Source organism: Curtobacterium sp. MCPF17_050 (assembly GCF_003224435.2).
Classification (GTDB): Bacteria; Actinomycetota; Actinomycetes; order Actinomycetales; family Microbacteriaceae; genus Curtobacterium.
Window position 1 is genome coordinate 1,881,100 of record NZ_CP126250.1, and the last position, 908,017, is coordinate 2,789,116.

Genomic DNA, 908,017 nt, shown 5'->3' on the forward strand with positions numbered 1-908,017 from the left:
GCCCGCCGCGATCCGGTACGCGGCGTACGACGGCCCGCTGCCGCCCTGGCCGTCGGCCGCGCCCCAGGTCACGGTCACGGTGGACCGCCCGTCGGTGTCGGGCGTGCTGCCGGTCGAGGCGCTGAGGGCGGTGACCGTCCCGGGCGTCCCGACCGCGGCGCCCGTCGCGGAACCGGTGTTCCACTGCACGGCGGTGCCGTCGCGGGCCGCGTCGTTCCGTGCCGAGACCGTGACCGCGTACGTCGCACCGCTGAGGGCGCCGTCGAAGGTCGTGGCGGTGGCACCGCGGACGGTCTTCGTGGTGCTGAGCCCCGGCCCGGCGACGGTGACCACGTACTGGTCGACGAGGCTCCCCCGCGACGGACGCGGCACGGCGTCCCAGCGGACGTCGAGCCGGTTCGGCGTGGTGCGGTCCGGGGCGACCGTCGTGCCGGTCGGTGCCGCGGGCACGAAGTCCGCGCTCATCGCGGCCGACTGCGCGGACGGGTCCGACCGACCGACGGCGTTCGCGGCGGTGACGGAGAACCGGTACGACGCCGTCGGGTCGAGCCCCGTGACCGTGCAGACGGTCGCCGTGCCGCAGTCCTGTGACACGCCGTTCGTCCCCGTCACCCGGTAGCCGGTGATCGCCGAGTTGTTCGCCCGCGGGGTCGACCAGGAGAGCGTCACGCGGCCGCCCTCGGACGACCCGGTCCGGGTCGGGGTCCCGGGCGCGTCGGGCACGTCCTGCACGGAGATCGTGACGTCGCCCCACACGGACCGTGCCGTGTCCCCGGTGACGTCGGCGACACGGTACTGCAGGTGCGCGTCGACCGGCCTCGCGTCACGCGCGACAGTCACGCGGAGGCGCGAGCGGTCGGCACTCGGGGTCACCGAGACGCCGGACGGCAGCCCGCCGCCGAGCCCGCGGATGTCGGTCACGCGGAGCGGCTCGCCGGGGAACGGGTTCGTCGTCCGGTCGTTCGCCAGGACGTCGACCGTCGTGGTCGTGCCACGTGCGACGACGGCGCTGTCCGGCGCGGGCTGCACGAGCGGTCGGGTCGAGGTCACGACGTCGACGACGATCCGGCCCGCGCGACCGGCGTTGGTCGCGTCCGCGACGCCGACGCCGACGGAGGTGCTCGTCCCGGTCCGTGCGGACTCCGGCACCCGCACGGTGAGGCGCTGCCCGGTCACCGAGGCGGTGGTGCCGCCACCCGGTCGGTCGACCACCGAGTACCGCAGCTCCGGCAGGTCGGCCGGGTACGGGTAGTCGGTGAGCTTCGTGAGGTCGAGTGTGCGGGTGTCGCCCGGCTGGAGCTCGAGCGTGGTCCCGCTCAGCGACGGCGGCTGGTTCGACCGGGGCGTGACGGTGATCGGCAGGACCAGGGTCGCGACCCGCCCCTTGCCGCCGTCGGCGTCCGAGCCGTCGGTGACCTCGAACGAGATCGACGCGTTGCCGTAGTACAGCTCGGCGGAGGTGAACTGCAGCGTCGAGCGGTCGACGACGAGCGAGCCGCCGCTGGCGTGGGTGGCCTTCACGGCACCGCGGTCGGTCAGCGTCGCGGTGCGACCGGTGGCGGTCACGACGTAGCGGTCGAGCGGGATCCGCACCGTCGACTCGCTCCGCACCGTGACGGCGGGCGCGGACCGGTCGACCTGGGGCAGGGCGTCGTCGGTGCCGGGCACGTGGACGAAGCCGAGCGAGACGATGTCCGGCTGGTCGCGCAGGGCCACCGAGAACGGGATCACCTGCGACCGTGCCGTGATCCGCACCGCGATCCGGTCGTCGTCGGTGACGCGGGCGCCGCTCCGGTGGCCACCGACGAGGCCGACCCGGAGGTCCGCGCGCGTGCCCTCGGCCGCGAACACGTTCCGGAGCACGTCGACCGTGACGGAGTCGCGCCCGAGGACGTCCTGCAGGTCGAGCACGGTGTCGTCGACCTCGGGCCGGAGCGGCGACGCGTCGGGGTCCACCGTGACGGTGAGGAAGGCGGTGCTGGACCCGGCCCGCTCGTTCGTCACGGTGTACAGGACGGCGAAGTCACCCGCGCGCGCGGACGCGGGCGGCGTGACGCGCACCGTCTCCCCACCGAGGACCCGGGCCCGCACGCCCGACCCCGTCGGCTCGGCGGACGCGACGCGGAGCCGCCCTCCCTCGGGGTCGGAGTCGTTCTGCAGGACCCGGACCGTCACGGTGCCACCGGGCCGGATCGTGACGCGGTCGGCCTGCGCGACCGGGTCGGAGGCCTGGTCTGCACGCGGCGCGATGCCGACGCGGACCGTTCCGGTGGCGCGGGCGCCGAGGGCGTCGACCACCGTGTACGTGAACTCGTCCGTGCCGGCGGAGTAGTCGCCGGCCTCGTACGTCAGCGCTTCCGTCGTGACCTCGGTGACAGCGCCCTTCTCCGGGTTCGACCCGACGCCGACGAGCTGCACGGAGTCGCCGTCCGGGTCGGTGTCGGCGAGGGGCACCGCGATCCGGACCGTCTGCCCGGCGACGACGCGGGCCGTCACCGTCTGGGGCACCGGGGCGCTGTTCGTCGTCCGGTCGCGGTCGCGGACCGAGATGGAGACGGTCGCGTCGGCGGTCTGCCCGTCCGGGCCGGCGACACGGTAGGCCGCCGTGTACGTGCCCGGCGTGGTCGGCGCGAGGTACCGGAGCCGGTCACCCGACACGAACAGCAGGCCGCTGCCGCCCGGGACGTCCTGCACCAGGTCGGGCAGCAGCGTCAGCGAGCCGCCCTCGGGCTGGGTGTCGTTCGCGAGGACGTCGATGTCCGTCACGTCCCCGACGCGGACCGTCGCCGTGTCCGGCTGGGCCACCGGCGGCTGGATGCGGTCCGGCTCCGGGATCTCGACGACGGTCACCGTGCCGGTCGCCGAGGCCAGCCCGTTCGACACCGTGTACCGGAAGGACACCGGGCCGGCCAGCGGGGCGGTCAGCGTCACGCGGACCACGTGCTGGTCGAGGACGCTCGCCTGCACGCCCGATCCGTCCGCGGGGCCGTCGAGCCCGGTCACGAGGAGGACGCCGCCGGACGGGTCGGAGTCGGTCGCCGTGACGTCGGTGTCCTTCGTGCCGAGGGTGTTGACGAACACGGTCTTCGGCGTCGTGACCGGGGCGCTCGAGGCGTCGGGCGGCGCGAGCACCGTGACCCGGACGACGCCGCTCGTGGTCTTGACGCCGTCGGTGACCGTGTACTCGAGCTGGGCGTCGCCGGCGGCCCGCGCGACGACCCGGAAGGTGCCGGCGTCGTAGGACGGGGTGACGGTCAGGCCGGACCCCGACGACACGCTCGTCAGCGTCACCATGCCGTTCCCGCCGCGGACGTGCTCGAGCGGGTCGACCGTGAAGGGCTTGCCGGCGTACCCGGAGACGGGGAACGAGTCGGCGCGGAGCGGGACGTCCCCGGGCGCGGCGACGTCGACCGTGACCGAGCCCCGACCCTGGTCGCGGCCGTCGCTCACGACGACCCGCTGCGTCCGCTCGCCGGTGCGGCCGCTGTCGTTGCGGTAGTCGAGCAGCCCGTCCGGCGTCGTCGAGGCCGCGTCCCCGTCGGACGGCGTCGCCGAGCGGAGGAACACGGGGTCGCCGTCGGGGTCGATCCAGTCCCCGAGGACGTTCGTCGTGACGTGGCCGCCGCGCACGACGTCGGCACGCGTGTCCCGGACCTGCCGCGGCGGCTCGTTGACCGAGTCGGAGCGGACCGTGACGCGCACGGCGGCCGTGTCCGAGCCTCCGTTGCCGTCCGTGATCGTGTACGGGAAGGTCAGGACGCCGGACGCGTCGTCGGGCAGGGTGACCTGCAGCCGCTGCCCGTCGGACACGATCGCGACGGTGCCGCGAGCCGCCGGGACCGTGCCGACCTCGCTCACGACGAGCGGGTCGCCGTTCGGGTCGTGGTCGTTGAGGAGGACCGGGAGGGTCGTGGTGCGTCCGGGACGCGCCCCGAGGTCGTCGTCGACGGCGACCGGCGGTGCCTGGTCCTCCTGCACCTCGGGGTCGTCCTCGGCGATGCGCTCCTGCTGGCGGTCGTCCGTGCTGTCGACGAGGTCCGCCCAGTTGTCGATGAGCTGCCCGCTCCGCCCGACCGCCCACGTCCGGCCGCTGTCCGGGTCGTTCGCGACCACCGCGGCGCCGTTGTGCACGATCCGGAGGGCGGCACCGCCCGGGACGCGGTCGAGGTCCTGCACGGCCCGGCCGGCGCACGTGTCGACGGCCTGGCCGCCGTTCCAGGCGCCGTACGTGCACGAGCCGCTGACGAGGGGTCGTGCGGCCCGCCCGGAGACGGCGAGCGGGACGGCGTCGACGGAACCCGACGGCCCGACCCGGACGAGGCCGGTCGCACCGGCGACGGTGACGCTCGCACCACCGTCCGACGACCGCTGGAGCGCGGGTGCCGCACCGACTCGGCTCGCGACGTCGACCCGGCGCCCGTCCACCGCGAGCACACCGTCGGTCTGGTCGAGCACGGCGACGTGGTCGCCGAACGCGGCGACCTGCAGGTCGTGCGTGCGGTCCATCCGGACCGTCCACCGGTGCGCGACGGTCGGCGTGGCACCGAGGTCGACGAGGGACGCGGTCGACGTGCGGGGCGAGTAGACGGCGACGCGGTCGTCGGCCGCGTCGAACACCGCGTCGGCGCCGAGCGTCAGGTCGGCCTTCGTCGAGGCGTCGAAGTCCTCGAGCGCGGACGCGGGCGTGGTCCAGAGCTCGCCGGTGTCGCCGTTCCCGACGACCGCGGTGCGCCCCGCGAAGAAGACGTCCGGGCTGCCCGCGGGCAGCGTGACGGCGTCACCCAGGGTGGCGTCCGCGACGTCGACCCGTGCGACCGTCCCCTTCGTCCGGTCGACGCTGTACACGGTCGACCCGTGCTGCAGGACGTCGACGGCGTCGGAGGACGTCGACACCGCGGTGTTGAGCTCGAGCACCCCGGGGTTCGCGCGACCGACCGCGCCGTACTCCGCGGACGGCACCCAGACCGTGCCGTCACCGAGGTCGACACGCTGCGTGTGGTACCCGGTCGACACGAGGGCCGTCCCGGCGACGACCGCGCCGACGACGACGGCGACCACGGACGTCAGCGCCGCCGACCGGTGCGCGCGGAACAGCCGCCGGATCACGAGGTGCCGCCGATCGTCGCGCACCGCTGGTCGCTCACGGCCCCGGTACGCCCGTCCCGGTTCACCGCGACGGTGACGCACTCCTCGACGCCCGGGCGTCCGGTGACCACGAAGGACGTGCCGGACTGCTGGCTCGTCGACCCGCCCGAGGTGACGACGTACGTGTCCCCGGGGCGCAGGCCCGGGTCGTCCCAGCGGAACGTGACCGACGACCCGGCCGTGCTCGTGCTGATCCCGGCCACGGTGGGGATGGACGCGTCGGCGTCGCGGGTGACGACCACGACGGCCGTCACCGCCAGTGCGGCGACGACGACGGCGGACGCCACGGAGGCCCACACGACGGTCGTGCGCGGGCCGCGTCGGGCGCGGGCGGACGAGCCGGTGCGGTGCACCGTCCCGACGCTCCGGGAACCGGCGCCGTCGACGCCACCGAGGACGGCTCGGCGCCGACGCCGGCGCCGGCCGGCACGGACGGGAGGCTGGAGGGCGCGGACCACGGTCCGGTCACCCTCCGCGGTCGGTGTCGTCACGGCCCAGCTCTCCACGGCGACGTCGGCGTGCGTCTGCGGGAGGCCGAGCTCGGCCTCGACCTGCTGGAACCCACGCACGAGGTCGAGGACGGTCGCGGGGCGGTCCGCGGGACGACGGGCCATGCCGGCGGCGAGGACGCGCTCGAGGGTCGGGGGGACGTCCGGCCGTCCGGTGGGGCGTGGGCCGCCCTTGTCGATGCGGGCCATCAGGTCGGCGGCGCCGTTCGCACCGCCGGGGACCTCGAACGGGCTCCGCCCGGCGAGCAGGGTCGAGATCGTGGCCGCCAGCGAGTAGACCTCGGACTGGATCGACCCGCGGGACTCGTCGGACAGCACCTCGGGTGCCGACCACGGGATGGACATGCCGATCGGCTCGTCGGGGTCGGCCTCACCGAGGGACGCGGCGATGCCGAAGTCGCTGAGGACCGGGTTGCCGTAGGCCGTCATGAGGATGTTCGACGGCTTGACGTCCCGGTGCAGCACGCCCTCGCGGTGCGCGGTCTCGAGCGCGGCACCGATGCGCACACCGATCGAGAGGACCTGCGACACCGGGACCGGCTCGCGCCGGTAGCGGTCGCTGAGCGACGACGAGCACAGCTCCATGACGAGGTAGGGCCGTCCGTCCGCCGCGACGCTCGCCTGGAAGACGGTGAGGATCGAGGGGTGGGTGCTCAGCCGGGCCATGAGGTTGGCCTCGAGCTGGAACATCTGGCGGACGCGGTCGTCGACGACCTCGTCGAGGAGGACCTTCACCGCGACCTGTCGACGCGGCATGTCCTGCTCGTAGAGGAAGACGTCGGCGAAGCCGCCCGACCCGAGCACGTGCACGGCGGTGAAGCCGGGCAGGACGGGAGGGCTCGACGGCAGCCGGCGGGCCATGGTCGCTCCTTCCCGGCCGGACGGCCTGCTCTCGACACGGTCAGGACAGTCTACGAAGCAGCGGTGACGGCTCGGGGCCGGTCTCCGGAGGCGGACAAGTGCCGGACCCCCAGTTCGGGGGCCTGCGTGACCGGACGGGGCGCACCCGGGCCCTCGCGGCTCAGTGGCGCGGGAGGGTGTCGTCCACGTCGTCCGGACCCGCCGGTGCAGCGTCGACCTGCAGCACGACGACCGTGACGTTGTCACGCCCGCCCGCGATGACCGCGTCGCCCACCAGGCGCTCGGCGAGCTCCTGCGGGTCCGCGACCTTCGCGGCGATGCGCGAGATGCCGACGTCGCCGATCTCCTTGGTCAGGCCGTCCGAGCACACCAGGTACCGGTCGCCGGTCCGCAGCGGGATCGTCCACCAGTCCGGCTCCGGCGGCTCGCCGAACCCGACGGCCCGCGTGATGACGTTGCTGTCGGGGTGCGACTCGGCGTCCTCGGCGCGGAGCACGCCGGCGTCGACCATCTCCTGCACGACCGAGTGGTCGACCGTCAGACGACGCAACGGCCCTCCGGCCTCGCTCCGGTAGGTGCGGGAGTCCCCCACGTTGAAGACGAGCGCCGCGGGCTGCCCCTGGCCGGCGACGAGTGCGACACCGGTCACCGTCGTCCCCGCCCCGAGGGCGTTCCCGCCCGCTGCGCGCTCGATGTCCGCCGTCGCGAGCAGCAGCGCGTGCTGGATCGTCTGGCGCGATGCGAACGACTCGTCGGTCGACGCACCGAGCCGCCGGACGACGGCGTCGCTGGCGCGGTCCCCCGCGAGGTGCCCGCCCATGCCGTCCGCGACGACGAAGAACGGCGCTGCGACGATGTAGCTGTCCTCGTTGTGGTCCCGGCGTCGACCGACGTCGGTCGCCGCACCCCAGGAGAGCGTGAGGGTCTCACCCCCGGCACCGGGGACGTCGATCGCGTGGGCGGAGGCTGCTCGGCCGAGTTCGGTCACGGTTCAGGATCGCTCTCTGGTGTTCGGGACGGACCGGGGTCCGGGGAGGGACCGGGGGGACGACGTGTCGGACGGCCACCGGTCGGACGGGCGTGCGACGACGGGCGGCACCGCCCGCGTGAACGGCGACAGCACCTCGATCCCGTTGCCGTCACCGATGTCGACAACCGTACCGGTCAGCACGACCATCGAGGCGCCGGAAGGCATCCGGTGCGGCGGAGCGCCCGCGGGCCGGATGACCGTGCCGTTGGTCGATCCGAGGTCGTCGACGACCGTGGAGGTCCCGGCGGCGGAGAAGCGCACGTGTGACGACGAGACGAGGCCGGTCGGCGACGCCACCGTGACGAGCTCCGGCGCCGCGCCCGGGAACACGCGCGGTGATGCCGGGCGTCGCCCGACGACCACCGGTCGGTCGAGGCGGTGCACGCGGTCGCCGATGCGGACGGCGGGCACCGGGACGGACGGCGTCCACCGAGCTGCCGGGTTTGACGTCTGGGCGGACGCGGACGCCGATGCTCGGTCCGACCCGGCCGCCGATGCTCCGTTGGACCCGGCCGGCGCACCGCCGGGGAGTCCGCTGCCGACGCTCCCCCAGGTGCCCGCAGCCGGGCGGTCAGCGCTGCCGACGGTGTCACCGAGGTCGTCCGGCTCCGCAGCCCGCCGGCGCGCAGGACGGAGCACGGTGTCGTCGAGGTCGTCCTCGTCGTGCACGTGCGGCTCCTCCCGTCGGCACCCCCACCGTAGACGATGCGGTGCACCGGGGCTTCACCTCCGCCACGCCGCGCGGGCGCCGGCGCGACAGGTCCGCAGCACGAGCCCGGCGAGCGGGTCGTCCGCCCGGACCGCGAGGGCGTGGCGCGCCCGGGTCGTCGCGCGGAGCTCGGAGCCGAGGGCCCACGAACACCAGGCTCCGAGTGCGAGGGCACCGGCGACACCGATCTCGGACAGCCCGGAGTCCGATGACCGCGTCCACCGACGCCACGCCTCGACGCACCGGTCCCCCGCGGTCCGCACCCGGTCCCGATCCGGTTCCGGACCCGAACCGTGCAGCGCCGACGGCGTCGGCTCGCTGAACGGGTCGAGCGGCCGGACGTCCGCGGCGTCCACCGGACCCGGATCGGCGAGGAACCGGACGAGGGCGAGCCGGGTCGCGAGCGCCCCGCAGGCGGTCGTGACCGCGACTGCTCCCGACGCACTGAGGTCCTCCGGAGCGACGAGGGCACGGGCGGCTGCCGGCAGGGTCACGGCAGCGGCGATCTCGCGGGTGTGTCGTGTGTACGGGTCGGTCGTGGTGCTGATCGTGGTGGTCTCCATGCCGACAGCCTGCCGACCGGCGACCACCGCATCGTCACTCCCGGCCCGACCCGTGGACGTGCCTGCCGCGTCCGCACCCTGTGGACGAACGGTCGGGACGGCAGGGGACGGCGGTCAGGCCGTCGCCGGCTCGAGGCTCTCCGCGACGAGGTCCCATGCGTCCCCGCGGCGTTCGAGGTCGACCCCGTTCCCCGCTGCCCAGTCGACGAGGTCCGCCGTCGACGAGACCGCTGCACCGGTCCGACCGAGCAACGCGACGAGCCGTCCCTTCGCGGTCTTGTTCCAGTGGTTCAGCGCCTTCCGCCGCCCGTCCGCGGTGACGGACACCACCCGCAGGACCACGGCGCCCTCGACCGGCCCGAGTGCCCGGTACCCCTCCGAGCGGAGGTCGAGCACGAGCCCCCCGGTGCGGCCCGTCAGGGCAGCACCCGCCGGGGCTGGCCAATGCGTCGCGAGCCGGAGGCCCGGCAGTCGGGAGTCGTGCGACAACCGGTACGCGGGCACCGGGTCCGCTGCCCCGACCGGCCCGAACATCGCCGACTGCACGACGACGTGTTCCGCCCACCACGCACGCGTGGTGGCGTCGGCCGCCGGCACGTCGAGCGGGTCGTAGAGCACGCCCGTGTAGCGCTCGATCGCCGGCATCGTCGGACTCTCGTGCAGCACGAGGTTCCGGAGCCGTTCCGCGACCGACCTCGGTCCGAGCTTGAGCGCCGCCCGCGCGGTGGACTCCTCGGAACTGACGGAGCGGGCCGCGGTGATCACCGCGGCCCGCTCTGTGGCCAGTTCCGGGAAGGAGAGCGCCCTCAGGTCGAGGGTGCGCTCCGGGTCCCCGCCCTCCCGCTTCGTCTCGGACGGCGGGAGGAGGACGGTCAGTCCGGTCAGGACGCGAGCGCGGCCTGCCGCGCCACGATCGTGACCGTGTCGTGCTCGACGGAGAGGAAGCCGTCCTCCGCGTCGACCGCGACGGTCGAGCCGTCGGCCCGCGTGATGCGGACCTGACCCTGCGCGAGGGTGGCGAGCATCGGCTCGTGTCCCGCGAGGATGCCGATCTGGCCCTCCGTCGTCCGTGCGACGACCATGGTGGTGTCGCCCGACCAGACCTCGCGGTCAGCCGAGACGACACTCACGGTGAGACCCGCCATCTCAGCGGTTCTCCTTCTGGATCTGTGCCCACTTCTCTTCGACGTCGTTGATGCCCCCGACGTTGAAGAACGCCTGCGTCGCAACGTGGTCGAACTGGCCGTCGGCGATGGCGCGGAAGGACTCGATGGTGTCCTTCAGCGGGACGGTCGAACCCTCGACGCCCGTGAACTTCTTCGCCATGTACGTGTTCTGCGAGAGGAACTGCTGGATCCGGCGAGCACGCTCGACGGTGATCTTGTCCTCTTCGGAGAGCTCGTCCACACCGAGGATCGCGATGATCTCCTGCAGTTCCTTGTTCTTCTGCAGGATCGCCTTGACGCGGGTCGCGGTCTCGTAGTGGTCAGCACCCAGGTACCGGGGGTCCATGATCCGCGAGGTCGACGTCAGCGGGTCGATCGCCGGGTACAGACCCTGCGACGCGATCTCACGCGACAGCTCGGTCGTGGCGTCGAGGTGCGCGAACGTCGTGGCCGGCGCCGGGTCGGTGTAGTCGTCGGCCGGCACGTAGATCGCCTGCAGCGAGGTGATCGAGTGACCACGCGTCGAGGTGATGCGCTCCTGGAGCACACCCATCTCGTCGGCGAGGTTCGGCTGGTAGCCCACCGCGGACGGCATGCGGCCGAGCAGCGTGGAGACCTCGGAACCGGCCTGCGTGAAGCGGAAGATGTTGTCGATGAAGAGCAGGACGTCCTGCTTCTGCACGTCGCGGAAGTACTCCGCCATCGTCAGCGCCGACAGGGCCACGCGGAGGCGCGTTCCCGGCGGCTCGTCCATCTGGCCGAACACGAGGGCCGTCTTGTCGAAGACCCCCGCCTCTTCCATCTCACCGATGAGGTCGTTGCCCTCACGGGTGCGCTCACCGACACCGGCGAACACCGACACACCACCGTGGTCCTGCGCGACGCGCTGGATCATCTCCTGGATGAGGACGGTCTTGCCGACGCCCGCACCACCGAAGAGGCCGATCTTGCCACCCTGCACGTACGGCGTGAGGAGGTCGATCGACTTGATGCCGGTCTCGAACATCGAGGTCTTGGACTCGAGCTGGTCGAAGGCCGGGGCCTTGCGGTGGATCGGCCAGCGCTCGGTGATCTCGAGCTTCTCGTCCGTGTTCAGCACGTTGCCGAGCACGTCGAAGACCTTGCCCTTGGTCACGTCGCCCACGGGCACCGAGATCGGGGCGCCGGAGTCGCGGACTTCCTGGCCGCGGACGAGACCGTCGGTCGGCTTCAGCGAGATCGCACGGACGAGGTCGTCACCGAGGTGCTGCGCGACCTCGAGACCGATCTCCTGCGACGAGTCACCGATCGTGATCGTGGTGAACAGGAGGTTGTACATCTCGGGGATGGCGTCGTGCGGGAACTCGATGTCGACGACGGGACCCGTGACACGGGCGATCCGGCCGACACCGGGCGCCGACGACGTCTCGACCGCGGTGGTGGCGGTGTCGGTCATGGCTGGTGCCTTCCTGAGGGTGGGTTCTGTCCGCGAGCTGCGCGGACCACTACTTCTTCTTCGACGAGAGTGCGTCGGCGCCGCCGACGATCTCGGAGATCTGCTGCGTGATCTCGGCCTGACGCGCGTTGTTGGCGAGTCGGGTGAAGTCGCGGATCAGCGAGTCGGCGTTGTCGCTCGCCGACTTCATCGCCTTCTGGCGGGCGGCGTGCTCGGAAGCGGCCGACTGCAGCATGGCGTTGAAGATGCGGCTCTCGATGTAGACCGGGAGCAGGGCGTCGAGGACTGCGTCCGCGTCCGGCTCGAACTCGTACAGCGGGAGGGGCTCGTCGTTCGACGGGGCCTCGACCCCGTCGACGACCTCGAGCGGGAGCAACCGGACGACCTGCGGCTCCTGCGTGGCGAGGCTGAGGAAGCGGTTGAACACGATGTGGATCTCGTCCACGCCGCCCTCAGCCGTGTCCTGGAGGAACTTCGACACGACCGCGTCGCCGATCTCCTTCGCCGTCGAGAACTCCGGCTGGTCGGTGTTGCCGACCCACTGGCGCTCGGACGGACGCTCCCGGAACGCGAAGTACCCGACGGACTTGCGTCCGACCAGGTAGAAGACGACGTCCTTGCCCTCGCTGCGGAGCAGGGAGGCGAGCTCCTCGCCCTGCTTGAGGACGTTCGTGCTGAACGCGCCGTTCAGGCCCCGGTCCGACGTGAACAGCACCACGGCTGCACGCGTCGACGTCGCCGGCTCGGTGGTCAGCACGTGGTCGACGTTCGAGAACGTCGCCACGGCCGACACCGCCCGCGTCACGGCCCGCGAGTACGGGCCGGACGCGGCCATGCGGGCCTGGGCCTTCTGGATCCGCGACGCCGAGATCAACTCCATCGCGCGGGTGACCTTCTTGGTGGTCTTCGCCGACTTGATGCGCTGTCGGTAGACCCGGACCTGTGCCGCCATCTAGCGACGACCCTTGACGATCTGCTCCTGGTCGACGTCGTCGGCCGAAGCGGACTCGACGTTCTCGGAGCCCAGGGTCTTGCCGTCGCTGGTCTGGAAGCCCTTCGTGAAGGCGTCGATCTGCTTCGACATCTCGGCGACGGTCTCGTCGCTGAGCTGGTTCGTCTCACGCAGCGTGGTGAGCACGTCCGAGTTGCGACGCAGGTGCTCGAGCAGCTCGCCCTCGAAGCGCAGCACGTCGGAGACGGGGACCTCGTCGAGCTTGCCGTTGGTGCCGGCCCAGATCGAGACGACCTGCTCCTCGACGGGGTACGGCGAGTACTGCGGCTGCTTGAGCAGCTCGGTCAGACGCGCACCACGGTCGAGCTGACGGCGCGACGCCTGGTCGAGGTCGGACGCGAACATCGCGAAGGCCTCGAGCGAGCGGTACTGCGCCAGCTCGAGCTTCAGCGTGCCGGAGACCTTCTTGATCGACTTCACCTGCGCGTCACCACCGACGCGGGACACCGAGATGCCCACGTCCACGGCCGGACGCTGGTTCGCGTTGAACAGGTCCGACTGCAGGAAGATCTGGCCGTCGGTGATCGAGATCACGTTGGTCGGGATGTACGCCGAGACGTCGTTCGCCTTGGTCTCGATGATCGGGAGGCCCGTCATCGAACCGGCGCCGAGCTCGTCGGACAGCTTCGCGCAACGCTCCAGCAGGCGGGAGTGCAGGTAGAAGACGTCGCCCGGGTAGGCCTCGCGTCCCGGCGGACGACGGAGGAGGAGGGACACGGCTCGGTACGCCTCGGCCTGCTTGGACAGGTCGTCGAAGATGATCAGGACGTGCTTGCCCTGGTACATCCAGTGCTGACCGATGGCGGAACCGGTGTACGGCGCGAGGTACTTGAAGCCGGCCGGGTCGGATGCCGGGGCGGCGACGATGGTGGTGTACTCCATCGCGCCGGCGTCCTCGAGCGCACCCTTGACGGACGCGATCGTCGAGCCCTTCTGGCCGATCGCGACGTAGATGCAGCGGACCTGCTTGTCGACGTCGCCGGACTCCCAGTTGGCCTTCTGGTTGATGATCGTGTCGATCGCGATGGCCGTCTTGCCGGTCTGGCGGTCACCGATGATCAGCTGACGCTGACCGCGGCCGACGGGGATCATCGCGTCGATCGCCTTGATGCCGGTCTGGAGCGGCTCGTGCACCGACTTGCGGGACATGACGCCCGGGGCCTGGAGCTCGAGGGCGCGACGGCCCTCCGCAGCGATCTCGCCGAGACCGTCGATCGGAGCGCCGAGCGGGTCGACCACGCGGCCGAGGAAGGCGTCGCCGACGGGCGCGGAGAGGACCTCGCCGGTGCGGGTGACCTCCTGGCCCTCCTCGACGCCGCCGAACTCGCCGAGCACGATGGCGCCGATCTCGTCCTCGTCCAGGTTCTGCGCCAGGCCGAGCGTGCCGTCCGCGAAGCGGATGAGCTCGTTGGCCATGACGCCGGGGAGGCCTTCGACGTGGGCGATTCCGTCACCGGCGTCGGTGACGTGCCCGACCTCGGCCGTGGAGGCCTTCGTCGGCTCGTAGTTCGAGACGAAGTCCTTCAGGGCATCACGGATCTCATCGGGGCTGATGGTGATGTCTGCCATGGGATTTTCCTTGTGGTTTTCCGGGGCCCTTCGGCTCCGAGAGGGTGATGCTGCCGCGGACGACAGTTCCCGTTGTGGACTTGGGTGGGGCGTCTTCGACCGTACGCTCAGCGCGCGAGCTGGAGACGGAGGTCGGCGAGCCGGGACGTGACGGTGCCGTCGATGACGTCGCCGCCGACCTGCACCCGGACCCCGCCGAGGACGGTGGGGTCGACGACCTGGTTGACGCTGATGTCCCGGCCGTACCGCTCGCCGATGCCGCGGGCGACGCGAGCCGCCTGCTCGTCGGACAGCGGGGCTGCCGTGATGACCGTGGCGACGAGCTTGTCCGCCTGGTCGGCGACGATCCGCGAGGCGTCACGGACGATCTCACCGATGCGGCGGCCGCGGGGCTGCTGCACGAGGTTCGACACGATCGTGATCGTCTGCACGGAGACCTTGCCGCCCAGGAGACGCTCGGCCAGCGAGCCCTTCTGGTCCGGGCTGCCGAGCTTGGTCCCGAGCGCGAGCTCGAGGCCGGCGTCCGAACGGACCGCGGTCTCGAAGGCGAACAGTTCGGCCTCGATGGAGGTCGACTGGTCTGCCGTCGCTGCCACGGCCCGGACGGCCGCGTCCTCGATGCCGGCGAGCAGGTCCCCCTGGGAGGACCAGCGCGATCCGGCCACCGCACTCAGGACGGCGCGCGAGGCGTCGCTCTGACCGGCGAAGACGCGGTCGATGAGGACCTTCTTGCCGGCGGTGTCGGCCGTCGGGTCCGCCAGCAGGTTGAGCAGCTGCGGCGCACGGGCGATCGCACGCCCTGCGGCGAAGATCTCCGTCCCGACCGTGAGGTCGACGGCGCCGCCGAGGTCTGCGAGGGCCGCCCGGGTGGACGACATCGCTTCGCGGGTGGCGCTACGCATGCTCAGTGCTCCGTTCCGGCAGCCGTCTGGGCGCCCTTCGACGACTCGAGGTCGGCGAGGAAGCGGTCGACGACGGCGGTCGCCTTGGCGTCGTCCCGGAGGGACTCGCCGATGACACCCGACGCGAGGTCGAGTGCGAGCGTGCCGACCTCGGTGCGGAGCGACTGGAGCGCGCTCTGGCGCTCGGCCTCGATCTGCGCCTGGGCGTTCGCGGTGATGCGTGCGGCATCGGCCGTGGCCTGCTCGCGGACCTCGTTGCCGATCGCGGTCGCGTCGGCACGGGCCTGCTCACGGATGCGCGATGCCTCGGCACGCGCGTCCGCCAGCTGCTTGTTGTACTCGTCGAGCGCAGCAGCGGCCTGTTGCTGGGCGGCTTCGGCCTTCTTGATGCCGCCCTCGATGGCCTCGGTGCGCTCATCGAGCATCTTCGTGATGCGCGGCGTGACGACACGCCACATCACGATGAAGATGATGACGAAGGCCACCGCGGACCACACGATGTCGTACACCGGTGGGATCAGCGGATTGTGGGTCTCCTCCGCCGCGATGATGAGTGCAGTCTGCATCGAAGAGCCTTACGCGGTGAAGATGAAGTACGTCGCGATGCCGATGAAGGCCAGGGCCTCCGTGAAGGCGATACCGATGTACATGAGGGTCGTCAGGCGGCCCTGGAGCTCGGGCTGGCGAGCGACGGACTCGATCGTCTTGCCGACGACGATGCCGACGCCGATGGCCGGACCGATCGCAGCGAGGCCGTAGCCAACCGTCGCGATGTTGCCGTTGATCTCCGCGAGAACGGTCGTTGCGTCCACGTGTTTTCCTTTCGAGGTGCGGGTCCGACGGTCGCCGGCCCCGTAGGGGGTCAGAAGGGTGTCAGTGCTCGTCAGCCAGCGCGAGCTGGATGTAGACGGCCGTCAGCAGCATGAAGACGTACGCCTGGAGCAACCCGACGAGGACTTCGAAGAAGCTGAAGGCGATGCCGAACGCGAGCGTCCCGACACCGAACAGCTTGAAGAGGCTCTCCGCGTCGAAGAAGAAGAACCAGGTCGCCGAGAAGAACAGGACGAGGAGCAGGTGTCCGACGACCATGTTCATCAGGAGTCGCAGCGTCAGCGTGATCGGCCGGAGCACGAAGGTCGAGACGAGCTCGATCGGCGTCACGATGATGTACAGGAACCACGGGACACCGGGCGGGAAGAGCGAGTTCCGGAGGAACGTGCCCGGGTGCTTGCGCAGGCCCGCGTAGATGAAGGCGACGTACGCGACGATCGCCAGGATCATCGGCATCGCGATGCGGCTGGTGCCGGCGATGTTCATGAACGGGACGAGACCCGTGAGGTTCATGAACAGGACGCCGAAGAAGATCGTCGCGAGGAGCGGCAGGAAGCGCTTGCCGTCCTTCTCACCCAGGTTGTCGAAGGTGTTGCGACGGACGACGTCGAAGGCGTACTCGATGAAGGCCTGTCCACGGTTGGGGACCAGCTTGAGCGCGCGGGTTCCGGCGAACGCGAAGACGAGGAGCACGGCCACCGCGAAGAAGCGGATGAGGACGATGCGGTCCATCTCGAACGCAGTACCGGCGAAGAAGATCGGGTCCGGGAAGAACTCGTTGATCGACGGACCATGGAACTCGGCGGCCTTGCTGCTCCCCGCCGCGACGGGGTTACCCGCAGCGATGAGGGACAGGGGAAGAGCGTGGGATAGCAGCGCTGTCTCCTGTGTCGGGGCGCGCACGCATGGCACGCGGAGGTGGACTGAAGTGGAGGCTTGCCCGTCCGAGCTCGTGCTCCGGCAGCGGGCTCCAGAAGCGTATCAGGTGTGCGCGGCTTCTCGGGCTCTCAGGCAGCCGGGTCGCGATCCCCAGCGTCCGTCCGGTCTCCGGGGAGGGACACCCCGATCGGGACCCGGGACCGCGCGATGACCGTGACGTCGATCACGAGCGACCCGATGACGCCGACGATGATCGCGACGGCCAACACCGGGGTGTCCACCCAGTCCCGGTCCTTGAGCGCGACGAGGACGACGATGAAGAGCACGAACTTGACCAGGAACGTCCCCATGATGGTGCCGAAGAACGCACCGGAGACCATCTGTCCGCCCGAGAACCGGATCGCGAGGAGGACGCTCACCGCGGTCAGACCGCAGAAGACGACGCTCGTCACGGCGCCGATGAGTCCGCCGGTCAAGCCGGGGCCACCGGCGACGAACCACCCGACGACACCGCCGACGAGCGCGAGGGCGGCGGCGAGGCCGGCACCCTGCACGAGGATGCGGCGGAACACCGGCCGGACGTGGTCGAGCGCGTTCGGTGCGGTCACGATGGGTCTCCAGGGGTCGAGCGGGGCCGGGGCCGCGGTCGCGGGTCCCGGACGGAGGCGGCACGGTCGAGCGGGTCGTAGCTGGCGTCGAACGGCGCACCGGCGGACGCGGTGGTCTGCGCCGCGATCTCGACGCGCTTCCGTCCGAGCGGGGCGAACGTCACGATGGCACACACCGTGAAGCCGACCGCGACGAACGCCGCGACCCACCACCAGTTCACGAAGAGGAAGAGCAGGCAGCCGAAGGCGACCACGGCCGTCCACGCGTAGAAGATGAGCACCGCGTGGAAGTGCGAGTGCCCCATGTCGAGCAGGCGGTGGTGCAGGTGCTTCCGGTCCGCGGAGAACGGCGACTTCCCGGCGCTCACCCGTCGGATCACGGCCAGGCCGAAGTCGAGGATCGGCACGACGAGGATGGCGAACGGCAGCAGGATCGGGATGAACGCCGGCAGCAGGTCGGTCCGGGTCCGGACGGCTGCGGGGTCGATGTTGCCCGTGATCGACACCGCGCTCGTCGCCATCAGGAACCCGACCAGCAGCGCGCCGGCGTCCCCCATGAAGAGCTTCGCGGGGTGCCAGTTGAGCACGAGGAACCCGGCGCAGGCCCCGACGAGCACCGCGGTGAGCAGCGACGGCAGGTTGAAGAAGAACTCCGTCTCCACGACCACGCGGTTGATGAAGAACGTGTAGAGGAAGAACACCCCGCCCGCGATGATCGCGACACCGGCCACGAGTCCGTCGAGCCCGTCGATGAAGTTCACCGCGTTCATGACGAGCACGACCGCGAGCACCGTGAAGATGAGGCTCATGTAGGACGAGCCGACACCGAGCGTGTTGCCGATCGGCAGCGAGACGATCGCGACGCCCTGCCAGGCGAGGATCCCCGCGGCGATGATCTGTCCGGCGAGCTTCGTCATCCAGTCGAGGTCCCAGATGTCGTCCGCGACGCCGAGCACGACGATGATGGTCGCGCCCGCCAGGACGGCGATCACCCGCCCCGGCTCGCCGAACACGAGCCGGAAGTAGTCCTGTCCCGCGATCGCCGGGAAGAGGAACCACGCGCAGAGCAGGGAGACGATCACGCCGAGGAACATCGCGATGCCCCCGAGACGCGGGGTGGGCGTCCGGTGCACGTCTCGCTCACGGACCTTCGGGTACCACTTGTACTTGATCCCGAGCTTCCACACGAGCCAACTGACGAGGAAGCTCACGACCGCCGAGATGACCCCCGCGAGCAGGTAGAACTTCACCGGACGAGGTCGTCCCCGACGACCCGTCTGATCTCGTCGTCCGGGATCACACCGTGGCGGACGATGCGGAGGCCCTCCCCCGCGGACAGACCGGTCGCGTCCACGATGGTGGAACCGGTCGACGCTGCAGCACCGTCGTGCGGCGCCAGCGCTCCGCCGTCGAGGTAGACCGCGACGCTGTCACCGAGCATGCGCTCGGCGTCGTCGACGTCCATCGCGGCCGGGTCGCCGGTGGAGTTCGCCGAGGAGACCGCGAGCGGACCGACCTCGCGCAGGAGCTCGAGGGCGATGCGCGAGTCCGGCATCCGGAGCGCGACGGTCCCCCGCGTCTCACCGAGGTCCCAGTCGAGCGACGGCTGCGCACGGAGGATCACGGTGAGACCACCGGGCCAGAACGCATCGACGAGCTGGCGCACCGGCTCGGGGACCTCGCTGGCGAGCGCGTCGAGCGTCGCGACGCCCGGGATGAGCACCGGCGGCGGCGACTGCCGCGTCCGGCCCTTCGCGTCGAGCAGGCGCTGCACGGCCGAGGCGCTGAACGCGTCCGCCGCGACGCCGTAGACGGTGTCGGTGGGCACGACGACGAGTTCGCCCCGACCGAGGGCGGTCCGTGCGAGCCGCATGCCGGTCAGGAGCCCGTCGGGGTCGGAACAGTCGTATCGGGAAGCCATGACCTGCACGATGATAGTGCGCGAGGATAGGAGGCATCGTGAACGAGACGCCCGCGCCCCCACTCCTGTTCCTCTTCGACATGGACGACGTCCTCGTCCGCTACGACTGGACGACCCGGATGGCCGGGCTGACCGAGCTGACCGGGCACGACTTCACCGAGCTCCGCCGCCGCTGGTGGGACACCGGGAACGAGCAGCGGGCCGAGGCCGGGCACTTCGCGGACGCCGACGCCTACCTCGCCGCCTTCGAGGAGGCCATGGGGTGCCCGGTCCCCGAGACGGAGTGGGCACGCGTCCGCGGAGCGGCGATGACCGAGCTGCCGGACCGGGTCGAGGCGGTGCGGATCGCCAAGCAGCACGGTCGGGTCGCGCTGCTCACCAACAACGGTCCGCTCGCCGGTCGGTGGCTGCACGAATGGGTCCCGTCGCTGCCGCCGCTGTTCGAGGAGCACCTGGACACCACGAGCGCGTTCGGCGCACGGAAGCCCGATCCGGAGGTGTTCCGGCGCGTGCTCGCCCACCACGGTGTCCCGGCCGAGCGCACCTTCTTCGCCGACGACATGCCCGAGAACGTCGCCGGGGCACGGAGCGTCGGCATCACCGCCGTGCTCGTCGAGCACGACACCGACCTGCGGGGTGCGGTGCGGACGTTCGTCGCGGCCCACGAGACGGCACCGGTCGTCTAGGAGCCGCCGCCCGGCACACGCCGGTCAGCGCGTCGCGGTGGTCGTGCGGTCGCGTCCGGTGAGGTCGACGTGCGTCTCCGGGGACCGGAAGCCCCGGCCGGCGAGCACCGCGCGGACGCCGGCGCCCTGCTGCTCGGCGTGCTCGACGACGAGCAGTCCGCCGGGCACGAGCAGGCGCCACGCGGTCTCGGTCAGGGCCCGCACGGCGTCGAGCCCGTCCGGTCCGCCGTACAGCGCGAGCGCCGGGTCGTGGTCGCGGACCTCGGGGTCGATCGGGACCGCGTCGTCGGGCACGTACGGCGGGTTCGACACGACGACCGACACCCGGCCGTCGAGCTCCGGCAGCGCGTCGGCGAGGTCGCCCTCGACGAGGTGCACCGTCCCGCCGTGTGCGTCCACGTTGCGACGCGTCCAGGGCAGGGCCTCGGGCGAGCGTTCGACGGCGTACACCACGGCGTTCGCCACCTCGGTGTCCATCGCGATGGCGATCGCACCGCTCCCGGACCCGAGGTCGACGGCGATCGGCTCGGGCACCGCGGTCGCCCGGAGCGCGTCGATGCCGAACTGGACGACCGACTCGGTCTCCGGCCGCGGGACGAACACGCCCGGGCCGACCGACAGGGTCAGCGCGCGGAAGTGCGCCTCGCCGGTGACGTGCTGGAGCGGTTCACGGGTGACGCGACGGGCGACGGCGTGCCGGAAGCGCTCGACGTGTCCCTCGGCGATCGCTCCCCCGGTCATCGCACGCGCCTGCACGGCACCCCGCGACGTGTCCGTCGCCCAGGCCAACAGGAGTTCCGCGTCGACCTGCGGCGTCGGGACGCCTGCCGCGGCCAGGGCCGCTGCCGCCTCGCGCAGGAGCCGGTCGGCGGCGAACGCGGGCTGGGGACCCGAGGTGGGGCGGGCCTCCCGGCCGGACACGCCGATCAGGCGTCCTGGTCGCCGAGGGCGGCCAGGCGCGCCTCTTCGTCGGCCTGGATGGCGGACTGCACGACCGGTTCGAGTGCGCCGTTCATGACACGGTCGAGGTCGTACGCCTTGTAGCCGGTGCGGTGGTCCGCGATCCGGTTCTCCGGGAAGTTGTACGTCCGGATGCGCTCCGAACGGTCCATCCCGCGGATCTGCGACTTGCGGGCGTCGGAGGCGATCGCGTCACGCTCCTCCTGCTGGCGCGCGAGGATGCGGGCCCGCAGGACGCGCATGCCGGCCTCGCGGTTCTGCAGCTGCGACTTCTCGTTCTGCATCGCGACCGTGATCCCCGTCGGGAGGTGCGTGATGCGGACCGCGGAGTCCGTCGTGTTGACCGACTGTCCGCCGGGACCGGAGGAGCGGTACACGTCGATCTTCAGGTCGTTCTGGTTGATCTCGACCTCCTCCGGCTCGTCCACCTCGGGGAAGACGAGCACGCCGGTCGTCGACGTGTGGATGCGCCCCTGCGACTCGGTCGCCGGGACGCGCTGGACGCGGTGCACACCGCCCTCGTACTTGAGGTGTGCCCACACGCCCTGCGACGGGTCGGTCGCGTTCGACTTGATCGCGACCTGCACGTCCTTGTAGCCACCGAGGTCGGACTCGGTGCGCTCGAGCATCTCGACCTTCCAGCCCTTGCCCTCGGCGTAGTGCGAGTACATGCGGAGCAGGTCGGCCGCGAACAGCGCGGACTCCTCGCCGCCCTCGCCGCCCTTGATCTCCATGATGACGTCACGGCCGTCGTCGGGGTCGCGCGGGATGAGGAGCCGGCGGAGGCGCTCCTGGCGCTCCGCCAGCTGCTCCTCGAGCCCCGGGACCTCGTCCGCGAACGCCTCGTCCTCGCGCGCGAGCTCGCGGGCGGCGGCGAGGTCGTCCCCCGCCGCCTGCCAGCCCTCGTACGCGGCCTTGATCTGGCTCAGCTCGGCGTACCGCCGGTTGACCTTCTTGGCGCGGGCCGGGTCGGCGTGGAGCGCGGGGTCCGACAGCTGCTGCGTCAGTTCCTCGTGTTCCGCCAGCAGCCCTGCCACCGACTCGAACACGCGTTACTCCTGGTGGCCGCTGCCGTGGTGACCGTTGGTCGCCGGCACCGACTTCTGGATCTGGACGAGGAACTCCACGTTCGACTGCGTCTCCTTGAGGTTCCGGAGGACGACGTCGAGCGCCTGCTGCGGGTCGAGCCCGGCGAGGGCCCGACGGAGACGCCAGGTGATCGCGACCTCGTCGGCGGAGAGCAACTGCTCCTCGCGACGGGTGCCGGACGCGTTGATGTCGACGGCCGGGAAGATCCGCTTGTCGGCGAGGTGCCGGTTGAGGCGGAGCTCCATGTTGCCGGTGCCCTTGAACTCCTCGAAGATCACCTCGTCCATCTTCGACCCGGTCTCGACGAGCGCCGTGGCGAGGATGGTCAGCGAGCCGCCGTTCTCGATGTTGCGGGCGGCGCCGAAGAAGCGCTTGACCGGGTAGAGCGCGGCGGAGTCGACGCCACCGGAGAGCACGCGACCCGACGGCGGCGTGGCCAGGTTGTACGCGCGGCCCAGTCGGGTGATCGAGTCGAGCAGCACGACGACGTCGTGGCCCAGCTCGACGAGGCGCTTCGCACGCTCGATGGCGAGCTCGGCGACCGTGGTGTGGTCCTCGGCGGGACGGTCGAAGGTCGAGGCGATGACCTCGCCCTTCACCGTGCGCTGCATGTCGGTGACCTCTTCGGGACGCTCGTCCACCAGGACGACCATGAGGTGGGCCTCGGGGTTGTTCTTCGAGACGGCGTTCGCGATCGCCTGCAGGACGACGGTCTTGCCGGCCTTCGGCGGGGAGACGATGAGACCGCGCTGGCCCTTGCCGATCGGCGACACGAGGTCGATGATCCGGGTGGAGATCTTCGCGGGCTCCGTCTCGAGGCGCAGGCGCTCGTTCGGGTACAGCGGGGTGAGGTCCTGGAAGTCGACCCGGGCCGCGGCCTCGTCGGCGGTCTGACCGTTGATCGTGTCGATCTTGACGAGCGCGTTGTACTTCTGACGGCTCTGCTGCTCGTCGTTCCGCGGCTGCTTGATCGCGCCGACGACCGCGTCGCCCTTGCGCAGGTGGTACTTCTTCACCTGACCGAGGGAGACGTAGACGTCCTCCGGCCCCGGCAGGTAGCCGGTGGTGCGCACGAACGCGTAGTTGTCGAGGACGTCGAGGATGCCGGCGATCGGGATGAGGACGTCGTCCTCGGTGACCTCGGGCTCGAACTCGTCGTTCTGGCCGCCGCGACCACGCTTGCGGTCACGCTGGCGACGGGTCCGACCGTTCTCGGCCTCCTGCTCGGCGGCGCGCTGCTGGTCGGCACGCTGCTGGTCGCCGCGCTGCTGGTCGCCACGCTGCTGGTCGCCACGCTGCTGGTCGGCCTGCTTCTGCTGGCCGTTCTGCTTCTGCTCGCCCTTGTCGGCGTTCTGCTGCTTGCCGTTCTGCTGCTGCTTCGGCTCGGCCTTGTCCGCCTCGGGCTGCTGGCCGTTCTGCTCGGCCTGGTCGCCGTTCTGACCGCGACCACGACCACGACCGCGACTGCGACGACCGCGACGAGCGCCGCCTTCGGCCTGGTCGCCCTGGTCGGACTGGTCGGCCTGCTGGCCCTCGTTCTGCTGCGCGACGTCCTGGTCGCCCTGCTCGGCGGCGTCCGCGGCCGGGACCTGGACCTCCGCGGTGGCGCCCCGGGCCTCCTGGCCGTCGGCCTGCTGCGCCTGGCGGTCGCGACCGCGACCACGACGCTGACCGGTCTGGGCGGCCTCCTGCGCGTCCTTCTCGGCGCGGACCTGGTCCAGCCCGGCGAGGAGGTCCTCGGTGCCGGTGTGGCCGGCGTTCGTGTGCGAGGCCGCGGCGGTCGGCTCGGCGCTGACGGTGCCACCGGAGGAGGCACGGCGGTTGCGGCGACCGCGGGCCGGGGCTTCGGCGACCGGTGCGGCGGGCTGCTCGTCGCGCTCCGCCGGCGCCTGCTGCACGGGCTCCGCGGCAGCGACCTGCTCGGTGGTGTCCGCGACCGGGGTGCCGGTGCCGGCACCGTCGAGGGTCGGCGTGACCGTGGCGGGCGCCTCGGCCGGACGCTTGTCCTCGATCGAGGCGATGAGGTCGCCCTTGCGGAGCTTCGAGAGCCCGGTGATGCCGAGGGACGAGGCGATGCGCTGGAGCTCCGGGAGACGGAGCGCGCGCAGGTCAGTGGGGATCTCCACCGAACCGGTGGAGGTGGTGACGTCGGTCACGATGCTGATGGTTCCTTCCGACCGCAGAACGCGGAGAGTTTCCACCGTTCCCGTCGCGGATGTGCAACGGCCGTCGTTCAGACGACGGACCGGGAACGGTGATCTGGAGAGAGTGCCCCACGCACCGGATCAGCGTGGCGGTCGACCTGGGGTGGTCGACGCCTCCGCGAGTTCGGCTTCGAGCGTCGGGTGCGGCTTCACTGTAGCACCACCGAGGTCGACGGCCAGCATGAGCGCACGCCAGGTGGACTCGGCGTGTCGCTCGACCAGTCCGGCCGCCGCGAGCCGCTGTGCCGGGTCGCTCCCCATCACCAGGAGGCTCGGCCCGGCGCCCGAGACGACGGCCGCCAGACCGTGCTGCCGGAGGAGCCCGATCAGGGCGTCCGTCTCGGGCATCGCGCTCGCGCGGTAGGCCTGGTGGAGCCGGTCCTCGGTGGCCGCGAGCAGCAGTTCCGGGCTCTGGATGAGCGCCGCCACGAGCAGTGCCGACCGCGAGACGTTGAAGGCGGCGTCCTCGTGCGGCACCGTCATCGGCTGCAGGGACCGCGCGAGCTTCGTCGAGAGCGTCGACGTCGGGACGAAGACGACGGGCGACACCCCGCGGTGCACGAGCAACCGCTTGTACGCCGGGCCGTCGGCGGTCATCCACGCGATCGTCAGACCACCGAAGAGCGCGGGGGCGACGTTGTCCGGGTGCCCCTCCATCTCGGTGGCGAGGCTCAGCAGCGTGGACGCGTCGAGGTCGACCACTCCGGCGAGGAGCCCACGCGCGGCCATCAGCCCGGCGACGATCGCGGCGGCGGACGACCCCATGCCGCGGCCGTGCGGGATGGCGTTCGTGGCGTGCAGCTCGAGCCCGGGCTGCGGGACGCCGGCGTGCTCGAAACCACGGCGGACGGCCCGGACGACCAGGTTCGTGTCGTCGGTCGGCACCTCACCGGCGCCGACGCCGACGATCGTCACGGTCGCGCCCGGCTCGGGCCGGACGCGGACGTCGACCTCGTCGTAGAGCGACAGCGCGAGTCCGAGGGAGTCGAACCCCGGGCCGAGGTTCGCGGAGGTCGCCGGGACGCGCACCCGGACCGCCCGTCCGGCCGGTACAGCTTCCAGGGCGGTCGCGCCCTCCCCCGGTCCGGACGAGCGGTCGACGCTCACCGCGCGCTGACCAGTCCGAGCACGTCCGCGATCGCGGCGGTGTCCACGGGCACGCTGGTCGGGGCGACCTCGCCGCCGTCCTGCGTGCGGAGCGCCCACTGCGGGTCCTTCAGGCCGTGGCCCGTCACCGTGATGACGACGGTCGCGCCCTTCGGGACGACGCCCGCGTCGGCGCGCTCGAGGAGCCCGGCGACGCCGATGGCCGACGCCGGCTCGACGAAGACGCCGACCTCGGCCGAGAGGATGTGGTGCGCAGCGAGGATCGCCTCGTCGGAGATCGCACCGAAGTAGCCGTCGGTCTCGTCCCGGGCCTCGAGCGCGGGCTGCCACGACGCCGGGTTGCCGATCCGGATCGCCGAGGCGATGGTCTCCGGGTGCCGGACGACCTCACCGTGCACGATCGGGGCCGAGCCGGCTGCCTGGAAGCCGAACATCCGCGGCATCCGCGACGAACGGCCCGAGCCGACGTCCTCGCGGTACCCGCGCGAGTACGCGGTGTAGTTGCCCGCGTTGCCGACCGGCAGGAAGTGGAAGTCCGGCGCGTCCCCCAGGACGTCGACGACCTCGAACGCGGCGGTCTTCTGCCCCTCGATGCGGTCGTTGTTGACCGAGTTGACCAGGTGCACCGGGTAGTTCGCCGACAGGTCCCGCGCGATGTCGAGGCAGTCGTCGAAGTTGCCCTGCACCTGCAGCAGCTGCGCGTCGTGCGCGACGGCCTGGCTCAGCTTGCCCATCGCGATCTTGCCCTCGGGCACGAGCACCGCGGCGGTGATGCCGGCGTGCGTGGCGTACGCGGCCGCCGAGGCGCTCGTGTTGCCGGTGGAGGCGCAGATGACGGCCTTCGCCCCGTGCTCGACGGCCTTCGAGATCGCCATCGTCATGCCGCGGTCCTTGAAGGAGCCGGTCGGGTTCATGCCCTCGTACTTCACATACACCTGGGCGCCGGTGCGCTCGGAGAGTCGTCGCGCCGGGATGAGCGGGGTGCCGCCCTCACCGAGCGTCACGATCGGGGTCGCGTCGGTCACGTCGAGTCGGTCGGCGTACTCGCGCAGGACTCCCTGCCACTGGTGGGCCATCAGGCTTCTCTCTCTGTCCGGTGGGGCGGTCTGGTCTGGGTCGGCTGGGCGGTCGGGAGGCTCGGGGTCGCGTCAGGCGCCGACGACGCGCAGCACGCTGGTCACGTCGATGACGACGTCCTCGCCGCGGAGCGCGACGACGGTGTCGGCCAGGTCGGCCTCACGGGCGAGGTGCGTGCCGATGACGAGCGTCGCGGTCCCCTCGACGGCACCCGTGGTGGTCTGCTCGACGGTCTCGACGCTGACGCCGTGCGCCGCGAGCACCCCGGCGACGGTCGACAGCACGCCGGGGGCGTCCGACACGTGCAGCGCGATCTGGTAGCGGGTCCGCACCGTCCCGATCGGGAAGACGGGCAGTGCCGACTGCGTCGACTCCGCGACACCCGGACCGCCGATGACGTGGCGACGGGCGGCGGACACGAGGTCACCGAGGACCGCGGAGGCCGTCTCCACCCCGCCGGCGCCGGCGCCGTAGAACATGAGGTCGCCGGCGGCCTCGGCCTCGACGAACACCGCGTTCTTCGCCCCGTGCACGCTCGCGAGCGGGTGCGACTCGGGCACGAGCGCGGGGTAGACGCGGGCGCTGACGCCCTCGCGACCCTCGGCGTCGGTGAGGCGCTCGCACGTGGCGAGGATCTTCACGACGTAGCCGGCCTTGCGGGCGGCGCGGACCTGCTCGATCGTCACCGAGGTGATGCCCTCGCGGTGCACGGCGGCGAGCGGGACCGAGGTGTGGAACGCGAGCGACGCGAGGATCGCCGCCTTCTGCGCGGCGTCGTAGCCCTCGATGTCGGCGGTCGGGTCGGCCTCGGCGTACCCGAGCTCCGTCGCGGTCGCCAGTGCGTCGTCGAAGGTCGCGCCCTCGCGGTCCATCAGGTCGAGGATGAAGTTGGTCGTGCCGTTGACGATGCCCATGATCCGCTCGATGCGGTCCCCCGCGAGCGAGTCGTGCAGCGGTCGGATGATCGGGATCGCGCCGGCGACGGCGGCCTCGTAGTAGAGCTGTGCGCCGACCTGCTCGGCGGCGGCGAAGAGCTCCGGGCCGTGCGTGGCGAGCAGCGCCTTGTTGCCGGTGACGACGTCCGCCCCGGACTGCAGGGCCTGCAGCACGAGGGTGCGCGCCGGCTCGATGCCGCCGATGAGCTCGACCACGATGTCGGCCCCGAGGATGAGCGACTCCGCGTCCGTCGTGAAGAGGTCACGCGGCAGGTCGACGTCCCGCTGCGCCTCGACGTCGCGGACGGCGATCCCGACCAGCTCCAGACCGGCGCCGGCCCGGGTCGCGAGCTCCTCGCCGTGCTCGAGCAGGAGTCGGGCGACCTGGGAACCGACCGAGCCGGCTCCCAGCAGCGCGACGCGGACGTTGCGGTATTCGATCATCGGGTGGGTGTCTCTCCGGGTCGGGTGGTCAGCGTGCGGCACCGGTGTCAAGCACCGGCGCGACGCCGGTGTCACGGGCGAGGAGGTCGTCGACGGTCTCGCCACGCACGAGGATACGGGCCGTGCCGTCCGCCACCGCGACGACCGGCGGACGACCGACGTGGTTGTAGTTGCTCGCGAGACTCCAGCAGTAGGCACCGGTCGCGGCCACCGCGAGCAGGTCGTCCCGCTGCACGTCGCCGGGGAGGTACTCGTCGTGGACCACGACGTCACCGCTCTCGCAGTGCTTCCCGACGACACGGGTCAGCACCGGGTCGGCGTCCGACGTCCGGGCGAGGCGTGCGGTGTAGTCAGCGCCGTACAGCGCCGGCCGCACGTTGTCGCTCATGCCGCCGTCGACCGACACGTAGGTGCGCGTCGCCGACGTGCCCTCGTCCGTCTCGACCGTGACGGGCTTGATCGTGCCGACGCGGTACAGCGTGACGCCGGGCGGGCCGACGATGTAGCGGCCGGGCTCCACCGCGACCTCCGGCACCGGGATGCCGCGGGACGCGCACTCCTCTGCGACGATCGCGGCGAGGGCGTCCGCGACGTCCTCGGGCGCGAGGGCCGAGTCCGCCTCGGTGTAGTCGATGCCCCAACCGCCGCCGAGGTTGAGTTCCGGCACCGGACCGGTGGCGACGAGCGTGGCGTGCACGTCCATCAGCCGGCGGGCGGCCTCGCGGAAACCGCTGTCGTCGAAGATCTGCGACCCGATGTGCGAGTGCAGCCCCACGAACGCCAGGGACGGCTCGGCACGGACGGCCGCCGCCGCCTGCACGGCCTCGGACAGCGGGATGCCGAACTTCTGGTCCTCGCGTGCGGTGGCCAGGAACTCGTGGGTCGAGGCGTGCACCCCGCTGTTGATCCGGATGCGCACGCGCTGCACGACACCGGCCTCGGCGGCGATGCGGGCGACGCGGCCGATCTCCTCGTGGCTGTCGAGCACGACCGTGCCGAGCCCGATCGACACCGCGCGCTCGAGTTCTGCGTCGGACTTGTCGTTGCCGTGGAAGCCCATCAGCGCCGGGTCGACGCCCGCGGCCAGCGCGACGGCGATCTCCCCCATCGTGCAGACGTCGAGACGGAGGTCGGCGTCGGCCATCCACCGGGCGACGTGCGTCGTCCAGAAGGCCTTGGCCGCGTAGTAGACGTGCGCCCGGGTCCCGATCCGCGAGAAGGCGTCGGTGAAGGCGTTCCGTACGCGGACGGCGCGCGACTGGACGTCACGCTCGTCGACGACGTACAGGGGTGAGCCGTACTGCGCCACGAGTGCGTCCGCGGCGACACCGCCGATCGCCAGCATGCCGTCGTCGGTCCGCGTCGCGGACGCGGGCCAGATGCGGTCGACGAGTTCGGACGCGTCCGTCGGGAACCGCAGCCGCGGCGGCGCAAGGGGGTTCTCGCTCACGGGACCCGATCCTATCCGGCCGGGACGGGCCTCCCGGCGCATGTGACGCTCGTCGCCCGCGGGGTCCTCAGCAGCGGCCGGTGGTGCGCAGGCCGTCCTCGCTGAGCGGGAGTTCGTCCGCGGTGACGCGCACCGTCGCCGCCGACTCCGTCACCCGGAGCGACCGGACCCGGAGCTGCTCCGGCAGGAACTGCGCCGTGCAGACCGGGACGGGCACGTCCGAGACGCCCGGGATGTCGTCGAGGTCCAACCCGAGCGAGGAGTTGGTGATGCGGACGGTCTCGGGCGTGATCGTGACGCCCCGACCGTCGGACTGCACCGCGACCGAGCCGTCCGCCGCGTAGCCGATGTCGAAGCCGAGCACCGAGGTGGTGCCCCGCAGCTCGACGCCGCCGTCGATGAGCCGGAGTCGTTCGAACAGCGGTGAGTAGGCCGCCAGGTCCTTGACCGCCCCGGCCGCGAGCCGGACCGTGCCGTCGACGTCGTGCACGGCGCCCTGGCCGTCCACCGGCAGGTCGCGCGCGGTCACGTCCGCCGCGAGCGGGATGCCCGCCACCGTCAACCGGTCCGAGGAGATGTGCACCCGGTCGAAGGTCCCGCCGAGCAGCTGCGGGATGACGACGCCGTCCACGTGCGCGTCCACCGTCCCGGTCGTGCCGTCGGGCAGCGACTGCTCGACCTGGTCCGCGATCGTCCGGTCGACGACCCCGCGGAGGACGAACTCGGCGACCACGACGACGACCGCCAGGAGCAGGAGCACGACGACCAGCACGATCGCCAGCGTCCGGCCCCGACGCTTCCGGCCCCGGCGCTTCCGACCCCGACCGGTGGCGGGTGCGGACGTCACCGCTACATCCGTTCGGGCGCGCTGACGCCGAGCAGACCGAGGCCGTTCCGGACCACCTGGCCCGTGGCGTCGTTCACCCAGAGACGGGTGCGGTGCAGGTCCGACACCGGCTCGTCACCGAGCGGCGTGACGCGGCAGGAGTCGTACCAGCGGTGGTACAGGCCGGCGAGCTGCTCGATGTACCGGGCGATCCGGTGCGGTTCCCGGAGCTCCGCGGCCTGGCGGACCACCCGCGGGTACTCCGCGATCGCGCCGAGGAGGGCACTCTCGGACTCGTGGGTGAGCAGCGACGCGTCGAACACCGAGCGGTCCACGCCGGACGCCGCGGCGTTCCGGGCGACGGACTGCGTCCGGGCGTGGGCGTACTGGACGTAGAACACCGGGTTGTCGTTCGTGCGCTTGGTGAGCAGGTCGAGGTCGATGTCGATCGCCGTGTCGCTCGCGAACCGCACGAGCGCGTACCGGCCGGCGTCCACGCCCACGGCGTCGACGAGGTCCTCCATCGTCACGACGGTGCCGTTGCGCTTCGACATCCGGAGCGGCTGGCCGTCCTTGAGCAGGTTCACCAGCTGGCCGATGAGGATCTCGAGGTTCACGCCCGGCTCGTCACCGAACGCCGCACACATGGCCATCATCCGGCCGACGTAGCCGTGGTGGTCGGCGCCGAGCATGATGAGGTTCCGCTCGAAGCCGCGCTCGCGCTTGTCGAGGTAGTAGGCGAGGTCGCCGGCGATGTACGCGGGTTCGCCGTCCGACTTGATGACCACGCGGTCGCGGTCGTCGCCGAAGTCGGTCGTCCGGAGCCAGAGGGCGCCGTCCGCCTCGTACATCCGGCCCTGCTCCTGCAGCCGGGCGATCGCGCGGTCGACCGCCTTCGACTCGTGCAGCGAGTTCTCGTGGAAGAAGACGTCGAAGTCGACGCCGAAGTCGTGCAGCGAGCGCTTGATGTCCGTGAACATGAACTCGACGCCCTCGCGCCGGAACAGTTCCTGCGCTTCGTCGCGCGGCATGCCCGTGACGTCGACACCCGGCTCGAGCGTCGCGAGCACGCGGGCCGCGATCTCGCCGATGTACGCGCCGCCGTAGCCGTCCTCGGGCGTCGGCTCCCCCAGCGCGGACGCCAGGAGGGAGCGGGCGAACCGGTCGATCTGGTTGCCGTGGTCGTTGAAGTAGTACTCGCGGGTGACGAGGCCGCCCTGCGCCTCGAACACGCGCGCCAGGCTGTCGCCCACCGCGGCCCACCGCACGCCGCCCATGTGGATGGGTCCGGTCGGGTTCGCCGACACGAACTCGAGGTCGATGCGGACCCCGTCGTAGAGGTCGCCGTGCCCGAAGGTCACGCCCTGGTCGACCACGGTGCGTGCGACCTCGCCGGCCGCGGCGGCCTCGAGCGTGATGTTGATGAAGCCCGGCCCGGCGATGTCGACCGAGTCCACGCCGTCGAGCTCGGTCAGCTCGCCGGCGATCTCCGTCGCGAGCTCGCGCGGGTTGGTCCCGAGGCGCTTCGCGAGCTGCATGGCCGCGTTCGACGCCCAGTCGCCGTGCGCCCGGTTCTTCGGCCGTTCCAGGGCCACGTGGGACTCCTGGACCGTCACGGTGTCGGCAGCGCCTCGGCGCTCGACGATGCCCGTGAGGATCGACAGGTACGCGGCGGAGAGTTCGGCAGGAGTCACGGCGATCGAGTCTACCGGGACACCCGGCGACCACCCGGACCACGCCGGGAGGGATGCAGCATCATGGTCCGTCATGACCTCCCGCAGCCTCCGGGCGTCCGGCCTCGCCGCACTCGTCGTCCCCACCGCGCTCGTGCTCGCGGCCTGCTCGGGCACGAGCGGTGGTGCCCCCTCCGCCTCCCCCACCACCGGGAGCGTCGGCCGTCCGGTGCCGCAGGACTGCGACGAGCTCGTGCCGGCGACGACGTTCACCGTCTACGGGCGGGATTTCGAGCGGGTGCGGACACCGCGTCCCGCATCGGGTTCGGCCGTCGCGCAGATCACCGGCCAGGACGGTCGCGTGTGCACCTGGCGGTCCACCGCGGACGAGGACGTCACCGTGACCGTCGCCGTGGCACACCTGCCCGCGGCGCAGATCACACAGCTCGAGGACGCACTCTTCGCGCAGGGCGGGTCCGTCCCCACGTACACGGTGGAGGGCTACTACTCCCTCCGCTCCGGCACCGGTCGCGCCGACGCCTTCGCCGGTCCGTACTGGATCCACACCAGCTCGACGCTCTTCACCGAGCCCGGGACCGCCCAGCCCGTCGTCGACGCCGTCCGGCACGCGGTCGCGCCGGACGCGACCGCGCCGACCGGGTCGCCGACGCCCTGACCGGCGCGACGGCCGACGGGAGGCCCGTGTCGGACCGGTGCGGAGCCTCCCGTCCGACACGGCACGCCCGGGGAGGCGCACCGGCGTTCAGGAGGCGGGCGCGGACCTGCTACGGTTGGTGACACCCCGGGCCCCCATAGCTCAGGGGATAGAGCACTGCCCTCCGGAGGCAGGGGCGGAGGTTCGAATCCTCCTGGGGGCACAGTCACATCCCCGCGCAAGCTGTCGTCCTCGCTACGCTCGGTCGGCAGCGCGCGACGTCGCCTGCGGCGACCTTCCCCCGTGGGCACCAGCACGACGTCCGCTGCGGGCACCTTCCCCCGTGGGCACCAGCACGACGTCCGCCGCGGCGACCCTCCGTGGTCGCGGCCACGTGCGTTCCCGAGCAGGACACCTCCGGGCCCTAGGATCACGCGGCGTGACGACCTCCACGCAGCAGGAACTCGACCGCGGGGACCGCGCCGCACCGGCCAGGACCCTGCTCGACGTCCTCACCGCCACCGCCGAGGCACACCCCGACGCCCTCGCCCTCGAGACGCCGGAGGGTGCGCTCGACTACCGCGGCCTCCTCGCCCTCGTGCAGGAGCGCGCCGCCGACCTCGCCCGCCACGGCGTCCGACGCGGCGACCGGGTCGGGATCCGCATCCCCTCCGGTGGCCGGGACCTGTCCGTGTCGATCCTCGCCGTCCTCGCCGCCGGCGCCGCCTACGTCCCCGTCGACGCCGACGACCCCGAGGAACGCGCCACCCTCGTCTTCGGCGAAGCACGGGTGGTCGGCGTCATCGGTGCCGGCGGTGTGCTCCGCGACCGCCAGGGCGCTCCGCTGCCGGTCACCGACCCCGCGGCGAGCGCCGAGGCGCCCACGACCGAGGACGACGCGTGGGTCATCTTCACGTCGGGGTCCACCGGCGTGCCGAAGGGCGTGGCCGTCACCCACCGCTCCGCCGCGGCCTTCGTCGACGCCGAGGCCCGGATGTTCCTGCAGACCGCGCCGCTCGGTCCGGACGACCGGGTGCTCGCGGGCCTCAGCGTGGCGTTCGACGCCTCGTGCGAGGAGATGTGGCTCGCCTGGGGACACGGTGCCTGCCTCGTGCCGGCGCCCCGGTCGCTCGTGAAGAGCGGGGTCGACCTCGGCCCGTGGCTCATCGCGCACGGCATCACCGTCGTCTCGACCGTCCCCACGCTCGCGGCACTGTGGCCCGACGACGCGCTCGAGTCCGTGCGGCTGGTGATCTTCGGCGGTGAGGCCTGCCCGCCGGAGCTCGCCGCCCGCATCGCGTCCCGGGACCGCGAGGTGTGGAACACGTACGGCCCGACCGAGGCGACGGTCGTCGCGTGTGGTGCCCTGCTCGACGGCAGCACCCCGGTGCGGATCGGCCTGCCGCTCGACGGGTGGGACCTCGCGGTCGTCGACGCCGCGGGGCAGCGCGTCGCGCCGGGGCAGGTCGGCGAACTCGTCATCGGGGGCGTCGGCCTCGGCCGGTACCTCGACCCGGCGAAGGACGCCGAGAAGTACGCGCCCTTCCCGCAGCTCGGGTGGGAGCGGGCGTACCGGAGCGGCGACCTGGTCCGGTACGACCCCGAGGGGCTCGTCTTCCAGGGTCGCGCCGACGACCAGGTGAAGCTGGGCGGCCGGCGCATCGAACTCGGCGAGATCGACGCGGCCCTGCAGTCCCTCGACGACGTCGCCGCGGGTGCCGCGGTCGTGCAGCGCACCCCGGCGGGCAACCAGGTGCTCGTCGGCTACGTCGCCCCGGTCGCCGGCGCGGTCGTCGACACGGCCGCGGCGAACACCCGTCTCCGCGAGGAACTGCCCGCCGCGCTCGTGCCGCTCCTCGCCGTCGTCGACTCCCTGCCGACGCGGACGTCCGGCAAGGTCGACCGGGCGGCGCTGCCGTGGCCCCTCGCGGGCGCGATCGGGACGGACCTGCCGCCGACCGTCGCGTGGATCGCCGAGCGGTGGTCGGCGATCCTCGGTGTCCCGGTCGCCGACGTCGACGACGACTTCTTCGCGCACGGCGGCGGCTCCCTGACCGCCGCGCAGCTCGTGTCGGCGGTCCGCGAGCGCTACCCCACGACCACCGTGGCCGACGTCTACGACCACCCGCGGATCGGCGCACTCGCGGCAGCGCTCGACGCGTCCGGGCCGGTGGCGGCGGCACGACGGGACGTCCGGCCGGTGCCGCCGCGCACCGGGCTGCTCCTGACGGTGCTCGGCCTGCCGCTCCAGGTGCTCCGTGGGCTGCGCCTGCTGAGCTGGACGGCACTCGTCGCGGCGGTGCTGCACGCCACCACGATGCCGTTCCTGCCCGTGCTGCCCTGGCCGCTCCTGGTGATCGCCCTCGTGCTCTTCGTCACCCCGGCCGGCAAGATGACGATCACGGTCGTCGCCGCCCGCCTGCTCCTGGCCGGGGTCCGTGCCGGCGACCACCCGCGCGGCGGCTCGGTGCACGTCCGGGTCTGGCTCGCGGAACGGATCGCGGAGGCCGTGGACGGTCCGTCGACCGCGGGTGCCCCGTGGATCAGCTACTACGCCCGGGCCCTCGGTGCGAGGATCGGCCGGGACGTCGACCTGCACACGCTGCCGCCGGTCACCGGGATGCTCACGATCGGGAAGCGCGCCGCAGTGGAGCCCGAGGTGGACCTCGCCGGACACTGGGTGGACGGCGACGTGTTCCGCCTGGGTCCCGTACACGTCGGCGCGGACGCGGTCGTGCACAGCCGCTCGACCCTGATGCCCGGAGCACACGTGGGCGACGGCGCGGAGGTCGAGGCCCGCTCGGCGGTGGCCGGCGCGGTCCCGGCGGGTGAGCGCTGGGCGGGCTCGCCGGCCGAGCGCATCGGGTCGGCACGCCACGGCCGGGAGGCCCGCCCCGCGTCCCCGAAGCGGTGGCTGCTCGCGTACGGGGCCGGGTCGGTCGCCGTCGCCGGGCTCCCCGTCGTCGGCGTCACGGCCGGACTGGCCGTCGCGGCGCTCGTCGTCGGGCGCCCGACCTCGCTCGGGGCCGCGGTCGGCCCCACGCTGCTGAGCGTGCCGCTCGCCACGGTCGTCGCGGGCCTCGTGTACGCGGGCCTCGTCGTCGCCGCGGTCCGGCTGCTCGGGCTCGGGCTCGTCGAGGGTCGGCACCCCGTGCGGTCCCGGACCGGGTGGCAGGTGTGGTGCACCGAACGGGTCCTCGACGCTGCCCGCACGCTGCTGTTCCCGCTGTACGCGAGCCTCGTCACCCCGCTCTGGCTCCGCCTGCTCGGCGCGCGGGTCGGCCGGGACACCGAGATCTCCACCGTGCTGCTCATCCCCGCGCTGACACAGATCGCGTCCGGGGCGTTCCTGGCCGACGACACCATGGTCGCCACCTACGAGCTCGGCGGCGGTCGGGTGAGGATCGGTCGGTCGAAGGTGGGCCGCCGGGCGTTCCTCGGCAACAGCGGCATGACCGGCGCCGGTCGGTCGGTGCCGCGCGAGGCCCTCGTCGCGGTGCTGTCCGCCGTGCCGAAGAAGGCCAAGCGCGGGTCCTCGTGGCTCGGCAGTCCCCCGGTCCGGCTCCGACGGGCGGCGGCGCACTTCGACGAGGAGCGCACGTTCCGGCCGCCGACCCGGCTGAAGGTCGCCCGCGGCGCGTGGGAGGTGCTGCGTCTCGTGGCACCCATGGTGTCCGCCGCGATCGGGGTGGCCGTCGCTGCCACCTTCCTGGCCCTGTGGACCACGGTGGGGCTCGGCTGGACGGTGCTGCTCGCCGGCCCGGTCCTCATCGCCGCCGGTGCGGTCGCGGCGGCCGTCTCGACAGTGGCGAAGTGGGCCTTCGTCGGGCGCATCACCGCCACCGAGCACCCGCTCTGGTCGTCGTTCGTCTGGCGCAACGAGGTGCAGGACACCTTCGTCGAGACCGTCGCACGCCCCTGGTTCGCCGAGCAGGCCATCGGCACCCCGGCCCTGGCGGCGTGGTTGCGGAGCCTCGGTGCGACGATCGGCCGCGGCGTCTGGTGCGAGACCTACTGGCTGCCGGAGGCCGACCTCGTCACGATCGGCGACGGGGCGACCGTCGCCCGCGGCACCGTGGTGCAGACGCACCTGTTCCACGACCGCGTCATGCAGCTCGGCACCGTGACGCTCGACGCCGGCGCGACGCTCGGGCCGCACGGTGTGGTCCTGCCCGCCGCCGGCATCGGCCCGGGAGCGACCGTCGGGCCCGCCTCGCTCGTGATGCGCGGCGAGCAGGTCCCGGGCGGCACGCTCTGGGCCGGCAACCCGATCAGCCCGTGGGAGCACCCGCCGTGGCGCACCGCGGCGTCCACCACCGGGCACGACGGGGCGAGCGGGTCCGGCGACGCCGACGGACCACGCGACGCCAGTGGGTCCGGCGAGCGCGCCGAGCACCCGGGGCCGGTCGGCGCCGTGGCAGACTGACCGGCACCGTGAAGCAGACCGACCCCACCGCCGACCCGTACACCCCGCACAGCGGCGACCGGCGGTGGACGACCCGCCACCACGACCTGCGACTCGACTACCGCGTCGCCACGAACCGGCTCGACGCGACCGCGACGATCAGCGCGACCGCCGACGAGCCGCTCGAGAAGGTCGTGCTCGACCTGCACGGGCTGAGCGTCGACCGGGTCGACGTCGACGGCGTGCGCGCGAAGAAGGTCTCGGTCGGGACCCACAAGACGACCGTGACACCCGCCGCACCGATCGCTGCGGGCGACGAGTTCACGGTGCACGTGCGGTACCGCGGCGCACCCCGACCACTCCGGAGCCCCTGGGGCACGCTCGGCTGGGAGGAACTGACCGACGGCGTGATCGTCGCGAGCCAGCCCGTCGGCGCACCGTCGTGGTTCCCCTGCAACGACCGCCCCGACGACAAGGCGACCTACCGCATCGAGGTGACGTGCGAAGCGGGGTACGAGGTCATCGCGAACGGCGCGCTGCTCGGCCGGGAGCGCACTGCTCGTGGCACGCGCTGGACCTACGCCGTCACCGAGCCGATGGCGACCTACCTGGCCACCGTGCAGATCGGTCGGTACCGCGCGACGAAACTGCGCGGCGGTGCGGTGCCGGTCACCGTGCACCACCCGTCCGACCTGACCGCCGCCGTGAGGACGGACTTCGGCCAGGTGCCCGACATGATCGCCCTGTTCACCGACCGGTTCGGGCCGTACCCGTTCGCCGAGTACGGCGTCGTGGTGACCGACGACGAGCTCGAGATCCCGCTCGAGGCGCACGGCCTCGCGGTCTTCGGGCGGAACCACGTCGACGGGGAGCACGGCACCGACCGGCTCATCGCCCACGAGTTGGCGCACCAGTGGTTCGGCAACTCGGTGACGCTCGGCGTGTGGCGCGACATCTGGCTGCACGAGGGCTTCGCCTGCTACGCCGAGTGGCTCTGGTCCGAGCACCGCGGCGGCCCCACCGCGGACGACCTGGCGGCGACGTACCGTGCCGGGCTGCTCGACCAGCTGGAGGACCTCGTCGTCGCGGACCCCGGCGCCCGGGACATGTTCGACGACCGCGTCTACAAGCGCGGCGCGCTCGCCCTGCACGCCCTGCGACGGACGATCGGCGACGCTGCCTTCACCGACGGTCTCCGCACGGTGACCGGACGGCACCACCACGGCACGGTGACGACGCCAGACGTCGTGGGCGCGTTCGCGACGGCCGCCGGCACCGACCCCGCGCACGTGCTGCGCGCGCTCGGACCCTGGATCGACGAACCGGGCGTCCCCCCGCTGCCCTAGCCCCGGCGCCGCCCTGACACGGCGCCGCCCTGGCGCCCGTGCCGTCGCGGCGTCGGCGTCGTCCCGGTGTCCCCGCCGTCCTGGGGTCCCGGTCCACGGAGGTCCTCGACCCGGACCGGAGTACCGCCCGCGGCGACGGCCACGACCAGGTCCGCGTCGAGCACGACGACCGTGACGAGCTGCTCCATCCCGTCGAACCGCGCGCGGTCCACCTGCCCGTCGCCGACTCGTCCGAGGACGGCCTCCACGCGTGCGGGATCGACCCGGAGCCCCCGTCCGTCACGCTTCAGCACCGCCTCCTTCACCGTCCAGCACGCGGTGAGGTGCACCCCCGCGCACTCCGGTCCGGACGCGACCGCGCGGTGCCGCTCCCCCGCGGTGAAGGCGTCGAGCGGGGCCGCCGTCACCCGGGACGCCCGCTCGACGTCGACACCGAGCGACGCCGGCCCGACGGCGAGGACGACGATCCCCGAGGTCCGCGCCAGACCGACGCCGACCCGACGACCGTCGACCCGGGCTCCCGGCCGACCGTGGTCCGCAGCACCGCAGTGTGGACAGCGCTGCTGCACGGAGACCAGGGCCGGGTCCGATCGGGTGACCTCGGCGACGAACGCGACCAGGGCCTCCCGGTCGGCCGTTCGCGACGCCCCTGCGGCGGCCACCCGCACCGACACGGTCTGGAGGCCCGACTCACCCACGCGAGCAGCCTACGGTCCGCAGTGGGACGGCCGGTGCGGGCACGACGACGGCCCCGGTCGGGACCGACCGGGGCCGTGCTGTCGTCCTGCGGGTCAGGCGTGGGTGAGGGCGATGAGTGCGACGTTCATCGTCGCGTACCGGCCCTCGGACCGGGTCGCCTGACGCACGCGTCCGCGGAGGACCTCGTACCGTCCGTCACGCTCACGCACGAACCCGATCACGCCGCTCGCCGGCGTGGACACGCGGTGGTACCCGTCCTCGAGTGGGACGACTTCTGCGGTGGTCGCTCGCTCCATTGCTGCTCCCCTTCCTTCATTGGCTCAGACCCACTCTACCCCGTTTCGGGGGACATGCCCGCAGCACTGTCCACTGTGTGCGGGCCCCGGGCGATCCCGGTGGGGTACAACCGACGCAGGCCCGCCCTCCCGCTCCACAGCCCCGGCTCGTCCAGGAGGTGCCTGGCTAGACTCCGGACGACGGCCACGGACCAGCTGGACGAGGGCCACGGACGGAGGACGGATGCGCACGGTCGAGGTCAGGACGGACTCCGGGTCGACGGGGGTGCCTGCCCGGGACGACGCGGCGCCACGTCCCCTGCTCGCGCGTCTGCTGGCAGGCGCGACCGCCGCCACCGTCGCCGCGCTGCTCGTCGTCGCCCCGGTCCCGGCCGCGCACGCCACCGAGCCGGTCGACCTCAGCGGCGCGTACGTCCTCGACGACGCGGACGCCCTCACCGACGCCCAGCAGGCCGACGTCGAGCAGGCCGTGCAGGACCTGTACCAGGAGACGCAGACACAGCTGTTCGTCGTCTTCGTGCCGTCCTTCACCGACCCGAGCGACCACACCGCCTGGGGTGCCGCGACCATGCAGCAGAACCAGATCGAGACCGACAGCATCCTGCTCTCCGTCGCGGTCGACGAGCGGAACTACGACGTCCAGCAGACCAACGAGACGGCGATCACCTCGAGCGACGTCGAGCGCGCGGTCGACGGCGACCTGCTCCCCCGCCTCAAGCAGGGCGACTGGGCCGCCGCGGCGACGGCCTTCGCCGGCGGACTCCAGCAGAGCCAGCAGCCCGCCGACCTCACCTGGCTGTGGGTGCTGCTCGGTGTCGCCGTCCTGGCCGCGGTCGTCGCCGTCCTCGTCATCCGGGCCCGCAACCGGCGGCGCACCGTCGCGGCCCGGCGCGAGCAGGAGCAGTCCCTCGCCGAACTCCAGCGACGCGCCGGTGGGGCCCTCGTCACGATCGACGACGAACTGCGCACGGCCGAACAAGAGGTCGGCTTCGCGGCGGCGCAGTTCGGCGAGGACGCCGCCGCCCCGTTCGCCGAGACCGTGTCGATCGCCAAGCGCGAGGTCCGCAAGGCCTTCGCCCTCCAGCAGCAGCTCGACGACGAGGTCCCGGACACGCCGCAGGAGCGCGCCGAGTGGGCGAACCAGATCATCGCCATCTGCGAGCAGGCGCACGCGGCCATCGAGTCGCAGACCGAGTCGTTCGACCAGCTGCGCTCGCTCGAAGCGGGCGTCGACACCGCCGCCGCCGAGCTGACCGCCGCCCTCGGGACCGCTCCCGCCGCCGTGGCCGCGGCCCGTGCGGCGCTGGAGCGCGTCCGGACGGCGTACACCGGTCGGACGCTCGCGAGCGTCGCCGACAACGTCGACCAGGCCGAGCAGGTGCTCGCGTACGCCGACGAGCGTGCCGGTGCCGCTCGGACGGCGCTCGCCGCGGGCGACCGGGGCGAGGCCGTCGTCGCGGTCCGGGACGGGCAGCACGCGCTGGCCCAGGTGCAGCAGCTCACCGGCGCCGTCACGGCAGCGGAGCGCACCTTCGCCGACGCCGCCGAGCGTGCCGAGGCGATGCGCGCCGACATCGAGGGCGACGTCGCCGCGGCCGCCACCCTCCGCACCGGCGGCCCCGACCTCGCGGCCGCGGTCGCGCGGGCGCAGCGGGTCCTCCGTGCCGACGTCGACCCGCGTGACCCCGTCGGGGCGGTCGACGCGCTCACGAAGGCGAACACGGACATCGACGCCGCCCTCGCGACCGCCCGCACCGCCGAGGAGCAGCATCGTCGCGCGACCCAGGCCCTCGACGCCGCCCTCCGGGACGCCCGTTCCCGGATCGGCCAGGCGCGCGAGTTCATCACCGTGCACCGCGGAGCCGTCGGCCCCGCCGCACGCACCCGTCTGTCCGAGGCCGAGCGGGCCTTCGACGACGCCCTCGACCTCGCCACCACCGACCCGCAGCGGGCACTGCAGGCCGCCCGTGCCGCGGAGCAGTACGCGGCAGCGGCCATCGACGAGGCGAACGACGACACCACCGGGTGGCCCGGCGGCGGCATGGGCGGCATGGGCGGCGGTCGCGGCGGTCCGCAGCTCGGCGGACTCGTCACCGGTCTCGTCCTCGGCGGACTGCTCGGCGGTCGCGGCGGGAGCTACGGGGGCGGCAGCTTCGGCGGGGGCGGCTTCGGCGGCGGGTCGTTCGGCGGCGGGGGTGGCTTCGGCGGCGGGGGCGGCGGGGGTGGCGGCGGCTTCTCCGGCGGCGGCCGCTTCTGACCGGTCAGACCCACCTAGACAACCAACCACGAAAGGGACACAGCAATGGCAAAGCAGACCATCTTCGGCCGGATCTCCTCGCTCGTCCGGGCGAACATCAACCAGATCATCGACGACGCCGAGGACCCGCAGCTGATGCTCGACCAGCTCGTCCGCGACTACTCGAACAACATCGCCGACGCCAAGAGCGCCATCGCGCAGACGATCGGCAACCTCCGCCTGCTCGAGCAGGACAACGAGGAGGACGTCCGCGCCGCCCAGGAGTGGGGCCAGAAGGCGGGCAACGCCTCCGCCGCAGCGGACAAGTACCGCGCCGAGGGCAAGACGGCCGAGGCCGACAAGTTCGACAACCTCGCCAAGATCGCCATCGGCAAGCAGATCGCCGCCGAGCAGGAGGTCAAGGACAACGCCGCACCGCTCGCCACGCAGAACGAGCAGGTCGAGAAGCTCAAGCAGGGCCTCGCCGGCATGGAGCAGAAGCTCGAGGAGCTCCGCGCCAAGCGCAACAGCCTCGTCGCCCGCGCCAAGACCGCGGAGGCGCAGTCGAAGGTGAACGACGCCATCGGCACGATCGACATCACCGACCCGACGAGCGACCTCGCGCGCTTCGAGGAGAAGGTCCGTCGCGAAGAGGCGAAGGTCATCGGCCAGCAGGAGCTGCAGGCGTCGAGCCTCGACGCGCAGTTCGAGAGCCTCGAGGACGTCGGCCGCGACGCCGAGGTGGAGGCCCGTCTCGCAGCCCTCAAGTCCGGCGGGGCGTCCGCGGTCTGACACCGCGCACCACCGGCAGCTCCGGACGACGTCGGACCCGGCTGACAGACTGACAGGATGCGCTTCCTCGTGGTCGGTCAGTGGCAGGGTTCGGCGTCGTCTCGCGCCATGCGGCTCGCGGACGGAGCCGCCGCCGTCGCCGCGGACCTCCCCCGAGCCGCGACGACGACGATCGCCGTCCCACCCGGTGCGGGCGACCGGCTCGACACTGCGGTCGCCCGCTACACCTCGGTCCTCTCCGTCTCCGGATCCGTCGCCGAGGAGTGCGCCGTCGCGAGCGAACCCGTGCTCGTCATCGGCGGGGACGGCTCGACCGTCCTCGGTGCCTCGGTCCTCGTCGGCCCCGACACCACCGTCGTCCGGTTGTCCGGCTCGAGCGGCTACCGAGCGCTGAACCGCGCGCAGCCGGTCGCCGCCGAGACGGCCGCGCTGCGCCTGCTGGTCGACCGCCCGGCAGACCTGTTCCCGGAGCTCCCGGTCGTCCCCGCCGCGTCCGTCGTCGTCGCGGGCACCCGCGGGACCGAGGGGGCCGAGGCGGCCGCCCTCGAGCGCGCCGGCGTCGCACACCTCGACGTGGACGCGGCCACGCCCGACGCGCTCGCAGCCGCCGTCGAGCGGACCGGGGCCACCGGGGTCTTCGTCCACGTCGACCTCGACGTGCTCGACCCATCCGAGGTCGACGGCCTGCTGGAACCCGTGCCGTTCGGACTCGACGGCGCCGCCCTGGTCGCCCTCGTCCAGGCGGCCACCGCCGGCCGACGGCTCGTCGGCGCCGCACTCACCGGCTTCGCACCCGTCGACCCGGAGCGGGCCGTCGACGACCTCGGCGTGATCCTCCGGATCGTCGGCGCACTCTCCACCGCAGCACGGGCCTCCTGACCCGCCCGTCCACACCGGACGCTCCACACAGCGCAGCGCTCCCGGCCGGGACCCCACCCCGGGCGGCTACGCTCGGCCCCATGACGGACTACGACCTCATCGTGATCGGAGCCGGCGCTGTCGGCGAGAACGTGGCGGACTACGCCCACAAGCGCGGCCTGTCGGTCGCGGTCGTCGAAGCCGAGCTCGTGGGCGGTGAGTGCTCGTACTGGGCCTGCATGCCGTCCAAGGCCCTCCTGCGCAGCAGCCACGCGGTCGCCGCGGCCAAGCGCCTCGGCGGAGCGGAGGAAGCCGTCACCGGCTCCGTCGACGCTGCCGCCGTCCTGGCCCGTCGCAACTCGTTCACGAGCAACTGGGACGACGCGTCGCAGGTGCAGTGGCTCGAGTCGTCCGACATCGCGCTGATCCGCGGGTACGCGAAGTTCACCGGCGCGAAGACCATCGAGGTCGACGGGACCTCGTACACGGCCGGGGCCGTCGCCGTCGCGACCGGCTCGCTGCACACGCTGCCGCCGGTCCCCGGACTCGAAGCGGCGAAGCCCTGGGGCACGCGCGAGGGCACGAGTGCGCAGGAGGTCCCGGAGAGCCTGCTCGTCATCGGCGGCGGTGTCGCCGGGTCCGAGCTCGCCACCGCGTGGGCGGCCCTCGGCGCGAAGGTGACACTCGTCGCCCGCCACGGCCTGCTCGGCGGGATGGAACCGTTCGCCGGTGAACTCGTCGGCGACGCCATGCGCGAGGCCGGCATCGACGTCCGCACCGGCGTCAACCCGACGCGCGTGGACCGCGACGAGCACGGCCTCGTCACGACGACCTTCGACGACGGCACGACCCTCGTCACGAGCGAGGTCCTCGCCGCGACGGGCCGCGCCCCGGGCACCGGCAACCTCGGGCTCGAGGCCGTCGGACTCACCCCGGGCGAGTGGCTCGAGGTCGACGACACCATGCTCGTCACCGGCACCGACTGGCTCTACGGCGTCGGTGACGTGAACCACCGCGCCCTCCTCACCCACCAGGGCAAGTACCAGGCCCGCGCCGCCGGTGAGGCGATCGCCGCCCGCCTCCAGGGGAAGCCCGTGCACGCGGAACCGTGGGGCGCCCACGTCGCCACGGCCGACCACGCCGCGGTCCCCCAGGTGACGTTCACCGACCCCGAGGTCGCGAGCGTCGGCCTCACCGAGGAGCAGGCCCGGCAGCAGGGCATCGACGTCCGTGCGGTCGAGTACGACCTCGGCGCCGTCGCCGGCTCGGCACTGCAGGCCGACGGCTACACCGGGCGCGCCAAGATGGTCGTCGACGAGTCCCGCGGGGTCGTCGTCGGCGTGACCTTCGTCGGGCAGGACGTCGCCGAGATGCTGCAGGCCGCGACGGTCGCCGTGGTCGGCGAGGTCCCCGTGGACCGGCTCTGGCACGCCGTCCCCGCCTACCCGACGATGAACGAGATCTGGCTCCGCCTGCTCGAGACGTACGGCCGCCCCGAGTAGCCGGTGCTGAACCCGCTCGTCGACTCGCCGGTGTCCCGCGCCGGGTGGGCGTTCGCGACGGCCGTCGGCCTCGCGATCGGCCTGACGCTGTCGACGGGGCCCGTGCGGGTCGTCGACGGGCTCGTCGTCTGCCGAGGCCTGCCCCGCTGGGTCTTCCGGCGTGGCGGGACCTGCGTCGGCTCGGTGTACCTCACCCGGGACAACGACGGCGACCGGGTCCTGCGGCACGAGCGGGTGCACGTCGACCAGTGGCGGCGGTACGGCATGCTCATGCCGCTGCTGTACGCGCTGGCGGGGCGCGACCCGCTGCACAACCGTTTCGAGGTCGAGGCCGGACTCGAGGACGGCGGCTACCGCTGAGCGCCGAGCGCTGAGCGCCGAGCGCTCAGCGCCGAGCGCCGAGCGCCGAGCGCCTGCCCGCGCCCGGCTCGGCGTCAGCCGCGGCGTCCGCCGGTCACGCACAACGGAAACCGGCTCGAACCACGGACTCCCGTGGTTCGAGCCGGTTTCCGTTGTGCGGCGCCGGACCGCGCCGGACCCGGACCGCGCCGGCCCCGTCGGACCCGGACCGCGCCGACGCGCGCAGCGCGCCCGTCAGCGCGCGCGACGCGGCACGACGAGCGGCGTGCCGGTCTCCGGGTCCGGCACGACCACGCACGGCAGGCCGAAGACGTCCTCGACGAGCTCCGCGGTCACGACCGTCGCCGGCGGCCCCTGTGCCACGATCACCCCGTCCCGCATCGCGATCATGTGCGTCGCGTACCGCGCAGCCTGGTTGAGGTCGTGCAGGACCGCCACGACCGTGCGACCGGCCGCGTGCAGCGTCGAGGCGAGCTCGAGCACGTCGTACTGGTGCGCGATGTCGAGGAACGTGGTGGGTTCGTCGAGCAGCACGATGTCGGTCTCCTGCGCGAGCACCATCGCGATCCAGACGCGCTGCCGCTGGCCGCCGGACAGCTCGTCGACGCCGCGGTCGGCGAGGCCCACGATGTCCGTCTGCGCCAGGGCCGCCTGCACGACCTGCCGGTCGGTGCCGCTCGAGGGGTGCAGCAGGTCCTGGTGCGGGAAGCGTCCGCGGGACACGAGGTCGCGCACGCTGATGCCGTCCGGGGCGATCGGCGTCTGCGGCAGCATCGCGACGCGCCGGGCCACTGCCTTCGGGCGGTAGGACGTGATCGGACGGCCGTCCAGGTAGACCGTCCCGGCGGTGGGCTTGAGCGTCCGCGCCAGCGCCTTGAGGAGCGTCGACTTCCCGCAGGCGTTCGGACCCACGATGACGGTGAGCTCACCGTCCGGCACGTCGACGTCGAGCCCGTCGACGACCACGCGGTCGTCGTAGCCGAGCCGCAACCCGCGGGCGCCGAGTGCGGTGACGGGCGCCTCGGGGGTGAGGACGCTGGCAGGGGTCAACACTCCGCCTTGCCGTGGCGCCAGTACCCCATGAACGCGACCTGCTTGCGGTCCAGGCCGACGCCGCGCACGAGGTGGCGTCGGAGTTCCTTGACGCAGCCGGCCTCCCCCGCGATCCAGGCGTAGACGGGCAGGTCGTCGTCCTCGCGCGGGACGTCCCAGAGCACCTGGTGGTCCACGTCGACGTCCGCGAGTTCCACCGGCACCGCCGCGCGCCCATCGGTGAGGACGGGCGCCGGCACCGCGACCGTCGATGCCCAGGCTTGCACGTGGTCGGTCATGCGGACGCCGTGCGACGCGCCGTTGCGGGCGATCCACCGCACCTCGACGCCGGCGGGCGCGGAGACGGGCAGGCGGTCGGCGTCGGTCGGGACCTCGATGAACACGTGTCCGACGGCCGAGACGTCGAGGGCCTCGAGGATCGCGCAGATCGCGGGAGCGGCCGTCTCGTCGCCCGCGAGGAGGATCCGGTTCGCCGACCCGGGAGCGAACTCCGCCGCGCCGGACGGCAGGTCCTCGGGCGACTCCGGCACGCGGGGGCCGACGATCCGCAGTTCGTCGCCGACACGGCACGCGGACACCCAGCGCGAGGCCGGCCCGCCGTCCCCGTGGGCGACGAAGTCGATGTCGAGCTCGTGCGCGTCCGGACGGAAGGAGCGGACGGTGTACGTGCGGATCGGGTTCCGGGTGGCGTCCGGCAGTGCGCGCCACGCCGCGAACCAGTCCTCGCCCTCCGGCAGGTCGGAGAACCCGTGGCCGTCGAGCGGCAGGAGCACCTTGATGCGCTGGTCCAGCCCGACGGCGGAGAACTCCGCGAGTTCGGCACCGGTCAGCGTCACGCGGACGAAGTGCGGGGTGAGCGAGGTGACGGCCGCCACACGGACGGAGAAGACGCGGTACCGGGCAGCCACACCTCGAGTATGGCATGCCTTACCTAAGGAGAGAAGGACGGGTCATCTCGCAGCCCGCGTCGGCTGCGACACTGGGACGGTGTCCGTGCACGATGACGAGTTCTCCGACGTCCCCGCCCTGGCCGCCGCGAGCGGCGTGACGGAGCCACTCCGCGCCTCCCGGCAGGTGGTGCCGACCGTCCCCGGTGGTGACGTGTCGGCGATCCGTTGGTCGCGCACCGGTCCGCCGGTCCCCGCTCGGGAGGCCCGGATCACCTACCTGCACGGGCTCGGCATCGACGCGCACAGCTTCGACCAGACCGCGATCGCCGTCGACGAGCCGGCCGTCGCGCTCGACCTCCCCGGGCACGGGCGGTCCGCGTGGCGTGCAGACGCCGACTACGCCGCCACCACCACGGCCCCCACCGTCCTCGCCGCGCTCGACGCCCTGGACGTCCCGCCGGGCATCGTCGTCGGGCACTCCCTCGGCGCGATCCTGTCCGCCCGCCTCGCCGCCCTCGCACCGGAGCGTGTCACCGGTCTCGTGCTGGTCGACATGTCGCCGGACTTCGCGCAGCGCGCCGTCGACCGGATCGCCCGCGCACTGGAGGCCGAGGAACCGTTCTCGGACCTCGACGAGGTCGTCGACCGGGCGATCGCGGCCCGCGTCGGCGACGACCGACCCACGCTGCTCCGCGAGGCCCGGCACACCACGCGGCTCGGTGCCGACGGTCGGCTGGTGCGACGCCACCACTTCCCGCACCTCGGCGTCGGACGGTCGGCCTCGGTCGGGCGCTTCGCCGACGCCTGGCCGGACCTGGAGCAGCTGGACGTACCGCTGCTGCTCGTGCGCGGGGACCGCGGGTACGTCTCCCCCAAGCTGCACCAGTCCTTCGCCGAACGACTCCCGGATGCCACGATCGTCACGGTCGCGTCCCGGCACGCGGTGCAGACGCAGGCGCCGCTGCCCCTCGCCGCTGCCATCCGGTCCTGGGCGACCACGCATGGTTTGTCGGACGGCGTCGAAGAACCCCCCTCGACTTCGTCGGAGCCCTGACACCGCCGGTGCGACGCATCCCGGTAGCCTCGTCCGAGCGCCGCTGACGACCGTCGTCGCGCCGCCCTCGTTCCGGACCCTGCGTGGCCCGGCTCCGGGAAGGAACCCAGCATGCGTCCGCTCCACCGCACCGCACTCGCCGCGACAGCACTCGTCGTCGCGACCTCGGTCGCCCTGGCCGGCTGCTCCGGCGGCCCCGACGAGACCCGTGGCGGTCCCGACGCGACGGTCCGGGTCGGCCTGGTGCTCGAACCGACGAGCCTCGACATCCGCACCCAGTCCGGCAACGCGCTCGACCAGGTCCTCATCGACAACGTCTACCAGGGGCTCGTCGGCCGGACCGCCGACGGCGGGATCCGCGACGTGCTGGCGTCCTCGCACGAGGTCTCGGACGACGGCCTGACGTACACGTTCACGCTCCGCGAGGGCGTCACCTTCCAGGACGGCGAGCCGCTCACGGCGGACGACGTCGTGTCCTCGCTCGAGGACGTCAAGGCGAACGACTCCTACGTCGACGCGGACGACCTCGCCTCGGTCGACACCGTGACGGCGACCGGCGACGACCAGGTGCAGCTCCGGCTCACCCGGCCCGACTCCGAACTCCTGTGGAACCTGACCGGACGCGCCGGGCTCGTGCTCGAGCAGGGCGCGGACGGCGACCGGACGAAGACCGCGAACGGCACCGGGCCGTTCGAGGTCGCGAACTGGAAGCAGGGCGACTCGCTCACCTTCAAGCGGAACCCGGACTACTGGGGTCCGAAGGCGAAGGTCGGCACGGTCGTCTTCCGGTACATCACCGACCCGTCCACGGCCGTCAACGCGATGGCCGGTGGGGACCTCGACGTCCAGACCGCGGTGGACGGCACGCTGAAGGGGCAGCTGGAGGGCACCTCCGGCATCACCCTGCACACCGGCAAGACCACCGACAAGTACACGCTCGCCTTCAACGACCGGAAGGCGCCCTTCGACGACGTCCGCGTGCGCAAGGCGATCCGGCAGGCGATCGACCCCAAGGCGGTCATCACGGCCATCGGCGGCGGCGGCGTCGAGCAGGGCGGCCCCATCCCGGCGCTCGACCCCGGCTACCAGGACCTGACCGACGTCGACGCGTACGACCCCGCGTCGGCGCGGAAGCTCCTGCGGCAGGCCGGCGTCACGAAGCCCACGCTCACCCTCACGTACGCGAACGTCTACCCGACGGCCATCGGCGACGTCCTGACCTCGCAGCTCGCCGACGTCGGCATCACGCTGAAGGTGCGGCGCGTGGACTTCGCCACCTGGCTCGACACGGTGTTCACGAAGAAGGACTTCGACCTCAGCATGGTCAACCACACCGAGGCGCGGGACTTCGGCAACTGGGCGGACCCGGACTACTACTTCGGCTACGACAACGCACAGGTGCAACGGCTGTACGCCGCGGCCCTCGCCACCACCGACCAGGACGAGAAGGTCCAGGCGCTGCGACAGGCCGCCCGGATCGTCAGCGAGGACGCCGCTGCCGAGTGGCTGTACACCGCGACGACGACGACCGCGGTCCGTGACGGCGTCTCGGGCTTCCCGTTCGACAGCACCACGACCCGGCTGGGCCTGGCGGACCTCGCGGTCTCGTAGCATCGCACCGTGACCCGATTCCTCGTCGGGCGGGTGCTCCTGCTCGCCGTCGGCCTGCTCGTGGCGAGCCTGATCGTCTTCGGGACGCTGCGCGTGCTCCCCGGGGACGTCGCACAGGTCGTCGCCGGGGCCGAGGCGACGCCCGCGCAGGTCGCAGCGCTCCGGGAGCAGCTCGGGCTCGACCGTCCGGTCGTCCTGCAGTACCTCGACTGGATCGGCGGGCTGTTCCACGGCGACCTCGGGAACTCGCTCGTGACCCGCGGGCCGGTCGCACCGGAGATCGCGGAGAAGCTCGCGGTCACGCTGCCGCTGGCCGGCATGTCCCTGGTCGCCGCCCTCGTGGTCGGCGTCCCGCTCGGGGTCCTCGCCGCGGTCCTCCGCCGCCGTCCCGGTGGGGCGGTGATCTCGTTCGCCGCGCAGGCCGTCGCGGCGGTCCCGGTGGTCTGGGCCGGGCTGCTCCTGGTCGCGCTGTTCGCCGTGACGCTGCACTGGCTGCCGGTGCAGGGCTTCCCGCTCGACGGCTGGCGGACGCCGGGCCGGGCGTTCGCCGCGCTCGTCCTCCCCGCGCTGACGATCGGTGCGGTCGAGGGTGCCGTCATCCTGCGCTTCACCCGCTCGGCGACGCTGTCCGTCCTCGACGCCGACCACGTCCGGACCGCCGCAGCGGTCGGGCTCACGAAGACCCGCGCTCTGCTCCGGCACGGCCTGCCCAGCGTCGCCCTGACCGTGCTCGCCGTCCTCGGGGTGCAGATCGCCGGGCTGCTCGTCGGAGCGGTCGTCGTCGAACAGGTCTTCTCGCTCCCGGGCGTCGGCCGGATGCTCGTCACCGACGTCGGCCGGCGGGACATCACGAAGGTGCAGTCCGAACTCCTCGTCCTCACCGGTCTGGTGCTGCTCGTCGGGTTCGCCGTCGACGTGCTCCACCGTGCGCTCGACCCCCGGCAGCGGGAGGCCGCATCGTGACCGTGCTCCGTCGTCTGCTCCGCACCCCGACCGGGCTCTTCGCCGTGGTCGTCCTCGGGCTGCTCGTCGTCCTCGCAGCCGTGTCGCTCGTCTGGACACCGCAGGACCCGTTCCGCACCGACCCCGCGGCGCAGTGGGGTCGACCGAGCGCCGCGCACTGGTTCGGCACCGACGCCGTCGGCCGCGACATCGCCAGCTACCTGCTCGCCGGGACCCGCACCACGCTCGTCGTCGCGGTCGGCTCCGGCGTCATCGCGAGCGTCGTCGGCGTCGTCCTCACCGCGATCGGGTCGCTCACCGCCCGCTGGGTCCGCGAGGGGACGGCCGTGCTGCTCGACGTGCTCGTCGCCTTCCCCACCCTGCTCACGGCGATGCTCCTCACCGCGGTGTACGGCGGCTCCCTCGGCGTCGTCGTCGTGTCCGTCGGACTCGCCTCCGGTGTGACGATCGCCCGCGTCGCCCGCGGGGAGATCCGCCGCATCGCGCGGAGCGACTACGTCGTCGCAGCGCGGGCCTCCGGCGTCGGTCCGGCCGGCGTGCTCTTCCGGCACCTCGTCCCGAACGCCGCGCCCCTGTTCACCGTGCAGCTGTCCCTCGCGATGGCGACGGCGGTCCTCGCCGAGGCCGGCCTGTCCTACCTGGGCTACGGCGCCGACGCGGGCACGGCCTCGTGGGGACGGTTGCTGTCCGACCTGCAGACCTACATCGGTGTCCACCCCTGGAGCGCGACCTGGCCTGGTGCCGCGATCGCGGTCGTCGTCGCGGCGCTCTCCCTCCTCGGTGACGCCGTCCGCGACGCGACCGACCCCCGGCTCAGCGCCGGCCGACGGGACGGCGACGTCCCCGGTGCCCGCCCTGCTGACCGGGTCCCGGGCGTCACCGGGTCGGAGGGCATCGCATGACCGCCGACGCCCCCACCTCGCGTGGTCTGGACGTCCGCGGCCTGACGGTCCGGATCGCCGACCGGACGGTGCTCGACGACGTGACGTTCGCCGTGCCTCCCGGCCGTCGCGTCGGCGTCATCGGCGCGTCCGGGTCCGGCAAGTCCATGACGGCGCTCGCGCTGATGGGTCTGGAACCGGCGGGTGCGGCCGTCACCGGCAGCATCCGCCTGGACGGGCGTGAGCTCGTCGGGCTGTCGGACCGTGAGCGCGCGCGGACCCGCGGCGCCGCGATCGGCATGGTGTTCCAGGAGCCCGGCACCGCACTCGACCCGATCCGTCGCGTCGGGAAGCAGATCGCCGAACCGCTGCGCCTGCACCGCGGGCTCGACCGCCGGGCGGCCGCCGAGGCCGCCGTCGGCCTCGCGCGCGACGTCGGCCTGCCCGACCCCGAGCTGCTCCTCCGTCAGTACCCGCACCAGCTGTCCGGCGGCCAACGGCAGCGCGTCTGCATCGCGATGGCGGTGGCGGGGGAACCGGACCTGCTGGTCGCCGACGAGCCGACCACCGCCCTGGACGTCACCACGCAGGCCCGGATCCTCGACCTCTTCGAGTCGCTCACCGCCTCCAGGGGGGCCGGCATGCTCTTCGTGACGCACGACCTGGCGGTGCTGTCCCGGATCGCCGACACCGCGGTCGTGCTGGAGGCCGGACGTGTCGTCGAGCAGGGCCGGGTCGCCGACCTGCTCGCCGCGCCCCGGCACCCCGCCACCGCGGCGCTCGTCGACGCGGCCCGCGCCACCGCCAGGAGGACCCCGTGACCGACCTCCCCGCACCGGCCGCTGCGGGCGCACCCGCACTCGCCGCCGCCGACCTGCACCGCACCTACCGACTCCCCCGCCGCGGACCGTTCGAACCCGGCGCGCTCCGCACCGCCGTCGACGGCGTCGACCTCACCGTCGCGGCCGGTTCCCGGCTCGGCATCGTCGGTGAGTCCGGGTCCGGCAAGTCGACCCTCGTCCGTCTGCTGGCCGGACTGGAGGCCCCCTCCACCGGCACCGTGCACGCCGCCGGCCGCCCCGTGGATGCCCGCGCATCGGCCGCCGCCGGCAGGTGGTACCGGCGGGAGACCGGCGTCGTCCTCCAGGACCCGGTCGCCTCGCTCGACCCGCGGATGCGCGTCGGCGCCATCGTCGCCGAGCCCCTCCGGGCGCTGCGGATCGAGGGCGACCACCGGGCGATGGTCGCCGCCGTGCTCGAACGGGTCGACCTGCCCGCCGACGCCGCGGACCGGTACCCGCACGAGTTCTCCGGCGGGCAGCGGCAGCGCATCGCGATCGCGCGGGCGGTGGTGCACCGTCCGCGGATCCTGTTCGGGGACGAACCGATGAGCGCCCTCGACGTGGTGGTCCGCGCGCGGGTGATCGACCTGTTCCGCTCGTTCGTCGACGACCTCGGCGCGACGCTCGTGCTCGTCTCGCACGACATCGGCGTCGTCCAGCGGCTGTGCGACACCGTCGCCGTGATGAGCGCCGGGCGCATCGTCGAGCACGGGCCGGTGTCCCTGCTCGACGCTCCCGCCCACGAGGTCACGCGGGCGCTGGTCGCGGCGGCACCGACGCTGCCGTAGCGGCGCGCTCCTCCCCCGGGTTCCAGAACCGCGGCATCTCGCGGCGCCGGATGCGACGATCGTGGAACCTGGACGGTGCGCGAGCGGCGAGTCGTGGAACCGCGACGGGCGGCGCAGGGCACTCGGCGCTCGGGCGTCGACGGCGCTACCAGCCGGCCGGGTGCCTCCGCTGCCAGCGCAGCCGCCGTTCGAGCTGCGCCCCGATCGCCAACAGGATCCGCTCGCCACCCGGGCGCCCGATCAGCTGCACGCCCATCGGCAGGCCCGCGCCGTCCGGGTGTCCCTCGGCGGTGACCCCGACGGGCAGCGTGATCGCCGGCAGCCCCGACACGTTCGCCATCGACGTCCACGGCGAGTACGCGCACTGGCGGCGGAAGTCCTCCTCCGGGTCGTCGCCGTACCAGCCGAGGGGCCGCGGGGTCATCGCGAGGGTCGGCGTGAGGACCGCGTCGAACCGGTCGAACGCCCGGATCAGGGCGATCGAGAACGCGTCGAGCCCGGCCATCGCATCGAGCACCTGCGTGCTCGTCAGCGCCCGCCCGCGCTCCACCAGCCAGGCGACGAGGGGCGTCAGAGCACGCGAGTCGATGCCCGGGATCCGGGCGATCCCAGCACCGGAGGACTCCCAGGCGACCTGGAACGGCTCGGCGTACGGCGCGCGCGGCATCGCCACGTCCTCGACCCCGTGCCCGACCTCGCCGAGGACCCGCACGGCCGTGTCGACCGCCTCGCGCGCGGCCGCGTCGACGACCACGTCGACGGAGTCGTCCCACGGCGAGCCCTCGAGCAGGCCCACGACGAAGCGCCCCTCGCCCCGGACGGCGGCCGCGGTGAAGGGGCCGTCGCCGACGTCGGGCGTCACGAGTGCGTACGGCTGGCGCTCCGGCAGCCCGGTCGGTGCCACGAGTGCGTCGAGGAGCATCCCGGCGTCGGCGACCGTCCGGGTGAGCGGTCCGGCGACGGCCAGTCCGCCCAGCCCGGCGCGTCCGGGCATGGACGGCACCCGGCCGCGACTCGGCTTGAGCCCCACCAGGCCGGTGGCCGCCGCGGGGATCCGCACCGAGCCGCCACCGTCCGACCCGACGGCAGCCGGCAGCAGTCCGGCTGCCACGGCGACGGCGGCACCGCTCGACGACCCACCCGGGGCGCGTGTGGTGTCATAGGGGTTCCGCGTCGTGCCGAACCGCGTCTCCGACGAGGACGACATCCCGAACTCGGGCGTGGCCGTCTTGCCGAGGCTGATCGCCCCGGCGTGGTCGAGCGCGGTGACGAGCGGGTGGTCGGCCTCCGCCGGATCTCCCGGCAGGGCGGCGGTGCCCGACCGGGTGGGGACGCCGCGACGGTCCGTCAGGTCCTTGTCCCCGGACGGGAGGCCCCACAGCGGTCGCGACGTCGGCACCAGGTCGCCGAGGTGGTCGGCCCGGGCACGTGCAGCATCGGCGGTGACCGTGACGAACGCGCCGAGCTCCGCGTCGAGCCGGTCGATCCGGGCGAGGTAGTGGTCGGTGACCTCGCGGGCGGTGGCGTCGCCGCGGCGGATCCAGTCCCAGAGTTCCTGCGCGGACAGGTGGTGGAGTTCGAACACGGACCGAGCCTAGGCGGACGCGGTCGGCACCTGGGAGAGCAGGTCGCCGACCTGGCAGCCGAGGGCGACGCAGATCGCCTCGAGGGTGCTGAAGCGAACGGCCTTGGCGTGCCCGTTCTTGAGGATCGACAGGTTCACGGTGCTCACGCCGACCTGCTCGGAGAGGTCGACGAGCGTCATCCCGCGCGACAGGAGGAGTTCGTCGAGGCGGCAGACGATCGCCATCAGACCAGCCCGGTCGCGTCGTCCCGGTAGCCCTCGGCAGCCCGGAAGACCGCTGCCAGGGCGGACAGGCCGGCAGCGGCGACGAGTGGCCAGAAGGGGGCGCCCAGCGACTCGGTGCGTCCGGAGTACGACCCCGTGAACTCGGGCAGGGCTCCGGCGATCTCGGGCTGCGTGATCTCGCTCACGAGCTGGAGCACCGCGGCGGCCTCGAACCCCACGAACACGATCACGGCGAGCGTGACGAGCGCGCGCGAGCAGGCGCGGGCGAACGGACGCCCGTCGCCGATGTTGCGGGTCACGAGCAGCAGACAGACGGCGATGCCGGCCGTGGTGAGGACGGCGACGAGGTCGCTCAGATTGTGCAGCACGATCGTGGTGACCGGGAGGTCCTGCACCCGTCCGATCATCTGGGTCACCGCCGGCGCAGTCCCCGGCACGACCATTGCCCCGGCCGGTTCGGTCACCGAGGGACCGTGGACCGGCGTCTCCAGCGACCAGGTCCAGTCGACGCCGGTGGTCCGGTGCGCGAGCTGGTCGACCATCCCGGCGACGACGAACCACGCGCGGACGGCGGCGACCAGGATCATGCCGAGGGAGACGACGAACACGAAGCTGACGGAGCTCTTCTGGCGGAGAGCGGCGGCGCGCTCATCGGGGATCGACATGCGGCGAGCATAAGGAAAGTCGTTACGCTGACGCGACTGCCAAATGGGTGGCGCTTGACCGTGTCCTTCGACGGGGCCAGGCTCGCCGCATGGACTTCGGTGGAGTGCTCGGCACGGACGCTCCTGACCCCGAGCTCGAGCAGCGGGCCGCGGTCCGCGCGCTCGGGTTCGACGTCGCCGGTCTCGTGGCGCAGCGGCACCTCGAGGACTCCGGCTCCCTCGGCGTGCAGACCAGCGAGTCCGACGGTGTGCTCGTCGGTGCGACCGTGTCCCGGCAGTACATGCTCTGGCGGAACCCCGACGACCGCGACGACCCGGTGAACCTGGCGGTGCTGGACGACGAGCGGCGGCGGTCGCTCGAGGAGGTCCCGCCGTGGCCGCGCCCGGACTGGCTCGTCGCGACCGTCGAGCGCCTGCGGTACCCGATGCTGTGGGAGGCGGTCCAGACGCACTGGTCCGCACCCGGTCCGACCCGTCCCACGGCGGCGGAGACCCTCGTCCAGCACGTGCAGAACGTCCTCGTCAACCAGTACCGCGACGAACACGCCCTCCCCGACCTGACCGCCGAGCACACCTGGCCCACCCTGGTCGACGAGCGGAGCGTCCAGTCCGGGCACCCCCTCCTGGTCGACGGCGCCGAACGCCCGGGACTGCTCCTCGACACGGACCCGTTCGTGCTCGGCCTGGCCGCGGAGCTCGACGACGGCCGTCTCCTGACCGCGGTGCTCCCGCGCGACGAGCTGTCCCTGCTCACCATCGCCTTCGACTCGGCGGTGCCGTTGGACGACACCGGTCCGGAACGGCCTGGTGTCACTCCACCCGGCTAGTCCGCGCGCAGCACCTCGAAGCCCCGCAGCACACCCGACGGGAGGCACCGGACGGGCGCGCACCGCGCCTCCCGTCCGGTCGGTGGCCTGCCCGACGAGGTGGGACGATGGACGGATGACCGCCACGCTCGTCGCCAAGGGGCTCGCCGGCGGCTACGCCGCCCGCACGCTGTTCGACTCCCTCGACCTCACGGTCGCACCCGGTGACGTGATCGGCGTCGTCGGGGTGAACGGGGCCGGGAAGTCGACGCTGCTGCGCCTGCTCGCCGGGGTCGACGAGCCGCTGGCCGGGACCGTCTCGCTGTCACCGACCGACGCGTTCGTGGGGTGGCTGCCGCAGGAGCACGAGCGCGTGCCCGGCGAGACGGTCGCGGCCTACGTCGCACGACGGACCGGCTGTGCGGCGGCGGCGGCGGAGATGGACGCGACGGCCCTGGCGCTCGGCGAGCCGGACGCCGGTGATGCCGCGGCGGACCGGTACTCGGTCGCGCTCGAGCGCTGGTTGGCCTCGGGTGCCGCCGACCTCGACGAGCGGATGCCGGTGGTGCTCGCCGACCTCGGTCTGACGCTCGACGCGCGTGACGGCTCGGTCACGGCGGACTCGCTCATGACGTCGCTGTCCGGTGGGCAGGCGGCACGGGTCGGCCTCGCGGCGTTGCTGCTCTCACGGTTCGACATCGTGTTGCTCGACGAGCCGACCAACGACCTGGACCTGGACGGCCTCGACCGGCTCGAGGAGTTCGTCCGCGGCCTCCGCGGCGGGGTCGTGCTCGTCAGCCACGACCGGGAGTTCCTCGCCCGCTCGGTGACGGCCGTCCTGGAACTCGACCTCGCGCAGTCCTCGAACCGGCTGTTCGGCGGCGGGTACGACGCGTACCTCGAGGAGCGCGAGATCGCCCGCCAGCACAAGCGCGACGCGTACGACGAGTACGCCGCGACGAAGGCCGACCTGGTGTCCCGTGCGCGGACGCAGCGCGAGTGGTCCAGCCAGGGCGTGCGCAACGCGATGAAGAAGGCGCCCGACAACGACAAGATCCGCCGCAAGGCCGCGAGCGAGTCGAGCGAGAAGCAGGCGCAGAAGGTCCGGCAGATGGAGTCGCGCATCGCCCGGCTGGACGAGGTGGAGGAGCCGCGCAAGGAGTGGCAGCTCGCGTTCACCATCGGCCAAGCCCCGCGGTCCTCCGCCGTCGTGGCGACCCTGTCGGACGCCACGTACGTGCAGGGCGACTTCACGCTCGGGCCGGTGTCGCTGCAGGTGAACGGCGGCGACCGGATCGGCATCACGGGCCCGAACGGCGCCGGCAAGTCGACCCTGCTCCGCGCGTTGCTCGGGCGCCAGGAGCCGACGACGGGCACCGCGTCCACCGGGTCGAGCGTCGCGATCGGCGAGGTCGACCAGGCCCGGTCGCTGTTCACGGGGACCGAGTCGCTCGCGGCCGTGTTCGAGGGCCTCGTGCCGGAGATGAACACCGCGGACGTCCGGACCCTGCTCGCGAAGTTCGGGCTGAAGGCGGACCACGTCGGCCGCGCCGCCGGTGAGCTCTCCCCCGGCGAGCGCACCCGCGCCGGGCTCGCGCTGCTGCAGGCCCGCGGGGTGAACGTCCTCGTGCTCGACGAACCCACGAACCACCTGGACCTCGTCGCCATCGAACAGCTCGAACAGGCGCTCGAGTCCTACGAGGGCACGCTGCTGCTCGTCACGCACGACCGGCGGATGCTCGACACGGTGCAGCTCGACCGGCAGTGGCGGGTCGAGGCGGGGCGGGTCACCGAGGGCTGAGACCCGCCCTACTGTGGGCTCATGGACCTCGCGGAGTGGAAAGAGCGCGTCGACGCCCTGTGGGCGGACACGCAGGTCGACGACGAGGGCCGGATCCGGCGCATGCGTGCCCTCGCGGCGACGGCACCGCACCCGGCGCTCGGCGCGTTCGAGCTCGGTGGCGCCCACGACTCCGGTGGTCAGGAGGCCGAGGCGGACGTCGAGTACTCCCGCGCCACGGCAGCGGGCCTCGACACCGTCGACCCGACCCGTGCTGCACAGATGGTGATCCAGCACGCCTCGACGCTGCGGAACCTCGGTCGGACGGACGAGGCGATCGCCATGCTCCGGGCCGCACCGGCACACCCGGCCGTCGGCGATGCGCCGGCGGTGTTCCTCGCTCTGGCCCTGCACAGCGCAGGACGGTGCGACGAGGCGCTGCGGCTCGCCCTCGAGACCATCGAACCGACGCTGCCGCGCTACAACCGGTCGGTCCGCGCGTACGCGGCGGCGCTCACCGGCGACTGACCGGGCAGCGCCACACCGCGGTCAGTGTCCGCCGACACGGTGGAACGGGCAGCCGCCCGACCGGGTCGCGCCGCCGTGGGACCGGGAGGCCCGCACCTTCCCTCCGGACGCCGGCTTGGTGGGCAGACGGCGCCGGTTGACCCCGAGGCCCTCGTCGAGCACGGTCAGTCGCGGGTCACTGAGGGTCGCCACGGCAGCTGCGAGCCCCGCGATCGCGAGCTTCTCCCCGGGGCACCGGTGGCCGGCCGCCGGGTCCGCTCCGCCGTGCGGGATGAAGGTCCGGATCGCCTCGTAGTCGTCGACGCCGAGGAACCGCGTCGGGTCGAACCGCTCCGGCTCCGACCAGGACGCCTCGTCCGTGTCGGTCCCGAGGATGTCGAGCACCACTCGACCGCCCGCCGCCAGGCGTTCGCCGTCGAGCTCGACGTCCTCGGTCGCCCAGCCGGGCAGCATCGGGACGAAGGGCGCCGTCCGCCGGATCTCCTGCGCGAACGCGGTCGCCAGCGGGCCGTCCGCGAGGGATCCGCGGGTGCGGGCCTCCTCGGCGAGGCGCTCGCGCCACTCCGGGCGGTCGTGTAGCTCCGCGGCGGCGAACGCGACGAACCGGGCGACGGCGATCATCGGGCGGATGCTGTTCTGCAGCTCGATGCCGGCGGTCGCAGCGGGCAGGAGCAGCGCTGAGCGGTCGCGGTGCCACGCCCACTCGTACAGCGCAGTGCCCTCCGCGGGCTCGAGCTCGCCGGCCCGGACCGCGCGGATGAGTCGCTCGGCGTGCCGGTCGGACCACCAGCGGTTGGCCGCGGCGAGCAGGTACTCCGGCGAGTACGGTGCGCCGAACCCGTCGACGATCTGCGCGAGGCGGGCGGCCCAGCGGGTCTTCGCATCGGCGGTCCCGGGCAGTCCCGCCCACCGCATCGACGCACGGCCGAAGGCGCCCACCGCGGCGTCGTAGGCGGACCGGCGCTCACCGGCGAGCCAGTCGTCGAGTTCGCGCTGCCACTCCTCCGCGAAGAGCGGGGTCAGCCGCGCGACCTGCTCGTCCTCGTACGCGACGTCGAGGAACGTGGCCTTGCGGTGCCGGTGCTCGTCCCCGTCGAGGCTGTGCACCGACCCGTCGCCGAACAGGGTCTGCTGGACGATCGCGGGCATCGCGCCGTGGCGGGCGATCCGGTCACCGTCGTAGAAGAGGTCGACGGCCTCGCTCCCGCGGACGAGCAGGGCGTCCTTGAACAGGAACCGCATCGGCACCGCCCGGGCGCCGTCGGACGCACGGCGCCAGATGTGGGCGCCGAAGCCGTAGCCGCGGGTGAGCAGGGACACGGAGTCGTCGATCGCCATGCGCCCATGCTGCCGGGAGCCGCCCGGCCGTCCTCCCAAGGGCCGCCGCGGGAACCGTGACCGCCGGGGTACGGCAAACTGCAGAGACCAACTCCAGGAGTGTTCTTCATGTTCGTGCTCGCCATCCTCTTCCTCGTCGTCGCGCTCGCTGCGCTGTGGTTCCGCACACGGACCTACACCACCCCGGCCCGACCGGCGACGCCGCGGTCAACGGCTCGGACTCGGACAACAACGGCAACGTCCGCTCCGGCCCGTACGTCACCGTCCAGGACCGGGACGGCGTCTCGTCGAACATCAGCCTGAACCTGCAGTACAGCATCGACGCGAAGGCCGTCACGGACATCTACCGGTCGTACAAGACCGAGGAGAACTCCAAGACGCAGTTCATCGGCAACTCGGTGCGGAGCGTCGTGCGCCAGGTCCCGAACGACTTCACCACGATCGCCCTCATCACCAAGCGCGGGGCGGTCGAGAAGTCCATGATCCAGGCGCTCGAACGACGGTGGCAGGGCTCGGGCGTGCACGTGGACAACTTCGCACTCCAGGAGATCACGCCCCCGAAGTCGGTCACGGACTCGTACGCGGCCGCGCAGCAGGCACAGATCCAGGTGACGAAGGAGCGCGCGCTGCTCGACGCCAAGAAGGTCCAGGCGCAGCAGCAGGTCGCCGAGGCGCAGGGGCAGGCCGACGCGAACAAGGTGCTCAACGGCCAGCCGCTGTCGGACGCCGCGCTGAAGCAGCGGGAGATCGAGGCCCTGAAGAGCGCCGGTGACAACGGCTCACTCATCGTCGTCCCGCAGGGCAGCGACAACATCCTCAGCCTGCCCGGCACGCGCGGCGGCTCGGAGTGACGGGCGGACCGGTCAGCGCGTGCCGGAGCGCCCGCTGCTCAAGCGGCCCGGAGCCCCAGCGCCTGCAGCACCTCGGCGCACTCCTCGGCACGGGTACGGTCGGCCGCGACGGTGACGTGGACCTCGTCCGCCTGCGGCGGCTCGAGCGTCGCCAGCTGTGAGTCGAGCAACGACGTCGGCATGAAGTGCCCGGACCGTGACGACATGCGCTGTCCGAGGAGCGCCCGGTCCCCCGCGACGTGCACGAAGACCACCCCGGAGGCCCGGAGCACGTCCCGGTAGGACCGCTTGAGTGCGGAGCAGGTCACCACCCCGTTCGTACCGGCGGCGAGGTGTCCGCGGATCCACCCGGCCACGACGTCGAGCCACGGCCACCGGTCCTCGTCGCTCAGGGGTGTCCCGGCCTGCATCTTCGCGACGTTGGTCGCGGGGTGCATGTCGTCGCCCTCGGCGAAGGCCCATCCGAGCTCCTCGGCGAGCATCGCGGCGACCGTCGACTTGCCCGAACCGGACACACCCATGACCACGAGCACCCGTGCGTCGAGCGGTACCGGCTGCTGGTCGGTCGCGTGTCCGCTCATCGGATGAAGACCCCCGCGACGAGCACACCGACCAGCCCGGTGACCGAGATGAGGCACTCGAGCACCGACCACGTCTTGAAGGTCTGCCCGACGGTCGTGTTGAGGTAGCCCTTGACGAGCCAGAACCCGGCGTCGTTCACGTGCGACAGGAAGACCGACCCGGCACCGATGGCGAGCACGAGCAGCGAGGTCATCGGGGACGAGAGGTCCTGCGCAATCGGGGCCATGATGCCCGCGGCGGTGACCGTCGCGACGGTCGCGGACCCGGTGGCGACCCGGACGAGCGCGGACACCACCCAGGCGACGAGCAGCACCGACACGCCGGACTCCTGGACGGCGTCGGCGATCACGCCGCCGATGCCCGTGTCGATGAGCACCTGCTTGAAGCCGCCGCCCGCGCCGACGATGAGCAGGACGCCGGCCACGGGCGGCAGGGCGCTCTCGAGGGACTTCGCGACGGCCGACCGGTCCATGCCACCGCCGACCGCGAAGAACACCATCGCGTAGACGGTGGCGATGCCGATCGCGATCATCGGCGTGCCGAGGAAGTCGAGCACGCCGACCCACGCGCCGCCGGCGTCCGGCACCGTGGCCTCGCGGATCGCCTGCGCGAGCATGAGCACGACGGGCAGCAGGATGCCGACGAGGGCGACCGCGAAGGACGGGCTGCGCGGTTCGCTGATGACCCGGGTGAAGTCGCTCTTCCCGTTCGGCAGGGACGCCGTGTCCTGCGTGGCGGAGCCGCGGCGTGCCTCCCGGCCGGAGTGCGCGGGGTCCGCGTCCCGTGAGCCGAACATGTCCGGAGCGGGGACGTCGACCCAGCGTGCCGCGAAGCGGGCGAACACCGGACCGGCGACGACGATGACGGGGACCGCGAGCACGATGCCGAAGGCGAGCGTCGTCCCGAGGTCCGCGCCGACCGTCGAGACGGCCACGAGCGGACCGGGGTGTGGTGGGACGAACGCGTGCATGGTCGACAGACCGGCGAGGGCCGGGATCGCGATCTTCATGATCGGGACGCCGCTGCGCTTCGCGACGAGCACGATGATCGGGATGAGGAGCACGAGGCCGACCTCGAAGAACATCGGCAGGCCGATGAGCGCGCCGATGAGCGCCATCGTCCAGGGCAGGGCGGCGGCCGAGGACCGGCGGACCAGCGTGTCGACGACCCGGTCGGCGGCGCCGGAGTCGACGAGCAGCTTGCCGAACATCGACCCGAGCCCGACGAGGATGCCGACGCTCGTCATGGTCGCGCCGAAGCCGTTGCCGAAGCTCGTGACCGTCTGTTCCGGGGCGAGACCCGCGCCGAGACCGACGCCGAGCGCGCCGATCGTCAGGGCGACGAACGGGTGCACCTTGAGCCAGGTGATGAGCGCGATGATCACCACGATGCCGACGAGGGCAGCGATGACGAGCTGTGGGATCGTGCCCGACGGTTCGACCGGCTCGGGGCCCGCCGCGAGCAGGGTGCCCGCCGCCGAGGTCTGGAGGTGAGGCATCTGCGCCCCTTCCTGGTGCAGCTCCTGCGCTGCGCCGTCCTGCTGCTGATGGCTGATCCGTGCCGGTCGTTGTCCATCCCGACCGTCGAATCAATAATCTGATTAATCAGACTACATCGTCGACGCCCGCGCGCCAGCTCGTCCTGCGCGCAGTCTGCCGCTGCAATGGGGTTCGCGTCACACACCCGTACCCGACGGTCCGACCAGGAGGAACGATGCCGACACCCCGCGGCCTGCACGCCCACGTGCTCGACACGCTCGGGCAGCGCATCGTCGACGGCGCGGTCGCCCCGGGGACGGTGCTCCGACCGGAGGACGTCGCCGCCGAGTTCGGCGTCTCACGATCGGTCGTCCGCGAGGCACTCCGCGTGCTCCAGTCGCTCAGCATGGTCCGGCCACGCCAACGGGTGGGCACCCAGGTGCTGCCGTCGTCGGACTGGGAGCTCCTCGCCCCCTCGGTGATCCGCTGGCGCGGGGCCTCGGACGCGTACTTCACCCAGCAACGCGAACTGCTCGAACTCCGGCTCGGGATCGAGCCGGTCGCCGCCGCCCTCACCGCGGACCGGGGCGGTCCGGCCGCCGACGCCGTGCTCGTCGCGGCCCGCGAGATGGTCGAGGCCGTCGGACGCGGGGACGGACATGCCTACCTCGAGGCGGACGTGCGCTTCCACCGTGCCCTGCTCACCGGATCCGGCAACACGGTCTTCGCGCACTTCGCGCACACGGTCGAGGCGCTCCTCCGCACCCGGACGAGCGAGTCCCGCGACACCATCACCCGATGGACCGCCGAGGCCGCCGCCCGACACGAGGCCGTCGGCCAGGCGGTCGTCGACCGGGAGGCCCGACTCGCGTCCGACGCGGCCGCCGCGCTGGTGCGCACCACGCGCGACGAGTTCGTCGCCGAGGCCCGCTGACCGGTGCTCGCTGACCGGTGCTCGCTCAGCGCCCGCCGGAGGGCCGCCTGCGCAGACCCCGGAGCCGCAGGCGCATCGTCACCGTGCCGAGCCACCGGTCGTACTTGAACCCGACGCGTCCCATCCGGCCGATCTCCTCGAAGCCGAGCCGCTCGTGCAACCGGATCGAGGCGTCCGCGGACCGGTCGGCGATCACGGCGATGACCTCGCGCACGCCGGCCGCCCGGCACGCCTCGAGCAGTGCCTCCATGAGTGCCCGGCCGAGGCCCTTCCCGCCCGAGGCCGCCCCGAGGTAGATCGAGTCCTCGACCACGTGGTTCGACCGGTCCCGCGGGTTCCAGGGCTCGACGAGCGCGTAGCCGAGCACCTGCCCGGACGGCGCCTGCGCCACCAGGAACGGCAGCTTCCGCCGCTGGAGGTCGTCGTACCGGCGCTTCCACGCGGCGAAAGTGAAGGCCGCCGCGTCGAACGTCACGGAGGAGTTCCGGACGTAGTGCGTGTGGATCTCGCGCACCTCGGGCAGGTCCGCGGTCGTCGCCGGTCGGATCGCGTACGTGAAGACCGGTTCCGGCGGGGCCGGGGCACGCAGGTGTCGCGGCAGGGTCCGCCGCTGCTGGTATTCCTCCTCGAGCACGGCTCGAGCCTACGGGAGGCCCGTCACGGCTCGGTCGGCAGGGTCCAGTCGACGGGGTCCGCGCCCTGGACGGCGAGCAGGTCATCCACCGCGGAGAACGGTCGGCTGCCGAAGAACCCGCGGGACGCGCTCAGCGGGCTCGGGTGCGCCGACGCGACGACCGGGGTGTCGCCGAGGAACGGCCGGACCGACGCCGCCTGCGCGCCCCAGAGCACGGCGACGAGGGGACGGTCGCGGGCGACGAGGGCCCGGACGGCCTGCTCGGTGACCGCTTCCCAGCCCTTGCCGCGGTGACTGGCGGGCGCGCCCACGCCGACGGTGAGCACCCGGTTGAGCAACAGCACGCCCTGCCGGGACCACGCCCGCAGGTCGCCGTGCGCCGGGGGCGTCACGCCGAGGTCGTCGGCGAGCTCCCGGTAGACGTTCTGCAGGCTCCGCGGGACCGGGCGCACGTGCGGGGCGACGGCGAAGGACAGGCCGATCGGGTGTCCGGGGGTCGGGTACGGGTCCTGCCCGACGACGAGCACCTTCACGCGGTCGAACGGGTCCTCGAAGGCACGGAGGACGGCCGGTCCGGCGGGCAGGTACGGTCGGCCCGCCTCGTGTTCGGCACGGAGCCACGCACCGATCCGGTGGACCTCGTCCTCGACCGGGGCGAGTGCCTCGGCCCAGCCGGGGTCGACGAGCTCCGCGAGGGGCTTCGGCTGCACGCTAGGCGCCCATGGTGGCGACCGAGACGGACTCCTCGCCCGCCATCACCCGCCAGACGCTCCCGGTGCCGCGGACCTCGAGCGCACCTTCGCCGACGACGAGCGCGGTGTCCTCGTCGATGGCGAGACCCGCGGTGACGAACTCGGCCTCGGCGCTCGCGACGAGGCGGGCGAGGGTGCCGGCCTGCGCGGCGTGCACGTCGATGGTGAGGTCGACGAGTCCGAGTCCCTCGCGGAGCTCGACCTCGTCCAGGCCCTCGGAGGCGTCCTCGGGGCAGACCTCGACGCCGCCGATCCGGTGTCCGCCGACCAGGGCGCGGTCCGCGGCGATCATCGCACCGGCGGAGTAGCCGAGGTACGGCAGACCGTCCGACACGAGCAGGCGGATCTGGTCGACGAGCGGCGTGACGGCGTCCAGGTAGTCCGGGGTCCGGCCGCCGCTGACGACCAGGGCGTCGACGTCGCTGAGGACCGTCGTGTCGAAGACCCGGCCGGCGGGGACCTCGGTGACGAGGACCTCGGCCGCACGGGCACCGCCGAGGACCTCGGCGATGTCGGCGGTCGAGCCGGGCGACCTGCCGTCGGCACCGGCGACGGACAGCAGCGCGATGCGGGGGACGGTGCGCCCGACCGCGGCGGAGCGAGCGGTGGCCTCGGCGGTGAAGGCGGCGGCGACGTCCGCGGCGACGAAGGGGCCGCCGCCGACCAGGTGGATGCTCACGACTCGGCCGTCACCGGCGCGAGGGCGCTCCACGGGAACGTGATCCAGCCGTCGACCCGGCGCCACACGTGGTCGGGCTCGAGCACCGTGCCGGGCTTGGAGTAGAGGCAGGCGCTGCGGACGTCGGCACCGGCGTTCCGGATGATGTCGACCACGAGCGCGAGGGTGCGGCCGGAGTCCGACACGTCGTCGACGACCAGGACCCGCTTGCCGGCGAGGCTCGGCGCGTCGAGGGCCGGCGCGAGCACGACCGGCTCCTCGAGGCGCTGCTCGACGTCGGTGTAGAACTCGACGTTGATCGAGCCGCACTCCTTGGTGCCGAGCGCGTAGGCCATGGCACCGGCGATGATGAGTCCGCCGCGGGCCACGGCCACGACCACCTCGGGCTCGAACCCGGCGGACAGGACGTCCTTGGCGAGCAGGCGTGCGGCGTCGCCGAACTCGAGCCAGCCGAGCACCTCCGGTCCGCTCGTCACGGTCACGGTCGACGAGGCGGACGGCTCCGCTGGTTCGCTGCTGATCGGCATCCGCCCACGGTACCGGCAGGGGTGCGCCGCCCGCGACCCGTCGTCACCGCCCGGGCGCTGCGGCCTGCCCCTTGGGCGTGAGCGGCCCGCGGGCGAGCTTGTGCTGCGCCGACTGCGCCACCGGACGGACCGTCACGAGGTCGAGGTTGACGTGCGGCGGCAGCTCCACGGCGTGCACGATCGCCTCGGCGACGTCGTCCGCCACGAGCGGCGCCTCGACCCCGTCGTAGACGGCCGCGGCCGCCGCGGTGTCGCCGCCGAACCGCACGACGGAGAACTCCTCGGTCTTCACCATGCCGGGGGCGATCTCCACGACGCGGATCGGCTCGCCGTTCAGCTCGAGCCGGAGCACACCGACGAGGGCGTGCTCGGCGTGCTTCGCGGCCACGTAGCCGCCGCCGTTCTCGTAGGTGACGAACCCGGCCGTGCTCGTCACGGTGACGACGTCCGCACCGCCCGTCGCCGCGGCACGGCGGCGCAGCGCCGGCAGCAGCGCCGCGGTGACCCGCTTCGTGCCGAGGACGTTCACCTCGAACATCGCGCGCCAGTCCTCGACATCGGACTCCTCCACGGACGCCGAGCCGAACGCTCCCCCGGCGTTGTTGACGAGCACGTCCGCCCCGCCGAGCTCGTCCACGCGGGCGGCGAGCGCCGACACGTCCGCGTCCGAGGTGACGTCGACGACGAGCGTGTCCGCACCGGTCTCCGCGGCGAGCGCCTCGAGCCGGTCGGCCCGGCGCGCGACCGCGAGGACGTCCCACCCGTGCTGGCGGAAGCGCCGGACGGTGGCGGCCCCGATCCCCGAACTGGCTCCGGTGACGACGGCTCGACGGTTGCTCATGGTGCTCCTCGTGGTGGTCGGTGGTGCGGGGTGTCGTCAACGCTACCGACACGCCGGGGGCCGCCGGACGGTAACGTGCGGGAGATGACGACGGACGCCGCTCCTCCCGCGCCTTCGGTCCCGGCCGCTCCGCTCGAGGCGGGCCGGTCGAAGCGCCGCATCCCCCTGTGGGACACCTCGCGGTTCGTCGCGGTGACCCTCGTGGTGATCGGGCACGCGATCCAGCGGCAGACGACGGGCAGCGAGCACGCTCTGGCGCTGTACACGTTCATCTACGCCTTCCACATGCCGGCGTTCGGCGTGATCAGCGGGTACTTCTCGTCGGCGGACACCCCGACCGCGCAGCGCATGCGGCGGACGTTCACGGACATCGTCGTGCCGTACATCGTCATGCAGACGATCTGGACCGTGGTGCAGGGGATCGTCGAGGGCGGCAAGGAGTTCAACCCGACGAAGCCGACGTGGACGCTGTGGTTCCTGCTCGCGCTGGGGATCTTCCGGCTGATCCTGCCGTACCTCGCGCAGCTGCGGTGGCCGCTGTTCTGGGCGGTGGTGCTGAGCATCGGCGTCGGGTACTTCGACAACGTCGACTCGACGCTCTCGCTGTCGCGCGCGATCAGCCTGCTGCCGTTCTTCCTGCTCGGGTGGCAGGTCAAGCAGTGGGGCGTGTTCGACCGCTGGTACGAGGCGCCCCGCCGGGTCGTGGTCCGGGTGCGGGTCGTCGCGGCGCTGCTCTTCGCCGCGTGGGCGGCAGCGTGCGTGCTGTTCACCCCGCAGTTCGAGCAGTTCGACCTGCACCACTGGTTCTTCTACGACGACTCGTACTCCGGGCTCGGCGAGGACACGTGGTGGGCCGGTGGCGTCCGCTTCGGGCTGATGCTGTTCGCGGCGCTGCTCACGGCGGCGTTCCTGCTGCTCGTGCCCCGCCGGACGGTCTGGCTGACCCGGTTCGGTGCGGCGACGATGTACGTCTACCTCCTGCACACCTTCGTGCTCTACCCCATCCGCGAGTCCGGGATCCTGGCCGGGGAGCACTCGGCGTGGCCGTACGTGCTGCTCATGGTGCTGCTCGCGTGCGCGGTGAGCCTGTTCCTCGCGCAGCCGTTCGTCCGGCGCGGGATGCGGTGGCTGCTCGAGCCGAAGGTCGACTGGTTGTTCCGCAAGGACCCGGCCTGACGCCTGTCCGACGACCCGGCGGTCGCGTTACGTCCGACGTCACGCACGCTGGTGCCTGCCCTGCGGCGTCGTTAGCGTGAGCCGCGACGACCAGGTGTGGTGGGCCTCCCGGCTGCTGCGGGTCGACCCGACGACCGACCGGACGGAACAGGAGCCACGATGACCACGAACGACGCAGCCGCCTGGCGGTTCGAGACCACGCAGGTGCACGCGGGTGCCGCTCCGGACCCGACGACGGGTGCCCGGGCGACGCCGATCTACAAGACGACCTCGTACGTGTTCGAGAACTCGGACCACGCCCGCGACCTGTTCGCGCTGGCGCAGCCGGGCAACATCTACTCGCGGATCATGAACCCGACGAACGACGTCGTCGAACAGCGGGTCGCGGCACTCGAGGGCGGCACCGGCGCCTTGCTCGTGTCGAGCGGCCAGGCGGCGGAGACCTACGCGGTGCTCAACATCGCCGGCGCGGGCGACCACATCGTCTCGTCGTCGTCGATCTACGGCGGCACGTACAACCTGTTCAAGTACACGCTCGCCAAGCTCGGCATCGAGACGACGTTCGTCGAGGACCAGGACGACCCCGAGGAGTGGCGTCGCGCGGTCCGCCCGAACACGAAGCTGTTCTTCGCCGAGACGATCGGCAACCCGCGGATCAACGTGCTCGACATCGAGACCGTCGCGGGCGTCGCGCACGAGTCCGGGGTGCCGCTCATCGTCGACAACACGATCGCGACGCCGTACCTCATCCGGCCGTTCGAGCACGGGGCGGACATCGTCGTGCACTCGGCGACGAAGTTCCTCGGCGGGCACGGCACGGTCATCGGCGGGCTCATCGTGGACGGCGGCACGTTCGCCTGGTCCGAGCACGCCGAGCGGTTCCCGGAGTTCAGCACCCCGGACCCGTCGTACCACGGGGCGGTGTTCTCGCAGGTCGTCGGCGACGCGGTGGCGTACATCGTCAAGGCCCGCGTGCAGCTGCTCCGTGACCTCGGTGCGTCGAACTCCCCCGACACCGCCTTCGCGCTCCTGCAGGGCATCGAGACGCTCAGCCTCCGGATGGAGCGCCACGTCGCGAACGCGCAGGAGATCGCCGAGTGGCTCGACCGGCACCCGGACGTCGCGACGGTGGCGTACGCGGGCCTGCCGACCAGCCCCTGGTACCCCGCTGCGACGAAGTACGCGCCGCGGGGTGTCGGTGCAGTGCTGTCCTTCGAGCTCAAGGGCGGTGTGGACGCGGGCCGCGCGCTCGTGGACGAGCTGCAGCTGTTCTCGCACCTGGCGAACATCGGCGACGTCCGCTCCCTCGTCATCCACCCGGCGTCGACGACGCACTCGCAGCTGACGCCCGAGCAGCAGCTCACGACGGGTGTGACGCCGGGGCTCGTCCGCCTGTCGGTCGGGATCGAGAACGTCGAGGACCTCAAGGCCGACCTGGAGGCCGGGCTCGCCGCCGCACGGGCCGTCGCCCAGGCGGGCCTGCGCGCCTAGCCCCACGGCACGGAACGTGGGCGGTTCCCCGCAGCGGTCCACCGCTGCGCGGACCCGCCCACGTCGCGTTCCGCGGCCCGTCGCGACGTAACACGGCGACGGTGCGGCGGGCCTCCCGGCAGACTGGACCCCACGATGGACTGGCAGACGACCCCCGAGGACTCCGTGCCGTCCACCCTGGTGCCCGGCGCCGAACTCCGCACGCTCGGCAAACCGCCCGTGACGGGTGCATGGCGACCGGGTGACCCGCCCGGGGCACGCCGGTTCGAGGACCTCGGCGAGCAGACCGTCCGCGGCGGGCTCGTCCCCGCCGTCCGCGTGGCGTACGAGACCTGGGGGACGCTCTCCCCCGCCCGGGACAACGCCGTCCTGGTGCTGCACGCCCTGACCGGCGACTCGCACGTCACCGGACCCGCCGGCCCCGGCCACCGCACCGCCGGCTGGTGGGGCGATGTGGTCGGGCCGGGGCGGGCGATCGACACCGACCGGTTCTTCGTCGTCGCGCCGAACATGCTCGGCGGGTGCCAGGGCACGACCGGCCCCTCATCGCTGGCACCGGACGGCGTCGAGTGGGGCTCCCGCTTCCCGTTCGTCACCGCCCGCGACCAGGTGGCGACGCAGCTGCGGCTGGCGGACCGACTCGGCATCGACCGGTTCGCGGCCGTCGTCGGCGGCTCGATGGGCGGCATGCACGCGCTGGAACTCGCGGTCACCGCCCCGGAGCGGGTGGCGCGCCTCGCCGTGCTCGCGACGACCGCGCAGACCACCGCGGACCAGATCGCCGCCAACTCCCTGCAGCGGGCGGCGATCCAGATGGACCCGGGCTTCGCCGGCGGCGACCACCACGACGCCGAACCCGGCGAGGGGCCGCACCGGGGGCTGGCGCTCGCGCGACGGATGGCGATGATGACCTACCGCGCCTCGGACGAGCTCAACGGCCGGTTCGCCCGGACGTGGCAGAGCGACGTCTCCCCGCTCGGCGACGACGGCCGGTTCTCGGTGGAGAGCTACCTCGACTTCCACGGCAACAAGTTCACCCGGCGGTTCGACGCGGCCTCGTACGTCGCGCTCACACACGCGATGGACTCGCACGACGTCGGGGCCGGCCGCGGTGGGGTCGCCGCGGCCCTGGCCCGTGTGACCGCACGGACCCTCGTCGTCGGCGTCTCGAGCGACCGTCTGTTCCCGGTCGAGGACCAGCACCGCATCGCCGCCGGGGTGCCCGACACGCTCGACGGTGACCGGGCCGCGGTGATCACGAGCGAGTTCGGCCACGACGGCTTCCTCATCGAGTCCGAGGCCGTCGGCGCGCATCTCCGGCGCCTGCTCGTCTGATCGGGGTGCAGCGCGTGTCCTCGGAAGACGGGACACCCGCAGACCGATCCGTCGACCCCCGCGCGCCGAACACCCCACAACGAGTGTCGCCCGTGGAATGATGCAGAGTGCACGGTCTCGACCAGTGCTCGGTTTCCCAAGACCAACCAGTTTCCCGAACCAGGAACAGCCAGGACCAACGATGGAACTCCTCGCGCAGGAACGCGACCGCCTCCTCCGGTCGACGACGCGTGTCGTGGGCATCGTCTGCGCGCTCGTCAGCGTCGTCGCCGTGGCCACGTCGCTTGCCGTGCCCGCGCTGCCGCTCGTGGTCGGGTTCACGTGCATCGCCGTCATGATCGGTGCACTCGTCGCCTTCGGGTGGAACGGGTCGACCTGGTGGACCGCCCTCACGGTGCTGAGCGGTCTCGGCGCCGTCGCGGTCCTCGCCACCGCCGTCGCCCCCGACGACCGCGGAGTCATCGCGAGCGCGCTCGTGCCGCTCGCCGGCGGCGGACTGGCCTCCCTCCTCATGGCGCAGCGCGGACACCCCGTCGGCCTCGGCATCGCGGCCGCCGCCGGTGTCGTCTCGGTCACCCTGATGTCGTGGGCGAGCGGCACGGTCCTCTCCCTGCCCGTCAGCGGTGTCCTGCTCGGCTGGGTGCTCGTCGCCGTCGTCGCGGTGTGGATCAGCCGGAGCATCCCCCGCGTGGCGCGACGCATCTACACGATCGGGACAGCGCACCGCGCCGAACGGCAGGCCAGCGAGACCGAGGCGCAGCGGCGGCAGGGAGCACGCCTGCTGCACGACACCGTCCTCGCGACCCTGACCCTCCTCGCGCACAGCGGTGTCGGCGTCTCCGAGCACGCGATGCGCGAGCAGGCCGCCGAGGACGCCCGCCTCCTCCGCCACCTCCGCCTCGGCGCGACCCCGCAGCCGCAGCAGTCCGGGGACTACTCGCTCACCCGCACCGAGGAGTCCCCGCTCGGGCAGACCCTCGAGTCGGTCAAGCAGCGGTTCGGCCGGATGGGGCTCGAGGTCGCCTGGCACGGCACCGGACAGGTCCTCCTGCCGACCCACGTCCTCGACGCCTTCCTGCTCGCGCTCGGCGAGTGCCTCGAGAACGTCCGTCGGCACGCCGGGGTCCCCGAGGCGCACGTCACGATCGTGCACGACGAGGCGATGGTCCGCGCCATGGTCACCGACTCCGGCGTCGGCTTCGAACTCGACGCCGTCAGCTCCGAACGACTTGGCTTCAAGGAGAGCGTCGTGAACCGTCTCCGTGAGGTCGGCGGCGACGCCCGGCTCTTCTCCGCGCCGGGCTCCGGCACCACGGTCGTGTTGGAGGCACCGCGGTGAGCCGCATCCCCGAGGACACCATCAGCCGGGCGCTCACCGGTGACCAGGACGCACCCCGTACCCGCCGGGAGGCCCGGGAACGGTACCGGGGCACCGAGCGTCGGCAGGCGCGCGGCCTCCCCTCCACGTCGACCGGTGCACGTTCGCTCCGCCAGGCCGCCCAGCCCGGCGCCTCCCTCGGAGCCGGCCACCTCGGGCTCGGTGCGGCCGTCCTGACCGGTCTCGAGGCACTCGGCGGCATCGTCTTCTTCCTCGTGCACTGGGAGGACTACGGCAACCCCTGGTTCACCGCCAGCGCGTGGCTCCTCTTCGTGGCCGCCGCGACCTGCGTCATCGCCATCGTCCTCACCTACGGCGAGCGGTTGACCGGTCTCGCGTTCGGCCTCATCTGCGTCGTGCTCGCCGGCGTCGTCGCGCTCGACTTCATCGGCATCTGGTCCCAGCACGACCTCGGGCACACCTCGACCGCGTCGATGGCGGCCGGGTTCGCCCTCCTGCCGATCACGACCCTCCGGCCCGCGCGCGAGGTCATCGCGGCGATCGTCGGCCTCGGGCTGGCCTTCGTCGTCTACGCGGTCGTCTCCACGCCGATCAACCCCGAGACGCTCCCCGGCCTCGTGACGCTCCTGTCCGTGACGGTCGTGCCGCCGTCGCTCGCGCTCTTCGTCGTGCACCGGTTCCGCCAGCTCGTGCAGCGCGAACTCGACCGGGTCCTCGTGCAGAGCAACGTCGGTGCGCCGCAGTTCGCCGTCGGGATGCTCGCGTCGGACGAACTCGCCCGGCTCGACCTCGCAGCCGAGAAGCTCCTCGACGCCGTCGCGAACGGATCCGACCCGTTGCCGCTGTCGGACGCGTCCGCCTCCGTCGCCGCCTCCCTCGCGACCGAACTCCGCCTGCACCTCATCGAGGGGCGTCGCGAGACGTGGCTGTACCACGCCATCACGGAGTCGGACCGGCTGGGTCGCGCCGTCGCCGTCGCCGACCCCGGTGCCCTGGCCGGACACCTGTCCCCGGCGCAGCGCGACGGTCTGCTCCAGGCCCTCTGGCTCATGGTCGGCGACGGCCGGAGCCAGCAACCCGGCGCCCCCGTCGTGTCGGTCACCCTCGGACCGGTCGGGACCGACGGCCACCCGGTCAGCGACGACCGGATGGACGTCCCCGTCGTCATCGAGTCCCGCGGGGTCCCCCGTCGGCGCCTCGGGCCCGCAGCGTGGGCCGCCCTCCAGCGCATCGGTACGTACACCGACAGCGTGCGGGACGGCGTGCTGCACGTCACCGCGCACTGCGTCGTCGACCGGCACCCGCAGATGTGACGCACCCCGCGCCTCCCGGCACCGTCGACGTGCGTCATGCGGACAACCAGGCCAGCCTCCCCAGACCGGACCACCGACCCTCCTAGGATCGGCAGGCCCCGGACGGACACCACGAGAAAGGACGCCGAGCATGGCGACTCCAGCGGAACCGATCAGACTCGCACTCGTCGACGACCACCGGATGCTCCTCAGCGCCCTGACCGAGTGGATCCGCAACGCCGCGGACGACATCCAGATGGTCACCGCGGTCACCACGTGGCCCGAGCTGCTCACCAGCCCGGGGTTCCCGGTCGACGTCGTGCTCCTCGACCTCGACCTCAAGGACTCGATCCCGGTCTCGCTGAAGATCTCGACGCTGAAGACCGCCGGCGTGAAGACCGTCGTGATGAGCACGTACTCGGAGCCGAACGTCGTCCGCGAGGCCCTCGGCGCCGGTGCCCTCGGCTACCTCGTCAAGAGCGAGGACGCGGCCATGATCGTCGAGGCGATCCGGACGGCGCAGCGCGGCGAGCAGTACGTCTCCGCCGAACTCGACCTGGCCATCAACTCCGGGGACGTCGGCGGCGTCCCGAAGCTCAGCGCGCAGGAGCGTCGCGTGATGGCGCTCTACGGCGGTGGCGAGCCCGTGAAGAGCGTGGCGTACCAGCTCGGCATCTCCGAGGAGACCGCGAAGAGCTACCTCAAGCGTATCCGCGAGAAGTACCGCGTCGCCGGCTTCGACGTGGGCACGAAGGTGGCGCTCCGGAAGCGAGCGATCACCGACGGCATCATCCTGCAGGACGGGTCCCCGCACGGGCTGTAGCAACGACCCGACCCGCCGCGCCCCGCCGCGCCCCGCCAGGTTCCGGACCCGCCGCGCCCCGCCAGGTTCCGGAATCACGGCATCTTAGGCGTCGAGATGCCGCAATCGTGGAATCGGAACGGTGCACACGCGGCGCGTCGTGGAACCGCGACGGCAGCAGCCGGATGCGTCGACATCGCTGTGCGCACGGGAGGCGCGGCACCAGTCAGCGCGCCCCGTCGAGCCCGACGGATGCCGGGTGGGGCCGGGGACGCGTCAGTGCGTGGACACGACCTCGCGGATCGGGCCGGTGCTCGCGCCCGCCGTCCGGAACGCCGCTGCGCGACGCTTCGAGCGGCCCTCCACCGCGTAGCTGATCACCGCGACGACGACGCCGAGCAGCGCCAGACCGATGCCGAGCCAGCCCGGCGCGAGGAACCCGAAGCCGGCCGCGATGACCGCTCCGCCGAGGGCCGCACCGAGCGAGTTGCCGAGGTTGAACGCCGAGTGGTTGAGCGCTGCCGCGATGGTCCGGGCGTCGCCGGCGATGTCCATCAGGCGGGACTGCACCGCCGGCGGGATCGCGGACGAGGTCGCTCCGAGCAGGAACGCGCCGACGAAGAGCCCGACGACCCACTGCGCGGTGAGCACCGTCACGAGCAGCGCCCCGATCAGGGCGAAGAGCCCCACGAAGATGGTGGCCTTCACGCTGTGGTCGGCCAGGAACCCACCGAGCAGGCCGCCGACGACCATCCCGAGCCCGACGACGACGAGCACCAGGGGGACGGTGGACTCCGACAGCCCGGTGACGTTCTGCACGAGCGGCGAGATGTACGAGTAGACGGCGAAGAACCCGCCGAACCCGACCGCGCCGAGGCTCATCACGATCCACGCCTGCGGCAGGCGGAAGACCCGGAGCTCACGGCCGATGGTCGCGTGGACATCCCGCGCGCTGCGGGGGACGAACGCGGAGACCGCGAGGAAGGTCAGGGCGAACAGGGCGGCGACGACGCCGTAAGCGACACGCCAGCTCGCGACCTGCCCGATCCACGTCACCGCGGGCACGCCGACGACGTTCGCGACGGAGAGGCCGAGGAGCACGAGTGCGATGCCCTTGCCCCGCTTGCCCGGACCCATGATGTCGCCGGCGACGATAGAGGCGATGCCGAAGTACGCGCCGTGCGGGAGTCCGGCGACGAAGCGTGCGACGACGACGAGCCCGAAGGACGGCAACACAGCGCTGGCGACCGTCGCGACCGCGAACCCGATCAGCAGCACCATGAGCAGGCCCTTGCGGGGGAACCGGGCCGACATCGCGGCGATCGTCGGCGCTCCGACGACCACACCGAGGGCGTATGCGCTCACGAGCCATCCCGCGTGCGCGACGCCGCCCTCGGGGTCGGCCGCGTACTGCCCGGGCAGGAGCGCCTCGGCGATGTTCGGCAGCAGGCCCATCGCGACGAACTCGGTCGTGCCGATGGCGAACCCACCGAGCGCGAGGGCGAGGATGGCGAGCGTGCGGCGGGCCGGCGTGAGCTGCGACATGGGACCTGTTCTCGTGCCGGAGCACGGTGGGATCGGAGGCGGTGGACGACCGAGGTCGCGGCTGGAACAGTGTAGACCGCTCCAACACGGCGACGGAAGACACCGGTCGGATCGATTCGACCCGCACGCGATGTGGACGACGACCAGACGGCAGAACGCGGCCCTGCCGATCGGGATTCCCGATCGGCAGGGCCGCGGACGCGGGCGCCTCAGGCTGCGCGCTGCTCCGGCGCACGGGAGGCGGTACGCGCCTCCGGCAGGTCGTCGCGGTGCACCCACCCGGAGCCGCACTCGGTGCAGCTCGCCCAGGCGTTGTCGCCCTGGTCGTCGACGTCGATCACGACCGAGCGGAGGTCACAGTCCGGGCACCAACCGTCGTGCATCATGAGCGGGCTCCTTCCGTCGTGGTGCCGGTGCTCGTGCACCGGCTGATGAGGACAGCACACACCCGACCGCCGACATCACGGCGACGTCAGCGGCGTGTCGGACGGACCCACACCGGCCGGTCGGGCGAGGCTCAGTCGCCGAGCGCCGCCTCGAGCCGCTCGAGCTTCCCGTCGATCTCCCCCGTGTGCCCCGGCCGGATGTCCGCCTTGAGCACGAGCGAGACACGGGTGCCGAACGGTGCGACGGCCTCGGTCGCCCGCTTGACGACGTCGAACACCTCGTCCCACTCCCCCTCGATCTCGGTGAACATCGACGAGGTGCGGTTCGGCAGTCCGGACTCGCGGACGACCCGGACGGCCGCGGCCACGGCGTCGTGCACGGAACCGTCCTCGTTCGCAGCGGGTCCGCCGGACGGGGCGATGGAGAAGGCGACGATCATGCGCCCATCCTGCCCCGCTCGCGGTCCGCGTGCGCGGGTCCGGTGGTCGGCCGGGAGGCCCGTGGCTCGATCCCGTCCCGCCACATCCGGACCAGGACGACGACCGACCACACGAGCACCGCGACCTCCAGCAGGTTCCGCAGCGACAGCACGACGAGGATCCACGGCTGCACGCCGAGCACCTGGTCGTAGTACGCCGGGTAGACGAGCTGCGTGAGGAAGGCCATCGGCAGCATCGCCCCGGCGACCGGCAGGAACCGCCACGCACTGCCGCGCCCGGCGACGAGCCCCCAGACCACCGGCACGGCGAACCAGCCGATGTACTGCGGTGACCCGACCTTGTTCGTCGCGATGAGCGCCGCCACGAACAGCAGCGCGAGGACCGGTGCCACCCGTGCCCGCTGCGCGCCGGTGCGGACGGCGAGCAGGGCGAGGACGACGCCCACCACGACGACGACGGCCATGAGCGGGGTCGAGAGCGCTGCGACGACCTCCGTCCCGGCACCGGACACCTCGAAGGTCAGGATCTCCTGGTCGTAGAACACCGCGGCGCCCGGCACCCGCGCCGCTGCCGCCCACAGGTACGGCGTCGCGAGCGGTGACTCGATCTGCAGGCCGCGCCCGGTCTGTTCGCCGATGAACGAGAACAGGTGCGCGGCGCCGCCGAACAGCACGTCCACGAGCACCACGAGCGCGGTGACCGTGAGCGCTCCCGCGACCACGTCGACACGACGCCCCCGACGGAGGACGACGAGCACGCCGACGAGCGCCGCCGGCCAGACCTTGACCCATGCGGCGACGGTGAACACCGCGGCGGCGATCCCCGGACGAGCCGCGACGGACGCGACCCCGACGAGCGCGACCGCGGTGGCGACGGTGTCGACGCGTCCGAGGCCGATCGGCCCGAGCGCGAGCAGGAACGCCAGCCACCACCAGACGACCCGGACGCCGAACGCCCGGTAGCGCCAGAGCACCGCGCAGACGACCGCGTGCAGCAGCACCATGAGCAGCAGCCAACCGGTGCCGATCGCCGCGGTCCCGCCGAGCGACGCGGCCGCCATCGGTACGATCGCCAGGATCGGGTACACCCACGGAGCGTCGATCCCCACCCAGAAGTGCGAGGCGTGCCCGGACTCGATCCAGCGACGGTACGTGATCGTCACGTCGCCGATCGGCTGGTTCGGGACGACGAGGGTCAGGGTCCAGAGCAGCGCGTGCACCGCGGCGAACGCGACCACGAACGCGACGATCTCCGGCCACGGGTTCCTGCGCACCGGATGAGCGTACCGAGTCGGGACGGGCCGACCGCCGCTGTCCACAGGGCCGGTGACGCTGCCACCGCCGTCCGGGCACCACGCCGCCCCTGGCCCACAGCCGATCCGGATCGACAGCCGATCCGGATCCACAGCCGACCCGGATCCACAGCCGATCCGGAGAGTGACGTGTCACCGTCCTCCTGTGACCTCAGCACCGGACCGTCCCGCGCCCCGCCGCCCGCGCCGCCGTCTCCTGACGTGGCTCGTCATCGCCGTCGTCGTCCTGGCCGTCGCGGTCGTCGCCGTGGTGGTCGGCACCCGCGCCTACACGTCCACCGAGAACGCGAAGGCCTCGGCCACACCCAGCGTCGCCGCCACCCGTGCGCCCTCCACGCTCGAGCCGGAGGACCTGTCCGGCGAGTGGACGATCGGCGACGGGTCCGAGGCGGGCTACCGCGTGCACGAGGTCCTGAACGGCTCCGACGTCACCGTCACGGGTCGTACGTCGAGCGTCACCGGCACGGCGACCGTCGACGGGACGACGATCAGCGCGGCCACGATCACGGTGCAGGTCGGCGACATCGCCACCGACTCGGAGCAGCGCGACTCGTACTTCCGCGACTCGGCGCTCGACACCCAGGCGTTCCCGACCGCCACCTTCACGCTCACGGAGCCGATCGAGGACGCGGTCCCGTCGGGCGACGCCACCACCGAGGTGCGGGCCACCGGCACGCTCGACCTGCACGGCGTCACGAAGCCGGTCACCGCGACGCTGCAGGTCGGACTCAGCGGTGACGGCGTCGACGTCTCCGGCTCGGTCCCGATCACGTTCTCGGACTACTCGGTGCAGGCCCCGGACCTCGGGTTCGTCAAGGTCGACGACGCAGGCGCGGTCGAGTTCCTCGTGCACGCCACGCCCGCCTCCTGACCACCCGTCTCGAAGGTCGCAAAGCGACCACCTGACGGCCGGGAGGCCCGGCACCGGTCGGCACCGCGCCTCCCGTCGGTCCCTCAGTCCAGACCGGCGGCCCGTCAGTCCGCCTGCGCGTCACCCCGCACCGCGAGGTCCCGCACCACACCCGGCAGCTGCTCGACGAGTCCCGTCATCGGGAACGGGCCACCACGCGACGCCCGGCGTGCCGCGACCCCGTGCACGACCGCAGCGGCGGCGGCGAGGTGCGCCAGCTCCTCCGACCCGACCTCGCTCGTCCCGGCCCGCGCTGCGACGAGGGCTCCGAGCACCCCGCCGAGGACGTCCCCGGCACCGGCCGCGGCGAGCCACGGCGTCGCCGAGGACGCCACCAGCCGGACCCCGCCGTCGGGCGTGACGACGTGCGTGTCCGCACCCTTGAGCAGCACGACGCTGCCGGTGCGCTCCGCCGCACGCAGCGCAGCACCCTGCGGGTCCCCCTCGACCTCGTCGCGGGACACCCCGAGCAGGGACGCTGCCTCGCCAGCGTGCGGGGTGAGGACCGCGAGCGGCCCGAGGTCGACGAGCGGGATCGCACCGGCGTCGACGACGACCGGCACGCCGTCCTCGGACGCGTGCGCGAAGCCGTCGCGGGTCGTCGCGTCGAGCTCGTCCAGCGAGGCCGCCGAGATGCCCGACCCGACGAGCCACGCCTGCACGCGGCCGACCCCGGCGACGATCTCCGGCCGTCGGGCCAGCACGAAGTCGGTGGCACGGTCGGGTCCGACGTACCGGACCATGCCGAGCCCGGTGTGCACGGCGGCGTCGACGCCCATGACCGCGGCACCCGGGTAGGCGGCGGAGCCGGTGGCGACCCCGAGGACCCCGCGCCGGTACTTCGAGGTGTCACCGGTGGGCACGGTGATCCAGGCGGCGGCGTCGGCGGGTCGGACGGAGACGAAGTCGTTCATCGTCCCCACGGTACGGTGACGGACATGAGCCTGTCCCTGCCCGGCCGTGTCGTCGTCTTCGACTACGGCGAGGTGATCAGCCGCACCCCGCACGCCGCCCGTGCCGCACTGCTCGAGGCGACGGGGCTCGACGCCGACGAGCTGTTCCCCGTGTACCAGGAGCTCCGGAACGACCTGGACCGTGGCGACCTCTCCGTGCTCGCCTACTGGCGGGCGATCGGCGAACGGACCGGGCGGTCCTGGTCGGTGACCGAGATCCACCGGTTCTGGGCGCTCGACTACACCGGGTGGTTCGACGTCGACCCCGAGGTCCTGGCGCTCGTCGAGGAACTGCACGACGCCGGCACGCGGCTGGCGCTCCTGTCGAACGCGGGGTTCGACTTCGGCGACCCCTACCGGTACTCGCCGATGGGCTCGATGTTCGAGACCGTCGTGGTGAGCGCGGAGGAGCACGTGCTCAAGCCGGACGCGTCCATCTACCGCGACACGTGCGACCGCCTCGGGATCGAGCCCGCCGCGATGGTGTTCGTCGACAACCGTGCGGAGAACGCCGCCGGCGCGGACGCGGTCGGTGCGGTCGGCGTGCACTTCACCTCGGCGGCGGCCCTGCGGTCGGCGCTCGAGGAACTCGCCGCCCCGACGGGGTGACGGCGACCGACGGAGTGACGGCGGGCCGGGATCGGCCGGGAGGCCCGGCGCACCGACCGGACGCCTCCTCGGTTCCTCCGAGCGAGCGCCCGGTACGATTCCCTCATTGTGGACGACCCTCCTAGTTGCGCTGACCATCACATGCCCGCCGCTCACACAGTGAGCTGCCCGACTCCGAGGTGTGCCTCGTGAGCCCCGTCGACGTCCTCATGCTGATCGGCGGCATCCTGCTGACGCTCGGCACCGGGGTCTTCGTGGCCTCCGAGTTCTCGCTCGTCAACCTCGACCGCGCCGACGTCGAAGCCCGCCGCGACCGCGGCGAATCCGGCTTGAGCCCCGTGATCGGTGCGCTCAAGGTCACGTCGACGCACCTGTCGAGCGCCCAGCTCGGCATCACCCTGACGACCCTGCTCACCGGGTACCTGCTCGAACCGTCGATCGCGAAGCTGCTCGAGGCACCGTTCCTCGCGATGGACCTGCCCGAGGGGGTCGTCGAGACCGTCGGCTCGATCGTCGCCCTCGTCATCGCCACCCTGCTGTCGATGATCCTCGGCGAGCTCGTGCCGAAGAACTTCGCCCTCGCGCTGCCGCTCCAGACCGCGAAGCTCGTCGTGCCGCTCCAGGTGGGCTTCACGACGGTGTTCAAGCCCGCGGTCGCAGTGCTCAACGGCACCGCGAACGCCGTGCTCCGCTCGATCGGCATCGAGCCGCAGGAAGAGCTGTCCGGCGCACGGAGCGCCGAGGAGCTCACCTCGCTGCTCCGCCGCTCGGCGTCCGAGGGGTCGCTGGAACAGGACACCGCGACGCTCCTCGAGCGGACGCTGGCGTTCTCCGAGCTCAACGCGAGCGACGTCATGACGCCCCGGCCGCGGCTGTCGACGATCCGTGTGTCCGACAGCGCCGACGCCGTCATCGCCCTCGCCCGCCGGACCGGCTTCAGCCGCTTCCCGGTGATCGAGGAGGACGCGGACGACGTCGTCGGACTCGTGCACGTCAAGCAGGCCGTCTCGGTCCCGCGCGAGAAGCGCGCCGAGGTCCCGGTCGGCGCGCTGATGACGGACGCCGAGCGCGTCCCCGAGACGATGCCCGGCGACACGCTGCTGACCGAGGTCCGCGGCCGCGGGTACCAGATGGTCATCGTCGTGGACGAGTACGGCGGGACGGCCGGTGTCGTCACGCTCGAGGACCTGGTCGAGGAGATCGTCGGCGAGGTATCGGACGAGCACGACCGCGCCCGCATCGACGTCGTGCGCAGCCGCGGCTGGCTCACCTTCCCCGGACTGCTCCGTCCGGACGAACTCGAGGACCGCGCGAGCGTCACGGTGCCCGAGGACGGCCCGTACGAGACCGTCGGCGGGTTCCTCATGCAGGAGCTCGGACGGCTCCCGGTGGTGGGTGACGAGGTCGCGATCGACTCGGGCGTGTTCCGCGTCGAGCGCCTCGACGGCCGTCGGATCGACCGCATCCGCTACACGCCGAACCCGGTCGACTCCCCCACCGGGAGCGCCCCCACCCCGACGGGGAGCACCACGAAGACGACGAGCACGACGACGACCGACACCGCGGAGGCCGACCGATGAGTTCCGACTGGTGGGGCATCTTCTGGCTCTTCGTCCTCCTCGGGGGCAACGCGTTCTTCGTCGCCGCCGAGTTCGCCGTCATCTCGGCACGCCGCTCGCAGATCGAGCCGCGGGCCGAGCAGGGCTCCCGTGCCGCGCAGATGACGCTGTGGGCGATGGAGCACGCGACCCGCATGCTCGCGACCACGCAGCTCGGCATCACGGTCTGCTCGCTGCTCATCCTGAACGTGTCCGAGCCGGCGATCCACCACCTGCTCGAGGTCCCGCTGCACCTGACCGGGTGGAGCGCCGAGGTCATCGGCGTCGTGGCGTTCGTGTTCACGCTGCTGCTCGTGTCGTTCCTGCACGTCGTGTTCGGCGAGATGGTCCCGAAGAACATCTCGTTCTCGATGCCGGACCGGGCCGCGCTCATGCTCGTCCCGACGCTCTGGTACATCGGCCACGGCCTGCACTGGGTGGTCGTCGGCCTCAACGAGGTCGCGAACGGCGTCCTGCGGCTCTTCAAGGTGGAGCCGAAGGACGAGGCGGTCAGCGCCTACACGGTCGACGAGGTGCAGACGATCGTCGAGCAGTCCCGGCGCGAGGGCACCCTCGCCGACGACTCGGGCACGCTCCGGATGGCGTTCGAGTTCACCGAGAAGAAGGTCAAGGACGTCGCCGTGCCGATGTCCGGGCTCGTGACGCTGCACGAGGACGCCACCCCGGCGGACGTCGAGCGGATGGTGTCGCAGCGCGGGTTCTCGCGCTACGTGCTCGTCGACGACGCCGGTGACCCGACCGGGTACGTGCACGTCAAGGACGTCATCGACCTGCGGCCGGACGAGTTCGACGACCCGGTGCCGCCGAAGCGCATCCGGCAGCTCATCTCGCTGTACACGGAGATGGACCTCGAGGACGCGCTCGCCACCATGCGCGGGGCCGGGCGCCACGTGGCCCGGGCGTTCGACGCCGAGGGGCGGACGACGGGCGTGCTCTTCCTCGAGGACATCCTCGAGGAGCTCATCGGCACCGTCGAGGACGCCACCCGGCGTCGCTGACGCCGGTCGCTCCCGAGACCCGGGACGGACGGGAGGGTCCCACCTCCCGTCCGTCGTGGCGTCGGCGGCGCGACCGCGCTACCAGCTCACCGGCAGGGGCTTGCCCTCCTCGTACCCGGCGGCGGACTGGATGCCGACCAGCGCGCGGTCCGAGAACTCGGCCAGGCTCGTCGCGCCCGCGTACGTGGCGGAACTGCGGAGCCCCGTCGTGATCATGTCGAGCAGGTCCTCGACGCTCGGACGCTCCGGGTCGAGGAAGATCGTCGACGACGAGATCCCCTCGGCGAACAGCGCCTTGCGGGCACGCTCGTACGGGTCGAGCCGCTCGAACCGCTCCCGCACGGCCTTCGCGGACGCCATCCCCCAGCTCTCCTTGTAGGCGCGACCGGCTGGGTCGCGGCGGAGCACGCCGGGCGCCTCGAGCGTGCCGGCGAACCACGAGCCGATCATCACGGCGGACGCACCGGCGGCCAGCGCGAGCGCGACGTCACGCGGGTAGCGGACGCCGCCGTCGGCCCAGACGTGCGCGCCGAGCGACCGGGCGGCCGCGGCGGTCTCGAGCACCGCGGAGAACTGCGGCCGCCCGACGGCGGTCATCATGCGCGTCGTGCACATGGCACCGGGGCCGACACCGACCTTGATGATCGACGCGCCGGCGGCGACCAGGTGCGCGACGGCGTCGGCGGTGACGACGTTGCCGGCGACGAGCGGGATGCCGAGCTGCAGGGCCGACACGGCACGGAGCGCGCGGAGCATGCCCTCCTGGTGGCCGTGGGCGGTGTCGAGGACGAGCACGTCGACCCCGGCGTCGGCGAGGGCCGAGGCCTTCGCGGCGACGTCGCCGTTGATGCCGACGGCCGCCGCCACCCGGAGCCGACCGGACGCGTCCACGGCCGGTCGGTAGATGTCGGAGCGGATGGCGCTCGTCGGGCTCGTCGTGCCGACGACCTTGCCGTGCCGCACGACGGGAGCGAAGTCCACGCCGGCCGCGGTCAGCACGTCGTACACGTGCCGCGGGGTGCCGGCGTCCTCGGCGTCGATCGCGACCGTCGCGCCGTGCAGCAGGTCGCCGAGGACGGCGTCCGCGCCGGCGGTCGCGAGCCGGGTCGCCGGCACGCAGCCGAGGTACTCGCCCGCCGGGTCGCGCACGACGATGCCACGGCCCTCGACCGGCAGGAGCTGCTCGAGCGCCTCGGCCACGGTCGCGTCGGCGCCGAGCTCGAGTGCGGAGTCGTACGCGACCGGCTGCGCCTTCACCCAGCGGATCGCCTCGGCGAGGTCCTGCAGGTGCATGTCCTGCGGCAGCACACCGAGACCACCGCGTCGGGCGAGCGTCGCGGCGAGGCGGGGACCGGTCACCGAGTTCATGTTCGCGCTGACGATCGGGATGGTCGCGCCGGTGCCGTCGTCCGTCGCGAGGTCCACGTCGAAGCGGCTCGTCACGCTCGACCGACTCGGGACGAGGAAGACGTCGGAGTAGGTCAGGTCGTGGGTCGGCCGCGTCTCGTAGAACCTCATGGGGCCAATCGTACGGCGGCGGCGTCAGGCCCGGCCGGGAGGCCCCGCGACGCCCGCCGGGAGGCCCGACTCGCCCGCCCTCTCCCACCTCGCGGCCACGGAGGAGCGGCTAGGGTTGACGGCGTGCGGGACAGGGTTGCCCCGCACGACACACACGAGCATCAATCGACGGAGAGTGGGCGATCGGCTGTGTCGAGCCATCTGACCGGAACGGACGAGACCGCGGGCGATTTCGGCGCGAACGAGTGGCTGGTGGACGAGCTCTACGAGCAGTTCGTGGCCGACAGGAACAGCGTCGACGAGTCCTGGTGGCCTGTCCTCGAGAGCTACCACCGGACGCAGGCCGCCACGACGGACGCCGCCTCCGGCAGCCCGGCCGACACCGGCTCGGGCACCCCGGCCGCCGCCGACTCGAGCACCCCCGCCCCGGCCCAGGCAGCCGCCGCGCAGGTCGCCCCCGCCGGTCAGCCCGCCGCCGCCTCCGGCCCCTCCTCCACGCAGCAGCCCGCCACGGGAGAGGCGAAGACCCCGCTCCAGGCCCGCACCACCTCGCGCCAGCCGTCCCCGCAGCCGATCCCCGCCGAGGCGAACGACGCGGCGGACGACCACGAGGAGACCCACGAGGACGTCGCCACCCCGCTGCGCGGCATGGCGAAGACCCTCGCGTCGAACATGGACGCGTCGCTCACCGTCCCGACCGCGACCAGCGTCCGGACCATCCCGGCGAAGCTGATGATCGACAACCGGATCGTCATCAACAACCACCTGCGGCGTGCCCGCGGCGGCAAGATCTCCTTCACGCACCTGATCGGCTGGGCCATGGTGCAGACGCTCAAGGAGTTCCCGAGCCAGAACGTCTCGTACGAGGAGCGCGACGGCAAGCCCTTCCTCGTCACCCCGGCGCACGTCAACCTCGGCATCGCGATCGACGTCCCGAAGAAGGACGGCACGCGCTCCCTGCTCGTCCCGAGCATCAAGCGCGCCGAGGCCCTGACGTTCGGCCAGTTCCTCTCCGTGTACGAGGACGTCGTCAAGCGCGCCCGGGACAACAAGCTCACCCCGTCGGACTTCCAGGGCACGACGATCTCCCTCACGAACCCGGGCGGCATCGGCACCGAGCACTCGGTCCCGCGTCTCACGAAGGGGCAGGGCTGCATCGTCGGCGCCGGCGCCCTCGAGTACCCGGCGCAGTTCCAGGGGTCGGCACCGAAGACCCTCATCGAGCTCGGCGTCGGCAAGACCATCACGCTGACGAGCACGTACGACCACCGTGTCATCCAGGGCGCCGGGTCGGGTGAGTTCCTCAAGAAGGTGCACGAGCGGCTCATCGGCCAGCACGGCTTCTACGACGACATCTTCGCCGCGCTCCGGATCCCCTACAAGCCGATCCAGTGGGCGAACGACATCAACGTCGACCTGGCGCACCGGGTGAACAAGACCGCGCGCGTGCAGGAGCTCATCAACAGCTACCGTGTCCGCGGGCACCTGATGGCCGACATCGACCCGCTCGAGTACCGGCAGCGCACGCACCCCGACCTCGAGATCGAGAGCCACGGGCTGACCTTCTGGGACCTCGACCGGGAGTTCGTCACGGGCGGGCTCGCCGGCACGACGACCGCTCCCCTGCGCGACGTCCTCGGGATCCTCCGCGACGCCTACTGCCGCACGGTCGGCATCGAGTACATGCACATCCAGGACCCGGAGCAGCGTCGCTGGGTGCAGGAGCGCATCGAGGTCCCGTACTCGAAGCCGTCGAAGGACGAGCAGCTCCGCGTCCTCGGCAAGCTCAACGAGGCCGAGGCCTTCGAGACCTTCCTGCAGACCAAGTACGTCGGCCAGAAGCGGTTCTCGCTCGAGGGCGGCGAGTCGACCATCGCGTTCCTCGACACGCTCATCCAGCACGCCGCCGTGGACGGTCTCGACGAGGTCGCGATCGGCATGGCGCACCGCGGCCGCCTCAACGTGCTGACGAACATCGCCGGCAAGACCTACGGCCAGATCTTCCGCGAGTTCGAGGGCACCCAGCTCCCGGGCACGGTCTCCGGTCAGGGTTCCGGCGACGTCAAGTACCACGTCGGCACCGAGGGCGTGTTCCGCGCCTCCGACGGGTCCCGCATCCCCGTCACGATCGCCGCCAACCCGTCCCACCTCGAGGCCGTCGACGGCGTGCTCGAGGGCATCGTCCGCGCGAAGCAGGACCGGAAGCCCGCCGGCACCTTCGGCACGCTCCCCGTGCTCGTGCACGGCGACGCGGCGATGGCCGGCCAGGGCGTGGTCGTCGAGACCCTGCAGATGTCGCAGCTGCGGGGCTACCGCACCGGCGGCACCGTGCACCTCGTCATCAACAACCAGGTCGGCTTCACGACGCCGCCCGAATCAGCGCGCACCTCGGTGTACTCGACCGACGTCGCGAAGACGATCCAGGCGCCGGTCTTCCACGTGAACGGCGACGATCCGGAGGCCGTGGCCCGCGTCGCGGACCTGGCCTACGCGTACCGCGAGGAGTTCCACCGCGACGTGGTCATCGACCTGGTCTGCTACCGCCGCCGCGGTCACAACGAGGGCGACGACCCCTCGATGACGCAGCCGCTCATGTACAACCTCATCGAGGCGAAGCGCTCGGTCCGCACGCTGTACACCGAAGCCCTCGTCGGCCGCGGTGACATCACGCAGCAGGAGTACGACGACGCGCACCGCGACTTCCAGGACCGCCTCGAGCGCGCCTTCGCGGAGACGCACGAGGCGCAGACGGGCTCGGTGTCGACGCCCGCCACGGACGACTCCGGTGCCGTGAACGGCCTCGAGCGCCCGACCTCCCAACGCGACGACTCCGAACTCGAGGTGCACGACACCGCGGTCTCGCAGGAGCTCGTCGAACTCATCGGCGACGCGCACGGGAACCCGCCGTCGGGCTTCTCGATCCATCCGAAGCTGCAGCAGCTGCTCACCAAGCGCCGCGAGATGACCCGGACCGGCGGGATCGACTGGGCCATGGCCGAGCTGATGGCGATCGGTTCGGTCCTGACCGAGGGCAAGCCGGTGCGGCTCGCCGGGCAGGACGCCCGTCGTGGCACGTTCGTCCAGCGCCAGGCGGTCTTCCACGACCGGACCAACGGCCAGGAGTGGCTGCCGCTCGCGAACCTCACCGAGGACCAGGCACGCTTCTTCATCTACGACTCGCTCCTGAGCGAGTACGCGGCGATGGCGTTCGAGTACGGGTACTCGGTCGAGCGTCCCGAGGCCCTCGTGCTCTGGGAGGCGCAGTTCGGCGACTTCGCGAACGGCGCCCAGACCGTGATCGACGAGTTCATCTCGTCCGCCGAGCAGAAGTGGGGCCAGCGCTCCGGCCTGGTGCTCCTGCTCCCGCACGGCTACGAGGGGCAGGGGCCGGACCACTCCTCCGGGCGCATCGAGCGCTACCTGCAGCTGTGCGCGCAGGACAACATGGTCGTGGCTCGCCCGTCGACCCCGGCGTCGTACTTCCACCTTCTCCGGCGCCAGGCGTGGGCGAAGCCGCAGAAGCCGCTCATCGTGTTCTCCCCGAAGGCGATGCTCCGCCTGCGACAGGCGACGAGCGCGGTGACGGACTTCACCTCCGGCACGTTCCAGGAGGTCCTGGACGACGACCGCCTGCAGGCGAACGGTGTCGACCGCGGTTCGGTGCGCCGGGTGGTCCTGCACTCGGGCAAGATCCACCACGACCTGCGTGCCGAGGCGGAGAAGCGCGGTGTGACGGACGTGGCACTGGTCCGGCTGGAGCAGCTCGCCCCGCTCCCGCTCGACCGCATCCTCGAGGTCATCGCGGGCTACCCCGAGGCCGAGGTCGTGTTCGCCCAGGAGGAGCCCGAGAACCAGGGCGCCTGGCCGTTCGTCTGCATGAACCTGTCCCCGCACCTGGACGGTCGGCCGCTGTCCGTCGCGGCCCGGTCCGCGAGTGCGGCGCCGGCGACCGGCTCGTCGAAGCGCTCCGCCGCCGAGGCGGCCGAGGTCATCGACCGGGCGTTGCGGGCATGAGCGCTTGAGCGCGTCGGCCTGATGACGAGGGAGCGCCTCGTGCAGGAGTCCGTGGGACTCCAGCACGAGGCGCTCCGACGTCCGCGAGGGATCAGTACAGTTCAAACCAGCCTGGTGTAGCGGACGCCCGCCTCGTGGTAGCCGCGGCGCTGGTAAAACCGGTGCGCGCTGTCCGTCGCGGCGGCGCTCACGGCGCTCAGCTGGCGCGCGCCCTGCTCGACGGCCCACGTCTCGAAGGTGCCCAGGAGCGCAGAGCCGGTGCCGTGCCTCCTGGCCGTGGGGTCCACGACGAGCAGGAGCAACTGCGCGGTCGGCGCGTCCCCGGCGTACGTCCACGTGAGCTGCGCCCCGGCGACCGCGACGGGCCGACCGTCGTCCCCGCGCACGACCCACGTGCGGTGCCCGGCCTCGGCGGTGAGCCGGTCGAGGCGCGAGCGCATCGACGCGGGCTCGACCTGGTGGCCGAGCAGGCGCACCAACTCGGTCACCGCGACGACGTCGGGTTCGGTCCAGGTGCTGATCGGCTCGGCGTCGGTCATGCCCGCACCCTACCCGCTCCCAGCGGCGCTTCCGCCGGTGTGACGCGGCCGGGTGCGGTCAGTGTGTGGACTGCACTGCGCGGAGCCGGGCGAGGACCTCGCCGCGGAGCTGCTCGGGAGCGGTCTCCTGGCAGGCGCGCTTCACGGTCTCCATGAGCACCACGCCGACGCGGTGTTCCGTCAGGCAGTCCTCGCAGCCGTCCATGTGCTCGCGGATGTCCGCGGCGTCCTCGTGACGGAGCTCGTCGTGGAGGAACTCCTCGAGTTCCGCCTTCGCCTTCGAGCAGTCGCACCCGCTCATCGTGCGTCCTTCCGGGTCGTGCGGGCACCGGCCGTCGTGGCCGCCCGCGTACCTGCACCACGGCCTCGCCCGCGCATCGTCGCCGTCGACGCTGCGTCCGGGACGACACCGGTCTCGCGTGCGTGGTCCGCCAGCAGCCCACGCAGGAGCCGGCGTCCACGGTGGAGGCGGCTCATGACCGTCCCCACGGGGGTCTTCATGATGTCGGCGATCTCCTGGTAGGAGAACCCCTCGACATCGGCGAAGTAGACCGCCATCCGGAAGTCCTCCGGGATGGCCTGCAGCGCGTCCTTCACGGCGGAGGACGGCAGATGGTCGATGGCGTCGGCCTCGGCGGACCGGGCCGAGATCGACTGCGTCACGCTCTCCGCGCCGCCGAGCTGCCAGTCCTCGAGCTCGTCGATGGTGCCCTGGTACGGGTTCCGCTGGTTCTTGCGGTACGTGTTGATGAACGTGTTCGTCAGGATCCGGTACAGCCACGCCTTGAGGTTCGTGCCCTGGCGGAACTGCCGGAACGCGGCGAACGCCTTGACGAACGTCTCCTGTACGAGGTCCGAGGCGTCGGCGGGGTTGCGCGTCATCCGCATCGCCGCGCCGTACAGCTGGTCCATGAACGGCAGCGCCTGGTCCTCGAACAGGCGGCGCAGCTCGTGCTCCGAGACCGTCTTCGCGTCGACCGGCTCGTCGTCGGCGGTCGGGTCGTCCGACTCGTCCACCGTGTCCGACGCGGCGAGGTCCTCGTCCTCGACGGCGTCGAGCTGCGCCTCGGTCTCCTCGACCAGGTCGTCCGGTGCGTGCTGCGGTTCGTCGGTCGTCATCGCCCGCCAGTCTAGGCGGACGAGGACGTCCGGGCCCTGCGGCTCGGTCAACGTCGTGACGACCGTCGGCAGCTGGTCCGCGGCGGCCGGTCGTGACGGTGCGAGTGCGATCACCGTGCTCCTCCCGATGGGTTCAGTAGTGTGGTGAACCGATGGCAGCCACGACGCATTCCCGCCCCTGGACCGCCCCCGTCGCGCCGGGCCCGCTCGCCGGGGACGTCGCCCTGCCCGGGTCGAAGTCGCTGACGAACCGCGAGCTCGTCCTCGCCGCGCTCGCCGACGGCCCCTCCACGATCCGGCTGCCCCTGCACTCCCGGGACTCCGCCCTCATGACGACCGCGCTCCGCCAGCTCGGCGTCGGCATCGACGAGGTCGAGCCGGTCGCGGGTGACCCGGCGAACCCGTACGGACCGGACCTCCGCGTGACGCCCGCCGCCATGCACGGCGGTGTCCGTGTCGACTGCGGCCTCGCGGGCACCGTCATGCGCTTCCTGCCGCCCCTGGCGGCACTGGCCGAGGGACCGGTCACGATCGACGGTGACCCCTACGCCCGCAAGCGACCGATGGCTGCGATCATCCGCGCGCTCGTCGACCTCGGCGTGGACGTCACCGACGACGACGGCGGCGCGATGCCCTTCACCTTCGTCGGCAGCGGTTCGGTCCGGGGTGGGACGCTCGAGATCGACGCCTCGGCGTCCTCCCAGTTCGTCTCCGGCCTGCTGCTCTCCGCGCCCCGCTTCGACGAGGGCCTGCACCTGCGGCACGTCGGCGACAGGCTGCCGAGCATGCCGCACATCGCGATGACGGTCGCGGTCCTCCGTGCCCGCGGCGTCCGCGTCGACGAGCCGGGCGTCGGCGAGTGGGTCGTGCACCCCGGACCCATCGCGGCACGGGACGTGACGATCGAACCGGACCTCTCGAACGCCGCACCCTTCGCGGTCGCCGCACTCGTCGCCGGTGGGACGGTCCGGATCCGGACCTGGCCGACCGAGACGACGCAGGTCGGTGCCGACCTCGAGACGCTCCTGCCGCTGTGGGGCGCGACCGTGACGCGGGACGGTGCGGACCTGGTGTTCGACGGCGGCGTCGGGGTCCGGGGTGGCGCCTCCCTGCCGGGTCTGGAGCTGGACCTGACCCGCGGCGGCGAGCTCGCCCCGGCACTCGTCGCGCTGGCGGCCCTGGCCGGCGGCCCGAGCGAGGTCTCCGGCATCGGGCACCTGCGCGGGCACGAGACGGACCGGCTCGCGGCGCTCGCGGCGGACCTCAACGGGCTCGGAGGCACGGTCACCGAGCGCGAGGAGGGCCTCCGGATCGACCCGGCGCGGCTCTCGGGCGGTGACTGGGCTGCGTACGAGGACCACCGGATGGCCACCGCCGGCGCCGTCGTCGGTCTGGTGACCGAGGGCGTCGCGGTCGACGACATCGGCTCCACCGCGAAGACGTTGCCGCAGTTCCCGGAGCTGTGGGCCGACCTGGTCGCCACGGCGGGCCGGACCGCTCCGGCAGACCGGGACACCGACGTCACGGGAGCAGCGGGTGCGGCCGAGACAGCAGAGGGGGCGCCGGCATGAGCTGGTGGGACGACACCGACGGCGGCGACGAGGACGAGCCGTACGGCCAGTACGACGAGTCGAGCGTCCGCGTCCGGCCGAACCCGAAGGGCAACCGACCCCGGACGAAGACCCGGCCGACGTACGAGGACGCGCCGTCGGGCTGGGTCACCAACGTCGACCGCGGACGCTTCGGCGTGCTCGTCACCGACGCGGACGGGGAGCACGTCATCACCGCGACGAAGGCCCGCGAGCTCGGCCGGAAGTCGGTCGTCACGGGCGACCACGTCTCGCTCACCGGCGACGTCTCCGGCAGCGAGGGCTCGCTGGCCCGCATCGTCCGGGTGGCCGAGCGGACGACCCTGCTCCGGCGGAGTGCGGACGACTCGGACGAGGTCGAGCGCGTCATCGTGGCGAACGCCGACCAGATGCTCATCGTCGTGGCCTCGGCGGACCCGGAACCCCGGCCGCGCCTCATCGACCGGTACCTCGTCGCGGCGTTCGACGCCGGCCTCGACCCGGTCCTCTGCATCACGAAGACCGACCTCGCCGACCCGGCGCCGTTCCTGGCGCACTTCGCCTGCCTCGACCTGCGCATCGTGACGAGCCGGGCCGACGATGTGCCGTTCGAGGCGCTGCACGAGCTCCTCGACGGCAAGGTGACGGTCACCGTCGGCCACTCCGGCGTCGGCAAGTCCACCCTCGTCAACGCGCTGACCGGCTCCACGCGGGCGATCGGCGTCGTCAACTCGGTCACCGGGCGCGGCCGCCACACGTCCTCGTCGTCCGTCGCCCTCCGGGTGCGGGACGGCGGGTGGGTCATCGACACCCCCGGCGTCCGGTCGTTCGGCCTCGGGCACGTGCAGCCGGAGAACGTGTTCCGCGCGTTCGCCTCGCACGCGGTGCCGGTGCAGGACGCCCCGGACGGCATCCCGCTGCACCAGGCGCACGACTGGGAGATCGTCGACCGGGTCGCGGGCGGCGAGCTCGGGCCGACCGGGATCGAGCGGCTCGACTCGTTCCGGGCGCTCCTCACCGGGATGGGCGCGGAGGACCCCGGCACGGCGTGAGCTACCCCGCACGGCGTCCCCCGGCGTCGGGTGGACCCACTCGGCCGGGTCGTGCGGGGGTCCGCCGGACCGCCGCTACGCTCGACCCGTGGACCTCAGCGCCGACCTGGCATTCGCCCGTTCCCTCGCCGACACCGCCGACGCGATCAGCCTCGACCGGTTCCGCGCCGCCGACCTGCACGTCACGGAGAAGGCCGACCACACCGCGGTCACCGACGCCGACCAGGCCGTCGAGCGCGCCCTCCGCGAGCGGCTCGCCGCGGAGCGCCCGGAGGACGCCTTCCTCGGCGAGGAGACCACGGCGGACACCGGCGAGGAGGCCGTGAGCGCCGGACACCGCCAGTGGGTCGTCGACCCGATCGACGGCACCGCCAACTACCTGCGCGGCGTGCCGGTGTGGGCGACGCTCATCGCCCTCGCGGTGGACGGCCGTCCCGTCCTCGGGGTGGTCAGCGCACCGGCCCTCGGCAAGCGGTGGTGGGCGGCGGCGGGCCTCGGCGCGCACTCGTTCGACGGACCGCTGCACGTGTCCGGCGTCGCCGCCCTCGGGGACGCGAGCCTGAGCTACAACTCGCTGCAGCAGTGGGACGACGACGACCGGCTCGACGCCCTCGTCACGCTGTCGCGACGGGTCTGGCGCACCCGCGCCTACGGCGACATGTGGTCGTACATGATGGTCGCGGAAGGGGTCCTCGACGTCGCCGGGGAACCGGACCTCAAGCCGTGGGACATCGCCGCCCTCGTCCCGATCGTGGAGGAGGCCGGCGGCCGCCTCACCTCGCTCGACGGCGACCCCGGTCCGTGGCACGGCAGTGCGCTCGCCTCGAACGGCCTCGTGCACGACGCCGTCGTCGAGGTGATCCGCCGGGCCTGACCGCTGACGGGGCACCTGCGACGCTGCTCGCCCCAGCGCCGCCGTCACCCCCCCCCGTTCTGGGGGCACGCCTATCGGCGCATCGGACTGACGGTTCCTCCAGCACGACCGATGGTGGGTTACCGTTCTCGTGGCGGCAGGTCAGTACTCGTCGGGATCCCTAGTCCCGGTCACCACGGACCCACCGTCATCTCGTCCGACTGCCCTAACCCGAGGGGTGACCACGACGATGGATTCATCGTTCCCGAGCGGGACCGAGCCCACCCAGGCTCGTCGTCCGCGATCCGTCCACACATCGACCCTGCCAGTGTCCCGGGCCACCCACCCGATGCACACCGGCACCTCCCACCGTGGGGCCACCCACCCCGCCGCGGGATCCCCCGCCGTCGGCTCCCCGGCCGACCCGTCCTGCTCCCCCGTCCCTGGCGCCGGAGGCCGGTGAGTCCGCATGGAACTCACCGGCCGACGCACTGAGGTCGACCGGATCACGACCCTCGCCGTACTCCCCCGGGAGTCCGCGCTGGTCGTCGTCGGCGACCCCGGCTCCGGACGCACGAGCGTCCTCGACGCGGCCAGTGGCCGCGTCCCCGTCCCCGTCGTCCGCATCGGCGTCAACGGGACCGAGTCCCGTTGGCCGCTCAGCGGCGTGACGACCCTCTTCGGCGCACTCGACGACCCCCGGGCCGCCGCGCACGTGACACGGATCCTCGCGTCGGTCCGCGACGCGGACCCGTCCCGGGCGATCGTCGTGGCGCACGAGCTCCTCGCGACGCTGCGTGTGCTGCAGCTCCCGCCGACGCTCGTCCTCATCGACGACCTCGACCGGATGGACGCGGCGAGCCAGACGCTCATCGCGTTCCTCGCCGGTCGGCTGGTCGGCACGTCGCTGCGGATCGTGGCGACGGTGGCGAGCCTCCCGTCCGACGGGCCGCTGACGGCACTGCCGTCGATGCGCCTGGAGGCCCTGCCCGCGGACGAGACGCTGCTGCTCGCCCGCAGCATGGTCGCCGAGGACGCGAACGACGGTGTGCTGGCGGTCGTCGCCGAGCAGACCGCCGGCAACCCCGGCGTGCTCCGCGAACAGCTCGACGTGCTCAGTCGGGACCAGCTGCTCGGCTCCGAGCCGCTCGTGCTGCCGTTGCGACCCACCGAGACCACCGGCCGGATCGCCGCCGCGGCCGTCGCCGGGACCGGCACCCGCGACCTCGAGGTCCTGGCCCGCCTGGCCCTGGTGCCCGTCACCCGCGCGGTCGGGCCGGAGTGGGACCGGGACGTCGTGGAGGACCTCGCCGCACTCGGTCTCGTCACGGTCCGCGGGCAGTCGATCGCCGTCCGTTCGCCGCTCGTGCGGTCCTGGCTGCACTGGCAGATGCCCGCCCGTGACCGTCGTGCTGCCCACGCCGGGCTGGCCGCGTCCGCCGACACCTCGGACCCGCGTGCCGCTGCCTGGCACCGGAGCTTCACCGCGGACGAGCCCGACGCCGTGGCGCTCCTGCACGCGGCGCGCGAGTACGCGGCCGACGGTGAACCCGGCGCCGCGGTCACGCTCACCGAACGGGCCCTGCACGTCGGGACGCGCTCGGAGCCGGAACACCTGGCGCTCCTGGCCGTCGCGGAGGTGCTGCTCACGCGCCGTCTCCTCGGCTACGCGGCGCGGTACCTCGCGGCGATCGAGCCGTTCGCCTCCCGCCTCGACGACGTCCGCCGCCTCCGCCTGCACTACTCGGTGCAGTACCTCAGCGGCGAAGCGGTGGTGGCCGACGAGCTCATCGTCCCGGCCGACGCCGGCGACCACGACGAGGCCCTGGCCGTGACGGGCCTCGTGGCCATGGTCGCGAGCTTCCGGGCCGAGGCGTGGGAGCTCGACCAGGCCCGTGAACTCCTGGAGCGCGCCGAACCGTACGAGCACGACCTCCCCACACCGACCGCACAGGTCCTCCAGGCCGCCCGCACCATGGTGGCCGCGATCGCCGGTCACCTGCCGGCCGACCGGGACCTGCACGACGGACTCGCGACGCCGAGCCTGCTCGCGCTGTCCGACCCGGCGCTGCTCATGCTCGCGCACGCGCTGAGCCTGTCCGATCGGCACCGGAGCGCCCGCCGTGTGTTCGCCCTGGTCCTCACCCGGTCCACGCACACCGCGCCGGTGTGGCTCGAGGCCGCGCGGTACCTCTCCGCGGAGAACGAGGTGCGGTCCGGCGACTTCCGCCTCGCGCACCGGGCCATCGACGCCTGGGAGTCCGGGTCGAGCGTGGTCGAGCGCCTCCGGGAGCCGTCGCGGGCGATCGCGATCGCGTGGCGGCACTTCCTCGAAGGACATCCCTTCGCGGCCCTCGACGTCCTCGACCGGTGCCTCGCGGACCGGTCCACGAGCGGGCTCTGGGGTGCGACGGCGAAGCTGCACGCGTTCCGCGGGCGGGTCCTGCTGTCCGAGGACCGGTTGGACGAGGCGGTCACCGCGCTCGAGACCGCGGACGCGATCGGTCGGACGCTGCGGAACCCGACGGTCCTCCGTCACCTCGGCGACCTCGTCGAGACGTACGTCCGGCTCGGCCGGACCGAGGACGCGCGGTCGACGACCGCTCGGCTCGCGGCCGATCACCGTGCGCACCCGTCGCGCTGGGGCGCGCTCGTGCTGGCGAGGAGCCTCGCGCTCGTCGCCGACGAGGACACGCGTGACGCCGCACGGTACCGGGCGCTCGAGCTGTTCGAGCCGACGGACCCGCAGTACGAGCGTGGCCGCACGCTGGCCGCGCTCGCTGCGACGAGCACCGGCCCGGACCGCGCCCGACTCGGTACGACCGCTGCGGCTGCCTTCGAGGCCGCGGGGCTGCGGCGTCCGCTCGTCGCACCGCAGGGCGACGTCGCGATGCCCCCGGTCCACGCCGTCGTCGTGGACGGCGTCGGGGTGCACGCGGAGGCGAGCGGTACGGCGCCGGTGAGTGCGACCCGGTTCCGCACCGCTCCGTCGCCGACCACGCCCCGGAGCGCCCCGGACGCCGTCCCGGTCCTCCCCCTGCTCACCGCGGAGGAGCGTGCCGTCGTGCAGAAGGTGACCGAGGGGTACCGCAACCGCGAGATCGCCTCGTCGCTGTACATGTCGCAGCGAACGGTCGAACTGCGCCTCACGCAGATCTACCGGAAGGTGGGCGCCCGGTCACGCTCGCACCTGGTGGCACTGCTGGGGTGACGCCGGACTCCCAGTGAACACCAGCGGGCGGTCTGGGACGATGGCGCCTTGACCGCCCTGCCCGCCTCCGCCGTGTCCGGCGCCCTGCTCATCGGCGCCGTGCTCCCCCTCCTGCCGTTCCTCGGCCGGATCGCGCGCCTCGCCGCGACGATCGCCCACGAGGTGGGCCACTGCGTCGTCGTCGTGCCGTTCGGCGGTCGCATCCGGCGCATCGACCTGCACGCGGACGGCTCGGGTGAGGCGTGGGTGTCGCTGGGCCGGGTCCCGGGGGCCGTGCGGTGGCTCGTCCGGGTGCTCAACCTCTTCGCCGGGTACAGCGCACCGCTCTGGGCGGGGGCACTGCTCGTCACCGGCGCGGTGGTGGGCACGCCCTGGCTCCCGGTCGTCGTGCTCGGCGTCGTCGGTCTCGTCGCCCTGGCGTTCGTCCGGAACTGGTTCGGCCTGCTCGTCGTCGTCGGGTTCGACGCCCTCGCCCTCTGGGTGGCGCTCCGCCCCTCCGACCTCACCCTGCTCGTCGTCGCGGCCCTCGGCGCCGCGTTCCTCGTCGACGGACTCCGCTCGCTGCTCCAGGTGCTCCGCTGGCTGCTGACCGGGGCCCGCGTCCAGACCGACTTCCACATCGCCGCCGCCGAGATGCGCCTGCCCGCCGTCGTCTGGTTCGTGCTGTTCCTCGGCGTCAACGGCGTCGCGGTGTGGGCCGCCCGCGGACCGCTGCTCGCCGTGTGGGACACCGTCGTGGTGGGCGTCCGGGCGGTCGTCGGGGCGTAGCCGGACACCCGGACCGACGGACGCCGCACCCGGGATGCCGTAACGCGACGTCGTGTTCGCTCCCCCCGGCGCCGGGGCCTGCGAGAGTACCGCCCACAGCAGACCCGAGAGCGCGGGGCGGCAGCACGGAGGTGGACGGATGACGGACGAGCGACCCGGGTTCGCGACGGAGCAGGTGCACGGCGGGTTCCTCCCGGACACCGGACACGGCGCGCGCGTCCCCGCGATCCACATGTCCTCGGGCTTCCTGTTCGACGACGCCGCGCAGGCTCGCGACCGCTTCGCCGGCACCGACGACGGCTACACGTACACGCGGCTCGGCAACCCGACGAACGGGGACGTCGAGCGGCGCATCGCCCTCCTCGAACACGGCACCGAGGCCGTCCTCGTCGGCAGCGGACAGGCGGCGGCGACGGTCGCGTTCCTCGGGCTGCTCGCCGCCGGGGACCACGTGGTCAGCGCGTCGAGCATCTACGAGGGCACCCGCGGACTGCTGCTGCAGAACCTCGGACGACTCGGGATCGAGGTCGACTTCGTCACCGACGCGCGTGACCTCGACGCGTGGGCCGCCGCGGTCCGCCCGGAGACGAAGCTCTTCTTCGCGGAGACCATCCCGAACCCGAAGAACGACGTCCTCGACATCGCCGGCGTCGCGGAGGTCGCGCACCGAGCCGGCGTCCCGCTCGTCGTCGACAACACCCTCGCGACCCCGTACCTCGTGCAGCCGGTCGACCACGGCGCCGACGTCGTGATCCACTCCGCGTCGAAGTTCCTCTCCGGCCACGGCGCCGGGCTCGGCGGTGTCGTCGTGGACGGCGGCCGTTTCGACTGGACGGTGACCCCCGAGCGCTGGCCGCACCTGACCCGGTCGGACCGTGCCCTCGGCGGTGCGAGCCACACCGACCGGTACGGACGCGGCGCGTTCATCGCCTACGCCCGGCACGTCGTCGCCGCCCGCATCGGCCCCACACCGTCGCCGTTCAACGCGTTCCTCCTCCGCCAGGGCATCGAGACCCTGTCGCTGCGCGTCGAACGCCACGTCGCGAACGCGCTCGCCGTGGCGACCTGGCTCGAGGCGCAGCCGGAGGTGACGAGCGTGGACCACGCGGGGCTCGCCTCCAGTCCGTACCACGACCTCGCCCGTCGCTACCTGCCGCGCGGTGCCGGGTCGGTGTTCGCCTTCACGCTCGCCGGCGGCGAGGTCGCCGCGCACGCCCTCATCGACGCGGTCCGGCTCTTCAGCCGGATGACCCACCTCGGCGACGTCCGGTCGCTCGTGCTGCACCCCGCGTCGACGACGCACGCCGGACGGACCCCGGAGGAGCGCGCGGCGCAGGGCATCCACGACGGGCTCGTCCGCCTGTCGGTGGGGATCGAGGACGTCGCGGACCTCATCCGCGACCTGGAGCGCGGGTTCGCGGCCGTCCGTGCGCTCGCCGAACCCGGCCGGGAGGCTCGCCCCGACCCCGCGACGGACGGCGCGACGGTCGGCGTCCCGGCCCCGGCAGGCGTGCGCTGATGGCCCGGATGCAGCACATCGGCTACTTCTTCTCGCGCGGCTTCGGTCCGCAGGCGTGGGGTCGGCCGGACTGGCACTGGGGGCACGACTGGACGAAGCCGGACCTGTACCAGCAGTCCGTCCGGGCGCTCGAGGACGCCGGGTTCGACCTCGTCATCGCGGAGGACGCGATCTCGCTCGGGAACCCCGCGACGCTCGACCTCCGGATCCGCCAGGCGTACGGCGGCCCAAAGCACGACCCGCTCCTCCTCGCGCCGTGGCTGTTCGCGGCGACCCGGCACATCGGCATGGCCCCGACCGTGAACGCCGGGGTGACGCCGCCGTACCTGGCCGCCCGGCAGCTCGCGACCCTCGCGCACCTGTCCTCCGACCGGCTCGGGGTCAACGTGGTCACCGACGTCGGCAGCGCCCGGCACGCCGGCCTCGACCCGGTGCCGCACGACGTCGCCTACGACCGCGCCGAGGAGTGGACCGGTCTGCTCCGCCGCCTCTGGCACTCGTGGGGCGACGGGTACGTCGGGTCCGAGGCCGACTGGCACTTCGCGGACGGCGACCGCCTCGACGCGTTCAGCCACGCGGGCGAGCACTTCCGCACCACCGGGCCGTTGAACGCCCTCCCGCTCGCCACGGACCCCGTCGTGGTCTCCCCCGGCGGGTCCGGACGCGGGCTCGGCTTCGCGGGGACGCACTCCGACGTGCAGCTCGCCCTCGCCCCGCTCTCCGCGGCGGCGGTGTCGGCGTACCGGCGGACGGTGCACGACGCGGCCGTCCGCGCCGGTCGCGGCCCGGACGACGTGCGGGTCCTCTTCGTCCTGAAGCCCGTCGTGGTGTCCTCGGCGGCCGAGGCCGACCGTGTCGTCGAGGCCTCGCGGCACCCCTCGGACGACGACCTCCGCGCCGCCGCCCTGGCCTGGTCGAGCGACGCGGAGACCGACCTGCTCGCGCTCGACCTCGACGCGCCGATCCCGGAGGGCACGTTCGCCGACCACGTGTCCGCCGGCACGGTCCGCGGACTCGTCGGGGACACCCCGGACGCACCGCTCCGGGAACTGCTCACCCGGAAGGCCCGGCTCGGCCGCGTCGCCGACCGGTCCGGGTTCGTCGGGACGGCGGAGGAGTTCGCGGACTTCATCGAGGAACTCGGGTCGGACGCGGACAACGACGGCGTGATCCTGTCGGGCGACCTGCACCCGGCGCAGGTGTACCGCATGCTCGGGGACCTGGTGCCGGTGCTCCGGCAGCGCGGGCTGCTACGCCGGGAGTACGGCGACGGTGGGCTCCGGTCGAACCTGTTCGACTTCTGACCCCCGGGGGACGGGCTACTTGTCCTTCTTGTCGGACTTCTTCTTCCCGTCCGACTTCTTCTTCCCGCTGTCCTTCCCGCCCGACTTCTTCTTCCCGCTCACCTTCTTGTCCGACTTCTTCCCGCCTGACTTCTTCTTCCCACCGGGCTTCTGCGCGTCGGCATCGGGAGCGTCGGCACCGGAACCGTCGACACCGGGACCGTCGACACCGTCGACCGGTTCGACCACGACCGAGGCACCGGTGTCCGTGATGGTCCCGACGGCCTGCCCTTCGACCTCGGTCGCGAGCGCGTCCTCGATCCGCTCGACGACGATCTCGGCGCCCGACCCGGCGAGACGCACCAGGGCCTGGGCGGCACGGAGCCGCGTCGTCGACCGGCGGGCCAGGGCGTCCGCACGTGCCCCTTCGAGGAAAGTCCGCAGCGCACGCTCCGGCTGGCTCCGGCCACGCGGCGCCGCGCGGTCGAGACGGTCGAGCGCGCCGGCCGTCCCCGCCATGTCGTCCTCGACGTGCTCGTGCCGCACGGTCTCGACGAGCGCCGCGACCGCTGCCGCCGCCTGCTCGACCGCGGGGCTCCGCTGGTCCATCACGACGAGCATCTCGAAGACCGCGCCGTAGGACATCGTCTCGAGCCGCACCGGCTCCGCGCCGCGCCCGCGTAACACCAGACGGGCCTCCGGCGTCGGCAGCCACGCGACCACGGCCGCGACCGAGGCGACGGACCCCACGATGCGCTCGTACTCGGCCAGGCCCAGACGGTCCTGCTGTCGCAGACGGACTCGGATCGCGATCTCCTGCACGGGGTACCTCTCGCTCGGGTACGGCACCGCGGACGCGGAACCGTGCCCTCGAACGTAGTCCTCACACCCGGCCGCTCCGGCGACGCGCACCCGCGCCTGCGCAACGGGCCCGGACACGCAGAACGCCCCGCACCGTCCGAGGACGGTGCGGGGCGTTCTGTGGCGACTCACGTGACAGTGGTCCGACGATCGGCAGGTGGTGGAGATGGGGGGAATCGAACCCCCGTCCATCGCTGCAATTCGACGTCTTCTACGGGCGTATCCGGATGTTCGTTCTGCTCGGCCCCGTCCGTTGCTACCGGCTTCTCGGACGACAGGCCCAGTCTCAGTGCACGTCCCGCACGGCCCTGAGGCACAACCGCGCAGCAAGTCCCCTTGATGACGCCGGACTCAGGTTAGGGAACGATCACCTGGCCGACGGACTTCATGTGCTGGGCTGCTTACGCAGCGAGAGCGAAGTCAGTGCGCTTGGAATTGGCACTTGTTGTTTTCCACGGATCGTTGACGAGATGACCGTGGGTCCTCGGCCCGCTTCCCGTCGGCACACAGGCGATGTCGAAACCGATCATCCCCATGCAGGCCGTCGTGCGGACCACTGTCACGCTGTTGAGTTGCCAAGCCCGTCCCCGGAGACCTCCGGGTCAGGCAGCTGTTCAGTCTACCGACCGGACAGCATCAACGCTAGTCGGCCCGCCTGGTCACTCGCCGAGTCGGTTGCGCGACCGCATGGCCCGTTCGGCCTCGCGCTTGTCGGTCTTCTCGCGCAGCGCCTGGCGCTTGTCGAACTCGCGCTTGCCCTTCGCGACCGCGATCTCGACCTTGGCCCGGCCGTCCGAGAAGTAGATCTTCATCGGCACGAGTGTGTACCCGCCCTGCGCGGTCTTGTGCGAGATCTTCACGATCTCCTGCTTGTGCAGGAGCAGCTTGCGCTTCCGCCGCGGTGCGTGGTTGTTCCACGTGCCCTCGGTGTACTCGGGGATGTGCACGGCGTCGAGCCACGCCTCCCCCGCGTCGACGAACGCGTACCCGTCCACGAGCGACGCTCGGCCTTCCCGCAGCGACTTCACCTCGGTCCCGCTGAGCACCATGCCGGCCTCGTACGTGTCCTCGATGAGGTAGTCGTGGCGCGCACGACGGTTCGTCGCGACGACCTTCTCCCCGCGTTCCTTCGCCATGCCCGGCTCCTTCTCGATGGTGTGCACTCGCCCGTGCGAGCCGCCCAGCATATCGAACACGGACGGGCCCGCGCACCTTCCCGGTGCGCGGGCCCGTCCGGGGTCCGCGGGCGTCGCCCGGTCAGACCTTGAGGTAGCGGCGGATCGCGATCGACGCCGACAGCGCCGCCAGGACGACCCCGATGACGATCACCGCCGGGACCACGACCGCCGCGTCGTCCATGCCGATGAACGCGGTGCCCGAGAAGCGTTTCGTCAGGTAGTTCCGGACGAAGAACCAGACCACCGCCAGGATCGCGCCGCCGGCCAGGACCGCTCCCACCGCAGCGGCGATCACGCCCTCGAGCACGAACGGTGTCTGGATGAACCGGTTCGACGCCCCCACCAACCGCATGATCCCGAGCTCCCGGCGTCTCGAGAACGCGGACAAGCGGATCGTCGTCGCGATGAGCAGCACCGCGGCGACGAGCATCAGGGACGCGATGCCGATGGCCGTGTAGGACGAGGCGTTGAGCAGGTTGAAGATCGGCTGCAGGTACCCGCGTTGGTCGACGACGCTCTGCACGCCCGCGACCTTCGACAGGCTCTCCACGAGCACGTCCGCCTGCGACGGGTTCTTCAGGTTCACCCAGAAGGTCTCGTTGAGGTACTCGGGCTTGACGAACTCCGTGGCCGGGGAGTCCTTGAACTGCTGCTTGAACCGCGTGTACGCGTCCTGCTGGTCCTCGAAGTAGGACTTCTCGATGTACGGCTGGAGCGTGGACGAGTCGAGCTGCTGCTTGATCTGGTCCCGCTGGTCGGCGGTCGCCTTCGCGCCGGTGCAGTTGCCGGTCGTGTCGGTGTCGGTGCACAGGTACACCGCCACCTGGGCCCGGTCGTACCAGTAGCCCTTCATCTGGTTGATCTGCATCTGGAGCAGGATCGCGGTGCCGACGAAGGTCAGCGAGATGAAGGTCACGAGGACGACCGACACCACCATCGAGGCGTTCCGTCGGAGACCGGAACCGACCTCGGCCATGACGAGTCCGAGCCTCATCGGATGAGCCCCGGGATCGTCTGGATGCCGGTCGTGTTCGAGACGCCGCCGCGCTGGATCGGCAGGGCCTGGGTCTGGTACCCGCCGGCCTGCTCGTCACGGAGGACCGTGCCGCCGGAGAGCTCGATGACCCGCCGCTGCATCTGGTTCACGATGCTCGCGTCGTGCGTCGCCATCAGGATCGTCGTGCCTCCCTGGTTGATGCGTTCGAGGAGCGCCATGATGCCCGCCGAGGTCGTCGGGTCGAGGTTGCCGGTCGGTTCGTCGGCCAGCAGGACCGCGGGCTTGTTGACGACGGCACGGGCGATCGCGACGCGCTGCTGCTCACCGCCGGAGAGCTCGTGCGGCATCCGGGTCGCCTTGCCGGAGAGCCCGACGAGCTTGAGCACGTCCGTGACGGACTCGCTGATGAAGCCCTTGCTCTTGCCGATCACCTGCAGCGAGAACGCGACGTTGTCGAACACGTTCTTGTTCGGGAGCAGCCGGAAGTCCTGGAACACCACGCCGAGGTTGCGGCGGAAGTACGGGACCTTGCGGGACGAGAGCGCGCCGAGACGCTGTCCGAGGACGTGGATCTGCCCGCGGGAGGGCTTCTCCTCCTTGAGGACGAGCCGGAGGAAGCTCGACTTCCCGGAGCCGGACGCACCGACGAGGAAGACGAACTCACCCTTGAGGATCTCGAGGGTGACGTTGTCGAGAGCGGGACTCGGGTTGCCCGAGTACACCTTGGTGACCTGGTCGAATTTGATCATGACCGGATCAGGGTAGGTCGCGATCCGGTGATCCTGCTCCAGGCGCGCGGCTCACGACCCCGTGGACTCGTGCAGGTCAGTCCTCGTCCGGGCGCTTGCGCCAGCGGATCCCGGCGTTGATGAAGCCGTCGAGGTCGCCGTCGAACACCGCCGAGGGGTTGTTGACCTCGTAGTCGGTGCGCAGGTCCTTGACCATCTGGTACGGGGCCAGCACGTAGTTGCGGATCTGGTCGCCCCAGCTGGCCGTGATCGTGCCCGCGAGTTCCTTCTTCTTCGCGTTCTCCTCTTCCTTCTTCAGGAGCAGGAGGCGCGACTGCAGCACGCGCATGGCGGCGGCACGGTTCTGGATCTGCGACTTCTCGTTCTGCATCGAGACGACGGTGCCGGTCGGGATGTGGGTCAGGCGCACGGCCGAGTCGGTCGTGTTGACGGACTGCCCGCCGGGGCCGGAGGACCGGAACACGTCGACGCGGATGTCGTTCTCCGGGATGTCGATGACCGCGGTCTCCGGCATGAGCGGGATGACCTCCACCGCGGCGAAGGACGTCTGGCGCTTGCCGGCGGCACCGAACGGCGACATCCGGACGAGGCGGTGCGTGCCGGCCTCGACCGACAGCGTGCCGAACGCGTGCGGACCGTCGACCTCGAACGTGGCGGACTTGATGCCCGCTTCCTCCGCGTAGGAGGTGTCCATCACGGTGACCTTCTGGTCGTGCTGCTCGGCGTACCGCAGGTACATGCGCATGAGCATCTCGGCGAAGTCCGCGGCGTCGACACCGCCGGCGCCGGCACGGATCGTGATGACGGCGGGACGGTCGTCGTACTCGCCGTCCAGGAGGGTCTGCACCTCGAGCTCGCCCATGGTCTTGGTGATCGCGGCGAGTTCGGCGAGCGCCTCGTCGGCGGACTCCTGGTCCTCCGCCTCGTTCGCCATCTCGACCAGGACCTCGAGGTCGTCGAGGCGCTGCTCGGTGGCCGTGAGCTTCTTCAGCTCGGCCTGCCGGTGCGCGAGCGCGCTCGTCACCTGCTGCGCGTGGTCGGTGTCCTCCCACAGGTCGGGCGCGCCGGCCTGCTCGCTGAGCTCCGCGATCTCACGCTCGAGGCGGTCCACATCGACCACCGAGCGGATGTTCCCGAAGGTCACGCGGAGGGCGTTGACCTGTTCGGCGATGTCCAGTTCGACCATGGTCCCCGATCCTACCGGCGCTTCCCGGCCGGGAGGACCGGGCCGGCCCCGTCCCGTCGCCCGCGGAACCGGGTGGCCGGTCAGCGTCCGAGCGACGGTTCCCGGGACGCCATGCCGGCGGCACCCGCGCGCGCCACCGCTGCGGGCAGCGCCGCCAGGAACGCGTCGACGTCGTCGTCCGTCGAGGTGTGTCCGAGCGTGATGCGGAGCGCACCGCGCGCGTCGTCCTCGCTGAGCCCCATCGCGAGCAGCACGTGCGAGGCCTCCGGGACCCCGGCCTGACACGCGGACCCGGTGGAGACGGCCACGCCGGCGGCGTCGAGCAGGAAGAGCAGGGAGTCCCCCTCGCAGCCGGGGAAGGTGAAGTGCGCGTTGCCCGGGAGCCGGTCGTCCGGGTCCCCCATGAGCACCGCGGTGGGGACCGCGCGGCGGACCCCGGCGACGATCCGGTCACGGAGGTGCCGGACGTCGGCGTGCGGCGAGGCGGCGGCCACCCCGAAGGCGGCGGCCGCCGGCGCGTCCTGGGTCCCGCTCCGCACCTGCCGCTGCTGGCCCCCGCCGTGGATGAGCGGCTCGACGACGGCGCGACGCCCGAGCACGAGGGCCCCGACGCCGACCGGTCCGCCGATCTTGTGGGCCGACACGCTCAGCGCGTCGAGCCCGGACGCGGCGAAGTCCACCGGGACCTGGCCGTAGGCGGCGACCGCGTCGCTGTGCACCGGCACGCCGGCGTCGTGCGCGAGCGCGACGATGCGCTCGACCGGCTGGATGGTGCCGACCTCGTTGTTCGCCCACAGGAACGTCACCAGGGCGACGTCGTCCGCGGCGGCGAGTCGGGCCTCCAGTGCGGCCAGGTCGACCCGACCCTGCGCGTCCAGCGGGACGACGTCGACGACGGCGCCCTCGTGGCGCTCCAGCCAGTCGACGGTGTCCACCGTGGCGTGGTGCTCGCCGGCCGGGACCACGATGCGGGGTCGCCGTCGGTCCCGCTGGCGCGCCCAGAACAGGCCCTTCACGGCGAGGTTGATGCTCTCGGTGCCGCCGGAGGTGAAGACGACCTCCACCGGGTCGGCGCCGAGCGACGCGGCGACCCGCGCTCGTCCGTCCTCGAGCAGCATGCGGGCGTGCTGGCCGGCGCTGTGGATGGACGACGGGTTCCCCACGGTGCGCAACGCATCGGTGAACGCGGCGAGCGCCTCGGGCAGGATCGGCGTCGTGGCGGCGTGGTCGAGGTAGACGGGCACGGGGTACCCCTTTCTGGAGCGTTTTCAGGATACCCGGGTGTCCTCGTACCCTGGGGTCGTGTACCAGACGGCGATCGACACCATCCCGGGCTTCCGGCTCGACGACGGCGACCCGCGCTTCGCGCTCCGGTCGGCGACGGCGACGGCCGCGGCGGTGGTCGTCGACGGCCGCGGACGCTTCGACCTCACCCGGCAGGGCGACTCCGACCTGTGGACCGCGGTCACCCCCGGCGTCCGAGCGGGTGACGCGTACCACCTCCTCGTCGACGGGCCGACGGGGCCGCGGCACGGGTTCGACCCGGCGCTGCCGCTCCTCGACCCGTACGCGCGGGGCATCGTCCCCACCGGGCACGACCCGGTCGACGGCGCCGACACGGACGGCCGCCCCCGGTGGACGAGCGTCGTCGTGGACGGTGCGTTCGACTGGGGCGGTGTCGGCAAGCCCGAGGTGCCCCGCGACCGCGTGGTCGTCTACGAGGCGAACGTCCGCACCCTGACCGCGGCGAACCCCGTCGTGCCGGAGGACCTCCGCGGCACGTACGCGGGCGTCGCGCACGAGAGCACCATCGCGCACCTCCAGCGGATCGGCGTGACGACGCTCGAACTCCTCCCCGTGCAGGCGTTCGACACGGAACGCTGGCTCCGCGAGGCCGGGCGCGAGAACGCATGGGGCTACAACACGCTCGGGTTCTTCGCCCCGCACGCCGGGCACGCCTCGGCCGCAGCACGGGCAGCGGGTGCGGACGCGGTGCTCCGCGAGTTCAAGGGCATGGTGCGACTGCTCCACGAGGCCGGCATCCAGGTCGTGCTCGACGTCGTCTACAACCACACGGCGGAGGAGGGCCTCGGCGGCCCGACCACGTCGCTGCGCGGCATCGACGGCGCGAACCGCTACCGGTGGTCCGACACGGACACCTACTACGACACGACGGGCTGCGGCAACACGCTCGACACCTCGGTGGAGGCGACCGCCGACCTGGTCCTCGACAGCCTGCGCTACTGGGCGCGCGAGGTGCAGGTCGACGGGTTCCGCTTCGACCTGATGGCCGCGCTCGCCCGGGACGCCGACCACCGGTTCGACCCCGAGCACCCGCTGCTCGACCGCATCCGCAGCCACCCGGACCTGCAGGACACCCTCGTCATCGCCGAGCCGTGGGACGTCGGCCCGGACGGTTGGCGCACCGGGTCGTTCGGTGCCGGGACCCTCGAGTGGAACGACGGCTTCCGGGACACCGTCCGGAAGTTCTGGCTCGGGGACGTCGCCGACGAACGCCGGCACGGCTCACCCGACACCGGGATCGGTGGCCTCGCCGGCGCACTGACCGGGTCGCAGCACCTGTTCGGGAGCCGCGGGCCGCTCTCCGGCGTCAACTTCGTCACCGCCCACGACGGGTTCACCCTCCACGACCTGGTGTCGTACGACGCCAAGCACAACGCTGCCAACGGCGAGGACGGCCGCGACGGCTCGAACGACAACCGCTCGTTCAACCACGGAGTCGAGGGCCCGACGGCGGACCGCGGCGTCCGCGCTGCCCGTGGTCGGTCGATGCGGAACCTCATGGCGACCGTGCTGCTGTCCGCGGGCGTCCCGATGATCACCGCGGGCGACGAACGCAGCCGCACCCAGCACGGCAACAACAACGCGTACGTCGTCTCCGAGGACCTGACCCCGGTGGACTGGTCCGACGACGAGGACGCCGAGTCGATGACCGAGACGGTCGCGGCCCTCACCCGCCTCCGCGCCGCACACCCGGCACTCCGTCCGTCACGCTTCGGCGTCCCCGGGCAGACCACGCCGTCGGCGTCCCGGATGACCTGGTACGGCCCGGACGGGCTGCCGATGACCGCCGAGGGCTGGGACCAGCCGATCCACCGCGCGCTGCAGTACTTCGTCGAGTCCACCCCGGAGCACGAGCCGTACGACCGCGTCCTCGTCGTCGTGCACGGCAGCGGCCGCACCCGCGACATCACGCTGCCGTCCCGCGAGGACGTCTTCGCGTACCGGCTGGCGTGGTCGAGTGAGAAGCACCGGGACCACGAGCGGCACCGCCCCGCCGGCACCGTGTTCACGGCCTACGGTCCGGGCATCCACGTCTTCGAGGTCGTCTGACGATCCGTCGCGCCGCGGCCGGTCCGCCGGGCCCGACACACCAAACGGGGAACACGGACGGCCCGGCCGGGTAGCGTCTGCTCCGTGGCCTCCGTAGACCGACCCCGGCGTCCGAAGATCGGGCGCATCCCGATCACCGAACTCGCCCCGACGACGCCGAACGGCTTCCCGGGCAAGGGCTTCGACGGGGAGGTGATCACGTTCGGCGCGACCGTCTTCCGAGAGGGACACGGTGTCATCGGCGCCGACCTCGTCCTCGTCCGGCCCGACGGCGCGACACGCACCGTCCCGCTGACCCTCGTCGCACCCGGGACCGACCGGTACGAAGCGACCGTGCAGGTCGAGGGCGTCGGCGTCTGGGAGTGGCACATCGAGTCCTACGCCGACGACTGGGCGAGCTGGGTGCACGGCGCACGGCTGAAGATCGCCGCCGGCGTCGACACCGACGCGACCCTGCTCGACGGCGCCGCGCTCCTCGAGCGACTCGCCGCCGAGACCGACTCGACCACGGCCGCCCGCGCAGCGGCCCGCCTGCAGGACGAGGACCTCGACCCGGCCGAGCGCCTCGCCGCCGTGGACGACCCCCGTGTCGTCGCCGAGCTCGCCGAGTCGCCGCTCACCTCGCTCCGGACGCGCTCCGCGACGCAGCTGCTCGACGTCGAGCGCACCCGCGCCGGAGTCGGTGCCTGGTACGAGTTCTTCCCCCGCAGCGAGGGCGCCAAGCGCAACCCGGACGGCTCGTGGAAGAGCGGTGACTTCCGCACCGCGGCACGTCGCCTGCCCGCCGTCGCCCGGATGGGCTTCGACGTCGTCTACCTGCCGCCGATCCACCCGATCGGCACGACGGCCCGCAAGGGACCGAACAACACCCTGACCGCCGGCCCCGACGACCCCGGCAGCCCCTGGGCCATCGGTGGCCCCGAGGGCGGCCACGACGCCATCCACCCCGACCTCGGCACCGAGGACGACTTCCGGGACTTCGTCGAGACGGCGAAGAACACCGGGATGGAGGTCGCGCTCGACTTCGCCCTGCAGTGCTCCCCCGACCACCCCTGGGTCACCGAGCACCCGGAGTGGTTCACGGTCCGCGCCGACGGGTCGATCGCCACGGCCGAGAACCCGCCGAAGCGCTACCAGGACATCTACCCCATCCAGTTCGACACCGACCCCGAGGGCCTGGTCGCCGAGGTCCTGCGGGTCCTGCGGCACTGGATCGCGTTCGGTGTCCGGATCTTCCGCGTCGACAACCCGCACACCAAGCCGCTCTGGTTCTGGGAGCGGGTCATCCGCGAGGTCCGCGACGAGCACCCCGACATCGTCTTCCTCGCCGAGGCGTTCACCCGCCCGGCGATGATGCGGGCGCTCGCCGAGACCGGGTTCCAGCAGTCGTACTCGTACTTCACGTGGCGGAACACGAAGGAGGAGATCGAGACCTACTTCGACGAGCTGTCCCACGAGACGAGCGCCTACCTGCGCCCGAACCTCTTCGTGAACACGCCGGACATCCTCACCGAGTTCCTGCAGTACGGCGGTCGCGCCGGGTACAAGGTGCGTGCCGCCCTCGCCGCCACCGGCGCCCCGACCTGGGGCATGTACTCCGGGTACGAGCTCTTCGAGGACGTCGCCCGGCCGGGTTCCGAGGAGAACATCGACAACGAGAAGTACGAGTACAAGCCGCGTGACTTCGCGCTCGCCGAGGCCGAGGGCGCGAGCCTGGCCCCGTACGTGACGATGCTCAACCGCCTCCGGTCGGCGCACCCCGCGCTCCGCCAGCTCCGGAACACCACGATCCACTCCGCCGAGGACGACGCGATCGTCGTGTACTCGAAGCACCTGCCCGGGCAGTACAACCGATCGGGCCGTGACGACACCGTCATCGTCGTGGCGAACGTCGACCCGCACTCCTCGCGGGAGACCACCGTGCACCTCGACCTCACCGCCCTCGGGCTCGAGCCCGGCACCCTGTTCGACGTCCGCGACGTCGTCACCGGTGCCCGCTGGACCTGGGGCTCCGCCAACTACGTGCGCCTGGATGCCTTCCAGGAGCCCGTGCACCTGCTCGTCGTGGAAGGACCGCACCGATGACCGACCCGAACACCACACCCGAGCAGAAGCCGTCCACGTCGGCCCCCGCGGCGGGCACGCCCGGCACCGGCCCCGGCCTGCCCCCGGTCCCGCCGCCGCCGCCCGCGCTCCCCCGTCGGTCGGAGCAGCCCCGGACCGAGCGCGTCGAGCCGAACACCTCGGCACCCGGCGAGGACCTGCCCGGCGCGCCCGCCGCGCAGCCCGAGTCGCCCTCCCGGGACGTCCCGGAGTCGGCGACGCTCGCCGGCGGGCTGACCAGCGACGCGCCTGTCGCTCCGGAGGCGACCCCCGCCTCCCGGACGGAGGTCCCGCCGCAGACCACGACGGCGTCCGCGACGGCCACCGAGCCGGTCCCCGCACCGGTCGACGAGTGGATCCGCCAGCAGGTCGCCGAAGGCCGTTGGTCGCAGCCGCACGACGTCCTCGGCCCGCACCCGGTCGAGGGCGGGACGAGCGTCCGCGTCGTCCGCCACCTGGCCACGGCGGTCCGGATCGTCCGTCCGGACGGCGACGACGTCGAGCTCCGACACGAGGGCGAGGGCGTGTGGGCCGGTGCCACCACCGGCGAGCTCGGCCGCTACCGCGTCGAGGCGGACTACGAAGACGACGCCACCTGGACCACCGACGACGCGTACCGGTTCGCCCCGACGCTCGGCGAGCTCGACCTGCACCTGTTCGGCGAGGGCCGCGACGAGCAGCTCTGGCACCACCTCGGCGCACACGTGCAGACCGTCGACGACGTCGAGGGCGTCGCCTTCGCCGTCTGGGCGCCCCGCGCCACCGCCGTCCGTGTGATCGGCGACTTCGAGGGGTGGGAGGGCCGCACGACCGCGATGCGCCGTCTCAACGACCTCGGCGTCTGGGAACTGTTCTGGCCCGGCGCCCTCGAGGGCCAGCGGTACAAGTTCCAGATCCTCACCGACAGCGGTTGGGTGGAGCGGGCGGACCCGTTCGCCCGCCGCACCGAGGTCCCGCCGCTCACCGCGTCCGTCATCACGAGCGCCCACCACACCTGGTCCGAGGGCGACGACCGGTGGATGGCCGAGCGTGCCGCGTCGACGACCCACGACCGGCCGATGAGCATCTACGAGGTGCACCTCGGCTCGTGGCGCCCCGGCCTGAGCTACCGCGAGGTCGCGGACGACCTCATCGGGCACGTCCAGTACACCGGCTTCACCCACGTGGAGTTCCTGCCCCTCGCCGAGCATCCGTTCGGCGGCTCGTGGGGCTACCAGGTCACCGGGTACTACTCGCCGACCGCGCGCTTCGGCTCCCCCGACGACCTCCGCTACCTCATCGACCGGCTGCACTCGGCCGGCATCGGCGTCATCATGGACTGGGTCCCCGGGCACTTCCCGAAGGACGAGTGGGCGCTGGCGAAGTTCGACGGCTACGCACTGTTCGAGCACCCGGACCCCCGTCGCGGCGAGCAGCTCGACTGGGGCACCTACGTGTTCGACTTCGGGCAGCCGCAGGTGCGGAACTTCCTCGTCGCGAACGCGCTGTACTGGCTGGAGGAGTTCCACATCGACGGCCTCCGCGTCGACGCCGTGGCCTCGATGCTGTACCTCGACTACTCCCGCACCGAGTGGCTGCCGAACATCCACGGCGGCCGCGAGAACCTCGAGGCGATCACACTCCTGCAGGAGACGAACGCCACCGCGTACAAGCGCTACCCCGGCATCGTGATGATCGCCGAGGAGTCGACCTCGTGGCCCGGCGTCACGCAGCCGACGAGCGCAGGCGGGCTCGGGTTCGGCCAGAAGTGGAACATGGGCTGGATGCACGACACGCTCCAGTACGTCGAGCGCGACCCCGCGTACCGCTCCTACCACCACGACGAGATCACGTTCTCGTTCGTCTACGCGTTCAGCGAGCAGTTCACGCTGCCGATCAGCCACGACGAGGTCGTGCACGGCAAGGGCTCGCTCTACGGCAAGATGCCCGGAGACGAGTGGCAGAAGCTCGCGAACGTCCGTGCCTACCTGGCGTTCATGTGGGCGCACCCGGGCAAGCAGCTGCTGTTCATGGGACAGGAGTTCGCGCAGCCCAGCGAGTGGAGCGAGGCGAACGGTCTCGACTGGTGGCTCCTCGACGACCCGGGACACCGCGGTGTCCAGGACCTGGTCGCCGAGCTGAACCGTGTCTACAAGGAGAACCCGGCGTTCTGGACGCACGACGCCACGCAGGACGGCTTCGAGTGGCTCGAGGGCGGCGACGCACCGCACTCCACGCTCGGTTTCCTCCGCAAGGCCGGTGACGAGCGCATCGCCGTGTTCGTCAACTTCTCGGGCGTCCCCGTCGAGCACCGCTTCGGTCTGCCGACCGCGGGGACGTGGAACGAGGTGCTGAACACCGACGCGTCGGCCTACGGCGGCTCCGGTGTCGGCAACCTCGGCGCCGTGCAGGCCGAGGACGTCCCGTGGGCCGGCCGGCCCGCCTCGGCGAACCTCGTGGTGCCGCCGCTCGGCGCGGTCTGGCTGCGCCTGGCGGAGTAGCGCACCGACGCGACGACGGACGGGAGGCCCGGTACCAGCTGGTACCGGGCCTCCCGTCCGTCGTGGGGCCGCTCCGCGGCGGCTGCTCAGTAGAGGGCGTTGGCGAGCCGGCGTCGCGCCGCGACGACGCGCGGGTCCTCGGAGCCGATGAGCTCGAAGTACTCGACCAGACGGACCCGGAGTGCCTCGCGGTCCTCGCCGAAAACGGTGGGCACGAGGTCGAGCAGGCGTCCGAAGGCGTCCTCGACGTGCCCGCCGCTGATGTCGAGGTCGGCGACCGCGAGCTGTGCGGCGACGTCGCGCTGGTCGGCTCCCGCGGCGGCGCGGATCTCGTCCGCGGTCCGTCCGGACAGCCGGTCGAGGAGCGACACCTGCGCCAGCCCGGCGACGGCCATCTGGTCGTGCGGGTCCTGCAGGATCGCGGTCCGGTACTCCGCGATCGCGGCGGCGTAGTCCCCGCGCTCGATCGCGTCGTACGCGGCCTGGTGGTGCGGGGGCAGCGGCTCGGGCTCCGGCTCACCCTGCTCGGCGCCCTCGGGCACGTCCGCAGCGCCGTCGACCTGCACGCGGCCCGCGACGCCGTTCTGCTCGGCGGCCTGGAGCACCTGCTCGAAGACGTCGCGGACCTCGGCCTCCGGCAGTGCACCGACGAACAGTCCGAGCGGACGTCCACCGATGACCGCGGCCACCGTGGGGATCGACTGCGCCTGGAAGGCCTGCACGAGCTGCGGGTTCGTGTCGGCATCGACCTTGGCGAGCACGAAACGGCCGGCGTACTCCTCGGTCAGACGTTCGAGCACCGGGGAGAGCTGCTTGCACGGCCCGCACCACTCGGCCCAGATGTCCACGATGACCGGGACGACCGTCGACAGCTGCACGACGTCCTGGAAGCTCTGGTCCGTGACGTCCATGACCAGCGACGGGACGCTCAGGACGCCGTCGGGCTGTCCCGCACCGGTCGGCGCGGGCGTACCGGCACCGGTGGTCGCGGGGGCGGTCTGCGGCCGCTGTGCGCGGTCGACGAGGGACGAGAGGTCGACCGCTCCGCGCAGGCTGGACGGGGTCGGGGGGACGTTGGTCATTGCACCTCACTAGCTGCGATCAGGCCCTGGGTGAACCCGAGGAGTTCTATCTTGTCGTCCGAGCCCACCGGGGGCACGGAGAAGAGCAGCTGGACGCCGTACGTCGCCCGCACGCCCTTCGTGCTCGAGTCGACGCCCGACAGCGCCTTCACGGCGCCCTCGGTGTTGACCTTCGCCCCGGTGGCCGTCGGCGTGACCTCCTCGACCTCGTCGAGGTCCACGGAGACGAGCGCACCCGCGGTGTTCGTGGCGAGTGCCAGCGGGGTGTCGTCCGGGATCTCCGAGGAGAACGCGATCTCGGCCGTGTCGTCCAGCGACTTCGCCTTCTCGTCCTTGTAGGACTTGCCGATCCGGGTGCGGAGGTCGTCGCCGTCACCCGCGAACAGGTCCGCGGAGGGGCTCTCGGCGTCCTTGGACAGGATGTCCGCGTAGGCCGCCGCCACCTCGTCCGGAGCGAGCGCGAGGAGCTTCGAGTCCGGGGCGAGCTGCGCGGCACCGATCGCGGTGGGGGCCAGCGAGGGCAGCTGCGCATCCGCCTCGAGCGAGACGGCGTACTCCACCTTGTAGTCGGAACGGGCGTCCTGCTGCACGAGCGTCAACGCCTGCGGGGCGGTCTGCTCGTCGGAGCAGTCCGCGGCGACGACTGCGAAGACCGTCCGCGGCCAGGAGTCCGTCTGCTGCGGGAGCGCCACGCAGACGTCGTCCGCCGCGATCGCCGGCAGCGGCTTCGCCTCTGCATCGGCGTCCCGGATCGCGTAGTTGGCCTTCCGGAGCTCCAGGGCCGGTCCGGCGAACCGGGTACCGGCGAGGTCGGCGTCCTTGTCCGCGTCCGCCTGCTCGGCGACGTCGGCGACGCGGGAGACGATCCGCGAGATCTGCTGCTTCGTGGCGGCCGTGGCCGGGGCAGGTGCGGCACCGCCGGTCGCCGTGGCGGTCGGTGTGGGCGTCGCGCCCGCGTCGCCGCCCTGGGGCCAGTACTCGGATGAACAACCGCTCAGCACGAGCGCACCGGCGACGAGCACCGGCACGGCCACGAAGGACCGACGACCGCGTCGGCTCCGTGCCGGGACCTGTGCGCCGGCAGCGGCGGCACGACGGGAGGCACGGACACGCGGCGGTCGTCCGCCCCCGCTCCGACGACGCGGACCACGGGACCGACGCTGGTGCAGGAACGCCCAGACCAGCAGGACGACCCCACCGAGGACGAACAACCCGCCGACGGTCAGGAGCGGACCGACGGACGGTGTCGCGGTGTCGCGGGGCCACGTGACGGAGACGTCCGACGGGGCCGGCGCCGACCCGTCGGAGGCGACCACGAGGGACACGTCCGCGGGCAGCCGCACGGTGAACTGCCGGGCGTCGTCGTACTCCTGGTACCAGAGGTCGCTGCCCCGCGGGTCCGGCACCTCCGTCGCGGTCCCGGTGGTGCGCGCCGTGAGCTTGCCCGCTGCGGCGTCGTAGCGCAGGGTCGTGTGTGCGGCGTCGCCGACCCAGGCGTCGACGTCCGACGTCCTGCCGTAGGCCGCGAACACCTTCCCCGTGCCGGAGACGCTGATGCGCTGGTAGCCGGGGTTGGCGTTGAGCACGCTCCCCGGGATCACGGTCACCGGGGCGGACGTCGTACCGCTGGTCGCGGCGACGATCGAGGACGGGGGCGCGAACACCGTGCGCTGCCCGACGCCGAGACCGACGAGGAGCACCCCGATGACGAAACTGACGATCGCCAGGACGAACCGCACGGACTCTCTCCCTCCGCGCCGGGGTGGGGTGGACGGCGCGCGAAACAACGGTCCAGGGTACCCAGGACAGCTGTGAGGCGCATCCCCCGGGCCTGGTCCACGCCTCCAGGGGCCGACCTGGACGCACCACTACACTCGGGGTCCGGACCGCACGGGGTGGTCCGGGACGACCGCAGGGAGCGACGCGTGGCGAACGACGAGGCAGAGTTCGGGACCGAACTGCGGGGGTACCGCAAGGACGAGGTCGACCGTGCTCTGAACGACCTCCGCCGCGAGCTCATCAAGTCGAACACGGACCGGGCCGAGGCGGCGAAGGAGATCCGCCTGCTGCAGTCCCGCGTCTCCGACCTGCAGGGCGAACTGGACGAGGCCGGCACGCCGACGTACAGCGGCCTCGGTACCCGCCTGGAGTCGACGCTCCGCGTGGCCGAGGAACAGTCGACGCGGCTCATCAGCCAGGCCGACATCGACGCCCAGCGGCTCCGTGCCACCAGCCGGACCGAAGCGGAGCGCGTCCTGCGCGAAGCACGCGACGAGGCGCACGACACGCTCGAGGACGCGCGGACCCGGGCGACGAACGAGCTCTCCCGCGCCCGGGCCGAGTCGGCCGACACGGTGGAGCGGGCGCGTGCCGAAGCCGGGATCCTCGTGCAGGACGCCCGGAACGAGGCCGCCGCCGTCCGCGGGGCCGCCGTGACCGAAGCAGCCGAGGTGCGGTCGGTCGCGATCCGCGAGACGAACGCGCTCCGCGCCCAGGTCGAGCACGAGGTCGCCGAACTCCGTGAGGTCGCGCAGCGGGAGTCGGCAGCCGCCCGCCGTGCCGCCGCCGACCTCGAGCGCGAGACGGAGCACCGTCGCAGCGTCTTCGAAGCCGACCAGACCCGCCGACTCGAGGACCTCGACCGCGAGGAGAGCACCCGCCGCGAAGCCCTCGACCGCACCCTCACCGAGGCGCGCACGGCCTGGGAGCGCGAACACGGCGCAGCCCGACAGGCCCTGGACCTCGAGGTCGAGAGCGCGCGCGCGGAGCTCGCCGCCGAGGTCGACCGCCGCCGCGCTGAACTCGCAGCCGAGGTCGACGACCGCCGCCGACAGCTCGACGAGGACCTCGCCGCCGCCCGGGCCACGTGGGAACGCGAACTCGCCGGGGCGCGGACCGCGCTCGAGCAGGAGATCGAGGCCGCGCACGCGCAGCTCCGTGTCGACACCGAGCAGACCGCCGCCGAGAACGCCCGCCGCGTCCAGGAGACCACGGAACGGATCGAGCGCGAGACGGCCGACCACCTCGACCGCATCCAGCGGGAGCGCGAGGCCGCCGAAGCCGCAGCGGAGCGGGCTGCACGGGAGCACGAGAACGAACTCGCCGCACGGCGGGAGCGCGAGCACGCCGAGGTCGACACCGAGATCGCCGATCGACGGAGCGCCGAGCTCGACGCCCTGTTCGCCGAGCGGACCGCCCTGCGACAGGAGATCGACACGGCACGCGCCGCCCTCGCGCAGGAGCGCGACGAAGCCCGGGCGACCGTCGAACGCGAACGGGAGGACGCTCGGGCCGCCCTCGAGACGGAGTTGGCCGCTCGACGGGACGACGCCGAGCAGGAGTACCTGGAACGCCACCGCGCCACCGTGACCGAGACGCAGAAGTACCTCGACGAGGCGAACCTGCAGCTCGCCGAGGCGATGCGTCGCGCCGCCGCCGCCCGGGAGATCGCCGACCGCCTCGAGCGGGAGGCCGCCGACGTCGCACGACAGCAGGAGTCCGACGCCCGGGAACGAGCCGCGGACCTCGTCCGCGACGCCCAGGAACGTGCGCACCGACTCGTGGCCGACGCCGAGGAGCGGACGGCGCTCCTGCTGGCCGAGGCCGAGGACCGTCTCGGCGCCATCCGCACCGAGCGGGAGGCCGTGGCCGGCTACCTGGAGAACCTGCGGGGCGTGCTCACGCACGCGGCAGGCGTCATCGAGGAGCAGGGCGCCGCTCGTCCCGCCACGGTCGGCGCGGACGACGCGGACCAGTCCCGGCTCGAGACGGACGGCGACGCGGCTCGCTGACCGGTCGCCCGGGGCCGGCGCTGGTCGGGCTAGGCCTGCGTCGGCCAGTGCGTGGGCAGCGGAGCGCTACCCGGCACGACGAGGTCCGCGACGGCGTCGAGGACGACCCGCACGTACTTCTCCCCCACCCACAGGTGCTTCGCGCCGGCGACGGGCACGACCCGGACGTCCGGTGCGACGGCGAACCGGCGGACCGCATCGTCCGGCACGAGGAAGTCGTCGTGCTCGGGGACGAGGGCGACCACCGGCACGCCCACGCCCGACCACAGGGCGAGCTCCTCGTCGGTGGTCCGGTGCAGCGGTGGCGACAGCAGGACGACCCCGGCGACGTTCCCGGCCTCGACGTGCTCGAGGGCGTGCTTCAGGATGACCTCCGTCCCGAAGGACCACCCGACGAGCCACGGCGTCGGCAGGCCCCGCGCGACGACCTCGTCGACGGCGGCCCGGAGGTCGAAGCCCTCGGACACCCCGTCGCCGAAGACACCCTCGGACGTCCCGCGCGGTGAGGTGACGGAGCGGAAGTTGAACCGCAGGACGGCCAGGTCGGCCAGCGCCGGAAGCCGGGCCGCGGCCTTCTTCAGCACGTGCGAGTCCATGAAGCCCTGCGCGGTGGGCAGCGGGTGCAACGTGACGAGTGTCCCCCGTGCCGGTCGGTCGAGCGGCTCGGCCAACTCCCCCACCAGCGTCAGGTGGTCGTCGGTGACGAGCTCCACGTCCGTCCGCCGAGCGGGCAGCACGGTGCCGGAACGGATCTCCTCGCCGGGCGCGACCGGCTCGCGGGTGTGTCCCTCGGGGTGTCCGGTCGTCATGCGATGCTCCAGCAGTGGTGGTGCCAGTGACGGCGCGCAGCGAGGTCGGCGGCGTCGCCGAGCACCCCGTCCGCACGCCACACGACGACGTGCGCGATTCCGGGTTCGATCGTCAGGCCGCAGCCCGGACAGAGGTACTCCTTCTGCGCCGATGCTGCCGAGATCGGTTGCACCGACCACTCGCGGCCACGACGGACTTCGGTCCGGCGCCAGCCGCCCGTCAGTCGCTCGAGTCCGGCGCCCACAGGGACGTCATCGTGGCCACGACCACGCGGGCGACGCGGCCGGTTGCTCCGCGGCACCGCGATCGCCGATCAGTACCAGTTGTACGAGACGCTGTGCGCCCAGGCGCCGCAGGGCGTGCCGTAGACACCGGTGATGTAGTTGAGTCCCCAGGTGATCTGCGTGGCGGGGTTCGTCTGCCAGTCGGCACCGGCGGAGGCCATCTTGCTGCCCGGGAGGGACTGCGGGATGCCGTACGCACCGCTCGGGTTGTAGGCGTTCACCCGCCAGCCGGACTCCTTGTTCCAGAGCGAGACCAGGCAGCTGTACTGGTCGTTGCCCCACCCGCGGGCGGCGACCATCTGCTGCGCGATGGCCTGGGCGCTACCAGGGTCCGGCGTCGCTGCGGTGGCGGCCAGGGGCGTGCTCGCGGCGGGCTGCGCTGCGGTGGCGTCGTCCTCGGTCGACGCGGTGTCGCTCGACGCACTGTCGGTCCCCGCGGGCGTGGCGGTCGGAGTCGGCGTGGGAGTCGGCTTCGGCGCGGGCTTGACGACGTCGAACCCGTCGCGGGCCGCGTCGAAGTCCCCGTACGTGCCGTGCGCCGAGAACTGCTGGGGCGTCGAGATCGGAGCCGGGGCGAGCACGGGCGCGGCCGTGGCGGCGTCGGTCTGCATCGGGTTGAACAGCGATCCGCCGACGAAGGCCGACACGGCGAGGAACGACATCGCCGGGATCGTCGAACGCTGCCGCACGAACCCGTTGAAGGACCGCGGGGTCGACGGCTTCGACGGCGCGACGGACCGCGCGCGGGACCGGCGGACGATCCGGGCGGCGGGAGCGGTCACGACAGCTGCGGCCCGCGTGGCCTCGGCGTCGGAGACGCGGTTCGCTGCGACGGACACCGGCGCGATGACGGGAGCGACGGGCTGCTCCTGCTGGGCCGGGGTGGGACGGACGACCGAGGTCTCCGCCGTGCGCGTTCGGTTCTTCGCCGCTCGTCGCTCGCTGACGATCGCGTGATCGTGCAGCTCGCGGTTCGCGCGGTCGGATCGAGTGTCTGCCGTGTGCCTGCCCATGAGTCCGACCAGGATAACGGAACGATCACGGAAAGCGAAGCACCTGGGGACGGCGATTCGGCAGGCGCCGATGCGGCCCGCTGCGCCGGTCCCCTCAGCGCACGGCGAGCATGACCTCGACGACGGCGTCGAGGAGGGCGTCGACCTGGGCTTCGCGGTACCCGCCGTGCTTCGGACGGAACACGATCGACCGGACCTCGGTCAGGCTCAGCGGCTTGCCGTCCTTGAAGTAGCCGTGCAGCCGGCGCGAGAACGCGTCGACGTCCTTCGGGTGGTAGCCGGTCGTCAGGACGCTCACGCGCTGGAACCGCTGCCCGTCGGGTCGGCCGAGTCGTGCGACCACGTCGGACGCCTTGCTCCGAGCCTCCGCGTACCAGGCCTTCTGGCCCACGTCGGCGATCTCCCGCTCACGCTCACGTGCGGCGAACGCGTCCTCGAGTCGTTCCAGCGCGGCGTCGACGTGTTGCGTCGAGTAGCCGCCCTTCTTCATCGAGAAGGCGGTCGCGCGGATCTTCGCCGCCTCGATCCCGGGGGCGCTGTCGTTCGCGGTGTAGGCACGCCGAGCGTCCTCGAGGAAACGCTCGACCTCGTCGGCGTCGTAGCCGAGGACCGAGCGGGGGGCAGTCGGGAACGTCGAAGGCACGGCGCCATTGTGCCAGGCCTGTGTCGGAGCACTTCCTGGACGCGCGGGGACAGCGTGCGCGGAGCCCCGTCCGGGGTGTGGTCAGCGCACGATGACGAGGTACATCAGGTACGCGATGGCCGCCGACGGCAGGATGCTGTCGATCCGGTCGAGCAGCCCGCCGTGGCCCGGCAGGAACGAAGAGATGTCCTTGATCCCGAGGTCGCGCTTGATCATCGACTCGGTGAGGTCCCCGAGCGTGGCCGATCCGGAGATGAGCACCCCGAGGATGATCCCGGTCCACCAGGGCAGTCCGAGCATCAGCCACGTGACGAGGATGCCGACGAGGATGCTCGCCGCGACCGATCCCCCGAAGCCCTCCCACGTCTTCTTCGGGCTGATGCGCGGCGCCATCGGGTGCTTGCCGAGGTTGATGCCCGTCGCGTACGCCCCGGTGTCCACCGCGACGACCACGAGGATGAACGCGATCACCCAGCGTTCGCCGTGGTCCTGCGCGGACAGGAGCACCACGCAGGCACCGAGCAGCGTCACGTACGCCTGGACGAACAACCCGTTCGTGAGGTCGCGGACGACGTTCTGCGCCGACGGCTTCGTGCGGGCGAAGGCGACCTCCACGAGGCGCCACACCGAGATGACGACGACGCCGCCGAGCAGCGTCGACAGCGCCCAGTCCTGCCCGCCGAGGAAGGCGGCCGGGACGGTCGCGACCGCGACCGCGACGCTCGGGATCCTCGGGACGTCACGACCCGCGAACCGCATCGCGCTCGCGAGCTCGTAGACGCCGACGCCGAGCAGGAACGCGGCGACGAGCATGAACACCGGTTTGAAGACCAGGAGCGACGCGAGCATGACCACCGCGAACGCGAGTGCGATCGCGATCGCCGCCGGCAGGTTCCGCCCGGTGCGGGCGGTCAGTGCTTCGTTGCGCACACCGAATTCGGCACGACGTTGCCGGATCTGCGCCTCGAAGTCGCTCCGGGCCGCCCTCGCCCGCGCGTCGAAGTCCTGTCGGAACCCCGTCATGCGGCGGTCATCTGATGTGGGGCGGTCGTCGCCCTGGTCCGGACGGCGCATCAGACCTCGAGGAGTTCGGCTTCCTTCTTCTTCAGCGCCTCGTCGATCTGGTCGACGTGCTTCTTCGTCAGCGCGTCGAGCTCCTTGTCGCTGCGGGCGATGTCGTCGTCGGACACCTCGCCCTTCAGCGCGTCGAGGTCGTCCTTGGCCTTGCGGCGGATGTTGCGGAGGACGACCTTGTGGTCCTCGCCCTTCCCCTTGACGATCTTCACGAACTCCTTGCGGCGCTCGGCCGAGAGCTCGGGGATCGTCACGCGGACGATCTCGCCGTCGTTCGTCGGGCTGGCCCCGAGGTTCGGGAAGGTCGCGATCGCACGCTCGATCTCCTTGAGCGCCGACTTGTCGTACGGCGTCACGATGAGGGTGCGGGCCTCCGGCGTCTGGAGGGACGCGAGCTGCGCGAGCGGGGTCGGCGAACCGTAGTACTCGACCGGGATCTTCTGGAAGAGCGCGGCGTTGATGCGGCCGGTGCGGACGGTGGCGAAGTCGTCCCTCGCGACGTCGACGGCCTTCGCCATCTTCTCGGTCGCCTCGGTCATGACGTCACTGATCACGGTGGTTCTCCTTCGGTACGGGTCGAGTCTAGTCAGTCGGCGGTCGGGACCCGGTCAGTTGCTGACGACGGTCCCGATGCGCTCGCCCTGGATCGCGGCGCGGACGTTGCCCTCGCCCTCCATGCCGAACACGTGCATCGGCATGCCGTTGTCCATGCAGAGCGAGAACGCGGTGGCGTCGACGACCTTGAGGCCCTTGAGGAGTGCGTCCTGGTAGGTGACGTGGTGCAGCTTCTCGGCGGTCGGGTCCTTCTTCGGGTCGGCGGAGTACACGCCGTCGACGCCGTTCTTGGCGACGAGCACCTCGTCCGCACCGATCTCGAGCGCACGCTGCGCGGCGACGGTGTCGGTCGAGAAGTAGGGCAGGCCGGCGCCCGCACCGAAGATGACGACGCGGCCCTTCTCGAGGTGCCGCTCGGCGCGACGCGGGATGTACTGCTCGGCGACCTGGGTCATGCTGATCGCCGACTGCACACGGGTGGCGGCGCCGGCCTGCTCGAGGAAGTCCTGGAGGGCGAGGGCGTTCATGACGGTACCGAGCATGCCCATGTAGTCCGCGCGGCCCCGGTCCATGCCGCGCTGCGACAGCTCGGCACCGCGGAAGAAGTTCCCCCCACCGACGACCACGGCCACCTCGACCTCGCGAGCGGCGTTCGCGATCTCCTTCGCGATGGAGCTGATGACGTCGGGGTTCACGCCCAGGGAACCGGCGCCGAACGCCTCTCCCGAGAGCTTCAGCAGGACCCGTCGGCGTCCGGTCTTCTCGTCGGTCATGTGTCAAGCACCCTTCGTCGTGGTCTCGTGGAAATGTACTCGGTGCGCCGGGGCGCACGACAACGGGGCCAGGAACCGGTTGGTTCCTGGCCCCGTCATGGGTTCGTTACGCGCCGACCTTGACGCGGGCGAAGCCCTGGATCGTGATGCCGGCGTTCTCGGCGGCCTTCGCGACGGAGATCTTGTTGTCCTTCGCGTAGTCCTGGTCGAGGAGCGAGATGCCCTTGATGAAGGCGTTGACGCGACCCTCGACGATCTTCGGGAGGGCGGCCTCGGGCTTGCCCTCCTCGCGCGTGATCGCCTCGACGGTGGCGCGCTCCTTCTCGATCGCGTCAGCCGGGACCTCGTCGCGCGTGAGGTACGACGGGTTCGCGAACGCGACGTGCTGCGCGATGGAACGGGCCTCGGCGGCGTTGTCACCCTCGTAGGCGACGACGACGGCGATCTGCGGCGGCAGGTCCTGGCTCGTCTTGTGCAGGTAGATCTCGAAGGCCGAGCCCTCGACACGGCGGACCGTGCGGACCTCGAGCTTCTCGCCGAGCGCCGCTGCGCTCTCGTTGACGACCTCGAGGACGGTCTTGCCGTCGAGCGGGGCCGCGTTCGCCGAGGCGACGTCGGTGGCACCGGCAGCGGCGACCGCACCGAGCACCTTGTCGGCGAGGGTCGTGAACTTCTCGTTCTTCGCGACGAAGTCGGTCTCGCTGGCGAGCTCGACGACGGTGGCGGCACCGTTGTCGGCCGATGCGACGACGACGCCTTCCGAGGTCGCACGGTCGTCGCGCTTGGCGACGGCCTTCGCGCCCTTGATGCGGAGCAGTTCGACGGCCTTGTCGTAGTCGCCGTCAGCCTCGACGAGGGCGTTCTTGGCGTCCATCATGCCGGCGCCGAGGTCCTCGCGGAGCTTCTTCACGTCAGCAGCGGTGAAGTTTGCCATTGCCTGGAGTCCTTTCTGGACTGTGCGTGTGTGGAGAGTGGGGAGCGGAGCAGGGGCGCCGGACCGGTGACGGTCCGGCGCCCCGGGTGCTCACTCGGCGGGGGTGGTCTCCGCAGCGGCGGCGGCCTCGGCCGTCGGCTCGGCGTTCTTGTCGGCGTCGGCGATCGGCTCGCCGATCTCCTTCGCGGCGACCTGAGCGTCAGCGTCGTTCTCGGCGACGGTCGCACCCTCGGGGGCGGCGTCGGCGGCCGGCGTCGCGCTGTCGCCACCGAGGAGCTCCTGCTCCCACTCGGCGAGCGGCTCGGCGGCCGCGTCGTCGTCGCCACCGTTGTGGCGGGTCTTCAGACCCTCGGCCGCGGCGTCGGCGACGATGCGGGTGAGGAGGCCGACGGAGCGGATCGCGTCGTCGTTGCCCGGGATCGGGTAGGTGATCTCGTCCGGGTCGCAGTTGGTGTCGAGGATGCCGATGATCGGGATCCCGAGCTTCTGCGCCTCGTCGACGGCGAGGTGCTCCTTCTTGGTGTCGACGATCCAGAGCGCGCTCGGGGTCCGCGTGAGGTTGCGGATACCACCGAGGGTCTTGTGGAGCTTGTCCAGCTCGCGCTTCTTGATGAGGAGCTCCTTCTTGGTGAAGCCCTTCGTCGTGTCGTCGAAGTCGATCTCCTCGAGCTCCTTCATGCGCGCGAGGCGCTTGGAGACCGTCTGGAAGTTCGTGAGCAGACCGCCGAGCCAACGCTGGTTGACGTACGGCTGGCCGACGCGGGTCGCCTGCTCGGCGATGGAGCCCTGCGCCTGCTTCTTGGTGCCCACGAAGAGGATCGTGCCACCGTGCGCGACCGTCTCCTTGACGAAGTCGTACGCACGGTCGATGAAGGCCAGCGACTGCTGCAGGTCGATGATGTGGATGCCCGAGCGCTCGGCGAGGATGAAGCGCTTCACCTTCGGGTTCCACCGACGGGTCTGGTGTCCGAAGTGGACGCCGCTGTCGAGCAGCTGGCGGATGGTGACGACGGCCATGCCGTCCCTCCTTGTTCTCGGCGCACGGGACGGAGCCCGTGCACACGGTTGCGGTTGTGTCGGTCACGACCGGTGGTCGTGGCCCCTGGTGCCCAGCCCCGTGACCGCCCGCTCGTGAGAGCAGGACCGATGGCCGCGGGACGTGCCGGAGGCCGGCACTGGTGGACACGCGAAGTCAGCGCGACCAGCGCGCTGCTGGATAGATGCTAACAGAGGAAGGAGGCCCGGATCACGCGACCGGCAGGGTCACGCGATCCGGGCCTCCCGGCTGGGTGGGCGGCAGCGTCAGGCCTTGGCGCTGACCGTGTCGCCCTCGGCCGAGATGCCCATCTCCTCGAGGGAGCGGCCCTTGGTCTCGGGGATCTTCGCGATGACGAAGAACAGCGACAGCAGCGCGAAGAGCGCGTAGATGCCGTAGGTGACCGTCAGGTTGAAGCCGGACAGCACCGGGAACGAGATCGTGACGATGAAGTTCGCGATCCAGTTCGCCGCCGAGCCGATGCCGAGCGCGGTGGCGCGGATGCGGTTCGGGAACATCTCGCCGAGCAGCACCCACATGAGCGGGCCCCAGGTCGCACCGAAGGAGACGACGAACAGGTTGGCGAAGACGAGGGCGATGACGCCCCAGGCGCCGGGCAGCGAGGGCTCACCGTCGACGATGCGGGCCTGCGAGAACGCGATGGCGACCATCGTCAGCGAGACGAACATGCCCGCGGAACCGGCGACGAGCAGCGGCTTCCGGCCGACCTTGTCGACGAGGAAGATCGCGATGAACGTGACCAGGACGTTCACGACCGAAGTGATGGTCGAGATGAGGAACGAGTCGCTCTCCTTGAAGCCGACGGCCTGCCACAGCGTTGTCGAGTAGTAGAAGATCACGTTGATGCCGACGAACTGCTGCAGGACGGCGAGGATGATGCCGACCCAGACGATGGGCTGCAGGCCGAAGCGGTTGCCGCGGATGGAACCCTTCTTCTCGTTCGCTTCCTTCTGGATGCCGTCCTGGATCTCCTCCAGGCTCGTGTTCACGGTGTCACGGGCCACGATCTTGCCCATGACCTCACGCGCGTCGTCCTCGCGGCCCTTGGTGAGCAGGTACCGGGGCGACTCCGGCAGCGTGATCGCGAGGATGCCGTAGACGATCGACGGGACGACGCCGACCAGGAACATCCAGCGCCAAGCCGGCAGGCCGAAGACGTCCGCCGACGCGCTGCCCGCCGTGACCGCGAAGAACTGGTCGGAGAGCAGGGCGGCGAAGATGCCGAGCGTGATCGCGAGCTGCTGGAAGGACGCGAGGCGCCCACGGATCGCCTTCGGGGAGACCTCGGAGATGTACGCAGGTGCGATGACCGATGCGGTGCCGATGCCGAGTCCGCCGACGAGGCGCCAGATGACGAAGTCCCACGTGGCGAAGGCGAACCCCGACCCGATCGAGGACACGAAGAACAGCACCGCGGCCCAGAACATGATCCGGGTACGACCGAACCGGTCCGCGAGGCGTCCCGCGAAGTACGCGCCGAACGCACACCCGATGAGCGCGGAGGCGACCGCGAACCCGCTGGCGCCGTCGGAGAGGTCGAACTCCCCCTTGATCGCGTCGACCGCCCCGTTGATGACGGACGAGTCGAAGCCGAAGAGGAAGCCACCGACCGCCGCCGCGACGGCGAACAGCGTGACCTTCCCCTTGAACGCACGGTCCTCGCCGTGCTCGGTGGTCCTGGTCGACACGATGCTCCTGGGTTCCCGCCGCCGTGCCGGGTGGTGCACGGTGCCCCGGCGGTCGGCTGGATCGCCGTCCGAGCGGCGTTGCGGTGTCCGGAGCGGCCCCGACAGTACCCCTTCGCGGGTTGTTGAGCACATCGGGCGCCGTGCGGCGGCCGCTCCTCCACCGGCCGGGAGGCCCGGGGCTCCGTCCACAGGAGGGCTCCGGTCCGCCTCGGGGCCGGGTCGGGACGGCGAGCCTGGGTGGCATGACGAGCGCGACGAGGAGCGGACGGGGAAGCGTGGTGCCGGGCGTGGCGGGGCGGCGTGCCGAGCGGGGGCCGGCACCGGGTCGGTGGCGGGGTCCGTGGCGGGGTGCGCGGTGTCCGTGGCGGGCTGAGTGGCGGGCTGGGTGGCCACGGGTCCCGGCGTCCGCGGCGACTGCGACCGCGATGAGGACTCGGAGGGCGCTGCCGGGCGTCCTGCGGGTGGGGCTGGCTGCATCCGTGGCCGTGGCCGTGGTCGGCCTGGTCGGACCGGTGGGTCGGGTCGGTGTGGCCGACCTCGCCGCCCCGGGTCGTGCCGCCGGGATGGTCGACGGGCCCGGGGAGCGGGGGTGGGCGGCGGCATTCCACGGCGTCGGCGCGGGCGGCCAGATCGGCGCGGGTGGCGCGGGTGGCGCGGGTGGCGCGGTCGGCGCGGGCGGCCAGATCGACGCGGGAGGCGCGGGTGGCGCGGTCGGCACGGGTGGCGCGGGTGGCGCGGGTGGCGCGGTCGGCCAGATGGGCCAGACCGGTCTCGTCGAGCGAGCACCTGCGCCCGCCCCGTCCGGCGCTCACCGGCCCACGGTAGGACGAGCCCGGTGGTCCTGGCCGACGGCACGTCACGTCGTCCAGCGGCCGTGGAAACCCCCGGCGACCGAGTACGGGCCCGGGCACCGTGGTCTGGACGTCGCCGCGGCCCCGGGCACGACCGTGTCGGCCCCCGACGCGGGGACCGTCACGTTCGCCGGCCCGGTCGGAGGTCGACCGGTCGTGACCATCGACCACGGAGACGGGCTCGTGAGCACCCTCGACCCCGTGCGACCGGTCGTCCGGACGGGCGACCGTGTCGACCGTGGGGCGCCGGTCGGGGTCGTCGCGTCGGGGCACTGTCCTGCCGTGACGCCGTGCCTGCACCTCGGCGCTCGGGTCGACGGCAGCTACGTCGATCCGCTCCCGTTGCTGCCGGCACCGGCCTGGCCGGTCCTGCTGCCGGAGGACGCGCTGACCGCCGGCGTCGGAGCGGGCACGGGTCAGGCGCGGGGGTGCGCCGTCCGGTACACCTCGCGCAACCGAGCGGACGAGACGTGCGTGTAGATCTGCGTCGTGCCGAGGCTGGCGTGCCCGAGCATCTCCTGCACGGCACGGAGGTCCGCTCCCCCGTCCAACAGGTGCGTCGCCGCCGTGTGCCGGAAGGTGTGCGGGCCGCTCGGCCCGTCCCCCGGCAGCGCTTCGAGCAGTCTCGCCACGATCCGGTAGGCGCTCCTGGTGCCGAGTCGCGCTCCGCGGTCGCCGAGGAACAGGGCGGTGTCCGCAGCGGACGTCCGAGCGGGCGGTGCGCCGGTCGACGGAGCACCGGCGGCGGCGAGCGCCGGTCGGCCGCGCTCCAGCCAGTCCTCGAGCGCGTCCCGCGCCGGCACCCCGAACGGCACGACGCGTTCCTTCCCGCCCTTGCCGAGCACCCGGACCGTCAGGCGCTCCCGGTCGAGGTCCGTCAGGTCCAGTCCGACGAGTTCGCTCACCCGGATGCCGGCGGCGTAGAGCAGCTCGACCACGGCGAGGTCGCGCAGGGCGGCGGGGTCGTCACCGACCGCGCGGGCGCTCAATCCGTCGAGCATCTCCCGCACCTGGTCCTGTGCGACCACGCGCGGCAGGTGCGCGGCACCCTTCGGCGCGCGCAGCCGCACGCCGGGGTCGACCGGCAGCACGCCGGACTCGCTCGCCCACCGGGTGAAGGCGCGCACCGACGCGCTCCGACGGGCGATCGTCGAGCGAGCGAGACCGCGCTCGTTCGCCGTCCACAACCAGTCGCGCAGGAGCTCGAGCGTGATGCCGTCGGTCCGGTCGATCCCCCGCCCGGACGCGAACGCCGTGAGGTCGTCGAGGTCCGCGCGGTACGCCCGCACGGTCTGCTCACTGAGGCCGCGCCCGTGTCGGCCGTGCTCGAGGAACGCCGACACGGCCCGGTCGAGCCGGTCACTCCCGCGGTGGTGTCCCTCGTCGTCGTGCACCTCGTCAGGGTACGGCCGGCATCGAGCACGCTCCCGTCACCCCGCCGGGTGCGCGGCCCGTCCCCCACCCGCGACCTGCGCAGGACGACGGCGGTCCCGGTCCCGCTCCGGACGTCGCGCTGGTCGTCCTCCTGCTCCGCCGCCGGCTCCCCCCGTCGTCTGGTGTCATGCGGCCGTCCACCCGCCCGGTCCCCGCGTCACCAGCCCTTGCAGCTCGGCGAGCGCGAGGGCGTCCGTCGCGTCCGCTGGCGACAGCCCGGACCGGACGGCGACCTCGTCGAGCGAGATCGCTCTCCGGCGGCTCAGGGCATCGACGGCACGGAGCACCTCGGGGTCGACCCGTGCGGCGGCGATCGGCACCGCAGGGTCCGTCGTCGGGTCCCCGGACCGGGTGCGGAGGGCCGCGTCGACGGGTTCCGCCGGGTGCACGACGATCTCGGCACGGCGATCGGCGATCAGCCGGTGGCAGCCGGCCGACGCCGAGGACGAGTACGGCCCCGGCACGGCGAACACCGGTCGCCCGAGCTGCCCGGCATGGTGGGCCGTGTTGAGTGCGCCCGACCGCGCACCCGCCTCCACGATGACCGACACCGACCCCAGGGCAGCGATGAGCCGGTTGCGGGCGAGGAACCGCCACCGGGACGGTCTGGTGCCGGGCGGGCACTCCGCGAGCAGGGCTCCGTGGTCGGCGACGCTCCGGAGCATGGTGCTGTTCCCCGCCGGGTAGAGCTGGTCGACACCGCCGGCGAGCACCGCGACCGTGGGTGTACCTGCTGCGAGGGCCACCCGGTGCGCGACCGCGTCGATGCCGTACGCGCCCCCGGAGACGACGAGGCATCCGGCGTCCGCCGCGGCCGAGGTGATCTCCGCCGCGGCCTCCGCTCCGAGGACCGTGTTCGCCCGGGCCCCCACGACCGAGATGCCCGGGAGGCCACCGACCGGACGCGTTCCTCGACGCCACAGCACGAGGGGAGCATGGACACCGAGGTCGTCGATCCCGGCCGGCCAGTCCTCGTCACCCGGGACGAGGAGCGTGCACCCCACGGCGGAGGCTGCCCCCAGGACGGCGTCGACGTCGAGGCGGAGCAGCCGTGGGCGCCACCGTTCGAGTGCCGGCACGAGCGCATCCGAGGCCGCCCGGGCGAGCTCGTCGCGCACGTCGTCCTCCGCCGAGTCGCGTCCGGCCTCGACGAGCATCTCCCCGAGTGCCACCGGCCCGTCGTCGAGCGCCTGCAGGACGGCACGGATCGAGCGGCCCGCGCCCAGCCGTCCCACCAGCTCACCGGCCGTGCCGTCCCCCGGCTCGACGACCGTCGACCAGGCGACCCGGGCGAGGAGTTCGTCGGTGCCCAGCTCGCCGGGTCGTACGACGGCGGCACGGAGTCGTGACAGCGCGGCGGCACGGTCGACGCTCCTGCGCCGGGCAGTCCTGCCCCCGGTGCTCACAGCGCCGTCCGCAGCGCGAGCGCGCGCTCGACGTGTCGTCGGTCGGGTCGGTCGTCGCCGTCGAGGTCCGCGATCGTCCACGCCAGTCGCATCACCCGGTCCCAGCCGCGCATCGTCAGGGTGCCGAGGTCGAGTGCTCGGTCGAGGACGTCGGAGGCACCCGGTGCGGCGCGGCCGTCACCGCGCAGCCACGTCCCGGTGACGTCGGCGTTCGTGGTCCATCCGGTCCCCCGGAGCCGAGTCCGCATGCGCTCCCGGGCTTGGCCGATCATCCGCCTCGCCGCATCGGTGGTCGGGGCCGTCCCGTCACTCGCGCGGAGCGTCCCGGTCGTCACCCGGGCGACCGCGACCCGGATGTCGATGCGGTCGAGCAGCGGCCCGGACAGGCGACCGAGGTACCGCCGGACCGCGCTCGGCGGACACGTGCAGGCCGGGCCACCGACACCCCCGGCGTTCCCGCACGGACAGGGGTTGGCGGCGAGCACGAGCTGACACCGGGCGGGGAACTCGGCTGATCCCCCGGCGCGGTGCACCGTGATGCGCCCTGCTTCGAGGGGTTGCCGGAGCGCGTCCAGGACCGCTCGGGGGAACTCGGTGGCTTCGTCGAGGAACAGCACACCGCGTGTCGCCCGTGACACCGCTCCCGGCCGGAGCTGCCCCGTCCCGCCGCCGATCAGGGCGGCCGCCGACGCCGAGTGGTGCGGCGCTTCCCACGGCGGTCGCCGTGTCCAGGAGCGCACGCCGTGCCCTGCGACCGACCGGACCGCGGCGACCTCGAGTGCCGCGTCGCCATCGAGGTCCGGCAGCAGCGCGGGCAGGCGTTCGGCGAGCATGGTCTTGCCCGAACCCGGCGGCCCGAGCAGGAGGACGTGGTGGCCGCCCGCGGCGGCGGTGACGACCGCGCGGACACCGATGGCGTTGCCGACCACGTCGGCGAGCTCGAGCGGCGGTGGTGTGTCGTCGACCGGCACCGGGAGGAGCACCGGGTCGACGAACCCGGCCGGGAGATCGGCACCGGCGTCGATCGCGGCGGACCGGAGCGAGTCCACCCCGGTGAGCGTCACCCCGGGGACGGCCTGCGCCTCTGCGAGGTTGCCGATCGGCAGGACGACGCGGTCCATCCCGGCCTCGCGGGCTGCCAGCACGACCGGGATGATGCCCAACACGGGGCGGACGCGTCCGTCGAGACCGAGCTCTCCGACGTAGACGATCCGTCGGTCGGCCCCGGGAGCCGTCCCCGCGGCGGCGAGGACCGCCATCGCGATGGCCAGGTCGAACCCGGAGCCGCGCTTGGGGACGCTGGCCGGTGTGAGGTTGACCGTGATGCGACGTGACGGCAGCGGGCAGTCGGCGACGGTCGCTGCCGAGCGGACGCGTTCCCGGGCTTCCCCGAGCGACGTGTCCGGCAACCCGATGATGCTGAAGGTCGGCAGCTGACTGGTGAGGTGCGCTTCGACCTCGACGAGGGTCCCCCGCACCCCCACTAGCGCCACGGCCGACGTCCGTCCGATGTCACTCATCCGATCGCCTCGACGTGCTCGATCGCCACGTGGTCCGCCACGATCGTGACGGCGATGCAGTCGAGCCGGATCGCGCGCGCCGTCTCCTCGCGGTTCGCGTGGAACCAGGCCGGGACGAGTCGACGCATGCGGGCGAGCTTCTGCGGCGTCACGGCTTCGAGCGGATGACCGGCGGCCTGGCCGGTCCGGGTCTTCACCTCGACGAAGACGATGGTCTCGCCGGTCCGCGCGACGATGTCGATCTCGCCGCGTGCGCATCGCCAGTTCCGGTCGATGATCCGGAACCCGTGCCGCTCGAGCCATTCCACGGCGTGGCGTTCTCCGGTCATCCCCGTTGCTCTCCGCGAGTCGGTCGGAACTCGTGGCGCTGCTCGATTCGTCATGGAGTCAGGATGATGAACGCCGGGACCGAATGGAGAAGGCTCGTGGTGTCCTGTGGATGGACGCGCGGAAAGACCGTCCTGTGAAGGAACGGTTGGCCCGATGTCCCGCACAACGACAAAGGCCGGACTATTCCTCACGGAATGTCCGGCCCTTGCTGTGATCGGCGACGGACGCCGATCGGGATGATCAGTGTGCGGCTGCGTACGCTTCCTGCACCTGCGTCGAGATACGACCACGAGAAGAGACCTCGTAGCCGTTCTCCTTCGCCCATTCGCGGATCTTGCCGAGTTCCTCGGAGTTGCCGCGCTTCGGCGCCGACGAGGGCTTGCCCGTCGACCCGGTGCGACGACCGGCGGTCTTGCGCGCTGCTGCGATGTAGTCCGAGATCGCATCCCGGAACTTGTCGACGTTGTCGTTGGACAGGTCGATCTCGTAGGACGAACCGTCGAACGCGAACTCGACCGTGCGGCCATCGCCAGCGGCGATCGGCGAATCGTCGAGATCGTCGACGAGCTGGACAGTGACCTTCTGCGCCATTTCTCACTCCTTCAGGATCGTGAATACGACCCAGCGTATCGCAGGAGTTTCCGGAATGACCGAATGCGTCGGCGATCCCCTACTCGTCGAGAGCGAGTTCCTTGGGGAGTTCGAGTTCCCGCGCGGTGAGTTCTTCGACGTTCACGTCCTTGAACGTGAGAACACGAACGGACTTCACGAATCGGTCGGACCGGTAGACGTCCCAGACCCACACGTCGTTCATCGTCAATTCGAAGTAGAAGTCGTGCTCGGTGTCCCGACGGACCAGCTCGACCTCGTTCGCCAGGTAGAAGCGGCGCTCGGTCTCGACCACGTACCGGAACTGCCCGACGACGTCGCGGTACTCGCGGTACAGGGCAAGTTCGACCTCGCGGTCGTAGTCGTCGAATTCTTCGTCATCCATCGCGCGCTCAGTCTACGGCGACGCGGTCGAGTTCCTCGAACCCGTCGAGCGCGACCGCGGAGGCGGCGTGCAACCAGGTCTTCCGGTGCAGCGCATGCGGCCCGACCGCTCGGATGGCGTCGTAGTGCGCGGTCGAGCCGTACCCCTTGTTGGACGCCCACGCGTAGTGCGGCGCATCGTCGTGCGCAGCGATCATCAGCTCGTCACGAGCGACCTTGGCGACGACGGACGCCGCGGCGACGGAGGCGCAGTCACGGTCCGCCTTCACCCGCACCTGGACGTCGAGTGGCCGGTGCTCGGAAGGCAGGGCCCGCGAGAGCCAGTCGAACGACCCGTCGAGCACCACCACCGCACCCTCGAGCGAGACCCCGTCGTCGACGAGGGTCGTGATCGCCCGCGCCCCGGCCAGCCCCAGTGCGGCGACGATGCCCTGCTCGTCGACGATCTCGGCGGACGCCATCCCGACGGCGGTGCGCGCCCACCGGGTGACCGTCGGCACGAGCTCGGTCCGCCGCGCCTGGGACAGGAGCTTCGAGTCGGCCAGCCCCTGCGGCACGCGACGGACGTCGACCGTCACCGCCGCGACACCGACGCCGACCGGCCCGGCGATGGCACCACGGCCGACCTCGTCGACACCGATCACGGTGACCCGGCCGGCGGCGAAGAGCGACTTCTCCAGCCGCAGGGACGGACGGACCGGGGTCACTCGTCCCGCTCCTCCACGCCGGCGAAGACCTCGGGGTGGTCGTCGAGCCAGGTCCACCGGCTCATCGGCCAGGAGATGACGAACGCCCGGCCCGTGACGTCGGAGAGGGGGACGAACCCCTTCGACGGGGTGTCCCCGTTGTACCGGGAGTCCTTCGAGTCGTTCCGGTTGTCGCCCATCACCCAGATGGTGCCCTTCGGCACGGTGACGGAGAAGTCGGTCGACGAGGCACGGGTGTCGCCGGCCGGGAGCTTGAGGTACGGCTCCGTGATCGGGACGCCGTTGACCGTCATCTGACCGAGGTCGTTGCAGCACGCCACGGTGTCGCCCGGCAGCCCGATGACCCGCTTGATGAGGTGGTCGTCGCTGTCCCCGGTCCCGAGCCCGACCTGCGTGAGCAGCCAGTCGGCCGCCTGACCGACGGGCGACGTCGGGGTCACGTTCGGCAGCTGCTCGCCGTCGAGCCACCCGCCCGGGTCCTTGAAGACGACGACGTCCCCGCGCTTGAGGGCGACGGTGTCCGGCACGAGTTCGTTGACGATCACGCGGTCGTTGATCTGCAGGGTGTTCTGCATCGAGGCCGAGGGGATGTAGAAGGAGCGGATCAGGAAGGTCTTCACCAGGAAGGACACCAGGAGTGCCGCGATGAAGATGATGACGAGGTCCCGCAGGAAGGTCAGCACCCCGTTCCGCGGCTTCTTCGTGTTCCGCGGCCGACGGGCCTCGCCCTCAGTCGTGTCCGTCATTTCCACTCTCGTCGACCTGTTCCCCGGGGGCCCGGGACGCATGCCCCCGGAGCGCGAGCGGCTCCGGGAACGGGCGAGCCCCCCGCCGGTGCACAACCGTACATGGACGAGGGGCTCGCAGCGGGCCCGGCGTTCCGGGCGTCGCTGTGAAGGCGATCAGTTGTCGCGCTTCTCCTTGATCTTGCGGCGGGCCGCCTTGCCGCGGAGTTCGCGGAGGTAGTAGAGCTTCGCGCGACGGACGTCACCGCGGGTGACGATCTCGACGTGGTCGATGATCGGGGAGTGCACCGGGAACATGCGCTCGACGCCGACCTGGAAGCTCACCTTGCGGACCGTGAAGGTCTCGCCGATGCCGTGGCCCTGGCGGCCGATGACGACGCCCTGGAAGACCTGGATACGCGAACGCGTGCCTTCGACGATGTTGACGTGGACCTTGACGGTGTCGCCGGGGCGGAAGTCCGGGTGGTCGGTGCGCAGGGCACCGGCGGTCACGTGGTCGAGCAGCTGCATGATGGTGTCACTTCCTGCGGACGCACACGGGTCGCCGCGGATCGAATTCGGAAAGTACGAGATGCGTGCCCGGTGTCGGCGACTCCCCCGTGGCAGAGTCCAGCCAGGGCACGATCGATCATCATGCCACAACAACCCCACCGCAGCCAACCGGCAGGATGGTCCCATGATCGAACTCCGCACCCCCGCCGAACTCGACGGACTGCGTGTCGCCGGCCGCTTCGTCGCCGACGTCCTCGACACCCTGCTGGAGACGGTCGACGTCGGGGTGAACCTGCTCGACCTCGACCGCGTGGCCGCGCGGATGATCGCGGACCGTGGCGCCGAGAGCTGCTACGTGGACTACCACCCGTCCTTCGGGAAGTCGCCGTTCGGCAAGAACCTCTGCACGTCGGTGAACGACGCGGCCCTGCACGGGCTGCCGTACGACCGTGTGCTGCAGGACGGCGACCTGGTCAGTCTCGACTTCGCCGCGAGCGTCGGCGGGTGGGTCGCGGACTCCGCCGTCACCGTGCAGGTGGGCACGCCCCGGGACGAGGACCAGCGTCTCATCACCACGGTCGAACGGTGCCTCGCCGCCGGCATCGCGCAGGCGACCCCGGGCAACAAGCTCGGCGACGTCTCCGCCGCGATCGGCTCGGTCGCCAGGGGCGCCGGGTACGACGTGAACCTGCAGTTCGGCGGGCACGGCGTCGGCCGCACCATGCACGGCGACCCGCACGTCCCGAACGACGGCCGCCCGGGACGCGGACTGAAGCTGCGACCGGGCCTCGTCGTCGCGATCGAGCCCTGGCTCATGCAGGGCACGGACGAGCTCGTCCAGGACGAGGACGGCTGGACGCTCCGCAGTGTCGACGGGTCACGGGCCGCGCACGTCGAGCACACGGTCGCCGTCACGGAACAGGGCCCGGAGGTCCTCACCCTCCGGCGCGCGCAGCGCGGCGCCTGAGGCGGCAGCACAGACGAGCGGACGGGAGGCCCGACACCAGCTGGTGTCGGGCCTCCCGTCCGTCGAGGGGTCGCGTCGACCCGCTCAGTCCGGCAGCAGGTCCGGACGGACGCGCCGCGTCCGCTCCACCTGCTGCTCGTGGCGCCAGGAGGCGACGCGCGCGTGGTGCCCGCTGAGCAGCACGTCCGGCACGTCGAGGCCGCGCCACGACGCCGGCTTCGTGTAGGAGGGGTACTCGAGCAGGCCGTCCTCGTGGGACTCCTCGACGAGTGACTCGGGGTTGCCGACGACACCCGGGACCAGCCGTCCGACGGCCTCGATCACGGCCATCGCCGCGACCTCGCCGCCGTTCAACACGTAGTCACCGAGGGAGAGCTCGACGACCGTGCTGCGCGCCGCGGCCCACTCGAACACGCGGGCGTCGATCCCCTCGTACCGACCGCAGGCGAACACGAGGTGCTCGTGCTCGGCGAGGGACCGGGCGATGGTCTGCCGGAAGGGCGTCCCCGCGGGCGTCGGCACGACGAGCGTCGACGAGCCGTCAGGGCGGAGCAGGGCGTCGAGGGCCTGGGCCCACGGTTCCGGCTTCATCACCATGCCGGCGCCGCCGCCGTACGGGGTGTCGTCGACCGTGCGGTGCCGGTCGGTCGTCCACGAGCGGAGGTCGTGCACGTGCAGGTCGAGCAGGCCGCCCTGCCGGGCCTTGCCGAGCAGGGAGACGTCGAGCACCCCGAAGAACTCCGGGAAGATCGTGACGATGTCGATCCGCACGGTCAGTCCTCGGTGTCGGCGGCCCGGGAGGTCGCCGGTGGGGTCACCGTCTCGGGACGGCTGGTGTCCTCCGGGTCCTCGAACAGACCGGTCGGCGGGGTGACCGTGACGGTGCCGGCGTCGAGGTCGACCGCGGGCACGATGGCGGCGACGAACGGCACGAGGACCTCGCCGCGATCGGGCGTGTCGACCGCGAGCAGGTCCTGTGCCGGCAGGTGGTCGACCCGTGCGACGGTGCCGACCTCGACGCCGTCGCGGAGGACCTTCAGGCCGACCAGCTGGTGGTCGTACCAGGCGTCGTCCTCACCGGTGTCCTCGTCGGTGTCCTGCTCGACCCAGAGGATCGCCCGCGCGAGGGTCTCGGCGGCGCTCCGGTCGGCGACGCCCGCGAAGAACGCGACGGGGTGGCCGTTGTACCAGCGGAGTTCGTCGAGCGCGATGGTCTTGCCCGACCACGGGGAGTCGTCGGGGACCTGGAGCGTGAAGACCGCTCCCGGCGTGAACCGACGATCCGGGTCGTCGGTGTAGAGCTCGAGCTTGATGCCGCCCTTGAGCCCGTGCGCCTTCGTGATGCGACCCACCCGGAGCTGGGTCGTCTCCCTAGGAATCGCTGTCCACCACGTCGACCCGCACGCGCTTGCCGTCGGCCAGGGCCGTGACGAGCGTGCGGAGCGCCTTCGCGGTGCGTCCGGCGCGACCGATCACGCGGCCGAGGTCCTCGGGGTGCACACGCACCTCGAGGACCTCGCCCCGCGCGGAGGTGGAGCTGGCGACGCGCACGTCGTCAGGGTGATCGACGATCCCCTTGACGAGGTGCGTCAGCGCGGATTCGAGCAAGGACTACGCCTCGGTCGTCTCGTCGGAGGACTCGTCCGCTGCCGGAGCGGCCGGAGCCGTCTTCTCCGACTTGGGCTTGAGGACGGCCTTCTTCGAGCTGTCGACCGTGAAGGCCGGCTTCGGCTCGCGGACCTTGACCTTGGACTCGGTGTCCTTCTCGCCCTTGAACTTGGCCCAGTCACCGGTCAGCTTGAGGAGCGCGGCGACCTGCTCGGTCGGCTGCGCGCCGACGCCGAGCCAGTACTGCGCACGCTCGGACTGGACCTCGATGAACGAGGGCTCCTCGGTGGGGTGGTACTTGCCGATCTCCTCGATCACACGACCGTCGCGCTTGGTGCGCGAGTCGGCGACGACGATGCGGTAGTACGGCGCTCGGATCTTGCCGAGGCGCTTGAGACGGATCTTGACAGCCACAATGACTCCTGTTGCGTACGTGTTGTGGTTGAACCGGAACCGCGGGCGTGGGGGCACACACGGTGGAAGCTCTGAGAGACTCGCGATCCGCTGGATAGAGGGTCGAGCGGACACGATTCGACCGTTCATTCTTACAGATTCCCGAGCGGGAAGCGAGCCACGACGCGCGGCGCGCCCCGGGCACCCGATCCGGGCGATCACGGCGCCAACGCGCGGACCGCCTCCAGGGCCTCACTCGTGGCGCGCACGGCGTCGACCGCGCGGGCGTCCCGGGCGCCGCCCACCACCGCGAACGGCACGTCGGCGGACCGGAGGCCCGCGACCAGGTCGTCCCGCGCCTCCTGGCCGGCACAGAGCACGACGACGTCCGCCGGGACGGCGACCTCCGTGCCGGACCCGTCGCGGATCCAGAGCGCGCCCGGTTCGATGCGGAGGTACTCCTGCACGTCACCGACCATCCGGACGCCGGCGTCGCGGAGCCGACCGAGCGCCACCCACCGCGAGGTGAGCCCCACGCCCTGGCCGAACTTCCCGTTCCGCCGGAGCACCGTGACCATGTGGCCCGGGCGGACCGTCCGGTGCACGGTCGGCTGGCGCTGTGGCAGGTCACCGACCAGTTCCGTCGAGACCGGGACGTCCCAGCGGGCGGCGAACTCGACGGCGCGGACCGCCTCGTCGGATGACTCGGTGAGGAAGGCGGCGGTGTCGACGCCGATCCCGCCGCCGCCGATGACCGCGACGCTGCCCTCGGGCACGCCCTCGCGGAGCGCCTGCTCGTAGGTGAGCACGTGCGACAGGTCGGCGCCGGGCAGGGCAACCTCCCGGGGCACGACACCGGAGGCGAGCACCACCGCGTCGCTGCCCGTCAGGTCGTCGACGGTCGCTGCCCGCCCGAGGTGCACGGTGGCGCCGCGCTCCGCGAGTTCCGCGCGTGCGGCCTGCACCGGCCCGGCGTAGTCCTCCTTGCCGGGGATCACCGCGGCGAGTCCGAACTGTCCGCCCAGGACGTCCGACGCCTCCCACAGCCGGACGTCGTGACCACGGCGGGCGGCGTCGACCGCTGCGGCGAGTCCCGCCGGTCCCCCGCCCACGACGTCCACGCGCTTCGGCTCCGAGCTGGGTCGGAGGGGGAACTGCAGCTCCCGGGCTGCGCGTGGGTTGACGAGGCACGACACCGGTGCGCCGACCACGGACCGGTCGAGGCACGCCTGGTTGCAGCCGATGCAGGTGTTCACGAGGTCGGGGCGGCCGGCCAGGGACCGTTCCACGAGCTGCGCATCGGCCAGGAACGGCCGGGCGAGCGCCACTGCGTCGATCCGTCGGTCGGCCAGCACGGCCTCGGCGTCACGCAGGTCCGTCATCCGGTTCGAGGCGATGACCCGGACGTGCGGGTGGTCGGAGGCGCGGACGACGTCGGCGATCCGGGCGGCCTGCTCGATCCACGCGCCGTGCGGCACCGCGGCCTGGATCGTCGGCGTCCGGGACTCGTGCCACCCGATGCCGACCGAGATCGCGTCGAGCCCGAGCGGCAGCAGTTCGAGCACGAGCGCGTCGACGTCGGCATCGGACGACGAGCCGGGCATGAGGTCTGCTCCGGACAGGCGGATCGTGACGGCCAGGTCCGGGACCGCGGTGCGGACCGCACGCACGACCTCCACCGCGAACCGACGGCGCTTCTCGGGGGTCCCACCCCACTCGTCGTCGCGCAGGTTCGTCAGCGGCGACTGGAACTGGTTGACCAGGTACCCCTCGGACGCCATGATCTCGACGCCGTCGAAGCCGATCGCAGCGGCGGTCCGCGCCGCGGCGGCGAAGTCCTCGACCGTGCGCCGGACCTCGTCCGCGGTCAGTTCCTCAGGCACCACCCCGCGCGCGGCAGCCCACGGCAGCGCGGACGGAGCGACCGCGCGCTGGGGTCGGCCGTGTCGGTCCTGCAGCCCGCCGACCAGGGCGTACCGACCGGCGTGGAAGAGCTGCGCGAGGACCGTCCCGCCCGCGTCGTGCACCGCGTCGACCGCCGTGCGGAAGCGCTCGTCGGCCCCGCCGACGCCGAAGACCGCGAAGTCCGGACCGCCCCGAGCCTCGTCGCTCACGGCGATCCCGCCGGTGATGATGCAGGCCGCTCCCCCGGCCGCTCGTTCCCGGTAGAACGCCGCCATCGCGACCCCACCGTCGTCGAGCACCTCGAGCCCGGTGTGCATCGACCCCATCACCACCCGGTTCGGCAGGTGCAGTGGGCCCAGTGTCCAGGGCGAGCCGACCGTGCGGAGGTCGGCGGGCACGGTGGCGGCGGGCACGGTGGTGACGGGCACGGTGGCGGCGGGCACGGTGGTGACGGGCACGGTGGCGGCGGGCGGAACGACAGCGGTCACGCAAGGAAGACTAGGCGACCCGTGCGGGTGCTCGTCAGGGCGGACACGCCGCGCTCCCCGCCGATCCGTCAGGTGGACGGGCAGGATGGCCCCATGGACATCCGGTTCACCGAATCAGCCCCGTCGACGATCGGCGTCGAGTGGGAGCTGCCCCTCGTCGACCGCGCGACGGGTGACCTCGCTCCCCGGGCACCGGCTGTGCTCGCCGCCGTGCGGGAGCGCCTGGGCGATGCGGACCGGGTGACGGAGGAGCTCCTGACGAACACGGTCGAGGTCGTCACCGGCGTCCACCGTTCGGTCGGCGGGGCGACGCGGGAACTCTCCGGCATCATCGGCGAGGTCATCGACGCCGCGACTCCCCTCGACGCCGACGTGATGTGTTCCGGCACACACCCGTTCGCCCAGTGGGACCAGCAGGAGATCACCCCGGACAGCGAGCACTACGCGGAACTCATCGACCGGACCCGCTGGTGGGGACGGCAGATGCTCATCTGGGGCGTCCACGTGCACGTCGGCATCGACGACCGGGACAAGGCCGTCCCGATCATGAACGCGATGCTCGGCTTCGTCCCGCACCTGCAGGCGTTCACCGCGTCGAGTCCGTTCTGGGGTGGCACCGACACCGGCTACGCGTCGAACCGGGCCCTGATGTTCCAGCAGCTCCCGACCGGCGGACTCCCGCCGCAGCTCGGGGCATGGGCGAACTTCGAGGAGGTCGTCGGGGACCTCGTGCACACCGGCGTGATCGACGGCGTGAAGGACCTGCGCTGGGACATCCGACCGTCGCCGGGCTGGGGCACGCTGGAGAACCGCGTGTCCGACGGGATCTCCACGCTCGACGAGGTCGGCGCCGTCACCGCCCTCGTGCAGTGCCTGGTGACCGAGAGCTCCGACCGGCTCGACGCCGGCGAGACCCTCCAGGCGATGCAGCCCTGGTTCGTCCGCGAGAACAAGTGGCGCGCTGCCCGGTACGGCATGGATGCCGAGATCATCACGAACGTCGCCGGCGACGAACGGCTCGTGACCGACGAGGTGCACGACCTCGTCACCCGGCTCGACCCGGTCGCCGAGCGGCTCGGTTGCCAGCAGGAGCTGCACCACCTCGACACGATGATCGAGCGCGGCGCGTCATACCAGCGGCAACTCGCGGTGGCGCAGGAGAACAGCGGGGACCTGCGCGCCGTGGTCCGGCACCTCGTCGCGGAGCTGCGCGACTCGCTCTGACACCCGCCGGACGCACGACGGGAGGCCCGTCACCAGCCGGTGACGGGCCTCCCGTCGTGATGGTGGTCGCGTGCGCGACCCCTGGTCGTGGTCAGCGACCGAGGAACTTCTGGAGCGAGGCGAGCTCCTCCTCGCTGGGTGTCTTGCCGCCCTTGCCCATGCCGAGCCCGAGCCCGGCGCCGGACGGTGCCTGCTGCGGGGTGGCCGGGGTGCCCGCGGCGAGCGCCGCGCGCTTGGCCGGGTTGCCGACCTTCTTCTTCTTGGTCTGCGGCTGCTGCTTCTTGCCGCCGTGCATGCCCGGGATCGGTCCCATGCCCGGCATCTGCGGCACACCGCCGCGCGCCACGGTCTTCATCATCTTCGCGGCCTGCTCGAACCGGTTGACGAGGGCGTTCACCTCGGTCACGGTCGAGCCGGCACCGCGCGCGATGCGGAGACGACGGGAACCGTTCAGGAGCTTCGGCAGTTCGCGTTCCTGCGGCGTCATCGACTGGATGATCGCCTCGGTGCGGATGATCTCCCGCTCGTCGAAGTTGTCGAGCGCCTCGCGCATGCCCTTCGCACCCGGGAGCATGCCGAGCATGCCCTTGATCGAGCCGGCCTTGCGCAGCTGCTGCATCTGCTGCAGGAAGTCGTTCAGCGTGAAGTTGTCGGACGCGATCTTGTCCGCGACCTTGCGCGCCTCTTCCTCGTCGAACGCGCCCTGCGCCTGCTCGATGAGGGACAGGATGTCGCCGAGGTCGAGGATGCGGCTCGCCATGCGGTCCGGGTGGAACGGCTCGAAGTCGTCGAGCCCCTCACCCGTCGAGGCGAACATGATCGGCCGGCCCGTGACCGACGCGACCGACAGCGCCGCACCACCGCGGGCATCGCCGTCGAGCTTCGACAGCACGACGCCGGTGAAGTCGACGCCCTCCTGGAAGGCACGGGCGGTGTTCACCGCGTCCTGACCGATCATCGCGTCGATGACGAACAGGACCTCGTCCGGGTCGACCGCCTTGCGGATGTTCGCCGCCTGCTTCATGAGCTCGGCGTCGACACCGAGTCGACCGGCGGTGTCGACGATGACGGTGTCGTACTGCTGGTCGACGGCGGCCTTGATCGCGTTCTTGGCGACCTTGACCGGGTCGCCGACGCCGTTGCCGGGCTCCGGGGCGAAGACGTGCACGCCGGCCTGCTCACCGACGACCTGCAGCTGCTGCACGGCGTTCGGACGCTGGAGGTCCGCCGCGACGAGCATCGGGGTGTGGCCGTCCTTCTTGAGCCACTTGCCGAGCTTGCCCGCGAGGGTCGTCTTGCCGGCGCCCTGCAGACCCGCGAGCATGATGACCGTCGGGGGTCGCTTGGCGAACTCGAGGCGGCGCTGCTGCCCGCCGAGGATGCCCACGAGTTCTTCGTTGACGATCTGGACGACCTGCTGCGCCGGGTTGAGGGCCTTGTTGACCTCGTCCGAGAGCGCACGTTCACGCACGGCGGCGGTGAACGACTTCACCACCTCGAGCGCGACGTCCGCGTCGAGCAAGGCCCGCCGGATCTCGCGGACGGTGCCGTCCACGTCGGACGGGGTCAGCCGTCCCTTGCTCCGCAGGTTGCGGAAGGTCTCGGTGAGCCGATCGGAGAGTGAACCGAATTGCGCCATGATCCGACCATCCTACCGTCCGCGGTCGTCGGCCCGGGAGGCGCTGCGCGGGCCCGCACCGCCGGCGCCGTTCACGCCCGCTCGCGTCGGAACCGCTCGGGGACCCGGCGGGCGACCACCAGGGCGACGAGCGCCATCGCGGTCGACCCGACCGCCATGAGGAGCGAGGCGACGTCCTCGGAGGCGAAGTACCGGAGCGTGATGGTCCCTGCGAGCGCCCACGGCATCCAGGCCACGGCGAGCGCTGCCGCGATGTCCGTCCGGCGACGACGGACCAGTCCGACCACCGTCACGAGGACCAGGACCCCGGTGCCGCCGAGGAGCGCCGGCGTCACCGCGGCGCCCCACCACGCGCCGTCCGTGAAGAGCGTCGACTCGAACGGGTGACCGGTCGGCAGCTGCAGGCCGGCGAAGAGCGCCAGCCCGACGGTGACGACCGCGAACGCGACGCCGAGCGCTCGACGGTCCCGTGGATCGCCGACGTTCGCGACCACGACGAGCGCCGCCACCGTCACGAGCGTGGTCGTCCCCGGTCCGTTCCAGTTCTCGGTCGCTTGCACGGTGATCCGTGCGACGACGACGCCGAGCACGGCGATCACCGCGGACACGTGAGCGAGGATCCGCTGCCGGACGAGGGCGGCGAGCGCTCCCATCAGCACCGGGACCGCGAAGAGCACCCCGGGGTTGCGGAACGGGCCGAACCACGGCAGCTCAGGCCAGGCCGTCCCCGCCGGTGGCCCCCACGGCACCCAGGACACCGCGAGCAGGTAGACCAGGGCGAAGCCGGCCGCGGAGCCGGTGCCGATCGACGCGGCGAGCGCCCGGACGTCGGCCGGCACGACGGCGTTGACGCGTTCGCGGAGGCCCTGCCACCGCAGGTCCGCGAGTTCTCCGTGCGCCGGTCGGTCGCGGCCCTCCCCCTCGGCGACGTCGAGCAGGGTGCCGAGCATCGCCGACCCGTGCGTCCGCCGCCACCGGGACGGGTACCACCCGAGCACCCGTCCGTATTCGCGTTCCAGGCTCGCGCCCTGTCCCAGCCTCGTGTTCGTCACGACACTCCCCCCAGTCGGATGTGGATGCTGCGTGTGGCCGGAGCCGGCCGCCACGCGGTGAGCCGCGCGCGTGCAGCGGCGGCGTTGGCCTCGATGCGGCGGACCTCGGCGTCGAGTACGTCGGCGCCGGTGTCGGTGAGTTCGAAGTAGCGACGGAGTCGTCCGTCGACGACCTCTTCGCCCGCCTCGGCGACCAGGCCCTGGTCGAGGAGCCGGTCGAGCACGGCGTAGAGCGTGCCGACCTTGAGTCGCACCCGCCCCTCGGACAACTCGGCGGCGTCGCCGATGAGCCCGTACCCGTGCTTGCGCCCTCCGGCGAGGGAGGTCAGCACGAGCAGGGTCGGTTCGCGCATCTCCGGCGTGCTCATGTAGCAAGGATACTCTTCTCATCAGAGTATGACAAGGCGCAGGAGCCGCGATCCTGTTCAGGCAGCGAAGCGCGGTCGACGGAGGCTCGCCAGATCGCCGAGGACTCCTCCTGAGCGGCGGTGCGCCGCTGGTCGTGAGACCGCAGCGGAGCGCCAGTGCCGGTCCGCTTCGTCCGCAACCGGGTTCTTGTACGCAGTCCAACTACTCGGTACCCTCGGCCCATGACCGACCTCGAGGTGGTCCGTCGGCCGGGACTCCTGCCCTACACCGAGGGGCTCGCGCTGCAGCGGTCGCTGCACACCGACGTCGTCGCCGGGCGTTCCCCGGGGGTCCTGGTCCTCTGCGAGCACCCGTCCGTCTACACCGCCGGGCGACGGACCCAGCCCGCTGACCTGCCGACGGGCGGCTCTCCGGTCGTCGAGGTCGACCGCGGTGGCCGGATCACCTGGCACGGCCCGGGACAGCTGGTCGCGTACCCGATCGTCCGGCTCGGCGAGCCGCTCGACGTCGTCGCGTGGGTCCGGTCGCTCGAGCAGGTGCTCATCGACGCGGCGGCGGCCGTCGGCGTTCCCGCCGAGCGGGTGCCGGGGCGGAGCGGAGCCTGGGTCGGGACCGGGCCGACGGCGGCGAAGGTCGGTGCGGTCGGACTGCACGTGTCCCAGGGGGTCTCGAGCCACGGCATCGCGCTCAACTGCTCGAACCCGTTGACGGCCTTCGAGGCGATCGTGCCGTGCGGCATCGCCGACGCCGGCGTGACGACGTTGAGCCTCGCCGCCGGACGACCGGTCTCCGTGGACGACGTCGTCGAGGTGGTGACCGCCGGCGTCCTCGATGCCGTGGCCGCGGTACGCGGAGGCGCCCCGAGCCGGCCGTGGGACGAGACGACCGTGCACGCCGGAAGCGGGTCGGGCCTCCCGGCCGCCGCCGATCGACAGGAGACCGCAGCATGACCCTCGCCCCGGAAGGCCGGCGGATGCTCCGCGTCGAGGCACGCAACGCCGAGACCCCCATCGAGGCGAAGCCCGCATGGATCAAGACCCGCGCCACGCAGGGCCCGGCGTACCGGGAGCTCACCGACCTGGTGCGTGACCAGCGCCTCCACACGGTCTGCCAGGAGGCCGGCTGCCCGAACGTGTTCGAGTGCTGGGAGGACCGCGAGGCCACGTTCCTCATCGGCGGCTCGCAGTGCACCCGCCGCTGTGACTTCTGCCAGATCGACACCGGCAGGCCGGAGCCCCTGGACCGGGACGAGCCGCGGCGCGTCGCGGACTCGGTCGCTGCCATGCAGCTGCGGTACGCGACGGTCACCGGCGTCGCGCGGGACGACCTCGACGACGGCGGCTCATGGCTCTACGCCGAGACGATCCGCGCTGTCCACGAGCACTCCCCCGGCACCGGCGTCGAGATCCTCGTGCCGGACTTCTCCGGCCGACCGGACCAGCTCGGTGCGGTGTTCGACGCCCGGCCCGAGGTCTTCGCCCACAACGTCGAGACCGTCCCGCGCATCTTCAAGCGCATCCGCCCGGCGTTCCGCTACGACCGCTCCCTCGACGTCATCACACAGGGGCGGGACGCCGGTCTCGTGACGAAGTCGAACCTCATCCTCGGCATGGGCGAGGAACGGCACGAGGTCGAGGACGCCCTGCAGCAGCTCCGCGACGCGGGGACGGACATCATCACGCTGACGCAGTACCTCCGCCCCTCGCCGCGGCACCTGCCCGTCGCTCGGTGGGTGCGACCGGAGGAGTTCGTCGAGCTCCGCGAGCTGGCCGAGGGCATGGGGTTCGCCGGTGTCCTCGCCGGACCGCTCGTGCGGTCGTCCTACCGGGCCGGACGCCTCTGGGCCCGGGCGACGGTCGCTCGCGGTGGGACGGTGCCGGCGCACCTGGCGCACCTGCTCGAGGCGCCGGCAGGTCGACAGTCGGTCTGACTCCCGGACCGGCGGGCACCAACGGCAGCGGCCGGCCGGGAGGCCTCCCACCGGTCCGGGCCGTTCGTCACCTCGACAGCGCGACCGGAACGACGACTGGCGCGTCCCCGCCGAACGGGACGCGCCAGTGGCCGTGGTGTCGCGACGTCAGACGCGCGAGCCGCCTCCGCGCACGCGCCGGAGGATCCACCCCACGACGGCGAGCACGATGAGCACCAGCCCGATGAAGAGCAGGGCCTTGAGCGCGGCGCTGACGATGCCGGTGATCAGCAGGACGACGCCGACGATGATCGCGATGATGAGCAGTGCGGGCATGAGATGTCCTCTTCCGGTCGGTCAGGTACCAGCCGGACGGTACACGTCAGCAGGCTGCTGCGCGCGCCGGTCGACGTCGACGTCCACACCCTGAGCGACGTCACTGTCCACGGCACGACTGCGGAGGAAGACGACCGCCAGGATCGGCAGCAGGATGATCTGTCCCCAGATGCCGATCGACTGCGCCTCGTCCGCCCAGCTCCGCGCCGTCATGCCGACCGCCTTCAGCGCGAAGCTGTGGAACCAGCCGACGAAGAGCAGCAGGTTCGCCGTCATGTACGCGACGACCCACCACAGGCGGATGCGCACGACCGCGAAGAACGGGGTGAGCCACAGGACGTACTGCAGCGAATCGACCTTGTTCGCGACCAGGTAGGCGCAGAGCAGGGCCGCACTCGTCTCGATCCACGGCATCCGACCGCGGCGGAGCCCGATGAGGAGCCCGACGACCAGGACGGCCAGCACGGCGACCGCGGTCGCTCCGGTGGAGAGCAGGTTCAGCTTGTGCTGCACGCCCGGGTCGGGGTTCGCCGACCACGGCTGCAGGCCCCAGTACCAGACCGACATCGTGCTCGGGTCGATGGCCCGGGTGCCCTGGAACCGGATGACGGAGAACCACGACGTGGCGTTGACGACCACGAACGGCAGGTTGGCCGCGAGCACCACGCCGACGGCACCCGCCACGGCAGCGGCCGCGCGGCGGAACCGGTCAGGCCACGCCACACCGGCGTCGACCAGGAAGGCGAGGACGAACGGTGCGACGAACGCGAGCGGGTAGAGCTTGAAGGCCCCGCCGAGGCCGAACAGCGCCCCGACGACGACCGCTCGCCAGACGGGTGCGCGTCCGGCCGGCCACCGCACCGCGGCGAACAGGCCGGCAGCGGTGCAGAGCACGGTGAGCAGGTCCCAGTTGTAGAGCGCGTAGAGGAACAGCGGCGGAGTCGCGGCGAAGACCCAGGCGCGGCGCCCGGCGACGCGGGCCAGGAACACGGTGACCAGGACCACCACGGGCACGAAGGTGATCGCCGTGACGACGAGGAACCCGCGCAGCGAGTCGACGGGCAGTGCCGACAGCCAGGCCCAGAGGCCGGTCAGCGTCGGGTACTCGAGGGTGCCGGGCGGCAGACCGCGGTCGGTGAGCTCCCCGACGTAGGGGAACACGTGCGACCCGAGGTCGCGGATCCCCCACAGGCTGAGGGTGTCGCCGAGGCACGCGTGCCCCGTCACGTACGCCAGGTCCAACCCGTCCGCCGCGCACTGCAGCTTGTGGAACAGGCTCCCGAACGTGAGCGCGACGGCGACGCAGCACATCACCACGAGCTCGAGGACGGAGACGCCGCCGGGAGCGCGGTCGGTCAGCCGGCGGAGGACGGGACTCACCCGACCAGGTTCTGCACGAAGACGTGCGGCGTGAAGCCGGTCAGGTCGTTGATGCCCTCGCCCTGGCCGATGAGCTTGATCGGGATGCCCGTCTTCTCCTGCACGCTGAGCACGAACCCGGCCTTGGCCGACCCGTCGAGCTTCGTGATGACGAGTCCCGTGACCCCGGCGCCCTCGATGAAGGCCTGCGCCTGCGCGAGCCCGTTCTGCCCGGTCGTCGCGTCGAGCACGAGCAGGACCTCGGCGATCTCGGTCTGCTTCTCGACGACGCGCTTGATCTTGCCGAGCTCGTCCATCAGCCCGGCCTTCGTGTGCAGCCGGCCGGCGGTGTCGATGACGACGATCTCCGTGCCCTCGCGGATCGCACGCTCGACAGTCTGGTACGCCACCGACGCCGGGTCCTGCCCGGGCTGTGCGGGGCGGACGACGTCGACGCCGGCACGCTGCGCCCACGTCGCGACCTGCTCGACGGCCGCGGCGCGGAACGTGTCGGCGGCGCCGACCAGGACCGTGCGGTCGTAGGTGCGGAGGAACTTCGCGAACTTCCCGATGGTGGTGGTCTTGCCGACGCCGTTGACGCCGACGACGAGGACCACGGCGGGACGGTTGCTCAGCTTGAGCGTCGTGTCGAGCTTCGACAGCCGCTCCTCGAGCACCTCGCGCAGCATGCGGTTGAGGTCGGCGGGGTCCGTCGTGTCGTACCGGGCGACGCGCGCACGGAGGTCCTCGATGATCTCCTCGGAGATGTCGGGGCCGAAGTCCGCGCCGATCAGCGCCGTCTCCAGGTCCTCCCACGTCGTCTCGTCGATGGTCTTCCGCTGGAACAGACCACGGAGCCGGGAGGACAGGGACCAACTACTCGCCATGTTCCCAGCTTACGGGTGCCCACTCGGTGCCGGCCTTCGGTAGGGTCGGAGTCGCGAAGGGGAGTATTCCCTCTCGGCGACCCCGTCAGTACGGCCCGGAACGACCCGGACCCGGGGCGTCGGTCGCGGCCCCACCGGATCACCGGACGGGACCGCGGCGGAAGAGACCTTCAGGCTCCGGCGTACCCACTTTCTCTGTGTGGCACGCCCCTGACCTGGAGGCTCTCCATGGACGTCCCCCTGTACGTGTGGCTCTTCACGATCGCAGGCATCCTCGGCCTGCTCGTGTTCGACTTCTTCTCGCACGTGCGCACGCCGCACGTGCCGCACATCCGCGAATCGGCCTTCTGGTCCATCGTCTACATCGCGCTCGCGATCCTGTTCGGTGTCGGCGTGTGGGTGTTCGGCGGCGGACAGGCCGGCGGTGAGTACTTCGCCGGCTGGTTGACCGAGAAGGCGTTGTCGGTCGACAACCTCTTCGTCTTCCTCATCATCATGACGACCTTCGCGGTGCCGAAGGAGTTCCAGCAGAAGGTCCTGCTCGTCGGTGTCGCGATCGCCCTCGTGGCGCGCGGTGTCTTCATCGCCCTCGGCGTCACGATCATCGAGAACTTCTCGTGGGTCTTCTACCTGTTCGGTCTCCTCCTGTTCTGGCTCGCGTGGTCGCAGGCCAAGGGCGGCGACGAACACGGTGCCGAGGAGGGCGACTCGAAGCTCATCCGTCTGCTCCGCCGCGTGATCCCGACCTCCGAGCACTACGACGGTGACCGCCTCACCACCAAGGTCGACGGCAAGCGCCTCTTCACCCCGATGCTGCTCGTCATGGTCTCGATCGGCCTGACGGACGTGCTCTTCGCGCTCGACTCGATCCCCGCGATCTTCGGGCTGACGCAGGACGCGTTCATCGTGTTCACCGCGAACGCGTTCTCGCTCCTCGGTCTCCGCCAGCTCTACTTCCTCATCGCCGGCCTGCTCGAGCGGCTCATCTACCTCGGTCAGGGCCTGGCCGTCATCCTCGCCTTCATCGGCGTGAAGCTCGTCTTCCACGCCCTGCACGTCAACGAGGTGCCGTTCATCAACGGCGGTCAGCACGTCGAGTGGGCGCCCGAGATCCCGATCTGGTTCTCGCTGGGCTTCATCCTCCTGACGATCACCGTCGCGACGGTCGCGAGCCTCGTCGTGTCGAAGAAGCGCCAGCAGCGCGGCCTCACCCCGACCGGCGAGCCGGCGGACGCCGTCGAGGCCGACGCGAAGTAGTCGCCACCTGCACGCCTGACAGGAGGCTCCCCACCGGTCACGGCCGACCCGCCGCTGGCGCGTCGGTCCGGAACGGGCCGGTGGGGAGCCTCCCGTCCGTCTCCGACCGCGTCGGCTACGCGACCGCTGCGGCGGGCTCGGGCTTCTGCACCCGCTGTCCGACGACGGCGGACACGCCGTCCTGCCGCATCGAGACCCCGTACAGCGCGTCGGCGATCTCCATGGTCCGCTTCTGGTGTGTGATGACGATGAGCTGCGACGACTCCTGCAGCCGCCCGAACACGGTGAGCAGGCGGCCGAGGTTCGCGTCGTCGAGCGCCGCCTCGACCTCGTCCATGATGTAGAACGGGCTCGGCCGGGCCGTGAAGATCGCCACGAGCAGCGCCACGGCAGCCAGGGACCGCTCCCCACCGGACAGCAGCGTCAGCCGGTCGATCTTCTTGCCCGCGGGCTTGACCTGCACGTCGATGCCGGTGGTGAGCAGGTCGTCCGGGTTCGTCAACGTGATCGACCCGGAGCCGCCGGGGAACAGGATCGGGAACACGACGTCGAACGCCTCGCGGGTGTCCTCGAACGCGGACGCGAAGATGGTCTGCATCTTCCCGTCGAGCTCCTCGATGATCGTCAGGAGGTCGGCGCGGGTCTTCTGCAGGTCGTCGAGCTGGTCGGACAGGAACGCGTGCCGCTGCTCGAGCGCCTGGAACTCCTCGAGCGCGAGCGGGTTCACCTTGCCGAGCCGCCCGAGGTCACGCTCGGCCGCGGCGAGTCGACGCTCCTGCTCGGCGCGGACGTACGGCGTGGTCGGGACGTCCGCGGGGTCGACGTCGGGTGCCTCGTACTCGGGCAGGGCAGGCCCGCCGGGCAGGGTCGAGCCGGCGGCGAGCACGGTCTCGTCGCTGTCGTCGGTCTCGTCGGTCTCGTCGGTCTCGTCGTCACCGACCGGGTCGAGGTTGTCAGCGGCCGTGTCCTCGGCCCCCGTCGACACGTCCTCGGCAGCGGCCGCTCGTGCCGCCTCGCGGTGCCGTCGTGCGAGCACCCGCGGGTCGATGAGCACGTCGACCGGCACGGGGACGTCCGGCCCGTACTCGGCGACGAGCACGGTCTCGCCGAGCCCGAGTTCGCTCTGCGCCCGGTCGAGGACCCCGGACAGGTGCAGCCGCTTCTCGTAGATCTCCATCTCGAGCGAGTGCACCCCGTCGGTGATGGTCTGCAGACGGTCCCGCAGCTCGCGCTCCTCGTTCCGGATGCCCTGCAGCTCGGTGTTGCGCTTCGTGCGCTCGGACTCCTCGGTCGCGAGCTGCACCCGGGCCTCGGCCAGCGAACGATCGACGGCGGCGAGGACCACCGGCAGGTCGGCCAGGACGCCCTCGGCCGAGGCGATCTGCCCCCGTCGGATGACCGCGAGACGCGCAGCCTCCTCGGCCGCCGCCCGCTCCGCACCGAGTTGCCGCTCGAGCTGGTCCGCCCGACGCCGCTCGGCCCGGGCACGCTCGCGGGCGGTCTCGACCTGCAGTCGGTGTTCGATCTCCGCCGCCCGGGTGGCGTCGACGGCGTCCTGCGCCGCCGGCCGGGCGGACGCGTCGACGACCGGGCGCGGGCGCTCCGCGAAGGCCCGGAGCTCCGCCTCGGCCGCGGCGAGTGCCGCTTCGGAGGCCGCGGTCGCACCGTCCGTCTCGGCGAGGGCTGCGCGCAGCCGCTCGACCTCGGCAGCGGTGTTCTCAGCCCGGGCCCGGGCGGAGGCACTGGTCCGGTCGTACTCCGCGGTCGCGCGGGCGTGGGCGCGCGCAGCCTGGTCCGCCTCGTCCACCGCCCGCCGTGCGGCCTCGACCGCGGTCCGCGCAGCCTGGAGGCCCGCGGCCGCCTCCTCCGCCTCGCTCACCACGGTCTCCCGGCGGGTGGCCGCTGCGTCGCGGTCCGCGGTCAACTCGATGCGGGACGTCGAGCGCTGCCCGCCGCCGGTCACCCGCGCCGCGCGCACGAGGTCGCCGGACCGCGTGACCACCGTGGCGTCCGGGGCGGCCGCGAGCACCGCCTCCAGGTCGACGTCGTCCCGGTCGGCGACCAGCGTCTCCGTCAGGACCGCGGTGAGCGCGGGCGGGCCGGCGACGACGTCGAGCGCGGCTCGGACGCCGGGCGGCAGTGCGGCGGGCAGCCGTGACGCACTGCCGGCCACGTCGGCGACGACCACGTCGATGCGACCGAGGTCCGCGGCCCGGGCGTGGTCGACGGCGTCGAGCGCAGCCCGCCGGTCCTCGGCGAGCACGGCGTCCGCGAGCCCGTCGAGTGCGGTGGCGACGGCCGCCTCGTAGCCGGGCGTGACCGTGAGACGGTCGGCGAGCCGGCCGGCGATCCCCTCGCGACCGGCGTCGATGAGCGCTTGCGAACCGTCACGGACGTCGATCGAGAGCGCGAGCGCCGCGATGCGGGCGTCGAGGGCGTCCCGTTCACGCTCGAGCGCGTGCAGCCGGTCCCGGTGCGCGTCCCGGTCCGCCTGGGCTCGGTCGAGCTGGTCGCGGGCCGCCGCCAGTGTCGCGGTGAGTGTCTCGTCGTCGGTGTCCAGCGCCGGGTCGCGACCGAGGTCCTCCAGGGCGGCAGCGGCCTGCTCGGCACGGACGACCGCCTCGGAGAGCGCTCGCTCCCGCCGCTCCCGGTCGGCGACGGCCGACGATCGCCGCGAGCGCGCCACCTCGACGGCTCCGGCGAGCCGCTGGCCGTCCAGGTCGTGCTGCGCGACGAGGGCAGCCTGCGCGGCGATCTGCTCGTCGAGCGCGTCGAGTGCGGCACGAGCGGCCTGCACCCGCTCACCGACGGCGGTCGTCCCACCCTGCATCTCCTGCGCACGCAGGTCGAGCCGGTCGGCTTCGGCGCGGACGCCGGCGACCCGCTCGGGCGTGACGGTCGGGCCCTGCTGCGGTGCCTCGGCCTGCTGCGCGAGGAACATCAGCCGCTGGTTCGCGAGCATCGACAGGCTGCGCAGTCGCTCCTGCACGCTCTCCAACCGGTGGACCACGGTCCGGGCGCGGTCGGCGTCGTCGCCGACCATGCTCTGCTCGACCTGCTGCTGCCGCTGCCGGATCTGCTCGAGCCGCTCCTGCAGGACGATGCGCTCGGACTTCCGACCGGTCTCGACCTCGACGTGGTCGCGCAGTTCGCGCCGCAACCGCACGACGTCGTCGGCGAGCAGGCGGGCCTTGGCGTCCCGGGCGACGGCCGCGACCGACTGCGCCTTGCGGGCCACCTCGGCCTGGCGTCCGAGCGGTTTGAGCTGCCGGCGGATCTCCCCCGCCAGGTCCGACAACCGTGTCAGATTCGTCTGCATCGCGTCGAGCTTCCGGAGCGTCTTCTCCTTCCGGCGGCGGTGCTTGAGGATGCCGGCAGCCTCCTCGATGAACCCGCGCCGGTCCTCCGGGGTGGCGTGCAGCACCTTGTCGAGCTGGCCCTGCCCGACGATGACGTGCATCTCCCGGCCCAGCCCGGTGTCGCTCAGCAGCTCCTGGACGTCGAGCAACCGACAGTTCTCGCCGTTGATGGCGTACTCGCTGCCACCGTTCCGGAACAGCGTCCGCGAGATCGTCACCTCGGCGTACTCGATCGGCAGCAGACCGTCGGCGTTGTCGATCGTCAGGGTCACCTGTGCGCGACCGAGGGGACCGCGGGTGGCGGTGCCGGCGAAGATGACGTCCTCCATCTTGCCGCCGCGGAGGGTCTTCGCCCCCTGCTCCCCCATCACCCAGGCAAGGGCGTCGACGACGTTCGACTTGCCGGAGCCGTTCGGGCCGACGATGCACGTGACGCCCGGCTCGAACGCGAACGTCGTGGGCTGCGCGAAGGACTTGAACCCCTTGAGGGTCAGGCTCTTCAGGTACATGCGGTCTCCGGCTGGTCGGTTCGCGTCAGGCTAACGCCTGCGCTGCCGCGGAGCGGGCTGGCACACGGGGCAGCGGTGGCTCGACCGGTTCATGAAGGCCTCACGCACGATCGCGGTGCCGCACCGCGGGCAGGGCTCTCCCTGCTGGCCGTACACCGCGAGGCGTTGCGAGAAGTACCCGGACTGCCCGTTCACGTTGACGTACTGCGCGTCGAAGCTCGTCCCGCCGTCCTCGAGCGCGCGGCGGAGCACGGCCCGGACCTCGTCGAGGAGCAGGTGCAGCGTCGCCCGGGGCAGCCGGTCGGCCGGTCGGTCGAAGTGCAGGCGCGCTGCCCACAGCGACTCGTCCGCGTAGATGTTCCCGATGCCGCTGATCACCCCCTGGTCGAGCAGCACACGCTTGATGCCGCTGGACCGCTTCCGCGCCGCGGCGGTGAAGCGGTCGTCGTCGAACGCGGGGTCGAGCGGGTCCCGGGCGATGTGCGACACCTGGAACGGGATCCGTCGGCGCCAGTCGGCTCGCGGGTCGGTCGTGTCGATCTGCCCGGCGTGGCCGGCGGCAGCGCCGTCGACCGTGGGCAGCATCCGGTCGATCGCCATCGACCCGAAGGTGCGCTGGTCGACGAACTCGAGCTGCACTGGCGTTTCCCGGACGCCGTCCCGGTCCGTCCCGGGAGGCTGCACGTCGAGGACGATCCGCCGGTGCCGTGCGGCGGGTCGGTCGCGGCCGAGCAGGATCTGGCCGCTCATGCCGAGGTGCGCGACCAGTGCTTCGGGTCGGTCCCCGTCGGGATCCAGCGGGAACCACATGAACTTCCCGCGACGGACGGCCGCGGCGATCGTCCGCCCGGTCAGGCGGTGCGCGAAGTCCTCGGCAGGCCCGTCGTGGCGGGTGAGTGCGCGCTCGTCGTGCACCTGCACGGCGAGCACCCTGGCGCCGGTGACGGCGGGTTCGAGGCCGGCGCGGACGACCTCGACCTCGGGGAGTTCGGGCACCCCGTCAGCCCTCGACGGGACGTCCGGACAGTCGCGTCCAGGCGTCGAGCGCGGCGGACATCTCCGCCGTCTTCTTGCTCGTGCCGGTGCCGGTGGCGACGTCCTCGCCCTGCAGCACGACCGTCGCGTGGAAGGTCTTGTCGTGGTCCGGGCCCGCTTCGGTGATGCGGTAGGCGGGGTTGCCGAGCGAGCGCGCGGAGGCAAGCTCCTGCAGGCTCGTCTTCGGGTCCATCGCGGCGCCGAACCGCGCGGGGTCGACCAGCAGCGGCGCGACGAGCCGCAGCACCAGGTCGGTGGCGGCGTCGGCGCCGGCGGACAGGTACGTCGCCCCGATCACGGCTTCCACCGTGTCGGCGAGGATCGACGACTTGTCGCGACCACCGGTCTGCTCCTCGCCCTTGCCGAGCCGGAGGTACGCGCCGAGCCCGATGTGGCGGGCGATCTCGGCGAGGGCGACCGTGGAGACGAGGCTCGCGCGCCGCTTGGCGAGCTCGCCCTCGTCGAGTTCCGGGTAGTCACGGAACAGCTTGACGGTCACGGCCTGCCCGAGGATGGAGTCACCGAGGAACTCGAGCCGCTCGTTGTGCCCGATCCCGCCGTGCTCGTACGCGTACGAGCGGTGGGTGAGGGCGAGCTGCAGGAGTTCCGGGTCCACCGGCACGTCGAGGAGGTCGCGCAGACGAACGACGTCCGGCCCCACGGGGCGGGACCCCGCGGCGCCGGACGTCGCAGTCATGAGGGGAGTCCGATCAGACGTCGGCGACCTTGCGGCCCTTGTACTCCATGTACAGGGGCGTGCCGGCCGAGTCCTCGACGACCTTCGCGCGGTGCGGGAGGCTGTAGGTGACCTTGCCGTTCTCGATCGTCTTCACGAGCTGGACCGGTGCGGCCTTCCACTGCGATCGACGGGCGTGCGTGTTCGCACGGGACTGCTTGCGCTTGGGGACGGCCATGGTGGTTCTCTTTCGCTTGGTCGGTGGTCAGTCGTGGGCGGTGGCGGTCACTCGGCCTGGTCGGCCGGCGTCCGCTCCTCGTCCGCGGTGGTCTGGTCGGGCGTGCTGTCGTCGAACTGGATCCCGCTGAGCGCAGCCCAGCGAGGATCGGTGGCCGACGTGGTCGGCCGCTCGCCGATGTCCGCCAGGCGCTCACCCGTCTCCGGGTCGAGTCCTGGGCAGTCCGGCCGGCAGACCGGCTGGAACGGCAGTGACAGCACCACCGCGTCTCGGACGACCGGTTCACAATCCACGTGGTCATCGTGAACCTGGTAGTCGAATTCCTCCGAGGCATCATACGCGAACAGTTCCGCGAATTCGACCTCGACGAGCTCGCTGACGTCGATGAGGCAGCGCGAGCACTCCCCCGTCGCCTCGGCCCGGGCGGTGCCGGACGCGAGCACACCCTCGTGGAGGCCCTCGAGCTTCACGTCGAGGTGCATCTGGTCGCCCTCGCGCACGGCGATGAGACCGGCGCCGAGGGTGCTCGGGACGGTGATGTCGAGCGACACCTCGCGCATGTCGCCCGGCCGGTGCGCGAGGTCACGCACACGCAGGGCGTAGGGGCTGTTCACGGAGGAAGACACGATCAACCAGCCTACCCCGCTCAGGCCGACGAGTCGAGCACCCGGAGCGTGTCGAGGGCGGCCGTCCGTCGGTCCGGCCGTCAGGCCCGCCCGGCGAGCGCGCGGGCCACCGCGTCGGGCACGTACGGCGTCACGTCGCCACCGAGGGACGACACCTGCCGGATGAGCGAGCTCGAGACGTGCGCCCGGGCGGCGTCCGGCAGCAGGAAGACCGTCTCCACCCCGGCGAGGTGCCGGTTCATGATCGCCATCGGGGTCTCGTAGGCCACGTCCTCGCCGGACCGCACGCCCTTCACCAGGATCTTCGACCCCACCTGCCGGCAGTAGTCGACCAGGAGCCCGGCCGTCCACTCCCCGACCACGACCCGGCCCGGGATCCCGAGCTCCGTGACGGACTGCCGGATGAGCCGGACCCGGTCCCCGGCGTCGAACAGTGCCGCCTTCTTGTCGGGGTTGTGCACGACGAGCACGTGCACCTCGTCGAACAGGTCCACGGCACGGGCGATCACGTCGAGGTGTCCCAGCGTCACGGGGTCGAACGAGCCGGGCACCACGGCGATCTTCGTCATGCGGGCGACGATACCGGCCGACGCCGCTCAGTTCTTCCCGAGGAAGGCCGCGTCGGACTCGTCGAGGCGGCGTGCGAGGGCGTCCCGGAGCGCGGGACTGCCGCTCAGGTCCGGGTCGTCCTCCAGGAGGCGTTCGGCCTCCTCCCGCGCGTCCACGATGAGGTCGGCGTGCTGCACCACGCGCAGGAGCGTCAACGACGACCGCCCACCCGACTGCCGTTCGCCGAGCACGTCGCCCTCCCGGCGCAGTTCGAGGTCGACCCGTGCCAGCTCGAACCCGTCGTCGGACGCGGCCACCGCGTCCACGCGCTCTCGCGACACCGTGTCGGTCTCGGCGGCGGTGACGAGCAGGCAGACGCCCGCGTACTGCCCGCGACCGATGCGCCCGCGCAACTGGTGCAGCTGCGAGACGCCGAACCGGTCGGCGTCGAGCACCGCCATCATCGAGGCGTTCGGGACGTCGACGCCGACCTCGATCACCGTCGTCGCGACGAGCACGTCGACCGCGCCGTCGGCGAAGGACGTCATCACGCGGTCCTTCTCCTCCGCCGACATCCGGCCGTGCAGGACCTCGATGCGCCGCCCCGCGAGCACGGGCATGGCGCGCATCCGTTCCGCGGTCGCGAGGACCGTCGCGGGCTTCCTGGTCGGCGTGCCGTCGGCGTCGGCGCCGCCCGGCGTGCCGTCAACCGCGGCTCCGTCGCCGGCGGGACCGGGCGTCCCGTCGTCCTCGCCGTGCGCGTCGTCGATCGCCGGACAGACGACGAACGCCTGGCGCCCGTCCGCCAGCTCCTCGGCCATCCGCGTCCAGATGCGGGACTCCCACCCGGGGTGCTCGGCGAGCCCGACGGTGAACGTCTCGACCCCGGCCCGGCCCGACGGCATGCCCTGGATCGTCGAGACGTCGAGGTCGCCGAACACGGTCATCGCCACGGTCCGCGGGATGGGCGTCGCGGTGAGGACGAGCACGTGCGGTGGCGTCGAGCCCTTCGTCCGCAGGGCCTCACGCTGCTCCACCCCGAAGCGGTGCTGCTCGTCCACGACCACCAGGCCGAGTTCGGCGAAGTCGACCCGGTCGCCGAGCAACGCGTGCGTGCCGACCACGAGGCGGGACCCACCGGACGCCGCGGCGAGCAGCGCCCGCCGGCGCTCGTCGGTGGACTGCGACCCGGTCAGGATCACCGGACGGAGCTCCGCGGCCAGGTCCGGCCCGAGGAACTTCACGATCGACCGGAGGTGCTGCGCGGCCAGGACCTCCGTCGGGGCGATCAGCGCGGACTGTCCGCCGGACTCCGCCACGGTGAGCATCGCCCGGATCGCGACGAGGGTCTTGCCCGAACCGACCTCGCCCTGCACGAGCCGGTGCATCGGCCAGGTCCCGGCCATGTCCTGCGCGATCTCGGCCCCGACCGACCGCTGGTCGTCGGTCAGGGTGAACGGCAGGCTCGCGTCGAAGCGCTCGAGGACGCCGCCGGGCGACGCGGTCCGGGCGACGGACGCCGTGGCCCGCGCCGCGATCCGGCGCTGCACCAGCGCGGTCTGCAGCACGAACGCCTCGCGGTAGCGCAGGGCGTCCTGCGCCCGTTTGAAGTCGGACACCTTCTCCGGCCGGTGCAGCAGTTCGAGTGCCCGACGGAACGGCACGAGGTCGAGCCGGGTCCGGACGGAGGCCGGGATCGGGTCGGCGACGTCCGGCAGCGTGTCGAGGACGACCCCCATGGCCTTCGCGATCTGCCAGGACGACAGGGAGGCCGTGGCCGGGTAGATGGGGATCGGCTGGCGCGACCAGCGGATCGCCTCCTCCGACCCCGGGTCCGCCGTGGCGCGGGGGTCGTCCCGGTCGAAGAGCTCGTAGTCCGGGTGCGCCAGCTGCCGGGCGCCGCGGTAGTCGCCGACCTTGCCGGCGAAGACCCCGCGGGCGCCGGGCACGAGGTCCTTCGTCCGCCACCCCTGGTTGAAGAACGTCAGGGTCAGCAGGCCCGTCCCGTCCCCGATCTTGGCCTCGAGGATGGAGCCCCGTCGCGCCCGCATGGTGCGCTCCCGGACCTCGACCACCTCGGCGACGATCGTGACCGACTCGCCGATCGCGAGCGAGTCCAGCGCCGTGAGTGCGCCGCGCTCCGCGTAGCGACGCGGAGCGTGCTCGAGGAACTCCCCGACGGTGCGGTGCCCGAACGCCTTCTCGATCGCCTTCGCCGTCCGCCCGCCGAGGACGTTCGCCAGCCGCACGTCGAGCGGCGCCGGGCCCCACTGCACGGGTCCCCCCACGGCAGCGGACGGCGCGCCGCCGGCCGACGCAGCGCCCGCACGGGCGGCGTCGGCGCCCGCGGCTGGGCTCGTCGGAGCGGCATCGGTGCTGGAGGTGGCCACACGCCAACGGTACCCGCGACGTCCGACCCGCCACGAGCCTCCCCGGCGGGGCTGTGGAGGACGCCGGGGTCGCCGCCGCGGCCCGCTACGGTGGCAGCATGACGCGCATCATCGCCGGCGCCGCCGGGTCCACGACGCTCCGGGTGCCGAAGTCCGGCACCCGACCGACGAGCGACCGTGTGCGCGAGGCGCTGTTCTCCTCCCTCGAGTCGCGCGGGCTCATCGACGACACCTCGGTCGCGGACCTGTACGCCGGAACCGGTGCGCTCGGCCTCGAAGCCGCGTCCCGGGGTGCGGTCGAGGTGTCCCTGGTGGACCGCGCCGCGTCCGCGGCGGCCGCCTGCCGCGAGAACGCGCGCGCGGTGCAGAAGCGCGCGCCTGGTGTCCGCATCGACGTCCACGCACAGCCCGCACTGGGGTACCTGCGGGGGACGGCGAAGACGTTCGACCTCGTCTTCATCGACCCGCCGTACGAGGTCGCCGAGTCCGAGGTCACCGACGTGCTCGAGGCCCTCGTGTCACGCGTGACGCCCGGTGCGGTCGTCGTCGTCGAACGCGGCACCCGATCCCCCGAGCCCACGTGGCCGGCCGGGCTCACCCGGTTCAGCAAGCGCTCGTGGGGCGACACCGTGGCGTGGGAGGCCGTGGCCGACGCCGACTGAGGCTGCCGCCGCTCCATGGTCCGGCACCGGTCCGCGCCGGTCCGGTCGCGGGTCCGGCTCCGGTCGCGGGTCGGGCCTGGTTCCAGGTGCGGCTCCGGTCGCGGGTCCGCTTGTGCGTTCAGCCCGCGACGCCGTCCCAGTCCGCGTACGGGTCCCACCCCGTCGTCGGGACGGGCGTCCCGCCACGGACCAGGTCCACGGGCCGCTCCGCGTGGTCCGCTCCCGCGTGGGACGTGCGCTCGCGCACCACGCCGATCCGGCGGAAGCCGCCCGGCAGGCGCGTCCCGACCGGGAAGGTCGCCAGCAGCCCGTGGTCCTCGCCGCCGTGCAGCGCGACCTCGTCGACCACCCCGTCGGGCGCCGACGCCTCGGCCGGGTCGAGTTCCAGGGTCACGCCACTCGCCCGGGCGAGGCGCCCTGCGTCGATCGCGAGCCCGTCGGACAGGTCGAGCATCGCCGTCGCACCGGCTACGGCAGCCAGCGGACCGTCGGCGATCGGGGGGACCGGGCGGCGCTGCCGGGCGACGTCGGGGTCCGTGTCGGCCCCGCTCGCGCGGACCCGCTCGACGTCGGGCTCCCCCGCGGCGTCGACGCCGTCCCGGAACAGCCGGGCCAGGCCGCGGGCGGCGGCGCCGAGCTCCCCGGAGACAGCGAGGACGTCACCGACCCGGGCACCGGATCGGACGACGGGGTCCCGCCCTCCGAGGTCCCCGAACGCGGTGACGGTCAGCGAGAACGTGGCCGACGTGGACAGGTCGCCGCCGACCACCCCGCACCCCGGAGCGAGGGCGTCGACGGCGAGGCGGAACCCGTCCGCGACGCCCTCCAGCACCGCGACCTGGGTGTCCGGCGGAGCCGCGATCGCGACGACGAGACCGGAGGGCACGGCGCCCATCGCGGCGACGTCGGAGAGGTTCGTGGCGGCGGCCTTCCAGCCGACGTCCTCGGGCGAGGACCACGCCCACCGGAAGTCCGGGCCGTGCACCATCATGTCCGTGGTCACGACGAAGCGGCCGTCTGGGGCGGCGACGACGGCGCAGTCGTCCCCGGGCCCGAGGACCGGGGACCCGGCGGGGAGGCGTCGCGTGACCCGGTCGAGCACCGCGAGTTCGCCGAGCGCTCCGACGGTCGTGCGCTGCGCTCCGGCGGCCGCCCGGGCGTCGACGCCGTCCGGACCGTCGGTGCGGTGCTCGTGCTGGTGCTCGTCGTGCGTCGCGTCCACACGAGAACGGTAGCCTGGACGCCGATGGACACCGCGCGCCGAGGACCCCGCATCATCGCCACCGTGCTCGCCGCGGCGGCCGTCCTGGCCGGGCTGTCCGGCTGCACGAACCCGGTCCGCATGGAGCCCGCTCCCGCCGCGGACGCGGCCGCGTGTGCCGATGCCCAGGTCCGCCTGCCCGCGGTCGTCAACGACACCCTGGCGCTCCGCGACACCTCCGCACAGGCCACGGCGGCGTGGGGGTCCCCCTCCGCCGTGCTCTACCACTGCGGTGTCGCCGTGCCGACGGTCTCCGACCTGCCGTGCTTCTCGCAGGGCTCCGTGGACTGGATCCGCGACGACCGGGGGAAGGAGGTCGTCTACACGACGTTCGGCCGGTCCCCCGCGGTCCAGGTCGTCATCGACACCTCCCGCGCGACGAGCGACGCCCTGCAGGACCTCGGTGACGCCGTGTCACGGCTGCCGGAGGACGGCCACCGCTGCCTCGACCCGCAGGACGTCGACTGACCCGTACGGTCCTCAGCGGACCGCGGCGCGTCCCAGCTCGATGAGCTCCGCGACGAGTTCCGGGTAGGGCAGCCCCGACGCCGCCCAGCAGCGCGGGTACATCGAGAACGGGGTGAACCCCGGCATGGTGTTGACCTCGTTCACGACGAAGCCGTCGTCCGTCAGGAAGCAGTCCACACGGGCCAGCCCGGCGCCGCCGATCGCCTCGAAGGCACGCGCTCCGACGGAACGGATCTCGTCGGTCTCCGCCTCGGTGAGCGGGGCCGGGCACAGCAGCTGCTCGTCACCGCCCAGGTACTTGGCGGCGAAGTCGTAGAAGCCGTCCTCGGCGACGACGATCTCCCCGGGCAGGCTCGTCCGCGGCACGCCGTCACGACCCTCGAGCACGGCGACCTCGACCTCGCGGCCGACGACCCGCGGCTCGACGATCACCTTGCTGTCGTGCTCGAAGGCGAGGTCCATCGCCGCACCGAGCTGAGCGGGGTCGTCGACGCGCGAGACGCCCATGCTCGACCCGGCGCGTGCGGGCTTCACGAACAGCGGGAAGCCGTGCGCGGCGACGGTCTCGGCGACGTCGACCGGCTCGGCCTGCCACTGCCGACGGAGCACCGTCGTCCACGGGGCGACCCGGAGCCCGGCGTGCTCGAGGACCGCCTTCGCGACGTGCTTGTCCATGGCCAGGGCGCTCGCCAGGACGCCGTCGCCGACGTAGGGCAGGCCGGCGGTCTCGAGCAGGCCCTGAACGGTGCCGTCCTCGCCGAAGGGTCCGTGCAGGATCGGGAAGACGACGTCGACGTCCCCGAGCGACTCGACCGAGCCGTCCGGCAGTTCGACGGAGAACCCGCGGGAGTCGCCGGAGAGCGGGAAACGGACGCGGGTGCCGTTGTCCGGCACGGTCGGGAGCTCCTGACCCCGGAGTGCCCAGACCGACGGGTCGTCCGCCTGGAGCGTGAACGCCCCGTCCTTCGTGATGCCGATCGGCAGCAGGTCGTACCGGTCGCGGTCGACGACGTCCATGATGCCGCCGGCGGTCACGCAGCTGATCTCGTGCTCGCTCGACCGGCCACCGAAGAGCACGGCGACGGTGGTCCGCGCGTCGGTGCCGCTCGGCGTGCGCTCGGCGTCGGTCGGTTCGGATGCGGGCGCGGTGCTGCTCATGGACGCTCCAAGCGGTGGGTACCGGGACCGGTCACTCGCCCTGGGGCTCGTCGGTCTCCGTGAGGTGCGGCGCGATGTTGCGCGGATCGAGCCTACCGGCGAGGACCTCGCCCACCTGTCCGACGATGGGCATGTCGACGCCGTTCGCCCGGGCCAGCTCGAGGATGGGCGCGACCGAGGCCAGGCCCTCCGCGGTCTGGTTCATCTGCCGCACGACCTCGTCGAACCGGTACCCCTGCCCGAGCAGGCGCCCGGCGGTGTTGTTGCGCGACAGCGGTGACTGGCAGGTGGCGATGAGGTCGCCGAGGCCGGCCAGCCCGGACAGCGTCGACGGCTGCGCGCCGAGCGACACCGCGAACTCGGTCATCTCGGCGAGGCCGCGGGTGATGATCGACGCCTTGGTGTTCTCGCCGTACCCGACACCGTCGACGATGCCGATTGCCACCGCGATGAGGTTCTTGAGGACCCCACCGAACTCGGTGCCGATCACGTCGGTGTTGATGAAGGAGCGGAAGTACGGGTTCGTCGCCACGGCTGCCACGGCGGTCGCGGTGTCCGCACTGGACGACGACACGACGGCCGCGGTGGGCTGCCGGCGGGCGATCTCGAGCGCCAGGTTCGGTCCGCTCGCGACGGCGATGCGGTCCTGGTCGATGCCGAGGCCGTCGAGGAGCACCTCGCTCATCCGCAGGCCGGTCGCCTTCTCCACGCCCTTCATGAGGCTCACGACGGGCACGTCCGCGGGCAGGAGTTCGCGGATGGCGGCGAGGTTCGAGCGCAGCGTCTGCGACGGCACCGACACGTAGACCTGCTCGGCACCGGACAGCACCGCTGCCAGCGACGTCGACGCGGTGAGGGTCCGCGGCAGGTTGATGCCGGGCAGGTACTCCGAGTTCCGCTTCGTCTCGGTGATCTCCCGCGCGACCTCGGGACGCCGAGCCCAGAGCACGGTCTCGGCCCCGCCCTCGGCGAGCACCTTGGCGAACGTGGTCCCCCAGCTGCCGGCACCGATCACGGCGACCCGTGGCTTGTCGGTCGACTGCATGACGACGCGGATCGCGGCGGTGTCCACGGCGCCGCGGGCTGCGACGGAGGGGTCCGGGTGGTCGTCGTGCGGGCGGAGGCCGGGCGCGCTGGTCCGGTCGGCTGCGTCACTCAAACTTGCCGGTCTCCTTCTGCTTGTTCGCGGTCGGGTCCCAGCGCTCGGCGGGCGCCTGCTCACCGCGGAGGCCCTCGAGCAGCGCGGTGATGCGCTCCATGAGCAGCGCCGTCACCTCGGTGAGGGCCTGCTGGTCGACCGGCTTCCCACGCCACCGCGACAGGTCGAGCGGCTCGCCGTAGACGATGTCGACCTTCGCCGGCGGGAACAGGCGGAGCTTCTTGCCGTACCGCGCCATGATCCGCTGCGTGCCCCAGTGGGCCATCGGGATGAGCGGGACGTCGTTCTCGAGGGCGATCCGCGCCGCCCCGGTCTTGCCGCGCATCGGCCACAGGTCCGGGTCACGGGTGAGCGTGCCCTCGGGGTAGACGATGACCGCGCCGCCGTTCGACACGAGTCCCTTGCCGCCCTTCAGCGGGTCGTTCAGGCGGGTCCGGCCGTTGCGCTCGACGGGGATCTGCCCCATGCCGCTCATGAGCTTGCCGAACACCGGCACGCGGAACAGCGACGCCTTCGCGAGGAACCGCGGCGACCGACGGTGCAGCCACACGGTCGTGCCGACGACGAGCGGGTCGATGTTCGTGTAGTGGTTCGGGGCGAGGACGAACGCCCCCTCCTCCGGCAACCGGTTCGGGCCGTGCCAGCGGTAGCCGGAGGCGAACCGGATGGTCGGGATCACGACGGACCCGGTGATCCGGAAGGCCCGGTTCAGCTCGCCGCGTCGCCACCGCCGACCGGGGACCGGGAGGCCCGTGCGGACCTCTCCGGGGTGTCCCACCTGCGGCAGTTCCAACGCGTCGGGCCCGGTCGTCGGTCGTGCCACGGCGGCACCGTCACCGGTGCCGCCGTGGTCGTGCTGCTCCGCCACGTCAGCCGGCGAAGTCGAAGTCCGCGCCGAGCTTGCGGAGCTTCGGGATGAAGTGCTCGTACCCGCGGCTGATGATGCCGACGTTCGTGATGTGCGACTCGCCCTCCGCGGTCAGCGCCGCGATGAGGTGGCTGAAGCCGCCGCGGAGGTCCGGGACGCGGACGTTTGCACCGTGCAGCTTCGTCGGGCCGGTGATGACCGCGGCCTGCTCGAAGGGACGACGGGCGACGCGACGGTCGTGGCCGGGCAGGCCCTCCTTGTGCACGACGATGTCGGCACCCATCTCGTTGAGCGCGTCGGTGAAGCCGAAGCGGTTCTCGTAGACGGTCTCGTGCACGACGCTCTGGCCCTCGGCCTGCGTGAGCGCGACGACGAGGGGCTGCTGCCAGTCGGTCATGAACCCGGGGTGCACGTCGGTCTCGATGACGACGGGCTTGAGGACGTCCAGCTCGCGGTAGAACCGGATGCCGTCCTCCTGGATGTCGAACCCGCCGCCGACCTTCCGGAAGACGTTGAGGAACGTCATGAGCTCCTGCTGCTTGGCGCCCTCGACGAAGATGTCGCCGTTGGTCGCCAGCGCGGCGGAGGCCCAGCTCGCGGCCTCGTTGCGGTCGTTGATCGCACGGTGCGTGTACCCGCGGAGCGACTTGACGCCCTCGATGAAGATCGTGCGGCTCGGTTCGACCGTGACGATCGCGCCCATCTTCTGCAGGATCGCGATGAGGTCCATGATCTCGGGCTCGATCGCGGCGTTCCGCAGCTCCGTGGTGCCCTCGGCGAGGACGGACGAGAGCAGGACCTGCTCGGTCGCGCCGACGCTCGGGTAGGGGAGCTCGATGTTCGCGCCCTTGAGGCCGTTCGGGGCCGTGATGTGGATGCCCGAGACCTGCTTGTCGACGACGGCACCCATGGCGCGCAGCGCGTCGAGGTGGAAGTCGATCGGGCGGTCGCCGATGCGGCAGCCGCCGAGGTCGGGGATGAACGCCTCGCCGAGCTTGTGCAGCAGCGGACCGCAGAACAGGATCGGGATCCGGCTCGAGCCGGCGTGTGCGTCGATCTCGGCGAAGTGCGCCGACTCCACGCGCGAGGGGTCGAGGATGAGCTCGCCACGGGCGGGGTCCGTCACGCGGACACCGTGCACCTCGAGCAGGCCACGCACGACCTTGACGTCGGAGATGTCCGGGACGTCCTTGAGGATCGACGGGGTGTCGCCGAGGAGCGCAGCGACCATGGCCTTGGTCGCCAGGTTCTTCGCACCGCGGACCTCGATGCGTCCCACGAGCGGTTTGCCGCCCCGGATGACGATCTCGTCCGACTTCAACCCGACGCGCGCCCCTGCAGCTGCTGCGTCCTGTACGAGAGAGTTCACTACTTCACCGGCAATGTCTTCGGCCGCCAACGGGAGCGGCGGGATTCGAACTCCGTGATCGAGGTCTCGTCACGGAGGGTGAGCCCGATGTCGTCGAGCCCTTCCATCAACCGCCAACGAGTGTAAGCGTCGATCTCGAAAGCCACGTCCATGTCGCCGATCGACACGCGCTGTGTCGCCAGGTCGACGGTCGCCTCGATCCCGGGCTGGGCCTCGATCGCCGCCCACATCCGCTCGATCTCGGGCTCGGACACCATCGCGGTGACCAGGCCCTGCTTGCCGGCGTTGCCCTTGAAGATGTCCGCGAAACGGGGTGAGACGACCACGCGGAACCCGAAGTCGCGCAGCGCCCACACCGCGTGCTCGCGGGACGACCCGGTGCCGAAGTCCGGGCCGGCGACCAGGACCTTCGCGCCCTGGTAGGCGGGCTGGTTGAGCACGAAGTCGGGGTCCTGGCGCCAACCGGAGAACAGCGCGTCCTCGAACCCGGTCTTCGTGACCCGCTTGAGGTAGACCGCGGGGATGATCTGGTCGGTGTCGACGTTCGACCGCTTCAGCGGTGCCGCGATCCCGGTGACGGTGCCGATCTTCTCCATCAGTTGTTCCCTCCAGCCGTCGCCGGCACGGCCAGGCGGGCGTCGTCCTCTTCCAGGTCCCACGGGCTCGACAGCGTTCCGCGGACAGCGGTCGCCGCGGCCACGAGCGGCGAGACCAGGTGGGTCCGGCCGCCCTTGCCCTGCCGCCCCTCGAAGTTGCGGTTCGAGGTCGAGGCACAGCGCTCCCCCGGCGCGAGCTGGTCCGGGTTCATGCCAAGGCACATCGAGCAGCCGGCGAAGCGCCACTCCGCACCGAACTCGGTGAACACCTGGTCCAGGCCCTCGGCCTCGGCCTCCAGGCGCACCCGGGCGGACCCCGGCACGACCATCACCCGCACGCCCGGCGCCTTCTGACGCCCGCGGATGACCGACGCGAAGGCGCGCAGGTCCTCGATGCGGGAGTTGGTGCATGAGCCCATGAACACCGCGTCGACGGCGATGTCCTTCATCGGCGTCCCGGCGGCGATGTCCATGTACTCGAGGGCTCGGGAGGCCGCGGCCTGGTCGTTCGGGTCGGTGAAGTCGGACGGCGACGGGACGGAGTCGGACAGCGAGACGCCCTGACCGGGGTTCGTCCCCCAGGTGACGAAGGGCTCGAGGGTGTCCGCGTCGATGAAGACCTCGGCGTCGAACACGGCGTCGTCGTCGGTCGCGAGGGTGTCCCAGTAGGCGACGGCCTCGTCCCAGTCGGCGCCCGTCGGGGCGTGGTCGCGGCCCTGGACGTAGTCGTACGTGGTCTGGTCGGGGGCGACCATGCCCGCACGGGCACCGGCCTCGATCGACATGTTGCAGATCGTCATGCGGCCCTCCATGGAGAGCGCCCGGATCGCGGAGCCGCGGTACTCGAGCACGTAGCCCTGTCCGCCGCCGGTGCCGATCTGCGCGATGACCGCCAGGATGATGTCCTTCGCCGTGACGCCCGGGCGCAGCGTGCCCTCGACGGTCACCGCCATCGTCTTGAAGGGCTTGAGCGGCAGCGTCTGCGTGGCGAGGACGTGCTCGACCTCGCTCGTGCCGATGCCGAACGCCATGGCGCCGAAGGCCCCGTGCGTCGAGGTGTGCGAGTCCCCGCAGACGACCGTGATGCCGGGCATGGTGAGTCCGAGCTGCGGACCGACCACGTGCACGATCCCCTGTTCCTTGTCGCCCAGCGAGTGCAGGCGGACGCCGAACTCCTCGCAGTTGCGGCGGAGCGTCTCGATCTGCGTGCGGCTGGTCGGGTCCGCGATCGGCCGGTCGATGGCGAGCGTCGGGGTGTTGTGGTCCTCGGTGGCGATGGTGAGGTCCAGGCGTCGCACCGGACGACCGGCCTGCCGCAGGCCGTCGAAGGCCTGCGGGCTCGTCACCTCGTGCACCAGGTGGAGGTCGATGTAGAGGAGGTCCGGGTTGCCGTCCTCACCCTTGACGACGACGTGGTCGTCCCACACCTTCTCGGCGAGCGTCCTGCCCATGCCCGTGCCTCCTCATCCGCGTTCCGACTCCGCTGTCACGGCGTCGTCCGAGCATGGTAGCAGCTTGGTATACCAACTGCGACGACGCCCGGGAGGCCCGCCCCGCGGTCCCCGACACCCGTCGCGGTGAGAGGATGGCGGGGACATGACGACGCCCGCGCACTCGACCCGCACCACCAACCTCGAGGGCGCGGCCCGCGCCGCGATCGCCGGTGGGGTACCGCTGGCACTCCTCATCGCGCTCGGCCTGCCGCAGTACGCGGCCTTCGCGGTGTTCGCCGGGTTCACGGCGATCTTCGGCGCGACCGAGCCCTACCGACAGCGCGCCGTGACGACCGGGGTCGCCGGCGCGATGCAGGTCGTGTGCATGGCGGCGGGCATCGCCGTCGCCCTCCTCGGCGCACCGCTCTGGCTGCAGGGAATCGGGCTCGTCGTCGTCATCGTCGGCGCGGTCGGCACGCTGACGGCACTCCGGGCGATCCCGGCACAGCCGATCTTCCCGGTGTTCGCCTTCGTGGTGTCCGCGCTCGTGCCCGTGCGTCCGTCCGACCTGCCGCTCGTGGCGACGATCATCCTCTGCGCGGTGGCCTGGGCATGGCTCGTCGCGATGTCCGGCGCCGCGTTCCGGCTGGTCCTGCACCCGCACGTGCCGCACCGCTTCCGCCCGCTCGCGGACCGCAAGCACCGTTCCCTCGCGGTCCTCCGGACGTCGGCCCTCTGGGAGACGGTCGCGCTCAACGTCGTCGGCGCACTCGGTGCCGGTGCCCTCGCCGAGGCGCTGCCCGGCCTCGGGCACCCGTACTGGGCGGTCATCGCCGTCGTGTCGACGCTGCCCGCGCTCCGGCAGCGGCACACCGTCTCGCGCGCGGTCCAGCGCGTCGTGGGCACGGTCGGCGGCACGGTGATCGCGGTCGGGATCCTGCTGCTCGAGCCCTCGGCCTGGTGGATCGTCGCGATCGCGGTCGTCGGACAGTTCGGGGCCGAGGTCTTCGTCGCCCGGAACTACGCCGTCTGCCTGCTGTTCCTCACCCCGCTCGCCCTCGCCGTCTCGTGGCTCAGCGTGCCCGAAGCGCCGACGCTCCTCGCACTCGACCGGATCGGCCAGACGCTCCTCGGCGCCCTGGTGAGCCTCGTGCTCCTCGCCGTCGGGCGCGCGGTCGAACGGCGGCGCGGTCGTCCGCTCGGCGCGACCAGCAGCATCCGAACCGTCTGACGGACCGCGGTCGTCCCGACGGTCCCGTACCGGGCCTCCCGGGCGGCGCAGGGCAGGCCCGGACGTCCGGCACGCCCGGCGCATGCGGCACGATGGGCGCATGGACGACATCGCCACGCCCGGGACCTACACGCTGCTGCCCACCGCACCGCCGCTCGAGGACTACCTGCGCCTCCGACGCGACTCCGGCTTGACACCGGTGACGGCCGAGCAGGGCGCGCCGGCGATCGACGGCGCGTGGTCGGCGTGTCACGTCGTCGACGAGGACGGGAGACCGGTCTCGATGGGGCGGGTCATCGGCGACGGCGGGTGGTACTTCCACGTCGTCGACATCGCCACCGACCCCGGGCACCAGCGTCGTGGGCTCGGACGGGCCGTCGTCGAGTGGCTCGTCGCGGACGTGCGCGAGCGGGCCCCGGAAGGCGCCTACGTCTCGCTCATCGGGGACCCGCCCGGGCAGCGCCTCTACCGGTCACTCGGGTTCGAGGACGTGGCGCCGAGCCTCGGCATGGCGATGGTCCTCGGCACGGACGGCTGAGCGCGGACCGCTGTCCCCGGTCGGCTGCTCGCCGTCGGCCGTGCTCAGCGCGGCTCGATGTTCCAGGCGTCGATGACCGGGCGGCCGTGCTCGTAGCCGAGGGTGCTGACCGTCGCCGTCCCGAGCTTGAGCACGGCACCGTCCTGCGGGGCGAGCCGGATCCAGGCAGCACCGAGGGCGCGGAGGACGTGGCCGTGGGCGACGACGATCGCGTCGTGTCCCTCGGCCAGGACGGGCCGCGCCCGGTTGATGACCCGTTCCACGCGGACCCGGACCTCGGCAGCGTTCTCGCCGGGGGTGTCACCGGCCGGGACCCCGTCGGTCCACAGGTCCCACGGGCCGTGCCGCTGCACCTTGATCTGCGGCGTCGTGAGGCCCTCGTAGGCGCCGTAGTCCCACTCGTACAGGTCCTCGTCGAGTTCCGGGTCGACGCCGATGATGCGGGCGGTCTCGCGCGCACGTGTCAGCGGGCTGGACAGTGCCAACGCGAACTCGCGGTCGGCGAGGTACCGGGCGGCACGCTCCGCCTGGGCCTCCCCGTTCGCCGTGAGGGGGATGTCCGTGCGGCCGGTGTGCTGCCCGCTCTTCGACCACTCCGTCTCTCCGTGACGGACGAGGACGAGTTCGCCGGGGCGTTCCGAGGTCATGAGTTCCTTCCGAGCCAGAGGCCGAGCGCAGCAGCGCCGACCGAGACGACGAGCATGCCGAGGCCGTTGAGGACGGCGAGCCGGGTCTTGCCGGATCGGAGGAGCTGCACGGTCTCGACGCTCGCCGTCGAGAACGTCGTGTACCCACCCATCATGCCCGTCCCGAGCACGGCGACCATCGGGACGGCGATCGTCCCGGCTCCACCGAGCCCCGTGACGAGTCCGAGGACGAACGACCCGGTGACGTTGACGAGCATCGTGCCGAGCGGGAACCGCCGCACCCCCGCCCTCACAAGTCCGTCCAGGACGAACCGCAGTGCGGCTCCGACGCCGCCGCCCGCCGCGACGAGCAGGAGTCCCACGGCCGTCACCGCGCCGGCCCCGTCCCCGGCCCCGCCGACGCCGTGGCTCGCCGCCGGAGCCCCGCGGCGAGGGCGGTCCCGGCGGCCACCGCGGCGAGGCCGAGCAGCACGGTCAGCAGCGCGGCGCCGGCGCCGGCTCCCCAGCGCCCGACGTCGATGAGCCGAGCGGTGTCGTCCGCCAGCGTGCTGTAGGTCGTGAAGCCACCGAGCACCCCGGTCCCCACGAACAGCCGGACGGTCCGCCGACGTCCGACGTCGGGGCCGGACAGTGCGAGGTGCTCGAGCAGCAGACCGAGACCGAACGCCCCGGCGACGTTGATCGCGAGGATCGTCCAGCTGATGCCGTCGACGGGCGGCAGCACGGCGGCGAGCACGGCCCGGACCGCGGTGCCGAGGGCTCCACCGAGGGCGACCAACGCGATGAGTCCGGCGCGCAGGTGCGGCGGCCGTCCCGCCGGTCGTCCGTCCATCCGTCGTCTCCTGCCCACTCGCACCCCGGCTGCACCCGCTGCCGGGCGGGACGACGAAGGCCCCCACCCGGACGGGTGGGGGCCTTCGTGCTGGTGACCCCAGCGGGATTCGAACCCGCGTTACCGCCGTGAGAGGGCAGCGTACTAGGCCGCTATACGATGGGGCCGCGGCGATGTGTCGGTTCGGTGTGTGTCACTCGTGGTGACCCCAGCGGGATTCGAACCCGCGTTACCGCCGTGAGAGGGCGGCGTACTAGGCCACTGTACGATGGGGCCGTTCCGACAACTCGACAAGTATGGCACAGGGTGTGAGCGAGCGCCAAAACGAGCCCGTCCGTCCCGGTGTGTCGCCGGTCCGACCGGGGCATACGGTGGGTCGATGACGGTGCGCATCGGCCTGTCCGGCTGGCAGTACGACTCGTGGCGCGGCGACTTCTACCCGGAGGGCCTGGCGAAACGACGCTGGCTCGAGCACGTCGGTGATCGGTTCCCGGCCGTCGAGGTCAACGGCTCCTTCTACTCGTTGCAGCGTCCGTCCCGGTACCGCGCCTGGCGGGCGGCCGTCCCGGAGGGCTTCCGGTTCGCACTCAAGGGCGGCCGCTACCTCACACACATGCTGCGGCTCCGGAACGTGGACACCGCGCTGGCGAACTTCTTCGCCTCCGGTCCGCTCGAGCTCGGTCCGGCCCTCGGTCCGGTGCTCTGGCAGCTGCCCGAGCACGTCGTGCCCACGCCGGAGGTCCTCGACGCGTTCCTGGCGGCCCTGCCCCGCTCCCACGGTGACGCCGCCACGCTCGCCACCGGGCACGACGCCAAGGTCGCCGAGCCCGCCACGACGACGGAGCACGCCAGGCTGCGGATCGACCACGCGCTCGAGGTCCGGTCGCCGGACGCCGGCACGCCCGAGCACCTCGCGGTGCTCCGCCGGCACCGGGTCGCGCTCGTGGACTCACACGCCGGGGACTTCCCCCGGTTCGTCCACGACACGGACGCGCCCCTGGCGTACCTCCGTCTGCATGGAGCGCCGCACACGTACCACGACGGCTACCCACCGGAGGCCCTGGCGGACTGGGCCAGCACCGTCCGCCGTCACGACGAGGCGGGCCGTGACGTGTGGGTCTTCTTCGACAACGACGCGGAACGGCACGCCCCCTGGGACGCACTCGGCCTCGCCCGGCTCGTCGGCCGCCCTCAGACCCGGAGCGACTCCCCCGGCGCCAGCGAGACGACCTCGCCCGCGGGTTCGACGACCTGACGGACCCGGTCGGTGTGCCCGGCGAGCCCAATGTCCGAGAGCGTGGCCTCGTGGATCGGGACGGCGCGTCGCGGTGCCACCGCTGCCAGGTGGTCCATGAGCTCACCGATCTTGAGCCACGGTGCGCCGACGGGTGTCGCGAAGAGCTCCACCGGCACGCCCGGGTGGATGTAAGCGTCGCCCGGGTGGAACAGCAGCCCGTTGACGAACACCCCGGTGTTGTCGACCACCGGGACGGACGAGTGGATGAGCTGGTGTCGCGTCCCGTGGAAGGTGAGGGAGAACGGCCCGACGGTCCGGGCCTCCCCCGCGGTCACCACGTCCACGGCGACGACCTCGGCCAACGCCGTGGCGACACCGGCCGGGCCGAACACGGGGATGCCCGGGTTGCGCTCGAGGATGCCGGCCACCTGCTCGGCGGTGCCGTGGTCCGGGTGCTCGTGGGTGACGACGACGGCGACCACGCCCGTCACCTCGACGGGGCGGGTGAAGGCGCCGGGGTCGATGACCAGACGGGCGCCGTCCTCCTCGACGACGAGGCAGGCGTGCTCGAGCTTCGTGACCAACATGGCGACGAGCGTACGCCGCCCTGCACGCGCAGGGTCCGGCCCGTCGCCGGGCCGACGGAATCCCGGCTCCCCGCGTCACCGGTTGTCCGGCGGACGCCCGGCCCGGTCCCTACCGGGCGTCCGGCGGCAGGGTCTCCTGGGCGGCGTGTGCGGCCTGGGCGTGCTCGGCGTCGGCGATGAAGCGTTCCGCACCGTCGCGGGGCATGGCGGACTGTCCGCCACAGTACGAGCACTGGAGCACGTAGCGGCCGTGTCCGAAGGGGAACACGGGCACGAAGAAGAGCGTGAACCAGGTGCGGAGGCGGTGCAGGCGCTGCGCGGCGGTCGATCCGCAGAGGGCACAGGCGAAGAAGAGGACGCCGGCGAGGGCGGTCCTGGTGCGGCTGCCGAAGATGATCATGACGTCCCCTGTCGGTGGTCGGTCGCCGGACGCCTCCGACGACGTCGTCGTCGGCGTTCGGGCGTGGCGCGTGCTGTTCCGCCCATGATGGGCCACTCGTGGTGTGGACGAGCGGATCGAACACGCGGCCGAGCCCGGGAACGACGAAAGCCCCCGGTTTCCCGGGGGCCTTCGATCACGTTGCTGGCTGGGGTACCTGGACTCGAACCAAGAACGACGGTACCAGAAACCGCTGTGTTGCCAATTACACCATACCCCATCGGACCCTGCGGTCCTGCGCCCCGTTGTCCGGGGCACGATCAACTACTGTACAGCATCCCGGAGGTCTTCGAGACCACCCACCAGGTCGCGGTGCACCGCAGCGGCCGTCGACGCCCCGTGACCGGCCGCGACGATGAGCTGTTCCGGTCCCGGCGGCGTGATGTCTCCCACCGCGTACAGCCCGGGTGCGCCGGTCCGACCGAGCCGGTCCACCCGCACCAGGCCCTGCTCGTCCCGGTCGAGGTCCGCGTCGACCCAGTCGAGGTCCGCGTGCCACACCGGGCGGACGAAGGCGCCCGAGCGCGGTTCGACGTGCCCGTCCGCGAGCCGCACACCCGTCATCCCGTCGCGGTCGCCCTCGAGGTCGGCCAGCGGTCGGTCGTCGACACGGATGCCCGCGCGTTCGAGCCGCGTGCGACCCTCGCCGGTCACCGGGGCCACGCCGTTCGTGTACACCACGAGGTCGTCCGTCCACGCGCCGACGAGCAGCGCGCGGTCGACGACGTCGTCCGTCTCGCAGATGAAGGCCAGCGGTTGCCCGGCCTTGTCGTAGGCGTCGCACTCCACACAGCTGTGCACGTCGGTGCCGTAGAACGCGCGGAGTGACGGCAGCGCGGGGAACGCCTCACGGAGACCCGTGGCGAGGACGACCGCGCGCGCAGCGGCGTCCACGTCCGTCCCCCGCCAGCTGCCGTGCACCCGCCAGGCGTCACCGTCGCGCCAGAGCCGGTCGACGACGGCCTGCGTGACCGTGGCCTCCGGGTACCCGGCGACCTCCTCGCGACCGAGCCGCCGGAGCTCGAGGGGCGAGATGCCGTCCCGTGTGATGAACCCGTGCGATCGGAGGGTCGCCGCGTTCCGGGGCCGGTTCGCGTCGACGAGCAAGACGGTCCGCTTGGCCCGCACCAGGTTCAGCGCGGCGCTGAGCCCCGCGGGACCCGCGCCGACCACGACGACGTCGTACACGGCCGTCAGCGGGCCGCGAGGGAGCGCAGTCGCGCGAGCGTCGACGCCTTGCCGAGGATCTCCATCGACTCGAAGAGCGGCGGGCTGATCCGTCGCCCGGACACCGCGACGCGCAGCGGACCGAAGGCGACACGGGGCTTGAGCCCGAGTCCGTCGATCAACGCCCCACGCAGCGCCTGCTCGATCGCCGTGGTCTCCCAACTCTCGAGCGCGTCGAGCGCCTCGATGCCGGCCTGCAGGACGGGCACGGGGTCGCCCTTGAGCGAGGCGAGGGCGTCGTCCTCCACCACGAGGTCCGCGTCCGACGTGAACAGGAAGCCGAGCATCGCAGGCGCCTCGCTCAGCAGCTGCATGCGCTCCTGCACGAGCGGTGCCGCGAGGGCGAGGACACGCTCCTGCTCCGGTGTCGCCGGCTCGTCGAGGTACGCGGTCAGGTACGGCTTGAGACGCTCGCGGAAGTCCGCCGCGTCGAGCAGACGGATGTGGTCGCCGTTGATCGACTCGGCCTTCTTGTGGTCGAACCGTGCCGGGTTCGGGTTCACGTCGGTGACCTCGAACGCGGCGGTCATCTCGTCGACGGAGAACACGTCACGGTCGGGACCGATCGACCAGCCGAGCAGCGCGAGGTAGTTGACGAGCCCCTCCGGCACCATCCCGTTCGACCGGTGGTGGAACAGGTTCGACTCCGGGTCCCGCTTCGAGAGCTTCTTGTTGCCCTCACCCATGACGTAGGGCAGGTGCCCGAACTGCGGAATGAAGTCGGCCATCCCGATCTCGTGGAGCGCCTCGTAGAGTGCGATCTGCCGCGGCGTCGAGGACAGCAGGTCCTCCCCACGGAGGACGTGGGTGATCCCCATCAGCGCGTCGTCGAGCGGGTTCGTGAACGTGTACAGCGGCTTGCCGTTCGGCCGGACCACGACGAAGTCCGGGAACGAGCCCTGCGGGAAGGTGATGTCGCCACGCACCAGGTCCTGGAAGCCCAGGTCACGGTCGGGCACACGCAGACGCAGCGCCGGCTCCCGGCCCTCGTCGCGGAAGGCCTGACGCTCGGCGTCGCTGAGGTCGCGCTCGTGGTTGTCGTAGCCCTGCTTCGGGTCCCGCCCGTTCGCCCGGTTCCGCGCTTCCATCTCCTCGGGCGTCACGAAGGACTCGTACACGTGGCCGGCGTCCTTGAGCCGCGCGATCGCGTCGACGTAGACGTCCGTACGCTCCGACTGCCGGTACGGGCCGTGGGGGCCACCGACCTCGACGCCCTCGTCCCAGTCGAGCCGCAACCAGCGGAGCGCCTCGATGATCTGACCGTACGACTCCTCGCTGTCCCGGGCGGCGTCGGTGTCCTCGATGCGGAACACGAGCTTGCCGCCCGTGTGCCGCGCGTACGCCCAGTTGAACAGGGCGGTACGGACGAGGCCGACGTGCGGCGTTCCGGTGGGCGACGGGCAGAACCGGACGCGGACGTCGGAACCGGTGGCTGAGGAGAATGGCGCTGTCATGACGCCGTCGATCCTACCGTGGCGCTCCCCTGCCGATCGGTGTCGGGGGCGACGCCCCTGCGTCGAGGATGCGGCTGGGGACGCGAAAGAGCCCCTGACCGGGGTGAGCATTAAAGCTCACCCCGGTCAGGGGCTCGATCGTTCTGTGAAAGAAGTCCGGCGGCGTCCTACTCTCCCACAAGGTCCCCCTTGCAGTACCATCGGCGCTGAGAGGCTTAGCTTCCGGGTTCGGAATGTGACCGGGCGTTTCCCTCTCGCTATGACCACCGGAACAATTTCGACACTCCAACAAGGAAGCTTCGAAACCGTTCCGCGCATGCGCGGTGTTCAGTTTCAGTTGTTCCCGATCGTCTGTCGGGAACCACAAAGTGGACGCGAGCCCCACACCCGTAAGGGTGTGGGTAAAAAGTGTGTGTCAAGTCTTCGGCTTATTAGTACCGGTCAGCTCCACGGGTCGTTAGTCCCCGCTTCCACATCCGGCCTATCAACCCAGTAGTCTGCTGGGAGCCTCTCACACTCAAGGTGCATGGAAATCTCATCTCGAAGACGGCTTCCCGCTTAGATGCTTTCAGCGGTTATCCGGTCCGAACGTAGCTAATCAGCGGTGCCCTTGGCAGAACAACTGACACACCAGAGGTTCGTCCATCCCGGTCCTCTCGTACTAGGGATAGATCTTCTCAAATTTCCAACGCGCGCAGCGGATAGGGACCGAACTGTCTCACGACGTTCTAAACCCAGCTCGCGTACCGCTTTAATGGGCGAACAGCCCAACCCTTGGGACCTACTCCAGCCCCAGGATGCGACGAGCCGACATCGAGGTGCCAAACCATGCCGTCGATATGGACTCTTGGGCAAGATCAGCCTGTTATCCCCGAGGTACCTTTTATCCGTTGAGCGACAGCGCTTCCACAAGCCACTGCCGGATCACTAGTCCCGACTTTCGTCCCTGCTCGACCTGTCAGTCTCACAGTCAAGCTCCCTTGTGCACTTACACTCGCCACCTGATTGCCAACCAGGTTGAGGGAACCTTTGGGCGCCTCCGTTACTCTTTGGGAGGCAACCGCCCCAGTTAAACTACCCATCAGGCACTGTCCATGAACCCGATCAGGGTCCTACGTTAGACATCCAAAGTGACCAGAGTGGTATTTCAACAATGACTCCACGAACACTAGCGTGCCCGCTTCACAGTCTCCCACCTATCCTACACAAGCCACTCCGAACACCAATACCAAACTATAGTAAAGGTCACGGGGTCTTTCCGTCCTGCTGCGCGTAACGAGCATCTTTACTCGTAGTGCAATTTCGCCGAGTTCGCGGTTGAGACAGCTGGGAAGTCGTTACGCCATTCGTGCAGGTCGGAACTTACCCGACAAGGAATTTCGCTACCTTAGGATGGTTATAGTTACCACCGCCGTTTACTGGGGCTTAAATTCAGAGCTTCGCCGTGAGGCTGACCCTTCCTCTTAACCTTCCAGCACCGGGCAGGCGTCAGTCCGTATACATCGTCTTGCGACTTCGCACGGACCTGTGTTTTTAGTAAACAGTCGCTTCCCACTGGTCTCTGCGGCCTTCAACGCTCACGGAGTGAATCCGGTCACGTGTCCGGCCCCCCTTCTCCCGAAGTTACGGGGGCATTTTGCCGAGTTCCTTAACCACGATTATCTCGATCTCCTTGGTATTCTCTACCTGACCACCTGAGTCGGTTTCGGGTACGGGCGGCTGCAACCTCGCGTCGATGCTTTTCTCGGCAGCATAGGATCACTGATTTCCCCTGACGGGTACGCGTCGGATCTCAGGCGTACAGACGACGGATTTGCCTATCGTCAGCCCTACATCCTTACACCAGGTTCACCTTACGGATACCATCGCCTGGCTCAGCTACCTTCCTGCGTCACACCTGTTCATACGCTAACCGCACCAGCATGGGGTCGAGCGTTAGACCGGCCCGTCTCACCCCGAAGGGATCAACAAGTGCCGGGTTAGGACTCTTAGCACCACTGGATTAGCTTGGGCGGTTGTTCGCCGGTACGGGAATATCAACCCGTTGTCCATCGACTACGCCTGTCGGCCTCGCCTTAGGTCCCGACTTACCCAGGGCGGATTAACCTGGCCCTGGAACCCTTGGTCTTTCGGAGGACGGGTTTCTCACCCGTCTTTCGCTACTCATGCCTGCATTCTCACTCGTGTGGCGTCCACGGCTGGATCACTCCGCCGCTTCACTCGCCACACGACGCTCTCCTACCACTCCGCACGACTGAACCACGAAGGCTTGTCTATGTGCGAAATCTACAACTTCGGCGGTGTGCTTGAGCCCCGTTACATTGTCGGCGCGGAATCACTTGACCAGTGAGCTATTACGCACTCTTTCAAGGGTGGCTGCTTCTAAGCCAACCTCCTGGTTGTCTGTGCAACTCCACATCCTTTCCCACTTAGCACACGCTTAGGGGCCTTAGTTGGTAGTCTGGGTTGTTTCCCTCTCGACGATGAAGCTTATCCCCCACCGTCTCACTGCTGCGCTCTCACTCACCGGCATTCGGAGTTTGGCTGACGTCAGTAACCTGTTGAGGCCCATCGGCCATCCAGTAGCTCTACCTCCGGCGAGAAACACGCAACGCTGCACCTAAATGCATTTCGGAGAGAACCAGCTATCACGAAGTTTGATTGGCCTTTCACCCCTATCCACAGCTCATCCCCTCCATTTTCAACTGAAGTGGGTTCGGTCCTCCACGACGTCTTACCGTCGCTTCAACCTGGCCATGGATAGATCACTTCGCTTCGGGTCTAGGACATGCGACTGAATCGCCCTATTCAGACTCGCTTTCGCTACGGCTACCCCACACGGGTTAACCTCGCCACATATCGCTAACTCGCAGGCTCATTCTTCAAAAGGCACGCCGTCACCCCTACAAAGGAGGCTCCGACGGTTTGTAAGCAAACGGTTTCAGGTACTATTTCACTCCCCTCCCGGGGTACTTTTCACCTTTCCCTCACGGTACTTGTCCGCTATCGGTCATCTGGGAGTATTTAGGCTTATCAGGTGGTCCTGACAGATTCACACGGGATTTCTCGGGCCCCGTGCTACTTGGGATACACATCCGGCCATAACACCATTTCGTCTACGGGGCTGGCACCCACTACGGCCCGGCTTTCAAACCGGTTCGACTATGATGCGCTGTAACCGTCCCAGTCCGGCAGAACTGAGCGACGTGTCCCACAACCCCGACCATGCAACGCCCGCCGGCTATCACACATGATCGGTTTAGCCTCATCCGTTTTCGCTCGCCACTACTCACGGAATCACATGTTGTTTTCTCTTCCTGTGGGTACTGAGATGTTTCACTTCCCCACGTTCCCTCTACCCGCCCTATATATTCAGGCGGGAGTCACCAGGTCGACAAGTCGCCTGGCGGGGTTTCCCCATTCGGAAATCCTCGGCTCACAGCTCGATTATCAGCTCCCCGAGGCTTATCGCAGATTTCTACGTCCTTCTTCGGCTCCAGATGCCAAGGCATCCACCGTTTGCTCTTAGAAACTTGACCACAAAGATTAAAATTGCGATCCAACGCCATGTTTCACGCCAACCCGAAAGCCGACGATCATCGATGACGCGAATCTAAAGATGCTCGCGTCCACTGTGTAGTTCTCAACATACGATCGGCACCACACTCCACCAGACACAACGCCTAGCCTCATGCAGCCCACCGAAGGACCTTGCGGCCCAACCCCCAACCACCGAACCCGCCTCCAAAAGAGACAACCCGACGATCAGGAAGCCTGGTCCCTCAGGACCCAACAACGTGCACCAGCCAACCCGCTTCCCCCCGACCCGTTCCAACCCAGACACCTCACAAAGAGACACCCGAGCGTACTGAGACCAGAAGACGCGCTCCCGACTGCACTGTCAATGTTCCACCCATGAGCTACCCGTCGGACACGTTCGGTCCGAACCGGGCGCCTGGACCAGCAACCAACCCACCACGACGGTGAGCAGCACTGACCAGATGCTCCTTAGAAAGGAGGTGATCCAGCCGCACCTTCCGGTACGGCTACCTTGTTACGACTTAGTCCTAATCACCGATCCCACCTTCGACGGCTCCTTCCACAAGGGTTAGGCCACCGGCTTCGGGTGTTACCGACTTTCATGACTTGACGGGCGGTGTGTACAAGGCCCGGGAACGTATTCACCGCAGCGTTGCTGATCTGCGATTACTAGCGACTCCGACTTCATGAGGTCGAGTTGCAGACCTCAATCCGAACTGAGACCGGCTTTTTGGGATTCGCTCCACCTTACGGTATCGCAGCCCTTTGTACCGGCCATTGTAGCATGCGTGAAGCCCAAGACATAAGGGGCATGATGATTTGACGTCATCCCCACCTTCCTCCGAGTTGACCCCGGCAGTCTCCTATGAGTCCCCGGCATAACCCGCTGGCAACATAGAACGAGGGTTGCGCTCGTTGCGGGACTTAACCCAACATCTCACGACACGAGCTGACGACAACCATGCACCACCTGTACACCGACCACAAGGGGGCGACCATCTCTGGCCGTTTCCGGTGTATGTCAAGCCTTGGTAAGGTTCTTCGCGTTGCATCGAATTAATCCGCATGCTCCGCCGCTTGTGCGGGCCCCCGTCAATTCCTTTGAGTTTTAGCCTTGCGGCCGTACTCCCCAGGCGGGGCGCTTAATGCGTTAGCTACGACACAGAAACCGTGGAAAGGTCCCTACATCTAGCGCCCAACGTTTACGGCATGGACTACCAGGGTATCTAATCCTGTTCGCTCCCCATGCTTTCGCTCCTCAGCGTCAGTTACGGCCCAGAGATCTGCCTTCGCCATCGGTGTTCCTCCTGATATCTGCGCATTCCACCGCTACACCAGGAATTCCAATCTCCCCTACCGCACTCTAGTCTGCCCGTACCCACTGCAAGCCCGAGGTTGAGCCTCGGGATTTCACAGCAGACGCGACAAACCGCCTACGAGCTCTTTACGCCCAATAATTCCGGACAACGCTTGCACCCTACGTATTACCGCGGCTGCTGGCACGTAGTTAGCCGGTGCTTTTTCTGCAGGTACCGTCACTTTCGCTTCTTCCCTACTAAAAGAGGTTTACAACCCGAAGGCCGTCATCCCTCACGCGGCGTTGCTGCATCAGGCTTTCGCCCATTGTGCAATATTCCCCACTGCTGCCTCCCGTAGGAGTCTGGGCCGTGTCTCAGTCCCAGTGTGGCCGGTCACCCTCTCAGGCCGGCTACCCGTCGTCGCCTTGGTGAGCCATTACCTCACCAACAAGCTGATAGGCCGCGAGTCCATCCCCAACCAAAAAATCTTTCCACCACCAGGCCATGCGACCAGTAGTCATATCCAGTATTAGACGTCGTTTCCAACGCTTATCCCAGAGTCAGGGGCAGGTTACTCACGTGTTACTCACCCGTTCGCCACTAATCACAGGAGCAAGCTCCTGATCATCGTTCGACTTGCATGTGTTAAGCACGCCGCCAGCGTTCGTCCTGAGCCAGGATCAAACTCTCCGTAAAAAATTACAACCAACACCGAAGTGCCAGCGAGTTGATCTTGACTGTTGACTGTCTACTGACAATCTTCAATCCAAAAGGAATTGCATCATGACCCGACCGGTGGAAACCGACCAGGCACGAGGTCAATAAAATTGGCATTGACAATGTGCACGCTGTTGAGTTCTCAAGGACCAGACGCACTCCCCACTCCACACCACCAGGATGCTTCGCCAGAGAGGCTGGCTCGTTGCCCGGGGAAGAACCGGAGCCAGACTGCATCTCCCGGAGTCGAACTCCGTCAGCGTCTCGGCCGATCCGTTCTCCGCCTCAGCGGCAACGAGTGATTACTCTACGCACGGGTGAACGGCAGCGCCAAGCCAGCTCGACGCCCGGGCGTGTCGCCCGCCCCATCGCCGATCGCGGCCAGGAGGGGTGATGCCGGCCCCGGGACGGACGGAGGCCCGACACCGTGACGGTGTCGGGCCTCCAGGTCGGCGACGTCGCCGGTCAGTGCCGTCGCCGGTCAGTGCCGAGCGATCACGGGGTTGCGGAGCGATCCGATGCCGGAGATCGTGACCTCCACCACCTCGCCGTCGCGGATCGCGCCGACGCCCGCCGGGGTGCCGGTCAGGATGACGTCGCCCGGGAGCAGGGTCCAGATCGACGAGATGAACTCGATGAGCGTCGGGATGTCGTGCACCATCTCGTTCGTGGACGCGGCCTGACGGAGGTCCCCGTCGACGCGCGTCTCGATGCGGATGTCCGACGGGTCGATCTCGGTCTCGATCACCGGACCGAGCGGGCAGAACGTGTCGAAGCCCTTGGCGCGGGCCCACTGGCCGTCGCGCGCCTGCAGGTCACGGGCGGTCACGTCGTTCGCGATCGTGTACCCGAGGATGACGCTCGCGAAGTCCTCCTTCGCGACGTTCTTGGCGAGGGACCCGATCACGATGGCGAGCTCGCCCTCGTGGTCGACGCGGCCGATGTCGGCGGGCAGCCGGATCGGGTCCTCGGGACCGATGACCGACGTGTTCGGCTTGAGGAACACCACCGGGTCGTCGGCGGTGTGCTCTTCCATCTCCGAGACGTGCTCGGCGTAGTTGAGCCCGACGCCGATGACCTTCGACCGCGGGATGACCGGGGCGAGCAGCTTCGCGTCCGCGAGGGGCACCCGCTCCCCCGTCGTCTCGAAGCCCTGGTACATCGGGTCGCCGGCGAGCACCACCAGTGCGCGCTCGTCGAGGATGCCGTAACGGGGGTCCTCCCCCTCGGTGCTGAACCGTGCGATCTTCACGCGTCGACCCTACTCAGCACTCGTGGTGGTCGTCGGCTCCGTCAACCGGACCATCCACCCGTGCGGGTCGGGACGGCGTCCGTACTGGATGTCCGTCAGTTCCGTACGCAGCGACATCGTCAGTTCGCCGGCACCGGTGGTCGGCGAACCGATCGTGAAGCCGTCGCCACGGAGTTCCGCGATCGGCGTGACGACCGCCGCGGTGCCACACGCGAAGGCCTCGGTGATGGTGCCGTCCGCGACGCCGTCCCGCCACTCGCTGAGGCTGACCGGACGACGCTCGACCCGGAGGCCGCGGTCCACCGCGAGCTGCAGGATCGAGTCGCGCGTGATGCCCTCGAGGATGGAGTCCGAGTCGGGCGTGATCAGCGTGCCGTCGGCGCGGACGAGGACCACGTTCATGCCGCCGAGCTCCTCGAGGTACTCGCCCTTCTCGGAGTCGAGGAACATCACCTGCTGGCAGCCGTGCTCGTACGCCTCCTGCTGCGGGAGCAGGGACGCCGCGTAGTTGCCGCCGGTCTTCGCCGCACCGGTGCCGCCCCGGGCTGCGCGGGCGTACCGGGTCGACAGCCAGATCGACACCGGCTCCGGCCCCGAGGTGAAGTACGCCCCAGCTGGGCTCGCGATGCAGTGGTACTGGACCGCGTGGGCGGCGCGGACGCCGAGGAAGGCCTCGGTCGCGATCATGAACGGGCGGAGGTACAGGCTCGTCTCCGGGGCCGACGGCACCCAGGCCTCGTCCGCGCGGACCAGCTGCCGGACGGACTCGACGAAGACCGACTCGGGCAGTTCCGGGAGCGCGAGCCGTCGCGCCGAACGGGCGAACCGTCGCGCGTTCGCGTCCGGACGGAACGACCACACCGACCCGTCGGCGTGCCGGTACGCCTTCATGCCCTCGAAGATCTCCTGCGCGTAGTGCAGGACGCTCGCGCTCGGGTCGAGGGAGAGCGGTCCGTACGCGTGGACCGAGGCGCCGTGCCAGCCGTCGTTGATCGTCCACGAGACGGACGCCATGTGGTCGGTGAAGTGCTTGCCGAAGCCGGGGTCGGCGAGGATCTCCTCGCGTTCCGCCGCGGCACGACGCTCCGGGGACGGAGTGGTCGCGAAGTCCAGTGCGAAGTCGGCGCCGCTGCTGTCGCTGCCGTCGCTGGTGTCGTTGCTCATGGGATGGCTCCTGTCAGGCCGTGGTGGTGCGTGCGGTGACCGCGGCGACGATGGCGTCACCGATCTCGGCCGTCGACCGCTGTGTGGTGCCCCGGTCGGCGAGGTCGGCCTCGACCGCCTGCGTCACCGCCGCCGCGAGGTCCGGCCGGCCGATGTGGTCGAGCAGGAGGGCGACGGACAGGACGGCGGCGGTCGGGTCGGCCAGCTGCTGACCGGCGATGTCGGGCGCCGATCCGTGGACCGGCTCGAACATGCTCGGGAAGGTGCCGTCCGGGTTGATGTTCCCGGAGGCGGCGAGACCGATGCCGCCGCTGATCGCCCCGGCGAGGTCGGTGATGATGTCGCCGAAGAGGTTGTCCGTCACGATGACGTCGAACCGCGACGGCTCCCGCACCATGTGGATCATGACGGCGTCGACGTGCTGGTAGTCGACCGTGACGTCCGGGTGTTCCTGGCCCACAGCGGCGACGGTCCGCTGCCAGAGCGACCCGGCGTGCACGAGGACGTTGCTCTTGTGCACGAGGGTGAGGTGCTGCCGCGGTCGCCGCGAGGCCAGGTCGAACGCGTACCGCACCACGCGCTCCACGCCGTGTGCGGTGTTGAGCGAGACCTCGGTGGCGATCTCGTGCGGCGTCCCCACGCGGATCGCGCCGCCGTTGCCGACGTACGGGCCCTCGGTGCCTTCGCGGACGACGACGAAGTCCACGTCCCCGGGTGCGGCGAGCGGTGACGCGACGGCGTCGTGCACGGTCGTCGGCCGGAGGTTGACGTAGTGGTCGAACGCGAACCGCAGCTTCAGGAGCAGCCCGCGCTCGATGATCCCGCCGGCGAGCCGCGGGTCCCGCGGGTCACCGCCGACGGCTCCGAGGAGGATCGCGTCGTGCTCGGCGATCGCCGCCATGTCGTCCTCGGTGAGGACGTCCCCGGTCTCGAGGAAGCGACTCGCACCCAGCGAGAAGGCGGTTTCCTGCACGTCGAGCTCCGCACCGGCCACCGCGTGCAGGACCTTGAGGGCCTCGTCGACGACCTCGGGGCCGATGCCGTCCCCGCGGATGACCGCCAGCTTGAGCGTCTGCGACATGGGTCTCCTAGAGCGTGATGTCGATCTCGCGGAGCGACGCCGCGTCGATGGTGGAACGGACGTGCTCGAGCACCTCGTCCGGGACCGGCGAGTCGACGGTCAGCACGCTGAGCGCTTCCCCACCGGCCGACTGGCGGGCGATCTGCATGGCGGCGATGTTGATGCCCGCGTCGCCGAACTCCTTGCCGTACACCGCGACGATGCCCGGCCGGTCCGTGTAGGCCATGACCACGTGGTGCTTGTCAAGCGCGACCTCGACGTCGTAGCCGTTGATCTCGACGAGCTTCTCGACCTGCTTCGAGCCGGTGAGCGTGCCGGAGACGCTGATCGCCGGACCGTCGGACTGCGCGCCGCGGATCGTGAGGAGGTTGCGGTACTCGGGGCTGTCGCCGTCGGTGATGAGCCGGAAGGTGACGCCGCGCTGCTCCGCGATGAGCGGCGCGTTGACGTAGGAGACCTGGTCGCTGACGACGTCGGTGAACACGCCCTTGAGCGCGGCGAGCTTCAGCACACTGACGTCGTACTCGGCGAGCTCGCCGTGCACCTCGACGTCGATGCTCGTGACCGGCGAGGTCGCCATCGCGGTGAAGACCTGGCCGAGCTTCTCGACGAGCGGGATGCCGGGCCGCACGTACGGGTCGATGACCCCGCCGGCGACGTTGACCGCGTCGGGCACGAGCTCGCCCCCGAGTGCCAGGCGGACCGACTTGGCGACGGCGACACCGGCCTTCTCCTGCGCCTCATCGGTCGAGGCGCCGAGGTGCGGCGTCACGACGACGTTCGGCAGGGAGACGAGCGGCGAGTCCTTCGGCGGTTCGGACACGAAGACGTCGAGCCCGGCACCGGCGATCGTGTTCGACGTCAGGGCGCGGTACAGCGCGTCCTCGTCGATGAGGCCGCCGCGGGCGACGTTGACGACGAACGCGGTCGGCTTCATGAGCGCGAACTGGTCGTCGGAGATCATGCCGATCGTCTCCGGGGTCTTCGGCATGTGGATCGTGGTGAAGTCGGCACGGCGGAGCAGGTCCTCGAGGGACACGAGCTCCACCCCGAGCTGCTGTGCACGAGCCGTCGTGACGTAGGGGTCGTACGCGATGACCGAGACGCCGAAGGCCTGGAGGCGCTGCGTGATGAGCGCGCCGATCCGACCGAGGCCGATGATGCCGACGGTCTTCTCGTACAGCTCGACGCCCGTGTAGGACGACCGCTTCCACGCGCCGGCGGCCAGCGACGCGTGCGCCGCCGGGATGTGGCGCGCGAGCGACAGGATGTGCCCGACGGTCAGCTCGGCAGCCGAGATGATGTTCGACGTCGGCGCGTTCACCACCATGACGCCCGCGGTCGTGGCCGCCTTGATGTCCACGTTGTCGAGCCCGACGCCGGCGCGGGCGATGACCTGCAGCTGCGGTGCCGCGGCGATCGCCTCGGCGTCGACCTTCGTCGCGGACCGGACGAGGATCGCGTGCGCGTCGGACAGCGCGGAGAGCAGGGCCGGACGGTCGGTGCCGTCGACGTTCCTGATCTCGAAGTCGGGCCCGAGGGCGTCGACGGTGGCGGGCGAGAGTTCTTCGGCGATCAGGACGACCGGCTTCGACACGACTGCTGTTCCTCACACGAGACGGGTGGTGTACCACCACCCTACCGACGCGGCGGGGTCGTTACGACGCCGTCACCGTCGCCGACCCGGACGGTCCGCCCGGGTCAGAAGTCGAGCAGGCGCGGGACGAAGAGCTGCAGGTCGAGCCAGAGCGCTCCGGCCGCCGCGAAGGCGAGCAGGAACACCGCTGCCGTCACCGCGAGCGTCGACCGGCGGGTGACCCACAGCGCCACGACGAAGGCCAGCGGCGCGATCACGATGTCCAGGACGAGCCAGACCCACGGCACGGCGCGTCGGAGCGAGTCGCCTCCGGACGAGCTCGCGATGAACGCGTTGAACTCCTGCACCGAGCGCGACACGGTGACGAGGTTCCCGACGCTCTGCACGGTCATGTACGCCAGCAGCACGGCGAACACGGCCCAGATCGCGATCCGGCCGAGGAGTCCGGTGCGGGACCGTGCCGCGCGGCCCGCACGGCCGTCGACCGCCGTCACCCGAAGCTCCGCGTCATGAGGAACGGCCAGGGGAAGAGGACGACCGCGCCGAGGAGCATCCACAGCAGGCGGGTGCGGGTGCTCCGAGCGCGGGCCGCCCAGAGCACCACCGTGAACCACAGCGCCGGGGCGACGATCGACAGGAACCGCAGGACCTCGACGTAGCCACTCAGCACCCGGTCGACGCCGGACACGTAGGTCGTCGAGGCGGTGAGCAGCCACGCCACGGTGTACAGCAGGTACAGCCCGCCGAACACGCCGAACCCGATGAGCGCCCCGGAGGTCTCGGGCGCGTCGGGGTCACGCTCGTCGCGCTCCCGTACGGCGATCGGGTTGTGCGCGGCGTCCACGTGCGTGGCGTCGTCCGCGTCACCCCACGACAGGGCGTCGTCGTCGTCGGGTTCGCGTGCCTCCGTCATGCCGTCGAGTCTACGAGGGTCGCCGCTCATGCCTGGGCTGGCTGGGTCTCGAGGACACCGGCCACGACGTCGCGGACGGCGGGGAACAGCGGGTGGCCCTCCATCAGTCCGGTGAGGATCTCGGTGAGGGCGTGCGCCGTCGCGCCGGAGCGGAGCAGCGCGTGGAGTTCGTACGACTCCGGGTCGTCCTGGTCGTCGAACTCGAGCGCGACGCGGACGGCGCCGAGGAGGTGGTCCACGGGGAGGCCCCGCTCCGCGAGCTGCGCGGCCGGGCCGATGAACCGCTCGCGGCGACCGAGCTTGCGCAGCGGGTTCCGGCCGACACGCAGCGTCGTGTCCGGCAGGAGCGGGTTCGCGATGCGCGTCAGGTTCGCCGCGACGTACCGCCCGTGTTCCTCCGGGTCGAAGCCGTGCTTCGCGACGAGCAGTGCGGTCGTCTCCGCGAGCACCCCGTCGACCTCGGCGCGCACGGCGGGGTCCTGGAGGGCCTCCCGGATCAGCCGGATGCCGCGCACCCAGCCGTGGTAGGCGGCGGTCGCGTGCGCGGTGTTGACGGTGTAGAGCTTGCGCTCGACGAACGGCTGCAGGTCGTCCACCCAGGTCACGCCGTCGATGACGGGGTGCTCGGCGGCGGTCCCGGCGAAGGGCGTGCGCTCGATGACCCACTCGTAGAAGGGCTCGAGCACGACGTCGAGACCGCCGGACTGGCCGAGGACGCCGGACTGGTCCGGGACGATGCGGTCGATCGCACAGTTCGCGAAGACCGCGGCGATGTCGCGGTCCTCGAGGATCGGGGCACGGCGGATGCTCGCGTGCAGGGAGTCGGTGGCGTTGAACGCGTTCTCGCACGCGACGATCGTCACCTCGCCGCGGTCGAGCGGACGGGCCGCGAGGCCCTCCGCGATGAGCGGCGCCACGAGAGGCAGGGTGCGGGCCCCGACGGCGGTGGTGACGACGTCGGCCTCGGCGATCGCCCGGACCACGCGGTCGCGGTCCGTCTTGCTGTTCAGCGCGCGGAACCCGGCGACGGTGTGCTCGACCGGCATCTCGCCGACCTCGTGCACGACGAACCGGCCGGCCTCGTTCAGGGCGGCGACCACACGCTCGTCGACGTCGACGAAGGTCAGGTCGTAGCCGCTCGCCACGAGGAACTGGCCCACGAACCCGCGCCCGATCTTGCCGGCGCCGATGTGGACCGCTCGTCTCGTCACCGCCATCCGACGATCATCCCATGTCCGGCGGCGGGCCCGCGCCACGCCGTGGGCGCGACGACCGGCACGACGTCGGGCGTCGTCGCGCTGCGTCGACGTCCGGAGACGTCGGGGTTCTGGAGGAGATGCTGCATCGTGTCCGGGTCACATCGAGAGGCGGCGGTGCACTGCACCGCCGCCTCGCGGGTCGAGCTTGTCTCAGGCAGACTACCGCGCGGCCGAACCGTCGACGTAGTCGGAGTCCGCCTGCTTCCACGCGAAGAGCTTGCGGAGCTCGCGGCCGGTCGCCTCGACCGGGTGCCCCTCGCCCTTCTCGCGGAGGGCCTGGAACTCCGGGGCACCGGCGTCCTGGTCCTCGATGAAGCGCTTCGCGAAGGTGCCGTCCTGGATGTCGGCGAGGACCGCCTTCATGTTCTCCTTGACCTCGGGCGAGATCACGCGCGGGCCGGAGACGTAGTCGCCGAACTCGGCGGTGTCGGAGATCGACCAGCGCTGCTTGGTGAGGCCGCCCTCCCAGATGAGGTCGACGATGAGCTTGAGCTCGTGCAGGACCTCGAAGTAGGCGATCTGCGGCTGGTAGCCCGCCTCGACCAGGGTCTCGAAGCCGTACTGGATGAGCTGCGACGTGCCACCGCAGAGGACGGCCTGCTCACCGAACAGGTCGGTCTCGGTCTCCTCGGTGAACGTGGTCTTGATGCCGCCGGAGCGCAGACCGCCGATGGCCTTGGAGTAGGACCAGGCGAGGTCCCAGGCGCTGCCGGACGCGTCGACCTCGACCGCGACGATGACCGGGACACCACGGCCGGCCTCGTACTCGCGGCGGACGGTGTGCCCCGGGCCCTTCGGCGCGACGAGCGAGACGTCCACGCCCTCCGGCGCCTCGATGTAGCCGTAGCGGATGTTGAAGCCGTGACCGAAGACGAGCGTCGCACCCTGCTTGAGGTTCGGGGCGATGTCGTCCTTGTAGACGATCCGCTGCACCTGGTCCGGGGTGAGGATGACGACGACGTCGGCCCACGCGGTGGCGTCGGCCGGGGTCAGCACCTCGAAGCCGGCCTCTTCGGCCTTCTGGCGGCTCTTCGAGCCCTCCTTGAGGCCGATCTTGACCTCGACGCCGGAGTCGCGGAGGTTGAGGGCGTGGGCGTGGCCCTGCGACCCGTAGCCGATGACCGCGACCTTCTTGCCCTGGATGAGGCTGAGGTCGGCGTCGGCGTCGTACACGATGTCAGTCACGGTGCGTGATCTCCTTGGTTCGGTGGTCTCTGGCTGACCGGTGCTCAGCGCACCCGGTCGGTGATGCTCTTCGGTCCGCGGCCCATGCCGAGGAGGCCGGCGCGGGCCAGCTCCTTGATGCCGTAGGGCTCGAGGACGCGCAGGATCGCCTGGATCTTGCCGGGGTCACCGGTCACCTCGACGACGAGCGAGTCGGTGGCGACGTCGACGACCTGCGCCCGGAACAGCGTCACGGCGTCGAGCACCGCGGACCGGGTCTGGTTGTCGACACGCACCTTCACGAGCATGTGTTCGCGCTGCACCGACTGGGGGAAGTCGAGCTCCACGATCTTGATGACGTTGACGAGCTTGTTGAGCTGCTTCGTCACCTGCTCGAGCGGCAGGTCCTCGACGTCGACCACCACGGTGATGCGGCTCAGGCCGTCCACCTCGGTGCTGCCGACGGCGAGCGACTCGATGTTGAAGCCGCGTCGGGCGAACAGCCCGGCGACACGGGTCAGCAGACCCGGCTTGTCCTCCACGAGGAGGGACAGGACGTGGCTCATGCGGGCTCCCCCGTCATGTCGGCGTCCTCGTCGTCCCAGGTGGGCGCGAGTTCGCGGGCGTACTGGATGGAGGAGTTGCCGACACCCTGCGGGACCATCGGCCAGACCATCGAGTCGCGGCTGACCACGAAGTCGATGACGACCGGGCGGTCGTTGGTGTCGAGCGCGAGCTGGATCGCGGCGTCGATGTCCTCGGGACGCTCGACCCGGATGCCGAGGGCTCCGTAGGCGTCCGCGAGCTTGACGAAGTCCGGCACGCGGCGGGTGCCGTGCCCGGTCTGCAGGTCGGTGAACGAGTGCCGGCCGTCGTAGAACAACGTCTGCCACTGCCGCACCATGCCGAGCGACGAGTTGTTGATCACCGCGACCTTGATCGGGATGTCGTTGATGACGCAGGTCGCGAGCTCCTGGTTGGTCATCTGGAAGCAGCCGTCACCGTCGATCGCCCAGACCACTCGGTCCGGCTGGGCGACCTTGGCACCCATGGCTGCGGGGACGGAGTAGCCCATCGTGCCGGCGCCGCCGGAGTTGAGCCACGCGTTCGGGCGCTCGTACTGGATGAACTGTGCCGACCACATCTGGTGCTGCCCGACACCGGAGGCGAACACGCCCTCCGGTCCGGTCATCTCGCCGATGCGGCGGATGACGTGCTGCGGTGCGATGAGGCCGTCCTGCGGCTCGACGTACCCGAGCGGGAAGTCGGCACGGATCTTGTCGAGGTGCGCGCACCAGTCGGCCGTGGAGGCCCGCTCGGACTGGTCGACGGCGGCCCACGCCTCGAGCAGGTCCGCCAGCACGACCTTCGCGTCCCCGACGATCGGCACGTCGGCGAAGCGGATCTTCGAGATCTCGGCCGGGTCGATGTCGACGTGCACGACCTTGGCGTCCGGGGCGAACTCGTCGGCCTTCCCGGTCACACGGTCGTCGAAGCGGGCGCCGAGCGCGATGATGAGGTCGCTCTCCTGGAGCCCGAGGACCGCGGGCACGGTGCCGTGCATGCCCGGCATGCCGAGGTGCTGCGGGTGCGAGTCCGGGAACGCACCGCGCGCCATGAGCGTCGTGACCACCGGCGCGCCCGTCGCCTCGGCGAAGCGCAGGAGTTCCGGGGAGGCACCGGCACGGATGACTCCGCCGCCGACGTACAGGACCGGGCGGCTCGACTCGGCGAGCAGCTGCGCGGCGGCGGTGATCTGCTTGCCGTGTGCCTTCGTGACCGGACGGTAGCCCGGCAGGTCGATCTTCGGCGGCCAGATGTACGGCGCCGACATCTGCTGCGCGTCCTTGGTGATGTCCACGAGCACCGGGCCGGGCCGACCGGTCGTCGCGATCTGGTGCGCGGCGGCGATCGTGGCGGGGATGTCCTCGGGCTTCGTGACGAGGAACGAGTGCTTCGTGATCGGCATCGTGATCCCGACGATGTCGGCTTCCTGGAAGGCGTCCGTCCCCATCAGGGTCGAGAAGACCTGCCCGGTGATCGCGATGAACGGCACGGAGTCCATGTAGGCGTCGGCGATCGCGGTGACGAGGTTCGTCGCACCGGGGCCGGACGTCGCGATCGCGACGCCGACCTTGCCGGACGAGGACGCGTAGCCCTCGGCGGCGTGGCCGGCGCCCTGCTCGTGCCGGACCAGGATGTGGCGGATGGTCGTCGACGCCATGAGCTCGTCGTAGAACGGGATGATGGCGCCGCCGGGCAGGCCGAAGACGTCGGTGATCCCGAGGTGCTCGAGCGTCCGGAGGACGGCTCCCGAGCCGGTCAGGACCTCTGGTGAGCGACGTGCTCCGGCAGCGGACAGCGGTGTAGCTTCCGTGGGCATGAACGGTTCCTTGCCTGGAGGGATGGCGATGTGTCGGGTGTCGACGTCAGCCCGTGACCGCGCCGAGGGCGGCGGACTGGACGAGCTTGGCGTACTTCGCGAGGACTCCGCGGGTGTAGCGCGGGGGCAACGGTTCCCAGCCTGCTCGGCGGGATTCCAGCTCGGCGTCGTCGACCAGTAGGTCGAGCGAGCGAGCCGCGATGTCGACACGGATGCGGTCGCCATCGCGCACGAAGGCCACTGGACCTGCGTCCACGGCTTCCGGTGCGATGTGGCCGATGCAGAGGCCGGTTGTGCCGCCTGAGAATCGACCGTCCGTCAACAGTAGTACATCCTTGCCGAGGCCGGCGCCCTTGATGGCCGCCGTGATGGCCAGCATCTCGCGCATGCCCGGTCCGCCCTTGGGGCCCTCGTAGCGGATGACCACGACGTCGCCCTTCTGGATGCGGCCCTCGGTGAGGGCGTCCATCGCGGCACGCTCGCGGTCGAACACCCGCGCGGGCCCCTCGAACACGGAGGCGTCGAAGCCGGCCGTCTTGACGACGGCACCCTCCGGTGCGAACGAACCCTGCAGGATCGTCAGGCCACCGGTCGCGTGGATCGGGTTGTCGATCTTCCGGAAGACCTCGCCATCGAGCTCGGGCGGGTCGATCGCCGCCAGGTTCTCGGCGACCGTCTTGCCCGTGACGGTCATGCAGTCGCCGTGCAGCAGGCCGGCCTCGAGCAGGGCCTTCATGATCACCGGGATGCCGCCGTTGCGGTCGACGTCGACCATGACGTACTTGCCGAAGGGCTTCATGTCGGCGAGGTGCGGGACCTTCGAGCCGATGCGGTTGAAGTCGTCGAGGGTGAGCTCGACCTCGGCCTCGTGGGCGATCGCGAGGAGGTGCAGCACGGCGTTCGTCGACCCACCGAGGGCCATGAGCACGGTGATGGCGTTCTCGAAGGCCTCGCGCGTCAGGATCTGCCGGGCGGTCAGTCCCAGACGGAGCATGTTCACGACGGCTTCGCCCGAGCGGTGCGCGTAGTAGTCGCGGCGGCGGTCGGCACTCGGCGGCGCGGCGGAGCCGGGGAGCGACATGCCGAGCGCCTCGGCCAGGCTCGCCATCGTGTTCGCGGTGTACATGCCACCGCAGGCGCCCTCACCGGGGACGATCGCGCACTCGATCTCCTTGAGCTCTTCCTCGGTCATCGTGCCGGCCTTGCACGCACCGACACCCTCGAAGGAGTCGATGATCGTGACTTCCTTCATCGACCCGTCGGCCTGCTTGACGTAGCCCGGCATGACCGACCCGGCGTAGAGGAACACGCTCGCCAGGTCGAGGCGCGCGGCGGCCATGAGCATGCCCGGCAGGGACTTGTCGCAGCCGGCGAGCAGGACGGTGCCGTCCAGGCGCTCCGCGCTGACGACCGTCTCGACGCTGTCGGCGATGACCTCACGCGACACGAGCGAGAAGTGCATGCCCTCGTGGCCCATCGAGATGCCGTCCGACACGGAGATGGTGCCGAACTGCAGCGGGTACCCGCCGCCGCCGTGGACGCCTTCCTTGGCGCCCTGGGCGAGGCGGTCGAGGGAGAGGTTGCAGGGGGTGATCTCGTTCCAGGACGAGGCGATGCCGATCTGCGGCTTCTCCCAGTCCTCGTCGCCCATCCCGACGGCCCGCAGCATGCCACGCGAAGTGGTTGCTTCGATCCCGTCGGTGACGACCCTGCTGCGCGGCTTCACGTCGATGTCAGGCATGTCCAGAGTCTAGGACCGTTTGGGATACCAGTGGCGCAACACCATGCGTCTGCATCGTGTTGCGCCCTCGGTCAGCGCGTGGCCCGGAGTCGTCCGAGCTGCTTGAGCACGTCGGTCAGGGCTGTCGGATCGGCGACACGGTGGGCGGCCAGGGTGTCCCCCTCCCCCACTTTCACGCCGACGTCGCCGTCGCGGAGCACCCGGAAGCCGTCCTCGTCGGTGACGTCGTCGCCGGCGAAGAACACCGCGTCCGCTCCTCGGAGCTCCCGGAGGCGGTCGATCGCGTCGCCCTTCGTGACGTGGCGGACCGCGAACTCGAGGATGTCCTTGCCCCCGCGCTCGAGCACGCCGGGGTCGGCGTCGTGCGCGGCACGGCTCGCCTCGGCGTTCGTCGCGGCGGCCTCCTCCGCGCTCACCCGCCGGGTGTGCACGCCGTGGCCCGCCGGCTTGTGCTCGATGACGACGCCGGGGTGGCGGGCACCGACCGCGTCGAGTGCCGCGCCGATCCGGGCGACCCTGGCGGTCTCTTCTTCGGTCAGCGCGGCCTCGTCGTGGCCGTCGACACGCCACTCGACGCCGTGCGAGCCGATCAGCGCCATGGTCTCCGGCGCGTGGGACACCGCTGCCAGGCTGCCGAGCGGCCGTCCGGACACGAGCACGACCTCCGTGTCCCGCGCGCGCTGCAGGGTGAGGACGGCGGCCCAACTGCCGGGCAGCGCACCCACCCGTGCGGGGTCGTCGGCGAAGGGCGCGAGCGTGCCGTCGAAGTCGAGCGCCACGAGCAGTCGCGGCGCAGCCGCGAGCGTCTCGAGCGCCTGGGCGAGACCGGTCTCCGTCGTCCGGTCAGGCATCGCGGTCCTCCCGGGTGTCCTCGGCGGCGCGCGCGGTCTGGGCGTCCTGGTCGAAGATCGACGTGCCGTCGGTCGGTGCCTCGCGGTGCGGCTCCCCCTGGCCGGCCGCGTCCGGGTCGATCTGGGCGCTCTTCGGCGCGTGGCGGTCGAGCGCTTCGAGGAAGGAGCGGGACCACCGCGCCACGTCGTTGTCCCGCACGCGCTTGCGCAGAGCCCGCATGCGCGTCGAGCGCTCCCGTCGGGGCATCTCGATCGCACGCTGGATGGAGTCCTTCAGCGCCCCGATGTCGTGCGGGTTGACGATGACGGCCTGCTTGAGCTCGTCGGCGGCACCGGCGAACTCGGAGAGGATGAGCACGCCGTCGTTGTCGAAGCGACTCGCGACGTACTCCTTCGCGACGAGGTTCATGCCGTCGCGGAGCGCCGTGACGAGCATGATGTCGGCGGCGAGGTAGAGCGCCACCATCTCCTCGCGGGGGTAGCCGTGGTGCAGGTACGAGATCGGCTGGTGGCCGATGACGCCGAGGTCGCCGTTGATGCGTCCCACGGTGAGCTCGATCTCGTCGCGGAGCATCCGGTAGGTGTCGACGCGCTCCCGGCTCGGGCTGGCGACCTGGATGAGCGCGGCGTCCTCCACCGCGAGGCGGCCGTCCTCGACGAGCTCGCCGAACGCCTTGATGCGGTGGCGGATGCCCTTCGTGTAGTCGAGCCGGTCGACGCCGAGCAGGACGGTCGTGGGGTTGCCGAGACCGTCGCGGATCTCCTTCGCGCGCTGCTGCACCTCGGGACGGCGGGCGATCTCCTCGAAGCTCTCGGCGTCGATCGAGATCGGGAAGTGCCGGGCCTCGACGTGCCGCACGGTGACGCCCTTGCGGCTCCGCGGTGCCTGCGGGTCGTCCACCGGGACGTCGACGATCGAGCCCTTCGTCGTGTAGCCCTTGATGTGCCGCACCGCACGGAGGAAGTCGCTCGCGTCGTCCTGCCGCTGGAACCCGATGACGTCCGCACCGAGCAGGCCGTCCAGGATCTGCGCGCGCCAGGGCAGCTGGGCGTAGATGCCGACCGGCGGGAACGGGATGTGGTTGAAGAACCCGATCGTCAGGTCGGGACGCAGGGTGCGCAGGAGCGCCGGCACGAGCTGCAGCTGGTAGTCCTGCACCCAGACGATGCCGTCCTGCTCGGCGATCTCGGCGACCTGCTCCGCGAAGCGCTGGTTCACACGCTTGTACGCGTTCCACCAGTCGCGGTGGTAGCTCGGGTGCTCGATGACGTCGTGGTACAGGGGCCACAGTGTGTCGTTGCTGAAGCCCTCGTAGTACTCCTGCACGTCGTCTGCGCTGAGCGGGACCGGGACGATGTGGATGCCCTCGTTGTCGAACGGCTCGACCGTGACGTCCGGCTGGCCGACCCACCCCACCCAGGCCCCGTCGTTCTGGCGCATCACCGGCTCGAGCGCCGTGACCAGGCCGCCGGGAGAGTGCCGCCAGCCCTCCGAACCGTCCTCCTCGACCACCCGGTCGACGGGCAGTCGGTTCGAGGCGACGATGAATGCGTACCGGGTGCTGTCCGTGCGGTCTGCGGGCATGGGTGGCGGGTGCTCCGTTCCTGCCCGGCGGCCTGCCGGGGCGTCGACCCCGAAACTACCAGCGACCGGTCGACCGGGCTGAGCGGATGTTCACGGACGGGCACCGGAGCGCCCAGACCGTCGGGTGCCACCGGACCGCCTCACTAGGCTCGCCCCATGGTGAGCACGCGCTGCTGGCAGGACGGGTCGCCGGCGGAGCAGGACTTCCCGGTCGGACACGTGTCGGAACTGGTCGCCCGCGACGGCGCCTTCGTCTGGGTCGACTTCACGGATCCGACACCGGCCGACCTCGAGCAGGTCGAGGGCGAGCTCGGTATCCACGCCCTCGCCGTCGAGGACGCCGTGGAGCGCGGGCAACGCCCGAAGCTCGACCGGTACCGGGACAGCCTGTTCCTCGTCGTCTACGACGCGCACGGCCCCGGCGAGGACGGTGGACTCGTCACCCACGAGGTGAAGGCGTTCGTCACCTCCCACGCGCTCGTGACGATCCACGGCGCCGACTTCGACACCTCCGCGGTCCAGCGCCGGTGGGACGCCAACAGCGACCTCGCCGACCACGGGGTCCCGTGGCTGCTGTGGGGCCTGCTCGACACGGTCGTCGACCACGCCACGAGCGTCCTCGAGACGATCGAGCGGGACATCGACGCGCTCGAGGACGACCTGTTCGAGAACGGGGACCCGCGCGAGCAGCAGATCCAGCGGCGCTCGTTCCGGCTCCGGAAGGCGCTCGGCGTGCTGCGCCGGCTCGTCGTCCCCACCCGGGACAGCGTGGGGTCGCTGCTGCACGGTGACGCCGAGACGATCGTCGACGGGGTCCGCCCGTACTTCCGCGATGTGGAGGACCACCTCGTGTCGATCGCGGACACCGTCGAGCAGCAGCGCGACGCGGTCTCCAGCGTCCTGGAGACGAACCTGAACCTGGCGTCGAACCGGCAGAACACCGTCATGAAGAAGGTGACGAGCTGGGCGGCGATCATCGCCATCCCGACCGGCATCACGAGCTTCTTCGGGCAGAACGTGGAGTTCCCCGGCGAGGGCGAGTGGAGCGGGCTGTGGGCGTCGCTCGCGCTCACCGTGGTGACGTCGCTGGTCCTCTACCGGTCGTTCAAGCACCGCGACTGGCTCTGAGCGCCGGCACCGCGAGCGCGCCGGGCACGACGGATCAGATCTGCAGCGCCAGCACGCCCGCGACGACGGTGAGCGGCGCGACCACGCACCCGAGGGCGATGTAGCGCCCCCACGACAGGTGGATGCCCTCGGCCGTGAGCCGCGCGTGCCACAGCAGCGTTGCGAGCGAGGCCCACGGCGTGATGAGACACCCGGCGTTCACGCCGACGAGCAGCGCCGCGTACCGCAGGGCCTCGTGCCCCGCGGCCGGTTCGAGCACCAGGTAGGCGGGCAGGTTGTCGATCGCGTTCGCCGCGACGGCCCCTGCCCCGCCGAGGAGCAGCAGCGGACCGGTCCCGGTGCCCCCGCCGACCGCCTGGACGATCGGGTCGGTGACCCCGGTGGCGTGCAGGGTCTCGACGACGACGAAGAGCCCGGCGGCGAACACGAGCGTGGACCAGGGCACGCGGGACGGCTTGAGCTCCGAGGGTGCCCGCCACGCCGCGACCCCGATGAGCACGAGCGCCGCGAGGACGGCGGCGACCCAGACCTCGACCCCCGCGGTCAGGGCCACGACCAGGGCGACGAGGACGACGGACGCCGCCCAGGAGAAGACCGGATCGGACGCCTTCCGCAGCCCGACCGGCGTGTAGCGCCCGAACAGCGAGCGACGGAACACCACGAGCAGCACCGCGCAGGGCACGACGACCCCGGCGAGCGCCGCCCACACCATCAACCCGGCGAACGGCAGCGGCCCGTCGAGTCCGATGCCGTCCACCGCGAGCAGGTTCGTCAGGTTCGACACCGGCAGCAGCAGCGATGCCGTGTTCGCGAGCCAGACGGTGGTGAGGGCGAAGGGCATCGGCGGCAGCCCGACCCGGCGCGCGAGCGTGATGACGATCGGTGTCAACAGGACCGCGGTGGTGTCGATCGACAGGAACACCGTGCACACCACGGCGAGCACGACGACCGCGGCCCACAGGCCGATCGTCCGTCCGCCGCCGGCCCGCGCGGCGAGGTCGGCGAGCCGGTCGAAGACGCCCGCGTCCGCGGCGAGCTCGGAGACGATCGTCAGCCCGAGGACGAAGCCGAGCACCGGCAGAACCCGCTCCGCGAGCGCCGCGAGTTCGGGCAGCGGCAGCAACCCGAGTGCGACGCACACCGCCCCGACGGCGAGCAGGACGGCTCCGATGACGGCTTGGCGCACGATGCGACTCCTTGCTGGGATGGCCGGCGGTCCCTGTGCGCCCGGCGGCGCTCCAATGTACCGCCCGGTAACGTGGGCCGGACGACGACAGGAGGAACCCGTGCGGAAGTTCATGTTCAGCGGTGCGGTGTGGGGCTCGCTCATCAGCGGCTACAGCGTGCTGCAGACGACCAGGCGTGGACCGCGTGACTGGCGGCTCGCCCTGACCTGGGTGGCCTGGCTCTCGACCACGATCGTGGCGGTCGGCACGGTCGTCGAGGACGACCGTGCGGTGAAGGCGAAGCAGCGCGCCGCGCGCTGACGGCACCACACGACTGACAGGAGGCCCGCTACCAGCTGGTAGCGGGCCTCCCGTCCGTCATGGGGCAGCTGGTCAGCGCCGCTCGGGCGGGACGTCCTCGGCGCGGATGCCCGAGGTCTGGATCGGACCGGTGAACAGGGCGGAGCGTTCGTCGCCCTCACCGAACAGCTGGGAGTCGTTCTCGCGCCGCGGCCGGCGCGGTGCCGCGCGCTCCTGCACCGGGTCGGTGAGCTGGACGCGCTGCAGCGGGAGTGCCTCCGGGTGCTGGCGCTGCATCCACTCCACCATCTCCTCGCGGACGTAGCACCGGAGGTCGAACAGGCCGCCGGCATCGGGCGCGGTGACGAGGATACGGACGCGCACCAATCCCCCGACGGCGTCCGTGACCTGCAGCACCTTGGTGCGGCCGTCCCAGATCGTGCTCGTCTCGAGGATGCGGTCCAGCTCGTCGCGCATCTCTGACGGGCTCACCCGCCAGTCGAGGTCGAACTCGACCGCGCCGAGCAGCTCGCTGCCCGTGCGTGTCCAGTTCTCGAACGGGGTGCTCGTGAAGTAGGTCGAGGGCAGCACGAACCGCCGGTCGTCCCACAGGTGCACGACCACGTAGGTGAGGGTGATCTCCTCGATCCGGCCCCACTGCGTCTCCACCACGACGACGTCGTCGACCCGGATCGAACCGGAGAACGCGAGCTGCATCCCTGCGAACACGTTGCCGAGCATCGTCTGCGCGGCGAGACCGGCGATCACCGAGAGGAGCCCGGCACTCGCCAGGACGCTCGCGCCGGCGGCCTCCACCCCGGGGAAGGTGAGCAGGATCGCACCGACGGCGATGATGACGAGGACGGCGACGGTCAGTCGCCGGATGATGAGCACCTGCGTGCGCACCCGGCGGGCGACCCGGTTGTCGGGGACGTCCACGCGGTACTTGTGCAGCCCGAGGCTCTCGAGGAAGATCGCGAGCTCGCAGGCCAACCAGCACCCGACGCCGATCATCGCGATGAGGAAGACGTGCGACACCTCGTCCCGCCACGGGAACCGTTCGGCGTCGCGCGGGATGCTCGTGCTGAACGCCGTCCAGAGCATGGCGAGGAGCAGTGTGGTGCGGGTCGGGTGCTTCGTGCGCCGGGAGAGCGCGGCAGCCCAGCGTTCCCGCCGACCGAGCGCCCGGAAGACCAGGTGCAGGACGAGTGACGCGACGGCCGTGACGAGCAGGGCGATCCCGATCGCGACGAGGAGTCGGAGGAAGATGTCCATCCGTCCATCGTGGTGGGTCCCGCGTCACTCGTCGTCCAGGCGGCGGCCAGGGAGCGGGCCGCGGGAAGGCCATCGGGCGCGGTGGGACGAGGTGCGGAGGCCGTCGGGCGCCCGGGTCGGACGTGCGGCGGTAGCGTGTCGGCCATGACAGCGAAGAACGACACGGGGGTCGACCGCGCTCCGGCGAACGACTTCTCGCACGAGCAGGAGGGCTACCAGCACGGGCTGAAGCCCCGGCAACTGCAGATGATCGCCATCGGTGGCGCGATCGGGACGGGCCTGTTCCTCGGTGCCGGTGGCCGGCTCCACACCGCCGGTCCCGCCCTCGCGGTGACGTACCTGATCGCGGGCGTGTTCGCCTTCTTCATCCTCCGGGCACTCGGGGAGCTCGTGCTGCACCGGCCCTCCTCCGGGTCGTTCATCTCGTACGCCCGCGAGTTCTACGGCGAGAAGTTCGCCTACGCCGCGGGGTGGATGTACTTCCTCAACTGGGCGATGACCTCGATCGTGGACACGACGGCCGTCGCGGTCTACCTGAAGTACTGGTCGGCGTTCACCGCGGCCCCGCAGTGGCTCCTCGCACTCATCGCCCTGGTCGTCGTCCTGGCCGCGAACATGGTCGCGGTGAAGGTGTTCGGCGAACTCGAGTTCTGGTTCGCGCTCATCAAGGTCGCCGCGCTCGTCGCGTTCCTGGTCGTCGCGATCGTCTGGCTCGTCTTCGCGTTCCCGGTGGAGACCGGCGGCGAGGCGGTCCGGACCGGCTTCTCGATCTGGGGCGACAACGGCGGGCTCCTGCCGAACGGCGTCCTGCCGGCCGTCCTCGTCATCCAGGGCGTCGTGTTCGCCTACGCCGCGATCGAGCTCGTCGGCACCGCGTCGGGCGAGACCCAGGACACCGAGAAGGTCATCCCGCGCGCGATCAACTCCGTCGTCTTCCGCATCGCGGTCTTCTACGTCGGCTCGATCGTCCTCCTGTCGATCCTGCTGCCGTACACGGCGTACAAGGAGGGCGAGAGCCCCTTCGTCACGTTCTTCTCGTCGATCGGGAACCCGCAGGTGGGGGTCGTCGTCGGGTCGATCATGAACTTCGTCGTGCTCACCGCGGCGCTGTCGTCCCTGAACGCCGGACTGTACTCGACCGGCCGCGCGCTGCACTCGATGGGCATGAACGGCTCGGCGCCGAAGTGGACCACGAAGATGTCGAAGGGCGGCGTGCCGTACGCCGGCATCCTGCTCACCGCGGCCTTCACCGTCGCCGGTGTCGTCCTGAACTACTTCGTGCCGGGACAGGCGTTCGAGATCGCCCTGAACATCGCCAGCCTCGGCATCATCACGGCGTGGGGCACGATCATCCTCTGCCAGATGAAGCTGCGGCAGTGGGCCAAGCAGGGGCTGGCGAAGGAACCGACGTTCCGGCTGCCCGGGGCTCCCGTCACGAGCTGGCTGACGCTGGCGTTCCTCGCGTCGGTGATCGTGCTCATGGCGATCGACTACCCGGTCGGGACGTACACGATCGCCTCGCTGGTCGTCGTCATCCCGCTGCTGGTCGTCGGTTGGTTCCTGCAGCGTGACCGGATCCTCCGCATCGCCTCGCTGCGCCAGGGCGTCACCGGTCCGTACCCGATCACCGGCCGCGACCCGGCCGCGCAGGTGCGGCGGTCCACCGAGCACATGGACGGCGACGGCCGCAGCTGACCCCCCGACGTGGCACGGGTCCGGCACCCGCCGGTACGATCAGCGGGTGCCGGACTCTCCTGTTCTCCCGACGCTCGACCTGCAGCACACCTGGCGTGGCGCCACGTGCCGGGTGCGGGTGTTCCGTGACCGGGTCACCGCGGAGACGAGCTTCGAGCGCGACGCGCTGCTCCCGGTCCCGATGGACGCCGTGCAGGGGTGGCGGATCGAGGAGTGCGACGACGACGCGGTCTGCGTCGAGTTCGTCACGCCGGACGACGTCTGGCGGGTGTTGCTCTCCCCCGCCGACGAGGCGGTCGCCGACGTCGCGTTGCGCTCGGCGCTCGGTGCGCCACTCCCGCCCGCGTCGTAGCGACGTCGCCGGCAGCGGCGGGCGGGCGTCAGACCAGCAGCAGCACCGCGGCGAGCACGGAGGCCACCGCGATCACCAGCGCGATGAGCAGCAGCACGAAGTGCACGCGCCAGAACGTCGTCGGGCGGCCCGCGGCGTCCCGGGCGCGGGAGTCCTTCGCGACGCGCTGGAAGAAGCGCGGCCACGCGACCACGTTGAAGACGGCGCCGACGATCAGGACCACTGCAGCGAAGACGAGCACCCGACGATCCTACGCCCGGGCCTCGGCCGCCCCCCACGACCGGCCGAGACCCGCGACAACACCGGGTGTAGCACGTGCTACAGAGCGTACACGACCGGGTGGTCGGCCCCGGGGTCAGGTGCCCGCGAGGACCGCTTCCGCCTCTGCGAGCGCTGCCTGGTCGGCCGGGCTGAGCGGTGTGCGGTGTCGACGGGCGCCGTCGTTCACCTCGACGATGAGACGGCTGAGCCGGGTCGCGGGGTCGTCGGAGTCGGGGTACTCGTTGTCGGTGCCGAGTCGGGCGTGGACCGGTTCGAGACGGCGGAGGGCATCCTGCAGCGCCCGGGTCCGTCTGCTCTGCCAGAGCCGGTGGCCGAGGACGAGCAGGAGCATGCCGGATGCGACGAGCAGCACCGCGCCCGGTGTCGTGACGTCGTACGGCAGGGCGAGCGCCCGCGTGACGTCGACCCGGCCGGCGACGTGGGCCAGGTCCATCACCGCGACGACCACCATGCGGACGACGCCGAAGACCCCGCCGGCGACGAGCGCCCACAGACCGACGCGGTCCGGACCGGTCCGGGCCTCCCGGATGCGCAGCACGCAGATGAGCCCGGTGGCGCCGAGCGCCACCCCCAGGTACGTCGTCTGCACGATCGAGTAGACCGCCGCGAGGGGCTGCGCACCGACGGCGAGCATGAACGTCGTGGTCGTCCGGACCGGGTCGAGCAGCACGAACGCCGTCACGACGGCGATGACCACGACGGAGCACGACGCGACGACCGCCCTGCGCATCCACGGCCGTGCCGCTCCCACGGCCTTCGCGACGCCCCAGAGCAGCGTGCTCGTCCCCGCCGCCATCAGGACGTCGCACACGAGGGTCAGGACGTTCCGTCCGCCGAGCAGCGGGTCGACGGCGCGGTACAGGGGGTCGACGCCGGCGACGACCGTGCCCGAGAACAGCAGGAACGTCAGTGCCAGCGTCCGGTCCTGCCCGCGTTGCACGACGGAGAGGACGACCGCCCCGACGACGAGCAGGACCGCCTGGACGACGGCGAGGATCACCCGAAGACCCCGCGGAACGCACTGGGACGTTCGCGGTGGCCGCGGATCAGCTGCGCGAGCCGGTCGGCGAAGAGCTCGGCCTCGCGCTCGTACTCGTTCTCGAAGAGCCCGCGGGCGAGGGCCCGTTCGACCTTGTACTCGGGCAGGTCCGGGATGAGGCTCCGGATGGCGGCGGCCTGCGGCGCGGTCTCGTGGTGTCCGTGCAGGACGTGGCCGAGCTCGTGTCCGATGACGAACGCGCGGAAGGTCGGGGACGGCGTCGGGGAGATCATCACGAGGTGACGGTGCTCCAGCGTCGCGACGAAGCCGCACACCGGCTCGTCGGCCAAGAACGACTCCTCGCGGACGGTGATCGGCTTGCCGACGAGGTCCTCGGCCGCCGCCACGGCGTCGTCGATCCCGGTCCAGCCCGCGTCCTCGCCCAGCTGCCAGAACCGGTCGACCAGCGTCGGCGCGGTCACACCGCACCGCCGCTGCGCGACTCCTGCTCGATGACCTCGGCGATGCGGCGGAGGGCCTCCGGCGAGAGTTCACCGGGGAAGGTCCGCGCTGCGAAGCCGCTCACCCGGGCCGAACGGACGGCCCGCACGAGGGCGAGTTGCGCGCCGATGCGCTCGGGCAGTTCGCTGTCCTCGAGCAGGAAACGGTCGTCGACCTCGAAGAAGCCCGCGAGCAGGCGCAGCAGTCGGGTGTCGCTGTTCCGCCGCCCGTCACCGGACACCATGTAGGTCCACTTCGCGCGCGAGAGCGAACCGCCGCGGTCGGCCACGTACTGCTCGATCTCCGCGAAGGGCACGGGTGCACCACGCTGCGACTCCTCGAAGTCGAGCAGCAGGTTGAGCCGTCGCGCGAGCTCCCCCGCGTCGAGCACGCCGCCCTTCGGCACCGATCCCGTCATCGTCGCCCCCTTCGATCCCATGCCCGACCACCCTACTGCGCCACTACCCTCGGACGGGTGTCCCGCCGGTACCCCGCTTCCATCGCCGGCCCGGTCGAGCACGAGATCGTCGTGTCGCGCTCCCGGTTCGTCACCCTCGCGCACCCCGCCGCGGACCCGGCGGCGGCGGAGGCCGTCATCGCGGACGTCCGCCGTCGCTCGTGGGACGCCCGGCACCACTGCACCGCGATGGTCACCGGCGTCCGCGGGGACCAGGCCCGGTCCTCCGACGACGGTGAACCGTCGGGCACCGCGGGCGTCCCGATGCTCGAGGTCCTCCGTCGGCGGGACCTCACCGACGTCGTCGTGGTCGTCAGCCGGTGGTTCGGCGGCGTGAAGCTCGGTGCCGGTGGGCTGGTCCGGGCCTACTCGACCTCGGTGTCCGAGACCCTCGACCGGGCGGAGGTCGTCCGCCGCGCCGCCCGGACGCAGGTGACCGTGGCGGTCCCGCACGCCGACGCGGGACGGGTGGACAACGCCCTGCGCGCGTGGGTGCAGCGGCACGACGCCACCTCCGGCGCGACGGTCTACGGCGCCGAGGCGACGTTCGAGGTGTGGGTGCCGAGCGACGGGATCGCAGCACTCCGGGCGGAGTTGGCGGCGGTGTCGTCGGGCGGGCTCGACGCGGTGGTCGGCGAGGAGCGGGTGGTGGAGCTGTCCGACGGGTGACGCAGCGCCGGCACCGGGACCGGGACCGGCACCGGAACCGGAACCGTCCGATCAGGATGGCGCCCGGAACCGGGTCGGGCGTGTCGGGCACGACGGTCTCGCGAGGCACGGGGCGTGGAACGCCGGTACGACGACGAAGACCCCGACCGGATCGGTCGGGGTCTTCGGTTGGTGCACCCCCTCGGACTTGAACCGAGAACCCACTGATTAAGAGTCAGTTGCTCTGCCAATTGAGCTAGAGGTGCGTGGTGTTGAGTTGTCCTGCCGCTTCGGCGTGCGCCCCGCGACGGGAATCAACAATAGCATGACTTCTGCGTGCCGTTGACCACTCGCGGCACCGGACGAACAGGAGCCCCACTTGAGCGACCGTCTCGCCGCCGGCGACACCGCCCCCGACTTCGCCCTCCCCGACCAGGACGGCACCGAGCACGCACTCGCGGACCTCCGCGGACGGAAGGTGATCGTGTACTTCTACCCCGCGGCGTCCACCCCGGGCTGCACCACCGAGGCCTGCGACTTCCGCGACAACATGTCGTCGCTCCAGGCCGCCGGCTACGAGGTCCTCGGCGTCTCGAAGGACGAGCTGCCCGCCCTGCAGCGCTTCCACTCCGAGCAGGCGCTGAGCTTCCCGCTGCTGAGCGACCCCGATCTCGCCGTACACCGCGCGTACGGGGCATGGGGTGAGAAGAACAACTACGGCAAGATCGTCACCGGCACCATCCGGTCGACGATCGTCGTCGACGAGGAGGGCCGCGTCCAGCTGCCGCTCTACAACGTCAAGGCCACCGGCCACGTGGCGAGCCTGCGGAAGAAGCTCGGCCTGGTCTGACGGCCCGCCTCCCGGTGCTGCTCGGGCCCGTCGCCGCACGCTCCCGGCGTCGCTCGGGCAGGTCGCCGCTCAGTCCCGGCGCCGCTCAGTCCCGGCGCACGAGTGCCGCGGTCACCGGCCGGCTGAGCACGAGCGTGATGCCGAGCAGCGCCGGGATGAGCAGCGCCCACCCGACGGACGCCACCCGCGACTCGCCCTGGAACGCCCCGATCGCCAGGGCGCCCTGCAGGACCTGCCAGACGACCACACCGCTGCGCACCCAGGCGCGGCCGCGGCGGAGTCCGGCCACCATCGCGCCGAGCCACACGGTCGCGAGCACCGCGAGGACGAGCAGGGCGATCCCGGACGCGATGCCCGCTGCCGGGGTCGTGAGGAGTTCGACGAGCAGGAAGACCGTCACGGCGGCCATCGCGAGGAACTCGAGCCCGACGACGGCGACGAGCACGAGGAGTGCAGCGGGCCGCCTCCGGGGGACGAGTTCGTCGTCCGTGGTGGTGTCAGGCACAGCGATCCTCCAGCAGTGAAACCCTTGATTTGGCCATACCAGTATGGAACGATGTCCGAGGTCGTTTGGACGGCACGATGTGGTGTACGTCTCCCGTGGTTCGACGCTCCTCCCCCGAGCGTTCCGCGGGCGTCGAACTCTCCCCGCGCGGGCTCCTCCCCCACAGGAAGCCTCCCGTACGTCACATGAGCATGTGCAGAGTCCCGATCCCCCGAGTCACGGCCGCGGCCTGCCGTTCGAGCATCTACCGCAAGGAGCACCACACATGGACTGGCGTGACCAGGCTGCCTGCCTCACCGCAGACCCCGAGCTCTTCTTCCCCGTCGGGAACACCGGCCCGGCCGTCGACCAGATCGAGAAGGCCAAGTCGGTGTGCGCTCGGTGCACCGTGACCGAGATGTGCCTGCAGTACGCCCTCGAGAACAACCAGGACTCCGGTGTCTGGGGCGGCCTCAGCGAGGACGAGCGTCGCGCGCTCAAGCGCCGCGCCGCCCGCGCCCGCCGCGCCTCCTGACCGCGCGCACCTGACAGGAGAGCCCGCCATCCCGAGGGGTGGCGGGCTCTCCTGCGTCCGGCCCGTGACATTGTGCCGCAGGGGCACCGCGGGACGCCTGGAGGCCCGCACCTCGTTGTCGGCTGCCGACCAGTCTGTCCCGACCCGCGCTGCGAAGCACCCGCCACAACGCCGTTGTCCGGCACCGCTGCCAGATCACTTGTCCTGACGTGAGCAGCGTCCCGGCAGACGACGGTCGACCGAGCGATCTGCAAGGCTCGGGTCATGTCGTGGCCACAGGCTGATCCCTTGGATTCGGATCGTCTCGCCCTGGAACCGCTTGCCGTCGAACACGCAAGCGAGATGGTCACCACCCTGGCTCCACCAGAGCTCTACCTCTTCACCGGCGGCGAGCCACCGACCCTGGACGAACTGGGCGCACGGTACGGCCGCCAGTCCCGGGGCCAGTCTGAGGACGGCAGCGCGGGCTGGTTGAACTGGATCGTCCGCCCTGCCGGCGGCGGACCCGCCATCGGCTTCGTGCAGGCCACCCTCCGTCGAGAGACGGCCGGCCTCGTGGCAGACATCGCCTGGCTGGTCACGCCACCCCAACAGGGTCGCGGGATCGCCGTGGAGGCGGCATCCACCGTCGTGACTTGGTTACGCTCGGTCGACGTGCGGCACATCAGGGCTTCCATTCATCCCGACCACACAGCTTCCGAACGCGTCGCGCGCCGGACCGGGCTTGCACCCACGACCGCTCTCATCGACGGCGAAGTTCTCTGGGAGGTCTTCTTGCCTCCGGCCGCTGAGCACTGACCCCGTCCGATGGACGATCGGCGAGTGAGCCGCCTCACCGTCGGCGTAGCCCTCGGATGAGCAGCGCGGTGGACACCAGCATCACTCCCGAAAGCAGCAGAGTGCCGCCGAGGATGGCTACCGGTGTACTCCCGGCGCTGACAAGCACGAACACACCGATGATGGCGAGTGGGGCACCGATGAGCAGGCCCACGAGGTCGGCGGCTCCCTGCTGTTGCGGGTTGTTCACAGGGTCAGGCCATCGGTGGGCGACAAGGGGCATGCAATCCCTGAGTCCAGTCCCGATAGCCGTTGGACCACCGAACGCTGGCTCGGTCGCTCTTGATCGTTCCGGTAGAGAATCGCCTGACGGGACGGTGCACTACTCGGACCTCTGACCACACGGAAGCCGGATTCGAGGGCGACAGGTGCAGGTGAATGTGCGGCCGGTGGTTGAGCGTGCAGTCATGCCTCCGACTAGGGCTTCGCCCCATTCCCGAACGACCCGTGCAGCGTCGTCCCGGCGAACACGGTTCCGTCAACAACCCCGTGTACCCGCGCGAGCGTGGCGTCGTCCGCCGGGGAGACCCCGATCGTCAGCGAGCCGTAGTCGATGCGCATCGTCTGCGGAATGGTCGCCTCGAGTCCGGTCACGCCTGGAGTGGCCGCGAGCGTGGCCGATCCGGACGCGACACCGAGGGCGGTTTCGTCAGGGATCTGCTGGTCGAACGTACCCGAGTAGGTGACGGTGGTCAGAACGTGTCCCGGCCCGGCCGGCACCTGCAGCGTGAGGGTGACACCGGTCCAGGCAATCCGCTCCGCCATCGCGACCGGAACCGCGGACGCTTCCGACGGGGTTGCGTCCGGGTCCATCGTGACCTCGAAGGCGCTCGAGAACGAGTGCGTCTCGGTTGCACCGATTGGGGGTGTGGGACGAGCCGAGGGCGTGGGTACCGGCGGGAGCGTGGGATCGTCCGGGGAGACACCGCCCATCGGCGGCGGTGCGGCCGGGCCGGCATCGCGGTTGTCCCATGCGTCGAGGCCAGGGGGCGTGACGTCTGTTCCGTCGGCGGCGGTGTAGCGCTGGTGCAGCTCGATCCGGTTCGTCGCGCTCGCGACGCCGGGGCTCGCCCGCACGGTGCGGAGCGCGTCGTCGAGCGTGGACGCGACCTGCGGGTCCAGCTGCGGGACCGCCGCCGCCGCCGTGGCGGAGGAGGCTGTGCCTCCCGGCCCGGCTGCGCACCCCGTGACCGAGACGAGCGTGATCACGAGGGCTGCGGTGACGGCGGCGGTTCGCTGGAGCATCTTCCGACGGTACGGGCACAGACGACCCGACGCATCGACCATTCGGCGTAGGTCGTGTGGAACGATCGGCTATCGCGACGCCAGTCCTAGTCGGGATGCCGCTTGGGCGACGACTGGTCCTCGTCGGAGTCGAGCGTCTGCAACGGCGCGCTGAACCTGAGCCGGATCGGCCTCCGGACGCGTTGGTGATCCAGCGTCGAACGGAGGGTGAGGGTCGTACTCCATGGTCAGTTGAACGGCACGGGCTGTGGCTTCGTCGTACACCTCAGCGGCGACAGTGAGGGCGAAGTCGATGCCGCTGGTCACCCCGCCCCCCGTGATGACTCGACCATCACGGACCACCCGCGCATGCTCGGGCACAGCTCCGATGGTCTCGAGCAGCGAGTGGGACGCCCAGTGCGTCGTCGCCCTCTTGCCGATCAGCAGCCCTGCGGCACCGAGCACGAAGTCTCCGGTACACACGCTGGTGACGTAGCGTGCGTGCTCAGCCTGCCGCGTGACGAAGTCGATGGCTCGCTCGTCGTCGAGCAAGTCGAACGCACCCTGCCCTCCCGGGATCAAGAGCACGTCCGCCTGTGGTGCTTCGTCGAACGTCGCGGTCGGCACGATCGCGAATCCCGCGTCGGTGTCGATCGGTTCGCGGTCGTGCCAGGCCAGGTCGATGGTCGCACCGGGCAGCCGTGAGAAGAGCTGCACCGGACCGGTCAAGTCGAGCTGTGTCACGTTCGGGAACAGCAGCGCGACGAATCTGACATGGGTGCTCATGTATACATCCTCGCTAGACCGCGGAGATCCCGGATGCCGATCCCCTACCGGAACGCCCGCGCGCCCTGGTGTCGAAGCATGTTCGGTGCCCTTCCGCCCTCTGCCGCCGTCCTCACAGACACCGAACTGACACACGTGGTCGCCGTGGGCAACCACGGCCGGGGCGTCAAGAGGCCGTGTGGTCGCGACCGCCAGGTCCTCGCTGACTACCACCCTCACGTGCGCGTCATCCTGCCCGGGCCTGACGGGAGCGTGACCGCGAGCGACCTGCTGCCGCTTGCCTTCGATCACAGCGCCGAACAGGTCTGACGAAGCGTCCGTAGGGGGATCGTCTACCGGACTGCATCCCACCCGGCTGGCAGCTGCGGGGCGACCCAGCTCGGTTGCGGCGTCCACTCGGACCAATCCGCATCGAACGGGAACGAGCCGGCGTGCACGGCAGCGGTGGCCTTCTCGCCTGTGCGTTCGATCATCAGGCGGTCTGCTTCGGAGACCAGGCCCTGGTCGGCGTAGAAGGCGAGTTCGTCTTCGTCCTTGTACCGAACCGACCAGCGACCCTCAGGGTGCCGACGTGCGACGACATCGAGAGTCCAGTCCTGACTGTCGAAGCCCATCGAGGTTCGCACCCACGGCAGCTCGAGGTTGATGTACCAGTCCGGGAGCCACTGCTTCCCGTCGTGCCAGCGCCACACCGACCACGCTGCCCCCTTCGGATGCACGCGAACCACCGGCGCTCCGAACCAGCTGTCCTCGACGTAGGAACCATCCCAGTCGGCGGGGAGGACGAGCCTTGCGTTCGGCCCGCTCCCGACACCAGCTCGACGGCGAACTGCGGCACCGACCGAACTCGTGACCACAGAGACGTCGTCGTCATCGACGAGCACTCGACCCGCGACCGCGAACGAAACCGCCCGGCCCCCGGAGCCGAAGGTGTGCAGACTACGGAGGGCTACGGATTCACCAACACGGAACGGTTCGCTCCACACGTCTCTTGCAACGTCGTCGTGCATCCGGTGATGCTCTCACAGCAACGATGGCGCCTCACCCGTCCCGGTAGCCGATCCCCTACCGGGCGTCCGAGTGAGCGTCGTCTTCTGCGTCCAGCGAGGCCAGGTAGTCGGCGTTGCCGCGCAAGGCCGGCTTGTACCGGTCGAGTTCCGGGGCGTGCACGTGCTCCGCGAGGAGCACGAGCAGGCTCGCGAGTGCGGTGTTCGGCCGGCCAGCGGCGAAGAACGTCAAGGCCTCGAAGGCCCTGAGGGCGACGGACTCAGGGAACTCAGCCCGCGCCCGCGCGAAGGCCCGTAGCGAGTCGTCGATCCGGCCGAGGTTCCGGAGGGTGCTCCCGTACTGGAGGTAGCAGCGGCGACGAACGTCTCCGGCGAGCCCTCTTTCCATCGCTCGCTGGTAGAAGCTGAGCGCCGTCGCCTCGTCCCCCGCCGTGTCGTACGCGCCACCGAGCTCGTAGAGGACCCGAGGGTTCTCCGGGTGCTCGTCGTAGATGGGAAGCAACGCGTCGATGGTCGGTCGCATGTCCTCGCGGTTCGGGGCGGCGAAGATCGCGTCGAGCTGCGTCTCCATTGCATCAGACATGGTCAGCAGCTCTCCCTGATTCGAGCAGTCGGGCGACCGCGACGACACAGTACCGGTCGTCTCAACGGCTGGTCGTCCAGCGGGAACCAGGACCCGCCCTCCGCGACGAGAGGTCGGGCGACCCCGATCCCCGAGACTCGGGGGAGATGGGTCGGGTTCGGCTAGGTTCCACTTGTGGGGATGAGGCAGCGAACGCGCATCGTGCTGGTTGCATCGATCGCGCTGCTGACGATCGTCGGAGCCGCTGTAGGGGTGCGTGTCTGGTACGACACGAATCAGCGTGAGAAGACAGACGCGGCCTTCACTGCGATGCGCGTCGTTGATCAGCGCATCGATCTTCGGAGCGTCATTCCGGATGCGAGACGCACCGAGACCGGTGTTGCGGTCCGGCCCCTGGGCGCGGGGCCGGGTCCATCCATCAACTACGCGTTCGACGCAGCGGCGACGCCAGACTGGAAGGCGCGGGTCGGCAAGCGGATGGAAGCCGCCGGATTCGGCGAGAACGGGGAGCCCTGGTTCACTCAGGTGGGCGACGAGCCCGTGTCCGTGACGATGTCCGGTGCGACCGCCGGAGGCGGCGGGCCAGTTTACTTGGTGATATCCACGTCGTGAGATGGAGCGCTGACCTTCACCGTGTTCGGGCCCACGTAGGCGCGTAGCGGATGCGTCGCCGGAGAGCTTGAAAAGCCCCGCCGAGATGTCGCACACCGATTCGCGGAGCGGTTCCGCAGGGTCTCTGGCAGCACGCCATCGTCCTACCTGACGCACTGGCGATGGTCCGCGCTCAGCGCGCACTCCGCGACCCTGACGTCCGCGTGATGGCTCTCGCCACCGACCTCGGCTCCGGCTCGGAAAGCGCATTCAGCAGTGCCTTCGAACGCGAAGTCGGCCGATCGCCTCTCCACTACCGCCGCCAGACGACGGCGTCTCCGTAGCCGATCTTGCTGCCGGACTCACGCCGGCGCCGTATCGCTTTCAGCCGAGCAGTAGTCCGAAGCCGAGAAGGAAGGCGAACGGCGACAAGACGAAGAGGAGAACGACGAGGGCGATGGTCGCGGCCGTCACCGTGGCGACGCTCCCAGTGACGAGGGACAGGAGGCTGGCGAGGCCGACCGTTCGCCCCACGTCGCCGCCGGTTGCGACGGTGGTGGTCGCCTCCTCGAGGAGGTCGCGCATCGGGTCGTCGGTCATGGTGCAAGAGTACGGAGAGGATGACGCACGGCCGACCGAGTGCGGGCCTCCAGGCCGTCGCGGGCGACCGCGAGCGCTCAGGCGGTCGCTGCCGGTGCCGCCGTGAGCCAGCGGAACGGGATCGAGATGGTCACCTCGGTGCCGCTGCCCGTGAGGGTGTGCCAGTCGATCGTGCCGCCGAGTTCGCCCTGGATGAGGGTGCGGACGATCTGCGTCCCGAGCCCCGACCCGACCTTGCCCTCCGGCAGACCGACGCCGTTGTCGCGGACCTGGATCTCGATGTGGTCGTCGTGCCGGTTCGCCACGATCTCGACCTCGCCGTCACGCCCGTCGAGCCCGTGCTCCACGGCGTTGGTGACGAGTTCGGTGAGACCGAGCGCGAGCGGGGTCGCGGCCTCGGACGGCAGCACACCGAACTCCCCCGTCTTCTTCGGGTGCACGGTCGTGTTGTGCGACGCCGCGACCTCGGTCACGAGCTTGAGGACCGAGTCGAACACCTCGTCGAAGTCGACGGTCTGGCTGAGCCCCGTCGACAGGGTGTCGTGCACGACGGCGATGGCGGCCACGCGCCGCATCGCGTTCTGCAGGGAGGTCCGCGCCTCGTCCGAGTGCGTGCGCCGGGCCTGGATCCGCAGGAGGGACGCCACCGTCTGCAGGTTGTTCTTGACGCGGTGGTGGATCTCACGGATCGTCGCGTCCTTGGTGATGAGCTCGCGCTCCTGGTGCCGCATCTCGGTGACGTCGCGGCAGAGGACGACGGCGCCGATGCGGTCACCGTGGTCGCGGAGCGGGATCGACCGGAGGGTCACGGTGACGCCCTTCGCCTCGATGTCGGCCCGCCACGGAGCGCGGCCGGTGACCACGAGCGGCAGGGACTCGTCGACGTCGAGCTGCGCACCGAGCAGCTCCGTCGTGACCTCGGCCAGGGACTTGCGCTCGAGTTCGCCCTCGAAGCCCATCCGATTGAACGCGCTGAGACCGTTCGGGCTCGCGAACGTGACCACGCCGTCGGTGTCGAGGCGGAGGAGACCGTCACTGGCACGGGGCGCACCACGGCGGGGGCCAGCGGGTGCGCCGAGGTCCGGGAAGTCGCCGGTGGCGATCATGCCGAACAGGTCGTTCGCGCTCGCGGTGAAGTTGAGCTCCTGACGGCTCGGCGTCCGCGACTCGTCCTGGTTGGAGTGGCGGGTCACGACGGCGATCGGCCGCTCGGTGGTCTCGGCGCTCTTCGCGGTCAGGCGTCGGAGCACCGGGATGGCGCGGACGCGGGTCGGAGTGTCCTCGTACCAGTCGGGCTCGGCCGAGTCGACGACGCGGCTCCCGGTGAAGCTCTGGGTGACCTGGTCGCGCCACTCCTCACGGATCTCCTGCCCGACGATGTCGCGGTAGAACAGCGTCGCCGCCGAGGACGGCCGGGCGTGGGCGACGGCCACGAAGGACGACCCGTCGGCGGTCGGTACCCAGAGGACCATGTCGGCGAAGGACAGGTCGGCCAGCAGCTGCCAGTCGCCGACGAGCAGGTGCAGCCATTCCACGTCGGCTTCGGAGGAACGGCCTTGTGCGAGGACGAGGTCACTGAGGGTCGACACCAGCCAAGTCTAGGTGCGCCGCTGTGTGGAGACGGCGCACTCTCCACAGGCAACACCGCTCGGCGAAATGTGATGTTGCACGGCCCATACGCTCAGCCCTGGAGAAAGGGGGCCGGGGTGACGGACACGGCGCAACGCATCGACGAGGAGCCGGTCGGGAGGTACGACCAGACCGAGGAGGACCGGAGGGACCGCCATCGCGCCGAGGACGACGGGACGGGCGGCACCCGCGCCGTGCCCCCCTCCTCCTCCTCGAGCGTCGTTCGGACGGTCGGCCCCGGGGCGGACGTCGGCACGGATGGGACCGACGCGGCCGTCGGCACGGCCGGGACCGGGGCGGTTCGGAGTCCGTCCGTGACCGGAGCGGTCCTCGGTGCGTCCGAGACCGGAGCGGCCCTGGATCCGTCCGGAATCGCGGCGGTCCTGGATCCGTCCGGGACCGGGGCTGCGCCGGGCTCGAACGAGTCGCATGCGGCTGTCGGTGCGGGTGGCGGCGGCGCGGGCACGGACCTCCCGGACGCCGGCGAGACCGCGCGGTCCCTCGCCCTGTGCGTCGCCGAGATCCTCACCGGCGCCCGGGAGGTCGACACCATCTCGCGGTGGATCACCGACGAGGTGCACCGACACCTGCAGCACCGGGCGGCGGTCGCGGCGCGTGCCCGGTCGGTGTCCCGCCACGCACGGCAGCGTGCGGTCATCCGGGTCGGCGGCGTCGTGCTCGACGGACCCCGGGACGGCGTCGCCGAGGCGGCCGTGGTCGTCCACACCCGGAGTCGCGCCCGGGCGGTCGCCATCCGGCTCGAGGTCCGCAACGGTCGCTGGCGGGCGACCGCGATCGGGGTGCTCTGAGTGCGCGGAGCCGGGCGCGTCGAGCAGGGTCGACGTCGATCTTCCTGCCGGGCCAGACGCCGCTGCCGGTCCCCGACGCTGGGGAAGGTCCCCGACGCCGGTGCAGGTCTCCGACGGCGGTCCCGAGCCCGCTCCCGGTGCCGGTCCCACGCCCGGCGCCGGTCCGGGTGTCGGCCGCCCTGCCGGTGCCGGTGCAGGCGCTGGCGCCGGCCCCGGGAAGACGGACGGGAGGCCCGGTACCAGCTGGTACCGGGCCTCCCGTCGTGTCGTACGGGCCGTCAGCCCTTCTTGGCGGCCGCCCGGCGTTCGGCGCGGTTGTTCGCGTCAGCCTGCCCGGTGGCGGTCGCGGCGGAGCCGAAGGCCGAACCCCGCTCGGGGGCCGCCGCTTCCTGCTCGGCCTGCTCGCGCTGGGCCCGCGCCGTGGCTGCCTGCTCGAGGCGGCCGGCCTCGTCGCGGACCTCGACCTCGCCGTCGATGGACGGCGCCGAGTACTCGAGTCCGGCGTTCTCACCCTCCTCGCCGAGCCCCTTCGCCTCGATGACGGCGCTGTCGCCGTCCGACTGGACCTGCACCTCGAGGTTGAAGAGGAACCCGACCGACTCCTCGCGGATCTGGCCCATCATCGTCTGGAACAGCGCGTAGCCCTCGCGCTGGTACTCGACGAGCGGGTCACGCTGCGCCATCGCGCGGAGGCCGATGCCGTCCTTGAGGTAGTCCATCTCGTACAGGTGGTCGCGCCAGCGGCGGTCGATCACCGAGAGGACGACGCGACGCTCGAGCTCACGCATCGCCTCTTCGCCGAGGGTCTCCTCGCGCTTCTGGTAGGCGAGCTGGGCGTCGGACAGGATCTCCCGCGCGAGGAAGTCCCGCGTGGCCTTGCCCTTCGAACCGGCCTCGGTGATGACCTCGTCGATGGTGATCGAGATCGGGAACAGCGTGCCGAGCTCGGTCCACATGGCGTCGAGGTCCCAGTCGTCCGGGGAACCCTCGCCGGTGTGGGTGTCGATGACGTCGTCCACGACGCTCTTCAGGAACGACTGCGCGCGCTCGTGCAGGTCGTCGCCCTCGAGGATGTGGCGGCGGTCGCTGTAGATGGCCTCGCGCTGGCGGTTCAGGACGTCGTCGTACTTCAGGACGTTCTTGCGGATCTCGGCGTTCCGGCCCTCGACCTGCGCCTGTGCGGAGCGGATCGCGCGCCCGACGAGCTTGTTCTCGATCGCCAGGTCGTCCGGCACGTTGCCGCGGCCCATGAGGCTCTCGGCGGCACCGGAGTTGAACAGCCGCATGAGGTCGTCGGTCAGCGACAGGTAGAAGCGGCTCTCGCCGGGGTCACCCTGACGACCGGATCGGCCACGCAGCTGGTTGTCGATGCGGCGGGACTCGTGCCGCTCGGTCCCGAGGACGTAGAGACCGCCGGCTTCCCGGACCTTCTCGCTCTCCTCCTCGACGGTGGCCTTCATCGCCGAGAAGACCTTGTCCCACTCGGCTTCGTACTCCTCCGGCGTCTCCGTCGGCGACAGGCCCTTCGCGTGCATCTCCTGCACCGCGAGGAACTCGGCGTTGCCACCGAGCATGATGTCGGTTCCACGACCGGCCATGTTCGTCGCGACCGTGACGGCGCCGGCGCGACCGGCCTGGGCGACGATCGCGGCTTCGCGCGCGTGGTTCTTCGCATTGAGGACCTCGTGCTTCACGCCCTTCTTGGCGAGGAGCTTCGACAGGTACTCGGACTTCTCGACGCTCGTGGTGCCGACCAGGACCGGCTGGCCCTTCTGGTGACGCTCCTCGATGTCGTTCGCGACCTGCTCGAACTTGGCCTGCTCGTTCTTGTACACGAGGTCGGTCTGGTCGATGCGCTGCATCGGGCGGTTCGTCGGGATCGGGACCACACCGAGCTTGTACGTCGACATGAACTCCGCCGCCTCGGTCTCGGCGGTACCGGTCATGCCGGAGAGCTTCTGGTACAGGCGGAAGTAGTTCTGCAGCGTGATCGTGGCGAGCGTCTGGTTCTCGGCCTTGACCTCGACGCCCTCCTTGGCCTCGATCGCCTGGTGGATGCCCTCGTTGTAGCGGCGGCCCATCAGGATGCGGCCGGTGTGCTCATCGACGATGAGGACCTCGCCGTTCATCACGACGTAGTCCTTGTCGCGCTTGAACAGGGCGACGGCCTTGATGGAGTTGTTCAGGAAGGAGATCAGCGGAGTGTTCGCCGACTCGTACAGGTTGTCGATGCCGAGGTAGTCCTCGACCTTCTCGATGCCGGGCTCGAGCACGCCGACGGTGCGCTTCTTCTCGTCGACCTCGTAGTCCTCGCCCGGGGTGAGCCGCGTGGCGATGGAGGCGAACTCGGTGAACCAGCGGTTCGCCTCGCCCGACGACGGGCCGGAGATGATGAGCGGCGTCCGGGCCTCGTCGATGAGGATCGAGTCGACCTCGTCCACGATGGCGAAGAAGTGGCCGCGCTGGACCATGTCGGATGCCTGCCACGCCATGTTGTCGCGCAGGTAGTCGAAGCCGAACTCGTTGTTCGTGCCGTAGGTGATGTCGGCGGCGTACTGCTCGCGGCGCTCGGCCGGCGACTGGCCCGCGACGATGCAGCCCGTGGTCATGCCGAGGGCGCGGAAGACGCGGCCCATGAGCTCCGACTGGTACGACGCGAGGAAGTCGTTGACCGTGATGACGTGCACGCCGCGCGACGGGATGGCGTTCAGGTACGCCGCGGTCGTCGCGACGAGGGTCTTGCCCTCACCGGTCTTCATCTCGGCGATGTTGCCGAGGTGGAGCGCCGCGCCGCCCATCAGCTGCACGTCGAAGTGCCGCATGCCCAGGGTCCGCTTGGAGGCCTCGCGCACGGCGGCGAACGCCTCGGGCAGGAGGTCGTCGAGGGTCTCGCCGTTGGCGTACCGCTCGCGGAGCTCGGTCGTCTCCTCGAGGAGTTCCTCGTCCGTCAGACTCGCGAAGTCGTCCTCGAGGTCGTTGATCGCCGAGGCGTACGCCTTCAGCCGACGGAGGGTCCGCCCTTCACCGATGCGGAGGACCTTCTCCAGCACGTTTGCCACGTGAGCTCCTTACGAAGTCGTCGTGCGCGGTCCGCGCGCCCGATCAGCCAGTCATGCTAGCAACCCGCCGCAGCCCGGCGCTGGGAGCAGGACGAGTGCACGCCGGACAGCACGAGTGCGCACGGTCCGAACGGACCGTGCGCACTCCCGAGCGCTGCTACGCGTTCGCGGAGGTCGTCTCCTCGACCAGGACGTGCTCGCTCCCCCGGGCGTCGGCGCCCGGGTTCTCGTCGATGCCGATGACGCCGTAGTCCCAGCCCTTGCGGCGGTAGACCACGCTCGGCCGGTGGGTCTCGGAGTCGACGAACAGGTAGAAGTCGTGTCCGACGAGCTCCATGTGGTACAGCGCGTCGTCGACCGTCATCGGGGCGGCCTCGAACACCTTCTGACGGATGACGACGGGCGAGTACGCCTGGTCGTCGTCCTCGTGGTCCGCTGCCTGGTCGACGTCGACCACGGGGACGGCGCCCGTGGCGACCTCCTCGATGAGCTTGCCGTCGGCGGGCTCGACCCCCATGCCCTCGAAGCCGGCACCGGCGGCCTCGGCGACGGACGTCGGGCGGTGGCGCCCGCGGTGCACCTTCTTGCGGTCACGAGCCCGGCGCAGGCGCTCGGCGATGCGCGCGAAGGCCAGGTCGAATGCCGCGTACTTGTCCGATGCGGCGGACTCGGCCCGGACGAGCGGTCCGGGTCCGATGATGGTCAGCTCGACGCGGTCCTCGCCCTGCGCCCCGCTGCTCTTCTCGTGGTGCCGACTCAACCGCACCTCGAACGCGAGGGCCCGGTCGGCGAGGGCGTCGATCTTCTCGGACTTCTGCTCCACGTAGGTCCGGAATCGGTCGGTCACTCCGACGTTCCGGCCCGTGATCGTCACGTCCATGGCGGCTCCCATCCACTTTCGGCGGTTCGCCTCCGTCCGGCGAACACCAACGCCTTGCCGTGAGGCTAGACCCTGCCGCCCGAGCGGGTGCTCGCGTCGGGCGGTCGGGCGGGGACACCCACCGGATGCCCAGGGGACACTCGGCGTTCACACCTCGACGCTCGCAACCGCGACGCACCGGACCACACGTCCGCCCGCGGCCCGCACTGCTCGGACCGCCTCGGCCATGGTCACCCCGGTCGTCACGACGTCGTCCACCACGACGACGTCCCGCCCGGCGACGAGCGCGGGGGCGCTGAGGGTGCCGACCGTGGCGGCGACGCGCTCGATGCCGGTGCGCTCCTTCTGCCCGCCACCGCCCCCGTGCGGGTCGGCACCCCCGCGAACGGTCCCCGCCGCCCGGTCCACGCCCGGCAGCGCCGCCGGGACGGCGACCCGTCGGAGGGCGGGGGCTCGCCGCACGCCCGCGCAGCAGAGCACCGTCACCACGGGGTCGAACCCGCGGCGGCGGTGCCCGCGCGCCGACGGGGGCACCCGCAGGACGACCGCGCCCGGCGCCGCGGCGAGCGCCGACCGCACCAGGTCGGCCGTCCGGTCCGTCAGGGGTGCGACGACGTCCACCCGGCCGCGCAGCTTCCACTCGAGCACGAGCGTCCGTACGAGTCCCTCGTACTCGTACGCCGCGTCGAGTCGGACCCCCGCGACGAGCCGGGTCCGTCCGGGGAGGGCCGCGAGCGTCCCCCGGCAGGTGTGGCACAGCGCCCGGTCGGGTGCACCGCACCCGACGCAGTCGACGGGCAGGAGCACGGCGAGCACCGCACTGACGGCGTCACGCCATGGACGGTCCGCGCCGGGGACACGACCGGCGACCGGACCGGGCCCGGCCGGATCCGGAGCGGAGGCACGGCCGACGTCAGGAGCAGGCGCGGGCACGGGCCCAGGTCCGGGTCCAGGTCCGGGTCCGGGTCCAGGTCCGGGTCCAGGTCCAGGAGCGTGCGGCACCACGGACGGCAGCTGTGTGGACGACATGACCCGATGCTCGCCCGGCGGAGCCCCGACCGGATGCGCCGCCCGGCGGACTGTGGACGGGCCTCCCGGCCGGCCCCGCCGTGACGGGGAGGCGCTCAGCGCTGGATGCCGAGGACCTCGGCGTCGACGCCGGTGGTGTCCCACCCTCCGCCGGTCGACTGCAGCACCGACCCGTCGGTCATCCGGAGCAGCAGCGCACCACCGCTCCCCCCGGCGATGGTCGTCGCCCTGCCGCCGGGCTTCGCGAGCGTCTCCGGCTGGCCGCCGACCGTCGTCCGGACGACGCTCGCCCCCGTGCTCGTCCGTCCGACGGACGCGACGTCGAGTTCGTCCACCCAGGTCGCGCTCACCGGGTCGCCAGCCGCGGCCTGGACGCGCACCGGCGGACCGAGGGACGTCGGGGCCCGGTCCGAACCCCTCGTGATCGCGACCACGTACAGGGCAGCACCGTCGTCGGTGTCGAGGAGCGCGAGCGCACGGGTGGAGTCACGGGAGACCTGGAAGGACACGAGCTCCCCCTCCGGCAGGGTCGAGGTGACCTGGTGCGGGTCGCCGCCGGTGCCGTACGCCGTGATCGACCGGGCGTCCGAGCGCTCCGCCACCCACACGAACCCCTGGTCGTCGATCGACGGGGGCACGAGGTCGTCCCGGGTGTCGACCCGGAGCGGGTCCTTGCCGCTGCGCACGACGAACACGCCGTCGCGGTTGCCGACCGCGGCGAGCGTGCCCGAGGCGGACAGCGCGAGCGACCGCGGATCGAGCGCGGCGATCCGGCCGCTCATCCCGCCGCCGAGGCCGGTGACGTCCCCCGTGCTCGGCGTCGCGAAGCCGGCGGCGCCGTCCTGCACGACCAGGGGCCTCGCGTCGACGTCGGGGTTCCGCTGGGCACTCGTGCCGCTCGAGTCCGGTAGGGGCACGGGCACGCTCTCGACGGTGAGGTCGACGGAGGAGACGGTCGCGATGGAGGACAGCGAGTCGGTGAGCTGCTCCCGCATCCGGACCTTGTCGACGGTGGTCGCGCGCAGCGCCTCGCTCGACAGGTCGACCTGGGCGCTGCCGCTCTCGATCGTCACCGCGTTGAGCGAGAGCTGAGTGCCCTCGGGGAAGGACGAGACCACGGTGCCCTCGAGCCACTCCGCGGGGCCGGCGAGGAGCGCGCTGACGATCCGCGTGCTCGTCGAGGACCGGGCGAGGAACCACCGCTCGTCCGGCACGAGGTACCGGTACGTCGGGTCGTAGAAGTAGAGCGCGTGCGGCTGGAACACCGAGACGAAGTTGATCGGGGACAGGATGATCCCGTCGGGGGCGTAGGCGATCCGCCACTCACCGTCCTCCCGCGTGAACTGGAACGTCAACGTCGACGAGGTCGGGCGGACCGCCTGGGTGTACTCGCCGTCCGCGTCGACCGAGGCGCTCGCGCTGAGCGTGTAGGTGAGCTCACGCGTCCCGACCCGCTCGACCTGCCCGTCACCCTGCCGGATCGTCACGCCCTGGCGCGGGTTCCACTTCTGCGAGAAGCCGGCGCTGAGGAACTCGCGGGCGACGGCGTAGTCGTTCTGGGCGCCGGTCGCGGCGTCGATGAACTGGGTGAGCAGCTCGGTCTGGTCGGATCCGGCCTCGGGGCCGGAGGGGCGGTAGTCCACGCCGCCGGACTGCGACTCGTCCGTGATGGACCGCCCTGCGCGGACCGGCCCCTCCTCGGGGATCGCAGCGCACGCCGAGACGGCGAGGAGCGTCACGGCCGCGAGCGCCGTCGCGAGCAGGCGTCGGAGTCGCCGGGCTCCGGGTCGAGCGGTCCTGGTCATGGTCGGTCCTCCGGTGCGGTGGGTCCGTCGTACGACTCGTCGAGTGCGGGCAGCGGGATGGCCGAGGTCGCCGGAGCCTCGTCGGTACGGCGCGGCAGGACGAGCACGAACGCCGATCCCTCACCCGGGCGGGACCAGACGTCGATGCGGCCGCCGTGCAGCTGCGCGTCGCCCAGGCTGATGGCGAGGCCCAGCCCCGTGCCGCCGATGGTGCGTTTGCGGCTGGGGTCGGCCCGCCAGAACCGGTCGAACACCCGGGCGGTGTCCTCGGGCGGCATCCCGACGCCGCGGTCCCGGACCGCGATCGCGACGGAGCGCGAGTCGCTGTCGACCACGACGTCGACCGGGCGGCCGTCACCGTGCTCGACCGCGTTGCCGACGAGGTTGCGGAGCACCCGACGGATCCGGCGGCCGTCGAGCTGCATCGGCGTGTGCCCGCCGGGGCTGGCGAAGCGGAGTTCGATGCCGACCCGTTCGGCGAGCGGTCGGAACTCGTCGACGATGTCGGCCGTGAGCGCGGCCGGGACGACCGGCTCGGTCTCGAGCTCGACGGCCTGGGCGTCGTACCGCGAGATCTCGAGGAGGTCGGCGAGCAACAGCTCGAACCGGTCGACCTGGGCGTGCAGCAGCTCCGCGGAGCGGGCGGCGGCGGGTTCGAAGGCGTGCCGGGCGTCGTAGAGCAGGTCCCCGGCGAGGCGGATGGTGGTGAGCGGGGTGCGCAGCTCGTGGGAGACGTCGGACACGAAGCGCTGCTGCACGCGGGAGAGTTCGGCGAGCTGGGTGATCTGCCGGCTGACCGCGTCCGCCATGTCGTTGAAGCTCCGGGCGAGGGTGGCGATGTCGTCCTCGCCCCGGACCGGGATGCGTTCGTCGAGGCGTCCCGCGGCGATCTTCCGACTCGTCTCGGCGGCACCGCGGATCGGCAGGACGACGAGCCGCACCACGAGGGACGTGACGAGGGCGATGAGGACGATGAGCGCGACACCGCCGATGGACAGCGTCTGCGACACGAAGTCCAGGGTCTGCTGCGCGTCGGACAGGTCGTAGACCAGGTACAGCTCGTACTGGCCGGCGCTCGGGATCTGCAGCGTGGACCCGACGGCGAGACCGGGGCCGCGTCCGTCCGGCCCGTCGAGCCGCACCGGTTGCAGACTGAGTTCGCCGGTGTCCGCGGCGACCCGCTTCCGGAGTTCGTCCGTGATGACGGCGTCGGGGAACCGGGTGCTCGCGACGTTCTGCAGGATCTGCGGGGTCGGTTCGCCGGGTGTCCGCTCGATCGCGATGCTCGTGCCGCCCGGGCTCGTCGTGTTCGAGAGGATCGCGTTCTGCGCTTCGCTCTGCAGGGACTCGAGTTCGGTCTGGTTGTTGTCCTCGGCCGCGGTGGCGGCGTCGAAGATCCCCTGCGCGACGATGGTGGCGCGCGCCGACTCGGCCTCGATCTGGTCGCGACGCTGCGCGTACACGTTGTTCGAGATGCTGACCATGACGGCGGTGCCGATGACCGCGACGGCCAGACCGGTGGTCGCCACGGTGATCGCGACGGACCGGACCATGAGTGAGCGGCGCCACAGGTAGGCGATCCCGCGCCAGACGCGGCGGAGCCAGTACCGGGCCCGCCGGCGCACCCGGCGGAGCGGCACCGGGACCGACGTCGACGGCACGGCCGTCAGCTCTGCGCGCCGGCCCGGTACCCGACGCCGCGGACGGTGGTCACGATGCGCGGGTTGTCCGGGTCGTGCTCGATCTTCGCGCGGAGGCGCTGCACGTGCACGTTCACGAGCCGGGTGTCCGCCTTGTAGTGGTAGCCCCAGACCTGCTCGAGGAGCATCTCGCGGGTGAACACCTGGCTGGGCTTCTCGGCGAGGGCACGGAGCAGGTCGAACTCGAGCGGGGTGAGCGCGATGGGCCGGTCTCCGCGGCGGACCTCGTGTCCGGGGACGTCCACGACGAGGTCACCGACGTGCAGGACGGTCGCGTCCGACGCGGACGGCCGGAGCCGGGTGCGGATGCGCGCGACGAGCTCCTTCGGGTTGAACGGCTTCACGACGTAGTCGTCGGCACCGTTCTCGAGCCCCGCGACGACGTCGGCGGTGTCGCCCTTCGCGGTGAGCATGATGATCGGCGTGCCGCTCTCGGCGCGGATCCGGCGGCACACCTCGATGCCGTCGATGCCCGGCAGCATGACGTCGAGCAGCACGAGGTCGGGCTTCGTGGCGTGGAACGCGTCCACGGCGTCGTTGCCGTCGGCGCTGAAGTCGGCCTCGTAGCCCTCCGAGCGGAGGACGATGCCGATCATCTCGGCGAGGGCATGGTCGTCGTCGACGACGAGGATGCGCGGTGTCATGGGATCGGGACTCCGAGGGGCAGGGCGGGGGTGACCGGGGACGGGCACGCTCCGCTCACGATAGCCGAGCCCTCATCGGCGCACGTTTTCCGACAGGATGGACACGGTCGCCGCGTCCGGCGGCGACCGGACGACGGGGGACGGCGCATGGTCGACGGCGGATGGCACGTTCCGGGGGCGGGGACGCCACCGGAGCAGACGGGCGGGCCCGAGCGCGCGTCCGGCGCACCAGGGTGGCCCGCGCAGGGCGGTGACGGCGGCCCGGGAGGCCCGGTGCACTCCCCCGCGTGGCCGGCGTCCGTCGGTGGGCCGGGAGGCCCGGGGCACCAGCCGCCACTGCTCCCGTCCGTCGGAGGGCCGGATCCGCAGCCCGTCCGCCCGGTCATCCCGCTCCGTCCGCTCGGCCTCGGCGACGTGCTCGCCGGCGCCTTCACGGTCTTCCGCCGCAACGCGCGGGTGCTGCTGCTCTGGGCCGTGCTGCTCTCCGGCGTGCTGGGCCTCGTGTCCACGCTCACCTCGGCCTTCGGGCAGCGCACCCTGCAGTCCCGCATGCTCGCGGCGGTGGACGGCACGGGTGACGCCGACACGATCATCGCGGGCACCGTGACGTTGTACGCCGTCCTGTCGATCGGCCTCCCGTTCCTGGCGTACCTGGCGCGCGGGTTCCTCGTCGCCCCGATCGCGGTCGACACCGGGCAGCGCGTCCTCGGACGGCGCGGCACGTTCCGTGGGCTGTGGGCACTGCTCGCCGGACGTCGGCGATCGGTCCTCGGGTGGATCCTGCTGCAGCTCGCCGGCGGGGTCGTGCTCGGGACGGTCTTCGTCCTGGTCGTGCTCGCGTTCGTGGCCGCCCTGTCCGCCGGTGACGGTGCCGTCGGGTGGTTCGTCCTGACGATCGTCGTGATGGTCCTCGGGTTCGCCGTGCTCGTCGCCTTCTTCACCACGCGGTTCGCCTTCACCGTCCCGACCATCGCGCTCGAGGGCCGCGGGGTCTTCTCGGCCGCCGGGCAGTCGTGGCGCCTCACCCGTGGCGCGTTCTGGCGGACCTTCGGGATCCTGCTGCTCGTGCAGGTGGTGCTGGCCTTCGCGGCGAGCATCGCCAGCATCCCGCTGACCGTCGGGCTCACGCTGTTCTCCGGCGTGTTCGACCCGCTCGGTCAGACCGGATCCTCGACCGCCGGAGGGCCGCCCTCGGTCGGCGCCGTCGTCACGCTCGCCATCGGCAGCCTGCTCGTGATCGCGGTGCAGTGCGTCACGGACGTGCTGACCGCGTCGATCACCACCTTCCTGACGATCGACCGGCGCATCCGGACCGAGGCGCTCGACCAGCGCATCGCCGCGCACCTGGAGACCGGGCAGCCGGCCGACCCCTTCGCGCCGTCGAGCCCCGGCGACCGGCAGTCGTGGTCGCCCCGGCAGGGCTGGCCCCAGCAGCAGGGCTGGCCCGAGCAGCAGGGCTGGCAGCAGCAGGGCTGGCAGCAGCAGGGCTGGCCAGAGCAGCGCTGGCCCGAGCAGCAGGACCCGCCGAGCGGTCGCCCGTGACCGCGGTCGACCCGGACGAGGCCCGCCGCCTGCTCGAGCAGGAGCTCGGCCGCGCCGAGTACCGCGGGGCGCAGGAGACCTGGTGGGACCGCGCCTCCCGGGCCTTCCTCGACTGGCTCGGGTCCCTGCTGCCGGACGGTGGCGGCTCCACCACGTTCGGGCGGACCCTGCTCGTGATCGCGGTCGTCGTGCTCGTCGCCGTCGTGGTGCTCGTCGTGGTCACCCGCGGGCTGCCGCGCCGACGAGCACGGCTGCGCGGCGAGGACCCGGGCGGGGTGTTCGACGACGACGACCTCCGCTCGGCGAGCGCCGTCGCCGCTGCGGCCAGCGCGGCGTTCCGGGCCGGGGACTGGTCGACCGCGGTGCTCGAGGGGTACCGCGCGCTGGCCCGGGGTGTCGGCGAACGGGACCTGGTCACGGTGGTCCCCGGGGCCACCGCCCGTGCCATCGCGGACCGCGCCACGGTGCCGTTCCCCACCCTCGGCACCGTGCTGCGGGACGCGTCGAACGCCTTCGACGCCGTCCGGTACCTCGGGGTCGACGCCGACGAGGAGACCGCCCGCCGCGTGCTCGACGCCTCCGCGGCGGTGCGCGCCGCCCGACCGGTCACGACGGGCGGCCCCGGCGGCCCGGGCGGACACCGCGCTGGCACAGGGACCGGCACCGGCGCCGGCAGCGCTCCCGGCCCGCCGGGTCCCACTGTCCAGGCACGGCCCGCCGACCGGACCGACGCCGACCAGACGGACGCCGACCGGACGGACGCCGACCGGACGGACGCCGACCCGGGGGTCCGCGCATGAGCACCACCGCGACGCCGGCGGCACCGGCCGGAGCGGCTGCCGCCCCGACCGGGCCGACCCCGCGTGACCGTGCCCTGCGCATCGGTGCCTGGGCCGCGGTGGTCGTCGTCGGGCTGCTCCTGGCGGTCCTGACCGCCGCCGTCGGTCCCGGCCAGCAGCCGTCGGACGTCCCGCTCGACCCGTCGTCGACGACGGGCAGCGGCTCGCGGGCACTGGTGCGGGTCCTCGGCGAGCAGGGCACCGAGGTCACGGTCGTCACCGACGCCGACCGGATCGGCAGCGGCGAGGGCACCGTCCTGGTGGACGACTCGGCCGGGGTGCTCGCCCCGTCCGTCGCCCGCCGCATCGCGAGGACCGCGGCCGACGTGGTCCTCGTCACCACCGACCCCGCCGTCCTGGAGGCGTTCGGCCTCGACGCGCGTCCGGCCGGCGCGTCCTCGACGGACACCACGGCGTCGACCGCGTCGTGCGCGATCCCGGCCGCCCGCGACGCCGGGTCCGTCAGCACCGCCGGGGTCACCTACGCGACCGACGACCCCGACGTGGTCCGCTGCGTCCCGTCCGGCACCGGAGCGGACCGTCGGTGGGGCCTCCTCCGCACGGCGACCCCGGCCGGGCACGTCACCGTCGTCGGCACGACGGCTGCCTTCCGGAACGACACCGTGACCCGTGCGGGCAACGCGGCCCTGGCGCTCGGTCTGCTCGGCAGTCAGGAGGACCTGGTCTGGTACGTGCCGACGGCCGGGGGCGCCGACGCCGCTCCCTCGCTCGGCGACCTCGCTCCGCCGTGGGTCCCGAGCGCGATCGGCGTGCTCGGCGTCGTGGCGGTCGCCGCGGCGGTCTGGCGCGGCCGACGGCTCGGCCCCCTCGTGGTCGAACACCTGCCGGTCGTGGTCCGTGCCGCCGAGACCACCGAGGGACGCGCGCGCCTCGCCGTGCGGGTCCGCGACCGGACGCACACGCTCGACACGCTCCGGATCGCCGCGGTCCGCCGGATCGGGCGGCAGCTCGGTCTGCCCCGCTCCGCACACGTCGACGAGGTGGTGCGCCGGACCGCCGCCGTGACCGGCCGACCGGTCGGGCAGGTCGGAGCGGTGCTCGTCGGCGGGCCCACCGGCGACGACCGTGCGCTCGTCGCCGGCGCGACCGCCCTCGACGACCTGGAGGACGCGGTCGGCCTGGCCGTGTCCGGGGACGTGCGCCGAGCCTCCCGGACGGCTCCGCCGAGGACCACCGACGACGCGACCCGCACTCCCCCCACAGGTGCGCCCGCGCGGCGCGGTCCCCGGGACGGCGTCGCCGGCCGGGCCGCACCGCCGACACCCCCGTCCACGACACCGACCCCGCCCACACCACCAGGAGGACGACCGTGACCGACCTGCCCACCACACCCGCACCCGGGCCCCGCTCGGGCGGCGACCCCCTGCGCGAGGTCCTCGGTCGCGTCCGCACCGAGGTCGGCAAGGCCGTCGTCGGCCAGGAGGGCGCGGTCTCCGGCATGATCGTGGGTCTGCTCGCGCAGGGACACGTCCTGCTCGAGGGCGTCCCCGGCGTCGCGAAGACCCTGCTCGTGCGGAGCCTCGCGGCGGCGATGTCGCTCGACACGAAGCGCATCCAGTTCACACCGGACCTGATGCCCGGCGACGTCACCGGCTCGCTCGTGTACGACGCCTCGACCGGGACCTTCCCGTTCCGCGAGGGACCGGTGTTCACGAACGTGCTGCTCGCGGACGAGGTGAACCGGACGCCCCCGAAGACGCAGTCCGCGCTGCTCGAGGCCATGGAGGAACGCCAGGTCAGCGTCGACGGTGCCGCCCGGCCGCTGCCCGACCCGTTCTTCGTCGCGGCGACGATGAACCCCATCGAGTTCGAGGGGACGTACACGCTCCCGGAGGCGCAGCTCGACCGTTTCCTCATGAAGCTCACGCTCGACCTGCCACCGCGCGACGTCGAGTGGCAGGTCCTCCGCCGACACGCCGACGGGTTCGTGGCGCGGGACGTCCGTTCCGCCGGCATCGTGCCCGTCGTCGGCGTCGACGAGGTCCGTGCCGCGCAGCGCGCCGTACGGGCCGTCGGTGCCCGGGACGACGTGCTCGCGTACGTGGTCGACCTGGCCCGTGCCACCCGGCAGGCACCGTCCGTCCGCGTCGGGGTGAGCCCGCGCGGGTCGACCGCGCTCCTCGCCGCTGCGAAGGCCTGGGCCTGGCTGACCGGCTACGACGCCATCACGCCCGACCACGTGCAGGCGATGCTCCTGCCCGTCTGGCGGCACCGGCTCCGCATCGCGCCCGACGCCGAACTCGAGGGTGTCGGGGCGGACGGCGTGCTGCAGCAGGTGCTCGAGCAGGTCCGGGTGCCGATCTAGTGGCCGTCACCGGTCGGTTCGTCGCGCTCCTCGCCGTCGCGATCGTCCCCACCGTGTTGCTCGGCAGCGGGTGGGGCGGTCTCGCGTGGATCGGCCTCGTGGTGCTCGCCGCCGCCGTCGACCTCGTGCTGGCGGCCGACCTGCGGCTGGTGCGGGTGGAACGCCGGATGCCCCGCCTCGCCCGCCGCGACACCACGGCCGAGGGGACGCTGGTGCTCGCCAACGACGGTCGGCGGGTGCTGCGGGCGGTGGTCCGGGACATGTGGGAGCCCTCGGCCGGCCACGGACCGCGTCGGATCCCGATGACCGTGCCCGGAGGCGAGCGCCGCACCGCCCGGATGCGGTTCGCCCCCTTCCGTCGCGGCCGACGCACCACCGCCGGGATCGCGCTCCGGGCAGCCGGCCCACTCGGACTCGCCGCGCGGCAACGGGTCGTCGCTGCGCCGGACGCCCTGGTGGTCACCCCGCCGTTCCGGTCGCGGCGACACCTGCCGTCACGCCTGGCCCGCCTGCGGGAACTCGACGGCGAGACGACCCTGCAGCTGCGCGGGCACGGTACCGAGTTCGACTCCCTCCGCGACTACGTCCGCGGGGACGACGTCCGGTCGATCGACTGGCGTGCCACGGCCCGGCGGCAGGACCTCGTCGTGCGCACCTGGCGGCCGGAGCGCGACCGCCGGGTCGTGGTCGTCGTCGACGCCGGTCGTGCCGGAGCCGGACGGGTCGACGACGAGCCCCGCCTGGACACCGCGATCGAGACGGCGCTGCTCGTCGGGGCGCTCGCCGCCGCTGCCGGGGACCGGGTCGACCTCGTGGTGCTCGACGACACCGTCCGGGGTCGCGTGCACGGCGCCACCCGGGCGGACGTCGTGCAGCGGTTCGGGGAGACCCTGGCCACCGCCGAGCCCGGGCTCCGGGCCACCGATTGGGCGGCCGTCCCGGCGATCGTCGACGCGGTGACGACGCAGCGGGCGCTCGTGGTGCTCGCGACGAGCCTCGACTCGGTGGGCGCGTCCGGCGACCTGCTCGCGGTGCTGCCTGTGCTCGGCCGTCGGCACGCCGTGGTCGTCACGTCGGTCGAGGACCCCGCCGTGGTGCGGATGGCCGCGACCGGTGGGACGACGGACGGGGGCGGGGCGGACGCGGCGGGTCGGCGCGCCGGACGAGACCGGACCGGACGCGACGGGACCGGGCGCGCTGCCAGGGACCGGGCCGGAGACGGAGCCCCGACGGGTCGCCGGACCGGGTCGTCGCATCGGCTCGGCTCGTCACGGCTGGACGGCTGGTCGGTGCGGGACGGCTGGTCAGTGCTGGACGGCCGGTCGGTGCGGGACGGCTGGTCGCGGAAGGACGCGGAGCAGGTGTACCGACGCGCCGCCGCGGAACGGACGCTCCGCGACGCCGACGGCGTCGCGGACGTCGCCAGACGCGCGGGTGCCGAGGTGGTGCGGGGGCTGCCCGAGGACGTCCCACCGCGCACCGCGGACGCGTACATCCGGGCGAAGGCGTCCGGGAGGCTCTGACCCGGTCCGGCGGGCGGGTCGCGACGGACGCGGCGCACGGGTCCGGAGCGAGCAGGGCGCGGCGGACGCGGCGCACGGGTCCGGAACGGGCAGGGCGCGGCGGACGCGGCGCACGGGTCCGGAACGGGCAGGGCGCGGCGCACAGCCGCGGAGCGGTCAGTCGCGGCGGACGCTGTGCGCAGCCCCGGAGCGGTCAGTCGCGGGCCGCTGACCGCCGGTGGCCGGTGGCCGGGCGCGGCCGCGGACCGGATCAGCCCGCGACGATCGCCGCGGCGCCGCGGTCGAACTCGTCGAGGTCCCCGCGCTCCCCCGCCCGGTACGCCCGACCGCCGAGCACCCACTGGTACGCCAGGACCAGGGCGAGCGCGACCGTCCCGATGCCGATCTTCACCGGCCACGGCCACTCCTGCCGGGTCACGGTGCCCTCGACGACGCCGGACAGCAGCAGCGTGAGCACGAGCCCGATCGCGACCGTGATGAGCGCCCGCCCGTCCTCGGCCAGGGCCTGCGCGCGGGTCCGGGCGCCGGGGGCGATCCACGACCAGGCGATCATGAGGCCGGCACCGCCCGCGAGGAAGATCGAGTACAGCTCGAGCTGCCCGTGCGGCGCGATGTAGAGGAAGAAGTCGCCGAGCCGCCCCTGCGAGTGCATGATCGACGCCGAGACACCGAGGCTGACCGCGTTCTGCATGATCGCGTACGGCACGAACAGTCCGGTGATCCCGAACGCGACCATGCTCGCCGCGATGTAGGCGTTGTTCGTCCACACCTGCGCGGTGAAGGCACCGAGGCCGTGGTCCGAGTAGTAGTCGACGAAGTCCTGCGTCGCGTACTGCCGGAGCGCGGCGTCCGTGCCGAAGGTGGCGACGGCGCCCGGTGTGGAGGCGATCCAGACCGCCGTGATGCCCGCGACGAGGACGGTGGCGACCGCGACCCAGATGGTCACCCAGCGGATGCGGTACAGCGCCGCGGGCAGCTGCAGTGCGAAGAACCTGGTCAGCACGGTCAGCGGGTCGGCCGGTGTCCCGGTGAACCGGAGCCGGGCACGGTGCAGGGTCAGGGACAGCCGGTCCCCCGTGGCGGACCGGGGCGCGGCGGCCCGGATCCGCGCCAGGTCGGTCGCGGCGGCCTGGTACCCGGCGACCAGGCGGTCGACGTCGGCACCGGAGGACGGGCGGCGCCGGGCGAGCCGGTCGAGCTCCGTCCACCGCTCGCGGTGCACGTCCGCGTACGCGTCCAGGTCCATCCGTCTCCCCCTCGGTCCTCCGCCGCCGACGGCCGTCACGGCGTCGACCGGGACGTCGCCCCCACCGTCACCGCGTCGAGCCCGTCCTGCCGCTCGTGGCACGCTTCCGCCAGAATGATCCCATGCCGAAGCGCAGCACGCCCCGCGACCTGGCGGACGGACGGTTCGTCCGCGCGCTCGACGACACCGACGACGCACTCGTCGTCGGCGAGGCGGTGGCGCTCGACGTCGTCCCGGCGGGCATCGTGCTCCGTCTCGCGGCGGCGCTCCTCGACGCGCTCTGCCTCGGCGCGCTCCTCGTGATGTTGCTCATCGGCCTGTCGCGCGTCTGGCCCGCAGGTATCGACGACGCCTGGGCGGCCGCGTCGCAGATCGCCGTCGTCGTGACCGTGTTCGTGCTCGTCCCCGCGGCCGTCGAGACGGCGACCCGGGGCAAGAGCGTCGGGCGGTACGCGCTCGGGACGCGGGTGGTCCGGCTCGACGGCGGCGCGGTGTCCTTCCGCCACGCCTTCACCCGGTCGCTGGTCGGTCTGCTCGAGCTCTGGGGCACCGTCGGGTCGCTCGCGCTCGTGGTCGCCCTGTTCGGCTCCCGACCGCGCCGCCTCGGGGACCTGCTCGCCGGCACCGTGGTCCAGCACGAACGACTCCCGCGCTCCGCTGCTCCGTCGGTGTCCCTGCCGCCGTCACTGGCCGGCTGGGCCCGCGTGGCCGACGTCCGAGCGCTGCCCCAGCGGCTCGAGAACCGGCTCGGGGCGTTCTTCCGCGGGGCCGCGTCCGTGCAGCCGGCGCACCGAGAAGCCGCAGCCCGCGCCCTCGCGGCCGAGGTCGCCGAGTACGCGCACCCGGTGCCGCCGGTGCCGCCGGAAGAGTTCCTGGCCGGTGTCGTGGCGCTCCGACGACAGCGCGACGCCCGAGCGTTCAGCTCCCGGCTGCGCGCGCTCGACACGGCCACCGGTGTGGCGGGCGCCCGGCCGCCCGGCTTCCCGCGCTGAGCCACGCGGACGCGACCCGGCGCCGGCGTCAGTACCGGTAGTGCTCCGGCTTGTACGGGCCCTCGACGGCGACACCGATGTAGGACGCCTGCTCCGGACGGAGTTCGGTGAGCCGCACGCCGAGCGCGTCGAGGTGCAGCCGCGCCACCTTCTCGTCCAGGTGCTTCGGCAGCACGTAGACCCCGGTCGGGTAGGCGTCGAGGCGGGTGTGCAGCTCGATCTGCGCGAGCACCTGGTTCGTGAACGAGTTGCTCATCACGAAGGACGGGTGCCCGGTGGCGTTGCCGAGGTTCATGAGGCGGCCCTCGCTGAGCACGAGGATCGAGCGGCCGTTCGGCAGGCGCCACTCGTGCACCTGCGGCTTGATCTCGACCTTCTCCACTCCCGGCAGGGTCTCGAGCCCGGTCATGTCGATCTCGTTGTCGAAGTGCCCGACGTTCGCCACGATCGCGAGGTGCTTCAGCGCCAGCATGTCCTCGACACCGACGACACCGAGGTTGCCCGTGCAGGTGACGACGATGTCGACCTCGCCGGCGACGTCCTGCAACCGGGCGACCTGGTAGCCGTCCATCGCGGCCTGCAGTGCGCAGATCGGGTCGACCTCGCTTACGATGACGCGCGCGCCCTGCCCGCGGAGGGCCTCGGCAGCGCCCTTGCCGACGTCGCCGTAGCCGACCACGAAGGCGACCTTGCCGCCGATGAGGACGTCGGTGGCCCGGTTCAGCCCGTCGGGCAGCGAGTGGCGGATGCCGTACTTGTTGTCGAACTTCGACTTCGTCACGGAGTCGTTCACGTTGATCGCCGGGAACTTCAGCTCGCCGTTCCGGGCCAACTCGTACAGCCGGTGCACGCCCGTCGTGGTCTCCTCCGTGACGCCCTGCACCTCGGCCGCGATGCGGGTCCAGCGGTCAGGGGACTCCTCGAGCGAGGCGGCGACCGTTGCCAGCACGATCTTCCACTCGGCGCTCGCGCCCGCACCGGCCTCGGGCACCCGGCCCGCTGCCTCGGCGTCGGCACCGGTGTGCACGAGCATGGTCGCGTCGCCGCCGTCGTCGAGGATGAGGTTCGGCCCGGTCCAGTCGGCCCCGGCCTCGGCGCTCCAGTCGAAGACCTGGGTGGTGCACCACCAGTACTCCTCGAGGGTCTCGCCCTTCCACGCGAACACGGGGACGCCGGCCGGGGCATCGGGCGTCCCGGTCGGGCCGACGGCGACGGCCGCGGCCGCTTCGTCCTGCGTGGAGAAGATGTTGCAGCTGGCCCAGCGGACATGGGCGCCGAGCGCGACGAGGGTCTCGATGAGGACGGCCGTCTGCACGGTCATGTGCAGCGAGCCGGCGATGCGCGCGCCCGCGAGGGGCTGTGAGGCGCCGAACTCCTCGCGCAGGGCCATCAGGCCGGGCATCTCGTTCTCGGCGAGGCGGATCTGGTGGCGTCCGGCCTCGGCGAGCGTGAGGTCGGCGACGCGGAACGGGACGGCGGCGCGGGTTTCGATCGGCATGGGGACCAGTCTCCCACGGTCTCCGGACCCGGGTCAGGACGGGGTGCGGTCCGGGGTCCTCGGCGGCGGGTCGCGGCGGATGACCTGCCATCCCCGCGGCACCCGGAGCGTCGCGGCGTGCCGGGCGCAGAGGTCGTAGCCGTGCGGTTCGACGCGCGTGGACAGCGGTCCGACGACCACCATGGAGTCGGCGTAGTCGTACGTCAGGGTCGCCGAGGCGCCCGCGCCACAGGCGACCTTGCTGCAGATCCGTACGTCCATACCGTCTGCGACCCTACCGGCAGCCGCCGTGGGGGCCGCCGCGTACGATGGGCGGATGCGTCGCAAGCCCCCTCCCGTCCCGCGGGTCGACCGTGCTCGCGGACGTTCCCGGCACGGCCGGGGGTACCGCTCGAGCGTCACCGGTCCCGAACTCGCACCCGTGACGACCCGCGCCGAGGTCTTCGACCGCGTCGTCGGCGACACCGCGCACTACCTGGTCGGCCTCTGGCCGGAGGAGCTCGCCGGGGTCGTGTTCCAGGTCGCGGACATGCCGCACGACGCGACGCTCCCCGACGCTCTGCCGCGGTGGCGGATCGACCGGGACGGCCGCCGCGTCACGGTGTTCCGGATCCCGGTGGAGCGCGTGACGCACAGCCCGGAGAAGGACGACGTGGACCGGCGCATCGTCGTCGAGACCGCGGTGTTCCGCGCCGTGGCCGAGCTCATCGACAAGGACCCGTGGGACCTGGCACCGGACCGCTACCGGCACTGGTGACCCGGGCCTCCCGGCCGGCACCGCGCGCAGGCGACGACCCGGCGGACGCACCAGCGGCAGACCTGCCAGCGGCAGACCCGCCAGCCGCAGACCCGCTAGGGGTAGACCCGCAGGGGGCTGGACACCTCGGTGGACGGCCGGACCGGGAACCCGGCGATGCCGTCATCGCCCTGGTACGTGACGCCGGCGACCAGTCCCGCCGCGCCGGTGATCCGTAGCTGCTGCGTGCTCGGCACGCTGACCGTCGCGGTCGACCCGGAGGCGACCTCGACCTCCTGGGAGTCCTCACCGGACGCGATCGTGACGGTCGCGTCCTCCCGCGTGGGGTTGACGAGGTTGAGCCGGGCGCCGGAACCGGGGGCGACGGCGGTGACCGTCGACGCTCCGAGCGGTTCCGCCGAGGCGAACCAGCCGAGGTCCGTCCGGCCGTCCTCGGTCGGCGTGGTCGTGCGCGCCGCGGCGACGATCGGCACCGTCGAGGTGATCGTGAACGAGTACCGGCCGTCCGGGAAGTCGTCGAGCGGCACGTCGGTGACGATGCCGGGCTCCGCGGTGGCGTCCACGGTGGTGCCACCGCCGTCCGCCGTCGTGATGCCGAGCGTCACACGCGCTGCCCGGTCCCCCGGCACGTAGAGCCGGAGCGCGGGTGCCGCGTCCGCGGTGTCCTCGCCACGCTGCGCCCCCTCGGCGTCGTCGAGCACGACACCCGGGATGACCTGCGTGCGCGCGGGAGCGGCTCCGCCCGAGACGATGTCGAACCCACCAGGGGTGAGCGTCCGGACGACGGTCTCCTGCATGTGCGCGACGATCTGGCCCCCGGTCGAGGTGACGTGGACCACCGTCGCGCCCTGGTCGGTGACGAAGCCGGAGAGCGGGACGACCTTCTGGGAGTTCGGGGCGACGACGATGCCGGTCGTGCCGGGCGCGCTGACGGTGCCCTCCGCGTCGGCGATCGCCAGGTCCACGGTCGCGTTGACGTCGGTGGGGTTGGCGAGCGTGACGAGGCTCGTCCGGCCGGTCTCCGTCGAGCCGCCGACCAACCAGGTCGACTGCGACGGGTCGTCGCACGACGCCGCTCCCATGCCGACCAGGTCGCCGTCCGAGACGCTCTGGACGCTGCTGCCGGCCACCTGCGGCGCGGTGTCCCCGGCGGGCGCGGTGAGCAGGGTCGGGTCACTGCTGCCGGTGCTCGACCCCTCGAGCTGCGTGCGCTCGACGGTCCCACCCGTGGTGGCGCTCGCGATCTCCGGGGAACCGACCGCGCTCGCCCGGGTGGCGTCGTTGCCGGCGTCGTCGGAGAGCCGCAGCGCGCTCCCCGCGCAGACCCGTTCCGCCGCGGCGGGGACGGGCGTGACGGTCCGACCCGCCGGGTGCCCGGGCGTCTCGCTGGTGCCGATGGTGTGCGCGGCGGCGATCGTGCCGGCCGCGACGACGACGGCGACGGCGGTCGCGGTGCCGCGGAGCGCCCAGCGGCGCGCGGTGCTCGTGCTCATTCGTCGCGCTCCTCGTCGAAGGTGGTGGCGGGTTCGTCGGCCTCGATCACGTTCGAGGTGGCACGGCGTCGACGCGGCGCGGTCGGGACGGCGAGCAGTGCGGCGGCACCGAACACGATCCCGATCACCACGAGGTACAGCACGTGCGTGGCCTTCGCGGCGGCGGACCCGGTGCTCGTGCGGTCGACGTCGCCCTCGTAGTGGAAGAGCGCGCCGTTCGTCGTCTCGCCGATACTCGTGAAGAGCGCGTTCTGGCCGATCGCCCCGGCCGCGCGGTCGTGGACCGCCCGGGCCTCGGGGTCGTCCGGCGCGTCGTCGAGCAGCACGAAGCTGACGCCGAGTTCCCGGAGCGCCGGCTCGGGGTCGTAGCCACTGCGGCTCGCGAGGTTCCCGGCCAGCGTGGCCAACCGCGAACCGGACCGGCTGAGCGACAGCGCGGTCGCGTCGAGCGTGGACTGGTCGTCCAGCGTCGAGCCCTGGCCGCGCTCGAGGGAGACCGCGAGGGACCCGTCGGTCTGGGGCTGCACGACGAGGGTGCCGACGTCCGGGTTGGCCTGCGCCTCGGCGTTAACGTACGCGCTCAACACCCGTCCCGAGGTCGGCTGGATCGCCGCGCGGTCGAGGTAGAAGGCCCCGAACGCAGGCGCGACGGCGACGGCCGCGAAGACGCTCGCGACGAGACCGACGACCGGGGCCGCACGTGGCACGGTGTCGATGCCGATGCAGGCGGCGACCACGAGGGCGAGGGCCATGACGGACAGGGCGCTGCCCGGCCAGACGATCGTCGTCGTGGACCCGACACCGGTGACGGCGAGGTGGGTCGCGCCGAACGCGGTCGCGTACCCGAGGAGTGCGGCGACGAGCGCGGTGCCCGCGAGGGTCCATCGGTGTCCGAGCACGGCGCCGAGGGCGCTCGCGGCGACCGGGAGTGCCAGGACCGCCATCGCGACGGGCAACACCGCGCTGCCGAGGCCGAGGGGCGCGGTGGCGGACAGCCAGCCGTTCCAGTCCGGCAGCGGCTGCCCGATGGCGAGCTGGAGTGCGCTCGGCGCGGGTGTGGCCGTCGGTACACCCGGGTCGGCGAACACGGCGAGCGGGTTCCCCCTGCCCACCTGCGCGAGGACCAGCGGCAGGAACAGCACCGCCGCCGGGACCGGCACGAAGACGCGTCGGTGCGCGTGCCGGAAGCCGACCACCAGGGCGACCAGCCACCCGACGAGCAGCACCGGCAGGAGCGACGGGGCGCACGCGGCGACGACCGCGAAGAGCAGCGCGGCGCCCGACGCGGACGCCCACGAGCGGTGCGCCTCGACGAGCGTCAGGAACAGCCAGGGCAGCAGCACGTGTGCGATCACGGCGCCGAGGTGACCCGAGGTGACCGCGCCGACGAGCGCGGGGGCGAGCGTATAGAGCACGGCGCCGATGACCGGGACCCAGGTCCGCGTCGTCACCTTGCGCACGGCCGCCCAGGCGCCGAACGCGGCGAGCGGGAACGAGAGCAGCATCACGACGACGACCGAGGTGGACGGCGACCAGAACGTGATCGACCCGAGGACGGCGAGCACCGCGGCGAACGGGTCCGACGGTCCGGTGGAGCCGGTGCCGAGCGAGTGCCAGCCGTACCCGACGTTCCGCCAGAGGTCGCCGACGTCGGTGCTCAGCGGCAGGAGTCCCCCGCCCGTGAGCGCCGGCGAGCCGAGCAGGGGGAACAGCGTCACGACGCTCAGCACCACCGCGGCGAGCACCACCCAGACGCCGCCGTCCCCGAGGAAGGACGCGCGGGCGACCGGTGCGTCCTCCGCCCGCGCGAGCTCGACGTCACGCGACGTGGTGCGGTGTTCGTGCACCCTCCGCCAGCTCACGCGGAGCGGCTCGATCGCCGCCCACCCGGTCTTCCGGTTCGCGGCGAGCGTCCGACGGGCACGTCGGACGCCACCGCCGAAGGCGACCGCGAGCGCGGCCGCCAGTTCACCGGCGACCGCCGCGGGGTGCTTGGCGACGAGGTGTCCGACCGCGCGGCCGACGGCGAAGGGCAGGAGCGTGAGCCAGTGCAGCCAGAGGACGCCGACGGGCGCGTAGGTGAGGCGCCGGTGCAGCTGTGCCTGCCGGTGCATCCGCACGCGGCGACGCTCGGAGACCTTGGCGCGGCCGAACTCCTCGATCGGCCCGGCGCTGGTGGCGCGGGCCTCGGGCACGACGGCGACGCGGTGCCCCGCCAGGCGCGCGCGGACGGAGAAGTCGAGGGCGGCGTCGACGTCCGGCAGCGCCGGGTCGAACCCGCCGAGGCTGTTCCACACGGACCGCCGGACGAGCATGCCGCCGGCCGAGACGCCGAGCACGTCGGTCTGGCGGTCGTGCTGCCCCTGGTCGAGTTCGTCCTGCACCAGGGTGACGGAGCGCCCGAGCCGGGTCATGCTCTCGCCGAAGGCGGCGATGCGCGCCGGGTCGTCGACGTGGACGAGCTTCGGCCCGGCGATCGCGACCGACGGGGCGATCTCGACGGCCGCCAGGAGTGCCGCGAGCGTCCCGGGCGTCGGGGTGTTGTCGTGTCCGACGAGCCAGAGCCACTCGTCGACGCCGTCCTCGGCCTCGGCGCGGGGGGCCACCCGCTCGCCGTGCCGCACGGCTTCGCCGAACGGCCGGCCGGCCGGGATCCGGGAGAGCTGGGCGCTGCCGCCGAACGAGAGTTCCGAGGTGGACCCGTCTGTGGACCCGACGTCGACGACGACGAGCGCCTCGGGCGGACGGGTCTGCGCAGCGAGGGCGTTCAGCGTGCGGTCGAGGTGGTCAGCCGCATCGGCGGCGACGAGGATCGCTGTGACGCGGCGTGAGGAGGCACTGGGCTGCATGACGGCGCCACTCTACGGGCCGGGAGGCTCGGTTCCGGTGGGCGGCGGCGGCGCGTTGCGAAGGTGGCCGGACCGGCGTCGGCCAGCGGCGTCTCAGGCTCGCTTGCGCAGCTTCCGCCGTTCACGCTCGGAGAGGCCGCCCCAGATCCCGAAGCGCTCGTCGTTCTCGAGCGCGTACTCGAGGCACTGCGCCCGGACCTCGCACGAGGTGCAGATCTTCTTGGCCTCGCGGGTGGAGCCGCCCTTCTCGGGGAAGAACGCCTCGGGGTCGGTCTGCGCGCAGAGCGAGTCGACCTGCCAGGAGAGCGGGTTCTCGTCGTCGGTCTCGGTCGTCCGACGGACTCCCGGCACACCGAGCGCCACGGGGTCGACGTGCCAGTCGTCCGGCACTCCGGCTTCGAAGTCGGATGCACTCACCCTGATCACCCCTTGACGTCTCGGTTGCGGCCCTGACGACGATGCCGTCGGTGTAATTACAGCGGTGTGATTCCCCGGAGTCAAGTCGCGGATCATAGGAGCCCCTCCGCGTTCCGCCGTCGCATGTCCCCCATTCGGGCGTGTCGCGCCCTGTCCGGACCCGTTCCGGGGGACACGGAACGACCACCGCGGCCAGGACGACCACGGGGGCCGACGGTGCGGCGACCGGTCAGGCGGCGTGCCGCCGGGCCTCCCAGGCGCTCGTCACCATGTCGTCGAGCGAGTGCCGCATCGCCCACTCGAGGTCCCGCGCGGCGGCCTCGCCGGTCGCGACGATGCGGGCCGGGTCGCCGGCGCGCCGCGGGGCGACCTCGGGCCGGAAGTCGATGCCGGTGCCCCGCGCCATCGCGTCCATGATCTGCCGGACACTGACACCGTCACCGCTGCCCAGATTGTAGGCGCGCTGCAGCGGTGCACCGGTCTCGAGCTTCCGGGCCGCGACCGCGTGCGAGTGCGCGAGGTCGGCGACGTGGACGTAGTCGCGCACGCAGGTGCCGTCCGGCGTCGCGTAGTCGTCACCGTTGATGCGCGGCGTCCGACCGGCGAGCAGGGCGTCGAAGACGAGCGGGAACAGGTTGTGCGGGCTCGCGTCGTACAGGTCCGGCTGCCCGGAGCCGACGACGTTGAAGTAGCGCAGCGAGGTCGTGGTGAAGCCGCGAGCGACCTCCATGTCCCGCAGCAACCACTCGCCGATGAGCTTCGACTCGCCGTAGGGCGACTCCGGGGCCTTCGGGGTCTCCTCCTCGACGACGTCGACGTCCGGCGTGCCGTAGACCGCCGCGCTCGAGGAGAACACGACCTTGTCCACCCCGACCTCGGCCATGGCCCGGAGGAGCGTCGCCATGCCGGTGACGTTCTGCTCGTACGTGTGCAGGGGCCGCTCGACCGAGACCCCGGCGTACTTGAACCCGGCGACGTGCACGACGCCCGTCACCGCGTGCTCCCGCATGGTCCGCTCGAGGAGCGTGCCGTCGAGGACGGTGCCCTGGACGAACGGGACGTCCTCCGGCACGAACGCGCGGAACCCGCTCGAGAGGTCGTCGAACGCGACCGTGTCGATGCCCGCCGCACCGAGCGCGCGGACGACGTGGGACCCGATGTACCCGGCACCGCCGGTGACCAACCAACTCATGCCGCCACGCTAGCGGAACGGGCGCCGGCGGCCCGGTGGCCGCCCGTCAGGCGCCGATCAGGCGCCGGTGGCGATGAACACCGTCGCGGTGGTCCCGCTGCCGGCGTCGGCCTCGACCGTCACGTCGCCCTCGTCCGGCGTGATGTAGCAGGACTCGCCCCGGCGGAGCAGGGTCGCCGAGTGCGCACCGACCAGGGTCACGACCCCCTCGGTGCAGATCGCGATCGACGGCCCGTCCAGGGGCGCGGTGCCACCGGCACCGACCGGTCGCCCGTCGTTCGTCACGCGCACCAGTGCGAAGCCGACGCCCTCCGGCGCGAACCGGTCCACCGCGGGCGCGAGGTGCTCCGGCTCGAGGAGCGGTGCCGGGTGTGCGGTGAAGTCGAGCACGCGCAGGAGCTCCGGCACGTCGACGTGCTTCGGCGTCAGGCCCCCGCGGAGGACGTTGTCGGACGGCGCCATCAGTTCGATGCCGAGCCCGTCCAGGTAGGCGTGGATGTTGCCGGCGGGCAGGTACATCGCCTCGCCGCGGGCGAGCGTCACCCGGTGCATGAGGAGCGACACCACCACGCCCGGGTCCTCCGGGTAGGCACGGGCGAGGTCGGCGGCGGTCGCGGTGTTCGGCGTCACCCGACCGTCCGCGCCTGCGGCGGCGACCGCCTCCGTCGCGAGGTGCCCGACCGCGCCGATGACCGCGCGAGCCGAGTCGTCGGTCTCCTCGAGCCAGCGGACGGTGTCCTCGAGCCCGTGCTGCAGGTGCACGACGAGCGGACCGAGCCGACCGGAACCGGCGTCGAGCGCCTCGACCTCGGCGAGCGCGTCGGCGACGGGTCGGAAGCCGCTCAGCGCCTCGAAGCGCTCGCTCAGGGCGACGACGAGCTCGGGCTTCGGGAACGGGTCCTTGTAGTTGCGCGCCGGGTCGTCGAGCGGGACCCCGGCGGCTTCCTCGCGGTCGAAGCCCTCCCGGGCCTGCTCCGGGGTCGGGTGCGCCTGCAGGGACAGCGGGGCCGCGGCGGCGAGGACCTTGAGGAGGAACGGCAGCCCGGACCGGTCCGTGCCGAGGGCGGTCTCGGGCTCGGCGGTGATCCAGTCGAGCACCGTGTCCGCGCCGCCGACCATCGCGGGGTTGACCACCACGCTGGGGCTGCCGGCGTGGGCACCGAGCCAGAGTTCGGCCTGCGGGACGCCGGTGACGGTCCGTCCGAGCAGTTCGGGGATCGCGGAGACGGAGCCCCAGGCGTAGTCGCGCGGGGTGTTCGTGATGCCGAGGAACATGGTCCGAGCGTATCCGGCCGCCTCCCGGGCGCAAGCACGGCTCGGATCCGTGCGGCAAGTAGGCTGTCCCGGTGCAGAATGCCGTCCCCGCCCCGACACCGGCCGACGACCGACGGAGCAGGGACGCCACGCGCTGGGACGTCCAGGGACTCCGGGCGTTCGCCGTCCTGGCCGTCGTGCTCTACCACCTGTGGCCGAACCGACTGCCCGGTGGGTTCATCGGCGTCGACGTGTTCTTCGTCATCTCCGGGTACCTCATCACCGGACACCTCGTCCGCGAACTGCTCTCGTCCGGGCGGATCGCGCTCGGACGGTTCTGGGCGCGCCGGGCGCTCCGGCTGCTGCCCGCCGCGTTCCTGGCGATCGCCGCGACGGGGGTCACGGTGCTGCTCGCGGTGCCGAACGCACTGTGGGGGCAGTACGGGCGTCAGCTGATCGCGTCGACCGTCTACCTGCAGAACTGGCAGCTCGCCGCGGACGCAGTGGACTACCTGGCGAGCGACAACGACCCGTCGCCGTTCCAGCACTTCTGGTCGCTGTCGGTGGAGGAGCAGTTCTACATCGCGTTGCCGCTCGTGCTCATCACGGTGGTCGGCCTGGTCCGCGTCGTCCGCCGCGGTCGCGGGGTCCCGGCCGCGGCCGTGGTGCGGGTCGTCCTGGTCGTCGTGGTCGTGGCGTCCCTGGCGTGGAGCGTCCTGCAGACCGAGTCCTCCCCGGGCGTCGCGTACTTCTCGACGGCGACACGCGCCTGGGAGTTCGCGCTGGGTGGCCTCGCGGCGACGCTGCCGATCGGGGTGGCGTCGTCCCGCGCCGGCACCTTCGTCCGGATCATGGCGACCTGGGCCGGACTGGCCCTCCTCCTGGCGTCGCTGTGGGTGCTCGACGGTGACACGCCGTTCCCGGGCAGCGCGGCGGTCCTGCCCGTGGTCGGTGCCACCCTCGTGGTGCTGCTCGGCGCGGGTACGCCCCTCGAGTCCGTCGGCCGGTGGTTCCCGGTGGCGCACCTGGGCCGGACCTCGTACGCGATCTACCTCTGGCACTGGCCCGCCATCGTGCTGGCCCCGTTCGTGATCGGGCACGACCTCGCCGCCGTCGACAAGGTCGTCATCCTCGTGGGCTCGGTGCTCGTCGGCACCCTCTCGACGCTGCTCGTCGAGGAGCCGTTCCGCTTCGCTCGTCGTGTCCGCCTCTGGCGACCGCGCCGGGTCGCGGTCATCGGGTTCTGCGCCACCCTCGTCGTGGTCGGCCTGGGTGCCGGGACGCTGACGACGCTGCAGGTGCAGCAGACACAGGCGGCGGAGGCGGCGCGTCGCCTGGAACGGGGTGACGTCCGTTGCTTCGGCGCGGCGGCCGAGATCGGGTCGGCCGACCCCTGCGTCAACCCCGCGCTGCGCTCGGTGCGGGTACCGACGGCGGCCAATGCCCGGCGCGACGACGCGAACCGTGGCGAGTGCTGGTCGGCCGGCGGCGGTCAGTTCACCCGGTGCACCCTGGGTCCGAAGACCGGGTACGAGAAGCGGTTCCTCGCCCTCGGGGACTCGCACAGCAACTCCTTCATCGACGTGTACGAGCGGATCGCGAAGGCGAACAACTGGCGGATCGACGTCGCCGGGCACCCGAGCTGCTACTTCACGAAGGCGGAGCAGTCGGCTCCGAGCGCCGGGCTGCGGGCGAGCTGCGCGGCGTGGAAGCAGCACGCCGAGGACTACGTGTCGCAGCAGGACGACCTGACCGCGCTCCTCGTCACGCACTCGGCGACCTCGCGGCCGGTGCTCGGAGAGGGCGGTGTCTCGGCCGAGGAGGCGACCGTCGACGGTCTCGTCGACGCGTGGCGGACCGCGACCGAGCAGGGTGTGCCCGTCATCGCGATCCGGGACAACCCGGTGCCGGAGCCGGGGACCGTGACGTGCGTCGGTGAGATGCAGGGGCCGACCACGACGGCGTGCGACCGCTCCCGGGAGACCGCGACCGCGCCGTTCGACGGGCAGCAGGAGGCAGCGGACCGGGTCGGACGCCTGGCACAGGTGATCGACTTCACCGACCTGTACTGCGACGACCGGACGTGCCCGGCCGTCATCGGCGGCGTGCTCGTGTACCGCGACAAGACGCACATCACGACCACGTTCGCGAAGACCCTCCAGCCCTACCTGGTGCGCGGGATCGAAGACGCGCTGCGCCGAGCGGAGTGAACTCCGAGGACCCGTCACGGAACATATGCTTTCCGCGATGTCCTCACCAGCCACACCCGTCCCTGACCACACACGCTGGGACGTCCAGGCGCTCCGGGCGTTCGCTGTCCTGGCAGTCGTGCTCTACCACCTGTGGCCGAACCGACTGCCGGGTGGCTTCGTGGGCGTGGACGTGTTCTTCGTCATCTCCGGGTACCTCATCACCGGGCACCTGCTCCGCGAACAGGTGCGCACCGGTCGGATCGGCCTGGCGGCGTTCTGGACCCGACGTGCCGGGCGCCTCCTGCCGGGCGCGTTCCTGACGCTGACGGCCACCGGGGTCGCGGTCCTCGCCCTCGTCCCGAGTTCCCTCTGGGGCCAGTACGGACGGGAGCTCATCGCCTCGACCGTCTACCTGCAGAACTGGCAGCTGGCATCCGACGCGGTCGACTACCTGGCCAGTGACAACCGGCCCTCGCCGTTCCAGCACTTCTGGTCGCTCTCGGTCGAGGAGCAGTTCTACATCGCCCTCCCGGTGCTCCTGGTCCTGCTCGGCCTCCTGCTGCGCCGGTCGCGCCACGCCGACCCGGTGCGCTCCGCGCGGGTGCTCCTCGGCGCCGTCGGTGTCGCGTCGCTCGTCTGGTGCGTCGTCGAGACACGCACCGCTCCCGGCATCGCCTACTTCTCCACGGCGACGCGGGCCTGGGAGTTCGCGCTCGGCGGGTTCCTGGCCACCGTCCCGCTCGCGCCGGCCCGGACGCGTGCGGCGGCGGCGGTCCGGACAGGAGGGACGTGGCTGGGGGTCGCAGGCCTCGTCGCGTCCGTCCTCGTGATCAGTCCGTCGACGCCGTTCCCGGGGACCGCGGCACTCCTGCCGGTGCTGTCCGCGGGCCTCGTCGTGGCCGCCGGCGCCCGGAGCGGGCTGCAGGTGGTGGGCCGCGGAGCGCCCGTCGCCTTCATCGGGCGGACCTCGTACGCGATCTACCTCTGGCACTGGCCAGCCGTCGTGCTCCTGCCCGTCGTCCTCGGGCACCCGCTGGGCACCACGAGCAAGGTCGCGGTGCTCGTCGGCGCGCTCGTGCTCGCCGCCGCCTCGACCCTGCTCGTCGAGGAGCCGCTGCGCGCCCGGACCCGCGCGGTGCGGATGCGCCCGGCTCGGGTGGCGCTGCTCGGCCTGGTCGCGACGGTGGCGGTCGTGGCGATCGGCGCCGGGACCCTCACGGCGGTCCACGTCCAGCAGGTCCAGGCCCAGGCCTTCGCCGGACGACTGGCGCGAGGGGACGTCGACTGCTTCGGCGCGGCGGCGCGGATCGGTAGCGCCGACCCCTGCGTGAACCCCCGCCTCGCCGACGTCCGAGTGCCCGCACCGGCGGCAGCGGCGCACGACGACGCGAACGACGGTGCCTGCTGGTCCAACACCACGGCGGACTTCAACGTCTGCTCGCTCGGACCCCGCACCGGCTACCGGAAGCACCTGCTCGCGGTCGGCGACTCGCACAACAACGCGCTGATGACCGCCTACCGTGCCGTCGCGCAACGGGAGCACTGGCGGATCGACGTCGCCGGTCACATCGGCTGCTACTTCACCACGGCCGAGCAGCAGGCCCCGACCCAGAGCTACACCGACAGCTGCCAGGGGTGGAAGCAGAACGCGATGACCTGGGTGGCGGACCACGCGCACGAGCTGGACGCCCTCGTCGTGACACACGCCGCCACGAAGAGCCCGGTGCTCGTCGCGGACGGGGGCAGCAACGACGAGACGGTCGTCCGCGGTCTCGTCTCAGCGTGGCGGACTGCCACCGGGCGCGGCGTGCCGGTCATCGCCCTCCGGGACAACCCGGTCGCGCGCGACGACGTGCTCGCGTGCCTGGCGCAGATGCAGGGCCCGACCACCGGTGCGTGCGACCTGCCCCGCGCCCAGGCCCTCGCCGCGTTCGACGGCAGTGCGCAGGCGGTCGCGGCGGTCGGCGACCGCGCGCGGTACGTCGACATGACCGACTGGTACTGCACGGCGACGACGTGTCCGGCGGTGATCGGCGGGGTCCTGACACACCGCGACCCCACCCACCTGACGGCCACGTTCGCGACCACCCTCGCGCCGGCCCTCGGTTCACGCCTGCGGGCGGCGCTGACCTCGCTCGGCAGGTGACCGGTGCGCGCTAGCCTGTCACCCGTGACGAACACCTGGCCCCTCGCGCGCGGATCCGTCCCCGAGCGGGAGGCGTTCGCCCTCGCCACCGCGGTCCTGCTGACGCTGTTCGCCGGGGACGCGGTCCCGAACACGCTCACCTGGTACGGAGCCGCCGCCGTCTGGGCGCTCGAGGGCGCGTGGGGCATCAGCGTGGTCGTCCGGGCTCGACCGCCGATCGCCCGCACCCCCCGTGCCCTCTGGCTGTTCCTCGCCTGGTGCCTGGTCACCGTACTCTGGTCGCACTGGCGTCCGGCGACGCTCGCCAGCATGGTCGCACAGGTGGTCTGCGCCGTCGTCGCGTTCGCGATCGCCTCGACGTTGACCTGGCGGCGCATCCTGGACGCCACGAGCCTGGCCTTCCGGTGGGTGCTCGGTCTCTCGCTGCTGTTCGAGGCCGTGGTCGCCGTCGTCGTGCGGCACCCGATCGCTCCGATCTGGACCCACTACGGCGACCGGGACGTCCCCGATGCCTTCTACTTCTCCCGCGCGGAGCTCTTCACCGGTGGACGGATCCAAGGGCTCCCCGGCAACGCGAACCTGCTCGCGATGGTCGCCCTCCTCGCGGCGATCGCGGTCGCGGTGCAGCTCGCCGAGGGCCGCATGCGGCGGACCCCCGCGATCGGCTGGCTCGTCGTGGCGGGCGCCGTGTTCGTCCTGACACGCTCGTCGACGGTGATCGTCGCCGCCGTCGTGGTGGCCGCCGTGCTCGTGGCCGCGCTGTGGATGCGCCGGGTGCCCAGCGGACACCGTGCACCGCGGTACGCCGGGCTCGCCGCCGCGGTCGTCATCGTGGTGGTCGCCGTCGCGGCCGGACGGGGACCGCTGCTCGACGTCCTGGGCCGTTCGTCGGACCTGACCGGTCGCGGCACCATCTGGGCGGCGGTGTGGGGTCTCGTCGAGCAGCACCCGGTGGTCGGCTGGGGTTGGATCGGGTACTGGTGGCCGAACATCCCGCTGCTGTCCGGCCTCGCACCGCGCAACGGCGTCGAGTACCTGCAGGCGCACGACGCCACGCTGGACGTCTGGATGCAGACCGGTGTCATCGGCGTGGTGCTCTTCGCCGCCTACGTCGTCACGACCTCCGGCCGCACGTGGGCGAGCGCGACCCGACCCGGGTTCGGCCCTGACCTGAGGCCCCGGCCGTTCGACCCGGTGACCTTGTTCCCGCTGCTCGTCGTCGTCGCGCTCCTGGTGCAGTCCGTCGCGGAGTCGCGGCTGCTCTACCAGGGCAACTGGGTGCTGTTCGCGCTCATCGCGATCAAATCACGGATCGTCCTGGTCACCGAGGAACCCGTCTCCGTCGACGACGGGCCTCGGCCACCGGCGACGGAACGAGCCTTCCGACGGGCCGCCAACCCCTGACTCGTCAGTCGTCGCCGAGCACCAGGGCGCACGGCACCCGTGTCGCCCACGGCAGCGCGTCGATCCGCACCGACGCCGACGGACGCCGGACACATGCGCGCTCCGCGTCGGAGAACTGCGGCTGCCAGACCGGCCCGGAGGCCCGCTGCGCCTCCGCCGGGAACGCGACCACCCACGAGGTCAGGACCAGCGCGACCACGGACCAACCGACGGCGACGAGGACGACGGCGATCGGGCCTCCCGTTCGTCCACGACGCGCGCCGAGCGGACGGACGGCACGGTCGACGAGGGCGGCGGCGGCGACGACCACGGCGGCGGTGAGCAGCAGGCCGGCTGCGGCCGCGTAGCGGGACGGGGTCGCCTCGACCAGGGTCGTCGGCGTCGACCGTGACCACCGCCCGTTCGCGGACGCGTTGGCGACCAGGGCCGCCGTCCAGACGACTCCGGAGCCCAGGGTCAGGGCGACGGCCAGCACCGCTCGGCGGGGACGGTGGTCGCGCACCGCGACGACCGCGCCGAGCAGCACGACGGCGCCGACCGCCACCGCCGGCACCGCGACCACGGCCCAGCCGTCCGCGACCACGGCCCGTCCGACCGACGCCACGTCCGCACGCAGGAGGCCGCCGACGGTCTGCAGCGTCCAGCCGGACACGACGTCCGACACGGTGGGGGAACCCGCCGGGGAGGCACGCTCGGTCGTCAGCGCCGTGACCACCTGGGCGGCTGCGGCGCCGAGTGCGGCGACGGTGACCGGGAGCGCACGCCACCGTCCTCCGTGCCGCTGAGCGCCGCCGCTCCCGGGCCGCCCCGACCAGGCGAGGACCAGGAGCGGGAGGAAGAGGACGGCCTGTGCCTCGGTACCGACCACCAGCACGGTGACCACGGCGACCACCACGCCACCCGACCAGGTGCGGACGCGGTGTGCAAACAGCCACGGCGCGAGGAAGAGGCCGTAGGTGTGCAGGTTCGCGGCGTTGCCGGAGATCTCCCAGGGGGCCGTCGGGAGCAGGACGGGCACCACGGCGAGCACGAGTCGGAGCGCCCGGGACGGCACGACGTCCCGAGCGAGTACGAAGACGCCGGCGCAGACCGCTCCGGTGAGCAGGCAGCACATGGCGGACACGGCGAGCGCGTACCACTCGACGGGCAGCAGGAACGCCGCGTCGACCACCAACCGTGGGACCAGGTGCAGGTACCCGGCGTAGGGGTGGGCGACGCTGTCGAGGGGACCGAGCGCGAGGTGCTCCCGGAAGAACAGGCCGGCGTCCTCCGCCCAGGCGGTCCCCCGCGCGACCGGACCGAGTCGGAGCCAGGCGACCGCGGCGGCGAGCACGCCGACCAGCACCGCCCCGAGCACCGCCCTGAGCGACGTCCACCGTCCCGTCCCAGCATGCCGCATCGTGAAGCGACGGTAGCGGGAGAACGACGATCCGCGATATCGACGCTCCGCGATGGCGCAGGTGCAGTACGGCAGGGTGCGCCAGTATGGACGGATGACGGATGGCCGGACGACGCGACGCGTGCGCGCGCGGCGGTACCTGTCCGCCTGGATCGGGTTCTCGGCCGGTGGTCGCTTCAGTCAGGCACTCACGACCGCGATCGTCATCTTCGCCTTCGGTGAACCCACCGTCCGGGTCCTCGTCGGCGCCCCGGGCACATGGGCGGTGCTCGTCACGCTCGTCGTCCTGGCCGGGCTCAGCCTGCTCGGACAGCGCTACCGGATCGAGTGGCACGGCGTCCTGCCACTCTCGCTGCTCGCCCTCGTCGGCTACTGCGGCCTCAGCGTCCTCTGGAGCGAGTACTCCTGGGTGGCGTTACGGGGGTTCACGGCGATGGTCGGCTTCGTCGGCCTCGGCCTGTACCTCGCTCTCGGACGGGACCTCGTGCAGGTCATCCGTGCCTGCGGGGACGCCTTCCGGGTCCTGCTGGTCGTCGCCCTCGGGCTCGAGGTGCTGTCCGGCCTCGTCCTCGACCTCCCGATCCCCGCATTCGGCATCCGTGGGGACATCGCCTTCGGTGGGCCCATCCAGGGCATCGGCGGAACGCGCAACTTCATGGGGTTCATCGCGGCGACGGCGCTCGTGACGTTCGTCGTCGAGTTCCTCACCCGGTCCGTCACCCGGTGGCGGGCGATCGGGTCCACCGCGATCGCCGTCATCACGCTCATGCTCGTGCAGTCGCCGATCACCGGCCTGGCGATGATCGCCCTGACGGTGACCGCGCTCGCCCTCTGGTCACTCCGACACGCCCGACCGGGGACCCGACCGGTGGTGAACACCGTGCTCGGCACGCTCCTCGTCGCGATGGGGGTCCTCCTCGTGGTCGCGCGGGACCGGGTGCTGCGGGAAGTCGGCGCAGCGGGCGGGACGACCACCCGCCTCGAACTCTGGGCGCAGATCCGCGGCTTCATCCAGCAGTACCCGATCCAGGGCTGGGGGTGGGTCGGCACCTGGCCGAGCGAACCGGTCGTACCGTTCGTCACGTTCGTCGACCCGTCCGGAGCGCGGTTCACCTCCGGCCTCGACGTGGTGGTCGACGCCTGGCTGCAGATCGGCCTGGCGGGCATGCTGCTGCTCGTCGGCGCGGCACTGCTCGCGTTCGCGCGGTCATGGGTGACCGCGACGACCTTCCCCGGCGTCGCCTACGTCTGGCCGACAGCCGTGCTCGTGCTCCTCGGGGTGACGAGCGCTGCCGAGAGCTACGTGCTGCACGGCGCGGGTCTCATGCTCTTCGTCACGGTGCTCGTCGTGTCGGCACGGCGTCGGTCCTGGCGCATCCGGCTCCCCCGGGCCTGACACCGTCCACAGGGCGACACGGTGACGAGCCCGGGAGTTCTCCCTCCTCCGTGACGCGGAGGAAGATGCCGGATGAGTGTCGATCCCTCAGGCGCGGCGGTGCGCCCCGGGACGGATGCGACGCTGCAGGCCCCACTGGGTGGTGCGGAGCATCGCCTCGATGATGATGTCCTTGCTCATCTTGGACACCCCGTGCACACGGTCCCGGAACCGGATCGGGACCTCGACGATCCGGCCACCCAGGTCGTGCGTCCGCAGCGTCATGTCGATCTGGAAGCAGTAGCCCTTCGAGTCGATCGACCCGAGGTCCATCCGCGCGATCGCGTCGGCGCGGTACACGCGGAAGCCCGCGGTGATGTCGTGCACGTCGAGCCCGAGGATGAGGCGCGCGTAGGTGTTCGCGCCACGGCTGAGCACCTCGCGTCGCTTCGGCCAGTCCACGACCGAGCCGCCTGTGGTCCATCGGGACCCGATGGCCAGCATGACGTCCTCGGCAGGGTCGGCCTCCGCCACCGCTTCGATCAGGGCGGGCAAGCGGTCCGCTGGGTGTGATCCGTCGGCGTCCATCTCGATGAGCAGGTCGTACCCGTGCTCGAGCCCCCAGCGGAAGCCCGCGACGTACGCCGTCCCCAGGCCGAGCTTGCCGGCACGACGGAGCAGGTGCACCCGGTCGTCGGTCCGCGCCATCGCCTCGACGAGGTCACCGGTACCGTCGGGGCTGCCGTCGTCCACGACGAGCAGGGCTGCATCCGGCACCGTCTCGAGGATGCGGGCCGCGATGTCGTGGATGTTCTCGGCCTCGTTGTAGGTCGGAACGATCACTAGGGGCTTGGATTCGGTGTTCCGGGTCATTTCCTTCTCACGGTTCGCGGTCGGCCCGGCGCTCAGCGCTCGGCGTCCTGGTCGATGATGGCGCAGGGCACGGTGACGGCCCATTGCGCTCCTGGGGCGATCTGGACCGACGCGTCGGCCTCAGGCGTCCGGGTGCACTGCGGCTCCGACATCCGGATCTGCTGGTCCCACACCGGGCCGCCCTGGCGGTTCGCCTTGTCCATCGAGTAGTTGAGTGCGAACGCGAGCACGACGACGAGCGACAGTGCGACGCCGACGATCCGGAAGGCCCAGGACACGCCCGCATCCCGGGCATCGCTCGGTCCGGAGCGGACGAGCCCGCCGCGGCTCAGCGCGATGTCGGCGATGACGATGAAGGCACCGAGGACGTACATCGACGCCGACGCGCTGTACCGGAACGTCCAGTTGCCCAACCATCTGCCGTCGTCGAAGTGCGCGAACGCGAGCATCTCGTTCGGGTTGAGGAAGACCGCTCCGAACCAGACCGCCGCCGAGCCCCACAGCATGGACGCGAGCATCCACCGCTGCCGCGCCGCACCGAACCAGAAGCCCGCGACCGCGAGGAGGGCTGCGAGGACCAGCGGCAGGACGACGACCCAGACGCCGTGGCTGACGATCTGCCGTCCGACGGTCGGCATGCTCCAGGTGAACGAACCCGCGAAGGGTTGGACGGCGTAGCCGAGCACCATGTCGGCGACCGTGTTGTGCGGGACCGTCGGGGCTGCGCGGGGATGGGTCAGCGTGGTGATGACCTGCGCGGCGCCACCGATGAGGGATCCTGCGATGATCGGCCACCGGTACCGGTTGCGGATGCCGACGAAGAAGAGGGGGAAGAAGGCGACGATCTGGATCTCGGTGAGACCGGCGAGCAGCGTCGCGACCCCGAGGAGGATCCCTCTCACCCAGGAGCGCACGGGGGCGAGCAGCGCGAACGGCATCAGGAACATGAGGAACCAGTGCAGGTTCGCCGCGTTCGCCTGGATCTCCATGGGGCCGAGGGGCACGAGCGCCGGCACGAGCGCCAGGAGCAGCCGCGCCACGACGGACCGGAGGACACCGGCGGTGAGCACCCACACGGCGGCGCCGACCGCGGCCGTCACGACCACGCAGAGGACCGACACCGTCACCGCGAACCGGTCGATCGGCGCCACGCCCGACGCCACCGCGACGAGGATGCGCGGCACCACGTGCAGGTAGCCGGCGTAGTCATGGAAGAGCGCCCCTGCGAAGCCCAGCCGGTACTGCTCCTCGAGGAAGACCTTGCCGTCTTCCGCCCAGAGCGTGTTGCGCACCTCGGGCGTCAACCGGAGCCACCCGGCGGCCGCGATCACGATCCAGAGCAGCAGCGGGGCGGCGATCGCGAGGAGGCGACGACGCACCGGGCTGCCCCCGGCGACGCCGTCCGTCGCTCCCCCGACGGGCGGTCTGGTCTCAAGCACCGGACGATCCTCTCACAGCAGGCGACAGGGGACGCCTCCCCCGAGAGGCGCGTCCCCGCGGACAGCAGGAAGCCGCCGCCTCGGAGAGACGACGGCTTCGGTGCTGTTCCACGAGCGTCAGGGAACGGTCACCGTCCTGCACCCGAGCGCGGTGCCGACTCCCCCGGCCGAGTCGATCGCCTGCGCGCAGACCTCGTGGGTACCGGCGGCCGTGGGGAGCGTCACGGCGAAGGCATGCGCCGGTCCCGCCTTCGGGTGCGCCCGGCCGATGTCGGCACGCTCCTTCGACGCGGTGACCCGCTTGACCGTGGCGTCCACGGACAGGTCGACCGAGATCGGCCCGGTCTTGTCGAGGTCGATCGCCCAGCCGGAGACGCTGACGCCGCCCTTGACGACCTGGACATCGTCGAGGCTGCCGATCGGTGCCGCGTTCACCACGGTGACGGTCCGGCACCCGAGCGACGGGCTGACGTTCCCCTTGCCGACGTTGCGGGCGCGGACGCAGACCTCGTGCTTGCCCCTGCCGGCCGGGACGGTCACGCTGAACCCGCGGGCCGACCCGTAGGCCGGGAAGGTCTTCGCGACGTCCGGACGGGAACCGGTGGCGTCCACACGCTTGACGACCCCGTCGACGGAGACGTCGACCTGGATCGGGTCCTTCGAGTCCCCGTCGAGCGCCCAGCCCGTGACCCCGACCGAGGTCGGCGTCGCGGTCACGCTGTCGACGGAGCCGATCGGGCGCGAGCCAGGCACGTTGACGGTCTTGCAGGTGCCGATGACAGCGTCCGAACCCTTGCCGGTGTTCGCTCCGGTCACGCAGATGCGGTGGCTGCCGGCCGGGACGGGGACGGTCGCAGCGAACCCGTGCGCGGCGCCGGCCTTCGGGTAGGCCCGGGCGACGTCGGGACGGTCCTTCGCACCCGAGAGCTTCTTCACGAACGCCCCGTCGGAGCTGACCGAGACGCCGATCGACTTCGGGGTCTCCGGGTCGATCGCCCATCCGGCGACGGACACGCCGCCCGGTGCCGCGGAGGCCCGGTCGAGGGATCCGTGCGGGGACCCGTCTGCCACGATGACGGTCTTGCACCCGAGGTCGGCCTTCGTCTTGCCGGCGGCGGTGAGCGCGGACACGCAGACCTGCTGCGAGCCCACGGGCGCACTGACCGACGCCGTGAACCCGTGCTTCGCGCCGAGCTTCGGGTAGGCCCGGGCGATGTCCGGCCGGTTGCCGTTCGCGGTGACGGTCCTGGTGGCCGAACCGACCGTGACCTGGACACGGGTGCTCGCCTTGGTGCGGGTGTCGAGTGCCCAGCCGTTGACCGTGACGGTGTTGTAGCTCGACGTCAGGCCGTCGAAGCTGCCCTTCGCCGCGGTGACCACGGGCGGGGTGCCGGTCGTGGACCCGAACCAGTCGTTGTACATCCGCCAGAAGTTGCGGTTGCCGTACGCGGAGCAGCCGTCACCGGTGCCGTACAGGTTGTTCAGCGCCGCCGTGTTGGGCGTGTAGGGCGTGTAGTAGTACAGCGCAGCCGTGGCCTTGTTCTGCACCGCGACCGACTTCGTACCGCACGAGGTCGGGACGTTGTACTGGATCGCGCGGGTGCCGCCCGGGTTGAACCAGGTGAAGTAGTTGCTCGTGCCCGGGGGGTTGCCGTACCGCTTCCACTGCCAGGCCGACCAGTAGATCTGGTTGCCGACGCCCGCGTAGGCGGGGTCGCAGTGGCCGCCGACGTTGTCCGGGCACGCGTAGCCCATCGCCCGCTCGAGCACGGCGGCCGACGGGCCGCGCGAGGTGACGAGCCCCTGTTCCTTCTGCAGGGTGACGAGCATGACCTTCGGGCTGATGCCGCAGGCCGCGCCGACGCGCGTCAGGATCTGCGCGGTCGACAGCGACGAGCCGCCGGTCACCGCGCCGCACATGGCGTCGGCCGAGCGGCTGTTCATCGAGTACCGGCCGTTGCGGAGACACCCGCTGTTCGTGCAGGACGACACCTGCGCGTTCAGGAACGACTGCACCTGGTCGACGGTCATCGACGTGCCGTTGTAGAAGTTGGCGTCCGAGATGATGTTCCCGGCCTGGAACGACGAGCCACTCAAGGCGCTGGCGGGTTCCTGGTGCGCGGACGGACCCGCGATCTGGAAACCGACCAGGACGCTCGCGACGGCGAGCACACTGGCGGCGATGGCGACGAGCTTCTTCACGTCGGAGGCCTTTCCGGGGGCGGCGACGGGGTGGGTCCGGCACGCGGTTCGGGAGACGTGTCCGTCGACCCCTGATGGCGGCGGAACACACGCGCCACAGCAGCCTACCTGCGCCACAGCGATCACACAGCCCCCAGCGTGGCCCCCGAACGGAGGGCGCATGGACCACCTTGTCCGGGAGGCCCGGCCCGGCCCGCACCGCCCCGTGCGCCCGGTGGTCCCCGGGCTGCCCGCCGTCCCCGCAGGCGCCTGAACGGTGGCTCAGGCCTCAGGCGGCCGGGGCGTCGCGGCGCGCAGCGCCCTCGAGCGACGCCTCGACGGCGCTGCGTGCCGCCCGGCTCGTCCCGTCCGACCGGCGGAGGCGGCGCGCCCGCCGGAGCGCGGCAGGTGCCTCCCGGACGAGCCGTGCCCACGTGGCCGGGGTGAGCTGTGCGCGACCCGGACGGAGGAGGTCCTCCACCATGCGGACGACGGTGCGCGCGACGACCCGGGCGAGCATGCCGGCCGTCGCGTTGCGGGCGGTGACCAGCAGCCGGTTCCGCATGCTCTGGTAGCGGACGAGGGGCGAGTCGCTCCCCGAGCTCGCCGCGTGCCGGTGGACGACGACGGCGTCCGGGGCGGAGCCGATGCGGTGACCGGCCAGCCGCAGCCGCCAGGCGAGGTCGAGGTCCTCGTAGTACATGAAGAGGGACTCGTCGAAGCCGCCGACCGCCTCGACCGCCTCTCGTCGGAGGAACGCGGCACCGCCGGAGAAGCCGAAGAGCGGCGCGTGCTCGGGGGCGTCGTCGATCGGTCGGAGCCAGTCCCGGTCGCGGCCGTTGCCGTTGCGGTCGAGCACGACCCCGGTCCCGTTGACCAGGGTCACGCCACCGGTCGCGGTCCGTCGCCACCGGCGACCGTCGGCGGCGACGAGGTCGTCGTCCGAGCGCGGTGCACGGCCGTCGACCGGGACGAACCGCCCCTCGAGCACCGCCGTCGCGGCGACCGCGGCGGTCCCGGCTCCGCCGGCCGCCAGCGCGGCCAGCCCGCGCTCCAGGAACCCGTGGTCCGCGACGGCGTCGTTGTTGACCAGCACGACCACGGCCGCCGTCGACGCCGCCATGCCCCGCGCCACCCCGCCGGCGAACCCGGCGTTCGTCGGCTCGGGGACGACCACGAGCGACGGGAAGTCCGCGCGGTAGTCCCGCACGGTCGCCTCGTCGGCCTCGTTCACGACGAGGACGACCTCGACCGAGGCGTCCACGCGCTGCGAGAGCACCGACTCGACGGCGCGACGGGTGAGGACGGGCTGGTGCCAGTCGACGATGACCACGGAGACGTCCACGCCCACAGTCTCCCAGGCAGACCCGCGGGTGCGGGGACGGCACACCCCGCACCCCGGGAGGCCCGTGCACTTCTCGGTATAGTGGTGCCGCCTTCCGGGGAACCCGCGGCGCGCCCTCCGCGCTCCGCTGCCAGTCGACGTACGGAGTCCACACCATGTCCTCTTCCGCGACCCGCGTGTCCGTCGTCGTCATCAACTTCCGCGGGACCGACGACACCCTCGAGTGCATCGCCCGGCTGAGCGAGGTCGACTGGCCGGCGGACCGGCTGGAGATCGTCGTCGTCGAGAACGGCTCCGGCGACGACAGCGAAGCACGGCTCCGTGCCGCCCTCGGCGACCAGGCGAACGTCCGGATCATCGTCTCGGCGGAGAACCTCGGCTTCACCGGCGGCAGCAACCTCGGCGCCCGCGAAGCCACCGGTGACGTCGTCGCCTTCCTCAACAACGACGCGAAGCCGCACGTCGACTGGGTCAAGGAGGGCATCGCCGGGTTCGCACCGAGCCCCCGCGTCGCCGCCGTGGCGAGCAAGGTCCTCGACTGGGAGGGCCGGACGATCGACTTCGTCGAGTCCGGGCTCAGCTGGTTCGGCATGGGCTACAAGAACCACATCGCCGAGCTCGACGACGGCCGGTTCGACGAGCCCCAGGACCTGCTCTTCGGCACCGGCTCTGCGCTGTTCGTCCGCCGGGACGTCTTCCTCGAGGTCGGCGGGTTCGACGAGGGCCTGTTCATGTTCTACGACGACGTGGACCTCGGCTGGCGCCTGAACCTGCTCGGCTACCGCGTCCGGTTCGCGCCGCGCTCGGTCGTGTTCCACAAGCACCACGGCTCGATGAAGTCGTTCGGCGACCACCGCGAGATGTACCTGCTCGAGCGGAACGCCCTGCACCTGCTGTACAAGAACCTGTCGGACGAGAACCTCGGTGTCTTCCTCCCCGCCGCCCTCGCCCTCCTCGCCCGCCGCGCGGTCGCGAAGAGCGGTCGGGACTCCGAGGAGTTCGACATCCGTCGGTTCACCGGCGCACCCGACGAGTTCGACGCGCTGACGCCGATCTCGAAGGAGACCGTCGCCGGGTTCTTCGCGCTCGACCAGTTCGTGGCGGACCTCCCCCGCCTGTCGGAGGAGCGTCGTCGGATCCAGTCGCAGCGCGTCCGGAGCGACAAGGACGTCTTCCGCCTGTTCGGCGATGCGTTCAAGCCGCTCTTCGAGGACGGCTACTTCCTGGAGGGCTACCGCGCGATCCTCGAGGCGTTCGACATCGAGGCGCCGATGCACCGCACGAAGGTCCTCGTCATCACCGGGGACGCCCTCGGCGAGAAGATGGCCGGCCCGGGCATGCGGGCCTGGAAGATCGCGGAGGCCCTGTCCTCGGACAACGACGTGCGCCTGGTCACCTGGAACGTCGCCAACCGGAAGTCCGACGCCTTCGAGGTGACGCGCGTGCCGCTCCAGCACGAGCGCGCGATGCGCGAGCACGAGGAGTGGGCGGACGTCATCTTCTTCCAGGGCTACGCGCTGCACCACTTCACGACCCTGCAGAAGTCGAACAAGATCATGGTCGTCGACCTCTACGACCCGATGCACCTCGAGCAGCTCGAGCAGGCCCGGGACAACGGTGACGTCGGCTGGCGCAACCAGGTGACGAGCACCACCGAGGTCATCAACGCGCAGCTCGAGCGCGGTGACTTCTTCCTGTGTGCATCGGAACGGCAGCGCCTGTTCTGGCTCGGGCAGCTCGCCGCCGTCGGTCGCGTCAACCCGGACAACTACCTGGCGGACGACAACCTGAACAAGCTCATCGCGATCGCGCCGTTCGGCATGGACTCCCGGCCGCCGCAGCACGAGCGCAAGGCGATCCGTGGCGTCACGCCCGGCATCGGCGAGGACGACAAGGTCGTCATCTGGGGCGGTGGCATCTACAACTGGTTCGACACCCCGTCGCTCGTCCGCGCGGTCGCCCAGGTCGCCGAACGCCACGACGACATCCGCCTGTTCTTCCTCGGTGTCGCACACCCGAACCCGGACGTGCCCGAGATGGCGATCGTCGCCGAGACGCGCCGCATCAGCGACCAGCTCGGCCTGACCGGCAAGCACGTCTTCTTCAACGAGCAGTGGGTGGCGCTGGACGACCGCCAGAACTACCTGCTCGAGGCCGACGCGGGTGTCAGCACGCACTTCGCGCACATCGAGACGACCTTCTCGTTCCGCACCCGCATCCTCGACTACATGTGGGCGAACCTGCCGATCGTCACGACCGACGGCGACAGCTTCGGCGACCTCGTCGCGGCCGAGGGCATGGGCGTCGCCGTGAAGGAACGCGACGTCGACGCCCTCGCCGCCGCGCTCGAGTCGATGCTGTACGACCCGGAGGCCGCCGCCGCCGCCCGGGCTGCCGTCAGCCGCGTCCGCGACGACTTCACGTGGGAGCGTGCGCTCGCTCCCCTCGTCGAGTTCTGCAAGGACCCGCAGGTCGCCGCGGACCGCGCGCACGACGCCGCCGTGCCGGCGGGATCGGTCACGGCGGGCAGCCGTCCGCGCGTCGCGCTCAGCCCGGCCCGTCAGCGCGAGATGCAGTTCCACGAGATCGCGAACAGCCGCCACGGCGTCGTCCGCGACGTCCGACTCGCGACCTGGTACCTCCGCCAGAACGGCGTGTCCGGTCTCCGGGAGAAGGTCCAGAACCGTGTGCGCATCATGCGCGAGAGCAAGAACGGGCGCTGACCGTCGCAGCGGCCCCGCCCGGAGGCCGATGTACAGTTGTCCGTCGCCCCAGCGCACCTACGTGAGGAACCCATGAGCAACATCGTCAGCGAGCGGTTCGAGCGTCTCCGTCAGGAGCGCATGGCCCCCGCCGGTCGTCCTGCGACCGCGGTGCTCGGGTCGATCCGCGAGGTGTTCGCCCACCGGCAGCTGCTCGACCTGCTCATCCGGCGCGACCTGAAGTCCCGGTACAAGGACAGTGCGCTCGGCTTCGCGTGGACGCTGATCCGTCCGCTCGTGCAGCTGGCGATCTACTACTTCGTGCTCGGCCAGATCCTCGGCGCGTCGCGGAACATCCCGGAGTTCGCCATCTACGTGTTCTCCGGTCTGACGCTCTACGGGCTGTTCAGCGAGATCGTGGCCTCCGGGACGGCGTCCATCGTGTCGAACGGCGGGCTCATCAAGAAGGTCTACCTGCCGCGGGAGATCTACCCTCTGGCCAGTGTCGGTGCCGCGCTGTTCAACTTCGGCGTCCAGCTCGTCGTGCTCCTCGCCGCAGCGGTCCTGCAGAGCGGCTTCGACTGGGTGCGACCCGACCTGCTCTACTTCTTCCCGGCGACGCTCGTCATCCTCATCTGGGCGACGGCGCTCGCGCTCCTGCTCGCGGCCGCGAACGTGTACCTGCGTGACATGCAGTACCTCGTCGAGGTCCTGGTCCTGCTGCTCATGTGGGGCTCGCCCATCGTCTACAGCTGGCAGATGGTGTCGAACGCCGCGAACACCTGGCTGCTCAACCTGTACACGGCGAACCCGATCACGCTCGCGGTGCTCGGGATCCACCGGGCGTTCTGGACGGCGGGGAACGACTCGCAGTACCCGTCCGACCTGCTCCTCCGCCTGGTCATCGCGGGCGTCGTCGGTCTCGTCGCCCTCGTCGCCTGCCAGCGCGTGTTCGCCAAGCTGCAGGGCAACTTCGCCCAGGAGATCTGATCCGATGAGCATCGACAACGACCTGACGCAGGCCACGACCTCGCCCTTCTCCGACGCCCCCGCCGTCGTCACGGTGCGGAACGTCTCCAAGCGCTTCACCATCCGCAAGGACAACTCGCTCAAGGAGCGCGTGGTCACGCTCGGGCGTGCTGGCCGTCGCCACAGCGAGGACTTCTGGGCGCTCAAGGACGTGAGCCTCGACATCCCGGCCGGCACCACGATCGGTCTGCTCGGCCCGAACGGCTCCGGCAAGTCGACGCTGCTGAAGACCATCGGCGGCATCCTCGAGCCGACCACCGGCACCGTGGAACGCCGCGGTCGCCTCGCCGCCCTCATCGAGCTCGGCGCGGGCTTCCACCCGGACCTGACCGGCCGCGAGAACGTCTACCTCAACGCCGCGATCCTCGGGCAGACGCAGGAGGAGACCGAGGCCCGCTTCGAGGACATCCTGCAGTTCTCCGGCATCGGCGACTTCATCGACACCCAGGTGAAGTTCTACTCGTCCGGCATGTACGTCCGGCTCGCCTTCGCGGTCGCGATCAACACCGACCCCGACGTGCTGCTCGTGGACGAGGTCCTGGCCGTCGGTGACGAGCAGTTCCAGAAGAAGTGCCTCGACAAGATCCGCGAGTTCCAGGAGCAGGGCCGCACGATCATCCTCGTGTCGCACTCGCTCGGACAGGTCCAGGAACTCTGCGACTCCGCCGTCGTCCTGCACCACGGCGAGGTGATGTTCCAGGGGTCGGCACGGCTGGCCGTGAAGAACTTCCGCGAGATCCTCGAGGACCGCCGCGTCGCCGAGGTCGAGGCGAACCACCCGGAGGAGACCGCCAGCCCGGGCAAGGTCGAGCACGTCGAGCTCGAGATCCCCGGCAAGCCCGCGGGCGCCGAGCACCGCCACGGCGACGACCTCGTCGTCCGCGCGACGTTCTCCCACACCACGGTCCTGCCCGAGTGGCGCGCGGGCATCAAGATCGAGAACCACCTCGGGCACCCCGCCTTCGGCGTCGACAGCCGGCAGCTCGAGACCCGTCACGACCCCCTGCGCGGGACCGCGACCGTCGAGTGGCACCTGCACGACCTGCGGCTCGGCGGCGGCCAGTACTTCGTGCACGTCTTCCTGGCGAAGCCGAACGGGGAGCACATCGTCATCCAGCGCGAGGCGGCGCGGTTCGTCGTCGTCGACGAGGACACGCAGTCCGGGATCGCCTGGACGCGGACCACCGAGCGCCAGGTCAGCTGAGGTGCGGGCACTCCCCGTGCTCGTCGACGCCACCTCGATCCCGCCGAACCGCGGCGGCGTCGCCCGCTACATCGCCGGGCTGCTGCAGGGCCTCGCCGAGCTGGAGGTCAGTGTCGACGTGGTCGTCAAGCCGGGCGACCTCGCCTGGTTGCGCGGGACCGCACCCGGACACCGCTACCACGCGGCACCGCGGTGGACCGCCTCCCGTCCGCTGCGCCTCGTGTGGGAGCAGACGTTGCTGCCGGTGACGGCGCGTCGCGTCGGCGCCGAGGTCCTGCACAGCCCGCACTACACGTTCCCGGTGACCCGGGCCTCCCGGACGGTCGTCACCCTGCACGACGCGACGTTCTTCTCCGACCCCGCCGCGCACTCGCGCCTGAAGGTGCTGTTCTTCCGGACCTGGACCCGTCTCGCACGGCGACTCGCCCGACGGACGGTCGCGCCGAGCGCCGCCACCGTCGCCGAGCTCGACCGGTTGGCGGGTCGGTCGGCGCGTCCCACGGTCGTGGCCCACCTCGGGGTCGACCGCACGCTCTTCCGGGTGCCGACGGCCGCGGAGACGGCCGCCTTCCGTGCGGCGCACGCGCTCGGCGACGACGCGTGGATCGCCTTCCTCGGCACGGTCGAACCGCGCAAGCGGGTGCCGGAGCTCATCGCCGCGCACCGCGCGCTCACCGCACGGGCTGCCGACGGTGGCGGCGCGGCGGTGCCGGCGCTGCTGGTCGCAGGCGGACTCGGCTGGGACGAGGACGCACGCGCCGAGCTCACCGCCGCGGGTGACGTCCCCGGTGCCCCGGTCCGCTACCTCGGGTACCTGCCGGTCGAGGAGCTCCGCGCGTTCCTCGGGGGCGCGCGCGTCGTGGTCTACCCGAGCACCGCGGAGGGCTTCGGCCTGCCGGTGCTCGAGGCGATGGCCTCCGGCGCGGACGTCCTCACCACCCGTCGACTGGCGATCCCCGAGGTCGGCGGCGACGCCGTGACCTACACCGAGCCGGACGCCGGCCCGATCGCGGACGCCCTCGCCGTGCTGCTCGCCGAGGCGCCGGAGCTCCGGGCCGAACGGACGGCCCGCGCCGAGGCCCGCGCCGCGACCTTCACGTGGGCCGCGTGCGCCGAGCGCCACCTGGAGGTCTTCGCATGAGCACGGACACGCACCCCGCGCGGGTCGCCGTCGTCACGGTCACGTACGAGTCGGTCGACGTCCTCCCCCCGTTCCTCGCGTCGGTGCCGGCCGCCAGCGGACGCGACGTCGAGGTCGTCGTCGCGGACAACGACTCCACGACCGCCGACGAGCTCCGCGCGGTCACCGAGGCCGCCGGTGCCCGGTTCGTCGCCGTCGGTGCGAACCTCGGCTACGGTGCGGCCGTCAACCGGGCCGTCGCCACGCTCGCCCCCGACGTGCGCTGGGTGCTCGTGTCGAACCCGGACGTCGTGCTCGAACCGTCCGCCCTCGACCGGATGGTCGCGACGGCGGAGTCCGACCCGACGATCGGCGCCGTCGGCCCGAAGCTGCTGGAGACGGACGGGCAGGTGTACCCGTCGGCGCGGCTCGTGCCGTCCCTCCGCACCGGTCTCGGGCACGCCGTGTTCGCGAACGTCTGGCAGGACAACCCGTGGACGAGGCGGTACCGGCAGGACGGCGACCACACCGGCCGCCGTGACGCGGGCTGGCTCTCGGGCGCGTGCGTGCTCGTCCGCCGCGACGTGTTCGACCGCCTCGGCGGGTTCGACGAGGGCTTCTTCATGTACTTCGAGGACGTGGACCTCGGCTGGCGGATCGGCCGGAGCGGCTACCGGAACGTGTACGAACCGGCCGCCGTCGCCACGCACGTCGGTGGGACCGCGACCCAGGGGTCCTCGGACCGGATGCGCCGTGCGCACCACGAGAGCGCCTACCGCTTCCTCGCGCAGAAGTACTCGGCCTGGTGGCTCTGGCCGCTCCGCGTCGCGCTCCGGGTGGCGCTCACCGTCCGCGCCCGCGCCACGCACACGCGCTGAACCCCGATAACCTCTCAGGGAGCATCCCCACCCGAACCGGAGCGCACCCCATGATCCTCGCCGTCACCCTGATGGTCCGCGATGAAGCGGACGTCATCACCGCCTGGCTCGACCACCACGTCGCCCAGGGCTTCGACGTCTTCGTCATCACCGACAACGGGTCGGTGGACGGCACGGCCGAGCTGCTCGCCGCCTTCGCCGAGCGGGACGACGTCACGGTGGACCTGCGACACGACCCGGTGCACCGGAAGCAGCAGGGCGTCGTCGTCACGACGATGGCGCGCGAGGCCGCATCGGTCCACGGCGCGGACTGGGTCGTCAACGCCGACGCGGACGAGTTCATCGTGCCGGTCGACCGGACGCGGACGGTCCGGCAGGTCTTCGAGGAGCTCGACCCGGTGGTCGGCGCGTTCTTCGTGCCCGTCGTCAACCTCACCGGCGCGATGGCCACGTCCGGTGCCGGCCTCGAGCGTCTCCACTGGCGGGACGAGCGCTCCGTCGACGAGCTGCGTGCCGCCGGCCTGGTCGCTCCCCCGACCCCGAACACCGTCCACGTCGGCGACCCGGGCGTCACCGTCGTGCAGGGCAACCACCGGGCGAGCGTCGCGAACGGTGCACCCGTGCCGGCCGGGCTCGAACTCGAGGTCCTGCACCTGCCGTGGCGGTCCTGGGCGCAGTACGAACACCGCGTCGACGTGAGCGGTCGGAGCTACGAGGCGAACCCGGACCTGACCCCGAGCCCCCGGCACCACGGCATGCGCGACTACCGGCGGTTGCAGGAGGGGGTGCTGCAGGCCGTGTTCTCGCTCCGCTTCGTCACCGACGAGGACGCCGCGACCGGCCCCTTCACCCGCGACGACACGATCGCCGAGGTGCTGCGTCGGGCCGGCTCGACGGCGCTCGACACCCCGGCCGAGCCCCTCGTCCCGGCCGACGAGCTCCACGAGCTGCAGACCCTCGGGCGTGCGGTGGCGTCGCGCGACGAGCGGATCGACGAGCTCGAGGACGCCCTGCGCGCGGCCGAGACGACCGCGACGACGTTGCGGGAGACCGTGCAGTTCGAGCGGGAGCGCGCCGAAGCCGCCCGGGCCGAGACGGCGGCGTTCCGCCAGCGCCGGATCGTGCAGGTGGCCGACCGGGCCGCCGGTCTGGCCCGCCGGGTCCGCTCGCGCTGACGTCGGACAGCGCCCGGGCCGAGCCCGGCTCGACCTGGGCCGGACCCGGTCAGGTCGTCCGGTGCCGCCGGTGCTGCCGGACGGCGTCCACCAGCGTCTCCGCTCGTCGGCGGAAGGAGTGCTCGGTCCCGATCCGCGAGCCGCGCTCGGCGCGTTCGTCGTCGGAGGCCATGTCCCGCCGACCCAGCAGCGTCCGCAGTTCGGCGACGTCGCGGTAGGGCAGGACCGCCCCGCCGAACAGCTCCTCGACGCCGGGCACCGGGTCCGTCACGACGAGCGCACCCGACGCGGCGGCGTCGAACAGCCGGTTCGACAGGAAGCCGTCCCGTGCCATGTCGTCCCAGTGGTCGTTGAGGACCACCCGGGCGCTCCGGTACAGGGCCGGCAGGTCCTCGTTCGGCACGAACGTCCCGCGGTGCACCCCCTCCGGCACCAGGCCGGCCCAGCCCTCGCCCCACACCGCCAGGTCCGCCCCCGCCTGCAGGGCGTCCGAGACGACCGGCCGGAACACCTGCCGGGTCTTGCCGACGAACACCGTGTCCAGGCCGGCGTAGGCGTCCTCGGCGGCACCGGGGTGGAAGCGCTCCGGATCGGTCGCCTGCAGGAGCGGGGCCACCGGCAGACCGGTCGCCGCCTCGGTCCGCTCGGCCCACACGGGGCCGGCCGCGAACCGCAGGTCGTACCGGGCGAGTTCCGCGGGCGTCACGAGGTCGGGGTGCGAGATGACCCAGAGCACGTTGGTGGCCGAGGGGTGCACCGGGGTGTCGTCGAGCCCGCGCAGCGTCAGGGTGACGTCGTCCAGGTGCTCCGACAGCGGACGGGCGTGCGACTCGCGGTGGTCCACCACGACCTCCTGCCCGAGGGACCGCAGGGCCGCGGCCAGGTCGCGCGCGAAGAACGTGTCCCCCCAGTCGTCGCCGCGCGGGCCGGGGTGTGCGGCGATCCGGACCGACCACCGGAGCCGCTCGCCGCGCTCACGCGCCGTCAGGCGCGACGGGCCGCGTTCGGCTCGGAGGACCGGTTCGCGGAGGGCCACCGGTGCCGCGGCGGGGTCGGCGGCCACGGTGCCCACGGCGAGGTCGAGCGCGGCGAGCACCCGCTCGGCGCTGTCGTCGCCGCGATCCCGCCACACCGCCAGGGCGTCCGCGCCGTCGGTGTCGATGCGCCGCTCACGGACGGTCCCGGTGCGGTAGACGCGACCGAGCGGGAGCACGACGCACGTGCCGCCGGCGGCGTCGGCGGTGTCCCGGGTCAGTCGGGCGACCGCGGTGCGGGTGTCGACGGTCCGGACCGGAAGCGCGAGGTGCGCTGTGCGTGCCGCGAAGCAGGGCTCGTCGCCGGCGAACGCCGCGACACCGTCGGGGAGCCGCTCGGCGTCCTCCGCCGGGTGCCCACGCAGCAGGGCGGTCACCGGGGCGGTGCCCTGCACCAGCGCCGCGCCCGCACTCGCCACCACGTCGTCGCGGGTGCGGACGACGGGGACGGCGACCACGGCCTCCCGGTCGGGTGGGACGGTGCCTCCCGCTCCCGCCGGCGCGACGGCGGCGACCAGTGCGGCCGCGGCGCCGTCCGGCAGCGCGATCGACGCGTCCTGCACGAGCACCAGCGGGGCGCGCAGCAGCGGCCGGGCGGCGGCGACCGCGCCGCCCCAGGTCGCCGCGACGGTGTCCCGGGACACGGTCCAGCCGTCGCCCGCCGTGACCGGCGGGTACGTGCTCGTGGGCCCGGCGTGGACGTCGTACACGGTGACGACGACGCGCGCGGCCCCCGCCGCTGTCAGCGCCTGCACGGTCCGCACGTGGGCGCCGTCCCGGTACGCACCCTCGGCCACCGTGACGACGGCGTCGAACGCTCCGGCCGGGCCCTGCTCGACGACGGGGGGCGCCGTCTCGAGTGACGTGTCGACCGGGAGGCGCGGCCCGCTCCCGTCGGACGCCCCTGCGTCCACAGCGCGTGCGTCCGACGTCGGCCGGACACCGGCCAGGGTGCGCCGGAGCCGGCCACGCAGCGCCACGGTCAGCCGCGGAGCAGGTTCTGCAGGTAGACGCCGTAGCCGCTCTTCGCGAGCGGGGCGGCGAGCACCGCGAGGGCGTCGTCGTCGATCCACCCGTTGCGCCAGGCGATCTCCTCGATGCACCCGATCTTGTGGCCCTGGCGGTCCTCGATGACCTTGACGTACTCGGACGCCTGCATCATCGACTCGAAGGTGCCGGTGTCGAGCCACGCGGTGCCGCGGTCGAGGACCTCGACGCCGAGCGTGCCCGCCTCGAGGTAGCGCTCGTTGACGGTGGAGATCTCGAGCTCACCGCGGGCGCTCGGTTCGATGGTCTTCGCGATCTCGACCACGTCGTTGTCGTAGAAGTACAGGCCCGGGACGGCGTAGTTCGACTTCGGTTCGGCCGGCTTCTCCTCGATCGAGACGGCGGTGAAGTCGTCGTCGAACTCGACCACGCCGTACGCGGTCGGGTCGGCCACGTGGTACGCGAAGATCGTCGCGCCCTGGACGGTGTTGTTCTTCTGCAGGCTCGTGCCGAGGCCGGTGCCGTGGAAGATGTTGTCGCCGAGGACCAGGGCGACGCTGTCGTCCCCGATGAACTCCTCGCCGATGACGAACGCCTGCGCGAGGCCGTCCGGGGAGGGCTGCACGGCGTACTGGATGTCCATGCCGAGCGCCGACCCGTCACCGAGCAACGCCCGGAACTGGTCGTTGTACTCCGGCGTCGTGATGACGAGGACCTCGCGGATGCCGGCCATCATGAGGGTCGACAGCGGGTAGTAGACCATCGGCTTGTCGTAGATCGGCATGAGCTGCTTGCTGATGCCCTTGGTGATCGGCCAGAGACGCGTGCCGGATCCCCCGGCGAGGATGATGCCCTTCATCGGCTGCCCCTCCTAGTTCTTGGTCCGGAGCGACTCGGTGTAGGCGATGCACTCCTCGTACGTCGGGAGGAGCCCCTGCTCCGCGGCCTGCTCGAGGGTCGGAGCGCTCGTGTCCTTCTCGGACAGGACCGGCTCGCCGATGCCGTCCGGCAGCTCCAGGCCCACCGTGGGGTCGAGGATGCTGATGCCCTTCTCGCGCTCGGGGTCGTAGTGCGCGCTGACCAGGTAGTTCACCGTGCTCTGGTCCTCGAGCGCGACGATGGCGTGGCCGAGTCCCTCGGACAGGTAGACGGCACGGCGGTCGACGTCGTCGATCCGGACCGCGTCCCACTGCCCGAACGTCGGGGAGCCGACGCGGATGTCGACGATGTAGTCGATGAACGCGCCGCGGACGGCGGTGACGTACTTCGCCTGGCTCGGTGCGACGAGGGCGTAGTGGATGCCGCGGGCGACGCCCTTCGACGAGATCGACATGTTCACCTGCCGGAGGTCGAGCGGGTGTCCGACCGTCTCCTCGAGCACGTCGGCGCGGTAGGCCTCGAGGAAGGCCCCTCTGGCGTCGCCGTGCTGGACGGGCGTGAACTCCCACGCGCCGGGGATCTTCAGTTCGCGGATCTGCACCGCTGCAGCCTAGCAAGGGGCACGTCCGCCGCGGGGAGCGCCCCCGCACGTCGTGCGGACGCCTCGCCCGACCGACTCAGGACAGGCCGAGCGCGGCCCGCCAGGCCCGTTCGCCGGGCTGGTCGGCCCCGACCGTGCGCTCCGTCACGACGTACCGGCGAGCGCGCGCCACCCGGTCGTCGGCCTCGCGGAAGGCGGTGCGCAGGGCCTCCTGCCACGCCGCCGGGTCGTCGCCGGCGAGCAGGCCACCGTGCCGGTCCGCGCCGCGGTAGGACGGCCGGTCGGACCCGACGAAGGGCAGCCCGAGCATCGTGTACTCGAGGAACTTGAGGTCGCTCTTCGCGTCGTTGAACCGGTCCCCGGTGAGCGGGGCGACCCCGGCGGACCAGCGTCCGGCGTGCGCGCGGAGGAACGCGACGAAGTCCGGGTAGTGGGTGGCGTCGCCCGGCAACGGCAGGCGGTCGAACCAGGTCGCGTCGTCCCCGGTCACGCCCACGACCTCGAGCCGGACCGGACGGCCATCGTCGTCCGTCGCCTCCGCGAAGACCGGGCGCAGCAGGTCGAGGTCGCCGCCGTGCGTGGCGCTCCCCATGTAGAGCACGCGACGGGTCCCGCCGGTGTCACGGGCGCGCACCCCGTCCGCGTCGGCGTCCCAGAGGCCGGGTTGTACACCGTTCGGCACGACCACGGCGTCGACGCCCTCCGCGGCGAGCACCCGCCGGAGCGGCTCGGTGGACACCACGACCGCATCGGCGGACCGCACCACGCGGTCGACGGCGGCGAGGCGGTCGGGGTCGTACTCGGCCTGCGCCAACCGGGCACGGGCCTCCGGGGTGAAGAAGTCGTCGTCGACCTCCGCGACGACCCGGGTGCCCTCCCGCGCCGCGCGGGCGAGGGCGGCGTCGAGCGCGGCGAGCGGGAACGCGTCGCGCTGCACCAGGAGCACGTCGAGGTGCGCGGTGTCGGAGCCGTCCGCCCAGCGCACCGGGTCCACCTGCGCGACCCGTGCAGCGCCGGAGGCGGCGAGAGCGGTCATCCTGCCGGTCACGCGGACGTGCGCGGAAGCGGGGTGCACGCCACCTGCGCCGTGCACGACGAAGCCGACGAGCGGCGGGGTTGGAGCGGACGGGGTCGGGGTGGTCCGCCCCAGGAGACGGGCGACGGTCGACCGGAGGGCTGCCATGGCCCCATCGTGGCACGCGGGCACATGAGGCTGCATAGACTTGGCAGTCTGTGCGCCCACGTAGGATGGTCGCCGACTTCCCACACCCGGATCACCGCGCCGGCCGACGACACCAGGGACCCACCGACTCGTGAAACTGTTCGTCCAGATCCCCTGCCTCAACGAGGAGCAGACGCTCCCCTCGGTCCTCGAGACGATCCCGACCTCGATCCCGGGCATCGACGAGATCGAGGTCCTGATCATCGACGACGGTTCGACCGACCGCACGGTCGAGGTCGCGAAGGCGCACGGCGTCCGGCACTTCGTCCGGCACACCACCAACATGGGCCTCGCACGCTCGTTCCGCGACGGCGTCGACTACGCGCTCCTGCACGGTGCGGACATCGTCGTGAACACCGACGGTGACAACCAGTACCCGCAGGCGCACATCACCGAGCTCGTGCAGCCGATCCTGCACGGCGAGGCAGACATCGTCATCGGCGACCGGCAGACCCGCACCATCGAGCACTTCTCCGGCTTCAAGAAGGCCATGCAGCAGTTCGGCTCCTGGGTCGCCAGCCGGGCCGCGGGGCTCGACCTGCCGGATGCCGCGAGCGGGTTCCGCGCGTACTCGAAGTACTCGCTCATCCGGCTCAACATCGTCACGCGCTTCAGCTACTGCATGGAGACCATCGTCCAGGCGGGCTACAAGCGCCTGGCGATCGCCAGCATCCCGATCACGACCAACGCGAAGACCCGCGAGTCGCGGCTGTTCAAGAACATCTGGCAGCACATGTTCCAGTCCGGGTCGGCGATCGCCCGCGTGTATCTCATGTACCGCCCGATGGCCCTGTTCGCCTGGGTCAGCGCGGTCTTCGGCGTCGCCGGGCTCATCCCCTTCGTCCGGTACCTCGTGCTCCTCTGGACCGACAGCGGCGGCAACCACCTGCAGTCGCTCATCCTCGGCATGGTGCTGATGATCAGCGCCCTGCTCTCGATCACCATCGGTGTGGTCGCGGACCTGACCCGGTTGAACCGGACGCTCGCCGAGGAGCAGCTCGACCTGCAGAAACTCGCGCGGTACGGGGACTGAGCGCCTCCTCCCCGGCGGCACGCCTCCCCCACTAGACTGCTGGCCGACCGCCGTCGGCTCCTCCGCCGACGCCCATCGGCCACCGAAAAGGAAACCAGCGTGAAGATCCTCGTCACCGGAGGGGCCGGCTTCATCGGCTCCAACTTCGTCCGTCGGACCCTGGAGGACGCCTACCCGGGTCTCGAAGGCGCCGAGGTCGTCGTCTACGACGCCCTGACCTACTCGGGCAACCTCGAGAACCTGGCCCCGGTGGCCGACTCCCCCCGCTACACCTTCGTGCAGGGCGACATCCGCGACGCCGCGAAGCTCGACGAGGTCGTCCCGACGGTCGACGCCATCGTGCACTTCGCCGCCGAGTCGCACGTCGACCGCTCGGTCCGCGACTCCGGGATCTTCGTCGAGACGAACGTCGTCGGCACCCAGCGCCTGCTCGACGCGGCCCTGCGCCACGGCACCGAGCGCTTCGTGCACGTCTCGACCGACGAGGTCTACGGCTCGATCAGCGAGGGTTCCTGGGCCGAGGACCGTCCGCTCGAGCCGAACTCGCCGTACTCGGCGTCGAAGGCCGGCAGCGACCTCCTCGCCCGCAGCTACCACCGCACGCACGGGCTGGACCTGTCGATCACGCGCTGCTCGAACAACTACGGTCCGTACCACTTCCCCGAGAAGGTCATCCCGCTCTTCGTCACGAACCTCATCGACGACCGGCACGTGCCGCTCTACGGCGAGGGCGACAACATCCGTGACTGGCTGCACGTCGACGACCACACGCGCGGCATCGCGATGGTCCTGACCCGCGGTCGTGCCGGCGAGATCTACAACATCGGCGGCGGCACCGAACTGACCAACAAGGAGCTCACGCAGCTCCTCCTCGACGCCACCGGCAAGGACTGGTCGTACGTCGACCGCGTCGCCGACCGTCTCGGGCACGACCTGCGCTACTCGGTCGACATCTCGAAGATCCAGGCCGAGCTCGGCTACGAGCCGCAGGTGCCGTTCGAGCAGGGTCTGGCCGACGTGGTGCAGTGGTACCGCGACAACCGCGCCTGGTGGGAGCCGCTCAAGGAGCGCGCGGCCATCGCATGACCCGGTACCTGATCACCGGGGCGGCCGGCATGCTCGGCCAGGACCTGCAGCAGGCCCTCGCCGGTCGTGACGTCACCGCACTGTCCCGCGCCGACCTCGACATCACCGACCAGGACGCGGTGGCCGCCGCCGTCGCCGGACACGACGTCGTCGTCAACGCCGCCGCGTACACCAAGGTCGACGACGCCGAGTCGCACGAGGACGACGCCTTCGCCGTGAACGCGCGGGGGCCGGCGGTGCTCGCCACCGCCGCCGTCGCAGCCGGTGCCCGGCTGGTCCAGGTGTCGACGGACTACGTGTTCGACGGGACCGGCACCTCGCCGTACGCCGAGGACGAACCCACGCGGCCGATCGGTGCGTACGGACGGACGAAGGCCGCCGGCGAGGACGCGGTCCGCGCGATCGCCCCGGACTCGTCGTACATCGTGCGCGCGGCCTGGCTGTACGGGGCGGGCGGCCCGAACTTCGCGAAGACGATGGTCCGACTCGCCGCATCGCACGACACGGTGAGCGTCGTGACGGACCAGGTCGGCCAGCCCACCTGGACCGGAGACCTCGCGCGGCAGATCGTCGCGATGCTCGACGCGGAAGCCCCGGCCGGCGTCTACCACGGGACGAACAGCGGGCAGGCGTCATGGTTCGACTTCACCCGGGCGATCTTCGCCGGGACCGGGCTCGATCCGGAGCGCGTGCTCCCGACGGACAGCGCCGCCTTCGTGCGCCCGGCACCCCGACCGGCGTACAGCGTGCTCGGTCACGACGCCTGGACCGCCGTCGGCATCGCGCCGCTCCGCGACTGGCGTGACGCGCTCGATGCGGCGATCGCAGCAGGGGTCCTCGCAGCCTGAGACGGGCCTCGCCCGGACCGACGACGACGGCCGACCACCGCATCCGCGGGGTCGGCCGTCGTCGTCCGGTCAGCGCGTCACGGTGAAGGTGATCGTCGAGCGGACCTGTCGGCCGTTGTCCGCGATGAACTCGAGCGTCCGCGTGCCGACGGCGCGCGCGGTGGGCTCGCCGACGATCCGCTGGGTCTCCGGGTCCCACTGCAGCCCGGCCGGGAGCGACTTCGAGAACGCCGTCAACACGGTCGGGAACGGACTCTCCGCGTGGAGCTGCACGGATGCGGGGCGACCGACCCGGAGCGAGACCTGCTCGGGTGCGGTGATCACCGGCGGCCGCTTGACCTCGACGGTCCGGCCGTAGGACAGGGTGTTGTCGTAGCGCGCATCGGTGCTCAGCCGGCACGTCACGACGGTCTGCCCCGGGTAGTACAGCCCCTCGAGCTCGCGGCAGGTGTTGTTCGTGATCCCGGGCTGGTTGCCGGCAGTCAGGGTCACGAGCACCGGGTCGTCGTCCTCCACCCAGCGGGAGTACTGCGACGACGCGAGCACGGTGTCCTCGACGACCATGCCGGAGATCCCGGCGTTCGTGAAGTCGGTGGCGCCGAGCGACGCGCCGGTCAGGTCCGCCTGGGAGAGGTCGGAGTCGGACAGGTCGGCCCGCCGGAGATCCGCGCCGCGCAGGTCAGCGCCGTAGAGGATCGCTCCGCTCAGGTCGGCGCCACGCAGGTCGGCACCGTGCAGGTCGGCGAGCCGGAGGTCAGCCCCGGCGAGGTCGGCGTCCACGAGGTCGAGCCCGGCGCACTCGGCGTGCGATCCGACCGAGGCGCCCGGGACGATCGTGCACCCGGAGACCGTGGTCGGTGCGGGCCCGGCCGACACGTACTCGTACCCGACGGCCACGACGAGCAGGACCAGTACGGCCGTGCCGACGGACCATCGACGGCGGCGGTACCACGGTGTCGTCTGCGTGCTCATCATCGGACCCCCGTCAGGAAGTGCGGCAGGACCCGCTGCGCCAGCGGCGTGTACCAGCTCGGGTCGTGGGCGTACGCCGCGAAGGCGAACGGACCCGCGTAGGTCGCGGCGACCACCACGGCGATGACCACGGCTGGCAGCGCGAGTGCTCGGCGCCACCCGGGCGGCAGCGTGCGCCACAGGGCGATCACCGACACGATCGCGAACGCGACGAGCAGCGGGTACACGGGCAGGATGTACCGGCCGGCGAAGGCGTACTGGTTGTCGAGCCGCAGGAAGGTACGCAGGTTGAAGAAGAACATCGCGACGAGGTAGGTCGACGTGACCACGGTGCCCCAGACGAACGCCCGTGTCCGGAGCAGGGTGCGCATGGTCAGCAGCATGGCGACGACCGCGATGATCAGGACGACGCCACCGACCACCTGCACGCCCGTCACGACCTGCCATTCGGTGTCGCGACCGCGGTAGAAGAACATCGTCTGGAAGTAGGAGCTGACCCAGTCGCCGATGAAGCGGAACAGGTCGAACTGGTCCGGCGGGGTGCCGTGCAGGATCGCGACGTCGTGCGCCCGCTCGGCCATGTAGTTGCGGCGGTAGATGTCGAACGACAGGCACTGCTGGTGCGTGTGCACCTTCACGCACGCGGGGTTGAACTGGCCGTAGCGCAGCAGGTTGCCGCCGGTGCGTTCGATCATGATCGCGGAGGTGACGGCGAGGAAGAGCGCCCACAGCGACGACACCACCGGGCGGAGACGGAAGGCAGCACCGAGTCGCCGGACCGGGTGCGCGTACGCCTGCAGACCGTCACGCTGCATGACGAGGACGACAGCGACGACGAGGGCCACGATCACGAAGGGCACGAACGTGTACTTGACGATGATCGCCGCGATGCCGAACGTGACGGCACGGACGAGGTGCCCCCAGTGCCGGTCCGACGAACGGATCATCCGGGCACACCAGTACAGGCACAGGAAGAACAGGGTGTTCGCCGGGGTGTCGTAGGTCACGCCGGCGCTCTGCCACTCGTAGCGCCCGGTCAGTGCGACCACGATGACCGCCAGTGCGCCGATGGACGCGGAGAAGCCCATCACGCGGAACAGCCGGTGGATGACGACCAGGCCGAGCGCGCCGATCACGACGTTGACGGCCCGCAGCATCACGACGATGACGGTGTACGGCGCCCCGAGGTCGATCAGGGGCTTCACCGGGAAGCTCATCAGGTAGTAGTAGACGTAGCTCGGGAAGCGCTCGATCTCACCCATCGTCAACAGGTGCGGCGCGGCATCGGTGATGATCGGCCCGGCGGTCCAGCTGCGTCCGGCGTAGAAGAGGATGTTGGCGATGTGTCGCCCCTCGTCCGGGGCGATCGTGCCGGCGTACGGCACGTGCCCGACCCCGTCCACGACCGGCATGTGCACGGCCACGGACAGGAACGCGCCGACGACGACGAACACGATCAGTGTGACCCGGAGCGTCCACGGGTGTTCGAGCACGACGATGACCCGTCGCGGGTCTGCGATGCGGCGCAGCGCGTCGTTCCTCACGGTGGTCAAGGCTTCCCCTCGTCGATTGCCGCACAAGCCTAGCGCGCGAGGATCGCTCACCGGGCACGGTCGGCGCCTCTCCCGGCGGCCCTGGTAGTGTCTGGGCCGCTGTCCGACCCCGCGATCCGAAGAGGAGCTCCATGACGACACTCCGCGTGATCGTGGACCAGGTGATCTCCCCGGTCCCGGGCGGTGTCGGACGCTACGCGGAGGAACTCACCCGCCAACTCGTCGAGACCGCGCCGGACGGGTGCGACGTCGAGGGCATCGTGTCGGCGGCGTCGCCGTCGGAGATGCAGCGTTTGCGGACCCTGTTCCCCGGGATCGCCGGCATCGACCGCCTGGCGCTCCCCCGCCGCGAGCTCTCGCTCGCGTGGCAGCTCGGGATGGCCCGCGGAGCGTCGCACGGCATGGTGCACGCGCCGAGCGTGCTGGCGCCCCTCGTCCGGCACGACCGGACACGTGACCTCGGGAACCAGATCGTCGTCACCGTGCACGACACCGTGCCGTGGTCGCACCCGGAGACCCTGACGCCGCGCGGGGTGCACTTCCACAAGGCGATGGTGAAGCGCGCCTTCCGCCACGCCGACGCCGTCGTCGTCCCGACGCACGCCGTCGCCGAGGACCTCAACCGGATCCACCGCTTCGACGACCGCATCCGGGTCATCGGCGGCGCGCCGAGCAGCAGACTCCGGGTCCCGGTGGACGCCGCCGTCCGCGCTGAGCGGCTCGGCCTGCCGGATCGCTACGTCCTCGCGGTCGGCACGCTGGAGCCCCGGAAGGGCCTGGACCATCTCATCCGGGCGATGGCCCACCCCGAGGCGCCCACCGACGTACCCCTCGTCATCGCCGGACCCGACGGCTGGGGCGACGTGGACGTGGTCGAGACGGCCGAGCGCGCCGGTCTGTCCGCCGACCGGGTCAAGATCCTCGGCCGGATCGACGACGCCGACCTCGCCACCGTGTACGACCGCGCGACGGTGTTCGTGTTCCCGAGCCTCGCCGAGGGCTTCGGCCTCCCCGTGGTCGAGGCGATGAGCTTCGGCACCCCGGTCATCCACTCCGACGACCCGGCGGTCCGGGAAGTCGCCTCCGACGCCGGCGTGACGGTCGAGCGCATGCCGCTCGACTCCTACCCGACGCGCCTGGCTCAGGCGGTCTACCAGGTCGTGAACGACCGCCTCCTGGCCGAGAAGCTCGCCGTCGTCGGACCGGACCGAGCCCGGATGTTCGACTGGCGGGACTCGGCACTCGAGACCTGGCAGCTGCACGCCGACCTCTGACGGCCCGGGTCACCAGCGCCGGTCACGGCTCGGCATCGATGCGGTGAACCGCCCGTGTCGTCGTCGGGTGTGCGCCGGGTGGCCTGTCAGGATCGGACCCATGTCGCGTCGTCTCCGTCCGGTCAGCACCGCCTCGATCCTCCTGGTCGCCGTCACGGCGACCGTGCTCACCGGTTGCTCGGGTGGTGGCGCCCCCGACCCGACCCCCTCGGCCTCACACCACCGGACGGCCTCCCCGACCCCGACCCGGAGCGTCGCTCCGTCGTCACCTGCGTCGCCGCCCTCGTCGACGTCCGTCCCGGCGGTCCCGTCCGCCGGACCGTCGGCCGGGGCCGATGACGGCACCGGCACCGGGACGGGGAACGGCAGCGGCGTCGACGACCCCGAGACCGTCGACTTCGCCGCGGTCTCGGCGCAGGGTGTCGCCGCAGCCGGCGGTGGCACGGTCATCTCGCTCGCCGGCTCGGGCGACAACTGGACCGTGCTCGTCGCGGGTCCGGACGGCTCCCGCACGCAGTCCGTCGTCTCGGCGACGCTCGGTCGGGTGACCTCGGGTCCGTTCCCGAGGGACAGCGACGCGCCCACCAAGGCGGCAGACGCGGCGCGCGCCACCGCGGCCACGGTCGACGCCGCAGCCGCGGCCAGCACCGCCACGAACACCGTGTCCGGCAGCAGGCTGGTGTCCGCCGTGCTCGGCGGTCCGGAGTCGGCGCCGGTGTGGACGGTCCTGGTGACCGTGGACGGCGCGCAGCGCACGGTCACCGTCGACGCCCGCACGGGCGCGGCCACCGCGAGCTGACGGCACCAGCTGGCACGGTGCCAGCTGGCACAGTGCCTGTCGGTACAGTGCCGGTCGACACAGTGCCGGTCGGCAGGGCGTGGGACGGCGGCTCAGCGCCACGTGGGACCCAGGAAGCCGCAGACTCAGCACTCCACGCGTCACCGCCGCGCACGGCGCAGCCCGACCGAACCGTCGCGCTGCGTCCGCGTCAGAGCTGCTCGCGGAGCGCTTCCGCCTTGCGTTCGACCATCTCGACGAGCCCGTCCGCGTGGTCGGCCAGTCGAGCCGCGACGACGGGGTCGGAGCTCCCGATGACCCGGGCGGCGAAGAGTCCGGCGTTCGCGGCTCCGTTGATCGCCATCGTCGCGACCGGGATGCCGGCGGGCATCTGCACGATCGACAGGAGCGAGTCGATCCCGTCGAGGCGGGCGAGCTGCACCGGCACGCCGACGACCGGGAGCGTGGTCATCGACGCCACCATGCCCGGCAGGTGCGCAGCTCCCCCCGCACCGGCGATGACGACGCGGATCCCGCGCCCTGCGGCGGCACGGGCGAACCGCACCATCTTGTCCGGGGTGCGGTGCGCCGAGACGACGTCCGCCTCGAACGCGATGCCGAGTTCGGTCAGGACGTCGGCAGCGGCCCGCATGGTCGGCCAGTCCGAGTCAGACCCCATGATGATCGAGACGAGCGGAGCGGTGGCGGTGGTGTCGGTCACGCAGGAGAGCCTAACCGGCGCGCGGACGCGAGCCGCGGGTGGACGCCTGCGGGCCGGGCGCCGTGCCGGGGCCGCCACCAGGCGTCCTGGAGGCCCGGCCCACGTCGCGGACGTGGCCGACGTCGTCGAGGCGGCCCGCACCTCCCGGACGGCCCCCGAGAACGCTCGTCGGCCGACCCGGCGTCAGTCGAAGTGGGCCGCCGCCGCCCGCGCACGGTAGACGACGTCGTCGACGTCGGCTCCGGTCACCGTCACGTGCCCGATCTTCCGACCGGGCCGCGGGGCCTTGCCGTACAGGTGGTACTTGGCCTCCGGGAAGGCGGCGAGCGCGGACGGGTACCGCCCGGCCAGGTCACCGTCGGCCGGCCCACCGAGCAGGTTGACCATCACCGCTGCGGGCGCGTGCATACCGGTGGCGCCGAGGGGCAGGTCGAGTACGGCGCGCAGGTGCTGCTCGAACTGGCTCGTCGTGGCACCGTCGATGGACCAGTGACCGGTGTTGTGCGGACGCATCGCGAGCTCGTTGACCAGGATGCGCTCGTCGGCGGTCTCGAACAGTTCGACGGCCAGGACACCCGTCACGCCGAGCTCCTCGGCGATGCGCACTGCCAGGGACTCGGCCTGGTCGGCGATGCGTCCGGCGCTGCCGGGGGCGGGCGCGATGACCTCGGCGCAGACGCCGTTCCGCTGGACGCTCTCGACGAGCGGCCAGGCGACGACCTCTCCGGAGGGGCGCCGGGCGACGGACTGCGCGAGCTCCCGGGTGAACGGCACGAGCTCTTCGACCAGGAGGGCCTGGTCGCCGCCGGCCTCGGCGACGGCGACGAACCAGTCGTCGACGTCGGACGGGTCGTCGACGACACGGACGCCCTTGCCGTCGTAGCCGCCGCGTGCGGTCTTCACCACGGCACGACCACCGTGGTCGGCCAGGAACGTGCGGAGCTCGTCGGCGTCGTGCACGGCCGCCCACTCGGGGACGGGCAACCCGAGTTCCGTCAGGCGGGTGCGCATGAGGATCTTGTCCTGCGCGACCGCGAGGGGCTCGGGTCCCGGGTGCACGGGGACGCCGGCGCCGACGAGCGCGCGCAGCACGTCCTGCGGGACGTGCTCGTGGTCGAACGTGACCACGTCGACGTCCTGTGCGAACGCCAGCACCGTCTCGGCGTCGTGGTAGTCCCCCTCGGCCGTGGCGGCGATCGCCGCCGACATGCCGGGACCTTCGGCGAGGACGCGGATGTCGATGCCGAGCTCCACGGCCGCCGGCACCATCATCCGAGCGAGCTGGCCTCCGCCGACGACTCCGACCCGCAACGCCATGGGCGCTTCCTTCCTCGGTCCGCAGCCATCGACTCGGACCCGCTCGACTACAATCCTGCGAGGCCGATCGTCGATCCGCCCGTTGCCGACCACCAGACCGGCAGCGACAACTCTACGGAATCCTGGAGACCACGTGCGGCGCCTCATCGCCCAGCTCGCCCGCTTCGGCATCGTCGGCGCGGTCGGTTTCGTCGTCGACTTCTCCGTCTTCAACCTGCTGCGGGCGACGGTGTTCGCACCGGACGAGGTGCACTCCGGACCCTTCTGGGCGAAGGTCGTGTCCACGGTCGTCGCGATCTCCGTGAACTGGATCGGCAACCGGTACTGGACGTTCCGTCACCAGCGCCGCTCCGTCGCCGCGAAGGAAGGCGTCGAGTTCGTCATCGTCTCCCTCGGCGGCATGGTCATCTCGCTCGGTTGCCTCGCCGTCTCCCACTACGTGCTGCACTTCACCTCGGCGCTCGCGGACAACGTCTCCGGCAACGTCATCGGCCTGGCGCTCGGCACTGCCTTCCGGTTCTGGCTCTACAAGACGTGGGTGTACCACCCCGACCGGGCCGACCGGGTCGACCGTCTCGATGCTGCCGACGGTGTGGCCGCGCTCCGCGACGACGAGCCCGCCCAGCACGGGACCCACGCGCGCGGGGCGTGACCCCGCTCCCGTAGGATCGTCGGATGGCGACGGGAACGGAACCGCACACAGCACCGATGCCCGACGTCGAGTCAGCGCACCCCCCGGTCGCCGCGTGGGAGCGGATCGCCGTCGTCGTGGTGACCGCCGCTTTCGGCCTCTGGTTGATCCTCTGGGCGGTCGTCGTCCCCGCGTTCCAGGCGCCCGACGAGACAGCCCACTTCGATTCCGCCGTGCACCTGGCGGTCGGTGACCCCTGGGCCGCCCCCGGCGACCTCCGTGTCCTGAACGCCGTCCAGGCCGCCGCCGCGCAGCAGGGCTCGGTCCCGCGCGACGAGTGGTCGACCATGACCGAACTGCTCGCCGGTGCCCCAGGGACGTCCGACACGGTCGATCAGATGACGCAGCACCCGCCGACCGTGTACGCGGCAGGAGCAGTCGTCCTCCGCGCGGTGCACTTCGGCGATCTCCGGTGGGACCATGCGGTGCTGGCACTCCGCGTTGCCGACGCCGTCGCGGTGACGCCGCTCGCAGCACTCGCCTGGGCCACGGTCCGCCGCCTCACGCGGTCCCCGCGCGCCGGCCTCGTCGGAGCCCTGGCGCTCTTCGCGACACCCGAGCTGGCTTCCATCGGCGCCTCCGTCTCGAACGACGCCCCCGTCCTGCTGGTGGCGGGCGTCGTCGTCTGGCTCGTCACGCGCCTGCTGACCGGCGACCTCCGGTGGCGGACCACCGTCGCGCTCGGGCTCACCCTCAGCGTGTTGGTGTGGCTGAAGGGCACTGGTCTGCCCGCCGTCCCGTTCGTCGCCATCGCGGTCCTGGTGGCCGGCACCGGGACGCTCCGGCTCGGGCAACGCTGCCTCCGGACCGTGGTCACGCTCGGCATCTGTGCGACCCTCGGCTCCTGGTGGTGGGTGCACAACCTCGTCACCACCGGCCGCGTCCAGCCGAACGGGTACACCGCGATGCGCCCACCCGCCGACTTCCCGTCCGGAGAGGGCCCGTCCCTCACACACTTCCTCGACGTCAGCTGGGGCACCCTCACCCGGACGTTCTGGGGCAGTCCCGGCATCAAAGCGCAGGTGAGCATCGGCGACCTCTTCACCGCCGTGCTGACGATCGTGGTGCTCGTGGTGCTCGTCGCGTTCGCCTTCCGCCGCGGACCGCTGCTCCGCCCGGTCGTCGTGCTGGCGGTGTTCCCCGCGCTCCTCATCATCGTGCAGACCGCGACGAGCGCCCGCGCGTACCTCACCACCACCGAGGTCGCCGCGACCCAGGGCCGCTACTACTTCCCCGCTGTGCTGTGCCTCGTCGCGATCAGCGCGGTCGCCTGGCGCCGGGTCTTCCCCCGTGGCCGTCGAGTGGTCGCCGTGGTCGTGGCGATCGTCGCGCCGGCCATCGGGCTGTACGGCGTCGCGGTCGCCGGGAACTGGTTCTGGAACGCCGCGCACCCGCTGCCGTCCGGCACCGCCGTCGAGCGGTACCGGGAACTCGGCCCCGTGCCGCCGGGCCTGGTGGCTGCGGTGCTCGTCCTCGTCGTCGTGGGGCTCGTGGTCTCGGCCATCGCGGTGGCTCGCGCTCCACACACGGCGCCCAGAGGAGCGGTGGAGCCGGTGCGCGCTTCCGCCTGAGCCGACGGCACGCAGCTCCGGCCAGTACCGGTCTGGGCCCCGGCCGATCCGATCCGCTCGGGTCGGTCCTGGAGGCTCGTCAGGCCTTCGTCGCGTCGGCGTTCGTCGGCGAGGTCGTCACGGCCGCGCGCTTGCCGCGCCCGAACCACGTCGGCACGGCGGTCGTCAGCAGGAAGAGCGCGTCCACGGCGAGGCTCCAGATGCGCGTCACGACCACGACGACCAGCGCGACCGGCCCGGGCATGACGAGGGCGAGCAACAGCCCCTGCACGCCCTCCCGGACCCCCAGACCGCCGGGCGCGAACACGGCGAGCATGCTGATCGCCGACGCCATGCTCGCCGCACCGATGACGAACGCCGCGTCCTGCACCCGCAGCGACGGGTACACCGCGAGCGAGATGAAGTAGTAGCCGGTCCCCGAGATGACCGCGCCGAGGACGTACAGCCCGGCACCGACGACGACGGTGCCGAGCGCGGGCTTGACGTCGTCCTCCAGCGGGCGCCGTCGGAGGATCCGGAGGGCGAACCCGATCAGGGCGACGAACACCCGCGGAACCAGGCAGATGACGCACACCACGAAGGCCGCGATCATCAGCACGATGATCCACGGATCGAGCGCGTGCGTCCGGGGGTCGATCAACAGCAGCACGAGGGCGAGTGCCAGGGTCGCCGCGATCTGCAACGCTCCCTCGAGCAAGCCGCTGACCCCGAGACGGGCCTTGGAGACACCGTGCTGGGAGGCGAAGTAGACCTTGCCGATGATCCAGGTCGCAGCGCCGGGGATGTAGCGCCCCATCCACGACTTGGCGTACACGTGGGTCAGGGTCACGCCGCTGCCACGGAGGTTCTCCGCACCCAGGCGGCGCAGCAGGAAGAACCAGATGCCGACGCCCCAGTAGCGGAAGCCGAGGCTGATGACCGTGGCGACGGCCACCCACCACCAGTTCCACTCGACGCCGGCGAGCTGGCCCCAGTCGACGCTCCGGACGTACAGGAAGAGGAAGCCGGCGAGGGCCACGTAGAAGACGATCGGTACGGCCCGTCGGAGGACGCGACGGCCGCGGCCGCCCGTTCCTGACTCTGTCTGCTCCACAACACCCTCCACGATGACGCCCCAGTGTACGAGACGCGCGGGCGCGGGCAGTTCGATCTGGGCGTCAGCCTGCAGTAGCATCCACCGAGATGGCCACCACGTACAGTTTCTACGGCATTCTCGATGTCAACCTCCAGACCGAGCACCGCGGTTGGCGCCGCTACTTCGACAACGAGTACGCGCGCATAGCGAAGCCCAGCGCCGACGCACCGAGGGCGACCCTCACCGTCGACGTCCGCATCGAGGAGAAGGCGCCCAGCCGCGAGCCGGGTGACGTCCGCGGTACGGAGCGGTTCAAGGGGCTGTTCAAGTTCTCCTACGTGATCCGTGGACTCGACACGGACCACGTCACGATCTGGTTCCGCAGCCACTGGCTCGACCGGGTCTACATGAACGCGATCGGCGTGTACCTGCAGGCCCAGGTGCTCGAGCCGATCATCTACGCGAAGCTGCTCGAGCGCGACGTCCTGCTGATGCACGCCGGCGGTGTCGCGTCCGACACCAAGGGCTTCCTGCTCCCGGCCTACGGCGGGACCGGCAAGACGACGCTGAGCATGTCGCTGATGGCGGCGGGCTACAAGCTGCTCGGTGACGACCTGCAGTTCGTCGACCTGACGAGCGGGATCGTGCACCCCTACCCGCGACCGCTGCACATCTTCACGTACAACGTGCAGAACCTCGTCGGCGCGAAGGTGCCGCTGAAGTACTCCTCCGCGGTGTACGCCAAGAACGTGCTGCGCTGGGTGCTCGAACGCCTCCTGCACCGCGAGTTCCTCATCTCGACGCGGATCCATGCCGACGAGCTCTACCCGGGCGAGGTCTTCGCGAAGGCGGTGCCGTACACGGCGGTCGGGTTCCTCCGGAAGACCGGCCCCGGCGTCGAGTCCGTCGACATCACCGACGACAACGTCGACGAACTGGCCGACGGCATCGCGGCGTCCGCGGACCTCAACGACAGCCTCGCGGCGATCCTGCACGGTGACCCGCGACTGACCGCGATGATCGAGCGTGAGCACCGGGTCCTCGTGGCTCTGCTCCGCCAGTTCGACCGTCTGCTCTACGTCAACACGCGGCAGATGGACCTCTCGAACCCGGACGAGCTGATCCGACAGCTCGAGGCGGGCACCCTGCGGTCGAGCGACAGATGACCCGGGCTGCCGGGTCCGGTCGGCCGCGCCTGCTCGTGCTCGCCTCGACGTTCCCGTCGCACCCCGACGACGGCGTCCCCGCGTTCGTGCTCGACCTCGCCCGACAGGAGGCCGTCGAGTTCGACACCGCCGTGCTCACGCCGCGCGTCGCGGGTGCCGCGCGTACCGAGACCGTCGACGGCGTCCGGGTCCGCCGGTTCGCCTACTTCCCGCGACGGTTCGAGGACCTGGCGGACGGCGCGATCCTCGACAACCTCAAGGCCGACCGGAAGCGTGTCCTGCAGGTCCCGGCGCTCGTGGCCGCGCAGTGGCTCGCGGTCCGTCGTGCCGTCCGCGCCGGGAAGCCCGACGTCATCCACGCGCACTGGGCGATCCCGCAGGCCTTCGTCGCGGCGCTCGCGGCCCCCGGCGTCCCCCTCGTCGTGACGACCCACGGCGGGGACGTCTACGCGCTGCGTGCCGCTCCGCTGGTCCGGCTCAAGCAGTGGGTGTTCGGGCGCTCCGCCCACGTCACGACGGTCAACGACGAGATGCGCGAGCGTCTGACGGAGTGGGGCGTGCCGGAGGACCGGTCGAGCGTGATCCCGATGGGCGTCGACCTCGGACCGGCCCGCGCCGCCCGCGAGCAGGCGACCCGCCGACCGGGGCACGTGGTGGCGGTCGGTCGTCTCGTCGAGAAGAAGGGCTTCGGGAACCTCATCGAGGCCCTCCGGGGCGTCGAGGACGTCCCGTGGTCGCTCACCGTCGTCGGCGACGGTCCGTGGCGGGAGCGCCTGGAACGGCAGGCCGCCGGTCTGCCGGTGACCTTCCTCGGGCAGCGCGGCAAGTCGGAGGTGCTCGCCACGCTCGCATCGGCAACCGTGGTCGCACTGCCCTCCGTCGCCGCCGCGAACGGCGACCAGGAGGGACTGCCGGTGACGCTGCTCGAGGCCGCCGCGGTCGGGGCCGCGATCGTCGCGAGCGACCTGCCCGGCATCCGTGAGGTCGTCCGGGACGACCGGTCCGGGCTGCTCGTGGCCCCCGGCGACGTCGACGCCCTGCGGGCCGCGCTCGTTCGGGAGTTGACCGACGACGAGGCACGGACGCGCCACGGGGCAGGCGCTGCCGCTGCCGCCGCCGAGTACGCGACGGAGCGGATCGGCGCACGCTACCGCGACGTGCTCCGCTCGGCGCTCCGCGGCGGTCGGCGCTCCGGCTGACCCGGACGTCCTCGGCTGCAGGCCCACCCGACGGTGGTCCCGCAGCCGGTGACCGGTGCTGCGGTCAGCGCCCCATGCCGCGGTAGGTGAAGCCGGCGGCGCGCCAGGCCTCGCGGTCCAGGCAGTTCCGACCGTCGACGACGACCGGCGAGGACACGAGGGCCGCCACCGCCGTCGGGTCGAGTTCGCGGAACTCGTTCCACTCGGTCAGCACGAGCACCAGGTCGGCACCGGTGAGGGCGTCCTCGGCGGTCTCGGCGTAGTCGAGCTCGGGGTGCACGCGGCGTGCGGTGACCACGGCCTCCGGGTCGTACGAGGCGACCGTCGCCCCGAGGTCGCGCAGGCGTGCGGCGATGTCGAGGGCGGGCGAGTCGCGGACGTCGTCGGAGTTCGGCTTGAACGCGAGGCCGAGGACCGCGATCCGCTTGCCCGCGACGGCACCGCCGAGCAGCTCCTGCGCGAGCTCGACGACGTGCGCGCGACGACGGAGGTTCGTGGCGTCGACGTCGGCCAGGAACGCCAGCGACTCGCCGACCCCGAGCTCGTCGGCCCGGGCCTGGAACGCACGGATGTCCTTCGGCAGGCACCCACCGCCGAAGCCGAGGCCGGCGTTCAGGAACTTGCGGCCGATGCGGGCGTCGTGTCCGATGGCGTCGGCGAGCGCCGTGACGTCCGCGCCGACGACCTCGGCGATCTCGGCCATCGAGTTGATGAAGGAGATCTTCGTCGCGAGGAACGCGTTCGCGCTGATCTTCACGAGCTCCGCGGTCGCCAGGTCGACGACCAGGCGCGGGGTGCCGTCGGCGAGGGCCGTGGCGTAGACCTCGTCGAGCGCGGCGACCGCGCGCTGGCCGTCCTCGCCCTCCGGGACGCCGTACACGAAGCGGTCCGGCGTGATGGTGTCCTGCACGGCGAAGCCCTCGCGGAGGAACTCGGGGTTCCAGACGAGCGTGGCACCGGGGACGGCCGCGGTCAGGTCGGCGCCGAGTCGGGCGGCCGTGCCGACGGGCACCGTGGACTTGCCGACGACGAACTCGCCGGCGGAGACGAACGGCGTGAGCGAGGCCATCGCCGCGTCCACGTAGCGGAGGTCGGCGGCGCCGGTCGGGCCCTGCGGGGTGCCGACGGCGAGGAAGTGCACCTGTGCCCCGGCCACCTCGGCCATGTCGGTGGTGAACCGGATGCGCCCGGACGCGATCGCTTCGCCGAGGATCTCGGGCAGTCCCGGCTCGAAGAACGGTGCCTCACCGGCGGCGAGTCGTTCGATCTTCTCCGGGTCGACGTCGACGGCGACGACGTCGTGTCCGAGCTTGGCCATGGAGGCGGCATGCACGGCACCGAGGTAGCCGCAGCCGATGACAGAGATACGCACGCCACGACGCTACCGGTTCCCGGGCCGATCCACGTGACGGTGGTCCGCGCGGCCGGCCACCCGACCCACGGAGCACTCACGCGTCGCGCGGTGCGGTGCCCCTGACGATGTCGTCCCAGTCCGGTTCCCGGTGCCGACGACGGGCTTCGTGCGCCTCGACGAGGTCGTGCAGCACCGCGACCACGAGGTCGGCGTGCGGGACGTCGGCGAGCACGAGCGCGGGGTCGTCCCCCGGGAACACGAGCACGTCCCCGGACCGGAACAGGCCCTGCGCACCACGGCGTCGCACGGTCACGTCGTACCCGCGGGAGTGCAGGAGCTCGCGTCTCGTGCGTGTCCCGAGACCCTGCACGACGACGAGTCGCCTCGTGGTGACGACGTACCGCTGCGACAGCCAGCGCAGGAGCGGGACGACCCCGCCGAGCACGACGAGCGCGAGGGCCACCACGGCGACCACCACGTTCAGCCAGGCCAGCTCGGCCCGGAACACCCCGAAGCCGAACCCGCCGGCGGCGGCTGCGAGCACCACCGTCACCGCCGGACGGACGAGCCGTCGGGCGTGCGGTCGGAGCCGCGCCACGACCAGCTCGGGCGGCGGTTCGTCGGTCATGCCGTCATGCATAGCGCAGGTGGGTGACGTCCCCCACCGCGACGCCCCTGGGCACGCCGCTCCGGTCCCGGATCGTGATGCGCCCGTCGTCGTCGACACCGGTGGCGTCCGCTTCGACCGTCGAGCCGTCGGGCAACTCGAGCCGCACGCGCTGGCCGACGGTCCCGCAGACCGCCCGCACGTGGGAGCGGACCGCCTCGGCCGCCGCCCCGCCGGCGGCGAGCCCCGACACCGCGTCCTGGAGGCCCGTCCAGAGGTCCGCCAGGACCGTGTCGGCGAGCACTGCGGCCGGCTCGGTCGCGCCGGCGACCAGCAGGGAGGTCGCCGTCGGGGTGGGCAGGGCCTCCACCGGGATCGTCGTGTTCACGCCGACGCCGACGACGACGGACCCGTCGGACGCCACCTGGCAGAGGACGCCGGACACCTTGCGGCCGTCGACGAGGACGTCGTTCGGCCACTTCACCAGGACCCGCTGCCCGGTCGACCGCCCCGGCTCGTCCGGCTGCCCCTGCTCCGGTGCCCGGGCGGCGAGGACCCCGGCGACCGCGTCCCGCACCGCGGCGCCGGCCACGAGCGGCAACCACCCGCGGTCGCGGGGTTCGAGTCCCGCCCGCACGAGCACGCTGGCGGCGAGGGTCTGCCCCGCCGGTGCCACCCAGGAGCGGTCGAGTCGGCCCCGCCCCGCGGTCTGGTCGAGCGTGACGACGACACTGCCGTCCGCGAGGCCCGGTGCGTCACGGAGCAGGTCGGCGTTCGTCGAACCCGTCGTCGCGTGCACCACGAACGTCGCTCCGGCCGCTTCGACGAGGGCACGGGCACGGGGGAACGAGGGCGCGACCGGTGTGGACATGCACGCAAACCTACGGCGCGGAACCGTGGGGGTCCTCCAACGGGTGCGGTCGGGACCGCCGGTAGGGTGAGCGGGTGACCACAGGAGACACCCCCGATCTCTCGACGACCGCCGGCCGTCTGGCCGACCTCCGCGACCGGTACCACGAAGCCGTGACCGCCGCCGGCGAGACCGCGATCGCGAAGCAGCACGCCAAGGGCAAGATGACCGCCAGGGAGCGCATCGCGCAGCTCCTCGACGAGAACTCCTTCGTCGAGCTCGACGAGTTCGTCCGCCACCGCACCTTCGCGTTCGGGATGGAGTCGAAGCGCCCCTACGGGGACGCGGTCGTCACCGGACACGGCACGATCCACGGCCGTCAGGTCGCGGTATACGCGCAGGACTTCACCGTCTTCGGCGGCTCCCTCGGCGAGGTCGCCGGCGAGAAGATCGTCAAGGTGATGGAGCACGCCCTGAAGACCGGCGTGCCGATCATCGGCATCCTCGACTCCGGCGGCGCCCGCATCCAGGAGGGCGTGGTCGCGCTCGGCAAGTACGGCGAGATCTTCCGGCTCAACACCGCGGCCTCCGGGGTCATCCCGCAGATCTCCATCGTGATGGGGCCCGCGGCCGGCGGAGCGGTCTACTCCCCCGCCCTCACCGACTTCGTGATCATGGTCGACAAGACGAGCCACATGTTCGTCACCGGGCCGGACGTCATCAAGACCGTCACGGGCGAGGACGTCGGCTTCGAGGAGCTCGGCGGCGCCCAGACGCACAACGCCGTCTCCGGTGTCGCGCACTACCTGGCCGAGGACGAGACCGACGCGCTCGACTACGCGCGGTCGCTCATCGGGTTCCTGCCGGACAACAACCTGTCGGACCCGCCGAGCTACGACGTCGCACCGGAACTCGAGACGACCGACGCCGACCGCGAGCTCGACGTCGTCATCCCCGACTCGACGAACCAGCCCTACGACGTCACCACGATCATCGAGCACGTCGTCGACGACGGCGAGTTCCTCGAGGTGCAGCCCCTCTTCGCGCCGAACATCATGATCGGCTTCGGCCGCGTCGAGGGTCGTACCGTCGGCATCATCGCGAACCAGCCCCAGGCCATGGCCGGCACGCTGAACATCGACGCCGGCGAGAAGGCCGCGCGCTTCGTCCGCTTCTGCGACGCGTTCGGGATCCCGATCCTCACCCTCGTCGACGTGCCCGGCTACCTGCCCGGCACCGACCAGGAGTGGACCGGCGTGATCCGCCGTGGCGCGAAGCTGCTCTACGCGTACGCCGAGGCGACCGTGCCGCTCGTCACGGTCATCACCCGCAAGGCCTACGGCGGCGCCTACATCGTCATGGGCTCGAAGCAGCTCGGTGCCGACATCAACCTCGCGTGGCCGACCGCCGAGATCGCCGTCATGGGCGGTCAGGGCGCGGTGAACATCCTGTACCGCAGCGAGATCAAGCGGGCGGAGGAGGCCGGCGAGGACGTCGCCGCGGTCCGGACGAAGCTCGCGAACGAGTACACCTACAACGTCGCGTCGCCGTACCTGGCCGCCGAGCGTGGTGAGCTCGACGGCATCATCCAGCCGCACGCCACCCGGGTCTCGGTCATCAAGGCGCTCCGGGCGTTGCGCGGCAAGCGCGCGACCCTGCCGCCGAAGAAGCACGGGAACATCCCGCTGTGACCCCGCGTCATGCTGCCGCCGTCCCCGCTGACGCCCCCGCGTCGGTCGCGGACGTCCGGGTCGTCGGAGGTGACCCGACGCCGGAAGAGCTCGCCGCCGTCATCGCGGTGCTGCAACGCCAGGCCGACGAGGCCGCGGCCGCCGGGCGCGCTCGCGCCGAGGACTCGCCGCGGTCGGGGTGGGACGCCTCCGCTCGGGGCATGCGCGTCCCTCTCCACCAGGGCACGTGGAGTCGGTCACTCCGCTGACCCGCGTGTACCCCGATCGCAGCCGGTCGACAGCTGTTGCCCAGGTGGGCGTCGCGTCGGGGTCGGGGGCGGCGACACACCGTTCCGTCTCCCCTCACTCGGGGGACGTGTGAGCCGCCGATCCGCGCAGATCCGCACGATTGTCCCCCGAAATGACGACTGACACCCCGCGGCGGTGCGGGCAGGATTGTCCCTGTTCGGTGTTCTTCGATGAAGTGCATCGGCGGTCGGTGGCCGACTAGGGTACGAAGCCACCACCGTGACGAGTCAGGGCGATATTCGGGTTGTCGCTCTGCCTCGGGTCGCGAACGGGCCGGTCGGTAGCTCCGACCGGCCCGTTCCCGTTTCCGGCACCCCGTGCAGCAGTGTGGGCGCGCCTGCGGCAGCGCGGCCCCGCACCTGCGGCAGTGCGGCCCCGCACCTGCGGCAGTGCCGACACGAGCCCGCGGCGGTACGGCTACGCGCCGCTCGCGGTCGCCGGCGCCGCCCGCGGGATCTCCAGCCAGAGTGCCACCGAGTCGTCGTCCTCGTCGTCGTCCTCGTCCGCCGCGCCCAGGGCCGCCGACTCGCTCTCCGCCGCGTCGAGACGCAGCCCGACCACCGTCACGGCTTCGTCGGCGCCGTCCGGGACGGTCCGCACGATCACGTTGTCCGCCTGGGCAGCGAACGCACGCCGCAGTGCGTCCGCGAGTTCGGCGTGCACGCGCGCCAGCTCGGTCGCGTCGAGGTCGTCGAGACCGCCGTCGTCGTGCAGCTGGACGACCGCGCCCCGGCGACGGAGGCGCATCACCTCGCCCCGGACGTCGTCGGACAGCAGGGAGCGTCCACGGATCTCGTCCCGGATCGCCTGCTCGAGGTGCAGGCTCTCCGCGCGCTCGGCCGCGTCGAGTTCACCGCAGGTGTCGATGATGCGCTGCAGCATCGGCAGCGCCATCCGGGTGGTCTGCCCGAGGCGCACCTGCCGCTCCGACACGTGCGCGTCCTGCGCTGCCTGCCAGTCGACCGTCTCCTGCTCGGCCCGGACGAAGTCCCGGGTGATCCGGTTGGCGTGGTTCATCGCGATCGCGAACCCGGTCGCGACCGACAGCCAGATGACGCTGCCGAGTGCGCCGAGCTCGCCGAGCGCACCGGGCCCGGCCCACGCGACCGAGTGCACGGTGCAGAACAGCACCCCGGCCCAGGCGAACGGGCCACGCTGCCGGACGGCGAGCACGACCATGAGCGTGCCGACCGCCGCGATCCACCACGTCGAGTAGGTCGGCGCGACGCCGAGGTCGACCGCCGGCGCACAGACGACGGGCATGACGATCGCGGTGGCGAGCGCGAAGCACGCGACCCACACCGGCAGCACCGGACCGCGCACGAACAGCGCGAGTGCGGTGGCCGCGGCGTAGAGGACCATGCACGACACCACACGGGCAGCGCCGGCGGGGTCGGTGGGCAGCGTGGACGCGGCGAGCACCAGGTGCACGAGCGAGAACAACGCGGCGAGCCCGGTCGCGCTGCCGGCCGTGACCGACGCCCTCACCGGAGGCCCTCCGTCCCGAGGGCCGGCTGCGGCGCGGGCCACCGGAGCACGACACGCGTGCCGCACCCCGGCGCCGACAGCACCTCGGCGACGCCGTCAGCGGCCGCCATCCGTTCGATGATCGACCGCCGGACGCCGAGTCGCGCGGCGGGGACCGCCCGCTGGTCGAACCCGGCACCGTCGTCGGCCACCTCGACCCGGATGCTCCCGTCCGCGGCGTCGATCGTCACCCACCGGTGCACGTCCGTCCCCGCGTGCTGGACGCTGTTCACGGCTGCCTGCAGTGCAGCGGACGCGAGGGCGTCGGCGGCGGAGGTCGGCACGGCGGGTCCGTCGGACGGGACGCTGCGCACCTCGACGGGAGCGGCGAGCGTGGTCACCGAGGTGACGATCCGGTCCCGGAGTGCGGAGAACGGCACCGCCGGGTCCTCCCCCGGGCCGTCCGCGGCCGCGGCGGCGAGGTGGTCGATCGCGTTGCGTGCCATCCGGGCCGCGAGCGTCTTCGCCTCGGGCGTGTCCGCCCGGGCTGCGGACAGCAGGGTCGTGAGCACGCTGTCGTGCACGATCGCGTCGACCTGGACGCGCTCGACCTCGGTGGCGTGCTCGCGGATCGCCCGCGAGTAGCGGCGCACCGCGGTCGCCTGGGCGACGTCCACGGCCGCGGCGGCCCGGCGCAGCACCACGATGAGCACGAGCGCCGCGGTGCCGAGGACGGCGGTGTACACGCCGTCGAGCAGCGCGCGCTGCAGGCCGACCGCCCCACCCGCCGGCGACAACCGCAGCACGATGTACACGACCGGGACGAGCGCGTTGTAGACGGCCGCCCGCCAGGTGGCGAAGCTGAGGGACGCGGCGATGGTGCCGACGTTGCAGAGCCACCACGGCCACGGGATCTCGGCCGCGGAGAGCGGTTCACGGACGGTCAGCGGGAAGGTCACCAGCGCGACGAAGAACAGCAGCGCGCAGAGGATCTGCGCGGGCTGCGCCCACCGCTGCACGAACGCCGAGGCGCCGACCGCCAGGAGCGACAGCCCGACCACGATGGTCGTCGCCGGCGCCCAGAACGCATCGAGCAACGGCAGCTGCTTGAACAGCGACGGTGTGTTCACCGCGCCGAACCCGATCGCCGCGATCGCCATGAGGATCGTGAACGCCCGGTCCAGGGACGCCTGCGTGATCGTGGCGCGCACGGACCGGGACGGGTCCGCCATGGTGGAGGTCGACGTGACGACCGCCTCGGCCGTCACGAGGACCGCCGGGCGCAGACGTCGTCAGCGGCCATCGCCGTCGGGGTCGATGCCGGAGTCGAGCCCCGGCAGGATCCCGTCCTCCACCGCACGACGGAGCAGGTCGACCTTGGTCGGGGCCGGACGGCCGACCTCGACGTACTTCACGCGGATGCGGTCGAGGTACTCCCGCGCGGTCGAGTACCCGATGCCGAGCTGCTGGGCCGCGAGCTTGAGCGGCAGCCCCGATGCGTACAGGTGCAGGATCTCCCGCTCACGTCGGCCGAGCTGCGCCTTCGCGAAGTCCCGGTCGGCGTCGATCGCGCTCGCCCACTCGAGGTTGTTGAGGACGTCGCCACGAGCGACGGTCGCCACGGCCGCCATCACGGTCTTCGTCGCGGAGGACTTCGGGATGACGCCGGCGGCCCCTGCCGCCAGTGCCTCACGCACGTTCGCGACGCGGTCGGCGATGCTGTGCACGAGGACGGCGGAGCCGGTGCCCTGCACGCCCTTGACGTTCTCGGTCACCGTCGAGCCGTCACCGAGCGACAGGTCGAGGACGACGACGTCGACCTCGCGTCCGCCGAGCTGTGCGATGTACTCCGGGACGCTCGCGGCGGTGAGGACCACCTCGAACCCCTCGTTCTGGCAGGCGGCCTGGATGCCCAGTCGGACCGACTCGTGGTCGTCCACGACGGCGACCCGGACCGGTCGTGTCCCGAGACCGGCAGTCCCTGTCGTGCCGGTCGATGTGCTGGTGGTGTCTCCCACGGTTGCCTCTCGTTGTGACGACGCACCGGGCCCTGTCCCGACGGCCGTCCAGACACCAAGGATACCCAGGTCAGGGTCAGCTTCGTACCCCGCGACGGAAGTGCCGGGGCGGATGCGCCGACCGGCTCAGGCGACCGGCACCAGACGGGCCACGGCCTCCAGGTGGTGGGTGTGCGGGAAGAGGTCGAAGGCGCGCAGGGCCTCCAGTCGGTAGCCGAGGTCGGCGAAGGTGGCCACGTCCCGTGCCAGTGCGACCGGGTCGCAGGCGACGTAGACGACCTGGGCCGGCTGCAGCGCCGCGACGGACACCACGACGTCCCGACCGGCACCGGCCCGGGGCGGGTCGAGCACCACGGTGCCGGCGCGGAGGCGGTCGCGCTCCGGACGCGAGGCGTGCTCGACCGTGCGGGCCAACCAGCGGTCGACCCGGCCGGTCTCGGCACGGGCACCGATCCACTCGGCGAGGTTCTCCTGCGCGTGCTCCGTCGCCCGGGTCGCGCTCTCGACGCTCGTGACCCGGGCACGCGGCCCGGCGAGGTCGGCGAGCGCGGCGGCGAGGAGGCCGACGCCGCCGTACAGGTCGAGGTGCTGGCCCTCCGGGTCCAGGCGCGCGGGGTCGACCAGGTCGTGCACGGCGGCGGTGAGGACGGCGGGCGCCGCCCGGTGCACCTGCCAGAAGCCGGTGTCGTCCACGGCGAAGGTCCGGTCGCCGACGACCTCGTGCACGACGGTCGGACGCTGGGCGTCGACCACGAGCCGGGCTCCCTCGGAGCCGCTCGGGCTGAGGACGTCGACGACCTCCGCCCCCGGCATCGAGCCGCGGGCGATCGGTGCGGACGCCTGCACGGCGGTGGTCGCGAGCGGCAGCGAGGTGACCGGGACGACGGTGTGCGACCGCGCAGCGAAGGGGCCGGGCGTGCCGTCGGCGTCGACGTGCAGCCGGATGCGGGTGCGCCACCCGAGGCCGTCCGACTCGTCGTCGCCGGGCGCCGACTCCACGACGACGGGCGTGCCGAGCAGGTCGTCGAGGTCGATCCGGCCGAACCGCGAGAACGAGTCGACGAGGACGTCCCGCTTCAGGGTCCGCTGGTGTGCCAGGGCGATGTGCCCGAACTCGGCGCCGCCCGGGCGGACGGCGGGGTCACGGTCCAGGGCCGCCTCCGGCCAGACGTGGTCGACACGGTGCTCGCTCGGATCGAGGACCTCGACCGTGTCGGCGCGCCAGAACGACTTCTTCCGGTCCTCGGTCACGCGGGCGACGACCCGCTCCCCGGGGACCGCGTCCGTGACGAACACCACGCGTCCCTCGTGCCGTGCCACCGAGATGCCGCCGTGGGCGATCCCGGTGACGTCGAGTTCGAGCAGTGTGCCGACGGATTCACCCATGGTTCGATGTTCCCATGCGTCTGTACCTCGCGAGCACCTCCCCCGCCCGTCGTGCGCTCCTGGCGCAGTCCGGGATCGAGCCGGTGCTCGTGTCGCCGGGCGTCGACGAGGACGCGGTGGGCGCCGCGGAACGGGAGCGGCTCGGGCGGGACCTCACCGGGCCGGAGCTCGTGGCGCTGCTCGCGGTCGCCAAGGCCACCGCGGTCGCCGACGGCTCGGTGGCGGTCGACGGCGGCGCTCCGCTCGACGGCATCGTCTTCGGCGGCGACTCGGCGTTCGAGGTCGACGGGCAGCTGTACGGCAAGCCGCACGACCCGGAGGTCGCCCGGGAGCGCTGGCGACAGATGCTCGCCGCCGGTGGCGGGACGCTGTGGAGCGGCCACTGCGTCATCGACCGGCGGACCGGCAGCGGACCGGCCGTGTCGGGGCCGGGAGGCGCGGGGCGGGCGGATGACGAGCCTCCCGTCCGATCCGCAGCACCGGCGCGGACCGGGTCCGGGACGTCGGCGTCGACCGACGCGGTCCCGTCGCTGGGCGCCGTCGCGGCCGGCGGGTCGGCACTCGTCGTCGACGGCGACCGCGTGGTCGCGGTCGACAGCGCCGTCCTCACCTTCGCCGACGACATGTCCCCGGCGGAGATCGACGCCTACGTCGCCACGGGCGAGCCCCTCGAGGTGGCCGGGGCCTTCACGATCGACGGCCGGGCGGCCGCCTACATCACGCGGATCGACGGGACACCGTCCGCGGTCGTCGGACTCTCGCTCCCCGTGCTCCGGTCGATGCTCCTCCGGGGCTTCGGGCTCGCCTGGCACGACCTCTGGGCGCTGTAGACATCCACCTGCATCCCGAGGGGTTTCTTGTGGATGCCGGTCAAAACACGACCTCGGCACACGAATACGCTGATGTTCCATGCCCCGCATCAGCAAGGTCCTCATCGCGAACCGCGGCGAGATCGCCGTCCGCATCATCCGCGCGGCCCGCGACGCGGGCAAGGCCTCGGTCGCGGTCTACGCCGACCAGGACCGTGACGCCCTGCACGCACGCCTCGCCGACGAGGCCTACGCGCTGAACGGCACCACGAGCGCCGACACCTACCTGGTCATCGAGAAGATCATCTCGGTCGCCCGCCGCTCCGGTGCCGACGCCGTCCACCCGGGCTACGGCTTCCTCGCCGAGAACGCCGACTTCGCCCGTGCGGTCATCGACGCCGGACTCACCTGGATCGGCCCGTCGCCGGAGTCGATCGAGCGCCTCGGCGACAAGGTCTCCGCGCGGCACGTCGCCGAGAAGGTCGGGGCGCCGCTCGCCCCCGGCACCATCGAGCCGGTGCAGGACGTGTCCGAGGTCTTCGACTTCGTCGACCAGGTCGGCCTGCCCGTGGCGATCAAGGCCGCCTTCGGTGGCGGTGGTCGAGGCCTCAAGGTCGTGCGCGACCGCGCCTCCGTCGAGGAGCTCTTCGAGTCCGCGACGCGCGAGGCCATCGCCGCGTTCGGTCGCGGCGAGTGCTTCGTCGAGAAGTACCTCGACAAGCCGCGCCACGTCGAGACCCAGTGCCTCGCCGACGAGCACGGCAACGTCGTCGTCGTGTCGACGCGTGACTGCTCCCTCCAGCGCCGGCACCAGAAGCTCGTCGAGGAGGCCCCGGCGCCGTACCTGACGGACTCCCAGCAGGAGCGGCTGTACGCGTCGTCGAAGGCGATCCTCCGCGAGGTCGGCTACGTCGGCGCGGGCACGTGCGAGTTCCTCATCGGCGCCGACGGCACCGTGTCGTTCCTCGAGGTGAACACCCGTCTCCAGGTCGAGCACTGCGTGTCCGAGGAGGTCACCGGCATCGACCTCGTCCGCGAGCAGTTCCGCATCGCCGAGGGCGGCACGCTCGACTACGCCGACCCGACCCCGCGCGGGCACTCGTTCGAGTTCCGCATCAACGGGGAGGACCCGGGCCGCAACTTCTTCCCCGCGCCGGGTCCGGTGCACGTCTTCAACGCCCCGTCGGGCCCCGGCGTCCGGGTCGACTCCGGCGTGGTGTCGGGCGACGTCGTCTCCGGCTCGTTCGACTCGATGCTCGCGAAGCTCATCGTGACCGGCGCCACCCGCGCCGAGGCCCTCGAGCGCTCCCGCCGCGCCCTCGCCGAGTTCGAGGTCGCCGGGCTCCCCACCGTCATCCCGTTCCACCGCGCGGTCGTCAGCGACCCGGCCTTCGCGACCGACGACGCCACGCCGTTCTCGATCTACACGCAGTGGATCGAGACCGACTTCGTCAACGAGATCCCGGCCTGGAGCGGTGAACCCGAGGAGCTCCCGGTCCCCGGCGAGCGTGACAGCGTGGTCGTCGAGGTGCAGGGCAAGCGCATCGAGGTCACGATGCCGTCGATCGTCGGTGGCTCCGGTGGCGCCCGTCGTCCGTCCGGCCCCTCCGCGCCGCCCAAGCGCCGGTCCTCGGCCGTCAAGGGTGGACGCGCGGCGTCGGGCTCCTCGGTCGCGTCGCCGATGCAGGCCACCGTCGTGAAGCTCGCGGTCGCCGAGGGCGACACCGTCGTCAAGGGCGACCTGCTCGTCGTCCTCGAGGCCATGAAGATGGAGCAGCCCGTCCAGGCGCACAAGGACGGCGTCGTCACGGGGCTGAACGCCCCCGTGGGCCAGACGGTCTCCTCCGGGCACGTCCTGCTCGAGCTCGCGTAGCGCGGGCTCTCGCGCCCCGCGCGGCGTCCCGCGCGGCGCGCCTCCCGGCGCCGATCGGACCCGCACAACACGAACCGCCCCGAACCACGGCCATCCGTGGTTCGGGGCGGTCTTCGTTGTGCGGCGCCGATCCGCGCTGGGACCCCGCGGTGCCGCTGCCGTCGTTCACCGGATCGTCCGGAACCGTCGCTCCTCCAGCGGGAGGCCGAGGCCCACGAGCAGTGCCCGCAGCAGGCTCGTGTCCTGCGTCTCCGCCCAGCCGAACCGCCCGACCCGCCGCACCTCCGGGACGAGTCGGAGTCGGTCCTCGCGACGCTTCTCCTGGACGAGGACGTCCTCGGCGGTGAGGCCGGCAGCGCGCAGCGCCGGGTCCCGGTACTTCGCCGCGCCGTCGAACTCGAGGACGACGCCCTGGTCGGGGAACCAGAAGTCGACCCGCGCGACGAAACCCGCTCGGTCCTGGAAGTCGACCTGGAGTCGCGGCCGTGGTGCCCCGACCTCGTCCAGCGCCACCCGGGCGATCGACTCCCCCACCGATCCAGTGCGCTGGTCCGCGAACGCGATCGCGAACCGCGCACGGTCCCGGCCGTGGACAGCGGACCGGGAGCTGAGTTCCGCTTGGAGCGCCGCGCGGTCTGTGCCACGTTGCAACGCGACGTCGAGCACGGGGACGGAGCGCCGGAGCTCCTGCGTCAGCGCGATGTCCACGACCGTGGTCAGCAGGTCCGTGACCGCCCGACCGGACGGGGTCCGGACGACGCGTGTCGCCCGCCCCTTCCCGGGGTGCTTCCGCAGCAGTCGGAGCGACTGGGCGGTCTCGCGGTGCGGGTCGATGACGTCGACCACCTCGGGCAGTTCCCCGCTCCAGGGCAGTCCGTGCAGAGCGACGGCCGAGACGTGGGACACGACGAGCCGCTGCGCGATCCGGTCGTCGATCGCGTCGATCCGGGCGAGGTGACGGGTCCGGGCGTCGGCCGCTCGCCACCGCTCGGCCTCGACGTACCTGCCGGGAGCGAGCCGGACGAGGACGCCTCGGTCGGCAGCCGCGACGAGGTCGGCTCCTCGTCGACCGGTGGGGTCGGCAGTGCCACCCCTGATGATGTGGAGTCGTTGCATCCCTGCAGCCTCGTGCGCTGCCCGTCCGGCGACGATCGACTCCACCCACCTGTGGACACCAGCGTGGAAGCCGCCCGTCGTGGAGGACGAGCCCGGTTCCGGTCGCACCGACACAACGAGAACCCGCTCGGACCATCGGATCCAGTGGTTCGAGCGGGTTCTCGTTGTGCGCGTGCGCCGCGTGCCGGTTCACCCGCACCGTGCGCGTGCGCGGCGCGGCGCGCGCTACGACACGAGGGGGCGGACCGCCGCCGCCAGGCGGTCGGTCATGGCGCCGGCCTCGGCCGACGTGGCCGCGACGGTGTCGATGTAGACCTTCACCTTGGGCTCCGTGCCGCTCGGGCGGACGATGACCCGCGCCCCGCCCTCCAGGTCGAAGCGCAGGATGTCGGACGGCGGGAAGCCCTCGACGCCGTCCAGGAAGTCGGTCACCGAGGTGATCGTGATGCCGCCGAGTTCCGTCGGCGTGGACGATCGCAGGGAGGCCATGATCTCCCCGATGCGCGACAGGTCGTCGACGCGGGTCGAGACCTGCCCGGAGGAGAACGCCCCGAACCGCTCGGCGAACGCGTCGAGCTGGTCGGCGATGGTCCTCCCGTCGGCAGCGAGTTCGGTCGCGAGCGACAGCAGTTCGAGTGCGGCGGAGATGCCGTCCTTGTCGCGCACGACCTGCGGGTCGACGAGGTACCCCAGCGCTTCCTCGTAACCGAACAGCAGGTCGGGGACGCGGGAGACCCACTTGAACCCGGTGAGGGTGTCGCGGTACCCGAGGCCGTGCTGTTCGGCGACGCGGGACAGCGCCGGCGAGCTGACGATCGATGCGGCGAGGACCCCGGTCGAGCCGGCGGCGGCAGCACGGGCCGCGGCACGCCAGCCGAGGAGCCAGCCGACCTCGTTGCCGGAGAGTCGACGGTAGGAGCCGGCACCGTCGGGGATCGCGAGCGCCAGGCGGTCGGCGTCCGGGTCGTTGGCGATGACGAGGTCCGCTCCGAGTTCGACACCGCGCGCGATCGACAGGTCCATCGCGCCCGGCTCCTCCGGGTTCGGGAAGGACACCGTCGGGAACGCCCCGTCCGGCTCGATCTGCTCGGGCACCACCGCGGGCTCACGGAAGCCGGCACGCGTGAACACGGCCCGGGCCGTCTCCCACCCGACGCCGTGCATGGCCGTGTAGACGACGGAGGGCTGCGCCTCGACCGCGAGGAGCGGGGCCGGCACGGTCGCGGCCGTGGCGTCGACGTACGCCTGCACGAGGGTCTGGTCCGCGACGGTGTAGTCCGTCGCCCGGTCGAGCGACCGGATGTCCCCCGCTGCGACGACGTCGATCGCGGCGGCGATCTCGGCGTCGACCGGCGGCACGATCTGCGAGCCCGCGTCCGCACCGCCGAGGTACACCTTGTAGCCGTTGTCCCGCGGCGGGTTGTGGCTGGCCGTGACCATGACACCTGCCCCGACGTCGAGGTGCCGGACGGCGAACGCGACGAGCGGCGTCGGCAGCGCGCTCGGGAGCAGCGTGACGTCGAGCCCGAGGCCGCGCATGACCTCGGCGGAGTCCCGAGCGAAGACGTCCGAGTTGACGCGACCGTCGTACCCGATCACGACGCTGCGGTCACGACCGGAGTCGATGAGGAAGCGGGCGAGACCGGCGGCCGCCTGCGTGACGACGACTCGGTTCATCCGCAGCGGACCGGCACCGAGTTCGGCGCGGAGACCGGCGGTCCCGAACTGCAGCCGACCGGCGAACCGTGCTGTCAGTTCGTCCGTGTCCGCCGCGTCGACCAGCTCCTGCAGTTCCGCGCGGGTCTCCTGGTCGGGGTCCTGTTCGATCCACGCACGGGCGGTCGCCAGCACGTCCGGCGCGCCCCTGTCGCCCAGGACGCCGCCGTTCCCCAGGTCGCCGCCGTTCCCCAGGTCGCCGCCGTCGACGAGGTCGCCGTCCGCGAGGGCGCCGTCGCTCGGACCATCGTAGGGGGTCACAGTGCGGCCACCACGCGGGCGAGCAGGTCCGCGATCACGGGCTCGGCCTGCTTGCCCGCCTCGAGCACCTCGGTGTGCGACAGCGGGGTCTTCTGGATGCCCGCGGCGAGGTTCGTGATGAGCGAGAAGCCGAGGACCTCCATGCCGGCCTGCCGGGCGGCGATGGCCTCGAGCGCGGTCGACATGCCCACGATGTGGCCGCCGATCGCCTTGGCCATCTGGACCTCGGCCGGGGTCTCGTAGTGCGGCCCGCGGAACTGCGTGTAGACGCCCTCGTCGAGAGAGGGGTCGATCGACTTCGCCACCGCGCGGAGACGGGCCGAGTACAGGTCCGTCAGGTCGATGAACGTCGCGCCCTCGAGCGGGCTGTCGGCGGTGAGGTTGATGTGGTCGCTGATGAGGACCGGCGTGCCGGGCGTCCAGGTCTCCTTGATGCCACCGGCGCCGTTGGTGAGCACCATGACCGAGGCACCCGTCGCGGCAGCGGTGCGGACACTGTGCACGACCCGACGGACGCCGTGGCCCTCGTAGTAGTGCGTGCGGGCGCCGATGACGAGCGCGTGCCGGCCGTCGGCGAGCCGGATGGAGCGGACGGTGCCGGAGTGTCCGGGCACGGCCGAGGCGCTGAAGCCGGGGACGTCCGCCGCGGGGATCTCGGACACGGTCTCTCCGAGGAGGTCGGCGGCCTTCCCCCAGCCGGAGCCGAGCGTCAGGGCGACGTCGTGCCGCTCGATGCCGGACCGGGACGCGATGACGGCTGCGGCGTCGCGGGCCACGTCGAAGGGGTCCACGGCGGGGTCGTTCAGGGGGTTGTCGGTGCTGACCATGCGCCGATCGTACCGGCCCGACCCCTACCCGAGTGCCCTGTCCACAGCCGCCGTGATCTCGCTCTGGTCGAAGTGGTTCCGGATCACGATGACCTCGGCGTACGTCGTCCCGATGGTCTCGACGAACTCCTGGCTCGTCAGGATGACGTTGGCGTCGTCGGCGACCTGCCGCACGGAGGCGACGTCCGCCGCGACCACCTCGGCCGTGAGTCCGAGCGAGGCGAGCGCCTTCTCCGCGTTGACCTTGAGGATGGCGCTCGCGCCGATGCCGGCACCGCAGATGGTCACGATCTTCATGCCGTCGTCACTCCCATGATGGCCCGGACCTCGTCGGCCGTGGCGGCGGCAGCGAGCCGCCCGGTGACCGAGGGGTCGTTGAACAGGTTGGCGATCGCGCCGATCGACTCGAGGTGTGTGCCGACCTCCGCGACGGCGAGCCCGAGCACGACCGACACCGGGTCGTTGTGCGGGTGCCCGAACACCACCGGCGACGCCAGCGTGACGACCGCCAGGCCGTCCCGCAGGACGCTCGACCCCGGCCGGGCGTGCGCGAACGCGAGCCCCGGCGAGATGACGATGTACGGCCCGTGCTCCTCGACCATGGCGGTCATGGCGTCGGTGTACGCCTCGGTGGTCGCTCCCGATGCGACGAGGGCGCCGCCGACCGCCCGCAGCGCGTCCCGCCACGAGGACGCGGACGCCCCGAGCACGACGGCCGGGTCCGGCAGTGGCGGCAGCCCCATCGGATCAGGCCTCCGCGTACCCGGCGGTGATCGCGGCGATGATCTCCTCGCGGTCCTCGAGCGGCAGGAACGACCCGAGCGCCGCGTTGATCTGGAACGCGGCGAGGTCGTCGAGGTCGTAGCCGAACGTGCCGGCGAGCAGCGCCAGCTCCTTCGACAGCGAGGTGTTGCTCATCAGGCGGTTGTCGGTGTTCACCGTGACGCGGAAGCCGAGCTGGTACAGGACGTCGATCGGGTGGTCGGCCAGGTCGTCGCCCCACGCGGCGACCGCACCGGTCTGCAGGTTCGACGACGGGGAGACCTCGAGCGGGATCTCGCGGTCCCGCACCCAGGATGCGACCTCGCCGAGCGTGGCGAGCATGGACCCGTCACCGCCGTCGGTCAGGGTGACGTCCTCGAACACGCGCACGCCGTGCCCGAGGCGGAGGGCGCGACCGTCGACGAGCGCCGACCGGATGGAGGCGAGGCCGTCGGCCTCGCCAGCGTGCACCGTCACGGGGAAGAGCTCGGAGGCGAGGTACTCGAACGCCGCCCGGTGGTTCGAGGCCGGGAAGCCCGCCTCGGCCCCGGCGATGTCGAAGCCGACGACGCCGCGGTCGCGGTGACGCACGGCGAGTTCGGCGATCTCCATCGACCGGTCGGCGTGCCGCATCGCCGTGACGAGCTGCCCGATGCGGATCGACCCGCCGGCGGCGTCGACCGCCTCCTCGATGCCGGCTTGCACGGCCTCCACCGTCTCGTCGAGGGTGAGCCCCCGCTGCAGGTGCTGCTCGGGGGCCCAGCGGATCTCCCCGTAGACGACGCCGTCCGCGACGAGGTCCTCGACGAACTCGCGGGCGACGCGGGTGAGCCCGGCGGCGGTCTGCATGACGGCGGTGGTCACGTCGAAGGTCTTCAGGTACTCGACCAGGGAGCCCGAGTTCGACTGGTCCGCGAACCAGGTGGCGAGTTCGGCCGGGTCCGTGGTCGGGATGTCGACCCCGTCGGTCGCCGCGAGCTCGATGACGGTCGCCGGACGGAGTCCGCCGTCCAGGTGGTCGTGCAGCGAGACCTTCGGCAGGTCGTTGATGACCGCTCCGGCGTCGGGCAGGCGGTAGGTCGTGGCGGCGTCGCTCATGCGTCCAAGGCTACCGGTCGCGGACGCGCCACCGCAGTCGCGGACCCACGGGACCGTGGACGACGGACCACCGCGTCCCCACGGTGGACGAGACGGACGGGAGGCCCGCCACAGCACGTGTGGCGGGCCTCCCGTCCGGCTGCTGGTCGCGTCGCTACTGGATCCGCTCGCGCACGATCGGACCGCGCTCCGGCGCGGAGTCCCCGATGGACCAGGCGCCCTCGAGCGACTCGAGCGCCCGCTCGAACCGCGCGGGCTCGTCGGTGTGCAGCGTCCACAGGGGCTGGCCGGCCGTGACGGTGTCGCCCGGCTTGACGTGCAGCTCGATGCCGGCACCGGCCTGCACCGGGTCCTGGGCGCGGGCACGACCGGCACCGAGGCGCCAGGCCGCGATGCCGAAGGGCAGGGCCTCCTGCGTGGCGAGGACACCGGACTCGGTCGCGGTGACGACGTGCGTCTCCGCGGCGACCGGCAGCGCGGCCGAGGCGTCGCCGCCCTGGGCCTCGATCATCCGGCGCCACGTGTCCATCGCGCGGCCGTCGGCCAGTGCCGCCGCGGGGTCGGCGTCGGGCTGCCCTGCCAGACGCAGCATCTCGGCCGCCAGCGCGACCGTGAGCTCGACGACGTCCGCGGGGCCGCCACCGGCGAGGACCTCGACGGACTCGCGGACCTCGAGGGCGTTGCCGATCGTCAGGCCGAGCGGGACCTCCATGTCGGTGAGGAGCGCCGAGGTGGCGACGCCCGCGTCCTTGCCGAGGTCGACCATCGTCTGTGCGAGGAGCTTCGACTGCTCGAAGTCCTCCATGAAGGCGCCGGAGCCGAACTTCACGTCGAGGACGAGCGCCGCGGTGCCCTCGGCGATCTTCTTCGACATGATGCTCGACGCGATGAGCGGGATGCACTCGACCGTGCCGGTGATGTCCCGCAGGGCGTAGAGCTTCTTGTCGGCCGGGGCCAGGCCCGAGCCGGCGGCGCAGATGACGGCGCCGACCTGGTCGAGGATCTCCGTCATGCGCTCGTTGGAGATCGCGGCCTGCCAGCCGGGGATCGACTCGAGCTTGTCGAGCGTGCCGCCGGTGTGCCCGAGGCCGCGCCCGGACAGCTGCGGCACCGCGACGCCGAACGTGGCGACGAGGGGCGCGAGCGGCAGCGTGATCTTGTCCCCGACGCCGCCGGTGGAGTGCTTGTCGACCGTGGTCTTGCCGAGCGAGCCGAACGACATCCGCTCCCCCGACGCGATCATCGCGAGGGTGAGGTCCTTGATCTCCCGACGCTCCATGCCGTTCAGGAAGACCGCCATCGCGAACGCGGCCATCTGCTCGTCCCCGACGTAGCCGCGCGTGTAGGCGTCGACCAGCCAGTCGATCTCCGGCGTGGAGAGGGCGCCGTGCGAGCGCTTCGTGCGGATGAGGTCGACGGTGTCGAAGGGCTCGACTGCCATGGTCAGTGCTCCTGCTGGTAGGTGACGAGGGTCCGGGGGCCGAAGGCGTCCGGCAGGACCTCGTCGATGGTGCGGATGCCCGAGACGGTCTCGAGGAGCATGCCCTCGGCCGAGTGTTCGAACAGCAGTTGCCGGCAGCGGCCGCACGGCATGAGGGTCGCCCCGTCGCCGTCCACGCAGGTGAACGCGACGAGCTTGCCGCCGCCGGTCATGAAGAGCTGCGACACGAGCGAGCACTCGGCGCAGAGGGTCACACCGTACGAGGCGTTCTCGACGTTGCAGCCGGACACGATCCGGCCGTCGTCGGTGAGTGCCGCGGCACCCACCGGGAAGGACGAGTACGGCACGTAGGCGCGGCCCATCGCGGTGGTGGCGGCCTCGCGGAGCGCGTCCCAGTCGACGTCGCCGTCGACGGCCGCCGCCGTGCTCCCGTCGATCTGTGCGTCCGGGTCGGCCGGGAGGGTCGTGGCCGGGTCCGTCCAGGCCGGCTCGCCGGTCACGGGGTCGGTCCCCACCCCGTCGTGTCCCGCAGCGTTCGTGTCTGTCATGTGCCGTGCCTCCCGGCTAGTTCTTGATGTACGGCTTGCCGGCGGCCGCCGGTCCCCGCGACTGCCCGACCAGACCGGCGACCGCGAAGATCGTGACGACGTAGGGCAGCATGAGCAGGAACTCGCTCGGCACCGGCGAGTTGATCGCGCCGAGGGTGTTCTGCAGGTTCGAGGCGAACCCGAACAGGAGCGCCGCGAGCGTGGCCCGGATCGGGTCCCACCGCCCGAAGATGACGGCGGCCAGGGCGATGTAGCCCGCACCGTCCGTCATGTCCTTCGTGAACGGTCCGACCGCGTCGAGTGTGAAGTACGCACCACCCAGGCCGGCGATCGCACCGGCGATCGAGACGTTCCAGAACCGCGTCCCGGTGACGTTGATGCCGACCGTGTCCGCCGCTTCCGGGTGCTCCCCGACCGCGCGGAGCCGCAGACCCCAGCGCGTCTTGAACAGGGCGAACGTCACGACGGCGACCGCGATGTACGCCAGGTACACGATGACGGTCTGCTCGAACAGCACCGGGCCGATCACCGGGATCTGGTGCAGGACGGGGATCTCGAAGCGCGGGAAGGTGACACCGACGTTCAGGCGCTCCTCGTCCGGCGACAGCACCTGCGAGTACAGGAAGCCGGTGAGCCCGGAGATGAACGCGTTGATGACGACGCCGACGATGACCTGGTCGACGAGGTACTTGATGCTGAACGCCGCGAGGACGAACGACACGAGCACGCCGGCGACGAGGGCGCCGACGAGACCGACCCACGCGGACCCGGTCAGCGACGCGATGAGCGCCGAGGTGAACGCACCGGCGAGGAACTGCCCCTCGATGGCGATGTTGACGACACCGACCCGCTCGGAGATCACGCCGCCGAGCGCACCGAACACGAGCGGGACGCTCAGGCCGATCGCACCGACGAGCAGGCCGGGCAGCGGGACTGTCTTGTCCGCGGCCGCCCACGTGAGGAAGCCGATGACGAACACGACGGCGAACACGCTCGTCAGCCACAGCGGCACCGGACGGTACCGGCCGACCAGGACGAACGAGACGGCCGTGAGGAGCGACAGGACCACGACGACGACGACGCCGGTCGCGAGCGCGGGCAGGCCGACGTCCGGCAGCTGGACGAAGTCGCCGGCGTTGGCGAGCCGGAACGTGGTCGTGCCACCCCGGCCGACGCCGAGGAACAGCACGGCGGCGAGCACCGAGAAGACGACGAAGGCGACGGGCGCCTTCCAGCTCCTCGTGGTCTCGACGGGGCGGTCCGGGACGGGTGACGCCGGGACGGCGGTGGGGCTGAGGGTGCTCACGCGGCGACCGCCTTCCGCTTGGTGCTCTGCTTGGTGCGACGACGGGCGCCGGGCTGCGGGATCCGGAAGATCGCGCGCACGAGCGGCGGGGCCGCGATGAACAGGACGATGAGGGCCTGGATGACGTCGACGATGTCGATCGGGATCCCGTTGGCGGCCTGCATGGCGTAGCCGCCGTTCTTCAGCACGCCGAACAGGATCGCCGCCCAGAAGGTCCCCCAGGGCTTCGAACGCCCGAGGAGCGCGACCGTGATCGCGTCGAACCCGATGCCGGCGTCGATGCCCGACGTGAACCCGGTCGTGACCGCGCCCTCGACCTGGTAGGCGCCGGCGATGCCGATGAGTCCACCGGAGATCACGAGCACCCAGATGGTCAGGCTCGGCACGCTCATACCGGCGACGCGAGCGGCCCGCGGGTTCTCGCCGATGGTCCGGAAGCGGAATCCGAGCGAGGACTTGTTGAGCAGCCACCAGACGACGACGACCGCGATGACCGCGACGACGAAGCCGACGTTGATGCCGAAGCGCGGTCCGAACAGCGCCGGGAGCAGCGCACTGTCCTTGGTCGCCGGGGAGATCGGGTTCGGGCTCCCACCGGCCTGCAGCAGCCCGGGGGTCCGGAGCATGAAGGAGAGCAGGTAGAGGGCGACGTAGTTCAGCATGATCGTCAGGACGACCTCGTTGGCACCGGTCCGGGCCTTGACGACGCCGACGAGCCCGGCCCAGACCGCGCCGCCGACGATGCCGGCGAGGATCGTCAGCGGGATGTGCACCGCTGCCGGCAGGTCGAACGAGAACCCGACCCAGCCAGCTGCCGCGGCGGCTATGAGGACCTGCCCCTGGCCGCCGATGTTGAACAGGCCCGCGCGGAAGGCCACGGCGACGCCGAGGCCGGCGACGACGAGCGGCACCGCGTAGTCGACGGAGCGGGTGATCGGCGTGATCGCGCTCGCGAACGAGGGGGCGCCGAAGTTGACGACGGAACCCTGGAACAGCGACGAGTACGAGCCGCCGACCGCGGTGCCGACGGCGCGCAGCATGTCGGTCGGTCGGGCGAAGAAGTACCCGGCCGCGGCCTGGACGTCCTTGTCGGTCAGCGCGATGAGGACACCGCTCGCGACGAGGGCGAGGACGACCGCGAGCACGGTGGTGAGGACGGAGCCGTTGACGATGCTGCGCATCGCGTCGCTCCAGCGTCCGTCGCCGCCCTCACGGCGTTCGCTGTCGACTGCCGAGTCGGTCATCAGGTGCGGCGGTCCGGCCACTTCCTGCAGGCGGTCGTCGACCGCCGGTGTGGCGTCGGACCCGGCCGGGAGGCCCGTGGTCCCGTCGACGGGGGTCGAGCTGCGGTCCGACGGCGGGGTGGCGCCGCCGTGCTCCGGCGTGGTGTCGCTCACGCGGCGAGCTCCGTTCCTGCGGGCAGTTCGCCCGCCATCATGAGTCCGAGGACGTCGCGGGGAGTGGACGCCGGGACGATGCCGACGATCGTGCCGCGGTACATCACGGCGATCCGGTCGGCGAGCGCGACGACCTCGTCGAGCTCGGTGGAGACGACGATCACCGGGACGCCGCTGTCGCGGGTCTCGACGATGCGCTTGTGCACGAACTCGATCGACCCGACGTCGATGCCGCGCGTGGGCTGTGCGGCGACGAAGAGCCGCAGGGGCCGGCTCAGTTCGCGGGCGAGGACGATCTTCTGCTGGTTGCCGCCGGAGAGCCGACCGGCTGCCGTGGTGCGTCCGGGCGTGCGGATGTCGAACTCGGCGATCTTCTCGTCGGCGAACGTGTCCCGCTCGGCGGCGCGGATGGTGCCGGCACGGACGAACTCGGTGGCGTCGGCACGGTCGAGCATGAGGTTCTCGGCGATCGTGAACTCCCCGACCAGCCCGTCCTCCTTGCGGTCCTCGGGCACGAAGCCGACGCCGGCGTCGAGGATCTGCTTGACGCTGCGGCCGGTGACCTCGCGCCCGTCGAGCGTGATGCGGCCGGAGCGGACGGGCTCGAGGCCCATGATCGCCTCGGTGAGCTCGGTCTGCCCGTTGCCCTGCACGCCGGCGATGGCGAGCACCTCGCCACGACGGACCGTGAAGGACACGTCGTCGACGAGCACGATCCCGTCCGCGTCGGTGACCGTCAGGTCCTCGACGACGAGCGCGGCCTCCCCCGGGGCGGCCGGGGCCTTGTCCACGACGAGTTCGACGCTGCGGCCGACCATGAGCGCCGCGAGCTCGCTGTTCGACGCCGTCGGGGACGCCTCGCCGACGACCTTGCCGAGGCGGATGACGGTGATGCGGTCGGCGACCTCGCGGACCTCACGGAGCTTGTGCGTGATGAAGACGATGGCGGTGCCGGCTTCGCGGAGCTGGCGCATGATGCCCATCAGCTCGTCGGTCTCCTGCGGGGTGAGGACGGCCGTCGGCTCGTCGAACACCAGGACCGAGGCGTCACGGGACAGCGCCTTGATGATCTCGACGCGCTGCTGCACACCGACCGGCAGGTCGCCGACCCGTGCATCGGGATCGACGTCGAACCCGAACCGAGCGGAGATCTCCCGCACGCGCTTCCGGGCGCCGGCGAGGTCGAGACGCCCGCCGAACGACGTCTCCTCCTGCCCGAGCATGACGTTCTCGGCCACGGTGAAGACCGGCACGAGCATGAAGTGCTGGTGCACCATGCCGATGCCGGAGCGCATGGCGTCGCCCGGCCCGTCGAAGTGCTGGACGACGTCGTCGAGCAGGATCTCGCCCTCGTCGGCCTGGTACATGCCGTAGAGGACGTTCATGAGGGTCGACTTGCCCGCACCGTTCTCGCCGAGGAGACAGTGCACCTCGCCCGGTTCGACGGTGATCGAGATGTGGTCGTTGGCGACCAGGGTGCCGAACCGCTTCGTGATGCCGCGGAGTTCGAGCTTCATGTCGGTGAGTCTATTTCTGTCTCGGGTGCGCGACGGTCCCCGTGCGCGCGAGAACGCGGGCGGAGGAGAGTTCCCCCGCCCGCGTTCGACGGACTACTTGACGGTGGCCTCGGTCTCGACCTTGATCGAACCGTCGATGATGCCGGCCTTGATCTCGTCGAGCTCACCCTGCAGACCCGAGTCGACCTTGGACTCGTAGTCGTGGAACGGCGCGATGCCGACGCCGTCGTTCTCGAGCGTGCCGACGTACGGGGTCTTCGCGAAGTCGCCCTTGGCGGCCTGCTCGACGACGTCCTTGACGGCGGGCTTCATGCCCTTCTCGATCGAGGTGAAGGCGATGTCCTTGTAGCGGGGGTCGGCCTCGTAGAGGTCGCTGTCCGCGCCGATCAGGACGGAACCGTTGTCGGCGTCCTTGATGGCCTCAGCGGCGCTCTGGTAGATCGGGCCACCGACCGGCAGGATCACGTCGGCGTCCTGGTCGAGCAGCGACTGCGCGACCGACTTCGCCTGGGTGCCGGCCTCGAAGCCACCGGTGAAGGAGCCCTTCTGGCTCGCGACGTCCCAGCCGACGACCTTGACGTCCTTCTTCTTCTGCTCGTTGTAGTACTCGACGCCGTCCGCGAAGCCGTCCATGAAGATGGTGACGGTCGGGATCTGCATGCCACCGAAGGTGCCGACGACGCCGGACTTCGAGTAGGACGCGGCCGCGTAGCCGGCCAGGAAGGCCGCCTGCGAGGTGTCGAAGGTGATCGGCTTGACGTTCTTGGCGTCGATCGAGTTGTCGTCGATGATCGCGAAGTCGGTGTCCGGGTTCGCCGCGGCCTGCTTCTTCGTCGAGGCGGCGAGGTTGAACCCGACCGTGATGACGAGGTTGCAGTTCTGGCTGACGAGCTGCTGGATGTTCGAGTCGTAGACGGTCGCGTCCTTGGACTCGGCCTTCTTGGTCTGGGCGCCGAGGTCGTCAGCGGCCGAGATCATGCCCTCGTAGCCGAGCTGGTTGAACGACTTGTCGTCGAACCCACCGGCGTCGGACACCATGCAGGGCAGGAAGTCGGACTTCTTGGACGAGGTGGACTCGGACGGGGCGGACGCACAGCCGGCGAGCACGGCGACGGTGCCGACGAGCGCGAGGCCGCTCATGGCGATGCGACGGGAACGAGATGACACGGGGGGTTCCTCCGGGGAGATCGGGAGTCGGCCCGGAGTCACTGCGCACCGGGCGATCGTGAGGACAGTACACGACCGGCCGGGCGGTGCAGGACCCCTCTGGACGCCCTCCCGCATCGGTTACGTGATCGCGACCGCGCTGTAACGCGCCGGAAACGCTGCGCGTGGGTCGTGGCCCCAGTTCGAGGGGTTTCGTGATGGAGCGCTACAGACGGGCTGCGGCCTGGAGGATCGCGCACGCATGCCGCACACCCGCCGGTCCGCGAAATGGTTCAGGAGCTGTCGTCCGCGTTGCCTGAGAAACACCGCGCTCACGCCGAGGAGGAAGCCGGCGGTGGCGAATGCCAGGGCACGTGCTGCGCGCCGGGGCAGCGAGATCGCGGGTTCATCCGTCGCTGGCTCCCAACTCGTCTCCTTCGCCTGGGCGACACGAGGACACGGCCTAGACTGTGTGGTTCCCGGAGTACGCGTAGACGCTGATCAAGGGAAAACCGCTCCCGACGAGGTACCGCGACTGCGCGCCTTGCGCACCGTCCGAGAGCGTTCAGCCCTCGACCTAGTCGTCGGGACCGGTGCGCGATCTCCAATAGCCCCCGAGACGCGTCGTGGCGTCGTCGACAGCGTCGATCAGCTGTTGTTCCGCGCCCCGCTCGGTCACCGCTGGCGTCGGCGACGGTCTCGATTCGGGCGCTCCCGCTGGAGCGCACCCGGTCAGTAGCAGAGCGACGGTGGCGGCGCCCGCCGTCACCGCTCCTCCGACGCCCGAGCGGCGCGCTCGGCGGTGGGTTTGCCTCGCCACGGGCGCAGAGTGAGCCGCTCGGACGGTCGAGTCGCCCGGGTACGCGTCGACAGCGCCAGCGCGCATGCTGAAGTCCGTCGCAGGGTGCCGTTCATGGTGATCCTCCGCGCTTCACAGCTCGTCCGCGTCGCCGGGGAAACAGACTGACACGGCCTGCACCGTGTAGTTGCCGGGGTAGGCGTACAGGCTGATCGAATCGACCGCTTCGCCACCACGCCCCACGACCGCAGGTCGAGCCGCGTCGCCCCACCGTTCGACGTTCAAACCTTGAGCCTTCCAGCGATCGGCCGCTCCAGCAGCGTCTCGCTCCGGGTCGCCTCCAGCAGTCCGTCCGGTGAGGTACACCCACTGCGCGCCGTCCTCGCCTCCCGACAGCCGACAGCTTTCGGCATGGTCGGGCCCAGTTCGGGGCTTCCACGTGCCGCCGAGATGACTGGTGACGTCGTCGACCGCATCGACCATCTGGCGCTGCGCGGTCACGGAGTCCACGGGTGGTTTCCTCTTCGCGGGTTGTTCAGCACATCCCGTGATCACGGTCACGATCATCACGAGCACCAGAGCGGACGTCGTCACCCTGAACATGGTGGTTCCAACGTGCTGGTGTCCGACAGCGGTCCCCGCTTCAGATCGTCCGACGACGTGCCGCCGATGCGCGCCGAGATCACCCTCCGGCGCATCGCACTCCCGCGGGCACGGTCCAGTGATCGGTCGCCACTCGGCGCCGAGCCGCCCGGTCGTGCCGTTCATAGCGTCGATCACCTGTTCCTCCGCTTCGCGCGAGAGAACGGACGGGACAGGCGCGTTCTCTACCGTTGGGGCACAACCGGCGAGCGTCGAAAGTGCAAGCGGTCACACGAGCAGAGCGCCCTGCCCCGGAAGCAAGAGGGCTGAACAAGTCCGTCACAACTCGTCGGCGTCGCCCGGAAAGCACAACGAGACACCCTGGATCACGTACAGGTTCGGTGCAACGGAGAAGCTGACGGAGTCGGTGCGAGCGCCACCGCGGCCCACGACCGTCGGCTCCGTCTTCGTTCCCCAGCGATCGACGGACATGCCCTGCTCTCTCCATCGCGCTTCGACCTTCGCGACGTCCGAGGCGACGTCGCCGATCTGTGCTCGGGTGAGGAAGTAGGTCCACTTCGATCCGCGATCGCCATCCGGCAGTTCGCAGGCTTCGGCGTAGTCCGGTCCGGAACGCACTCGCCACTCGCCGCCGAGGCTCTCCGTCGCGTCCTTCACGACGTCGACCATCCTTTGCTGCGCGCTCTCGGGATCCACCGCGGGCGTCCTCTCTGCTTGCGGTTCATGGGCCGGACGTTGTGTGCAGCCGACCGCCGATCCGGTGAACAGCGCGAGCAGGAGAACCGCTCCGGCCACGCGACCACCATGACTACGCATCGACGTCACTCTCCACCGTCGGGTTCTCTGACGCCCAACAGCCATTGGTCCCGCTTGGTCGGCGGCGTCGGATCGAACTCCGTCAGTTTGTCTTCTCGTCCGGTCGTAGCCGCGCCCACGTTGTAGAGCGTTTCAGTGTTCTGGGCGAGGTACCCGCCACCGTCTGCGTTCAACGGATCGTGGTGCAACACCGGGTTCGTCGTGCTGCCGTCTGGCGCCGTACCGCCGTTCGCTCCGAACGTCGTGGCACCGAAGCCCGGCTTCGACGGGTCGACGCTGTGCCCCCGGCTGAAGCTCCGACCAACAGTCGCCAACTCGTCCCCCTTGCCTGCTTCGTCGAAGAGCACGTTCCGTGCTTGTCCGGCGTACACCTCGCCTGCGTGCAGGTCATCGGCTGAGTCGACCGTGTCCGGCAGACCAGCGGAGGCCAGGGCCACGAACCGGTCGACGTGGATGTCCGATCGAGAGAGCGCCACGCCTGCCGTCGTCGTGCCGTAGGAGTGCGCCACGATGTTGGTCGTCGGGACGTCGTCAGCTCGGACGGCGTCCAGGCCGCGCACCGAGGCTGCTAGCTTCTCGGCGCCGGCTTCTGCCTTTGCTGTCCCGAGGACGGTCAACTCTTCCGGGGTTTCGTAACCGATCCAGGAGATCACCGCACGGTGGCGATCGCCGTCGGCGACGATCTGTTGGTTGTAGATGTTCTGGGCAGCGTTCGTCCACGACGTCATGTCCGCCGTCGTGGTGTTCATCCCCGGCACTGCCCAGGTCACGTTGTCCGCTGTGTCGAGGTCGCCGATCGAGACCGCCGCGAGCGGTGGGACGTCGTCGGTCAAGGAGACCAGGGAACGTGGGCCGTCACCCTTCTTCCCCAGGGTGGCCTCGATGTTGAGCAGGGCATTCAGCTCCTTCTCAAGCGAGACGATCTCCTGCTGGAACGGCGTGCCGTACTGACCGGACCAGGCGGACCCGGTGTGCGCCGTCGCCAACTGGCTCTGAACCTGGTCGATGCGGAGCCCGAGCACAGACCGGTTCGCCGTGTCCCGCGCCCAGTAGGCAACGCCCTCGAGGTTGCCCAGCTGCTCGAGCACCGACCGCGGCAACGCGCGGAGTGCCGGCGCATCGGCCTTCGACAACCCGAATGCTGTCCATCGCTCCGCGACCTCGGCCGGTGTCAGCCCTTCGGCGAACAACGCGTCGAGCACCGGTGGTGTCCGGCCGTTCGTGGCGACGGCGAGTACGAGGTCCGGCAGCGGTCCGACTCCCCCGGCCTGCTCGAACGCGGTGGCGACGTGCTCGCTCCACGAGCAGTCCGACGCGTTGTGGTCCAGGTACTGGCGGAATCCGTTGAGTGCGCTCTGCCCGTCGACGACAGCTCATGAGCACGACGACTTGAAGGTCGACCAGGCGGCCTTGAGCCGCTGCAACTCCGTGTCGCCGTCGTGATCAGCAGATCGGGTGGTGGACACGAACGTGCGCAGGTGGGTCGGATTCGCAGAACTCTTCCCACTGCCGTCACCGCCGCCGGCCGAGTGCGGACGCTGCCGCGCATGGAAGGCAGCTGTCAGCGGCTTCGGGGTGATCGGCGTGGTCGAGGGTTCACGGTCGGTGGCGAACTCCCAGAGCGGCACTGCGAGCCCCGTGATCCCACCGGACGACTCAAGGAAGGCGTTTCGTTGCACCTCGCGCTGCTTCCACGCGTCGTGGTCGCTGATCCGCTGCCGTTCCTCCTCGGCCTGTCGACTCACCGCGTCGATGTCGTCGGCGAAGTCGGCAAGGACCCCCGCGAGCTTGCCTCGGTCCTCCGCTTCGGTCAGGCCGGCTTCGCGGAACCGGTCGGCGTACGCACCGGAGAAGTCCCGCAGACCCGTCGTCACCGCTCCCGAGCGTTTGCTCGCCTGCCCGCGGAGCACGCTGTCGGCGGTACGCAGCGCACGGCTCAGCGCGGATGCGTCCCCCGGGTCGTACTCGATGTCCGCCATGCTCGCTCCCCCGCTCGCAGTTCCCCCGAGACGACGATACCGCCGCTCCCCCGTCGGTCGCCCCAACCCGGGCCATCGCACCCCGCTCGTCAGAGCACGTCGTCCCGCCCGCTGATCTTCAGCGCGTCCACCACGCCCTTGACCCGCTGCGCGTTCGCACTCGTGGTCACGAGCAACGCGTCCGGGGTGTCGACGACGACGATGTCCTCGACGCCGATCAACGAGATGAGCCGGTTGCTCTGCGACACGACGATGCCGCTCGCGGAGTCGGCCAGGATGCGGGCGTTGTCGCCGAGCACCGCGAGGTTGTTCTTCCGCCCGCCCGACTGGAGCTTGGCGAGCGAGGCGAAGTCGCCCACGTCGTCCCAGTCGAAGTCGCCCGGCACGACCGCCATCCGCCCTGCCGCGGCTGCGGGCTCCGCGACGGTGTAGTCGATCGCGATCTTCTTCAGCCCCGGCCAGATCCGGTCGACGACGACACCGCGGGCCGGGGTGTCCCAGGCGGCCGCGAGTTCCTCGATGCCCGCCAGCAGCTCCGGCTCGGTGCGTCCGATCTCGGCGAGCAGCACGTCGGCGCGGGCGATGAACATGCCGGCGTTCCACAGGTACGAGCCGTTCCGCAGGTACGCCTCCGCGGTCCCGAGGTCGGGCTTCTCGACGAAGGACCGGACGGCGTGTGCGGTCGGTGCACCGTCGGCGCCGAGGGCGTCGTCGGCGGCGTGGATGTACCCGAAGCCGATCGCGGGCTCGGAGGGCGTGATGCCGATCGTGGTGATGTACCCGGCCCGGGCGGCCGCGACGGCCTCGCGCACGGACCGGCGGAACCCGCGGGCGTCACCGATGACGTGGTCGGCGGCGAAGGAGCCGATCACGACGTCCGGCTCACGACGGTGCAGGATCGCCGCGGCGAGGCCGATCGCCGCGGTTGAGTCTTTCGGTTCACTCTCGAGCACGACGTTGTGGTCCGGCACGCCGGGGAGTTGCGACTCGACGGCGGCACGGTGTGCCCGCCCGGTGACGACCATGATCCGGTCCGGTCCCGCGAGCGGCGCCAGGCGGTCCCAGGTCTGTCGCAGCAGCGAGGAACCGGAACCGGTCAGGTCGTGCAGGAACTTGGGGGCGTCGGCGCGCGAGAGCGGCCACAGGCGGGAGCCGATGCCGCCGGCCGGGATGATCGCGTAGAAGTCGTCGAGTGCGTCCGTCACGCGCCCACCGTACCGGCGGCCCGGGGAAGCAGCTGCGTGCGACCTGGACGTGTCGTGGACGGCTGCCCGGGGCGACGCACGGTCTGTTCACCCCTCGCGTGCGCCGCGTTCACGTCGCACCCCCCGCTCGTCCACGCGCCGCCCGGAACATGGGCCGTGCCATGAACGCACGCAGCGTGGAGCGAGGCACCGAGTCCCCCCGGACCGTGGCCGTCGTGACCGAGAGCTTCCTGCCCACCCTCAACGGCGTCACCACGAGCGTCCTCGCGGTGCTCGAACACCTCCGCCGACGCGGCCACCGGGCGGTGGTCATCGCCCCGGACGCCCCGGGTCTCGCCGCCTGGCGGTCGCGGTCGGAACAGGAGCGGCACCTCGGGTTCGACGTCCACCGCATCCCCGCGGTCGCGTACCGGCAGTTCCCCGTCGCACTCCCGCACCCGGTCCTCGACACCATCCTCGCCGCCTCCGGCGCCGACGTGCTCCACGCAGCCAGCCCCTTCCTGCTGGGGGGCCGCGCGATCACGGCGGCCGGGAGGCTCGGCATCCCCTCCGTCGCCGTCTTCCAGACCGACGTGGCCGGGTTCGCCCGCCGCAACGGCCTCTCCGCGGCCGCCCCGCTGGTCCGCCGGGTCCTCGGGCGGATCCACGCCGGCGCCTCGCTGACGCTCGCGCCGTCCTCCGCGACCGCGGCGATGCTCGCCGAGGAGGGCGTGCCGCGGGTCGCCCGATGGGGCCGGGGCGTCGACACGGCGCTGTTCCACCCCGCTCGCCGGACGTCTGCCCACGTCCGCGCGATGCGCCGCCGCATCGCGCCGCGCGGCGAGACCATCGTCGGCTACGTGGGACGGCTGGCACCGGAGAAGGAGGTCGAGCGGCTCGCCGAACTCGGCGGCATGCCGGGCATCCGGGTCGTGGTCACAGGAGGGGGACCCTCCCGGCCGTTCCTCGAGCGTCGACTCCGTCACCTGGACGTGACGTTCACCGGGCCGCTGCGCGGTGCCGACCTGGCCGACGCCTACGCGATGCTCGACGTCTTCGTGCACACGGGTGCGGCGGAGACGTTCGGGCAGACACTGCAGGAGGCCCACGCGGCCGGCCTGCCGGTCGTCGCCCCGGCCTCTGGCGGACCGCTCGACCTCGTCGCCCCCGGGCTCGACGGCGAGCTCTACGACCCGGATGCCCCGCTGGCCCTGCGCGCCGCGGTCGCCCGGCTCCACGCCGACCGGGCGCTGGCCGAGCGGATGGGGTCCGCCGGCCGCCTCCGCGTCGAGGGCACCACGTGGGAGGCGGTCGGCGACGAACTGCTCGCGCACCACGAGACGGCCCGCACGATCGGCGCTCCCCCGGCCCCCACGCGCACCGCCCGGACGGGGTGGAACGAGAAGGTCGGTGCTCGGACGTAGGATGGAGGTGTTCCACACGAACACGACGGCAACGGCGCGCCGATCGGTGCGCCGGCCCTACGGGAAGGCGAGCTCATGGCCGAGCAGACCGCAGGCGGGACGGCGACAGCCGTACCGCAGGTGACCATCGACGGTACGTCGTCGATCGACGCACCTCGGACGCGTGTCCCGCAGGGAACGCTGTACCGCGGGAGCATCGGGATGTGGTCCTGGGTCCTGCACCGGATCACCGGCGTCGCGATCTACTTCTTCCTGCTCGTGCACATCCTCGACACGGCACTGGTCCGGCTCTCCCCCGAGGCGTACAACGCCGTGATCGGCACGTACAAGACGCCGCTGATGAACCTCGGCGAGATCGCCCTCGTCGGCGCCATCGTGTTCCACGCGTTCAACGGGCTGCGGATCATCCTCATCGACTTCTGGTCGAAGGGTCCGAAGTACCAGCGGGCCATGTTCTGGGTCGTCCTCGTGCTCTGGGCCGTGGCGATCGCGGGCTTCCTGCCGCGCCAGCTCATGAACCTCGTCGCCGACTTCAACTGAGGGCTCCGTCATGACCACCGAGACCATCGCTCCGCCCCGCAGCGCCGACGCTGCCCGCCGCACCACCAACTGGGAGAAGTGGGGCTGGATCTACATGCGCGCGTCGGGCGTCCTGCTCGTCGTGCTCATCTTCGGCCACCTCTTCGTCAACATGGTCGCCGGCGAGGGCGTCAAGCAGATCGACTTCGCCTTCGTCGCCGGCAAGTGGGCGAGCCCGTTCTGGCGGATCTGGGACACCGCGATGCTCTGGCTCGCGCTCGTCCACGGGTCGAACGGCATGCGGACGATCATCAACGACTACGTGGCCAAGCCCGGCGTCCGCAAGACCCTGCTCGGCGCGGTGCTCCTCGCCTGCGTGCTCCTGATCGTCCTCGGCACGCTCGTGTGCTGGACCTTCGACCCGTGCCCCGCCGGCGCCGCCGCCGCGGACCTGCCGTCGTTCTGCCCCGCGCAGTAGCGACGCCTCGCGCACGACGTCCCGCACGCTCCACCTCCTGATCGAAAGACCCCTGTGACCGACATCACCGTCCACCACCACCAGTACGACATCGTCATCATCGGCGCGGGAGGCGCCGGCATGCGAGCCGCCATCGAGGCCGGGCCGAAGGCGAAGACCGCGGTCATCTCGAAGCTCTACCCGACGCGCTCCCACACGGGCGCGGCGCAGGGCGGCATGGCGGCAGCGCTCGCCAACGTCGAAGAGGACTCGTGGGAGTGGCACACCTTCGACACGATCAAGGGCGGCGACTACCTGGTGGACCAGGACGCTGCCGAGATCCTGGCGAAGGAGGCGATCGACGCGGTCATCGACCTCGAGAACATGGGTCTGCCGTTCAACCGGACGCCCGAGGGCAAGATCGACCAGCGCCGCTTCGGCGGTCACACGCGTGACCACGGCAAGGCACCGGTCCGCCGCGCCTGCTACGCGGCCGACCGCACCGGCCACATGATCCTGCAGACGCTCTTCCAGAACTGCGTGAAGCTCGGTGTCGAGTTCCACAACGAGTTCTACGCACTCGACCTCATCATGGTCGACGTCGTCGGGGACGACGGGGTCACGCGCAAGCAGCCCGCCGGCGTCGTCGCCTTCGAGCTCTCGACGGGCGAGCTGCACGTGTTCCACGCGAAGGCGATGATCTTCGCGACCGGCGGCTTCGGCAAGATGTTCAAGACCACGTCGAACGCGCACACGCTGACCGGCGACGGCGTCGGCATCGTGTGGCGCACCGGCTTGCCGCTCGAGGACATGGAGTTCTTCCAGTTCCACCCGACCGGGCTGGCCGGGCTCGGCATCCTGCTCACCGAGGGCGCCCGCGGCGAGGGCGCGATCCTCCGCAACGCCTCCGGCGAGCGGTTCATGGAGCGGTACGCCCCGACGATCAAGGACCTCGCGCCGCGTGACATCGTCGCCCGGTGCATGGTGCAGGAGGTCGCCGAGGGGCGCGGCGCCGGCCCGAACAAGGACTACGTGCTGCTCGACTGCACCCACCTCGGTGCCGAGGTGCTCGAGACGAAGCTGCCGGACATCACCGAGTTCGCCCGGACCTACCTGGGCGTCGACCCGGTCGTCGAACCCGTGCCGGTGATGCCGACGGCGCACTACGCGATGGGCGGCATCCCGACGAACGTCAAGGCCGAGGTCCTCGCCGACAACACCACGGTCGTCCCGGGCCTCTACGCCGCGGGCGAGTGCGCCTGCGTCTCGGTGCACGGGTCGAACCGTCTCGGCACGAACTCGCTGCTCGACATCAACGTGTTCGGCAAGCGCTCGGGCAACAACGCCGCCGAGTACGTGCAGACCGCCGAGTTCCTGCCGCTGCCCGAGGACCCCGCGGCGAACGTGCGCGGCATGCTCGAGCAGCTCCGGGCCTCCACCGGGACGGAACGCGTCTCCGTGCTCCGCAAGGAGCTGCAGGAGGAGATGGACAAGAACGCGCAGGTGTTCCGGACCGACGAGTCGCTCGCACGGGTCACCGAGACGATCCACACGCTCCGCAACCGGTTCATGCAGGTGTCCGTGCAGGACAAGGGCAAGCGCTTCAACACCGACCTGCTCGAGGCCGTCGAGCTCGGCTTCCTGCTCGACCTGGCCGAGGTCGTCGTGTACTCCGCCCGGAACCGCAAGGAGTCCCGCGGCGGGCACATGCGCGACGACTACCCGAAGCGCGACGACGAGAACTACATGCAGCACACCATGGCGTACCTGACGGGCGATCCGCACTCGTCACTCGCCGACGACCACATCACGCTCGACTGGAAGCCCGTCGTCATGACGCGCTACGAGCCGATGGAGAGGAAGTACTGAGATGACCGACACCCTGGTCTCCGACGCACCCCGCACCGACACCGTGCAGGACGCGCCTCCCGGATCGTTCTCCGTGACGGTGATCGTCCGCCGCTTCGACCCGGACGTGGACGACGAGCCGCGCTGGCAGGACTTCGACGTCATGATGCTGCCGACCGACCGCATCCTCGACGCGCTGCACAAGATCAAGTGGGAGCAGGACGGATCGCTGACGTTCCGACGCTCCTGCGCGCACGGCGTCTGCGGCTCGGACGCGATGCGGATCAACGGGCGCAACCGTCTGGCGTGCAAGACCCTGATCAAGGACCTCGACATCTCGAAGCCGATCTACGTCGAGGCGATCAAGGGTCTGCCGCTCGAGAAGGACCTCATCGTGGACATGGAGCCCTTCTTCACGTCCTTCCGCGAGGTCCAGCCGTTCCTGCAGCCGAAGTCCGCACCGGAGAAGGGCAAGGAGCGCATCCAGTCCGTCGCCGACCGCGCACGGTTCGACGACACGACGAAGTGCATCCTCTGCGCCGCCTGCACGTCCTCGTGCCCGGTGTTCTGGACCGACGGGCAGTACTTCGGGCCCGCCGCGATCGTGAACGCACACCGCTTCATCTTCGACTCGCGGGACGACGCGGCCGACGTGCGCCTCGACATCCTCAACGACAAGGAGGGCGTCTGGCGCTGCCGGACGACCTTCAACTGCACCGACGCCTGCCCCCGCGGGATCCAGGTGACGAAGGCGATCTCCGAGGTCAAGCAGGCCGTGATGCGCGGCCGTGGCTAGCGGATCGACTCCGCCAGGAACGTCATGGGCGGGCGCGCTAGGCTCCCGCTCATGACGTTCGCGGACACTCGGCCCATCCTCGATCAGCTCGGCTACACGGTCCGGTACGTGCAGCTCCCCGGGGAGACCCTGCACGAGCCGCCGGTGGAGGGTGCGCTGCGCATCGTCCCCGCGGACGCCGACACGTTCGCCATCGAGGTCGTCGACTACGGCACCGCCCGACGACTCGCGACCGCACGGGGCGAAGACGACGCCGTCGAGATGCTCCGTCGGTTCCTGAACCGCCCGTTCCCGGACGCACGGGACATCCGCCGGTCCGACCTCGACCAGATGCGCGACCGGTCGGCGTCGACCTACCCGCAGTTGGCCCAGCAGGTCGCGGCGACCGGCGACGCCGGTCTCACGATCCAGATCCCGGCCGGTGTGCCCGTGGACCGCATCGGCGGTCCGGACGGCTACCTCCTGCACCCGATCGAGACCCCGCTGCACGCCCGGTCCCTGCCGCCGCACTCCACGGTCTCGCCCGAGGTGCACCGCTACGTGGTCGAGCGCCCGTTCCTCGTGACCGTCCGCTTCGTGCGTCCGTGGTTCGACCAGCCGGGCGGCGCGCTCCGCTTCGAGATCGCCGACCCGGCGACGACGATCCGCGACCTGGTCGTCGACGGATCGCTCGCGCGGATCCGGGTCGTCTGACCCGCTCGGCACACGACGGAGCCCTCCTGCCCGATCGGGCAGGAGGGCTCCGTCGTGTGGTGGACGTCAGCCGCGCTCGGGGCGGTCGAACCGCTGCCCCTCCGGCTTCGACGGCAGGATCGCCAGCACGATCAGGATGATCCCGCCGAAGAACGGGATGACCGACAGGAAGAAGAAGGGCCCCGCGAGGTTCGCGTCGTGGAGCCGACGCCAGGTGACCGCCAGGTTCGGGACGATCGTCGCGAGCGAGTAGAGCCCCAGGAGCACCGCGGCGATCCAGGAAGAACTCGCTGCGACTCGCACGCCCGTCGAACCGGACGTACTTCCGGAAGACCCGCTTGACCGCGTCAGCAAGGCGGGAGGACGGGCTGGCGGCGCCCGGCCAGCCGCCGACACGACGACGGCGCCCTCTTCGTGGATGGAGGGCGCCGTCGTGACGCATCTGGCTGGCGCTCAGCGGTCCCCGGGCCGGTCGAACCGTGCGCCATCGGGGTTCGAGGGCAGGACGCCGAAGACGATGCCGACGATCCCGACGAAGAGCGCGATGATCCATAGTGCACCCGACAGGTTCGCGTCGTGCAACCGACGCCAGCCGAGCGCGAGGGACGGCACGAGCGTCGCGAGTGCCCACAGCAGGCCGGCGATGAGGAACACGAAGGCGATCGGCGGTGCCGGGTTCTGCACCTCGTAGGTGCCGTAGTCTGTCTGGACCGTCCGAGTCGACGCGAGGGCGGCGGCGAGCAGGAATCCACCGCCGGTGAGCACCGTGGAGACGACGGCGGTGACGAGCGTCCACCACCAGAACTCGCTGCGGCTCGCGCGGCCGCTGAAGGTCGCGTACTTCCGGAAGAAGCGGCCGACGGCCTTCGGCAGTGAGATGCCGTACCAGGGCGCCCAGAGCGGCGGCTGCCCGTCCGGCCCGACGGGAGCCGCTGCACCCGGCGTCTGCTGGCCGTACTGCGGCTGGCCGTACTGCGGCTGTCCGTACTGCGGCTGTCCGAACTGGTGCTCGCCGTACGGCTGCTCGCCGTACGACTGCTTCCCGTACGGCTGCTGGCTGCCGGGCTGTCCGCCGGCGTCCGGCACGGGATGGTGATCGGTCACGAGGTCCCCCAGGGTGTCGATGATCGGAAGTGGTCAGCCGCGGTGCGGCTCGTCGAACCGTGTGCCGGCGGGCACGGACGTCAGGAGCCCGATGACGAGCGCGAAGACGGCGCCCACCGGCGGGATGATGAACAGCAGGGCGAGCAGGCCCGACATGTTGACGTCGTGCAGGCGTCGCACCGTCAGCGCGATGAAGCCGACGAGCGTCGCGAGCGCCCAGAGGCCACCGACCACGTTGGAGTCACTCCCGCCGATGGCCGTGTCGATCGTGCCCGTGACGATGTTGCCGATCGCCCACCAGAGTGCCCAGAACCAGAACTCGCTCCGGCTGGCGCGGCCGTCGAAGCGCACGTACTTCTTCCAGAACCGCGTGAAGGCCTTGGGGAACGGGATGCCGTACCAGGGTGCCCAGAGCGGCGGCTCACCCTGCGTCACCGGCTGCTGCCCGTAGGGCTGCTGCTGCGCCGGCTGCTGCCCGTACTGGCCCGATCCGTACGGCTGCTGCCCGTACGGCTGCTGCCCGTACGGTGACTGCCCACCCGAGGGCTGCCCGTACGGCTGCTGTCCGTACGGCGACTGCCCACCCGAGGGCTGCCCGTACGGCTGCTGTCCGTACGGCGACTGCCCACCCGAGGCCTGCCCGTACGGCGACTGCCCACCCGGGGCATGCCCGTACGGCGGCTGCCCGTCGGACTGCCCGTCGCCGGGTCGCTTGCCGTAGGGGTCCTGCGGTGGGTACTGGTCGCTCACGGGGTTCCTTCCGAAGACGGTGACGAGACGCCCGGGATCGTCCAGCGGTCTGCGGAGGCTGGACCTCCGCGACGTCGGTCACGGCCGCCCCACTCCCCCGCACGCTGGCCCGGCGCGCTGCACCCAGTGTGCCAGTGCTCGATGTCCGACGACGACCGACTTCAGGGCAGGAGGGCGATCTTTCCGCCCGGGTGCCCGGACTCGAGCAGGTCGAGCGCCGCGCGTGCCTCGGTGAGCGGGAACGTCCGGGCGACCGGGACGACGAGTTCCCCTCGACCGGCCAGGTCGACGAGCCGCTGCCGGACGGCGTCGCGGAAGGCCGCACTCTCCGGCTGCGACCCGCCGATGGCCGTGATGCCCGCGTCCGGCGCGCGGGTGAAGGCCGCGATCGTCGCGATGCGTGCCCGGTCGGCGACCAACGCGAGCGAGACGTCGACGGCCTCGTCGGAGCCGACGCAGTCCAGGGCCACGTCGACGCCATGCGGCGCGAGGTCGCGGACCCGCGCTTCCAGGCCGTCGCCGTACGGGACCCACTCGCCGCCGGAGCGGCGGACGGTGTCGGTGTTCGCGGCGGAGGCGGTGCCGATCGCTCGCGCCCCGAGCATCCGGAGCTGTTGCAGCAGGCTGACGCCGACGGCCCCGGAGGCTCCGTGCACGAGCACGGTCTCACCGGCGGCGACGTCGGTCACCCGGATGAGGTCCGCAGCGGTCGTGCCGGCGAGCAGCAGGTTCGCGGCCTCCGCGAACCCCATCGCGGGCGGCTTCGCGAAGACGTCACGGGCCGGCAGGGTGACCGCCTCGGCCCATCCGCCCCGCACCCGGAACGCCAGGACCTCGTCGCCCGGTGCGACCGGGCCCGAGGCGATGTCCGTGTCCGGCCCGACCGCCGTGACGACGCCCGCGACCTCGTACCCGATCGGGAGCGGGAAGTCGGCGGGGTCGCCGTCCTGGGTGTGCTTGGCATCGGCCGGGTTCACACCGGCGGCCCGGACGCTGACGGTCACCTCACCGGGACCGGGCGCCGGCACCGCGACGTCCACCAGTTCGAAGGTCTCACTGCCACCGGGACGCGTCGCCACCCACTGCTTCGTCATGGCCGCGACGGTACTCGGCGCCGATCGCTCGGTCGACAGGCGATGCCGAGACGGACGGGAGGCCCGGTACCAGCTGGTACCGGGCCTCCCGTCCGTCTCGTGGTCGCGAGCGCTCAGGCGCGCGCCGCTCCGACCCGTCCGGTGAAGGACGCGTGCAGCGGGTGTTCACCGCCGAGACCGGTGATCTCGGACGCGATGTCGGCGTCCGACCGGTCGGACCGCAGCAGTGCCTGGAGTTCGACGCTCTGCTCGTCGTCCGCGACGTCGAAGCGGAGCGCCGCTGCCATCGCGTCGAGCAGTGCGGTCGGCTCGGAGCCGTTCTCCGCCAGGGCCGCCGCCGGGGAGACGAAGCGCTCGTCGCGCGAGAGCTTCCGGAGGGGCTGCCGACCGACACGGGTGACCGTGTCCGGCAGGTGCGGGTTCTCGAAGCGGGCGATGATCGCCTCGACGTAGGCGCGGTGCACCTCGGGGTCGAGCTCGTGCCGACGGACGAGCAGGTCGCTCGTCTCGGCGAGCACGGCCTCCAGCGCCGAGCGCACGGCCGGGAGGGCGACGGCGTCCGAGATCTTGTCCGCGCCGGCGAGGAAGCCGTGGTACGCGACCGTGGCGTGGCCGGTGTTCACGGTGAAGAGCTTGCGCTCGATCGAGGCGGCGAGGCCGTCGACGTAGTGCGCGCCGGGGATCGTCGGCTCGGCACCGGCGAACGGCGTGCGGTCGATGGCCCACTCGAAGTAGGTCTCGACCGTGACGTCGAGGCCGCCGTCCGCGGGCTGAGCGGGCACGATCCGGTCGACGGCGGTGTTGGCGAACACGGCCTTGGCCAGCGCGCCCTCGCGCGCGTCCTCGGGCAGGGCGGCGACGATGAACTCGCGGAGGCGGTCCGTCGCGTTGATCGCGTTCTCGCACGCCATCACGACGAGCGGGGCGGCGTCGACGGAACGCTCCTGCAGGCCCTTCGCGATGACGGGTGCGATGAACTTGAGGACGGTCGGGCCGACCGCGCAGGTGACGATGTCGGCGGTCGCGATCTCGGCGACGACGCCGGCCTCGTCCTGCGCGCTGTTCACGGCGCGGAAGCCGGTGACCTCGTGGTCCTGCGCACCTGCGCCGACCTCGTGCACGGTGTACGAGTCGGCGGCGGCGAGGGCGTCGATGAGCGGTGCGGCGACGTCGGCGAAGACGACCTCGTAGCCGGCCTGGTGCAGCAGGAGGCCGACGAAGCCGCGGCCGATGTTGCCGGCGCCGAAGTGGACGGCGGTGCTCACTCGTTGACCTCACCGAGGATCGCGAGGACGGCCGCGGCGTCGGGCGCCTCGGTCAGGGCCTGGACCTGGTCCTCGTCGGAGAACACGATCGCGATCTTGCTGAGGATGTCGAGGTGCTCGTTGTTGACCCCCGCGATGCCCACGACGAACCGGACGTCGTTGCCGTCCCAGTCGATCGGGGTGGCGTACCGGACGAACGAGAGCGCCGACGCCTTGATGGCGTCCTTCGCGTCGTTCGTCCCGTGCGGGATGGCCAGGAAGTTGCCCATGTAGGTCGAGACGCTCTTCTCGCGCTCGAGCATGGCGGGGTAGTAGTCCGCGGTGACCGCACCGGCGTCCTGGAGGATCGCAGCCGCCTCCTTCATCGCCTCCGACTTGGTCGGCGCGGCGTCCTCGGTGTGGATGCGGATCTGGCTCTCCTGCAGGACGGGCATTCGGGGTCTCCTTGTTCGTGGGTGACGGCGGAAGAGGGGACGGTCGCCCGTCCCCTCTCCCATCGTGCTCTTGTCTTACTGGTTCTTGAGCTGGTCGACGACCTGGTCGTACTGCGGAGCGTTCATGAAGTTGCCGACCGAGACGTGCTGGGCGTTCGGGTTCTTCTGCTTCGCGCGGTCCGTGAGCTCTTCCTGGGTGATGATGAGGTCCTCGTCACCCGAGAGGTTCGCGATCGCCTTGTTGACGACCGTCACACCCTCGATACCAGCCTTCTTGATCTTGTTCCGCAGGACACTCGCACCCATGGCGCTCGAGCCCATGCCGGCGTCGCAGGCGAAGACGACGTTCTCGACGCGCGTCGCCGTGGCGGTGCTGGCGGAACCGACGCCGCCGAGCGAGGCCTGGGCCTCTTCCTCGTTGGCCGGGGAGTTGTCGCCGAGCAGGCCCGAGGTCGCGGCGTTGACGTCGCGGCCCTTGTTCTGCTGGAGCTTCGCCATGGCGGCGCTCATGTCGCCGGCGTTGCCCGCGGCGAGGTCACGCTTGCGGCTGGCGAGGAGGAAGAACGAGGCCACCGCGAAGGACACGGCCGCCGACAGGACCACCGAGAGGATGACGCCGACGTAGCTGTCCTTCGCTGTCGCGGTGAGGACCGCGATGATCGAACCGGGGGACGCCGGGGCGACGAGGCCGGACTGGAAGGCGACGTTCGTGGCGACACCGGTCGCGCCACCGAGGATGACGGCGACGAACAGGATCGGCTTCTGCAGCACGTACGGGAAGTAGATCTCGTGGATGCCACCGAAGAACTGGATGAGGATCGCACCGGGAGCGGTCGAGCGGGCGATGCCGACACCGAAGAAGGTGAAGGCGAGGAGGATGCCGAGACCGGGGCCGGGGTTCGCCTCGAGGAGGAACAGGATCGACTTGCCGGAGTCCTGGACCTGCTGCGCACCGAGCTGGTCGAGCACGCCGTGGTTGATCGCGTTGTTGAGGAAGAAGACCTTGGCCGGCTCGATGATGACGCTGGCGAGCGGCAGCAGCGAGCTGTCGACGAGGAACTTCACCGCGGCGCCGAGGCCCTCCGCGATGAGCTTGAACAGCGGGGCGAGCCAGAAGAACCCGATCAGCGCGAGCACGAAGCCGAGGATGCCGGCCGCGTAGTTGTTCACGAGCATCTCGAAGCCGGGCTTGATCTTGCCGTCCCAGATCTTGTCGATCTGCTTGATGAGCCAGGCGCCGAGCGGGCCGCAGATCATCGCGCCGAGGATCATGATCGTGCCGTTGGCGCCGATGATGACGCCCATGGCCATGATCGAACCGACGACCGCGCCGCGGGTGTCGTAGACCATCCGGCCGCCCTGGAAGGCGATCGCGAGCGGGATGAGGTAGGTCAGGATCGGGCCGACGAGGCCGATGTTGGCCACGCCGTCCGTCTCGCCGAAGCCGCCGAGGACGCCGACGGGCGTCCAGCCGGTCTCGATGAAGAACGCGGTGATGAGGCCCCACGCGATGAAGATCGCGATGTTGGGCATCACCATGCCGGACAGGAACGTGCCGAACTTCTGGACGGCGACGCGAGCGCCACCCCGCGACTTGTCGCGGGTGTCTGGCGCTGCAACGGACGACGTTGTCATGTGCGTTGACTCTCTGTGTGTGTGCTGCTGCAGGGATCGGGAGTGGTGCGGGAGGGGGCGGGTCAGGCGGCGTGCACCGCGGCTGCGGCGGCGGACCGGGCGGTCGCTGCCGTGCTCGCGGCGAGTGCTGCCGTCGCCATCTCGCGGGCCTCGTCGAGGGTGTGCTGGCCGAGTTCGGCTCGCACGTCGGCGAGGGCCGCGGGGGTCATGGAGAGGGTGGTGGCACCGAGTCCGACGAGGACGACGGCGAGCAGCGGGTCGGCTGCCGCCTCACCGCAGATGCCGACCGCCTTGCCGGCGTCGGCACCGGCCGCACCGAGCTGCGCGACGAGGCGCAGGACGGCGGGGTGCCACGGGTCCTGGTAGCTCGCGACGGTGCCGAGCATCCGGTCGGCGGCCATCGTGTACTGCGTCAGGTCGTTCGTGCCGATCGACACGAAGTCGGCGGAGCGGAACACCTGCTCGGCCATCAGCGCGAGCGACGGCACCTCGGCCATCACGCCGGCGGTGCGGATGCCGAGTTCGCGGGCGAGCCCGACGAAGTACTCGGTCTCCTCGGCGTCGGCGACCATCGGGGCCATCACCCAGAGGTCGGCCTCGGTCGCGGCGTCGGCCCGGGCGAGCGCGGTGAGCTGGTCGCGGAGGACCTGCTCCTGGTTCCGCAGGGCGCGGAGGCCACGACGACCGAGCGCCGGGTTCTCCTCGTCCTTGTCGGTGAGGAACGGGAGCGGCTTGTCGGCACCGGCGTCGAGCGCGCGGACCACGACCTTCTTGCCGGGGAACGCGGCGAGCAGCTGCTCGTACGACTTCTGCTGCGACTCCACCGTCGGCGCCGTCGGGGCGTCGAGGAACAGGAACTCGGTGCGGAACAGTCCGACGCCCTCGGCGCCGAGGTCCACCGCGGCCTGCGCGTCGGCGGGGCTGCCGAGGTTCGCCAGCAGCGGGACGACGTGCCCGTCGGCGAGCGCGCCCGCCGTGAGCGGTGCGGCGGCGGCGGCGCGCCGGTCGGCGATGCGCTGCTCGACGTCGGCGACGAGTTCGGCGGAGGGGTCGGTCACGACGGTGCCGGCGACGGCGTCGACGACGACCTGCTGCCCCTCGACCAGGTCGTCGGCACCGCTCACGCCGACGACGGCCGTGATGCCCTTGGCGCGGGCGAGGATCGCGGTGTGCGAGGTCGGGCCGCCGTCACGGGTGACGAGGGCGAGGACCTTGTCGAGGTCGAGGAGCGCGGTGTCGGCCGGTGCGAGGTCGCGGGCGACGAGCACGAACGGGGCGTCCGACTCGGGGACGCCGGGGGCCGGGACGCCGCGGAGCTTCGCGACGATGCGCTGGGCGACGTCGTCGAGGTCGGCCGCGCGCTCCCCCATGTAGCCGCCCATGCCGACGAGCAGGTCGCGGAACTGCGCGAACGCCTCGTACACGGCTCGCTCGGGGTTCGTGCCACCGTCGATGCGCGCGTGCACGTCGTCGAGGAGGGTCGGGTCCTGCGCCATGAGCGCCTGCGCCTCGAGCACGGCCTGGGCGTCGCCGCCCGCGAGCCGGCCGCGCTTCGTGAGGTCCTCGGCGACCGCGGCGAGCGCGGCGTGCACCGCCTGCTTCGCGTCCTCGGCCGAGCCCTCGAGCGGGGTGGTCGACGGCTCTCCCAGCGGGTCCGCCATCCGGAGCACCGGGCCGTGGGCAACGCCGCGACCGACGCCGGTTCCGAGCAGATCGGACATGGGGAGACTCCTTCATCTCACGCGCAGCAGCGGTGGGCGGTTCGGGGGCGGTGCTGCATCCGGGGCGTGCTGCATCCGGACGGCCTTGCAGCACCATACATCGCCCCGCGTTGACAAACAAACACATCCGGGGATAAAAATGCAGAAACAGATGCCCGTTTGCGTCTGCCGGGACGTCCGGCCGCGGGTCACTCGCGGCGATCGTGCCCGAGCCTGTCCGTTCCGATCCGACGAGGCACCGATGTACGCACCAGAACGCCACCAGCGCATCGTCGAACAGGCGCGCGCGCACGGCCGGGTCGACGTGAAGGACCTCGCCGAACTGCTCGCCGTCACGCCGGAGACCATCCGACGCGACCTGACGAGCCTGGAGCGCCGCGGGCTCGTCCGGCGTGCCCACGGCGGTGCGATCCCCGTCGAGCGGGTCACCCTGCACCCGGGCGTCGGTGACCGCGGCGGCATCAACCAGACGGAGAAGATGGTCATCGCCGAGGCCGCGCTCGAGGAGCTGCCCGAGAACGGGTCGGTGATGATCGACGCCGGCACGTCGACGATCTGCCTCGCCGAGCTGCTGCCGACCGACCGCGGCCTCACCGTCGTCACGCACTCGCTCCCCGTCGCGATGGCCGTCGCGAACCGGCCCGGCATCGACCTGCACCTGCTCGGTGGCAACATCCGCAGCGACTCGCTCGCAGGCGTCGGCACGTGGACGCACCAGCTCATCGGCATGGTGAGCGTCGACGTCGCGTTCGTCAGCATCAACGGCATCACGCCCGAGCGCGGCCTGACGACGCACAACATGGCCGAGGCGGCCGTGAAGAGCGCCATGATCAAGTCCGCCCGCCGGAGCATCCTGCTCGCCGACCACACGAAGTTCGGCCGTGAGGAGTTCGGTCGGGTCGCCCCGCTCGCCGCGATCGACACGATCATCACCGACCCCGGCGTCAACCTGGACCTCGTCCGCGAGGTCGAGGCCGCCGGCACCGAGGTCTTCTGGCCCGGGCGCGACTGACCGTCCCCGCACGTCGGCCGTCTGTGTCCACGAGACCCGGGAACCACCCGCCAGGCGCTCGCTAGCATGAGCGCACCACCCATCGACAGGAGTCCATCGATGTCCGAAGCCACCCGCACCGTCACCGTCGCGAGCGCGTCCGGCCTGCACGCCCGCCCCGCCTCGCTGTTCGTCCAGAACGTCACCGCGTCCGGCCACCAGGTCACGATCGCCAAGGGTGAGAAGTCGGCCAACGCCGGCAGCATCCTCGGTCTGCTCGGCCTCGGTGTGGAGAACGGCGACGAGGTCGTGCTGACCGTGTCCGGCGACGACGCCGAGACCACCGCGGACAGCCTCGTCGACTTCCTGCAGACGGACCACGACGCAGCCTGACGCGCGTCCGGCGTCCGCGCGACCACACGGTCGCCGTGCAGACGGGAGGCCCCTCACCAGCTGGTGACGGGCCTCCCGTCCGTCGTCCGGTCGCCCCTCCCGCGGGCACGTCCGGGGCGTCGGAGCGCGCCGGTAGGGTTGGTGCATGACACGCCTGCGCCTCGCGACCGTCAACGTCAACGGCATCCGTGCCGCGTTCCGGAAGGGCATGGGCGACTGGCTCGCCGAGCGCGACGTCGACGTGCTCGCCCTGCAGGAGGTGCGCGCCTCGACCGAGGACCTGACCGGCCTGCTCGGCGACGAGTGGGACGTCGTGCACGACCCCGCCACCGCCAAGGGCCGCGCCGGCGTCGCCATCGCCTCGCGGCACCGGGCCCACCTGCACCGGGTCGAGCTCGGGGCGGAGGACTTCGACTCCGCCGGCCGCTGGCTCGAGGCCGACTACGAGATCGGTGGCCGCACCGTCACCGTCGTGTCGACCTACGTGCACTCGGGCGAGGTCGACACCCCGAAGCAGGACGAGAAGTGGAAGTTCCTCGACGCCATGACCGAGCGCCTGCCCGCGCTCCGCGCGCACAACCCGCTCGCCGTGGTGGTCGGTGACCTGAACGTCGGCCACGACCAGCGGGACATCAAGAACTGGAAGGGCAACGTCAAGCGCGCCGGCTTCCTGCCGCGCGAGCGCGCCTACTTCAGCCGGTTCTTCGGGGCCGAGGGCGAGCAGGTCGAGGGGGCGGACGGCTCCACCGGTCCGGGTCTCGGCTGGGTCGACGTCGGCCGTGCCCAGGCCGGCGACGTCGACGGCCCGTACACGTGGTGGTCCTGGCGCGGTCAGGCGTTCGACAACGACTCCGGGTGGCGCATCGACTACCAGGTCGCGACGCCCGAGCTCGCCGCGACCGTGACCTCGTACACCGTGGACCGCGCCGCCGCGTACGACCAGCGATGGTCCGACCACGCCCCCGTGGTCGTCGACTACGACCTCTGATCCCCCGCTCACTCCCCAGCACCAGGACTCTCCGCATGACCAGCACGCGCATCTTCTCCGGCATCCAGCCCTCGGCCGGTTCGCTCCACCTCGGCAACTACATCGGCGCCCTCATGCAGTGGCGCGACCTGCAGGAAGACCACGACGCCATCTACTGCGTGGTCGACATGCACGCGATCACCTCCCCGCAGGACCCCGCGGAACTGCGGGCGAGCACCCGGGCGACCGCGGCGCAGTACATCGCCTCGGGCATCGACCCGTCGAAGTCGACGCTGTTCGTGCAGTCGCACGTCCCCGCGCACGCCGAGCTCGCCTGGGTGCTGAACACCCTGACGGGCTTCGGCGAGGCGAGCCGGATGACCCAGTTCAAGGACAAGTCGGCGCGCCAGGGTGCGGAAGCCGCCTCGGTCGGGCTGTTCACGTACCCGATCCTGATGGCGTCGGACATCCTGCTCTACGACACGGCGGTCGTCCCGGTCGGCGACGACCAGCGCCAGCACGTCGAACTGACGCGCGACCTGGCCCAGCGCTTCAACTCGCGCTTCGGCGACACGTTCGTCGTCCCGGAGGCCCGGATCGGTTCCGAGACCGCTCGCATCTACGACCTGCAGGACCCGACCAGCAAGATGAGCAAGTCGGCCGCGTCCGACAACGGCCTCGTCCGCCTGCTCGACGACCCGAAGCGGACCGCCAAGAAGATCCGGTCGGCCGTGACGGACACCGAGCGCGAGATCCGTGCCGACCGGCAGGCGAAGCCGGGCGTGACGAACCTGCTCGCGATCCTCTCCGCCTTCACCGGCACCGCGGTCACCGACCTCGAGACGTCGTTCACCGGCAAGGGCTACGGCGACCTCAAGGGTGCGGTGGCGGACGCCGTCGTCGCCGAACTCGAACCGGTGCGCGCCCGCACCCTCGAACTCCTCGACGACCCGGCCGAGCTGGACCGCCTGCTGGCCGTCGGTGCCGAGCGCGCCGAGGCGATCGCGGACGCCACGCTCGCCCGCGTCTACGACGCCATCGGCTTCGTGCCGCGCGCCCGCTGAGCGCCCGTGCTCCCCGTCACGCTCGAGTCGGCGCGGGTCCGGCTCGACGTCCCCACCCGCACCGACGCGGCCGCGATCACGCAGGCATGCCAGGACCCGGAGATCGCGCGCTGGACGACGATCCCGCAGCCCTACCGACAGCAGGACGCCACGACGTTCGTCGACGCGCTGGTCGGGCCGGGGTGGGCCTCCGACCGTGAGTACACCTGGGCGATCCGTCGACCCGGATCGACCTGGCTCGACGGGGTGATCAGCTACCGGACCGCCCGGCGGGACCTCGGGTTCTGGCTCGACCCGTCCGCCCGGGGCCTCGGGCTCGTGCACGACGCCGTCGAGCTCGTCGTCGGGTTCGCGTTCGACTGCGGCGCGCCCGACGTGTACTGGGAGTGCTACGTCGGCAACACCGCCTCGGCCGCGGTCGCCCGGCGCGCCGGTTTCGCGTACACCGGCACCGGCGACGCCCTCGTCCCGAACCGGGACGGGTCCCCCGCCGCCGCGTGGAAGGGGCTCCGTCGGGCGGACGGCACCCCGGCGTCGGACCTGCCCTGGCCGCCCGACTCGATGACGGGCCCCGCCGGTAGTCTCGCTCCGTGAGCGACTCCGCACCCGACACGACCCCGGTCCGCGACGTCGGGGTCCGCGACGTCGAGGTCCGCGCCATGCGCCGGGCGCTCGAGCTCGCCGCCCGCGGCCCCGCCGTCGGCGACCACGCCCGGGTCGGCGCCGTCCTCCTCTCCCCCGCGGGTGACGTGTTGGCGGAGGGCTGGCACAAGGGCGCCGGTACCGCGCACGCCGAGGTCGACGCGATGCGGAAGGTCGATCCGGCCCTGCTCCGCGGTGCGACCGCCGTCGTGACCATGGAGCCGTGCGACCACACCGGCCGGACCGGGCCCTGCTCGGTCGCGCTCATCGACGCCGGCGTCGGCCGGGTCGTGTACGCCGTCGACGACCCGGGGGCGGCGGCACACGGCGGGGCGGACCGGCTCCGTGCCGCCGGCGTCGACGTCGTGTCGGGGGTCCTCGCCGACGACGCCGAGGCGTTCCTCGAGCGGTGGCTGCTCTCGGTCCGGCTCGGGCGACCCTGGGTGACGGTGAAGTGGGCCTCCAGCCTCGACGGCCGCGCTGCGGCGGCGGACGGGTCGAGCCGGTGGATCACCGGTGCCGCCGCCCGGCAGCACGTGCACGAGCAGCGTGCCGCGCACGACGCCGTCCTCGTCGGCACCGGGACCGCGCTGGCGGACGACCCGAGCCTGACCGCCCGTGGCGACGCCGGGGAGTTCCTCGCCGACCAGCCCCTGCCCGTCGTCCTCGGCGACCGGCCGCTGCCCGCCGACGCGGCCCTGCACCGGCACCCCCGTGGTCTCGTCACGATCCCCGGCCACGACCTGGACGGCGCACTCCGGTCCCTCCGCCAGCAGGGGGTGCACAGCGTGCTCGTCGAGGGCGGGCCGACCGTCGCGTCGGCGTTCATCGCGGCCGGGCTCGCCGACGAGCTGCTCGTCTACCTCGCCCCCGTGCTGCTCGGCGGCCCCCGGGTGGCACTCGACGACATCGGGGTGGGAAGCATCCAGGGAGCGCGGATGTTGCGTGTACTGTCGACGTCCAGCCTCGGCCCCGATCTGCTGGTCCGCGCCCGTCCGGTCCCCCAGCGGTCCGGTCACGCGGTCGACGGGGCCCCCACCGACCGGAGCACCCCATGACCGACGCACTGACCTCCGCCACCCCCGGGAGCCCGGTCCAGTTCGAGGTCGCCACGAAGGTCCCGACCACGCACGGCACGTTCGAGATGCGTGCCTACCGGGACCTCGTGACGAGCGCGGAACACGTCGCCGTCATCGCGACCGCTCCGGACGGGTCGGCACCGACCGACGGGGCGCTCGTGCGGGTGCACTCCGAGTGCCTGACCGGTGAGGCGTTCGGGTCGCTGAAGTGCGAGTGCGGTCCGCAGCTCGACGCGGCCCTCGACACGATCGCGGCCGAGGGCGGGGTCGTCGTGTACCTGCGCGGGCACGAGGGGCGCGGCATCGGGCTCATCAACAAGCTCAAGGCGTACCGCCTGCAGGAGGACGGGCTCGACACCCTCGACGCCAACCTCGCGCTCGGGCTCCCCGCCGACTCCCGCGAGTACGGCGGCGCGGCCGGCATCCTCGCCGACCTCGGCATCACACGCGTGCGGCTGCTGACGAACAACCCCGAGAAGCGTCGGCAACTCGTCGAGCACGGCATCGCGGTGGACGCGCTGGTCCCCCTCGTGGTCGGTGTCTCCGCGCAGAACGCCGGGTACCTCGACACGAAGCGCGACCGGATGGGCCACACGCTCCCCGACCACCTCGCGACCGGCGCGGCCAACTGACGGCTCCTTCCGGGCGGATTCGCAGGTGGGCGACATCCGTCGTACACTGAGGACCCCGTCACGAGCGGGACCACCACCCCGAACGCACCCGACCCGGTGTCCGCGCCACCCCGCGCGAACCGGTCGGCGTCCGCAGTCCGGCCCCACGCTGCGCTCCCCCGCGAGCGCGCGCACCGCGAAAGTGCCCTCACGCCCATGACCGCCGCACCGGCCACCCCGACGTCCGCCCCGAAGACGAACCCGCGCTCGCGCGTCGTCATCGCGAGCCTCGTCGGCACCTCCATCGAGTTCTACGACTTCTACGTCTACGCGACGGCCGCGGTCCTCGTGTTCCCGACGCTCTTCTTCCCGAACGAGGACCCGACCGCGTCGCAGCTGTCCTCCTTCGTCACCTTCGCGCTGGCGTTCTTCGCCCGCCCGGTCGGCTCCGTCCTCTTCGGCCACTTCGGGGACCGCATCGGCCGGAAGACCACCCTCGTCGCCTCGCTGCTCGTGATGGGGACGGCGACGTTCCTCATCGGCTGCCTGCCGACCTTCGACACGATCGGCATCTGGGCGCCCGTGCTCCTCGCCGTGATGCGCTTCGCCCAGGGCGTCGGCCTCGGCGGCGAATGGTCCGGCGCCGCGCTCCTCGCGACCGAGAACGCGCCGCAGGGCAAGCGCGGGGTGTTCGGCTCGATGCCGCAGCTCGGCGCCCCGATCGGGTTCCTCCTGGCGAACGGTCTGTTCATCGCGATCAACGCCGCCATGCCGGCCGGTGCGGACGGCACCCCGAACGCCGACTTCCAGGCCTGGGGATGGCGCATCCCGTTCCTGCTGTCCGCCGTGCTCGTGCTCATCGGCCTCTACGTGCGGTTCCGGCTTGTCGAGTCGCCCGCCTTCCGCGGCGTGCAGGAGACCGGCTCGGTCGCGAAGGTCCCGCTCGCCCGGGTGTTCCGCACCTCGTGGAAGGCCGTCGTCGTCGGCACCTTCGGCATGGTCGCCACGTACGTGCTCTTCTACTTCATGACGACCTTCACGCTGGCGTACGGCACCACCGCGACCTCGATGGTCCCGAAGGTCGGCCTCGGGTACACGCGCGGTGAGTTCCTCACCCTCCTCATGATCGGCGTCGTGTTCTTCGGGATCTTCACGCCGGTCGCCGGGATCCTCGCGGACAAGTTCGGCCGTCGTCGCACGCTCATCCCGACCACGATCGGCATCGCGCTCTTCGGGCTGACCTTCCAGCTGTGGTTCGCCGCGTCGCAGGGCCCGATCACGGTCGTCACGTTCCTCATCGTCGGGCTGTCGCTGATGGGACTGACCTTCGGGCCGATGGGCGCCCTGCTGCCGGAGCTGTTCCCGACGAACGTCCGCTACACCGGCTCCGCGCTCGCCTACAACCTCGCGTCGATCCTCGGGGCGTCCCTGGCCCCGACGATCGCCGTCGCGCTGTGGAAGCCGGACGGGGACATCTTCCTGGTCGGCCTGTACCTGACGATCGCGGCGGTCGTCACCCTGGTCGCGCTCCTGCTCGTCCGCGAGACGCGCGGTACCGACCTCGACGAGGCCGAGGCGCGGCAGGCCGTCGCGGCCGGACGCGACGCGCGCTGACCGCGGCCTGATCGGACGGGAGGCTGCCCACCGGACCGGGGACAGCCTCCCGTCCGTCTGTCGGTGCAGCGGTGAGAGAATCGACGCACGATGAGCAACCCGTTCGCACGCCCGAAGCCGACCGACGGGCCCCGTGCCACCTTCGGCCGCCTGCTGTCCTACCTGTTCGAGAACAAGCCGGCGATGGTCGTCATCATCGTGCTGAGCATCCTCGGTGCCGCGGCGTCCCTCGCCCAGCCGCTGCTCGTCAACCAGGTCGTCACGGCGGTCCAGCAGGGCACCGGCATGTCGACGCTCGTGTGGGCGCTCGTCGTCCTCGTGCTCGTCGCCGGCGTCCTGAACGGTGTGCAGCACTTCCTGCTCCAGCGCGCCGGAGAGGGCGTCGTGCTGTCGACACGGCGGAAGCTCATCGCCCGCATCCTCAACCTGCCGATCTCGGAGTTCGACGTCCGCCGCACCGGCGACCTGGTGTCCCGCGTCGGCAGCGACACCACGCTCCTCCGCGCCGTCCTGACCCAGGGCCTCATCGAGTCGATCGGCGGAGCCCTCACCTTCGTCGGCGCGGTCGTCGCGATGGCCGTCATCGACCCGCTGCTGCTCGTCGTGGTCGTCGTGATCGTCATCGTCGCGGTCGTCGTCGTCGGCGGCCTCAGCCGACGCATCCGGGTCGCGTCGAAGGCCGCGCAGGAGAAGGTCGGCGACCTGACGGCGGCGGTCGAGCGGGGCATCGGCGCCGTCCGGACCATCCGCGCCGCCGGGGCCACCGCCCGCGAGGTCAGCGAGGTCGACGCACACGCCACCGAGGCCTACCGCCGTGGGCTCGTCATCGCGCGCATGTCCGCCTTCGTCGTCCCGGTCGCGAGCATCGTCATGCAGGTCGCGTTCATCGCGGTGCTCGGCATCGGCGGCGCGCAGGTGGCGGCGGGGACGATCACGATCGCCACCCTCATCACGTTCATCCTGCTGCTCTTCATGATGATCATGCCGCTCGGGCAGGCGCTCGGCGCGGTCGTCGCCGTGGCGCAGGCCCTCGGCGCGCTCGGACGCATCGAGGAGATCCTCCACCTGCCGACCGAGGACCAGGACGACGCTGCCGTCCACCCCGCCGCCGCGGTCGCGACCGACGACGCCATCACCTTCGAGCACGTCACGTTCCGCTACGCCGCGACACCGGACGCCGTGGGGTCGGACGGCGCGGCCGGGTCGGGGGACGTCAGTGCCCCCGCTCCCACCGCCGGCGCCGGCGAACAGGCCGTCCTGCACGACGTGTCGTTCAGCGTGCCTCGTGGCACCCGGGTCGCCCTCGTCGGACCGTCGGGCGCCGGGAAGTCCACGACCCTGGCCCTCATCGAGCGCTTCTACGACCCCACCGAGGGTGTCATCCGCCTCGGCGGGCTCGACGTCCGCGGCCTCGACCGGGCCGAGCTCCGTGCCCAGATCGGCTACGTCGAACAGGACGCCCCGGTGCTCGCCGGCACGATCCGCGCGAACCTGCTGCTCGGCTCGCCGGACGCCCCGGAGTCCGAGTGCGTCCGGGTGCTCGAGGCGGTCAACCTCGGCGACGTGCTGCACCGCGACCCGCGCGGACTCGACGCGCAGGTCGGTGAGGACGGCGTGATGCTCTCCGGCGGCGAACGCCAGCGGCTCGCGATCGCCCGGGCGCTCCTCGCGGCTCCCCCGATCCTGCTGCTCGACGAGTCGACGTCCTCGCTCGACGGGGTGAACGAGCAGAAGATGCGGCTGGCGATCGACGCGGTGGCCGAGGACCGGACGCTGCTCGTCATCGCGCACCGGCTGTCGACCGTCGTGGACTCCGACGTCATCGTCGTGCTCGAGCACGGCCGCGTCGTCGGCATCGGCACGCACTCCGAGCTGGTGCAGAGCACCCCGCTCTACCGCGACCTGGCGAAGCACCAGCTGCTGGTCTGAGCGCCCGGCCCCGCCCCGCCCCGCGCCGCCCCGCCCCGCAGGGTCAGGCGGCGAAGGGGTCCGGGGTGAGCACGTACACGGTCTCCAGGTACTCCTCGAGGCCCTCGTGCGAGCCCTCGCGGCCCAGGCCGGACGCCTTGACGCCGCCGAACGGGAACGCGGCGTTCGACACCACGCCGGTGTTCCAGCCGAGCATGCCCGTCTCCAACCGCTCGGCCAGGCGCTGCCCGCGCCGCATGTCCTCGGTGAAGGCGTAGGCGACGAGCCCGTACTCGGTGTCGTTCGCGAGCCGGATGCCCTCCTCCTCGGTGGCGAACCGCGTGATCGAGACGACGGGCCCGAAGATCTCGGTCGTCAGGATGTCCGACCCCGGCTGGACGTCGTCGAGGAGCGTCGGCGCGTAGTACGTGCCCGCACGATCGACCCGCCGACCACCCGTCACCAGCGTGGCGCCACGCTCGACGGCGTCGTCGACGAGCCCGGCCGCCTTGTCGACGGCCCGGCCGTCGATGAGCGGTCCGATGTCGGTGCCGTCCTCGGTCCCGCGCCCGATGCGGAGTGCCTCGATCCGTTCGGTCAGGGCCGCCGTGAACGCGTCCGCGATGCCCTCCTGCACGAAGAACCGGTTCGCGGCGGTGCAGGCCTCCCCGACGTTCCGGAACTTGGCCTGCATGGCGGCGTCCACCGCACGGTCCAGGTCGGCGTCGTCGAACACGAGCAGCGGGGCGTTGCCGCCGAGCTCCATGCTCGTCTTCAGCACGGTGTCGGCCGCCTGCTTGAGGAGCGCGGACCCGACCGGCGTCGAGCCGGTGAAGGTGAGCTTCCGGAGTCGACGGTCCGCGATGACCGGTGCGGACAGTGCCTTCGCATCCGAGGACGGCACGACGTTGAGCACGCCGTCCGGCAGTCCGGCCCGGCGGAACAGCTCGACGAGGTACAGGGTCGTCAGCGGGGTGAGGTCGGCGGGCTTCAGCACGACCGTGCAGCCGGCGGCGAGGGCCGGTGCGATCTTCCGGGTCGCCATCGCGAGCGGGAAGTTCCACGGGGTGATCGCGTAGACCGGACCGACCGGGCGCTTCAGCACGATGCCACGACCGGTGCCCTCCGGGTTCGTCCGGTAGTCGCCGCCGATGCGGACGGCCTCCTCGGAGAACCAGCGGAGGAACTCGGCGCCGTAGACGACCTCGCCGTGCGACTCGGCGAGGGGCTTGCCCATCTCGAGCGTCATCACCGCGGCGATGTCGTCGGCGTGCTCGTGCACGAGGTCGAAGGCGCGGCGGAGCAGGTCCGAGCGGCGGCGCGGGGCGGTGGCGGCCCACTCCTCCTGTGCGGCGACCGCGGCGTCGAGCGCGGCGATGCCGTCCTCCGGTGTTGCGTCGGCCACGCTCGCGAGGACGGCGCCGGTCGACGGGTCGCGGACGTCGAACGTCGCGCCGCCCGAGGCCGGCCGCCAGGAGCCCCCGATGAACAGACCGGTGGGGACGCCGGGGACGCTGACGTGCTCGTCGGCGACGGTCGTGTCGGTCGTGTCGGTCACAGGACCGCTCCTCCCGGGCGCTGCCACCCCTCGTCCATGTCACTGCGTCCGGTGTGGCCGCCCTCGTCCCGGACCTCCTCGAGCGCCGCCTCGCTGGCCGCGCGGTCGACGCCGACGACGAGGTCCTCGTACACGAACACGTCCAGGCCCGCGTGCACGCCGTCGAGCGCCGATGCCCGCACGCAGTGGTCGGTGGCGATGCCGACGACGTCGACGGCGTGGACCTCGCGGTCGAAGAAGACGTCCACCAGGTCCGCGCCCGTGTCGGTCGTCCCCTCGAACGCCGAGTAGGCCGGCTCGCCCTGCCCCTTCCGCACGTGCACGTCCACGGCGGACAGGTCGAGCGCCGGGTGGTACTCGGCGCCCGGGCTGTCGGCCACGCAGTGCACCGGCCAGGTCGTCCGGAAGTCGGGGCCGTCCGGGCCGGCGAAGTGCCCGCCGTTGTCCCCGGTGGCGTCGTGCCAGTCGCGGGAGGCGACGACGAGGTCGTACTCGTCGGCGTGCCGTCGGAGGAAGGCGGTGATCCGTCCGGCCACCGCCGCTCCTCCGTCGACCGCGAGCGCGCCGCCCTCGGTGAAGTCGTTCTGGACGTCGATGATGAGCAGTGCCCGAGCCATGACCCCATCCAACACCTGGCACCAGAGCACCCGTTGACGGGGCACCCGTCCGGCCAGGTACGCCGGGGTCAGGACGCAGCGAGCGCCGGGTCAGGAGGCGGCGAGGGACCCGCCGCAGCGGTAGGCGGCGGCCGTCACGGCGTCGAGCGCCGGCAACGCGGCGGCCCGCGACGACCCGATGGCGTAGAACGCGAACGTCAGCTTCGTGCCGTCCGCGGCGTCGATGAAGCCGCCCAGGGTGTTCGCACTGTCGATCCACCCGGTCTTGGCGTGGACCTTGCCCCGGGCGTCGGCGTTTGCCCCCGTGAAGCGGCTCGACAACGTGCCGGAGACGCCGGACACCGGCAGGACCGATGCGAGCGTCCCGAGCCCTCGCTCACCCCGGGTCACCGGGACCATGAGGTGGGCGACGAAGGACGGCGACACGGCGTTGGCCGCACTCTCCCCGGACCCGTCGATGATCGTGATCCCCGCCGGGTCGACGCCGTAGCCGCGCAGGGCCGAGACGTACACCCCGGTGAGCGACGCCGCGGTCCCGCCCGCACCGGCCTCCTTCGAGGACACCCGCGCGAGCATCTCGGCCAGCGTGTTGTCCGAGTTCGGGATCATCTGCCCGATGAGCGTGGAGACCGGCTGCGACTGCACCTGCGCGATCGTGGCCTGCGAGGTCGTCGCGCGCTTCGTGACCGGTGCCGTCGCGGCCCCGACGACCCCTGCGTTGACCAGGGCCGTCCGGAACGCGTCACCGGCCCGGCCGATCGGGTCCTCGGAGCGCGGTGAGGTGGCGGCGGCCGGGTTCGCACGGTCACCGTCGACCATGAGCGCGGTCACCTCGGGCTGGTAGCCGATCGTGCGCTCGCTCACCGGCCAGGTGGGGTGCCAGGCGTCAGCCTCGCTCCACCACGTGCCGTCCGCGACGATCGACCGGACGGGCGCGTCGCCGAGGCGGGCCTTCACCTGCTGCGCGAGCTGCTGCAGCGTGGGTGCACCGGGGTAGACGGTGCCGTTGCCTGCCGACAGGGTCGCGTCACCGTGCCCGACGAGGGCGATCGTGCCGTCACCCTCGTCGGTGACGGTGGTCGGGATGGTGTGGTCGCCCCCGAGCACGGCGAGTGCGGTCGCGCTCGTGAGGGTCTTCATCACGCTGCCGGTCTGGGCCGGGGTGCCGCCGTCGCGGGAGAACAGTTCCTCACCGGTGGTCGCGTTCATCACGTACCCCTCGAACCGACCGAGGCCGCTCGCGGAGGCGGCACCGGCGATCGAGCAGGTCCGCGCGGCGGCACGGGCGCTCGGCGTCGGGGTCGGCTTCGGCTTCGCGCTGGGCGTGACGGTCGCCGTCGGCTCCGGGGACGCCGAGGGGCTCACGGTCGGCGTCGCGCTGGCGGTCGGGGTCCGGGAGGCGCTGGCGGACACCGCGGCGCGCGGCTGCTCCCCGCTCGCAGCACCCACGGCGACCGCGCCGCCGGACCCGACGACGAGGACCGCGACGAGCCCGCCGATCGCCCACGGGACCGGTCGGCGGTTCGCGGAGGCACGGAGCGCGGCGACGGAACGGGAGACGGGACCGCCGGCGGACGGCTCGGGTGACTGCTCGGACATCGGGACGATCCTACGAGACGCGCGGTCGGGCCTCCAGGGCGGGACCGGCCGTCTGTGCGGGACCGGCCGTCGGGTGCGGGACCGGCCGTTGGGTGCGGGAACGGCCGGTCAGTCGGCGTCGTCGGCCGCGTAGCGGACGCCCACCTGGCGACGTGCCTCGTCCATGACCGCCATCACCGCGACGGTGTGGTCGATGCCGGCCGGACCGTCCTCCGCGGTCTCGACCGGTCCACCCCCGGCGGGCGCCGCCGTGACCGCGGCCTCGAGCGCACGGGCCTCGTGCGCGTAGCCGGCGAGCTCCTCGCGCCCGTCGAACTCCTCGACCACTGCCCCGTCAGCGTCCCGGATGCGCCAGGTGGTCGGCGTGTACCAGGTCGGGTCGATGTCGATCCGCCCAGCCGTCCCGATGATCGACGCGCTGTTCGGGCTCCGCACGTCGAGCGCGAAGTGCACGGTCGACTGCGCGCCGCCCTCATGGGTCATCACGATCCCCATCTGGGTGTCGACGCCCTGGTCGCTGAGCGTGCCGGCCGCCACGAGGCCGGTCGGGACGCCGAGGACGTCGACCGCGAACGAGACGGGGTACACCCCGAGGTCGAGGAGGGCGCCGCCACCGAGCGCCGGGTCGTTGAGCCGGTGCCGCGGGTCGGTCGGGAGGGCCTGGTGGTGGGTCGCCTCGACCAACCGCGGCGTCCCGATCCGCCCCTCGGCGAGGACCCGGCGGATCATCGCGGTCTGCGGCAGGAACCGGGTCCACATCGCCTCGACGACGAGGACCCCGCGCTCGCAAGCGGCGTCGCGGACCCGCCGCGCCTGGGCCGCGGTGATCGTGAAGGCCTTCTCCACGAGGACGTGCTTGCCGGCCGCGATCGCGAGGAGGGCGTCCTCGGCGTGCCGGGAGTGCGGCGTCGCCACGTAGACGGCGTCCACCTGGTCGTCGGCGACGAGGGACGCGTAGTCGCCGTGCGCACGCGGGATGCCGTGCTCCTCCGCGAAGGCACGAGCGCCCTCCTCGGTACGGGACCCGACCGCGACGAACTCCACCCCCGCGGCGGTGCAGTCCACCACGAAGGACCGGGCGATGCCACCGGTCCCGAGCACTCCCCATCGAACGGTCATGCGGCCTGTCTACCAGGCGCACCGTGACGGGACCGGTGCCGCCTCGACCGAGCACCCGTCGGTCCGTGCCCGGTCAGGACGCGCGGCGTACCGTGCTGTCCACCAGGAGACGGACGGGAGGCCCGCACCGGGCGGGTGACGGGCCTCCAGTCCGACAGGTGGTTGGTCCGCGCGCCGAGCGCACGGACCGGACGCGAGGAGGCGCCGTGACCGGACCGGAACCGTGGTGGACGAGAGCCGTCGTCTACCAGGTGTACCCACGGAGCTTCGCCGACGGGAACGGCGACGGCGTCGGTGACCTCGCCGGGCTGCGCCGGCACCTCGACCACATCGCCGACCTCGGCGTCGACGTCGTCTGGCTCTCCCCCGTCTACCGCTCGCCGCAGGTCGACAACGGGTACGACATCTCGGACCACGAGGACATCGACCCGCTGTTCGGCACGATCGACGAGTTCGACGCGCTGCTCGTCGAGGTGCACCGGCGGGGCATGCGGCTCGTCATGGACCTCGTCGTCAACCACACCAGCGACCAGCACCCCTGGTTCCGCGCGGCACTCCGCTCCCGGACGTGCCCGAAGCACGACTGGTACATCTGGCGGGACCCGGTCGACGGGCACGAGCCGAACCGCTGGCGCGCCGCGTTCGGCGGCCCGGCATGGTCGTGGGACCCCGGCACCGGCCAGTACTACCTGCACATGTTCACGCCGCAGCAGCCGGACCTGAACTGGGAGAACCCGGACATGCGTGCCGCCGTGTACGACATGATGAACCGCTGGCTCGACCGCGGCGTCGACGGCTTCCGGATGGACGTGATCAACCACATCGCGAAGGACGACGACGCCCTGTCCGGCGACAGCGACGCCTACGTCATGCAGCCGCGGGTCCACGAGCACCTGCAGGAGATGCACGACCGGGTGTTCGCCGGCCGGGACGCGCTGCTCACCGTCGGCGAGATGCCGGGCGTCTCGGTCGAGGACGCCGTGCTGTTCACCGCCCCGGAGCGGCACGAACTCGACATGGTGTTCCAGTTCGAGCACGTCGGGCTCGACCACGCGCCGGCGTCGAAGTTCACCCGGCAGGAGACCGACCTACCGGCACTGAAGGCCTCGCTCGCGCGGTGGCAGACGGGACTCGAGCAGCGCGGCTGGAACTCGCTGTACCTGTCGAACCACGACCAGCCGCGGCCGGTGTCGCGCTTCGGGGCGGCGGCACGGGCGGAGGCGGACGACCCGTTCGCCTTCCGCTACGAGTCGGCGACGCTGCTCGCCACCGTGCTGCACCTGCACCGCGGGACGCCGTACGTCTACCAGGGCGACGAGATCGGCATGGTGAACGCGGGGTTCACCGCGATCGAACAGTACCGCGACGTCGAGTCGGTGAACTGGTTCCGCGGGGCCGTCGGCCGGGGCATGTCGGCCGCGTCGGCGCTCGAGGCACTGGCGTTCCGCAGTCGTGACAACGCCCGGACGCCGATCCCGTGGGACGACAGCGAGCCCGCCGGTGGGTTCTCGACCGCGGAGCCGTGGATCGGCATGGGGCAAGGCTGGCCGCACGTCACCGTCGCGGCGGACCGCGCCGCCGGGGACCGGTCCGTGTACGAACACCACCGGCGACTCATCGCGCTGCGGCACCGGTCGCGGACCGTGCAGCTCGGCACCTTCACGCTCCTCGAGCCGGAGCACCCGGTGCTGTGGGCGTTCACGCGGGCACTCCCCGACGGGTCGACCGGGAACGAGGACGACCCACCGCTCGTCGTCGTCGCGAACCTGTCGTCGTCGGACCTCGTCCTGCCCGCGGGCATCGCGGGGCGGACGGGCGGCCTCGTGCTCGGGAACCTCGGGGAGCCGGGCTCGACCGGGATGTTGCGTCCGTGGGAGGCGCGCGTGCACGTGTGCCGGTGACGGGGCTGACGGCCGGCGACCCTGCCCGCGACCAAGCCTGACGCGGGCCGCCCCGGGAAGCACGAACCCCCTCGTTCCCGGAGGAACGAGGGGGTGGTCGGAGCCGCCTGTCGGAATCGAACCGACGACCTATTCATTACGAGTGAATCGCTCTACCGACTGAGCTAAGGCGGCGGACGCTCCGGATGACCCGGAGCGGCACGAGAAACAACTGTACAGGATCAGACGAGCGAGCGCGAAACGAGCGCGCCGAGATCGTCGAACGACCGCTCCAGCTCGTCGGTCAGGTGCACCGCCGACCCCGGTTCGGACCACTCCCACCAGGCGTGCCGGAGTGCCGCCAGTCCGACGAGCGTCGCGAGCCGGGCGCGTCGGCGGAGGGCCGGAGGGACATCGGCGTCCGCGGTGGCCTCGTCACCGCTCAGGGTGGCCTCGCGCTGGAGCCGCCGCTCCACCACCGTCTGGAGCTCGGCCTGGAACTCCTGCATCGAGGCCATCCGTCGGCTGAACAGTTCCGGGTTCGCACGGAGGACCTGCTGCCGTTCCCCGATCAGACCGCGCTCCTCGACGAGTTCACGCGCCGAGTGCACGAGCAGGGCGCCGAGGTCGGACAGCAGGTCGCCCGAGGGACCGCCGGCGACGAAGACCTCGACCTCGTCCCCCTGCGGCAGCGTCGGGTCGTCGCCGAGGATCGCCTGTTCCTTGCTCGGGAAGTAGTTGAAGAACGTGCGGGGCGAGATGTCGGCACGGCGGGACACCTCATCGACGGTGACCGCGACGAGACCGTGCTCGAGCGCGACGTGCAGCGCCGCCTGCTGGATCGCCAGTCGGGTGGCGCGGCGCTTCCGCTCGCGGAGGCCCGGTTCGGCATCGGTCATGGGCACGATCCTCGCACGCGCACCGCAGCGGGCGGCATGAGAGGACGCGCGGAAACGGCCCGAGCGCACCGATGGCGGCGCCGTCGGTCAGCGGACGGCGCGGGCCACCGTGACGAGCAGGGCCTCGAGCGCCAGGAGGGCCGCGACGTTCGCGCCGATCCGCTGACGTGCGGTGGCGATCGCGTCGAGCACCTCCAGCGCGGCGGCCGGCGGCACGGACGGCAGCGCCCGCTCGAGCTCGTGCCGGATCGTCAGGTTCACCGGTTCCGCCGGTGCGCCGAGACCGAGGAGCAACAGGTCCCGGTAGAGCGAGGAGACGTCCACGAGGATACGGTCCAACCCGTCACGGAGGCTCCGGGTCGCGCGCCGCTTCTGGTCCTCCTCCAACACACGCAGCTGCGACCGGAGCGCCGGCGGCACCGTCCCGCCCGGCTGCACGCCGAGCGACCGGAGCGCTGCGTCGCGTTCCTCGGCGTCACGCTCGAGCGTGATCGCCTTGGCGTCCTCGTCCGCCACGGCGAGCAGCGCGGCCGCCGCGTTCACGGCGTCGCCGACGCTCCGGATCCCGAGCACGGTCGTCAGGGTGCGACGGCGGCGGTCACGGGCGTCCTCGCTGGTGGCGAGCCGTTGGGCCATCCCGATGTGGCTCTGCGCCTGCCGGGCGGCATCGGTCGCGAGGACCCGGTCCACGCCGGTGCGGGCGACGATGAGGTCGGCGACGGACTCGATGCCCGGCACGCGCAGGCGGACCGAACGGACGCGGGACCGGATGGTCGGGAGCAGGTCGGCCTCGCTCGGCGCGCACAGGATCCACACCGTGCGCTCGGGCGGTTCCTCGAGCGCCTTGAGCAGCAGGTTCGAGGTGCGTTCGGTCATCCGGTCGGCGTCCTCGACGATCATCACGCGGTACCGGCCGACCGAGGGCGAGAAGTGCGACGAGGTGACGAGCGCACGGATCTCGTCGATGGTGATGATGACCCGCTGGGTGGTGAGCCGCGACACGTCCGGGTGCGTGCCCGCGGCGATGAGCCGCAGCGTGTGGTCGTCGTCCGGACCGTTCCCCACGAGTGCTGCGGCGAAGGCGGCGGCGACGTTCGACCGTCCCGACCCGGGCGGACCGGTGATGAGCCACGAGTGGGTCATGCCCCCGGTGCCGTCGGTCGACTCCGCGGCACTGCGCAGTGCTGCCACGGACTCCTCCTGCCCGGTCAGGCCCTCCCACACGCTCACGGGTCGATCCTCCCAGCCGCCACCGACGGCCGACCGCTCGCGGGCATCAGGAGACCCCGACGAGGCCGGAGACCGCTGCGCGGATGTGTCCCTGCACCGTGTCGGCGGGTTCGGCGGCGTCGACGACGAGGAACCGGTCGGGCTCCGCCCCCGCCATCGCGAGGAAGGCCGCGCGCACCGTCTCGTGGAACGTCTCCGCTTCGGACTCGAGGCGGTCGAAGACGTCGCCGCGGGCCGCGGCGACCCGGGCCCGTCCGACGGACACGTCGACGTCGAGCAGCACGGTGAGGTCCGGCGTCAGGCCGTCGGCAGCCCAGGCCGAGACGGTCCGGATCTGCTCCGCACCGAGGCCGCGTGCGACGCCCTGGTAGGCCACCGAGGAGTCGATGTACCGGTCCTGGAGCACGACCGCACCACGGGCGAGTGCCGGACGGACGACGGTCTCGACGTGGTGCGCTCGGTCGGCCGCGTACAGCAGTGCCTCGGCGCGCGGGGCGACGTGACCACGCTCGTGCAGCACGATCTCGCGGATGCGCTGCCCGAGGGGCGTCCCGCCCGGCTCCCGCGTCCGGACGACCTCCAGACCGTGGTCCACGAGCCACTGCTCGAGGCGCTCGGCCTGGGTGGTCTTGCCGGCGCCGTCGCCACCCTCGAGGGTGATGAACCACCCGCGGGCGGCGACGGGCGACGGTCCGGACACGGCGGCGTCCGGCGTCACTTCTTCTTGGCGGGGGCGCGTCGGGCGGGGGCCTTCTTCTTGACCGGACCCTTCGCGCGCTTGTCGGCGAGGAGCTGGACCGCGCGCTCGAAGTCGACCGCCTCGACCTCCTCGCCGCGCGGGATCGTCGCGTTCGTCTCACCGTCGGTGACGTACGGACCGAAACGGCCGTCCTTCACCTTGATCGGCTTGCCGGACACCGGGTCGGCGTCGAACTCCTTCAGCGCCGCGCTGGCGGCACGCTTGGCGCCGTACTTCGGCTGCGCGAACAACTCGAGGGCGCCGGGCAGGTCGACGTCGAAGATCGCGTCCTCGCTCGGGAGCGTCCGGGTGTCCGTGCCCTTCTTGAGGTACGGACCGTAGCGGCCGTTCTGCGCCGTGATCTCCTCGCCGGACTCCGGGTCCGTGCCGACCGTGCGGGGCAGGTCGAGGAGCTTGAGCGCGGTCTCGAGGTCGACGGTCTGCGGGTCCATCGACTTGAACAGGGACGCCGTGCGCTCCTTCGGGGCTGCTGCCGCCTTCTTCGTCGTCTTCTTCGCCGCCGGGGTCTTCCCCTTGGCCGCCGTCTTCGTGGTGGTCTTCGTGGTGGTGGTCGTCGTCGTGGTGGCTTCCGCTGCCGCCGACGGGTCCGACTCGGCCGTCGCCGGCAGGACCTCGCCCGTCGCCGGGTCGACCGTCGGCTCGGGCTCCGGGGTGCGCTCGGTCACGTACGGACCGAAGCGGCCGTCCTTGGCGAGGACCTCCTTGCCGGTTTCCGGGTTGATGCCGACGACCCGGTCACCGATCACGGGTGCCTCGACGAGCTCCCGCGCCTTCTCGAGCGTGAGTTCGTCGGGGGCAATTTCCTCGGGGACGTTCACCCGCCGCGGCTTCTCGGGGTCGTCGCTCGGCGTCTCGATGTACGGGCCGTACCGTCCGATGCGGAGGGTCAGTCCCGGTGCGAGTTCGACCGAGTTGATCTCGCGGGCGTCGATCTCACCGAGGTTGTCGATGACCGTCCGGAGGCCGCGCTGGTCGTCGCCGCCGAAGTAGAAGCCCTTGAGCCAGTCGACCCGGTCCTCGTCACCGCTCGCGATGCGGTCGAGGTCGCTCTCCATCTCGGCGGTGAAGTCGTACTGCACGAGGTCGCCGAAGTACTCCTCGAGGAGTCGGACGACGCTGAACGCGATCCAGTTCGGCACGAGGGCCGTTCCACGCTGCGTGACGTACCCGCGGTCCATGATCGTGGAGATGATCGCGGCGTACGTCGAGGGACGGCCGATGCCGAGCTCCTCGAGCGTCTTCACCAGGCTCGCCTCGGTGTAGCGGGGCGGTGCCGAGGTGTCGTGCCCCTTGGCGGCGACGTCGTGCACGCCGAGGTGGTCGCCCTCGGTCATCTGCGGCAGCTTGGCGTCGTCGGCGGAGTCCCCCGCGGCGCGCTCCTCGTCGCGACCTTCCTCGTAGGCGTTGAGGAACCCGCGGAAGGTGATGACCGTGCCGGACGCGGTGAACTCCACGTCGGTGCCGGACGCCGTGGACGCCAGGCCATCCACCGGTTCGGTCGAGGTGATGCCGAGCACGACGGACGCGGTCGAGCCCTTGGCGTCCGCCATCTGCGAGGCGACGGTGCGCTTCCAGATGAGGTCGTACAGCCGGAGGTCGTTGCCGCGCAGGACGCCCTCCATCTGGGACGGCGTCTTGAAGGTGTCACCCGCGGGCCGGATGGCCTCGTGCGCCTCCTGCGCGTTCTTGCTCTTGCCGGCGTACGAGCGCGGCTTCGCCGGGACGGAGTCGGCACCGTAGAGCGCGGTCGCCTGCTTCCGCGCCGCCGAGACCGCCTGCTGCGAGAGCGAGGCGGAGTCGGTACGCATGTAGGTGATGTGACCGTTCTCGTACAGGCCCTGCGCGACGCTCATCGTCTGCCGCGCGGAGAAGCGGAGCTTGCGTGCCGCCTCCTGCTGCAGGGTCGACGTCGTGAACGGCGCGGCCGGGCGGCGGGTGTACGGCTTCGACTCGACGCTGCGGACGACCGCGTCGCCGGCGCGCTCGAGGACCGCGGAGAGCGCACTCGCCGACGTCTCGTCGAGCCGGACGACGTCGGACGTGGTCGCCCCGCGGTCGTCGAAGTCGCGTCCGGAGGCGACGCGCTTCCCGTGGATCCGGGCGAGGCGTGCGGTGAACGTCCCGTCGTCGGCCTTCTCGAACCGGGCGGTCAGGTCCCAGTAGTTCGCCGAGACGAAGGCCAGGCGCTCGCGCTCCCGGTCGACCACGAGTCGGGTCGCGGCCGACTGCACGCGGCCGGCGGACAGGCCCGGGCCGACCTTGCGCCACAGGACCGGCGAGACCTCGTACCCGTAGAGACGGTCGAGGATGCGACGGGTCTCCTGCGCGTCGACGAGCGCGGTGTCGAGTTCCCGCGTGGCTTCCTGCGCGCGCTGGATCGCTTCCTTGGTGATCTCGTGGAAGACCATGCGCTTGACGGGCACCTTGGGCTTCAGGACCTGCAGCAGGTGCCACGCGATGGCCTCGCCCTCGCGGTCTTCATCTGTTGCGAGGTAGAGCTCGTCGGCGTCCTTCAGGGCGCGCTTGAGGTCGGCGACGGTCTTCTTCTTGGCATCGGAGACGACGTAGTACGGCTCGAACCCGTTGTCGACGTCGACCGAGAACTTGCCGAGGGAGCCCTTCTTGAGCTCGGCGGGCAGGTTCTTGGGCTCGACGAGGTCGCGGATGTGTCCGACGGACGCCTGGACTTCGTATCCGTCGCCGAGGTATTGCGCGATCGTCTTGGCCTTCGCGGGGCTCTCGACGATCACGAGCTTCTTCGTGCCTGGCACGTGTCTCCTTGATCGATGGTGCTGGTCAGCCGACGGACGTCGTGGATGCGTCCGGGTCGACCGGGAACTCGGTGACCGGCGGGCCGACAGGCACACCATACACACTCCGGTGGGGATGCCCGGCGGAGCCGGAGGTGGTCCGCGACCTCCGGCTGGACGACACGGCCGATGTCCGTCGCCCCGGCCGAGGCGTCTGCGCCGCCGTGCGGCCCGGCGACCGCCACGGCCCCGACGGACAGCGGCCCGGACCCGACCACGACGGCGACACGCGCGACGGCCCCGGTGACGGAGCAGGTGCGGACCTCGGCCCGGACGGCCCGGGCGGAGCGGCGAGCAGCAGCGCACGGCGGGCCCGGCGCCAGTCCGACCGTCGCGGCCGCTGCGCTGAGTGCCGCGGTGTCCGCCGCCCCCTGCGCCCGTGCCGATGCGACGCGGAGGCCGGCGGCGGCGAGCGCCGACACGACGACGAGCGAGACGGCAGCGAGGACCGCGACGAGCACGACCGCCACCGATCCTCCGTCTGCCCGCCCGGCGACCGACGGTCGAGACCGAACGGACAGGCACGCCGCTCCGCCCGACCGGGCACCGGGAGCGATCCGGATCGGCCGGGTCACGACGGGCCGCCGCCCTCGGGCCCGTCATCGGCCAGCCCGTCCGCGACGTGGTCACCCAGGTCGTGCTCGGCCGGGTCACGCTCGTCGACCGAGCAGGCGCTCCCCCGCAGCACGAGCGCCGCGAACGGACCCCTCCCCGCAGCCCGCCCGGCGTGCACACAGACCAAGCCCTGGGTGTGGTCGATGCGGAACGACCCGGCTCCCGCCGTCCGGAGCGCCCGGCGGCCCGCGTCGTCGTCGCCGCGTCCGAACGCCCGGGCGGCCGTGACCGCGGCGGCCTGCAGACGGCCCTGCGTGTCGACGACCCGCACGCCGCCGATCCCCGCGGCCAGGACGGCGGCGACGACCGGTAGCGCGACGGCGAACTCGACGGTGACCGATCCGCGTTCGCCGGCGGGCGGGCGGGCCCGCCGCGGCCTCACGGCGTGAGCGCGGTGCGGACGAGTTCGGTGAGCAGGGCCTGTACCTCGCCGGACCGCATCACCGCGACCAGGACGCCGGCGAAGGCCACGGCCGCCAGGATGACCACTGCGTACTCCGCCGTGGCGGACCCGTCGTCGTCCCGCAGCCGCGTCCTCCGACGCGCCGGTCGCGCCGCCGCCGGCGGCAGGTCCGCACTCGGGATGTCCTTCTCCATGTGGTGTCCTTCCTTCTGTCTTGTCTCGTGTGTCCGATCCGGGCCCGTCGGTCCCGGCCGGACGGTCTCGGACCCGCGGTTGCTGGACCAGCGGGCCGTGGTCCGAGTCTCGACGAGGCGCCGGTCGTGCGATCGGCATCCGCGACCGTCCGTGGAGGGGTCAGCCGAAGGCACCCGATGTGGAGGAGAGGATGCCCACGACCACGGGCACCACCCCCACCAGTACGAACGCCGGCAGGATGCACACCCCGAGCGGCAGCACGAGCCGTACCCCCAGCCGCTCGGCGCGCGCGAGACCCTCGGCAGCGGCGTCCGCCCGCCGGTCGAGGGCGCACGCGCGGAGGAGCCCGGCGGCCGGGACCCCGGCTCGTCCGGCGAGCGCCAGGGTCTCCGCGAGCCGGTCACGGTCCGGCTGCGGCCAGGACCGGTCGGCGAACACGGCGTCGACGGTGGCGCCGGCGTCGGTCCAGGCGCCACCGCCGGAGAGCGCCACGGCCCAGACGTCGAGCAGCAGCCCCGGCATCGGCTCGTTCTCCGCAGCGGAGGCCACGAGTCGCTGCGTCCACCGGTGCGCGACCGCGACGAGCACCACCGCCGTGACCAGGCAGACCGAGCCGACCGGGCTGCCCACCAGGACACCGAGCGAGTCGACACCCCAGGCCCACCCGAGCAGCGCCCCGAAGACCGGGAGCGTCAACACGACCCGTGTGCTCGCGCGTGGACCGGCGAGCGCGGTGCGGATCGACCGTGCCGTCTGTTCGGCATCGCGCAGGGACGCTGCGAGCGCCCGGAGTGTCGGTGCCACCGGCGCCCCCGTCCGGGCCGCGACGGCGAGCACCCCCTCGACGTCCCGCTCGGTCGAGGGGTCCCGCGACCCGCGACCGCCGCCCGCCGGGCCACGTCCTCGTACCGTCCTGCGGGATGGACGGGTCCGGCGTCGGACCAGTCCAGCCCGTCCCCGGCGCGGCTCCGGCTGGCCAGTGGACGGGTCCGACCGCCTCTGGGTCGGTGCGGCTGCCGCCGCGGTCACGAGCACCCACGCCCGCGGCGGTGGGACGCCGGCAGTGACCAGCACGGCGACCCGGTCCAGCGTCCGTGCGAGGTCCAGCGGTCGGCCGAGGGGATCGGTCCTCGGTCCGGCGCGGTCACCGGTCCGCGCGCGGTGCGTCGTCACGAGCCGTCTCGGTGACGTCGGTGCGCCCCGCCGGTCCTCGGGCGGCACTGCTCGTCGTCGACCCGCCGCGCATCACGTCGAGCGTCGCCCCCGGGTCGGGAGCCGCTGCGGGGCGCCGACGAGCCGCAGCCGTCGATCCGGGCCACCCCGCCCGTCCTCGCGCCTCCAAGTGCCGCCACCCGGTCCCCGCTGCTCGGCACGACCCGGCTCGGCACCACCCGGCTCGGCGCGCCCCGGCTCGACGCCACCCGGCTCGGCACGGCCTCGACGTCGGCGACCACCAACCGTCCGGCGCGGTCGACGTGCATCCGGCCCACCGCTGCCAACCGCCGCACCCCGTGCCGGCGCTCCACGTGCAGCACCAGGTCGAACGCACTCGCCGCCTGTCGCGCGAGCGACTCGGGTCCGAGCCCGGCCAGCGCACCGAGCGCTTCGAGTCGCGCGGCGACGTCGTCGAGGCCGTTCGCGTGCACGGTCCCCGCGCCCCCGTCGTGCCCGGTGTTGAGGGCCGACGTGAGCTCCCGGACCTCGGCGCCCCGGCACTCCCCCACGACGATCCGGTCTGGTCGCATCCGGAGCGCTTCGCGGAGCAGCCGACCGAGACCCAGCTCGCCGGCGCCCTCCGCGTTCGCCTGCCGGGCCTCGAGCGCGACGACGTGCGGGTGGTCGACCCGGAGTTCGGCGACGTCCTCCACCGTGATGATGCGTTCGCCGGCCGGCACCTGCGCGAGCATCGCTGCGAGGAGTGTGGTCTTCCCGCTCCCGGTGGCCCCCGTCACGAGCACGTTCTGCCGTTCGTGCACGGCCCGCTCGACGAGCCGGCGCGGCACCCGCTCGAAGAACCCTCGGTCGGCCAGGCGGTCGATCGTGGGTCGCTCGTCACGTGGCAGCCGGACGGAGATCGCCGTCCCGTGCACGGACACCGGAGCGAGCACCGCGTGCACACGGATCCCGTCTCCGTGCCGGACGTCGGCGCAGGGTGTGGTCTCGTCGACGTGCCGTCCGCCGCGGGCGACCAGGGCACGGGCGAGGTCGCGGGCGCGGTCCTCCGGCAGGACGAGTCCCGGCACGACGACCAGCCCGGCGCCCCGGTCGGTCCAGACGCCCCGTCCGCCCAGGACCAGTACGTCCGTCACGCGGTCGTCGGCGACCAGGGGCGCGAGCTCCTCGAAGTCGACCAACGACGCGGCACGCCGCCGATGGTGGGGAGGCGGAGACCCGGGCAGGAACGGAGCGCGATGACGGTGCATGGCGGCGACGGTACGGACGCGCTTCAGGTGATCCGCGCCTCCCGGCCGGACCGGTGGACAGCCCTGCCCGACGTCACGACCGCGAGCAATTTGTACCCCGACGATCACCCTCGTACCCCGTTCCGGATGCCCGGGTGCTGCAGCGATCCGGCCCAGAAGTCGCGGGTCCGCCGAAGGGCGGACCGGGACGAGTGGGTCCCGATGAGCGCGACGAGACCGGCGTGGGGCACGGGGCTGGGCCGACCGGTCTGTCCACGTCGGCCGCGTCCTGCTGCCGATCGGCGGCGTCGCGCCCGTTCCGTCCGACGCACGCCCGTGCGGTCCGGCCGGGAAGAAGAAGAGGCGGCACCTGTTGGGGGGAACGGGTGCCGCCTGGACACCGGGGTGATTGGGGGGAATCGTGACCGGTGCCACCGGGAACGAGCCCGGCAGGGAACACTGTACCCCACGAAGGGGATGCGCCGACACTCCTGGACGCGGAACGCGAGGACCTGCGCGGATCGACTGTCCCGCTGCGCGCCGGCAGGTCCGCGGTGACGGACCGGACCGCAGGACGGCGCTCGCTGCCGGCACCGGGCCGGGTCCTCCGCCGGGAGCGCGGTCGGGAGTAGTCTCCGACTGCGCCCGGTCGTCGTCTGCCTCGGTGGTCCGACCGCGTCCCGGGCGGACGAGACGAAAGGACATCGATGACGATTCCGCAGCAGGCCGCTCCACAGCAGGCCGACACCTCCGACGACGCGACGACGTTCCCACCGTCGCCCGAGTTCGTCGCGGACGCCGTCGCCGACCAGGGCCTCCACGACGCCGCGAGCGCCGACCGGGTGGCGTTCTGGGCGGAGCAGTCCCGAGCCCTGCTCGACTGGCGGACGCCCTTCACGACGACGCTCGACTGGTCCGGGGCACCCTTCGCCCGGTGGTTCGCGGACGGGGAGCTCAACGTCGCCGAGAACTGCCTCGACCGGCACGTCCGGGCCGGCAACGGCGACCGCGTCGCGATCCACTTCGAGGGCGCGAACGGCGACACCCGCACCATCACCTACGCCGAGCTGACGGCGGACGTGCAGCGCGCGGCGAACATGCTGCAGGGTCTCGGCGTCGGGCGTGGCGACCGTGTCGTCGTGTACCTCCCCCTCATCCCGGAGGCCGTCGTCACGATGCTCGCGATCGCCCGGCTCGGCGCGATCCACTCCGTCGTCTTCGGCGGCTTCAGCGCCGAGAGCCTCCGCGCCCGGATCGAGGACGCCGGCGCGAAGGTCGTCGTGACCGCGGACGGCGGATGGCGTCGCGGTGCCGTCTCCCCGCTCAAGCCCGCCGTGGACGAGGCCCTGCAGGGCGAGGGCACGGGCAGCGTCGAGCACGTGCTCGTCGTGCAGCGCGGCGGCAACGAGATCGCCTGGACCGAGCGCGACCGGTGGTGGCACGACGAGTTCGCCGCCGCCGCTCCCGACCACGAGGCGCAGGCCTTCCCCGCCGAGACGCCCCTGTTCATCCTGTACACCTCGGGCACGACCGGGAAGCCGAAGGGCATCGTGCACACCTCCGGCGGGTACCTGACCCAGGCGGCCTACACGCACCGGAACGTCTTCGACATGCACCCGGAGAAGGACGTCTACTGGTGCACGGCCGACATCGGCTGGATCACCGGTCACACGTACGTCGTCTACGGTCCCCTCGCGAACGGCGTGACGCAGGTCCTGTACGAGGGCACGCCGGACGAGCCGCAGCCCGGTCGCTGGTGGGACATCGTGGACGCGTACGGGGTCACGGTCCTCTACACGGCACCGACCGCGGTCCGCGCCGCGATGAAGGCCGGTCGCCAGATCCCGGAAGCGCGCAGCCTCGAGTCGCTCCGGCTGCTCGGCAGCGTCGGCGAGCCGATCAACCCAGAGGCGTGGCAGTGGTACCGGCAGGTGATCGGCCACGACCGGACCCCGATCGTCGACACGTGGTGGCAGACGGAGACCGGCGCGATCATGATCTCGGCGCTGCCCGGCGTGACGAAGCTCAAGCCCGGCGCGGCACAGACCCCGCTGCCGGGGATCGTCACCGAGATCGTGGACGAGGACGGCACCCCCGTGGGTCCCGGCGGCAGCGGCTACCTCACCGTCACCGAGCCGTGGCCGTCGATGGCGCGCGGCATCTGGGGCGACGACGACCGCTTCGTCGAGACGTACTGGTCACGGTTCCCGGGCCGCTACTTCGCCGGCGACGGCGCCCGGCTCGACGGCCAGGGCGACATCTGGGTGCAGGGACGCGTCGACGACGTGATGAACGTCTCCGGGCACCGACTGTCCACCGCGGAGATCGAGTCCGCGCTCGTCGGGCACGAGGGAGTCGCCGAAGCAGCGGTCGTCGGTGCCGCCGACGAGACGACCGGGCAGGCCGTCGTCGCGTTCGTGATCCTCACCGCCGAGGCGGCCGAGGGCGTCGACCGCGAGGCCTCCGCCGCCGAGTTGCGCTCCTGGGTCGGCAAGCGGATCGGCCCGATCGCGAAGCCCCGTCAGGTCGTCATCGTCCCGGAGCTGCCGAAGACGCGGTCCGGCAAGATCATGCGCCGCCTCCTCCGCGACGCGGCCGAGGGGCGTCGCATCGGCGACACGACGACGCTGGCCGACCCGACGATCATGGCGACCATCGCGGACCTGATGTAGCCGGACGGACGCAGGAAGGGCCTCCCGTCACACCGGCCGGGAGGCCCTTCTGCGTCCCACGGACGCGTCGCGTCCGCAGGTGGTCAGGCCGTCAGCTCGACGACCAGCTCGACCTCGACCGGTGCGTCCAGCGGCAGGACCGCGACGCCGACCGCGCTGCGCGCGTGGACGCCCGCTTCGCCGAACACGTCGCCGACGAGCTGCGACGCGCCGTTCGCGACCGCCGGCTGCCCGGTGAACGAGGGGTCGGAGGCGACGAAGACCGTCACCTTGACGACCCGGGCGACCCGGTCGAGCGACCCGGCGACGCTCTGCACCGCGGCGAGGGCGTTGAGCGCCGCCACCCGGGCCTGCGCCGTCGCCGTCTCGGCGTCGACCGCTGACCCGACCTTGCCCGTCACCGGCAGGGCGCCGTCGATGAACGGCAGCTGCCCAGCGGTGAAGACGTGTGCGCCGGAGACGACGGCGGGGACGTACGCGGCGACGGGAGCCGCGACCTCCGGCACCGTGATGCCGAGCTCGGACAGGCGCTCGGCGACGCTCATGCCTCGGCCTTCGGACGCTTCAGGTAGGCGACGAGCCCGCCCTCCGGGCCGGTGACGACCTGGACCAGTTCCCAGCCCTGCTCACCGAAGTTGTTGAGGATGGCGGTGGTGTTGTGGATGATCAACGGGGTCGTGAGGTATTCCCAGCGGCTCATGCGGTTCCTTGCCAGCCTTCCAGTCCGAGGTGTCGTTTAGGCTGCATCCTATGTCTGCCCAGAAGACGTCTGCCCGCCGGACCAAGCCCGTCTCCGCAGTCGGCGCCTTCGTCGGTTTCGTCGGTTTCAGCGCACTCGCCGGCCTGCTCGTCACCATCGGTGTCACGCCGGCGATCGCGGTCGCCGGTGTCACGACGACCTCGACGATCGGCGTCTTCGAGTCGCTGCCCGAGTACATCGAGCTCGGCGACCTGCCCCAGCGCAACGAGGTGCTGGCGTACTCGGGCGGCAAGCCGACCCACCTAGCGACGGTCTACGACCAGAACCGCCAGGAGCTGAAGTACGACCAGATCAGCGAGAACCTCAAGAACGCCGCGATCGACGGTGAGGACAAGCGCTTCTGGCACCACGGCGGCGTCGACATGACCTCGCTCGTCCGCGCCGGTGTCGGCACCGTCGCCGGGGGTGGCCTCGGCGACTCCGGCGGTGGGTCGACGCTCACCATGCAGCTCGTCCGCAACATCAAGATGCAGCAGGCACTCGAGCTCCCCACGCAGGAGCAGCGGGTCAAGGCCTACAACGAGGCGACCAAGGTCTCCGTCTCCCGCAAGCTCGAGGAGATGAAGCTCGCGATCGGGCTCGCGAAGAAGTACCCGAAGAAGGACATCCTCACCGGCTACCTGAACATCGCCTACTTCGGTGACCAGACGTACGGCGTCCAGGCCGCGGCGCAGCACTACTTCGGCAAGAGCGCCACCGACCTCACCGCCGCCGAGGCCGCCTCGATCCTGGCGATCGTGCAGTCGCCGAACACGCGCAACCTGTCCGACCCGAAGTACTACGAAGCGAACGTCGCCCGGCGTGACGTGATCCTGAAGTCGATGTACGCCCAGAAGCACATCAACACCAAGGACTTCAAGGAGGCCATCGCCTCCAAGCCCGCCGACTACGTGCACCTGACCGACCCGACCCAGGGCTGCAAGGCCGCCGCCGGCAACGGATCCCAGTTCTTCTGCGACTACGCGGTGCAGGTCGTCAAGGAGATGTCCCAGCTCGGCTCGACGCAGAAGGCGCGCGACGCCGCCTGGCGCAACGGCGGCTACACGATCCAGACCACGCTGAACCTGGACCTCAACAACGCGCAGAAGGACCTGATCAACGCCTACGCGCCGAACACCGAGGCCCGGCTCGCCCTCGGCGGCGTCATCAACTCGGTCGAAGCCGACACCGGCCGCGTGCTCACGATGGTCCAGAACAAGAACTACAACCAGCTCGCGGGCTGCGGGACCGAGGGCGCCGACCCGAACGCCTGCGCCCCCGCTACGGACTCCGGCCTGAACCTCAGCGTCGACCAGGAGTACGGCGGCGGTGAAGGCTTCCAGACCGGTTCGACGTTCAAGCCGTTCACGCTGCTCAACTGGCTGCAGAACGGCCACGGCCTCGGCGAGATCGTCAACGGGACACCACGGACGTTCACGTCGTACCCGCTGTGCGGTTCGCAGTCACCGACGAACTACACGCCGAAGAACGACTCGGCCGGCGAGGGCGGCAACATGACGGTGGAGAACGCGACGTACCGATCGGTCAACGTGTCCTACATCAACATGGCGCAGAAGCTCGATTACTGCGACATCGCCAAGACGGCATACTCCCTCGGTGTCCATCGTGCGGCGCCGCGGGAACCCGTCGCCGCATTCGGCGACGACATGTCGAAGAAGACCACGAGGAACCTCGAGCTCTACGCCGGTTCCGTCCTCGGTGACAACTACATCGCCCCGCTCACGATGGCCGCGGCCTACGCCGGCATCGCCAACAACGGCACGTTCTGCCGCCCGATCGCGATCGACAACGTCACGAACGCGGACGGCAAGTCCCTCGGCGGCCAGGCGAAGGACTGCACGCAGGCCATCGACCCGCAGGTCGCCGCGACGGCGATCTACGCCCTGAAGAAGGTGCTGACCATCGGAACCGCCGGCGGCGGACGTACGCCGGAGGGCTTCGACGAGTTCGCCAAGACCGGTACCACGAACGACGCCGACCAGATCTGGCTGATCGGTGCGACGACCAAGGTGGCGACAGCGACCTGGATGGGCAACATCCAGGGCAAGCAGAACCTCCGCTTCGTCTACGGTCCGAACGGTTCCTACGCCGGCTCCCGCACGGCACTGTGGCGCCAGGCGCAGACGATCGTGAACACCCAGTACCCGGGTGGTCAGTTCGCCGACCCGTCGCCCGCGTCGATCCGCGGCAACAGCGTCGCCGTGCCGAACGTCCAGGGTCAGACCCCGGAAGCGGCTCGGGCAGCGATCGCAGCGGCCGGCCTGACCTACGTGGACGGCGGCGTCCAGGCCGGCGGCGGTACGCCGGGCACGGTCCTCTCGACCAACCCGGCAGCCGGGCTGCAGCTCTCCAAGGGGTCGAGCGTGACCGTGTACACGACCGACGGCTCACAGGCCGCCATCCCCGAGGTGACCGGCAAGCAGATCGGCGACGCGCAGGACGCCCTCGCCGACGCCGGGTTCACGAACGTCTCCGTGTCGAAGGACTACCCCGAGGGGAACGGCGACAACGAGTGCCTCGTGGCCGCGGTCGACCCCGGCCAGGGCACGGCGGTGTCGAAGGACACCGGGATCACCCTGTCCGTGTACGGCAACAAGAACGGCAAGTCGCCGAAGGGCTGCCGGTGACCCGAGCGCGTGGTGCCCTCGGCGTCCTCGCCGCGGGCGCCGCGCTCGGAGTCGCCTCCGCCGCCTGGGGCTCCCTCGTGGAGCGCCGCGCGTACACCATCCGCTGGGAGACCGTCCCGGTGCTGCCGGTCGGCTCCCGGGACGTCACCGTCCTGCACCTGTCCGACATCCACATGGCCCCGTGGCAGTCGGACAAGCAGCAGTGGATCCGCGACCTCAGCCTGGTCGAGCCGGACTTCATCGTGAACACCGGCGACAACCTCGGCCACGCGACCGCGAACGCCGCCGTCGAGTACGCCCTCGAGCCGTTCCGCGGGATCCCGGGCGCCTTCGTCTACGGGTCGAACGACTTCTTCGCACCGTCACCCCGCAACCCCGCGCAGTACCTCGCCGGGCCGAGCACCATGCGGGCCCATGCCGAGCCGGCGAAGCTCGACGTGGACCGTCAGACGGCCTTCTTCGAGTCCCTCGGGTGGCTGGACCTCAACGACCACGCCCGTGCCGTCGAGATCCGCGGGTCGCGCTTCGAGCTCTTCGGCACGTCGGACGCACACCGCGACTGGGACCGGCTCGACCTCCTGCCGGCGAACGTCGACGAGATGCGCTCCGAGGTGCCGTGGTCGGAGGACGAGAGCGGCCCCTCCCCCGTCTCCATCGGCGTCACGCACGCGCCCTACCGTCGCGTCCTGGACGCCTTCGTGACACAGGGCGCGGACATCGTCTTCGCCGGGCACACGCACGGCGGCCAGGTGGCGGTCCCGGGCGTCGGCGCGCTCGTGACGAACTCGGACCTGCCGCGCCGGTACGCGAGCGGCTTGCACCAGTGGCAGAACCGCACGCACTGGTCCTGGTTGAACGTGTCGGCCGGACTCGGGACCTCGATCTACGCGCCCGTGCGGTTCGCCGTCCGGCCGGAGGCGGTCGTCGTCACGCTGACGGCCCGCACCTGACCGCTCCCCCGTCGATCGCGACGCGCCCGGCCGACACCGCGTGGTCGTGAGCACCCCCGATCATCGGATAGACTTCTGGGGTTGCTCCGGGAACGGAGTGATCACACCGCGGGGTGTGGCGCAGCTTGGTAGCGCGCGTCGTTCGGGACGACGAGGTCGCAGGTTCAAATCCTGTCACCCCGACACACAAGGCCCCGGCTTCTCAGGAAGCCGGGGCCTTCGCCGTTCCCGGAGTTCTCCGGCGCCGCCGGACTTCGTCGGCACAACAGGAACCGGCCCGAACCACGGGAGTCCGTGGTTCGGGCCGGTTCCTGTTGTGCACGTCCAGAACGCGCCACGCAAGCCCGCGTCGCGCAAGCCGGCGTCGTGCGGACGGTCCAAGCTGCTCGCCGGCGCGCACCCGGTCCGCGCGGCGTCAGGCGACGGCGACGCCCGGCCGGACGAGCCGCCCCTCGGCGTGCAGCCCCGCCACGACCTCGAGCGCCTGGTGCCGGTAGCGTGCCTGCGCGGCCCCGGGAGCGACGATCACCCCGTCGGCGCCGGTCGACTCGACCAACTCGTTGATCTTCGCCGCGACCTGGTCCCGGGAGCCGTACGCCTGACGTTCCGTCCGGGCGGCGATGAACCGTCGCTCGAGGTCGGAGAACTCGTACGCGCGGGCCTCCTCCATCGAGACCGGCTCGGGCTTCGCGCCCTGACGCATCCGGATGAACGAGATCATCCCGGGCGCGCTCTGCTCGTCCACGACGGCCGGGTCCTCGTCGGTGACGACCTGCACGCCGATCAACGCGAGCGGCTCGGAACGGAAACGCGAGGGTCGGAACGCCTGGTGGTACAGCGCGAGCGCCGCCTCCGTGTTGTCGGACGCGAAGTGGTGCGCGAAGGCGAACGGGATCCCCAGCGCCCCGGCGACCTGTGCGCTGTAGCCCGACGAGCCGAGCAGCCAGAACTCCGGGACGTCGCCGTAACCGGGCACGGCACGGATGCGGGCGAGCGGGTTCGACTCCTCCATACCGGTGAAGAAGCCGACCAGGTCGGCCAGCTGCTGCGGGAAGTCGTCGACGTCGAGCCGGTCCGTCCGCCGGAGGGCCATCGCGGTCGCGCCGTCCGTCCCGGGCGCGCGGCCGATGCCGAGGTCGACCCGGTCGCCGTACAGCGCTCGGAGGGTGCCGAACTGCTCCGCGATGACGAGCGGGGCGTGGTTCGGCAGCATGACGCCACCGGAACCGATGCGGATGGTGGAGGTCGCGGCACCGACGGCGCTGAGCAGGACCGCCGGCGCGGACGAGGTGATGCCCGGCATGCCGTGGTGTTCCGCGACCCAGAAGCGCTCGTAGCCGAGCTGTTCGGCCCGGACGGCCATGTCGATCGAGCCCTGCAGGGCCTCGGTGTTCGACTGCCCGTACTCGCGCGTCGCGAGGTCGAGGACGGAAAGGTGCAGGGGTGCGTCACTCATGTCCACAGCAACGCGCCGCGCCGCGCGCTCATTCCGGGACACGTGTCGGACGGGAGGCCCGGGATCGGTCCGGTCTGCGCCTCCTGTCCGGACCGGCTCTCCTGTCCGGACCGGGCTCAGTGTCCGGTCTCGCCGTCCAACCGGCCGCCGGACTCGGTGAGGTAGCAGTTGGCGCAGAGCGACTCGTACTCGACGTCGACGCCGTCGATCGCGACCTGTGACCCGTCGAACACGAACCGGCCGTCGACCTTCCGGGCGTTGAACACGGCCTTGCGCCCGCAGCGGCAGATGGTCTTGAGCTCCTCGAGGGAGTGCGCGACCTCGAGGAGGCGACGGCTGCCGGGGAACGCCTCGGTGCGGAAGTCGGTGCGGATGCCGTACGCGAGGACGGGGATCTCGTCGAGGACGGCGATCCGGAGCAGGTCGTCGACCTGCCGGGGCGTGAGGAACTGCGCCTCGTCCACGAGCACACAGCTGACCGGCCGGACCATGCCGTCGAGTGCTGCCGACTCCGGATCGGTCGCGCCCGCCTCGGCCACCGCAGCACGGACGTCCGCCTCGGCGGGGAGCACGACGTCCACGGTCCGCGTCACGCCGAGCCGCGAGACGATCTCGCGGTCGCCCTTGGTGTCGACGCTGGGCTTGGCGAGCAGGACGCGCTGGCCGCGCTCCTCGTAGTTGTACGCAGCCTGCAGGAGCCCGGTGCTCTTGCCGCTGTTCATCGCGCCGAAGCGGAAGTAGAGCTTGGCCACTACGCGAGGAACCCGTCCTCCGCCGCGCGACGGATGAGGTCGGACTTCTTCGACGCCGGACGGCCGACCTTCGCGTACTTCTCACGGACACGGCGGAGGTACGTCTTGGCGGTCTCGTACTGCACGTTCATCTGTGCCGCGACCTCGTTCGTCGAGTAGCCCGACACGTACAGGCGGAGCGCTTCCTCCTCGCCGTGGCTGAGCTTCGGACGCTGGTGGGCGCTCGCCCCCGTCGGCAGCGGACGCCATTCGCGCTGTGCCGGCGTCTCACGCGCGACGCCCATCACCTCACGCGCGATGTCCATCACCTCGCGCATCGGCAGGGACTTCGAGAGGAACGCCGCTGCACCGGCTGCGAGGGAGCGGTCGCGGGACTCGCGGGCGTCGACGCTCGACAGGACGATCACCTTCGCCCCGGCTGCTCGGCACGTGCGGACGCGGGCCTCGATCGACACCGGCTCCTTGAGCTGGAAGTCGAGGAACACCAGGTCGGTCGGGAAGCTGTCGCTGTGCACCATCTCGAGCCAGGTGTGTGCGGTGAGGGCCAGGTCGAAGTCGAAGGCGTTCACCGCGATCCAGCTCGACAGGCTGTCGAGCAGGACCTCGTGGTCGTCGAGGATGGCCAAACGCACCCGGCGGGAACCCGGGGCCGGCATGGCGGGACCGCCCTCCGGGAACCGGGTCGGGTCAGTGCTGGTCATACGAGAACCTTAATGTCAGGGACGATGGTCGGACGGCGACGTCGAGGTCCGGGAACGTCACGCGGAGCACGGCGACGTACGGATCGAACGCCCGGTGGATGCCGACGTCGGAGTCGGCCACGGCGACGTCGAAGGTCATCGTGACCGCGCTGCCCGCAGCCGACGGGTCGGGAGGCGCGACCGTCACCCGGACGCCGGCCGGGTCGACGGTGTCGGCCGCGAGCACCACGCGCACGAAGGTCCGGACGACGGTCCGCTGGTCGGCGTCCATCGCCGCAGCGAGGCCGAGCGGGTCGACGACGGTGGCGGCGGGGTCCCCCGCGATGCGCACGGCGTACTCCAACCACGTGCGGTCCGCCTCGGCGACCATGACCTGCCGGATGCCGTCGGCGATGGCCCGTGCCCGCGCCCGGTCCGCGTCCGTCAGCGTCGTCCGCGTGCGGAGCTCGGCGAAGAAGGGGGCCACGTCCCGCGCGAGGATCGTCGACCGGTCCTGCTGCACGCTCGACGTGATGCCGTCGCGTTCGGCACGTTCCACCGAGTACGACCCCGCACGGATCTGCACGCGCTCCGCCAGACCGGCGAAGGTGTGGGCGAACACGGCCGACGCGGCGGTGAGGACGAGGGTCGGAGCGGCGGCCAGGAACGCGGCGACCGGCACCGGGACGCCCGCGGGGTGCACGAACGCGACCGCCCCACCGGTGGCGGCCCCCACGACGGCGAGGGCGAGACCGCCCGCGACGAGGTCCGTCCACGGACGGTACGGAGCGACGACCACGATGCCGATCGCACCGAGCAGCACCATGAAGTCGTTCACGAGCGACCGGTCGGGACCCCACTGCGCGGCCGCCGCGGTCACGGTCGCGAGCGCGAGCAGTGCGACGTGGGCGACGAACGCCCACCGGGTGAAGGGCGCCCGGAACGGACTGGAGGCGGTGAACACGACGACCGCGGAGGCGGCGAGCAACAGGACGGTCAGGGCGCTCAACGTCGGCGCGCCGACCACGTCACGGTCGAGGATCGACACCAGGGAGGCCCAGAGCACGCCGCCGGCACCGAGGACGACCGCGAGCGGTCGGGACCCCATCGCGCCGAGCGGGTCGTACTGCTGCGCGGTCCGTCGTCCCGGACCGCGGCGCGTGGTGCGGCTCACGAGGCCCGCTCCACGTCGTCGTGCGGTCGGAGGGGCACGGGGGCGTTCGCCGACGCGTACGGCACGCTCATCATGACGCTCGTCCCGGACCCGGGCGAGGACCACACCTGCACGTCCCCGCCGACCCGGCCGATGCGCTCGCGGACCGAGTTGCGGAGCCCCATACGGTCGGCTCCGGTGGCCTGTTCGTCGAACCCGCGCCCGTCGTCCACGACCATCACGGTGCACGCCAGGCCGTCGTCGAAGACACTGACCTCGGCCGCGTCGGTGCCGGCGTGCTTGCGGACGTTCGTCAGGCACTGGGCGACCGCACGGAGCACCGCGGTCATCGCCTGTGGGTCGAGCCGGGCGACCGACACCGGGTCACCGGTCACGGTGATCTGCAACCCCGTGGATCGTTGCTCGTCGAGCATGCGGTCGAAGGCCGCGACCGCGACCGTGGTCGTGTCGTCGGCGCCGTCGTCCGCCGCCGGACCGTCCGCCGCGAGCCAGGCACGCCCGGTGAGCATCGCGACGTCCGCCTCCATCGTCTGCACGAGGTGCTCGTTCATCGGACCGGCCGGCGCCAACGCGATCGCGTTGAGGTGGTTCAGGACGGTGTCGTGCAGGATGGCCGCGGCTTCGGCCTCGATCCCCGCCCGGTACGCCGTCACGTGCTCTTCGCGGGCCGACCGCAGCAGCTCGGGTTGGATGCGCTCGGACCGCGTGGTCGACCGGTTCACCGCCACCACGAGACCGATGACGAACCCGAGCGTCACCCACGCGAGCACGAGCGGGTGGTCGGGGCCGCCGGCCTGTGCGGCGACGACCGACGTCACGACCCGGCCCACGACGAAGCCGGACACCGACCAGAGCACCACGCGGAGCGTCCCGCTGCCGGTGCCGCCGATGAGCACGAGCGGCACGACGACCAGGGAGAGCAGGTACGAGGTCACCCACGGGACCCCGGCGAGTTCGCGTTGCACGACGGTCGCGAACCAGTACGCGCAGATCCCCCCGACGACGAGGAACGCAGCCGCCGACCGCCAGGTGCCGACGTGGACGTGGACACCGATCATCACGAGCATGGGGACCACGGCGAGCACCGCGCCGAGGACGTGGTCCGTCGGAGCGTCGACGCGGTAGAGCAGCAGCAGGAGCGCAGCGGCGACGAGGGACCCGATCGCGGCTGCGTGGAAGGCGCGCACGGTCGACCACGCGTTCACCCGTGGGGCGAGATGCGTGGGGATGCCGAGCACCGGGGCTGTCCTTCCGTGCGGTCGAGGGGTCACGGAGCACTCGGACTCCGAGTGCTCACCGCCGCGTCAGACCGTGGGGTGGTCCGTCAGCGGCGGGGGCGCCGTCTTCGATCCAACCACGATGGGTGCTGGTGTGTACCCCGATCAGATCGCCAGGCGGCGGACTCGTCCATGGTAACGGCGACCACCGACGGGCCACTGTCCCCCGGAAGCGGGATCGACGATCAGAAGAGACGCGGTTCCGCCGTGCGGACCGCACCCGTCTCGCGGACCGCACCCGTCGGACGGGTCGCCTCCGTCAGCCGGGTCGGGCCCGTCGGCCGACCCGCCTCCGCCGAGGCCGGGGCAGAAGCGGCCACACCGGGGGCCCCGGTGCCCGGGCCGAGCCCGTTCGACGGCCGGTACTCGGCGCGGTGGGCGTACCCGGGGTCCGCGCGCTTGAGCGGCGACTGGTCCGACGTCCGGGGCACGGCGTCGTCCGAGAACCCCATCGATCCGGTCGCCGGGTCGACCTTTCCCAGGGACAGGCCGTGCTCGTGCAGGATCGGCCGGACCCGCTCGGCCAGCCAGCGCCGGTAGTCCTTCGGCGCGTACGTGTTGTCGAGGTACATGGCCCGGTAGCGCCCCACGAGGTCGGGGTGCGTCCGGCCCAGCCACTCGTACCACCACGGCTTGATCCCGGGCTTGAGGTGCAGCGCGGAGTACATCAGGCTCGTCGCGCCGGAGGCAGCCGCGCGCCCGACCGCGTGCTGCAGATGCGCCCGCGTGTCCGTGATGTACGGCAGGACCGGCATGAGGAACACCGAGCAGTCGAGCCCGGCGTCGCGGACCGCCCGCACCGTGGCCAGGCGTGCAGAGGTCGTCGGGGTGCCGGGCTCGACGGACTGCTGCAGGTCGTCGTCGTACACCGCGATGGACATCGCGATGTCGACCGGGACGGACTTCGCGGCCTCGACCAGGAGCGGGATGTCCCGTCGGAGCAGACTGCCCTTGGTGAGGATGCTGAAGGGCGTGCCGGAGTCGGCCAGGGCGCGGATGATCCCCGGCATGAGCCGGTACCGTCCCTCTGCGCGCTGGTACGGGTCGGTGTTCGTGCCGAGGGCGACCGGGTGCCGGTCCCAGCTCGGCTTCGCGAGTTCCCGGGTGAGCACGTCGGCGACGTTCGTCTTCACGACGATCTGCTGGTCGAAGTCCGCCCCGCCGTCGAACTCCAGGTAGGTGTGGGTCGGACGGGCGAAGCAGTACACGCAGGCATGACTGCAGCCGCGGTAGGGGTTGATCGTCCACCCCCACGTGCCGCCGTCCGCTCCCCCGACCTTGTTCAGCGCGGACTTCGCCAGGACCTCGTGGAAGGTCACCCCGACGAACTCGGGGGTCGTCACGCTCCGGACGAACCCGCTGTTCAACTCGAGTCCGGGGAGCATGTCGCTCCGCTCGGCCGTGATCGCCTGCCCGTCCCAACGCATGCTCCCATTCGAACACACGTTCGAACGAGGCGCAAGGAGGGGGATGTCAGCGGTGCAGGCCCAGCACCGCCGCCGTACGGTCCAACGTGGCGCTCGCCAGGGCCGCGTCGTCGCCGAGGTCCTGACCGTACGTCGGCACCATCTCGCGCACCGACGCCTGCCAGCCGTCCCACCGGTCCGGGAAGCACCGCTGCAGCAGCCCGAGCATGATCGGGACCGCGGTGGACGCTCCCGGGGAGGCACCGAGCAGGCCGGCGATCGACCCGTCCCCGGACGTGATGACCTGCGTGCCGAACTGCAGGACACCGCCCTTCTCGGGGTCCGGCTTGATGACCTGCACCCGCTGCCCCGCGGTGATGCGGTGCCAGTGCTCCGGCCGTGCGCTCGGCATGAACTCGCGGAGCGCGTCGAACTTCGTGCGCTTCGAGGCCAGGAGCTGCCCGACCAGGTACTTCACCAGGTCGAAGTTCGAGAACGCGACCGCGAGCATCGGACGGAGGTTGTGCGGGCGGATCGACGTGAACAGGTCGAGCACCGACCCCTGCTTGAGGAACTTCGGGCTGAACCCCGCGTACGGTCCGAACATGAGCGACGCCTGCCCGTCGACGATGCGGGTGTCCAGGTGCGGCACCGACATCGGCGGAGCCCCCACGCTCGCCTTGCCGTAGACCTTCGCCGCGTGCTTCTGCACCACCTCCGGGTCGTCGGTGCGCAGGAACTCGCCGGACACCGGGAAGCCGCCGTAGCCGCGGATCTCCGGGATGCCGGACTTCTGCAGCAGCTGCAGCGCCCCGCCGCCGGCACCGACGAACACGAACTTCGCCGCGATGCGCTGCTTCGAGCGACCGACCTCGTTGCGGACGTCGAGCACCCAGCCGTCGGAGACCTTCGAGCGGGCGATCTTCGTCACGCGGTGCGACGGTTCGAACTGCAGGCCGTCGATCTCGAGCTGGTCGAAGAGCTGCCGGGTGAGGGACCCGAAGTCGACGTCGGAGCCCGCCGCCGAGTACGTCGCCGCGATCGGCTGGTCCTTCTTGCGCCCCGGGATGAGGGCCGGTGCCCACTTCCGGATCTGCTCGGCGTCCTCGCTGTACTCGAGCCCGGCGAAGAGCGGGTGGTCCTTCATGGCGTCGTAGCGCGCGCGCATGTACGCGACGTTGTCCGCGCCCCACACGAACGAGATGTGCGGCGTCGGGTTGATGAAGCTCGTCGGGTCGGGCAACGTCCCGTCCTCGACCAGGTGCGACCAGAACTGCCGGGACACCTGGAACTGCTCGTTGACCGTCACGGCCTTGGCGATGTCCACGCGGCCGTCGGGGAGCTCGGGCGTGTAGTTGAGCTCGCACAGCGCCGAGTGGCCCGTCCCGGCGTTGTTCCACGGGTTGGAGGACTCCTGCGCCGCACTGCCCAGCCGCTCGTACACGCGGATCGTCCAGTCCGGCTCGAGCCGGTGGATGATCGCGGCGAGCGTGGCGCTCATGATCCCTCCGCCGACGAGGACGACATCGATGGGGTCCACCTGCTTCACTGCCACCCGTCGAGCCTACCGCCGCTGCCTGTCCGACGACGGGAGGCGCGGTACCAGCCGGCACCGTCCCTCCAGGCACGGCCGTCGCGCCGCTGGCGCGTCGCGCCGGTACCGGCCGGCGGGGCCCGCCTCCCGTCCGTCGTGCGGCCGTCGGGTCAGACGGTGACCGTCCGCTTGGCGACCACCGTCTCGGCGATCTGGACCGCGTTGAGCGCGGCGCCCTTCCGGAGGTTGTCGTTGCTGACGAAGAGCGCCAGGCCGCGTCCCTCGGGCGCGGACTGGTCGGCACGGATGCGTCCGACGAAGGACGGGTCCTGCCCGGCCGCCTGCAGCGGCGTCGGGACGTCGGAGAGCTCGACGCCGGGGGCGGCGGCGAGCACCTCGGTCGCGCGCTCCGGCGACAGCGGACGGTCGAACTCGGCGTTCACCGAGATCGAGTGGCCGGTGAAGACGGGAACACGGACGCAGGTGCCGGCGACCAGCAGGTCCGGCAGGCCGAGGATCTTCCGGCTCTCGTTGCGGAGCTTCTTCTCCTCGTCGGTCTCACCCTCGCCGTCCTCGACGATGCTGCCCGCGAGCGGGACCACGTCGAAGGCGATCGGCCGGACGTACTTCGCCGGTTCCGGGAAGGTGACGGCGGACCCGTCGTGAGTCAGCGCCGCGGTGTCCTGCTCGAGCGCCGCGCGGGCCTGGCCGAGCAGTTCCTCGACCCCGGCCAGGCCGCTGCCGGACACGGCCTGGTACGTCGTGGCGACGAGGCGACGGAGGCCGGCCTCGGTGTCGAGCACCTTGAGGACCGGCATGATCGCCATCGTCGTGCAGTTCGGGTTGGCGATGATGCCCTTCTCGGCGTCGTCGATCGCCTCCGGGTTCACCTCGCTGACCACGAGCGGGACCTGCGGGTCCATCCGCCACGCGCTGGAGTTGTCGATGACCAGGGCGCCGGTGGCGGCGAAGCGCGGCGCGAGGGAGCGCGACGCGGTCGCACCCGCGGAGAACAGGGCGATGTCGATGCCGGACGGGTCGGCCGTCTCGGAGTCCTCGACGACGATCTCTTCGCCACGGAAGCGCAGCGTCGTGCCGGCCGAACGGGCGCTGGCGAAGAACCGGACCGTGGTGGCCGGGAAGTCGCGCTCCTCGAGCAGCCGACGCATCACGGCGCCGACCTGTCCGGTGGCGCCGACGACGGCGACGGTGAGCTGGGTGTCGGTCATGGTCGTGCTCCTGCTCGGTTCAGCGGCCGGTGCCGGCGTAGACGACGGCCTCGTTGTCGGCGTCCAGCCCGAACGCCTCGTGCACGACGCGCATCGCCTCGTTGAGGGTGTCGGCACGGGTGACGACCGAGATGCGGATCTCGGAGGTCGAGATCATCTCGATGTTGATGGACGCGTCGTGCAGGGCCCGGAAGAGCTGCGCCGAGACACCCGCATTGGTCCGCATGCCGGCACCGACCAGTGCGAGCTTGCCGATCTGGTCGTCGTACTGGATGCCCTCGTACCCGATGTCGGACTTCGACACCTCGAGCGCGGTGAGGACGCTCTGGCCCTGGTCCTTCGGCAGCGTGAAGGAGATGTCGGTCCGCCCCGTCGAGGCCGCCGACACGTTCTGCACGATCATGTCGATGTTCGCCCCGGCGCGCGCCACGATCGTGAAGATCTCAGCCGCCTTCCCGGGCTGGTCGGGCACGCCGACGACGGTGATCTTGCCCTCGGAGAGGTCTCCGGCGATGCCGGTGATGATCGGTTCTTCCACGGTTTCCCCCTCGGCAGGGTTGTAGACGATGGTGCCCTCGACGTTGCTGAACGAGGAACGGACGTGCAGGGTGACGCCGTGCCGTCGGGCGTACTCGACGGCGCGGATGTAGAGGACCTTCGCGCCGGACGCCGCGAGCTCGAGCATCTCCTCGGTCGTGACGCGGTCGATCTTCCGGGCCTTCGGGACGATCCGCGGGTCGGCGGTGAAGATGCCGTCGACGTCGGTGTAGATCTCGCAGACGTCGGCGTCGAGCGCGGCCGCGAGGGCCACGGCGGTCGTGTCCGACCCCCCGCGTCCGAGCGTCGTGATCTCACCGGTGGTCCGGTTGAAGCCCTGGAAGCCCGCGACGATCGCGACGTGGCCGGCGTCGAGCGCCTCACGCACCCGCTTCGGGGTGACGTCCACGATGCGGGCCTTGCCGTGCTGCGCGTCGGTGAGCATGCCCGCCTGGCTGCCCGTGTACGACGAGGCCTCGACGCCGAGGCTCTTGATCGCCATCGCGAGGAGCGCCATCGAGATGCGCTCGCCCGCGGTCAGGAGCATGTCGAGTTCCCGCCCGGCCGGGATCGGGGTGACCTCGTGTGCCAGGTCGACGAGTTCGTCGGTGGTGTCCCCCATCGCGGACACCGCCACGACGACGTCGTTGCCGGCCTTCTTCGTCTCGACGATGCGCTTCGCGACGCGCTTGATGCTCTCGGCATCCGCGACGGACGAACCACCGAACTTCTGCACGATCAAGGCCACGGGCACGCACTCCTGGGGACGGTTCACCGCGACGTCACGCGGCTCGACGATCGTAGCCGGTGTTCCTCGGATGTTGCGTCGGAGCGGGTCGCGACGCAACGATCCCGCGCGGTCGGATCAGCCGCCGACGACCCGTCGACCCTCGAACGCGCGGCCGAGCGTCACCTCGTCGGCGTACTCCAGGTCGCCACCGACCGGCAGACCGGACGCCAGGCGGGTCGTCCGGATGCCCATGGGCACGAGGAGGCGGCTGAGGTACGTCGCCGTCGCCTCGCCCTCGAGGTTCGGATCGGTGGCGATGATGACCTCGTCCACGGTCCCGTCCGCGAGCCGCACCATGAGCTGCTGGATGCGCAGGTCGTCCGGGCCGACACCGTCGATCGGGCTGATCGCACCGCCGAGCACGTGGTAGAGCCCGCGGAACTCCCGCGTGCGCTCGATCGCCGCGACGTCCTTGGCCTCCTCGACCACGCAGATCGTGCTCGGCGACCGACGTGGGTCGCGGCAGATGCTGCACCGGACGTTCTCGGTGACGTTGCCGCACACCTCGCAGAACCGGACCTTCTCCTTCACCGTGCCGAGGAGCTCGGACAGCCGGGTCGGGTCGAAGGACTCGGTCTGCAGGATGTGGAACGCGATGCGCTGTGCCGACTTCGGCCCGATGCCGGGCAGACGCCCGAACTCGTCGATGAGGTCCTGCACGATGCCGTCGTACATCAGACACCCCCCTCGGTCAGCGACGTCTCCTCGATGAACTGCGCGCCGAGGATCTCACGCACGACGGCCTCGCCGTAGCGCCCGGGCACGGCGGTCCGGCGGACACCGGACTGGTTGCCGGCGGCCTGCTGCCCCTGCTGCCGCGGCTGCGCGGTGGGCTGCTGCTGGCCACCGGACGGTTGCGCCGTCCGCGGCGGCGCCGACTGCTGACGGGGAGCGGTCTGCTGCTGCGGAGCCGTCTGCGCCGGGCGACCACCACCCGGACCGGGGTCCGGGAACGGCGCACCGTCGTCGAACGGCTCGTCGTCGAGCGGGTAGTCGTCGACCGGCACGGCATCCGAGGGGACGCCGGGTGCGGTCCGGGGTGTGTCTCGGCCGGGAGGCCCGCCTTGCGTGACCGCGTCGGCACGGATCGCCTGGTCGTCGCTCCCGGTTCGGGCAGGTGCACCGACCGGACCCGAGGCGGCGGGAGCAGCGTCCGGCGCCGGCTGCTGCGCCGTCCGCTCGGCCGGCGCGACGGCTGCGTCGGCGGGCACGGTACCGAAGGGGGCGGCCCACGACGGCTCGATGTCCTCGGGGACGGCACCGGCCGTCGGGTCCGAGGCGGGGATGGTCGCGACGGCCCACTCCGTGACCGGGCCGGCGTCCTGCGGAGCGGCGTCCTGCGGCTCGGCGTCCTGCCGGGCAGTGGCGTCCCGCTGCGGGGCGGTGCGCTCCGTCGACCGGCCCTCCGAGCGGTCGACGGCCGGTGTCGAGCCGGAGCCCGACGGACGGTCCACCGTCGTGCCCTGGCGGGCGGCAGGTCGCGATCCGGCGGACGGCGCCGAGGCACCGGCGCTCGGCGCCTCCTGCTGGGAGCGGGACACCGGGGCGCCGCTCGGGCCGCCCTGTCGGTCGGGCGCCGCCTGCGCCGGAGCGTCCTGCGTGCGGGCGGACTGCGCCGGAGCTGCCTGGCGTACCTCGGCTCGCCCCGCACCGGCCTGGGGAGCTGCCTGCGTCCGAGCAGCCTGCGACGGAGCAGCCTGGGTCGGCGCGGCCTGCGTCGGCGGGCTCGGCGGTCGCGTCGTACCGGCTCCGGCTGCACCGCCTCCGGGCCCGCGGGCGACGAACTTCACCCGGAAGCCGAGCACGTCGTTGATCGCGGCACGCAGGTGCTCGCTGACGCTCGTGTTCGGGTCGCTCATCTCCTTGAACGACGCCACGTCCTGCTGGCTCGGGAAGGTCAGCGTGAGGACGTCGTCCTTGAGCGCGGTGACCTGCGCCGTCGCGACGACCGCCCACGCGGAGCGCTTGGCTCGTTGGACGTGCTCGACGATCTGCGGCCAGGTGTCGCGCATCTGCTGGAGGCCCACCGGGGTGACCGACCGCACGGCCGGCTCGTCACCGATCACGGTGCCGACACCGGTGGACGACGGCGACGCCTGGCCATCGCTGGTCTGCGGGGACGGGGACGCCGCCGGTGCAGGAGTGCTCTCGGGGACGGCGGCAGCCCACGAGGCCGCCGCGCTCCGGGCGGCGTCGACGGTCGGGGCTGCCTGCGGCGACCCGGCCTGCTCGGACGTCCCTGCGGCAGGGGCGGACCCGGCGACCGGAGCGGTCGTGCTGGTCGTCGAACCGGGGGCCGCCGACACGGGTGCCGATGTCGCGGGTGCCGCCGGTACCTGCGCGGCCGTCGTCGCCGGTGTCGTCGTGGCCGGCGCGGCCGTCGCCGGCCGGGCGGGAACAGCAGCAGGTGCGACGGCGGCGGGAGCGGCCGTCGGCAGCTCCGCCGGTCCGGCCTGGTGTCCCCCGGCGTCGCCGACGCCGACGCGACGCTCGAGCCGTTCGACACGTGCGAGGGCACCACGCTGGGTGTCGTCGGACTCCGGCACGAGCATGCGCGCGACCATGAGTTCGAGGTGCAGTCGCGGCGAGGTCGCCCCGGTCATCTCGCTGAGGGCACGGTTGGCGATGTCGGCTCCGCGGGACAGCGCCGTCGCACCGAACACCCCGGCCTGCCGGGACATGGTGTCGAGCTCCTCGGGCGAGACGCCGCGCAGCACGGCGCCCGCGCTCTCGTTCGTGGCCGCGACGACGATCAGGTCACGGAGGCGTTCGAGCAGGTCCTCGACGAAGCGCCGCGGGTCCTGTCCGGTCTGCACGACGCGGTCGATCGCCGAGAACGCCGATGCCGGGTCGGCCACGGCGAGCGCGTCGACGACGTCGTCGAGCAGTGCGGCGTCGGTGTACCCGAGGAGCGCGACCGCCCGCTCGTAGGCGATCGCACCGTCCTCGCTGCCGGCCATGAGCTGGTCGAGCAGGGACAGGGTGTCGCGCACGGACCCGCCGCCGGCGCGCACGACGAGCGGCAGCACGCCCGGCGCGACCGACACCGACTCCTGCGCGCACAGCTGCTCGATGTACTCGAGCATCGTCGCGGGCGGGACCAATCGGAACGGGTAGTGGTGGGTGCGCGAGCGGATGGTGCCGATGACCTTCTCGGGCTCGGTCGTCGCGAAGATGAACTTCACGTGCTCCGGCGGCTCCTCGACGAGCTTGAGCAGGGCGTTGAACCCCTGCGGCGTCACCATGTGCGCTTCGTCGAGGATGAAGATCTTGTAGCGGTCGCGAGCGGGCGCGAAGACCGCACGGTCGCGGAGGTCGCGGGCGTCGTCGACGCCGTTGTGGCTCGCGGCGTCGATCTCGATGACGTCGAGCGACCCCCCGCCGCCGCGGGCAAGTTCGACGCAGCTGGGGCAGACGCCGCAGGGCGTGTCGGTCGGGCCCTCGGCGCAGTTCAGGCAGCGCGCGAGGATGCGCGCCGAGGTGGTCTTGCCGCAGCCGCGCGGCCCGCTGAACAGGTACGCGTGGTTGACGCGGTTCGTCCGGAGCGCCGTGCGGAGAGGGTCCGTCACCTGCGACTGCCCGATGAGTTCGGCGAAGTTCTCGGGCCGGTAACGGCGATACAGGGCGGTGACCACGCGACCAGGGTAGTCGGCACCGCCGACACCTCGGCACCGCTCTCCACAGCCACGGAGAACGAAGAAGACTCCCCACGCGCGGAACCGGCACAGCCCCGGTTCCCCCGCAACGACTCCTCGGAAGACGAAGAAGACTCCTCACGCACGGAACCGGCACAGCCCCGGTTCCCCCGCAACGACTCCCGGAAGATGAAGAAGACTCCTCACGCACCCGCCAGAGCCCGGTTACCCTTGCTGCGTTTCCGCCCTGGGGGAGTTGGCCTGGATGGCGTCACGTGAGGAGCCGCTGAACACTCTACCGGACGCGAGGAGCAGCATCGAACGCATGAAGATCGCCATCGCCGGAGGCCACGGGCAGATCGCCCTGATCCTCGAACGGCTCATCACCGAAGCCGGCCACGACGCCGTCGGCATCGTCCGCAACCCAGCACACGTCGCCGACGTCGAACAGACGGGCGCGAAGGCGCTCGTCGCCGACCTCGAGCAGCTGTCGGAGGAGGACCTCGCCCTCCGCCTCCGCGGCTTCGACGCGGTGGTCTTCGCCGCCGGCGCCGGGCCGAACAGCGGCGCCGAGCGGAAGCTCTCGGTCGACCGGGACGCGGCCGTGCTGCTCGCGGAGGCCGCGGTGCGCCTCGACATCGACCGCTACGTGATGATCTCGGCGATGGGCGCCGACTCGTACGACCCCGAGGCCGCGAGGTTGCCCGCCGAGGACGAGGACGGCGTCTTCCAGGTCTACCTCCGCGCGAAGGCGGAGGCGGACGCCAACGTCCGGATGCGCCGGTTCCGGTGGACGATCGTCCGTCCCGGCGCCCTGCTCGACACCCCGCCGCAGGGCACGGTCTCGGTCGGCAGGACGGTGCCGCGTGGCTCGATCCCCCGCGCCGACGTGGCGGCGGTGGTCCTGCACGCGCTCCTCGACGACAGCGCGGTGGGCCAGCAGTTCGAGGTCACGAGCGGGGACACGCCCATCCCGGCGGCCCTGCACGCGCTCGGCTGACCGAGCCGACCCGACGACGGCCAGGAGGCCCACCACCGGACCGGTGGACGGGCCTCCTGGCCGTCGGCTGCGGACGCCGCTGACGCCGGCCGCGCGTCAGAGTGCGACGGCCGCCGACTGCCGGGCGATCTCGAGTTCCTCGTTCGTGGGGATGACGAGGACGGCGACGCGGGACGCGTCCGTGGAGATCCGTCGTGCCTCCTTCGAGTGGAGTTCGTTGCGGTCCGGGTCGACCTCGATGCCGAGGTGTTCGAGACCGGCCAGCACACGACGCCGGAGCAGCGCGTTGTTCTCCCCCACACCCGCGGTGAAGACGACCGCGTCCAGCCCGCCGAGCTGCGCGGTGTACGCGCCGACGTAGCGACGGATCCGGTGGCGGTACACGGCGAGCGCCGCCTCGGCCGTCTCGTCGCCCTTCGTCGCGGCGTCCTGCACGTCGCGCATGTCACCGCTGCCGGTCAGGCCGAGCAGACCGGACCGCTTGTTGAGCATCGTGTCGAGGTCCTCGAACGACATGCCGGCTTCGCGGTGCAGGTGCACGAGCACGGCGGGGTCGAGGTCGCCCGAGCGGGTGCCCATGACGAGACCCTCGAGCGGGGTGAGACCCATCGACGTCTCGATCGACCTCCCGCCGTCGATCGCCGCGGCGGACGCCCCGTTGCCGAGGTGCAGCACGATCGTCTTCAACTCGGACAACGGCCGGTCCAGGAACACCGCGACCTGCTCGGACACGTACTTGTGGCTCGTGCCGTGCATGCCGTAACGGCGGATCTGGTACTGCTCGGCCAGGTCGGCGGGGATCGCGTAGGTGTAGGCGTGCGGCGGCATGGTCTGGTGGAACGCGGTGTCGAAGACCGCCACGTGCGGGACGTCCGAGAACACCTGCTTCGCGGCCCGGATCCCCTCGAGGTTGGCCGGGTTGTGGAGCGGTGCGAGGCTCGACAGGTCGTCGATCTGCTGCTCGACCTCGTCGGTGACGACCGTGGCGGCGTCGAAGCGGGTGCCGCCGTGCACGACGCGGTGCCCGACGACGGCCGGCGGGTGCTCGTCGAAGGACGGGCCGACCTTCCGGAAGGCGTCGATCATCGCCTGGAAGCCGGCGGCGTGGTCGGGCACCTCGGCGCTGTCGTTCGACGAGGTCTCCCCCGTCAGCGCGTTCGTGTGCTTCCACGAGCCGGTCGACTCGCCGATCCGTTCGACCAGGCCGGAGGCGAGGGTGCGCTCGTCCTCGAGTTCGACCAGCTGGTACTTGAACGAACTCGAGCCGGAGTTGACGACGAGTGCTGCGCTCACGAGGGGTCACCTTCTGTTCGGGGTGCGGGGGCCGCGGTGCCGGCCTGGATGGCGGTGATCGCGACCGTGTTCACGATGTCGCTGACGAGGGCCCCGCGCGAGAGGTCGTTGATCGGCTTGCGGAGCCCCTGCAGGACGGGACCGACCGCGACGGCGCCGGCGGACCGCTGCACGGCCTTGTACGTGTTGTTGCCCGTGTTGAGGTCGGGGAAGATGAACACCGTCGCCTGACCGGCCACCGGGGAACCCGGCATCTTCGCGCTCGCGACCGTCGGGTCGGCTGCGGCGTCGTACTGGATCGGCCCCTCGACGAGCAGGTCCGGCCGACGCTCCCGCACGAACGCGGTGCCCGCGCGCACCTTGTCCACGTCGGCGCCGGACCCGCTGTCGCCGGTGGAGTAGCTGAGCATCGCGACGCGCGGCTCGATGCCGAACTGCGTCGCGGTCTCGGCGGACGAGATCGCGATGTCCGCGAGCTGCTCGCTCGTCGGATCGGGGATCACCGCGCAGTCGCCGTAGACGAGGACCCGGTCGGCGAGGGCCATGAGGAACACGCTCGACACGATGGAGGTGTCCGGACGGGTCTTGATGATCTCGAACGACGGCCGGATGGTGTGGGCCGTGGTGTGCTTCGCGCCGGAGACCATGCCGTCGGCGAGCCCGAGCTGCACCATCATCGTCCCGAAGTACGACACGTCGGTCACCGTGTCGCGGGCGAGCTCGACGCTCATGCCCTTGTGCGCCCGCAGGGCCGTGTACTCCTGCGCGAACCGCTCGCGGAGCTCGGGGTCGAACGGGGACAGCAGCTGGGCGCCCTCGAGGTCGAGTCCGAGCTCGGTCGCCCGGGCCCGGATCGCACCCGGGTCGCCGAGGATCGTGAGCGCGCACACCTGGCGCTGCAGGAGCGTGGAGGCCGCGCGGAGGATGCGGTCGTCGTCGCCCTCCGGCAGGACGATGTGCTTCCGGTGCTCGCGGGCCCGGTCGATGAGCCCGTGCTCGAACATGAGCGGTGTGACGACGCCGGAGGGCGTGAGCTGCAGACGGGCGCGCAGGGCCTCCGCGTCGACGTGCCGCTCGAACAGCGCCAGTGCCAGGTCGGCCTTGCGCGGGGAGTCGGCGGCGAGTCGACCACGGGTCTGCGTGATCCGCAGCGCCGTGTCGTACGTGCCCAGGGCGTTCTGCGCGATCGGCAGGGAGCTCGACAGGCCCTCGAGCAGCCGGGAGACCTGCGGGGCCGTCTCGAACCCGCCGTTGAGGATGACGCCGGCCAGGCTCGGGAACGTCTCCGACTGGTTCGCGAGCAGGGTGGCGATGAGGACGTCGTTCCGGTCGCCCGGCACGACGACGATGCCGCCCTCGATCAGCCGCGGCAGGACGTTCTCCATGCTCATGCCGGCGACGACGGTGCCGAGGGCCTCGCGGTCGAGCAGCGCCTCGTCGCCGCGGACGAGCGTCGCGTCGGTGGCCGCGAGGAGCGCGCGCACGGTCGGGGCGACCAGGACCGCGTCCTCCGGGATCGCCCACACCGGGGCGTCCGGGTGGTGGTCGTGCACGGCGGTGCTGACGCTCGCGACGATCGCGTCGAGGGCGTCCGGGTCGGCGCGGTTCACGACGACGCCGAGGAGCTGGGCGTGCTCGGCGCGGAGTTCGCTCGTCGTGACGTCGGCGACCTGCGCCATGCCGTCCGCCGATCGGGCTGCGCGCTCCGCCGAGTCGCGCCCGCCGAGCACGAGCAGCACGGGCGCGCCGAGGTTCGCCGCGACCTTGGCGTTGAACGACAGCTCCGTCGGGCTGCCGACGTCGGTGTAGTCGGAGCCGAGGACGACGACGGCGTCACAGCGGCGCTCGACCCCGGCGAAGCGGGTGAGGATGGTGGCGAGCGCGGCGTCCGGGTCCGCGTGCACGTCGTCGTACGTGACACCGACGGCGTCGTCGTAGGGGATGTCGACGCCCGTGTGCTGGAGCAGCAGCTCGAGCACGTAGTCGGGTTCGTCGACCGACCGGGCGACCGGTCGGAAGACCCCCACACGCCCCACGGTCCGGGCGAGGGTCTCGAGCACCCCCAGTGCGACGGTGCTCTTGCCGGTGTGTCCCTCTGCTGACGTGATGTAGATGCGGCTCGACACGTGACCCAGGGTAGCCCTCGTCCCCGGACGGACCCGGGGCGCTCGACCTCGGCCGAGGACGGGTCCGACGGACGCCCGACGGGGGTGGTCGTCAGCACCCTCCGGGACCTGTACCATGGGGTGTCGTCACCGCGAGGTGGCGCCCGGAGGATTCGCCTAGTGGCCTATGGCGCACGCTTGGAAAGCGTGTTGGGTGCAAGCCCTCGGGGGTTCGAATCCCCCATCCTCCGCACCACGAACCGGAACCCCCGCCCTGTGCGGGGGTTCCGTCGTTCCGGGGCTCATCACCGCGGGCGGTGGCCGTGCCGGGAGGCCCGGGCGCCCGCCAGGCCGGTCACGCTGGTCCCGTCGGTTCCGCCGGCGTCGATCCGGGTGGTCCCGCTGGCCCCGCTGGTCCCACTGGTCCCCCAGGCGGCGGACCCGCGCGCACCCCGTCGCGGACCGACCCTCCGGAAAGCGGCCGACCGCCTGTCCCCGCCGCGACCACTCCCCTATGCTGACCGGACGAGCGCGCCGGAGGGACCCGACGCACTCGACCAGCATCGGACGGCAGGGGCGCCGTCGCGGGCCCGGCGCTCCGCCGCGCCCGTGCACTCCGGGGACGAGGAGACCTGCCGTGGGGGAAACGACGGCGCGAGCGACACCGCTCGACACGAGCACGGCCGAGGAACTCGTGCGACCGCGGGCGGCACTCGTCCGCTCCACCGGACTGAGCATCGGCTTCTCCGCCCTGCCGATCGCGGTCGCGGTCGTCTGGTCGGCGGTCCCGACGGGACTCGGGGCCGTGGTCGCCGTGGTCGTGCTCCTGCTCGCCGCGGTGGTCGCCGCCGCCTACCTCCGGCTCCGCACCGCGTTCGTCGCGGTCCACCAGGACAGCGTCACGATCCGCGGCGTGCTCACCGGCACCCGGACGGTCGCCCGCTCCCGCGTGCACGACGTCCTGCTCGTCACCCGGCACGGCGCCTCGGCGGAGCGCGCCAGCCGTGACCTCGTCGCGCTCGACCCCGCGGGCGAAGCGCTGTTCCGTGTCCGGGGCGACGTGTGGGGCGACGACGGTGTCGAGCGGCTGGTCGACCGGTTCGACGTCCGGACGGAGCGCCTCCACGGCACGATGTCGGCCCGGGAGTTCTCCCGTCGCTGGCCCCGGCTCCGCCAGTGGTACGAGCGACCTGCGGCGGTGGCGTTGGTCGGCGGCGCGGCCGTGCTGACCGTCGGCGGACTGCTCGTCGCGGAGACGGTCGGCCTCGTCCGGAAGTGACCGCCGGGTCACCGCCCGCCCTCAGTGAGTGAGGGCCGGGACCGTCCTCGGGCGCACGACGAACCACAGCACGAGGATCGCGACGAACGCGGTCGTCCCCATCACCATGGCCATCGGGGTGGCCGTCGAGATGCCGAGCAGACCCACGACCGGCGAGATGATCCCGGCGACGCCGAAGTTCAGCGCGCCGAGGAGGGACGCCGCGGTGCCGGCCTCCTTGCCGTGCGACGCGAGACCGATCACCTGCACGAGCGGGAACGAGAACCCGCACGCCGCGATGTAGAACCAGAGCGGGACGAGCACGCCGACCAGACCCGCGTCGAGTTGGTCCAGCACGACGATCGCCAGCGCGGCCAGGAAGAGCGTCGCGGTCGAACAGGCCAGGATCCACTGCGGTCCGACGCGCTGCGCAAGCCGCGAGGAGATCTGCACGCCGAGGACGACGCCGACCGAGTTCACGGCGAAGAGCAGGCCGTACTGCTGCGCGTCGAGCCCGAACACCCCCTGGAACAGGAACGGCGACGCACTGAGGTACGAGAACAACCCGCTGAACACCATCGCACCGATGAGTGCCACCCCGACGAAGATCCGGTCGGAGAACAGCGCGCGGTACCGCTGGCCGATGGTCGAGTGCCCGGCCTCCTGCCGGCGTTCCTTCGGCAGCGTCTCGACGATGAGCAGGATCGAGGCGATGACGACCGCCAGGCCGTAGCAGGCGAGGAACACGAAGATCCCGCGCCACGGGAAGAACCGGAGCATCTGCGAGCCGATGAGCGGCGCGAGGATCGGGGCCAGCCCGTTCACCATCGCCAGTCGCGACAGCATGCGCACCAGCGGCTTCCCGCCGAACAGGTCACGCACGGTCGCCATCGCGACGACGCCACCGGCCGCGGCGCCCATGCCCTGCAGGACACGGAACAGCGCGAGGACCTCGACGTTCGGCGCGAGGGCGGCGCAGACCGAGGCGGTGACGTGCAGGCTCGTCGCGATGATGAGCGGGAGTCGGCGGCCCACCTTGTCGCTCCACGGCCCGACCAGGAGCTGCCCGATCGCGAAGCCGATGGTGGTCGCGGTGAGCGTGAGCTGCACCGCGCCGGCGGAGATGCCGAGGTCCCGCTCGAGCGACGGGAACGCCGGCAGGTAGAGGTCGATCGTGAAGGGTCCGAGCGCCGTGAGCGCGCCGAGCACGAAGACGTAGACGAGTCGCTGCGCACGGGTGAGCGAGTCGCCCGGGTGCAGGATGACCTTGAGTGAGCCGGTGGTCGCAGGCGCGGACACGACGAGATCCTCCGAAAGGCAGGCGGTGGGGTGGGATCGGCCGCTCGAATCGATTCGGTCCGTTCCACCATGGTACGGGTCGGTGCGACACGACGACAACCGCGGACGCGGACGTCCGCGCGGACCGGACGCGCGGACCGGACGCGCGGCCGTCGCTCGGCTCCGGTTCCCCCGGCCGGGAGGCCCGGCGCGCGTCCACACGAGGGTGCGGCGGACCGGTGGCGCGGCCCGACGGTGCGGTAGCGTCGGACTCCCGGCCGAGGTGCGCCGGGAGCACCGCGAACGAGATGGGAGGAGCGTCATGGTCGACGCTCGGATCCTGCACACGACGGCTGCCCTCAAGGAGGCCGTGCTCCGACTCGCTGCCGACCGCCCGGTGTCGCAGATCACGGTCGCGGACGTCACCCGCGCCGCCGGCATCAACCGTGCGACGTTCTACTCGCACGCGGTGTCCCCCGGGTCGTTGCTCGCCGACGTGCTCACACCCGAACTCGACCGCATCCGTGCCGACGACGCCGAGGCACACCGCGCAGCCGTCGAGCGAGGGGCCGGTCCCGACGAGCTCGCCACCATCACCCGCCGCGGCATCGAGGCCGTCATCGACCACGTGACGGCCCACCGGGACGTCTACGCCCTCGCGCTCCCCGACCCGAACGACGCCTCACTGCACCGTCTGCTGGTCGGGCACTTCACCGTGTCGAGTGCCATGCACATCGACGAGCTCGACCCCGCGGTGAAGCCGGACATCATCGACGAGGTGGCCGCCGGCTTCGTCGCGCAGGGGTTCGTCGGTGCGATCGAGGCGTGGCTCGGCGGTCCTCGACGCTCCCGGAAGGCCCTCGTCGAGACGATCACGCGCTCGTTCCCGGCCTGGTGGCGCTGACCCGTCCCTGTCGCCGGTCCGTCCCCTGGTGGCGCTGCCTGGCGCCTGGTGGCGCTGCTCGACGCCCTGGTGGCACCCTGCCCCGCCCCGACGTCGCCGACCGCCCACGGGCCTCCCGGCCCACCGCGCCGGCGGTCGGACGGGGCGCTACTGCGCGGGGTCGTCCCCGTCCCGCGGCTCCTCGCCGCGCTGCAGTGACGACACCATCGCCACGCTCCGGCTGACGAGGTCGGCGTCCGAGTCAGCGCCGTCGATGCGGTAGTCCGACGCGAGTCCGTCGTTCCCGCCGCCCGAGGACGGCAGGGCACCACCGAGCGCCACGACCACGACGCCCGCGTCGTGTGCGTCCCGGAGCTCCGTGCGGAGCGCGTCGGGGTCCGCTGCCCGGACGACGAGCGCCTTGGCGCCGGTCCGGACCAGGTCGTGCACGGCCGCCCGCTGTCGGGCGGGCTGATCGGCCCCCGCGACCCGGACGTCCGGGCGGAACCCGGCCTCGGTGAGTTCCTCGCGGAACCGGGTCGCCAGCGAACGGCCGTCACCGGAGTCGGTCGGCGTCGCCGCGTCAGCCGTCAGCACGACCCCGATCACGGCGTCCTCGGCGAACCCGCCGTCCGAGCTCGTGAGGTCGGTGCTCCGCACCGGCGTCGGAGCCGTCGTGGTCGTCCCGCTGCACCCCGTGAGCACGAGGGCGCCGACCGCCAGCGTGGCGGTCAGCACGACTGCTGCGGTGCGACGCACGGGTCCTCCTCGGTCCGGGTCTGCCAGGCTACCCGCCCGGTGCCTCCGGTGACGGCGACCGTGGCGGCGGTGGGACCGGTCCGAGCCGCCGCACGGCCACGAGCCCGACGAGGGCGACCACCGTCATCGCGGCGAACACGAGCGCGAAGGCCGTCGGCTCCTCCCGGCCGCCCGCGGTGGTGAACAGCAGACCGGCGATCGCCAACCCGACGACGCTGCCGGACGCGTCCGCGATCGTCAGGGCGGAACTGGCGAAGCCGTCGTCGCCCTCCCGCGAGAAGCGGAGCGTGAGCATCGACGTCCGCGGGTACGCCACCCCCATGCCGGCGCCGCCGACGAACCAGCCGGCGACGAGCACCCACACGGGCAGGTCCACCAGGGCGACCGCGAGCGCGGACAGCAGGCTCACCAGGACGAGCCCCAGTCCGGCGCCGAAGGCCCGTGTGGCCGGGAGGCGCTGCTCCCCCAGGCGGCCGTGCAACCAGCTCGCACCGGCCCAACTCAGGGCGGCCACGGTGAGCGCGAGTCCGGCCGCCGAGGGTTCCAGGCCGTGCTGCGCCTGGAGCAGGAAGGGGACGTACGCCTCACTGCCGAAGAACCCGGCGGCGAGGACCCCGCGGAGGAGCACGACCGACGGCAGGCCCGCGCCGCCCGTGAACGTGCGCCGGGGCAGGAGCGGACGGAGCGCCGTCCACGCGCCGACCAGTCCCACCCCGACCGCCACGGAGCGGACGGCGAGGGGCAGGTCGGGAGCGGTGTTGAGCAGGAGCACGGCGGCGGACGCGGCCACCGACCAGGCGATGCGCCGACCCTGCCAGGGCGGTCGGGCCTCCGGTGCGGGCGGCCGCAGGTGCCGCAGCGTCGGGACCAGGCACGCGAACGCGACGACGGCGATCACGAGTGCCCCGGCGAACACCCAGTGCCAGCCCAGGGCGTCCGTCACGATGCCGGCCACCGCCGGTCCGACGAGGGCGGGCACCACCCAGGCGGCCGCGAACCCGGCGAACACCGAGCCGTGCAGGTCGGCCGGGAAGACCCGGGCCACGAGGACGTAGAGCACGACGTCGATCGCACCCGCGCCGAAGCCCTCCACGAGTCGACCGGCCAGGAACACCGGCATCGTCGGAGCGACCATGACGACCGCCGTGCCGATCGCGAACAGGGACGCGGACACCCACGCGACGACCCGGCCGCCCGCGCGGTCCGTCCAGTTCCCGGCGAGGACCATGCCGGGGACGCCGGCGGCGAGGGGCGCTGCGAAGCTCAGCGAGTACAACGTCTCACCGTGCAGGTCCTCGGAGATGACCGGCATGATCGTCGTCATCGCCAGGTTCTGGAACGCCGAGACCGCCACGATCGCGACCATGCCGATCGTCGCCACGAGGTACCGCGGCGCGAACACGCTCGTCCGGGTCGCCGTCGTGGAGGTCACCCGGTCATCGTAGGACGGCGGGTCGGCCCGGGGTCCCGGGGGTGCCGGGGGGGGTCCCGGTGTCCGGGACCTGGGACCCCCGGGATCAGCGGTCGAGCGCCTGCTGCACGTCGGCGACGAGGTCGCCGGCGTCCTCGATGCCGACCGACAGGCGGACGACGTTCTCGGGCACCGCCAGCTCGGTGCCCTTCACCGACGCGTGCGTCATCTCGCTCGGGTAACCGATGAGCGACTCCACACCGCCCAGCGACTCCGCCAGGGCGAACAGCTCCGTGGACTCGGCGAAACGCTTGGCCGCCTCGGCACCACCGGTGAGCGCCACCGAGAGCATGCCGCCGAAGCCGCGCATCTGCTTCGCGGCGATGTCGTGGCCGGGGTGCTCCGGCAGGCCCGGGTAGTACACGTGCTCGACGGCCGGGTGCGCGAGCAGCGCCTCGGCGACGGCCTGCGCGTTGGAGGAGTGGCGCTCCATCCGGACGCTGAGCGTCTTGATCCCGCGGATCGTCAGCCAGGCGTCGAACGGCGACGAGATCGCACCGCCGCCGAACTGCACGAACTGCACCGCGTCGGCCAGCTCCCGGTCACGCAGCACCACGGCGCCGCCGACGACGTCGGAGTGGCCGCCGAGGTACTTCGTCGTCGAGTACACGACCACGTCGGCGCCGAGCGACAGCGGCTGCTGCAGGGCCGGCGAGGCGAAGGTGTTGTCCACGACGACGAGCGCGCCGGCCTCGTGTCCGATCGCGGCGAGGGTCTCGATGTCCGCGATCTTCATGAGCGGGTTCGTCGGCGTCTCGACCCAGAGCACGGTCTTCGCGGGGCTGTCGGCGAGCGCGGCGCGGACCCGGTCCGGCTCGCTCATCTCGACCGTGACGAGCTCGATCCCCCACGGCACGTGCAGTCGGTTCGCGAGCCGGTGCGTGCCGCCGTAGACGTCGTTGCCCATCACGATCCGTGCTCCCGGCTCCAGGTAGGCACGGAGGAGGGCGTCCTCCCCCGCCAGCCCGGACGAGAACGAGTACGCGGCGACGCCACCGTCCAGGTCGGCCAGGAGCGTCTGCAGCGAGTCGCGGGTCGGGTTGCCGGAGCGGGAGTACTCGTACCCGCCGCGCAGGCCGCCGACGCCGTCCTGCACGTAGGTCGAGGTCAGGAACAGCGGCGGGATGACGGCGCCGGTGGCGGCGTCGGGCTCCTGGCCGGCGTGGATGGCGCGGGTGCTGAACTCGGTCATGTCGCGGGTGCCCCTTCCTGGAGGCTCGGTGCGGTCTGTGTGGTCGTCTCGCTGTGAGTGGGCGGGCGGTGGGCCGGACGGCCATCGCTCGTGCCCGTGTCGGCGGGGCTCGGCGGTGCGTCGCTCACGTCCCGTACCGGCGCGGCTGACATGGGGCGCCGTCCGTGGTCGGTGACGCGGGCGCGGCGGTGCCGCCCGCCGTCACTCGGAGAGGTAGGTGAGCACGTCGTGGCGCGTCAGCACCGTGACCGGCTTGCCGTCGCCGACGACGAGCAGGGCGTCCACCGACTCGAGGGCCCGGCGTGCGGCCGACACGGACTCCCCGATCCCGATGAGGGGCAGCGGGTCGCCGACGAACGGGGTGAGCGCATCGGCCATCCCCGCGGCACCGGTGAACACGTGCTCGAGCAACGTCTTCTCCTCGACGGCCCCGACGACCTCGCCCATGACGACGGGCGGCTCGGCGCTCAGGACGGGCATCTGCGAGACGCCGTACTTCGTCATGATGTCGACGACGTCGCGGACGGTGTCCGACGGATGGGCGTGCACGAGGTCCGGCAGCCGTCCGTCCTTGCCGGCGATGAGGTCGCCGACGCTCCGCTCGTCCTCGGTCTCCGCGAAGCCGTAGGAACGCATCCACCGGTCGTTGAAGATCTTGCCGAGGTACCCGCGGCCGCCGTCCGGCAGCAGCACCACCACGATGTCGTCCTCGGTCAGGTCCTCCGCGGCCCGCAGCGCGGCGACGACGGCCATGCCGCTCGAGCCACCGACGAGCAGACCCTCCTCGCGCGCCAGGCGGCGGGTCATCGCGAACGAGTCCGCGTCCGACACGGCGATGATCTCGTCCGGGACGCCGGCGTCGTAGGCGGCGGGCCAGAAGTCCTCACCGACGCCCTCGACCAGGTAGGGGCGGCCGGTCCCGCCGGAGTACACCGAGCCCTCCGGGTCGGCGCCGATGATGCGGACGCCGCCGTCGGACGCTTCCTTCAGGTAGCGGCCGGTGCCCGAGATCGTGCCGCCGGTGCCGACACCTGCGACGAAGTGTGTCAGGCGCCCCTCCGTGTCGCGCCAGATCTCCGGCCCGGTCGTCTCGTAGTGGCTGCGCGGACCGTTCGGGTTCGCGTACTGGTTCGGCTTGTACGCGCCGGGGATCTCGCGCACGAGCCGGTCGGACACGGAGTAGTAGGACTCCGGGTCGTCGGGCGCGACGGCGGTCGGCGTCACGACGATCTCGGCGCCGTACGCGGTGAGGACGTTGCGCTTGTCCTCGCCGACCTTGTCCGGGAGGACGAACACGCACCGGTAGCCGCGCTGCTGGGCGACGAGCGCGAGGCCGACGCCGGTGTTCCCCGAGGTGGGCTCGACGATCGTGCCGCCGGGGAGCAGCTCGCCGGATGCCTCGGCCGCGTCGAGGATCCGCGTCGCGATGCGGTCCTTGGCCGAACCACCCGGGTTGAAGGCCTCGACCTTCACCAGGACGGTGGCCCGGATCCCCTCGGTGACACGGTTGAGCTTGACGAGCGGTGTGTCGCCGACGAGGTCGATGACGGAGTTCGCGTAACGCACCAGGAGAGTCTAGGTCGCGTGCCCCGGTGTGCGCCGTCCCGCGACGAACACCCAGCCGGTGTCAGCCAAGGGCGAACGAACGGCCCGGGCGTCCCGGCACGCCACGCCGGACCAGCAGCGCCCACGAGGGCCGCCGGTCACTCGCGGGCGGCCACCACGGGGTCGCTCTGCTGCTCGTGCAGGGTCGCGTAGGTACCGCCGAGGGCGATGAGTTCGTCGTGCGTCCCCTGCTCGACGATCTGCCCGTGGTCGAGCACGAAGACCACGTCCGCGTCCCGGATGGTCGACAGGCGGTGTGCGATCGAGATCGTCGTCCGGCCCCGCGCCGCGGTGTCCAGCGCCGCCTGCACGACCCGTTCGGAGATGGAGTCGAGCGCGCTCGTCGCCTCGTCGAGCACGAGGACGGGCGGGTCCTTGAGCAGCACGCGGGCGATGGCGATGCGTTGCTTCTCCCCGCCGGACAACCGGTAGCCCCGCTCCCCCACGACCGTGTCGTACCCGTCCGGGAACGAGGCGATCGTCTCGTGGATGTTCGCGGCACGTGCCGCCCGTTCGAGTTCGGCGTCGGTCGCCCCCGGCTTGGCGTACCGGAGGTTGTCACCGATGGTCGCGTGGAACAGGTAGGTCTCCTGACTCACGATGCCGATGTGCGCCATGAGGTCCTCGTGCACGAGGTCGCGGACGTCCTGCCCGGCGAACCGGACCGAACCGGCGGTCGCCTCGTACAGCCGCGGCACCAGGTACGAGATCGTCGTCTTGCCCGCGCCGGACGGTCCGACGAAGGCCGCGAACTGTCCGGGCTGCAACTCGAACGAGACGTCGCGCAGGGTGGGCTTGTCGGCTTCGCCGTCCGGGTACGAGAACGAGACGTGGTCGAACGCCACGTGTCCCACCCGTCGTTCGTCGACCGGCTTCGCGGTGGGCGCGTCCGTGATCGCCGGCTTCAGGTCGAAGTACTCGAAGATGCGGGCGAACAGCGCCCCCGACGTCTGCAGGTCGAGCACGACGCGGAGCAGGCCGACGGTCGGGAACAGCAGCCGGGACTGCACGGTCGTGAAGGCCACGATGGTGCCCGCCGTGATCGGGACGCCGCCGAGGACGAGGTACGCGGCCACGAGGTAGATGACCGCCGGGATGATCGACAGGAAGATCTGCACGATGGCGAAGAACCACTGACCGGACATCTGCTGTCGGACCTGCAGCCCGATCTGGTTGCGGTTCTCGTCCCCGTAGCGGTGGATCTCGGCACGTTGCTGGTTGAAGCTCTTCGCGAGCAGGATCCCCGACACGCTCAGGGTCTCCTGCGTGATCGCGGTCATGTCGGACAGGGACTCCTGGGTCTGCGTGGCGATCCGGGCGCGGACCTTGCCGACCTTGCGCTGGGCGATGACGAGCAGGGGCAGCAGGACCACCGCCACCAGGGTCATCTGCCAGCTCAGGAGCAGCATCGCGACGACCGCGGCGATGACCGTCACGGTGTTGCCGAGGACCGACGAGATCGTGTTGTTCAGGACGCTCGCGACGCCGCCGACGTCGTTCTGCAGGCGGCTCTGGATCACGCCGGTCTTCGTCCGGGTGAAGAACGCGAGTTCCATCCGCTGCAGGTGCCCGAACAACCGCATCCGCATCGCGCCCATGACCTTGTTGCCGACGGTGGCGGTCAGGTACGTCTGCCACACGCCGATCCCGGCGCTCGCGATCCACAGCCCGATCATGGCTGCGACCAGCACGGCGAGCACCGGCACGTCCGGTCTGCCCTCCGGCGGGAACAGCCCGCGGTCGAACGCCTGCTGGGTCAGCAGCGGCGGGATGACCGAGAGGGCGGCCCCGACCAGCACGAGCACGACCGTCAGGACGATCGCGCGCCGGTGCGGGACGAACAGTCCGGCGATGCGACGCAGCAGGTGCGGGATCTGCGGCGCCTCGGCGTTCGCCGCACGCTGCGCGTCCGGGTCGCCACTCGAGATCCGGCCGCGGGGTCCACCGCCACCGCCACCGCGCATCCCGCCGCCGCCGGCGACCGCGTCCATCCGACTCATCCGCACCCTCTCCGCGCCGTCCGGCGCCGTCCTCGGATGAATGTACGCCCGCGGACGGCCCCGGCCCGACGCGTTCGCCGAGGGCTGTGGACGGAGGCGGTCCGGGCCTCCCGTGTGGAAGGAGGGACCGTCTGGTTTGGACCCCGTCCGAGGGCCGTGGGACGATGTCGCGTCCACCGCAAGCGCCCCCGTGAGGTCCCATGTCGTCCGCGCCGTCACTCGCCCACCAGCTCCTCCGGCGCAAGCCGGTGGACCAGCTCCGCGCGGAGGCCGCCGAAGGCGTCGACGGGCAGCCGCTCCGACGGACACTCGGGGTCTGGCACCTCACGATGATCAGCGTCGGCGCGACGCTCGGCACCGGCATCCTCGTCGTCCTCGGGACGGCCGTCCCGCTCGCCGGACCCGCCGTCTGGATCTCGTTCGTGATCGCGGGTGTGGCGGCGCTCCTGTCGGCGCTGTCCTACGCCGAGATGGCCGGCGCCGTCCCGACGTCCGGGTCGAGCTACTCCTACACCTACGCGACCATGGGCGAGGGGATCGCCTGGGTCTGCGGGTGGTGTCTGGTCCTCGAGTACGCGGTGTCGGTCGCGGCGGTCGCCGTCGGCGCCAGCGAGTACGTCGACGAGACGCTGCGGGTCTTCGGGCTGCACCTGCCCACCGTGCTGTCCGCGCCTCCCGGCGACGGCGGCTTCGTGAACCTGCCCGCGGCCGCGCTCGTCGTCATCGCGATGCTCGTCCTGCTCCCCGGGGCGAAGGAGAGCGCCTGGGTGAACACCCTCATGGTGCTCGTGAAGATCGCCCTCCTGGTGTTCTTCGTCGTCGTCGCGTTCTCGGCGTTCCGCGCCGGGAACTTCGAGCCGCTCGCGCCCATGGGTGCTGCCGGGGTGAGCGCGGCTGCCTCCCGGCTGTTCTTCTCGTACATCGGCTTCGACGCGGCCTCCACCGCCGGCGAGGAGGCGAAGGACCCCCGCCGCGACCTGCCACGCGCCATCATCGGGTCGATCGCGCTCATCACCGCGCTGTACATCCTGGTCGCCGTCGCCGCCATCGGTGCTCGGTCCTGGACGTCGTTCTCCGCTGACGAAGCGTCGCTCGTCCGCATCGTCGTCGACGTCACCGGGCAGCCCGTCGTCGCCCTCGTGTTCTCGATCGGGGCCGTGGTCGCGATCGCGAGCGTGGTCCTCACCGTGCTCTACGGACAGACCCGCATCCTGCTGTCGATGGCTCGGGACGGCCTCGTGCCGAAGGTGTTCGGGCGGGTGTCGCCCCGGACGGGCACCCCGATCGCGAACACGCTCATCGTCGGCATCGTCGTGACGATCGTCTCCGCGCTGGTCCCGCTCGGGGAACTCGCGGACGCCACGAGCATCGGGACGCTCATCGCCTTCGCCCTCGTGAACATCTCGGTGATCGTGCTCCGCCGGACGCAGCCGGACCTCGACCGCTCGTACCGCGTGCCGTTCTTCCCGGTCGTGCCGGTGCTCGGCGTGCTGTTCTGCCTGTTCCTCGCCGTGACGCTCGGCGCGGGCACGTGGATCGCCTTCGGCATCTGGATGGTCGCCGGCGCGGTGCTGTACCTGGCCTACGGCCGCCGCCACAGCACGCTCGCGTAGGCGGGTCGAGAGGGACGTCGTCGCGAAACCGACACTTCAGCGCAGGAGTTCCGCGGCGGAGTGTCGGTTTCATGACCTGAACTCGGTCAAGTCTGGTCAGGTCACCGGCAGGGCACGCCGTGCATGCGGAACAGGGTCCGCAATCGCTCCGGGTCGACGAGGTGCCACCAGGTCACGCGGATGAACCCGCGGACGTCACCATCTGCTCGGATGTCGTCCTCGCGCAGCTTCTCGCTCCACAGGACGTCGTCAGCAGTACCGGGCACAGCTCCGTGGTCCCGGTACTTCTGACGGCCGTCGAACTCGAGCACCAGCCCGAGCGACGGCATCCAGAAATCGACGCGGTAGGTCTTCCCGCCCGGTCGGACGAACTGCACCTGCGGCTCCATGTACGGCGCTCGGAGTTCGTGGCAGCGAGCCGCGAAGAAGGACTCGCCCACCGATTCATGCCGCTCGTCCGCGACGCCGAGCGCGTTCGCGACGCGGACGCGCCCCCAGTCGGGACCGCTCTCCAGCAGTCCTTCCAGTTCTCGGCGCTGTACGCCGCTCCGCAACGCATGGTCCACCGCCACGACCGCTCCGCTGAGACTCGAACGCCGAGACGTCTCGATGACGGTCTCCGCCAGACTCGCCACCGGTACCCCGTGGAAGCGTCCGGCCTCGGCGGGCCGTCTTCCGGCGTGCAGGGTGAGTCCGACCCGACGACGGTCGGCGTCCAGGGCCGGGACCGTCACGTGCACGTGCTCGGGCCACGAGGTCAGGCGTGGCACGCCGAGAACGGCTGCCGCGGAGTCGCGCGTGAAGACCGCCCCGATCGGGAGCAGCGGCACGGCAGCGCGCATCCGGACGAGGTACCGGGACCGCCCGTCGAGCGCCGCCCAGGCTGCAGCCGGGACGTACACTCCGTGCCGCACCCGGACGAAGTGGCCGTCTGCCGCTCCTCGTTGCAGCGTGCGCGCCCGTGACGGATCGGCCTTCGTCGTCCGCAGGAGTTCGATCGCATCGGCAGGGTGCACGCGGCACAGCATGGCCTCGCCACGAGGCGCGGATCGCACGGCGAGCAGATCTGTGGACGGTCTCGGTCCTCCACACCGAGGCAACAGTTCGTCCGATGCCGCTTCCCAGGCGCCGAACCGACAGATCGGGGGCGAAGGTCGGCGCAGAACTGTCGGTTTCGCGGCCAAGCGCCCGCGCTCGCCCCCGCGCCCGCCCCGCCCGCCCGCCGCCGCGCCGCGCACACGACGAAGGCCGCCGCCCCGAGGGGCAGCGGCCTTCGTGACCAGGAGGTCGGACTCAGACGAGCTCGACGGTGGCGCCAGCGGCCTCGAGGGCAGCCTTTGCCTTGTCGGCGGCTTCCTTGTTCGCACCCTCGAGGATCTTCGCGTCGGCGGTCTCGACGAGCGCCTTGGCCTCGCCCAGGCCGAGCGACGTGAGGCCACGGACCTCCTTGATGACCTGGATCTTCTTGTCACCGGCCGACTTGAGCACGACGTCGAACTCGGTCTTCTCCTCGACCTCCTCGGCGGGGGCAGCAGCGCCACCGGCCGCGGCGACCGCGACGGGGGCAGCAGCGGTGACCTCGAAGACCTCTTCGAACTTCTTCACGAAGTCCGAGAGCTCGATGAGCGTGAGCTCCTTGAAGGCCTCGATGAGCTCGTCCTGCGAAAGCTTCGCCATGATTTTCTCCTACTACTTACTGATGCGTGGTGTGGTTGTGGAACGCGTGCCTGGTCAGGCCGCGGACTCCTGCTTCTCACGGAGGGCGTCCACGGTGCGGACGGCCTGCGAGAGGGGTGCCTGGAACAGGTACGCAGCACCGAACAGCGAGGCCTTGAAGGCGCCGGCGAGCTTGCCGAGCAGGACTTCACGGGACTCGAGGTCGGCGAGCTTGTCCACCTCGGTCGCGGTGAGCGGGTTACCGTCGAAGTAACCGCCCTTCACCACGAGCTCGGGGTTCGCCTTGGCGAATGCACGCAGCGACTTCGCGACGGCGACGGTGTCACCGTGGACGAAGGCGAGAGCGGACGGACCGGCGAGCTCGTCGTCGAACGACGTGATGCCTGCCTCGTTGGCCGCGATCTTGGTCAGCGTGTTCTTCACCACGGCGTACGTGGCGTGCTCACGGATCGAGTTGCGGAGCTCCTTGAGCTGCGCGACCGTGAGACCGCGGTACTCGGTGAGCAGAACGGCGTTCGAGCTACGGAAGGACTCCGTGAGCTCGGCGACCGCAGCTTCCTTGTTCGCCATGGTTCTCCTTGGGGTTCTTGCTGGCAGCCCCGGGTCCCATGGCTGTGGTGAACACAACCCGCACATGAAGAAAGCTCCGGCGCAGAGGCTCGGAGCTGCTCCCGCTCGATGAGTGGGAGTGGTTCTGAACACCTGCGCGGGCTGCCTCGTGACGAGGACCTTCGGCCACTGTCCGAGCTTGAGCACGGCAGCGACGACCAGCGGTCTTTGGCTGAGAAGAACCGTACCACACCAGGGTCACGTGCCGGAACCCGCAGGTGCTCCCACCGGCTGCCGCGTCCGGTCCGGCAGGTGCACCGTGAACACCGTGTCCCCGGGCTCGCTCGTCACACTCACCCGGCCGCCGTGCGCCTGCACGACCGCGTCGACGATCGCGAGGCCGAGTCCCGTCGACCCGGCGGTCCGGGAGCGCGAGCTGTCCGCCCGCGCGAACCGCTCGAAGAGCTTGGGCAGGAAGGCCGGGTCGATGCCCTGCCCGTCGTCGCGCACCGTCAGGTCGACGCCGCCGCCGTCCGCCGGCGGTACCGGAGCGATCCCCACGGTGATCCGCGTGCCGTCCGGCGTGTGTGTCCTGGCGTTCGTGACGAGGTTGACGATCACCTGGTGCAGCCGGGCCGCGTCGCCGAGGACCTCGACGGGCTCGTCCGGCAGGTCGACCTCGATCGGGTGGTCCGGCGACGCGGCGTGGGCGTCGTTGACCGCGTCGAGCACCAGGCCGGTCAGGTCCACGTCCGCGAACTGGATCTCCCGGCCCTCGTCGAGTCGGGCGAGCAGCAGCAGGTCCTCGACCATGGAGGTCATCCGGATCGACTCGGACTCGATGCGGCTCATCGCGTAGACGACGTCCTGCGGCAGGTCCCCGCCGATCCGCCGGGTGAGTTCGGCGTACCCGCGGACGGACGCGAGCGGCGTCCGGAGTTCGTGCGAGGCGTCGGCGACGAACTGCCGCACCTTCTGCTCGGAGCGCTCACGTGCCTGCATGGCCCCCGCGATGTGTCCGAGCATCCGGTTGAAGGCCGTGCCCACACGGCCGACCTCGGTCGCGGGGTCGGCGTCGGGCACCCGCACACCGACGAGCGCGTCGCTGCGCTCGAGCGGCATCTCGGCGACGGCGGACGCGGTCTCGGCGACGCGGTCGAGCGGCCGGAGGGCGCGACGGACGGCGGCCGTCGCGACGAGGGTCGCGGCGAGCAGGGCGAGCCCGGTCACCACGAGCACCACGCCGAACAGCTTCCACACGCTCTCGTAGACCGGGCCGAGCGGCAGCCCGACGACGAGGACGGCCGGGCCGACGGTGGCGGCCGTGACCCGGTAGCGCCCGAGGTCCGCACCGAGGTCGATGGTGTGCGCCCGTCCGTCGAGCCGGAGTCCGCCGAGGGGGTCGACCACGTCCGCCCGCAGCCGGTCGACCCGTCCGGCGTTGTCGAGCACGTTGCCGACGACGACGTTCCCGTCGAGGACGTACACGGTCAGCGTGCCGGCCGCCTGGCCCGAGGGTCGCCCGAACTCGGCACCGTTCGGCCCCTCCTGCTCGACGGACCGCTGGGCGCGGCTCGTCGCGTACTGCAGCTGCTCGTCGATGGCGGAGCGCTGGATGGAGAACAGCGCGATGATGCTGCCGCCCCCGATCACGGCGCTGACGGCGACGACGAGCGCGACGATGCTCAGGACGAGCCGACGACGGAGGGTCATGCGCGGACCCGCGTCAGGAGGTCGGCTTGATGACGTAGCCCACCCCGCGCACGGTGTGGATCATCGGCTGCTCGCCGGCGTCGATCTTCTTGCGCAGGTAGGAGATGTAGATCTCGACGACCGACGACTTGCCCCCGAAGTCGTACGACCACACGCGGTCGAGGATCTGCGCCTTCGACAGCACACGCCGGGGGTTGCGCATGAGGAACCGGAGCAGCTCGAACTCGGTCGCGGTGAGCTCGATCGTCCGCCCGGCGCGCGAGACCTCGTACGACTCCTCGTCGAGGACCAGGTCGCCGACCACGATGCGCGAGTCGCCGGCTTCGGACACCGAGATCTGCGAGCGCCGGATGAGCCCGCGCAGGCGTGCCACGACCTCCTCCAGCGAGAACGGCTTCGTGACGTAGTCGTCCCCGCCCGCGGTGAGGCCGGTCACGCGGTCCTCGACGGAGTCCTTCGCGGTGAGGAACAGCACCGGGGTGTCGTCGTTGTTCTGCCGCAGTCGGCTCAGCACCTGCAGCCCGTCGAGGTCCGGCATCATGACGTCGAGCACCATGGCGTCGGGCCGGAACTCGCGCGCCTTCGTCAGGGCGTCCTGGCCACCGTTCGCGCTCCGCACGTCCCAGCCCTCGTAGCGGAGCGCCATCGAGAGCAGGTCGGTGAGGCTCGCTTCGTCGTCGACGACGAGGATGCGCAAGGGCGAACCGTCGGCACGGGTGAGGCGCGGTGCTGCTGAGGGCTGGGAGATCGTCACGTCTCTGAGTATGGAGAGCTTCCTATGAAGCCCCTGTGGCGCATCCCGATGCGCCCTGTGGATCGAACGGGAGACCGACCCGAGGGTCGGCGGGGGACGGGGCCGAGCCGAACGGCTCCGCCACACCTCCGGCGACGCAACCTCGGCCCCTCACGATCCTCATAGGGCACGGAATGGAGGCCCTTGGCACCCCTTCCTAGGTTCTCCCCGTCGGCCCCCGCCGCGCGATCCGCGTGACCGGTGTTCCCGGAGCCGACCCCCACCGAGGAGAACCATGTTCCTGACCTACCTCAGGCGCGAACTCACGAACCGCAGGAAGCAGACCGTCGTCATCGCGGTCGGGATGGCGTTGGCCATCGCGCTCGTCGTGATCGTGTCGTCCATCGCGAGCGGCGTGCAGTCCGCCCAGTCCAGCGTGCTGCAGTCCGTGTACGGCGTCGGCACCGACATCACCGTCACGAAGACCGAGACTCCGTCGAGCAGCACCGGACGGCCGTCGTTCGACTTCGGCGGTGACGCCTCGAACGGGAACTCGTCAGACGGCGGGTCCACCGACGACAGCGGCTCGACGGACCTGTCCCAGTCCCGCCTGGCCGTCTCCCGCGGAGCCGGGACCCTGAGCGCCGCGGATGTCGAGACGGTCGCCGGCACCGACGGCGTCGCGGCCGCGACGGGCGTGCTCACCCTCGAGAACAGCACGTTCTCCGGGCAGGTGCAGCAGAGCGACAGCAGCGACAGCAGCGGCGCGGCGCAGGGTGCCCCGCCGAGCGACGGTGGCCAGGGCGGTGGCGGGTTCGGCGGCGGCTCGTTCAGCGTCGACTCGTTCACCGTGACCGGCATCCCGGTGTCCGGCGACACGGTCGGCCCGCTCACGAGCACCGAGACCACGAAGGGCCGCACCTTCACCACGGCGGACGCCGGCGAGGACGTCGTCGTGCTCGACTCCTCGTACGCGACGAGCGAGTCGAAGGCCGTCGGTGACACGATCTCGATCGGCGGCGAGGACTTCGACGTCATCGGCATCGTCGCCTCGACCGGTTCCGCGTCGACCACGGGATCGAACACGTACGTCCCGCTCGACACCGCGCAGGAGCTCGCCGACCTCGACGGCGAGGTGACCTCGATCTACGTCTCCGCCGGGTCGTCCTCGGACGTCGCGACCATCAAGACCGCGCTGCAGGACGAGCTCAGCAGCGCGACCGTGTCCACCGAGTCCGACCTCGCCTCGAGCGTCTCCGGCTCCCTCGCCACGGCATCGACCCTCGTGTCGAACCTCGGTCGGTGGCTGTCGATCGTCGTCCTGGCGGCGGCCTTCCTCATCGCGATCCTGTTCACGATCTCCGGCGTCACCCGACGGACGCGTGAGTTCGGCACTCTCAAGGCCATCGGCTGGTCGAACGGCCGCATCACCCGACAGGTCGCCGGCGAATCGCTCGTGCAGGGCCTGATCGGCGGCGTCATCGGCGCGGCAGCCGGACTCGTCGGCATCCTCGTCGTGAACGTGATCGCCCCGACGGTCTCGGCGAGCGCGGCCGGCAGCAGCCGGACCGGTCCCGGCGCTGGCGGCGGCATGCCGGGCAACGCGGCGAGCGCGGCGGCGGGCAGCAGCACGAGCGGGGGCGCTCCAGCCGGCGGGTTCGGCGGCGGCGGTCAGAGCGCCGCGACCACCGACGTCGTCCTGCACGCACCCGTCACGGTCGAGGTGATCCTGCTCGCGATCGGACTGGCGGTCCTCGGCGGGCTGCTCGCCGGCGCGATCGGGGGGTGGCGGGCATCCCGGCTCCGCCCGGCGGAAGCGCTGCGGAGCGTCGCCTGATGTCGCGACCTCCCAGCACCCCGACCTCCCCACCAGCACCCTCGACGACTGCCCCAGGAGCATCCATGACCACCACCGAGAGCGCACCCGCCACAGGCGACGTGCCCACCGCCTCCCGGCCCGCGTACCGCCTGTCGGGCGTGACGAAGACCTACCGCCAGAAGAACCGGACCGTCACCGCCCTGGCGGGGGTGGACCTCGAGATTCCGCAGGGGCAGCTCGTCGCCGTGCAGGGGCCGACCGGTGGCGGCAAGTCGACGCTGCTGCAGATGCTCGGCGCGCTCGACCGGCCGAGCACCGGGTCGGTGCAGCTGGGCGACCGGGACCTCGCGACGCTCGGCGACCGGGCACTCACGGACGTCCGGGGCACCGAGATCGGCTTCGTGTTCCAGGGCTTCAACCTCATCCCGACGCTGACGGCCCTCGAGAACGTGGAGACCGCGTTCGCCGGGTCCCTCGCGAACCGCTCGCGCGCCGAGGTCCGCGAGCGGGCGACCGCCGCACTGCGCGAGGTCGGCCTCGGTGAGCGCCTCGACCACCTGCCGGCCGAGCTCTCCGGCGGGCAGCAGCAGCGGGTCGCGATCGCCCGCGCGCTCGTCAAGGACCCGAGCGTGCTCCTCGCGGACGAGCCGACCGGGGCGCTCGACGAGGGGACGCGCGACGAGATCATGGGCCTCATCGAGCGGCAGTGGCGGGACCGCGGGCTGACGGTCGTCATCGTGACGCACGACTCAGGGGTGGCGCGGCGCGCGGAGCGCCGGTTGCACATCGCGCAGGGCCGGGTGCGTGACGCGTATCCGAGCGTCCGGGCGGTGGGCAGCGCTCAGTCGGCGACCGGGTAGTCGCAGTAGGCGAACCACGACGAGTCCGGCGCCCACGGCGGCACGTTGACCGTCCCCTGCCCGCCGTCGAGTGCCACGAGCGTCTCCGGCAGGACCGCGATGCGTGCCCCGGAGGCCAGGACACCGGGCAGCAGTCGGAGCTCCACGCGGTGGTCGGCCGGGTGCCCCTGCACGCCCGGCTCGTACGACAGGTAGAGCAGGTGCGCGCCGTCCGGGGAGACGTGCGGGAACCAGTTCACCCGCTCGTCGCCGGTGATCGGCACGGGGCCGGTCGATCCGGCTCCGTCCGGTCCGGTCCGGAGCGCCGCGATCTGTGCGGTGCCGGGCGTGAACCGCTCGGAGTTGAACAGGAGCGTGCCGCCGTCGGGCGTCCAGGCGCAGCCGTCGTCGGGGTGCTCGTCGCGGGTCACGAACGTCGTCGCTCCGGTACCCGGGTCGACGACGGCGACGTCCGTCGTCCACACGCCGGCCTCGGTCCGTTCGCCCACGATCGCCGCCAGGGCGGAACCGTCGGGAGCGATGCCGTGCAGGTAGTACTTCCGCACCACGGGCAGGGCCGCGGCCGTGTCGGTGATGCGGGACCCGGGACCGCCGGCCGGCAGCGGCACGCGGTACAGCTCACCGTCGCGGGCGCTCACCACGACCGACTCCCCCGACGGATCGAGCACGTGGTCGTTGTTGATCTCCGGCACGCCGTCCATCGGCACCGGCACGAGTGCGGTCTCGTCGAGCACCGTCCCGGGCGGCGGCACCGGCAGGAGCCACAGGTCGCCGTCGCCGTTCAGCACGAGGGTGTCCGCGTCGAGGACGTTCGGCGCCTCGACGAGCACGGAACGGGACTCGAAGACGAGGCGGGCGCTCCGACCCTCGACGTCGTACACGTGCACGCGGCTGGTCTGTCCGGGCAGCAGCTGCCGCCCGCGGGTCTCCGTCATGCGTCCATCCTGTCGTCTCGTCGGGCAACACGGACGGGAGGTGCGGTGCGGGCAGACCCACACGGCACCTCCCGTCAGGGGGTCGCGGCTACTTCACCGCGCCGGCGGTCAGGCCGGCGACGAACTGGCGCTGGACCACGAGGAACGCGATCACGACCGGGATCGACACGACGAGCGAGGCCGCCATGATCTGGTTCCAGTACACGTTCGTCTGCGTCGAGTACTGCTGCAGACCGACGGCGAGCGTCGACCCGAGGCCGTTCGTCATGACCGAGGCGAAGAGCACCTCGCCCCACGCGGTCATGAAGGAGTAGATCCCGACCGCGACGAGACCCGGGCGGGCCGACGGCAGGATGATCCGGAACAGGGCACCCATCGGGCCGGACCCGTCGACCATCGCGGCCTCGTCGAGCTCGCGCGGGATCGTCTCGAAGTAGCCCGCGAGCATCCAGATCGAGAACGGGAGCGTGAACGTCAGGTACGTGATGATGAGCCCGAGCCAGCTGCCGACGAGCTGGATGCCGAGCGAGTTGCCGAGGTTCGTGAAGATCAGGAACAGCGGGAGCAGGAACAGGACGCCGGGGAACATCTGGGTCGACAGCACCGTCGTGGTGAAGGCGCTCTTGCCCTTGAAGTTCCAGCGCGAGACCGCGTAGGCGGCGAACGTCGCGATGATGAGCGAGAACACCGTGGCGACCGTGCACACCACGAGGGAGTTCACGAAGTACCGCGCCAGTGGGACCGTCGACCACATGTCGATGAACGGCTGGATGGTGATGTTCGACGGGATCCAGGTGAAGTCGTCCTGCACGTCGCCGAGCGGCTTGATCGCGGTCGTGACCATCACGTAGAGCGGCACCACCGTGAAGACGGTGAGCAGCGCGATGACGATGATCTTGAAAGACTTTGCGCCCACTGTTTCACGCACGGACGGACCTCCGGTTGGTGACGGCCAGGTAGATGCCCGTGACGACGAGCAGGAAGAGGAGCAGCAGCACGCTCATCGCGGCGCCGGACCCGAAGTTCCAGGTGATGAACGAGGCGTTGTAGATGTGGAAGCTCAGCAGGTCCGCGGCCGGGGGCTGCGCGGTCGACCCGAACAGCACGAACGGCGTGTTGAAGTCGTTGAACGTCCAGAGGAACATCACGAGCACGAGGGTGACGTTGACCGGGCGGACCATCGGCAGGGTGATCGAGCGCCACTGTCGGAACGGCTTCGCACCGTCGACCGAGGCGGCCTCGTACACGTCGGCCGGGACGGACTGCAGGCCCGCCATGAGCATGAGGAACGCGAAGGGCCAGGTCTTCCAGATGGCCACGACGACCACGGCCACGAAAGCGTTGTTGCCGATGAGCCAGAACGGGGCACCGCTGCCGAACAGGTGCAGCTGGTCCACCAGGACGTGGTTGATGGCACCGGAGTCACGCTGGAACATGAACTTCCACGTGATGACGCCCGCGTACATCGGCAGGGCGTAGGGGATGAGGAACAGCGTGCGGAAGAGCCCGCGGCCGGCGAACGGCTTCTGCAGTGCGACCGCGGCGGCCATGCCGAAGCCCCAGGACAGGCCGACGACCAGGATCGTGAACGCGCAGGTGATGAGGAACGAGCTGAGTAGTCCGCGCCCGATGGCCTGGTCGAAGTCCACCGCGACGGAGTAGTTCCGCAGGCCGGCGAACGGGGCGGCACCCCAGTTCGCGATGAAGTACTTGGTGAGCTGCACGAAGCTGATCCAGATGCCGACGAGCATCGGCACGATGTGGATGAGCAGCTCGAAGAGGATCGCGGGACCGACGAGCGCGTACGGGAGCCACGTGACGCCACGCTTCCCGCGGGGCGACGGACCCGAGAGGGTCGGCGCCTTGGTGTGCGTCAGGTCGATGGCCTCGGAGTCTGGCAGGACCGTCGTGGACATGGGCAGGCCTTCCGGCTGGGTGGGAGGGTTCGAGGAGGGGGCGGGAGGCCCGGACGCGACCTGTCGGACGCGGACCGGGCCTCCCGTCAAGGTCAACCTGCGGCCTGGGAGACCTGGTCCTGGGCCGTCTGCAGGGCGTCCTCGATGTCCTTCTCGGACACCGTCGAACCCGTGGCGATCTTGGCGAACATCTCGTTCATCGCCTTGCCGACCGTGGACTCGAACTGGTCCTCGGCGGGGACCAGCGGGAGCGGCTTCGCCTTGTTGTTGTAGATGTCGAGGAACGTCTTCGTCTGCTCGTCCGAGACGGAGTCAGCAGCTTCGGCGAGCACCGGCAGGGCCGAGTACGGCTTGTCCAGCGTCGTCTGCGTGTCCATGCTCGTCATGTACTTGACGAACTTCAGCGCGCCGTCCTTGTTGTCGGTGTTCTTGAAGATCGACAGGTTGATGCCGGCCGGGAAGCTGGCGATGTCCTCGCCACCGGTCGGCGCCGGGAGCGGCACGACGCCGAACTCGTCGGACTTCATGCCGAGCGACTCGATCGTGGTGTTCGCGTTGTTCTGGTTGAGGATCATCGCGGCCTTCTTGTTCGCGAAGTCCGCGACCGACTGGTTCGCGTTGTCGTACTGCGCGTTCGACGGGTTGGCCGCCTTGCTGTCCTGCATGAGGTCGAGGTAGCGCTTGATGCCCTCGACGTTCTCCTTCGACGTGAAGGTCGGCTTGCCGTCCTTGTCGAACCACTCGCCGCCGTTCTGCGCCGAGTTGATGAACGCGAAGTGCGCGTTCTCGGTGTAGGACCCACCGGCGAGGCTGAAGCCGTACTTGCCGTCGGTCGTCAGCTTCTCGGCGGCCGAGACGAGGTCCTCCCAGTTGGTGGGCGGCTCGACGCCGGCGTCGGCCAGCATCTGCTTGTTGTAGAACAGGCCGTACGCGAGGCCGTAGAGCGGGACGCTCGTGACGGTCTGACCCGGTGCGCCACCGGTCGAGAGCGCGACCTTGCCGAACTTGTCGGCACCGCCGATGGCCTTCATCTCCGCGTCACCGAACTCCTGGAAGGCGCCGGTGGCCTGGAGCGAAGTCGCCCACGTGTTGCCGATGTTGACCACGTCCGGGCCCTGGCCCGAGGTGACGGCGGTCTGGATCTTCGTCTGCAGGTCGTTCCACCCGATGACCTGGAGGTCGACCTTGATCCCGGTCTCGTCGGTGAACTTCTTGAGGACGGGGGTCAGCACCTCCTTGTCGTTCTCGAGGGAGGTGCCCTGGTTCGACGCCCAGTAGGTGAGCGTCTTCGAGTCGCCCGATGCGCCGGAGGACCCGGAGGAGCAGGCGGCGAGGCCCGACACGGTGAGTGCCGCGGCCGCGGTGATGGCCAGTGCGCGGATGGCAGTGCGCATGACTCTCTACTTTCTCGTCGTTGAGATGGTGCAGGAAGTGGTGCTGGATCGTGCTGGGTGGTGCTGGATCGTGCTGGGTGGTGCTGGATCGTGCTGGGTGCTGCTGTGGAGGGTGGGGCAGGCTGGTCAGACCAGGGTCTGCTCCGCGGGGTCCCAGCCCTCGGGGAGGGTCGGGGAGGGTTCGACGGTGCTCTCGACGAGCACGGTCTCACCACGTTCGGCGGCCTCGGCGATGGAGACCATCACGTCGAGGACGTGGAAGGCGAGGGCGCCGGGGACCCGGTTCCCTTCGCCGGCACGGAGGGAGCGGGCCAGGTCGACCACGCCCGTCCCCCGCGAGTAGGTGGACCCGACGGCCGGGATCGTCTCGGGTTCGTCGGCGCCGAGCGCGTACAGCTTCGTGTCGCCGTCGAACTCGTTCGGGTCGGGGAACACGACGGTGCCGGTCTCCCCCGCGATCTCGACGAAGCCGGTGCGGCCGCGGTCGGACTCGAACGAGAACACGCTCTGCGCGCTCCCGCCGTTCTCGAACTGGATGAGCGCGGAGTGGTTCGTCGGGACCTCGACGGGGAACTCGGTGCCCGCCTTCGGCCCGGAGCCGATCGTGCGGGTGGCGCGGGACCTGGACGCGGTGGCGGTGACCTTCGCGACGGGTCCGAACGCCTGCACGAGCGTCGTGATGTAGTACGGACCGATGTCGAAGAGCGGGCCGGCGCCGTAGGCGAAGAGGAACTCGGGGCTCGGGTGCCAGGACTCCGGGCCGGGGCTCTGGAAGAGGGTCAGCCCGTTCAGCGGCGTGCCGATGCGACCGTCGCGGATCGTGCGGAGTGCGGTCTGGAGGCCCGCCCCCAGGAACGTGTCCGGCGCGACCGACACGGTGCGGCCGGCCGCGACCGCGGCGTCGCGCAGCTCCGCCGCGCTCTGCCGGTCGAGCGCGTAGGGCTTCTCGCCCCAGACGTGCTTGCCGGCGCGGAGCGCCTGCAGCGCCACCTCGACGTGCGCCGCGGGGATCGTGAGGTTCACGACGATCTCGATGTCGTCGATCGCCAGGAGCTCCTCGACGGTGCCCGATCCGGCGACGCCCCACTTCTCGGCCTGCGAGGCCGCCCGGGGCAGGTCGATGTCGGCGATGAACAGCACCTCGACGTCGGGGAAGACGGTGAGGTTCGACAGGTACTGGTCGGAGATGACCCCGGCGCCGATGACGCCGACGCCCACGCGGCCCGCGGCGCTCATGCGTCCGCTCCGGCGAGGAAGGCGTACGAGTCGCGGACGGCCTGGACGACGTCGCCGTCGTGGTCGTCGAGCTCGATGACCTGCTGCGCCTGGGGCGCGGCCGCGATGATGTCCCGGACCGGCATGACGCCGGTGCCGACGGCGACTTGCTGCTTGTCGTCGTGCGAGCCGTCGCCGTCCTTGACGTGCAGGAAGCGGACCTGGTCGCCGAGCCGCCCGAGGACGGCCACCGGGTCGTCCCCGCCGACCTTCGCCCAGTAGGTGTCGAGCTCGAGGACGACGTCGTCGGCGAGGGCGCCGGCGAAGACCTCGAAGGCGCTCGTGCCGTCGATGCGGTTCGAGAACTCGAAGGCGTGGTTGTGGTAGCCGAGCACGAGGCCACGGTCGGCGGCGCGCGGGACCAGTTCGTTGAACTGGCGGGCGATCGCCTCGACGTCCTCGCGGGTGGTCCAGCGGGCCTCGTCCACGTGCGGGTCGATGAGCGTGCCGAGGCCGACCGTGACGCTCGCGGCGAGGATGCGCTCGAGGTCCTGCTCGTCGGCGTCCAGGAGACGTGCGTGCCCGCTCGGCGCGACCAGGCCGGCCTGCTGCAGGGCGGCCGCGTACTCGTCCGCACGGTCGACGAAGCCGAAGAGTTCGACGTTCGTGAAACCGATGTCGGCGATCGTCGCCAGGGTTCCGGGGAGGTCCGCCGACAGCGCGTCACGCACTGTGTACAGCTGGACCGAGAGCGGTTGGGTCACCGTGTGTTCTCCTCATCGAGACGTGGTCGTCACTGACCGATCGTCACACTATGGGTGCTTCTGTCGGCGGTCAAGCAGAAGTTCGAACGAGTTCGACGACCTTCGTTGCGTGGCTCGGAGGATGTGTGGTTCACTCCGGACATGGTCGACATGACTCGGACGGCAACGTCGCCGCCGGTCGGGACGAGCGAGCTCTTCCAGATCCTGCGTGACGGTGTGCCGCGGACCCGTGGCGAGCTCGCCGCCCTGACGGGGATGGCCCGCTCGACCATCGGCGTGCGGCTCGACGCCCTCGCCGACGTCGGACTCGTCGGGGCGGTCGACACCGCGGCGTCCACGGGCGGTCGTCCACCCGCCCAGATCGCCCTCCGTCCCGCCGCGCGGCTCGTCGTCGCGGCCGACCTCGGCGCCTCGCACGGCCGGGTCGCGGTGACGGACCTCGTCGGCACCCCGCTCGCGACGCGTGACGCCAGCATCGACATCGCGGCGGGGCCCGTCCCGACGCTCGAGTGGCTGATCGGCGTCGTCGACGAGCTCCTCGACTCGGTCGGCCGGGCACGCGACGACGTGATCGCGATCGGCATCGGCCTGCCGGGCCCCGTCGAGTTCTCCACCGGTCGCCCTGCGAACCCGCCGATCATGCCGGGCTGGGACGGCTTCGACGTGCCCGGTTGGCTCCGGCAGCACGTCCGCGCGCACGTGCTCGTCGACAACGACGTGAACATCGCCGCACTCGGCGAGCGGGCGCACGGCTGGCCGGACCTCGACCACCTGCTGTTCGTGAAGGTCGCCACCGGCATCGGCTCGGGCATCGTGTCCGAGGGACGGTTGCAACGCGGCGCCCAGGGCACCGCCGGGGACATCGGGCACGTCCGGGTCTCGCGCGCCGGGGACGTGCCCTGCCACTGCGGCAACACCGGGTGTCTGGAGGCCGTCGCCTCCGGTCCGGCGATCGCCAGGGCCCTCCGCGCCAAGGGACACGACGTGCACACCAGCGCGGACGTCATCGACCTCGTGGGCCGTTCGGACATCGACGCGATCGGTGCCGTCCGGCAGGCCGGCCGCGACATCGGCGAGGTGCTCGCCACGTGCGTCTCGCTCATCAACCCGTCGGTCATCGCGCTCGGCGGCTCGATCACGCAGGCTGGAGAGCACCTGCTCGCGGGTGTCCGGGAGGTCGTGTACTCCCGGTCGATGCCGCTCGCGACCGAACACCTCGTCATCGCGCAGTCCCGCGCCGGCTCGATCGCCGCGCTGCAGGGCGCGGCAGCCCTGGCCATCGCGTACGCCCTCTCCCCCGCCGGCGTGGACGAACTGGTCACCCTGTCCGAGGGGCGGCAGCTCGTCTCCTGAGCGCGGCGACCTGCCGGCGCGCTGGATCGGCCGCGCGCCGGTTTCGCCGGTGCCGGTGGTCGGGTGGACAATCATCCGGTGACGATCGTGCAGCCCACCCTGTGGGGCGACCTGGATGACGGGTGGGAGGCCCAGCCCGGCTCCGGCACGTCACCGTCCGTGCCGGCACGGCCGAGCCGCAACGCGTTCACGTCCCTGCGCGGGCACACCGAGCGCATCGTCGCGCATTCGTCGGACCGGGTCGCCTGGCTCCGCGCGCGGGCGATGGGGATCACCGCCACCGACGTCGCACGCCTCGCCTCGCTCCGCGCCGTCGACGCCGTCGTCGCGGACAAGCGCTACGGCTCCCGGTTCGCCGGCAACGTCTACACCGAGCACGGCAAGGAGCGGGAGCCCGTCATCGCCTCGTGGGTGGCCGCCACGCACGGGATCCTGCCGTCGGCCCACTTGTTCCACGCCGCCACGAACCGAGCGCACCTGGCGACGCCCGACGGTGTCGGACAGGACCGTGACGGCCGGCTCCTCCTCGCCGAGATCAAGACGACCTCGTCCGGCTGGAAGCGCGTCCCACGGCACTACATGCGACAGGTCTGGTGGCAGCAGTACGTGCTCGGCGCGGACCGCACGCTGTTCGTCTGGGAGACGCACGACGACTTCGTGCCGGTCGCCGACGAGCCGGAGTGCCGTTGGATCGACCGCGACGACGACGCGATCCGCGGGCTCATCGTGCTCGCCGACCTCGTGCTCGACCGCCTGCGCGACGCTCGCTGACCCGCACCACCCGGAGCCGACTCAGCGCCACGACGACGAGTCCCATCAGCCCGATGAACACGGCCACACCGAGGCAGTACAGCGCCACGGCCCCGTAGCCGGATGCGGGGTCGAGGAACGGGTACGGCACCCAACCGTCGGTGGCGCCGCGGGTGACGACGACCACGAGCCAGACCGCCGGGTAGACGAGGAACCACCACACGTCGCGGAACAGCAGCCGGCTCCGGTCCGAGAACAGCACCCAGTCGAGCACCACGATCAGCGGCACCCAGCGGTGCACGACGTCGTTCGACCAGGACGCCCCCAGCGGTTGGCCGACCTCTGCCAGGAGCGTGTTGTAGACGAGCCCGGTCGTCGCGATGTACACCGTGGCCGCACCGCGGAACAGGTCGAGCCGTCGGCCGGTCGGACGGTCGCCGAACGCCGCGACGACGGTCAGCGTCCACACCACCGCGACGAGCAGGTTCGACTGGTTCGTGAAGTACCCGAAGAAGTCCCAGAACACGAAGTCGTCACGCAGCGCCCCCCGCAGGTCCGTCACCACCGCGGCGACGGCGACGACGGCGACCACGAGTCGCAGGCTGTTCACGAAGGTCCGCACCCCACAACGGTAGCGGGGACCCCGAGGGCGTGCGGAACGACGAACGGCCCGCACCTTCCGGTGCGGGCCGTTCGTGTGGAGCCGTGGATCAGGCCAGGACGTTGACGTCCAGCGGGATGCCCGGGCCGAAGGTCGTCGAGACGGCGCCCTTCATGATGTAGCGGCCCTTGGCAGCGCTCGGCTTGAGGCGGACGACCTCGTCGAGCGCGGCGGTGATGTTCTCGTCGAGCTGCTCCGGGGTGAACGAGGCCTTGCCGACGACGAAGTGCACGTTCGCGTGCTTGTCGACGCGGAACTCGATCTTGCCGCCCTTGATGTCGTTCACGGCCTGGGCCACGTTCGGCGTCACGGTGCCGGTCTTCGGGTTCGGCATGAGGCCGCGCGGGCCGAGGACCTTGCCGAGACGACCGACCTTGCCCATGAGCTCCGGGGTCGAGACCGCGGAGTCGAACGAGGTGTAGCCCTCGGCGACCTTCGCGATGAGCTCGTCGCCACCGACCTCGTCGGCGCCGGCGGCGATGGCGGCCTCAGCGGCTGCACCCGTCGCGAAGACGATGACGCGGGCGGTCTTGCCGGTGCCGTGCGGGAGGATGACGGTGCCGCGCACCATCTGGTCCGCCTTGCGGGGGTCGACGCCGAGCTTCAGCGCGACCTCGACGGTGGAGTCGGTCTTCGCCGAGCCGGTCTCCTTCGCGAGGGCGACTGCCTCGGTCGGGGTGTAGAACTTGTCGGCCTCGATCTTCGCGGCCGCGGCGCGGTACGCCTTGGACTTCTTCGCCATGGTGGTCTCCTTGCGAGATACGTGGTTGGCGAGCCGGCGCGGCTCTCCCACGGTGAGTACTGGGGTGTGTGGGGTGAGGCTCAGGCCTCGACCGTGATGCCCATCGAACGAGCGGTACCGGCGATGATCTTCGTCGCCTGCTCGATGTCGTTGGCGTTCAGGTCGGCCTGCTTGGTCTCGGCGATCTGACGGATCTGGTCCGCCGTGATGCGTCCGGCCTTCACCGTGTGCGGCGTCGCGGAACCCTTGTTCACACCCGCTGCCTTCTTGATGAGCTCGGCGGCCGGCGGGGTCTTGAGGATGAACGTGAACGAACGGTCCTCGTAGACGGTGATCTCCACCGGGATGACGTTGCCGCGCTGCGACTCGGTCTGGGCGTTGTACGCCTTGCAGAACTCCATGATGTTCACGCCGTGCTGACCGAGCGCCGGACCGATCGGCGGTGCCGGGTTGGCGGCGCCCGCGTTGATCTGCAGCTTGATCAGGCCCGTGACCTTCTTCTTCGGTGCCATGTTCCGTTTCCTCCTGGATTCGAACGCACGGGGACCCGTGCACTCTCCCGCGTCTCCGGCGGATCCGGATCGCGGTCACGGATCCGCAGCGCACGAGGCGCGCGGACCCAAACTCAGACAGTGTACTGGACGTTCGCCAGTACTAGAGCTTCGTGACCTGGTCGAAGCTGAGCTCGACCGGGGTCTCGCGCTCGAACAGCGAGACGAGGACGGTGAGCTTGCCGCTCTCCGGCTTGATCTCGGAGATCGAACCCGGCAGGCCCGCGAACGAGCCTTCCTTGATGGTGATGGTCTCGCCGACCTCGAAGTCGACCTCGGCCTGCGGCTGGGCCTGCGCGGCACCGCCGGACTTCGAGCCGCCCTTGGTCGGAGCGGCCTCGGCGACCTGCACCAGGGACTTCAGCATGCCGAACGCCTCGTCGAAACGGAGCGGCGTCGGGTTGTGGGCGTTCCCCACGAAGCCGGTGACACCCGGGGTGTGCCGGACGACGGACCACGAGTCCTCGTTGAGGTCCATGCGGACGAGCACGTAGCCGGGGATCCGGACGCGGGTGACCAGCTTGCGCTGCCCGTTCTTGATCTCGACGACGTCCTCCATCGGGACCTCGGCCTGGTAGATGTAGTCCTCCATCGACATCGAGACCATGCGGTTCTCGATGTTCGCCTTCACGCGGCGCTCGAAGCCCGCGTAGGAGTGGATGACGTACCACTTGCCCGGCTTCATCCGGAGCTCGGCCTTGAAGGCGTCGTACGGGTCGGCCTCGACCGGCTCGGCGTCCGCGTCGTCCTCGAGCGCGTCGGCGGCTTCCTCGGCCGCGATCGTGGCGTTCGCCTCCGCAGCGGTCTCGTCCTCGAGCTCGGACTCCTCCTCGTCCTCGACGGCCTCGACGGCGGCCTCTGCCTCGTCGGCGGTGTCGATCTCGAGCGCGTCGTCGACCACCGCGTCGGCCTCGGGGTCGCGGGCCTCGGCCAGGGCGCCCAGCGTCTCGTCGAGCTCGGCGGCGACGGTGCCGTCGTCCGGCTCGTCGCTCAGGCCGAGGGACTCGTCGTCCTCGTCGTCGACGGAGATCGCGCGCTCCTCGGCGGAGTCCGTCGAACGGAGCTCGCTCGTCTCGACGTCGCCTTCCTGGTTCTCCTCGACCTCGGAAGACTGCTCGGCAGCGGTCGCGAGGTCGATGTCGTCGCGGGAGTAGTCAGACACAGTCGGTTCTTTCCGTTCGATGGTGCGGATCGGGTTGGCACTCGCGTTCCGGGCGGGGAACGGGTCGCCGTCTCCGGGAGACCGTACCCCGAGGAGGACCGGAACGGTCGGACCTGCGGTCAGTCCGGGCGCGCCAGGGATGCGGTGCGCCGGGGTTCATGCCGGCTGGGTCAGGCCGTGGGGCCGTTGCCGAACACGTAGCCGACGCCGAGACCGAACACGAAGTCGAGGACCGACACGAGGATCATCATGACGACGACGAACACGAGCACGACGCCCGTGTAGCTGAAGAGTTCCTTGCGGGTCGGGGTGACGACCTTGCGCAGCTCGCCGAAGACCTGGCGGATGAACAGCGCGATCGCGGCGAACGGACCGCGCCGCTGAGCGCGATCGACCTTCGCCTGGGCGACGACGTCGTCCGTCGTCTCCACTTCTTTGCTCGCCACTTCTACCCTTCCCGATGTGCAGGGCGGACAGGACTTGAACCTGCAACCTGCGGTTTTGGAGACCGCTGCTCTACCAATTGAGCCACCGCCCTTCGGAACGACCCACCCCTGGGGGTGCCGGATGTTCCTGGTGGCGAGTCCGTCGACCCGGGAGGGGCCTCCGGATCTGCGACGGAGCGCATGATCCGGCGGACTTCGACCGCCGCAGGACAGTGTACGGGAGTCGCGGCGACGGTGTCCACTTGGCGGGTGCTCCGGCGCGGCGCGTCGCTAGGCTGGCCCCGTGAGCACCGACGCCGTCAACCCGCAGCCCACCGACCGCCCGACCACCGACGCGGCCCCGACCACCGATCGGCCGCGCATCGCGTCGCGGATCGCCGCCATCGCGGAGTCGGCGACGCTGAAGGTCGACTCCAAGGCCAAGGCGCTCAAGGCCGCCGGCCGTCCGGTCATCTCCTTCGCTGCCGGTGAGCCGGACTTCGCGACCCCGCAGCACGTGGTCGACGCGGCCGTCGCGGCGGCACAGGACCCGGCGAACCACCGATACACACCGGCGACGGGCCTCCCGGAACTCAAGCGTGCGATCGCCGACAAGACGGCCCGCGTTTCCGGCATCACGGTCGACCCCGCCCAGGTGATCGTCACGAACGGCGGCAAGCAGGCGGTGTACCAGGCGTTCCAGACCGTCGTGGACGAGGGCGACGAGGTCCTCCTCCCCGCGCCGTACTGGACCACCTACCCCGAGGCGGTCCGGCTCGCCGGTGGTGTGCCCGTCGACGTCTTCGCCGGCAGCGACCAGGGCTACCTCGTGACCGTCGAGCAGCTCGAGGCCGCGCGCACCCCGCGGACGAAGGCCCTGCTGTTCTGCTCCCCCTCGAACCCGACCGGCGCGGTGTACTCCGCCGAGCAGACCCGCGCCATCGGCGAATGGGCGCTCGAGCACGGGATCTGGGTGATCAGCGACGAGATCTACCAGGACCTGGTCTACGACGGCATCCGGTTCTCCGGCATCCTCGAGCAGGTGCCCGCGCTCGCGGACACCACGATCCTGGTGAACGGCGTCGCCAAGACCTACGCCATGACCGGCTGGCGGGTCGGCTGGATGATCGGCCCGGCCGACGCCGTGAAGGCCGCGTCGAACCTGCAGTCGCACCTGTCCTCGAACGTGTCGAACGTCTCGCAGCGTGCGGCGATCGCGGCGCTCACCGGGCCGCAGGAGCCGGTCACCGCCATGCGCGACGCCTTCGACCGTCGCCGCAAGGCCATCGTCGCCGGGCTCAACGCCATCCCCGGGTTCGTGACGCCGGAGCCGGAGGGCGCCTTCTACGTCTACCCCGACGTCACGGCACTGCTCGGTCGTGAGTGGGCCGGTTCGACGCCGACGACCACGCTCGAGCTGGCCGATCTCGTCCTCGAGCACGCCGAGGTCGCGGTCGTCCCGGGCGAGGCGTTCGGTCCGTCCGGGTACCTCCGCCTGTCCTACGCCCTCGGCGACGACGACATCGACGAGGGCGTGGCGCGCCTGGCCCGGCTCTTCGGCTGACCCTCGGGGACGCGCTCGTTCAGTCGAGCAGGTCCCCGACGACGACCGGCTCCGGCACCAGGGTGACGCCGAAGCGGTTCGCCACGGTCACCTGCACGTAGCGGGCGAGCTCGGCGACCTGGGCAGCCGTCGCTCCCCCGCGGTTCGTCAGGGCGAGCGTGTGCTTCGTGGAGATCGCCGCGGAGGAGCCCGGCACGCCGTAGCCGCGGTGCACACCGGCGTGTTCGATGAGCCACGCGGCACTGAGCTTCACGTCGCCCCCCGCGGGCCACCGCGGTGCGTCGAGCGGCATGGTCTCGGCGAAGCCCCGCGAGACGATCGGGTTCGTGAAGAACGACCCGGCGCTCCAGGTGTCCGGGTCGGCGTCGTCGAGGACCATGCCCTTCGATGAGCGCAGACGGAGGACCTCGGCCCGGACGTCGGCCGGCGCGACGCGGGTGCCGAGCTCGACACCGAGCGACCCGGCGAGCTGCGCGTAGCGCACCGGCACACCGTCCGCGGTCGCGGTCCCGAGCCGGAACTCGACCGTCAGGACGGCGCCGCGCCGTCCGTGCTTGAGCGTGCTCGTGCGGTAGCCGAGCGCGAGCTCGGCCGCCGGGACCCAGGACCGCTCGCCGGTCTCGGCGTCGAGGAACTCGACCGCGGTGAGCACGTCGGACAGCTCGACCCCGTAGGCGCCGATGTTCTGCACGGGGGACGCGCCGACCGTGCCCGGGATGCCGCTCAGGGCCTCCAGTCCGGTCCACCCGCGCGCCACGGTGGTGGCGACGAACTCGTCCCACGGCTCCCCCGCCGCCACGCGCACGGTGACGCCGTCCTCGTCCGCCTCGTGCGTGATGCCCCGCGTGCGGACCACCACGACGGTCCCGGGGAAGCCCCCGTCGGCCACCAGCAGGTTGCTGCCGCCGCCGACCACGAGCCAGTCGTCGTCCGACCAGGCGTCGACCACGTGCGCGACGAGGTCCTCGGTGGTCTCGGCGACGAGCAGGCGGCCGGCGGGACCGCCGACGCGCAGGGTGGTGAGCTCGGCGAGCGTCGTCTCCGCCACGGTCAGTGGAACGCCACTGTGACCTGCGCCTTGCCGAGCACGGTCTGCCCGGCGGCGGTCACGGTGAGGTCGATGCGGCGGGGGCGGCCCTGCTCGTCGAGCGTGCCGACCTTCGCGACGACGCCGACGTCGGCACCGTCCCGCGGGTCGACGACGACGGGGCGGGTGAAACGGACGCCGTAGGAGGCGACCCAGCCGCGGTCACCGAGCCACTCGGACACCGGCTGGACCGCGAGGCCCATGGTCAGCATGCCGTGCGCCAGGACACCGGGGAGGCCGACCTCCGCCGCGACGTCGTCCCGGTAGTGGATGGGGTTGAAGTCCCCCGAGGCCCCGGCGTAGCGGACGAGCGAGTCGCGGGTGAGGTGGACCTGCCGCTCGGCGACGACCGCACCGACCTCGAGCCCGGACGTGGTGTCGGTCATGCGTCATCTCCTCGGACGACCAGGGTGGACGTGGCGGTGACGACGGGCGCGCCGTCCGCGTCGACGACCGCGGACTCGGCGGTGACCATGGCGTTGCCGCCGAGGGTCTTCACGCTCGTCACCCGCAGTGTGGCGGTGAGCTCGTCCCCGGCGACGATCGGACGCTCGTAGGCGAACTCCTGCGCACCGTGCACGACACGGGAGAAGTCGATGCCACCGTCCGGCTCGGCGAGGAGCTGTGCGAGCGTGGCCTCCTGCACGACGACCGCGAAGGTCGCCGGCGCGACCACGTCGGCGTGACCCGCAGCACGGGCGGCCTCGGGGTCGGAGTGGATCGGGTTCGTCGCGAAGACGGCACGGGAGAACTCACGCACCTTCTCACGACCGACCAGGTACGGCGGGGCCGGCGGGAACGTCCTGCCGACGAGCTCGGGGTTCACTGACACCACGGCAGTCTACCGAGCCGCTCGGACACGGGGGTTAGATGAGTTTGCATCGGTTATGCTGGCGACACCGGTCGGGGGGCGGCCGGGCGGGTCCGGCGGGAGTGGCCATGGAGACGACGACCGAGTACGCAGTGCGCGAGGACGACCGGGGCACCGCCGTCGAACTCGTCGGGACGGCCCTGCGCGCCGACGGCCATCGTGTCACCCACGGGGGCGACCGACTCGTCGTGTCGAGCGGCGACCGTGTCCTCACCGCGCTCCTCGGCGCCCTCGTGCACCCCGCGCGGCAGTACCGCCGGTACGAGCTCGCGCTGTCGTCGACCCCGGGGCACGCCGTGCTGACGCTGCGGCACGCCGACCACGGCGCCGCGGTGGCCGGCGGACCGATCGGCGCCCGACGTCGCCACGCTGCCTGGCACCGGACGGCCGCCCTGGTCGAGGCGAGCCTGCACGACGGCGGGGTCCTGGTGCACCGGACGGACCGGCTGGACACCTCCGGCATCACGGTCCGCGACCACTGAGCGGCGACGCGCCGGCGCGACCTGGGGTCGGACAGCCGGCAACGACGGGAAGCCCGGCGCTGGTGCGCCGGGCTTCCCGTCGTTGCGATCGTTCTGCACGGTACCGACCGTGCCGGTACCACTGGTAGCGAGGGCGGGACTTGAACCCGCGACACCACGATTATGAGCCGTGTGCTCTAACCAACTGAGCTACCCCGCCAGGGATCCGCGGTGATCAGCACTGCGGGAGTGATCACACTGCGAGTCGGAGCCCCGAGTCAGGATTGAACTGACGACCCCTTCCTTACCATGGAAGTGCTCTACCACTGAGCTATCGGGGCGAGTACCGCGAGCGGCACCACACGAGGATAGCAGACCCCCGGCGCTGGTCTGGAACCGACCGTGACGCCCGGGCGCGCCGTCCTCGTGGACACCGACCGCGTGCACGTCGTGCGTGCGGATGGCGTCCGTGCGGACTACTCCGCGTTGGCCTCGAGCCACGCCAGCGGGTCCACGGGGACGCCGTCGATGCGGATCTCGAGGTGCAGGTGCGGGCCCGTCGAGTTGCCCGTGCTGCCGACGAGACCGAGGATGTCCCCGACCTTCACCTGCTGGCCCTGGACGACCTCGAACGAGTTGTCGAGCATGTGTCCGTAGACGCTGACGAACTTCTTGCCGGCGACGTCGTGCTCGACCCACACGTCGTTGCCGAACGCACCGTCGTTCGCCTGGACCTTGATGACGGTGCCGTCCGCGACGACGCCGATCGGCGTGCCGGCCCCGGGAGCGAAGTCGACGCCCTGGTGGAAGGTCGAGCAGAACGAGCACCCGGCGACCTGGCGACCGCCGAAGCCGGAGGAGATCGGCACGGCCGTCGGGAACGGCCAGCGGATGGCGCCCGACGTGTCCCCGGCGACGCTCGTGCCGGGAGCGGTGGCCACCCCCGCTGCGCCGGCGACCCCGCTCGTGGCCACGCCGGGCTTCGGGCGGACGACGCGCTGCACCTGCGAGACCGTGTAGGCGTCGCGGTCGACCGAGCCCTCGACGGCGTCGCCGACGGAGAGCGATTGGACCTCCTGCACGGAGGCACGGACGGTCGCGGCGCCGGGCTGCGGCACGTAGAGCGCCTGCGCGGGGAGCGAGGTCGACACGACGAGCCCCGCGGTGAACAGGAGCGCACCGACGACCGTGACGCCCGAGGCCGTCCGGCGGAACGAGGCGCCGTGGCCCGGACGCGGGGTCGCCGCGGTGGAGCGGGCGATGTGCCGGGTGGCACGGTCGACGCGGGCACCGGCGGCGGGCGTCGTCCGAACCGCTGCACGCGCCGTCGTGCTCGCGGCGCGCTTCGGTCCGACGGGACGTCCGGCACGCTTCGCTCCGGAGGAACGCTGCGCGCCGACGCCGCGCTCCCGGGCGGCGGACCGCTCCGAGGACGTCGGGCGGTCGGACACGGCACCGAGCGGAGCCGTGGCGGCACGACGGGACACCGGGGCGGCCTCCGCCAGCGGAGCGACCACCGGGGACGCCGGCGCCGGCGGGGTGCGGGGTGCCGCACTCGAGGCGGGGAGCACCGGGGACGAGGGAGCCGGCGGGGTCACCGGACCGGAGTCCTGCGAGGTCGACCCGTTCGACGCGGTCGCTGCGGGACGGACAGCATCGTTCCGACGACGGCTCGGCTTGGCGGCAGCGCGTTCGGCTTCGATCCGAGCTCGTCTCGTCAGGTGCACGGACGGCGTCGCCTGGGAGGCGTCGCGGTCGATGGTCGTGGGCGTCTGCGAGGAGTCGAGCATGTGTTCGGTAGCGATCCTGAGTTCGAGGCACGGGCGCTCGTCGGTAACGAGCAGGTAACGGGACTCCAGAACGCTAGCAAAGGTCGGTGCTCCCCGCCAGTCGTGTGGTCGTCCGTGCAGGACCCCCAGAGCGGGTGGCGTCACTCAGTCCCCGAGGACGTCCTCCTCGAGCGTGCGGACGAGGGTGACGAGGTCCTCCGCGATGCTCGGCGCGGCGAACAGGAAGGACCGCGTGTCGCCGGCCTCCCACGTCCGGACGACGGCCCCCGCGGCAGCGGCGACGATCGAGCCGGCCGCCATGTCCCACGGGTTGATGCCCCGCTCGTAGTAGGCGTCGACCGTCCCGGCCCCGACCGCGCAGCAGTCGAGCGCGGCCGCTCCCCCGCGGCGCACGTCCCGCACCTCGGTGATGAGCCCGGCGAGGACCGCGGCCTGCTCCCACCGCCGGTCCGCGGTGTAGCCGAAGCCGGTCGCGACGAGGGTCTCCGCCAGGGACGCCGGGGCGGCGACCGCGAGGGGCCGCCCGTCGAGGGTCGCTTCGCCGTCGGCCACCGCGCGGTACACCTGCCCGGTCGCGGGCGCGATGACGACCCCGGCGACCGGTTCCCACAGTGCCGGGTCGGGGACACCGCGCACGACGGCGATGCTCACCGCGTAGGCCGGGCTGCCGTACAGGTAGTTGACCGTGCCGTCGATCGGGTCGACCACCCAGGTGAGACCGGACGCACCGGCGGCGGCCCCGGACTCCTCGCCGAGGAAGGCGTCGTCGGGCCGGGCCTCGGCGATGCGTCGCCGGATGAGGGCCTCGACCTCCCGGTCGGCGGCGGTGACGACGTCGGCGATGCTCGACTTGCGGTCGGCGACCTCGACGCCTTCCGCGCGTCGACGCACGGCGAGCGCGGCGGCCTCGCGGGCGATCGACTCGGCCAGGTCGGCGAGGGCGTCAGGGGCGTCGGTGACGATCTGGGCGTCTGTCATGCCCTCGATCCTGCCCCAGGCCGCCCGCGGACCGGCCGTGCCCGGGCCACGGACCGCACCGGGACACGGACCGCACCGGGACGCGGACGGACCGCGATCGAGGAGAGCCGCGGGGACACGGATGGCACCGGGATCACGATCGGGGGCGGGAACACGAACGGCCCCGTCCGGAGACGGGGCCGTGCTCCCAGCTTCCTGCTGGACGGTGGCGAGTGAGGGATTCGAACCCCCGGAGGCATACGCCGGCTGATTTACAGTCAGATCCCTTTGGCCGCTTGGGTAACTCGCCATGTGCGCACCCGGCCCGTGTCGTCACCGACCGAAGGCGCGGTGAAGAGCATAGCCGATGTCCGGCAGTGCTCGCGACCACGGTCGCCGCCGCAGCCGCGAGGCGGGGGCGGACCGGGCCTCCAGGCGGCCCGTCCGGAGATGTGCCTGGCCACCACGCCACCGGTCGCGGACCGGACCGACGTCCTCCACAGCCGTACGGCCCGGAGGAACGCGGCGTCCTGCTGCCGGATAGGCTGTCGGGCATGGCAGACAGCTCCTTCGACGTGGTCAGCAAGGTCGACAAGATGGAGGCGGAGAACGCCCTCAACCAGGCGGCGAAGGAGATCGAGCAACGCTACGACTTCAAGGGCGTCGGCGCATCGGTCGCGTTCAGCGGCGAGGACGTGCTCATCAAGGCCTCGACCGAGGAGCGTGCCCTGGCCGTCCTCGACGTGCTCCAGACGAAGGCGATCAAGCGCGGCATCAGCCTGAAGAGCCTCGACGCGGGTGACCCGTACCCGTCCGGCAAGGAGTTCCGCATCGACGTGTCGTTCAAGAACGGCATCGAGCAGGACGTCGCCAAGAAGATCGGCGCCTTCATCCGGGCAGAGGCGCCGAAGAGCGTGAAGAGCCAGGTGCAGGGCGACGAGCTCCGCGTGTCCTCGAAGAGCCGCGACGACCTGCAGCAGACGATCCAGCTGCTCAAGGGCGAAGAGTTCGACGTGCCGCTCCAGTTCATCAACTTCCGCTGACCGCCCGCCCCTCCCCGCACCCGACACCGTGGAGCACTGGCTCGTCGTCGCACTCGTCGTCGTCCTCATCCTGTTGGACCTGGCGATCCGGGCGTTCTCGCTCGTCTACGTCCCGATCGACCGCAAGCCGCAGACCGCGACCGGCTGGCTGCTCGCCATCTTCCTGATCCCGTACATCGGGTTCATCCTGTTCCTCGTCCTCGGGTCGACGAAGCTGCCCCGCTCCCGTCGGGAGAAGCAGACCGAGATCAACCGCTACATCCTCGAGCAGACCGAGGGCATCGAGCGCGTCCGCCGCGACCACCTGTGGCCGGCGTGGCTCGAGAGCATCACCCGCCTGAACCGTCAGCTCGGAGCGATGCCGCTGGTCGGTGGCAACCAGGCCGAGCTGTACCCGCACTACGACGACGCGTTCGCCGAGATGACCAACGCCGTGGACGACGCGCGACGGTTCGTGCACGTCGAGTTCTACATCGCCTCGCTCGACCCCACCACGCGGCCGTTCTTCGAGTCCCTGGCGCGGGCACGGGCTCGCGGCGTGACCGTCCGGTTCCTCATGGACCACTGGGCGAGCAAGAGCTACCCGCACTTCAAGGAGACGCTCGCGTTCCTCGACGCGGCCGGTATCGAGTGGAACCTCATGCTGCCGCTGCAGCCGCTGCAGGGGAAGTTCCAGCGTCCCGACCTCCGCAACCACCGCAAGATCCTGGTCGTCGACGGTTCGGTGGCGTTCACGGGGTCCCAGAACCTCATCGACCGGTCGTACGACCTCAAGGCGAACATCGACCGTGGCCTGCGCTGGCGCGACCTGTTCGCCCGCTTCGAGGGTCCGGTCGTCGCAGGCATCAACGCGCTGTTCGTCACGGACTGGTACAGCGAGACCGACGAACTCCTGCTGCGCGAGAGCGATCCCGTGCACCGTGCCGATCGCGCGGACGCCCTGGACTGCCAGGTCGTCCCGTCCGGTCCCGGGTTCGACGGCGAGAACAACCTCCGCCTCTTCAACGCGCTGCTGTACTCGGCGCAGGAGCGGGTGACGATCACGTCCCCGTACTTCGTGCCGGACGACTCGATGCTCTACGCCATCACGACGACGGCCCAGCGCGGGGTGCAGGTCGAGCTGTTCGTCGGGGAGATCGGCGACCACGCCATGACCTGGCACGCCCAGCGCTCCTACTACGAGGGGCTGCTGCGTGCGGGCGTGCGGATCTGGCTGTACCGCGCGCCGACGGTGCTGCACGCGAAGCACTTCACGATCGACGACGACGTCGCCGTGATCGGGTCGAGCAACATGGACATGCGCTCCTTCACGCTGAACCTCGAGATCTCCGTCATGGTGCGCGGCCGCACGTTCGTCCAGGCCCTGCGCGGGGTGCAGGACGACTACCGTGCGGCGAGCCGCGAGCTCACGCTCGACGAATGGCTCGCGCGGCCCCGCCGGTCACGGGTCTTCGACAACATCGCACGGCTCACCGCAGCGCTGCAGTAGCGGGGCGGAGGGGCACCACCGACGCGACGGCCGCGGTCAGCCGTTCGAGCGGTCCGCGGCCGAGGAAGGTCCGCCAGGCCATCGCGAACAGCACGGCCCCGACGGTGAACGCCCACCAGGTCGTCGGCCCGTGCGGCAGGTCCGGCCACGCCGCGATGACGACGAGGTGCAGCGCGTAGACGCTGAGCGGCATCGACCCGACGGCGGCCAGCGGGAACGCGACCCGCGCGAGGACCGGACCGAGTCCGTCGAACACGAGGCGGCACAGGGCGATCACGGCGACGGCGACCGCGGCCGTGCCGACGACGTCGACGATCGACGACGAGTGGTCGCGTGGGGACAGGAACACCTGCGCGACCGCCTGCCCGGTGTCCGAGCCGGCCGGCACGAAGGGCACCCCCGGGAACGCACCGGTGGTGTCCGCGGGCACGGGCGCGGCCACCGCACCGACGACGTACGCGGCAGCGGCGACCCCGGCGGCCGACAGGAGGAGCACGACCTGTCGCACCGTGTCGGTCCCGTCCGCTCGTGAGCGGGTGCGCGCGACGGCGAGGCCGACGAACACGTACGCGGCGAACGTGACCACCGGGTAGACGAGTCCGAGCTGCACCCCGGCCATCGCGGCATCCGCGTACACCGGCAGGACCGCGATCACGACCGGTGCGGACGCGAGCGCACACGCCGCGGCGAGCACGAGCAACGCCCACGGCCGCCAGCGGAGGACGGGCAGCGCGAGCAGGAACAGCGCGCCGTACGTCGGCAGGACCACGTAGACCGGCGTGCCGAGCATCATGAGCAGCAGCCCGACGGCGACCACGACCACGGCCCGGAGCGCCAGGCGTGCCCGGATGCGTCCGATCGTCGGCGGGCCGGGAGGCGCCTCCCGGCCGCTGACGAGTCCGATCGACACCCCGGCGAGGACGGCGAACAGCGCCGCCGAGCGCCCGTTCACCACGGCGCCCCAGCTCGCCGGGTCGGCCCAGTCGACCTGCTCGGCCACGTCGCCGACGTGCGCCGCCATCATGCCGAGCAGCGCGACCGCACGGGCGACGTCGACACCCACCAGGCGCCCGGACGACGGCGCGCCCGGCACCCCGGTGTGGGGTGCCGGGCGCGTTCCGGTCATGGTCAGCCCTGGGACCCGGCGCGGCTGCGGCGGAGCGAGACGTCGATCATCTCGTCCCGCGGCACGACCTTGACGCGTGCGCGGCCCTCCGCCTCGCCGAGCGCGATCTCGTGCTCGTCGAGCGCGTGCCATCCGTCCAGGTCGGTGAAGTCGACGCCGCGTTCGCGGAGGAGCGCCGGGACGGCCTCCTCGGACGGGTCCTCCGGCGTCCACCAGCTGCCCTGGTCGGTGACGATGTGCTGCACGGTCTCCATCGCGTCGGACTTCGTGTGGCCGATGAGGCCGACCGGACCACGCTTGATCCAGCCGGTCGCGTAGACGCCCGGGATCGGGGTGGCGTCGGCGTCGAGCACCTGACCCTCGTGGTTCGGGATGACGCCGTAGCGCTCGTCGAAGGGGACGCCGGGCAGCGGCGAACCGACGTACCCGACGGCGCGGTACAGCGCCTGGATCGGCAGCTCCCGGACCTCCCCCGTGCCCTCGACGCCGCCCTGCCCGTCCGGACGGGTGCGCTCGTAGCGGATGGCGCGGACCTTCCCGTCCTCGTCACCGAGCAGTTCGAGTGGCTTCGCGTAGAAGTGCAGGTGCAGGCGGCGGCTGGCCGTGCCGACCTCGCGCTTCCGCCACTGCTGCAGGACACGGTCGATGACGGTGACCTGCTTGTTCGTCTGGATCGCGAGCTTCGAGGCCTCGTCGTGGTCGAAGTCCTCGTCGTACACGACCATGTCGACGTCGCGGAGTTCGCCGAGCTCGCGGAGCTCCAGCGGCGTGAACTTCACCTGCGCGGGTCCACGGCGACCGAACACATGCACGTCCGTGACCGGCGAGGAGCGCAGCCCCTCGTAGACGTTCGCCGGGATCTCGGTGGGCAGCAGGTCCTCGGCGTGCTTCGCGAGGATGCGGGAGACGTCGAGGGCCACGTTGCCGTTGCCGATCACCGCGACGCTCTCCGCCGTGAGCGGCCAGGTGCGCGGGACGTCGGGGTGCCCGTCGAACCAGCTGACGAAGTCCGCGGCTCCGTACGACCCGTCCAGGTCGATGCCCGGGATGTCGAGGTCGGCGTCCTTGATGGCGCCGGTCGAGAACACGACCGCGTTGTAGTGCCGCTTCAGGTCGTCGAGGGTGATGTCCTGACCGAACCGCACGTTGCCGAAGATCCGGATGTCACCCCGGTCGAGCACGTCGCGGAGCGCGTTGACGATGCCCTTGATGCGCGGGTGGTCGGGCGCGACGCCGTACCGGACCAGCCCGTACGGGGCCGGGAGTTGCTCGAAGAGGTCGATCGAGACGTCGAAGCCACGTGCCTCCCGCAGGAGGATGTCCGCGGCGTAGATGCCGGCCGGACCGGCGCCGACGATGGCGAGTCGGAGGGTGGGCACTGATCGGTCTCCAGTTCGTTCAGGTCAGCGGACGCGGCCGAGGACCGCCGCCGCGGGTCAGCGGCTGCGGTCGACGACCGTCTCCGCGAACCGGGTGAGGGCTCGTTTCACCGTGCCGTCCGGCAGCGGGGCCAGTGCGGCCACCGCCTCGTCGGCCCAACCGGCGGCGAGGGCCCGGGTGGCCCGTGTCGCCTCGTGGTCGTGGAGTTCGGCGACCGCGCTCTGGTACGCCTCCGAGTGGACGGCGTCGTCGGGGGCGTCCCGCACGTCGCGCTCGATGCGCGCGAGCAGCGCCGCTGCGCCCGGGTCGGCCGAGGCGCGACGGCGGAGCTGGAGCAGCGGCAGCGTGTCGACACCGGCGCGGAGGTCGTTGCCGGCGATCTTGCCAGTCTTGTCCTTCGCCGGGGCGAGGTCGATGACGTCGTCGACGAGCTGGAACGCGACGCCGACCTTCTCCCCGAACGTGCCGACGGCGTCGAGCAGCGAGCGGTCCGCCCCGGAGAACATCACGCCGGCCCGGGCTGCGGTGGCGATGAGCGAGCCGGTCTTGTCGCTGAGGACCTGGATGTAGTGCTCGACCGGGTCGTCGTCGGGCTGCGGGCCCGTCGTCTCGTGCAGCTGCCCCATGCAGAGGCGCTGGAAGGTCTCCGCCTGCATGCGGATGCCCTCCGGCCCGAGGTCCGCCGTGATGAGCGAGGCGCGGGCGAAGAGCAGGTCGCCCGTCAGGATCGCGATGTTGTTGCCGTACGTGACGTGGGCGGCCGGGACACCGCGGCGCACCGGCGCCTCGTCCATGACGTCGTCGTGGTAGAGCGACGCCAGGTGGGTCATCTCCACGCTCACCGCGGCCTTCACGACGTGGTCGGTCACGCCGTCGCCGAGCTGGGCGATGAGGAGCGTCAGGGTCGGGCGGATGCGCTTGCCGCCGGCGGAGAGCAGGTAGCGGCTGGTCGTGTCCGCCAGCGTGTCGGCGGAGCGCATGGCGTCCTCGAGCCCCTGCTCGACGAGCTCGAGACCGTCGTCGACCGCAGCGATGAAGCGCCGGTCCGCGGGGGTGGCGAACAGCCGCTCCCCGATGCCCAGGGAGGCTCGGAGACTCGGCGCGCGTCGTGCGACCGGGACACTCGGGTTCAACTGCTGCTCCGTACTCGCAGGTGGCGGTGGGGACCTGGGCCGCGGGGCCTAGGCCTGGGCCTCGGGCTCGACGCGGGGCTGCTCGCCCGTCGGCTGGTGGTCCCGACGCGCCTTCGCACGACGGGCAGCCGACTCGCGGACGCTGCCGGCGACGGGCTTCCGGCCGCGGTGCAGCGCGACGATCCCGGCGGTCAGGTTGCGGTGCGCCACCATCGTGAAGCCGACGCCGCGGAGCCACTGGCTGAGGACCTGCTGCTCGGGCCATGCCTCGATCGACTCGGCCAGGTAGCGGTACGCGGCCGGGTTGCTGCTGGAGAGCTTGGCGATGCCCGGCAGCACGCGCTTGAGGTACGTGTTGTAGCCGAACCGGAGTGCGGCGAACGGCGGCGTCGAGAACTCGCAGATGACGAGCCGGCCACCGGGCTTGAGGACGCGGAGCATCTCGGTGAGTGCCTGCATCGGGTCGTTGACGTTGCGCAGCCCGAACGAGATCGTGACCGCGTCGAAGGACTCGTCCTCGAACGGCAGGTGCTCCGCGTCGCCCTCCACGAAGGTGATCTCGGGGTGGCGCTCACGACCGACCGCGATCATGCCGGACGACAGGTCGAGTGCCGTGACCTCGGCACCCTTCTTGGCGAGGGCCGCCGAGCTCGTGCCCGTCCCCGCCGCGAGGTCGAGCACGCGCTCGCCCGGCTGGGGGTCGACGGCCTTGACCGTCGCGACGCGCCACAGCGGGGCGTTGCCGGCCGACAGGATGTCGTTGGTCAGGTCGTACTTCGCCGCGACGTCGTCGAACATGGCCGCCACTTCGTCCGGCCGCTTGTGCATGTCCGCTCTGCTCACCTGGTCATCCTAGAGCCCGCGACCCGGCGCTTCCCGGCAGCCGTGCAGGAGTGGAGCACCCCGGGCGCGTCCCGCACGGGCGCGGCGGTGTGCACACCCGCCCCGGGACCCGGCGGCCGCCGTGCGGGTCGGCGCGTAGCATCGGTCCGTGACCCGTCCCGCCACAGCGGTGCAGCCGCTCACGGTCTCGACCCGGATCCTCGACGACCCGGGCGCCGTGCTCCGCCACACCCTCGCCGAACACCCGTTGGCCTTCGTGCGGAACGGGGACGGGATCGTCGGCATCGGCGAGGCGCTCCGGTTCGAGTTCTCCGGCCCGGGTCGGATGCGCGAGGCGTCCGCCGTCTGGCGCGACGTCACCGCCGCCGCCACCGTCGACGACCCGGTGCGCATGCGGGGTAGCGGACTGGTGGCGTTCGGGACGTTCGCCTTCGCGGACGACTCCGACGCGACGAGCGTGCTCATCGTGCCGCGTGTCGTGGTCGGCCGTCGGCGGGGTCGCGCGTGGATCACCGCGATCGACACGACGGACTCCCCCGCACCCCTGCCGTTCTCGAGCACGTCGGTCCCGGTCCCCCGCGTCGGCCCGCACGTCTCGGTGCCGCTCCGCCCGGGTGCGGTGGACGAGGACGCGTACGCCGCCTCGGTCGCCGCCGCGGTCGGTGCCATCGCGGACGGCCGCGCGCAGAAGGTCGTGTTGGCGCGGGACCTGGTCGGGACGCTGCCGCCCGGCGCCGACCGCCGCGCGGTCCTGCTCGACCTGGCGGCCGCGTACCCGTCCTGCGTCACCTTCGCGGTCGACGGGCTCGTCGGCGCCACCCCCGAGACGCTCGCCCGGACCGAGGGCCGGACGCTGACCGCACGGGTGCTCGCCGGCAGCGCTGCCCGCGGTGCCGACGCGGAGAGCGACCGCGTGGCCGCGGAGACGCTCGCCGCCAGCGCGAAGGACCTGCAGGAGCACGCCTTCGCGATCTCGAGCCTCGTCGCCTCGCTGCGTCCGATCGCAGCCGACCTCCGCGTCGACCCGCAACCGTTCCGGCTGCAACTGCCGAACCTGTGGCACCTCGCCAGCGACGTCGAGGCCGTGCTGCCCGCCGGGGTCACCGCGCTCGACGTGGCCGACGCGCTGCACCCGACCGCCGCCGTCGCGGGCACCCCGACCGACGTCGCCGTCCGCCTGGTCACCGAGCTCGAGGGCGTGGACCGCGGTCGGTACGCCGGTCCCGTCGGCTGGCTCGGGGCCTCCGGTGACGGCGAGTGGATGCTCGCCCTGCGGAGCGCGCAGATCGAGGACGACGGGACCGTCCGTGCCTGGGCCGGTGCCGGGATCGTCGCCGGTTCGGACCCGGCGCGCGAGGTGGCGGAGACGCGGCTGAAGTTCCGACCGATCACGGACGCCCTGGCCTGAGCGCCGGGACGACCGGCCGGACAAGCGGACGTCCGGACGACCGTCCGGTCCGCAACGCTCAGTCCGCCAGCGGCACCTCGATGACCACACGTCCGGCGGGGTCGGTCAGCACGCGCTCCAGGTCCCCCCACGTCGCCGCGCGCCGGTACTCCCACCCGAGCCCGGTCACGACGCGCTCGACGTCGACGTGCTGCGGCGTCGTCATCATCCGCCGCATGTCCTCGGGTGCCGTGGTCGCGGCGACCTCGAGTCCGCGGAAGATCGCGCCGCCGCCGTCGTTCCCCACGACGACCTGGAGTCGTGGGCGGTGTTCCTCGGTCCCGGTGACGAGACCCCCGAGGTCGTGCAGGAACGTGAGGTCCCCGACGACGACGCGGGTCGTGCCGACCGTGCCGGCCGCGGCCTCGAGCGCGGTCGCGATGCCGAGCGCTGTCGAGATCGTCCCGTCGATGCCCGCCAGACCCCGGTTCGCGTGCACCCGGATCTTCTTGCCCGGGACGGTCATGTCGGCCTCGCGGATGATCTGGGACGCCCCGAAGACCAGTCGGTCGTGCGGCCACGTCGCTCCCCACACGGCCTCAGCGAGCATGGCCCGGTCCACCGGACGACGGCGCAGCGCGACCTCGTCCTTGAGGAACCGGTTCCGTTCGGCGCGGTCCGCGGACCGCTTCGCGTCGAGGTCCGGTCCGGCGTCGCCGCCGCCGAGCAGCGACCGGCTCGCCGCCACCCAGCGTCCGACCCAGGCGCGGTGCGCGGGGCCGGTCGGTCCGGTCACGCGGACGTCCGAGACGACCTGCGTGGACGCCGACGGCCGGGAGGCCCGTGCCGGATCGTACACGTCGGCACCGGCTCCGCGGACTACGATCGTCTCGACGTCCGCGCGCTGCAGGAGCGCCGGCACCTCGCGGCTCAGCGTCGGGTGCCCGAGCACGACGGCCCGACGCACACGACCGCCGAAGGACTCGTCCCGGAGGAGGTCCCGGTAGGCCGCTACGGCGTTGCGTCCGAAGCGCGCCCCGCTGGAGACCTCGGCGAGCAGTGGCGCTCCGAGCTCCCACGCGATGCGCTCGGCGTCGACGCCGGCGTCGTGCCCGGCGATCACGACCGTGGCCGGCTCGTCGTCGGGGGCGAGTTCCGCCGCCGGCAGCGCTGCGGCCGTGCGGCGGAGCGCGTACTCGCGGTCGACCTCGTCGTCCGGGACGCCCTCGACGCCGTCGAGTCCGGCGGAGAGCGGTTCGCGGAACGCGAGGTCGAGCTGGACCGGGCCGGGCTGCCCCGCGTGACCGGCGGCAGCGGCCACGGCCTCCCGGACCAGGGCCCGGACGGTGGCGCGCACGTCGTCGTCCACCCCGTGGGTGCTCGGCGCCTGCACGTCCCGGACGAAGTCGACGGCCGACCCGAACATGCCCGGCTGAACGGTGGTCTGGTTGCTGCCGATCCCGCGGAGTTCGGCGGGCCGGTCGGCCGAGACGACGATCATCGGCACGCCGGAGTGGTGTGCCTCGAGCACGGCAGGGTGCAGGTTCGCGACCGCGGTGCCCGAGGTCGTGACGACCGCAGCGGGTCGACCGGACTCGACCGCGAGACCGAGCGCGAAGAACCCGGCCGTCCGCTCGTCGAGGCGCACGTGCACGCTGATGCCGCCCGCGCGCTCGAGGGCGACGGCCGCGAGTGCCAGGGCCTGCGAACGGGAACCGGGACTCACGACGACATCGGTCACGCCGGCCCGCGCGAGCTCCTGCAGGAACGCGAGTGCGAAGTCGGTCGCGGGGCTGCCGGACGCGACGCTGCCGTCAGCGGACGGTCCGTCAGCGGACGGTCCGTCAGCGATCGGGGCGGCCGTCGTCGTCGCCGTCGTGGAACTGTTCTTCGAGGGATCGGAGGGTCGCGTCGTCCTGGTCCTTGTCATCGCTCAGCAGCCCGGGAGGCGTCGTGCCCCCGAGGAAGTCCGGGTCGTCTTCGGGACCACGGTACCCGGCACCGCCGCCCCCGCCACCGCGCTGCCCGCGCGCCGACGTCCGGCCGAGCAGGAACCACAGCACGCCGCCGACGACCGGGAGCACGAGGACGAGCAGGACCCAGATGCCCTTCCGCAGCGACCGCACGCGGGACCGGGGCATGGTGGCGCAGTCGATGAGCGCGAACACCGTGAACGCCACGGCGGCGACGACGATGACGAGCCACAGTCTGACCATCTCCGGAGTCTAGGTCGGCAGCCTGTGACCGCCCTCCGACCGTCACGGCGACGCCGAGCCGTGCGTCCGTACACTTGCAAGATGAAAGCGTGGCTCGTCTACACCCTCGCCCGGCTCGGCATCTTCGCGGCGGCGCTCCTCCTGCTGCTGCTGGTCGGCCTGCCCTGGTACTGGGCGGCGATCGGCGCAGCCCTGATCGGCCTGCTCGTGTCGTACATCGCGCTGCCCGGACTCCGGAGCGCCGTGACGTCGTCGATCGCCCAGCGCCGGGCCCGCCCGGAGCGCGACGCCGACAGCGACTTCGAGGACGACTTCGTCGACGCCGCCGACACCGACCCCGCTCACGAGGCGGGCCGCACCGGCACGGGCGGCACCGACACCGCGAAGCAGTAGCGGCAGCGCAGGCGTCCGGCCGCTACGGCTGGACGGCGAGCGTCGCGGCGAGCACGACCCCGAACGCCAGCGCCGAGAACGACGACAGCTGCAACGCCGTGATGAGTTCCCGGGGCTTGCGCGAGGACACGCCGATCGCCAGCGCCGGCAGCGCGAGCAGGAGCGAGAAGTACGTGTACCCGCTCCGGAAGTAGAGCAACACGAACCAGACGAGCACGACGTACGGCAGCATCAGGAAGAGCGCGAACAGCACGCGGGCGACCGGCCGACCGACCACGACCGCCAGGGTGCGCTTGCCCGCCGCGGTGTCCTCGTCGATGTCACGGATGTTGTTCACCATGAGGACGGCGCACGCGAACAGGCCCGCGGCGACCGCTGCGGCCCAGCCGCTCAGGGTGACCTGACGGATGAGCACGAACTGGGTGCCGAGCACCGCGACCAGCCCGAAGAACACGAAGACGAAGACCTCGCCGAGCGCGTTGTACCCGTAGGGCTTCTTCCCACCGGTGTAGAACCAGGCGGCGACGATGGCTGCTGCTCCGACGAAGAGCAGCCACCACAGCTGGGTGAGCAGCACGATGACGAGGCCGGCGACCGCCGCGAGACCGAAGAACGTCAGCGCCACCGTCAGGACCGTCCGCGGTCGGGCGAGCCCCGATCCGGTGAGCCGGGCCGGACCGACCCGGAACTCGTCCGTGCCGCGGACCCCGTCCGAGTAGTCGTTGCTGTAGTTGACGCCGATCTGCAGGAACAGCGCCACGGCGAGGGCGAGCAGCGCGATGGCGACGCGTCCGTCCGTCGACAGGAACGAGCCGAAGTCACCGGGGACCCGGCTGTCGACGTAGGCCACCCCGGTTCCGAGGACCACCGGGACGACGCCGAGCGTCAGGGTCCGCAGCCGTGCTCCGCCGATCCAGTCGCTCGCGGTCGCGCGGCGGGTGTTCCGCTGCGGCGCTGCCGCCTTCGCCGGGTTGCCGGACCTGCCCTTGGGACGTGTCGTCTTCTTCGCTCCTGCCACGACCGCCCATCGTATCCGCGCGTGGTGCGTCCGTCGCACGACCACCACCGGCGGGACGACCCGGCGGGTCAGGAGCCCGGGCTGCTCAGGCGTCCGGATCGGCCAGCGCGCGGACGGCTCGTCGGTCGGGCTTGCCCGACGGGAGCATCGGCATGCGGTCCACGACGAGCACCACGGCGGGACGGGCGGCACGGCCGAGTGCGTCGCCGACGCGGGCCCGGACGACCTCGAGCGGCACGGCCCGCTCCGTCACCACGACCGGCACCTCGCCCCACTCCCCCGACGCCCGGCGCGTCACGACCGCGCCGTCCTGGCCCGGCAGCTCGCGCACGACCCGCTCCACCGCGCCGAGCGGGACCTTCTCCCCGCCGGAGACGACCACGTCGTCCAGTCGACCGGACACCCGGACGCGTCCGTCCTCGATCGTCGCGGCGTCACCGGTGCGGTACCAGCGACGGCCGTCACGCTCGGTGAAGACGGCCGCTGTCCGCTCGTCGTCACCGAGGTACCCCTCGGCGAGCATCGGTCCGGTCAGCTGCAGCTCGCCGTCGAGCACCTCGGCGTGGACGGTGTCGAAGGGGACGCCGTCGTAGACGCAGCCCCCGCTCGTCTCGCTCGCGCCGTACGTCGTCACGACGCGGACACCGGCACCGCGCGCCCGGTCGGACAGTGCGGCGGGGGTCGCCTGCCCGCCGACCAGCACCGCGTCGAACCGCGCCAGGGCCGCGGTGGCCCGGGGGTCGTCGAGCACGCGCGCGAGCTGGACGGGCACGAGCGAGGTGTACCGACGCGGGCCTGCCGGGCCGACCTCGAGCCGGTCCGCTGCGTCGGCGAACGCCCCGGCGTCGAAGTGCCCGGGCGGGACGACGACCGGGGTCGTGCCCGCGACGATCGACCGGGTCAGCACGTTGAGGCCCGCGATGTAGTGGGTCGGCAGGGCGAGCACCCAGCCGCCCGGACCGCCGAGGGCCGCGTCCGCGGCGGCGGCACCGGCGACCAGCGCCGCCGCAGACAGCGCCACGCGCTTGCCCGTCCCGGTGGAGCCGCTCGTCTCGACGACCAGGGCGACCCCCTGCGGGACGTGGGTCGGCGCTCGCGTCGGCAGCGGCGGACCGTCCACCGCGACGGGGAGCAGTGCGGGGCCGCCGGTCAGGGCGGCCTCCAGTCCGCGGAGCACGACCAGCGGGTCGGCCGCGCTCGTCGCGACCAGCGGACGCGGCATCAGTAGTGCCAGGGGAACGCGGTCCAGTCCGGCGAGCGCTTCTCGAGGAAGGAGTCGCGGCCCTCGACGGCCTCGTCCGTGCCGTACGCCAACCGCGTGGCCTCGCCGGCGAAGACCTGCTGACCGACCATGCCGTCGTCCACCGCGTTGAAGGCGTACTTGAGCATCCGGATCGCGGTCGGCGACTTGCCCAGGATCGTCTCGCCCCAGCGGATGGCCTCGCGCTCCAGGTCCTCGTGCGGCACGACCTTGTTCACGGCGCCCATCTCGTAGGCACGCTGGGCGGAGTACTCCTCGGCCAGGAAGAAGACCTCACGCGCGAGCTTCTGGCCGATCTGCTTCGCGTAGTAGGCGCTGCCGTAGCCACCGTCGAAGGAGCCGACGTCGGCGTCGGTCTGCTTGAACTTCCCGTGCTCCGCGCTCGCGATGGTGAGGTCGCAGACCGCGTGCAGCGAGTGCCCGCCGCCCGCTGCCCATCCGGGGACGACCGCGATGACGACCTTCGGCATCATCCGGATGAGGCGCTGCACCTCGAGGATGTGCAGCCGTCCCATCGACGCCTGGGCGGCAGCGGGGTCGACGCCCTCCGGCGGAGCGCCCTCGTCGCCCACGTACTGGTAGCCGCTCCGGCCCCGGATGCGCTGGTCGCCGCCGGAACAGAACGCCCACCCGCCGTCCTTCGGGCTCGGTCCGTTGCCGGTGAGCAGGACCACGCCGACGCGGGGGTCCTGGCGGGCGTCGTCCAGTGCCCGGTGGAGCTCGTCGACCGTACGCGGGCGGAAGGCGTTCCGTACCTCGGGGCGGTCGAACGCCACCCGGACGATGCCGCCGGAGACGTGCTTGTGGTAAGTGACGTCGGTGAACCGCTCGGCGATCGGAGCAGCGGTCCAGACGTCGGGGTCGAACAGGTCGGAGACGGCAGAGGGCATGTCCCGAACCTACCGCGGGCCCCGGTGGCCAGGTCCGCTCCCGCCCGGTCGGACCGCTCCTACTGCATGCCGGCGAGCATCTCCGGCGCGACGATGACGACGAGCACGATCAGGATCACCGGGTTCGCGAAGAAGGCGAGCACGACCCCGACGACCCCGTACCAGCGGCCGAACGACCCGACGGCCGAGATGAACCCGAGGACCGCCGCGACCAGGGTGAGGAAGACGACCACGAAGCAGATGCCGAACGCGAACGTGGTGTCCCCGCCCATGAAGACGGCGAAGGCGCTCGCGTCCACCGCCGCGGCGACGACGGCCAGGCCGAGCGCGATCTTCCCGATGACGGGGTTGCGGCGACGGCGGTCGGCAGGTTGACGGCGGACGTCGACGGTGCCCTGGCGCATGAGCCGCGCGAACTCGTCGGTCGCCACCGGGCCTCCTCGTCGATCCACCTCGTCGCTCCACGGTCGGCTCCGTGGACGGTGCCGACCCGGCCGACCGGTGGTCGACCGGAGCGATGGTAGTGCGCTGCCCTGGCGGTCCCCTCGGAACAGCCGGGAGGACACATGGAGCGTGCTGCGAGGATGGCGGCGTGCCCGATGTGACCCCGCCGACCGCTCCGTCATCACCGTCCGACCGCGGCGCGCCGCCGTCGTCCACAGCCGCCGTCCCCGACCTGGACGACTTGCTCGCGACCGCCAGGGTCGTCGCCCTGCCGATGCGGGTCCGCTTCCGCGGCATCACCGTGCGCGAGGCACTCGTCCTCCGCGGCCCCGAGGGGTGGACCGAGTTCTCCCCCTTCGTCGAGTACGACGACGCCGAGGCCGCCGCGTGGCTCCGCGCCACCATCGACTTCGGGTGGACGCCGCACGGACCGGCGGCCGACTCGGTCCCGGTCAACGCGACGGTGCCCGCGATCGCCGCGGCGGACGTCCCCGACCTGCTCCGGCGCTACCCCGGGTGCACCACCGCGAAGGTGAAGGTCGCCGAGCCCGGGACGGGCATCGAGGACGACGTCGCCCGGGTCGCCGCCGTCCGCCGCGCGATGGGCGAGGACGCCGCCGTCCGCGTCGACGCGAACGGGCTCTGGTCGCTCGACGACGCGACCCGCGCCCTGGAACGGCTCGCTCCGTTCCGCCTGCAGTACGCCGAGCAGCCGGTCGCCTCGGTCGCGGACCTCGCCGCCCTCCGGTCGCGCGTGGCGGGCCTCGGTGTCCTGATCGCGGCCGACGAGAGCGTCCGCAAGGCCGCGGACCCGCTGGCCGTGGCCCGGGCCGGAGCCGCCGACGTCCTCGTGGTCAAGGCGCAGCCACTCGGCGGCGTCACCGCGGCACGCGCGGTGATCGCCGAGGCCGGCCTGCCCTGCGTGGTCTCCAGCGCGCTCGACACCTCCGTCGGGCTCGGGATGGGCGCGTTCCTCGCCGCCGCCGCGATGGCCCCCGGCTACGCCGCCGGACTCGGCACGGGCGTGATGCTCACGGGCGACGTGACCGCCGACCCGCTGGTGCCCGTCGACGGGCGGATCGCCGTGCGCCGGGTCGAGGCGGACACCGCCCTGCTCGAGCGCTGGGCTGCGGCCCCCGACCGCACCGCGTGGTGGGAGGCGCGACTGCGTCGGGTGCACGCGCTCCTGACCGCGCGGTGACCACGCCGCCCACACGACGGACGGGAGGCCCGACACCAGCTGGTGTCGGGCCTCCCGTCCGTCCGGAGCCGCGTCGTCGACGCGCCGGTGTCAGAGCCCGGAGTAGCTGTGCAGCCCCTTGAAGAAGACGTTGACCACCGAGAAGTTGAACATCACGGCCGCGAAGCCGATGAGCGCCAGCCACGACGAGCGCGCACCACGCCACCCACGGGTCGCGCGGGCGTGGATGTACCCGGCGTAGAGCACCCAGATGATGAAGGTCCAGACCTCTTTGGTGTCCCACCCCCAGTACCGGCCCCAGGCGCGCTCGGCCCAGATCGCGCCGGCGATGAGCGTGAAGGTCCAGAGCACGAAGCCGACCAGGATCACGCGGTAGCTGAGGACCTCGAGGCGGTCCGCGTCGGGCAGCGTCGCCATGAAGCGCAGCTTCCGCGACTCCGGACGTCCCAGGCGGTACGTCTGAACGAGCTGCGCGACCGCGAGTCCCGCGCCGAGGGCGAAGAACCCGGTGCCGGCGATGGCGACGAAGACGTGGATGACGAGCCAGTACGACTGCAGCGCGGGCTGCAGCGGCACGACGGGCACGTAGTAGTTCACCGTCGCGATGCCGAGCAGGATGATCGTCAGGCCGGTGATGAACACACCGAGGAACTTGAGGTCCTGCCAGAACTGCACGAGCAGGAACACCAGGATGATGAGCCCCGTGCCCGTGAGCGAGAACTCGAACATGTTGCCCCACGGCACCCGCTCGGCCGCGATGCCCCGGAGGACGATCGCGCCGACGTGCACCACGAGGGCGAGCACCGTCATGGCCATGCCGACCCGTTCGAACCGGGATCCGCGCTGACCGCCGCCCGGGCTCTGCTGCTCGACGCGCTCGAGGACGACGGTGCCGCCCTGGACGGTCGCCACCGTGGCCGCTGCCCCGTCACGCGAGGCGGTTCCGGTCGCCGAGCCGGCCGCGCCGACGTCTCCGGCGCGCTTGGCCATGTCGAGCGCGAACGAGATGAACGCGATGACGTAGACCGCCATCGCGGAGTACGTCAGGACCACCGAGTAGGTGGCGAGGGTTGTCGTGTTCACTGGGCGATCCTAACTCCGAGGTCCGACATGTGCCGCTGGGCGATGTCCGCCACCGCCCGCTCGAGGTTCGGGTCCTCACCGCGGGCCAGACCCGCGTACTCGAGGTCGAACTCCCCGTGCTCCGCACCCGTCCGCCGCACGGCCTTGACCCACACGCGTCGGCGCGGGACGAACAGCGAGGTGAGCAGGCCGAGCACGGAGAGGATCGCGAAGGCGGCGACCCAGAGCTGCGACGGGTCGTGGTGCACGTCGAGGGACACGTAGCGCTTCACCCCGTCGAAGGTGATCGACCCGGCGCCGTCCGGGAGCTGCTTCGTCTCGCCGGGCTTCATCGAGATGCTCGGGGTGTCCGCCTGCCGGCCCGCGATCTGCGTCAGCCCCTTCGTCGAGAGCTGGTAGACGCTCTGCGGGACACCGTCGTCCAGGCCGAGGTCGCCCGTGTAGACCTGCAGCGACAGCATCGGGTTCTCGGTGTCCGGGTACGCCGATGCGAAGGCGCCGGTGCTCTGCTTCACCGCGGTCGGGTAGAAGAACCCGATCATACCGAGCTGGTCCGGTGACGCGTCCGGGACCTTGATGACGCCGGTCGAGGTGTAGTTCGCGTCCTCGGGCAGGAACGGCACGACGTCCTGGAACGCCACGTCGCCCTCGCCGTCCCGCACCGTGACCTGCATCGCGTAGCCGTTGCCGAGCAGGTACACGTTCGTCCCGCCGATCGCGAGCGGCTCGTTCACGCCGAGTCGGCTCGTCTTCTCCGCGCCGTCCCGGGTCCGGCCGGTCACGGTCGCGGAGTAGTCGGTCGCCTGCCCGAGTGCGTCGAGGTTGGTCTCCTCGTACTTCGTCTCGAAGTCGTCGAGCGTCAGGTTGTAGCCCTGCAGGTCCGACTGCGAGAACCAGCGGCCGGGGTTGAACGAGTCGTACGAGCCGAGGACGTTCGTGAAGGTCTGCCCCTCGACGAGCAGTCGCTGGCCGGTGTAGCTGAACCCGCCACCGAGGCCGACGGCCAGGAGCACACCCACGAGGGCCGCGTGGAACACCAGGTTGCCGGTCTCGCGGAGGTACCCGCGCTCGGCGCTGACGGAGTCCCCGAACCGCTCGACGCGGTAGCCGGAGCGCTTCAGCTGCGCCATCGCGGACGTCACGGCGTGGTCGACGGACGGGAGGCCCGGGGCGGCGTCCGCCCCGGCGGTCGCGGCCACGCCCTCCGCGCCGGCACCGGTCGCGGTGGCACGGACCGTCTCGGGGGTCACCGCGACGGTGCGGAAGCCGGCGAGCCGACCGAGTCGCGCCGGCGTCTTCGGAGGCCGTGTCCGCAGCGCCTGCCAGTGGTGGCGGGTGCGCGGCACGATGCAGCCGATGAGCGAGACGAAGAGCAGCAGGTAGATCGCCGAGAACCAGACGGACGTGTAGGTGTCGAACACCTGCAGCTTGTCGAGCACCGGGAAGAGCGTCGGGTGGTCGTTCTCGTACTGCACGACGCCGTTCGGGTCCGCCTGCCGCTGCGGCACGAGCGACCCCGGGATGGCCGCGAGGGCGAGCAGCATGAGCAGGAAGAGCGCCGTGCGCATGCTCGTCAGCTGACGCCAGGCGAAGCGGAGGTACCCGACGACACCGAGCTTCGGCTGCGCGATCCCGTCGTCCCGGGCGCTCGACGCGGCCGGGGTCCCGTCGACGTGGTCGGACGGTCGCTGGGGGTCCGACGTGCGGTCGGCACCGGTCCCGGCCTCGTCGACCAGGTCGTCCTCGTTGCGCTCAGACCGCGGGGACAAAGCTCTGGATCACCGCCCCGACGCTCGACATGACGGCCGACCAGATGCCGGTGACCATGAGCAGACCGATGACGATCAGGATCGCTCCTCCGATGATGTTGACGGTGCGCATGTGCCGCTTGACGACGCCGATCGCGCCCGAGGCCCATCCGGCGCCGAGTGCGACGAGCAGGAACGGGACGCCGAGTCCGATGCAGTACGCGATGCCGAGCACGACGCCCTGCCAGGCGCTGCCGGACTGGAAGCTGATGAGGTTGATGGCCGCCAGGGTCGGGCCGATGCAGGGCGTCCACCCGAGCGCGAACACGATGCCGAGCAGCGGGGCGCCGAGCAGCCCGGTGCGCGGGGTGAAGGACGACTTGACGGTCCGCTGCAGGAACGTGAACCGTCCGATGAAGACCAAGCCCATCGCGATCACGACGATGCCCATGAGCTGCACGATGAGGTCCCGCCAGCGCACGAGCCAGAAGCCGACCGCGCCCGCCGCGGCGGACCCCAGGACGAAGACGACGGTGAAGCCGAGCACGAACAGGAGCACGCCGAGGAGCACGCGGCCGCGCGAGTGCCGCGAGCCGTCGGCGATCCCGCCCACGTACCCGAGATAGCCCGGCACGAGGGGCAGCACGCACGGCGACAGGAACGAGACGAGCCCGGCGAGCGCCGCCACGGGCAGCCCGACGAGGAGCTGCCCGCTGAAGATCGCGTCGGCGAAGGGGTTGCCGCTGGACACCGGTCAGGACGCCTTGCCGGTCAGTTCGTCGTCCACCAGGGTGGTGAGGATGCCCGGTCCGTCGACCGCACCGAGGACCCGCGCTGCGACCCGGCCCTGCTCGTCGAGGACGATCGTCGTCGGCACGGCGTTCGGGGCGATCTCACCGGAGAGCGCGAGCTGCATGGTGCCGGTCCGGGCGTCGAGGACCGTCGGGTAGTCGACGCCGAACTTGCGCTCGAAGGCCTCGGCGGTACCGGCCTCGTCACGGACGTTGACGCCGATGAACTGCACGTCGTCGTCGGCGAACCGGTCGTGCACGGTGTTGAGGTGCTTCGCTTCTGCCCGGCACGGCGGGCAGCCGGCGTACCAGAAGTTGATGACGACGACGTCGCCGCGCATCGCCTTCGACGACAGCTCGTCGCCCGTGATCGACTCAGCGGTGAAGTCGACGGGGTCGGAGCGGTCGGCTGCCGCGACCTCGGTCACCGCACCGGTCCCGGAGATGTAGTTCTGGGTGCTGCCGTTCCCGTACTGCTTCGACAGGGAGTCGTTGCTCGAGGAGCAGCCGACGAGCACGAGCACCGTCGCGATCGCGATCGCTGCAGCACCGGCGGTCCGGGTCCGGGTGCGGGTTGTGCGCATCACACTGCTCCTTCGTCGATGGCCGAGGCGCGGAGCTCTGCCGCCGGGTCCGCGTACCCGACCTCGGTGAACCGGACGGCCGCGGTGCCGGGGGTCCGCACGAGGGTCGTGATGCTCGAGAGGTCGCACCGGCGCTTCCGGGGGTCGTGCCAGAGGGGCTCCCCCGCCAGCCGACGGTGCACCATCCAGATCGGCAGCTGGTGACTCACGAGGACGACGTCGCCCTCGTCGACGCTCTCCCACGCGGTCGTGACGGCGGCGAGCATCCGGTTGGCGATCGACTCGTACGCCTCGCCCCAACTCGGGCGCATGGGGTTCGCGATCCACGGCCACTCACTCGGCCGACGGACCGAGCGCTTGGTGAACCCCGGCGGCTGGCCCTCGTAGCGGTTCGTCGGCTCGATGAGCCGTTCGTCGATGCGGACGTCGAGGCCGTAGACCGCCGCCCACGGCGCGGCCGACTCCTGCGTGCGCTGCAACGGCGAGGCGACGATCGCCCGGACGTCGATGCCGGCGTCCTTCCAGGCGGTGGCCGAGGCCTGGGCCATCCGGGTGCCGAGCTCGCTCAGACCGAAGCCCGGGAGCCGCCCGTAGAGGACACGGTCGGGGTTGTGGACCTCGCCGTGCCGCACGAGGTGGATCTTGGTCGCGGGCATGGGTTCCAGTGTAGGTCGGTCCCGCTCGTCCACCGGCCCCACAGCGGATCCACGGACTTCGGGACCGTTCAGTCGAGGTGCCCGGACAGCCGACCGTGCAGGGCGGTCGAACCGGTGTTCAGGTTGACCACCTCCACCGTGGACCCGTGCTTCGCGAACCGCTGCTCGACCCCGTCCAGGGCGGCCACCGTGCTCGCGTCGAACACGTGCGCCTCGGACATGTCGACGACGACGTACTCGGGGTCCTCGGCGTAGGAGAACCGGTTGACGAGGTCGTTCGAGGACGCGAAGAACAGTGCCCCGCGCACCCGGTAGCGGACCGTGCGCTCGTCGACCGGTTCGCGCACGACCTCGACGACGTGGGCGACCCGGCGGGCGAACACCAGTGCTGCGACGACGACCCCGACGAGGACCCCGGTGGCGAGGTTCTCGGTCGCCACGACGACCAGCACGGTGATGACCATGACGGCGGTCTCGCCGAGGGGCATGCGGCGGAGGGTGCGCGGCCGGATGCTGTGCCAGTCGAACGTGGCGACGCAGACCATGAGCATCACCGCGGTGAGCGCCGCCATCGGGATCTGTGCGACCAGGTCGTGCAGGACGATCGTCAGGACGAGGACCGCTGCCCCGGCGACGAAGGTCGAGACCCTGGTGCGGGCACCCGCGGTCTTGACGTTGATGACGGTCTGCCCGATCATCGCGCACCCGCCGGTGCCGCCGAAGAAGCCCGAGGCGACGTTCGCGATCCCCTGACCCCACGACTCCCGCCAGGCACTCGAGCGGGTCTCGGTGACGGCGTCGACGAGCTGCGCGGTGAGCAGCGTCTCGATGAGGCCGACGATCGCGACACCGAAGGCGTACGGCGCGATGATCCGCAGGGTGTCCAGGGTGAACGGGACCGTGATGCCGGTGAACCCCGGCAGGGCGGTGGGGAGCGAGCCCTCGTCACCGACGGTGGGGACCGCGATGCCGAACACCATCGTGATCGCCGTCACGACGACGACGGCGATGAGCGGTGCCGGGACGGCCTTGGTGAGGAACGGGACGCCGACGATGAGCGCGACGCCGAGGGCGGTCAGGGGCCACACGACGGGTGGCACTCCGTCGCCGAGGAGGTTCGGCAGCTGCGCGGTGAAGATGAGGATCGCCAGCGCGTTGACGAACGCCAGGTTGACGCTCCGCGGGATGAAGCGCATCAGCCGCGCGACGCCGAGGAACCCGAGCACGAGTTGGAACACGCCGCCGAGCACGATCGCCGGGACGAGGTACGCGACGCCGTGGTCCCGCACGAGGGGTGCGATCACGAGCGCGACCGATCCGGCAGCGGCGGAGATCATCGCCGGCCGGCCGCCGACGACCGAGATGACGATCGCGAAGACGACGCTCGAGAAGAGGCCGACCGCGGGGTCGACGCCCGCGACCACGGAGAACGAGATCGCCTCCGGGATGAGGGCGAGCGCCGTGACGACCCCCGCCAGGACCTCCCGGGTGAGGAGGCGCGGGGACCGCAGGGCGGTGCGGACGCTCGGCGTGACGGGCGCAGCGGTGGAGATCGACATCGCCGCAACCCTACCCTCACGTGAGGGTAGGGATGACGAGGCCTCGACAGCAGGAGCGCGGCGACCAGCGGGAGGGCAGCGCGGCCGGGCGTCCCGCTGGCGGGCGCGGCCGCGCGATCAGCCCCCCACCCACCGGGCTCTGCCACGATGTCGGACATGATCGTTCCCGACGTCCCCGCGACCATGCACATCGGCGAACTCGCCGAGCGCACCGGGATGTCACTCCGGTCCATCCGGCACTACGACGAGGTCGGGCTCCTCGTCCCGAGCGGCCGCACCGCCGGCGGGTTCCGCGTCTACACGGCCGGTGACCTGGAGCGGTTGCTCGTGATCCGGCGGATGAAGCCGCTCGGGTTCACGCTCGAGGAGATGGCCGGGCTCCTCCGCGTCGTCGACGGACTGACGGCCGGCGACCCTGCCGAGGCCGCGGACCTCGCCGCCCGGCTCGACGCGTTCCTCGAGGACGCCACCGCCCGGCACGCGAAGCTGTTGGAGCGGGCGGCCATGGCCGAGGAGTTCATCGGCACACTCGGGTCCTTGCGCGCCTCGCTGCCCTGATCCGTCCTCTCCCGTCTGCTGGGACGTCCGCCTCCCGCGGACGCGCTCGTCCGGCACGAGCGGGAGGGGTGACCAGGTCGCAGCACCTTCCCGGACCCTCCGTCACGGGTACCGCCCCGTTCGTCCTACGACCTGGCCACGACGACGACGCTACGGACGTCGCCGGGCCGGCACGGGCCTCCCGGCAGGACTGTGGACAGCCGAGCGACGAGTCGCGGCTGTGGACAGAAAGCCACCTCCCGGACCCGGGTTCTGCACAGGCGACGCCGTTCCCGCGCCCGGCCGGTAGACTCGACGACCGTGATCGAACGCACCCGCATCGCCGACCTGGCAAGCCTCCCCGACGGCCCCGTCTCCGTGGCCGGATGGGTCGAGACCGTCCGCGATCAGAAGAAGGTGCAGTTCGTCGTGCTGCGCGACGAGACCGGCGCCGTCCAGCTCGTGAACCCCGCGACGCGTGAAGCGACCGAGGGCGACGACGCGTCCGCTGCGGCCCTCGCGACCACCGAGACGATCTCGGGCCTCGCGCACGGCTCGTTCATCCACGTCGCCGGCACGCTCAAGGCGGACGAGCGCGTGAAGCTCGGCGGGCTCGAGGTCAAGGTCGGCGAACTGACCGTCGTCAGTGCCGCCATCCCCGAGACCCCGATCGCGGACGACTCCTCGCTCGACAAGCGCCTCGACTGGCGCTTCCTCGACCTGCGCAACCGCAAGCAGAACCTGATCTTCCGCATCCAGACGACCCTCGAGCACGCGTTCCGCACGTACTGGGTCGAGCGCGACTACATCGAGATCCACACCCCGAAGCTGATGGCCTCCGCATCGGAGTCCCGCGCCGAGCTCTTCCAGCTCGAGTACTTCGAGACGACGGCGTACCTGGCGCAGTCGCCGCAGAACTTCAAGCAGATGGCACAGCCTGCGGGCTTCGGCGCCGTGTTCGAGATCGCTGACGCGTTCCGCGCCGACCCCTCGTTCACCAGCCGGCACGCCACCGAGTTCACCAGCGTCGACGCCGAGTTCTCGTGGATCGAGTCGCACGCCGACGTCATGGCGATGCACGAGGAGGTCCTCGTCGTCGGCATCACGGCCGTCAAGGAGAAGTACGGCACCGCGATCGAGGAGGTCTTCGGCTTCGAGTTGCAGGTCCCGACGACGCCGTTCCCCCGTGTGACCCTCGCCGAAGCGCGGAAGATCGTCGCGGACAGCGGCTACGAGGTCGTCCGCGCCGACGGTGACCTGGACCCCGAGGGCGAGCGCCGCGTCTCCGCATGGGCGAAGGAGCACCACGGCTCCGAGTTCGTCTTCGTCACCGACTACGACGCCTCGATCCGGCCGTACTACCACATGCGTCACGCCGACGACCCGACGCTCACGAACAGCTACGACCTGCTGTTCAACGGTGCCGAGATCTCCACGGGCGCGCAGCGCGAGCACCGCGTCGACGTGCTGACCGCGCAGGCGGAGGAGAAGGGCCTGGACCCCGCCGAGCTCGGCTGGTACCTCGACTTCTTCCGCTACGGCGTCCCGCCGCACGGTGGGTTCGGGATGGGCCTCGCACGCGTGCTCATGCTCATGCTCGGCGAGCCGTCCATCCGCGAGGTCACGTACCTCTTCCGCGGCCCGACGCGCCTCACGCCGTAGCGCGCCTCACGCCGTAGCGCGCCTCACGCCGTAGCGCGCCTCACGCCGTAGCCCGGCGCGGAGCGCCGCCGACCGGCGCCGACCGGCGCCGACCGGCGCCGCGTGGGCGGACCGGCGCCGCATGGCGTGGCGCAGCGTGGCGCCGCGCAGCGTGGCGCCGACCGGCGCCGCGTGGCGCGGACCGGCGCCGCGTGGCGCGGACCGGCGCCGCACAACGAGAACCGGCTCGAACCACGGACGTCCGTGGTTCGAGCCGGTTCTCGTTGGGCCGGTCCGACGCGCGCCGTCAGCAGCGGCGCGCCGGCAGCAGCGACGCGCGCCGACAGCAGCGACGCGCGCCGACAGCAGCGACGCGCGCCGACAGCGGCGACCCGCGCCGCTCAGTCCTGCCAGTCGATGGCCGCCCGCGCGGTGACGAGACCGCGGATCTCGGCGGCGGCCGCCTGGTGGTCGGGGTGCACCTGGTACTCGTCGAGACCGGCCAGGTCGTCGAACTCCGCGACGACGGCGACGTCCTGGTTCTTCCCCGGGTAGGCGACGTTCTCGACCACCTGGAGCGATCTGATGGACGGGATGACCCCGACGAGCCCCGTCAGGAGTTCCCGGATCCGGGCCACGGCGTCGTCGCGGTCCAGGTCCTCGCGCAGGGTCCAGGAGACCACGTGGCGGATCATGCGCGGGCCTCGGCCTGCTCGAGCGCCCGGGCGAGTCGCTCGGGATCGACGTGCCAGTTGCTGTGCACCCGTCCGTCGACGAGCACGACGGGGATGTCCTCCGCGTACTCCATGCGGAGGGCGTCGTCGTCGAGGATCGACCGCTCCTCGAACGTGACCCCGGGACGGGCGGCGACGACACGTTCGACGATCGGACGGGCGTCGTCACAGAGGTGGCATCCGGGCTTGGTGAGGAGCGTCACGGCTGGCATGCGACCAGGCTACCCGCGCCGGTGCGGGCACTCCCGATGTGCTGACGGGCCTCCAGGCGGCGTGTCCGGCGGCGACGTCCCGGTGCGGTCGTCGACGGACCCGGGAAACGCAAGAGCCCCGGCGAACCGGGGCTCTTGCTGCGGGTCTCTCGACCTACTTCTTGTTGCGACGCTGGTGGCGCGTCTTGCGAAGGAGCTTGCGGTGCTTCTTCTTCGCCATGCGCTTGCGACGCTTCTTGATGACAGAACCCATGTGGACCTCGCTCGGACTGATGCTGATGTACGGACACCGGGCCGATGAAGCCGCGGAAAATCAACCTGCCCGAGTCTACCGGCTGGCTGCTGCGATGTCGAACGGCGCCGGAACGGACGGTGGACGCCCGGTGTGGAACGGTCGTGCTTCGTGCGGGTCAGCCGACGTCGGCGATGCCGCCGCGCAGGAGTTCCGCGACCGCCGACTCCGGCACCCGGAAGGACCGGCCGAAGCGGATGGCGGGGAGCTCCCCCGCGTGGACCATGCGGTAGACCGTCATCTTGGAGACGCGCATCATCTCGGCGACCTCCGCGACGGTGAGGAAGCGCACGTCGTCGAAATTGCCGGTCATGGTCCGCCTTCGGGCTGGCTCGTGGTGTGACCTGTGTGGTCCCTGGTCACTGTAGGGGCGCGTGCAGTCCGGTGTCCAGCAACTGTTCAGTCGTCCTCGGGCCGCTTCGTGAAGCGACGCCGGCCCCGGTCGACGACCCGCTCCCAGCCCTGCTGCGCACCGGTGATCGCGACCGTCGCGCGGTGCGACGCCTCGGCCATCACCCGACCGAGTTCGGTGCCCACCTCGACGGTCGCCTTGCCGGCCGCACCGCTCCTCCGGACGGACACCGGCTGACCGTCCGGCGTCCACGACGTGGTCGCGGGCGTGCCGTCGGCGTCCACGGCGGTCGTGAAGGGGACGACCCACTCCTCGATGCCGAGCAGGGGCTCCGGGTCGAGCCGGTAGTAGCGGTGCTGCCCCTCCTCCCGGCTGGTCACGAGACCGATGTCGCGGAGGACGCGGAGGTGCTTCGAGACGGTCGGTTGGCTGACCCCGAGTCGCAGGACGAGTTGCCCGACGCTCAGTTCGCCACCGGTCGCGTCGGCACCGAGGGCGGTGAGGAGCTCGCCCAGCAGCGCCCGGCGCGTCGGGTCCGCGACGACGCTGAAGATGTCGGCCATGCGGCAAGGCTAACGGCGGCCGTGCGGATGTACCATGACGAACCGTCCCGCCCATGTCCCCGGAGGCATACGATGCTCGACCGCACCGAGCCGGTCCCCACCGTCGGGGACCTGTCGGGTCAGCGCCGCCCGGGGAAGCTCGTGACGGCCCTGCGCTCGTCGCCCTCGCGGCTGGCGATCCTCGTCTTCATCGTGCTCATCTTCCTGTTCACGGCGCTGTTCATGACCCCGATGGCGTCGGCGGACGGGACCGTGACGCACTTCTCCGACGCCCTGTTCACCGCGGCGAGCGTCGTCTGTGTCACCGGCCTGGCGACGGTCGACATGGCGACGCACTGGTCGGTGTTCGGCAAGGTCCTCGTCGTCATCGGGACGCAGATCGGTGCGCTCGGCGTGCTCACCTTCGCCTCGATCCTCGGGCTCGTGGTCACCCGCCGCCTCGGGCTGCGCGCCAAGCTCATCGCGGCCGGGGACTCGAACCCGCTGCGCACGCACCACGGCGCCGTGCCGGAGGGCCAGGCGGTCCGCCTCGGCGACGTCGGCACGCTGCTGCTCACCGTCGCGGTGAGCACGCTGACGATCGAAGTCGTCATCGGTCTGCTGCTCCTGCCGAGCGTGCTCGTCACCGGTGTGCCGTTCTGGACGGCGGTCGGCGACTCCTTCTACTACTCGGCGATGGCCTTCACGAACACGGGCTTCGCGCCGAACGCCGACGGTCTCGACCCGTACGCCCACGACTACTGGTTCCTCAGCCTCCTGATGGTCGGCGTCGTGGCCGGGTCGATCGGGTTCCCGGTCATCCGGACCCTGACGAAGCAGCTCCGGTCCCCCCGCCGCTGGCCCATCCACGTGAAGCTCACGCTCGCGACGAGCCTCGTGCTGCTCCTCGGCGGCACGGCGGCGTACATCGCCCTCGAGGCGTCGAACCCCGAGACGTTCGGACAGGAGGGCGCCGGGCGCACCGCGTTCCAGGCGCTCTTCCTGTCGACGATGACGCGGTCGGGTGGGTTCTCGCTCGTCGACTTCGACGAACTGAACGGCTCGAGCCTGCTCGTCACTGACATGCTCATGTTCATCGGCGGCGGCTCCGCCTCCACCGCCGGCGGCATCAAGGTCACCACGCTCGCCGTGCTCTTCCTCGCGGCCGTCGCGGAGGCCCGTGGCCGGCAGAGCATGGAGGTGTTCGGCCGTCGGATCCCGAGCGACGTCCTGCGCGTGGCGGTCGCCATCGTCCTCTGGGGGGCGACCATCGTCGCGGTCGCCACCGTCGTGCTGCTGCAGATCACGCACGAGCCGCTCGACCGCGTCCTGTTCGAGGTGATCTCGGCCTTCGCGACGTGCGGGCTGTCCTCCGGGGTGTCCGCGGACCTGCCGGAGTCCGGGAAGTACGTGCTCGCCGCCACGATGTTCCTCGGTCGTGTCGGTACAGTGACCATCGCCGCCGCGCTCGCCGCCAGTCAGAGCCGGCAGCTGTTCCGCCGTCCCGAGGAGAGGCCGATCGTTGGCTGACCGACACCGTCCGCACGCCCAGCAGGGTCCCGTCAGCCACGACGCCCCGGTCCTCGTGATCGGTCTCGGGCGGTTCGGTGCCGCGACCGCCGGGCAGCTCGAACGGCAGGGGCGTGACGTCCTCGTCGTGGACACGGACGCCGCGCTCGTGCAGAAGTGGTCGGACCGGGTGACGCACGCCGTGCAGGCCGACGCGACCGACATGGACGCGCTCAAGCAGATCGGCGCGCAGGACTTCGCCATCGCGGTCGTCGGCACCGGTTCGGACCTGGAGTCGAGCGTGCTCATCACGGCCAACCTCGTCGACCTCGGCGTCCCGCAGATCTGGGCCAAGGCGATCAGCCGCTCGCACGGCACGATCCTCAGCCGCATCGGCGCGAACCACGTGGTCTACCCCGAGCGGGAGGCCGGCGAGCGCACGGCGCACCTGGTGTCCGGTCGGATGCTCGACTTCATCGAGTTCGACGACGACTTCGCCGTGGTGAAGATGTTCCCGCCGCGGGCGGTCCGCGGGCGGGACCTGGCGACCACGGTCATCCGGACGCGGCACGGTCTGACGGTGCTGGGCATCAAGCCGCCGGGTCAGGCGTTCGTGCCGGCGACGCCGGACAGTGTCATCGGCGAGGACGACGTCATCATCGTCTCGGGCACGGAGACGGACCTCGAACGGTTCGCGGCGCTCGAGTAGCCCCGCCGGGGGTCGGGCTCAGAGCCGCGACAGCTCCTCGGCCCGGGCCATCGCTGCCCGGGCGGCGTGTTCGAGCACGTCGGCCAGGTCGGCGTCCTGCAGCACGGCCACGGCACGCTCGGTCGTGCCCTTCGGGCTGGTCACCGCGCGGCGCAGGTCGGCCGGCTCACTGCCGGACCGCGCGAGGAGCTCGACCGCCCCGCGGACCGTGCCCTGCACCATCGTCCGTGCCTGGTCGGGGCTGAACCCGAGCGCCTCCGCGGACCGCTGCCACTGCTCGACGAACAGGAAGACGTAGGCGGGGCCCGACCCGGACACCGCGGACAGCGCGTCGAGCTGCGCCTCCGGGACGTCGAGGACGTCCCCGGACACGGCGAACACGGACGAGGCGAGGGCGACCGCCTCGGCGTCGGCCGACGCGCCGGCACTGATCCCGGTGACCCCGAGGCCGACCCCGATCGGCGTGTTCGGGAGGGCACGGACGACACGGACGCCGGCAGGCACGTGGGCCTCCATGGAGGCGGTGGTCACGCCGACGGCGACGCTCACGACGACCGCGTCCGGCTCGAGGTCGGCGGCGACCTCGTCGAGCAGGTCCACGACGCCGAAGGGCTTCACGCCGAGCACCACGACGCCGGCCCCGCGCACGGCGGCCCGGTTCGCGTCCGGGTCCACCTCGGACGCGACGGCGTGCAGCCCGGCGGACCGGTGTGCCGACGCGGACGCCTCGGACCGGGTGGTGACGGCCACGGAGTCCGGCGAGACCCCGGCGGCGAGGAGCCCCTGCAGGACCGCGCCGGACATGGAACCGACGCCGAGCATGGCGACGCGGGGCAGTGCGATGGTCATGGCCCGACCCTACCGACGACCGGGACCGTCCCGACGGCCGGCGGCCCAGTATCGTGGTCGAGGTCGGTACGAGAAGGGGTCGGACAGCCACATGAGCGCTTCCGGAGGGACCAAGGCGATCTTCGCCGCACTCGGTGCGAACGTCGGGATCGCGATCGTGAAGTTCATCGCGGCGGCGATCAGCGGGTCCGCGTCGATGCTCGCGGAGGGCGTGCACTCCCTCGCCGACTCCGCGAACCAGCTGCTCCTGCTGCTCGGCGGCCGGCGGGCGAGGAAGGCCGCCGACGAGGAGCACCCGTTCGGTCACGGCCGTGAGCGGTACGTGTACGCCTTCGTCGTCTCGATCGTGCTCTTCTCGGTCGGCGGCGTGTTCTCGCTGTACGAGGGCATCGAGAAGTTCGCCCACCCGCACCCGCTCGAGAACTGGTGGCTGCCGATGGCCGTGCTCGTCATCGCGATCGGGCTCGAGGGCTTCTCGCTGCGCACGGCGCTCGGGGAGGCACGGCCGCACAAGGGCGACCAGTCGTGGGTGCAGTTCGTCCGCCGCGCGAAGGCCCCGGAGCTGCCGGTCGTCATGCTCGAGGACACCGCGGCCCTGATCGGCCTCGTCTTCGCGTTCTTCGGCGTCGGCCTCACCGTGCTCACCGGCAACGGGGTCTTCGACGCGATCGGCACGGTGCTCATCGCGGTGCTGCTCATCGCCGTCGCGCTCGTGCTCGGTGTCGAGACGAAGAGCCTGCTCGTCGGCGAGGGCGCCAGCTCCGGTGACGTCGCCCGGATCAAGCAGGCCGTGCTCGACGGCCCCGAGGTCGATTCGGTGATCCACCTGAAGACCCTGTACCTGGGTCCGGACGAGCTCATGGTCGGCGTCAAGGTGGCGGTCGACGGCGACCGTCGTCTCGGGGACGTCGCCGCCGGCATCGACACGGTCGAGGAGCGCGTGCGCGCCGCGGTGCCGATCGCCCGGGTCATCTACATCGAGCCGGACGTCCGACGGGACGGGCCGCACCCGTCGACCGAGGCGATCGTGCTCCGCGCCGCCGACTGACGGACCGGTCCCGGCGGCCGCCCGGGCTCGTCAGCGGCGCCCGGCGAAGAAGGCGTCGAGGAGCGCCGCGCAGTCCTGCTCGAGCACCCCGGCGACGACCTCGGCGCGGTGTGGGAGCCGACGATCACGGGCGATGTCGTAGACGCTGCCGCTCGCGCCCGCCTTGGGGTCCCACGCTCCGAAGACGATCCGTGGCACGCGCGCGGCGAGCAGTGCCCCGGCGCACATCGGACACGGTTCGAGCGTGACGACGAGCGTGTGCGCGGTCAGGTGCCAGTCCCCCGTGACCGCGGCGGCCGCGCGCAACGCCAGGACCTCGGCGTGCGCGGTCGGGTCCTGACGGGCCTCCCGTTCGTTGCGACCCACGGCGACGACGGCCCCCGCGGCGTCGAGCACGACTGCGCCGACCGGGACGTCGCCGGTGGCCAGGCACGCCCGCGCCTCGGCCAGCGCCAGCTCCATGGCGGGGACGAACGGTCGTCCGGCCGGGTGCTCCACACGTCCTCCACCCCGACGCCGACGACGGCCGCGACCGCCGGTCGGGGTGCGGCGCGGTACGCTCGACCCTATGCGAGTCCATGTCGCCGACCACCCGCTCATCACCCACAAGCTCTCGGTGCTCCGCGACCGGACCACTCCCTCCCCCACGTTCCGTGCCCTGACCGAGGAGCTCGTCACGCTCCTCGCGTACGAGGCCACGCGCAACGTCCGGGTCACGGCGACGCCGATCAGCACGCCGGTCGCGCAGACCATGGGCGTGGCCATCGCGAAGCCCCGTCCGCTCGTCGTGCCGATCCTCCGCGCCGGACTCGGCATGCTCGAGGGCATGGTCAAGCTCGTCCCCACGGCCGAGGTCGGCTTCCTCGGCATGGCCCGTGACGAGGAGACCTTCGAGCCGCAGACCTACGCCGAGCGGCTGCCGGACGACCTGTCGAACCGCCAGTGCTTCGTGCTCGACCCGATGCTCGCGACCGGTGGGACCCTCGCCGCGGCGATCGAGTTCCTCTTCGACCGCGGTGCGGTCGACGTCACGTGCGTCTGCATCCTCGGCGCGCCCGAGGGCCTCGCCGCCCTCGAGAAGGCGGTCGGCGACCGTGACGTCACGATCGTCCTCGGCGCGCTCGACGAGCGCCTCGACGAGAACGGGTACATCGTCCCGGGCCTCGGCGACGCGGGCGACCGCCTCTACGGTCTGGCCGACTAGCGACCGCACCACGTGACGGACGGGAGGCCCGCCATCCGACGGATGGAGGGCCTCCCGTCCGTCACGTGGCGGCACTGTCCGCGCACGTCACCGTCCGTGCGGACGGTTGACACGGCGTTGGTACACCACGGATACTCGGGCCATGACTGCAACCCCGTCCACCCGAGCCCTCCGCGAGGCCAAGGGGACCGTCGGCATGATGATGCCGACCACGGCGGTCATGCGTTGTCGAATGTGTGCCTGATCGGTACCCGTTCCAGCCGGATCCTCCGCGACACCACCCCCGTCGCGCGAGCGTGATCCCGCGGTGACGACCCCGTCGACGACGCGCACCACCGTCACGAGGTCGGACCCCGTTCCCCCGGATGAGCCCCGGTCCCGCGCAGGGACCGCTGGGCAGATCGGTGTACCGCCGACCCGGGCCGACGCATTCGACACCGGCCGATGCTCCACCACTCCGCTCGGCCGCACCACCCGGAGACCGCACCATGTCGCTCACCATCGCCCAGCCCCGCACCGCCCACACCGACGCCGCCCGTGACCGGAGCGTCGCCGGGCTCCGGACGACCGCGTCCGCGCCGACCGACCTCGGCAGCGTGACGCCGATCGGAACACGTCGAACTCCGGTCGCCCAGCCCGTGCGGCCGGCCGCCGACCGGACGGCCGTCCCGACCAGCCCCGTCGTCGCCCCGCAGCGAAACCGCGCACTGCCGGAGGGCACGGAGGCCCGCGGGTTCGCGCTGTACGTCGGACTCGACGAGGCCGCGGCAGCTGCAGCCGGTACGACCCTGGCTGCCGTCGTCGAGCACCTCAAGGCGCTCACCGCTCAGCTCGTGCCGTCGGCGGAGACCTACGCCGCCGTCGCCGTCGCCGCGGAGGGGTCCGGCGGACGGGACGTCGACGTGGTCCGGCTGGCGCTGCAGGACCGGTCGGCGGTGGCCGCGCGCAAGCAGACCGAGAAGCCGGAACCGGAGGAGACCGGTGTCGTCATCGACATCTCGCGCAAGCGGGTCGTCCTCGACGGCGAGACCGCGCCGCTGACCTTCAAGGAGTTCGAGCTGCTGCAGTTCCTCGTCCTCCGCGAGGGGCGCACGGTCGACCGTTCGGCGATCATCGAGGGCCTCTGGTCCGCCGGCGACGACGAGACGCCGAACGAGCGCACCATCGACGTCCACGTCCGCCGTCTGCGGGCGAAGCTCGGCGCCTTCGAGGAGATCGTGCGGACGGTCCGCGGTGTCGGGTACCGCTTCGACCGGCACGCCGACGTCTCCGTGCGCTACGCCTCCACGCCGTCGCCCGACCTCTTCTGAACCGACGCTCGACGAGCGCTCGGGCAACTCGCAGGAACAGGCGGCGTGGCCGCCTTCCCTGGCGTTACCGCTTCGTTATACAGTCGGACGTGCAGTCGGTGTTTGCTGTGGCACCGGCTGTGGAATGTGATTGCAGGAATCTCCCGGTGCAAGGGAGCGGGCCGGTCGTCCACTCGGGCGGCCGGCCCGCGTTCCTCGTCGGTACCCCTCGGTAGGGTGGGGGTCCACCGACCGGAGGGACACAACCGTGAGCGATCACCGCAGCGAGAAGGCCACCGCGGTCGCGGCGTGGGAGTCACTGTTCCGCGCCCAGGTCACCGTGATGCGGAACCTCAACACCGAGTTCCCCTCGGCCGAGATCTCCTTCAACGAGTACGACGTCTGCTTCAACCTGTCGACCCAACCCGGCCGCCGCTGCCGGATGCGCGACCTGACGGGCCACCTGCTCCTGACGCAGCCGAGCGTCAGCCGCCTGGTCGACCGCCTCGCGTCCAAGGGCATCGTCGAGAAGCAGCCCGACCCGACCGACGCGCGCGGGGTGATCGTCGCCCTCACCGCGCACGGCTACGACGTGTACCGCACCGTCGCCGTGCAGCACGCGGCCACCATCGCGGCGCAGGTCGGCGCCGGGCTCGACGACGCCGAGCTGCGGATGCTCACCGAGCTCTGCACGAAGCTCCGCGTCGCCGCCGCCGCCACACCCGCGACGCGCAGGTCGGTCGCGACCGTGCCGGATCGGGCGTCGGCATGAGCGGCTCGGTCGTCTGGCTGCGCGACGACCTCCGGATCGCGGACAACCCGGCGCTCCGCTCGGCGGTGGACCGCGGGGGCCCGGTCACGGTCGTCTACGTGCTCGACGAACAGAGCGAGGGGATCCGCCCGCACGGCGCCGCGGCCCGGTGGTGGCTCCACCAGTCCCTGGCCGCACTCGACACCGACCTCCGCGCGCACGGCACCGCGCTCGTGCTCCGGCGGGGTGCCGCGGCCGACGTGATCGCGGACCTCGTCGCGGAGTCCGGCGCGGACGCCGTGTTCTGGAACCGTCGCTACGGCCGCGTCGAACGGGAGATCGACGCGGGCATCAAGGCCGGCCTCGTCGCCGGCGGCGTCGAGGCGCACAGCTCCGCCGGCACCCTGCTCTGGGAACCGTGGACGGTCCTGACCGGGAAGGGCGAACCGTTCAAGGTGTTCACGCCGTTCTGGCGCGCCGCGGAGGCGATGCCGGAGCCGCGGCACCCCTGGCCCGAGCCGGAGACGATCGCCCCGCCTGCGGACGTCGCCTCGGACACGCTCGAGGACTGGGCACTCCTGCCGACCGCGCCGGACTGGGCGGGTGGCATGCGTGATGCCTGGACGCCCGGCGAGCACGGCGCGTGGGACCGGATGGAACGGTTCATCGACGAGGCACTCGCGGACTACGACCAGCGGGACGAGCCCGCGCAGGCAGCGACCAGCAGTCTCTCGCCGCACCTGCGCTGGGGCGAGATCAGCCCGTACCAGGTCTGGCACCGCCTGCACGAGACGCTCGAACCCGACCAGCGCCGCGCGGCACCGGCCTTCCTCCGGCAGCTCGCCTGGCGGGAGTTCAACTGGAACGAGTACTTCCACTGCGACGACATCGCCCGGACGAACGTGCGGCGGGAGTTCGACGCGTTCCCGTGGCGGGAGGCCTCGGACGCCGAACTCGACCGGTGGCGACACGGCACGACCGGCTTCGACCTGGTCGACGCAGGGATGCGTGAGCTCTGGCACACCGGCGCGATGCACAACCGGGTGCGCCTGGCCACGGCGAGCTTCCTCGTCAAGAACATGCTCGTGGACTGGCGCATCGGCGAGCAGTGGTTCTGGGACACCCTGGTGGACGCCGACGCGGCGAACAACGCGGCGAACTGGCAGTGGGTGGCGGGCTCGGGCTTCGACGCCGCGCCGTACTTCCGGGTGTTCAACCCCGACCGTCAGCTCGAACGGTTCGACCCGCACCGCGAGTACGTCCGCCGGTGGGTGCCCGCGGACGAGGACCGACCGGAGCCGATGCTCGACCTCAAGACGAGTCGGCAGCGGGCACTCGACGCCTACGCCGAGATGCGCCGGGCATGAGCCGGCTGAGTCCGGGCGTGCTCGGCGCCGTCGACGCGATGCACCGGCAGCGCGTCCTGGACGGCATCGCGCCGAGCAGCGTCTGGGGCGTGTTCGACCGGGACGGGCTCGTCGCCTCGGGCGGACACGGGGACCGCGGGGACGGCCGGGCACCCGATGCCGACACCGTCTACCGCATCGCCTCGTGCACGAAGAGCGTCACCGCCGCGACCCTGCTCGGCCTCGTCGCGGACGGCCTGGTGTCCCTCGACACCCCGGTCACCGAGTTCGTCCCCGCGTTCGCCGCGGTCCGGCTGCCCACCGCGGACTCCCCCGTCCCGACCCTCCGGATGCTCCTCACGATGTCCGCGGGCTTCCCGACGGACGACCCGTGGGCGGACCGACAGGAGGCGCTCCGGGACCAGGACCTGGACGACGTCCTCCGCAGCGGTCTGCTGTTCGACTCCGTGCCGGGGACCGGGTTCGCCTACTCGAACCTCGGCTACGCACTCCTCGGTCGGGCGGTGTCGGTCGTCGCCGGGGCGCCCTTCCCGACCGTGGCGACCGAACGTGTGCTCCGCCCGCTCGGGCTCGACGACACCGTGTTCGCCGCGGCCGACGCCCGTGGTCTCGTGGTCACCGGCCACCGCCGTGTCGGCGACGACTGGGAGGCGCTGACGACGACCGGCCCGGGCGCGTTCTCGCCGATCGGCGGCCTGTTCTCGACCGTGCGGGACCTGGCCCGGTGGGGTCGGTGGCTCGCTGCGGCGTTCGACGGGACCGCCGCACCGTTCGCGGAGGCGGGCAGTGCCGGATCCGACGCCGGACCCCTCACCACGGCGGAGCGTCGCGCGATGCAGCAGGCGATGCGGGTCCTCCCTCCCGGGACCCTGCCCGGGTCGACCCGGACCGCCGGTTACGGCTTCGGCCTGTTCGTGGAGCACGACCCGGCGGTCGGCCCGATCGTGTCGCACTCCGGCGGCTACCCGGGGTTCTCCGCCCACATGCGCTGGTCGGTCACGACCGGACTCGGCGTGGTCGCGTTCGAGAACGCCACGCAGGCGAAGGTCTCCGCGGCCGCGACGCGGGCACTCGACCTGCTCCTCGCGGACGCCGTCCCGGGTGTCGCGGTCCCGCACGCGGTCCCCGCCGCGACCGGCATGCCCGTGACCCGGTCGCGGGACGACGAACGAGCCCCCGGCAGCGAACCGGTCCTGCCGTCGACGCGTGCTGCGCAACGGTCCGTGACGCGTCTGCTGGCGGACTGGTCCGATGCGGAGGCCGACGCGGTCTGCGCCGAGAACGTCCCGCTCGACGTCCCGTGGCACCGGCGACGAGCAGCGATCGACCGCGCCGTGGCGGAGGTCGCCGCCGACCTGTCCGCACCGCCCGTGGCCGAACGGTCCGCGACGCCGACGCACCTGCGCTGGTGGGTGCCGGGCGCCCGCGGGCGACTCCGCGTGGAGATCCGACTCGCCCCGCTCGCGTCCGGTCTCGTGCAGACCCTCGTCGTGCGGGCGGAACCGGACGAGGTGGTGCCCGCGGAGGCCGCGGCAGTACCCCCGCACACGGCGGCAGCACCGACCGACCCGGCGGCAGCACCGACCGAGCCGGTGGCACCCGACCCGACGGCCTGACCCCGCCGTCTCGGAGCCCGCCTTCCTGCAACCGATGCGGACGCGGTCGCGGCCGTGTCCGGTAACATGCTGCATGTCCGCTCGGCCTCGTGGCGGTCGTCCGCCTGTTCCTCGCTCGGGAGAGACCATGCCTCGTCAACCGGACCCGTCCCTGAAGCCGGCGATCGTCGCCAAGGTCACGGACCACCTGCACGGCACCTGTCTGCAGGACGTGTCTGTGCGGAGCCTCGGTCGCGTCCTCGGGACGAGCGCGTACCCGATCGTGTACCACTTCGGGTCGCGTGACGGCCTCATCGACGCCGTGGTGGAGCACCTCAGCCGGCACGTGTCCGGCATCGGCCTCGACCCGGACGCCGACGAGCAGGTGCTGACGGAGTACCTGCTCGCGGTCTTCGGCGGCCTCGAGGACCCGGACCGCTTCCTCGCAGCCCGGCTGACGTTCGAACTCGGCGCCGTGGAGGCACTGACCGGGCACGACCGGCACCGGTGCCAGCACCGGGCACACGTCGAGACCATCGCGTCATGGTGCCGGGCGCACGGAGCGGACGGCTGTACGGCGCTCCGGGCCGCGAGCGCGGCGGTCCTCGCCTGTCGCGGGGCCCAGTGGGGTGCCGTCCTCGACGGCGACGTCACCGCCGTCGAGGTCACCCTCCGGGACGTCGCGCGCCGGTTGGCAGCCGAGATCGGCGCCCTCGACCCGTGCACCCGTCCCGGCGAGGCCGATCACGTCGGCGAGACCGTGGCGTCCCGGGTCGGCGCTGTCCGCTCCTGAGTCCGGGCGCGGGGACGGGGACGACGGACGGGAGGCCCGGTACCAGCTGGTACCGGGCCTCCCGTCCGTCGCGGGGTCGCGTTCCGCGACCCGCACCGTCACGTCAGCACGTGGTCCATGAGGTCCCGGTGCTCAGCGTGGTGGTGCTCAGAGCGTGACGAAGCTCTGCGACTTGGCGTTCTCGAAGCGGGCGGCGACGTTCTCCCAGTCGACGATGTTCCACACGGCCTTGACGTAGTCCGCCTTGACGTTGAGGTAGTCGAGGTAGAAGGCGTGCTCCCACATGTCGAGCATGAAGATCGGCACGAGCCCGAACGGGATGTTGCCCTGCTGGTCGAACAGCTGGAAGGTCGTCAGCTTCTGGCCGACGACGTCCCAGGCCAGGACGGACCAGCCGGAGCCCTGGATGCCGTTGGCGACCGCGGCGAACTGCGCCTGGAACTTCTCGAACGAGCCGAAGAACTCGTCGATCGCGGCGGCGAGCTCGCCCTCCGGGACCTTCGTGTCCGGGCCGAGGTTGGTCCAGAAGATCGAGTGGTTGACGTGGCCACCGAGGTGGAACGCGAGGTCCTTCTCGAGCTTGTTGACGTTCGCGAAGTTGCCGGACTCGCGGGCCTCGCCGAGCTGCTGCAGCGCGGTGTTGGCACCGGTCACGTAGGCCTGGTGGTGCTTGTCGTGGTGCAGCTGCATGATCTTGCCGCTGATGTGCGGCTCGAGGGCGGCGTAGTCGTAGGGGAGCTCGGGCAGGGTGTACTCAGCCATGTGCGGTCCTTTCGATCGGTGATGTGCGGTGCGGGGTTCCGCGGCTCACGAGAGCCGGGAACGATCGGTCAGGGAGTGGAATTCCCGGTTGTGGTAGACCAGCGGCTCGCCGCGGTCGAGGCCGACGACGATGTCGAGCACCTCGGCGACGACGACGGTCGAACTGCCGATCGGGGTCGTCGACAGCGGACGGCAGCGCAGGGCACTGGCGGCGTCGGGCAGGTAGCGGTCGCCGCTCGGGAGCGCGCCCCAGATCGGGTCGTCCGCGGCGGGGCTGCCGGTCGACGCGAAGCGCTTGGCCAGCGCGACGCCGCGGGCGTCCATCAGGTGCACCACGAAGACCGGGGCACCGAGGACGACGCCGGCGGACCCGGAGTTCGTGGAGAGCGAGAAGACCAGGACCGGCGGGTCGACCGCGACGGAGGCGACGCTCGAGGCGGTGAGACCGGTCGGACCGTCCGGGCCTTCCGCGGTGATGACCGCGACACCGGCGGGGTGTCCGCGGAAGGCCGCCTTGTACGCGGCGGCCATGTCGGCCTGGGGGACGTCTGCCTGCGGGAGGTCGGCGGCGTCGGGCATGTCAGTCGTGGTCGTTCCTCGTTCGGGGGGACGGCCGCGGACGTCGCGGCCACCCCCCAACGTAGGACCTGCGGCATGGGGCGGGTCCATGTTTCACAGGTTCGGCCCATCCCGGGCGTGCCGTCACGCGGCCGTACCCGCTCGGGACCGCACCGGACGACGGCGCGGCGCGGCGCGGGCCGACGGCTCGGGCTGCCCGCTCGGGCCCGCGCGAGCCGACGGGCTCAGTGCCGCCGCAGCATCACGACCGCACCGGCGGCCGCGACGACCATGAGCGCCGCGGCGACGCCCGCCGTCGTGGTCACGCCGGAGTCGAAGGCTGCCCGCGCGGACTCGAGCAGCGCCTGCCCCGCCGGTCCACCGAGTTCGGCGGCCGCGGCGACCGCTCCGCCGAGGGTCTCCCCCGCCGCGGTGTGCGCGGTGGACGACAGCCCCTCGGGGACGACGACGTTCGCCCGGTACGCCGACGCGAGGATCGTCCCGAGGACGGCGGTCCCGAGCACGGCGCCGATCTCGTACGCGGTCTCCGAGATGGCCGATGCTGCTCCGGCCTTGTCCGCCGGGGCGGTGGAGATGATCAGGTCGTTCGTGACCGTCTCGGACGCACCGATGCCGATGCCGAGCAGCACGAAGGCGAAGGCGAGCGCGGCGATGGTCGCGTGGTGCCCGAGCCCGGCGACGAGGGCGTACGCGACCGCGGAGAACAGCAGCGACGCCGAGACGACCCAGCGCGGCGCGACCCGGGCGACGACCGGCACGACGACGAGCCCGGCGACGATGGTGAGCACCGCACCCGGCACGAGGACGAGCCCGCTCGCGAAGGGGTCCAGGCCGGCGACGAGCTGCAGGTGCTGGGCGACGAAGAACAGGAAGCCGGTGAGGGAGAACATCGCGGCCATGTTCATGAGCACGCTGCCGGTGAAGGCCGTGCTGCGGAAGAGGCGCATGTCGAGCATCGGTGTGCGGGTGCGCAGCTGCCGCCGGACGAACGCGATCCCGCAGAGCACACCGACCGCGACCATGGCGACGGCCAGACCGCGTTCCTCGGGGTGCACGAGCGACTTGATGGCCCAGACGAGCGGGCCGAGGGCGCCGAGGGAGAGCAGCATGCTCGGGACGTCGACGGGCCCGGGCTCGGGGTCGCGGGACTCCGGCACGCAGAACGGCACGGCGACGAGCATCACGATGAGGATCGGCACGGCGACCAGGAACACGCTGCCCCAGTGGAAGTGCGCGAGCAGGACGCCTCCGACGAGCGGGCCGAGGGCGTTGCCCGCCGCGAACATGGTCGACCAGACGGCGAGCGCGAGGCGCCGCTCCCCCGCGTCCGGGAAGACGTTCCGGATGATCGAGAGCGTGGCGGGCATGAGCATCGCGCCGAAGACGCCCATCGCGAGCCGGGCGGCGACGAGCATCCAGGCCTCGGTCGCGAATGCGGCGGCGACGGAGAGCACCGCGAACCCGGTCGCTCCGGTCACCAGGATCCGACGGCGACCGATGCGGTCACCGATGCTGCCCATGACGACGAGCAGGCCGGCGAGGACGAGCGGGTAGGCGTCGACGATCCAGAGCTGCGTGGTCGCGTCGGGGTGCAGGGCGCGCGCGATGGAGGGCAGCGCGAAGCTCAGGACGGTGTTGTCGACCGAGATGAGCAGCACCGGCAGCATGAGCACCGCGAGCGCCGCGAACCGGGAGGCGCGGCTCGCGGTGATCCGGGTGGCGACGGGGCTGGTGAGCAGTGCGGACATGGCGGACTCCAGGACTTCGAGCATGTCGCGCCGCTGGTCCTCCCGGACCGGCGCAGACGAGACGGGACGCGGAAGTCGTCACGCGTCCCGTCAGGGTCCCGTTAGTGTACCGTCCGGACGGTCACGGTTGCAAATGCAACCAACTGCCGGACGGGAGGCCCGGTGGCGAGCCGTCCCGTGCCTCCCGTCCGGCAGGCGGTCGGGCCCACGGCGTCAGCGGACCGTCAGGCCTCCCCAGCCGCGGGGGTGTCCTCCGCCGCGGGCGGTGTCCTCCGCCGCCTCCGCTTCGAACGGGTACTGCAGCCCGATCGCCGCGCGCCAGCGGTCGAGCGTCCGCGCGGTGGCCAGGGTCTCGTCGGTCGTCATCTGCGGTGCGTCGACACGGCCGGCACGCAGGGCGTCGATCGTGGCCGCGGCCTCGAGTCCGTACGGGGCCACGTCCGGGAAGGACCGCTCCGTGCCGGCGTCGTCGACGGTCTGCACGACGATGACCGGCTCCCCGCCGATGGTCCACGGATCCCGGAGGGTGATGGTGCCGCGACTCCCGTGCACGACGACGGCGTTCGCGTCCTCGACGCGGATGCCGGTGCGGAGGCTCGCGGTGATGCCCGACGCGTACGTCGCATTCGCCACGGTCCACTCGTCGACCCCGGTCGGACCGATCGTCCCGACGGCGGAGAACTCCACCGGCTCGGCGGCCGCCGTCCCCGTGGCGGCCTGCACGATCGCGGCCGTCATCGTCACCGGGTAGCACCCCACGTCGAGGATGCCGCCGCCAGCGGTGGCGACGTCGAACAGGCGCCCGGAGCGTTCCTCGACCCGGAACGCGAACGCGGCGTCGACGTGGGTGACCGTACCGACCGCGCCGTTCCGCACGAGGTCGAGCAGCGCCGCCGTCTGCGGGTGGAAGCGGTACATGAACGCCTCGACGAGCGGCAGCCCGGCACGGCGGGCCGCGTCGACGAGCACCGTCGTCGTGCGGTGGTCGGGCGTGAGCGGCTTCTCGCACAGCACGGCCTTGCCGGCCCGCAGCGCCGCGAGCACCAGGTCGGCGTGCCCGGTGTGCACGGTCGCGATGTACACGGCGTCGACGCTGGGGTCGGCGAGGACCGCGTCGTAGGTGCCGGCGGTCACGTCCGGGAAGCCGTGCTCCCCGGCCTCTGCCGCGAAGGCCCTGGCACGCTCGACCGAGGAACTCCCGGCGGCGACGAGCACCCCGCCGCTCGCGGAGAGCTGGGACAGGAAACGTCGGGCGATGCTGCCGGGACCGAGGACGGCCCATCGGGGGTCCGCGGGCGGGGTCGGGCTCGGGGTGGTCGCGGTCTGCGCTGACATGCGGCTCCTGTTCGTGGTGGACCTCGACGGTCTCGGTGAGGCTATCCGCCCCCGACCGGCACGGCCACGGCGTGTGTCCGTCTCCCGGGCGCCGCGGAGCGCCGGGTGTCCCTAGACTCAGCGCATGGCCAGTGCTCGCGACCGCGTCCTCGACAGCTTCGTCGCCATCGTGTGTGAAGAGGGTGAACGGCCCGCGACGCTCGATGCCGTCGCCGCGCGCGCCGGTGTCTCGAAGGGCGGACTGCTCTACCACTTCGGGTCGAAGGCCGCCCTGGTCGAGGGGCTGTGCGAGCGACTCGCCGACCTCTCCGCTCTCGACGTCGAGCGCATGCGTGGGGCCGAGGACGGACCCGCCCGCTACTTCGTCGAGAACTGCCAGTTCGTCGGCAGTGAGCTCGACCTCGCGCTGTTGGCCGCGTCCCGCCTGCAGCAGGCCGGGTACGAGGAAGCCGGCCGCACGCTCGACGAGACCGAGAACGCCTGGCTCGCGACCCTCGTCGACGCCCTCGGGGACGTGCCGACCGCGCAGGCGGTGAAGCTCCTCGGCGACGGGCTGTACCACGCCGCGTCACTCGGGGCGGCGAGTGAGGTCCGGCCCGACCGCGGCACCGTCGACATGGCCGCCCTGCTCGAGGTCGTCGACCGCCTGATCGCGACGAAACCGTCCCGGTGAACGGTCGCGCCCGGTCCTGGGGATAGACTGGGCGCGATCCACCCGCTGATTCCCGGAGGTACCACCGTGGGCCGCGTCCTCGCCGCTGTTTTCTCGATCCTGCTGCTGCTGGTGTCGATGTACCTGTTCGGGTTCGCGTTCCAGCTCGACTCCGGGCAGGGCTTCGTGTTCATCGCCGGTGTGCTCCTGATGAGCCTCTCCTTCTTCCTGCCGATCCACGTGTTCGGCAAGCGGTAGTCACCTCCCGCAGCAGAACGGCCCCGCACCGGACGGTGCGGGGCCGTTCTGCGTCGTCCAGACCGGAGTCCAGGTCCGGAGTCAGGTCCGAGCCAGGACCCGGCGGCGTTACGCGGGCGTGCGCAGCCCGCGCAGCGTGACGGCCGTGGCGACCGCGGCGTGCGCGGCCTCGGCGCCCTTGTCCTCCTTGGACCCGGGCAGCCCGGCGCGGTCGATCCCCTGCTGCTCGTCGTCCAGGGTGAGCACCCCGAACCCGACGGGCTTGCCGGTGTCGATCGCCACCCGGGTCAGGCCGCTCGTCGCCGCGTCCGAGACGTACTCGAAGTGCGGGGTCCCGCCGCGGATGATCACGCCGAGGGCGACCGCCGCGTCGTAGCCGGCCTCAAGGGCGGCCTTCGCGACGACCGGCAGCTCGAAGCTCCCGGGGACGGGGAACACCTGATCGGTCGCTCCGAGCCGTTCGATCTCGCGCTGGGCGCCGTCGAGCAGCCCCGCCGCGATGACGTCGTGCCACTGGCCGGCGACGATCGCGACCCGGATGCCGCTGCCGTCGACGTGCTCGCGCTCCGCCGCTCCTGCTCCGCTCATGCGTGTGTCCCTTCGGTGTGGGCGGCGTCGTCCGCCGCCCGGTCGGCCGCGTCCAGCCAGGAGGCCAGCGCGGCGATGGTGATGACGGGGACGCCCTCGCGTTCCCCGAGTCCGACGAGCTGCGGCAGACGCATCATGTCCCCGCGCTCGTCGACGATCTCGCAGATCGCCGCGGCCTGCCGCAACCCCGCGGCGGTGACCAGGTCGATGGCTGCCTCGGTGTGCCCCGCGCGCTCGCGGACGCCGCCCGGTCGCGCACGCAGCGGGACGATGTGCCCCGGGCGGTGCAGGTCGTCCCGGACGGACGCCGGGTCGGCGAGCACCCGGAGCGTCCGCGCTCGGTCGTGGGCGCTGATGCCGGTGGTGACCCCGACGGCGGCGTCCACGGTCACGGTGTAGGCGGTCCCGCGGACGTCCTCGTTGTGCTCCACCATCGGCGGCAGGTCGAGGGTGTCGGCGATCGCGGCGCTGACCGGCGCGCAGATGAAGCCGGACGAGTGCGCCACGGTCCAGGCGATCCACTCCGGGGACGCGAGCTCGGCGGCGAGGACGACGTCGCCCTCGTTCTCGCGGCGCTCGTCGTCGGCCACGATGACCGGCCGGCCTGCGGCGATCGCGACGAGTGCGTCCTCGACGGTCGACAGTCCGGAGGTCGGCCGGGATCCGGTCGGGCGCGCGCCCGTGGTCGGCCCGGCGTTCGTGACGGGGGCGGTCTCGGCGGTCATCACCGGGCCTCCGCTCCGGCGCCGACCACGCCTGGTGCCGCCGCGGCGGCGTCGAGGCGCAGCATGCGGCGGACGTGCCGTGCCAGGACGTCGGTCTCGATGTTGACCCGGTCGCCGGGCACCCGTGCGCCGAGGGTCGTCGCCGCGAGCGTCTCGGGGATGAGGCTGACCTCGAACCACGCGGCATCCGGGGCGGTCGACTCCGGGGACACGGCGCTGACGGTGAGCGAGACGCCGTCGATCGCGACCGACCCCTTGTCGACCACGAGCGGGCTCAGCTCCGGGGTCAGCGCGAAGCGCACCCGTCGCCACCCGTCGCCGTCGTCGGTCTCGAGCACGGTCGCGGTGCCGTCGATGTGTCCCTGCACGATGTGTCCACCGAGCCGGTCCCCCACCGAGGCCGCCCGCTCCAGGTTGACGCGGTCGCCCGACCGCAACGACCCGTGCGCGCTCATGTCGAGCGTCTGCTTCATGACGAACGCCGTGAAGGTCTCCGGGGTCTGCTCGACGACGGTCAGGCACACACCCGAGACCGAGATCGAGTCGCCGTGCCGAGCGTCGGAGACGACGAGCGGACCGCGGACGGTCAGGGCGACGGAGTCGCCGCGTTCGTCGACGGCGGTGACGGTGCCGAGTTCCTCGATGATGCCGGTGAACACTGGTGTCCTCTCAACGGGACTCCGGGTGCGCGCGACGGTCGTCGGCGGACGGGAGGCAGGGGTCGCGGAACGACCGTCACCTTCCGTCAGCGCTTCCTCCCGTCCGGACTCTCACCGTCGGTCCTGGGATTGCACCAGGTCAACCCCGCACCGGGCGGACCCGGCGCGGCGCTCGTGGACTGTCACCACCGGTTCGGACTTGCACCGACCCCGGAGCGCTTGCGTGCTCCCGACGATACCCCAGGCCTCCGACCGCTGCCTCCGGCGCTGCACCGGACGTCACACAGCGTCGCGGGCGGTGGCCGGATCGGCCGTCCTCGACGGGTGTCAGCCGTCAGGTGCGCCGGTCCGAGCGACCGTCCTGGAGGCGCGACCCGCAGTCACGCACGCGGGTCACGCCTCCCGGACGGCCCGTCCCGACAGCGTGTCCTGTGGTGCGCGCAGGTCGCCTCCGGACGACGTGACCCGGCGGCACGTTCGGTCGCGATGCACCGGACGCGGCATCGGCCGGAGGGCAGGCGGGTGCGGAGCGCCGGTCACCCGGCGCTCCGCACCCGCTCTCATCGGGCCGTCAGTGGCGGCGTCGCAGGGCGAGCGTCCCGAGGCCGGCGAGCAGCAGCAGGAGCGCCGCCAGTGCCGGGAACGCCGGGTCGTCCGCGCCCGTGTAGGCGAGGGCACGGTCGGCGTCCGCCGTCGCACGCTCGGCCGTCGCTACCGGTGCCGCAGGACCTGCGGTGACCAGCGTCGCGGTCGACCGGACCCCGTCGGTCACGAGGACCGGGGTGGTGCCGGCGTCCACGATCGGGACGGTGTCGGTGACCGGGGTGGTGCGGACGCCGGGAGTGGTGCCCACGACCGGGTCCGTGCCGACGTCGGGCGTGCTGCCCGTGCCGCCGGGGGTGGTGCCGGTGTTCGGCGTCGAGCCCGGGACGGTACCCGGGTCGGTGCCCGGCGTCGTGCCCGGGTCGGTGCCCGGCGTCGTGCCCGGGTCGGTGCCCGGCGTCGTACCCGGGTCTGTGCCCGGCGTCGTGCCCGGGTCGGTACCCGGCGCCGTCACGATCGGGGTCGTGGAGCCGTCACCGATGATGCCGATGCCGTTGTCGCCGATCGTGATCGGGATGTCCGCCACCGGGATCACCTGGGTGCCGGAACCGATGCCGTCCTCACCCGAGGTCGTCCCACCAGCCGCCGGAGCAGTACCCGTCGTCGGGGTCGAACCGGTCGTCGAGTCACCGGTGCTCGTGCCGTCACCGACGACACCGATCCCGTTGCCACCGACCGTCACCGGGACCGACACCACCGGCGAGACCTGCGTGCCGGAACCGATGCCGTCCTCACCCGACGTCGACCCACCAGCCGCCGGAGCAGTACCCGTCGTCGGGGTCGAACCGGTCGTCGAGCCACCGGTGCTCGTGCCGTCACCGACGACACCGATCCCGTTGCCACCGACCGTCACCGGGACCGACACCACCGGCGAGACCTGCGTGCCGGACCCGATGCCGTCCTCACCCGACGTCGACCCACCAGCCGCCGGAGCAGTACCCGTCGTCGGGGTCGAACCGGTCGTCGAGCCACCGGTGCTCGTGCCGTCACCGACGACACCGATCCCGTTCCCCGTCACCGTGATCGGGACCGAGACGGTCCCGAGCAACTGCGTGCCGGAGATGAGCTTGTCCGACCCGGAGGTCGAGCCGCTCGTCGTGCCACCGGTCGGAGCTGCCGGGGCCGCGGAGGTCCCGGTGGCCGATCCGTCCCCGAGCACGCCGATCCCGTTGCCCGAGACCGTGATGGGGACCGTGATGTCCGGCAGGACCTGGGTGCCCGAGAGCACGCCGTCCTCCCCGGAGGTCGAGGCGGTCGTCGTGTCACCGGCCGGAGCTGCCGGAGCCGAGGACGACCCGGAACGTGTGCCGGTGGCGGCAGCGTCACCGAGGACACCGACGGCGTTGCCGGTCGCCGTGACCGGCACGTCCACCGCACCGGCGACCTGGGTGCCCGAGAGCACGCCGTCCTCGCCGGACGTGGTGGGCGAGGAGGCCACCGGAGCAGCCGGCGCGGGAGCGGGAGCAGCCGGCGCTGGGGCCGGTGCCGCCACCGCGTCCCCGACGACGGCGACCGCGTTGCCGGTCACGTCGACGGGAGCGCTGACGTCGGGTACGACCTGGGTGCCGGACGCGAGGCCGTCGGCCCCACTGGTGGTGGGCGCTGGTGCTGCCTGCGCGGGGTCCGCGGGTGCCGGCGCAGGTGCCGCCGGCGCAGGTGCGGCCGGAGCGGTCGTGGAGACCGCGTCGCCGACGATGCCGAAGGCGTTGCGGGTGACGGAGACGGGCGCGTCGACGGTCGGCGCGACCTGGGTTCCGGAGACGGTGCTGTCCTCACCGGTGGTCGTCGCCGCGTTCGCCGCGACGGCTCCACCGAAGGTCAGCCCGCCCACACAGAGGGCGAACCACAGCCCTCGGGAGACGTTCTTGTTCATGGTCGTTCACTCCTGATCGAGATGGATGGTCGACCGCACACAGAGGCGGTCGGTGGCGCGTCCTGCCGTGACGGGCAGGTGCACCGATCTCAATCGGGAGCGACGTCGTGGTCGCCGGTGACCGACGCTGGGAGGGCGTCGTCGGAGACCGAGCCGCGGAGGCCCGCGGCGAGGGGGGTGGTGTGGTCCTCGACACCGACGGTGCCCAGGATGTTCGCGCCGGCGGAGCCTCCGGAGGTGCTGCCGCCCGTGGTGCCCACGGTGCCGCCGTCGAACGGGGCCGGCGTGGGTGCGCCGCCCTCGGGGAGGACGAGGGCCTCGCCGCCGAACGTCGCCGTCGCGGGAGCCGGGACGAGGACCTCGTCAGCGACCGTCCCGACCATCGACCGCGACGAGTCGTCTGCGGCGACGGCGACGGCGGTCGCCGAGCGCTGTCCCGCAGCGGGTGTCACGGACGCATCGACCGTCGTCCCCACCGACGGCACGACGGCCCCGACCTCGCCACCGTCGCGGCCGACAGGACCCTCGCGGTCGACCGGGAGGGTCGGGGCCGAGGTCGGGGCCGGCCGGGGCCCGAGGACCGGGGCCCCCGGCAGCGCACCGCCGGAGCCGGGGAGCACCGGGCGGACGGGGACGTCGACGACGGGGAGCGGGCCTCCAGGCAGGAGCCCACCACCGACGGACGGGAGCCCGCCGACGACCTCGGGCACCCCGGCCACCACGTCCGGCACGACGCCGACGGTGTCCCCGACGGTGCCGAGGGTCCCATCGACGACGCCGGTCACGGGGTCGGTCACCCCGCCCAAGGCGTCGTCGCCGAGCAGCGTGCCGACGACCGGGAGGCTCCCGACCACCCGGTCGACGGTCGCCACGATGGAGGTCACCGGGCCGACGGCTGTCACGGTCTGCACCGTCCCGGTGACGGGGGCCAGTGCCCCGGAGACGCCGTCCGCGACCGGCCGGGAGGCACTGGTCACGTCCGACACGAGGCCGTCGACGAGCGACGTGTCGGGACGGAACGGGTCCGGACGGGACGGGCCCGGACGGCTCGTGTGCTCCGCCGGAGTGCCGGCGGCGGTGGTCACGGGTGCCACTGGCGCGGGCCCGGAGTCGTCCCCGACCGGCCGGGAGGTCGTCGGTGCTGCAGGCGTTGCCTCGGCCACGGGGGTCGAGACGGGGGCAGCGGGGGCCGGCGCGACGGGAGCCGGCGCAGGTGCCGCCGGGGCGGATGCGACGGGTGCCGGAGCGGCCGGCGCGACGGGGGCCGGGGCCACAGGAGCCGGAGCGGCCGGTGCCGGGGCGACCGGGCGCGGAGCCGGCGGGACGGGGGCAGGAACGGCGCTGCGGACCGGTGCCACGGCGCGGTCGACGACGTCGCCGACCCCGCTCGTCACGCGCTGGGCAGCACTGCCGACGCCGGAGACCACTCCGCCGACCAGGCCGTCGGGCCGCGGTGCCGCCTGGGTCTGCGCCCCGCTCCCGAGCAGGGAACCACCGACAGCGGCAGCCGGTCGGGCGCCGAGGACGATCGAGAGCAGCACGACGGCTGCGACGATCCCGCAGGCCATGAGCGCCCATCGCAGGACCGTGCGCCAGGGTGCACGCATCGTCGCGTCCATGCGCTCACCTCCTGATCTCGGCTGCGCACGTAGAGTGGTTGACCGGCACGGTAGACCAGCACCGGTGCCCTGCTCCTCATTCACATCGAACAGTCAGGAACGGCGTGACCTCGACCTTCAGTGCCCCCACTCGCAACCTCGACATCGTCACGCTGCACGAGATCCTCCGTCTGCGGCAGGACGTGTTCGTGGTCGAGCAGGAGTGCGCCTACCCGGACATCGACGGCCGCGACCTCGAGCCGGGCACGGTGCAGTTCTGGGCCGGGACCGGGTCCGTCGACGCCACCCTGCGACTCCTCCGCGAGCCTGACGGCACCGAGCGGATCGGCCGCGTCGCGACCGCGGCACACGCCCGCGGCAAGGGGCTCGGGGCGGCGCTGATGACGGCGGCGATCGCCGAGAGCCGGTCCCCCAGCATCGCGATCAACGCGCAGGCACACCTGGGCGAGTGGTACGCGCAGTTCGGCTTCGTGCGCTCGGGCGAGGACTTCCTCGAGGACGCCATCCCGCACACGCCCATGGTCCGCACGCGCTGACCCGGCCGGAGCGGCTGCGGCGCTAGGCCTGCCAGCGGCGCAGCTCGCCGTACGAGCGGGCCTGGTGCTCCCGGTCGGCGACCAACCGCTCGAACACGATCGAGGTCTGCGTCGTCGCGACCGACGGGTCACCGCTCAGCTCGTCGGCGACGAAGTCCCGCAGTTGCTCGGTGGACGTGCACGCGATGTGCACGAGGAAGTCCTTGTCACCAGCCAGGAACGACACGTCGAGCACCACCGGCACCCGGAGCAGGCGCTTCGCGAACTCCCGGAGCTCGTGGCGTGCGGCCGCGTGCACCCGCACGGACACCATCGCCTCGATCGAGAACCCGAGCCGGGCGATGTCCACCTCGGCCCGGTAGCCCGCGATGACGCCGGCGTCCTCGAGCGCACGGACCCGGACCAGGCACGTCGACGGTGCGATGCCGACCGCTGCTGCGAGCCGGTTGTTCGGGATCCGGGCATCGGCCGCCAGCACCCAGAGGATCCGCTCGTCGACCTCGTCGAGTCGGGGCGACGGAGCGTCGGGGCGGCGGACGATGCGGTCGGACACCACGCAACCGTAACGCGGTGCTCCCGTGACGCCGGGGCAACCGCGTCGGCGGGACCGGGTCACATCGCCAGGGTCATCCCGACGACGGCGACGGTCATGGCGAACACCTCGCCGCTGCGGACGGCACGGCGGTCCTCCCGGGCCCACTCGTACCGGAGCAGCCAGCCGCTGAAGGCGCAGTAGCCGATCACCCCGGCACCGAGCACCGCCGTCAGGACGAGCGCGTGCGCGTGCACGGCACCGCCGACGAGTTCGGAGGCGTGGCCCATGAACAGCATGCCGGCCATGACCACCGCCGAGAGCGCCCGGTGCACGTCCATCGGTTCCGCGCGACGGCCGTCACCCCGACGCCGTCGCACGACGGGCAGCGGCGCGAGGAACAGCAGCAGCGCCGCGGCGAGGATCGTCCACGACGGCCCGGCCTGGACCACGGGCATGAGCATGGCGACGAGCATGACCGCCGCGGGCACGATGACCCCGGGCCGCGGGCGGTACCGGTCCCCGACGATGCAGCAGACCGAGGCGAACTGCGGCACGACGAGCACCGCGTCGGCGACGGTCGCGTGCATCGGGGGTGTCAGCCCTCGGTGCGGGCGGCGCGCTCCTGCTTCACGCGCACGTTCTCGGAGCGGACCGCGGCCTGGGTCGAGCGCTCGCGGACGAGCCACTCGGGCATCTCCTGCAGCAGCTGCTTGATCTGCTCGGTGGTGAGGACGTCGTCGACGCCGGCGCGGGCGAGTCCGGAGATCGAGACGCCGAGGCGCGCGGCCACGACCGGGCGGGGGTGCGGCCCGTCGCGACGGAGGTCCTGGAGCCACGTCGGTGGCTCGCTCTGCAACTCGTCGAACGTCGTGCGAGCGATCGGGCCCGCGCGGAACGACTCCGGGGTCGCCGAGAGGAGGACGCCGAGCTTCTTGGCAGCGGTCTCGGGCTTCATGGTCTGTTCCTGGGCCATGGTGACAAGGGTACGGCCCGTATGCTCGGGTGCATGACCGCGCTCGCCATCGCCTTCGTACCCGGGGTCTCCCCCGCCAAGTGGGTGCGGGTGTGGCGGGAGCGTCGTCCGGACGTCGACCTGGTGCTCCTGCCCGTGGAGGCCGACGGCGTCACCGCCGCGATCGAGGGCGAGGCGGACATGGTGTTCGCCCGGATGCCCGTGCCCGAGCAGCACCACGCGATCCCGCTCTGGACCGAGACCGCGGTCGTCGCTGCCCCGAAGGACTCCCCGCTCGCCGACCTCGACGAGGTGACCGAGGCGGACCTCGCCGACGTCACGGTCCTCGACGCCGGCCCGGTGCCGCCGGACGTGTCCGCTGCGCTCGACCTGGTCGAGGCGAACGTCGGCGTCGTCGTCCTGCCGCAGTCGCTCTTCCGCGCGGCGAGCCGGAAGGACCTCGTGTCCCGACCGCTGGCCGGCTCCCCCGGCACCCGCGTCGCCCTGGTCTGGCGCGACGAGGACGCCTCCGAGCTGACCGAGGAGTTCATCGGCGTGGTCCGCGGCCGCACCGCCAACAGCTCCCGGAACCAGGCGGACCAGCCAGGAGGCCCGGATCCCGACACCGCGGACCGTGCCCGCCCGGCGAAGGGCGGTGGCAAGGCCACGGCGTCCAACGCGAAGACCGTCGCCAAGCGGAGTGCGACGAAGGGCACCGGCGCGAAGAGCGGCGGCGGGAAGAACTCCACGGGACGCGGCCGGACGCCGCGCGGCGTGTCCGGCAAGCCGAAGCGCGGCTCGAAGGGCAACCGGTGACGGCCCCGGACGACGGGCGAGCGGAGCGGCCGATGCGTGCCGTCCGCCTCGTGCCGATGCCCGCGGACCGACTCCCCGGGTGGCTCGACCGTTCCATGGCGGAGTACGTCGAGTCCCGCGTGCGGTCCGGTGAGAGCCGCGAGCAGGCCGAGGCCAACAAGCAGCGCTCCCTCGACACCTGGTTCCCCGGCGGGTCACCCGCGGCGGGGCACCACGTGTGGGAGCTGACCGACCAGGACGACACGGTCGTCGGGCACCTCTGGATCGGCCCGTTCACCCCGGGCAGCAGCGACTGGTGGGTGTTCGACATCGAGGTCGACGTCGACCACCGCCGGCAGGGGCACGCGCGACGGGCGTTCGAGCTCGCCCACGAGGTCGCCCGCAGCGAGGGCGCGACGAGCATCGGTCTCAACGTCTTCGGCTACAACACCGGCGCGCGCGAGCTCTACGAACAGCTGGGGTACGAGGTCACCTCGCTGCAGATGCGGCTCCCGCTCGACTGACGCCGGTGCGGACGGGCTCGTCAGTCGGGCCAGACGCCCGACGTCCCCCGGCGGTGGCTGCCGACGAGGTGCGTGTCGACGATCCCCAGCGCTTCCATGAGCGCGTGCATGGTGGTCGGACCGACGAAGGCGAACCCGCGCTTCCGCAGGGCCTTCGACAGCGCGGTCGATTCGGGACTGGTGGTCGGGACCTCGGCGAGGGTCCGTGGCCTCGGGGTGTCGGCGGGCCGGAAGGACCAGACGAAGTCCGCCAGTCCGCCGTCCGCACGGAGCGCGATGGTCGCACCGGCGTTCGTGATCGTCGCGGCGATCTTCGCCCGGTTCCGGACGATGCCGGCGTCACCCAGCAGCCGTGCGACGTCGTCCTCCCCGAACCCGGCGACGACGTCGGGGTCGAAGTCCGCGAAGGCCGCCCGGAACGCCGGGCGCTTGGCCAGGATCGTCCGCCACGACAGCCCCGACTGGAACGCCTCGAGCGACAGCCGCTCGAAGACGCCTCGTTCGTCCCGGACGGGCATGCCCCACTCGGTGTCGTAGTACTCCCGCAGCATCGGGTCGACCGATGCCCACAGCGGTCGGGCGCGGCCGTCCTCGCCGGTCACGAGATCCGTCGTCATCGTCCCATCCTGGCGGACGGCACGACCGGTGCGGCGTCAGTCGGCGTGCGGGCCGTCCTCGGCCGCGGCCGGGTCCATCCAGACGTACTCCCAGCGGTGGCCGTCCGGGTCGACGAAGCTGCGCTGGAACATGAACCCGAGGTCCATCTCCGGTCGGTCCTCGGTCCCGCCGGCCTCGACCGCGGCGTCGACGATCCGGTGGACCTCGTCCTTCGTCTCGGCGCTCAGGGAGTTGATGACCTCGATCGTGTCCGACGCGGCGATGGTCTTGTCCGTGAACTCGGAGAACTTCGCGTGCGTGAGGAGCATCACGTACACGGTGTCGCTGATGACGATGCTCGAAGCGGTGTCGTCACTGAACACCGGGTTGAGCGGGTACCCGAGTGCCCGGTAGAACCCGGTCGCCCGGTCCAGGTCGGACACCGGCAGGTTGATGAACACCATGGTCGACATGTGCGGTCCCTTCGTCGAGACCAACCTGACCCCTCGTGCCCGCTGGCGCAACCGTTCCGTGGCGGAACCGCCCCGGCCACGGCCGCTCGCTAGGCTCGGAGCATGCGCATCCTCGTCCTCAACGGCCCGAACCTGGACATCCTCGGCCGCCGTGACCCGGAGCAGTACGGCACGGTGACGCTCGCCGAGATCGAGGCGATCGTCCACACCGAGGCCGCGGTGCACGAGCTCGAGGCCGACTTCCGACAGACGAACCGCGAGGGTGAACTCGTCGAGTGGCTGCACGAGGCGCTCGACGACTTCGCGGGCGTCGTCATCAACCCCGCGGCGTACGCGCACACCTCGATCGCACTGCACGACGCCGTCGAGGCACTGCGCGTCCCCGCCATCGAGGTGCACCTGTCGAACACGTGGAAGCGCGAGCCGTTCCGGCACGTCGACCACGTCGCCACCGCGGCGACCGCCGTCATCGCCGGCGCGGGCGCCGACGGGTACCGGCTGGCCGTCGCGCACCTCGCGTCGCTGCTGCCCCGCTGACGGCGGCGTCCCCCCGAGACGCCGAGAGCCGAGACGCCGCCACGTCGTCGCGGCGCCGCCGAATCCGGAGCCGTTTCGCGCCTCCCGGGGCGTCTCACCGTGACGGGGGCGTCCGGCGAGCCGGCCGGGAGGCCCGTCAGAAGTCGGCCGGCCGCCGCACGTCGTCGACGCCGGCGGCGACGAAGCCACCGCGGATGATCGGCAGCGCCCGACGGACGGCCTGGTCGATCCGCAGCTCGAGGTCGACGCTCGCGATGTCGTACCCGCCGGCCCGCTTCGTGAAGTCGCGCTCGTTCCCGAACACCGCGAGCGGGAGCGTCGTCGACTGGAAGAACCCGAACAGCGGTCGCATCTGGTGCTCGACGAGGAGCGCGTGGCGGTCGCTGCCGCCGGTCGCCGTGAGCAGCACCGGCGTGTCGACGAGGTCGTACTGGCCGATCCAGTCGAAGAACAGCTTGAACGCACCGGAGTACGCGGCGCGGAACGCCGGGCTCCCGACGACCAGGACGTCCGCCGCCTCCACCGCCGCCAGTGCGGCCTGGGTCTCGGCGGCCATCTGCTCCCGCCCGGCGGCGGCTCCGAGGTCGGCCAGGAGTGGCCCGATCTCCACGGTGACGGACTCGGCGTCGGGCAGCTCGGCCACGAGCCGCTCCACCGTCGCCCCGACGAGCGTCGAGGTACGGGACGGGTCCGATGGGCTGCCGCTGACACCGACGACGAGGGTTCCGCTCATGCGCTCGATGCTCACACGTGCCCGCCGAGCAGGGTGTCGTTGTGACGACTTGTGTCGGTTCCCGGCCCGCCGGCGTACCGTCCGACAGATGCAGACCTTCCTGCCGTTCGCCGACTTCCGCGCCTCTGCCGAGGTGCTCGACGACAAGCGCCTCGGCAAGCAGCGGGTCGAGACGCTGCAGGTCATGCGTGCGTTGACGCTGCCGGACTACGGCTGGCAGCACCACCCGGTCACGGCGATGTGGCGCGGCTTCCGGCCGGCGCTGATGGCGTACCAGGACGCGACGTGCCGGGTCTGGCTCGAGCGCGGTCACGCGGACACGTGCCTCGAGAAGACCCTCGCGGACCTGGCCCTCGTGCCGGAGGACCTCGTGGCGTACGAACGCGGGGACTTCGAGGTCCCGTCGTGGAACACCGACGAGCGGGTGCACTTGTCGCACCGGTCCAAGCTCGTGCAGAAGGCGCCCGAGCACTACCGACCGTTGTTCCCCGACGTCCCGGACGACCTGGACTACCACTGGCCCGGCACCGTGGCGCACCGCACCTCGGCCTGACGGGACCGGACCCGCCGCAGATCTCAGGGGGAACGGGAGCGATCGTTCAGGGGTCGATCGTCCCGGATCCGCAGCGGGCCCGGTCGTTCCGGGAGCAGCACGGCAGGGGCCGGCGTCCCGGCCGGACGCGCATCAGGGGGTGCGTCCGGTCCAGCGCACCGCCAGCACGGCGGTGCAGACCTCGGGTGGTCAGTGGTGGAGCCGGCCCTCCCGGTACCGGTCGGCCTCCGTCGGCGCCGCCATGGACCGTCCAGCCCGGTCCAGGTGCGCCGGCAGCAGGGCACTCGCGAGGGTGGCGAGGGCACCGACGACGGCGATGACGCCGAGGGGCAGCGCATCGAGACCGTGTGTTGCGCCGACTGCCAGCGCGAGGACCGTGGCGGGCGCAGGCAGGAGCTGGACCGCTCGGAAGCGGTCGTCCTGCGTCGCCGGTCGGATCGTCACGTTGGCCATGTGACCACTCTGCCGGACACCTCCTGTCCGCAGAAGGGGGGACACGGCCCCAGAGCTGGAGTAGAACGTCTAGTACACCCGCTCAACCGAGCATCCGGACCGCCGCGACGGCCGCCACGACGGCGTCCACCACCTGCTCGCCGTCCGCCCGGGTCAGCGTCTCGTCGAAGGTCAACCGCACCGCCGAGCGGGCCACGTCCTCCGGCAGGCCGAGCGCCGTCAGCACGTGTGACGCCTCGGTGCTGCCCGCGGCACAGGCGCTCCCCGACGACGACACGACGTCCCGGCGCTCGAGTTCGAGCAGCACCGTCTCGCCGAGCACCCCCGGGAAGCAGAACGACGCGTGTCCCGGCAGTCGGCGGTCCGGCGACCCGGTCAGCACGGCGCCGGGCACCCGGGCGAGCACCCCGGCGACGACGGCGTCCCGGACCGTGGTGGCCGTTCCCGCGGCTGCGTCCCGTCCGGCGAGGACACTCCCCCACGCCGCCGCGAGACCGACCGCGCCGGCGACGTCCTCCGTGCCCGAACGTCGGCCGCGCTCCTGTCCACCGCCGTGCAGGAGTGGCTCGAGCGCGACACCGGCCCGGACCGCCAGGGCCCCGGTGCCCTTCGTCGCACCGAGCTTGTGCCCGGACACCGAGACCGCGTCGACCCCGAGCACGTCGAGCCCGACCGGCAGCCACGGTGCGGACTGCACGGCGTCGGTGTGGAACCGCGCACCCACGGCGTGCGCGACCTCGGCGAGTGCCCGCACGTCCTGCACCGTGCCGATCTCGTTGTCCGCGTGCGCGACGGTCACGAGCGTCGTGTCCGGGCGGAGTGCCGCGCGCAGGGTCTCGGGCAGGACGGTGCCGTCCGCCGTGACCGGCACGACCGTGACCGTGAAGCCGTGGTGCCGTTCGAGGTACCGGCAGCTCTCGAGGACGGCCTCGTGCTCGACGGCGCTCGTCACGACGTGCCGCCCGCGGGGTGCACCGAGCGCGATGCCCTTCACCGCGGTGTTCGCACCCTCGGTGCCGCCGCTCGTGAAGACGACCTCGCCGGGCCGACAGCCCAGGGCGCGGGCGACCGCCGAGCGCGCACCTGCCAGGCCCCGGGCCGCGGCGTCCCCGACCTCGTGCGTGGAGGACGGGTTGCCGAAGGTGCCGGTCAGGTACGGCCACATCGCCTCGAGGACCTCGCGGCGGACGGGCGTCGTCGCGGCCCGGTCGAGGTAGAACACGGCGTCAGACCGGGCGGACGTCGACGTCGAGCCCGAGGTCGAGCGCCCGTGCCGAGTGCGTGAGGGCGCCGACGGACACGAGGTCGACCCCGGTCGCGGCGATCGCGGCCACCGTGTCGAGCGAGACCCCGCCCGACGCCTCGACGAGCGCGCGGCCCGCCACGAGGGCCACGCCCTCCTCGAGCATCGGCACGGTGAAGTTGTCGAGCATGACCGTGTCGACGCCCGCGGCGACGACGGGTTCGATCTGGTCGATGCGGTCCACCTCGACCTCGAGGTGCACGGTGTGCCCGAGACGCCGTCGTGCGGCCCGGATCGCGTCGCCGATGTCCGTGCCGCCGGCCAGGAGCACCGCGAGGTGGTTGTCCTTCGCCAGGACCGCGTCCGACAGTGACGTCCGGTGGTTGTGGCCGCCGCCGCAGCGCACCGCGTGTCGTTCGAGCGCGCGGAGACCGGGCGTGGTCTTCCGGGTGTCGACGACCCGGGTACCGGTCCCGGCGACGGCGGCGACGTACTGCGCGGTGAGGGTCGCGATCCCGGACATGCGCTGCACGAGGTTGAGGGCGACCCGCTCGGCACGGAGCACGGACCGGGCCGACCCGGTCACGCTCGCGATGACGTCCCCCGCGGCGAAGACGTCCCCGTCGCGGAGTGCCACGGACACGGCGAGGTCGGGGTCGACGGCGTGCATCACGGCGACGAACACCTCGCCGCCGGCGAGCACGCCGGGCTCGCGCGCCGCGAGGGTCGCGGCCGCGGCCGCCGTCGCGGGGATGAGGGTCTCGCTCGTGACATCACCCCACGGCGCGTCCTCCTCGAGCGCGGTGTCGATCACCCGCCGGAGCACGTGCGGCGGGACCGTGCCGGGGTCGGTGTCGGCGGGGGCGGTGGGAGCGGCCTGGGCGGTGGGAGCGGTCATGCGAGTACCTCCTGCAGGGCGGTGGGCGCGGCGTCGGACGGTCCGGCCGGTCGGGCCCGGACCCATGCGGTCGTCATCGGCGCGGTCGGGTCGGTGTCGGGGTGGTCGGTCCGGGCGTGGGCACCGCGGGACTCGGTCCGGGCCTCGGCGGCGAGCGCCGTCACCCGGGCGAGGTCGAGCAGCGCCCGGTCCTCGGCACCACGCACGGTCGTCGGCAGCGGCGCCGGCACCACGGCGAGCACCCGCCGGGCCTCCGCCGACCCGGCGGCGTCGCGCAGCAGGCCGACGTGCTCGGTCATCACGGCCTGGACCGCGTCGCGGACGGCGGTGTCGGTGCCGACCCGGCCCGGGCCTCCCGGCCGGTCGCCGCACGACAGACGCACGCCGTCCGCCGGACGGGAGGCCCGCCTGCCGTCCGGCGGATCGGCCACGACGGTCGGCAGGAGCGTCGCGTCGCCGCGGAGCCGCGGCCGGTCGGGGCGCGGGGACCCGAGCGCGTCGGCGGCGCGGACCGCGAACACCAGGCCCTCGAGCAGCGAGTTCGAGGCGAGGCGGTTGGCCCCGTGCACGCCGGTGCAGGCGACCTCCCCGACGGCGGAGAGCCCGGGCAGGCTGGTGCGACCCTCGGTGTCGGTCGCGACACCGCCCATGGCGTAGTGCGCGGCGGGCGCGACCGGGACGCCCTCCCGGGTCCAGTCGACGCCGGCCGCCCGTGTGGCCCGGGTGAGGCCGGGGAACCTGGCGAGCAGGAACGCGGGGTCGAGCCCGGTCGCGTCGAGGAGCACGGGGCGCCCGCCCTGGGCACGCATGGCGCTCGCGATCCCCCGCGCGACGACGTCCCGCGGCGCGAGCTCGGCGTCCGGGTGCACGTCGCGCATGAAGCGGTGCCCGCGCTCGTCCCGCAGGACGGCTCCCTCACCGCGGACGGCCTCGGAGACCAGCCCACCGCCGGGCACGGCGAGACGCGTCGGGTGGAACTGGACGAACTCGAGGTCGGCGAGCACGGCGCCGGCCCGCCAGGCCGCGGCGGCACCGTCCCCGGTGGCGACGAGCGGGTTGGTCGTCTCGCGGTACAGGTGGCCGGCTCCCCCCGAGGCGAGCAGCACCGCGTCCGCGTCGATCCGCCGCGGTTCGCCGAGCAGGTCGAGGACGTCGACGCCGACGACCTGTCCGTGGCGGACGACGAGGTCGGTGAGGCAGGTCCGCTCGAGGATGGTGACGTGCCGGCGGTGCAGTGCGGCGACGAGGGTCCGTTCGACCGCGGCCCCGGTCGCGTCGCCGCCCGCGTGCAGGATGCGCCAGCGCCCGTGGGCGGCCTCGCGCCCCCGCGCCAGGTCGTCGCCGTACCGGTCGAGTGCGGCCGGGTCCGCCGTCCGGTCGAACGGCACCCCGAGGGCGAGCAGGTCGCGCACGCGGGCCGGACCGTCGGTGCAGAGGACGTCGACGGCGCGGGCGTCGGCCGTGCCCGCGGCCGCGACGTGCGTGTCGTGCTGGTGGAGGGCGGCGGTGTCGTCGGCCCCCAGGGCGACCGCGATGCCACCCTGCGCGGACGCCGTGGCGCCGTCGGTCAGGGTGCCCTTCGTGACGAGGGTGACGTCGTGCTCGGTGCTCGCGCGGATCGCGGCGGTCAGGCCGGCGATCCCCGACCCGACGACGACGACGTGCATCAGGCCCGGGTCCCCAGCGGGCGGGGCTTCGCGGCGAGCATGCGTTCCAGCGCGACCTTCGCGTCGACCTGGACGTCGGCGGGGACCACGATCTCGTTGAGCACGACACCGTCCACGAGTGCCTCGAGCACCCACGCCAGGTAGCCGGGGTGGATGCGGTACATGGTCGAGCACGGGCACACCACCGGGTCGAGGCACGTGATCGTGTGCTGCGGGTACTCGGCGGCGAGCCGGTTGACCATGTTGACCTCGGTGCCGATCGCGAACGACGTCGGCTCGGTGGCCGCGGCGACGGTCTTCCGGATGAGGTCGGTGCTGCCGGCGACGTCCGCGGCGTCGACCACGGCCATCGGGCACTCCGGGTGCACGATCACGCGCACGTCGGGGTCCTCGCGGCGGGCCTGCTCGATCTGGTCGACCGTGAAGCGGCGGTGGACGGAGCAGAACCCGTGCCACAGGACCACCTGGGCGTCGAGCAGCTCGGCGGCGGTGTTGCCGCCCCCGGCCAGGCGCGGGTTCCACATCGGCATCCGGTCGGTGCTGATCCCCATCGCCTTCGCGGTGTTCCGGCCCAGGTGCTGGTCGGGGAAGAACAGCACGCGCTGCCCCCGCTCGAACGCCCACTCGAGCACCGTCGCGGCGTTCGACGACGTGCACACGATCCCGCCGTTCCGACCGCAGAACGCCTTGAGGTCCGCGGCGGAGTTCATGTACGTGACCGGGATGACCGGGACACGGCCGTCGGCGTCGGGCTCGGAGCCGTACAGCGCGGTCAGCTCCGCCCAGGCGGCCTCGACGCTGTCGATGTCGGCCATGTCCGCCATCGAGCACCCGGCGGCCAGGTTCGGCAGGATGACGCGCTGGTCGTCCCGCGCCAGGATGTCCGCCGTCTCGGCCATGAAGTGCACACCGCAGAACACGATGGCCTCGGCGTCGGGCTTGGTCAGGGCGGCGTTCGCGAGCTGGAACGAGTCGCCGAGGAAGTCCGCGTGGCGCACGACCTCGTCCCGCTGGTAGAAGTGCCCGAGGACGACCACTCGGTCGCCGAGGGTCGCCTTCGCCCGCTCGATCCGCTCGTGCAGCTCCTCGTCGGGCGCGTGCTTGTACTCGTCCGGCAGCACACCCTGGCGGGGCGCCGTCGTCGGGATGACGTCGGACATCGACGACCCGGGGCCGTACCCGGGCACGGCGTCGAAGTCCCAGGTGGGAGCGGCGAGGTCGGGCGTGCAGGTGGTGCCGGCCGCCCGGCCGTTCGAGATCAGTTCGATGGTGGTCGTGATGGACACGGTTCCGTCCCCGTTCAGTGCGCGGTCGTGGGTCGGGTCGTCAGCGGGCCGTTGTCCGCGTACGACAGGTCGGGGTTCGAGCGGTACAGGCGGGCCGGTCGGTGCCGGTCGCCGCTCGTGGTCTCGTCGGTGGGCAGGACCGCGTCGCTCTGCGCGACCTGCCGCCGGAAGTTCGCCGGGTCGAGCGTCCGGCCGAGCACGGCCTCGTAGACACCGCGGAGCTCGGCGAGGGTGAACCGGTCGCCGAGGAACGCCTGCGCGATCCGCGAGTACGACACCTTGTTCCGGAGCCGCCAGAGGGCGTACTCCACGATGCGGTCGTGGTCGAACGCGAGCGGCGGGTGCTCGTCGGCGAGGAACCACCGCACGTTCCAGTCGTCGGGAACGACGTTCGCCTCGTCCGGGTGCACGAGCGCCCAGTAGACGACCGACACCACCCGGCTCGGGGAGCGGCCGACGTCCCCGAACGCGTAGAGCTGCTCGAGGTACCGCGGCTGCACCTTCGTCGTCTCGCGGAGGCGTGCGGCCGCGGAGTCGTCGAGGCCCTCGTCCGTGCCCACCCAGCCGCCCGGCAGCGCCCACGAGCCCTCGTGCGGTTCGGTCACGCGGCGGACGAGCGGCATCCAGAGCGCGGGGACGCCGGTGTCGGGATGTGGGCGGAGCGCCACGATGACGGTCGAGACGGCGACGCGGATCCCGGGCTCGGACATCGCGGTGCCCCCTCTTGTTCAGGTCTTACTGACCCGATCTGTTCGGGTACTGATGACCGTATCACGAGGGTCACCGCACCGGAACGTAGCCGGAACGTCGGCGAAACACACCCCGCCTAGCATCGGCCGCATGGGCAGCACGACCACGAGGAAGCACGCCGTCGTCAGTGGCACGGTTCAGGGCGTCGGGTTCCGGTGGTGGACCGCGCGGAAGGCCGACGGACTCGAACTCGCCGGGTACGCCCGGAACCTGTTCGACGGCACCGTCGAGGTCGAGGCCGAGGGCCCCGCACCCGCGGTCGACGCGCTGGTCGTCATGCTCCGCTCCGGCCCGCCCTCGGCGAGCGTCACCGACGTGGCCGTGCGGGAGGTCGCGCCGCACGGCGACGAGGACGGCTTCCGCATCCTGCACTGACCGTCCACACGCCGTTCCACCCGACGTTCCCCGGCTCGGGAATGATCGGGACCCGTCAGTGCTTCCAGCCTCGGTACCCGTCCGTCCGGGTGCGCGCCACACCACGATCCTCCAGGAGCCCCCTTGACCCAGGCCGTCGACTCCGCGCCCCGTACCGGGAGCCTCGAAGCCCCCTCCCCCGCCGGCACCCGACTCGTGATCGGGCTGCTGCTCGTCTCCGCGTTCGTCGTCATCCTCAACGAGACGATCATGGGTGTGGCGCTGCCGCGGCTCATGGACGACCTCGGCATCAGCGCCGCGACCGGCCAGTGGCTCACCACCGGCTTCCTCCTGACGATGGCCGTGGTCATCCCGGTCACCGGCTACCTGTTGCAGCGGTTCGACACCCGCCCGGTGTTCGTCTGGGCGATGAGCCTGTTCTCGGCCGGCACGCTCATCGCGCTGCTCGCGCAGGGCTTCACGATGCTGCTCGTCGGGCGCATCGTGCAGGCCAGCGGCACGGCGATCATGATGCCGCTGCTCATGACCACCGTCCTCACCCTCATCGAGCCCGCGCACCGCGGCCGCGTGATGGGCAACATCTCCATCGTCATCTCGGTCGCCCCGGCGATCGGGCCGACGATCTCCGGCCTCATCCTCAACGCCTTCTCGTGGCGCTGGCTGTTCGGCTTCGTGCTCCCGATCGCGCTCGCCGCGCTCGTGCTCGGCATGGTCAAGGTGCGCAACGTCTCGACGCCCCGCAAGTCGGCCATCGACGTGGCCTCGGTCATCCTGTCGGCCTTCGCGTTCGGCGGGATCGTCTACGGCCTGTCGAGCATCGGCGAGAGCGGCACCACCGGCCCGGCGCTGCCGATCGCCTCGCTCGTCGTCGGGTTCGCAGCCCTCGCGGTGTTCATCGTCCGCCAGACCCGACTGCAGCGTCGCGACGCCGCCCTCCTCGACCTCCGCACCTTCAGCACGAAGGGCTTCACGATCCCGATCGTCGCGATGGCGATCAGCTTCATGGCGATGTTCGGCACGCTCATCCTGCTGCCGATCTACCTGGAGCGCGTGCTCGGTCTCGAGGTCCTCAGCGTCGGCCTGCTGCTGCTCCCGGGTGGGCTGCTCATGGGCCTGCTGTCCCCGATCGTCGGGCGCATCTACGACCGTCGCGGACCGCGCGTCCTGCTCGTCCCCGGCTCCGTCATCATCAGCGCCGTGCTCTGGGCGCTCTCGACCGTCACGGCGGACACCAGCGTCTGGTTCGTGCTCGGTGCCCACGTCGTGCTGAGCCTCGGCCTCGCGCTCACCTTCACGCCGCTGTTCACCTCGGCGCTCGGCGGACTCCCGCCGCGGCTGTACTCGCACGGCAGCGCAGTGCTCGGCACCGCCCAGCAGCTCGCGGGCGCCGCGGGCACGGCACTGTTCGTCACGCTCCTCACGATCGGGGCCACCAGCGCGGCCACGAGCAGTGACGCTGCGGACACGGCGACGGCCACCGCGTCCGGAGTGCACCTGGCCTTCCTGGTCGGCGCCGTGATCTCCCTGTTCGGGATCGTCGCCTCGTCGATGGTCCGGAAGCCCGTCACCCCCGAGGGCGCCCCGGCACCCGTCATGCACTGACGCTCCCCACCGCACACGAGGCGCACCACGCGCGCCCGGCACGCACATCGCGCCCCGTCCCGACGGGGCGCGATGTGCGTCCGGGGGCGCGATGCCGGGTCACGCCGTGGCATCGTGGGCGCATGCGGTCGACGACGAGCGAGCTGAACTGGTCCGGCACGGTCACCTACACGGCCGAGCGCGTCGTCCGGCCGACCTCGCTGGACGACGTCCCCGACCTCGTCGCCCGGAGCCCGCGCGTCCACGGGATCGGCACACGGCACTCGTTCAACGACGTCGCGGACACCCCCGGCGTCCTGCTCGACCTCACCGCCGTGCCCACCGACCTCGTCGTCGCGGAGGACCGCCGCACGGCCACCATGGGAGCCGGCACCCGGTACGGCGTCGTCGCGCCCGACCTCGACGCCGCCGGCGTCGCCCTGCACAACGAGGGCTCGCTGCCGCACATCTCGCTCGGTGGTGCGGTCGCGACCGGGACGCACGGTTCCGGCACCGCGCTCGGGTCGCTCAGCACCGCGGTCGCCGCCCTCGAGGTCGTCGGACCGGACGGCGCCACGAGCACGATCCGCCGTGGTGACCCGGCGATGCAGGGCGCCGCGATCCACCTCGGCCTGCTCGGCATCGTCACGCGGGTCACCGTCGACGTGCAGCCCTCGTACCGGATGCGGCAGGACACGTACGGCCCGATCGCCTGGGACACCTTCACGGCCGGTGCCGCCGAGGTCTTCGCCGCCGGGTACTCGGTCTGCGCGTACACGGTGTTCGGCGACACCGTCTCCGAGGTGCTCGTGAAGTCCCGCGTGCCGGACGGTGCCGACGACGTCGGGGTCCCCGCCGACCTCCTCGGCGCCCCACGTCTGCCGGGTGCCCCGGGCGACGGCCACCACACCGCGCGGGACGGCTCGGTCGGGCCGTGGTGGGACCGCCTGCCGCACTTCCCGATCGACGCCGTGCCCTCCGTCGGGTCCGAGGTGCAGAGCGAGCACTTCGTCCCGCTCCGGCACGCCGCCGCCGCGCTCGACGCCCTGCGCGGGCTGGCCGACCGGATCCAGCCGCACCTGCACGTGTCGGAACTCCGCACCATGGCCGCCGACGACCTCTGGCTCAGCCCGACACAGGGCGAGGACGTGCTCTGCATCGCGTTCACCTGGAAGAAGCACCCCGCGGAGGTCGCCGCCCTGCTGCCCGACCTGGAGGCGCGACTCGCCGCGTTCGGCGGTCGCCCGCACTGGGGGAAGATGAGCTCCCTCGACGCCACGGCGGTCGCGGCGCTGTACCCACGACTGCCGGACTTCCGCGCCCTGGTCGCGACCCGCGACCCGGACCGGAAGTTCGCGTCCGCGTTCGGCGAGCGGGTGCTCGGGACCTGAGCCGGGCCTCCCGGGAGGGCCGTGGCGCGACCGGTGCGTCGGCTGCGGCGACCTGACGGAGCGCCTGCGACCGGTCGCAGGCGTCAGCCGACGGTGGTGACCGTCTTCGTCTCCCCGTCCCAGTGACGCACCCCGGCGACGCCGAGCTCCTCGGGGAGCGGCACGGCCGCGAGCACCTCGAGCATCCGGGGCAGGTCGACGTCCCGCGGGTGCCGGGCGAGCGTCAGGTGCGGTGCCCACCGGCCGGGCAGCGAGGTGTCGACGCCACCGGGGGCCACGCGGTGCACCGCCTCGTGGAAGGCGGCGAGCGCGCGGTCGACCACGACGCCGACCCCGAGCACGTGCCGACCGGGGCCGGCCGGGAAGAGCAGGAGCCCGGCGGGTCGCACGGCCGACGGCAGCGCCACGTCGAAGCCGGGCGGCACGGGCAGGGTGTCCCCGGCCGCGAGCGTGACGTGCGGCGCGTTCGTCGCCGAGGTGTGGCGGCCCATGCTCGGCAGGTCGGCCTCGACCAGCGCATCCCAGAGGTCGCGCACGGCCCGCTCGGCGGCCGGGTCGAGGACGAGTTCGATGCTGCGCACACTCCGAGCCTGCCCGCCGGGGACGCCGCCCGTAACACGACGGAACGCGAATCGACCGTGTCGGCGTCGCCGTGCACACTCGTGGAGTCCCCGCCGGACGACACCGGACCGAGGACCCGACAGCACCCGTCCCTGCCACCAGGGCGACCCCTTCACGAGGAGCACCCATGACCGCCGCACCCGTCCTGCCCGACCGTCCGAAGCGCAAGCGCCCCATCGGGTGGATCGTCGCGGCCGCAGTCGTCGTCGTCGCGATCGTCGTCGCCCTCGTGGTCGTCGCCGTCCGCGGTGGCGGCTCCGAGCAGGCCGGTGCCGCCGGGTCGGGGTCCGACCGGAAGGCCCAGACCGTCACCATCGGCGTCGCGGACAAGGCGCTGCCCTACTGGAAGACCTACACGGAGCTCGCGAAGGAACGGTTGAACGTCACCGTCGAGCTGACGAACTTCGCCGACTACTCGCTGCCGAACCCCGCGCTCAAGGACGGGCAGGTCGACATCAACCAGTTCCAGCACATCCAGTACCTGGCGAACTACAACGTGACCTCGAAGGACGACCTGCAGCCGATCGGCTCCACCGCCGTCTACCCGCTCCCGCTGTACGCGACGAAGGTCGACGAGCCGTCCGACCTGCCCGAGGGCGCGAAGGTCGCCATCCCGAACGACGCCATCAACGAGGCCCGCGCCCTGCTCGTGCTGCAGGCCGCGAAGCTGCTCGAGTTGCAGGACGGCGGCAGCGCCTTCTCGACCACGGACGACATCGAGTCGGCCAAGGTCGACGTGCAGCCGCTCGACGCCTCGCAGACCGCCAACGCCCTGCAGCAGGGTTCCGTGCAGGCCGCCGTGGTCAACAACAACTTCGCGACCGCCGCCGGGCTCCCCGCGTCGGACAAGGTCTTCACCGACGACCCGACGAGCTCCTCCGCCGCCCCGTACGTGAACGTCTTCGCGGTCCGCAACGAGGACAAGACGAACAAGACGTACCTCGAACTGGCCGAGCTGTTCCAGGACGACGCCGTGCAGAAGGCGTTCAAGCAGGACTACCCGGACGCGGTCTCCCGGGACCAGGACGCCGCCGAGCTGCAGGACGAGCTCGCCACGGTCGAGCAGGACGCGAAGGCGGCAGCGGAGTAGTGGCCGCCCTCGTCGAACTCCGCGGCGTCACCAAGAGCTACCGCCGCGCCGACACCGGAGAGACCGTCACCGCGGTCGAGGGTGTCGACCTCGACGTCCACCAGGGAGAGGTCCTCGGCGTCATCGGCTACTCCGGTGCCGGCAAGTCCACCCTGGTCCGACTCGTCAACGCACTCGAGCTGCCCACCTCGGGCACGGTCACGGTCGCCGGTCAGGAACTCACCGCGATCCCCGAGCGCGACCGGCGCACCGCACGTCGCCGGATCGGGATGGTCTTCCAGCAGTTCAACCTGTTCCGCTCCCGCACGATCGCCGGCAACGTCGCGTACCCGCTCAAGGTCGCCGGCGTCGGCAAGGCCGAACGCGACCGCCGCGTCGCCGAGCTGCTCGACTTCGTCGGCCTGCTGGACCGGGCACACGCCTACCCGGAACAGCTGTCCGGCGGCCAGAAGCAGCGCGTGGGCATCGCCCGTGCCCTCGCCTCGAACCCCGAGCTGCTCCTCGCCGACGAGGCCACGAGCGCCCTCGACCCGGAGACCACGTCCGAGGTGCTCGCGCTCCTCCGCCGCGTGAACCGCGAGCTCGGCGTGACGATCATCGTCATCACGCACGAGATGGACGCCGTCCGCCGGATCGCCGACCGGGTCGCCGTGATGGAGCAGGGCCGGGTCGTCGAGGTCGGGGACGTGTACGACGTGTTCTCCGCCCCGACCACCGGCGCTGCCCAGCGCTTCGTGCGCACCGCACTCCACGACCGCCCGTCCGCCGAGACCGTCACCCGGTTGCGCGAGCGCCACCCGGGACGCCTCGTGTCCGTGCGGATCACCGACGAGACCGGTCTGCAGGCGCGCATCGACCAGGCGTTCCGCGATGCCGGGGTCACCGCGGAGCTCGTGTTCGGCGGGGTCACCGAGATCCGGGAGCGCCGGATCGGGTCGCTCACCTACGAACTGGGCGGGTCCGACACCGCCACCGACCGAGCCGTGGCAGCACTGCGAGCCGGCGGCATCACCGTCGACGAGGAGGCACGCGCATGAACAACTCGTTCCAGAGCGTCATCGACACCTTCGACGTGTTCCTCGCCGCGATCCGCGACACGATCGTCATGTCCCTCGTGTCACTCGTCATCGCCGGGGTCATCGGACTCGCGCTCGGCCTGCTGCTCTACGCGACCAGACCGGGCAACCTGCTCGGCAACCGCGGCGCGTACACGGTCATCAACCTGGTCGTGAACCTGGTGCGGCCGATCCCGTTCGTGATCTTCCTGGCCGCGATCGCACCGCTCTCCCGCGTGGTCGTGCAGACGACGATCGGTGTCCCGGCGGTGACGTTCGCGATCTCGCTCGCGGCGGCGTTCGCGGTGTCGCGCATCGTCGAGCAGAACCTGCTGGCGGTCGACCCCGGCGTCGTCGAGGCGGCACGGGCCTCCGGGGCGCACCCGGTGTCGATCCTGCTGACGGTGCTCATCCCCGAGGGCCTCGGGCCGCTCATCCTCGGCTACACGTTCATCTACATCGGCATCGTCGACATGACCGCGCAGGGTGCGCTCGTCGGTGGCGGTGGCCTCGGTGAGTACGCGATCACGTACGGGTCGCAGCGGTACGACTGGTGGGTCGTCTACGTGTCCGTGGCGGCGATCGTCGTGATCGTCCAGCTCGGCCAGTTCGTCGGCAACCGGCTGGCGCGGGCGACGCTCCGCCGCTGAGCCGGTTCGCTGGCCCGCGAGGTTCCGCGATTCCGGCATCTCGCGCGCCGAGATGCCGGGATCCCGGAACCTCGGCGGCACGCGCGCGGCATGTCGTGCGACCTCGGCGGACGCTGACGCGGCCTGGAGGCCCCGCCTCCGCCACGGGACCGCCGTCGGCCCGCCAGATGGACCGGTGGGGTCGCACGATGTGCCGCCGACCGGCAGGGGCAGCGGCAGGTCGTGCGACCCCGCGCAACGTGCGCGGCGCGTCGTTCGGCTACGCGGCGGGCGGCTACGCGGCGGGCGCGTCCTCCGCGGCCGGGGCCTCCACCGCGGCGGGCTCCTCGTAGTCCGCACGGACCAGGATCGGGCGGTGGTCGGAGATGCCCGCGGGCAGGGTCTCGACCCCGGCGATGTGCAGGCCGACGCTCGTGGCGAAGTCGAAGTGGCCGGTGAACTTGCGGTAGCGCAGGTACGTCGGCTGGTCGGACAGGGACAGCGCGAAGCCGGACTCCTCGATCTTCCGGCGCAGGTTCGTCTGGAACCACGGGTAGTTGAAGTCGCCGACCATGATCGCCGGGGCCTCGCTCGACAGGTCGCGGACGAAGTCGTGCGCGGCCTCGATCTGCTTGCGGCGCAGCGAGTTCGTCGCCGTCAGGGGCGAGGCGTGGAAGGACGCGACGATGACCTCGGTGTCGGCTTCCCGGTCGTACAGGTGCATGGCGATGAGGCGCTCGTGCGCGGGTGACAGCACCCGGTCGTGCAGGGACTTCTGCAGCGAGTGGATGCCGAGGTCGCGGACGTCGAACCGGTCGTCGCGCTTGTAGATGGCGAGGCCGAGCCGGTTCGCCTGGGTGGACGCGGCGAGGGTCAGGCCGCCGACGGACGTGGCGAGGTCGGTGCTGTCGCACTCCTGCACGCAGAGCACGTCGGCCTGCGAGGACTCGGCGAGGGCCGCGAGCTCGCTGTTCGCGGTGTGCTCACGGAGGTTGTAGCTCACGACGCGCAGGGCGGTCTGCCGGACCTCGGTGGTCGAGTCTGTCGTTGCCTGTTCCTGTGGCGCCGCCATGCTGCCTTCCGTTCCGGGCCCGATCGGCCCTCTCTCCTGCGGCGGTCACGGTACTCGGACACCGCAGCAGGTTGCTGAGACTGTAGCGCGGTGCGGATCGCGGACACGTGACGTGGCGGTGGACGGTCGGTGACGACCCGACCGCGTGCCGGCCGACCCCGCCGCTGGCGCCCCGCACCGCCCCGTCAGCGCCCCGCCGGCTCCCGTACGCGGCGGGTCGGACGGACGGTCTCCCCCGCGGTCCGGCTCATGAGCAGCCCCTCGACGCAGGCGACGAGCAGCAGGACCGTGATCACGCCGAAGGCGACCGCGTACGGCGCCGTACCGGCGAGACCCTCCCCGCCGAGGCCCGACGCGGCCCGGAGCACGACGGCGACGACGGCCACCCCGAACCCGGCCGCGGTCTGCTGCAGTGTCGAGGACAGCGTGTTCGCGGCGGTCATGTCCGGCTGCTCCACGTCCGCGAACGCGATGGTGTTGTACGCGGTGAACCCCACCGACCGTGCGGCACCGCTGACGACGAGGAGGACCGCGAGCAGCCAGAACGGCGTCTCCGGCGTGAGGAACACCATCGCCAGGACGGACAGCGCCGCGAGGGCGGAGGACACGACGATGACCGGACGGTACCCCCACCAGCGCAGGAACGGCGTGGTCGCGGGCTTGATGCCGAGGTTGCCGACGAAGACCCAGAGGACGGCGGACCCGGCCTCGAGTGCGGTCCACCCCCAGGCGTCCTGGAAGAGCAGCGGCAGCACGAACGGCACCGCGGACACCGCCAGGCGGAACAGGCTGCCGCCTGCGTGTGAGACACGGAAGGTCTCGAGCCGGAACGCGTCGAGCCCCATGATCGGGTGCGGCGCCCGGCGGAAGTGCCGGATCGCGAGCCAGGTGCATCCCGCACCGACGACGCCGGCGACGACGGCCGGCACGACGGGCACGGTCTCGAGGGCGAGCAACGACGCCATGACGACGAGCGCGCCGAGCCCGAGGCAGGCGAGCACCGACCCGCGCCAGTCGAACGGCACCCGCTCCGGCGCACGCTCCTGCGGGACGAGGACGAGCGCCGCGACGACGGCCACCACCCCGAGCGGGATGTTGACGAGGAAGATCCAGTGCCAGGACAGCGTGTCGACGAGCACCCCGCCGAGGAAGGGCGCGATGATCGGCGCCGCGAGCGCGGGCCACGTCAGGATCGCGATCGCCGTGACGAGCTGGTCGCGACCCGCGCTGCGGAGCACCACGAGCCTCCCGACCGGCACCATCAGCGCACCGCCGAGGCCCTGCAGGATCCGCCACAGCGTCAGCTCGACGAGTCCGGTCGAGGCGGCGCAGAGCGCCGAGGCGAGCGTGAACAGCGCGATCGCGCCCACGAAGACGGTCCGGGACCCGACGCGGTCGGTGATCCACCCGCTGACCGGGATGAACACGGCCAGGGTGACGAGGTAGGCGGTGATCGCGACACCGACGGCGGCGGAGTCGACGCCGAGGTCGCGCCCCATCGCCGGTGCCGCCGTGGCCAGGATCGTCCCGTCCAGGAGCTCCATGAAGAAGGTGCCCGCCACGAGCACGGCGACCGCCGTGCTGCTCGTCCGTCGTGTCGTCGTCGTCATCGCTCCGGATGCTAGTCCGACCGCTGCGTGATCCGTGACGCGAGGTGTCCCCCCTCCCCAGCGAGCGACGACTACCGTGGAGTCGTGCCGTCTGCCCACCCCGACCTCTGCGGACCGCGCGCATGAGCCGCCTGGACGGGGTCCTCACCGGCTCGGTCGCCGCGGGTCGTCGCCGCGTGGTCGACACGGTCGTCAGCCTGCCGGCGTGGTCGGCGGTCCTGCTGCTCTGGACCGTCGGGCGCCTGGTGTCGACGATGTGGCTGATGGTCGTGTACCCACTCGTCTCGCGCGTGCAGCCGGACAATGCCATCTGGGGCAACGACCACGGGTTCACGGCGTTCCTGACGTCGTGGGACGGGCAGTACTACGAGGCGATCTCGCTGCACGGGTACCCCTCGGTCCTGCCGATCGACGCCACCGGACACGTCGCACAGAACGCCTGGGCGTTCCTGCCCGCGTTCCCGTTCACCATCCGGCTCCTCACCGTGTCGACCGGTCTGCCGTTCACCATCGGCGCCCCGACCGTCGCGATCGTCGCCGGCCTCGTCGCGACGTTCCTGCTGCACCGCCTCGTCCAGGAGCACGCCGGTGCGACCGCGGCACTGTGGGCGGTCTTCTTCTTCACGTGCGGTCCGCTGTCGTTCCTGCTGCAGGTCGGGTACGCCGAGACCGCCTTCCTGGCGCTGACCTTCGGGGCGCTGCTGGCGATGGAACGACGGCGGTACGGGCTGCTCACCGTCCTCGGGGTCGTCGCCGCGTTCACCCGTCCCGGTGCGCTCGCCATCCCGCTGACGCTCGGTGTGCTCGCGCTCCTCCGGTACTTCGCGGCGCGGCGGACGGGCGCCCGGTCGCTCGACGGGTTCCCGGTCGCGGAGCGGGTCAAGGTCGTCGTCGCCGGGCTCGTCATGGCGGCGGCGGGATCGGCGTGGCCCGTCATCGCGGCCTGGGCGACCGGTCGTCCGGACGCGTACCTCGCGACCGAGATGTCCTGGTGGGTGAACTTCATCGGCCGGGTGCACTTCGTGCCGCTGTCGCCGTGGTTCCTCACCACCGCGAAGTGGCTCGGCGTCGGCGGCGTGCTCCTCGTCGTGCTCCTGCTCGTCCTCTACCCGCTGTGGTTGTCGCGCCGCTCCACCCGGCAGCTCGGGACCACCACGGTGGTGTTCGCCGCGGGGTACGCGCTGTACGTCTTCGCGGTGTCGCTGCCGATGGCGTCCACGCCCCGGCTGCTCATGCCCCTCGCGCCGCTGATGGGGTCGCCGGAGCTGGTTGCGAAGCCGGGACTGCGGTGGACGCTGGTGGCCGGCGCCCTGGTGCTGCAGCCGGTGTTCGTCGCGCTCCTCTGGCTGCTCGGCCCGCCCTGACGGGACCGTCGCCGGCGCCCGGGCTCGTGTCGGACACGACCCGGGCGGCGACGTGCGTCAGACCTCGAGCGTGCCGTGACTGCCGACGTCCGGCTGGGACTGGTGCCCGATCGCGGCCTTGAGGGTCTGCACGAGGCCCCCGACCGGACCGGCGTCCTGCGTCCAGTACTCGACCGAGACGCCCTGCACCGTGAGCAGCCGGATCGACGGGTCGTCGCGCCCGTCCGGGAACCACGCCTCGGCGAACGGCGACCAGAGTTCGTCGACCACCGCGCGGTCCTCGGTGACGGTCGCCGTGCCGGCGATGGAGAGGTACCCGCCCTGCGACTCGATGGCGACGTTGACGTGCGGGTTCCGGGCGATGTCCTCGACCTTCTCGCTGCCGTCCTGCACGAGGAACCGCAGCGTCCCGTGGAAGGACTTGTCCTGCACGGCGAGGGGTCGGGCGTGCAGCTGGCCGTCCTCGCTGACGGTCGTGAGCAGTGCCGTCCGTGCTCCGTGGACGATGTCGGAGATGGCGGCGCGGTGGTCGGTCTGGGTGTCGGTCATGATGCTCCTTTGCGTCGTGCGCCCCGACTGCCGGCACGAGGCCGGCTCCGTGACGCGAACCGTTCCCTCCAGTCTGCCCCGATCGGCTCGGGATGCGCGAGGGACATCTGCCGGGAGGCCCGTCCCACCCCCGCGACGCCGCTCTGGCCGCGTCGGCGCGGACGGCAGCGGTCAGGCGCGCTCGCGGATGGTCGTCTCGACGTCGACCACCTGCGGGATCCGCGGCAGCGACGCGAAGCCGAACCGCACCGGCGGGTCCAGGGGCGCGAGCTCCCCGAGGGGCTCCCCCGCCCAGGTGCCACGGACACCGACCACGTCGTGCGCCCCGGTGACGCCGTAGTACTCGCGGCGGCCGCCCCCCGCGGTGCCGGCGGTGCCCGCTCCAGGAGCGACGAGCTTCGCGACGGGGTCGATCACGGTGAGCCACCGCGGGTCGCGGGCGATGCGCTTCGGGACGATGCGGAGCACCCGACCGAGCGGGGAGATCGTGCCGACGTCGACCGAGGCGACGAGGGGCCCGGCGTCGAGTTCGAGTCCGCGCGCGGTGCGTCGGGCGCTGATGTCCACGACCGACACCGCGTCGAACCGGTAGGTGCCGGAGACGTAGGCGGCGACGATCTCGTCGGGCGCGAGGAGCACACTCGACCCGTCGGGCAGCTCGACGAACACGTCGGTGAACGCGCCGAACGGGGACGACTCCCACATGCCGACGACGAACCGGACGCCGGAGGTGCTCCCGGCGCCGAGGATCCGTCCGCGGAACCGTCGTTCGGTGGTCTCGTTGCTCGGCGACATGCGGCAGACGGTACGCGGAGCAGCCCGGGAACCGCCGGGCGGACCGGTCAGCCCGTCCGGCGACGGGTCAGCCCGTCCGGTGGTGGATCAGGGGACGGGGACCGGCTCCGCGAGCAGCTCGCGGACGCGCGGCGCGACCCGCGTGCCGTACAGCTCGATCGACCGCATCATGTCCTCGTGCGGCAGGCGACCGGTCGCGTACCGCATGTCGAACCGGGTGACGCCGAGGATGCGCATGTTCCGCGCGATCTTGCGCGCGACGGTCTCCGGCGACCCGACGTACAGGGACCCGCCCGCGGACAGCCCGGCGCGGTATCCAGCCTGGTCGAGGGGCGGCCAGCCACGCTCACGACCGAGCTGGTCGGTGACGGCCTTGTGGAACGGCCAGTAGCGCTCGGCGGCCTCCTCGTCGGTCTCGGCGACGAACCCGGGCGAGTGCATCGCGATCGGCTGCTGCGGGAGCTCGAGCTGGTCGAGCGCCTGGCGGTAGAGCCGGGCGTACGGGGCGAACTGCGCGGGCTGCCCCCCGATGATCGCGAGGAACAGCGGCATGCCGTAGGACGCGGCGCGGATGACCGACTGCGGGGACCCGCCGACGCCGATCCAGGTCGGGATGGGGCCGTGTTCGAGCTTCGGGAAGACGTCCTGCTCGACGAGCGAGGCGCGCTTCGTGCCCTGCCACGTGACGGTGTCGCCGCCACGGAGGGCGCTCCAGAGCTGCAGCTTCTCCTCGAAGAGCACCTCGTAGTCCTGCAGGTCGAAGCCGAACAGCGGGAAGGACTCGGTGAAGGACCCGCGGCCCAGGACGACTTCGGCGCGCCCGTCGGAGATCGCGTCGACGGTGGCGAAGCGCTCGTACACGCGGACCGGGTCGTCGGAGGACAGCACGGTCACGGCGGAACCGAGGCGGATGCGCTCGGTCCGGGCGGCGATCGCTGCGAGGACGACCTCGGGGGCGCTCACGGAGTAGTCGGCGCGGTGGTGCTCGCCGACGCCGATGAAGTCGATGCCCACCTGGTCGGCGAGGACGGCCTCCTCGAGTAGGTTCCGCAGCGTCTGCGCGTGGGTGAGGGGGCTACCGGCAGGACCGTCGGTGACGTCGCCGAACGTGTCGAGGCCGAGCTGCACCGGGCCGACCCGGTCGGGTGCGGGCGGCGGGACGTCCGAGGGTCGGTTCGTGCCGAAGGCGTTGCTCATGGGACCCTCCCGGATCTCGCAGTCGATCAATGCGAACGCATGAAAACTAGCACGATCGCCCGCCGACCGCACCCCCTGCCGCGGGCGAGCCGGGCACAGCGCCGCTGTGTACGGTCCACCCCATGGTGCAGTCCTCGACCCTCCCCGACCAGACCGGCCGACGCATCGTCGTCACCGGGTCCAACAGCGGCACCGGCAAGGAGGCCGCCCGCCGGCTCGCCGGGGCCGGCGCGAGCATCGTGCTCGCGGTCCGCACCCCGTCGAAGGGCGAGGACGCCGCCGCGGAGATCCGTCGTGAGCACCCGGACGCCGACCTCGAGGTCCGGGAGCTCGACCTCGCCGACCTGTCGAGCGTGCACCGCTTCGCCGACGGCGTCATCGCCGACGACCGACCGCTCGACGTCCTCGTCAACAACGCCGGCGTGATGGCCCCGCGGGAGCGCTTCGAGACCGTCGACGGGTTCGAGCTGCAGTTCGGGACCAACTTCCTCGGCCCCTTCGCCCTGACGAACCTGCTCCTGCCGACGCTCCTCCGCGCCGAGGCGCCCCGCGTGACGACCATGTCGAGCATCGCCGCGGTGCCGGGGAAGATCCACTTCGACGACCTGCAGTGGCAGCGCGGCTACCAGCCGTGGCTCGCCTACGCGCAGTCGAAGCTCGCCGACCTGCTCCTCGGGCTGCACCTGCACCAGGTCGCGATCACGCGGGAGTGGGGCCTCAGCTCGACGCTCGCGCACCCCGGCTTCACGCGGACGAACCTGCAGGCGGCGGGCCGCTCCCTCGGCCGCGACCGCCCCGTCCACGCGAGCGACCGGGCGTTCCCCTGGACGCAGGGCGTCGAGCAGGGGTCTGAGCCGCTCCTCTACGCCGCCGTGGGGCCGGGTGCGGTGTCCGGCGCCTACTACGGACCGGCCGGGCCGCTCGGCCTCACCGGGCCGACGACGCTCGCGCCGATCCCGCGCTCGGCACGGGGCGTCGACCTCGCCCGCTCGCTCTGGGCGGTCGCCGAGGACCTCACCGGGACCCGCCTGCCGGACTGACGCCGGTCCGCGGGACCCGGGCCGGGCCTCCCGGCGGACACCGCACCAGTCGCCCCCGCCGGGAGGCCCGTCCTCGGCCCTCCGAGGATGGTCGCCTACGCGTGGTCGTGCGTCAGCGGCCCGTGCAGGACCCCCGGCTGTGCGAGCCGGGTGTGACGCAGCACCGTCCGCTCCGGTCCGACCGCCGCGGCGACGATCGACAGGGTCGCGAAGTGCCCCTCGGGTTCTACCGTGTCCCGCAGGATCGCGTCCGGGTCGTCGGCGGGCAGGACGGTCGAGCCGTCGAGCACGTCGAACCACGGACCCCAGCCGTCCTCGTCGGCAGCCGGCCCCGTGCGGCCCACCTCGTCGGAGGGGTCCCGAGCTGGCGGGCCCGTCGGCGCCGGCGCGGCCCGGAACGCGTCGAGCCACCGGCCGATCCGGGGCGCCGCCGGGTCGTCCGGCTCGCCGTGCGTGACCATGTGCACGCCGGGCCCGAGCACGGTCGTCCGGACGGCCGACCCGTCCCAGGTGACGACCTCGGCCCCGTCGGCCGTCGCGCGCACGAGGTTGAAGGCCCGGCTCGTCGGCGCGGTGCCGGCCGCGCCCGGCAGGACGCCGTCGACCACGGCGTCGAGCGGCAGCGTGCCACGGGTCGTCCAGGACCCGTCGACTCCCGGGGTGTCCTCCCACCGGTTGAGCACGACCGCGAGCCCGGCACGGTCCGACGCGGCCAGCCACGCACCCCCGGCCTGCTGGTCGCGGACGCCCCGGACCCCGGGATCGCGGTCCGGCCACCACGCCGCCGGCGGGTCCCACGGCCGGTCCGGCGACTCGTCACGCAGCGCGAGCATGGTCACGGGCCAGGCCGCGGCGGGATCGACACGGACGACGACGGTGCACATGACGGCGATCCTGCCACCCGGCGTCGGCGTTCCCCGCCACCGCCGGCGCTCCCCAGGGTCGCCGCTCGCACGTTCCCCCGCCGGTCGCCCGAGCGACGGCCGCACGCGTGCGCTCGGCGGGTAGCGTGAGCGCCGTGAACGAGGCAGCCCCGCAGACCGTCCGCCCCCGCACCGTCGTCGTCGGCATCACCGGCGGGATCGCCGCCTACAAGGCCGTCGGCGTCGTCCGCGACCTCGTGAAGCGCGGCCACGACGTGCACATCGTCCCGACCGAGGGCGCGCTGCGGTTCGTCGGGCTGCCGACCCTGGAGGCGCTCAGCCGCAACCCCGTCTCCACGAGCGTCTGGGACGACGTCGCCGAGGTGCGGCACGTCGCACTCGGCCGTCGCGCCGACCTCGTCGTGATCGCCCCCGCCACCGCGGACAGCCTCGCGAAGATGGCCGCGGGCCTGGCCGGCGACCTGCTCGGCACGACCCTGCTCGCGACCGAGGCACCCGTCGTCGTCGCCCCCGCGATGCACCCGCAGATGTGGGACCACCCGGCCACCAGGGCGAACCTCGCGACACTCCGCGCCCGTGGCGTGCACGTCGTCGGTCCCGTCGTCGGCGCCCTGACCGGCGACGACGCCGGCATCGGCCGGATGTCCGAACCGGAGGACATCGTGCGGGCCGCACTCGCCGTGCTCGACGGGACGGACAGCGGGGACGCGCACGGGGGTGCCGACATGGCCGGAGCGGCACCGAGCCTCCACACCGGCGCCCGCGGCGAGCAGGGCGACCTGGCCGGCGTCCGCGTGGTGGTCAGCGCGGGCGGGACCCGCGAACCGCTCGACCCGGTGCGGTTCGTCGGCAACCGGTCGAGCGGCCGGCAGGGCATCGCGCTCGCCGCGGAGGCCGCGCGCCGGGGCGCGGACGTGACCCTCGTCGCCGCGAACACCGACCCCGGGCTCACCGCGGACCTGCCCGTCGAGGTCGTGCGCGTCGGGTCGGCGCAGGAGCTCGCCGCTGCCGTGCACGCCGCCGCGCCCGCAGCCGACGTCGTCGTGATGACCGCGGCGGTCGCCGACTACCGGCCGGCCGAGGTGCTCGAGTCGAAGCTCAAGAAGGAGCAGCAGGGCGACCGGATGACGCTCGAACTCGTGAAGAACCCGGACGTCCTGGCCGAACTCGTCGCCGCCCGGCGGGTCGGGCAGGTCATCGTGGGGTTCGCCGCCGAGACCGAACCCGACCGCGAGGCGCGCATCGAGCTCGGGCGCGCGAAGATCGCCCGGAAGCCGGCCGACCTGCTCGTCGTCAACCACGTCGGCTGGTCGCACGGCTTCGAGCGCGAGGAGAACGCGATCGAGGTCCTGGTGCCCGGCGGCGAGGTCGTCCGCGAGACCTCCGGTTCGAAAGCCGACGTCGCCACGGCCGTCCTCGACCTGGTCGCGACCGCGCTGGCCTGAGTGGTGCCGCCGTCCGGGGCACGCGCGCCCTCCCGACCCGCGATGCCGACCCCGGACCGACCTGGGCGTGCGCCGGGGCACGACGGGCACGATGGAGCGATGCGACGGCGGACCAGACGTGCACGACGTGCGACGAGGACCGCCGGTGTCCTCGCCCTCATCCTCGGCGGTGCGGGCGTGACGCACTTCCTCCGGCCCCGCGGGTACGACCGCATCGTGCCGGACGCCCTCCCGCCACGGACGACCACCCTCGCGTCCGGCGTCGCCGAGCTCGGCATCGCCGCCGGGCTCCTCGTCCCGGCGACCCGACGCGGTGCCGGGTGGGCCGCTGCGGCGCTCTTCCTCGCCGTCTTCCCCGCGAACCTCAAGATGGCCGGGGACCTGCTCGACAGCCCCCGGTCCAGCCGGACCGCACGCCTGGTCGCCGTCCTCCGTCTGCCCCTGCAGGCCCCGCTCGTCGCGTGGGCCGTGCGGGTGGCCCGACACGCCCCACGCCGATGAGCGAGGCCGCGCCCACGCCGGCGCCGGGACGGGGTGCACCGCGGTCCCGGGCCTCCGTCGCGTTGCTGCACCGACCGGTCACGGTCCACGCCTGGGACGACATCGTGTTCGCGCACTGGCGCTGCGAACCCGAGACGCTCGCACGGCTGGTCCCGCGCGGCACCCGTCCGGACGTCGTCGACGGCAGCGCTTGGGTCGGGCTCGTCGCCCACGTGTTCCGTGAGACGCAGGTCCCACCGTTCCCGCCGTCCACCCGCCTCGGCAGGATGACCGAGGTCACGATCGAGGTCCTCACGGTCGACGACGCCGGCCGCCGCGGGATCGCGTACCTGACCGTGGACACGCCGAACGTCCCCGCCATCGTCGCCGCCCACGCGCTGCTCGGCGTGCCGTACACGTTCGCCTGGGCACGCTCCCGTCGCCGCGGCGAGACCGTCGGCCACCGGTCCGTCCGGCACCCCGGGCGCGTGCGGCACCCGATCCGTGCGGTCCGCCTGGCCCGCGCGGCCCGCCGGACGCCAGGCCCGTCCACCGTCCGGCACGCCGCCTCGGTGCGCGCCGTCGCCGGCGACATCGACCACTCACCGCTGGCCGCCGAGCTGACCACCCGTGCCGGCATCCACGCACGGCTGCTCGCGCAGACCCTGTTCTGGCAGCGCCAGCACCCGCCGCTCACCGTGCGGTCCGCCCGACTCGAACGGCTCGAGGGCGACCTGCCCGACGCGGTCGGCCTGCCGGGCCTGTTCGACCGGGCTCCCGACTCCGTGCTCGTCGTCGACGGCACCACCGTCCGCTACGCCTGGGGGGACGTCGTCCGATGAGCACCGTGCACGACGGGTCGGACGGCGACGACCCGTTCGACCTCGCCCGCTTCGTGACGGCCCAACACGGCGTGCACGAGACCGCGCTCGCCGAGCTCCGGTCCGGGCGGAAGCGGTCGCACTGGATGTGGTTCGTGTTCCCGCAGGTCGCCGGCCTCGGTCGGAGCTCGACCGCCCGCCACTACGCGGTGACCGGCCTGCCGGAAGCCCGGGCGGTCCTCGCACACCCGGTGCTCGGACCGCGACTGCTCGACGCCGCGGCCGCGGCCGCCGACGCGCCGGCGGACTCGGCCGAGGACCTGTTCGGCGGCATCGACGCCGTGAAGGCCCGGTCGTCGATGACCCTGTTCGCCCGTGCCGCCGACGACCCGGCACCGTTCCGGGCCGTCCTGGAGCGGTGGTTCGACGGCCACGAGGACCCCGCGACGCTGCGCCTGCTCGACCTGGCCTGACCACATCCTGCCGGTAGCACATCAGGTACGGTGAGGAGGCCCCCGCCCCCGCCCCCGCCCCCGCCCCCGCCCCCGATCCGGAAGGTCCTCGCATGCCGGTCCCCAGCACCGCCCCGACCGAGCACAAGCTGCTCCGCGACACCGTCCGGCAGAAGATCCACGAGGCGATCATGGACGGGACCCTCGAGCCCGGGGAGCGCCTGAACGACGAGGAGCTCATCGCCTGGCTCGGCGTCTCCCGGACCCCCATCCGCGAGGCCCTCAGCCAGCTCGCCCGGGCAGGGCTCATCGAGATGGCACCGAACCGGTACACCCGCGTGACGACCCCGGACCCGGCGCAGGTCGTCGAGGCCATGCAGACGCTCGGCGTGCTGTTCGGCGGCGTCGTCCGGCTGGCCGTGCCGCGTCTGTCGGTGGCCGCGCGGAAGCGGATCCTGTCGGCGCTCGACACGACCGTCACCGAGCTCGAGGCACACGACGTCCCGGCGGTGAACCGTGGCGCCCTCGGGGTCTTCGCGCTGTACGTCGACGAGTGCGGCAACGCGGACCTGCAGCGTGTCTGCCGCGACACGATGGACGGCCTGGCCTTCCGGCTGCGGTTGCCGGACCTCGACCGGCTCGTCGACTGGGACCGGATGACCGAGGACTTCCGGCGGCTCCGGACGGCCACGGCCGACGGGGACAACGTCGCCGCGGAGCTCGCCACCGAGGCCATCCACCTCCTCCCGGGCGAGAAGCGCTGACCCCGTCGCCGTTGATTCCCTGAACGTCCACACAGGATCGGGGCGGGCCGACCGGGAGCAGGGCCTGGCCTCGTCACCGGACACGGTCCCGCCGATCCCGGCCGTCACGCTCGTGTCCCCCGATCTGCACCGCCCCGGCGACCGCTACGATCGTGCTCACCACCCGACCGATCCCCGCGGAGCAGCCATGACCGACCTCGACCCGGACCGCACCGAGGTCGCCGCACGTCTCGCCGCGGCGGTCGGTCGGATCAACCGGCGGGCGCGCACCGACTCCGCGTCACTCGGCTACGGCATCGTGTCGGCACTCGCCTCCGTCGTGCAGCACGGTCCCCTCCGCCCCGGCGACCTGTCGCGGATCGAGGTCGTCACCAAGCCGACGATGACCCGCATCCTGACCGAGCTCGAGCAGCGCGGCTTCATCGAGCGCGACGCCGATCCGCGTGACGGCCGGGCCTTCATGGTGAGCGCGACACCCGCTGGCGTGGACGCCGTCGACGCGGCCCGTTCGGAGCGCACCGGCATCGTCGCCGGCCTCATCGCGGAACTGTCCCCCGACGACGTCGACGCGATCGCCCGCGCCCTCGACGCACTGGAGCGCGTCGCCCAGAGTCCGACCGCCCGGGCGGCCGGGTCCTCCTGACCGCTCGCGCCTCGTTACCGAACCGTTACCGGGCCTCCGGCCGGTCTCCGGTGCGCAGGTGCTGACGACACGTCCAGGATCACGGGTCATCGTGGCGGCTTCGCCCCGCGGGTGACCTGAGCGTCACCGCGCCGCGGCGGAACGGACGGGCCCCACACCACCGTCCGCTCCTCCCCCGGCTCGCGGGTCCACGCGACGACGCGGACGGCAGGGTCTCCCACCCCTGTCGTCTCCCCGGTGCGCCCGACCGTCCCCGACGCTCGGCCGCACCGGTGTCCGGCGTGCGCCCCACCCGCGCACCCGTCCGGACAGCCGTCCACCGAGGACCCGCACCACGAGCCGGCCGACCCCCGGAAACCATGACGCGAACCACTCCCCGCACCGGTGCCCCGGCACCCGGCACCCGCCGCGCCGCCCTCGACACCCCCTCCCGTCGCATGCGTCGGACCCTGCGCAAGCACGGCGTCCTCCTCGCCGGCGGGGCCGCGGTCGTCGCGATCGCCGGCGGCGCCCTCACCGTGACGCAGCCCGCGCTCGGCGACGCGCTCGGCGTGCCCAGCGCCTCCGCGACCCCCGGCCTGAGCGGCACCGACCTCGGCCGGGCCCAGGCCGCAGCGACGGTCGCGACCGCCCGCACCGTCGTGCAGGACGCCAACGACGAGACCGACACCGCCGAGCTCGAGCAGCACATCGCATCGCTGGCGGACATCCGTTCGCTGTCCGGCTCGGCGCTGACCGAACGCATCGCCGCGACCGTCGACACCACGCAGGAGGTCGCTCAGGCGAGCGCGGACCAGGACGCGCAGGACGCCGCCGACCGGCAGGCGGCAGCGCAGCGGGCTGCCGACCGGGCGGCCGCGGCGGAGGCAGCCGCCGCTCGTGCCGCGGCGGAACGGGCCGCCGCCGAAGCGCACGCTCGCGCGAACACCCCCGCCGGGGCGAAGACCGCGGCGGCGTCGATGGCGGCGTCCGAGTACGGCTGGGGCGCAGACCAGTTCCAGTGCCTCGACAGCCTGTGGACGAAGGAGTCCGGCTGGGACTACCAGGCCGTCAACCCGGACGGCGGCGCGACCGGCATCCCGCAGGCGCTCCCCGGCTCGAAGATGGCCTCGGTCGCCGCCGACTGGCAGACGAACGCCAGCACCCAGATCACCTGGGGCCTGCGCTACATCGACGCCTCCTACGGCACCCCGTGCAGCGCGTGGTCGCACTCGCAGGCGGTCAACTGGTACTGAGCCGGGCAACCCGCTGCCGCGACCGCCCGACGTCCCGGGCCGACCAGGTGGTGAGCGAGCGACGTGACGGGCCGGTGTCGGGCCTCCCGTCCGGCGCAGCCCGGGCCGAGGACGACCGTCAGCCGATGCGCGCGACCCGCACGTCGATGCGGGTCGGTGTCCGACCCGCGGCGGACGCGGCCGCGAGCGCGGCGTCGTGGACGGCATGTGCGACGGCGGGGGCCGGCGCGCTCCCGTCCGTCCCGATGACCAGGTGGAGCACCGGACCGTCGACGCCGACGCGCGCACCGGCCGGGCCCGCACCGGCAACGCCGGGGGCGAGGCGCCGGACGGCCGCGACGGCGCTGCCGATGGTCGGCCGCGGCCGGTAGAGGTCGGTGACGCCGGGGACGGCGAGCACGGCGGCCTCGACCGCCAGGAGCGTCTCCGCGGTCCAGGGTGTGGCGGTCTCGTCGGTGACGTCGCCGCCGGTGGTGGTCTGGTCGGTCATCGCGAGGTCTCCTCGTCCGTGGTCCGCTCGTCCGTGGTCCCCTCGTCCGTCGTCCGGGGTGTGATGAGGTCACGGACGACGACGTCCACCGCGACCACGGTCAGGTCGGTCTGCGTGGCGAGTGCCTCCTCGACGGCCAGCCGCACGGCGTCCGCGGTCGGGACGAGCCGGTTGCCGGCGACCACGGCGATCTCCACCGAGACCCGCACGGGTGCCGCGAGCGCCGTCACGTCACCGTCGAGCAGACAGCGGGAGACGACCACGTCGGGGACCTCGTCGCCGGCACGACGGACGAGTGACCGGACGGCGCCCTCGGTCAGGACCGGGCGCTCGGTCGGGGCCGCGGCGCGCAGCGGGATGTCCCGTCCGGCGCGGACCTCGAGCGAGATGTTCGCCAGGACGCCGCCGATCCAGGACTCGTCGGCGGGCGGCTCGGCCTCGGCCGCCTGGTCGAGCGACGCGAGCGAGGCGTGTCGCACCCGCAGGATGGCGGCGAGGGCGTTCTGGCACGCGGGGCTGTCGTCGATGGTGGGGTCCGCCGGCTGCATCCCGGCGTCGAGGTAGTCGGAGAGCTCGTCGATCGTGTGCCCGTCCAGGTCCTCGGGCTCGAGGGTCGCGAGGCCGGGCTCGTCCGGCACGGGCGCGCCGTCCGGTCCGGGCGCACCGTCCGGTCCGGACGCGGCGGTCGGTTCGGGTGCGGCGGTCATCGCCATCCCTCCATGAGTCGGATCATGTTCTTCCGGGCGCGGGACAGGATCCCGCGGACGGTCGACGTCGGCAGGCCGAGCTCCTCGGCGATGTCCTCGTAGCGGTACTCGAGGACCTCCTTCATCACCCAGCACCGGCGTTGGTCGACGGGCAGTGCGCTGAGAGCGCGGTCGACGGCGTCCTCGCGGGAGTGCGCCTCGGCGACCCGCTCGGGGGCCGCGTCGGACGGTGCAGCGACCTCGAGTTCGGTGACGTCGTCGTGGTCCCGGCGCGACCGGATGCGGTCCAGGCACTTCCGGCTGAGGATGCGCATCAGCCAGGCCTTGACCCGCCGGCGGTCCTCGAGCCCGTCGAGTCGGTTCCAGGCGGTGATGAAGGTCTCCTGGACCACGTCGTCGAGCTCGTCCGTCGACCCGAGCGTGCGTCGCGCGTAGGCCCGGAGCAGCGGCGTGTGTCGTCGGATGAGGACCTCGAACGCCCGGACGTCACCGTCGGTGGCACGGTCGGCGAGCACCTCGTCGTCGAGGTCGACGAAATCCGTCCGGTGTTGCTGCGGCTGCACGGTCCCCTTCTACTGGGAGCGGTTGCGAACGGCCCGCGTGTCGGCGGACCGGAGCGCTCGGACGCCGATGAGACGGACGCCGGCGCCGGATCGTCACACCGGATCCGGCGTGCCCGATGCGCACGGGTGCGCGCCCGGGCCGACGTACGGCAGGCTGTCCCCATGTCCGTCGTCACCGCCGTCTGCCGCGTCGACCAGCTGCTCCGGGACTCCGGCACGATCGGCATCACCGCGATCGACAAGCGACCGGTGCCGGGTCCGGTCCGCGTCCGTCCCCTCGGCCTGCACGCCGACGTGCAGGCGGACCGGAAGCACCACGGCGGTGAGGACCAGGCCGTCTACGTGTACGCCGACGAGGACGCCGCGTACTTCGCCGAACAGCTCGACAGGCCGATCCCGCCCGGGCTCTTCGGCGAGAACCTGCGCACCTCCGGCATCGACGTCACCGGCCTCGTCATCGGCGAGCGGTGGCGGATCGGCGAGGTCCTGGAACTCGAGGCGACGATCCCGCGGACCCCGTGCGGCACCTTCGCCCGGCGGATGGGGGTCGACAAGTGGGTCAAGCGCTTCGCGGAGGAGGGCCGCCCCGGTGCGTACTTCCGCGTCAAGCGCTCCGGCCCCGTGGCCGCGGGCGACACCGTGACGGTGCTGGCGCGCCCCGAGCACGGCGTCACGATCGGGCAGATGTTCGCCGGACTCAGCGCGGACCAGGCAGCTGCGGTGCTCGCCTCGGGTGACGGGCTCGCTCCGAAGGTCGTCCGGGAGGCCCAGCTCGCGCTCCGGCGCGCCGCCGTCTGACCGGGGACGGCCGGGTCAGGGCTGCTGAGCACCGCGGGTCGGGTCGAGTGGACGACGGGCACGGGGCAGGCCTGCGACGACGAGGTCCCACGCGTTCGCGACGAGGTCCTCGACGAACGCCTCGTCGAGTCCGGGTCCCGGGGAGAGCGTGATCCAGTGGCGCTTGTCCATGTGCCAGCCCGGCGTGACCTCGGCGAGGTCCCGCACCAGCGCGGCACCGTGCGGCGGCGCGCACTTGAGGGTGACGATCGCGACGCCGCGGAGTTCGGTCGTCATCACGAACATCTTCTCGACGACCTTGTAGACGTCCGTGCCCTCGCCGAAGGGCTGCGTCTCGGTCACTGCCGGGAGGGCCATCGCCGTCCGTGCGGCGACCGACTGCAGGGTGCTGCCGTCCATGCACCCATGATGACGGGGACCACGGACACCGACGGGACGGAACGGGTCGCGGTGTCGAGGCCGGGTCGGTGCATGCCTCGATCGGGGGGTGAAGATGCCTCATCGATTCGCAGTACCCTCGTCCTGCCTGCGTACCCGACGCCGGTCATCGCTCCGGAGGAACCGCCATGAAGACCACCCGCACCCTCGGCGTCACCGCCCTCGCGCTCGCGCTCACCGTCGGCGGCGTCGTCGGCACCGCGACCAGCGCCTCCGCGGCCCCGAAGACCTACGCGAACTGCACCGCCGTCCACAAGGTGTACTCGGGCGGCATCGCGAAGAAGTCGGTCACGAAGAACAAGGTGACCTCCGCCGGGAAGACGTCGTACCGCGCGCTCAAGGGCACCGTGAAGAAGGACGACGCGCTCTACAACGCGAACAAGAAGATGGACCGCGACGCCGACGGGATCGCCTGCGAGAAGAGCTGACCGCTCCGACGCGCACCGGTGCAGGCCGGGCGGGACGGTTCAGAGTTCCGGCACGCCCTCGTGACCGGAACGTGGCCGGGCCGTCCCGGCGACGCCGGTGACGACGGAGCCGGGCGGCACGTCCTTCGTGACGACCGTGCCGGCTCCGACGACCGAGTCGTCGCCGACCGTGATCCCGCCGATGACGGCGGAGCCCGCCCCCAGGACGACCCGGTCGCCCACCGTCGGGTGGCGCTTGGAACCCGGCCCCGGGCCTCCGCCCCGACCCCCGAGCGTCACGCCGTGGAAGACGAGGACGTCGTCACCGATCACGGCCGTCTCCCCGATCACCACGCCGATGCCGTGGTCGATGAAGAACCGCCGTCCGATCCGTGCACCCGGGTGGATCTCGATCCCCGTCAGGGTCCGGGTGGCCTGCGCCAGGATGCGCGCCACCGTGCGGGAGCCGGGCAGGCCGCGCGCGTGCCACAGCCGGTGCGCGACGCGGTGCGACCAGACGGCGTGCAGGCCCGAGTAGACGATCGCGTTCTCGAGGTCCCCGCGGGCGGCGGGGTCACCGCGGCGTGCTGCTGCGAGGTCCTCCCGGACCGTCCGCAGCACGCCGCGGCGTGGAGCCGTCGTCACGCAGAGAGCCCCTCGAAGAGCACCGTCGACAGGTAGCGCTCCCCCGTGTCGCAGACGATCGCGACGACGCGCTTGCCGGCGTTCTCCGGCCGCGCCGCGACCTGCAGGGCTGCGTGGATGATGGCGCCCGACGAGATGCCGGACAGGATGCCCTCCTCCGTCGCCAACGCGCGCGCGACCCGCAGCGCGTCGTCGAGCTCGACGTCGATGACCTCGTCGATCACCGAACGGTCGAGGACCTCGGGGACGAAGTTCGCCCCGATGCCGGCGATCTTGTGCGGACCGGCCGTGCCCTTGGTCAGGAGGGGCGAGTCGGCCGGTTCGACGGCGATGACCTGCACGCCGGGGACCCGCTCCTTGAGGACCTGCCCGACACCGGTGATGGTGCCGCCGGTCCCGACGCCTGCGACGAACACGTCGACGTGCTCCTCGGTGTCGCGGAGGATTTCCTGCGCGGTGGTCCTGCGGTGGATCGCCGCGTTCGCCGTCGTCTCGAACTGGTGCGCGAGGATCGCGCCCGGGGTCTCGTCGACGATCTGACCGGCGCGGGCGACGGCGCCCTTCATGCCCTCGGAGCCCGGCGTCAGCACGATCTCGGCACCGTACGCGCGCATCACGGCCCGACGCTCGACGCTCATGGTCTCGGGCATCGTGATGATGACCTTGTACCCGCGGGCCGCACCGACGAGGGCGAGGGCGATGCCGGTGTTGCCCGACGAACCCTCAACGATCGTGCCGCCGGGCTTCAGCTCGCCGGACTCCTCGGCGGCGTCGATGATCGCGACACCCAGACGGTCCTTGACGCTCGCACCGGGGTTGTAGAACTCGAGCTTGGCGAGGACCTCGGCCCCACCCTCCTGCGGCAGACGGTTCAGCCGCACGAGCGGGGTGTTGCCGAAGGCCTGGGTGATGTCGTCGTAGATGGTGCCGCTCATCGGTTCCGTCCTCACGTCGGTTGCCGCAGCCCCTCCCGTGGAGGCGCGGTGCGCTCGCGATCCTAGCGACCGCACCCAGGGCGGCCCTGTTCCGTGACGGCACGCTGCGCGGAGCGGTGCCGAGCGTACCGACGACCCGCGCCTCCCGTCCGTCAGCGCGGAGCGACCGCGAGGTGCGCCGTCCGCGCGAAGCGCTCGTCCGTGGCCTCGAGTACCCGCAGGACGTTGCCGCCGGCGAGTGCCCGGAGGTCCGCGTCGCCCCAACCGCGGCGGCGCAACTCCTCGGCCAGCACCGGGTACCGGGACACGTCTCGCAGGTCCGGCGGCAGCACCGGGGTGCCGTCGTAGTCGCCACCGAGCCCGATGTGCGCGGCTCCTGCCACGTCCCGAGCGTGCTCGACGTGGTCGGCGACGTCCGCCACGGTCACGTGCGGCGGCTCCCCGACCGATCCGCTCTCCTCCCAGTCCGCCCACGCCCGCGAGACGAACGCCGGCACGAACGTCACCATGACCACGCCGCCGTTGTCCGCGAGACGGGCGAGCACGTCGTCGGGGACGTTCCGTGGGTGGTCGGCGACCGCGACGGTCGACGAGTGGCTGAACACGACCGGTCGTGTGGCGACGTCGAGGGCGTCCCGCATCGTGGTCGGCGCGGTGTGCGACAGGTCGACGAGCATGCCGATGCGTTCCATCTCGGCGACGACCTCTCGTCCGCGATCGGTCAGTCCGTCGTGCGCCCGCGCTCCCGTGGCCGAGTCAGCCCACGGAGTGTCCTCGGTGTGCGTCAGGGTCATGTAGCGGACGCCGAGCCGGGCGAAGTCGCGGAGGACCGCGAGGTCGTCCCCGATGGAGTGGCCGCCCTCCGCGCCGAGGAGCGAGGCGATGCGGCCGGACGTGACGGCAGCCCGGACCTCGTCAGCCGTGCGGACGAGGGCCAGGTCGTCCGGGTACCGGTCCACCATGCGGTGCACGAGGTCGATCTGCTGGAGGGTCGTGCGGACCGGGTCCGGCTCCTCGACGGGTACGTAGACCGACCAGAACTGGCCCACGACCCCACCGGCGCGGAGCTTCGGCAGGTCGGTGTGGAGGGAGTCGGTCTCGGAGTCGATGCCGTCCAGACCGGACGCGTGCGTGTCGCGGCGTTCCCACGGCAGGTCGTTGTGTCCGTCGATGACGGGGAAGGCGAGGGCGTCGAGGTCCATCCCCCGACCGTAGCGCCAGGTCGGCGGCGAGCCAGCGGTGGGTCAGAGGCTGCCGGTGAGGGCCTGCAGGCCGAGGCTGGACAGGGACACCACGACCCACAGGGCGCCGCCGAGCAGCAGCGGGCGGAACCCGGCCCGGCGGAACCCGGCCAGGTCGGTGGAGAGCCCGATCGCGCTGAGTGCGACGGTGATGAGGAACGCGGCGACCGCGGCGATCACCGGGTGCGCCGGACCGGGGACGAGACCGGTGGAGTTCACCGCGGCGGCCAGCACGAAGCCGATGAGGAACCAGGGCACGAGGCGGGTCACCCGACGCGGCGACCAGCGCGGCGGCGTGGTCATCGGGGCCGCCGCGGGGTCCGAACGACGCCCGACGAACCAGGCCAACCCGAGCACGACCGGGATGATCATCAGGGTGCGGACGAGCTTCACGACGACCGCGGAGTCCGCAGCGCCCGCCCCGTAGGTGCTCGCCGCGGCGACGACCGACGAGGTGTCGTTCACCGCGGTTCCCGCGAACAGACCGAACGCGTGCTGGCTCATCCCGAGCGCGTGCCCCACCACGGGGAAGACGACGACCGCGGCCACGTTGAACAGGAAGATCGTCGACACGGCGTACGCCACCTCGATCGACACCGCGCCGATCACCGGGGCCACCGCGGCGATCGCGGAGGCGCCGCAGATCCCCGTCCCGACCCCGATCAGCGTCCGCAGGTTGCCGACGACGCCCAGCGCGCGACCGATGCCCCACGCTGCGAGCAGGCAGACGACGAGGGTGCCGAGCATCACCGGCAACGACGCCACCCCGACGCGCGCGACCTGCAGCAGGGACAGCTGGGCGCCGAGGAGCACCACCGAGCACTGCAGGACGGTCTTGCTCGCGGTCGAGATGCCCGGCCGGAACACCGCGCCCGGACGACGGATCGTCCCGATGACGGCCCCGATGAGGACGCCGCTGACCGGAGCGCCGACGACGGGCAGGAAGCGCCCGATCACGGTGGCGACCACGGCGATGCCGGTGGCGAGTGCGAGTCCGGGCAGGAGCCTCCCGGCTCGGTCCAGCGGGCGCACGGCGGCTTCGGTCACGTGACCATCCTGCCGCCCGTACGGCAGGATCGTCGCGTGAGCGCTGTCTTCCGGATCGTGACCGACCTGCCGGTGCCGCCGGAGCGCGCCTTCGCGCTCTCGCTCGACATCGGCGCGCACCTGCGGTCGATGGCCGCGAGCGGGGAGCAGGCGGTCGCCGGACGGACGAGCGGCGTGATCGGGCTCGGTGAGTCAGTCACGTGGCGCGCGCGTCACCTCGGCATCGTCTGGCGGATGACGAACGAGGTCACCGTCCTGGAGGCGCCGCACCGGTTCGTCGACGAACAGGTGCGTGGGCCGTTCGCCCGGTTCCGGCACGAGCACCGGTTCGAGCGCACGGCGGACGGGACCCGGATGGTGGACGAGATCGCGTTCCGTGCCCCCTTCGGGCCGCTCGGGACGATCGCCGAGGGGCTCGTGCTGCGCCGGTACCTCCGGGCGCTCATCGTCGAGCGGAACCGCTCCCTCGTGGCGGAGCTCCGAGCCGGACGGGAGTCCCGGCAGACGCAGGAGCCGCGGGAGGCACAGGAGCGCGGCCCTCAGGACCCGGCGAGTTCGCCGAGCGTGTCGTAGGCGTCCGCGACGGCTTCGACCCGCGTCCGTCCGGCTGGTCCGGACGCTTCGTAGACGTCGTTCGTGATCGCCGCGACCACGGCGAACAGGGCCGCCATGGAGTCGAAGGCCGACGGCGAGTCGACCGGGCACAGGACCGCGGTGGCCGCCGGTGCCGCGATGAGCGCCGCGGTCGGGTCGCCGAGGACGACGACGTCGGCGCCCGTCCCGACGCAGTGCCGCACCACGCGGTCGACCCCGGCCGCGTGCCGTCGCACGGTGACGATGAACACGAGGTCCCGGCGGTCGAGGTCCGCGACCTCTTCGCCGAGACGTTGCCCCGGCGAGGGGCCGATGCGGACGTCCGGACGGACCTGCGCGAGCTGCGCGCGCAGTTGCAGGGCGATCGGGTACGCACCGCGCTCGCCGACCACCAGGACCCGGCGGGCGCGCATCACCCGGCGGGCGAGCCGGGGACGATCGGCCCGGGCGAGCGAGGCGAAGGCGACGTCGAGGTTCCGCGCCTCCACCGCGCGCTGGTCCACGTGGGCGGCGTCCTCGGCGGCCCAGGGCAACCCGGTGCCGCGGGCGGACATCAGGTTCTGCCGGACCTCGGCGGCGTCCTGGAAGCCCAGGGACCGGACGAGCCGCGAGACCGTCGCCTTCGAGGTCCCGGACTCCGCGGCGAGTTGCGCCGAGGTACCGACGAGCAGCAGTTCCGGGTCGTGTCGGATCATCGCGGCGACCCGGCGCTCCGCGGGCGAGAGGCGCTCCCACACCCGGTCGATCCGCCCGCGGACGTCCGGGACCGTCACGCGTCTGCTCCGTCGGCGAGGAGGTGCTCGTCAGCGAGCCGTTCGACCGCCGTGGCGAGCGCGTCGAGGCCGAGGGCGACGTCCGCCGCGGAGACGAACTCGTCCGGGTGGTGGCTGATGCCGTCCGGGTTGCGGAGGAACAGCATCGCGACGTCGGTGACGAGGCCGAGGGACATCGCGTCGTGTCCGGCACGCGAGAACAGTTCGAGCGGTGCGGGTTCGCCGGTCGCGACGATGCCGGCCCGGACGGCGTGCATGAGTCGCGGCGCGCAGAACACCGCGGGGGCACGGTGCACCTCGGTCGGTGTCACGTCGACCCCGCGGCGCTCCCCGATCTCGCGGAAGGCGTCGGCGACGGCGTCCCACACGCGGTCCCGTCCCTCGTCGAACTGGCCGCGCAGGTCGACCGCGAAGGTCGCGAGGCCCGGGACGACGTTGACGGCTCCGGGTTCCACCGTCATGGTGCCGACGGTGCCGATGTGCTGCTCGGCACGGCAGATCCGTTCGACGGCGAGTGCTGCCTCGGCGGCGGCGAGCAGTGCGTCGTGGCGTCGATCGTAGGGCGTCCCGCCGGCGTGCCGGGCCTCCCCGACGGCCTGCACCGTGAAGCGCCGGGCACTCGCGATGCTCGTCACGACGCCGAGCGCCTGGTCGGCCTGCTCCAGGTACGGTCCCTGCTCGATGTGCGCCTCGAGGTACCCGACGAGGGACGCCGGTGCGACCGCGGCCTCGGCGATCCGGCCGGGGTCGAGGCCGAACGACTCGAAGGCGGACCGGAGGGTGGTGCCGTGCGTGTCCTGCAGGTCCCACCACGACTCGTCCCAGACGCCGGCGACCGCGGAGGACCCGAGCAGCGCCTTGCCGAACCGGGTGCCTTCCTCGTCGGAGAACGCGATCACCTCGAGGGCGAACGGCAGCGCCCCGTGGTCCTGGACCAGGCGGGCGACGACCTCGACGGCCATGAGGACCCCGACGACGCCGTCGTAGCGACCGGCGTCCACGACGGTGTCCAGGTGGGAGCCGAGCAGGAGCACCGGGGCGTCCGGCGTCGCCCCCGCGGCGCATCCGTGCAGGTTGCCGGCGGCGTCCTGCCAGGTGCGCAGCCCGGCGTCCCGCATCCAGGCCCCGACGGTCTCGTTCGCCCGGGCGTGCTCGGGCGACAGGTACACGCGGGTGATCCGCCCGGGCGTCTCGGTGACGTCCGCGAGCTCGTCACAGCGGGCGACGATGGTGTCCGCCGCGGCCCGCGCTCGATCGCTCGCCAGCGGCACCTGCACGACGGCGCTCACGCGGGCGCTCCGGCGGGGACGAACGTCGCTGCGTCCGGGATCGGGGGCACGGCCGCCGGTGCGCTGTCGGTCGCCGCCGCGTACACGTCGAGGGCGGCGTCGACGCCGCCGCCCTGCGGGACGGCCGCCCCGCCGCGCCGCAGGCACTGTTCGAGGGCGGCGAGCGTCGTCACGACGGTGTCCTTCCGGGCGTTGTAGCCCATCGTCCCGATCCGCCAGACGCGCCCGTGCAGGGGTCCGAACGAGGTGCCGATCTCGATGCCGTGGTCCTCGAGCATCGCGGCGCGGACGGCGTCCCCGCGGACCGTGTCCGGGATCTCCACCGCGACGACGTTGTGCATCTTGTGGCCGACGTCACCGAAGACCGTCAGGCCGAGTCCGCGGACGCCCTCGAGCATCGCCCGCCCGGCGAGCGCGTGCCGTTCGACGACGGCGTCGCGGCCTTCCTCGAGCAGGATGCGGGCGCACTCGTTCGCGGCGTAGAGCATCGACGCCGCCTCAGTGTGGTGGTTGAGGCGCCGGGGTCCCCAGTAGTCGAGGATCATCGCGAGGTCGAGGTAGTTCGACCGGATCGGGTCGTCGGAGACGTCGTCGCCGGGCTCGCGGATGCCGGCCTCGATGCTCCGACGGACGTCCAGCACGGCGACCGCGGCCGGGGAGAGGGACAGCGGCGCGCTGCCGGAGGGACCGCCGAGGCACTTCTGCAGGCCCGCGCTGACCGCGTCGATGCCCCACGCGTCCACCTCGAGCGGGTTGCCGCCGACCGAGGCCGTGACGTCGGTGTAGAAGAGCACGCCGTACCGGGCACAGATCGCGCCGAGTTCGTCGAGCGGCTGGTTCATCGTCGTCGAGGTGTCGCCCTGCACGATCGCCAGCACCTTCGGACGGACACGGGCGATCGCGTCCTCGATGACCGAGGTCGGGAACACCTGCCCCCACTCGGTCTCGATCGTGTGCACGGTGGCACCGGCTCGTCCGGCGATCTCGGCGAGCAGGTGCCCGAACCGTCCGAACACCGGCACGAGCACCGCGTCGCCCGGGGCGAGGAGGGAGACGAGGGCGGCTTCGATGCCGGCGCGCGAGGTGCCGTCGACCAGGACGGTGGCGTCGTTCCGCGTGCCGAGGACCTGCCGGTACAGCTCCTGCGTCCGGTTCATGGTCTCGGTCATCCACGGGTCGTACTGGCCGACGAGCGGTGTGGACAGGGCGCGGAGCACGCGGGGGTCGGCGGTGATCGGCCCGGGCCCCATGAGGAGCCGTGTCGGCGGGTTGACGGGATGCATGTTCGTACCTTCCGTTCCTTGCACGATCCTATTGGAACGCTTGTTACAGCAGTGTTGCGACGGCCAGTCCGGCAGCACGGTCGACGAGCGCCAGGTCCGACCCGACCGGACCGACGAAGGAGACGCCCACCGGGGCTCCGTCGACGACCAGGAGCGGAGCGCTCACCGCCGGCAGGCCGCCGACGCCGGCGATCGCGGTCATCCGCAGGGTCGACCGCCGTGTGGCGAGGACCGCCGGGCCGTCGGCCGTCCGGAGCGGCGCGGGGCCGGGCACCGTCGGGAGGACCAGCGCGCCGTCGGCGACCACGGCCCGGACCGCGGAGCGCAGTCGCCCGAGCCCGTCCCGCGCAGCGGCCTCCTGTTCGGCGGTGATCCGGGCGGCCGCCGCGAACCGATCGGCGACGTCCGGGCCCAGGGCACCGGGGTGCGCGGCGACCCACGCCCCGTGGTTCCGGTGTGCTTCGGCACCCTGCACGATCCGCACCGTCTCGGCGAGGTCGTCGAGGTCCGGCAGGTCGACGACCGCGACGCCCGTCCCGGTCCGTGCCAGCCAGTCCTCGAACGCGCGTCTCGTGGCGGGGTCCGCCGCAGCGAGCAGGGCCTCGCAGACCAGCAGCGGCGTCGCGAGGCGCCGCACCGCGGGACCGACCGCCACCGTCGCGACCGCTCGGAGCGTGTCGGGCCGTCGTGTCAGCCACCCGACCGTGTCGAAGCTCTGCGCGAGTGGCACGACGCCGTCGCGCGACACGAGTCCGTGGGTCGTCCGCAGACCCCACAGCCCCTGGTACGAGGCGGGGACGCGGATGCTGCCGGCGGTGTCGGTGCCGAGTCCGACGTCCGCCTGCCCGAGCGCCACGGCCGTCGCGGGGCCGGAGGTCGAGCCACCGCTGATGCGCGCCGGATCGGCCCCGTTCGGCGGCGGGCCGGTGTGGGCGTTCCGCCCGGCGAGCGCGTAGGCGAACTCGTCCGTGCGGGCGATCCCGGTCACGTCGGCCCCGGCCTGCAGGAGCACCGAGACGGCCGGGGCGTGCTCCGTCTCGACGCGGGCTGCGGACTCCCACGTCGGGTTGCCGGCGCCGATCACGTGGCCGGCGACGGCGAAGAGGTCCTTGACGGCCACCCGGACCCCGGCGAGCGGACGGGCGTCGGACGCACCGGCGACCGCCTCAGCACCGGACGCGGCACCGGCACCGGCGCCGCGGACGAGCGGGTCCCCGACGGCCCGCCACACCGTCCGGTCGAAGGCGACCGCACGGCCCGTCACGTGCGCCGTCCGGATCCGCCACGCGCCCGCCGTGCGACGCCAGAGCTGCGTCTGCAGGCCGCGCCCGCCGTCCGTGAACCGCGACTCCCCCACGACGAGGACCTCGTCCGCGGCCAGTTCCTGCACGTCGACGCCGACGAGCGTGCGGCGGGCGACACCACCACGGGCGGACCGGAACGCGCTGATCCGGTCGTGCCCGCGGAGCAACCCGGCTCCGTCGCCGCGCAACGTGTCCGGCCCGGGCTCGAACAGCGCGTCCAGCACCGCGGTGTCGTCCCGCATGAGGGCGTCCTCGTAGGCACGGAACGCCGTCTCCAGTCCGTCCGGCCACGTCCCGGTCACCCGCACGTCGGTACCGCCTGGAAGTCGCTCTTCCGCACCGTCGCGTGCACACCGCACACGAGGTCGACGACCTGCGAGATCCGGAAGTCGGTCGCGGCGCTGAGGTAGGCGTACGCCAGGTGCTCCTCCACACCCCACCGCGCCCGGAGCAGCGTGATCGCGGCACGGACGCACCGGCGCACGGCGTCGTCCAGGTCGGCGTCCATGCCCGTCGGGACGAGGTACTCCGTGGTCTCCGCCAGGGGTCCGACCAGCGCGCCGAAGCGCGCGAGCGCCACGGCCCGCGGGACCACGTCGAGGCGCAGGGTCAGCCGGAGCGAGGCCTCCATCGCGGTGAGCGCGACCTCGCCGTCCCCCTGCGCGAAGTGCGGATCGCCGACGGAGACGCCGGCCCCGGGCACCTGCACGGGCAGGTGCAGTGTGGCGCCGGCGGTGAGCAGGGCGATGTCGACGTTCCCGCCGTGCGGCCCCGGTGGGACGGAGTGCGGCCGGACCTCGCTGTCGACGGTCACGCCGACGATGCCGGGGAACGGCCGGAGTGGGAAGGTGACCACCCGGGGCCCGCCCGTCACGACCGGCAACCGCCCGAAGTCGACGCCGTCACGGGTCACGACGTCCGCGAAGACCGAGACGGGCTCGTCCCCGCGCGGGAGTTCCCCCGGCAGCGCTCCGCGACCGTGCCGGTTGGAGATCACGCCGTACGGCACCCGCGGGACGGCGTCCAGCACCGTGACGGAGACGACGTCGCCGGGCTCGGCCCCCTGCACGGCGACCGGGCGGGACACCACGTGCGGACCGTCGGCCGCGTCGCGCTCCACGTGCCGTACGATGTCGACCGCGTCCGCCAGCACGTCCGCCGCGGCCACGCCGTGCCGCCCGAAGAACGTCACCGGGTCGGACCCCTGGTCGGGCAGCAGGCCTTCGTGGCTGACGGTGTCGATCGTCACGACGGTCCCGGGGGCGACGGTGCGGACCGGCTCGTCGTCCCGACTCGGCAGCCGTCCCCAGAGGACGTCGTCGGGCGTGGAGCCGAGGTGCACGTCGGCTGCGGCGAGCGTCTCAGGCACGGTCCACCAGCTGTCCGGCGACCGCGTCCACGGTCGTGACGTCGTCCGCGGTGGAGGTGATCCGCCTCCCCCGCAGCCAGGTCCCCGTGACCCGACCGCGTGCCGACAGCCCGTCGAAGGCGGAAACGGGGTTGCGGTGGGCGAGCCCGTCGGCCCGGACCGTGGACTCGGCGGCGGGGTCGAACACCGCGAAGTGCGCGAGGGCGCCCGGCGTGATCCGACCGCGGTCGGTGAAGCCGGCGAGCGCGGCCGGTCCGGTCGTGACCGCGGGCACGACCGCGTCGAGCGGCAGGCCACGGCGAGCGGCCTCGGTCCACACGGCACGGAAGCCGACCTGGAGCCCGGCGATGCCGCCCCACGCCAGACCCCAGTCGTCGACCTTGAGGTCGACGGTCGACGGGGAGTGGTCGGACACCACCATGTCGATCGTGCCGTCGAGGAGCCCCGCCCAGAGCGCGTCGCGGTTCGCGTCGTCACGGATCGGCGGGCAGCACTTGTACGCGGTGGCCCCGTCCGGGATCGACCCGGCCTCGAACGCCAGGTAGTGGGGGCAGGTCTCGACCGTGATGCGCACGCCGTCGTCCTTCGCCGCACGGATCATCGGGAGGGCGCCTGCGTCGGAGAGGTGCAGGACGTGCACCCGGGCGCCGGTCTCCCGTGCGCCGTCGATCACCCGGGCGATGGCCGAGCGTTCGGCCTGCGCGGGTCGGGTGGCGAGGAAGTCGCGGTACCGGCCGCCGAGCGCGTCGTGGTCGACGAGGTGCTCCGGGTCCTCGGCGTGCACGATGAGCAACGCGTCCAGGGCAGCGACCTCGCCGATCGCCTGCCGCAGCGCACCCGGGTCGAGGTGCGGGAACTCGTCCACACCGGACGGTGCCGTGAAGCACTTGAAGCCGAAGACCCCGGCGTCGTGCAGGTCGCCGAGGGAACCGGCGTTGCCCGGGACCGCGCCGCCCCAGAAGCCGACGTCGACCGCCACCCGGCCGGCCGCACTCGCCCGCTTGACGGCGAGGGCGGGCACGTCGACCGTCGCCGGGATCGAGTTCAGCGGCATGTCGATGATCGTCGTGACACCACCGAGTGCGGCCGCGCGCGTGGCGGAGGCGAAGCCCTCCCACTCGGTGCGGCCGGGCTCGTTGACGTGGACGTGGGTGTCGACGAGGCCCGGCAGCAGGACGTGCCCGTCCGGCACCGTCTCGTCACGCTGCCCGGTCACCGCGGCGTCGACCGGTCCGACGGACACGATCCGGCCGTCACGGACGACGACCGACGCGGGGCGGAAGGCACCGTCGATCCAGGCGCGCTGCGCGCGGAGCACGAGATCGGCGGGCGCCAGGCCCTCGTCCACCGTCACGGACCCGAGGCTCGTCATGCGCCCGCCCCCACCGTCACACGGGCGTCCGCGAGCGCGAAGGACGCGAGCGCCCCGGAGAACGGCTTCGGTGGCGGCGGGGCGTACTCGCCGTGCTTCCCGGTCGTCAGCCCGAGGCGGACGAGCGACTCGGCGAGCAGCGTCGTCGCGCTGACCCCGTCGACGACCGGGGCCCCGATCTCCTCGGACACGGAGGCGCAGAAGTCGGCCATGCCCGCGCAGCCGAGCACGATCGCGTCGGCGCCGTTCGCGATGACCTCGCGACACTCGGCGACGACCAGGTCCCGCGCGCCGGACGTCGGGTCCTCGAGCCGGAGCACGGGCACCTCGCACGCCCGCACCTCCGTCAGGAGCGCTGCAAACCCGTAGCGCTCGGCGAGTTCCCGTGCGCGCCCGGTCGTCCGCGCGAGCGTCGTGACGACCCCGAACCGCCGCCCGAGCAGCGCCGCCGTCCGGTAGGCGCCCTCGGCGATGCCGATCACCGGGCCGCTGGCGAGCTCCCGGGCCGCGTCGATGCCGGGGTCACCGAAGCACGCGACGACGGTGGCGTCGACCCCGTCCCGCTCGCCCGCGGCGATCTGCTCGAGGAGCCCCGGGACGGCGAGCGCTTCCTCGTAGTGGCTCTCGATCGAGGCCGGCCCCATCGAGGGCTGCACGGCTTCGACCACCGTGCCCGGGCCGGCGACGGCGGCCGCGGCCCTGCCGATCGCGGCGGTCATGGTCGCGGTGGTGTTCGGGTTGACGACACGGATGCGCATCGCAGGTCCTTCCGGTGGAGCTGGTAGTGCTGGGTGGTGACGATCCTCAACGGACCGGAGGCGGGCCTCCCGGCTGTCCACAGGGGCACCGGCTCAGAGGGCTGCGCCGGCGCCCCTGTGGACGAGAGGCCGCCCGGTCAGGCGCGGCCGGAGGCGGCGCCGTCGTCGACCGTCGGGTCGTCCGCGGCGAGGACGGGCATCCGCGGCGACCGGCGTTCCAGCGCCCAGAAGACGACGAGCCCGAGTCCGCAGCCGATGAACCAGCTGTAGGTGCTCAGCCAGGGCAGGACGCCGAGGGCCGGCGGGAGGACCGCGCTGCCGACCGAGACCGCCCCGGTGGTGACGAGCGTCCAGATCGCGTTCGGGTTGAAGCCCTTCCGGTACCAGTACCGCGCGGACGGGTCCATCGAGTACATGTCGTCGACCGCGACGCGCTGCTTCCCGACGATGTAGTACCCCGCGATGAGGATCCCGAACAGCGGACCGATCAGCGCACCGAGCACGCCCAGGGTGTACAGGATCGCCTGGTCGTTGCCGTACCAGTTCCACGGGGTGAGGAGCACCGACCCGACCGCCGCGATCATGCCGCCCGCCCGCCAGCTGATCCGGCGCGGGGACACGTTCGAGAAGTCGAAGGCGGGGCTGATGAAGTTCGCGACGATGTTGATGCCGACGGTGGCGATGACGAACGTCAGCCCGCCGAGCAGGATCGCGAAGGGGGCGTCGATCGCCTGGACGGTCGCGATCGGGTCGGTGATGAGCTCGCCGAAGACCGGCACGGTGGCACTCGCACAGAGCACGGTCAGGATCGAGAAGAACAGGAAGTTGACCGGCAGCCCGAGCAGGTTGCCGCGCTTCACGGCCGCGAACGACCGCCCGTACCGCGAGAAGTCGCCGAAGTTGAGCATCGGGCCGGAGAAGTAGCTGACGACCAGGGCGATCGCGGACAGCATCACCGGGATGCTCTCCCCGAAGGACATCGGCTCGCCGACCGAGAGCGTCAGCGAGATGTTGCCGATGCCGGCCCGTGCGACGAGGTACACCGCGAGGGCGATCATGACGACGTAGACCGCCGGCCCTGCCCAGTCGATGAACTTCCGGATCGCGTCCATGCCCATCCAGAACAGGGCTCCCTGAGCGACCCACAGGACGGCGTAGGAGATCCAGCCGAGCGCGTCGAGGCCCAGGAAGGACGGCTCGAGGAGGGCCGCGGCACCCGGGATGAACTTGAGGAACACGATGTTCAGCGACTGCGCCGCGAGGAACGTCTGCACGCCGTACCAGGCCATCGCGATGAGCCCGCGGATGATCGCCGGGACGTTCGCGCCGAGCACGCCGAACACCGCACGGTTGATCACCGGGTACGGGACGCCGGTGCGCTGGGAGGGCTTCGCGACGAGGTTCGCGAAGACCTGCACGACGAGGATGCCGACGACCAGGGCGACGAGCACCTGCCAGCTCGCGATGCCGAGCGCGAAGAGCGACCCCGCCGTGACGTAGCCGCCGACCGAGTGCACGTCGGACATCCAGAACGCGAACACGTTGTAGCTCGACCAGGTCTGCTTCCGCAGCGGTGCGAGGTCCTCGTTGGTGAGGGCCGGGTCGTACCCGGGCTTGATCACGCCGGCGCCCGCGGGGGCGGTCGACGTGACGGGGGCGTGGGGCGGTGCGACGGGTGCCGCGACTTCGGTTGCCATGACGTCCTCCGGAGTGGGAGAGGGTGAGGTCGGCGTCTGCCTGGGAAGGAAGCTACGGACCCCGGTCGCACCGCCCGTTTCCCCTGTGTGACGACCGTGTGACATGACACCTGCACCGGAACGATCGTTCCAGGAGGCGCCGATCTCCTCCTCGAGGGGGAGGCACCGGCCGGACGGGCTCCCCTAGCGTGGCCACCGATGATCGAAGTACAGCACCTCTCCAAGCGCTACGGCCCGAAGACCGCGGTCGACGACGTCTCGTTCGTCGTGCACCCCGGGATGGTGACCGGCTTCCTCGGCCCGAACGGCGCCGGCAAGTCGACCACCATGCGGATGATCATGGGGCTCGACCGCCCCACCTCCGGCAGCGCGACGGTCAACGGGCGGCCGTACCAGGACTTCCGCGACCCGCTCCGGCAGGTCGGGGCCCTGCTCGAGGCGAAGGCGGTGCACTCCGGGCGCAGCGCGCACAACCACCTGCTCGCGCTCGCGGCGACGCACGGCATCCCGAAGCAGCGCGTGCACGAGGTCATCGAGATGACCGGCCTCGAGTCGGTCGCCCGCAAGCGGGTCGGCGGGTTCTCGCTCGGCATGGGCCAGCGGCTCGGCATCGCGGCGGCACTGCTCGGTGACCCGCACACGCTGATCCTCGACGAGCCGGTGAACGGCCTCGACCCGGACGGGGTGCTCTGGGTCCGTCAGCTCGCTCGCCGTCTGGCGGCGGAGGGGCGCACGGTCTTCCTCTCCAGCCACCTCATGAGCGAGATGGCGCAGACCGCCGACCGCGTGGTCGTCCTCGGTCGCGGCAAGGTGCTCGCCGACGCCCCGATCGCGGAGTTCGTCGCCGGCGCCGGTGGTCCCGCCGGCGGCACGGCACTCGCCCGGGTCGTCGTCCGGACCCCGATGCCGGACCAGCTCTTCGCCGCGATCGGCCCGGCGGCCACCGTCACCCAGCGTGAGGACGGGTCGTTCCTCGTGGTCGGGCCGGACGCACCGACGGTCGGTGACATCGCCGCCCGCGCCGGTGTCGTCCTGCACGAACTCACCCCGACCGGCGCCAGCCTGGAGGAGGCCTACATGGCGCTCACCCGCGACGACGTCGAGTACCGATCGGAGGGCACGCGATGAGCGCGCCGCAGCAGACCGACCACCGCGGGACCGAGCAACACCGCCACCGCGGCAAGGCCTCCCTGGAGGGCAAGCGCCTCGGGTTCGCCCGACTGGTGCGCAGTGAGTGGATCAAGTTCTGGAGCATCCGGTCGACGTTCTGGTGCTTCGCCGTCATCGCCGTGCTGACGATCGGCCTGGCGACCCTCCTCGGCGCCCTGGCCGAGGCCGGCGCGACCACCACCACCGACGCGGCGAACGAGACCATCGTCGGGATGAACACGATCAGCGTGTACCTGTCCGCTCTCGTGGTCGGGGTGCTCGGCGTCCTCATCATCTCCGGCGAGTACACCACCGGGCAGATCCGGTCGACCTTCACCGCGGACCCCGGACGCCTCGGCGCCCTGCTCGCCAAGGCCACCGTGCTCGCCGTCTCGACGTTCCTCGTCAGCGTCGTCGCCACCTGGATCGGCGTCGCGATCTCGACCGCGCTGCAGGCGGGCAAGGGGGTCCACCCGGACCTCGCCGACCCCGCGGTCTTCATGCCGCTCCTCGGTGCGTCCGTGTACGTGACGCTCGTGGCACTGCTCGCGTTCGGCATCGGCCTGCTCGTCCGCTCGAGTGCCGGCGGCATCGCCATCACGCTCGGCATCCTGCTGGTGCTGCCGATCGTGCTCAGCCTGGTGTCCGTGCTCGCGGGCATCGACTGGCTCGGCACGGCCGCCGGGTACCTGCCCGACGCAGCCGGCGGGCAGCTGTACGCCTACGCGTCCGACGCACCCGCGGGCGCGACCGGAGCCCCGGCGACGGCGACGGCCGAGGGCGGTTCCGACCTGAACGGGTGGAGCGGTGCGGGGGTCCTCCTCGCCGAGGTGGTCGTGGTCAACGCCCTCGCGATGGTGGTCGCGCGACGCCGCGACGTCTGAGCACACCGGCACACCGGCACACCGGCCCACCGGTGACCGGTCGCTGCCGACGGGAGGCCCGTGGCGGGTCCGCCGCGGGCCTCCCGTCCGTCAGGCGACGACCGGAGGGGTCATCCCCCGACCCGGGGGTCCGAGCCACCGCGGGCGCGCAGCAGCCCGCCGACGACGAGGGTCACGAGCCCGCCGACGGCGACCAGCAGGGCGGCCAGGGCTGCCACGCCGGCGCCGATGTTCGCTCCCGTGCCCTCGGGCAACGGGATGCTGTTCCACCACAGCGCGAGCTGGTGCCCGACGAGCCCGATGACCGTCAGCACCACCCCGATGACCATCAGGCGATGCGACGACCCCGGGCCCCTCCGCGGTCGGGGCGATCGCTGGAGGCGCGGCGGCGGCAGGTGGGTCATGTGCTCATCATGCCCGTGTCGTGCCGGCGCCCGCGGACGCGGTCTTCGCCGTCACCGTGGTGCGGGATCCGCCGTCGGGACCTGCCCCGCGCGCAGCATCGCCTGTTCGAGCAGCTCCACGTCGATGCCGACATGCCGGCGTGCGACCTCGCCGGCCTCCGCCGCCCGCCCCGCACACACCGCCTCGACGAGGACCTCGTGGTCCCGCGTGGCACGTGCCTCCATGTCCGCCATGCCCTCCTCGGTCCCCCAGAGGTGTGCCGGTGCCGCGATCGAGATCTGCGCCTCGAGGGTCGCGAGGGTCGCGCGGAGGACGTCGTTGCGCGCCGCGTCGATGATGCTCCGGTGCAGGACGGCGTCCGCCTGCTGCTTCGCCGCGCCGCTCGAGGCCTGCCGGAAGGCGTCGAGCCGGTCCCGGAGCGCGGCCGCCTCCGCCGGGGTGATCCGCTCGGCTGCCGCCGCGGCCAGGGCCCCGTGCAGCAGGGCGATCGCGTCGGCGGTGTCCTGGATGCCGGCCCACCGGGCGAGCAGGGTCCGGCCGACCGACTCGGACGAGCTCGCCGGCCACTGCGTCCGGACGAACGTGCCGCCACCACGTCCGCGTCGGGTCTCGAGCAACCCGCGGTCGACCAGGCGGGCGAGGGCGCTCCGCACGGTGACACGCGCGACGCCGAGCAACGCCGCCAGTTCGCGTTCGGGCGGGAGTCGCGCCGCGGGCAGGTACTCCCCCACGGCGAGCGCGGTCACGAGCCGGTCCTCGACCTCGTCCACCCGCGTCTCCGTCGCGCGATCCGTCACGGCACCCCTCCCGACGGCCCTCCGTGGGCCGGCGCTGTTACGGCCACGTTAAACGAGCAGAAAAGGTCTTGCCTGGGACCTTTCGAAGGGCCATGCTCACCCCATGTCCCGCATCACCGAGAGCACGATGCCGTTCCTGGACGGCGAGACCTGGTACCGGATCACCGAGCCCGACCGTCCCGTCTCGGGGACGCTGCCCCTCGTCGTCCTGCACGGCGGCCCCGGCATGGCGCACGACTACCTGCGGAACCTCGAGGCGTTCGCCGACGAGACCGGCCGCACCGTCGTCCACTCTGACCAGTTCGGCTGCGGTCGGAGCAGCCACCGACCGGACGCCCCCGCCGACTTCTGGCAACCGCAGCTGTTCGTCGACGAGTACCGCGCGCTCGTCGCCCACCTCGGCCTCGGCGACCACCACGTGCTCGGGCAGTCGTGGGGCGGCATGCTCGGCGCCGAGATCGGTGTCCGCCGTCCGGGTGGCATCGCGAGCCTGTCGATCTGCAACTCCCCCGCGTCGATGCAGCTGTGGGTCGACGGTGCCGCGGAGCTCCGCAGCCGTCTGCCCGAGGACGTGCAGGACGCGCTCACCCGGCACGAGGCCGCCGGCACCACCGAGGACCCGGAGTACCTCGCCGCGACGCAGGTGTTCTACGAGCGCCACGTCTGCCGCGTCGTCCCGATGCCCGCCGACTTCGTCGCGTCCGAGGAGCAGATGGAAGCCGAGCCGACGGTTTACCACACCATGAACGGGCCCAACGAGTTCCACGTCATCGGGTCCCTGCGCGACTGGTCCGTCATCGACCGCCTGGACCAGGTCGACGTCCCGACCCTCGTCGTCGCCGGTGAGCACGACGAGGCCACCCCCGCCACCTGGCAGCCGTTCGTGGAGCGCATCCCCGGGGCCCGCCAGCACGTCTTCCCCGGCGCCAGCCACTGCACCCACCTGGAGCAGCCGGAGGAGTTCCGCCGCGTCATCGGTGCGTTCCTCGCCGAGCACGACGCCCACCCCACCGACTGACACCGCCGGCACCACCCCGGCCGGCCGTGCGCCGGACAGGAGGCCCGTCACCGACCCGTGCCGCGCCTCCCGTCCGGACACCCACCCCTTGCACCGTCCCTCCTCCCCGAAACGGAACCGACATGTCGCAGCAGCACAGCGAGCTCTCCGCACAGCAACAGCTCGAGGCCTACGGCTACAAGCAGGAGCTCGACCGCTCCGTCTCCACCACCGACCTGCTCGTGTACGGGCTCGTCTTCATGGTGCCGATCGCCCCGTGGGCGATCTTCGGCACCGTCTACAACGCGTCGAGCGGCATGGTGCCGCTCGTCTACATCGTCGGCCTCGTCGCGATGATCTTCACGGCCCTGGCCTACGCGCAGATGGCGAAGTCGATCCCCCTCGCCGGCAGCGTGTTCTCGTACGTCGGCCGCGGCATCCACCCCGCCGCCGGCTTCTTCGCCGGGTGGGCGATCCTGCTCGACTACCTGCTCGTCCCCACGCTGCTCTACGTCTTCGCCGCGGAGAGCATGGTCGGCATCTTCCCCGGCACCCCGCGGTGGCTGTGGGCGCTCGTCTTCGTGGCGATCAACACCGTCATCAACCTGGCCGGGGTGTCGTCGCTCAAGCTGGCGAACCGGATCTTCCTGCTCATCGAGCTCGTCTTCGTGGTGGTCTTCGTCGTGATCGCGATCGTCGCCCTGACCGGCGGCACCGTGCCGGGAGCGTCCTTCAGCACCGACCAGGTGTTCGACCCGGCGAAGGTGTCGGCACCGCTGATCGCGTCGGCACTGTCGATCGCGGTCCTGAGCTTCCTCGGCTTCGACGGCATCTCCACCCTGTCGGAGGAGTCGACCGGCCGCCGTGGTGGTGCCGGGCTGGCGATGATCCTGGCGCTCGTCATCGTCGCGTTCCTGTTCGTCGTGCAGACCTGGCTCGCGAGCGCACTGGCCGCCGGTCGGGACTCGTTCTCGGACAGCGAGGCCGGGAACGCGTTCTTCACCGTCGTCGAGCAGGCCTCGTCGAGCGGGTGGGCGACGGCCTTCTTCGCCGTCAACGTCCTGGCCGTGGGCATCGCGAACGCCATGGCCGCGCAGGCCGCGACGAGCCGCCTGCTCTTCTCGATGAGCCGCGACCGGCAGCTGCCCGCGTTCCTGCACAAGCTCAACGGCCGTCGGGTCCCGCAGAACGCGATCCTGGTCGTCTCGGTGCTCTCCGCGATCCTCGTGCTGTTCTTCGTCGGACAGATCGACACGATCTCGTCACTGGTGAACTTCGGCGCGCTGTTCGGCTTCATGCTCCTGCACGTGTCGGTGTTCGTGCACCACGTCGTGAAGGGGAAGTCGCGCAACTGGCTGCTGCACCTCGTCGTGCCGCTCATCGGGTTCCTCATCATCGGGTACGTGCTGCTCAACGCGGCCGTCGAGGCGAAGGTCGGCGGCGTCATCTGGCTCGTCGTCGGCGCCGGCGTGTTCCTGTACTACCGGGCGACCGGGCGCTCCACCGAGGTCGGTTCGGAGGAGCCGGGCACGCTGGGTGAGGGTGACCGCACCGCCGCCACCACCCTGACGAAGGACGAGGACCACCGATGACCGCGGACCACCACCTCCCGAACACGCTCGGCCGCCCCGGCTACGCGGCCGACCGCGAGCCCGTGCTGACCATCGCGCCCGGCACCGGCGAGACGATCGGGTTCGAGACGACCGACGCCGTGTACGCCGAGCTGGACGACCACCACGACATGGCGCAGCTGCAGGCCCCGATCAACCCGGTCACCGGCCCGGTCTACGTCGAGGGTGCGGAGCCGGGTGACACCCTCGCCGTGACGATCCACGACATCGAGCTCACCACCCACGGCTGGTCGGTCTCGCTGCCGGGCTCGGGCGCCCTGCAACACGTCATGGGCGACCGCGTCTTCACCCGACGCTGCCCGATCGAGGACGGCGTCGTGCACGTCACCGACCGGCACGCGTTCCCGGTCCGCCCGATGATCGGCTGCATCGGCACCGCCCCGGCCACGGGCGAGAACTCGACGATCATGCCCGCGTACGCCGAGGGCGGGAACATGGACGTCACCGAGGCCCGCCCCGGTTCGACGGTGTACCTGCCGGTCCGGGTGCCCGGCGCCCTGCTGTCGATCGGCGACATCCACGCCATCATGGCCGAGGGCGAGTCCTCCTTCGTCGCCATCGAGGCGCAGGGCACCGCCGTCGTGTCCGTCGACCTCGTCAAGGGCGGACCCGAACTGCGTGCCCCGCGCATCGAGACCGCCGACGAGTGGCTGTTCGTCGGTCTCGGCGAGCCCGTGCAGGAGAGCATCCGCCGCGGGTACGAGGACGCGTACGCGTTCCTGGTCGACGAGCACGGCTGGTCCGGGGACGACGCCTACGCGGTGCTCAGCGCCGTGGGCGACTCGAAGCTCGGTGGGCCGACGGGCTCCGGTGCGCCGGACCCGCTGCACCCGTTCGACGCGGTCGGTGCGGTGACGCTGCACCGGGTGCCGAAGGCGGTGCTGGAGTCGGCCGAGGCGCCGACGTCGTAGCCACTGGCCGGGCCGGTGGCCCGTCCCGGTTCCGCGATCCGCGCATCTCGCGCCGCGAGATGCGCGAATTGCGGAACCGCGGGGACGGGGCCCGGTCGCGTCAGAACGCGTGTGCTCCGAGGAGCGTCCCCGCGGCGTAGGTCGCGGCGAGCGCGAGCGCCCCGCCGAACACCACGCGGACGGTGGCGCGGCCGCGGCGAGCACCACCGAGTGCGGCGCCGGTCGTCCCGGTCACGGCGAGTGCGACGAGCACGGCGACCACCGTGACCGCGATCTGGATCGACGTCGGGGCGAGGAGCATCGCGAGGAAGGGCAGCGCCGCGCCCGCGGTGAAGGTCGCGGCCGAGACCCAGGCCGCGCGCCACGGGCTGACGACCTCCTCCTCGGCGTCGCGGAGTGCGGCGGCGGCGCGGCGGTTCCGGACCTCGGGTCGGACGAGTTCGGCGGCGACGGATTCCGCGACGTCGTCCGTGACCCCGAGCGCGCGGTAGTGGTCGGCGATGGTGACCGCGTCCTCGGACTCGGCCTCGAGCTGGGCCTGGTGGGCGGCCTGGCCGGTGCGCTGGGCGTCGCGGGCTCCGCTCACCGACACGTACTCGCCGAGCGCCATCGACACGGCGCCGCCGACGAGTGCTGCCGTGCCCGCGGCGAGGACGGGGCCGGTCGCGGCACCGGCACCGGCGACCCCGACCAGGACGGCGGCGACGGACACGATGCCGTCGTTCGCGCCGAGGAGACCGGCGCGCAACCAGTTGAGGCGGGCGGCGCTCGTGGCGTCGTCGTGCTCGGTGCCGGGGAGCGCGAGGTCAGCTGCGGTCGACATGGGGAGAGCCAAGCACCTGCGCGGAGATCGCACCAGCAAGGGAAGGCTCCCCTGACCGGGGCGTTCCCCACCGAGGACGACCGGTCCGCACCGGCCGCGCAGCGGGAGGAGCACGATGGACCCGACCGCACGCTCCGCCGCCACCGGCTGCCCAGAGGAGGACCATGTCCACCGTCCCCGCCCGCACCGACCCCGTCCGCTACGTCGCCATCGGCGACAGCTTCTCCGAGGGCGTCGGCGACGACGGGGACGTCCCCTTCCCCGGGTGGGCCGGACGACTGGCCTCCGGGCTCGCCGACCACCTGTCGGGCCCGGTCTCGTACGCGAACCTCGCGATCCGCGGTCGCCTGCTCGCCGGGGTCCTGGACGAGCAGCTCGACGCCGCGCTCGCCCTCGACCCGGCGCCGACGCTCGTCACGTTCTGCGGCGGCGGGAACGACATGCTCCGTCCGGGCTACGACGTGGACGTGCTGCTCGGCCGACTTTCGACCGCGGCGGACGCGGTCGCCGCCCGCGGGATCCGGCTGGCGCTCCTCAGCCCGGCCGATCCAAGCGCCCGATTGCCGCTCGGCAAGCTCATCAACGCCCGCGGGGACGCCTGGGCGGAGGCCCTGACCGGTTTCGCGCGGGAGCGGGGCCTGCCCTACGTCGACGTGTCCCGCGACCCACACCTGCGGCGCGCTGAGTTCTGGTCCGAGGACCGGCTGCACATGAACCCGCTCGGACACCAGCGGGTCGCCGACCTGGCCCTCCACGAGATCGCGGGTGGACCGACCGTGACGGTGCCGGTCGTCCCGGACGCGGCGCGCACGTCGGTCACCGAGGAACTCCGGTACTACCGGGACCACGTCGTGCCGTGGGTCCGGCGGCGCGTGACCGGCCGGTCCTCCGGTGACGGGCGGGTCGCGTCCCACGGCGACTGGACCCCCGTGCCGCCGAGCGGCTGACGACGCTGATCCGGGCGGGGTGCGGCCCCGCAGCCGCGGTCAGACCACGAACGTCCGGGTCGGGCGGCCGCTGAGAGCGTGCGGGAACGACTCGCCGACCGGGCGGAACCCGGCGCTGCGGTAGAGGCGCACGGCCGGCGCGTTGTCCTCGAGCGCGTGCAGCATGCAGTGCTCGTACCCGGCGTCCCGGGCAGCGTCGACGGCCGCGACGAGGAGCGCTCGACCGAGCCCGCTCCCCTGCGCGGCCGGGTCGACCGCGAGCAGGCTGAGGTAGGCGGCGTCCGCGGGTCCCACTCCCCCTCCGGTGCCCGGCGCGGTGACGAGTGCGAAGCCGCGGACGCCGTCGTCGGAGTCCCCGGGCGCGACCACGAGGGCGACCCGCTCGGCGGCCAACTTCGCGGCGGCTCGCGCCCGGACCGCCGGGTCCCGGGGACGACCGTCGCGCGCGGCGACGGCGGCGGCCCACAGGTCGATGCACGCGGTGTCCGTCCCGGCCTCCGCCGTCGCGACCCGCACGGCTGCAGAGGACTCGATCACCGGACCACCCTACGACCGGGCTCCTGCGTGCGCGGGACGCCAGGGCACGGCGTCACGAGGACCACCCGTCACGCGGTCGCCGGCACCCGTACCCGGAACGACGCCCCGCGGTGTTCGTCCGGCAACCGGTCGCCCCGTCCGAGCAGCTTGTGCCGCAGGGAGCCCTCCTCGTACCCGTCCGGGTAGGCGTTGCGCGCGCGGAGTTCGGGGACGACGAACTCGATGACGTCCTGCCACGTGCCCGGCGTCACCGCGTACGCCAGGTTGAAGCCGTCGACGTCGGTCTGCTCCTGGATGTCGATGAGCCGCTGCGCGATCGTCGCCCCACTGCCGACCTCGACCGGACCGAGTCCGCCGATCGCCGTCTGCCGGGCGATGTCCCGGACCGTCCACGTCGTCCCGTCCTCACCGGTCGCGGCGGACAGGTTCGCGGCGGCCGACTGGATCGCGTTCGACTCGATGTTGCCGAGCGGCTCGTCCAGGTCGTACTGCGACAGGTCGACGCCCATCCACCCGGAGTTCAGCACGAGCGCTCCCGCCTCGGATGCGTACGACAGGTAGTCGCGGTACTTCGCCTGCGCGGCATCGTCGGTCTCGTCCGTGATGACGGTGAGCAGCGTGTACACCCTGGCGGCGTACCGGTCGCGACCAGCGGCCTCCAGGGCGTCGCGGATCTTCCCCACCGTCGCGGCGAGCTGCGGCAGGGTCGGCGCCCCGACGAACACGGCCTCGGCGTTCTCGGCGGCGAAGCGGATGCCGCGCGGCGAGGCGCCCGCCTGGTAGATGACGGGCGAGCGCTGCACGGACGGCTCGGACAGGTGGATGCCCGGCACGTCGAAGTGCGCACCGTGGTGCTCGATTGGGTGCACCTTCGCGGGGTCGGTGAAGACACCGGTCTCGCGGTCCTCGACCACGGCGTCGTCCTCCCACGAGCCCTCCCACAGCTTGTAGAGGACCTCGAGGTACTCGTCGGCGACGTCGTAGCGGTCGTCGTGGCTGAGCTGGTCCGTCTGGCCCATGTTGCGGGCGGCGCTCGGCAGGTACCCGGTGACGACGTTCCAGCCGACGCGGCCCTTCGTCAGGTGGTCGAGCGTGGACATGCGTCGGGCGAACGGGTACGGGTGCTCGTAGGCGGTGCCCGCGGTGATGCCGAAGCCCAGGTGCTCGGTGACGGCGGCCATCGCGGACACGAGGAGGATCGGGTCGTTCACCGGTACCTGCGACCCGGTGCGGAGCGCGGCCTCGTTCGTCCCGCCGTAGACGTCGTAGGTCCCGAGGACGTCGGCGATGAAGATGCCGTCGAACGCCCCGCCTTCGAGGATCTTCGCCAGGTCCGTCCAGTACGACAGGTCGTTGTAGTGCCGGGATCGGTCGCGCGGGTGGCGCCACAGCCCGGAGGACTGGTGCGCGACGCAGTTCATGTCGAACGCGTTGAAGCGGATCTGCCGGGGCTCGCGGTTCGTGGTCACGACGCGACCGTACGTCGGCCGTCCCCGCCGCGTCACGGAGGATGACGCCGCATGACACGGGCATCCGGGTGCGGGACGTGCCGGTGGTCAGCGGGGCGCCCGGACCGTGACCTCCGCCGTCGACGGGCCGCCGCACTGCTCGGAGCCGCCGTACCGGATCCACCGCGTGCGAACCGTCTCCGTCAGGAGCGGCCGGTCGGCGGCGTCCCGCAGCTCGACGACCGACCGGTCCGGCGTGCCCATCAGCACGGGGAGCCGCCAGACGGCTCCGGCGGCGGTCGACGTCGGCGACGGGGCCGGCGCGACCTCGGGAGGCAGGACGGGCGGGTCGCTCGGCGCGGGCGGCGTGCATCCGGTCCCGGTGCAGACGGCGACGTCACGGACCGCGTCGACCGACCCGTCCGGTCCGCTGACCGTGACCACCACGGTGTTCGTCCACCCGATCGCCGGACAGGCCGTGGGCACGATGCCACACGCCGCTGTCGTCAGCACCGACAGCGCAGCCCCGGTCGCTGCCCACACCCGTCGCCCCCGCATGCCCCCATCGTCGGCCCTGAGGAGCGGTGGTGGGGACACGATGTGGTCACGACCACCGGTCGGGGACGACCGGCGGTCCGCGCGACGCTCAGGCGCGGTCGTGGAGGGTGACGTGGTAACCGTCGGGGTCGGCGAAGGTGAACGTCCGGCCGAACGGGCCGTCGATCGGTGCCGCGACGATCCGGTGCCCGTCGGCCTCGAGGGCGTCGTGGACCGCCTGGACGTCGGTCGCATGCAACCAGAGGGCGACGCCGAGTCCCGGCTGGTCGACCGACGCGAGGTCGGTCCCGGGGAGGACGTCGCGCAGCGCGAACGCGATCGGCGTCGTGGTGAACACGACGGCGTGCGGTGGCCCGGCGGGCGAACGCTCGAGCCCGAGGTACCGCTCGTAGAACGCCTGCGAGGCATCGAGGTCGCGGACCTGCAGGGAGAGGAAGTCGGGGCCGGTGGCGGGCATGGGGTGCTCCTTCTGGTCATGTCAGTTGTCTGACACCAAGCAGCGTATGTCAGACTTCTGACATGAGTCAACAGGACGGCGTCGACCTCCCGACCTCGATCGGGTACCTGCTCAAGGAGACCGCGACGGCGCTCCGGACCGCGATGGAGGCCGTGCTCCGCCCGCTCGGCATGACCGTGACGCACTACTCCTGCCTGGAACTCCTGGCGCAGCGTCCGGGGTCGTCGAACTCCGAGCTCGCCCGCGGCACCTTCGTGACCCGGCAGTCGATGAACGTCCTACTGCAGACCCTCGAGCGCGACGGCGTCGTCGAGCGCCCGCCCGGGGCCCGCTCGGGCCGGGTCATGCCGGCGCAACTCACCGACCGCGGACGCCGGGACCTCGCCGCCGCGACGGCCGCCGTCCACTCCGTGGAGGACCGGATGCTCGCCGACCTCGACGAGGACGACCGCGCCGCGGCGAGGCGGCTGCTGCGGAGCATGGTGCGCGCACTGCGCAGCGACGCGGCCGACAGCGCCAGCGCTGGCTGACCGTGACTCGTCGCGGCGTGAACCGGCGCGACGTCACCCGTGATGCGACAGGAAGTCGCGAACGACCCGCGCGGCGTCGGGATGGTCCTGCGGTCGGTGGCCGTGTCCGACGAGGGTCACGTGACGGGCGTCGGCGATCCGGGAGGCGATCGTCTCGTACTCGTCGTTCCATCCTCCTGTGATGACCAGTGTCGGTACGCCGGGACGCTCCGGGGTGTCCAGCGTCCACGGTCCCGGCAGCCGACGTTGCCGCTCCGCCGCGAGGAGGGCATCGGCGTCCCTCGGTGGTGCGGGGCTCCGACCGGTGAGTGCCGCGGTGAACGCGACGGCGAACTGCGCAGGCGCGAGCAGGCTCGCCTGGTCGAGGACCGGCTGCACACGTCGGACGTGCTCCTCGACCGATGCGTGCCCCCGTGCCAGCGCGTAGGCGCCAGGCTCGAACAGCACGAGCACGCTGACGAGGTCCGGACGACGCGCAGCGGCGCGCATGGCGACCGGTCCGCCGAAGGAGTGGGCGACGACCGCACTGCCGGTGCCGCACGCACGGAGGAGCCGCCGCTCCCACCGGTCCTGCTCGAACCACACCGGTGGACCGGCGTCGTACCCCGGCATCGCCGCGAAGCGAGCGCCGGGCAGTGTCCCCACCGAGGACCAGGCCCGACTCGGACTCCGGTTCGACGCGTGCAGGAACACGAGCTCGCGCCCGGTCCGCTCGTGCCCCTCTTCCGCCATGCGGTGCAGGCTACGGGAAGCAGGACGCCGGACGGGAGGAACGGCACCCGCTGGCACCGCGCCTCCCGTCCGGTGGACCGCCGCCGAGGGCCGCGCCCGCCCCGCGCCCGTGTCAGCCCGCCGCGACCGCCTGCTGCGCCGCCGCCTCGGCGGCGACCCACGCGAGCATGCCGCACTTGACCCGCATGACGAACTTCGAGACGCCCTGGAAGGCGACGAGGTCCTCGAGCACGTCCTCGTCCGGCTCGCCGACGCCCCGGGAGCGCATCATCGTGCGGAACGCCTCGGTCAGGGTCAGGAGTTCCGGGACGGTCCGGCCGACGGCCATGTCGGTGAGGACCGAGGCCGACGCCATCGAGATCGAGCAGCCGTCCCCCTGCCAGGCGACGGCGGCGATCCGGTCGGTCCCGGGCTCGAGTCGGAGCCGCACGGTGATCTCGTCACCGCACGTCGGGTTCCGCTCGAAGTGCTCGGCGTCCGCATCCGGCATCGGACCGTCGCCCCGACGGGCTCTCGCGTGGTCGAGGATCACCTGCTGGTAGAGCCCGTCCAGGCCGGTCACGCGGGCTCCTCCGCACCGAAGTAGCCGCGGATCCCGCCGACCGCGGTCACGAAGCGGTCGACGTCCTCCTCGGTCGTGTACACGTACGTGCTCGCGCGGCTCGTGGCCGTGAGCCCCAGTCGACGGTGGAGCGGCTGCGCGCAGTGGTGGCCGGAGCGCACCGCGATTCCCTGCGCGTCGAGGTACTGGGACACGTCGTGCGCGTGCACGCCGTCGACGACGAAGGACGCGAGTCCACTGCGCGGGACACCGGCAGCGGGTCCGACGACGGAGACGCCGGGGACGGTGGCGAGGCCGGTGAGCATCCGCTGCGCCAGGTGCTCCTCGTGCGCCTGCACCCGGTCCATCCCGATGCGCTCGAGGTAGCGGACGGCCTCGGCGAGCGCGACGGCCTGCGAGACCGGCTGCGTGCCGGCCTCGAACCGCTCGGGCGCCGGCATGAAGTCGGTGTGCTCCATCGTCACCGTGGTGATCATCGAGCCGCCGGTGCGGAACGGCGGCAGTGCGTCGAGCAGGTCCTGCCGACCCCAGAGCACGCCGATCCCGTTCGGGCCGAGCATCTTGTGCCCGGAGAACGCGGCGAAGTCGATGTCGAGGGCGCGGACGTCGAGCGGCCGGTGCGGCGCGGACTGGCAGGCGTCGAGCACGACGAGCGCCCCGACGGCGTGGGCCGCCGCCACGAACTCGGCGACGGGGGCGATCATCCCGGTGACGTTCGACACGTGGGCGAACGCGACGATCCGGGTGTGTTCGGTGACGAGCGCGACGGCGTCCTCGGCGCTCCAGCACCCGGTGTCGTCGACCGGCACCCAGCGCAGCGTCGCACCGGTGGCGGCGGCGAGCTCCTGCCAGGGCACGAGGTTCGCGTGGTGCTCGGCCTCGGTGACCAGGACCTCGTCCCCGGGGCCGATGCGGAAGCGGTCCGCCCGGGATCCGTCCGTCTCCGGGCCGCCGCGGCCGGCGCTGGCGTTGCGGATACCGTAGGCGACGAGGTTGAGCGCGTCGGTGGCGTTGGCCGTCCAGACGACCTCGGACGGGCTCGCGGCTCCGATGAAGCGCGCGACGGTCGCACGGGCGTCCTCGTAGGCGTCGGTGCTCAGCGCGGCGAGGGTGTGGGCACCGCGGTGCACGGCCGCGTTGTCCTGCTCGAGGAAGCGCCGTTCGGCGTCGAGGACCTGCACGGGCCGCTCGGCCGTCGCCCCGGAGTCGAGGTAGGCCAGCGGCTGCCCGTTCACCTCCTGCTGGAGGATCGGGAAGTCCGCCCGGATGCGGAGGACCTCGTCCTCGGTGAGCGGTTCGACGGAGTCGTCCGTCGGCGCTGGTGCAACGATCGTCACGGTGCTGGCCCTCCTGTGCGTCTCCGGGAGACAACCCGTCAATGGTGGTCGTTCTTCCCGGCAGCGTCCAGTCGGGCCGGCACCGCGCGGGGTGCTACTCGTTCCCGACGCGCTTGTCGGCCTGCTCGCGGGCGGCGTCGATCTTGTCGTCGTACTTGCCGCCGGTGGCCTTCTTCACGGCGTCGGCGACGCCCTCGAACACCTTGTCGCTGACGCCCTCGGCCTTCTCGCTCTTCAGCGCGTCCTGCACCTTGCCGTCCTGCAGCAGCGCCTGGGCCTTCTTCGTGATGTCGTCGAACCCTGCCATGACCGGCTCCTCGTCTCTCGGGCGGGACCTCGTGCCCCGCGTCCTGGCGCCGATGCTAACCAGCCTGCGTCCACCTGGTCCGGGCCGTTCATCGGATGCCCAGCACCGGACCGGTCGACGGTGCCGCGGGGCGGCGCGGCGCGGCGCGGCGCGGCGCGGCGCGGCGCGGCGCGGCGCGGCTCGGCTCGGCTCAGGCCATCTGCGCACTGCGCCGACGGGCCAGGACGTAGCCGACGGCGACGGCTCCGCTCACCGCCAGCAGCGAGGGGATGAGGATGTCGGTGCCCTCCTGCGTGAACTCGACGACGAGCACGAGGGCCGTGAACGGCGCGCGCATGGTGGTGGCCAGGAACGCGGCCGCCCCGACGAACGCGAAGGCCGCCAGGCTGCCGCCGTCGGTCGGCCAGAGCAGCATCCAGGCGGCCCCGAGGAAGCCGCCGAGCGCCGATCCGACCGCGATCGAGGGGGTCAGCGTGCCCCCCACGGCGCCGGCGCCGATCGTCGCCGCGGTCGTCACGGTCTTCAGCAGTCCGAGGACGAGGAGCGCGAGCAGGGGCGCCATGCCGAGCAGCGTCGGCCCGTCGAGGTCGGCGTTCATCGCGGCGAGTCCGAGCGCGCGGCCGTTCCCCATCACCTCCGGGAAGGGGATCGCGACGAGGCCGACGAGTGCGAACACGACCGGCAGCACGACGAGCAGCTTCCACCCGGTCGGGGCGATCGCCTGCAGCCGGTTCGTGGTCCGCACGAACCCGACCCCGGCGAGCCCGAGCAGCGGCCCGACGACGACCGCCCAGACGAGCAGCGAGGGCGAGAGGTGCATCGCCGGCACGTGGTAGAGCACCTCGTCCGGGATCACGAGCCGGGCGACGAACGCGGCGACGGCACTCGTGACGAACGCGGGCAGGGCCGTCGCCAGGGTGAGCTCGCCGAGCAGCACCTCGACCGCGAACAGCGCACCCCCGAGCGGCACGTCGTAGACCGCTGCGAGCCCGGCGGCAGCACCACAGGCCACCAGGACCTTCGTCTCCCGCGGCGTCAACCCGGCGCGGACGGTGAGCAGCTGCGCGGCCCACGCACCGAGTTCGCGCGGTGCGACCTCCTTGCCGATCGAGGCACCGAGACCCACCGCGAGGATCTGCACGCCCGCGTTGCCGACGGTCACCAGGGAGGGCATCCGCCTGCCCGCGACGGCGGCCGGGACACCGACGACCGGACGTCCCCAGCGCCGGATCGCCCACCACGCGACGGCCGTCAGGATGCCGGCGGCCAGGACCGCGAGGAACCGGTTCAGCGCCGACGGTGCGTCCGCCGCCTCCCGGTGCCCGCCGAAGGCGTAGCCGAAGGCGACGAACTGGATGAGCTGGAGCGCGAGCCACACGGCGATCCCGGCGGCCCCGCCGGCGACGCCGACGAGCCCCGTGACCACGGCGAGCTTGAGCGCCCAGGCCGGAGCGGCGAGACCGTTGTGTGGCATGTCGGCAAGCGTAGCGGGCGTGCGTCGGCGCGCGTCGGCGCGCTCGTCCGCCGGGTCGGCGCGCTCGTCAGTGGGTCGGCCGGGAGGCCCGACGCGACGTCCCGGGTCCGGCACCGGTCCGGAGGCGGTGATCCGGGCCTCCCGGCCGGGCTGCGACGTCAGACCGCGGTGACGCGGTCGGGCACGACGGCGGGGAGCGACGACACCGGTCCGAGCGGGTGGGCGGTCGGGTCCTCAGAACCAGCGCTTGACCTTGAACACCGCGTAGAGGACCGCGGCGAACAGGACCATCAGCACGATCGACAGCGGGTACCCCCACGTCCAGGACAGCTCCGGCATGTGCTCGAAGTTCATCCCGTAGACCGCGGCGATGAGCGTCGGGGCGAACAGGATCGCCGCCCAGCCGGAGATCCGCTTCGTGTCGTCGTTCTGCTTCTGCGCCGCCAGGGTCGAGTCGACCGTCAGCGCGTTCTGCAGGAGCTGCCGGAAGGTGTCCAGCCGCTCCACGACCCGGATGACGTGGTCCAGGACGTCCCGGAACCGGCGCTGGAGCTCGACGGGCAGGTGGTACTTCTCGGCGCCGCGGTGCAGGTCCTCGATCATCCGGATGAGCGGACGGGCGGCACGCTGGAAGTCGACGACCTCGCCGAAGAGCTCGTAGACGCGGCGGGAGACGCCGGCCTCGCCCGAGAAGAGCTGCCCCTCGATCTGGTTGATGTCCTCCTCGAGCCCGTCGATGACCGGCCGGTAGTCGTCGACGATCGAGTCCATCAGGGCCCAGAGCTGCGCCTGGGGCCCCGCGGTGACCAGCCCGGGCTTGCCGCTCATCCGCTGCAGGGCGCGCGGGACCGCTCGTCCGCCCCGCGGGTCTGCCTGCACCACCGCGAGGAAGAAGTCCTCGCCGACGAAGGCGTGGACCTCGCCGAACTCGACCTCCTCGGCCGCGTCCCGGTACACCGCGGGCTTGAGCACCGCGAAGAGCGTCGAGCCGTACCGCTCGAGCTTCGGTCGCTGGTGTCCCTCGGCGGAGTCCTCCACCGCGAGCTCGTGCAGGCCGAGGGCGACCGCGACGTCACCGAGTTCCTCGGCGTCCGGCCGGTCGAGCACGATGCAGGCCGAGGCGCCGTGCTCGGCGATCATCGTGAAGCTCTCGTCGAGCGAGGGACTCGTCGTCGGGGCGATCCGGTCCACGTACACGGTGTTCAGCTCGACGGTCACGGCACCACCGTACGCACCCTGGGCAGCGGCTGCGTGATCGCGGACGGGGCGGCGTAGCGTCCTGGTCATCAGCATGCTGACGAAAGGGAGCACGATGCGCTGGATGCGGAAGGTCATGATCGCCGTGAGCACGGTGGTCGCCGTGGTGGGTTCGTTCATCGGGTCCGGGGCCGCGGGCGGCACCCCGATCGCCGAGGCGGCCGACGGCGCGCTCTCGGCATCGTCCACGGCGATCGCCCCCGGTGGGCCCGCATTCGGCATCTGGAGCGTCATCTACGTGGGGCTCGTCGCCTTCGCCGTCTGGCAGTTCCTCCCCCGTCGGGACGACCAGGCCCGGCACGACCGCCTCGCCGTGCCCGCGACCCTGTCCCTGCTCCTCAACGCGGCGTGGATCCTGTCCGTGCAGTTCGGCTTCCTCTGGCTGAGCGAGCCGATCATCCTCGCCCTGCTCGGCGTCCTGGCGTGGGCGTTCGTGGTTCTCCGGCGCACCAGGCCGTCCGGCCGTGTCGAGGCGGTCGTCACGGACGGCACGTTCGGGCTGTACCTCGGATGGGTCTGCGTGGCGACGGCGGCCAACACGGCCGCGGTCCTGACGGCTGCGGGGTTCCGGGGCCTCGGCCTCGGCCAGGACGTGTGGGGTGTGGCGGTCGCAGCGGTCGCGGGCCTCGTCGGGGTGGTCGTCGGGCTGACCGGCCGAGGCCGAATCGCCCCGGCCCTGTCGCTCGGCTGGGGTCTCGCATGGGTCGCGATCGCGCGGCTCGACGGGCCGCTCGTCTCGGTACCCACCGCCGTCGCCGCACTGGTCGCCGTCGCCGCGGTGTTCGTGGTGACCGTCGTCGCGCGGGCCCGTGCAGGCTGGACCGCAGGTGCGGGCGCGCTCCACACCGCCTGAGCGCGCTGGCGCAGCGCCGGACCACTGCGCGGAACCGACAGATCGACGCGGACCTTCCGCGTCGATCTGTCGGTTCCGCGTCCATGACCGGCCGGGTCGGGCCGGGGCGGGTCGGGCCGGGGCGGGTCGGGCCGGGGCGGGTTCAGCGCCGCGCGACCGCCATGCCGTGCGCGGCGGCGACGGCCTCGTTCGTCACGCGGCCGTCGTGCACGTTGAGCCCGGCGGCGAGTGCCGGGTCGGACTCCAGCGCACGCTCCCACCCCTGGTCCGCGATCGCCACGGCGTACGGGAGCGTCGCGTTCGTCAGCGCGATGGTGCTCGTCCGCGGGACCGCGCCCGGCATGTTCGCCACGCAGTAGTAGACGGCGTCGTGCACGGCGAACGTCGGGTCGTCGTGAGTGGTCGGCCGCGACCCCTCGAAGCACCCGCCCTGGTCGATCGCGATGTCGACGAGGACGGACCCGGCGCGCATGTCGGCGACCATCGCGTCCGTCACGAGCTTCGGAGCCGACGCCCCGGGGATGAGGACGGACCCGATCACCAGGTCCGCCTCGGCGACGGCGTGCGCGATCGCGAGCGGGCTCGACCGGAGGGTCGTCACCCGGCCGTCGAACCGCGCGTCGAGGGCTCGGAGGCGCGGCAGGCTGATGTCGAAGACCGTCACCTCGGCACCCATCCCGAGCGCGATCGTCGCGGCGTGCTCGCCCGCGACACCACCGCCGATCACCACGACCCGCCCCTTCGGCGTGCCGGGGACACCCCCGAGGAGGAGCCCGCGGCCGCCGTTCGCACGCATGAGGTGGTGGGCGCCGACCTGGGCGGACAACCGTCCGGCGATCTCCGACATCGGCGACAGGAGCGGCAGCGACCGGTCGGGGAGCTGCACGGTCTCGTACGCGATCGCGGTGGTGCCCGACTCGACCAGCGCCGCGGTCAGCGGGCGGTCAGCGGCGAGGTGCAGGTACGTGAAGAGGACCTGACCCGCACGCAGGAGCGGGTACTCGGCGGCCACGGGCTCCTTGACCTTGAGCACCATCTCGGCGTCCCAGGCCGACCCGGCATCCGGCACGACCACCGCGCCGGCGGCGGCGTACTCGTCGTCGGAGAACGCCGAACCCGTCCCGGCACCGGACTGCACGAGCACCTCGTGCCCGTGCATCGTCAGCTCGGCGACGCCGGCCGGGGTCGCGGCGACGCGGAACTCGTTGTTCTTGGTCTCGGTGGGGACGCCGATGCGCATGACGGACTCCTTCGTGGGCAGGTGCTCGGACACCGCCCATCCAGCCGCACGTTCCCCGCGAGCGCTCGCGCACCGAAGGATCACCCGCTCACCGGCCGTTCCGTTCCGCGGAGTTCGGCATCACGCAGGTCGGGAGCGCTCCCACCGAACGATCTGGTCACTCCCCCGGACCGACGCAGCACCTCGGCTGACGGCGACGAGTCAGCCGTCGGCGACCGGGTCCGCCCTCAGCGGCGCGACCGGGTCCGCCCTCAGCGTCGCGACCGGGTCCGCAAGGTGTCGCTCGGCAGCTCGCTGAACCGGGACCGGTACGCGGCCGAGAACCGACCGAGGTGGCCAAAGCCCCACCCACGGGCGATGTCCGCGACCGAGGTCTCGTCCCGCTCCGCCCGTCGCAGCTCGTCGAGCGCGCCGTCGAGCCGGACGGACCGCAGCAGCTCACCGGGCGTCTGGTCCAGGTGTCGCCGGAGCGACTGCTGCAACCCGCGCGGGCTGAGGCCGGCCGCCGCGGCGATCTCCGGCGTGCCGATGGGCTCACGGGCGTGCGCCTGCACGTAGTCGAGCGCACGCCGCAGCCGCTGGTGCTCCGGTCCGGACCCGGTCACGGCGGCACGCCACGTGCTGCGGCGCGGGAACGCCCGGAGCGCCGCGCTCGCGAAGGCCTCGGCGACGTCACGGCGGACGGTGGCGGTCATCGGGGAGTCCACCTGCAGCCACGTCGACGAGAGCCGTCGGACCGTGTCGCGCCAGACCCCCATCCCGTCGGCGGCCGGCCGCTCGAGGGGCTCGAACGAGAACGTGTCGTCGCCGACCAGGCTCGTGACGAACGAGCGGTCGAGGTGCACGAGGTTGAGACCGATGTCGCGGTGGTGCAGGTCGTACGGCTCCGACGGCAGGATCACCGGGACGCCGGGCTCGAGGTCCACGGAGCGGCCGTTGAACGTGATGGTGCTGCTCCCGCTGCGGAGCCACGCGACGATGAAGTCGTCCGACTGGCTCTGACTGCGCAGGTCGACGCCGAAGCGGGAGGTCCGCAGGGAGATCCGTTCATCGGTGACACCGGCGAAGTCCCACGCCGTGTCCGCGTGCGTCCGCCGGATCGCGGGGGCCTTCAGGTCGTAGTCGGAGGTGAAGAACGCCATCGCCTGGTCGATGTCCGTGCCTGCCAACCGCCGGTACGACCGGGTGTCGGCACGCTCGACGCCGACGGGCGGAGCGGACGGAGCGGGACCGGCATCGGGAGTGAGCACCATTCTCCGACCGTACGCGACACCTCCGACATCGGACTCGACGGGCCTCCCCCAGAGCCGGGGACACGCGCCTCCCGTCCGGTCAGCTCTGCAGGATCGCCTGACCGACGCTCTCGTCGAGGATGAGGTCCGTCACGAGCCCCGCGGCCAGGGCGCCGCGCAGCGACGCGGCCTTCCCCCGCCCGGCGACGACGCAGATCCGGCGCGGCGCCCGCTTGACCGTGTCGAGGTCGGGCGCACCGGCCCGGGCGTTCACCCCGATGTCCTTCCACGACCCGTCCGCGCGGTAGAACACGGTGGACACGTCGCCGACGACGCCGGCCTGTCGCAACTCGTCCTGGTCCGCCGGGTCGAGGTACCCGCCGGAGTACACGTGCGACGGCACCGGGGCCTGCGGAGCGCCGACCCCGAACACGACCAGGTCCATCCGCTCGTGCAGGTCGAGCACGCGTCGGATCGAGCGCTCGCGGAACAGCGCGGCCTTCGTGGCGGGGTCGTCGAAGAACGCCGGCACGGGGAACTGCTGCACGAGTGCGCCGTAGGCCTCGCCGAACCGCCGGAGGATCTCCGACGCGTAGACGATGCCCGTCGTGCGGGTGTTCGCGGCGCCGTTCACCTGCACGACGGTCGACCCGTGCGTGGTCTTCGGCACGAGGTAGCGGCTCACGGCGCTGACCGTCGAACCCCACGAGATGCCGATGACCATGTTCGACTCGATGTACTGCGTCAGGATCCGGGCGGCGGACAGGGCCACCCGCTCCAACCGGTCGACGTCGCTCGTGTGGTCCGGGACCGGCACGACGTGTGCGTGCACGCCGAAGCGCGCCCGGATGCTCCGGCTCAGCGCGGCCGCCTGGTCGAGCGGTGAGCGGATCTGGATGTCGACGAGCCCGGTGTCACGGGCGTACTTGAGCAGGCGGGACACCGACGACCGGGACGTGCCGAGCTCGTCGGCGATGGCGTCCATCGTGAGGTCCTGCAGGTAGTAGAGGTGCGCAGCCCGCAGGGCCTGCTGGGTGCGCACGGGCTGGGCGGCGTCGCTCATGGCTCCGAGCATGCACGGACGTGCACGCCCGCTGCAACCCCGTCCGGGCCTCCCGTCCGCCCATCCGGCGGCCCGGACAGGAGGCGCCACAAGCGTTCTGCACGTCCGTGCACGGAGGTTGCCCACACGTTCCGACGAGCGCACGATCGATGGAGTACCAACGGAATCGACCCCAGAAAGCGATGCGAACGACCATGTCGAAGAAGACGCAGCCCAGGAACACGGTCACCGCCCTCACCGGACGCCCGAACGCACAGGTCCTCATCGTCGGTGGCGGGATCAACGGCATCGCCACCTTCCGCGACCTCGCACTGCAGGGCGTCGACGTCGCCCTCGTCGAGCGCAGCGACTACGGCTCGGGCGCGTCCGCCGCGTCGAGCCACATGATCCACGGCGGCATCCGCTACCTCGAGAACGGCGAGTTCCGTCTGGTGCGCGAGAGCGTGCAGGAGCGCAACGGCCTCATCCGCATCGCCCCGCACTACGTCAAGCCGCTGCAGACGACCATGCCGGTCTTCTCGACGTTCTCCGGCATCATGAACGCCCCGCTGCGCATGCTCACGCACAAACAGCGCTCCACGAAGGAGCGCGGCGCGATGCTCATCAAGATCGGCATGACGATCTACGACTCCTTCTCGCGCGACGGCGGTTCGGTCCCGAAGCACGTCTTCCGCACGAAGAAGGCGGCGCTCGAGGACATGCCGGCCCTCAACCGCGACCTCAAGTACACGGGCACGTACTACGACGCCTCGGTGCACGAGCCGGAGCGCCTGGCGCTCGACGTCCTGAAGGACGGGCTCGCCGCGAGCACCGGCACCGGCACGGACGCGACCGCCCGTGCGACGAACTACGTCGAGGCCGTCGGCAGCCGTGACGGCGGCGTCCTGCTCCGTGACCGCGAGACCGGCGAGGAGTTCGTGTTCACCGCGGACGTCGTCGTCAACGCGTCCGGTCCCTGGACGGACCTGACGAACGAGGCGTTCGGTGGTGGCACGAAGTACATGGGCGGCACGAAGGGCTCCCACATCGTCGTCGACAACCCCGAGCTGCTCGAGGCGACGAAGGGCCGCGAGCTGTTCTTCGAGAACAACGACGGCCGCATCGTCCTCATCTACCCGCTCAAGGGCCGGGTCCTCATCGGCACGACCGACATCGACGCCGACCCGTCGCAGCCGGTCGTCACCACCGACGAGGAGATCGACTACTTCTTCGGGCTCGTGAAGCACGTCTTCCCGCAGATCGAGGTCACGCGCGACCACATCGTCTACAGCTACTCGGGCATCCGACCGCTCCCCCGCCACGAGGACACCGCCCCCGGGTTCGTGTCCCGCGACTACCGGATCGTCGACACCCCGATCGCCGGCCTGCCGGACACGACCGTGCTGTCGCTCGTGGGCGGCAAGTGGACGACCTTCCGGGCCCTGGCCGCGCACCTGTCGACCGACGTCACGAAGAAGCTCGGCGTCGCCCGCACGGTCGACACGACCGGCATGCCGATCGGTGGTGGCAAGGACTTCCCGACCACCGACGGCCAGCGTGCCCTGTGGATCAAGTCGCACCGTGACGGCCTCGCGTCCGAGACCGTCGACCGCCTGCTCGACCGCTACGGCACCCGTGCCGCCGAGGTCGTCGATGCGCTGGTCACCGGTCCGGTCGAGCCGCTCGAGTCGGACGGCACGCTGACCCGTGCCGAGGTCCGGTACTTCGCCGAGCACGAGCAGGCCGTGCACCTGGTCGACGTCGTCCTCCGCCGCACGAACCTCGCGTTCGTCGGTGGTGTCACGATCGATCTGCTCGACGAGCTCGCCGACGTCATGGCCGAGTCGCTCGACTGGACGGCCGAGGAGCGCGCCGACGAGGTCCAGCGCACGCTCGACGTCCTGCGCGAGTCGCACCGCGTCATCGTGCCGCTGACGTCCGCGTCGCAGCTCGCGTAGTCCACGCGACGCACGACGAACGGGAGGCACGGTGCCAGCTGGCACCGTGCCTCCCGTTCGTCCACCCCGCCACCTGCCCGATGCGAGACGCCCCGGATGCGCCGAGACGCCGCCGGATGCTGCGGCGTTCCGCCGCCGGTGCGGCGTTCTGCGGTCCCGGCGGCGTCGCGCCGTCGGTGTCGTCAGAAGCGCTCGCCGGTCGGGTCCTGCGCACCGAGGTCGGCGAGGTCGTCGCCGCCGACGGGCTCGCCCGCCCAGTCCACGAGGCGCCACCCGTCGGCGGTCGAGCCCTCGAGCTCCACGACGCCGGTGTTCTCGAGGTGCCGGTTCCGCCCGAGGTCGTCCGGCACGTTCTGCGCCGTGACCGCGGCCCAGATCCGGATCGCGGCACCGTGGCTGAACGCCGCGACGACGTCCGCCCCGGTCTCCTCGATCTGCCGCACGGCGTCGTCGTACCGCGCGAAGAACGCGTGGCCGTCCTCCGCGCCGGGCAGGTGCTCGTCGCGGTCACCGGCAGCCCAGGCGTACACGGCCGCGAGGTAGCTCTGGACGGCGACCGTGTCCCGTCTGCCCTGCAGGTCGCCGGCCTCGATCTCCCGGAGGCCCGGCAGCACCACGGGTGCGAGGTCGAGCGCACGCGCGAGCGGGGCCGCGGTGATCTGCGTCCGGACCATCGTCGAGGTGAACAGGCGCTCGATGCCCCGGTCCCCCAGCGCGGCGGGGAGCGCGTCGGCCTGCTCCTGTCCGAGCTCGGTCAGGCCGGGTCCGGGCACCTCTGCGTCGAGCAGGCCGGTCACGTTCGCGGGGGTCTGTCCGTGTCGGACGAGCAGGAGTCGCATCCCCTCACCCTACGGAGCGACTCCCCCACTAGCCCTGACGGGTGTTCCAGCGCGGGTCCTTCTTGTTGATGACGTACACGCGCCCGCGCCGCCGCACGACCTGCGAGCCGGGGATCTTCTTGAGCGCCTTGAGCGAGTTGCGGACCTTCACGTGGACCTCCTTGATGAGAACGGTTTTCATGTACCGTACTGCACATGCCCGCAGTCCCGATCACCCTCGTCTCCGCCCTCCACGACGTCGACGCCGCACGCATCGCCGCACGGCTGTCCGACGGGCACCGGCTGCACGCCGCCGGCAGCGCGATGGCCGCGACACGGGCCGTCGCGGACCGGGCCGGGCGCCTCGCCGACGTCTGCGGGCCCGGCGCCCGGCACGCGCTCGTCGTCACCCTGCCCGTCGGCGGTGACGCTCGGGCCGTGGGCATGATGCTCGCGAACGCGGCCCGGGCCGAGACGGGCGACGACCGGGTGCTCCGGCACGTGGTGTCCGTCCTCCGCGCCGACGAGGTCGAGCACCTGTTCTGGTCCGGGGTCGACGACGCGTTCGTCGCCGGCGAGCGCCTCGCGGCCCTGGTCGAGTACGCGACCGTCATCGTGCTCGACCGCACCGACCGCCTGTCCCCGGCACGGCGTCGCGCCCTCGTCGCCCTCGTGCACCGCTGCGCGCCGTCCGCCGTGGTCCTCGCCGACGAGCGGGTCCGCAGCGCCGACGAGCTCCCGGCGTCGAACGGCGGCGCGGCCCGGGTGCTCGCCGGGAGCGCCGGGTGGATGCGCGCCCTGTCGAGCGGAGCCGACGACGTCCACCGGCGGTCCGCAGACGGGCTCACCGCCGTGTGCTACCGGGACCCGCTGCCCTTCCACCCGTCCCGACTCGCCGACGTCGTGGAGCACGACCTCGCGGCCGGGCCGGACGGACGGGTCCTGCGCTCCCGCGGGTTCTTCCGGCTGGCGTCCCGGCCCGACCACGTCGGCTCCTGGTCGAGCGTCGGGGCGATGCTCGCGCTCGACCCGGCCGCGAACCCGTCCTGGGACGAGGACGCCCCGATCGGCCAGTCGCTCTGGTTCGTCGGCGAGGACCTGGACGCGGTCCGGCTCACGCGGGCGCTCGACGGAGCGCTCATCACCCCGGACGAGCTGCTCGCCGGGCCGGACCTGTGGCGCGCCTGGGCCGACCCCTTCCCGGTGTGGCCCGTCCTCGACCGCGACTGACGGCACGGTCCCCGCGACCGACCCGCCACCGAGCCGTCCGGGACTGCTACCGTCTGGCCGTGGCGATCGAACCGGACACGAAGAACTGGACCTGGGTCATCGAGGCGGCGTGCCCGGACTGCGGCTTCGACGGCAGCGCGGTGACGTTCCGGGACGTGCCCGCGGTCATCGACGCGAACACGGACGGCTGGCCCGAGCAGCTCCGCCGCCCGGACGTGCGGGAGCGCCCGGACGAGTCGACGTGGTCACCGCTCGAGTACGGCGCCCACGTCCGTGACGTGCACCGGAAGATGACGGAGCGCCTCGAGCTGATGCTCGCCGAGGAGGACCCGCTGTTCCCGAACTGGGACCAGGACGCCACCGCCGTCGCGGACCGCTACGCCGAACAGGACCCGGCCACCGTCACCCGTGAGCTCCTCGCCGCCGCCGACCGCGCCGTGTCGGCCTTCGGCGGGGTGCCCGACCACCAGCTCGCCCGGACCGGGCGCCGCTCGGACGGCAGCGTCTTCACGGTCGCGACGCTCGCCGTCTACTACGCGCACGACCCGGTGCACCACCTGTGGGACGTCCGCCGGTCGCGCTGAGCGGTCCGGGCCTCCCGGCCGGGCGTCAGGCGAGCGCGTCGAGCAGTGCCCGCGCCGTCGCCGCGTCGGTGACCAGCTCGTTGACGAGCCGGCCACGCACGGCGCTGATGATGCTCGGCACCTTCACGGCACCGACGGCCACGCCGACCGCGTGCGGCACCGCGGCCAGGACCTCCCGCGAGGTCCGGACCATCCGCTCGCTGCCGGGGAACTCGATCGCCTCGCCGTCGGGGCCGGTGAAGTTCAGGCACACGTCCCCGGTCGCCCGCTCGAAGACCGCGTGGTCCACGGGCAGGCCCCTGGCCATCGCGTCGCGGGTCGCGACCGGCGCGCCGATGCCGAGGATCGCGCCCGTCGCACGCTCCCAGAGACCGACGACGTGTTGGAAGGCCGGGTCCTCGTCCAGGGAGGCCCGCAGCGCCTCCGACGGGAGCGCCTGCGCGAACAGGAAGGTCGGGATCGCCCCCGACCGCTCAGCGGCCGCCCGGGTGATCTCGTTCGTCTGGAACCACTGGTTCGGGTCGGCCTGACCACCGACGGTCGGGACGAGCTGCACGCCCGGCATCGGGGGCACGACGCCGTGCGCGATGGCGTGCACCGTGCTGCCGGAGGACACCAGGACCGCGTCCCCCGGGGCGAGGTGCATGGCCTCGACCGCTGCGGCGACGGGCTCGGCGAGGTCGACGCCGAGGGTCGCCGTGTGCGTCACGGCCGCGAGGTACACGGCCTGCAGACCGAGCACGACCCGCAACCGCTCGGCCAGGACGGCGGTCTCGTCCTGGAACGGGTCGACGACCTCGATCCGGACGAGCCCGGCGCGGCGGGCCTCGGACACCAGGCGGCTGACGGTCGGGCGGGAGACGCCCAGGCGGGCGGCGATCTCGTTCTGCGTCGCGTCCTCGAGGTAGTACATCCGGGCCGCCTGGTACACCGTGTCGAGCGGGAACCGGGAGCGGGGACCGTCGCCGGCGGCGACACCGCCCTCCGTGGGCGGACCGCTGGCGGGTGCGGGGTCGGACGGACTCGTTCCGGACATCGAGCGCGGGCCTCCCGGGGTGGTGCCGTCGGCCGGGTGCCGGGACGACACCGCGATCGTAGCGCCGCCCGTCCTACCGGATGGTGAAGCCACCGTCGACGCGGAGGTCGGTGCCGTTCACCATCGCGGCCGACCCGCCGGCGAGGAAGAGCACCGCCGCCGCGACCTCGTCGGGCGTCGCGAACCGTCCGGTCGGGATCTCGTCCTGGTGGCGCAGGCCCGCCTCGTTCGCCCACGCGGACCGACCCAGGGCGGTGAGCACGACCGTCGGCGACACCGTGTTGACGGTGACGCCGCGGCGCCCCCACTCGAGGGCGAGCACGCGGGTCAGCCCGAGCAGACCGGCCTTCGACGCGCAGTAGGCGGCGTGCCCGTCGATCCCGACGTGCGCAGCCTGGGACGCGATGGTCACGATCCGTCCGTACCCCGCGGCGAGCATGTGCCGTCCGACCGCCTGCGTCACGCGGTGCGTGCCGGTGAGGTTCACGTCGAGCGTCCGCGCCCAGGCGTCGGGCCCGAGGTCCTCGGCGGGGGCCAGGGCGACGATGCCCGCGCAGTTCACCAGGACCTCGACGCGCCCGGCGCCGGCGAGGACCTCGGCGACGGCCGTGTCCACCGAGGCCTGGTCCGTGACGTCGCACCCGATGCCGAGGTGCCCGTCCCCGGGCAGCTCGGACGCAGCCGAGGCCGACGCGTCGGCGCGGACGTCGATGACGGCGACCCGTGCACCGCGGCCGGCGAGGGCGCGTGCGACCGCGTTGCCGATGCCGGACGCGCCACCGGTGACGACCGCGACGCGGCCGGTGAACGGGTTCGTGTGGTCGAGGTGGGCCGGACCGGGCCGCAGCAGCGCGGCGAGGTCGTCGTCGTCCGGCAGCGCTGCCGGGGCCGACGCGGGACCGGTGGACGGGTGGTGGTTCTGGAACGCGGACATGACGGGTAACATACCCGATGTCAGATACCACTGCGATCGAGAGAGCCCATGTCGACGACGACGCCCCCACTCCTGCGCACCGCTCCCGCCCCCGGCCGCCTCGACCGACTCGGGATCCCCCGCTCCCTCGCCCTCGGCTTCCTCGGCGTCCTGGTGATGATGACCGGGGTCGGCGTCGAGTCGAACTTCGTCACCCCGCACATGGTCGCCGTGCTCGGCAGCCCTCCGGCCACGGTCGCGACGATCGTCACCGGCGCGAGCCTCGCCACCCTCGTCGGCAGCTACCTGTCCGGCGCGCTCGCCGACCTGGTCGGCCCACGCCCCGTGATGACCGTCGGCGTCGTCGTCTGGGTCGTGTTCGAGGTCCTGTTCCTCGGCGCCCTCCACCTCGGCAGCGTCCCGCTCACCGCGGTGGCCTACACACTCCGCGGACTCGGGCACCCGCTCGCCGCGTTCGCGTTCCTGGTCTGGGTGAACGTCACCGCACCCGTCGAACGCCGTGGTGCGGCGGTCGGGTGGTTCTACGTCGCCTTCACCGGCGGCCTGCCCACGCTCGGCTCGTTGTTCGCCCTCGGGACCATCCCGGCCCTCGGCGGCGGGGTCGTCGGCGAGACCGGAGCGATGACCGCCTCGATCGCCCTCGTCGTCGCCGGGTGGGCGCTCGCGCGCTTCGGTGTCCGGCTGCCGAGCGGCACGCAGCGGATCGCCCCCGCCGGCGAGAGCCCCTGGCGGGTCGTCACGAGCGGGATCCGCCTGACCGCGACACGGCCGCGCGTGCTCATGGGGTTCCTCGTCCGACTCGTCAACACCGCACCGGAGTTCGGCATGTTCGTCGTCCTGCCGGCCGTCATCGCCGACGAGCGCGGCTGGGGGCAGCAGCGCTGGCTCCTCATGACCGTGTGCGTGTACGCGACGAACATCCTCGTGAACGCCCTGTTCGGCTGGGTCGGCGACCGCATCGGATGGGTCCGCACGGTCCGCTGGTTCGGCGTCGTCGGGTCCGCGGTCGGGCTGCTCGCCTGGTGGTACGTCCCGCAACTCGTCCCCGCCGGCTCCCACTGGGGGTACGTCGCCGCCGTCGTCGCCGGGTGCGTCTTCGGGTGCTCGCTCGCGGGGTTCGTCCCGATGGGTGCGATCATGCCGGCGCTCGAACCGCAGCACCGGGGTGCGGCCATGGCGATGTACACGACCGCGGCCGGCGGTGCCGCGTTCCTCGGCACCGGGGTGGTGGCCGTCGTCCTCGCGCTCGGCGGGGGCGGTGCCGTCGTCACCTGGACGTTCGTGGGGCTCTACGCCTGCGCCTTCCTCATGGTCGGCCGACTCCACATCCCGCAGCACGACGAGGCCCACTGACCGATGTCCCCGTCCCTTCCCACCCACCCGTCCCCCGAGGAGGACCGCACATGACCACGATCTGCGACGACCCCGACGAGTTCGCCGAGGACCAACTCGCCGGTTGGCTCGCCCTGTACGCCGACCGCGTCCGCGGGGTGACCGGCGGCGTCGTGACGCTGCCGACCGCCGACACCGACCCGCAGGTCGCCGTCGTCGTCGGAGGCGGCTCCGGCCACTACCCCGCCTTCAGCGGTCTGGTCGGCCCCGGGCTCGCGACCGGCGCGGTCGTCGGGAACGTCTTCACGTCACCGTCCGCCGCCCAGGTGTACTCCGTGGCCAGGGCCGCCGACCAGGGCCGCGGCGTCGTCCTGTGCTTCGGGAACTACGCCGGCGACACGATGAACTTCGGGATCGCCGCCGAACGACTCCGCGCTGCCGGTGTCGACACGCGGATCGTGGTGGTCACCGACGACGTCGCCTCGGCGGACGAGGTCGACCGACGACGGGGCATCGCGGGCGACTTCGCGGTCGTCAAGGCCATGGGCGCCGCGGCGGCCGCCGGGGCCTCGCTGGACGAGGTCGAACGGGTCGGCCGGCGTGCGAACGACCGAACGCGGACGATCGGCGTCGCCTTCTCGGGCTGCACGCTGCCCGGGGCCGACGAGCCGCTGTTCACGGTGCCGGACGGTCACCTGGGCCTCGGCCTCGGTATCCACGGGGAGCCGGGCATCCGCGACGTCCCGCTCGTGCCGGCCCGCCAGCTCGCGCACCTGCTCGTGGACCGGTTGCTCGCCGAGCGTCCGGCCGACGCCCCCGCCGGTGGCCGGGTCGCCCCGGTCCTCAACGGCCTCGGCGACACCAAGTACGAGGAGCTGTTCGTGCTCTGGGGACGGATCGCGCCGCTCCTCGAGCAGGCCGGCCTCGCGGTCGTCGAGCCCGAGGTCGGCGAACTCGTGACGAGCCTGGACATGGGCGGGTGCTCGCTCACCCTGCAGTGGCTCGACGACGACCTCGAGCGACTCTGGCGTGCCGACGCCTACGCGCCCGCCTACCGCAAGGTGGCAGCGCCCCTCGCCGCACTCGTCCCCGCAGCCGCCGGGACCGAGTGCGCTGCGGACGCGACGGTCGTGCCGGACGCGAGCCGGGCCTCCCGGCAGGCCGCCGACACCGTGCGCGTGGTCGTCGCGGCGACGGAACGGCTGCTCCGCGAGCAGGAGCACGAACTCGGCCACATCGACGCCGTCGCCGGGGACGGCGACCACGGACGCGGGATGGTGAAGGGCATCGGTGCGGCCCGGCGGGCGGTGGACGGCACGGACGCGACCGCCGGCGTCGCGTTCCTGCTCGGACGCGCCGGCGAGGCCTGGGCGGCAGAGGCCGGCGGGACCTCGGGCGTGCTCTGGGGCGCGGCCCTCGAGGCGTTCGGCGCCGCGATCGGCGACGACGCCGACGAGGTCACCGCGTCGCTCGTGGTCGACGCGGCCCGGGCCTTCGCCGACGCGGTCGTCCAGCTCGGACGGGCGCGGCGTGGCGACAAGACACTGCTCGACGCCCTGCTGCCGTTCGTCGACGCCCTCGACGCGGCGGTGCGCTCCGGCGTGCCGCTGCCGGAGGCCTGGACCGCTGCCGCCGAGGTCGCCCGGCTCGAGGCGACCGCCACCGCGGCGCTGTCGCCACGTGTGGGACGAGCCCGGCCGCTCGCCGCGAAGAGCGTCGGCACCCCGGACGCCGGAGCCGTCTCGATGGGCATGGTCCTCACCCGCGTCGGCGAGGTCCTCACCGCCCGACGTGACACCACGAACACCACCATCACCACCACCACTGGAGGAGTGCACGCATGACGTTCCGCATGGCGATCGGGTCGGACGACGCCGGTTTCACACTCAAGGAGGTACTGCGCGCCGACCTCATGGCCGATCCCCGGGTCGTGGACGTCGTCGACGTGGGTGTCGACGCCGACGGCCACACGGCCTACCCCCACGTCGCCGTCGAGGCCGCGCGGCTCGTCGCCGCCGGGTCCGCCGACCGGGCGCTGCTCGTCTGCGGCACCGGACTCGGGGTGGCGATCAGCGCGAACAAGGTCCCCGGCATCCGGGCGGTGACCGCGCACGACCCGTTCAGCGTCGAGCGGTCGGTGCTGTCGAACGACGCGCAGGTCCTCTGCCTCGGGCAGCGGGTGATCGGCACCGAGCTCGCCCGCCGCCTGGTGCGCGAGTGGCTCGGGTACACCTTCGACCCGGCATCGGCGAGCGCCGGGAAGGTCGACGCGATCCGGTCGTACGAGCAGTCCGCCGGATGACCCGGTGAACGCTGTGCTCCGGCCGCCGGACCTGGCCGGACCTGGCCGGAGCACAGCGTTCTGTCGGTTGCCGGACGTACCGTGCACCCGACTCCGATGCACCACCGCGGGTCCGATGCTCGACCGAGGGGAACCCCCATGAAGAAGTCCGTCTGGCTGCCGGCACTGATCGCGCCCGTCGTCGTCGCCGGGGCCGTCGCCGCTCCCGCACTGGCGAACGCCGCCGCTCCTCCCGTCGCCGGGGAGCACCCGACCGCCGCCGCGGTCATCGCCAGCATCGCCGGTTCCTCGGACGCGCAGTACTCGGGCAAGCTCGCGCAGACGAGCGACCTCGGGCTCCCGGAACTGCCCACCGGCTCCGGCGGCTCCTCGCTCGAGGGGGACGCCTCCGACGCACTCGGTCTGCTCACCGCCCCGCACACCGCCCGCGTCTACGTCGACGGGGCGACGAAGCAGCGGGTGCAGGTCACCGAACAGCTCGCCGAGCGGGACGTCATCCGCAACGGCAGCACCGTGTGGACGTGGGACTCCGAGGAGCGCGCCGCGACGAAGGTCACGCTCCCGAGCCGCTCCGCGGAGACGCCCGGATCCGGCACCACCACCCCGGGTGACGTGGCCGAGCGCGCGATCGACGCCATCACCCCGACCACGAAGGTCTCGAAGCCGGTGGCGACCTCGGTCGCCGGTCACGACGCCTGGCTCCTCACGCTCACCCCGAAGTCCTCCGACACCCTCGTCGGCACGGTGCAGCTCGCCGTCGACCAGCAGACGGGGCTGCCGCTGCGCGCGTCGGTCACCGCCGCGGGGAAGGACGACCCCGCGTTCCAGGTCGGCTTCACGAGCCTGTCGTACGGCGCGCCGGCGGCACGCCTGTTCGCTTTCACGCCGCCGAGCGGTGCGGACGTCTCCAGCGAGGACCTCTCCGACGTCCCGGGTGCACCCGGGGACGGTCGCGGACACGGTGCCCCGGACCACGGCGGCGCGACGGTCACCGGCAGCGGGTGGGACACGGTCGTGACCCTGCCCGCCGGCACCGCCGACAGCACCGGTCTCGGGTCGGAGGCGTCCGGGCTCCTCGACCAGCTCACGACGGCGGTCGACGGCGGTCGCGCCCTGCAGACCTCGCTCGTCTCGGTGTACCTGGCCGACGACGGCCGTGTCCTCGCGGGCGCGGTGCCGGTCGCGACGCTGGTCGCCGCCGCGAAGTGACGACGGGGACGGACACCGCGGCCGCACCCCGAGACACCACGGACACCGCAGCCGGGCTCGCCATCCGGACGGTCGGCCTCCGCAAGGTCTTCCGGAAGCAGCGGGCCGTGGACGGCATCGACCTCGCGGTGCCCCGCGGCTCGGTGTTCGGGTTCCTCGGGCCGAACGGCAGCGGCAAGACCACCACGATCCGGATGCTCCTGGGGCTGTCGACCGCCACGAGCGGGACGATCGAGGTGCTCGGCGAACCGATGCCGCGCGGGCTGCACTCGGTGCTCCCCCGGGTCGGTGCCCTGGTCGAGGGTCCGGCCTTCTACCCCTACCTGTCCGGCCGGGCCAACCTGTCCCGCTTCGACGCCGCCGATCCGACCTCCGACCCGCGGACGCGGCGGGAGCGGGTCGCGAGCGCACTCGACCGGGTCGGGTTGAGCCACGCCGCCGACAAGAAGGCGCACGCGTACTCGCTCGGGATGAAGCAGCGCCTGGGCTTGGCGAACGCGCTGCTGTCCCCGCGCGACCTCCTCGTGCTCGACGAGCCGACGAACGGCCTGGACCCGCAGGGGACCCGGGAGGTGCGGCACCTCATCCGGTCCCTGGCGGACGACGGCACGACGGTGTTCGTGTCGAGTCACCTGCTGGCCGAGATCGAGCAGGTCTGCACGCACGCGGCCGTGATGCGCACCGGCTCGATCGTCGCGCAGGGCCCGCTCGACGAGCTCCGAGCCGCCGGCGCCCGGACCGTCACGGTCCGGACCCCCGACATCGGGCAGGCCGGTGTCGTCCTCTCCCGCCTCGGACTCGCGCCCCGGCGAGAGGGCGGGTCCGACGTCCTGGTCGCCGACCTCACCACCGACGTCGAGCCGGAGACGATCACCGCCGAACTCGTCCGCGCCGAGGTCCGGGTGCGCGGCATCGCGGTCGGCGGCGGCACCCTCGAGGACCTGTTCGTCGCACTCACCGGAGAGGGCTTCGATGTCGCAGGGTGACACCGTGGACACGACGACACGACCCGGTGGTACCCGGTCCGCTCCGGGCGCTGCGCGGCGGACCCGCACGTTCGCCCTGCTCGGCTCCGAACTCGCGCTCGTCTTCCGTCGGCGTCGGACCTGGGCGATGCTCGGGGCACTCGCCCTCGTGCCGGTCCTCATCGCCGTCGCGGTCCGGCTCACCACCGACGGCGACGACGGTGGCCCGGCGTTCCTCGGCGACATCACGAACAACGGCCTGTTCGTGTCCTTCACGGCGCTGACGGTGTCGATCCCGCTCTTCCTGCCCCTCACGGTCGGGGTGGTCGCCGGCGACACCGTCGCCGGTGAGGCCAGCCACGGCACGCTGCGCTACCTGCTCGTCGCCCCGACTGGGCGGGTGCGGTTCATCGTCGTGAAGACGATCGGCGCGGTCGCGTTCTGTCTCGCCGCCACACTGCTCGTCGTCCTCGTCGGGGCGGCGATCGGTGCGGCGCTGTTCCCGGTCGGTCCGGTGACGCTGCTCTCCGGTACGCAGGTCGACGGCTGGTCGTACGCGGGCCGTGCGGTCCTGCTCGCGCTCTACGTGACGCTGTCGATGCTCGGCCTGGTGGCGATCGGTCTGTTCGCGTCGACGCTGACCAACGTCCCGGTCGGGGCGATGGCCGCGACGGTCGTGCTGGCCGGGGCATCGCAGGTGCTCGACCAGCTCCCGCAGCTCGACTGGCTGCACCCGTTCCTGTTCTCACACCTCTGGCTCGGGTTCGGCGACCTGCTGCGGGACCCGATCTCGTTCGACTCGTTCGGCAGCAACGCGGTCCTGCAGCTCGGGTACCTGGTCGTGTTCGGCGCGCTGGCGTACGGCCGGTTCGCCAGCAAGGACGTCCTCAGCTAGGTCCGGCCGGGCGCCAGCGGTGCGCCGCCGCCGTCAGTCGGCGCCGCGGGACGCCGGGGAACCGCTCTCGAGCGTGCCCTCGGCCTTCTCGTGCGCGTACACGTCGCGGAGGTCACGCGCCTTCTCGGACCGGTACCAGTCCTGCCGGGCCCCGGTCTCGACGGGCTGCATGCCGACGACGACCTTGCCGCGGGAGTGCATCTCCGCCAGGTCCTCGTACGCCTCGACGATGTACTCGAACGGGTAGAACCCGGAGATGAGGACCTGCACACGGCGGTCCTCGACGGCCTTCACGAGGTACGTGATGAGCTCGCGCGCCTCCGGGTCGGACGCCGGGGCCCGGAGGAACCGGAGTTCGGCGTCCCGCCGGTCATCCGACGACACGAAGCGCTTCTCGTCCACCCCGAGCCGGACGGCGAGCGCGCGCGCGGACTCGTCGCCGTGGTTGTCGATGAAGGCGGTGACGGGCCGGCCCTTCGCGATCTCGGTGATCCGGGCCTCCTCACCGTCCCCGTAGGCGACGGGCAGGATGCCGATCTGCCGCAGGTAGTCGTGGTTGCGCGGGCTGCCGAGTCCGATGACCGTCGCACCGGCGTCGCGGGCGAGCTGGCACTGGATGTGCCCGACGCCGCCGGCGGCCGCGCTGATGACGACGGTGTCGTCGGGTCCGAGTCGGAGCTTCCGGACGACGTCGACGGCGGTGCAGCCCGCCAGGTACAGCCCGCCGGCGACCTCCCACCCGACGTGGGTCGGCTTGATGACGACGGCGTCGCGGGGCACGACCACCCAGGTGGCGTGCGAGCCGCCCTCGGGCGCGTGCCCCATGACCTCGTCGCCCACGCGGAGGTCCTTCACCCCGTCGCCTCGCGCGCGCACGATGCCGGCGAGGTCGACGCCCTGCCGTGCCGGGAAGTCGACGTGGACGTGGTCCTGGAGCTTGCCCTCGCGGAGGAACCGCTCGATGTGGTTGAGGCCCGCCGCGATCACCTCGACGAGGACCTCGCCGGGGCCGGGCGTGGGGCGTTCCTGCGGCACGACCTCGACCACGTCGAATTCGCCGTACCGCTCGTACTGGACTGCGCTACCGGTTCGCATGTCATCCTCCTCGGGACGTCGTGCGTCCGTCCTACTCGCCGCACCCCGGTCGGTGCGCGGGGATGAGGGGTACTCGCAGGGACGGGTCGGACGGGAGGCCCGGGGCGGCCCGGAGCGCGCCTCCCGTCCGGTCCGGCGACCGGGGGGGGGGAGGACACCGGTCAGGACGGACCGAAGGCCGCCGCGATGCGGGCAGCGGTGTCGGCGTCGAGGTGCAGCGCCCGCTGGTCGGCGTCCGGACGCGGCACGCGGACCGGCGTCGACCAGAGCGAACCGTCCTCGGCGAGGTCGACGACGAGGGCGCCGGTGCCGACGAGGGCGGTCTCCTCGTCGTACCGACCGGTGACGTCGGCGTCGTTCGCGACCCCGGGCGCGACGAGGACGGGGACGCCGCCGGTCGAGCCGGCGAAGTGGTGGTGGTAGTGGCCGGCGAGCACGACCCGGACGTCGGCCCCCCGCAGCACCGCGGCGAGGTCACCGGGGTTGCGGAGCTTCAGCGCGTCGTGCAGCGACGTCGGTGCGGGCAGTGGCGGGTGGTGCAGGACGACGACCGACCCGTGCGGTGCCGGCTCGGCGAGGGCGGCCCGCAGGTGCTCGGTCGCGGTCGCGGACAGCTCGCCGTACCCGGCGCCCGGGACGCTCGTGTCGACGGTGACGATCCGCCGGCCCGCGACGACGGACCGCCCTCGGACCGGGACCGCGGGGTCGTGGTGCTCCATCGTGTGCATGAGCGGTCTCCCGCCCTCGCCGAGGACGTGCCCGTCGAACAGGACCCGTCGGAAGCCGTCGCGCTGGTCGTGGTTGCCGGGGACCGTCACGAACGCCGCGCCGTGCCGCTCGGCCCAGCCGCCGACCAGGTCGCGGACCGTCGCGTACGACTCCGGCGACCCGTCCTCGGACACGTCGCCGGAGACGACGACCAGCCCCACGCCGTCGAGGCCGTCCAGATGGTCGAGCAGGGCGCCCAGCGCCGCCGTGGTGTCGACGGTGCCCTGGTGCAGCGCGCCGTCCCCGGTCACGTGCGTGTCCGAAAGGTGCAGGATGCGGAGTGTTCCGGGAGCGGGAGGCTGCATGTCGCACACCGTAGCCGGGCCGGACGACCGGGGTGCGTCGCCGGGGGTACCGTTGTCCGGTGATCGACCTGCGCTCCGACACCGTGACCCGTCCGACCCCGGCGATGCGCCGCGCCATGGTGGACGCCGAGGTCGGTGACGACGTGTTCGGCGAGGACCCCGAGACCACCGCGCTCGAGCAGGAGGTCGCCGCGCTCCTCGGTCACGAAGCCGGGCTCTTCACCCCGTCCGGGTCGATGGCGAACCAGCTCGGGCTCCGCCTGCTCGTCGGCCCCGGCGAGGAACTGCTCGCCGACGTGCAGGCCCACGTCGTCCGCGCCGAGCTCGGCGCGGCGGCCGTGTTCTCCGGCATCACCACACGGACGTGGGCGTCCGACCGCGGCCGTCTGGTGGCCGACGCGGTGCGCGCGATCGCGGAGCCGAACGCCGGCGCCTACTCGGTGTCGACGACGGCGATCGCGGTCGAGAACACGCACAACTTCGGCGGCGGCACCGTGCAGCCCGTGGCCGAGGTCCGCGCCGTGCAGGAGTTCGCCCGCGAGCACGGCATCGGCCTGCACCTGGACGGTGCCCGGTTGTGGAACGCCCACGTGGCGTCGGGCACCCCGTTCCCCGACCTGGCGAGCGGGTTCGACACGGTGTCCGTCTGCATGTCGAAGGGCCTCGGTGCGCCCGTCGGGTCCGTGCTCGTCGGATCGGCCGACCGGATCGCGGCCGCGCGGATCTGGCGGAAGCGCTACGGCGGGGGCATGCGGCAGACGGGCATCCTCGCCGCGGGCGCACGGCACGCCCTGCACGAGCACGTCGACCGCCTGGCCGAGGACCACGCGAACGCCCGGGTGCTCGCAGCGGCGCTCGACGTCGACCCGGAGTCGGTGGACACGAACATCGTCTTCGCGCAGGTGTCCGACCCCGACACGTTCGTCGCCGCCGCCGAGGCCGCTGGCGTCCGGGTGATGCGGCTCGGGCGGACGACGGTGCGCCTCGTCACCCACCTGGACGTGTCCGCGGAGGACGCCGCGCGGGCCGCCGAGGTGCTCGCCGCACTCCCCCGCTGACGGCGGAGCCGACCCCGCACCCGTCAGCCGACGGCCGCCGCCGCCGCGGGTGCCGTCCGCAGGTCGAACGACAGCGGATCCGCGCGGACCGTGTCGAGCGCGAGCGCGACGGCACCCGTCACGACGACGTCCGCCCCCAGCGTCGAGGCCACGATCTCCGGCACCGGGTCGAACCGCCCGCTGCCGAGCACGGCCGAAGCGCGGTCGATGACGGCACCGGCGTGCCCCGCGATCGCCCCCGCGACGACCACCCGGTCGATGTCGAGCAGGCTCGCGAGCAGGACGCACACCCGGGCGAGCAGGTCCCCGAGCTGATCCACGACCTCGAGCGCGACGGGGTCGCCGTCGTCCGCGGCGCGGAAGACCGCGGCCGCGTCGAGGCCCTCGCGGGCGACGGCACGGCCGAGCGGGCTGTCCGGGTCGACCCGGCCGGCGTCGACCGCCGCCGTCACCGCGGTGCGCGCCGCCGCGCCGAGTCCGTCCGACGACCCCACACCGACGACGAGTCCGAGTGCGCGCAGCTCGCCCGCGCCGCCCCGCGCACCGCGGAGCAGCACGCCGTCGACGACGAGGCCGGCGCCGAACCGCTCCCCCGCGAGCAGTGCGGCGAAGGACGCCTCCGGCGCGGACGGCCGTTCGGCGATGGCCGCCAGGTTCGCGTCGTTCTCGACGACGACGCGGGCTCCGGGGGCGACCGCGTCGAAGCCGGGGTTCATGCTGACCCAGAAGCCGCCGTCGTCCGGTGAGACACCGCGGGCGTCGACGGGTGCGGGGACCCCGACGGTGGTCACGAGGACCCGGTCGGCGTCCGTCCCGGCCGCGGCGAGCGCGGCGGCGACGGTGGTCGCGACCGCATCGAGGCGGAACCCGACGTCGAGCCCTCGCGTGCCGAGGTCGGTCTCCGCACGCGCGAGCACGGCACCGCGCAGGTCGGCGACGAACGCAGCGACCCGGTGCTGTCCGGCGTCGACGCCGACGACGCACCCCGCGGTCGGGTCGAGTTCGTAGCGCCGTGCGGGTCGACCGATGCGGTACTCGCCGGCGGTGCGCGCGTCGTCCAGCTCCGTCAGCCAGCCGCGTGCGACGAGGTCCTCGCACGCAGCGAGCACGGTGGAGCGGGTCAGTCCGGTCGACTCCATCGCCTCGGTCGCGGTGAAGGCGCCGACGTCGAGTGCGTGATCGAGGACGGTCTCCGCACTGGAGGCACGGGGCGACGCTCGACGCTGCGGCATGTGGCGAGACTACCGCGGCACGGATTGCTTGCGCGAGTAGATTTTGTCCGTATATTTAGTCGGGCGCGCTGCATCGGAGCAGCGCGCACACCGGGACGGCGACGGTGCCGATCCCGGCGAACGGAGACGACGTGCAACCACGCGCCACACGAGCCGGCAGCGCATCCGCGCTGAGCCGGCGGTCGTTCCTGCTCGGGGCGGGCGGCATCGCCAGCGGCCTCGCACTCGCCGGCTGTGCACCGGTCGGGTCGACCGGCTCACGGCCGGAGACGATCAGCTTCTACGTGTCCAAGCCCGAGGTCATCGGGTACTTCGACGACCTCATCGCGCAGTTCCACCAGGCGCAGTCACGGATCCGGGTGGTCCGGGACTCGACGTCGAGCATGTCGGCGAACTTCGTGCGGAACAGCCCGCCGGACCTCGGCTGCTGGAACTACAACTTCTCCGTCGTGCCCTTCGTGGAGCACGGCGCACTCACCGACCTCTCGGACCTGCCCGAGGCCGCGACGATCAACCCCGACCTGTGGCCACTCATGGAGCAGACCGCCGACTACCCGGGCCGCAGGAGCGCGCTGCCGTACTCCGTGACCGCCGCGTCGGTGATCTACGACCGCGCCCTGTTCGCCGAGCAGGGGCTCGACGTCCCGACGACGTGGTCCGAGTTCGCCGCCGTGTGCCGCCGGCTGCAGGAGGCGGGCATCGCACCGGTGTACGGCACGTTCAAGGACAACTGGACGATCGCGCAGGGCATGTTCGACTACAGCATCGGCGGGATGATCGACACCCCGGCGACGTTCGCGGCCCTCCGCGCGGCCGGCACCCGTGTCGGCACGGGATCCGCGCCGTCGTTCGCGGAGGACTTCGCGGCCCCGATGGAACGCATGGCGCAGCTGCGCGAGTGGCACCAGCCCGGTGCGGTCAGCCGCGGGTACGGGGACGGCAACCTGGCCTTCGCGCAGGGGAAGGCCGCGATGTACCTGCAGGGGCCGTGGGCGCTCGGCGAGATCGCCAAGACCACGCCCGACATGGACCTCGGGACGTTCCCGCTGCCCGTGACCGAGGACCCCGCCGACCGGAAGGTGCGGGTCAACGTCGACCTGGCGCTCTGGATCCCGGAGGCCTCGCGCAAGCAGGAGGCGGCGCGGGAGTTCCTGTCGTTCCTCATGACCCCGGCCGTGAACGACCGGTACAACGCGGACAACAACGGGTTCGGGGTCCGGCGAGACGCCCCGCCCGCGTCGAACCCCGCCCTGCGCGGCATGCAGTCGTACTACGACGACGCCGCCTTCTACCTCGGCGCCTCGCAGCTCATCCCCGCCGAGATCCCCGTCGCGAACTACGCGCAGTCGATCGCGTTCGGCGGCGACCCGCAGCGACAACTCCGCACCCTCGACTCCGACTGGGCGCGCCTGGCGCTCCGCTCGGCCGCGTGAAGGAGACGACCATGACCCTCACCACCAAGGCGGACGGCGGCCGCACGCACGGCCGGACCACGAGCCTCCCGGCCGGACGCCGGAGGCGACCGCGGATCGACCCGCTGTTCCTCGCGTTCCTGCTGCCCACCCTCGTCCTGTTCACGCTCGCCATCACGCTCCCCGCCGTGATGGGCATCGTGCTGAGCTTCACGAACTCCGTCGGGTTCGGCGAGTTCCGGTTCATCGGCTTGACGAACTACGTGGCGGTGTTCTCCGACCCGGCGATCCTGCAGGCGTACCTGTTCACGATCGGCTTCTCGCTCGTGACCGTGCTCGTCGTGAACGCCGTCGCGTTCCTGCTCGCGATCGCCCTGACCGCGAAGGTGCGCGGCAAGATCGCGCTGCGGGCGGTGTTCGTGCTGCCGATGGTGATCTCCGGCATCGTCATCGCCTACGTGTTCTCGTTCCTGTTCGCGAACAGCCTGCCGGCGCTCGCCACCACGCTCGGGATCACGCCGCTCGAGCAGAGCATCCTGGCGGACCCGGACCTGGCGTGGATCGCGATCGTCGTGGTCACCGCGTGGCAGGCGATCCCGTCGACCCTGCTCATCTACATCGCCGGGGTGCTGTCGATCCCGGGCGAGGTGTACGAGGCGGCGTCGCTCGACGGTGCCGGTGGGTGGCGCCAGCTGCTCTCGATCACCGTGCCGCTGACGGCCGGGTACATCCTCATCAACCTCGTCATCGGGTTCAAGAACTTCCTGAACTCGTACGACATCATCGTCGGCCTGACCGACGGTGGCCCCGGCACCTCGACGACCAGCGTCGCGATGTCGATCTTCAAGGGCTTCAACGGTGGCGACTACGCCTACCAGATGGCCAACGCGACGATCTTCTTCGTGATCGCCGTCGTGATCGCCGTGATCCAGCTGCGGGCCACCCGCGGGAAGGCAGCGCTCTGATGTCCCTACAAGCACCCCTGCGACCGGGGACGACGGCGACCGGCAGCATCCGTTCGGTGGACGCCGACCGGACCACCGGCAGCCGCGGCGCCGGCCGGCGCGAGCGCGCCAACTGGCCGGTCACGATCGTCCTCGTCCTCTGCGCGCTGTCCGTGCTCGTCCCGCTCTACGTCACGCTGACGATGGCGTTCAAGACCACCGGACAGGCGGTCGACGGCAACGCCTTCTCGCTCCCGGCACCGTTCAGCGTCGACGGGTTCGTGCAGGCGTGGGAGCTCACGGACTTCCCGCGGGCCTTCGGCATCTCCGTGCTCGTCGCGGCGATCACCGTCGCCGGCACGATCCTGCTCGCCTCGTTCACCGCGTACGCCATCGCCCGGAACTGGGACCGTCGGCTGTTCCGCTGGTCGTTCTTCTACCTGCTCGCCGCGATGTTCCTGCCGTTCCCGGTGCTCGCCCTGTCGCAGGTGAAGCTCACCGGTCTGGTCGGGCTCGACAACCCCGTCGGCGTCGCGATCCTGCACGTCATGTTCCAGCTGTCCTTCAGCGTGCTGCTCTTCACCGCCTTCCTGCGCTCGATCCCGGCCGAGCTGGAGGAGAGTGCCCGCATCGACGGTGCGAGCACGGGGCAGGTGTTCTGGCGACTCGTGTTCCCGCTGCTGGCACCGATGAGCGCCACCGTCGGCATCTTCGCGTTCCTCGCGTCCTGGAACGACTTCGTGATGCCGTCGCTGATCACCTCCGACCCCGCGCTGCAGACCCTGCCGGTCCTGCAGCAGATGTTCCAGACCCAGTTCAGCAACAACTACAACGTGTCGTTCGCCTCGTACCTGATGGCCATGGCCCCGGCGATCATCGTCTACCTCATCACGCAGCGGTGGGTCATGGCCGGCGTGACCCAGGGCGCCATCAAGTGACCGACACCCGCCCGACCCCGACCGAAGGAAGCAACCCCATGACCGACGTGCTCGACCCGGCCGTCCAGCCGACGACCCCCGCGACCGACGAGACCTGGTGGCGGCAGGCGAGCGTCTACCAGATCTACCCCCGGTCCTTCGCGGACGCGGACGGTGACGGCATCGGCGACCTCCGCGGGGTCACCGACCGGGTGCCGTACCTGGCGTCCCTCGGCGTCGAGGCCGTCTGGCTCAGCCCCTTCTACCCGTCCGCCCTCGCCGACGGCGGCTACGACGTGGACGACTACCGGGACGTCGACCCGCGGCTCGGGACGCTCGACGACTTCGACGACATGGTCGCGGCGCTGCACGGTGCCGGCATCCGGGTGATCGTCGACGTCGTCCCGAACCACACGAGCGACCGGCACGAGTGGTTCCGCGAGGCGCTCGCGTCCCCGAAGGGCTCCCCCGCCCGGGCACGGTACGTGTTCCGCGACGGCACCGGCCCGTCCGGCACGGACGCCCCCGCCGACTGGGTGTCGATCTTCGGCGGCCCGGCGTGGACCCCTGTCGGTGACGGCCAGTGGTACCTGCACAGCTTCGCGAAGGAGCAGCCGGACCTGGACTGGACGAACCGGGAGGTCCGCGACGACTTCCTCCGGACCCTGCGCTTCTGGTCGGACCGCGGGGTCGACGGGTTCCGCATCGACGTCGCCCACGGACTGGCGAAGGACCTGCCCGCGGGTGACCTGCCGACCTGGGCCGAGGTCACCGCGATGCCGAAGGACGGCACGCACCCGCTCTGGGACCGCGACGAGGTGCACGAGATCTACGCCGAGTGGCGCCGGGTGTTCGAGGAGTACACCCCCGCCCGGACCGCGGTCGCCGAGGCCTGGGTGCCGGCGGACCGGCGTGCCCGCTACGCCAGCGCCGAGGGCCTCGGTCAGGCCTTCAACTTCGACCTGCTCGAGGCGGACTTCGACGCCGGGCAGTTCCGGTCGGTCATCGAGTTCAACCTCGGCCTGGCGGAGCAGTCCGGGTCCTCGACCACGTGGGTGTTCTCGAACCACGACGTCGTCCGGCACGCGACCCGGTACGCGCTGCCCCCGCGCAGCGGCGACGCCGCGCACGCCCCCTCCACCGACAAGCAGGGCAGCGCCTGGCTGCTCGCCGGCGGGTCACAGGACGACCTGGACCGGGGCCTCGGCCTGCGTCGTGCCCGCGCCGCGACGCTCCTCGAGCTCGCGCTCCCCGGCTCCGCGTACCTGTACCAGGGCGAGGAACTCGGCCTGCACGAGGTCGGCGACGTCCCGGACGCCGCCCGCCAGGACCCCGCCTACTTCCGCAACCCCGGCGTCGACGTGGGCCGCGACGGCTGCCGGGTGCCGATCCCGTGGACCCGGACGGGCGAGAGCTTCGGGTTCGGGCCCGGCGGCGCCCACCTGCCCCAGCCGGCCTGGTTCGCGGAGTCGAGCGTCGAGGCCGAGGACGCCGACCCGGACTCCACCCTGAACCTGTACCGCGCGGCGCTCCGGCTGCGCCGCGCGCTGCAGGCCGCGGAGCACCTGGAGTGGGTCGAGACCGGACGCGACGACGTCCTGGCGTTCCGCCGCCCGAACGGGTGGACGAGCGTCACGGTCTTCGGTGAGGAGCCGTTCCGGCTGCCCGAGGGCGAGCTGCTGCTCGCCAGCGCGCCGGTGACGGACGGTGTGCTGGCGGGCGTCGGGACCGCCTGGCTGCGTCCCTGACGGGACGGCACGACCGGACCGGGAGACGGACGGGAGGCCCGGTGCGCGACGCGTGCCGGGCCTCCCGTCCGTCCGGGGTCGCCCCGACGCCCGGACCCGTCAGACGGGCTCGGTAGGGTCGGCACGTCGAGAGGAGGCCGCGTGGCCGGAGCAGCCGTCACCGTGCGTGACTTCGTCATGCGGTTCGGGGACCGGACCGTGGTCGACGGTCTCACCTTCGACATCGCTCCCGGCGAGACGTTCGGGCTGCTCGGCAGCAACGGCTCGGGCAAGACCACGACGATCCGCGCTCTCCTCGGCATCACGGCTCCCACCTCCGGCACGCTGACCATCGACGGTGGGGCGTACCGACCGGCCACCGGCGGCATCGGGTACCTGCCCGAGGAGCGTGGGCTCTACCGCAAGGAGACCGTCATCGACGTGATGACGTACTTCGCAGCGCTCCGCGGCATGCCCCGGGGTCCGGCGACGCGGTGGTCGACCGAGTACCTGGAGCGCGTCGGGCTCGCGGACAAGGCGAAGGTCCGGATCGACAAGCTCTCCGGCGGCCAGCAGCAGAAGGTGCAGCTCGGCATCACGATCATGGACCGCCCGCGGCTGCTCATCCTCGACGAGCCGACGAAGGGTCTCGACCCGGTGAACCGACGGCTGCTGCTCGACCTCGTGGCCGAGCGGAAGGCCGACGGCGCGACCGTCGTCCTCGTCACGCACCAGATGGACGAGGTCGAACGGCTCTGCGACCGGATCCTCCTCCTCAAGGACGGCGTCGCCGCCGCGTACGGCACCATCCCCGAGGTGCAGGACGCGTTCGGCGGGGCGGTCGCGCAGGTCGGGCTGACCGGCTCCGTGCCCGCGTCGGACCTGTACCGGCTCGCCCGGCACGAGGGGCACGTCGCCCACCTGGTGCCCACCGCGGCCTCGGCCCGCGACGGGTCCGACATCCTCGCCGAGCTCGTCGGGGCCGGCGTGCACGTCACCGCGTTCGCGATGCGCCGCATCCCCCTCGAGGAGATCTTCGTGCAGCTGTACGGCCACGACGCGGCGACCGACGCCGCCCCGGTCGGAGCAGCACGGTGAGCCGCCTCGGCACCGTCGTCCGGTTCGAGTTCGTGCGGGCGGTGAAGAAGCCCGCGTTCTGGATCGGCACGCTCGCGCTCCCCCTCGTCGTCGTCGTCGTCTCGCTGCTCGTCGGCATCGGGCAGGCGGCCGGCACCGACTCGGCGGTCTCGAGCGGTTCCGCGGCGAGGACGCCCTTCCACTACGTCGACCACTCCGGACTGGTCTCGGAACCGATCGCCGCGAGGTGGGGTGGGTCGCCGTCCGAGGACCCAGCGGCCGACCGCGCGGCGGTGCGGACCGGACACCTCGACGCGTTCATCGAGTTCCCCGCGAAGCCGTCGACGTCCCCGGTCACCGTCCTCGGGGCCGACCGCGGGCTGTTCGCGAACAACGGCTACTCGGCGCTCGCGCAACGGGTGCTCGAACAGAGCGTCGCCGCCGGGGTCGACGACGCCGAGGCCGTCCGCATCCTCCGGTCGCCACCGACCACCGACGTCACGACCTACGCCGACGGTCGTGTCGCGCCGGGCTGGCTGTCGGTCGTGCCGCCGCTGCTCTACGTCGCCGCGTTCTTCGGGCTCGTGGTCCTGCTCGCCGCCCGGATGGTGACCGTCGTGGTGGAGGAGAAGGAGAACCGGATCTCCGAGATGATCCTGACGACCGTCACGGCCGGCACGCTCATCCGCGGCAAGGTCCTCGCGATGCTCCTGGTCGGACTCGTGCAGGTCGGGGTGTTCCTGGTACCGGGCCTGCTCTCGCTGGCCGTGGTCCTACCGCTCGTCGCGGGACGGGTCGGCGCCCTCGCGGTCGACCCGTGGCGGATGGTGGCCGGGGCGCTCCTCCTGGTCGGCGGGGTGCTGCTGGCGTCCGCACTGTTCGTCGCCGTCGGCGCGTCGGTCCCCACGATCAAGGACGCCTCCACGCTGCAGTCCGCGGCGCTCTTCGCGGTGATCATCCCGCTGTACGCCGCGTTCTTCGTCACGACGACCCCCGCGTCGCCGATCGCCGCGTTCTTCACGTACTTCCCGACGTTCACCCCGGTGACGGCGATGGTGCGGAACGCGGTCGGCTCGCTCTCCGTCCTCGAGACGGTGGTGTGCATCGTCGAGGTGTTCGTCGTCGCGGGTCTGCTGCTCTGGTTCGCCGAGTACCTGTTCCGGCACTCGGTCGCGCAGTACGGGTCGAAGGTGACGCTGCAGCAGATCGCCGGGTGGCGCCGGACGCGCACGCTGCCGCGCTCCCGCTGACGGGAGGCCCCAGGCGGGCGGGCAGCACGCCTGCCGTCGGTGGGTCAGCCGACCGGTGCCGCCGACGGCCTGCGGCGCTGCTGCATCCAGACGAAGAAGCCAGCCAGTGTGAACGCGCCGTAGACGACGTACATGAGGCCCGAGGCGTAGTACCCGGCCGAGAACAGCAGGGGCACGCCGACCAGGTCGACGGCCACCCAGATGAGCCAGAACTCCACCCACCCCTTCGCCATGCCGTAGGTGGCGAGGAGGGACCCGACGAAGATCCAGGCGTCGCTCCACACCGGCTCGTAGGACCCCAGGGCGCGGAAGACCGGGGTCAGCAGGGCCGTGCCGCCGACCAGGCCGACGACGAGCAGTGCGCGGGACCGCCAGGAGGCCCAGTGCGGCTCGAGCACGGTCGCGGTGTCGTCGGCCCGGTGGGTCCAGCGGTACCAGCCGTACACGCTGACCAGGATGAACATCACCTGCCGACCGGCCTGACCGAGCAGGTTGACGGGGTTGGGCGTGTCGAAGAGCGCCCCCATGAAGACCGTGAAGAGGAGGGCGTTGCCGGCGATCCCGACGGGCCAGGCCCAGACCCGGCGTCGCATGCCGCCGAGGGCGCTGAGCAACCCGAACGCGTTGCCGATGACCTCGCGCCACAGCACCGTCTGGTCGCCGATGACGAGTTGTGCGTCGAACAACCACCGCACGAAGCCCATGTGACCCTCCTCGATCCGGTCGATGCAACTGCAAGGATCCGGTGTGCATTCCGGGGCCGACGCGCGCGGCAGGAGCTCCGCCCCCGAACTGGGGCCGATGCAAACGCATAGTGCCCTGTCCGCAGTATGGGGGACCGGGTAGGTTCGACCACAGGACGACCGAGCCCGAGTTTCCCTCACTCCTGGGCACCGGCCGTCCTCCGGCACCGGTCAGCCGCGCCCCCTGCACGCAGGGGTCGATGACAGCCGTCCCGTCGGGCTCTCCCGAAGTCCATGACGCCAACAGCGCTGCCCGCGCAGGAACGGAAGAACCATGCACAAGATCGTGACCGGCACCATCGCGAGCGCCGCCGGCGTCGCCCTCCTCCTGGGCGGAGCGGGTTCCTTCGCCCTGTGGAACGCGCAGGCCAGCAGTGCCGCGACCGGGGTGAGCTCCGGCACCTTCACCCTGACGGCGGACGACGACGGCTCCTGGACCGACATCACGAACGGGAGGTCCACGTCCATCGACCCGACGCAGGTGCTCATGGTCCCGGGCAACACCTACCGCTTCACGCAGACCCTCGTGGTCGGCGCGACCGGCACGGACCTCCGCGCCCTCCTCACCTACGCGCCGCAGAGCATCACCGGTGACCAGGAGCTCATCGACGCGAGCACCCAGCACCTCGAGGTCACCTCGACGAGCACCGCGCTCCGCAGGACCTCCGACACGGCCTTCGAGGTCACGCCGTCCCAGGCCCGGTCGACCGTGCAGGTCGTCTTCACGATCAGCCTGCCCGAGTCCGCGACCACCGGCCAGGGCGGCACCGTGGACGTCGGCGCGCTCGCGTTCACGCTCACCCAGACCGCCATCGGTTCCTGACGCACCGACGCCGCCCGGGAACGGACGGCGACCCGGACACGGCGGACGGCGGGCCCCTGACCCGCCCGTCGTCCGTCGCACCACGAGGACCGCGACGTCCAGGGGGACGACCATGACGAGGACCACACCGACGACGGGACGCCACCGTGCGCCCCGTCGTCGGCGCTGGGTCTGGACCCTCGGGATCGCTCTCGCCGCCGCCGTGAGCGCTGCTGTCATGGGCAGTGGCAGCACCTACGCCCTGTGGAACAGCTCCGCCGAGACCGACGCGGTCACGATCCGGTCGGGCACGGCGACCCTCGCCGTCACGGCGATGCGCGTCACGGACGCGGCACCGCTCGCGCCGGGGACGAGCACGACGGGGACGTTCACCGTCCGGAACACCGGCACCGTCCCGCTCTCCATCCGGCTCGCGCTGACCGGGACGAAGGTGGCCTACGTCCCCTCCGTCCCCGACGCCGCCGTGCTCGACGAGCTCACCGTGCGTCTCGCCGCGGTCGCGCGGGCGTCCGACTGCCGGGCCGGGCTCGGCGGCTACAGTGCCCGTCCGACCGCGTTCGACACCGGGAGCGGCTACTACACGCTGCCCGTCGGGGTCACGGGCACGGCCTGCGTCGAGGTGGTCCTCGACGCGGACGCGCCGCAGACCGTCTCCGGTGCCGTCACCGACTTCACCCTGACGGTCACGGGGACGCAGGTGGCAGGGTGAACGGCCGCCTCCGGGTCCTGCTCGCCGTGGTGCTCGTCGCCGCGTTCGTCGGCGGTGGCTCCTCCGTCGCCTGGGCGCTCTGGACCGCGACCGGGACCACCGCGTCGAGCGTCACGAACGGCAAGGTGGTCGCGGGCATCACGGGCACCGAGGCCATCACGACCACCTTCACCTCCGCGGACCCGACCGTCACCCGCCCCGTCACCCTGCGGAACACCGGGAACATCGCGGGCACGACCGCGACGCGCGTCCTGGTCGCCGCCGGGTCGGTCGCCCTCGCCCAGGCCGTCGACGTCGTGGCGTGGCCCGTCCCGTCGGCCGACGGGTGCACCGCGACCGGGGACGTCGGCAGCGGTGCCGTCCAAGGGACCTGGGCCGCGCTCCCGAGCCTGGTGTCCCACCTCGGGCCGCGGGCCGATGCCGTGTGGTGCATCCGGTCGACGGTCCGGGCCGACGCACCCCCGCAGGCGACCACGGACGTGCACCTCGAACTGACGACGGCGAACGGGAGTTGGGTGTCCGCCACCGTGTCGGGCGGGCTGTACCTCAACACGGGCAATGGCCTCCCCGCGTTCACCTGCACGGACCACGACGGCAACTACGTCGACGTGGCCTGGGCCCGCGGTACCCGGCCGGACGCCACCTACTACGCCGCCTACGTCGGCGAGAAGCGGGTCGGCGCGTCCGACCAGGGCTACCACGGAACCCTCCAGATCGCTCCGGTGGACCTCCCGCCGGGCACCCCCGCCGGGCCCGTGACCGTAAACGTCCGCGTCCTCGACGACGCCGGGCAGCCGACCGACGACATCGCCGGTTCCGGGCCGGTGACCCTGTTCACGCAGCAGGACGGCCCCGCCATCCGGTGCGGCGCATGACCGTGATCAACAGCGGCACCCGGACGGGAGGCGCGACCCGGCCCCGCCACGCCGCCCGCCCCGCCGTCCGTCGTGTCCCGACCGGCTTCCCGGCACTCCTCCGCGCGGTCGGACTCGGTCTGAGCACGGGGCTGGTCCTGCTCGTGGCGGCGCTGGCCGTCGTGCTCGTCGTGCTCCCGAAGGCCACCGGCTCGGTGCCGCTCTCCGTCCTGACACAGTCGATGGAGCCGACCCTGCCGCCGGGGACGCTCGTCGTCGTCCGTCCGGTCGCACCCGAGGACATCCGGGTCGGGGACGTCGTCACCTACCAGCTCGTCTCCGGGCGGCCCGAGGTGGTCACGCACCGGGTCGTCGCGATCGGTGCGTCCTCGGACGGCTCCCGGACGTTCGTGTTCCGCGGCGACGCGAACGCCGAGGCCGACGCCGACCCCGTGATCCCGGCGCAGGTCCGCGGCGAGGTCTGGTACAGCGTGCCCGGGCTCGGCGCGGTCAACCAGGTGGTGAACGGGTCCCGGACGTGGCTGCTGCCGACGCTCGCCGGCCTGCTGCTCACCTACGGCGTCGTCATGATCACCATCGGCACGGTCTCCGCCGTGCGCCGCCGTCGGCGCCGGGCGGAACGTCGTCGGGCGGGCCGTGACCACGTCGCCCGCGACGGTCACACGGCGGAGACGGCCTCCCGCGCCGGGTGACCGGCCTCCGCGAGTGCGGCCTGCGCGTCCCGGAAGGACGAGTACGGCACGTGCACGCCGCGGACGTCCCGGTAGTCGGTCAGCCCCGGACCGGCCCAGTACACGACCCCGTCCTCCCCCACCGCGGCGAGGGCGTGGCGGATCGCCTGCGCCGGATCCGCCAGTTCCACGACGGCGGCCGTCCCCCCGGACCGCCGGGCGCCGTCGAGGACCGCGGCCCGGATGCCGTCCGGGTCCTCGAACCGCGGGTGGTGGTCCGCGACGACCACGAGGTCCGCCATCGTCGCCGCGACCGCACCCATCGGACCGCGCTTGCTCGGGTCGCGGTCGCCGTCCGCGCCGAGGACGATCGCCACGGGACCGCTGGCGAACGCACGGATCGCCGCGAGGCTCTTCGCGAACGCGTCCGGGGTGTGCGCGAAGTCGACGAACACGCGCGGACCCGTCGCACTCGACGCATCGGCCATCCGCCCCGGCACGACGACGTCCAGCCCGCCGTCGACCGCCGCGACCAGGTCGTCCGCGGGGACACCGCCGGCGCGGAGCATCGCGACCGCCAACCCGACGTTCGCCGCCATGTGACGACCGAGCAACGGCACCTCGGTCGTCACGTGCACGCCCGGGCCGTCGATGCGGAAGCGGGTGCCGTCGGGGCGTTGTTCCAGGACCGCGACCCGCCAGTCCGCGGACGTGCCCGGGTCGCTCGTGACCGTCTCGACCGGGATCCCGCTCGCCCGGACGACGGCGCGACCGGCGGCCGAGTCGAGCGACACGACGCCGCGTCCGGCCCGGTCGGGCTGGAACAGCTGCACCTTCGCGCGGAGGTAGTCGTCCATGTCCACGTAGTCGTCGAGGTGGTCGTGGCTGAGGTTCGTGAACCCGGCGACGTCGAACCACACGCCGTCGACGCGGTGGCGCGTGAGCCCCTGTGCGCTGACCTCGACCGCGGCTCCGTCGACGCGGCGTTCACGGGCACGCGCGAGGAACGCGTGGAGTTCCGTGGCCTCCGGCGTCGTCAACCGGCTGGCGACGACCTCGTCGGCGATGCGGCGCTCTGCGGTGGAGGTCATGGCGGTGGTCCACCCGAGGCGCTGCATGACCGCGTCGAGGACCGACACGGTCGACGTCTTGCCGTTGGTCCCGGTGACACCGAACAGCGGGATCCCGAGGTCGGCGGTGCCCGACACCACCCGGGCGACCGCACCGAGGACCGCGCGCGGGTCCGGGACGACGACGGTCGGCAGCCCCGCGAGCGCAGCGTCACGCGCCCCGGCGTCGTCCGTGAGGACCGCGACCGCTCCGACGGCACGGGCCGCGTCGACGTGCCGGGAGCCGTGGCCACGACGACCCGGCACCGCGACGAAGAGCCAGCCGGGCAGGAGGTCCGCGGTGGCGACCGCGGCGCCCGTGACGACGATCCGTGCGGCTGCCCCGGTCAGCGGTCCCGCGCCGGCCGCCGCGGCGACGTCGGCGAGCGCGACCGGCCGGGAGCGCTGGGGGTCGAAGGCGTGCGGCACGGTGTCCTCCTCGGCAGGAGCGGTGGTCGTCGGGTCGACGAGCATCGGTGCGACGGACGTCGTGGTGGCGGTGGCCAGGGTGCCGACCGCCCGGTCGCGTCGTCGGTGACGCAGCTGCGGCGACAGGTCGGGATCGGACCGGACCACCAGTGAACCCCGGCACGCCGAGCGCGGACACAGCCGTTCGTACCCCGGGTGCTCGAACGGGCCGTCGCCCGTCTAGGCTCTGGCGGATGAGGGACGGGGTGGAACGGGCGCGGGTGCTGCTCGCCGGGGCGGCGGACCGACTCGGTGCGGCCGGTACCCGGGACGAGGCGCTCGGGGAGTACGTCGAGCCGAAGCCGGTGCTCGGGATCCGACGCGACCCGACGATCCGCTCGCTCGGCCGGGTCTGGCGCGTCGGGGCGCTGCTGCTCGGCTCCTCGCCCGAGACGGCCGGGCGGGTGTGGTCGACCGGGTCCATCACCCGGGTCACCGAGGCCGGCCGCGCGCAGTTCGTGTCCGTGTCCGCCGAGGTCCGCCGTGCCTACCGGGCAGCCGCGGCGAAGGGGCACTTCGCCCCCGGCGACACCGTGAACCACGGCGCGACGCCGATCCCCCTCGACGACTCCCTGGTCGACGGCAACGGCACGCTGTTCGTCCGCGACGGCACCCCCCGGGTCCGCTGGTCGGCGACGGCGGGCACCGACGTGCCGCTCGCCGACTACCTCGACGACCGCGTCGCCCTGCTCCTCGACCCACCCCGCGGCGCGACCGACTAGCAACCGATCCCCGTACCGTCCCCGACGCCACCGGGACCGGGACCGCGACCGGGTCGTCGCCCAGGAGGCCGCCCGCCGGATGCTCTGACGACCGCCACCGGACGCCGGTAGGGTCGGCCACGTGGGATCGACCAACGACGCGTCCGCCGACCGCTACGAGCTCCGGGAGTTCCACCCGGGGACCGACGACCAGGGAGCTCCGGACAGCAGGACGAAGCCGTGGATGGACGCCGTCGGCCTCGGCTTCCACGAGCCGACCGAGACCGACGAAGCGGCAGCCCGCATGGCGGCGCACATGATCGCCGACCAGGAGACCTTCCTCGGGGTGTACGTCCGACAGCCAGCGCCGGGGTCGGTCGACGAGACCTGGCCCGCCGGCACGTTCACGTGGTTCCGGAAGGCGCTCAGCTGGGGTGACGGGACCGCGATCGACACGCAGGCGGTGTCCGCGGTGACCGTCCGCCCGACCGAGCGTCGGCGCGGGATCCTCCGGCGGATGATGACGCACGCGCTCGAGCGCGGTGTCGCCGAGGGGTACGCGATGGCGTCCCTCACGGCGTCCGAGGGCACGATCTACCGCCGCTTCGGGTTCGGCTGCGCCATCCGCGAGCGTGCGGTCCGTGTCCGCCGCGCCCGCGCGCTCCCCTTCCTCGCCCCGACCACCGGCACGGTCGCGGTGGTCCCGCCGCAGTGGCTCGCGGACGGCGTCGGCCAGGAGGTCTTCGCCCGGTTCCACGCCCGCACACCGGGCTCGATGGTCCGCAACACCGGCACGTGGCCGATCGTGTTCGGGGAGATCGGCCGCGACGGACAGAAGGCGAAGGACGTCCGCGCCGCCGTGCACCGCCCCGACGACTCGGACGAGGTCGACGGCTACGTCACCTGGCGCGTCGTCGAGGGCAAGACCGGTGAGGACACCCGAGTCGAGGTCGTCGACCTCGTCTACGTGACCGACGAGGCCTACCTGTCGCTGTGGGAGTTCCTGCTCTCGATCGACCTGAACGACGTGGTCGTCTACGACCGCTCGCGCCTGGACGACCCGATCGTCGCCGCCGTCGCCGACAACCGCGCGTTCGACGTCGACCACGAGGAGGACCACGTCTGGCTCCGCGTCCTGGACGTCGCCGCCGTGCTCGAGTCCCGCCCGTACGCGGTTGACGGATCGCTCACGCTCGCCGTCACGGATGCGCTCGGCCATGCGTCCGGCACGTACCGGCTCGACGTCCGGGAGGCCCGTGGCACCGTCACCCGGCTGGCCGACGACGCCGACGTGGCCGGCTCCGACATCGCGCTCGACGTCGCCGACCTCGGAGCGGTGCTCATCGGGTCGGTGTCGCCGCAGACCCTGGCGGCCGCCGGGCTGCTGCTCGCCGCCGACGAGGCCGCCCCGACCCTGCTGCGGTCGATGCTGACCCCGCCGCGCACGCCGCACGGGATCACGTACTTCTGAGGCCGGCCTGGTCCGTCGGGGCGCACGCCGACGACGGACCGGGGGCGACCTCCAGACCGGCTCAGCGGTCGAAGAAGTCGCCGATCCCCGGCCACTGGAAGCCCTCGCCGAGGTTCCCGACCTGGTCGCCGAGCCCGCCGAGTGCCTGCTCGCCCTGCGCGGCGACACCCTCGACGCCACCGCCGAGGTCACCGAGCCCACCGCTCACGGTGTCGCCCAGGCCGGACGCGACGCCGTCGAAGTCGACACCGAGGTCAGCGGCCTGCGCGAGCACCGGTCCCGCTGCCGCGCTGAGGACCGCGCCGCCCGCGACCGCCACCGCGAGTCCGCCGACCGCGAGTGCTCCGCCACCGATCGCGGTGCCGGCGAGGACCTTCCGCATCGTCCCCGGACGGCTCGTCTCGCCCCGGGTCGCGGCCCTCGCCAAGCCGGCCGGGGACGCGTCGGTCCACCGGTCGTGCTGCGGGACCTCGGCGTTGAGTCGCTGGAGCACCTGCTGTCGCTGCTCCGGGGTCAGGCGAGCGAACGCCTCGTGGTGCGCCTGCTCCAGACGCTCGGGGTCCGCGGTCTTCAGCAGGTAGTCGTACTTCGCGATCGCCACGCGGTCGGCATCGGTCGAGGGCGTGCGTGCGGGTCGCCCCTCGGTCGGCTGCCCGTACGACTGCTGTCCGGTCGGCTGCTGCGGCTGCCGCGCGGAGTCGTGCCCGCTCCGGTCGTCACCGGTCAACCTGTCCGCGGCCGTCCGGACCAGGCCGCGCCAGTCGGTGCCACCCGATCGACCGGGCTGCCGGTACTGCTGCATGCCGCCCGGCTGCTGCGCACCGCCCTGGTTCCCAGCCCCGGGCTGGCCGGAGCGCTTCTGGAGTTGCTTGTCGATGACCTTCGAGGCCATGCCGAGGATGCGGTTCAGGTTCGCCATACCTGACCTTTGCGTCCTCACATGTGCGCACGCGGCAGTGCTCCGGTGCGCTGCCGGTGCACTCCCCCGGCATCCCCTGTGAGCGGCGGCGACGCAGCGGCAACGCGCAACTGGAATACGTGTATCAGGCCGTTAGGCTGAACGGCGAGCGCGCGACCGCCGGAGCGCGTTCAGGGCGGACGAGTGAAGCCCGGGACTGGGCAAACAGTCCCGGGCTTCGGTTCGCTCTCCGAGTGGAGGGCCAGGGGAAGACACCGTTCCCCGAGTTCAGCACTCGGGAAGAGTGTAGCCGAGCCCGCTCGGCGGCACACCCCTGGCTCACGCTCCTCGTGTCCGCCGGCGATGACACCAGGAGGTACTCGATGTCGCAAGACACCGAACGCCGGCCCAGGCGTCAGGTCCCGTGGTTGGGGATCGCGAGTCGTGACTCTCGCCCGGTTCCTGCTCGACCTGCGCCGCACGGGCCAGTGACACGGGCGCCCCGCGCCGCATCCAGCGGTGCGGGGCGCTCCGGTCCACTGCGCCGCGCGCGTCAGCCGAGCACGCGGTCCAGGAACGGGTTGCGGAACCGGCCCTGCGGGTCGAGGTCCCGCGCGAGTGCCGCGAACGCCCCGAGCTGCGGGTAGACCTGGTGCAGCCGCTCCGGCGTCGCCGCGGTGACCTTCCCCCAGTGCGGACGGGGAGCGAAGGGCGCGAGGGCGTTCTCGATGAGGGGCAGCGCGACGGCCACGTCCTCGGTCTGCCGGCGGAAGGTGAAGTGGAACGCGACCGAGTCCTGTCCCGAGCTCGGCGCGAGCCAGGCGTCGTCCGCCGCGATGCGTCGGATCTCGGAGACGAAGAGGACCGGTGCGATGGCCTCGCCGATCTCGCGCAGGGCCTGGATCGCGGGGACGGAGTCCGTGGCGGCGACCATGTACTCCGCCTGGATCTCCTCGCCGGCGGACGGCGTGAACGACGACCGGAAGTGCGGGAGCCGCTCGTGCCAGGGTCCGGGCACACCGCCCTGTTCGGTGACGCCCGCGGTCTCACTGCCCGGTACGGGGTGGATCGGTTCGGCGCCGGCGACGGCCCCGAGTGCGGCGAGGTCGATGACCGCGTCGTCCCGGTCCTCGCGCCGCTTCGTCCAGATCTGCCGGACGCCGTCGGCGGTGTACCCGGTGAACATGCTGACGCTGTAGCCGGCCGACATGATCTGCTCGAACTGCGCGTCGACGACGTCCCACCCGAGGCCGGTGTGCACCGTCTGGGCGACGCGGTAGCTCGGTTCGACGGCGAGGTGCACCGCGACGACGACGCCGAGTGCGCCGAGCGCGACCCGGTGCGCGTCGAGCCGGGGGTCGTCCGCGCCGACGAGCTCGACCTCCCCGGAGGCCCGCACGATCTCGACCCCGACGACCGACTGCGCCAGCGAGGCGTTGCCGACACCCGAGCCGTGGGTGCCCGTCGCGACGGCACCGGCGACGGAGATGTGCGGCAGGGAGGCGAGGTTCGCGAGTGCCCAGCCACGGGCCTCCAGGGCGACGGCCACCTGGGCGTGCGTGAGGCCGGCGGCGACGCGCGCCACGCGCCGCTCGCCGTCCACGTCGAGTTCGGGCGGGAGGCCCGTGAGCGTCACCTGCACCGCGTCGGTGTCGGCGATGGTGTTGAACGAGTGCCGCGACCCGAGCGCCGTCAGGCGCGGGGTGGTGGCGACCAGCCGCTGGAGTTCGTCGAGGCTCGTCGGTTCCGCCAGGTGGCTCGCCGAGTAGGTGACGTTCCCCGCCCAGTTGGTGCGGGTGTGGGCTGCGGTGGTGGTGTCGTCGTCGATCACGTCGCTCATCGTAGGCCTCCCGACCGGCTCAGAAGCCCCGGTCGAGCCGGTGCCAGGTCTGCTGCGTGCGGACCTCGTCGCGGAAGCCGCGCAGTGTGGTGTGCTCGTCGATGACCAGGAACTCGGTGCCGATCATGGTCGCGAGGTCCTCGACCACCTGGATGCCGACGGCGGTCGTCATCACGGTGTGGTGTGCGGCGCCGGCGGTGAGCCAGGCCTCGGCCGAGACCGGGAACGACGGCTGCGGCTCCCAGACGGCACGGCCGACGGGCAGGTTGGGCAGTGCCTCTGTGGGCTCGACGACCTCGACGACGTTCGCGGTGAGGCGGAAGCCGTCGCGCGTGTCGGACAGCGCGGCGACCACGGCGGGTCCGGCGTCGGCGGTGAAGACCAGGCGCACCGGGTCGTCCTTCCCGCCGATGCCGAGCGGGTGGATCTCGAGCGTCGGGGTGGACGACGTCAGCGTGGGCGAGACCTCGAGCATGTGTGCGCCGAGGATCTTCTCCGCGCCCGGGGTGAGGTCGTACGTGTAGTCCTCCATGAGGCTCGCGCCACCCGAGAGACCGGCGCCGGCGACGTTCATCGCGCGGACGAGGACGGCGGTCTTCCAGTCGCCCTCGGCGCCGAACCCGTACCCGTCGGCCATGAGCCGCTGGACGGCGAGGCCGGGCAGCTGCTTGAGCGCGCCGAGGTCCTCGAAGTTCGTGGTGAACGCGGCGGAGTCGTTCTCGGCGAGCAGGGCGCGGAGGCCGAGCTCGATCGCGGCGCCGTCGCGCAGGGACTGGCGACGGGCGCCGCCGTCCTGCAGCTCGGCGACGAGGTCGTAGGCGCTGTCGTACTCCGCGACGAGCGCGTCGACGGCGGCGGTGTCGGCCGTCGCGGTCTCGACGGCCGCGACGAGGTCGTTGACACCCCAGGTGTTGACCTGGACGCCGAGCTCGATCTCGGCCTCGGTCTTGTCGCCCTCGGTCACGGCGACGTAGCGCATGTTGTCGCCGAAGCGCGTCAGCTTGAGCTGGCGGATAGCGGCGGCACCGGCGGCGGCACGGGACCAGTCGGACACCCGCTGCTGCACGCGCGGGTCGGACACGTGACCGACGGCGGTGGCGTGCCGGACGCCCATGCGGGCCAGCGCGTACCCGAACTCGCGGTCGCCGTGCGCGGCCTGGTTGAGGTTCATGAAGTCGAAGTCGATGTCCGCCCACGGCAGCGCGACGTTCGCCTGCGTGTGCAGGTGCAGCAGCGGCTTGGTCAGGGCGTTGAGGCCGCTGATCCACATCTTCGCGGGGCTGAACGTGTGCATCCACGTCGTGACGCCGATGACCTTGTCGTCCGCGCTCGCCTCGATGAGGGCGCGGCGGATGCCGTCGGCGTCCTTGAGCACCGGCTTCCACACGAGCGTCACCGGGACGTGCGGCGCGAGCTCGGCGTGCACGGCGCGGCTCTGCTCCTCGACCTGGCGGAGGGTCTCCTCGCCGTACAGGCCCTGGGACCCGGTGAGGAACCACACCTCGTAGCCGTCGAGCGTGGCCTGGGGGTCGACGGGGGTGTCCTGCGTCATCGCATGGCTCCTTCGGGGTTCTGTCCGTAGACGTTCTGGTACCGGTCGAACAACCGGTCGATGTTGTCCTGCGCGATCGGGACGAGCTCGCCGCCCTGCTTCGCGATGTGCACGGTGCGGGCGACGTCCTCGCACATCACCGCGGCCTTGACGGCGTCCTTCGCGTCCTTGCCGATCGTGAAGACGCCGTGGTTCTGCATGAGCACCGCACGGGAGCGGTGTCCGGACAGGGTCTCCACGATGCCGCGGCCGATGGTGTCGTCGCCGATGATCGCGAACGGGCCGACCGGGATCGGTCCGCCGAACTCGTCCGCCATCGCGGTGATGACGCAGGGGATCTCCTCGGCGCGGGCGGCCCAGGCGGTGGCGTACGTCGAGTGCGTGTGCACGACGCCGTTCACCTCGGGCATGTTGCGGTAGACGTAGGCGTGCGCGGCGGTGTCGCTCGACGGGCCGTGCCCGTTGCCCCACCCGTCGGCCGGCACACCGTCGAGGGTGCAGACGACCTGGTTCTCGGGCGCGAGGTCCTCGCTGACGACGCCGCTCGGCTTGATCACGAAGAGGTCGGTGCCAGGGACGCGCTCGGAGACGTTGCCGCCGGTCCAGATGACCAGGCCGTAGCGCACGAGTTCGCCGTGCAGGCGGGCCACGCGCTCGCGCGCTGCGGCCACGGCCGCCCGGGTGGTGTCGTCGGTCATCAGATCACGTCCTGTTCCTGCTGGGGGTCGGCGTCGGTGTCGGTCTGGAGGCCCGGCTCGCCCGCCTCCGTCGGTACGCCGCCGCGGGTGGTCGCGCCCGGCACCGTGGCCGCGATCGCCTGGATCGGCAGCGCGGCGCGGAAGCGGTCGAGGTACGCGGTGAAGCCGGCGACGTCGCGGTCGTCGGGCTCGACGACGTTCGTCGCGGCGGACCCGAAGACCGTGGTGTCGAGGTACTCGGCGAGGGAGCTGTCGGCGGCGTGCTCCAGGTAGGCGGCCAGGACGGCGATGCCCCACGCTCCGCCCTCGCTCGCGGTTGCCTCGAGGGCGACCGGCACGCGGAGGGCCGCGGCGAGCTGGCGCTGCGGCAGCCCGGGCGTCCGGAAGAGCCCGCCGTGCGCGGTCATCCGGTCGACGGCGACGCCCTCGCCGTGCAGGACCTCCATGCCGATCGCGAGGGTCGCGAACGCGCCCATGAGCTCCGCGCGGACGAGGTTGCCGAGCGTGAAGCGGGCGTCGGGCGCGCGGAGGAGCAGCGGGCGACCGTCCTCGACACCGGTGACGGGCTCGCCGGCCAGGTAGTTCACCGCGAGCAGTCCGCCGGCGTCGGTGTCGGCGTCCGCTGCCTCGTCGAGGAGCGTGCGGAACACCGTGTCGCCGTCGACCGGGGCGCCGGCGGCCTCGGCGAAGCGCCCGAAGACCCGGGCCCAGCTGCCGATCTCGCTCGCGCCGTTGTTGCAGTGCACCATCGCGACGGCGTCACCGGCGGGCGTGGTGACGACGTCGAGCTCCTCGTGCGGAGTCGACAGCGGCCGTTCGAGGACGACCATCGCGAAGATGCTCGTGCCGACGCTGACGTTGCCGGTGCGCTGGGCGACGGCGTTCGTGGCGACCATGCCGGTGCCGGCGTCGCCCTCCGGCGGGCAGAGCGGAGCACCGGGCTGCAGCGTCCCGGTCGCGTCGAGCCACGCCGCGCCCTCGGGGGTGAGCGTGCCGGCGTCCCGGCCGGCGACGAGCACCTCGGGCAGCAGCGCCCGGAGGTCGGGGACACCGATGAGGTCCTGTGCGGCGCTGAGCATCGCGGCGTCGTAGTCCTGCGTCGCCGGGTCGATCGGGAACACCCCGGAGGCGTCGCCGACCCCGAGCACGTCCCGGCCCGTCAGGCGGCGGTGCACGTACCCGGCGAGGGTCGTGATGCCGTCGATGTGCGCGACGTGCTGCTCCTCGTCGAGGACGGCCTGGTACAGGTGCGCGACCGACCAGCGGAGCGGGATGTTGAACCCGAGCGCGTCGCTGAGCGCGGCGGCGGCGGGGCCCGTCGAGGTGTTGCGCCAGGTGCGGAAGGGGACGAGGAGGTCGCCCGCTGCGTCGAACGGAAGGTAGCCGTGCATCATGGCCGAGACGCCGACCGCGCGGAAGGCCGTCGGGACGGAGCCGTGCTGCTCCTGCACGTCCGCCACCAGCGCGGCGTACGCGGCACGGACACCGGTCTCGACGGCTGCCAGCGGGTAGGTCCAGCGTCCGTCGACAAACTCGTTCTCCCACTCGTGCGAACCGGAGGCGATGACCGTCAGGTCCTCCCCCACCAGACACGCCTTGATGCGGGTCGAACCGAGTTCGATGCCGAGGGTCGTGCGGCCGTCCGCGATCTCGCGGGTCCGGTCGTCGCTCATGGGGGCCTCCTGCTCTCGCCGTCGAGTGAGCGCTCACACCGTAGCGCGTGAGCGCTCACGCGGACAACTCGTCGGCCGTGTCGGCGGGACGGCGACGGCGACCGACGGGCAGCACGACGAGCCCTCGGGGTTGCACTTGCAAGTGCAACCCCGTACCGTCGATCCCGACGGAAGAGCCAGGTCCACGAATCAGGAACCGGAGACACGATGACACCCGCGAAGGCGCTCGCCACGAAGGAGGACCTCGCTGCAGACCCGACGGTCCGGCGCGATGCCGTGCGGGTCGTCGGGGACGCCGGTGACCGCGTGGTCACGGCCGCACTCCTGGAGCTGGACGACGGGACGACCCTGCCCGTGCCACCAGCCCTGACCGGGGCCCTGGTGACGTTCCTGCACGCCGCGGCTGACGGGGCCGAAGTCGGCATCCGGACCGTCACCGCGGACCTGACGACGACCGGGGCAGCACAGCTGCTCGGAGTGTCCCGCCCGACGCTGATGAAGCTCGTCGACCGCGGGGACCTCCCCGCCCGCAAGGTCGGCAGTCACACCCGACTCCGTCGCGACGACGTCCTCGCACTCCGCGAACGTCGGCGGCAGGCTCGGGTCGCCGCCGCGGCCGAACTCCTCGCAGCGGGCGAAGCCTTCGACTGAGATGTGACATGGCAGCGGTACCCTGGTCCGATGCCGAAGCGCGTGTTCGTCGATGCCAACGTGTGGGTGAGCAGGACCCTCCGTGACTGGGTGTGCCTGCTGCGCGCCGAGATCCCGTCGATGTTCCAACTCCACACCACGGAGGACGTCCTCGCGGAGACGATCGCGCGGCTCCGGGAACTCCACCCGCAGCGAGACGGAGGCGCCACGACGCGGCTGCGGGCCGCGATCATCGCGAGCATCGACGAGCTCGTCGACGACTTCCCGGGTGGAACCCCCTGGAGCGGCGCGGACCCGAAGGACCAGCACGTCCACGCCGCGGCGGTGGCGGCGCACGCGGACGTCCTGCTCACCGAGGACCGGGGGTTCCACGACCTCGATGACCTGCCGTACGAGGTCTTGAGGTGCGACGAGTTCTTCCTGATCGTCGACGATGCCGTGTCGTGGCACGTCCGGGGCACGGTTCGACGGATGAACCAGTACTGGTCCGCGCGACCGGCACGGCACGCAGGTCTGGCGACGGCTCTCGAGCGCGCCGGCTGTCCGGGCTTCGCCCTCCGGGTGGATCGCCACCTGCGGGCGTGCAGCGGTCTCGCGATCGAACGGTCGGGAGACACGCGCCGAAGCTGATCCCCCGTCAGGACGAGCGCCGCACCACCAGCTCCGGCTGCAGCAGCGCCTCGTCGTGCTGGCCCCCCTCGAGCAGCGCCCGGGCCGAGGCGAGCACGCGCTCCCCCATCGCCTGGAAGTCCTGGCGCACGGTGGTCAGCGGCGGGGTGAAGTGCGCCGCCTCCGGGATGTCGTCGAAGCCCACGACGGCGATGTCGTCGGGGACACGCAGCCCCTCCTCGGCGAAGGCGTGCAGGACGCCGAGCGCCATCTGGTCGTTCCCCGCGAAGACCGCGTCGACCGCCGTCACGTCCAGGGACCGCCCGGCCGCGAACCCGCTCGCCGGGGTCCAGTCGCCGTCGAGCACGACCGGGGTCAGACCGCGGGAGCGCATGGTCCGCTCGTAGGTGGCACGGCGCACCTCGCCCTCCTGCGAGACGCCCGGCCCGGCGATGTGCACGATCCGTCGGTGCCCCCGGTCGAACAGGTGCTGCAGCGCCATGGTCGTGCCGGCGGCCTGGTCGATGGCGACGGCCGAGACGGTGGCGCCGCCGCTGCCGGGCACGACCAGGTCGGTCGGCACGGCGTCCCGCTGCACGGCGTTCGCGACGACGACGGGCACCGTCACGGCCATCGTCAACGAGCCGAGGGCGTCGAGCACGCGGTTGTCCGCGGCGACGAGCACCACGGCGGCGACGTCCTGGGCGAGCAGCGTCGTGAGCGCCTCGGACAGGTCGACCGGCCGGGGGTCGTCGGGCAGCGTCGACAGGAGCACGTGGTACCCGGCGGTGCGCGCGGCCCGCTCGAACCCGATCGCGGTGCTCGACGGTCCGTACAGCGCGTCCCCCGCGCTCACCAGGCCGAGTGCACGGCTCCGTCCGCCGGCCAGGGCCCGGGCAGCGGCGCGCGGACGGTAGCCGAGCTCCCCGATCGCGGTCGTCACCCGCGACCGGAAGCCGTCCCGGACCGTCGGGTCCCCGTTGATCACGCGGCTCACGGTCTGGTGCGAGACGCCCGCGCGCTCGGCGACGTCGAAGATCGTCGGGGCCTTGCGGGGCCTGCCGTTCGGCGTCGTCGTCGTGCTCACCCGGTCACCGTACCGCGGCGTCTGTCCGGGGCGGCGCATACCGATCCGGTCACGACGAGTTGACACCGTGTACCAGAACCAACATGATGTGAGCGCTCACTTGGAGCATCACATCCCCAGCGGGACACAGCAGCCCCGCACCCGAGCGCGTCGACGTCGACGCGAGAGGAACAGAGGTACTTCGATGAAGAAGCGCAGGATCGTCGCGAGCGTCACCGCTCTCGGTCTCGCCCTCTCCCTGGCCGCCTGCTCTGCCGGCGGCCGCGGTGCCACCAGCTCTGACGGCGGCGACGAGGGCAACGGCAACAAGGGCGCCCTCGTCGGCGTCGCGATGCCGACCAAGGTCTCCGAGCGTTGGATCAAGGACGGCGACGCCGTCAAGAGCAGCCTCGAGAAGGCCGGCTACAAGGTCGACCTCGAGTACGCGGACAACAAGATCCCGCAGCAGGTCCAGCAGGTCAGCAACATGATCACCAAGGGCGCGAAGGTCCTCATCGTCGCGTCCATCGACGGTGGCTCGTTGTCCGACCAGCTCGACGCAGCGGCCGACGCCGGCATCAAGGTCATCTCCTACGACCGCCTGCTCACCGGCAACGAGAACGTCGACTACTACGTCTCGTTCGACAACTACAAGGTCGGCGTCGACCAGGCGACCTCGCTCCTGACCGGCCTCGGGCTCCTCGACGCCGACGGCAAGAAGACCGACGAGAAGGGTCCCTTCAACATCGAGGTCTTCGCCGGCTCGCCCGACGACAACAACGCCACGTTCTTCTTCAACGGCGCCATGGACACCCTCAAGCCGTACCTCGAGGACGGCACGCTGAAGATCGGCTCCGGCCAGGACGGCTTCACGCAGGCCGCCACGCAGCAGTGGGACCCGGCGCTCGCCAAGTCCCGCATGCAGAACCTCGTCGCGAAGTCGTACTCGGGCGGCACCAAGCTCGACGGCGTGCTCTCCCCGTACGACGGCATCTCGATCGGCATCATCTCGGCGCTCCAGGGTGCCGGCTACGGTTCGGGCGACCGCCCGCTCCCGGTGATCACCGGCCAGGACGCCGAGGCCGCCTCGGTCAAGTCGATCATGAACGACCAGCAGTACTCGACCATCTACAAGGACACGCGCCAGCTCGCCGACAAGTCCGCGTCGATGGCCCAGGACCTGCTGTCGGGCAAGAAGCCCGAGGTCAACGACACCAAGACCTACGACAACAAGGTCAAGGTCGTCCCGACGTTCCTGTTCCAGCCGACGGTCGTCACCAAGGAGAACTACGAGAAGGTCCTCGTCGACTCCGGGTACTACACGGACGCCGACCTCAAGTAGGTCGCAACTCCTCTCCGGACGGGAGGCCCGGTGCCGGGCTGGCACCGGGCCTCCCGCCCGTCCCCACCCACTCGCGCGCCGTGCCGGCGCCCAACGGAAGGCGGTCCCGTGGCGGACACCATCCTCGAGATGCGCGACATCACCAAGACGTTCCCCGGCGTCAAGGCCCTGCAGAACGTCTCGCTCCAGGTCGAACGGGGCCAGGTCCACGCGATCTGCGGTGAGAACGGCGCGGGCAAGTCCACGCTCATGAAGGTCCTGTCCGGCGTCTACCCGGCCGGCAGCTTCGACGGCGAGATCCTGCTCGACGGGAAGCCCGTCTCCTTCTCGACCATCAACGACTCCGAGGACGCCGGCGTCGTCATCATCCACCAGGAGCTCGCATTGAGCCCCTACCTGTCGATCGCCGAGAACATCTTCCTCGGCAACGAGCGCGCCAAGGGCGGCTTCATCGACTGGAACAAGACGAACCTCGAGGCCGCGGCGCTCCTGAAGCGCGTCGGCCTCAAGGACAACCCGATCACCAAGATCACGGACATCGGCGTCGGCAAGCAGCAGCTCGTCGAGATCGCGAAGGCACTGTCGAAGGAGGTCAAGCTCCTCATCCTCGACGAGCCGACCGCCGCGCTGAACGACGACGACTCCGCGCACCTGCTCGAGCTCATCCGCTCGCTGCAGGCCGAGGGCATGACGGCGATCATCATCAGCCACAAGCTCAACGAGATCAAGGCGATCGCGGACAAGGTCACGATCATCCGTGACGGCCAGACCATCGAGACCCTCGACATGCACGCCGGCGAGGTCTCCGAGGACCGCATCATCCGCGGCATGGTCGGACGCGACCTCTCCACCCGCTACCCGGAGCACGAGTCGAAGATCGGCGAAGAGCTCCTGCGCATCGAGGACTGGACCGTCCACCACCCCCTCGACGCCTCCCGCGAGATCATCCACCAGGCGAACCTCACCGTCCGCGCCGGCGAGATCGTCGGGATCGCCGGGCTGATGGGCGCCGGCCGCACCGAGCTGGCGATGAGCGTCTTCGGGCACTCGTACGGCACCGGGATCAGCGGCACCGTGTACAAGCGCGGCACCCCGATCAAGACGAACACGGTCACCGCCGCGATCGACAACGGCCTGGCCTACGCGACCGAGGACCGGAAGCGCTACGGCCTCAACCTAATCGACGACATCAAGCGGAACGTCTCCGGCTCGGCACTCGGCAAGCTCGCCAAGTGGGGCTTCGTGAACGGCTCCGAGGAGACGACCGTCGCGCGCCAGTTCCTCAAGAACATGAACATCAAGGCGCCGACCGTGAACGCGGTGACCGGCAAGCTCTCCGGCGGGAACCAGCAGAAGGTCGTCCTGTCGAAGTGGATGTACTCCGACCCGGACGTGCTCATCCTCGACGAGCCGACCCGCGGCATCGACGTCGGCGCGAAGTACGAGATCTACACGATCATCAACGCGCTCGCGGACCAGGGGAAGGGGATCATCGTCATCTCCTCCGAACTCCCCGAACTGCTCGGCATCTGCGACCGCATTTACACGCTCTCCGAGGGCACCATCACCGCCGACGTCCCGCGCTCCGAGGCGTCGCCGGAAGTCCTCATGCAGTACATGACCCAGGAACGGGAGACCCCAGTCAATGAACGCGCTTAAGTCCGCCGCCAGCTACCTCACCGGGCAGCTCCGACAGATCGGCCTGTTCATCGCGCTGATCGTCATCGTCATCTTCTTCCAGGTGACGACGAACGGCATCACGCTGGCCCCGATCAACGTCTCGAACCTGATCGTTCAGAACAGCTACATCCTGATCCTCGCGATCGGCATGGTGATGGTGATCATCGCCGGCCACATCGACCTCTCCGTCGGTTCGGTCGTCGCGTTCACCGGTGCCATGGCCGGCGTGATGATCACGCAGTGGGGCATCCCCTGGCCGGTCGCCGTCGTCCTCTGCCTGGTCCTCGGCGCCCTGGTCGGCGCGTGGCAGGGCTTCTGGATCGCCTACTTCGGGATCCCGGCGTTCATCGTGACCCTGGCGGGCATGCTCGCCTTCCGCGGTGCCGCGCAGATCGCCCTGCAGAACCAGCAGATCTCGCCCTTCCCGGACGGCTTCCGCTCGCTCGGCTCCGGCTTCCTGCCGTCCTTCGGCACCTCGGGCTACGAGCCGCTCACGATGATCCTCGGCCTCGCCGCCGCCGCGATCCTCGTCATCACCGGCTTCCGTGGTCGTGCGACCCGTCGCAAGTACCAGCTCGAGGACGAGCCGTTCGCATGGTTCATCACCAAGATGGCGTTCACCGTCGCGCTGGTCATCTTCATCGCGCTGCTGCTCGCCAGCTACAACGGCACCCCGATCGTCCTCGTGATCCTCGGCGTCCTGGTCATCGCGTACTCGATGGTCATGCGCAGCGCGGTCTTCGGTCGTCACATCTACGCGATCGGCGGCAACCCGCTGGCCGCACAGCTGTCGGGTGTCAAGACGAAGCGCGTCACGTTCCTGCTGTTCGTGAACATGGGTGTCATCTCTGCCCTCGCCGGCGTCGTCTTCACCGGCCAGCTCAACCTCGCCTCGCCGAGCGCGGGCAACGGCTTCGAGCTCGACGCCATCGCGGCCGTGTTCATCGGTGGCGCTGCCGTCACCGGTGGCATCGGTACGGTCCCGGGCGCGATCGTCGGTGGTCTCATCATCGGTCTGCTCAACAACGGCATGTCGATCCTCGGTGTCGGTTCCGAGTTCCAGCAGCTCATCAAGGGCCTGGTGCTCCTCGCCGCCGTCGCGTTCGACGTCTTCAACAAGCGCCGCGCGGCCTCCGCTCGGAAGTAGCACCCGCGGTTCCTCCCCGAAAGCGACAGATCTCCGTGGAAGTTCCACGGGGATCTGTCGCTTTCGCGTTGCCGTCCCGGCGGCGGGTCAGGCGGTCAGGACCGCCCAGGCGCCGGCCGGGAGGCGCAGCCCGCCCTCCGACAGGTCGGCCCGGCCCGCCTCGACGCGCGTCGCGTCGGCCGCGGGCAGCACCACCGGGTCGGGTGAGAGGTTCAGGGCGGTGACCACGGCCTCCCGGTCGGTCGCGGTCCGGAGGACCAGCGTCTCGTTCGTCAGGTGCACCACGTCCGTGTGCGCGCGGTGCAGCCACGGGTGCCGACGCCGGAGGGCGACGAGCGCCTGGTGCGCGTGCACCAGCTCGGCAGCGGTCCCGCTCGGCTCCGGCGGAGTCGCCGGGAAGGCGGGGCGGACGGCGTCGTCCCCGCCCTCGCGCTGCTCCTTGACGCCGGTCCAGCCGAACTCGTCGCCCGCGTACACCGACGGCGTGCCGGCGACGGTGAAGAGCACCGCGACGGCGTGGCCGACGAACCCCTCCCCCACCGCGCTCGCGATCCGGGTGACGTCGTGGTTGCCGACGAACGTGCTCGGGGCGGAGGTCGCGAGCAACTCATCATGCCGCTCGATCGCGTGCGCCAGTTCGAAGCAGTTCCGGTCCGCGATGCCGTGCCAGATGCCCTGCCACAGCTCGTACTGGGTGGTCGAGTCCATCGTCGACTCCCGGACGATCGCCGCGGTGTCGCCGTGGATGACCTCGCCCGAGAACCAGGCGCCCGGGAACCGCTCGCGCACGCGGGGCAGCACCCGGGCCCAGAACGCCGGCAACACCGCGTAGGCCGCGTCGAGCCGCCAGCCGTCGATGCCACGCTCCAACCAGTGCGTCATGACCGCGACGACGAGGTCCTCGGTCTGCTGCGACGCGTGGTCGAGTGCGACGAGGATGTCGTGCCCCTCGAACGACCCGACCGGTACCGGCTGCCCCGGCTGCCAGCCCGACCAGTCGACGGCGAACAGGCCCGCGGTGTCGGCGTCCGGTCCCGCGGTCTCGAGCTGGCGGAACGCCGGGTGCTCACGGCCGACGTGGTTGAAGACGCCGTCGAGCAGCACGCGGATCCCCCGCTCGCGCGCAGCGGCCACCAGGCGGTCGAAGTCCGCGTCGTCGCCGAGTCGGGGGTCGATCCGGAAGTGGTCGACCGTGTCGTAGCCGTGCGACGAGCTCGCGAAGACCGGGCCGAGCAGCAGTCCGTTCAGACCGAGGTCCACCACGTGCTCGAGCCAGCCCTCCAGGTGCCCGAGCCGGTGCTCCACGGGACGTGCGTCGACCGTGGTGTCGGGCCGGACCTCCGCACCGACGAAGCCGAGCGGGTAGACGTGCCACCACATGACGTGCTCGACCCAGGCGGGCTCGATCGGCCTCGTCGCGGCGGCGGGGTTCGGCTCGGCTGCTGTGTCCATCCATGCATGCTGCCAGGCGGCCCTGGCCAGGACCGTGGACCGGGGTACCGCCAGCCTGGAAGCGCGTCGGTGGCCGGGACGATCATGGGCGCATGGGACGAGCCATCCGGACCGAGGACGACGCACGCCGATTCGAGGCCGCGCACGCGGAACGGACGTGTGCGTCCTGCGGTCGGCGCATGCCCGACAGCGCCGGCCCGGACACCAAGTGGTGCTCCGACGCGTGCCGACGCCACGGGCTCGACGACACGGACCGGACCCTCGAGCACACGATCGACGCGCTGCTCGACGCCCGCGCGCTGACCTCGAGCATCTGCCCGTCGGATGCCGCCCGTGTCGTCGGCGGTGAGGACTGGCGCGACCTCATGGAACCCGCGCGTCGCGCCGCCCGGCGGATGGTCGCACGTGGCGAGGTCGAGATCACCCAGGGCGGGAACGTCGTCGACCCGTCGACCGCGAAGGGCCCGATCCGGATCCGCCGTCCGCGCTGAGGCCGTGGTGCCGCCGGTGGCGAAGGGTCGAGCACGCCGCCGCCGAGTCTGTCCTTCCGCTCAGGGAGAGGTAGGGTTCCCACGGCGGGAGCGTCGTGAACGAGATCGAGATCACTGCCGATCCGAGCTCGATCGTTGCCTGCGTCTCCGACTCCTCGGCGTGCAACCACCTCCAGCCTGCGGACTGCGTGCGTGAGTACCACTTCCGATCCGGCTGGCTGCTGTCGAGGGGCGAGGGGCGAGGGCGCGACGCTGCGCCCGCCAGTGACCGACACTCCCCCGACGGATCAGGACCAATGACACATCCTCGAACACAGACCGACGTGGCGACACGCAAGGGCCTCACCGCCTTCCTCGCTGCACCACCCCCGGCAGCCCGACTCGACGCAGCGACGGTCGCCCGGCGCTACCCGCGCCTGCGACTGCAGGTCTTCATCGGCATCTTCATCGGCTACGCCGCCTACTACCTCATCCGCAACAACGTGCCGCTCGTCGCGACGATCCTCCGCGACGAGAACGGGTTCAGCACCGTCGGCCTCGGTGTCATCACGAACGGCGTGCTGCTCGCGTACGGCGTCAGCAAGTTCCTCAGCGCAATCGTCAGCGACCGCAGCAGTGCGCGCTGGTTCCTGCCGATCGGGCTCGTGCTGTCCGCGATCGCGAACCTGTTCATCGCCTTCGTCCCGGCGGTCGGCGCGTCCGTCGCGTTCTTCGCCGTCGTGATGATCTTCAACGGGTTCTTCCAGGGCATGGGGTGGCCGCCCAGCGGGCGTACCCTCGTGCACTGGTTCTCGACGTCGGAGCGCGGAAGCAAGACGGCGATCTGGAACGTCGCGCACAACGTCGGCGGCGCCGGGGCCGGCGGCCTCGCGGGTCTCGGCCTCGCGTGGTTCGGCGGATGGCAGAGCGTCTTCTGGTTCCCCGCCATCGTCTGCCTCGTGATCGCCGTGGTGGCCTTCGTGCTGCTCCGGGACACACCGGAGTCCGAGGGCCTGCCGCCCATCGAGGAGTACCGGAACGACCCGGCACCGGTCGAGACCGATGCCGCTGACGACGGCGCGTCCACCTGGACGACCCTGCGCCGCTACGTCCTCACGAACGGCACGATGGTGAAGCTCGCCCTCGCCAACGTGTTCGTCTACACGCTCCGCTACGGCGTGCTCGTGTGGGCGCCGGTCTACCTGGCCGAGGTCCGTGGTGCCAGCCTCGGTGAAGGCATCGCCGGGTTCTCACTGTTCGAACTCGCCGGCATCCCAGGCACGCTGCTCTGCGGCTACATCAGCGACAAGGTGTTCCGCGGGCGACGGTCGCCGACCGGCATCCTGTTCATGGCCGCCGTCGGTGTCGCACTCGCGGTGTACTGGCTGTCCCCGGTGGAGGGCCCGCTCGGGGTCTCGCTCGCGATGCTCGTCCTCATCGGCGGCCTCATCTACGGGCCGGTCATGCTCATCGGGCTGCAGGCGCTCGACCTCAGCCCGCGCTCCGTCGCCGGCACCGCCGCCGGGTTCACCGGCCTGTTCGGCTACGTCCTGGGCGCCACCCTGGCGTCGACCGGTGTGGGCCTCTCGGTCCACGCGTTCGGGTGGGACGTGACGTTCGCGTTGATCCTCGGCTGCGTCGTGGTCGCGATCGTCCTGCTCTTCTTCGTCGGCAAGGACGAACGCGCGCTCGCTGCGCGCAAGCTCGAGCGGGAGCAGCAGCGCAGCGCCTGACGATGAGGAAGTCAGCTCAGCTCTCGGTCGCCACCGTCCGAGAGCTGAGCTCTTCTTCGCCGCGACGGCAGGGGGCGATGTCGAGCATCGGACCGCAAGCCCGCTCCTGCCGACGTCGGTCTGCGCGAGGACACGGAGGGGCGTCGGCGCGGGTCGGCCCGACGAGCGTGGCGAGCGTGGCGAGCGTGGCGAGCGGATCGGTGAGCTGCATCGGTCTCGTGTGCGGGTCAGGGACGCCGACGGGCGAGCAGTGTCCCCACGGCGACGAGCGCGAGGCAGGCGGTGATCGGGACGCGCTGGTCGCCCTTGACGTCGCGGTACTGCACTCCGGGATCGGCCAGCGCCGTGCCGGGGAAGGCGAGGCTCGTCACCTGTGTCACCCAGTAGGTCGAGGCGATGCTGCTCGCGAGACCGACGTCACGCACCGCGGGACGCAGGCGCCACACGGTGAGGCCGGCCAACGCCACCGCGAGTGACATCGTCTGCGCGTTGTGGAACTTGGCGTGCGGCGGCCAGGCCGGGTTCTTCACGTGGGTTTCGTTGTAGTCGAAGACGAAGGCGCCCACGGGGGCGGCGACCGCAGCGACGCCGATGCAGATCCGCCCGGCCAGTTCGCGCGCAGAGAGTGTCATGACGCCAGCCTGCCCGGGACCGGATCAGAAGGCGTAGCGGATGCGGCAGGCGGGCAGGTTCTCGTCGACGAGCTGGCGGAAGCGCTCGATGTGCCGCGCCTTCATCGCCGCGCGGTACCGGATGTTCACGGCACCGTTCTGGGACAGCTTCTGCTCCTGCAGGTCCGGACGCCAGAGCAGGTCCTCCGCCTTCGGGTGCCAGCCGAGGTTCACCTCGTGCAGCTGCTCGTTGTGGGTGAGGAAGATCACCTCGGCCGCGAGCTGCGCCTTCGCAGCCGGGGAGAGCACGTCATCGACCTCCCGCAGCAGTGCGGCCCAGTCGGCCTCCCACGTCGGCGTCAGGATGACGGGCGAGAAGTTCAGGTGGACCTCGTACCCGGCCTCGACGAAGTCGTTCACGGCCGCCAGTCGTTCGGCGATCGGTGACGTCCGGATGTCGGTCACCTTCGCCGTCTCGTGTGGCATGAGCGAGAAGCGGATGCGGGTGCGCCCCATCGGGTCCCAGTCGAGCAGGTCGCGGTTGACGTACTTCGTCGCGAACGAGGCCTTCGCCGTCGGTGTCATCCGGAACAGGTCGCAGAGGTCGCGGACGTTGTCACTGAGCATGGCGTCCACCGAACAGTCGCTGTTCTCGCCGATGTCGTACACCCACGCGTCGGGGTCGCACTGGTTCGGCTCGGTCTTCTGCCCCTGCTTCTGGATGTTGCGAGCGAGGTGCTTGGTGATCTGCTCGATGTTGGCGAAGACGGTGACCGGGTTGCTGTAGCCCTTGCGACGCGGCACGTAGCAGTACGCGCACGCCATCGCGCACCCGTTCGCGGTCGACGGGGCGATGAAGTCCGCCGAGCGGCCGTTCGGCCTCGTGACGAGGGACTTCTTCACGCCGAGGACGAGCGCCTCGGTCTTGATCCGCACCCAGCGGGAGACGTTCCGCTCGTCGCCGTGCACCTCGGGGATCTGCCAGTGCGACGCGACGGGCACGATCTCGGCGTCCGGCCACTGCCGGACGATCTCCTGCCCACGTGGCAGTTCGAGGGCAGTGTCCTCGGCGTAGATGCGCTTGACGTCGAGCAGGGGGCGCATGCGGGACTCGGTCATCACCCACCGTTCTACCGGTCACCACCGACACCTCCGGAGGTGGCTCGTGCAGACTCGACGGCATGACCGCCGGCGTGGAGGACGACCACTACTTCGTCGTGGACGGACGGCGCTGGCGACGGACCGACCCGGCCCTCCCCGAGGACGTCGCCGCACGCCTCCGGTCCCACCTCGGCCGTGGTCGCAACGCCGTGAAGCAGGCGAGACGGGCCGGCGACGAGGACGCGGTCGCAGCTGCCCGTCACCGCAACGGGCTCGCCAAGCACGGCCTCGGGGAACGCGGCCCGGAGTGGTGGACCCGACCGGAGTCCGAGCGGCTCGCCCAGGCCGAGCAGGCCCTCGCGGACCTCGACGGTCTCGACGAGCAGTAGCGCCTGTCGCGCCGAGGTCGCACGAACCGCCGCTCCGAGCCAGCCGACCCGGCAGCTCGTGCAACTCCGGCGGCCGACCGACGGCACGTTGCGCGACCCGGGCGGCGGACCCGGCACCGCCTCCGATGCTGCCGTCAGCCGAACGGCGGACGACACGTCCCGTTTCCCCACCTTCCGGATGAGGTGCGAGAGATCCTCGCAGCCGTAAGCTCATCGCGGCGAGGACGCCGAGAACGAGGGGGAACCATGAACGAGATCGTCACGCACACGGGCGCGCTGGTGGGGCTGCGCACCGGGACGACCACCACCGAGGGGCCGACGGGGACGCGGGTCGGCGTCCTGCTGGAGCTGTGCTCCGAGGACAGCGCGGGCGTCCGCCGCCCGTGGGAGTTGCTGGTCACACCGGCCCAGGCGGCCGCGCTCGTCGAGGCCGAGCGGACCGAGCCCGGCGTGCTCGTCCGGTTCGCCGGCGAACGGCTGGGTGAGCGCGGTGGGGTGCCGCTCGTGCGCGTCGGGCGGATCGCGGTGCTCGTGCCCGAACCGACCTGCTGACCGCACGACCACGATCGAACGGCCCCGGACATCCGCCGGGGCCGTTCGTCGTCGCGGGACCCGTTCGGTCAGGCCTCGGTGTGCCCGAGCTCCGGCTCGACGCACATGCAGACCGTGCGCGATGCCGCGGCGTGCACCTCGAGGACGACGACCTCGTTCCGCCCGGCCCGGAGCACCGGACCGGGGACGGCGAGGGTGCCCTGCGGGCCGCGCGACCAGTAGCGGCCGAGGCAGAAGCCGTTCACCCACGCCACGCCCTTCCGGAAGCCGTTCAGGGCGAGGTACCGGTCGAGCGTGGCCCCGCTCGCGGGGAGGTCGAACGTGCCGGAGGCGAACGCCGGCCCGGCGAGGGTCTCCCCCGCGGACGCCGGTGCTCCGCGGAGCACTGCGACGGCTGCGTCCGGCAGCGGATCGAGTGCGAGCGGCGACACCGTCCAGTGCGTGAGGACGTCGTCGTCGACGCGCACCGCGCCGACGAGGCCCTTCGGCTCGCCGATGCGGGGACCGTAGTCGACCCTCCCCTGGTCCTCCACGAGCAGTTCCAGGAGGCCCGTGACCGGCGGCAGGGCGATGGCACGGTCGTGGTGCTCGCGCTCGAGGACGCCGACCGGACGTCCGGCGAGGCTGACGAGCACACGGTCCCGGACCTCCTCCGTGACCGTGAGGACGCCGCCCTCGGGCAGGTCGACCTCGGTCCGGTACAGGACGAATCCGGAGGCGGCGCCGAGCTCGTCGAAGGTCGGCGGCGTCTCGTGCGTGGTCCAGGACGTGATCGTCGGCAGGAGGCCGGCGAGCGGTACGACGCGGTCGAGGCGGACGGCAACGTCCCCGGCGGGGGCGGGTCGGGCCTCCCGTCCGTCGTCGTGCATCGCGAGCCGACCGGACCCGCCGGGCTGCATCGTCGGCGGCAGCTCCGGCACGGGCGCGTAGCGCGCGATGACCTGACGGAAGGCGTGGAACTTGTCGGTCGGACGGCCGGCCTCGTCGAGCGGGGCGTCGTAGTCGTAGGACGTGGCGATGGGCCGGTACACGCCCTTGTCGTTCGCGCCGTTGGTGAAGCCGAAGTTGGTCCCGCCGTGGAACATGTAGATGTTCACGGAGCCACCCGCGGCGAGCAGGACGTCGAGGTCCTCGGCGCTGGCTGCCGCCGGCGTGGTGTGGTGGTGCTCACCCCAGCTGTCGAACCACCCGTCCCAGAACTCGGAACACATCAGCGGACCGGTGGGCTGCGCCTGACGGAGGCGGGCGAGCCGCTCGGCGGACCGGGAGCCGAACGACCCGGTCTTGTGGAGGGACGGGAGCGACCCGTCCTCGAGCATGGCGTCCATCGGCTGGTCGACGCTCGTGAACGGCACGGTGAGCCCGATGTCCCGGTGCATGCGCTCGAGCTTCTGCAGGTACACGGGATCGGATCCGTACGCGCCGTACTCGTTCTCGACCTGCACGAGCACGATCGGTCCGCCGGCGTCGATCTGTCGTGGCACGAGGATCGGCGCGAGGGCGTCGAGGTACCGCCCGACGGCGGCCAGGAACTGCGGCTCGTCGCGGCGGATCCCGACGGTGCCGTCGGTGAACAGCCAGAACGGCAGCCCACCGTTCGTCCACTCGGCGCAGATGTACGGCCCGGGGCGGACGACGGCGTGCATGCCCTCGGCCGCGACGAGGTCGAGGAAGCGGCCGAGGTCGAGACCGCCGGTGAAGTCGAAGGTGCCCGGCGTCGCCTCGTGCGCGTTCCACGCGACGTAGGTCTCGACGGTGTTGAGGCCCATGAGCTTGGCCTTGCGGATCCGGTCCGCCCACAGGTCGGGGTGGACGCGGAAGTAGTGGATCGCGCCGGAGAGCACGCGGTGCGGCTGCCCGTCGAGCAGGAAGTCGGTGTCGCCGATGGCGAAGCGCATCTCGCGCCTTTCTGGGTGGGGGCGGCAGGGGGACGCGGCCGTGCGGGATGCCCGCACGGCCGCGTCGGTGGGGTGCTGCTACTTGGTGGAGACCGTGAAGCCCTGGTCCTTGCCGTACTTCACGAGCGCGTCCTGCCAGGCCTCGAGACCCGACTCGAGCGACGTGCCCTTCTCGTACGACTGGCCGACGGTGTCGGCGTAGACGCTGTTCGCGTACACCTGGTACGGCAGGTAGGCGAAGTCGTTGTCCGAGGACTTCGACGCGTCGACGAGCACCTTGTTGATCTGCTGGCCGCCGAAGTACTCCGGCTTCTCCTCCAGGAACGCCGACGACTCGAGGTCTGCGGTGGTCGACGGGAACCCGCCGGACTCCATGAAGATCCCCGTGGACTCCTTCGACGAGTTCAGCCACTTGAGGAAGCCGGCAGCGAGAGCCGGGTTCTCGGACTGCTCCATGACGACCTGGGCGCTGCCGCCGTTGTTCGCGGTCTGCGCGGGGCCACCGTCGTAGGTCGGCATCGGTGCCACGCGCCAGTCACCCTTCGCGTCGGCGACGCTGGCCTCGAGGTTGCCGGGCATCCAGGCGCCGGTGATCATCGTGGCGATCTGGCCGTTGCCGAGCTGCTTGTACCAGTCGTCGGTCCAGCCGACGGTCTTCGCGACGAGACCCTGCTCGACGAGCTGGTCCCAGGTCTCGGTCCACTTCTTCGTGCCCTCGTCCTGCAGGTTGATCGTGACCTTGTCACCGTCGGTGGTGAACGGGGTGCCGCCGGCCTGGGCGATCATGCTCGTGGTGAAGCCCGCGTCGCCGGAGTCCGCGGCCAGGTACTTCTCGGGGTCGGCCTCGTGCAGCTTCTTCGCCGCCGCGACGTACTCGTCCCACGTCTTCGGCACCTCGATGCCGTACTCGTCGAACACCTTCTTGTTGTAGAACATGGCCATGGGGCCGGAGTCCTGGGGCAGGCCGTAGACCTTGCCGTCCATCGACACCGAGTTCCAGGTGCTCGCGGCGAACTTGTCCTCCAGGTCGCCGAACCCGTACGAGCTCAGGTCGAGGAGCGACTCGGACAGGGCGAACTGCGGCAGTGCGTAGTACTCGACCTGGGCGACGTCGGGGGCACCCGAGCCGGCCTTCACGGTGTTCTGCAGCTTCGTGTACTGGTCGGCACCGGTACCGGCGTTGACGAGCTTGACCTTCACCTTCGGGTAGGCCTTCTCGAACGCGGCGACCTGGTCCTTCGCGGACGGCGTCCACGACCAGTAGGTCAGCGTGCCGCCCTCGTCGAGTGCCGTCGCGATGTCGTCGGACGAGCCGCCGGAGCCGGAGCCGCCGGACGAGCAGGCCGCGAGGGCCATGGCGGCGGTGACGCCGATGGCGAGGGCGCTGAGCCCGCGCCGGAGACGCTTCTGCATGGTGGTGCCTTTCACTTCGTTGTGGAGAACTGCTGCGGAATGCGGGGGTGGTGCGGGGTGCGGCGCGGTCCGTGGCGGACTCGTGCCGGGCCTCCCGGCCGGTCCGGCGTGCGGACCGGGGACGGGTGGCGGGTCAGGCCTTGACGGACCCGGCCGCGAGACCGGACTGCCAGAAGCGCTGGAGGAAGAGGAACGCGACCACGATCGGGATGATCGTGAGGAGCGAACCGGTGACGACGAGGTTGTAGATCGGCTCCGCGCCGGACCCGGTGGCCTGCGCGTTCCACTGGTTCAGGCCGACGGTCAGCGGGTACCACTTCGGGTCGCTCAGCATGATGAGCGGCAGGAAGTAGTTGTTCCAGGTCGCGACGACCGCGAAGAGCAGGACCGTCACGACACCGGGAGCGAGGAGCTTCAGCGCGATCGTGAAGAAGATCCGGAACTCCCCCGCTCCGTCCATGCGGGCGGCCTCGATGAGTTCGGTGGGGATCGCCTCGACCGCGTAGGTCCAGATCAGGTACATGCCGAACGGGCTGATGAGCGACGGCAGGATGATCGCCCAGGGGGTGTTCGTCAGGCCGACCTGCGAGAAGAGCAGGAAGGTGGGGACGGCGAGCGCGGTGCCCGGGACGGCGATCGCACCGAGGACGATCGCGAACACGGCGCGACGACCCGGGAACTGGAACTTCGCCATGCCGTACCCGGCGACGGTCGCGAGCAGCGTCGCTCCACCGGCCCCGACGACCACGTAGAGCAGCGTGTTGCCGAGCCACTGGACGAAGATGCCGTCGTTGTAGGTGAGGGTGTCGACGATGTTCTGCCAGAGGTGGAAGTCCCCGCCGAACCACAGGCCGAACGTCGACAGCAGCGACGCCTGCGTCTTCGTGCTGTTGACGAGCAGGTAGAACAGCGGCGCGAACGAGTACACGACGAAGACGACCATGACCGCGGTGAGCAGGCCGGAGCGCTTCACCTTGCGTCCGTCGACGGGCTGCGCCGCCTTCCGGGAGGCTCGGGTGCGTCGCTCACGTGGGTCGCGCTGCGTCGTGGTCGCCTCGGTGACGGTGAGGGGTGCGGGACCCTGCAGGGTGCTCATCGGTTCTCCTGTCGAGTGCCGCGGACCTGCACGACGTAGGCGATGACGGCGGTGATGACGCCCATGACGATCGCGACGGTGGCGGAGTAGTTGAACTGCTGCCCGCTGAAGGACAGCGAGTAGGCGTACATGTTCGGGGTGAAGGCGCTGCCGATGACGTTCGGGGCGAGCGTCTTGAGCAGGTTCGGCTCGTTGAAGAGCTGGAAGCTGCCGATGATCGAGAAGATCGTGGCGATGACCATCGGGCCGCGCAGGGCCGGGAGCTTGATCGAGAAGACCGTGCGCATCGGGCCCGCGCCGTCGAGTTCGGCAGCCTCGTACAGCTCACCGGGGACGGTGCGGAGGGCCGCGTAGAAGATCAGCATGTTGTAGCCGAGGAACTCCCACGTGACGACGTTGCCGATCGACGTGAGGACCCAGGTCGGGCTGAACGGCTGGAGCAGGTCGATGCCGATCGCGTCGTTCGCCGCACCGGTGAGGCCGAACTGGTTGCCGTAGATGAAGCCCCAGATGAGCGCCGCGACGACGCCCGGGACCGCGTAGGGCAGGAACACCGCGATGCGGAAGAACCCGGTGCCCCAGAGCCGCGCACTGTCGAGCGCGAGGGCGGCGACGAGGGCGAGGCCGAGCATGATCGGCACCTGCACGACGAGGAAGACTGCGACCCGGCCGAAGCCGGACCAGAACTTGGCGTCCTGGAAGAGCTGGACGTAGTTGGCGAACCACACGAACTGGTTGCCGCCGATGAGCTGGTCGCGGAACAGGCTGAGCCAGAGCGCGTACCCGATCGGGACGATGAGCATGAGGACGAGGACGGCGACGAACGGGCCGACGAAGAGCCAGCCGGTCATGCGGCCCCGGGGCTTCCCACGGCGACGCGGGGCGGGAGCAGTGCCCTCGCTCCGTCGCGGCGCGGCCTCGGGGCTCCGCGCGGTGAGCGTGCTCATGTGACTCCTTCGTCGTGTCCTGCGAGCCGTCGATGTGCCGGTCGGTCGTCCGGTGGAGAGCACGACTCCGTGCTGCCTGGACCGACCGATGTTGACGTCAACATCGAACGAGGTGACCATAGCATGGCAACGTCAACATGCACTAGCGTTCGCAGCACCGGTCGCGTACGGACGCCGACCTCGGCCGTCCGCACGAAGGGGGCGCGTGACCATCTCGACCACCACCGACCCGGCGGCCTCCCCCCGTCGGGCGCCGTCGCTCTCCGCCGTGGCCGAGGCCGCCGGGGTCTCCATGCAGACCGTGTCCCGCGTGGCCCGCGGCTTCGACAACGTCAGCCCCGAGACCCGGACACGCGTCCAGCAGGCGATGGCCGAGCTCGGATACCGCCCGAACCGCGCTGCCCGCGCCCTGCGCTCCGGACGCTTCCGGACCATCGGCGTGATCATGTTCACGATGGCGTCCTTCGGCAACATGCGCACGCTCGAGGCCATCGCCGAGGCCGCGGGTGCCGCCGACTTCACGATCACCCTGCTGCCGATGGCCTCCCGGACCGAGGAGGGCGTCCGCAGCGCCTTCTCACGCCTGCACGAACAGGCGGTCGACGGCGTCGTCATCATCATCGAGTCGCACGTCATCGACACCGCCGAGGTCGCCCTGCCCGACGGCGTGCCCATGGTGGTCGTCGACTCGACCGGCACCACCGAGCACCCGGCCATCGACACCGACCAGGCCGACGGCGCCCGGCTCGCCACGCAGCACCTGCTCGACCTCGGGCACGACACCGTCTGGCACGTCTCCGGGCCGGCGTCGTCGTACTCGGCCGCACGGCGCCAGGCAGCGTGGGCGGCGACGTTGACGGCCGCCGGGCGGACGGTCCCCCCGGTGTTCGAGGGCGACTGGAACACCTCCTCCGGCTACCGCGCGGGCGTGTCGATCGCGGCCCGTCCCGAGATCACGGCGGTCTTCGCGGCGAACGACCAGACCGCGCTCGGGGTGCTCCGCGCCTGCCACGAACTCGGTCGTCCGGTGCCGTCGACGCTGAGCGTGGTGGGGTTCGACGACTCCCCCGAGTCCGACTCGTTCTGGCCGCCGCTCACCACCGTGCACCAGTCCTTCGACGAGGTCGGGCGCCGCGCGGTCGCCACCCTGCTCAGGCAGATCGAGGGTGGCGCCGCCACCGCGGCGACGGACCTCGTGCCGGTGCGGCTCGTCGAGCGCGCGAGCACCGCGGCGCCGCCCGCGCGCTGAGCGCCGGGCCGCCGGGGCGCCGGCGCGCTCGAGGCCGCCTTCGCGCTGAGCGACACGACTCGCGGCTGCGGCCGCGAACGGTGTCGCTGAGCGCGAGTCGTGCACGGCCCAGCCGTGCCACGGCGCGGACGGCGGACGACGGACGGGACGCGGTCTGCACGTGCCGCGCCGTCCCGCCCAGCCGAGCTTCGCCGGACGGGAGGCGCGGGGCGGGCCCGGCGCGCGCCTCCCGGCCGGCCCGGCATGGGCCTCGCCCGCGCACCGTTCGCGGTGAATGACACCGTTCGGGGCAGCAGCCGCGAACGGTGTCGCTCAGCGCGAATGTCCCCCCCCCCCCCCCCCCGGCCAAACCGGCCGTCCGCCGGACACGAGGAACGCCGGGCCCCGCGGGGACCCGGCGTCCTCTGCTCACTCGGTGCCCGCCGCACGCAGCGTGCACCGAGGCGCTCAACCGATCGAGATCGCCGTCCAGGACACGGGCGGGAGCTCGATCGTGATCGTGTCGCCCTCGCGGCGGACGGACTCATTCGTCTTCAGGCCGACGCGGGCGGTGTCCGTCAGGTCGTTCACGGCGTGCAGGTCGTCGTCCCAGATGCCCTCGGCGTGCACGTCGCCCTCGACCGACAGGCCGGCGAGGTCGATCGTCACCGTGGTGCTCTCGGTCTGGTGGCGGTTGACGAGGAACACCGCGGCGCGGCCGTCCTCGACGGTGGCGGCCGAGTCGACGACGGGCACGGTGCCGTGCTTGCCGCCGTCGACCGTGTCGCCCGACGCGACCACGTTCAGCGACGTGCCGTGGGCCAGGCGCGACGTCACCGAGAACGGGAAGAACGTGGTCTGACGCCAGGCCTCGCCCCCGGGCTCGGTCATGATCGGGCCGATGACGTTGACGAGCTGCGCGATCGACGCGGAGGCGACGCGGTCGGCGTGGCGGAGGAGCGAGATGAGCAGCCCGCCGAGCACGACGGCGTCGGCGACCGTGTAGACGTCCTCGAGCAGGCGCGGGGCGACCGGCCAGTCCTCGAGCGTGAAGGTCTTCGCCTTCTCCTCCCACTTCGTGATCGACCAGACGTTCCACTCGTCGAACGAGATGTCGATGCGCTTGTCGGACTTCTTGTGCGCCTGCACGTGGTCCGCCGCGGTCGTGACCGTCTTGATGAAGTGGTCCATGTTGGCGCCGGACGCCAGGAACGAGGTGAGGTCGTCGTCCTCCTCGTAGTACGCGTGCGCCGAGATGTAGTCGACGTCCTCGTACGCGTGCTCGAGGACGGTGCGCTCCCACTCGCCGAACGTGGGCATCGACGCGCCCGACGACCCGCACGCCACCAGTTCCAGACCGGGCTGGATCTGCCGCATGGCCTTGGCGGTCATCGCCGCGAGCTTGCCGTAGTCCTCGGCGTTCTTGTGGCCGAGCTGCCACGGTCCGTCCATCTCGTTGCCGAGGCACCACATCGTGATGCCGAACGGCTCGTCCTTGCCGTTCGCCCGGCGCTGCTCGGACAGGGCCGTCCCGCCGGGGATGTTCGCGTACTCGAGGAGTTCGATCGCCTCGGCGGTGCCGCGGGTGCCGAGGTTCACCGCGAGCATCAGCTCGGAGCCGACCGAGTCGAGCCACTGCTGGAACTCGTGCAGGCCGACCTCGTTCGTCTCGGTCGAGTGCCAGGCCAGGTCGAGCCGGCGGGGACGCTGGTCGACGGGGCCGACGCCGTCCTCCCACTTGTAGCCAGAGACGAAGTTGCCGCCGGGGTAGCGGATGGTCGTGACGCCGAGCTCCTTGACCAGCTCGATGACGTCCTTCCGGAAGCCGTGCTCGTCGGCCGACTCGTGCGCGGGCTCGTGGATGCCGTCGTAGACGTGCCGCCCGAGGTGCTCGACGAACCCGCCGAACAGTCGGCGCCGCACCGGGCCCACCGTGAACGCGGAGTCGAGGACGAGGTGTGTGCGGGGCATGGATGATCTCCTTCGATCAGGCTGTGCGTCGAGCAGTTGTGTTCCGCGGCGTCACGGAAGTGAGCGCTCACCTGAGGGAAACGCTATCGGGTGTCGACACGGGACGGAAGGGCTGGCGCGCCCGACGGCGCGGCGCTAACGTGAGCGCTCACGGGGCACCGACGCCCCGAGAACGGGACAGCACTCCTCCCCTGGATGACGTCCCGCTTCGGCCCGTCCCGATGGAGTGATGCCATGCCGAACCGTCCCGTCCCGCCACCCCGCGGGTCCGCGTTCACCCGCAGGAGCCTGCTCGCCGCCGGAGCCGCGGCGGCCACCGTGCTGCCGCTGGCCGCCTGCGCGAGCCCCCTCTCCGCCGGGCTCGCCGGAACCCCGCTCGCCCCCGAGACGCTCGTCTTCTGGAACCTGTTCGGTGGCGGTGACGGCGTCCGCATGAAGACCATGGAGGACGGGTACGCGAAGCAGCACGGCGGCTCCTCCGCCCTGCAGGCGACGACGTTCGCGTGGGGCAACCCGTACTACTCGAAGGTCACACTGGCGACCGTCGGGAACAAGCCGCCGGACGTCGCGATCGCGCACCTGACCCGCGCGAAGCCGCTCTGGGACGGCGACCTGCTCGACCCGATCACGGCCGACGACCTGGCGAGCGTGGGCCTCAAGGCGAGCGACTTCAACCAGAAGGCCTGGACGGCGCAGAAGACCGACGGCAACAACATCGCGATCCCGCTCGACACGCACCCGTTCGTGCTGTTCTACAACGTCGACGTCTGCCGCAAGGCCGGTCTGCTCGACAGCGACGACCAGCTCACGAACCTGGACGGGATGGAGAACTTCGAGCGTGCCCTCGCCGCGGTGTCGAAGGTCACCGGCGGCAACGCGCTGAACGTCGCGAACGTCGTGCCCGAGACCGCGACCCCGTGGCGCTTCTTCTGGACGATGTACAACCAGATCGAGGGCGCGACGCCGTTCATCAGCGACGGCGGCGCGAAGCTCACCGTCAACGAGGACGCCTACAACGAGGTCACCAGCCGCACCCAGAAGTGGGTGAAGGAAGGGTGGCTCAACAAGGCCCTCGACTACGCCACCGCGCAGTCGCTCATGTTCGACGGCAAGGCCGGCTTCTTCATGCAGGGTGAGTGGGAGATCAGCACCGCCCAGTCGATCAAGGGGCTCGAGTTCGGCATGGCGCCGATCCCGCAGCTGTACGACAAGCCCGCCACGCAGGCCGACGCGCACACCTTCATCCTGCCGAAGAAGGACCGCACGCCCGAGCAGCGCAAGCAGCACATGCTCTTCATCAAGCAGATGCTCGAGCAGAGCCTGACCTGGGCCGAGGGCGGCCACGTCCCCGCGTACATGCCGACCTTCGACAGCACCGCGTACAAGGAGCTCACCCCGCAGTCGAACTACGCCGCCGCGGCCGAGACGGCGGTCTTCGACGACGCCGCCTGGTACGGCGGGTCCGGGTCGACCTTCGAGGGCACCGTCGGCGCCCAGCTCGCGCTCGTGCAGCAGGGCAGCTCGAGCCCGGCCCAGGCACTCCGCGCCATCAAGAGCCAACTGGCGACCTACCTCAACACCCCGAGCCCCCTGTGACCAGGCGCGCGAACACCGTGAACACCCCGCGAAAGGCACGATGACGTGACCACAGCACCAGTCCTCGACCGCCCCACGGATGCGGCCACTGCACCACGGCGGCTCCGCTCACACCGGACCAGCATCACCAGCGGCCAGGGCCGCAGCGGGTGGCTGTTCCTCGCCCCCTTCGGCCTGTTCTACGTGGCCTTCCTGCTCGGCCCGACGATCTGGATGATCGTCACGAGCTTCTTCAACACCTCGACCGTGCGCACCGGGCTCGGCAGCTTCGCCGGGTTCGCGAACTACGCCGAGATGCTCGGGCGGAGCGACTTCTGGTCGTCGCTCTGGCACACGCTCCAGTTCACCCTGTACACGACCCCGCCGCTGGTGATCCTGGCGTTCGTCTTCGCCGTGCTGACGAACCGGATGAACAAGGGGCAGTGGTTCTTCCGCCTGGCGTTCTTCCTGCCGTTCATCCTGCCCTCGGCGACGATCTCCCTCATCTGGGTGTTCATCTTCACGCCGAGCACCGGCCTGTGGGCGAGCCTGCAGACCGCACTCGGCATGACCCCGGGCTCGGGCATGCTCTCCAGCCCGAACACGGCGATGATCGGCGTCGCGATCGCGACCGTCTGGTGGACGCTGGGCTTCAACTTCGTGCTGTACCTGGCCGGCCTGCAGGAGATCCCGCGCGAGCTGTACGAAGCGGCCGCGGTCGACGGTGCCTCGAACTGGCAGCAGATCAAGTCCATCACGCTGCCGCTGCTCGGCCGCACCACGACGCTCGTCATCCTGCTGCAGATCATCGCGTCCCTGAAGATCTTCGACCAGGTCTACCTGATGACGAACGGCGGCCCGGGCATCTCGACCCAGGTCTCGCTGCAGCTCATCACCGGCGTCGGCTTCACCGACAACCGACTCGGCGCGGCGTCCGCGGCGTCCGTCCTCCTGTTCATCGTGATCGTCGCGATCGCGGTCATCCGGCAGCTCGTCGAGCGCGCTGCCGCCAAGCGTGAGATCGGGGCCTGAGATGACCACCACCGAGAGCATCACCACCGGCCGTGCCAAGCTCCGTACCGGTGTCTCCTCGGCCGCCCCGACGAGCGCCGCCAAGATCGGTGTCTCCGGCAGGGGCTTCACCATCGCCTCCGGCGTCGTCCTGACGGTCTTCGCGATCATCTGGCTCATCCCGAGCCTGTTCGCGCTGAAGACGTCCCTCTCCGACAACGGGGTGGCCGCGCTCGGCGCCGGCAAGATCCTGTCGGACTGGAACCCGACGGTGCACTCGTACTCGTCCCTGTTCCAGTCCGGCGACATCTGGAACTGGTACCTCGCAAGCGGCATCACGAGCGTCATCACCGCGGTGCTCACGGTGCTGTTCGCCTCGATGGCGGCCTTCGCGCTGTCCCGGCTCGTGTTCCGCGGCCGCAACGTGGCGTTCCTGCTCATCATCCTGGGCATCATGATCCCGACGCAGGTCCTGATCATCCCGATCTTCCAGGAGCTCAACGCGGTCGGCCTGCTGAACACCTACTGGTCGGTGATCTTCCCGCAGGTCCCGGCGGTGATCGCGGTGTTCATCTTCAAGCAGTTCTTCGACGGCATCCCGAAGGAGCTCGAGGAGGCGGCACGCATCGACGGTGCCGGCATCTGGAAGGTCTACTGGTCGGTCATCCTGCCGCTGTCGCGTCCGGTGATCGCCGCGGTGACGATCCTGACCTTCGTCGGGGTGTGGAACAACCTGCTGCTGCCCCTGTTCGTGCTGTCGAACCCGGACCTCATGACGATCCCGGTCGGGCTCGCCACGGTCCAGGGCAGCTTCGGCCAGCGGTACGCCGACATCCAGGCGGGCGCGCTCCTCGCGGCGCTGCCGCTCATCATCCTCTACCTGGTCTTCCAGCGGCAGATCGTGGAGGGCGTCACGGGCTCCGGCCTGAAGGGCTGACCCGGCCCGGACCGTGGTCCGGACCGCATGACGGACGGGAGGCTCCCCACCAGCCGGTGGGGAGCCTCCCGTCCGTCGTGGGTGGTCTCAGGCGGAGGCGAGCGGAGCGAGCCGCGTGCGCAACAGGCAGAACTCGTTGCCCTCGGGGTCCTGCAGCACGTGCCACGATTCGTCGCCCGTCTGCCCGACGTCGGCCGGACGGGCACCGAGTGCGAGGAGCCGCTCGAGTTCCGCGTCCTGGTCGCGGTCGACCGGGTTGACGTCGAGGTGCAGGCGCAGCGGCTGGGTCTTCGCGTGCGGCACGCGGGAGAGGATGATCGTGGGCGCAGCACCGCCGAAGCCGGACGCCGGGCCGATCTCGATGCCGTCCTCGTCCGCGCCGAGTTCGACGTAGCCGAGGACGGCGCACCAGAAGCGCGACAGCGCCTCGGGGTCGTCGCAGTTGAGGACCAGTTCGCTCAGGCGGCAGCTCATGGCGCGAGGATACGCGCGCCGCTCAGGCCGGGACGGGCATCCGTGCGTCGTGCTTCCAGAAGCCGGAGAACGTGATCCGCGACTTGGGCAGCCCGGCGCGGTGCAGGTGGCGGCGGCCCTCGGTGGCGAGTCGGGACTCCCCCACGACGAAGGCGTAGCCGCGGTCGTCGCAGGGCACGTGCCGCTGCAGTTCGGCGAGCGCCGCACGACCGGGCACCGCGGTGGCGTCGCCGCGCACGAGCCACGTCACGGTGACCCCGGCGGGGGCGTCGAGGTCGCGGACGTCGTCCGCGGTCGGGACCTCCTGGATGATGCGGCCGACGGCGTCGCGCGGGAGCGAGCGGGCGATGCCGACGACGGCGGGCAGGCCGGTCTCCTCGGCGGCGATGACGACCTCGCTGGCGTCGTCGGGGCAGTCGAAGATGCAGCCCTGGTCGAGCAGGGCGAGTTCGTCACCGGGTCGGGCGCTGCAGGCCCAGATCGCCGCGCGGCCCTCGAGTCCGCCGTCCTGGTCGGTGTGCACGACGAAGTCGATGTCCATCTCGCCGAGCTCCGGCCGGTGTCCGGCGACGGTGTAGTTGGCGCAGTGCGGTCGCGACTCCTCGGGGATGCGGAGGTACTGCGGCCACCACGTGGCGCCGTCGAGCTCGGGCATCCGGAAGGCGTCCTGCTCGGGGCGCTGCAGGAACAGGCGGAACCAGTGGTCGAAGCCGAGGAACGGGAAGTCGCGGATCTCGTCGCTCGCGATGGTGACGCGGTGGACCGACGGGGTGTGCCGTTCGGTACGGACGACCCGCGCCCGGAACAGCCGCGGGTTCTCGGGCATCAGCCTCGGGATCTTCGCCATGAGGGAAGGCTAACCTAATATGGCTCCCGTGCCACCCCCTCCCCTCGCCGTCCGAACCGCGCCCGCTGCCCCTCCCGGAGCGGTGATCGGTGCCACCGGCGTCCACCGGCGGACGGCTCGTCGTCGGGTCGGCGTCCTGCTCGGGCTGGCGGTGCTGGTGCTCGGCGCAGCGGTCGCGAGCATGCTCCTCGGCAGCAACCACATCGGCGTGGACCGGGTGCTCGCCGGCCTCACCCGCAGCGGCTCGGGCACCGACGAGGCCGTCGTCTGGGGCTCCCGCATCCCCCGCACGCTGATCGGCGCGAGCGTCGGCGCCGCGCTCGGGATCGCCGGGCTCCTCATGCAGGGGCACACGCGGAACCCGCTCGCCGACCCCGGGCTGTTCGGCGTCTCCGCCGGCGCCGGCCTCGCCGTCGTGCTCGGCGTGTACGTCTTCGGTGTCACGAGCACCGGCGCCTCGGTCTGGTTCGCCCTGGTCGGCGCACTGGTCGCCAGCGTCGTCGTCTTCTCCGTCACGGTCGCCGGCAGCGGGACCGCGAGCCCCGTCCCCCTCGCCCTGGCCGGCGCCGCGGTGTCCGCGCTGCTCGGCGCCCTGACCTCGTTCATCGTCCTCACCGACCAGGAGTCCCTCGACGCGTACCGGCTCTGGGTCGTCGGGTCACTGTCCGGCCGACAGCTCGACGTCCTGCAGGCCGCGTGGCCGTTCATGGCCGTCGGACTCGTGCTCGCGATCTGGAACACCCGCGCCCTCGACGCGCTCGGCCTCGGCTCGGAGCTCGCGAAGGGACTCGGGGAGGACCTGCTCACCGCCCGGCTCGTCGGCCTCGGTGGCATCACGCTCCTCGCCGCGGGCGCGACGGCAGCCGCCGGTCCGGTCGCGTTCGTCGGGCTGACCGTCCCGCACGTCGCCCGGGCCGTCGTCGGCACCGGCCACCGCTGGACCCTGCCCGCCTCGGCGCTGCTCGGTGCCGCGCTCGTCCTGCTCGCCGACGTCGTGGGCCGACTCGTGGGCGGGTTCGCCGAGGTCGAGGTCGGGATCGTGCTCGCCGTCATCGGCGGACCGGTGTTCGTCGCCGTCGCACGCCGTCGATCGCTGGTGTCCCTGTGAGTGCGGCGACCACGACCGCGCCCGCCGCGACACCGGCCGGGGCCCGGAAGGGCATCCGCATCGGGCCGATCGGGCTCGCCTGGCGTCCGCGGGTCCTCACCACCTCGGTCGTCGCCGTGGTCGCCGCCCTGCTGCTCGTCGTGCTCGGCGTCGCGATCGGCTCGACCTTCATCGCACCGGGCACGGTCGTGCGGGCGCTGCTCGGACTCGAGTCCGGGCCGGAGTCGTTCATCGTGACGACCCTGCGCCTCCCCCGCGTCCTGACCGGGGCCCTCGTCGGCGTGACCCTGGCGGTCGCCGGAGCCCTGACGCAGACCTTCACGCGCAACCCGCTCGGGACGCCGGACATCATCGGCGTGACCTCGGGCGCGAGCGTCGGCGCCGTGGCCGCGGTCGTCCTCGGCGGGGGCAGCTACTCGGTGAGCGCCCTGGTCCTCGGCGGCGGCATCCCCGTCGCCGCCACGATCGGGGCGCTCGTCGCCGCCACGGTCGTCTACGGCCTGGGCTGGCGTGGCGGGGTGCAGAGCCACCGCCTGATCCTCGTCGGCATCGGGGCGAGCGCGACGCTCGACGCGGTCACGAGCTACCTGCTCGTCCGCGCGAAGATCACCCAGGCGACCGCGGCCTCGCAGTGGCTCGTCGGCAGTCTCTCGAGCACGTCGTGGACGACCGTGTGGCCGCTCCTCGTCATCGCCGCGGTCGGCGTCCCGATCGCGCTCGCCACGTCGGCGGCGCTCGGGATCGGGCAGCTCGGGGACGAGGTCGCCACCGGCGTCGGCCTCGGCGTGCAGCGGCACCGGCTGCTCGTCATCGGCCTGGCGGTCGTCCTCACGGCCGCGGCGGTCGCTGCCGCGGGCCCGGTCGGGTTCGTCGCGTTCGTCGTGCCGCAGATCGCCGTGCGTCTGGCCGGGACGAACCGTCCGCCGCTGCTGCTGTCGGCGGCCCTCGGCGCGGTGCTCGTGCTCGGCGCGGACTTGCTCGCCCGGTCGGCGTTCCCCTGGCAGGTGCCCGTCGGCATCGTCACCACCGTGATCGGCGCCCCGTACCTGATCTGGCTCCTCATCCGTCACCGCAAGGAGATGTCCCGATGACCACGACGACCCCGCCGGCCCCCGCGGCCGTGACCACGCCGGACCGCGTGCACGCCGGACCCGTCCTGGAGGCCCGTGGCCTGTCCGTCGGGTACGACAAGCACCCGGTGCTCCGCGACCTCGACCTGGCGGTGGAGCGGGGCACGGTGACGACGTTCCTCGGCGCGAACGGCTGCGGCAAGTCGACGCTCCTCAAGGCGCTCGGCCGCGTGCTCAAGCCCCAGTCCGGCGAGGTGCTGCTCGACGGTGCGCCGATCCGGAAGGAGGCGAACCGGGCGGTCGCGCGGAAGCTCGCGATCCTCCCGCAGTCGCCCCTCGCGCCCGCCGGGACGAGCGTGCTCGACCTCGTGATGCGCGGCCGGAACCCGCACCAGTCGTGGGCCCGACCCTGGACCGCCGAGGACGCCGCCGTGGCGGAGGACGCCATCGCCGCGACCGGTCTGACCGAGGTCGCCCACCGCGACGTCGCGAGCCTGTCCGGCGGGCAGCGGCAGCGCGCTTGGATCGCGCTCGTCCTGGCGCAGCGGGCGGACACGCTCCTGCTCGACGAACCCACCACCTACCTCGACCTCGCGCACCAGCTCGACGTGTTGCGTCTGGTGCGTCGGATCAACCGGGAGCAGGGCGCCACGGTCGTCATGGTGCTGCACGACCTCACGCTGGCCGCCCGCTACTCCGACCGCCTCGTGGTGCTCCACGACGGCGGGGTCGTCGCCGACGGGTCCCCGGTGGACGTCCTCACGCCGGCACTGCTCGAGCGGGCGTTCGGGCTGCACGCGCGGGTCGTCCCGGACCCGGTGACCGGCTCGCCGATGGTCGTGCCGGAGGCGGACGGGCACGCGGACTGAGGCGGAGGGCGACCCGGACTGGTGCGGAACTCCTGGTTAGGTTAGGCTCACCTAACGTGAACACTCCCCGCCGCGGCTCCGTTCGTGCCGCCCTCCTGACCGCCGTCACCGCGACGGCCCTCATCCTCACCGGGTGCTCCGGCACCGGTGCCTCCGACGACACCGGCAACGACGCGAAGGCGTCGTCCGGGGCCTGGTCGTACGAGGACGCCATGGGCACGACGGTGAAGGTCGACCACACGCCGGAGCGCGTCGTGGTCCTGAACGACATCGCGATCTCGTTCATCGAGTACGGCCTCCGCCCCGTCGGCACCTTCGGCCAGCTCCCGATGGCGAAGGACGCCCGCTTCGACGACCTCGATCAGGACGGCATCACGCAGCTCGGCACCGCGTACGGCGACATCGACCTCGAGCAGCTCGCCGCGCTGAAGCCCGACCTCGTCGTGACCTCGGTCTACCCGACCGACGCGGAGGGCACGCTCGACGCCTCGCAGCCGGCCTACGGCTTCAAGGACAAGGAGCAGCAGGAGCAGGTCGAGGCGATCGCCCCCGTCGCGACGGTCAAGTGGGGCGGCAAGGGCCTCGACGTCATCGAGGACATCGCCGACCTCGCCGAGGACCTCGGCGCCGACGAGTCCGCCGTGGAGTCCGCGGAGCAGCAGTTCGACACGGCGAAGGAGACCCTCCGGACCGCGTCCGAGGAGAGCGGCCTGTCCGTCGTCTCGATGTACGCCGACGGTGACGGCGCCTACGTCACCCGCCCGTCCGACGAGCCCACGCTGCAGATGTGGAGCGACTTCGGCGTCGACCTGGTGACCCCGAAGCCGAAGGGCTTCTACTGGGGCATCTACAGCTGGGAGAACGCGGGCCAGATCTCGGCCGACGTCATCCTGCTGTCGCAGCAGGGCTACCAGGTGGCCGACCTCGAGAAGCAGCCCACGTTCGCCGACGACCCGGCCCTGCAGGCCGGTCAGGTGCACAGCTTCACATTCCCGGCGCTCGACTACGCCTCACAGGCCGACTACATGACGAAGCTCGCCGGCTGGCTCGACGACAGCGAGCCGGTCGCCTGAGCCGCCCCACGACCACGGACGGGAGGCCCGCCACCAGAAGGTGCGGTGGGGACCTCCCGTCCGTCGTCGCGCAGCGTCGTGCGGTAGGAACGAGGCATGACCGACGCGGGGTGGCACGAGGACGTCCTCGGCCCGCCGTACGAGCGACTCGAGCTCCCGCTCGGCGAGGACGCCGAAGGCCCGGTCGTCGCCACCCTGGTCCGTCGGCGGCGGACGATGACCGACCGGCTCCGACCCCACGCCGGTCCGCTGCACGACGTCGACGTCCTGTACGTGCACGGGTGGTCGGACTACTTCTTCCAGACCGAGCTCGCCGAGCGCGTCGAACGGCTCGGCGCCCGCTTCCACGCCCTCGACCTGCGGAAGTACGGGCGGAGCCTGCGGCCGCACCAGACGCCCGGGCACGTGGGCGACCTGGCCACCTACGACGAGGACATCGCCGCCGCGCTCGACGCGATCCGGGCAGAGCACCCCGGGCAGCGCCGGCGGCTCGTGCCGATGGGCCACTCCACGGGCGGGCTCACGCTGGCGCTCTGGGCAGCGCGGCACCCGGCGCTCGTCGAGGGACTCGTGCTGAACAGCCCGTGGCTCGAGTTCCAAGCCGACGCGATCGGGCGGGCGGTCGTCGCGCCGGTCATCAAGCTGGGTGCGAAGCGGAACCCCCTCGCGCCGATGCCGGCGGTCGACCCCGGCTTCTACACACGCACGGTGTCGAGCTCCGCGGAGGGGTCGTGGACGTACGACCAACGGTGGCGACCCGAACGCGGCTTCCCGCTGCACCCGGGCTGGCTCGCCGCGGTGTTCGCCGGGCAGGAGCGGGTCGCGCACGGGCTCGGCCTCACGGTCCCGGTGCTCGTCATGCTCAGCGACAAGAGCATGCTGCAGCCGCGGTGGAACGAGGGCATGTCCCACGCCGACGTGGCCCTCAACGTCGACGCCGTCGCGAGACGCGCACTGTCACTCGGCGACGAGGTGACGGTCCGCCGACTGCACGGCGCGCTGCACGACGTCGTGCTCTCGGCGGCGCCGGTGCGCGAGCGCGCCTACGACGCCGTCGAGCGGTGGTCGGCGGTGCTCCCCCGCTGACCGACCGGGGATCAGCCCTGCAGGGCGGTGCGGGCCGCGCGGGTGGCAGCGGCGACGAGCGCGTCGTCCGGCTCGGCGTCCGTGGTGTCGTGGCGCGTCATCACGACGAGCACGATCGGGTCGCGCCCGGGCGGTGTCACGATCCCGACGTCGTTCCGCACGCCGTACGACCCGGTGCCGGTCTTGTCCGCGACCGTCCAGCCCTCGGGCACGCCCGCGCGGATCGTCCCCGCACCCGTCGTCGTCCCGCGCATCAGGTCGACGAGCAACGCGCGGTCGTCGGGGTCGAGGGCACCGCCCAGCAGGACCGTGCGGAGATCGGCGGCGAACTGGGCCGGGGTGGTCGTGTCCCGCTCGTCACCGGGCACGGCCTCGTTCAGGTCCGGTTCGACGCGGTCGACCCGGGTCACGTCGTCCCCGATGCCGCGGAGCCACCGCTGCACGGCAGCCGGCCCGCCGACCCTGGCCACGAGCAGGTTCGCCGCCGTGTTGTCACTCGAGCGCACCATCGCCGCGAGCAGTGCGCGCACCGTCATGCCCGAGCCGACGTGCTGACCGGTGACCGGCGCGTAGGAGAGCACGTCGCCCTGTCCGATCGGCACGACGGCGTCGAGGTCGTCCGGTGCGGCGGCGTCGAGCACGGTCGCGGCGATGAACACCTTCGCCGCCGAGGCGAACGCGAACCGCTCGTCGGCCCGGTGTGCGACACCGACCCCGCTGCCGGTGTCGATCGCGACGACGCCGAGCCGGGCGTCGTGCTCGGTCTCGAGTGCCGCGAAGGCCCGTTCAGCGGCCGCGTCCGTCGTCGGTGCCGGAATCCTTGCCGGAGTCGACGTCGGCGTCGGCGTCGACTGTCCGGAGGTCGCGGCGGCCATCCCGGACGGGCTGTGCGTCGCATCGGACGCAGCTGCGTCCTGGCACCCGGCGATGCCGAGCGACAGGGCCACCACCGCGGCGAGCGCTGCCACCCGGGTGTGCCCGCCCCGTCGCCCGGTCACGGCAGGATCGCGTCGACGTACCCGCCGTCCGCGCGGAGCGCACCACCGGTCGTGGCGGACGCCAGCGGCGACGCGAGGTAGGTCACCATGTGGGCGACCTCCTCCGGTTCGAGCAGGCGCTCGACGAGGGACTGCGGCCGGTGCTCCCGCATGAACGTGCGCTGTGCCTGGTCCCAGGGCAGGTCGGTGCCGACCAGCTCGGCGACGAAGTCCTCGACGCCGGCGGTGTGGGTCGGTCCGGCGATCACGGTGTTGACGGTGACGCCCGTGCCCTTGACGGCCTTGGCGAACCCCCGCGTCACGGCCAGCAGTGCCGTCTTCGTCATGCCGTAGTGGATCATCTCGGCCGGGGTGACGACGGCGGAGTCGCTCGCGATGGACACCACGCGCCCGTACCCGTGCTCGGTCATCGCGGGCAGGTAGGAGCGGATCAGGCGGATCGCGGAGAGGACGTTCACCTCGAAGTAGTGGCGCCATTCGTCGTCGGTGATCGCGAACGGGTCGCGGCTGCCGAAGATCCCGAGGTTGTTGACGAGCACGTCGACGTGCGGGTGCGCGTCGAGCACCGCGGCCGCGCCGTCCGCCGTGGACAGGTCGGCGGCGACACCGACGACCTGCGCCCCGTGGACGGCATCGCGGACGGCACCGATCGCCCGCTGCACCCCGTCCGAACCGCGTCCGTTCACGACCACCGACGCCCCGGCGCGGGCCAGGTCCACTGCGATCGCGAGTCCGATGCCCTGCGTGGAGCCGGTCACCAGGGCGGTCCGGCCGGTCAGGTCGATCTGCGTCATGGCCGCCACGCTAACGGTCCTCCGTCCGGGGCGTCACGGCCCCTCCGTCACCGGGTCGCGTCCGGCTCGAGGTGTGCTCGGAGCACGTCGCGGACTGTCGTCCAGGTGTGCGGACCGTAGCGGTCGTCGTCGACGTGCCGCAGCTGCGCCTCCCCGCTGAACATGCTCACGAAGTACTGCATCCCCTGCCAGGCCGGGAACGTCTCGTCCGGGTTCCCCGACAGCCGCTTCCCGACCGCGCTCATCGCGGAGAGCGTCCCGGTCGTGCCGGCCCACTGCAGGCGGAAGGCGGTCCCGGTCAACTCGCTCATGATGTGCGCGACGTCCCGTGCCGAGATGTGGTCGCCCGCCGTCTCGACGACGCGCGGGGCGTCGTCGTCCAACGCGGTGAGGGCCACCACGCGGGCGACGTCGTCCTTCGTGGTGAAGTCGAGGACCTGGTCGGCGGAGGACCAGAACAGGACCCGGCGCCGCCCGAACAGGATCATCGGCGCCTGGCCGGTGAGCAGGTCCGTGAACATGCCGGTGAGGATCGACGTCGCGCGGACGGGCGCGGCGTCGACCTCGGCGGCGAACTCGCGTCGGAGTTCGAAGTTGCGGTTCGTGCCGGGCGTGATGCGTCGGTAGTCGGCCGAGTAGTCCGACGGGATGAAGCGCGGCACGCCGGCCGCGACGGTCGCCGCGAGCAGGGCGCGCTGCGCGTCCACGATCACGGGACGGGTCCCGCTGACGGCCGAGGCGACGACGTCGACCCCTGCCACGGCCTCGGTGAGGGCCGCGTGGTCCGTGTACGCCGCGGCGACCACGTCGACGCGCGGGTCGGCGCCGAAGAGGTCGGTGGCGGTCCCGCTCCCGGGGCGGGTGAGGACCCGGACGCGGACGTCGCGCTCCAGGAGTTCGCGGACGATGCGCTGGCCGAGGTCGCCGGTGGCGCCGGCGACGAGGACGGTACTGGTCATGGGGAGTGGCCTCACTGTGGGGTGGTCGACGAGGTCGACGAGGTGGTGGTCTGCGTGCGCCGCCGGGATCGCTCCGGGACGGCGAGGGGGTGCTCGAACGCGGGGTCGTCCCCGCGCGCTCCTGCTGTCCCTGACCCGGCGGCGAGCGCGACGCGGGCCAGGAGCCGACGCATCGTGGTCTGTTCGTCCGGCTCGAGGTGGCGCATGAGGACCTCCTCGGCGGCTCTGAGGGTCCGGCGGGTGCGGCTGAGCAGGGCGCGCCCGGCGTCGGTCGGGTGCACCTGACGGACACGGCGGTCGGTCGGGTCCGGTCGGCGTTCGACGAACCCGCCGGCCTCGAGCGCGTCGATGACGTAGGTCATCTGGGTCTTGTCGATGCCGAGTCGGTTCGCGAGCAGGAGCTGCGAGGAGGCCTCTTCCGTCGTGGTCGCCACGAGCACCTGGTAGCCGCGGGGACCGCCGGGGACGTCCGCGACCGCCACGCTCCCGAGCCGGACGTACTCCTGGAGGACGAGGGGGACGGCCCAACCGAGCTCGGTCTCGATGCCCTGCGCGTCCCAGTCGATCTCAGGGAGGTCGCCTGTCGTCACTCGATCGTCCATGCAGCAGACGGTACACCTCCGAGATCGTCTTGTGCAAAGATCATCTCCGAGCGGGAGCAAGTCGTTCCCCGACGAGGAGCCCACCATGAGCGACCAGGCCGCGATCACCCCCTTCACCCTCGACGTCCCGCAGGAGGAACTCGACGAACTCCGGCAGCGCCTGCTCGCCAGCCGGTGGCCCGATCGGGAGACCGTGCCCGACACCTCGCAGGGTCCGCGGCTCGAGAAGGTCCGCGCCCTGGTCGAGCACTGGGCGACCGACTACGACTGGCGACGGGTCGAGACGCTCCTGAACGGATGGGGCCAGCACACGACGACGATCGACGGGCTCGACGTGCACTTCCTCCACGTCCGATCGGCCGAGCCGGGAGCGCGGCCGTTGCTCCTCACCCACGGCTGGCCCGGCTCCGTCCTCGAGTTCCGGCACGCGATCGGGCCACTCACGGACCCGGTCTCCCACGGCGGCGCGCCGGAGGACGCGTTCCACCTCGTCATCCCGAGCCTGCCCGGGTTCGGGTTCTCGGGGAAGCCGACCACCCCGGGCTGGGACCTGGCGCGCACCGCACGTGCGTGGTCGGTGCTGATGCACCGTCTCGGGTACACGGACTGGTTCGCACAGGGCGGCGACCTCGGCGCGACCGTGACCGCCGGACTCGCCGCGCTCGAAGCCGCCGAGGGGATCGGGCTCGCGGGCATCCACCTCAACATGGCGCTGTTCATGCCGACCGACGACGAAGTCCGGAACGCCTCCCCGGAGGAGCAGGCGATGCTCCAGGAGAGCGGCCACTACTGGCAGGAACTGTCCGCCTACTCGCAGCAGATGGCGACGCGCCCCCAGACGATCGGCTACGCACTCAGCGACTCCCCGGTCGGCCTGGCCGCGTGGATCTACGCGATGTTCCAGGACGTCGGCGGCTCCCACGACGAACACGGCGACGCCGAGCGGCTGTTCACCCGCGACGAGGTGCTCGACGACGTGATGCTCTACTGGCTCCCGAACGCCGCGGCATCCTCGGCGCGGATGTACTGGGAGGCGAACCGGACGGGGTGGGCGAACCCCGGCACGGTGGAGGCACCGCTCACCGTCCCGGTCGGCCTGAGCATCATGCCGGGCGAGTACGTCCGACGCTCCCGCCGCTGGGCCGAACGTCGGTACACGCACCTCGTGCACTTCAGCGAGGTCGCCCGCGGCGGCCACTTCGCCCTGCTCGAGCAGCCGGAACTGCTCGTCGCCGACATCCGCGCGACGTTCCGTCAGCTCCGCTGACACCACCCGCACCGGCAGCGCCGCACACCCGGCTCCGCGTCCACGGGACACGGCGGTGACCGGGTGTGCGACGCGGCCGGACGCGTCGTATCCTCTCCGCACAGCCACGCAACGGAGCGTGACGGGACACCGGAGAGGTTCGGGCCATGACTGCTGTCGACGATGCACGCACCACTGCAGACACCACCCCATCGATCGCGATCGACCGGGACGGCGGCAAGCTGTCCTGTCCCCGGTGCGCACGTCCGCTCCGCGTCGCCCGGAACCAGTACTACGGTGTCGGGCTCGCCGTCCACGAGTGGCTGCACGTCTGCCCCAACTGCCCCTGGTTCGCATTCGCACCGTCCAGCACCGTGGAGGCGGTCGTCGCCGGCGAGCGCCGCCTCCCCCGCTGGGTGGCACTGCTGCAGCGACACGGACGGCACCGGCGCGCACCGCGCTGAGTCGACCGGGGGACGTTCCTGAGGATCGGCCCGGCGAAGATGCACCGAGTGCATCGATGCACCTAGTGTCGACGTCGTGACCCGCTCGCCCGATCGCCGTGCTGCCCTCAAGGAACGGCACCGCGAGGCGATCCTCGGCGCTGCCCGCGAGCTCATCGAAGACCGCGGCGGCGAGTTCAGCGTCGACGAACTCGCGGCACGCGCCGACGTCGCCCGGCGCACCGTCTTCAACCACTTCGCCTCGCTCGACGAGGTACGCCTGGCCGTGTGCGAGGAGGCCCTGTCCGTCATCATCGACCGGTTCCTGGCCGAGATCGCCAGCACGCCGGTCGGGGACGGCTCACGGTCGGCGATGTTCGACGAGCTCGAGTCGGCCGCCCGCGGCACCGACCTGCCGAGCGCCATCGTCCGCCTGCACCGGATCCTCGGCGAGCCGGAGGGCGACGACCCGAAGGCCACCGCCCTGACGCAGACCGCCTTCGCGCGCGTCACGGGACGCCTCCGCAGCGAGGTCGCCCGTCGCCATCCCGCAGCTGATGCCCTGGACACCGCCCTGCTGGTGGACTCGTTGATGAGTGGCATCGTCGTGATCGCCGACCACTGGCTCACGACCACCGGACCGCGGCTCGACGACGACGCCCGGGCCGCCTGGGACGCACTGCTCGGGCGGCTCGTGCACAGCGTCCGCAGCGGCTACCTCCCCGAATCCTGACCTGCTCCACGACCACTCCCCCGGGGTCCACCGGCGCACCCCACTCCGACCAACAACCCTCCACCACGAAAGGAACGGCGCCCAGCATGGCCGGTCTCCTCTACCGCCTCGGTCGCTTCGCGGCCCGCCGACACTGGACGGTGATCATCGCCTGGATCGTGCTCATGGCGATCGCCGGTGTCACCTTCAGCCTGTTCTCGGGCACGATCTCCTCCGCGATCTCGATCCCCGGCACGAAGACCAGCCAGGTGCAGGACGAACTCGCCGACAAGTTCCCGAGTGCGAACGGCGGCAACGGGACGATCGTCTTCCAGACGAAGGACGGCGGGGCCTTCACGAGCGCCCAGCGGGACGACGTGCAGGCGTTCCTGACGGACCTCGAGGACCTGCCGGGGGTCAAGGGCACGACCGACGGCTTCGCGACGCAGCAGCGACTCGACGACCAGCGGCAGAAGATCGTCGACGGGCGCAAGGAGATCAGCGACGGGCGGAAGGAGCTCGAAGACGGTCAGGCGCAGCTCGACGCCCAGAAGGAGCAGCTGGAGTCCGGCAAGCAGCAGATCGCGGACGCCCAGGCCCAGCTCGACGCGCAGAAGGCCCAGGCGGAGGCCCAGGCCAGCGCCGCCGGTGCCGCCGCGGCTGCGAGCCCCGCCGCCCAGGCGCAGGCACAGGCCGGCCAGCAGCAGCTCGAGCAGGCGCAGGCGCAGATCGACGCCCAGCAGCAGCAACTCACGGCGGGCGAGCAGCAGCTCGCCGACGCGCAGAAGACCATCGACCAGAACACGCAGAAGCTCGAGGACAGCGAGCGTGACCTCGAACAGGGTTCCGACCTGCTCGACCTGTCGAAGGACATCCGCTTCGTCTCGTCGGACGACTCCGCGGCCATCGGCACGGTGCAGTTCACGAAGTCGACCTACGAGGTCCCGCAGACCACGAAGCAGGAGATCTCCGACCGCGCCGAGGCGGCGACGATCAGCGGCGTCGACGTGTACGTGTCCAACGACATCGCGCAGGGTGTGCCCTCGATCCTGGGACCGGGCGAGATCATCGGCGTCGTCATCGCGGCGCTCGTGCTGTTCCTCATGCTCCGCACCGTCATCGGTGCCGCGATCCCGCTCCTCAGCGCGGTGCTCGGCGTCGGCGTCGCCACCCTCGCGTCGCTCTCGTTCTCGGACCTCGTCGAGTTCATCTCGGTCACGCCGGTCCTGGGGGTGATGCTCGGCCTGGCCGTCGGCATCGACTACTCGCTGTTCATCCTCAACCGGCACCGGACGCAGCTGAAGCAGGGCATGGGCGTGCACGAGTCGATCGGGCTCGCGAACGGCACCTCGGGCAACGCCGTGGTCTTCGCCGGCACGACGGTCATCGTCGCGCTCCTGGCGTTGAACATCACGGGCATCCCGTTCCTCGGCCTGATGGGCACGGTCGGGGCGGTGGCGGTCCTGTTCGCCATCCTCATCGCGACCTCGTTCACGCCGGCACTGCTGTCGCTGCTCGGCCTCCGGATCCTGCGGAAGAAGGAGCGCCAGCAGATCGGCAACACCGGGTCCGTCCGGGTGCCGAACAAGCCGATGTCGACCTGGCGCGCGGTCATCACCCTCATCGCGGGCGTCGCCGTCCTCGGCACGATCGCCCTCCCCGCCACGCAGATGCGACTCGGTCTGCCCTCCGGGTCGTCCGAGGCGGTCGAGTCCAGCCAGTACAAGGCGTACAAGACGCTCGAGCAGGAGTTCGGCGCCGGTCAGAACGGTCCGCTGCTCGTCGTCGCGACACTGCCGCAGGCGGTCAGCGAGGACGACGTCACCGCGACCGAGGTCACCATCGGCCAGGCGCTCGCGGAGAACGACGACGTCGACGCCGTGCTCCCGATCGGCGCGTCGAAGGACCGCACGATCATCGCCTTCCAGGTGAAGCCGAACGGCGGCCCGGACAGCGTCTCGACCGAGGAGCTCGTCAAGGACCTCCGCGCCCAGAGCGTCTCGACCGATGACGGACGGGTGGAACTCGGCGTCGCGGGCAACGCCAGTGCGAACATCGACGTGTCCGAGAAGCTCGCGAACGTGCTGCCGCTCTACCTGGCGGTCGTGGTCGGCCTGTCGCTGATCATCCTCATCATCGTGTTCCGGTCGTTCCTGGTGCCGATCACGGCGACGGCGGGGTTCATCCTGTCCGTGCTCGCCTCGTTCGGTGGCCTGACCGCGATCTACCAGTTCGGCTGGCTCGGCAGCGTGTTCGGCGTGCACGACCCGGCACCGATCCTGAGCTTCCTGCCCATCATCGAGATCGGCATCCTGTTCGGGCTCGCGATGGACTACCAGCTCTTCCTGGTCTCCGGCATGCGTGAGGCGTACGCTCACGGGGCCAGCGCGAAGGTCGCGGTGCAGCGCGGGCTGCACGCCGGCCGCGCGGTGGTCACGGCGGCCGCGATCATCATGATCTCGGTGTTCGCGGGCTTCATCTTCTCGGAGTCGTCGACCATCAAGCCGATCGGGTTCGGTCTGGCGTTCGGTGTCCTGCTCGACGCGTTCGTCGTCCGCATGCTGCTCATCCCGGCCGTGATGCACCTGCTCGGTCGGAGCGCCTGGTGGATCCCGAAGTGGCTCGACCGGATCCTGCCGGACGTGGACGTGGAGGGCGCGAAGCTCGAGCGCATGCAGCCGGTCACCGGGCACCGCTCCGTCGCGGACGGCAGCACCCCGGCCGCCACGGGACAGGCCGACGCCGGACAGGCAGCGACGGACCCCGTCGGCGATGCGCAGTCCGGCGGCGGCCACCACGGGTCGCACGCCGCTCCGGCGGAGCCGGACGCGCCGACGCACGGTTCGGGACACCCGCCGGCGCACCGCGCGTAGGCAGCAGCGCCACCGCCTGGAGGCCCGGTGCCGGTCCACGAGACCAGCACCGGGCCTCCTGTGCGTCCGGTCGCTGGCACCGCTCGCGCGACTCTTCGTGCACGAAGGGTACGGTGGCTGCATGGCGAACACCGCGACGGACCCGCTCTCCCTCGACCGGCAGCTCTGCTTCGCCCTCGCGGCCACGAGCCGGAGCGTCGTCGGGCTCTACCGCGAGCTGCTCGAACCGATGGGCCTCACCCACCCGCAGTACCTCGTGATGCTCGCCCTGTGGGAGCGTGACCCGCGCTCGGTGCGGGAGATCGCGACCGACCTCCGTCTGGAGTCCGCGACCTTGAGCCCACTCCTGAAGCGGCTGGAAGCGTCGGGCTACGTCCGTCGTGGCCGGAGCACCGAGGACGAACGACAGCTCGCGGTGTCGCTGACGACCGCGGGGCGCGCACTCCGCGACCGCGCCGAAGCAGTCCCGGTCACCGTCGCGGCACGGCTGGGATGGCCGGTCGCACGGCTCGAGGCGCTCAAGGACGAACTCACCGCACTCCTGGAGGTCGTCGACGCAGTCTGAGGCGAACAGCGAGTACACTAACGATCAGGGTAAGAACGGAAGGCAGCCATGGGACGCTTCGCCCGGTGGTACGAACGCTGGAACACGACGCTGATCGACAAGATGGGCCCGTCACAGATCGGTGCCGGCCACCCCGAGGGGATCGACGACCGGACCGTCGACCGCGAGTGCCCGATCTGTCACCAGCCGCTGTCCCTGCACACCGTGATCCGGCCGGAGGGCCAGGTGCGCTCCTCCACCCTCGTCTGCCCGCGCCGCTGACGCCGACGGACCGCTGCGGCGCGTGAAGTCGGAATACGCAACACGGCGCTCGTGTTCCCGCTCCACGTGAAGCTCTTCGAACCCGCCGCCCTCGGCGCCCTCCGACTCAGCAACCGCATCGTCATGGCACCGCTCACGCGCACCCGCGCCGGTGAGCACGGCGTCCCGAACGACCTGCTCGTCGAGCACTACGCGCAGCGCGCGAGCCTCGGCATGATCGTCACCGAGGGCACCTGGCCCGTCCAGGAGGGCCGCTCGTACCCCGGGCAGCCCGGCATCGAGACCGAGGAGCAGATCGCCGGCTGGCGCCGCGTGGCCGACGCCGTGCACGAGCGCGGCGGCACCATCGTCATGCAGCTCATGCACGGCGGCCGCGTCTCGCACCCCTCGATCGCGCAGACCCCGCGCATCGTCGGCCCGAGCGCCGTCGCCGCCCCCGGTCAGACGCACCTGGCCGACGGCTCGAAGGCCGACATGCCCGTCCCCCACGAGCTCACGACCGACGAGGTCGCCGAGGCAGTCCAGGGCTTCGTGCAGGCCGCCCGCAACGCCATCGCCGCCGGCATCGACGGCGTCGAGGTGCACGGAGCGAACGGGTACCTCGTGCACGAGTTCATGTCGACCCACTCGAACATCCGGACCGACCAGTACGGCGGCTCGCCGGAGAACCGCGCGCGCTTCGCAGTGGAGGTCACCACGGCAGTCGCCGAGGCCATCGGCGCCGACCGCACCGGCATCCGCCTGTCCCCGGCGCACGGTATCCAGGGTGTCGTCGAGGACGACGCCGACGACGTGCGCGCCGTCTACAGCGCGATCGCCGAGGGGCTCGCACCGCTCGGCCTCGCCTTCATCGACGTCCTGCACGCCGACCCCGCCGGTGACCTGGTGCAGCACATCCGTCGGACCGCCGGTGCGCCGTTCGTCGTCAACTCCGGCTTCAGCGCGATGACCACCCGCGACGAGGCGGTCATGGTCGTCGACGAGGACATCGCCGACGCCATCGCCGTCGGCCGCCCGGCCATCGCGAACCCGGACCTCGCCGAGCGCTGGGAGCAGGACGCCGAGCTCAACGAGCCGCGGCCGGAGCTCTTCTACGGTCAGGGCGCCGAGGGCTACACCGACTACCCGACACTCGCCGAGGTGCGCGCGTCGGTCGCGTAGTCGTCGCCTGCGCAGACGGGAGGCCCGGTACCGGTGGTACCGGGCCTCCCGTCGTCCGTGCCACGCCCGGCTCACCGGCGGCCGGGTCCCGGCCGGTCGTGGTCGTGGCCGTCCCACAGGTCGCCGCACTCGACCCGCTCGGCGCCGGCGGACCGCAGGTACGGGCCAGCTCCGAGGTCCCCGTGGAGCACCGCCGCCAGCGGCCCCCAGTGCACCCGCCCCACGAGGACGGGGTGCCCCGGGCGTCCGTCGTGCACGGCTCGGCGTAGGGCCCTACGACGATCACCCGGCACGTCGAGCACACGCCGGACCGCCGCGACCGGCAGGTCCGGCAGGTCGACGAGGGACACGACCACCGCGGCGGCCCCGTCGCCCTCCCTGACGACGGCGAGCCCGGCGGCGAGCGACGCCCCCATCCCCTCCGCCCACGCGGAGGCGACCACCGTGCGGACCGACGGCCGGTCCGGGACCAGCGGACGGGCCTCCCGGGCGGACGCCCCGAGCACGACGACGACCGCGTCGCACCCGCCGGCGAGCAGCGTGTCGACCGCCGTGGTGACCCACGGTCGCCCGCCGGCGTCGCGGACCAGGGCCTTCGGCATGCCCATGCGGGTGCCCGCCCCCGCCGCCAGCAGGAGGCCCGTGGTGCCCCCGGCGCGGTCGCTCACCGGGGAACTGCCCCGGTCACACGAACCCGGGCAGCGCTGTCCACGCAGCGGGCGCCTCGGCCACGCCGTCCCGGACGACCGAGCCGGAGATGAGGCCGTACGGGCGGTCGGCGGCGAAGAAGACCTCGCCCGGGTTGTCGAGCCCGAACGGCGCGAGGTCGACGAGGAAGTGGTGCTTGTTCGGCATCGAGAAGCGCACCTCGGCGATCTCGGGGAACGCCTCGATCGTCGCCCGGCCCATCGCGAAGAGCGTCTGCTGCAGCGCGAGGGAGTGCAGTTCCGCGAAGGTCGCGAGCATGGTCTCGAGCACGCCGGCGTACACGGCGTCGTGGTCGATGCCCGCCGCGACCGCGTCCGGCAGGTACCGCCAGCGGGCGGTCACCGAGGTCGCGAGGATCCGGTCGTCGGTCTCGGCCAGGGTGGTGTAACCGTCCCGCGGGAAACCGTGGAACTCGCTGCCGGTGGACTTGAGCACCGTCAGGTCCGTCACGCCGGCGATGACGTGCACGTCGTCGCCGTCGACCTGGACGACCGCGGTCCGGGTGCCGGCACCGGCCCGGACGAAGGCGTGGTCGTGCTCGCGGCCCGCGACGGCGATGCGTTCCCACGTGTGCTGCTCGGCGGAGAGCGTCGCGCCGTCGTACCAGTCGAACGCCGTGGTGAAGTGTCGGGCGAGCCGGAGCAGGAACTCCTCGGGACTGTGCACCCCGTGCTCCCGGGCGAAGGCGTACACGGTGTTCTTCTGCGTGTCGGTCGCGACGACCTTCGCGTTGTCGCCGTCCGTGTAGGAGTCGGCGAGCGCCGCGCCGCGCAGCTGCGTGGTGACGGTGAGGTCCTCGATCTCGTGCCGGTCGGTGTCGCGGGTGACCCGGACCAGGCGGACCTCGGCCTTCCCGTACTGGTTCGCGCCGAGGTGCACGGTCGTCGGGACGGACGTGCTGGTGGTGGTGTCGGTCGTGGTGGTGTCGGTCATGGTCGGGGTCAGCTCCCTCGGTAGGTGGAGTGGGCGAACGGACTGAGCAGCAGGGGGACGTGCAGGTGCACGGGGTCGTCCGGCACCGTGAGCACGACGACCACGCGGGGGTGGAACGCCGGCAGGTCGAGTCCGGCCCAGTACGCGCCGGTGGCGAACGTCAGCGTCCACTCCCCCGGCGGCAGGCGGTCCGGGCCGAGCGCGGCGATGCGGCCGTCCGGGTCGGTGGTGCCGGACGCGACGAGCACCCCGTCGGCGTCGACGAGCGTGACGGCGATGCCCGCGGCCGGTCGACCGTGCGTGGTGTCGAGCACGTGGGTGGTGAGGTGGCTCATGCGACGCTCCTGGCGAGTCGGAGGAGGGCGATCTCCCGCAGCTGGTCGGCGACCTCGGTGCGTTCGGTGTCGTCGTCGTTGCCGAGTCGTCGGCGGAGTTCGGCGAGGACCTGGTCCGCGGTCCGCCCGGCGGCCCGGACCAGGAACACCCGGTCGAACCGCGCTTCGTAGTCCGCGTTCCCCTGCCGGAGCGCCGCGGCGGTGGCCACGTCGGCACCGGCGGACGCAGCCTGCTCGAGCCGGGAGGCCGTTGCCGCCGCCCCGTCACCGACGGGACGGTCACCGATGCGCGGGTGCTCGGCGAGCGCGGCCTCGACCTCGGCGTCGGTCCACGTGCGTGCGAGCCGGTCGGCCGCCGCGGTGAGGGCGCCGACGGTCCCGAACGGACGACCGGCGAGCACGGCCTCGACCCACCGGGGCACGGCGGCCCAGGACGTCACGAGTGCACGGGCGTCGGCGTCGTCGAGTCGGTCGAACACGTGGACGACGACGGGGGTGGACAGCGGAACGGTCATGTCCCGGAGGATGGCACCCCCGTGTTTCGGGCAGGCGTCGAGCAGGTCACGGCTCCGGCGCGGCGACCGCCACCGGCTGTTGCTTCCCCGAAACGGTGCTGAAACACCGGTTCCCTACGGTTGCCGACATGGCATGGAACCGGGGCATGATCGCGCACGGCCGACGAGTCGGTGCGCCGACCGTCCCCCGTCGCCCTGCCCTGATCGGACCCGTCCATGGACCTCGTCTCCGTCCGCACCGTGCGGACGCCGTCGCACCGCGACGACCTCGCGTTCTCCCCCGGTGACCGCCCGCTCGGTGGCGGCACGTGGCTGTTCTCGGAGGAACAGCCCGGCCTGACCGGCCTCGTCGACCTGACGACGCTCGGCTGGCCCGACGTCGAACGGGCGCCCGGCAGCCTGACCGTCGCCGCGACCTGCACGATCGCGTCGCTGCTGCGCGTCCGGCCGGACGGGTCGTGGCGAGCATGGCCGCTCATCGAGCAGTGCGCGAACGCCCTGCTCGCGTCGTTCAAGGTCTGGAACGCCGCGACCGTCGGCGGGAACGTGGCCGTCGGGCTACCCGCGGGTGCGATGACGGCGCTGCTCGTCACGCTCGACGCCACCGCGGTCGTGTGGAGACCCGACGGCGGGGAGCGGCGGGTGCCCGTCGAGCGGCTCGTCCTCGGCGTGCGCACGCTCGACCTGCGCCACGACGAGGTCATCCGGTCCTTCGAGGTCCCGGAGGCGGCTCTCCGAGCGACGACCGGGTACCGGCGCGTGTCGCTCAGCCCGTACGGCCGGTCGGGGTCCCTCGTCACCGCACGGTGGTCCGCGCAGGAGTTCGTGCTCGTGGTCACGGCGGCTACCCCGCGCCCGATCGTGTTCCGGTTCGCCGGGGTCCCGACGGCCGACGGGCTCGACGACGCACTCACGGCCGCGCTCGGGTCCGACGACCACTGGTACGACGACCCGCACGGGTCCCCCGCCTGGCGCCGCGCGGTCAGCACCCGCTCCGCACACGAGCTCCGCGACGAAGCCGCAGCGGGAGGGACCCGATGAGGATCGAGGTCGACGGCACCCCGATGGAGGTCGCACCGCAGCCCGGTCAGGTCCTCCGGACGCTCCTCCGGCAGCACGGCGTGACGTCGGTGAAGAAGGGGTGCGACGCCGGCGACTGCGGTGCCTGCTCGGTGCTCGTCGACGGGGTGCCCGTGCACTCCTGCATCACGCCCGCACACCGGATGGACGGCCGGACGGTGACGACGGCAGCGGGCCTCGGCACCCCGGAGCACCCGCACCCGGTGCAGCGCGCGTTCGCGGAGGCTCCGGGGTTCCAGTGCGGGTTCTGCACGGCGGGGTTCGTCGTCACCGCGTCCACGCTCACCGACGACGACCTGGCCGACCGGCACCGGAAGCTCAAGGGCAACCTCTGCCGCTGCACCGGGTACCGGGCGATCGAGGACGCGCTCGACGGTGTCGTGAACACCGCGTGCGCGACCCCCGGCGCAGCGGTCGGGACGTCCGTCGTCGCGCCGGCCGCGATGCGCGTCGTCACCGGGCAGGAGGAGTACACGCTCGACGTCCCCGACACCCCAGCGGTCCGGGCCACCGAGGCCCTGCTGCACCTCGCCGTCCTCGGCAGCCCGCACCCGCACGCCCGCATCACCGCGATCGACACCACCGCGGCCGAGGCGCTCCCCGGGGTGCACGCGGTGTTGACGTACCGGGACGACCCCGGCGTCCTGTTCTCCACCGGACGGCACGAGTCGCGGCTCGACGACCCGGACGACACCCGGGTCCTCGACCGCGTGCTGCGGTTCCGCGGACAACGGGTCGCCGCGGTCGTCGCCGACAGCGTCCGGACCGCCGAGCTGGCGTGTGCGCTCCTCCGCGTCGACTACCAGGTCCTGCCGAGCGTGCACGACCCGGACGCCGCACGCCGACCGGGCGCACCCCTCCTGCACGGCGACAAGACGTCGGCCGAGCACCGGATCGCCGAGCCGACATGCAACGTCGTGGCGAGCCTCCACGGCGAGACGGCCGACGTCGGAGCGGCCCTCGCGGTCGCCGCCGCGACCGTCGACGGCACCTGGAGCACCGGCCGGGTCTCGCACGCCGCCCTCGAGACGCACGCCACCCGCGGGTGGGTGGACCCGGACGGGAGGCTCGTGCTCCGGACCGCCACGCAGGTCCCGTTCCTGATCCGCGACGAGATCGCCCGCGTCTTCGCGCTCGACCCGGCCCGGGTGCGCGTCGTCGCGAAGCGGGTCGGCGGCGGGTTCGGCGGCAAACAGGAGATGCTCACCGAGGACCTCGTCACGCTCGCCGTGCTGCGCACGGGCCGGACCGTGCAGTACGAGTTCAGCCGACGCGACGAGTTCACGATCGCGCCGACGCGGCACCCCATGCGCGTCCGGGTCCGCCTCGGCGCCGACACCAACGGCAGGTTGACCGCGATGCACGTCGACCAGACGATGGACACGGGGGCGTACGGCAACCACGGCATCGGCGTCATGTTCCACTCGGTCAGCGAGTCCGTCGCGGTGTACCGGTGCCCGGCCAAGCGGGTGGACGCGGAGTCGGTGTACACGAACAACCTGCCATCGGGGGCGTTCCGCGGGTACGGCCTCGGGCAGGTGGTGTTCGCGATCGAGTCCGCGATGGACGAGCTGGCGCGGGAGCTCGGCATCGACCCGCTCGAGCTCCGCCGGCGGAACGTCGTCGTGCCCGGTGACCCGCTCGTCGTGACCGATCCGCACGAGGAGACCGACCTGCGGTGGGAGGGCAGCTACGGGCTCGACCAGTGCCTCCACCTCGTGGAACAGGCCCTGGCCGGGCCCCTGCCCGAGGTCCCGCGGACGGACGGGCCGGTCCTGACGGGTCCCGGGCCCGACGGCTCCCCGGACTGGGCGTTCGGCACCGGCGTCGCACTCGCGGCCATCGCGACCATGCCGCCGCGGGGACACCACGCGCACACCTCGGTCGAGCTGCTGCCGGGCGGCCGCTACCGGATCGGCGTCGGCACGGCCGAGTTCGGCAACGGCACGACGACCGTGCACACGCAGCTCGTCGCCACCGCGCTCGGCACCACCCCGGACCGCGTCGAGGTGCACCAGTCCGACACCGACGCCGCACGGTACGACACCGGTGCGTTCGGCTCCGCAGGCGTCGTCGTCGCCGGACGTGCCCTGTACGCGGCCGCACAGGCCCTCCGGGACGAGATGACCGCACGGGCACTCGCGGTCGTGGCGGCCCGGACCCCACGGACCGCATCGGGGGTGCTCGGGCCTGCGGTCGCCGTGGAGCCCGGGGGTGTGCGGGTCGGCGACGAACTCGTCGGGCACGCGGAACTGCTCGTCGACGGTCCGCTCGTCGCGCACGGCACCCATGACGGCACGCCCCGGTCACTCGCGTTCACCGTGCACGGGGCCCGGGTCGCCGTGCACCGCCCCACCGGTGAGGTCCGGGTCCTGCAGAGCGTCCAGGCGGTGGACGCCGGCACCGTGCTCAACCCCGAACAGCTCCGGGGGCAGGTCGAGGGTGGTGCCGCGCAGGCGGTCGGCTCGGCCCTGTACGAGGAGGTCGTGCTCGACGACACCGGACGGGTCACCACCGACGCCTTCCGGTCCTACCGGGTGCCGAAGATGTCCGACGTGCCGCGCACCGAGGTGCTGTTCGCCGACACACACGACCCGCTCGGTCCCCTCGGGGCGAAGTCCATGAGCGAGGCCCCCTACAACCCCGTCGCCCCGGCCATCGCGAACGCCGTGCGGGACGCGATCGGCGTGCGGCCGTACCGTCTCCCGATGACCTGGGACCGGGTGTGGGCGCTGCTCGCCGACCCGGCCGACGCCGGAGGTGCGTGATGTTCGAACTGGCGCCGCGCCTCCTGGCCGTCCTCGACGCCGGCGACCCCGTCGTCGTCGCGACCGCCGTCGACGTGCAGGGCAGCTCACCGAGCGGGACCGGCACCTCGATGGCGGTGCTGCCCGGTGGCGAGGTCGTCGGGACGATCTCCGGCGGGTGCGTCGAGGGGTCCCTGTACCTGACGGCGGAGGAGGTCCTGACGACCGGTGTCGCCGTGCTCGAGCGCTTCGGGTTCGAGGACCCGTCCGACCCCGCTGCCGACTGGGCGCCGGGGCTGCGGTGCGGCGGGCGGGTCGAGGTCCTCGTCCACCGCGTCCTGCCGAGCGATGCCGTCGTGCTCGACGCGCTCCGTGCCGCCGCCGCCGGGACGCCGACGTCGCTCACGGTGTCCCTGGAGCCCGCGTCGCTCGGCGCGGTCGTGCGTCCGGCGGACGGGTGCCGGACGCGGGTCTTCACCGAGTACGCCGGTGGCCGCGCCCGCTGCATCGTCGTCGGTGCCGTCGAGTTCGCCGTCGCCGTGACGAACACCGCGGCCATGCTCGGCTACGCGGTCACCGTCGTCGACCCGCGGCCGGTGTTCCTCACCGACCAGCGGTTCCCGGCGGCGCAGCAGCGGATCGTGGGGTGGCCGCCCCGGGTGCTGGCCGACACCGCGATCGGGCCGGACAGCGTCGTGGTGCTGCTGTCCCACGACGACCGGTTCGACGCCGAGGTGCTCGACCTCGCCCTCCGCCGCGGTGCCGGGTACGTCGGGGCGATGGGGTCCCGCGCGACGCACGAGCGGCGTCTGGCGGTGCTGCACGACCTCGGGACGCCCGACACCGCGCGGCTTCGTTCCCCGATCGGGCTCGACATCGGAGCGGAGACACCGGCGGAGATGGCGCTGGCGATCATGGCCGAGGTGGTGGCCGTGCGCCGGGGCGCTCCGGGCGGTCCGCTCGTCGACGGGAGCGGGGCGCTCCACCAGCGGACGGCCCAGACCCGGTGACCAGCCGCGGCGGGCCACTCCCCGCCGGTACCCCGACGGCGCGGAGCATCGGCGATGTCGCTCCGTCGACCAGTGAGGGCGTCGGCCGCCGAGAGATGGCTCGCTAGGCTCCAGCTGTGTCCATGACAACCGGCCCGATCGGCGCTCGGGGAACCACGCTCGTCGTCGCGACCGTCCTGACGTCGGTGTCCGCCGGAGCGTTGCTGGTGCTCTGGGCAGCTCTCTGGCTGCCGGTGCTGCTGCGCGGCGCGGACACGGCGCTCTTCCTGTGGCCGCTCGTCGTGGTCCTGGCCGTCGGACCGTGGTGCGGCTCGGTGGCAGCGCTGGTCCTCGCTGCCGTCGCACTCGGCGGGAGACGGGCGCCGACCGCAGCGACCGCCGTGCTGCTCGCCAGCGCACTGGTCGTCGTGGTCGCACCGGTGGCACTGTGGTTCGGCGCACCGACGCCGCTGGGTGTCTGAGCGTCCTCCTCCGCTCTCGGCACCGTCCGCCCGTGGGGATGCGACTCAGCCCAGGACGCCCGTGTGCTCGAGCACGATCTGCACGCCGATGAGGATGAGCACCACGCCCCCGGCGATCTCCGCCGGCTTGCCGAAGCGTGCACCGACGCGCCGGCCGACCACCACGCCGACGTAGCTCAGCACCGCGGTCGTGACCCCGATGAGCAGCACCGCCCACCCGATCGACACCGGCAGGAACGCCAGCGTGATGCCGACCGCGAGCGCGTCGATGCTCGTGGCGACGGCGAGGACGAGCAGTTCCCGGACGCGGAGCCGGTCCGTGTCCTCGTCGGTGTCCTCGTGCCCGTGGAAGGCCTCCCACAGCATCTTCCCGCCGACGAGCGCGAGCAGGCCGAAGGCGACCCAGTGGTCGACATCCGCGATGGCGCTGGCGAAGGCGGTGCCGAGCAGCCACCCGAGCAGCGGCATGAGCGCCTGGGAGGCCCCGAACACCAGCGCGATGACCACGGCCTGGCGCACGGAGAACCGCTTCATGTGCAGGCCCTTGCCGAGTGCGACGGCGAAGGCGTCGGCGGAGACGCCGAGCGCGATCAGGAACAGGGCCCAGAACGACATGGGGTGGCGCCTCTCGAGACGGACGGAGGAGACGCCGTCGTCTCGGAACCCGACGATCCTGCCATGTCGATCGCAGCCTCCGGGACCGGAAAGGCCTGATCAGGAGGATTCGTCTGCCCGAATCCGCCCGTTGGGCGCACCGCTCGGGCAGGAGCGGACGACCCGGCGGGGCGGCCGGATGTAACAGGACGGTAACGACGGGAAACCCACCCAAACCATGTCGGCACCGGTGCCGAATCACTGTCACAAGCCGGGAACGGCCCGCAAGCGCTCACCAGCCGCACATCGCTGGTTCTCCACCCCTTTCGCGGGGTGTGTTCGGTGTGCATCCCATTCCAGATCCGCGCCGAGCGCGACAAGCAAAGGAACGAAGACATGCGCAAGTCCCTGAAGACCTCGATCACCCTCGCCACGACCGGTGCCCTCGTGCTCGGCGGTGCAGCGTTCGGCGTCAGTGCCGCGAACGCCTCCACCCCGGCCGTGCACACCGTCTCCAGCTCCGCGTCGAAGATCCCCGCCCCGGTCGCCTCGGTCCCCGAGGTCCTCGGCGGCGACACCTCCGTCGCCCTCGACAAGGGCTTCACCGACGCCCTGACCTCGCTGAAGCTCACCCCGGGTGTCTCGGGAGATGCGACCCTGGAGGACGGCGCCGTGTCGTTCCCGATCACCTCCGGCTCGGTCACCTACTGGAGCCCGGACGGCAACTACCGCCCCTACGTCCAGGGTCTGCTGAACCACGACGACTCCGGCCTGACCCTCAAGGCCGGCGACACCACCGTCACGCTCGAGAACTTCGTCGTGAACCCGGGCTCCTCGAAGCTCTACGGTGACGTCCTCGTCAACGGCAAGGTCGCCGCCCCGAACGCGTTCCTGTTCGAGCTGCACGGCGGCTCCCTCAAGCCCCTCCAGCTCGAGGGCGACAACGCGATCCTGACCGGCACCACCGTCCACATCTCCCAGGACGCCGCGGACCTGCTGAACCAGACCTTCAAGACCGACGCCGTCAAGCGCGGACTGCTCGTCGGCACCGCCACCATCACCGCCCAGATCAAGTAACACCCGATCTGACGCACCACCACCAGAACGCCGTCCCGCACACCGCGGGACGGCGTCCTCGCGTCCCCGGAACCAGACGCCCGGGTTCCACGACACCCCGCCGCCGTCCCTCCGTGGTTCCACAATTCGCGCACCTCGACCGTCGAGATGCGCGAACCACGGAACCACGGCAGGACCGACGGGAGGCGACCACTGCCGACGGGAGGCTCGTCCGCCGTTCCCGACGCCGCTACACTCCGGGAGCGGAGTGCGACCGAGCCCTCCAGCGGAGGTGGGACGTGTTCGGGAACCTGGCTGTCGGAACGCACGCCGCGGTGCTGCTCGTGATCATGCTGCTCGAGGTCGGGGCGCTGGTGGTCCTGTGGCGTGACCGGACGCGGAGTCAGCTGGCGAAGGTCGTCTGGACGGTCGTCGTCGTCGTGCTCCCGGTCCTCGGCGCGCTCGGCTTCCTGCTCAACTGGGCACTCGGGCGGCTCGCGGACCGGCTGAACCGCGCGCACTGACCGAAGCCACCAACCGGACCGAGCGCCCCGCGCGGCGGCTCACGCAGGTGTCCGTGCCAACCGCTCGCGCAGGCGAGCCGCCAGCTCGCCCTCGTCGGCCGTGACGAGCCTCCCGTCCCGCACGACCACGCGGCCACCGACGACGACGTGGCGGGGCCGCCGCCCCGGGAACGCCCACAGGAGGCCGGCGACCGGGTCGGCGACCCCGGCATCCGCGACGCCGGAGACGTCCCAGACGCAGAGGTCCCCGGCCGACCCGGCGCCGAGGTGTCCGAGTTCCGGCCGCCCGAGACCGACGGCGGACCCTTCGGTCGCCGTGCCGAGCACCTGTCGGGCGGGCAGCTGCGGCCCGACGAGTGCGGAGACCTGCATCGCTAGGCGGGCGTCCGCGAGCAGGTGTCCGGCGTCGTTGCTGCCGCCACCGCTGGTACCCAGACCGACCGGGACGCCCGCGGCGAGGAGCCGCGCGACCGGCGCGATCCCCCACCCCATCGGCACGTCGCACCCCGGTGCGTGCGTGGCCGTGACCCCGGCAGCCGCGATGCGGGCGACCTCGTCGTCGGTGACGTCGCACAGGTGGGCGATCGTGACGTCGGGCGCGAGCCACCCCCACTGCTCGAGCAGGTCGAGCGGGCGTCGTCCGTACCGCTCGAGGGCGATGGCGGTGTCGACCTGTTCGTTCGCCTGCGTGCGTCGGCGCAGGCCGTGCTGGGCGGCGACCTCGCCGAGGGCACGGAACGTCGCCTCGCCGTCCGAGTGCACGCCCGCAGGACCGACCGCGACCTGCAGTCGTCCGTCGGGGTCGACGCCGCCGACCGCGTCCTCGTGGAGCAGTCCGGTGACGATCGCGTCCGCCGACGCGGCCGCCCGCTCAGGGTCGTCCCGGGCGCTCCCCCGGACGAACACCAGCCGCCCGCCGAGTCCGCGGACGGCGTCCACCGTGGCCGCGGCGAGCGCGACCGTGTCGTCCGCCGTCGCGTCCGCCGGCCAGTTGAGGTGGTGGTCGGCGATGGTGGTGACCCCGGACAGGAGACCCTCCGCGGCCCCGACGGCAGCGGCCAGTCCGTAGAGCTCCGGGTCGTGGCCCACCCGGCCGTACGCACCGGCCATCGCCGGCAGCCAGTCCGCCATCGGTACACCGCGGGTCCCTGGGAGGGTCCGGAACGCCGTCTGCAGCAGGTGGTGGTGTGCGTTGACGAGGCCGGCGGTGACGACACATCCCGAGGCGTCGAGCGTCGTCGCGACCGCACTGCCGTCGTCGACCACGACGTCGCCGTCACGCTCGGTACGGGGGTCGACGAGAACACGGTGTGCGCCGGTGACGGAGAGCATGCAGCGTTTGTAGCAGCGCGGTGTTTCGGGACGGTGTCGAACAGGGACCTCTTCGTCATCCCGCGGCTTCGTCTCATCGCTGAGACAGCTTGCCGATCGTTCTCAGCAGTGAGACGAGGGGTCGTCTTCCACAGCGCCGAGCGGCATGACCGAGGTCCTCGTCCGGCTACGGAGCGGGCTCGATCGATCCTCAGCGCGCGACCAGACGGGCTCGGATGTGTTCGGCGACACGCTCCGGATCACTGCACTGCACCACGTATTCATGATTCCTCCGGGTCCGCAGGACGACTGCCGGCCGGTTCCCGAGGATGAGCCCCGTCGCGGCGCCGTTCCACCGCAGGCCGACACCACCGAACCGGAACCAACTCTGTTCTTCGACCCTGACGGATTCCAACTCGGAGTACTCGAGCTGACGACGCCAGAGGGGGAAGAACCGAAGGTCGACGCTGTCAGCGACGTCCACGCGCACGGAGGCGGTGACGAGGACGAAGCCGGCACCGAGTACGAGCACGGCGGGGAGCATCGTCAACGTCGCGGGACCGATTCCGATCTCACGGACGAGGAGGACCATGAGGGCGACCATGCCACCGAAGCTGAGCAGGAGGAAAGCGCCGAGCACCCTCATCCAGGCAGGTCCGTTCGTCGTCTCCGTCATACCGGTGTCTCCTTTTCTCTTCCCGAGCGGATCCGGTACATCCTCGGTCGAACGAGTGACCATCCGACCGGGACGACCAAGATCAACAGCGCGGCACCCATCACGAACGCGAAGCTCGACACGCCGAGCACCAGCCAGATGGCGAGATGGAACAGGAGTGCGATCGGCAGCAGTATCCGCAATCGGAACGGCGTCGGCAGGAGCACGGCGATCGCGAGACTGAACTCCAGCACGAGCGTTCCCCAGGACGAAGCGGCGACCAGCACTGGGCGCATCGTCACCCATTCCGCCACCGGCCGGAGGAGCGGCGGTGCCCCGAACACGTTGTTCCGCACCCAGTAGAAGAGGGCAGTGCCGTTCACCCACTCTGCACTGCTGAGCTTCCCGAGATCTCCGTGAAGTACTCCGGATCGCGCTCGATCAGTTGCTTCTCGATCTGTCGAACCTCCGCCACGGACGTCGGCGTGCTGACCTGGAGCAGAACGGCTTCGATCTCGTTGTCAGTGAGCGTGGAGACGGCGGTGTTCTCGAGCAACATCCGTGTGCGTTCTCCGCCTTGCAGGAAGAACAGGCTCTCGAACACCTGCCGACCGCGCTGCGCAGCGACGGACCCGGGGGCGTCGCCGTCCGTACCGACGTGCTGCTCCTGAACTACTGGAAGTGCCTTCTGTGTCGGCTGCACAGCCATCGCTGGGACCGCTGTCCCGGCGATGAGCGCAGCAGTGACCAGCCCGACTCCTCCGGTCGTCATCAACGTTCGGCATCGGCTGTGTTCCGCGATTCTGGTCATGGCGTCGATACTTGTCGTCTTACATTCAGTATGTCAACCATGACCAGGGCTCAGAACACCTGCGGATCGGGACACGACCTCCTTCCCGCAGGACTGTGACCCCTTCATCCGTTCTCCGCGTCGTTCCGCCGGCGCCCGCCAGCACCAGTGGGAAACCCGACGGGAACACCCGCGAAACACGGGGTCCCTAGGTTCTCCCCATGACCCAGACCCTGATCCGGGGCGGGTGGGTGCTGACCGCCGCCCCCGACGCCTCCGCCACACCGTCCGCGATCCGGGACGGTGCGGTGCTCCTCGACGGGACCCGGGTCGCCGCGGTCGGCACCTTCGCCGAGCTGTCGGCGGCGCACCCGGAGGTGGCCGTGCGTGGCGGGGCGAACGACGTCGTCACGCCCGGCTTCGTGAACACGCACGGGCACTTCAGCGAGGGGCTCATCACGGGGATCGGCTCGCAGTACACGCTGTGGGAGTGGTTGAACGCCCTCATCGCGCGCGTCAACCCGGTGATGACGCGCGACAAGGCGTACGCGGGCACCATGCTGCAGGGCATCCAGATGCTCCGGAGCGGCGTGACGACGGCGAACGACATGTTCTGCTCGGACCCGGTCCCCGGCGAGCCGGCGACACCGGGGGTCGTGCAGGCGCTCGAGGAGCTGGGGCTTCGCGGGATCGTGTCGTTCGGCTCCGGAGACGTCGACCGGGACTTCGGTGCGACCCCGATCCTGGAGGAGTTCGACGCGCTCCGTGAGGCCGCCGAGGCGAGCCGCTACAGCTCGTTCCGAGTCGGCGTCTCGTCGATCGGCCGGTACACCGACGCGACGTGGCAGGAGCACGTCGACTACGCGGTCGCCGGCGGCCACGGCGTGCACGTGCACTTCCACGAGGTGCGCGAGGAAGTCACCGCCGCCCGCCAGCGCACGGGGAGGACGGCGATCGGGTACGCCGAGGCGACGGGCATGTTCGAGGTGCCGGTCATCGCCGCGCACAGCGTGTGGATGGACCGGGAGGACCGCGAGACCTACGCGGCGAACGGTGTCGGTGTCGCACACAACCCGGTCGCGAACGGGATCCTGGCCAGCGGCATCGCCCCGGTCGCCGAACTGCGAGCGCTCGGGATCCCGGTCGGGATCGGCGTCGACGGTCCCGCGTCGAACGACTCGCAGGACTTCCTGCAGGCGATGAAGACCGCCGCGCTCCTGGCACGCATCCGCGACCTGCAGGCGACCGCGATGACCGCCCGCGAGGCGTTCGAGATGGGCACCATCGGCGGTGCCCGGGCCCTGCGCATGGAGGACGAGATCGGGTCGCTCGAGCCCGGCAAGCGCGCCGACCTCGTCGTGTTCGACGGCGAGAGCCCGACGCTCGCGAACGTCCACGACCCGTTCCAGGCGGTCGTCTTCGTCGCGGGCAGCCGCGAGGTCAAGGACGTCTGGGTCGACGGCGAACTGAGCCTGGCCGACTTCGAGGTCACCCGCGTCGACGTCCGGGAAGCCGTGGCCCGGTCCCGTCCGCTGGCCCGTCAGCTCATCGAGCAGGCCGGCCTGGAGCGCCTGTCGGCGCTCACGGGTGCCCCGCTCGACGACACCGAGCGCCCCTGACGGAGCGACCGAGCACCGGACGGGAGGCCCGGACCGCGTCCGGATCCGGGCCTTGCGTCCGGCGGTCAGAGCTCCAGGACCAGACGCGGGCACCCGGCCGCCGCGCGGCTGACGCAGACCATCATCGTGCGGTCGTCGGCCTGCTCCGCGGGACTGAGCACGGTGTCCCGGTGGTCGACCGACCCCTCGAGGACGGGCGTCTCGCACGTGCCGCAGGTGCCCTCGCGGCAGGACGACAGCACGAACGCGCCGGCGTCCTCCGCCACCTCGAGCAGGGTCCGGTCGGCGGGGACGGTGACGGTCGTGCCGGTGATGGTGAGCTCGACCTCGAACGCCTCCCCCGGGGCGTCGACGTCCGCGGCGGGCTCGAACCGTTCGACCCGGACGCTGCCGGCCGGCCAGTGCGCGGCGGCGGTCTCGACCGCGTCCATCAGCCCGCGGGGGCCGCAGCAGTAGACGACGGCGTCGCGCGGTTCGGCGAGCAGCCCGACCACGTCCAGCCGGGGTGCCTCGTCGGCGGCGGCGAGCGTGACCCGGTCGGGGTGTGCCGCGAGGAGCTCGTCGGCGAACGCCATCCGGTCGCGGGACCGACCGGCGTAGTGCAGCTCCCACGGCGTCCCGGCCCGCTCGGCCGCGGCGATCATCGCGACGATCGGGGTGATCCCAATCCCGCCGGCGACGAACACCGCGGGACGCCCGGGGTCGAAGCCGAAGTGGTTCCGCGGGCCGCCCACGGTCACGTCGTCGCCGACGCGGAGCAGGTCGTGCACGGCCACCGAGCCACCGCGTCCGGTCGCCTCGCGGAGGACCGCCACCCGCCAGTGTCCGTCGTCCGTCGTGGTGACGAGCGAGTACTGTCGCTCGACGCCGGGCGCCACCCCGAGGTCGACGTGGGCACCGGGCTCCCATGCCGGCAGCGGCGCCGAGTCGAGCGGGGCGAGGTCGAGCGTCACGACGTCCGCAGCCACCTGCCGCCGGGCCGCGATCCGCATCCGGTGTCGCGCCTCTGTCTGCGGCACGGCGGTGCCGTACGCGCCGTTGCTGATGCCCGCGCTCATGCGCCGGCTCCGGACCGCGGCGTCTCCTTGACGACGATGAGGTGGAACGCGCTGCCGTCGGCACTGCACCACCGGTGTCCGGTCCCGCCGCGGTAGTACGCCGAGTCGCCGGGGCCGAGCCGCAGCACGTCCTGGCCGCGCAGGTCGAGCACGACGGCACCGGCGAGCACCGTCAGGAACTCGTCCTCGTGGTGCTCGAAGTACTCGCCGAGGTCGGTGTTGTCGCCCTTCCACTCGAGCGGCTCGAAGGCGTGTGGTCCGGCGTGCACGAGCAGCCTCGCCTCGCCGCTCGAGAACGGGCCGCGGGCGCCCTCGCCGGCGCGGAGCACCTCGGGCCGTCGGTCGTCGGGCTCCTGGCGGACCGGTGCCCCGGCGGCGAGGAGGGCGACCTGCGTGGTGTCGAGCGCTCCGGCGATCTTCTCGAGCGACACCATGCTCGCGCGGGAGTGACCCCGTTCGACCTGGCTGAGGAACGGGTGCGACAGGCCGGTGCGCTCGGCGAGCTGTACGAGCGTCATCCGTGCCGCGCGGCGAAGCGTCCGGACGTGCGCGCCGATCCGGCGGGCCTGTTCGTCGACGACGCGATCGGTCGTGGGCTCGACCGCGGGGGTCGGAGCGGTGGCCGGTCCGGTGTCGGTCAGTTCGGTGGGCATCGCGCTCCGATCGGGGACGGGAGGGGCTGGGCGTTCCGTGCACGTCATCTCGTCACAGGCGGCAACCGGCGCGAAACCGGGGGGAAACACGGTCGCCCTAGCATCGAAGATGTTGATGCGATCAACATTGTCACACACGATCGAGAGGGTCCCATGGAGTCGTCACTGCCCCGTCGGGTCGCCCTCCTCCGCTCCGCGCTGCTGCCGGACGGCAGGCTCGTGGACGTCGCGATCGACGGCGACACGGTCAGCGCGGTGGCTCCGGCCGACACGCTCGCAGCCGGCGACGCGGACACGCTCGACCTCGACGGACGCCTGCTGCTCCCCGCTCCCGCCGAGCCGCACGCCCACCTCGACAAGGCCCTCAGCGCGGACCGGATCCGGCCGCCGCTCGGCGACCTCGGATCAGCCATCGCGGCCTGGGCGGCGCACGCCACGACCATGACGGTCGCGGAGATCGCCGACCGGGCGCGGACGCAGGCGCTCGCCATGCTCGCCGCCGGGACGACCGCGATCCGGACCCACGTCGACGTCCTGAGCGACGGTGGCACCGCGAGCGTCGCCGACAGCGTCCGCGGAGCACGGGCACTCGTGCAGGTCCGCGAGGAACTCGCCGACCTCATGGACATCGAGCTCGTCGCCCTGGCCGGACCGCTCGCGCCGGACGAGCACGTCGAAGCGGTGCTCGACCTCGGCGTCGACCTGGTCGGCGGCGCCCCGCACCTCGCCGAGGACCCGCTCGCCGACGTCGACCGGTTGCTCGCGATCGCCCGGCGCCGCGGCCTCGGGGTCGACCTGCACGCCGACGAGAGCCTCGACGGGCCGGTCACGCTCGACCACTACGCCCGGGCGGTCCGCGACTGGCCGCGCGACCGCCAGTACTCCGCCGGCCACTGCGTCCGGCTCGGCACGCTCGGCCCGGAGCGGCTGGCCGAGGTCGTCGCCGACGTGGCCGCCGCGGACATCGGCGTCATCACGCTGCCGATCACGAACCTCTACCTGCAGGGCTGGCAGCACCCGGTGTCGACGCCGCGCGGCCTGACGGCGATCCGCGCACTCCTCGCCGCCGGGGTCCGGGTGGCCGCCGGCGCCGACAACGTCCGCGACCCGTTCAACCCGGTCGGCCGCAGCGACGCGCTCGAGACCGCGTCCCTCCTCGTCACCGCCGGACACCTGACGCCGGACGAGGCGTACGCGATGGTGAGCGTCGCCGCCCGGAGCGTGATGGGCCTCCCGGCCGCCGGCCCGGTCGTCGGGGCGCGCGCCGACCTGCTCGCCGTCGCCGCGACCAGCGTCACCGACGCGGTCGCGAACGCGCCGGCCGACCGCATCGTCCTGTCCCGCGGGCGGCTCGTCGCCCGCACCGAGGTGCAGCGCAGCGTCGCCGCCCCCACCAGCGCCCAGGCACCCGCCGTGCCCGAGCCCGCAACCGTCCCCGTTCCCTGACCGCGCACCACCATGCACGAGAACACGAGGTACCCGTGACCACCACCGCACCAGCCCCCGTCACCGCGACGGACACGCTGCTCGACTTCCGGAACGTCGAGATGACCTTCCCCAACGGCACGATCGCGCTGCAGGGCGTCGACCTCACCGTCGACCGCGGGCAGTTCGTCTCCGTCGTCGGCCCCTCCGGCTGCGGCAAGTCGACGCTGCTGCGGATCGCGTCCGGCCTCGAGACCGCGTCCGACGGCGCGGCCGGGGTCGCCGCCGACCGGATCGGGTACGTGTTCCAGGACGCCACCCTCCTGCCGTGGCGCACCGTGCAGGGCAACGTCGAGCTGCTCGCCGAACTCGGGAACGTGCCGAAGGCCGAGCGGGCCGCGAAGGCGGCGCACGCGATCGACCTCGTCGGGCTGAACGGCTTCGAGACGAACCTGCCGAAGCAGCTCTCCGGCGGCATGCGGATGCGCGTCTCACTCGCCCGGTCCCTGACGCTCGACCCGGAGCTGTTCCTGTTCGACGAGCCGTTCGGCGCCCTCGACGAGATCACCCGCGAGCGCCTGAACGACGAGTTGCTCCGCCTGTTCGTCGAGCAGCAGTTCGCCGGGCTCTTCATCACCCACTCGGTGTCCGAGGCGGTCTACCTGTCGACCGAGGTCGTCGTCATGTCCGGCCGTCCGGGCGGCATCGTCGGGCGCTTCGCGGTGCCGTTCCCGATGCCCCGTGACCCCGACATCCGCTTCACGCCGGAGTTCGCCGAACTCGTCGGCGAGGTCTCGCACGCACTCCGGGAAGGACGCCGCTGATGGTCACGCTGCAGGAGGTCGCGGACGCCCGCACCGCGCGCACCGCCGCCCGTCGCTCCACCCCGCGCACCCGTCGGTCGGTCACCTGGTGGCAGCCCGTCGTCGTCCTCGCGGTGCTCGTCGGCGTCTGGTACGCCGCGGCCGCCTACTACGACCACGTGCGGGGCCTGGCGTTCCTCGTGCCGTACCCGCACCTCGTGCTCAAGGCGATCGTCGCACCGACCGGGATGAACGGCGCACCCTCGACCTTCGGCCACGACCTGTGGACGGCACTCGGCCGGACGACGGTCGTCTCGCTCACCGGCCTCCTGTTCGCCATCGTCATCGGCGTCCTCTGGGCGATGGCGATGGCCCAGGCGAAGTGGCTCGAGAACTCGCTCTACCCGTACGCGGTCGTCCTGCAGTGCGTGCCGATCCTGGCGCTCGTGCCGCTCATCGGCGCCCTGTTCGGGTACGAGTTCACGAGCCGCGTCATCGTCACCGTGATGATCGCCCTGTTCCCGATGGTGTCGAACACGCTCTTCGGCCTGCAGTCGGCCGACAAGGGGCAGCGCGAGCTCTTCCGCCTGCAGCGTGCCGGCCGGTTCGCCCAGCTCGTGAAGCTGCAGGTCCCCGCCGCCCTGCCGTCGATCTTCGTCGGCCTGCGCACCTCGGCCGGCCTCAGCGTCATCGGTGCGATCGTCGGCGACCAGTTCTTCCAGCGCGGCAACCCCGGCCTCGGCGTCCTCATCCAGGTGACGGCCTCGCGGCTGATGGGACCCGAGCTCTACGCGACCATCATCATCGCCTCGCTCTACGGCGTCGCGGTGTTCCTCGTCTTCGGCCTGCTCGGTCGTCTGGCCGTCGGCCGCTGGCACGACTTCGGCTGAGCCGATCCCCGTCTCCCCTCCCCTCCCACAGCACCCGCCCCAGCACCACGAGACCCGCACCACGAACGGAGCCTCCATGCGCACCACCACCCGACTCGGCGCTGTCACCGCCGCCCTCACCGTCTCCGCGATCGCCCTCACCGGCTGCGCGAGCGGTTCGGCGACGAGCGCCACCACCACCGCTGCGACGAGCGCCGCCACCGGCCCGGCCGTCGACCTCTCCGACGTCTGCCCCGCGACCGTGGTCGTGCAGACCGACTGGAACCCGGAGGGCGAGCACGGCCACCTGTACCAGATGCTCGGCGCGAACCCGGCGATCGACGCCTCGGGCAAGACCGTCACGGGCGACCTGGTCGCGAACGGCAAGCCGACCGGCGTCAAGCTCGAGATCCGTGCCGGTGGCCCGGCCATCGGCTACTCCAAGGTCAGCTCGCAGATGTACCAGGACAAGTCGATCACGCTCGGCTACGTCTCCACCGACGAAGCGGTCATGTTCTCCGGCGAGCTGCCCACGACGGCCGTCTTCGCCGAGAACGACCAGTCCCCCATGGCGATCATGTGGGACCCGGCGACCTACCCGGACGTCGACAGCATCGAGAGCCTCGGCAAGGCACTCGAGGAGAACGACGGCGTGGTCCGCTACTTCAACGACGCCGCCTACATGTCGTACCTCGAGCAGTCCGGCATCCTGCCGAAGAGCGTCCTCGACGGCAGCTACGACGGCACCCCGTCCAAGTTCGTGTCGGCCGGCGGCAAGGACGCCCAGCAGGGCTTCGCCACCGCCGAGCCGTACGTGTACAAGAACCAGGTCGCCGCCTGGGGCAAGAAGGTCGAGTCGGCTCTCATCTCGAGCACCGGCTGGAACCCCTACCCCGAGACGATGTCCGTCCGCTCGGACCAGATGTCCGAACTGAAGCCGTGCCTCGAGAAGCTGGTGCCGGTCATGCAGCAGGCCGACGTGGACTACCTGGAGTCGCCCGCCGCGACGAACGACCTCATCACGCAGCTCGTGCAGCAGTACAACAACGGCTGGACGTACGACTCGAAGGTCGGTGCGTTCGCGGCCGAGCAGATGCAGAAGCGCGGCATCGCCACGGACGGTGACAACGGGTACGTGGGCGACATGGACGAGCAGCGCATGGCCGACTTCATCGAGAAGGCCACGCCCGTCTTCTCCGGCTCCGGCGGGAACATGAAGAAGGACCTCGCGCCCTCCGACCTGTACACGAACGAGTTCCTCGACGACTCGATCTCGCTCGGCTTCTAGCCGGTCCGGCCCGGCCGACCATCCACCGACGGGAGGCGCGACACCGCACGCGTGTCGGGCCTCCCGTCGGTCCCCCACCTCCCTCGCAGCAGGAGCAGCCATGACCATCGTCACCCCCGTCTCCGTCTCCCCCACCACCATCGAGGCGCTCCGCGCCGAGCTCGTCGACCTCCTCGGCGAGCGCGGTGTCAGCGCCGACGAACGGACGCGCGCACGCGCCTCCGTCGACGAGGCGACCATGAGCCCGATCCTCAGCGAGCAGCTGCCGCTCGGGCTCGCCGACCTCGTCGCCTCCCCCGCGAACGCCGACGAAATCGCCGCCACCCTGCACGCCGCCGTCCGGCACGGCGTCCCCGTGACCACCCGCGGCAAGGGCACCGGCAACTACGGGCAGGGCATCCCCCTGCACGGCGGCCTGGTCCTCGACACCTCCCGTGCCCGCGCCGTCGTCGAGGTCGGGGACGGCTGGATCACCGCCGAGGCCGGCACGTCGATGGTCGCCCTCGAGCAGGCCGCCGCGGCCGCCGGGCAGCAGCTGTGGATGTACCCGTCCACCGCGCAGTCGACCATCGGCGGCTTCCTGTCCGGCGGCTCCGGCGGCACCGGGTCGATCGCACACGGGTCGAACTGGCAGGGCTTCGTCACGGCGCTCGACATCGCGCTGCCGGGTGAGCCGGGTCTGCGGCACGTCGAGGGTGACGAGGCGCAGCCCTTCGTGCACACGTACGGCACGGCCGGGGTCATCGCCCGAGCGACCGTCCGGCTCGAACCGCTGCAGGACTGGCGTGCCGTGTACGCGACCTTCCCGACGTTCGAGCAGGCGCTCGTCGCGGTGCGCACCCTGCGCGGCCTCACCCCGGTGCCGCGGCTCGTCAGCGCCGACCGCGCCGCGATCGCGGCCACCCTGCCGACGGACCCGGCCATCGCCGCCGACCGGGCCAGCCTGCGCGGCATCATCGACGCGGCGGCACTCGACGAGGCGCAGGACCTCATCACCTTCGCTGGCGGCACCGTCGAGGACGTCCGCGAGGGGCTGCAGCAGACCACGAAGGTGTCGATGCTGTCCTACAACCACCCGATCTGGTGGCTGAAGCGGAACACCCCGGACACCGAGTACTTCCACGTCGAGGTCGGCGGCGAGGCGCTCATCGACCGGATCGCCGAGGTCGAGGCCGTCTACCCGGGGGCGATGCTGCACATCGAGGCGGCGCACCTCGGCCCGATCGGCATGCTCACTGCGCCGTACACCGGGGCGGAGGCCGTCTACGCCGGCTACCCGCTGCTCCGCGACCTCGGCGTCCGGGTGCACAGCCCGCACCAGTACTACGTCGACCACGGGGTGGAGGAGCTGCTCGCCCTGAAGCAGCGCACCGATCCGGACGGGCTGCTCAACCCCGGGCACGTCATCGATCCGGCGCTCGTCGAGTCCGGCGGGTCGACCGCGTCAGCGCAGCCGGCCGTCCCGGGCTTCGGCAAGTGAGCGGCACGCGGAAGCTCGCGGAGCTGTCGGGTCCGGCCGTCGCCGCCGGCTTCACGGCGGACACCGTCGTCGTCCAGCCGACCGGAGCGGTCGAGCACCACGGCCCGCACCTGCCGCTGCTCACCGACTTCCTGCTCGCCGACCACATCGGCGGCGCGGCGGTCGAGCAGGCCGCGGCCGAGGGGCTCGACGTCTGGCAGCTGCCCACCCTGGCGTTCACGAAGTCCGACGAGCACAGCTGGGCGCCGGGCACCGTGTGGCTCGACGCGTCGACGATGTTCGAGACGGTCGTGCAGATCGGTCGCGCCGTCGCCCGCACCGGGGCCGGCACGCTCGTGTTCGCGAACGGGCACGGCGGCAACGTCGCGCTGCTGCAGGTCGCCCTCCGCGAGATCCGGAAGCGGTACGGCCTGAAGACGTTCCTCATGCCGACGCTCGCCCGCGTGCCGGGTCCGGACGGCGAGGACGCGGACGAACTCGGCCTCGGCATCCACGGCGGTGCGGCGGAGACGTCGATGATCCTGCACCTGCGCCCGGACCTGGTCGACATGACGCTAGCCGAACGCTGGGTGCCGGAGCACATCGCCGGCTTCTCGAAGATCGCGTTCAACGGCGGTCCGGTGTCGTTCGGGTGGTTGTCGGACGACTTCGGCACGCCCGGTGTCGTCGGGGACGCGAGTCGTGCCTCCGCCTCGTACGGCGCGGCCCTGTGGGAGCACTCCCTCGCCGAGGCGGTGGCCTCGCTGCACGAGATCGCCCGCTTCGACCCCGCCGGTCCCCGGTGACCGTGCTGCCGGGCGAGGCCGCGGCGACCGTCGACGGACCGCCGCCCGCGGACCCGCTCGTGCTCGCCGCGGCCTGGCTCCCGGTGGACGGGTCGGCACCGGGCCCGACGATGACCCTGTCCACGATCGGGCTGGACGGCTACCCGTCCGCCCGCACCGTCCTGCTGTCCCGCTTCGACGGACAGCGCCTGCACTTCCACACCGACACCCGGAGCCGGAAGGCGGCCGAACTGGCGGCCGTCCCCCGGGCCTCCATGACGATCGTCTGGCCGGAGGCCGCCCGCCAGCTCGTCGTGACCGGGGACGTCGCGCCGGTCACCGACCGGGAGGCCCGGCTCGCCTACGACGCGCGGACCCGGTACCTGCAGATGCTCGCCTGGGTGAACGACGCCGACCTGGCGGGTGCGACGGTCGAGCTCCGTCGCGAGCGGTGGACGGCGTTCGGCGAGGAGCGTGGCGACGGCCCGCTCGAGCCGCCGACGACGTGGGGCGGCTACGCGCTGACGCCGCTGCGGATGCTGTTCTGGCAGGGCGCGACGGACGGGCCGAGCAACCGGCTGGCGTACGAGCGCGACGCGGACGGCCGGTGGCGGCGCGAGGCCTGGCCGGGGTGAGTCGCCGGGCTGGCCGGGGTGAGTCGCTGGGCTGGCCGGGCTGAGTCGCCGGAGTGGCCGGGCCGCCCGCCCGCTACCGCACGTCGCGCATGACGCGGATGGTGCCGAGGCTGCCGTCGGTCGGGTCCGGCAGGACCATGCCCGCCTCCAGACCACTCCGCAGGTACTCGATGACCTCGGTGGTGATCCGCTCCCCCGGCACGTACGCGGGGATGCCGGGCGGGTAGGGCGTCGCCTGCTCGGCCGCGATCCGTCCAGCCGCCTCCTCCGCCGGCACGGACTCGGCCGGGGCGAAGAACGCCTCGCGCGGCGTCACCACCGACTCGAGCACGATGCCCGCGCGGCCGGGCAGCTGCACCGGCGGGTCCTGGTCGAGTCCGGGCGCCGCGGCAGCGAGGGCCTCGAGGGCCTGCACGAGCCGATCGGTCGTGAACTCGTCGTCGGCGATCGAGATGTCGACGCCCAGGTGCCGGTGGTCGGACAGCCCGAGGTCGATCTGGTGGTGCTCCCGGATCCAGTCGAGCGCGTGGTACCCGTTGATCCCGAGCGCCTGGACGTCGAGCAGCATGCGCATCGGGTCGAGCTCGTGCGAGGCCTCCGCGTGCAGGAGCTCGTCGTGCAGCACGCTGATCCCGTCGATGGCGTCGATGCGCTCCCGGGTGCGGTCGGCGAGTTCGATCGCACGCGCGATCCGCTCGGCACCGTCCTGCACCATGTGTCGCCGCCAGCCGTCCATCGCGGCGTAGACGAGCACGTTCGGGCTGGTGGTCATGAGCATGTCGGCGCAGGCCCAGAGGTGATCGTGGTCGACGAGGTCGCCCCGGAGGTGCAGGACGGAGCCCTGCTCGAAGCCGAGGCCCATCTTGTGCACGCTCGTGACGCACACGTCGGCGCCCGCACTCATCGCCCAGGAGGGCAGGTGTTCGGAGAACGGCAGGTGCGCACCCCACGCCTCGTCGACGATGAGGGGCTTGCCGCGCTCGTGGCAGACCGCGGCGATGCCCTCGATGTCGGCGCAGGTGCCGTACGGGGTGGGACTGACGACCAGCGCAGCGGCCGCGTCCGGGTGGGCGTCCCAGACCGCGGCGTAGTCCTCGGGCGACGGCGGGTGCGAGATCCCCTGGTCGGCGTCGATCCGGGGTTCGACCCAGTAGGGCTGCAGTCCGGAGAACACGAGGCCGGCCGTGACCGACTTGTGCGCATCCCGGCCGATGACGATCCCGCCGTCCACTCCGCCGACCGAGAGCATCGCCGCCTTGACCGACAGCGAGCTGCCGCAGGTCGAGAAGAAGACCTTGTCCGCGCCCACGGCGTCTGCCATCAGGGCCTCTGCGGTCGCGAGGTAGCCGTTCGACGACGTCCGGTCGTCGAGGCCACCACTGGCGAGCACGTCGTTGCGGAACGGATCCGACCCGAGCACCGACAGCGTCTCGGTGTCGACCCCGCGGCCCTGCCGGTGCCCGGGCGGCGAGAAGCTGTACCGGTTCATGGCGTGGTGGTCCCGCAGCGCGTCGAGGAACGGAGCGGCCGTCTGGTCGAGATCGTCGGGCATGGTCCCCGTGTAGTCCGGCGGCCGTGGTGGATGATCCAGCCTCGCGTGCTCTGGAGGACGACGAAGGCCCCGGAGATGATCTCCGGGGCCTTCGTGGTGTTGCGGTACTGTGCGCTCGAAGGGACTCGAACCCCCAACCTTCTGATCCGTAGTCAGATGCTCTATCCATTGAGCTACGAGCGCAGTGGCCCTTGCGAGCCGTGGAAGACTCTACAACAGCTCCGGTCGCAGCGCCAATCGAGCACCGTCCACCCGCGCGCTCGGCGTGTCGCTGGCGGTCAGGCGAGCGTCGGTTCCTCGTCGAAGACCTCGGCGAGGAACACCTGCAGCGCCTGCCACGAGCGACGGTCGGCGCGCTCCTGGTACTGCGCGCCGTGGTCGGGTGCGTTCGTCCCGGGGACGGCGAACGCGTGCATGGCGTCCGCGTAGGTCACGACCTGCCAGTCCACCTCCGGAGCGCCGCGCATCTCGTCCTGCCAGGCGTGCACGGCCTCGTCCGGGACGACCGGGTCGGCGCCGCCGGTGAGCACGAGGAGCTTCGCGCGGATGTCGTGCGCGTCGGAGGGGTCGTGGGTGAGCAGGCCGCCGTGGAACGCCACCGCGCCGACCAGCTCGGCACCGGTGCGGGCGAGTTCGAGTGCGCCGGTCCCGCCGAAGCAGTAGCCCATGACGACGACCTTCGTGGCGTCGACGTCCGGGTCCGCGAGCAGGCGGTCGAGTCCGGCGCGCAGGCGCGTGCGGAACAGGGCGTTGTCGCCGTAGAACCGGCCGGCGACCTCGGCGGCGGTGTCGTCGCCGGGGCGGATGCCCGCGCCGTAGACGTCCGCGCCGAAGGCGACGTAGCCGAGGCGGGCGAGCATGGTCACGCGTGCCTCGACGTGTTCGTTGACGCCGTGCCAGTCGTGGACGACGAGCACCGCCGGACGGGGGCCGGCGACGGCGGCGTCCTTCGCGAGCACGCCCTCCAGGTCGGTGCCGTCGGAGTCGTAGTGCACGGTCTCGACACGGATGTCGGCACCGGCGGGTTCGGGAACGGTCTGCAGTATCGCGTCGATCGTGGTCACGCCTGCGGACGTTACGCTCCCGTCCCGGGGACCGTCCCGTCAGCTGTCGACGTTGTCCCAGCTGTCCGGCCCGCCCGACCCGGCGGCGTACTCGTCGAGCGGGGTCGTCCCGGCCCGCCAGGCGGCGAGGAACGGCTCGACGACCTTCCACCCCTGCACGGCGCTGTCCCCGCGTACCGACAGCGTCGCGTCCCCCTCCAAGACGCCGGCGAGCACCTCGCCGTAGGCACTCAGCCGTCCGGGGTTGAACGTCGTCGTCAGCGCGGTGTGGTCGACCGTGTACGGGTCGCCCGGGCCGTTGACGTTGAGCTCGAGCTGCATCTCGTCCGGGGCGATCCAGATGCAGAGCCGGTCCGGCAGCACCGCTCCGGTGAGGCCGTTCGGGACGTGCGGCGAGTCCTTGAACGTGATGAGGATCTCGCGGCGCTGCTTCCCCAGGGCCTTGCCGGACCGCAGGGTGAACGGCACCCCGGCCCAGCGCCAGTTGGCGATCTCGAGCTTGAGCTGTGCCAGGGTCTCGGTGCCGAGGGCGGGGTCCACGCCCTCCTCGTCCACGTAGGACGGCAACGACCGGTCGCCCACCGAACCGGCCGTGTACCGCGCGCGCTTGCCCGCGGCCGCGACGTCGCCACCCCACGGCCGGACGGCGCGGAGCACGAGCTCCTTCTGCGTGCGGAGGTCGTCGGCGTCGATCGAGGCCGGGGCCTCCATCGCGACGACGGCCATCACCTGCAGCAGGTGGCTCTGGATCATGTCGACGAGCGCCCCGGCCTTGTCGTAGTAGCGGGCGCGACCCTCCAGGCCCAGGGTCTCGTCGTAGACGATGTCGACGCGCGCGACGTGCTGCGAGGACAGCAGCGGCTCGATGATGCGGTTGGCGAAGCGCAGCCCGAGCAGGTTGAGGACGGTCGACCGGCCGAGGAAGTGGTCCACCCGGTGGATGCGCTCCTCGGGCAGGAAGGAGTGCAGCAGGTCGTTGAGGTGCCCGGCGCTCTCGGCGTCGGTGCCGAACGGCTTCTCGAGCGCGAGCCGCGTCCGGGCCGGCAGGTCGATGTGGGCGAGCTGCTCGCAGCTCTTCTCGGTGACGGCCGGCGGCAGGGCGAAGTAGATCGCCGGGTCGTGTCGGCAGTCGCCGAGCAGGGTCCGCAGGTCGTCGGCGTCCGTGACGTCGGCCGTGCGGTAGGACGAACCGTCGACGACGGCCTGGAGGCGCGGGGACAGTCGCCCATCGCCGGTCGCGCCCTCGTCCTCCTCGTTCTTCGACGCCTGGGCGTTCTCGAAGGCCTCGTGCACGAGGTGCTTCCAGTCGGCGTCGGACAGGTCCTCGACGCCGGCGCCGACCAGCTGGACGTCCCAGTCGTCCTTGACGTCGAGCAGCGTCGCGAGGCCGGGGAGCAGCAACCGCTTGGACAGGTCGCCGCTGGCTCCGAGGATGAGCAGTGTGGTCTGGAGGCTCGCCATGCCCCAGACCGTACTCACCGGCTCCCGAACACGGCCGGGTCCGCCCGCTACGGTGGTGCCGACGCACAGGAGCGTCGACACGGCGCGAGGGAGCACCATGACGACAGAGGGCACCGTCCACGCACCCGACGTGGACCAGCAGCTGGCCGGGCCGCCGCGGTCCGCGTCCCGGCAGGGCGGGCGTCTCCGGGTCGCCGTGGTCGGCACCGGGATGATCGCGGCCGTGCACGTCCGTGCCGCGCGCGCCGCCGGCGCCGAGGTGCTGGGTGTCCTCGGCCGGAACCGGGAGCGCTCCGCACAGGTCGCCGCGCAGCTCGGGCTCGACCGCGGCTACGACGACCTGGACGCGGTGATCGCCGACCGCCCCGACGTCGTGCACGTCTGCACGCCGAACGACCAGCACCACCCCCAGACGCTCGCGCTCGTCCGCGCGGGCATCAACGTCGTGTGCGAGAAGCCGCTCGCCGTGTCCGCCGCGCAGGCCGCCGAACTCGAGCAGGCCGCCGCCGACGCCGGGGTCGTCGCGACGGTCCCGTTCGTGTACCGCTACCACCCGATGGTGCGGGAGATCCGCTCGCGCATCGGCGCCGGGGAGCTCGGCCGCGTCCTCGCCGTGCACGGCCACTACCTGCAGGACTGGATGCTCGACTCGGACGCGTCCTCATGGCGGGTCGACTCCGGCGCCGGGGGGCTCTCCCGGGCCTTCGCCGACATCGGCTCGCACTGGTGCGACCTCGTCGAGTTCGTCACCGGTGAGCAGTTCGCCTCGGTCAGCGCCGTCACCGACATCGTCCACCCGACCCGTCCGGCTGCCTCAGGCATGTCGTTCTCCGGCACACCCGACCCCGACCCGATCGCCGACGCTGCCGAACGGGCCGAGGTGACGACCGAGGACACCGCGGTCGCGACGTTCCGCACCGGCGCCGGGCGCATCGGCAACGTCGTCATCTCGCAGGTGTCCGCTGGCCGGAAGAACCGCCTGTGGTTCGAGGTCGACGGCACGCTCGGGTCGGCCGCGTTCGACCAGGAGCAGCCCGAGACCGCCTGGTTCGGCAACGAGACCGGGGCGCAGATCGTCGTCCGGGACCCGTCCCAGGGCTCGCCCGACCAGCGGCGTCTGGCGGTCGTGCCGTCCGGACACCCGCAGGGCTACGTCGACGCGTTCGCCGCGTTCGTCGCCGACACCTACACCGCCGTCACGACCGGTGCCGCACCGGAGGGTCTGCCGACCTTCGCGGACGGGGCCCGCTCGGCGCGCATCATCGACACCGTGGTCGCCAGCGCCGGCGACGCCGCCTGGAGGGAGATCCGATGAAGCTGGGGATGCTGACCGCGTGCCTGCCCGGGTGGGACCTGGCACACATCGCGGAGTTCGCGAGTGCCGAGGGCTACGAGCGGCTCGAGGTCGCCGTCTGGCCCGGCACCGGCGGACGCGACTTCGAGGCGGCGCACCTGCCCGTCGCCACCTTCACCGACGAGGACGCACGGGCGACCCGGGAGTTGCTCGACCGCACCGGCCTCGAGATCAGCGCGCTGGCCTACTACGAGAACAACCTGCACCAGGACCCCGCCCGCCGCGAGGAGGTCCGCACCCACCTCAGGCACGCGGTCGACGCCGCGCAGCTGCTCGGCGTGCCGTACGTCGGTACCTTCGTCGGCCGCGACATGACGAAGTCGGTGCGCGAGAACATGGCCGAGGGCGACCGCGTCCTGCCCGAGCTCGTCGACTACGCCGGCGAGCGCGGGGTGCGGCTCGTCATCGAGAACTGCGTCATGGAGGGCTGGCACCCGGACGGCTACCCGGGCAACATCGCGTACTCGCCCGAGCTCTGGGAGTGGGTCACCGGACTCGGCTTCGGGCTGAACTGGGACCCGTCGCACCTCACCTGGATCGGCATCGACCCGGTCGAGACGATCCTGCCGTTCGCCGAGCACATCGTGCACGCGCAGGCGAAGGACGTCGAGCTCTTCCCCGGCAGGCGGAACGAGTACGGCTTCTTCGGCAAGGTCGACAAGGGCGAGGACCCGTGGGAGATGGGCTGGTGGCGGTTCCGGGTCCCCGGCCGCGGGGTCGTCGACTGGCCCCGCGTGGTCGACCGGCTCTACGAGGCCGGGTTCGACGGCACGCTGTCCGTCGAGCACGAGGACCCGCTCTGGGGCGGCGAGGACGTGAAGGTCCTCGAAGGTCTCCGGATCGCCCACCGGACGCTCCGGCCGCTCATCGCCGCCGAGTAGCGGCGTCGCAGCCGGACGGGAGGCCCGGATCGCGGGACCGACGTCGGTCGCGTGACCCGGGCCTCCCGTCCGGTGACCGGGTGCTGGGAACGCACGGACACACCGCGAGCACCCTGGTCCCATGAGCCAGAACGTGAGTGAGTTCGTCCTCGACCGGATCAAGGCCTGGGGCGTGACCCGGGTGTACGGCTACCCGGGCGACGGCATCGGCGAGTTCGACGGCGCGCTCGGCAAGGCCGACGGCAAGGGCGAGGGCGTCGAGTACATCCGCCCCACGCACGAGGAGATCGCCGCGCTCATGGCGACCGCGCACGCGAAGTTCACCGGCGAGGTCGGCGTCTGCATCGCGACCTCGAGCCCCGGTGCGTTCCACATGCTCAACGGCCTGTACGACGCCCAGATGGACAACCAGCCGGTCGTCGCGATCGTCGGGCAGCAGGGTCTCGCCGCGGTCGGCACATTCACGCAGCAGGAGTCGAACCTCGAGCGCGTGTTCGCCGACGTCGCGTGCTACGTGCAGACGATCGCATCGCCGGACGCCGCCGGGGTCGTCATCGACACCGCGTTCCGCACCGCGATGCTCCGCAAGCAACCCGCCGTGGTCGTGCTCCCCCACGACGTGCAGGCGATGACGTGGTCGGAGCCCGGCGCGGAGCACTGGGTGTCCCGGTCGAGCGACGTCCCCGCGTCGACGCGCATCACACCGCCGGCGGAGGACATCCGGAAGATGGCGGACATCATCAACGCCGGGGAGAAGGTGACCTTCCTGGTCGGCGCCGGTGCCCGAGGTGCGACGGACCAGGTCCTCGCGGCCGCCGAGAAGGCCGGCGCCGGCATCATCACGGCGCTTCGCGGCAAGGACGTCGTGCCGTCCGACGTGCCGTACCACACGCAGCAGGTCGGGCTCCTCGGCTCCCGCCCCAGCCTGACGCAGATCAAGGAGTGCGACACGATCGTGCTCCTCGGCACGAACTACCCGTACGGCGAGTACCTGCCCGCGGTGGGGCAGGCGCGCGGGATCCAGGTCGACATCAAGCCGGAGCAGCTCGGCCTGCGCTACCCGAACGAACTCAACATGTGGGGCGACGTCGGGGCCACGCTCGACGCCGTGCTCCCGCTCCTCGAGCAGAAGACCGACCTGGGATGGCAGGAGCAGCTCGCCGACGAGATGCGCGAGTGGGAGGCCGAGATGGGCCGCCAGGCCGAGGTGTCGTACAGCGACGGCGTCAACCCGCGCCTGGTGATCCACGCCGTCAACGAGCGGCTGCCGGAGGGCGTGACGGTCACCTGCGACGCCGGCACCACCGCCGACTGGTACGGCCACCACATCCGGCTCCGCCGCGGCATGCACGGGGACATGTCCGGTCGGCTCGCGACGATGCTCGCCGCGATGCCGTACGCCGTCACCGCGAAGTTCGCATTCCCGGACCGCCCGGCCGTGTGCACGATCGGTGACGGCGCGTTCCAGATGCTCGGCATGAACGAGCTCATCACCGTGAAGAAGTACATGGACCGGTGGGAGGACAAGCAGCTCGTCATCGTGGTGATGCACAACGACGACCTCGGCCAGGTCTCGTGGGAGATGCGCACCGAGGACGGCAACCCGATGTGGCGCGGCTCGCAGGACGTCGAGACGATGGACTACGCCGGGTACGCCGAACTGCTCGGGTTCCAGGGCATCGCGGTGCACAGCGACGACGAGGTCGACGCGGCCGTCGAGCGGGCGTTCGCGCACCAGGGCGTGACCCTCATCGACGCGTACGTCAGCCGGAGCGTGCCCCCGCTGCCGCCGCACATCACCGCGGAGTACGCCGTCAACACCGCGAAGAGCCTGCTCAAGGGCGACCCGGTCGAGTTCGACGTGGTGAAGGACTCCGCGAAGGCGATGGCGGCGGAGGTCGTCGAGCGGGCGAAGGGCGCCCTCGGCCGCGACTGACGACCGCGGTCGTACGGGGCGGGTCGTGCCCCGCAGTTGAACACCGTGTTACGGAGGCGACGCCGTCCTGGCGTGTCGGCTGTGGGTCCTCGTAGGTTCGTGAGGTCGCGTCCCCCACCCGGGGGCAGAACCACCACACCAGGAGTCCTCACACCGATGAGCCCGTCCCACTTCCCCGAACCCACTCCCAGGCGGAGGCGCGGCATCGTCGCCGGTACCGCCCTCGCCACCGCGGGCGTCCTCGTCGCCCTGGGCGCTCCGGCCACCGCGGCCGAGGTCCCCGCCGGCGCGACCGCACCCGTCACCGTGGCCGCCGCCGGTGACACCACGATCGACCTGTACAACGTCAACGACTTCCACGGCCGCATCGTGCGGTCGATCTCGCAGACGGCGGGCAAGCCGACCCCGCGCGACGGGGACGCCGCCGGCGCTGCGACCCTGGCCGGCGCCCTCGACCAGCTCCGCGGCCCCGACCGGTCGACGTCCGCCTTCGTCAGCTCGGGTGACAACATCGGCGGTTCGACGTTCGAGTCCTTCATCCAGCAGGACCAGCCCACGATCGACGTCCTCAACCAGATGGACCTGTCGGTCAGCGCCATCGGGAACCACGAACTCGACAAGGGCCAGGCCGACCTCCGCGACCGCGTGATCGGTGCCGACGGTGCGCGCAACGCGCAGTGGGACTACGTCTCCGCGAACATCCTCGACAGCGCGACCGGCGAGCCCGCGTTCGACCCGTACTCGATCCAGGAGATCAGCGGCAAGCGGGTCGGCTTCATCGGTGCCACCGTCGACCTGGTCGGCCAGGGCCTCGTCAGCCCCGACGGCATCACGGGGCTCGAGATGGGTGACATCACGACCGAGGTGAACAAGGTCGCGACGCAGCTCACGGACGGCGACCCGTCCAACGACGAAGCCGACGTCCTCGTGCTCCTCGTGCACGACGGCGCGGAGTCCAGCGCGGCGACCGACCTCGACGGCGCCTCCGACTTCGCCCGCGCGGTGCGCGGCGTGAGCCCGGAGGTCTCCGCGATCCTGTCCGCGCACACGCACCAGACCTACGTGCACCAGGTGCCGGTCGGGGACGGCACCGCCACCCGCCCGGTCATCCAGACCGGGTCGTACGGCTTCAACCTCGGTCACGTGCAGCTCACGGTCGCCGCGGACGGCACCGTGACGGCGACGAAGGCGGAGAACCTGAAGCTCGTCGACGAGGGCGCGTACCCGAAGAGCGCCGCGGTGCAGGCCACGGTGGACGCCGCCGTGGCGGAGGCCGACGAGCTCGGTGCCGTGGAGCTCGGTACCGTCGACCGTGACCTCGAACGCGCCGTGCAGACGAACGGCTCCGAGAACCGCGGTGGCGAGTCGCTGCTCGGGAACTTCGTCGCCGAGGTCCAGCGTGCCCAGACCCAGCGTCAGGGCTCGCAGATCGCGTTCATGAACCCCGGCGGACTCCGCGACGACATCGCCGCGGGCGCCGTGACGTACAAGGAGGCGGCGGCCGTCCAGTCGTTCGCCAACACCCTCGTCGTCCTCGACCTGACGGGCGAGCAGATCCGGCAGGCACTCGAACAGCAGTGGCAGCCGACGACCGCGAGCCGTCCGTTCCTCAAGCTGGGCGCGTCCGAGGGGTTCTCGTACACCTACGACGCGCAGGCTGCGGCAGGGTCGCGGATCACCTCGATGACCCTCGACGGGGACCCGATCGACGCCGACACCATCTACAAGGTGACGGTCAACTCCTTCCTCGCCGGTGGCGGCGACAACTTCGGCGCCTTCAAGCAGGCCGCGGTCAAGCAGGACAGCGGCAAGGTCGACCTGGAGGCCCAGGTCGAGTACTTCCAGGCCCACCCGGCCGTCGAGGTCGCGGTCGACCAGCGCGCCGTCGGCGTCACCACGACGCCCGAACCCGAGGGCGGCTTCCAGCCCGGCGACGAGGTGACCGTCGACCTCTCGTCGCTCGTCTTCAGCAACGCCGGTGACCAGAGCGGCACGGTCTCGGTGTCGGCCGGCGGCACGGAACTCGCGTCCGCCCCGATCGACACCACGGTGGTCGACACGACCGACGAGCAGGGCCGCGCCTCGCTGACCTTCACCGTCCCGGAGCCCGGCGCCGCGACGCCGGGCGAGCCCACCACCCCGACCGAGCGCGCACGCCCCGCGGCCGCCGCGGTCGAGACCTCGGACGAGCCCCTCGTCGTCGAGCTGCCGAGCGGACAGCGGATCACGCTGGCCGTGACCGTGCCGGTGCTCGTCGCCCCGGCACCCGGTGAGGAGCCGGTGCCGGTCCCCGGCACCGACCCGACGGTCCCCGCGGACCCGACCACGCCGGCCGTACCCGTCCCGACCGACCCGGACGGCGGCCTCGTCGCGGTGCCGATCGCCGGTGGCGGCTCCGACGACGCCGACGGTGGACCGCTGGCCTACACGGGCGCCGGGGTCGCAGGTCCCGCACTCGCCGCGGTGCTCCTGCTCCTCGCGGGCGTGACCGCCCTGGTGCTCGCCCGCCGCAAGCGGGCCGCGCACGACGCGACGGTGCACGCCGACCGCTGACGGGCCTCCCGGCCACGTCCGACGGGCCCTCCCACCGACCGGTGGGAGGGCCCGTCCCGTCTGCTCGGCCAGGAGGCGCGGTCCCGGGTCCGCCGGTCGCCGTCCCGGGGTCCCCGGGTCGGTTTCCGCACCGCGCCGCGGTACGCTGCTCCCGTCGCATCGCGATGCATCGCGCCGGGTCGCCGGACGGTGGTTCCGTCCGTCGAGACCCCGCGGTGCGGGTGTCCTCCGCCTCCAGGGAAACGGCGGAGGGCACCCCCTCTCCGTCCGGTGGGCGGCGCACCTGCGGTTGGATGGTCTCCATGAACGTGCTGACCGTGGACGGCCTCGCCGCCGTGACGAACGTGCTCGACCTCACCGGGGTCTTCGCGTCCGCGCTGCTCGGCGGGTCGATCGCGCGGACGATGGACTTCGACCTGTTCGGGTTCCTCGTGGTCGGCTTCGTGTCCGGCCTCGGCGGTGGGCTGCTGCGGGACGTCCTGCTGCAGAACGGGCCGCCCGTCGCCCTGACCGACCCGCTCTACCTGCCGGTCGCGGTCGCCGGCGCCCTCGCGGCGTTCTTCGTGTCCTTCTCCGAACGCACCTGGGACCGGCTCTTCACCGTGCTCGACGCCGCCGTCATCGGGTTCTGGGCGGTGGTCGGCGTGCAGCGGACCTTCGACGCCGGACTAGAGTGGCCCGCCGCGATCATCATGGGCACCGTCACCGCGGTGGGGGGCGGGGCCATGCGCGACATGCTCCTGCGCCGTGTGCCGGCCGTCTTCGGCGGGAACGCCCTGTACGCGACGGTTGCGGTCGCCGCGTCCGCCGTGATGGTGGTCGCCTCGTACCTCGGCTCGCCGTCGATCGGCATCCTGGTCGCGATCCTGCTCTCGCTCGTCCTCCGGTGGGGCGCGGTCCGGCGCGGGTGGGGCCTGCCGAACGGTCGCGACTGGCAGCCGCAGTCCCGGCTGGCCTCCCTGCTGCGCCGCGGGCGCGGGCGTGGTCGTCGGTTCGTCCGCCCTGAGGCCGTCCGGCTGCTCCGCCGTCCCGGTCGACGAGCCGGCGCGGGCAGCGTGCACACCGACGGCGAAGCGCCGCATCCCGCGGACCCCGCCGGGGACTGAGACCGGCACTGGGATCCGCGGCGGCGCCGTCGTACACTCGAGACCGCCGGGTATCGACCCGGCCGCACACCCGGTCGTCGCACCGACGTGACCCGAAGACGGCGGTCCCGTCCGGGACGTTGCGGGCACGAGGGGCTGCCGCCCGCGCGGCGACCGACGCACGGCGCGGCTCCCCGGCCCGCACGCACCGCCGTCACCACCGGCGGTGCCCCGCCACCGACCAGCAGAGTCCCGGAACAGGATCCGATGACCGACGCACCCGAACCGCACACCACCGGCCCCGACCGCACGAGGTCGGTCCCGCGCACGCCACGCGCCGAGGTCCGGGAGCGCCTGCTCACCGCCGGCGCCCGGGCCTTCGCCGAGCAGGGCGTGCACGAGGCCCGGCTCGACGACATCGCCGCCGCCGCCGGGTTCAGCAAGGGCGCCGTCTACTCGAACTTCTCGTCGAAGGAGGACCTGGTCGGGCAGGTCATGCAACGGGCCACGAACCTCGTGCTCCGATCGCTGCAGGAGCTCGTCCGGGTCGACATCGAGGCCGCGGACGTCGGGGACGTCGTCCGCGCCGCGTTCGGCCGGCACGACCAGAGCACCCAGTTCGCCCTGCTCTCCGAACTGCGGGGCTACGCGATCCGCCACCCCGAGTTCATGCCCGAGTTCGTCCGACAGCGTCGACACCTGCACGACGGCGTCCGCGAACTCGTCCACCGGTGGTTCGCCGCGCACCCGGAGCTCGACCCCGGCATGCCGCTCGACACCTTCGCCACGCTGCTCGTCGCGGCCAACTCCGGGACCGTGTTCGACGCCCCCGCGCTCGACGACGCCAACCCGGGCGACGTGGTCGCCGCCCTCGTCGAGACGGTCATCCGGCCGCGTTGACCGGTCTTCCGTGTGTCCACGCCGACGAGGGCAGCAGGCTCGGCGGGAGCAGCCGCGACCGCAGCACCTGCCGGCGGGCCACGGCCGCGTCCAGCACGGTCCGGGCCTCCCGGAGTGCCGTCACGAGCACCTGCGGGTCGGCCGCACCACCCGCCGCGTACCGTTCCCGGTCGACCGCGTCGACGACCGTCTCCAGGTGCGGGACCACCGCGGACGGGACGGTCGCACGGAGCCGTCCGAGCACCGCCCGTGCCGTCCGCGCGGCGGCGGCGGCGTCGCCCGGCGGCGCGGACACCGGGGCGAACCCGTGGTCGTCGAGGTCGTCGAGGAGTTCCCGCCACGCGGTCACGGCCGGGTCGCGGCCGGCGGACACCGCGGCCGTCCGACGGCGACGACGGACCGCCCGCAGCAGGCCCGGCGCGACGAGGAGCACGAGTGCGACGAGCAGTCCGACGAGCACGCCCCAGGCCCGGGAGGCTCCCCCACCGCCCGTCCCGCCGGTTGCGTCCGCCCCGGCCCCCGCACTCGGCTCGGCGCTCGGTGAGGCCGAGGGCGCGGTGGTCTCGCCCGGAGCGGGCAGCGGCGTCTCGGAGGGGGCGGCCGACGGCGTCGACGTCGGGGTGGACTCGGCCTGCGCGGCGGCGTCCGACGCCGGTGTTGGCTCGAACGCGACCCAGCCGGCCCCGCGGATGTACAGCTCCGGCCACGAGTGCAGCTGCCGGTTCGACACCGTGAACTCGCCGTCCTCCTTCGCGCCTCCGGCCCGGTACCCCACCGCGATGCGGGACGGGATGCCGAGCGTGCGGGCCATGACCGCCATCGCGGAGGCGAAGTGCACGCAGTAGCCCGATCGCTCCCGCAGGAAGGTCGCGACGACGTCCATGCTGTCGCCGTCGTACCCGCGCTCGACGGGGGCCGTCTCCGAGTACTCGAACAGCCCGCTGCGGAACCACTGCTCGAGCGCACGTGCCCGCTCGTAGTCGCCCGTCGTCGACCCCTCGACCCGGGCGGCGGTGTCGGCGATCACCGCCGGCAGGTCGTCGGGGAGCGCGGTGTCGGTCCGGAGCTGCGCCGCGGACGGGGTGCGGAAGCCGCGGCCGTCCGCCTGGCCGAGCCGCCCCGACGCGGCCACGGCGTCGAGGTAGGCGTTCGCCGACACCGATGCGCCGTACGCCTCGTACGTGGCGCCGCGCGCGGTCGCCGGCCCGGCGGACCGGACTGTGTTCGTGTCGCCTGACCAGCGCCACTGGGTGAGGTCCAGGTTGGTCGACTGTGACTCGACCGACATCGCTCCGGCCGGCAGGGGCAGGTAGTTGCTCGACAGCCCGGTGATGCGGACCGTCACGTCGGTGCGGCCGGCGAGCCGCGGGTTCACGCCGACCGCCCACCGGGACTGGTCGGCGGTGTCGGCGGTGCTGGCGTCCGTCACGGTCGGGACCCAGTCCCCGGTCCCGAACTCGTCGAGGTCGGCGAGCTTCAGGTACTGCGGCTGCCCGTCGGCCGACCGGTACCGGAACACCTCGAGCTCGCTCGGGCGGCGGAGGTCCTGCCCGAGCTCGAGCAGCGTCCCCGGACGGCCCGGCTGGATCGGCGAGCGGACCGAGCCGGTGACGCCGGAGAGCCACCCCGAGTCGAGCGGCACGAGGGTCGGCAGCCCGACCGCGACGACGAGCCCCATCGCACCGACCACGGCGGCCGGGAGCACCCGCTGCACCGGACGGACGGAGGTCCAGAGGAGCGCGAGGAAGGCGAGCGCGGTGAGGACCACGATCCACGCGGACGGGGTCTCCCCCGTGATGATCCCCGGCACGAGCAGGATCACGAGCGCGGGCACGGCAGCGAGCGCCGCCGTCGGGGCGATCGCGGCCAGGAACAGCGACGCGCCGGCGACCCACGCGATCGCGACGGTGACGACCAGGCGGATCGCGTCGGTCTGCGGCAGCGGCGCGGGGTTGAGCCGGATGGCCGCGAGCGTCTGTCCGAGCGCACCGCTCTGGTCGAGCCAGCTGAGCGGTGCCGAGCCGTTGAGGAGCGCGACCCCGCACGAGGTGACGATGAGCGTGGCGACGAGCGCGACGAAGCGGGCGCCGCGCGGGCGGGACCGGAACGCGAGCACGACGGCGACGAGCACGGCGGTGACGAGCACGCCGGACACCCACCACGCGGTCCCCTGCACGAGCGGACGGATCGCGAGGGCGGCGACGAGCACCGGCACCGGGGCCAGTGCGACGACGCGGGCGTCGGGACGGTCCGGCAGGCGGTCGTCGCGGGCGAGGACCTCGCGGACGTCGACGTGGGGCCGCGGTCGGCTCGGGGTGGTGGCGGTCATGCGTGCTGTCCGTCCGCGGTCGGGTCGGCGGTCACCGGGTGCGTCCCGCCGTCGCGCTGCCCGGCACCGGGACGACGAGGACACGCCATCCGGCCCGGTCGAGGACGCCCCGCACGGCCGGGTCCGGCGGCACCACCGTGACGAGCAGGCCCCGGCTCGACCCGTTCGTGGCGTAGACGAGCTGTGCGGCCTGGTCGAGGGTGCAGTGTCCCGTCACCACGGCCGTCATCCCGTGCACGTCCCGGCCCCGGACGCCGTGCAGCACCTCGGGCACGTCACGGGCACCGCTCCGCACGGAGACGTCCGCGAGCCCGACGAGGACCTCGGACAGCCCGCCGGCGTCGCCGCTGTGCCGGACGTCCCCGCCGGGTCCGTCGGTCACGAGGGCCACGCGCGAGGTCCGCGCCGACAGCGCCCGGGCGACGCTGGCCGCCACCACGACGGCGTGCTCGAAGGCCTGGTCGCCACCGAGGTCGGCGAGTTCGGCCAGGTCGTCCCGACCGAGCTGCTGGTACGACTCGCGTCGCACGTCCAGCGCGACGACCGCCTCGGGCGGCTGGGCCTGGGTGGTCTGGCGCACGTGCAGGCCGCCCCGCTTGGCGCTCTGCCCCCAGTGCACCCGGCGGATCGGGTCGCCGGGCCGGTAGGGGCGCAGTTCGCTGTCGTCGGCGGACCCGCCCTGCCCGACCCGCCCCTCGTCGGCGGACACGGCCCCGGCGAGGGCAGCGGAGTCGAGCGTCGCGAGCGGGACGGACCCGGGCACGACGACGACCTCCTCCGCGGACACGACGGGCCGGTCGATCCGCAGCAGGCCGAAGGGGTCCTCGACACGCACCGTCACCGGCCCGACCAGGCCGCGCCCCCGGGAGATCGCGAGGGCCTCGACGTCGAGCACGGCCGGCGGCGTCGCCGGCCCGACGGCCAGGAGCGACGTCGGCTCCGCCGTGCTGACGAACAGGTCGTCGAGCTGCTCGGTGACGAGCAGCATCGACCGTGGTGCGAACCGCATGCCGGAGCCGCGGAGCGTCACCCGCTCCCGGTAGACCTCGCCGACCTGCACGACCGCGCGAGGTGCCGACCGGGAGGCCCGGAGCGGCGCCGCCACGGCGAGTGCGGTCACGACGCCGAGCACGACGAGGACGACGAGGAGCAGCCCGGCGGTCACGGCGACGCTCATCGACGTCGCCAGTCCGGCGAGGACGAGGCCGATGCCGGCCACCGTCACGGTCCAGCCGCGGAGCGTCGGGCGGGGGAACGGCGTGCGCCGCAGCATCCCGAGCCCCCGCCGTCCGTACCGGGACAGCACCGAGCGCGTCGCGCCGGTGCGACGCGCGAGCCGCCCGGCGAGGGGACGCTGGTCCGCCATCAGGACCGGACGGGCGTGGCGGTGAAGGGCACCGCGGTGTCGGCGACGATGCGGACGACGATCTCGCGGGCGGTGTCCTCTGCCGCGCCCCCGAGTCCGCGGGCGACCGGGACGAGTCGGTGGGCGAGGACCACCGGCGCGAGCGCCGCGACGTCGTCCGGGGTGACGAACGGGCGTCCAGCGAGGGCCGCGGCGGCGCGGGCGGCCTGCGCCAGGTGCAGGGTCGCACGGGGGCTCGCGCCGAGCAGCAGGTCGGGGTGCGTGCGGGTGACGCGGACGATCTCGACGATGTACGCCTCGACGTCCGCGGCGACGTGCACGGTGCGGACGGCGGCGATCATCGACCGCAGGGTGTCGACGTCGACGACCGGGTGCAGGTCGCCGAGCGGGTCGTGCGCCCCCCGGGCCGACAGCATCCGCCGTTCCGCCCCGGCGCTCGGGTACCCCATCGCGATGCGGGCCATGAAGCGGTCCCGCTGTGCCTCGGGCAGTGGGTAGGTGCCCTCCATGTCGACCGGGTTCTGCGTGGCGACGATCATGAACGGGGACTCGAGCGGCCGGGTGACGCCGTCGACGGTCACCTGCGACTCCGCCATGGCCTCGAGCAGGGCCGACTGGGTCTTCGGACTGGTGCGGTTGATCTCGTCGCCGATGACGACGTTCGCGAAGACCGGCCCGGGTGAGAACCGGAAGGTGCCGGACGACTGGTCGTAGATGTTCACGCCGGTGACGTCGGACGGGAGCATGTCGGACGTGAACTGGATGCGGTTGACCGACCCCCCGACGGACGCCCCGAGCGCCTTCGCGAGCACGGTCTTGCCGACGCCGGGGACGTCCTCGACGAGCAGGTGGCCCTCGGCGAGCATGACGGTGAGGGCCGTGCGGATCGCGTCGGGCTTGCCGTCCACCACGGTCGCGACCGACGAGGCGATGGCCGCCCCGGCTTCCTGGATCACGTCGATCGGGACGGTTCGGTGGGTCAGGTCCGGCACGCAGGTCTCCTCGCCACGGGGTCGATGTGCGGCGATGCTACCCCGGCGCGATGACAGCCAGCGGAGGATGTGTCACCGGTTGCGCGGACGGTCCTTGGGCAGCGGCATGGAGTCCAGGGACCACATCGCGACGCCGTGCAGCGAGAGCTTGCGGGCCAGGTCCTGGCGCACCCGGTAGGAGCGGGCGTCGGACCAGTGCAGCTCCCGACCGTCCGCCAGCGTCGCCGACCACTCGCCGTTGCGCGCCGACCACCGTGCCCGGTCCCCCGCCAGCCGGGCCGCATGTGCCACGGTCAACGAGCGGTCCACGGCTCCGGGTCCCCACACGTACCCGTACCCGGCGACGCCCAGGTCGATGTGACCGCGCGGGACGCCGGCGGACTGCGCCGCCCGGACGACCTGCCGCGTCCACGGGAGGGCACCGATCGTCCCCGGACCGCTCCACGGCCCGTGCTGGTCGTAGGTCATGAGCACGACCCGGTCGACACGGCGGGCGATCTCCCGCAGGTCGTAGCCGGTGTCGCGGTAGCCCGCCCGGTCCGTCGAGGCCATCACGGCGATGGACGTCCTCGCGCTCGGGCCCAGTCGCTCGCGGACCGCCGCCCGTACCGCGTCGATGAACGCGACGAGGCCCGGTCGGTCCTGCTCCCGCAGGGACTCGAGGTCGATCTGCACGCCGTCGAAGCCGTCGCGCTGCGCCGTCCGGGCGAGCGCGCGGGCCACGCGGTCGCGGTTCGTCGCGTCGGCGAGCAGGGCCGTGCCCGTCTCGGGCGAGAAGTCGCCCAGGGTCTCCGAGAAGTTGCTCACGAGCAGCTCCGACCGGGCACCGGCCGCGTGTGCCGTGCGGGCGAGACGCGCCAGGCCGTCGGGTGCCGCGGCGAGGGCCTTCCCGTCGTCCCGGAGGGTGACGCCGTCCACGCCGATCGTGGTCGCCCGCTGTCCGGCGTCCGCGACACGGGACACCGCGTGCGGACCGGGGCCGATGTACGCCTCGGTCGTCACCGCACCCGCCGTGGCACCGCCGCCGAGCACGAGGCCCGCCGCGAGCACGCCGGCCGTCACCACCGCTGATCGTCGCTGCACGCGCTGACTGTACCGTGCGGTCGGGAAGCGCCCGGGGCTCCGCGGACGACGAAGCCCCGGTCCGCTGCTGCGGAACCGGGGCTTCGAGGAGTGCGGAGACGGAGGGATTTGAACCCTCGGTCCCCTAGAGGGGACTCCACCTTAGCAGGGTGGTGCACTCGGCCTGACTATGCGACGTCTCCAGGTGCCTGACGGCACTCAGACCACCATACAGGAGGACGAGGGCCGGGACGAAACGGCCCGGCAGCGCTCCACCCGACCCCGGCGCGGTCGGTCCCCCGAAGTGGGGACGGCGGGGGCTTGCCAGCGTGTACCCCGCTGCATAGTCTCGTCGGGACGTGGCGATCACATTCCGGGGCATCCGTGCCCTGTCGCTACGACACAGCACCCAGACGTCGCTCCCCGTGGCCTGGGCCCGGCGTCCCCGTTCGCCCGGTGCCCGCCCGGGGAGCGACGTCGTCTCTGCCAGCACGCAGCAGCGACCGCGTGCCCGGCGGCGCTAGGCGGACTCCGCGCTCCGGAACCGTTCGGGCAGGGCGATGAGGAGTTCGGCGAGCTCGATCAAGCGGGCCGCACACCGGAGGACGTCGTCGGCCAGGGCAGCGGCACGGGCCGCCTTGACGAGGTGCATGCGACTGGTCCAGTCCGCGGCGACGTCGATCCCGTTCGCGCGGGCGATGTCATCCGTGTGGAAGACGTCGAGCACCGGCTGCTGCGACCGGAGCCAGTCCGCGCTCACCGGTGCCCCCGAGCGGCGGAGCACCCACACGGCGAGTTCGACGAACGCCCCCGCCTCGGACTGGCAGTCGCGCAGGACCACGGCGTCGAACGGTTCGTCGGTGGGCGCACAGCTGGTCGGCGGGTCGACGAGCATCGACCGGGCGATGCGCGTGCGCTCCACCATCTGCCCGACGGTCCACGGCGCGATGACGACGCCGACGTACCGCTGGACGACCACGAGCCGCATGGCCTCCAGCGGGACGAGGGCTTCACGGACGGGTGTCCGCGAGACCTGCATGTCGTCGGCCAGCGCATCGAGCCGGAGGCGCTGGCCGCGCCGGTAGTCACCGCGCAGGATGCTCCGGAGCATCCGCGCGAAGACGGCGTCGCGCAGCAGGTTGCGCGGGACGGCGATGGGGTCGCCGGGATGGGCGACATCACGATCGGGGCGCAGGAGGCCGGTCATCACGTCACCGTCACGCATGGCGGCCCTGACGGGACACCACCCCGACGGCACGGTGGACAACGCCCTTGTTCAGTTGCATGTGGAGGGCGACGGCCCGTTCGGCCGTCGCCCGTCGTCCATTCGTCGTTCTCGCGTTCCGCATGGTGCCTCCGTGACCACGGCCCTCCAGGACGGGCCGTGGCCACGAGGATCACAGGACGTGACGCTCACCGCTAAACATGTTGCATCAGGAGTTTCGCGAGGACGACGCCCCCGCCCCGTCCTTCGCGGTCAGGACGGACAGCGGCTGCGTGATGTCCTCGAGTCCCTTCCGCGCGGCGTCGACCCCGAACACGAGTGCCACGACGCCGCCGAGGACCATCACCCCGGACCCGAGCAGGTAGCCCCAGAAGAGCGGCTCGCGCGACGACCCGTCCCCGATGAAGGCGCCGTAGACCAGCGGAGCGATCGCGCCGAAGACCTGCGCGAGGGCGAAGAAGTACGAGATCGCCTGCGACCGGAGTTCGAGCGGGAAGATCTCGCTCACCGTCAAGTAGGCGCTCGACGCTCCGGCCGACGCGAAGAAGAACGACACGCACCAGAACGCGACCTGCACGGTGGCACTGATGGCGTCGGCGCGGAACAGGAACGCGGATGTCGCGAGCACGAGCCCGGACACCAGGTACGTCAGGAAGATCATCTGTCGCCGGCCCCAGGTGTCGAAGAACCGACCGAGGATGAGCGGACCGAGCAGGTTGCCGATCGCGAACGGGAAGAAGTACAGGCTGGTCTGCGCGGTCTCCATGTCGAAGAAGTTCGTCAACACCAACGCGTACGTGAAGAAGATCGCGTTGTACAGGAACGCCTGCGTGATCATCATGGTCGCGCCGACCAGCGTGCGGGTCGGGTACTGCTTGAGCAGCACGCGGGCGATGGTGAGGAACCCGACTCGGTCCATCGGCGTCACGGTCATCGCCTTCGACTGCGGCACCACTTCGAGCTTCCGCCCCGACTCCCGCTCGACCTCGGCCTCGATGCGCGAGACGGTCTCCTCCGCCTCCTGCTCCTTTCCGTGGGTCATCAGCCACCGGGGACTCTCGGGGATGTGCCGACGCAGGAAGATGATCGCGATGCCGAGCACCGGGCCGAGGAAGAACCCGATCCGCCATCCGACGTCCTCGGCGAAGTGCGCGGTGTCGAGCAGGTAGATGTTCGCGGCCGCGCCGAGTGCCGCGCCGCCCCAGTAGGTGCCGTTGATGGCGATGTCGACGTGCCCGCGGTACTTCGACGGGATCAGCTCGTCGATCGCCGAATTGATCGCCGCGTACTCGCCACCGATCCCGAGCCCGGCGACGAAGCGGAACACCGCGAGGAACCAGAAGTCCTGCGCCAGGCCCGCGACGCCCGACCCGATGAGGTAGATCGCGAGCGTCAGGATGAAGAGCTTGCGTCGACCGAGCCGGTCGGACATGCGTCCGAAGACCAGGGCACCGACGACCTGGCCGACCAGGTAGACACTGCCGAGCGACGTCACGTCCTGGTTCGACAATCCCAGGTCCGCCTTGAAGCCGGCGTTGGAGACGATCTGGATCTCGAGTCCGTCCAGGATCCACGACACCCCGAGGCCGACCACGACGCTCCAGTGGAACTTCGTCCACGGCAGCCGGTCCATCCTCGCCGGGACCAGGCTCGTGACCGTGCCGTCCCTCGTTCCGCTGGCGCTCGTCATGCGCATGCTCCTCCCGCGGCGGACGCCCTCGGCCTGCCGCAAGCCAGGACCGTACGCCTGCGCCACCGCCCGGGTTCTCGGCCAGGACGTGCGGATCGACCGCGCCCGTCGACCGGCAGGGAGGGGGGTCGAGCGGGGCGGAGCCGGATCCCCCTATGTCGATCAGGCTCCGCCGCTCTGCCCTCATCCTCCCGGATGCTAGGGATCCTCACAACTCCCGGATCGCTCGGACCGCCGGCCGGGAGGCCCGTGGCGGACCCCGCCACGAGCCTCCCGGCCAGTAGCGTGGTCGCGTGCCGCTGCAGAACTCGACCGACCGCATCCTCACGACCCACACCGGTTCGCTCCCGCGGACGCCGGAGCTGACCGCCCTCTTGGTGGCCCGTGACCAGGGGAAACCCTTCGACGAGCGGGCACTCCGCGAGGAGACGGCCGCCGTGCTCGCCGCGACCGTGGACGCGCAGCTCGATGCCGGGCTCGACGTCGTGAACGACGGCGAGGTCCCCCGCGTCGGGTTCTCGACCTACATCCGCGAACGACTGACCGGCTTCGGCGGGACCGGCCACCGCAAGCCGACGCTCGACTCGGTGAAGTTCCCCGGGTACGCCGCGTTCCAGGCGCGACAAATCGACGAGGGTGCCGAGTTCGCCCGCGTGTGGGACACCCCGGTGGCACAGGGCCTGCTGCAGTACGACGAGGAACGGACCGGGATCCGCGAGGACCTGGACGGGTTCGAGCGCGAACTGGCGCGGAACGCCGCGGCCGGACGTGTTCCTGAGGGGACCTTCATCTCCGCCGCGACGCCCGGCATCGTCGCCACGACCCTGCTGCTCGACGACGCCAACCCGCACTACGCCGACCACCGCGAGTACGTGTTCGCCCTCGCCGAGCAGCTCCGGGTCGAGTACGAGGAGATCGTCGCCCGCGGCCACGTGCTCCAGCTCGACGCCCCCGACCTGGCGATGGAGCGCGTCATCCACTTCGGCGACGCGACCCTCGACGAGTTCCTCGCGGCGGTGGACCTGCACGTCGACGCCCTCAACCACGCCCTGCGGAACATCCCGAAGGAGCAGACCCGACTGCACGTCTGCTACGGCAACTGGCAGGGTCCGCACCAGGACGACGTGCCGGTCGACGTGCTGCTCCCGCACCTGTACCGGGCAGAAGTCGGGTCCTTCAGCATCCCGTTCGGCAACCCGCGGCACGCCCACGAGTTCCCGGCGTTCCGCGACCTGCCGCTGCCCGAGGACGCCGTGCTCGTGCCGGGCGTCATCGACGTGACGACGAACTACCTCGAACACCCGCAACTCGTCGCGAACCGCATCGTCGAGGCCGCCGAGGCGGTGGGCAACCCCACCCGTGTCGTGGCCGGCACGGACTGCGGACTGGCGACCTTCGCGAGCTACGAGTTCGTCGCGTCGGACGTCGCGTGGGCGAAGCTGCGCGCGCTCACCGAGGGCGCCGAGATCGCGTCGCGCCGCCTGTTCGGCTGACCCCGCTCCGGCGGACGCGGCCCGCGGCCGGAGGGTCGCCAGCGTCGGCGGGCAGGCGTACCGTGGCGCCCGTGAACCGACCTGACATCTCCACGGTCGGCGAGCTCCGCGCTGCTGGGCACGTCCAGAAGTCGGTCCGCGCCGAGATCCGCGACAACCTGCTGACCGCCCTCCGCGAGGGCCGCGACCCCTGGCCCGGCCTGCACGGCTTCCGGACGACCGTCATCCCGCAGCTCGAGCGCGCTCTCATCGCGGGGCACGACGTCGTCCTGCTCGGCGAGCGCGGCCAGGGCAAGACCCGACTGCTCCGCACGATGAACGGCCTCATGGACGAGTGGACGCCGGTCATCGCCGGGTCCGAGCTCGGCGAGCACCCGTACGAACCGATCACCACGGCGAGCATCCGTCGTGCGCAGGACCTCGGCGACGCGATGCCGATCTCGTGGGTGCACCGCGACGACCGCTACGTCGAGAAGCTGGCGACGCCGGACACCTCCGTCGCGGACCTCATCGGCGACATCGACCCGATGAAGGTCGCGGAGGGCCGCAGCCTCGGCGACCCCGAGACCATCCACTTCGGTCTCATCCCGCGCGGACACCGGGGCATCGTCGCGATCAACGAGCTGCCCGACCTCGCCGAGCGCATCCAGGTCGCGATGCTCAACGTGATGGAGGAGCGGGACGTCCAGATCCGCGGGTACGTCCTCCGGCTGCCCCTCGACGTGCTCATCGTCGCGAGCGCGAACCCCGAGGACTACACGAACCGCGGCCGCATCATCACGCCGCTCAAGGACCGCTTCGGTGCGGAGATCCGCACGCACTACCCGATCGAACTCGAGGACGAGATCGCGGTGATCCGGCAGGAGGCGCAGCTCACCGCCGACGTCCCGGACCCGCTCATCGAGATCCTCGCCCGCTTCACCCGGGCGCTCCGCGAGTCGAGCGCCGTCGACCAGCGCAGCGGCGTCAGCGCCCGCTTCTCGATCGCCGGGGCGGAGACCGTGTCGGCGGCGGCCGTGCACCGCGCCGCCCGACAGGGCGAGCCCGAGGCGGTCGCACGTCCGATCGACCTCGAGACCGCGGTCGACGTGCTCGGCGGCAAGATCGAGTTCGAGTCCGGGGAAGAGGACCGCGCCGACGAGGTGCTCGAACACCTGCTCCGCACCGCCACCGCCGAGACCGTCCGCTCGCGCTTCCGCGGACTCGACTTCGGCGTCCTCGTCGACGCGCTCGAGTCCGGCACGATGGTCACCACGGGCGAGCAGGTCAGTGCACGGGACTTCCTCGCCGGCCTGCCGTCGCTCGGCGAGTCCGACCTGTACGACCAGGTCGGTGAACGCGTCGGGGCCACGAACGACGGCGAGCGTGCGGGCGCCGTGGAGTTGGCGCTCGAGGGGCTGTTCCTCGCCCGCCGCATCAGCAAGGAGTCCGGCGGGGGCGAAGCAGCGTATGGGATCTGACGTCGTGCTCGCCGGCAGCGACGGGGTGTCCCGTGGCTAGCCGGCCGAACCGTCGTCTCAGCCGGGACAGCCGCTACGGCAAGTACGAGGGCGGGCCGGACCCACTGGCACCGCCCGTCGACCTCGCCGAGGCGCTCGACGCCATCGGCGAGGACGTCATGGCCGGCACCTCCCCCGAGCGCGCGATGCGGGAGTTCCTCCGCCGCGGTGGCCGCACGCAGCGCGGGCTCGACGACCTCGCCCGGCTCGTCGCCGAGGAGCGCCGGGAGCTCACCAGCCGGAACAACCTCGACGGCACGTTGCAGGAGGTCCGACAGCTCCTCGACGAGGCCGTCCTCGCCGAGCGCGGACAACTCGCGCGCGACACCGCGATGGACGACGGCGACCGGGCACTCGCCGAGATGCAGCTCGACAGCCTGCCGGCGTCACCCGCGGCCGCGGTGCGCGAGCTCAGCAGCTACGACTGGAAGAGCCCCGCGGCACGCCAGAAGTACGAGCAGATCAAGGACCTGCTCGGCCGCGAGATGCTCGACCAGCGCTTCGCGGGCATGAAGCAGGCGCTCGAGAACGCCACCGACGAGGACCGGGCCGCGGTCGCGCAGATGATGCAGGACCTCAACGAGTTGCTCGACGCCCACCGTCGGGGCGAGGACACCTCGGAGCAGTTCGACGCGTTCATGGCGCAGCACGGAGCCCAGTTCCCGAGCAACCCGCAGAACGTCGACGAGCTCCTCGACGACCTCGCTGCCCGGGCCGCCGCCGCCCAGCGGATGCGGAACTCGATGACACAGGAGCAGCGCGACGAACTCGACGCGCTCGCCGAGCAGGCGTTCGGCTCGCCGGCCCTGATGGGCGCGCTCTCCCGACTGGACGAGAACCTCCGCGCGCTGCGCCCCGGCGAGGACTGGGGCGGGTCCGAGGGCATGGACGGCGAGCAGGGCCTGGGACTCGGCGACGGCACCGGGGTCTTCCAGGACATCGCGGACCTCGACGCCCTCGCCGACCAGCTGGCCCAGGTCGGTCCGGGCTCGGAACTCGACGACCTGGACCTCGACGCCCTCGCGCAGCAGCTCGGCGACCAGGCCGCCGTGGACGCCCGCACCCTGCAGCAGCTCGAGAAGGCGCTGCGGAACTCCGGGTCGATGCGCCGCGGCACGGACGGGCAGCTCCGGCTCACCCCCAGGGCGATGCGGCAGCTCGGGAAGAGCCTGCTCAAGGACGTCGCCGAGCGGATGTCCGGTCGGCAGGGCGCGCGTGACCTCCGCCGGGCCGGAGCCGCCGGTGACCGTTCGGGCTCGACGCGTCCGTGGGAGTTCGGCGACACCGAGCCGTGGGACGTCACGCGCTCGATCACGAACGCCCTGACCAGGACCGCGGGCGACGGAGCGCGGAGCGGTGCCGGTGTGCGCCTGCAGATCGAGGACGTCGAGGTGCAGGAGACGGAGGCCCGCACGCAGGCCGCCGTCGCGCTGCTCGTCGACACCTCGTTCTCGATGGCGATGGAGGACCGGTGGGTCCCGATGAAGCGGACCGCACTGGCCCTGCACACGCTCATCTCCACCAGGTTCCGCGGGGACGACCTGCAGCTCATCGCCTTCGGCCGCGAAGCCGAGGTGATGGACGTCGAACAGCTCGTCGGCCTCGACGCGATGTGGGACAAGGGGACGAACCTGCACCACGCCCTGCTGCTCGCGAACCGGCACTTCCGGAAGCACCCGAACGCGCAGCCGGTCCTGCTCATCGTCACCGACGGCGAGCCGACGTCGCACCTCGAGCCGAACGGGCAGGTGTACTTCAGCTACCCGCCGGACCCGGTGACCATCGCCCTGAGCGTCCGCGAGTTGGAGAACGCCCACCGTCTCGGCGCGAAGACGACGTTCTTCCGCCTCGGCGACGACCCCGGTCTGGCACGCTTCGTCGACGGCATGGCCCGCCGCGTCGACGGCACGGTGACCGCGCCGGAGAACGAGGACCTCGGCGTCGCGGTGGTCGGCTCCTACCTGGGGGCCAGGCGCGGGTCCGGCTCGGCCTCCGGCGACGACGGGCTGTGGGGCAGCGCCTTCGGGCGCTTCGCCTGAGCGGCGACGGGACCGACAGGTGCCGACTGCCGGCCGGGAGGCGCGCCTCCCGGCCGGCGGCCGGCCCGCGTCAGAAGACGGGCCAGGGCACGGCCGGCCCGGACCCGGCCGGCGGCGGGAACGCCCGCACCGCGGCGAGTGCGGCGCACCGACCGCGGAGGGCGGAGAGCTCGTCGTCCGTCAGGTGCTCCCGGAGGGTCTCGCCGAGCTCGCCGCGCAGCGCCTCGGACAGCCGCTGGAGCCCGGCGACCTCGTCGTCGGTGAGTGGCTCGCCGATCCATCCCCAGAGCACGGTCCGGAGCTTGTGGTCGGCGTGGAAGGTCAGACCGTGGTCGACGCCGAAGCGGTGACCGTCCGGCATCGCGAGGACGTGACCGCCCTTGCGGTCCGCGTTGTTCGTGACGACGTCGAAGACCGCCATCCGCCGGAGCACGGCCGTGTCCTCGTGCACCAGGGTGACCGCCTGCTCGTTCTCGTCGACGGCGTCGAGCACCTCGCGCATGGTCCCCTCGGCGATCGCGGCCGCGGCCTCCTCGCTCGGGAGCAGGTCGACGGCGTCCTGCGCCGGGTCGATGTCCTGCCACCGCTGGACCATGCCGGGACCGAAGGGGCCGTCACCGAGCCAGGTCGGCGGGACGACGTTCCACCCGAGGGCCTCGGAGACCAGGTAGGCGGACACCTCGCGGCCGGCGAGCGTGCCGTCCGGGAAGTCCCACAGCGGCTTCTCGCCTTCGATCGGCTTGTACACGACGTTCTCGCCGTCGAGCCGGGCGATGAAGGTGGCGTTCGACGCTTCGCGGATGCGTCCGGTGATCCGGAGCTCCCCCGGAGCGCTCGGCACCGCGGCGCTGGCGGCGTCGAGGCCGGTGGAGCCGTCACCGCTGCCGCGCTGGACCGTCATCCGAGTTCGGGCGGGTTCGGCCGACCGGCTGCGACGACCTCCCGGGTCCGCTCGACGAACGCACGGGCGGTGCCGACCGGGATCTTGACCTGCAGGAGTTCGGTCGGCTCGGGGAGTTCGACGACCGCTTCGACCTCGTCGCCGTCGCCGGTGGTCTCGGTGAAGACCTCGAGGTCCTCCTCGATCGGGTAGGCCTCGATGACCACCTGCGCGGTCGCGGGGTCGAACCCGAGGCTCAGGGCACCGGCGCGGAACTCGGGCTCGACCGGTTGGTCGAGGGGGTCGCCGTCACGGAGTTCGGCGGGTGCGGCGTCGGGGACGCTGAAGCGGTTGTCCTCCACCGTCGCGACCTCGTCGAGGAGTTCGTCGATCTTGTCGGCGAGGACGGCCGACTGTTCCTTCTCGATGGCGACGCTCACGACGCGGCGGCCGTCCCGGGCCTGGATGTAGAACGACCGCTCGCCCGGGAGCCCGATCGTTCCGACGACGAGTCTGTCCGGCCAGTCGAAGCCGTGGACGATGGGGGGCATACCCGCATTGTAGGAGCGACCGCCTCCGTCCGTTCAGGGAGTCGGTCGCTCGGTGTCCTCGTGCCCCGCGCCGCCGCCGACCGGTGCGTCCCCCGTCGGCGCCGCTGCCCGTGCCAGCCAGGAAAGGTCACCCGATTCGGTGTTCGTCGCGACGACCTCGGGCCGCTGCTCGCCGTACCGGACGATCGACACCGAGGCCGGCCCGACGGCGATGCGCTGGAAGAGGTCGAGGTGCATGCCGAGCGCGTCGGCGAGGACGGACTTGATGATGTCGCCGTGGCTCACCGCGACCCAGACCGCGTGCGCGCCGTGCTCGGCCTCGATGTGCGCATCGAGGCGCCGGACCGCCGCGACCGCCCGGGACTGCATGGTCTGCATCGACTCCCCGCCCGGGAAGACCACGGCACTGGGGTTCGCCTGCACCACCCGCCAGAGCGGCTCCTTCGCGAGGTCGCTGATCGCCCGGTTCTGCCAGTCGCCGTAGTCCGCCTCGATGATGCCCCGCTCGACGAGCTGCTGCGGCTCGCCCGGCTGGAACGCCGTGATCGCGCGGGCCGTCTGTCGGCAGCGCTCCAGCGGACTGGACACGACCGCGGCGAGGGGCACCGCGGCGATCCGCTCGGCGGTCGCAGCTGCCTGGCGCTTGCCGACGGAGTCGAGGGCGACGCCGGCGGTCCGGCCCGCGAGGAGTCCGGTCGCGTTCGCGGTGGTGCGCCCGTGCCGGACGAGGAGGACGGTCGCCATGGGGACGATCCTAGGCGCGCCCGACGGTGCGACCAGCGGACAGGCACGTGCGCGCGATCCGCAGACCCGCGAGAATCGAGGTGTGTTGGTCTCCATCGTCTACATGAGCGTCGCGACGCACGAGTTCCGAGAGGACGAGCTCGCCGAGATGCTCGCCGGTGCACGCCTGCGCAACGAGGCGCTCGGCGTCTCCGGGCTGCTCGTCGTCAAGGGCGGCCGGTTCATGCAGCTCCTGGAGGGCCCGGCGTGGAGCGTGGACGACCGGTTCGCCGCGATCGAGCGGGACCCGCGCCACCACACGATCCGGTCGTTGATCCGTGAGGACATCGAGCACCGCCGGTTCGACGGCTGGTCGATGGCGTACCGCGGCCTCGACGACGCCGACATCGCGGCCGAGGAGGGCTTCAGCCCCTTCCTGTCCGGCACGCTCGAGTTCGCGCCGTCCTTCGACCGCACCAGCGCCGCCTGGCTCCTGAAGTGGTTCCGCGACCGGGACCTGGTCGAGGACTGACGCCTCCCGTCCACAGGTCTGCACTGTCCACCGCGACGCGCTCCACCGCGGCGCGCTCACCGTTCTGTCTGTACGGTCGGCGACATGCCGTTCTTCCGTTCCACCCCAGCCCCGCCCGCGACTCCCCCGACGGAGCCGTTGACCGGCGCACGGGCCGCGTGGTCCGACTCGTTCGGCAAGCTCGCGACCCGGTGCCTCCAGGTCATCATCATCCTGGTCATCGTCGCGGGCATCGTGTACGCGAGCCAGGTGCTCAGCGTCGTCACGATCCCGGTGCTCCTGGCGCTCATCATCGCCTCGGCCATGCACCCGGTCGTCTCCTGGCTCCGTCGGCACGGCTTCCCGTCCGTCTTCGCGACGCTGACGGTGCTCCTCGGTGTCCTCGTCGTGCTCGGACTGCTCGGCTACCTCATCGTCGTCGCCGTCGAGAACCAGTGGTCGAGCCTGCAGAAGTCCGCCGTGCAGGGGTTCCAGCAGCTGCAGGACTTCAGCACGACCCTGCCGTTCGCGGTCTCCGACTCGCAGGTGGACGACGCGGTGAAGACCGCGACGGATTTCGTCACGAGCGCGCAGTTCGGCTCGGGCGCACTCGCCGGTGCCTCCGCCACCGCGAACTTCCTCACCGGCCTCGTGCTGATGATCGTCGTGTTGTTCTTCTTCCTCAAGGACGGGCCCCGCATCTGGGAGTTCCTGCTCCGTCCCTTCACCGGCGCCTCGTACACCCGCGCCCGCCGCGTCGGTGACCGCGTCGTCTCCACCCTGGGCGGCTACGTCCGTGGCACCGCCACCGTCGCGGCCGTCGACGCGATCGGCATCGGGGTGGGCATCGCCATCGTCGGTGTCCCCCTCGCCCTGCCCCTGGCCGTCATCGTGTTCATCACGGCGTTCATCCCGATCGTCGGCGCCACCGCGGCGGGCATCCTGGCCGCGCTGGTCGCCCTCGTCGCGCTCGGTCCGGTCCAGGCGCTGTTCGTGGTCGGCATCGTCGTGGTCGTCAACCAGCTCGAGGGCAACTTCCTCCAGCCGGTGCTCATGGGCAAGACGCTCCGCCTGCACGGTCTGGTCATCCTGATCGGCCTGACCGCCGGCACCGTGCTGGCCGGCATCACCGGCGCGATCATCTCGGTGCCGCTCCTCGCCGCCGCGTGGGGTGCGGTGAAGGTCTGGGACGGCCCGGACCTGGCCGCCGAGCCGTGGCGCCAGAAGCGTTCCGAGGACGTCGAGGACCACGAGCGCGCGAACAAGCGCGCGAAGCGTCGCGAGAAGGCACAGAAGGCCCGCACGGAACGCGGCGAGAAGGCGGAGAAGGCCCGCGCGAAGCAGGCCACGAAGGCCGCCAAGGCGGACTGACGCCGCCACCGGCTCCGGACAGGAGGCCCGGACCAGCCCGCCGGGGCCGGTCCGGGCCTCCGGTGCTTCGGCGCGCTCGCCCGTGGTGCTCACTCTCGCGGCTGCACGATGCGTGCCGTCGGTCGCGGTGGTCGCGCCCGAGGCGTCGGTGTCAGACCGGCGGGCAGGCGAACGAGCGGTCGACGACCGCCAGCAGGCGGGCGCGGTGGGCCGGGGCCACGCAGGCGTGGGCGAGCACGCGCCACATCGTCCCGACCGCCGGGAGCAGGTCCGTCCGGGCAGCACGGACGTCCGAGACGAGCTGCACGCCGGTGAACCACGGCACGACGGTGGCGCCGAGCGCATCGGCGCTGACGGTCGAGTCGACCTCGCCCGCCGCGACGGCGAGCCGGAAGACGTCGACGACGCTCGCGATCCACTGGTCGTAGAAGGCGGAGGTGGCGCCGGAGAAGACGCGGTTCTCGAGCGAGAGCCGGATGCCGGCACGCACCACGGGGTCCTCGAGCAGGAGCCCGGCGATCGTCCGCGACGCCACGACGAGCCCGCCGAGCGGTGAGGGGTCGGCGAACGTGACGGCGGCGAAGGTCCGGGCGTTCTGTTCGTGGATCACGCCGAGCGCGATCGCCTGCTTCGTCCGGAAGTGGAAGTGGATCGCGCCCTGGCTGACCCCGGCTGCCTTGGCGATCCCGGCGATGCTCGCGGCGCCGAATCCCTCGCGGTCGAACTCGACGGCCGCCGCGTCGAGGATCGCGGTCCGGCGGTCGGTGCCGCGTCCGGGCACGGAGGTCGGTATCGTCATGGTCTTCGTTCCCCCGTGGTCCCTGGTGCTGGGCGTGGACAGAACGACCGGTGCACGCCTGCGACAACGTTACCCCGGAAGCGAAGACTCCTCACACCAGTGACTGCGGCGGTGCCTCCTGCGTCAGCGCCGCGAGCAGCCCGAGCCGCTCGGCGCTCTCGCTCCCCGGGTCCGCGTAGTAGAGCACGAGGACGAGGCCCTCGACCGGCAGCTTGTCCCGGTGCAGGTGCAGCTCGCCGACGACCGGGTGGTCGACCGTGACCGACCCGCCCTCGAGCGCCCGGACGTCCTGACGCGCCCAGAGCTGCCGGAAGCGTCCGCTCGCGAGCGACAGCTCGCCCACGAGCTCGACGACCCGCTGGTCCTGCACGTCGTCCGCGACCGAGTGCCGGAACGCCCCGACGAACTGCGCGACCGCACGGTCCCAGTCGCGGTGGAACGCCCGCTCCTCGGGTTCGAGCAGCAGCGACCGCAGTCGGTTCGCACCGACCCGGAGTCGGGGCGAGAACGCGGTCGCGAGGTCGTTCGCCGCCAGGACGTCGAACGCGCGCCCCTCGATGAACGCGGGGACGTCGAGCGCTGCGAGGAGTGCGTGCAGCCGTGCGGGGACCCGCTCGGCGCTCCGGCGGAGTCGGCTCCGGCGGACGGGCTCGGCGAGGTGCCGGAGGTGCGCCTGTTCGACGTCGTCGAGCCGGAGCACGCGGGCGAGTGCGTCGAGGACCTGCGGCGACGGGTGCGTGTCCCGACCCCGCTCGAGTCGCAGGTAGTAGTCGGTGCTGACACCCGCGAGCATGGCGACCTCCTCGCGGCGGAGGCCCGGCACGCGGCGGAGCCCGCCGCCCGGGATGCCGGCCTGCTCGGGTGTCACGAGCCCACGTCGTGCCTGCAGGTACGCGCCGAGCAGGTTCGACGGGGCGTCGTCCGGGCCTCCGCCTGCGGTCATGCGGCCGTCCCGGTCCGGCCGGGCAGCGTCGCGAGCGCGCGCGACCGCTGCGCGACGAGGTCGTCGTAGGTGCCGTCGCGTTCCGCCCACCGGTGCATGAGGACACCCTGCACCAGGACCTCGTGCGGCGTCGGGTCCTGTGCCAGGAGCGTCATCACCTCGGCGCCGAACGCCCCGAGGTCGAGCGCGTTCGGGTTGCTGGTCCCCATGCTCGTGGCGACCGCCGGCGGCACGAGCTCGGCGACGTCGACACCCGTCCCGGCGAGCTGTGCACGGAGCGCCTCGCTGTAGGCGTGGACGGCCGCCTTCGAGGCACCGTACGAGGCCATGAGCGGGAAGGGCAGGAAGCCGATGCCCGAGCTCACGGTGACGATCGTGCCGCTCCCCTGCGCGAGCAGGTGCGGGGTGAAGGCGTCGACGACCCGGATGGTGCCGAGCACGTTGACGTCGATCGTCCGCTCGGCGTCGGCGAAGTGCGCCGGGTCGCGGAGGTCCTCGGGGAATCCGATGCCGGACATCGTGACGACGGTGTCCAGATCGGGCAGGAGGTCGAGCACGGAGTCGCGTGCGGCTGCGACCGACGCCGTGTCGGTGACGTCGACCGCCACGGTACCGAACCCCTCGGCACGGAGCTGGTCGAGCAGGTCGGTCCGGCGGCCGCCGATGACGACCGAGCTGCCGGCGTCCCGGAAGCGCCGGGCGAGTTCGAGGCCGATGCCGGAGGTGGCACCGACGATGACGACTGAGCGAGTGGTGATGTCCATGCCACGACGCTAGGTCGACGCTGCGGACGGTCCCGGGGCCCCCGGAGGACCTGTCAGGGCTGACGGACGGGGAACGGTGCGGAGGGTGTGGGATTCGAACCCACGAGACATCTCTGCCCACCTGTTTTCAAGACAGGCTCCATCGGCCACTCGGACAACCCTCCGTGACGCGACCACGTGGCGAGACGTGACCGCGTCCCGAGCAGTCTACCGGGCCTCCCGTCCGGCGGCGGAGCGCCCGCGCGCGCCTCAGCGGGGCAGGGTGTCGAGCGCCGCCGCGAGCCCGTCGTCCGTGACGCCACCGGTGATCTCGCTGCCGGCGTCGACGACGTCGTCCGGCGCCTGCCCCATCACGACACCACGGCCCGAGGTGGAGGCCCACCGCAGCATGTCGATGTCGTTGCGTCCGTCACCGGCCGCGAAGACACGGGAGCGCGGGATGTCGAGCCACTCGCGGACCCGCTCCATCGCGGTCGCCTTCGTGACACCCTCCGGCGCGATGTCGAGCCAGGCCGTCCAGCCGACAGTGTACGAGACCTTGTGCAGGCCCATCCGGTCGACGATCTGCAGGAACTCCTCGAGCCCGTGCTCCGGGGAGATGACGACGACGCGGGTGGCGCGGACCCCGAGCAGCTGCTCGAAGTCCACGTGGTCGCCGGACGCGGTCATGGTGTCGTCGGGGAAGTCGCCGGACAGCAGGTAGTGGCCGGTCTCGTCCTCGACGCCGTACGCGCCGTTCTGCAGGGCCCCGCGGATGGTCTGCAGGACCTCGGTCGGGTCGAAGGTCTCGACGTGGACGCGCTCGTACGCGCCGTCTGGGGTGCGCTCGAGCGTGAGCGCGCCGTTCGCACAGACGAGGTACCGCGGCTCGATGCCGAGCTGCTCGAGCAGCGGGACGGTCATGCCCTCGCTGCGGCCGGTGGACAGCATGACCTCGTGCCCGGCGGCCTCGGCGTCGCGGACGGCCCGGATGACGGTGTCGGTGACGACCCCGTCCTCGCGCATGGTCGTGCCGTCGATGTCGAGCGCGACGAGCCAACGCTTCACCCGCGCGGGCGCAGCGGCGTCCCGGCCCGATGCCGCGTCGGACCCGTCCACGAAGCCGCGTGAGGAGCTCATCGGGGCTCGATCACCTCGACGCCGCCCAGGTAGGGCCGGAGGACCTCGGGGATGACGACCGAGCCGTCCTCCTGCTGGTGCGTCTCGAGGATCGCGACGAGCCAGCGGGTGGTGGCCAGCGTGCCGTTGAGGGTCGCGACCGGCGCGGTCTTGCCGCTCTCGGTGCGGTACCGGATGTCGAGGCGGCGGGCCTGGAACGTCGTGCAGTTCGACGTCGAGGTCAGCTCGCGGAAGGTGCCCTGCGTCGGCACCCATGCCTCGAGGTCGTACTTCCGCGCGGCACTCGTGCCGAGGTCACCCGCGGCGGTCTCGATCACGCGGTAGTGCAGCCCGAGGTCCTGCAGCATCGACTCCTGGTACGACATGAGCCGCTGGTGCTCGGCGTCGGCCTGGTCCGGGTGGACGTAGGCGAACATCTCGAGCTTGTTGAACTGGTGCACCCGGAGGATGCCGCGGTTGTCCTTGCCCGCCGACCCGGCTTCGCGCCGGTAGCAGGTCGACCAGCCGGCGTAGCGGAGGGCCGGGTCGTCCTCGGACGGGAACTGCAGGATCTCGTCCGCGTGGTACCCGGCGAGGGCGACCTCGCTCGTGCCGGTCAGGTACAGGTCGTCGGCCTCGAGCCGGTAGACCTCGGCAGCGTGCTCACCGAGGAAGCCGGTGCCGGCCATCGTCTCGGGGCGCACGAGGGTGGGCGTGATCAGGGGCTCGAACCCGTGCTGCACGGCGCGGTCGAGGCCGAGCGACATGAGCGCGATCTCGAGGCGGGCGCCCATCCCCTTGAGGAAGTAGAACCGCGAGCCGGAGACCTTGACACCGCGGGCGATGTCGATGATCCCGAGGGACTCACCGAGGTCGGCGTGGTCCTTCGGCTCGAAGGCGAACGTCGGCTTCGTGCCGACGGTGCGCAGGGTGACGAAGTCGTCCTCGCCACCGGCGGGCACGTCCGGCAGCACCACGTTGGGGATGGCGCGGACGACCGAATTGAAGGTGTCCTCGGCGGCGGTGACGGTGGCCTGCGCCTCCTTGACCTTCGCGGCGAGCGCCTGCGCCTGCTGCACGAGCGCGGCCTTCTCGTCCTTCGGGGCCTTCGCGACGGTCTTGCCGAACGCGTTCTGTTCGGCGCGGAGCGCCTCGAACGCGGTGATGGCGCTGCGTCGCGCTGCGTCCGCGGCGACGGCCTGGTCGACGACGTCGACGGAGGCGCCGCGCGCCGCCTGCGAGGCCTTGATGAGGTCCGGTTCGTCGCGCAACAGCTGGGGGTCGATCACCTGCCCAGCTTACCGGGGAGCCGGTGGCCGATCGGTGGACGCACCGGACGGGAGGCCCGGCACCGGATCGACCCGCGCTCCCGTCCCGGACGTGGTCACGTTCCGGACCGCGCAGCCGGTGCCCGGTAGCGTTGACCGCATGTCGACGCCCTCGGAAGCCACCGCCGTGCCGGAGGACGCCCCTGCCACGGACCAGCGCACCGCCGCAGTCATCTACAACCCCGTCAAGGTCCACCTGCCGACCCTGAAGCGCACCGTGAACCGGTACCAGCGCGAGGCCGGCTGGTCGGAGACCAAGTGGTACGCCACGAGCGAGGAGGACCCGGGCGGCGGCATGGCCCGGCAGGCACTCGAGGCCGGTGCGGACGTCATCGCCGCTGCCGGTGGTGACGGGACGGTCCGCGCCGTCGCCGAGGTCGTGCACGGGTCCGACGCCGCGCTCGCCCTGCTGCCGAGCGGCACGGGCAACCTGCTCGCCCGCAACATCCCCGCGCCGATCGACGACCTCGGTGCCAGCGCGCACACGATCTTCCACGGCGAGGACCGCGAGATCGACATGGGCACGGTGCACGTCGAGCGCCCCGACGGCTCGCGTGAGCAGTTCGGCTTCCTCGTGATGGCCGGCCTCGGGCTCGACGCACGGATGCTCGTGAACACGAACGACGACCTGAAGAAGAAGGTCGGCTGGCTCGCGTACGTCGACTCGCTCGTCCGGTCGCTGCGGGACTCCGACGCCATCGAGTTCCGTTACCGCCTGGACGGCCAGAGCACCCGGTCGGTCCGCGCCCACTCGCTCATCGTCGGCAACTGCGGCATGCTGCAGGCCGGCGCGACCCTGCTGCCGGACGCCGAGATCGACGACGGCTACTTCGACGTCGTCGTGATGCGTCCGCACGGGTTCTTCGGCTGGGTCCGGATCGGGGCCCGCGTGTTCTGGGAGAACGCGATCCTCCGCCGCTTCCGTCGCTCCGCGCTCGGCAAGACCGAGATCGGCAAGACCATCGTCACGAAGACCCGCGACGAGCGTCCGCTGCGCTACCTGCGCGGCGAGGAGTTCACCGCGCGGCTCGAGCGTGCCGAGGAGTTCGAGATCGACGGCGACCCGGTGGGCGAGGTCCGCGCCTTCCGGGCGAAGATCGACGCGGGCGGTCTGACGGTCCGCGTGGCCGGACCCGAGGACCAGACGCGGGCGACCCGCCGCCGCTGACCGCGCGCGGGGGTGTCGGACGGGAGGCTCAGCCCGCGTCCGGCTCCCCGCTCACGATCGCGCGCAGCCAGTCGCGCGCCTCGACGAAGGCCTGGTCGGAGTAGCGGGGTGAGACCTCGGACCGGAGGCTGTCCGCACGCGGGTACGAGCCGAGGAAGGTCACGCGCGGGCTGAACCGGCGGAGACCGAGCAGGGCGTCCGCGACGCGTTCGTCGCGGACGTGGCCGTCCAGGTCGATGACGAACCGGTAGCGGCCGAGCTCGTCACCGATCGGACGCGAGGACAGCAACCCCATGTTGATGCCCCGGGTGGCGAACTGCTCGAGCATGTCGACGAGGGCACCGGGGTGGTCCGCGGGCAGTTCGACGATGACGCTCGTCTTGTCGGACCCGGTCCGCGGCGGGATCGCCAGGGTCTTCGAGACGAGCACGAACCGCGTGACGGCGCTCGCGTTGTCGCCGATCGAGTCGGCGAGCACGGCGAGGTCGTAGTGGTCCGTGATGCCGGGCGGGGCGACGGCGGCGTCCGCGGTCGGGTGGTCGTCGAGGAGCGCGGCCGCCGCGGCGACGTTCGAGGACGCCGGGATGTGCCCGTGGCCCGGCAGGTTCGCCTCGAGCCAGTGGTGCGTCTGGGCGTAGGCGACCGGGTGGGCGTTCACGGTGCGGACGTCCGACAGGGACGTGCCGGGGCGGGCGACGAGCACGAAGTCGACCGGGACGAGGTACTCCCCCACGATCCGCACGCCGGGGATCCGGGCGAGGGCGTCCTGCGTGGCGCTCACGCCGCCGTCGACGCTGTTCTCGATCGCGATCACGGCGCCGACCGAGCGGCCGGTCATGACGTCGTCGAGCGCCTCGCCGACGTTGTTGACGCTCCGCCAGGGCTTCCCGGCGGCGGCCTCGACGAGCTTGAGTGCCGCCTCGGTGAAGGTCCCCGCCGGTCCGAGGTAGCTGTAGGTCTCGGACGGGGAGTCGGCGGCCTGGCTCATACCGGCGAGCCTATCGGCGTGCGGTGCCCCGTCCGCCGCTCAGAGGACGAGCTGCATGGTGTCCGAGTCGCCGTTCCGTCCGACGGTCCGGAACCCCGCTCGTTCGTAGAGGATGCGCGCGCCGGTGTTGCCGTCCTCGACGCTCAGGCTCATCCCGGGCCACCCGGCGTCCCGGGCTGCGGCGACGAGCCGGGTGAGCAGCGCCGAGCCGATCCCGCGGCCGCGCGCCCGGGCGTCGAGGGCGAGGGTGAGCTCGGGGACGTCCTCGGCGACGAACCCGTACCCGGGGTCCTCGGCGGGCAGGTGCACCGCCCACGCGACGCCGACCGGCCCGTCGTCGTCGGTCGCGACGACCCCGAGGTCGGCGGCGCCGGGCCGCTCGGGGTCGAACGCGGCGGAGTAGTGGGCGAACTCGGGCCGGTCGAGGTCGGCGTCGGCGAACCGCTCCCCCGACCAGTTCATCGCGTCGAGGGTCGCCCGGCGGAGCAGGGGCACGTCGTCGGCGGTGGCCGCGCGGTACCCGATGCCGTCGACGGTGCTCGGCAGGGAGTCGTCGGCGGTGCCGGTCATCCGCGCCTCGCACATCTCGGTGGCGGCGACCACCTCGTCGCAGGACGCGCCCTCCGCACCGGCTCCGTCCCCACCGGGCATGTTGCTGACCGCGGCGAACCGGCCCTCGGGGTCGACCCGGGCGAGGAGCACGCGGGAGATCGTGTCGAGCTCGGCGACCTGCTCGTCGGTGAGCGCGTCGATCACCAGACGACGGGCGGTGCGGACGTGGTCCGGCGCGGCGGCGACGATGTGGTCGAAGCCGGCGTCGGTGAGCCGGACGTCGGTGGCGCGGCGGTCCTCGGAGGACGGGCACCGCGCGACGAGCCCACGCTTCTCGAGGCGCGACACGACGTGCGACAGGCGCGGGAGGGACGCGTTCGTGGCCGACGCGAGGACCGACATCCGCAGGGTGCGGGAGTCCCGCTCGGACAGCATCGCGATGACCATGTAGTCGAAGAGCGTCAGGTCGGCGTCGCGCTGGAGCTGCTGGTCGAGCGCTGCGGGCAGGAGTTCCATGACGGCGACGAACCCCATCCAGGCACGCAGCTGCTCACGGGAGAGCCAGGGCGTGTCGTCGGTCATGCCGCTCATCCTACGGAGAGGTTGTCGCTGCAACCACAGCATCGTCCGGACGACGCCGAGCGGTGACCACGCCGACCACGAGCGCGACCACGACGACGGCGGCGAGCACCCCCTCGACGACGAGCAGCCGCGCGGTGTAGTCGAATGGCAGGACCGTGGGGTTCTTGGTGCCCTGCGACTTCGCGACGATCTCGGACACGGCGACGAGCGCGAGCACGCTGCCGAGGACGACCGCGGCCTGCACGACCACGAGCACCCACGTGCGGAGCGTGCGCCCTGCCCGACGGAGCCCCGCGCCGACGGCGAGCACGAACGGCGACAGCACGGCGTCGTGGAGCACGACCGCGGCGAGCAGCCACACGAGCAGGCCGCCGATCCGGTCCGTCCGGACCGAGGTCAGCAGGACCCACGCCCCGAAGGCGATGACGAGCACGCCGACGACCACGAGGACGGTCCGCGCCACCCGGATCCGCCGGTCGGGACGCTCGGCGGTGGGGACCGCGCTCATGCGATGACCTCGATCCGTTCGATCCACTTCGTCTGCAGGACGCCGGGTCGTCCGGGGGCGATGATCCGCGCCGGGAACCCGTGCTCCAGGTCGAGCGTCGCACCGTTGAGCTCGAGGGCCACCAGGGTGGTCGGGTCGGCGGTGTACTCCGGCCCCATCTCCATCACCCGGTATCCGCCGTGCTGCTCCAGACTCGTCACCCGCACGCGTACGTCCGGGTCGGACTGCACCGCCGCGAGCAGGTCGCGCATCCGGACGCCCTTCCAGCTCGCCATCTGGCTCCAGCCCTCGACGCACGAGATCGGGAGCCGCGCCTCGGCCTGACCCAGGGCGACGAGTTCGGCGCGTGAGAACGTGCGGCTGACCGCCGGGCCGGCGACGGTGAGGGCCCAGTCGGCGGCGGTCGCCGTGGCGAGGACCCCGGCGGCACGAGCCGTCCGGTTCACCGGCAGCCCGTTCTGCCCGATGTGCCGCTGACGGGGAGCGAAGACGTTGAACGGCTCGGCGAGCACCGACGACTGGCCGGCCGTGAGGACGACGACGCCGGCCGTGGCCGCCGTGACACCCGCGATGAACCCGCGGCGGGCGAGACGCTGGCGCCCGCCTTCGGCGTCGGCGTCGGCGTCGGCGGCCGGGTCCGGTGCCGCACGGTCCGCGACCGGCGGAGCGCCGTCGATCCAGCGGTGGAGGCGACCGACGAACCCGCGGGACGTCGCGGCGGCGGGAGGGCGGGCCTCCGGGCCGGGACGGGCCTGCAGGGTCGGGTCGGGCAGGTCGCTGCCCACCGTCTCGTCCACGACGAACCGACCGTGCTCGTCGAACGCGTCCCGTGAGCGCCAGTACCGCGTGATGATGCGCAGCTTCGTGCCGATGTGCAGCACGAGCGAGCCGATGAGGACGTACGCGAGGGCGTTGTGGACCTGCCGGAACGGGAACGGCCACGGGTACCACTGGAAGGTGTTGAGCAGTCCGGTCACGACCTGGATGAGCGCGGCCGCCACGAACACCGCGATCGACAGCCGCTCGAGCCCGTGCAGGACACCACGCACGGGCGGTGTCTGGAGCAGCGCCGGCATGACGACGTTGAGCTTGGCGAGCAGCAGCGGGATCGCGGCGATGCCGGCGGTGACGTGCAGGCCCTGCGTGACCTGGTAGAGCTGCACCGGCCGGGTCGGGAAGCGCATCCACCCGGGCTGTTCCTGCAGCAGGTGGCTGTAGACCCCGGTGGCGAAGCAGACGAGGAACACGATCCCGAGCAGCCGACCGGTGACGACCGCCGAGCGCGCGGTGCGGTTCGGCGACGCCATCACGCTCCGTGCGTCCAGGAGGAGGCGCTGGACGCCCGCTAGCCTCGACGGACCATGAGCGAACGACTGCGCCCCGGCCGCCGACCCTCGACCGGGCTCGTCGCCACGCTGCTCGCCGTCGTGGGCGTGCTCGCGCTCGGCACCGTGATCGCCGTGGGTGTCACGCATCTGGGGTTCCTCCGGGAGGGTCATCGCTCTCCATTCGTCACCTGGACGCTCATCGCTTGGACGGTCTTCGCGGCTTCCGTGCTGGCGCTCAGGTTCGTGCCGCCGCACCTCGTGACGCGGATCGTGCTCGGTGGGGCGGTCGTGGTCGGCATCGCGGCCCTCGTCGGCCCGCCGAACACGAGCACCGACTCCGCACGCTACGCCTGGGACGGCATCGTGCAGCACGCGGGCGTGTCCCCCTACGCGCACACGCCGCAGTCCGAGGCCTTGGCAGGTCTCCGCCCGGAGTGGTTGTTCCCGGACAAGGTCGACGGCACGTGCAAGCCGCTCGAGCCGCGGTACCGCGGACTCGGGGACGGCGCGCTCGGGCACTGCACGGCGATCAACCGTCCGGACGTCCCGACGATCTACCCGCCGATGGCCGAGCTCTGGTTCGCCCTGGTCCGGGTCTTCGTGCCGGCCACCGCGCAATACATGCCGTTCCAGGTCGCCGGACTGCTCGTCTCGCTCGGCGTCACGGTCGGCCTGCTCGTCGTCCTCCGCCGGACCGGCCGTCCGACGTGGTGGGCCGCGCTGTGGGCCTGGTCACCGCTCGTCGCCGCCGAGGCCGTGACGAACTCGCACGTCGACGTCGTCGGGGCCGCACTGGCCACCGCGGGTGCCGTGCTCGTGGCCTTCGGTCGGCCGATCTGGGGCGGCATCGCGCTTGGTGCCGCGACGGCGACGAAGCTCATCCCGGCGATCGTCTACCCCGCACTGCTCGGCCGGTGGCGGAGCTGGTGGGCGATCCCGGTCGGCGTCGCCGTGTTCGGGCTGCTCTACGTGCCGTACGTGCTCTCGACCGGGCCGAAGGTGCTCGGGTACCTGCCGGGCTACCTGTCGGAGGAGGGCTACGAGGACGGCTCGCGCTTCGCCCTGGTGGCGGAGGTCCTGCCCGGCGACGCGGCGACGATCGCCGTGGGCCTGATCGTCCTCGTCGCGGCGGTCATCGCCTGGCGACTGTCGGACCCAGCGAACCCGTGGTCCGGGCAGGTGTTCATGATCGGCGTGACCTTCCTCGCGGTGACCCCGCGCTACCCCTGGTACGCGCTGCTGCTCATCCCGTTCGTGGTGCTCTCCGGCCGGTGGGAGTGGCTGTCCCTGACGCTCGCCATCGCGCTGCGAGGGGTGTGGCCGTCGGTCGTCGCCTACCGGTGGTGGCTGCTCGCCGCGATCGCGGTCGTGCTCGTCGTCACCCTCGTCCGCACGCGCCGCGAGGACTGGCTCCGGTGGCGGGACCGCCTGCTCGGCCGGAGTCCGGGAGCCCCGGTGCCCGCCGGAGACGCGAGCCGCGGTCCCCGCGACGTATCCTGACGACATGCCGGCCCAGATGCTCCCCTCGACGGGTCTGTTGAGCCGTGTGCGCCCGGGAGCGACGGACACCGCGGTGCACCCCCTGGTCGCACAGTATCCGGGCCTCCCGCCCCGGCCCGACGGCGACCCCGGCCTGGTGGACCGGTTCGGCCGGTACGCCGTCGACCTGCGGGTGTCCCTGACCGAGCGCTGCAATCTCCGCTGCACCTACTGCATGCCGGCCGAGGGTCTGCCCTTCGCGCCCGACGCAGCGCTCATGTCCGCGGACGAGATCGCCCGGCTCGTCGGCCTCGGGGCGCGCGAGCTCGGCATCCGCAAGGTCCGCTTCACCGGTGGTGAACCGCTCCTCCGCAAGGACCTCGTCGACGTCATCGCGCGGTGCGCGGCGGCCCACCCCGACCTCGAGCTGTCCCTCACCACGAACGCGATCGGACTCGCGGGTCGCGCGGCAGCGCTGCGAGCGGCCGGATTGCACCGACTGAACGTCTCGCTCGACACCGTAGACCCGGACGTCTTCGCCGAGGTCACCCGGCGCCCGTTCCTCGACCGCGTCCTCGAGGGGATCGCCGCTGCGGCCGACGCCGGCCTCGGGGTGAAGATCAACGCGGTCCTGCTGCGCGGGGTGAACGACCACCTGGCGTCCGAGCTGCTCGCGTGGTGCCTGGAGCGCGGCCACGAGCTGCGGTTCATCGAGCAGATGCCGCTCGACCCCGGGCACGCCTGGGACGCCACGACGATGATCACGGCCGCACAGATCCGCGACCTGCTCAGCGCCGACCACGTCCTGACCCCCGACGATGCCCCGCGGAACGGCGCTCCGGCCGAGCGGTACCGGGTGCGGTCCCGGGCCACCGGCGCCGACCTCGGGACGGTCGGGGTCATCGCGAGCATCACCGAGTCGTTCTGCGGCGACTGCACGCGCACCCGGCTCACCGCTGACGGTCACGTCCGCAGCTGCCTGTTCTCCGACGACGAGACCGACCTGCTCGGCCCCCTGCGTGCGGGCGCCGACGACGCCGACGTCCTGGACCGCTGGCGGCGGGCGATGTGGGCGAAGCCCCGCGACCACGGCGACGACACCGACGGCCTCGTGCACCCGACCCGGGGCATGAGCGCGATCGGAGGATGAGGACATGACCACCCTGCGCTTCTTCGCCGCCGCCCGTGCCGCGGTCGGCATCGACGACACGACCGTCACGGCGGACTCGCTCGACGACGCCCTCCGTCAGGTCGAGGCTGCCGACCCCGAGCGCTGGGCCGCGCTGCAGGAGCGGTGCTCGTACCTGGTCGACGGGGTCACCACCCGCGACCGGTCGACGTCGCTCGGCGGGGTGGCACTCGTGGACGTGATGCCGCCGTTCGCCGGCGGCTGACCAGCGCCCAAACTGAGCGCTCGAAGCTCAGCGCTCAGCACACGGAGCTCAGCGCACGGGCGCCGGACTCCGCGCTCAGGACTCCCAGACGGTGACCTCGGCGGGCGGGACGTGCACCCGCACCGTCGATCCGACCGTCGCCCCGAGCGCCGCGACCGCGGCCAGGGTCAGGTCGGCGGACAGGTCGTCGGTGCGGAACCGCACCAGGCCGTTCCGCGGTTCGAGGGCACGGACGACCAGCGGCAGGCCGGGGCCGACGCCGGTGTCCCGTGTCACGACCGCCGCCGTCGGGTGGTAGGCCGCCGCCACGGGTCGACCGGCAGGCACGTGGTGCGCGGCCGACGCCAGCGGGCCCCCGCCACCGGAGCCACGGTCGAGTACGAGCCCGTCCGCCGTCGCGGTCCCGTGCACCACCACCAGACCCGAGAACGCCGCCGCGAACCCGCTCCGCGGACGCGCGAGCACCTCGGCCGGGGTGCCGGACTCGACGACCCGCCCGTCCTGCAGGACGACGACCCGGTCCGCGAGGGCCATCACCTCGACCGGGTCGTGCGTCACGAGGACGCTCGGCCGACCGGACACGGCCGTGCGGAGGGCGGCGCGGACGTCCTCGCGCGCGCCGACGTCGAGTGCCGAGGTCGGTTCGTCGAGCAGCACGACGGCGGGGTCGGCGGCCAGCGCCCTGGCGATCGCGACGCGCTGCGCCTGCCCGCCGGACAGCGTCCCGGGCGCCCGGTCTGCCAGGTCGGCCACCCCGACGGCGGCCAGGGCGTGCCGGGCTGCCGCGCGGGCCTCCCGGCCGGACCTGCCCGCGGCCCGCGGCCCGAAGGCGACGTTCGCGAGGACGGAGAGGTGCGGGAACAGGTCGGGCCGCTGGGCGACGAGTCCGATGCGGCGACGGTGTGCCGGGAGGCCCCGCCCGGCACCGGCGAGGACCCGGTCGTCGGAGCGGACCGCACCGCCGTCGAGCGGCAGGAGGCCGGCGACCGCGTCGAGGACCGTCGACTTGCCGGAACCGTTCGCACCGACGAGGGCCACGCACTCGGCCGGTCCGACGGACAGGGCGACGTCGACGTCCCGGTCGTGGCGGACCACGTGCGCGACGAGGCCGGTCCGGGCTGCGGCGGCGGTCACGGCGTCACCGCGCGGGTCCGGACGGACGCCAGGCCGATGACGAGCACCGCGACGACCACGAGCACGAGGGCGAGGGCGACCGCGGCGTCCGGGTCGACCTCGCGCTGCAGGTACACCTCGAGCGGGAGGGTCCGGGTCACCCCCTGCAGGCTGCCCGCGAAGGTCAGCGTCGCACCGAACTCACCGAGCGCCCGGGCGGCGCAGAGCACCAGGCCGGACAGGATCCCCGGCAGCACCCGCGGCGTCGTGACGGTCAGGAACGTCCGGGTCGGGCCGGCGCCGAGCGTGGCCGCGACGCGCTCGTAGCGGTCCCCCTCGACGCGCAGGGCACCCTCGATCGCCGACACCAGGAACGGCATCGCGACGAACGTCTGCGCCATGACGACCGCCACCGTGGTGAACGCGATCCGCAGTCCGTGCTCGTCGAGGAACGCGCCGACCACGCCCATCCGCCCGAACGCGGCCAGGAGCGCGAGCCCACCGACGACCGGCGGCAGCACGAGGGGCAGCAGCACGACCGCCCGCGCCACGCCGATCCACCGCGACCGGGACCGGGCGAAGAGCACCGCGAGCGGGTAGCCGAGCACGAACGAGACCCCGGTCGCCGCAGCCGCGGTCCCGAGGCTCAGGACCAGGGCCGTCCGGGACGCGGGTGACGTGACGAGCGCCACGAAGGAGCCCCACTCGACGCGGCCGACCATCGCGAGCACCGGCACGACGACGAACAGGCCGCCGAGCACGGCCGGCACCGGCAGCCACCACGGGACCGGTGCACGGCGGACGCTGCCGGAGCGGCCAGCGGCGCCGTGGCCGGCGGCACCGTGGTCGGCGGTGGTGCGGGCGGCGGCGGCACGGGTGGCGGTGGCACGGCGCACGACGGTCAGGGCTCCCCGAACCCGGCGGCGGCGAGCACCCGCTGGCCGGCGGGCGACAGCACGTACGCCGTGAACGCCCGAGCGGTCGTCGGGTCTGCCGCGTCCCGGAGCACGCTGATCGGGTAGGTGTTCACGACGTCCGCAGCAGCGGCGAACGGGACGCCCGCCACGTCCCCGCCCGCGCCCTGGACGTCGGTGCGGTAGACGATGCCCGCGTCCGCCTGACCGGACGTGACCTTGCCGAGGACGTCGGTGACGGACTGCTCCTCGCTGACCGGGTGCAGCTCGACCCCGCTCGCACGCTCAACGGCCGCGGTCGCAGCACCGCACGGCACCGGCGCGGCGCACGTGACGAGCTGCACGTCCGACGCCGTCAGGTCCGCGAGGTCGGACACGTGCAGCGGGTTGCCCGGCGCCACGGCGATCTCGAGCGTGTTCGTCGCGAAGGCGCGCGGCGGACCGTCCAGCAGGTCGGCCCCGAGCGCCTCGGTGCTCGCCTGGTCGGCGGAGGCGAGGACGTCGGCGGGGGCACCGTTGCGGATCTGCGAGACGAGGTCGCTCGAGCCGGCGAACGAGAACGTCACCGTCGTGCCGGGGTGCGCGCGCTCGAACCCGCGCCCCAGGGTCGTGAAGGTCCGTTGCAGCGATGCCGCGGCGAACACCGTGACGGTCCTCGAGGGAGTCCGTTCCACGCCGCCGCCCGCGCGGTCGGCGGTGGGACCGCTCGCGCACCCGGCGGTCGTCAGCGCCAGCACGAGGACGGCTGCGAGTGCGGTCGCGCGTCGCATCGGCCCTCCACACTGCCGCAGGTGCGGCGTCCACGGCCGATCCTATCCGCACCAGCGGTCGACGCCTCACTCGGATGCGAGCGGGAGCCCTTCCCGACGCCATGCGTCGACGCCACCGTCGAGGACGGTCACGGGCCTCCCGGCGGTTAGTGCCCACGCATCCGCGCGGGGCCCACGGGCGCAGGTCACGACGACCTCCGTGTCGGACGGGACCGCATCCGGGTGCACGGACCCGGCGATGACGCCCGTCGCCCACTCGGCCGGTGTGCGCACGTCGACGACCGTCACCCGGTCGGCGGGGTCGGCGAGACGGGCGGCGAGTGCGGACGGGGCGATCCGCGCGGGCCGGGTCACGCCGTCCGCGTCCGCCGTCCCGGCCGGGAGGCCCGTGGGCCGTCGCGACGCCGGCCCACGTCGGACGGGACTCTCGGTCCACCGCCACCGGCGGGCGTCGACGGTGAGGAGCCGCCCGAGCAGGGGCTCGCCGAGACCCGCGACGAGGGCCGTCACCTGCGCGGCCATCACCGACCCGACCGCGCCGCAGAGTGCCGGGAGGACCCCGTCGACCGCGCATGACCCCTCGTCCGGCAGGACCTCGGGGTGCAGGTCGTGGAAGTCGACACCGTCCGGACCGGCGTCCCGGAACACCGAGACCTGGCCGTCCCAGGACAGCACCGTGCCCCAGACGAACGGGATCCCGAGCGGCGCGCAGGCGTCGGACACCGCACGGGTGACGTCGACGGCGTCCGCGGCGTCCACCACGACGTCGTGCCCGGCGACGTGCTCGGGCCGGAACCGTCCCACGACCGCGACGACCGCGAGCTCGGGGTCCACCGCGCGCGCCCGGGCGGCCGCGACCTCGGCCTTGGCGGAACCGACGTCATCGCCGGTGAACAGGGTCTGCCGGGACAGGTTCGACCCGTCCACGACGTCGTCGTCCACGATCGTCAGGCGACCGAGCCCGCTGCCGGCCAGGAGGGCGATCACCGGTGCACCGAGGCCGCCGGCACCGACGACGAGCACCCGGGCCCGGCCGAGACGCTCCAGGACGTCCGGCCCTGCACCGGTGAGCGCCGCCGTGCGTGACCCGAGACGTCGCCGCCCGGTGCTGACGGGCGTGTCTGTGTCCATCTCCGTGTCCGTGCTCGTGTCCGGTGTCGTGCTCACGCGTCCGTCTCCGGGCTCGCGGCCTCGACCGTCACCATCGTGGCCTTGACCGAGGCGACCGCGACGGACCCGACCTCGAGCCCGAGCTCCCGGACCGCCTCGGCACTCATCAGCGACACCACCCGGTGCGGTCCGCACTGCAGCTCGACCTGGGCCATCACCGTGTCGACGACCAGGCCCGTCACGATGCCGACGAACCGGTTGCGTGCGGAGCTCCGGACGCCCGACGGATCGGCGAGCTGGTCGCCGCGCGACGAGGCGTACTCGGCGAGTTCCCGTCCGTCGACCACGGCCCTGCCCGCGGGGTCGGTCGCCCTCGTGAACGTGCCGCCCTCGACGAGCCGCCGCACGGTGTCGTCGCTGATGCCCAGGTAGGTCGCGGCGTCACGGATGCGGAGCTGCGTCATGACGACGACCCTAGACCGGGGACGACCCGGCACGACTTGTGGACACTCACCGTCTCGCAGGGCCCGACACCGGGTTCCCGTCCAGCGGCGCTCGGTACCGTGCTGGGCGTGAGTTCCCCCCGTACCGGCAGCATCGGCGTCCCGCACGCGGTCCGCCGGGTACCGGTGCGTGCCGGCGTCCGCGGGGCCGTCTCCGCCGCCGCGACGGCAGCGGTCCGGGTGCCGGAACTCACGATCGGCGCGGTGGGCGTCGTCGTCGCCGCGGCAGCCTCGTGGGTCCCGTCCGTCTGGTACGACGAGGCGGCGACCGTCACCAGTGCCCAGCGGTCCTGGGCGCAGCTCTTCGCGGAGCTCCACACCGTCGACGCCGTGCACGGTCTGTACTACGCCCTGATGCACGTCTGGTTCTGGCTCGTCGGGTACACCCCGTTCACGTTGCGCCTGCCGAGTGCGCTCGCGATCGGGGTCGCCGCGGGACTCGTCGTCGCCCTCGGTCGGCGCCTCGGCGGACGACGGCTCGGGATCACGGCGGGCATCGTCTTCCTGCTCCTCCCCCGCGTGCAGTGGGCGGGGACCGAGGGGCGTCCCTACGCCACCATCACGACGCTGTCGGTCTGCCTGACACTCGTGGGCGTCACGGCCCTCCGCCGCACCCGGTCACGCGCGCCCCGGGCCACCGGGTGGTGGGTCGCCTACGGGGTGCTCGCCGTCGTCGCGGTGCTCTGCAACGTCTACCTGGCGCTCGCGGTCCTCGCCCACGCCGTCGCGCTCGCCTGGACCCTCGTGGCCGAACGGCACGCGCTGCGAACGGCCGTGGTCACCCGGGACGGCCGCACGCCCGGGCCGCCGCTCGTCACCGGTCGGGTGCTCGTCCGCTGGGCCGTCGCCGCCGGCATCGCCGCCGCCGTGGTCGCGCCGTTCGTGGTCGTCGTGTCCTCGCAGGCGAAGCAGGTCGGCTGGATCAAGGACATCAGCCGCGACACCCTCGGGCAGGTGTGGTCGACCGCCTGGTTCGGCGCGTCCGACCCGTACGCGGCCGTCATCTGGTCCCTCATGGTCGTCGGCGTCGGGCTCGCCCTCGTGCAGGTGCACCGCCGGGTGCCGTCCGCACGCGCCCTGTTCCGGGCGCAGACCGTGCGGGTGGCGCTGCCGCTCGTCGTCGTCCCCACCTCCGTGCTCCTCGTCGCGACGGCACTCGGTGAGCGCCTGTACTCGCCGAAGTACGCGACCCTCAGCCTGCCGTTCGTCGCGCTCCTCGTCGCCGTCGCGCTCACCGCGGTCCGGCCGAAGGCGCTGCTCGCCGCCGCCGTCGCGGTGCTCGTGGTCCTGTCGGTCCCCACGGCCGTGTCCGTCAAGGGCCCCGAGGCGAAGCAGGCGTCCACCTGGGCGCATGCCGCCGCGATCATCAGCGCCGAGCGCGCCGCCCGCCCGAGCGCCAACGAGGGCGTCGTGTTCGGCAGCGTCTACCGCCACCCGACGACGACCGCCGAGGTCATCCGGGTGTCCTACCCGGACGCGTTCTCCGGGCTGACCGACCTGGCCGTCGCGACCGACGGGGCCGACGAGGGCGTCCTCTGGAACACGAACGGCGACCTCGCGACGACCGTCCCGTCCCGTCTCGGCGACATCGACACCGTCTGGTACGTCGGCGGCACCTCCCGCACCATCCGGCCCGAGCTCAAGGCGGTGCTCGAGGAGCAGGGCTTCCACGTCGCGCACAACTGGCAGACCGGCAAGGTCATCATGTCGGAGTTCGTCCGCTCCTGACCCCGCGTCGCTGCCCGTGCGGGCAGCGGGTCAGTGCAGGACGCGGGCGCCGTGCACGGGACCGGTCGCGCGGAGTGCCACGCGCCCCGAGGCGCTCAGTGCGACCTGGACCTCGAGCGCGGCGTCACGGTCGGGCACCAGGAAGGCCACGGTGGGACCACTGCCGGACACGAGACCGGCCAGGGCGCCGGAGCGCTCCCCGAGCTCGAGCGTGTCGGCCAGGCCCGGCTGCAGGCGCATGGCCGGGGCCTGCAGGTCGTTGTGCAGGTTCTCGGCGAGGAGTTCGGCGTCGCCCGCCCGGAGCGCCTGGAGCACGTGCGCCTCGACGACGGGCGTCCGCGGGGCCGGGGAGATGTCGGCCCGGTAGCGCTCCCGGTGCTCGTCGAGCGCGCGGTACACCGACGGCGTGGAGAGCCCGGTGTCGCTCAGTGCGAGCACCCAGTGGAACTCGCCCTTCGCCAGCGCCGGGCTGAGCTCGTCGCCACGACCCGTCCCGACGGCGGTCCCGCCGGCGAAGGCGAAGGGGACGTCGGCCCCGAGTTCGGCGGCGAGCCGCAGCAGTTCGTCGCGTCCGAGTCCGGTACCCCAGAGCGTGTCGACCGCCAACAGGGTCGCGGCGGCGTCAGCCGAGCCGCCGCCCATCCCACCGGCGACGGGCACCTGCTTGTCGATCGTCAGACGCACACCGCCGCGGTGTCCGGCGGTCCGGGCGACGAGCCGTCCGGCCCGGAGCGCCAGGTTGGTGTCGTCCGTCGGCACCGAGGACGAGTCGATCGGCCCGGTGAAGCGGACGGAGAAGTCGTCGGCACGCTCGGCGGTGACGTCCTCGTACAGGGACACCGCCTGGTACGCGGTGGCGACGTCGTGGTACCCGTCGTCCTGCAGGGCACCGACCGACAGGTGGACGTTGATCTTGCCCGGCGCGCGCGTCCGCACCCGACCGGGAGCAGGCATCGACGTCATGCGACCAACCTATCCCCGTCCCGCCGGTCCACCCGCCGTCCGTACCGGACGGGAGGCCCGTGGCGGCGCCGCCACGGGCCTCCCGTCCGACGGCTCACGCCGCAGCGGCGAAGCCGCGCTCCAGGTCCGCGATGACGTCGTCGACGTGTTCGAGGCCGATGGACAGCCGGATGAGCCCCTCGCCGACGCCCGCCGCGGCCCGCTCGGACGGGGTCATCTGCACGTGGGTCGTCGACGCCGGGTGCACGACGAGGGAACGGACGTCACCGATGTTCGACACGTGGTCGAAGAGCTCGAGCGCGGACACGAAGCGCCGCCCGGCCTCGACCCCGCCGGCAAGGTCGAACGCGAGGACGCTCGACGGCCCCTTCGGCACGTACCGCTGCTGCAGGTGGTGCCACGGGGAGCTCGGCAGGCCGGCGTAGTGCACGTGCTCGACCTGGTCGTGTGCATCGAGCCAGGACGCGACCGTCGCGGCGTTCGACACGTGCCGGTCCATGCGGAGCGACAGCGTCTGGATGCCCTGCAGCACCAGGAAGGCGTTGAACGGGGCGATCGCCGGGCCGAGGTCGGCGGAGAGCTTCGAGCGGGTGCGCTGGATGAACGCACGGCGACCGAACTTCTCCGCGAAGTTCGTACCCGAGAAGCCCGAGTGCTCGGTCGTCGTCAGCTGCGGGTACTCGTCCGGGTGTGCGGCCCAGTCGAAGTTGCCGCTGTCGACGATGAGTCCGGCGATGGCGCTGCCGTGCCCGGCGAGGTACTTCGTCGCGGAGTGCACGACGATGTCCGCGCCGTGCTCGATCGGCCGGACCAGGTACGGCGTCGCGATGGTGTTGTCGACGATGAGCGGGACGCCGGCCTCGTGCGCGACACCCGCCACCCCGGCGAAGTCGAGGACGTCCCCGCGCGGGTTCGGGATGGACTCGCCGAAGAACGCGCGCGTCTCGGGTCGGACGGCCGCGGCCCACTCGTCCAGGTCCGTCGGGTCCTGCACGAACGTGAACGCGATGCCGAGGTCACGGAGCGTCGACGCGAAGAGCGTGTACGTCGCGCCGTAGAGCGACGCGCTCGACACGATGTGGTCCCCGGCACGGGCGAGCCCGAGCACGGCGAGCGACGTGGCCGCCTGCCCGGACGCGAGCGCGAGCGCGGCGACCCCGCCCTCCAGGTCGGCGATCCGCCGTTCCAGCGCCGCGGCCGACGGGTTGTTCACGCGGGAGTACGTGTGCCCGGGTGCGTTGAGCAGGAACCGGTCGGCGGCGTCCTCCCCCGACGGGTAGACGAAGGCGGCGGTCTGCGCGATCGGCGGCACGTTCCCGCCGAAGCCCGGGTCGGCCTTGAACCCGGCGCGGATCTGCCGGGTCTCGAACGCCCAGTCGTCCTCGGCGGCCATCAGGACACCGTCTCCACGGGGACGGACGCGCGCACGAGCGGGATGACCTGCTCGCCGAAGCGCTCCATCTCCTCGAGCTGCGGCGAGAACTGCAGGAGCAGGGTGTCCACACCCGCCTCCTCGTACTCGCGGATCCGTGCGGCGACCTGCTCCGGCGTCCCGACGAACTGCGGGCGCAGGCCCCGGTTCGACACCGAGTAGTCCTCGAGCGACGGCACGTGCTCGAGCTGCGACTTCGAGATGAAGTCCTGGTACGACTCGTACGCCTTGCCGTGCTGCACGTCGGTGATGCGCGCGAGCTCGGCCTGCGCTTCCTCCTCGGTGTCGCGCACGATCGCGTACGCGGCCATGCCGAACGCCTCGAACGGCGGGAGCCCGGCGTCCTCGCGGCGCCGGCGCATCTCGGCGATCTTCGTGCGGAGCTCCTCGACGGTGCCGCCGTGGGTGACGTAGGCGTCGGCGTAGTGCGTGATGCTCGCCTTGCCGGCCTCGCTCTCACCGCCGGCGTAGATGCGCGGGGTGACGCGGGGCTTCGGCTCGAGGTGGGCGTTCTCGATCTCGTAGTACTCGCCGGAGAAGCTGTACGGGGTCTCCCGCCACAGCCCCTTCATGATCTCGACGAACTCCGCCGTGCGCTTGTACCGGTCGTCGTGCTCCGAGAAGATGCCGCCGTACTGACGGGCCTCCTCCGCCCACCAGGCGCTCACGACGTTGAAGGTGAACCGGCCGCCGGAGATGTCGTCGATCGTCGCCGCCTGCTTCGCCGTCACCGCGGGCAGGTGGTACCCGGGCCGCATCGCCGCCATGATCTCGAGGCGCTCGGTCGTCGCCGCGATCGCCGCCGCGAGCGCCCACGCCTCCAGGCTCGGCGCCGCGACGCCCTTGATGTCGTTGAGGTTGAGCTCCGGCACGAGCGTCAGGTCGAACCCGATCCGCTCGGCGCGCTGCGCCAGGAGCTTCACGTAGTCGAACGTGACCGGCATCTGCTCGTCGTCGACGTTGCGCAGCCAGCCGCCGAAGAGCGGGGTCCAGTATCCGAATCGCACGGGGGTTCCTTGCTGGTGGAGATGACGGTCCGGAGGCTCGGTGCCGGTGGCGAGCCGAGCCTCCAGACCGGTGGGTGGGTCAGGCGGTGCCGTGTGGTGCGGCGGTGTCGTGTCGCCGGTCAGGCGTGCGCCGCCGGTGCGGCGGCCGTGGCGTACTCCGCGTCGAGCAGCCCGCCGAGGTAGCGGGCGATCGACCGCGGGCCCGAGGCCGGTGCGGCCTCCTCGACGGCGGGGTTGTAGTTCGTGTTCGTGTTGATGTCGTAGACGACTGTCCGACCGTCGGTCGTCTCCATGAACTCGACGCCGGCGATCGTGATCCGCTGGTCGGCGAGGAACGTGCGGAGCTGCTGCACGAGCGGGTGCTCCGCGGTCACCTCGGTCCGGACGCTGAACGCCGGGGGCGCTCCTGCCGTCTCCGTGCCGGGGACCTCGCACACCGCGCCCGCGATGACCTGAGGCACCTCGCACGCGTCCGCGGGGCAGAGCTCGAAGCTGCCCGCACTCGTGTCGACGCGGACGGCGTAGACGAACTCGCCCCCCACGAACTCGACGCGGGTGATGAACGGCTCCCGGGCCGTCAGGTACTCCTGCAGCAGCGTGATGCCGTCCACCGGCTCCTCGAACTCCGGGCTGTCGACGTAGGCGTCGAACTCGGCGAGCGAGTCGAAGCGCCGGACGCCGAGGCCCTTGCCGCCCTGGTTGTGCTTCGTGATGAACGGGCCGTCCTGGCCGCCCGTGAAGTCCGCGGCCGCCTGCTTCAGCGTCGCCGTGCCGAACACCGCGGTGGTCCGGGGCACGTCGAACCCGGCCCGCTGCAGCAGCCCGTGCTGGGCGACCTTCGAGACCTCGAGCTCGAGCACGTGGCTGCCGCCGACGACCTGGCGGCCCGCTCGTTCGAGCCAGCCGAGCACCGCGCGGGTGTACTCCTTGCTGTGCTCGTGCCCGCGTGTGTGCGAGCTCGCCGACATACGGCTCCAGTACACACCGGGCTCCGGTTCGGCGCCGAGGTCGATCTGCCCCTCGGTCAGCAGGAGCTCCCGCACCGGGACGCCCTCGGCCTCGAAGGCAGCGGCGAGCGGCGGGAACCACTCGGGGTTCTCGTGGATGACGGTCACGCGCGGAGTGCTCACCGCCCCACCCTAGGCACGCATGTGTGGGGGCTGCCAGGTGTGTGACGTGGTGTTGCGGCTGCGGCGCATCGACGCACTGGTACATCAGTATCCTGGCTTGATGCGTCTCATCTTCATCGACGAATCCGCTCGTGATGACCGCTACTACTTCTTCGGCGCGCTCATCGTCGACGCGGCAGCGCTCCGGACGATCGAGGACGGGTTGGACGCGGCGGCGACGGACGTCGCGCGGTCAGTGCCGGGGTTCGACCCGGAGACCGAGTTCCACGCCGTCGAGATGTTCCACGGCAAGAGCGGTTGGGGGTGCGTCCCGCCGCAAGTGCGAGTGCGGGCCTGCATGTCGACGGCGACTGTGCTCGCCCGGTCGACGGCCAGTTTCGTGTTCCGGGGCATCGACCTCCGTGCACACCGCGCTCATCCCGTCGCGGACGCCCGTCCGGTACACCTCCTGACGCTCGCACACGTGCTCGAAGCGGTCGATGAGCACCTGGAAGGAGCTGACCCGAGTGAGCAACTCGGACTCGTGCTCGCCGACGACCACCACGCCGCCGACGGAGCGCGGCGCAGCCTGCGGGACGTCAAGACGGGCGTGTCCTCCGGATGGACATAGGGTCCGCTCACCAGGATCGCTGACACGCTCTACTTCGGCCCGTCGCGCGAGAGCCGGCTGCTCCAGGCAGCCGACTTCGCGACGTACTTCCTGAACCGGGACAGGACCGTGCCGGAACGTGACCACCGCGCAGCGCGGGCCACAGCCCGGATCGTACGGGCAGTGCGGTCGATCACAGTCGAGGAGGCCGTCTGGTGCCCCCCGGACGCACGACGCCCCGCTCGAGGGCGGGGCGTCGGCTGGGTGCGGGAGGCCTGACGACGTCCTGCCATGTCACAATACCATCCAGCATAGGCCCTGTCGAGATCGACGGAACAGGTCGATCCGGCCGTCAGCCGGCGAAGGTCTGCTGGCCGAGGACGCCGAGCAGTTCCAGCTTCTGGGCGTCCTCGCTCCCCGGCGGTGCCGTGAAGAGCAGGAGCGCCTGCGCCTGGTCGTCCGTGTGCAGCACCTGGCAGTCGACGGTGATGCGACCGAGCTCGGCCTGCATGATCGTCTTGTTGTCCGACCAGCGGAGGGCGACCTCGTGCAGCGCCCACAGCCGGGCGAACTCGGGACTGCGCCGCTCGAGTTCGGCGACGAGTTCGGTCGCCCGACGATCGCCGGGTCCGGCGAGACCGACCGCCGCCCGCAGTGACGCCACCACGACCCGCCCCAGTCGTTCGTGCTGCTCCGGTGCGTACCGGTCGAGCTCGGTGCCGGTGACGAACCACCGCCATGCCTGGTACCGGTCGTTGCCCGACAGGCCGACCGACGTGCCGAGGAGCGCCACGGCGAGCCGGTTCTCGACGAGGGTCTCCCCCAGGTGGCTGACGACGATCGCCGGCGTGTCCGTCAGCCGGTCGAGCACCCGGAGGATCGCCGGGTCCACGTGGTCGGCGCGGTGCATGCGCACCGGCGCGTTCTGCCCCGCGAGGTGGAACAGGTGGTCGCGCTCGTCGAGGGAGCAGCGGAGGGCACGGGCGATCGCGGCCACCATCTGCTCGGACGGCTGCGGTCCGCGCTGCTGCTCCAGGCGCGTGTAGTAGTCGACCGACATGCCGACCAGCGCGGCGACCTCCTCACGACGGAGGCCCGGGGTGCGTCGACGAGCGCCGGCACCGAGCCCGACGTCCTCCGGGCGCAGGAGCTCGCGTCGGCGGCGCAGGAAGTCGGCGAGGGCGGCACGGTCCATGCGTCCAGTCTGCTGCTCGGCGCGGCCGGGAACCAGGGACCGACGGTCCCCCGATGTGCGGGCTCTGGATGCGTCGACACGGCGCGGGCATCGTGGTCGTCATGGACACCACCAACAGCACCGTCTTCATCCCCGGCGCGACCTCGGGCATCGGCCTGGCGCTCGCGCTCCGCCTGCAGGCCGCGGGCAGCACCGTCGTCATCGGCGGGCGCCGACAGGCCCTGCTCGACTCCCTCGCCGAGGAGCACGGCCTCGGCACGGTCCAGATCGACGTCGCCGATGCCGATTCGATCCGGGCGGCCGCCGACCAGGTCCTCGCCGCACACCCCGGACTCGACACCCTCGTGACGATGTCGGGCATCATGCGGAACGAGGACCTCCGCGACCCCGGCCACATCGAGGACGCCCTCGAGACGATCCAGACGAACCTGGTCGGGACGATCCGCCTGATCGACGCGTTCCTGCCGCACCTGCTCACCCGCCCGGCCGCCACCGTCATGACGGTGTCGTCGGGGCTCGCGTTCGTGCCGCTCACCGCGACCCCGACCTACAGCGCCACCAAGGCCGGCGTGCACTCGTACACGCAGGCACTCCGACAGCAGCTCGCCGGCACCGCGGTCGAGGTGCTCGAACTCGCTCCGCCGGCCGTGCAGACCGACCTGATGGGCGGAGCGGACTTCGGCGGCATGCTCCTCGACGCCTTCGTCGACGAGGTGATGACGATCATCGAGACCGGCGGGACGTCGGAGGTCCTCGTGCAGAACGTCCAGCCGCTCCGGTGGGCCGAACGTGACGGCACCCACCAGCAGATCCTCGAGATGATGGCGGGCCGCGAGCACTGAGCCCGCCCTGCGGCTCAGACCGCGGCGAGCAGGTCCCGCAGTCCGGCCTTCGCCTCGGGCATCCGCTCCGGCCCGGTGAGACGCTCACGCGTCGCCGACAGCCGGACGGTGCCCGGGCGGGGGCCGTGCTCCGTCGTGAGCAGCACCGACTCCCGGTCGGCGGACGTCCACCGGGCCGAGGGACGCTTCCCACCCCGGCGCTCCGAGGTCGGGCCGTGCCCGAACGCGGCGGACGCGACGACGACCGCGCGGTCGAGCACCGCCTCCCGGTCGCCGTCGACCTGCCGCGAGGCCGAGACGGCGAAGGTGCCGTCGGAGCGCTGCCCGGGGACACGGAGGCCGCGGGACTGCTCGTAGCCGACGGCGACGCTCTGCGCCCACCAGGGGTCGACGCCCTGGGCGACGAGCCAGGCGGCGATGGCCGTGTGGCCGATGGTGCACCCGTCGGCTCGGTCGAGGCGGTCGTACCAGTCGTCCGGCGCGGCACCGGTGGCCGCGACCACGCGGTCGGCGGGGATCCCCCGTGCGTGCGAGCGGACGACGTCGTCGGTCATGGAGCGAGCGTACCCAGCGCGGACCGGATCCTTCGCCGGACGGCCGCCCATGTGGGGCGGGGTCAGGACGCGGCGCCGCCGGCGGCCGCGAGGACGGTCCGGCCGAGCCGCACGAAGTCGTCGACCCCGAGCTCCTCGCCGCGGGCGGTCGGGGCGATGCCCGCCGCCTCGAGGACCTCCGACGCACGAGCGCTGCCGCCGAGGACGCCGGACAGTGCCTGCCGCAGCATCTTCCGCCGCTGCTGGAACGCCGCGTCGACGAGGGTGAAGACCCGCGACCGCAGCTGCTCGTCCCCCGGCGGTTCGTGCCGGTCGAACCCGACGAGCACGCTGTCCACGTTCGGCACGGGCCAGAACACCTGGCGGCTGACCTGCCCCGCGATCCGCCACGAGCCGTACCAGGCGGCCTTGACGCTCGGGGACCCGTAGACCTTGCTGCCCGGGTCCGCCGCGAGCCGGTAGCCGACCTCGGCCTGCACCATGACGAGCGACCGGACGAGGGACGGGAAGGTGGCGAGGAGGTGCAGGAGCACCGGCACGGAGACGTTGTACGGCAGGTTCGCGACGAGGTGCGTCGGCGCCACGGGCAGGTCCGCGGCGGACACCTGGAGCGCGTCCTGGTGGACGACCGTGAGGCGGGCGTCGGGCTGCATCGCGGCGACGGTCGTCGGCAGGTGCGCGGCGAGCCGGGCGTCGATCTCGACGGCGGTCACGGGAGCGCCGGTCTCGGTCAGCCCGAGCGTCAGGGAACCGAGCCCGGGACCGACCTCGAGCACGCGGGAGTCCGGCGTCACCCCCGCGACCGAGACGATGCGTCGCACGGTGTTGGCGTCGTGCACGAAGTTCTGGCCGAGCTTCTTGGTGGGGGTGACGTCGAGCGTCGCCGCGAGGTCGCGGATCTCCGCCGGACCGAGGAGGGCACCCATGACTACTCCCCCACCGTGGTCGGCTCGTCGTCCCACGAGCCGTACACGAGCTCGGTGTTGGACGAGATCTGCTCGGCCAGCGTCGACGGGTCGGTGCCGAGGGTCTCCGCCATCGACCGCACGGTGAGCGGGATGAGGTACGGCGCGTTCGGCCGGCCGCGGAACGGCGTCGGTGTGAGGAACGGGGCGTCGGTCTCGACCATGATGAGGTGCCGCGGCGCCACGTGCAGGGCGTCCCGCAGGTTCTGCGCGTTCTTGAACGTGACCGTCCCGGCGAAGGACATGTACCAGCCGCGTTCGGCGCAGAGCCGCGCGAGTTCGGTGCCGCCGGAGAAGCAGTGGAAGACCGTCCGTTCCGGAGCGCCGACGCGCTCGAGGACCTCGACCACGGCGTCGTGGGCGTCCCGGTCGTGGATCGTCAGCGCGAGGTCGTACTCCTTCGCGATCCGGATGTGCTCCTCGAACGAGCGGACCTGGGCGGCTCGGCCGTCGTCCCCGGTCCGGAAGAAGTCGAGTCCGGTCTCGCCGATCGCCCGGACGCGCGGCAGCCCCGCGAGCGCTTCGATGCCGGCCAGGTGCTCGTCCAACAACCCCTGCTCGTCGAGCACCGGCGCTTCGTTCGGGTGCAGGGCCACCGCCGCGAGGACGCGCGGCTCACGGGCTGCGATCGACGCGGACCACTGCGAGGTTGCGAGGTCGGTCCCGACCTGCACCACGCCGCGGACACCGACGCTCGCGGCGCGGTCGAGGTGCTCGCCGTACTCGAGCGGACCGTCCCCACCGTCACCGACGCCGTCGGCGATCTCCATGTGGGTGTGGTTGTCGTACACCGGGACCGCCAGGGCCTGCGGCAACGGCGGGTACGTCAGGTCCCGCTTCTGCCGGCCACCGTCGCCACCGCGTGCGCGGACGTGCGCGTCCGTCACGCGGCGCCCTGCTCCGGCTGCTCGATGCGCGGGAACAGCCCGGCGGCGAGGGGCGTCACCGTCTCGGAGCCCTGCCACTCCCAGGCACGGTCGACGCGCTGCTCGGCGATCGACCCGCCGGCACCGATCGACGCCCAGAGCTTCTCGGTGGCCTTCGGCATGACCGGCGACACCAGGACCGCGACGGTCCCGAGTCCGCGGAGCGCCGTGACGAGCACGGTCGCGAGCCGCGCACGCTGCGCCTCGTCCTTGGCGAGGGCCCACGGCTCCTGCTCGGTGATGTAGCCGTTGAGGGCGTCCACGAGCTCCCAGACGGTGCTGATCGCGTCGTGCGGCGCGAAGGCCTCGATCGCTGCGTCGGCACGCTCGGTGACGGCCTGCGCGAGGGCGTCGATCGCAGCGTCGGACTCGGTCAGCTCCCCGCGCTCGGGGACGGCACCGTCGAAGTAGCGGTTCAGCATCGCGACGATGCGGGACGCCAGGTTGCCGAACCCGTTCGCGAGCTCCGCCTGGTACCGCGCCGAGATGTCCTCCCAGCTGAAGTTGCCGTCCTGCCCGAAGGTGATGGCACGCAGGAAGTAGTAGCGGAACGCGTCGGACCCGAACGTGTCGGTGATCTCGCTCGGGGCGATGCCGGTCAGCTTCGACTTCGACATCTTCTCGCCGCCGACGAGCAGCCACCCGTGGCCGAACACGCGCTCCGGCACCGGCAGTCCGGCCGCCATGAGCATCGCGGGCCAGATGACAGCGTGGAACCGTGCGATGTCCTTGCCCACGATGTGCACGCTCGGCCAGAGACGCTGGAAGGCCTCGTCGTCCTCCGTGCCGTAGCCGAGTGCGGTGACGTAGTTGAGGAGCGCGTCGAACCAGACGTAGAGGACGTGGTCCGAGTCCCAGGGGATCTGGATGCCCCAGTCGAAGCTCGACCGCGAGATGGACAGGTCGCGCAGGCCCTGCTTGACGAACGACACGATCTCGTTGCGGACGCTCTCCGGCTGGATGAACTGCGGGTTCGACTCGTAGAGGTCGAGCAGGCGCTGCTCGAAGTCGGACATGCGGAAGAAGTAGTTCCGCTCGGCCAGGACCTCCACCGGGATCGAGTGGATCGCGCAGACCTGCTGGCCCTCGTACGGACCGGTCCCAGGCACGAGGTCGCTCGGCTGCTTGTACTCCTCACACCCCACGCAGTAGAAGCCCTCGAACTCGCCCGCGTAGATGTAGCCGTCGTCGTACAGCTTCTGCAGGAACGCCGTCACGCCCCGCTCGTGCCGCTCGTCCGTCGTCCGGATGAAGTCGTCGTTGGCGACGTCCACCGTGTCGAGCAGCGGCTTCCACGCGTCGGTGACGAGCCGGTCGGCCCACTCCTTCGGTGTGACGTCGTTCGCCGAGGCGGTCCGCAGGATCTTCTGCCCGTGCTCGTCGGTGCCGGTCAGCAGCCAGGTGTCGTCGCCGCGCTGCCGGTGCCAGCGCGCGAGGACGTCCGCGGCGACCTCCGTGTACGCGTGCCCGATGTGGGGCACGTCGTTGACGTAGAAGATCGGCGTGGTGATCGAGAACGAGCTGCCGTCGGCCATGCGGACCATCCTAGAGGCGACTCGAAACCGCGTGACGCGCCTCCCGGCCGCCTGTGGATGACCGGACGGGAGGCTCGTCGCGATGTCGCCACGGGCCTCCCGTCCGGCTCCGCCCCGGTCGGTTCAGCGCGCGGCGAGCGCGCCTTCGTAGAGGTCCCGCTTCGACAGCCCGGTCGCGTCGGCGACCGCGGCGGCGGCTTCCTTCATCCGCGCTCCCGCGGCCACGCGCTCGAGCACGAGGCGGACACCGTCCTCGATCGTGGCGTCCTCCCCCGACCCGGTGGCCCCGGCGACGACGACGCAGATCTCACCGCGGACCCCGTCGGCCGCCCACTCGGTCAGTTCGGCGAGGGTGCCGCGACGGACCTCCTCGTGCAGCTTCGTGAGTTCACGACAGACCGCCGCGCGCCGGTCGGCACCGAAGCCGGCGGCCATGTCCCCGAGCGTGTCGGCGATCCGGTGCGGGGACTCGAAGAAGACCATCGTCCGCTGCTCCCCGGCGAGCGCCGCGAAGACACGACGCCGCTCCCCGCCCTTCCGGGTCGGGAACCCCTCGAACGTGAAGCGGTCGGTCGGCAGCCCGGAGAGGGCGAGGGCGGTGAGCACGGCGCTCGGGCCGGGGACGGCGGTGACGGTGACGCCTGCGGCCGCGGCGGCCTCGACCAGCGGGAACCCGGGGTCGCTGATCGCCGGCATGCCCGCGTCGGTGAGCACCACGACGTCGTCCTCGCGGGCGAGCTCGACGACCTCGGCCGCGCGCTCCCGTTCGTTGTGCTCGTGCAGCGCGATGAGCCGCGGTCGGTTCTCGATGCCCAGGGCACGCATGAGGTGGATCGCGGTCCGGGTGTCCTCGGCGGCGACCACGGAGGCGTTCGACAGCGTCTCCACGAGTCGACGGGAGGCGTCACCGAGGTTGCCGATGGGGGTTGCTGCGAGGACGATCACGTCCCCATTGTCGTCGTCACGCCTGCGACCTGTGGACAGCGCAGCCGACGCGTGCGCGGCCTCCGTAGGATGCTGCGCGTGACCACGGACCTGGCCGACCCGCTGCAGACCGTGCCGGACGTCCCCCGTGGCTCGCGGCTCGACGACTGGTGGGCGCGCACGCTGTCCGTCGGCTGGCGGGTCGCCGCCTGGCGCTGGGGCGGCCCGATCGCGGTGACGGTGCTGGCCGCGCTGCTCCGCCTGGTCGACCTCGGGCGACCGCACTCCCTGGTGTTCGACGAGACGTACTACGTCAAGGACAGCTGGTCGCTCGTGCACCTCGGATACGAGGGCACCTGGCCGGCGAACCCGAGCGACGAGGGCGCGCCGACCACCGACGACCGGTTCGCGAGCGGGCAGACCGACATCTACTCCCGCGCCGCCGAGTTCATCGCGCACCCGCCGCTCGGCAAGTACCTCATCGGCCTCGGCATGCTGGTGTTCGGGCCGGACAACGCGTTCGGGTGGCGGTTCACGGTCGCCGTGCTCGGCATCGCGACCGTGTTCCTCATCGCCGTCATCGCGCGGTCCTTGTTCCGCTCGACGCTCGTCGGGACGCTCGCCGGCGGCTTCCTGGCGGTAGACGGGCAGGCGATCGTGATGTCCCGGGTCTCGCTGCTCGACGGCATCGTCACCTTCTTCGTCGTCCTCGCCTTCGGCGCCCTCCTGCTCGACCGGCGCTGGTCCGCCCGCCAGCTCGACCGGTGGACCGACCGGCGGGCAGCGGCCGGACGGGCCACGCTCTGGGGCCCGGTGCTGTGGTGGCGACCGTGGCTGCTCGCGATGGGCGTCGCGCTCGGGCTGGCGTCGTCGACGAAGTGGACCGGGATGTACTTCCTGGCGTTCTTCGCGGTGTACTCGGTCCTCAGCGACATGATGCTGCGACGCCGGGCAGGCGTGGTGTTCTGGTCGTCCAGTGCGGCGCTGCAGCAGGCACCGGTCACGTTCCTGCTCACCGTGCCGGTCGCCGCGGTGACCTACCTGGCCTCGTGGTCCGGGTGGTTCCTGACGAAGGGCGGCTGGGACCGCGACTGGATCGGCGGCGGCGGACAGCGCTGGACGGGCGTGCTCGCGTGGGTGCCCGACAGCCTGCAGAACTGGTGGCACTACCAGTCCGAGATCTACGCCTTCAACATCGGCCTGCACACGCCGCACTCGTACCAGGCGAACCCGCTGCTGTGGCTCGTCATGCAACGCCCCACGTCGATGTACTACCAGGGCACGAACGCGGGCCAGGACGGCTGCGGGTTCGACCGGTGCGGCGCTGCCGTGACCGGGATCGCGAACCCCTTCATCTGGTACGCCTCGGTGATCGCCGCCGTGGTGCTGCTCGTGCTCTTCGTCACGCGTCGGCGCTGGGAGTACGGGCTCGTCCTGATCGGCATCGGCGCGGGGTACCTGCCCTGGCTCATGTACCTGGACCGGACGGTGTTCCAGTTCTACACGATCGCCTTCGAGCCGTTCCTCGTGACGGCGCTGGCCGCGGCGATCGCGCACCTGATCGGGTCACGGGACGATCCGCGGCGACGGCGGACGCGGGCGCTGCTCGGGCTCGGCGTGTACCTGCTGGTCGTGGTCCTCGCGTCGGTGTACTGGTACCCGATGTGGACGGCGATGCAGGTCCCGTGGGACTTCATCCGCTCGCACTACTGGCTGCCGAGCTGGTTGTAGCGCTCGGCCGATCACGCCGTCGCAGGCACGCGCCGTCGCAGGCACGCGCCGTCGCAGCGGCGCGCGGTCGCATCCGCGTGCCCGCGGAGGCACGTGGGACGCCGCCGTCAGGACTGCGGCTGCATCGACCGCTCGAGGGCGTCGCGGTCGAGCGGCACGCCGACCATCGGTTCCTGCCGGGCCTGCGGCAGCACGCCGTCGACGAGGACCTGGGCGTAGCGCTTCCAGGCGTCCGGGTCGTGGTTCCGGGTCGCGTCGGCCACGGCACCGACCATCGTCGTGAGGATGGGCAGGTCACGGGCGTCGAAGCCCGGCCGGACGACCCCGGCCTCGCGGGCACGACGGATGATCTCGGCGACCTGCCGCTCGAGACGGTCCCGCTCCTGCATGACCGACGGTCGGGCCTTGCCCGCGCGGACGATCGCGTCGGCGAGCGCTCGGTCGCGGGCGCGGAAGGCGAACACGCCCATCAGGTACAGGCGGAGCGACTCACGGGGGTCGGTCTCCTCGGCAGCGGCCGCGGCCGCGGCGTTCAGCGCCTCGAACTTGGCGCTGAGCAGGGCCGCGATCAGGGAGTCCTTGTCGGCGAAACGTCGGTAGACGGTGCCGACCCCGACCCCGGCCTCGTGGGCGATGTCGTTCAGGGTCACCGAAAGGCCGCGCTCCGCGAAGCACTTCCGTGCCGTCTGCAGGATCAGTTCGCGGTTCCGCGCCGCGTCGGCACGGAGGGGCCGGTCGAGGTCGAGAGGCCGATCGAGATCGGCTGCGGGTCCGGTGGTGCTCACACAACGAATGTAATCGACCTCTCTGGGAACAAGCGGATGCGGTTGCTCCGTTTCGATGTACAGTGACCACAAGCGGATGCCGCGCATCCGCTTCACCCTCCTCCGGGACGCCCGACGGCGCGCGCCCCTCCCCTTCCATCCTTCGAGAAGGAGGCTGTCATGACGGCAGAACAGACCGCGCCCGCTCCCACAGGAGCGACGCCGACGACCGCGGGCACCACCCCGGCCCGCACCGACCACCGCTGGATCGCCCTGGCGGTCATCGCGCTCGCCCAGCTCATGGTCGTCCTCGACGCCACCATCGTGAACATCGCCCTGCCCTCCGCGCAGGAGGACCTCGGGTTCGCCACCGACCAGCGCCAGTGGATCGTCACGGCGTACTCGCTCGCGTTCGGCTCACTGCTCCTGCTCGGTGGTCGTCTCGGCGACCTGTTCGGCCGGAAGAACACGTTCATCATCGGCCTGGTCGGGTTCGCCGTCGCCTCCGTGCTCGGCGGGCTCGCGGACTCGTTCGGGCTGCTCGTCGCCGCTCGCGCGCTGCAGGGCGTCTTCGGTGCGCTGCTCGCCCCGTCCGCCCTCGGCATGCTGACCACCACCTTCCGCGACCCGAAGGAGCGCGGGCGCGCGTTCGGCATCTTCGGGTCGATCGCCGGGTCCGGCGCCGCCATCGGCCTGCTGCTCGGTGGCGTCCTGACCGAGTACGCGTCGTGGCGCTGGTGCCTCTACGTCAACGTGGTCTTCGCGGTCCTCGGCGTGATCGGCGCACTCGTCTTCATGGCGAAGCCGCCGAAGGTCGAGCGTCCGCGCATCGACGTCGCCGGCGTCATCACCATCACCGCCGGTCTCGTCGGGGTCGTCTACGGCTTCTCGAACGCCGAGACGAACGGCTGGGACGCCCCGCTCACGATCGGCATGCTGGTCGGCGGCGTGCTGCTCATCGCCGCGTTCGTCGTCATCGAGACCCGGGTCGCGCACCCGCTGCTGCCGCTCCGTGTCGTGCTCGACCGCGACCGCGGTGGTTCGTTCGTCGCGATCGGCCTCGTCGCGATCGGCATGTTCGGCATCTTCCTGTTCCTGACCTACTACCTCGAGCAGACCCTCGGGTTCTCGGCACTGCAGACCGGCCTGGCGTTCCTGCCGATGCCGCTGTCGATCATGATCTCCGCCACGCAGATCGGCGGTCGCCTGCTCCCCCGCGTCGGCCCGAAGGTGCTCATCTTCGCCGGGGCACTCGTCGCCGCGACGGGGCTCCTGCTGCTCCTCCGCACCGACCTCGACAGCTCCTACGCGGGCACCGTCCTGCCGGCACTCGTCGTCATCGGCCTCGGGATGGGGACGATCTTCTCGTCGGCCATGAACACCGCCACGACCGGGGTCGCCCGGTCGGACGCCGGCGTCGCGTCGGCCACGGTGAACACCATGCAGCAGATCGGTGGCTCGATCGGCACCGCGCTGCTGTCGACGATCTTCGCGAACGTGGTGGAGAGCAGCCTGTCCGGGCTGACCGCGGCTCCGACGGCGCTCCAGCAGGCGCAGGCCACGCTCGACGGCTACCACGCCGCCTTCGCGATCTCGGCCGGGGTGCTCGTGGTCGTGGCGATCGCCAGCGGACTGCTCATCAACCGCCAGTCCGTCCGTGTCGCCCGTCTCGAGCGGGCCGGGGCCGGTACGACCGGCAGCATCCCGACGGCTGCGCACTGAGCGACGGAGCCGCTGCGTCGCACGACACCACGGGACGGACACGGCACCGCGCGACCGCGCGGTGCCGTGTCCGTCCCGTGCTGCGTCGTCCCGTCCGTGCCGGATCGCGCGGCACAAGTCGCCCCGTTGCTCACACCCTGTCGCGGGTCAGGGGTCTGGTTTACCGTGTGGGCATGGCCCCCGTCCTGACCTCGCCGCTCGTCTCGACGCAGTGGCTCGCCGACCACCTCGGTGCGGACGACCTGCTCGTGCTCGACGCGTCGGTGCACACGGACGGCCGCGGCCTGGACATGTCGTGGCACTCGGCGCGCGACGCCCACGAGCGCCACGGCCACGTACCGGGTGCCGTCTACGCCGACCTCGTCGACGAGTTCTCCTCGCCCGACACGGGACTCCCCTTCACCCGTCCCGGAGCCGAGCGGTTCGAGGAGGCAGCCCGCGCGCTCGGCGTGAGCCGCGCCTCCACGGTCGTGGTCTACGACGACGGCATCGGCGAGTGGTCAGCACGGCTCTGGTGGATCTTCCGCTCCTTCGGCTTCCGGACGGTCGCCGTGCTCGACGGCGGGTTCGCGAAGTGGCGCGACGAGGGCCGGCCGGTCCGCGTCGGCGCACTCTCGCGGACCCCACGGCGTGCCGCGGACGACGACGCCTTCGTCGCGGGCGAGGAACTCCCGCTGTGGGCCGACCGGTCGCGCGTGCTCCGCGCCGTGGACGGGTCGGAGCCGGCGGCCCTCGTCCTCGCCGCGGACCCCGAGGACCTCGGTGACGACCACCCGCCCCTCGTCCCGGGCACCACGACCATCCGTGTGCGGGACCTCCTCGGCGAGTCGAACGCGTTCCTCCGTCGGTCGGAACTCGAACAGGCGCTCGCACCGGTCCTGACGGCGGACGAGGTCGTGACGTACTGCGGGGTCGGGAGCGCGTCGTGCGTGGACGCCCTGGCCCTGACGATGCTCGGGCACGAGAAGGTCCGCGTGTACGACGGGTCGCTGGCCGAGTGGTGGCGGGAGCCGATCGCCTCCTGACCGGAGCGGTCGACACCGCCGAGCCGACGTGGCCCGGGGGCTAGCGTTGGCGCCATGAGCAGCAGACGCGCGGTGGTCCTCGGCGGGACCGGTGGCATCGGGTCCCAGGTCGCCCGCGAACTCCTCGACCTCTCGGGTCGGGGTGGGGACGACTGGTCCGTCGAGATCGTCTCGCGGCACGGCGGTCCCGTCGCCGACGACCTCGTCGCCGCCGGTGCGCTGGCCCGCCCCGGCGACCGACGGGACACCGCGCTGCTGCGGGACCTGCTGCGGCCGGGGGCGGACCTGCTCGTCGACACCGTCGGCGTGACCCGGGACGACGCCCTGCAGCTCGCGCCGTTCCTGGACGACGTCGGCTCGACCGTGTTCGTGTCGTCGAAGGCCGTCTACGTCGACGAACAGGGGCGGCACGCCAACTCGGTCGACAAGCCCGTGTTCGGCGGCGCGGTCACGGAACTCCAGCCGACGATCGCGCCGGGCGACGGCGACCCGACCTCCCGCGACGGGTACGCCGCGGCGAAGGTCGCGGCCGAGCAGGTGCTGCTCGACCACGGCGCACCGGTCACCGTCCTCCGCCCGTCCAGGGTGTACGGCATCGGGATCGGACGACCGCGCGAGTGGTTCGTGGTGCGGCGGGTCCTCGACGGACGGGAGCGGATCCTGCTCGCCGACCAGGGGCGCAGCGTCGACCACACGACGGCCGCGTCCGGCATCGGCTCGCTCGTCCGGCTGGTCGCGGAGGCCCCGGACCGCCGGATCCTCAACGTCGCGGACGAGACCGCCCCGACCGCGCTCGAGATCGTCCGCACGGTCGCCGGACACCTCGGGCACACGTTCGACGAGGTCCTGCTCGGCGAGGACGCACCGGCGTTCGTCGGACTCACGCCGTGGTCCACCCCGTCCCCGTCCGTGCTCGACACGACCGCGGCCCGGGCGCTCGGATGGGTCCCGCCACGGTTCGCGGAGGCGGTCCGGTCGGAGGTCGACTGGCTCGTCGAGACCGCCCACCGGACCCCCGCGGACGGCGACGTCCCGTGGGCCGACGACCCGTTCTGGGACCGGATGTTCGACTACGGGCCGGAGGACGCGGCGCTCGCGCTGCTGTCGTTGGGGCTCGGCTGAGCGGTGGTCGAGCAACTGCGGCGTCCGGAGGTGCTCCTCGTCGGCGGCCGATCCGGGGTCGGCAAGTCGACCGTGGCAGCGGCTCTCCACGAACTGCTCGCCGCAGCCGAGGTCCGGCACGTGGTGATCGAGGGCGACACCCTCGACCTCGCCTGGCCGGCGCCGCACCTGGAGCACCCGGAGGCTCGGCTCGCCGAGCGGAACCTCGCAGCCGTCTGGGCCAACGCTCGGGCTCTCGGTCACCACCGCCTGGTCTTCACCAACTCCGTCTCGGTCCTCGAGGCGCCCCGGTTGGCTGCGGCGATCGGTGACGACCCGATCGTCACCGCCGTCTTGCTCCGCGCCGCCGACGACGTGGTCCGGGACCGGCTGGCCCGTCGCGCCGGCGGCTCAGCCCCACCGGCGGACGTCCGGCGCAGTTCCGCGACGGCCCGGAGGCTCGACTCGGCGGTCACGGACCACGTCGAGCGGGTGGACACCGACGGGTCCGCACCGGTCGAGATCGCCCGACGGCTCGGGCTACTCACCGGCTGGCTCGGCTGACGTGCGTGCAGCTGTGGACGGCGGCTCGCCCTCCGCAGGACGGCCTGGAGGCCCGCCCACACAGGCCGGGCGGGGCACGCTGGGTGCATGAACGACAACCGGCTCGGATCCGCGGTCAGCCCGTACCTCCGCCAGCACGCCACCAACCCGGTGGACTGGCGGGAGTGGGGAGCCGAGGCGTTCGCCGAGGCGCGCGAGCGGGGCGTCCCCGTCCTGGTGTCGATCGGGTACGCCACCTGCCACTGGTGCCACGTCATGGCCCGGGAGAGCTTCTCCGACCCGGAGGTCGGCGAGCTGCTGCGGCGGGACTTCGTCGCGGTCAAGGTCGACCGTGAGGAACGCCCGGACGTCGACGCGAGCGCGATGGCCGCCGCGAGCGCCTTCACCGAGCAGCTGGGCTGGCCGCTGACGGTCTTCATGACGCCGGATGCGCAGGTCTTCTACGCCGGCACCTACTACCCGCCGCAGCCGGTCGGGCAGCACCCGTCGTTCCGCCAGGTCACGGCCGCGGTGCTCGACGCATGGCGGGACCGTCGGCAGGAGGTGGACGCGAACGCGTCGGCCATCGCGCGGGCGATCCGGCAGGGTGCGGAAGCGGACGCGGCCTCCGCGCAGGCGGGGCACACCGACGGAGCCGGCTCGGGCCTCCCGTCCGTCGACGCGATCCGCGGGGTCGTGACCGACCTCGAGCGAGCGGAGGACGCCGAGTACGGCGGCTTCGGGGGCGCACCGAAGTTCCCGAACGCGCCGCTGTTGGAGTTCCTCGGTGATGCCGCAGCCGACGGGGTCGAGCCGGCCGGCGGTCTCCTCCGCCGCGCGCTGGGCGCCATCGCCGGGTCGGAGCTGACCGACGCGGACGGCGGTGTCTTCCGGTACGCCACCCGCCGCGACTGGTCCGTCCCGCACTACGAGCGGATGCTCTACGACAACGCCGGGCTGCTCGCCGTCGCCGACCCCGCTCGTGCCCGCGGCATCGCCGACTTCCTGCGCGACACGCTCCGGCGGCCGGACGGCGCGTTCGTCGCCGCCCAGGACAGCGAGTCGACGATCGACGGTCGACGGGTGGAGGGCGAGTGGTACCGCCTGCCCCTCGACGAACGCACCCGGCTCGAGCCACCACCGCTCGACGACCAGGTCCTGACCGGGTGGAACGGCCTGGCGGTCCGAGGATTGGTGTCAGCCGGAGCACGAAGCGGGGACGACGAGATGATCGACCTCGCTCGTGCCGCGGCGGACGCGGTCATCGCCGCACACCTCCGGGACGGGCACGTCACCGTCCGCTCGAGCTCGGGTGCCGGTACGTCGGCGGCGGCGCCGACCCTGGAGGACCTCGGGCTGTTCGCCGAGGGGCTCCTCGAACTCGCGCTCGCGACGGGCGAGCTGCGTTACGCAACGATCGCCAGGACGCTCGTCGACGACGGCCTGTCCGGTGCACTCGAGGTCGACCCGGTCCTCGCCGCGGCCGGGACGGCGACCGGCGAGCAGCCGCAGACCGCTCTCCGGTCGGGGACCGTCGCGCTCGCGAGCGCGGCTGCGGTCCTCGCCGCACTGACCGGGGACGACGATCGGCGGACCGCTGCGGCACGGCTCATCGCCGACCGCGCGCGGACCGGAGTGGATCGCCCGCTCGGGCACGCCGACGCCCTCGGACTCGCGCTCGCCCTGCAGCGTCCCTCGCGCGAGGTCGTCCTCGTCGCCGACGACCGGTCGGTGCCCGAGGTGACAGCGATGCTGCGCGCCCTCCGGTCCACACGTCGGCCCGGGACGATCACCGCGGTGCTGACGCGAGCGCAGGCGGCCGAGTGGGCGGAAGCCGGGTTCACGCTCATGGAGGGACGGGACACCGCGGACGGCGTGACCTACGTCTGCCACGACCGCGTCTGCGCCCTGCCGGCACGCACCGCCGACGAGCTCGCGGCGCAACTCGTCTGATGGTGGACCCGCCCGGGCGGTATCCTGGAATGCTCATGTCGAATCCCCCCGTCATCACGTACCCGCCGGAACTGCCCGTCTCGCAGCGGCGCGACGACATCGCCGCTGCGATCCGCGACAACCAGGTCGTCATCGTGGCCGGGGCGACGGGTTCGGGCAAGACGACGCAGCTGCCGAAGATCTGCCTGGAACTCGGACGCGAGAACATCGGCCACACGCAGCCCCGCCGCATCGCCGCGCGCACGATCGCCGAGCGGGTGGCCGACGAGCTCGGCGGAGAGCTGGGCGACCTGGTCGGGTACCAGGTCCGCTTCACCGACAAGGTGAGCGCGAACACCCGCATCAAGCTGATGACCGACGGCATCCTGCTCAACGAGATCCACTTCGACCGGGACCTCGAGCGGTACGACACGATCATCATCGACGAGGCGCACGAGCGGTCCCTCACCATCGATTTCCTGCTCGGGTACCTCAAGCGACTCCTCCCCCGTCGGCCCGACCTCAAGCTCATCATCACGAGTGCCACGATCGACCCGGAGTCGTTCTCGCAGCACTTCGGCGGCGCCCCGATCGTCGAGGTGTCCGGGCGCACCTACCCGGTGGAGATCCGCTACCGGCCGCTCGTCGCCGACGAGGACGCCGCTGGCGACGACGAGGACGAGGACGAGTTCGACGAGCGTCCTGCCGGCACCCGACCGGCGACGTCGAAGGGCGGCGCCACGGGCCGCACCGGGAGCCCGACGGCCGGCGATGACCGGGACCCGCTGCAGGGCATCACGGACGCGCTGGACGAACTCGCCCGCGAGGACCCGGGCGACGTCCTCGTGTTCCTGTCCGGCGAGAACGAGATCCGCGACGCCCAGGACGCCATCGACGGCAAGCACTACCCGGGAACCGAGGTCCTGCCGCTGTACGGGCGGTTGTCCGCAGCCGACCAGCACCGGGTGTTCCAGCGCTCGACGACGCCGGGCGTCCGCCGTCGGGTGGTGCTCGCGACGAACGTCGCCGAGACCTCCCTGACGGTCCCCGGCATCAAGTACGTCATCGACACCGGGACGGCCCGCATCTCGCGGTACTCCCCCCGCGCCAAGGTGCAGCGACTTCCGATCGAGGCGATCTCGCAGGCGTCCGCGAACCAGCGCTCCGGTCGAGCCGGCCGCACGAGCGCGGGCATCGCGATCCGCCTGTACTCGGAGGACGACTTCGACCGTCGTCCCGAGTACACCGACCCGGAGATCCTCCGGACGAACCTGGCCGCCGTCATCCTGCAGATGATCTCCCTCGGCTTCGGTGACATCGAGTCGTTCCCGTTCCTGCAGCCGCCGGACTCGCGCGGCGTGAAGGACGGCCTCGACCTGCTGCGGGAACTCCGCGCCGTCGACACGGCCGGCGCCATCACGAAGACGGGCAAGCAGCTGACGCGGCTGCCGATCGACCCCCGCCTGGGTCGGATGGTGCTCGAGGCGAGCCGGCAGGGCGTCGGCCGGGAGGTCATCGCCATCGTCTCGGCCCTGAGCATCCAGGACCCGCGTGAGCGTCCACTCGAGAAGCGCGCGCAGGCCGACCAGCTGCACGCGCGCTTCGCCGACCCCACCAGCGATTTCCTGACCCTGCTCGGCCTCTGGAACCACCTGGAGGAGAAGCAGGAGGAACTGTCCTCGAGCGCGTTCCGCCGGATGTGCAAGGCGGAGTTCCTCAACCACCTCCGCATCCGCGAGTGGCAGGACCTGTACCGCCAGCTCTCGCGGGCGGCGAAGCAGGTCGGGATCCACGTCGGCAAGGAGCGCAAGGACGACCCCGACTCGGTCCACCGCGCGTTGCTCGCCGGGCTCCTCAGCCAGATCGGCCTGCGCGACCGTGAGAAGCGCGACTACCTCGGTTCGCGGAACACCCGCTTCGTGGTGTTCCCGGGCAGCGTGCTCGCGAAGAAGCAGCCGGACGCGGTGATGGCCGCCGAACTCGTCGAGACCAGCCGTCTGTTCGCCCGGACCGTCGCACGCATCGACCCAGCGTGGGTGGAGCCCCTGGCGGGTGACCTGCTCAAGCGCACCTACGGCGAACCGCACTGGGAGAAGAAGCAGGGCGCGGTCGTCGCGTTCGAGCGCGTCACGCTGTTCGGTGTGCCGATCGTCCAGCGACGCCGGGTGCAGTACAACCGGATCGACCCGGTGCACTCGCGGGAGCTGTTCATCCGGCACGCCCTGGTCGAGGGTGAATGGGACTCGCAGCAGGCGTTCGACCGCGCGAACCGGAAGCTCCGGCGTGAACTCGAACAGCTCGAAGAGCGGACCCGACGGCGGGACATCCTGCTCGACGACGAGACGGTCGTCGAGTTCTACGATGCCCGCATCCCCGCCGAGGTCGCCACGACCCGCGACTTCGAAGGCTGGTGGCGCAGGACGCGCCGCGACCAGCCCGACCTCCTCACGATGCGCCGCGAGGACCTCCTCGACGAGTCCGCCGCATCCGCCGCTGAGGACGACGCCGAGTACCCGACCCAGTGGCGGAGCGGCGACCAGCGCCTTGCCGTCCGCTACCGCTTCGAGCCCGGCGCCGAAGACGACGGCGTCAGCGTCCAGGTGCCGCTCGCCGTCCTGCCGCGCATGCGGGAAGAGGGCTTCGACTGGCAGGTCCGCGGGCTCCGGAAGGAACTCGTCACCGCGCTCATCAAGGCGCTGCCGAAGCAGATCCGCAAGAACGTCGTCCCGGCCGCGGACTGGGCGGAGAAGATCGTCGCCGAACTGCCGGACGACGCCCCGACGACGCCGACCGAGAGCTTCCGCGCGACCCTGGCGAAGACGATCCAGCGGCTCGTGCACGTGCCCGTCTCCGAGTCCGACTTCGACATGTCGCGGGTGCCCGCGCACCTGTTGCCGACGTACGCGGTCGTCGACGAACGCGGACGCCGGGTCGAGGCCGGCAAGGACCTCGCCGCCCTGCAGACCAAGCTCAAGGACCGCACGAAGCAGAGCGTCGCCGCCGCCACGCAGCGGCAGGGCCGGCCGGGAGGCTCGTCCCGGGTCGCGGACGCCGGCTCGGGCCGCCGCATCGAACGGTCCGGCCTGACCGCTTGGCCGGACGAGGACCTGCCCGAGGTGCTCGACACGAAGCAGGCCGGTGGGGTCATCCGCGCCTACCCGGCACTCGTCGAGGAGGGCAGCGGGCCGAAGGCAACCGTCGGCGTGCAGCTCCTCGCGACGCCGGGAGACCGCGCCGTCCAGATGCCCGCGGGGGTGCGGCGACTCGTCATGCTCGCGGTGCCGTCCCCCGTCTCCTACATCCAGGAGCACCTCACCGCGCAGGAGAAGCTCGCCCTCGCCGCGAGTCCCTACCCGTCCACGTCGGCGCTGTTCGACGACGTCCTGGCCGCCGTGGTCGACGCCGGGATCCGCCGGACCCACCCGGACGGTCTCGTCTTCACCCGGGCAGCGTTCGAGCAGGTCCGGGATGCGGTCTCCGCGACGGTCGTCGACACGATGTTCACCGCCGTGTCCGAGGTCGCGGCCGTCCTGACGGCGCAGCGGAACGCCGAGCGGGCGCTGAAGCAGGCGACGAACATGGCGCTGCTGCCGGCGCTGTCGGACATGCGCCAGCAGATGGAACGGCTGGTCTTCGCCGGCTTCGTCTCGGTCGCCGGACTCGACCGACTGCGGCGCATCCGTGTGTACCTGCAGGGCATCGAGGCCCGGGTGACCAAGCTCCTGCAGAACCCCGGCCGGGACGCCGGGTGGATGCGCGAGGTCACCGGCGCGACCGATCGCTACGTCGAGGCCGGGGGCGCGTTCCCACCGGTCGTGGGGTCGCACCCGGAGCTCGTGCACGCCCGGTGGATGCTCGAGGAGTTCCGCCTCAGCCTGTTCGCGCAGGAGCTCGGCACCGCCGAGACCGTCTCCCTGCAGCGGATCACGAAGGCCCTCACCGCGGCCTCACGCTGACCGGAGGACGGCTCCTGCCCACGAGGACTACGGTGACCGCCATGATCGGCTCACTCGACGTCGTCGTCCTCGACTGCCCGGACCCCGCGGCCCTCGCCCGCTTCTACGCCGAGCTCCTTGGGGGGCGTCATCGAGGAGGCCGAGACGCTCACTCCGGACGACGAGTGGGTGGAGGTCACCCTGCCGTTCGCCGGGCACCGCCCCCTGCTCGCCTTCCAACGGGTCGACGACTACCGAGCGCCGGTGTGGCCCGGGCAGGACGTGCCGCAGCAGATCCACCTGGACGTCAAGGTCGACGACCTCGACGCGGGCGAGCGAGCCGTGCTGACGATCGGAGCGGCCGCGACCGGCGAGGGGACGGACACGTTCCGCGTCTACCTCGACCCGGCCGGGCACCCGTTCTGCCTGGTCCGACCGCAGGACTGACCGCGAGCCGTCAGCCGACCTGCTCGGAGCCCGTACCGGTGCCTGCATCGGCATCGGCATCGACATCGGCCGCGTCGGCGTCGGCGGCGGGTTCGACCGCGAGCCCCTCGACGACCTCGACCCGGGGCAACGCGGCGAGCACCGCACCGGGCAGGAACAGCTTCGCCCCGCGCACGCCCGCACCGATGACGACCTCGGGCGCCTCGAGCACCCGTGCGTCGACGTACACGGACCAGTCGGCGGGCAGCCCGATCGGGGTGATCCCGCCGTACTCCATGCCGGTGCGCTCCACGGCGTCCTCCATCGGCGCGAAGCTGACCTTCCGGGCGCCGAGCAACCCCTTCACGGTGCGGTTCACGTCGAGCTTCGTGGAGGCGAGCACGACGCAGGCCGCGTACGTCACGGTGTCACCCCGCTTGCCCGCGACGACGATGCAGTTCGCGCCGCCCGCGACCGGGAAGCCGTACGCCTCGGAGAACGCCGCGGTGTCGGCGAGCTCGGGGTCGATCGGCGCGGCCTCGATGCGTTGCAGCACCTCGAACGGCAGGGCGACCAGGGCCTCCGCGACCGGGATGGCGATCGAGCCGGTGGCGAGCAGGACGGGCATGCGGTTCAGCGTGGGCATCCCCCCACCCTAGGGACGGGAACCACCGCGACGGGTCAGGAGTCGACCCGTCCGCAGCGGACAGCCCGTGCGGACGCCCGGGGACGCACGGGCACCCGCGCCCGGTAGCCTCGCGACATGGGGGAGGAACCACGAGTCCATCGGCCGGACCGGTGGCGTGTGCTGCGCGACGTCCTCATCGCGGTGCCGCCCGGCATCGAGACCGTCGTCGTCATCGTCGGGCTCGTGGCGTCGATCGATGCGCCGTACGAGAGCGAACGAGCCTGGGCACCGTGGGCGTGGCCGGCGCGGGCCACGCTGTGCACCTTCCCGCTCGCCCTCGTCGCGGTGGCCGTCGCGGTCGGTCTCCGTCGGGTCCCCGGTCGGACCGCTGCGATCTGGCTCGCGGCCGCCTCCGCGGCGCTCGGGGTCCTCCCGTTCGTCGTCGCGGTCCAGATCGCCCTGCGCGCGGTCTGACGACCGGCGCCCGGTCCCCGCGCAGACCCCGCGACACCCCCACGCCGACGCCCACAGCTGGACACCCAGCCCGAGGGCGATGGAGCCCGCCGTCAGCCCGCCGGTCGCCATCGGCAGCGCTGCTTCCGCGCCACCCAGGGCGGGCGGCCGGCGGGCGCTCCGCGCTGAGCGACACCGTTCGCAGACCGTAGCCCGAGGGCCGTCGCCAGGCGCGGATCGTGCAGGGGACACGACGGACGGGAGGCCCGCGACCGACTGGTCACGGGCCTCCCGTCCGACGCACCGCGCTCCCCGCGGCGGGCGTCTCCGGCTGGTTCCCCGTCAGCCGACGACCTCCCAGGTGACCAATCGCGCGTCGCGGGTGGTCACCTCGTGGACGGGCCCCTCGACCGCGATCCGCGCTCGCGGAGTCGCCGTGCCGGCCACCGCCGGCGCCGCGGTCGCTCGCTCGTTGACGATCGCGCCGCCGGTCGACGCGTCGACGTCCGCGACGGAAGCAGAGGCCGCCGCGTGCGACCCGACCCACACCTCGACGTCACCGGGCTCGACGATCCGGACCATGCGCCGGTCGGTGAACGCCAGACGCGTGGTGGGCACCGTGAACGCGAGCCGGACGGTCTCCCCCGCGTCGAGGTCGACACGTGCGTAGCCGAGCAGCTGCACGACGGGCCGGGTGACCGAGCCGTGGACGTCGTGCCCGAAGAGCTGCACGACGTGCCCACCCGCGATCGAGCTGGCGTTCGTGACGGTGACGCTCGCGGTGAAGGTGCCCCCGGCCTGCACCGAGCCGTCGACGACCAGGTCCGAGTACGCGAAGGACGCGTAGGACAGGCCGAAGCCGAACGGCCGGACCGGCGTGGAGTCGGTCGCGGTGACGTCCGACGGACCACCGAGCACCGGGTGCAGGTACGAGTACGGCTGCGCCCCCGCGGACCGGGGCAGCGAGACCGGCAGGCGACCGGAGGGGTTCACCCGCCCGGTGACGACGTCGGCGATCGCGAGTCCGCCGCCCTCGCCGGGGAAGAACGCCTGCAGCACCGCCGCCGGACGGGGCTGGTCCCAGTCGAGCGCCCAGCTGATCGCGTACGGGCGGCCGGTGAGGAGCACCAGGACGACCGGCGTGCCGGTGGCGACCACGGCCTCCACCAGGTCGCGCTGCACGCCGGGCAGGTCGAGCGACTCGGAGTCGTTGCCCTCGCCGACGGTGCCGCGCCCGAAGAGGCCGGCCTGATCGCCGACGACGACGACGGCGAGCTCGGCGTCGGCAGCGGCGGAGACGGCAGCGGCGATGCCGGTCCGGTCCTCCCCCTCGACCGTGCAGCCCTCGACGACACGGACCGATGCGCCGGCGAGCGCGTCGGTCAGTGCCTCGGCCACGGTCGGGATGGAGAACCCGAGCGGCAGCCCGGGGTGCGCGGCCAGGACGTGGTTCGCGAACGAGTAGCAGCCCTGCAGGGCCTCGGCCCGGTCGGCGTTCGGGCCGATGACCGCGACGGAGCGCGGTGTCCGCCGGACCGGGAGCACGCCGTCGTTGGCGAGCAGCACGACGGATTCCTCGGCGAGCCGTCGGGCGAGGGCCTGGTGCCGCGGCGAGTCGAGGTCGACCCCGGTGGGCGGCTCGTCCTCGTACGCGTCTGCGTCGAGCAGGCCGAGCGCCTCCTTCTGCGCGAGCGCACGGAGGACGGCACGGTCGACGAACGCCTCGTCGAACTGCCCGGACCGCACCCGGTCGACGAGCGGCTGCAGGTACGCGTCACCGGTGGGCAGCTCGACGTCGATGCCGGCCTCGAGGGCGAGCGCTGCCGCTTCCCCACGGTCGGCGGCGACGGCGTGCATGACCTCGAGGAAGGCGACAGCGAAGTAGTCCGCGACGACGGTGCCGTCGAAGCCGAGCTGCTCACGGAGCACCCCGGTCAGGTACTCGGGGCTGGCCGCCATCGGGACACCGTCGGTCTCGGTGTACGAGTTCATGACCGAACGGGCGTTCCCGTCGAGCAGTGCCATCTCGAACGGCGGCAGGAACACGTCGCGGATCTCCCGCGGCCCGGCGGACACCGGTCCGTGGTTCCGTCCACCCCGCGATGACGAGTAGCCGAGGAAGTGCTTCAGCGTGGCGTGCACGCCGGCGTCCTGCAGTCCGCGGACGTAGGCGGTGCCGACGGTCCCGACGAGGTACGGGTCCTCGGCGATGCACTCGTCCACCCGGCCCCAGCGGGGGTCCCGGATGACGTCGAGCACCGGGGCGAGGCCCTGGTGGATGCCGAGTTCGCGCATCGAGTCGCCGATGGCGCGGCCGACCTGCTCGACGAGCTCCGGGTCGAACGACGCACCCCACGCGAGCGGGGTCGGGAAGGTCGCGGCCTTCCACGCGGCGAGCCCGGTGAGGCACTCCTCGTGCACGAGCGCGGGGATGCCGAGGCGGGTCTCCCGCTTCAGGCGCCGCTGCTCCTGCCAGAGCCACGCGGCTCGCTCCTCGGCGTCGACCGGTCGGGTCCCGTAGACGCGGGTGTAGTGCCCGATGCCGTCTCGGGTGACCTCCGGCAGGGTCGCCTGGGCGTCCTGCGCGGCCGCCATCTCGCCCTGCATGGGGGCGACGACGCCGTTCTGGTCGAGCCAGTAGCCGACGATCTGCGCCGCCTTCTCCTCGAGGGTCATCCGGGCGAGCAGGTCGCGGACGCGGTCGCTCACCTCGGGGACGGCCGGGAGGCCCGGGGTCGGGTACGCCAGGTCGGTCCGAGCCGCGCCGACGGCGCGGTCCCCCGACGTGTGCCGGGGCTGGTTCGTGATCGTCATCCCTTGACCGCCCCGGTGAGCCCGCCGACGATCCGACGCTGGAAGATCGTGAAGAACACGAGGGCGGGGATCATCGACATGGACGTGAACGCGAGCACCTTGGCGGTGTCGACCGAGTACTGCGACGAGAACGCCTGCACACCGAGCGGCAGGGTGTAGCTGCCCTCGTTGTTGAGGATGAACAGCGGCAGGATGTAGCTGTTCCAGCTGGCGATGAACGCCAGGATGCCGACCGTCACGACACCGGGCAGGGACAGCGGCACGATCATCCGGAAGAAGAAGCCGAGGCGGCTGGCGCCGTCGATGGACGCGGCCTCCTCGAGCTCGTCGGGGATGGCCCGGAGGAACGGCACCAGGATGATGACCGTCGTCGGCAGGGCGAAGGCGATCTGCGGCAGGATCACGCCGGCCAGGCTGTTCGTGAGACCGAGGTCCTTGATGAGCAGGTACAGCGGCGTGATCGCGACGGTGATCGGGAACATCAGGCCGGCGGCGAACAGGGCGTAGAGCGCGCCGCGGCCGGCGAACCGGTAGCGGGCGAGCACGTAGCTCACCATCAGGCCGAGCACGACGACACCGGCGGTGGTGGCGACGGCGCTGATCGTCGAGTTGCCGAGCTCACGCCAGAAGATCGAGCTGCTCAGCACCGAGCCGTAGTTGCCGAGTTCGAACGGCGCCGGCAGACCCGCCGGGCTCGTGGTGATCTGCGAGTTCGTCCGGAACCCGCCCAGCACGATGTACAGCACCGGGGCGAGGTTGGCGGCGACGAACAGGATCGCCACGACGTAGGTGAGCGGGTTGGCGCGACCGATGGCCGCGCTCGACCGACGCTCCCGCGTCGCCCGTCGCCCGGGGGCGACGATGCTCGTGGTGGCCATCACTTCTTCCTCTCGGTGATCGCGCCCGCGGTGTCCCGGCGGAGCACGAAGTGCTGGTAGATCAGCGCGACGGCCAGGGAGATGACGAACATCACGACGGCGACCGCGCTGCCGAAGCCGAAGTTCCCGGAGTTGCGCCCGTTGCCGACCATGTACGTGGCCATCGTCGAGGTGCCGGCGGTCGAGGCGATGTACTGCCCCCAGATGATGTAGACGAGGTCGAACAGCTGGAGCGAGCCGATGATGGACAGGAACGCCCAGATGCGGATCGTCGGACCGAGCAGCGGCAGGGTGATGCGACGCTGGATCTGCCAGTAGCCGGCACCGTCGATCGCGGCCGCCTCGAACAGCTCCTCGGGAATGCTCTGCAGACCGGCGAGGAACAGGATCACCGCGAAGCCGATGTACTTCCACGAGATGATCACGAGCAGCGTCCAGATGGCGATGTCCGGGTTGGACAGCCAGTCCGCCCGCAGGCCGCCGAGGCCGATCGTCTGCAGCATGTCGTTGACGGCACCGTTGGACTGCAGGAGCAGGCTCCACCCGGTGCCGACGATGACCTCGGAGATGACGTACGGCACGAAGACGAGCACGCGGACGAGTCCGCGGCCGTGCATCTTCTGGTTGAGCAGCAGTGCGAGCACGATGGCGATCGGCCCCTGCAGCACCAGGGAGAGCACGACGATGAAGCCGTTGTGCATGAGGACCGAGTGGAAGGCCTGGTCCTGGAAGATGATGAGGTAGTTCTGCAACCCGACGAAGTCGGTGGGCGGGCCGTAGCCCTGCCACTTGAAGAACCCGTAGTACGCCGCCATGGCGACGGGCAGGATGACGAACGTCACGAAGACGATCACGGCGGGACCGGCGAGGACGGCGATCTCCGCGCGCTGCCGCCAGTCCGCGAGCCGCTTGGCGGGCCGACGCCCGGCGGGGCGCGGTGCGCTGGACGCACCGCTCCCCGCCGGCGTGGACCCCGCGGCGCCGTCCGACCCGGTGGCCGGGGTCGTGCCGAGCGAGGTGTTGAGGGTCATGGTCAGCCCTTGGCCGCAGCCTGGTTGGTGGTGGTGACGATGTCCTTCGCGGTCCCCTTGCCGGCGAGGACGTCCACGACGCTGGTGTTCAGCGCGTTGCCGACGTTCTGGCCGTACAGGGTGTCGAGGTACTGCGAGACGAACGGGGCTTCCTTGTAGGCGGCCAGGGCCGACTTCAGGTACGGCTCCGACACGACGGACTGTGCGTCCTGGTTGACGGGGATCGCCTGGAAGGCCTTGTAGTAGCCCTCCTGGTTGTCCTTCTGCACGATGAAGTTGAGGAAGTCGGTGCACGCCTTCTTCGGGGCCTGCGCGGTGCAGGAGTAGCCGTCGACGCCACCCATCATCGACTTCGGGTCACCCTTGCCACCCTCGACCGTGGGGAACGGGAACCAGCCGAGGTCGGGCAGCGGCTTGGCGTCCGGGGTGAGCGAGGAGATCACGCCCGGGTCCCACGCGCCCATGAGTTCCATGGCCGCCTTGTGGTTGGCGAGCAGACCCGCGGAGCTCCCCGCGCCCTGCTGGGCGGCGGTGGTCAGGAAGCCCTTGTTGAACGGCTTCGTGTCGTTGAAGTCCTCGAGCTGCTTGCCGGCTTCGGTCCAGCACTTGTCGTCGAACTTCAACGACTCGGCGGCACCGGTCAGGGTCTTCTCGCTGCAGGCGCGGAGGGCGAAGTTGTAGTACCAGTGCGCGGCCGGCCAGGCGTCCTTCGCACCGACGGCGACGGGGTCGACACCCGAGTCCTTGAGCTTGGCGATGTCCTCGTTGAGCTCGTCCATCGTGGTGGGGGTGCCCTCGATGCCGGCCTTCTCGAAGAGGTCCTGGCTGTACCAGATGCCCTCGGGGAGCACGGCGACGGGCATCGCGTAGGTGCCGTCCTTCGCGTCGTAGCCCGAGAAGGTCCCGGCGCTGATCGACTTCTTCGCGTCGGCGCTGATCGAGTCCTTGATGTCGAGCAGCTGCCCGGCGTTGATCATCGCGTTGAGCTTGCCGCCACCGCGCTGCAGGAACACGTCGGGGCCGTCGCCGGAGTTGAGCGCGGTCTGGAGCTTGCCGTCCAGGTCCTCGTTCTGGATCGCCTGGATCTTGACCGTCACGTTCGGGTTCTTCGCCTCGAACGCCTTGACGGTGTCCTCCCAGTAGGCCTTGCCGGGGCCGGTGGTGGAGTTGTGCCAGAAGGTCATCGTGACCTTGCCGTCGCCGTCGTCGGCGGCTCCGCCGCTCGAGCAGCCCGTGGCGAGCAGTGCGGTGCCGGCTGCGATGGCGATGGCCGCCGCGAACCTGTTCTTCCTCGTCATTGTGGAGTCCCTCGGTAGTCGTCGTTGACATGCGACCGCGAGGCCGCAGGGAGAGCATGCATGGCCGTCCGAGCCGCTGTCAATCGATTTCGATAACGATTTCTGTCCGGTGCGCGGCGTGGACCGCCGATGTCGCGCTCCATGCCACGGACTCGGTCGTGGCGTGCCGGACGGAGCCCGTGGACGAGTACGGTGTCGACGTGGATGCCATCGCCCGTCCTGCTCCCCTCCCGGGGCGGACCACCATCAGCGATGTCGCGCGAGCCGCCGGCGTCTCGGTGCCGACCGTCTCGAAGGTCATCAACGGGCGCGACGGTGTCGCCGCCGCCACCTCGCAGCGGGTGCTCGCCGTGATCGAGTCACTCGGGTACGAGAGCTCCCTCGTCGCCCGGAGCCTCCGGCGCAGCCGCACCGACGTCATCGGCATCCTCGTCACGGAGTTCGAGCCGTTCTCCACCGAGCTCCTCAAGGGCATCTCGTCGGCCGCCGACGGGACCGGCTACGAACTGCTCGCCTACGCCGGACTCGTCAGCGGGGAGGCCCGGCCCGGCTGGGAGCGCCGGTCGCTCTCCCGCCTCGCCGGCACCCTGATCGACGGCGCGATCGTCGTCACGCCGACCACGCTCATGGCGAGCACGCCGATCCCGGTCGTCTCGATCGACCCGCACACCGGACCCGAGGGCCACGCGGCCATCGACTCGGACAACATCGGCGGGGCCCGAGCGGCGACCGAGCACCTCATCGGCCTCGGACACCGCCGGATCGCACACATCCGGGGTCGAGCGGACCTGGCGTCGGCCGAACTCCGCGAGATCGGCTACCGGCAGTCGCTCGAGGCCGCGGGCATCCCGTTCGACCCCGACCTGGTGTGCGTCGGCGACTACCAGACCACGGTCAGCGCCGAGGTCGCCCGCGAGCTCCTCTCCCGCCCGGACCGTCCGACCGCGGTCTTCGCGGCGAACGACAGCTCGGCGATCGGGGTGCTCCAGGTCGCGGGCGAACTCGGACTCCGGGTGCCGCAGGACCTCTCGGTGGTGGGCTTCGACGACGTGCCGCAGGCCGCGAACGCCGCTCCCCCGCTGACGACCGTCGCCCAGCCGCTGCACGACCTCGGCGCCGAGGCCCTCCGGATGCTCCTCGAGCTCCTCGGCGGGCGGGACGTCCCCGCGCACGTGCAGCTGCCGGCGTCGCTCGTGGTGCGCGCGAGCACCGCGCCACCGCCCGGCGCGTGAGACGGCACTCGGCGCGCGGGACGCCGCCGAGTGTGTGAGACCCCGGGCGCGGCCCCGGGCACGGAGGACGCCGCCGGACGCGGAAGACGCCCCCGGGCACGGAGGACGCCGCCGTATCCCGCGGTGTCTCGCCTGGTCGGCGGCGTCGTCGGCAGACGGGGGCGTCTCGCCCCCGCCCCGCGCGCTGGACAGGAGGCTCGGTGCCCGACTGAGCCGCGCCTCCCGTCCAGTGTCCTGACGCGCGAGACGCCGGCGTCCGTGCACGACGCCGCCCCACCCGCGAGACGCCGCCGCTTCCGGCGGTGTCCCGCCTGGCCAGGGGCGTCTCGCGTCGACAGCGGCGTCACACCTGGTCGGCGGCGCCGCCGGCAGACGGGGGCGTCCCGCGGACGGGCGACGACGTCGCACACACCCCTCGAGTCCGCGAGCCGGACCTGATACGTTGCCGCTCACAACAAATCGGGAGGCCGTCGATGGCGACGCACCAGGACACAGCACACCGGACCGGCGAGGCGGTCGTAACCGTCACCGACGCGGACGGCGCTCCCGTCGCGGACACCGACGTCCGAGTCGAGCAGCGGCGGCACGCGTTCGGCTTCGGCAACATCGGCTTCGACTTCGTCGGGCTGGCGAACGGCGAGCCGGACGTCGGGACGCCGGAGCTCGCGGACCTGTGGCTCGACGTCTTCAACACCGCGACCCTGCCGTTCTACTGGGGCCGGTTCGAGCCGGAGCGCGGGCGGCCGGACACCGGACGACTCCAGCGCACCGCCGGGTGGTTCCGCGACCGGGGCGTGGCGACGAAGGGACATCCCCTCGTCTGGCACACCGTGCAACCGGACTGGCTGCTCGGCCTGGGGAACGACGAGGTCGAGCGGCTGCAGCGCGAGCGGATCCGCCGTGAGGTCAGCGACTTCTCCGGTCTGGTGGACAGCTGGGACGCGATCAACGAGGTCGTGATCATGCCGCACTTCGCGAACGGCGACAACGCGATCACGCCGCTCGCACTGGCACGCGGCCGCCTGGCGATGATCCGGATGGCCGTCGAGGAAGCCCGCACCACGAACCCCGCCGTCACCCTGCTGCTCAACGACTTCGACCTCTCGGACGCCTACGAGTGCCTGATCGAGGGCGTCCTCGAGGCGGGCATCCGCATCGACGCGATCGGGCTGCAGACCCACATGCACCAGGGCTACTGGGGTGAGGACACCATGCTCGCGATGGTCGACCGGTTCGCCCGGTACGGCCTGCCGCTGCACCTGACCGAGACGTCGCTCGTGTCCGGCGAGCTCATGCCCGCGCACATCGTCGACCTCAACGACCACGTGGTCGACTCGTGGCCGTCGACGCCGGAGGGCGAGGCACGTCAGGCGGACGAACTCGAACGGCACTACCGCAGCCTGGTCGGGCACCCGGCCGTCGAGGCGATCACCTACTGGGGCATCACGGACGAGGGGGCGTGGCTGGGCGCACCGATCGGGCTCGTCCGGGCCGACGGCACCCCGAAGCCGTCCTACGACGCCCTCCGTCGGCTGGTGAAGGACGAGTGGTGGACACCGCCGACCACCCTGCGCACCGACGACGCCGGGCGGGTGGTGTTCCGCGGGTTCCGCGGCGAGTACGCCGTCCGCGTCGGGGCACAGGAGACCACCGTCACCGTCGGCGACGCCGACCCGGCGCAGGTGCGGGTCCGCGCCGCCGGCTGACGGCCGCGCTACGGTGCTGTCATGCGAGCGACCGTGCGGGACGTGGCCGCCCTCGCGGGGGTGTCGCCGAAGACGGTGTCCAACGTCGTCAACGGCGGTGTCGTCGTGCGCCCGAAGACGCGGGCCCGGGTGGAGGCCGCGGTCGCCGAACTGGCGTACGTGCCGAACCTCTCCGCCCGTGGCCTCCGCAACGGCCGGACCGGCGCCATCGCCCTGACGCTGCCGGAACTCGCCAGCGCGTACTCGGCGGACCTCGCGCGGTGGTTCGTCGAACTCGCGCACGACCGAGGGCTCGTCGTGCAGCTGGAGCAGACCGCCGACGACCCGGAACGGGAGCGCGAACTGGTGTCCCGCGCGCGGGCGCACCTGGTGGACGGACTCGTGCTCAACCCGGTGTCGCTCAGCGCGAGCACGCTCGCGAACACCGAGGGCTTGCCGCCGACGGTCGTCATCGGCGAGGTCGAGCCCGAGCAGGTCGACCAGGTGCACGTGGACAGCCGAGCAGCGGCGCGGGACGTCACCGCGATGCTCCTCGACCGAGGGCACCGGCGCATCGCCGTGGTCGGGGCACCACGGCGTGACGGGGTCACCGCGACGGCGCGGCTGCGGCAGCTCGGCCACGACGACGCGGTCGGCAGCGCAGACCTGCACGTGGACCCGGCGCTGCGGGTCCCGCTCCCCGAATGGACCACCGCGGCCGCCGCCACCGCCTTCGCCACCTGGCTCGACGGGAACCCCCTGCCCGACGCCGTGTTCGCGTTCACGGACTCGATCGCGTTCGGCGTGCTGCACGTCCTCGCAGCTCGGGGTGTGCGGGTGCCCGAGCAGGTGAGCGTCGTCGGGTTCGACGACGTCGACCAGGCCGCGTTCGCGATCCCCGCGCTCACCACGGTGTCGTTCGACCGTCGGGCCTTCGCGGACGCCGCCCTCGACCTGTTGGAGCGGCGGATCGCCGACCGGGAGGCACCGGTCCGGACGGTCGTCGTGCCGCACCGGATCGTGGAGCGCGCGAGCGTCGCCACCCGCTGACGAACGGGCCCCGCAGGAACGGGCACCGGAGGAACGGACCACCGGAGGAGTGAGGCCCGGCGGAGTGGTGCCCGGAGGAACGGGCCCAGCGGGAGCAGCACGCCGCGGGACAGGACGCCGCGGGACCGAGGAGAGCGCCCGCTCAGTCGCCGTCCGCCGCGCGCAACACCGCGACGGCGGTCCGCCGGTCGGCGAGGATCCGGAAGTGCCCGCCGAGTTCGAGCCGCACGTTCTCCGCCCCGGCGAGCTCACACCCACCGGGGATGAGCGTGTCGTACACCCCGTACACCGAGGTGATGCGGCTGTTCGCGTCCAGCTCCCGCGCCAGCCCGGCGAGCACCGGGTCCGCCGCCCGGAAGACCCGGAGGTGCCGCACGGGCGCGAGCACCGCGTACTTCGAGCCGGCGAACGGCGTCGACACGGCGACCATGCGGTCGATCCGCCCGTGCGGATCGAGTCGGGTCATCGCGTACTTCCCGATCAACCCGCCCTTGCTGTGCGCGACGACGAGGACGTGCTGCAGGTCGTGCTCGTCGAGGTACGCCATGACCGCCTCCGCCGACACCGGGACGGGTCGGACGTTGTGGCGCAGGTCGGTGAGCACGTGCACGGGGTGGCCGCGGTCGTGCAGGACGTCCATCAGGGGGCGCATGAAGTGCCACGTCTCGTACACGCCCGGGATGACGACGACGGCCTGCCGGTCGCCGGTCCGGTAGTCGTCGGCCGTGGTTGGGCCGAGGCTCCGGACCTGCCACACCCCGGCGTAGAGCCAGTCGAGCAGCGCCCACCGCACGCGTCGGAGGAGGCCGACCCGGACGGGAGGCCCGCCCGCCGACACGTCGATCGGCGCACCCGGGTGCCGGGTCGGGCCGGTCACAGCACGACTCCGTCGCGCGCCGACTCGAGCGTCTGGACCCGACGGAACTCGTCCACCAGTCGGGCGACGGCGACCGGCTGGTGTTCCTGCACGTGGTGCGGTCCGGGCAGTTCGACGAGGGCACCGCGCGTGGCGGTCTCCGCGAGCCGCACGGCCCAGTCGTGCTTCGCGACCGGGTCCTGCGCACCGCGGATGACGAGCACCGGGACGGTCAGGGCCCGGACGCCGTCGGTCATCCGGAAGTTGCGCATCGGCCGGAGTTCGCGGAGGTACTGGGGCATGCTCCGGAGGTAGTCCGAGAGGACGATCGCGTTCATCCGGGCGCCCTCGAGCAGGACGTCCACGCCGAGTGCGGCGGCGAGCCGGACGAGGGAGCGGCGGCGGTCGTCGACGACCGGACCGACGAGGACGACGGAACTGACGACGTCGGGGTGACGGAGGGCGGCCTCGACGGCGATCTGCGTGCCCATCGACTGTCCCAGGACGATGACGTCCCCCGCTCCCCGGGCGGTGACCGCGCGCACGACGAGGTCGGCGTACTCGTGCTCCTCGAACCGACGGCGGCCGTACGGCAACCCGCCGAACCCGGGCAGGTCGACCGACACGGTCCGGTGCGTCCGGGACAGCGCCGTCTGCACCCGGTGGAAGGACCGGTGCGACATCCCGATGCCGTGCACGAGCACGACCGTGGGGGCGAACGAGTCCCGCACCCGACCGGCCGGCGCCATCGTCCGCAGCCGGACGGGGTGTCCGTCGACCTGGACGGTCTCCACCAGTGCACGCATCCCCCGACCCTATGCCGACCGGGCCGCAGCGCCTGGGAACCGTTCCCCCGCCGGGCTCCAGGCGCTACCCTCGCCCACATGCGGAAGGTCACTGCGGGACTGTTCACCTCGATCGACGGCGTCGTGCAGGACCCGTACGAGTTCCAGTACGACAGCTTCGACGATGAGCTCGGTGCCGCGATGACCGCGTGGATGGCGGCCACCGACACGGTGCTGCTCGGTCGGAACAGCTACCTGGAGTGGTCGGAGTGGTGGCCAGCGCACGCCGACGACCCCTTCGGCCAGTGGATCAACCCGATCGAGAAGCACGTCGCGTCGACCACCCTCGGCGACGACCTGGCGTGGGAGAACAGCACCCGGATCACCGGCGACGTGCCGGCGTTCGTCCGCGAGCTGCAGCGACGGGACGGAGCCGACATCGCCGTGTGCGGCAGCGTCACCCTCGTCCGGAGTCTGCTCTTCGCCGGGGTGCTCGACGAGCTGCAGCTGATGGTGCACCCGGCGATCGCCGGACACGGTCGGAAGCTGTTCGAGCCGACGGACCCCCCGACGCGGCTCCGCCTGGTCGCGAACGCCGTGACGAGCAAGGGGAACGTGCTGAGCACCTACGGGCGGTTCGACGCCTGACGGCGGTGATCCGCGCCTCCCGGCTCTTGTCCGGAGCGTGGACAGCGGGTCTGCGTGATCGGCGTACCCTTCTGGGTGGCCCAGACCGCACGACCCCCGGAGCTCACCATGCCGCAGGACACCCGCCCGCACGTCGTCGTCGTCGGCGGTGGATTCGCCGGGATCGCCGCGATGCGCGAGCTCAAGGACGCACCGGTCCGGGTGACCCTGGTCGACCGGCACGTCTACAACATGTTCCAGCCCCTCATGTACCAGGTGGCGACCGGCGGGTTGAACGCCGGTGACGTGACGTACTTCCTCCGCAGCCTCCGCGCACGCCAGGCGAACGCGGACTTCCGGCACGGGCTGCTCACCGGCATCCGGCACGACGAGCGCATCGCCGAGATGTCCGACGGCGAGCACCTGCACTACGACTACCTGATCCTGGCCAACGGCGTGAACACGAGCTACTTCGGGACGCCCGGCGCCTACGAGTACGCGTACTCGATGTACTCCCGCTCCCAGGCCCTGCGCATCCGGGACGAGCTCTTCACCCGCCTGGAGCAGGCCGCGGCGAAGCAGGGTCCGGACGAGATCCGCGTCGTCATCGTCGGCGGCGGTGCCACCGGCGTGGAGATGGCCGGTGCGCTCGCGGAGCTCCGCGACCAGGCGCTCGTCGGCGCCTACCCGGAGATCGAGCGCGGCAACATCTCGATCACGCTCGTGCACCGCAGCGGCGAGCTCCTCAAGCCGTTCGCCCCGCGCCTCCGCCGGTACGCGGCCAAGATCCTCCGCAAGCGCGGTGTCGTGCTGCGGCTCAACGCCGGTGTCGAAGAGGTCCTGCCCGACGGCGTCCGCCTGGCCGGCGGCGAGGTCATCCCGGCGTCGCAGGTCATCTGGGCGACCGGTGTCGCGGCGCACAAGGAGGTCGGCAACTGGGGCCTGCCGCAGACGCACGGCGGTCGCATCCAGGTGAACGACGACCTCAGCGTGAAGGGGGTCGAGCGGATCTTCTCGGCCGGGGACATCGCAGCGCAGGACGATGCCCTCGCCCAGCTCGCCCAGCCGGCGCTGCAGGGCGGCAAGCACGTCGCCGAGCAGATCAAGCGACTCGTCGCCGGCAAGCCGACCGAGCGCTTCAAGTACTTCGACAAGGGCACGATGGCGACGATCGGCACGAACGCCGCCGTCGCCCAGCTCCGCGGCGGCATCACGATGGTCGGGCCCGTGGCCTGGGCCGCGTGGGTGTTCGTGCACATCACGAGCCTGCTCGGCAACGGCAACCGCATGTCGACGCTGACCCACTTCTTCGTCCGCTACGTCTGGTTCATGCGGAAGCGCTCGATCCCGATCGTCGGCGACGTCCGCCCGGTGCGCCCGAACGGCGACCGCGAGCCGGAGCACTGGCAGCTGCAGAAGGCGGAGTAGCGCCCCGCGCGACCACGGACCGGACGGGAGGTCCGTCACCAGCGGGTGACGGACCTCCCGTCCGCCGTCCGGCCCGGTCCGTGCGGTCAGGGAACCGGGCGGTCAGCTCCGTGCGGCCGTGTAGGCGCCGGCCGCGATGTCCTCGAGCAGGGTCGGCCCGGTCGGCTGCCAACCGAGGAGGTCCCGAGTGGCCGTCGACGTCGCGGCCATCTCCATGGCGTAGAACGGTCCGACGAAGCCGAAGTGGTCGACCGCGTCGGCCGGCTCGATCGTCGTCACCGGTACGCCCAGGGCGTCACCGATCGCTCGCGCGATGTCCCGGGTCGGCACGGCGTCCTCCGCGGTGACGTGCATCCGAGTGCCCGCCGGTGCGCCCTCGAGGCCGAGTCGGACCAGGCGCGCGGCGTCCGTGCGGTGGACCGCAGCCCAGCCGTTCGACCCCTCGCCGATGATCGCGGCGGCCCCGTGCCGACGGGCGGCCTCGGTGATGAGCGAGACGAAGCCGGAGTCGCCGGAGCCGTGGACGGTCGGGGCGAAGCGCGCGATCACGGTCCGGACGCCCTGGTCGACGAAGTCGAGCGCACGGTTCTCACCACCGCCGCGCATGGAGTGCGGACCGACGGCCGGGTTCGGGTCCGCCTCGGTCGCGGCCCGGTCGCCGGCCAGTCGGGCCACGCCGGACGCGACCACCAACGGTCGCCCGCTGCCCACGAGCGCTTCGCCGAGGGTCTCGACGGCGGCGCGCTCGGCAGCGTCGCTGACTTCGGGGTGCGCGAAGTCGTGCTTGTTGGCGAGGTGGACGACGCCGTCGGCGGCATCGGCCCCACGGCGGAGTGCCTCGAGGTCGTCGAGGTCGCCGCGGAGGACCTCGGCGCCCTTCGCCTGGACGGCCGCGGCTGAGGTGTCGGACCTGGCGAGCCCGGTGACGCGGTGGCCGGCGGTGAGGAGCTCGTCGACGGTGGCGGAGCCGATCCAGCCGGAGGCTCCGGTGACGAACACGTGCATGTTGGTGCCCTTCTCGTTGATGTCAGTTGCTGACATCAAGACGGTACACCCGATGTCAGGCGCTGTCGCCATGACTGGTCCGTCGGTACACTCGGAGGATGGCGAGATGGCAACCGGGCACGCGGGAGCGCCTCCAGTCGACGGCTCTGGAACTGTTCCTCGACCGGGGCTTCGAGGCCACGACGGTCGCCGACATCGCCCGTGCCGCTGACGTCACCGAGCGGACCTTCTTCCGGCACTTCGCCGACAAGCGCGAAGTCCTGTTCGCGAGCCAGGACGCCTTCATCGGGCTGTTCGTCGGACCCGTCGAGGACGCCCCGGCCGACATCCCGCCGATCGAGCTCATCGCACGGGCGCTCGACGGTGCCGGCTCGTTCTTCCCCGAGGACCGCCGCGAGTGGTCCCGCCGCCGGCAGACCGTGATCGACGCCGAACCCGCTCTCGGCGAGCGCGAACTCGCGAAGCTCTCCGGTCTCGGACGCAGGCTCGCCGAGGTCCTCCGCGGGCGGGGTGTCCCCGAGCCGGCCGCGACCCTGCTGGCGCAGTCCGGCGTGACGGTGTTCCACCTGGCCTTCGCGCAGTGGATCGCCCCGGGCGAGACCCGCACCCTGCCGGAACTCGCGACCGAGCGGCTCGACGCACTGGCCGCGTCGATGGTTCGACAGCACGCCTGACAGGCCGGAGCCGGTTCATGGACAGCGGGAGCACACTGGGACGATGACTCGGATCGCACCCCCGACGGACACCGTGCCCGTCGTCGCGCCGTCCGTACCCGCCGCGGCCGCGCCCGTGGCGGCCCCGCCAGCTCCGGCGTCGCCGCCGGGTCGCGCCCTCGCGCTGGACGGCATCCGGACCGTCGCGATCGTCATGGTGGTCCTGTACCACCTGCACGTCCCGCAGTTCGAGGGCGGGTGGATCGGCGTCACGGTCTTCTTCGTGCTCTCCGGCTACCTCATCACCACGCTGCTCCTGCGCGAGCGGGAGCGGACCGGCACCATCCGGCTCGGGTCGTTCTGGTGGAAGCGCCTGCTCCGGCTCTACCCGGCACTCGTCGCCCTCGTCGTGGCCGGACTGCTGCTCTGGAACTGGGTCGGCGACTACAAGGGCGCGTCGCTCTCGGCGGGGTCGGCGGCCTTCATCGCCCTGACCTACACCGGGAACCTGTTCCGCTCGTTCTGGGACACCACGCAGGGGGTCTTCGCGCACACGTGGAGCCTGTCGATGGAGGAGCAGTTCTACCTCGTCTGGCCACCGGTGCTGCTGCTCCTGCTGTCGCTCGGACGTCGTCGGCGGACACTCGTCCTCGGCCTGTCCACCGTCGTCGTGGCGGCGTCGGCAGCGTCGTGGCTCAGCTACCGGACCCCCTCGGGCGGCTCGACCCCGGACGTGTACTTCTCCCCCGTGCTCGGCGTCGTGCCGCTCGCCACCGGGTGCCTGCTCGCGCTGCTGCTCGATGACGAGCGGTGCCGTTCCTTCGCCTCCGGCCTCGCCGGACACCTGGGCACCTGGGCGGGCGCCGCGGCGGTGGTCGGCGTGCAGTTCTGGATCGGTGACGACTGGACCGACCACGCCTGGACCTTCGGCCTGCTCATGCCGGCCACCGGACTGGCGGCGGCGGTCCTCATCGGCGGGCTGGTCTCGGTGCGGACGCCGGTGTCCGTGGCCCTGTCCTGGTCCCCGGTCGCCTGGTTCGGACGCCGGGTGTCGTACTCCGCCTACCTCTGGCACCCGCTCGTGATCGCCCTGCTCGGCACGTTCGCGATCGGCTGGTTCGGGAACGTCTGGCTCTTCGCCGCCGCCGTCATCGTGTCCATCGGGGCGGCGTACGCGATCGAGGTCCCGGTCGAGAAGCTCCGCGCGCGTGTTCGGGAGGCCCGTCGCCTGGTCGCCGAGGACCACGCCGCCCGCAGCGCCGCCGCGAGCTGACGCGGACCCGACAGCGGGGCCGGTCGGTCAGCGGCTTCGGTCGGTCAGCGGCGTCGGTCGGTCAGCGGCGTCGGTCGGTCAGCGGCGTCGGCTGGCCTGGCGTCGCGCGTGGTTGTGGTCGATCGCCCGTCGCACGAGCGCCTGGAGTGCCGGGACGTCGACGTCGTCCCCCTCGGAGTACTTGATCGCGCGACGCTGGTTGCCACCGAGTTCGTCGTTGAACAGGCCGTCCGGGTCCTCGAGGGCCGCGCCGTACATGAAGCCGAGCTTCACGGCCGTCCTGAAGACGTTGCCGACGACGAGGATGCCGTCGAGTTCCCACACCGGAGCGCCCCGCCACTTCCAGGTCTCCTCGATCGCCGGGTCCACGGCCAGGACCGCCGCACGTGCGTCGGCGAGGACCGCTCCGCGCCAGTCCGCGTGCGCCGCGATCATCGCATCGATGTGCTGTGCCGGCGTCGGCTCCACTGCCGGTGTCTCGTCGGTTGCTGCCATGCGCACACGCTAGTGGTCGGCACCCCTCCGACGCCCGCCCGGTCGTGGTGCCGGTGCAACGACGACCGGGAGGCCCGGTGCCAGCCGGCACCGGGCCTCCCGGTCGTGCAGAACGCGACTCAGCGGCGGGTGGTGCCGTCCTCGTCGAGCTCGATCTCCTCGTGCGCGACGTCCTCGGAGACCTGCTGCTGCTCGGTGACGGTCTCGGTGCCGAGGCGGACGCGCTCGACCGGGACGGTCTCCTTGTCGACCACGACGCGCTCCTCGCTGAGGGTCACCTCGTGCTCCTCGTCGGACAGGGCCGGGCCGTCGGTCGCCGCGCCGACGTTGCCGTCGGTGATCGGCTCGGTCTCGAGGCGGACCTCTTCGTGCTGCACCGGCACGGTGACGGACTGCTGTTCCGTGACGACGTGCTTGCGGAGGCGGGCACGGCCGGTCTGGACCTTCTGGGTGCCGACGTCCAGGCGCTCCTCGGACCGCGTCATCGCGTCGTCCGTGTTCGCCCCGGACGTGTCGTGGCCGGCGCTGCGGTCGACGTCGGTGACGTCACCGGTCGTGCCGGAGCCGGAGGCCGTGCCTGTGGTGAGGTCCGGGTCGGTGCCGGTCGTGCCGGTCGTCGACTCGGTGCCGAAGCCGGCCGAGGTGTCGGTGCCGGTGGTGGTGCTGCTGCTGCTGCCCAGGCCGTAGTGGTCGAAGATGCGGTCCTGCTCGTCGTCGCTGAGGTCGCCGTCGGCGTCGATGCGCGGTGCGTCCTTGATGCGGTCCTTGTCGTACGCGACGCGGAGTTCGTCACCGGTCAGGTCGGCGCCCTCGAGGGGGACGAACGACTCCGAGGTGCCGAAGAGGCCGGTGGAGACGCTGGCGAACAGCGGGTGGCCGTCGGTGTTGTCGACGTAGACCTGCTTGACGGTGCCGACCTTCTGGCCGTCCGGGTCGATGACCTTGGCGTCGAAGACGCTGTTGATGTTGTTCGTGTCGATCATGGTCGTTCCCTTCGTCGTGCGGTGGTGGTGTGTCAGGTGGGTTCGTGGGGGCAGAGCGCCCGGGGCGGTGCCTCGGCTCAGCGGCCGAGACCGACGCGGTCGACCTTGCGGTGGTACCGCATGCCCGTGAGGCCGCCGAGGACCGCGCCGACCAGGCTGATGACGGCGACGACGATCACGGTGATGATCCCGGTCACGGTGAGCGTGCCCTCGTCGACCGGGATCCGCGGGAAGCTGTTGAGGTTCCCGAGGACGTTGAACTGGCTGCCCGCGACGGCGGTGATGATCGCCACGACGATCGCGATGACGACCGCCCAGATCCAGACGGCGATGCCCTGCTTGGCACCGGAGAACCGGGCCATGCGGCCGGCGACGTAGCCGCCGGCGTAGTAGGCGACGAACAGGATCACGGCGAGTGCGATGGCGCCGACGATGCCGACGACGTCGCCGTTCTGCGTCACGTCCTTCGCAGCGTCGTCGACGTCGCCGCCGTTCTGGCCGAGGCCGACGCCCGCGCCGACGGCGGTGAGGAGGGCCGTCAGGATGACCGCGGTGCCGGTGGCGGTGAGCCAGCCGAAGAACGCCGAGCCCCACTTGAAGCCGGCGAACTCCTCCTTCTCGCGTTCGAGGACGGTCTCACGCTGGGTCGCACCGCGCTCGGCGCGTCCGGCAGCACCCGCAGCGACGCCGTCGTTCCGTGCGTGGTCGCGTCCGTCGTTCCGGTCGTCACCGGGAGCGGCGACCGCGTGAGCGGCGTCGCCGTCGTGGTGCGTCTCGTCACGACCCGTGCCGTCGTGCGCGCCGGTGCCGCGGACGGGCCGGGTGTCGTCGTCGGGTGTGCTCATGGGTGCCTCCTGGCGGTGGTGCTCGTGCTGGTGGTCGATCCGCACGGAACGGAACTCGGGTGCGCCCGTGAGGGCTGGCAGATCCGGCACCTGGTGCGGTTCGCGGACAGTCGGGAACCGGTCGGTCAGGAGCCCGCGGACTCCTCGACCGTCACGTGTCGGACGCTCCGGGTGGCGGCCGCTGCCACGGTGGCGAGGACGATGAGCGCGGCGCATCCGAGCAGGGTCGGCACCGTTCCCACGGTGTGCGCGAGCGGTCCGACGAGCGCTTCGCCGACGGGCACCGCGACGACCGAACCGACCGCGTCGTACGAGTAAACGCGGGCGAGGACGTCGCGCGGCACGTTCGTCTGCAGGGACTGGTCCCAGGCGATGGAGAAGACCTCGATCGCGACGCCGGCGGCGGCGAATGCGACGACCAGCGCGACGACCGACGGGGTCAGCGCGAGGGCGAGCACGGGCACGGCGGCGACGACCATCAGTGCGACCCCGATGCCGAGTGCGTGCCGGGGTCGCCACCGGAGCGCGATGCCCGCGCCGATCGCGAGCCCCACGCAGAGCGCGGCGACGACGAGCCCCCACGCGGCCCGACCGAAGGACGCGTCCGCCACGACGGGCCCGAGGACGGCCGTCGCGCCGACGAACGCCGCGTTGAGCACCGCGAACTGCACCACGACGATCCACACCCACCGGCGGCTGGCGAACTCGCGCCACCCCTCCTGCAGGTCGGACACGACGGACCGCGACGTCCCGCTGTCCGCGTCGGCCGCTGCCGCGCCGGTCCGAGGCAGTCGCATCCGTGCGAACAGCAGGCCGGCGACGGCGAAGCCGGCCGCGTCGACCGCGAGTCCCCATCCCGGCCCGACGAGGGCGACCAGGCCGGCACCCGCCGAGGCGCCGAGGATGCTCCCGCCGTTGAGGCCGAGCCGGAGCATCGCGTTCGCGGGGCGGAGCATCGGCGCGGGCACGGTGTCCGGCACGAGTGCCGCCGCGGCGGGGAGGCTGACCGCCGCGACGGCTCCGTTCAGGACGCTGAGGACGACGAGGGTCGGGATGCTCGCCGACCCCGTGAGGACGAGCGCAGCCACCACGCCCTGCGTGACGGCGGCAGCGCCGGACGTCCCGACGAGTACGACGTCGCGGGGCAGGCGGTCCGCGACCACGCCGCCGAACAACAGGACCGCGACGTTCGCCACCGACCGTGCGGCCACGACCATCCCGAGGTCGGCCGCCGACCCGGTCAGGTCGAGCACGGCGAACGCGAGCGCGATGGGCGCGACCGCGTTGCCGAGGATGCTCGTCGTGCGGGCCGCCAGGAGCCACCGGAAGGGTGCGTGCCGGAGCGGACCGAGACGGTCGACCGTGGTGCTCACCGTCGTGCTCACCGACGTCGCACCGGGAACAGCGCCGCCGTCATCGACACCGGCTGTGTCCCGGGTGTCCGCGGCGGACGTGCGGCGGCGTGCAGGAGGGCGGCGGTCTGCCCGACGTGGTGCACCACGCGGCGCCACGTCTCCGGGTCCACCCAGAGTTCGGCGTCGGCGGACATGCCGGGGCCGTCGACCTGGTCGAGGGCTCGCCGCCGGAGCTCGTCCGCGACCAACCCGAGGTAGGCGACGCGCTCCTCCGCCGTGTCCGGGTCGAGCGGGTGCACGTCGTGGACGTCGAACGGCACCGACGACGCCTCGTGCCGGTAGCGCTTGGCGTCACCGCCCCGGAGCCGGACGACCTCGACGACCCGGACGAGTCCGGCACGCTCGAGCACGCGCAGGTGGTAGCTCGCGGTCGCCTGCGAGAGCCCGAGCTCCCGGCCGGCTTCGGCGGCGCTCATCGCGACGCCGGTCAGGAGCGAGAGCAGTCGCAGGCGGACGGGGTGAGCGGTGGCGCGGAGCTCGTCGATGGCGGACACGGCGTCATGGTGACACTCACGACGCGGCACCGTCAAAGGGCTCTTTGGGGGTCGTGGTGGCGTTCCCGGCAACCGGTGGCCCGGCCGTGCGTAGGCTCGGCCCGTGACCACGGACACCACGGACGTCCTCGTCGTCGGCGGCGGACCGGTCGGCCTCTTCCTCGGCGCGCTCCTGGCGGCCAGGGGAACCGCCGTGCAGGTCTGGGAGCGCCGGACCACCGACCCGGTCGGCTCGCGGGCGATCGGGATCCACCCGCCGTCGCTCAACGCGTTCGCCGAGGTCGGGTTGGCCGACACGGTGCTCGCGGAGGCGGTCCTCGTGCGGACCGGGGTGGCCCGGAGTCGCGGTCGGGTCCTCGGCACGCTGTCGTTCGACGGCGCGTCCGACACGCACCCGTACGTGGCGACGCTCGACCAGCACCGGACCGAGGTGCTCCTCCGCGACCGGCTCGATGCCGGTGCACCCGGAGCACTCCGGACCGGCACCGCACTCGTCGGGCTCACCCGGCACCGCGACCACGTGGACGCGACCGGCACCGACCGCGACGGCCGACCGGTCGAGATCCGCGCGTCCTTCGTCGTCGGCGCGGACGGCGCCCGGAGCCTGGTCCGCGACCTGCTCGGCATCGGGACGACCGGCCGGGACTACCCGGACCGCTACGTGATGGGCGACTTCGCCGACCCCGAGGACGCGGACGCCCATTCGGCCGCCCTCGTCGACGTCGGCGCGGCGGGCGTGGTCGAGTCCTTCCCGCTCCCCGACGGCCGCCGACGGTACGTCGTGCTCCTCCCCCGGGACGACGCCCTGGCGGACCCGGCCGTCCCCGCGGCCGCAGCCGACGCGCCGGAGGCGGACCGGGCCTCCCGGCTGGCGGCGATCGTGCGGAACCGCACGGGTGTCGCGCCGGACCCCGCCACCTGCTCGATGCTCAGCGCCTTCCGCGTGCGTCGCCGCACCGCGGACCGCGTCGGACTCGGCCGGGTGGTCCTGGTCGGCGACGCGGCCCACGAGATCAGCCCGATCGGTGGACAGGGCATGAACCTCGGGTGGCTGGACGCGGCCGACCTGGCCCCGGTCCTCGCCGACGCGGTGCGCACCGGTGCGGCCGGACCGTGGCCGGTCTACGCGCGCCGGCGGCAGGCCGCCGCACGACGGGCCGGACGGCAGGCGGAGGCGAACATGGCCCTCGGCCGCGCGGTCCCCGACGTGGTCGGCGTCGGCCGGGAGGCGCTGCTCCGATCCGTCCTGGCGCTCCCGACCGCGCGTGCCCTGGCCCGGCTGTACGCGATGGCCTGGGCGTAGTCGACCTCCCGTCCGTCCGACGGGCCTGCGAGACGGGTCCGTCCGAGCGGAACGCCGCCGAGTGGTCGGGACGCCGCGGGAGGTGGCGGCGTCTCGGAGCCATCGAGGCGTCCCGAGCAGACGCCGCCGTCAGGCGGTGACCGTGTGCGGGTAGGCGGCCGCGCGGCCCTGGAAGGCGAGGATCGCCTCGTTGCGGACCTGCCCGTGCTTGATCTCGATCGCCCGACGGATCGTGTCCGACTCCGCCCACGCCGACGGACCCGACATCACCGTCCGGAGGAACGGCATCAGCGCCTCGCTGATCTCCCACGTCGACGAGTTCCAGAGCAGTGACGGGCTGTGGTCGACGGCGTAGTAGTTCGTCGACCCGCCGACGGTGACCATGGGCTCGGCGAACGACGTCGGCCGTGCCCAGCTGAAGCCCATCCCCTCGTCGATCGAGACGTCGACGACCAGGCTCCCCGGGCGGAAGGCCTCGAGGTCCTCGGTGCGGAGGTAGGTCAGGGGCGCGTTCGGGTCCTGGAGCGTGCAGTTCACGACGATGTCGTTCCGCGCCAGGTACGGCGCGAGCGGGACCGAGCCCTCCCGGGTCCGGACCGTGCTGCCCGTCGGCGCGTCCTCGTCGTGCTCGATCTGCAGGATGTCGACGGACGGGATCGGCGACCCGACGGCGGCGATGTCGCGGTTCGTGAGGACGCGGACGTCGTGGATGCCGTGGGCGTTGAGGGCGGTGACGGCCCCACGGGCGGTGGCACCGAAACCGATGACGACGGCGGTGAGCCGACGCCCGTAGTCCCCGGTGGAGCCGCAGAGCTGCAGCGCGTGGATCACCGAGCAGTACCCGGCGAGCTCGTTGTTCTTGTGGAAGACGTGCAGGCCGAAGCCGCCGTCGGCCCGCCAGTGGTTCATCGCCTCCCAGGCGATCAGGGTCAGGCGCTTCTCGATCGCGAGCTGCGTCAGCGCCTGGTCCTGCACGCAGTGCGGCCACCCCCAGAGCACCTGGCCGTCCCGCAGGTCGGCGAGGTCCGGTGCCTGGGGCTTCGGCAGGAGCACGACGTCTGTGGTGGCGATGATCTCCGCACGCGTGGCCATCGCTCCGACGAGGGGTTCGAGCTGTTCGTCCGGGACGCCGAAGCGATCGCCGTACCCGCGCTCGAGGACCATCCTGGCGCGGAGGTCGGGGTCGATGCGTTCGACGTGTGCGGGGTGGATCGGCAGGCGACGTTCGTCGGCCTTCCGGGAGACAGCCAGCACCCCGAGCCGGAGCAGGTGGGGTGTCGGCGTGGTTTCGGTCATGGTGCACTGTACGGCCCGCACGGTCGAGGGCCCCGCGCACCCGGTTGCGGGGATGCCCTTCACTCCGCCGCGGTGAGAGCAGCCAGCGCGCGCTCCAGGTGGCGCCGACCCGCGTCGTCCAACGGTGCGAAGAGCTCGTCGAGCACGTGGACCGCGATCGCGTGGCCGTCGTCGAGCGCTGCGCGGCCGGCGTCCGTCAGGGTGTGCACGAGACGGCGCCCGAGTCCCGCCGACCGTTCGATGAGGCCGCGTTCGACGAGCCGTGTCGCGAGCGTGCCGAACGCCTGGTCGCTCTGGAACGTGGCGACGGCGAGGTCGTGGCCGGAGGCTCCGGGCATCCGGTCGACCGCACGGAGCGCGTCCCACTGCACGAGGCTGACCCCGACGTCGCGGAGCGCAGCGTCCATCGTCCGGTGGTTCCGGTACTGCGCCCGCTTGAGCATCTGTCCGAGCAGTTCGAGGTCCGTCGCCATGGTGCTACGGTATCAACATCGTTACATCAACATGTTGATACAGGTGGACCATGACCAGCACCCTCCCCACTGACCTCCCCGTCGACCAGGACGGCGATCCCGCCGCGCGGGTCGCCCTGGTCCTCCACGGCGGCGGTGGCCCGCAGACCGTCGCACCGATCGTCGGGCACCTCGCGGCGACCATGCACGCCGTCGCGCCGACCCACCCCGGCTGGGACGGCACCGCCCGGCCGGAGGCCATCGCCTCGGTCGCCGACCTCGCGCACGCGTACCTCGACCACCTCGTCGACCGCGACGAGCACGACGTCGTCCTGATCGGTTCGTCGATCGGCGGGTGGGTCGCCCTCGAGATGGCCGTCCAGGCGGCCGCGGATGACCGGTACCGCGGACGGATCGGGGCCGTCGTGGTGATCGACGGCGTCGGCGTCGTGGTGGACGGTGAGCCGATCGCCGACTTCTTCGCCCTCGATGCCCGCGGACTGGCCGAGGTGGCGTGGCACGACCCCGAGCGCGGGTACCGGGACCCGGCCGGCTCCACCGACGAGCAGCGCGCGGTCCAGCAGGCGAACCGCCGCACCATGGCAGCCGTCGCCGGCACGAGCATGAGCGACCCGACGCTCCTCGGCCGTCTGGGGGCGGTGGACGTCCCGACCCTCGTCGTGTGGGGTGCCAGTGACCGGGTCGTCACGCCCGCGTACGGCAGGGCCGTCGCCGCAGCCGTTCCCGATGCCCAGTTCGTCGAGGTCCCGGCGGCCGGGCACCTCCCGCACCTGGAGGCTCCGGACGCGACGTGGGCGGTCATCGACCCGTTCCTGCGCCGGTCCTGATCGGGCACTCCGCACGCCCTGGCGTCGGTCTCGCCCTGGGGCTGGTGTGCGGCGGCGGCGGCCGCGGCCGCGGCTCAGGCCACCAGGGCCGCTCCCGCGAAGCCGAGCTCGACGACGAGCACGAGCGACGACGCGATCACCAGGCGGAACAACGTGCGGGTCGGCGGCCCGGTCAGCACGAGTCGCACCCCGACCGCTGCCAGGACGACCACGACGACCGCACCCAGCACAGCCAGCACAGCGCCGACCCCGCGGACCGGGTCGTCGCCGCCGAGCTGGCCGACGAGCACCAGGACGGCCGCGACGACGAGCGAACCGAACGCGACGACCCCGGACGCGTGCAGGCCGAGCCGGTGCGGGAAGCCGCGCACCCCGGTCGCCTCGTCGTCGACGAGGTCGGGCAGGACGTTGGTGCAGTGGATCGCGACGCCGAAGACCGCACCGGTCGCGATCGCCCACGCGGCGGGCCACCTGACGTCGGGCCCCGCCGCGATCGCGACGACCGGGAGCAGCCCGAACGCGACGACGAACGGCGCGACCGACCAGACCGTGCGCTTCAGGCCGGCGTCGTACGCCCACCCGGCCGCGACGAGGACCACGTGTGCGACCGCGGCGACCGGCCCGAGGAACAGCGACAGCACGACGGCGATGCCCGCGGTGACGACGGCGGCGGCGCGGACCGTCCCCACGGCGATGAGCCCCCGGGCCACCGGCTTGTCGCTCCGCCCCACGGCTCGGTCACGGTCGGCGTCGACCCAGTCGTTGGCGAGCCCGATCGAGAGCTGGCCGGCGACCACGGCGAGCGCCACGAGCACGACGGTCCCCACCGGGTGCCCCACCGCGGCGGCGAGGACGGTGGCGAGGACCGTCACCGTCACGGTCGGGCCGGGGTGCGAGGACGCGACGAGCAGGCGGACGGTCGAGGGCCTGCGCGGAGGGGTCACCGTGCCAGCGTACGGAGCGGGCGCGTGCTCGGTCGCCACGAGCCATGCCACCGGGCAGTGCGACGGCCGGCGGTCCCCCTCGTGGGGTCCGCACACGGAGAACCTGGACGAGCACACGACCACCTCCGGCCTAGGGTCCGATGGGCGTCGACCACGGGGCGCACGCGGGAGGGATCACCATGACCACGACGAGCATCCCGGCCGGACGGCGGGGGTTCCTGCGCCGGATGACCTTCGCCTGCGCGTGGGGCGAGGGCCTCGACGGGTTCGACCTCGGCGTGATCAGCGTCGCCCTGCCCGCCATCACCGTGGCGCTCGGCCTGGACCCGGTGCTCGCAGGACTCATCGGTGCGAGTTCACTGATCGGCATCTTCATCGGAGCGCCGCTCGCCGGCTGGCTCACCGACCGGTTCGGCCGCAAGCGCGTCTTCACGATCGACGTGCTGGCGTTCATCGTCCTCGGTCTCGCGCAGGCGTTCGTCGCCGACGGCTGGCAGCTGTTCGTCGTCCGGGTACTGCTCGGAGTGGCGATCGGCGCGGAGTACGCGATCGGTGCCGCGATGCTCGCCGAGTTCGCCCCCGCGAAGGACCGCGGCCGACGGCTGTCCGGGTTGCTCGTGTGTTGGTACGGCGGCTACCTGATCGCCGTCGTCACCGCCTACGTGATGATCGACGCGTTCGGCCTGAGCTGGCGGTGGGTGCTCGTGACGAGCGCGCTGCCGGCCGTCGTCACCGCCGTCGCCCGGATCGGGTTCCCGGAGTCGCCGCGGTGGCTGCTCGCCCGTGGCCGGGTGGACGAGGCACGGACGATCGTCGCCGAGCACCTCGGCGGCGACGCGTACTTCCGCGACGAGCAGTACGCGGCGGAGCAGCAGAAGGCCGGCGGGTACCGCGTGCTGTTCTCGAAGGAGAACCGGCAGCGTCTGGCGTTCATCTCCCTGTTCTGGGCGTGCAACGTCGCGCCCTACTTCGCGATCTTCACGTTCGCCCCGACGGTGCTGAAGTCCCTGCAGCTGCACGACGAGGCCGCGGGCACGATCACGGTGAACGCGATGGCGGCGGTCGGAGCACTCGTCGGCATGCTCACGATCGAGCGGCTCGGTCGTCGCCGGCAGCTGATCCCGCCGTTCTGGATCATGGCCGTGGCGCTCGCCGTCGTCGGACTGTGGGGATCCGCGCCCGGCGTCGTCGTCGTGCTGTGTTTCGCGGTGTTCTCGTTCATGAACGCCGTGCAGGGCAACCTGACCGCGGTCTACCCGATCGAGGTGCTGCCGACCGAGGTCCGCTCCACCGGCGTCGGGTTCGCCGCCGCGTGCAGCCGCATCGGCGCGGCCGCGGGGACGTTCCTGCTCCCGGTCGGCATCTCGACGATCGGCATCGGTGCGTGCATGCTCATCGCCGCGGCCGTCTGCGTCGCCGGCGGGATCCTGTCGCAGGTCATGGCACCCGAGACGACGGGCAAGGGGCTGCACGACACCAGCACGCAGCCGCTCCGGCAGCAGACGCCGTCCGCCGCAGGGCGCTGACGCGCGGGCTCGTCACCGACCGGCCGCCGCCGCCCCTTGCTCACCGGCCGGCGCCGGAACCGACCGACGCCGCGACCCGATCAGTCCCGACGCCAGGGCGATGCCGAGGAGCACGACGAGACCGCCCACCGGCTCGTTCCACCGCAGCGGCTCCCCGAGCACGAGGACGCCGAGTGCGACCCCGACGACCGGCGTCAGGTAGGTCACGGTGGAGGCGCGCCCGGCACCCCAGGCCCCGACCAGCCGGGTGTTCCACGCGTACGCCAGCCCCGTGCCCACCGCGCCGAGCGCCACCATCGCGGCTCCGATCCTCCAGTCCAGCCGCACCGGACCGGTCGCGATGACGGGTGCGACCAGGAGCATGAGCACCGCGGCGAGCGTCAGCTGCACCGTCGCGACGGTGGTCGGATCGATCCCGCCGCCGACGCCGAAGCGGCGGAGCCACGCGAGGCCGATGCCGTAGGACGCGGTCATGCCGAGCAGCGCGAGCTGTCCCGGCACGCTCGCGAGGACCTCCGGGTCGCCGAGCACGTCCCAGGGACCGACGAGCACGAGGACCCCGACGATGCCGAGCACGATCCCACCGACCTGCCGCCGGTCCAACCGCTCGGTCGGCACCAGGACGGCCAGCGCGAGCAGCGTCATGATGGGCGTCGTCGCGTTGTAGATGCTGGCGAGCCCGGACGGCACGGTCTGCTCGGCCCACGCCATGAGGGACGACGGCACGGCGTTGAGGAACACCGCGACGACGAACAGGTGTCCCCACAGCCGCCGTTCACGCGGCCACCGACGGCGCGTGACGAGCAGCACGACGACGAGCGTCAGTGCGCCGAGCACCGTGCGGACCGTGGCGACCTGCTGGGGTGCCAGGCCCTCGAGCCCGATCTTCGCGAAGAAGAAGCTCGAGCCCCATGTGAGGGCGACGAGGACGTAGAGGAGGGCGTTCACGAGGCCTAGTCTCGGGAGTGTCCGGTCATGCGGCAAACGCATGACGCTCATGCCGTCATGAAGGAAGCGCATGCCCGTCTCGCTCCCCCAGCTCCGCGCGTTCGTCGCGACCGTCGACGCCGGCTCCTTCACCGCGGCCGCGCTCGCGCTCGGTGTCGGGCAGTCGGCCGTCTCGCACGCGGTCGCCGGACTCGAACGCGAGGTGGGCGGCCCGGTCGTGCTCCGCGGCGCCGCCACCGCGCCGACGCCGCTCGGCGACCGCCTGCTCGCCCACGCCCGGAGCGTGCTCGCCTCGGTCGACGCCCTGGAGGCCGTGGTGCGGCCCGCCCCGGCACGCGGCACCGTGCGCCTCGCCGCCGTCCCGACGGTGTGCCAGGGGCTGCTCCCCCGGCTCCGCGCGGTCTGGGCGGTCACGCTGCCGGACGTCGACGTGCAGGTGTGCGAGGGCGACGACGACGAGATGCCGGAGTGGCTCGAAGCGGGCACGGTCGACGCCGCGGTGCTCGTCGACCCGACCGCGGTACCGGACGGCGGGGTCGTCGTGGCGCAGGACGAGATGGCCGCCGTCGTCCGCCGGGACCACCCGCTGGCCGAGCTCCCGGCGCTGACCCTCGACGACCTGCACGAGGACGGCCTGGTCGCGGGCGGCGGTGGCTGCGAGCACCAGATCCAGCTCATGCACGAGCGGGCCGGACAGCCGTTCCGCTACGCCCACCGCGTGCGGGAGATGAGCACGATGTTCGGCATGATCCAGCGCGGCGAGGGCGTCTCGATCGTGCCGACGCTCGGCCGCGTGATGCTGCCGCCGGACCTCGTCATGCTGCCGATGTCGCCCGGGTACCAGCGGACGCTGGTGCTGAGCGGGCCGTCCTCGCGGCCGTGGCACCCCCTCGCCCGGGCGCTGGTCGACGCCGTCTGAACCCGGAGTCGTCCCCGGTCGGCAGGATGGGGTGATGGCCTCGACGCACACGAAGACCTTCACGGACCCGGACGAGGCCGCCGCCGAGGCGGCCGGCCTCGAGTGGCTCGCCGAGGCCGAGGAGACCGGTGGCACCCGCATCGCCCGCGTCCTGGGGCGTCCACACCCGACCCTGCTCGAACTGGAGCTCATCGCCGACGGGACCCCGACCCGTGCGCAGGCGGCGCGCTTCGGTCGCTCGCTGGCCCACACGCACGCCGCCGGTGCCGCGCACTGGGGTGCCCCGTCGCCCGGGTTCCCGGCGAACGGTCCGCTGCGGATGGGCCGCTCGCGCACGCCGTTCGTCCCCGCGTCCGAGGCGCCGACGTCCTGGGGCGCGTTCTTCGCCGAGTACCGGATCCGGGACTTCGTCGAGCGGATCGTCGACGCCGGCGGGTACGACGGTGCCGAGGCCGCCGTGTTCGAGCGGGTCTGTGACCGCCTGGAGGACGGCTCGCTCGGGTCCCCACAGCCGGCGCTCGTCGGGGACGGTCCGGCCCGACTGCACGGCGACCTCTGGGCCGGGAACGTGCTCTGGCCGCGGGAGGCGGACGCACCGACCGGCGCCGTGCTCATCGACGCGACCCCGCACGGCGGTCACGCGGAGACGGACCTGGCGCTGCTGGCGCTGTTCGGCCTCCCGGAGCTCGGGACGGTGTTGGCCGCGTACGACGACGAGTCGCCGCTCGCGCCCGGGTGGCAGGACCGCGTGGCGCTGCACCAGCTCGCCCCGCTCCTGCTCCACGTGTTCCTGTTCGGTGGCTCGTACACCGACGCCGCACTGCGCGCCGCCCGCCGCTACGCCTGACGGCCCGGACCGCATCCACGCCGTCGCGACCGTGCCGAGCTGACCCGTGCCCGGGCGTGGCACGGACAGGTGGACCTCCGCGACGTCGAACCCGACGAGCGCAGGAGCATCACCGGGCAGAGCGGTTGGTCGCTCGCCCTCGTCACGGGGGCAGGACGCCTCGGGGTGATCGCGCGTCCCGCCCTGGGATCGCCGCTCGGCGCGAGCGCCCGGAAGCAGGACGACCTCATGCGGGCCGTCCGGTCCCTGCGGCAGGAGCTCCAGCACACGCCGGCACCCCGCGGTTCGTCCCTCCCGTGACCCTCCCCGGAGAACGCTGCCGCGGCGTTGACTTTGCGTTTACAGCGCTGTAAAACTGGGCTGGCGCGATGGAGCGCGAAAGGGAGTGACCATGGGCATGGGCAGCACAACGGCACGATCGGCTCTCAGCCGACGCGGGTTCCTCGCCGGCGCGGTCGGCGGGCTCGGGCTCGGCACACTGGCGCTCGCCGGGTGCTCGGCCCCTTCGGCCGGCAGCACCGCAGCGGGCGGCAGCACCCTGCGCTTCTACGAGCAGAAGCAGGAGGTCATCGCCTACTTCGACGACCTGCTCCGCCGCTTCGAACGCGAGAACCGCGGCATGCGGGTCGTGCACGACAGCACCGTCGCCATCGCGCCGCAGTTCGTCCGCGGTGAGCCGGCCGACGTCGGCTGCTTCAACGACAACCTCGAACTCGCGCGCTACATCGAGCGCGGGGTGCTCCGCGACCTGAGCGACCTGCCCTCCGCCGGCCGGGTCCGGAAGAGCATCGACGGCCTGACGAACCAGTACGCGAAGTACGAGGACCGCACGAGCGTGCTGCCGTTCTCGCTCGCGGCCGCCGGCGTCATCTACAACAAGCGCATCTTCGACGAGCAGGGCCTGCCGGTCCCGACCACCTGGGACGAGTTCGTCGACGTCTGCACCGCGCTCCAGCAGGCCGACATCACCCCGGTCTACGCGACCGACCGGGACACCTGGACGCTCTGGCAGGGCCTGTTCGACTACTCGGTCGGGAGCCTGGTCGACACCGGCTCGTTCTTCCGGAAGATGAAGGCCCTCGGGACCGACGTCGGGCCGGACGCCGAGGTGTCGTTCGAGAAGGACTTCGCCCTGCCCATGGAGCGCGCGAAGACGATCTCGTCGTTCTTCAACCCCGACCACGCCACCCGGTCCTACGCGGACGGCAACCTCGCCTTCGGGCAGGGCAAGGCGGCGATGTACCTGCAGGGACCGTGGGCGCTCAGCCAGATCGCCCTCGTCGACGAGGACCTGCCCGTCGGGACCTTCGCACTCCCGGTCTCGAACGACCCGGGTGACCGGAAGGCACGCGTCAACATCGACCTCGGCCTGTGGATCCCGACCACCACCCCGCACCTCGAGCAGGCGCAGGAGCTCGTCGAGTTCCTCATGCAGCCCGACGTGATCAACGCCTACAACCTGGACAACCTCGCGTTCTCGACCACCGAGGACGCCGCCCCGCAGACCGACGAGCGCATCCAGGGACTGCAGCAGTACGTCGACGACGGCGCGTTCTACCAGGGCGCGGGCACGTTCATCCCCACCTCCATCCCGCTCGGCAACTACCTGCAGACCGCCATCCGCAGCGGCGACTTCGACTCGATGCTGCGGCGGCTCGACACCGACTGGCGACGACTCGCCGGCCGCTCGGCGACGGTCTGACCGGCGCGACCAGGAACAGCCGGACCGGACCCCAGGAGCGATCATGACCATGCAGACCCCCCTGACCCCCGAGACCGAGGACCCCCGTCCCGGCCCCGCCACCGCAGCGACCCCCGTCCACCGCCGCGTCGGCTCCCTGCACCGCACCGAGGGCATGTACTACCTGTTCCTCGTGCCCGCCCTCGTGCTGTTCACGGCGTTCGTCGTCGCGCCGGCATGCGTCGGCATCTTCTACAGCTTCACGGACTACCTCGGGTTCGGGCAGTGGCACTTCCTCGGCATCGAGAACTACCGCGCACTCGTGTCCGACCCGGCGATCCTCGGGTCGTACGGGTTCACGCTCGGCTTCGCGGTGGTGACCGTCATCGTCACGCAGACGATCGCGCTGTCGCTCGCCATCGCCCTGTCCAAGCGGGTCCGTTTCGCCGCGGGCCTCCGGTCGGTGTTCGTCATCCCGATGGTCGTGTCCGGCATCATCGTCGCCTACGTCTTCAACTACCTGTTCTCGAACACGCTGCCGGCCCTGGCCACGTCGGTCGGGTTCGGCCCGCTCGAGCAGAGCATCCTCGGCGACCCGAACCTGGCGTGGCTCGCCATCGTCATCGTCTCGGCGTGGCAGACCATCCCGGGCGCGCTCCTCATCTACACCGCCGGACTCACCTCGATCCCGGCCGACGTGTACGAGGCCAGCTCCCTCGACGGCGCCGGGACGTGGAAGCAGCTCCGGTCGATCACCCTGCCGCTCATCGGTGGCTTCATCGTCATCAACACCGTGCTCGGCGTGAAGGGCTACCTCGGCGCCTACGACGTCATCGTCGGCCTGACGAACGGCGGGCCCGGCTCCGCGACGAGCAGTGTCGCGATGACGATCTTCACCGGCTTCACCAGCGGTGACTACGCCTACCAGATGGCCAACGCGACCGTCTTCTTCATCATCACCGTCCTCATCTCGGTCCTGCAGCTCGCAGTGACGCGCGGAAGGAACCTCCGACTCGCATGAGCGCCATCGACACCCGGTCCCCGGCCACCGCAGCCGCCCGCACCGCCCCCGACCAGCCGCGCCGCCGCCGCCTCGAGCGCGTGAACTGGCCGCTGACGATCATCCTGGCGCTCGCGTCCCTGACCGTCCTCGTCCCGCTGTACGTCACGGTCGCCATGGCGTTCAAGACGAGCGCGCAGGCGGTCGACGGCAACGCGCTGTCCCTACCGACCCCGTTCAACCCGGCGAGCTTCGCCGAGGCGTGGGCGCTCACCCGCTTCCCGGTCTCGTTCTCGGTGTCGCTCGGCGTTGCCGCACTCACCGTCGTCGCGACGCTCCTGCTCAGCTCGTTCGCCTCGTACGCCATCGTCCGGAACTGGCACCGCCGCTTCTTCCGCTGGTCGTTCGTGTACCTGCTCGCGGCGATGTTCCTGCCGTTCCCGGTCGTCGCACTCCCCCAGATCAAGCTCACCGCGATGATCTCGCTCGACAACCCCATCGGCGTCGCGATCCTGCACGCCATGTTCCAACTGTCGTTCAGCGTGCTGCTCTACTCGGCGTTCCTGCGCTCCATCCCGGTCGAACTCGAGGAGAGCGCCCGCATCGACGGCGCCTCCACGTGGCAGATCTTCTGGCGCATCATCCTGCCGCTGCTCGGACCGATGAACGCGACCGTCGGCATCTTCGCCTTCCTCGCCTCGTGGAACGACTTCATGATGCCGTCGCTCATCACCGCGGACCCAGGGCTGCAGACGCTGCCCGTCGTGCAGAACATCTTCCAGAGCCAGTTCGGCACGAACTACAACGTCGCGTTCGCCTCGTACCTCATGGCGATGGCGCCGACCGTCATCGTCTACCTGTTCGCGCAGCGCTGGGTGATCAGCGGCGTGACGCAGGGCGCCGTCAAGAGCTGAACCGAGCCTCCAGACCGACACCGGCCGGAACGGCCGAGACAGGACCACCAGCGTGACCACACCCCCTCCCGGCCCCCTGCCCACCATCCGCCCCTTCCCCGGATCCGACCCCGTCGCCTCCCCCGAGGCCGCCGTGCACGGCGACCACTGGCGGGTCACGGTCCTGCAGGACGGCCTGTTCCGGGTCGAGTGGAGCGAGGACGGCGGCTTCGAGGACCGTGCCTCGACGTTCGCCGTGCGCCGGCGGCTCGAGGTACCCGAGTACACGGTGCTGCGCCGCGGCGCGGGTGTCGAGGTGACGACCGACCGTGCGACCCTGCGGTACGACGGGCGGCCGTTCTCGTCGGCCGGCCTGGTCGTCGAGACCTCCGGACCCGACGCGAACCGCTGGCGCTACGGCCAGGAGGCCCGTGACCTGGGTGGCACCGGACGCACCCTCGACGACGTGGACGGGCGGATGCCGCTCGAGTCCGGCGTCCTGGCGCGCGACGGCATCGTCATGCTGGACGACAGCGAGTCGTTCCTGTTCGAGGACGACGGCTGGGTCGGCAGCCGGGTCCCCGGCCGGCGGGACGTCAGCGTCTTCGCGTACGGGCGCGACTACGCCGCGGCGCTCCGGGCGTTCCACGCGGTGTCCGGGCCGCCGACCCTGATGCCCCGGTGGGCGCTCGGCAACTGGTGGAGCCGCTACCACCCGTACTCGGACGCGTCGTACCTGGCCCTCCTCGACCGGTTCGACGAGGAGCGCCTGCCGTTCTCCGTCGCCGTGATCGACATGGACTGGCACCGGGTGGAGTCCGTCCCGTCCCGGTTCGGCAACGGCTGGACCGGCTACTCGTGGGAGCCCTCGCTCTTCCCCGACCCGCCAGCGTTCCTGGCCGAGCTGCACCGGCGCGGGATGCGCACGACGCTCAACCTGCACCCCGCGGACGGCGTCCGGGCGTTCGAGGACGCCTACCCCGCGATGGCCGCGGCGATGGGGGTCGACCCGGACACCGAGCAGGCGATCCCGTTCGACCCCACCGATCCGGACTTCCTCCGCGCGTACTTCGAGGTGCTGCACCGTCCCCTCGAGGAGCAGGGCGTCGACTTCTGGTGGATCGACTGGCAGCAGGGCCGGACGTCCTCCGTCCCGGGGGTCGACCCGCTCTGGGTGCTCAACCACTTCCACCTGCTCGACTCGGCCCGTGACGGCGGCGCCGGCATGACGTTCTCCCGCTACGCCGGACCGGGCAGCCACCGCTACGCCGTCGGGTTCTCCGGGGACGCCGTCGTCTCGTGGGCGTCCCTGGCGTTCCAGCCGGAGTTCACCGCCACCGCCGCGAACATCGGCTACCCGTGGTGGAGTCACGACATCGGCGGGCACACCCGCGGGGTCCGGGACGACGAACTCGCGACACGGTGGGTGCAGTTCGGCGTGTTCTCGCCGATCATGCGCCTGCACTCGGCGAACAACCCCTTCATCCGCAAGGAGCCGTGGGTCTTCCCCGCCGAACCGCGGGCGGCGATGGGCGACGCCCTGCGCTTCCGGCACCGCCTCGTGCCGTACCTGCACACCATGAACCACCTCGCCGCGGCCGGCACCCCGCTCGTGCGGCCGATGTACCACCTCGAGCCGCACCGGGACGAGGCGTACCGCGTCCCGAACGAGTACGCCTTCGGCACCGAGCTGGTCGTCGCGCCGATCGTCGAACCGCGTGACCCGGTGACCCTGCGTGGGCACGCCCGCGCCTGGTTGCCGGCCGGGACCTGGACGGACGTGTTCACGGGCACCACCTACGCCGGGGACCGCTTCGTCGACCTGCACCGGACGCTCGACACGATCCCCGTGCTGCTGCGGGCCGGCGGGATCCTGCCGCTCGCCGCACCGGAGGAGGTCGACGCGACGGTGAACCCGGCCGCGCTCGAGGTGCTCGTCGCGCCCGGGGCCTCCGGCAGCTTCACGCTCGTCGAGGACCGCGAGGACACGTCCGGGCAGGAGGACACCGGCGGATCCGCGGGACCCTCCGTCGCCGACGGCACCGGTGCCTGCCGGACGACGCTCACGTGGGACCGGGACACCGCCTCGTTCCGCGTCGACGCGGCGGTCGGGGACGTCGACGTCGTCCCGGTCCGTCGACGGTGGCGCGTCACGTTCCTCGGGTCGCCCGCCGCCGGGCAGGAGGCCGCGGTCGTCCGACCCGACCGGTTCTCGGTCGACCTCGACGTCCCCACCGACGAGGGCGCGGTCCTCACGTTGGCCGGTCTCCCGTCCTTCGGCGTCGACGCACGGGACGCCGCGCGGGAGCTGCTCGAGGGCGCCCAGGCCGGGAACCCGGAGAAGCTCACCGCGTGGGAGGTCGTGGACCGGGACGTGCCGCGGGCCGACCGGATCGTCGAGCTCGAGACGGTCGGGCTGCCGGACTCCCTGCGGAGCGCCCTGGTCGAGCTGCTGGGGAGCGTGCAGCCGGACGGGCGCTGACGACGGGCTCGCCGCGGTCCGTCAGGCCGCCACCATCCGCGCGAGCACGTCCCGCGCGGTCGCCGGCTCGCGCCCGAGCAGGTCGCAGAGCAGCGGGTCCGTGCCCGCGAACCGGCCCTGCGCCGCCGCCTGGTACATGCCGAGCAGGAAGCGCACCATGCGCTCGTCCTGTCCGCCGGCGACCGCGCGGGCGACCCACTCGTCCTCGTCCACGACCTCGAAGCGCACCGGGGCACCGGACACCGCTGCGGCGGTGCGCGCCAGGTCCTCGAACGTCGGTGCCTCGCTCGCCGTGAGCGTCACCGGGCCGTCGAGGGGTTCCGCCGCGAGGAGGATCTGCGCGGCGGCCTCGGCGGCGTCCTCGCGGGCGGTCCAGGACACCGGCCCGTCGGCCGGTACCGACACGACACCCGTGGCCTGCCACGGTCCGGTCATCCACTGGATGCTGTGCGCGTAGAAGCCGTTCCGCAGCGAGGTCCACGGCAGCCCGGACGCGGCGAGCATGTCCTCGGTCGCGGCGTGGTGCCGGGCCGGCAGGAACGGCGAGCCGGCACCGGCTCCCTGGTGGCTCGTGTAGAGGACCCGTCCGACCCCGGCTGCCACCGCGGCGTCGACCGCGTTGCGGTGCTGGCCGATCGTGTCGCCGACGGGGTCGTTCGACGAGACGAGCAGGAGCTGGTCGGCACCGGCGAAGGCGGACCGCAGTCCGTCGGGGTCGTCGTAGTCGCCCTGCCGGACGGTGACGCCCTGCTCGGCGAACCGTGCGGCTCGGGCCGGGTCACGGGTGACGACGGTGACCTCCGATGCGGGCAGCCGCTCGAGCAGGTGGTCGGTCGTCGCGCCGTTCAGGGCGCCGGTCGCTCCGGTGATGGTGATCATCGATGTCTCCTTCGTGCTATCGGTGGTAACACGATGAACGTACCACCGGAAACACAGCGGTAGCAAGGAGTCGTTATCGTTGATCCATGCCCGATGCCCCCGTGCCCCGCGCCGACGTCCGCGACCGGATCGTGACCGCCGCCGCGGAACTCCTGCGCCGGGACGGAGCGACCGGTGTCACGACCCGGGCGGTGTCGGACCGCGCGCACGTGCAACCGCCGACGATCTACCGCCTGTTCGGCGACAAGGACGGCCTGCTCGACGCCGTCGCCGAACACGCGATGACCGAGTTCAGTCGGACGAAGGCCGCTGCCGTCCACGCAGCCGCCGAGCACGAGGTCGACCCCGTCGCCGACCTCCGCACGGGTTGGGACCTGACGATCGGCTTCGGGCTCGACAACCCCGACCTCTTCGTCATCATGAGCGACCCGCGACGGGGCAACGGGTCACCGGCCGTCGCCGCGGGGCTCCGCCTGCTCGAGGACCGTCTTCGCCGCGTCGCAGCGGCCGGGAGGCTCGCGGTCCGCGAGCGCGACGCCGTCCGGCTCCTGCACGCGGCCGGCACGGGCGCCGTGCTCACCCTCCTCGAGGAGCCCGAGGGCGAGCGGGACCCCGCCCTCGCCGACGCCGCGTTCGCGGCCGTCATGACGCAGATCTGCACGCCCGATCCGAGCGGGGTGGCGCCGGACGGGCCGTCCGCGACCCGGACGGCCGCGCTCACCCTCCGGTCGGTCGCGCCGGACCTCGCGGCCCTGTCCCCGGCCGAACGGTCGGTCCTCGCCGAGTGGCTGGACCGCGTCGTCGACCACGAGGGCGAGCCCGGCCACCGTGGCCGACGCAGAGAGCAGGGCGGATCCGGCCACGACGAGGACTGAGCACCTCCCGGTCCACTCTGGCGGGCCTCCCGTCAGTCGACGGACCCGTCCGGGTAGGGCGCGCTCTCCCCGACCAGGATCCGGTGCCCGACGGTCACGGCACGCCCCTCGCCCGCCCGACCGGCGATGCGCTCCTGCAACCGGTCGAGTGCCGCCTCGGCGAGCGCGACGGTGTCCGGCGCGACCGAGGTCAGACTCGGCACCAGGCTCGCGGCGAGGCCGATGGCGTCCCACCCGACGACGGCGACGTCGCGTGGCGCCTCGAGCCCGCGCAACCGCATCGCACGGAGGGCGCCGACCGCGGCGAGGTCGTCCCGGCAGAGCAGCCCGTCGATCGAGAGTCCGTCGTCGAGCGCGCGTCCGAAGGCCTGCTCGGCCCCGCGGGCGTCGCCGACCTCGCGCGGCACGCACAGCGACGGGTCGAACGGCAGGCCGGCGGCGGCCAGGCCGTCGCGGTACCCCTCCATGCGGAAGGCCGAGGTGCGGGACTGCTCGCCCACCTCGTGCCCGAGGAACCCGATGCGGCGTCGCCCGAGTGCGGCGAGGTGCGCGACGGCCTCGGACGCGGCCAGGACGTTGTCGATGGCCACGAGGTCGCCGCCCGGGGGTCGGACGTCCTCGCCCAGGAACACGACGGCGGTGTCTCCGCGCGCCCGGTCGATCTCCGCCGGTGTGAGGACCTGGGGGTGGATGACGACGCCGTCGACGACGCCCGCCTCACGCCCACGGACGGCGGAGAGCTCGCCGCCCGGCGCTCCGGCGGTCTCCTCGAGCAGGAGCTGGTACCCGCGGTCGGCGCACACGCGGGAGAACACGTGCGCGAGCTCGGCGAAGTACGGACGGCGGAGGTCGGGGAAGGCGAACGCGAGCATGTTCGTCCGTCCGGTGGCGAGGCTCCGCCCGGAGACGTTCGGCCGGTACCCGAGCTCGTCGACGGACCGCTGCACGCGCTCCCGCATGGCGTCGCTGACGTGCCGGTACCCGCGGACCACGTTGGACACGGTCTTCATCGAGACGCCGGCGTGCTCCGCGACGTCCTGCAGCGTGACCTGGCCCACGCGCTCACCGTACCGTTGACGCTGCGTTTACAGCGCTGTAAATTGCTCGACCATGAGCACCGTCGCTTCCCCGGTCCCCGTCGACGTCATCGACCTCCCCCTCGCGAGTCGTCAGGACGGCCGGTACCCCCGACCGCAGATGCTCCGCCGGGACTGGACGGACCTCAGCGGCACCTGGTCCTTCCGGTACGACGACGACGACTCCGGCGCGGACTCGGGATGGGCCACGGGCCTCCCGGCACCCCGCGCGATCACGGTGCCGTTCCCGCCCGAGTCCCCGGCGTCCGGGATCGGCGACCCGGGGTTCCACCCGGTGGTCTGGTACGCGCGGACGATCGGTCGCGCCGAAATCGAGGCAGCCGGCCACGGCACCGCACGCCCCCGCCTGGTGCTGCACTTCGGCGCCGTCGACCACCGCGCGCAGGTGTGGATCGACGGCCGGTTCGTCGGCGAGCACGAGGGCGGGCACACGCCGTTCTCGTTCGACGTCACCGCACTGCTGACCGACGGCGCCGACGGCACGACCGAGCACCTGCTCGTCGTCCGCGCCGAGGACGACCCCGCCGACGTCACCCTCCCCCGCGGCAAGCAGGACTGGCACGAGGACGCGCACGCCATCTGGTACCGCCGCACCACCGGCATCTGGCAGCCGGTCTGGCTGGAGGCCGTGCCGCGCACCGCGATCAGCTCCCTCCGGTGGTCGCCGGCGGGGCCCACGGCGACCGCGTTGACCGTCCGGTTCCGGGGCCGCGTGCCGGCCGGATCGCGGCTGCGGGTCGCCCTGCGGTTCGACGAACGGGACGAGGACCTCGGGACCACCGACTGGGACGCCACCGCGAGCCGGCCGACCCTCGACGTGACGGTGCCGGTCGCACGGCAGCGCAACGGCCAGGCCGAGGACGAGCTGACCTGGTCGCCCGAGCACCCACGCCTGGTCGACGCAGTGCTCACCCTCGTGGACCAGGACGGCCACGTGCTCGACGCGGTGTCGAGCTACCTCGGCATGCGGAGCGTCGGCGTCGGTGGTGGCCGGTTCCTGCTCAACCGTGCGCCGTACCCGGTGCGCAGCGTGCTCGACCAGGCGTTCTGGCCGGAGTCGCACCTGGCCGCGCCGCACCCGCTCGCCCACCGCCAGGAGGTCGAACTCATCAAGGCCCTGGGGTTCAACGCCGCGCGGATGCACCAGAAGATCGAGGACCCGCGGTTCCTGCACTGGGCGGACCGCCTCGGCCTCATGGTGTGGGGCGAGGCACCGGCCGCGTACGAGTTCTCCCCCACCGCCGTCCGTCGTCTCACCGCGGAGTGGACCGCGGCCGTGGAGCGCGACGCCTCGCACCCGTCCATCGTCACCTGGGTCCCGTTCAACGAGTCGTGGGGCATCCAGCACGTCGTGTCCGACCCGGCGCAGCAGGCGTACTCCCGCGCCCTCGTCGACCTGACGCGCGCGCTCGACCCGTCCCGCCCCGTGATCGGGAACGACGGCTGGGAGCAGCAGGACACCGACATCGTGACGATCCACGACTACGAGGGCGACGGTGCGGTGCTGGCGCGCACCTACGCGGACGACGCCGCCCGCACCCGCGCCCTCGAGGGACTCGCCCCGTCCGGCCACCCACAGTTCGTCGGCGGGGCCGTGGACCAGGGGCAGCCGGTGATGCTCACCGAGTTCGGCGGGGTGCGCCACCAGTCGGGCGGGCGCCGGGAGGAGGGCTGGGGCTACACGACCGCCACCGACGGCGACGACTGGGTCGAGCGCATCACGGCGCTGCACGACGCCGTCCGCGCCAGCACCTTCCTCGCCGGCTCGTGCTGGACGCAGCTGACGGACACGATGCAGGAGACGAACGGGCTGCTGAACGCCGACCGGTCACCGAAGGTCCCCGTCGAGCAGATCCGTCGGGCCGTCACCGGGCAGTGACCCCGTCGGCGTGCACCTCCGACCCACCCCGGTGATGTGTAGAGTGTTGCGCCGCGAGGAGGGTGGCGGTGGGAGCATCGAGCGGGACCGGACGAGCGGCGTTCGCCGACGAGTCGAAGGCGCGCGACTACCTGCTCGCAGCGACGCTCCTCGAACCCGGGGACGTCGGAGCAGCCCGGAACCTGGTCCGGTCGCTCGTCCTGCCGGGGCAGCACCGCCTCCACATGGCGAAGGAGAGCGACGGGCGTCGTCGCATGATCCTGGACGCAGTCGCGAGCATCCCGTCCTCGACGACCATCCACCGCGCTCCGAAGGACGGCCGGTCCGAGGTCGACCGTCGAGCGGCGTGCCTCCGAGCACTGGTGATCGACCTCACGCGATCCGGCTGTTCAGGGCTGTGTCTGGAGCGTGACGAGACCCTGGAGCGCCGGGATCGCCGACAGATCATCGACACCTTGCACCAGCAGGGAGCGCAGCTGCGGCACCGGCACGCCACCGCTCGCGAGGAGCCCCTCCTCGCCCTGCCCGATGCGCTCGCCTGGGCATGGGCGAAGGGCGGGGACTGGAGGCGCCGGGTGACCCACCTGATCGACTGCCGGACCGTCGCGCGATGACGCCCGGGAAGACGCGAGACCCGAGCGCCACAACCGTCCGGATGGGTCTCGGGTCCACTTCTCGGAGCTCAACGCAACGAGCACACCCATGCTACCAGGCGGGCCATGTCACACGCCAGCGGCCCTGCCGCCCCACCCCGCCGCCTCACCCCGCCAGGTCCTTCGCGAGCATGAGCTCCGCGGACCGCACGGACGCCGTCTCCGCGGACGTGAGCTCCCGCCCCTGGACCTCGGCGTCCCGGATCGCGATGAGCAGGTCGTAGGTGCGCACCTGTAGACCACCTCGCCGTCGGCGTGCGCGAAGGTCGAGGCGGCGGGCGATGCGGGCGAGACGGATGCGGTGTCCGCGGAGCCGAGCCTCCCGGGCCCATCGCCGGACGGTCATCGACGCCATCGCGGCGACCATGAGCACGATCCCCAGGTAGAACGGCGGGTCGAACGCGGTCCGGAGGACGTCGCGGAGCAGCACCGGCCCGAGGACGAAGTGGTCGGCCGTCAGGGACGCGATCTCCTCGACGCTCGCGATCGCGACGAGGGACAGCCCCACCCGGAACACGACGAGCGCCCCGCGGCTGCCGAGCACCCCGCGAGCGAGCGTCGTGGCGGTGATCGCGGCGACGCACGCCATGTAGATGCTCGCGTACGACCAGGTCGCGGTCTGGTCGATCTCGTCCACGATGAAGGTGAAGACGGTGTCCCCGCGGTCCCGGATGGACAGGAACGGCACCGTGAAGGACGCGAGCATCGCCACCAGGGCGAGCGGGTGCGCCAGTGCCGGACGCCGGTCGACGTCACGCACGCTGCCGCGGAACAGCAACCAGAACGCCGTCGTCGCGCAGAGGTTCTGCACGAGGTTCACGAGGTTCGTGCCGCCGAGCAGCGCGTCCAGGTCCCGCTGCGGGACGACCGCGCCGAGCGTCAGCAACCCGAGCGCGCCCACACCGGTGGCCGCCCAGCTCGCTCGCCCGTGCGGGTTCCGTCCGATCGAGGGCGCGCGGATCGCGAAGCTCGCCGCGGCACACCAGAACGCCAGGGCGTGCAGGACCCCCACTAGCCGTAGGTCCGCTCGTCGGCCCCCACGGTGCCGGACAGGAGGACCGTGGCCAGTTCGTACGCGAAGGTCTCGGCGAACTCCTCGTCGTCACCCTGCAGGGACGAACCCGCGGGTGCGGGGAGCGTGTGCTGGACGTCGTCGACCGAGCGGTAGCAGACGGTGCCGCCGGCGGACCACGCGGCGAAGTCGAGCTGGGTCCACGGGACCGGCACGCCGGTGTCCCCGCGCACGAGGTGGCCGAGTTCGTGCAGGACGCAGTGCATCCGGTAGAGCGGCGTCGACCCCGGCGGCAGCAGCACGAGCGCCGCGTCGGGCGATTGGGACACGAGCGCGGTCAGGGCGCCCCAGCTCGGGCCGTCGACGTCCACGACGCGGATCGGCTTGCCGATCCGTGCGGCGACGGCGTCGACCACGTGACGGAGGCGGGGCGCGTTCGGGAGCACCGCGACGACGTCGCGGATCGCCCCGGCACTGACAGCGTCCACACCGCAAGCCTAGGGCGTGGGTGCGGGTCCGATCCGGGAGGCACGACCCCTCTCCGAGGGACGCTCACGTCGGGCCGGGGTCGGGTCAGGTCGGTGTGCGGTCGGCCGGCTCAGGCGCCGGTCGCCTCGTAGTGCCGGGCGCCGCCGGTGACCCCGGCGAAGCGGAACGGCCCCGCGGTGACGCGCGGACGCTCGACGTCGTCGCTCGTCGCGGCACCGGCGGCGTGCAGCTCCCGGTACGCCTCGACGGACAGCGGGACCCGTGCCGCGAGCAGCTCGGCGACGCGTCCGGTCCGGCGGTGGTCGCGGTACTCCGGCCGGACGACGCCGGTCATGAGCTCGCCGACGCTGCCGGAGCCGTAGCTGAACATGCCGATGCGGGCGCCGGCCAGGTCGTCGTCCAGGTCGAGCAGCGCGCCGAGGGCGATCCAGAGCGATGCCGTGTACGTGTTGCCGGTCTGTCGGTTGTACGTGAACCCGACGGCGAGCTCGGTCTCCTCGAACGGGACGTCGACGTGCTGTGCGAGCTTCCGGTGCGCCTTGATCGCCATCTTCGTGAACGGCTGGTGGTGAACGAAGCGGTCGATCGCCTCGATGCCGGGGCCACCGCGCGCGGCGAGGTCGTCCCAGGCCCCGATGAAGGCGTCGACGTACGCGGTGACCGAGAGCCGCCCGTCCACCAGCGCGGTGGAGCGGTCGTTCGGGCGCCAGAAGTCGTCGACGTCGGCGGTGAACAGACCGGACTGCGGCTCGAGCTCGACCAGGTCCGGGTCGGCGGCGATGAGCATCGCGACCGCGCCGGCGCCCTGCGTGGGCTCCGCGGCCGTCTCGACGTCGTAGCGGGCGACGTCGGCGGCGATCACGAGCACGCGTTCACCCGGGTCCCGAGCGATGATGCCGAGGGCCATCTGCACCGCGGCGGTCCCGCCGTAGCAGGCCTGCTTCAGCTCGACGACACGGACGTTGGTCGGCAGACCGAGCAGCCCGTGCACGAACACCCCGGCGGCCTTGGACTGGTCGATGCCGGACTCGGTCGCGAAGAGCACCGTGCGGATGCCCTCCACGCCGTGACGGTCGAGGACCTCCTTCGCGGCGGCGGCACCCATCGTGACGATGTCCTCGTCGGGAGCGGGCACGCTGAAGGCGTCCTGGCCGATGCCGATGTGGTACTTCGCCGGGTCGACGCCCGTGGTGGCGGCGAGGTCGTCGAGGTCGAGCACGTGGTGGCCGGTGGCGATCGCGAGGTCGTGGATGCCCACGGTGAGCGGCTGTTGCGTGGTCATGCCGACGCTCCTTCCGGTCGGTGGCCGCGTCGCTCCATGGCGACGTGTGCGGCCATGAGCTCGCCAGGGTTCGTCTGGGCGGCGAGCAGTGAGAGTTCACCGCAGAGCACGGTGGCGGCGCAGAGCGCGGCGAGGCGTCGGGCGTTGGCGCCGGGCTCGCGGTCCTCCCGGCAGCCGAGGCGCACGAGGGCGTCCTCGACGACGGGCAGGTCGTTGCCCTTGCCGTTGCCGACCGTGCCGACGATGAGGTGCGGGAGCGAGCACGAGAAGTACAGGTCGTCGCCTCGGGCCTGGGCGAGCGTGATGCCCTGGGAGCCCTCGACGATGTTCGCCGCGTCCTGCCCGGTGGCGAGGTAGAACCCAAGCAGCATGTTCGCGTAGTGCGCGTTCGCGGAGCGCAGTGCCCCGGCGATCGTCGACCCGACCAGGTTCTTCGCCGTGTTGAGCTCGACGATCCGTTCGGTGGAGGACCGCAGGCGCTTCTCGACGACCTCGCCCGGGATGACGATCTCGGCGATGGTGTTCCGGCCGCGGCCCCGGATGCCGTTCACCGCGGTGGCCTTCTTGTCCGAGCAGAAGTTGCCCGAGATCGACACGTACCGCAGCTCGGGCTCCCAGGCCAGGATCGCCGGCAGGAGCGTGTCCGCGGCCTGCGTGACCATGTTGTGACCGGAGGCGTCGCCCGTGGTGAAGGCGAACCGCAGGAAGAGCAGGTCACCGACGATCTCCGGGTGCACCTCGATGAGCTTCGCGAAGCGACTCTGCCCGGTGACGATGGTCTCGAGGTCACCCTGGCGGGCGAGGATCCGTCCGGCCGCCATGTGCGCGGCGGCGGCACTGGAGGCGCGGACGACCACCGAGCGGGTCATCCGCTCGTCGACGACGGTCGAGACGATGCCGCCCTCGACCATGCGCGAGATCCGTGCGCCGCGGCCGACGGACGGCCAGAGCGGGGACTCGTACGTCGCGAGGGGCACCTCGTGCTCGCCCTCGACGGCGTTGCCGCTGACGCGGATCGGTCCGACCCACTTCGTGGGGATCGGGGTCTGCAGGTCGGTCATCGCGTGGTCCCTTCCTCGGGTTGCACCGCGACGCTGAGGTGCCTGATGTCGTGTGCCTCCCAGGTGCGGAGGATGTCGGCGGGGTCGCTGTCGGCGGGGACGAGCGCGATCCCGCAGTCGCCGCCACCGGCCCCGGACGGCTTCGCGGCGCCACCGGCTGCCTCGACGACGTCGCAGAGCGTCGCGAGGCGCGGCGTCTCGATCTGCGAGCCGACGGACGTCCCGAGGTCCTGCAGCAGGCCCCGGGCGCGCCGGAGTGCGCCGAGCGTGCGCTCGGCGTCCCCGGTCCGGAGGCCCGTGGTCAGGTCGTCGACGCAGGCGCGGCTGGCGTCGAGGAACGCCGCGTAGTCACCGTCGCGGTGTCGACGCACGACACCGACGAGCTTGGTCGTGGACGCCGGTGACCCGGTCCAGCCGACGAGGAGCCGCAGGTCGGTCGGGGCGGGCAGGTGCTCGACGTCGAAACCGGTCCAGGCGTCGTCGTCGTCGAGGATCGACGAGACCGTCCGCTCGTCGAGCAGACCGGCCAGGACCTCGCGGTCGGGCGCGCTGTAGCGGAGCCAGCCGCCGAAGGTGCTCGCAGCGAGGTCACCGCCGGAGGCGCGGGGTGCCACGCGGATGGTCGCGAGCAGCGCCACCATGAAGCGTCGGCGCTGCGACAGGCCGAGGCCGTAGAAGCGGTCGAGGGCGCCGACGGTCGCGACGGTCACCGCGGCCGACGAGCCGAGCCCGAACTTCCGGCCGCTGGCGTCGTCGAGCTGGCTCTCGATGCGCAGGTCGTGGAACCGCGGCGCGATCCCGAGCTCGGCGCGCAGCTTCTCGACGAGGTCGATCGTCGCCATGACGTAGTCGTAGGGGTGGTGCTCGCGGTCCAGTGCGAGGCCGTCCTCGGCACGGGTCCACGTCAGCGGGAGGTTGCCGTACTCCTCGGAGTGCACGCTGCCGGCCCCGTGCCCCTCGGAGACGCGGGCGGTGATCGCACGGTCGAGGGCGATCAGCACGGACGGCTGACCGGGCTCGACGACGGCGTACTCGCCCGCCACGAACAGCTTGCCGTGGGCTCGGAACTCGGTCACGCGATGGTCTCCTCTGCTCGGGGGTGGTCCCCCGGGCGTTCGGAGCCGACCAGGTGAGCGGCTGGTCCGGTGCCGGACTCGATGACCGCGCCGAACCCGTCCAGGGACGCGGCCACGCGGGCACGGTCCTCCGGACGGCAGAGCACGACGACGTTCGGGCCGGCGTCGGCGGTGGCGTAGGCCTCGAGGCCGTCGGCCCGCAGCGCGGCGACGGCGTCGAAGACCGCGACGCTGCGGCTGTTCAGGTAGCGGATCGGGGGGAATGCGCCCTCGATGGTGGCGTGCATGCGGAGCGCGTTGCTCTCGGTCAGCTCGCCGATGCGGGTGAAGTCGCCGGCCGCGCACGCGGCGAGCATGTCCTGGACGGTCTCGGTCGTCGAGGTCACCCAGGCCGGGTAGAACGGCGACGTCGCGATCGTCCGGCGCATGGCCTCGCGGGAGCCGATCTCCTTCGGGCCGTCGTCGATCGTCACGACCACCATCGCCATCGGCGGCGCGGGGATCGTCTCGGCGAAGGACCCCTCGTCGTCGCCCGCGTGCCAGACCGCGACCCCGCCGGGGATCGACCGCGTGGCCGAGCCCGAACCGCGGCGGGCGAGCCGGGAGAGGTCCCGCGACGACAGGTCGAGGCCGTACGCGCTCGCGGCGGCGACGGCGAGGGCGGCGAAGCCCGATGCGCTCGAGGCCAGTCCGGCGCCCGTGGGCACGGTGTTCTCCGTGACGACGGCGGCGTGGGCGTCCGAGCCGGACAGGTCACGGACGAGGTCGAGGAAGCGCTCGACCCGCACCAGCGCACCGTCGTCGACGACGCGACCGTTCAGGGTCAACGTGTCACGCGCCTCCCGGCCGGCGTCGAGCGTGACGGAGGTCGTGGTGGGGAAGACGTCGAGGCCCATCGAGACGCTGCCCGTGGCGGGCAGCGCGAGGTCGGCGTCCGCCTTGCCCCAGTACTTCACGAGCGCGATGTTGGGGTGCGCGACGGCGGTTGCGGTCATCAGGCACGGGCTCCGATCGAGGTGGTCCAGGTGGCGGCGGCGCCGGCGTCGCGCAGTGCGGTCACGATGCGGGTGGCGTGCTCGTCGTCGGCGGCGAGGGCCAGGACGCATCCGCCCCGTCCCCCGCCGGTGAGCTTCGCGCCGAGGGCGTCCGCGCTGCGTGCGGCGCCGACGAGCCGATCGAGGTCCCCGCTCGACACGTCGAGGGTGGTGAGCAGTTCGTGCGCGGCGTCCATGGTGGCACCGAGGGCCTGGGCGTCGCCGTCGACGAGCGTCCCCCGCGCTGCCCGGGCGAGGTCCCCGATGCGCTGCACGACGGCGTCGACCACCTCGGGGGCGCGGTCGTGGCGTTCCCGGACGGCCGCGACGGCCTCCCGCGTGTGTCCGGGGACACCGGTGTCGGCGACGACGAAGACGAAGCGCCCGGTGAGTTGCACCGGCTCGATGACGTCGTGCTCGAACCAGACGGGCTCGTCGGCGACGACCCCCCGGGCGTCGAGTCCGGACGGGCGCCCGTGGGCGACGCGCTCGCACGCCTGGATGAGGTCGTGGTGGGTGGCGCGGTCGAGCACGACCCCCAGGGCGTCGGCGACCGCGGCGGTCACGGCCGCGGCGACGGCGGCGCTCGACCCCATCCCGCGGGCGGTGGGCACCTGGCTGTCGACCCGGACGTGGAACGCGGTGTCCACGGCGTGCGGGTACCCGAGGTCGGCGAGGTGGCGGAGCGTCGCGGTGACGGCGGTCGTCGTGGGCAGCACGGCGGCCGGCGCGAGGCCGAACGGCCCCGTGTGCACGGAGGACTCCAGCACGTGCTCCGCCCCGGACGAGTGCGTCACCGGCAGGGGCGTCGCGGTGGCCGTCACGCGGACGTCGGTCACCGGCAGCACGAGCGCGGGTGCGCCGTAGACCACGGCGTGCTCGCCGATCAGGATCGTCTTGCCGTGGGACACCGATGAGCCGACTCGCGGGATCGCTGTGGTCGTCGTCGGTGCGGTGGCGGGGTGGTTGCTGGTCATCGTCGGTCCGGCCAGCCTAACCGGACCCGACGACGGACGTCCGTCCGGTGCGCTCTCGGCGGACGGACGCCGTGTGTCGGCTGGACGTCGTCGCGATCGGGTTGTGCACAACCCGGTCGCGTGCAACAGTGACGTCATGCCGGTGACCGACGAGATGGTGTGCTTTTCCCTCTACGCAGCGACCCGGGCGACGACCCAGGCGTACCGCGCGCTGCTCGAGCCGTGGGGCCTGACCTACCCGCAGTACCTCGTGCTCGTGACGCTGTGGGTCGAGGGCGACCAGACCGTGTCGAGCCTCGGCGACCACCTGCAGCTCGACTCCGGGACCCTCTCGCCGCTCCTCAAGCGCATGGAGCAGGGCGACCTCGTCCGTCGCGAGCGCCGCAGTGACGACGAGCGCGTGGTCACCGTGACGACCGGCGAGCGCGGCCGGTCCCTCCGCGCCGAACTCGCGCACGTCCCCGCCCGCGTCGCCGCCGGCACCGGGCTGCCCGACAAGCAGTCCGCCGCCGACCTCATCGCGACGCTGCAGCGCCTCACCGAGACGATGCACCGCGCCGCAGCGTCACCCGCACAGCCCGCGCCCGCGCAGCCCGCACCCGCGCCGCCCGCCTGACGCAGCGTGCGCGCTGGCCGACATCTTTCGCGCTCGGCACCCCGAACGGTGTCGCTGAGCGCGAACCCAGCGGACCGGCGAGCGCGTCCCCACTGACTAGACAGACCCCACGAAGGAAGGAAGGACACCACATGGACGTCCTCTACACCGCAGAAGCCCTGTCCACCGGCGAAGGCCGCAACGGCAAGGTCCAGACCAGCGACGGCTCGTTCGAGCTGGACATGGCGATCCCGAAGGAGATGGGCGGCTCCGGCGCCGGCACGAACCCCGAGCAGCTCTTCGCCGCCGGCTACGCCGCGTGCTTCCACTCCGCGCTGCAGGGCGTCGCCCGCGCGCAGAAGGTCAAGGTCACCGACTCGTCCGTCGGCGGCCGCGTCCAGATCGGCCCGAACGGCCAGGGCGGATACCAGCTCGCCGTCGTGCTCGAGGTCGTCATCCCGGACATGGAGCACGACCAGGCCCAGGCCCTCGCGGACGCCGCCCACCAGGTGTGCCCGTACTCGAACGCGACGCGCGGCAACATCGACGTCACGATCACGGTCTCGGAGGACTGAACGTGGCAGACCAGACCATGCGCGCCGTCGTCCACCCGGAGTTCGGCGAGCCCGCCGACGTCCTGACCGTCGAGCAGCGCCCCGTCCCCACCCCGGGCGCCGGCCAGGTGCTCGTCCGGACCGTGCTCTCCCCGATCCACAACCACGACCTGTGGACGATCCGCGGCACGTACGGCTTCAAGCCGGAGCTGCCCGCGCCGTCCGGCACCGAGGCGCTCGGCGTCGTCGAGGCCCTCGGCGAGGGCGTCACGCACCTGTCCGTCGGCCAGCGCGTGGCCGGTGGCACCTTCGGCGTCTGGGCGGAGTACTACGTCGCCGACGCCGCCGGGCTGATCCCCGTGCCGGACGCGATGCCCGACGAGTCGGCCGCCCAGCTCGTGTCGATGCCGTTCAGCGCGATCAGCCTGCTGCACTCGCTCGACCTGCACGAGGGCGACTGGCTCATCCAGAACGCCGCGAACGGCGCAGTCGGCCGCATGGTCGCCCAGCTCGGTGCCGCCCGCGGCATCAACGTCATCGGCCTCGTCCGCCGTGCCGAGGGCGTCGAGGAGATGCGCGCCCAGGGCATCGAGCGGATCGTCGCGACCGACACCGAGGACTGGCAGGACCAGGTCTCGGCCATCACCGGCGGCGCCCCGATCCGCGCCGGCGTCGAGTCGGTCGGCGGGAAGGCGGCGGGCGACATCGCGTCCGTGCTCGGTGACGAGGCGACCCTCGTCGTCTTCGGCGCGATGGCCTCCCCCACGCTCGAGATCCCGTCCGGCAAGGTCATCTTCGGCCAGCTCACCGTGAAGGGCTTCTGGGGCAGTGTGGTCAGCCGGACCATGCCCGCGGAGACGAAGCAGGAGCTGTTCGGCGAGCTCATCAGCCGCGTGCTCGACGGGTCGCTGACGCTCCCCGTGTCCGAGACCTTCGCGTTCGAGGACGCCCGCGACGCCGCCCGTGCGAGCGACACCGCCGGCCGCGTCGGCAAGGTGCTCCTGCGCCCGTAGCCCGACCGGAGACACACGGGAGGCCCGTCACCAGCCGGTGACGGGCCTCCCGTGTGTCCGCCGTCGCGTCGGTCAGCGGCGCCCCGCCGCGTCGACGGTGAAGAGGCTGCCCGAGGCGACGCCCTCCTCGACCTGCTCGAGGGTGCGGCCGCGCGTCTCGGGCACGAACCGCCAGATGAACAGCAGCGCGAGGACCCCGACGACCCCGAAGCCGAAGAACGTGCCGGTGATGCCCGTCGCCGCGACGACGGACGGGAACCACAGCCCGACGAGCGCGGTCGCGATCCAGAGGCAGAACACCGCGATGCCCATGCCGAGGGCCCGGATCTGCGTTGGGAAGACCTCGGACAGCACGACCCACACCGCGATGTTGAGGAAGGTCTGCATCGAGCCGACGAACGCGACGACGAGGACCAGGATCACCCACGGTCGCGCCGGGTTGCCCGCCGGCAGGGCGACCGAGGCGGTGCCGATGAGGAAGTGGCACACCGTCGTCAGGGAGAAGCCGAGCAGGAGCGTCGTCCGCCGGTCGATCCGCTCCATGTTCGCGATCGCGATGACGCCACCGACCACCGCGATGACCCCCGGGGCGATGGTCGCGATGAGCGCGGCTGATGCCTTGAACCCGGACTCGATGAGGACGGACTGGCCGTAGTACATGATCGAGTTGATCCCGGTGAGCTGCTGCGCGACCCCGAGTCCGGCGCCGATGAGCACGATCCGGACGAGCCACTTGTTCCGGAGCAGGACGGTCCACCCGCTCTCCCGCTGCTCCTGCGCCTCGTGCTCGTGCGCGCGGCGGATGTCCGCGAGTTCGGCCTCGGCGCGGTCCGCCGACCGCACCTGCCGCAGGACGGCGAGCGCCGCGTCGTCACGGCCGTGCGTCGCGAGCCACCGGGGCGACTCCGGCACGCGGAGCATCCCGACGAACAGGGCGACGGCGGGGAGTGCGCAGACGGCGAGCATGATCCGCCAGACCCCGTCGCCCTCACCCCAGAGGCTGGCGATGACGGCGTTCACGACGAACGCGGCGAGCTGCCCGATGACGATCATGAGCTCGTTGCGACCGGACAGCGACCCGCGGATCTCGTACGGAGCGAGCTCGGCGAGGAACACCGGCACGACCGTCGAGGCACCGCCCACCGCGAGGCCGAGCAGCACGCGGCCGACGACGATCACGCCGAACGACGGGGCGGCGACGCACACGAGCGTCCCGACGAAGAACAGCACCGACAGGAGGATGATGGTCCGCCGTCGACCCCAGGCGTCGGCGACCCGTCCCCCGAACACCGCGCCGACTGCCGCGCCGAAGGCCAGCGAACTCGTGACGACACCCACCGTGACGTTCGTCAGGCCGAGCTCCTCCCGCATCGGCAGGAGCGCGCCGTTCACCACCCCGGTGTCGTACCCGAAGAGCAGACCGCCGAAGGTCGCGACGAGCGCCAGCAGCCCGAGGCGGCGGCGGTGCGGTCCGGTGCCCACCGGGGGGAGCCCGGCCTCGTGTGCTGTGGGTCGGGTGTCGACCATGCGGTGTGTCCTTCGTCCGTGATCGCGAGCGGGGGTCCGGCAGGGACCGGCGCGGCCCACCGTCCCGGGACGGCTCCCGGCGGGCCACCAGTGATCTTCCCACCGCCGCGCAGGTCCGACGTGCAGGTCCGATGCGCAGGAGCCGGGCCGACCGTGGTGCCGTAGGCTCGCAGCGCGAGGGGACCAGGCACGACGGGACGGGGGGACCATGCGTCGCGGGTACGCAGGACAGGGACACGCAGGACCGGGGCACGCCGGACCGGGGCACGCCGGACCGGGGCACGGCCGAGGCAGGCCCGGCCGACTGCTCGGGGCGCTCGCGCTCGCCACGGTCGTCGTCACGACCGCAGCGGGGTGCGCGTTCCTCCGCGGGCCGGACGAGCTGCCGGCGCCGAGCCGCAGCGCCACCGCCGACGGCACGGGCAAGGCCCCCGACCCGAGCGCCAGCGCCGAGGCCCGCCGCATCGCCGAGTCCGCGTCACCACGGACCCCGACCGCCGTCCCCACCGAGGCCGCGGCGCCGGAGCCCACGGTCTCCCCGATCCCGGTCGGCACCGTCGTCAGCGAGGCGGACGTCGTCACGCCGAAGGGCAGCGTGCGGTTCCACTACCGCGTGGTCGTCGCTGACAACGGCTACCCGACCGTGCAGTGGTCGGGGTTCACCTCGACGCTGCCGGTCCCCGTCGGTGCGACCTTCCTCAAGACGCCGCCCTCGGTCGGCGACGGCCTCTCCTGGCACGGCGTCGGGGACACCGTGCTCGGGGGCGGCTCCCCCGCGGTCCCGACCCCGGCCACGACCGACATGGACCCCGGACGGGTGGACCCGTCGTGGCTCGGCACGCTCGTCGTCTACTCGGCGGCCGAGTCCGCGGCCCCCGACCTGCCGGTCGAACTCGGGCCGGACAAGGTGCTCGCGGTCACACCGGTCAACTGGTCGGTACCGGCGCGGACGACGAACGTGCACCCCGTCGACGGTGGGGCACGCCCGAACGCCACCGGGATCACGAGCAGCGAGGGGTCCCCGGACGGGTCACCCGTCGCCTACCGGATCGCGTCGGAGGACCTCATCGGCGCCGTCGCAGCCCGGCTCGGCATCACGGTGAAGGACCTGGTCTGGTTGAACCCGGACGTCACCGTGTACGGCGACCAGCAGTACCTGTACGAGGACACCGTGCTGAACCTCGACCCGTTCCGGCGGTAGTCCGAGCCCGGGCGGGGCGCGTCCGGGTCAGGCGTGCTCGGCCCCGCCGTCGGCGTCCCGAGCGGGTCCGGCGTCGAGCACGTCCCCGAGCGCGGACATCCCCGCCCCGTGGTCGGTGTAGCGGCGCACGGTCCGTCGTGCGGCGGCCCGTGCGGCCCCGGCGAGCCGTTCGTTGCGACGCGCGGCGTCCGCCACCCGGCCAGCGTGCCCGGCGGTCGAGAGCAGCACGTTCGCGAACGCGCGGGCGTCCCCCTGCTCGGGGATGCCCGTCACCGTCCAGGCGCTCCGGACCTGGGCGTCCGGGGTCATGCCGCGGCGGGTGCCCATGCGGCGCCAGTCCGACAGCGCGCCCTCGGTCCGGTCGGCAGCGCGGTCCGACTCCGCCGCCCGTTCGGCGTCCGCCGACCGGCGACGCTCGGGTGCCGGGGCCGCCGACGCCGCTTCGGCGCGCTCGCGAGCACCGCGGTCGTCGCCGCCGGCGGCGGCGATGCGGGCGGCGTGGGCCGCTGCTGCGGCCGCGAGGATCTCGGAACGGTCCATGCGACGACGGTACCGTGCACGACCGACGTGGGTCGGGCCTCCCGGCCGTCCGGACGACCGCAGCGGCAGGCGTGCGGACCGGAGGACCGAGGTGCGGGTGACCGCAAGCGACGGTGCGCGCACCGGGGGGGGGCCCGGCGCAACGCCGCCGGGTCAGTTCGTGCGGGCGGGCTCCGTGGTCAGCCAGACCGCGGCGTCGGCAGCGAGGACCCTGTCCACGAACGCGCCCGGCACCGACTCGACCAGGACCTCCTCGCCGGACACGCCCTCTCCGGACACGCCCTCCCCGGACACCCCTTCCCGGGCCGGCAGCCGCACCGGCTCGGAGCCGAGGTTGCCGACGACGGTGACCCGGCCGTTCGACCACGCCAGCACGCTGCCGGTACCGGTCTCGTGCCAGCGCAGGGTCCCGGCGCCGAGGGCCGTCCGCCGTCGGACGTCGAGCGCCCGGCGGTACATCGCCAGGGTGGAGGCCTCGTCGTCCTCCTGCTCGGCGACGGCGTACGCGCCGAAGTCGACCGGCTGCGGCAGCCACGTGTCCGCGGCGGACGAGAAACCGAAGGACGGCCCGTCGGAGGTCCAGGGGATCGGGACTCGGCACCCGTCGCGGCCGCGGATCCGGTGGCCGGAGCGCTCCCACACGGGGTCCTGGCGGACCGCGTCGGGCAGCGTGGTGACCTCGGGCAGGCCGAGTTCCTCACCCTGGTACAGGTAGGCGGAGCCCGGCAGGCCGAGCATGAGCAGCGTCGCGGCCCGGGCACGGCGGAGACCGGTGGCACGGTCCGGCTGCGGGTCGTCCACGCCCACACCGGCCTCGAGCTCGACCGGTCCGTCGTAGCCGAAGCGGCTCGCGTGCCGCATCACGTCGTGGTTCGAGAGCACCCACGTGGTCGGCGCACCGACGGCGTCGTTCGCGGCGATGCTCGTGTCGACGTTCGCCCGGATCGCCGCCGCGTCCCACGGGAGCGACAGGTACGCGAAGTTGAACGCCTGGTGCATCTCGTCGGACCGGACGATGCGGGCCGCCCGCTCCGGTGGGAGCCACGCCTCGGCGCAGAGGATGCGCTGGCCCTCGTACTCGTCCAGGATCCGTCGCCACTCGCGGAAGACGGCGTGGATGCCCTCCTGGTCCCACATCGGCGGCATCACGCCGTCGACCGGCTCCACGACGCCGTGGGTCGCGTGCGGCCAGTCCGGCAGGCCCGGGGCCTTCACGATCGCGTCACACACGTCGACCCGGAACCCGTCCACCCCGCGGTCCAGCCAGAACCGCAGCGTCGTCTCGAACTCCCGGTGCACCCGGGGGTCGTCCCAGTTCCAGTCCGGCTGCTCGGGCGCGAAGAGGTGCAGGTACCACTGGCCGAGGGTGCCGTCCGCCTCGGTGACGCGGGTCCAGGCCGAGCCCTCGAACATCGACTGCCAGTCGTTCGGCGGCAGGTCGCCGTGTTCGCCGCGTCCGTCGCGGAAGTGGAACATCCCGCGCTCCGGGCTGCCCGGCGCGGCGGCGAGCGCGGCCCGGAAGAGCACGTGCTGGTCCGAGCAGTGGTTCGGGACGAGGTCGGCGATGACCCGCAGCCCCAGGTCGTGGGCCCGTGCGAGCAGGGCGTCCGCGTCGGTGAGCGTGCCGTACAGCGGGTCGACGTCCCGGTAGTCGGCCACGTCGTAGCCACCGTCGGCCTGCGGGGACGGGTAGAACGGCGAGAGCCACACGGCGTCGGCACCGAGCGCCGCGACGTGGTCGAGCCGCGCCGTGATCCCGGCCAGGTCACCGGTCCCGTCACCGTCGAGGTCGGCGAAGGACCGCGGGTAGACCTGGTAGATGACGGCGGTGCGCCACCAGTCGGTCGCGGCGTCGGTCACAGCAGCGTCGGTCACGTCGGCGTCGGTCACGTCGGGGGTGGTCATGCGGTCGGCACCTTCCGGTCGTAGAGCTCGGGGCGGCGGTCCCCGATCCAGTCGTTGTGCGGGCTCGTGGACTTGTCGCGGGCGAGGGCCGGGAAGACGTCGACGGTGATCGCGGTCGCGCCGGCCCCGGGCTCGGTCTCGGCGGCGACCCAGCCGAACTGGTCGACGATCACGCTCGCCTCGTTCCAGTCCTGGCCCCGTTCCGTGCCCGCGCGGTCGCAGCACGCGATGAACACGCCGTTGGTCCGCGCGGCCGCCTGCGCGGCGATCACCTCGGCGACACGGTCGCGCTCCGGGTGGTCCCCGACCGGCCAGTTCGTCGGGACGGCGATGAGGTCCGCGCCCGCGAGCGCGAGCATGCGGGGCATCTCCGGGAACTCCATGTCGTAGCAGACGAGCACGCCGATGCGGCCGTGCGCGGTGTCGACGACGGGAGGCGCGGCGTCGCCCGGCGTGAACACGAGGGTCTCGCGGTCCCACAGGTGCGTCTTCCGGTAGACGGTCCGGACACCGGTCCGGTCCACGACCGCGACGCTGTTGCGCAGGACGCGGCCGTCCCGCTCGCAGAAGCCCACCACGACGACGGTGTCCGTCCCCGTCAGCGCGCCGGCGACCCGGGCGAAGAGCGGATCGTCCGCCGTGACCGCGACCGTCGCCGCTTCGTCGGCGTCCCGGAAGACGTACCCGGTCGTGGCGAGCTCCGGCAGGACGAGGACGTCGACCCGGTCCTCGACGGCCCGCTCCACCGCGGCGAGGACGCTCCTGCCGTTGCCCTCGAGGTCACCGAGCGCCGGCGCGAGCTGGTCGCACCGGACCCGGGCCACGCCGGTCCCGCCGGCCGTCACTTGACCGCGCCTTCCGTCAGCCCGGTGATGAGCCGACGCTGGAGCAGGACGTAGGCGACGACGATCGGCAGGGCGACGAGCACGGCTGCCGCGGCGGTGACGTCGGGCTGGGCGCCACGCTGCGCGCCGGAGAAGAACGACAGCGACAGCGGCGCCGTCTGGACGGCCTCGTTCTGCGGCACGAGCACGAGCGCGAGCAGGAACTCGTTCCACGTGAACAGGAAGAGGATCGTCGCGAGCGTCGCCACGGCCGGAAGCGCGACCGGGGTCAGCACGCTGCGGAGGATCCGGAAGCGGGAGGCGCCGTCGATGCGCGCCGCCTCGAGCAGTTCACCCGGGACGGAGGCGAAGAACGACCGCATCCAGAACACCCCGAGCGGCACCGACAGACCGATCTGCGGCAGGATGAGCGCCCAGTACGTGTCCACGAGACCCCAGCCGGCGAGCATCTGGTACAGCGGCAGCACGGTGACCTCGTACGGCAGGACGAGCCCGACGAGCAGGAGGCCGAGGAGCAACCGGCCCCCGGGCACCCGCATGTGTGCGAGGGCGTAGCCGGCCAGGCAGGCGACCGTCGCGGTCACGACGACGACCGTGATCGCGACGACGGCGCTCGAGACGAGGGCGGACGCGAACCCGCCCTGCGTCCAGGCGTCGACGTAGTTGTCGAACCCGACGCCGCCGTCGTCCCCGCTCAGCGAGGTGACGATCACCGACGCGAGGGGGAACACCGCGACGAGCGCGGCGACGACGAGCACCGCGTGGGTGACGAGGGTCTCGCTGCGTGCGACCTTCACGACGCCGCTCCCTTCCGCTCGCGGAGGGCGAGCTGCACGATGCCGACGACCACCAGGATGAGCACCGTCAGGACCACGGCCAGCGCGGACGCCTGCCCGAGGGCACGGTCCTGGAACGCGTCCTGGTAGACGAAGACGCTCGGCACCGTGGTCGACGTCCCGGGGCCACCGCGCGTGGTGTTCCAGATGAGGTCGAAGTTCCGCAGCGCGAACGTGATGGTCAGGATGAGCGCGATGGAGATCTGCGGGCGCAGGGCCGGCAGCGTGATCGACGTGAACTCCCGGATCGCCCCGGCGCCGTCGAGCCGGGCCGCCTCGTAGAGGGACCGGTCGATCGTCGCGATGCCGGCCAGGAAGAGCACCATGCACAGGCCGTACTCGACCCAGGTCCCGATGAGCCCGATGGACGGCAGGGCGGTGCCGAAGTCACCGAGCCAGCTGCGGGCGAGACCGCCCAGCCCGACCGCCCGGAGGAAGCCGTTGACGGGACCGTCCTCGGCGAGCAACCCGCGCCAGGCCACGGCGACGACGACGCTCGACAGGATCTGCGGCAGGAACAGCACCGCCCGGAACACGGTCAGGCCGTGGATGCGGATCCGCGACATCGCGCCCGCGAGTACCAGCCCGACCAGGACGGGCAGTGCGGCGTAGAAGAACAGCAGCACGACCGAGTGTCCGAGCGCCTGACGGAGGTCGGCGTCCGCGAAGACCGCCGCGTAGTTCGACAACCCGGCCGGGGTGGCGACGCTGATGCCGTCCCAGTCGTAGAACGAGATGCGCACCGACTGGACGATCGGCACCACGACGAACACGACGAAGAACGCCAGGGCCGGGGCGACGTACAGGAGCGAACTCCAGCTGACACGGGTGGCGGCCGGGCGACGCCGACGTGACGTCGCCCGGTCGGTCCCGCGCTCGACGAGCGTGGCCGCCATGTCAGTCGTGCGCCTTCGCCCAGGTCCGCTGGACCGTGTCGGTGAACTCGGACGGCGTCGTCCGGCCGGCCATCACCTCCTGCAGCGCTCCGCCCATCGCGGTGAGCATGTCCGTGGTGCTCCAGTCGTAGTACCCGACCTGGGTGCCCGCCGCGATGGTGTCCTTCAGCGCGGTCAGGGTCTGCTCCTGGAGCCGGTCCTGCGAGCTGACGCCGTCGGTGACCACCGGCAGGCGGCCGGTGTCGAGGATCCACTGGCCGACCTCGGGGCTGTGCATCATCCCGAGGAACGCGATGGCCGCCTCCTGGTGCTCGGACTTCGTGCTGATGTGCCACGGGGACGCCGTGGCACCGACACCGCCGGACGTCAGCGGAGCGAACCCGAAGGAGTCAGAGTCGAGCGAGGCGCCGTTCCACGAGCCGCCGACGAAGAACACGCCCTTGCCGTCGGCGAACCGGGCGATGGCGTCCTCGTTGCTCAGCCCGTCGTAGCCGGACCCGAAGTACCCCTTCTCGGCCCAGTCGCGCATGGTCTGGGCGGCTTCCTCGTTGCCCTTGGTCGCGAAGGTCGAACCCGACTTCCCGCCGATCCAGGCGGCGATCGACGACGGGTCCTGCTTCGTCGCGGCGATGTCCGAGAAGACGTGGGTGGCGGCGTACTGGTCGGAGTTGCCGAGCATGATCGGCTGCTCGCCCGCTGCCTTCGCAGTCGCGAGGTCCTGCTCGAGGTCGTCGATCGACGTCGGCGGTTCGAGCCCGAGTTCGTCGAGCTTCCGCTCGTCGTAGTAGATGCCCTGCACCTCGCTGATCACGGACATGCCGTAGAGCGTGCCCGAGCCGAACGCCGTGCCGTCGTCGTTCCAGCGTGCGGGCCCGAGCGTCGAGGCCCCGGTGCCCGTCGACCACCCGTACACGTCCGCCACGTCGTCGAGCGGCCGGACCAGGTCGCCCTTGACGAGCGCCCCGTCGACCGCGTAGCCGATGTTGCCCTGGAAGAGGTCCGGGGCGTTCGCCGAGTTGGCGGCGTTCACGACGGTCGCGATGAGGTCGTCGAAGCTCTTGTACGTGATCCGGACGTCGACGTCCGGGTAGGCCTTCTCGTAGGCCGGGACGAGCTTCTCCATGAGCGGCTTCTCGGCGACGTCGGCCCACATCGTCAGCGTCGTGTCACCGTCGATGTCCGACGCGGCGACCTTCTTCGTGATCTCGGGCTGGTCGACCTGGCCGACGGGCCCTCCGGAGCCGGGGGCCGAGCACCCGGCGAGGGCGACGACGAGGCCGATGACGGGCACCGTGGCGAGGAGACCTCGACGGCGTGCGGCTGGTGTGGTCATGGTCACTTCCGGGTCGTGTGGTCGGGTTCGGGGGTGGTGGAGCGTGTGAGCCGCTCGGTCCGCAGGGTGGCGGTGGCGCGGTGGGCGGACATGCCCTCGCTCGCCGAGATGACGTCGACGGCGTCGGCCAGCTCGGGGGTGGCCTCGCGGGCGATGTGCTGGTAGGTGAGCGGCTTGAGGAACCGGCTCACCGACAGGCCGGCGCTGTGCTTCGCGCCGCCCGCGGTGGGGAGGGTGTGGTTCGTGCCCGCCATGCCCTTGTCGGAGTAGGCAACGGTGCTCCACGTGCCGATGAACAGCGAGCCGTAGTTCGTGAGGCGGTCGTGGTACCAGGCGTCGTCCGCGGTCTGCACCTCGAGGTGTTCCGGAGCGTACTCGTCCATGACCGCTGCGGCGGACTCGCGATCCCCGACGAGCACGACCGAGCTGTGGTCGCGCCAGGCGGGTCCGCAGATCTCGTTCGTGGACAGGGTCGGCAGCTGCCGCTCGACCTCCGCGATGACCGCCTCGCCGAGCGTGCGGGAGGTGGTGACGAGCGCCGCCGGGGAGTTCGGGCCGTGCTCCGCCTGGCCGAGCAGGTCGGCGGCCACGAGCTCCGGGTCGGCGGTCTCGTCCGCGATCACGGCGACCTCGGACGGCCCGGCCAGCAGGTCGATGGCCACGGCACCGAAGAGCTGGCGCTTCGCCTCGGCGACGAAGGCGTTCCCGGCACCGACGATCATGTCGACCGGTGCCGCGCCGAGCAGACCGAACGCCATGGCGGCGAGCGCCTGGACGCCGCCGACGACGAACAGCCGGTCGACACCGGAGACGTACGCCGCGTACGCCACGGCCGCGTTCACGCCACCGTCCGGCTGCGGCGGGGTGCAGGCCACGACGGTCGGGACGCCCGCGGCCTTCGCGACGCCGACGCTCATGAACGCGCTCGCCGTGAGGGGGAAGCGCCCGGCCGGCAGGTACGCGCCGACACTGCCGACCGGGACGTAGCGCTGTCCCACGGTGAGCCCGGGGACGAGTTCTGCGGAGAAGTCCGCGAGGTGCTCGCGCTGCAGACGCGCGAACTGCTGCGTGCGCGCAGCACCGAGTTCGATGGCCGCGCGGAGTTCCGGGGTGAGCCGGTCACCGGTCGCGGCGAGTTCCTCGGCGCTCAGCTCGACGACGTCGGCGTGGTCGAGTTCGCGGGCGTACCGCTGGACGGCCTCGAACCCGTCGCGCTGGATCTCGGCGAGCATCCCGGCGACCCGTTCGGCGACGGCGGGGTCGCGCTGGGCCTCGGGGGCGTCCACGGCCGGGGCCTTGAGGAACGAGAACCGGTCGGCGTTGTCCGCCACGAAACGAGGGCTGAGCTTCATGGAGACGACCCTGCCCGGGCTGATCGGCAAGGACAAGGCCAGATGATCCACGACCACCCATAGGGTTCCCCTGTGACCCTGACCCAGTTGCGTGCCTTCCTCGTCATCACGACGGCGGGCTCGTTCTCCGCTGCCGCCGCCCAGCTCGGCATGGCGCAGCCGTCCGTGTCGGAACTGGTCCGTCGGCTCGAGGAGTCCTACGGGGTGCGGTTGTTCACCCGGGGCAGCCGCCGCCTCGTGCTGACGAGCGCCGGCGAGGCGCTCCTCCCGCACGCGCGCCGGGCGGTCGAGGCGGCCGACGACGCCGACCGGACGCTCCGGGACCTCACGAGCCTCCAGGGCGGTGTCGCCACCTTCGGTCTCCTGCGCAACGCGAACTACTACTTCCTGTCCCGCCTGCTCGAACGGTTCCACTCCCGCTACCCGGACGTCCGGCTCCGCGTGATCGGCCTGAACTCGGTCGAGGTCGCCGATGCCGTCACCGCCGGGGACCTCGAGGCGGGACTCGTCGTCCTGCCGATCGACGCCGACGGTCTCGAGGTGACGCCGCTCCGCCGCGACGACGTCCTCTACGCCTCGGCGGACCCGGCGCGGACCGCGCGGCCGGTGACGATCGAGGACCTGGCGGCCGCGGACCTCATCCTGTACGACGCCCACTACGGGTGGCGTGATCCGACCCGGCGGCAGCTGGCCGAACGGGCGCAGTTCGCCGGGGTCACGCTCACCGCCCGGATCGAGGTCGAACACGTCGACTCGGCGCTCGACCTCGTCGCCCGGGGTGCCGGTGACACGATCGTCTCGCGGGCAGTCGCCGAGGCACCGACCTTCCCGGCCGGGGTCCACACCGTGCCGTTCGCGGAGCCGCTGTACGACACGATCGCCCTCGTCCGACGGCGGGACGTCCCGCTCTCCCCCGCGACCCGCGAGATCGCACGGCTCGCGCGCCGGATGCTCCTCGAGCGGTGACCCCGCGCAGCGCGACGGCTCAGCGCGCCCCGGCCAGCGCCCGTAGGCCGTCGTCGATCGACACCGTCGGCTCCCAGTGCAGGTCCCGCCGGGTCCGCCGCTGGTCGAACCAGTGGGCGGTCGACAGCTGCTCCGCCAGGAACCGCGTCATCGGCGGCTCGTCGGTGCCGGGTCGGACGCGCCACACGGCCTCCACCGCGGACCCGACCGCGCGGGCGAGCCCGGACGGCGCGTGTGCCCCCGGTGCCGGGACGCCGGACGCGACGCAGATCCGTGCCAGCAGTTCCCCGACCGGTCGGGGCTCCCCGTTCGTGACCACGTAGACGTTGCCGTGCACGGCCTCCGCGCGGTCCAGCGCGGCGACCATGGCGGTCGCGGCGTTGTCGACGTAGCAGGAGTCGATGAGGGCGGCACCGGAGTCGAGCACCGGCAGACGGCCACGACGTGCGCGGTCCACGATGCGGCCGACGAGCTGCTCGTCGCCTGGGCCCCAGACCAGGTGCGGGCGGACGGCGACGACCGCGAACCCGGGGGCGTCGGCGGCGAGCGCGAGCAGTTCGGCGGCGGCCTTCGTCCGGGCGTACTCGCCGCGGGCGTTGCCGGGCGAGGCCGTCGTGGCGTCGTCCCCGGCGATGGACGCTCCCGCGTGGGCGACCGACGGGGACGAGACGAAGACGAACCGTGTGACGCCGGCGTCGCGCGCGGCCGCGAGCAGGTCCCGCGTGCCCGCGACGTTGACCCGTTCGAAGTCGGCCGGGTCCCCGGCCAGCGAGACCTTGGCGGCCAGGTGCACCACGGCGTCGACGCCCTGCACGGCGGACCGCACCGCTGCCGGGTCGGTCACCGTGCCGAGGACGTCGACCACCCCGTCGACGCCCGTCGGTCGCCGCTGGAAGGTCCGGACGTCGTGCCCGGCGTCCCGGAGGGCAGCGGCGACGGCGCGCCCGAGGAAGCCGCTGGCACCGGTCACCAGGACCGTCACGGGCGGGTCATCCGTCCGCCCGCCAACACCGAGGACGCCCAGCGCGCGAGGCGTGCCCGGTCCACCTTCGAGTTGTGGCGGATGTCGGTCGGCAGTTCCGGCACGACGAGCACCGCGGCGACGGGCACCCCGGCCGCTGCCCGGACGGCGTCCGCGAGCGCCGGGTCGGCGAGCGCGGGGCGACGGGCGGCCGGGACGGTCTCCACCACGGCGACCACCTGCTGCGTACCGGACGGACCGACGCCGACGACACCCGCGCGCCCGACGCCCGGGACGCGTTCCGTGCGCTGCTCGGGCCCGACCGGGGTCACGACACCGGTCGGGGCCGTGATGACGTGCTGCATGCGGCCCTCGACCCAGAGCTGCCCGGAGGCGTCGAGGTGTCCGACGTCCCCGGTGCGGTGTCCGCGCGGGTCGTCCACCCCGAGACGGGAGACCCGGTCGGTGCGCCAGAGCCGGTCGTAGTGGTCCCGCACGTGCGGCGCCGCGACGACGATCTCGCCGGTGACGTCGGGCGTCTCCGTGAGCGCTCCGGTCGCCCGGCCGTCAGCGTCGAGGGGTGCGATGCGCACCCGGACGGACGCAGCGGGTCGGCCGACGCAGATGCCCGACGACGCGGACGCCGAGGCGGCCGTGACCCGGTCGAGGTCCACGTCGGTCATGAGCAGCCCCTCGGTCATCCCGTAGGGGGTGTGGGCGCTGGCGTTCGGCATGAGCTCGGTCGCGGCGGTCAGCAGCGCGGCCGACACCGGGGCTCCGGCCGACAGGAACAGCCGCACGCGGCCGAGTGCCCGGCGGTCGTCGTCGGTGAGCGCCGACGCCGTCGCGACGACGTTCGCGATCGCGGCCGGCGACAGGAACACGACGGTGGCTCCCGCCGCGGCGACGGCGTCCGCGACCGCACGGGCGGTCAGGGTGCGCGGCGCGGTGACGTCCATGTCCGGTGCCACGGAGCGAGCGCCGAGCGCGGGACCGAGGAGCGCGAAGGGCGCGAACCCGGCGACCAGTCCGGTGCCGACGCCGACGTCGTACTGCCCGGCGAGCGCGTCCCGCACCGCGCCGAGCTGGCCGTGCGTGTAGACGACGCCCTTCGCGGGCCCGGTCGACCCCGAGGTGAAGAGCACCGCGGCCGGGGCGTCGGGCGCCGGGGCTGCCGGCAGCGCGGTGCCGGCGGCGAGGCGTGCTGCTCCCCGGCGGGCGACGGCGGCGAGGGTGTGCTCGACGCGCAGGGCCGCACGGGCCGGTGCGGGGAGCGCGATGGTGGCGATGCGGCGGCCGGGCCAGCCGAGCGCACGTGCGGCGGCGAGTCCGGGCAGCGCGCCGATGACCCAGTCGGGCCGGGCACCGCGGACGGCCCGGGTCAGCCCGCGGAGGCCGAGACCGGCATCGGCGACGACGACGACCGCGCCGACGCGCACGCAGGCGTACAGGGCGGCGGTCAGGTCCGCGCCGGGGGTCACGAGGAGCGACACGCGGTCGCCGGGACGGACACCGAGGTCGACGAGTCCCGCGGCGACCTCCTCGATCCGTCGGGCGAGCAGCCGCCAGCTGATCGTGCGGGTCCCGCCGGGGGCGGCCATCTCGACCAGGGCAGCGTCGTCGCTGTCCCGCAGCTCTTCGAGGTGAGCCCAGAGCGGGCGGCCCGGATCGGCATCGGCATCGGCGGCCGGGAGGCCCGCACCACCGTCCGCCGGCACCTCGCCGTCCGGCAGGCGGTCGCCGAGCCAGTCGAAGACCGTCCCGGCCACGTCGGCGTCGTCCGGCAGCAGGTGACCGGCGCCCTCGAACCGGTGCACGTCGGCCTGCGGCAGACGGGCCGCGAGGTCGTCGAGGTACCGCTCGAGGAACACCGGGTCGCGCGGCCCCCAGAGGAGCAGGGCGGGAACGTCGAGCGCCGCGACGCCGGCTGCGATGCGGTCGAGTTCGGCCGCGCTCGGGTGCTGCGCGTCGACGGGGATGTCCGCGACGAACCCGCCGACCGCCCCGCGTCGGGCAGCGCCGCGGTACGGGGCGCGGTAGGCGTCGGCGGTCGCCCGGTCGAGCCGCGGGTGCGCGATCGCGAGGGTGGTCTCGATGAACGCCGGCGTCACGACCGTGGCCCGGCCGAGCAGGTGCGGGCGGAGTGCGAGGCGCAGGGGTGCCGGGATCGGGGCGTCGTCGGGCTGGTGGACCGCGGTGTTGCAGGTCGTCACCGCGACGACGAGGTCGGGGTGGTCGACGGCCCAGCCGAGCGAGACGACACCGCCCCAGTCGTGGCCGAGCGTGACGACCGGCCCGGTCAGGCCGAGCTCGTCGGTCAACGCGCCGAGGTCCGCGACCCGGTCGGCCAGACGGTGGTCCTCGCCGGTGCGCTCCGAGAAACCCATCCCGAGCTGGTCGACGGCCACCACACGCCACACGGGGCCACCGGCCGCGGCGACCTCGAGCGAGCGCGCGAGCACCGAGCGCCACAGGTAGGACCACGTCGGGTTGCCGTGCACACACAGCAGGGTGCCGACGGGCTCCAGGCCGAGCTCGTCGAGCTGCCCGGCCGTGTCGAGCAGGTGCCAGGTGCGCTCGGGTCGGGCCGTGCCCGCCGTCGGACCGGCTGACGCGGGGACGGTGACCAGACGGGACCACGCGGGGTCGAGTCCGGGCAGGGGCGGCGGGAGCGTCGCCGGAGCCGTGGTCGCGGCGACGCGGGGCAACCGCGGTGTCACCAGCGCAGTTCCATCATCGCCGTGTTGATGCCGGAGCCGACGCCGCCGAGGAACACGCGGTCCCCGGGGCGGATCGAGCCACGGGTGACCTCGTCCGCGAGGGTGATCGGGATCGACGCCGGGCCGACGTTGCCGAAGCGCTCGTAGGTGGTGGGGACCTTGTCGCGCTCGACACCGATCGCCTGGACGAAGGCGTTCGTGTGCACGTCCGAGACCTGGTGCAGGACGTAGCGGTCCATGTCGGCCCAGTCGAAGTGGGCGCGGGCCTCGTTCCAGGCGGCGACGACGAGTTCCATGCCGCCCTTGAGCAGCATCTTCGCGTCCGTGAACATCCCGTCCACGCTGCCGACGCACAGGTCGTACCACTGGGTCGCCGCGCGGGTGACGCCGCCGACGATCCGGTGGCCGGTCGGGTGCAGGTCGGCCGGGCCGAGCACGGCGGCGGCAGCGCCGGAGCCGAGCGTCAGGCTGGCGAACTCGCTCATGAAGTCCTTGCGGTTCCGGCCGCCCTGGTTCAGGCGGTCGATCGTGTTGAGCTGCACCTGGTCGGCGTCCTCGCCGTCCACGATGAGCGCGTACTTGATCTGACCGGAGTCGATCATGCCCGCGGCGACGCTCATCGCGTTGACGAAGCCGAGGCAGGCGTTCGCGATGTCGAAGTTGATCGCCGACGTCGGCAGGCCGAGACCGTGGTGCAGCCGCACGGCCACCGAGGGCTCGAGGTGCGGACGGGTCACCGACGTGTTGATGAGCAGGCCGACGTCCTCCGGCTTGATCCCCGCGGCCGCCATCGCCCGACGTCCGGCGTCGATCGCGGCGGTCTGGAAGGACTGGTCCTCGCCCCAGTTGCGGCGCTCCCGCACCCCGGCGACGCGTTCGAGCAGCCCCATCGGCAGGCGCAGGCGGCGGAGCACACCGCGGAGCTTCTCCTCGATGTCCGCGGACGTGGTCACGCGCTCGGCGACGGTGGTCTCCACGGCGAGGATCGCGGCGTTCTGGAAACGGACGGTCGCGTTGCCGGGTCGCTCCGTCTCGGCGCTCGGGGTGTCCTGCTGAGGCCGCTCGGTCATGATCGTCACTTGCACATACTTCCGTATCGAGGCTGGGTCTCCGTTGCGACTGCGTCGAACGGACCCCGGGGTTGTCGTCCCCGTTGCCGATCCGGCAATCGTACTGGCCCTGGATGAGCGCCGGTGGGATGCTGCGCGCATGACTGCGTACCCCGCTCCCCGGTCCGAAGCCGAGACGTTCTGGACGGCCCGCTACGGGGACTCGCCGATCTGGTCGGGGCGGCCGAACGCATCCCTGGTCGACACGCTCGGGCCGCTCGTCCCCGGAACGGACGACGATCGCGCGTCGAACCGCGTCGGCGCCGAGACCGGCCCCACCGCCCTCGACCTCGGGTCCGGCGAGGGCGGCGACGCCCTGTGGCTGGCGGCGCAGGGGTGGCGGGTGACCGCGGTGGACATCGCGCCGAACGCGCTGGACCGGGGCCGGGCCGAGGCGGAACGTGCCGGGCTCGGCGACCGGGTGCGGTGGGTGCAGGCCGACCTGGCCGGGTGGAACACCGACGACCGGTTCGACCTCGTGTCCGCGTCGTTCCTGCACTCGTCGGTGTCGTTCCCGCGGGCGGCGGTGCTGCGCCGTGCGACGACGTTCGTCGCCCCGCGGGGACGCCTGCTCGTGATCGGGCACGCGGGCTCGCCGTCCTGGGCCGCTCACGAGGAGCACGCGCACGCCGAGCCCCTGGTCGGGCCCGGGGAACAGGTCAGCCAGCTCGCACTCGGTGCCGGGTGGACGGTCGCGGTCGCGGAGCTGCGCACGCGGACCGTCACCGGACCGGACGGTGGCACGGCGACGCTCGAGGACTCCGTGGTGCTCGCCCGACGCACCTGAGGGCCGGACGCACGACCGGCCCGGACGGCCGGCCCGGGACGACCGGAGGCCCGGGATGACGGGAGGCCCGGGATGACGGGAGGCCCGGGGCCCGCCGGACAGGGACGTCGCCCTGCCTGCGTGCCCCGGGCCTCCCGGCCGGGCGGCGGCGTCAGCCGCGCAGCTCGAGGTACTTCGCGATGAGCGCCTTCGTCGAGGAGTCCTGCGCGTCGAGGACCGCACGGTCGCCCTGCACGGCCGGGGTGACCTGCAGCGCGAGCTGCTTGCCGAGCTCCACGCCCCACTGGTCGAACGAGTCGATGCCCCAGATGGTCCCCTCGGTGAACACGATGTGCTCGTAGAGGGCGATCAGCTGGCCGAGGACGCTCGGGGTGAGTTCGGGCGCCAGGATCGACGTGCTCGGCTTGTTCCCGGTGAAGGTGCGGGCGGCGACGATCGCCTCGTCCGTGGTGCCCTCGGCGCGGACCTCGTCGGCGGTCTTGCCGAACGCGAGCGCCTTCGACTGGGCGAAGAAGTTCGCGAGGAACAGGGTGTGCACGTCCTGGCCCGGCTGCACGGCCTTCCCGTCGCCGGTCTCGTCCTGCAGCGCGTGCGCGGGCTTCGCGACCGTGATGAAGTCGGCCGGGATCAGGCGCGTGCCCTGGTGGATGAGCTGGTAGAACGCGTGCTGGCCGTTCGTGCCGGGTTCACCCCAGAAGACCTCGCCGGTGTCGGTGACGACGTCCGAGCCGTCCCAGCGGACCCGCTTGCCGTTCGACTCCATCGTGAGCTGCTGCAGGTACGCGGGGAAGCGGTGCAGGTACTGCGTGTACGGCAGGACCGCGTGGCTCTGCGCCCCGAGGAAGTTCGTGTACCAGACGTTGAGCAGGCCCATCAGGACCGGGACGTTCTCGGCGAGCGGCGCGGTGCGCATGTGCTCGTCGATGGCGTGGAAGCCGGCGAGGAACTGCTCCCAGTTCTCCTTGCCGATCGCGATGACGACGCTCGTGCCGATGGCGGAGTCGACCGAGTAGCGGCCGCCCACCCAGTCCCAGAAGCCGAAGGCGTTCTCCGGGTCGATGCCGAACGCGGCGACCTTGTCGAGCGCGGTCGAGACGGCGACGAAGTGCTTCGCGACGGCGTCCTTCTTCTCGTCGTCGCCGGCGTCGGCGAGGCCGAGACCCTGCCACAGCCACTGGCGGGCGAGACGGGCGTTCGTGAGCGTCTCGAGGGTGCCGAAGGTCTTCGACGCGACGATGAAGAGCGTGGTCTCGGGGTCGAGGCCGGCCGTCTTCTCGGCGATGTCGGCCGGGTCGATGTTCGAGACGAAGCGGACCTCGAGCCCCTGCTGCACGTACGGCTTGAGGGCTTCGTAGACCATGACCGGGCCGAGGTCGGACCCGCCGATGCCGATGTTGACGACGGTCTCGATGCGCTTGCCGGTGACACCGGTCCACGCGCCGGAACGGACCTGCTCGGCGAAGCCGTAGACCTTCTCGAGCGTGGCGTGCACGTCGGCGTCGACGTCCTGCCCGTCGACGGTCAGGGGCGCGGCGGGCACGAGGCCCTCGGTCGCCGCCGGACGGCGCAGCGCGGTGTGCAGGACGGCACGGTCCTCGGTGACGTTGATCCGCTCGCCGGAGATCATCGCCTGGTACCGCTCGGCGACGCCGGTGTCCTCGGCGACCTGGAGGAGGGCCTGCAGGACCTCCTCGGTCACCAGGCCCTTGGAGAGGTCGACGGTCAGGTCGGCTGCCTGGAAGGTGTACTTCTCGGCACGACCGGGGTCGGCGTCGAACCACCCACGGAGGTCCGGGGAGAAGCCGTCGGCGATGCCGGCGAGCTGCTTCCACCCTGCGGTCGTCGTGGGGTCGACGGGTGCGGATTCGGTCACTTCGGTCCTCCTGGACGCCAGAGTTCGGTCAGCCCGCAGACCTGGCGCAGCATCGCGTCGCGGGCCGCGTCCGAGCGTAGTGCCGTCGCACTCACCTCGCGCACAGGGGAGGCGCCTGGGCGAGCAGTACGTCGACAGTCGTACTGTGGACGGGCCTCCCGGCGGCTCCACGTCCGTCGGCCGGTCCCCTGCACGACCAACGGAAGGACCCGCGTGACCCACGCACTCTTCGACCCCATCACCCTCCGCGGCCTCGAGATCCGGAACCGCGTGTGGATCCCGCCGATGTGCCAGTACATGGTCGAGGCGCAGGACGGCGTCCCGACCCCGTGGCACCTCGTCCACCTCGGCGCCCTCGCCCGTGGCGGTGCCGGTGCGGTCGTCGTCGAGGCCACCGGCGTCGTCCCCGAGGGCCGCATCAGCCCGCAGGACCTCGGCCTGTGGAACGACGACCAGCGAGACGCCTTCCGACCGATCACCGACTTCATCCACAGCCAGGGTGCGGTCGCCGGGATCCAGCTCGCGCACGCCGGCCGCAAGGCCTCGACCAGCCGTGAGTGGGGACCGACCGCGGGCGGCGGCAACGTCGCGCCGGAGCAGGGCGGGTGGCAGCCGGTCGGTCCGTCGCCGATCGCGTTCCCGGGCCTGCACGTCCCGACCGAGCTCACGACCGAGGGCATCGCCGAGGTCGTCCGTGCGTTCGCCGCTGCGGCCCGTCGCGCCGTCGACGCCGGCTTCGACCTGCTCGAGCTGCACGGCGCCCACGGGTACCTGCTGCACGAGTTCCTGTCACCGCTGTCGAACGAGCGCACCGACCAGTACGGCGGCTCGCTCGAGAACCGGGCGCGGGCCCTGCTCGAGACCGTCGACGCCGTGCGCGCCGAGGTCGGCGAGGCCGTCCCGCTCGTCGTGCGCCTGTCCGCGACCGACTGGGTCGAGGGTGGCTGGGACCTCGCCGAGACCGAACAGGTCTCCACGTGGCTCGGCGGACACGGCGTCGACCTCGTGTCGGTCTCCACCGGCGGCAACGTGGCGGACGCCCGCATCCCGGTCGGCCCCGGGTACCAGCTGCCCTTCGCGACCGCGATCCGGCAGGCCACCGGGATCCCGGTCGCGGCCGTCGGCATGATCGACGACGCCTTCCAGGCCGAGCAGATCGTCGCCCTCGGGCAGGCCGACGTGGTCCTCGTCGGACGGGGTGCGCTGCGCGACCCGAACTTCCCGATCCGGGCCGCCCAGGCGCTCCGGGTGGACCTGCCGTACAAGCCCGCCCCGTACGAGCGCGCCTACCGCTGACGTCCGGTCCGCCGCCGGGCGGCGCGGCCGTGCCGCTACCGTGGTGGCATGACGGGCACGGGGGCGACCGCCGGGGGCGGTCCGACGCAGGACGACGGCTGGTCACGGCTGCCGGTGGGTCCCCGCGAGCACCGGCAGGACGCGGTCCTGGCGCTGGTGCTCGCGGGGGCGCTCGCGGTCTCGGTGACCCTGTACTCCGCCGTGGGGCTGTACGACGACCCGGCGGCGTGGTGGGTGTGCGCACTGATGGTCGTCGCGAACGCCGGGCCCCTGGCGTTCCGCCGCCGGTTCCCGATGACGGTGGCCGTCGTCGCCGCGCTGGCCTTCGCGGCCACGCAACTGCTGCACGTGCCCGAGGGGCTCTTCACCAACTTCACGCTGTTCATCGCGCTGTACACCGTCGGGGCGTGGTGCTCCGACCGCGTGCGGGCCGAGGCCGTGCGCTGGGTCGTCATCGCCGGGATGTTCGCGTGGGTGTTCCTGGCGATCGTCTTCCGCTGGTCGGTGCCGAGCGCGCTGCCCGACGACGGTCACTCCGTCATCCCGCCGTTCGTCGCGAGTTCGCTCCTCACGATCGTCATCAACCTCGTCTACTTCGGTGCCGCCTGGTACTCGGGCAACCGGGCTTGGGCAGCGGCCGTCGCCGCGCACGAGCTCGGCCAGCGCACGGCCGAGCTCGCCGCGGAACGCGAGCGGTCGGCGGCGCAGGCGGTCGCGCTCGAACGCGTCCGGATCGCCCGTGAGCTCCACGACGTCGTCGCCCACCACGTCTCGCTCATGGGCGTCCAGGCCGGGGCCGCGCGGCGCGTGCTCGACCGCGACCCGGCGCAGGCGGTGGCGTCCCTCGGCGTCGTCGAGGACAGTGCCCGGACCGCGGTCGAGGAACTCCGCCGGATGCTCGGCACGCTGCGGGAACCCGGCACGGACGCCCCGACGACCCCGGCGGAAGCGCCGAGCACCGAGGGCCTCACCCGGCTGCCGGAACTCGCCCGGGCCGCCACGGACGCCGGGCACGAGACCGGGTTCAGCGTCGTCGGTGACGAACGACCGGTCCCGCCGACCGTCGCCGCGGTGACCTACCGCATCGCGCAGGAGGCGGTGACGAACGTCCTCAAGCACGCCGGACCGGACGCACGGGCCGACCTGCGGCTCCGGTACCTGCCGGACGCGGTGGAGCTCGAGGTGACGGACACGGGCGCCGGGGCACGGGCCTCCCGGTCGGCGGGCGGCAGCGGGCTCGGACACGTCGGCATGCGTGAGCGCGTGGCGGCGGTCGGCGGGCGGATCGAGATCGGACCGCGGGACCGCGGCGGCTACCTGGTGCGGGCATGGCTGCCGACGACGTGATCCGGGTCGTGCTCGCCGACGACCAGGACCTGGTCCGCGCCGGCTTCCGGGTCATCCTCGAGTCGGAGCCCGGTGTCCGGGTCGTCGCCGAGGCCGCCGACGGTGCGGGCGCGGTGGCTGCCGTCGCCGAGCACCGACCGGACGTGGTCTGCCTCGACGTGCAGATGCCGGGTGTCGACGGCCTCGAAGCGGCGCGCCGGATCACCGCGGGCCCGAACCCACCGGCCGTGCTCGTCCTCACGACCTTCGACACCGACGAGTACCTCTTCGACGCCCTGGCCGCCGGGGCGAGCGGGTTCCTGCTGAAGAACGCCTCGCCGGAGAAGCTCATCGAGGCCGTCCGGACCGTCGCCCGCGGTGACGCCCTGCTCGCTCCGGACGTCACGCGCCGGGTGATCAGTCGGGCGACCACGGCCAGCGTGCCGGTGGTCGACCAGGCCGTGCCCGACGCGGACGTGACTCTGCCGGGTCTGACGGAACGCGAGACCGAGGTGCTGCGGCTGCTCGGTCGGGGGCTCAGCAACGCCGAGATCGCCGGCCAGCTGTTCGTCGGCGAGGCGACCGTCAAGACGCACGTCTCGAACGTCCTGCAGAAGCTCGGCGTGCGCGACCGGATCCAGGCCGTGGTCTGGGCGTACGAGCACGGGGTGGTGCGTTCCGGCGAGTGAGCCGCCGCGGTCCTCCCCCGCGCGGCGGAGACGCCGACGCCCGCGATCCCCGTCTCGTGCCGGAGGCGCCGCCGCCCGCCACCGCAATAGCGTCGGAGGCGCAGCGACGGCCGCTGCGGAAGGGGACCCCATGCTCACCATCGAGGGAGTGACGAAGCACTTCGGCGAGCGCCGTGTGCTCGACGACGTCGGCTTCAGCGTCGGACGCGGACGACTGACCGGGTTCGTCGGCGGCAACGGTGCCGGCAAGACGACGACCATGCGCATCATGCTCGGCGTGCTCGACGCCGACAGCGGCACGGTCGCGCTCGACGGCGCACCGATCGGACCGACCGACCGCCGCCGGTTCGGCTACATGCCGGAGGAGCGCGGGCTGTACCCGAAGATGCCCGTCGCCGAGCAGGTCACGTACCTGGCCCGCCTGCACGGTGTGGACCGACGGACCGCCGCGGCCCGGACGGCCGAGCTGCTCGAGCGCCTCGAGCTCACCACGCACGCCGGCGACCCCGTCGAGAAGCTCTCGCTCGGCAACCAGCAGCGCGTGCAGGTCGCCGCCGCGCTCGCCCACCGGCCCGAGGTGCTCGTGCTCGACGAACCGTTCTCCGGCCTCGACCCGATGGCGGTCGACACCGTGCTCGGTGTGCTGCGGGAGACCGCGGCCGACGGTGTCCCGGTGCTGTTCTCAAGTCACCAGCTCGACGTCGTGGAGCGGCTCTGCGACGACGTGGTCGTCATCGCCGACGGCCGGATCCGTGCCGCCGGACCGCAGGACGAACTGCGGCGGACCGCCGGTCCTGCCGCATGGGAGCTCCTGGTGGCGGACGACGTGGCGTGGGTCCGCGACGAGCCCGGCGTCCGCGTCCGCACCTTCGACGGCGGGTACGCCCTGTTCGAGGCGGACGAGTCCGTGGCGCAGGCCGTCCTGCAGCGGGCCGTCGCACGCGGCACCGTGGCGTCGTTCGGTCCGCGGGTCCCCCGGCTCAGCGAGGTCTTCACGGAGGTCGTCCGATGAGCCTCTTCGACAGCAGCACGGTCGACGCCGTCCGGCTCGTGACGGTGCGCGAGATCCAGGCGCGGCTCCGGAGCAAGGCGTTCGTCGTCTCGGCGGCGATCCTGCTCGTGATGGTCGTCGTCGGCATCGTCGTCGGCGGGATCGTCGGGAAGTCGGCGGCGGACGCCACGACCCCCGTCGCCGTGGTGAGCGGCGTGACCCTGCCGACGACGGACGGTCTCGACGTGACCGAGACGGCGGACCGGGACGCGGCGGAGCGCCTGGTCCGCGAGGGCGAGGTCGACGCCGCGGTCGTCCCGGACGGCGGCCAGCTCGGCTTCCGGCTCGTCGGCCTCGACAGCGCCCCCACCGACGTGGTGTCGGCGCTGAGCGTGTCGCCGCAGGTCGACCTGCTCGACCCCGACGCGCTCCCGCCCGGCCTCGTCTCGCTCGTCGGCATCGCGTTCGGCGTCGTGTTCTTCGCCTCCGCGGTGACGTTCGGTCAGTCCATCGCGCAGAGCGTCGTGGAGGAGAAGTCGACCCGCGTCGTGGAGATCCTGATGGCGGCGATCCCGGCACGGGCGCTGCTGGCGGGCAAGGTGATCGGCAACAGCGTCATGGCGCTCGGGCAGATCGTCGCGATCGCGATCGCCGCGGCCGTCGCCCTGGCGGTCACCGGGCAGGACAACCTGTTCACGCTGCTCGGTCCGAGCGCGCTGTGGTTCGTCGGCTTCTTCGCGATCGGGTTCGTCCTCATCGCGGCGCTGTTCGCGGCGTCGGCGGCGCTGGTGTCCCGCCAGGAGGACGTCGGCAGCGTCACGACACCGGTGATGATGCTGCTGATGATCCCGTACTTCCTCATCGTGTTCGCCCCGGACGACCCGACGGTCCTCGGCATCATGTCGTACGTGCCGTTCAGTGCCCCGATCGGGATGCCGGTGCGGATCTTCCTCGGGACGGCGGCGTGGTGGGAGCCCGTGCTCTCGCTGCTGGTCGTCCTGGCATCCGCCCTGGTGGTCGTGCTCCTCGGCGCCCGGGTGTACGAGAACGCCCTGCTCCGCACCGGCGGCCGGGTGAAGCTCGGTGAGGCGATCCGCGGCTGAAGGGCTCGACCACGCCGACGGTGGCCCCGTCACGGCGGTTCCCGGACACGGGACGCCGGACGGGGCCTCCGACGTGCGACTCTTGAGGCGATGCCGATCGACGACGCGATGCCGGTGCGTCTCGAGGTGACCGGGACGGACATCGACGATGCCGCAGCCCACCTCGCCCGTGTGTACGACGCCGAGCTCGTCGCGACGCCGAGCGCCGTCCCGTTCGCGTTCCGGTACGCGTCCATGGGCGACGACACGATGTCACTGCACACGTCGCGGTTCGCCGGGCACATCGACGGCTCGCTGCCCCCGTCGTCCTCCGTCATCGTGCAGTGGCTCCGGTCGGGGGCGTCCCGGCTCGACACCGGCGGCGACCCCGTGGACATGGTGCACGGCGTCCCGGTGCCCCTGCTGCCGGACCGTACGTTCTCGTTCGAGATGGACGACTACGAGCAGCGGCTCGTGCACCTGTCCCGCGAGGTCGTGGAGCGCGTCGCGTCCGAACAGGGCGCGGACGTGTCGGCCGGGCTCCGGTTCGACCTCACCGTCCCGCCGTCGGAGCAGTCGGTGCGGACGTGGCACAACACGGTGTCACTCGTCTCCCACACCCTGCGTGACGGCGTCCCCGGGCGCCTCCTGCACGCCGAGATGGCACGGCTGGCGTCGGCGGCCCTGCTCGAGATGTACCCGCAGCAGCACGCCGCCACTCCCGACGTGCCCCCCGCGCAGTCCCCGCACGTGCGCGCTGCGGTCGACTACGTGCACGAGAACGCCCGGTCGCCGATCACGACGAGCAGCCTGGCGCGCCACCTCGACATCGGCCTGCGGGCGCTGCAGGAGGCGTTCCAGCGTGACCTGCAGACCACCCCGAACGCGTTCATCCGGCAGGTGCGACTCGACCGGGTCCGGCAGGAGCTCCTCGCCGCGGACCCGGCGACCCGGACGGTCCGCGAGGTCGCTGCGGCCTGGGGCTTCGCCCACCTCGGACGCTTCGCCCAGCAGTACGCGGCGGTGTTCGGCGAGCGGCCGAGCGACACCCTTGCCAGGTCCTGACCGCGACGGACGGTGTACGGTTCCCGGACCCCGCGTGACGCAGAGCAGACGGCGGCGACGTCAGATGAAGGCGGAGGCCGCGGTCGGCCCGTAGGCACCCATGAGCGTCACCACGGCGAGGCGTGCCGACCGGGCGGGTCGGGTCGTCCCGTGGATGGCCGCCTCGACCTTCGCGCCGTGGACGAGCAGCGAGAGTGCGTCGGCGACGTGGACCGGGAGTCCGGCGCGCGCGGCGAGCTCGTGGAGGTGCGCTTCGAGGATGGTGAGGTGCTCTGCCGCCAGTGCGGCGACGAGCGGCTCGGAGTGGCCGAGCTCGCCGTAGCCGTTGATGAACGCGCACCCGGTCCAGGCGTCGTCGTCGAACGAGGCCTCGAGGTGTGCGAAGACGGTGAGGATCTCGTCGCGGGCGTCCTCGACCCCGTCCGCTGCGGCGGCCAGCCCCAGCGTCCAGCGTTCCTGTCGGAAGCGGAGGACCGCGACGACCGCGACGATGCGCTCGGGGAACAGCGCTCGCACCGTTTCGGCATCGGTCAGCGCGGCTCCCGCCACGCGCCCCGCGGTGAGTCCGGCCGCGCCGGAGGTGCTGAACACGCGGTCCGCGGCCTCGACGATCCGGGCCCTGACCCACGGGTCGTCAGCGCGTTCGCCGGCCCCGCCCACGTCAGCGGTCCCTGGTCGGGGTGCTCGCGTCGCGGGAACAGAAGCGTTCCAGACGACCGAGCCGCGACCAGATGTGCTGGTGTTCCGCGGCGATGCCGGTCGCGCTCGTTCCGACCCGGAGCGGGCGGGCCACGGGCGCGACAGCGTCGGTCACGCTGCGACCAGGAAGAAGTCCGCGTAGGTCGGCTCGGCAGCGGTCCCCAGGGAGAGCTTCGTCTGCACGATGCGGTCGATCTCGGACGGGGAGGTCATGCCGTGTCGGCGCCACTCGAGCGGGTCTTCACGGAGGTGTTGCATCACGGACGGTTCACGCATGGAGGGCCTCCTGCTCACGCATCAGGGCGGTCATGTCGATCGGCTCGGTCAGGGCGACGGTGTCGTACCCGGACGGGGCGGTCCGGGCGCTCACGCGGCCACTCCGAGGACGATCACGGCGAGGGCGGAGGCGGTCACGGCCGCGAGGCCGACGACGAGCGCGCTGGCTGCCAGCAGACGACGCCGTGCCGTCTCCCGGACCTCCGAGAACCCGGTCGCTGGGCGCGAGCTGGGGGCGACGGCGGACCGGGCGGTGGCCGTGGAGTGCTCGGCGACGAGCGCGACGAGCGGATTGCGGACGACGGTGGTGGCGTGCATCTGCGACGCCTCCTCACTGGGACCTCGGACGGCCCTGACTGCGGCCAGGATCACCGTGTGAACGGCCTCCGCAGATCGCGGAGGATGTCTGAGGACGACGGTGGGGAGTGCGTCCTGGCACCCGCCACGCTAGGTGACGGGTCGGCCGTGCCACGAACGAACCGGACGATCCGCGAATCGCGGACACGGCAGCGCCGCGCATCCCGAGTGGTGGTGCCGCGCAGTCCGTCCCCGCGGGTCGGTCTGCGCCCGCGAGGGCCAGCCCGGGGACGCCCCGGTCAGGCCCGGCGCGTACCGTCCGAGGCATGAGCAACGTCATCATCCTCGGCGGCCACGGCCGCGTCGCCCTCCTCACCGCGCAGCTCCTCACCGCTCGCGGTGACACCGTCTCGTCGGTCATCCGGAAGGCCGAGCAGCAGGACGACGTCCGCGCCACCGGTGCCGAGCCGGTCGTCGCCGACATCGAGCAGCTCGACATCGCCGGGCTCACCGACCTGGTCCGCGGGCACGACGCCGTCGTGTGGTCGGCCGGTGCCGGTGGCGGGTCCGCTGACCGCACGTGGGCCGTCGACCGCGACGCCGCCATCCGCACGATGCACGCCGCGCTCGACGCCGACGTGCACCGCTACGTGCTCGTGTCCTGGTCGGACGCCGGCCTCGGCCACGGCGTCCCCGAGGACGACGACTTCTTCGCCTACGCCGAGGCGAAGACGGTCGCCGACGCCGTCCTCCGCGACTCCGCCCTCGACTGGACGGTCGTCGCGCCGAGCACCTTGACGGACGACGAGCCGACCGGGGCGGTCGAGACGGCGGACCCGTCGTCGAGCATCGCCCGCGGGGACGTCGCCGCGCTGGTCGCCGCCGCGCTCCACGACGACGCGTCGGTCGGCAAGACCTTCCGGGTCAACACCGGGAGCACGCCGATCGAGCAGTTCGTCCGCGACTGACCCGCGCCCCCCGGCCGCCCCGTCCCGCACCAGCCCGAAACGCCGGCGTCACCCCGGAACGCCGCCGAGTCCCGAGACGCCGCCGGGTCCGGCGGCCTCTCGCCCGTCCCGCGGCGTCGCACGCAGACGGGTCCGTCCCGCGTCGCACCGCCGTCAGTCGAGCAGGGCCGCGGCGACCGTCCGCGCGGTCGCGGTGTCCCCGCCGCCGACCCGGAGCCGCATCGCGAGCGAGCCCGACACGACGAGGAGCAGCTGGTCGGCGAGGACCTCGGCGCGGTCGCCGACGAGCGGGACCGCCCGGTCGCGGAGCCGCTCGCGCAGCGTCGACGTCTCGCCGTGCAGGACGGCGGCGATCTCCGTGGGGGCGTCGGCGTACTCGGAGGCCGTCCCGAGGAACGCGCACCACCGCGACCCGGTCGGGGTCGAGCGGAAGGCATCGAGCGCGTCGAACACGGCCAGCAGGCGCCCCCGGTCGTCGACGGCCCGCGCCACGGCGTCGTCCCAGGTCCGGATCCACTCGTCGTGGCGACGGGTCAGCGCGGCCGCGACCAGCGCCTCCTTGCTGGCGTACCCGCGGTAGAGCGTCGCGGCGGAGACACCCGCCCGCTCCAGGACGGCGTCGATCGGGGTCGCGGCGATGCCCCGCGTGAAGAAGAGCTCCTCGGCGGCGTCGAGCAGCTTCCGCTCCGTCCCTGGACGCATGGTCATGGCAGCACCCTAGGGTGTGAAAAGTGAAACGACCGTTTTCGTTCTTCGCCCGTCCCGGAGCACTCGTCGCCAGCGGCACGGCGCTCATCGCCGCGACCTACGGGCTGGTCCGCCTGGCGTACGGCCTGTTCCTGCCGGACGTCCAGCGATCCCTGTCCCTCGGAGACGGTCCCGCGGGGCTCATCGCGGCCGGTTCCTCGCTCGTGTACTGCGTCGGTGCGCTCGTCGGGTTCCTGCTCGCCCCGACCCGGCCGCGCACGACCGTGGCGCTCGCCTCCGCGTCGGCCGGGCTGGGCGTCGCGGGGATGGCCACCAGCGCGACCTCCGCGGTGTTCGGCGTCACCGCGGTCGTCGCCTCCGCCGGGGCAGGGCTCGCCTCCCCCGCACTCGTCCGACTCGTGCAGCGGGACCTCCCCGCCGGTCGCGCCGACGGCGCGCAGGCCGTCGTGAACTCCGGGACCGGGCCGGGACTCGTCGTCGCCGGGCTGCTCGCCCTCGTGCTCCTGCCCGACTGGCGCACGGCGTGGACGGCTGCGGCGATCGTCACGGTCCTGACCGGAGCGGCTGTCCTCGTCGCCGACGCCCACACGCACCCGCGTCGGCACGTCCGGGAGGACCACCCGCAGCCCGTCGGTCTCCCGCCGTGGAACTGGTTCGTCGCCCACGGCCGCCTCGTGGTCGTCGCGCTGCTGCTCGGCACGGGGTCCGCCGCGGTGTGGACCTACGGACGGTCACTCCTCGTCGACGCGGGAGCCCCGGCGTCCCTGTCGGTGCTCGCGTGGACCGCCCTGGGCGTCGGCGGTGCAGCGGTGGCCCTGACGGCCCGCGTCCTCGGTCGACTCCGAGCACGGACGGCGTGGACGGTCACCTCGGCGGCGGTCGCGGTCGCCACGCTCGGCCTCGGACTGGCACCGGTCGCTCCCCCCGCGGCCCTCGTCGCGCTCGCGCTCGTCACGTGCGTGCTGTTCGGCTGGGGCTACACCGCGGCGACCGGGGCGCTCATCGCGTGGACGACCGAGGTCGACGCCGGGCGGGCGGCCTCGGGGACGTCGGTGCTGTTCGTCGTGCTGGTGCTCGGACAGGCACTCGGAGCGGCTGCAGCCGGAACGGTCGTCGCCACCGTGGGGACCGGGCCGGTGTTCGCTGCCGCGACGGCCGTGGTGGCGGCCGCAGCGCTCCTGACGGTCAGGGCTCCTGCAGGTCGGGGTACTCGTCCAGGTCCGGCACGTCGGTCATCTCCTCACGCCAGGCCGGGCGCGCCGGCTGCAGGCGGAGGGTCTCGCGCTCGAGGTACACGATGACCTCGTCGTCACAGGGATCGTCGGCACCACTGTCGACCGGCACCGAGAAGATCTCGCTCGCGGGGCCGATGAGGAGATGTGCGGTGGCGGCGTCCCCGGTCTCGGTGACGACGGGGACCTCGACGACGTCGGACTGGTCGGCCACCGCGAGCGCGCGGCAGTACCGGAGGAGGGCCTTGCAGGTGCGGTCAGCGACGAGGAAGGAGCTGTTGACGTAGTGGACGCGGCGCATGTCGGTCAGGCTGTCCGCCGTTCGCTGGGTGAGCGCCTAGGATCAGCCGGAGCCGGCCAGAACGGCGCGGAAGGACACCACCATGGGCAAACTCGTCTACGACTCGACGTTCACCGCGGAGTTCGACGACCGCCTCCTGACGCACCTGCAGATCGTGATCGGCATGAAGTTGCGCCGCGGTGAGTCGTTCATGTTCTCGTGGAAGGACGACGTCGAGCTCGGCGACGGCCGGACCGCCATCTGGCTCGACCGGTCGATGCCGCTGGTCTTCCGCTACTCGGGCAGCCGCGTCCCCGCCGTGAACCGTGCCTGGGTCGAAGCCCTCGGTCTGACCGCGGGGTCGTCGGCCGGCCTCCGCATCGTCCCCGAACCGACCGACAGCGGAGAGACGCTGTGAAGCGCACGGTCATCTCGTACGGCGGCAACCGGTACACGATCGCGAACGAGGACGTCGCGTCGGTGCAGGCGCGGATCACCGAGGGCCTCCGCAACGAGCCGTGGATGTGGCTCGAGGTGAACCACGGTGACGGCCGTGCGACCCCCGCCCGTCTGCTCGTGTCCCCCGCGACGCCGGTGGCCGTCATCCGCGAGCGTGACGCCGACGAACAGGACGACCACTCCTCGGTCGCGCGGCACCTCCTGCCCGACGAGCAACGACCGGTGTCCGTCGAGATGGGACCCGCCGACTCCTGACCGGGACCGGCCCCGTCAGGACCGTCCGCCCCCGAGGAGCGCTCGGAGCGCCTCCTCGAGCGGGCCGGCGACTGCTTCGACCTCGGCGGACGCCAGCGGTTCCACGCGCGTGGAGGTCCGGAGCATCGTCATGCCGAGCACCACGGACAGTGCGATCTCCGCACGGACGAGGAGGTCCTCGTCGACGACGCCGTCCGGCCGGACCGCGCCCGCCAGACGATCGGCGTACCCCCGCAACGTCTCCCGACGGATGTCGTCGACGGCTTCGTCCCCGGAGCTCCGGAGCAGGAGGAGCAGCTGCATCGAGTCCTCGTCGGTGGGGGAACGGATGATGTGCCGGATGAGTCCGCCGATCGCGCGCTCCAGGTCGGGCCCGGGCCGAGGCGTCGTGGACGTCGGCGTGGTGCGGACGAGACAGGCGCGGAACAAGCCCTCCTTCGACAGGAAGTAGCGGTTGATGAGCGCGACGTTCACCCCGGCGTCGGCCGCGATGTCCCGGACGGTGGTGGCCCGGTACCCGTCGAAGGCGAAGCGCCGACGAGCCGCCTGGAGGAGCGCGAGACGGGTGGCGGCGGCGTCCTTGCTCATGCCGCGATGGTAGCGCGCCACCGACCGATGTAATCAGTTGTTGACATCTCGCTGGTTCCGCGTACCCTCGTCGAGTCAGCAAGTGTTGACATCGACAGCGTCGTCGGCCTCCCCATCGACCGGACGGAGCACGATGTCCACCGCCACCGCGAGCCCACGCACGGGTTCCACGCCGATCCCCGCACCCGCGCACCGCCCGAACAGCACGGCGATCATCGTCTTCCTGTCCCTCGGCGGCTTGTCCTTCGCGGTCCTGCAGTCCCTCGTCGCCCCCGCGCTCGCGACGATCGGCCGAGACCTCGACGCCTCGACGAGCGACGCGAGCTGGGTGCTCACCGCCTACCTGCTGTCCGCGTCCGTGCTGACGCCGATCCTCGGTCGCCTCGGGGACATGGTCGGCAAGCGCAAGGTGCTCATCGTGGTCCTCACGATCCTGCTGGTCGGGGCGGTCCTGGCCGCGCTCGCCCCGAACCTCGGCGTCCTCATCGTCGCGCGCGCGCTGCAGGGCGCGGCCGGCGCCGTGATGCCCCTGTCGATCGGCATCGTCCGTGACGAGCTGCCGAAGGAGAAGGTGAGCGTCACGATCGGGCTGCTCTCCGCGATCTTCGGCATCGGTGCCGGCGTCGGCATCGTCGCCGCCGGTCCGATCGTCGAGCACCTGTCCTGGCACTGGTTGTTCTGGCTGCCCGCCGTCCTCGTCGTGATCGCCCTGCTCGGCACCGTCTTCGGCATGCCGGAGTCCCCGGTCCGCAAGCCGGGCCGCCTCGACGTGGTCGGGACCGCCGTCCTCGCCGTCTCCCTCGTCGCGGTCCTCCTCGCCGTCAGCGAGGGTCAGACCTGGGGCTGGGGTGACGGCAAGACCGTCGGCCTGCTCGTCCTCGGCGCCGTCGCACTCGTCGCGTTCGTGCTCGTCGAGCTCCGCGTCGCCGAACCGCTCATCGACGTGCGGCTCTTCGCCGTGCGCGGGGTCTGGACCGCCCACGTCGTCGCGCTCGTCTTCGGCTTCGCCATGTTCGGCACGTTCGTCCTCGTCCCGACGCTCCTCCAGCTCCCCGCGGCCACCGGCTACGGGTTCGGCAAGGACGTGACCGAGGCCGGGCTGTTCCTGCTGCCGACCGTCGTCATGATGGTCGTCGCCGGCCCCGTCGCCGGCATCCTGGTGCGGAAGGTCGGACCGAAGCCCCCGATGCTGATCGGCGGGGTCGCGATCGTCGCCGCGTTCGTCATCCCCGCGGTCGCGCACGCCGAGCTCTGGCAGGTCGTCGTGTCCGGCCTGCTCACCGGCGTCGGCATCGGCATGGCACTGGCTGCCTGCTCGAACGCCATCATCGAGAGCGTCCCCGCGAACCAGACCGGCGAGGCGATCAGCGCCAACACGGTCGTCCGGACGATCGGGTCGAGCGTCGGCACCGCGGTCATCGCAGCGCTCATCACCTCGCACAGCACGCCGCAGGGCCTGCCGACCGACGACGCGTTCACCATCGGCTTCTGGGCGTGCACGGGTGTCGCGGTCCTCGCGGTGGTCGCCGCGCTCGCGGCGCCGTCGATGCGCGCCCGTCGGGCAGCGGCCGTGGCCGCCGGTGTGACCGACTTCGACGACGTCACGCGCTGACCCAGCGGCCCGGACACACCGTCCGACGGGAGGCCCGGACCGGGTGGGCAGATCCGCTCACCCGGTCCGGGCCTCCCGTCCGTCAGGCGCGGCGGCCGGTCGGCTGCCGTCAGGCGCGGTGGTGGTCCCGGCTGAAGACCGCGGCGAGCCGCGCCACCAGGGCCTCCCGGATCCGGACGCCGACCGGCGGGGCGGCCGGGACGGTCCGGACCGGCGCGGTGAAGGCGAGGTCGTGCAGGTTGTTGCGCTTCGAGCCGTCCCAGTTCGCGAACAGGTAGGGCGTGCCCAGCGCCATCAGGCTGCGGACCGGCGCCCGGCGGCTGCCGGCGGCCGCGACGGCGTACCCGGAGTGCCCCGCTGAGATGGCACGGATGACGGTGTCCGCGTCGCTGACACCGTTGGCGGTGACGACGGTGGTGATGCCCGTGCGGTCGCGGGCGACGAATTCGATGATGTGTTCTGTCACGAGGAGCTCAGGGTCGCGAGTGACGTCTCGGCGGGGGTGGGCCGCGCGAGGCTTGGCCGGAACCGACGTTGCTTCCGTCCCAGAGGATACGTCCCACCTCGGGTACGGGGTCGCGGACGATCCCGAATGCGTCGCTGCAGGGCGGTCAGGGAACCCAGACGACGATGCCGCTGAGGTCGTTCAGCGTGGCGGCGACACCCGCGCGGAGCGCCCGCCCGGCCCGCTCGTCGGTGAAGGTGGACGGGTCGTGGTGGCTCGAGACGCCGAGGCCCTCACCGCGGAAGCCGGCGCCGGTCCAGTCCGCGGCCGTGACGTTCGACGTCGGCTCGGCGATCTCGGCGCCCAGCACGAGGAACTGCTGGTGCAGGGCGGACGGGGACACCGCGGCGATCGGGTCGACCATCTCGTCGCCGACGCTGATGACCAGGTCGGACCGCTTCGCGATCGCCGTCGCGACGGACGACAGCCGCTCGTCGACGGTGTCCGCGACGACGGGGACCACGGTGACGTCCTCGGCGTCGGCCCACGACTCGACGGCGTCCATGAGGGTCTCCGTCTCGCTGCTCGGGTCGGCGGGCGACAGGAGGACGACGCGGTACCCCGCCGGCGGTGCGACGTCGTCCCAGGAGCCCGGGGCCGGGTCGACCGTGGCCTCCGGGGCGGGCGGTTCCTCCGGGTCGACGAAGTCAGAGCCGAGCGTGCCCGTGCCGCGGACGGCCGTGGGGACACCGACGGGTGCGCTGTGCCGGCTCGTCCCGGGGTCACGGTCGGCGGCCCCGTCCGACTGCGCCGAGCAGCCGGCGACCAGGACCGTGCCGGCCGCCACCAGGGCAGCGGCGGCGAGGACGACGGAGGCGCGGGGGACGAGTCGGGTCACGAGATGCCATGCAAGCACACCGAGGACCCGCGACGGGCTCGGGACGGTCGCTGTCCAGCGCCCGTCCATCGGTTCGTTGCCGTCTGTTCGCCTGCGCGTCGCTCTCAGCCGCGATGGTCGGGCCGGTGAAGCACCGAAGCACCCTCCCCGCCCCCGGCGGGCTGTCCCTCCTCCCCCCGTCCGTCACGCGGATCGTCGCAGCCCTCGTGCTGTTCGGCACGGTCGTCCTGAGCCTGCTCGGCGGAGCGTCGGCTGCGAGCGCGCACGGCTTCAGCTCCGTCGTCTACGCGGACGTCAGCGGTGACGGAGCCGACACGGTCCGCGCCGAGCTCGGGCTCGAGTACGACCTCATGCTCGTGTCCGTCGGCACGAGCGAGGACGACGACGCGCTCTTCCGCCAGGGTCAGGCGGCCTGGGACGACGGGGACGACCCGGGGATGGTGCGAGCCGCCGAGGCGCACCTCGACTCGATCGGTCGGTACGTGTTCGACCGTTTCGGGGTGACGACCGGGGGGAAGGCGTGCACCGGCACGCTCGACGACTCGGTACGTGTCGAGATGCGCGACGAGGTGCCGTACGCCATGCTCACGGCGGACTTCGCGTGCCCGGAGCCCGGACACACCGCGTCCGGCCACGTGGTGCGATCGGAGCTGTTCCCGGACAGCGAGACGTTCGTGCAGGACACCAAGACGATCGTCACCTACGACGTCGACGACCAGGAGGGCACCGCGACGCTCGACGCCGACGAGCCGTCGTTCTCGACCGAGCAGTCCGCGGGCGCACGGTTCTGGGAGTTCTTCACCCTCGGCGCCGAGCACCTGCTGACCGGGATCGACCACATCCTGTTCCTCATCGCGCTCATCGCCGGGTCCCGACGACTGCGCGAGGTCGTCTACACGGCGTCGGCGTTCACCATCGCGCACTCGATCACGTTCATCCTCGCCGCGCTCGGCGTCGTGAGTCCGCCGTCGATCGTCGTCGAACCGCTCATCGCGCTGTCGATCGCGGCGGTCGCCGGGTGGTACCTCTGGCGGCTGTTCCAGCGCCGGTCCCGCGCCGACGAACTGGTCGTGGCCGACCACGGCCGGTTCGCCCTGGACCGGTCCGGATGGTCACGTCTCGCCGTGGTCTTCGCGTTCGGACTCATCCACGGACTCGGGTTCGCCGGTGCCCTCGGCATCCAGGAGGCGTTCTCGTGGCAGCTGCTCGTGTCGCTCCTCGTCTTCAACGTCGGCATCGAGGCGGTCCAGCTCGCGATCATCGTCATCGTCTTCCCGCCGCTGTCGCTCCTGCGACGCAAGGCACACATCGCGTCGCTGTGGGTCACCGGGGCGGTGACGGCCGGTGTCTTCGTGATGGGGATGATCTGGTTCGTCCAACGGCTCGTCGAGGGTTGATCTCCTACCGCTTCGGCGCTGTGAGACGGATGGTCACACAGCGTTTACTCACCATCCACCAGGGCGATGCAGAGTCTCTCTGCTGCACCATCCCTTCCCTCGAGAACGGACCCACATGAGTCTCCTGTCCGGCGCCCCTTCCCGGCGCAGAACCACCACCCTCCGCTTCGGCGGGGCCGTCATCGGCGCCGCCCTCATCGCGGGCGCCTGCCTCGTCGGCTCCAACCCGGCGACCGCGGCCACGAACACCCCGACGAGCAACATCTCGACCGGCCCGCTCCACATCCTGCTCGGCGTCGGTGCCACCGAGAGCCAGCGCATCGCCTCGTGGTACTTCCCCGCGAACGTCGCCCAGTCGCTCGAGATCCAGAAGACCGACAGCATGACCGGCGGTGTCTTCACCGACGCGAAGAAGACGATCGACGCGTCGGAGGCCGCCAACACGGCAGCCGACACGAGCACGACCGACCGGTCGACCCGCTCGATCCCGGGCATCACCGCCGAGGCCGGCTACATCAACGCCCACGCGACGATCTCGGACCTCGAGCCGAACACCACTTACACCTACCACGTCGGTGCCGCGGACGGGTCGGCCTGGTCCGCCCCGTACACGTTCACGACGAAGAGCTTCAGCGGCGACTTCGACTTCCTGTTCTTCGGCGACCCGCAGATCGGTTCGTCGGGCTTCACCGACGAGGACGGCGCCGGCTGGGCCGACACGCTGCAGTACGCGACCACGAAGGAGAAGGACGCCGAGCTCCTCGTCTCCGGTGGCGACCAGGTCGAGAACGCGAACAACGAGTACCAGTGGGGTGCGTTCGCCGACAGCAGCGACGTCCTCAAGCGCTACCCGTGGGCCTCGACCATCGGCAACCACGACGTCGGCGGCAAGGCGTACGAGCAGCACAACCAGCTGCCGAACTCCCTCCGCGTGCCGGACTTCTACCCGGGCGGCAACACCACCGCGAACTCGGGTGGCGACTACTGGTACATGTACAAGGGCGTCCTGTTCATCGACATCAACTCGAACGCCTACGCCGCCGGTTCCGACGCGGCGCACGTGAACTACGTCCGCGACGTCATCTCGCGTCACGGCGACGACGCGAAGTGGACCGCGCTCGTCTACCACCACTCGATCTACTCGCCGGCCGACCACGCGAACGACCGTGACAACCAGCAGCGCCGCTTCGACTTCACCCGCGCCTTCTCGGACATGGGTGTCGACGTCGTCCTGCAGGGCCACGACCACTCCTACTCGCGCAGCTACGCGATCAAGAACGGCAAGAAGGCCAACCCGGACGAGCAGCCGGGTGCCGAGGACGTCTTCGCCGGACCCGGTGGCGTCATCTACCTCACCGCCAACTCCGCGTCGGGGTCGAAGTACTACGACCTGACCACCCCGGACGCCACGCAGGGCTACGGCGCCGACCCGCTCGACCCGACCGGTCAGCGTCACTTCGCCAACTCGGTGGAGAACCAGGAGCACGTCCGGACCTACGTCAAGGTGTCGGTCACGGACGACAACCTCGCCGTCACGAACGTCCGTGCGGGCGACTGCACCACGCTCAACTCGGCCGTCCAGCACGGGAACGTCGACAGCTGCGGCGTGACCCTCAAGCCGACGGCCTCGGCCGACCCGGCGCCGATCGGCTCCACCGTCGACGACTTCACCCTGCACGCAGAGCTGCCGGCGACCACCACCACGGTCACCACCTCCGCGGCGAAGCAGGCCTACCGCACGGCGAAGCCCGTCGTCGTCACCGCCACCATCGGCGGCGGCATCGGCGACCAGCAGGGCACGGTGACCTTCTCGGACGGCACGACGGTCATCGGCACCGCGCCGGTCACGGGCGACACGGCGTCGATCACGCTGTCGAACACGCTGGCCGTCGGGGCGCACCCGATCACGGCGTCGTTCACCAGCAGCTCGGCGTTCGCCGGCACCAGCTCGTCGACCACGGCACCCACGACCGTCACCGTCGAGAAGGCCGCGTCGACCACGTCGCTCCGGTACTCCGGCGGCAGGGCGACCGTCACGGTGACCGCCCCGGGTGTCGTCTCGGTCAAGGGCACGGCGACCATCTACGACGGTTCGGTGAAGCTCACCACCGTCTCGATCGGCAACGGCACCGGCTCGAAGGACATCTCGCTCGCGAAGGGCACGCGCAGGCTGCACGCCGTCTTCACCAGCACCGCAACGGTCTCGGCCAGCACCAGCCCGACCATCTCGGTCAAGCGGTAACGACCGACGATGCACGACGAGAGGGCCCCGTGGTGACCACCACGGGGCCCTCTCCCCGTCGGTCAGCGGAGCGTGGACGGGCCGTCGGTTCGGGGACTCAGGCGTTCTGCCAGACCCGGATCCAGTCGACGAGCATCTGCTGCGGGAACGCGGTCGTCGCGTCCGGCGCACCCGGCCATCCGCCGCCGACCGCGACGTTGAGGACCACGAAGAACGGCTTGTCGAACACCCACGGGTCCCCGTTCGTGTCCGCGGGCGTGATCGTCCGGTAGGTCGCACCGTCGACGGACCAGCTGATCGAGCCCGGTCGCCAGTCCACCGCGTAGACGTGGAAGGCGTCCGCGAAGGCACCGCTCGGCAGCGTCGCCGCCGTACCGATGCCCTCGGCCCCGGAGTACCCGGGTCCGTGCACGGTGCCGTGGATCGTCCCGGGCTCGCGTCCGATGTTCTCCATGATGTCGATCTCGCCGCACGCCGGCCACCCGACCTGCGGCAGATCGGTTCCGAGCATCCAGAACGCGGGCCAGATGCCCTGCCCGCGCGGGATCTTGATGCGGGCCTCGACCCGGCCGTACTGCACGGAGTACGTGCCCTGCGTCGTCAGGCGGGCGGACGTGTACGAGCCGTCGGCCTCGCGCCGCGCGGTGATCGCGAGGTTGCCGCTGCCGTCGAGTGCCGAGTTCCGCCGCGAGTCGGTGTAGACCTCGAGTTCCCCGTTGCCCCAGCCGCCGCCACCCAGGTCGTGGCGCCAGATGCCCGGGTTCGGGGCGCTGCCTGCCGCTCCGTCGAACTCGTCGGCGGCGAGGAGCGTCGGCGCCGTGGCCGCTCGGGCAGCCTCCGGCCGCAGTGTCGCGACGCCCGTCAGCCCGACCGCCGCGGCGGCGCCCAGGCCGAGCGTGAGCAGGCGGCGGCGGTCGATCGCGCCGTCGGCGCGGGACTGGTCGTCCTTCGTCATGGGTCCTCCGGCACGGTGTGCTGTCATCGGGCAGAGGAACAGTAGACGACACGTTCCGCCGGAACACCATGCCCCCGTCCGGGTCTCCCGCGCTGCGCGGCCAGACGGCGCGGTGACCGCAGGACGGACGGGAGGCCCGTGGCGGGTCGCGCCACGGGCCTCCCGGACGGCTCGGGGCGCGCCGATCAGGCGTGCCCGCCGGTGGCCTCGACCGTCTCCTCGAGCACCGCGGCCGGTGCGGACGTGCCACCGGACCGGACGAAGACGGCGGCGAGGACCGCCACGACGACCGCGACCACACCGGCGACGACGAAGGCGGTGTGCATGCCCCCGAGGAACGCATCGCGGGCGGCCGCCGACGCCGCCGGACCGAGCCCCGCGGGCACGATGCCCTGGGCGAGCCCCTGCCGGTCAGCGCTCGCGAGTCCGAGCCCGGCGGTGCCCGAGAGCACCCCGGCGCTGACCACGGCGGAGAGCACCGAGGTGCCGAGCGCACCGCCGAGCTGCAGCGCGGTGGCCTGGAACCCGCCGGCGACCCCGGCGAGCTGCACCGGGGCGCTGCCGACGACGGCCTCGGCACCGGCCGTCATCGTGAAGCCAGCCCCGAGGGCGAAGACGACGAACGGGACCGCCATCCCGACGTACGCGGAGTCCTGCGTGGTGCCGGTCAGGGCGAACAGCGCGACCCCGACCATGAGCAGGCCGATGGTGAGCGTCCGGCGGATGCCGAGCCGCGCCACGAGTGCCGCGCCGATCGGTGACGCGATGATCGAGACGCCGCTCAGCGGGAGCTGCATGAGCCCCGCCTGCAGACCGGTCACCCCGCGCAGGTTGAGCATGTACAGGGACAGGAAGAACGTCACGCCGAGCATCGCGAAGAAGTTCGCGCCGACGGCCAGGCCACCGATCGAGAGCGTCGACGACCGGAACAGCGACATCGGCAGCAGCGGGTCGGTCACGCGCAGCTCGACCAGCACGAAGACCACGAGCAGCGCGGCACCACCGAGCAGCACCCCGAGCGTGAGCGGGCTCCCCCACCCCCACGACTCGGACTGGACGACGGCCAGCACGATGCCGAACAGACCGAGCGCGAGCAGCACCACGCCGGTCACGTCGAAGCGTCCGCGGTGGGGAGCGGTGGACTCCCGCAGGACGAGCCCGCCGAACACCAGGCCGACCAGGGCGATCGGGGCGTTCACGAAGAAGACGGACTCCCAGCCGAGTGCGGCGACGAGGACGCCGGCGACGATCGGACCGGCCGCGATGGCCACCGAGGACGCACCGCCCCACACACCGACGGCGACGCCGAACCGCTCCTTCGGGAAGGTCGCCCGCAGCAGCGCGAGGGTCTGCGGCATGAGCAGCGCGGCGCTGAGCCCCTGCACGGCACGGAAGACGATCACGCCCGTGGCGGTCCCCACGAGGCCGATCGCGACCGAGGCCAGCGCGAACGCGACGACCCCGATCAGGTACATGCGGCGGCGACCGAACCGGTCCCCGAGCTTGCCGCCGAGGATGAGGAACACCGCCAGGGCGAGCAGGTAGGCGTTCGTAATCCACTGCAGCTGGGTGAAGGTGGTGCCGAGGTCGGCGGCGATCGCGGGGTTCGCGATCGACACGACGGTGGCGTCGAGGCCGACCATGAACAGGCCGAAACAGACGGCGACGAGGGTGGCGATCGGGTTGCCGCGCAGGGTGCGGCGGGATCCGGGCATGGCTGTGCCCATGAGGGCTCCTTCGGACGACACGGACCGTGCTCCGGCGGTGGGACCGCACGACGAGAGGCACGAGGGGTGCGAACCGAAGGACGCGGGGTGGCACCGACAGGGAGCGGTACACGAGCCGACCGTCGTTCTCGCGTGACGGGCAGCCCCCTTGGTTCTGGCACGACGACGGTAGCAGACAGCACCGCGCCGCACGAACGGCCGCACACCGCTGGACTCGGGGCGCTGTGCTCAGGGCTCAGGGCGCTGTGCTCAGGGCTCAGGGCGCGAGTGCCGCTCCGACCGCGGAGCGCTCGGGCTGCGCACACACCTCGGCCCACACGGTGTCGAGGGACAGGCCGAGCACGCCGGCGAGCGCCGCCACGGTCGGGAAGGACGGCGTCGCGATCCGTCCGGTCTCGACCTTCCGCAGCGTCTCCGGCGAGACACCGGCCTCGAGCGCGACCTCGAGCATCGACCGGGTGCCACGTGCGGACCGGAGCACGGCACCGAGGCGCCGCCCGCGTTCGAGGTCGACCGGGGAGAGCGGGAGACGGACCATGCACCTATGATAATACCGGTATGACAATCGGAACGGAAACGGCACCCGCATGATCGAGATCCTCACCCCGGCCGAGCTCCCCCGGGCCCGCGCCGCCGGCGCCCTGGTGGCCGACATCCTGCAGACACTGCGGAGCCGCACCACGGTCGGCACGAACCTGCTCGACCTCGACCGGTGGGCGGCCGAGATGATCACCGCCGCCGGGGCGACGTCGTGCTACGTCGACTACGCCCCGTCGTTCGGGCGCGGCCCCTTCGGTCACCACATCTGCACCGCCGTGAACGACGCCGTCCTGCACGGTCTGCCGCACGACCGCGCCCTGGCCGACGGGGACCTGCTGACGCTCGACCTCGCCGTCGTGCACCAGGGCTACGCGGCCGACTCCGCGATCAGCTTCGTCGTCGGGACGAGCCGTCCGGACGAGAGCGTCGCGCTCATCGAGACCACCGAGCGGGCCCTGGCCGCCGGGATCGCGGCCGCACGCCCGGGCGCACGGCTCGGGGACCTGTCACACGCGATCGGGTCCGTCCTCACCGAGGCCGGCTACCCGATCAACCTCGACTTCGGCGGGCACGGCATCGGCTCGACCATGCACCAGGACCCGCACGTGGCGAACGACGGCCGCCCGGGTCGCGGGTACACGCTGCGTCCGGGCCTCCTCCTCGCACTCGAGCCGTGGGTGATGGTCGACACCGACGAGCTCGTCACCGACGCCGACGGGTGGACGCTCCGCAGCGCGACCGGCTGCCGGACCGCCCACAGCGAGCACACCATCGCGATCACCGAGGACGGGGCCGAGGTCCTCACCCTGCCCTCCGGCCCGGTCGACGGGTAGCCCGGTCGCCGGATGGCCCGGTCGCCGGGTAGCCCGGTCGCCGGACAGCCCGGTCGCCGGATAGCCTCGACGCGTCGGGCGGTCGAGGGGGCCGTCGACACGAGGGGGACACCGATGCGCACCACCACCATTCCCGTCGCCGCGGCCGCAGCCATCCTGGCACTGACCCTGGCGGGCTGCTCCGGCGGCGGGGACGACACCACCGGCGGTGCGGGAGCCCGGACACCGGCGCCCCCCACGAGCGCCCCGGTGACGAGCGCGGCGCCCACGCCGTCGGCGTCGTCGACGGGCGGTCGCGCGTCCGCCCACACCGAGGCCGAGCTGACCGGCGTGTTCCAGCGCATCCAGTTCAGGCCCGCCGAGTTCACCACGACGGACGCGATGCTCGACTCCGTCTACCCGGGCCTGACGGTCTCCGATGCCAGCTGCCTCGCCCCGTTCGGCGTCGGGTGGGACACCTCGGACGACGCCGGGACCGTGGTGTTCGGCACGAGCAATGACCGGTCGATGACCGCCGTCGTCGCCAGCACCGGGGAGACCGCTGCCGCGACGGACCTGGTCGAGGACGCTCGCAGTGCTCTGACCCGGTGCGCGGACGGCTCGGCGTTGTTCTCGATGCAGGGCAAGCCGATCGAGACCACCGTCGAGACGGCGGAGCCGTCCCTGACCGGTACCGACGAGGCGATCGGATGGCGCGTGCGCGGCACCGTCGGCGGCAACGCGTTCACGCTCGTCGGCCACACCGCCAGGGTCGGCGGTGACGTCGTCGCGCTGGTCGGGTGGGACCCGACGTCGAACACGACGAACGTCCCGCTCGCGACGCAGATGTTCGTCGACGCGCTGTAGCCGGGTCGGCGCATCGCCGCCGGGTATCCCGACGGTGACACGGTCGGCGGCGGGCGCTACATTGTTGAACAATCCCGACAGGAGGTCCGCGTGCCCACGATCGACCTGAACAGCGACCTCGGCGAGGGCTTCGGCGCCTGGACCGCGGGCGACGACGACGCGATGCTCGACGTGGTGTCCAGCGCGAACATCGCCTGCGGGGCCCACGCCGGCGACCCGACGATCATGCTCGACACATGCCGGGCCGCCGCCGAGCGCGGGGTGGCCGTCGGGGCACACGTGGCGTACCGGGACCTGCTCGGCTTCGGCCGCCGCCCCGTCTCGGTCACCCCGGACGAGCTGTACGCCGAGGTCGTGCACCAGCTCGGCGCGCTCACCGCGGCCGCCCGGGTCGCCGGGACCGCCGTCACGTACGTCAAGCCGCACGGCGCGCTGTACAACACCGCCTGCGCCGACCCGGTGCAGGCCGAGACGGTCGTCCGCGCGGTCGCCGACGTCGACCCGTCCCTGTCGGTCCTCGCCCTCCCCGGCTCGGAGCTGGTGCTCGCTGCGGAACGCCACGGGCTCCGCGCGGTGCGCGAGGCCTTCGCCGACCGCGCCTACGAGCCGGACGGGTCGCTCGTGTCCCGCAGCCGCCCGGGGTCGGTGCTGCACGACCCGGACGAGGTCGCCGCCCGCGTGCTCCGCATGGTCACCGAGGGGGTCGCGACCGCGGTCGACGGTTCCGAGGTCCGCGTGGCGGCGGACTCCATCTGCGTGCACGGTGACTCCCCCGACGCCGTCGCGATGGCGCGTGTGATCCGGACGCTCCTGACGGAACAGGGCGTCGGCATCACGGCGTTCTCGACCGCCGCCGCGGCATGACGCCCGACGTCCGGGTCGCCGGGGTGACGGCGCTGCTGGCGACGTTCGACACCCTCACCGACGTCGTGGCGTTCCGCGCCGGCCTCACCGCGGCCGCGCTGCCCGGGGTCACCGGGGTGGTCTCCGGTGCGCGGACCCTCCTCCTCCGTTTCGACCCGACCGCCACCGACGCGGGACGACTCCGCGCGCTCCTGTCGGACGTCGAGCCGGTGCGCCCCTCGGACGACCGCGCGGACCGCGACCCGGTCGTGGTCCCGGTCACCTACGACGGCGCCGACCTCGACGCCGTCGGCGCGCTCACCGGCATGACCCGCGGGGAACTCGTCGCCTGGCACACCGGGCAGGTCTGGACGAGTGCCTTCTGCGGCTTCGCCCCCGGCTTCAGCTACCTGACCGGCACCGCACCGTCGCTCGACCTGCCCCGCCGCGACACCTCGCGCACCGCCGTCCCGAGCGGCGCCGTCGCCCTGGCCGGCGAGTTCAGCGCCGTCTACCCGCGGACCTCCCCCGGCGGCTGGCAGCTCATCGGCCGGACCGAGGTGCCGATGTGGTCGCTCGACCGCACCCCGCCGGCGCTCGCACCGGCCGGCGTCCGGTTGCGGTTCGTCGACGCGGCGGCACGGTCGTGAGCGCCCTGACCGTCGTGCAGATCGGTTACGGCGTGACGACACAGGACCTCGGCCGTCCCGGACTGAGCGACATGGGGTTGGGTGCGGCCGGCGCCGCGGACCGGGGGTCGGCCGCACTGGCGAACCGGATGGTGGGCAACCGTCCGCACGCTGCCGTCCTGGAGGCCCTCCTCGGCTCCGTCGCGCTCCACACCGACGCGCACGTGGTCGCCGCCGTCACCGGGGCGCCGTGTCCGGTGTCGATCGAACGCGCGGACGGACGAGTGCGCGGCGCGGCCGCCTACGAGGTGCTCCTCCTCGAGCCCGGTGACACCCTGCGGGTCGGGCTGCCGGAGGACCGACTCCGCGCGTACGTCGCCGTCCGCGGAGGCATCGCGGTCGAGCCGGTGCTCGGCAGTCGGTCGTGGGACTCGCTCGCGCAGCTCGGTCCCGCACCGCTGTCGGCCGGGGACGTCCTGCCGGTCGGGCCCGCCGTGCGCGGTGCCACGGCGACCACGGACGGTAGGGCGACGGCCGGGGACGGGCTCGGCGTCGGCCCCTGGCCGGTGGTCGACGCGGTACCGCCGCCGCTCCTGCCCCGGCCCGGCGACCCCGTGGTGCTCGACGTCGTGCCCGGTCCCCGTGACGACTGGTTCACACCGGCCTGGCGGGCCACCCTGACCGGCCAGGACTTCCACGTCACCCCGGACAGCGACCGGGTCGGGGTCCGCACCACCGCAGACGCCTCCCTCGTGCGTGCGGTCACCCGCGAGCTCCCCAGCGAGGGCGTCGAGACCGGCTCGCTGCAGGTCCCGCCGGCCGGCTTCCCCGTGCTGTTCCTCGCCGATCACCCGGTCACCGGCGGTTACCCGGTCGTGGCGGTCCTGACGCCGGAGTCCGTCGACCGTGCGGCGCAGCTCCGCCCCGGTGACACGCTGCGCTTCCGCATCGCCCGCTGACGCAGCGCACCCGGAACAACTCCCCGCCGGTCGTGGTTGCCGTCACGGGGCGCCGTCAGCGGACGGGGTCCGACGACGAAAGGTGCACACCATGACGATGACCGTCTTCCTCGAGGTCCAGATCCGGAACGACGTCGCAGCGGACACGGTCGAGGCCGCGATCCGGGAGACCCTCGCGCAGACCGCAGCCCGGCAGGGCAACGAGTCGCTCGAGGTCCTGGTCGACGACGAGGACCCGACGCGCATGGTCGTGCTGGAGCGCTGGGCCACCGCCGAGGACCATGACGCCTACGTCGCCTGGCGCGCCACCCCCGAGGGCGCGGCGGAGCCGCTCGGCGCGGTGCTCGCCGCCCCGCCGGTCACGAAGACCTTCGGTCGGACCATCCCGTTGCGCTGACACTCGTCGCGGTGCGGCAGGATCAGCGGGCTGCGTGCTCCCGGGCCTCCATGGCGTCCCACGCGAAGCTCGCCAACCAGTGCGTGGAGTAGTACTCCTCGCCGACGCTCGCGGCGAGCCCCGAGGCGAGCAGCCGGTCGGCCGCGCCGTCCAGCAGGGCCGTGAGGTCGGCGTCCTCGGCGTCGGCGGAGCGGAGGGCGTCGGCGATGCGCCGTGCCGATCCGGCCCGGGACAGGTCGAGGCCGAAGAGGTGCACCTGCTGCGGGTCGTTCTCGTCGCGGACGGTGGTCGGGGTCAGGATCGCGTCACCGGCGGAGACTTCGGAGAAGAACGGCCGCGCCCAGGTCTCGAACTCGGACGCCGGCAACACCGAACGCATGAGGTCTGCCTCGGCCAACCCGGCGGACAGGAAGTCGTGCCCGCTGCGCTCCCACGCGAACGGCCACCCGGCGTCGGCGCCGAACCACTCGCGGGCGGTGCGCTCGACCGTGGCGACGAGCTCGGTCCGGCCGAGCGACCGGGCACCCTCGAGCACGAGCAGCAGCCCGAACGCGGAGTTCGAGTGGACGCCGTGCCGGACCGGGTGCGCGGCGCCCTCGACCCAGCGGGTGACCAGGTCCTCGAGCACCTCGACCACGGGCGCGAAACCCGGCGCGAGGGCGCGGATCGCCGGTACCTCGGAGGCGGAGACCTCGGCTGCGAGCCGCATCAGCCACGCCCAGCCGTACGGCCGCTCGTAGTGCGGCGTCGCGCGGAGGTACGCGGCCTCGGTCGCGAGGTGGTCGACGGAGAGGTGCGCCTGCAGGACGGACGTGATCCGGGCCTCCAGGTCAGCGGGCACGCCGTACGCGACCAGGCGCGTCGCGAGCCAGTGCATGTGCACCGACGAATGCCAGTCGTACGACGTGGCGAAGGCGGGGTGCAGCTCGACGGGGAGCGCGCGGTCCTCCGGACCCGACGTCGTGTGGTGCGCGGCGTACGGGTACTCGCGCGTGGTGTTGTCGAGGGCGACGGCGGCGAAGCCGGCGGCCCAGGCGGCGCGGGCCAGGTCCGGTGCCGACGAGGACGACGACCCGGCGGGGTCAGAATGCGACAAGGTACATCACTCCCATGTTGACGACGAGCAGGATCCCGGCGGTCGGGAGCTGCGCCTTGATCGGCCCGTACTTGTCCCGCATCTCGAGCAGGGCGGCGGGCACGAGGTTGAAGTTCGCGGCCATCGGGGTGACCAGGGTCCCGCAGAAGCCGGCGAGCATGCCGATCGCGAAGATCGCGGCGGGGTTGCCGTCGAAGCCCTGCACCAGGACCGGCCAGCCGATCGCGGCGGTCATGATCGGGAACGCCGCGAAGGCGTTGCCCATGATGACGGTGAACAGGGCCATGCCGAGGCAGTAGACGACGACCGCGGCGAACAGGGACCCGTCCGGCAGGACCGCCTTGATGATCGTGCCGACCGCCGTGCCGACGCCGGCCTGGGTGAACACGATGCCGAGTGTCGAGAGCATCTGCGGCAGGAGCGCCGCCCAGCCGATCGCCTGCAGCAGCCGTGCGCCCTCGCGGACCGGGGTGTCGAGCCGCGGCGGACGGAGCACGAACACCGCGACGACCACGGCGAGCACCGAGCCGATGCCGAGCCCGGTCAGGGTGGCGCTCCCCTCGGCCAGGAGCGGCTCCCCTCCGATCCGGACGAGCGGGCCGAGGGTGGCGACGAGGACCGCCACGACCGGGATCACCAGCGCCGGGATGAAGAGCTTGTTCCCGTACCGCTGCGCGAACGCGGCGCGCTCGTCCGGGCTCGTCGTCGCGAGGACGCTCGTGCTCGAGCTCGGGCGGGTGGTGACGGCGGTCGGCTCGGCCGGGCCGGTCGCGGAGCCGACCCCGGCACCGGGGACGCTCGCGACGCGGGTGCGGCTCGTCGTGCCGGTGAAGCTGAGGCCGGCGAGCGCCACCATCACGAGGACGGCGATCCCGAGCACCCAGGCGGGGATCACCCCGGACACGACGAAGGTGCCGGCGAAGAACGACAGCCCGAGGATGCCCCAGAAGGCGGCGTTCCCGAGGCGCTTGGCGTGGGAGCGGTCCGTGACGATGAACACGGAGACGGCGATGAAGAACGCGCCGATGAGCCAGTAGAGCCATTCGCTGGTGATCATGCCGCGACCCCCTCGGTCTGGCGGACGTCGGCCGCCATCTTGTCGAGCTTCCGGTCGAGCAGGAGCAGGCGGATGCCGTGCACGATGAGCGCCGCGATGCCGGTGGGGATCGCCCACAGCGCCAGGTCGATCGGTTCGAGCGCGAGACCGTACGTGGTGTCGACGAAGGTCGTGATGAGCAGGATCGACCCGACCGCGACGAAGACGTCCTCGCCGAAGAACACCCCGACGGTGTCGGAGGACGCCGAGAAGCCCTTGATCTTCTCGCGCATCCGCTCGTCGATGCGGCCGTACTTCTTGGTTGCCGCACCCTCCGCCATCGGGTGCACGAGCGGGCGGACGGTCTGCGCCGGCCCGCCGATGCTCGTCAGGCCGACCGCGGCGGTGACCTGCCGGACCGCCAGGTACCCGGCGAGGATGCGGCCCGTCGTGAGCTTGTCGAGCTTCGCGATGAGCCGCTTCGCCTGGTCCTGGAGTCCGTAACGCTCGATGAGACCGATGACGGGCAGCACGAGCGCGAACGTCGTGACGCTCCGGCTCGACGCGAACCCGTTGCCGAACGCGGTGAGGATGCCGACGGGGTCGATCCCGCCGATGGCTGCCGTGACGATGCCCGCCACGGTGACCACGAGCAGCGCGTTGATGCGCAACGCGAAGCCGATGATCACGACGGCGACGCCGATGAGGACGAACATGCGGGCCAGTCTGGCGTGCATTGTTGAACAATCTCAAGACCCGGCCGGATCTGTAACACGCCGGTCACACGAGTGCTCTGCGAGGATCGGGGCATGACACGGACGGTCAGCGGAGCAGAGTCCACCGCGGCACGGCTGCGGTCCTCGATCGCGGACGGCGCGTTCATGCCGGGCACGCAGCTGTCCGAGGAGCGCCTGAGCGACCAGTTCGGCGTCTCGCGGAACACCCTGCGCGAGGCGTTCCGGCTGCTCGCGCGCGACCGGCTCGTCGAGCACGTCTTCAACCGCGGGGTGTTCGTGCGTCGCCTGTCCGTGGCTGACGTCACGGACCTCTACGCGGCGCGGCGCGTCCTCGAGGAGGCGGGCATCTGCGCCTGCACCCCGGAGTCCCCAGCCCTGGCCGCGGCAGCGTCCGCGGTGTCCGACGCGCGGTCGGCGGCCGCCGCCGGTGACTGGCGCGCGGTCGGCACGGCGGACATCCGGTTCCACTCCGAGCTCGTGCGGGCCGTGCCGAGCGAGCGGCTGCACGTGCTCATGGACGCACTGCTCGCCGAGATGCGCCTGGCGTTCCTCACCACCGACGACCCGGCGGCTTTCCACGCGGACTTCGTCGACCGGAACGAGGCCATCGTCGCGGCGCTGCGGGCCGGCGACCGGGACGGCGCGGCAGCGCTCCTGGCCGACTACCTCGACGACGCGGAGGCGACGCTGCGGTCCGCCGCCACCACCGGCTGACGGCTGGGAGGCCCGACCCCCTCGTGCGCGCGCCCGCGGTCGGGCCGGGTGCCGGCCACGGCCGGGTCCGGCGCTGCACGCCGACGGCGTCCCGGCCACCGTCCGCGTGCCCGCTCAGGGCTTCGCCGCCTCCGCCGGGGCTCCGGGCTCGTCGTCGCCCGTCGTCAGGTCCGACCGCGTGTCGGCGTGGATGACGGTGTCGTGCCCGAACGTGCGGGCAGCGGCGCGCAGCCGTGCCACGAACTCGTCGTTCTCGAGCTCGAGCTCGTCCTCCTCCGCGTCGGCGACGACGACCTCGCTCGACGGGCCGATGAGGATCTTCGTCGTCGTCATGGTGCCGTCCTCGGCGACCGACGGCACCGCCACGGTGTCGGCCCGGTCGCCGCCGGAGAGCGCCGCGGCGTACTCGATCACGGCGTCGGCGACGTCGTCGCTCGTGAGGATCACGGTGTTGTCGTAGTGGATGGTCTTCATCGGGAGCCCCTTTCGCTAGACCATGAAAGCCCCCGCTCGCCGGGAACCCACCAGGTGGGCCGGACGGGCGCGCGTCCTGCGGACACTTCGGCGTCGCCGCACCGCACCAGTCGACGGACGCAGCCGTGCGACGACCGGGACCGTTCACCGTAGGGCCTTGCGCAGCTCCAGTTCCTCGCCGTACGGCGGCAGGGGGTAGGGCACGAGTCGGCCGGTGGGGACGAACCCACGACGACGGTAGAAGGCGATGGCGCGCGGGTTGTCCTCGTGCACGTGCAGGAGGATCCGGTCGCCCCGGCCCCACGCCCAGTCCTCCACCGCGTCCAGGAGCGCGTCCGTCACGCCGGACTCGCGCCCCCGGTGCTCGGGGTCGACGAAGACGCCGACCAGGAGCGGGTCGCCGCCGTCGAGTCGACCGCCCATGATGCCCGCCCACCCGCCGGTCGTCACGTCCTCCGCGACGAACCAGGGCGTGTCGGCCTCGGCACCGCTGCCGGCGCGCCGACGCCACTCGTCCTCGCCGAGCTGCCGTGCGTGCTCCAGGGTCTCGAGGAACGCGAGCGGGGTGTCCGCGAGCATCCGCAGGCGCAGGTCGCGGAACACGGGCCAGTCCTCGGGGCCGGTGCGGCGGATCACGATGTGGTCGGGCAGTGGCATCCGGTGGTCCTCCCGGTCCGGCGTCGTCAGGGTCCCGCTGCCGTCAGGCGCCGCCGCCCCGCAGCCAGGCGAGGACGGCGAGCACCCGCCGGTGCGCGTCGGGTGTCGGTTCGAGGTCGAGCTTGGTGAAGATCGAGCTGATGTGCTTCTCGACGGAGGCGACCGCGATGCGCAGCCGGTGCGCGACCGCCTGGTTGGTCTGTCCCTCGGCGATGAGCCGGAGGACGTCGCGTTCCCTCGGGGTGAGGCGCTCGACCGGGTCGGTCCGGCGGGTGATGAGGCGCTGGACGATCTGCGGGTCGAGGACCAGACCGCCGCGGGCGACCCGGGCGACGTCGTCCCGGAGGTCGTCGATCGACGAGATCCGGTCCTTCAACAGGTACCCGACGTGGTGTTCGCCGGTCGCGAGGAGCTCTCGTGCGTAGTCGAGTTCCGCGTACTGACTGAGCAGCAGCACCGCCACCTCGGGGTGCTCGGTCCGGATCCGGATCGCCGCGCGGAGACCCTCGTCCCGGAACGTGGGCGGCATCCGCACGTCGAGCACGGCGACGTCCGGTCGCACGGTCGCGAGCTCAGCGAGCAGGGCGCCGGCGTCCCCGTACGACCCGCCGATCGTGAACCCGGCCTCCTCGAGCAGGCGGATCGTGCCCTCCCGGAGCAGGACCGAGTCCTCGGCGAGGACGATGCGCAACGCGGCGGGGACTGCACCTGCTCCGAGGGTCACCCGGCCAGGGTACGACCTCCGGTCGCCGGTGCCTCGACGGGGACCGGGATGCGGACCCGCACCACGGTCGGTCCCCCGGGTGGGCTGGTGACCGCGAAGACGCCCTGGAGGCCCTCCACACGGTCCCGGAGTCCGTCCAGCCCGTGTCCGGGGTCGAGTCGGGCGCCGCCGACCCCGTCGTCGCGGACCTCCAGTTCGAGGTCGCCGCCCGGGGCGGTCACCGCCCGGATCGTCGCGCTGCTCGCATGGGCGTGCTTCGTCACGTTCGTGAGCAGTTCCGACAGGATCGCGTAGGCACTCCGCTCGACGGCGGCGAGCCCGGCCCCGGCGGCGTCCAGCCGGACGTCCGCCGTCGTCGGCAGGACGCTGTCCTCGGCCAGGGCCTGGACGGCCGCCGCGAGACCGCGGTCCTGGAGGATCGGCGGTGCGAGTCCGCGGGAGAGGTTCCGGATCGTCTCGAGCACGACCTTCGACCGGTCCAACGACTCCTCGACGAGCCGCTCGGCGGCTGCGGTGTCGTCCGGGAACCGGCGGAGGGCGATGGCCAGGTCGTACTGCAGGCGGAGCAGCTGCTGCTGGGGGCCGTCGTGGATGTCCCGCTCGAGCCGGCGGAGCGAGGCGTCCTCGGCGAGGAGGGCGGCCCGACGCCCGGCCTCGGCGCGCTGCGCCCCGCGGAGCAGCTGCACGTCCTGCCGCTCCCCGAGGAGGAGCCCGGCGAGCACCAGGTGCGGCACGACCAGGACGCGTGTGACGAACGGGAACGTCGCGGCGAGGACGAGTCCGGCGAGGACGACGACCACCGGCCGGAGCACCGTCCCGGTCCACTGCCCGGTCTCCCCGATGCCCGCGGCCACCCGCTCGAGCCAGATGTCGTCGGCCGGGGTGACGGCCCAGCTCCACGCCGGGTACGTGACGGCGCCCAGTGCGAGCGCGCCCCACGTCACGGTGGCCACCCACGTGGCGACCGACACCGGGAAGGTCGCGAGGGTGTGGACGGTCGCGGCCCAGTTCCTGGTGTCCGCGAGCGGCGCCACCAACCGCACCCCGGGGACGCCGGTCGGAAGGGTCGGACGGACCGTCCAGTCCGGAGCATCCGGGACCTCGCCGACCCTGCCCGCCCGGCGGCGGGCGAACACCCCGAGCAGGCGTCCGGTCCGCACGGTCACGGCCAGCACCGGGAGCCCCACCCACACGATCCCCAGCCCGATCCCCAGGCACAGCAGGGTCAGGACGACGACGAAGCCGACGAGGTCCACCGGGAGTGCCGTCAGGAGGTACCAGGTCCGCCCGGTCCAGCCGCGCCACTCGTCGACGTACCGTCGTCGTCTCTCCGTCACGGGCCTATCCTCGCGCTGCCAGGAGCGTCGCGGGGCCCTGACGCGTCGCGACCGCCGCCGCCACGAGCCCGGCCGCCCCCGTCAGGACGAGCCCGCCGCCGCTCGCCGCGACGACGAGGAGCCACGGCACGTGCAGCACCGCTGCTCCCGTGGCCTGGGCCGTCCCGGTGAGCACGGCCGCCGCGGTCATCGCGGTCGCGACGAGCGCCAGCCCGACCGCTGAACCGGCGACGAGGACGGTCTCGAGTGTCGCCGCGGCCAGGACCTGTCCGCGCGTCATCCCGCTCGCGCGGGCCACCGCGAAGTCCCGGCGTCGGCCGGAGGTCGCGATCGCGACGGCGTTGAGGACACCGATCACCGCGTAGAGCGCACCGACCGCCATCACGACGAGCAGGACGCGGGTGTTCTGGTCGAGCCCGGCGGCCCCGGCGTCCTCGGCCCAGGCGTCGGTCTCCGCCACCGTCCCGATGCGGGCGAGGGCGGCGGTGACGGCGTCGCGGTCCGCACCCTGGTCGAGGACGACGAACGTGGTCGCGGGACTGTCGGCCAGGACGTCCGCCGGCACCAGGCCCCGGGGAACGACGATCCCGACCTGCCCGGCGCTCCCGGCCGGTACGGGGACACCGAACCGGACCGCCCCGAGGGCACGGTCACCGATGGCCACGGTCCCGGCTCGTCCGAGACCGAGTCCGGTCGCACCGGGGCCGGGGGCCGCGGACCGACCGCCGAGGTCCTGCATCGCGGTACGCGCACCGGGGTGTGCCGCCGCGAACCCCTCGGGATCGACCACGAGGGCCTCCGTCGTGACGGCGAGCGGCGTCCCCGCGAATTCCTCGGACATACCCGGGACGGCCGACCCGGACGGCTGGACCCGCACGGGGACGGCCCACTCGGTGGACGCGGCCGCGACCCCGGGCACCGAAGCCGGGTCCGCGGTGAACGCGCCGGTCGTCTGCAGCACGAGGTCCGCGTCCGTGCCCCGCGCGATCTGGGCGGTCGCGGCGTCGGTGAAGGACAGCATCGCGATCGGCTGGCTCAGCACCAGGGCCAGCAGGACGACGAGCGGGGCGGCGGTGGAGGCCGAGCGGGTCCGGGCGTCGCGGAGTTCCGCGACGGCCAGCGACCCGACCGCCGAACGCGGACGCGGGAGGACGGCTGCCACGAGCGGCACGAGCACCGGGGCGGTCATCGTGATCGCGAGTGCGCCGGTGATGCCCGCTGACATCGCCATCGCCTGCGCGCCGGCGAGCCCGCCCACGGGTGCGAGGACGACCAGGGCGACCGTCACCACGGCGAGCACCAGCCCGCCGACCCATCGCGACCGCGTCATCGGTCGTGCGGCAGCGCCGGTCTCCCGCACCGCGTCGAGCGGGTCGATGCGCGCTGCTCGGCGCGCGGCGACGGCGACGCCCGCCGACGCCAGGCCGATCCCGACGGCGAGGGACGCGGGCACGACCCAGACCTGCCAGGACGGGGAGAAGCCGGACGGCACGAAGCCGGCGGCCACGAGCATGCGCGTCTCCACCGCCATCAGTGCGATGCCGGCCGGGATGCCGAGCACGGCCCCGGCGAGGCCGAGGACGACGGCCTCGCCACGGAGCATCCGTCGTACCTGCCCGACCTCGGCTCCGACGATGCGCAGCAGGGCGAGGTCCCGTCGCCGCTCGGTGACCGAGAAGGCGAAGGTCGACGCGATGATGAACACCGCGAGGAAGGCCGCGAACCCGAGGGTGACGGACACGACGGTGACCGCGACGATCCTGCTGCCGTCCGCCCGGGCCTGGGTGAGCGCATCGGCGCCGGCCGTCGGCTGCATGCCGAGCACGGACAGCAGGAGCAGCAGCGACGCCTGCACGAGCCCGACGCCGAGGGCGACGGTGACGATCGCGCCGACGTACGTCTGCCAGCGTTCCCGGAAGCCGCTCAGTGCGATGCGGTTCATCGTCCCGTCTCCAGGCTGACGAGGCGGTTCGCGATCGTGGCGGCGTCGGCGCCGGTGAGGGCGTCGACGAGCTGGCCGTCGCGGAGGAACACGGTGGAGTCGGCGGCGGCCGCGGCAGCCGGGTCGTGGGTGACCATGAGGATGGTCTGCCCGGCGTCGGTCATCTCGCGCATCATCGCCAGGACCACGCGGGCGGCGGTGGAGTCGAGCGCCCCGGTCGGCTCGTCGGCGAACAGGACCTCGGGTGCGGTGATCATCGCGCGGGCGATCGCGACGCGCTGTTGCTGCCCGCCGGAGAGCTCCCGTGGCCGGTGTCCCACCCGGTCGCCCAGCCCGACGCGGGCGAGGGCGTCGCGGATCATCTGCCGGGACGGGTGTCCGCCCGCGAGCTCGAGCGGCAGCGCGACGTTCTGCTCCGCGGTCAGCGACGCGATGAGGTTGAACGCCTGGAAGACGAACCCGATGCGGTTGCGGCGCAGCAGCGTGCGCTCGTGGTCCGTGGCGTCGGTGATGTCCGTCCCGCCGAGGACGACGCGGCCGGAGTCGACCTGGTCGAGGCCGGCGGCGATCTGCAGGAGGGTCGACTTCCCGGAGCCAGAAGGACCCATGATCGCGGTCCAGGAGCCGGTGTGGAGTTCGAGGGTGACGTCGCGGAGCGCGGTCACGCTCGCGTCACCGGTGCCGTGGGTCCGGGTGACGCCGAGGAGCGCCAACGCGGTGTCGTGGTGGACGAGGGGCTGGGTGGGGGTGGTCGTTGTCATGCCTCGATCACAGCCGTCCCGACGCCTCCGGAACAGCGTGCGGACCCGGCCGTGACCCCCTGGCCAGCCAGGGGGTCACGCAGCCAGCCGCGCCTCCGACCGGTGCCTAGGCTGGCATCGTGACCCCGCCCCGCACGTTGCCCGTCCGCACCGCTCCGAGGACCCCGTGAGCGCGCGCGACCGACTCGCGACGGCCGTCGCCCCCGGCGCGGCGCCGCTCGTCACCGGGATGCCCACGGCACCGTCACCGCGACGTGCCGCCGTGCTCATGCTGTTCGGCGTGCTCGACGAGGTGCCGAGTGAGCGCCCGGCCCGGGCCGGTGACGTCGCGCGGGACCTGGACGTGCTCCTGCTCGCGCGCGCCGCGACCCTGCGGTCCCACGCGGGCGAGGTCGCCTTCCCGGGCGGCCGTGTCGATCCCGGTGACGCCGACGCGGTGGCGGCAGCGCTCCGGGAGGCCCGAGAGGAGACCGGCCTGGACGTCACGGGCGTCGACGTGCTCGGGACCGCGGCTCCGGTGCCGCTGGCGTTCTCACGGCACCTGGTGACGCCGGTGCTCGGGTGGTGGCGAGCGCCGTCACCGGTGCGGGTGGTGGACGAGGCGGAGTCGGCCGCGGTGTTCCGCGCACCGGTCGCCGATCTCCTCGACCCCACGAACCGCGGGGTCACGGTCTTCCACCGCGACGGCCGGGAGTGGCGCAGCCCGGCCTTCACGGTCCACACCGGATCCGGCTCGCACGTCGTCTGGGGCTTCACCGCGACACTGCTCGACGGTCTGTTCGACCGGGTCGGGTGGACCGAGCCGTGGAACCACGACCGGGTGGTGGCGCTGCCGGGGCGATGAGTGCGTCGGGCCGTCGACCGCACGACGGACGGGAGGCGCCGTCCCCGCTGGACTGCGACGCGGACGGCTCGCGTGACCGCGAATCAGTCCGCGTCGCGGAGGAACGCCGCGAGCCAGTGCCCGCTCTGCTTGACGGTCCGCTGCTGCGTCTCGTAGTCCACGTGCACGATGCCGAACCGCCGTGAGTAGCCCCAGGCCCACTCCCAGTTGTCCATCAACGACCACGCGAAGTACCCGCGCAACGGCAACCCGGCGTCGACGGCCGCTGCGCACGCTCCGAGGTGTGCGCGGAGGTACGCCGTCCGGTCGGGGTCGACGACCTCACCCTCCGGCCCGACGTGGTCCGGGTCGGGGTACGCCGAGCCGTTCTCCGTGATGTACAGCGGCAGTTCCGGCGCCAGGTCGTGCGCCTGCCGCAGGACGTCGACCATTCCGTCCGGGTGGACCTCCCAGTCCATCCCGGTCACCGCCGCACCGGTCCGCACGAACCGCACCCCCTCGCTGCCGGGGTAGGCGCTCGGCTCCGTGGTGTCAGCCTCGTCGACGTCGGCCGGCGCCGCCACCGTGTGCCGGCTGTAGTAGTTGATGCCGAGGAAGTCGATCGGCGCGGCGATCCGCTGCAGGTCCTCCGCGGTGGCGTGCTCGGCGAACCACGACGTCTGCCCGAGGTCCTCGAGCACGTCGGCCGGGTAGCTCCCCCGCAACACCGGGTCGAGGAAGAATCGGTTGCTCAGGCCGTCGATCCGGCGTGCGGCGTCGCGGTCCTCGGCGGACTCCGACGCCGGACGCACCGAGTACAGGTTCAGCGTCGTGCCGACCCGGGCCTCGGGCCGCGTCGCCCGGACCGCCTCCAGCGCCAGTCCGTGCCCGAGCAGGAGGTGGTGTGCCGCCTGCGCGGACCGGGCTCCCTCGTGCCGCCCCGGTGCGTGCACCCCGCTGGCGTAGCCGAGGAACGACGAACACCAGGGCTCGTTCAGGGTGATCCAGTCGGTGACCACGTCGCCGAGCTGCTCGGTCACGAGCGCTGCGTACTCGGCGAAGCGTGCGGCGGTGTCCCGTTCGAGCCACCCTCCGCGGTCCTCGAGCGCCTGCGGGAGGTCCCAGTGGTACAGCGTCGCCCAGGGAGTGACGCCCCGCTCGAGGAGCCCCTCGGCGAGCCGCCGGTAGAAGTCGATGCCGGCGGGGTTCACCGGGCCGGTGCCGTCGGCCTGGATACGCGGCCAGGCGATCGAGAACCGGTACGCGTCGAAGCCGAGGTCGGCGATGAGCGACACGTCCTCCGGCATCCGGCGGTAGTGGTCGTCCGCCGGGTCACCGGTGGACCCGTCGGCGATCGCGCCGGGCACTCGGGCGAAGGTGTCCCAGATGCTCGCGCCGCGTCCGTCCGCCTGCGTCGCCCCCTCGATCTGGTACGAGGCGGTCGCGGCGCCGAGGACGAAGTCGGCGGGCAGGTCGCTCCGACGCATGGTCACTGCACCGCGGACGGGGCGAGCCAGTCGCCGTCGCCGTTCTCGTGGATCGCGATCAGGACGTTGTCGCGCTTGATGCCGAGGGCGGCGAGGCGGTCGACGACGAGGGCGGCGCCGCGCTGCTTCACCTCGGGCGAGTACCCGGTGTAGGCGAGGATCTCGACGAAGACGATGTCCGTCCGGTCGGCCTCGGGGAAGGTGCGGCTGTAGAACAGGTCACCGGGTTCGTGCAGCTGGAAGACCTGGAACAGGTCGTCGGCGGGCATCCCCCAGCCGTCGGCGAGGGCGGAGTTGATCGCCTCGCTCATCTGCGGTCGGAGGTCGGCGAGGGGGGTGTGCATGTCGATGCGGACGAGTGGCATGTGGGCCTCGGTTTCGTTGGGTCGGTGGTGGCCTGGCGGCCGGTCTGGAGGCTCAGCGCGCGTCCGGCGCGTCGAGCCAGTTGTCGGGGGTGGGGACCAGGTCCTCGAGGGACGCCCAGAAGGCGTCCGGCAGATCCAGGTCGGCGGCGTCGAGGGTCGGTTGGATGCGTTCCGACCGGCTGATCCCGACGATCGTGCTGGCGAAGCGCGGGTCACGGGTCGAGAAACGCAGCGCCGCTGCGGCGAGCGTCGTCCCGGCGTCGTGGCAGAGGTCGCGCATCGCCGTGATCGCGCGCAGGGTCGCGGGCGGCGCCGGGCGGTACCCGTACGACGTCGTCCGCCCGGTCTCGTCGGCGAGGATCCCGCCGCCGAGCACGGCGGCGTTGACGACGCCGACGCCGAGTTCCGCGGCCCGGTCCAGGAGCGGTCCGGCGCTCCGGTCGACGACCGTCCAGCGGTTGTGGACGAGCAGGACCTCGAACACCCCGAGGTCGAGCCAGCGGCGCATCTCGTGCACGTTCCCACCGGCGAGACCGATGTGCTCGACCTCGCCCCGCTCCCGCGCGGCCACGAGCGCCTCGAGCGCTCCGCCGGGGCCGGACAGCGCACCGAAGTCGTGGAACTCCGGGTCGTGTAGGTGCACCAGGGGCAGCGGGGCGATGCCGAGGCGCTCGATGCTCTCGGCGATCGACCGGCGGACGCGGTCCCCGCTGTAGTCGCCGTCCCGCGCGTCCACCTTGGTGATGACGGTGACGTCGTCGGGGACACCACCGGACTCGGCGATCGCGCGCCCGATGCGGGTCTCGCTCCGGCCGTCCGAGTACCCGTTGGCCGTGTCGATCGTCCGGATGCCGCTGCGGAGCACCGCGCCGACGAGCGCGACCGCGTCCGCCTCGGCGACCTCGTGGCCGAAGTTCTCGGGCATGCTGCCCAGCGGGGCCCCGCCCAGGGTGACCGAACTGACGAGCAGTCCCGTGCGGCCGAGGGGTCGGAGGAGACCGGCGCTCATGCCGAGGCGACGATGAACGGCAGACCGTCCGGGTCCGTGCGGACGTCCTGGCCGAGCAGGGTGCCGACGGCGAGGGCGACGCTGCCGCCGCCCGCTCCGGCTGCGGGGGCCGACTCGGTCCCGGTCGCTCCGAAGGCCACGGCGGCGAACCCGAGGGCGTCGAGTTGCGGCGTCCGCTCCTGCTTCTCCGCACGGTCGTAGGTGAAGACCTCGAGCGAGCTGTCGCCGGCCCGGAGGAAGGTGATCTCGAAGCCCCGGTCGTCACTCGGCTGGTGGATGCCCGCCATGCGCACGTAGCCGAGCTCGGCGAAGAACTCGGTCGTCCGGTCGATGTCCGCGACGGTCTCGGCCACGTGGTCGAAACGCGGTCGGTCCGGTTCGCCGAGACCCCAGTCCCGGTCCACGGCCTGCTGGTCGTGGACCTCGTGGTACTGCAACGGTCCTTCGACGAGCTCGAGGAGCGTCCCGTCGGGGTCGAAGAAGAACGTGATGCGCACGCCGCCTTCGGCGTTGATCGGCTCGAGGTGGAACGGGACGCCGGCGTCGTGCAACGCGCTGACGCGGGCGTCGAGGTCGGCGACCTTGAAGCCCACGTGCCGGAAGCCGCGCTGCAGGTCGTCGCCGATCCACGTGGACTCCGCCGGCGCGTCGACGCGGGTGAGCACGAAGCGCGCGGTGACGAGGTCGAGTTCGGCCGCGTCGGGCGAGGACGAGATGACGGTCGCGCCGAGGTGACGCGTGTAGAACTCCGCGGACTGCGCGACGTCGCGCACGTTGAGGAGGACGGATTCGATGGCCACGGAAGGGTCCTTTCGTCGGTGAAGCGGGTGCCTTCGTGCCAGGCGGGGGCAACGCTAGTGCCGTCATGAACACTGTGCAACTAAGTCGCGCTCCCCGGCACTGAAGAGCATGTACCGGCCTGACTGTCGCCCTGGGCAAGTTCGTGACAAATAGGTTCGAACTCTTGCGCGGGCGGAGCGGCGTCCGTAGGCTCGCCGCCGAACGGGCACCTCGGTGCACCCCCAGCACAACGACGTGAAGGAAGAACAATGAAGCGAACGCGGATCCTGACCGCCGCGGCCCTCGCCGCGACCGCCGCTCTGCTCATCACCAGCTGCTCCGGGTCCCCGGGGAACGCCGGGGAGGACGTCAAGCCGGCGAAGAAGGGCTCGGTGACGTGGTGGGGGTGGACGCCGGACACCCCCGTGGCCGAGCGGTACATCGAGGCCTTCAACGAGCAGTACCCCGACATCGAGGTGACGTACAAGAACTTCGAGAACGTCGACTACCGGAACACGATCACGCCGGCGCTCGACTCCGGCAAGGGCCCGGACGTCTTCGACCTCTCGCCGGCCGGCGGCTCGCCCGACCTGTGGGGGCCGTACGCGCTCGACCTCAGCTCGCTCGCGAAGAGCACGCTCGGTGCCGGGTGGAAGGACGACATCGGCGGTGACTACGTCGAGCAGCTGACCAGCTCGGACGGACGGTTCGTCTCACTGCCGCTGGGCGGGATGTCAGCCGGGTTCCTCTGGTACAACCAGGACGTCCTCGACGAGGCCGGCGCGGATGTCCCCACCGACTACCGGTCGTGGGTGGACACCTGCGAGAAGGTCACCGCGATCGGCAAGACCTGCTTCACGATGGGCGCCGGCGGCAGCGACACGTTCCCGACGGACATGTACCACGCGATCGCGAACTCGGTCGCCCCAGGCTGGTTCATCAAGGCGTCCACCGGCAAGGCGAAGTGGAACGACGCGAACGGCATCGAGGTCCTCCGGATCATCGAGAAGATGCAGGACGACGGGATCATCCCGAAGGACGCCCTCGACGGCCCGCAGTACCCCCTCGCGAACAACGAGTTCATGAAGGGCGACGCGGCCATGGTCCAGATGGGCTTCTGGTACACGCAGTACGCCGGAGCCGACTCGTGCAAGGCCGCGATGGAGGCCGCCGGCGTCAGCAGTCCGAAGTGCTTCGTGCAGCTGCCGGCGGCCTTCCCGGACGTCGCCGGGAAGGGCAACGGTTCCGCGTACTTCAGCGAGGCCGACTACGGGATCGCGATCAACTCGGCGTCCGAGCACATCGGTGCTGCGAAGACGTTCGTGTCCTGGATGACCCTCCACAAGCAGGGTCAGCAGAACGTGGCCAACGCGATCGACCTCCTGCCCGCGGTCAAGGGCGTCAGCCCCGACTGGGACTCCATCCAGCTCGTGGACGAGTCCGTCCAGCGTCCGGCGATCGAGAAGCTCATCGAGGACAGCAGCGAGGCGAGCGAGTCCCGCCAGTGGCAGGCCACCGAGAAGTCACTCGACGCGATCGTCGTCGCGACGCAGCAGGTGCTCGACCCCTCGGTGGACAAGTCGATCCAGGACATCGCCGACGACCAGCAAGCGGCGTCGGTGGCCAGCAAGGTCGGCACGAAGTGAGCCGGGCCGACCGCAGCGGGACGGCGCGATCGTGATCGACACCTCCTCGTCCGTCCGGCCCGGCGTCCGCGCCGGCCGGACGCCGGGGGCCGGACGCCCCCGGCGTCGACGCCCCCTCGTCCTGCCCGGCGGACTCCGCTGGATCCTGCCCGGCTTCGTCATCTCGGTCGGCCTGATCTACTACAGCATCGTCTACTCGGGCTACCTCTCCTTCTTCGACTGGCCCGGCGGTCGGGCACTGATGACGCCGGTCGGCTTCGGCAACTACGTCCAGGCGGTGCAGGACCCCGTGCTGTGGGGCGCGCTGCGGAACACGCTCGTGTACTTCATCGTCGTGTTCGCGGTACAGGTCGTCGGCGGGACGCTCTTCGCAGCCGCGATGCACTCGTCGATCCGCTTCGCCAACGTCTACAAGGTGCTCGTGGTCATCCCCGTGGTGGTCGCGCCGGCCACCCTCGCGCCGGCGCAGCTGCAGGTCTGGCAGAGCGACGGCACCGTCAACCACGTCCTCGGATGGCTCGGCCTCTCCGGGCTCGAGCAGTCGTGGGTCGGTCAGTCGACCACGTCCCTGGTCGTCGTCGTCCTCGTCGGCTGCTGGGGCGCGGTGGGGTACGGCTTCATCCTGCTCTACGCGGGGATGGCGCAGGTCGACCCGGAGCTCGTCGAGGCCGGTCGGCTGGACGGTGCGGGGAACCTCCGCGTCCTCTTCTCGATCGTCATGCCGAGCCTCCGACCCGTGATCGTGTCCCTCGCCATCCTCAACTTCATCACCGCCTTGAAGTTGTTCGACAACCCCTGGCTCATCACGCAGGGCGGACCGGCGCACTCGTCGGAGTTCCTCGGCACGATGATCTACGCCGAGACCGCGAGCAGCGACCGGAACCTCGGGTTCGCCTCCGCCCTGTCGATCCTCGTCCTCGTGATCGCCGTCGCGGTGTCCGTCCTCATGCAGATGCGCGGACGCGAACGCGTCGCGCGACCCGTGCGCCGTCGCAAGGAGACCTCCGGTGTTTGAGACCCGTTCCCGACGATCCAGGATCGTCCTCCAACTCGTCCTGACGCTCGCCGTCGTGCCGTTCGTGGTGCCCCTCATCGCGATGCTGCAGACGAGCTTCGAAGGCGCCGGCTGGCGGAACTACCTCGCCGTCGTGCAGGTCCCCGGCTTCCCGAAGTTCTTCCTCAACACGATCGTCATCGCCGCCGCGTCGATGGTGATCGTCTACCTCGCCACCCTCATGGCGGCGTTCGGCTTCTCGAAGTTGCGGGTCCGTGGCAAGGAGGTCTACTTCTGGCTCATGATGGCGGCGCTCACGTTGCCCGAGGTCGTCCTGATCGCTCCGCTCTACACGACGGCGGTACGGCTCGGGCTGTTGGGCACGTACTGGTCGGTGATCCTGCCGATCGCCGCGCTGCAGATCCCGTTCACGGTGCTCATCGCCCGTGGGTACGTCGACGGGATCCCGGACGCACTGTTCGAGGCGGCGCGGATCGACGGCGCGAGCACCTGGCGCGTGTTCTGGTCCATCCTCGTCCCGCTGTCCCGACCGATGGCGGTGGCACTGATGATGCTGGTGCTCATCTACGCCTGGAACTCGTACCTGCTGCCGAAGGTCTTCCTCATCGACGACGGGCTGGGGGTGGTCACGCAGCTGCCCGAGTTCTTCCGACGGCAGTACAACGACGACACCCCGAAGATCCTCGCCGCGTCCGTGATCACGGCGATCCCGACGATCGTCGCCTACATCGCGCTCCAGCGGCAGTTCGAACGGGGGATGGCGGCCGGTGCGCTCAAGTAGGCGCACCCGTGCGCGCCTCGAGCCGGTGCACGATCCGGCAGACTGCTGTCCTGCGGTGCCGTCCCCGGTGCCCACGCATCGGACCGGACGACGGGAGGGACCCGCATGAGCCACCAGGGAGCCTCCATCGGGCTCGTCATCCGGCAGGGGCACGACCGTGACCCGGTCGCCGGAGCCGTCGTCCGGGCCATCGCCGGCCCGCTCGTCGCCGCGGGGAAGCGCTTCGTGACCCGGTCCGTGGCGGACGAGGACGCGGAGCTCCGGGTCTACCGCCTCTGGGCGCGGACCGGAGGGGTCGCCGGTGTGATCCTGCTCGAGGTGTCGCGCGACGACCCGCGCCCGGCGCTCCTCCGGCAGATCGACATGCCCTTCGTGGCGCTCGCTCCGTCGACGCTCCCGGTCGACTTCCCGGCGGTGGTCGTCGACCGTGCAGCGTCGTCCGTGGCCCTCGCGGCGTACCTCGACGGCTACCCCGCCGAGCGCCGCGTCTCGGTCACGGGCACGGCACCCGCCGAACCGTTCGGGGACGAACTCGGTCCGGACGACACCGTCACCGAGGTCGTCCGGACGGACGACGTCGTCGGGACCTGCCTCCGGATCGGCGCAGGAGCCGACGGGAGCGGTCGGACGGTCCTCGTCGTCGACGGCGACCACGACGCGGTCGCGGTGCTCACCGGTCTCCGGGAGGCGGGCATCCGCGTACCGGAGGACGTCGCGCTCATCTGCCGGAGCGACTCGCTCGTCTGTCAGAGTGCGAGCCTCCCGATCACCGCGATCGACCGCCGTGGTCGGGAGATCGGCGCCGTGCTCGGTGAGGCGGCCGTGCGGGCCGTCGACGACGCGGTCCTGCCAGCGGTCGCGATGCCCGCTCCGGTCGTCGTGCCCCGGGAGACGACGTGACCGGCCGGCGGCTCGGGCCGTCCTCGGCGGCCACCCGGAGCGCCGTGCTCGACATGGTGCGCTCGGGCCGGACCGTCACCCGCGCAGAACTCGCAGCACGGTCCGGCTTGACGCCGACGTCCATCACGCGCATCGTGAAGACCCTCCTGGACGAGGGACTCGTCGTGGAGGTCGGTTTCCTCGACTCCACCGGCGGCAAACGGAGCAGCCTGCTCGAGCTCAACACCACCGGACGGTTCGCCGTCGGGGTGTCCCTCGACGCCGGCCGACTCACCTACGTGGTCACGGACCTGGCCGGTGCGGTCGTCGGACGTCTGGTGTCGCCGGGCATCGAGCAGGACGCGCCCGGTGAGGACGTCGTGCGCATCGCCCGCGAACTCGGGCAGCTCCTCGTGCAGCTGGACATCCCCCTCGAGTCCGTCGTCGGCGTCGGGGTCGCCGGAGCTGGCCTCGACCTCGGCGCCGGAGCGGAACGGCACTCCCTCACGGCGACGGAGTGGGAGTCCTTCGCGTTGCCCGAGGCGCTCGAGCCCCGCATCGGCCTCCCCGTCGTGCGTGACAACGACGCTGCGTGCGCCGCCCTCGGCCAGTACTGGGCGGGGCGGGTGCCGTCCACGCAGGACTTCGCGACGCTCTACATGTCGAACGGCTTCGGTCTCGGCATCATGGTCGGCGGCAGCATCGCGCGGGGAGCGTCGTCGAACGTGGGCGAGATCGGTCACACGATCGTCGACATCGACGGGCCGGAGTGCTGGTGCGGCGCACGCGGGTGCCTCGAGATGCTCGCGGCACCGCGGGCCGTCGTGGCCGCAGCAGACGCGGACCTCGCCGGACGCCTCGGCCTGACGGGTGACGCCCAGCGCTTCCGTGTCGACTTCGACCGGATCGCCCAGGCAGCCGCGCAGGGCGACGTCGACTGCCACGCACTGATCCAGCGATCAGCGCGCTACCTCGCTGCGGCGGCGCTGTCGGTCGTGAACGTCCTCGACCTCGACCGCATCGTGCTCGCCGGCCCCGGCTTCGCGGAGGCCGGCGCGATCTACGTCCGGGAGATCCGACAGCAGGTCGAGCGGTTCGCCCGCACCCGCGGCATTCACGGGGTCCTCGTCGAACTCGCCGACCCCGGACTCGACGCCGCTGCGGGCGGCGCTGCGAGCCTGGCCCTGCAACACGCACTCACACCGCACGCGGTCCGGTCCGGCGGCTGGTAGCCGGGGCCACCGCACGACGGACGGGAGGCGCGGTGCCAGCCGGCACCGCGCCTCCCGTCCGTCACCGGACCGAGTCGGTCAGCGACGCCACTTGTCGAGGATGCCGGCCTTCGACCGCTGCTGCTCCCCCTGCTGCGCACCCATGACGAGGAGCACGCCGGTGAGAGCCGGGGTCGCCCACTGCAGGATCTTCTGCTGCCGCTGCGCCGCCTTGAGCGTGCCCGACGCGTCGGCGCTCGGCTCGGTGGTGCCCTCGGCGCCCTCGCGGGCGTGCTCGGCCATCTTCTTGCCGACCGATGCCGACCAGAAGGTCGTGACGAGGGCCGCACCGGTCAGCACGAGCTTGATGCCCGTGTTCGTGCGGGCGCCCTGCTGCACGCCGAGGCGGTCGCGGTTGGCGACGATGAGGCCGATGCCGCCGATGCCGTGCACCGCGAGCGCGGCGAGCTGCACCGGTGCCCACTTGCCCCAGCCGACGCTCGACAGGGTGAGGCGCTCGACTGGGTCCTTCGCGCCGGCGGCGGCGCCGTTCAGCCCGGTGGCACCCATGAGGTTGCCGCCGAACCAGGCGGCGAGGCCGAGGTCGTGCATGCTGCGGATGAGGGTGTTGTTCTGGGACATGGGAGTCGCTTCCTGGTCGGTGGCGCTGGCGCGGCGAGACGGTCGGCCGCGCGGGGGCGGGCAGCAGCGCGAGGCCGTGCCCGCGGCGGGGTCCGGGTGCAGATCGCGTTCCGGGTCGCTCCGTCGTGTGTCCGCGACGGTACGCGTCGGCGGTCCGGTGTCGGCTCAGGTCCGCGGCGTGCGTGGCCGGTTCACGACGGACGGGAGGCACGGTGCCGGCCCGCCATCGAGCCTCCCGTCCTGATGCGGCAGCCGGTCAGGCGCCGTGTGCCGCTTCGGCGACGGGCTGCCACTCGCGCCACGTCGCGAGGCGCGACTCGTAGTCACGCTCCGCGATGCCGAGCGGGGCCTTGCCGAAGAACACCCGGAGCGGGGGCTGCTCGGCGTCGACGACCTTCAGGATCGCGGCTCGCGTGGCCTCCGGCTTGCCCGGGTCGGCCGCCGAGGGGCGCTTCGCCGCGGCCTCGCGGACCTCGGCGTATGCCGGGTTCTCCTCGCTGTGCTTCGACGACGGGCCGGACCAGTCGGTGGAGAACCCGCCGGGCTCGATGAGGGTGACGGAGATGCCGAAGCCCGCGACCTCCTGGGCGAGCGACTGCGACAGGCCCTCGAGTGCCCACTTCGACGCGTGGTAGGCGCCGACCGTCGGGAACGCGCTGATGCCGCCGATGCTCGACACCTGGATGACGTGCCCGGAGCCCTGCTCGCGCATGATCGGCAGTGCCGCCTGGGTGACCCACACGGCGCCGAACAGGTTGGTCTCGAGCTGGGCGCGGAGCTCGTCCTCGCTGAGTTCCTCGACCATGCCGAAGTGGCCGAAGCCGGCGTTGTTGACGACGACGTCGAGCGACCCGAAGTGCTCCGCGGCACGGGCGACGGCATCGCGGTCGGCGTCCCGGTCGGTCACGTCGAGCCGGAGCGCGAGGAACGTGTCCGGGTACTGGTCGACGAGGTCCTGCACGTCGTCGAGGTTGCGGGCCGTGCCGGTGACGGAGTCGCCGCGTTCGAGTGCTGCTTCCGCCCACTCGCGGCCGAAGCCCTTGGATGCTCCGGTGATGAACCAGGTCTTGCTCATGTGTCCTCCAGTCGTGTGACCGGGCCAGTCAACGCCGTGGCCGGTCGGTGCGCGTCGATGTCCGGATCCGGGTGCAGTGTGCGCGGCGTCAGACCGACGCCTCGGTGCCGTGTCGCTTCCCGACGACCACGTCGACGATCCCGGCGACCAGCGCCACCGCGACGAACCCGAGCGACACCGCGAGCCCGAGCGGCAGGCCCTGCGCGTAGTCGCCGCGCGAACTCGCGAGCGTGGAGTAGAACACGCTGCCGACCGCCGCGATGCCGATCGCGGAGCCGACGCGGGCGCCGACCTGGATCAGCCCGCCCGCCGATCCGCCCTGCTCGACCGGCACCTCGGAGAGCGTGAGGGTCTGGTTCGGCGAGATGGTGAGACCGGACCCGATGCCGGCGACGAGCAGCGGCAGGACGAGCCACCACCCCAGGTCCGACTCGAAGTGGTTCGCGACCACCCAGACGACCGCACCGAGCCCGATGAGGACGAGGATCGTCCCGATGACGATGAGCTGCCGACCGAAGCGGTGCACGACGCGCCCGCCGACGGTCGAGGCGATGCCCGAGCCGATGGCGAACGGGATCGACGCCAGTCCGGCCATCAGCGCGGAGTAGTGCAGGCCGGACTGCAGCGCGAGCGTCAGGACGAAGAACAGCGGGGTGAAACCGGCGAAGTACACCGTCGCCAGACCGACGCCGAGCGAGAACGACCGGCGGCGGAACAGCCGCAGGTTGACCACGGGCTCCTTCGTCCGCCCGTAGTGCCGCTCCCACAGGACGAACAGCACGCCGAACACGACGGAGACGACGATGAGCCACCACTTCGCGTTCCCCTTCCACTCCTGCGACTGCACGAACGGCAGCAGCAGGGCGACCACGGCGGCACCGAGGAGCACGATGCCGACGGGGTCGAAGTCGTGCTTCTTCCCCCGCTCGTCCCCGTTCGGTGCGGGCAGGTACCGGAAGGCCAGGAGGATCGTGACGAGTCCGACGGGCAGGTTCACGAAGAAGACGAACCGCCAGCCGTTCTCGGTGCCGAACGCCGTGATGAGCAGACCGCCGATCAGGGGGCCGATCGCGGTCGCGATGCCGACGGTGGCGCCGAAGAGTCCGAACGCGGTGCCGCGCTCCTTGCCGCGGAACAGCTGCTGGATGAGCGCGGTGACCTGCGGCGTGAGCAGGCCGCCGGCCAGGCCCTGCAGCAGACGGGCGACGACCAGGACGATGCCGTTCGGTGCGAAGCCGCAGAGGGCGCTCGCCAGGGTGAACAGGCCGACCCCGATGACGAACATCCGACGTCGGCCGGTGGCGTCACCGAGTCGTCCACCGGGCACGAGCAGCAGGCCGAAGGACAGCGCGTACCCGGACAGGATCCACTGGACCGCCTCGGGCGTGGTGCCGGGCAACCCCGTCGAGATGGACTGCAGCGCGACGTTGACGATCGAGACGTCGAGCAGGACGATGCCCCCGCCGAGCAGGCAGATGACGAGCGCCTTCCAGCGGTTCGGGTCCGGCTGGTCGCCGGAGCTGCGGTCGTCGGTCTGCGCGGGCTTCGACGCATCAGCGGGCGCAGCGTGGTGCGCCGTGTGGTGGGCGACGGACGGAGCCGCATCGGGCTCGGCGGGTCTGCGGTGTTCGGCTGTCATGACGCCCTCACGGTAGGCGCGTCACGGTGCGGGGTCCGCAGGGAGGACGTTTCCTGTCCACACCCCGGCGCTGTCACAGCCGTCCGTGAACGAGCGCTCAGCCCCACCGGTGTGACGACGGGCGGGAAGCGCCCCCCAATGGCCGCTTCCGCGCGATCCTGACGAGCAGTTCCGAGCTCCGGCGTGTCGGTGCCGTCACGGTGGTGCTGCCGAGGTTGCTGTTCGGTCTCGTTCCGGCGGATCGCGGCCGATCCGCGGGCGCTGCACCGCAGAGTGAGGTGCATGGACACCTGGGACGTCCGCGACACCGTCGGACTCATCGGCCGGAGCTTCCTCTGGATGGCCGCGGTGACCGTCCCTGTCGGCACAGCGGCCGTCCCCGCGATCGTCGCCGTCACCAGTGGCACCGCTCCCGACGCTCTCTCATGGGTGTGGTGGAGCCTCCTGTTCGTCGTCGTCACCGACGCGCTGGCTCTCCTCGGCGCCGTCCTGTCCGCGCCGTTCACGCACCTGCTCGGCCGGGCACTGCAGCGGGTGCGCTCCCGCGCGGTCCACACGGCAGCACACGCAGCACTGGCCGGCGTGCTCGGCGCGGTGACGTCGTCGCTCGCCATGGCGTGGTGGATGTCGGGCGCCGACCCGTCGCTCTCCCTCGGCATCGCGATCGCTGCCGGAGCCGCTGCAGCGATCGCGACGTGGCGTCGGATCGGGCCGCGTCGCGACCGGTCCGTCGACGACACCGACGCCCTCGCCGACGCGCACGCGGTGGTGGTCGACCGATGACGACACGTGTGGACGCGCATCGGAGGCAACCCGACGTCGGCGCGCTGATCGCGATCCTCCTGGTCGTCGCATGGTGTGCCGTCCTCGTCACCACCGGCGCCCTCGGCCCGCAGCGCGACACCCCGCCGTCCCCGTTCGACCAGGCCGGCGGGCAGCTGTCGACAGCGGCGGCCGGCGCCAGCGCGACCCTGCAGGCCCTCGTGTTGATCGGCTCGCTGCCCGTCTCCGTCGTCGCACTGTGGATCTCGGGGCGATCGCTGCGGAGGTGGAGGCAGCCGGTGACGGCCGTCGTCGCGACCGGCGTCTCGAGCCTCGCGACCCTGGTCGGCATCGGTCTCGCGTGGATCGGGTTCGGGACGGTCGCCTTCTCCTCGTGACGCTGTCCGGCGCCGAGCCCGCCCCGGTCCCCCGCTAGCCTCGGCGCATGGCTCCGAGGAACACCGAACTGACGCTGACGACCGCCCGCCTGAGCATCGAGCCGCTCGCGGAACGTGACATCGACGCCTTCACGGAGTACCGACGCGACCCCGATGTGGCTCGGTTCCAGTCGTGGGACACCGACTACTCCCGGGCGGACGCCGAGCGCCTGGTCGCCGACCAGCCCGACGGGCGGCTCCCGTCGTCCGGGTCCTGGCTGCAGCTCGCCGTCCGCGAGACCGGGTCCGACGTGCTCCTCGGCGACCTCGCGCTGCACCGCCTCGAGGAACAGCCGGACACCTTCGAGGTCGGCGTGACCCTGGCACGGTTATCGCAGGGCCGCGGGATTGCAACCGAAGCACTGGCGGCTCTGCTCGACCACCTCTTCGACGACGAGCACGCCCACCGGGTCGTCGCGTTCTGCGATCTGCGCAACGACGCGGTCGCACGGCTGTTGACCCACTCGGGATTCCGACAGGAGTCGAGGCAGGTCGACGCCGACTGGTTCAAGGGCGCGTGGACCACGCTCGACGGCTACGCGCTGCTCGCCCGCGAGCGCAGCGGGGTGGCACGGAGCGGCACCCGCCCCTGAGGGGCGCTGGCCCCGCCTGCCGCACCCGCGCCTCCCGGCCGAGCACCCCGTCTCACGGTGGCCTGCTCCAGCGCGGCCTCCGCGCGCTCCTCACTGCCCGCCGCCAGCCCGCGGTCGATCCGGCCGCGCGACGCCAGCCAGATGCCGACCCCGGCCAGGAAGACCAGGACCTCGGTGCGGGTCAGCGCCCACATGATGCCCGCGAGTCCGAACCACAGGTCGCCGAGCAGGACGATCGGGACGAACAGGATCCCCTGCGCCATCGACAGTGCGATCGCCGGGGTCACGAGTCCGGCGGCCTGGAACAGCGAGGTGAACAGCCCGGTGAACCCGTTCACCACGGTCGCGACGAGCTGGGCGACCAGGACCGTCAGACCGATGGCCGGCACCGATCCGTGAGGTCCCGTGGCTGCGAGGACCCACATGCGCAACCCGTGGTCCCACGGATGTCCCCGGATCGTCCCGATGTGAGACTGCTCCTCCTGCCACCGAACACGATCGAGGGAACCCGATGCCCACCGAACCCCGCGCCACCGCCCTCGGCGGCCCTGTCCGGCACGGGCGGCAGCGCCGCCGTCGTCTCGTCCTGCCGACCATCGGTGGTGCCCTCACGATGGCGCTGCTCCTGACCGGTGGCTACGCGGCGTGGTCGTACGAACAGCTCGACTCGAGTCTCACCAAGGTGCACGTCGCGCAGTCCGCTCCCGACGGCTCCACGGGCGAGGACGCGGCCAACGACGCCGACGGGAAGGCCCAGAACATCCTGCTCATCGGGGACGACCACCGCCCGGCCGATGCCACGCCCCAGGAACTCGCCGAGCTCAGCACCCAGCTCGACGACGGCGCGACCAACACCGACACCATGATCGTGCTGCACATCCCCGCGGACGGTGGCAGCGCGACGATGATCTCGTTCCCCCGCGACTCCTGGGTCCCCATCCCCGGCCACGGCACCTTCAAGCTGAACAGCGCGTTCTCCGACGGAGCCGCGGACGGCGGCGGTGACGCCGGCGGGATGAAGCTCCTCATCCAGACCATCGAGAACACCAGCGGCCTCACCATCGACCACTTCGTGCGGGTGTCGCTCCTGGGCTTCTACCAGCTCGTCAAGGCGCTGGGGCCGATCGACGTCTGTCTGAACCAGGCAGCCCACGACACGAACTCCGGCGTCGACCTGCCCGCGGGACGATCGACCCTGAACGCGTCCCAGGCCCTGTCCTTCGTCCGGCAGCGTGACGGGCTGCCGCGCGGTGACCTGGACCGCGAGGTCCGACAGCAGTACTTCCTCTCCCAGGAGGCCCGGGAGGCGTTGTCGGCGCGCACGCTCCTGAACCCGGTGAAGGTCGCGGACCTGCTGCACGGCGTCGGCGACGCGGTGCAGGTCGACGACACACTGAGCATCCCCGACCTGGTCTCGACGTTCAGCCACATCGACCTGTCCGCCATCCGCTCGACCACGATCCCCACGGCCGGCACCCCGACGATCGACGGGTACGCGACGGTGGCCGTCGACTTCGCCGCCATGCCCGCCTTCATCCAGGACATCGTCGGGCCGCCTGCCGCGTACACCGCGGCGTCGGCAGCTGACCCCTCGACCGTGCACGTCTCCGTCCTGAACGGCGCCGGGACCCCGGGCGGTGCCACGACGGCGTCGAACGCGCTGACCGCGAAGGGGTTCGTCGTCGGAGCGCCCGGCGACGCCCCGAGCACCACCACGACCGTCGTCGAGTACCCCGCGGGAGCGGAAGCGCAGGCGAAAGCGGTCGCAGCGGTCGCGCCCGGCGCCACGCCGGTCGTGTCGACGACGGTGAGCGGGGTGACGCTCGTCCTCGGCACCGACGGGCACACCGTCTCGACACCTGCACCGGCACCGGCTGGCGGAGCGAGCAGCGCGCCGGCAGCAGCACCCTCCGCTGCGAGCCACGCAGCCGAACCCGCACCCGCACCGTCGAAGCCGGTCGGCGACGCGTACGGGGCGAAGGGCACCTGCATCAACTGACCGGCACGGGTCGACGCGGAGGGACCACCGCCTCCCGTCCGGCCGTTCCTCGGCGCCGGCCGTTCCTCGGTGCCGGCCGTTCCTCGGCGCCGGCCGTTCCTGGGTGCCGGGCGTTCCTGGGCTCCGGCCGGGGTCGGCCGGGCAGGATCGGCACCGGCGCGGTAGGAGCCGCGCCGCGTTCGCGACCCGACAGGAGCAGCACCATGGCCGACGGATCCCCCGCCTCCGGGACACCAGCCGACGACAGCGACGCGGTCCTCGTCGTCGGGGCCGGCGGCGTCGTCGGGCGCAGCGTCGTGGAGCACTTCGCCCGCAGTGGTGTCCGCACGCGAGGTGCCAGTCGCCGCGCTCCGCAGGGCCCCGTGTCCGGCTGGGACCACCTGCCCGTCGACCTGTCCGACGCGGACGCAGCGGTCGACGGACTCCGGCTGGCCGCCGACACCACGCGCCTCGCGTTCGCCGCCTACGTGGAGCACGCCGACCTCGCCGAGCAGATCGCCCCGAACGTCGCGCTCCTCGAGAACACGCTCGACGCCCTGGATCGGCTCGATGCACCACTCCGCCACGTCACCCTCTACCAGGGCATGAAGTACTACGGCGCACACCTCGGCCGGTTCAGGACACCGGCGAAGGAGGACGACCCGCGACTCATGGTCCCGAACTTCTACTACGACCAGGAGGACCTGCTCCGCGAGCGCGCGGCGTCCCGAGGGTTCGCGATGACCGTGCTCCGCCCCGAGGCCGTGATCGGGTACGCGCAGGGCACGCCCATGAACCTGCTCATGGCGATCGGGACGTACGTCAGCATGACGAAGGAACTCGGGCTGCCGCTGCGGTTCCCCGGTGCCCGCACCACGTACGACGGCATCTTCTACCAGATGACCGACGCCGAGCTCCTCGCTCGTGCCACCGACTGGGCAGGGACGTCCCCCGTCGCGGCCGGGGAGGCGTTCAACGTCACGAACGGCGACGTGGTGCGCTGGAGCCACCTGTTCGAGCGCCTCGCCGAGCACCACGGCCTCGACCTGGCCGAACCCCAGTCGATGGAGCTCGCGCAGGTGATGCCCTCCCGCGAGGACCTGTGGCAGCGCATGGTGGAGCGCCACGGACTCGTCGCCACCCCGTACGCCGACCTGGTCGACTGGCGGTTCGCGGACATGATCCTCAATTCGACGTGGGACAACGTCTCGTCCCTGATCAAGATCCGGCAGGCAGGGTTCGCGGAGTGCCACGACTCGGCGGACCGGCTCGTCGAGCTGCTGGACGACCTCGGCCGGCGGCGGATCCTGCCCGTTCCCGAGTGAGGCCGGACCGAGCTCACCGGCCCTCGGGGCCTCGACGACGAGGCCCGGCGAGAGCACCAGCGTCATCGACCGCCCCACCGGAACTCGACACGCTTGCCCTGCAGCTACGTCCTGACCCGTCCGTCGGAGAGCGACCGGCTTCACACGGCAGAGGTCAGCGCCGCAGCGATGCGCTCGGCCATCGTGCTCTGCACGATGATCGTGCCACGGGTCGTCTCGACCCGGACCCCTCGACCCGCGGACATCGCGAGCACGCGTGCACCTCGGGAACGTCGGATCCCCACACCGCCGAGGCGTACGGGATCGATCCTCACGACGGTCGCACGCCGTACCTGCGCGAGGTCGTACGCGACCCTGAGGAACGGGAAGAACGAGAACCGGATCGTTCCGCCGGTCAGAGTGATCGTGATCCGCGCGAACACCGCAGACAGCCCGGCCAGGAGACCGACCAGCGTGGCAACGAAGGTTTCGGCGTCGAAGCCGGTGACCGCATTGGTGATGATGATCGCCCCAGCAAGAGCGCCAACCGCACTCCCAAGTGCGCGCACAGCCAGCGGTGCTGGGACTTGATCACGTAACTCGGTAGGCGTGCTTTCGAGTGACAAACCAGTCTCGCTTTCTCGGGAAGATCTCGTCGTAGGTGGCGTTGACAGGAGTCAGATGCAGAAGGAGCGCGGCCGCCATCACCAGTGAGAACGAGGTGATGCCCATGAAGATCGCGATGGCACCGTGGAGGATCAGCCCGAGCACGAGAAGGAAGCGCCGCACTCGGGGAGTCAAGAGCGGTCCTATGGCGAGAGCGAACTCGAGTGCGATGGTCGAGAACGTCGCGAGCGCTGTGATGAGTGGTGCGGTGGTCATTGTCTGGACCATCGGAGCGAGCAGCGGTCCCGGCCCGAAGGTCGGACTGCGGAGCCAGTAGTAGAGGGCAGTTCCGTTCGCCCACTCCGGTACCGCGAGCTTCCCGACGGACGCCTCGAGATAGACGACGAAGATCTGCACCCGGATGAGCGCCCAACCAACGAACGCCAAGCTGCCGCGTACTGAAGCGCACCGATCAGAGGTCCGGTCCGACCACGAGCTTCGGCGCCAGTCGGTGCAGCTGAGCGGGATCAGCAGAAGACCGAGGATCCCGTACAGCTGGTCACCACCATCACCCAACGTCATCGTCACGCTGGCGCTGAGGATGAGGTAGGCGGCGGGTAGGGCCGTGAGCCAGGGAAGGGCTCCGCTGGCGAAGACCAGCAGGACTGACCCGGCCAGTATGCGCGCGGTATCGAGGTGTTGACCGAGGAGGCAGAAGAACGCCCAGCCGTTGTACGCGTCGCAGAGCGGTGCCTCCTGCTGAACAGCGCTGGTCGTGAACAGAACCCATGCAGGATTCGTCAGCAGAGTCAGAGCCATGCCGGCGTAGAGCACACTCCGGGCAACACCGAGCCCCGCTCCCCACGGGTACGCGATCATCGACCCGCCGCGATCAGCCATTCCGGCAACTCACCTCGAGCGCGATCGCCTCACCGACGTAGGTGCGGTCGCGAGACAGATGCCGCCACTCCCAGGGAGTCGGCTTCGTCGCTGCCAGAAGAACGTCGCCGCAGAGCGTGGGATGCGGAAGCGGGTTCACGACGAAGCGCCGTCGCTGATCGCTCACACAACGCGCAACGTCCCCGCCGTGGCACTTCCGCCACGCTCCCCTCGGGATCCCGGCGAGGACGGACGCCATCTCCACCCCTTGCCGACGCCCCTCCCGGCTCAGGCCGCCGAGGAAGCGGAATTGCGCGTTCGAGAGTCCCGCGACCTGGATCCACCGGCCGCCATGCTGGACGTACGCGGTCGGGGTCGCGGAGCGAGCGGGTTTCGTGAAGAAGGCCCATCCCTGCGGAGCGACCCGGGAGAGCACCGCTCCGACGTCCCCCTGTCCGGGCAACTGCACGGCAGCGGTCCCGCCAAGCCGATCGGCCAGTGAGTAGCTCGCGAACACAACCGCGAGCAAGAGACCACAGACCGTTACAGCCGGAGAAGCTCTCCAACTACGGCCTCGTTCACCGGCCACGGAACGCTTCGATCGCCTTGGCGGTCAGCAGAGCTTTGAGAGCCCGCCCGGTCGATCCTGTGGCTCGTCGGATCGCGTTCTCGCCGGCGATCTTCGTCGACCCCACGGCCACAGTCGACGCGAGTGCCAGGACGCCGACGCCCACAGCCGCGACCGTGACCACGAGCACCGCGCCAGCGACCACCCAGACCAGCACGCCGCAATCTGTTCCGATCTCACCGGGTACGTACGTCGACGCGGAGGGTGAGGCATGCGCCCGCAGCCGCTGCAACGTCGGCGTGCGTGGCACTTCCGCTCCGAGCTCCGACATCGCCGCCTGAACAGCGATCGGATCACTCGCTTGCAAGTCTCTCATCAGGGCCGCCGTCTGCCCTGGCACCCGTTGCTCCAACTCCGAGACCACAGAATGAGCGACCGCGGCGGCATCGGGGTCGGCCAAGGCTTCCCGAAGGGCGGAGGACTGCTCAGTCGAGAGCGGCCCGAGCGCCCCACGGCGAAGCAAGTCCTCGCCGAAGTCGCCCTGCATGAAGAGCAGCCCCTCGAGCACTTCTGTTTCCGACCAGGCCGGAGCAGTTGTCGAAGCAACAGCGGGAGCATCGTGAACGGGAGGCGCTACAAGTGCCGTCACACCCGTGCTGAGAGCCCCGACGACCACAGCAGCGGTTCCCAGGTGAGCAAGTCCGGAATGCAGTCTCATGCCGCTAACATATTAGTACCTGGTCACTTGTCAAGGTCACGATGCATGCCTGCGTCAGCAGAGACGTCTCCGACCCACTCGGCCGTGTACCGCTGACACCGACCTCGCAGACGGTCATTTCTTCGACCGACAACCGGTACCAGCACCGGCGACTGCCGATCAGCGACCGCGTCGAGAGGTCCCTGTCCCGGCGAGACCGACGCTGCAGGGGCTGCCTCAGCCGCTTCCATCGCGCTACGCTCCGCACGTGGGGAGTCGGGGCATCTACGTCGAGATGGTCATCGACGCGCCACTCGAGCGGGTCTGGGACGCCACGCAGGACCCGGAACAGCATGTCCGGTGGGACGTCCGCTTCTCGGAGATCCTGCCCGAGCCCGCCGACCACGAGGGCGTGACGCGGTTCACCTACGTCCGCGAGTCCGCTCTGCATGATGTGCACGGCACCGGCGTCAGCCTCGGCGAGCGCCGCCGACCCGACGGCTCGCGCACGTCCGCCCTCCGCTTCGCGACCGTCGACCGCCTCTCCCCGATCCGCTCCGGCCGGGGCTACTGGCGGTACGTCCCCACCACGGACGGACGGACACGCTTCCTCACCGGGTACGACTACGACTCCGGCTGGGGCGTCCTCGACGTCCTCGTGCGGCCGCTCCTCGGCTGGGCGACCGCCTGGAGCTTCGACCGTCTCCGCATCTGGCTCGAGGGCGGGCCCGAACCGGAGGCCTGGCCGCTCACGAGCGCCCTGCAGGTCTGGCGGCCGGACCGGCCACGGGCCTCCAGGACGCTCCGCGCGCCCGTCGGCGGCAGCCGACGCGACGACCACCTGCAGGATGCGCCAGCCACCGTGGCGGCCCTGCCCGAGCCAGGAGGCCCGGCATGACGTCCGTCTTCGAGGAAGCGCTGGGTGCCGACTTCCGTCGCCTGCACCCGATGATGCAGCGCCGCTTCGGTGTCGGCCTCGACGCCGCGGAGGCCTGTGTTGGCCGGGGCAGGATGACCATCCGCCGCGGGCCGTGGTGGACCGTGCCGTTCCTGCAGATCGGGCGGCTGCGGAACATCCTCGTGCCCGACGTCGGCACCGACGTGCCGTTCACGATCGAGAACTACCCCTACCGGGACGCCCTCGGGCGGGAGACGGTGACGTTCGTCCGCACCTACGCCACCCGCCCCGGCCGACCGGCACGGTTCGACGCGACGATGGTCCTGTCGGAGGGCCGCGTCCTCGACTACCTCGGGACGCACCAGCACCTCGCGGTCGACCTCGACCTGCGGGTGGACGAGCGCGGCGGGCTCGTGCTGACCTCCGACGAGCAACGCTTCCACGAGGGGCCGGTCTCGTTCCGCTTCCCGATGCTGTTCAGCGGCCGCGCGGCCCTGCATGAATGGTGGTCGGAGGACGACGGCGCCTTCCACGTCGACCTCGCGGTGCGCAACCGGGTGTTCGGCTTCCTGTTCGGCTACCGCGGCACGTTCACGTGCGAGTGGGTGCCAGCGAGCGATGCCCCCGAGCGGTTGAAGCCGCGGCGGACGGAAGCGCGGACCTGACGCCTGGAGCGATCCGGTGGGTGGTCAGGCGGGTGGTCCGGCGGTCTGCCTACCCGAGCGGCTCCACGCCGTAGCTGGTGACCACGGCCCGCAGCTCCTCCAGGTACGTCTGCGCCTGCACGGTGAGCGGGACCGAGGCGTGCGCGATCCACCCGATCTCGATGCGTTCGTCGACGTCGAGGGGGATGGCGACGATCTCGGGGTCGAGGTCGTCACTGATGAGTCCCGTCGAGATCGTGTACCCGCCGAGGCCGATCATGAGGTTGAAGATCGTCGCACGGTCCGAGACGCGGATCTCCCGCTTGCTCGACATCGTCGACAGGATCTCCTCCGCCAGGTAGAAGGAGTTGTTCGCGCCCTGGTCGAACGTGAGCCGAGGGAGCTCCGCGAGGTCGGCGAGGGTCGCCCGCTCCTGGGACGCCAACGGGTTCCGCCGGGCGACGAAGATGTGCGGCTGCGCGACGAACAGCGGCGTGAACACGACCCCGGCGTCCCGCATCAGCTTGCCGAGGACCTGCCGGTTGAAGTCGTTGCGGTAGAGGATGCCCACCTCACTGCGCAGCGTGCGGACGTCCTCGATGATGTCCCACGTGCGGGTCTCCCGGAGCGAGAACTCGTACTCCTCCGCGTCGGCCCCCTCGACCATGCGGACGAAGGCCTCGACCGCGAACGAGTAGTGCTGCGCCGACACCCCGAGCAGTCGGCGTGACGCCTGCCGCCCGACGTAGCGCTGCTCGAGGAGGGAGACCTGCTCGACGACCTGTCGCGCGTACCCGAGGAACTCGACGCCGTCGACGGTGAGCACGACACCGCGCGCGGATCGGGTGAACAGCGGTCGGCCGATCCGTGTCTCGAGGTCCTTCATCGCGGCCGACATCGTCGGCTGCGAGACGTAGAGCAGGTCGGCGGCGGCACTGATCGATCCTTCGGACGCGACCTCGATGAAGTACCGGAGTTGCTGCAGGGTGATGTCGTTCGAGACGCGCGCCATAGCCGCAGGCTATACCCGCGCATAGTGATTCCGGATTACCTGATGACCCGTGCCCCGCGTCATGATCGAGCAACACCTCCCATAGTGCCGCCAGGCGCTCGACGTACGGACTGCCGACCATGGCGAACGACCTCACCTTCAGCATCACCAGGACCCGCTTCGACGAGGACTACTCCCCCGCGGAGAGCTCCCGGCTGACCACGAACTTCGCCAACCTGGCACGCGGCGAGCGCCGCCAGCAGAACCTCCGCAACGCGCTCGCCATGATCAACGCGCGCTGCAACGACCTCACGGGCGAAGCGGGCAACGCCGACGGCGGTCGGTACCGCCTCGAACTCGACATCGTCTCGGTCACGCTGCACTTCGAGGACGGCGGTCGCGCCGAGCAGTTCCCGCTGATCGAGGTGCTCGACGTCGCGATCCTCGATCAGCACACCGGGGAACGGCACCAGGGGATCCCGGGCAACAACTTCTCCTCGTACCTCCGGGACTACGACTTCGCGGTCCTGCTGCCGTCCCTGGACAAGAGCGTCGGCATCCCCGACGACTTCGGCCAGCTCCACGGGGCGCTGTTCCAGCGGTTCCTGGAGTCGGACGCGTACCGCGACCACTTCGCCGCCGAGCCCGTCGTCTGCATCAGCGTCTCCACGAGCCAGACGTACCGGCAGACGGGGTACGTCCACCCCGTGCTCGGCGCCGAGTACGAGCACGAGCACTCCTCGCTCACGGACGACTACTTCGGCCGGATGGGCATGCAGGTCCGCTACTTCATGCCGCCGGGTGCGAAGGCGCCGCTCGCGTTCTACACGCGCGGTGACCTCACCGGCGACTACTCGGACCTCCAGCTCATCGGCACGATCAGCACCATGGAGACGTTCCAGAAGATCTACCGACCGGAGATCTACAACGCGAACACGGTCGCCCCGAGCACGTACCGCCCGACCCTCGAACACACGGACTTCTCGACGCCTCCCGTCACGTACGACCGGGAGGAGCGCAGCCGCCTCGGAGTCACACAGGGGCGGTACACGGAGGAGCACCTCGTCCAGCCGCACCGAGCACTCCTCGAGCGCTGGGCCTCCAGTCACACCGCTCTGACGCACTGACCTTCTGGCCCGCTGGACCCCTGCCCCGCCGCCCGCCTGCCCCACCGACCGACAGGAACCACCCGCGCATGACCACCCTCCTGCCCACCGCGATCGTCGGCAGCCTGCCGAAGCCGTCCTGGCTCGCCGAGCCCGAGCGGCTCTGGTCCCCCTGGCTCCTGCAGGGCGACGCACTGACCGAGGGCAAGCAGGACGCGCTCCGGTCCGCCGTCCACGAGCAGGAGCACCGCGGCATCGACATCGTCAGCGACGGTGAGCAGACCCGGCAGCACTTCGTGACGACGTTCATCGAGCACCTCGACGGCATCGACCAGGAGCGCAAGGAGACCGTCCGCATCCGCGACCGGTACGACGCCGCCGTGCCGACCGTCATCGGTGCTGTGAGCCGTCCCTCCCCGGTGTTCGTCGACGACGCGAAGTTCCTCCGGGCCCAGACCGACCGCCCGATCAAGTGGGCGCTCCCCGGCCCGATGACCATGATCGACACCCTCTCCGACCAGCACTACAAGAGCCGCGAGAAGCTGGCGTGGGAGTTCGCCACGATCCTCAACCAGGAGGCTCGGGAGCTGCAGGACGCCGGCGTCGATGTCATCCAGTTCGACGAGCCCGCCTTCACCGTCTTCCACGACGAGGTGCAGGACTGGGGCGTCGCCGCACTCGAGCGCGCTGCCGAGGGCCTGCACGCCGAGACCGCCGTGCACATCTGTTACGGCTACGGCATCGAGGCGAACAACCGGTGGAAGGAGACGCTCGGCGCCGAGTGGCGCCAGTACGAGCAGTCCTTCCCGCTCCTGCAGCAGTCGTCGATCGACATCGTCTCGCTGGAGTGCATCCACTCGCACGTGCCGCTCGAACTCGTCGAGCTCATCCGCGGGAAGAAGGTCATGCTCGGAGCGATCGACGTCGCGACCGAGACCGTCGAGACGCCGGACGAAGTCGCCGCGGTCCTGCGTCGGGCGCTCGAGTTCGTCGACGCTGACAAGCTCATCCCGAGCACCAACTGCGGGATGGCCCCGCTGGCACGCGGCGCAGCGCTGGACAAGCTCGGCGCGTTGACAGCGGGAGCGGACATCGTCCGAGCCGAGCTCGCCAACGTCGCCGTGCCGGCAGCGCGCTAGTTGTACCCGGCCGCACACACCTTGTCCGCCGTAGAAGCGAACGCCGTCCGGAAGCACTACGGACTGTCCCCCACCGGCAGCGCGACCGGCGACGTGGGCGACCCGCACGAGAACCTCAACCAGGCCGGTACCGGTCCTGCGGGCGCAGACGACACCGAGGGCGCGGGCACGACGCCGCCGGCGTGAGCGGATCTGGAGCGACGACGTTCGCGTCCCGTCCCTTCGGAGACCACGCTGAAACATTGCCGTTCCCCTCCTGGAACACTACCGTCGTCGGTATGGACGGAGCGATGGTGTTCTCGATGGCACTCGAGGTCGGCGCAGCCGCCCTCGTCACCTGGTTGACCTGGAGGGCCGCCAGCGGATCGCTGCCACGGAACAGCCTCGCCGGCGTCAGGACGTCTGTCACCCTGTCAAGCGACGCGGCTTGGCGGATCGGCCATCGCGCGGCGCTGCGTCCGACGATCATCTCCGGGATCGCCACGGTGTCGTGGTGCACCGTCAGCATCGGTGTCGCGCCACTCCGCACTCCGATCGCCGTGCTCGTGGCCGCGGGCCTCCTCGTCGGCGGTGCGCTCCTGTCCATCCCGGCCGCCCACCGCGCCGTACGTCGATCGTTGCATGAGTCATGATCCGACCGACTCGCAAGAGCGGATCCCGTCGACAGCCTGATGTCCGTGACACCGCGGCCGCGTGCCCTCGTCACGCTCGGAGGCGTCGCGGCCACGGCGGGCGCGATCGCATTGTTCGGTGTCGTGCCAGCAGGCATGCTGACACTCGCCACCCTCTAGTTCGCAGCCTCCGGCCCTGGCGTCATCGGCATGCCCCTCCCCGCGTCGGGTATCACCGACGTCGACCCGAAGGCAGTCCGCCGACACCGAGAGGACACCCGGAAACCACCATCAGCGAGGCCGTGGCAGCTGTCCTCCGCCGGTGAGTGTGGTCCCGTCAACGCTCATCCAGTTGGGCATGAGGAACGCCCCGCCGGCCGAAGCCAGCGGGGCGCCCCCACGAGTCAGACCAGGATCAGAAGTCCCAGTCCTCGTCCTCCGTGTTCACGGCCTTGCCGATGACGTACGACGACCCCGACCCCGAGAAGAAGTCGTGGTTCTCGTCCGCGTTCGGCGACAGGGCGGACAGGATCGCCGGGTTCACGTCGGTGATGTTCTTCGGGAACATCGCCTCGTAGCCCAGGTTCATCAGCGCCTTGTTGGCGTTGTAGTGCAGGAACTTCTTGACGTCCTCGGTCAGCCCGACCTCGTCGTAGAGGTCCTGCGTGTACTGCGCCTCGTTGTCGTAGAGCTCGTAGAGCAGCGAGAACGTGTAGTCCTTGAGCTCGTCGCGCTCCTGCTGCGTGACGCGCTCCAGGCCCTTCTGGAACTTGTAGCCGATGTAGTACCCGTGCACGGCTTCGTCGCGGATGATGAGTCGGATCAGGTCGGCGGTGTTCGTGAGCTTCGCGCGGCTGGACCAGTGCATCGGCAGGTAGAAGCCGGAGTAGAACAGGAACGACTCGAGCAGCGTCGACGCGATCTTGCGCTTCAGCGGGTTGTCGCCCTGGTAGTAGTCCATCACGATGGACGCCTTCTTCTGCAGGTTCGGGTTCTCCTCGGACCAGCGGAAGGCCTCGTCGATCTCCGGCGTCGATGCGAGGGTCGAGAAGATCGACGAGTACGACTTCGCGTGCACCGACTCCATGAACGCGATGTTCGTGTAGACGGCTTCCTCGTGCGGGGTGATCGCGTCCGGGATGAGCGAGACGGCGCCGACGGTGCCCTGGATGGTGTCCAGGAGCGTCAGGCCGGTGAACACGCGCATGGTCAGCTTCTGCTCGGCCGGCGTGAGCGTGTTCCACGACTGCACGTCGTTCGACAGCGGCACCTTCTCGGGCAGCCAGAAGTTGTTGACGAGACGGTTCCAGACCTCGACGTCCTTGTCGTCCTGGATTCGGTTCCAGTTGATTGCCTGGACCCGATCGATGAGCTTGAGCTTCTCGACCAACGTGTGTTCCTCGTTCAGCAGTAGATGGTGACCAGTGATGCGGACTGGAGGCGCGGTGCGGGATGGCACCGCGCCTCCAGTCCGGTGGGCAGTCGCGTCAGCGACCGGCCGCTACAGCATGCAGCTGACGCAGCCCTCGACCTCGGTGCCCTCGAGCGCGAGCTGGCGGAGACGGATGTAGTAGATCGTCTTGATGCCCTTGCGCCATGCGTAGATCTGCGCCTTGTTGATGTCGCGCGTGGTTGCGGTGTCCTTGAAGAACAGCGTCAGCGACAGGCCCTGGTCGACGTGCTGGGTGGCAGCGGCGTAGGTGTCGATGATCTTCTCGGGGCCGATCTCGTACGCGTCCTGGTAGTAGTCCAGGTTGTCGTTCGTCATGAACGGCGCCGGGTAGTAGACGCGGCCGAGCTTGCCTTCCTTGCGGATCTCGATCTTCGACGCGATCGGGTGGATCGACGACGTCGAGTGGTTGATGTACGAGATCGAACCGGTCGGCGGGACGGCCTGCAGGTTCTGGTTGTAGATGCCGTGCTGCTGGATGGACGCCTTCAGCGCCTTCCAGTCGTCCTGCGTCGGGATGGTGATGTTCGCGTTGTCGAACAGCGACGCGACGCGGGGGGTGGCCGGCGTCCAGACCTGGTCGGTGTACTTGTCGAAGAACTCACCCGACGCGTACTTCGAGTCGCGGAAGCCGTCGAAGGTCTCCCCGGTCTCGATCGCGATGTTGTTCGAGGCGCGCAGGGCGTGGAACAGCACCGTGTAGAAGTAGATGTTCGTGAAGTCGATGCCCTCTTCGGAGCCGTAGTACACGCGCTCACGAGCGAGGTAGCCGTGCAGGTTCATCTGGCCGAGGCCGATGGCGTGCGACTTGTCGTTGCCGTCCTCGACCGAGCGGACCGACGAGATGTGCGACATCTGCGAGACCGAGGTCAGGCCGCGGATGGCGGTCTCGATGGTCTTGCCGAAGTCCGGCGAGTCCATCGTCAGCGCGATGTTCAGCGAGCCGAGGTTGCAGGAGATGTCCTTGCCGATCTCCTTGTAGGACAGGTCCTCGTTGAAGGTGGTCGGGGTGTTGACCTGCAGGATCTCCGAGCACAGGTTGGACATGTTGATCCGACCCTTGATCGGGTTCGCCTTGTTCACCGTGTCCTCGAACACGATGTACGGGTAGCCCGACTCGAACTGGATCTCGGCGATGGTCGTGAAGAAGTCACGCGCCTTGATCTTCGTCTTCTTGATACGCGAGTCGTCGACCATCGCGCGGTAGTTCTCGGAGATCGGGACGTCACCGAACGGAATGCCGTAGACCTTCTCGACGTCGTACGGCGAGAACAGGTACATGTCCTCGTTGTTCTTCGCGAGCTCGAACGTGATGTCCGGCACGACGACACCGAGCGACAGCGTCTTGATGCGGATCTTCTCGTCAGCGTTCTCGCGCTTGGTGTCGAGGAACTTCATGATGTCCGGGTGGTGCGCCGACAGGTAGACGGCACCGGCACCCTGACGCGCTCCGAGCTGGTTCGCGTAGGAGAAGGAGTCTTCCAGCAGCTTCATCACGGGGATGATGCCCGAGGACTGGTTCTCGATCTGCTTGATCGGGGCGCCGGCTTCGCGGATGTTGGAGAGCAGCAGGGCCACGCCGCCGCCACGCTTCGAGAGCTGCAGCGAGGAGTTGATACCGCGCGAGATCGACTCCATGTTGTCCTCGATGCGGAGGAGGAAGCAGGAGACGAGTTCACCGCGCTGGGCCTTCGCGGTGTTGAGGAACGTCGGGGTGGCGGGCTGGAAGCGGCCGGCGATGATCTCCTCGACGAGGTCGATCGCGAGCTGCTCGTTGCCCTGCGCCAGGCCGAGCGCGGTCATCACGACACGGTCCTCGAAGCGCTCGAGGTAGCGCTTGCCGTCGAACGTCTTGAGCGTGTAGCTCGTGTAGTACTTGAACGCGCCGAGGAACGTCTGGAACCGGAACTTCTTCGAGTACGCCAGGTCGTTGAGCTTCTGGATGAACTCGAGCGAGTACTGGTCGATCGTCGCCTGCTCGTAGTACTCGTTCTCGACCAGGTAGTCCAGCCGTTCCTTCAGGTTGTGGAAGAAGACGGTGTTCTGGTTGACGTGCTGCAGGAAGAACTGCTTGGCCGCCTCACGATCCTTGTCGAACTGGATGTTCCCGTCCGCGTCGTAGAGGTTGAGCATCGCGTTGAGGGAGTGGTAGTCCATCCCCGTCTGCGGCGACGTCAGATCGACGTCTGCAACTGCTGCGTCCAAAATGCTTCCAATCCTGAGTTGACCGCCGACACGTCGTCAGGGGTCCCGAAGAGTTCGAATCTGTAGAGAACGGGCACGTGGCACTTCTGTGCGATCACGTCGCCCGCGAGACCGTAGGCCTCGCCGAAGTTCGTGTTGCCGGCGGCGATCACGCCCCGGATCAGTGCCCGGTTGTGTTCGTCGTTGAGGAACTTGATGACCTGCTTGGGGACCGCTCCGTGGCCGTTGCCGCCGCCGTAGGTGGGCAGGACGAGCACGTACGGGCCGTCCGCGTGGAGGAACGGCTCGCTCGGGAGGAGCGGGATCCGGTCGGCGTCCTGGCCGAGCTTCTCCACGAACCGGGCGGTGTTGCCCGAGACACTCGAGAAGTAGACGAGGCGGCTCATGGTGCGCTCCCTGGCGAGGTGCGGACTGCGGACCGGAGGGGTGTGGCGGGGGCGGGACGAGCCTCCAGGCTGTCTGCCCGCCACCGGGCGACGCGGGCCGGACGGCCCGCGCGGCGTCAGGCCAGTTCGGCGCTGAGGGTGGCGATCTTGTCGGGGCGGAAGCCCGACCAGTGGTCGTCGTCGGTCACGACGACGGGGGCCTGCATGTAGCCGAGGCTCTTGACGTGCTCGAGTGCGGCTTCGTCCGTGGAGACGTCGTGCACCTCGTACTGGATGCCCTTGTTGTCGAGGGCGCGGTACGTCGCAGTGCACTGGACGCAGGACGGCTTGGTGTACACGGTGACGGCCATGATCTCCCCTGGTTCTGGGCCCGGTGGGGGCCCGACGTTCTGGTGCTGTGTTGTGGACGACGCTACTACATGTAGTGCCCGATGGCCGGTTGGACCACTAGAGGAAGTGTTACACCCCTGTAGTTCTCCACAACGCCCTCCACAGACTGTGGATTCCCGCGAGGCCCGGTTTTCCGCCACTCTCGCACCCACCACCGACACTTCCCACACCCCGTTGAGGGGCCCTCTCCACGGGTGTGGAAACCGTCGGACGCACCTGCCACTCGGCGTGTCTGAGAACGCTGCGCGGACAGCCACCGATCGTCCTTCCCCCGGACAGGGGACACGGTCCTCCACAGCCCCTGCGGGGCGGTCCGTCCGGTCCGTACACTCGTCACGTGAGCGCGTACGGGTCCCTGTTGAAGACGCCCGGTGTCGGCCGGGTCATCGCCGCGCAGCTGACCGCTCGCTTCCCGTTCGGCATGCTGTCGCTGGCCTACCTGCTGCACGTCGAGCACATCTTCCACTCCTACGGCGCCGCCGGACTCGTGCTCGCGACCACCAGCGTCGGACAGGCCCTCGCCGGGCCGCTGACGAGCCGGTGGATGGGCAGCTGGGGCATGCGCCCCGTCCTGGTCCTCACGAGCATCGTGGCGTTCGTCACCATGGGCGTCATCGCCTTCTTCGTGATGCCGCTCTGGGCGTACGTGGTCATCGGGTTCGTCGGCGGCCTGGCCGTCCCGCCCGTGCAGCCCGCGGTGCGCACCATCTACCCGAAGATGGTGACGTCGAAGCAGCTCACCCCGCTCTTCTCCCTCGACGCCAGTGCGCAGGAGCTCATCTGGGTCGCCGGCCCGGTCATCACGACGTTCGTCGCGACGCAGATCGGCACGGTCGAGGCGATCGTCGTCGCGATGGCGTTCCTGCTCGTCGGCGGCGCGTGGTTCATCGCCTCCCCCGAGCTCGGCCGCGTCCGGATCCCCCGCTCGAAGCGCGCCTTCGGTGTCGTCATGAAGCGTCCGTCGGTCGTCGTGGCGACCCTGACCGGTCTGCTCCTGATCGGGGCGTGCGCCGCGGTCGAGGCCAGCGTCACGAGCGTCTTCGGCGAGGGCAGCCCGAACGCCGGCATCGTCCTCGCGGTCTTCGCCATCGGGTCGCTCATCGGCGGCCTCGCGCTCGGCCACCGCCCGATCTCGAAGAACACGCTCTGGTTGCGGATGACGATCGTCTTCGTCGGCCTGGTCCTCGCCGTGGGCAACCCGACGTTCTGGTGGCTCTGCATCGCCCTCGTCATCGCCGGCGCCGGCATCGCGCCTGCCCTCGCGGTCATGTTCGGGTCGGTGTCGGCGACGGTCAAGTTCTCCGACACCGCCGAGGCGTACGGCTGGATGGGCACCGGTCAGCTCATCGGTGCCGCTGGTGGGTCCGCGGTCGCGGGCTTCCTCATCGACAGCAACGGCCCGAGCGGCGGGCTCATGGTCGGTGCGGTGATGGCCGCGGCCGGCGTCGTGCTGCCGCTGGCGATGCGGAGCTGGCTGCCCGACCTCCGCGGTCGCGACGTCAGCCCCATCCCGGACACCGAGCCGGTCAGGATCCCCAGCTGACCTCGGTGGCGGCGCCTCTGCACAGCGCCGCTCGAGATGCCGGTCCGGGAGGCCCGGGGCGGCAGGATGGGGGCATGGTCACCACGATCCCCCTCCGCGACGGCCGGAGCATCCCCGCCGTCGGCTTCGGCGTCTACAAGGTCGACGACGCGGAGGCCGAGACGGCCGTCGGCCTGGCGCTCGACGCCGGGTACCGCCACGTCGACACCGCCGAGATGTACGGGAACGAGCGCGGCGTCGGGAAGGCGATCCGGGCCTCCCGGCTCGACCGCGACGAGGTGTTCGTGACCACCAAGGTGTGGAACGACCACCAGGGGCGTGACGCGACCCTGCGCGCCTTCGACGCCAGCCTCGACCGACTGGGACTCGACGCCGTCGACCTGTACCTCATCCACTGGCCCGCCGCGGCGAACGACCGCTACGTCGAGACGTGGCGCACGCTCGTCGAGCTGCGCGAGTCCGGCCGCGCGCGGAGCGTGGGGGTGTCGAACTTCCAGGTCCCCCACCTCGAGCGGATCATCGCCGAGACCGGCGAGGTGCCGGCACTCAACCAGGTCGAGCGGCACCCGTGGTTGCCACAGCGCGAGCTCATCGCCTTCCACGCGCAGCACGACATCGTCACCGGGGCGTGGTCGCCTCTCGGCCGTGGACGCCTCGTCGAGGACCCGGTCCTCACCGGCATCGCCGCCGCGTACGGGGTGAGCGTCGCCCAGGTGCTCGTGCGGTGGAACGTGCAGCAGGGCATCGTCGTCCTGCCGAAGTCGGTCACGCCGGCGCGCATCCGGTCGAACCTCGACGTCGACGGGTTCGTGCTGGGCGACGAGGAACTCGCCGCCATCGCCGGCCTCGAGTCCGGGCAGCGGACGGGCTCCCACCCGGACTCGGTGTCCTGAGGGACGGACCCGGGTCCTGACGGGCCGGCTCACATCCTGAGGGACCGGCCGATGGTCAGCCCTGGCGGTCCTCCTCGGACTGCCACGGCAGGTTGAGGTCGCCCGGCTCCGGCTCGACGTCACCGGCGTCGTCGGCGCCACCGGTCCCCGGAGCAGCGACGACCCGCGACGGGTCGATGCCGTCCTCGCGCAGGTCGTCGTCGTCACGCTGCTCGGTCTGGGACGCGTCCATCTCCCGCTCACTCGAGGGGCTGTACGAGGTGTCGGCGGCCCGCTGTTCGCTGCCGCTGACACCGTCGACGTCGCCGCTGTGCGCGGCCGAGGTCAGGGCGTCCGAGCGGTCCCGGTCGTCGGAGTGCTCGGGGCCTGCGATGTCGTTGCTCATGGTGGTTCCTCCCGTTTCCCCGAACGGTAGGCGGCGGAGGGTGGCCGGCTCCCAGGGCGTCGGCCCGATCGGGGCACAACGGCGCCGTGCCCGCGTCGGTACCGTCGAAGGGTGATCGGTCCTCGTGCCCTGGCTTCCGACGAGCTCCGCCCCGGCGAGCACCTGCTGTGGGTGGGGCAGAGCGAGCCGGGCCGCCTGTTCGGCGGGCGTGACGCCTTCCTCGTGCCGTTCAGCCTCCTGTGGGGCGGCTTCGCGATCTCCTGGGAGGTCGGCGTCCTCACCAGCGGAGCGCCGTGGTTCTTCGCCCTGTTCGGCAGCGTCTTCGCCCTCATCGGGCTGCATCTGATCGTGGGCCGGTTCTTCGTGAAGCGCCACCGGAAGCGCACGGAGGCCTTCGCCGTGACAGACAAGCGGGCCTTCATCACGAACGGCCGCAGCAGCCGCGAGACCGATGTCCGACGGATGGACCGGAGCATCACCTGGACGCGCGGTCGTACCCACTGCTCGGTCGAATGGGGCGGATCGGGCGGCGGCCTGTTCTCCGGTGGCGGCGTGCAGCACGTGTACGCGAACACCGGGATGGACGGCTTGTTCGGCCCCCGTCAAATGGCGTTCTTCGACGTCGCCGACGGCACGGCCATGGTCCAGGCGCTCGATGACGCAGCAGGACGCTGAGGGCGGGAGCGACGCCCTCGTCGCCGCACTCCGCCAGGTGAGCGGCCGCTGACCCGCGATCCGGTCGCGCCCCGCGGCGGACGACGCGCCCCGTCGCGACAGGGTGCGATGAGCGCAGCTGGGCGCGACCCCGGCGCCGTCCCCCGCCGACGGCCGGGAGGCACACCCCGCCCGACAGGTCCGTTACGCTCGTCGGGCACTCGCCACCACCAGGAGGTCCCACCGTGACGATCGTCGCCGCCGCAGACGGCTCAGCCCTCGGCAACCCCGGCCCGGCCGGCTGGGCCTGGTACGTGGACGACGACCGGTGGGCAGCCGGCGGATGGCCCCGCGGAACGAACAACCAGGGCGAACTGACCGCGGTCCTGCAGCTGCTCCGTGCGACCAAGGACACCGGCGAACCCCTGCACATCCTCTGCGACAGCCAGTACGCCATCAAGGCCTGCACCGAGTGGCTCGCCGGGTGGAAGCGGAAGGGCTGGCGGAAGGCCGACGGCAAGCCCGTGCTGAACGTCGAGATCATCAAGGAGCTCGACGCCGAGCTGCAGGGCCGCAAGGTCACCTTCGAGTGGGTCCGGGGACACATGGGCCACGAGATGAACGAGGCCGCCGACGTCCGGGCCCGGGGCGCCGCGACCGCGTACCAGAACCGCACCGAGGTGCCGACGGGGCCGGGCTGGCCGGGCGTCGACGTCCCGGAGCCGGAAGCGCTGCCCGAGGCCGTCCCGCCCGCGACGCTCTTCTGAGCCGAGCACGCAGCCGCACACACCACCCGGGCACACGACGAGGGCGGGACCGACCGGTCCCGCCCTCGTCGTTCGCGCTTGCGGTGTCAGTAGGTGCCGTCGCGGCGGTCCTGCCGCGTGATCTGCTCACCGGAGGTCGGGTCGACCCCGGAACGGGTCGTGGTGGTGGTCCGACGCCCGCCGAAGCCGACCGCCAGGCTGATGATGAGCAGGATGACCCCCGCTGCGATGAGGATGTAGCCGATGAGCTTCAGGTCGATGCCCGCGACCTGGAAGTCGACCGCGAACGCGACGATTGCGCCGATCACGATCAGGGCGATGCTGGAGCCGATACGCATGGGCGTTCCTTCCGTGGGAACCCCGACCGTACCGGACGGTGCCCGCTCGTGTTCCGCCCTCGGTCGATCCGCCCTCGGTCGATCCACCCTCAGTCGACGTCGACCTCGGCCCACCCGTCGAACCGGCCGATCTCGGTGACCCGGACGACGGCCTCCCCCGCCTCGTCGGACGCGTCGAGGTCGATCGTGGCGGAGAAGCCGAAGTCCTTGTCGCCCTCCGGGTCGGCGAAGATCTGCCGTGCGCGCCAGGTCCGGCCTTCCTCGGTGAGGACGAGGTACTGCATGGACCGGGCCTCGGCGTCGATGCCGACGGTGTCGTGCTCGTCGTAGTACTCCTCGAGCACGGTGTCCCACGCGGACCGGTCGAACCCCTGCTGCGCGTCGAGTTCACCGAGCCCGTCGATGTCGTCGCGAGCGGCGAGCAGCACGCGCTGGAACAGGGCGTTCCGCACGAGCACCCGGAAGGCCCGCACGTTGCCGGTGAGGCGGGCGGGCTGCGGCGGGGCGATCTCCTCGTGTTCGGCCTCGGCGAGCGCGATGTCCCCGTTCAGCAGGGCCTCCCACTCGTCGACGAGCGAGGAGTCGACCTGGCGCACGAGTTCGCCGAGCCACTCGATGACGTCGTCGAGCTCCTGCGTCCGGTGCTCGTCGGCGATGGTCTGCCGCATGGTCCGGTACGCGTCCGACAGGTACCGGAGGACGAGCCCTTCGGACCGGGTGAGCTGGTAGTACCGCACGTAGTCACCGAAGGTCATCGCCCGCTCGTACATGTCGCGGACCACGGACTTCGGCGAGAGGGTGAAGTCGAGCACCCAGGGCTGCTCGTCCGCGTAGCTCTCGTACGCGGCGGTCAGGAGCTCGTCGAGCGGCTTCGGCCAGGTCACTTCTTCGAGCAGCTCCATGCGCTCCTCGTACTCGATGCCCTCCTGCTTCATCCGGGCGACCGCTTCCCCACGCTCCTTGAACTGCTGCTGCGACAGGATCGCGCGCGGGTCGTCGAGGGTCGCCTCGACGATGGAGACCATGTCGAGCGCGAAGGTCGGGGAGTCGGGGTCGAGCAGCTCGAAGGCGGCGAGTGCGAAGGGTGACAGCGGCTGGTTCAGCGCGAAGTTCGCCTGCAGGTCGACGGTGAGGCGGTAGCGCCCGTCGACCTTCTCGATCACCCGCGCGTTGATCAGGGTCCGGGCGATGGTGAGCGCCCGCCTGGCCATCGCGAGCTGACGCGCTCGGGGTTCGTGGTTGTCGAACACCAGAGAGCGGACGTCCTGGAACGCGTCTCCCCCGCGCGCGACGACGGAGAGCACCATCGCGTGCGTGATGCGCATGCGCGACACCATCGGCTCGGGCTCGGCGGCGATCAGGCGCTCGAAGGACGCCTGGCCCCAGGACACGAAGCCCTCGGGCGCCTTCTTCCGCTTGATCTTGTTCTTCTTCTTCGGGTCGTCCCCGGCCTTGGCGACGGCCCGCGCGTTCTCGATGTCGTGCTCGGGGGCCTCCGCCACGACGTCGCCCTCGGTGTCGTAGCCGGCGCGACCGGCACGGCCGGCGATCTGGTGGAACTCGCGCGCGGAGAGCTGCCGCATCTTCGTGCCGTCGAACTTCGTCAGCCCGGTGAAGAGCACCGCTCGGATGGGGACGTTGATGCCGACGCCCAGGGTGTCGGTCCCGCAGATCACGGGCAGGAGCCCGCGTTGCGCGAGCTGTTCGACGAGCCGCCGGTACTTCGGCAGCATGCCAGCGTGGTGCACCCCGATGCCGGCACGGATGAGCCGGGACAGCGTCTGCCCGAACCCGGCGCTGAAGCGGAAGCCGGCGATGGCCTCCGCGATCTCGTCGCGGCGCTCCCGGCTGGCGACCTTGGCGGACATGAGCGACTGCGCCCGTTCGAGCGCCGCTGCCTGGGCGAAGTGGACGATGTAGACCGGCGCCTTGCGCTCTTCGAGCAGGCGCTCCACCGTCTCCTGCACGGGCGTCATGACGTACTCGTACGCGAGCGGGACGGGCCGCGAGACGCCGGTCACCCGTGCGGTGGCGCGGCCGGTCCGTCGGGAGAGGTCGTCCGCGATCGTGGTGACGTCGCCGAGGGTCGCCGACATGAGCAGGAACTGCGCCCGCTCGAGCACGAGCAGCGGCACCTGCCACGCCCACCCGCGGTCGGCGTCGCCGTAGAAGTGGAACTCGTCCATCACGACGACGTCCACGTCGGCGTCGGGGCCCTGGCGGAGCGCGAGGTTCGCGAGGATCTCTGCGGTGCAGCAGACGATCGGGGCATCCGCGTTGACGGCCGAGTCGCCCGTGACCATGCCGACGTTCTGCGCGCCGAACAGGTCGACGAGCTGGAAGAACTTCTCCGAGACGAGCGCCTTGATCGGTGCCGTGTAGTAGCTCCGCTTGCCCTCGGCGAGCGCGGCGAAGTGCGCGCCGGCCGCGACGAGCGACTTGCCGGTGCCGGTCGGGGTGCTCAGGACGACGTTGGCGCCGGAGACGAGTTCGATGAGCGCTTCGTCCTGCGCCGGGTAGAGCGGGCGACCGCCGGAAGCGGCCCACTCCGCGAAGGCGAGGTAGACGGCGTCGGGATCGACGACACCGCCCTCTGCCGCCGGCAGTGCGGCGACGAGCGGAGGGACGGTGGTGACATCGGTCATGTCCCCATCCTCCCAGCACCACGCGTCACCGGTCCCGGGAGGCCCGGATCCGTGGACAGGTCCCGCACCTTCCACAGATCCATACGCCCGCATAGACTGCCTCCGTGCGCGAACTCGGCTTCCTCTCCTTCGTCCCGAACCACGGTGGCACCCCCGGCGCCGCGAGCGCGCTCGAGGACGGCCTCCGGCTGTTCGAGGCCGCCGAGGCGCTCGGCTACGGCACCGGATGGGTGCGCGGCCGCCACTTCGAGCCCTTCCTGACGAGCCCGATGACCTTCTTCGCCGCCGCCGCCCAGCGGACGAGCACGATCGGCTTCGGCACCGCCGTCCTCGGGATGCGGTACGAGGACCCGGTCCGGCTCGCCGAGGACGCCAGCACGGTCGACCTGCTCAGCGGCGGTCGGGTGCAACTCGGCATCAGCACCGGGATCGCCGGCTACGGCCCGATCCTCGACCCCGTGTTCGGCACCTCCGAGCGCTCGTTCCGCGACGAGGCCGAGGCCCGTGCCGCCCGCCTGCTCGAGGTCCTGCGCGGCGACGCCCTCGGTTCCGCCGGAACGGGCTACGAGTCCATCCCCGCCGGCGCCGAACTCACCCTGCAGCCGCAGAGCCCCGACCTGCTCGACCGGGTCTGGTGGGGCGGCGGCAGCATGGGCACCGCGGTGAAGACGGCCGAGAAGGGCCTGCTGCTGCACTGCTCGACGCTGAACACCGAGGACACCGGCGCCCCGTTCGCCGAGGCCCAGGCCGACCAGATCGCCGCGTACCGCTCCCGGTTCGCCGAACTGCACCCCGAGCGCACGCCGAAGGTCGCCGTCGGGCGGATCATCGTCCCGCTCCTCGACGACTCCGACCGCGCCGTGCACGAGGAGTTCCTCACCGGGTACGCGTCCGGCATGGACGACGAGGGCCGGCCGCTCTCCGGCCCGCCGTTCCGCTTCAGCCGCGTGCTCTCCGGCGAACCGGCCGCCATCGTCGACGCGCTGCTCGCGGACCCGGCGGTGGCGGTGACCGACGAACTCGTCGTGACCCTCCCGGCCAACGGGGACCGCGCCTCCCACGAGCGGATCCTGCGGACCGTCGCCGAGGAGATCGCACCGGCGGTGCGCACGGTCTGAACCGGCGGAGCGGACAGACGTCCGGCGGGGCCCACGGTGTGGTGAGTACCGAGGGCCCTCCCGCCGGACGACCATCCCGTCCCTGATCCACACGGGATGGTGTACCCATCGTTCCACCACCTGGGTGGTTTGTCACACCGGTCACGGACACGAGGATGCGCCCCCGCACGGAGTGCGGGGGCGCATCGGGACGCATCCGGCCCGGCGGGGCGCCGACGACCGGATCAGGAGGCCGCGGCGCACGCTCGACGGACCGTCGGTGATGCGCGCGTCGCCGGTAACCAGCCGGCTGACGCATCACCGATCGTACTTGCCCGCCGTTGCCCGGTGCGGAAACCGGACGGGTCGAGCGGGCAACGGGTTCACGCCAGTTCGACCGACACCCGTCCGGCCTCGTCGACCACGGACGCGCCGACGTGCAGGGTGAACCGCCCGTGCTCGTACGCCCAGTTCCCGTCGCGCCCGCCGTCCCAGTGCGCGAACGCGCGGGCCGGGACCTCGATCGCGACCTCGGTCGACGCACCCGCGTCGAGCCGCACCGGGGCGAAGCCGACGAGCCAGCGCACCGGCCGGTCCACCGAGGACCTCGCACGGGACGCGTAGACCTGCACGACGTGCTTGCCCGCGCGGTCCCCGGTGTTCGCGACGGTCGCGGTCACGATGACGGCGTCGCCCTCGGTGACCGTCGGGGTCGCCGCGACGCCGTCGATCGACCACGTGGTGTAGCCGAGCCCGTGCCCGAACGGGTAGGCCGGCTCGGTGCCGGCGCGGAGCCATGCACGGTACCCGATGTGCACGCCCTCGTCGTAGGTGACCGCGCCGTCGACCGGGGTGACGTCGAGCACCGGGACGTCGGACATCACGGCCGGCCAGGTGGTCGGGAGCCGGCCGCCCGGCTCCCGCGCACCGGTGAGCACGTCGGCGAGTGCGTTCCCGTACTCCTGGCCGCCGAACCAGGTGAGCAGGACCGCGGCGACCTCGTCCCGCCAGGGCATCTCGATGGGCGAGCCGGCGTTCACGACGACGACCGTGGCCGGGTTGGCCGCGGCGACCGCACGGACCAGGTCGTCCTGGTGCCCGGGCAGTGCGAGGGACCTCCGGTCGTGGCCCTCCGACTCGACCCGGCTGTTCGTCCCGACGACCACGACGGCGACGTCGGCCCGCGACGCGGCGGACACGGCCGCGGCGACCAGGTCGGCCGGGTCGTCGTCCGAGGGCTCGGTGCCGAACTGGTAGGCGAGGACCCCGCCGAGCGTCTCGTCCTGCACGACGTCGTGTTCGATGCGGATCGCGAGCCGCTGCCCGGCCGTCACCGGGACGGGGACCGAGCGCGCCGGCGGGTCGAGGAATGCGGCGCCGAGCTGGTCGCCCGCGAACGGCACGTCCTCGTCGAGCAGGAGGGCGCCGTCGACCCACATCCGGGAGCGTCCCGCGGCACCGATCCCGATCCGCACGGTGCCGTCCTGCTGCGCCGTGTAAGTGGTCGTGATGTCCAGCCGGTCGGCCTCGCGGGTGGGAGCGTCCCCGCCGAACCAGAACAGCGCGGTGGCGCGACGGTCCTCCGTGTACAGCTCCGCCCCGTCACGCACGAAGGCGACCCGCGCACCGGGCTCCCCGGTGACCGGGTTCGTGATGGTGTCGAGGGGGAACTCGGCGATGCCCTCCTGGACGACGGCACCGATCGCGTACTCGACCGACGCGGCCGGGAACGCGGCACGGATGCCGTCGAGCGGGGAGACGACCGACTCGGGCACGACGGTGGCGGAACCGCCGCCCTGCGTCCGGGCCTGGTCGGCGTTGTGCCCGATGACCGCGATGCGGGACACCGCGGCGGGGTCCAGGGGCAGGACCCCGGTGTTGCGGGCGAGGACCGTGCCCTCCGCCTCGGCCTCGCGCACGAAGGCGACGCCGTCCTCGACCGAGGGAATCCGTGCCGGCGCGGCGCCAGCGGCAGCAGCACCGGCCGGCCCCGCGGCGTCCACCCCGGACAGCGCCCCCACCCGGGCGGCGAGCAGCAGGATCCGACGCACCTTCCGGTCGATGGCCGCCATCGGCACAGCCCCGGACTCGACCGCGGCCAGCAGCGGCCCCTCGCTCCACCACGGGTTCGGCCCGGGCATCGCGAGGTCCTGCGACGCCGTCGCCGCCTCGACGGAGCGGACCCCGGTCCAGTCGGACACGACGACGCCGTCGAAGCCCCACTCGGCGTTGAGCGGCGTCTCGAGCAGGTCGTTCTCCGACGCGGTCACGCCGTTGACGGCGTTGTAGGACGACATCACGGCCCACGCGTGCGCCTCGGTCACGGCCTTCTCGAACGCCAGCAGGTACAGCTCGCGCAGGGCACGCTCGGACACCTCGGTGGACGCGGTGAAGCGGTCGGTCTCGTAGTCGTTCGCGATGTAGTGCTTCGGGGTCGCCGCGACGCCGTGCTCCTGCACGCCGGCGACGTAGGAGGCCGCCAGGTCGCCGGTGAGCACCGGGTCCTCGCTGAACGCCTCGAAGTGGCGACCGCCGAGCGGTGAGCGGTGCAGGTTGATCGTCGGACCGAGGACGACGTCGACGCCCTTGCGACGGGCCTCCACGGCGGCCACCCCGCCGTAGCGCTTCGCGATCGCGCGGTCCCACGACGCGCTCAGCGCGGTCGCGGACGGCAGGTTGAGCGACGGCTCGCGCTCGTCCCAGACCTCGCCGCGCACGCCGGACGGCCCGTCGGACATGAGCACGCGACGGAGCCCGATCTCCTCGATCGGCCAGGTGGTCCAGAAGTCCCGGCCGGTGAGCAGTTGCACCTTCTGCTCGGTGGAGAGCCGGTCGAGGAGCGCGTCGATGCGCTCGCCGAGCCGATCGGTGTCTGCGGGGGTCGCGGTCACGGGGGTCGTTCCTTCCGTCGGAGACGTACCGCCGAGCGCCGTCGTCGGCAGTGCCCTCACGCTAGCACCAATCCCTACCGCTACTTGGTTTCTGCCCGGGCCAGCGAGCGGTACTCTCTCGCCATGGCACGACGGGGTTCGTACGCGAAGGGCATCGCCAAGCGCGAGGAGATCCTGTCCGTCGCGCTCGAGCTCGTCGCCACGCAGGGGTTCCGACGCACGAGCATCAAGGACATCGCCGACGCCGTGGGCCTCACGCAGGCCGGGCTCCTGCACTACTTCGACTCGAAGGACGAGCTCTGGGTCGCGATCCTCCGCCGCCGTGACGACCTGGACAACGCCGCACAGTGGGACGCCCCGGACTTCGCCGCACTCCTCGCCGCGGTCGTCCGGCACAACGCCGAGGTCCCGGGCCTCGTGCAGATGTTCGTCAACCTGTCGGCAGCGGCGGCGACCGACCCGGACCACCCCGCGCACGCCTACTTCCGCGAGCGCTACGAGACCACGCGCGCCCGCATGACGGACGACTTCCGCCGGATGCAGCAGGACGGCCGGCTCCGCACCGACCTCGACCCGGAGGAACTGGCCAGCGTCCTGCTCGCCACCTCGGACGGCATGCAGATCCAGTGGTTGTACGACCCGACCCGGGACATGGCCGAGCACGTCGAGCTCGTCACTCGCCTCGCGATGGCGCAGGTCACGACCGGCTCCTGACGTCCGGCCAGGAGGCCCGCCCCGCGCCCCGGCACAGGCACCGCCCGTCCCTGGTCGCGTCCACCACCCGCGGTGCAGGATGGACGCGACCCGACCCGGGGTCTCGACGACGAGGTGGAGTGACGCGATGACGCGTGTAGTGGTGACCGGTGGCAGCGGCAAGCTCGGACGGGCGGTCGTCCGCGACCTCGACGAACACGGCTACGACGTCGTGCTGATCGACCGGGTGCCCTCGCCGGACAAGCCCGAGCGCGTGCAGTTCGTCCGCACCGACCTGACCGACTACGGCCAGGTCCTCAACACCCTGATCGGCGTCGACGACCGCTACGACTCGGTCGACGCCGTCGTGCACCTCGGTGCGGTGCCGGCGCCGGGCCAGGTGCCGGACGTCGCACTCATCACGAACAACGTGACCGCGTCCATCAACGTGTTCCACGCTGCCCGCGCAGCCCGCATCCGCAACGTCGTGTGGGCCTCCAGTGAGACGCTCCTGGGGATCCCGATGGGCGAGCACCACCCGCCCTACCTGCCGGTCGACGAGGAGTTCGCGGTGCGGCCGCAGTCCTCGTACTCGCTCGGCAAGGCCGTCGAGGAGGAAATGGCGCGTCACTTCACCCGCTGGGACCCGCAGCTGAAGATGATCGGGCTGCGCTTCTCGAACGTGATGGACGAGACGGACTACCCGGCGTTCCCGTGGGACGCGACCCCGGAGGCGAAGACCTTCAACCTGTGGTCGTACATCGACTCCCGTGACGGCGCCCAGGCGGTGCGCAAGGCCGTCGAGAGTGAGCTGACCGGCTTCGAGGCGTTCATCATCGCCAGCCCGGACACGGTCATGGACACCCCGACGCTCGAGCTCGTCGAGCAGTACCTGCCGGACATCGAGCGCCGGGCGGACATCGACGGCGTCAGCTCACTGTTGTCCTCCGACAAGGCCCGCGAGCTCCTCGGCTACGCCCCGGAGCACACCTGGCGCCGCTGACCGCCGGGGTCAGGCGGGGAGCAGCAGGCCGTCGAGCACCAGGTCCCGGAGGCGCGGCACGAGGTCGGCGCTGAGCGCCGCCTCGTCCACGCCGGTGAGCTGGGCGATCGCCCCGACGATCTGGCCGACGGCCAGCTCCCCGTCGGCCGCACCGACGAACGCGGCCAGGGCGGTGTCGGCGTCGACCCGGCGGCCGAACCCGCCGCCCTGCACGAGCGCCATCACCGTGGGGTCGTCGTTGCCCGGCCAGTAGTGGCGCTCCTCGGTGACGTCCCCGGCGACACGGAGGTGTGCGTCCGCGAAGGCCCGGTCGTCGTGGGCGGCGAGCCAGCTGACGGCGTCGAGGGCCCGTGCCACGGTCGCGCCGAGGCCCGCCGGGTTCGAGCCGAGCACCTGCGGGAGTCGTTCGAAGCGCCGGAGCGGTGCCGGGCTGCTCCCCCGGGGACCGGACGGCGAGCGGACCACGACGTAGCCGAAGCCGACCCCGGTGACGTGCCGGTCGCGGAAGTCGTCGAGCCAGGCGTCCACCAGGTCGTCGAACTCCGGCGAGCCGGGCTTCGTGCCGCCGTCGCGGATCCAGGTCTCGGCGTAGGCGGGCGGGTCCTCGCGCTCGCGTTCGACCACCCACACGTCCAGGTCGGTGTCCGCGAACCAGGACGCGACGCGGTCGAGGCCGTCCGTGCCCCAGCGGTGCTCCCAGTTGCCGAGCAACTGCGCCGTCCCGCCGGGCTCGAGGTGGTCTGCGAGACCCCGGAGCACGGTCTCGACCAGGGCGTCACCGACCATCCCGCCGTCGCGGTACTCGTAGGCGGGGACGCCCTCGCGGCGGGGCGTGATGACGAACGGCGGGTTCGAGACGATCCGGTCGAACCGCTCCCCCGCGACCGGCTCGAACAGGGAGCCGAGGCGGAAGTCGATGCCGTCGACGCCGTTGAGGAGGGCGTTGAACCGGGCGATGGCGAGCGCCCGTGACGAGATGTCGGTGGCGACGACCTCGTCCGCGAAGCGGCGGGCGTGCATGGCCTGGACGCCGCACCCGGTGCCGAGGTCGAGCACGCGGCGGACGGGCACGGGCAGCTGCAGGCCGCTCAGCGTCGTGGTGGCCCCGCCGATGCCGAGGACGTGCTCCTCGCTGATCGCGTGCCCGAGAGCGAGTTCGCCGAGGTCGGACGCGATCCACCAGCTGCCGGCGCCGAGGTCGTCCACGAAGGCGTACGGCCGGAGGTCCAGGGCGGGCGCGACACGGTCCGCGTCGGTCCGGAGCACCCCGGCGCTCACGAGCGCGTCGACGCCGGTGGTCGGGAACCCGCGGTCGGCGTCGGCGCGCGACACCGGCAGTCCGAGCACGAACAGCGTCGCGACGGTCGACAGCGGCGTGGTCGGACGCGCCGCGAGTGCGCGGAGGGCCGCGACCCGGGTGCCGCGGTGCAGCGCTGCCGCGGCTTCGGTCCCCCAGAGCGCGTCGACGCCCTCCACCGTGTAGCCGGCCGCGGCCAGGTCCGCGGCGAGCGCCGACGTCACGCGGGGGTCGGCGACGACGGCGGGCAGCCGGTGCTGCGCGGTCCCCTCGCTCACGCGGCGGCCTCGGCGCGCACGAGCCCGGCCGGGACCTGCCAGTCGAGCACGAGGTCGAGCAGGCCGGGGAAGCGCTGCTGGACGTCTTCGGTACGGACGCGGCTGACGCGGGTCAGGCCCTCGAGGTGCTGCTCGAGGAGCCCGGCTTCGCGGAGGACCCGGAAGTGGTGCGTGAGGGTGGACTTCGGGCGGTCGATGCCGACCCATCCGCAGGAGCGCTCCCCGCCGGCCGCGTCGACGAGGTACCGGTGCAGGATCGACAGCCGGATCGGGTCGGACAGGGCGTCCATCACCACGGGCAGGTCCATCTCGGCCGGCGACGGCTGGGGCAGCCGTTCGGGGGCATCGTCGCGCTCGGGCATGGACGGGACGCTACCACCGTTCCCCTCCCTGTACGACTTGCGTCGTACAGCCACGATGCGGTACCAATGCGGTACCACCCGGTACGACTCCGTCCGTACTGGTCCATCACGACGGGAGGGACACCATGCAGTCCACACGCTCGGTCGCCGGGTTCTGGATCATCGCCGCCATGCTGCTCGTGGCGTTGGCGTCGTCGGCGGTCCCCTCCCCGATCTACCCCGTCTACGCGGCCGAGTGGCACCTGACGCCGCTCATGCTCACCGCCGTGTTCGCCGTCTACGTCGCCGGGCTGCTGGTGAGCCTGCTCGTCGCCGGCCGGCTGTCCGACCACGTCGGCCGGAAGCCCGTGCTCGTCGCCGGCGGGATCGGCCTCACCGTCTCGCTCGGGCTCTTCGTGGTCGCCGACGGCTTCGGTGCCCTCGTCCTCGACCGCGTCGTGCAGGGCGTGTCCGTCGGCCTGCTCATCGGTGCCCTCGGTGCCGCGCTCATCGACAACTCCCTCGAGCGGCACCCCGCCCTCGCCGGTGTGCTGAACGGGGCCGTCCCGCCGATCGCGCTCGCTACCGGCGCACTGTCGAGCGGCGCCCTGGTCGAGTGGGGTCCGGCACCCGAGCAGTTCGTCTACCTGCTCTTCGGCGCGCTCCTCGTGCTCATGCTCGTCGCGCTGGCCGTCGTGCCCGAGCGGGTCACCCGCCGGCCGGGAGCCCTGCGGTCCCTCCGCCCGACGATCGCCGTACCGCGGTCCTCGCGCCGACTGTTCCGGGGCGTCGCCGGTTCGCTCATCGCGAGCTGGGCCCTGGGCGGGCTCTTCCTGTCCCTCGTCCCCTCGGCGCTCGGCGCGGTCTTCGGCATCGACAACCACTTCGCCGCCGGAGCCCTCATCGCCGTCGTCACCGGGGTCGGCGCGGCCACCGGCATCGCCACGCAGCGGCTCGACGCCCGCGTCGGCGTGCTCATCGGTCTCGTCGCGCTCGTCCTCGGACCCGTCGTCACGATCGGGTTCGTGTTCGCCCAGTCCCTGCCGGGCCTCGTCGTCGGCAGCGCGATCGCCGGCGTCGGCTTCGGAGCCGGCTTCCAGGCGCCGCTGCGGATGCTGCTCGCGACCGCCGCGCCGACCCACCGTGCGGGACTGCTCTCCACCATCTACGTCGTCAGCTACCTGGCGTTCGGCGTGCCCGCCGTCATCGGTGGGCTGCTCGAGCCGACGGTCGGCCTCGTGCCGGTGCTCGCCGGCTACGGCGCGTTCATCGTCGTCGCAGCGGGCATCGCCCTCGTGCTGCAGCTCACGTCGAAGGACACCGTCGCGGTCGAGGAGTCGGCCGCCGAGGCCGTCGAGCGGACGGCGACGGGCACGGTCCGCACGGTCTGACGCGGGCGGCGCGTCGCGACGGGCTCGCTAGAGACCGGGTCGCGCGGTCCGACCGCGGGGGCGCGGGACGCCGACGTTCCGGTGCGCCTCGGCGTGGGCCGCGTCGACGTCCGCCTTGCCCTTGTCCGCCGCGTCCCGCATCCGCTTCGACGGGGCGTGGTGCTTCGCCCAGTCCCAGAACCGGTGCAGCTTCGCCCGCAGCCAGGTGATGATCCGGTGGAAGAAGTGGAACTCGCTCGCCAGGACCGTCAGGCCGATGAAGACGACCAGCCACCCGGGACCGGGCAACGGCACCAGGGCGAGCCCGACCACGACGATGAGCCCGCCGACGATCCCGACCAGGACCTTGTAGAAGAGGTGCACGTGCGGCCGGGCGTGGATCCAGGTCCGCAGGTCTCGGAACCACTGGAAGCGCTGACGACCGCCGTCGGCCTGCTCGGTACGGCCGGACGCAGCGCGGTCCGCGTCGGGTCCGCCCACGTCGGGGCCGGCACTCCGGGGAGGCTCAGTCGGGTCGCCGTGCATGTCCGCACGCTAGGGCGCGCGGCTGGGAAACCGCGGCGCATCGGGTCCGCACCAGGTGGGTGTCGGGAGCCGACGCGGCGGACGTCGTCCGGGCCTCCAGGCCGGCCGGGAGGCCCGTCACGCGTGCGCGACGCAGGTCGCCGCCCACGGGACCGCGGCCAGGCGAGCCTCCGGGATGGGCTCCCCGCCGACCGCGCAGCGCCCGTACGTCCCCGCGTCGAGACGGCCGAGGGCCGCGTCGACCTGCTCGATGCGGCGTCGGGCGTCGTCACGCACCGCGCCGAGGGACCCGCGCTCCCAGGCCAGGGTCGCCCCCTCCGGGTCGTGCTCGTCGTCGGTGTTCGCGCCGTCCCGGGCGTCGCTGACGTCCCGCATGCTGCGTTCGACGTCGGCGAGGAGCTTCGTCGCCCGGACGCGTTCCCCGTCCAGGGCAGCGCGCGGGTCGAGGTCCATGGGGACGACCGTAGTCCGGCGGAATGGGCCGCCGCACGGATGCGTTCGCATGGGCATGACGAAGATCGGGTTCCTGTCCTTCGGGCACTGGCGCGACGTCCCCGGGTCGAAGGTCCGCAGTGGCCGTGAGGCCCTCGTGCAGGCGATCGACCTCGCCGTGGCCGCCGAGGAGGCCGGCGTCGACGGCGCGTACTTCCGCGTGCACCACTTCGCACCGCAGCAGGCCGCACCATTCCCGCTGCTCTCCGCGATCGCCGCCAGGACCAGCCGGATCGAGATCGGCACCGGCGTGATCGACATGCGCTACGAGAACCCGCTGTACATGGCGGAGGAGGCCGCGGCGACGGACCTCATCTCCGGCGGCCGACTCCAGCTCGGCGTGAGCCGGGGGTCACCCGAGACCGCACTCGCCGGCTACCGCTCGTTCGGCTACGTGCCCGAGTCGGGCGACGAGAACGGCGCCGACCTGGCCCGCGACCACACCGCGGTTTTCCGGCGTGCGATCGCCGGCGAGCCGATGGCGAACGCGAACCCGCAGATGACCGGCTCCGTCGGGTCCCTCGCGGTCACGCCGCAGTCCGACACCCTGTCCGAGCGCATCTGGTGGGGTGCCGGCACCCGGGCCACAGCCGAGTGGACCGCCGAGCAGGGCATGAACCTCATGTCCTCGACCCTGCTCACCGAGGACACCGGCGTGCCGTTCGACGAACTGCAGGCGGAGCAGATCGAGCGCTTCCGGTCGACCTGGGCCGACATGCGCGCTGGAGCTGAGGCGGCGCGCCAGCGACGCGCGACGCCAGCGCCGACGGAGCCTGCGGAGTCGGGCCTCTGGGAGCGCTCACCCCGCGTCAGCGTCAGCCGGAGCATCATCCCGATCATCGACGACGAGTCGCGCCACTACTTCGGGGTCCGCGCGCAGGTCGAGGGGCAGGACCAGGTCGGTCACCTCGACGGGGGCCTCGCCCGGTTCGGCCGCTCGTACATCGGCGAGCCGGAACAACTCGTCGCGGAGCTCGCGGCGGACCGTGCCGTCCGCGAGGCCGACACCGTGCTCGTCACCGTCCCGAACCAACTCGGGGTGGACTTCAACGCGCGGTTGCTCGCCGCCGTGAAGGACGTCTTCACCGAGGTCGACGCGGCGCCGGCAGCGGTCTGACGGGGCGGTCCCCCCTTCTGCCGACACCCGGTCTGGGGCTGCGGTGCGGGATCGTGGCGGGTAGCGTCGAATCGCACTGATGACACCCCACAGACCCCAGGAGTTCCCGTGACGCTGCCGGCCGCCGGCTGGTTCCCGGACCCGCGCGACACCGCTCGACTGCGGTGGTGGGACGGTCACGCCTGGGGCGAGACCACCCGGGTGCTGCCCCGCGTCGTCCCGGAGCCGGCGCTGCAGGCGCTCGCGGTGTCGAGCGGTCCGGCGTTCTCGGTCGATGCCTCGGGTCGCCCGGCCGACGTGCAGTCCTGGGCCTACGGCAGCACCGAGCGGCGGTTCTGCGTCTTCGCGGTCCTCGCCGTGCTGTCCGCCGTCGTGTCCCTCGTGCTGAACCCGTGGGGCGTGTGCAGCCTCCTCGCCGTGGTGACCGGCGTCGTCGCACTCGTGCGCCCCGGCGCGACCGGAGCATGGCGGGTCGTCGGGCAGAGCGTCGGTACCTCGGCGCTCGTGCTCGCCGTCGCGACGGGCGTCGTCGCGCTGAACACCCACCTGCACCTGTTCTGACGCCACCGCCGCGCCGCCTCGACGATCAGTCGTCAGACGGACGACGACGGTGCTGCTTCGTCACGGACCGCTGCTGCTTGGTCGCGAGACGCCGGCGCTGGGAGCCGCGCGTCGGCCGGGTCGCCCGCCGCGGTGGGCCGGGCGGGGCGAGTGCCTCCCGCAGGAGCTCGCGGAGTGCGTCGAGGGCGGCCTCGCGGTTGCGCAGCTGGGACCGTCGCTCGGACACCGTCACGGTGATCGTGCCCGCGACCGTCCGCCGGCCGAGCCGCTCGAGGACGCGTGTCCGCTGCTCCTCGGTGAGCGCCGCCGACGCCACGACGTCCCAGGTGAGCTGGACGCGGCTGTCGGAGGTGTTCACGTGCTGGCCCCCGGGGCCGGACGACCGCGAGAACCGCCAGCGCAGTTCGGCCTCGGGGACGGTGAGCCCCGGCCCCACCTCGAGGTCCATGCGCCAAGGGTTGCACGATCTCCGCGCGGCCGGCTCGCTCCCGCTACCGCCGCGCCCGCGGGTGCGCCGTCTGGTAGACGTCCCGCAGCATGTCGGCCGTCACGAGCGTGTAGATCTGCGTCGTCGCGACGCTCGCGTGCCCGAGGAGCTCCTGCACGACACGGACGTCCGCCCCACCCTCGAGCAGGTGCGTCGCGAAGGAGTGCCGGAAGGTGTGCGGGGAGACGTGGTCGGCGAGCCCGGCACGTTCGGCCGCGGCCTGGATGACGAGCCAGGCGCTCTGCCGGGACAGCCGGGCGCCGCGTGCCCCGAGGAACAGCGCCGGGGTGCCGCTCCCGCGAGCGGCGAACACCGGCCGCGCCCGCACCAGGTAGGCGTCGACCGCCGCGCGTGCGTAGCTGCCGAGCGGCACGATCCGCTGCTTGTTCCCCTTGCCGGTGACCCGCACGACCGAGACGTCGGTGTCCTCGTCCGGGACCCCGTCGACACCGGCGAGCGTCGTCACGTCGTCGACGGAGAGCCCGACCGCCTCGGAGACGCGCGCGCCGGTCGCGTACAGCAGTTCCAGGAGGGCTCGGTCGCGGAGCTGTGCCGGTTCGTCACCGACCACCGCGCCGAGCAACCGCTCCATGTCGTGCACGGAGATCGCCTTCGGGAGCCGCATGGGCGCCTTCGGCGGACGCACGGAGGCGCCGGGGTCGAGCGGCAGCCAGCCCTCCGCCGCCGCGAACGCGCTGAACGACCGCACCGAACTGAGCATCCGGGCGACCGACCGCGGTGCGAGCGGCCCGTCCGGCCTCGTCGCGAGGTGCTGCACGAACCCGGCCAGGTCCGCGCGCGCGAGCCGCCCGACGTCGTCGAGGACCGCCGCCCCACCGGCCCGGTCGGCACCGGCGGAGTCGACGACCGGCTGCGTGCCGACCCAGTTCCCGAAGGTCGAGAGGTCGCGCCGGTAGGCGGACAGGGTGTGCTGCGACAGGCCCCGCTCGATCGCGATGTGCCGCAGGTAGTCCTGCACGGCACGCTCGAACGGCATCACCCGACGAGGCTACCGGGACGCGGGCTCCGGCCCGGAGGAGCTACTCCGCCGAGGACGCACCGTCGCCGGACGCCGCCGGGGCCGGCGCCTCCGTCGGGGCCGGCGCGTCCGCCGCGTCCGCGGCGTCCGCCGCGAGGGCCTTCCGACGCTGCACGACCTGCACCGCGATCGCGACCGGCACCGCGGCCAGGGCGACGGCGCGGAGCCACGGCCGGTCGAGGGCGTGCCGGGTCGCGTGGTCGAGCGACACGGGGCCTGGGCCGCCGAGGGCGAACATCGCCGCCGAGAAGCCGAGGAACGCCGGCAGTTCCAGGCCGCCGTCCGCGTTGAAGAAGCCGTTCGGCGTGTGCACGCTGGAGGCCACCCCCATGGTCGTGGCGGCACCGGCGCCGGCGATCGGGGTGGCGAGGCCGAGCGCGAGGGCGGCACCGGACCCGGCCTCGCCGATGCCGGCCAGGACGGCGTTGCGGCGGCCGGGCCGGAAGCCCATCGCGTGCATGCCCTGCGCGGTGCCGTCGATGCCACCGCCACCGAACGCGCCGAAGAGCTTCTGGGCGCCGTGCGAGACGAGCACCGCTCCGAGTGCGATGCGGAGCAGGGTCGTCGCGGTGACGGCTGCGGTGGTGGTGCGCGAGCTCATGGGGGTCCTCCCGGTCGTCGGTGGTCCGGCCACCCGTCCGACGCGGGTGAGCACGGTGCCGCCGACGGTACGCCGTGTCAGCCCTGCGAGTGGCGCTCGACGGCCTCGACCGCGAGCGTCGCGACGATGAGCGCCGAGTTGTGCAGCCGACCCGCGAGGATCCCCTCCAGCAGTTCGGCGCGCGGCACCCAGCGGATGACGATGTCGGCTTCCTCGGCCTCCCGCTCGAAGGCGGACTCGGTCGCACGCACGCCGGTCGCGCGGTACACCTCGATGAACTCGTTGCTGCCACCCGACGAGGTGTTGTAGCGCAGGAGGTGCTGCCACTCGTCGGCCTCGACGTCGGCCTCCTCCGCGAGCTCGCGCTTCGCGGCGGTGAGGTGGTCCTCGCCCTCCTGGTCGAGCAGCCCGGCGGGCAGCTCCCAGTCGCGCAACTGGACCGGGTGCCGGTACTGCTGGATGACGAGGACGCGGCCTTCGTCGTCCTCCGCGTACACGGCGACGGCACCGGTGTGGTCTACGTACTCACGGACCATGTCGGAGCCGTTGTAGTCGATGTGGTCACGGGTGATGTCCCACACCGCGCCCTCGAACACCCGCTCGGAGGCGGTGACGTGGTGGGAGGCGGTCTCGTCGGCGATCGGTGCGTCAGTCACCTCGCCATCCTGCCCCACCCGGCCCGGGCGGGCCCACGGGCTGTGGACAGACGGACGGGAGGCTCCCCACCAGCTGGTGGTGGGCCCACGCCGGCCGGTTCCGGACCGACGCGCCAGCGGCGGTCCGGCCGTGCCCGGTGGGGAGCCTCCCGTTCGTCGTCCGGTCGCGACCGCGACCCGACCCACTAGGCGACCGCTTCGGTCTCCGGGTCGAAGAGCCGCGTCGACTCGTTGCGCTCGATCGCCGCACCGACGAGGCCCGCGAAGAGCGGGTGCGCGCGGTTCGGACGCGACCGGAGCTCCGGGTGCGCCTGCGTGCCGATGTAGAACGGGTGCTCCGCACGGTCCAGCTCGACGTACTCGACGAGCGTGCCGTCCGGCGAGGTACCCGAGAAGCGCAGGCCGGCGTCCGCGATCTGCTCGCGGTAGTGGTTGTTCACCTCGTAGCGGTGACGGTGACGCTCCGATGCCTCGGTCGCGCCGTACAGCTCAGCCGCCAGGCTGCCGTCGGTGAAGTGCGCCGGGTACATGCCGAGCCGCATCGTGCCGCCCAGGTCACCGCCCGCGATGATGTCGACCTGCTCCGCCATGGTCGCGATGACCGGCGTCGAGGTCTCCGGGTCGAACTCGGTGCTCGACGCGTCGAGCAGACCGGCCTCGTGGCGGGCGTACTCGATGACCATGCACTGCAGGCCGAGGCACAGCCCGAGCGTGGGGATGTTCTGCTCACGCGCGAACTTCAGCGCGCCGAGCTTGCCCTCGATGCCGCGGATGCCGAACCCGCCGGGGATGCAGATGCCGTCGACGTCGCCGAGGTTCTTCGCGGCGCCCTCGGGGGTGATGCACTCGTCGGACGCGACCCACTTCAGCGTGACCTTGGCGGTGTGGGCGAAGCCGCCCGCGCGCAGGGCCTCGGTGACGGACAGGTACGCGTCCGGCAGGTCGATGTACTTGCCGACCAGGGCGATCGTGACGGCCTTCTTGGGCTCGTGCACCGCGGTCAGCACGCCGTTCCAACGCGACCAGTTCACGTCGTGCGCCTCGAGGCGGAGCGCGTCGATGATGACCTGGTCGAGGCCCTGGTCGTGCAGCATCGTCGGGATGTCGTAGATCGAGGGGACGTCCACGGCGTTCACCACGGCGTCCTCGTCGACGTCGCACATCAGGGCGATCTTGCGCTTGTTCGCGTCCGAGACGGGGCGGTCCGAGCGGAGCACGAGGGCGTCGGGCTGGATGCCGATCGAGCGGAGCTGCGCGACCGAGTGCTGCGTCGGCTTCGTCTTCTGCTCGCCGGAGGCGTTCATGAACGGCACGAGTGAGACGTGCACGAAGAAGACGTTGTTCCGGCCGAGCTCGTGGCGCACCTGGCGGGCCGCCTCGATGAACGGCTGCGACTCGATGTCGCCGACCGTGCCGCCGACCTCGGTGATGATGACGTCGGGCTGCGGGTCGTTCTCCGCCTGCTCGCGCATCCGCCGCTTGATCTCGTCGGTGATGTGCGGGATGACCTGCACGGTGTCGCCGAGGTACTCGCCGCGACGCTCCTTGGCGATGACCGTCGAGTAGACCTGCCCGGTCGTGACGTTCGCCGACTGGGCGAGGTCGATGTCGAGGAAGCGCTCGTAGTGGCCGATGTCCAGATCGGTCTCGGCGCCGTCGTCGGTCACGAAGACCTCGCCGTGCTGGAACGGGTTCATCGTGCCCGGGTCCACGTTGAGGTACGGGTCGAGCTTCTGCATGACGACCTTGAGGCCGCGTGCCGTGAGGAGGTTGCCGAGGCTGGCCGCCGTCAGGCCCTTGCCGAGAGACGAGACGACCCCGCCGGTCACGAAGATCTGCTTCGTCACCTTCGGGGTCTTGCTGTCGATGCGCGCTGCGCTTGCCTGGGTACCGCTGCTGAGAGTGTCCGCCACGGGATTCCATCGTACGTCAGAAGTGCCGGGAGGCGCGACCCGCGTTCGCCGGGCGCGTTGCGTCCGGAGCGTGGTCGCCGACGCGGGGCGGGCCTCCCGGCCGTCAGGCGGACCGACCGGCGACCTCGAGGAGTTCGCGCGCGTGCTCCATGCCGCTGGCGCTGTCGCCGAGACCGGAGAGCAGCCGTGCCATCTCCTGCAGGCGGTCGTCGCCCTCGAGGCGCCGCACGCTCGACGAGGTGACCGCGCCGCTGGCGTCCTTGACGACGTTGAGGTGGTTGTTCGCGAACGCGGCGACCTGTGCGAGGTGCGTGACCACGATGACCTGCGTTCGCTCGGCGAGCGCCGCCAGGCGTCGGCCGATCTCGATCGCAGCCGCGCCGCCGACGCCCGCGTCGACCTCGTCGAACACGAACGTCGGGACCGTGGTGCTCCCGGCCATGACGACCTCGATCGCGAGCATCACGCGGGAGAGCTCACCGCCGGAGGCGCCCTTGCCGATCGGTCGGGGGTCGGTGCCCGAGTGCGGCTGCAGGAGGATCGCCACCTGGTCCCGCCCGTGGCGACGGAACTCGCCCGCGTCGGTGACCTCGACCACGAGGGTCGCGCCGGCCATCGCGAGGCTCTTCAACTCGGCGGTGACCCGCTTCGCGAGGTCCGTCGCCGCCTTGCTCCGCACCTTGGTGAGGGTCGCGGCGGCGGCCTCGAGGGCGACCAGGTCCGCCTCGACCGCCTGCTGGAGTCCGACGATCCGGTCGTCGTCGCCGTCGAGTTCGAGCAGCCGGTCCGAGGCGCGCTGACCGTAGGCGATGACGTCCTCGACGGTGTCCCCGTACTTCCGGGTCAGTCCGGCGAGCAGGGCGCGGCGCTCGTTGACGAGTTCGAGGTCGTGACCCGCTTCCGGCTCGAGCGAACCGATGTAGCTCGACAGCGACGCCGAGGCCTCACTCGCCTGGATCCCGAGCTCGGTGAGCTGTTCCAGCACCGGCTGCAGGGCCTGGTCGACGTTCGCCACCCGTTCGATCGCACGCCGTGCGGACTCGACGAGGCCGATGACGTCGGGCCCGTCGAGCGACTCGCTCGAGACGGCCTCGTGCGCGAGCCCTGCGGACAGTCGAAGCTCCTCGAGGTTCCCCAGCCGCTCGGCGCGTTCGGCGAGCTCGGTGTCCTCGCCCGGCTGCGGGTCGGCTGCCTCGATCTCCTCGGACGCCTCGCGGAGCCGCGCGGCCTCGGCGAGCCGTTCGTCCCGGTCCCGCGTGAGCGTCTCGAGGTCCCCGGCGTGCTGCTGCCAGGCGTCGTACACGGCCACGTACTTCGCGAGGGCCTTCTCGATCGCGCCCGCGCCGAACCCGTCGAGCGCGGCCCGCTGCGCCGACGCCGAGGTCAGCCGGATCTGGTCGGACTGGCCGTGCACGGTGACGAGCTGGTCGGCCAGTTCGCCGAGCACGGCGACGGGCGCGCTGCGGCCCCCGACCGTGGCGCGGCTGCGACCCTCGGCGGAGACCGTCCTGGTGAGGATGAGCTCGCCGTCCTCGACCGTCCCGCCGGCGTCCTCGACCCGCTCGGCCACGGCCGCGTGGTCCGGCAGGTCCCAGCGTCCCTCGACGACCGCGCTGGACGCCCCGCGACGGACGGACCCGGCGTCCGCCCGGGCGCCGAGGAGCAGGCCGAGCGCGGTGACGATCATCGTCTTGCCGGCTCCGGTCTCACCGGTCACGACGGTGAAGCCCGGGCCGAGCTCGAGCGTGGCGTCGCCGATCACGCCGAGGTCGGAGATGCGGATTTCCTCGATCACTGGATGTGCTCCTGCTGCTGGTTCACGTCGTGGTGCCGGTGGTCGTGCTCGTGTTCGTCGCCCGGGCGGCCGGCTGGGTCGCTGACAGGTCAGGCCGGACCGGCGCGGTGGTCGCACGAGGGCGTCACTGGACGTCCTCGTCGTCGCGCTGCGGGCCGCGCCAGCCCGCGACCGGCAGGCGGAACTTCGCCACCAGCCGGTCGGCGAACGGAGCGTCCTTGAGCCGCGCCACCCGCACCGGGTCCGGCGACCGGCGCACCTCGACCCGCGCTCCGGGAGGCAGGTCGTGCGTCCGGCGTCCGTCACACCACAGCACGCCCACGCCGCTCGTGCGCCGCAGTACCTCGACCGCGAGGACGCGGTCCGGACCGACCACGATCGGCCGGGAGAACAGGGCGTGCGCGCTCAGCGGGACCATGAGGATGGCGTCGACGTCGGGCCACACGACGGGGCCGCCCCCGGAGAAGGAGTAGGCGGTGGACCCGGTCGGCGTGGAGAACACCACGCCGTCGCACCCGAAGGAGGACAGCGGTCGGCCGTCGACCTCGGTCACGACCTCGAGCATGCGCTCCCGCGAGGCCTTCTCGACCGTCGCCTCGTTGAGCGCCCAGCTGGAGTAGACGATCTCGTTGCCGACCACCACGTCGACCTGCAGGGCGACGCGCTCCTCGACCTTGTACTCGCCGGTCAGCGCGCGTTCGACCGTCTCGGCGAGTCCGTCACGCTCGCTCTCGGCGAGGAAGCCCACGTGGCCGAGGTTGACCCCGACGATCGGTGCGGAGGTGCCCCGGGCCAGTTCGGCAGCGCGGAGGATCGTGCCGTCCCCGCCGAGGACGATCACGATCTCGATCTCGTCCGGGCGCACGTCGACGCCGAGGATGTCGACCTGTCCGACCGACGCTTCCGCTCGGCGGACGTCGGCGTACTCGTCGAAGGGCATCACCGGGGTGAGGCCGGCGGCGTGGAGGATGTCACAGACCTCGACGGCGGCGTCGATCGAGTCGCGCCGCCCGGTGTGCGAGACGAGCAGGATGTGTCGTTCGTCGCTCATGGAGCTCCCTCCGCCAGTTCCGTCGCCCGGACGATCCATTCTGTCGGGTTCTCCCCGCGACCCCGCTGGAGACGCGCGAGGTACTCCTGGTTGCCGTGCGTGCCGACGATCGGCGACGGCGCCAACCCGGCCGTCCCGAAGCCCAGGTCCCACGCTGCCCAGAGGACGTTCATGAGGGCGTCCTGCCGCAGCGACGCGTCGCGGACGATGCCCTCGCGGATCCCGGTGCGGCCCACCTCGAACTGCGGCTTCACGAGGAGGACGAAGTCGTCGGCGGGCACGGCCTCGACCAGTGCCGGAAGGACCATGCGGAGGCTGATGAACGACAGGTCACCGACCACCAGGCTGGTGTCCGCCGCGGCCGGGTCGAGGGCGAGGTAGTCGCTGCTCGTGAGGTTCCGGGCGTTCACCCCCTCCACCACCGCCACACGGTCGTCCAAGGCGATCTCGGGAGCGAGCTGGCCGTGTCCGACGTCGAGGGCGACCACACGGGCCGCGCCTCGCGACAGCAACACCTGGGTGAACCCGCCCGTGGAGGCGCCGACGTCGAGCACGGTCCGCCCGCTCGGGTTGACGTCGAACGCGTCGAGTGCGGCGACGAGCTTGAGCGCAGCGCGGGAGACCCATTCGTCCTCGGCGTCCACCGTGACGTCGGACGCAGCGGTCACCGGCGTCGACGCCTTCACCACCGGCACACCGTCGACCGTGACACGTCCGGCCTGGATCAGGGCAGCGGCGGCCGTGCGGGAGCGAGCGAGGCCCCTGGCAGCGACGGCCGCGTCGAGGCGTTGCGTGGAGGCGCGGTCGCCCGTCGCTGGCCTGTCACCGGTCGCTGCTGTGTTGCCGGTCTGTGCTGCGTTGCCGGTCTGTGCTGCGTCGCTGGTCTGTGCTGCGTTGCCGGTCTGTGCTGCGTCGCTGGTCTGTGCTGCGTCGCTGGTCGCTGCCGTGGCATGCTCTCCGGGGCGGGGCGTCGACGACGTGAGCGGCGCCCCCTGGTCACGGGCTGTGCCGCGGTCAGGCACGTGCGGCCCCGCCCTGCTCGAGCCGGGTCCGGAGGTCGTCGTGCAGGGCTGAGAAGGCGTCCGCACGCTCCGCGAGTGGCATGGCCTCCACGGCCTCGGCACGCCGTCGGAGGTCGCCGCCGAGGTCGCCGGATCCGCCAGCTGCACGCACGGCACCGTCCGCTGCAGGATCGTCGTCGCCGGTCGGCGTGCTGCTCGCCGCGCCGTTCTGCGATCCCATCCCCAGCGGCTCGTTGAGCGCCTCCGCGCCCAGCGCCTCCGTGTCCAGCGCCCCCGTGTCCAGCGCCTCCGTGTCGTTCGTCGGGGCGACGGGTCGCGGCGGACCGGGCACTGCACGCGGAGCTACCGGAACGGCCCGCGGGGGTCCTGGGACGGCCCGTGCAGTGGGGAGGACCGGCTCGGCAGCGTCGTCGGTCCGGGCCTGTTCCACGCCCGTCACGCTACTCGCCGCCGTACAGCTTCGGGTCCACGTCCAGCCCGTAGATCGCCAGTCCGGAGTCCCAGATCGCTGTCGCGCCGGCACGCAACAGGTCCATGTCGTCCGGTCCGACTCGTTCGGCGCGGACGACGTGACCTCGCATGCTCACCGTCGATTCGCCGACCGTGACCCGGCGCGTGCCGTCCCGGTCCTCGTGCCGGATGGTCACCGGGTACGGCTCGTGCAGACCCCGGAGGTCTCGGAGCACGTACGTCGGTCGCGACCGCTGGTCCGCTGCGAGCACCTGCTTGGGCTGATCGATGCCGGTGAGCACGAGCACGCTCGGGATGCCGGCGTCGTTCGCGCCCTTGATGTCGGTGTCCAGTCGGTCACCGATGAAGAGCGGGCTCGCACCACCGAACCGAGCGAGGGCGGCGTCGAAGATCGGCCGCTCGGGCTTGCCCGCGACCACCGGCATCCTGCCGACGGCCTGGTGCACGGCCGCCACGAGCGTGCCGTTGCCGGGCGCGATGCCGCGCTCGACGGGGATCGACCAGTCCATGTTGGTGGCCACCCACGGTACGGAGGCGTCCGCCAGCGCGAAGGACGCCTCGGCGAGCTGCTTCCAGCCGAGCTCCGGGGCGAAGCCCTGGATGACGGCAGCCGGGTGGTCCTCCGCGCTGTCGGTGACGACGAAGCCGGCCTGTTCGACGATCGTCGTCAGGCCGAGCCCACCGATCACGAGCACGGTGGAACCCGCCGGAACCAGCGTCGCGAGGAGCCGCGCACCGGCCTGGGAGGACGTCACCACGTCGTCGGCGGTGACCTGCAGACCGTACTGCTCGAGGTGTTCCGCGACGTCCACCGGGCGCCGCGACGCGTTGTTCGTGATGTAGCCGACACGCGCCGTCGAGGCGGCCCGGGTCAGGGCCTCCACGGCGTGCGGAACAGCGTTCCGTCCACGGTAGACGACGCCGTCGAGGTCGGTGAGGACCACGTCGACGCCGTCCACCGGCGGCCGAGGGGTCTCAGCCTGCTGCGGAGCCGTCGATGTCCCGCGGGTTGTCCTCGTCGCGCTCTCCGAGGTCGTCCCCGGCGACGCCGTCGGATTCGTCGTTCCCGAGGGTGCTGACGTACCCGTTGCCGGGCTCGGCGTCCCCGAGCTCTGCGTCGTCGAGCTCGCCGTCCTCGAGTCCGGAGTCGTCGGACTCGTCGCGTCCGGGCTCGCTGTCGAACCCGTCGTCTTCGAGCGCTTCCTCGACCACATCCACTGTCTCCCAAGCATCGTCTTCAGCGGCCTCGGCGAGAGCCTCGGCCGCGCGGTCGACACGGGCCCACCATTCGTCGGCCTCGTCCTGGCGGCCGAGCTCCTCGAGCGTGGCCGCGTAAGCACTGTAGAGCGCCGGTGACCAGCTGTAGGCCGTAGACGGGTCGAGCTGTGGAATCTCGAGTTCGCCCAGCGCGGCTGTGGGGTTCCCGAGGTCGAGCCGGGCTCCGGACATCGCGATCGCGAGTTCCACCTGCACCGGCGTCTCCAGGGCGGCGCGGTCGACCGAGCGACCCAGCTCGAGCGCACGCTCGGGTCGGCCGAGGCCGCGCTCACAGTCGACCATCATCGGCAACTGGTCGTTCCGGCCGGAGATGCGTCGGTACGTCCGGAGTTCCCGGAGCGCCGTCGCGAAGTCACCGAGCCGGTACGCCGTGATCGCAGCCGTCTCGCGGACGACGGCGACGCGGCCGGCACGACGAGCCGCGCTGAGGGCGTGCTGGTTCGCCAGCTCCGGGTCGGTGTCCACGAGCATCGCGGCGGTGACGAGGTGCCGGGCAACCCAGTCAGCGTTGTCCTTGCTCAGCGTCTTCAGCTCGGCACGCGCGGCGGGGTGCAGGTCACGCGCCTGGATCTCCTCGGGGATCTCCGGGTCATCGTGCCGCGGCCGGATCGACCGGGTGCCGTACGGGTCGCGGTCTTCCCAGTCGTCGCGGGCCGCCTCGCCGAACCGCGCGCCGGCCGAGCGCGAGCCGTCTCCGAACCGCTTCCGGTCGGCGCCGTCGCGGCCCGGACGGTCGTCGTCACGGCGCGGACGCCCTCCGTCGCGGAACGGACGATCGCTGTCACGCCGGGGCCGGTCGTCACCGCCGCGGAAGGGACGGTCCGGACCACCGGAACGAACCGGCCGGTCTCCGTCACGGCGCGGACGGTCATCGCCGCCACGGATGGGGCGGTCACCGTCACGACGCGGGCGGTCATCGCCACCACGGAAGGGGCGGTCAGACCCGCCGGAGCGGTAGGGGCGGTCACCATCGCGACGCGGCCGGTCATCGCCACCACGGAACGGGCGGTCAGACCCGCCGGAGCGGTAGGGGCGGTCACCGTCACGACGCGGCCGGTCGTCGCCACTCCGGAACGGGCGGTCACCGTCACGACGGCGACGGTCATCGCCACCACGGAACGGACGGTCGCCGTCACGGCGGGGGCGATCTTCACCACCGCGGAACGGACGGTCTCCGTCTCGACGCGGCCGGTCGTCGCCACCGCGGAACGGACGATCCGAGCCCCCGGAGCGAACCGGGCGGTCACCGTCACGACGGGGTCGGTCGTCTCGACCACGGAAGGGACGGTCACCATCACGACGCGGACGGTCGGACGAAGGGCGGTCCGATCGCCACGAGGGGCGGTCCGAGCGCGCTCCACCCTCACGGAAGTCACGACCAGCCGGCCGCCGATCCGACGACTCGTTGGAGGGACGACCGGCGCCGCGACGGTCATCGCCACGCTGCCCCTCGCGGCGTTCGAAGTCGCGAGGTCCGGACGACCACCCACCGCGGTCACCGCTCCGCTGCGGACCGCCGTCGCGTCGAGGCCGGTCCTGACGGTCGCCGTCGCGCCCGTCTCGTCGCTGTTCGTCGTCGTTCGCCACCGTAGCTCCTCGTTGCGTGCCGAGATCAGATGTCCCGACGGTCGTCCGCTGTGTCGTTGTGTGTGGGCTGTGCAGCTCGCCCTGCGTCAAGTCCATCACGAACCCAGCGCAGAGTCGACCTGTGGAGCACCCTGAGAATGAGAAATGGCCACCGACCCTCACGAGAGCTCTCGCTCTCGATGGAGGGCCGATGGCCACATCTGTGAAAAGAAGTCCGGCGGCGTCCTACTCTCCCACAAGGTCCCCCTTGCAGTACCATCGGCGCTGAGAGGCTTAGCTTCCGGGTTCGGAATGTGACCGGGCGTTTCCCTCTCGCTATGACCACCGGAACAATTTCGACACTCCAACAAGGAAGCTTCGAAACCGTTCCGCGCATGCGCGGTGTTCAGTTTCAGTTGCTCCCGATCGTCTGTCGGGAACCACAAAGTGGACGCGAGCCCCACACCCGTAAGGGTGTGGGTAAAAAGTGTGTGTCAAGTCTTCGGCTTATTAGTACCGGTCAGCTCCACGGGTCGTTAGTCCCCGCTTCCACATCCGGCCTATCAACCCAGTAGTCTGCTGGGAGCCTCTCACACTCAAGGTGCATGGAAATCTCATCTCGAAGACGGCTTCCCGCTTAGATGCTTTCAGCGGTTATCCGGTCCGAACGTAGCTAATCAGCGGTGCCCTTGGCAGAACAACTGACACACCAGAGGTTCGTCCATCCCGGTCCTCTCGTACTAGGGATAGATCTTCTCAAATTTCCAACGCGCGCAGCGGATAGGGACCGAACTGTCTCACGACGTTCTAAACCCAGCTCGCGTACCGCTTTAATGGGCGAACAGCCCAACCCTTGGGACCTACTCCAGCCCCAGGATGCGACGAGCCGACATCGAGGTGCCAAACCATGCCGTCGATATGGACTCTTGGGCAAGATCAGCCTGTTATCCCCGAGGTACCTTTTATCCGTTGAGCGACAGCGCTTCCACAAGCCACTGCCGGATCACTAGTCCCGACTTTCGTCCCTGCTCGACCTGTCAGTCTCACAGTCAAGCTCCCTTGTGCACTTACACTCGCCACCTGATTGCCAACCAGGTTGAGGGAACCTTTGGGCGCCTCCGTTACTCTTTGGGAGGCAACCGCCCCAGTTAAACTACCCATCAGGCACTGTCCATGAACCCGATCAGGGTCCTACGTTAGACATCCAAAGTGACCAGAGTGGTATTTCAACAATGACTCCACGAACACTAGCGTGCCCGCTTCACAGTCTCCCACCTATCCTACACAAGCCACTCCGAACACCAATACCAAACTATAGTAAAGGTCACGGGGTCTTTCCGTCCTGCTGCGCGTAACGAGCATCTTTACTCGTAGTGCAATTTCGCCGAGTTCGCGGTTGAGACAGCTGGGAAGTCGTTACGCCATTCGTGCAGGTCGGAACTTACCCGACAAGGAATTTCGCTACCTTAGGATGGTTATAGTTACCACCGCCGTTTACTGGGGCTTAAATTCAGAGCTTCGCCGTGAGGCTGACCCTTCCTCTTAACCTTCCAGCACCGGGCAGGCGTCAGTCCGTATACATCGTCTTGCGACTTCGCACGGACCTGTGTTTTTAGTAAACAGTCGCTTCCCACTGGTCTCTGCGGCCTTCAACGCTCACGGAGTGAATCCGGTCACGTGTCCGGCCCCCCTTCTCCCGAAGTTACGGGGGCATTTTGCCGAGTTCCTTAACCACGATTATCTCGATCTCCTTGGTATTCTCTACCTGACCACCTGAGTCGGTTTCGGGTACGGGCGGCTGCAACCTCGCGTCGATGCTTTTCTCGGCAGCATAGGATCACTGATTTCCCCTGACGGGTACGCGTCGGATCTCAGGCGTACAGACGACGGATTTGCCTATCGTCAGCCCTACATCCTTACACCAGGTTCACCTTACGGATACCATCGCCTGGCTCAGCTACCTTCCTGCGTCACACCTGTTCATACGCTAACCGCACCAGCATGGGGTCGAGCGTTAGACCGGCCCGTCTCACCCCGAAGGGATCAACAAGTGCCGGGTTAGGACTCTTAGCACCACTGGATTAGCTTGGGCGGTTGTTCGCCGGTACGGGAATATCAACCCGTTGTCCATCGACTACGCCTGTCGGCCTCGCCTTAGGTCCCGACTTACCCAGGGCGGATTAACCTGGCCCTGGAACCCTTGGTCTTTCGGAGGACGGGTTTCTCACCCGTCTTTCGCTACTCATGCCTGCATTCTCACTCGTGTGGCGTCCACGGCTGGATCACTCCGCCGCTTCACTCGCCACACGACGCTCTCCTACCACTCCGCACGACTGAACCACGAAGGCTTGTCTATGTGCGAAATCTACAACTTCGGCGGTGTGCTTGAGCCCCGTTACATTGTCGGCGCGGAATCACTTGACCAGTGAGCTATTACGCACTCTTTCAAGGGTGGCTGCTTCTAAGCCAACCTCCTGGTTGTCTGTGCAACTCCACATCCTTTCCCACTTAGCACACGCTTAGGGGCCTTAGTTGGTAGTCTGGGTTGTTTCCCTCTCGACGATGAAGCTTATCCCCCACCGTCTCACTGCTGCGCTCTCACTCACCGGCATTCGGAGTTTGGCTGACGTCAGTAACCTGTTGAGGCCCATCGGCCATCCAGTAGCTCTACCTCCGGCGAGAAACACGCAACGCTGCACCTAAATGCATTTCGGAGAGAACCAGCTATCACGAAGTTTGATTGGCCTTTCACCCCTATCCACAGCTCATCCCCTCCATTTTCAACTGAAGTGGGTTCGGTCCTCCACGACGTCTTACCGTCGCTTCAACCTGGCCATGGATAGATCACTTCGCTTCGGGTCTAGGACATGCGACTGAATCGCCCTATTCAGACTCGCTTTCGCTACGGCTACCCCACACGGGTTAACCTCGCCACATATCGCTAACTCGCAGGCTCATTCTTCAAAAGGCACGCCGTCACCCCTACAAAGGAGGCTCCGACGGTTTGTAAGCAAACGGTTTCAGGTACTATTTCACTCCCCTCCCGGGGTACTTTTCACCTTTCCCTCACGGTACTTGTCCGCTATCGGTCATCTGGGAGTATTTAGGCTTATCAGGTGGTCCTGACAGATTCACACGGGATTTCTCGGGCCCCGTGCTACTTGGGATACACATCCGGCCATAACACCATTTCGTCTACGGGGCTGGCACCCACTACGGCCCGGCTTTCAAACCGGTTCGACTATGATGCGCTGTAACCGTCCCAGTCCGGCAGAACTGAGCGACGTGTCCCACAACCCCGACCATGCAACGCCCGCCGGCTATCACACATGATCGGTTTAGCCTCATCCGTTTTCGCTCGCCACTACTCACGGAATCACATGTTGTTTTCTCTTCCTGTGGGTACTGAGATGTTTCACTTCCCCACGTTCCCTCTACCCGCCCTATATATTCAGGCGGGAGTCACCAGGTCGACAAGTCGCCTGGCGGGGTTTCCCCATTCGGAAATCCTCGGCTCACAGCTCGATTATCAGCTCCCCGAGGCTTATCGCAGATTTCTACGTCCTTCTTCGGCTCCAGATGCCAAGGCATCCACCGTTTGCTCTTAGAAACTTGACCACAAAGATTAAAATTGCGATCCAACGCCATGTTTCACGCCAACCCGAAAGCCGACGATCATCGATGACGCGAATCTAAAGATGCTCGCGTCCACTGTGTAGTTCTCAACATACGATCGGCACCACACTCCACCAGACACAACGCCTAGCCTCATGCAGCCCACCGAAGGACCTTGCGGCCCAACCCCCAACCACCGAACCCGCCTCCAAAAGAGACAACCCGACGATCAGGAAGCCTGGTCCCTCAGGACCCAACAACGTGCACCAGCCAACCCGCTTCCCCCCGACCCGTTCCAACCCAGACACCTCACAAAGAGACACCCGAGCGTACTGAGACCAGAAGACGCGCTCCCGACTGCACTGTCAATGTTCCACCCATGAGCTACCCGTCGGACACGTTCGGTCCGAACCGGGCGCCTGGACCAGCAACCAACCCACCACGACGGTGAGCAGCACTGACCAGATGCTCCTTAGAAAGGAGGTGATCCAGCCGCACCTTCCGGTACGGCTACCTTGTTACGACTTAGTCCTAATCACCGATCCCACCTTCGACGGCTCCTTCCACAAGGGTTAGGCCACCGGCTTCGGGTGTTACCGACTTTCATGACTTGACGGGCGGTGTGTACAAGGCCCGGGAACGTATTCACCGCAGCGTTGCTGATCTGCGATTACTAGCGACTCCGACTTCATGAGGTCGAGTTGCAGACCTCAATCCGAACTGAGACCGGCTTTTTGGGATTCGCTCCACCTTACGGTATCGCAGCCCTTTGTACCGGCCATTGTAGCATGCGTGAAGCCCAAGACATAAGGGGCATGATGATTTGACGTCATCCCCACCTTCCTCCGAGTTGACCCCGGCAGTCTCCTATGAGTCCCCGGCATAACCCGCTGGCAACATAGAACGAGGGTTGCGCTCGTTGCGGGACTTAACCCAACATCTCACGACACGAGCTGACGACAACCATGCACCACCTGTACACCGACCACAAGGGGGCGACCATCTCTGGCCGTTTCCGGTGTATGTCAAGCCTTGGTAAGGTTCTTCGCGTTGCATCGAATTAATCCGCATGCTCCGCCGCTTGTGCGGGCCCCCGTCAATTCCTTTGAGTTTTAGCCTTGCGGCCGTACTCCCCAGGCGGGGCGCTTAATGCGTTAGCTACGACACAGAAACCGTGGAAAGGTCCCTACATCTAGCGCCCAACGTTTACGGCATGGACTACCAGGGTATCTAATCCTGTTCGCTCCCCATGCTTTCGCTCCTCAGCGTCAGTTACGGCCCAGAGATCTGCCTTCGCCATCGGTGTTCCTCCTGATATCTGCGCATTCCACCGCTACACCAGGAATTCCAATCTCCCCTACCGCACTCTAGTCTGCCCGTACCCACTGCAAGCCCGAGGTTGAGCCTCGGGATTTCACAGCAGACGCGACAAACCGCCTACGAGCTCTTTACGCCCAATAATTCCGGACAACGCTTGCACCCTACGTATTACCGCGGCTGCTGGCACGTAGTTAGCCGGTGCTTTTTCTGCAGGTACCGTCACTTTCGCTTCTTCCCTACTAAAAGAGGTTTACAACCCGAAGGCCGTCATCCCTCACGCGGCGTTGCTGCATCAGGCTTTCGCCCATTGTGCAATATTCCCCACTGCTGCCTCCCGTAGGAGTCTGGGCCGTGTCTCAGTCCCAGTGTGGCCGGTCACCCTCTCAGGCCGGCTACCCGTCGTCGCCTTGGTGAGCCATTACCTCACCAACAAGCTGATAGGCCGCGAGTCCATCCCCAACCAAAAAATCTTTCCACCACCAGGCCATGCGACCAGTAGTCATATCCAGTATTAGACGTCGTTTCCAACGCTTATCCCAGAGTCAGGGGCAGGTTACTCACGTGTTACTCACCCGTTCGCCACTAATCACAGGAGCAAGCTCCTGATCATCGTTCGACTTGCATGTGTTAAGCACGCCGCCAGCGTTCGTCCTGAGCCAGGATCAAACTCTCCGTAAAAAATTACAACCAACACCGAAGTGCCAGCGAGTTGATCTTGACTGTTGACTGTCTACTGACAATCTTCAATCCAAAAGGAATTGCTTCATGACCCGACCGGTAAAAAACCGACCAGGCACGAGGTCAATAAAATTGGCATTGACAATGTGCACGCTGTTGAGTTCTCAAGGACCAGACGCACTCCCCACTCCACACCACCAGGATGCTTCGCCAGAGAGGCTGTCGCTCTCGATCCCACCGATGTCGTCGAACCCGCCAACACAAAACGTGCAGTCAGATCCAGTGGCTCATCCCGAAGGAGAGAACCGGTGGAGTAGTCATCCTAAGCGTCGAAGCGACCCAGCACAAGGCCAGATCTGAACTCCAGTGGAGGATGGTCCCACTTGAGGGCCGACGTGCTCTGGGCTTCCGCTCCAGCCGCTCCGCCGCACCTTTGGGGTGACGAGGGATTACTTTACGCAGCCCCCACACCCACCACCAACCCACCCCACATCCCGGGCGTGTCGCACCATGCAACACCGGTGCCGCTCGGCGCTGAGCACCCCGCTACCAACCAGCAATCACCCGCCGGATCCGGGCCAGGGCTCACGGCTCACGGCTCACGGCTCACGGCTCACGGCTCACGGCTCACGGCTCACGGCTCACGGCTCACGGCTCACGGCTCACGGCTCACGGCTCACGGCTCACGGCTCACGGCTCACGGCTCACGGCTCACGGCTCACGGCTCACGGCGAGTGTGCATCACCTCGAGCTCGTTCGCATCGACTCCTTTGCGCCTCCGGATCGAGGTGGCCCGTTTCCTCGAGGAGACGTCAGGCACAGGCGATGATCGCCGCGGCTGCCGTCCAAGGGACGTCGACGTTCCGTCGGATCGAACTGCAGCCCCGCGTGGAACCACATAGGGATCCGACCGTCGAGAGCCGGCGCATCCGACGACTCCCTGGCGACGGACGACGGACGACGGACGACGGACGACGGACGACGAACAACATCACCATGGCGACCATTCGGACCCGTTCCGTCTCGCGCTGCATGCCGACCCGCTCAGTTCGTGGTGCGCGGCTCTGGTGAATCCGTGTTCTGTCCGGCAACTCATCGGCCCAGCACTGCACCGCTGAGCAACTCGGGTGAGCGCTCGACTTGCGGCCCCGATCTTGCTGAGCGGGCAAAACGCACCCGCGTTCTCGGCCGATGAAACGGGCGGCTGTCTCCCGAACCAAGGACCTTCCTCTCACGGTGAAGGTCTCGAACCTCCGGGACGAGAGCACCGGGATGCACCGGAGACCGGACAACGTCCTTGGAGGCCGATCACGAGGCCGCACTCCACCTCGGCCGAGCGCGCAGCGACCGACAACTCGGCATGGCCGTCGTCCGCGATCGAGATCGCCGGCCCCAGCTCTCGGGGCGCCGGCGCATCGCTCATCCGTCCGAGTGTCCGACGACAGCATGACCGGACAGCCAAGACCGGTGCGATCGATCGCCGCCTTCATCTCCCCGTGACGCCGCACCACCACTGGCCGCGGACCCAGACCGAGCACGCATCGTTGCGCTACTCCGGACCACTCGAGCTGCTGATCACGCCCACAACGCGCCACCCGACCCGGGATGACCGGAGCCGGCAGCAGGACCGCTGAGAAGCAAGGGGTTCCATCGCGACAGCTGACCTCGACCCGCACGGAAGTACTCACTCCGGTAGCGACGAACGCCCTCGGGTAGCCCCACACAGCGAGTGGGGCAAGACGCTCGTCGACGGCGTGCTGTTCAGCCGGCGTGTGGGGACGCGAAAGAGCCCCTGACCGGGGTGGGCATTGCTGCTCACCCCGGTCAGGGGCTCGATCGTTCTGTGAAAAGAAGTCCGGCGGCGTCCTACTCTCCCACAAGGTCCCCCTTGCAGTACCATCGGCGCTGAGAGGCTTAGCTTCCGGGTTCGGAATGTGACCGGGCGTTTCCCTCTCGCTATGACCACCGGAACAATTTCGACACTCCAACGAGGAAGCTTCGAAACCATTCCGCGCATGCGCGGTGTTCAGTTTCAGTTGTTCCCGATCGTCTGTCGGGAACCACAAAGTGGACGCGAGCCCCACACGCGTAAAGGTGTGGGTAAAAAGTGTGTGTCAAGTCTTCGGCTTATTAGTACCGGTCAGCTCCACGGGTCGTTAGTCCCCGCTTCCACATCCGGCCTATCAACCCAGTAGTCTGCTGGGAGCCTCTCACACTCAAGGTGCATGGAAATCTCATCTCGAAGACGGCTTCCCGCTTAGATGCTTTCAGCGGTTATCCGGTCCGAACGTAGCTAATCAGCGGTGCCCTTGGCAGAACAACTGACACACCAGAGGTTCGTCCATCCCGGTCCTCTCGTACTAGGGATAGATCTTCTCAAATTTCCAACGCGCGCAGCGGATAGGGACCGAACTGTCTCACGACGTTCTAAACCCAGCTCGCGTACCGCTTTAATGGGCGAACAGCCCAACCCTTGGGACCTACTCCAGCCCCAGGATGCGACGAGCCGACATCGAGGTGCCAAACCATGCCGTCGATATGGACTCTTGGGCAAGATCAGCCTGTTATCCCCGAGGTACCTTTTATCCGTTGAGCGACAGCGCTTCCACAAGCCACTGCCGGATCACTAGTCCCGACTTTCGTCCCTGCTCGACCTGTCAGTCTCACAGTCAAGCTCCCTTGTGCACTTACACTCGCCACCTGATTGCCAACCAGGTTGAGGGAACCTTTGGGCGCCTCCGTTACTCTTTGGGAGGCAACCGCCCCAGTTAAACTACCCATCAGGCACTGTCCATGAACCCGATCAGGGTCCTACGTTAGACATCCAAAGTGACCAGAGTGGTATTTCAACAATGACTCCACGAACACTAGCGTGCCCGCTTCACAGTCTCCCACCTATCCTACACAAGCCACTCCGAACACCAATACCAAACTATAGTAAAGGTCACGGGGTCTTTCCGTCCTGCTGCGCGTAACGAGCATCTTTACTCGTAGTGCAATTTCGCCGAGTTCGCGGTTGAGACAGCTGGGAAGTCGTTACGCCATTCGTGCAGGTCGGAACTTACCCGACAAGGAATTTCGCTACCTTAGGATGGTTATAGTTACCACCGCCGTTTACTGGGGCTTAAATTCAGAGCTTCGCCGTGAGGCTGACCCTTCCTCTTAACCTTCCAGCACCGGGCAGGCGTCAGTCCGTATACATCGTCTTGCGACTTCGCACGGACCTGTGTTTTTAGTAAACAGTCGCTTCCCACTGGTCTCTGCGGCCTTCAACGCTCACGGAGTGAATCCGGTCACGTGTCCGGCCCCCCTTCTCCCGAAGTTACGGGGGCATTTTGCCGAGTTCCTTAACCACGATTATCTCGATCTCCTTGGTATTCTCTACCTGACCACCTGAGTCGGTTTCGGGTACGGGCGGCTGCAACCTCGCGTCGATGCTTTTCTCGGCAGCATAGGATCACTGATTTCCCCTGACGGGTACGCGTCGGATCTCAGGCGTACAGACGACGGATTTGCCTATCGTCAGCCCTACATCCTTACACCAGGTTCACCTTACGGATACCATCGCCTGGCTCAGCTACCTTCCTGCGTCACACCTGTTCATACGCTAACCGCACCAGCATGGGGTCGAGCGTTAGACCGGCCCGTCTCACCCCGAAGGGATCAACAAGTGCCGGGTTAGGACTCTTAGCACCACTGGATTAGCTTGGGCGGTTGTTCGCCGGTACGGGAATATCAACCCGTTGTCCATCGACTACGCCTGTCGGCCTCGCCTTAGGTCCCGACTTACCCAGGGCGGATTAACCTGGCCCTGGAACCCTTGGTCTTTCGGAGGACGGGTTTCTCACCCGTCTTTCGCTACTCATGCCTGCATTCTCACTCGTGTGGCGTCCACGGCTGGATCACTCCGCCGCTTCACTCGCCACACGACGCTCTCCTACCACTCCGCACGACTGAACCACGAAGGCTTGTCTATGTGCGAAATCTACAACTTCGGCGGTGTGCTTGAGCCCCGTTACATTGTCGGCGCGGAATCACTTGACCAGTGAGCTATTACGCACTCTTTCAAGGGTGGCTGCTTCTAAGCCAACCTCCTGGTTGTCTGTGCAACTCCACATCCTTTCCCACTTAGCACACGCTTAGGGGCCTTAGTTGGTAGTCTGGGTTGTTTCCCTCTCGACGATGAAGCTTATCCCCCACCGTCTCACTGCTGCGCTCTCACTCACCGGCATTCGGAGTTTGGCTGACGTCAGTAACCTGTTGAGGCCCATCGGCCATCCAGTAGCTCTACCTCCGGCGAGAAACACGCAACGCTGCACCTAAATGCATTTCGGAGAGAACCAGCTATCACGAAGTTTGATTGGCCTTTCACCCCTATCCACAGCTCATCCCCTCCATTTTCAACTGAAGTGGGTTCGGTCCTCCACGACGTCTTACCGTCGCTTCAACCTGGCCATGGATAGATCACTTCGCTTCGGGTCTAGGACATGCGACTGAATCGCCCTATTCAGACTCGCTTTCGCTACGGCTACCCCACACGGGTTAACCTCGCCACATATCGCTAACTCGCAGGCTCATTCTTCAAAAGGCACGCCGTCACCCCTACAAAGGAGGCTCCGACGGTTTGTAAGCAAACGGTTTCAGGTACTATTTCACTCCCCTCCCGGGGTACTTTTCACCTTTCCCTCACGGTACTTGTCCGCTATCGGTCATCTGGGAGTATTTAGGCTTATCAGGTGGTCCTGACAGATTCACACGGGATTTCTCGGGCCCCGTGCTACTTGGGATACACATCCGGCCATAACACCATTTCGTCTACGGGGCTGGCACCCACTACGGCCCGGCTTTCAAACCGGTTCGACTATGATGCGCTGTAACCGTCCCAGTCCGGCAGAACTGAGCGACGTGTCCCACAACCCCGACCATGCAACGCCCGCCGGCTATCACACATGATCGGTTTAGCCTCATCCGTTTTCGCTCGCCACTACTCACGGAATCACATGTTGTTTTCTCTTCCTGTGGGTACTGAGATGTTTCACTTCCCCACGTTCCCTCTACCCGCCCTATATATTCAGGCGGGAGTCACCAGGTCGACAAGTCGCCTGGCGGGGTTTCCCCATTCGGAAATCCTCGGCTCACAGCTCGATTATCAGCTCCCCGAGGCTTATCGCAGATTTCTACGTCCTTCTTCGGCTCCAGATGCCAAGGCATCCACCGTTTGCTCTTAGAAACTTGACCACAAAGATTAAAATTGCGATCCAACGCCATGTTTCACGCCAACCCGAAAGCCGACGATCATCGATGACGCGAATCTAAAGATGCTCGCGTCCACTGTGTAGTTCTCAACATACGATCGGCACCACACTCCACCAGACACAACGCCTAGCCTCATGCAGCCCACCGAAGGACCTTGCGGCCCAACCCCCAACCACCGAACCCGCCTCCAAAAGAGACAACCCGACGATCAGGAAGCCTGGTCCCTCAGGACCCAACAACGTGCACCAGCCAACCCGCTTCCCCCCGACCCGTTCCAACCCAGACACCTCACAAAGAGACACCCGAGCGTACTGAGACCAGAAGACGCGCTCCCGACTGCACTGTCAATGTTCCACCCATGAGCTACCCGTCGGACACGTTCGGTCCGAACCGGGCGCCTGGACCAGCAACCAACCCACCACGACGGTGAGCAGCACTGACCAGATGCTCCTTAGAAAGGAGGTGATCCAGCCGCACCTTCCGGTACGGCTACCTTGTTACGACTTAGTCCTAATCACCGATCCCACCTTCGACGGCTCCTTCCACAAGGGTTAGGCCACCGGCTTCGGGTGTTACCGACTTTCATGACTTGACGGGCGGTGTGTACAAGGCCCGGGAACGTATTCACCGCAGCGTTGCTGATCTGCGATTACTAGCGACTCCGACTTCATGAGGTCGAGTTGCAGACCTCAATCCGAACTGAGACCGGCTTTTTGGGATTCGCTCCACCTTACGGTATCGCAGCCCTTTGTACCGGCCATTGTAGCATGCGTGAAGCCCAAGACATAAGGGGCATGATGATTTGACGTCATCCCCACCTTCCTCCGAGTTGACCCCGGCAGTCTCCTATGAGTCCCCGGCATAACCCGCTGGCAACATAGAACGAGGGTTGCGCTCGTTGCGGGACTTAACCCAACATCTCACGACACGAGCTGACGACAACCATGCACCACCTGTACACCGACCACAAGGGGGCGACCATCTCTGGCCGTTTCCGGTGTATGTCAAGCCTTGGTAAGGTTCTTCGCGTTGCATCGAATTAATCCGCATGCTCCGCCGCTTGTGCGGGCCCCCGTCAATTCCTTTGAGTTTTAGCCTTGCGGCCGTACTCCCCAGGCGGGGCGCTTAATGCGTTAGCTACGACACAGAAACCGTGGAAAGGTCCCTACATCTAGCGCCCAACGTTTACGGCATGGACTACCAGGGTATCTAATCCTGTTCGCTCCCCATGCTTTCGCTCCTCAGCGTCAGTTACGGCCCAGAGATCTGCCTTCGCCATCGGTGTTCCTCCTGATATCTGCGCATTCCACCGCTACACCAGGAATTCCAATCTCCCCTACCGCACTCTAGTCTGCCCGTACCCACTGCAAGCCCGAGGTTGAGCCTCGGGATTTCACAGCAGACGCGACAAACCGCCTACGAGCTCTTTACGCCCAATAATTCCGGACAACGCTTGCACCCTACGTATTACCGCGGCTGCTGGCACGTAGTTAGCCGGTGCTTTTTCTGCAGGTACCGTCACTTTCGCTTCTTCCCTACTAAAAGAGGTTTACAACCCGAAGGCCGTCATCCCTCACGCGGCGTTGCTGCATCAGGCTTTCGCCCATTGTGCAATATTCCCCACTGCTGCCTCCCGTAGGAGTCTGGGCCGTGTCTCAGTCCCAGTGTGGCCGGTCACCCTCTCAGGCCGGCTACCCGTCGTCGCCTTGGTGAGCCATTACCTCACCAACAAGCTGATAGGCCGCGAGTCCATCCCCAACCAAAAAATCTTTCCACCACCAGGCCATGCGACCAGTAGTCATATCCAGTATTAGACGTCGTTTCCAACGCTTATCCCAGAGTCAGGGGCAGGTTACTCACGTGTTACTCACCCGTTCGCCACTAATCACAGGAGCAAGCTCCTGATCATCGTTCGACTTGCATGTGTTAAGCACGCCGCCAGCGTTCGTCCTGAGCCAGGATCAAACTCTCCGTAAAAAATTACAACCAACACCGAAGTGCCAGCGAGTTGATCTTGACTGTTGACTGTCTACTGACAATCTTCAATCCAAAAGGAATTGCTTCATGACCCGACCGGTAAAAAACCGACCAGGCACGAGGTCAATAAAATTGGCATTGACAATGTGCACGCTGTTGAGTTCTCAAGGACCAGACGCACTCCCCACTCCACACCACCAGGATGCTTCGCCAGAGAGGCTGTCGCTCTCGATCCCACCGATGTCGTCGAACCCGCCAACACAAAACGTGCAGTCAGATCCAGTGGCTCATCCCGAAGGAGAGAACCGGTGGAGTAGTCATCCTAAGCGTCGAAGCGACCCAGCACAAGGCCAGATCTGAACTCCAGTGGAGGATGGTCCCACTTGAGGGCCGACGTGCTCTGGGCTTCCGCTCCAGCCGCTCCGCCGCACCTTTGGGGTGACGAGGGATTACTTTACGCAGCCCCCACACCCACCACCAACCCACCCCACATCCCGGGCGTGTCACACCATGCAACACCGGTGCCGCTCCCCGGGACGCCGAACGCCCGGCCCCTCTCGGGACCGGGCGTCGGGAGTGGTCGGGACCGGCTGCGTCAGCCGAGCGTGACGCCGGCCAGCGTCTTCTTCCCGCGACGGAGGACGAGCACGTCACCCGGCATGGCCAGGGACGCCAGCGTCGCGGCCGCGTCCTCGGCACGCTCGTTGTTGACGTAGACGCCACCTTGGTCGACCGCACGCCGTGCTTCACCGAGGGACTTGACGAGTCCGGTCTCCACGAGGGCTCGCGCCACATCGGCATCCCCGCCCAGCGACACCGTCCCGGGCAGCTCGGCGATCGCGGCGCGCAGGGTGTCGGCGTCGAGCGCGGCCAGGTCGCCGTTCCCGAACAGCGCTGCCGACGCGTCGATCGCGGCCTGTGTCGCGGCCTCCCCGTGGACCAGTGCGGTGACCTCGAATGCGAGGGTGCGCTGGGCCTCCCGGCGGAACGGCTCGTCGGCGACGGCCTGCTCGAGGCGCTCCACCTCGGCGCGCGGCAGGAAGGTGAACTCGCGCAGGCGCGCGACCACGTCGGCGTCCGCCGTGTTGAGCCAGAACTGGTAGAAGGCGTACGGCGAGGTCATCGTGCCGTCGAGCCAGATCGCGTTGCCCTCGCTCTTGCCGAACTTCGTGCCGTCCGAGTTCGTGATGAGCGGCGTCCCCAGCGCATGCGCGGACACGCCCTCGGTCCGACGGATGAGTTCCGTGCCCGAGGTGAGGTTGCCCCACTGGTCGGAGCCACCGGTCTGCAGCGTGCACCCGTACTGGCGGTAGAGCTCGCGGAAGTCCAGGCCCTGCAGGATCTGGTAGCTGAACTCGGTGTAGCTGATGCCGGCGTCCGAGTTCAGCCGGGCGGCGACGGCGTCCTTCTTGAGCATCGAGTTGACGCGGAAGTACTTGCCGATGTCACGCAGGAAGTCGATCGCGGACAGCGGCGCGGTCCAGTCCAGGTTGTTCACCAGCCGGACGCCGTTGTCACCGTCGGCGCTGAGGAACCGGGACACCTGGCCCTGCAGCCGTCCCACCCACTCCTCGACGGTCTCGCGGGTGTTGAGCGTGCGCTCGGCCGTGGGACGCGGGTCCCCGATGAGACCGGTCGACCCGCCGACGAGCGCGAGCGGCTTGTGCCCGGCCAGCTGCAGTCGACGCATGGTCAGCAGCTGGAGCAGGTTCCCGCAGTGCAGCGACGGGGCGGTCGGGTCGAACCCGCAGTAGTAGGTCACCGGTCCGGCGTCGAGGGCCTCTTGCAGTGCGGTCTCGTCGGTGGAGACGTGCACCAGACCACGCCAGCGCAGTTCGTCCCACACCGAGGCGAAGGTGGGGTCGTTCTGCTGGCGCGTCAGGACGTCGGGATCGGTATCGCTGGACACCCCGTCATCGTACCGGCGCGCTCGGCGCCCCCTCAGCCGATGGCGCCCTTGTGCCGGCGGTACGCCGACACGGTCGGGTCGCCCGGCAGCCAGAACCGCCACGGGAACGCCGCTCCCCCGGCCACCCCGCCCACGCCGGTCCGTGGACCGCTCGCGACCAGGCCGCCGGACAGGAGGTCGTCGACGACCTGCGCCACCGGGGCGGAGGCGAGCCGGGCCTCCAGGGCGGGAGCCAACCGCAGCGTGTACGGACCGGAACCGTCGAGGACCGAGGTGCCGTCGTCCACGCCGAGGACCGCGCCGAGCGCGACGCCGAGGTTCCCCGGTCCGCGCGCGAGCGCCACGTCGGCCACGGTGGGTCCGCGACGCTCGCGGGCGACGTCGGTGCCCGCCACCACCGCAGCCCCGCGGAGCAGGGACCCGGACGACTGGCCGGCGGGGCCGCTCACGACGTTCACGCACGTGTGGATGCCGTACGACCGGTAGGCGTACAGCGTCCCGGGCGGACCGAAGAGGTGCCGGTTGCGCGCTGTCATGCCGCGGTGTCCGTGCGAACCCGGGTCGACCGCGCCCGAGTAGGCCTCGACCTCGGTGATCCGCAGGGTCACGCCCTTGCCCGTGATCGTCGCGCCGAGGAGCGCTGGTGCGCACACCGGCGCGGGCTCGCGCAGCAGCGCGAGCAGCGCATCCGACGGCGTCGGCGTCGGCGTCGGCGTCGGCTCAGGGGACACGGTTCACCGGGTGAAGGGCGTCCCGGCCGCGATCTCCCGGACGGACCGGGTCAGGGCGGCGAGTTGCTCGGCGACCCGCTCGGGTGCCGTGCCGCCGACGCCCCGACGGGACGCGACGCTGCCCTCGATCGTGAGGACCGTGCGGACCTCCGGGGTGAGGTGCTCCGAGACCGCGGCGTACTCCGCGTCCGTCGGGTCGTCGAGGTCGATGCCGCGCTCCTCGCAGTACCGGACGAGCGCGCCCGAGACCTCGTGCGCGTCACGGAACGGGACACCCTGTCGGACCAGCCACTCCGCGACGTCGGTCGCCAGGGAGAACCCCTGCGGTGCGAGCTCCGCCATCCGGGCGGTGTCGAAGGACAGGGTCGCGATCATGCCGGTGAACGCGGGGAGCAGGACCTCGAGCGTCGCGACCGAGTCGAAGACGGGCTCCTTGTCCTCCTGCAGGTCGCGGTTGTACGCGAGCGGCAGGCCCTTGAGGGTGGCGAGGAGGCCGGTCAGGTTGCCGATCAGCCGACCGGACTTGCCGCGTGCGAGCTCGGCGATGTCCGGGTTCTTCTTCTGCGGCATGATGCTCGACCCGGTCGAGAAGCCGTCGTGGAGCCGGACGAAGCCGAACTCCTTCGTGTTCCAGAGGATGACCTCCTCCGCCAGGCGGGAGACGTCGATGCCGATCTGGGCGAGGACGAAGGCGAACTCGGCGACGACGTCGCGAGCGGCGGTCGCGTCGATCGAGTTGTCGGCGGGCCGGTCGAAGCCCAGCTCCTGCGCGATGGCGGCCGGGTCGAGTCCGAGCGAGCTGCCCGCCAGCGCACCGGCGCCGTAGGGGCTGACGCTCGCGCGGCCCGCCCAGTCGCGGAGCCGCTCGAGGTCCCGCACGAGGGGCCAGGCGTGCGCGAGCAGGTGGTGCGCGAGCAGGACCGGCTGCGCGTGCTGCAGGTGCGTCCGGCCGGGCATGATGGCGCCCTCGTGTTCAGATGCCTGCTGGCTGATCGCGTCGACGAGGTCGATGACCATCCGGCCGATCCGACGGCCGTGGTCGAGCGTGTGCATCCGGCCGAGGGTCGCGATCTGGTCATTGCGGCTGCGGCCAGCGCGGAGCTTCCCGCCCAGCTCCGGGCCGACGTCGGCGATGAGCAGGCGCTCGAGTGCGCCGTGCACGTCCTCGTCGGACTCGTCCGGCTGCAGGGAGCCGTCGGCGTGCGCGTCCTCGAGCCGGTCGAGGCCGGCGAGCATCCGCTCGAGTTCGTCGGCCGTCAGGTACCCCGCCACCTGCAGCGCCCGGGCGTGCGCGCGGGAGCCGGCGATGTCGTAGGGCGCCAGCTGCCAGTCGAAGTGCGTCGACTTCGACAGGGCGGCGAGTTCCGCGCTCGGACCGTCCGCGAACCGGCCACCCCACAGGGCGCCCGTGTTCGTCGCGTCGGTCTTGCTGCTGCTGTCGTCCGGCCGGGAGGCTCGGGGGGCGTCCGTCATGAGGGTCCTGCGTCGTCTCGGGTCGGGTCGGGTCGGGTCGGGTCGGTCGGGGGTTGGTGCGGTCCGGGCGGTGCGCCTGCCGGGCCGACGGCGACGGGACGGGCACGTGCCGCGCCTCCCGTCCGGCGAGGACGGCGGGACCGATCGGTCCCGCCGTCCTCGGTCGCTCAGTTCGCCAGGTCGCGGCGGGCGGAGATCTTGCTCGGCAGCGACCACAGTTCGATGAAGCCCTTGGAGAGCGACTGGTCGAACGTGTCACCGGTGTCGTACGTGGCGAGGTCGAAGTCGTAGAGGCTCTGCTCCGAGCGACGACCGGTCACCGTGGCACGACCGCCGTGGAGCTGCATGCGGATGTCGCCGGACACGTACTCCTGCGTCGAGTCGATGAAGGCGTCGAGGCTGCGCTTCAACCCACCGAACCACAGGCCGTCGTAGACCAGGTCGGCCCACTCCGACTCGACACCGCGCTTGTAGCGGTTGACGTCGCGCTCGAGGGTCAGGCTCTCGAGCTCCTCGTGCGCGGCGATGAGCGCCATCGCGGCCGGGGCCTCGTAGACCTCGCGCGACTTGATGCCGACCAGGCG

Annotated in this window: 840 protein-coding genes, 15 tRNA genes, 9 rRNA genes, 2 other RNA genes, 4 pseudogenes and 1 riboswitch (2 of these 871 running past the window's edge); of the genes and pseudogenes, 337 read left to right on the top strand and 533 right to left on the bottom strand. The window is 71.8% G+C overall.

Going from position 1 to position 908,017, the window contains the following annotated elements:
- From DEJ34_RS08925 to DEJ34_RS09005, 17 genes are all read right to left on the bottom strand, one after another.
- Positions 1-5,130: the 5' portion of an Ig-like domain-containing protein gene (locus tag DEJ34_RS08925; protein ID WP_110911931.1), read on the bottom strand. The gene continues 810 nt to the left of window position 1, outside the view; 5,130 of the gene's 5,940 nt are visible here — the first part of the coding sequence; the start codon lies at positions 5,128-5,130; its stop codon lies beyond the left edge, outside the window.
- Positions 5,103-6,515 carry a serine/threonine-protein kinase gene (locus tag DEJ34_RS08930; RefSeq protein ID WP_110911930.1) on the bottom strand — a complete coding sequence of 471 codons (1,413 nt, stop codon included), beginning with the start codon at positions 6,513-6,515 and terminating at the stop codon, positions 5,103-5,105. Before DEJ34_RS08930 ends, DEJ34_RS08925 begins: the two co-directional genes overlap by 28 nt.
- A 160-nt stretch (positions 6,516-6,675) precedes the next feature.
- Complete coding sequence (locus tag DEJ34_RS08935; protein ID WP_110825104.1) at positions 6,676-7,503, bottom strand: PP2C family protein-serine/threonine phosphatase; 828 nt, start codon at positions 7,501-7,503, stop codon at positions 6,676-6,678.
- Positions 7,504-7,506: 3 nt separating this feature from the next.
- The gene (locus DEJ34_RS08940; protein WP_110911929.1) at positions 7,507-8,214 is read right to left on the bottom strand and encodes an FHA domain-containing protein; all 708 of its coding nucleotides are present in this window, start codon (positions 8,212-8,214) and stop codon (positions 7,507-7,509) included.
- 54 nt (positions 8,215-8,268) lie between these two features.
- Positions 8,269-8,817 carry a hypothetical protein gene (locus DEJ34_RS08945; protein ID WP_146234058.1) on the bottom strand — a complete coding sequence of 183 codons (549 nt, stop codon included), beginning with the start codon at positions 8,815-8,817 and terminating at the stop codon, positions 8,269-8,271.
- A 114-nt stretch (positions 8,818-8,931) separates the two neighbouring features.
- Positions 8,932-9,702 (bottom strand): YaaA family protein, encoded by a 771-nt coding sequence (locus tag DEJ34_RS08950; RefSeq protein ID WP_309146778.1) that lies wholly within the window; start codon positions 9,700-9,702, stop codon positions 8,932-8,934.
- Positions 9,699-9,962 carry a F0F1 ATP synthase subunit epsilon gene (locus tag DEJ34_RS08955; RefSeq protein ID WP_110825108.1) on the bottom strand — a complete coding sequence of 88 codons (264 nt, stop codon included), beginning with the start codon at positions 9,960-9,962 and terminating at the stop codon, positions 9,699-9,701. Before DEJ34_RS08955 ends, DEJ34_RS08950 begins: the two co-directional genes overlap by 4 nt.
- Position 9,963: 1 nt before the next feature.
- Positions 9,964-11,418 (bottom strand): F0F1 ATP synthase subunit beta, encoded by a 1,455-nt coding sequence (gene atpD, locus DEJ34_RS08960; protein ID WP_110825109.1) that lies wholly within the window; start codon positions 11,416-11,418, stop codon positions 9,964-9,966.
- A gap of 49 nt (positions 11,419-11,467) precedes the next feature.
- Positions 11,468-12,370: a F0F1 ATP synthase subunit gamma gene (locus tag DEJ34_RS08965; protein ID WP_110825110.1), complete on the bottom strand. Its 903-nt coding sequence runs from the start codon at positions 12,368-12,370 to the stop codon at positions 11,468-11,470.
- Complete coding sequence (gene atpA, locus DEJ34_RS08970; protein ID WP_110825111.1) at positions 12,371-13,999, bottom strand: F0F1 ATP synthase subunit alpha; 1,629 nt, start codon at positions 13,997-13,999, stop codon at positions 12,371-12,373.
- Positions 14,000-14,106: 107 nt separating this feature from the next.
- Positions 14,107-14,901: a F0F1 ATP synthase subunit delta gene (locus DEJ34_RS08975; RefSeq protein WP_110890829.1), complete on the bottom strand. Its 795-nt coding sequence runs from the start codon at positions 14,899-14,901 to the stop codon at positions 14,107-14,109.
- A gap of 2 nt (positions 14,902-14,903) precedes the next feature.
- On the bottom strand, positions 14,904-15,467 hold the full coding sequence (locus DEJ34_RS08980; RefSeq protein ID WP_110825113.1) for a F0F1 ATP synthase subunit B: 564 nt from the start codon (positions 15,465-15,467) through the stop codon (positions 14,904-14,906).
- A 9-nt stretch (positions 15,468-15,476) separates the two neighbouring features.
- A complete protein-coding gene (gene atpE / locus DEJ34_RS08985) occupies positions 15,477-15,713 on the bottom strand; it encodes an ATP synthase F0 subunit C (protein ID WP_058729232.1) in 237 nt (78 codons plus the stop codon).
- A 61-nt stretch (positions 15,714-15,774) separates the two neighbouring features.
- Complete coding sequence (gene atpB / locus DEJ34_RS08990; protein ID WP_258368405.1) at positions 15,775-16,635, bottom strand: F0F1 ATP synthase subunit A; 861 nt, start codon at positions 16,633-16,635, stop codon at positions 15,775-15,777.
- A gap of 104 nt (positions 16,636-16,739) precedes the next feature.
- Complete coding sequence (locus tag DEJ34_RS08995; RefSeq protein ID WP_110911928.1) at positions 16,740-17,219, bottom strand: Cg1360 family ATP-synthase-associated protein; 480 nt, start codon at positions 17,217-17,219, stop codon at positions 16,740-16,742.
- A complete protein-coding gene (locus DEJ34_RS09000) occupies positions 17,216-18,469 on the bottom strand; it encodes an MraY family glycosyltransferase (RefSeq protein WP_110911927.1) in 1,254 nt (417 codons plus the stop codon). Before DEJ34_RS09000 ends, DEJ34_RS08995 begins: the two co-directional genes overlap by 4 nt.
- Positions 18,466-19,140, bottom strand: coding sequence for an L-threonylcarbamoyladenylate synthase (locus DEJ34_RS09005; protein WP_110825226.1), 675 nt, complete (start codon positions 19,138-19,140; stop codon positions 18,466-18,468). Before DEJ34_RS09005 ends, DEJ34_RS09000 begins: the two co-directional genes overlap by 4 nt.
- A gap of 38 nt (positions 19,141-19,178) precedes the next feature.
- Between DEJ34_RS09005 and DEJ34_RS09010 the strand changes: the two genes are divergently transcribed.
- The gene (locus tag DEJ34_RS09010) at positions 19,179-19,826 is read left to right on the top strand and encodes an HAD family hydrolase (RefSeq protein ID WP_258367553.1); all 648 of its coding nucleotides are present in this window, start codon (positions 19,179-19,181) and stop codon (positions 19,824-19,826) included.
- A gap of 24 nt (positions 19,827-19,850) precedes the next feature.
- Here DEJ34_RS09010 and prmC read toward each other — a convergent pair whose 3' ends face one another.
- From prmC to argS, 9 genes are all read right to left on the bottom strand, one after another.
- Positions 19,851-20,747 carry a peptide chain release factor N(5)-glutamine methyltransferase gene (prmC, locus tag DEJ34_RS09015; protein WP_110911926.1) on the bottom strand — a complete coding sequence of 299 codons (897 nt, stop codon included), beginning with the start codon at positions 20,745-20,747 and terminating at the stop codon, positions 19,851-19,853.
- Between the two features lie 5 nt (positions 20,748-20,752).
- Positions 20,753-21,835, bottom strand: coding sequence for a peptide chain release factor 1 (prfA, locus tag DEJ34_RS09020; protein ID WP_110825118.1), 1,083 nt, complete (start codon positions 21,833-21,835; stop codon positions 20,753-20,755).
- Positions 21,836-21,838: 3 nt separating this feature from the next.
- Positions 21,839-24,031: a transcription termination factor Rho gene (rho, locus tag DEJ34_RS09025; protein WP_110911925.1), complete on the bottom strand. Its 2,193-nt coding sequence runs from the start codon at positions 24,029-24,031 to the stop codon at positions 21,839-21,841.
- A 129-nt stretch (positions 24,032-24,160) separates the two neighbouring features.
- Entirely contained in the window at positions 24,161-25,141 is a 981-nt protein-coding gene (gene thrB / locus DEJ34_RS09030; protein WP_110911933.1) for a homoserine kinase, read from the bottom strand.
- Positions 25,142-25,182: 41 nt separating this feature from the next.
- Positions 25,183-26,262, bottom strand: coding sequence for a threonine synthase (thrC, locus tag DEJ34_RS09035; protein WP_110911924.1), 1,080 nt, complete (start codon positions 26,260-26,262; stop codon positions 25,183-25,185).
- 72 nt (positions 26,263-26,334) lie between these two features.
- Complete coding sequence (locus DEJ34_RS09040; protein WP_110890833.1) at positions 26,335-27,642, bottom strand: homoserine dehydrogenase; 1,308 nt, start codon at positions 27,640-27,642, stop codon at positions 26,335-26,337.
- A 28-nt stretch (positions 27,643-27,670) separates the two neighbouring features.
- Complete coding sequence (gene lysA / locus DEJ34_RS09045; protein ID WP_110911923.1) at positions 27,671-29,092, bottom strand: diaminopimelate decarboxylase; 1,422 nt, start codon at positions 29,090-29,092, stop codon at positions 27,671-27,673.
- A 67-nt stretch (positions 29,093-29,159) separates the two neighbouring features.
- Complete coding sequence (locus DEJ34_RS09050; protein WP_110911922.1) at positions 29,160-29,939, bottom strand: hypothetical protein; 780 nt, start codon at positions 29,937-29,939, stop codon at positions 29,160-29,162.
- A 2-nt stretch (positions 29,940-29,941) separates the two neighbouring features.
- Positions 29,942-31,612: an arginine--tRNA ligase gene (gene argS, locus DEJ34_RS09055; protein ID WP_110911921.1), complete on the bottom strand. Its 1,671-nt coding sequence runs from the start codon at positions 31,610-31,612 to the stop codon at positions 29,942-29,944.
- Between the two features lie 73 nt (positions 31,613-31,685).
- Here argS and DEJ34_RS09060 point away from each other — a divergent pair, with 73 nt between their 5' ends.
- The 4 genes from DEJ34_RS09060 (at position 31,686) to DEJ34_RS09075 (ending at position 37,997) form a co-directional block, all read left to right on the top strand.
- Positions 31,686-32,267: a hypothetical protein gene (locus tag DEJ34_RS09060; RefSeq protein ID WP_110911920.1), complete on the top strand. Its 582-nt coding sequence runs from the start codon at positions 31,686-31,688 to the stop codon at positions 32,265-32,267.
- A 130-nt stretch (positions 32,268-32,397) separates the two neighbouring features.
- Positions 32,398-32,469: transfer RNA gene (locus DEJ34_RS09065), tRNA-Arg, on the top strand.
- A 216-nt stretch (positions 32,470-32,685) separates the two neighbouring features.
- Positions 32,686-36,672 carry a Pls/PosA family non-ribosomal peptide synthetase gene (locus DEJ34_RS09070; protein WP_110911919.1) on the top strand — a complete coding sequence of 1,329 codons (3,987 nt, stop codon included), beginning with the start codon at positions 32,686-32,688 and terminating at the stop codon, positions 36,670-36,672.
- Positions 36,673-36,680: 8 nt separating this feature from the next.
- Positions 36,681-37,997 (top strand): M1 family metallopeptidase, encoded by a 1,317-nt coding sequence (locus DEJ34_RS09075; protein WP_181422290.1) that lies wholly within the window; start codon positions 36,681-36,683, stop codon positions 37,995-37,997.
- Here DEJ34_RS09075 and DEJ34_RS09080 read toward each other — a convergent pair.
- Together DEJ34_RS09080 and DEJ34_RS09085 are read right to left on the bottom strand one after the other, a co-directional pair.
- Positions 37,994-38,695 carry a 4'-phosphopantetheinyl transferase family protein gene (locus DEJ34_RS09080; RefSeq protein WP_110911918.1) on the bottom strand — a complete coding sequence of 234 codons (702 nt, stop codon included), beginning with the start codon at positions 38,693-38,695 and terminating at the stop codon, positions 37,994-37,996. The two genes, DEJ34_RS09075 and DEJ34_RS09080, sit on opposite strands and share 4 nt — an antisense overlap.
- Positions 38,696-38,788: 93 nt before the next feature.
- Positions 38,789-38,992: a hypothetical protein gene (locus DEJ34_RS09085; RefSeq protein ID WP_110825128.1), complete on the bottom strand. Its 204-nt coding sequence runs from the start codon at positions 38,990-38,992 to the stop codon at positions 38,789-38,791.
- Between the two features lie 223 nt (positions 38,993-39,215).
- On the opposite strand from DEJ34_RS09085, the gene DEJ34_RS09090 reads away from it, so the two are divergent.
- From DEJ34_RS09090 to DEJ34_RS09110, 5 genes are all read left to right on the top strand, one after another.
- On the top strand, positions 39,216-41,249 hold the full coding sequence (locus DEJ34_RS09090) for a TPM domain-containing protein (protein WP_284180678.1): 2,034 nt from the start codon (positions 39,216-39,218) through the stop codon (positions 41,247-41,249).
- 45 nt (positions 41,250-41,294) lie between these two features.
- On the top strand, positions 41,295-42,020 hold the full coding sequence (locus tag DEJ34_RS09095) for a PspA/IM30 family protein (protein ID WP_110900152.1): 726 nt from the start codon (positions 41,295-41,297) through the stop codon (positions 42,018-42,020).
- 57 nt (positions 42,021-42,077) lie between these two features.
- Positions 42,078-42,899, top strand: coding sequence for an arginase family protein (locus tag DEJ34_RS09100; RefSeq protein WP_110825131.1), 822 nt, complete (start codon positions 42,078-42,080; stop codon positions 42,897-42,899).
- 80 nt (positions 42,900-42,979) lie between these two features.
- On the top strand, positions 42,980-44,380 hold the full coding sequence (locus DEJ34_RS09105) for a dihydrolipoyl dehydrogenase family protein (protein WP_110900151.1): 1,401 nt from the start codon (positions 42,980-42,982) through the stop codon (positions 44,378-44,380).
- Positions 44,381-44,383: 3 nt separating this feature from the next.
- Positions 44,384-44,740 carry a Fe-S oxidoreductase gene (locus tag DEJ34_RS09110; protein ID WP_110891359.1) on the top strand — a complete coding sequence of 119 codons (357 nt, stop codon included), beginning with the start codon at positions 44,384-44,386 and terminating at the stop codon, positions 44,738-44,740.
- A gap of 234 nt (positions 44,741-44,974) precedes the next feature.
- On the opposite strand, the gene DEJ34_RS09115 is transcribed toward DEJ34_RS09110, so the two are convergent.
- Entirely contained in the window at positions 44,975-45,790 is an 816-nt protein-coding gene (locus tag DEJ34_RS09115; RefSeq protein WP_110825133.1) for an ABC transporter ATP-binding protein, read from the bottom strand.
- Positions 45,787-46,701 (bottom strand): siderophore-interacting protein, encoded by a 915-nt coding sequence (locus DEJ34_RS09120; RefSeq protein WP_110825134.1) that lies wholly within the window; start codon positions 46,699-46,701, stop codon positions 45,787-45,789. The genes DEJ34_RS09115 and DEJ34_RS09120 overlap by 4 nt, the downstream gene beginning before the upstream one ends.
- 79 nt (positions 46,702-46,780) lie before the next feature.
- Between DEJ34_RS09120 and DEJ34_RS09125 the strand changes: the two genes are divergently transcribed.
- The 6 genes from DEJ34_RS09125 (at position 46,781) to DEJ34_RS09150 (ending at position 52,822) form a co-directional block, all read left to right on the top strand.
- Entirely contained in the window at positions 46,781-47,737 is a 957-nt protein-coding gene (locus DEJ34_RS09125) for an alpha/beta fold hydrolase (protein ID WP_181419528.1), read from the top strand.
- 111 nt (positions 47,738-47,848) lie between these two features.
- Positions 47,849-49,348: an ABC transporter substrate-binding protein gene (locus DEJ34_RS09130; protein ID WP_110911904.1), complete on the top strand. Its 1,500-nt coding sequence runs from the start codon at positions 47,849-47,851 to the stop codon at positions 49,346-49,348.
- A 9-nt stretch (positions 49,349-49,357) separates the two neighbouring features.
- Positions 49,358-50,311, top strand: a complete 954-nt coding sequence (locus tag DEJ34_RS09135; protein ID WP_110900146.1) for an ABC transporter permease — start codon at positions 49,358-49,360, stop codon at positions 50,309-50,311.
- 2 nt (positions 50,312-50,313) lie between these two features.
- Positions 50,314-51,213 carry an ABC transporter permease gene (locus DEJ34_RS09140; protein ID WP_110911908.1) on the top strand — a complete coding sequence of 300 codons (900 nt, stop codon included), beginning with the start codon at positions 50,314-50,316 and terminating at the stop codon, positions 51,211-51,213.
- Positions 51,210-52,013 carry an ABC transporter ATP-binding protein gene (locus DEJ34_RS09145; protein WP_110911903.1) on the top strand — a complete coding sequence of 268 codons (804 nt, stop codon included), beginning with the start codon at positions 51,210-51,212 and terminating at the stop codon, positions 52,011-52,013. Before DEJ34_RS09140 ends, DEJ34_RS09145 begins: the two co-directional genes overlap by 4 nt.
- Positions 52,010-52,822, top strand: a complete 813-nt coding sequence (locus tag DEJ34_RS09150) for an ABC transporter ATP-binding protein (RefSeq protein ID WP_181422288.1) — start codon at positions 52,010-52,012, stop codon at positions 52,820-52,822. Before DEJ34_RS09145 ends, DEJ34_RS09150 begins: the two co-directional genes overlap by 4 nt.
- Before the next feature lie 145 nt (positions 52,823-52,967).
- On the opposite strand, the gene DEJ34_RS09155 is transcribed toward DEJ34_RS09150, so the two are convergent.
- The 3 genes from DEJ34_RS09155 to DEJ34_RS09165 are packed head-to-tail and all read right to left on the bottom strand — an operon-like array spanning position 52,968 to position 55,297.
- Positions 52,968-54,407: an amidase gene (locus tag DEJ34_RS09155; RefSeq protein ID WP_110911902.1), complete on the bottom strand. Its 1,440-nt coding sequence runs from the start codon at positions 54,405-54,407 to the stop codon at positions 52,968-52,970.
- Positions 54,408-54,416: 9 nt separating this feature from the next.
- Positions 54,417-54,632 (bottom strand): helix-turn-helix domain-containing protein, encoded by a 216-nt coding sequence (locus DEJ34_RS09160; protein WP_110911901.1) that lies wholly within the window; start codon positions 54,630-54,632, stop codon positions 54,417-54,419.
- Positions 54,632-55,297, bottom strand: coding sequence for a hypothetical protein (locus DEJ34_RS09165; protein ID WP_110911900.1), 666 nt, complete (start codon positions 55,295-55,297; stop codon positions 54,632-54,634). Before DEJ34_RS09165 ends, DEJ34_RS09160 begins: the two co-directional genes overlap by 1 nt.
- Positions 55,298-55,386: 89 nt before the next feature.
- Between DEJ34_RS09165 and DEJ34_RS09170 the strand changes: the two genes are divergently transcribed.
- The 3 genes from DEJ34_RS09170 to DEJ34_RS09180 all read left to right on the top strand — a co-directional run bounded on the left by DEJ34_RS09170 (position 55,387) and on the right by DEJ34_RS09180 (position 58,411).
- Entirely contained in the window at positions 55,387-56,124 is a 738-nt protein-coding gene (locus DEJ34_RS09170) for a hypothetical protein (protein WP_110911899.1), read from the top strand.
- 115 nt (positions 56,125-56,239) lie between these two features.
- Positions 56,240-57,904: an ABC-F family ATP-binding cassette domain-containing protein gene (locus tag DEJ34_RS09175; protein WP_110911898.1), complete on the top strand. Its 1,665-nt coding sequence runs from the start codon at positions 56,240-56,242 to the stop codon at positions 57,902-57,904.
- 21 nt (positions 57,905-57,925) lie between these two features.
- On the top strand, positions 57,926-58,411 hold the full coding sequence (locus DEJ34_RS09180; protein ID WP_110911897.1) for a tetratricopeptide repeat protein: 486 nt from the start codon (positions 57,926-57,928) through the stop codon (positions 58,409-58,411).
- Between the two features lie 21 nt (positions 58,412-58,432).
- Here DEJ34_RS09180 and DEJ34_RS09185 read toward each other — a convergent pair whose 3' ends face one another.
- Complete coding sequence (locus DEJ34_RS09185) at positions 58,433-59,749, bottom strand: cytochrome P450 (protein ID WP_110911896.1); 1,317 nt, start codon at positions 59,747-59,749, stop codon at positions 58,433-58,435.
- 155 nt (positions 59,750-59,904) lie between these two features.
- Between DEJ34_RS09185 and DEJ34_RS09190 the strand changes: the two genes are divergently transcribed.
- Positions 59,905-60,600, top strand: a complete 696-nt coding sequence (locus tag DEJ34_RS09190; protein WP_181422287.1) for an SPFH domain-containing protein — start codon at positions 59,905-59,907, stop codon at positions 60,598-60,600.
- A gap of 38 nt (positions 60,601-60,638) precedes the next feature.
- Here the strand turns inward: DEJ34_RS09190 and DEJ34_RS09195 are convergent, their stop codons facing one another.
- Positions 60,639-61,181 (bottom strand): gluconokinase, encoded by a 543-nt coding sequence (locus DEJ34_RS09195; RefSeq protein ID WP_110911894.1) that lies wholly within the window; start codon positions 61,179-61,181, stop codon positions 60,639-60,641.
- Positions 61,178-62,680 carry a GntP family permease gene (locus tag DEJ34_RS09200; RefSeq protein WP_110891346.1) on the bottom strand — a complete coding sequence of 501 codons (1,503 nt, stop codon included), beginning with the start codon at positions 62,678-62,680 and terminating at the stop codon, positions 61,178-61,180. The genes DEJ34_RS09195 and DEJ34_RS09200 overlap by 4 nt, the downstream gene beginning before the upstream one ends.
- Positions 62,681-62,895: 215 nt before the next feature.
- Between DEJ34_RS09200 and DEJ34_RS09205 the strand changes: the two genes are divergently transcribed.
- A complete protein-coding gene (locus DEJ34_RS09205; protein WP_110891345.1) occupies positions 62,896-63,594 on the top strand; it encodes a FadR/GntR family transcriptional regulator in 699 nt (232 codons plus the stop codon).
- A gap of 25 nt (positions 63,595-63,619) precedes the next feature.
- Here DEJ34_RS09205 and DEJ34_RS09210 read toward each other — a convergent pair whose 3' ends face one another.
- The 5 genes from DEJ34_RS09210 to DEJ34_RS09230 are packed head-to-tail and all read right to left on the bottom strand — an operon-like array spanning position 63,620 to position 67,027.
- A complete protein-coding gene (locus DEJ34_RS09210; protein WP_110825149.1) occupies positions 63,620-64,228 on the bottom strand; it encodes a GNAT family N-acetyltransferase in 609 nt (202 codons plus the stop codon).
- A gap of 23 nt (positions 64,229-64,251) precedes the next feature.
- On the bottom strand, positions 64,252-64,938 hold the full coding sequence (locus DEJ34_RS09215) for a uracil-DNA glycosylase (protein ID WP_110911893.1): 687 nt from the start codon (positions 64,936-64,938) through the stop codon (positions 64,252-64,254).
- Between the two features lies 1 nt (position 64,939).
- The gene (locus tag DEJ34_RS09220; protein WP_110911892.1) at positions 64,940-65,659 is read right to left on the bottom strand and encodes a Type 1 glutamine amidotransferase-like domain-containing protein; all 720 of its coding nucleotides are present in this window, start codon (positions 65,657-65,659) and stop codon (positions 64,940-64,942) included.
- On the bottom strand, positions 65,656-66,186 hold the full coding sequence (locus DEJ34_RS09225) for a phosphoribosyltransferase (protein ID WP_181422286.1): 531 nt from the start codon (positions 66,184-66,186) through the stop codon (positions 65,656-65,658). The genes DEJ34_RS09220 and DEJ34_RS09225 overlap by 4 nt, the downstream gene beginning before the upstream one ends.
- 43 nt (positions 66,187-66,229) lie before the next feature.
- Positions 66,230-67,027 carry an SDR family oxidoreductase gene (locus tag DEJ34_RS09230; protein WP_110825151.1) on the bottom strand — a complete coding sequence of 266 codons (798 nt, stop codon included), beginning with the start codon at positions 67,025-67,027 and terminating at the stop codon, positions 66,230-66,232.
- 84 nt (positions 67,028-67,111) lie between these two features.
- Here DEJ34_RS09230 and DEJ34_RS09235 point away from each other — a divergent pair, with 84 nt between their 5' ends.
- The 6 genes from DEJ34_RS09235 (at position 67,112) to DEJ34_RS09260 (ending at position 74,483) form a co-directional block, all read left to right on the top strand.
- The gene (locus DEJ34_RS09235) at positions 67,112-68,203 is read left to right on the top strand and encodes an acyltransferase family protein (protein ID WP_110900137.1); all 1,092 of its coding nucleotides are present in this window, start codon (positions 67,112-67,114) and stop codon (positions 68,201-68,203) included.
- Positions 68,204-68,362: 159 nt separating this feature from the next.
- Positions 68,363-69,694 (top strand): bifunctional o-acetylhomoserine/o-acetylserine sulfhydrylase, encoded by a 1,332-nt coding sequence (locus DEJ34_RS09240; protein ID WP_110825154.1) that lies wholly within the window; start codon positions 68,363-68,365, stop codon positions 69,692-69,694.
- 135 nt (positions 69,695-69,829) lie between these two features.
- Positions 69,830-71,029: a homoserine O-acetyltransferase MetX gene (gene metX / locus DEJ34_RS09245; protein ID WP_110825155.1), complete on the top strand. Its 1,200-nt coding sequence runs from the start codon at positions 69,830-69,832 to the stop codon at positions 71,027-71,029.
- Between the two features lie 181 nt (positions 71,030-71,210).
- The gene (locus DEJ34_RS09250; RefSeq protein ID WP_110891339.1) at positions 71,211-72,368 is read left to right on the top strand and encodes a sensor histidine kinase; all 1,158 of its coding nucleotides are present in this window, start codon (positions 71,211-71,213) and stop codon (positions 72,366-72,368) included.
- Positions 72,365-73,681, top strand: coding sequence for a hypothetical protein (locus DEJ34_RS09255; RefSeq protein ID WP_110911891.1), 1,317 nt, complete (start codon positions 72,365-72,367; stop codon positions 73,679-73,681). Before DEJ34_RS09250 ends, DEJ34_RS09255 begins: the two co-directional genes overlap by 4 nt.
- 130 nt (positions 73,682-73,811) lie before the next feature.
- A complete protein-coding gene (locus tag DEJ34_RS09260) occupies positions 73,812-74,483 on the top strand; it encodes a response regulator transcription factor (protein ID WP_110825158.1) in 672 nt (223 codons plus the stop codon).
- A gap of 255 nt (positions 74,484-74,738) precedes the next feature.
- Here DEJ34_RS09260 and DEJ34_RS09265 read toward each other — a convergent pair whose 3' ends face one another.
- From DEJ34_RS09265 to DEJ34_RS09280, 4 genes are all read right to left on the bottom strand, one after another.
- Complete coding sequence (locus DEJ34_RS09265) at positions 74,739-76,007, bottom strand: MFS transporter (protein WP_110911890.1); 1,269 nt, start codon at positions 76,005-76,007, stop codon at positions 74,739-74,741.
- A gap of 209 nt (positions 76,008-76,216) precedes the next feature.
- On the bottom strand, positions 76,217-76,393 hold the full coding sequence (locus tag DEJ34_RS09270) for a hypothetical protein (protein WP_181420478.1): 177 nt from the start codon (positions 76,391-76,393) through the stop codon (positions 76,217-76,219).
- A gap of 131 nt (positions 76,394-76,524) precedes the next feature.
- Entirely contained in the window at positions 76,525-76,833 is a 309-nt protein-coding gene (locus DEJ34_RS09275) for a thiamine-binding protein (protein ID WP_110825160.1), read from the bottom strand.
- A complete protein-coding gene (locus DEJ34_RS09280) occupies positions 76,830-78,107 on the bottom strand; it encodes a glycosyltransferase family protein (protein ID WP_110911889.1) in 1,278 nt (425 codons plus the stop codon). Before DEJ34_RS09280 ends, DEJ34_RS09275 begins: the two co-directional genes overlap by 4 nt.
- Positions 78,108-78,291: 184 nt before the next feature.
- On the opposite strand from DEJ34_RS09280, the gene DEJ34_RS09285 reads away from it, so the two are divergent.
- Complete coding sequence (locus DEJ34_RS09285; protein WP_258368394.1) at positions 78,292-79,017, top strand: YceI family protein; 726 nt, start codon at positions 78,292-78,294, stop codon at positions 79,015-79,017.
- Positions 79,018-79,121: 104 nt separating this feature from the next.
- Here the strand turns inward: DEJ34_RS09285 and DEJ34_RS09290 are convergent, their stop codons facing one another.
- On the bottom strand, positions 79,122-79,970 hold the full coding sequence (locus tag DEJ34_RS09290; protein ID WP_110911888.1) for an ADP-dependent NAD(P)H-hydrate dehydratase: 849 nt from the start codon (positions 79,968-79,970) through the stop codon (positions 79,122-79,124).
- Between the two features lie 24 nt (positions 79,971-79,994).
- On the opposite strand from DEJ34_RS09290, the gene DEJ34_RS09295 reads away from it, so the two are divergent.
- The 3 genes from DEJ34_RS09295 (at position 79,995) to DEJ34_RS09305 (ending at position 83,235) form a co-directional block, all read left to right on the top strand.
- On the top strand, positions 79,995-80,618 hold the full coding sequence (locus DEJ34_RS09295) for an HAD-IA family hydrolase (protein WP_146236952.1): 624 nt from the start codon (positions 79,995-79,997) through the stop codon (positions 80,616-80,618).
- A gap of 209 nt (positions 80,619-80,827) precedes the next feature.
- Entirely contained in the window at positions 80,828-82,198 is a 1,371-nt protein-coding gene (locus DEJ34_RS09300; protein ID WP_258368398.1) for a hemolysin family protein, read from the top strand.
- Positions 82,195-83,235: a hemolysin family protein gene (locus DEJ34_RS09305; protein WP_110891332.1), complete on the top strand. Its 1,041-nt coding sequence runs from the start codon at positions 82,195-82,197 to the stop codon at positions 83,233-83,235. Before DEJ34_RS09300 ends, DEJ34_RS09305 begins: the two co-directional genes overlap by 4 nt.
- A gap of 78 nt (positions 83,236-83,313) precedes the next feature.
- On the opposite strand, the gene guaB1 is transcribed toward DEJ34_RS09305, so the two are convergent.
- Positions 83,314-84,753 (bottom strand): GMP reductase, encoded by a 1,440-nt coding sequence (guaB1, locus tag DEJ34_RS09310; protein WP_110825165.1) that lies wholly within the window; start codon positions 84,751-84,753, stop codon positions 83,314-83,316.
- A gap of 189 nt (positions 84,754-84,942) precedes the next feature.
- On the opposite strand from guaB1, the gene DEJ34_RS09315 reads away from it, so the two are divergent.
- Positions 84,943-88,767: a multifunctional oxoglutarate decarboxylase/oxoglutarate dehydrogenase thiamine pyrophosphate-binding subunit/dihydrolipoyllysine-residue succinyltransferase subunit gene (locus DEJ34_RS09315; RefSeq protein WP_284180679.1), complete on the top strand. Its 3,825-nt coding sequence runs from the start codon at positions 84,943-84,945 to the stop codon at positions 88,765-88,767.
- 101 nt (positions 88,768-88,868) lie between these two features.
- Here the strand turns inward: DEJ34_RS09315 and DEJ34_RS09320 are convergent, their stop codons facing one another.
- The 3 genes from DEJ34_RS09320 to DEJ34_RS09330 are packed head-to-tail and all read right to left on the bottom strand — an operon-like array spanning position 88,869 to position 90,425.
- Positions 88,869-89,306: a GNAT family N-acetyltransferase gene (locus DEJ34_RS09320; protein ID WP_110825166.1), complete on the bottom strand. Its 438-nt coding sequence runs from the start codon at positions 89,304-89,306 to the stop codon at positions 88,869-88,871.
- 58 nt (positions 89,307-89,364) lie between these two features.
- Positions 89,365-89,607 (bottom strand): zf-HC2 domain-containing protein, encoded by a 243-nt coding sequence (locus tag DEJ34_RS09325; RefSeq protein WP_110825167.1) that lies wholly within the window; start codon positions 89,605-89,607, stop codon positions 89,365-89,367.
- On the bottom strand, positions 89,604-90,425 hold the full coding sequence (locus DEJ34_RS09330) for a sigma-70 family RNA polymerase sigma factor (RefSeq protein WP_110825236.1): 822 nt from the start codon (positions 90,423-90,425) through the stop codon (positions 89,604-89,606). The genes DEJ34_RS09325 and DEJ34_RS09330 overlap by 4 nt, the downstream gene beginning before the upstream one ends.
- Before the next feature lie 152 nt (positions 90,426-90,577).
- Here DEJ34_RS09330 and aroA point away from each other — a divergent pair, with 152 nt between their 5' ends.
- The 7 genes from aroA to DEJ34_RS09365 all read left to right on the top strand — a co-directional run bounded on the left by aroA (position 90,578) and on the right by DEJ34_RS09365 (position 100,700).
- Positions 90,578-91,996 (top strand): 3-phosphoshikimate 1-carboxyvinyltransferase, encoded by a 1,419-nt coding sequence (aroA, locus tag DEJ34_RS09335; protein WP_110911915.1) that lies wholly within the window; start codon positions 90,578-90,580, stop codon positions 91,994-91,996.
- Positions 91,993-93,045 carry a ribosome small subunit-dependent GTPase A gene (rsgA, locus tag DEJ34_RS09340; RefSeq protein ID WP_110825169.1) on the top strand — a complete coding sequence of 351 codons (1,053 nt, stop codon included), beginning with the start codon at positions 91,993-91,995 and terminating at the stop codon, positions 93,043-93,045. Before aroA ends, rsgA begins: the two co-directional genes overlap by 4 nt.
- A gap of 88 nt (positions 93,046-93,133) precedes the next feature.
- A complete protein-coding gene (locus DEJ34_RS09345; protein ID WP_110825170.1) occupies positions 93,134-93,919 on the top strand; it encodes an inositol monophosphatase family protein in 786 nt (261 codons plus the stop codon).
- 448 nt (positions 93,920-94,367) lie between these two features.
- Positions 94,368-97,109, top strand: coding sequence for a helix-turn-helix transcriptional regulator (locus tag DEJ34_RS09350; protein ID WP_110901476.1), 2,742 nt, complete (start codon positions 94,368-94,370; stop codon positions 97,107-97,109).
- 48 nt (positions 97,110-97,157) lie between these two features.
- Positions 97,158-97,877, top strand: coding sequence for a M50 family metallopeptidase (locus DEJ34_RS09355; RefSeq protein ID WP_110901477.1), 720 nt, complete (start codon positions 97,158-97,160; stop codon positions 97,875-97,877).
- Positions 97,878-98,016: 139 nt separating this feature from the next.
- Positions 98,017-99,396, top strand: a complete 1,380-nt coding sequence (locus tag DEJ34_RS09360; protein WP_110911914.1) for an O-acetylhomoserine aminocarboxypropyltransferase/cysteine synthase family protein — start codon at positions 98,017-98,019, stop codon at positions 99,394-99,396.
- A complete protein-coding gene (locus DEJ34_RS09365; RefSeq protein WP_110911913.1) occupies positions 99,396-100,700 on the top strand; it encodes an LLM class flavin-dependent oxidoreductase in 1,305 nt (434 codons plus the stop codon). The genes DEJ34_RS09360 and DEJ34_RS09365 overlap by 1 nt, the downstream gene beginning before the upstream one ends.
- A 15-nt stretch (positions 100,701-100,715) precedes the next feature.
- On the opposite strand, the gene DEJ34_RS09370 is transcribed toward DEJ34_RS09365, so the two are convergent.
- From DEJ34_RS09370 to DEJ34_RS09400, 7 genes are all read right to left on the bottom strand, one after another.
- Positions 100,716-101,501 carry a hypothetical protein gene (locus DEJ34_RS09370; protein ID WP_146236953.1) on the bottom strand — a complete coding sequence of 262 codons (786 nt, stop codon included), beginning with the start codon at positions 101,499-101,501 and terminating at the stop codon, positions 100,716-100,718.
- A gap of 197 nt (positions 101,502-101,698) precedes the next feature.
- Positions 101,699-102,074, bottom strand: a transfer-messenger RNA (tmRNA) gene (gene ssrA, locus DEJ34_RS09375).
- Positions 102,075-102,199: 125 nt separating this feature from the next.
- Positions 102,200-102,676, bottom strand: coding sequence for an SsrA-binding protein SmpB (smpB, locus tag DEJ34_RS09380; protein WP_110825237.1), 477 nt, complete (start codon positions 102,674-102,676; stop codon positions 102,200-102,202).
- Between the two features lie 121 nt (positions 102,677-102,797).
- Entirely contained in the window at positions 102,798-103,712 is a 915-nt protein-coding gene (ftsX, locus tag DEJ34_RS09385) for a permease-like cell division protein FtsX (protein WP_110825176.1), read from the bottom strand.
- Positions 103,709-104,464 carry a cell division ATP-binding protein FtsE gene (gene ftsE, locus DEJ34_RS09390; RefSeq protein ID WP_110825177.1) on the bottom strand — a complete coding sequence of 252 codons (756 nt, stop codon included), beginning with the start codon at positions 104,462-104,464 and terminating at the stop codon, positions 103,709-103,711. The genes ftsX and ftsE overlap by 4 nt, the downstream gene beginning before the upstream one ends.
- Before the next feature lie 76 nt (positions 104,465-104,540).
- Entirely contained in the window at positions 104,541-105,650 is a 1,110-nt protein-coding gene (gene prfB / locus DEJ34_RS09395; RefSeq protein WP_110825178.1) for a peptide chain release factor 2, read from the bottom strand.
- Positions 105,651-105,730: 80 nt separating this feature from the next.
- On the bottom strand, positions 105,731-106,894 hold the full coding sequence (locus tag DEJ34_RS09400) for a cysteine desulfurase family protein (protein WP_110901481.1): 1,164 nt from the start codon (positions 106,892-106,894) through the stop codon (positions 105,731-105,733).
- A 37-nt stretch (positions 106,895-106,931) separates the two neighbouring features.
- Here DEJ34_RS09400 and DEJ34_RS09405 point away from each other — a divergent pair, with 37 nt between their 5' ends.
- From DEJ34_RS09405 to glgB, 3 genes are all read left to right on the top strand, one after another.
- Complete coding sequence (locus DEJ34_RS09405) at positions 106,932-109,004, top strand: glycogen debranching protein (protein WP_258368401.1); 2,073 nt, start codon at positions 106,932-106,934, stop codon at positions 109,002-109,004.
- A gap of 84 nt (positions 109,005-109,088) precedes the next feature.
- Positions 109,089-111,089, top strand: a complete 2,001-nt coding sequence (locus DEJ34_RS09410; RefSeq protein ID WP_110890922.1) for an alpha-1,4-glucan--maltose-1-phosphate maltosyltransferase — start codon at positions 109,089-109,091, stop codon at positions 111,087-111,089.
- Positions 111,086-113,587, top strand: coding sequence for a 1,4-alpha-glucan branching protein GlgB (gene glgB / locus DEJ34_RS09415; RefSeq protein WP_258367550.1), 2,502 nt, complete (start codon positions 111,086-111,088; stop codon positions 113,585-113,587). The genes DEJ34_RS09410 and glgB overlap by 4 nt, the downstream gene beginning before the upstream one ends.
- Before the next feature lie 86 nt (positions 113,588-113,673).
- Here glgB and DEJ34_RS09420 read toward each other — a convergent pair whose 3' ends face one another.
- Entirely contained in the window at positions 113,674-114,669 is a 996-nt protein-coding gene (locus tag DEJ34_RS09420; RefSeq protein ID WP_110911911.1) for a tetratricopeptide repeat protein, read from the bottom strand.
- Entirely contained in the window at positions 114,666-116,408 is a 1,743-nt protein-coding gene (locus DEJ34_RS09425) for a DUF8094 domain-containing protein (RefSeq protein ID WP_110825182.1), read from the bottom strand. The genes DEJ34_RS09420 and DEJ34_RS09425 overlap by 4 nt, the downstream gene beginning before the upstream one ends.
- 186 nt (positions 116,409-116,594) lie before the next feature.
- On the opposite strand from DEJ34_RS09425, the gene DEJ34_RS09430 reads away from it, so the two are divergent.
- Positions 116,595-118,460 carry a coiled-coil domain-containing protein gene (locus DEJ34_RS09430; RefSeq protein WP_181422289.1) on the top strand — a complete coding sequence of 622 codons (1,866 nt, stop codon included), beginning with the start codon at positions 116,595-116,597 and terminating at the stop codon, positions 118,458-118,460.
- A gap of 29 nt (positions 118,461-118,489) precedes the next feature.
- On the opposite strand, the gene DEJ34_RS09435 is transcribed toward DEJ34_RS09430, so the two are convergent.
- From DEJ34_RS09435 to DEJ34_RS09480, 10 genes are all read right to left on the bottom strand, one after another.
- Positions 118,490-119,269 (bottom strand): alpha/beta hydrolase, encoded by a 780-nt coding sequence (locus DEJ34_RS09435; protein ID WP_110911910.1) that lies wholly within the window; start codon positions 119,267-119,269, stop codon positions 118,490-118,492.
- Positions 119,266-119,571, bottom strand: a complete 306-nt coding sequence (locus tag DEJ34_RS09440) for an Rv1322 family protein (protein WP_502864063.1) — start codon at positions 119,569-119,571, stop codon at positions 119,266-119,268. The genes DEJ34_RS09435 and DEJ34_RS09440 overlap by 4 nt, the downstream gene beginning before the upstream one ends.
- Before the next feature lie 12 nt (positions 119,572-119,583).
- The gene (locus DEJ34_RS09445; RefSeq protein WP_502864379.1) at positions 119,584-120,216 is read right to left on the bottom strand and encodes an aggregation-promoting factor C-terminal-like domain-containing protein; all 633 of its coding nucleotides are present in this window, start codon (positions 120,214-120,216) and stop codon (positions 119,584-119,586) included.
- Between the two features lie 445 nt (positions 120,217-120,661).
- Positions 120,662-121,210, bottom strand: coding sequence for a DivIVA domain-containing protein (locus tag DEJ34_RS09450; protein WP_110825185.1), 549 nt, complete (start codon positions 121,208-121,210; stop codon positions 120,662-120,664).
- 81 nt (positions 121,211-121,291) lie between these two features.
- A complete protein-coding gene (locus DEJ34_RS09455) occupies positions 121,292-122,233 on the bottom strand; it encodes a phosphatidate cytidylyltransferase (RefSeq protein WP_110825186.1) in 942 nt (313 codons plus the stop codon).
- A gap of 50 nt (positions 122,234-122,283) precedes the next feature.
- Complete coding sequence (gene frr / locus DEJ34_RS09460; RefSeq protein WP_110825187.1) at positions 122,284-122,838, bottom strand: ribosome recycling factor; 555 nt, start codon at positions 122,836-122,838, stop codon at positions 122,284-122,286.
- Between the two features lie 54 nt (positions 122,839-122,892).
- The gene (gene pyrH / locus DEJ34_RS09465; RefSeq protein WP_110825188.1) at positions 122,893-123,612 is read right to left on the bottom strand and encodes a UMP kinase; all 720 of its coding nucleotides are present in this window, start codon (positions 123,610-123,612) and stop codon (positions 122,893-122,895) included.
- A gap of 106 nt (positions 123,613-123,718) precedes the next feature.
- A complete protein-coding gene (gene tsf / locus DEJ34_RS09470) occupies positions 123,719-124,546 on the bottom strand; it encodes a translation elongation factor Ts (protein ID WP_110825189.1) in 828 nt (275 codons plus the stop codon).
- A gap of 90 nt (positions 124,547-124,636) precedes the next feature.
- Positions 124,637-125,563, bottom strand: a complete 927-nt coding sequence (gene rpsB / locus DEJ34_RS09475; RefSeq protein WP_110825190.1) for a 30S ribosomal protein S2 — start codon at positions 125,561-125,563, stop codon at positions 124,637-124,639.
- Between the two features lie 285 nt (positions 125,564-125,848).
- Positions 125,849-127,291, bottom strand: coding sequence for a sugar porter family MFS transporter (locus DEJ34_RS09480; RefSeq protein ID WP_258368400.1), 1,443 nt, complete (start codon positions 127,289-127,291; stop codon positions 125,849-125,851).
- A gap of 479 nt (positions 127,292-127,770) precedes the next feature.
- Between DEJ34_RS09480 and DEJ34_RS09485 the strand changes: the two genes are divergently transcribed.
- Positions 127,771-128,622 carry a murein hydrolase activator EnvC family protein gene (locus DEJ34_RS09485; protein ID WP_258369047.1) on the top strand — a complete coding sequence of 284 codons (852 nt, stop codon included), beginning with the start codon at positions 127,771-127,773 and terminating at the stop codon, positions 128,620-128,622.
- On the opposite strand, the gene DEJ34_RS09490 is transcribed toward DEJ34_RS09485, so the two are convergent.
- From DEJ34_RS09490 to rplS, 9 genes are all read right to left on the bottom strand, one after another.
- Positions 128,559-129,536 (bottom strand): tyrosine recombinase XerC, encoded by a 978-nt coding sequence (locus DEJ34_RS09490; protein WP_110901486.1) that lies wholly within the window; start codon positions 129,534-129,536, stop codon positions 128,559-128,561. The genes DEJ34_RS09485 and DEJ34_RS09490 overlap by 64 nt on opposite strands.
- Positions 129,537-129,701: 165 nt before the next feature.
- The gene (gene dprA, locus DEJ34_RS09495; RefSeq protein ID WP_110901487.1) at positions 129,702-130,982 is read right to left on the bottom strand and encodes a DNA-processing protein DprA; all 1,281 of its coding nucleotides are present in this window, start codon (positions 130,980-130,982) and stop codon (positions 129,702-129,704) included.
- Positions 130,979-132,502, bottom strand: a complete 1,524-nt coding sequence (locus DEJ34_RS09500) for a YifB family Mg chelatase-like AAA ATPase (RefSeq protein ID WP_110901488.1) — start codon at positions 132,500-132,502, stop codon at positions 130,979-130,981. The genes dprA and DEJ34_RS09500 overlap by 4 nt, the downstream gene beginning before the upstream one ends.
- The gene (locus tag DEJ34_RS09505; RefSeq protein WP_284180680.1) at positions 132,499-132,831 is read right to left on the bottom strand and encodes a YraN family protein; all 333 of its coding nucleotides are present in this window, start codon (positions 132,829-132,831) and stop codon (positions 132,499-132,501) included. Before DEJ34_RS09505 ends, DEJ34_RS09500 begins: the two co-directional genes overlap by 4 nt.
- A gap of 241 nt (positions 132,832-133,072) precedes the next feature.
- Positions 133,073-133,423 (bottom strand): histone-like nucleoid-structuring protein Lsr2, encoded by a 351-nt coding sequence (locus DEJ34_RS09510; RefSeq protein ID WP_110826151.1) that lies wholly within the window; start codon positions 133,421-133,423, stop codon positions 133,073-133,075.
- A gap of 79 nt (positions 133,424-133,502) precedes the next feature.
- Complete coding sequence (locus DEJ34_RS09515) at positions 133,503-133,826, bottom strand: DUF2469 family protein (RefSeq protein WP_110826150.1); 324 nt, start codon at positions 133,824-133,826, stop codon at positions 133,503-133,505.
- Between the two features lie 7 nt (positions 133,827-133,833).
- Positions 133,834-134,532 carry a ribonuclease HII gene (gene rnhB, locus DEJ34_RS09520; protein ID WP_110901489.1) on the bottom strand — a complete coding sequence of 233 codons (699 nt, stop codon included), beginning with the start codon at positions 134,530-134,532 and terminating at the stop codon, positions 133,834-133,836.
- A complete protein-coding gene (gene lepB / locus DEJ34_RS09525) occupies positions 134,529-135,278 on the bottom strand; it encodes a signal peptidase I (protein WP_110890930.1) in 750 nt (249 codons plus the stop codon). The genes rnhB and lepB overlap by 4 nt, the downstream gene beginning before the upstream one ends.
- A 156-nt stretch (positions 135,279-135,434) precedes the next feature.
- A complete protein-coding gene (gene rplS / locus DEJ34_RS09530; RefSeq protein WP_110826147.1) occupies positions 135,435-135,788 on the bottom strand; it encodes a 50S ribosomal protein L19 in 354 nt (117 codons plus the stop codon).
- 166 nt (positions 135,789-135,954) lie between these two features.
- Between rplS and map (DEJ34_RS09535) the strand changes: the two genes are divergently transcribed.
- On the top strand, positions 135,955-136,737 hold the full coding sequence (gene map, locus DEJ34_RS09535; RefSeq protein WP_110826146.1) for a type I methionyl aminopeptidase: 783 nt from the start codon (positions 135,955-135,957) through the stop codon (positions 136,735-136,737).
- An 84-nt stretch (positions 136,738-136,821) separates the two neighbouring features.
- Here map (DEJ34_RS09535) and trmD read toward each other — a convergent pair whose 3' ends face one another.
- From trmD to DEJ34_RS09560, 5 genes are all read right to left on the bottom strand, one after another.
- Positions 136,822-137,508, bottom strand: a complete 687-nt coding sequence (gene trmD / locus DEJ34_RS09540) for a tRNA (guanosine(37)-N1)-methyltransferase TrmD (RefSeq protein ID WP_110826145.1) — start codon at positions 137,506-137,508, stop codon at positions 136,822-136,824.
- Positions 137,509-137,510: 2 nt separating this feature from the next.
- On the bottom strand, positions 137,511-138,089 hold the full coding sequence (gene rimM / locus DEJ34_RS09545; RefSeq protein WP_181420434.1) for a ribosome maturation factor RimM: 579 nt from the start codon (positions 138,087-138,089) through the stop codon (positions 137,511-137,513).
- Between the two features lie 19 nt (positions 138,090-138,108).
- Positions 138,109-138,345: an RNA-binding protein gene (locus tag DEJ34_RS09550; protein WP_110826143.1), complete on the bottom strand. Its 237-nt coding sequence runs from the start codon at positions 138,343-138,345 to the stop codon at positions 138,109-138,111.
- Between the two features lie 3 nt (positions 138,346-138,348).
- Entirely contained in the window at positions 138,349-138,759 is a 411-nt protein-coding gene (gene rpsP / locus DEJ34_RS09555) for a 30S ribosomal protein S16 (RefSeq protein ID WP_110826142.1), read from the bottom strand.
- A gap of 197 nt (positions 138,760-138,956) precedes the next feature.
- Positions 138,957-141,131 (bottom strand): oxidoreductase, encoded by a 2,175-nt coding sequence (locus DEJ34_RS09560; RefSeq protein ID WP_258368391.1) that lies wholly within the window; start codon positions 141,129-141,131, stop codon positions 138,957-138,959.
- 93 nt (positions 141,132-141,224) lie between these two features.
- On the opposite strand from DEJ34_RS09560, the gene DEJ34_RS09565 reads away from it, so the two are divergent.
- On the top strand, positions 141,225-142,355 hold the full coding sequence (locus tag DEJ34_RS09565; RefSeq protein WP_110901491.1) for a glutamate--cysteine ligase: 1,131 nt from the start codon (positions 141,225-141,227) through the stop codon (positions 142,353-142,355).
- 91 nt (positions 142,356-142,446) lie between these two features.
- Here DEJ34_RS09565 and ffh read toward each other — a convergent pair whose 3' ends face one another.
- The 3 genes from ffh to DEJ34_RS09580 form a co-directional block, all read right to left on the bottom strand.
- Positions 142,447-143,994, bottom strand: coding sequence for a signal recognition particle protein (gene ffh, locus DEJ34_RS09570; RefSeq protein ID WP_110901492.1), 1,548 nt, complete (start codon positions 143,992-143,994; stop codon positions 142,447-142,449).
- A gap of 71 nt (positions 143,995-144,065) precedes the next feature.
- The gene (locus DEJ34_RS09575) at positions 144,066-145,046 is read right to left on the bottom strand and encodes a hypothetical protein (RefSeq protein WP_146234153.1); all 981 of its coding nucleotides are present in this window, start codon (positions 145,044-145,046) and stop codon (positions 144,066-144,068) included.
- Positions 145,043-145,414: a PadR family transcriptional regulator gene (locus tag DEJ34_RS09580; protein WP_110901494.1), complete on the bottom strand. Its 372-nt coding sequence runs from the start codon at positions 145,412-145,414 to the stop codon at positions 145,043-145,045. The genes DEJ34_RS09575 and DEJ34_RS09580 overlap by 4 nt, the downstream gene beginning before the upstream one ends.
- A 222-nt stretch (positions 145,415-145,636) precedes the next feature.
- Between DEJ34_RS09580 and lipB the strand changes: the two genes are divergently transcribed.
- Both lipB and lipA read left to right on the top strand, forming a co-directional pair.
- On the top strand, positions 145,637-146,365 hold the full coding sequence (gene lipB / locus DEJ34_RS09585; RefSeq protein WP_110911884.1) for a lipoyl(octanoyl) transferase LipB: 729 nt from the start codon (positions 145,637-145,639) through the stop codon (positions 146,363-146,365).
- Positions 146,362-147,345, top strand: a complete 984-nt coding sequence (gene lipA, locus DEJ34_RS09590) for a lipoyl synthase (RefSeq protein WP_110901496.1) — start codon at positions 146,362-146,364, stop codon at positions 147,343-147,345. Before lipB ends, lipA begins: the two co-directional genes overlap by 4 nt.
- A gap of 147 nt (positions 147,346-147,492) precedes the next feature.
- Here the strand turns inward: lipA and DEJ34_RS09595 are convergent, their stop codons facing one another.
- From DEJ34_RS09595 to ftsY, 3 genes are read right to left on the bottom strand one after another with little or no spacing between them, the layout of a single operon-like run.
- A complete protein-coding gene (locus DEJ34_RS09595) occupies positions 147,493-147,660 on the bottom strand; it encodes a hypothetical protein (RefSeq protein WP_181419521.1) in 168 nt (55 codons plus the stop codon).
- A 21-nt stretch (positions 147,661-147,681) separates the two neighbouring features.
- On the bottom strand, positions 147,682-149,040 hold the full coding sequence (locus tag DEJ34_RS09600) for a glycosyltransferase family protein (RefSeq protein ID WP_110826138.1): 1,359 nt from the start codon (positions 149,038-149,040) through the stop codon (positions 147,682-147,684).
- A complete protein-coding gene (ftsY, locus tag DEJ34_RS09605) occupies positions 149,037-149,906 on the bottom strand; it encodes a signal recognition particle-docking protein FtsY (RefSeq protein WP_110826137.1) in 870 nt (289 codons plus the stop codon). The genes DEJ34_RS09600 and ftsY overlap by 4 nt, the downstream gene beginning before the upstream one ends.
- A 228-nt stretch (positions 149,907-150,134) precedes the next feature.
- Between ftsY and DEJ34_RS09610 the strand changes: the two genes are divergently transcribed.
- The gene (locus DEJ34_RS09610; protein ID WP_110826136.1) at positions 150,135-151,163 is read left to right on the top strand and encodes a TerC family protein; all 1,029 of its coding nucleotides are present in this window, start codon (positions 150,135-150,137) and stop codon (positions 151,161-151,163) included.
- A gap of 115 nt (positions 151,164-151,278) precedes the next feature.
- Here DEJ34_RS09610 and DEJ34_RS09615 read toward each other — a convergent pair whose 3' ends face one another.
- The 7 genes from DEJ34_RS09615 to DEJ34_RS09645 all read right to left on the bottom strand — a co-directional run bounded on the left by DEJ34_RS09615 (position 151,279) and on the right by DEJ34_RS09645 (position 160,431).
- On the bottom strand, positions 151,279-155,031 hold the full coding sequence (locus tag DEJ34_RS09615; protein WP_110911885.1) for a chromosome segregation SMC family protein: 3,753 nt from the start codon (positions 155,029-155,031) through the stop codon (positions 151,279-151,281).
- A 30-nt stretch (positions 155,032-155,061) separates the two neighbouring features.
- Positions 155,062-156,027, bottom strand: coding sequence for a bifunctional DNA-formamidopyrimidine glycosylase/DNA-(apurinic or apyrimidinic site) lyase (gene mutM / locus DEJ34_RS09620; RefSeq protein ID WP_110901498.1), 966 nt, complete (start codon positions 156,025-156,027; stop codon positions 155,062-155,064).
- A gap of 4 nt (positions 156,028-156,031) precedes the next feature.
- Positions 156,032-156,763 carry a ribonuclease III gene (gene rnc, locus DEJ34_RS09625; protein ID WP_110901499.1) on the bottom strand — a complete coding sequence of 244 codons (732 nt, stop codon included), beginning with the start codon at positions 156,761-156,763 and terminating at the stop codon, positions 156,032-156,034.
- Positions 156,764-156,776: 13 nt separating this feature from the next.
- The gene (gene rpmF / locus DEJ34_RS09630; RefSeq protein ID WP_022905230.1) at positions 156,777-156,980 is read right to left on the bottom strand and encodes a 50S ribosomal protein L32; all 204 of its coding nucleotides are present in this window, start codon (positions 156,978-156,980) and stop codon (positions 156,777-156,779) included.
- A 47-nt stretch (positions 156,981-157,027) separates the two neighbouring features.
- Positions 157,028-157,606 carry a YceD family protein gene (locus tag DEJ34_RS09635; RefSeq protein WP_258368392.1) on the bottom strand — a complete coding sequence of 193 codons (579 nt, stop codon included), beginning with the start codon at positions 157,604-157,606 and terminating at the stop codon, positions 157,028-157,030.
- Between the two features lie 80 nt (positions 157,607-157,686).
- Positions 157,687-158,175, bottom strand: a complete 489-nt coding sequence (coaD, locus tag DEJ34_RS09640; RefSeq protein ID WP_110890942.1) for a pantetheine-phosphate adenylyltransferase — start codon at positions 158,173-158,175, stop codon at positions 157,687-157,689.
- A 27-nt stretch (positions 158,176-158,202) separates the two neighbouring features.
- Positions 158,203-160,431: an ATP-dependent DNA helicase RecG gene (locus DEJ34_RS09645; RefSeq protein WP_110901513.1), complete on the bottom strand. Its 2,229-nt coding sequence runs from the start codon at positions 160,429-160,431 to the stop codon at positions 158,203-158,205.
- Positions 160,432-160,643: 212 nt separating this feature from the next.
- Between DEJ34_RS09645 and DEJ34_RS09650 the strand changes: the two genes are divergently transcribed.
- The gene (locus DEJ34_RS09650; protein WP_110826160.1) at positions 160,644-161,207 is read left to right on the top strand and encodes an RsmD family RNA methyltransferase; all 564 of its coding nucleotides are present in this window, start codon (positions 160,644-160,646) and stop codon (positions 161,205-161,207) included.
- Positions 161,208-161,325: 118 nt separating this feature from the next.
- On the opposite strand, the gene thiL is transcribed toward DEJ34_RS09650, so the two are convergent.
- Positions 161,326-162,429, bottom strand: coding sequence for a thiamine-phosphate kinase (gene thiL / locus DEJ34_RS09655; RefSeq protein WP_375342321.1), 1,104 nt, complete (start codon positions 162,427-162,429; stop codon positions 161,326-161,328).
- Positions 162,430-162,453: 24 nt separating this feature from the next.
- Between thiL and DEJ34_RS09660 the strand changes: the two genes are divergently transcribed.
- Positions 162,454-162,936, top strand: a complete 483-nt coding sequence (locus tag DEJ34_RS09660) for a DUF3515 family protein (RefSeq protein WP_110901500.1) — start codon at positions 162,454-162,456, stop codon at positions 162,934-162,936.
- Positions 162,937-162,948: 12 nt separating this feature from the next.
- Here DEJ34_RS09660 and DEJ34_RS09665 read toward each other — a convergent pair whose 3' ends face one another.
- From DEJ34_RS09665 to leuC, 6 genes are all read right to left on the bottom strand, one after another.
- Positions 162,949-164,094, bottom strand: coding sequence for a D-alanine--D-alanine ligase family protein (locus DEJ34_RS09665; RefSeq protein ID WP_110890944.1), 1,146 nt, complete (start codon positions 164,092-164,094; stop codon positions 162,949-162,951).
- A gap of 31 nt (positions 164,095-164,125) precedes the next feature.
- A complete protein-coding gene (locus DEJ34_RS09670) occupies positions 164,126-165,139 on the bottom strand; it encodes an NAD(P)H-dependent glycerol-3-phosphate dehydrogenase (protein WP_110826158.1) in 1,014 nt (337 codons plus the stop codon).
- A 106-nt stretch (positions 165,140-165,245) separates the two neighbouring features.
- Entirely contained in the window at positions 165,246-166,076 is an 831-nt protein-coding gene (locus DEJ34_RS09675; protein WP_258367625.1) for a lysophospholipid acyltransferase family protein, read from the bottom strand.
- Between the two features lie 46 nt (positions 166,077-166,122).
- A complete protein-coding gene (gene murA / locus DEJ34_RS09680; RefSeq protein WP_110826129.1) occupies positions 166,123-167,490 on the bottom strand; it encodes a UDP-N-acetylglucosamine 1-carboxyvinyltransferase in 1,368 nt (455 codons plus the stop codon).
- Entirely contained in the window at positions 167,490-168,086 is a 597-nt protein-coding gene (leuD, locus tag DEJ34_RS09685) for a 3-isopropylmalate dehydratase small subunit (protein WP_110826128.1), read from the bottom strand. Before leuD ends, murA begins: the two co-directional genes overlap by 1 nt.
- Positions 168,086-169,537, bottom strand: a complete 1,452-nt coding sequence (gene leuC, locus DEJ34_RS09690; protein WP_110890945.1) for a 3-isopropylmalate dehydratase large subunit — start codon at positions 169,535-169,537, stop codon at positions 168,086-168,088. Before leuC ends, leuD begins: the two co-directional genes overlap by 1 nt.
- A 145-nt stretch (positions 169,538-169,682) precedes the next feature.
- Between leuC and DEJ34_RS09695 the strand changes: the two genes are divergently transcribed.
- The gene (locus DEJ34_RS09695; protein ID WP_110901501.1) at positions 169,683-170,750 is read left to right on the top strand and encodes an FUSC family protein; all 1,068 of its coding nucleotides are present in this window, start codon (positions 169,683-169,685) and stop codon (positions 170,748-170,750) included.
- 100 nt (positions 170,751-170,850) lie between these two features.
- Positions 170,851-171,288 (top strand): GNAT family N-acetyltransferase, encoded by a 438-nt coding sequence (locus DEJ34_RS09700; RefSeq protein ID WP_110901502.1) that lies wholly within the window; start codon positions 170,851-170,853, stop codon positions 171,286-171,288.
- Positions 171,289-171,332: 44 nt separating this feature from the next.
- Here the strand turns inward: DEJ34_RS09700 and DEJ34_RS09705 are convergent, their stop codons facing one another.
- From DEJ34_RS09705 to DEJ34_RS09725, 5 genes are all read right to left on the bottom strand, one after another.
- Positions 171,333-171,935, bottom strand: a complete 603-nt coding sequence (locus DEJ34_RS09705; protein ID WP_110826124.1) for a histidine phosphatase family protein — start codon at positions 171,933-171,935, stop codon at positions 171,333-171,335.
- Positions 171,932-172,306, bottom strand: coding sequence for a fluoride efflux transporter CrcB (crcB, locus tag DEJ34_RS09710; protein ID WP_110901503.1), 375 nt, complete (start codon positions 172,304-172,306; stop codon positions 171,932-171,934). Before crcB ends, DEJ34_RS09705 begins: the two co-directional genes overlap by 4 nt.
- Positions 172,303-172,767, bottom strand: coding sequence for a fluoride efflux transporter FluC (locus DEJ34_RS09715; RefSeq protein ID WP_110901504.1), 465 nt, complete (start codon positions 172,765-172,767; stop codon positions 172,303-172,305). The genes crcB and DEJ34_RS09715 overlap by 4 nt, the downstream gene beginning before the upstream one ends.
- Positions 172,768-172,858: 91 nt before the next feature.
- Positions 172,859-172,934 (bottom strand) — tRNA-Glu (locus tag DEJ34_RS09720).
- A gap of 33 nt (positions 172,935-172,967) precedes the next feature.
- Positions 172,968-173,043 (bottom strand) — tRNA-Glu (locus tag DEJ34_RS09725).
- A gap of 103 nt (positions 173,044-173,146) precedes the next feature.
- On the opposite strand from DEJ34_RS09725, the gene DEJ34_RS09730 reads away from it, so the two are divergent.
- On the top strand, positions 173,147-174,022 hold the full coding sequence (locus DEJ34_RS09730) for a DUF72 domain-containing protein (protein WP_110901505.1): 876 nt from the start codon (positions 173,147-173,149) through the stop codon (positions 174,020-174,022).
- On the opposite strand, the gene DEJ34_RS09735 is transcribed toward DEJ34_RS09730, so the two are convergent.
- From DEJ34_RS09735 to otsA, 21 genes are all read right to left on the bottom strand, one after another.
- Positions 173,959-174,591: an MBL fold metallo-hydrolase gene (locus tag DEJ34_RS09735; protein ID WP_110901506.1), complete on the bottom strand. Its 633-nt coding sequence runs from the start codon at positions 174,589-174,591 to the stop codon at positions 173,959-173,961. The two genes, DEJ34_RS09730 and DEJ34_RS09735, sit on opposite strands and share 64 nt — an antisense overlap.
- Positions 174,592-174,700: 109 nt before the next feature.
- Positions 174,701-174,991, bottom strand: a complete 291-nt coding sequence (locus DEJ34_RS09740; RefSeq protein WP_110901507.1) for a zinc ribbon domain-containing protein — start codon at positions 174,989-174,991, stop codon at positions 174,701-174,703.
- Between the two features lie 184 nt (positions 174,992-175,175).
- A tRNA-Gln gene (locus DEJ34_RS09745) sits at positions 175,176-175,250 on the bottom strand.
- Positions 175,251-175,294: 44 nt separating this feature from the next.
- Positions 175,295-176,218, bottom strand: coding sequence for an NAD(P)/FAD-dependent oxidoreductase (locus tag DEJ34_RS09750; RefSeq protein ID WP_375342322.1), 924 nt, complete (start codon positions 176,216-176,218; stop codon positions 175,295-175,297).
- Positions 176,219-176,223: 5 nt separating this feature from the next.
- On the bottom strand, positions 176,224-177,711 hold the full coding sequence (gltX, locus tag DEJ34_RS09755; protein WP_110890953.1) for a glutamate--tRNA ligase: 1,488 nt from the start codon (positions 177,709-177,711) through the stop codon (positions 176,224-176,226).
- 154 nt (positions 177,712-177,865) lie between these two features.
- Positions 177,866-177,982 (bottom strand): 5S ribosomal RNA (gene rrf, locus DEJ34_RS09760).
- 140 nt (positions 177,983-178,122) lie between these two features.
- Positions 178,123-181,250 (bottom strand): 23S ribosomal RNA (locus tag DEJ34_RS09765).
- 473 nt (positions 181,251-181,723) lie between these two features.
- Positions 181,724-183,245 (bottom strand): 16S ribosomal RNA (locus DEJ34_RS09770).
- The 16S, 23S and 5S rRNA genes sit together here, the layout of an rRNA operon.
- A 502-nt stretch (positions 183,246-183,747) precedes the next feature.
- Positions 183,748-184,518 carry a fumarylacetoacetate hydrolase family protein gene (locus DEJ34_RS09775; RefSeq protein WP_110824457.1) on the bottom strand — a complete coding sequence of 257 codons (771 nt, stop codon included), beginning with the start codon at positions 184,516-184,518 and terminating at the stop codon, positions 183,748-183,750.
- 9 nt (positions 184,519-184,527) lie between these two features.
- Positions 184,528-185,682 carry a branched-chain amino acid aminotransferase gene (locus DEJ34_RS09780; protein ID WP_110911059.1) on the bottom strand — a complete coding sequence of 385 codons (1,155 nt, stop codon included), beginning with the start codon at positions 185,680-185,682 and terminating at the stop codon, positions 184,528-184,530.
- Between the two features lie 13 nt (positions 185,683-185,695).
- A complete protein-coding gene (locus tag DEJ34_RS09785; RefSeq protein ID WP_110900618.1) occupies positions 185,696-186,763 on the bottom strand; it encodes a 3-isopropylmalate dehydrogenase in 1,068 nt (355 codons plus the stop codon).
- Positions 186,764-186,770: 7 nt separating this feature from the next.
- Positions 186,771-188,360 carry a phosphoglycerate dehydrogenase gene (serA, locus tag DEJ34_RS09790; RefSeq protein WP_110911060.1) on the bottom strand — a complete coding sequence of 530 codons (1,590 nt, stop codon included), beginning with the start codon at positions 188,358-188,360 and terminating at the stop codon, positions 186,771-186,773.
- A gap of 104 nt (positions 188,361-188,464) precedes the next feature.
- Positions 188,465-188,854, bottom strand: a complete 390-nt coding sequence (locus DEJ34_RS09795; protein ID WP_110889892.1) for a hypothetical protein — start codon at positions 188,852-188,854, stop codon at positions 188,465-188,467.
- Positions 188,851-189,273 (bottom strand): hypothetical protein, encoded by a 423-nt coding sequence (locus DEJ34_RS09800; RefSeq protein WP_110911061.1) that lies wholly within the window; start codon positions 189,271-189,273, stop codon positions 188,851-188,853. The genes DEJ34_RS09795 and DEJ34_RS09800 overlap by 4 nt, the downstream gene beginning before the upstream one ends.
- Positions 189,274-189,299: 26 nt before the next feature.
- Positions 189,300-190,490: a mannitol-1-phosphate 5-dehydrogenase gene (locus DEJ34_RS09805; protein WP_110911062.1), complete on the bottom strand. Its 1,191-nt coding sequence runs from the start codon at positions 190,488-190,490 to the stop codon at positions 189,300-189,302.
- Between the two features lie 201 nt (positions 190,491-190,691).
- Complete coding sequence (gene ilvC, locus DEJ34_RS09810; protein WP_110824464.1) at positions 190,692-191,717, bottom strand: ketol-acid reductoisomerase; 1,026 nt, start codon at positions 191,715-191,717, stop codon at positions 190,692-190,694.
- A 44-nt stretch (positions 191,718-191,761) separates the two neighbouring features.
- Positions 191,762-192,262, bottom strand: coding sequence for an acetolactate synthase small subunit (gene ilvN / locus DEJ34_RS09815; RefSeq protein ID WP_110824465.1), 501 nt, complete (start codon positions 192,260-192,262; stop codon positions 191,762-191,764).
- Positions 192,259-194,079 carry an acetolactate synthase large subunit gene (locus DEJ34_RS09820; protein WP_110911063.1) on the bottom strand — a complete coding sequence of 607 codons (1,821 nt, stop codon included), beginning with the start codon at positions 194,077-194,079 and terminating at the stop codon, positions 192,259-192,261. Before DEJ34_RS09820 ends, ilvN begins: the two co-directional genes overlap by 4 nt.
- 46 nt (positions 194,080-194,125) lie before the next feature.
- Entirely contained in the window at positions 194,126-195,820 is a 1,695-nt protein-coding gene (gene ilvD, locus DEJ34_RS09825) for a dihydroxy-acid dehydratase (protein ID WP_110824467.1), read from the bottom strand.
- 71 nt (positions 195,821-195,891) lie between these two features.
- Complete coding sequence (gene otsB / locus DEJ34_RS09830; protein WP_110900617.1) at positions 195,892-196,671, bottom strand: trehalose-phosphatase; 780 nt, start codon at positions 196,669-196,671, stop codon at positions 195,892-195,894.
- Complete coding sequence (gene otsA / locus DEJ34_RS09835) at positions 196,664-198,256, bottom strand: alpha,alpha-trehalose-phosphate synthase (UDP-forming) (RefSeq protein WP_110900616.1); 1,593 nt, start codon at positions 198,254-198,256, stop codon at positions 196,664-196,666. The genes otsB and otsA overlap by 8 nt, the downstream gene beginning before the upstream one ends.
- Positions 198,257-198,412: 156 nt before the next feature.
- Here otsA and DEJ34_RS09840 point away from each other — a divergent pair, with 156 nt between their 5' ends.
- Positions 198,413-199,384, top strand: a complete 972-nt coding sequence (locus DEJ34_RS09840) for a magnesium transporter CorA family protein (RefSeq protein ID WP_110824470.1) — start codon at positions 198,413-198,415, stop codon at positions 199,382-199,384.
- A 34-nt stretch (positions 199,385-199,418) separates the two neighbouring features.
- On the opposite strand, the gene DEJ34_RS09845 is transcribed toward DEJ34_RS09840, so the two are convergent.
- Entirely contained in the window at positions 199,419-200,570 is a 1,152-nt protein-coding gene (locus DEJ34_RS09845) for an SLC13 family permease (protein WP_110900614.1), read from the bottom strand.
- Between the two features lie 100 nt (positions 200,571-200,670).
- On the opposite strand from DEJ34_RS09845, the gene DEJ34_RS09850 reads away from it, so the two are divergent.
- Positions 200,671-200,871 carry a hypothetical protein gene (locus DEJ34_RS09850; RefSeq protein WP_110824472.1) on the top strand — a complete coding sequence of 67 codons (201 nt, stop codon included), beginning with the start codon at positions 200,671-200,673 and terminating at the stop codon, positions 200,869-200,871.
- A 72-nt stretch (positions 200,872-200,943) separates the two neighbouring features.
- Here the strand turns inward: DEJ34_RS09850 and DEJ34_RS09855 are convergent, their stop codons facing one another.
- The gene (locus tag DEJ34_RS09855; RefSeq protein WP_110911064.1) at positions 200,944-202,125 is read right to left on the bottom strand and encodes a mechanosensitive ion channel family protein; all 1,182 of its coding nucleotides are present in this window, start codon (positions 202,123-202,125) and stop codon (positions 200,944-200,946) included.
- Between the two features lie 144 nt (positions 202,126-202,269).
- On the opposite strand from DEJ34_RS09855, the gene DEJ34_RS09860 reads away from it, so the two are divergent.
- Both DEJ34_RS09860 and DEJ34_RS09865 read left to right on the top strand, forming a co-directional pair.
- Entirely contained in the window at positions 202,270-203,820 is a 1,551-nt protein-coding gene (locus DEJ34_RS09860; RefSeq protein ID WP_110900612.1) for an amino acid permease, read from the top strand.
- A 46-nt stretch (positions 203,821-203,866) separates the two neighbouring features.
- Complete coding sequence (locus tag DEJ34_RS09865) at positions 203,867-204,172, top strand: hypothetical protein (RefSeq protein ID WP_146234089.1); 306 nt, start codon at positions 203,867-203,869, stop codon at positions 204,170-204,172.
- Positions 204,173-204,200: 28 nt separating this feature from the next.
- On the opposite strand, the gene DEJ34_RS09870 is transcribed toward DEJ34_RS09865, so the two are convergent.
- From DEJ34_RS09870 to DEJ34_RS09885, 4 genes are all read right to left on the bottom strand, one after another.
- The gene (locus DEJ34_RS09870) at positions 204,201-204,413 is read right to left on the bottom strand and encodes an SCO4848 family membrane protein (protein ID WP_110824475.1); all 213 of its coding nucleotides are present in this window, start codon (positions 204,411-204,413) and stop codon (positions 204,201-204,203) included.
- Positions 204,414-204,527: 114 nt separating this feature from the next.
- On the bottom strand, positions 204,528-205,454 hold the full coding sequence (locus tag DEJ34_RS09875; protein WP_110911065.1) for a hypothetical protein: 927 nt from the start codon (positions 205,452-205,454) through the stop codon (positions 204,528-204,530).
- Positions 205,451-205,915 carry an ImmA/IrrE family metallo-endopeptidase gene (locus tag DEJ34_RS09880; protein WP_110824477.1) on the bottom strand — a complete coding sequence of 155 codons (465 nt, stop codon included), beginning with the start codon at positions 205,913-205,915 and terminating at the stop codon, positions 205,451-205,453. Before DEJ34_RS09880 ends, DEJ34_RS09875 begins: the two co-directional genes overlap by 4 nt.
- Positions 205,912-206,373 carry a hypothetical protein gene (locus DEJ34_RS09885; protein WP_110911066.1) on the bottom strand — a complete coding sequence of 154 codons (462 nt, stop codon included), beginning with the start codon at positions 206,371-206,373 and terminating at the stop codon, positions 205,912-205,914. Before DEJ34_RS09885 ends, DEJ34_RS09880 begins: the two co-directional genes overlap by 4 nt.
- A 36-nt stretch (positions 206,374-206,409) precedes the next feature.
- Between DEJ34_RS09885 and DEJ34_RS09890 the strand changes: the two genes are divergently transcribed.
- A complete protein-coding gene (locus DEJ34_RS09890) occupies positions 206,410-207,060 on the top strand; it encodes an IMPACT family protein (RefSeq protein ID WP_110900608.1) in 651 nt (216 codons plus the stop codon).
- Positions 207,061-207,229: 169 nt separating this feature from the next.
- Here the strand turns inward: DEJ34_RS09890 and DEJ34_RS09895 are convergent.
- A tRNA-Lys gene (locus tag DEJ34_RS09895) sits at positions 207,230-207,305 on the bottom strand.
- Positions 207,306-207,418: 113 nt separating this feature from the next.
- On the opposite strand from DEJ34_RS09895, the gene bcp reads away from it, so the two are divergent.
- Positions 207,419-207,889: a thioredoxin-dependent thiol peroxidase gene (gene bcp / locus DEJ34_RS09900; RefSeq protein ID WP_110911067.1), complete on the top strand. Its 471-nt coding sequence runs from the start codon at positions 207,419-207,421 to the stop codon at positions 207,887-207,889.
- 85 nt (positions 207,890-207,974) lie between these two features.
- Here bcp and DEJ34_RS09905 read toward each other — a convergent pair whose 3' ends face one another.
- Positions 207,975-208,394: a hypothetical protein gene (locus tag DEJ34_RS09905; RefSeq protein WP_110911068.1), complete on the bottom strand. Its 420-nt coding sequence runs from the start codon at positions 208,392-208,394 to the stop codon at positions 207,975-207,977.
- 265 nt (positions 208,395-208,659) lie between these two features.
- Between DEJ34_RS09905 and DEJ34_RS09910 the strand changes: the two genes are divergently transcribed.
- Both DEJ34_RS09910 and DEJ34_RS09915 read left to right on the top strand, forming a co-directional pair.
- A complete protein-coding gene (locus DEJ34_RS09910) occupies positions 208,660-208,908 on the top strand; it encodes a WhiB family transcriptional regulator (protein ID WP_022904217.1) in 249 nt (82 codons plus the stop codon).
- 264 nt (positions 208,909-209,172) lie between these two features.
- Entirely contained in the window at positions 209,173-209,706 is a 534-nt protein-coding gene (locus DEJ34_RS09915) for a GNAT family N-acetyltransferase (RefSeq protein ID WP_110911069.1), read from the top strand.
- Positions 209,707-209,740: 34 nt separating this feature from the next.
- Here the strand turns inward: DEJ34_RS09915 and DEJ34_RS09920 are convergent, their stop codons facing one another.
- The 3 genes from DEJ34_RS09920 to DEJ34_RS09930 form a co-directional block, all read right to left on the bottom strand.
- Entirely contained in the window at positions 209,741-209,935 is a 195-nt protein-coding gene (locus tag DEJ34_RS09920) for a hypothetical protein (RefSeq protein WP_110889903.1), read from the bottom strand.
- Between the two features lie 227 nt (positions 209,936-210,162).
- On the bottom strand, positions 210,163-210,990 hold the full coding sequence (locus DEJ34_RS09925) for a hypothetical protein (RefSeq protein ID WP_146236888.1): 828 nt from the start codon (positions 210,988-210,990) through the stop codon (positions 210,163-210,165).
- Between the two features lie 69 nt (positions 210,991-211,059).
- Positions 211,060-211,755, bottom strand: a complete 696-nt coding sequence (locus DEJ34_RS09930) for a DJ-1/PfpI family protein (RefSeq protein WP_110911071.1) — start codon at positions 211,753-211,755, stop codon at positions 211,060-211,062.
- Between the two features lie 33 nt (positions 211,756-211,788).
- On the opposite strand from DEJ34_RS09930, the gene DEJ34_RS09935 reads away from it, so the two are divergent.
- Entirely contained in the window at positions 211,789-212,064 is a 276-nt protein-coding gene (locus DEJ34_RS09935; protein ID WP_220032807.1) for a cytidine/deoxycytidylate deaminase family protein, read from the top strand.
- Positions 212,065-212,087: 23 nt separating this feature from the next.
- On the opposite strand, the gene DEJ34_RS09940 is transcribed toward DEJ34_RS09935, so the two are convergent.
- Together DEJ34_RS09940 and DEJ34_RS09945 are read right to left on the bottom strand one after the other, a co-directional pair.
- Positions 212,088-212,765 carry a ribonuclease FAU-1 family protein gene (locus DEJ34_RS09940; protein ID WP_110911072.1) on the bottom strand — a complete coding sequence of 226 codons (678 nt, stop codon included), beginning with the start codon at positions 212,763-212,765 and terminating at the stop codon, positions 212,088-212,090.
- 55 nt (positions 212,766-212,820) lie between these two features.
- Entirely contained in the window at positions 212,821-213,345 is a 525-nt protein-coding gene (locus DEJ34_RS09945) for a tetratricopeptide repeat protein (RefSeq protein WP_110911132.1), read from the bottom strand.
- A gap of 180 nt (positions 213,346-213,525) precedes the next feature.
- On the opposite strand from DEJ34_RS09945, the gene DEJ34_RS09950 reads away from it, so the two are divergent.
- Complete coding sequence (locus DEJ34_RS09950) at positions 213,526-213,957, top strand: hypothetical protein (RefSeq protein ID WP_146236889.1); 432 nt, start codon at positions 213,526-213,528, stop codon at positions 213,955-213,957.
- A gap of 363 nt (positions 213,958-214,320) precedes the next feature.
- Here the strand turns inward: DEJ34_RS09950 and DEJ34_RS09955 are convergent, their stop codons facing one another.
- Both DEJ34_RS09955 and DEJ34_RS09960 read right to left on the bottom strand, forming a co-directional pair.
- The gene (locus tag DEJ34_RS09955; RefSeq protein WP_110911074.1) at positions 214,321-214,536 is read right to left on the bottom strand and encodes a hypothetical protein; all 216 of its coding nucleotides are present in this window, start codon (positions 214,534-214,536) and stop codon (positions 214,321-214,323) included.
- Between the two features lie 77 nt (positions 214,537-214,613).
- Entirely contained in the window at positions 214,614-216,125 is a 1,512-nt protein-coding gene (locus DEJ34_RS09960; RefSeq protein ID WP_110889909.1) for a sensor histidine kinase, read from the bottom strand.
- 354 nt (positions 216,126-216,479) lie between these two features.
- On the opposite strand from DEJ34_RS09960, the gene DEJ34_RS09965 reads away from it, so the two are divergent.
- A complete protein-coding gene (locus DEJ34_RS09965) occupies positions 216,480-216,974 on the top strand; it encodes an Rv3235 family protein (RefSeq protein WP_146236890.1) in 495 nt (164 codons plus the stop codon).
- Positions 216,975-217,252: 278 nt separating this feature from the next.
- Here DEJ34_RS09965 and secA read toward each other — a convergent pair whose 3' ends face one another.
- The 6 genes from secA to mtrA form a co-directional block, all read right to left on the bottom strand.
- Positions 217,253-220,033 carry a preprotein translocase subunit SecA gene (gene secA, locus DEJ34_RS09970; RefSeq protein WP_110824484.1) on the bottom strand — a complete coding sequence of 927 codons (2,781 nt, stop codon included), beginning with the start codon at positions 220,031-220,033 and terminating at the stop codon, positions 217,253-217,255.
- 157 nt (positions 220,034-220,190) lie between these two features.
- The gene (gene hpf / locus DEJ34_RS09975) at positions 220,191-220,913 is read right to left on the bottom strand and encodes a ribosome hibernation-promoting factor, HPF/YfiA family (RefSeq protein WP_258365945.1); all 723 of its coding nucleotides are present in this window, start codon (positions 220,911-220,913) and stop codon (positions 220,191-220,193) included.
- 147 nt (positions 220,914-221,060) lie between these two features.
- On the bottom strand, positions 221,061-221,729 hold the full coding sequence (locus DEJ34_RS09980) for a phosphoribosyltransferase family protein (protein WP_181422217.1): 669 nt from the start codon (positions 221,727-221,729) through the stop codon (positions 221,061-221,063).
- 308 nt (positions 221,730-222,037) lie between these two features.
- Positions 222,038-223,747, bottom strand: coding sequence for an LpqB family beta-propeller domain-containing protein (locus DEJ34_RS09985; protein WP_110911077.1), 1,710 nt, complete (start codon positions 223,745-223,747; stop codon positions 222,038-222,040).
- A complete protein-coding gene (gene mtrB / locus DEJ34_RS09990; RefSeq protein WP_258365944.1) occupies positions 223,744-225,408 on the bottom strand; it encodes an MtrAB system histidine kinase MtrB in 1,665 nt (554 codons plus the stop codon). Before mtrB ends, DEJ34_RS09985 begins: the two co-directional genes overlap by 4 nt.
- A gap of 5 nt (positions 225,409-225,413) precedes the next feature.
- Entirely contained in the window at positions 225,414-226,091 is a 678-nt protein-coding gene (mtrA, locus tag DEJ34_RS09995) for an MtrAB system response regulator MtrA (protein WP_110824488.1), read from the bottom strand.
- Positions 226,092-226,364: 273 nt separating this feature from the next.
- Here mtrA and DEJ34_RS10000 point away from each other — a divergent pair, with 273 nt between their 5' ends.
- Genes DEJ34_RS10000 through DEJ34_RS10020 form a run of 5 tightly spaced genes read left to right on the top strand, consistent with a single transcriptional unit; the run spans position 226,365 to position 232,321 of the window.
- A complete protein-coding gene (locus DEJ34_RS10000; protein WP_110911078.1) occupies positions 226,365-227,633 on the top strand; it encodes a glycerophosphoryl diester phosphodiesterase membrane domain-containing protein in 1,269 nt (422 codons plus the stop codon).
- The gene (locus tag DEJ34_RS10005) at positions 227,630-228,433 is read left to right on the top strand and encodes a DUF4129 domain-containing protein (RefSeq protein WP_110911079.1); all 804 of its coding nucleotides are present in this window, start codon (positions 227,630-227,632) and stop codon (positions 228,431-228,433) included. The genes DEJ34_RS10000 and DEJ34_RS10005 overlap by 4 nt, the downstream gene beginning before the upstream one ends.
- Positions 228,430-229,806: a DUF4350 domain-containing protein gene (locus tag DEJ34_RS10010; protein ID WP_110911080.1), complete on the top strand. Its 1,377-nt coding sequence runs from the start codon at positions 228,430-228,432 to the stop codon at positions 229,804-229,806. The genes DEJ34_RS10005 and DEJ34_RS10010 overlap by 4 nt, the downstream gene beginning before the upstream one ends.
- Entirely contained in the window at positions 229,803-230,798 is a 996-nt protein-coding gene (locus tag DEJ34_RS10015) for an AAA family ATPase (protein ID WP_375342312.1), read from the top strand. The genes DEJ34_RS10010 and DEJ34_RS10015 overlap by 4 nt, the downstream gene beginning before the upstream one ends.
- Positions 230,798-232,321, top strand: coding sequence for a DUF58 domain-containing protein (locus DEJ34_RS10020; protein WP_258368285.1), 1,524 nt, complete (start codon positions 230,798-230,800; stop codon positions 232,319-232,321). Before DEJ34_RS10015 ends, DEJ34_RS10020 begins: the two co-directional genes overlap by 1 nt.
- 250 nt (positions 232,322-232,571) lie before the next feature.
- Here DEJ34_RS10020 and DEJ34_RS10025 read toward each other — a convergent pair whose 3' ends face one another.
- Positions 232,572-233,567, bottom strand: a complete 996-nt coding sequence (locus tag DEJ34_RS10025; RefSeq protein ID WP_110824492.1) for a stage II sporulation protein M — start codon at positions 233,565-233,567, stop codon at positions 232,572-232,574.
- 122 nt (positions 233,568-233,689) lie between these two features.
- Here DEJ34_RS10025 and DEJ34_RS10030 point away from each other — a divergent pair, with 122 nt between their 5' ends.
- Positions 233,690-234,559: an RDD family protein gene (locus DEJ34_RS10030; RefSeq protein WP_110911081.1), complete on the top strand. Its 870-nt coding sequence runs from the start codon at positions 233,690-233,692 to the stop codon at positions 234,557-234,559.
- Between the two features lie 28 nt (positions 234,560-234,587).
- Here the strand turns inward: DEJ34_RS10030 and ahcY are convergent, their stop codons facing one another.
- Positions 234,588-236,057, bottom strand: coding sequence for an adenosylhomocysteinase (gene ahcY, locus DEJ34_RS10035; RefSeq protein ID WP_110911082.1), 1,470 nt, complete (start codon positions 236,055-236,057; stop codon positions 234,588-234,590).
- Between the two features lie 33 nt (positions 236,058-236,090).
- Positions 236,091-236,318 carry a DUF3499 family protein gene (locus DEJ34_RS10040; protein ID WP_110911083.1) on the bottom strand — a complete coding sequence of 76 codons (228 nt, stop codon included), beginning with the start codon at positions 236,316-236,318 and terminating at the stop codon, positions 236,091-236,093.
- Positions 236,319-236,373: 55 nt separating this feature from the next.
- Between DEJ34_RS10040 and DEJ34_RS10045 the strand changes: the two genes are divergently transcribed.
- On the top strand, positions 236,374-236,814 hold the full coding sequence (locus DEJ34_RS10045; RefSeq protein ID WP_110824496.1) for a metallopeptidase family protein: 441 nt from the start codon (positions 236,374-236,376) through the stop codon (positions 236,812-236,814).
- Between the two features lie 95 nt (positions 236,815-236,909).
- Here DEJ34_RS10045 and DEJ34_RS10050 read toward each other — a convergent pair whose 3' ends face one another.
- From DEJ34_RS10050 to manA, 5 genes are all read right to left on the bottom strand, one after another.
- A complete protein-coding gene (locus DEJ34_RS10050) occupies positions 236,910-238,307 on the bottom strand; it encodes a DUF5719 family protein (protein WP_110824497.1) in 1,398 nt (465 codons plus the stop codon).
- Positions 238,304-241,156, bottom strand: a complete 2,853-nt coding sequence (locus tag DEJ34_RS10055; RefSeq protein ID WP_110911084.1) for a glycosyltransferase family 2 protein — start codon at positions 241,154-241,156, stop codon at positions 238,304-238,306. The genes DEJ34_RS10050 and DEJ34_RS10055 overlap by 4 nt, the downstream gene beginning before the upstream one ends.
- Before the next feature lie 93 nt (positions 241,157-241,249).
- Positions 241,250-241,582, bottom strand: coding sequence for a WhiB family transcriptional regulator (locus DEJ34_RS10060; protein ID WP_375232109.1), 333 nt, complete (start codon positions 241,580-241,582; stop codon positions 241,250-241,252).
- A gap of 220 nt (positions 241,583-241,802) precedes the next feature.
- Entirely contained in the window at positions 241,803-242,765 is a 963-nt protein-coding gene (gene galE, locus DEJ34_RS10065) for a UDP-glucose 4-epimerase GalE (protein WP_110911085.1), read from the bottom strand.
- Positions 242,766-242,822: 57 nt separating this feature from the next.
- Positions 242,823-244,040 carry a mannose-6-phosphate isomerase, class I gene (gene manA / locus DEJ34_RS10070; RefSeq protein WP_110900590.1) on the bottom strand — a complete coding sequence of 406 codons (1,218 nt, stop codon included), beginning with the start codon at positions 244,038-244,040 and terminating at the stop codon, positions 242,823-242,825.
- Between the two features lie 71 nt (positions 244,041-244,111).
- Between manA and DEJ34_RS10075 the strand changes: the two genes are divergently transcribed.
- Genes DEJ34_RS10075 through DEJ34_RS10085 form a run of 3 tightly spaced genes read left to right on the top strand, consistent with a single transcriptional unit; the run spans position 244,112 to position 249,761 of the window.
- Positions 244,112-246,229, top strand: coding sequence for an acyltransferase family protein (locus tag DEJ34_RS10075; RefSeq protein ID WP_110911086.1), 2,118 nt, complete (start codon positions 244,112-244,114; stop codon positions 246,227-246,229).
- A gap of 37 nt (positions 246,230-246,266) precedes the next feature.
- On the top strand, positions 246,267-248,357 hold the full coding sequence (locus DEJ34_RS10080; protein ID WP_181422218.1) for an acyltransferase family protein: 2,091 nt from the start codon (positions 246,267-246,269) through the stop codon (positions 248,355-248,357).
- Between the two features lie 24 nt (positions 248,358-248,381).
- Positions 248,382-249,761, top strand: coding sequence for an O-antigen ligase family protein (locus tag DEJ34_RS10085; RefSeq protein WP_110911088.1), 1,380 nt, complete (start codon positions 248,382-248,384; stop codon positions 249,759-249,761).
- A 4-nt stretch (positions 249,762-249,765) separates the two neighbouring features.
- On the opposite strand, the gene DEJ34_RS10090 is transcribed toward DEJ34_RS10085, so the two are convergent.
- Positions 249,766-251,160 (bottom strand): hypothetical protein, encoded by a 1,395-nt coding sequence (locus tag DEJ34_RS10090; RefSeq protein WP_146236892.1) that lies wholly within the window; start codon positions 251,158-251,160, stop codon positions 249,766-249,768.
- 94 nt (positions 251,161-251,254) lie between these two features.
- Here DEJ34_RS10090 and DEJ34_RS10095 point away from each other — a divergent pair, with 94 nt between their 5' ends.
- Entirely contained in the window at positions 251,255-252,556 is a 1,302-nt protein-coding gene (locus DEJ34_RS10095; protein ID WP_110889926.1) for an O-antigen ligase family protein, read from the top strand.
- A gap of 87 nt (positions 252,557-252,643) precedes the next feature.
- On the opposite strand, the gene DEJ34_RS10100 is transcribed toward DEJ34_RS10095, so the two are convergent.
- The 4 genes from DEJ34_RS10100 to DEJ34_RS10115 form a co-directional block, all read right to left on the bottom strand.
- Positions 252,644-253,408: a polyprenol monophosphomannose synthase gene (locus tag DEJ34_RS10100; protein WP_110889927.1), complete on the bottom strand. Its 765-nt coding sequence runs from the start codon at positions 253,406-253,408 to the stop codon at positions 252,644-252,646.
- Between the two features lie 32 nt (positions 253,409-253,440).
- Positions 253,441-254,847 carry a hypothetical protein gene (locus tag DEJ34_RS10105; protein ID WP_146234084.1) on the bottom strand — a complete coding sequence of 469 codons (1,407 nt, stop codon included), beginning with the start codon at positions 254,845-254,847 and terminating at the stop codon, positions 253,441-253,443.
- Positions 254,848-254,964: 117 nt separating this feature from the next.
- Complete coding sequence (locus DEJ34_RS10110) at positions 254,965-257,049, bottom strand: hypothetical protein (protein ID WP_110889929.1); 2,085 nt, start codon at positions 257,047-257,049, stop codon at positions 254,965-254,967.
- A gap of 268 nt (positions 257,050-257,317) precedes the next feature.
- The gene (locus DEJ34_RS10115; protein WP_181422219.1) at positions 257,318-258,373 is read right to left on the bottom strand and encodes a glycosyltransferase family 2 protein; all 1,056 of its coding nucleotides are present in this window, start codon (positions 258,371-258,373) and stop codon (positions 257,318-257,320) included.
- A gap of 155 nt (positions 258,374-258,528) precedes the next feature.
- Between DEJ34_RS10115 and DEJ34_RS10120 the strand changes: the two genes are divergently transcribed.
- From DEJ34_RS10120 to DEJ34_RS10145, 6 genes are all read left to right on the top strand, one after another.
- Positions 258,529-261,096 carry a glycosyltransferase gene (locus DEJ34_RS10120; RefSeq protein WP_110900583.1) on the top strand — a complete coding sequence of 856 codons (2,568 nt, stop codon included), beginning with the start codon at positions 258,529-258,531 and terminating at the stop codon, positions 261,094-261,096.
- A 72-nt stretch (positions 261,097-261,168) separates the two neighbouring features.
- Positions 261,169-262,065: an ABC transporter permease gene (locus DEJ34_RS10125; RefSeq protein ID WP_110911091.1), complete on the top strand. Its 897-nt coding sequence runs from the start codon at positions 261,169-261,171 to the stop codon at positions 262,063-262,065.
- Between the two features lie 4 nt (positions 262,066-262,069).
- Positions 262,070-263,308, top strand: coding sequence for an ABC transporter ATP-binding protein (locus tag DEJ34_RS10130; RefSeq protein WP_110824512.1), 1,239 nt, complete (start codon positions 262,070-262,072; stop codon positions 263,306-263,308).
- Between the two features lies 1 nt (position 263,309).
- Complete coding sequence (locus DEJ34_RS10135) at positions 263,310-264,449, top strand: glycosyltransferase family 4 protein (RefSeq protein WP_220032808.1); 1,140 nt, start codon at positions 263,310-263,312, stop codon at positions 264,447-264,449.
- Complete coding sequence (locus DEJ34_RS10140; protein WP_110900582.1) at positions 264,446-265,306, top strand: glycosyltransferase family 2 protein; 861 nt, start codon at positions 264,446-264,448, stop codon at positions 265,304-265,306. Before DEJ34_RS10135 ends, DEJ34_RS10140 begins: the two co-directional genes overlap by 4 nt.
- A gap of 50 nt (positions 265,307-265,356) precedes the next feature.
- Positions 265,357-266,481: a glycosyltransferase family 2 protein gene (locus DEJ34_RS10145; RefSeq protein ID WP_110911092.1), complete on the top strand. Its 1,125-nt coding sequence runs from the start codon at positions 265,357-265,359 to the stop codon at positions 266,479-266,481.
- Positions 266,482-266,530: 49 nt separating this feature from the next.
- Here the strand turns inward: DEJ34_RS10145 and DEJ34_RS10150 are convergent, their stop codons facing one another.
- The 4 genes from DEJ34_RS10150 to DEJ34_RS10165 all read right to left on the bottom strand — a co-directional run bounded on the left by DEJ34_RS10150 (position 266,531) and on the right by DEJ34_RS10165 (position 271,165).
- On the bottom strand, positions 266,531-268,429 hold the full coding sequence (locus DEJ34_RS10150) for a CgeB family protein (protein WP_146236893.1): 1,899 nt from the start codon (positions 268,427-268,429) through the stop codon (positions 266,531-266,533).
- 68 nt (positions 268,430-268,497) lie between these two features.
- Positions 268,498-269,361: a glucose-1-phosphate thymidylyltransferase RfbA gene (gene rfbA / locus DEJ34_RS10155; RefSeq protein WP_110911094.1), complete on the bottom strand. Its 864-nt coding sequence runs from the start codon at positions 269,359-269,361 to the stop codon at positions 268,498-268,500.
- Positions 269,362-269,373: 12 nt separating this feature from the next.
- Positions 269,374-269,982 carry a dTDP-4-dehydrorhamnose 3,5-epimerase family protein gene (locus DEJ34_RS10160; protein ID WP_110824517.1) on the bottom strand — a complete coding sequence of 203 codons (609 nt, stop codon included), beginning with the start codon at positions 269,980-269,982 and terminating at the stop codon, positions 269,374-269,376.
- 76 nt (positions 269,983-270,058) lie between these two features.
- On the bottom strand, positions 270,059-271,165 hold the full coding sequence (locus DEJ34_RS10165) for a glycosyltransferase family protein (protein ID WP_110911095.1): 1,107 nt from the start codon (positions 271,163-271,165) through the stop codon (positions 270,059-270,061).
- A 130-nt stretch (positions 271,166-271,295) separates the two neighbouring features.
- Between DEJ34_RS10165 and DEJ34_RS10170 the strand changes: the two genes are divergently transcribed.
- The 3 genes from DEJ34_RS10170 (at position 271,296) to rfbD (ending at position 274,171) form a co-directional block, all read left to right on the top strand.
- Entirely contained in the window at positions 271,296-272,237 is a 942-nt protein-coding gene (locus DEJ34_RS10170) for a glycosyltransferase family 2 protein (RefSeq protein ID WP_110889938.1), read from the top strand.
- A gap of 99 nt (positions 272,238-272,336) precedes the next feature.
- Complete coding sequence (rfbB, locus tag DEJ34_RS10175; RefSeq protein ID WP_110889939.1) at positions 272,337-273,323, top strand: dTDP-glucose 4,6-dehydratase; 987 nt, start codon at positions 272,337-272,339, stop codon at positions 273,321-273,323.
- Complete coding sequence (rfbD, locus tag DEJ34_RS10180; protein ID WP_110900578.1) at positions 273,320-274,171, top strand: dTDP-4-dehydrorhamnose reductase; 852 nt, start codon at positions 273,320-273,322, stop codon at positions 274,169-274,171. Before rfbB ends, rfbD begins: the two co-directional genes overlap by 4 nt.
- Positions 274,172-274,240: 69 nt before the next feature.
- On the opposite strand, the gene DEJ34_RS10185 is transcribed toward rfbD, so the two are convergent.
- Together DEJ34_RS10185 and DEJ34_RS10190 are read right to left on the bottom strand one after the other, a co-directional pair.
- Entirely contained in the window at positions 274,241-275,146 is a 906-nt protein-coding gene (locus DEJ34_RS10185; protein ID WP_110900577.1) for a pentapeptide repeat-containing protein, read from the bottom strand.
- Positions 275,143-276,696, bottom strand: a complete 1,554-nt coding sequence (locus tag DEJ34_RS10190) for a hypothetical protein (RefSeq protein ID WP_110911096.1) — start codon at positions 276,694-276,696, stop codon at positions 275,143-275,145. The genes DEJ34_RS10185 and DEJ34_RS10190 overlap by 4 nt, the downstream gene beginning before the upstream one ends.
- A 131-nt stretch (positions 276,697-276,827) precedes the next feature.
- Between DEJ34_RS10190 and DEJ34_RS10195 the strand changes: the two genes are divergently transcribed.
- Positions 276,828-277,970, top strand: a complete 1,143-nt coding sequence (locus DEJ34_RS10195; protein WP_110889943.1) for a glycosyltransferase family 4 protein — start codon at positions 276,828-276,830, stop codon at positions 277,968-277,970.
- Positions 277,971-278,070: 100 nt separating this feature from the next.
- Positions 278,071-278,769, top strand: a complete 699-nt coding sequence (locus tag DEJ34_RS10200; RefSeq protein WP_110911097.1) for a hypothetical protein — start codon at positions 278,071-278,073, stop codon at positions 278,767-278,769.
- A 190-nt stretch (positions 278,770-278,959) separates the two neighbouring features.
- Here the strand turns inward: DEJ34_RS10200 and purE are convergent, their stop codons facing one another.
- Both purE and DEJ34_RS10210 read right to left on the bottom strand, forming a co-directional pair.
- Positions 278,960-279,469 carry a 5-(carboxyamino)imidazole ribonucleotide mutase gene (gene purE / locus DEJ34_RS10205; protein ID WP_258368289.1) on the bottom strand — a complete coding sequence of 170 codons (510 nt, stop codon included), beginning with the start codon at positions 279,467-279,469 and terminating at the stop codon, positions 278,960-278,962.
- 183 nt (positions 279,470-279,652) lie between these two features.
- Complete coding sequence (locus DEJ34_RS10210; protein WP_110889945.1) at positions 279,653-280,786, bottom strand: 5-(carboxyamino)imidazole ribonucleotide synthase; 1,134 nt, start codon at positions 280,784-280,786, stop codon at positions 279,653-279,655.
- Positions 280,787-280,919: 133 nt separating this feature from the next.
- On the opposite strand from DEJ34_RS10210, the gene DEJ34_RS10215 reads away from it, so the two are divergent.
- Entirely contained in the window at positions 280,920-281,438 is a 519-nt protein-coding gene (locus DEJ34_RS10215) for a GtrA family protein (protein ID WP_110889946.1), read from the top strand.
- 23 nt (positions 281,439-281,461) lie between these two features.
- Positions 281,462-283,048 (top strand): DUF2142 domain-containing protein, encoded by a 1,587-nt coding sequence (locus DEJ34_RS10220; protein ID WP_110911098.1) that lies wholly within the window; start codon positions 281,462-281,464, stop codon positions 283,046-283,048.
- A gap of 79 nt (positions 283,049-283,127) precedes the next feature.
- On the opposite strand, the gene DEJ34_RS10225 is transcribed toward DEJ34_RS10220, so the two are convergent.
- Positions 283,128-284,141: a lysylphosphatidylglycerol synthase domain-containing protein gene (locus DEJ34_RS10225; RefSeq protein ID WP_181422220.1), complete on the bottom strand. Its 1,014-nt coding sequence runs from the start codon at positions 284,139-284,141 to the stop codon at positions 283,128-283,130.
- 89 nt (positions 284,142-284,230) lie between these two features.
- Here DEJ34_RS10225 and DEJ34_RS10230 point away from each other — a divergent pair, with 89 nt between their 5' ends.
- Both DEJ34_RS10230 and DEJ34_RS10235 read left to right on the top strand, forming a co-directional pair.
- Entirely contained in the window at positions 284,231-285,289 is a 1,059-nt protein-coding gene (locus DEJ34_RS10230; RefSeq protein WP_110889949.1) for a hypothetical protein, read from the top strand.
- Entirely contained in the window at positions 285,286-286,488 is a 1,203-nt protein-coding gene (locus DEJ34_RS10235) for a glycosyltransferase (protein ID WP_110911100.1), read from the top strand. Before DEJ34_RS10230 ends, DEJ34_RS10235 begins: the two co-directional genes overlap by 4 nt.
- 64 nt (positions 286,489-286,552) lie before the next feature.
- On the opposite strand, the gene DEJ34_RS10240 is transcribed toward DEJ34_RS10235, so the two are convergent.
- From DEJ34_RS10240 to DEJ34_RS10250, 3 genes are all read right to left on the bottom strand, one after another.
- Positions 286,553-287,860, bottom strand: a complete 1,308-nt coding sequence (locus tag DEJ34_RS10240) for a UDP-glucose dehydrogenase family protein (protein WP_110889951.1) — start codon at positions 287,858-287,860, stop codon at positions 286,553-286,555.
- Between the two features lie 76 nt (positions 287,861-287,936).
- Positions 287,937-288,470 carry a PH domain-containing protein gene (locus tag DEJ34_RS10245; RefSeq protein WP_110889952.1) on the bottom strand — a complete coding sequence of 178 codons (534 nt, stop codon included), beginning with the start codon at positions 288,468-288,470 and terminating at the stop codon, positions 287,937-287,939.
- A gap of 4 nt (positions 288,471-288,474) precedes the next feature.
- Positions 288,475-289,320 (bottom strand): biotin--[acetyl-CoA-carboxylase] ligase, encoded by an 846-nt coding sequence (locus DEJ34_RS10250; protein ID WP_110900569.1) that lies wholly within the window; start codon positions 289,318-289,320, stop codon positions 288,475-288,477.
- 74 nt (positions 289,321-289,394) lie between these two features.
- Between DEJ34_RS10250 and DEJ34_RS10255 the strand changes: the two genes are divergently transcribed.
- Positions 289,395-290,990, top strand: a complete 1,596-nt coding sequence (locus DEJ34_RS10255) for an acyl-CoA carboxylase subunit beta (RefSeq protein WP_110889954.1) — start codon at positions 289,395-289,397, stop codon at positions 290,988-290,990.
- On the top strand, positions 290,987-291,238 hold the full coding sequence (locus tag DEJ34_RS10260) for an acyl-CoA carboxylase subunit epsilon (RefSeq protein ID WP_110911101.1): 252 nt from the start codon (positions 290,987-290,989) through the stop codon (positions 291,236-291,238). Before DEJ34_RS10255 ends, DEJ34_RS10260 begins: the two co-directional genes overlap by 4 nt.
- 457 nt (positions 291,239-291,695) lie before the next feature.
- On the opposite strand, the gene DEJ34_RS10265 is transcribed toward DEJ34_RS10260, so the two are convergent.
- The 4 genes from DEJ34_RS10265 to DEJ34_RS10280 all read right to left on the bottom strand — a co-directional run bounded on the left by DEJ34_RS10265 (position 291,696) and on the right by DEJ34_RS10280 (position 296,149).
- The gene (locus tag DEJ34_RS10265; RefSeq protein ID WP_110911102.1) at positions 291,696-292,766 is read right to left on the bottom strand and encodes a DUF8320 family protein; all 1,071 of its coding nucleotides are present in this window, start codon (positions 292,764-292,766) and stop codon (positions 291,696-291,698) included.
- Positions 292,763-294,013: a sensor histidine kinase gene (locus DEJ34_RS10270; RefSeq protein ID WP_110911103.1), complete on the bottom strand. Its 1,251-nt coding sequence runs from the start codon at positions 294,011-294,013 to the stop codon at positions 292,763-292,765. Before DEJ34_RS10270 ends, DEJ34_RS10265 begins: the two co-directional genes overlap by 4 nt.
- 24 nt (positions 294,014-294,037) lie before the next feature.
- Complete coding sequence (locus tag DEJ34_RS10275) at positions 294,038-294,763, bottom strand: response regulator transcription factor (RefSeq protein ID WP_181419566.1); 726 nt, start codon at positions 294,761-294,763, stop codon at positions 294,038-294,040.
- Between the two features lie 126 nt (positions 294,764-294,889).
- Positions 294,890-296,149: a class I SAM-dependent RNA methyltransferase gene (locus DEJ34_RS10280; RefSeq protein ID WP_110911104.1), complete on the bottom strand. Its 1,260-nt coding sequence runs from the start codon at positions 296,147-296,149 to the stop codon at positions 294,890-294,892.
- A gap of 14 nt (positions 296,150-296,163) precedes the next feature.
- Here DEJ34_RS10280 and DEJ34_RS10285 point away from each other — a divergent pair, with 14 nt between their 5' ends.
- Together DEJ34_RS10285 and DEJ34_RS10290 are read left to right on the top strand one after the other, a co-directional pair.
- Entirely contained in the window at positions 296,164-296,979 is an 816-nt protein-coding gene (locus tag DEJ34_RS10285; RefSeq protein ID WP_110900564.1) for a Maf family protein, read from the top strand.
- Positions 296,980-297,058: 79 nt separating this feature from the next.
- On the top strand, positions 297,059-298,831 hold the full coding sequence (locus DEJ34_RS10290) for an acetyl/propionyl/methylcrotonyl-CoA carboxylase subunit alpha (RefSeq protein WP_110824544.1): 1,773 nt from the start codon (positions 297,059-297,061) through the stop codon (positions 298,829-298,831).
- Between the two features lie 165 nt (positions 298,832-298,996).
- On the opposite strand, the gene DEJ34_RS10295 is transcribed toward DEJ34_RS10290, so the two are convergent.
- The 17 genes from DEJ34_RS10295 to DEJ34_RS10375 form a co-directional block, all read right to left on the bottom strand.
- Positions 298,997-299,947, bottom strand: coding sequence for a hypothetical protein (locus tag DEJ34_RS10295; RefSeq protein WP_146234082.1), 951 nt, complete (start codon positions 299,945-299,947; stop codon positions 298,997-298,999).
- Positions 299,948-300,172: 225 nt separating this feature from the next.
- Complete coding sequence (locus DEJ34_RS10300) at positions 300,173-301,840, bottom strand: phospho-sugar mutase (RefSeq protein WP_502864381.1); 1,668 nt, start codon at positions 301,838-301,840, stop codon at positions 300,173-300,175.
- Positions 301,841-301,920: 80 nt separating this feature from the next.
- Positions 301,921-302,751 carry a purine-nucleoside phosphorylase gene (locus DEJ34_RS10305; RefSeq protein ID WP_110900563.1) on the bottom strand — a complete coding sequence of 277 codons (831 nt, stop codon included), beginning with the start codon at positions 302,749-302,751 and terminating at the stop codon, positions 301,921-301,923.
- 24 nt (positions 302,752-302,775) lie between these two features.
- The gene (locus DEJ34_RS10310) at positions 302,776-303,048 is read right to left on the bottom strand and encodes a PTS sugar transporter subunit IIB (protein WP_110824547.1); all 273 of its coding nucleotides are present in this window, start codon (positions 303,046-303,048) and stop codon (positions 302,776-302,778) included.
- Positions 303,045-303,494: a PTS sugar transporter subunit IIA gene (locus tag DEJ34_RS10315; protein ID WP_110900562.1), complete on the bottom strand. Its 450-nt coding sequence runs from the start codon at positions 303,492-303,494 to the stop codon at positions 303,045-303,047. The genes DEJ34_RS10310 and DEJ34_RS10315 overlap by 4 nt, the downstream gene beginning before the upstream one ends.
- A gap of 4 nt (positions 303,495-303,498) precedes the next feature.
- On the bottom strand, positions 303,499-304,611 hold the full coding sequence (locus DEJ34_RS10320; RefSeq protein ID WP_110900561.1) for an adenosine deaminase: 1,113 nt from the start codon (positions 304,609-304,611) through the stop codon (positions 303,499-303,501).
- A 154-nt stretch (positions 304,612-304,765) separates the two neighbouring features.
- Positions 304,766-306,052 (bottom strand): thymidine phosphorylase, encoded by a 1,287-nt coding sequence (locus DEJ34_RS10325; protein ID WP_110889964.1) that lies wholly within the window; start codon positions 306,050-306,052, stop codon positions 304,766-304,768.
- Positions 306,053-306,054: 2 nt separating this feature from the next.
- Positions 306,055-306,414, bottom strand: coding sequence for a cytidine deaminase (locus tag DEJ34_RS10330; protein WP_284180726.1), 360 nt, complete (start codon positions 306,412-306,414; stop codon positions 306,055-306,057).
- A 202-nt stretch (positions 306,415-306,616) separates the two neighbouring features.
- Positions 306,617-307,906, bottom strand: coding sequence for an ABC transporter permease (locus DEJ34_RS10335; RefSeq protein WP_110824552.1), 1,290 nt, complete (start codon positions 307,904-307,906; stop codon positions 306,617-306,619).
- Positions 307,903-309,303 carry an ABC transporter permease gene (locus DEJ34_RS10340; RefSeq protein ID WP_375342311.1) on the bottom strand — a complete coding sequence of 467 codons (1,401 nt, stop codon included), beginning with the start codon at positions 309,301-309,303 and terminating at the stop codon, positions 307,903-307,905. Before DEJ34_RS10340 ends, DEJ34_RS10335 begins: the two co-directional genes overlap by 4 nt.
- On the bottom strand, positions 309,300-310,820 hold the full coding sequence (locus DEJ34_RS10345) for an ABC transporter ATP-binding protein (protein ID WP_110824553.1): 1,521 nt from the start codon (positions 310,818-310,820) through the stop codon (positions 309,300-309,302). The genes DEJ34_RS10340 and DEJ34_RS10345 overlap by 4 nt, the downstream gene beginning before the upstream one ends.
- A 93-nt stretch (positions 310,821-310,913) precedes the next feature.
- Positions 310,914-311,987, bottom strand: a complete 1,074-nt coding sequence (locus tag DEJ34_RS10350; RefSeq protein ID WP_110889967.1) for a BMP family lipoprotein — start codon at positions 311,985-311,987, stop codon at positions 310,914-310,916.
- Between the two features lie 910 nt (positions 311,988-312,897).
- Positions 312,898-313,533 (bottom strand): hypothetical protein, encoded by a 636-nt coding sequence (locus tag DEJ34_RS10355; protein WP_146236894.1) that lies wholly within the window; start codon positions 313,531-313,533, stop codon positions 312,898-312,900.
- Between the two features lie 153 nt (positions 313,534-313,686).
- Positions 313,687-314,163: a hypothetical protein gene (locus tag DEJ34_RS10360; protein WP_146236895.1), complete on the bottom strand. Its 477-nt coding sequence runs from the start codon at positions 314,161-314,163 to the stop codon at positions 313,687-313,689.
- A 26-nt stretch (positions 314,164-314,189) separates the two neighbouring features.
- Positions 314,190-315,386, bottom strand: a complete 1,197-nt coding sequence (locus DEJ34_RS10365) for an alpha/beta hydrolase (protein WP_181422221.1) — start codon at positions 315,384-315,386, stop codon at positions 314,190-314,192.
- Positions 315,387-315,557: 171 nt separating this feature from the next.
- The gene (locus DEJ34_RS10370; RefSeq protein WP_284180681.1) at positions 315,558-316,094 is read right to left on the bottom strand and encodes a hypothetical protein; all 537 of its coding nucleotides are present in this window, start codon (positions 316,092-316,094) and stop codon (positions 315,558-315,560) included.
- A gap of 158 nt (positions 316,095-316,252) precedes the next feature.
- Entirely contained in the window at positions 316,253-317,368 is a 1,116-nt protein-coding gene (locus DEJ34_RS10375) for a mannose-1-phosphate guanylyltransferase (protein ID WP_110824555.1), read from the bottom strand.
- A 215-nt stretch (positions 317,369-317,583) separates the two neighbouring features.
- Between DEJ34_RS10375 and DEJ34_RS10380 the strand changes: the two genes are divergently transcribed.
- The 6 genes from DEJ34_RS10380 to DEJ34_RS10405 all read left to right on the top strand — a co-directional run bounded on the left by DEJ34_RS10380 (position 317,584) and on the right by DEJ34_RS10405 (position 323,084).
- On the top strand, positions 317,584-318,771 hold the full coding sequence (locus tag DEJ34_RS10380; protein WP_349775000.1) for a glycosyltransferase family 4 protein: 1,188 nt from the start codon (positions 317,584-317,586) through the stop codon (positions 318,769-318,771).
- 75 nt (positions 318,772-318,846) lie between these two features.
- Complete coding sequence (gene sdhC / locus DEJ34_RS10385; RefSeq protein ID WP_110911109.1) at positions 318,847-319,311, top strand: succinate dehydrogenase, cytochrome b556 subunit; 465 nt, start codon at positions 318,847-318,849, stop codon at positions 319,309-319,311.
- 10 nt (positions 319,312-319,321) lie between these two features.
- Complete coding sequence (gene sdhD / locus DEJ34_RS10390) at positions 319,322-319,768, top strand: succinate dehydrogenase, hydrophobic membrane anchor protein (protein ID WP_110889974.1); 447 nt, start codon at positions 319,322-319,324, stop codon at positions 319,766-319,768.
- A 54-nt stretch (positions 319,769-319,822) separates the two neighbouring features.
- Positions 319,823-321,616 carry a succinate dehydrogenase flavoprotein subunit gene (sdhA, locus tag DEJ34_RS10395; protein ID WP_110824559.1) on the top strand — a complete coding sequence of 598 codons (1,794 nt, stop codon included), beginning with the start codon at positions 319,823-319,825 and terminating at the stop codon, positions 321,614-321,616.
- Position 321,617: 1 nt separating this feature from the next.
- Positions 321,618-322,391: a succinate dehydrogenase iron-sulfur subunit gene (locus tag DEJ34_RS10400; RefSeq protein ID WP_110824560.1), complete on the top strand. Its 774-nt coding sequence runs from the start codon at positions 321,618-321,620 to the stop codon at positions 322,389-322,391.
- 51 nt (positions 322,392-322,442) lie between these two features.
- Positions 322,443-323,084 (top strand): TNT domain-containing protein, encoded by a 642-nt coding sequence (locus DEJ34_RS10405; RefSeq protein WP_110911110.1) that lies wholly within the window; start codon positions 322,443-322,445, stop codon positions 323,082-323,084.
- A gap of 66 nt (positions 323,085-323,150) precedes the next feature.
- Here DEJ34_RS10405 and DEJ34_RS10410 read toward each other — a convergent pair whose 3' ends face one another.
- The 8 genes from DEJ34_RS10410 to ptsP form a co-directional block, all read right to left on the bottom strand.
- On the bottom strand, positions 323,151-323,387 hold the full coding sequence (locus tag DEJ34_RS10410; protein WP_258368292.1) for a DUF805 domain-containing protein: 237 nt from the start codon (positions 323,385-323,387) through the stop codon (positions 323,151-323,153).
- A 150-nt stretch (positions 323,388-323,537) separates the two neighbouring features.
- Entirely contained in the window at positions 323,538-324,188 is a 651-nt protein-coding gene (locus DEJ34_RS10415) for a DUF805 domain-containing protein (RefSeq protein WP_309146422.1), read from the bottom strand.
- A 33-nt stretch (positions 324,189-324,221) separates the two neighbouring features.
- Complete coding sequence (locus DEJ34_RS15670; protein ID WP_349775001.1) at positions 324,222-324,938, bottom strand: DUF805 domain-containing protein; 717 nt, start codon at positions 324,936-324,938, stop codon at positions 324,222-324,224.
- Positions 324,939-325,099: 161 nt separating this feature from the next.
- Positions 325,100-326,032, bottom strand: coding sequence for an NADP-dependent oxidoreductase (locus tag DEJ34_RS10425; protein WP_110911112.1), 933 nt, complete (start codon positions 326,030-326,032; stop codon positions 325,100-325,102).
- Between the two features lie 113 nt (positions 326,033-326,145).
- On the bottom strand, positions 326,146-327,297 hold the full coding sequence (locus DEJ34_RS10430) for a mannitol-1-phosphate 5-dehydrogenase (protein ID WP_110889978.1): 1,152 nt from the start codon (positions 327,295-327,297) through the stop codon (positions 326,146-326,148).
- Positions 327,294-327,731: a PTS mannitol transporter subunit IIA gene (locus DEJ34_RS10435; RefSeq protein ID WP_110824566.1), complete on the bottom strand. Its 438-nt coding sequence runs from the start codon at positions 327,729-327,731 to the stop codon at positions 327,294-327,296. The genes DEJ34_RS10430 and DEJ34_RS10435 overlap by 4 nt, the downstream gene beginning before the upstream one ends.
- Positions 327,732-327,806: 75 nt before the next feature.
- Positions 327,807-329,366: a PTS mannitol transporter subunit IIBC gene (locus DEJ34_RS10440; RefSeq protein ID WP_181419564.1), complete on the bottom strand. Its 1,560-nt coding sequence runs from the start codon at positions 329,364-329,366 to the stop codon at positions 327,807-327,809.
- Between the two features lie 62 nt (positions 329,367-329,428).
- Positions 329,429-331,087, bottom strand: a complete 1,659-nt coding sequence (gene ptsP / locus DEJ34_RS10445; RefSeq protein WP_110911113.1) for a phosphoenolpyruvate--protein phosphotransferase — start codon at positions 331,085-331,087, stop codon at positions 329,429-329,431.
- 241 nt (positions 331,088-331,328) lie between these two features.
- Between ptsP and DEJ34_RS10450 the strand changes: the two genes are divergently transcribed.
- The 9 genes and pseudogenes from DEJ34_RS10450 (at position 331,329) to DEJ34_RS10490 (ending at position 340,377) form a co-directional block, all read left to right on the top strand.
- A complete protein-coding gene (locus DEJ34_RS10450) occupies positions 331,329-332,099 on the top strand; it encodes a DeoR/GlpR family DNA-binding transcription regulator (protein WP_110824569.1) in 771 nt (256 codons plus the stop codon).
- Between the two features lie 99 nt (positions 332,100-332,198).
- On the top strand, positions 332,199-332,471 hold the full coding sequence (locus tag DEJ34_RS10455; protein ID WP_110824570.1) for an HPr family phosphocarrier protein: 273 nt from the start codon (positions 332,199-332,201) through the stop codon (positions 332,469-332,471).
- A gap of 145 nt (positions 332,472-332,616) precedes the next feature.
- Positions 332,617-333,459: an exodeoxyribonuclease III gene (locus tag DEJ34_RS10460; protein WP_110900545.1), complete on the top strand. Its 843-nt coding sequence runs from the start codon at positions 332,617-332,619 to the stop codon at positions 333,457-333,459.
- Positions 333,460-333,494: 35 nt separating this feature from the next.
- Complete coding sequence (gene trpS / locus DEJ34_RS10465) at positions 333,495-334,502, top strand: tryptophan--tRNA ligase (RefSeq protein WP_110911114.1); 1,008 nt, start codon at positions 333,495-333,497, stop codon at positions 334,500-334,502.
- Positions 334,503-334,508: 6 nt separating this feature from the next.
- On the top strand, positions 334,509-335,096 hold the full coding sequence (locus tag DEJ34_RS10470; protein WP_110911115.1) for a GNAT family N-acetyltransferase: 588 nt from the start codon (positions 334,509-334,511) through the stop codon (positions 335,094-335,096).
- Positions 335,097-335,161: 65 nt separating this feature from the next.
- Positions 335,162-336,202: a bifunctional diaminohydroxyphosphoribosylaminopyrimidine deaminase/5-amino-6-(5-phosphoribosylamino)uracil reductase RibD gene (gene ribD, locus DEJ34_RS10475; RefSeq protein ID WP_110911135.1), complete on the top strand. Its 1,041-nt coding sequence runs from the start codon at positions 335,162-335,164 to the stop codon at positions 336,200-336,202.
- 29 nt (positions 336,203-336,231) lie between these two features.
- Positions 336,232-336,855, top strand: a pseudogene (ribA, locus tag DEJ34_RS10480) (GTP cyclohydrolase II); the annotation flags it as partial.
- Between the two features lie 195 nt (positions 336,856-337,050).
- Positions 337,051-338,448 carry an MFS transporter gene (locus DEJ34_RS10485; protein ID WP_110900542.1) on the top strand — a complete coding sequence of 466 codons (1,398 nt, stop codon included), beginning with the start codon at positions 337,051-337,053 and terminating at the stop codon, positions 338,446-338,448.
- 90 nt (positions 338,449-338,538) lie between these two features.
- Positions 338,539-340,377, top strand: a complete 1,839-nt coding sequence (locus tag DEJ34_RS10490; protein ID WP_110911116.1) for an ABC transporter ATP-binding protein — start codon at positions 338,539-338,541, stop codon at positions 340,375-340,377.
- Positions 340,378-340,420: 43 nt separating this feature from the next.
- On the opposite strand, the gene DEJ34_RS10495 is transcribed toward DEJ34_RS10490, so the two are convergent.
- The 4 genes from DEJ34_RS10495 to DEJ34_RS10510 form a co-directional block, all read right to left on the bottom strand.
- Entirely contained in the window at positions 340,421-341,914 is a 1,494-nt protein-coding gene (locus tag DEJ34_RS10495; RefSeq protein WP_110911117.1) for an NAD-dependent succinate-semialdehyde dehydrogenase, read from the bottom strand.
- On the bottom strand, positions 341,911-342,531 hold the full coding sequence (locus DEJ34_RS10500; protein WP_110911118.1) for an isochorismatase family protein: 621 nt from the start codon (positions 342,529-342,531) through the stop codon (positions 341,911-341,913). The genes DEJ34_RS10495 and DEJ34_RS10500 overlap by 4 nt, the downstream gene beginning before the upstream one ends.
- A gap of 90 nt (positions 342,532-342,621) precedes the next feature.
- Entirely contained in the window at positions 342,622-344,130 is a 1,509-nt protein-coding gene (gene dacB, locus DEJ34_RS10505; protein WP_110911119.1) for a D-alanyl-D-alanine carboxypeptidase/D-alanyl-D-alanine endopeptidase, read from the bottom strand.
- A 108-nt stretch (positions 344,131-344,238) separates the two neighbouring features.
- Entirely contained in the window at positions 344,239-345,249 is a 1,011-nt protein-coding gene (locus DEJ34_RS10510) for a Gfo/Idh/MocA family protein (protein WP_110911120.1), read from the bottom strand.
- Between the two features lie 206 nt (positions 345,250-345,455).
- Between DEJ34_RS10510 and DEJ34_RS10515 the strand changes: the two genes are divergently transcribed.
- Positions 345,456-347,150, top strand: coding sequence for an alpha-glucosidase (locus DEJ34_RS10515; protein WP_110911121.1), 1,695 nt, complete (start codon positions 345,456-345,458; stop codon positions 347,148-347,150).
- Between the two features lie 101 nt (positions 347,151-347,251).
- Here DEJ34_RS10515 and DEJ34_RS10520 read toward each other — a convergent pair.
- From DEJ34_RS10520 to DEJ34_RS10565, 10 genes are all read right to left on the bottom strand, one after another.
- Positions 347,252-347,324 (bottom strand) — tRNA-Thr (locus DEJ34_RS10520).
- A 47-nt stretch (positions 347,325-347,371) separates the two neighbouring features.
- The gene (locus DEJ34_RS10525) at positions 347,372-348,028 is read right to left on the bottom strand and encodes a TetR/AcrR family transcriptional regulator (protein WP_110900532.1); all 657 of its coding nucleotides are present in this window, start codon (positions 348,026-348,028) and stop codon (positions 347,372-347,374) included.
- An 87-nt stretch (positions 348,029-348,115) separates the two neighbouring features.
- The gene (locus tag DEJ34_RS10530; protein ID WP_110911122.1) at positions 348,116-349,258 is read right to left on the bottom strand and encodes a DNA polymerase III subunit delta'; all 1,143 of its coding nucleotides are present in this window, start codon (positions 349,256-349,258) and stop codon (positions 348,116-348,118) included.
- Between the two features lie 46 nt (positions 349,259-349,304).
- Positions 349,305-349,976, bottom strand: coding sequence for a dTMP kinase (gene tmk / locus DEJ34_RS10535; protein WP_258368294.1), 672 nt, complete (start codon positions 349,974-349,976; stop codon positions 349,305-349,307).
- Complete coding sequence (topA, locus tag DEJ34_RS10540; protein WP_110911123.1) at positions 349,973-352,789, bottom strand: type I DNA topoisomerase; 2,817 nt, start codon at positions 352,787-352,789, stop codon at positions 349,973-349,975. Before topA ends, tmk begins: the two co-directional genes overlap by 4 nt.
- Entirely contained in the window at positions 352,765-353,298 is a 534-nt protein-coding gene (locus DEJ34_RS10545) for a hypothetical protein (RefSeq protein ID WP_110900529.1), read from the bottom strand. The genes topA and DEJ34_RS10545 overlap by 25 nt, the downstream gene beginning before the upstream one ends.
- Before the next feature lie 101 nt (positions 353,299-353,399).
- Positions 353,400-353,825 (bottom strand): TadE/TadG family type IV pilus assembly protein, encoded by a 426-nt coding sequence (locus DEJ34_RS10550; RefSeq protein WP_110911124.1) that lies wholly within the window; start codon positions 353,823-353,825, stop codon positions 353,400-353,402.
- Positions 353,822-354,040: a DUF4244 domain-containing protein gene (locus DEJ34_RS10555; RefSeq protein WP_110889990.1), complete on the bottom strand. Its 219-nt coding sequence runs from the start codon at positions 354,038-354,040 to the stop codon at positions 353,822-353,824. Before DEJ34_RS10555 ends, DEJ34_RS10550 begins: the two co-directional genes overlap by 4 nt.
- A 160-nt stretch (positions 354,041-354,200) precedes the next feature.
- On the bottom strand, positions 354,201-354,845 hold the full coding sequence (locus DEJ34_RS10560; protein ID WP_146234078.1) for a type II secretion system F family protein: 645 nt from the start codon (positions 354,843-354,845) through the stop codon (positions 354,201-354,203).
- Between the two features lie 365 nt (positions 354,846-355,210).
- Positions 355,211-356,464 (bottom strand): TadA family conjugal transfer-associated ATPase, encoded by a 1,254-nt coding sequence (locus DEJ34_RS10565; RefSeq protein ID WP_110911125.1) that lies wholly within the window; start codon positions 356,462-356,464, stop codon positions 355,211-355,213.
- A 686-nt stretch (positions 356,465-357,150) separates the two neighbouring features.
- On the opposite strand from DEJ34_RS10565, the gene acs reads away from it, so the two are divergent.
- Positions 357,151-359,115, top strand: a complete 1,965-nt coding sequence (gene acs, locus DEJ34_RS10570; protein ID WP_110911126.1) for an acetate--CoA ligase — start codon at positions 357,151-357,153, stop codon at positions 359,113-359,115.
- A gap of 83 nt (positions 359,116-359,198) precedes the next feature.
- Here acs and DEJ34_RS10575 read toward each other — a convergent pair whose 3' ends face one another.
- Together DEJ34_RS10575 and sp36 are read right to left on the bottom strand one after the other, a co-directional pair.
- On the bottom strand, positions 359,199-359,660 hold the full coding sequence (locus DEJ34_RS10575; RefSeq protein ID WP_110911127.1) for a RidA family protein: 462 nt from the start codon (positions 359,658-359,660) through the stop codon (positions 359,199-359,201).
- Positions 359,661-359,671: 11 nt separating this feature from the next.
- Positions 359,672-359,815: pseudogene (sp36, locus tag DEJ34_RS10580) on the bottom strand (Sp36 family protein); the annotation flags it as partial.
- A gap of 50 nt (positions 359,816-359,865) precedes the next feature.
- Here sp36 and DEJ34_RS10585 point away from each other — a divergent pair.
- From DEJ34_RS10585 to DEJ34_RS10595, 3 genes are all read left to right on the top strand, one after another.
- Positions 359,866-362,502 carry a transglycosylase domain-containing protein gene (locus DEJ34_RS10585; RefSeq protein WP_110911128.1) on the top strand — a complete coding sequence of 879 codons (2,637 nt, stop codon included), beginning with the start codon at positions 359,866-359,868 and terminating at the stop codon, positions 362,500-362,502.
- Complete coding sequence (locus DEJ34_RS10590) at positions 362,499-363,452, top strand: metallophosphoesterase (protein ID WP_110900522.1); 954 nt, start codon at positions 362,499-362,501, stop codon at positions 363,450-363,452. The genes DEJ34_RS10585 and DEJ34_RS10590 overlap by 4 nt, the downstream gene beginning before the upstream one ends.
- A gap of 109 nt (positions 363,453-363,561) precedes the next feature.
- Positions 363,562-363,635: transfer RNA gene (locus DEJ34_RS10595), tRNA-Pro, on the top strand.
- 232 nt (positions 363,636-363,867) lie between these two features.
- Here DEJ34_RS10595 and DEJ34_RS10600 read toward each other — a convergent pair.
- From DEJ34_RS10600 to ffs, 12 genes are all read right to left on the bottom strand, one after another.
- Positions 363,868-364,908, bottom strand: a complete 1,041-nt coding sequence (locus tag DEJ34_RS10600; RefSeq protein WP_110911136.1) for an LLM class flavin-dependent oxidoreductase — start codon at positions 364,906-364,908, stop codon at positions 363,868-363,870.
- A gap of 116 nt (positions 364,909-365,024) precedes the next feature.
- Positions 365,025-365,660, bottom strand: coding sequence for a thymidine kinase (locus DEJ34_RS10605; RefSeq protein WP_110824594.1), 636 nt, complete (start codon positions 365,658-365,660; stop codon positions 365,025-365,027).
- A complete protein-coding gene (locus DEJ34_RS10610; protein WP_258365935.1) occupies positions 365,660-366,361 on the bottom strand; it encodes a DNA-binding response regulator in 702 nt (233 codons plus the stop codon). Before DEJ34_RS10610 ends, DEJ34_RS10605 begins: the two co-directional genes overlap by 1 nt.
- Entirely contained in the window at positions 366,348-367,514 is a 1,167-nt protein-coding gene (locus tag DEJ34_RS10615; RefSeq protein ID WP_110911129.1) for a hypothetical protein, read from the bottom strand. The genes DEJ34_RS10610 and DEJ34_RS10615 overlap by 14 nt, the downstream gene beginning before the upstream one ends.
- A complete protein-coding gene (locus DEJ34_RS10620; protein ID WP_110911130.1) occupies positions 367,511-368,752 on the bottom strand; it encodes a sensor histidine kinase in 1,242 nt (413 codons plus the stop codon). The genes DEJ34_RS10615 and DEJ34_RS10620 overlap by 4 nt, the downstream gene beginning before the upstream one ends.
- Positions 368,753-368,976: 224 nt before the next feature.
- The gene (locus DEJ34_RS10625) at positions 368,977-370,218 is read right to left on the bottom strand and encodes an Rv2578c family radical SAM protein (RefSeq protein ID WP_110911131.1); all 1,242 of its coding nucleotides are present in this window, start codon (positions 370,216-370,218) and stop codon (positions 368,977-368,979) included.
- A 46-nt stretch (positions 370,219-370,264) separates the two neighbouring features.
- Complete coding sequence (locus DEJ34_RS10630; protein WP_284180727.1) at positions 370,265-371,698, bottom strand: malate:quinone oxidoreductase; 1,434 nt, start codon at positions 371,696-371,698, stop codon at positions 370,265-370,267.
- A gap of 203 nt (positions 371,699-371,901) precedes the next feature.
- Complete coding sequence (locus DEJ34_RS10635; RefSeq protein WP_110900517.1) at positions 371,902-372,960, bottom strand: aspartate-semialdehyde dehydrogenase; 1,059 nt, start codon at positions 372,958-372,960, stop codon at positions 371,902-371,904.
- A 19-nt stretch (positions 372,961-372,979) separates the two neighbouring features.
- Positions 372,980-374,245, bottom strand: coding sequence for an aspartate kinase (locus DEJ34_RS10640; RefSeq protein ID WP_110824600.1), 1,266 nt, complete (start codon positions 374,243-374,245; stop codon positions 372,980-372,982).
- Positions 374,246-374,362: 117 nt separating this feature from the next.
- Positions 374,363-374,962 carry a recombination mediator RecR gene (gene recR, locus DEJ34_RS10645; protein WP_110890002.1) on the bottom strand — a complete coding sequence of 200 codons (600 nt, stop codon included), beginning with the start codon at positions 374,960-374,962 and terminating at the stop codon, positions 374,363-374,365.
- A complete protein-coding gene (locus DEJ34_RS10650) occupies positions 374,962-377,922 on the bottom strand; it encodes a DNA polymerase III subunit gamma and tau (protein ID WP_110912043.1) in 2,961 nt (986 codons plus the stop codon). The genes recR and DEJ34_RS10650 overlap by 1 nt, the downstream gene beginning before the upstream one ends.
- 191 nt (positions 377,923-378,113) lie before the next feature.
- Positions 378,114-378,210, bottom strand: an RNA gene (gene ffs, locus DEJ34_RS10655) — signal recognition particle sRNA small type.
- 37 nt (positions 378,211-378,247) lie between these two features.
- Between ffs and DEJ34_RS10660 the strand changes: the two genes are divergently transcribed.
- Positions 378,248-378,922: an NAD(P)H-binding protein gene (locus tag DEJ34_RS10660; RefSeq protein WP_110824603.1), complete on the top strand. Its 675-nt coding sequence runs from the start codon at positions 378,248-378,250 to the stop codon at positions 378,920-378,922.
- A gap of 96 nt (positions 378,923-379,018) precedes the next feature.
- Here the strand turns inward: DEJ34_RS10660 and DEJ34_RS10665 are convergent, their stop codons facing one another.
- Both DEJ34_RS10665 and pta read right to left on the bottom strand, forming a co-directional pair.
- Positions 379,019-380,215, bottom strand: coding sequence for an acetate/propionate family kinase (locus DEJ34_RS10665; RefSeq protein ID WP_110824604.1), 1,197 nt, complete (start codon positions 380,213-380,215; stop codon positions 379,019-379,021).
- Positions 380,212-382,341 (bottom strand): phosphate acetyltransferase, encoded by a 2,130-nt coding sequence (gene pta / locus DEJ34_RS10670; RefSeq protein WP_110824605.1) that lies wholly within the window; start codon positions 382,339-382,341, stop codon positions 380,212-380,214. Before pta ends, DEJ34_RS10665 begins: the two co-directional genes overlap by 4 nt.
- Before the next feature lie 145 nt (positions 382,342-382,486).
- Here pta and DEJ34_RS10675 point away from each other — a divergent pair.
- Positions 382,487-382,571 (top strand) — tRNA-Ser (locus tag DEJ34_RS10675).
- A 386-nt stretch (positions 382,572-382,957) separates the two neighbouring features.
- A complete protein-coding gene (locus DEJ34_RS10680; RefSeq protein ID WP_110900514.1) occupies positions 382,958-383,599 on the top strand; it encodes a hypothetical protein in 642 nt (213 codons plus the stop codon).
- Between the two features lie 21 nt (positions 383,600-383,620).
- Here the strand turns inward: DEJ34_RS10680 and DEJ34_RS10685 are convergent, their stop codons facing one another.
- Positions 383,621-384,877: a multidrug effflux MFS transporter gene (locus tag DEJ34_RS10685; RefSeq protein WP_110890008.1), complete on the bottom strand. Its 1,257-nt coding sequence runs from the start codon at positions 384,875-384,877 to the stop codon at positions 383,621-383,623.
- Between the two features lie 301 nt (positions 384,878-385,178).
- Here DEJ34_RS10685 and DEJ34_RS10690 point away from each other — a divergent pair, with 301 nt between their 5' ends.
- On the top strand, positions 385,179-385,760 hold the full coding sequence (locus DEJ34_RS10690) for a TetR/AcrR family transcriptional regulator (RefSeq protein ID WP_181419562.1): 582 nt from the start codon (positions 385,179-385,181) through the stop codon (positions 385,758-385,760).
- 147 nt (positions 385,761-385,907) lie between these two features.
- Here the strand turns inward: DEJ34_RS10690 and DEJ34_RS10695 are convergent, their stop codons facing one another.
- From DEJ34_RS10695 to DEJ34_RS10715, 5 genes are all read right to left on the bottom strand, one after another.
- Positions 385,908-386,498, bottom strand: a complete 591-nt coding sequence (locus tag DEJ34_RS10695; protein ID WP_181420584.1) for a substrate-binding domain-containing protein — start codon at positions 386,496-386,498, stop codon at positions 385,908-385,910.
- A gap of 28 nt (positions 386,499-386,526) precedes the next feature.
- The gene (locus DEJ34_RS10700) at positions 386,527-387,930 is read right to left on the bottom strand and encodes an MFS transporter (protein WP_110900512.1); all 1,404 of its coding nucleotides are present in this window, start codon (positions 387,928-387,930) and stop codon (positions 386,527-386,529) included.
- An 85-nt stretch (positions 387,931-388,015) separates the two neighbouring features.
- Entirely contained in the window at positions 388,016-389,161 is a 1,146-nt protein-coding gene (locus DEJ34_RS10705) for a cystathionine gamma-synthase (RefSeq protein ID WP_110890012.1), read from the bottom strand.
- Positions 389,162-389,362: 201 nt separating this feature from the next.
- Positions 389,363-390,727, bottom strand: coding sequence for a cystathionine beta-synthase (locus DEJ34_RS10710; RefSeq protein ID WP_110900511.1), 1,365 nt, complete (start codon positions 390,725-390,727; stop codon positions 389,363-389,365).
- A 137-nt stretch (positions 390,728-390,864) separates the two neighbouring features.
- Positions 390,865-392,757: an ABC transporter ATP-binding protein gene (locus DEJ34_RS10715; protein ID WP_110900510.1), complete on the bottom strand. Its 1,893-nt coding sequence runs from the start codon at positions 392,755-392,757 to the stop codon at positions 390,865-390,867.
- A gap of 209 nt (positions 392,758-392,966) precedes the next feature.
- Between DEJ34_RS10715 and DEJ34_RS10720 the strand changes: the two genes are divergently transcribed.
- Entirely contained in the window at positions 392,967-394,379 is a 1,413-nt protein-coding gene (locus DEJ34_RS10720; protein ID WP_110900509.1) for an APC family permease, read from the top strand.
- Between the two features lie 101 nt (positions 394,380-394,480).
- Here DEJ34_RS10720 and DEJ34_RS10725 read toward each other — a convergent pair whose 3' ends face one another.
- The 5 genes from DEJ34_RS10725 to DEJ34_RS10745 form a co-directional block, all read right to left on the bottom strand.
- Positions 394,481-395,395 (bottom strand): hypothetical protein, encoded by a 915-nt coding sequence (locus DEJ34_RS10725; RefSeq protein ID WP_146234077.1) that lies wholly within the window; start codon positions 395,393-395,395, stop codon positions 394,481-394,483.
- A gap of 277 nt (positions 395,396-395,672) precedes the next feature.
- Positions 395,673-396,056: a 50S ribosomal protein L7/L12 gene (gene rplL, locus DEJ34_RS10730; protein ID WP_110824614.1), complete on the bottom strand. Its 384-nt coding sequence runs from the start codon at positions 396,054-396,056 to the stop codon at positions 395,673-395,675.
- A 54-nt stretch (positions 396,057-396,110) separates the two neighbouring features.
- Positions 396,111-396,626 (bottom strand): 50S ribosomal protein L10, encoded by a 516-nt coding sequence (gene rplJ / locus DEJ34_RS10735; protein ID WP_110824615.1) that lies wholly within the window; start codon positions 396,624-396,626, stop codon positions 396,111-396,113.
- 237 nt (positions 396,627-396,863) lie between these two features.
- Positions 396,864-398,318: a sensor histidine kinase gene (locus DEJ34_RS10740; protein ID WP_110900507.1), complete on the bottom strand. Its 1,455-nt coding sequence runs from the start codon at positions 398,316-398,318 to the stop codon at positions 396,864-396,866.
- 13 nt (positions 398,319-398,331) lie between these two features.
- Positions 398,332-399,072 (bottom strand): response regulator transcription factor, encoded by a 741-nt coding sequence (locus tag DEJ34_RS10745; RefSeq protein ID WP_181420583.1) that lies wholly within the window; start codon positions 399,070-399,072, stop codon positions 398,332-398,334.
- A 274-nt stretch (positions 399,073-399,346) separates the two neighbouring features.
- Between DEJ34_RS10745 and DEJ34_RS10750 the strand changes: the two genes are divergently transcribed.
- Together DEJ34_RS10750 and DEJ34_RS10755 are read left to right on the top strand one after the other, a co-directional pair.
- Positions 399,347-400,888, top strand: coding sequence for an ABC transporter permease (locus tag DEJ34_RS10750; RefSeq protein WP_110900506.1), 1,542 nt, complete (start codon positions 399,347-399,349; stop codon positions 400,886-400,888).
- Between the two features lie 65 nt (positions 400,889-400,953).
- Positions 400,954-401,730 carry an ABC transporter ATP-binding protein gene (locus DEJ34_RS10755; protein ID WP_110900505.1) on the top strand — a complete coding sequence of 259 codons (777 nt, stop codon included), beginning with the start codon at positions 400,954-400,956 and terminating at the stop codon, positions 401,728-401,730.
- Here DEJ34_RS10755 and DEJ34_RS10760 read toward each other — a convergent pair.
- The 6 genes from DEJ34_RS10760 to DEJ34_RS10785 form a co-directional block, all read right to left on the bottom strand.
- Complete coding sequence (locus tag DEJ34_RS10760; RefSeq protein WP_110911512.1) at positions 401,712-402,665, bottom strand: TolB family protein; 954 nt, start codon at positions 402,663-402,665, stop codon at positions 401,712-401,714. The genes DEJ34_RS10755 and DEJ34_RS10760 overlap by 19 nt on opposite strands.
- A gap of 88 nt (positions 402,666-402,753) precedes the next feature.
- Positions 402,754-403,581, bottom strand: a complete 828-nt coding sequence (locus tag DEJ34_RS10765; RefSeq protein WP_258368337.1) for a carbohydrate ABC transporter permease — start codon at positions 403,579-403,581, stop codon at positions 402,754-402,756.
- Positions 403,582-403,585: 4 nt separating this feature from the next.
- Positions 403,586-404,581 carry a carbohydrate ABC transporter permease gene (locus DEJ34_RS10770; RefSeq protein ID WP_110900504.1) on the bottom strand — a complete coding sequence of 332 codons (996 nt, stop codon included), beginning with the start codon at positions 404,579-404,581 and terminating at the stop codon, positions 403,586-403,588.
- 92 nt (positions 404,582-404,673) lie between these two features.
- Positions 404,674-405,975 carry an ABC transporter substrate-binding protein gene (locus DEJ34_RS10775; protein ID WP_110890021.1) on the bottom strand — a complete coding sequence of 434 codons (1,302 nt, stop codon included), beginning with the start codon at positions 405,973-405,975 and terminating at the stop codon, positions 404,674-404,676.
- 126 nt (positions 405,976-406,101) lie between these two features.
- The gene (locus tag DEJ34_RS10780) at positions 406,102-407,211 is read right to left on the bottom strand and encodes a Gfo/Idh/MocA family protein (protein ID WP_110911511.1); all 1,110 of its coding nucleotides are present in this window, start codon (positions 407,209-407,211) and stop codon (positions 406,102-406,104) included.
- Positions 407,208-407,954: a sugar phosphate isomerase/epimerase family protein gene (locus DEJ34_RS10785; protein ID WP_110824623.1), complete on the bottom strand. Its 747-nt coding sequence runs from the start codon at positions 407,952-407,954 to the stop codon at positions 407,208-407,210. Before DEJ34_RS10785 ends, DEJ34_RS10780 begins: the two co-directional genes overlap by 4 nt.
- A 141-nt stretch (positions 407,955-408,095) precedes the next feature.
- Here DEJ34_RS10785 and DEJ34_RS10790 point away from each other — a divergent pair, with 141 nt between their 5' ends.
- Both DEJ34_RS10790 and DEJ34_RS10795 read left to right on the top strand, forming a co-directional pair.
- Positions 408,096-409,307 carry an ROK family transcriptional regulator gene (locus DEJ34_RS10790; protein WP_258365934.1) on the top strand — a complete coding sequence of 404 codons (1,212 nt, stop codon included), beginning with the start codon at positions 408,096-408,098 and terminating at the stop codon, positions 409,305-409,307.
- A gap of 78 nt (positions 409,308-409,385) precedes the next feature.
- Positions 409,386-410,078 carry a YqaJ viral recombinase family protein gene (locus tag DEJ34_RS10795; protein WP_110911510.1) on the top strand — a complete coding sequence of 231 codons (693 nt, stop codon included), beginning with the start codon at positions 409,386-409,388 and terminating at the stop codon, positions 410,076-410,078.
- On the opposite strand, the gene DEJ34_RS10800 is transcribed toward DEJ34_RS10795, so the two are convergent.
- From DEJ34_RS10800 to DEJ34_RS10825, 6 genes are all read right to left on the bottom strand, one after another.
- The gene (locus DEJ34_RS10800; RefSeq protein ID WP_110911509.1) at positions 410,029-410,679 is read right to left on the bottom strand and encodes a Pr6Pr family membrane protein; all 651 of its coding nucleotides are present in this window, start codon (positions 410,677-410,679) and stop codon (positions 410,029-410,031) included. The two genes, DEJ34_RS10795 and DEJ34_RS10800, sit on opposite strands and share 50 nt — an antisense overlap.
- A gap of 88 nt (positions 410,680-410,767) precedes the next feature.
- Entirely contained in the window at positions 410,768-411,460 is a 693-nt protein-coding gene (gene rplA, locus DEJ34_RS10805) for a 50S ribosomal protein L1 (protein WP_110824625.1), read from the bottom strand.
- Between the two features lie 80 nt (positions 411,461-411,540).
- Positions 411,541-411,972: a 50S ribosomal protein L11 gene (gene rplK / locus DEJ34_RS10810; RefSeq protein ID WP_110824626.1), complete on the bottom strand. Its 432-nt coding sequence runs from the start codon at positions 411,970-411,972 to the stop codon at positions 411,541-411,543.
- A 142-nt stretch (positions 411,973-412,114) separates the two neighbouring features.
- Entirely contained in the window at positions 412,115-413,173 is a 1,059-nt protein-coding gene (nusG, locus tag DEJ34_RS10815) for a transcription termination/antitermination protein NusG (protein WP_110911508.1), read from the bottom strand.
- 170 nt (positions 413,174-413,343) lie between these two features.
- Entirely contained in the window at positions 413,344-413,619 is a 276-nt protein-coding gene (gene secE, locus DEJ34_RS10820) for a preprotein translocase subunit SecE (protein ID WP_110824628.1), read from the bottom strand.
- A 19-nt stretch (positions 413,620-413,638) separates the two neighbouring features.
- Positions 413,639-413,711, bottom strand: a tRNA-Trp gene (locus DEJ34_RS10825).
- A gap of 269 nt (positions 413,712-413,980) precedes the next feature.
- On the opposite strand from DEJ34_RS10825, the gene DEJ34_RS10830 reads away from it, so the two are divergent.
- On the top strand, positions 413,981-415,162 hold the full coding sequence (locus DEJ34_RS10830) for a pyridoxal phosphate-dependent aminotransferase (protein ID WP_110911519.1): 1,182 nt from the start codon (positions 413,981-413,983) through the stop codon (positions 415,160-415,162).
- 19 nt (positions 415,163-415,181) lie between these two features.
- Here DEJ34_RS10830 and DEJ34_RS10835 read toward each other — a convergent pair whose 3' ends face one another.
- From DEJ34_RS10835 to DEJ34_RS10845, 3 genes are read right to left on the bottom strand one after another with little or no spacing between them, the layout of a single operon-like run.
- On the bottom strand, positions 415,182-416,210 hold the full coding sequence (locus DEJ34_RS10835) for a UDP-N-acetylmuramate dehydrogenase (protein WP_110911507.1): 1,029 nt from the start codon (positions 416,208-416,210) through the stop codon (positions 415,182-415,184).
- 2 nt (positions 416,211-416,212) lie between these two features.
- Positions 416,213-416,635, bottom strand: a complete 423-nt coding sequence (locus DEJ34_RS10840; protein ID WP_110824630.1) for a MaoC/PaaZ C-terminal domain-containing protein — start codon at positions 416,633-416,635, stop codon at positions 416,213-416,215.
- Entirely contained in the window at positions 416,632-417,081 is a 450-nt protein-coding gene (locus DEJ34_RS10845) for an FAS1-like dehydratase domain-containing protein (RefSeq protein WP_110890184.1), read from the bottom strand. The genes DEJ34_RS10840 and DEJ34_RS10845 overlap by 4 nt, the downstream gene beginning before the upstream one ends.
- A 107-nt stretch (positions 417,082-417,188) precedes the next feature.
- On the opposite strand from DEJ34_RS10845, the gene DEJ34_RS10850 reads away from it, so the two are divergent.
- On the top strand, positions 417,189-417,602 hold the full coding sequence (locus DEJ34_RS10850; RefSeq protein ID WP_110900497.1) for a hypothetical protein: 414 nt from the start codon (positions 417,189-417,191) through the stop codon (positions 417,600-417,602).
- Between the two features lie 122 nt (positions 417,603-417,724).
- Here the strand turns inward: DEJ34_RS10850 and DEJ34_RS10855 are convergent.
- The 5 genes from DEJ34_RS10855 to DEJ34_RS10875 all read right to left on the bottom strand — a co-directional run bounded on the left by DEJ34_RS10855 (position 417,725) and on the right by DEJ34_RS10875 (position 420,638).
- Positions 417,725-417,801 (bottom strand) — tRNA-Met (locus tag DEJ34_RS10855).
- A gap of 49 nt (positions 417,802-417,850) precedes the next feature.
- Positions 417,851-417,922: transfer RNA gene (locus DEJ34_RS10860), tRNA-Thr, on the bottom strand.
- A gap of 135 nt (positions 417,923-418,057) precedes the next feature.
- Positions 418,058-419,371: a M23 family metallopeptidase gene (locus DEJ34_RS10865; RefSeq protein ID WP_110911506.1), complete on the bottom strand. Its 1,314-nt coding sequence runs from the start codon at positions 419,369-419,371 to the stop codon at positions 418,058-418,060.
- A 144-nt stretch (positions 419,372-419,515) separates the two neighbouring features.
- A complete protein-coding gene (locus DEJ34_RS10870) occupies positions 419,516-420,349 on the bottom strand; it encodes an inositol monophosphatase family protein (protein WP_110900495.1) in 834 nt (277 codons plus the stop codon).
- 206 nt (positions 420,350-420,555) lie between these two features.
- Positions 420,556-420,638, bottom strand: a tRNA-Tyr gene (locus DEJ34_RS10875).
- A 244-nt stretch (positions 420,639-420,882) separates the two neighbouring features.
- Here DEJ34_RS10875 and DEJ34_RS10880 point away from each other — a divergent pair.
- Together DEJ34_RS10880 and cls are read left to right on the top strand one after the other, a co-directional pair.
- Positions 420,883-421,371, top strand: coding sequence for a YajQ family cyclic di-GMP-binding protein (locus DEJ34_RS10880; protein WP_110890029.1), 489 nt, complete (start codon positions 420,883-420,885; stop codon positions 421,369-421,371).
- Positions 421,372-421,399: 28 nt separating this feature from the next.
- A complete protein-coding gene (gene cls / locus DEJ34_RS10885) occupies positions 421,400-422,860 on the top strand; it encodes a cardiolipin synthase (RefSeq protein WP_110900494.1) in 1,461 nt (486 codons plus the stop codon).
- Here cls and DEJ34_RS10890 read toward each other — a convergent pair.
- The 4 genes from DEJ34_RS10890 to DEJ34_RS10905 are packed head-to-tail and all read right to left on the bottom strand — an operon-like array spanning position 422,841 to position 427,342.
- Positions 422,841-423,986 (bottom strand): heparan-alpha-glucosaminide N-acetyltransferase domain-containing protein, encoded by a 1,146-nt coding sequence (locus tag DEJ34_RS10890; RefSeq protein WP_181420582.1) that lies wholly within the window; start codon positions 423,984-423,986, stop codon positions 422,841-422,843. The genes cls and DEJ34_RS10890 overlap by 20 nt on opposite strands.
- 2 nt (positions 423,987-423,988) lie before the next feature.
- On the bottom strand, positions 423,989-425,365 hold the full coding sequence (locus DEJ34_RS10895; RefSeq protein WP_110890032.1) for an FAD-dependent oxidoreductase: 1,377 nt from the start codon (positions 425,363-425,365) through the stop codon (positions 423,989-423,991).
- A 57-nt stretch (positions 425,366-425,422) separates the two neighbouring features.
- The gene (locus DEJ34_RS10900; protein ID WP_110890033.1) at positions 425,423-426,499 is read right to left on the bottom strand and encodes a polyprenyl synthetase family protein; all 1,077 of its coding nucleotides are present in this window, start codon (positions 426,497-426,499) and stop codon (positions 425,423-425,425) included.
- Positions 426,500-426,547: 48 nt separating this feature from the next.
- Positions 426,548-427,342 (bottom strand): demethylmenaquinone methyltransferase, encoded by a 795-nt coding sequence (locus DEJ34_RS10905; RefSeq protein ID WP_110824639.1) that lies wholly within the window; start codon positions 427,340-427,342, stop codon positions 426,548-426,550.
- A gap of 148 nt (positions 427,343-427,490) precedes the next feature.
- Between DEJ34_RS10905 and DEJ34_RS10910 the strand changes: the two genes are divergently transcribed.
- Positions 427,491-428,750 carry an isochorismate synthase gene (locus DEJ34_RS10910; protein ID WP_110900491.1) on the top strand — a complete coding sequence of 420 codons (1,260 nt, stop codon included), beginning with the start codon at positions 427,491-427,493 and terminating at the stop codon, positions 428,748-428,750.
- A gap of 58 nt (positions 428,751-428,808) precedes the next feature.
- Here the strand turns inward: DEJ34_RS10910 and menD are convergent, their stop codons facing one another.
- Both menD and DEJ34_RS10920 read right to left on the bottom strand, forming a co-directional pair.
- On the bottom strand, positions 428,809-430,470 hold the full coding sequence (gene menD / locus DEJ34_RS10915) for a 2-succinyl-5-enolpyruvyl-6-hydroxy-3-cyclohexene-1-carboxylic-acid synthase (protein WP_284180682.1): 1,662 nt from the start codon (positions 430,468-430,470) through the stop codon (positions 428,809-428,811).
- Between the two features lie 103 nt (positions 430,471-430,573).
- On the bottom strand, positions 430,574-430,945 hold the full coding sequence (locus tag DEJ34_RS10920; protein ID WP_110900489.1) for a PLDc N-terminal domain-containing protein: 372 nt from the start codon (positions 430,943-430,945) through the stop codon (positions 430,574-430,576).
- An 81-nt stretch (positions 430,946-431,026) separates the two neighbouring features.
- Between DEJ34_RS10920 and DEJ34_RS10925 the strand changes: the two genes are divergently transcribed.
- Complete coding sequence (locus DEJ34_RS10925) at positions 431,027-431,338, top strand: DUF4229 domain-containing protein (RefSeq protein ID WP_110900488.1); 312 nt, start codon at positions 431,027-431,029, stop codon at positions 431,336-431,338.
- 22 nt (positions 431,339-431,360) lie between these two features.
- On the opposite strand, the gene DEJ34_RS10930 is transcribed toward DEJ34_RS10925, so the two are convergent.
- From DEJ34_RS10930 to DEJ34_RS10945, 4 genes are all read right to left on the bottom strand, one after another.
- Entirely contained in the window at positions 431,361-432,356 is a 996-nt protein-coding gene (locus tag DEJ34_RS10930; protein WP_258365933.1) for a 1,4-dihydroxy-2-naphthoate polyprenyltransferase, read from the bottom strand.
- Positions 432,357-432,441: 85 nt separating this feature from the next.
- The gene (locus tag DEJ34_RS10935; RefSeq protein WP_110900487.1) at positions 432,442-433,578 is read right to left on the bottom strand and encodes an AMP-binding protein; all 1,137 of its coding nucleotides are present in this window, start codon (positions 433,576-433,578) and stop codon (positions 432,442-432,444) included.
- Positions 433,578-434,507 (bottom strand): 1,4-dihydroxy-2-naphthoyl-CoA synthase, encoded by a 930-nt coding sequence (locus DEJ34_RS10940; RefSeq protein ID WP_110824645.1) that lies wholly within the window; start codon positions 434,505-434,507, stop codon positions 433,578-433,580. The genes DEJ34_RS10935 and DEJ34_RS10940 overlap by 1 nt, the downstream gene beginning before the upstream one ends.
- Positions 434,508-434,566: 59 nt before the next feature.
- Positions 434,567-434,938: a hypothetical protein gene (locus DEJ34_RS10945; protein WP_110824646.1), complete on the bottom strand. Its 372-nt coding sequence runs from the start codon at positions 434,936-434,938 to the stop codon at positions 434,567-434,569.
- Positions 434,939-435,225: 287 nt separating this feature from the next.
- On the opposite strand from DEJ34_RS10945, the gene DEJ34_RS10950 reads away from it, so the two are divergent.
- Positions 435,226-436,152 carry an o-succinylbenzoate synthase gene (locus DEJ34_RS10950; protein ID WP_284180728.1) on the top strand — a complete coding sequence of 309 codons (927 nt, stop codon included), beginning with the start codon at positions 435,226-435,228 and terminating at the stop codon, positions 436,150-436,152.
- 90 nt (positions 436,153-436,242) lie between these two features.
- On the opposite strand, the gene ccsB is transcribed toward DEJ34_RS10950, so the two are convergent.
- The 6 genes from ccsB to DEJ34_RS10980 form a co-directional block, all read right to left on the bottom strand.
- On the bottom strand, positions 436,243-437,184 hold the full coding sequence (gene ccsB / locus DEJ34_RS10955; protein ID WP_110824841.1) for a c-type cytochrome biogenesis protein CcsB: 942 nt from the start codon (positions 437,182-437,184) through the stop codon (positions 436,243-436,245).
- A gap of 47 nt (positions 437,185-437,231) precedes the next feature.
- Positions 437,232-439,004 carry a cytochrome c biogenesis protein ResB gene (gene resB, locus DEJ34_RS10960; protein ID WP_110890039.1) on the bottom strand — a complete coding sequence of 591 codons (1,773 nt, stop codon included), beginning with the start codon at positions 439,002-439,004 and terminating at the stop codon, positions 437,232-437,234.
- The gene (locus tag DEJ34_RS10965) at positions 438,988-439,734 is read right to left on the bottom strand and encodes a cytochrome c biogenesis CcdA family protein (protein ID WP_110824648.1); all 747 of its coding nucleotides are present in this window, start codon (positions 439,732-439,734) and stop codon (positions 438,988-438,990) included. Before DEJ34_RS10965 ends, resB begins: the two co-directional genes overlap by 17 nt.
- Before the next feature lie 3 nt (positions 439,735-439,737).
- Positions 439,738-440,358: a TlpA family protein disulfide reductase gene (locus tag DEJ34_RS10970; RefSeq protein ID WP_110824649.1), complete on the bottom strand. Its 621-nt coding sequence runs from the start codon at positions 440,356-440,358 to the stop codon at positions 439,738-439,740.
- Positions 440,358-441,014: a histidine phosphatase family protein gene (locus tag DEJ34_RS10975; RefSeq protein ID WP_110911505.1), complete on the bottom strand. Its 657-nt coding sequence runs from the start codon at positions 441,012-441,014 to the stop codon at positions 440,358-440,360. Before DEJ34_RS10975 ends, DEJ34_RS10970 begins: the two co-directional genes overlap by 1 nt.
- A gap of 68 nt (positions 441,015-441,082) precedes the next feature.
- Positions 441,083-442,573 carry a SulP family inorganic anion transporter gene (locus DEJ34_RS10980; protein ID WP_110911504.1) on the bottom strand — a complete coding sequence of 497 codons (1,491 nt, stop codon included), beginning with the start codon at positions 442,571-442,573 and terminating at the stop codon, positions 441,083-441,085.
- A gap of 156 nt (positions 442,574-442,729) precedes the next feature.
- Here DEJ34_RS10980 and DEJ34_RS10985 point away from each other — a divergent pair, with 156 nt between their 5' ends.
- Together DEJ34_RS10985 and aspS are read left to right on the top strand one after the other, a co-directional pair.
- Positions 442,730-443,131 carry a MerR family transcriptional regulator gene (locus tag DEJ34_RS10985; protein ID WP_110911503.1) on the top strand — a complete coding sequence of 134 codons (402 nt, stop codon included), beginning with the start codon at positions 442,730-442,732 and terminating at the stop codon, positions 443,129-443,131.
- A 300-nt stretch (positions 443,132-443,431) separates the two neighbouring features.
- Entirely contained in the window at positions 443,432-444,772 is a 1,341-nt protein-coding gene (gene aspS / locus DEJ34_RS10990; RefSeq protein ID WP_110911502.1) for an aspartate--tRNA(Asn) ligase, read from the top strand.
- A 380-nt stretch (positions 444,773-445,152) separates the two neighbouring features.
- Here aspS and DEJ34_RS10995 read toward each other — a convergent pair whose 3' ends face one another.
- The 5 genes from DEJ34_RS10995 to DEJ34_RS11015 all read right to left on the bottom strand — a co-directional run bounded on the left by DEJ34_RS10995 (position 445,153) and on the right by DEJ34_RS11015 (position 446,904).
- Positions 445,153-445,446: a Dabb family protein gene (locus DEJ34_RS10995; protein WP_110824654.1), complete on the bottom strand. Its 294-nt coding sequence runs from the start codon at positions 445,444-445,446 to the stop codon at positions 445,153-445,155.
- A complete protein-coding gene (locus DEJ34_RS11000; protein ID WP_110900484.1) occupies positions 445,443-445,697 on the bottom strand; it encodes a glutaredoxin family protein in 255 nt (84 codons plus the stop codon). The genes DEJ34_RS10995 and DEJ34_RS11000 overlap by 4 nt, the downstream gene beginning before the upstream one ends.
- Before the next feature lie 154 nt (positions 445,698-445,851).
- Entirely contained in the window at positions 445,852-445,950 is a 99-nt protein-coding gene (locus tag DEJ34_RS11005; protein ID WP_003792170.1) for a 30S ribosomal protein bS22, read from the bottom strand.
- Between the two features lie 157 nt (positions 445,951-446,107).
- The gene (locus tag DEJ34_RS11010) at positions 446,108-446,302 is read right to left on the bottom strand and encodes a helix-turn-helix domain-containing protein (protein ID WP_110824656.1); all 195 of its coding nucleotides are present in this window, start codon (positions 446,300-446,302) and stop codon (positions 446,108-446,110) included.
- A gap of 86 nt (positions 446,303-446,388) precedes the next feature.
- Positions 446,389-446,904 (bottom strand): ArsR/SmtB family transcription factor, encoded by a 516-nt coding sequence (locus DEJ34_RS11015; RefSeq protein WP_110824657.1) that lies wholly within the window; start codon positions 446,902-446,904, stop codon positions 446,389-446,391.
- A 72-nt stretch (positions 446,905-446,976) separates the two neighbouring features.
- Between DEJ34_RS11015 and DEJ34_RS11020 the strand changes: the two genes are divergently transcribed.
- Positions 446,977-448,413 carry a TrkH family potassium uptake protein gene (locus tag DEJ34_RS11020; RefSeq protein WP_110824658.1) on the top strand — a complete coding sequence of 479 codons (1,437 nt, stop codon included), beginning with the start codon at positions 446,977-446,979 and terminating at the stop codon, positions 448,411-448,413.
- Positions 448,406-449,101 carry a potassium channel family protein gene (locus tag DEJ34_RS11025; RefSeq protein WP_110824659.1) on the top strand — a complete coding sequence of 232 codons (696 nt, stop codon included), beginning with the start codon at positions 448,406-448,408 and terminating at the stop codon, positions 449,099-449,101. The genes DEJ34_RS11020 and DEJ34_RS11025 overlap by 8 nt, the downstream gene beginning before the upstream one ends.
- An 18-nt stretch (positions 449,102-449,119) precedes the next feature.
- Here the strand turns inward: DEJ34_RS11025 and proC are convergent, their stop codons facing one another.
- Positions 449,120-449,950, bottom strand: coding sequence for a pyrroline-5-carboxylate reductase (gene proC / locus DEJ34_RS11030; RefSeq protein WP_110911501.1), 831 nt, complete (start codon positions 449,948-449,950; stop codon positions 449,120-449,122).
- Positions 449,951-450,041: 91 nt separating this feature from the next.
- Between proC and DEJ34_RS11035 the strand changes: the two genes are divergently transcribed.
- Complete coding sequence (locus DEJ34_RS11035; protein WP_110824661.1) at positions 450,042-450,998, top strand: cation diffusion facilitator family transporter; 957 nt, start codon at positions 450,042-450,044, stop codon at positions 450,996-450,998.
- A gap of 30 nt (positions 450,999-451,028) precedes the next feature.
- Here the strand turns inward: DEJ34_RS11035 and DEJ34_RS11040 are convergent, their stop codons facing one another.
- Positions 451,029-451,460, bottom strand: coding sequence for a nucleoside deaminase (locus tag DEJ34_RS11040; RefSeq protein ID WP_110911517.1), 432 nt, complete (start codon positions 451,458-451,460; stop codon positions 451,029-451,031).
- Between the two features lie 106 nt (positions 451,461-451,566).
- Here DEJ34_RS11040 and upp point away from each other — a divergent pair, with 106 nt between their 5' ends.
- The 6 genes from upp to DEJ34_RS11070 all read left to right on the top strand — a co-directional run bounded on the left by upp (position 451,567) and on the right by DEJ34_RS11070 (position 457,997).
- On the top strand, positions 451,567-452,202 hold the full coding sequence (upp, locus tag DEJ34_RS11045; protein ID WP_110890048.1) for a uracil phosphoribosyltransferase: 636 nt from the start codon (positions 451,567-451,569) through the stop codon (positions 452,200-452,202).
- A 488-nt stretch (positions 452,203-452,690) separates the two neighbouring features.
- The gene (locus DEJ34_RS11050) at positions 452,691-453,512 is read left to right on the top strand and encodes a winged helix-turn-helix domain-containing protein (protein ID WP_258368336.1); all 822 of its coding nucleotides are present in this window, start codon (positions 452,691-452,693) and stop codon (positions 453,510-453,512) included.
- A gap of 247 nt (positions 453,513-453,759) precedes the next feature.
- A complete protein-coding gene (locus DEJ34_RS11055) occupies positions 453,760-454,263 on the top strand; it encodes a MarR family winged helix-turn-helix transcriptional regulator (protein WP_258368335.1) in 504 nt (167 codons plus the stop codon).
- Positions 454,260-455,609 carry a cryptochrome/photolyase family protein gene (locus DEJ34_RS11060; RefSeq protein ID WP_110911500.1) on the top strand — a complete coding sequence of 450 codons (1,350 nt, stop codon included), beginning with the start codon at positions 454,260-454,262 and terminating at the stop codon, positions 455,607-455,609. The genes DEJ34_RS11055 and DEJ34_RS11060 overlap by 4 nt, the downstream gene beginning before the upstream one ends.
- Entirely contained in the window at positions 455,606-457,225 is a 1,620-nt protein-coding gene (locus tag DEJ34_RS11065) for a serine hydrolase domain-containing protein (protein WP_110911499.1), read from the top strand. The genes DEJ34_RS11060 and DEJ34_RS11065 overlap by 4 nt, the downstream gene beginning before the upstream one ends.
- A 127-nt stretch (positions 457,226-457,352) precedes the next feature.
- Positions 457,353-457,997, top strand: a complete 645-nt coding sequence (locus tag DEJ34_RS11070; RefSeq protein ID WP_110911498.1) for a hypothetical protein — start codon at positions 457,353-457,355, stop codon at positions 457,995-457,997.
- Between the two features lie 147 nt (positions 457,998-458,144).
- On the opposite strand, the gene DEJ34_RS11075 is transcribed toward DEJ34_RS11070, so the two are convergent.
- The 4 genes from DEJ34_RS11075 to DEJ34_RS11090 all read right to left on the bottom strand — a co-directional run bounded on the left by DEJ34_RS11075 (position 458,145) and on the right by DEJ34_RS11090 (position 462,421).
- Positions 458,145-458,759 carry a superoxide dismutase gene (locus DEJ34_RS11075; RefSeq protein WP_110890052.1) on the bottom strand — a complete coding sequence of 205 codons (615 nt, stop codon included), beginning with the start codon at positions 458,757-458,759 and terminating at the stop codon, positions 458,145-458,147.
- 45 nt (positions 458,760-458,804) lie between these two features.
- The gene (locus DEJ34_RS11080) at positions 458,805-459,338 is read right to left on the bottom strand and encodes a flavin reductase family protein (RefSeq protein ID WP_258365926.1); all 534 of its coding nucleotides are present in this window, start codon (positions 459,336-459,338) and stop codon (positions 458,805-458,807) included.
- Between the two features lie 224 nt (positions 459,339-459,562).
- The gene (locus DEJ34_RS11085) at positions 459,563-461,086 is read right to left on the bottom strand and encodes an MFS transporter (RefSeq protein WP_110911514.1); all 1,524 of its coding nucleotides are present in this window, start codon (positions 461,084-461,086) and stop codon (positions 459,563-459,565) included.
- Between the two features lie 213 nt (positions 461,087-461,299).
- On the bottom strand, positions 461,300-462,421 hold the full coding sequence (locus tag DEJ34_RS11090) for a Gfo/Idh/MocA family protein (protein WP_110911497.1): 1,122 nt from the start codon (positions 462,419-462,421) through the stop codon (positions 461,300-461,302).
- 124 nt (positions 462,422-462,545) lie between these two features.
- Between DEJ34_RS11090 and DEJ34_RS11095 the strand changes: the two genes are divergently transcribed.
- Entirely contained in the window at positions 462,546-463,094 is a 549-nt protein-coding gene (locus tag DEJ34_RS11095) for a TetR/AcrR family transcriptional regulator (protein WP_110911496.1), read from the top strand.
- 66 nt (positions 463,095-463,160) lie between these two features.
- Positions 463,161-463,331, top strand: coding sequence for a hypothetical protein (locus DEJ34_RS11100; protein WP_181419557.1), 171 nt, complete (start codon positions 463,161-463,163; stop codon positions 463,329-463,331).
- Between the two features lie 108 nt (positions 463,332-463,439).
- On the opposite strand, the gene ribH is transcribed toward DEJ34_RS11100, so the two are convergent.
- From ribH to DEJ34_RS11125, 5 genes and pseudogenes are all read right to left on the bottom strand, one after another.
- Positions 463,440-463,919 carry a 6,7-dimethyl-8-ribityllumazine synthase gene (gene ribH, locus DEJ34_RS11105; protein WP_110911495.1) on the bottom strand — a complete coding sequence of 160 codons (480 nt, stop codon included), beginning with the start codon at positions 463,917-463,919 and terminating at the stop codon, positions 463,440-463,442.
- A 20-nt stretch (positions 463,920-463,939) separates the two neighbouring features.
- Positions 463,940-464,563, bottom strand: a pseudogene (ribB, locus tag DEJ34_RS11110) (3,4-dihydroxy-2-butanone-4-phosphate synthase); the annotation flags it as partial.
- Between the two features lie 80 nt (positions 464,564-464,643).
- On the bottom strand, positions 464,644-465,303 hold the full coding sequence (locus DEJ34_RS11115; protein WP_110911493.1) for a riboflavin synthase: 660 nt from the start codon (positions 465,301-465,303) through the stop codon (positions 464,644-464,646).
- Between the two features lie 87 nt (positions 465,304-465,390).
- Positions 465,391-465,524, bottom strand: a riboswitch (FMN riboswitch).
- A gap of 350 nt (positions 465,525-465,874) precedes the next feature.
- Entirely contained in the window at positions 465,875-467,779 is a 1,905-nt protein-coding gene (locus DEJ34_RS11120) for a cell wall anchor protein (protein WP_284180683.1), read from the bottom strand.
- 89 nt (positions 467,780-467,868) lie between these two features.
- Positions 467,869-469,398 (bottom strand): hypothetical protein, encoded by a 1,530-nt coding sequence (locus tag DEJ34_RS11125; RefSeq protein WP_110911491.1) that lies wholly within the window; start codon positions 469,396-469,398, stop codon positions 467,869-467,871.
- 104 nt (positions 469,399-469,502) lie between these two features.
- Between DEJ34_RS11125 and DEJ34_RS11130 the strand changes: the two genes are divergently transcribed.
- Complete coding sequence (locus DEJ34_RS11130) at positions 469,503-469,934, top strand: GNAT family N-acetyltransferase (protein WP_110824673.1); 432 nt, start codon at positions 469,503-469,505, stop codon at positions 469,932-469,934.
- 22 nt (positions 469,935-469,956) lie between these two features.
- On the opposite strand, the gene DEJ34_RS11135 is transcribed toward DEJ34_RS11130, so the two are convergent.
- Genes DEJ34_RS11135 through DEJ34_RS11145 form a run of 3 tightly spaced genes read right to left on the bottom strand, consistent with a single transcriptional unit; the run spans position 469,957 to position 471,442 of the window.
- Positions 469,957-470,487 (bottom strand): Lrp/AsnC family transcriptional regulator, encoded by a 531-nt coding sequence (locus tag DEJ34_RS11135; RefSeq protein ID WP_110824847.1) that lies wholly within the window; start codon positions 470,485-470,487, stop codon positions 469,957-469,959.
- 59 nt (positions 470,488-470,546) lie between these two features.
- Positions 470,547-471,056, bottom strand: a complete 510-nt coding sequence (locus DEJ34_RS11140; RefSeq protein ID WP_110824674.1) for a hypothetical protein — start codon at positions 471,054-471,056, stop codon at positions 470,547-470,549.
- 8 nt (positions 471,057-471,064) lie between these two features.
- A complete protein-coding gene (locus DEJ34_RS11145) occupies positions 471,065-471,442 on the bottom strand; it encodes a DUF5997 family protein (protein ID WP_110824675.1) in 378 nt (125 codons plus the stop codon).
- A 33-nt stretch (positions 471,443-471,475) separates the two neighbouring features.
- Here DEJ34_RS11145 and DEJ34_RS11150 point away from each other — a divergent pair, with 33 nt between their 5' ends.
- Positions 471,476-472,237 (top strand): LysR family transcriptional regulator substrate-binding protein, encoded by a 762-nt coding sequence (locus DEJ34_RS11150; RefSeq protein WP_181422254.1) that lies wholly within the window; start codon positions 471,476-471,478, stop codon positions 472,235-472,237.
- 32 nt (positions 472,238-472,269) lie between these two features.
- Positions 472,270-472,740: a GNAT family N-acetyltransferase gene (locus tag DEJ34_RS11155; RefSeq protein WP_146236929.1), complete on the top strand. Its 471-nt coding sequence runs from the start codon at positions 472,270-472,272 to the stop codon at positions 472,738-472,740.
- Between the two features lie 20 nt (positions 472,741-472,760).
- Here the strand turns inward: DEJ34_RS11155 and DEJ34_RS11160 are convergent, their stop codons facing one another.
- Both DEJ34_RS11160 and DEJ34_RS11165 read right to left on the bottom strand, forming a co-directional pair.
- Positions 472,761-473,357: a DNA-3-methyladenine glycosylase I gene (locus DEJ34_RS11160; RefSeq protein ID WP_110911488.1), complete on the bottom strand. Its 597-nt coding sequence runs from the start codon at positions 473,355-473,357 to the stop codon at positions 472,761-472,763.
- 36 nt (positions 473,358-473,393) lie between these two features.
- The gene (locus DEJ34_RS11165) at positions 473,394-473,810 is read right to left on the bottom strand and encodes a VOC family protein (protein WP_110824848.1); all 417 of its coding nucleotides are present in this window, start codon (positions 473,808-473,810) and stop codon (positions 473,394-473,396) included.
- 102 nt (positions 473,811-473,912) lie between these two features.
- Here DEJ34_RS11165 and aroQ point away from each other — a divergent pair, with 102 nt between their 5' ends.
- Positions 473,913-474,347: a type II 3-dehydroquinate dehydratase gene (gene aroQ / locus DEJ34_RS11170; protein WP_110911487.1), complete on the top strand. Its 435-nt coding sequence runs from the start codon at positions 473,913-473,915 to the stop codon at positions 474,345-474,347.
- Positions 474,348-474,483: 136 nt separating this feature from the next.
- Here the strand turns inward: aroQ and DEJ34_RS11175 are convergent, their stop codons facing one another.
- Positions 474,484-475,080: an NAD(P)H-dependent oxidoreductase gene (locus DEJ34_RS11175; protein WP_110824849.1), complete on the bottom strand. Its 597-nt coding sequence runs from the start codon at positions 475,078-475,080 to the stop codon at positions 474,484-474,486.
- 88 nt (positions 475,081-475,168) lie between these two features.
- Between DEJ34_RS11175 and DEJ34_RS11180 the strand changes: the two genes are divergently transcribed.
- Positions 475,169-475,633: an MSMEG_6728 family protein gene (locus DEJ34_RS11180; protein ID WP_110824680.1), complete on the top strand. Its 465-nt coding sequence runs from the start codon at positions 475,169-475,171 to the stop codon at positions 475,631-475,633.
- 189 nt (positions 475,634-475,822) lie between these two features.
- Here the strand turns inward: DEJ34_RS11180 and DEJ34_RS11185 are convergent, their stop codons facing one another.
- From DEJ34_RS11185 to DEJ34_RS11210, 6 genes are all read right to left on the bottom strand, one after another.
- Positions 475,823-476,086 (bottom strand): hypothetical protein, encoded by a 264-nt coding sequence (locus DEJ34_RS11185; protein ID WP_110824681.1) that lies wholly within the window; start codon positions 476,084-476,086, stop codon positions 475,823-475,825.
- An 82-nt stretch (positions 476,087-476,168) separates the two neighbouring features.
- Positions 476,169-477,308 carry a cysteine desulfurase family protein gene (locus tag DEJ34_RS11190; protein ID WP_110911486.1) on the bottom strand — a complete coding sequence of 380 codons (1,140 nt, stop codon included), beginning with the start codon at positions 477,306-477,308 and terminating at the stop codon, positions 476,169-476,171.
- A gap of 4 nt (positions 477,309-477,312) precedes the next feature.
- Positions 477,313-478,227: a carboxylating nicotinate-nucleotide diphosphorylase gene (gene nadC / locus DEJ34_RS11195; RefSeq protein WP_110911485.1), complete on the bottom strand. Its 915-nt coding sequence runs from the start codon at positions 478,225-478,227 to the stop codon at positions 477,313-477,315.
- Positions 478,224-479,894 carry an L-aspartate oxidase gene (locus DEJ34_RS11200; protein ID WP_110911484.1) on the bottom strand — a complete coding sequence of 557 codons (1,671 nt, stop codon included), beginning with the start codon at positions 479,892-479,894 and terminating at the stop codon, positions 478,224-478,226. The genes nadC and DEJ34_RS11200 overlap by 4 nt, the downstream gene beginning before the upstream one ends.
- Positions 479,894-481,180 (bottom strand): quinolinate synthase NadA, encoded by a 1,287-nt coding sequence (nadA, locus tag DEJ34_RS11205; RefSeq protein ID WP_110911483.1) that lies wholly within the window; start codon positions 481,178-481,180, stop codon positions 479,894-479,896. Before nadA ends, DEJ34_RS11200 begins: the two co-directional genes overlap by 1 nt.
- Positions 481,181-481,194: 14 nt before the next feature.
- Positions 481,195-481,890 (bottom strand): NUDIX hydrolase, encoded by a 696-nt coding sequence (locus DEJ34_RS11210; RefSeq protein ID WP_110901584.1) that lies wholly within the window; start codon positions 481,888-481,890, stop codon positions 481,195-481,197.
- A gap of 130 nt (positions 481,891-482,020) precedes the next feature.
- Between DEJ34_RS11210 and DEJ34_RS11215 the strand changes: the two genes are divergently transcribed.
- The 3 genes from DEJ34_RS11215 to DEJ34_RS11225 all read left to right on the top strand — a co-directional run bounded on the left by DEJ34_RS11215 (position 482,021) and on the right by DEJ34_RS11225 (position 485,277).
- A complete protein-coding gene (locus DEJ34_RS11215) occupies positions 482,021-482,305 on the top strand; it encodes an acylphosphatase (RefSeq protein WP_110824687.1) in 285 nt (94 codons plus the stop codon).
- Positions 482,306-482,428: 123 nt separating this feature from the next.
- The gene (locus DEJ34_RS11220; protein ID WP_110911482.1) at positions 482,429-483,907 is read left to right on the top strand and encodes a DHA2 family efflux MFS transporter permease subunit; all 1,479 of its coding nucleotides are present in this window, start codon (positions 482,429-482,431) and stop codon (positions 483,905-483,907) included.
- A 122-nt stretch (positions 483,908-484,029) separates the two neighbouring features.
- Positions 484,030-485,277: a D-arabinono-1,4-lactone oxidase gene (locus tag DEJ34_RS11225; RefSeq protein WP_110911481.1), complete on the top strand. Its 1,248-nt coding sequence runs from the start codon at positions 484,030-484,032 to the stop codon at positions 485,275-485,277.
- Between the two features lie 83 nt (positions 485,278-485,360).
- Here the strand turns inward: DEJ34_RS11225 and DEJ34_RS11230 are convergent, their stop codons facing one another.
- Positions 485,361-485,858, bottom strand: a complete 498-nt coding sequence (locus DEJ34_RS11230) for a 2'-5' RNA ligase family protein (RefSeq protein ID WP_110911480.1) — start codon at positions 485,856-485,858, stop codon at positions 485,361-485,363.
- A 167-nt stretch (positions 485,859-486,025) separates the two neighbouring features.
- On the opposite strand from DEJ34_RS11230, the gene DEJ34_RS11235 reads away from it, so the two are divergent.
- From DEJ34_RS11235 to DEJ34_RS11245, 3 genes are read left to right on the top strand one after another with little or no spacing between them, the layout of a single operon-like run.
- Positions 486,026-486,988 carry a MetQ/NlpA family ABC transporter substrate-binding protein gene (locus DEJ34_RS11235; protein ID WP_110890068.1) on the top strand — a complete coding sequence of 321 codons (963 nt, stop codon included), beginning with the start codon at positions 486,026-486,028 and terminating at the stop codon, positions 486,986-486,988.
- Positions 486,988-488,025 carry a methionine ABC transporter ATP-binding protein gene (locus DEJ34_RS11240; protein ID WP_110911479.1) on the top strand — a complete coding sequence of 346 codons (1,038 nt, stop codon included), beginning with the start codon at positions 486,988-486,990 and terminating at the stop codon, positions 488,023-488,025. The genes DEJ34_RS11235 and DEJ34_RS11240 overlap by 1 nt, the downstream gene beginning before the upstream one ends.
- Positions 488,022-488,693: a methionine ABC transporter permease gene (locus tag DEJ34_RS11245; protein WP_110824693.1), complete on the top strand. Its 672-nt coding sequence runs from the start codon at positions 488,022-488,024 to the stop codon at positions 488,691-488,693. Before DEJ34_RS11240 ends, DEJ34_RS11245 begins: the two co-directional genes overlap by 4 nt.
- Positions 488,694-488,967: 274 nt before the next feature.
- Here the strand turns inward: DEJ34_RS11245 and DEJ34_RS11250 are convergent, their stop codons facing one another.
- Positions 488,968-489,744, bottom strand: a complete 777-nt coding sequence (locus tag DEJ34_RS11250; protein WP_110824694.1) for an endonuclease/exonuclease/phosphatase family protein — start codon at positions 489,742-489,744, stop codon at positions 488,968-488,970.
- Between the two features lie 185 nt (positions 489,745-489,929).
- Positions 489,930-491,354 (bottom strand): MFS transporter, encoded by a 1,425-nt coding sequence (locus DEJ34_RS11255; protein ID WP_110911478.1) that lies wholly within the window; start codon positions 491,352-491,354, stop codon positions 489,930-489,932.
- A gap of 122 nt (positions 491,355-491,476) precedes the next feature.
- On the opposite strand from DEJ34_RS11255, the gene DEJ34_RS11260 reads away from it, so the two are divergent.
- Positions 491,477-492,718, top strand: a complete 1,242-nt coding sequence (locus DEJ34_RS11260; RefSeq protein WP_110824696.1) for a putative hexosyltransferase — start codon at positions 491,477-491,479, stop codon at positions 492,716-492,718.
- A gap of 57 nt (positions 492,719-492,775) precedes the next feature.
- Here DEJ34_RS11260 and DEJ34_RS11265 read toward each other — a convergent pair whose 3' ends face one another.
- The 3 genes from DEJ34_RS11265 to DEJ34_RS11275 all read right to left on the bottom strand — a co-directional run bounded on the left by DEJ34_RS11265 (position 492,776) and on the right by DEJ34_RS11275 (position 495,259).
- Positions 492,776-493,267 (bottom strand): pyridoxamine 5'-phosphate oxidase family protein, encoded by a 492-nt coding sequence (locus DEJ34_RS11265; RefSeq protein WP_110901589.1) that lies wholly within the window; start codon positions 493,265-493,267, stop codon positions 492,776-492,778.
- 171 nt (positions 493,268-493,438) lie between these two features.
- Positions 493,439-494,062: a hypothetical protein gene (locus tag DEJ34_RS11270; RefSeq protein WP_110824698.1), complete on the bottom strand. Its 624-nt coding sequence runs from the start codon at positions 494,060-494,062 to the stop codon at positions 493,439-493,441.
- 87 nt (positions 494,063-494,149) lie between these two features.
- Positions 494,150-495,259: an LLM class flavin-dependent oxidoreductase gene (locus tag DEJ34_RS11275; protein WP_110911477.1), complete on the bottom strand. Its 1,110-nt coding sequence runs from the start codon at positions 495,257-495,259 to the stop codon at positions 494,150-494,152.
- A 122-nt stretch (positions 495,260-495,381) separates the two neighbouring features.
- On the opposite strand from DEJ34_RS11275, the gene DEJ34_RS11280 reads away from it, so the two are divergent.
- Positions 495,382-496,299, top strand: coding sequence for an SDR family oxidoreductase (locus DEJ34_RS11280; RefSeq protein WP_110911476.1), 918 nt, complete (start codon positions 495,382-495,384; stop codon positions 496,297-496,299).
- Between the two features lie 95 nt (positions 496,300-496,394).
- On the opposite strand, the gene DEJ34_RS11285 is transcribed toward DEJ34_RS11280, so the two are convergent.
- On the bottom strand, positions 496,395-497,183 hold the full coding sequence (locus DEJ34_RS11285) for an NRDE family protein (protein ID WP_110824701.1): 789 nt from the start codon (positions 497,181-497,183) through the stop codon (positions 496,395-496,397).
- A 134-nt stretch (positions 497,184-497,317) separates the two neighbouring features.
- Between DEJ34_RS11285 and DEJ34_RS11290 the strand changes: the two genes are divergently transcribed.
- The 7 genes from DEJ34_RS11290 to DEJ34_RS11320 all read left to right on the top strand — a co-directional run bounded on the left by DEJ34_RS11290 (position 497,318) and on the right by DEJ34_RS11320 (position 503,023).
- Positions 497,318-498,628 (top strand): bifunctional phosphopantothenoylcysteine decarboxylase/phosphopantothenate synthase, encoded by a 1,311-nt coding sequence (locus DEJ34_RS11290; RefSeq protein WP_110911513.1) that lies wholly within the window; start codon positions 497,318-497,320, stop codon positions 498,626-498,628.
- A gap of 99 nt (positions 498,629-498,727) precedes the next feature.
- Positions 498,728-499,129, top strand: a complete 402-nt coding sequence (locus DEJ34_RS11295) for a DoxX family protein (RefSeq protein ID WP_110890076.1) — start codon at positions 498,728-498,730, stop codon at positions 499,127-499,129.
- Entirely contained in the window at positions 499,126-499,950 is an 825-nt protein-coding gene (locus DEJ34_RS11300) for a DUF2071 domain-containing protein (protein ID WP_110911475.1), read from the top strand. The genes DEJ34_RS11295 and DEJ34_RS11300 overlap by 4 nt, the downstream gene beginning before the upstream one ends.
- Positions 499,947-500,402: a DUF1810 domain-containing protein gene (locus DEJ34_RS11305; RefSeq protein WP_110911474.1), complete on the top strand. Its 456-nt coding sequence runs from the start codon at positions 499,947-499,949 to the stop codon at positions 500,400-500,402. The genes DEJ34_RS11300 and DEJ34_RS11305 overlap by 4 nt, the downstream gene beginning before the upstream one ends.
- A 92-nt stretch (positions 500,403-500,494) precedes the next feature.
- Positions 500,495-501,145 (top strand): GntR family transcriptional regulator, encoded by a 651-nt coding sequence (locus DEJ34_RS11310; RefSeq protein WP_110824705.1) that lies wholly within the window; start codon positions 500,495-500,497, stop codon positions 501,143-501,145.
- A 187-nt stretch (positions 501,146-501,332) separates the two neighbouring features.
- Positions 501,333-501,788 carry a MarR family winged helix-turn-helix transcriptional regulator gene (locus DEJ34_RS11315; RefSeq protein WP_110911955.1) on the top strand — a complete coding sequence of 152 codons (456 nt, stop codon included), beginning with the start codon at positions 501,333-501,335 and terminating at the stop codon, positions 501,786-501,788.
- A 359-nt stretch (positions 501,789-502,147) separates the two neighbouring features.
- Complete coding sequence (locus DEJ34_RS11320) at positions 502,148-503,023, top strand: aggregation-promoting factor C-terminal-like domain-containing protein (RefSeq protein ID WP_258368412.1); 876 nt, start codon at positions 502,148-502,150, stop codon at positions 503,021-503,023.
- A gap of 118 nt (positions 503,024-503,141) precedes the next feature.
- Here DEJ34_RS11320 and DEJ34_RS11325 read toward each other — a convergent pair whose 3' ends face one another.
- From DEJ34_RS11325 to DEJ34_RS11335, 3 genes are read right to left on the bottom strand one after another with little or no spacing between them, the layout of a single operon-like run.
- On the bottom strand, positions 503,142-503,513 hold the full coding sequence (locus tag DEJ34_RS11325) for a hypothetical protein (RefSeq protein WP_110911957.1): 372 nt from the start codon (positions 503,511-503,513) through the stop codon (positions 503,142-503,144).
- Positions 503,510-504,220: a hypothetical protein gene (locus tag DEJ34_RS11330; protein ID WP_146236955.1), complete on the bottom strand. Its 711-nt coding sequence runs from the start codon at positions 504,218-504,220 to the stop codon at positions 503,510-503,512. Before DEJ34_RS11330 ends, DEJ34_RS11325 begins: the two co-directional genes overlap by 4 nt.
- Positions 504,217-504,783 (bottom strand): RNA polymerase sigma factor, encoded by a 567-nt coding sequence (locus tag DEJ34_RS11335; protein WP_110911959.1) that lies wholly within the window; start codon positions 504,781-504,783, stop codon positions 504,217-504,219. The genes DEJ34_RS11330 and DEJ34_RS11335 overlap by 4 nt, the downstream gene beginning before the upstream one ends.
- Positions 504,784-504,945: 162 nt before the next feature.
- On the opposite strand from DEJ34_RS11335, the gene DEJ34_RS11340 reads away from it, so the two are divergent.
- Positions 504,946-505,581, top strand: coding sequence for an MOSC domain-containing protein (locus DEJ34_RS11340; protein ID WP_110911960.1), 636 nt, complete (start codon positions 504,946-504,948; stop codon positions 505,579-505,581).
- Positions 505,582-505,596: 15 nt separating this feature from the next.
- Here the strand turns inward: DEJ34_RS11340 and DEJ34_RS11345 are convergent, their stop codons facing one another.
- Positions 505,597-505,980 carry an MmcQ/YjbR family DNA-binding protein gene (locus tag DEJ34_RS11345; RefSeq protein ID WP_110824711.1) on the bottom strand — a complete coding sequence of 128 codons (384 nt, stop codon included), beginning with the start codon at positions 505,978-505,980 and terminating at the stop codon, positions 505,597-505,599.
- Positions 505,981-506,147: 167 nt separating this feature from the next.
- Between DEJ34_RS11345 and DEJ34_RS11350 the strand changes: the two genes are divergently transcribed.
- Positions 506,148-506,447 carry an excalibur calcium-binding domain-containing protein gene (locus DEJ34_RS11350; RefSeq protein ID WP_110824712.1) on the top strand — a complete coding sequence of 100 codons (300 nt, stop codon included), beginning with the start codon at positions 506,148-506,150 and terminating at the stop codon, positions 506,445-506,447.
- Between the two features lie 39 nt (positions 506,448-506,486).
- Here DEJ34_RS11350 and epsC read toward each other — a convergent pair whose 3' ends face one another.
- The 4 genes from epsC to DEJ34_RS11370 form a co-directional block, all read right to left on the bottom strand.
- Entirely contained in the window at positions 506,487-507,071 is a 585-nt protein-coding gene (gene epsC, locus DEJ34_RS11355; RefSeq protein WP_258368414.1) for a serine O-acetyltransferase EpsC, read from the bottom strand.
- The gene (gene cysK, locus DEJ34_RS11360) at positions 507,068-508,006 is read right to left on the bottom strand and encodes a cysteine synthase A (protein ID WP_110911961.1); all 939 of its coding nucleotides are present in this window, start codon (positions 508,004-508,006) and stop codon (positions 507,068-507,070) included. The genes epsC and cysK overlap by 4 nt, the downstream gene beginning before the upstream one ends.
- A 152-nt stretch (positions 508,007-508,158) precedes the next feature.
- Entirely contained in the window at positions 508,159-509,208 is a 1,050-nt protein-coding gene (locus DEJ34_RS11365) for a dipeptidase (protein ID WP_110911962.1), read from the bottom strand.
- Between the two features lie 42 nt (positions 509,209-509,250).
- Positions 509,251-510,294, bottom strand: a complete 1,044-nt coding sequence (locus DEJ34_RS11370; RefSeq protein ID WP_110911963.1) for a YeiH family protein — start codon at positions 510,292-510,294, stop codon at positions 509,251-509,253.
- Positions 510,295-510,330: 36 nt separating this feature from the next.
- On the opposite strand from DEJ34_RS11370, the gene DEJ34_RS11375 reads away from it, so the two are divergent.
- On the top strand, positions 510,331-510,867 hold the full coding sequence (locus DEJ34_RS11375; RefSeq protein ID WP_110890088.1) for an SRPBCC family protein: 537 nt from the start codon (positions 510,331-510,333) through the stop codon (positions 510,865-510,867).
- Here the strand turns inward: DEJ34_RS11375 and DEJ34_RS11380 are convergent.
- From DEJ34_RS11380 to DEJ34_RS11415, 8 genes are all read right to left on the bottom strand, one after another.
- A complete protein-coding gene (locus DEJ34_RS11380; RefSeq protein WP_110911964.1) occupies positions 510,834-511,661 on the bottom strand; it encodes a MurR/RpiR family transcriptional regulator in 828 nt (275 codons plus the stop codon). The genes DEJ34_RS11375 and DEJ34_RS11380 overlap by 34 nt on opposite strands.
- Complete coding sequence (locus tag DEJ34_RS11385; protein ID WP_110911965.1) at positions 511,658-512,950, bottom strand: allantoate amidohydrolase; 1,293 nt, start codon at positions 512,948-512,950, stop codon at positions 511,658-511,660. The genes DEJ34_RS11380 and DEJ34_RS11385 overlap by 4 nt, the downstream gene beginning before the upstream one ends.
- Positions 512,947-514,233, bottom strand: a complete 1,287-nt coding sequence (locus tag DEJ34_RS11390) for a pyridoxal-phosphate-dependent aminotransferase family protein (protein ID WP_110911966.1) — start codon at positions 514,231-514,233, stop codon at positions 512,947-512,949. Before DEJ34_RS11390 ends, DEJ34_RS11385 begins: the two co-directional genes overlap by 4 nt.
- Before the next feature lie 43 nt (positions 514,234-514,276).
- On the bottom strand, positions 514,277-515,839 hold the full coding sequence (locus tag DEJ34_RS11395; RefSeq protein ID WP_258368418.1) for an AtzH-like domain-containing protein: 1,563 nt from the start codon (positions 515,837-515,839) through the stop codon (positions 514,277-514,279).
- A complete protein-coding gene (locus DEJ34_RS11400; protein ID WP_110911967.1) occupies positions 515,836-516,906 on the bottom strand; it encodes an acetamidase/formamidase family protein in 1,071 nt (356 codons plus the stop codon). Before DEJ34_RS11400 ends, DEJ34_RS11395 begins: the two co-directional genes overlap by 4 nt.
- The gene (gene allB, locus DEJ34_RS11405; RefSeq protein ID WP_110911968.1) at positions 516,899-518,278 is read right to left on the bottom strand and encodes an allantoinase AllB; all 1,380 of its coding nucleotides are present in this window, start codon (positions 518,276-518,278) and stop codon (positions 516,899-516,901) included. The genes DEJ34_RS11400 and allB overlap by 8 nt, the downstream gene beginning before the upstream one ends.
- Positions 518,275-519,036, bottom strand: coding sequence for an aspartate/glutamate racemase family protein (locus DEJ34_RS11410; protein WP_110911969.1), 762 nt, complete (start codon positions 519,034-519,036; stop codon positions 518,275-518,277). Before DEJ34_RS11410 ends, allB begins: the two co-directional genes overlap by 4 nt.
- A 137-nt stretch (positions 519,037-519,173) precedes the next feature.
- Positions 519,174-520,733 (bottom strand): NCS1 family nucleobase:cation symporter-1, encoded by a 1,560-nt coding sequence (locus DEJ34_RS11415; RefSeq protein ID WP_110911970.1) that lies wholly within the window; start codon positions 520,731-520,733, stop codon positions 519,174-519,176.
- Positions 520,734-520,931: 198 nt separating this feature from the next.
- On the opposite strand from DEJ34_RS11415, the gene DEJ34_RS11420 reads away from it, so the two are divergent.
- On the top strand, positions 520,932-521,861 hold the full coding sequence (locus DEJ34_RS11420; protein WP_110824725.1) for an ABC transporter ATP-binding protein: 930 nt from the start codon (positions 520,932-520,934) through the stop codon (positions 521,859-521,861).
- Positions 521,858-522,766: an ABC transporter permease gene (locus tag DEJ34_RS11425; RefSeq protein ID WP_110824726.1), complete on the top strand. Its 909-nt coding sequence runs from the start codon at positions 521,858-521,860 to the stop codon at positions 522,764-522,766. The genes DEJ34_RS11420 and DEJ34_RS11425 overlap by 4 nt, the downstream gene beginning before the upstream one ends.
- Positions 522,767-522,876: 110 nt before the next feature.
- On the opposite strand, the gene DEJ34_RS11430 is transcribed toward DEJ34_RS11425, so the two are convergent.
- A complete protein-coding gene (locus DEJ34_RS11430; protein ID WP_110901609.1) occupies positions 522,877-523,095 on the bottom strand; it encodes a hypothetical protein in 219 nt (72 codons plus the stop codon).
- 126 nt (positions 523,096-523,221) lie between these two features.
- On the bottom strand, positions 523,222-523,968 hold the full coding sequence (locus DEJ34_RS11435) for a FadR/GntR family transcriptional regulator (RefSeq protein ID WP_110890097.1): 747 nt from the start codon (positions 523,966-523,968) through the stop codon (positions 523,222-523,224).
- A 103-nt stretch (positions 523,969-524,071) separates the two neighbouring features.
- Between DEJ34_RS11435 and DEJ34_RS11440 the strand changes: the two genes are divergently transcribed.
- The 3 genes from DEJ34_RS11440 to DEJ34_RS11450 all read left to right on the top strand — a co-directional run bounded on the left by DEJ34_RS11440 (position 524,072) and on the right by DEJ34_RS11450 (position 527,507).
- A complete protein-coding gene (locus tag DEJ34_RS11440; RefSeq protein ID WP_110901610.1) occupies positions 524,072-524,986 on the top strand; it encodes a proline iminopeptidase-family hydrolase in 915 nt (304 codons plus the stop codon).
- A 122-nt stretch (positions 524,987-525,108) separates the two neighbouring features.
- Positions 525,109-526,557 carry an APC family permease gene (locus DEJ34_RS11445; protein WP_258367384.1) on the top strand — a complete coding sequence of 483 codons (1,449 nt, stop codon included), beginning with the start codon at positions 525,109-525,111 and terminating at the stop codon, positions 526,555-526,557.
- Positions 526,554-527,507 carry an acetamidase/formamidase family protein gene (locus DEJ34_RS11450; protein WP_110911971.1) on the top strand — a complete coding sequence of 318 codons (954 nt, stop codon included), beginning with the start codon at positions 526,554-526,556 and terminating at the stop codon, positions 527,505-527,507. Before DEJ34_RS11445 ends, DEJ34_RS11450 begins: the two co-directional genes overlap by 4 nt.
- A 100-nt stretch (positions 527,508-527,607) precedes the next feature.
- Here DEJ34_RS11450 and DEJ34_RS11455 read toward each other — a convergent pair whose 3' ends face one another.
- Positions 527,608-528,330, bottom strand: a complete 723-nt coding sequence (locus DEJ34_RS11455; RefSeq protein WP_110911972.1) for a VIT1/CCC1 transporter family protein — start codon at positions 528,328-528,330, stop codon at positions 527,608-527,610.
- Between the two features lie 164 nt (positions 528,331-528,494).
- Between DEJ34_RS11455 and DEJ34_RS11460 the strand changes: the two genes are divergently transcribed.
- Positions 528,495-529,277 (top strand): SGNH/GDSL hydrolase family protein, encoded by a 783-nt coding sequence (locus DEJ34_RS11460; protein ID WP_110911973.1) that lies wholly within the window; start codon positions 528,495-528,497, stop codon positions 529,275-529,277.
- A 39-nt stretch (positions 529,278-529,316) separates the two neighbouring features.
- Here the strand turns inward: DEJ34_RS11460 and DEJ34_RS11465 are convergent, their stop codons facing one another.
- From DEJ34_RS11465 to DEJ34_RS11480, 4 genes are all read right to left on the bottom strand, one after another.
- Complete coding sequence (locus tag DEJ34_RS11465; RefSeq protein WP_110911974.1) at positions 529,317-529,814, bottom strand: GNAT family N-acetyltransferase; 498 nt, start codon at positions 529,812-529,814, stop codon at positions 529,317-529,319.
- Between the two features lie 68 nt (positions 529,815-529,882).
- Entirely contained in the window at positions 529,883-531,235 is a 1,353-nt protein-coding gene (locus tag DEJ34_RS11470) for an LLM class flavin-dependent oxidoreductase (protein ID WP_110911982.1), read from the bottom strand.
- Between the two features lie 135 nt (positions 531,236-531,370).
- Complete coding sequence (locus DEJ34_RS11475) at positions 531,371-531,820, bottom strand: hypothetical protein (RefSeq protein ID WP_146236956.1); 450 nt, start codon at positions 531,818-531,820, stop codon at positions 531,371-531,373.
- Positions 531,821-531,908: 88 nt separating this feature from the next.
- Positions 531,909-532,277 (bottom strand): VOC family protein, encoded by a 369-nt coding sequence (locus DEJ34_RS11480; protein ID WP_110890104.1) that lies wholly within the window; start codon positions 532,275-532,277, stop codon positions 531,909-531,911.
- A gap of 62 nt (positions 532,278-532,339) precedes the next feature.
- Between DEJ34_RS11480 and DEJ34_RS11485 the strand changes: the two genes are divergently transcribed.
- A complete protein-coding gene (locus DEJ34_RS11485; RefSeq protein WP_110911976.1) occupies positions 532,340-532,807 on the top strand; it encodes a MarR family winged helix-turn-helix transcriptional regulator in 468 nt (155 codons plus the stop codon).
- Between the two features lie 33 nt (positions 532,808-532,840).
- Here the strand turns inward: DEJ34_RS11485 and DEJ34_RS11490 are convergent, their stop codons facing one another.
- From DEJ34_RS11490 to DEJ34_RS11515, 6 genes are all read right to left on the bottom strand, one after another.
- The gene (locus tag DEJ34_RS11490) at positions 532,841-533,539 is read right to left on the bottom strand and encodes an alpha/beta fold hydrolase (protein ID WP_110901617.1); all 699 of its coding nucleotides are present in this window, start codon (positions 533,537-533,539) and stop codon (positions 532,841-532,843) included.
- A 112-nt stretch (positions 533,540-533,651) separates the two neighbouring features.
- A complete protein-coding gene (gene sufU / locus DEJ34_RS11495; protein WP_110824738.1) occupies positions 533,652-534,101 on the bottom strand; it encodes a Fe-S cluster assembly sulfur transfer protein SufU in 450 nt (149 codons plus the stop codon).
- The gene (locus DEJ34_RS11500) at positions 534,098-535,438 is read right to left on the bottom strand and encodes a SufS family cysteine desulfurase (protein WP_110911977.1); all 1,341 of its coding nucleotides are present in this window, start codon (positions 535,436-535,438) and stop codon (positions 534,098-534,100) included. Before DEJ34_RS11500 ends, sufU begins: the two co-directional genes overlap by 4 nt.
- Before the next feature lie 94 nt (positions 535,439-535,532).
- Complete coding sequence (locus DEJ34_RS11505) at positions 535,533-535,745, bottom strand: Rv0909 family putative TA system antitoxin (protein WP_110911978.1); 213 nt, start codon at positions 535,743-535,745, stop codon at positions 535,533-535,535.
- A 190-nt stretch (positions 535,746-535,935) separates the two neighbouring features.
- Entirely contained in the window at positions 535,936-537,219 is a 1,284-nt protein-coding gene (locus tag DEJ34_RS11510; protein WP_110911979.1) for a chloride channel protein, read from the bottom strand.
- Between the two features lie 234 nt (positions 537,220-537,453).
- Positions 537,454-538,437: a magnesium and cobalt transport protein CorA gene (locus DEJ34_RS11515; RefSeq protein WP_258365918.1), complete on the bottom strand. Its 984-nt coding sequence runs from the start codon at positions 538,435-538,437 to the stop codon at positions 537,454-537,456.
- 73 nt (positions 538,438-538,510) lie between these two features.
- Between DEJ34_RS11515 and DEJ34_RS11520 the strand changes: the two genes are divergently transcribed.
- A complete protein-coding gene (locus DEJ34_RS11520) occupies positions 538,511-539,329 on the top strand; it encodes a TspO-related membrane protein (protein WP_220032845.1) in 819 nt (272 codons plus the stop codon).
- A gap of 142 nt (positions 539,330-539,471) precedes the next feature.
- Here DEJ34_RS11520 and ald read toward each other — a convergent pair whose 3' ends face one another.
- The 3 genes from ald to DEJ34_RS11535 form a co-directional block, all read right to left on the bottom strand.
- Positions 539,472-540,569, bottom strand: coding sequence for an alanine dehydrogenase (ald, locus tag DEJ34_RS11525; protein ID WP_110912039.1), 1,098 nt, complete (start codon positions 540,567-540,569; stop codon positions 539,472-539,474).
- A gap of 251 nt (positions 540,570-540,820) precedes the next feature.
- Positions 540,821-541,822: an AraC family transcriptional regulator gene (locus tag DEJ34_RS11530; RefSeq protein ID WP_110901403.1), complete on the bottom strand. Its 1,002-nt coding sequence runs from the start codon at positions 541,820-541,822 to the stop codon at positions 540,821-540,823.
- Positions 541,823-541,901: 79 nt separating this feature from the next.
- A complete protein-coding gene (locus tag DEJ34_RS11535; protein WP_110890112.1) occupies positions 541,902-542,864 on the bottom strand; it encodes a sugar-binding transcriptional regulator in 963 nt (320 codons plus the stop codon).
- A gap of 194 nt (positions 542,865-543,058) precedes the next feature.
- Here DEJ34_RS11535 and DEJ34_RS11540 point away from each other — a divergent pair, with 194 nt between their 5' ends.
- Positions 543,059-544,801: a glycerol-3-phosphate dehydrogenase/oxidase gene (locus tag DEJ34_RS11540; protein WP_181420665.1), complete on the top strand. Its 1,743-nt coding sequence runs from the start codon at positions 543,059-543,061 to the stop codon at positions 544,799-544,801.
- A 182-nt stretch (positions 544,802-544,983) separates the two neighbouring features.
- Here the strand turns inward: DEJ34_RS11540 and DEJ34_RS11545 are convergent, their stop codons facing one another.
- Positions 544,984-545,640 (bottom strand): histidine phosphatase family protein, encoded by a 657-nt coding sequence (locus DEJ34_RS11545; RefSeq protein ID WP_110901405.1) that lies wholly within the window; start codon positions 545,638-545,640, stop codon positions 544,984-544,986.
- Between the two features lie 28 nt (positions 545,641-545,668).
- Entirely contained in the window at positions 545,669-545,791 is a 123-nt protein-coding gene (ykgO, locus tag DEJ34_RS11550; protein ID WP_056224971.1) for a type B 50S ribosomal protein L36, read from the bottom strand.
- A gap of 44 nt (positions 545,792-545,835) precedes the next feature.
- Between ykgO and DEJ34_RS11555 the strand changes: the two genes are divergently transcribed.
- Together DEJ34_RS11555 and DEJ34_RS11560 are read left to right on the top strand one after the other, a co-directional pair.
- Positions 545,836-546,849, top strand: coding sequence for a GTP-binding protein (locus DEJ34_RS11555; protein WP_110912037.1), 1,014 nt, complete (start codon positions 545,836-545,838; stop codon positions 546,847-546,849).
- Between the two features lie 59 nt (positions 546,850-546,908).
- A complete protein-coding gene (locus tag DEJ34_RS11560; protein ID WP_110890197.1) occupies positions 546,909-547,433 on the top strand; it encodes a DinB family protein in 525 nt (174 codons plus the stop codon).
- Positions 547,434-547,458: 25 nt separating this feature from the next.
- Here DEJ34_RS11560 and DEJ34_RS11565 read toward each other — a convergent pair whose 3' ends face one another.
- Positions 547,459-548,469, bottom strand: a complete 1,011-nt coding sequence (locus DEJ34_RS11565) for a sugar-binding transcriptional regulator (protein ID WP_110912038.1) — start codon at positions 548,467-548,469, stop codon at positions 547,459-547,461.
- 73 nt (positions 548,470-548,542) lie between these two features.
- Positions 548,543-549,403: a GolD/DthD family dehydrogenase gene (locus DEJ34_RS11570; RefSeq protein WP_110912036.1), complete on the bottom strand. Its 861-nt coding sequence runs from the start codon at positions 549,401-549,403 to the stop codon at positions 548,543-548,545.
- A 48-nt stretch (positions 549,404-549,451) separates the two neighbouring features.
- Between DEJ34_RS11570 and DEJ34_RS11575 the strand changes: the two genes are divergently transcribed.
- The 6 genes from DEJ34_RS11575 (at position 549,452) to DEJ34_RS11600 (ending at position 556,106) form a co-directional block, all read left to right on the top strand.
- Complete coding sequence (locus DEJ34_RS11575; protein WP_110912035.1) at positions 549,452-550,756, top strand: RbtT/DalT/CsbX family MFS transporter; 1,305 nt, start codon at positions 549,452-549,454, stop codon at positions 550,754-550,756.
- Between the two features lie 50 nt (positions 550,757-550,806).
- Entirely contained in the window at positions 550,807-552,579 is a 1,773-nt protein-coding gene (locus DEJ34_RS11580) for a dihydroxyacetone kinase family protein (RefSeq protein WP_110911746.1), read from the top strand.
- The gene (locus tag DEJ34_RS11585; protein ID WP_110890119.1) at positions 552,576-553,037 is read left to right on the top strand and encodes a ribose-5-phosphate isomerase; all 462 of its coding nucleotides are present in this window, start codon (positions 552,576-552,578) and stop codon (positions 553,035-553,037) included. The genes DEJ34_RS11580 and DEJ34_RS11585 overlap by 4 nt, the downstream gene beginning before the upstream one ends.
- Positions 553,038-553,175: 138 nt before the next feature.
- Positions 553,176-554,246 (top strand): LolA family protein, encoded by a 1,071-nt coding sequence (locus DEJ34_RS11590; RefSeq protein ID WP_110901412.1) that lies wholly within the window; start codon positions 553,176-553,178, stop codon positions 554,244-554,246.
- Positions 554,243-555,232, top strand: coding sequence for an ABC transporter ATP-binding protein (locus DEJ34_RS11595; protein ID WP_110901413.1), 990 nt, complete (start codon positions 554,243-554,245; stop codon positions 555,230-555,232). The genes DEJ34_RS11590 and DEJ34_RS11595 overlap by 4 nt, the downstream gene beginning before the upstream one ends.
- Positions 555,219-556,106, top strand: a complete 888-nt coding sequence (locus DEJ34_RS11600; protein ID WP_110901414.1) for an ABC transporter permease — start codon at positions 555,219-555,221, stop codon at positions 556,104-556,106. The genes DEJ34_RS11595 and DEJ34_RS11600 overlap by 14 nt, the downstream gene beginning before the upstream one ends.
- 33 nt (positions 556,107-556,139) lie before the next feature.
- Here DEJ34_RS11600 and DEJ34_RS11605 read toward each other — a convergent pair whose 3' ends face one another.
- Together DEJ34_RS11605 and DEJ34_RS11610 are read right to left on the bottom strand one after the other, a co-directional pair.
- Entirely contained in the window at positions 556,140-557,201 is a 1,062-nt protein-coding gene (locus DEJ34_RS11605) for an NADP-dependent oxidoreductase (protein ID WP_110901415.1), read from the bottom strand.
- A gap of 161 nt (positions 557,202-557,362) precedes the next feature.
- Complete coding sequence (locus DEJ34_RS11610) at positions 557,363-558,274, bottom strand: metallophosphoesterase (RefSeq protein ID WP_110901416.1); 912 nt, start codon at positions 558,272-558,274, stop codon at positions 557,363-557,365.
- A gap of 59 nt (positions 558,275-558,333) precedes the next feature.
- On the opposite strand from DEJ34_RS11610, the gene DEJ34_RS11615 reads away from it, so the two are divergent.
- Positions 558,334-559,332, top strand: a complete 999-nt coding sequence (locus DEJ34_RS11615; RefSeq protein ID WP_110901417.1) for a threonine aldolase family protein — start codon at positions 558,334-558,336, stop codon at positions 559,330-559,332.
- A 23-nt stretch (positions 559,333-559,355) separates the two neighbouring features.
- On the opposite strand, the gene DEJ34_RS11620 is transcribed toward DEJ34_RS11615, so the two are convergent.
- The gene (locus DEJ34_RS11620) at positions 559,356-560,564 is read right to left on the bottom strand and encodes an ROK family protein (protein ID WP_110901418.1); all 1,209 of its coding nucleotides are present in this window, start codon (positions 560,562-560,564) and stop codon (positions 559,356-559,358) included.
- Between the two features lie 131 nt (positions 560,565-560,695).
- On the opposite strand from DEJ34_RS11620, the gene DEJ34_RS11625 reads away from it, so the two are divergent.
- The 6 genes from DEJ34_RS11625 (at position 560,696) to DEJ34_RS11650 (ending at position 567,891) form a co-directional block, all read left to right on the top strand.
- Positions 560,696-561,997 carry an ABC transporter substrate-binding protein gene (locus tag DEJ34_RS11625; RefSeq protein WP_110901469.1) on the top strand — a complete coding sequence of 434 codons (1,302 nt, stop codon included), beginning with the start codon at positions 560,696-560,698 and terminating at the stop codon, positions 561,995-561,997.
- Positions 561,998-562,008: 11 nt separating this feature from the next.
- Positions 562,009-562,941, top strand: a complete 933-nt coding sequence (locus DEJ34_RS11630) for a carbohydrate ABC transporter permease (RefSeq protein WP_181419553.1) — start codon at positions 562,009-562,011, stop codon at positions 562,939-562,941.
- Positions 562,941-563,858, top strand: a complete 918-nt coding sequence (locus DEJ34_RS11635; RefSeq protein WP_181420368.1) for a carbohydrate ABC transporter permease — start codon at positions 562,941-562,943, stop codon at positions 563,856-563,858. Before DEJ34_RS11630 ends, DEJ34_RS11635 begins: the two co-directional genes overlap by 1 nt.
- 38 nt (positions 563,859-563,896) lie before the next feature.
- A complete protein-coding gene (locus tag DEJ34_RS11640) occupies positions 563,897-565,585 on the top strand; it encodes a glycoside hydrolase family 13 protein (protein WP_110901419.1) in 1,689 nt (562 codons plus the stop codon).
- 141 nt (positions 565,586-565,726) lie between these two features.
- Positions 565,727-566,662: an ABC transporter ATP-binding protein gene (locus tag DEJ34_RS11645; RefSeq protein ID WP_258367387.1), complete on the top strand. Its 936-nt coding sequence runs from the start codon at positions 565,727-565,729 to the stop codon at positions 566,660-566,662.
- The gene (locus DEJ34_RS11650; protein ID WP_110911745.1) at positions 566,659-567,891 is read left to right on the top strand and encodes an ABC transporter permease; all 1,233 of its coding nucleotides are present in this window, start codon (positions 566,659-566,661) and stop codon (positions 567,889-567,891) included. Before DEJ34_RS11645 ends, DEJ34_RS11650 begins: the two co-directional genes overlap by 4 nt.
- Before the next feature lie 44 nt (positions 567,892-567,935).
- Here DEJ34_RS11650 and pnuC read toward each other — a convergent pair whose 3' ends face one another.
- Positions 567,936-568,595 (bottom strand): nicotinamide riboside transporter PnuC, encoded by a 660-nt coding sequence (pnuC, locus tag DEJ34_RS11655; protein WP_110911744.1) that lies wholly within the window; start codon positions 568,593-568,595, stop codon positions 567,936-567,938.
- Positions 568,596-568,908: 313 nt separating this feature from the next.
- Here pnuC and DEJ34_RS11660 point away from each other — a divergent pair, with 313 nt between their 5' ends.
- The 4 genes from DEJ34_RS11660 to DEJ34_RS11675 all read left to right on the top strand — a co-directional run bounded on the left by DEJ34_RS11660 (position 568,909) and on the right by DEJ34_RS11675 (position 571,733).
- Positions 568,909-569,457 (top strand): alternate-type signal peptide domain-containing protein, encoded by a 549-nt coding sequence (locus DEJ34_RS11660; protein ID WP_110911743.1) that lies wholly within the window; start codon positions 568,909-568,911, stop codon positions 569,455-569,457.
- A 112-nt stretch (positions 569,458-569,569) separates the two neighbouring features.
- Positions 569,570-570,166 (top strand): TasA family protein, encoded by a 597-nt coding sequence (locus DEJ34_RS11665; RefSeq protein ID WP_110824765.1) that lies wholly within the window; start codon positions 569,570-569,572, stop codon positions 570,164-570,166.
- Positions 570,163-571,041, top strand: coding sequence for a hypothetical protein (locus DEJ34_RS11670; protein ID WP_110911742.1), 879 nt, complete (start codon positions 570,163-570,165; stop codon positions 571,039-571,041). The genes DEJ34_RS11665 and DEJ34_RS11670 overlap by 4 nt, the downstream gene beginning before the upstream one ends.
- Positions 571,038-571,733: a signal peptidase I gene (locus DEJ34_RS11675; protein ID WP_110911750.1), complete on the top strand. Its 696-nt coding sequence runs from the start codon at positions 571,038-571,040 to the stop codon at positions 571,731-571,733. The genes DEJ34_RS11670 and DEJ34_RS11675 overlap by 4 nt, the downstream gene beginning before the upstream one ends.
- On the opposite strand, the gene DEJ34_RS11680 is transcribed toward DEJ34_RS11675, so the two are convergent.
- The gene (locus DEJ34_RS11680) at positions 571,700-573,397 is read right to left on the bottom strand and encodes a Mur ligase family protein (RefSeq protein ID WP_258368373.1); all 1,698 of its coding nucleotides are present in this window, start codon (positions 573,395-573,397) and stop codon (positions 571,700-571,702) included. The two genes, DEJ34_RS11675 and DEJ34_RS11680, sit on opposite strands and share 34 nt — an antisense overlap.
- Positions 573,398-573,483: 86 nt before the next feature.
- On the opposite strand from DEJ34_RS11680, the gene DEJ34_RS11685 reads away from it, so the two are divergent.
- Entirely contained in the window at positions 573,484-574,011 is a 528-nt protein-coding gene (locus tag DEJ34_RS11685; protein WP_110911741.1) for a hypothetical protein, read from the top strand.
- A gap of 121 nt (positions 574,012-574,132) precedes the next feature.
- Positions 574,133-575,461 (top strand): GNAT family N-acetyltransferase, encoded by a 1,329-nt coding sequence (locus DEJ34_RS11690; protein WP_110911740.1) that lies wholly within the window; start codon positions 574,133-574,135, stop codon positions 575,459-575,461.
- A 61-nt stretch (positions 575,462-575,522) separates the two neighbouring features.
- Here the strand turns inward: DEJ34_RS11690 and DEJ34_RS11695 are convergent, their stop codons facing one another.
- The 5 genes from DEJ34_RS11695 to DEJ34_RS11715 all read right to left on the bottom strand — a co-directional run bounded on the left by DEJ34_RS11695 (position 575,523) and on the right by DEJ34_RS11715 (position 582,122).
- Positions 575,523-576,380: a cation-transporting ATPase gene (locus DEJ34_RS11695; protein WP_110911739.1), complete on the bottom strand. Its 858-nt coding sequence runs from the start codon at positions 576,378-576,380 to the stop codon at positions 575,523-575,525.
- A gap of 532 nt (positions 576,381-576,912) precedes the next feature.
- Positions 576,913-578,190 (bottom strand): FAD-binding protein, encoded by a 1,278-nt coding sequence (locus tag DEJ34_RS11700; protein WP_258368372.1) that lies wholly within the window; start codon positions 578,188-578,190, stop codon positions 576,913-576,915.
- A 28-nt stretch (positions 578,191-578,218) separates the two neighbouring features.
- Positions 578,219-579,751 carry an L-arabinose isomerase gene (gene araA, locus DEJ34_RS11705; protein ID WP_110911737.1) on the bottom strand — a complete coding sequence of 511 codons (1,533 nt, stop codon included), beginning with the start codon at positions 579,749-579,751 and terminating at the stop codon, positions 578,219-578,221.
- Positions 579,748-580,449, bottom strand: a complete 702-nt coding sequence (locus tag DEJ34_RS11710; RefSeq protein ID WP_110911736.1) for an L-ribulose-5-phosphate 4-epimerase — start codon at positions 580,447-580,449, stop codon at positions 579,748-579,750. The genes araA and DEJ34_RS11710 overlap by 4 nt, the downstream gene beginning before the upstream one ends.
- Complete coding sequence (locus tag DEJ34_RS11715; RefSeq protein ID WP_110911735.1) at positions 580,449-582,122, bottom strand: xylulokinase; 1,674 nt, start codon at positions 582,120-582,122, stop codon at positions 580,449-580,451. Before DEJ34_RS11715 ends, DEJ34_RS11710 begins: the two co-directional genes overlap by 1 nt.
- 207 nt (positions 582,123-582,329) lie before the next feature.
- Here DEJ34_RS11715 and DEJ34_RS11720 point away from each other — a divergent pair, with 207 nt between their 5' ends.
- Positions 582,330-582,773 carry a helix-turn-helix domain-containing protein gene (locus DEJ34_RS11720; RefSeq protein WP_110901431.1) on the top strand — a complete coding sequence of 148 codons (444 nt, stop codon included), beginning with the start codon at positions 582,330-582,332 and terminating at the stop codon, positions 582,771-582,773.
- Positions 582,774-582,803: 30 nt separating this feature from the next.
- Positions 582,804-583,403 (top strand): PIN domain-containing protein, encoded by a 600-nt coding sequence (locus DEJ34_RS11725; protein ID WP_110901432.1) that lies wholly within the window; start codon positions 582,804-582,806, stop codon positions 583,401-583,403.
- Between the two features lie 7 nt (positions 583,404-583,410).
- On the opposite strand, the gene DEJ34_RS11730 is transcribed toward DEJ34_RS11725, so the two are convergent.
- Entirely contained in the window at positions 583,411-584,469 is a 1,059-nt protein-coding gene (locus tag DEJ34_RS11730; protein WP_181420666.1) for a LacI family DNA-binding transcriptional regulator, read from the bottom strand.
- Positions 584,470-584,653: 184 nt separating this feature from the next.
- Between DEJ34_RS11730 and chvE the strand changes: the two genes are divergently transcribed.
- The 3 genes from chvE to mmsB all read left to right on the top strand — a co-directional run bounded on the left by chvE (position 584,654) and on the right by mmsB (position 588,617).
- Positions 584,654-585,790: a multiple monosaccharide ABC transporter substrate-binding protein gene (chvE, locus tag DEJ34_RS11735; protein ID WP_110901434.1), complete on the top strand. Its 1,137-nt coding sequence runs from the start codon at positions 584,654-584,656 to the stop codon at positions 585,788-585,790.
- 129 nt (positions 585,791-585,919) lie between these two features.
- Complete coding sequence (gene mmsA, locus DEJ34_RS11740) at positions 585,920-587,449, top strand: multiple monosaccharide ABC transporter ATP-binding protein (protein ID WP_375232113.1); 1,530 nt, start codon at positions 585,920-585,922, stop codon at positions 587,447-587,449.
- Positions 587,436-588,617, top strand: coding sequence for a multiple monosaccharide ABC transporter permease (mmsB, locus tag DEJ34_RS11745; RefSeq protein WP_110824778.1), 1,182 nt, complete (start codon positions 587,436-587,438; stop codon positions 588,615-588,617). The genes mmsA and mmsB overlap by 14 nt, the downstream gene beginning before the upstream one ends.
- 87 nt (positions 588,618-588,704) lie before the next feature.
- Here the strand turns inward: mmsB and DEJ34_RS11750 are convergent, their stop codons facing one another.
- On the bottom strand, positions 588,705-590,069 hold the full coding sequence (locus DEJ34_RS11750) for an alpha-amylase family glycosyl hydrolase (RefSeq protein ID WP_110911734.1): 1,365 nt from the start codon (positions 590,067-590,069) through the stop codon (positions 588,705-588,707).
- A gap of 179 nt (positions 590,070-590,248) precedes the next feature.
- Between DEJ34_RS11750 and DEJ34_RS11755 the strand changes: the two genes are divergently transcribed.
- Together DEJ34_RS11755 and DEJ34_RS11760 are read left to right on the top strand one after the other, a co-directional pair.
- Complete coding sequence (locus DEJ34_RS11755) at positions 590,249-590,560, top strand: DUF3253 domain-containing protein (protein WP_258368371.1); 312 nt, start codon at positions 590,249-590,251, stop codon at positions 590,558-590,560.
- Positions 590,561-590,883: 323 nt separating this feature from the next.
- Positions 590,884-592,272 (top strand): MFS transporter, encoded by a 1,389-nt coding sequence (locus DEJ34_RS11760; RefSeq protein ID WP_502864198.1) that lies wholly within the window; start codon positions 590,884-590,886, stop codon positions 592,270-592,272.
- Positions 592,273-592,499: 227 nt separating this feature from the next.
- Here the strand turns inward: DEJ34_RS11760 and DEJ34_RS11765 are convergent, their stop codons facing one another.
- On the bottom strand, positions 592,500-592,904 hold the full coding sequence (locus DEJ34_RS11765; protein WP_110911733.1) for a DUF6640 family protein: 405 nt from the start codon (positions 592,902-592,904) through the stop codon (positions 592,500-592,502).
- Between the two features lie 24 nt (positions 592,905-592,928).
- Complete coding sequence (locus DEJ34_RS11770) at positions 592,929-594,002, bottom strand: spore photoproduct lyase family protein (RefSeq protein WP_258368370.1); 1,074 nt, start codon at positions 594,000-594,002, stop codon at positions 592,929-592,931.
- Positions 594,003-594,064: 62 nt separating this feature from the next.
- Here DEJ34_RS11770 and DEJ34_RS11775 point away from each other — a divergent pair, with 62 nt between their 5' ends.
- Positions 594,065-594,373 (top strand): biopolymer transporter Tol, encoded by a 309-nt coding sequence (locus tag DEJ34_RS11775; protein ID WP_110911732.1) that lies wholly within the window; start codon positions 594,065-594,067, stop codon positions 594,371-594,373.
- A gap of 246 nt (positions 594,374-594,619) precedes the next feature.
- Positions 594,620-594,925, top strand: coding sequence for a hypothetical protein (locus tag DEJ34_RS11780; RefSeq protein ID WP_110911731.1), 306 nt, complete (start codon positions 594,620-594,622; stop codon positions 594,923-594,925).
- Between the two features lie 68 nt (positions 594,926-594,993).
- On the opposite strand, the gene DEJ34_RS11785 is transcribed toward DEJ34_RS11780, so the two are convergent.
- From DEJ34_RS11785 to DEJ34_RS11800, 4 genes are all read right to left on the bottom strand, one after another.
- Complete coding sequence (locus tag DEJ34_RS11785; RefSeq protein WP_110911730.1) at positions 594,994-596,823, bottom strand: glycoside hydrolase family 35 protein; 1,830 nt, start codon at positions 596,821-596,823, stop codon at positions 594,994-594,996.
- A gap of 78 nt (positions 596,824-596,901) precedes the next feature.
- Positions 596,902-598,236, bottom strand: coding sequence for an ABC transporter substrate-binding protein (locus DEJ34_RS11790; RefSeq protein ID WP_110911729.1), 1,335 nt, complete (start codon positions 598,234-598,236; stop codon positions 596,902-596,904).
- A gap of 133 nt (positions 598,237-598,369) precedes the next feature.
- Positions 598,370-599,332 (bottom strand): carbohydrate ABC transporter permease, encoded by a 963-nt coding sequence (locus DEJ34_RS11795; RefSeq protein WP_110890150.1) that lies wholly within the window; start codon positions 599,330-599,332, stop codon positions 598,370-598,372.
- Positions 599,329-600,279, bottom strand: coding sequence for a carbohydrate ABC transporter permease (locus DEJ34_RS11800; RefSeq protein ID WP_110890151.1), 951 nt, complete (start codon positions 600,277-600,279; stop codon positions 599,329-599,331). The genes DEJ34_RS11795 and DEJ34_RS11800 overlap by 4 nt, the downstream gene beginning before the upstream one ends.
- Before the next feature lie 292 nt (positions 600,280-600,571).
- Here DEJ34_RS11800 and DEJ34_RS11805 point away from each other — a divergent pair, with 292 nt between their 5' ends.
- Entirely contained in the window at positions 600,572-601,528 is a 957-nt protein-coding gene (locus DEJ34_RS11805) for a LacI family DNA-binding transcriptional regulator (protein ID WP_284180729.1), read from the top strand.
- Between the two features lie 447 nt (positions 601,529-601,975).
- On the opposite strand, the gene arfA is transcribed toward DEJ34_RS11805, so the two are convergent.
- Complete coding sequence (gene arfA / locus DEJ34_RS11810; protein ID WP_110824792.1) at positions 601,976-603,478, bottom strand: arabinosylfuranosidase ArfA; 1,503 nt, start codon at positions 603,476-603,478, stop codon at positions 601,976-601,978.
- A 234-nt stretch (positions 603,479-603,712) separates the two neighbouring features.
- Between arfA and DEJ34_RS11815 the strand changes: the two genes are divergently transcribed.
- The 3 genes from DEJ34_RS11815 to DEJ34_RS11825 are packed head-to-tail and all read left to right on the top strand — an operon-like array spanning position 603,713 to position 607,001.
- Positions 603,713-605,074 carry an extracellular solute-binding protein gene (locus tag DEJ34_RS11815; protein WP_110824793.1) on the top strand — a complete coding sequence of 454 codons (1,362 nt, stop codon included), beginning with the start codon at positions 603,713-603,715 and terminating at the stop codon, positions 605,072-605,074.
- 45 nt (positions 605,075-605,119) lie between these two features.
- Positions 605,120-606,085 (top strand): carbohydrate ABC transporter permease, encoded by a 966-nt coding sequence (locus tag DEJ34_RS11820; RefSeq protein ID WP_110890153.1) that lies wholly within the window; start codon positions 605,120-605,122, stop codon positions 606,083-606,085.
- Between the two features lies 1 nt (position 606,086).
- Entirely contained in the window at positions 606,087-607,001 is a 915-nt protein-coding gene (locus DEJ34_RS11825) for a carbohydrate ABC transporter permease (RefSeq protein ID WP_110824795.1), read from the top strand.
- 87 nt (positions 607,002-607,088) lie between these two features.
- On the opposite strand, the gene DEJ34_RS11830 is transcribed toward DEJ34_RS11825, so the two are convergent.
- On the bottom strand, positions 607,089-607,475 hold the full coding sequence (locus DEJ34_RS11830; protein WP_110890154.1) for a VOC family protein: 387 nt from the start codon (positions 607,473-607,475) through the stop codon (positions 607,089-607,091).
- 22 nt (positions 607,476-607,497) lie between these two features.
- On the bottom strand, positions 607,498-608,322 hold the full coding sequence (locus DEJ34_RS11835; RefSeq protein ID WP_110901447.1) for a siderophore-interacting protein: 825 nt from the start codon (positions 608,320-608,322) through the stop codon (positions 607,498-607,500).
- A gap of 28 nt (positions 608,323-608,350) precedes the next feature.
- Between DEJ34_RS11835 and DEJ34_RS11840 the strand changes: the two genes are divergently transcribed.
- The 5 genes from DEJ34_RS11840 to DEJ34_RS11860 all read left to right on the top strand — a co-directional run bounded on the left by DEJ34_RS11840 (position 608,351) and on the right by DEJ34_RS11860 (position 613,528).
- On the top strand, positions 608,351-609,430 hold the full coding sequence (locus tag DEJ34_RS11840) for a FecCD family ABC transporter permease (protein WP_258365907.1): 1,080 nt from the start codon (positions 608,351-608,353) through the stop codon (positions 609,428-609,430).
- Positions 609,427-610,521, top strand: coding sequence for a FecCD family ABC transporter permease (locus DEJ34_RS11845; RefSeq protein ID WP_258368368.1), 1,095 nt, complete (start codon positions 609,427-609,429; stop codon positions 610,519-610,521). Before DEJ34_RS11840 ends, DEJ34_RS11845 begins: the two co-directional genes overlap by 4 nt.
- Positions 610,518-611,369 (top strand): ABC transporter ATP-binding protein, encoded by an 852-nt coding sequence (locus DEJ34_RS11850; RefSeq protein ID WP_110911727.1) that lies wholly within the window; start codon positions 610,518-610,520, stop codon positions 611,367-611,369. The genes DEJ34_RS11845 and DEJ34_RS11850 overlap by 4 nt, the downstream gene beginning before the upstream one ends.
- 56 nt (positions 611,370-611,425) lie before the next feature.
- Positions 611,426-612,442 (top strand): ABC transporter substrate-binding protein, encoded by a 1,017-nt coding sequence (locus DEJ34_RS11855; RefSeq protein WP_110911726.1) that lies wholly within the window; start codon positions 611,426-611,428, stop codon positions 612,440-612,442.
- Between the two features lie 96 nt (positions 612,443-612,538).
- Positions 612,539-613,528, top strand: a complete 990-nt coding sequence (locus DEJ34_RS11860) for an alpha/beta hydrolase (RefSeq protein ID WP_110911725.1) — start codon at positions 612,539-612,541, stop codon at positions 613,526-613,528.
- Positions 613,529-613,539: 11 nt separating this feature from the next.
- On the opposite strand, the gene bla is transcribed toward DEJ34_RS11860, so the two are convergent.
- Genes bla through DEJ34_RS11880 form a run of 4 tightly spaced genes read right to left on the bottom strand, consistent with a single transcriptional unit; the run spans position 613,540 to position 616,881 of the window.
- Positions 613,540-614,526, bottom strand: coding sequence for a class A beta-lactamase (gene bla, locus DEJ34_RS11865; RefSeq protein WP_110911724.1), 987 nt, complete (start codon positions 614,524-614,526; stop codon positions 613,540-613,542).
- Positions 614,523-615,320, bottom strand: a complete 798-nt coding sequence (locus tag DEJ34_RS11870) for an SDR family NAD(P)-dependent oxidoreductase (protein WP_110911723.1) — start codon at positions 615,318-615,320, stop codon at positions 614,523-614,525. Before DEJ34_RS11870 ends, bla begins: the two co-directional genes overlap by 4 nt.
- A gap of 47 nt (positions 615,321-615,367) precedes the next feature.
- Positions 615,368-616,279 (bottom strand): NmrA family NAD(P)-binding protein, encoded by a 912-nt coding sequence (locus tag DEJ34_RS11875; protein ID WP_110911722.1) that lies wholly within the window; start codon positions 616,277-616,279, stop codon positions 615,368-615,370.
- Between the two features lie 11 nt (positions 616,280-616,290).
- On the bottom strand, positions 616,291-616,881 hold the full coding sequence (locus DEJ34_RS11880; protein ID WP_110911721.1) for a MarR family winged helix-turn-helix transcriptional regulator: 591 nt from the start codon (positions 616,879-616,881) through the stop codon (positions 616,291-616,293).
- Positions 616,882-616,966: 85 nt separating this feature from the next.
- Between DEJ34_RS11880 and DEJ34_RS11885 the strand changes: the two genes are divergently transcribed.
- From DEJ34_RS11885 to DEJ34_RS11915, 7 genes are all read left to right on the top strand, one after another.
- A complete protein-coding gene (locus tag DEJ34_RS11885) occupies positions 616,967-618,148 on the top strand; it encodes an epoxide hydrolase family protein (protein ID WP_110911720.1) in 1,182 nt (393 codons plus the stop codon).
- 146 nt (positions 618,149-618,294) lie between these two features.
- Positions 618,295-618,591: a hypothetical protein gene (locus tag DEJ34_RS11890; protein ID WP_110911719.1), complete on the top strand. Its 297-nt coding sequence runs from the start codon at positions 618,295-618,297 to the stop codon at positions 618,589-618,591.
- 76 nt (positions 618,592-618,667) lie between these two features.
- The gene (locus DEJ34_RS11895) at positions 618,668-619,303 is read left to right on the top strand and encodes a TetR/AcrR family transcriptional regulator (RefSeq protein WP_181420667.1); all 636 of its coding nucleotides are present in this window, start codon (positions 618,668-618,670) and stop codon (positions 619,301-619,303) included.
- 86 nt (positions 619,304-619,389) lie between these two features.
- Positions 619,390-622,155 (top strand): MMPL family transporter, encoded by a 2,766-nt coding sequence (locus DEJ34_RS11900; protein ID WP_110901457.1) that lies wholly within the window; start codon positions 619,390-619,392, stop codon positions 622,153-622,155.
- Positions 622,156-622,276: 121 nt separating this feature from the next.
- Complete coding sequence (locus tag DEJ34_RS11905; protein ID WP_110901458.1) at positions 622,277-622,720, top strand: MarR family winged helix-turn-helix transcriptional regulator; 444 nt, start codon at positions 622,277-622,279, stop codon at positions 622,718-622,720.
- Between the two features lie 48 nt (positions 622,721-622,768).
- Positions 622,769-622,981 carry a hypothetical protein gene (locus DEJ34_RS11910; protein WP_110890165.1) on the top strand — a complete coding sequence of 71 codons (213 nt, stop codon included), beginning with the start codon at positions 622,769-622,771 and terminating at the stop codon, positions 622,979-622,981.
- A gap of 66 nt (positions 622,982-623,047) precedes the next feature.
- Positions 623,048-624,142 carry an alkene reductase gene (locus tag DEJ34_RS11915; RefSeq protein ID WP_110901474.1) on the top strand — a complete coding sequence of 365 codons (1,095 nt, stop codon included), beginning with the start codon at positions 623,048-623,050 and terminating at the stop codon, positions 624,140-624,142.
- Between the two features lie 71 nt (positions 624,143-624,213).
- On the opposite strand, the gene DEJ34_RS11920 is transcribed toward DEJ34_RS11915, so the two are convergent.
- The 4 genes from DEJ34_RS11920 to uraD are packed head-to-tail and all read right to left on the bottom strand — an operon-like array spanning position 624,214 to position 626,633.
- Complete coding sequence (locus DEJ34_RS11920; RefSeq protein WP_258368367.1) at positions 624,214-624,810, bottom strand: nucleotidyltransferase family protein; 597 nt, start codon at positions 624,808-624,810, stop codon at positions 624,214-624,216.
- Positions 624,811-624,826: 16 nt separating this feature from the next.
- Positions 624,827-625,783 carry a factor-independent urate hydroxylase gene (pucL, locus tag DEJ34_RS11925; protein WP_110901459.1) on the bottom strand — a complete coding sequence of 319 codons (957 nt, stop codon included), beginning with the start codon at positions 625,781-625,783 and terminating at the stop codon, positions 624,827-624,829.
- A gap of 8 nt (positions 625,784-625,791) precedes the next feature.
- The gene (gene uraH, locus DEJ34_RS11930) at positions 625,792-626,118 is read right to left on the bottom strand and encodes a hydroxyisourate hydrolase (protein ID WP_110901460.1); all 327 of its coding nucleotides are present in this window, start codon (positions 626,116-626,118) and stop codon (positions 625,792-625,794) included.
- Positions 626,115-626,633 carry a 2-oxo-4-hydroxy-4-carboxy-5-ureidoimidazoline decarboxylase gene (gene uraD / locus DEJ34_RS11935; protein ID WP_110901461.1) on the bottom strand — a complete coding sequence of 173 codons (519 nt, stop codon included), beginning with the start codon at positions 626,631-626,633 and terminating at the stop codon, positions 626,115-626,117. The genes uraH and uraD overlap by 4 nt, the downstream gene beginning before the upstream one ends.
- 216 nt (positions 626,634-626,849) lie before the next feature.
- Between uraD and DEJ34_RS11940 the strand changes: the two genes are divergently transcribed.
- The 4 genes from DEJ34_RS11940 to DEJ34_RS11955 all read left to right on the top strand — a co-directional run bounded on the left by DEJ34_RS11940 (position 626,850) and on the right by DEJ34_RS11955 (position 631,931).
- Positions 626,850-627,674, top strand: coding sequence for an FAD binding domain-containing protein (locus DEJ34_RS11940; RefSeq protein ID WP_110911718.1), 825 nt, complete (start codon positions 626,850-626,852; stop codon positions 627,672-627,674).
- A complete protein-coding gene (locus DEJ34_RS11945) occupies positions 627,671-630,481 on the top strand; it encodes a molybdopterin-dependent oxidoreductase (RefSeq protein WP_110911717.1) in 2,811 nt (936 codons plus the stop codon). Before DEJ34_RS11940 ends, DEJ34_RS11945 begins: the two co-directional genes overlap by 4 nt.
- The gene (locus DEJ34_RS11950) at positions 630,481-631,470 is read left to right on the top strand and encodes an XdhC family protein (RefSeq protein ID WP_110911716.1); all 990 of its coding nucleotides are present in this window, start codon (positions 630,481-630,483) and stop codon (positions 631,468-631,470) included. The genes DEJ34_RS11945 and DEJ34_RS11950 overlap by 1 nt, the downstream gene beginning before the upstream one ends.
- Before the next feature lie 116 nt (positions 631,471-631,586).
- Positions 631,587-631,931: a hypothetical protein gene (locus tag DEJ34_RS11955; RefSeq protein WP_146234151.1), complete on the top strand. Its 345-nt coding sequence runs from the start codon at positions 631,587-631,589 to the stop codon at positions 631,929-631,931.
- Between the two features lie 45 nt (positions 631,932-631,976).
- Here DEJ34_RS11955 and DEJ34_RS11960 read toward each other — a convergent pair whose 3' ends face one another.
- Positions 631,977-632,546, bottom strand: coding sequence for a manganese efflux pump MntP (locus DEJ34_RS11960; protein WP_110911715.1), 570 nt, complete (start codon positions 632,544-632,546; stop codon positions 631,977-631,979).
- A gap of 375 nt (positions 632,547-632,921) precedes the next feature.
- Here DEJ34_RS11960 and DEJ34_RS11965 point away from each other — a divergent pair, with 375 nt between their 5' ends.
- Both DEJ34_RS11965 and DEJ34_RS11970 read left to right on the top strand, forming a co-directional pair.
- Positions 632,922-633,602, top strand: a complete 681-nt coding sequence (locus DEJ34_RS11965; protein WP_110826207.1) for a hypothetical protein — start codon at positions 632,922-632,924, stop codon at positions 633,600-633,602.
- 278 nt (positions 633,603-633,880) lie between these two features.
- Positions 633,881-634,105 (top strand): PLDc N-terminal domain-containing protein, encoded by a 225-nt coding sequence (locus DEJ34_RS11970; RefSeq protein ID WP_110901192.1) that lies wholly within the window; start codon positions 633,881-633,883, stop codon positions 634,103-634,105.
- 39 nt (positions 634,106-634,144) lie between these two features.
- On the opposite strand, the gene DEJ34_RS11975 is transcribed toward DEJ34_RS11970, so the two are convergent.
- The 4 genes from DEJ34_RS11975 to DEJ34_RS11990 all read right to left on the bottom strand — a co-directional run bounded on the left by DEJ34_RS11975 (position 634,145) and on the right by DEJ34_RS11990 (position 636,882).
- A complete protein-coding gene (locus DEJ34_RS11975; protein ID WP_110911851.1) occupies positions 634,145-635,437 on the bottom strand; it encodes an amidohydrolase family protein in 1,293 nt (430 codons plus the stop codon).
- Positions 635,438-635,627: 190 nt separating this feature from the next.
- Positions 635,628-636,092, bottom strand: a complete 465-nt coding sequence (locus tag DEJ34_RS11980) for a hypothetical protein (protein WP_110891016.1) — start codon at positions 636,090-636,092, stop codon at positions 635,628-635,630.
- The gene (locus DEJ34_RS11985) at positions 636,089-636,454 is read right to left on the bottom strand and encodes an HTTM domain-containing protein (RefSeq protein WP_110911852.1); all 366 of its coding nucleotides are present in this window, start codon (positions 636,452-636,454) and stop codon (positions 636,089-636,091) included. Before DEJ34_RS11985 ends, DEJ34_RS11980 begins: the two co-directional genes overlap by 4 nt.
- On the bottom strand, positions 636,451-636,882 hold the full coding sequence (locus DEJ34_RS11990) for a hypothetical protein (RefSeq protein WP_146236948.1): 432 nt from the start codon (positions 636,880-636,882) through the stop codon (positions 636,451-636,453). The genes DEJ34_RS11985 and DEJ34_RS11990 overlap by 4 nt, the downstream gene beginning before the upstream one ends.
- Before the next feature lie 200 nt (positions 636,883-637,082).
- Between DEJ34_RS11990 and DEJ34_RS11995 the strand changes: the two genes are divergently transcribed.
- Positions 637,083-638,480 (top strand): amidohydrolase family protein, encoded by a 1,398-nt coding sequence (locus tag DEJ34_RS11995; RefSeq protein ID WP_110911854.1) that lies wholly within the window; start codon positions 637,083-637,085, stop codon positions 638,478-638,480.
- Positions 638,481-638,545: 65 nt separating this feature from the next.
- On the opposite strand, the gene DEJ34_RS12000 is transcribed toward DEJ34_RS11995, so the two are convergent.
- On the bottom strand, positions 638,546-639,538 hold the full coding sequence (locus DEJ34_RS12000; protein WP_258368385.1) for a PDR/VanB family oxidoreductase: 993 nt from the start codon (positions 639,536-639,538) through the stop codon (positions 638,546-638,548).
- A complete protein-coding gene (locus DEJ34_RS12005) occupies positions 639,535-640,191 on the bottom strand; it encodes a helix-turn-helix domain-containing protein (RefSeq protein WP_110911855.1) in 657 nt (218 codons plus the stop codon). Before DEJ34_RS12005 ends, DEJ34_RS12000 begins: the two co-directional genes overlap by 4 nt.
- Positions 640,192-640,344: 153 nt before the next feature.
- On the opposite strand from DEJ34_RS12005, the gene DEJ34_RS12010 reads away from it, so the two are divergent.
- The 7 genes from DEJ34_RS12010 to DEJ34_RS12040 all read left to right on the top strand — a co-directional run bounded on the left by DEJ34_RS12010 (position 640,345) and on the right by DEJ34_RS12040 (position 647,455).
- Positions 640,345-641,637, top strand: a complete 1,293-nt coding sequence (locus DEJ34_RS12010; protein ID WP_110911856.1) for an amidohydrolase family protein — start codon at positions 640,345-640,347, stop codon at positions 641,635-641,637.
- Positions 641,638-641,672: 35 nt separating this feature from the next.
- Entirely contained in the window at positions 641,673-642,440 is a 768-nt protein-coding gene (locus tag DEJ34_RS12015) for an ABC transporter ATP-binding protein (protein ID WP_220032837.1), read from the top strand.
- The gene (locus DEJ34_RS12020; protein ID WP_110826022.1) at positions 642,440-643,309 is read left to right on the top strand and encodes an ABC transporter permease; all 870 of its coding nucleotides are present in this window, start codon (positions 642,440-642,442) and stop codon (positions 643,307-643,309) included. The genes DEJ34_RS12015 and DEJ34_RS12020 overlap by 1 nt, the downstream gene beginning before the upstream one ends.
- Before the next feature lie 76 nt (positions 643,310-643,385).
- Positions 643,386-644,576, top strand: coding sequence for a substrate-binding domain-containing protein (locus DEJ34_RS12025; RefSeq protein WP_110891024.1), 1,191 nt, complete (start codon positions 643,386-643,388; stop codon positions 644,574-644,576).
- Between the two features lie 100 nt (positions 644,577-644,676).
- Entirely contained in the window at positions 644,677-646,056 is a 1,380-nt protein-coding gene (locus tag DEJ34_RS12030) for an FAD-binding oxidoreductase (protein WP_110911857.1), read from the top strand.
- Positions 646,053-646,841, top strand: coding sequence for a creatininase family protein (locus DEJ34_RS12035; protein WP_110901203.1), 789 nt, complete (start codon positions 646,053-646,055; stop codon positions 646,839-646,841). Before DEJ34_RS12030 ends, DEJ34_RS12035 begins: the two co-directional genes overlap by 4 nt.
- A complete protein-coding gene (locus DEJ34_RS12040; protein WP_146236949.1) occupies positions 646,838-647,455 on the top strand; it encodes a pyridoxine/pyridoxamine 5'-phosphate oxidase in 618 nt (205 codons plus the stop codon). Before DEJ34_RS12035 ends, DEJ34_RS12040 begins: the two co-directional genes overlap by 4 nt.
- A 73-nt stretch (positions 647,456-647,528) precedes the next feature.
- Here the strand turns inward: DEJ34_RS12040 and DEJ34_RS12045 are convergent, their stop codons facing one another.
- The 4 genes from DEJ34_RS12045 to DEJ34_RS12060 form a co-directional block, all read right to left on the bottom strand.
- Positions 647,529-649,007: an aminotransferase class I/II-fold pyridoxal phosphate-dependent enzyme gene (locus tag DEJ34_RS12045; RefSeq protein WP_110911858.1), complete on the bottom strand. Its 1,479-nt coding sequence runs from the start codon at positions 649,005-649,007 to the stop codon at positions 647,529-647,531.
- A 110-nt stretch (positions 649,008-649,117) separates the two neighbouring features.
- A tRNA-Arg gene (locus DEJ34_RS12050) sits at positions 649,118-649,190 on the bottom strand.
- 95 nt (positions 649,191-649,285) lie between these two features.
- Entirely contained in the window at positions 649,286-650,071 is a 786-nt protein-coding gene (locus DEJ34_RS12055) for a dienelactone hydrolase family protein (protein ID WP_110901206.1), read from the bottom strand.
- Positions 650,072-650,110: 39 nt separating this feature from the next.
- Positions 650,111-651,532, bottom strand: a complete 1,422-nt coding sequence (locus DEJ34_RS12060; protein ID WP_110826016.1) for a glucose-6-phosphate dehydrogenase — start codon at positions 651,530-651,532, stop codon at positions 650,111-650,113.
- 97 nt (positions 651,533-651,629) lie between these two features.
- On the opposite strand from DEJ34_RS12060, the gene DEJ34_RS12065 reads away from it, so the two are divergent.
- From DEJ34_RS12065 to DEJ34_RS12090, 6 genes are all read left to right on the top strand, one after another.
- Complete coding sequence (locus tag DEJ34_RS12065; protein ID WP_110911859.1) at positions 651,630-652,847, top strand: Gfo/Idh/MocA family protein; 1,218 nt, start codon at positions 651,630-651,632, stop codon at positions 652,845-652,847.
- Positions 652,844-653,767 (top strand): sugar phosphate isomerase/epimerase family protein, encoded by a 924-nt coding sequence (locus tag DEJ34_RS12070; protein WP_110891031.1) that lies wholly within the window; start codon positions 652,844-652,846, stop codon positions 653,765-653,767. The genes DEJ34_RS12065 and DEJ34_RS12070 overlap by 4 nt, the downstream gene beginning before the upstream one ends.
- Before the next feature lie 121 nt (positions 653,768-653,888).
- Positions 653,889-655,703: a thiamine pyrophosphate-requiring protein gene (locus DEJ34_RS12075; RefSeq protein WP_110911860.1), complete on the top strand. Its 1,815-nt coding sequence runs from the start codon at positions 653,889-653,891 to the stop codon at positions 655,701-655,703.
- 156 nt (positions 655,704-655,859) lie between these two features.
- Positions 655,860-658,256, top strand: coding sequence for a bifunctional metallophosphatase/5'-nucleotidase (locus DEJ34_RS12080; protein ID WP_110911861.1), 2,397 nt, complete (start codon positions 655,860-655,862; stop codon positions 658,254-658,256).
- A gap of 302 nt (positions 658,257-658,558) precedes the next feature.
- On the top strand, positions 658,559-659,362 hold the full coding sequence (locus DEJ34_RS12085) for a trimeric intracellular cation channel family protein (protein ID WP_110891068.1): 804 nt from the start codon (positions 658,559-658,561) through the stop codon (positions 659,360-659,362).
- Positions 659,363-659,608: 246 nt separating this feature from the next.
- Positions 659,609-660,241 carry a TetR/AcrR family transcriptional regulator gene (locus DEJ34_RS12090; RefSeq protein WP_146236950.1) on the top strand — a complete coding sequence of 211 codons (633 nt, stop codon included), beginning with the start codon at positions 659,609-659,611 and terminating at the stop codon, positions 660,239-660,241.
- On the opposite strand, the gene DEJ34_RS12095 is transcribed toward DEJ34_RS12090, so the two are convergent.
- The 7 genes from DEJ34_RS12095 to DEJ34_RS12125 all read right to left on the bottom strand — a co-directional run bounded on the left by DEJ34_RS12095 (position 660,225) and on the right by DEJ34_RS12125 (position 668,905).
- Positions 660,225-662,570, bottom strand: a complete 2,346-nt coding sequence (locus DEJ34_RS12095; protein ID WP_110911862.1) for a transglutaminase TgpA family protein — start codon at positions 662,568-662,570, stop codon at positions 660,225-660,227. The two genes, DEJ34_RS12090 and DEJ34_RS12095, sit on opposite strands and share 17 nt — an antisense overlap.
- Positions 662,571-662,601: 31 nt before the next feature.
- The gene (locus DEJ34_RS12100) at positions 662,602-663,936 is read right to left on the bottom strand and encodes a DUF58 domain-containing protein (RefSeq protein ID WP_110911863.1); all 1,335 of its coding nucleotides are present in this window, start codon (positions 663,934-663,936) and stop codon (positions 662,602-662,604) included.
- Entirely contained in the window at positions 663,936-664,928 is a 993-nt protein-coding gene (locus DEJ34_RS12105) for an AAA family ATPase (protein ID WP_181422284.1), read from the bottom strand. The genes DEJ34_RS12100 and DEJ34_RS12105 overlap by 1 nt, the downstream gene beginning before the upstream one ends.
- Before the next feature lie 72 nt (positions 664,929-665,000).
- Complete coding sequence (locus tag DEJ34_RS12110) at positions 665,001-666,011, bottom strand: glycosyl hydrolase family 18 protein (protein ID WP_181422285.1); 1,011 nt, start codon at positions 666,009-666,011, stop codon at positions 665,001-665,003.
- A gap of 93 nt (positions 666,012-666,104) precedes the next feature.
- Positions 666,105-666,193, bottom strand: a tRNA-Ser gene (locus tag DEJ34_RS12115).
- A gap of 317 nt (positions 666,194-666,510) precedes the next feature.
- Entirely contained in the window at positions 666,511-667,197 is a 687-nt protein-coding gene (locus tag DEJ34_RS12120) for a GntR family transcriptional regulator (protein WP_181420647.1), read from the bottom strand.
- 226 nt (positions 667,198-667,423) lie between these two features.
- Positions 667,424-668,905 (bottom strand): MFS transporter, encoded by a 1,482-nt coding sequence (locus DEJ34_RS12125; RefSeq protein WP_110826002.1) that lies wholly within the window; start codon positions 668,903-668,905, stop codon positions 667,424-667,426.
- A 293-nt stretch (positions 668,906-669,198) separates the two neighbouring features.
- Here DEJ34_RS12125 and DEJ34_RS12130 point away from each other — a divergent pair, with 293 nt between their 5' ends.
- The 3 genes from DEJ34_RS12130 (at position 669,199) to DEJ34_RS12140 (ending at position 673,936) form a co-directional block, all read left to right on the top strand.
- Positions 669,199-670,398 carry a cobalamin-independent methionine synthase II family protein gene (locus tag DEJ34_RS12130; protein WP_258368387.1) on the top strand — a complete coding sequence of 400 codons (1,200 nt, stop codon included), beginning with the start codon at positions 669,199-669,201 and terminating at the stop codon, positions 670,396-670,398.
- Between the two features lie 71 nt (positions 670,399-670,469).
- The gene (locus DEJ34_RS12135; RefSeq protein ID WP_110911865.1) at positions 670,470-671,858 is read left to right on the top strand and encodes a MoxR family ATPase; all 1,389 of its coding nucleotides are present in this window, start codon (positions 670,470-670,472) and stop codon (positions 671,856-671,858) included.
- A 32-nt stretch (positions 671,859-671,890) separates the two neighbouring features.
- A complete protein-coding gene (locus DEJ34_RS12140; RefSeq protein WP_110911866.1) occupies positions 671,891-673,936 on the top strand; it encodes a vWA domain-containing protein in 2,046 nt (681 codons plus the stop codon).
- A gap of 70 nt (positions 673,937-674,006) precedes the next feature.
- On the opposite strand, the gene DEJ34_RS12145 is transcribed toward DEJ34_RS12140, so the two are convergent.
- From DEJ34_RS12145 to DEJ34_RS12155, 3 genes are read right to left on the bottom strand one after another with little or no spacing between them, the layout of a single operon-like run.
- Positions 674,007-674,837, bottom strand: coding sequence for an SCO1664 family protein (locus DEJ34_RS12145; protein WP_110911867.1), 831 nt, complete (start codon positions 674,835-674,837; stop codon positions 674,007-674,009).
- A complete protein-coding gene (locus tag DEJ34_RS12150; protein WP_110891047.1) occupies positions 674,834-675,367 on the bottom strand; it encodes a DUF3090 domain-containing protein in 534 nt (177 codons plus the stop codon). Before DEJ34_RS12150 ends, DEJ34_RS12145 begins: the two co-directional genes overlap by 4 nt.
- A gap of 33 nt (positions 675,368-675,400) precedes the next feature.
- Complete coding sequence (locus DEJ34_RS12155) at positions 675,401-676,111, bottom strand: MSMEG_4193 family putative phosphomutase (RefSeq protein WP_110911868.1); 711 nt, start codon at positions 676,109-676,111, stop codon at positions 675,401-675,403.
- An 82-nt stretch (positions 676,112-676,193) separates the two neighbouring features.
- On the opposite strand from DEJ34_RS12155, the gene DEJ34_RS12160 reads away from it, so the two are divergent.
- Both DEJ34_RS12160 and DEJ34_RS12165 read left to right on the top strand, forming a co-directional pair.
- Positions 676,194-676,622 carry a BLUF domain-containing protein gene (locus tag DEJ34_RS12160; protein ID WP_146243648.1) on the top strand — a complete coding sequence of 143 codons (429 nt, stop codon included), beginning with the start codon at positions 676,194-676,196 and terminating at the stop codon, positions 676,620-676,622.
- 84 nt (positions 676,623-676,706) lie between these two features.
- Positions 676,707-677,972, top strand: a complete 1,266-nt coding sequence (locus tag DEJ34_RS12165; protein ID WP_110911870.1) for an AI-2E family transporter — start codon at positions 676,707-676,709, stop codon at positions 677,970-677,972.
- Positions 677,973-678,123: 151 nt separating this feature from the next.
- Here DEJ34_RS12165 and DEJ34_RS12170 read toward each other — a convergent pair whose 3' ends face one another.
- The 6 genes from DEJ34_RS12170 to serS all read right to left on the bottom strand — a co-directional run bounded on the left by DEJ34_RS12170 (position 678,124) and on the right by serS (position 682,865).
- Entirely contained in the window at positions 678,124-678,771 is a 648-nt protein-coding gene (locus DEJ34_RS12170) for a ScbR family autoregulator-binding transcription factor (RefSeq protein ID WP_110911871.1), read from the bottom strand.
- A gap of 91 nt (positions 678,772-678,862) precedes the next feature.
- Positions 678,863-679,714: a helix-turn-helix transcriptional regulator gene (locus DEJ34_RS12175; protein WP_110911872.1), complete on the bottom strand. Its 852-nt coding sequence runs from the start codon at positions 679,712-679,714 to the stop codon at positions 678,863-678,865.
- A complete protein-coding gene (locus DEJ34_RS12180; RefSeq protein ID WP_110911873.1) occupies positions 679,711-680,478 on the bottom strand; it encodes an SDR family oxidoreductase in 768 nt (255 codons plus the stop codon). Before DEJ34_RS12180 ends, DEJ34_RS12175 begins: the two co-directional genes overlap by 4 nt.
- Positions 680,479-680,557: 79 nt before the next feature.
- Positions 680,558-680,642, bottom strand: a tRNA-Ser gene (locus DEJ34_RS12185).
- A gap of 85 nt (positions 680,643-680,727) precedes the next feature.
- Positions 680,728-681,597, bottom strand: a complete 870-nt coding sequence (locus DEJ34_RS12190) for an HAD family hydrolase (RefSeq protein ID WP_110911874.1) — start codon at positions 681,595-681,597, stop codon at positions 680,728-680,730.
- Positions 681,594-682,865, bottom strand: coding sequence for a serine--tRNA ligase (serS, locus tag DEJ34_RS12195; protein WP_110911875.1), 1,272 nt, complete (start codon positions 682,863-682,865; stop codon positions 681,594-681,596). Before serS ends, DEJ34_RS12190 begins: the two co-directional genes overlap by 4 nt.
- Before the next feature lie 139 nt (positions 682,866-683,004).
- Here serS and DEJ34_RS12200 point away from each other — a divergent pair, with 139 nt between their 5' ends.
- Positions 683,005-684,072, top strand: coding sequence for a diacylglycerol/lipid kinase family protein (locus DEJ34_RS12200; RefSeq protein ID WP_110826056.1), 1,068 nt, complete (start codon positions 683,005-683,007; stop codon positions 684,070-684,072).
- A 28-nt stretch (positions 684,073-684,100) separates the two neighbouring features.
- Here the strand turns inward: DEJ34_RS12200 and pheA are convergent, their stop codons facing one another.
- Genes pheA through DEJ34_RS12225 form a run of 4 tightly spaced genes read right to left on the bottom strand, consistent with a single transcriptional unit; the run spans position 684,101 to position 688,009 of the window.
- On the bottom strand, positions 684,101-685,060 hold the full coding sequence (gene pheA, locus DEJ34_RS12205; RefSeq protein WP_110911876.1) for a prephenate dehydratase: 960 nt from the start codon (positions 685,058-685,060) through the stop codon (positions 684,101-684,103).
- 39 nt (positions 685,061-685,099) lie between these two features.
- Positions 685,100-686,194, bottom strand: coding sequence for a GNAT family N-acetyltransferase (locus tag DEJ34_RS15675; RefSeq protein WP_110911883.1), 1,095 nt, complete (start codon positions 686,192-686,194; stop codon positions 685,100-685,102).
- 10 nt (positions 686,195-686,204) lie between these two features.
- On the bottom strand, positions 686,205-686,702 hold the full coding sequence (locus DEJ34_RS12220) for a hypothetical protein (RefSeq protein ID WP_110911877.1): 498 nt from the start codon (positions 686,700-686,702) through the stop codon (positions 686,205-686,207).
- On the bottom strand, positions 686,699-688,009 hold the full coding sequence (locus DEJ34_RS12225; RefSeq protein ID WP_284180684.1) for a molybdopterin-dependent oxidoreductase: 1,311 nt from the start codon (positions 688,007-688,009) through the stop codon (positions 686,699-686,701). Before DEJ34_RS12225 ends, DEJ34_RS12220 begins: the two co-directional genes overlap by 4 nt.
- A 54-nt stretch (positions 688,010-688,063) precedes the next feature.
- On the opposite strand from DEJ34_RS12225, the gene DEJ34_RS12230 reads away from it, so the two are divergent.
- The 3 genes from DEJ34_RS12230 to DEJ34_RS12240 are packed head-to-tail and all read left to right on the top strand — an operon-like array spanning position 688,064 to position 690,903.
- The gene (locus DEJ34_RS12230) at positions 688,064-689,530 is read left to right on the top strand and encodes a glycosyltransferase 87 family protein (RefSeq protein WP_110910953.1); all 1,467 of its coding nucleotides are present in this window, start codon (positions 688,064-688,066) and stop codon (positions 689,528-689,530) included.
- 4 nt (positions 689,531-689,534) lie between these two features.
- A complete protein-coding gene (gene moaA / locus DEJ34_RS12235; RefSeq protein WP_258368257.1) occupies positions 689,535-690,659 on the top strand; it encodes a GTP 3',8-cyclase MoaA in 1,125 nt (374 codons plus the stop codon).
- Positions 690,660-690,663: 4 nt separating this feature from the next.
- Positions 690,664-690,903: a MoaD/ThiS family protein gene (locus DEJ34_RS12240; protein ID WP_110910954.1), complete on the top strand. Its 240-nt coding sequence runs from the start codon at positions 690,664-690,666 to the stop codon at positions 690,901-690,903.
- Positions 690,904-690,978: 75 nt separating this feature from the next.
- On the opposite strand, the gene DEJ34_RS12245 is transcribed toward DEJ34_RS12240, so the two are convergent.
- The 5 genes from DEJ34_RS12245 to DEJ34_RS12265 form a co-directional block, all read right to left on the bottom strand.
- Positions 690,979-692,037 carry an ABC transporter ATP-binding protein gene (locus DEJ34_RS12245; protein WP_220032803.1) on the bottom strand — a complete coding sequence of 353 codons (1,059 nt, stop codon included), beginning with the start codon at positions 692,035-692,037 and terminating at the stop codon, positions 690,979-690,981.
- On the bottom strand, positions 692,034-692,792 hold the full coding sequence (locus DEJ34_RS12250; RefSeq protein WP_258367577.1) for an ABC transporter permease: 759 nt from the start codon (positions 692,790-692,792) through the stop codon (positions 692,034-692,036). The genes DEJ34_RS12245 and DEJ34_RS12250 overlap by 4 nt, the downstream gene beginning before the upstream one ends.
- 125 nt (positions 692,793-692,917) lie before the next feature.
- The gene (gene modA, locus DEJ34_RS12255; RefSeq protein ID WP_110910955.1) at positions 692,918-693,700 is read right to left on the bottom strand and encodes a molybdate ABC transporter substrate-binding protein; all 783 of its coding nucleotides are present in this window, start codon (positions 693,698-693,700) and stop codon (positions 692,918-692,920) included.
- Positions 693,701-693,766: 66 nt separating this feature from the next.
- Positions 693,767-694,831: a ThiF family adenylyltransferase gene (locus tag DEJ34_RS12260; protein ID WP_146236885.1), complete on the bottom strand. Its 1,065-nt coding sequence runs from the start codon at positions 694,829-694,831 to the stop codon at positions 693,767-693,769.
- A gap of 32 nt (positions 694,832-694,863) precedes the next feature.
- A complete protein-coding gene (locus DEJ34_RS12265) occupies positions 694,864-695,274 on the bottom strand; it encodes a TOBE domain-containing protein (protein ID WP_110825981.1) in 411 nt (136 codons plus the stop codon).
- Between the two features lie 108 nt (positions 695,275-695,382).
- On the opposite strand from DEJ34_RS12265, the gene DEJ34_RS12270 reads away from it, so the two are divergent.
- Positions 695,383-697,041 carry a glycosyltransferase family protein gene (locus DEJ34_RS12270; RefSeq protein WP_110901257.1) on the top strand — a complete coding sequence of 553 codons (1,659 nt, stop codon included), beginning with the start codon at positions 695,383-695,385 and terminating at the stop codon, positions 697,039-697,041.
- A gap of 30 nt (positions 697,042-697,071) precedes the next feature.
- On the opposite strand, the gene DEJ34_RS12275 is transcribed toward DEJ34_RS12270, so the two are convergent.
- From DEJ34_RS12275 to DEJ34_RS12290, 4 genes are all read right to left on the bottom strand, one after another.
- Positions 697,072-698,004, bottom strand: coding sequence for a 4-(cytidine 5'-diphospho)-2-C-methyl-D-erythritol kinase (locus DEJ34_RS12275; protein ID WP_110910957.1), 933 nt, complete (start codon positions 698,002-698,004; stop codon positions 697,072-697,074).
- Between the two features lie 94 nt (positions 698,005-698,098).
- Complete coding sequence (locus tag DEJ34_RS12280) at positions 698,099-699,397, bottom strand: O-acetylhomoserine aminocarboxypropyltransferase/cysteine synthase family protein (RefSeq protein ID WP_110825978.1); 1,299 nt, start codon at positions 699,395-699,397, stop codon at positions 698,099-698,101.
- The gene (locus DEJ34_RS12285; RefSeq protein WP_110891232.1) at positions 699,397-700,443 is read right to left on the bottom strand and encodes an LLM class flavin-dependent oxidoreductase; all 1,047 of its coding nucleotides are present in this window, start codon (positions 700,441-700,443) and stop codon (positions 699,397-699,399) included. Before DEJ34_RS12285 ends, DEJ34_RS12280 begins: the two co-directional genes overlap by 1 nt.
- Before the next feature lie 119 nt (positions 700,444-700,562).
- Complete coding sequence (locus DEJ34_RS12290; RefSeq protein ID WP_110910958.1) at positions 700,563-701,573, bottom strand: ATP-grasp domain-containing protein; 1,011 nt, start codon at positions 701,571-701,573, stop codon at positions 700,563-700,565.
- Positions 701,574-701,673: 100 nt separating this feature from the next.
- On the opposite strand from DEJ34_RS12290, the gene DEJ34_RS12295 reads away from it, so the two are divergent.
- Positions 701,674-702,183 carry a hypothetical protein gene (locus tag DEJ34_RS12295; RefSeq protein ID WP_110910959.1) on the top strand — a complete coding sequence of 170 codons (510 nt, stop codon included), beginning with the start codon at positions 701,674-701,676 and terminating at the stop codon, positions 702,181-702,183.
- A 331-nt stretch (positions 702,184-702,514) separates the two neighbouring features.
- Here the strand turns inward: DEJ34_RS12295 and DEJ34_RS12300 are convergent, their stop codons facing one another.
- Positions 702,515-703,357 carry a helix-turn-helix transcriptional regulator gene (locus DEJ34_RS12300; protein ID WP_110825974.1) on the bottom strand — a complete coding sequence of 281 codons (843 nt, stop codon included), beginning with the start codon at positions 703,355-703,357 and terminating at the stop codon, positions 702,515-702,517.
- A gap of 101 nt (positions 703,358-703,458) precedes the next feature.
- Here DEJ34_RS12300 and DEJ34_RS12305 point away from each other — a divergent pair, with 101 nt between their 5' ends.
- Complete coding sequence (locus DEJ34_RS12305; protein ID WP_110911042.1) at positions 703,459-704,199, top strand: SDR family oxidoreductase; 741 nt, start codon at positions 703,459-703,461, stop codon at positions 704,197-704,199.
- A gap of 14 nt (positions 704,200-704,213) precedes the next feature.
- On the opposite strand, the gene DEJ34_RS12310 is transcribed toward DEJ34_RS12305, so the two are convergent.
- The 5 genes from DEJ34_RS12310 to rsmI all read right to left on the bottom strand — a co-directional run bounded on the left by DEJ34_RS12310 (position 704,214) and on the right by rsmI (position 709,124).
- The gene (locus tag DEJ34_RS12310) at positions 704,214-704,753 is read right to left on the bottom strand and encodes a hypothetical protein (RefSeq protein ID WP_110910960.1); all 540 of its coding nucleotides are present in this window, start codon (positions 704,751-704,753) and stop codon (positions 704,214-704,216) included.
- A 62-nt stretch (positions 704,754-704,815) separates the two neighbouring features.
- Complete coding sequence (rsmA, locus tag DEJ34_RS12315; protein WP_110910961.1) at positions 704,816-705,679, bottom strand: 16S rRNA (adenine(1518)-N(6)/adenine(1519)-N(6))-dimethyltransferase RsmA; 864 nt, start codon at positions 705,677-705,679, stop codon at positions 704,816-704,818.
- Between the two features lie 2 nt (positions 705,680-705,681).
- On the bottom strand, positions 705,682-706,605 hold the full coding sequence (locus DEJ34_RS12320; RefSeq protein WP_110891237.1) for a TatD family hydrolase: 924 nt from the start codon (positions 706,603-706,605) through the stop codon (positions 705,682-705,684).
- Positions 706,602-708,179, bottom strand: a complete 1,578-nt coding sequence (gene metG, locus DEJ34_RS12325; RefSeq protein WP_110825970.1) for a methionine--tRNA ligase — start codon at positions 708,177-708,179, stop codon at positions 706,602-706,604. Before metG ends, DEJ34_RS12320 begins: the two co-directional genes overlap by 4 nt.
- Positions 708,180-708,302: 123 nt before the next feature.
- Positions 708,303-709,124, bottom strand: coding sequence for a 16S rRNA (cytidine(1402)-2'-O)-methyltransferase (rsmI, locus tag DEJ34_RS12330; protein ID WP_110825969.1), 822 nt, complete (start codon positions 709,122-709,124; stop codon positions 708,303-708,305).
- Between the two features lie 78 nt (positions 709,125-709,202).
- On the opposite strand from rsmI, the gene DEJ34_RS12335 reads away from it, so the two are divergent.
- Positions 709,203-710,834, top strand: a complete 1,632-nt coding sequence (locus tag DEJ34_RS12335; protein WP_181422209.1) for a phospholipid carrier-dependent glycosyltransferase — start codon at positions 709,203-709,205, stop codon at positions 710,832-710,834.
- Between the two features lie 107 nt (positions 710,835-710,941).
- Here DEJ34_RS12335 and DEJ34_RS12340 read toward each other — a convergent pair whose 3' ends face one another.
- Positions 710,942-711,619, bottom strand: coding sequence for a TetR/AcrR family transcriptional regulator (locus DEJ34_RS12340; protein ID WP_181420652.1), 678 nt, complete (start codon positions 711,617-711,619; stop codon positions 710,942-710,944).
- Between the two features lie 159 nt (positions 711,620-711,778).
- Between DEJ34_RS12340 and DEJ34_RS12345 the strand changes: the two genes are divergently transcribed.
- From DEJ34_RS12345 to DEJ34_RS12375, 8 genes and pseudogenes are all read left to right on the top strand, one after another.
- Positions 711,779-713,320: an MFS transporter gene (locus DEJ34_RS12345; protein ID WP_110910964.1), complete on the top strand. Its 1,542-nt coding sequence runs from the start codon at positions 711,779-711,781 to the stop codon at positions 713,318-713,320.
- Positions 713,321-713,493: 173 nt separating this feature from the next.
- Entirely contained in the window at positions 713,494-714,345 is an 852-nt protein-coding gene (locus DEJ34_RS12350) for a sulfurtransferase (protein WP_110901268.1), read from the top strand.
- A gap of 54 nt (positions 714,346-714,399) precedes the next feature.
- The gene (locus DEJ34_RS12355) at positions 714,400-715,467 is read left to right on the top strand and encodes an NAD-dependent epimerase/dehydratase family protein (RefSeq protein WP_110910965.1); all 1,068 of its coding nucleotides are present in this window, start codon (positions 714,400-714,402) and stop codon (positions 715,465-715,467) included.
- Positions 715,468-715,470: 3 nt separating this feature from the next.
- Positions 715,471-716,010 (top strand): AAA family ATPase, encoded by a 540-nt coding sequence (locus DEJ34_RS12360; RefSeq protein WP_258368261.1) that lies wholly within the window; start codon positions 715,471-715,473, stop codon positions 716,008-716,010.
- Between the two features lie 87 nt (positions 716,011-716,097).
- A complete protein-coding gene (locus DEJ34_RS12365) occupies positions 716,098-717,942 on the top strand; it encodes a thioredoxin domain-containing protein (RefSeq protein WP_110910966.1) in 1,845 nt (614 codons plus the stop codon).
- A gap of 35 nt (positions 717,943-717,977) precedes the next feature.
- Positions 717,978-721,877 carry an ATP-dependent RNA helicase HrpA gene (hrpA, locus tag DEJ34_RS12370; RefSeq protein ID WP_110911044.1) on the top strand — a complete coding sequence of 1,300 codons (3,900 nt, stop codon included), beginning with the start codon at positions 717,978-717,980 and terminating at the stop codon, positions 721,875-721,877.
- Between the two features lie 41 nt (positions 721,878-721,918).
- Positions 721,919-721,981: pseudogene (locus tag DEJ34_RS15680) on the top strand (VOC family protein); the annotation flags it as partial.
- Positions 721,982-721,994: 13 nt separating this feature from the next.
- Positions 721,995-722,303 carry a VOC family protein gene (locus tag DEJ34_RS12375; protein WP_349775002.1) on the top strand — a complete coding sequence of 103 codons (309 nt, stop codon included), beginning with the start codon at positions 721,995-721,997 and terminating at the stop codon, positions 722,301-722,303.
- 10 nt (positions 722,304-722,313) lie between these two features.
- Here the strand turns inward: DEJ34_RS12375 and DEJ34_RS12380 are convergent, their stop codons facing one another.
- Entirely contained in the window at positions 722,314-722,928 is a 615-nt protein-coding gene (locus tag DEJ34_RS12380) for a YbaK/EbsC family protein (protein ID WP_110825962.1), read from the bottom strand.
- Positions 722,929-723,045: 117 nt separating this feature from the next.
- Between DEJ34_RS12380 and DEJ34_RS12385 the strand changes: the two genes are divergently transcribed.
- Positions 723,046-723,384 (top strand): hypothetical protein, encoded by a 339-nt coding sequence (locus DEJ34_RS12385; protein WP_146234137.1) that lies wholly within the window; start codon positions 723,046-723,048, stop codon positions 723,382-723,384.
- Positions 723,385-723,705: 321 nt separating this feature from the next.
- Here DEJ34_RS12385 and DEJ34_RS12390 read toward each other — a convergent pair whose 3' ends face one another.
- From DEJ34_RS12390 to DEJ34_RS12405, 4 genes are read right to left on the bottom strand one after another with little or no spacing between them, the layout of a single operon-like run.
- Positions 723,706-726,177 (bottom strand): beta-xylosidase/alpha-l-arabinosidase, encoded by a 2,472-nt coding sequence (locus DEJ34_RS12390; RefSeq protein WP_110910967.1) that lies wholly within the window; start codon positions 726,175-726,177, stop codon positions 723,706-723,708.
- Positions 726,174-727,055 (bottom strand): carbohydrate ABC transporter permease, encoded by an 882-nt coding sequence (locus tag DEJ34_RS12395; protein WP_110825959.1) that lies wholly within the window; start codon positions 727,053-727,055, stop codon positions 726,174-726,176. Before DEJ34_RS12395 ends, DEJ34_RS12390 begins: the two co-directional genes overlap by 4 nt.
- Positions 727,055-728,086: a carbohydrate ABC transporter permease gene (locus tag DEJ34_RS12400; RefSeq protein ID WP_110825958.1), complete on the bottom strand. Its 1,032-nt coding sequence runs from the start codon at positions 728,084-728,086 to the stop codon at positions 727,055-727,057. The genes DEJ34_RS12395 and DEJ34_RS12400 overlap by 1 nt, the downstream gene beginning before the upstream one ends.
- Before the next feature lie 2 nt (positions 728,087-728,088).
- Positions 728,089-729,384: an ABC transporter substrate-binding protein gene (locus DEJ34_RS12405; RefSeq protein WP_110910968.1), complete on the bottom strand. Its 1,296-nt coding sequence runs from the start codon at positions 729,382-729,384 to the stop codon at positions 728,089-728,091.
- 200 nt (positions 729,385-729,584) lie between these two features.
- Between DEJ34_RS12405 and DEJ34_RS12410 the strand changes: the two genes are divergently transcribed.
- From DEJ34_RS12410 to DEJ34_RS12420, 3 genes are all read left to right on the top strand, one after another.
- Positions 729,585-730,616, top strand: coding sequence for a LacI family DNA-binding transcriptional regulator (locus DEJ34_RS12410; RefSeq protein WP_258367569.1), 1,032 nt, complete (start codon positions 729,585-729,587; stop codon positions 730,614-730,616).
- A gap of 473 nt (positions 730,617-731,089) precedes the next feature.
- Positions 731,090-732,322 carry an endo-1,4-beta-xylanase gene (locus DEJ34_RS12415; RefSeq protein ID WP_110910970.1) on the top strand — a complete coding sequence of 411 codons (1,233 nt, stop codon included), beginning with the start codon at positions 731,090-731,092 and terminating at the stop codon, positions 732,320-732,322.
- A 21-nt stretch (positions 732,323-732,343) separates the two neighbouring features.
- Positions 732,344-733,351, top strand: a complete 1,008-nt coding sequence (locus tag DEJ34_RS12420) for a LacI family DNA-binding transcriptional regulator (RefSeq protein WP_110910971.1) — start codon at positions 732,344-732,346, stop codon at positions 733,349-733,351.
- Positions 733,352-733,493: 142 nt separating this feature from the next.
- Here DEJ34_RS12420 and DEJ34_RS12425 read toward each other — a convergent pair whose 3' ends face one another.
- A complete protein-coding gene (locus tag DEJ34_RS12425; protein ID WP_258368263.1) occupies positions 733,494-734,228 on the bottom strand; it encodes an esterase/lipase family protein in 735 nt (244 codons plus the stop codon).
- On the bottom strand, positions 734,225-735,013 hold the full coding sequence (locus DEJ34_RS12430) for an alpha/beta fold hydrolase (protein ID WP_110910972.1): 789 nt from the start codon (positions 735,011-735,013) through the stop codon (positions 734,225-734,227). The genes DEJ34_RS12425 and DEJ34_RS12430 overlap by 4 nt, the downstream gene beginning before the upstream one ends.
- Before the next feature lie 78 nt (positions 735,014-735,091).
- Between DEJ34_RS12430 and DEJ34_RS12435 the strand changes: the two genes are divergently transcribed.
- Together DEJ34_RS12435 and DEJ34_RS12440 are read left to right on the top strand one after the other, a co-directional pair.
- Entirely contained in the window at positions 735,092-735,640 is a 549-nt protein-coding gene (locus DEJ34_RS12435) for a dihydrofolate reductase family protein (protein ID WP_110910973.1), read from the top strand.
- Positions 735,641-735,715: 75 nt separating this feature from the next.
- Positions 735,716-737,047 carry an NAD(P)/FAD-dependent oxidoreductase gene (locus DEJ34_RS12440; protein WP_258368264.1) on the top strand — a complete coding sequence of 444 codons (1,332 nt, stop codon included), beginning with the start codon at positions 735,716-735,718 and terminating at the stop codon, positions 737,045-737,047.
- A gap of 102 nt (positions 737,048-737,149) precedes the next feature.
- On the opposite strand, the gene DEJ34_RS12445 is transcribed toward DEJ34_RS12440, so the two are convergent.
- Positions 737,150-738,088, bottom strand: a complete 939-nt coding sequence (locus DEJ34_RS12445; protein WP_258368265.1) for an SDR family oxidoreductase — start codon at positions 738,086-738,088, stop codon at positions 737,150-737,152.
- 62 nt (positions 738,089-738,150) lie between these two features.
- Between DEJ34_RS12445 and DEJ34_RS12450 the strand changes: the two genes are divergently transcribed.
- Entirely contained in the window at positions 738,151-738,726 is a 576-nt protein-coding gene (locus DEJ34_RS12450) for a TetR family transcriptional regulator (RefSeq protein WP_110910974.1), read from the top strand.
- Positions 738,727-738,769: 43 nt separating this feature from the next.
- Positions 738,770-739,978: an acyltransferase family protein gene (locus tag DEJ34_RS12455; protein ID WP_110910975.1), complete on the top strand. Its 1,209-nt coding sequence runs from the start codon at positions 738,770-738,772 to the stop codon at positions 739,976-739,978.
- A 78-nt stretch (positions 739,979-740,056) separates the two neighbouring features.
- Here the strand turns inward: DEJ34_RS12455 and DEJ34_RS12460 are convergent, their stop codons facing one another.
- The 5 genes from DEJ34_RS12460 to DEJ34_RS12480 form a co-directional block, all read right to left on the bottom strand.
- On the bottom strand, positions 740,057-740,473 hold the full coding sequence (locus DEJ34_RS12460) for a DUF1801 domain-containing protein (RefSeq protein ID WP_110825949.1): 417 nt from the start codon (positions 740,471-740,473) through the stop codon (positions 740,057-740,059).
- 119 nt (positions 740,474-740,592) lie between these two features.
- Complete coding sequence (locus tag DEJ34_RS12465; RefSeq protein WP_110910976.1) at positions 740,593-741,456, bottom strand: DUF2382 domain-containing protein; 864 nt, start codon at positions 741,454-741,456, stop codon at positions 740,593-740,595.
- Between the two features lie 77 nt (positions 741,457-741,533).
- On the bottom strand, positions 741,534-742,301 hold the full coding sequence (locus DEJ34_RS12470) for a hypothetical protein (RefSeq protein WP_181422210.1): 768 nt from the start codon (positions 742,299-742,301) through the stop codon (positions 741,534-741,536).
- A 125-nt stretch (positions 742,302-742,426) separates the two neighbouring features.
- Entirely contained in the window at positions 742,427-743,674 is a 1,248-nt protein-coding gene (locus DEJ34_RS12475; protein ID WP_258368266.1) for an MFS transporter, read from the bottom strand.
- 8 nt (positions 743,675-743,682) lie between these two features.
- A complete protein-coding gene (locus DEJ34_RS12480; protein WP_110891255.1) occupies positions 743,683-744,210 on the bottom strand; it encodes a winged helix-turn-helix domain-containing protein in 528 nt (175 codons plus the stop codon).
- A gap of 103 nt (positions 744,211-744,313) precedes the next feature.
- On the opposite strand from DEJ34_RS12480, the gene DEJ34_RS12485 reads away from it, so the two are divergent.
- Positions 744,314-745,513 (top strand): FAD-dependent oxidoreductase, encoded by a 1,200-nt coding sequence (locus tag DEJ34_RS12485; protein WP_110910978.1) that lies wholly within the window; start codon positions 744,314-744,316, stop codon positions 745,511-745,513.
- Positions 745,514-745,642: 129 nt separating this feature from the next.
- On the opposite strand, the gene DEJ34_RS12490 is transcribed toward DEJ34_RS12485, so the two are convergent.
- Both DEJ34_RS12490 and DEJ34_RS12495 read right to left on the bottom strand, forming a co-directional pair.
- Entirely contained in the window at positions 745,643-746,809 is a 1,167-nt protein-coding gene (locus DEJ34_RS12490) for a N(5)-(carboxyethyl)ornithine synthase (RefSeq protein WP_110910979.1), read from the bottom strand.
- Between the two features lie 59 nt (positions 746,810-746,868).
- Positions 746,869-747,282, bottom strand: coding sequence for a MarR family winged helix-turn-helix transcriptional regulator (locus DEJ34_RS12495; RefSeq protein ID WP_110825943.1), 414 nt, complete (start codon positions 747,280-747,282; stop codon positions 746,869-746,871).
- 50 nt (positions 747,283-747,332) lie between these two features.
- On the opposite strand from DEJ34_RS12495, the gene DEJ34_RS12500 reads away from it, so the two are divergent.
- Positions 747,333-748,109 carry an alpha/beta fold hydrolase gene (locus DEJ34_RS12500; protein WP_110910980.1) on the top strand — a complete coding sequence of 259 codons (777 nt, stop codon included), beginning with the start codon at positions 747,333-747,335 and terminating at the stop codon, positions 748,107-748,109.
- Positions 748,110-748,183: 74 nt separating this feature from the next.
- On the opposite strand, the gene DEJ34_RS12505 is transcribed toward DEJ34_RS12500, so the two are convergent.
- Entirely contained in the window at positions 748,184-749,053 is an 870-nt protein-coding gene (locus DEJ34_RS12505) for a UbiA family prenyltransferase (RefSeq protein ID WP_110911046.1), read from the bottom strand.
- 179 nt (positions 749,054-749,232) lie between these two features.
- On the opposite strand from DEJ34_RS12505, the gene DEJ34_RS12510 reads away from it, so the two are divergent.
- Positions 749,233-750,579, top strand: coding sequence for an MFS transporter (locus DEJ34_RS12510; protein ID WP_110901722.1), 1,347 nt, complete (start codon positions 749,233-749,235; stop codon positions 750,577-750,579).
- A gap of 12 nt (positions 750,580-750,591) precedes the next feature.
- On the opposite strand, the gene DEJ34_RS12515 is transcribed toward DEJ34_RS12510, so the two are convergent.
- Positions 750,592-751,527, bottom strand: coding sequence for a DMT family transporter (locus tag DEJ34_RS12515; protein ID WP_110910981.1), 936 nt, complete (start codon positions 751,525-751,527; stop codon positions 750,592-750,594).
- A 70-nt stretch (positions 751,528-751,597) separates the two neighbouring features.
- Here DEJ34_RS12515 and DEJ34_RS12520 point away from each other — a divergent pair, with 70 nt between their 5' ends.
- The 7 genes from DEJ34_RS12520 to DEJ34_RS12550 all read left to right on the top strand — a co-directional run bounded on the left by DEJ34_RS12520 (position 751,598) and on the right by DEJ34_RS12550 (position 759,349).
- Positions 751,598-752,446, top strand: coding sequence for a LysR family transcriptional regulator (locus DEJ34_RS12520; RefSeq protein WP_110910982.1), 849 nt, complete (start codon positions 751,598-751,600; stop codon positions 752,444-752,446).
- A 34-nt stretch (positions 752,447-752,480) separates the two neighbouring features.
- Positions 752,481-753,293, top strand: coding sequence for a fructosamine kinase family protein (locus DEJ34_RS12525; protein ID WP_110825939.1), 813 nt, complete (start codon positions 752,481-752,483; stop codon positions 753,291-753,293).
- 69 nt (positions 753,294-753,362) lie between these two features.
- Positions 753,363-753,593 (top strand): hypothetical protein, encoded by a 231-nt coding sequence (locus DEJ34_RS12530; protein WP_110910983.1) that lies wholly within the window; start codon positions 753,363-753,365, stop codon positions 753,591-753,593.
- Between the two features lie 97 nt (positions 753,594-753,690).
- Entirely contained in the window at positions 753,691-754,995 is a 1,305-nt protein-coding gene (locus tag DEJ34_RS12535; RefSeq protein ID WP_110910984.1) for an ABC transporter substrate-binding protein, read from the top strand.
- A gap of 43 nt (positions 754,996-755,038) precedes the next feature.
- Positions 755,039-755,995: a carbohydrate ABC transporter permease gene (locus DEJ34_RS12540; RefSeq protein ID WP_110910985.1), complete on the top strand. Its 957-nt coding sequence runs from the start codon at positions 755,039-755,041 to the stop codon at positions 755,993-755,995.
- Positions 755,992-756,888 carry a carbohydrate ABC transporter permease gene (locus DEJ34_RS12545; protein ID WP_110825936.1) on the top strand — a complete coding sequence of 299 codons (897 nt, stop codon included), beginning with the start codon at positions 755,992-755,994 and terminating at the stop codon, positions 756,886-756,888. The genes DEJ34_RS12540 and DEJ34_RS12545 overlap by 4 nt, the downstream gene beginning before the upstream one ends.
- A 52-nt stretch (positions 756,889-756,940) precedes the next feature.
- The gene (locus DEJ34_RS12550; RefSeq protein ID WP_258368267.1) at positions 756,941-759,349 is read left to right on the top strand and encodes a glycoside hydrolase family 31 protein; all 2,409 of its coding nucleotides are present in this window, start codon (positions 756,941-756,943) and stop codon (positions 759,347-759,349) included.
- 21 nt (positions 759,350-759,370) lie between these two features.
- Here the strand turns inward: DEJ34_RS12550 and DEJ34_RS12555 are convergent, their stop codons facing one another.
- Positions 759,371-760,228 carry an NmrA family NAD(P)-binding protein gene (locus DEJ34_RS12555; protein WP_110910986.1) on the bottom strand — a complete coding sequence of 286 codons (858 nt, stop codon included), beginning with the start codon at positions 760,226-760,228 and terminating at the stop codon, positions 759,371-759,373.
- Positions 760,229-760,314: 86 nt separating this feature from the next.
- Between DEJ34_RS12555 and DEJ34_RS12560 the strand changes: the two genes are divergently transcribed.
- Positions 760,315-761,103, top strand: a complete 789-nt coding sequence (locus DEJ34_RS12560; protein ID WP_110910987.1) for a TetR/AcrR family transcriptional regulator — start codon at positions 760,315-760,317, stop codon at positions 761,101-761,103.
- Positions 761,104-761,135: 32 nt separating this feature from the next.
- On the opposite strand, the gene DEJ34_RS12565 is transcribed toward DEJ34_RS12560, so the two are convergent.
- Positions 761,136-762,161 carry a LacI family DNA-binding transcriptional regulator gene (locus tag DEJ34_RS12565; RefSeq protein ID WP_110891398.1) on the bottom strand — a complete coding sequence of 342 codons (1,026 nt, stop codon included), beginning with the start codon at positions 762,159-762,161 and terminating at the stop codon, positions 761,136-761,138.
- A 52-nt stretch (positions 762,162-762,213) separates the two neighbouring features.
- On the opposite strand from DEJ34_RS12565, the gene DEJ34_RS12570 reads away from it, so the two are divergent.
- Both DEJ34_RS12570 and DEJ34_RS12575 read left to right on the top strand, forming a co-directional pair.
- Positions 762,214-764,079, top strand: a complete 1,866-nt coding sequence (locus DEJ34_RS12570; RefSeq protein WP_110910988.1) for a sugar-binding domain-containing protein — start codon at positions 762,214-762,216, stop codon at positions 764,077-764,079.
- Positions 764,080-764,147: 68 nt separating this feature from the next.
- Positions 764,148-764,693, top strand: a complete 546-nt coding sequence (locus tag DEJ34_RS12575) for a hypothetical protein (protein ID WP_110910989.1) — start codon at positions 764,148-764,150, stop codon at positions 764,691-764,693.
- Positions 764,694-764,838: 145 nt separating this feature from the next.
- Here the strand turns inward: DEJ34_RS12575 and DEJ34_RS12580 are convergent, their stop codons facing one another.
- The 7 genes from DEJ34_RS12580 to mvk form a co-directional block, all read right to left on the bottom strand.
- A complete protein-coding gene (locus DEJ34_RS12580; RefSeq protein ID WP_110910990.1) occupies positions 764,839-765,744 on the bottom strand; it encodes a hypothetical protein in 906 nt (301 codons plus the stop codon).
- Positions 765,744-766,232, bottom strand: a complete 489-nt coding sequence (locus tag DEJ34_RS12585; protein WP_110910991.1) for a hypothetical protein — start codon at positions 766,230-766,232, stop codon at positions 765,744-765,746. The genes DEJ34_RS12580 and DEJ34_RS12585 overlap by 1 nt, the downstream gene beginning before the upstream one ends.
- A gap of 110 nt (positions 766,233-766,342) precedes the next feature.
- Entirely contained in the window at positions 766,343-767,515 is a 1,173-nt protein-coding gene (locus DEJ34_RS12590; protein ID WP_110910992.1) for a hydroxymethylglutaryl-CoA synthase, read from the bottom strand.
- Entirely contained in the window at positions 767,512-768,576 is a 1,065-nt protein-coding gene (locus tag DEJ34_RS12595) for a hydroxymethylglutaryl-coenzyme A reductase family protein (protein WP_110825927.1), read from the bottom strand. The genes DEJ34_RS12590 and DEJ34_RS12595 overlap by 4 nt, the downstream gene beginning before the upstream one ends.
- Positions 768,573-769,652, bottom strand: a complete 1,080-nt coding sequence (locus DEJ34_RS12600; RefSeq protein WP_110891392.1) for a phosphomevalonate kinase — start codon at positions 769,650-769,652, stop codon at positions 768,573-768,575. Before DEJ34_RS12600 ends, DEJ34_RS12595 begins: the two co-directional genes overlap by 4 nt.
- Positions 769,649-770,647: a diphosphomevalonate decarboxylase gene (gene mvaD / locus DEJ34_RS12605; RefSeq protein ID WP_349775003.1), complete on the bottom strand. Its 999-nt coding sequence runs from the start codon at positions 770,645-770,647 to the stop codon at positions 769,649-769,651. The genes DEJ34_RS12600 and mvaD overlap by 4 nt, the downstream gene beginning before the upstream one ends.
- Complete coding sequence (gene mvk, locus DEJ34_RS12610) at positions 770,647-771,663, bottom strand: mevalonate kinase (protein ID WP_181422211.1); 1,017 nt, start codon at positions 771,661-771,663, stop codon at positions 770,647-770,649. Before mvk ends, mvaD begins: the two co-directional genes overlap by 1 nt.
- Positions 771,664-771,799: 136 nt before the next feature.
- Here mvk and DEJ34_RS12615 point away from each other — a divergent pair, with 136 nt between their 5' ends.
- The 3 genes from DEJ34_RS12615 to DEJ34_RS12625 all read left to right on the top strand — a co-directional run bounded on the left by DEJ34_RS12615 (position 771,800) and on the right by DEJ34_RS12625 (position 773,825).
- On the top strand, positions 771,800-772,279 hold the full coding sequence (locus DEJ34_RS12615) for a MarR family winged helix-turn-helix transcriptional regulator (protein WP_181422212.1): 480 nt from the start codon (positions 771,800-771,802) through the stop codon (positions 772,277-772,279).
- 131 nt (positions 772,280-772,410) lie between these two features.
- Positions 772,411-772,833: an organic hydroperoxide resistance protein gene (locus DEJ34_RS12620; RefSeq protein WP_110825923.1), complete on the top strand. Its 423-nt coding sequence runs from the start codon at positions 772,411-772,413 to the stop codon at positions 772,831-772,833.
- Positions 772,834-772,850: 17 nt separating this feature from the next.
- Positions 772,851-773,825 (top strand): zinc-binding dehydrogenase, encoded by a 975-nt coding sequence (locus DEJ34_RS12625; RefSeq protein ID WP_110891406.1) that lies wholly within the window; start codon positions 772,851-772,853, stop codon positions 773,823-773,825.
- 72 nt (positions 773,826-773,897) lie between these two features.
- On the opposite strand, the gene DEJ34_RS12630 is transcribed toward DEJ34_RS12625, so the two are convergent.
- Positions 773,898-775,352 (bottom strand): sugar porter family MFS transporter, encoded by a 1,455-nt coding sequence (locus DEJ34_RS12630; protein WP_110910994.1) that lies wholly within the window; start codon positions 775,350-775,352, stop codon positions 773,898-773,900.
- A 208-nt stretch (positions 775,353-775,560) separates the two neighbouring features.
- On the opposite strand from DEJ34_RS12630, the gene DEJ34_RS12635 reads away from it, so the two are divergent.
- Positions 775,561-776,553: a LysM domain-containing protein gene (locus DEJ34_RS12635; RefSeq protein WP_110910995.1), complete on the top strand. Its 993-nt coding sequence runs from the start codon at positions 775,561-775,563 to the stop codon at positions 776,551-776,553.
- A 27-nt stretch (positions 776,554-776,580) separates the two neighbouring features.
- Here the strand turns inward: DEJ34_RS12635 and DEJ34_RS12640 are convergent, their stop codons facing one another.
- The 7 genes from DEJ34_RS12640 to hisD form a co-directional block, all read right to left on the bottom strand.
- Positions 776,581-777,093, bottom strand: a complete 513-nt coding sequence (locus DEJ34_RS12640; protein ID WP_146236886.1) for a hypothetical protein — start codon at positions 777,091-777,093, stop codon at positions 776,581-776,583.
- A 153-nt stretch (positions 777,094-777,246) separates the two neighbouring features.
- Positions 777,247-778,998, bottom strand: coding sequence for a glycoside hydrolase family 13 protein (locus tag DEJ34_RS12645; protein WP_110910997.1), 1,752 nt, complete (start codon positions 778,996-778,998; stop codon positions 777,247-777,249).
- The gene (locus DEJ34_RS12650; RefSeq protein ID WP_220032804.1) at positions 778,995-779,843 is read right to left on the bottom strand and encodes a nitrilase-related carbon-nitrogen hydrolase; all 849 of its coding nucleotides are present in this window, start codon (positions 779,841-779,843) and stop codon (positions 778,995-778,997) included. Before DEJ34_RS12650 ends, DEJ34_RS12645 begins: the two co-directional genes overlap by 4 nt.
- A complete protein-coding gene (locus DEJ34_RS12655) occupies positions 779,840-780,640 on the bottom strand; it encodes a carbohydrate ABC transporter permease (protein ID WP_110825918.1) in 801 nt (266 codons plus the stop codon). Before DEJ34_RS12655 ends, DEJ34_RS12650 begins: the two co-directional genes overlap by 4 nt.
- Positions 780,637-781,575, bottom strand: a complete 939-nt coding sequence (locus DEJ34_RS12660; protein ID WP_110910998.1) for a carbohydrate ABC transporter permease — start codon at positions 781,573-781,575, stop codon at positions 780,637-780,639. Before DEJ34_RS12660 ends, DEJ34_RS12655 begins: the two co-directional genes overlap by 4 nt.
- 1 nt (position 781,576) lies before the next feature.
- Positions 781,577-782,908 (bottom strand): ABC transporter substrate-binding protein, encoded by a 1,332-nt coding sequence (locus DEJ34_RS12665; RefSeq protein ID WP_110825916.1) that lies wholly within the window; start codon positions 782,906-782,908, stop codon positions 781,577-781,579.
- Positions 782,909-782,910: 2 nt separating this feature from the next.
- A complete protein-coding gene (gene hisD / locus DEJ34_RS12670) occupies positions 782,911-784,260 on the bottom strand; it encodes a histidinol dehydrogenase (protein ID WP_110910999.1) in 1,350 nt (449 codons plus the stop codon).
- A 72-nt stretch (positions 784,261-784,332) separates the two neighbouring features.
- Here hisD and DEJ34_RS12675 point away from each other — a divergent pair, with 72 nt between their 5' ends.
- Positions 784,333-785,226, top strand: a complete 894-nt coding sequence (locus DEJ34_RS12675; protein WP_110911000.1) for a LysR family transcriptional regulator — start codon at positions 784,333-784,335, stop codon at positions 785,224-785,226.
- A 19-nt stretch (positions 785,227-785,245) separates the two neighbouring features.
- Here DEJ34_RS12675 and DEJ34_RS12680 read toward each other — a convergent pair whose 3' ends face one another.
- From DEJ34_RS12680 to DEJ34_RS12690, 3 genes are read right to left on the bottom strand one after another with little or no spacing between them, the layout of a single operon-like run.
- A complete protein-coding gene (locus DEJ34_RS12680) occupies positions 785,246-786,208 on the bottom strand; it encodes an NAD-dependent epimerase/dehydratase family protein (RefSeq protein ID WP_110901704.1) in 963 nt (320 codons plus the stop codon).
- Positions 786,205-788,907 carry an alpha/beta fold hydrolase gene (locus DEJ34_RS12685; RefSeq protein WP_258368269.1) on the bottom strand — a complete coding sequence of 901 codons (2,703 nt, stop codon included), beginning with the start codon at positions 788,905-788,907 and terminating at the stop codon, positions 786,205-786,207. The genes DEJ34_RS12680 and DEJ34_RS12685 overlap by 4 nt, the downstream gene beginning before the upstream one ends.
- On the bottom strand, positions 788,904-789,977 hold the full coding sequence (locus tag DEJ34_RS12690; protein ID WP_110901728.1) for a 3-oxoacyl-ACP synthase III: 1,074 nt from the start codon (positions 789,975-789,977) through the stop codon (positions 788,904-788,906). The genes DEJ34_RS12685 and DEJ34_RS12690 overlap by 4 nt, the downstream gene beginning before the upstream one ends.
- Before the next feature lie 139 nt (positions 789,978-790,116).
- Here DEJ34_RS12690 and DEJ34_RS12695 point away from each other — a divergent pair, with 139 nt between their 5' ends.
- Positions 790,117-790,803: an SAM-dependent methyltransferase gene (locus DEJ34_RS12695; protein WP_110901705.1), complete on the top strand. Its 687-nt coding sequence runs from the start codon at positions 790,117-790,119 to the stop codon at positions 790,801-790,803.
- Positions 790,804-790,954: 151 nt separating this feature from the next.
- Here DEJ34_RS12695 and pgi read toward each other — a convergent pair whose 3' ends face one another.
- Positions 790,955-792,676, bottom strand: a complete 1,722-nt coding sequence (gene pgi, locus DEJ34_RS12700) for a glucose-6-phosphate isomerase (RefSeq protein WP_110911001.1) — start codon at positions 792,674-792,676, stop codon at positions 790,955-790,957.
- 213 nt (positions 792,677-792,889) lie between these two features.
- On the opposite strand from pgi, the gene DEJ34_RS12705 reads away from it, so the two are divergent.
- The 6 genes from DEJ34_RS12705 (at position 792,890) to DEJ34_RS12730 (ending at position 799,125) form a co-directional block, all read left to right on the top strand.
- Positions 792,890-793,972 (top strand): NADH:flavin oxidoreductase/NADH oxidase, encoded by a 1,083-nt coding sequence (locus tag DEJ34_RS12705; RefSeq protein ID WP_110911002.1) that lies wholly within the window; start codon positions 792,890-792,892, stop codon positions 793,970-793,972.
- Between the two features lie 48 nt (positions 793,973-794,020).
- Entirely contained in the window at positions 794,021-795,319 is a 1,299-nt protein-coding gene (locus tag DEJ34_RS12710) for a sensor histidine kinase (protein WP_110901708.1), read from the top strand.
- Positions 795,301-795,987: a response regulator gene (locus DEJ34_RS12715; protein WP_110911003.1), complete on the top strand. Its 687-nt coding sequence runs from the start codon at positions 795,301-795,303 to the stop codon at positions 795,985-795,987. The genes DEJ34_RS12710 and DEJ34_RS12715 overlap by 19 nt, the downstream gene beginning before the upstream one ends.
- 130 nt (positions 795,988-796,117) lie before the next feature.
- Positions 796,118-796,999: an ABC transporter ATP-binding protein gene (locus DEJ34_RS12720; protein WP_110901710.1), complete on the top strand. Its 882-nt coding sequence runs from the start codon at positions 796,118-796,120 to the stop codon at positions 796,997-796,999.
- Positions 796,996-798,081 carry an ABC transporter permease gene (locus DEJ34_RS12725; RefSeq protein ID WP_110911004.1) on the top strand — a complete coding sequence of 362 codons (1,086 nt, stop codon included), beginning with the start codon at positions 796,996-796,998 and terminating at the stop codon, positions 798,079-798,081. The genes DEJ34_RS12720 and DEJ34_RS12725 overlap by 4 nt, the downstream gene beginning before the upstream one ends.
- Positions 798,082-798,171: 90 nt before the next feature.
- The gene (locus DEJ34_RS12730; RefSeq protein WP_110901712.1) at positions 798,172-799,125 is read left to right on the top strand and encodes a helix-turn-helix domain-containing protein; all 954 of its coding nucleotides are present in this window, start codon (positions 798,172-798,174) and stop codon (positions 799,123-799,125) included.
- 60 nt (positions 799,126-799,185) lie between these two features.
- On the opposite strand, the gene DEJ34_RS12735 is transcribed toward DEJ34_RS12730, so the two are convergent.
- The 4 genes from DEJ34_RS12735 to DEJ34_RS12750 form a co-directional block, all read right to left on the bottom strand.
- The gene (locus DEJ34_RS12735) at positions 799,186-799,716 is read right to left on the bottom strand and encodes a TetR/AcrR family transcriptional regulator (RefSeq protein ID WP_181422213.1); all 531 of its coding nucleotides are present in this window, start codon (positions 799,714-799,716) and stop codon (positions 799,186-799,188) included.
- 70 nt (positions 799,717-799,786) lie between these two features.
- Positions 799,787-799,939 (bottom strand): hypothetical protein, encoded by a 153-nt coding sequence (locus DEJ34_RS12740; RefSeq protein ID WP_181420481.1) that lies wholly within the window; start codon positions 799,937-799,939, stop codon positions 799,787-799,789.
- Positions 799,936-800,100, bottom strand: coding sequence for a hypothetical protein (locus DEJ34_RS12745; RefSeq protein ID WP_181419614.1), 165 nt, complete (start codon positions 800,098-800,100; stop codon positions 799,936-799,938). The genes DEJ34_RS12740 and DEJ34_RS12745 overlap by 4 nt, the downstream gene beginning before the upstream one ends.
- 90 nt (positions 800,101-800,190) lie before the next feature.
- Complete coding sequence (locus tag DEJ34_RS12750) at positions 800,191-800,418, bottom strand: hypothetical protein (RefSeq protein WP_110901714.1); 228 nt, start codon at positions 800,416-800,418, stop codon at positions 800,191-800,193.
- Between the two features lie 305 nt (positions 800,419-800,723).
- On the opposite strand from DEJ34_RS12750, the gene DEJ34_RS12755 reads away from it, so the two are divergent.
- Positions 800,724-801,365 carry an NAD(P)H-binding protein gene (locus DEJ34_RS12755; RefSeq protein ID WP_110825902.1) on the top strand — a complete coding sequence of 214 codons (642 nt, stop codon included), beginning with the start codon at positions 800,724-800,726 and terminating at the stop codon, positions 801,363-801,365.
- Between the two features lie 153 nt (positions 801,366-801,518).
- Here DEJ34_RS12755 and DEJ34_RS12760 read toward each other — a convergent pair whose 3' ends face one another.
- Complete coding sequence (locus DEJ34_RS12760) at positions 801,519-802,073, bottom strand: TetR/AcrR family transcriptional regulator (protein WP_110911006.1); 555 nt, start codon at positions 802,071-802,073, stop codon at positions 801,519-801,521.
- A 23-nt stretch (positions 802,074-802,096) separates the two neighbouring features.
- Between DEJ34_RS12760 and DEJ34_RS12765 the strand changes: the two genes are divergently transcribed.
- The gene (locus tag DEJ34_RS12765) at positions 802,097-803,374 is read left to right on the top strand and encodes an MFS transporter (RefSeq protein ID WP_110911007.1); all 1,278 of its coding nucleotides are present in this window, start codon (positions 802,097-802,099) and stop codon (positions 803,372-803,374) included.
- Here DEJ34_RS12765 and DEJ34_RS12770 read toward each other — a convergent pair.
- A complete protein-coding gene (locus DEJ34_RS12770; protein WP_146234164.1) occupies positions 803,259-803,606 on the bottom strand; it encodes a hypothetical protein in 348 nt (115 codons plus the stop codon). The two genes, DEJ34_RS12765 and DEJ34_RS12770, sit on opposite strands and share 116 nt — an antisense overlap.
- Before the next feature lie 82 nt (positions 803,607-803,688).
- On the opposite strand from DEJ34_RS12770, the gene DEJ34_RS12775 reads away from it, so the two are divergent.
- Together DEJ34_RS12775 and DEJ34_RS12780 are read left to right on the top strand one after the other, a co-directional pair.
- A complete protein-coding gene (locus tag DEJ34_RS12775) occupies positions 803,689-804,003 on the top strand; it encodes a DUF7882 family protein (RefSeq protein WP_110911008.1) in 315 nt (104 codons plus the stop codon).
- On the top strand, positions 804,000-804,299 hold the full coding sequence (locus tag DEJ34_RS12780; RefSeq protein ID WP_110901718.1) for a hypothetical protein: 300 nt from the start codon (positions 804,000-804,002) through the stop codon (positions 804,297-804,299). Before DEJ34_RS12775 ends, DEJ34_RS12780 begins: the two co-directional genes overlap by 4 nt.
- Before the next feature lie 15 nt (positions 804,300-804,314).
- On the opposite strand, the gene DEJ34_RS12785 is transcribed toward DEJ34_RS12780, so the two are convergent.
- Entirely contained in the window at positions 804,315-804,887 is a 573-nt protein-coding gene (locus tag DEJ34_RS12785; RefSeq protein WP_110911009.1) for a TetR/AcrR family transcriptional regulator, read from the bottom strand.
- Positions 804,888-805,020: 133 nt separating this feature from the next.
- Between DEJ34_RS12785 and DEJ34_RS12790 the strand changes: the two genes are divergently transcribed.
- The gene (locus DEJ34_RS12790) at positions 805,021-806,499 is read left to right on the top strand and encodes an MFS transporter (protein WP_110911010.1); all 1,479 of its coding nucleotides are present in this window, start codon (positions 805,021-805,023) and stop codon (positions 806,497-806,499) included.
- 109 nt (positions 806,500-806,608) lie between these two features.
- On the opposite strand, the gene DEJ34_RS12795 is transcribed toward DEJ34_RS12790, so the two are convergent.
- Complete coding sequence (locus tag DEJ34_RS12795; RefSeq protein WP_110825895.1) at positions 806,609-806,965, bottom strand: hypothetical protein; 357 nt, start codon at positions 806,963-806,965, stop codon at positions 806,609-806,611.
- A 145-nt stretch (positions 806,966-807,110) separates the two neighbouring features.
- Complete coding sequence (locus DEJ34_RS12800) at positions 807,111-807,842, bottom strand: type 1 periplasmic-binding domain-containing protein (RefSeq protein WP_110911052.1); 732 nt, start codon at positions 807,840-807,842, stop codon at positions 807,111-807,113.
- A 125-nt stretch (positions 807,843-807,967) separates the two neighbouring features.
- On the opposite strand from DEJ34_RS12800, the gene DEJ34_RS12805 reads away from it, so the two are divergent.
- Positions 807,968-809,239 carry a HupE/UreJ family protein gene (locus DEJ34_RS12805; protein WP_258368271.1) on the top strand — a complete coding sequence of 424 codons (1,272 nt, stop codon included), beginning with the start codon at positions 807,968-807,970 and terminating at the stop codon, positions 809,237-809,239.
- Positions 809,240-809,354: 115 nt separating this feature from the next.
- Positions 809,355-811,481: an Ig-like domain repeat protein gene (locus DEJ34_RS12810; RefSeq protein WP_110911012.1), complete on the top strand. Its 2,127-nt coding sequence runs from the start codon at positions 809,355-809,357 to the stop codon at positions 811,479-811,481.
- A gap of 97 nt (positions 811,482-811,578) precedes the next feature.
- Here DEJ34_RS12810 and DEJ34_RS12815 read toward each other — a convergent pair whose 3' ends face one another.
- From DEJ34_RS12815 to DEJ34_RS12825, 3 genes are all read right to left on the bottom strand, one after another.
- A complete protein-coding gene (locus DEJ34_RS12815; protein WP_110911013.1) occupies positions 811,579-812,436 on the bottom strand; it encodes a glycoside hydrolase family 16 protein in 858 nt (285 codons plus the stop codon).
- A gap of 185 nt (positions 812,437-812,621) precedes the next feature.
- The gene (locus tag DEJ34_RS12820) at positions 812,622-814,163 is read right to left on the bottom strand and encodes an MFS transporter (RefSeq protein ID WP_110911014.1); all 1,542 of its coding nucleotides are present in this window, start codon (positions 814,161-814,163) and stop codon (positions 812,622-812,624) included.
- Between the two features lie 256 nt (positions 814,164-814,419).
- Positions 814,420-814,701 (bottom strand): helix-turn-helix domain-containing protein, encoded by a 282-nt coding sequence (locus DEJ34_RS12825; protein WP_110911015.1) that lies wholly within the window; start codon positions 814,699-814,701, stop codon positions 814,420-814,422.
- A 49-nt stretch (positions 814,702-814,750) separates the two neighbouring features.
- On the opposite strand from DEJ34_RS12825, the gene map (DEJ34_RS12830) reads away from it, so the two are divergent.
- The 6 genes from map (DEJ34_RS12830) (at position 814,751) to DEJ34_RS12855 (ending at position 819,210) form a co-directional block, all read left to right on the top strand.
- A complete protein-coding gene (gene map, locus DEJ34_RS12830) occupies positions 814,751-815,536 on the top strand; it encodes a type I methionyl aminopeptidase (RefSeq protein ID WP_110911016.1) in 786 nt (261 codons plus the stop codon).
- 114 nt (positions 815,537-815,650) lie between these two features.
- Positions 815,651-816,382 carry a hypothetical protein gene (locus tag DEJ34_RS12835; protein ID WP_110911017.1) on the top strand — a complete coding sequence of 244 codons (732 nt, stop codon included), beginning with the start codon at positions 815,651-815,653 and terminating at the stop codon, positions 816,380-816,382.
- Positions 816,383-816,472: 90 nt separating this feature from the next.
- A complete protein-coding gene (locus DEJ34_RS12840) occupies positions 816,473-817,246 on the top strand; it encodes a LamB/YcsF family protein (protein WP_110911018.1) in 774 nt (257 codons plus the stop codon).
- Entirely contained in the window at positions 817,243-817,875 is a 633-nt protein-coding gene (locus DEJ34_RS12845) for a 5-oxoprolinase subunit B family protein (RefSeq protein WP_110911019.1), read from the top strand. The genes DEJ34_RS12840 and DEJ34_RS12845 overlap by 4 nt, the downstream gene beginning before the upstream one ends.
- Complete coding sequence (locus DEJ34_RS12850) at positions 817,872-818,813, top strand: 5-oxoprolinase subunit C family protein (RefSeq protein ID WP_110911020.1); 942 nt, start codon at positions 817,872-817,874, stop codon at positions 818,811-818,813. Before DEJ34_RS12845 ends, DEJ34_RS12850 begins: the two co-directional genes overlap by 4 nt.
- Positions 818,814-818,904: 91 nt before the next feature.
- Complete coding sequence (locus DEJ34_RS12855; protein ID WP_110911021.1) at positions 818,905-819,210, top strand: putative quinol monooxygenase; 306 nt, start codon at positions 818,905-818,907, stop codon at positions 819,208-819,210.
- Between the two features lie 22 nt (positions 819,211-819,232).
- On the opposite strand, the gene DEJ34_RS12860 is transcribed toward DEJ34_RS12855, so the two are convergent.
- The 3 genes from DEJ34_RS12860 to DEJ34_RS12870 are packed head-to-tail and all read right to left on the bottom strand — an operon-like array spanning position 819,233 to position 822,058.
- Positions 819,233-820,306 (bottom strand): DUF2891 family protein, encoded by a 1,074-nt coding sequence (locus DEJ34_RS12860; protein WP_258368273.1) that lies wholly within the window; start codon positions 820,304-820,306, stop codon positions 819,233-819,235.
- Entirely contained in the window at positions 820,293-821,363 is a 1,071-nt protein-coding gene (locus DEJ34_RS12865) for a DUF979 domain-containing protein (RefSeq protein ID WP_110911022.1), read from the bottom strand. The genes DEJ34_RS12860 and DEJ34_RS12865 overlap by 14 nt, the downstream gene beginning before the upstream one ends.
- Complete coding sequence (locus tag DEJ34_RS12870) at positions 821,360-822,058, bottom strand: DUF969 domain-containing protein (RefSeq protein WP_110825882.1); 699 nt, start codon at positions 822,056-822,058, stop codon at positions 821,360-821,362. The genes DEJ34_RS12865 and DEJ34_RS12870 overlap by 4 nt, the downstream gene beginning before the upstream one ends.
- Before the next feature lie 93 nt (positions 822,059-822,151).
- Between DEJ34_RS12870 and DEJ34_RS12875 the strand changes: the two genes are divergently transcribed.
- Positions 822,152-822,793, top strand: coding sequence for a GntR family transcriptional regulator (locus DEJ34_RS12875; protein ID WP_110911023.1), 642 nt, complete (start codon positions 822,152-822,154; stop codon positions 822,791-822,793).
- A gap of 114 nt (positions 822,794-822,907) precedes the next feature.
- Here DEJ34_RS12875 and DEJ34_RS12880 read toward each other — a convergent pair whose 3' ends face one another.
- The 6 genes from DEJ34_RS12880 to DEJ34_RS12905 all read right to left on the bottom strand — a co-directional run bounded on the left by DEJ34_RS12880 (position 822,908) and on the right by DEJ34_RS12905 (position 828,688).
- Positions 822,908-823,267, bottom strand: coding sequence for a hypothetical protein (locus DEJ34_RS12880; RefSeq protein ID WP_110825880.1), 360 nt, complete (start codon positions 823,265-823,267; stop codon positions 822,908-822,910).
- Positions 823,268-823,411: 144 nt separating this feature from the next.
- Positions 823,412-823,924 carry a GNAT family N-acetyltransferase gene (locus DEJ34_RS12885; protein WP_110911024.1) on the bottom strand — a complete coding sequence of 171 codons (513 nt, stop codon included), beginning with the start codon at positions 823,922-823,924 and terminating at the stop codon, positions 823,412-823,414.
- 43 nt (positions 823,925-823,967) lie between these two features.
- A complete protein-coding gene (locus DEJ34_RS12890) occupies positions 823,968-824,648 on the bottom strand; it encodes a response regulator transcription factor (protein WP_258368274.1) in 681 nt (226 codons plus the stop codon).
- Positions 824,645-825,985 carry a sensor histidine kinase gene (locus DEJ34_RS12895; protein ID WP_110901559.1) on the bottom strand — a complete coding sequence of 447 codons (1,341 nt, stop codon included), beginning with the start codon at positions 825,983-825,985 and terminating at the stop codon, positions 824,645-824,647. The genes DEJ34_RS12890 and DEJ34_RS12895 overlap by 4 nt, the downstream gene beginning before the upstream one ends.
- Before the next feature lie 4 nt (positions 825,986-825,989).
- A complete protein-coding gene (locus DEJ34_RS12900) occupies positions 825,990-827,927 on the bottom strand; it encodes an ABC transporter permease (protein WP_110911025.1) in 1,938 nt (645 codons plus the stop codon).
- A complete protein-coding gene (locus DEJ34_RS12905) occupies positions 827,924-828,688 on the bottom strand; it encodes an ABC transporter ATP-binding protein (protein ID WP_110825876.1) in 765 nt (254 codons plus the stop codon). Before DEJ34_RS12905 ends, DEJ34_RS12900 begins: the two co-directional genes overlap by 4 nt.
- Positions 828,689-828,917: 229 nt before the next feature.
- On the opposite strand from DEJ34_RS12905, the gene DEJ34_RS12910 reads away from it, so the two are divergent.
- Positions 828,918-829,532, top strand: a complete 615-nt coding sequence (locus tag DEJ34_RS12910) for an NUDIX hydrolase (protein ID WP_110911055.1) — start codon at positions 828,918-828,920, stop codon at positions 829,530-829,532.
- Between the two features lie 83 nt (positions 829,533-829,615).
- Here the strand turns inward: DEJ34_RS12910 and DEJ34_RS12915 are convergent, their stop codons facing one another.
- The 4 genes from DEJ34_RS12915 to DEJ34_RS12930 are packed head-to-tail and all read right to left on the bottom strand — an operon-like array spanning position 829,616 to position 833,172.
- Positions 829,616-830,998, bottom strand: a complete 1,383-nt coding sequence (locus DEJ34_RS12915) for a GH1 family beta-glucosidase (RefSeq protein WP_181422214.1) — start codon at positions 830,996-830,998, stop codon at positions 829,616-829,618.
- Between the two features lie 2 nt (positions 830,999-831,000).
- Positions 831,001-831,363, bottom strand: coding sequence for a tautomerase family protein (locus tag DEJ34_RS12920; RefSeq protein WP_110890893.1), 363 nt, complete (start codon positions 831,361-831,363; stop codon positions 831,001-831,003).
- A 52-nt stretch (positions 831,364-831,415) separates the two neighbouring features.
- Positions 831,416-832,372 (bottom strand): aldo/keto reductase, encoded by a 957-nt coding sequence (locus tag DEJ34_RS12925; protein WP_110911027.1) that lies wholly within the window; start codon positions 832,370-832,372, stop codon positions 831,416-831,418.
- Positions 832,369-833,172, bottom strand: coding sequence for a VOC family protein (locus DEJ34_RS12930; RefSeq protein ID WP_110901555.1), 804 nt, complete (start codon positions 833,170-833,172; stop codon positions 832,369-832,371). Before DEJ34_RS12930 ends, DEJ34_RS12925 begins: the two co-directional genes overlap by 4 nt.
- Before the next feature lie 249 nt (positions 833,173-833,421).
- Between DEJ34_RS12930 and DEJ34_RS12935 the strand changes: the two genes are divergently transcribed.
- The 5 genes from DEJ34_RS12935 (at position 833,422) to DEJ34_RS12955 (ending at position 838,705) form a co-directional block, all read left to right on the top strand.
- Positions 833,422-834,798: an ABC transporter substrate-binding protein gene (locus DEJ34_RS12935; protein WP_110911028.1), complete on the top strand. Its 1,377-nt coding sequence runs from the start codon at positions 833,422-833,424 to the stop codon at positions 834,796-834,798.
- 31 nt (positions 834,799-834,829) lie between these two features.
- Entirely contained in the window at positions 834,830-835,813 is a 984-nt protein-coding gene (locus tag DEJ34_RS12940) for a carbohydrate ABC transporter permease (RefSeq protein WP_110890889.1), read from the top strand.
- Positions 835,806-836,594, top strand: a complete 789-nt coding sequence (locus DEJ34_RS12945; protein ID WP_110911029.1) for a carbohydrate ABC transporter permease — start codon at positions 835,806-835,808, stop codon at positions 836,592-836,594. The genes DEJ34_RS12940 and DEJ34_RS12945 overlap by 8 nt, the downstream gene beginning before the upstream one ends.
- Positions 836,595-836,699: 105 nt before the next feature.
- Positions 836,700-837,494, top strand: coding sequence for a substrate-binding domain-containing protein (locus DEJ34_RS12950; RefSeq protein ID WP_110911030.1), 795 nt, complete (start codon positions 836,700-836,702; stop codon positions 837,492-837,494).
- Positions 837,491-838,705: an ROK family transcriptional regulator gene (locus tag DEJ34_RS12955; RefSeq protein WP_258368275.1), complete on the top strand. Its 1,215-nt coding sequence runs from the start codon at positions 837,491-837,493 to the stop codon at positions 838,703-838,705. Before DEJ34_RS12950 ends, DEJ34_RS12955 begins: the two co-directional genes overlap by 4 nt.
- A gap of 78 nt (positions 838,706-838,783) precedes the next feature.
- On the opposite strand, the gene DEJ34_RS12960 is transcribed toward DEJ34_RS12955, so the two are convergent.
- The 3 genes from DEJ34_RS12960 to DEJ34_RS12970 all read right to left on the bottom strand — a co-directional run bounded on the left by DEJ34_RS12960 (position 838,784) and on the right by DEJ34_RS12970 (position 842,040).
- Entirely contained in the window at positions 838,784-839,326 is a 543-nt protein-coding gene (locus DEJ34_RS12960; RefSeq protein WP_110890886.1) for a hypothetical protein, read from the bottom strand.
- A 256-nt stretch (positions 839,327-839,582) separates the two neighbouring features.
- Entirely contained in the window at positions 839,583-840,401 is an 819-nt protein-coding gene (locus tag DEJ34_RS12965; RefSeq protein ID WP_110901550.1) for an SDR family oxidoreductase, read from the bottom strand.
- An 88-nt stretch (positions 840,402-840,489) separates the two neighbouring features.
- Positions 840,490-842,040 (bottom strand): MFS transporter, encoded by a 1,551-nt coding sequence (locus DEJ34_RS12970; RefSeq protein ID WP_110911031.1) that lies wholly within the window; start codon positions 842,038-842,040, stop codon positions 840,490-840,492.
- Between the two features lie 282 nt (positions 842,041-842,322).
- On the opposite strand from DEJ34_RS12970, the gene DEJ34_RS12975 reads away from it, so the two are divergent.
- From DEJ34_RS12975 to DEJ34_RS12985, 3 genes are read left to right on the top strand one after another with little or no spacing between them, the layout of a single operon-like run.
- Positions 842,323-842,823, top strand: coding sequence for a hypothetical protein (locus DEJ34_RS12975; protein ID WP_110901548.1), 501 nt, complete (start codon positions 842,323-842,325; stop codon positions 842,821-842,823).
- Positions 842,820-843,200, top strand: a complete 381-nt coding sequence (locus tag DEJ34_RS12980; RefSeq protein WP_146234155.1) for a hypothetical protein — start codon at positions 842,820-842,822, stop codon at positions 843,198-843,200. The genes DEJ34_RS12975 and DEJ34_RS12980 overlap by 4 nt, the downstream gene beginning before the upstream one ends.
- Before the next feature lie 47 nt (positions 843,201-843,247).
- On the top strand, positions 843,248-843,832 hold the full coding sequence (locus tag DEJ34_RS12985) for a GNAT family N-acetyltransferase (RefSeq protein WP_110901546.1): 585 nt from the start codon (positions 843,248-843,250) through the stop codon (positions 843,830-843,832).
- Here the strand turns inward: DEJ34_RS12985 and DEJ34_RS12990 are convergent.
- Positions 843,775-844,257, bottom strand: coding sequence for a hypothetical protein (locus DEJ34_RS12990; RefSeq protein WP_110901545.1), 483 nt, complete (start codon positions 844,255-844,257; stop codon positions 843,775-843,777). The two genes, DEJ34_RS12985 and DEJ34_RS12990, sit on opposite strands and share 58 nt — an antisense overlap.
- A gap of 86 nt (positions 844,258-844,343) precedes the next feature.
- Between DEJ34_RS12990 and DEJ34_RS12995 the strand changes: the two genes are divergently transcribed.
- Both DEJ34_RS12995 and DEJ34_RS13000 read left to right on the top strand, forming a co-directional pair.
- The gene (locus tag DEJ34_RS12995; RefSeq protein WP_110901544.1) at positions 844,344-845,831 is read left to right on the top strand and encodes an LCP family protein; all 1,488 of its coding nucleotides are present in this window, start codon (positions 844,344-844,346) and stop codon (positions 845,829-845,831) included.
- Positions 845,832-846,034: 203 nt separating this feature from the next.
- Positions 846,035-847,135, top strand: coding sequence for an SDR family oxidoreductase (locus DEJ34_RS13000; protein ID WP_110911033.1), 1,101 nt, complete (start codon positions 846,035-846,037; stop codon positions 847,133-847,135).
- Between the two features lie 140 nt (positions 847,136-847,275).
- Here DEJ34_RS13000 and DEJ34_RS13005 read toward each other — a convergent pair whose 3' ends face one another.
- The 4 genes from DEJ34_RS13005 to DEJ34_RS13015 are packed head-to-tail and all read right to left on the bottom strand — an operon-like array spanning position 847,276 to position 849,735.
- Positions 847,276-847,683, bottom strand: a complete 408-nt coding sequence (locus tag DEJ34_RS13005) for a hypothetical protein (protein ID WP_110901542.1) — start codon at positions 847,681-847,683, stop codon at positions 847,276-847,278.
- A 22-nt stretch (positions 847,684-847,705) separates the two neighbouring features.
- On the bottom strand, positions 847,706-848,620 hold the full coding sequence (locus DEJ34_RS13010) for a sporulation-delaying protein SdpB family protein (RefSeq protein ID WP_110901541.1): 915 nt from the start codon (positions 848,618-848,620) through the stop codon (positions 847,706-847,708).
- Entirely contained in the window at positions 848,613-849,188 is a 576-nt protein-coding gene (locus tag DEJ34_RS15760; RefSeq protein ID WP_110901540.1) for an SdpA family antimicrobial peptide system protein, read from the bottom strand. Before DEJ34_RS15760 ends, DEJ34_RS13010 begins: the two co-directional genes overlap by 8 nt.
- Positions 849,178-849,735 (bottom strand): sporulation delaying protein family toxin, encoded by a 558-nt coding sequence (locus tag DEJ34_RS13015; RefSeq protein WP_110901539.1) that lies wholly within the window; start codon positions 849,733-849,735, stop codon positions 849,178-849,180. Before DEJ34_RS13015 ends, DEJ34_RS15760 begins: the two co-directional genes overlap by 11 nt.
- A 397-nt stretch (positions 849,736-850,132) precedes the next feature.
- On the opposite strand from DEJ34_RS13015, the gene DEJ34_RS13020 reads away from it, so the two are divergent.
- Both DEJ34_RS13020 and DEJ34_RS13025 read left to right on the top strand, forming a co-directional pair.
- Positions 850,133-850,762 carry an SRPBCC family protein gene (locus DEJ34_RS13020; RefSeq protein WP_258368276.1) on the top strand — a complete coding sequence of 210 codons (630 nt, stop codon included), beginning with the start codon at positions 850,133-850,135 and terminating at the stop codon, positions 850,760-850,762.
- Positions 850,759-851,427, top strand: a complete 669-nt coding sequence (locus DEJ34_RS13025) for a DUF4166 domain-containing protein (protein WP_110901537.1) — start codon at positions 850,759-850,761, stop codon at positions 851,425-851,427. The genes DEJ34_RS13020 and DEJ34_RS13025 overlap by 4 nt, the downstream gene beginning before the upstream one ends.
- Before the next feature lie 49 nt (positions 851,428-851,476).
- On the opposite strand, the gene DEJ34_RS13030 is transcribed toward DEJ34_RS13025, so the two are convergent.
- Positions 851,477-852,418, bottom strand: coding sequence for a LysR family transcriptional regulator (locus DEJ34_RS13030; protein ID WP_110901536.1), 942 nt, complete (start codon positions 852,416-852,418; stop codon positions 851,477-851,479).
- 119 nt (positions 852,419-852,537) lie between these two features.
- On the opposite strand from DEJ34_RS13030, the gene DEJ34_RS13035 reads away from it, so the two are divergent.
- The 4 genes from DEJ34_RS13035 (at position 852,538) to DEJ34_RS13050 (ending at position 855,274) form a co-directional block, all read left to right on the top strand.
- Entirely contained in the window at positions 852,538-853,524 is a 987-nt protein-coding gene (locus tag DEJ34_RS13035; protein WP_110911034.1) for a putative oxygenase MesX, read from the top strand.
- A 68-nt stretch (positions 853,525-853,592) separates the two neighbouring features.
- Positions 853,593-854,642, top strand: a complete 1,050-nt coding sequence (locus DEJ34_RS13040) for a methionine synthase (RefSeq protein ID WP_110901534.1) — start codon at positions 853,593-853,595, stop codon at positions 854,640-854,642.
- A 21-nt stretch (positions 854,643-854,663) separates the two neighbouring features.
- Positions 854,664-854,828, top strand: coding sequence for a hypothetical protein (locus DEJ34_RS13045; RefSeq protein ID WP_181420670.1), 165 nt, complete (start codon positions 854,664-854,666; stop codon positions 854,826-854,828).
- Positions 854,829-854,920: 92 nt separating this feature from the next.
- Positions 854,921-855,274: an SdpI family protein gene (locus tag DEJ34_RS13050; RefSeq protein ID WP_110901532.1), complete on the top strand. Its 354-nt coding sequence runs from the start codon at positions 854,921-854,923 to the stop codon at positions 855,272-855,274.
- 394 nt (positions 855,275-855,668) lie between these two features.
- On the opposite strand, the gene nrdF is transcribed toward DEJ34_RS13050, so the two are convergent.
- The 4 genes from nrdF to nrdH all read right to left on the bottom strand — a co-directional run bounded on the left by nrdF (position 855,669) and on the right by nrdH (position 859,644).
- Positions 855,669-856,643 carry a class 1b ribonucleoside-diphosphate reductase subunit beta gene (nrdF, locus tag DEJ34_RS13055; protein WP_110825849.1) on the bottom strand — a complete coding sequence of 325 codons (975 nt, stop codon included), beginning with the start codon at positions 856,641-856,643 and terminating at the stop codon, positions 855,669-855,671.
- Positions 856,644-856,754: 111 nt separating this feature from the next.
- Entirely contained in the window at positions 856,755-858,860 is a 2,106-nt protein-coding gene (gene nrdE / locus DEJ34_RS13060) for a class 1b ribonucleoside-diphosphate reductase subunit alpha (protein WP_110911035.1), read from the bottom strand.
- Between the two features lie 17 nt (positions 858,861-858,877).
- Positions 858,878-859,294: a class Ib ribonucleoside-diphosphate reductase assembly flavoprotein NrdI gene (gene nrdI / locus DEJ34_RS13065; protein ID WP_110825847.1), complete on the bottom strand. Its 417-nt coding sequence runs from the start codon at positions 859,292-859,294 to the stop codon at positions 858,878-858,880.
- A 116-nt stretch (positions 859,295-859,410) separates the two neighbouring features.
- Positions 859,411-859,644, bottom strand: coding sequence for a glutaredoxin-like protein NrdH (nrdH, locus tag DEJ34_RS13070; protein ID WP_058769310.1), 234 nt, complete (start codon positions 859,642-859,644; stop codon positions 859,411-859,413).
- Between the two features lie 377 nt (positions 859,645-860,021).
- Here nrdH and DEJ34_RS13075 point away from each other — a divergent pair, with 377 nt between their 5' ends.
- Both DEJ34_RS13075 and DEJ34_RS13080 read left to right on the top strand, forming a co-directional pair.
- On the top strand, positions 860,022-861,227 hold the full coding sequence (locus tag DEJ34_RS13075; RefSeq protein WP_110901531.1) for an MFS transporter: 1,206 nt from the start codon (positions 860,022-860,024) through the stop codon (positions 861,225-861,227).
- Positions 861,228-861,301: 74 nt separating this feature from the next.
- Positions 861,302-862,120 (top strand): aldo/keto reductase, encoded by an 819-nt coding sequence (locus DEJ34_RS13080; protein WP_110901530.1) that lies wholly within the window; start codon positions 861,302-861,304, stop codon positions 862,118-862,120.
- A gap of 55 nt (positions 862,121-862,175) precedes the next feature.
- Here the strand turns inward: DEJ34_RS13080 and DEJ34_RS13085 are convergent, their stop codons facing one another.
- A complete protein-coding gene (locus DEJ34_RS13085) occupies positions 862,176-862,505 on the bottom strand; it encodes a hypothetical protein (RefSeq protein WP_110901529.1) in 330 nt (109 codons plus the stop codon).
- A gap of 111 nt (positions 862,506-862,616) precedes the next feature.
- Between DEJ34_RS13085 and DEJ34_RS13090 the strand changes: the two genes are divergently transcribed.
- Together DEJ34_RS13090 and DEJ34_RS13095 are read left to right on the top strand one after the other, a co-directional pair.
- A complete protein-coding gene (locus tag DEJ34_RS13090; RefSeq protein WP_110901528.1) occupies positions 862,617-863,180 on the top strand; it encodes a hypothetical protein in 564 nt (187 codons plus the stop codon).
- 224 nt (positions 863,181-863,404) lie between these two features.
- The gene (locus tag DEJ34_RS13095) at positions 863,405-863,926 is read left to right on the top strand and encodes a ribonuclease H family protein (RefSeq protein WP_110825842.1); all 522 of its coding nucleotides are present in this window, start codon (positions 863,405-863,407) and stop codon (positions 863,924-863,926) included.
- A gap of 86 nt (positions 863,927-864,012) precedes the next feature.
- Here DEJ34_RS13095 and DEJ34_RS13100 read toward each other — a convergent pair whose 3' ends face one another.
- Together DEJ34_RS13100 and DEJ34_RS13105 are read right to left on the bottom strand one after the other, a co-directional pair.
- Positions 864,013-864,264 carry a DUF6458 family protein gene (locus DEJ34_RS13100; protein WP_110901527.1) on the bottom strand — a complete coding sequence of 84 codons (252 nt, stop codon included), beginning with the start codon at positions 864,262-864,264 and terminating at the stop codon, positions 864,013-864,015.
- 89 nt (positions 864,265-864,353) lie between these two features.
- Positions 864,354-866,909, bottom strand: a complete 2,556-nt coding sequence (locus tag DEJ34_RS13105) for a DEAD/DEAH box helicase (protein WP_110911036.1) — start codon at positions 866,907-866,909, stop codon at positions 864,354-864,356.
- A 104-nt stretch (positions 866,910-867,013) separates the two neighbouring features.
- On the opposite strand from DEJ34_RS13105, the gene DEJ34_RS13110 reads away from it, so the two are divergent.
- The gene (locus DEJ34_RS13110; protein WP_110901525.1) at positions 867,014-868,027 is read left to right on the top strand and encodes an LLM class flavin-dependent oxidoreductase; all 1,014 of its coding nucleotides are present in this window, start codon (positions 867,014-867,016) and stop codon (positions 868,025-868,027) included.
- A 362-nt stretch (positions 868,028-868,389) separates the two neighbouring features.
- On the opposite strand, the gene DEJ34_RS13115 is transcribed toward DEJ34_RS13110, so the two are convergent.
- Entirely contained in the window at positions 868,390-870,897 is a 2,508-nt protein-coding gene (locus DEJ34_RS13115; RefSeq protein WP_110901524.1) for a glycoside hydrolase family 3 protein, read from the bottom strand.
- Positions 870,898-871,020: 123 nt separating this feature from the next.
- Between DEJ34_RS13115 and DEJ34_RS13120 the strand changes: the two genes are divergently transcribed.
- A complete protein-coding gene (locus DEJ34_RS13120) occupies positions 871,021-871,611 on the top strand; it encodes a TetR/AcrR family transcriptional regulator (protein WP_110825838.1) in 591 nt (196 codons plus the stop codon).
- Positions 871,612-871,738: 127 nt separating this feature from the next.
- Complete coding sequence (locus DEJ34_RS13125) at positions 871,739-872,593, top strand: NAD-dependent epimerase/dehydratase family protein (protein ID WP_181419612.1); 855 nt, start codon at positions 871,739-871,741, stop codon at positions 872,591-872,593.
- A 9-nt stretch (positions 872,594-872,602) separates the two neighbouring features.
- On the opposite strand, the gene DEJ34_RS13130 is transcribed toward DEJ34_RS13125, so the two are convergent.
- A complete protein-coding gene (locus DEJ34_RS13130; RefSeq protein WP_258368278.1) occupies positions 872,603-874,168 on the bottom strand; it encodes a DUF7059 domain-containing protein in 1,566 nt (521 codons plus the stop codon).
- A complete protein-coding gene (locus tag DEJ34_RS13135; protein ID WP_110825836.1) occupies positions 874,165-874,530 on the bottom strand; it encodes an ArsR/SmtB family transcription factor in 366 nt (121 codons plus the stop codon). Before DEJ34_RS13135 ends, DEJ34_RS13130 begins: the two co-directional genes overlap by 4 nt.
- A gap of 125 nt (positions 874,531-874,655) precedes the next feature.
- Between DEJ34_RS13135 and DEJ34_RS13140 the strand changes: the two genes are divergently transcribed.
- Positions 874,656-875,900 carry an MFS transporter gene (locus tag DEJ34_RS13140; RefSeq protein ID WP_110901523.1) on the top strand — a complete coding sequence of 415 codons (1,245 nt, stop codon included), beginning with the start codon at positions 874,656-874,658 and terminating at the stop codon, positions 875,898-875,900.
- A gap of 27 nt (positions 875,901-875,927) precedes the next feature.
- On the opposite strand, the gene DEJ34_RS13145 is transcribed toward DEJ34_RS13140, so the two are convergent.
- Positions 875,928-876,425, bottom strand: a complete 498-nt coding sequence (locus DEJ34_RS13145; RefSeq protein WP_110825834.1) for a TIGR02611 family protein — start codon at positions 876,423-876,425, stop codon at positions 875,928-875,930.
- A 117-nt stretch (positions 876,426-876,542) separates the two neighbouring features.
- Positions 876,543-876,878 carry a TraR/DksA family transcriptional regulator gene (locus tag DEJ34_RS13150; protein ID WP_110825833.1) on the bottom strand — a complete coding sequence of 112 codons (336 nt, stop codon included), beginning with the start codon at positions 876,876-876,878 and terminating at the stop codon, positions 876,543-876,545.
- A 49-nt stretch (positions 876,879-876,927) separates the two neighbouring features.
- Between DEJ34_RS13150 and DEJ34_RS13155 the strand changes: the two genes are divergently transcribed.
- Together DEJ34_RS13155 and DEJ34_RS13160 are read left to right on the top strand one after the other, a co-directional pair.
- Entirely contained in the window at positions 876,928-878,034 is a 1,107-nt protein-coding gene (locus DEJ34_RS13155) for an LLM class flavin-dependent oxidoreductase (RefSeq protein WP_110901522.1), read from the top strand.
- Between the two features lie 108 nt (positions 878,035-878,142).
- On the top strand, positions 878,143-878,595 hold the full coding sequence (locus DEJ34_RS13160) for a DUF2510 domain-containing protein (RefSeq protein WP_110825831.1): 453 nt from the start codon (positions 878,143-878,145) through the stop codon (positions 878,593-878,595).
- 25 nt (positions 878,596-878,620) lie between these two features.
- Here DEJ34_RS13160 and arfB read toward each other — a convergent pair whose 3' ends face one another.
- From arfB to DEJ34_RS13265, 21 genes are all read right to left on the bottom strand, one after another.
- Positions 878,621-879,043 carry an alternative ribosome rescue aminoacyl-tRNA hydrolase ArfB gene (gene arfB / locus DEJ34_RS13165; protein WP_110901521.1) on the bottom strand — a complete coding sequence of 141 codons (423 nt, stop codon included), beginning with the start codon at positions 879,041-879,043 and terminating at the stop codon, positions 878,621-878,623.
- A 43-nt stretch (positions 879,044-879,086) separates the two neighbouring features.
- Positions 879,087-880,079, bottom strand: a complete 993-nt coding sequence (locus tag DEJ34_RS13170) for a site-specific tyrosine recombinase XerD (RefSeq protein WP_110911037.1) — start codon at positions 880,077-880,079, stop codon at positions 879,087-879,089.
- 43 nt (positions 880,080-880,122) lie between these two features.
- Complete coding sequence (locus DEJ34_RS13175; protein ID WP_110901520.1) at positions 880,123-880,722, bottom strand: DoxX family protein; 600 nt, start codon at positions 880,720-880,722, stop codon at positions 880,123-880,125.
- Between the two features lie 77 nt (positions 880,723-880,799).
- Positions 880,800-881,378 (bottom strand): NUDIX domain-containing protein, encoded by a 579-nt coding sequence (locus DEJ34_RS13180; protein WP_181422216.1) that lies wholly within the window; start codon positions 881,376-881,378, stop codon positions 880,800-880,802.
- A gap of 185 nt (positions 881,379-881,563) precedes the next feature.
- Positions 881,564-883,291, bottom strand: coding sequence for a CTP synthase (gene pyrG, locus DEJ34_RS13185; protein WP_502864283.1), 1,728 nt, complete (start codon positions 883,289-883,291; stop codon positions 881,564-881,566).
- A gap of 103 nt (positions 883,292-883,394) precedes the next feature.
- Positions 883,395-885,086 carry a DNA repair protein RecN gene (gene recN, locus DEJ34_RS13190; RefSeq protein ID WP_110825826.1) on the bottom strand — a complete coding sequence of 564 codons (1,692 nt, stop codon included), beginning with the start codon at positions 885,084-885,086 and terminating at the stop codon, positions 883,395-883,397.
- Between the two features lie 124 nt (positions 885,087-885,210).
- The gene (locus DEJ34_RS13195; RefSeq protein WP_110825825.1) at positions 885,211-886,137 is read right to left on the bottom strand and encodes an NAD kinase; all 927 of its coding nucleotides are present in this window, start codon (positions 886,135-886,137) and stop codon (positions 885,211-885,213) included.
- Positions 886,134-887,159, bottom strand: a complete 1,026-nt coding sequence (locus DEJ34_RS13200; protein ID WP_110911038.1) for a TlyA family RNA methyltransferase — start codon at positions 887,157-887,159, stop codon at positions 886,134-886,136. Before DEJ34_RS13200 ends, DEJ34_RS13195 begins: the two co-directional genes overlap by 4 nt.
- Entirely contained in the window at positions 887,152-887,379 is a 228-nt protein-coding gene (locus tag DEJ34_RS13205; RefSeq protein WP_146236887.1) for a hypothetical protein, read from the bottom strand. The genes DEJ34_RS13200 and DEJ34_RS13205 overlap by 8 nt, the downstream gene beginning before the upstream one ends.
- A gap of 220 nt (positions 887,380-887,599) precedes the next feature.
- Complete coding sequence (locus tag DEJ34_RS13210) at positions 887,600-888,574, bottom strand: HAD-IIA family hydrolase (RefSeq protein ID WP_258368279.1); 975 nt, start codon at positions 888,572-888,574, stop codon at positions 887,600-887,602.
- 31 nt (positions 888,575-888,605) lie between these two features.
- A complete protein-coding gene (locus tag DEJ34_RS13215) occupies positions 888,606-889,379 on the bottom strand; it encodes a tetratricopeptide repeat protein (RefSeq protein WP_258368280.1) in 774 nt (257 codons plus the stop codon).
- Positions 889,380-890,707: 1,328 nt separating this feature from the next.
- Positions 890,708-890,824: ribosomal RNA gene (gene rrf, locus DEJ34_RS13220) — 5S ribosomal RNA — on the bottom strand.
- A gap of 140 nt (positions 890,825-890,964) precedes the next feature.
- Positions 890,965-894,092: ribosomal RNA gene (locus DEJ34_RS13225) — 23S ribosomal RNA — on the bottom strand.
- 473 nt (positions 894,093-894,565) lie between these two features.
- Positions 894,566-896,087, bottom strand: a 16S ribosomal RNA gene (locus DEJ34_RS13230).
- Between the two features lie 1,853 nt (positions 896,088-897,940).
- Positions 897,941-898,057, bottom strand: a 5S ribosomal RNA gene (gene rrf, locus DEJ34_RS13235).
- A 140-nt stretch (positions 898,058-898,197) separates the two neighbouring features.
- Positions 898,198-901,325: ribosomal RNA gene (locus DEJ34_RS13240) — 23S ribosomal RNA — on the bottom strand.
- A 473-nt stretch (positions 901,326-901,798) separates the two neighbouring features.
- A 16S ribosomal RNA gene (locus DEJ34_RS13245) occupies positions 901,799-903,320 on the bottom strand.
- Between the two features lie 595 nt (positions 903,321-903,915).
- Positions 903,916-905,229 carry a tyrosine--tRNA ligase gene (gene tyrS / locus DEJ34_RS13250; RefSeq protein ID WP_110911668.1) on the bottom strand — a complete coding sequence of 438 codons (1,314 nt, stop codon included), beginning with the start codon at positions 905,227-905,229 and terminating at the stop codon, positions 903,916-903,918.
- A 32-nt stretch (positions 905,230-905,261) separates the two neighbouring features.
- Positions 905,262-905,960 carry a DNA-3-methyladenine glycosylase gene (locus DEJ34_RS13255; protein WP_258368359.1) on the bottom strand — a complete coding sequence of 233 codons (699 nt, stop codon included), beginning with the start codon at positions 905,958-905,960 and terminating at the stop codon, positions 905,262-905,264.
- Positions 905,961-905,963: 3 nt separating this feature from the next.
- Complete coding sequence (gene argH, locus DEJ34_RS13260; protein WP_110911669.1) at positions 905,964-907,433, bottom strand: argininosuccinate lyase; 1,470 nt, start codon at positions 907,431-907,433, stop codon at positions 905,964-905,966.
- 167 nt (positions 907,434-907,600) lie between these two features.
- Positions 907,601-908,017: the end of an argininosuccinate synthase gene (locus tag DEJ34_RS13265; RefSeq protein ID WP_110824039.1), read on the bottom strand. The gene runs 780 nt beyond the window's last position; the window shows 417 of its 1,197 coding nt (coding positions 781-1,197); its start codon lies beyond the right edge, outside the window — the gene reads right to left on this strand; the stop codon is at positions 907,601-907,603.

What these genes read in the sequence shown, in the direction of transcription:
- DEJ34_RS08930 (WP_110911930.1), bottom strand. Translation starts at nt 6,515, where the DNA reads ATGGCCCGCCGGCTGCCGTCGAGCCCTCCCGTCCTGCCCGGCTTCACC.
- DEJ34_RS08945 (WP_146234058.1), bottom strand. Translation starts at nt 8,817, where the DNA reads ATGGAGACCACCACGATCAGCACCACGACCGACCCGTACACACGACAC.
- DEJ34_RS08955 (WP_110825108.1), bottom strand. Translation starts at nt 9,962, where the DNA reads ATGGCGGGTCTCACCGTGAGTGTCGTCTCGGCTGACCGCGAGGTCTGG.
- atpD (WP_110825109.1), bottom strand. Translation starts at nt 11,418, where the DNA reads ATGACCGACACCGCCACCACCGCGGTCGAGACGTCGTCGGCGCCCGGT.
- DEJ34_RS08965 (WP_110825110.1), bottom strand. Translation starts at nt 12,370, where the DNA reads ATGGCGGCACAGGTCCGGGTCTACCGACAGCGCATCAAGTCGGCGAAG.
- atpA (WP_110825111.1), bottom strand. Translation starts at nt 13,999, where the DNA reads ATGGCAGACATCACCATCAGCCCCGATGAGATCCGTGATGCCCTGAAG.
- DEJ34_RS08975 (WP_110890829.1), bottom strand. Translation starts at nt 14,901, where the DNA reads ATGCGTAGCGCCACCCGCGAAGCGATGTCGTCCACCCGGGCGGCCCTC.
- DEJ34_RS08980 (WP_110825113.1), bottom strand. Translation starts at nt 15,467, where the DNA reads ATGCAGACTGCACTCATCATCGCGGCGGAGGAGACCCACAATCCGCTG.
- DEJ34_RS09005 (WP_110825226.1), bottom strand. Translation starts at nt 19,140, where the DNA reads ATGGCTTCCCGATACGACTGTTCCGACCCCGACGGGCTCCTGACCGGC.
- thrC (WP_110911924.1), bottom strand. Translation starts at nt 26,262, where the DNA reads ATGGCCCACCAGTGGCAGGGAGTCCTGCGCGAGTACGCCGACCGACTC.
- DEJ34_RS09040 (WP_110890833.1), bottom strand. Translation starts at nt 27,642, where the DNA reads ATGATCGAATACCGCAACGTCCGCGTCGCGCTGCTGGGAGCCGGCTCG.
- DEJ34_RS09060 (WP_110911920.1), top strand. Translation starts at nt 31,686, where the DNA reads ATGACCTCCCGCAGCCTCCGGGCGTCCGGCCTCGCCGCACTCGTCGTC.
- DEJ34_RS09085 (WP_110825128.1), bottom strand. Translation starts at nt 38,992, where the DNA reads ATGGAGCGAGCGACCACCGCAGAAGTCGTCCCACTCGAGGACGGGTAC.
- DEJ34_RS09090 (WP_284180678.1), top strand. Translation starts at nt 39,216, where the DNA reads ATGCGCACGGTCGAGGTCAGGACGGACTCCGGGTCGACGGGGGTGCCT.
- DEJ34_RS09095 (WP_110900152.1), top strand. Translation starts at nt 41,295, where the DNA reads ATGGCAAAGCAGACCATCTTCGGCCGGATCTCCTCGCTCGTCCGGGCG.
- DEJ34_RS09100 (WP_110825131.1), top strand. Translation starts at nt 42,078, where the DNA reads ATGCGCTTCCTCGTGGTCGGTCAGTGGCAGGGTTCGGCGTCGTCTCGC.
- DEJ34_RS09105 (WP_110900151.1), top strand. Translation starts at nt 42,980, where the DNA reads ATGACGGACTACGACCTCATCGTGATCGGAGCCGGCGCTGTCGGCGAG.
- DEJ34_RS09130 (WP_110911904.1), top strand. Translation starts at nt 47,849, where the DNA reads ATGCGTCCGCTCCACCGCACCGCACTCGCCGCGACAGCACTCGTCGTC.
- DEJ34_RS09145 (WP_110911903.1), top strand. Translation starts at nt 51,210, where the DNA reads ATGACCGCCGACGCCCCCACCTCGCGTGGTCTGGACGTCCGCGGCCTG.
- DEJ34_RS09160 (WP_110911901.1), bottom strand. Translation starts at nt 54,632, where the DNA reads ATGGCGATCGTCTGCCGCCTCGACGAACTCCTCCTGTCGCGCGGGATG.
- DEJ34_RS09165 (WP_110911900.1), bottom strand. Translation starts at nt 55,297, where the DNA reads ATGTCGATCCCCGATGAGCGCGCCGCCGCTCTCCGCCAGAAGAGCTCC.
- DEJ34_RS09170 (WP_110911899.1), top strand. Translation starts at nt 55,387, where the DNA reads ATGGACTTCGGTGGAGTGCTCGGCACGGACGCTCCTGACCCCGAGCTC.
- DEJ34_RS09175 (WP_110911898.1), top strand. Translation starts at nt 56,240, where the DNA reads ATGACCGCCACGCTCGTCGCCAAGGGGCTCGCCGGCGGCTACGCCGCC.
- DEJ34_RS09180 (WP_110911897.1), top strand. Translation starts at nt 57,926, where the DNA reads ATGGACCTCGCGGAGTGGAAAGAGCGCGTCGACGCCCTGTGGGCGGAC.
- DEJ34_RS09185 (WP_110911896.1), bottom strand. Translation starts at nt 59,749, where the DNA reads ATGGCGATCGACGACTCCGTGTCCCTGCTCACCCGCGGCTACGGCTTC.
- DEJ34_RS09195 (WP_110911894.1), bottom strand. Translation starts at nt 61,181, where the DNA reads ATGAGCGGACACGCGACCGACCAGCAGCCGGTACCGCTCGACGCACGG.
- DEJ34_RS09200 (WP_110891346.1), bottom strand. Translation starts at nt 62,680, where the DNA reads ATGCCTCACCTCCAGACCTCGGCGGCGGGCACCCTGCTCGCGGCGGGC.
- DEJ34_RS09205 (WP_110891345.1), top strand. Translation starts at nt 62,896, where the DNA reads ATGCCGACACCCCGCGGCCTGCACGCCCACGTGCTCGACACGCTCGGG.
- DEJ34_RS09225 (WP_181422286.1), bottom strand. Translation starts at nt 66,186, where the DNA reads ATGCCGATCAGCAGCGAACCAGCGGAGCCGTCCGCCTCGTCGACCGTG.
- DEJ34_RS09230 (WP_110825151.1), bottom strand. Translation starts at nt 67,027, where the DNA reads ATGAGCAACCGTCGAGCCGTCGTCACCGGAGCCAGTTCGGGGATCGGG.
- DEJ34_RS09235 (WP_110900137.1), top strand. Translation starts at nt 67,112, where the DNA reads ATGACGACGGACGCCGCTCCTCCCGCGCCTTCGGTCCCGGCCGCTCCG.
- DEJ34_RS09240 (WP_110825154.1), top strand. Translation starts at nt 68,363, where the DNA reads ATGACCACGAACGACGCAGCCGCCTGGCGGTTCGAGACCACGCAGGTG.
- metX (WP_110825155.1), top strand. Translation starts at nt 69,830, where the DNA reads ATGGACTGGCAGACGACCCCCGAGGACTCCGTGCCGTCCACCCTGGTG.
- DEJ34_RS09250 (WP_110891339.1), top strand. Translation starts at nt 71,211, where the DNA reads ATGGAACTCCTCGCGCAGGAACGCGACCGCCTCCTCCGGTCGACGACG.
- DEJ34_RS09260 (WP_110825158.1), top strand. Translation starts at nt 73,812, where the DNA reads ATGGCGACTCCAGCGGAACCGATCAGACTCGCACTCGTCGACGACCAC.
- DEJ34_RS09265 (WP_110911890.1), bottom strand. Translation starts at nt 76,007, where the DNA reads ATGTCGCAGCTCACGCCGGCCCGCCGCACGCTCGCCATCCTCGCCCTC.
- DEJ34_RS09270 (WP_181420478.1), bottom strand. Translation starts at nt 76,393, where the DNA reads ATGATGCACGACGGTTGGTGCCCGGACTGTGACCTCCGCTCGGTCGTG.
- DEJ34_RS09275 (WP_110825160.1), bottom strand. Translation starts at nt 76,833, where the DNA reads ATGATCGTCGCCTTCTCCATCGCCCCGTCCGGCGGACCCGCTGCGAAC.
- DEJ34_RS09290 (WP_110911888.1), bottom strand. Translation starts at nt 79,970, where the DNA reads ATGAACGACTTCGTCTCCGTCCGACCCGCCGACGCCGCCGCCTGGATC.
- DEJ34_RS09295 (WP_146236952.1), top strand. Translation starts at nt 79,995, where the DNA reads ATGAGCCTGTCCCTGCCCGGCCGTGTCGTCGTCTTCGACTACGGCGAG.
- DEJ34_RS09300 (WP_258368398.1), top strand. Translation starts at nt 80,828, where the DNA reads ATGCTGATCGGCGGCATCCTGCTGACGCTCGGCACCGGGGTCTTCGTG.
- DEJ34_RS09305 (WP_110891332.1), top strand. Translation starts at nt 82,195, where the DNA reads ATGAGTTCCGACTGGTGGGGCATCTTCTGGCTCTTCGTCCTCCTCGGG.
- guaB1 (WP_110825165.1), bottom strand. Translation starts at nt 84,753, where the DNA reads ATGAGGTTCTACGAGACGCGGCCGACCCACGACCTGACCTACTCCGAC.
- DEJ34_RS09320 (WP_110825166.1), bottom strand. Translation starts at nt 89,306, where the DNA reads ATGACCGACGCCGAGCCGATCAGCACCTGGACCGAACCCGACGTCGTC.
- DEJ34_RS09325 (WP_110825167.1), bottom strand. Translation starts at nt 89,607, where the DNA reads ATGAGCGGGTGCGACTGCTCGAAGGCGAAGGCGGAACTCGAGGAGTTC.
- DEJ34_RS09330 (WP_110825236.1), bottom strand. Translation starts at nt 90,425, where the DNA reads ATGACGACCGACGAACCGCAGCACGCACCGGACGACCTGGTCGAGGAG.
- aroA (WP_110911915.1), top strand. Translation starts at nt 90,578, where the DNA reads ATGGCAGCCACGACGCATTCCCGCCCCTGGACCGCCCCCGTCGCGCCG.
- rsgA (WP_110825169.1), top strand. Translation starts at nt 91,993, where the DNA reads ATGAGCTGGTGGGACGACACCGACGGCGGCGACGAGGACGAGCCGTAC.
- DEJ34_RS09350 (WP_110901476.1), top strand. Translation starts at nt 94,368, where the DNA reads ATGGAACTCACCGGCCGACGCACTGAGGTCGACCGGATCACGACCCTC.
- DEJ34_RS09360 (WP_110911914.1), top strand. Translation starts at nt 98,017, where the DNA reads ATGACGGACGAGCGACCCGGGTTCGCGACGGAGCAGGTGCACGGCGGG.
- DEJ34_RS09365 (WP_110911913.1), top strand. Translation starts at nt 99,396, where the DNA reads ATGGCCCGGATGCAGCACATCGGCTACTTCTTCTCGCGCGGCTTCGGT.
- smpB (WP_110825237.1), bottom strand. Translation starts at nt 102,676, where the DNA reads ATGGCGAAGGAACGCGGGGAGAAGGTCGTCGCGACGAACCGTCGTGCG.
- ftsX (WP_110825176.1), bottom strand. Translation starts at nt 103,712, where the DNA reads ATGAGGCTCGGACTCGTCATGGCCGAGGTCGGTTCCGGTCTCCGACGG.
- ftsE (WP_110825177.1), bottom strand. Translation starts at nt 104,464, where the DNA reads ATGATCAAATTCGACCAGGTCACCAAGGTGTACTCGGGCAACCCGAGT.
- prfB (WP_110825178.1), bottom strand. Translation starts at nt 105,650, where the DNA reads ATGGTCGAACTGGACATCGCCGAACAGGTCAACGCCCTCCGCGTGACC.
- glgB (WP_258367550.1), top strand. Translation starts at nt 111,086, where the DNA reads ATGACCGACCCGAACACCACACCCGAGCAGAAGCCGTCCACGTCGGCC.
- DEJ34_RS09420 (WP_110911911.1), bottom strand. Translation starts at nt 114,669, where the DNA reads ATGACCAACGTCCCCCCGACCCCGTCCAGCCTGCGCGGAGCGGTCGAC.
- DEJ34_RS09435 (WP_110911910.1), bottom strand. Translation starts at nt 119,269, where the DNA reads ATGACGACCGGACACCCCGAGGGACACACCCGCGAGCCGGTCGCGCCC.
- DEJ34_RS09445 (WP_502864379.1), bottom strand. Translation starts at nt 120,216, where the DNA reads ATGTCGTTCCTCGCCGTGTCGGCCTTCGTCGGCGGATCGCTGTTCAAC.
- DEJ34_RS09455 (WP_110825186.1), bottom strand. Translation starts at nt 122,233, where the DNA reads ATGACGGGGTTCCGACAGGACTTCGACGCGCGGGCGAGGGCGGCCCGG.
- pyrH (WP_110825188.1), bottom strand. Translation starts at nt 123,612, where the DNA reads ATGACCGACGAGAAGACCGGACGCCGACGGGTCCTGCTGAAGCTCTCG.
- tsf (WP_110825189.1), bottom strand. Translation starts at nt 124,546, where the DNA reads ATGGCAAACTTCACCGCTGCTGACGTGAAGAAGCTCCGCGAGGACCTC.
- rpsB (WP_110825190.1), bottom strand. Translation starts at nt 125,563, where the DNA reads ATGGCCGTCGTCACCATCCGCCAGCTGCTCGACAGCGGCGTCCACTTC.
- DEJ34_RS09500 (WP_110901488.1), bottom strand. Translation starts at nt 132,502, where the DNA reads ATGAGTGACATCGGACGGACGTCGGCCGTGGCGCTAGTGGGGGTGCGG.
- DEJ34_RS09505 (WP_284180680.1), bottom strand. Translation starts at nt 132,831, where the DNA reads ATGACCGGAGAACGCCACGCCGTGGAATGGCTCGAGCGGCACGGGTTC.
- DEJ34_RS09510 (WP_110826151.1), bottom strand. Translation starts at nt 133,423, where the DNA reads ATGGCGCAGAAGGTCACTGTCCAGCTCGTCGACGATCTCGACGATTCG.
- DEJ34_RS09515 (WP_110826150.1), bottom strand. Translation starts at nt 133,826, where the DNA reads ATGGATGACGAAGAATTCGACGACTACGACCGCGAGGTCGAACTTGCC.
- lepB (WP_110890930.1), bottom strand. Translation starts at nt 135,278, where the DNA reads ATGACGGACACGACTGAGGGCGAGGCCCGTCGGCCGCGGAACACGAAG.
- rplS (WP_110826147.1), bottom strand. Translation starts at nt 135,788, where the DNA reads ATGCAGCTGCTCGACCACGTGACCGCCGGTGCCCTGCGCACCGACCAC.
- map (WP_110826146.1), top strand. Translation starts at nt 135,955, where the DNA reads ATGATCGAACTCCGCACCCCCGCCGAACTCGACGGACTGCGTGTCGCC.
- DEJ34_RS09565 (WP_110901491.1), top strand. Translation starts at nt 141,225, where the DNA reads ATGGACATCCGGTTCACCGAATCAGCCCCGTCGACGATCGGCGTCGAG.
- ffh (WP_110901492.1), bottom strand. Translation starts at nt 143,994, where the DNA reads ATGGCGCAATTCGGTTCACTCTCCGATCGGCTCACCGAGACCTTCCGC.
- DEJ34_RS09580 (WP_110901494.1), bottom strand. Translation starts at nt 145,414, where the DNA reads ATGAGCACGCCGGAGATGCGCGAACCGACCCTGCTCGTGCTGACCTCC.
- lipB (WP_110911884.1), top strand. Translation starts at nt 145,637, where the DNA reads ATGACCGACCTCGAGGTGGTCCGTCGGCCGGGACTCCTGCCCTACACC.
- lipA (WP_110901496.1), top strand. Translation starts at nt 146,362, where the DNA reads ATGACCCTCGCCCCGGAAGGCCGGCGGATGCTCCGCGTCGAGGCACGC.
- DEJ34_RS09595 (WP_181419521.1), bottom strand. Translation starts at nt 147,660, where the DNA reads ATGCCCGCACTGCTCATCATCGCGATCATCGTCGGCGTCGTCCTGCTG.
- ftsY (WP_110826137.1), bottom strand. Translation starts at nt 149,906, where the DNA reads ATGGCGAGTAGTTGGTCCCTGTCCTCCCGGCTCCGTGGTCTGTTCCAG.
- DEJ34_RS09610 (WP_110826136.1), top strand. Translation starts at nt 150,135, where the DNA reads ATGGACGTCCCCCTGTACGTGTGGCTCTTCACGATCGCAGGCATCCTC.
- DEJ34_RS09615 (WP_110911885.1), bottom strand. Translation starts at nt 155,031, where the DNA reads ATGTACCTGAAGAGCCTGACCCTCAAGGGGTTCAAGTCCTTCGCGCAG.
- rnc (WP_110901499.1), bottom strand. Translation starts at nt 156,763, where the DNA reads ATGACTGCGACGTCCGGCGCCGCGGGGTCCCGCCCCGTGGGGCCGGAC.
- rpmF (WP_022905230.1), bottom strand. Translation starts at nt 156,980, where the DNA reads ATGGCCGTCCCCAAGCGCAAGCAGTCCCGTGCGAACACGCACGCCCGT.
- coaD (WP_110890942.1), bottom strand. Translation starts at nt 158,175, where the DNA reads ATGACGAAGATCGCCGTGGTGCCCGGCTCGTTCGACCCCGTGACGCTG.
- DEJ34_RS09650 (WP_110826160.1), top strand. Translation starts at nt 160,644, where the DNA reads ATGACGCGCATCATCGCCGGCGCCGCCGGGTCCACGACGCTCCGGGTG.
- DEJ34_RS09660 (WP_110901500.1), top strand. Translation starts at nt 162,454, where the DNA reads ATGGACACCGCGCGCCGAGGACCCCGCATCATCGCCACCGTGCTCGCC.
- DEJ34_RS09665 (WP_110890944.1), bottom strand. Translation starts at nt 164,094, where the DNA reads ATGAGCAGCACCGCGCCCGCATCCGAACCGACCGACGCCGAGCGCACG.
- DEJ34_RS09670 (WP_110826158.1), bottom strand. Translation starts at nt 165,139, where the DNA reads ATGCAGTCGACCGACAAGCCACGGGTCGCCGTGATCGGTGCCGGCAGC.
- leuD (WP_110826128.1), bottom strand. Translation starts at nt 168,086, where the DNA reads ATGGAGAAGATCGGCACCGTCACCGGGATCGCGGCACCGCTGAAGCGG.
- leuC (WP_110890945.1), bottom strand. Translation starts at nt 169,537, where the DNA reads ATGGGCAGGACGCTCGCCGAGAAGGTGTGGGACGACCACGTCGTCGTC.
- DEJ34_RS09695 (WP_110901501.1), top strand. Translation starts at nt 169,683, where the DNA reads ATGACGACGCCCGCGCACTCGACCCGCACCACCAACCTCGAGGGCGCG.
- DEJ34_RS09700 (WP_110901502.1), top strand. Translation starts at nt 170,851, where the DNA reads ATGGACGACATCGCCACGCCCGGGACCTACACGCTGCTGCCCACCGCA.
- DEJ34_RS09705 (WP_110826124.1), bottom strand. Translation starts at nt 171,935, where the DNA reads ATGACCTCGGAACGCCCCGGCGAACTCGTCCTCGTCCGTCACGGAGAG.
- DEJ34_RS09715 (WP_110901504.1), bottom strand. Translation starts at nt 172,767, where the DNA reads ATGGACGGACGACCGGCGGGACGGCCGCCGCACCTGCGCGCCGGACTC.
- DEJ34_RS09730 (WP_110901505.1), top strand. Translation starts at nt 173,147, where the DNA reads ATGACGGTGCGCATCGGCCTGTCCGGCTGGCAGTACGACTCGTGGCGC.
- DEJ34_RS09735 (WP_110901506.1), bottom strand. Translation starts at nt 174,591, where the DNA reads ATGTTGGTCACGAAGCTCGAGCACGCCTGCCTCGTCGTCGAGGAGGAC.
- DEJ34_RS09740 (WP_110901507.1), bottom strand. Translation starts at nt 174,991, where the DNA reads ATGATCATCTTCGGCAGCCGCACCAGGACCGCCCTCGCCGGCGTCCTC.
- gltX (WP_110890953.1), bottom strand. Translation starts at nt 177,711, where the DNA reads ATGACAGCGCCATTCTCCTCAGCCACCGGTTCCGACGTCCGCGTCCGG.
- DEJ34_RS09780 (WP_110911059.1), bottom strand. Translation starts at nt 185,682, where the DNA reads ATGAGCAACGACACCAGCGACGGCAGCGACAGCAGCGGCGCCGACTTC.
- DEJ34_RS09785 (WP_110900618.1), bottom strand. Translation starts at nt 186,763, where the DNA reads ATGTCGCAGACGCTCAAGCTGGCGGTCATCCGCGGGGACGGCATCGGC.
- DEJ34_RS09800 (WP_110911061.1), bottom strand. Translation starts at nt 189,273, where the DNA reads ATGACGGAGGCACGCGAACCCGACGACGACGACGCCCTGTCGTGGGGT.
- DEJ34_RS09805 (WP_110911062.1), bottom strand. Translation starts at nt 190,490, where the DNA reads ATGGCGGTGACGAGACGAGCGGTCCACATCGGCGCCGGCAAGATCGGG.
- ilvN (WP_110824465.1), bottom strand. Translation starts at nt 192,262, where the DNA reads ATGAGCCACGTCCTGTCCCTCCTCGTGGAGGACAAGCCGGGTCTGCTG.
- DEJ34_RS09820 (WP_110911063.1), bottom strand. Translation starts at nt 194,079, where the DNA reads ATGCCCACGGAAGCTACACCGCTGTCCGCTGCCGGAGCACGTCGCTCA.
- ilvD (WP_110824467.1), bottom strand. Translation starts at nt 195,820, where the DNA reads ATGCCTGACATCGACGTGAAGCCGCGCAGCAGGGTCGTCACCGACGGG.
- otsB (WP_110900617.1), bottom strand. Translation starts at nt 196,671, where the DNA reads ATGCCTGACCGGACGACGGAGACCGGTCTCGCCCAGGCGCTCGAGACG.
- otsA (WP_110900616.1), bottom strand. Translation starts at nt 198,256, where the DNA reads ATGCCCGCAGACCGCACGGACAGCACCCGGTACGCATTCATCGTCGCC.
- DEJ34_RS09840 (WP_110824470.1), top strand. Translation starts at nt 198,413, where the DNA reads ATGGTGAGCACGCGCTGCTGGCAGGACGGGTCGCCGGCGGAGCAGGAC.
- DEJ34_RS09855 (WP_110911064.1), bottom strand. Translation starts at nt 202,125, where the DNA reads ATGGACATCTTCCTCCGACTCCTCGTCGCGATCGGGATCGCCCTGCTC.
- DEJ34_RS09860 (WP_110900612.1), top strand. Translation starts at nt 202,270, where the DNA reads ATGACAGCGAAGAACGACACGGGGGTCGACCGCGCTCCGGCGAACGAC.
- DEJ34_RS09885 (WP_110911066.1), bottom strand. Translation starts at nt 206,373, where the DNA reads ATGGGATCGAAGGGGGCGACGATGACGGGATCGGTGCCGAAGGGCGGC.
- DEJ34_RS09910 (WP_022904217.1), top strand. Translation starts at nt 208,660, where the DNA reads ATGGACTGGCGTGACCAGGCTGCCTGCCTCACCGCAGACCCCGAGCTC.
- DEJ34_RS09915 (WP_110911069.1), top strand. Translation starts at nt 209,173, where the DNA reads ATGTCGTGGCCACAGGCTGATCCCTTGGATTCGGATCGTCTCGCCCTG.
- DEJ34_RS09925 (WP_146236888.1), bottom strand. Translation starts at nt 210,990, where the DNA reads ATGCTCCAGCGAACCGCCGCCGTCACCGCAGCCCTCGTGATCACGCTC.
- DEJ34_RS09930 (WP_110911071.1), bottom strand. Translation starts at nt 211,755, where the DNA reads ATGAGCACCCATGTCAGATTCGTCGCGCTGCTGTTCCCGAACGTGACA.
- DEJ34_RS09935 (WP_220032807.1), top strand. Translation starts at nt 211,789, where the DNA reads ATGCCGATCCCCTACCGGAACGCCCGCGCGCCCTGGTGTCGAAGCATG.
- DEJ34_RS09940 (WP_110911072.1), bottom strand. Translation starts at nt 212,765, where the DNA reads ATGCACGACGACGTTGCAAGAGACGTGTGGAGCGAACCGTTCCGTGTT.
- DEJ34_RS09945 (WP_110911132.1), bottom strand. Translation starts at nt 213,345, where the DNA reads ATGTCTGATGCAATGGAGACGCAGCTCGACGCGATCTTCGCCGCCCCG.
- DEJ34_RS09950 (WP_146236889.1), top strand. Translation starts at nt 213,526, where the DNA reads ATGAGGCAGCGAACGCGCATCGTGCTGGTTGCATCGATCGCGCTGCTG.
- DEJ34_RS09955 (WP_110911074.1), bottom strand. Translation starts at nt 214,536, where the DNA reads ATGACCGACGACCCGATGCGCGACCTCCTCGAGGAGGCGACCACCACC.
- hpf (WP_258365945.1), bottom strand. Translation starts at nt 220,913, where the DNA reads ATGGACGTGACGATCACGGGCCGGAACGTCGGAGTGACCGACCGATTC.
- DEJ34_RS09985 (WP_110911077.1), bottom strand. Translation starts at nt 223,747, where the DNA reads ATGACCAGGACCGCTCGACCCGGAGCCCGGCGACTCCGACGCCTGCTC.
- mtrA (WP_110824488.1), bottom strand. Translation starts at nt 226,091, where the DNA reads ATGACACCGCGCATCCTCGTCGTCGACGACGACCATGCCCTCGCCGAG.
- DEJ34_RS10010 (WP_110911080.1), top strand. Translation starts at nt 228,430, where the DNA reads ATGAGCACCACCGCGACGCCGGCGGCACCGGCCGGAGCGGCTGCCGCC.
- DEJ34_RS10025 (WP_110824492.1), bottom strand. Translation starts at nt 233,567, where the DNA reads ATGGACCTGGACGCGTACGCGGACGTGCACCGCGAGCGGTGGACGGAG.
- DEJ34_RS10030 (WP_110911081.1), top strand. Translation starts at nt 233,690, where the DNA reads ATGCCGAAGCGCAGCACGCCCCGCGACCTGGCGGACGGACGGTTCGTC.
- ahcY (WP_110911082.1), bottom strand. Translation starts at nt 236,057, where the DNA reads ATGCCGATCGAAACCCGCGCCGCCGTCCCGTTCCGCGTCGCCGACCTC.
- DEJ34_RS10040 (WP_110911083.1), bottom strand. Translation starts at nt 236,318, where the DNA reads ATGGACGTACGGATCTGCAGCAAGGTCGCCTGTGGCGCGGGCGCCTCG.
- DEJ34_RS10045 (WP_110824496.1), top strand. Translation starts at nt 236,374, where the DNA reads ATGCGTCGCAAGCCCCCTCCCGTCCCGCGGGTCGACCGTGCTCGCGGA.
- DEJ34_RS10050 (WP_110824497.1), bottom strand. Translation starts at nt 238,307, where the DNA reads ATGAGCACGAGCACCGCGCGCCGCTGGGCGCTCCGCGGCACCGCGACC.
- DEJ34_RS10055 (WP_110911084.1), bottom strand. Translation starts at nt 241,156, where the DNA reads ATGCAGCCCAGTGCCTCCTCACGCCGCGTCACAGCGATCCTCGTCGCC.
- galE (WP_110911085.1), bottom strand. Translation starts at nt 242,765, where the DNA reads ATGAGTTGGTTGGTCACCGGCGGTGCCGGGTACATCGGGTCCCACGTC.
- manA (WP_110900590.1), bottom strand. Translation starts at nt 244,040, where the DNA reads ATGTTCCTCGGCATCACGAACACCCCGCGCGACTACGCCTGGGGCTCC.
- DEJ34_RS10080 (WP_181422218.1), top strand. Translation starts at nt 246,267, where the DNA reads ATGTCCTCACCAGCCACACCCGTCCCTGACCACACACGCTGGGACGTC.
- DEJ34_RS10090 (WP_146236892.1), bottom strand. Translation starts at nt 251,160, where the DNA reads ATGCGGCATGCTGGGACGGGACGGTGGACGTCGCTCAGGGCGGTGCTC.
- DEJ34_RS10095 (WP_110889926.1), top strand. Translation starts at nt 251,255, where the DNA reads ATGACGGATGGCCGGACGACGCGACGCGTGCGCGCGCGGCGGTACCTG.
- DEJ34_RS10100 (WP_110889927.1), bottom strand. Translation starts at nt 253,408, where the DNA reads ATGACCCGGAACACCGAATCCAAGCCCCTAGTGATCGTTCCGACCTAC.
- DEJ34_RS10120 (WP_110900583.1), top strand. Translation starts at nt 258,529, where the DNA reads ATGTCCTCTTCCGCGACCCGCGTGTCCGTCGTCGTCATCAACTTCCGC.
- DEJ34_RS10125 (WP_110911091.1), top strand. Translation starts at nt 261,169, where the DNA reads ATGAGCAACATCGTCAGCGAGCGGTTCGAGCGTCTCCGTCAGGAGCGC.
- DEJ34_RS10130 (WP_110824512.1), top strand. Translation starts at nt 262,070, where the DNA reads ATGAGCATCGACAACGACCTGACGCAGGCCACGACCTCGCCCTTCTCC.
- DEJ34_RS10140 (WP_110900582.1), top strand. Translation starts at nt 264,446, where the DNA reads ATGAGCACGGACACGCACCCCGCGCGGGTCGCCGTCGTCACGGTCACG.
- DEJ34_RS10145 (WP_110911092.1), top strand. Translation starts at nt 265,357, where the DNA reads ATGATCCTCGCCGTCACCCTGATGGTCCGCGATGAAGCGGACGTCATC.
- rfbA (WP_110911094.1), bottom strand. Translation starts at nt 269,361, where the DNA reads ATGAAGGGCATCATCCTCGCCGGGGGATCCGGCACGCGTCTCTGGCCG.
- DEJ34_RS10165 (WP_110911095.1), bottom strand. Translation starts at nt 271,165, where the DNA reads ATGGCAGCCCTCCGGTCGACCGTCGCCCGTCTCCTGGGGCGGACCACC.
- rfbD (WP_110900578.1), top strand. Translation starts at nt 273,320, where the DNA reads ATGACCCGGTACCTGATCACCGGGGCGGCCGGCATGCTCGGCCAGGAC.
- DEJ34_RS10185 (WP_110900577.1), bottom strand. Translation starts at nt 275,146, where the DNA reads ATGATGAGCACGCAGACGACACCGTGGTACCGCCGCCGTCGATGGTCC.
- DEJ34_RS10195 (WP_110889943.1), top strand. Translation starts at nt 276,828, where the DNA reads ATGACGACACTCCGCGTGATCGTGGACCAGGTGATCTCCCCGGTCCCG.
- DEJ34_RS10200 (WP_110911097.1), top strand. Translation starts at nt 278,071, where the DNA reads ATGTCGCGTCGTCTCCGTCCGGTCAGCACCGCCTCGATCCTCCTGGTC.
- DEJ34_RS10210 (WP_110889945.1), bottom strand. Translation starts at nt 280,786, where the DNA reads ATGGCGTTGCGGGTCGGAGTCGTCGGCGGAGGCCAGCTCGCTCGGATG.
- DEJ34_RS10220 (WP_110911098.1), top strand. Translation starts at nt 281,462, where the DNA reads ATGGCGACGGGAACGGAACCGCACACAGCACCGATGCCCGACGTCGAG.
- DEJ34_RS10230 (WP_110889949.1), top strand. Translation starts at nt 284,231, where the DNA reads ATGGCCACCACGTACAGTTTCTACGGCATTCTCGATGTCAACCTCCAG.
- DEJ34_RS10235 (WP_110911100.1), top strand. Translation starts at nt 285,286, where the DNA reads ATGACCCGGGCTGCCGGGTCCGGTCGGCCGCGCCTGCTCGTGCTCGCC.
- DEJ34_RS10245 (WP_110889952.1), bottom strand. Translation starts at nt 288,470, where the DNA reads ATGACCGACGAACCGCCGCCCGAGCTGGTCGTGGCGCGGCTCCGACCG.
- DEJ34_RS10250 (WP_110900569.1), bottom strand. Translation starts at nt 289,320, where the DNA reads ATGTCCACACCGGTCGCGCCCTCGTTCCCCCGTGCCCGTGCCCTCGTC.
- DEJ34_RS10280 (WP_110911104.1), bottom strand. Translation starts at nt 296,149, where the DNA reads ATGGGTGAATCCGTCGGCACACTGCTCGAACTCGACGTCACCGGGATC.
- DEJ34_RS10285 (WP_110900564.1), top strand. Translation starts at nt 296,164, where the DNA reads ATGCGTCTGTACCTCGCGAGCACCTCCCCCGCCCGTCGTGCGCTCCTG.
- DEJ34_RS10290 (WP_110824544.1), top strand. Translation starts at nt 297,059, where the DNA reads ATGCCCCGCATCAGCAAGGTCCTCATCGCGAACCGCGGCGAGATCGCC.
- DEJ34_RS10295 (WP_146234082.1), bottom strand. Translation starts at nt 299,947, where the DNA reads ATGCAACGACTCCACATCATCAGGGGTGGCACTGCCGACCCCACCGGT.
- DEJ34_RS10305 (WP_110900563.1), bottom strand. Translation starts at nt 302,751, where the DNA reads ATGGTCAGCACCGACAACCCCCTGAACGACCCCGCCGTGGACCCCTTC.
- DEJ34_RS10310 (WP_110824547.1), bottom strand. Translation starts at nt 303,048, where the DNA reads ATGAAGATCGTGACCATCTGCGGTGCCGGCATCGGCGCGAGCGCCATC.
- DEJ34_RS10315 (WP_110900562.1), bottom strand. Translation starts at nt 303,494, where the DNA reads ATGGGGCTGCCGCCACTGCCGGACCCGGCCGTCGTGCTCGGGGCGTCC.
- DEJ34_RS10320 (WP_110900561.1), bottom strand. Translation starts at nt 304,611, where the DNA reads ATGAGCGACGCCGCCACGACCTACCGCCTGCCCGACGCCGGAGCGGTC.
- DEJ34_RS10325 (WP_110889964.1), bottom strand. Translation starts at nt 306,052, where the DNA reads ATGGCAGTCGAGCCCTTCGACACCGTCGACCTCATCCGCACGAAGCGC.
- DEJ34_RS10330 (WP_284180726.1), bottom strand. Translation starts at nt 306,414, where the DNA reads ATGGGCCGCGCCTACGTGCCGTACTCGTCCTTCCCGGTGGGTGCCGCG.
- DEJ34_RS10345 (WP_110824553.1), bottom strand. Translation starts at nt 310,820, where the DNA reads ATGAAGCTCGAACTCCGCGGCATCACGAAGCGGTTCGGCACCCTGGTC.
- DEJ34_RS10355 (WP_146236894.1), bottom strand. Translation starts at nt 313,533, where the DNA reads ATGAACGGCACGACCGGGCGGCTCGGCGCCGAGTGGCGACCGATCACT.
- sdhC (WP_110911109.1), top strand. Translation starts at nt 318,847, where the DNA reads ATGGCCGAGCAGACCGCAGGCGGGACGGCGACAGCCGTACCGCAGGTG.
- sdhD (WP_110889974.1), top strand. Translation starts at nt 319,322, where the DNA reads ATGACCACCGAGACCATCGCTCCGCCCCGCAGCGCCGACGCTGCCCGC.
- DEJ34_RS10400 (WP_110824560.1), top strand. Translation starts at nt 321,618, where the DNA reads ATGACCGACACCCTGGTCTCCGACGCACCCCGCACCGACACCGTGCAG.
- DEJ34_RS10405 (WP_110911110.1), top strand. Translation starts at nt 322,443, where the DNA reads ATGACGTTCGCGGACACTCGGCCCATCCTCGATCAGCTCGGCTACACG.
- DEJ34_RS10425 (WP_110911112.1), bottom strand. Translation starts at nt 326,032, where the DNA reads ATGACGAAGCAGTGGGTGGCGACGCGTCCCGGTGGCAGTGAGACCTTC.
- DEJ34_RS10435 (WP_110824566.1), bottom strand. Translation starts at nt 327,731, where the DNA reads ATGCCCGTCCTGCAGGAGAGCCAGATCCGCATCCACACCGAGGACGCC.
- DEJ34_RS10440 (WP_181419564.1), bottom strand. Translation starts at nt 329,366, where the DNA reads ATGACAACGTCGTCCGTTGCAGCGCCAGACACCCGCGACAAGTCGCGG.
- ptsP (WP_110911113.1), bottom strand. Translation starts at nt 331,087, where the DNA reads ATGTCCGATCTGCTCGGAACCGGCGTCGGTCGCGGCGTTGCCCACGGC.
- DEJ34_RS10450 (WP_110824569.1), top strand. Translation starts at nt 331,329, where the DNA reads ATGTACGCACCAGAACGCCACCAGCGCATCGTCGAACAGGCGCGCGCG.
- DEJ34_RS10455 (WP_110824570.1), top strand. Translation starts at nt 332,199, where the DNA reads ATGTCCGAAGCCACCCGCACCGTCACCGTCGCGAGCGCGTCCGGCCTG.
- DEJ34_RS10460 (WP_110900545.1), top strand. Translation starts at nt 332,617, where the DNA reads ATGACACGCCTGCGCCTCGCGACCGTCAACGTCAACGGCATCCGTGCC.
- trpS (WP_110911114.1), top strand. Translation starts at nt 333,495, where the DNA reads ATGACCAGCACGCGCATCTTCTCCGGCATCCAGCCCTCGGCCGGTTCG.
- ribD (WP_110911135.1), top strand. Translation starts at nt 335,162, where the DNA reads ATGCGCCGGGCGCTCGAGCTCGCCGCCCGCGGCCCCGCCGTCGGCGAC.
- DEJ34_RS10485 (WP_110900542.1), top strand. Translation starts at nt 337,051, where the DNA reads ATGACCGCCGCACCGGCCACCCCGACGTCCGCCCCGAAGACGAACCCG.
- DEJ34_RS10490 (WP_110911116.1), top strand. Translation starts at nt 338,539, where the DNA reads ATGAGCAACCCGTTCGCACGCCCGAAGCCGACCGACGGGCCCCGTGCC.
- DEJ34_RS10500 (WP_110911118.1), bottom strand. Translation starts at nt 342,531, where the DNA reads ATGGCTCGGGCACTGCTCATCATCGACGTCCAGAACGACTTCACCGAG.
- dacB (WP_110911119.1), bottom strand. Translation starts at nt 344,130, where the DNA reads ATGTCCGAGCAGTCACCCGAGCCGTCCGCCGGCGGTCCCGTCTCCCGT.
- DEJ34_RS10510 (WP_110911120.1), bottom strand. Translation starts at nt 345,249, where the DNA reads ATGACCGTTCGATGGGGAGTGCTCGGGACCGGTGGCATCGCCCGGTCC.
- DEJ34_RS10525 (WP_110900532.1), bottom strand. Translation starts at nt 348,028, where the DNA reads ATGACCGATGCCGAACCGGGCCTCCGCGAGCGGAAGCGCCGCGCCACC.
- DEJ34_RS10555 (WP_110889990.1), bottom strand. Translation starts at nt 354,040, where the DNA reads ATGGAGAAGGACATCCCGAGTGCGGACCTGCCGCCGGCGGCGGCGCGA.
- DEJ34_RS10565 (WP_110911125.1), bottom strand. Translation starts at nt 356,464, where the DNA reads ATGCACCGTCATCGCGCTCCGTTCCTGCCCGGGTCTCCGCCTCCCCAC.
- acs (WP_110911126.1), top strand. Translation starts at nt 357,151, where the DNA reads ATGACGATTCCGCAGCAGGCCGCTCCACAGCAGGCCGACACCTCCGAC.
- DEJ34_RS10575 (WP_110911127.1), bottom strand. Translation starts at nt 359,660, where the DNA reads ATGAGCGTCGCCGAGCGCCTGTCCGAGCTCGGCATCACGGTGCCGGAG.
- DEJ34_RS10585 (WP_110911128.1), top strand. Translation starts at nt 359,866, where the DNA reads ATGTCTGCCCAGAAGACGTCTGCCCGCCGGACCAAGCCCGTCTCCGCA.
- DEJ34_RS10600 (WP_110911136.1), bottom strand. Translation starts at nt 364,908, where the DNA reads ATGAGTGACGCACCCCTGCACCTTTCCGTCCTCGACCTCGCGACGCGC.
- DEJ34_RS10610 (WP_258365935.1), bottom strand. Translation starts at nt 366,361, where the DNA reads ATGACCAGCACTGACCCGACCCGGTTCCCGGAGGGCGGTCCCGCCATG.
- DEJ34_RS10625 (WP_110911131.1), bottom strand. Translation starts at nt 370,218, where the DNA reads ATGCGTTGGGACGGGCAGGCGATCACGGCCGAGCGGAGCGACATGCTC.
- DEJ34_RS10630 (WP_284180727.1), bottom strand. Translation starts at nt 371,698, where the DNA reads ATGAGCGCCACGCTCGCCGCGATCATCCACCGGCTCGAGCCGGACTGG.
- DEJ34_RS10635 (WP_110900517.1), bottom strand. Translation starts at nt 372,960, where the DNA reads ATGACCGACACCCAGCTCACCGTCGCCGTCGTCGGCGCCACCGGACAG.
- recR (WP_110890002.1), bottom strand. Translation starts at nt 374,962, where the DNA reads ATGTACGACGGCATCGTGCAGGACCTCATCGACGAGTTCGGGCGTCTG.
- DEJ34_RS10660 (WP_110824603.1), top strand. Translation starts at nt 378,248, where the DNA reads ATGAAGATCGCCATCGCCGGAGGCCACGGGCAGATCGCCCTGATCCTC.
- DEJ34_RS10690 (WP_181419562.1), top strand. Translation starts at nt 385,179, where the DNA reads ATGGTCGACGCTCGGATCCTGCACACGACGGCTGCCCTCAAGGAGGCC.
- DEJ34_RS10705 (WP_110890012.1), bottom strand. Translation starts at nt 389,161, where the DNA reads ATGACCGAGTTCAGCACCCGCGCCATCCACGCCGGCCAGGAGCCCGAC.
- DEJ34_RS10715 (WP_110900510.1), bottom strand. Translation starts at nt 392,757, where the DNA reads ATGGACGCGGTCGCCGGCGGCGGCGGGATGCGCGGTGGCGGTGGCGGT.
- DEJ34_RS10720 (WP_110900509.1), top strand. Translation starts at nt 392,967, where the DNA reads ATGTCGTCCGCGCCGTCACTCGCCCACCAGCTCCTCCGGCGCAAGCCG.
- rplL (WP_110824614.1), bottom strand. Translation starts at nt 396,056, where the DNA reads ATGGCGAAGCTTTCGCAGGACGAGCTCATCGAGGCCTTCAAGGAGCTC.
- rplJ (WP_110824615.1), bottom strand. Translation starts at nt 396,626, where the DNA reads ATGGCGAACAAGGAAGCTGCGGTCGCCGAGCTCACGGAGTCCTTCCGT.
- DEJ34_RS10740 (WP_110900507.1), bottom strand. Translation starts at nt 398,318, where the DNA reads ATGACCCTCCGTCGTCGGCTCGTCCTGAGCATCGTCGCGCTCGTCGTC.
- DEJ34_RS10750 (WP_110900506.1), top strand. Translation starts at nt 399,347, where the DNA reads ATGTTCCTGACCTACCTCAGGCGCGAACTCACGAACCGCAGGAAGCAG.
- DEJ34_RS10755 (WP_110900505.1), top strand. Translation starts at nt 400,954, where the DNA reads ATGACCACCACCGAGAGCGCACCCGCCACAGGCGACGTGCCCACCGCC.
- DEJ34_RS10760 (WP_110911512.1), bottom strand. Translation starts at nt 402,665, where the DNA reads ATGACGGAGACCCGCGGGCGGCAGCTGCTGCCCGGACAGACCAGCCGC.
- DEJ34_RS10770 (WP_110900504.1), bottom strand. Translation starts at nt 404,581, where the DNA reads ATGTCCACGACGGTCCTGCCAGACTCCGAGGCCATCGACCTGACGCAC.
- DEJ34_RS10775 (WP_110890021.1), bottom strand. Translation starts at nt 405,975, where the DNA reads ATGCGCACTGCCATCCGCGCACTGGCCATCACCGCGGCCGCGGCACTC.
- DEJ34_RS10780 (WP_110911511.1), bottom strand. Translation starts at nt 407,211, where the DNA reads ATGAGCGCCGCGGGCCGCGTGGGCGTCGGCGTCATCGGCGCCGGGGTC.
- DEJ34_RS10790 (WP_258365934.1), top strand. Translation starts at nt 408,096, where the DNA reads ATGGTCGACATGACTCGGACGGCAACGTCGCCGCCGGTCGGGACGAGC.
- rplA (WP_110824625.1), bottom strand. Translation starts at nt 411,460, where the DNA reads ATGGCGAAGAAGTCCAAGGCGTACCGCGCCGCGGCCGCGAAGATCGAG.
- rplK (WP_110824626.1), bottom strand. Translation starts at nt 411,972, where the DNA reads ATGGCACCGAAGAAGAAGGTCACGGGCCTGATCAAGCTGCAGATCAAC.
- DEJ34_RS10840 (WP_110824630.1), bottom strand. Translation starts at nt 416,635, where the DNA reads ATGACCGACACCACGTCCGGGCTCGAGGTCGGTGCGGTCGTCGCCGAG.
- DEJ34_RS10850 (WP_110900497.1), top strand. Translation starts at nt 417,189, where the DNA reads ATGGAGACGACGACCGAGTACGCAGTGCGCGAGGACGACCGGGGCACC.
- DEJ34_RS10865 (WP_110911506.1), bottom strand. Translation starts at nt 419,371, where the DNA reads ATGCTCGACTCCTCGCAGACGCCCACGACCATCGACCGCGACGCCTCC.
- DEJ34_RS10870 (WP_110900495.1), bottom strand. Translation starts at nt 420,349, where the DNA reads ATGACAGACGCCCAGATCGTCACCGACGCCCCTGACGCCCTCGCCGAC.
- DEJ34_RS10880 (WP_110890029.1), top strand. Translation starts at nt 420,883, where the DNA reads ATGGCAGACAGCTCCTTCGACGTGGTCAGCAAGGTCGACAAGATGGAG.
- DEJ34_RS10890 (WP_181420582.1), bottom strand. Translation starts at nt 423,986, where the DNA reads ATGACCGGAACGCGCCCGGCACCCCACACCGGGGTGCCGGGCGCGCCG.
- DEJ34_RS10920 (WP_110900489.1), bottom strand. Translation starts at nt 430,945, where the DNA reads ATGGTCAGACTGTGGCTCGTCATCGTCGTCGCCGCCGTGGCGTTCACG.
- DEJ34_RS10925 (WP_110900488.1), top strand. Translation starts at nt 431,027, where the DNA reads ATGAAAGCGTGGCTCGTCTACACCCTCGCCCGGCTCGGCATCTTCGCG.
- DEJ34_RS10935 (WP_110900487.1), bottom strand. Translation starts at nt 433,578, where the DNA reads ATGCCGCGTCCGCTGGTCGCGACGAGCGCGGCCGACCCGCTGGTCGTG.
- DEJ34_RS10940 (WP_110824645.1), bottom strand. Translation starts at nt 434,507, where the DNA reads ATGCCCTCTGCCGTCTCCGACCTGTTCGACCCCGACGTCTGGACCGCT.
- DEJ34_RS10950 (WP_284180728.1), top strand. Translation starts at nt 435,226, where the DNA reads ATGCGGGTCCGCTTCCGCGGCATCACCGTGCGCGAGGCACTCGTCCTC.
- ccsB (WP_110824841.1), bottom strand. Translation starts at nt 437,184, where the DNA reads ATGGCGGTCTACGTCATCGCGTTCATCTCGTTCGCGCTCGACATGGCC.
- DEJ34_RS10970 (WP_110824649.1), bottom strand. Translation starts at nt 440,358, where the DNA reads ATGCGCACAACCCGCACCCGGACCCGGACCGCCGGTGCTGCAGCGATC.
- DEJ34_RS10975 (WP_110911505.1), bottom strand. Translation starts at nt 441,014, where the DNA reads ATGCCCGCGACCAAGATCCACCTCGTGCGGCACGGCGAGGTCCACAAC.
- DEJ34_RS10980 (WP_110911504.1), bottom strand. Translation starts at nt 442,573, where the DNA reads ATGTCGATCTCCACCGCTGCGCCCGTCACGCCGAGCGTCCGCACCGCC.
- DEJ34_RS10985 (WP_110911503.1), top strand. Translation starts at nt 442,730, where the DNA reads ATGATCGTTCCCGACGTCCCCGCGACCATGCACATCGGCGAACTCGCC.
- DEJ34_RS10995 (WP_110824654.1), bottom strand. Translation starts at nt 445,446, where the DNA reads ATGATCCGCCACGTGGTCTCCTGGACCCTGCGCGAGGACCTGGACCGC.
- DEJ34_RS11000 (WP_110900484.1), bottom strand. Translation starts at nt 445,697, where the DNA reads ATGCCAGCCGTGACGCTCCTCACCAAGCCCGGATGCCACCTCTGTGAC.
- DEJ34_RS11005 (WP_003792170.1), bottom strand. Translation starts at nt 445,950, where the DNA reads ATGGGTTCTGTCATCAAGAAGCGTCGCAAGCGCATGGCGAAGAAGAAG.
- DEJ34_RS11010 (WP_110824656.1), bottom strand. Translation starts at nt 446,302, where the DNA reads ATGACCGGCAATTTCGACGACGTGCGCTTCCTCACCGTCGCGGAGGTC.
- DEJ34_RS11015 (WP_110824657.1), bottom strand. Translation starts at nt 446,904, where the DNA reads ATGGCCGACATCTTCAGCGTCGTCGCGGACCCGACGCGCCGGGCGCTG.
- DEJ34_RS11020 (WP_110824658.1), top strand. Translation starts at nt 446,977, where the DNA reads ATGCTCGACCGCACCGAGCCGGTCCCCACCGTCGGGGACCTGTCGGGT.
- proC (WP_110911501.1), bottom strand. Translation starts at nt 449,950, where the DNA reads ATGACCATCGCACTGCCCCGCGTCGCCATGCTCGGCGTCGGTTCCATG.
- DEJ34_RS11035 (WP_110824661.1), top strand. Translation starts at nt 450,042, where the DNA reads ATGAGCGCTTCCGGAGGGACCAAGGCGATCTTCGCCGCACTCGGTGCG.
- DEJ34_RS11040 (WP_110911517.1), bottom strand. Translation starts at nt 451,460, where the DNA reads ATGGAGCTGGCGCTGGCCGAGGCGCGGGCGTGCCTGGCCACCGGCGAC.
- upp (WP_110890048.1), top strand. Translation starts at nt 451,567, where the DNA reads ATGCGAGTCCATGTCGCCGACCACCCGCTCATCACCCACAAGCTCTCG.
- DEJ34_RS11050 (WP_258368336.1), top strand. Translation starts at nt 452,691, where the DNA reads ATGTCGCTCACCATCGCCCAGCCCCGCACCGCCCACACCGACGCCGCC.
- DEJ34_RS11060 (WP_110911500.1), top strand. Translation starts at nt 454,260, where the DNA reads ATGAGCGGCTCGGTCGTCTGGCTGCGCGACGACCTCCGGATCGCGGAC.
- DEJ34_RS11065 (WP_110911499.1), top strand. Translation starts at nt 455,606, where the DNA reads ATGAGCCGGCTGAGTCCGGGCGTGCTCGGCGCCGTCGACGCGATGCAC.
- DEJ34_RS11070 (WP_110911498.1), top strand. Translation starts at nt 457,353, where the DNA reads ATGCCTCGTCAACCGGACCCGTCCCTGAAGCCGGCGATCGTCGCCAAG.
- DEJ34_RS11075 (WP_110890052.1), bottom strand. Translation starts at nt 458,759, where the DNA reads ATGGCTGAGTACACCCTGCCCGAGCTCCCCTACGACTACGCCGCCCTC.
- DEJ34_RS11080 (WP_258365926.1), bottom strand. Translation starts at nt 459,338, where the DNA reads ATGCCCGACGCCGCCGACCTCCCGCAGGCAGACGTCCCCCAGGCCGAC.
- DEJ34_RS11085 (WP_110911514.1), bottom strand. Translation starts at nt 461,086, where the DNA reads ATGTCCGCACTGCTCACCAGCCCCGTCGCCACCCGGATCACCGCGAGC.
- DEJ34_RS11090 (WP_110911497.1), bottom strand. Translation starts at nt 462,421, where the DNA reads ATGTCAGCGCAGACCGCGACCACCCCGAGCCCGACCCCGCCCGCGGAC.
- DEJ34_RS11095 (WP_110911496.1), top strand. Translation starts at nt 462,546, where the DNA reads ATGGCCAGTGCTCGCGACCGCGTCCTCGACAGCTTCGTCGCCATCGTG.
- ribH (WP_110911495.1), bottom strand. Translation starts at nt 463,919, where the DNA reads ATGAGCGGAGCAGGAGCGGCGGAGCGCGAGCACGTCGACGGCAGCGGC.
- DEJ34_RS11120 (WP_284180683.1), bottom strand. Translation starts at nt 467,779, where the DNA reads ATGAACAAGAACGTCTCCCGAGGGCTGTGGTTCGCCCTCTGTGTGGGC.
- DEJ34_RS11125 (WP_110911491.1), bottom strand. Translation starts at nt 469,398, where the DNA reads ATGGACGCGACGATGCGTGCACCCTGGCGCACGGTCCTGCGATGGGCG.
- DEJ34_RS11140 (WP_110824674.1), bottom strand. Translation starts at nt 471,056, where the DNA reads ATGCACGCGACCGTCGCCGACGCGGTGCTCGTCGTGCCGCAGTTCGCC.
- DEJ34_RS11145 (WP_110824675.1), bottom strand. Translation starts at nt 471,442, where the DNA reads ATGGCCCAGGAACAGACCATGAAGCCCGAGACCGCTGCCAAGAAGCTC.
- DEJ34_RS11150 (WP_181422254.1), top strand. Translation starts at nt 471,476, where the DNA reads ATGACCGCGCTCGCCATCGCCTTCGTACCCGGGGTCTCCCCCGCCAAG.
- DEJ34_RS11155 (WP_146236929.1), top strand. Translation starts at nt 472,270, where the DNA reads ATGCGTGCCGTCCGCCTCGTGCCGATGCCCGCGGACCGACTCCCCGGG.
- DEJ34_RS11160 (WP_110911488.1), bottom strand. Translation starts at nt 473,357, where the DNA reads ATGACGACGGATCTCGTGACCGGCGAGGACGGCCGCGCCCGACCGCTG.
- DEJ34_RS11165 (WP_110824848.1), bottom strand. Translation starts at nt 473,810, where the DNA reads ATGTCGACCATGGTGTTCATCAACCTGCCGGTGTCCGACCTGGACCGG.
- aroQ (WP_110911487.1), top strand. Translation starts at nt 473,913, where the DNA reads ATGCGCATCCTCGTCCTCAACGGCCCGAACCTGGACATCCTCGGCCGC.
- DEJ34_RS11175 (WP_110824849.1), bottom strand. Translation starts at nt 475,080, where the DNA reads ATGAGCGGAACCCTCGTCGTCGGTGTCAGCGGCAGCCCATCGGACCCG.
- DEJ34_RS11180 (WP_110824680.1), top strand. Translation starts at nt 475,169, where the DNA reads ATGCAGACCTTCCTGCCGTTCGCCGACTTCCGCGCCTCTGCCGAGGTG.
- DEJ34_RS11185 (WP_110824681.1), bottom strand. Translation starts at nt 476,086, where the DNA reads ATGGCCAACGTGACGATCCGACCGGCGACGCAGGACGACCGCTTCCGA.
- nadC (WP_110911485.1), bottom strand. Translation starts at nt 478,227, where the DNA reads ATGACCGCTCCCACCGCCCAGGCCGCTCCCACCGCCCCCGCCGACACC.
- DEJ34_RS11200 (WP_110911484.1), bottom strand. Translation starts at nt 479,894, where the DNA reads ATGCACGTCGTCGTCGTCGGGTCGGGGATCGCCGGCCTGACCGCCGCG.
- DEJ34_RS11210 (WP_110901584.1), bottom strand. Translation starts at nt 481,890, where the DNA reads ATGTCCGAGCCCGGGATCCGCGTCGCCGTCTCGACCGTCATCGTGGCG.
- DEJ34_RS11215 (WP_110824687.1), top strand. Translation starts at nt 482,021, where the DNA reads ATGGGCAGCACGACCACGAGGAAGCACGCCGTCGTCAGTGGCACGGTT.
- DEJ34_RS11225 (WP_110911481.1), top strand. Translation starts at nt 484,030, where the DNA reads ATGCGGTCGACGACGAGCGAGCTGAACTGGTCCGGCACGGTCACCTAC.
- DEJ34_RS11235 (WP_110890068.1), top strand. Translation starts at nt 486,026, where the DNA reads ATGACCGCCGCACCCGTCCTGCCCGACCGTCCGAAGCGCAAGCGCCCC.
- DEJ34_RS11245 (WP_110824693.1), top strand. Translation starts at nt 488,022, where the DNA reads ATGAACAACTCGTTCCAGAGCGTCATCGACACCTTCGACGTGTTCCTC.
- DEJ34_RS11250 (WP_110824694.1), bottom strand. Translation starts at nt 489,744, where the DNA reads ATGGCGGCGCCACAGGAACAGGCAACGACAGACTCGACCACCGAGGTC.
- DEJ34_RS11255 (WP_110911478.1), bottom strand. Translation starts at nt 491,354, where the DNA reads ATGACGACGACGACACGACGGACGAGCAGCACGGCGGTCGCCGTGCTC.
- DEJ34_RS11260 (WP_110824696.1), top strand. Translation starts at nt 491,477, where the DNA reads ATGAGCCGCCTGGACGGGGTCCTCACCGGCTCGGTCGCCGCGGGTCGT.
- DEJ34_RS11265 (WP_110901589.1), bottom strand. Translation starts at nt 493,267, where the DNA reads ATGACCGACACCCAGACCGACCACCGCGCCGCCATCTCCGACATCGTC.
- DEJ34_RS11270 (WP_110824698.1), bottom strand. Translation starts at nt 494,062, where the DNA reads ATGTCGCCGAGCAACGAGACCACCGAACGACGGTTCCGCGGACGGATC.
- DEJ34_RS11275 (WP_110911477.1), bottom strand. Translation starts at nt 495,259, where the DNA reads ATGAGCAACGCCTTCGGCACGAACCGACCCTCGGACGTCCCGCCGCCC.
- DEJ34_RS11280 (WP_110911476.1), top strand. Translation starts at nt 495,382, where the DNA reads ATGGTGCAGTCCTCGACCCTCCCCGACCAGACCGGCCGACGCATCGTC.
- DEJ34_RS11285 (WP_110824701.1), bottom strand. Translation starts at nt 497,183, where the DNA reads ATGTGCACCGTCGTCGTCCGTGTCGATCCCGCCGCGGCCTGGCCCGTG.
- DEJ34_RS11295 (WP_110890076.1), top strand. Translation starts at nt 498,728, where the DNA reads ATGCGACGGCGGACCAGACGTGCACGACGTGCGACGAGGACCGCCGGT.
- DEJ34_RS11300 (WP_110911475.1), top strand. Translation starts at nt 499,126, where the DNA reads ATGAGCGAGGCCGCGCCCACGCCGGCGCCGGGACGGGGTGCACCGCGG.
- DEJ34_RS11305 (WP_110911474.1), top strand. Translation starts at nt 499,947, where the DNA reads ATGAGCACCGTGCACGACGGGTCGGACGGCGACGACCCGTTCGACCTC.
- DEJ34_RS11310 (WP_110824705.1), top strand. Translation starts at nt 500,495, where the DNA reads ATGCCGGTCCCCAGCACCGCCCCGACCGAGCACAAGCTGCTCCGCGAC.
- DEJ34_RS11315 (WP_110911955.1), top strand. Translation starts at nt 501,333, where the DNA reads ATGACCGACCTCGACCCGGACCGCACCGAGGTCGCCGCACGTCTCGCC.
- DEJ34_RS11320 (WP_258368412.1), top strand. Translation starts at nt 502,148, where the DNA reads ATGACGCGAACCACTCCCCGCACCGGTGCCCCGGCACCCGGCACCCGC.
- DEJ34_RS11325 (WP_110911957.1), bottom strand. Translation starts at nt 503,513, where the DNA reads ATGACCGACCAGACCACCACCGGCGGCGACGTCACCGACGAGACCGCC.
- DEJ34_RS11330 (WP_146236955.1), bottom strand. Translation starts at nt 504,220, where the DNA reads ATGACCGCCGCACCCGAACCGACCGCCGCGTCCGGACCGGACGGTGCG.
- DEJ34_RS11340 (WP_110911960.1), top strand. Translation starts at nt 504,946, where the DNA reads ATGTCCGTCGTCACCGCCGTCTGCCGCGTCGACCAGCTGCTCCGGGAC.
- DEJ34_RS11345 (WP_110824711.1), bottom strand. Translation starts at nt 505,980, where the DNA reads ATGGACGGCAGCACCCTGCAGTCGGTCGCCGCACGGACGGCGATGGCC.
- DEJ34_RS11350 (WP_110824712.1), top strand. Translation starts at nt 506,148, where the DNA reads ATGAAGACCACCCGCACCCTCGGCGTCACCGCCCTCGCGCTCGCGCTC.
- cysK (WP_110911961.1), bottom strand. Translation starts at nt 508,006, where the DNA reads ATGAGCGGCACCATCTACGACGACATCACCCAGGCCTTCGGCAACACC.
- DEJ34_RS11365 (WP_110911962.1), bottom strand. Translation starts at nt 509,208, where the DNA reads ATGGACCTCGACGCCCTCGCCTTCCCCGTCATCGACGGACACAACGAC.
- DEJ34_RS11390 (WP_110911966.1), bottom strand. Translation starts at nt 514,233, where the DNA reads ATGCATCCCGTCAACCCGCCGACACGGCTCCTCATGGGGCCCGGGCCG.
- allB (WP_110911968.1), bottom strand. Translation starts at nt 518,278, where the DNA reads ATGACGAGCCTCGGGTCCGTGACGGTGGACGAGGGCCTGGCGCCCGCC.
- DEJ34_RS11410 (WP_110911969.1), bottom strand. Translation starts at nt 519,036, where the DNA reads ATGCGCATCCGTGTCGTCAACCCGAACACCACCGCGACCATGACCGCC.
- DEJ34_RS11415 (WP_110911970.1), bottom strand. Translation starts at nt 520,733, where the DNA reads ATGGCAACCGAAGTCGCGGCACCCGTCGCACCGCCCCACGCCCCCGTC.
- DEJ34_RS11420 (WP_110824725.1), top strand. Translation starts at nt 520,932, where the DNA reads ATGATCGAAGTACAGCACCTCTCCAAGCGCTACGGCCCGAAGACCGCG.
- DEJ34_RS11425 (WP_110824726.1), top strand. Translation starts at nt 521,858, where the DNA reads ATGAGCGCGCCGCAGCAGACCGACCACCGCGGGACCGAGCAACACCGC.
- DEJ34_RS11430 (WP_110901609.1), bottom strand. Translation starts at nt 523,095, where the DNA reads ATGGTCATCGGGGTGGTGCTGACGGTCATCGGGCTCGTCGGGCACCAG.
- DEJ34_RS11440 (WP_110901610.1), top strand. Translation starts at nt 524,072, where the DNA reads ATGTCCCGCATCACCGAGAGCACGATGCCGTTCCTGGACGGCGAGACC.
- DEJ34_RS11445 (WP_258367384.1), top strand. Translation starts at nt 525,109, where the DNA reads ATGTCGCAGCAGCACAGCGAGCTCTCCGCACAGCAACAGCTCGAGGCC.
- DEJ34_RS11450 (WP_110911971.1), top strand. Translation starts at nt 526,554, where the DNA reads ATGACCGCGGACCACCACCTCCCGAACACGCTCGGCCGCCCCGGCTAC.
- DEJ34_RS11455 (WP_110911972.1), bottom strand. Translation starts at nt 528,330, where the DNA reads ATGTCGACCGCAGCTGACCTCGCGCTCCCCGGCACCGAGCACGACGAC.
- DEJ34_RS11460 (WP_110911973.1), top strand. Translation starts at nt 528,495, where the DNA reads ATGTCCACCGTCCCCGCCCGCACCGACCCCGTCCGCTACGTCGCCATC.
- DEJ34_RS11470 (WP_110911982.1), bottom strand. Translation starts at nt 531,235, where the DNA reads ATGAACTGCGTCGCGCACCAGTCCTCCGGGCTGTGGCGCCACCCGCGC.
- DEJ34_RS11475 (WP_146236956.1), bottom strand. Translation starts at nt 531,820, where the DNA reads ATGCGGGGGCGACGGGTGTGGGCAGCGACCGGGGCTGCGCTGTCGGTG.
- DEJ34_RS11480 (WP_110890104.1), bottom strand. Translation starts at nt 532,277, where the DNA reads ATGCCCGCCACCGGCCCCGACTTCCTCTCCCTGCAGGTCCGCGACCTC.
- DEJ34_RS11485 (WP_110911976.1), top strand. Translation starts at nt 532,340, where the DNA reads ATGAGTCAACAGGACGGCGTCGACCTCCCGACCTCGATCGGGTACCTG.
- DEJ34_RS11490 (WP_110901617.1), bottom strand. Translation starts at nt 533,539, where the DNA reads ATGGCGGAAGAGGGGCACGAGCGGACCGGGCGCGAGCTCGTGTTCCTG.
- DEJ34_RS11505 (WP_110911978.1), bottom strand. Translation starts at nt 535,745, where the DNA reads ATGGCAGGGTTCGACGACATCACGAAGAAGGCCCAGGCGCTGCTGCAG.
- DEJ34_RS11510 (WP_110911979.1), bottom strand. Translation starts at nt 537,219, where the DNA reads ATGCCACACAACGGTCTCGCCGCTCCGGCCTGGGCGCTCAAGCTCGCC.
- DEJ34_RS11520 (WP_220032845.1), top strand. Translation starts at nt 538,511, where the DNA reads ATGCTGACGAAAGGGAGCACGATGCGCTGGATGCGGAAGGTCATGATC.
- ald (WP_110912039.1), bottom strand. Translation starts at nt 540,569, where the DNA reads ATGCGCATCGGCGTCCCCACCGAGACCAAGAACAACGAGTTCCGCGTC.
- DEJ34_RS11530 (WP_110901403.1), bottom strand. Translation starts at nt 541,822, where the DNA reads ATGGTGCTCACTCCCGATGCCGGTCCCGCTCCGTCCGCTCCGCCCGTC.
- DEJ34_RS11535 (WP_110890112.1), bottom strand. Translation starts at nt 542,864, where the DNA reads ATGAGCGACGCCGCCCAGCCCGTGCGCACCCAGCAGGCCCTGCGGGCT.
- DEJ34_RS11540 (WP_181420665.1), top strand. Translation starts at nt 543,059, where the DNA reads ATGTCGAAGAAGACGCAGCCCAGGAACACGGTCACCGCCCTCACCGGA.
- DEJ34_RS11545 (WP_110901405.1), bottom strand. Translation starts at nt 545,640, where the DNA reads ATGCGACTCCTGCTCGTCCGACACGGACAGACCCCCGCGAACGTGACC.
- DEJ34_RS11555 (WP_110912037.1), top strand. Translation starts at nt 545,836, where the DNA reads ATGCCCGCAGTCCCGATCACCCTCGTCTCCGCCCTCCACGACGTCGAC.
- DEJ34_RS11565 (WP_110912038.1), bottom strand. Translation starts at nt 548,469, where the DNA reads ATGTCCGGAACGAGTCCGTCCGACCCCGCACCCGCCAGCGGTCCGCCC.
- DEJ34_RS11570 (WP_110912036.1), bottom strand. Translation starts at nt 549,403, where the DNA reads ATGTCCGCGTTCCAGAACCACCACCCGTCCACCGGTCCCGCGTCGGCC.
- DEJ34_RS11575 (WP_110912035.1), top strand. Translation starts at nt 549,452, where the DNA reads ATGTCGACGACGACGCCCCCACTCCTGCGCACCGCTCCCGCCCCCGGC.
- DEJ34_RS11580 (WP_110911746.1), top strand. Translation starts at nt 550,807, where the DNA reads ATGACCACGATCTGCGACGACCCCGACGAGTTCGCCGAGGACCAACTC.
- DEJ34_RS11585 (WP_110890119.1), top strand. Translation starts at nt 552,576, where the DNA reads ATGACGTTCCGCATGGCGATCGGGTCGGACGACGCCGGTTTCACACTC.
- DEJ34_RS11590 (WP_110901412.1), top strand. Translation starts at nt 553,176, where the DNA reads ATGAAGAAGTCCGTCTGGCTGCCGGCACTGATCGCGCCCGTCGTCGTC.
- DEJ34_RS11600 (WP_110901414.1), top strand. Translation starts at nt 555,219, where the DNA reads ATGTCGCAGGGTGACACCGTGGACACGACGACACGACCCGGTGGTACC.
- DEJ34_RS11605 (WP_110901415.1), bottom strand. Translation starts at nt 557,201, where the DNA reads ATGCGAACCGGTAGCGCAGTCCAGTACGAGCGGTACGGCGAATTCGAC.
- DEJ34_RS11610 (WP_110901416.1), bottom strand. Translation starts at nt 558,274, where the DNA reads ATGCAGCCTCCCGCTCCCGGAACACTCCGCATCCTGCACCTTTCGGAC.
- DEJ34_RS11620 (WP_110901418.1), bottom strand. Translation starts at nt 560,564, where the DNA reads ATGCCGCAGCGTCGAGCGTCGCCCCGTGCCTCCAGTGCGGAGACCGTC.
- DEJ34_RS11630 (WP_181419553.1), top strand. Translation starts at nt 562,009, where the DNA reads ATGACCCTCACCACCAAGGCGGACGGCGGCCGCACGCACGGCCGGACC.
- DEJ34_RS11635 (WP_181420368.1), top strand. Translation starts at nt 562,941, where the DNA reads ATGTCCCTACAAGCACCCCTGCGACCGGGGACGACGGCGACCGGCAGC.
- DEJ34_RS11640 (WP_110901419.1), top strand. Translation starts at nt 563,897, where the DNA reads ATGACCGACGTGCTCGACCCGGCCGTCCAGCCGACGACCCCCGCGACC.
- pnuC (WP_110911744.1), bottom strand. Translation starts at nt 568,595, where the DNA reads ATGGGCTTCGTGCGGTGGTTGTTCGACGCACAACTCGTCATCGGCGAC.
- DEJ34_RS11660 (WP_110911743.1), top strand. Translation starts at nt 568,909, where the DNA reads ATGCACAAGATCGTGACCGGCACCATCGCGAGCGCCGCCGGCGTCGCC.
- DEJ34_RS11665 (WP_110824765.1), top strand. Translation starts at nt 569,570, where the DNA reads ATGACGAGGACCACACCGACGACGGGACGCCACCGTGCGCCCCGTCGT.
- DEJ34_RS11675 (WP_110911750.1), top strand. Translation starts at nt 571,038, where the DNA reads ATGACCGTGATCAACAGCGGCACCCGGACGGGAGGCGCGACCCGGCCC.
- DEJ34_RS11685 (WP_110911741.1), top strand. Translation starts at nt 573,484, where the DNA reads ATGAGGGACGGGGTGGAACGGGCGCGGGTGCTGCTCGCCGGGGCGGCG.
- DEJ34_RS11695 (WP_110911739.1), bottom strand. Translation starts at nt 576,380, where the DNA reads ATGGCGAACCTGAACCGCATCCTCGGCATGGCCTCGAAGGTCATCGAC.
- araA (WP_110911737.1), bottom strand. Translation starts at nt 579,751, where the DNA reads ATGACGCAGGACACCCCCGTCGACCCCCAGGCCACGCTCGACGGCTAC.
- DEJ34_RS11710 (WP_110911736.1), bottom strand. Translation starts at nt 580,449, where the DNA reads ATGACCGACGACACCACCCGGGCGGCCGTGGCCGCAGCGCGCGAGCGC.
- DEJ34_RS11715 (WP_110911735.1), bottom strand. Translation starts at nt 582,122, where the DNA reads ATGAGCGACGACCGGACCCGCGAGATCGCGGACGGCCGCACGACCCTC.
- DEJ34_RS11720 (WP_110901431.1), top strand. Translation starts at nt 582,330, where the DNA reads ATGACACCCGCGAAGGCGCTCGCCACGAAGGAGGACCTCGCTGCAGAC.
- DEJ34_RS11725 (WP_110901432.1), top strand. Translation starts at nt 582,804, where the DNA reads ATGCCGAAGCGCGTGTTCGTCGATGCCAACGTGTGGGTGAGCAGGACC.
- chvE (WP_110901434.1), top strand. Translation starts at nt 584,654, where the DNA reads ATGAAGAAGCGCAGGATCGTCGCGAGCGTCACCGCTCTCGGTCTCGCC.
- mmsA (WP_375232113.1), top strand. Translation starts at nt 585,920, where the DNA reads ATGCGCGACATCACCAAGACGTTCCCCGGCGTCAAGGCCCTGCAGAAC.
- mmsB (WP_110824778.1), top strand. Translation starts at nt 587,436, where the DNA reads ATGAACGCGCTTAAGTCCGCCGCCAGCTACCTCACCGGGCAGCTCCGA.
- DEJ34_RS11750 (WP_110911734.1), bottom strand. Translation starts at nt 590,069, where the DNA reads ATGGACACAGCAGCCGAGCCGAACCCCGCCGCCGCGACGAGGCCGATC.
- DEJ34_RS11755 (WP_258368371.1), top strand. Translation starts at nt 590,249, where the DNA reads ATGCCCGACAGCGCCGGCCCGGACACCAAGTGGTGCTCCGACGCGTGC.
- DEJ34_RS11765 (WP_110911733.1), bottom strand. Translation starts at nt 592,904, where the DNA reads ATGACACTCTCTGCGCGCGAACTGGCCGGGCGGATCTGCATCGGCGTC.
- DEJ34_RS11770 (WP_258368370.1), bottom strand. Translation starts at nt 594,002, where the DNA reads ATGACCGAGTCCCGCATGCGCCCCCTGCTCGACGTCAAGCGCATCTAC.
- DEJ34_RS11775 (WP_110911732.1), top strand. Translation starts at nt 594,065, where the DNA reads ATGACCGCCGGCGTGGAGGACGACCACTACTTCGTCGTGGACGGACGG.
- DEJ34_RS11780 (WP_110911731.1), top strand. Translation starts at nt 594,620, where the DNA reads ATGAACGAGATCGTCACGCACACGGGCGCGCTGGTGGGGCTGCGCACC.
- DEJ34_RS11785 (WP_110911730.1), bottom strand. Translation starts at nt 596,823, where the DNA reads ATGCGCTTCGCCATCGGCGACACCGACTTCCTGCTCGACGGGCAGCCG.
- DEJ34_RS11790 (WP_110911729.1), bottom strand. Translation starts at nt 598,236, where the DNA reads ATGCAGAAGCGTCTCCGGCGCGGGCTCAGCGCCCTCGCCATCGGCGTC.
- DEJ34_RS11795 (WP_110890150.1), bottom strand. Translation starts at nt 599,332, where the DNA reads ATGAGCACCCTGCAGGGTCCCGCACCCCTCACCGTCACCGAGGCGACC.
- DEJ34_RS11800 (WP_110890151.1), bottom strand. Translation starts at nt 600,279, where the DNA reads ATGAGCACGCTCACCGCGCGGAGCCCCGAGGCCGCGCCGCGACGGAGC.
- DEJ34_RS11805 (WP_284180729.1), top strand. Translation starts at nt 600,572, where the DNA reads ATGCAGACCGTGTCCCGCGTGGCCCGCGGCTTCGACAACGTCAGCCCC.
- arfA (WP_110824792.1), bottom strand. Translation starts at nt 603,478, where the DNA reads ATGCCCCGCACACACCTCGTCCTCGACTCCGCGTTCACGGTGGGCCCG.
- DEJ34_RS11815 (WP_110824793.1), top strand. Translation starts at nt 603,713, where the DNA reads ATGCCGAACCGTCCCGTCCCGCCACCCCGCGGGTCCGCGTTCACCCGC.
- DEJ34_RS11825 (WP_110824795.1), top strand. Translation starts at nt 606,087, where the DNA reads ATGACCACCACCGAGAGCATCACCACCGGCCGTGCCAAGCTCCGTACC.
- DEJ34_RS11830 (WP_110890154.1), bottom strand. Translation starts at nt 607,475, where the DNA reads ATGAGCTGCCGCCTGAGCGAACTGGTCCTCAACTGCGACGACCCCGAG.
- DEJ34_RS11835 (WP_110901447.1), bottom strand. Translation starts at nt 608,322, where the DNA reads ATGGCGAAGATCCCGAGGCTGATGCCCGAGAACCCGCGGCTGTTCCGG.
- DEJ34_RS11850 (WP_110911727.1), top strand. Translation starts at nt 610,518, where the DNA reads ATGACCACGACGACCCCGCCGGCCCCCGCGGCCGTGACCACGCCGGAC.
- DEJ34_RS11860 (WP_110911725.1), top strand. Translation starts at nt 612,539, where the DNA reads ATGACCGACGCGGGGTGGCACGAGGACGTCCTCGGCCCGCCGTACGAG.
- DEJ34_RS11870 (WP_110911723.1), bottom strand. Translation starts at nt 615,320, where the DNA reads ATGACGCAGATCGACCTGACCGGCCGGACCGCCCTGGTGACCGGCTCC.
- DEJ34_RS11875 (WP_110911722.1), bottom strand. Translation starts at nt 616,279, where the DNA reads ATGACCAGTACCGTCCTCGTCGCCGGCGCCACCGGCGACCTCGGCCAG.
- DEJ34_RS11880 (WP_110911721.1), bottom strand. Translation starts at nt 616,881, where the DNA reads ATGGACGATCGAGTGACGACAGGCGACCTCCCTGAGATCGACTGGGAC.
- DEJ34_RS11885 (WP_110911720.1), top strand. Translation starts at nt 616,967, where the DNA reads ATGAGCGACCAGGCCGCGATCACCCCCTTCACCCTCGACGTCCCGCAG.
- DEJ34_RS11890 (WP_110911719.1), top strand. Translation starts at nt 618,295, where the DNA reads ATGACTGCTGTCGACGATGCACGCACCACTGCAGACACCACCCCATCG.
- DEJ34_RS11900 (WP_110901457.1), top strand. Translation starts at nt 619,390, where the DNA reads ATGGCCGGTCTCCTCTACCGCCTCGGTCGCTTCGCGGCCCGCCGACAC.
- DEJ34_RS11905 (WP_110901458.1), top strand. Translation starts at nt 622,277, where the DNA reads ATGGCGAACACCGCGACGGACCCGCTCTCCCTCGACCGGCAGCTCTGC.
- DEJ34_RS11910 (WP_110890165.1), top strand. Translation starts at nt 622,769, where the DNA reads ATGGGACGCTTCGCCCGGTGGTACGAACGCTGGAACACGACGCTGATC.
- pucL (WP_110901459.1), bottom strand. Translation starts at nt 625,783, where the DNA reads ATGACCGACACCACCACGACCGACACCACCACCAGCACGTCCGTCCCG.
- uraH (WP_110901460.1), bottom strand. Translation starts at nt 626,118, where the DNA reads ATGAGCCACCTCACCACCCACGTGCTCGACACCACGCACGGTCGACCG.
- uraD (WP_110901461.1), bottom strand. Translation starts at nt 626,633, where the DNA reads ATGACCGTTCCGCTGTCCACCCCCGTCGTCGTCCACGTGTTCGACCGA.
- DEJ34_RS11940 (WP_110911718.1), top strand. Translation starts at nt 626,850, where the DNA reads ATGGACCTCGTCTCCGTCCGCACCGTGCGGACGCCGTCGCACCGCGAC.
- DEJ34_RS11945 (WP_110911717.1), top strand. Translation starts at nt 627,671, where the DNA reads ATGAGGATCGAGGTCGACGGCACCCCGATGGAGGTCGCACCGCAGCCC.
- DEJ34_RS11950 (WP_110911716.1), top strand. Translation starts at nt 630,481, where the DNA reads ATGTTCGAACTGGCGCCGCGCCTCCTGGCCGTCCTCGACGCCGGCGAC.
- DEJ34_RS11960 (WP_110911715.1), bottom strand. Translation starts at nt 632,546, where the DNA reads ATGTCGTTCTGGGCCCTGTTCCTGATCGCGCTCGGCGTCTCCGCCGAC.
- DEJ34_RS11965 (WP_110826207.1), top strand. Translation starts at nt 632,922, where the DNA reads ATGCGCAAGTCCCTGAAGACCTCGATCACCCTCGCCACGACCGGTGCC.
- DEJ34_RS11975 (WP_110911851.1), bottom strand. Translation starts at nt 635,437, where the DNA reads ATGCTCTCCGTCACCGGCGCACACCGTGTTCTCGTCGACCCCCGTACC.
- DEJ34_RS11980 (WP_110891016.1), bottom strand. Translation starts at nt 636,092, where the DNA reads ATGACGGAGACGACGAACGGACCTGCCTGGATGAGGGTGCTCGGCGCT.
- DEJ34_RS11990 (WP_146236948.1), bottom strand. Translation starts at nt 636,882, where the DNA reads ATGACCAGAATCGCGGAACACAGCCGATGCCGAACGTTGATGACGACC.
- DEJ34_RS11995 (WP_110911854.1), top strand. Translation starts at nt 637,083, where the DNA reads ATGACCCAGACCCTGATCCGGGGCGGGTGGGTGCTGACCGCCGCCCCC.
- DEJ34_RS12000 (WP_258368385.1), bottom strand. Translation starts at nt 639,538, where the DNA reads ATGAGCGCGGGCATCAGCAACGGCGCGTACGGCACCGCCGTGCCGCAG.
- DEJ34_RS12005 (WP_110911855.1), bottom strand. Translation starts at nt 640,191, where the DNA reads ATGCCCACCGAACTGACCGACACCGGACCGGCCACCGCTCCGACCCCC.
- DEJ34_RS12010 (WP_110911856.1), top strand. Translation starts at nt 640,345, where the DNA reads ATGGAGTCGTCACTGCCCCGTCGGGTCGCCCTCCTCCGCTCCGCGCTG.
- DEJ34_RS12020 (WP_110826022.1), top strand. Translation starts at nt 642,440, where the DNA reads ATGGTCACGCTGCAGGAGGTCGCGGACGCCCGCACCGCGCGCACCGCC.
- DEJ34_RS12025 (WP_110891024.1), top strand. Translation starts at nt 643,386, where the DNA reads ATGCGCACCACCACCCGACTCGGCGCTGTCACCGCCGCCCTCACCGTC.
- DEJ34_RS12030 (WP_110911857.1), top strand. Translation starts at nt 644,677, where the DNA reads ATGACCATCGTCACCCCCGTCTCCGTCTCCCCCACCACCATCGAGGCG.
- DEJ34_RS12045 (WP_110911858.1), bottom strand. Translation starts at nt 649,007, where the DNA reads ATGCCCGACGATCTCGACCAGACGGCCGCTCCGTTCCTCGACGCGCTG.
- DEJ34_RS12060 (WP_110826016.1), bottom strand. Translation starts at nt 651,532, where the DNA reads ATGGCGAGCCTCCAGACCACACTGCTCATCCTCGGAGCCAGCGGCGAC.
- DEJ34_RS12065 (WP_110911859.1), top strand. Translation starts at nt 651,630, where the DNA reads ATGACGACAGAGGGCACCGTCCACGCACCCGACGTGGACCAGCAGCTG.
- DEJ34_RS12070 (WP_110891031.1), top strand. Translation starts at nt 652,844, where the DNA reads ATGAAGCTGGGGATGCTGACCGCGTGCCTGCCCGGGTGGGACCTGGCA.
- DEJ34_RS12075 (WP_110911860.1), top strand. Translation starts at nt 653,889, where the DNA reads ATGAGCCAGAACGTGAGTGAGTTCGTCCTCGACCGGATCAAGGCCTGG.
- DEJ34_RS12080 (WP_110911861.1), top strand. Translation starts at nt 655,860, where the DNA reads ATGAGCCCGTCCCACTTCCCCGAACCCACTCCCAGGCGGAGGCGCGGC.
- DEJ34_RS12085 (WP_110891068.1), top strand. Translation starts at nt 658,559, where the DNA reads ATGAACGTGCTGACCGTGGACGGCCTCGCCGCCGTGACGAACGTGCTC.
- DEJ34_RS12090 (WP_146236950.1), top strand. Translation starts at nt 659,609, where the DNA reads ATGACCGACGCACCCGAACCGCACACCACCGGCCCCGACCGCACGAGG.
- DEJ34_RS12095 (WP_110911862.1), bottom strand. Translation starts at nt 662,570, where the DNA reads ATGACCGCCACCACCCCGAGCCGACCGCGGCCCCACGTCGACGTCCGC.
- DEJ34_RS12100 (WP_110911863.1), bottom strand. Translation starts at nt 663,936, where the DNA reads ATGGCGGACCAGCGTCCCCTCGCCGGGCGGCTCGCGCGTCGCACCGGC.
- DEJ34_RS12120 (WP_181420647.1), bottom strand. Translation starts at nt 667,197, where the DNA reads ATGACCGGCCTCCTGCGCCCCGATCGTGATGTCGCCCATCCCGGCGAC.
- DEJ34_RS12125 (WP_110826002.1), bottom strand. Translation starts at nt 668,905, where the DNA reads ATGACGAGCGCCAGCGGAACGAGGGACGGCACGGTCACGAGCCTGGTC.
- DEJ34_RS12145 (WP_110911867.1), bottom strand. Translation starts at nt 674,837, where the DNA reads ATGACGGTCCAGCGCGGCAGCGGTGACGGCTCCACCGGCCTCGACGCC.
- DEJ34_RS12150 (WP_110891047.1), bottom strand. Translation starts at nt 675,367, where the DNA reads ATGCCCCCCATCGTCCACGGCTTCGACTGGCCGGACAGACTCGTCGTC.
- DEJ34_RS12155 (WP_110911868.1), bottom strand. Translation starts at nt 676,111, where the DNA reads ATGGCGACCGTCCTCCTCGTCCGGCACGGGCGCACCACCGCGAACGCG.
- DEJ34_RS12165 (WP_110911870.1), top strand. Translation starts at nt 676,707, where the DNA reads ATGCCGTTCTTCCGTTCCACCCCAGCCCCGCCCGCGACTCCCCCGACG.
- DEJ34_RS12170 (WP_110911871.1), bottom strand. Translation starts at nt 678,771, where the DNA reads ATGACGATACCGACCTCCGTGCCCGGACGCGGCACCGACCGCCGGACC.
- DEJ34_RS12175 (WP_110911872.1), bottom strand. Translation starts at nt 679,714, where the DNA reads ATGACCGCAGGCGGAGGCCCGGACGACGCCCCGTCGAACCTGCTCGGC.
- DEJ34_RS12180 (WP_110911873.1), bottom strand. Translation starts at nt 680,478, where the DNA reads ATGGACATCACCACTCGCTCAGTCGTCATCGTCGGTGCCACCTCCGGC.
- DEJ34_RS12190 (WP_110911874.1), bottom strand. Translation starts at nt 681,597, where the DNA reads ATGAGCTCCTCACGCGGCTTCGTGGACGGGTCCGACGCGGCATCGGGC.
- DEJ34_RS12200 (WP_110826056.1), top strand. Translation starts at nt 683,005, where the DNA reads ATGTCGACGCCCTCGGAAGCCACCGCCGTGCCGGAGGACGCCCCTGCC.
- pheA (WP_110911876.1), bottom strand. Translation starts at nt 685,060, where the DNA reads ATGAGCCAGGCCGCCGACTCCCCGTCCGAGACCTACAGCTACCTCGGA.
- DEJ34_RS15675 (WP_110911883.1), bottom strand. Translation starts at nt 686,194, where the DNA reads ATGACCGACGACACGCCCTGGCTCTCCCGTGAGCAGCTGCGTGCCTGG.
- DEJ34_RS12220 (WP_110911877.1), bottom strand. Translation starts at nt 686,702, where the DNA reads ATGAGCGCGGTCCCCACCGCCGAGCGTCCCGACCGGCGGATCCGGGTG.
- DEJ34_RS12225 (WP_284180684.1), bottom strand. Translation starts at nt 688,009, where the DNA reads ATGGCGTCGCCGAACCGCACCGCGCGCTCGGCGGTCGTCACCGGTCGG.
- DEJ34_RS12230 (WP_110910953.1), top strand. Translation starts at nt 688,064, where the DNA reads ATGAGCGAACGACTGCGCCCCGGCCGCCGACCCTCGACCGGGCTCGTC.
- moaA (WP_258368257.1), top strand. Translation starts at nt 689,535, where the DNA reads ATGCCGGCCCAGATGCTCCCCTCGACGGGTCTGTTGAGCCGTGTGCGC.
- DEJ34_RS12240 (WP_110910954.1), top strand. Translation starts at nt 690,664, where the DNA reads ATGACCACCCTGCGCTTCTTCGCCGCCGCCCGTGCCGCGGTCGGCATC.
- modA (WP_110910955.1), bottom strand. Translation starts at nt 693,700, where the DNA reads ATGCGACGCGCGACCGCACTCGCAGCCGTCCTCGTGCTGGCGCTGACG.
- DEJ34_RS12260 (WP_146236885.1), bottom strand. Translation starts at nt 694,831, where the DNA reads ATGGACACAGACACGCCCGTCAGCACCGGGCGGCGACGTCTCGGGTCA.
- DEJ34_RS12265 (WP_110825981.1), bottom strand. Translation starts at nt 695,274, where the DNA reads ATGACGCAGCTCCGCATCCGTGACGCCGCGACCTACCTGGGCATCAGC.
- DEJ34_RS12275 (WP_110910957.1), bottom strand. Translation starts at nt 698,004, where the DNA reads ATGACGTCGATGCCTGCTCCCGGTCGGGTGCGGACGCGCGCGCCGGGC.
- DEJ34_RS12280 (WP_110825978.1), bottom strand. Translation starts at nt 699,397, where the DNA reads ATGGCCGCCGAGGACGACTGGGCGTTCGAGACCCGGCAGATCCGCGCC.
- DEJ34_RS12295 (WP_110910959.1), top strand. Translation starts at nt 701,674, where the DNA reads ATGCGTCTCATCTTCATCGACGAATCCGCTCGTGATGACCGCTACTAC.
- DEJ34_RS12300 (WP_110825974.1), bottom strand. Translation starts at nt 703,357, where the DNA reads ATGGACCGTGCCGCCCTCGCCGACTTCCTGCGCCGCCGACGCGAGCTC.
- DEJ34_RS12305 (WP_110911042.1), top strand. Translation starts at nt 703,459, where the DNA reads ATGGACACCACCAACAGCACCGTCTTCATCCCCGGCGCGACCTCGGGC.
- DEJ34_RS12310 (WP_110910960.1), bottom strand. Translation starts at nt 704,753, where the DNA reads ATGACCGACGACGTCGTCCGCTCGCACGCACGGGGGATCCCCGCCGAC.
- rsmA (WP_110910961.1), bottom strand. Translation starts at nt 705,679, where the DNA reads ATGGGTGCCCTCCTCGGTCCGGCGGAGATCCGCGACCTCGCGGCGACG.
- metG (WP_110825970.1), bottom strand. Translation starts at nt 708,179, where the DNA reads ATGGCCGACGGCAGCTCGTTCTCGATCACCACGCCGATCTTCTACGTC.
- DEJ34_RS12345 (WP_110910964.1), top strand. Translation starts at nt 711,779, where the DNA reads ATGACGGCAGAACAGACCGCGCCCGCTCCCACAGGAGCGACGCCGACG.
- DEJ34_RS12350 (WP_110901268.1), top strand. Translation starts at nt 713,494, where the DNA reads ATGGCCCCCGTCCTGACCTCGCCGCTCGTCTCGACGCAGTGGCTCGCC.
- DEJ34_RS12355 (WP_110910965.1), top strand. Translation starts at nt 714,400, where the DNA reads ATGAGCAGCAGACGCGCGGTGGTCCTCGGCGGGACCGGTGGCATCGGG.
- DEJ34_RS12365 (WP_110910966.1), top strand. Translation starts at nt 716,098, where the DNA reads ATGAACGACAACCGGCTCGGATCCGCGGTCAGCCCGTACCTCCGCCAG.
- hrpA (WP_110911044.1), top strand. Translation starts at nt 717,978, where the DNA reads ATGTCGAATCCCCCCGTCATCACGTACCCGCCGGAACTGCCCGTCTCG.
- DEJ34_RS12380 (WP_110825962.1), bottom strand. Translation starts at nt 722,928, where the DNA reads ATGCCCACGCTGAACCGCATGCCCGTCCTGCTCGCCACCGGCTCGATC.
- DEJ34_RS12385 (WP_146234137.1), top strand. Translation starts at nt 723,046, where the DNA reads ATGGGGGAGGAACCACGAGTCCATCGGCCGGACCGGTGGCGTGTGCTG.
- DEJ34_RS12390 (WP_110910967.1), bottom strand. Translation starts at nt 726,177, where the DNA reads ATGACGATCACGAACCAGCCCCGGCACACGTCGGGGGACCGCGCCGTC.
- DEJ34_RS12395 (WP_110825959.1), bottom strand. Translation starts at nt 727,055, where the DNA reads ATGGCCACCACGAGCATCGTCGCCCCCGGGCGACGGGCGACGCGGGAG.
- DEJ34_RS12400 (WP_110825958.1), bottom strand. Translation starts at nt 728,086, where the DNA reads ATGACCCTCAACACCTCGCTCGGCACGACCCCGGCCACCGGGTCGGAC.
- DEJ34_RS12405 (WP_110910968.1), bottom strand. Translation starts at nt 729,384, where the DNA reads ATGACGAGGAAGAACAGGTTCGCGGCGGCCATCGCCATCGCAGCCGGC.
- DEJ34_RS12415 (WP_110910970.1), top strand. Translation starts at nt 731,090, where the DNA reads ATGGCGACGCACCAGGACACAGCACACCGGACCGGCGAGGCGGTCGTA.
- DEJ34_RS12420 (WP_110910971.1), top strand. Translation starts at nt 732,344, where the DNA reads ATGCGAGCGACCGTGCGGGACGTGGCCGCCCTCGCGGGGGTGTCGCCG.
- DEJ34_RS12430 (WP_110910972.1), bottom strand. Translation starts at nt 735,013, where the DNA reads ATGCGTGCACTGGTGGAGACCGTCCAGGTCGACGGACACCCCGTCCGG.
- DEJ34_RS12435 (WP_110910973.1), top strand. Translation starts at nt 735,092, where the DNA reads ATGCGGAAGGTCACTGCGGGACTGTTCACCTCGATCGACGGCGTCGTG.
- DEJ34_RS12445 (WP_258368265.1), bottom strand. Translation starts at nt 738,088, where the DNA reads ATGTCAGCAACTGACATCAACGAGAAGGGCACCAACATGCACGTGTTC.
- DEJ34_RS12450 (WP_110910974.1), top strand. Translation starts at nt 738,151, where the DNA reads ATGGCGAGATGGCAACCGGGCACGCGGGAGCGCCTCCAGTCGACGGCT.
- DEJ34_RS12455 (WP_110910975.1), top strand. Translation starts at nt 738,770, where the DNA reads ATGACTCGGATCGCACCCCCGACGGACACCGTGCCCGTCGTCGCGCCG.
- DEJ34_RS12460 (WP_110825949.1), bottom strand. Translation starts at nt 740,473, where the DNA reads ATGGCAGCAACCGACGAGACACCGGCAGTGGAGCCGACGCCGGCACAG.
- DEJ34_RS12465 (WP_110910976.1), bottom strand. Translation starts at nt 741,456, where the DNA reads ATGATCGACACGAACAACATCAACAGCGTCTTCGACGCCAAGGTCATC.
- DEJ34_RS12470 (WP_181422210.1), bottom strand. Translation starts at nt 742,301, where the DNA reads ATGAGCACACCCGACGACGACACCCGGCCCGTCCGCGGCACCGGCGCG.
- DEJ34_RS12490 (WP_110910979.1), bottom strand. Translation starts at nt 746,809, where the DNA reads ATGACCGAAACCACGCCGACACCCCACCTGCTCCGGCTCGGGGTGCTG.
- DEJ34_RS12495 (WP_110825943.1), bottom strand. Translation starts at nt 747,282, where the DNA reads ATGGCGACGGACCTCGAACTGCTCGGACAGATGCTCAAGCGGGCGCAG.
- DEJ34_RS12500 (WP_110910980.1), top strand. Translation starts at nt 747,333, where the DNA reads ATGACCAGCACCCTCCCCACTGACCTCCCCGTCGACCAGGACGGCGAT.
- DEJ34_RS12510 (WP_110901722.1), top strand. Translation starts at nt 749,233, where the DNA reads ATGACCACGACGAGCATCCCGGCCGGACGGCGGGGGTTCCTGCGCCGG.
- DEJ34_RS12520 (WP_110910982.1), top strand. Translation starts at nt 751,598, where the DNA reads ATGCCCGTCTCGCTCCCCCAGCTCCGCGCGTTCGTCGCGACCGTCGAC.
- DEJ34_RS12525 (WP_110825939.1), top strand. Translation starts at nt 752,481, where the DNA reads ATGGCCTCGACGCACACGAAGACCTTCACGGACCCGGACGAGGCCGCC.
- DEJ34_RS12535 (WP_110910984.1), top strand. Translation starts at nt 753,691, where the DNA reads ATGGGCAGCACAACGGCACGATCGGCTCTCAGCCGACGCGGGTTCCTC.
- DEJ34_RS12540 (WP_110910985.1), top strand. Translation starts at nt 755,039, where the DNA reads ATGACCATGCAGACCCCCCTGACCCCCGAGACCGAGGACCCCCGTCCC.
- DEJ34_RS12545 (WP_110825936.1), top strand. Translation starts at nt 755,992, where the DNA reads ATGAGCGCCATCGACACCCGGTCCCCGGCCACCGCAGCCGCCCGCACC.
- DEJ34_RS12555 (WP_110910986.1), bottom strand. Translation starts at nt 760,228, where the DNA reads ATGATCACCATCACCGGAGCGACCGGCGCCCTGAACGGCGCGACGACC.
- DEJ34_RS12560 (WP_110910987.1), top strand. Translation starts at nt 760,315, where the DNA reads ATGCCCGATGCCCCCGTGCCCCGCGCCGACGTCCGCGACCGGATCGTG.
- DEJ34_RS12570 (WP_110910988.1), top strand. Translation starts at nt 762,214, where the DNA reads ATGAGCACCGTCGCTTCCCCGGTCCCCGTCGACGTCATCGACCTCCCC.
- DEJ34_RS12590 (WP_110910992.1), bottom strand. Translation starts at nt 767,515, where the DNA reads ATGACCACGCAACAGCCGCTCACCGTGGGCATCCACGACCTCGCGATC.
- DEJ34_RS12595 (WP_110825927.1), bottom strand. Translation starts at nt 768,576, where the DNA reads ATGACCGACCTGCAGACCCCGATCCCCACGAAGTGGGTCGGACCGATC.
- mvaD (WP_349775003.1), bottom strand. Translation starts at nt 770,647, where the DNA reads ATGACCGCAACCGCCGTCGCGCACCCCAACATCGCGCTCGTGAAGTAC.
- mvk (WP_181422211.1), bottom strand. Translation starts at nt 771,663, where the DNA reads ATGACCAGCAACCACCCCGCCACCGCACCGACGACGACCACAGCGATC.
- DEJ34_RS12615 (WP_181422212.1), top strand. Translation starts at nt 771,800, where the DNA reads ATGCCGGTGACCGACGAGATGGTGTGCTTTTCCCTCTACGCAGCGACC.
- DEJ34_RS12620 (WP_110825923.1), top strand. Translation starts at nt 772,411, where the DNA reads ATGGACGTCCTCTACACCGCAGAAGCCCTGTCCACCGGCGAAGGCCGC.
- DEJ34_RS12625 (WP_110891406.1), top strand. Translation starts at nt 772,851, where the DNA reads ATGCGCGCCGTCGTCCACCCGGAGTTCGGCGAGCCCGCCGACGTCCTG.
- DEJ34_RS12630 (WP_110910994.1), bottom strand. Translation starts at nt 775,352, where the DNA reads ATGGTCGACACCCGACCCACAGCACACGAGGCCGGGCTCCCCCCGGTG.
- DEJ34_RS12635 (WP_110910995.1), top strand. Translation starts at nt 775,561, where the DNA reads ATGCGTCGCGGGTACGCAGGACAGGGACACGCAGGACCGGGGCACGCC.
- DEJ34_RS12640 (WP_146236886.1), bottom strand. Translation starts at nt 777,093, where the DNA reads ATGGACCGTTCCGAGATCCTCGCGGCCGCAGCAGCGGCCCACGCCGCC.
- DEJ34_RS12645 (WP_110910997.1), bottom strand. Translation starts at nt 778,998, where the DNA reads ATGACCACCCCCGACGTGACCGACGCCGACGTGACCGACGCTGCTGTG.
- DEJ34_RS12660 (WP_110910998.1), bottom strand. Translation starts at nt 781,575, where the DNA reads ATGGCGGCCACGCTCGTCGAGCGCGGGACCGACCGGGCGACGTCACGT.
- DEJ34_RS12665 (WP_110825916.1), bottom strand. Translation starts at nt 782,908, where the DNA reads ATGACCACACCAGCCGCACGCCGTCGAGGTCTCCTCGCCACGGTGCCC.
- hisD (WP_110910999.1), bottom strand. Translation starts at nt 784,260, where the DNA reads ATGAAGCTCAGCCCTCGTTTCGTGGCGGACAACGCCGACCGGTTCTCG.
- DEJ34_RS12690 (WP_110901728.1), bottom strand. Translation starts at nt 789,977, where the DNA reads ATGACCGAGCGGCCTCAGCAGGACACCCCGAGCGCCGAGACGGAGCGA.
- DEJ34_RS12695 (WP_110901705.1), top strand. Translation starts at nt 790,117, where the DNA reads ATGACTGCGTACCCCGCTCCCCGGTCCGAAGCCGAGACGTTCTGGACG.
- DEJ34_RS12710 (WP_110901708.1), top strand. Translation starts at nt 794,021, where the DNA reads ATGACGGGCACGGGGGCGACCGCCGGGGGCGGTCCGACGCAGGACGAC.
- DEJ34_RS12715 (WP_110911003.1), top strand. Translation starts at nt 795,301, where the DNA reads ATGGCTGCCGACGACGTGATCCGGGTCGTGCTCGCCGACGACCAGGAC.
- DEJ34_RS12720 (WP_110901710.1), top strand. Translation starts at nt 796,118, where the DNA reads ATGCTCACCATCGAGGGAGTGACGAAGCACTTCGGCGAGCGCCGTGTG.
- DEJ34_RS12725 (WP_110911004.1), top strand. Translation starts at nt 796,996, where the DNA reads ATGAGCCTCTTCGACAGCAGCACGGTCGACGCCGTCCGGCTCGTGACG.
- DEJ34_RS12730 (WP_110901712.1), top strand. Translation starts at nt 798,172, where the DNA reads ATGCCGATCGACGACGCGATGCCGGTGCGTCTCGAGGTGACCGGGACG.
- DEJ34_RS12745 (WP_181419614.1), bottom strand. Translation starts at nt 800,100, where the DNA reads ATGCGTGAACCGTCCGTGATGCAACACCTCCGTGAAGACCCGCTCGAG.
- DEJ34_RS12750 (WP_110901714.1), bottom strand. Translation starts at nt 800,418, where the DNA reads ATGCACGCCACCACCGTCGTCCGCAATCCGCTCGTCGCGCTCGTCGCC.
- DEJ34_RS12755 (WP_110825902.1), top strand. Translation starts at nt 800,724, where the DNA reads ATGAGCAACGTCATCATCCTCGGCGGCCACGGCCGCGTCGCCCTCCTC.
- DEJ34_RS12760 (WP_110911006.1), bottom strand. Translation starts at nt 802,073, where the DNA reads ATGACCATGCGTCCAGGGACGGAGCGGAAGCTGCTCGACGCCGCCGAG.
- DEJ34_RS12770 (WP_146234164.1), bottom strand. Translation starts at nt 803,606, where the DNA reads ATGCGCCGCGTCCACTACGTCAACAGCTCCTTCCTCGTCGCTGACCGC.
- DEJ34_RS12775 (WP_110911008.1), top strand. Translation starts at nt 803,689, where the DNA reads ATGGGCAAACTCGTCTACGACTCGACGTTCACCGCGGAGTTCGACGAC.
- DEJ34_RS12785 (WP_110911009.1), bottom strand. Translation starts at nt 804,887, where the DNA reads ATGAGCAAGGACGCCGCCGCCACCCGTCTCGCGCTCCTCCAGGCGGCT.
- DEJ34_RS12790 (WP_110911010.1), top strand. Translation starts at nt 805,021, where the DNA reads ATGTCCACCGCCACCGCGAGCCCACGCACGGGTTCCACGCCGATCCCC.
- DEJ34_RS12810 (WP_110911012.1), top strand. Translation starts at nt 809,355, where the DNA reads ATGAGTCTCCTGTCCGGCGCCCCTTCCCGGCGCAGAACCACCACCCTC.
- DEJ34_RS12815 (WP_110911013.1), bottom strand. Translation starts at nt 812,436, where the DNA reads ATGACGAAGGACGACCAGTCCCGCGCCGACGGCGCGATCGACCGCCGC.
- DEJ34_RS12820 (WP_110911014.1), bottom strand. Translation starts at nt 814,163, where the DNA reads ATGGGCACAGCCATGCCCGGATCCCGCCGCACCCTGCGCGGCAACCCG.
- DEJ34_RS12825 (WP_110911015.1), bottom strand. Translation starts at nt 814,701, where the DNA reads ATGGTCCGTCTCCCGCTCTCCCCGGTCGACCTCGAACGCGGGCGGCGC.
- map (WP_110911016.1), top strand. Translation starts at nt 814,751, where the DNA reads ATGATCGAGATCCTCACCCCGGCCGAGCTCCCCCGGGCCCGCGCCGCC.
- DEJ34_RS12835 (WP_110911017.1), top strand. Translation starts at nt 815,651, where the DNA reads ATGCGCACCACCACCATTCCCGTCGCCGCGGCCGCAGCCATCCTGGCA.
- DEJ34_RS12845 (WP_110911019.1), top strand. Translation starts at nt 817,243, where the DNA reads ATGACGCCCGACGTCCGGGTCGCCGGGGTGACGGCGCTGCTGGCGACG.
- DEJ34_RS12855 (WP_110911021.1), top strand. Translation starts at nt 818,905, where the DNA reads ATGACGATGACCGTCTTCCTCGAGGTCCAGATCCGGAACGACGTCGCA.
- DEJ34_RS12865 (WP_110911022.1), bottom strand. Translation starts at nt 821,363, where the DNA reads ATGATCACCAGCGAATGGCTCTACTGGCTCATCGGCGCGTTCTTCATC.
- DEJ34_RS12870 (WP_110825882.1), bottom strand. Translation starts at nt 822,058, where the DNA reads ATGTTCGTCCTCATCGGCGTCGCCGTCGTGATCATCGGCTTCGCGTTG.
- DEJ34_RS12875 (WP_110911023.1), top strand. Translation starts at nt 822,152, where the DNA reads ATGACACGGACGGTCAGCGGAGCAGAGTCCACCGCGGCACGGCTGCGG.
- DEJ34_RS12880 (WP_110825880.1), bottom strand. Translation starts at nt 823,267, where the DNA reads ATGAAGACCATCCACTACGACAACACCGTGATCCTCACGAGCGACGAC.
- DEJ34_RS12885 (WP_110911024.1), bottom strand. Translation starts at nt 823,924, where the DNA reads ATGCCACTGCCCGACCACATCGTGATCCGCCGCACCGGCCCCGAGGAC.
- DEJ34_RS12900 (WP_110911025.1), bottom strand. Translation starts at nt 827,927, where the DNA reads ATGAACCGCATCGCACTGAGCGGCTTCCGGGAACGCTGGCAGACGTAC.
- DEJ34_RS12905 (WP_110825876.1), bottom strand. Translation starts at nt 828,688, where the DNA reads ATGACAACGACCACCCCCACCCAGCCCCTCGTCCACCACGACACCGCG.
- DEJ34_RS12910 (WP_110911055.1), top strand. Translation starts at nt 828,918, where the DNA reads ATGCCCACGGCACCGTCACCGCGACGTGCCGCCGTGCTCATGCTGTTC.
- DEJ34_RS12915 (WP_181422214.1), bottom strand. Translation starts at nt 830,998, where the DNA reads ATGCGTCGGAGCGACCTGCCCGCCGACTTCGTCCTCGGCGCCGCGACC.
- DEJ34_RS12920 (WP_110890893.1), bottom strand. Translation starts at nt 831,363, where the DNA reads ATGCCACTCGTCCGCATCGACATGCACACCCCCCTCGCCGACCTCCGA.
- DEJ34_RS12925 (WP_110911027.1), bottom strand. Translation starts at nt 832,372, where the DNA reads ATGAGCGCCGGTCTCCTCCGACCCCTCGGCCGCACGGGACTGCTCGTC.
- DEJ34_RS12935 (WP_110911028.1), top strand. Translation starts at nt 833,422, where the DNA reads ATGAAGCGAACGCGGATCCTGACCGCCGCGGCCCTCGCCGCGACCGCC.
- DEJ34_RS12950 (WP_110911030.1), top strand. Translation starts at nt 836,700, where the DNA reads ATGAGCCACCAGGGAGCCTCCATCGGGCTCGTCATCCGGCAGGGGCAC.
- DEJ34_RS12960 (WP_110890886.1), bottom strand. Translation starts at nt 839,326, where the DNA reads ATGTCCCAGAACAACACCCTCATCCGCAGCATGCACGACCTCGGCCTC.
- DEJ34_RS12965 (WP_110901550.1), bottom strand. Translation starts at nt 840,401, where the DNA reads ATGAGCAAGACCTGGTTCATCACCGGAGCATCCAAGGGCTTCGGCCGC.
- DEJ34_RS12970 (WP_110911031.1), bottom strand. Translation starts at nt 842,040, where the DNA reads ATGACAGCCGAACACCGCAGACCCGCCGAGCCCGATGCGGCTCCGTCC.
- DEJ34_RS12975 (WP_110901548.1), top strand. Translation starts at nt 842,323, where the DNA reads ATGGACACCTGGGACGTCCGCGACACCGTCGGACTCATCGGCCGGAGC.
- DEJ34_RS12980 (WP_146234155.1), top strand. Translation starts at nt 842,820, where the DNA reads ATGACGACACGTGTGGACGCGCATCGGAGGCAACCCGACGTCGGCGCG.
- DEJ34_RS12985 (WP_110901546.1), top strand. Translation starts at nt 843,248, where the DNA reads ATGGCTCCGAGGAACACCGAACTGACGCTGACGACCGCCCGCCTGAGC.
- DEJ34_RS12990 (WP_110901545.1), bottom strand. Translation starts at nt 844,257, where the DNA reads ATGTGGGTCCTCGCAGCCACGGGACCTCACGGATCGGTGCCGGCCATC.
- DEJ34_RS12995 (WP_110901544.1), top strand. Translation starts at nt 844,344, where the DNA reads ATGCCCACCGAACCCCGCGCCACCGCCCTCGGCGGCCCTGTCCGGCAC.
- DEJ34_RS13000 (WP_110911033.1), top strand. Translation starts at nt 846,035, where the DNA reads ATGGCCGACGGATCCCCCGCCTCCGGGACACCAGCCGACGACAGCGAC.
- DEJ34_RS13010 (WP_110901541.1), bottom strand. Translation starts at nt 848,620, where the DNA reads ATGGCTGATCGCGGCGGGTCGATGATCGCGTACCCGTGGGGAGCGGGG.
- DEJ34_RS13025 (WP_110901537.1), top strand. Translation starts at nt 850,759, where the DNA reads ATGACGTCCGTCTTCGAGGAAGCGCTGGGTGCCGACTTCCGTCGCCTG.
- DEJ34_RS13030 (WP_110901536.1), bottom strand. Translation starts at nt 852,418, where the DNA reads ATGGCGCGCGTCTCGAACGACATCACCCTGCAGCAACTCCGGTACTTC.
- DEJ34_RS13035 (WP_110911034.1), top strand. Translation starts at nt 852,538, where the DNA reads ATGGCGAACGACCTCACCTTCAGCATCACCAGGACCCGCTTCGACGAG.
- DEJ34_RS13040 (WP_110901534.1), top strand. Translation starts at nt 853,593, where the DNA reads ATGACCACCCTCCTGCCCACCGCGATCGTCGGCAGCCTGCCGAAGCCG.
- DEJ34_RS13050 (WP_110901532.1), top strand. Translation starts at nt 854,921, where the DNA reads ATGGACGGAGCGATGGTGTTCTCGATGGCACTCGAGGTCGGCGCAGCC.
- nrdE (WP_110911035.1), bottom strand. Translation starts at nt 858,860, where the DNA reads ATGGACTACCACTCCCTCAACGCGATGCTCAACCTCTACGACGCGGAC.
- nrdI (WP_110825847.1), bottom strand. Translation starts at nt 859,294, where the DNA reads ATGAGCCGCCTCGTCTACTTCTCGAGTGTCTCGGGCAACACCGCCCGG.
- nrdH (WP_058769310.1), bottom strand. Translation starts at nt 859,644, where the DNA reads ATGGCCGTCACCGTGTACACCAAGCCGTCCTGCGTCCAGTGCACTGCG.
- DEJ34_RS13080 (WP_110901530.1), top strand. Translation starts at nt 861,302, where the DNA reads ATGGTCACCACGATCCCCCTCCGCGACGGCCGGAGCATCCCCGCCGTC.
- DEJ34_RS13085 (WP_110901529.1), bottom strand. Translation starts at nt 862,505, where the DNA reads ATGAGCAACGACATCGCAGGCCCCGAGCACTCCGACGACCGGGACCGC.
- DEJ34_RS13100 (WP_110901527.1), bottom strand. Translation starts at nt 864,264, where the DNA reads ATGCGTATCGGCTCCAGCATCGCCCTGATCGTGATCGGCGCAATCGTC.
- DEJ34_RS13105 (WP_110911036.1), bottom strand. Translation starts at nt 866,909, where the DNA reads ATGACCGATGTCACCACCGTCCCTCCGCTCGTCGCCGCACTGCCGGCG.
- DEJ34_RS13120 (WP_110825838.1), top strand. Translation starts at nt 871,021, where the DNA reads ATGGCACGACGGGGTTCGTACGCGAAGGGCATCGCCAAGCGCGAGGAG.
- DEJ34_RS13125 (WP_181419612.1), top strand. Translation starts at nt 871,739, where the DNA reads ATGACGCGTGTAGTGGTGACCGGTGGCAGCGGCAAGCTCGGACGGGCG.
- DEJ34_RS13135 (WP_110825836.1), bottom strand. Translation starts at nt 874,530, where the DNA reads ATGCCCGAGCGCGACGATGCCCCCGAACGGCTGCCCCAGCCGTCGCCG.
- DEJ34_RS13140 (WP_110901523.1), top strand. Translation starts at nt 874,656, where the DNA reads ATGCAGTCCACACGCTCGGTCGCCGGGTTCTGGATCATCGCCGCCATG.
- DEJ34_RS13145 (WP_110825834.1), bottom strand. Translation starts at nt 876,425, where the DNA reads ATGCACGGCGACCCGACTGAGCCTCCCCGGAGTGCCGGCCCCGACGTG.
- DEJ34_RS13150 (WP_110825833.1), bottom strand. Translation starts at nt 876,878, where the DNA reads ATGGACCTCGACCCGCGCGCTGCCCTGGACGGGGAACGCGTCCGGGCG.
- DEJ34_RS13155 (WP_110901522.1), top strand. Translation starts at nt 876,928, where the DNA reads ATGGGCATGACGAAGATCGGGTTCCTGTCCTTCGGGCACTGGCGCGAC.
- arfB (WP_110901521.1), bottom strand. Translation starts at nt 879,043, where the DNA reads ATGGACCTCGAGGTGGGGCCGGGGCTCACCGTCCCCGAGGCCGAACTG.
- DEJ34_RS13170 (WP_110911037.1), bottom strand. Translation starts at nt 880,079, where the DNA reads ATGCCGTTCGAGCGTGCCGTGCAGGACTACCTGCGGCACATCGCGATC.
- DEJ34_RS13175 (WP_110901520.1), bottom strand. Translation starts at nt 880,722, where the DNA reads ATGAGCTCGCGCACCACCACCGCAGCCGTCACCGCGACGACCCTGCTC.
- DEJ34_RS13195 (WP_110825825.1), bottom strand. Translation starts at nt 886,137, where the DNA reads ATGAGCGACGAACGACACATCCTGCTCGTCTCGCACACCGGGCGGCGC.
- DEJ34_RS13205 (WP_146236887.1), bottom strand. Translation starts at nt 887,379, where the DNA reads ATGGGATCGCAGAACGGCGCGGCGAGCAGCACGCCGACCGGCGACGAC.
- DEJ34_RS13215 (WP_258368280.1), bottom strand. Translation starts at nt 889,379, where the DNA reads ATGCTCGTGGACACCGACCCGGAGCTGGCGAACCAGCACGCCCTCAGC.
- argH (WP_110911669.1), bottom strand. Translation starts at nt 907,433, where the DNA reads ATGACGGACGCCCCCCGAGCCTCCCGGCCGGACGACAGCAGCAGCAAG.